The organism is Citrobacter braakii, assembly GCF_009648935.1.
Lineage (GTDB): Bacteria > Pseudomonadota > Gammaproteobacteria > Enterobacterales > Enterobacteriaceae > Citrobacter > Citrobacter braakii.
The window spans coordinates 1-922,746 of record NZ_CP045771.1; the positions used below are offsets into that span (position 1 = coordinate 1).

Annotated in this window: 809 protein-coding genes, 22 tRNA genes, 14 rRNA genes, 9 pseudogenes, 2 riboswitches and 1 other annotated feature (1 of these 857 only partly in view); of the genes and pseudogenes, 358 read left to right on the top strand and 496 right to left on the bottom strand. The window is 52.7% G+C overall.

The features are described 5' to 3' along the window. Positions 1 to 93 precede the first annotated feature (93 nt). From GFC06_RS00005 to gmhB, 4 genes are all read right to left on the bottom strand, one after another. Positions 94 to 3,000, bottom strand: a 23S ribosomal RNA gene (locus GFC06_RS00005). A gap of 219 nt (positions 3,001 to 3,219) precedes the next feature. Continuing rightward, positions 3,220 to 3,295: transfer RNA gene (locus GFC06_RS00010), tRNA-Glu, on the bottom strand. An 85-nt stretch (positions 3,296 to 3,380) separates the two neighbouring features. Then, positions 3,381 to 4,922, bottom strand: a 16S ribosomal RNA gene (locus GFC06_RS00015). The 16S and 23S rRNA genes sit together here with 1 tRNA gene alongside, the layout of an rRNA operon. Before the next feature lie 364 nt (positions 4,923 to 5,286). Continuing rightward, positions 5,287 to 5,853: a D-glycero-beta-D-manno-heptose 1,7-bisphosphate 7-phosphatase gene (gene gmhB / locus GFC06_RS00020; protein WP_016151783.1), complete on the bottom strand. Its 567-nt coding sequence runs from the start codon at positions 5,851 to 5,853 to the stop codon at positions 5,287 to 5,289. A 189-nt stretch (positions 5,854 to 6,042) separates the two neighbouring features. Between gmhB and metN the strand changes: the two genes are divergently transcribed. The 7 genes from metN to GFC06_RS00055 all read left to right on the top strand — a co-directional run bounded on the left by metN (position 6,043) and on the right by GFC06_RS00055 (position 12,514). After that, positions 6,043 to 7,074: a methionine ABC transporter ATP-binding protein MetN gene (gene metN, locus GFC06_RS00025; protein WP_016151782.1), complete on the top strand. Its 1,032-nt coding sequence runs from the start codon at positions 6,043 to 6,045 to the stop codon at positions 7,072 to 7,074. Then, the gene (locus GFC06_RS00030; protein WP_016151781.1) at positions 7,067 to 7,720 is read left to right on the top strand and encodes a methionine ABC transporter permease MetI; all 654 of its coding nucleotides are present in this window, start codon (positions 7,067 to 7,069) and stop codon (positions 7,718 to 7,720) included. Before metN ends, GFC06_RS00030 begins: the two co-directional genes overlap by 8 nt. 44 nt (positions 7,721 to 7,764) lie before the next feature. Further along, complete coding sequence (gene metQ / locus GFC06_RS00035) at positions 7,765 to 8,580, top strand: methionine ABC transporter substrate-binding lipoprotein MetQ (protein ID WP_006686809.1); 816 nt, start codon at positions 7,765 to 7,767, stop codon at positions 8,578 to 8,580. A gap of 116 nt (positions 8,581 to 8,696) precedes the next feature. Further along, on the top strand, positions 8,697 to 9,101 hold the full coding sequence (rcsF, locus tag GFC06_RS00040) for an Rcs stress response system protein RcsF (protein WP_016151780.1): 405 nt from the start codon (positions 8,697 to 8,699) through the stop codon (positions 9,099 to 9,101). Further along, positions 9,098 to 9,805 (top strand): tRNA (N6-threonylcarbamoyladenosine(37)-N6)-methyltransferase TrmO, encoded by a 708-nt coding sequence (gene tsaA, locus GFC06_RS00045; RefSeq protein ID WP_153689705.1) that lies wholly within the window; start codon positions 9,098 to 9,100, stop codon positions 9,803 to 9,805. Before rcsF ends, tsaA begins: the two co-directional genes overlap by 4 nt. A 113-nt stretch (positions 9,806 to 9,918) precedes the next feature. Next, the gene (gene proS / locus GFC06_RS00050; protein WP_153689706.1) at positions 9,919 to 11,637 is read left to right on the top strand and encodes a proline--tRNA ligase; all 1,719 of its coding nucleotides are present in this window, start codon (positions 9,919 to 9,921) and stop codon (positions 11,635 to 11,637) included. Between the two features lie 52 nt (positions 11,638 to 11,689). Beyond that, a complete protein-coding gene (locus tag GFC06_RS00055) occupies positions 11,690 to 12,514 on the top strand; it encodes a YaeF family permuted papain-like enzyme (protein ID WP_153689707.1) in 825 nt (274 codons plus the stop codon). A gap of 47 nt (positions 12,515 to 12,561) precedes the next feature. Here GFC06_RS00055 and nlpE read toward each other — a convergent pair whose 3' ends face one another. From nlpE to GFC06_RS00070, 3 genes are read right to left on the bottom strand one after another with little or no spacing between them, the layout of a single operon-like run. Beyond that, entirely contained in the window at positions 12,562 to 13,263 is a 702-nt protein-coding gene (nlpE, locus tag GFC06_RS00060) for an envelope stress response activation lipoprotein NlpE (RefSeq protein WP_087121852.1), read from the bottom strand. A gap of 30 nt (positions 13,264 to 13,293) precedes the next feature. After that, positions 13,294 to 13,716 (bottom strand): alternative ribosome rescue aminoacyl-tRNA hydrolase ArfB, encoded by a 423-nt coding sequence (gene arfB, locus GFC06_RS00065; protein WP_016151775.1) that lies wholly within the window; start codon positions 13,714 to 13,716, stop codon positions 13,294 to 13,296. Then, on the bottom strand, positions 13,716 to 14,258 hold the full coding sequence (locus tag GFC06_RS00070; RefSeq protein WP_016151774.1) for a YaeQ family protein: 543 nt from the start codon (positions 14,256 to 14,258) through the stop codon (positions 13,716 to 13,718). Before GFC06_RS00070 ends, arfB begins: the two co-directional genes overlap by 1 nt. Positions 14,259 to 14,446: 188 nt before the next feature. Here GFC06_RS00070 and GFC06_RS00075 point away from each other — a divergent pair, with 188 nt between their 5' ends. After that, positions 14,447 to 14,647 (top strand): YaeP family protein, encoded by a 201-nt coding sequence (locus GFC06_RS00075; protein WP_003018499.1) that lies wholly within the window; start codon positions 14,447 to 14,449, stop codon positions 14,645 to 14,647. Continuing rightward, on the top strand, positions 14,634 to 14,894 hold the full coding sequence (rof, locus tag GFC06_RS00080; RefSeq protein ID WP_047417117.1) for a Rho-binding antiterminator: 261 nt from the start codon (positions 14,634 to 14,636) through the stop codon (positions 14,892 to 14,894). The genes GFC06_RS00075 and rof overlap by 14 nt, the downstream gene beginning before the upstream one ends. Before the next feature lie 54 nt (positions 14,895 to 14,948). Here the strand turns inward: rof and tilS are convergent, their stop codons facing one another. The 20 genes from tilS to rpsB all read right to left on the bottom strand — a co-directional run bounded on the left by tilS (position 14,949) and on the right by rpsB (position 38,648). Beyond that, positions 14,949 to 16,241, bottom strand: coding sequence for a tRNA lysidine(34) synthetase TilS (gene tilS / locus GFC06_RS00085; protein ID WP_153689708.1), 1,293 nt, complete (start codon positions 16,239 to 16,241; stop codon positions 14,949 to 14,951). A 61-nt stretch (positions 16,242 to 16,302) separates the two neighbouring features. Further along, positions 16,303 to 16,692, bottom strand: coding sequence for a VOC family protein (locus GFC06_RS00090; RefSeq protein ID WP_016151771.1), 390 nt, complete (start codon positions 16,690 to 16,692; stop codon positions 16,303 to 16,305). A gap of 66 nt (positions 16,693 to 16,758) precedes the next feature. After that, positions 16,759 to 18,897 carry a lysine decarboxylase LdcC gene (gene ldcC, locus GFC06_RS00095; protein WP_153689709.1) on the bottom strand — a complete coding sequence of 713 codons (2,139 nt, stop codon included), beginning with the start codon at positions 18,895 to 18,897 and terminating at the stop codon, positions 16,759 to 16,761. Between the two features lie 99 nt (positions 18,898 to 18,996). After that, positions 18,997 to 19,956 (bottom strand): acetyl-CoA carboxylase carboxyl transferase subunit alpha, encoded by a 960-nt coding sequence (gene accA, locus GFC06_RS00100; protein ID WP_003018513.1) that lies wholly within the window; start codon positions 19,954 to 19,956, stop codon positions 18,997 to 18,999. A 12-nt stretch (positions 19,957 to 19,968) separates the two neighbouring features. After that, positions 19,969 to 23,451 carry a DNA polymerase III subunit alpha gene (gene dnaE, locus GFC06_RS00105; protein ID WP_016151769.1) on the bottom strand — a complete coding sequence of 1,161 codons (3,483 nt, stop codon included), beginning with the start codon at positions 23,449 to 23,451 and terminating at the stop codon, positions 19,969 to 19,971. A 24-nt stretch (positions 23,452 to 23,475) separates the two neighbouring features. Beyond that, positions 23,476 to 24,072 carry a ribonuclease HII gene (rnhB, locus tag GFC06_RS00110; RefSeq protein ID WP_049281538.1) on the bottom strand — a complete coding sequence of 199 codons (597 nt, stop codon included), beginning with the start codon at positions 24,070 to 24,072 and terminating at the stop codon, positions 23,476 to 23,478. Next, positions 24,069 to 25,217 (bottom strand): lipid-A-disaccharide synthase, encoded by a 1,149-nt coding sequence (lpxB, locus tag GFC06_RS00115; protein ID WP_153689710.1) that lies wholly within the window; start codon positions 25,215 to 25,217, stop codon positions 24,069 to 24,071. The genes rnhB and lpxB overlap by 4 nt, the downstream gene beginning before the upstream one ends. After that, the gene (gene lpxA / locus GFC06_RS00120) at positions 25,217 to 26,005 is read right to left on the bottom strand and encodes an acyl-ACP--UDP-N-acetylglucosamine O-acyltransferase (protein ID WP_003018525.1); all 789 of its coding nucleotides are present in this window, start codon (positions 26,003 to 26,005) and stop codon (positions 25,217 to 25,219) included. Before lpxA ends, lpxB begins: the two co-directional genes overlap by 1 nt. A 3-nt stretch (positions 26,006 to 26,008) precedes the next feature. Beyond that, positions 26,009 to 26,464, bottom strand: coding sequence for a 3-hydroxyacyl-ACP dehydratase FabZ (gene fabZ, locus GFC06_RS00125; protein WP_003018528.1), 456 nt, complete (start codon positions 26,462 to 26,464; stop codon positions 26,009 to 26,011). Between the two features lie 103 nt (positions 26,465 to 26,567). After that, positions 26,568 to 27,593 carry a UDP-3-O-(3-hydroxymyristoyl)glucosamine N-acyltransferase gene (gene lpxD, locus GFC06_RS00130; protein WP_003018531.1) on the bottom strand — a complete coding sequence of 342 codons (1,026 nt, stop codon included), beginning with the start codon at positions 27,591 to 27,593 and terminating at the stop codon, positions 26,568 to 26,570. A gap of 3 nt (positions 27,594 to 27,596) precedes the next feature. Then, a complete protein-coding gene (skp, locus tag GFC06_RS00135; protein WP_016151765.1) occupies positions 27,597 to 28,082 on the bottom strand; it encodes a molecular chaperone Skp in 486 nt (161 codons plus the stop codon). A 122-nt stretch (positions 28,083 to 28,204) separates the two neighbouring features. Beyond that, entirely contained in the window at positions 28,205 to 30,619 is a 2,415-nt protein-coding gene (gene bamA, locus GFC06_RS00140) for an outer membrane protein assembly factor BamA (RefSeq protein ID WP_016151764.1), read from the bottom strand. A gap of 29 nt (positions 30,620 to 30,648) precedes the next feature. Then, positions 30,649 to 32,001, bottom strand: coding sequence for a sigma E protease regulator RseP (rseP, locus tag GFC06_RS00145; RefSeq protein WP_016151763.1), 1,353 nt, complete (start codon positions 31,999 to 32,001; stop codon positions 30,649 to 30,651). An 11-nt stretch (positions 32,002 to 32,012) separates the two neighbouring features. After that, entirely contained in the window at positions 32,013 to 32,870 is an 858-nt protein-coding gene (cdsA, locus tag GFC06_RS00150; protein ID WP_016151762.1) for a phosphatidate cytidylyltransferase, read from the bottom strand. 12 nt (positions 32,871 to 32,882) lie between these two features. Then, positions 32,883 to 33,641, bottom strand: a complete 759-nt coding sequence (gene ispU / locus GFC06_RS00155) for a (2E,6E)-farnesyl-diphosphate-specific ditrans,polycis-undecaprenyl-diphosphate synthase (RefSeq protein ID WP_003018543.1) — start codon at positions 33,639 to 33,641, stop codon at positions 32,883 to 32,885. Positions 33,642 to 33,953: 312 nt separating this feature from the next. Then, positions 33,954 to 35,150 carry a 1-deoxy-D-xylulose-5-phosphate reductoisomerase gene (gene ispC, locus GFC06_RS00160; protein WP_016155727.1) on the bottom strand — a complete coding sequence of 399 codons (1,197 nt, stop codon included), beginning with the start codon at positions 35,148 to 35,150 and terminating at the stop codon, positions 33,954 to 33,956. A 218-nt stretch (positions 35,151 to 35,368) separates the two neighbouring features. Next, entirely contained in the window at positions 35,369 to 35,926 is a 558-nt protein-coding gene (gene frr / locus GFC06_RS00165; protein ID WP_016151760.1) for a ribosome recycling factor, read from the bottom strand. A gap of 139 nt (positions 35,927 to 36,065) precedes the next feature. After that, positions 36,066 to 36,791: a UMP kinase gene (gene pyrH / locus GFC06_RS00170; RefSeq protein WP_005132114.1), complete on the bottom strand. Its 726-nt coding sequence runs from the start codon at positions 36,789 to 36,791 to the stop codon at positions 36,066 to 36,068. A 145-nt stretch (positions 36,792 to 36,936) separates the two neighbouring features. Further along, positions 36,937 to 37,788 carry a translation elongation factor Ts gene (gene tsf, locus GFC06_RS00175; protein WP_003018551.1) on the bottom strand — a complete coding sequence of 284 codons (852 nt, stop codon included), beginning with the start codon at positions 37,786 to 37,788 and terminating at the stop codon, positions 36,937 to 36,939. Positions 37,789 to 37,922: 134 nt separating this feature from the next. Continuing rightward, the gene (rpsB, locus tag GFC06_RS00180) at positions 37,923 to 38,648 is read right to left on the bottom strand and encodes a 30S ribosomal protein S2 (protein WP_016151758.1); all 726 of its coding nucleotides are present in this window, start codon (positions 38,646 to 38,648) and stop codon (positions 37,923 to 37,925) included. A 450-nt stretch (positions 38,649 to 39,098) separates the two neighbouring features. Between rpsB and map the strand changes: the two genes are divergently transcribed. From map to GFC06_RS00200, 4 genes are all read left to right on the top strand, one after another. Then, positions 39,099 to 39,893, top strand: a complete 795-nt coding sequence (map, locus tag GFC06_RS00185) for a type I methionyl aminopeptidase (protein ID WP_016151757.1) — start codon at positions 39,099 to 39,101, stop codon at positions 39,891 to 39,893. A gap of 114 nt (positions 39,894 to 40,007) precedes the next feature. Continuing rightward, entirely contained in the window at positions 40,008 to 42,680 is a 2,673-nt protein-coding gene (gene glnD, locus GFC06_RS00190) for a bifunctional uridylyltransferase/uridylyl-removing protein GlnD (protein ID WP_016151756.1), read from the top strand. 31 nt (positions 42,681 to 42,711) lie between these two features. Beyond that, entirely contained in the window at positions 42,712 to 43,536 is an 825-nt protein-coding gene (dapD, locus tag GFC06_RS00195; protein WP_003829186.1) for a 2,3,4,5-tetrahydropyridine-2,6-dicarboxylate N-succinyltransferase, read from the top strand. A gap of 109 nt (positions 43,537 to 43,645) precedes the next feature. Continuing rightward, positions 43,646 to 44,032: a DUF3461 family protein gene (locus tag GFC06_RS00200; protein WP_003018562.1), complete on the top strand. Its 387-nt coding sequence runs from the start codon at positions 43,646 to 43,648 to the stop codon at positions 44,030 to 44,032. Between the two features lie 42 nt (positions 44,033 to 44,074). Here GFC06_RS00200 and cdaR read toward each other — a convergent pair whose 3' ends face one another. From cdaR to dgt, 3 genes are all read right to left on the bottom strand, one after another. Further along, positions 44,075 to 45,232 carry a DNA-binding transcriptional regulator CdaR gene (gene cdaR / locus GFC06_RS00205; protein WP_016151755.1) on the bottom strand — a complete coding sequence of 386 codons (1,158 nt, stop codon included), beginning with the start codon at positions 45,230 to 45,232 and terminating at the stop codon, positions 44,075 to 44,077. A gap of 148 nt (positions 45,233 to 45,380) precedes the next feature. Then, positions 45,381 to 46,814 carry a serine endoprotease DegP gene (gene degP, locus GFC06_RS00210; RefSeq protein WP_016151754.1) on the bottom strand — a complete coding sequence of 478 codons (1,434 nt, stop codon included), beginning with the start codon at positions 46,812 to 46,814 and terminating at the stop codon, positions 45,381 to 45,383. 129 nt (positions 46,815 to 46,943) lie between these two features. Next, positions 46,944 to 48,461, bottom strand: a complete 1,518-nt coding sequence (dgt, locus tag GFC06_RS00215; protein ID WP_046275348.1) for a dGTPase — start codon at positions 48,459 to 48,461, stop codon at positions 46,944 to 46,946. 83 nt (positions 48,462 to 48,544) lie between these two features. Here dgt and mtnN point away from each other — a divergent pair, with 83 nt between their 5' ends. From mtnN to GFC06_RS00230, 3 genes are read left to right on the top strand one after another with little or no spacing between them, the layout of a single operon-like run. Then, entirely contained in the window at positions 48,545 to 49,243 is a 699-nt protein-coding gene (gene mtnN, locus GFC06_RS00220) for a 5'-methylthioadenosine/S-adenosylhomocysteine nucleosidase (protein WP_016151752.1), read from the top strand. After that, on the top strand, positions 49,236 to 50,036 hold the full coding sequence (gene btuF / locus GFC06_RS00225) for a vitamin B12 ABC transporter substrate-binding protein BtuF (RefSeq protein ID WP_016155723.1): 801 nt from the start codon (positions 49,236 to 49,238) through the stop codon (positions 50,034 to 50,036). The genes mtnN and btuF overlap by 8 nt, the downstream gene beginning before the upstream one ends. 37 nt (positions 50,037 to 50,073) lie before the next feature. After that, positions 50,074 to 50,697, top strand: coding sequence for a TRIC cation channel family protein (locus tag GFC06_RS00230; protein ID WP_006686772.1), 624 nt, complete (start codon positions 50,074 to 50,076; stop codon positions 50,695 to 50,697). Between the two features lie 119 nt (positions 50,698 to 50,816). Here the strand turns inward: GFC06_RS00230 and erpA are convergent, their stop codons facing one another. The 3 genes and pseudogenes from erpA to clcA form a co-directional block, all read right to left on the bottom strand. Continuing rightward, positions 50,817 to 51,161 carry an iron-sulfur cluster insertion protein ErpA gene (gene erpA / locus GFC06_RS00235; protein ID WP_003018581.1) on the bottom strand — a complete coding sequence of 115 codons (345 nt, stop codon included), beginning with the start codon at positions 51,159 to 51,161 and terminating at the stop codon, positions 50,817 to 50,819. Further along, a pseudogene (yadW, locus tag GFC06_RS23225) lies at positions 51,154 to 51,219 on the bottom strand (small protein YadW). Before yadW ends, erpA begins: the two are co-directional and overlap by 8 nt. A gap of 23 nt (positions 51,220 to 51,242) precedes the next feature. Next, the gene (gene clcA / locus GFC06_RS00240; protein WP_019078400.1) at positions 51,243 to 52,664 is read right to left on the bottom strand and encodes a H(+)/Cl(-) exchange transporter ClcA; all 1,422 of its coding nucleotides are present in this window, start codon (positions 52,662 to 52,664) and stop codon (positions 51,243 to 51,245) included. A 168-nt stretch (positions 52,665 to 52,832) separates the two neighbouring features. On the opposite strand from clcA, the gene hemL reads away from it, so the two are divergent. Continuing rightward, complete coding sequence (gene hemL, locus GFC06_RS00245; protein WP_103766817.1) at positions 52,833 to 54,113, top strand: glutamate-1-semialdehyde 2,1-aminomutase; 1,281 nt, start codon at positions 52,833 to 52,835, stop codon at positions 54,111 to 54,113. A 100-nt stretch (positions 54,114 to 54,213) separates the two neighbouring features. Here hemL and fhuB read toward each other — a convergent pair whose 3' ends face one another. The 6 genes from fhuB to hrpB all read right to left on the bottom strand — a co-directional run bounded on the left by fhuB (position 54,214) and on the right by hrpB (position 65,515). Beyond that, positions 54,214 to 56,196: a Fe(3+)-hydroxamate ABC transporter permease FhuB gene (gene fhuB / locus GFC06_RS00250; protein ID WP_137367174.1), complete on the bottom strand. Its 1,983-nt coding sequence runs from the start codon at positions 56,194 to 56,196 to the stop codon at positions 54,214 to 54,216. After that, positions 56,193 to 57,083, bottom strand: a complete 891-nt coding sequence (fhuD, locus tag GFC06_RS00255; RefSeq protein ID WP_019078397.1) for a Fe(3+)-hydroxamate ABC transporter substrate-binding protein FhuD — start codon at positions 57,081 to 57,083, stop codon at positions 56,193 to 56,195. Before fhuD ends, fhuB begins: the two co-directional genes overlap by 4 nt. Then, entirely contained in the window at positions 57,083 to 57,880 is a 798-nt protein-coding gene (fhuC, locus tag GFC06_RS00260; RefSeq protein ID WP_003845793.1) for a Fe3+-hydroxamate ABC transporter ATP-binding protein FhuC, read from the bottom strand. Before fhuC ends, fhuD begins: the two co-directional genes overlap by 1 nt. Before the next feature lie 47 nt (positions 57,881 to 57,927). Continuing rightward, positions 57,928 to 60,177 (bottom strand): ferrichrome porin FhuA, encoded by a 2,250-nt coding sequence (gene fhuA / locus GFC06_RS00265; RefSeq protein ID WP_153689711.1) that lies wholly within the window; start codon positions 60,175 to 60,177, stop codon positions 57,928 to 57,930. A 232-nt stretch (positions 60,178 to 60,409) separates the two neighbouring features. Next, the gene (mrcB, locus tag GFC06_RS00270; RefSeq protein ID WP_016151745.1) at positions 60,410 to 62,950 is read right to left on the bottom strand and encodes a bifunctional glycosyl transferase/transpeptidase; all 2,541 of its coding nucleotides are present in this window, start codon (positions 62,948 to 62,950) and stop codon (positions 60,410 to 60,412) included. A gap of 135 nt (positions 62,951 to 63,085) precedes the next feature. Further along, positions 63,086 to 65,515 carry an ATP-dependent helicase HrpB gene (hrpB, locus tag GFC06_RS00275; RefSeq protein ID WP_194831208.1) on the bottom strand — a complete coding sequence of 810 codons (2,430 nt, stop codon included), beginning with the start codon at positions 65,513 to 65,515 and terminating at the stop codon, positions 63,086 to 63,088. Between the two features lie 73 nt (positions 65,516 to 65,588). Here hrpB and thpR point away from each other — a divergent pair, with 73 nt between their 5' ends. From thpR to panD, 9 genes are all read left to right on the top strand, one after another. Then, positions 65,589 to 66,119 carry an RNA 2',3'-cyclic phosphodiesterase gene (gene thpR / locus GFC06_RS00280; protein WP_153689713.1) on the top strand — a complete coding sequence of 177 codons (531 nt, stop codon included), beginning with the start codon at positions 65,589 to 65,591 and terminating at the stop codon, positions 66,117 to 66,119. 15 nt (positions 66,120 to 66,134) lie between these two features. Beyond that, positions 66,135 to 66,839, top strand: coding sequence for a DNA/RNA nuclease SfsA (gene sfsA / locus GFC06_RS00285; protein WP_016151742.1), 705 nt, complete (start codon positions 66,135 to 66,137; stop codon positions 66,837 to 66,839). A gap of 177 nt (positions 66,840 to 67,016) precedes the next feature. Next, positions 67,017 to 67,472 carry an RNA polymerase-binding protein DksA gene (dksA, locus tag GFC06_RS00290; RefSeq protein ID WP_003018625.1) on the top strand — a complete coding sequence of 152 codons (456 nt, stop codon included), beginning with the start codon at positions 67,017 to 67,019 and terminating at the stop codon, positions 67,470 to 67,472. Positions 67,473 to 67,542: 70 nt separating this feature from the next. Beyond that, on the top strand, positions 67,543 to 68,439 hold the full coding sequence (gene gluQRS / locus GFC06_RS00295) for a tRNA glutamyl-Q(34) synthetase GluQRS (RefSeq protein ID WP_016155714.1): 897 nt from the start codon (positions 67,543 to 67,545) through the stop codon (positions 68,437 to 68,439). 71 nt (positions 68,440 to 68,510) lie between these two features. Next, a complete protein-coding gene (gene pcnB, locus GFC06_RS00300; RefSeq protein ID WP_203457720.1) occupies positions 68,511 to 69,905 on the top strand; it encodes a polynucleotide adenylyltransferase PcnB in 1,395 nt (464 codons plus the stop codon). Continuing rightward, positions 69,902 to 70,381, top strand: a complete 480-nt coding sequence (gene folK, locus GFC06_RS00305; protein ID WP_019078392.1) for a 2-amino-4-hydroxy-6-hydroxymethyldihydropteridine diphosphokinase — start codon at positions 69,902 to 69,904, stop codon at positions 70,379 to 70,381. Before pcnB ends, folK begins: the two co-directional genes overlap by 4 nt. A gap of 120 nt (positions 70,382 to 70,501) precedes the next feature. Next, positions 70,502 to 71,293 (top strand): 3-methyl-2-oxobutanoate hydroxymethyltransferase, encoded by a 792-nt coding sequence (gene panB, locus GFC06_RS00310; RefSeq protein ID WP_153689714.1) that lies wholly within the window; start codon positions 70,502 to 70,504, stop codon positions 71,291 to 71,293. 125 nt (positions 71,294 to 71,418) lie between these two features. Next, positions 71,419 to 72,273, top strand: a complete 855-nt coding sequence (gene panC / locus GFC06_RS00315) for a pantoate--beta-alanine ligase (protein WP_016151737.1) — start codon at positions 71,419 to 71,421, stop codon at positions 72,271 to 72,273. 95 nt (positions 72,274 to 72,368) lie between these two features. Beyond that, entirely contained in the window at positions 72,369 to 72,749 is a 381-nt protein-coding gene (gene panD, locus GFC06_RS00320) for an aspartate 1-decarboxylase (RefSeq protein WP_000621526.1), read from the top strand. Between the two features lie 6 nt (positions 72,750 to 72,755). On the opposite strand, the gene GFC06_RS00325 is transcribed toward panD, so the two are convergent. The 4 genes from GFC06_RS00325 to GFC06_RS00340 form a co-directional block, all read right to left on the bottom strand. Continuing rightward, positions 72,756 to 73,985 (bottom strand): polysaccharide deacetylase family protein, encoded by a 1,230-nt coding sequence (locus GFC06_RS00325; RefSeq protein ID WP_153689715.1) that lies wholly within the window; start codon positions 73,983 to 73,985, stop codon positions 72,756 to 72,758. A gap of 61 nt (positions 73,986 to 74,046) precedes the next feature. Beyond that, the gene (locus GFC06_RS00330) at positions 74,047 to 74,487 is read right to left on the bottom strand and encodes a PTS sugar transporter subunit IIA (protein ID WP_016151735.1); all 441 of its coding nucleotides are present in this window, start codon (positions 74,485 to 74,487) and stop codon (positions 74,047 to 74,049) included. A gap of 103 nt (positions 74,488 to 74,590) precedes the next feature. After that, the gene (locus GFC06_RS00335; RefSeq protein WP_003829467.1) at positions 74,591 to 75,361 is read right to left on the bottom strand and encodes an ABC transporter permease; all 771 of its coding nucleotides are present in this window, start codon (positions 75,359 to 75,361) and stop codon (positions 74,591 to 74,593) included. Then, the gene (locus tag GFC06_RS00340) at positions 75,358 to 76,284 is read right to left on the bottom strand and encodes an ABC transporter ATP-binding protein (protein WP_046275357.1); all 927 of its coding nucleotides are present in this window, start codon (positions 76,282 to 76,284) and stop codon (positions 75,358 to 75,360) included. The genes GFC06_RS00335 and GFC06_RS00340 overlap by 4 nt, the downstream gene beginning before the upstream one ends. Positions 76,285 to 76,385: 101 nt before the next feature. Between GFC06_RS00340 and can the strand changes: the two genes are divergently transcribed. Then, positions 76,386 to 77,075, top strand: a complete 690-nt coding sequence (can, locus tag GFC06_RS00345) for a carbonate dehydratase (protein WP_016151733.1) — start codon at positions 76,386 to 76,388, stop codon at positions 77,073 to 77,075. A gap of 70 nt (positions 77,076 to 77,145) precedes the next feature. On the opposite strand, the gene hpt is transcribed toward can, so the two are convergent. Continuing rightward, on the bottom strand, positions 77,146 to 77,682 hold the full coding sequence (gene hpt / locus GFC06_RS00350) for a hypoxanthine phosphoribosyltransferase (RefSeq protein WP_016151732.1): 537 nt from the start codon (positions 77,680 to 77,682) through the stop codon (positions 77,146 to 77,148). Positions 77,683 to 77,885: 203 nt separating this feature from the next. Between hpt and GFC06_RS00355 the strand changes: the two genes are divergently transcribed. Beyond that, positions 77,886 to 80,276 (top strand): glucose/quinate/shikimate family membrane-bound PQQ-dependent dehydrogenase, encoded by a 2,391-nt coding sequence (locus tag GFC06_RS00355; protein ID WP_032931273.1) that lies wholly within the window; start codon positions 77,886 to 77,888, stop codon positions 80,274 to 80,276. A 34-nt stretch (positions 80,277 to 80,310) separates the two neighbouring features. Here GFC06_RS00355 and GFC06_RS00360 read toward each other — a convergent pair whose 3' ends face one another. Beyond that, a complete protein-coding gene (locus GFC06_RS00360; protein ID WP_016155709.1) occupies positions 80,311 to 80,832 on the bottom strand; it encodes a hypothetical protein in 522 nt (173 codons plus the stop codon). Positions 80,833 to 80,953: 121 nt separating this feature from the next. After that, on the bottom strand, positions 80,954 to 82,570 hold the full coding sequence (gene cueO / locus GFC06_RS00365) for a multicopper oxidase CueO (protein WP_103766821.1): 1,617 nt from the start codon (positions 82,568 to 82,570) through the stop codon (positions 80,954 to 80,956). Between the two features lie 153 nt (positions 82,571 to 82,723). Between cueO and GFC06_RS00370 the strand changes: the two genes are divergently transcribed. After that, positions 82,724 to 83,071 (top strand): YacC family pilotin-like protein, encoded by a 348-nt coding sequence (locus GFC06_RS00370; RefSeq protein ID WP_003018667.1) that lies wholly within the window; start codon positions 82,724 to 82,726, stop codon positions 83,069 to 83,071. A 27-nt stretch (positions 83,072 to 83,098) separates the two neighbouring features. Here the strand turns inward: GFC06_RS00370 and GFC06_RS00375 are convergent, their stop codons facing one another. Then, a complete protein-coding gene (locus GFC06_RS00375) occupies positions 83,099 to 84,094 on the bottom strand; it encodes a LacI family DNA-binding transcriptional regulator (RefSeq protein ID WP_103766822.1) in 996 nt (331 codons plus the stop codon). Between the two features lie 239 nt (positions 84,095 to 84,333). Between GFC06_RS00375 and GFC06_RS00380 the strand changes: the two genes are divergently transcribed. Both GFC06_RS00380 and GFC06_RS00385 read left to right on the top strand, forming a co-directional pair. Next, a complete protein-coding gene (locus tag GFC06_RS00380) occupies positions 84,334 to 85,737 on the top strand; it encodes a sugar porter family MFS transporter (protein ID WP_103766823.1) in 1,404 nt (467 codons plus the stop codon). A 17-nt stretch (positions 85,738 to 85,754) separates the two neighbouring features. Continuing rightward, entirely contained in the window at positions 85,755 to 87,818 is a 2,064-nt protein-coding gene (locus GFC06_RS00385) for a glycoside hydrolase family 36 protein (RefSeq protein WP_200013958.1), read from the top strand. Between the two features lie 83 nt (positions 87,819 to 87,901). Here the strand turns inward: GFC06_RS00385 and yacL are convergent, their stop codons facing one another. Further along, positions 87,902 to 88,264, bottom strand: coding sequence for a protein YacL (yacL, locus tag GFC06_RS00390; RefSeq protein ID WP_075847966.1), 363 nt, complete (start codon positions 88,262 to 88,264; stop codon positions 87,902 to 87,904). A gap of 174 nt (positions 88,265 to 88,438) precedes the next feature. Then, positions 88,439 to 91,036 (bottom strand): bifunctional aconitate hydratase 2/2-methylisocitrate dehydratase, encoded by a 2,598-nt coding sequence (acnB, locus tag GFC06_RS00395; RefSeq protein ID WP_016151723.1) that lies wholly within the window; start codon positions 91,034 to 91,036, stop codon positions 88,439 to 88,441. A gap of 447 nt (positions 91,037 to 91,483) precedes the next feature. Here acnB and GFC06_RS00400 point away from each other — a divergent pair, with 447 nt between their 5' ends. Together GFC06_RS00400 and GFC06_RS00405 are read left to right on the top strand one after the other, a co-directional pair. Beyond that, positions 91,484 to 93,070 (top strand): DUF3300 domain-containing protein, encoded by a 1,587-nt coding sequence (locus GFC06_RS00400; protein ID WP_153689716.1) that lies wholly within the window; start codon positions 91,484 to 91,486, stop codon positions 93,068 to 93,070. A 10-nt stretch (positions 93,071 to 93,080) separates the two neighbouring features. Next, on the top strand, positions 93,081 to 93,875 hold the full coding sequence (locus tag GFC06_RS00405; protein WP_047499851.1) for a DUF2950 family protein: 795 nt from the start codon (positions 93,081 to 93,083) through the stop codon (positions 93,873 to 93,875). Positions 93,876 to 93,936: 61 nt separating this feature from the next. Here GFC06_RS00405 and traT read toward each other — a convergent pair whose 3' ends face one another. The 5 genes from traT to pdhR all read right to left on the bottom strand — a co-directional run bounded on the left by traT (position 93,937) and on the right by pdhR (position 101,961). Continuing rightward, positions 93,937 to 94,668 (bottom strand): conjugal transfer complement resistance protein TraT, encoded by a 732-nt coding sequence (traT, locus tag GFC06_RS00410; RefSeq protein ID WP_153689717.1) that lies wholly within the window; start codon positions 94,666 to 94,668, stop codon positions 93,937 to 93,939. Positions 94,669 to 94,863: 195 nt separating this feature from the next. Then, on the bottom strand, positions 94,864 to 96,288 hold the full coding sequence (lpdA, locus tag GFC06_RS00415; RefSeq protein ID WP_003018686.1) for a dihydrolipoyl dehydrogenase: 1,425 nt from the start codon (positions 96,286 to 96,288) through the stop codon (positions 94,864 to 94,866). Positions 96,289 to 96,463: 175 nt separating this feature from the next. Continuing rightward, positions 96,464 to 98,356, bottom strand: coding sequence for a pyruvate dehydrogenase complex dihydrolipoyllysine-residue acetyltransferase (aceF, locus tag GFC06_RS00420; RefSeq protein WP_153689718.1), 1,893 nt, complete (start codon positions 98,354 to 98,356; stop codon positions 96,464 to 96,466). A 14-nt stretch (positions 98,357 to 98,370) separates the two neighbouring features. Then, a complete protein-coding gene (gene aceE, locus GFC06_RS00425) occupies positions 98,371 to 101,034 on the bottom strand; it encodes a pyruvate dehydrogenase (acetyl-transferring), homodimeric type (RefSeq protein ID WP_016151717.1) in 2,664 nt (887 codons plus the stop codon). A gap of 162 nt (positions 101,035 to 101,196) precedes the next feature. Further along, positions 101,197 to 101,961 carry a pyruvate dehydrogenase complex transcriptional repressor PdhR gene (gene pdhR, locus GFC06_RS00430; protein WP_003018699.1) on the bottom strand — a complete coding sequence of 255 codons (765 nt, stop codon included), beginning with the start codon at positions 101,959 to 101,961 and terminating at the stop codon, positions 101,197 to 101,199. A gap of 564 nt (positions 101,962 to 102,525) precedes the next feature. On the opposite strand from pdhR, the gene aroP reads away from it, so the two are divergent. The 3 genes from aroP to GFC06_RS00445 all read left to right on the top strand — a co-directional run bounded on the left by aroP (position 102,526) and on the right by GFC06_RS00445 (position 106,413). Continuing rightward, on the top strand, positions 102,526 to 103,899 hold the full coding sequence (aroP, locus tag GFC06_RS00435; protein WP_087121850.1) for an aromatic amino acid transporter AroP: 1,374 nt from the start codon (positions 102,526 to 102,528) through the stop codon (positions 103,897 to 103,899). 157 nt (positions 103,900 to 104,056) lie between these two features. Continuing rightward, on the top strand, positions 104,057 to 105,463 hold the full coding sequence (locus GFC06_RS00440; protein ID WP_016151715.1) for a glycoside-pentoside-hexuronide (GPH):cation symporter: 1,407 nt from the start codon (positions 104,057 to 104,059) through the stop codon (positions 105,461 to 105,463). Then, a complete protein-coding gene (locus tag GFC06_RS00445) occupies positions 105,463 to 106,413 on the top strand; it encodes a glycoside hydrolase family 43 protein (RefSeq protein WP_049269187.1) in 951 nt (316 codons plus the stop codon). Before GFC06_RS00440 ends, GFC06_RS00445 begins: the two co-directional genes overlap by 1 nt. An 81-nt stretch (positions 106,414 to 106,494) precedes the next feature. On the opposite strand, the gene ampE is transcribed toward GFC06_RS00445, so the two are convergent. Both ampE and ampD read right to left on the bottom strand, forming a co-directional pair. After that, positions 106,495 to 107,349, bottom strand: a complete 855-nt coding sequence (gene ampE, locus GFC06_RS00450) for a beta-lactamase regulator AmpE (protein ID WP_016155697.1) — start codon at positions 107,347 to 107,349, stop codon at positions 106,495 to 106,497. Continuing rightward, complete coding sequence (ampD, locus tag GFC06_RS00455) at positions 107,346 to 107,909, bottom strand: 1,6-anhydro-N-acetylmuramyl-L-alanine amidase AmpD (RefSeq protein WP_016151712.1); 564 nt, start codon at positions 107,907 to 107,909, stop codon at positions 107,346 to 107,348. The genes ampE and ampD overlap by 4 nt, the downstream gene beginning before the upstream one ends. Before the next feature lie 87 nt (positions 107,910 to 107,996). Here ampD and nadC point away from each other — a divergent pair, with 87 nt between their 5' ends. The 4 genes from nadC (at position 107,997) to hofC (ending at position 112,158) form a co-directional block, all read left to right on the top strand. Next, the gene (gene nadC, locus GFC06_RS00460) at positions 107,997 to 108,890 is read left to right on the top strand and encodes a carboxylating nicotinate-nucleotide diphosphorylase (protein ID WP_016151711.1); all 894 of its coding nucleotides are present in this window, start codon (positions 107,997 to 107,999) and stop codon (positions 108,888 to 108,890) included. 243 nt (positions 108,891 to 109,133) lie between these two features. Continuing rightward, positions 109,134 to 109,571, top strand: a complete 438-nt coding sequence (gene ppdD / locus GFC06_RS00465; protein WP_016151710.1) for a prepilin peptidase-dependent pilin — start codon at positions 109,134 to 109,136, stop codon at positions 109,569 to 109,571. Between the two features lie 9 nt (positions 109,572 to 109,580). Next, positions 109,581 to 110,966, top strand: coding sequence for a type II secretion system protein GspE (gene gspE, locus GFC06_RS00470; RefSeq protein ID WP_153689719.1), 1,386 nt, complete (start codon positions 109,581 to 109,583; stop codon positions 110,964 to 110,966). Further along, positions 110,956 to 112,158 carry a protein transport protein HofC gene (gene hofC / locus GFC06_RS00475; protein WP_153689720.1) on the top strand — a complete coding sequence of 401 codons (1,203 nt, stop codon included), beginning with the start codon at positions 110,956 to 110,958 and terminating at the stop codon, positions 112,156 to 112,158. Before gspE ends, hofC begins: the two co-directional genes overlap by 11 nt. 55 nt (positions 112,159 to 112,213) lie before the next feature. Here the strand turns inward: hofC and GFC06_RS00480 are convergent, their stop codons facing one another. Next, positions 112,214 to 113,257, bottom strand: coding sequence for a GMP reductase (locus tag GFC06_RS00480; protein WP_153689721.1), 1,044 nt, complete (start codon positions 113,255 to 113,257; stop codon positions 112,214 to 112,216). 225 nt (positions 113,258 to 113,482) lie between these two features. Between GFC06_RS00480 and coaE the strand changes: the two genes are divergently transcribed. Genes coaE through yacG form a run of 3 tightly spaced genes read left to right on the top strand, consistent with a single transcriptional unit; the run spans position 113,483 to position 115,050 of the window. Beyond that, entirely contained in the window at positions 113,483 to 114,103 is a 621-nt protein-coding gene (gene coaE, locus GFC06_RS00485; protein ID WP_103766828.1) for a dephospho-CoA kinase, read from the top strand. Continuing rightward, on the top strand, positions 114,103 to 114,846 hold the full coding sequence (gene zapD, locus GFC06_RS00490) for a cell division protein ZapD (protein WP_153689722.1): 744 nt from the start codon (positions 114,103 to 114,105) through the stop codon (positions 114,844 to 114,846). Before coaE ends, zapD begins: the two co-directional genes overlap by 1 nt. 9 nt (positions 114,847 to 114,855) lie before the next feature. Further along, complete coding sequence (gene yacG, locus GFC06_RS00495) at positions 114,856 to 115,050, top strand: DNA gyrase inhibitor YacG (RefSeq protein WP_016151704.1); 195 nt, start codon at positions 114,856 to 114,858, stop codon at positions 115,048 to 115,050. 88 nt (positions 115,051 to 115,138) lie between these two features. Here yacG and mutT read toward each other — a convergent pair whose 3' ends face one another. From mutT to leuO, 23 genes are all read right to left on the bottom strand, one after another. Next, positions 115,139 to 115,528 carry an 8-oxo-dGTP diphosphatase MutT gene (gene mutT, locus GFC06_RS00500; RefSeq protein ID WP_153689723.1) on the bottom strand — a complete coding sequence of 130 codons (390 nt, stop codon included), beginning with the start codon at positions 115,526 to 115,528 and terminating at the stop codon, positions 115,139 to 115,141. 56 nt (positions 115,529 to 115,584) lie between these two features. Beyond that, positions 115,585 to 118,290 carry a preprotein translocase subunit SecA gene (secA, locus tag GFC06_RS00505; protein ID WP_016151702.1) on the bottom strand — a complete coding sequence of 902 codons (2,706 nt, stop codon included), beginning with the start codon at positions 118,288 to 118,290 and terminating at the stop codon, positions 115,585 to 115,587. 60 nt (positions 118,291 to 118,350) lie between these two features. Further along, positions 118,351 to 118,857, bottom strand: a complete 507-nt coding sequence (secM, locus tag GFC06_RS00510) for a secA translation cis-regulator SecM (RefSeq protein WP_029139762.1) — start codon at positions 118,855 to 118,857, stop codon at positions 118,351 to 118,353. A gap of 285 nt (positions 118,858 to 119,142) precedes the next feature. Then, positions 119,143 to 120,060, bottom strand: coding sequence for a UDP-3-O-acyl-N-acetylglucosamine deacetylase (gene lpxC, locus GFC06_RS00515; protein ID WP_006686706.1), 918 nt, complete (start codon positions 120,058 to 120,060; stop codon positions 119,143 to 119,145). A 100-nt stretch (positions 120,061 to 120,160) separates the two neighbouring features. Continuing rightward, entirely contained in the window at positions 120,161 to 121,312 is a 1,152-nt protein-coding gene (gene ftsZ / locus GFC06_RS00520) for a cell division protein FtsZ (protein WP_003018753.1), read from the bottom strand. A 186-nt stretch (positions 121,313 to 121,498) separates the two neighbouring features. After that, complete coding sequence (ftsA, locus tag GFC06_RS00525; RefSeq protein WP_003018755.1) at positions 121,499 to 122,761, bottom strand: cell division protein FtsA; 1,263 nt, start codon at positions 122,759 to 122,761, stop codon at positions 121,499 to 121,501. Continuing rightward, complete coding sequence (ftsQ, locus tag GFC06_RS00530) at positions 122,758 to 123,591, bottom strand: cell division protein FtsQ (RefSeq protein WP_003018758.1); 834 nt, start codon at positions 123,589 to 123,591, stop codon at positions 122,758 to 122,760. The genes ftsA and ftsQ overlap by 4 nt, the downstream gene beginning before the upstream one ends. Position 123,592: 1 nt before the next feature. Next, positions 123,593 to 124,513, bottom strand: a complete 921-nt coding sequence (locus GFC06_RS00535) for a D-alanine--D-alanine ligase (RefSeq protein ID WP_016151699.1) — start codon at positions 124,511 to 124,513, stop codon at positions 123,593 to 123,595. Then, positions 124,506 to 125,981: a UDP-N-acetylmuramate--L-alanine ligase gene (murC, locus tag GFC06_RS00540; protein WP_016151698.1), complete on the bottom strand. Its 1,476-nt coding sequence runs from the start codon at positions 125,979 to 125,981 to the stop codon at positions 124,506 to 124,508. Before murC ends, GFC06_RS00535 begins: the two co-directional genes overlap by 8 nt. Before the next feature lie 51 nt (positions 125,982 to 126,032). Next, positions 126,033 to 127,100: an undecaprenyldiphospho-muramoylpentapeptide beta-N-acetylglucosaminyltransferase gene (murG, locus tag GFC06_RS00545; RefSeq protein WP_049281563.1), complete on the bottom strand. Its 1,068-nt coding sequence runs from the start codon at positions 127,098 to 127,100 to the stop codon at positions 126,033 to 126,035. Further along, positions 127,097 to 128,341, bottom strand: a complete 1,245-nt coding sequence (gene ftsW / locus GFC06_RS00550; protein ID WP_016151696.1) for a cell division protein FtsW — start codon at positions 128,339 to 128,341, stop codon at positions 127,097 to 127,099. Before ftsW ends, murG begins: the two co-directional genes overlap by 4 nt. Further along, a complete protein-coding gene (murD, locus tag GFC06_RS00555) occupies positions 128,341 to 129,657 on the bottom strand; it encodes a UDP-N-acetylmuramoyl-L-alanine--D-glutamate ligase (protein ID WP_016151695.1) in 1,317 nt (438 codons plus the stop codon). The genes ftsW and murD overlap by 1 nt, the downstream gene beginning before the upstream one ends. A gap of 2 nt (positions 129,658 to 129,659) precedes the next feature. Further along, positions 129,660 to 130,742: a phospho-N-acetylmuramoyl-pentapeptide-transferase gene (gene mraY / locus GFC06_RS00560; RefSeq protein ID WP_016151694.1), complete on the bottom strand. Its 1,083-nt coding sequence runs from the start codon at positions 130,740 to 130,742 to the stop codon at positions 129,660 to 129,662. Then, a complete protein-coding gene (gene murF, locus GFC06_RS00565) occupies positions 130,736 to 132,094 on the bottom strand; it encodes a UDP-N-acetylmuramoyl-tripeptide--D-alanyl-D-alanine ligase (RefSeq protein ID WP_103766832.1) in 1,359 nt (452 codons plus the stop codon). The genes mraY and murF overlap by 7 nt, the downstream gene beginning before the upstream one ends. Next, the gene (gene murE / locus GFC06_RS00570) at positions 132,091 to 133,578 is read right to left on the bottom strand and encodes a UDP-N-acetylmuramoyl-L-alanyl-D-glutamate--2,6-diaminopimelate ligase (RefSeq protein ID WP_016151692.1); all 1,488 of its coding nucleotides are present in this window, start codon (positions 133,576 to 133,578) and stop codon (positions 132,091 to 132,093) included. The genes murF and murE overlap by 4 nt, the downstream gene beginning before the upstream one ends. Next, entirely contained in the window at positions 133,565 to 135,331 is a 1,767-nt protein-coding gene (gene ftsI, locus GFC06_RS00575) for a peptidoglycan glycosyltransferase FtsI (protein ID WP_016151691.1), read from the bottom strand. The genes murE and ftsI overlap by 14 nt, the downstream gene beginning before the upstream one ends. Before the next feature lie 15 nt (positions 135,332 to 135,346). Beyond that, a complete protein-coding gene (gene ftsL, locus GFC06_RS00580) occupies positions 135,347 to 135,712 on the bottom strand; it encodes a cell division protein FtsL (RefSeq protein WP_006686695.1) in 366 nt (121 codons plus the stop codon). Continuing rightward, the gene (gene rsmH, locus GFC06_RS00585; protein ID WP_016151690.1) at positions 135,709 to 136,650 is read right to left on the bottom strand and encodes a 16S rRNA (cytosine(1402)-N(4))-methyltransferase RsmH; all 942 of its coding nucleotides are present in this window, start codon (positions 136,648 to 136,650) and stop codon (positions 135,709 to 135,711) included. The genes ftsL and rsmH overlap by 4 nt, the downstream gene beginning before the upstream one ends. Before the next feature lies 1 nt (position 136,651). After that, the gene (gene mraZ, locus GFC06_RS00590; protein ID WP_005124560.1) at positions 136,652 to 137,110 is read right to left on the bottom strand and encodes a division/cell wall cluster transcriptional repressor MraZ; all 459 of its coding nucleotides are present in this window, start codon (positions 137,108 to 137,110) and stop codon (positions 136,652 to 136,654) included. Between the two features lie 613 nt (positions 137,111 to 137,723). After that, positions 137,724 to 138,728, bottom strand: a complete 1,005-nt coding sequence (cra, locus tag GFC06_RS00595; RefSeq protein ID WP_016151689.1) for a catabolite repressor/activator — start codon at positions 138,726 to 138,728, stop codon at positions 137,724 to 137,726. A gap of 175 nt (positions 138,729 to 138,903) precedes the next feature. Continuing rightward, positions 138,904 to 139,395 carry an acetolactate synthase small subunit gene (gene ilvN, locus GFC06_RS00600; RefSeq protein ID WP_003829566.1) on the bottom strand — a complete coding sequence of 164 codons (492 nt, stop codon included), beginning with the start codon at positions 139,393 to 139,395 and terminating at the stop codon, positions 138,904 to 138,906. Between the two features lie 2 nt (positions 139,396 to 139,397). Next, the gene (ilvI, locus tag GFC06_RS00605; protein WP_016151688.1) at positions 139,398 to 141,122 is read right to left on the bottom strand and encodes an acetolactate synthase 3 large subunit; all 1,725 of its coding nucleotides are present in this window, start codon (positions 141,120 to 141,122) and stop codon (positions 139,398 to 139,400) included. Between the two features lie 318 nt (positions 141,123 to 141,440). After that, complete coding sequence (gene leuO, locus GFC06_RS00610) at positions 141,441 to 142,388, bottom strand: transcriptional regulator LeuO (RefSeq protein ID WP_016151687.1); 948 nt, start codon at positions 142,386 to 142,388, stop codon at positions 141,441 to 141,443. A 654-nt stretch (positions 142,389 to 143,042) separates the two neighbouring features. Here leuO and leuL point away from each other — a divergent pair. The 5 genes from leuL to leuD all read left to right on the top strand — a co-directional run bounded on the left by leuL (position 143,043) and on the right by leuD (position 147,901). Then, positions 143,043 to 143,129: a leu operon leader peptide gene (leuL, locus tag GFC06_RS23510; RefSeq protein WP_049269161.1), complete on the top strand. Its 87-nt coding sequence runs from the start codon at positions 143,043 to 143,045 to the stop codon at positions 143,127 to 143,129. 90 nt (positions 143,130 to 143,219) lie between these two features. After that, positions 143,220 to 144,791: a 2-isopropylmalate synthase gene (leuA, locus tag GFC06_RS00620; RefSeq protein ID WP_016151686.1), complete on the top strand. Its 1,572-nt coding sequence runs from the start codon at positions 143,220 to 143,222 to the stop codon at positions 144,789 to 144,791. Beyond that, a complete protein-coding gene (leuB, locus tag GFC06_RS00625; protein ID WP_016155686.1) occupies positions 144,791 to 145,882 on the top strand; it encodes a 3-isopropylmalate dehydrogenase in 1,092 nt (363 codons plus the stop codon). The genes leuA and leuB overlap by 1 nt, the downstream gene beginning before the upstream one ends. Positions 145,883 to 145,884: 2 nt before the next feature. After that, positions 145,885 to 147,285: a 3-isopropylmalate dehydratase large subunit gene (leuC, locus tag GFC06_RS00630; RefSeq protein ID WP_153689724.1), complete on the top strand. Its 1,401-nt coding sequence runs from the start codon at positions 145,885 to 145,887 to the stop codon at positions 147,283 to 147,285. A 10-nt stretch (positions 147,286 to 147,295) separates the two neighbouring features. Then, positions 147,296 to 147,901 (top strand): 3-isopropylmalate dehydratase small subunit, encoded by a 606-nt coding sequence (gene leuD / locus GFC06_RS00635; RefSeq protein WP_065554750.1) that lies wholly within the window; start codon positions 147,296 to 147,298, stop codon positions 147,899 to 147,901. A 49-nt stretch (positions 147,902 to 147,950) separates the two neighbouring features. Here leuD and GFC06_RS00640 read toward each other — a convergent pair whose 3' ends face one another. Together GFC06_RS00640 and sgrT are read right to left on the bottom strand one after the other, a co-directional pair. Continuing rightward, positions 147,951 to 149,129: a sugar efflux transporter gene (locus GFC06_RS00640; protein ID WP_103768409.1), complete on the bottom strand. Its 1,179-nt coding sequence runs from the start codon at positions 149,127 to 149,129 to the stop codon at positions 147,951 to 147,953. A gap of 115 nt (positions 149,130 to 149,244) precedes the next feature. After that, the gene (gene sgrT / locus GFC06_RS00645) at positions 149,245 to 149,367 is read right to left on the bottom strand and encodes a glucose uptake inhibitor SgrT (RefSeq protein ID WP_047498374.1); all 123 of its coding nucleotides are present in this window, start codon (positions 149,365 to 149,367) and stop codon (positions 149,245 to 149,247) included. Positions 149,368 to 149,466: 99 nt separating this feature from the next. Here sgrT and sgrR point away from each other — a divergent pair, with 99 nt between their 5' ends. The 4 genes from sgrR to thiQ all read left to right on the top strand — a co-directional run bounded on the left by sgrR (position 149,467) and on the right by thiQ (position 154,752). Next, complete coding sequence (gene sgrR / locus GFC06_RS00650; protein ID WP_153689725.1) at positions 149,467 to 151,122, top strand: HTH-type transcriptional regulator SgrR; 1,656 nt, start codon at positions 149,467 to 149,469, stop codon at positions 151,120 to 151,122. Between the two features lie 375 nt (positions 151,123 to 151,497). After that, on the top strand, positions 151,498 to 152,481 hold the full coding sequence (gene thiB / locus GFC06_RS00655) for a thiamine ABC transporter substrate binding subunit (RefSeq protein ID WP_153689726.1): 984 nt from the start codon (positions 151,498 to 151,500) through the stop codon (positions 152,479 to 152,481). After that, positions 152,457 to 154,067 carry a thiamine/thiamine pyrophosphate ABC transporter permease ThiP gene (thiP, locus tag GFC06_RS00660; RefSeq protein ID WP_065554747.1) on the top strand — a complete coding sequence of 537 codons (1,611 nt, stop codon included), beginning with the start codon at positions 152,457 to 152,459 and terminating at the stop codon, positions 154,065 to 154,067. Before thiB ends, thiP begins: the two co-directional genes overlap by 25 nt. After that, positions 154,051 to 154,752: a thiamine ABC transporter ATP-binding protein ThiQ gene (gene thiQ / locus GFC06_RS00665; protein WP_016151677.1), complete on the top strand. Its 702-nt coding sequence runs from the start codon at positions 154,051 to 154,053 to the stop codon at positions 154,750 to 154,752. Before thiP ends, thiQ begins: the two co-directional genes overlap by 17 nt. Positions 154,753 to 154,801: 49 nt before the next feature. On the opposite strand, the gene GFC06_RS00670 is transcribed toward thiQ, so the two are convergent. Together GFC06_RS00670 and araC are read right to left on the bottom strand one after the other, a co-directional pair. Continuing rightward, positions 154,802 to 155,569 (bottom strand): DedA family protein, encoded by a 768-nt coding sequence (locus GFC06_RS00670; RefSeq protein WP_016151676.1) that lies wholly within the window; start codon positions 155,567 to 155,569, stop codon positions 154,802 to 154,804. A gap of 119 nt (positions 155,570 to 155,688) precedes the next feature. Continuing rightward, a complete protein-coding gene (araC, locus tag GFC06_RS00675; protein WP_003018834.1) occupies positions 155,689 to 156,534 on the bottom strand; it encodes an arabinose operon transcriptional regulator AraC in 846 nt (281 codons plus the stop codon). A gap of 339 nt (positions 156,535 to 156,873) precedes the next feature. Here araC and araB point away from each other — a divergent pair, with 339 nt between their 5' ends. Genes araB through araD form a run of 3 tightly spaced genes read left to right on the top strand, consistent with a single transcriptional unit; the run spans position 156,874 to position 160,849 of the window. Next, entirely contained in the window at positions 156,874 to 158,583 is a 1,710-nt protein-coding gene (gene araB / locus GFC06_RS00680; RefSeq protein WP_153689727.1) for a ribulokinase, read from the top strand. A 10-nt stretch (positions 158,584 to 158,593) separates the two neighbouring features. Next, the gene (gene araA, locus GFC06_RS00685) at positions 158,594 to 160,096 is read left to right on the top strand and encodes an L-arabinose isomerase (RefSeq protein WP_016155678.1); all 1,503 of its coding nucleotides are present in this window, start codon (positions 158,594 to 158,596) and stop codon (positions 160,094 to 160,096) included. Positions 160,097 to 160,153: 57 nt separating this feature from the next. Beyond that, a complete protein-coding gene (araD, locus tag GFC06_RS00690) occupies positions 160,154 to 160,849 on the top strand; it encodes an L-ribulose-5-phosphate 4-epimerase (protein WP_153689728.1) in 696 nt (231 codons plus the stop codon). Positions 160,850 to 160,893: 44 nt separating this feature from the next. On the opposite strand, the gene GFC06_RS00695 is transcribed toward araD, so the two are convergent. Beyond that, positions 160,894 to 161,277, bottom strand: coding sequence for a DUF4751 family protein (locus GFC06_RS00695; protein ID WP_016155677.1), 384 nt, complete (start codon positions 161,275 to 161,277; stop codon positions 160,894 to 160,896). Positions 161,278 to 161,877: 600 nt separating this feature from the next. On the opposite strand from GFC06_RS00695, the gene polB reads away from it, so the two are divergent. From polB to rluA, 3 genes are all read left to right on the top strand, one after another. Next, complete coding sequence (gene polB / locus GFC06_RS00700; RefSeq protein WP_153689729.1) at positions 161,878 to 164,229, top strand: DNA polymerase II; 2,352 nt, start codon at positions 161,878 to 161,880, stop codon at positions 164,227 to 164,229. A gap of 177 nt (positions 164,230 to 164,406) precedes the next feature. Further along, positions 164,407 to 167,313, top strand: a complete 2,907-nt coding sequence (gene rapA, locus GFC06_RS00705) for an RNA polymerase-associated protein RapA (RefSeq protein WP_153689730.1) — start codon at positions 164,407 to 164,409, stop codon at positions 167,311 to 167,313. A gap of 11 nt (positions 167,314 to 167,324) precedes the next feature. Further along, positions 167,325 to 167,984: a bifunctional tRNA pseudouridine(32) synthase/23S rRNA pseudouridine(746) synthase RluA gene (gene rluA, locus GFC06_RS00710; protein WP_016151668.1), complete on the top strand. Its 660-nt coding sequence runs from the start codon at positions 167,325 to 167,327 to the stop codon at positions 167,982 to 167,984. 95 nt (positions 167,985 to 168,079) lie between these two features. On the opposite strand, the gene djlA is transcribed toward rluA, so the two are convergent. Continuing rightward, entirely contained in the window at positions 168,080 to 168,895 is an 816-nt protein-coding gene (gene djlA / locus GFC06_RS00715; RefSeq protein WP_153689731.1) for a co-chaperone DjlA, read from the bottom strand. A 343-nt stretch (positions 168,896 to 169,238) separates the two neighbouring features. Here djlA and lptD point away from each other — a divergent pair, with 343 nt between their 5' ends. The 6 genes from lptD to apaH are packed head-to-tail and all read left to right on the top strand — an operon-like array spanning position 169,239 to position 175,984. Next, positions 169,239 to 171,599 carry an LPS assembly protein LptD gene (lptD, locus tag GFC06_RS00720; RefSeq protein WP_153689732.1) on the top strand — a complete coding sequence of 787 codons (2,361 nt, stop codon included), beginning with the start codon at positions 169,239 to 169,241 and terminating at the stop codon, positions 171,597 to 171,599. A gap of 53 nt (positions 171,600 to 171,652) precedes the next feature. Further along, positions 171,653 to 172,939, top strand: coding sequence for a peptidylprolyl isomerase SurA (gene surA / locus GFC06_RS00725; protein WP_047498346.1), 1,287 nt, complete (start codon positions 171,653 to 171,655; stop codon positions 172,937 to 172,939). Next, complete coding sequence (gene pdxA, locus GFC06_RS00730) at positions 172,939 to 173,931, top strand: 4-hydroxythreonine-4-phosphate dehydrogenase PdxA (protein ID WP_016151664.1); 993 nt, start codon at positions 172,939 to 172,941, stop codon at positions 173,929 to 173,931. The genes surA and pdxA overlap by 1 nt, the downstream gene beginning before the upstream one ends. After that, entirely contained in the window at positions 173,924 to 174,745 is an 822-nt protein-coding gene (rsmA, locus tag GFC06_RS00735; RefSeq protein WP_003018865.1) for a 16S rRNA (adenine(1518)-N(6)/adenine(1519)-N(6))-dimethyltransferase RsmA, read from the top strand. Before pdxA ends, rsmA begins: the two co-directional genes overlap by 8 nt. 2 nt (positions 174,746 to 174,747) lie before the next feature. Continuing rightward, positions 174,748 to 175,125 carry a Co2+/Mg2+ efflux protein ApaG gene (apaG, locus tag GFC06_RS00740; RefSeq protein WP_003018867.1) on the top strand — a complete coding sequence of 126 codons (378 nt, stop codon included), beginning with the start codon at positions 174,748 to 174,750 and terminating at the stop codon, positions 175,123 to 175,125. A gap of 10 nt (positions 175,126 to 175,135) precedes the next feature. Further along, the gene (apaH, locus tag GFC06_RS00745) at positions 175,136 to 175,984 is read left to right on the top strand and encodes a bis(5'-nucleosyl)-tetraphosphatase (symmetrical) ApaH (protein WP_016151663.1); all 849 of its coding nucleotides are present in this window, start codon (positions 175,136 to 175,138) and stop codon (positions 175,982 to 175,984) included. Between the two features lie 94 nt (positions 175,985 to 176,078). Here the strand turns inward: apaH and folA are convergent, their stop codons facing one another. The 9 genes from folA to GFC06_RS00790 all read right to left on the bottom strand — a co-directional run bounded on the left by folA (position 176,079) and on the right by GFC06_RS00790 (position 184,370). Next, entirely contained in the window at positions 176,079 to 176,558 is a 480-nt protein-coding gene (folA, locus tag GFC06_RS00750) for a type 3 dihydrofolate reductase (RefSeq protein ID WP_016151662.1), read from the bottom strand. A gap of 198 nt (positions 176,559 to 176,756) precedes the next feature. Then, entirely contained in the window at positions 176,757 to 178,619 is a 1,863-nt protein-coding gene (gene kefC / locus GFC06_RS00755; RefSeq protein WP_016151661.1) for a glutathione-regulated potassium-efflux system protein KefC, read from the bottom strand. Beyond that, the gene (kefF, locus tag GFC06_RS00760) at positions 178,612 to 179,142 is read right to left on the bottom strand and encodes a glutathione-regulated potassium-efflux system oxidoreductase KefF (RefSeq protein WP_016151660.1); all 531 of its coding nucleotides are present in this window, start codon (positions 179,140 to 179,142) and stop codon (positions 178,612 to 178,614) included. Before kefF ends, kefC begins: the two co-directional genes overlap by 8 nt. A 103-nt stretch (positions 179,143 to 179,245) precedes the next feature. Continuing rightward, complete coding sequence (locus GFC06_RS00765; RefSeq protein ID WP_003018880.1) at positions 179,246 to 179,479, bottom strand: YgdI/YgdR family lipoprotein; 234 nt, start codon at positions 179,477 to 179,479, stop codon at positions 179,246 to 179,248. Between the two features lie 90 nt (positions 179,480 to 179,569). Then, complete coding sequence (locus tag GFC06_RS00770; RefSeq protein ID WP_103848062.1) at positions 179,570 to 180,913, bottom strand: MFS transporter; 1,344 nt, start codon at positions 180,911 to 180,913, stop codon at positions 179,570 to 179,572. Between the two features lie 109 nt (positions 180,914 to 181,022). Beyond that, positions 181,023 to 181,310: a ferredoxin-like protein FixX gene (gene fixX / locus GFC06_RS00775; protein ID WP_000203736.1), complete on the bottom strand. Its 288-nt coding sequence runs from the start codon at positions 181,308 to 181,310 to the stop codon at positions 181,023 to 181,025. Further along, positions 181,307 to 182,593: an FAD-dependent oxidoreductase gene (locus tag GFC06_RS00780; RefSeq protein ID WP_047358345.1), complete on the bottom strand. Its 1,287-nt coding sequence runs from the start codon at positions 182,591 to 182,593 to the stop codon at positions 181,307 to 181,309. Before GFC06_RS00780 ends, fixX begins: the two co-directional genes overlap by 4 nt. Before the next feature lie 49 nt (positions 182,594 to 182,642). After that, positions 182,643 to 183,584, bottom strand: a complete 942-nt coding sequence (locus GFC06_RS00785; RefSeq protein WP_016155671.1) for an electron transfer flavoprotein subunit alpha/FixB family protein — start codon at positions 183,582 to 183,584, stop codon at positions 182,643 to 182,645. Between the two features lie 15 nt (positions 183,585 to 183,599). Then, complete coding sequence (locus GFC06_RS00790) at positions 183,600 to 184,370, bottom strand: electron transfer flavoprotein FixA (protein WP_153689733.1); 771 nt, start codon at positions 184,368 to 184,370, stop codon at positions 183,600 to 183,602. A gap of 480 nt (positions 184,371 to 184,850) precedes the next feature. Between GFC06_RS00790 and caiT the strand changes: the two genes are divergently transcribed. From caiT to caiE, 6 genes are all read left to right on the top strand, one after another. Further along, positions 184,851 to 186,368, top strand: coding sequence for an L-carnitine/gamma-butyrobetaine antiporter (caiT, locus tag GFC06_RS00795; protein ID WP_047498325.1), 1,518 nt, complete (start codon positions 184,851 to 184,853; stop codon positions 186,366 to 186,368). A 34-nt stretch (positions 186,369 to 186,402) separates the two neighbouring features. After that, positions 186,403 to 187,545, top strand: coding sequence for a crotonobetainyl-CoA dehydrogenase (caiA, locus tag GFC06_RS00800; RefSeq protein WP_003018898.1), 1,143 nt, complete (start codon positions 186,403 to 186,405; stop codon positions 187,543 to 187,545). Between the two features lie 105 nt (positions 187,546 to 187,650). After that, positions 187,651 to 188,868 (top strand): L-carnitine CoA-transferase, encoded by a 1,218-nt coding sequence (gene caiB, locus GFC06_RS00805; protein WP_153689734.1) that lies wholly within the window; start codon positions 187,651 to 187,653, stop codon positions 188,866 to 188,868. A gap of 62 nt (positions 188,869 to 188,930) precedes the next feature. After that, entirely contained in the window at positions 188,931 to 190,484 is a 1,554-nt protein-coding gene (gene caiC, locus GFC06_RS00810; RefSeq protein ID WP_141875895.1) for a crotonobetaine/carnitine-CoA ligase, read from the top strand. Positions 190,485 to 190,538: 54 nt separating this feature from the next. Then, positions 190,539 to 191,324: a crotonobetainyl-CoA hydratase gene (gene caiD, locus GFC06_RS00815; RefSeq protein ID WP_094889030.1), complete on the top strand. Its 786-nt coding sequence runs from the start codon at positions 190,539 to 190,541 to the stop codon at positions 191,322 to 191,324. 60 nt (positions 191,325 to 191,384) lie between these two features. Further along, the gene (caiE, locus tag GFC06_RS00820) at positions 191,385 to 191,981 is read left to right on the top strand and encodes a carnitine operon protein CaiE (protein ID WP_047358347.1); all 597 of its coding nucleotides are present in this window, start codon (positions 191,385 to 191,387) and stop codon (positions 191,979 to 191,981) included. A 42-nt stretch (positions 191,982 to 192,023) separates the two neighbouring features. On the opposite strand, the gene caiF is transcribed toward caiE, so the two are convergent. The 5 genes from caiF to GFC06_RS00845 all read right to left on the bottom strand — a co-directional run bounded on the left by caiF (position 192,024) and on the right by GFC06_RS00845 (position 199,504). Then, the gene (gene caiF / locus GFC06_RS00825) at positions 192,024 to 192,419 is read right to left on the bottom strand and encodes a carnitine metabolism transcriptional regulator CaiF (protein WP_016151651.1); all 396 of its coding nucleotides are present in this window, start codon (positions 192,417 to 192,419) and stop codon (positions 192,024 to 192,026) included. A gap of 272 nt (positions 192,420 to 192,691) precedes the next feature. After that, on the bottom strand, positions 192,692 to 195,919 hold the full coding sequence (gene carB, locus GFC06_RS00830; protein WP_047498316.1) for a carbamoyl-phosphate synthase large subunit: 3,228 nt from the start codon (positions 195,917 to 195,919) through the stop codon (positions 192,692 to 192,694). A 17-nt stretch (positions 195,920 to 195,936) separates the two neighbouring features. Continuing rightward, positions 195,937 to 197,085 (bottom strand): glutamine-hydrolyzing carbamoyl-phosphate synthase small subunit, encoded by a 1,149-nt coding sequence (gene carA, locus GFC06_RS00835; protein ID WP_003018918.1) that lies wholly within the window; start codon positions 197,083 to 197,085, stop codon positions 195,937 to 195,939. A gap of 456 nt (positions 197,086 to 197,541) precedes the next feature. Then, entirely contained in the window at positions 197,542 to 198,363 is an 822-nt protein-coding gene (gene dapB, locus GFC06_RS00840) for a 4-hydroxy-tetrahydrodipicolinate reductase (protein WP_016151648.1), read from the bottom strand. 133 nt (positions 198,364 to 198,496) lie between these two features. After that, positions 198,497 to 199,504 (bottom strand): LacI family DNA-binding transcriptional regulator, encoded by a 1,008-nt coding sequence (locus GFC06_RS00845; RefSeq protein WP_016151647.1) that lies wholly within the window; start codon positions 199,502 to 199,504, stop codon positions 198,497 to 198,499. 187 nt (positions 199,505 to 199,691) lie between these two features. Here GFC06_RS00845 and GFC06_RS00850 point away from each other — a divergent pair, with 187 nt between their 5' ends. From GFC06_RS00850 to GFC06_RS00870, 5 genes are read left to right on the top strand one after another with little or no spacing between them, the layout of a single operon-like run. Then, positions 199,692 to 201,437 (top strand): class I mannose-6-phosphate isomerase, encoded by a 1,746-nt coding sequence (locus GFC06_RS00850; protein WP_047417256.1) that lies wholly within the window; start codon positions 199,692 to 199,694, stop codon positions 201,435 to 201,437. Between the two features lie 4 nt (positions 201,438 to 201,441). After that, the gene (locus tag GFC06_RS00855; RefSeq protein ID WP_016155663.1) at positions 201,442 to 201,870 is read left to right on the top strand and encodes a PTS sugar transporter subunit IIA; all 429 of its coding nucleotides are present in this window, start codon (positions 201,442 to 201,444) and stop codon (positions 201,868 to 201,870) included. A gap of 11 nt (positions 201,871 to 201,881) precedes the next feature. Then, positions 201,882 to 202,376 (top strand): PTS system mannose/fructose/N-acetylgalactosamine-transporter subunit IIB, encoded by a 495-nt coding sequence (locus GFC06_RS00860; RefSeq protein ID WP_153689735.1) that lies wholly within the window; start codon positions 201,882 to 201,884, stop codon positions 202,374 to 202,376. A gap of 10 nt (positions 202,377 to 202,386) precedes the next feature. Then, positions 202,387 to 203,187, top strand: a complete 801-nt coding sequence (locus GFC06_RS00865) for a PTS mannose/fructose/sorbose/N-acetylgalactosamine transporter subunit IIC (protein ID WP_016151644.1) — start codon at positions 202,387 to 202,389, stop codon at positions 203,185 to 203,187. Continuing rightward, positions 203,187 to 204,005 carry a PTS system mannose/fructose/sorbose family transporter subunit IID gene (locus tag GFC06_RS00870; protein ID WP_016151643.1) on the top strand — a complete coding sequence of 273 codons (819 nt, stop codon included), beginning with the start codon at positions 203,187 to 203,189 and terminating at the stop codon, positions 204,003 to 204,005. The genes GFC06_RS00865 and GFC06_RS00870 overlap by 1 nt, the downstream gene beginning before the upstream one ends. Before the next feature lie 225 nt (positions 204,006 to 204,230). Here GFC06_RS00870 and GFC06_RS00875 read toward each other — a convergent pair whose 3' ends face one another. The 9 genes and pseudogenes from GFC06_RS00875 to GFC06_RS23290 all read right to left on the bottom strand — a co-directional run bounded on the left by GFC06_RS00875 (position 204,231) and on the right by GFC06_RS23290 (position 212,679). Next, entirely contained in the window at positions 204,231 to 205,013 is a 783-nt protein-coding gene (locus tag GFC06_RS00875; RefSeq protein ID WP_103928895.1) for a glucose-6-phosphate isomerase family protein, read from the bottom strand. Further along, a complete protein-coding gene (locus GFC06_RS00880; protein WP_047414460.1) occupies positions 205,006 to 205,569 on the bottom strand; it encodes a glucose-6-phosphate isomerase family protein in 564 nt (187 codons plus the stop codon). The genes GFC06_RS00875 and GFC06_RS00880 overlap by 8 nt, the downstream gene beginning before the upstream one ends. A 97-nt stretch (positions 205,570 to 205,666) precedes the next feature. Beyond that, complete coding sequence (rihC, locus tag GFC06_RS00885; RefSeq protein ID WP_016155659.1) at positions 205,667 to 206,581, bottom strand: ribonucleoside hydrolase RihC; 915 nt, start codon at positions 206,579 to 206,581, stop codon at positions 205,667 to 205,669. A gap of 66 nt (positions 206,582 to 206,647) precedes the next feature. Further along, entirely contained in the window at positions 206,648 to 207,598 is a 951-nt protein-coding gene (ispH, locus tag GFC06_RS00890; protein ID WP_047500149.1) for a 4-hydroxy-3-methylbut-2-enyl diphosphate reductase, read from the bottom strand. Position 207,599: 1 nt separating this feature from the next. Then, the gene (gene fkpB, locus GFC06_RS00895) at positions 207,600 to 208,049 is read right to left on the bottom strand and encodes an FKBP-type peptidyl-prolyl cis-trans isomerase (RefSeq protein WP_003018929.1); all 450 of its coding nucleotides are present in this window, start codon (positions 208,047 to 208,049) and stop codon (positions 207,600 to 207,602) included. A gap of 117 nt (positions 208,050 to 208,166) precedes the next feature. After that, positions 208,167 to 208,664, bottom strand: a complete 498-nt coding sequence (gene lspA / locus GFC06_RS00900) for a signal peptidase II (RefSeq protein WP_003018932.1) — start codon at positions 208,662 to 208,664, stop codon at positions 208,167 to 208,169. Next, positions 208,664 to 211,480 carry an isoleucine--tRNA ligase gene (gene ileS / locus GFC06_RS00905; RefSeq protein ID WP_016151638.1) on the bottom strand — a complete coding sequence of 939 codons (2,817 nt, stop codon included), beginning with the start codon at positions 211,478 to 211,480 and terminating at the stop codon, positions 208,664 to 208,666. The genes lspA and ileS overlap by 1 nt, the downstream gene beginning before the upstream one ends. A 37-nt stretch (positions 211,481 to 211,517) precedes the next feature. After that, positions 211,518 to 212,456, bottom strand: coding sequence for a bifunctional riboflavin kinase/FAD synthetase (gene ribF, locus GFC06_RS00910; RefSeq protein WP_003829725.1), 939 nt, complete (start codon positions 212,454 to 212,456; stop codon positions 211,518 to 211,520). Positions 212,457 to 212,463: 7 nt separating this feature from the next. Further along, positions 212,464 to 212,679, bottom strand: a pseudogene (locus GFC06_RS23290) (DUF2575 domain-containing protein). A gap of 105 nt (positions 212,680 to 212,784) precedes the next feature. On the opposite strand from GFC06_RS23290, the gene rpsT reads away from it, so the two are divergent. After that, a complete protein-coding gene (gene rpsT, locus GFC06_RS00920) occupies positions 212,785 to 213,048 on the top strand; it encodes a 30S ribosomal protein S20 (RefSeq protein ID WP_003018940.1) in 264 nt (87 codons plus the stop codon). 91 nt (positions 213,049 to 213,139) lie between these two features. Further along, positions 213,140 to 213,226 (top strand): annotated as a pseudogene (locus GFC06_RS23515) (hypothetical protein); the annotation flags it as partial. Positions 213,227 to 213,340: 114 nt separating this feature from the next. Here the strand turns inward: GFC06_RS23515 and nhaR are convergent. From nhaR to dnaK, 4 genes are all read right to left on the bottom strand, one after another. Next, on the bottom strand, positions 213,341 to 214,240 hold the full coding sequence (nhaR, locus tag GFC06_RS00925; RefSeq protein WP_049281592.1) for a transcriptional activator NhaR: 900 nt from the start codon (positions 214,238 to 214,240) through the stop codon (positions 213,341 to 213,343). A 38-nt stretch (positions 214,241 to 214,278) separates the two neighbouring features. Beyond that, positions 214,279 to 215,445, bottom strand: coding sequence for a Na+/H+ antiporter NhaA (gene nhaA / locus GFC06_RS00930; protein WP_153689736.1), 1,167 nt, complete (start codon positions 215,443 to 215,445; stop codon positions 214,279 to 214,281). A 208-nt stretch (positions 215,446 to 215,653) separates the two neighbouring features. Further along, a complete protein-coding gene (gene dnaJ, locus GFC06_RS00935; RefSeq protein ID WP_153689737.1) occupies positions 215,654 to 216,787 on the bottom strand; it encodes a molecular chaperone DnaJ in 1,134 nt (377 codons plus the stop codon). Positions 216,788 to 216,872: 85 nt separating this feature from the next. After that, on the bottom strand, positions 216,873 to 218,795 hold the full coding sequence (gene dnaK, locus GFC06_RS00940) for a molecular chaperone DnaK (RefSeq protein WP_016151634.1): 1,923 nt from the start codon (positions 218,793 to 218,795) through the stop codon (positions 216,873 to 216,875). 611 nt (positions 218,796 to 219,406) lie between these two features. On the opposite strand from dnaK, the gene satP reads away from it, so the two are divergent. Next, complete coding sequence (gene satP, locus GFC06_RS00945) at positions 219,407 to 219,973, top strand: acetate uptake transporter (protein WP_003018969.1); 567 nt, start codon at positions 219,407 to 219,409, stop codon at positions 219,971 to 219,973. Between the two features lie 35 nt (positions 219,974 to 220,008). On the opposite strand, the gene GFC06_RS00950 is transcribed toward satP, so the two are convergent. The 3 genes from GFC06_RS00950 to tal form a co-directional block, all read right to left on the bottom strand. Further along, positions 220,009 to 221,316, bottom strand: a complete 1,308-nt coding sequence (locus GFC06_RS00950; protein WP_153689738.1) for an MFS transporter — start codon at positions 221,314 to 221,316, stop codon at positions 220,009 to 220,011. A 124-nt stretch (positions 221,317 to 221,440) separates the two neighbouring features. Further along, on the bottom strand, positions 221,441 to 222,028 hold the full coding sequence (gene mog / locus GFC06_RS00955; protein ID WP_016155649.1) for a molybdopterin adenylyltransferase: 588 nt from the start codon (positions 222,026 to 222,028) through the stop codon (positions 221,441 to 221,443). Between the two features lie 110 nt (positions 222,029 to 222,138). After that, a complete protein-coding gene (tal, locus tag GFC06_RS00960; protein ID WP_016151631.1) occupies positions 222,139 to 223,092 on the bottom strand; it encodes a transaldolase in 954 nt (317 codons plus the stop codon). A gap of 274 nt (positions 223,093 to 223,366) precedes the next feature. Between tal and GFC06_RS00965 the strand changes: the two genes are divergently transcribed. Further along, positions 223,367 to 224,797, top strand: coding sequence for an alanine/glycine:cation symporter family protein (locus GFC06_RS00965; protein WP_016155648.1), 1,431 nt, complete (start codon positions 223,367 to 223,369; stop codon positions 224,795 to 224,797). A 77-nt stretch (positions 224,798 to 224,874) separates the two neighbouring features. After that, positions 224,875 to 225,648: a peroxide stress protein YaaA gene (gene yaaA / locus GFC06_RS00970; RefSeq protein ID WP_016155647.1), complete on the top strand. Its 774-nt coding sequence runs from the start codon at positions 224,875 to 224,877 to the stop codon at positions 225,646 to 225,648. A gap of 84 nt (positions 225,649 to 225,732) precedes the next feature. Here the strand turns inward: yaaA and thrC are convergent, their stop codons facing one another. From thrC to yjjY, 6 genes are all read right to left on the bottom strand, one after another. Further along, positions 225,733 to 227,019 carry a threonine synthase gene (gene thrC / locus GFC06_RS00975; protein WP_153689739.1) on the bottom strand — a complete coding sequence of 429 codons (1,287 nt, stop codon included), beginning with the start codon at positions 227,017 to 227,019 and terminating at the stop codon, positions 225,733 to 225,735. A gap of 3 nt (positions 227,020 to 227,022) precedes the next feature. Further along, positions 227,023 to 227,952 carry a homoserine kinase gene (gene thrB / locus GFC06_RS00980; RefSeq protein ID WP_016155645.1) on the bottom strand — a complete coding sequence of 310 codons (930 nt, stop codon included), beginning with the start codon at positions 227,950 to 227,952 and terminating at the stop codon, positions 227,023 to 227,025. Between the two features lies 1 nt (position 227,953). Next, a complete protein-coding gene (thrA, locus tag GFC06_RS00985) occupies positions 227,954 to 230,416 on the bottom strand; it encodes a bifunctional aspartate kinase/homoserine dehydrogenase I (RefSeq protein WP_047414492.1) in 2,463 nt (820 codons plus the stop codon). A 23-nt stretch (positions 230,417 to 230,439) separates the two neighbouring features. Then, positions 230,440 to 230,566, bottom strand: a sequence feature (Thr leader region). Beyond that, entirely contained in the window at positions 230,496 to 230,561 is a 66-nt protein-coding gene (gene thrL / locus GFC06_RS00990; RefSeq protein WP_032337689.1) for a thr operon leader peptide, read from the bottom strand. (Overlaps the previous feature by 66 nt.) A gap of 206 nt (positions 230,567 to 230,772) precedes the next feature. Further along, positions 230,773 to 231,459 carry a tRNA/rRNA methyltransferase gene (locus GFC06_RS00995; RefSeq protein ID WP_016151625.1) on the bottom strand — a complete coding sequence of 229 codons (687 nt, stop codon included), beginning with the start codon at positions 231,457 to 231,459 and terminating at the stop codon, positions 230,773 to 230,775. Positions 231,460 to 231,858: 399 nt separating this feature from the next. Beyond that, positions 231,859 to 231,999, bottom strand: a complete 141-nt coding sequence (yjjY, locus tag GFC06_RS01000) for a YjjY family protein (RefSeq protein ID WP_042998021.1) — start codon at positions 231,997 to 231,999, stop codon at positions 231,859 to 231,861. A gap of 95 nt (positions 232,000 to 232,094) precedes the next feature. Here yjjY and arcA (GFC06_RS01005) point away from each other — a divergent pair, with 95 nt between their 5' ends. Beyond that, positions 232,095 to 232,811: a two-component system response regulator ArcA gene (arcA, locus tag GFC06_RS01005; protein WP_001194359.1), complete on the top strand. Its 717-nt coding sequence runs from the start codon at positions 232,095 to 232,097 to the stop codon at positions 232,809 to 232,811. A gap of 61 nt (positions 232,812 to 232,872) precedes the next feature. Here arcA (GFC06_RS01005) and creD read toward each other — a convergent pair whose 3' ends face one another. From creD to creA, 4 genes are read right to left on the bottom strand one after another with little or no spacing between them, the layout of a single operon-like run. Next, a complete protein-coding gene (gene creD, locus GFC06_RS01010; protein ID WP_075847922.1) occupies positions 232,873 to 234,240 on the bottom strand; it encodes a cell envelope integrity protein CreD in 1,368 nt (455 codons plus the stop codon). Between the two features lie 57 nt (positions 234,241 to 234,297). After that, positions 234,298 to 235,722: a two-component system sensor histidine kinase CreC gene (gene creC / locus GFC06_RS01015; protein WP_153689740.1), complete on the bottom strand. Its 1,425-nt coding sequence runs from the start codon at positions 235,720 to 235,722 to the stop codon at positions 234,298 to 234,300. Continuing rightward, positions 235,722 to 236,411, bottom strand: a complete 690-nt coding sequence (creB, locus tag GFC06_RS01020; RefSeq protein WP_049281597.1) for a two-component system response regulator CreB — start codon at positions 236,409 to 236,411, stop codon at positions 235,722 to 235,724. The genes creC and creB overlap by 1 nt, the downstream gene beginning before the upstream one ends. A 12-nt stretch (positions 236,412 to 236,423) precedes the next feature. Beyond that, positions 236,424 to 236,897 (bottom strand): protein CreA, encoded by a 474-nt coding sequence (creA, locus tag GFC06_RS01025; protein WP_016151621.1) that lies wholly within the window; start codon positions 236,895 to 236,897, stop codon positions 236,424 to 236,426. Between the two features lie 211 nt (positions 236,898 to 237,108). On the opposite strand from creA, the gene robA reads away from it, so the two are divergent. Continuing rightward, positions 237,109 to 237,978, top strand: a complete 870-nt coding sequence (gene robA / locus GFC06_RS01030) for an MDR efflux pump AcrAB transcriptional activator RobA (protein ID WP_016151620.1) — start codon at positions 237,109 to 237,111, stop codon at positions 237,976 to 237,978. Here the strand turns inward: robA and gpmB are convergent. Continuing rightward, the gene (gpmB, locus tag GFC06_RS01035; protein WP_016151619.1) at positions 237,975 to 238,622 is read right to left on the bottom strand and encodes a 2,3-diphosphoglycerate-dependent phosphoglycerate mutase GpmB; all 648 of its coding nucleotides are present in this window, start codon (positions 238,620 to 238,622) and stop codon (positions 237,975 to 237,977) included. The two genes, robA and gpmB, sit on opposite strands and share 4 nt — an antisense overlap. 52 nt (positions 238,623 to 238,674) lie before the next feature. Between gpmB and yjjX the strand changes: the two genes are divergently transcribed. Then, positions 238,675 to 239,190: an inosine/xanthosine triphosphatase gene (gene yjjX / locus GFC06_RS01040; RefSeq protein ID WP_016151618.1), complete on the top strand. Its 516-nt coding sequence runs from the start codon at positions 238,675 to 238,677 to the stop codon at positions 239,188 to 239,190. 75 nt (positions 239,191 to 239,265) lie between these two features. Here yjjX and trpR read toward each other — a convergent pair whose 3' ends face one another. Then, a complete protein-coding gene (gene trpR / locus GFC06_RS01045) occupies positions 239,266 to 239,592 on the bottom strand; it encodes a trp operon repressor (RefSeq protein WP_153689741.1) in 327 nt (108 codons plus the stop codon). Between the two features lie 89 nt (positions 239,593 to 239,681). Continuing rightward, entirely contained in the window at positions 239,682 to 241,619 is a 1,938-nt protein-coding gene (sltY, locus tag GFC06_RS01050) for a murein transglycosylase (protein ID WP_047358370.1), read from the bottom strand. 409 nt (positions 241,620 to 242,028) lie between these two features. On the opposite strand from sltY, the gene ettA reads away from it, so the two are divergent. Next, positions 242,029 to 243,696: an energy-dependent translational throttle protein EttA gene (gene ettA, locus GFC06_RS01055; RefSeq protein ID WP_003019019.1), complete on the top strand. Its 1,668-nt coding sequence runs from the start codon at positions 242,029 to 242,031 to the stop codon at positions 243,694 to 243,696. A gap of 99 nt (positions 243,697 to 243,795) precedes the next feature. On the opposite strand, the gene nadR is transcribed toward ettA, so the two are convergent. From nadR to serB, 3 genes are all read right to left on the bottom strand, one after another. Further along, positions 243,796 to 245,025: a multifunctional transcriptional regulator/nicotinamide-nucleotide adenylyltransferase/ribosylnicotinamide kinase NadR gene (gene nadR, locus GFC06_RS01060; RefSeq protein WP_016151614.1), complete on the bottom strand. Its 1,230-nt coding sequence runs from the start codon at positions 245,023 to 245,025 to the stop codon at positions 243,796 to 243,798. 65 nt (positions 245,026 to 245,090) lie between these two features. After that, a complete protein-coding gene (gene radA / locus GFC06_RS01065) occupies positions 245,091 to 246,473 on the bottom strand; it encodes a DNA repair protein RadA (protein WP_049281599.1) in 1,383 nt (460 codons plus the stop codon). Positions 246,474 to 246,556: 83 nt separating this feature from the next. After that, a complete protein-coding gene (gene serB / locus GFC06_RS01070; RefSeq protein ID WP_153689742.1) occupies positions 246,557 to 247,525 on the bottom strand; it encodes a phosphoserine phosphatase in 969 nt (322 codons plus the stop codon). 115 nt (positions 247,526 to 247,640) lie between these two features. Here serB and GFC06_RS01075 point away from each other — a divergent pair, with 115 nt between their 5' ends. Next, positions 247,641 to 248,282, top strand: a complete 642-nt coding sequence (locus GFC06_RS01075; protein ID WP_016155636.1) for a YtjB family periplasmic protein — start codon at positions 247,641 to 247,643, stop codon at positions 248,280 to 248,282. Between the two features lie 20 nt (positions 248,283 to 248,302). After that, positions 248,303 to 249,319, top strand: coding sequence for a lipoate--protein ligase LplA (gene lplA, locus GFC06_RS01080; RefSeq protein WP_016151611.1), 1,017 nt, complete (start codon positions 248,303 to 248,305; stop codon positions 249,317 to 249,319). An 84-nt stretch (positions 249,320 to 249,403) separates the two neighbouring features. Here the strand turns inward: lplA and deoD are convergent, their stop codons facing one another. The 4 genes from deoD to deoC all read right to left on the bottom strand — a co-directional run bounded on the left by deoD (position 249,404) and on the right by deoC (position 253,877). Then, on the bottom strand, positions 249,404 to 250,123 hold the full coding sequence (deoD, locus tag GFC06_RS01085) for a purine-nucleoside phosphorylase (protein WP_000224864.1): 720 nt from the start codon (positions 250,121 to 250,123) through the stop codon (positions 249,404 to 249,406). Between the two features lie 198 nt (positions 250,124 to 250,321). Continuing rightward, on the bottom strand, positions 250,322 to 251,545 hold the full coding sequence (gene deoB, locus GFC06_RS01090; RefSeq protein ID WP_016151610.1) for a phosphopentomutase: 1,224 nt from the start codon (positions 251,543 to 251,545) through the stop codon (positions 250,322 to 250,324). Positions 251,546 to 251,595: 50 nt separating this feature from the next. Further along, a complete protein-coding gene (gene deoA / locus GFC06_RS01095; RefSeq protein WP_141875882.1) occupies positions 251,596 to 252,918 on the bottom strand; it encodes a thymidine phosphorylase in 1,323 nt (440 codons plus the stop codon). 179 nt (positions 252,919 to 253,097) lie between these two features. Further along, positions 253,098 to 253,877, bottom strand: a complete 780-nt coding sequence (deoC, locus tag GFC06_RS01100; RefSeq protein ID WP_016155634.1) for a deoxyribose-phosphate aldolase — start codon at positions 253,875 to 253,877, stop codon at positions 253,098 to 253,100. A gap of 261 nt (positions 253,878 to 254,138) precedes the next feature. Between deoC and GFC06_RS01105 the strand changes: the two genes are divergently transcribed. Continuing rightward, on the top strand, positions 254,139 to 255,689 hold the full coding sequence (locus tag GFC06_RS01105) for a YjjI family glycine radical enzyme (RefSeq protein ID WP_153689743.1): 1,551 nt from the start codon (positions 254,139 to 254,141) through the stop codon (positions 255,687 to 255,689). Next, a complete protein-coding gene (locus GFC06_RS01110) occupies positions 255,661 to 256,524 on the top strand; it encodes a YjjW family glycine radical enzyme activase (RefSeq protein WP_153689744.1) in 864 nt (287 codons plus the stop codon). The genes GFC06_RS01105 and GFC06_RS01110 overlap by 29 nt, the downstream gene beginning before the upstream one ends. Before the next feature lie 25 nt (positions 256,525 to 256,549). Here the strand turns inward: GFC06_RS01110 and GFC06_RS01115 are convergent, their stop codons facing one another. From GFC06_RS01115 to holD, 8 genes are all read right to left on the bottom strand, one after another. Then, positions 256,550 to 257,326 (bottom strand): metal-dependent hydrolase, encoded by a 777-nt coding sequence (locus GFC06_RS01115; RefSeq protein ID WP_153689745.1) that lies wholly within the window; start codon positions 257,324 to 257,326, stop codon positions 256,550 to 256,552. Continuing rightward, positions 257,323 to 258,396 carry a patatin-like phospholipase family protein gene (locus tag GFC06_RS01120; protein WP_016151604.1) on the bottom strand — a complete coding sequence of 358 codons (1,074 nt, stop codon included), beginning with the start codon at positions 258,394 to 258,396 and terminating at the stop codon, positions 257,323 to 257,325. Before GFC06_RS01120 ends, GFC06_RS01115 begins: the two co-directional genes overlap by 4 nt. Before the next feature lie 245 nt (positions 258,397 to 258,641). Then, the gene (locus GFC06_RS01125) at positions 258,642 to 258,803 is read right to left on the bottom strand and encodes a DUF1328 domain-containing protein (protein WP_003019081.1); all 162 of its coding nucleotides are present in this window, start codon (positions 258,801 to 258,803) and stop codon (positions 258,642 to 258,644) included. A gap of 127 nt (positions 258,804 to 258,930) precedes the next feature. Beyond that, on the bottom strand, positions 258,931 to 259,548 hold the full coding sequence (osmY, locus tag GFC06_RS01130) for a molecular chaperone OsmY (protein ID WP_016151602.1): 618 nt from the start codon (positions 259,546 to 259,548) through the stop codon (positions 258,931 to 258,933). A 306-nt stretch (positions 259,549 to 259,854) separates the two neighbouring features. Further along, the gene (gene prfC, locus GFC06_RS01135) at positions 259,855 to 261,444 is read right to left on the bottom strand and encodes a peptide chain release factor 3 (RefSeq protein WP_016151601.1); all 1,590 of its coding nucleotides are present in this window, start codon (positions 261,442 to 261,444) and stop codon (positions 259,855 to 259,857) included. 92 nt (positions 261,445 to 261,536) lie between these two features. Further along, complete coding sequence (gene yjjG, locus GFC06_RS01140; RefSeq protein WP_016151600.1) at positions 261,537 to 262,217, bottom strand: pyrimidine 5'-nucleotidase; 681 nt, start codon at positions 262,215 to 262,217, stop codon at positions 261,537 to 261,539. 14 nt (positions 262,218 to 262,231) lie between these two features. Continuing rightward, positions 262,232 to 262,678, bottom strand: coding sequence for a ribosomal protein S18-alanine N-acetyltransferase (gene rimI / locus GFC06_RS01145; RefSeq protein WP_153689746.1), 447 nt, complete (start codon positions 262,676 to 262,678; stop codon positions 262,232 to 262,234). Further along, positions 262,647 to 263,060 carry a DNA polymerase III subunit psi gene (gene holD / locus GFC06_RS01150; RefSeq protein ID WP_003837254.1) on the bottom strand — a complete coding sequence of 138 codons (414 nt, stop codon included), beginning with the start codon at positions 263,058 to 263,060 and terminating at the stop codon, positions 262,647 to 262,649. The genes rimI and holD overlap by 32 nt, the downstream gene beginning before the upstream one ends. 103 nt (positions 263,061 to 263,163) lie before the next feature. On the opposite strand from holD, the gene rsmC reads away from it, so the two are divergent. The 4 genes from rsmC (at position 263,164) to GFC06_RS01170 (ending at position 264,719) form a co-directional block, all read left to right on the top strand. Next, complete coding sequence (gene rsmC, locus GFC06_RS01155) at positions 263,164 to 264,192, top strand: 16S rRNA (guanine(1207)-N(2))-methyltransferase RsmC (protein WP_153689747.1); 1,029 nt, start codon at positions 263,164 to 263,166, stop codon at positions 264,190 to 264,192. Between the two features lie 209 nt (positions 264,193 to 264,401). Continuing rightward, positions 264,402 to 264,488: transfer RNA gene (locus GFC06_RS01160), tRNA-Leu, on the top strand. A 28-nt stretch (positions 264,489 to 264,516) separates the two neighbouring features. Further along, positions 264,517 to 264,602 (top strand) — tRNA-Leu (locus GFC06_RS01165). Between the two features lie 31 nt (positions 264,603 to 264,633). Beyond that, a tRNA-Leu gene (locus GFC06_RS01170) sits at positions 264,634 to 264,719 on the top strand. A gap of 39 nt (positions 264,720 to 264,758) precedes the next feature. Here GFC06_RS01170 and GFC06_RS01175 read toward each other — a convergent pair. Next, positions 264,759 to 265,034, bottom strand: a complete 276-nt coding sequence (locus GFC06_RS01175; protein WP_019078313.1) for a DUF1435 domain-containing protein — start codon at positions 265,032 to 265,034, stop codon at positions 264,759 to 264,761. A gap of 216 nt (positions 265,035 to 265,250) precedes the next feature. Between GFC06_RS01175 and GFC06_RS01180 the strand changes: the two genes are divergently transcribed. Both GFC06_RS01180 and fhuF read left to right on the top strand, forming a co-directional pair. After that, entirely contained in the window at positions 265,251 to 266,327 is a 1,077-nt protein-coding gene (locus tag GFC06_RS01180; protein WP_016151597.1) for a GGDEF domain-containing protein, read from the top strand. A gap of 108 nt (positions 266,328 to 266,435) precedes the next feature. Then, complete coding sequence (gene fhuF / locus GFC06_RS01185) at positions 266,436 to 267,224, top strand: siderophore-iron reductase FhuF (protein ID WP_153689748.1); 789 nt, start codon at positions 266,436 to 266,438, stop codon at positions 267,222 to 267,224. Positions 267,225 to 267,253: 29 nt separating this feature from the next. Here fhuF and GFC06_RS01190 read toward each other — a convergent pair whose 3' ends face one another. Then, positions 267,254 to 268,597, bottom strand: a complete 1,344-nt coding sequence (locus GFC06_RS01190) for a PTS sugar transporter subunit IIC (RefSeq protein ID WP_016151595.1) — start codon at positions 268,595 to 268,597, stop codon at positions 267,254 to 267,256. Next, positions 268,587 to 268,727, bottom strand: a complete 141-nt coding sequence (locus GFC06_RS23230) for a hypothetical protein (protein WP_016151594.1) — start codon at positions 268,725 to 268,727, stop codon at positions 268,587 to 268,589. Before GFC06_RS23230 ends, GFC06_RS01190 begins: the two co-directional genes overlap by 11 nt. Positions 268,728 to 268,962: 235 nt before the next feature. Between GFC06_RS23230 and GFC06_RS01195 the strand changes: the two genes are divergently transcribed. Further along, positions 268,963 to 269,424, top strand: coding sequence for a YbaK/EbsC family protein (locus tag GFC06_RS01195; protein ID WP_016151593.1), 462 nt, complete (start codon positions 268,963 to 268,965; stop codon positions 269,422 to 269,424). 54 nt (positions 269,425 to 269,478) lie between these two features. Here the strand turns inward: GFC06_RS01195 and bglJ are convergent, their stop codons facing one another. Both bglJ and GFC06_RS01205 read right to left on the bottom strand, forming a co-directional pair. Continuing rightward, the gene (gene bglJ / locus GFC06_RS01200; RefSeq protein ID WP_029139757.1) at positions 269,479 to 270,156 is read right to left on the bottom strand and encodes a DNA-binding transcriptional activator BglJ; all 678 of its coding nucleotides are present in this window, start codon (positions 270,154 to 270,156) and stop codon (positions 269,479 to 269,481) included. Then, positions 270,117 to 270,842, bottom strand: coding sequence for a helix-turn-helix transcriptional regulator (locus GFC06_RS01205; protein WP_153689749.1), 726 nt, complete (start codon positions 270,840 to 270,842; stop codon positions 270,117 to 270,119). The genes bglJ and GFC06_RS01205 overlap by 40 nt, the downstream gene beginning before the upstream one ends. 458 nt (positions 270,843 to 271,300) lie before the next feature. Between GFC06_RS01205 and GFC06_RS01210 the strand changes: the two genes are divergently transcribed. The 6 genes from GFC06_RS01210 to opgB all read left to right on the top strand — a co-directional run bounded on the left by GFC06_RS01210 (position 271,301) and on the right by opgB (position 277,027). Beyond that, complete coding sequence (locus GFC06_RS01210; protein ID WP_016155624.1) at positions 271,301 to 272,077, top strand: threonine/serine exporter family protein; 777 nt, start codon at positions 271,301 to 271,303, stop codon at positions 272,075 to 272,077. Further along, entirely contained in the window at positions 272,068 to 272,541 is a 474-nt protein-coding gene (locus tag GFC06_RS01215) for a threonine/serine exporter (RefSeq protein ID WP_016151589.1), read from the top strand. The genes GFC06_RS01210 and GFC06_RS01215 overlap by 10 nt, the downstream gene beginning before the upstream one ends. 122 nt (positions 272,542 to 272,663) lie before the next feature. Next, entirely contained in the window at positions 272,664 to 273,203 is a 540-nt protein-coding gene (dnaT, locus tag GFC06_RS01220; protein WP_016151588.1) for a primosomal protein DnaT, read from the top strand. Positions 273,204 to 273,205: 2 nt separating this feature from the next. Next, the gene (gene dnaC, locus GFC06_RS01225) at positions 273,206 to 273,943 is read left to right on the top strand and encodes a DNA replication protein DnaC (protein ID WP_153689750.1); all 738 of its coding nucleotides are present in this window, start codon (positions 273,206 to 273,208) and stop codon (positions 273,941 to 273,943) included. Between the two features lie 70 nt (positions 273,944 to 274,013). Then, positions 274,014 to 274,505, top strand: a complete 492-nt coding sequence (locus GFC06_RS01230) for a DUF2501 domain-containing protein (protein ID WP_016151586.1) — start codon at positions 274,014 to 274,016, stop codon at positions 274,503 to 274,505. Between the two features lie 230 nt (positions 274,506 to 274,735). Further along, positions 274,736 to 277,027 (top strand): phosphatidylglycerol--membrane-oligosaccharide glycerophosphotransferase, encoded by a 2,292-nt coding sequence (gene opgB, locus GFC06_RS01235; protein WP_153689751.1) that lies wholly within the window; start codon positions 274,736 to 274,738, stop codon positions 277,025 to 277,027. A gap of 105 nt (positions 277,028 to 277,132) precedes the next feature. On the opposite strand, the gene GFC06_RS01240 is transcribed toward opgB, so the two are convergent. Both GFC06_RS01240 and GFC06_RS01245 read right to left on the bottom strand, forming a co-directional pair. Then, complete coding sequence (locus GFC06_RS01240) at positions 277,133 to 278,578, bottom strand: tagaturonate reductase (protein ID WP_153689752.1); 1,446 nt, start codon at positions 278,576 to 278,578, stop codon at positions 277,133 to 277,135. A gap of 13 nt (positions 278,579 to 278,591) precedes the next feature. After that, positions 278,592 to 279,614, bottom strand: a complete 1,023-nt coding sequence (locus GFC06_RS01245; protein ID WP_153690717.1) for a zinc-binding alcohol dehydrogenase family protein — start codon at positions 279,612 to 279,614, stop codon at positions 278,592 to 278,594. Positions 279,615 to 279,751: 137 nt separating this feature from the next. Between GFC06_RS01245 and GFC06_RS01250 the strand changes: the two genes are divergently transcribed. The 4 genes from GFC06_RS01250 (at position 279,752) to GFC06_RS01265 (ending at position 283,744) form a co-directional block, all read left to right on the top strand. After that, on the top strand, positions 279,752 to 280,654 hold the full coding sequence (locus tag GFC06_RS01250) for a GntR family transcriptional regulator (protein WP_080859408.1): 903 nt from the start codon (positions 279,752 to 279,754) through the stop codon (positions 280,652 to 280,654). 212 nt (positions 280,655 to 280,866) lie between these two features. Next, positions 280,867 to 281,874: a C4-dicarboxylate TRAP transporter substrate-binding protein gene (locus GFC06_RS01255; RefSeq protein ID WP_228522537.1), complete on the top strand. Its 1,008-nt coding sequence runs from the start codon at positions 280,867 to 280,869 to the stop codon at positions 281,872 to 281,874. Between the two features lie 122 nt (positions 281,875 to 281,996). Further along, positions 281,997 to 282,476 carry a TRAP transporter small permease gene (locus GFC06_RS01260; protein ID WP_080859410.1) on the top strand — a complete coding sequence of 160 codons (480 nt, stop codon included), beginning with the start codon at positions 281,997 to 281,999 and terminating at the stop codon, positions 282,474 to 282,476. Beyond that, entirely contained in the window at positions 282,467 to 283,744 is a 1,278-nt protein-coding gene (locus tag GFC06_RS01265) for a TRAP transporter large permease (RefSeq protein ID WP_080859411.1), read from the top strand. Before GFC06_RS01260 ends, GFC06_RS01265 begins: the two co-directional genes overlap by 10 nt. A 59-nt stretch (positions 283,745 to 283,803) precedes the next feature. On the opposite strand, the gene tsr is transcribed toward GFC06_RS01265, so the two are convergent. Next, a complete protein-coding gene (tsr, locus tag GFC06_RS01270) occupies positions 283,804 to 285,465 on the bottom strand; it encodes a methyl-accepting chemotaxis protein (RefSeq protein WP_153689753.1) in 1,662 nt (553 codons plus the stop codon). Between the two features lie 365 nt (positions 285,466 to 285,830). Between tsr and btsT the strand changes: the two genes are divergently transcribed. The 4 genes from btsT (at position 285,831) to GFC06_RS01290 (ending at position 291,228) form a co-directional block, all read left to right on the top strand. Next, a complete protein-coding gene (btsT, locus tag GFC06_RS01275) occupies positions 285,831 to 287,981 on the top strand; it encodes a pyruvate/proton symporter BtsT (protein ID WP_003830033.1) in 2,151 nt (716 codons plus the stop codon). A 49-nt stretch (positions 287,982 to 288,030) separates the two neighbouring features. Then, the gene (locus GFC06_RS01280; RefSeq protein ID WP_003830038.1) at positions 288,031 to 288,225 is read left to right on the top strand and encodes a YbdD/YjiX family protein; all 195 of its coding nucleotides are present in this window, start codon (positions 288,031 to 288,033) and stop codon (positions 288,223 to 288,225) included. Positions 288,226 to 288,237: 12 nt separating this feature from the next. Continuing rightward, entirely contained in the window at positions 288,238 to 289,194 is a 957-nt protein-coding gene (yjiA, locus tag GFC06_RS01285; protein ID WP_115191028.1) for a GTPase, read from the top strand. Between the two features lie 186 nt (positions 289,195 to 289,380). Continuing rightward, entirely contained in the window at positions 289,381 to 291,228 is a 1,848-nt protein-coding gene (locus tag GFC06_RS01290) for a 3'-5' exonuclease (RefSeq protein WP_153689754.1), read from the top strand. A gap of 307 nt (positions 291,229 to 291,535) precedes the next feature. Here GFC06_RS01290 and GFC06_RS01295 read toward each other — a convergent pair whose 3' ends face one another. Both GFC06_RS01295 and GFC06_RS01300 read right to left on the bottom strand, forming a co-directional pair. Then, on the bottom strand, positions 291,536 to 291,838 hold the full coding sequence (locus GFC06_RS01295) for a BrnA antitoxin family protein (protein WP_016155614.1): 303 nt from the start codon (positions 291,836 to 291,838) through the stop codon (positions 291,536 to 291,538). Next, complete coding sequence (locus GFC06_RS01300; RefSeq protein WP_049282566.1) at positions 291,825 to 292,112, bottom strand: BrnT family toxin; 288 nt, start codon at positions 292,110 to 292,112, stop codon at positions 291,825 to 291,827. The genes GFC06_RS01295 and GFC06_RS01300 overlap by 14 nt, the downstream gene beginning before the upstream one ends. Before the next feature lie 233 nt (positions 292,113 to 292,345). Between GFC06_RS01300 and GFC06_RS01305 the strand changes: the two genes are divergently transcribed. The 3 genes and pseudogenes from GFC06_RS01305 to symE (GFC06_RS01310) all read left to right on the top strand — a co-directional run bounded on the left by GFC06_RS01305 (position 292,346) and on the right by symE (GFC06_RS01310) (position 294,001). Further along, complete coding sequence (locus GFC06_RS01305) at positions 292,346 to 293,512, top strand: restriction endonuclease (RefSeq protein ID WP_019078303.1); 1,167 nt, start codon at positions 292,346 to 292,348, stop codon at positions 293,510 to 293,512. Between the two features lie 95 nt (positions 293,513 to 293,607). Next, positions 293,608 to 293,754, top strand: a pseudogene (locus tag GFC06_RS23295) (type I restriction endonuclease); the annotation flags it as partial. Next, positions 293,684 to 294,001 (top strand): annotated as a pseudogene (symE, locus tag GFC06_RS01310) (endoribonuclease SymE). The pseudogenes GFC06_RS23295 and symE (GFC06_RS01310), both read left to right, overlap by 71 nt. A 94-nt stretch (positions 294,002 to 294,095) precedes the next feature. On the opposite strand, the pseudogene tssD reads toward symE (GFC06_RS01310), so the two are convergent. From tssD to GFC06_RS01345, 7 genes and pseudogenes are all read right to left on the bottom strand, one after another. Beyond that, positions 294,096 to 294,587, bottom strand: a pseudogene (tssD, locus tag GFC06_RS01315) (type VI secretion system tube protein TssD). Then, positions 294,588 to 295,094, bottom strand: a complete 507-nt coding sequence (locus GFC06_RS01320; protein WP_049282567.1) for a hypothetical protein — start codon at positions 295,092 to 295,094, stop codon at positions 294,588 to 294,590. It abuts the pseudogene before it with no gap. After that, entirely contained in the window at positions 295,094 to 295,525 is a 432-nt protein-coding gene (locus GFC06_RS01325) for a tlde1 domain-containing protein (RefSeq protein WP_228522538.1), read from the bottom strand. The genes GFC06_RS01320 and GFC06_RS01325 overlap by 1 nt, the downstream gene beginning before the upstream one ends. A 205-nt stretch (positions 295,526 to 295,730) precedes the next feature. Continuing rightward, entirely contained in the window at positions 295,731 to 296,795 is a 1,065-nt protein-coding gene (locus tag GFC06_RS01330; protein WP_153689755.1) for a DUF2955 domain-containing protein, read from the bottom strand. Then, the gene (locus GFC06_RS01335; RefSeq protein WP_047500784.1) at positions 296,785 to 297,852 is read right to left on the bottom strand and encodes an HlyD family secretion protein; all 1,068 of its coding nucleotides are present in this window, start codon (positions 297,850 to 297,852) and stop codon (positions 296,785 to 296,787) included. The genes GFC06_RS01330 and GFC06_RS01335 overlap by 11 nt, the downstream gene beginning before the upstream one ends. Before the next feature lie 5 nt (positions 297,853 to 297,857). Beyond that, positions 297,858 to 298,322 (bottom strand): MarR family transcriptional regulator, encoded by a 465-nt coding sequence (locus tag GFC06_RS01340; protein ID WP_141875872.1) that lies wholly within the window; start codon positions 298,320 to 298,322, stop codon positions 297,858 to 297,860. A 147-nt stretch (positions 298,323 to 298,469) separates the two neighbouring features. Next, positions 298,470 to 298,634: a DUF1127 domain-containing protein gene (locus GFC06_RS01345; RefSeq protein WP_064484482.1), complete on the bottom strand. Its 165-nt coding sequence runs from the start codon at positions 298,632 to 298,634 to the stop codon at positions 298,470 to 298,472. A 177-nt stretch (positions 298,635 to 298,811) separates the two neighbouring features. Here GFC06_RS01345 and GFC06_RS01350 point away from each other — a divergent pair, with 177 nt between their 5' ends. Then, positions 298,812 to 300,224 (top strand): aminotransferase-like domain-containing protein, encoded by a 1,413-nt coding sequence (locus GFC06_RS01350; RefSeq protein WP_047358390.1) that lies wholly within the window; start codon positions 298,812 to 298,814, stop codon positions 300,222 to 300,224. A gap of 51 nt (positions 300,225 to 300,275) precedes the next feature. Here GFC06_RS01350 and GFC06_RS01355 read toward each other — a convergent pair whose 3' ends face one another. After that, entirely contained in the window at positions 300,276 to 301,214 is a 939-nt protein-coding gene (locus tag GFC06_RS01355) for an Rpn family recombination-promoting nuclease/putative transposase (protein WP_153689756.1), read from the bottom strand. A 230-nt stretch (positions 301,215 to 301,444) separates the two neighbouring features. On the opposite strand from GFC06_RS01355, the gene GFC06_RS01360 reads away from it, so the two are divergent. The 3 genes from GFC06_RS01360 (at position 301,445) to mdtM (ending at position 304,524) form a co-directional block, all read left to right on the top strand. Continuing rightward, on the top strand, positions 301,445 to 302,260 hold the full coding sequence (locus GFC06_RS01360; RefSeq protein ID WP_153689757.1) for a helix-turn-helix transcriptional regulator: 816 nt from the start codon (positions 301,445 to 301,447) through the stop codon (positions 302,258 to 302,260). A gap of 48 nt (positions 302,261 to 302,308) precedes the next feature. Continuing rightward, the gene (locus GFC06_RS01365) at positions 302,309 to 302,959 is read left to right on the top strand and encodes a LysE family translocator (RefSeq protein WP_141875870.1); all 651 of its coding nucleotides are present in this window, start codon (positions 302,309 to 302,311) and stop codon (positions 302,957 to 302,959) included. A gap of 323 nt (positions 302,960 to 303,282) precedes the next feature. Beyond that, on the top strand, positions 303,283 to 304,524 hold the full coding sequence (gene mdtM / locus GFC06_RS01370) for a multidrug efflux MFS transporter MdtM (protein ID WP_016151565.1): 1,242 nt from the start codon (positions 303,283 to 303,285) through the stop codon (positions 304,522 to 304,524). 92 nt (positions 304,525 to 304,616) lie between these two features. On the opposite strand, the gene metC is transcribed toward mdtM, so the two are convergent. Beyond that, entirely contained in the window at positions 304,617 to 305,807 is a 1,191-nt protein-coding gene (gene metC / locus GFC06_RS01375; protein WP_016155600.1) for a cystathionine beta-lyase, read from the bottom strand. A gap of 30 nt (positions 305,808 to 305,837) precedes the next feature. Then, complete coding sequence (locus tag GFC06_RS01380; RefSeq protein WP_003019196.1) at positions 305,838 to 307,070, bottom strand: dicarboxylate/amino acid:cation symporter; 1,233 nt, start codon at positions 307,068 to 307,070, stop codon at positions 305,838 to 305,840. Positions 307,071 to 307,289: 219 nt separating this feature from the next. Here GFC06_RS01380 and GFC06_RS01385 point away from each other — a divergent pair, with 219 nt between their 5' ends. The 4 genes from GFC06_RS01385 to GFC06_RS01400 all read left to right on the top strand — a co-directional run bounded on the left by GFC06_RS01385 (position 307,290) and on the right by GFC06_RS01400 (position 311,449). Further along, positions 307,290 to 308,216 (top strand): LysR family transcriptional regulator, encoded by a 927-nt coding sequence (locus tag GFC06_RS01385; RefSeq protein WP_153689758.1) that lies wholly within the window; start codon positions 307,290 to 307,292, stop codon positions 308,214 to 308,216. A gap of 75 nt (positions 308,217 to 308,291) precedes the next feature. After that, entirely contained in the window at positions 308,292 to 309,572 is a 1,281-nt protein-coding gene (locus GFC06_RS01390; protein WP_016151562.1) for a DUF445 domain-containing protein, read from the top strand. Positions 309,573 to 309,669: 97 nt separating this feature from the next. Then, positions 309,670 to 310,857, top strand: coding sequence for an MFS transporter (locus GFC06_RS01395; protein ID WP_141875867.1), 1,188 nt, complete (start codon positions 309,670 to 309,672; stop codon positions 310,855 to 310,857). 190 nt (positions 310,858 to 311,047) lie between these two features. Continuing rightward, the gene (locus GFC06_RS01400; protein ID WP_047500802.1) at positions 311,048 to 311,449 is read left to right on the top strand and encodes a hypothetical protein; all 402 of its coding nucleotides are present in this window, start codon (positions 311,048 to 311,050) and stop codon (positions 311,447 to 311,449) included. 59 nt (positions 311,450 to 311,508) lie between these two features. Here GFC06_RS01400 and GFC06_RS01405 read toward each other — a convergent pair whose 3' ends face one another. From GFC06_RS01405 to uxuA, 5 genes are all read right to left on the bottom strand, one after another. Further along, on the bottom strand, positions 311,509 to 312,516 hold the full coding sequence (locus GFC06_RS01405) for a porin (protein ID WP_016155597.1): 1,008 nt from the start codon (positions 312,514 to 312,516) through the stop codon (positions 311,509 to 311,511). 176 nt (positions 312,517 to 312,692) lie between these two features. Further along, positions 312,693 to 312,902 carry a hypothetical protein gene (locus GFC06_RS01410; protein ID WP_016151558.1) on the bottom strand — a complete coding sequence of 70 codons (210 nt, stop codon included), beginning with the start codon at positions 312,900 to 312,902 and terminating at the stop codon, positions 312,693 to 312,695. Positions 312,903 to 313,548: 646 nt separating this feature from the next. Beyond that, a complete protein-coding gene (gene uxuR, locus GFC06_RS01415) occupies positions 313,549 to 314,322 on the bottom strand; it encodes a Uxu operon transcriptional regulator (protein WP_029139754.1) in 774 nt (257 codons plus the stop codon). Positions 314,323 to 314,543: 221 nt separating this feature from the next. Next, positions 314,544 to 316,019 carry a fructuronate reductase gene (locus GFC06_RS01420; RefSeq protein WP_153689759.1) on the bottom strand — a complete coding sequence of 492 codons (1,476 nt, stop codon included), beginning with the start codon at positions 316,017 to 316,019 and terminating at the stop codon, positions 314,544 to 314,546. 78 nt (positions 316,020 to 316,097) lie between these two features. After that, positions 316,098 to 317,282, bottom strand: coding sequence for a mannonate dehydratase (gene uxuA, locus GFC06_RS01425; RefSeq protein ID WP_047414556.1), 1,185 nt, complete (start codon positions 317,280 to 317,282; stop codon positions 316,098 to 316,100). 260 nt (positions 317,283 to 317,542) lie between these two features. On the opposite strand from uxuA, the gene gntP reads away from it, so the two are divergent. Beyond that, on the top strand, positions 317,543 to 318,886 hold the full coding sequence (gene gntP, locus GFC06_RS01430; protein WP_153689760.1) for a gluconate permease GntP: 1,344 nt from the start codon (positions 317,543 to 317,545) through the stop codon (positions 318,884 to 318,886). 48 nt (positions 318,887 to 318,934) lie between these two features. On the opposite strand, the gene GFC06_RS01435 is transcribed toward gntP, so the two are convergent. Genes GFC06_RS01435 through GFC06_RS01445 form a run of 3 tightly spaced genes read right to left on the bottom strand, consistent with a single transcriptional unit; the run spans position 318,935 to position 321,777 of the window. Next, positions 318,935 to 319,627, bottom strand: a complete 693-nt coding sequence (locus GFC06_RS01435; protein WP_016151553.1) for a LutC/YkgG family protein — start codon at positions 319,625 to 319,627, stop codon at positions 318,935 to 318,937. Next, complete coding sequence (locus tag GFC06_RS01440; protein ID WP_016151552.1) at positions 319,620 to 321,047, bottom strand: LutB/LldF family L-lactate oxidation iron-sulfur protein; 1,428 nt, start codon at positions 321,045 to 321,047, stop codon at positions 319,620 to 319,622. Before GFC06_RS01440 ends, GFC06_RS01435 begins: the two co-directional genes overlap by 8 nt. Before the next feature lie 10 nt (positions 321,048 to 321,057). After that, a complete protein-coding gene (locus GFC06_RS01445; protein ID WP_016155592.1) occupies positions 321,058 to 321,777 on the bottom strand; it encodes a (Fe-S)-binding protein in 720 nt (239 codons plus the stop codon). 580 nt (positions 321,778 to 322,357) lie between these two features. Between GFC06_RS01445 and GFC06_RS01450 the strand changes: the two genes are divergently transcribed. Next, positions 322,358 to 323,911, top strand: a complete 1,554-nt coding sequence (locus GFC06_RS01450) for an L-lactate permease (RefSeq protein ID WP_153689761.1) — start codon at positions 322,358 to 322,360, stop codon at positions 323,909 to 323,911. Positions 323,912 to 324,382: 471 nt separating this feature from the next. Here GFC06_RS01450 and pdxY read toward each other — a convergent pair whose 3' ends face one another. The 3 genes from pdxY to GFC06_RS01465 form a co-directional block, all read right to left on the bottom strand. After that, complete coding sequence (gene pdxY, locus GFC06_RS01455; protein ID WP_016155591.1) at positions 324,383 to 325,240, bottom strand: pyridoxal kinase PdxY; 858 nt, start codon at positions 325,238 to 325,240, stop codon at positions 324,383 to 324,385. An 11-nt stretch (positions 325,241 to 325,251) separates the two neighbouring features. After that, complete coding sequence (locus tag GFC06_RS01460; RefSeq protein ID WP_016151548.1) at positions 325,252 to 326,517, bottom strand: aromatic amino acid transporter; 1,266 nt, start codon at positions 326,515 to 326,517, stop codon at positions 325,252 to 325,254. Positions 326,518 to 326,705: 188 nt separating this feature from the next. Continuing rightward, positions 326,706 to 328,076, bottom strand: coding sequence for a tyrosine phenol-lyase (locus tag GFC06_RS01465; RefSeq protein WP_016155590.1), 1,371 nt, complete (start codon positions 328,074 to 328,076; stop codon positions 326,706 to 326,708). Between the two features lie 777 nt (positions 328,077 to 328,853). Between GFC06_RS01465 and symE (GFC06_RS01470) the strand changes: the two genes are divergently transcribed. Continuing rightward, the gene (gene symE, locus GFC06_RS01470; RefSeq protein ID WP_131347532.1) at positions 328,854 to 329,216 is read left to right on the top strand and encodes an endoribonuclease SymE; all 363 of its coding nucleotides are present in this window, start codon (positions 328,854 to 328,856) and stop codon (positions 329,214 to 329,216) included. A 62-nt stretch (positions 329,217 to 329,278) separates the two neighbouring features. Here symE (GFC06_RS01470) and GFC06_RS01475 read toward each other — a convergent pair whose 3' ends face one another. From GFC06_RS01475 to GFC06_RS01485, 3 genes are read right to left on the bottom strand one after another with little or no spacing between them, the layout of a single operon-like run. Beyond that, complete coding sequence (locus GFC06_RS01475; protein WP_016151545.1) at positions 329,279 to 329,764, bottom strand: Hcp family type VI secretion system effector; 486 nt, start codon at positions 329,762 to 329,764, stop codon at positions 329,279 to 329,281. Positions 329,765 to 329,782: 18 nt separating this feature from the next. Further along, positions 329,783 to 330,109 (bottom strand): DUF1493 family protein, encoded by a 327-nt coding sequence (locus tag GFC06_RS01480; RefSeq protein WP_016155588.1) that lies wholly within the window; start codon positions 330,107 to 330,109, stop codon positions 329,783 to 329,785. Then, positions 330,103 to 330,552: an STM2901 family protein gene (locus GFC06_RS01485; protein WP_003830103.1), complete on the bottom strand. Its 450-nt coding sequence runs from the start codon at positions 330,550 to 330,552 to the stop codon at positions 330,103 to 330,105. Before GFC06_RS01485 ends, GFC06_RS01480 begins: the two co-directional genes overlap by 7 nt. Before the next feature lie 258 nt (positions 330,553 to 330,810). Between GFC06_RS01485 and GFC06_RS01490 the strand changes: the two genes are divergently transcribed. Further along, positions 330,811 to 331,683 (top strand): phosphorothioated DNA-binding restriction endonuclease, encoded by an 873-nt coding sequence (locus GFC06_RS01490; RefSeq protein WP_153689762.1) that lies wholly within the window; start codon positions 330,811 to 330,813, stop codon positions 331,681 to 331,683. Between the two features lie 200 nt (positions 331,684 to 331,883). Here GFC06_RS01490 and GFC06_RS01495 read toward each other — a convergent pair whose 3' ends face one another. The 8 genes from GFC06_RS01495 to GFC06_RS01530 all read right to left on the bottom strand — a co-directional run bounded on the left by GFC06_RS01495 (position 331,884) and on the right by GFC06_RS01530 (position 338,414). Beyond that, positions 331,884 to 332,720, bottom strand: a complete 837-nt coding sequence (locus GFC06_RS01495) for a DUF4942 domain-containing protein (RefSeq protein WP_153689763.1) — start codon at positions 332,718 to 332,720, stop codon at positions 331,884 to 331,886. A 113-nt stretch (positions 332,721 to 332,833) separates the two neighbouring features. Continuing rightward, positions 332,834 to 333,154: a TA system toxin CbtA family protein gene (locus GFC06_RS01500; protein ID WP_023305367.1), complete on the bottom strand. Its 321-nt coding sequence runs from the start codon at positions 333,152 to 333,154 to the stop codon at positions 332,834 to 332,836. Positions 333,155 to 333,189: 35 nt separating this feature from the next. After that, positions 333,190 to 333,510, bottom strand: a complete 321-nt coding sequence (locus GFC06_RS01505; RefSeq protein ID WP_153689764.1) for a type IV toxin-antitoxin system YeeU family antitoxin — start codon at positions 333,508 to 333,510, stop codon at positions 333,190 to 333,192. Then, complete coding sequence (gene radC, locus GFC06_RS01510) at positions 333,507 to 333,977, bottom strand: RadC family protein (RefSeq protein WP_153689765.1); 471 nt, start codon at positions 333,975 to 333,977, stop codon at positions 333,507 to 333,509. The genes GFC06_RS01505 and radC overlap by 4 nt, the downstream gene beginning before the upstream one ends. 65 nt (positions 333,978 to 334,042) lie before the next feature. Next, entirely contained in the window at positions 334,043 to 334,864 is an 822-nt protein-coding gene (locus GFC06_RS01515) for a DUF932 domain-containing protein (protein WP_153689766.1), read from the bottom strand. A gap of 689 nt (positions 334,865 to 335,553) precedes the next feature. Next, positions 335,554 to 336,393: a hypothetical protein gene (locus GFC06_RS01520; protein WP_153689767.1), complete on the bottom strand. Its 840-nt coding sequence runs from the start codon at positions 336,391 to 336,393 to the stop codon at positions 335,554 to 335,556. Positions 336,394 to 336,450: 57 nt separating this feature from the next. Further along, entirely contained in the window at positions 336,451 to 336,885 is a 435-nt protein-coding gene (locus GFC06_RS01525) for a hypothetical protein (RefSeq protein WP_153689768.1), read from the bottom strand. A gap of 308 nt (positions 336,886 to 337,193) precedes the next feature. Beyond that, positions 337,194 to 338,414, bottom strand: coding sequence for a hypothetical protein (locus GFC06_RS01530; RefSeq protein WP_153689769.1), 1,221 nt, complete (start codon positions 338,412 to 338,414; stop codon positions 337,194 to 337,196). Positions 338,415 to 338,887: 473 nt separating this feature from the next. Between GFC06_RS01530 and GFC06_RS01535 the strand changes: the two genes are divergently transcribed. The 7 genes from GFC06_RS01535 (at position 338,888) to GFC06_RS01565 (ending at position 346,619) form a co-directional block, all read left to right on the top strand. After that, a complete protein-coding gene (locus GFC06_RS01535) occupies positions 338,888 to 339,124 on the top strand; it encodes a helix-turn-helix transcriptional regulator (RefSeq protein WP_023305360.1) in 237 nt (78 codons plus the stop codon). A gap of 357 nt (positions 339,125 to 339,481) precedes the next feature. Then, entirely contained in the window at positions 339,482 to 340,126 is a 645-nt protein-coding gene (locus GFC06_RS01540) for an inovirus Gp2 family protein (RefSeq protein ID WP_153689770.1), read from the top strand. Positions 340,127 to 340,227: 101 nt separating this feature from the next. Beyond that, positions 340,228 to 340,620, top strand: a complete 393-nt coding sequence (locus GFC06_RS01545) for a putative zinc ribbon protein (protein WP_080346851.1) — start codon at positions 340,228 to 340,230, stop codon at positions 340,618 to 340,620. Positions 340,621 to 340,833: 213 nt separating this feature from the next. After that, positions 340,834 to 342,417 (top strand): hypothetical protein, encoded by a 1,584-nt coding sequence (locus tag GFC06_RS01550; RefSeq protein WP_153689771.1) that lies wholly within the window; start codon positions 340,834 to 340,836, stop codon positions 342,415 to 342,417. Positions 342,418 to 342,897: 480 nt separating this feature from the next. Next, entirely contained in the window at positions 342,898 to 343,656 is a 759-nt protein-coding gene (locus tag GFC06_RS01555) for a hypothetical protein (protein WP_153689772.1), read from the top strand. A 180-nt stretch (positions 343,657 to 343,836) separates the two neighbouring features. Continuing rightward, complete coding sequence (locus GFC06_RS01560) at positions 343,837 to 344,874, top strand: SIR2 family protein (RefSeq protein ID WP_153689773.1); 1,038 nt, start codon at positions 343,837 to 343,839, stop codon at positions 344,872 to 344,874. Then, positions 344,871 to 346,619, top strand: coding sequence for an ATP-binding protein (locus tag GFC06_RS01565; protein ID WP_153689774.1), 1,749 nt, complete (start codon positions 344,871 to 344,873; stop codon positions 346,617 to 346,619). The genes GFC06_RS01560 and GFC06_RS01565 overlap by 4 nt, the downstream gene beginning before the upstream one ends. A 435-nt stretch (positions 346,620 to 347,054) precedes the next feature. On the opposite strand, the gene GFC06_RS01570 is transcribed toward GFC06_RS01565, so the two are convergent. The 9 genes from GFC06_RS01570 to GFC06_RS01610 form a co-directional block, all read right to left on the bottom strand. Then, positions 347,055 to 347,969, bottom strand: a complete 915-nt coding sequence (locus GFC06_RS01570) for a restriction endonuclease (RefSeq protein ID WP_153689775.1) — start codon at positions 347,967 to 347,969, stop codon at positions 347,055 to 347,057. Between the two features lie 158 nt (positions 347,970 to 348,127). Continuing rightward, positions 348,128 to 348,280 (bottom strand): YgjP-like metallopeptidase domain-containing protein, encoded by a 153-nt coding sequence (locus GFC06_RS01575; RefSeq protein ID WP_407643785.1) that lies wholly within the window; start codon positions 348,278 to 348,280, stop codon positions 348,128 to 348,130. 147 nt (positions 348,281 to 348,427) lie between these two features. Continuing rightward, a complete protein-coding gene (locus GFC06_RS01580; protein ID WP_153689776.1) occupies positions 348,428 to 351,343 on the bottom strand; it encodes a type I restriction endonuclease subunit R in 2,916 nt (971 codons plus the stop codon). Positions 351,344 to 351,401: 58 nt separating this feature from the next. Further along, the gene (locus GFC06_RS01585) at positions 351,402 to 352,610 is read right to left on the bottom strand and encodes a restriction endonuclease subunit S (RefSeq protein ID WP_153689777.1); all 1,209 of its coding nucleotides are present in this window, start codon (positions 352,608 to 352,610) and stop codon (positions 351,402 to 351,404) included. Further along, positions 352,610 to 354,217, bottom strand: a complete 1,608-nt coding sequence (locus GFC06_RS01590; protein ID WP_153689778.1) for a type I restriction-modification system subunit M — start codon at positions 354,215 to 354,217, stop codon at positions 352,610 to 352,612. Before GFC06_RS01590 ends, GFC06_RS01585 begins: the two co-directional genes overlap by 1 nt. Positions 354,218 to 354,236: 19 nt before the next feature. Next, complete coding sequence (locus GFC06_RS01595; RefSeq protein WP_153689779.1) at positions 354,237 to 354,812, bottom strand: restriction endonuclease subunit S domain-containing protein; 576 nt, start codon at positions 354,810 to 354,812, stop codon at positions 354,237 to 354,239. A 43-nt stretch (positions 354,813 to 354,855) separates the two neighbouring features. Beyond that, positions 354,856 to 355,866, bottom strand: a complete 1,011-nt coding sequence (locus GFC06_RS01600; protein ID WP_153689780.1) for a DUF4917 family protein — start codon at positions 355,864 to 355,866, stop codon at positions 354,856 to 354,858. 237 nt (positions 355,867 to 356,103) lie between these two features. Then, a complete protein-coding gene (locus GFC06_RS01605; RefSeq protein WP_153689781.1) occupies positions 356,104 to 357,363 on the bottom strand; it encodes a tyrosine-type recombinase/integrase in 1,260 nt (419 codons plus the stop codon). A gap of 199 nt (positions 357,364 to 357,562) precedes the next feature. Beyond that, positions 357,563 to 357,647: transfer RNA gene (locus GFC06_RS01610), tRNA-Leu, on the bottom strand. 220 nt (positions 357,648 to 357,867) lie between these two features. On the opposite strand from GFC06_RS01610, the gene ahr reads away from it, so the two are divergent. Further along, entirely contained in the window at positions 357,868 to 358,887 is a 1,020-nt protein-coding gene (gene ahr, locus GFC06_RS01615; protein WP_049283010.1) for an NADPH-dependent aldehyde reductase Ahr, read from the top strand. 30 nt (positions 358,888 to 358,917) lie between these two features. Here ahr and idnK read toward each other — a convergent pair whose 3' ends face one another. Next, positions 358,918 to 359,439, bottom strand: a complete 522-nt coding sequence (idnK, locus tag GFC06_RS01620) for a gluconokinase (protein ID WP_047358547.1) — start codon at positions 359,437 to 359,439, stop codon at positions 358,918 to 358,920. A gap of 217 nt (positions 359,440 to 359,656) precedes the next feature. Here idnK and idnD point away from each other — a divergent pair, with 217 nt between their 5' ends. From idnD to GFC06_RS01645, 5 genes are all read left to right on the top strand, one after another. After that, positions 359,657 to 360,700: an L-idonate 5-dehydrogenase gene (gene idnD, locus GFC06_RS01625; RefSeq protein WP_153689782.1), complete on the top strand. Its 1,044-nt coding sequence runs from the start codon at positions 359,657 to 359,659 to the stop codon at positions 360,698 to 360,700. 11 nt (positions 360,701 to 360,711) lie between these two features. After that, positions 360,712 to 361,476: a gluconate 5-dehydrogenase gene (gene idnO, locus GFC06_RS01630; RefSeq protein ID WP_016151510.1), complete on the top strand. Its 765-nt coding sequence runs from the start codon at positions 360,712 to 360,714 to the stop codon at positions 361,474 to 361,476. A gap of 187 nt (positions 361,477 to 361,663) precedes the next feature. Then, positions 361,664 to 362,983, top strand: a complete 1,320-nt coding sequence (idnT, locus tag GFC06_RS01635; RefSeq protein ID WP_153689783.1) for a gnt-II system L-idonate transporter — start codon at positions 361,664 to 361,666, stop codon at positions 362,981 to 362,983. 52 nt (positions 362,984 to 363,035) lie between these two features. Continuing rightward, positions 363,036 to 364,034, top strand: a complete 999-nt coding sequence (gene idnR / locus GFC06_RS01640; protein WP_094761000.1) for a DNA-binding transcriptional regulator IdnR — start codon at positions 363,036 to 363,038, stop codon at positions 364,032 to 364,034. Between the two features lie 79 nt (positions 364,035 to 364,113). Next, entirely contained in the window at positions 364,114 to 365,616 is a 1,503-nt protein-coding gene (locus tag GFC06_RS01645) for a helicase HerA-like C-terminal domain-containing protein (RefSeq protein ID WP_049283051.1), read from the top strand. A 39-nt stretch (positions 365,617 to 365,655) separates the two neighbouring features. Here GFC06_RS01645 and lptG read toward each other — a convergent pair whose 3' ends face one another. From lptG to GFC06_RS23300, 3 genes are all read right to left on the bottom strand, one after another. Then, positions 365,656 to 366,738, bottom strand: coding sequence for an LPS export ABC transporter permease LptG (gene lptG, locus GFC06_RS01650; RefSeq protein ID WP_008786067.1), 1,083 nt, complete (start codon positions 366,736 to 366,738; stop codon positions 365,656 to 365,658). Beyond that, complete coding sequence (gene lptF, locus GFC06_RS01655) at positions 366,738 to 367,838, bottom strand: LPS export ABC transporter permease LptF (protein ID WP_141875839.1); 1,101 nt, start codon at positions 367,836 to 367,838, stop codon at positions 366,738 to 366,740. Before lptF ends, lptG begins: the two co-directional genes overlap by 1 nt. Before the next feature lie 62 nt (positions 367,839 to 367,900). Further along, complete coding sequence (locus GFC06_RS23300; protein ID WP_212723231.1) at positions 367,901 to 367,951, bottom strand: hypothetical protein; 51 nt, start codon at positions 367,949 to 367,951, stop codon at positions 367,901 to 367,903. Positions 367,952 to 368,104: 153 nt separating this feature from the next. On the opposite strand from GFC06_RS23300, the gene pepA reads away from it, so the two are divergent. The 3 genes from pepA (at position 368,105) to GFC06_RS01670 (ending at position 373,025) form a co-directional block, all read left to right on the top strand. Then, positions 368,105 to 369,616, top strand: a complete 1,512-nt coding sequence (gene pepA, locus GFC06_RS01660) for a leucyl aminopeptidase (RefSeq protein WP_003025870.1) — start codon at positions 368,105 to 368,107, stop codon at positions 369,614 to 369,616. A 110-nt stretch (positions 369,617 to 369,726) separates the two neighbouring features. Then, entirely contained in the window at positions 369,727 to 370,170 is a 444-nt protein-coding gene (gene holC / locus GFC06_RS01665) for a DNA polymerase III subunit chi (protein WP_016151505.1), read from the top strand. Next, positions 370,170 to 373,025: a valine--tRNA ligase gene (locus tag GFC06_RS01670; protein ID WP_075849118.1), complete on the top strand. Its 2,856-nt coding sequence runs from the start codon at positions 370,170 to 370,172 to the stop codon at positions 373,023 to 373,025. Before holC ends, GFC06_RS01670 begins: the two co-directional genes overlap by 1 nt. A 56-nt stretch (positions 373,026 to 373,081) precedes the next feature. Here GFC06_RS01670 and GFC06_RS01675 read toward each other — a convergent pair whose 3' ends face one another. After that, the gene (locus GFC06_RS01675; protein WP_153689784.1) at positions 373,082 to 374,272 is read right to left on the bottom strand and encodes a YjgN family protein; all 1,191 of its coding nucleotides are present in this window, start codon (positions 374,270 to 374,272) and stop codon (positions 373,082 to 373,084) included. Positions 374,273 to 374,465: 193 nt separating this feature from the next. Between GFC06_RS01675 and GFC06_RS01680 the strand changes: the two genes are divergently transcribed. After that, complete coding sequence (locus tag GFC06_RS01680; RefSeq protein WP_016155577.1) at positions 374,466 to 374,969, top strand: GNAT family N-acetyltransferase; 504 nt, start codon at positions 374,466 to 374,468, stop codon at positions 374,967 to 374,969. 26 nt (positions 374,970 to 374,995) lie between these two features. On the opposite strand, the gene GFC06_RS01685 is transcribed toward GFC06_RS01680, so the two are convergent. From GFC06_RS01685 to rraB, 3 genes are all read right to left on the bottom strand, one after another. Continuing rightward, positions 374,996 to 375,826 carry a hypothetical protein gene (locus tag GFC06_RS01685; RefSeq protein WP_047358550.1) on the bottom strand — a complete coding sequence of 277 codons (831 nt, stop codon included), beginning with the start codon at positions 375,824 to 375,826 and terminating at the stop codon, positions 374,996 to 374,998. A gap of 165 nt (positions 375,827 to 375,991) precedes the next feature. After that, a complete protein-coding gene (gene miaE / locus GFC06_RS01690) occupies positions 375,992 to 376,750 on the bottom strand; it encodes a tRNA isopentenyl-2-thiomethyl-A-37 hydroxylase MiaE (protein ID WP_019078254.1) in 759 nt (252 codons plus the stop codon). A gap of 51 nt (positions 376,751 to 376,801) precedes the next feature. Continuing rightward, positions 376,802 to 377,227, bottom strand: a complete 426-nt coding sequence (rraB, locus tag GFC06_RS01695; RefSeq protein WP_016151501.1) for a ribonuclease E inhibitor RraB — start codon at positions 377,225 to 377,227, stop codon at positions 376,802 to 376,804. A gap of 98 nt (positions 377,228 to 377,325) precedes the next feature. On the opposite strand from rraB, the gene argL reads away from it, so the two are divergent. Further along, positions 377,326 to 377,421, top strand: coding sequence for a putative translational regulatory protein ArgL (argL, locus tag GFC06_RS23520; RefSeq protein ID WP_370916541.1), 96 nt, complete (start codon positions 377,326 to 377,328; stop codon positions 377,419 to 377,421). Continuing rightward, a complete protein-coding gene (argF, locus tag GFC06_RS01700) occupies positions 377,391 to 378,395 on the top strand; it encodes an ornithine carbamoyltransferase (protein WP_153689785.1) in 1,005 nt (334 codons plus the stop codon). The genes argL and argF (GFC06_RS01700) overlap by 31 nt, the downstream gene beginning before the upstream one ends. Before the next feature lie 102 nt (positions 378,396 to 378,497). Here argF (GFC06_RS01700) and GFC06_RS01705 read toward each other — a convergent pair whose 3' ends face one another. Then, the gene (locus GFC06_RS01705) at positions 378,498 to 378,950 is read right to left on the bottom strand and encodes a YhcH/YjgK/YiaL family protein (protein ID WP_016151499.1); all 453 of its coding nucleotides are present in this window, start codon (positions 378,948 to 378,950) and stop codon (positions 378,498 to 378,500) included. Between the two features lie 673 nt (positions 378,951 to 379,623). Between GFC06_RS01705 and arcA (GFC06_RS01710) the strand changes: the two genes are divergently transcribed. The 5 genes from arcA (GFC06_RS01710) to GFC06_RS01730 all read left to right on the top strand — a co-directional run bounded on the left by arcA (GFC06_RS01710) (position 379,624) and on the right by GFC06_RS01730 (position 384,929). Then, positions 379,624 to 380,844, top strand: coding sequence for an arginine deiminase (gene arcA, locus GFC06_RS01710; protein WP_153690719.1), 1,221 nt, complete (start codon positions 379,624 to 379,626; stop codon positions 380,842 to 380,844). Positions 380,845 to 380,853: 9 nt separating this feature from the next. Next, complete coding sequence (gene arcC, locus GFC06_RS01715) at positions 380,854 to 381,786, top strand: carbamate kinase (RefSeq protein ID WP_153689786.1); 933 nt, start codon at positions 380,854 to 380,856, stop codon at positions 381,784 to 381,786. 55 nt (positions 381,787 to 381,841) lie between these two features. Next, positions 381,842 to 382,846 (top strand): ornithine carbamoyltransferase, encoded by a 1,005-nt coding sequence (gene argF / locus GFC06_RS01720; protein ID WP_153689787.1) that lies wholly within the window; start codon positions 381,842 to 381,844, stop codon positions 382,844 to 382,846. A gap of 55 nt (positions 382,847 to 382,901) precedes the next feature. Next, positions 382,902 to 384,305 (top strand): YfcC family protein, encoded by a 1,404-nt coding sequence (locus GFC06_RS01725; protein ID WP_047414703.1) that lies wholly within the window; start codon positions 382,902 to 382,904, stop codon positions 384,303 to 384,305. 144 nt (positions 384,306 to 384,449) lie between these two features. Continuing rightward, positions 384,450 to 384,929, top strand: a complete 480-nt coding sequence (locus GFC06_RS01730) for an arginine repressor (RefSeq protein WP_047499901.1) — start codon at positions 384,450 to 384,452, stop codon at positions 384,927 to 384,929. Here the strand turns inward: GFC06_RS01730 and GFC06_RS01735 are convergent. After that, entirely contained in the window at positions 384,926 to 385,048 is a 123-nt protein-coding gene (locus GFC06_RS01735) for a hypothetical protein (protein WP_085951096.1), read from the bottom strand. The two genes, GFC06_RS01730 and GFC06_RS01735, sit on opposite strands and share 4 nt — an antisense overlap. On the opposite strand from GFC06_RS01735, the gene pyrL reads away from it, so the two are divergent. The 4 genes from pyrL to ridA all read left to right on the top strand — a co-directional run bounded on the left by pyrL (position 385,028) and on the right by ridA (position 387,039). After that, complete coding sequence (gene pyrL / locus GFC06_RS01740) at positions 385,028 to 385,129, top strand: pyr operon leader peptide (RefSeq protein ID WP_003025819.1); 102 nt, start codon at positions 385,028 to 385,030, stop codon at positions 385,127 to 385,129. The two genes, GFC06_RS01735 and pyrL, sit on opposite strands and share 21 nt — an antisense overlap. A gap of 36 nt (positions 385,130 to 385,165) precedes the next feature. Beyond that, positions 385,166 to 386,101, top strand: a complete 936-nt coding sequence (pyrB, locus tag GFC06_RS01750; protein WP_016151493.1) for an aspartate carbamoyltransferase — start codon at positions 385,166 to 385,168, stop codon at positions 386,099 to 386,101. Positions 386,102 to 386,114: 13 nt separating this feature from the next. Continuing rightward, positions 386,115 to 386,576 (top strand): aspartate carbamoyltransferase regulatory subunit, encoded by a 462-nt coding sequence (gene pyrI / locus GFC06_RS01755; protein ID WP_153689788.1) that lies wholly within the window; start codon positions 386,115 to 386,117, stop codon positions 386,574 to 386,576. A 76-nt stretch (positions 386,577 to 386,652) separates the two neighbouring features. Next, positions 386,653 to 387,039, top strand: coding sequence for a 2-iminobutanoate/2-iminopropanoate deaminase (gene ridA, locus GFC06_RS01760; RefSeq protein ID WP_016151491.1), 387 nt, complete (start codon positions 386,653 to 386,655; stop codon positions 387,037 to 387,039). Between the two features lie 91 nt (positions 387,040 to 387,130). On the opposite strand, the gene GFC06_RS01765 is transcribed toward ridA, so the two are convergent. The 5 genes from GFC06_RS01765 to mgtL form a co-directional block, all read right to left on the bottom strand. Then, the gene (locus tag GFC06_RS01765; protein WP_016151490.1) at positions 387,131 to 388,417 is read right to left on the bottom strand and encodes a TRAP transporter large permease; all 1,287 of its coding nucleotides are present in this window, start codon (positions 388,415 to 388,417) and stop codon (positions 387,131 to 387,133) included. A gap of 30 nt (positions 388,418 to 388,447) precedes the next feature. Then, positions 388,448 to 388,957 carry a TRAP transporter small permease gene (locus tag GFC06_RS01770; RefSeq protein WP_047499903.1) on the bottom strand — a complete coding sequence of 170 codons (510 nt, stop codon included), beginning with the start codon at positions 388,955 to 388,957 and terminating at the stop codon, positions 388,448 to 388,450. A 62-nt stretch (positions 388,958 to 389,019) separates the two neighbouring features. Further along, positions 389,020 to 389,997: a TRAP transporter substrate-binding protein gene (locus GFC06_RS01775; RefSeq protein ID WP_016151488.1), complete on the bottom strand. Its 978-nt coding sequence runs from the start codon at positions 389,995 to 389,997 to the stop codon at positions 389,020 to 389,022. A gap of 375 nt (positions 389,998 to 390,372) precedes the next feature. Further along, the gene (mgtA, locus tag GFC06_RS01780) at positions 390,373 to 393,081 is read right to left on the bottom strand and encodes a magnesium-translocating P-type ATPase (RefSeq protein ID WP_019078248.1); all 2,709 of its coding nucleotides are present in this window, start codon (positions 393,079 to 393,081) and stop codon (positions 390,373 to 390,375) included. A gap of 144 nt (positions 393,082 to 393,225) precedes the next feature. Continuing rightward, complete coding sequence (gene mgtL / locus GFC06_RS23525; protein WP_223870169.1) at positions 393,226 to 393,279, bottom strand: mgtA regulatory leader peptide MgtL; 54 nt, start codon at positions 393,277 to 393,279, stop codon at positions 393,226 to 393,228. 191 nt (positions 393,280 to 393,470) lie between these two features. Between mgtL and treR the strand changes: the two genes are divergently transcribed. From treR to GFC06_RS01800, 4 genes are all read left to right on the top strand, one after another. After that, positions 393,471 to 394,418: a trehalose operon repressor TreR gene (treR, locus tag GFC06_RS01785; RefSeq protein WP_016155565.1), complete on the top strand. Its 948-nt coding sequence runs from the start codon at positions 393,471 to 393,473 to the stop codon at positions 394,416 to 394,418. 157 nt (positions 394,419 to 394,575) lie between these two features. Then, positions 394,576 to 395,994, top strand: coding sequence for a PTS trehalose transporter subunit IIBC (gene treB, locus GFC06_RS01790; RefSeq protein ID WP_049283018.1), 1,419 nt, complete (start codon positions 394,576 to 394,578; stop codon positions 395,992 to 395,994). Positions 395,995 to 396,043: 49 nt separating this feature from the next. Beyond that, a complete protein-coding gene (gene treC / locus GFC06_RS01795) occupies positions 396,044 to 397,696 on the top strand; it encodes an alpha,alpha-phosphotrehalase (RefSeq protein WP_141875835.1) in 1,653 nt (550 codons plus the stop codon). 161 nt (positions 397,697 to 397,857) lie between these two features. After that, positions 397,858 to 398,601 (top strand): oligogalacturonate-specific porin KdgM family protein, encoded by a 744-nt coding sequence (locus tag GFC06_RS01800; protein ID WP_016151483.1) that lies wholly within the window; start codon positions 397,858 to 397,860, stop codon positions 398,599 to 398,601. 4 nt (positions 398,602 to 398,605) lie between these two features. On the opposite strand, the gene GFC06_RS01805 is transcribed toward GFC06_RS01800, so the two are convergent. Next, positions 398,606 to 399,265 (bottom strand): MurR/RpiR family transcriptional regulator, encoded by a 660-nt coding sequence (locus GFC06_RS01805; protein ID WP_032946888.1) that lies wholly within the window; start codon positions 399,263 to 399,265, stop codon positions 398,606 to 398,608. Positions 399,266 to 399,445: 180 nt separating this feature from the next. On the opposite strand from GFC06_RS01805, the gene GFC06_RS01810 reads away from it, so the two are divergent. The 6 genes from GFC06_RS01810 (at position 399,446) to nrdG (ending at position 408,915) form a co-directional block, all read left to right on the top strand. Further along, a complete protein-coding gene (locus GFC06_RS01810; protein WP_016151481.1) occupies positions 399,446 to 400,855 on the top strand; it encodes a PTS fructose transporter subunit IIC in 1,410 nt (469 codons plus the stop codon). Position 400,856: 1 nt separating this feature from the next. Then, positions 400,857 to 403,466, top strand: a complete 2,610-nt coding sequence (locus tag GFC06_RS01815; RefSeq protein ID WP_141875834.1) for a glycoside hydrolase family 38 N-terminal domain-containing protein — start codon at positions 400,857 to 400,859, stop codon at positions 403,464 to 403,466. Beyond that, on the top strand, positions 403,463 to 405,172 hold the full coding sequence (locus GFC06_RS01820; protein ID WP_141875833.1) for a sugar phosphorylase: 1,710 nt from the start codon (positions 403,463 to 403,465) through the stop codon (positions 405,170 to 405,172). The genes GFC06_RS01815 and GFC06_RS01820 overlap by 4 nt, the downstream gene beginning before the upstream one ends. A 1-nt stretch (position 405,173) precedes the next feature. After that, the gene (locus GFC06_RS01825; protein WP_047499918.1) at positions 405,174 to 405,755 is read left to right on the top strand and encodes a fructose PTS transporter subunit IIA; all 582 of its coding nucleotides are present in this window, start codon (positions 405,174 to 405,176) and stop codon (positions 405,753 to 405,755) included. 381 nt (positions 405,756 to 406,136) lie between these two features. After that, positions 406,137 to 408,275: an anaerobic ribonucleoside-triphosphate reductase gene (gene nrdD / locus GFC06_RS01830; protein ID WP_016151477.1), complete on the top strand. Its 2,139-nt coding sequence runs from the start codon at positions 406,137 to 406,139 to the stop codon at positions 408,273 to 408,275. Positions 408,276 to 408,450: 175 nt separating this feature from the next. Beyond that, a complete protein-coding gene (gene nrdG / locus GFC06_RS01835) occupies positions 408,451 to 408,915 on the top strand; it encodes an anaerobic ribonucleoside-triphosphate reductase-activating protein (protein WP_016151476.1) in 465 nt (154 codons plus the stop codon). A gap of 32 nt (positions 408,916 to 408,947) precedes the next feature. On the opposite strand, the gene GFC06_RS01840 is transcribed toward nrdG, so the two are convergent. The 11 genes from GFC06_RS01840 to pmbA all read right to left on the bottom strand — a co-directional run bounded on the left by GFC06_RS01840 (position 408,948) and on the right by pmbA (position 418,470). Next, the gene (locus tag GFC06_RS01840) at positions 408,948 to 410,861 is read right to left on the bottom strand and encodes a BglG family transcription antiterminator (protein WP_049270643.1); all 1,914 of its coding nucleotides are present in this window, start codon (positions 410,859 to 410,861) and stop codon (positions 408,948 to 408,950) included. A gap of 21 nt (positions 410,862 to 410,882) precedes the next feature. Further along, positions 410,883 to 411,623: a 2-dehydro-3-deoxy-phosphogluconate aldolase gene (gene dagF / locus GFC06_RS01845; protein ID WP_016151471.1), complete on the bottom strand. Its 741-nt coding sequence runs from the start codon at positions 411,621 to 411,623 to the stop codon at positions 410,883 to 410,885. Further along, positions 411,620 to 412,738, bottom strand: a complete 1,119-nt coding sequence (locus tag GFC06_RS01850) for a DgaE family pyridoxal phosphate-dependent ammonia lyase (protein WP_141875832.1) — start codon at positions 412,736 to 412,738, stop codon at positions 411,620 to 411,622. The genes dagF and GFC06_RS01850 overlap by 4 nt, the downstream gene beginning before the upstream one ends. Beyond that, a complete protein-coding gene (locus tag GFC06_RS01855) occupies positions 412,722 to 413,855 on the bottom strand; it encodes an amidohydrolase/deacetylase family metallohydrolase (protein ID WP_049283026.1) in 1,134 nt (377 codons plus the stop codon). The genes GFC06_RS01850 and GFC06_RS01855 overlap by 17 nt, the downstream gene beginning before the upstream one ends. A 58-nt stretch (positions 413,856 to 413,913) precedes the next feature. Then, entirely contained in the window at positions 413,914 to 414,558 is a 645-nt protein-coding gene (locus GFC06_RS01860) for a DUF4310 family protein (protein WP_003830379.1), read from the bottom strand. Between the two features lie 11 nt (positions 414,559 to 414,569). Further along, positions 414,570 to 415,346: a DUF4311 domain-containing protein gene (locus tag GFC06_RS01865; RefSeq protein ID WP_005134210.1), complete on the bottom strand. Its 777-nt coding sequence runs from the start codon at positions 415,344 to 415,346 to the stop codon at positions 414,570 to 414,572. Positions 415,347 to 415,368: 22 nt separating this feature from the next. Continuing rightward, a complete protein-coding gene (locus tag GFC06_RS01870) occupies positions 415,369 to 415,668 on the bottom strand; it encodes a DUF4312 family protein (protein ID WP_016151468.1) in 300 nt (99 codons plus the stop codon). Between the two features lie 2 nt (positions 415,669 to 415,670). After that, on the bottom strand, positions 415,671 to 416,033 hold the full coding sequence (locus tag GFC06_RS01875; protein WP_003830384.1) for an SFCGS family glycine-rich protein: 363 nt from the start codon (positions 416,031 to 416,033) through the stop codon (positions 415,671 to 415,673). A 10-nt stretch (positions 416,034 to 416,043) separates the two neighbouring features. Further along, positions 416,044 to 416,352 (bottom strand): PRD domain-containing protein, encoded by a 309-nt coding sequence (locus GFC06_RS01880; protein WP_016151467.1) that lies wholly within the window; start codon positions 416,350 to 416,352, stop codon positions 416,044 to 416,046. A 330-nt stretch (positions 416,353 to 416,682) separates the two neighbouring features. Beyond that, the gene (cybC, locus tag GFC06_RS01885; RefSeq protein ID WP_016155540.1) at positions 416,683 to 417,069 is read right to left on the bottom strand and encodes a cytochrome b562; all 387 of its coding nucleotides are present in this window, start codon (positions 417,067 to 417,069) and stop codon (positions 416,683 to 416,685) included. Positions 417,070 to 417,117: 48 nt separating this feature from the next. After that, a complete protein-coding gene (pmbA, locus tag GFC06_RS01890; protein WP_046275820.1) occupies positions 417,118 to 418,470 on the bottom strand; it encodes a metalloprotease PmbA in 1,353 nt (450 codons plus the stop codon). A gap of 95 nt (positions 418,471 to 418,565) precedes the next feature. Between pmbA and yjgA the strand changes: the two genes are divergently transcribed. Continuing rightward, the gene (yjgA, locus tag GFC06_RS01895) at positions 418,566 to 419,117 is read left to right on the top strand and encodes a ribosome biogenesis factor YjgA (protein WP_016151465.1); all 552 of its coding nucleotides are present in this window, start codon (positions 418,566 to 418,568) and stop codon (positions 419,115 to 419,117) included. 63 nt (positions 419,118 to 419,180) lie between these two features. Here yjgA and GFC06_RS01900 read toward each other — a convergent pair whose 3' ends face one another. From GFC06_RS01900 to mpl, 5 genes are all read right to left on the bottom strand, one after another. Then, on the bottom strand, positions 419,181 to 420,497 hold the full coding sequence (locus GFC06_RS01900) for a PTS sugar transporter subunit IIC (protein ID WP_153689789.1): 1,317 nt from the start codon (positions 420,495 to 420,497) through the stop codon (positions 419,181 to 419,183). A gap of 6 nt (positions 420,498 to 420,503) precedes the next feature. Next, positions 420,504 to 421,193, bottom strand: a complete 690-nt coding sequence (locus GFC06_RS01905) for a 6-phosphogluconolactonase (protein ID WP_153689790.1) — start codon at positions 421,191 to 421,193, stop codon at positions 420,504 to 420,506. Between the two features lie 16 nt (positions 421,194 to 421,209). Beyond that, positions 421,210 to 422,532, bottom strand: a complete 1,323-nt coding sequence (locus GFC06_RS01910) for a 6-phospho-beta-glucosidase (RefSeq protein ID WP_080859623.1) — start codon at positions 422,530 to 422,532, stop codon at positions 421,210 to 421,212. After that, a complete protein-coding gene (locus GFC06_RS01915) occupies positions 422,532 to 423,284 on the bottom strand; it encodes a MurR/RpiR family transcriptional regulator (RefSeq protein ID WP_016151461.1) in 753 nt (250 codons plus the stop codon). The genes GFC06_RS01910 and GFC06_RS01915 overlap by 1 nt, the downstream gene beginning before the upstream one ends. A gap of 287 nt (positions 423,285 to 423,571) precedes the next feature. Beyond that, positions 423,572 to 424,948, bottom strand: a complete 1,377-nt coding sequence (gene mpl, locus GFC06_RS01920; RefSeq protein ID WP_153689791.1) for a UDP-N-acetylmuramate:L-alanyl-gamma-D-glutamyl-meso-diaminopimelate ligase — start codon at positions 424,946 to 424,948, stop codon at positions 423,572 to 423,574. Positions 424,949 to 425,123: 175 nt separating this feature from the next. Here mpl and fbp point away from each other — a divergent pair, with 175 nt between their 5' ends. After that, positions 425,124 to 426,122, top strand: a complete 999-nt coding sequence (gene fbp, locus GFC06_RS01925; protein ID WP_016151459.1) for a class 1 fructose-bisphosphatase — start codon at positions 425,124 to 425,126, stop codon at positions 426,120 to 426,122. Positions 426,123 to 426,174: 52 nt separating this feature from the next. On the opposite strand, the gene GFC06_RS01930 is transcribed toward fbp, so the two are convergent. The 5 genes from GFC06_RS01930 to ytfQ all read right to left on the bottom strand — a co-directional run bounded on the left by GFC06_RS01930 (position 426,175) and on the right by ytfQ (position 431,959). Further along, the gene (locus tag GFC06_RS01930; RefSeq protein ID WP_016155535.1) at positions 426,175 to 427,287 is read right to left on the bottom strand and encodes a methyl-accepting chemotaxis protein; all 1,113 of its coding nucleotides are present in this window, start codon (positions 427,285 to 427,287) and stop codon (positions 426,175 to 426,177) included. A gap of 103 nt (positions 427,288 to 427,390) precedes the next feature. Then, positions 427,391 to 428,392, bottom strand: a complete 1,002-nt coding sequence (gene yjfF / locus GFC06_RS01935) for a galactofuranose ABC transporter, permease protein YjfF (RefSeq protein WP_016151457.1) — start codon at positions 428,390 to 428,392, stop codon at positions 427,391 to 427,393. Next, positions 428,379 to 429,401: a galactofuranose ABC transporter, ATP-binding protein YtfT gene (gene ytfT, locus GFC06_RS01940; protein ID WP_149381767.1), complete on the bottom strand. Its 1,023-nt coding sequence runs from the start codon at positions 429,399 to 429,401 to the stop codon at positions 428,379 to 428,381. Before ytfT ends, yjfF begins: the two co-directional genes overlap by 14 nt. A gap of 13 nt (positions 429,402 to 429,414) precedes the next feature. Then, complete coding sequence (gene ytfR, locus GFC06_RS01945) at positions 429,415 to 430,917, bottom strand: galactofuranose ABC transporter, ATP-binding protein YtfR (protein WP_046275826.1); 1,503 nt, start codon at positions 430,915 to 430,917, stop codon at positions 429,415 to 429,417. 85 nt (positions 430,918 to 431,002) lie between these two features. Further along, positions 431,003 to 431,959 (bottom strand): galactofuranose ABC transporter substrate-binding protein YtfQ, encoded by a 957-nt coding sequence (ytfQ, locus tag GFC06_RS01950; protein ID WP_016155532.1) that lies wholly within the window; start codon positions 431,957 to 431,959, stop codon positions 431,003 to 431,005. Between the two features lie 309 nt (positions 431,960 to 432,268). Between ytfQ and ppa the strand changes: the two genes are divergently transcribed. The 3 genes from ppa to GFC06_RS01965 all read left to right on the top strand — a co-directional run bounded on the left by ppa (position 432,269) and on the right by GFC06_RS01965 (position 436,159). Continuing rightward, positions 432,269 to 432,796, top strand: coding sequence for an inorganic diphosphatase (gene ppa / locus GFC06_RS01955; RefSeq protein ID WP_003025726.1), 528 nt, complete (start codon positions 432,269 to 432,271; stop codon positions 432,794 to 432,796). Between the two features lie 199 nt (positions 432,797 to 432,995). Further along, positions 432,996 to 434,066, top strand: coding sequence for a 7-bladed beta-propeller protein YncE (gene yncE, locus GFC06_RS01960; protein ID WP_153689792.1), 1,071 nt, complete (start codon positions 432,996 to 432,998; stop codon positions 434,064 to 434,066). An 83-nt stretch (positions 434,067 to 434,149) separates the two neighbouring features. Then, complete coding sequence (locus tag GFC06_RS01965; RefSeq protein ID WP_047499946.1) at positions 434,150 to 436,159, top strand: TonB-dependent receptor domain-containing protein; 2,010 nt, start codon at positions 434,150 to 434,152, stop codon at positions 436,157 to 436,159. A 42-nt stretch (positions 436,160 to 436,201) separates the two neighbouring features. Here the strand turns inward: GFC06_RS01965 and GFC06_RS01970 are convergent, their stop codons facing one another. The 3 genes from GFC06_RS01970 to tamA are packed head-to-tail and all read right to left on the bottom strand — an operon-like array spanning position 436,202 to position 442,055. After that, the gene (locus tag GFC06_RS01970) at positions 436,202 to 436,546 is read right to left on the bottom strand and encodes a gamma-glutamylcyclotransferase family protein (protein ID WP_016151451.1); all 345 of its coding nucleotides are present in this window, start codon (positions 436,544 to 436,546) and stop codon (positions 436,202 to 436,204) included. A 2-nt stretch (positions 436,547 to 436,548) separates the two neighbouring features. Further along, positions 436,549 to 440,325, bottom strand: coding sequence for an autotransporter assembly complex protein TamB (tamB, locus tag GFC06_RS01975; RefSeq protein ID WP_153689793.1), 3,777 nt, complete (start codon positions 440,323 to 440,325; stop codon positions 436,549 to 436,551). Next, complete coding sequence (gene tamA / locus GFC06_RS01980; RefSeq protein WP_016155528.1) at positions 440,322 to 442,055, bottom strand: autotransporter assembly complex protein TamA; 1,734 nt, start codon at positions 442,053 to 442,055, stop codon at positions 440,322 to 440,324. Before tamA ends, tamB begins: the two co-directional genes overlap by 4 nt. Positions 442,056 to 442,267: 212 nt before the next feature. Between tamA and msrA the strand changes: the two genes are divergently transcribed. After that, entirely contained in the window at positions 442,268 to 442,906 is a 639-nt protein-coding gene (gene msrA, locus GFC06_RS01985; RefSeq protein WP_049283035.1) for a peptide-methionine (S)-S-oxide reductase MsrA, read from the top strand. A 7-nt stretch (positions 442,907 to 442,913) separates the two neighbouring features. Here the strand turns inward: msrA and GFC06_RS01990 are convergent, their stop codons facing one another. Continuing rightward, positions 442,914 to 443,969 carry a LacI family DNA-binding transcriptional regulator gene (locus GFC06_RS01990; protein WP_153689794.1) on the bottom strand — a complete coding sequence of 352 codons (1,056 nt, stop codon included), beginning with the start codon at positions 443,967 to 443,969 and terminating at the stop codon, positions 442,914 to 442,916. Positions 443,970 to 444,159: 190 nt separating this feature from the next. On the opposite strand from GFC06_RS01990, the gene GFC06_RS01995 reads away from it, so the two are divergent. From GFC06_RS01995 to GFC06_RS02025, 7 genes are all read left to right on the top strand, one after another. Next, positions 444,160 to 445,314, top strand: coding sequence for a Gfo/Idh/MocA family protein (locus GFC06_RS01995; RefSeq protein ID WP_103766907.1), 1,155 nt, complete (start codon positions 444,160 to 444,162; stop codon positions 445,312 to 445,314). Between the two features lie 16 nt (positions 445,315 to 445,330). Next, positions 445,331 to 446,515: a Gfo/Idh/MocA family protein gene (locus GFC06_RS02000; RefSeq protein ID WP_153689795.1), complete on the top strand. Its 1,185-nt coding sequence runs from the start codon at positions 445,331 to 445,333 to the stop codon at positions 446,513 to 446,515. Then, positions 446,512 to 447,579: a Gfo/Idh/MocA family protein gene (locus GFC06_RS02005; protein WP_103766909.1), complete on the top strand. Its 1,068-nt coding sequence runs from the start codon at positions 446,512 to 446,514 to the stop codon at positions 447,577 to 447,579. Before GFC06_RS02000 ends, GFC06_RS02005 begins: the two co-directional genes overlap by 4 nt. An 11-nt stretch (positions 447,580 to 447,590) precedes the next feature. Beyond that, positions 447,591 to 448,613 (top strand): Gfo/Idh/MocA family protein, encoded by a 1,023-nt coding sequence (locus GFC06_RS02010; protein ID WP_103766910.1) that lies wholly within the window; start codon positions 447,591 to 447,593, stop codon positions 448,611 to 448,613. 80 nt (positions 448,614 to 448,693) lie between these two features. Further along, entirely contained in the window at positions 448,694 to 450,238 is a 1,545-nt protein-coding gene (locus tag GFC06_RS02015; protein ID WP_153689796.1) for an MFS transporter, read from the top strand. 10 nt (positions 450,239 to 450,248) lie between these two features. After that, entirely contained in the window at positions 450,249 to 451,319 is a 1,071-nt protein-coding gene (locus GFC06_RS02020) for a glycoside hydrolase 5 family protein (RefSeq protein WP_047499973.1), read from the top strand. A gap of 145 nt (positions 451,320 to 451,464) precedes the next feature. After that, positions 451,465 to 452,805: a hemolysin family protein gene (locus GFC06_RS02025; protein ID WP_003830418.1), complete on the top strand. Its 1,341-nt coding sequence runs from the start codon at positions 451,465 to 451,467 to the stop codon at positions 452,803 to 452,805. Between the two features lie 67 nt (positions 452,806 to 452,872). Here the strand turns inward: GFC06_RS02025 and GFC06_RS02030 are convergent, their stop codons facing one another. Further along, complete coding sequence (locus GFC06_RS02030; protein WP_003025710.1) at positions 452,873 to 453,079, bottom strand: DUF1107 domain-containing protein; 207 nt, start codon at positions 453,077 to 453,079, stop codon at positions 452,873 to 452,875. 327 nt (positions 453,080 to 453,406) lie between these two features. On the opposite strand from GFC06_RS02030, the gene GFC06_RS02035 reads away from it, so the two are divergent. Then, entirely contained in the window at positions 453,407 to 453,964 is a 558-nt protein-coding gene (locus tag GFC06_RS02035; protein WP_016151446.1) for a YtfJ family protein, read from the top strand. On the opposite strand, the gene cysQ is transcribed toward GFC06_RS02035, so the two are convergent. Further along, the gene (gene cysQ / locus GFC06_RS02040; RefSeq protein WP_016151445.1) at positions 453,954 to 454,694 is read right to left on the bottom strand and encodes a 3'(2'),5'-bisphosphate nucleotidase CysQ; all 741 of its coding nucleotides are present in this window, start codon (positions 454,692 to 454,694) and stop codon (positions 453,954 to 453,956) included. The genes GFC06_RS02035 and cysQ overlap by 11 nt on opposite strands. A gap of 187 nt (positions 454,695 to 454,881) precedes the next feature. Here cysQ and cpdB point away from each other — a divergent pair, with 187 nt between their 5' ends. Further along, positions 454,882 to 456,825 (top strand): 2',3'-cyclic-nucleotide 2'-phosphodiesterase, encoded by a 1,944-nt coding sequence (cpdB, locus tag GFC06_RS02045; RefSeq protein WP_103766912.1) that lies wholly within the window; start codon positions 454,882 to 454,884, stop codon positions 456,823 to 456,825. A gap of 48 nt (positions 456,826 to 456,873) precedes the next feature. Here the strand turns inward: cpdB and GFC06_RS02050 are convergent, their stop codons facing one another. Next, positions 456,874 to 457,278, bottom strand: coding sequence for a winged helix-turn-helix transcriptional regulator (locus GFC06_RS02050; RefSeq protein WP_016151443.1), 405 nt, complete (start codon positions 457,276 to 457,278; stop codon positions 456,874 to 456,876). Between the two features lie 85 nt (positions 457,279 to 457,363). Between GFC06_RS02050 and GFC06_RS02055 the strand changes: the two genes are divergently transcribed. From GFC06_RS02055 to GFC06_RS02065, 3 genes are all read left to right on the top strand, one after another. Next, complete coding sequence (locus GFC06_RS02055) at positions 457,364 to 458,212, top strand: SDR family oxidoreductase (RefSeq protein ID WP_094761018.1); 849 nt, start codon at positions 457,364 to 457,366, stop codon at positions 458,210 to 458,212. An 81-nt stretch (positions 458,213 to 458,293) separates the two neighbouring features. Continuing rightward, positions 458,294 to 459,118 (top strand): AraC family transcriptional regulator, encoded by an 825-nt coding sequence (locus GFC06_RS02060; protein WP_016155523.1) that lies wholly within the window; start codon positions 458,294 to 458,296, stop codon positions 459,116 to 459,118. 76 nt (positions 459,119 to 459,194) lie between these two features. Further along, complete coding sequence (locus GFC06_RS02065) at positions 459,195 to 460,160, top strand: DMT family transporter (RefSeq protein ID WP_049283043.1); 966 nt, start codon at positions 459,195 to 459,197, stop codon at positions 460,158 to 460,160. Between the two features lie 63 nt (positions 460,161 to 460,223). On the opposite strand, the gene GFC06_RS02070 is transcribed toward GFC06_RS02065, so the two are convergent. Next, the gene (locus GFC06_RS02070; protein WP_046275835.1) at positions 460,224 to 461,777 is read right to left on the bottom strand and encodes a methyl-accepting chemotaxis protein; all 1,554 of its coding nucleotides are present in this window, start codon (positions 461,775 to 461,777) and stop codon (positions 460,224 to 460,226) included. 244 nt (positions 461,778 to 462,021) lie between these two features. Here GFC06_RS02070 and ytfE point away from each other — a divergent pair, with 244 nt between their 5' ends. After that, positions 462,022 to 462,684 carry an iron-sulfur cluster repair protein YtfE gene (gene ytfE, locus GFC06_RS02075; protein WP_003025690.1) on the top strand — a complete coding sequence of 221 codons (663 nt, stop codon included), beginning with the start codon at positions 462,022 to 462,024 and terminating at the stop codon, positions 462,682 to 462,684. Between the two features lie 80 nt (positions 462,685 to 462,764). Here ytfE and cycA read toward each other — a convergent pair whose 3' ends face one another. Together cycA and fklB are read right to left on the bottom strand one after the other, a co-directional pair. Beyond that, complete coding sequence (gene cycA / locus GFC06_RS02080) at positions 462,765 to 464,174, bottom strand: D-serine/D-alanine/glycine transporter (RefSeq protein WP_016151437.1); 1,410 nt, start codon at positions 464,172 to 464,174, stop codon at positions 462,765 to 462,767. Between the two features lie 309 nt (positions 464,175 to 464,483). After that, positions 464,484 to 465,104: an FKBP-type peptidyl-prolyl cis-trans isomerase gene (gene fklB / locus GFC06_RS02085; RefSeq protein ID WP_194831216.1), complete on the bottom strand. Its 621-nt coding sequence runs from the start codon at positions 465,102 to 465,104 to the stop codon at positions 464,484 to 464,486. Between the two features lie 219 nt (positions 465,105 to 465,323). Here fklB and GFC06_RS02090 point away from each other — a divergent pair, with 219 nt between their 5' ends. Then, positions 465,324 to 465,974 carry a LysM-like peptidoglycan-binding domain-containing protein gene (locus GFC06_RS02090; protein ID WP_016151435.1) on the top strand — a complete coding sequence of 217 codons (651 nt, stop codon included), beginning with the start codon at positions 465,324 to 465,326 and terminating at the stop codon, positions 465,972 to 465,974. Positions 465,975 to 466,028: 54 nt separating this feature from the next. Here the strand turns inward: GFC06_RS02090 and GFC06_RS02095 are convergent, their stop codons facing one another. The 6 genes from GFC06_RS02095 to GFC06_RS02120 all read right to left on the bottom strand — a co-directional run bounded on the left by GFC06_RS02095 (position 466,029) and on the right by GFC06_RS02120 (position 469,459). Next, on the bottom strand, positions 466,029 to 466,952 hold the full coding sequence (locus GFC06_RS02095) for a DMT family transporter (RefSeq protein ID WP_019078212.1): 924 nt from the start codon (positions 466,950 to 466,952) through the stop codon (positions 466,029 to 466,031). Positions 466,953 to 467,095: 143 nt separating this feature from the next. Further along, positions 467,096 to 467,545 (bottom strand): 50S ribosomal protein L9, encoded by a 450-nt coding sequence (gene rplI / locus GFC06_RS02100; RefSeq protein WP_003025676.1) that lies wholly within the window; start codon positions 467,543 to 467,545, stop codon positions 467,096 to 467,098. Positions 467,546 to 467,586: 41 nt separating this feature from the next. Then, complete coding sequence (rpsR, locus tag GFC06_RS02105) at positions 467,587 to 467,814, bottom strand: 30S ribosomal protein S18 (RefSeq protein ID WP_000135199.1); 228 nt, start codon at positions 467,812 to 467,814, stop codon at positions 467,587 to 467,589. A 4-nt stretch (positions 467,815 to 467,818) separates the two neighbouring features. Then, positions 467,819 to 468,133, bottom strand: coding sequence for a primosomal replication protein N (gene priB / locus GFC06_RS02110; protein ID WP_003025674.1), 315 nt, complete (start codon positions 468,131 to 468,133; stop codon positions 467,819 to 467,821). Between the two features lie 6 nt (positions 468,134 to 468,139). Beyond that, complete coding sequence (gene rpsF / locus GFC06_RS02115) at positions 468,140 to 468,535, bottom strand: 30S ribosomal protein S6 (protein WP_016151433.1); 396 nt, start codon at positions 468,533 to 468,535, stop codon at positions 468,140 to 468,142. 159 nt (positions 468,536 to 468,694) lie between these two features. Next, positions 468,695 to 469,459, bottom strand: a complete 765-nt coding sequence (locus GFC06_RS02120; RefSeq protein ID WP_065554880.1) for a TSUP family transporter — start codon at positions 469,457 to 469,459, stop codon at positions 468,695 to 468,697. A 297-nt stretch (positions 469,460 to 469,756) separates the two neighbouring features. On the opposite strand from GFC06_RS02120, the gene yjfY reads away from it, so the two are divergent. Continuing rightward, the gene (yjfY, locus tag GFC06_RS02125; RefSeq protein WP_016155520.1) at positions 469,757 to 470,032 is read left to right on the top strand and encodes a DUF1471 family protein YjfY; all 276 of its coding nucleotides are present in this window, start codon (positions 469,757 to 469,759) and stop codon (positions 470,030 to 470,032) included. Positions 470,033 to 470,162: 130 nt separating this feature from the next. On the opposite strand, the gene GFC06_RS02130 is transcribed toward yjfY, so the two are convergent. Genes GFC06_RS02130 through ulaA form a run of 6 tightly spaced genes read right to left on the bottom strand, consistent with a single transcriptional unit; the run spans position 470,163 to position 474,573 of the window. After that, positions 470,163 to 470,849 carry an L-ribulose-5-phosphate 4-epimerase gene (locus GFC06_RS02130; RefSeq protein WP_153689797.1) on the bottom strand — a complete coding sequence of 229 codons (687 nt, stop codon included), beginning with the start codon at positions 470,847 to 470,849 and terminating at the stop codon, positions 470,163 to 470,165. Next, positions 470,849 to 471,703 carry an L-ribulose-5-phosphate 3-epimerase gene (locus tag GFC06_RS02135; RefSeq protein WP_016151429.1) on the bottom strand — a complete coding sequence of 285 codons (855 nt, stop codon included), beginning with the start codon at positions 471,701 to 471,703 and terminating at the stop codon, positions 470,849 to 470,851. The genes GFC06_RS02130 and GFC06_RS02135 overlap by 1 nt, the downstream gene beginning before the upstream one ends. Positions 471,704 to 471,712: 9 nt before the next feature. Next, complete coding sequence (gene ulaD, locus GFC06_RS02140; RefSeq protein ID WP_153689798.1) at positions 471,713 to 472,363, bottom strand: 3-keto-L-gulonate-6-phosphate decarboxylase UlaD; 651 nt, start codon at positions 472,361 to 472,363, stop codon at positions 471,713 to 471,715. A 12-nt stretch (positions 472,364 to 472,375) separates the two neighbouring features. Continuing rightward, positions 472,376 to 472,843 carry a PTS ascorbate transporter subunit IIA gene (gene ulaC / locus GFC06_RS02145; protein WP_109017781.1) on the bottom strand — a complete coding sequence of 156 codons (468 nt, stop codon included), beginning with the start codon at positions 472,841 to 472,843 and terminating at the stop codon, positions 472,376 to 472,378. An 11-nt stretch (positions 472,844 to 472,854) separates the two neighbouring features. Continuing rightward, positions 472,855 to 473,160, bottom strand: coding sequence for a PTS ascorbate transporter subunit IIB (ulaB, locus tag GFC06_RS02150; protein WP_016151426.1), 306 nt, complete (start codon positions 473,158 to 473,160; stop codon positions 472,855 to 472,857). Positions 473,161 to 473,175: 15 nt separating this feature from the next. Further along, positions 473,176 to 474,573, bottom strand: a complete 1,398-nt coding sequence (gene ulaA / locus GFC06_RS02155) for a PTS ascorbate transporter subunit IIC (protein WP_153690721.1) — start codon at positions 474,571 to 474,573, stop codon at positions 473,176 to 473,178. Positions 474,574 to 474,940: 367 nt separating this feature from the next. Here ulaA and ulaG point away from each other — a divergent pair, with 367 nt between their 5' ends. Further along, the gene (ulaG, locus tag GFC06_RS02160) at positions 474,941 to 476,005 is read left to right on the top strand and encodes an L-ascorbate 6-phosphate lactonase (protein ID WP_153689799.1); all 1,065 of its coding nucleotides are present in this window, start codon (positions 474,941 to 474,943) and stop codon (positions 476,003 to 476,005) included. Positions 476,006 to 476,111: 106 nt separating this feature from the next. After that, on the top strand, positions 476,112 to 476,867 hold the full coding sequence (gene ulaR / locus GFC06_RS02165; RefSeq protein ID WP_016151423.1) for an HTH-type transcriptional regulator UlaR: 756 nt from the start codon (positions 476,112 to 476,114) through the stop codon (positions 476,865 to 476,867). Here the strand turns inward: ulaR and yjfP are convergent. Continuing rightward, on the bottom strand, positions 476,864 to 477,613 hold the full coding sequence (gene yjfP / locus GFC06_RS02170; RefSeq protein ID WP_016151422.1) for an esterase: 750 nt from the start codon (positions 477,611 to 477,613) through the stop codon (positions 476,864 to 476,866). The genes ulaR and yjfP overlap by 4 nt on opposite strands. Before the next feature lie 181 nt (positions 477,614 to 477,794). Here yjfP and bsmA point away from each other — a divergent pair, with 181 nt between their 5' ends. Together bsmA and yjfN are read left to right on the top strand one after the other, a co-directional pair. Beyond that, positions 477,795 to 478,124, top strand: coding sequence for a biofilm peroxide resistance protein BsmA (gene bsmA, locus GFC06_RS02175; RefSeq protein WP_029139740.1), 330 nt, complete (start codon positions 477,795 to 477,797; stop codon positions 478,122 to 478,124). Between the two features lie 147 nt (positions 478,125 to 478,271). Then, positions 478,272 to 478,547: a DUF1471 family protease activator YjfN gene (gene yjfN / locus GFC06_RS02180; RefSeq protein WP_016151420.1), complete on the top strand. Its 276-nt coding sequence runs from the start codon at positions 478,272 to 478,274 to the stop codon at positions 478,545 to 478,547. A gap of 85 nt (positions 478,548 to 478,632) precedes the next feature. Here yjfN and GFC06_RS02185 read toward each other — a convergent pair whose 3' ends face one another. The 15 genes from GFC06_RS02185 to nnr form a co-directional block, all read right to left on the bottom strand. Then, on the bottom strand, positions 478,633 to 480,255 hold the full coding sequence (locus GFC06_RS02185) for an isovaleryl-CoA dehydrogenase (RefSeq protein WP_153689800.1): 1,623 nt from the start codon (positions 480,253 to 480,255) through the stop codon (positions 478,633 to 478,635). Positions 480,256 to 480,384: 129 nt separating this feature from the next. After that, on the bottom strand, positions 480,385 to 481,116 hold the full coding sequence (rlmB, locus tag GFC06_RS02190; protein ID WP_003830482.1) for a 23S rRNA (guanosine(2251)-2'-O)-methyltransferase RlmB: 732 nt from the start codon (positions 481,114 to 481,116) through the stop codon (positions 480,385 to 480,387). Between the two features lie 70 nt (positions 481,117 to 481,186). Then, positions 481,187 to 483,649, bottom strand: coding sequence for a ribonuclease R (gene rnr / locus GFC06_RS02195; RefSeq protein ID WP_016151418.1), 2,463 nt, complete (start codon positions 483,647 to 483,649; stop codon positions 481,187 to 481,189). 38 nt (positions 483,650 to 483,687) lie between these two features. Continuing rightward, the gene (nsrR, locus tag GFC06_RS02200; protein WP_003025609.1) at positions 483,688 to 484,113 is read right to left on the bottom strand and encodes a nitric oxide-sensing transcriptional repressor NsrR; all 426 of its coding nucleotides are present in this window, start codon (positions 484,111 to 484,113) and stop codon (positions 483,688 to 483,690) included. A 216-nt stretch (positions 484,114 to 484,329) separates the two neighbouring features. Next, entirely contained in the window at positions 484,330 to 485,628 is a 1,299-nt protein-coding gene (gene purA, locus GFC06_RS02205) for an adenylosuccinate synthase (RefSeq protein WP_003025606.1), read from the bottom strand. A gap of 102 nt (positions 485,629 to 485,730) precedes the next feature. Further along, on the bottom strand, positions 485,731 to 485,928 hold the full coding sequence (locus GFC06_RS02210; RefSeq protein WP_019078201.1) for a DUF2065 domain-containing protein: 198 nt from the start codon (positions 485,926 to 485,928) through the stop codon (positions 485,731 to 485,733). An 82-nt stretch (positions 485,929 to 486,010) separates the two neighbouring features. Next, entirely contained in the window at positions 486,011 to 487,015 is a 1,005-nt protein-coding gene (hflC, locus tag GFC06_RS02215) for a protease modulator HflC (protein WP_049282118.1), read from the bottom strand. Positions 487,016 to 487,017: 2 nt separating this feature from the next. Continuing rightward, positions 487,018 to 488,271 (bottom strand): FtsH protease activity modulator HflK, encoded by a 1,254-nt coding sequence (hflK, locus tag GFC06_RS02220; protein WP_016151416.1) that lies wholly within the window; start codon positions 488,269 to 488,271, stop codon positions 487,018 to 487,020. A gap of 189 nt (positions 488,272 to 488,460) precedes the next feature. Beyond that, the gene (gene hflX, locus GFC06_RS02225) at positions 488,461 to 489,741 is read right to left on the bottom strand and encodes a ribosome rescue GTPase HflX (protein ID WP_016151415.1); all 1,281 of its coding nucleotides are present in this window, start codon (positions 489,739 to 489,741) and stop codon (positions 488,461 to 488,463) included. A gap of 74 nt (positions 489,742 to 489,815) precedes the next feature. Next, positions 489,816 to 490,124 carry an RNA chaperone Hfq gene (hfq, locus tag GFC06_RS02230; RefSeq protein WP_003025584.1) on the bottom strand — a complete coding sequence of 103 codons (309 nt, stop codon included), beginning with the start codon at positions 490,122 to 490,124 and terminating at the stop codon, positions 489,816 to 489,818. A gap of 84 nt (positions 490,125 to 490,208) precedes the next feature. Then, on the bottom strand, positions 490,209 to 491,159 hold the full coding sequence (gene miaA, locus GFC06_RS02235; protein ID WP_016151413.1) for a tRNA (adenosine(37)-N6)-dimethylallyltransferase MiaA: 951 nt from the start codon (positions 491,157 to 491,159) through the stop codon (positions 490,209 to 490,211). After that, complete coding sequence (gene mutL, locus GFC06_RS02240; RefSeq protein WP_153689801.1) at positions 491,152 to 493,014, bottom strand: DNA mismatch repair endonuclease MutL; 1,863 nt, start codon at positions 493,012 to 493,014, stop codon at positions 491,152 to 491,154. The genes miaA and mutL overlap by 8 nt, the downstream gene beginning before the upstream one ends. Positions 493,015 to 493,023: 9 nt before the next feature. Next, complete coding sequence (amiB, locus tag GFC06_RS02245) at positions 493,024 to 494,355, bottom strand: N-acetylmuramoyl-L-alanine amidase AmiB (RefSeq protein WP_141876169.1); 1,332 nt, start codon at positions 494,353 to 494,355, stop codon at positions 493,024 to 493,026. 16 nt (positions 494,356 to 494,371) lie between these two features. After that, positions 494,372 to 494,833 carry a tRNA (adenosine(37)-N6)-threonylcarbamoyltransferase complex ATPase subunit type 1 TsaE gene (tsaE, locus tag GFC06_RS02250; protein WP_016151410.1) on the bottom strand — a complete coding sequence of 154 codons (462 nt, stop codon included), beginning with the start codon at positions 494,831 to 494,833 and terminating at the stop codon, positions 494,372 to 494,374. Next, positions 494,805 to 496,352, bottom strand: a complete 1,548-nt coding sequence (gene nnr / locus GFC06_RS02255) for a bifunctional ADP-dependent NAD(P)H-hydrate dehydratase/NAD(P)H-hydrate epimerase (protein ID WP_153689802.1) — start codon at positions 496,350 to 496,352, stop codon at positions 494,805 to 494,807. Before nnr ends, tsaE begins: the two co-directional genes overlap by 29 nt. On the opposite strand from nnr, the gene queG reads away from it, so the two are divergent. Continuing rightward, positions 496,351 to 497,490 carry a tRNA epoxyqueuosine(34) reductase QueG gene (queG, locus tag GFC06_RS02260; RefSeq protein WP_047500017.1) on the top strand — a complete coding sequence of 380 codons (1,140 nt, stop codon included), beginning with the start codon at positions 496,351 to 496,353 and terminating at the stop codon, positions 497,488 to 497,490. The genes nnr and queG overlap by 2 nt on opposite strands. Before the next feature lie 269 nt (positions 497,491 to 497,759). Here queG and GFC06_RS02265 read toward each other — a convergent pair. The 4 genes from GFC06_RS02265 to orn form a co-directional block, all read right to left on the bottom strand. Then, a tRNA-Gly gene (locus tag GFC06_RS02265) sits at positions 497,760 to 497,835 on the bottom strand. Positions 497,836 to 497,878: 43 nt separating this feature from the next. Further along, a tRNA-Gly gene (locus GFC06_RS02270) sits at positions 497,879 to 497,954 on the bottom strand. 43 nt (positions 497,955 to 497,997) lie between these two features. Continuing rightward, positions 497,998 to 498,073 (bottom strand) — tRNA-Gly (locus GFC06_RS02275). 240 nt (positions 498,074 to 498,313) lie between these two features. Further along, complete coding sequence (orn, locus tag GFC06_RS02280; protein ID WP_016151407.1) at positions 498,314 to 498,859, bottom strand: oligoribonuclease; 546 nt, start codon at positions 498,857 to 498,859, stop codon at positions 498,314 to 498,316. Positions 498,860 to 498,964: 105 nt separating this feature from the next. Here orn and rsgA point away from each other — a divergent pair, with 105 nt between their 5' ends. The 3 genes from rsgA (at position 498,965) to mscM (ending at position 504,410) form a co-directional block, all read left to right on the top strand. Continuing rightward, the gene (gene rsgA, locus GFC06_RS02285) at positions 498,965 to 500,017 is read left to right on the top strand and encodes a small ribosomal subunit biogenesis GTPase RsgA (RefSeq protein ID WP_019078196.1); all 1,053 of its coding nucleotides are present in this window, start codon (positions 498,965 to 498,967) and stop codon (positions 500,015 to 500,017) included. Positions 500,018 to 500,109: 92 nt separating this feature from the next. Continuing rightward, positions 500,110 to 501,078 (top strand): archaetidylserine decarboxylase, encoded by a 969-nt coding sequence (asd, locus tag GFC06_RS02290; protein WP_016155504.1) that lies wholly within the window; start codon positions 500,110 to 500,112, stop codon positions 501,076 to 501,078. Positions 501,079 to 501,095: 17 nt separating this feature from the next. Beyond that, positions 501,096 to 504,410, top strand: coding sequence for a miniconductance mechanosensitive channel MscM (gene mscM, locus GFC06_RS02295; RefSeq protein WP_016151404.1), 3,315 nt, complete (start codon positions 501,096 to 501,098; stop codon positions 504,408 to 504,410). A gap of 50 nt (positions 504,411 to 504,460) precedes the next feature. Here the strand turns inward: mscM and GFC06_RS02300 are convergent, their stop codons facing one another. The 4 genes from GFC06_RS02300 to epmA form a co-directional block, all read right to left on the bottom strand. Beyond that, positions 504,461 to 504,775 carry a YjeO family protein gene (locus GFC06_RS02300; protein ID WP_047500022.1) on the bottom strand — a complete coding sequence of 105 codons (315 nt, stop codon included), beginning with the start codon at positions 504,773 to 504,775 and terminating at the stop codon, positions 504,461 to 504,463. Beyond that, positions 504,775 to 505,491, bottom strand: coding sequence for a hypothetical protein (locus GFC06_RS02305; RefSeq protein WP_153689803.1), 717 nt, complete (start codon positions 505,489 to 505,491; stop codon positions 504,775 to 504,777). The genes GFC06_RS02300 and GFC06_RS02305 overlap by 1 nt, the downstream gene beginning before the upstream one ends. Positions 505,492 to 505,792: 301 nt before the next feature. Then, complete coding sequence (gene yjeM / locus GFC06_RS02310) at positions 505,793 to 507,295, bottom strand: glutamate/gamma-aminobutyrate family transporter YjeM (protein ID WP_047500025.1); 1,503 nt, start codon at positions 507,293 to 507,295, stop codon at positions 505,793 to 505,795. Positions 507,296 to 507,509: 214 nt separating this feature from the next. Then, positions 507,510 to 508,487 carry an elongation factor P--(R)-beta-lysine ligase gene (epmA, locus tag GFC06_RS02315; protein WP_153689804.1) on the bottom strand — a complete coding sequence of 326 codons (978 nt, stop codon included), beginning with the start codon at positions 508,485 to 508,487 and terminating at the stop codon, positions 507,510 to 507,512. A 324-nt stretch (positions 508,488 to 508,811) separates the two neighbouring features. Here epmA and frdA point away from each other — a divergent pair, with 324 nt between their 5' ends. The 4 genes from frdA to frdD are packed head-to-tail and all read left to right on the top strand — an operon-like array spanning position 508,812 to position 512,102. Continuing rightward, positions 508,812 to 510,602, top strand: coding sequence for a fumarate reductase (quinol) flavoprotein subunit (gene frdA / locus GFC06_RS02320; protein ID WP_016151402.1), 1,791 nt, complete (start codon positions 508,812 to 508,814; stop codon positions 510,600 to 510,602). Further along, the gene (frdB, locus tag GFC06_RS02325; RefSeq protein WP_006686291.1) at positions 510,595 to 511,329 is read left to right on the top strand and encodes a fumarate reductase iron-sulfur protein; all 735 of its coding nucleotides are present in this window, start codon (positions 510,595 to 510,597) and stop codon (positions 511,327 to 511,329) included. Before frdA ends, frdB begins: the two co-directional genes overlap by 8 nt. A 10-nt stretch (positions 511,330 to 511,339) precedes the next feature. Next, positions 511,340 to 511,735 carry a fumarate reductase subunit FrdC gene (frdC, locus tag GFC06_RS02330; RefSeq protein WP_016151401.1) on the top strand — a complete coding sequence of 132 codons (396 nt, stop codon included), beginning with the start codon at positions 511,340 to 511,342 and terminating at the stop codon, positions 511,733 to 511,735. A gap of 10 nt (positions 511,736 to 511,745) precedes the next feature. Beyond that, positions 511,746 to 512,102, top strand: coding sequence for a fumarate reductase subunit FrdD (gene frdD / locus GFC06_RS02335; protein ID WP_003025535.1), 357 nt, complete (start codon positions 511,746 to 511,748; stop codon positions 512,100 to 512,102). A 44-nt stretch (positions 512,103 to 512,146) separates the two neighbouring features. Here frdD and ampR read toward each other — a convergent pair whose 3' ends face one another. After that, complete coding sequence (gene ampR, locus GFC06_RS02340; protein ID WP_016155499.1) at positions 512,147 to 513,019, bottom strand: LysR family transcriptional regulator AmpR; 873 nt, start codon at positions 513,017 to 513,019, stop codon at positions 512,147 to 512,149. Between the two features lie 131 nt (positions 513,020 to 513,150). Here ampR and blaCMY point away from each other — a divergent pair, with 131 nt between their 5' ends. After that, positions 513,151 to 514,296 carry a CMY-2 family class C beta-lactamase gene (blaCMY, locus tag GFC06_RS02345; RefSeq protein WP_153689805.1) on the top strand — a complete coding sequence of 382 codons (1,146 nt, stop codon included), beginning with the start codon at positions 513,151 to 513,153 and terminating at the stop codon, positions 514,294 to 514,296. A gap of 93 nt (positions 514,297 to 514,389) precedes the next feature. Then, positions 514,390 to 514,923, top strand: a complete 534-nt coding sequence (locus GFC06_RS02350; RefSeq protein ID WP_049282251.1) for a lipocalin family protein — start codon at positions 514,390 to 514,392, stop codon at positions 514,921 to 514,923. Here GFC06_RS02350 and sugE read toward each other — a convergent pair. Then, complete coding sequence (sugE, locus tag GFC06_RS02355; RefSeq protein WP_016151397.1) at positions 514,920 to 515,237, bottom strand: quaternary ammonium compound efflux SMR transporter SugE; 318 nt, start codon at positions 515,235 to 515,237, stop codon at positions 514,920 to 514,922. The two genes, GFC06_RS02350 and sugE, sit on opposite strands and share 4 nt — an antisense overlap. Before the next feature lie 256 nt (positions 515,238 to 515,493). Here sugE and GFC06_RS02360 point away from each other — a divergent pair, with 256 nt between their 5' ends. Further along, positions 515,494 to 516,093 carry a helix-turn-helix transcriptional regulator gene (locus GFC06_RS02360; RefSeq protein WP_046275848.1) on the top strand — a complete coding sequence of 200 codons (600 nt, stop codon included), beginning with the start codon at positions 515,494 to 515,496 and terminating at the stop codon, positions 516,091 to 516,093. 30 nt (positions 516,094 to 516,123) lie between these two features. Here the strand turns inward: GFC06_RS02360 and ecnB are convergent, their stop codons facing one another. The 3 genes from ecnB to efp all read right to left on the bottom strand — a co-directional run bounded on the left by ecnB (position 516,124) and on the right by efp (position 517,136). Further along, the gene (gene ecnB / locus GFC06_RS02365) at positions 516,124 to 516,270 is read right to left on the bottom strand and encodes a lipoprotein toxin entericidin B (protein ID WP_016151395.1); all 147 of its coding nucleotides are present in this window, start codon (positions 516,268 to 516,270) and stop codon (positions 516,124 to 516,126) included. A gap of 107 nt (positions 516,271 to 516,377) precedes the next feature. Then, positions 516,378 to 516,512 carry a lipoprotein antitoxin entericidin A gene (gene ecnA, locus GFC06_RS02370; protein WP_016151394.1) on the bottom strand — a complete coding sequence of 45 codons (135 nt, stop codon included), beginning with the start codon at positions 516,510 to 516,512 and terminating at the stop codon, positions 516,378 to 516,380. Between the two features lie 57 nt (positions 516,513 to 516,569). Further along, positions 516,570 to 517,136 (bottom strand): elongation factor P, encoded by a 567-nt coding sequence (efp, locus tag GFC06_RS02375; RefSeq protein WP_003025478.1) that lies wholly within the window; start codon positions 517,134 to 517,136, stop codon positions 516,570 to 516,572. A gap of 41 nt (positions 517,137 to 517,177) precedes the next feature. Between efp and epmB the strand changes: the two genes are divergently transcribed. Both epmB and yjeJ read left to right on the top strand, forming a co-directional pair. After that, positions 517,178 to 518,206, top strand: coding sequence for an EF-P beta-lysylation protein EpmB (gene epmB / locus GFC06_RS02380; protein ID WP_153689806.1), 1,029 nt, complete (start codon positions 517,178 to 517,180; stop codon positions 518,204 to 518,206). Positions 518,207 to 518,389: 183 nt separating this feature from the next. After that, positions 518,390 to 519,253, top strand: coding sequence for a YjeJ family protein (yjeJ, locus tag GFC06_RS02385; RefSeq protein WP_153689807.1), 864 nt, complete (start codon positions 518,390 to 518,392; stop codon positions 519,251 to 519,253). Positions 519,254 to 519,338: 85 nt separating this feature from the next. Here yjeJ and GFC06_RS02390 read toward each other — a convergent pair whose 3' ends face one another. The 3 genes from GFC06_RS02390 to GFC06_RS02400 all read right to left on the bottom strand — a co-directional run bounded on the left by GFC06_RS02390 (position 519,339) and on the right by GFC06_RS02400 (position 521,927). Then, entirely contained in the window at positions 519,339 to 519,692 is a 354-nt protein-coding gene (locus GFC06_RS02390) for a DUF4156 domain-containing protein (RefSeq protein ID WP_016151391.1), read from the bottom strand. A gap of 251 nt (positions 519,693 to 519,943) precedes the next feature. After that, positions 519,944 to 521,590, bottom strand: coding sequence for a chaperonin GroEL (gene groL / locus GFC06_RS02395; protein ID WP_003025464.1), 1,647 nt, complete (start codon positions 521,588 to 521,590; stop codon positions 519,944 to 519,946). Between the two features lie 43 nt (positions 521,591 to 521,633). Further along, a complete protein-coding gene (locus GFC06_RS02400) occupies positions 521,634 to 521,927 on the bottom strand; it encodes a co-chaperone GroES (protein WP_000027827.1) in 294 nt (97 codons plus the stop codon). Between the two features lie 275 nt (positions 521,928 to 522,202). On the opposite strand from GFC06_RS02400, the gene yjeH reads away from it, so the two are divergent. After that, on the top strand, positions 522,203 to 523,468 hold the full coding sequence (gene yjeH, locus GFC06_RS02405; protein ID WP_047500035.1) for an L-methionine/branched-chain amino acid transporter: 1,266 nt from the start codon (positions 522,203 to 522,205) through the stop codon (positions 523,466 to 523,468). 48 nt (positions 523,469 to 523,516) lie between these two features. Here the strand turns inward: yjeH and GFC06_RS02410 are convergent, their stop codons facing one another. After that, the gene (locus GFC06_RS02410; RefSeq protein ID WP_153689808.1) at positions 523,517 to 523,993 is read right to left on the bottom strand and encodes an FxsA family protein; all 477 of its coding nucleotides are present in this window, start codon (positions 523,991 to 523,993) and stop codon (positions 523,517 to 523,519) included. Positions 523,994 to 524,331: 338 nt separating this feature from the next. Here GFC06_RS02410 and aspA point away from each other — a divergent pair, with 338 nt between their 5' ends. From aspA to GFC06_RS02440, 6 genes are all read left to right on the top strand, one after another. Further along, a complete protein-coding gene (aspA, locus tag GFC06_RS02415; RefSeq protein WP_016151388.1) occupies positions 524,332 to 525,768 on the top strand; it encodes an aspartate ammonia-lyase in 1,437 nt (478 codons plus the stop codon). A 115-nt stretch (positions 525,769 to 525,883) separates the two neighbouring features. After that, positions 525,884 to 527,185, top strand: a complete 1,302-nt coding sequence (dcuA, locus tag GFC06_RS02420) for an anaerobic C4-dicarboxylate transporter DcuA (RefSeq protein ID WP_016151387.1) — start codon at positions 525,884 to 525,886, stop codon at positions 527,183 to 527,185. 131 nt (positions 527,186 to 527,316) lie between these two features. Next, on the top strand, positions 527,317 to 527,664 hold the full coding sequence (cutA, locus tag GFC06_RS02425; RefSeq protein WP_003025447.1) for a divalent cation tolerance protein CutA: 348 nt from the start codon (positions 527,317 to 527,319) through the stop codon (positions 527,662 to 527,664). Further along, positions 527,640 to 529,349: a protein-disulfide reductase DsbD gene (locus tag GFC06_RS02430; protein WP_047500037.1), complete on the top strand. Its 1,710-nt coding sequence runs from the start codon at positions 527,640 to 527,642 to the stop codon at positions 529,347 to 529,349. Before cutA ends, GFC06_RS02430 begins: the two co-directional genes overlap by 25 nt. A gap of 36 nt (positions 529,350 to 529,385) precedes the next feature. Continuing rightward, positions 529,386 to 529,961 (top strand): transcriptional regulator, encoded by a 576-nt coding sequence (locus tag GFC06_RS02435; RefSeq protein WP_008785982.1) that lies wholly within the window; start codon positions 529,386 to 529,388, stop codon positions 529,959 to 529,961. 397 nt (positions 529,962 to 530,358) lie between these two features. Further along, a tRNA-Phe gene (locus tag GFC06_RS02440) sits at positions 530,359 to 530,434 on the top strand. A gap of 578 nt (positions 530,435 to 531,012) precedes the next feature. On the opposite strand, the gene rrf (GFC06_RS02445) is transcribed toward GFC06_RS02440, so the two are convergent. The 3 genes from rrf (GFC06_RS02445) to GFC06_RS02455 all read right to left on the bottom strand — a co-directional run bounded on the left by rrf (GFC06_RS02445) (position 531,013) and on the right by GFC06_RS02455 (position 535,906). After that, positions 531,013 to 531,128: ribosomal RNA gene (gene rrf / locus GFC06_RS02445) — 5S ribosomal RNA — on the bottom strand. A 96-nt stretch (positions 531,129 to 531,224) separates the two neighbouring features. Further along, a 23S ribosomal RNA gene (locus GFC06_RS02450) occupies positions 531,225 to 534,131 on the bottom strand. 233 nt (positions 534,132 to 534,364) lie between these two features. Next, positions 534,365 to 535,906: ribosomal RNA gene (locus GFC06_RS02455) — 16S ribosomal RNA — on the bottom strand. Positions 535,907 to 536,503: 597 nt separating this feature from the next. Between GFC06_RS02455 and GFC06_RS02460 the strand changes: the two genes are divergently transcribed. The 6 genes from GFC06_RS02460 (at position 536,504) to GFC06_RS02485 (ending at position 543,418) form a co-directional block, all read left to right on the top strand. Further along, positions 536,504 to 538,135 carry a sensor histidine kinase gene (locus tag GFC06_RS02460; protein ID WP_141876122.1) on the top strand — a complete coding sequence of 544 codons (1,632 nt, stop codon included), beginning with the start codon at positions 536,504 to 536,506 and terminating at the stop codon, positions 538,133 to 538,135. Beyond that, positions 538,132 to 538,851 carry a two-component system response regulator DcuR gene (gene dcuR, locus GFC06_RS02465; RefSeq protein ID WP_016155419.1) on the top strand — a complete coding sequence of 240 codons (720 nt, stop codon included), beginning with the start codon at positions 538,132 to 538,134 and terminating at the stop codon, positions 538,849 to 538,851. Before GFC06_RS02460 ends, dcuR begins: the two co-directional genes overlap by 4 nt. Before the next feature lie 297 nt (positions 538,852 to 539,148). After that, positions 539,149 to 539,451, top strand: coding sequence for a hypothetical protein (locus GFC06_RS02470; protein ID WP_131341598.1), 303 nt, complete (start codon positions 539,149 to 539,151; stop codon positions 539,449 to 539,451). A 118-nt stretch (positions 539,452 to 539,569) separates the two neighbouring features. Next, on the top strand, positions 539,570 to 540,910 hold the full coding sequence (gene dcuB, locus GFC06_RS02475; protein WP_003031873.1) for an anaerobic C4-dicarboxylate transporter DcuB: 1,341 nt from the start codon (positions 539,570 to 539,572) through the stop codon (positions 540,908 to 540,910). A gap of 96 nt (positions 540,911 to 541,006) precedes the next feature. After that, positions 541,007 to 542,653, top strand: a complete 1,647-nt coding sequence (fumA, locus tag GFC06_RS02480; protein WP_016155418.1) for a class I fumarate hydratase FumA — start codon at positions 541,007 to 541,009, stop codon at positions 542,651 to 542,653. Between the two features lie 147 nt (positions 542,654 to 542,800). Then, a complete protein-coding gene (locus GFC06_RS02485; RefSeq protein ID WP_019077832.1) occupies positions 542,801 to 543,418 on the top strand; it encodes a DUF2238 domain-containing protein in 618 nt (205 codons plus the stop codon). Between the two features lie 26 nt (positions 543,419 to 543,444). Here GFC06_RS02485 and GFC06_RS02490 read toward each other — a convergent pair whose 3' ends face one another. From GFC06_RS02490 to melA, 3 genes are all read right to left on the bottom strand, one after another. Beyond that, complete coding sequence (locus GFC06_RS02490; protein ID WP_016155416.1) at positions 543,445 to 543,699, bottom strand: SemiSWEET transporter; 255 nt, start codon at positions 543,697 to 543,699, stop codon at positions 543,445 to 543,447. 2 nt (positions 543,700 to 543,701) lie between these two features. Beyond that, on the bottom strand, positions 543,702 to 545,132 hold the full coding sequence (melB, locus tag GFC06_RS02495; RefSeq protein ID WP_047416009.1) for a melibiose:sodium transporter MelB: 1,431 nt from the start codon (positions 545,130 to 545,132) through the stop codon (positions 543,702 to 543,704). 92 nt (positions 545,133 to 545,224) lie between these two features. After that, entirely contained in the window at positions 545,225 to 546,580 is a 1,356-nt protein-coding gene (gene melA / locus GFC06_RS02500; RefSeq protein WP_049259806.1) for an alpha-galactosidase, read from the bottom strand. 269 nt (positions 546,581 to 546,849) lie between these two features. Between melA and melR the strand changes: the two genes are divergently transcribed. The 7 genes from melR (at position 546,850) to pmrB (ending at position 556,408) form a co-directional block, all read left to right on the top strand. Then, positions 546,850 to 547,782, top strand: a complete 933-nt coding sequence (melR, locus tag GFC06_RS02505) for a transcriptional regulator MelR (RefSeq protein WP_047499581.1) — start codon at positions 546,850 to 546,852, stop codon at positions 547,780 to 547,782. A gap of 277 nt (positions 547,783 to 548,059) precedes the next feature. Then, on the top strand, positions 548,060 to 550,327 hold the full coding sequence (gene adiA, locus GFC06_RS02510; RefSeq protein WP_141876126.1) for an arginine decarboxylase: 2,268 nt from the start codon (positions 548,060 to 548,062) through the stop codon (positions 550,325 to 550,327). A 315-nt stretch (positions 550,328 to 550,642) separates the two neighbouring features. After that, positions 550,643 to 551,404: an AraC family transcriptional regulator gene (locus GFC06_RS02515; RefSeq protein WP_016155411.1), complete on the top strand. Its 762-nt coding sequence runs from the start codon at positions 550,643 to 550,645 to the stop codon at positions 551,402 to 551,404. Between the two features lie 127 nt (positions 551,405 to 551,531). After that, a complete protein-coding gene (gene adiC / locus GFC06_RS02520) occupies positions 551,532 to 552,869 on the top strand; it encodes an arginine/agmatine antiporter (RefSeq protein ID WP_016155410.1) in 1,338 nt (445 codons plus the stop codon). A 145-nt stretch (positions 552,870 to 553,014) separates the two neighbouring features. Further along, positions 553,015 to 554,652, top strand: a complete 1,638-nt coding sequence (gene eptA, locus GFC06_RS02525) for a phosphoethanolamine transferase EptA (RefSeq protein ID WP_019077837.1) — start codon at positions 553,015 to 553,017, stop codon at positions 554,650 to 554,652. Between the two features lie 4 nt (positions 554,653 to 554,656). After that, on the top strand, positions 554,657 to 555,325 hold the full coding sequence (gene pmrA, locus GFC06_RS02530; RefSeq protein WP_047499584.1) for a two-component system response regulator PmrA: 669 nt from the start codon (positions 554,657 to 554,659) through the stop codon (positions 555,323 to 555,325). After that, positions 555,326 to 556,408, top strand: coding sequence for a two-component system sensor histidine kinase PmrB (gene pmrB, locus GFC06_RS02535; RefSeq protein WP_016155407.1), 1,083 nt, complete (start codon positions 555,326 to 555,328; stop codon positions 556,406 to 556,408). It abuts the gene before it with no gap. Here the strand turns inward: pmrB and pmrR are convergent. Continuing rightward, on the bottom strand, positions 556,402 to 556,491 hold the full coding sequence (gene pmrR / locus GFC06_RS02540) for an LpxT activity modulator PmrR (RefSeq protein ID WP_016155406.1): 90 nt from the start codon (positions 556,489 to 556,491) through the stop codon (positions 556,402 to 556,404). The two genes, pmrB and pmrR, sit on opposite strands and share 7 nt — an antisense overlap. Positions 556,492 to 556,573: 82 nt before the next feature. Then, a complete protein-coding gene (proP, locus tag GFC06_RS02545; protein ID WP_016155405.1) occupies positions 556,574 to 558,076 on the bottom strand; it encodes a glycine betaine/L-proline transporter ProP in 1,503 nt (500 codons plus the stop codon). Between the two features lie 699 nt (positions 558,077 to 558,775). Here proP and kdgT (GFC06_RS02550) point away from each other — a divergent pair. Beyond that, positions 558,776 to 559,774, top strand: a complete 999-nt coding sequence (gene kdgT / locus GFC06_RS02550) for a 2-keto-3-deoxygluconate transporter (protein ID WP_047357715.1) — start codon at positions 558,776 to 558,778, stop codon at positions 559,772 to 559,774. 30 nt (positions 559,775 to 559,804) lie between these two features. Here the strand turns inward: kdgT (GFC06_RS02550) and GFC06_RS02555 are convergent, their stop codons facing one another. Continuing rightward, positions 559,805 to 560,698: a diguanylate cyclase regulator RdcB family protein gene (locus GFC06_RS02555; RefSeq protein ID WP_153689809.1), complete on the bottom strand. Its 894-nt coding sequence runs from the start codon at positions 560,696 to 560,698 to the stop codon at positions 559,805 to 559,807. Further along, the gene (gene crfC / locus GFC06_RS02560) at positions 560,695 to 563,052 is read right to left on the bottom strand and encodes a clamp-binding protein CrfC (protein WP_049043176.1); all 2,358 of its coding nucleotides are present in this window, start codon (positions 563,050 to 563,052) and stop codon (positions 560,695 to 560,697) included. Before crfC ends, GFC06_RS02555 begins: the two co-directional genes overlap by 4 nt. A 539-nt stretch (positions 563,053 to 563,591) precedes the next feature. Between crfC and GFC06_RS02565 the strand changes: the two genes are divergently transcribed. From GFC06_RS02565 to phnP, 16 genes are all read left to right on the top strand, one after another. Then, positions 563,592 to 563,927 carry a zinc ribbon domain-containing protein YjdM gene (locus GFC06_RS02565; protein ID WP_003031835.1) on the top strand — a complete coding sequence of 112 codons (336 nt, stop codon included), beginning with the start codon at positions 563,592 to 563,594 and terminating at the stop codon, positions 563,925 to 563,927. Between the two features lie 141 nt (positions 563,928 to 564,068). Next, complete coding sequence (yjdN, locus tag GFC06_RS02570; RefSeq protein ID WP_016155401.1) at positions 564,069 to 564,515, top strand: VOC family metalloprotein YjdN; 447 nt, start codon at positions 564,069 to 564,071, stop codon at positions 564,513 to 564,515. Between the two features lie 132 nt (positions 564,516 to 564,647). Next, entirely contained in the window at positions 564,648 to 565,436 is a 789-nt protein-coding gene (gene phnC / locus GFC06_RS02575) for a phosphonate ABC transporter ATP-binding protein (RefSeq protein ID WP_016155400.1), read from the top strand. Between the two features lie 80 nt (positions 565,437 to 565,516). Beyond that, the gene (phnD, locus tag GFC06_RS02580) at positions 565,517 to 566,533 is read left to right on the top strand and encodes a phosphonate ABC transporter substrate-binding protein (RefSeq protein WP_016155399.1); all 1,017 of its coding nucleotides are present in this window, start codon (positions 565,517 to 565,519) and stop codon (positions 566,531 to 566,533) included. A 105-nt stretch (positions 566,534 to 566,638) separates the two neighbouring features. After that, a complete protein-coding gene (gene phnE, locus GFC06_RS02585) occupies positions 566,639 to 567,418 on the top strand; it encodes a phosphonate ABC transporter, permease protein PhnE (RefSeq protein WP_016155398.1) in 780 nt (259 codons plus the stop codon). A gap of 20 nt (positions 567,419 to 567,438) precedes the next feature. Then, positions 567,439 to 568,164 (top strand): phosphonate metabolism transcriptional regulator PhnF, encoded by a 726-nt coding sequence (gene phnF, locus GFC06_RS02590; protein ID WP_016155477.1) that lies wholly within the window; start codon positions 567,439 to 567,441, stop codon positions 568,162 to 568,164. Beyond that, positions 568,165 to 568,617: a phosphonate C-P lyase system protein PhnG gene (gene phnG, locus GFC06_RS02595; RefSeq protein ID WP_019077841.1), complete on the top strand. Its 453-nt coding sequence runs from the start codon at positions 568,165 to 568,167 to the stop codon at positions 568,615 to 568,617. Then, positions 568,614 to 569,198: a phosphonate C-P lyase system protein PhnH gene (phnH, locus tag GFC06_RS02600; RefSeq protein ID WP_003031824.1), complete on the top strand. Its 585-nt coding sequence runs from the start codon at positions 568,614 to 568,616 to the stop codon at positions 569,196 to 569,198. The genes phnG and phnH overlap by 4 nt, the downstream gene beginning before the upstream one ends. Continuing rightward, entirely contained in the window at positions 569,198 to 570,265 is a 1,068-nt protein-coding gene (locus GFC06_RS02605) for a carbon-phosphorus lyase complex subunit PhnI (protein ID WP_016155475.1), read from the top strand. Before phnH ends, GFC06_RS02605 begins: the two co-directional genes overlap by 1 nt. A 46-nt stretch (positions 570,266 to 570,311) precedes the next feature. Next, complete coding sequence (gene phnJ, locus GFC06_RS02610; protein WP_049259807.1) at positions 570,312 to 571,103, top strand: alpha-D-ribose 1-methylphosphonate 5-phosphate C-P-lyase PhnJ; 792 nt, start codon at positions 570,312 to 570,314, stop codon at positions 571,101 to 571,103. Further along, complete coding sequence (gene phnK / locus GFC06_RS02615; protein WP_003844769.1) at positions 571,100 to 571,858, top strand: phosphonate C-P lyase system protein PhnK; 759 nt, start codon at positions 571,100 to 571,102, stop codon at positions 571,856 to 571,858. Before phnJ ends, phnK begins: the two co-directional genes overlap by 4 nt. Positions 571,859 to 571,974: 116 nt before the next feature. Continuing rightward, positions 571,975 to 572,661: a phosphonate C-P lyase system protein PhnL gene (gene phnL, locus GFC06_RS02620; protein ID WP_153689810.1), complete on the top strand. Its 687-nt coding sequence runs from the start codon at positions 571,975 to 571,977 to the stop codon at positions 572,659 to 572,661. Continuing rightward, positions 572,658 to 573,794, top strand: a complete 1,137-nt coding sequence (gene phnM, locus GFC06_RS02625; RefSeq protein WP_016155393.1) for an alpha-D-ribose 1-methylphosphonate 5-triphosphate diphosphatase — start codon at positions 572,658 to 572,660, stop codon at positions 573,792 to 573,794. The genes phnL and phnM overlap by 4 nt, the downstream gene beginning before the upstream one ends. 2 nt (positions 573,795 to 573,796) lie before the next feature. Continuing rightward, positions 573,797 to 574,351 (top strand): ribose 1,5-bisphosphokinase, encoded by a 555-nt coding sequence (gene phnN, locus GFC06_RS02630; protein WP_016155392.1) that lies wholly within the window; start codon positions 573,797 to 573,799, stop codon positions 574,349 to 574,351. Further along, positions 574,338 to 574,772 (top strand): aminoalkylphosphonate N-acetyltransferase, encoded by a 435-nt coding sequence (gene phnO, locus GFC06_RS02635; protein ID WP_046274567.1) that lies wholly within the window; start codon positions 574,338 to 574,340, stop codon positions 574,770 to 574,772. The genes phnN and phnO overlap by 14 nt, the downstream gene beginning before the upstream one ends. 8 nt (positions 574,773 to 574,780) lie before the next feature. Continuing rightward, a complete protein-coding gene (gene phnP / locus GFC06_RS02640; protein WP_153689811.1) occupies positions 574,781 to 575,539 on the top strand; it encodes a phosphonate metabolism protein PhnP in 759 nt (252 codons plus the stop codon). Between the two features lie 69 nt (positions 575,540 to 575,608). On the opposite strand, the gene yjdP is transcribed toward phnP, so the two are convergent. Beyond that, complete coding sequence (yjdP, locus tag GFC06_RS02645) at positions 575,609 to 575,917, bottom strand: DDRRRQL repeat protein YjdP (protein ID WP_153689812.1); 309 nt, start codon at positions 575,915 to 575,917, stop codon at positions 575,609 to 575,611. 69 nt (positions 575,918 to 575,986) lie between these two features. Then, the gene (locus GFC06_RS02650) at positions 575,987 to 578,251 is read right to left on the bottom strand and encodes a hybrid sensor histidine kinase/response regulator (RefSeq protein ID WP_103928837.1); all 2,265 of its coding nucleotides are present in this window, start codon (positions 578,249 to 578,251) and stop codon (positions 575,987 to 575,989) included. Between the two features lie 114 nt (positions 578,252 to 578,365). Here GFC06_RS02650 and GFC06_RS02655 point away from each other — a divergent pair, with 114 nt between their 5' ends. From GFC06_RS02655 to GFC06_RS02680, 6 genes are all read left to right on the top strand, one after another. Next, complete coding sequence (locus tag GFC06_RS02655) at positions 578,366 to 579,889, top strand: sugar ABC transporter ATP-binding protein (RefSeq protein WP_016155468.1); 1,524 nt, start codon at positions 578,366 to 578,368, stop codon at positions 579,887 to 579,889. Further along, positions 579,882 to 580,877, top strand: a complete 996-nt coding sequence (locus GFC06_RS02660; RefSeq protein ID WP_016155386.1) for an ABC transporter permease subunit — start codon at positions 579,882 to 579,884, stop codon at positions 580,875 to 580,877. Before GFC06_RS02655 ends, GFC06_RS02660 begins: the two co-directional genes overlap by 8 nt. Before the next feature lie 29 nt (positions 580,878 to 580,906). Then, on the top strand, positions 580,907 to 581,848 hold the full coding sequence (locus GFC06_RS02665; RefSeq protein WP_019077849.1) for an ABC transporter substrate-binding protein: 942 nt from the start codon (positions 580,907 to 580,909) through the stop codon (positions 581,846 to 581,848). Between the two features lie 120 nt (positions 581,849 to 581,968). After that, a complete protein-coding gene (locus GFC06_RS02670) occupies positions 581,969 to 582,652 on the top strand; it encodes a D-lyxose/D-mannose isomerase (RefSeq protein ID WP_016155461.1) in 684 nt (227 codons plus the stop codon). 14 nt (positions 582,653 to 582,666) lie between these two features. Continuing rightward, positions 582,667 to 583,527 (top strand): ketose 1,6-bisphosphate aldolase, encoded by an 861-nt coding sequence (locus GFC06_RS02675; protein WP_016155383.1) that lies wholly within the window; start codon positions 582,667 to 582,669, stop codon positions 583,525 to 583,527. Next, a complete protein-coding gene (locus GFC06_RS02680) occupies positions 583,524 to 584,528 on the top strand; it encodes a carbohydrate kinase family protein (RefSeq protein WP_153689813.1) in 1,005 nt (334 codons plus the stop codon). The genes GFC06_RS02675 and GFC06_RS02680 overlap by 4 nt, the downstream gene beginning before the upstream one ends. Positions 584,529 to 584,542: 14 nt before the next feature. On the opposite strand, the gene GFC06_RS02685 is transcribed toward GFC06_RS02680, so the two are convergent. Next, positions 584,543 to 585,274 (bottom strand): response regulator, encoded by a 732-nt coding sequence (locus GFC06_RS02685; protein WP_019077857.1) that lies wholly within the window; start codon positions 585,272 to 585,274, stop codon positions 584,543 to 584,545. A 288-nt stretch (positions 585,275 to 585,562) separates the two neighbouring features. On the opposite strand from GFC06_RS02685, the gene fdhF reads away from it, so the two are divergent. Further along, positions 585,563 to 587,710: a formate dehydrogenase subunit alpha gene (gene fdhF, locus GFC06_RS02690; RefSeq protein ID WP_153689814.1), complete on the top strand. Its 2,148-nt coding sequence runs from the start codon at positions 585,563 to 585,565 to the stop codon at positions 587,708 to 587,710. Positions 587,711 to 587,813: 103 nt separating this feature from the next. Continuing rightward, on the top strand, positions 587,814 to 588,503 hold the full coding sequence (gene yjcO, locus GFC06_RS02695) for a Sel1 family TPR-like repeat protein YjcO (protein WP_016155379.1): 690 nt from the start codon (positions 587,814 to 587,816) through the stop codon (positions 588,501 to 588,503). A gap of 50 nt (positions 588,504 to 588,553) precedes the next feature. Here the strand turns inward: yjcO and gltP are convergent, their stop codons facing one another. From gltP to nrfA, 7 genes and pseudogenes are all read right to left on the bottom strand, one after another. Further along, positions 588,554 to 589,867, bottom strand: coding sequence for a glutamate/aspartate:proton symporter GltP (gene gltP, locus GFC06_RS02700; protein WP_016155378.1), 1,314 nt, complete (start codon positions 589,865 to 589,867; stop codon positions 588,554 to 588,556). A 344-nt stretch (positions 589,868 to 590,211) separates the two neighbouring features. Further along, complete coding sequence (gene nrfG, locus GFC06_RS02705; RefSeq protein WP_047357723.1) at positions 590,212 to 590,832, bottom strand: heme lyase NrfEFG subunit NrfG; 621 nt, start codon at positions 590,830 to 590,832, stop codon at positions 590,212 to 590,214. Next, a pseudogene (gene nrfF / locus GFC06_RS02715) lies at positions 590,829 to 593,040 on the bottom strand (heme lyase NrfEFG subunit NrfF). The gene nrfG and the pseudogene nrfF overlap by 4 nt, the downstream one beginning before the upstream one ends. Before the next feature lie 8 nt (positions 593,041 to 593,048). Then, the gene (nrfD, locus tag GFC06_RS02720; protein ID WP_153689817.1) at positions 593,049 to 594,005 is read right to left on the bottom strand and encodes a cytochrome c nitrite reductase subunit NrfD; all 957 of its coding nucleotides are present in this window, start codon (positions 594,003 to 594,005) and stop codon (positions 593,049 to 593,051) included. Continuing rightward, entirely contained in the window at positions 594,002 to 594,673 is a 672-nt protein-coding gene (gene nrfC / locus GFC06_RS02725; protein ID WP_103767227.1) for a cytochrome c nitrite reductase Fe-S protein, read from the bottom strand. Before nrfC ends, nrfD begins: the two co-directional genes overlap by 4 nt. Next, positions 594,670 to 595,236, bottom strand: a complete 567-nt coding sequence (nrfB, locus tag GFC06_RS02730; RefSeq protein WP_005132587.1) for a cytochrome c nitrite reductase pentaheme subunit — start codon at positions 595,234 to 595,236, stop codon at positions 594,670 to 594,672. Before nrfB ends, nrfC begins: the two co-directional genes overlap by 4 nt. A gap of 44 nt (positions 595,237 to 595,280) precedes the next feature. Beyond that, positions 595,281 to 596,717 (bottom strand): ammonia-forming nitrite reductase cytochrome c552 subunit, encoded by a 1,437-nt coding sequence (gene nrfA / locus GFC06_RS02735; protein WP_016155372.1) that lies wholly within the window; start codon positions 596,715 to 596,717, stop codon positions 595,281 to 595,283. A gap of 434 nt (positions 596,718 to 597,151) precedes the next feature. Between nrfA and acs the strand changes: the two genes are divergently transcribed. The 3 genes from acs to actP all read left to right on the top strand — a co-directional run bounded on the left by acs (position 597,152) and on the right by actP (position 601,307). Then, positions 597,152 to 599,110 (top strand): acetate--CoA ligase, encoded by a 1,959-nt coding sequence (gene acs, locus GFC06_RS02740; RefSeq protein ID WP_016155371.1) that lies wholly within the window; start codon positions 597,152 to 597,154, stop codon positions 599,108 to 599,110. A 236-nt stretch (positions 599,111 to 599,346) separates the two neighbouring features. Beyond that, a complete protein-coding gene (locus GFC06_RS02745) occupies positions 599,347 to 599,661 on the top strand; it encodes a DUF485 domain-containing protein (protein WP_016155370.1) in 315 nt (104 codons plus the stop codon). Continuing rightward, positions 599,658 to 601,307 (top strand): cation/acetate symporter ActP, encoded by a 1,650-nt coding sequence (gene actP / locus GFC06_RS02750; RefSeq protein WP_016155369.1) that lies wholly within the window; start codon positions 599,658 to 599,660, stop codon positions 601,305 to 601,307. Before GFC06_RS02745 ends, actP begins: the two co-directional genes overlap by 4 nt. A gap of 244 nt (positions 601,308 to 601,551) precedes the next feature. Here actP and GFC06_RS02755 read toward each other — a convergent pair whose 3' ends face one another. Continuing rightward, on the bottom strand, positions 601,552 to 602,499 hold the full coding sequence (locus tag GFC06_RS02755; RefSeq protein ID WP_194831209.1) for a DUF4431 domain-containing protein: 948 nt from the start codon (positions 602,497 to 602,499) through the stop codon (positions 601,552 to 601,554). A 243-nt stretch (positions 602,500 to 602,742) separates the two neighbouring features. Here GFC06_RS02755 and GFC06_RS02760 point away from each other — a divergent pair, with 243 nt between their 5' ends. Then, a complete protein-coding gene (locus GFC06_RS02760) occupies positions 602,743 to 604,032 on the top strand; it encodes a Gfo/Idh/MocA family protein (RefSeq protein ID WP_153689819.1) in 1,290 nt (429 codons plus the stop codon). Between the two features lie 14 nt (positions 604,033 to 604,046). Here GFC06_RS02760 and GFC06_RS02765 read toward each other — a convergent pair whose 3' ends face one another. Next, entirely contained in the window at positions 604,047 to 604,736 is a 690-nt protein-coding gene (locus GFC06_RS02765; protein ID WP_049282883.1) for an LrgB family protein, read from the bottom strand. Then, on the bottom strand, positions 604,729 to 605,139 hold the full coding sequence (locus GFC06_RS02770; protein WP_016155367.1) for a CidA/LrgA family protein: 411 nt from the start codon (positions 605,137 to 605,139) through the stop codon (positions 604,729 to 604,731). Before GFC06_RS02770 ends, GFC06_RS02765 begins: the two co-directional genes overlap by 8 nt. Before the next feature lie 101 nt (positions 605,140 to 605,240). Between GFC06_RS02770 and GFC06_RS02775 the strand changes: the two genes are divergently transcribed. Next, complete coding sequence (locus tag GFC06_RS02775) at positions 605,241 to 606,131, top strand: LysR family transcriptional regulator (RefSeq protein WP_047357727.1); 891 nt, start codon at positions 605,241 to 605,243, stop codon at positions 606,129 to 606,131. A gap of 84 nt (positions 606,132 to 606,215) precedes the next feature. Here the strand turns inward: GFC06_RS02775 and GFC06_RS02780 are convergent, their stop codons facing one another. The 3 genes from GFC06_RS02780 to soxR all read right to left on the bottom strand — a co-directional run bounded on the left by GFC06_RS02780 (position 606,216) and on the right by soxR (position 610,432). Next, positions 606,216 to 607,862, bottom strand: a complete 1,647-nt coding sequence (locus GFC06_RS02780; RefSeq protein WP_016155450.1) for a Na+/H+ antiporter — start codon at positions 607,860 to 607,862, stop codon at positions 606,216 to 606,218. A 157-nt stretch (positions 607,863 to 608,019) separates the two neighbouring features. Next, positions 608,020 to 609,369 (bottom strand): guanine/hypoxanthine transporter GhxP, encoded by a 1,350-nt coding sequence (gene ghxP, locus GFC06_RS02785; RefSeq protein WP_016155449.1) that lies wholly within the window; start codon positions 609,367 to 609,369, stop codon positions 608,020 to 608,022. A gap of 604 nt (positions 609,370 to 609,973) precedes the next feature. Continuing rightward, a complete protein-coding gene (gene soxR / locus GFC06_RS02790; protein ID WP_016155363.1) occupies positions 609,974 to 610,432 on the bottom strand; it encodes a redox-sensitive transcriptional activator SoxR in 459 nt (152 codons plus the stop codon). 86 nt (positions 610,433 to 610,518) lie between these two features. Here soxR and soxS point away from each other — a divergent pair, with 86 nt between their 5' ends. Next, a complete protein-coding gene (gene soxS / locus GFC06_RS02795; protein ID WP_016155362.1) occupies positions 610,519 to 610,842 on the top strand; it encodes a superoxide response transcriptional regulator SoxS in 324 nt (107 codons plus the stop codon). A gap of 2 nt (positions 610,843 to 610,844) precedes the next feature. Here soxS and GFC06_RS02800 read toward each other — a convergent pair whose 3' ends face one another. Then, the gene (locus GFC06_RS02800) at positions 610,845 to 612,431 is read right to left on the bottom strand and encodes an EAL domain-containing protein (protein WP_047499546.1); all 1,587 of its coding nucleotides are present in this window, start codon (positions 612,429 to 612,431) and stop codon (positions 610,845 to 610,847) included. A 551-nt stretch (positions 612,432 to 612,982) separates the two neighbouring features. Between GFC06_RS02800 and GFC06_RS02805 the strand changes: the two genes are divergently transcribed. Next, positions 612,983 to 613,264: a YjcB family protein gene (locus GFC06_RS02805; protein WP_016155360.1), complete on the top strand. Its 282-nt coding sequence runs from the start codon at positions 612,983 to 612,985 to the stop codon at positions 613,262 to 613,264. A gap of 66 nt (positions 613,265 to 613,330) precedes the next feature. On the opposite strand, the gene ssb1 is transcribed toward GFC06_RS02805, so the two are convergent. Next, positions 613,331 to 613,855 carry a single-stranded DNA-binding protein SSB1 gene (gene ssb1 / locus GFC06_RS02810; RefSeq protein WP_003826621.1) on the bottom strand — a complete coding sequence of 175 codons (525 nt, stop codon included), beginning with the start codon at positions 613,853 to 613,855 and terminating at the stop codon, positions 613,331 to 613,333. Positions 613,856 to 614,106: 251 nt separating this feature from the next. Between ssb1 and uvrA the strand changes: the two genes are divergently transcribed. After that, positions 614,107 to 616,929: an excinuclease ABC subunit UvrA gene (uvrA, locus tag GFC06_RS02815; protein WP_016155358.1), complete on the top strand. Its 2,823-nt coding sequence runs from the start codon at positions 614,107 to 614,109 to the stop codon at positions 616,927 to 616,929. A 94-nt stretch (positions 616,930 to 617,023) separates the two neighbouring features. Here the strand turns inward: uvrA and GFC06_RS02820 are convergent, their stop codons facing one another. From GFC06_RS02820 to dnaB, 5 genes are all read right to left on the bottom strand, one after another. Beyond that, positions 617,024 to 617,380 (bottom strand): MmcQ/YjbR family DNA-binding protein, encoded by a 357-nt coding sequence (locus GFC06_RS02820; RefSeq protein WP_016155357.1) that lies wholly within the window; start codon positions 617,378 to 617,380, stop codon positions 617,024 to 617,026. A 126-nt stretch (positions 617,381 to 617,506) separates the two neighbouring features. After that, positions 617,507 to 618,220 carry an acid phosphatase AphA gene (gene aphA, locus GFC06_RS02825; protein ID WP_153689820.1) on the bottom strand — a complete coding sequence of 238 codons (714 nt, stop codon included), beginning with the start codon at positions 618,218 to 618,220 and terminating at the stop codon, positions 617,507 to 617,509. A gap of 249 nt (positions 618,221 to 618,469) precedes the next feature. Beyond that, the gene (gene tyrB, locus GFC06_RS02830; RefSeq protein ID WP_153689821.1) at positions 618,470 to 619,663 is read right to left on the bottom strand and encodes an aromatic amino acid transaminase; all 1,194 of its coding nucleotides are present in this window, start codon (positions 619,661 to 619,663) and stop codon (positions 618,470 to 618,472) included. Positions 619,664 to 619,792: 129 nt separating this feature from the next. Then, on the bottom strand, positions 619,793 to 620,872 hold the full coding sequence (gene alr, locus GFC06_RS02835; protein ID WP_016155354.1) for an alanine racemase: 1,080 nt from the start codon (positions 620,870 to 620,872) through the stop codon (positions 619,793 to 619,795). Positions 620,873 to 620,919: 47 nt separating this feature from the next. Then, positions 620,920 to 622,335 (bottom strand): replicative DNA helicase, encoded by a 1,416-nt coding sequence (gene dnaB, locus GFC06_RS02840; protein WP_003826610.1) that lies wholly within the window; start codon positions 622,333 to 622,335, stop codon positions 620,920 to 620,922. Between the two features lie 64 nt (positions 622,336 to 622,399). Between dnaB and GFC06_RS02845 the strand changes: the two genes are divergently transcribed. Next, entirely contained in the window at positions 622,400 to 623,383 is a 984-nt protein-coding gene (locus GFC06_RS02845; protein WP_141876101.1) for a quinone oxidoreductase, read from the top strand. A gap of 232 nt (positions 623,384 to 623,615) precedes the next feature. Here GFC06_RS02845 and pspG read toward each other — a convergent pair whose 3' ends face one another. From pspG to GFC06_RS02860, 3 genes are all read right to left on the bottom strand, one after another. Next, positions 623,616 to 623,858 (bottom strand): envelope stress response protein PspG, encoded by a 243-nt coding sequence (gene pspG, locus GFC06_RS02850; protein ID WP_016155352.1) that lies wholly within the window; start codon positions 623,856 to 623,858, stop codon positions 623,616 to 623,618. A 133-nt stretch (positions 623,859 to 623,991) separates the two neighbouring features. After that, positions 623,992 to 624,990 carry a tRNA dihydrouridine(20/20a) synthase DusA gene (dusA, locus tag GFC06_RS02855; protein WP_153689822.1) on the bottom strand — a complete coding sequence of 333 codons (999 nt, stop codon included), beginning with the start codon at positions 624,988 to 624,990 and terminating at the stop codon, positions 623,992 to 623,994. 107 nt (positions 624,991 to 625,097) lie between these two features. Beyond that, on the bottom strand, positions 625,098 to 625,586 hold the full coding sequence (locus GFC06_RS02860) for a cupin domain-containing protein (protein WP_016155350.1): 489 nt from the start codon (positions 625,584 to 625,586) through the stop codon (positions 625,098 to 625,100). Between the two features lie 115 nt (positions 625,587 to 625,701). Between GFC06_RS02860 and zur the strand changes: the two genes are divergently transcribed. Continuing rightward, positions 625,702 to 626,220: a zinc uptake transcriptional repressor Zur gene (gene zur / locus GFC06_RS02865; RefSeq protein ID WP_003031709.1), complete on the top strand. Its 519-nt coding sequence runs from the start codon at positions 625,702 to 625,704 to the stop codon at positions 626,218 to 626,220. Between the two features lie 48 nt (positions 626,221 to 626,268). Here zur and GFC06_RS02870 read toward each other — a convergent pair whose 3' ends face one another. The 4 genes from GFC06_RS02870 to GFC06_RS02885 form a co-directional block, all read right to left on the bottom strand. Continuing rightward, positions 626,269 to 626,478, bottom strand: coding sequence for a CsbD family protein (locus GFC06_RS02870; protein WP_019077869.1), 210 nt, complete (start codon positions 626,476 to 626,478; stop codon positions 626,269 to 626,271). A gap of 135 nt (positions 626,479 to 626,613) precedes the next feature. Continuing rightward, on the bottom strand, positions 626,614 to 627,933 hold the full coding sequence (gene dinF, locus GFC06_RS02875; protein WP_049041229.1) for an MATE family efflux transporter DinF: 1,320 nt from the start codon (positions 627,931 to 627,933) through the stop codon (positions 626,614 to 626,616). A 134-nt stretch (positions 627,934 to 628,067) separates the two neighbouring features. Further along, positions 628,068 to 628,676, bottom strand: a complete 609-nt coding sequence (gene lexA, locus GFC06_RS02880; protein WP_003826596.1) for a transcriptional repressor LexA — start codon at positions 628,674 to 628,676, stop codon at positions 628,068 to 628,070. A 109-nt stretch (positions 628,677 to 628,785) separates the two neighbouring features. Next, entirely contained in the window at positions 628,786 to 629,154 is a 369-nt protein-coding gene (locus GFC06_RS02885) for a diacylglycerol kinase (RefSeq protein ID WP_003826594.1), read from the bottom strand. 171 nt (positions 629,155 to 629,325) lie between these two features. Here GFC06_RS02885 and plsB point away from each other — a divergent pair, with 171 nt between their 5' ends. Continuing rightward, entirely contained in the window at positions 629,326 to 631,746 is a 2,421-nt protein-coding gene (gene plsB / locus GFC06_RS02890) for a glycerol-3-phosphate 1-O-acyltransferase PlsB (protein WP_047499542.1), read from the top strand. A gap of 60 nt (positions 631,747 to 631,806) precedes the next feature. Here the strand turns inward: plsB and ubiA are convergent, their stop codons facing one another. The 5 genes from ubiA to malK all read right to left on the bottom strand — a co-directional run bounded on the left by ubiA (position 631,807) and on the right by malK (position 637,076). Continuing rightward, positions 631,807 to 632,679: a 4-hydroxybenzoate octaprenyltransferase gene (gene ubiA, locus GFC06_RS02895; protein ID WP_003826589.1), complete on the bottom strand. Its 873-nt coding sequence runs from the start codon at positions 632,677 to 632,679 to the stop codon at positions 631,807 to 631,809. A gap of 13 nt (positions 632,680 to 632,692) precedes the next feature. Continuing rightward, positions 632,693 to 633,190: a chorismate lyase gene (gene ubiC, locus GFC06_RS02900; RefSeq protein ID WP_016155346.1), complete on the bottom strand. Its 498-nt coding sequence runs from the start codon at positions 633,188 to 633,190 to the stop codon at positions 632,693 to 632,695. A 180-nt stretch (positions 633,191 to 633,370) separates the two neighbouring features. Next, positions 633,371 to 634,318 carry a maltose operon protein MalM gene (gene malM / locus GFC06_RS02905; protein ID WP_016155345.1) on the bottom strand — a complete coding sequence of 316 codons (948 nt, stop codon included), beginning with the start codon at positions 634,316 to 634,318 and terminating at the stop codon, positions 633,371 to 633,373. Positions 634,319 to 634,431: 113 nt separating this feature from the next. Beyond that, on the bottom strand, positions 634,432 to 635,790 hold the full coding sequence (locus GFC06_RS02910) for a maltoporin (protein WP_016155344.1): 1,359 nt from the start codon (positions 635,788 to 635,790) through the stop codon (positions 634,432 to 634,434). A 176-nt stretch (positions 635,791 to 635,966) separates the two neighbouring features. Continuing rightward, positions 635,967 to 637,076: a maltose/maltodextrin ABC transporter ATP-binding protein MalK gene (gene malK / locus GFC06_RS02915; protein WP_016155343.1), complete on the bottom strand. Its 1,110-nt coding sequence runs from the start codon at positions 637,074 to 637,076 to the stop codon at positions 635,967 to 635,969. Between the two features lie 359 nt (positions 637,077 to 637,435). Here malK and malE point away from each other — a divergent pair, with 359 nt between their 5' ends. The 4 genes from malE (at position 637,436) to xylE (ending at position 643,063) form a co-directional block, all read left to right on the top strand. Continuing rightward, positions 637,436 to 638,626, top strand: coding sequence for a maltose/maltodextrin ABC transporter substrate-binding protein MalE (malE, locus tag GFC06_RS02920; RefSeq protein ID WP_016155342.1), 1,191 nt, complete (start codon positions 637,436 to 637,438; stop codon positions 638,624 to 638,626). A 187-nt stretch (positions 638,627 to 638,813) separates the two neighbouring features. Then, on the top strand, positions 638,814 to 640,358 hold the full coding sequence (gene malF, locus GFC06_RS02925) for a maltose ABC transporter permease MalF (protein ID WP_153689823.1): 1,545 nt from the start codon (positions 638,814 to 638,816) through the stop codon (positions 640,356 to 640,358). Positions 640,359 to 640,372: 14 nt separating this feature from the next. Beyond that, on the top strand, positions 640,373 to 641,263 hold the full coding sequence (gene malG, locus GFC06_RS02930; RefSeq protein ID WP_016155340.1) for a maltose ABC transporter permease MalG: 891 nt from the start codon (positions 640,373 to 640,375) through the stop codon (positions 641,261 to 641,263). Between the two features lie 324 nt (positions 641,264 to 641,587). After that, positions 641,588 to 643,063 carry a D-xylose transporter XylE gene (gene xylE, locus GFC06_RS02935; protein WP_153689824.1) on the top strand — a complete coding sequence of 492 codons (1,476 nt, stop codon included), beginning with the start codon at positions 641,588 to 641,590 and terminating at the stop codon, positions 643,061 to 643,063. A 45-nt stretch (positions 643,064 to 643,108) separates the two neighbouring features. Here the strand turns inward: xylE and psiE are convergent, their stop codons facing one another. Further along, the gene (gene psiE, locus GFC06_RS02940; protein ID WP_003031674.1) at positions 643,109 to 643,519 is read right to left on the bottom strand and encodes a phosphate-starvation-inducible protein PsiE; all 411 of its coding nucleotides are present in this window, start codon (positions 643,517 to 643,519) and stop codon (positions 643,109 to 643,111) included. A gap of 138 nt (positions 643,520 to 643,657) precedes the next feature. Between psiE and GFC06_RS02945 the strand changes: the two genes are divergently transcribed. Continuing rightward, positions 643,658 to 644,110, top strand: coding sequence for an acyltransferase (locus GFC06_RS02945; RefSeq protein WP_016155338.1), 453 nt, complete (start codon positions 643,658 to 643,660; stop codon positions 644,108 to 644,110). A gap of 34 nt (positions 644,111 to 644,144) precedes the next feature. Here GFC06_RS02945 and GFC06_RS02950 read toward each other — a convergent pair whose 3' ends face one another. The 5 genes from GFC06_RS02950 to pgi form a co-directional block, all read right to left on the bottom strand. After that, on the bottom strand, positions 644,145 to 646,241 hold the full coding sequence (locus GFC06_RS02950) for a YjbH domain-containing protein (protein WP_153689825.1): 2,097 nt from the start codon (positions 646,239 to 646,241) through the stop codon (positions 644,145 to 644,147). After that, positions 646,241 to 646,978: a capsule biosynthesis GfcC family protein gene (locus GFC06_RS02955; protein ID WP_049282900.1), complete on the bottom strand. Its 738-nt coding sequence runs from the start codon at positions 646,976 to 646,978 to the stop codon at positions 646,241 to 646,243. The genes GFC06_RS02950 and GFC06_RS02955 overlap by 1 nt, the downstream gene beginning before the upstream one ends. Then, positions 646,975 to 647,613, bottom strand: coding sequence for a YjbF family lipoprotein (locus GFC06_RS02960; RefSeq protein WP_029139685.1), 639 nt, complete (start codon positions 647,611 to 647,613; stop codon positions 646,975 to 646,977). The genes GFC06_RS02955 and GFC06_RS02960 overlap by 4 nt, the downstream gene beginning before the upstream one ends. Before the next feature lie 63 nt (positions 647,614 to 647,676). Beyond that, positions 647,677 to 647,919, bottom strand: a complete 243-nt coding sequence (gene yjbE, locus GFC06_RS02965; protein WP_016155435.1) for an exopolysaccharide production protein YjbE — start codon at positions 647,917 to 647,919, stop codon at positions 647,677 to 647,679. Positions 647,920 to 648,388: 469 nt separating this feature from the next. Further along, complete coding sequence (gene pgi / locus GFC06_RS02970; protein ID WP_016155434.1) at positions 648,389 to 650,035, bottom strand: glucose-6-phosphate isomerase; 1,647 nt, start codon at positions 650,033 to 650,035, stop codon at positions 648,389 to 648,391. A gap of 302 nt (positions 650,036 to 650,337) precedes the next feature. On the opposite strand from pgi, the gene lysC reads away from it, so the two are divergent. The 3 genes from lysC to GFC06_RS02985 all read left to right on the top strand — a co-directional run bounded on the left by lysC (position 650,338) and on the right by GFC06_RS02985 (position 653,080). After that, the gene (gene lysC / locus GFC06_RS02975) at positions 650,338 to 651,687 is read left to right on the top strand and encodes a lysine-sensitive aspartokinase 3 (RefSeq protein ID WP_016155333.1); all 1,350 of its coding nucleotides are present in this window, start codon (positions 650,338 to 650,340) and stop codon (positions 651,685 to 651,687) included. A 92-nt stretch (positions 651,688 to 651,779) separates the two neighbouring features. Beyond that, the gene (gene panS / locus GFC06_RS02980) at positions 651,780 to 652,706 is read left to right on the top strand and encodes a ketopantoate/pantoate/pantothenate transporter PanS (protein ID WP_016155332.1); all 927 of its coding nucleotides are present in this window, start codon (positions 651,780 to 651,782) and stop codon (positions 652,704 to 652,706) included. 101 nt (positions 652,707 to 652,807) lie between these two features. Next, positions 652,808 to 653,080, top strand: a complete 273-nt coding sequence (locus tag GFC06_RS02985) for a DUF3811 domain-containing protein (RefSeq protein WP_003826541.1) — start codon at positions 652,808 to 652,810, stop codon at positions 653,078 to 653,080. Here the strand turns inward: GFC06_RS02985 and rluF are convergent. Together rluF and ftrA are read right to left on the bottom strand one after the other, a co-directional pair. Continuing rightward, positions 653,077 to 653,952: a 23S rRNA pseudouridine(2604) synthase RluF gene (gene rluF, locus GFC06_RS02990; RefSeq protein ID WP_016155331.1), complete on the bottom strand. Its 876-nt coding sequence runs from the start codon at positions 653,950 to 653,952 to the stop codon at positions 653,077 to 653,079. The genes GFC06_RS02985 and rluF overlap by 4 nt on opposite strands. 68 nt (positions 653,953 to 654,020) lie before the next feature. Then, positions 654,021 to 655,001 carry a transcriptional regulator FtrA gene (ftrA, locus tag GFC06_RS02995; RefSeq protein ID WP_141876123.1) on the bottom strand — a complete coding sequence of 327 codons (981 nt, stop codon included), beginning with the start codon at positions 654,999 to 655,001 and terminating at the stop codon, positions 654,021 to 654,023. An 84-nt stretch (positions 655,002 to 655,085) separates the two neighbouring features. On the opposite strand from ftrA, the gene GFC06_RS03000 reads away from it, so the two are divergent. Next, the gene (locus tag GFC06_RS03000; protein ID WP_019077882.1) at positions 655,086 to 655,505 is read left to right on the top strand and encodes a rhodanese-like domain-containing protein; all 420 of its coding nucleotides are present in this window, start codon (positions 655,086 to 655,088) and stop codon (positions 655,503 to 655,505) included. Between the two features lie 155 nt (positions 655,506 to 655,660). Beyond that, positions 655,661 to 656,350 carry a dipeptidase PepE gene (gene pepE, locus GFC06_RS03005; protein WP_016155430.1) on the top strand — a complete coding sequence of 230 codons (690 nt, stop codon included), beginning with the start codon at positions 655,661 to 655,663 and terminating at the stop codon, positions 656,348 to 656,350. A gap of 56 nt (positions 656,351 to 656,406) precedes the next feature. Here the strand turns inward: pepE and GFC06_RS03010 are convergent, their stop codons facing one another. Together GFC06_RS03010 and metH are read right to left on the bottom strand one after the other, a co-directional pair. After that, on the bottom strand, positions 656,407 to 658,038 hold the full coding sequence (locus tag GFC06_RS03010; RefSeq protein WP_016155327.1) for a Na/Pi cotransporter family protein: 1,632 nt from the start codon (positions 658,036 to 658,038) through the stop codon (positions 656,407 to 656,409). 241 nt (positions 658,039 to 658,279) lie between these two features. Next, a complete protein-coding gene (gene metH, locus GFC06_RS03015; protein WP_047357747.1) occupies positions 658,280 to 661,963 on the bottom strand; it encodes a methionine synthase in 3,684 nt (1,227 codons plus the stop codon). Positions 661,964 to 662,158: 195 nt separating this feature from the next. Here metH and iclR point away from each other — a divergent pair, with 195 nt between their 5' ends. Then, on the top strand, positions 662,159 to 662,983 hold the full coding sequence (gene iclR / locus GFC06_RS03020; protein ID WP_047357748.1) for a glyoxylate bypass operon transcriptional repressor IclR: 825 nt from the start codon (positions 662,159 to 662,161) through the stop codon (positions 662,981 to 662,983). A 17-nt stretch (positions 662,984 to 663,000) separates the two neighbouring features. Here iclR and aceK read toward each other — a convergent pair whose 3' ends face one another. The 8 genes from aceK to GFC06_RS03060 all read right to left on the bottom strand — a co-directional run bounded on the left by aceK (position 663,001) and on the right by GFC06_RS03060 (position 674,352). Further along, a complete protein-coding gene (gene aceK / locus GFC06_RS03025; RefSeq protein WP_016155427.1) occupies positions 663,001 to 664,728 on the bottom strand; it encodes a bifunctional isocitrate dehydrogenase kinase/phosphatase in 1,728 nt (575 codons plus the stop codon). Between the two features lie 102 nt (positions 664,729 to 664,830). Beyond that, on the bottom strand, positions 664,831 to 666,135 hold the full coding sequence (gene aceA / locus GFC06_RS03030; RefSeq protein WP_016155323.1) for an isocitrate lyase: 1,305 nt from the start codon (positions 666,133 to 666,135) through the stop codon (positions 664,831 to 664,833). Between the two features lie 35 nt (positions 666,136 to 666,170). Beyond that, positions 666,171 to 667,772, bottom strand: a complete 1,602-nt coding sequence (aceB, locus tag GFC06_RS03035) for a malate synthase A (protein ID WP_153689826.1) — start codon at positions 667,770 to 667,772, stop codon at positions 666,171 to 666,173. A 268-nt stretch (positions 667,773 to 668,040) separates the two neighbouring features. Further along, the gene (gene metA / locus GFC06_RS03040; RefSeq protein ID WP_016155321.1) at positions 668,041 to 668,970 is read right to left on the bottom strand and encodes a homoserine O-acetyltransferase MetA; all 930 of its coding nucleotides are present in this window, start codon (positions 668,968 to 668,970) and stop codon (positions 668,041 to 668,043) included. A gap of 341 nt (positions 668,971 to 669,311) precedes the next feature. After that, positions 669,312 to 669,427: ribosomal RNA gene (gene rrf / locus GFC06_RS03045) — 5S ribosomal RNA — on the bottom strand. A 96-nt stretch (positions 669,428 to 669,523) separates the two neighbouring features. Then, positions 669,524 to 672,430: ribosomal RNA gene (locus GFC06_RS03050) — 23S ribosomal RNA — on the bottom strand. A 219-nt stretch (positions 672,431 to 672,649) separates the two neighbouring features. Then, positions 672,650 to 672,725: transfer RNA gene (locus GFC06_RS03055), tRNA-Glu, on the bottom strand. A gap of 85 nt (positions 672,726 to 672,810) precedes the next feature. Further along, positions 672,811 to 674,352: ribosomal RNA gene (locus tag GFC06_RS03060) — 16S ribosomal RNA — on the bottom strand. Between the two features lie 619 nt (positions 674,353 to 674,971). Between GFC06_RS03060 and purH the strand changes: the two genes are divergently transcribed. Beyond that, entirely contained in the window at positions 674,972 to 676,561 is a 1,590-nt protein-coding gene (gene purH, locus GFC06_RS03065; protein ID WP_153689827.1) for a bifunctional phosphoribosylaminoimidazolecarboxamide formyltransferase/IMP cyclohydrolase, read from the top strand. Positions 676,562 to 676,576: 15 nt separating this feature from the next. After that, entirely contained in the window at positions 676,577 to 677,866 is a 1,290-nt protein-coding gene (gene purD / locus GFC06_RS03070; RefSeq protein WP_016157951.1) for a phosphoribosylamine--glycine ligase, read from the top strand. Here purD and zraR read toward each other — a convergent pair. Together zraR and zraS are read right to left on the bottom strand one after the other, a co-directional pair. Beyond that, complete coding sequence (gene zraR / locus GFC06_RS03075) at positions 677,863 to 679,188, bottom strand: sigma-54-dependent response regulator transcription factor ZraR (RefSeq protein WP_049282587.1); 1,326 nt, start codon at positions 679,186 to 679,188, stop codon at positions 677,863 to 677,865. The two genes, purD and zraR, sit on opposite strands and share 4 nt — an antisense overlap. Before the next feature lie 5 nt (positions 679,189 to 679,193). After that, positions 679,194 to 680,579 carry a two-component system sensor histidine kinase ZraS gene (gene zraS / locus GFC06_RS03080; protein WP_047498846.1) on the bottom strand — a complete coding sequence of 462 codons (1,386 nt, stop codon included), beginning with the start codon at positions 680,577 to 680,579 and terminating at the stop codon, positions 679,194 to 679,196. A gap of 264 nt (positions 680,580 to 680,843) precedes the next feature. Here zraS and zraP point away from each other — a divergent pair, with 264 nt between their 5' ends. Then, positions 680,844 to 681,284, top strand: a complete 441-nt coding sequence (gene zraP, locus GFC06_RS03085) for a zinc resistance sensor/chaperone ZraP (protein ID WP_016155316.1) — start codon at positions 680,844 to 680,846, stop codon at positions 681,282 to 681,284. 59 nt (positions 681,285 to 681,343) lie between these two features. Here zraP and GFC06_RS03090 read toward each other — a convergent pair whose 3' ends face one another. The 6 genes from GFC06_RS03090 to nudC all read right to left on the bottom strand — a co-directional run bounded on the left by GFC06_RS03090 (position 681,344) and on the right by nudC (position 685,702). Beyond that, positions 681,344 to 682,036: a DUF1481 domain-containing protein gene (locus tag GFC06_RS03090; protein ID WP_047359007.1), complete on the bottom strand. Its 693-nt coding sequence runs from the start codon at positions 682,034 to 682,036 to the stop codon at positions 681,344 to 681,346. A gap of 11 nt (positions 682,037 to 682,047) precedes the next feature. Continuing rightward, positions 682,048 to 682,320 (bottom strand): nucleoid-associated protein HU-alpha, encoded by a 273-nt coding sequence (hupA, locus tag GFC06_RS03095; RefSeq protein WP_001044509.1) that lies wholly within the window; start codon positions 682,318 to 682,320, stop codon positions 682,048 to 682,050. Between the two features lie 186 nt (positions 682,321 to 682,506). After that, positions 682,507 to 683,097 carry a YjaG family protein gene (locus GFC06_RS03100; protein ID WP_003842015.1) on the bottom strand — a complete coding sequence of 197 codons (591 nt, stop codon included), beginning with the start codon at positions 683,095 to 683,097 and terminating at the stop codon, positions 682,507 to 682,509. 33 nt (positions 683,098 to 683,130) lie between these two features. Then, on the bottom strand, positions 683,131 to 683,811 hold the full coding sequence (nfi, locus tag GFC06_RS03105) for a deoxyribonuclease V (protein WP_153689828.1): 681 nt from the start codon (positions 683,809 to 683,811) through the stop codon (positions 683,131 to 683,133). Between the two features lie 9 nt (positions 683,812 to 683,820). Continuing rightward, positions 683,821 to 684,885, bottom strand: coding sequence for a uroporphyrinogen decarboxylase (gene hemE / locus GFC06_RS03110; protein ID WP_046276272.1), 1,065 nt, complete (start codon positions 684,883 to 684,885; stop codon positions 683,821 to 683,823). Positions 684,886 to 684,928: 43 nt separating this feature from the next. Further along, positions 684,929 to 685,702 (bottom strand): NAD(+) diphosphatase, encoded by a 774-nt coding sequence (gene nudC / locus GFC06_RS03115; protein ID WP_049282584.1) that lies wholly within the window; start codon positions 685,700 to 685,702, stop codon positions 684,929 to 684,931. 96 nt (positions 685,703 to 685,798) lie between these two features. Here nudC and GFC06_RS03120 point away from each other — a divergent pair, with 96 nt between their 5' ends. The 7 genes from GFC06_RS03120 (at position 685,799) to thiH (ending at position 691,910) form a co-directional block, all read left to right on the top strand. After that, on the top strand, positions 685,799 to 686,287 hold the full coding sequence (locus tag GFC06_RS03120) for an Rsd/AlgQ family anti-sigma factor (protein WP_016155311.1): 489 nt from the start codon (positions 685,799 to 685,801) through the stop codon (positions 686,285 to 686,287). A gap of 49 nt (positions 686,288 to 686,336) precedes the next feature. Further along, a riboswitch (TPP riboswitch) is annotated at positions 686,337 to 686,459 on the top strand. A gap of 83 nt (positions 686,460 to 686,542) precedes the next feature. Continuing rightward, complete coding sequence (gene thiC, locus GFC06_RS03125) at positions 686,543 to 688,441, top strand: phosphomethylpyrimidine synthase ThiC (RefSeq protein WP_047498840.1); 1,899 nt, start codon at positions 686,543 to 686,545, stop codon at positions 688,439 to 688,441. Next, entirely contained in the window at positions 688,441 to 689,076 is a 636-nt protein-coding gene (gene thiE, locus GFC06_RS03130) for a thiamine phosphate synthase (protein WP_153689829.1), read from the top strand. The genes thiC and thiE overlap by 1 nt, the downstream gene beginning before the upstream one ends. Then, a complete protein-coding gene (locus tag GFC06_RS03135) occupies positions 689,069 to 689,827 on the top strand; it encodes a HesA/MoeB/ThiF family protein (protein WP_075849248.1) in 759 nt (252 codons plus the stop codon). Before thiE ends, GFC06_RS03135 begins: the two co-directional genes overlap by 8 nt. Further along, positions 689,808 to 690,008 (top strand): sulfur carrier protein ThiS, encoded by a 201-nt coding sequence (gene thiS, locus GFC06_RS03140; RefSeq protein ID WP_047498831.1) that lies wholly within the window; start codon positions 689,808 to 689,810, stop codon positions 690,006 to 690,008. Before GFC06_RS03135 ends, thiS begins: the two co-directional genes overlap by 20 nt. 1 nt (position 690,009) lies before the next feature. After that, positions 690,010 to 690,780: a thiazole synthase gene (gene thiG / locus GFC06_RS03145; RefSeq protein ID WP_016157944.1), complete on the top strand. Its 771-nt coding sequence runs from the start codon at positions 690,010 to 690,012 to the stop codon at positions 690,778 to 690,780. Further along, entirely contained in the window at positions 690,777 to 691,910 is a 1,134-nt protein-coding gene (gene thiH, locus GFC06_RS03150) for a 2-iminoacetate synthase ThiH (RefSeq protein WP_016157943.1), read from the top strand. The genes thiG and thiH overlap by 4 nt, the downstream gene beginning before the upstream one ends. 120 nt (positions 691,911 to 692,030) lie before the next feature. Here the strand turns inward: thiH and cspE are convergent, their stop codons facing one another. Beyond that, positions 692,031 to 692,243 carry a transcription antiterminator/RNA stability regulator CspE gene (gene cspE / locus GFC06_RS03155; protein WP_016155304.1) on the bottom strand — a complete coding sequence of 71 codons (213 nt, stop codon included), beginning with the start codon at positions 692,241 to 692,243 and terminating at the stop codon, positions 692,031 to 692,033. A gap of 1,090 nt (positions 692,244 to 693,333) precedes the next feature. Here cspE and GFC06_RS03160 point away from each other — a divergent pair. Further along, positions 693,334 to 693,639 carry a PTS sugar transporter subunit IIB gene (locus GFC06_RS03160; protein WP_153689830.1) on the top strand — a complete coding sequence of 102 codons (306 nt, stop codon included), beginning with the start codon at positions 693,334 to 693,336 and terminating at the stop codon, positions 693,637 to 693,639. 4 nt (positions 693,640 to 693,643) lie between these two features. Beyond that, positions 693,644 to 693,961: a PTS lactose/cellobiose transporter subunit IIA gene (locus GFC06_RS03165; protein WP_047415986.1), complete on the top strand. Its 318-nt coding sequence runs from the start codon at positions 693,644 to 693,646 to the stop codon at positions 693,959 to 693,961. A gap of 147 nt (positions 693,962 to 694,108) precedes the next feature. Here the strand turns inward: GFC06_RS03165 and rpoC are convergent, their stop codons facing one another. The 13 genes from rpoC to GFC06_RS03230 all read right to left on the bottom strand — a co-directional run bounded on the left by rpoC (position 694,109) and on the right by GFC06_RS03230 (position 708,243). Further along, positions 694,109 to 698,332: a DNA-directed RNA polymerase subunit beta' gene (gene rpoC / locus GFC06_RS03170; RefSeq protein WP_016155301.1), complete on the bottom strand. Its 4,224-nt coding sequence runs from the start codon at positions 698,330 to 698,332 to the stop codon at positions 694,109 to 694,111. A 76-nt stretch (positions 698,333 to 698,408) separates the two neighbouring features. After that, entirely contained in the window at positions 698,409 to 702,437 is a 4,029-nt protein-coding gene (gene rpoB, locus GFC06_RS03175; protein WP_003033111.1) for a DNA-directed RNA polymerase subunit beta, read from the bottom strand. 320 nt (positions 702,438 to 702,757) lie between these two features. Next, entirely contained in the window at positions 702,758 to 703,123 is a 366-nt protein-coding gene (gene rplL, locus GFC06_RS03180) for a 50S ribosomal protein L7/L12 (RefSeq protein ID WP_000028882.1), read from the bottom strand. A gap of 66 nt (positions 703,124 to 703,189) precedes the next feature. Then, positions 703,190 to 703,687 (bottom strand): 50S ribosomal protein L10, encoded by a 498-nt coding sequence (gene rplJ / locus GFC06_RS03185; RefSeq protein WP_005132895.1) that lies wholly within the window; start codon positions 703,685 to 703,687, stop codon positions 703,190 to 703,192. Positions 703,688 to 704,045: 358 nt separating this feature from the next. Next, positions 704,046 to 704,753: a 50S ribosomal protein L1 gene (rplA, locus tag GFC06_RS03190; protein ID WP_016155300.1), complete on the bottom strand. Its 708-nt coding sequence runs from the start codon at positions 704,751 to 704,753 to the stop codon at positions 704,046 to 704,048. 3 nt (positions 704,754 to 704,756) lie between these two features. Further along, positions 704,757 to 705,185: a 50S ribosomal protein L11 gene (rplK, locus tag GFC06_RS03195; RefSeq protein ID WP_003033122.1), complete on the bottom strand. Its 429-nt coding sequence runs from the start codon at positions 705,183 to 705,185 to the stop codon at positions 704,757 to 704,759. Positions 705,186 to 705,340: 155 nt separating this feature from the next. Continuing rightward, positions 705,341 to 705,886: a transcription termination/antitermination protein NusG gene (gene nusG, locus GFC06_RS03200; protein ID WP_003033125.1), complete on the bottom strand. Its 546-nt coding sequence runs from the start codon at positions 705,884 to 705,886 to the stop codon at positions 705,341 to 705,343. A gap of 1 nt (position 705,887) precedes the next feature. Further along, entirely contained in the window at positions 705,888 to 706,271 is a 384-nt protein-coding gene (secE, locus tag GFC06_RS03205) for a preprotein translocase subunit SecE (protein WP_003033128.1), read from the bottom strand. A gap of 230 nt (positions 706,272 to 706,501) precedes the next feature. Beyond that, complete coding sequence (gene tuf / locus GFC06_RS03210) at positions 706,502 to 707,686, bottom strand: elongation factor Tu (RefSeq protein WP_003031109.1); 1,185 nt, start codon at positions 707,684 to 707,686, stop codon at positions 706,502 to 706,504. Positions 707,687 to 707,804: 118 nt separating this feature from the next. Then, positions 707,805 to 707,880: transfer RNA gene (locus GFC06_RS03215), tRNA-Thr, on the bottom strand. Between the two features lie 5 nt (positions 707,881 to 707,885). Then, positions 707,886 to 707,960 (bottom strand) — tRNA-Gly (locus tag GFC06_RS03220). Positions 707,961 to 708,074: 114 nt separating this feature from the next. Beyond that, positions 708,075 to 708,159, bottom strand: a tRNA-Tyr gene (locus tag GFC06_RS03225). A gap of 8 nt (positions 708,160 to 708,167) precedes the next feature. Beyond that, a tRNA-Thr gene (locus GFC06_RS03230) sits at positions 708,168 to 708,243 on the bottom strand. A 19-nt stretch (positions 708,244 to 708,262) separates the two neighbouring features. On the opposite strand from GFC06_RS03230, the pseudogene GFC06_RS23310 reads away from it, so the two are divergent. Together GFC06_RS23310 and coaA are read left to right on the top strand one after the other, a co-directional pair. Continuing rightward, positions 708,263 to 708,343, top strand: a pseudogene (locus GFC06_RS23310) (hypothetical protein); the annotation flags it as partial. Between the two features lie 289 nt (positions 708,344 to 708,632). Then, positions 708,633 to 709,583: a type I pantothenate kinase gene (gene coaA, locus GFC06_RS03235; RefSeq protein WP_003031107.1), complete on the top strand. Its 951-nt coding sequence runs from the start codon at positions 708,633 to 708,635 to the stop codon at positions 709,581 to 709,583. A gap of 33 nt (positions 709,584 to 709,616) precedes the next feature. Here the strand turns inward: coaA and birA are convergent, their stop codons facing one another. The 9 genes from birA to btuB form a co-directional block, all read right to left on the bottom strand. Beyond that, complete coding sequence (gene birA / locus GFC06_RS03240) at positions 709,617 to 710,579, bottom strand: bifunctional biotin--[acetyl-CoA-carboxylase] ligase/biotin operon repressor BirA (RefSeq protein ID WP_153689831.1); 963 nt, start codon at positions 710,577 to 710,579, stop codon at positions 709,617 to 709,619. Next, positions 710,576 to 711,604 carry a UDP-N-acetylmuramate dehydrogenase gene (murB, locus tag GFC06_RS03245; protein ID WP_049282959.1) on the bottom strand — a complete coding sequence of 343 codons (1,029 nt, stop codon included), beginning with the start codon at positions 711,602 to 711,604 and terminating at the stop codon, positions 710,576 to 710,578. Before murB ends, birA begins: the two co-directional genes overlap by 4 nt. A 242-nt stretch (positions 711,605 to 711,846) precedes the next feature. After that, positions 711,847 to 711,962, bottom strand: a 5S ribosomal RNA gene (rrf, locus tag GFC06_RS03250). Between the two features lie 98 nt (positions 711,963 to 712,060). After that, a 23S ribosomal RNA gene (locus GFC06_RS03255) occupies positions 712,061 to 714,967 on the bottom strand. 208 nt (positions 714,968 to 715,175) lie between these two features. Further along, positions 715,176 to 715,251: transfer RNA gene (locus GFC06_RS03260), tRNA-Ala, on the bottom strand. Positions 715,252 to 715,359: 108 nt separating this feature from the next. Continuing rightward, a tRNA-Ile gene (locus GFC06_RS03265) sits at positions 715,360 to 715,436 on the bottom strand. 71 nt (positions 715,437 to 715,507) lie between these two features. Next, a 16S ribosomal RNA gene (locus GFC06_RS03270) occupies positions 715,508 to 717,049 on the bottom strand. Positions 717,050 to 717,424: 375 nt separating this feature from the next. Beyond that, entirely contained in the window at positions 717,425 to 718,276 is an 852-nt protein-coding gene (gene murI / locus GFC06_RS03275; RefSeq protein WP_016157938.1) for a glutamate racemase, read from the bottom strand. Continuing rightward, a complete protein-coding gene (gene btuB, locus GFC06_RS03280) occupies positions 718,221 to 720,059 on the bottom strand; it encodes a TonB-dependent vitamin B12 receptor BtuB (protein ID WP_047497611.1) in 1,839 nt (612 codons plus the stop codon). The genes murI and btuB overlap by 56 nt, the downstream gene beginning before the upstream one ends. A gap of 65 nt (positions 720,060 to 720,124) precedes the next feature. Then, positions 720,125 to 720,311, bottom strand: a riboswitch (cobalamin riboswitch). Positions 720,312 to 720,426: 115 nt separating this feature from the next. On the opposite strand from btuB, the gene trmA reads away from it, so the two are divergent. After that, positions 720,427 to 721,527 carry a tRNA (uridine(54)-C5)-methyltransferase TrmA gene (gene trmA, locus GFC06_RS03285; RefSeq protein WP_019077891.1) on the top strand — a complete coding sequence of 367 codons (1,101 nt, stop codon included), beginning with the start codon at positions 720,427 to 720,429 and terminating at the stop codon, positions 721,525 to 721,527. A 45-nt stretch (positions 721,528 to 721,572) separates the two neighbouring features. Here trmA and GFC06_RS03290 read toward each other — a convergent pair whose 3' ends face one another. Further along, on the bottom strand, positions 721,573 to 721,932 hold the full coding sequence (locus GFC06_RS03290) for a YijD family membrane protein (protein WP_016155292.1): 360 nt from the start codon (positions 721,930 to 721,932) through the stop codon (positions 721,573 to 721,575). Positions 721,933 to 721,947: 15 nt separating this feature from the next. Further along, the gene (gene fabR / locus GFC06_RS03295; RefSeq protein WP_003028862.1) at positions 721,948 to 722,583 is read right to left on the bottom strand and encodes an HTH-type transcriptional repressor FabR; all 636 of its coding nucleotides are present in this window, start codon (positions 722,581 to 722,583) and stop codon (positions 721,948 to 721,950) included. A 191-nt stretch (positions 722,584 to 722,774) separates the two neighbouring features. Between fabR and sthA the strand changes: the two genes are divergently transcribed. Next, positions 722,775 to 724,175, top strand: coding sequence for a Si-specific NAD(P)(+) transhydrogenase (gene sthA, locus GFC06_RS03300; RefSeq protein WP_016155291.1), 1,401 nt, complete (start codon positions 722,775 to 722,777; stop codon positions 724,173 to 724,175). Here the strand turns inward: sthA and oxyR are convergent. Then, a complete protein-coding gene (oxyR, locus tag GFC06_RS03305; RefSeq protein WP_003028858.1) occupies positions 724,158 to 725,075 on the bottom strand; it encodes a DNA-binding transcriptional regulator OxyR in 918 nt (305 codons plus the stop codon). The two genes, sthA and oxyR, sit on opposite strands and share 18 nt — an antisense overlap. Positions 725,076 to 725,558: 483 nt before the next feature. Between oxyR and GFC06_RS03310 the strand changes: the two genes are divergently transcribed. Then, entirely contained in the window at positions 725,559 to 727,730 is a 2,172-nt protein-coding gene (locus GFC06_RS03310) for a ricin-type beta-trefoil lectin domain protein (protein ID WP_194831210.1), read from the top strand. 64 nt (positions 727,731 to 727,794) lie between these two features. Here GFC06_RS03310 and argH read toward each other — a convergent pair whose 3' ends face one another. From argH to argC, 3 genes are all read right to left on the bottom strand, one after another. Continuing rightward, on the bottom strand, positions 727,795 to 729,168 hold the full coding sequence (gene argH / locus GFC06_RS03315; protein WP_047497608.1) for an argininosuccinate lyase: 1,374 nt from the start codon (positions 729,166 to 729,168) through the stop codon (positions 727,795 to 727,797). 116 nt (positions 729,169 to 729,284) lie between these two features. Next, positions 729,285 to 730,058 carry an acetylglutamate kinase gene (gene argB, locus GFC06_RS03320; protein ID WP_016155288.1) on the bottom strand — a complete coding sequence of 258 codons (774 nt, stop codon included), beginning with the start codon at positions 730,056 to 730,058 and terminating at the stop codon, positions 729,285 to 729,287. A 10-nt stretch (positions 730,059 to 730,068) separates the two neighbouring features. Further along, positions 730,069 to 731,073 (bottom strand): N-acetyl-gamma-glutamyl-phosphate reductase, encoded by a 1,005-nt coding sequence (gene argC, locus GFC06_RS03325; RefSeq protein ID WP_153689832.1) that lies wholly within the window; start codon positions 731,071 to 731,073, stop codon positions 730,069 to 730,071. A 155-nt stretch (positions 731,074 to 731,228) separates the two neighbouring features. Between argC and argE the strand changes: the two genes are divergently transcribed. The 4 genes from argE (at position 731,229) to GFC06_RS03345 (ending at position 738,265) form a co-directional block, all read left to right on the top strand. Continuing rightward, positions 731,229 to 732,380: an acetylornithine deacetylase gene (gene argE, locus GFC06_RS03330; RefSeq protein ID WP_151223053.1), complete on the top strand. Its 1,152-nt coding sequence runs from the start codon at positions 731,229 to 731,231 to the stop codon at positions 732,378 to 732,380. A 343-nt stretch (positions 732,381 to 732,723) separates the two neighbouring features. Continuing rightward, on the top strand, positions 732,724 to 735,375 hold the full coding sequence (ppc, locus tag GFC06_RS03335; RefSeq protein WP_016157932.1) for a phosphoenolpyruvate carboxylase: 2,652 nt from the start codon (positions 732,724 to 732,726) through the stop codon (positions 735,373 to 735,375). Between the two features lie 209 nt (positions 735,376 to 735,584). Then, positions 735,585 to 737,318 carry a phosphoethanolamine transferase CptA gene (locus tag GFC06_RS03340; protein WP_047497602.1) on the top strand — a complete coding sequence of 578 codons (1,734 nt, stop codon included), beginning with the start codon at positions 735,585 to 735,587 and terminating at the stop codon, positions 737,316 to 737,318. 86 nt (positions 737,319 to 737,404) lie between these two features. Beyond that, a complete protein-coding gene (locus tag GFC06_RS03345) occupies positions 737,405 to 738,265 on the top strand; it encodes a helix-turn-helix transcriptional regulator (protein WP_032947284.1) in 861 nt (286 codons plus the stop codon). Here GFC06_RS03345 and GFC06_RS03350 read toward each other — a convergent pair. From GFC06_RS03350 to GFC06_RS03370, 5 genes are all read right to left on the bottom strand, one after another. Further along, entirely contained in the window at positions 738,252 to 738,608 is a 357-nt protein-coding gene (locus GFC06_RS03350; protein ID WP_016155282.1) for a PTS fructose-like transporter subunit IIB, read from the bottom strand. The two genes, GFC06_RS03345 and GFC06_RS03350, sit on opposite strands and share 14 nt — an antisense overlap. Position 738,609: 1 nt before the next feature. Next, positions 738,610 to 739,488 (bottom strand): [formate-C-acetyltransferase]-activating enzyme, encoded by an 879-nt coding sequence (locus GFC06_RS03355; protein WP_153689833.1) that lies wholly within the window; start codon positions 739,486 to 739,488, stop codon positions 738,610 to 738,612. Further along, positions 739,454 to 741,751, bottom strand: a complete 2,298-nt coding sequence (locus GFC06_RS03360) for a formate C-acetyltransferase (RefSeq protein ID WP_153689834.1) — start codon at positions 741,749 to 741,751, stop codon at positions 739,454 to 739,456. Before GFC06_RS03360 ends, GFC06_RS03355 begins: the two co-directional genes overlap by 35 nt. A gap of 103 nt (positions 741,752 to 741,854) precedes the next feature. Then, complete coding sequence (locus GFC06_RS03365) at positions 741,855 to 742,175, bottom strand: PTS fructose-like transporter subunit IIB (RefSeq protein ID WP_016155279.1); 321 nt, start codon at positions 742,173 to 742,175, stop codon at positions 741,855 to 741,857. Between the two features lie 14 nt (positions 742,176 to 742,189). Next, entirely contained in the window at positions 742,190 to 743,269 is a 1,080-nt protein-coding gene (locus GFC06_RS03370; protein WP_153689835.1) for a PTS fructose transporter subunit EIIC, read from the bottom strand. A 308-nt stretch (positions 743,270 to 743,577) separates the two neighbouring features. Here GFC06_RS03370 and ptsP point away from each other — a divergent pair, with 308 nt between their 5' ends. The 3 genes from ptsP to gldA are packed head-to-tail and all read left to right on the top strand — an operon-like array spanning position 743,578 to position 747,873. Continuing rightward, positions 743,578 to 746,079 (top strand): phosphoenolpyruvate--protein phosphotransferase, encoded by a 2,502-nt coding sequence (gene ptsP, locus GFC06_RS03375; RefSeq protein WP_153690722.1) that lies wholly within the window; start codon positions 743,578 to 743,580, stop codon positions 746,077 to 746,079. Positions 746,080 to 746,094: 15 nt separating this feature from the next. Next, complete coding sequence (gene fsa, locus GFC06_RS03380) at positions 746,095 to 746,757, top strand: fructose-6-phosphate aldolase (RefSeq protein ID WP_153689836.1); 663 nt, start codon at positions 746,095 to 746,097, stop codon at positions 746,755 to 746,757. Positions 746,758 to 746,769: 12 nt separating this feature from the next. Continuing rightward, positions 746,770 to 747,873, top strand: a complete 1,104-nt coding sequence (gene gldA / locus GFC06_RS03385) for a bifunctional L-1,2-propanediol dehydrogenase/glycerol dehydrogenase (protein WP_016155275.1) — start codon at positions 746,770 to 746,772, stop codon at positions 747,871 to 747,873. An 85-nt stretch (positions 747,874 to 747,958) separates the two neighbouring features. On the opposite strand, the gene katG is transcribed toward gldA, so the two are convergent. From katG to GFC06_RS03400, 3 genes are all read right to left on the bottom strand, one after another. Beyond that, positions 747,959 to 750,139 (bottom strand): catalase/peroxidase HPI, encoded by a 2,181-nt coding sequence (gene katG / locus GFC06_RS03390; protein ID WP_153689837.1) that lies wholly within the window; start codon positions 750,137 to 750,139, stop codon positions 747,959 to 747,961. A gap of 168 nt (positions 750,140 to 750,307) precedes the next feature. Then, positions 750,308 to 751,195: a methylenetetrahydrofolate reductase gene (gene metF / locus GFC06_RS03395; protein WP_016155273.1), complete on the bottom strand. Its 888-nt coding sequence runs from the start codon at positions 751,193 to 751,195 to the stop codon at positions 750,308 to 750,310. 157 nt (positions 751,196 to 751,352) lie between these two features. After that, positions 751,353 to 752,261, bottom strand: a complete 909-nt coding sequence (locus tag GFC06_RS03400; RefSeq protein ID WP_153689838.1) for a LysR family transcriptional regulator — start codon at positions 752,259 to 752,261, stop codon at positions 751,353 to 751,355. Between the two features lie 89 nt (positions 752,262 to 752,350). On the opposite strand from GFC06_RS03400, the gene GFC06_RS03405 reads away from it, so the two are divergent. Continuing rightward, positions 752,351 to 752,731, top strand: coding sequence for a carboxymuconolactone decarboxylase family protein (locus tag GFC06_RS03405; protein ID WP_153690723.1), 381 nt, complete (start codon positions 752,351 to 752,353; stop codon positions 752,729 to 752,731). Here GFC06_RS03405 and metL read toward each other — a convergent pair whose 3' ends face one another. Both metL and metB read right to left on the bottom strand, forming a co-directional pair. Beyond that, positions 752,732 to 755,164 (bottom strand): bifunctional aspartate kinase/homoserine dehydrogenase II, encoded by a 2,433-nt coding sequence (gene metL, locus GFC06_RS03410; protein ID WP_016155268.1) that lies wholly within the window; start codon positions 755,162 to 755,164, stop codon positions 752,732 to 752,734. A 2-nt stretch (positions 755,165 to 755,166) separates the two neighbouring features. Then, positions 755,167 to 756,327, bottom strand: coding sequence for a cystathionine gamma-synthase (metB, locus tag GFC06_RS03415; RefSeq protein ID WP_016155267.1), 1,161 nt, complete (start codon positions 756,325 to 756,327; stop codon positions 755,167 to 755,169). 265 nt (positions 756,328 to 756,592) lie between these two features. Between metB and metJ the strand changes: the two genes are divergently transcribed. Continuing rightward, positions 756,593 to 756,910, top strand: coding sequence for a met regulon transcriptional regulator MetJ (gene metJ, locus GFC06_RS03420; protein WP_003825168.1), 318 nt, complete (start codon positions 756,593 to 756,595; stop codon positions 756,908 to 756,910). A gap of 53 nt (positions 756,911 to 756,963) precedes the next feature. Here the strand turns inward: metJ and GFC06_RS03425 are convergent, their stop codons facing one another. From GFC06_RS03425 to rpmE, 3 genes are all read right to left on the bottom strand, one after another. Beyond that, positions 756,964 to 758,388 (bottom strand): MFS transporter, encoded by a 1,425-nt coding sequence (locus tag GFC06_RS03425; protein WP_047497587.1) that lies wholly within the window; start codon positions 758,386 to 758,388, stop codon positions 756,964 to 756,966. Positions 758,389 to 758,475: 87 nt separating this feature from the next. Next, positions 758,476 to 759,156 carry an oligogalacturonate-specific porin KdgM family protein gene (locus GFC06_RS03430; RefSeq protein WP_047497584.1) on the bottom strand — a complete coding sequence of 227 codons (681 nt, stop codon included), beginning with the start codon at positions 759,154 to 759,156 and terminating at the stop codon, positions 758,476 to 758,478. Between the two features lie 339 nt (positions 759,157 to 759,495). Beyond that, complete coding sequence (gene rpmE / locus GFC06_RS03435) at positions 759,496 to 759,708, bottom strand: 50S ribosomal protein L31 (protein ID WP_008787040.1); 213 nt, start codon at positions 759,706 to 759,708, stop codon at positions 759,496 to 759,498. Positions 759,709 to 759,965: 257 nt separating this feature from the next. Here rpmE and priA point away from each other — a divergent pair, with 257 nt between their 5' ends. The 7 genes from priA (at position 759,966) to rraA (ending at position 767,952) form a co-directional block, all read left to right on the top strand. Next, a complete protein-coding gene (gene priA / locus GFC06_RS03440) occupies positions 759,966 to 762,164 on the top strand; it encodes a primosomal protein N' (RefSeq protein ID WP_016155264.1) in 2,199 nt (732 codons plus the stop codon). 156 nt (positions 762,165 to 762,320) lie between these two features. After that, positions 762,321 to 763,346, top strand: a complete 1,026-nt coding sequence (gene cytR / locus GFC06_RS03445) for a DNA-binding transcriptional regulator CytR (RefSeq protein WP_016157916.1) — start codon at positions 762,321 to 762,323, stop codon at positions 763,344 to 763,346. Positions 763,347 to 763,439: 93 nt separating this feature from the next. After that, positions 763,440 to 764,414 carry a cell division protein FtsN gene (ftsN, locus tag GFC06_RS03450; RefSeq protein WP_072034024.1) on the top strand — a complete coding sequence of 325 codons (975 nt, stop codon included), beginning with the start codon at positions 763,440 to 763,442 and terminating at the stop codon, positions 764,412 to 764,414. 91 nt (positions 764,415 to 764,505) lie between these two features. Then, a complete protein-coding gene (hslV, locus tag GFC06_RS03455) occupies positions 764,506 to 765,036 on the top strand; it encodes an ATP-dependent protease subunit HslV (protein WP_003028805.1) in 531 nt (176 codons plus the stop codon). Positions 765,037 to 765,045: 9 nt separating this feature from the next. Further along, positions 765,046 to 766,377 carry an HslU--HslV peptidase ATPase subunit gene (gene hslU / locus GFC06_RS03460; RefSeq protein WP_003028803.1) on the top strand — a complete coding sequence of 444 codons (1,332 nt, stop codon included), beginning with the start codon at positions 765,046 to 765,048 and terminating at the stop codon, positions 766,375 to 766,377. A 67-nt stretch (positions 766,378 to 766,444) separates the two neighbouring features. Continuing rightward, on the top strand, positions 766,445 to 767,374 hold the full coding sequence (gene menA / locus GFC06_RS03465) for a 1,4-dihydroxy-2-naphthoate polyprenyltransferase (protein ID WP_016157915.1): 930 nt from the start codon (positions 766,445 to 766,447) through the stop codon (positions 767,372 to 767,374). A 92-nt stretch (positions 767,375 to 767,466) separates the two neighbouring features. After that, a complete protein-coding gene (gene rraA / locus GFC06_RS03470; RefSeq protein ID WP_008787034.1) occupies positions 767,467 to 767,952 on the top strand; it encodes a ribonuclease E activity regulator RraA in 486 nt (161 codons plus the stop codon). Between the two features lie 42 nt (positions 767,953 to 767,994). Here the strand turns inward: rraA and GFC06_RS03475 are convergent, their stop codons facing one another. The 3 genes from GFC06_RS03475 to zapB form a co-directional block, all read right to left on the bottom strand. Beyond that, positions 767,995 to 768,384, bottom strand: coding sequence for a hypothetical protein (locus GFC06_RS03475; protein ID WP_047497576.1), 390 nt, complete (start codon positions 768,382 to 768,384; stop codon positions 767,995 to 767,997). 43 nt (positions 768,385 to 768,427) lie between these two features. After that, positions 768,428 to 768,805 carry a hypothetical protein gene (locus GFC06_RS03480; RefSeq protein WP_228522539.1) on the bottom strand — a complete coding sequence of 126 codons (378 nt, stop codon included), beginning with the start codon at positions 768,803 to 768,805 and terminating at the stop codon, positions 768,428 to 768,430. Between the two features lie 92 nt (positions 768,806 to 768,897). Then, positions 768,898 to 769,143: a septal ring assembly protein ZapB gene (gene zapB, locus GFC06_RS03485; protein ID WP_019077914.1), complete on the bottom strand. Its 246-nt coding sequence runs from the start codon at positions 769,141 to 769,143 to the stop codon at positions 768,898 to 768,900. A 428-nt stretch (positions 769,144 to 769,571) separates the two neighbouring features. Here zapB and GFC06_RS03490 point away from each other — a divergent pair, with 428 nt between their 5' ends. From GFC06_RS03490 to fpr, 4 genes are all read left to right on the top strand, one after another. Further along, positions 769,572 to 770,417: an MIP/aquaporin family protein gene (locus tag GFC06_RS03490; RefSeq protein WP_016155255.1), complete on the top strand. Its 846-nt coding sequence runs from the start codon at positions 769,572 to 769,574 to the stop codon at positions 770,415 to 770,417. 22 nt (positions 770,418 to 770,439) lie between these two features. Then, positions 770,440 to 771,948: a glycerol kinase GlpK gene (glpK, locus tag GFC06_RS03495; protein WP_016155254.1), complete on the top strand. Its 1,509-nt coding sequence runs from the start codon at positions 770,440 to 770,442 to the stop codon at positions 771,946 to 771,948. 135 nt (positions 771,949 to 772,083) lie between these two features. Next, positions 772,084 to 773,094 carry a class II fructose-bisphosphatase gene (gene glpX, locus GFC06_RS03500; RefSeq protein ID WP_016155253.1) on the top strand — a complete coding sequence of 337 codons (1,011 nt, stop codon included), beginning with the start codon at positions 772,084 to 772,086 and terminating at the stop codon, positions 773,092 to 773,094. Between the two features lie 95 nt (positions 773,095 to 773,189). Next, positions 773,190 to 773,936 (top strand): ferredoxin--NADP(+) reductase, encoded by a 747-nt coding sequence (fpr, locus tag GFC06_RS03505; RefSeq protein ID WP_049282365.1) that lies wholly within the window; start codon positions 773,190 to 773,192, stop codon positions 773,934 to 773,936. A gap of 38 nt (positions 773,937 to 773,974) precedes the next feature. Here the strand turns inward: fpr and GFC06_RS03510 are convergent, their stop codons facing one another. Beyond that, positions 773,975 to 774,406 (bottom strand): DUF805 domain-containing protein, encoded by a 432-nt coding sequence (locus GFC06_RS03510; RefSeq protein ID WP_016155251.1) that lies wholly within the window; start codon positions 774,404 to 774,406, stop codon positions 773,975 to 773,977. Positions 774,407 to 774,506: 100 nt separating this feature from the next. Between GFC06_RS03510 and GFC06_RS03515 the strand changes: the two genes are divergently transcribed. Next, complete coding sequence (locus GFC06_RS03515) at positions 774,507 to 775,103, top strand: YiiQ family protein (RefSeq protein ID WP_049282363.1); 597 nt, start codon at positions 774,507 to 774,509, stop codon at positions 775,101 to 775,103. Between the two features lie 111 nt (positions 775,104 to 775,214). Then, positions 775,215 to 775,982, top strand: a complete 768-nt coding sequence (gene tpiA, locus GFC06_RS03520) for a triose-phosphate isomerase (RefSeq protein ID WP_153689839.1) — start codon at positions 775,215 to 775,217, stop codon at positions 775,980 to 775,982. Positions 775,983 to 776,064: 82 nt separating this feature from the next. Here tpiA and GFC06_RS03525 read toward each other — a convergent pair whose 3' ends face one another. From GFC06_RS03525 to cpxP, 6 genes are all read right to left on the bottom strand, one after another. Then, positions 776,065 to 777,369, bottom strand: coding sequence for an SLC13 family permease (locus GFC06_RS03525; RefSeq protein WP_153689840.1), 1,305 nt, complete (start codon positions 777,367 to 777,369; stop codon positions 776,065 to 776,067). Positions 777,370 to 777,442: 73 nt separating this feature from the next. Beyond that, complete coding sequence (locus GFC06_RS03530) at positions 777,443 to 778,192, bottom strand: CDP-diacylglycerol diphosphatase (protein WP_019077918.1); 750 nt, start codon at positions 778,190 to 778,192, stop codon at positions 777,443 to 777,445. 104 nt (positions 778,193 to 778,296) lie between these two features. After that, entirely contained in the window at positions 778,297 to 779,286 is a 990-nt protein-coding gene (gene sbp / locus GFC06_RS03535; protein ID WP_016155247.1) for a sulfate/thiosulfate ABC transporter substrate-binding protein Sbp, read from the bottom strand. Positions 779,287 to 779,493: 207 nt separating this feature from the next. Further along, positions 779,494 to 780,456 (bottom strand): 6-phosphofructokinase, encoded by a 963-nt coding sequence (gene pfkA / locus GFC06_RS03540; protein ID WP_003028778.1) that lies wholly within the window; start codon positions 780,454 to 780,456, stop codon positions 779,494 to 779,496. A gap of 185 nt (positions 780,457 to 780,641) precedes the next feature. After that, positions 780,642 to 781,544, bottom strand: a complete 903-nt coding sequence (gene fieF / locus GFC06_RS03545; RefSeq protein ID WP_016155246.1) for a CDF family cation-efflux transporter FieF — start codon at positions 781,542 to 781,544, stop codon at positions 780,642 to 780,644. A gap of 147 nt (positions 781,545 to 781,691) precedes the next feature. Further along, positions 781,692 to 782,192: a cell-envelope stress modulator CpxP gene (gene cpxP, locus GFC06_RS03550; protein WP_016155211.1), complete on the bottom strand. Its 501-nt coding sequence runs from the start codon at positions 782,190 to 782,192 to the stop codon at positions 781,692 to 781,694. A gap of 150 nt (positions 782,193 to 782,342) precedes the next feature. Here cpxP and cpxR point away from each other — a divergent pair, with 150 nt between their 5' ends. Together cpxR and cpxA are read left to right on the top strand one after the other, a co-directional pair. Beyond that, positions 782,343 to 783,041, top strand: a complete 699-nt coding sequence (gene cpxR, locus GFC06_RS03555; RefSeq protein WP_006686193.1) for an envelope stress response regulator transcription factor CpxR — start codon at positions 782,343 to 782,345, stop codon at positions 783,039 to 783,041. Further along, positions 783,038 to 784,411, top strand: coding sequence for an envelope stress sensor histidine kinase CpxA (cpxA, locus tag GFC06_RS03560; RefSeq protein ID WP_016155210.1), 1,374 nt, complete (start codon positions 783,038 to 783,040; stop codon positions 784,409 to 784,411). Before cpxR ends, cpxA begins: the two co-directional genes overlap by 4 nt. A 40-nt stretch (positions 784,412 to 784,451) precedes the next feature. Here cpxA and GFC06_RS03565 read toward each other — a convergent pair whose 3' ends face one another. The 4 genes from GFC06_RS03565 to yiiM form a co-directional block, all read right to left on the bottom strand. Further along, positions 784,452 to 785,702 carry an MFS transporter gene (locus tag GFC06_RS03565; protein ID WP_029139693.1) on the bottom strand — a complete coding sequence of 417 codons (1,251 nt, stop codon included), beginning with the start codon at positions 785,700 to 785,702 and terminating at the stop codon, positions 784,452 to 784,454. Between the two features lie 118 nt (positions 785,703 to 785,820). Beyond that, positions 785,821 to 786,777 (bottom strand): sugar phosphate isomerase/epimerase family protein, encoded by a 957-nt coding sequence (locus GFC06_RS03570; RefSeq protein ID WP_153689841.1) that lies wholly within the window; start codon positions 786,775 to 786,777, stop codon positions 785,821 to 785,823. 8 nt (positions 786,778 to 786,785) lie between these two features. Continuing rightward, entirely contained in the window at positions 786,786 to 787,490 is a 705-nt protein-coding gene (locus GFC06_RS03575) for a GntR family transcriptional regulator (RefSeq protein WP_019077919.1), read from the bottom strand. A gap of 242 nt (positions 787,491 to 787,732) precedes the next feature. Next, on the bottom strand, positions 787,733 to 788,407 hold the full coding sequence (gene yiiM / locus GFC06_RS03580; RefSeq protein WP_047497551.1) for a 6-hydroxyaminopurine reductase: 675 nt from the start codon (positions 788,405 to 788,407) through the stop codon (positions 787,733 to 787,735). 152 nt (positions 788,408 to 788,559) lie between these two features. Here yiiM and GFC06_RS03585 point away from each other — a divergent pair, with 152 nt between their 5' ends. Then, on the top strand, positions 788,560 to 789,456 hold the full coding sequence (locus GFC06_RS03585) for a dihydrodipicolinate synthase family protein (protein ID WP_016155205.1): 897 nt from the start codon (positions 788,560 to 788,562) through the stop codon (positions 789,454 to 789,456). A gap of 41 nt (positions 789,457 to 789,497) precedes the next feature. On the opposite strand, the gene kdgT (GFC06_RS03590) is transcribed toward GFC06_RS03585, so the two are convergent. Together kdgT (GFC06_RS03590) and sodA are read right to left on the bottom strand one after the other, a co-directional pair. Then, positions 789,498 to 790,481 carry a 2-keto-3-deoxygluconate transporter gene (kdgT, locus tag GFC06_RS03590; RefSeq protein WP_016155204.1) on the bottom strand — a complete coding sequence of 328 codons (984 nt, stop codon included), beginning with the start codon at positions 790,479 to 790,481 and terminating at the stop codon, positions 789,498 to 789,500. A gap of 235 nt (positions 790,482 to 790,716) precedes the next feature. Further along, entirely contained in the window at positions 790,717 to 791,337 is a 621-nt protein-coding gene (sodA, locus tag GFC06_RS03595; protein ID WP_016155203.1) for a superoxide dismutase [Mn], read from the bottom strand. A 255-nt stretch (positions 791,338 to 791,592) separates the two neighbouring features. Here sodA and GFC06_RS03600 point away from each other — a divergent pair, with 255 nt between their 5' ends. Continuing rightward, the gene (locus tag GFC06_RS03600) at positions 791,593 to 793,014 is read left to right on the top strand and encodes an L-fucose/L-arabinose isomerase family protein (RefSeq protein WP_049282360.1); all 1,422 of its coding nucleotides are present in this window, start codon (positions 791,593 to 791,595) and stop codon (positions 793,012 to 793,014) included. Between the two features lie 201 nt (positions 793,015 to 793,215). Further along, on the top strand, positions 793,216 to 794,250 hold the full coding sequence (gene rhaT, locus GFC06_RS03605) for an L-rhamnose/proton symporter RhaT (protein WP_016157897.1): 1,035 nt from the start codon (positions 793,216 to 793,218) through the stop codon (positions 794,248 to 794,250). On the opposite strand, the gene rhaR is transcribed toward rhaT, so the two are convergent. Together rhaR and rhaS are read right to left on the bottom strand one after the other, a co-directional pair. Further along, positions 794,247 to 795,095 (bottom strand): HTH-type transcriptional activator RhaR, encoded by an 849-nt coding sequence (rhaR, locus tag GFC06_RS03610; protein ID WP_153689842.1) that lies wholly within the window; start codon positions 795,093 to 795,095, stop codon positions 794,247 to 794,249. The genes rhaT and rhaR overlap by 4 nt on opposite strands. A 105-nt stretch (positions 795,096 to 795,200) precedes the next feature. Then, a complete protein-coding gene (gene rhaS, locus GFC06_RS03615; protein WP_016157890.1) occupies positions 795,201 to 796,049 on the bottom strand; it encodes an HTH-type transcriptional activator RhaS in 849 nt (282 codons plus the stop codon). A gap of 300 nt (positions 796,050 to 796,349) precedes the next feature. Here rhaS and rhaB point away from each other — a divergent pair, with 300 nt between their 5' ends. The 5 genes from rhaB to rhaM all read left to right on the top strand — a co-directional run bounded on the left by rhaB (position 796,350) and on the right by rhaM (position 801,632). Continuing rightward, on the top strand, positions 796,350 to 797,819 hold the full coding sequence (gene rhaB, locus GFC06_RS03620) for a rhamnulokinase (RefSeq protein WP_049282354.1): 1,470 nt from the start codon (positions 796,350 to 796,352) through the stop codon (positions 797,817 to 797,819). Beyond that, entirely contained in the window at positions 797,816 to 799,075 is a 1,260-nt protein-coding gene (rhaA, locus tag GFC06_RS03625) for an L-rhamnose isomerase (protein ID WP_019077926.1), read from the top strand. Before rhaB ends, rhaA begins: the two co-directional genes overlap by 4 nt. A gap of 143 nt (positions 799,076 to 799,218) precedes the next feature. Beyond that, positions 799,219 to 800,046: a rhamnulose-1-phosphate aldolase gene (gene rhaD, locus GFC06_RS03630; RefSeq protein WP_016155197.1), complete on the top strand. Its 828-nt coding sequence runs from the start codon at positions 799,219 to 799,221 to the stop codon at positions 800,044 to 800,046. A 126-nt stretch (positions 800,047 to 800,172) separates the two neighbouring features. Further along, positions 800,173 to 801,321 (top strand): lactaldehyde reductase, encoded by a 1,149-nt coding sequence (gene fucO, locus GFC06_RS03635; RefSeq protein ID WP_016155196.1) that lies wholly within the window; start codon positions 800,173 to 800,175, stop codon positions 801,319 to 801,321. Next, positions 801,318 to 801,632, top strand: a complete 315-nt coding sequence (gene rhaM, locus GFC06_RS03640) for an L-rhamnose mutarotase (protein WP_016155195.1) — start codon at positions 801,318 to 801,320, stop codon at positions 801,630 to 801,632. The genes fucO and rhaM overlap by 4 nt, the downstream gene beginning before the upstream one ends. Before the next feature lie 291 nt (positions 801,633 to 801,923). Here the strand turns inward: rhaM and GFC06_RS03645 are convergent, their stop codons facing one another. Together GFC06_RS03645 and GFC06_RS03650 are read right to left on the bottom strand one after the other, a co-directional pair. Then, the gene (locus GFC06_RS03645; protein ID WP_153689843.1) at positions 801,924 to 803,321 is read right to left on the bottom strand and encodes a carbohydrate porin; all 1,398 of its coding nucleotides are present in this window, start codon (positions 803,319 to 803,321) and stop codon (positions 801,924 to 801,926) included. Positions 803,322 to 803,657: 336 nt separating this feature from the next. Continuing rightward, entirely contained in the window at positions 803,658 to 804,206 is a 549-nt protein-coding gene (locus GFC06_RS03650; protein WP_016155192.1) for a helix-turn-helix domain-containing protein, read from the bottom strand. Positions 804,207 to 804,307: 101 nt separating this feature from the next. Between GFC06_RS03650 and GFC06_RS03655 the strand changes: the two genes are divergently transcribed. From GFC06_RS03655 to GFC06_RS03680, 6 genes are all read left to right on the top strand, one after another. Further along, entirely contained in the window at positions 804,308 to 804,967 is a 660-nt protein-coding gene (locus GFC06_RS03655; protein ID WP_016155191.1) for an AzlC family ABC transporter permease, read from the top strand. Then, positions 804,967 to 805,290: an AzlD domain-containing protein gene (locus tag GFC06_RS03660; RefSeq protein ID WP_016157884.1), complete on the top strand. Its 324-nt coding sequence runs from the start codon at positions 804,967 to 804,969 to the stop codon at positions 805,288 to 805,290. Before GFC06_RS03655 ends, GFC06_RS03660 begins: the two co-directional genes overlap by 1 nt. Positions 805,291 to 805,472: 182 nt before the next feature. Next, positions 805,473 to 805,919: a PTS fructose transporter subunit IIA gene (locus GFC06_RS03665; protein WP_049282350.1), complete on the top strand. Its 447-nt coding sequence runs from the start codon at positions 805,473 to 805,475 to the stop codon at positions 805,917 to 805,919. Positions 805,920 to 805,929: 10 nt separating this feature from the next. After that, the gene (locus tag GFC06_RS03670; protein WP_153689844.1) at positions 805,930 to 807,375 is read left to right on the top strand and encodes a PTS fructose-like transporter subunit IIBC; all 1,446 of its coding nucleotides are present in this window, start codon (positions 805,930 to 805,932) and stop codon (positions 807,373 to 807,375) included. Further along, positions 807,365 to 808,435, top strand: coding sequence for an aminopeptidase (locus tag GFC06_RS03675; RefSeq protein ID WP_153689845.1), 1,071 nt, complete (start codon positions 807,365 to 807,367; stop codon positions 808,433 to 808,435). Before GFC06_RS03670 ends, GFC06_RS03675 begins: the two co-directional genes overlap by 11 nt. Then, positions 808,435 to 810,180, top strand: a complete 1,746-nt coding sequence (locus GFC06_RS03680; RefSeq protein ID WP_153689846.1) for a putative frv operon regulatory protein — start codon at positions 808,435 to 808,437, stop codon at positions 810,178 to 810,180. Before GFC06_RS03675 ends, GFC06_RS03680 begins: the two co-directional genes overlap by 1 nt. Positions 810,181 to 810,236: 56 nt before the next feature. On the opposite strand, the gene GFC06_RS03685 is transcribed toward GFC06_RS03680, so the two are convergent. Beyond that, positions 810,237 to 810,449, bottom strand: coding sequence for a YdgH/BhsA/McbA family protein (locus GFC06_RS03685; protein ID WP_003825262.1), 213 nt, complete (start codon positions 810,447 to 810,449; stop codon positions 810,237 to 810,239). Between the two features lie 128 nt (positions 810,450 to 810,577). Further along, on the bottom strand, positions 810,578 to 811,414 hold the full coding sequence (fdhD, locus tag GFC06_RS03690; protein WP_049040549.1) for a formate dehydrogenase accessory sulfurtransferase FdhD: 837 nt from the start codon (positions 811,412 to 811,414) through the stop codon (positions 810,578 to 810,580). A 194-nt stretch (positions 811,415 to 811,608) separates the two neighbouring features. Between fdhD and fdnG the strand changes: the two genes are divergently transcribed. The 4 genes from fdnG to fdhE are packed head-to-tail and all read left to right on the top strand — an operon-like array spanning position 811,609 to position 817,132. Beyond that, the gene (gene fdnG, locus GFC06_RS03695) at positions 811,609 to 814,659 is read left to right on the top strand and encodes a formate dehydrogenase-N subunit alpha (RefSeq protein WP_088583081.1); all 3,051 of its coding nucleotides are present in this window, start codon (positions 811,609 to 811,611) and stop codon (positions 814,657 to 814,659) included. A 12-nt stretch (positions 814,660 to 814,671) separates the two neighbouring features. Next, on the top strand, positions 814,672 to 815,574 hold the full coding sequence (gene fdoH, locus GFC06_RS03700) for a formate dehydrogenase O subunit beta (protein ID WP_003028691.1): 903 nt from the start codon (positions 814,672 to 814,674) through the stop codon (positions 815,572 to 815,574). After that, complete coding sequence (gene fdoI, locus GFC06_RS03705) at positions 815,571 to 816,206, top strand: formate dehydrogenase cytochrome b556 subunit (protein ID WP_003028686.1); 636 nt, start codon at positions 815,571 to 815,573, stop codon at positions 816,204 to 816,206. Before fdoH ends, fdoI begins: the two co-directional genes overlap by 4 nt. Then, entirely contained in the window at positions 816,203 to 817,132 is a 930-nt protein-coding gene (gene fdhE / locus GFC06_RS03710; RefSeq protein ID WP_003028685.1) for a formate dehydrogenase accessory protein FdhE, read from the top strand. Before fdoI ends, fdhE begins: the two co-directional genes overlap by 4 nt. Positions 817,133 to 817,168: 36 nt before the next feature. Here the strand turns inward: fdhE and GFC06_RS03715 are convergent, their stop codons facing one another. After that, positions 817,169 to 817,543: a type II toxin-antitoxin system VapC family toxin gene (locus GFC06_RS03715; protein WP_016155182.1), complete on the bottom strand. Its 375-nt coding sequence runs from the start codon at positions 817,541 to 817,543 to the stop codon at positions 817,169 to 817,171. After that, entirely contained in the window at positions 817,543 to 817,785 is a 243-nt protein-coding gene (locus GFC06_RS03720; protein WP_016155181.1) for a ribbon-helix-helix domain-containing protein, read from the bottom strand. The genes GFC06_RS03715 and GFC06_RS03720 overlap by 1 nt, the downstream gene beginning before the upstream one ends. Positions 817,786 to 817,989: 204 nt before the next feature. On the opposite strand from GFC06_RS03720, the gene GFC06_RS03725 reads away from it, so the two are divergent. The 3 genes from GFC06_RS03725 to GFC06_RS03735 all read left to right on the top strand — a co-directional run bounded on the left by GFC06_RS03725 (position 817,990) and on the right by GFC06_RS03735 (position 819,764). Continuing rightward, on the top strand, positions 817,990 to 818,919 hold the full coding sequence (locus GFC06_RS03725; protein WP_047497507.1) for an alpha/beta hydrolase: 930 nt from the start codon (positions 817,990 to 817,992) through the stop codon (positions 818,917 to 818,919). Positions 818,920 to 819,003: 84 nt separating this feature from the next. Beyond that, the gene (locus GFC06_RS03730) at positions 819,004 to 819,315 is read left to right on the top strand and encodes a type II toxin-antitoxin system HigB family toxin (protein ID WP_019077936.1); all 312 of its coding nucleotides are present in this window, start codon (positions 819,004 to 819,006) and stop codon (positions 819,313 to 819,315) included. Continuing rightward, complete coding sequence (locus tag GFC06_RS03735) at positions 819,312 to 819,764, top strand: helix-turn-helix domain-containing protein (protein WP_103767199.1); 453 nt, start codon at positions 819,312 to 819,314, stop codon at positions 819,762 to 819,764. The genes GFC06_RS03730 and GFC06_RS03735 overlap by 4 nt, the downstream gene beginning before the upstream one ends. Positions 819,765 to 819,781: 17 nt before the next feature. Here GFC06_RS03735 and fabY read toward each other — a convergent pair whose 3' ends face one another. The 6 genes from fabY to GFC06_RS03765 all read right to left on the bottom strand — a co-directional run bounded on the left by fabY (position 819,782) and on the right by GFC06_RS03765 (position 824,505). Then, positions 819,782 to 820,723: a fatty acid biosynthesis protein FabY gene (fabY, locus tag GFC06_RS03740; protein WP_049282313.1), complete on the bottom strand. Its 942-nt coding sequence runs from the start codon at positions 820,721 to 820,723 to the stop codon at positions 819,782 to 819,784. Between the two features lie 44 nt (positions 820,724 to 820,767). After that, positions 820,768 to 821,205 (bottom strand): D-aminoacyl-tRNA deacylase, encoded by a 438-nt coding sequence (dtd, locus tag GFC06_RS03745; RefSeq protein WP_003028671.1) that lies wholly within the window; start codon positions 821,203 to 821,205, stop codon positions 820,768 to 820,770. Next, on the bottom strand, positions 821,202 to 822,074 hold the full coding sequence (locus GFC06_RS03750; RefSeq protein WP_019077938.1) for a virulence factor BrkB family protein: 873 nt from the start codon (positions 822,072 to 822,074) through the stop codon (positions 821,202 to 821,204). The genes dtd and GFC06_RS03750 overlap by 4 nt, the downstream gene beginning before the upstream one ends. Continuing rightward, the gene (gene yihX / locus GFC06_RS03755) at positions 822,068 to 822,667 is read right to left on the bottom strand and encodes a glucose-1-phosphatase (protein ID WP_016155174.1); all 600 of its coding nucleotides are present in this window, start codon (positions 822,665 to 822,667) and stop codon (positions 822,068 to 822,070) included. The genes GFC06_RS03750 and yihX overlap by 7 nt, the downstream gene beginning before the upstream one ends. A gap of 104 nt (positions 822,668 to 822,771) precedes the next feature. Beyond that, complete coding sequence (locus GFC06_RS03760; RefSeq protein ID WP_016155173.1) at positions 822,772 to 823,575, bottom strand: DeoR/GlpR family DNA-binding transcription regulator; 804 nt, start codon at positions 823,573 to 823,575, stop codon at positions 822,772 to 822,774. A gap of 33 nt (positions 823,576 to 823,608) precedes the next feature. Beyond that, the gene (locus GFC06_RS03765) at positions 823,609 to 824,505 is read right to left on the bottom strand and encodes a sugar kinase (RefSeq protein ID WP_141876131.1); all 897 of its coding nucleotides are present in this window, start codon (positions 824,503 to 824,505) and stop codon (positions 823,609 to 823,611) included. Between the two features lie 166 nt (positions 824,506 to 824,671). Between GFC06_RS03765 and yihU the strand changes: the two genes are divergently transcribed. The 8 genes from yihU to ompL all read left to right on the top strand — a co-directional run bounded on the left by yihU (position 824,672) and on the right by ompL (position 834,312). Further along, complete coding sequence (gene yihU, locus GFC06_RS03770; RefSeq protein ID WP_153689847.1) at positions 824,672 to 825,562, top strand: sulfolactaldehyde 3-reductase; 891 nt, start codon at positions 824,672 to 824,674, stop codon at positions 825,560 to 825,562. Positions 825,563 to 825,581: 19 nt separating this feature from the next. Next, positions 825,582 to 826,457, top strand: coding sequence for a sulfofructosephosphate aldolase (yihT, locus tag GFC06_RS03775; RefSeq protein WP_016155170.1), 876 nt, complete (start codon positions 825,582 to 825,584; stop codon positions 826,455 to 826,457). Positions 826,458 to 826,469: 12 nt separating this feature from the next. Then, positions 826,470 to 827,711, top strand: coding sequence for a sulfoquinovose isomerase (gene yihS / locus GFC06_RS03780; RefSeq protein WP_153689848.1), 1,242 nt, complete (start codon positions 826,470 to 826,472; stop codon positions 827,709 to 827,711). 18 nt (positions 827,712 to 827,729) lie between these two features. Then, positions 827,730 to 828,572 (top strand): aldose-1-epimerase, encoded by an 843-nt coding sequence (locus GFC06_RS03785; protein WP_047497486.1) that lies wholly within the window; start codon positions 827,730 to 827,732, stop codon positions 828,570 to 828,572. 48 nt (positions 828,573 to 828,620) lie between these two features. Beyond that, a complete protein-coding gene (locus GFC06_RS03790) occupies positions 828,621 to 830,657 on the top strand; it encodes an alpha-glucosidase (RefSeq protein ID WP_047497483.1) in 2,037 nt (678 codons plus the stop codon). 45 nt (positions 830,658 to 830,702) lie between these two features. Continuing rightward, positions 830,703 to 832,085 carry an MFS transporter gene (locus GFC06_RS03795; protein WP_016155166.1) on the top strand — a complete coding sequence of 461 codons (1,383 nt, stop codon included), beginning with the start codon at positions 830,703 to 830,705 and terminating at the stop codon, positions 832,083 to 832,085. 46 nt (positions 832,086 to 832,131) lie between these two features. Next, positions 832,132 to 833,553 carry an MFS transporter gene (locus GFC06_RS03800; protein ID WP_153689849.1) on the top strand — a complete coding sequence of 474 codons (1,422 nt, stop codon included), beginning with the start codon at positions 832,132 to 832,134 and terminating at the stop codon, positions 833,551 to 833,553. Positions 833,554 to 833,619: 66 nt separating this feature from the next. Next, positions 833,620 to 834,312 (top strand): porin OmpL, encoded by a 693-nt coding sequence (ompL, locus tag GFC06_RS03805; protein WP_019077945.1) that lies wholly within the window; start codon positions 833,620 to 833,622, stop codon positions 834,310 to 834,312. A gap of 67 nt (positions 834,313 to 834,379) precedes the next feature. On the opposite strand, the gene typA is transcribed toward ompL, so the two are convergent. Then, the gene (gene typA, locus GFC06_RS03810; protein ID WP_008786988.1) at positions 834,380 to 836,203 is read right to left on the bottom strand and encodes a ribosome-dependent GTPase TypA; all 1,824 of its coding nucleotides are present in this window, start codon (positions 836,201 to 836,203) and stop codon (positions 834,380 to 834,382) included. Positions 836,204 to 836,583: 380 nt separating this feature from the next. Here typA and glnA point away from each other — a divergent pair, with 380 nt between their 5' ends. From glnA to GFC06_RS03830, 4 genes are all read left to right on the top strand, one after another. Further along, complete coding sequence (gene glnA / locus GFC06_RS03815) at positions 836,584 to 837,993, top strand: glutamate--ammonia ligase (protein ID WP_003028638.1); 1,410 nt, start codon at positions 836,584 to 836,586, stop codon at positions 837,991 to 837,993. A 203-nt stretch (positions 837,994 to 838,196) separates the two neighbouring features. Next, the gene (gene glnL, locus GFC06_RS03820) at positions 838,197 to 839,246 is read left to right on the top strand and encodes a nitrogen regulation protein NR(II) (RefSeq protein WP_016155163.1); all 1,050 of its coding nucleotides are present in this window, start codon (positions 838,197 to 838,199) and stop codon (positions 839,244 to 839,246) included. 11 nt (positions 839,247 to 839,257) lie between these two features. Continuing rightward, positions 839,258 to 840,667 (top strand): nitrogen regulation protein NR(I), encoded by a 1,410-nt coding sequence (gene glnG / locus GFC06_RS03825; RefSeq protein ID WP_047357802.1) that lies wholly within the window; start codon positions 839,258 to 839,260, stop codon positions 840,665 to 840,667. 112 nt (positions 840,668 to 840,779) lie between these two features. Continuing rightward, positions 840,780 to 840,890 (top strand): YshB family small membrane protein, encoded by a 111-nt coding sequence (locus GFC06_RS03830; protein WP_003028631.1) that lies wholly within the window; start codon positions 840,780 to 840,782, stop codon positions 840,888 to 840,890. 87 nt (positions 840,891 to 840,977) lie between these two features. Here GFC06_RS03830 and hemN read toward each other — a convergent pair whose 3' ends face one another. From hemN to GFC06_RS03845, 3 genes and pseudogenes are all read right to left on the bottom strand, one after another. Beyond that, positions 840,978 to 842,351 (bottom strand): oxygen-independent coproporphyrinogen III oxidase, encoded by a 1,374-nt coding sequence (hemN, locus tag GFC06_RS03835; protein WP_153689850.1) that lies wholly within the window; start codon positions 842,349 to 842,351, stop codon positions 840,978 to 840,980. A gap of 188 nt (positions 842,352 to 842,539) precedes the next feature. After that, the gene (gene yihI / locus GFC06_RS03840; protein WP_019077947.1) at positions 842,540 to 843,049 is read right to left on the bottom strand and encodes a Der GTPase-activating protein YihI; all 510 of its coding nucleotides are present in this window, start codon (positions 843,047 to 843,049) and stop codon (positions 842,540 to 842,542) included. Between the two features lie 105 nt (positions 843,050 to 843,154). Next, positions 843,155 to 843,403: pseudogene (locus tag GFC06_RS03845) on the bottom strand (hypothetical protein). Positions 843,404 to 843,612: 209 nt separating this feature from the next. Between GFC06_RS03845 and yihA the strand changes: the two are divergent. Then, complete coding sequence (gene yihA / locus GFC06_RS03850; protein ID WP_005121851.1) at positions 843,613 to 844,245, top strand: ribosome biogenesis GTP-binding protein YihA/YsxC; 633 nt, start codon at positions 843,613 to 843,615, stop codon at positions 844,243 to 844,245. Between the two features lie 119 nt (positions 844,246 to 844,364). Here the strand turns inward: yihA and GFC06_RS23580 are convergent, their stop codons facing one another. The 3 genes from GFC06_RS23580 to GFC06_RS23320 form a co-directional block, all read right to left on the bottom strand. Continuing rightward, positions 844,365 to 844,412 (bottom strand): spot 42 RNA, inhibition of DNA synthesis, encoded by a 48-nt coding sequence (locus tag GFC06_RS23580; protein WP_071892919.1) that lies wholly within the window; start codon positions 844,410 to 844,412, stop codon positions 844,365 to 844,367. Positions 844,413 to 844,578: 166 nt separating this feature from the next. Then, positions 844,579 to 847,365, bottom strand: coding sequence for a DNA polymerase I (gene polA / locus GFC06_RS03855; RefSeq protein WP_153689851.1), 2,787 nt, complete (start codon positions 847,363 to 847,365; stop codon positions 844,579 to 844,581). Positions 847,366 to 847,580: 215 nt separating this feature from the next. Continuing rightward, positions 847,581 to 847,916: a hypothetical protein gene (locus GFC06_RS23320; protein WP_228522565.1), complete on the bottom strand. Its 336-nt coding sequence runs from the start codon at positions 847,914 to 847,916 to the stop codon at positions 847,581 to 847,583. Here GFC06_RS23320 and GFC06_RS03860 point away from each other — a divergent pair. Beyond that, positions 847,810 to 848,670: an acyltransferase gene (locus GFC06_RS03860; RefSeq protein ID WP_228522554.1), complete on the top strand. Its 861-nt coding sequence runs from the start codon at positions 847,810 to 847,812 to the stop codon at positions 848,668 to 848,670. The two genes, GFC06_RS23320 and GFC06_RS03860, sit on opposite strands and share 107 nt — an antisense overlap. Positions 848,671 to 848,683: 13 nt before the next feature. Here GFC06_RS03860 and dsbA read toward each other — a convergent pair whose 3' ends face one another. The 3 genes from dsbA to GFC06_RS03875 form a co-directional block, all read right to left on the bottom strand. Then, the gene (dsbA, locus tag GFC06_RS03865) at positions 848,684 to 849,307 is read right to left on the bottom strand and encodes a thiol:disulfide interchange protein DsbA (protein ID WP_016155156.1); all 624 of its coding nucleotides are present in this window, start codon (positions 849,305 to 849,307) and stop codon (positions 848,684 to 848,686) included. 16 nt (positions 849,308 to 849,323) lie between these two features. Continuing rightward, positions 849,324 to 850,310, bottom strand: coding sequence for a serine/threonine protein kinase (locus tag GFC06_RS03870; protein WP_153689853.1), 987 nt, complete (start codon positions 850,308 to 850,310; stop codon positions 849,324 to 849,326). A gap of 76 nt (positions 850,311 to 850,386) precedes the next feature. Beyond that, positions 850,387 to 850,656 (bottom strand): YihD family protein, encoded by a 270-nt coding sequence (locus GFC06_RS03875; protein WP_003028616.1) that lies wholly within the window; start codon positions 850,654 to 850,656, stop codon positions 850,387 to 850,389. A gap of 69 nt (positions 850,657 to 850,725) precedes the next feature. Between GFC06_RS03875 and mobA the strand changes: the two genes are divergently transcribed. Continuing rightward, positions 850,726 to 851,310: a molybdenum cofactor guanylyltransferase MobA gene (mobA, locus tag GFC06_RS03880; RefSeq protein WP_016157861.1), complete on the top strand. Its 585-nt coding sequence runs from the start codon at positions 850,726 to 850,728 to the stop codon at positions 851,308 to 851,310. Then, positions 851,307 to 851,810, top strand: a complete 504-nt coding sequence (mobB, locus tag GFC06_RS03885) for a molybdopterin-guanine dinucleotide biosynthesis protein MobB (protein WP_016155153.1) — start codon at positions 851,307 to 851,309, stop codon at positions 851,808 to 851,810. Before mobA ends, mobB begins: the two co-directional genes overlap by 4 nt. Positions 851,811 to 851,931: 121 nt before the next feature. Here mobB and rrf (GFC06_RS03890) read toward each other — a convergent pair. From rrf (GFC06_RS03890) to pepQ, 9 genes are all read right to left on the bottom strand, one after another. Continuing rightward, a 5S ribosomal RNA gene (rrf, locus tag GFC06_RS03890) occupies positions 851,932 to 852,047 on the bottom strand. 96 nt (positions 852,048 to 852,143) lie between these two features. Continuing rightward, positions 852,144 to 855,050, bottom strand: a 23S ribosomal RNA gene (locus GFC06_RS03895). A gap of 208 nt (positions 855,051 to 855,258) precedes the next feature. After that, positions 855,259 to 855,334 (bottom strand) — tRNA-Ala (locus GFC06_RS03900). Positions 855,335 to 855,442: 108 nt separating this feature from the next. Next, a tRNA-Ile gene (locus GFC06_RS03905) sits at positions 855,443 to 855,519 on the bottom strand. A 71-nt stretch (positions 855,520 to 855,590) separates the two neighbouring features. After that, positions 855,591 to 857,132 (bottom strand): 16S ribosomal RNA (locus GFC06_RS03910). 374 nt (positions 857,133 to 857,506) lie between these two features. Beyond that, positions 857,507 to 858,052 carry a menaquinone-dependent protoporphyrinogen IX dehydrogenase gene (gene hemG / locus GFC06_RS03915; RefSeq protein ID WP_101701061.1) on the bottom strand — a complete coding sequence of 182 codons (546 nt, stop codon included), beginning with the start codon at positions 858,050 to 858,052 and terminating at the stop codon, positions 857,507 to 857,509. Positions 858,053 to 858,063: 11 nt separating this feature from the next. Beyond that, a complete protein-coding gene (gene trkH / locus GFC06_RS03920) occupies positions 858,064 to 859,515 on the bottom strand; it encodes a Trk system potassium transporter TrkH (RefSeq protein WP_003017848.1) in 1,452 nt (483 codons plus the stop codon). Positions 859,516 to 859,553: 38 nt separating this feature from the next. Then, positions 859,554 to 860,168: an IMPACT family protein gene (locus GFC06_RS03925; RefSeq protein ID WP_047499555.1), complete on the bottom strand. Its 615-nt coding sequence runs from the start codon at positions 860,166 to 860,168 to the stop codon at positions 859,554 to 859,556. Next, positions 860,168 to 861,499, bottom strand: coding sequence for a Xaa-Pro dipeptidase (gene pepQ / locus GFC06_RS03930; RefSeq protein WP_016155150.1), 1,332 nt, complete (start codon positions 861,497 to 861,499; stop codon positions 860,168 to 860,170). The genes GFC06_RS03925 and pepQ overlap by 1 nt, the downstream gene beginning before the upstream one ends. Positions 861,500 to 861,688: 189 nt before the next feature. Here pepQ and fadB point away from each other — a divergent pair, with 189 nt between their 5' ends. Together fadB and fadA are read left to right on the top strand one after the other, a co-directional pair. Next, positions 861,689 to 863,878 carry a fatty acid oxidation complex subunit alpha FadB gene (gene fadB / locus GFC06_RS03935; RefSeq protein ID WP_046274896.1) on the top strand — a complete coding sequence of 730 codons (2,190 nt, stop codon included), beginning with the start codon at positions 861,689 to 861,691 and terminating at the stop codon, positions 863,876 to 863,878. A gap of 9 nt (positions 863,879 to 863,887) precedes the next feature. Further along, entirely contained in the window at positions 863,888 to 865,051 is a 1,164-nt protein-coding gene (gene fadA / locus GFC06_RS03940) for an acetyl-CoA C-acyltransferase FadA (protein ID WP_016155148.1), read from the top strand. Positions 865,052 to 865,264: 213 nt separating this feature from the next. Here the strand turns inward: fadA and GFC06_RS03945 are convergent, their stop codons facing one another. The 4 genes from GFC06_RS03945 to ubiD all read right to left on the bottom strand — a co-directional run bounded on the left by GFC06_RS03945 (position 865,265) and on the right by ubiD (position 869,636). Continuing rightward, positions 865,265 to 866,245 carry a LacI family DNA-binding transcriptional regulator gene (locus GFC06_RS03945; protein WP_019078421.1) on the bottom strand — a complete coding sequence of 327 codons (981 nt, stop codon included), beginning with the start codon at positions 866,243 to 866,245 and terminating at the stop codon, positions 865,265 to 865,267. A gap of 7 nt (positions 866,246 to 866,252) precedes the next feature. Next, positions 866,253 to 867,167, bottom strand: a complete 915-nt coding sequence (locus GFC06_RS03950; protein ID WP_153689854.1) for an ROK family protein — start codon at positions 867,165 to 867,167, stop codon at positions 866,253 to 866,255. Between the two features lie 233 nt (positions 867,168 to 867,400). Further along, the gene (fre, locus tag GFC06_RS03955) at positions 867,401 to 868,102 is read right to left on the bottom strand and encodes an NAD(P)H-flavin reductase (protein WP_003828903.1); all 702 of its coding nucleotides are present in this window, start codon (positions 868,100 to 868,102) and stop codon (positions 867,401 to 867,403) included. 40 nt (positions 868,103 to 868,142) lie between these two features. Beyond that, positions 868,143 to 869,636: a 4-hydroxy-3-polyprenylbenzoate decarboxylase gene (gene ubiD / locus GFC06_RS03960; RefSeq protein ID WP_016155145.1), complete on the bottom strand. Its 1,494-nt coding sequence runs from the start codon at positions 869,634 to 869,636 to the stop codon at positions 868,143 to 868,145. 204 nt (positions 869,637 to 869,840) lie between these two features. On the opposite strand from ubiD, the gene rfaH reads away from it, so the two are divergent. Further along, positions 869,841 to 870,329, top strand: coding sequence for a transcription/translation regulatory transformer protein RfaH (gene rfaH, locus GFC06_RS03965; protein ID WP_047358740.1), 489 nt, complete (start codon positions 869,841 to 869,843; stop codon positions 870,327 to 870,329). A 5-nt stretch (positions 870,330 to 870,334) separates the two neighbouring features. Here the strand turns inward: rfaH and tatD are convergent, their stop codons facing one another. From tatD to udp, 9 genes are all read right to left on the bottom strand, one after another. After that, the gene (gene tatD, locus GFC06_RS03970) at positions 870,335 to 871,117 is read right to left on the bottom strand and encodes a 3'-5' ssDNA/RNA exonuclease TatD (RefSeq protein ID WP_153689855.1); all 783 of its coding nucleotides are present in this window, start codon (positions 871,115 to 871,117) and stop codon (positions 870,335 to 870,337) included. 41 nt (positions 871,118 to 871,158) lie between these two features. Next, positions 871,159 to 871,950, bottom strand: a complete 792-nt coding sequence (tatC, locus tag GFC06_RS03975; protein ID WP_016155142.1) for a Sec-independent protein translocase subunit TatC — start codon at positions 871,948 to 871,950, stop codon at positions 871,159 to 871,161. Between the two features lie 2 nt (positions 871,951 to 871,952). Next, positions 871,953 to 872,501 (bottom strand): Sec-independent protein translocase protein TatB, encoded by a 549-nt coding sequence (gene tatB, locus GFC06_RS03980; protein WP_016155141.1) that lies wholly within the window; start codon positions 872,499 to 872,501, stop codon positions 871,953 to 871,955. Between the two features lie 3 nt (positions 872,502 to 872,504). Further along, on the bottom strand, positions 872,505 to 872,759 hold the full coding sequence (tatA, locus tag GFC06_RS03985) for a Sec-independent protein translocase subunit TatA (RefSeq protein WP_003017888.1): 255 nt from the start codon (positions 872,757 to 872,759) through the stop codon (positions 872,505 to 872,507). Between the two features lie 78 nt (positions 872,760 to 872,837). Continuing rightward, positions 872,838 to 874,478, bottom strand: coding sequence for a ubiquinone biosynthesis regulatory protein kinase UbiB (gene ubiB / locus GFC06_RS03990; protein ID WP_016155140.1), 1,641 nt, complete (start codon positions 874,476 to 874,478; stop codon positions 872,838 to 872,840). Further along, positions 874,475 to 875,080, bottom strand: a complete 606-nt coding sequence (gene ubiJ / locus GFC06_RS03995) for a ubiquinone biosynthesis protein UbiJ (RefSeq protein ID WP_016155139.1) — start codon at positions 875,078 to 875,080, stop codon at positions 874,475 to 874,477. The genes ubiB and ubiJ overlap by 4 nt, the downstream gene beginning before the upstream one ends. Positions 875,081 to 875,093: 13 nt before the next feature. After that, positions 875,094 to 875,849: a bifunctional demethylmenaquinone methyltransferase/2-methoxy-6-polyprenyl-1,4-benzoquinol methylase UbiE gene (gene ubiE, locus GFC06_RS04000; protein WP_003017897.1), complete on the bottom strand. Its 756-nt coding sequence runs from the start codon at positions 875,847 to 875,849 to the stop codon at positions 875,094 to 875,096. A gap of 94 nt (positions 875,850 to 875,943) precedes the next feature. Next, the gene (rmuC, locus tag GFC06_RS04005; RefSeq protein WP_152607526.1) at positions 875,944 to 877,374 is read right to left on the bottom strand and encodes a DNA recombination protein RmuC; all 1,431 of its coding nucleotides are present in this window, start codon (positions 877,372 to 877,374) and stop codon (positions 875,944 to 875,946) included. 140 nt (positions 877,375 to 877,514) lie between these two features. Next, positions 877,515 to 878,276, bottom strand: a complete 762-nt coding sequence (udp, locus tag GFC06_RS04010; protein ID WP_006686084.1) for a uridine phosphorylase — start codon at positions 878,274 to 878,276, stop codon at positions 877,515 to 877,517. Positions 878,277 to 878,541: 265 nt separating this feature from the next. Between udp and GFC06_RS04015 the strand changes: the two genes are divergently transcribed. Beyond that, complete coding sequence (locus GFC06_RS04015; protein WP_016155137.1) at positions 878,542 to 879,348, top strand: dienelactone hydrolase family protein; 807 nt, start codon at positions 878,542 to 878,544, stop codon at positions 879,346 to 879,348. 102 nt (positions 879,349 to 879,450) lie between these two features. Here the strand turns inward: GFC06_RS04015 and metE are convergent, their stop codons facing one another. Continuing rightward, positions 879,451 to 881,712 (bottom strand): 5-methyltetrahydropteroyltriglutamate--homocysteine S-methyltransferase, encoded by a 2,262-nt coding sequence (gene metE, locus GFC06_RS04020; protein WP_047499558.1) that lies wholly within the window; start codon positions 881,710 to 881,712, stop codon positions 879,451 to 879,453. 234 nt (positions 881,713 to 881,946) lie between these two features. Between metE and metR the strand changes: the two genes are divergently transcribed. Continuing rightward, the gene (metR, locus tag GFC06_RS04025; protein ID WP_003017908.1) at positions 881,947 to 882,900 is read left to right on the top strand and encodes an HTH-type transcriptional regulator MetR; all 954 of its coding nucleotides are present in this window, start codon (positions 881,947 to 881,949) and stop codon (positions 882,898 to 882,900) included. Here the strand turns inward: metR and GFC06_RS04030 are convergent. From GFC06_RS04030 to pldB, 3 genes are all read right to left on the bottom strand, one after another. Further along, complete coding sequence (locus GFC06_RS04030) at positions 882,788 to 883,687, bottom strand: carboxylate/amino acid/amine transporter (RefSeq protein WP_016157852.1); 900 nt, start codon at positions 883,685 to 883,687, stop codon at positions 882,788 to 882,790. The genes metR and GFC06_RS04030 overlap by 113 nt on opposite strands. Before the next feature lie 80 nt (positions 883,688 to 883,767). Beyond that, positions 883,768 to 884,568, bottom strand: coding sequence for a sugar/pyridoxal phosphate phosphatase YigL (gene yigL / locus GFC06_RS04035; protein WP_008787091.1), 801 nt, complete (start codon positions 884,566 to 884,568; stop codon positions 883,768 to 883,770). Positions 884,569 to 884,583: 15 nt separating this feature from the next. Continuing rightward, entirely contained in the window at positions 884,584 to 885,600 is a 1,017-nt protein-coding gene (pldB, locus tag GFC06_RS04040; protein WP_003017911.1) for a lysophospholipase L2, read from the bottom strand. A gap of 110 nt (positions 885,601 to 885,710) precedes the next feature. Here pldB and rhtB point away from each other — a divergent pair, with 110 nt between their 5' ends. Continuing rightward, complete coding sequence (gene rhtB, locus GFC06_RS04045; protein ID WP_003828938.1) at positions 885,711 to 886,331, top strand: homoserine/homoserine lactone efflux protein; 621 nt, start codon at positions 885,711 to 885,713, stop codon at positions 886,329 to 886,331. A gap of 44 nt (positions 886,332 to 886,375) precedes the next feature. Here the strand turns inward: rhtB and rhtC are convergent, their stop codons facing one another. The 3 genes from rhtC to pldA all read right to left on the bottom strand — a co-directional run bounded on the left by rhtC (position 886,376) and on the right by pldA (position 889,848). Then, positions 886,376 to 886,996: a threonine export protein RhtC gene (gene rhtC, locus GFC06_RS04050; RefSeq protein ID WP_016155134.1), complete on the bottom strand. Its 621-nt coding sequence runs from the start codon at positions 886,994 to 886,996 to the stop codon at positions 886,376 to 886,378. 64 nt (positions 886,997 to 887,060) lie between these two features. Then, positions 887,061 to 888,890 carry an ATP-dependent DNA helicase RecQ gene (gene recQ / locus GFC06_RS04055; RefSeq protein ID WP_019078429.1) on the bottom strand — a complete coding sequence of 610 codons (1,830 nt, stop codon included), beginning with the start codon at positions 888,888 to 888,890 and terminating at the stop codon, positions 887,061 to 887,063. A gap of 88 nt (positions 888,891 to 888,978) precedes the next feature. Then, positions 888,979 to 889,848, bottom strand: a complete 870-nt coding sequence (gene pldA / locus GFC06_RS04060; protein WP_016157849.1) for a phospholipase A — start codon at positions 889,846 to 889,848, stop codon at positions 888,979 to 888,981. A 165-nt stretch (positions 889,849 to 890,013) separates the two neighbouring features. Here pldA and yigI point away from each other — a divergent pair, with 165 nt between their 5' ends. Both yigI and rarD read left to right on the top strand, forming a co-directional pair. After that, positions 890,014 to 890,481: an acyl-CoA thioesterase YigI gene (gene yigI / locus GFC06_RS04065; protein ID WP_003017917.1), complete on the top strand. Its 468-nt coding sequence runs from the start codon at positions 890,014 to 890,016 to the stop codon at positions 890,479 to 890,481. A gap of 51 nt (positions 890,482 to 890,532) precedes the next feature. After that, complete coding sequence (gene rarD / locus GFC06_RS04070) at positions 890,533 to 891,426, top strand: EamA family transporter RarD (protein WP_016155131.1); 894 nt, start codon at positions 890,533 to 890,535, stop codon at positions 891,424 to 891,426. Positions 891,427 to 891,467: 41 nt separating this feature from the next. On the opposite strand, the gene corA is transcribed toward rarD, so the two are convergent. The 8 genes from corA to lptM all read right to left on the bottom strand — a co-directional run bounded on the left by corA (position 891,468) and on the right by lptM (position 898,541). Further along, on the bottom strand, positions 891,468 to 892,418 hold the full coding sequence (corA, locus tag GFC06_RS04075; RefSeq protein WP_003017920.1) for a magnesium/cobalt transporter CorA: 951 nt from the start codon (positions 892,416 to 892,418) through the stop codon (positions 891,468 to 891,470). A gap of 154 nt (positions 892,419 to 892,572) precedes the next feature. Beyond that, positions 892,573 to 892,629, bottom strand: coding sequence for a YsgD/CorL family protein (gene ysgD / locus GFC06_RS23325; RefSeq protein WP_212723238.1), 57 nt, complete (start codon positions 892,627 to 892,629; stop codon positions 892,573 to 892,575). A 265-nt stretch (positions 892,630 to 892,894) separates the two neighbouring features. Then, on the bottom strand, positions 892,895 to 895,057 hold the full coding sequence (gene uvrD, locus GFC06_RS04080; RefSeq protein WP_153689856.1) for a DNA helicase II: 2,163 nt from the start codon (positions 895,055 to 895,057) through the stop codon (positions 892,895 to 892,897). 88 nt (positions 895,058 to 895,145) lie between these two features. Then, on the bottom strand, positions 895,146 to 895,862 hold the full coding sequence (gene yigB, locus GFC06_RS04085) for a 5-amino-6-(5-phospho-D-ribitylamino)uracil phosphatase YigB (RefSeq protein ID WP_016155129.1): 717 nt from the start codon (positions 895,860 to 895,862) through the stop codon (positions 895,146 to 895,148). Then, positions 895,862 to 896,764 (bottom strand): tyrosine recombinase XerC, encoded by a 903-nt coding sequence (xerC, locus tag GFC06_RS04090; RefSeq protein WP_153689857.1) that lies wholly within the window; start codon positions 896,762 to 896,764, stop codon positions 895,862 to 895,864. Before xerC ends, yigB begins: the two co-directional genes overlap by 1 nt. After that, a complete protein-coding gene (locus tag GFC06_RS04095; RefSeq protein ID WP_094761734.1) occupies positions 896,761 to 897,468 on the bottom strand; it encodes a DUF484 domain-containing protein in 708 nt (235 codons plus the stop codon). Before GFC06_RS04095 ends, xerC begins: the two co-directional genes overlap by 4 nt. Next, positions 897,465 to 898,289 (bottom strand): diaminopimelate epimerase, encoded by an 825-nt coding sequence (gene dapF, locus GFC06_RS04100; RefSeq protein ID WP_016155126.1) that lies wholly within the window; start codon positions 898,287 to 898,289, stop codon positions 897,465 to 897,467. Before dapF ends, GFC06_RS04095 begins: the two co-directional genes overlap by 4 nt. A gap of 48 nt (positions 898,290 to 898,337) precedes the next feature. Next, the gene (gene lptM / locus GFC06_RS04105) at positions 898,338 to 898,541 is read right to left on the bottom strand and encodes an LPS translocon maturation chaperone LptM (RefSeq protein ID WP_003017937.1); all 204 of its coding nucleotides are present in this window, start codon (positions 898,539 to 898,541) and stop codon (positions 898,338 to 898,340) included. A gap of 138 nt (positions 898,542 to 898,679) precedes the next feature. Here lptM and cyaY point away from each other — a divergent pair, with 138 nt between their 5' ends. Continuing rightward, entirely contained in the window at positions 898,680 to 899,000 is a 321-nt protein-coding gene (cyaY, locus tag GFC06_RS04110) for an iron donor protein CyaY (RefSeq protein ID WP_003828967.1), read from the top strand. Between the two features lie 40 nt (positions 899,001 to 899,040). On the opposite strand, the gene cyaA is transcribed toward cyaY, so the two are convergent. Next, a complete protein-coding gene (cyaA, locus tag GFC06_RS04115) occupies positions 899,041 to 901,587 on the bottom strand; it encodes a class I adenylate cyclase (RefSeq protein WP_047499563.1) in 2,547 nt (848 codons plus the stop codon). Between the two features lie 395 nt (positions 901,588 to 901,982). Between cyaA and hemC the strand changes: the two genes are divergently transcribed. Genes hemC through hemY form a run of 4 tightly spaced genes read left to right on the top strand, consistent with a single transcriptional unit; the run spans position 901,983 to position 906,060 of the window. Then, positions 901,983 to 902,924: a hydroxymethylbilane synthase gene (gene hemC, locus GFC06_RS04120; protein ID WP_141876191.1), complete on the top strand. Its 942-nt coding sequence runs from the start codon at positions 901,983 to 901,985 to the stop codon at positions 902,922 to 902,924. Next, positions 902,921 to 903,661, top strand: coding sequence for a uroporphyrinogen-III synthase (gene hemD / locus GFC06_RS04125; RefSeq protein ID WP_016155122.1), 741 nt, complete (start codon positions 902,921 to 902,923; stop codon positions 903,659 to 903,661). The genes hemC and hemD overlap by 4 nt, the downstream gene beginning before the upstream one ends. Positions 903,662 to 903,682: 21 nt before the next feature. Further along, positions 903,683 to 904,858 carry a uroporphyrinogen-III C-methyltransferase gene (hemX, locus tag GFC06_RS04130; RefSeq protein ID WP_019078439.1) on the top strand — a complete coding sequence of 392 codons (1,176 nt, stop codon included), beginning with the start codon at positions 903,683 to 903,685 and terminating at the stop codon, positions 904,856 to 904,858. Positions 904,859 to 904,860: 2 nt separating this feature from the next. After that, entirely contained in the window at positions 904,861 to 906,060 is a 1,200-nt protein-coding gene (gene hemY, locus GFC06_RS04135; RefSeq protein WP_153690724.1) for a protoheme IX biogenesis protein HemY, read from the top strand. 459 nt (positions 906,061 to 906,519) lie between these two features. Here hemY and GFC06_RS04140 read toward each other — a convergent pair. The 18 genes from GFC06_RS04140 to rho form a co-directional block, all read right to left on the bottom strand. Continuing rightward, positions 906,520 to 906,596: transfer RNA gene (locus GFC06_RS04140), tRNA-Pro, on the bottom strand. Between the two features lie 41 nt (positions 906,597 to 906,637). Further along, positions 906,638 to 906,723 (bottom strand) — tRNA-Leu (locus GFC06_RS04145). 20 nt (positions 906,724 to 906,743) lie between these two features. Beyond that, positions 906,744 to 906,819, bottom strand: a tRNA-His gene (locus tag GFC06_RS04150). 56 nt (positions 906,820 to 906,875) lie between these two features. Next, positions 906,876 to 906,952, bottom strand: a tRNA-Arg gene (locus GFC06_RS04155). Positions 906,953 to 907,054: 102 nt separating this feature from the next. Then, positions 907,055 to 908,440: a bifunctional threonine/serine APC transporter ThrP gene (gene thrP, locus GFC06_RS04160; protein ID WP_016155119.1), complete on the bottom strand. Its 1,386-nt coding sequence runs from the start codon at positions 908,438 to 908,440 to the stop codon at positions 907,055 to 907,057. Positions 908,441 to 908,718: 278 nt separating this feature from the next. Next, complete coding sequence (gene wecG / locus GFC06_RS04165) at positions 908,719 to 909,459, bottom strand: lipopolysaccharide N-acetylmannosaminouronosyltransferase (protein WP_153689858.1); 741 nt, start codon at positions 909,457 to 909,459, stop codon at positions 908,719 to 908,721. Next, positions 909,459 to 910,814 (bottom strand): ECA oligosaccharide polymerase, encoded by a 1,356-nt coding sequence (gene wzyE, locus GFC06_RS04170; protein ID WP_016155117.1) that lies wholly within the window; start codon positions 910,812 to 910,814, stop codon positions 909,459 to 909,461. The genes wecG and wzyE overlap by 1 nt, the downstream gene beginning before the upstream one ends. Next, positions 910,811 to 911,890: a TDP-N-acetylfucosamine:lipid II N-acetylfucosaminyltransferase gene (locus tag GFC06_RS04175; protein ID WP_049282720.1), complete on the bottom strand. Its 1,080-nt coding sequence runs from the start codon at positions 911,888 to 911,890 to the stop codon at positions 910,811 to 910,813. The genes wzyE and GFC06_RS04175 overlap by 4 nt, the downstream gene beginning before the upstream one ends. Next, positions 911,887 to 913,137, bottom strand: a complete 1,251-nt coding sequence (gene wzxE / locus GFC06_RS04180; RefSeq protein ID WP_016157841.1) for a lipid III flippase WzxE — start codon at positions 913,135 to 913,137, stop codon at positions 911,887 to 911,889. Before wzxE ends, GFC06_RS04175 begins: the two co-directional genes overlap by 4 nt. A 1-nt stretch (position 913,138) precedes the next feature. Then, positions 913,139 to 914,269: a dTDP-4-amino-4,6-dideoxygalactose transaminase gene (gene rffA, locus GFC06_RS04185; RefSeq protein WP_016155114.1), complete on the bottom strand. Its 1,131-nt coding sequence runs from the start codon at positions 914,267 to 914,269 to the stop codon at positions 913,139 to 913,141. A 4-nt stretch (positions 914,270 to 914,273) separates the two neighbouring features. Then, on the bottom strand, positions 914,274 to 914,951 hold the full coding sequence (rffC, locus tag GFC06_RS04190; protein ID WP_153689859.1) for a dTDP-4-amino-4,6-dideoxy-D-galactose acyltransferase: 678 nt from the start codon (positions 914,949 to 914,951) through the stop codon (positions 914,274 to 914,276). After that, positions 914,929 to 915,810: a glucose-1-phosphate thymidylyltransferase RfbA gene (gene rfbA / locus GFC06_RS04195; RefSeq protein ID WP_075849018.1), complete on the bottom strand. Its 882-nt coding sequence runs from the start codon at positions 915,808 to 915,810 to the stop codon at positions 914,929 to 914,931. The genes rffC and rfbA overlap by 23 nt, the downstream gene beginning before the upstream one ends. Before the next feature lie 28 nt (positions 915,811 to 915,838). Continuing rightward, on the bottom strand, positions 915,839 to 916,906 hold the full coding sequence (gene rffG, locus GFC06_RS04200) for a dTDP-glucose 4,6-dehydratase (RefSeq protein ID WP_153689860.1): 1,068 nt from the start codon (positions 916,904 to 916,906) through the stop codon (positions 915,839 to 915,841). Beyond that, positions 916,906 to 918,168, bottom strand: a complete 1,263-nt coding sequence (wecC, locus tag GFC06_RS04205) for a UDP-N-acetyl-D-mannosamine dehydrogenase (RefSeq protein ID WP_046274881.1) — start codon at positions 918,166 to 918,168, stop codon at positions 916,906 to 916,908. The genes rffG and wecC overlap by 1 nt, the downstream gene beginning before the upstream one ends. Next, positions 918,165 to 919,295 (bottom strand): non-hydrolyzing UDP-N-acetylglucosamine 2-epimerase, encoded by a 1,131-nt coding sequence (gene wecB, locus GFC06_RS04210; protein WP_153689861.1) that lies wholly within the window; start codon positions 919,293 to 919,295, stop codon positions 918,165 to 918,167. Before wecB ends, wecC begins: the two co-directional genes overlap by 4 nt. A 55-nt stretch (positions 919,296 to 919,350) precedes the next feature. Continuing rightward, a complete protein-coding gene (gene wzzE, locus GFC06_RS04215) occupies positions 919,351 to 920,397 on the bottom strand; it encodes an ECA polysaccharide chain length modulation protein (protein ID WP_047499574.1) in 1,047 nt (348 codons plus the stop codon). A gap of 12 nt (positions 920,398 to 920,409) precedes the next feature. Then, complete coding sequence (wecA, locus tag GFC06_RS04220; protein ID WP_049282714.1) at positions 920,410 to 921,513, bottom strand: UDP-N-acetylglucosamine--undecaprenyl-phosphate N-acetylglucosaminephosphotransferase; 1,104 nt, start codon at positions 921,511 to 921,513, stop codon at positions 920,410 to 920,412. Between the two features lie 249 nt (positions 921,514 to 921,762). Next, positions 921,763 to 922,746: the 3' portion of a transcription termination factor Rho gene (gene rho, locus GFC06_RS04225; protein WP_002437993.1), read on the bottom strand. 276 nt of this gene lie beyond the right edge of the window; 984 of the gene's 1,260 nt are visible here — the last part of the coding sequence; its start codon lies off the right edge, out of view; its stop codon occupies positions 921,763 to 921,765.

The window sequence follows — 922,746 nt, forward strand, 5'->3', positions numbered from 1 at the left end:
ATTCTGTTTATCAACACACTTTTCGCATGTCGATGTAATCTGTAATCAAGCTGAATTTCGATGTCTCTTTCGCCAAAACATCTTCGGCGTTGTAAGGTTAAGCCTCACGGTTCATTAGTATCGGTTAGCTCAACGTATCGCTACGCTTACACACCCGACCTATCAACGTCGTCGTCTTCAACGTTCCTTCAGGACCCTTAAAGGGTCAGGGAGAACTCATCTCGGGGCAAGTTTCGTGCTTAGATGCTTTCAGCACTTATCTCTTCCGCATTTAGCTACCGGGCAATGCCATTGGCATGACAACCCGAACACCAGTGATGCGTCCACTCCGGTCCTCTCGTACTAGGAGCAGCCCCCCTCAATTCTCCAGCGCCCACGGCAGATAGGGACCGAACTGTCTCACGACGTTCTAAACCCAGCTCGCGTACCACTTTAAATGGCGAACAGCCATACCCTTGGGACCTACTTCAGCCCCAGGATGTGATGAGCCGACATCGAGGTGCCAAACACCGCCGTCGATATGAACTCTTGGGCGGTATCAGCCTGTTATCCCCGGAGTACCTTTTATCCGTTGAGCGATGGCCCTTCCATTCAGAACCACCGGATCACTAAGACCTGCTTTCGCACCTGCTCGAGCCGTCACTCTCGCAGTCAAGCTAGCTTATGCCTTTGCACTAACCTCCTGATGTCCGACCAGGATTAGCTAACCTTCGTGCTCCTCCGTTACTCTTTAGGAGGAGACCGCCCCAGTCAAACTACCCACCAGACACTGTCCGCAACCCGGATTACGGGTCTACGTTAGAACACCAGCCATTAAAGGGTGGTATTTCAAGGTTGGCTCCATGCAGACTGGCGTCCACACTTCAAAGCCTCCCACCTATCCTACACATCAAGGACCAGTGTTCAGTGTCAAGCTATAGTAAAGGTTCACGGGGTCTTTCCGTCTTGCCGCGGGTACACTGCATCTTCACAGCGAGTTCAATTTCACTGAGTCTCGGGTGGAGACAGCCTGGCCATCATTACGCCATTCGTGCAGGTCGGAACTTACCCGACAAGGAATTTCGCTACCTTAGGACCGTTATAGTTACGGCCGCCGTTTACCGGGGCTTCGATCAAGAGCTTCTCCTTACGGATAACCCCATCAATTAACCTTCCGGCACCGGGCAGGCGTCACACCGTATACGTCCACTTTCGTGTTTGCACAGTGCTGTGTTTTTAATAAACAGTTGCAGCCAGCTGGTATCTTCGACTGATTTCAGCTCCATGAGTAAATCACTTCACCTACATATCAGCGTGCCTTCTCCCGAAGTTACGGCACCATTTTGCCTAGTTCCTTCACCCGAGTTCTCTCAAGCGCCTTGGTATTCTCTACCTGACCACCTGTGTCGGTTTGGGGTACGATTTTGTGTTACCTGATGCTTAGAGGCTTTTCCTGGAAGCAGGGCATTTGTTACTTCAGCACCGTAGTGCCTCGTCATCACACCTCAGCGTTAACAAGACTCCGGATTTACCTGGAATCTCCGCCTACATGCTTAAACCGGGACAACCGTCGCCCGGCTAACATAGCCTTCTCCGTCCCCCCCTCGCAGTAACACCAAGTACAGGAATATTAACCTGTTTCCCATCGACTACGCCTTTCGGCCTCGCCTTAGGGGTCGACTCACCCTGCCCCGATTAACGTTGGACAGGAACCCTTGGTCTTCCGGCGTGCGGGTTTTTCACCCGCATTATCGTTACTTATGTCAGCATTCGCACTTCTGATACCTCCAGCATGCCTCACAGCACACCTTCAACGGCTTACAGAACGCTCCCCTACCCAACAACACATAGTGTCGCTGCCGCAGCTTCGGTGCATGGTTTAGCCCCGTTACATCTTCCGCGCAGGCCGACTCGACCAGTGAGCTATTACGCTTTCTTTAAATGATGGCTGCTTCTAAGCCAACATCCTGGCTGTCTGTGCCTTCCCACATCGTTTCCCACTTAACCATGACTTTGGGACCTTAGCTGGCGGTCTGGGTTGTTTCCCTCTTCACGACGGACGTTAGCACCCGCCGTGTGTCTCCCGTGATAACATTCTTCGGTATTCGCAGTTTGCATCGGGTTGGTAAGTCGGGATGACCCCCTAGCCGAAACAGTGCTCTACCCCCGAAGATGAGTTCACGAGGCGCTACCTAAATAGCTTTCGGGGAGAACCAGCTATCTCCCGGTTTGATTGGCCTTTCACCCCCAGCCACAAGTCATCCGCTAATTTTTCAACATTAGTCGGTTCGGTCCTCCAGTTAGTGTTACCCAACCTTCAACCTGCCCATGGCTAGATCACCGGGTTTCGGGTCTATACCCTGCAACTTAACGCCCAGTTAAGACTCGGTTTCCCTTCGGCTCCCCTATTCGGTTAACCTTGCTACAGAATATAAGTCGCTGACCCATTATACAAAAGGTACGCAGTCACCCCATAAAGAGGCTCCCACTGCTTGTACGTACACGGTTTCAGGTTCTTTTTCACTCCCCTCGCCGGGGTTCTTTTCGCCTTTCCCTCACGGTACTGGTTCACTATCGGTCAGTCAGGAGTATTTAGCCTTGGAGGATGGTCCCCCCATATTCAGACAGGATACCACGTGTCCCGCCCTACTCTTCGAGTTCACAACACATGCACTTTTGTGTACGGGGCTATCACCCTGTATCGCCGGACTTTCCAGACCGTTCCACTACCACACATGCTGATTCAGACTCTGGGCTGCTCCCCGTTCGCTCGCCGCTACTGGGGGAATCTCGGTTGATTTCTTTTCCTCGGGGTACTTAGATGTTTCAGTTCCCCCGGTTCGCTTCATTACGCTATGTATTCACGCAATGATAGTGTGACGAATCACACTGGGTTTCCCCATTCGGAAATCGCCGGTTATAACGGTTCATATCACCTTACCGACGCTTATCGCAGATTAGCACGTCCTTCATCGCCTCTGACTGCCAGGGCATCCACCGTGTACGCTTAGTCGCTTAACCTCACAACCCGAAGATGTTTCGTAAAACACTTCAGTGTTGCGAAAATTTGAGAGACTCGAACACACCGCTTTTCATTTCTTATTACGGAGAAATGAAACAGTGTGTCGTTTCAATTTTCAGCTTGATCCAGATTTTTAAAGAGCAAATATCTCAAACGAGACTCGGAAGTCTGTTTTGAGATACTTCGGTCGGCGACTTTCACTCACACATACCAGCAAGTGGCGTCCCCTAGGGGATTCGAACCCCTGTTACCGCCGTGAAAGGGCGGTGTCCTGGGCCTCTAGACGAAGGGGACACTGAAGTCTCAATCGCAAGACGCCTTGCTATTTACTTTTCATCAGACAATCTGTGTGAGCACTACAAAGGTCGGTTCTTTAAGGTAAGGAGGTGATCCAACCGCAGGTTCCCCTACGGTTACCTTGTTACGACTTCACCCCAGTCATGAATCACAAAGTGGTAAGCGCCCTCCCGAAGGTTAAGCTACCTACTTCTTTTGCAACCCACTCCCATGGTGTGACGGGCGGTGTGTACAAGGCCCGGGAACGTATTCACCGTGGCATTCTGATCCACGATTACTAGCGATTCCGACTTCATGGAGTCGAGTTGCAGACTCCAATCCGGACTACGACATACTTTATGAGGTCCGCTTGCTCTCGCGAGGTCGCTTCTCTTTGTATATGCCATTGTAGCACGTGTGTAGCCCTACTCGTAAGGGCCATGATGACTTGACGTCATCCCCACCTTCCTCCAGTTTATCACTGGCAGTCTCCTTTGAGTTCCCGGCCGAACCGCTGGCAACAAAGGATAAGGGTTGCGCTCGTTGCGGGACTTAACCCAACATTTCACAACACGAGCTGACGACAGCCATGCAGCACCTGTCTCAGAGTTCCCGAAGGCACCAAAGCATCTCTGCTAAGTTCTCTGGATGTCAAGAGTAGGTAAGGTTCTTCGCGTTGCATCGAATTAAACCACATGCTCCACCGCTTGTGCGGGCCCCCGTCAATTCATTTGAGTTTTAACCTTGCGGCCGTACTCCCCAGGCGGTCGACTTAACGCGTTAGCTCCGGAAGCCACGCCTCAAGGGCACAACCTCCAAGTCGACATCGTTTACGGCGTGGACTACCAGGGTATCTAATCCTGTTTGCTCCCCACGCTTTCGCACCTGAGCGTCAGTCTTTGTCCAGGGGGCCGCCTTCGCCACCGGTATTCCTCCAGATCTCTACGCATTTCACCGCTACACCTGGAATTCTACCCCCCTCTACAAGACTCTAGCCTGCCAGTTTCGGATGCAGTTCCCAGGTTGAGCCCGGGGATTTCACATCCGACTTGACAGACCGCCTGCGTGCGCTTTACGCCCAGTAATTCCGATTAACGCTTGCACCCTCCGTATTACCGCGGCTGCTGGCACGGAGTTAGCCGGTGCTTCTTCTGCGAGTAACGTCAATTGCTGCGGTTATTAACCACAACACCTTCCTCCTCGCTGAAAGTACTTTACAACCCGAAGGCCTTCTTCATACACGCGGCATGGCTGCATCAGGCTTGCGCCCATTGTGCAATATTCCCCACTGCTGCCTCCCGTAGGAGTCTGGACCGTGTCTCAGTTCCAGTGTGGCTGGTCATCCTCTCAGACCAGCTAGGGATCGTCGCCTAGGTGAGCCGTTACCCCACCTACTAGCTAATCCCATCTGGGCACATCCGATGGCAAGAGGCCCGAAGGTCCCCCTCTTTGGTCTTGCGACGTTATGCGGTATTAGCTACCGTTTCCAGTAGTTATCCCCCTCCATCGGGCAGTTTCCCAGACATTACTCACCCGTCCGCCACTCGTCACCCAAGGAGCAAGCTCCTCTGTGCTACCGTTCGACTTGCATGTGTTAGGCCTGCCGCCAGCGTTCAATCTGAGCCATGATCAAACTCTTCAATTTAAGTTTGATGCTCGTGAATTAAACTTCGTAATGAATTACGTGTTCACTCAGAGACTTGGTATTCATTTTTCGTCTTGCGACGTTAAGAATCCGTATCTTCGAGTGCCCACACAGATTGTCTGATAAATTGTTAAAGAGCAGTTGCGACGCGCTTTAGCGCTCTGTCGCGAGGTGGCGTATATTACGCTTTCCTCTTTCAGAGTCAACCCTCATTTTCAGGTTTTTCTCTTCAACCGAACCGGCTGTTTGTGTGAAGTGATTCACATCCGCCGTGTCGATGGAGGCGCATTATAGGGAGTCGACTCAGGAAGACAAGCGGAAAAATGCATTTTTGTTTCAACCGCTCACCTTTTATCCATTGCGCTTACTTTTGCTGCTTTTTTATCGCCATTGGCAGGTCTGCCAGACTGTTTATGACCAAATCTGCCGCATTTTCTGCTTCCGGCGTAACAGGTTTACCCGTGCGCACCAGAACCTTCGTTCCAACATTCGCCGCTGCCGCTGCCTGCATATCTTCTATCTTGTCGCCTACCATATAGGAAGCGGCCATATCGATATGCAGGAAGTCTCGGGCGGAGATCAACATTCCAGGATGCGGTTTACGACAGTCGCAGACCTGACGATACTCTTCTACTGTGCCCTGCGGATGATGCGGGCAATAGTAGATACCATCCAAATCAACGTCGCGATCGGCCAGCGACCAGTCCATCCATTCGGTCAACGTTTCAAACTGTGCCTCAGTAAATTTGCCACGAGCGATACCAGACTGGTTTGTCACGATAATGAGCGCGTAACCCATATTTTTAAGTTCACGCATGGCATCAATAACGCCGTCGATAAACTCGAACTCGTCAATCTCATGTACGTAACCGTGGTCCACATTAATGGTGCCGTCGCGGTCGAGAAAAATTGCGGGTACAGATTTTGCCACCTTTTATAGCTCCTGAATAAGGCATGTGGCTCTAGTATCGCATGTTTCGGCGGGCAAGAAAGTGCTCATCGTGCAAAGCTAGATTGATTTAGACGTCTGGATGCCTTAACATCCATCTTGTTGACGGCTTCGACCGTCACAGACAGACGAAAATGCCACGGCTAACTTAATTATGATAATAAATAACCAATGATTAAACTTTCGAATATCACCAAAGTGTTCCAGCAGGGGACTCGCACCATTCAGGCGCTAAATAAAGTCAGCCTGCACGTTCCTGCCGGGCAGATTTATGGCGTCATTGGCGCCTCCGGTGCCGGTAAAAGTACGCTCATTCGCTGCGTTAACTTACTTGAACGCCCAACCGAAGGCAGTGTTCAGGTTGGCGGTCAGGAGCTGACGACGCTTTCTGAATCCGAGCTGACTAAAGCTCGCCGTCAAATCGGCATGATTTTCCAACACTTTAACCTGCTCTCTTCCCGTACTGTGTTTGGCAACGTCGCGCTGCCGCTGGAACTGGATAACACGCCAAAGGAAGAGATCAAACGCCGTGTAACAGAACTGCTGGATTTAGTCGGTCTTGGCGACAAGCACGACAGCTACCCGGCCAACCTTTCCGGCGGACAAAAACAGCGAGTGGCGATTGCGCGTGCGCTGGCCAGCAATCCAAAAGTGTTGCTGTGTGATGAAGCCACCAGCGCACTCGATCCGGCAACAACCCGCTCGATTCTGGAATTATTGAAAGACATTAACCGTCGTTTGGGACTCACCATTCTGCTGATTACCCATGAGATGGACGTTGTAAAACGCATTTGTGACTGCGTGGCGGTCATCAGTAATGGTGAGCTGATTGAGCAGGACACCGTCAGCGAAGTGTTCTCCCACCCGAAAACGCCGCTGGCACAGAAATTTATCCAGTCCACACTACACCTGGATATCCCGGAAGATTATCTGGAACGTTTAAAAGCAAAGCCAGAAGCCGACAGCGTGCCAATGCTGCGCATGGAATTCACCGGTCATTCGGTTGATGCGCCATTACTTTCTGAGACGGCCCGTCGCTTTAATGTGAATAACAACATTATTAGCGCGCAGATGGATTACGCCGGCGGCGTGAAGTTCGGCATCATGCTGACTGAAATGCACGGCACACAGGAAGATACACAAGCGGCCATTAACTGGTTGCAGGAACACCATGTAAAAGTAGAGGTACTGGGTTATGTCTGAGCCGATGATGTGGCTACTGGTTCGCGGCGTATGGGAAACGCTGGCAATGACCTTTGTGTCCGGTTTTTTTGGTTTTGTGATTGGCCTGCCGGTTGGCGTGTTGCTGTACGTAACGCGGCCGGGGCAAATCATTGAGAACGCGAAGCTCTACCGCACGCTCTCTGCACTGGTGAATATTTTCCGTTCCATCCCGTTCATTATCTTGCTGGTGTGGATGATTCCGTTCACCCGCATGATCGTTGGCACCTCTATTGGGCTGCAGGCCGCTATCGTCCCGCTGACCGTCGGCGCCGCGCCGTTTATCGCCCGTATGGTGGAAAACGCGCTGCTCGAAATCCCGACCGGGCTGATTGAAGCCTCTCGTGCAATGGGTGCCACGCCGCTGCAAATTGTACGTAAGGTATTACTACCAGAAGCACTGCCTGGACTGGTCAATGCGGCCACCATCACCCTTATCACGCTGGTGGGGTATTCCGCGATGGGCGGTGCCGTCGGTGCCGGTGGTCTTGGCCAGATTGGTTATCAGTACGGTTATATTGGCTACAACGCTACCGTCATGAATACAGTGCTGGTATTGCTCGTCATTCTGGTTTATTTAATTCAGTTATCCGGCGATCGCATCGTCCGGGCTGTCACGCACAAATAACGTTGCACACAACACTAAAAACTCATTAAGAAAAGGAAATAAGCATGGCGTTCAAATTCAAAACCTTTGCGGCAGTTGGAGCCCTGATCGGTTCTCTGGCACTTGTGGGTTGCGGTCAGGATGAAAAAGATCCTAACCACATCAAAGTGGGCGTTATTGTTGGCGCAGAGCAGCAGGTCGCAGAAGTCGCGCAGAAAGTGGCTAAAGAAAAATACGGTCTGGACGTTGAGCTGGTCACGTTTAACGATTACGTCCTGCCTAACGAAGCACTGAGCAAAGGCGATATCGATGCTAACGCCTTCCAGCACAAACCGTATCTGGATCAACAGATCAAAGATCGCGGCTACAAACTGGTTGCCGCAGGTAATACTTTTGTTTACCCGATTGCGGGCTACTCTAAAAAAATCAAGTCACTGGATGAGTTGCAGGAAGGCTCTCAGGTCGCGATTCCAAACGATCCGACTAACCTTGGCCGCTCCCTGCTGCTGCTGCAAAAAGTGGGCTTAATCAAACTGAAAGACGGTGTTGGTCTGCTGCCGACCGCGCTGGACGTGATTGAAAACCCGAAAAACCTGAAGCTGGTTGAACTGGAAGCGCCGCAGCTGCCGCGTTCCCTGGACGATGCACAAATCGCACTGGCGGTCATCAACACGACCTACGCCAGCCAGATCGGCCTGACCCCGGCTAAAGACGGTATCTTTGTTGAAGATAAAGATTCTCCGTACGTAAACCTGATCGTGACTCGTGAAGACAATAAAGATGCTGAGAATGTGAAGAAATTCGTTCAGGCATACCAGTCTGACGAAGTGTACGAAGCAGCAAACAAAGTCTTCAACGGCGGTGCTGTTAAGGGCTGGTAATTTTAGGCTGTTTCCAGAATCTGTAATATCATCAGGACGGGCGCTTGCCCGTCTTGTCATTTATGCAAGCACCTGATTCAATATCTGACGTTTAGATCATTCATTGAGGAAATATTATGCGTGCTTTACCGATCTGTTTAGTAGCACTCATGCTGAGCGGCTGTTCTATGTTAAGCAGATCCCCTGTTGAACCCGTTCAAAGCACCGCTACCCCGCCTAAAGCGGAGCCGGAAAAACCCAAAGCACCGCGCGCGGCGCCAGTAAGAATCATTACTAACGCTGAAGATTTAGTTGGCAAACCGTTCCGCGATCTCGGCGAAGTCAGCGGCGAATCCTGCCAGGCATCCAACCAGGATTCACCGCCGAGCATTCCAACCGCACGCAAACGCATGCAGATTAACGCATCTAAAATGAAAGCAAATGCGGTATTGCTGCACAGTTGCGAAGTAACCAGCGGAACGCCGGGTTGCTATCGCCAGGCGGTTTGCATCGGTTCTGCACTGAACATTTCGGCGAAATGAGCCATTTTCAGCTCGAGCAAATAGGCGTTATCCGCTCACCTTATAAAGAAAAGTTCGCCGTTCCACGCCAGCCGGGTCTGGTGAAAAGTGCCAACGGTGAACTGCATTTGCTCGCACCTTATAACCAGGCCGATGCCGTTCGCGGCCTGGAAGCCTTCAGCCATTTGTGGGTGATTTTTGTTTTTCACCAGACAATGGAAGGTGGATGGCGTCCAACCGTGCGCCCTCCCCGTCTTGGCGGCAATGCCAGAATGGGCGTCTTTGCCACGCGTTCAACGTTTCGTCCGAACCCTGTTGGCATGTCGTTGGTTGAGCTGCGGGGCATCCGTTGCCATAAAGAGCATGTAATCCTTGAGCTCGGCGGGCTGGATCTTGTTGATGGCACGCCGGTAGTGGATATAAAACCGTATCTGCCGTTTGCCGAATCGCTGCCTGATGCTCGCGCCAGCTATGCTCAGGACGCGCCGCAGGCCAGTGTAGACGTGACGTTCAGTGAAGAGCTCGCTGAGCAACTACCAAAGCTCGAACAGCGTTACCCGCATCTTCGTCAGTTTATTGCCGAAGTGCTGGCGCAGGATCCGCGTCCTGCCTACCGTAAAAACGAGGAAGAAGGCAAAACCTATGCCGTCTGGTTGCTGGACTTTAACGTCCGCTGGCGCGTGACACCGTCAGGATTTGAGGTCTTTGCTCTGGAAGCCCGCTAATTTGCATCGCGTACTCTTTTGACATCCCCTTCTCGCTGGTAAACTAAACCACTTTTGTTTTGTGCCAGGCTCATTTTGAGCCTGTTCGATCGTTCAACTGGAACCGTAACAACATGCGTACTAGCCAATATCTGCTCTCCACTCTGAAGGAGACACCTGCCGACGCCGAGGTCATCAGCCACCAGCTGATGCTGCGCGCCGGGATGATCCGCAAGCTGGCCTCCGGGTTATATACCTGGCTGCCGACCGGCGTGCGCGTCCTGAAAAAAGTCGAAAACATCGTGCGTGAAGAGATGAATAACGCCGGTGCGATCGAGGTGTTGATGCCGGTCGTTCAGCCTTCTGAACTGTGGGAAGAGAGCGGCCGTTGGGAACAATACGGCCCGGAACTGCTGCGTATTGCTGACCGTGGCGATCGTTCGTTCGTACTCGGCCCAACGCATGAAGAAGTGATCACCGACCTGATCCGTAATGAGCTGAGCTCTTACAAACAGCTGCCGCTGAACTTCTATCAGATCCAGACTAAATTCCGTGACGAAGTGCGTCCGCGCTTCGGCGTGATGCGTTCCCGCGAATTCCTGATGAAAGATGCCTACTCTTTCCACACCTCTCAGGAATCTCTGCAGGAAACCTACGACGCGATGTACGCTGCGTACAGCAAAATCTTCAGCCGTATGGGGCTGGATTTCCGTGCGGTACAAGCGGATACCGGTTCTATCGGCGGCAGCGCCTCTCACGAATTCCAGGTGCTGGCGCAGAGCGGTGAAGACGATGTGATCTTCTCTGACTCTTCCGACTATGCGGCAAATATCGAGTTTGCCGAAGCTGTTGCACCGAAAGAACCGCGCGCCGCTGCAACGCAGGAAATGACGCTGGTTGATACGCCGAACGCTAAAACCATCGCCGAGCTGGTTGAACAATTCAACCTGCCTATCGAGAAAACCGTGAAAACCCTGCTGGTGAAAGCGGTTGAAGGCAGCAGCTACCCGCTGGTTGCGCTGCTGGTTCGTGGCGATCACGAGCTGAACGAAGTCAAGGCGGAAAAACTGCCGCAGGTTGCCAGCCCGCTGACCTTCGCCACCGAAGAAGAAATTCGTGCGCTGGTTAAAGCAGGTCCTGGATCTCTGGGTCCGGTGAACATGCCGATTCCGGTGGTTATCGACCGTACCGTTGCGGTAATGAGCGATTTTGCTGCCGGTGCCAACATCGACGGTAAACACTATTTCGGTATCAACTGGGATCGCGATGTGGCCACCCCGGAAGTGGCTGACATTCGTAACGTGGTCGTCGGCGATCCAAGCCCGGATGGCAAAGGTACGCTGATGATCAAACGCGGTATCGAAGTGGGCCACATCTTCCAATTGGGTACCAAGTACTCTGAAGCGATGAAAGCCGCCGTTCAGGGAGAAGATGGTCGTAACCAGACGCTGACCATGGGCTGCTACGGTATCGGGGTCACTCGCGTTGTGGCTGCCGCGATTGAACAGAACTACGACGATCGCGGCATTGTATGGCCAGACGCCATTGCTCCGTTCCAGGTTGCTATTCTGCCGATGAACATGCACAAATCCTACCGTGTGCAGGAGCTGGCTGAGAAGCTGTACGCGGAGCTGCGCGCGCAGGGTATTGAAGTGCTGATGGACGATCGTAAAGAGCGTCCAGGCGTGATGTTTGCTGATATGGAGCTCATCGGTATTCCGCATACCATCGTGCTGGGCGACCGTAACCTCGACAACGACGATATCGAATACAAATACCGTCGTAACGGCGAGAAAGAGCTGATTAAAACCGGCGACATCGTCGACTACCTGGTCAAAGCTATTAAAGGCTAATACCAGCACAAGGCCCTGAGGATCAGGGCCTTTTTTACATGGATTGTATAAAATGGCTAAACCAACGGCGTATTACCGCCTGCTCCTCCCCTTCGGTCTTCTGCTTTCAGCCTGCACGATTGACGTCAGTCAGCAAAATTCATCAGCAACCGCTGTTGATGCCCAGGCAAAGAAATGGGAGATAAAACTCCAGCATCAAAGCTCATTTACCGATCAAGCGCTGCATGAAATTACGGATACCGACCTCCGGCCGGGCGACCTGCTGTTTTCCTCTAGTCTTGGGGTGACCTCATTTGGTATTCGCGCGTTCAGCAGCTCTTCTGTCAGCCATGTCGCCGTTTACCTTGGCGATAATGAAGTTGCCGAAGCGACCGGGGCGGGAGTACAAATCATTTCGCTTAAAAAGGCTGAAAATCACAGCGATAAGCTTTTTGCTCTGCGGGTCCCCAACCTCACACCGCAGCAGGCCGAAGAAATCAAAACATTCGCTTATAAAATCAAAGATAGCGGCTATAACTACCGCGGCATCGTCGAATTTATTCCGTTTATGGTGACCCGGCAAATATGTTCATTGAATCCTTTCTCAGAGGATTTTCGCCAGCAATGCGTCAGTGGGCTGGCAAAAGCACAGTTGAACAATACCAGCGAAGGAGAAAAGAAGGCGTGGTTTTGCTCCGAATTTGTAACCGATGCGTTTGCCACAGCCGGGCACCCGCTAACAATGGCGCAGCCGGGTTGGATTAGCCCTTCCGACCTGATGCATATGCGCGAAGGTGACATTTCCGCGTTTAAGTCTGAAACGCAGCTCCAGTATATCGGCCACCTGAAGTTAGGGATTTATATCAAAACCAGCCGTTTTGTTGGATTGATCCGATAAGGAAAAACTGTCCGGGCGATCGCCGGACAGTTTTTATAAGCTGCAGATTAATCATCGCAACTCTGGCCAGGGATAAACTTAATTTCTTTATCCGCTCTTAAGGTTTTCACTGGCGTGCCTGTATCAGGATTTTCTTCCATCGTGAAGTGCCCTTCCACAGTAAGCAGAACTGCCTTATCCGTTGCACCACGCGCAGTCAGATAATCTCGCTCCAGTTGTGCATTGTTCGCGACAGAGACTCTTTTACCCGTCGCACAATCAGTGAAGGTTGCCGCGTCAGCCATATAGAAGTACATCCCCCGCATCGGCATTGGCGTCACCGGTAAGCTGGCAGAAACTGGCTCAAGCGTGTAGTTGAACTGTGACTCAATCGGGTTACCTTCACGATCGAGCATCTCCAGCGCTTCACCTTTTGCCCGGTAGTACGACTTTTCACCTTTGCTGTCAGTCAGCACCAGCTTATCGGCAGTGCGCGCCCATGTACCATAAGAAGCAAAGGAGGACGGTTCATCCCGCACGCCCTGATAGCGTTCGTTCATCACCCATGTGCCGTCTTTTTCCAGGAACAGAGAGGTTTCAATTCCTTCGCAGTCCGCGCAAGGCAAAATGCCACGCCAGCTTTGCTGCATCGGTTTTAATTCTGCCGCCCGCGTCGGCTGTAGTACATCGACTTCAGTACGGTTGTTACAGCCGATCAAGGAAAAAAGCGTGCATGCAGCGACCACGGACAATATTGCTGTTTTCACTATGAATTCCTTATAATTTTTTATTCCCGCTCGTCAGTCTTGCGTTCGACGAACTCTCCCACGCAGTGCTTTCACTGTGGATTTTTGCGCCTTCGATGACAACCTGCGCTCTTTCGAGGCGCGCGTAGGACGTGTTGCCTGTCGGCTTTTTTGCACCGCGGTTAATTCTTTTATCACCGCCACCAGTCGGGAGATTGCCGCTTCCCGATTTAGCTCCTGGCTACGGTATTCCTGCGCCTTAATGATAATAACGCCATCGCTGCTAATCAGATGATGGCTGGCGGCCAGCAGACGTTCCTTGTAATACTCTGGCAGGCCTGAGGCCCGAATGTCAAAGCGCAAATGGATAGCCGTGGAGGTCTTGTTAACGTGCTGACCGCCCGCGCCCTGTGCCCGAATCGCCGTGATTTCCAGCTCACTGTCAGGGATAGAGACGTTTCGGGAGATAACAATCATCAACGCGGCTGCCACGCGGTCAGATGAATTTCCAGATTGTTCTGAGAATCAGACAGCCAGATAGCGCCATCCTGGATAGTTGCCTGCAGCGCCATTGTACGACCAGCAAAATCACTCAGTTGCGCCAGCTGTTCATCATCCAGATACCACACGGTGAGATTTTTAAACTGCGCACACTTGTTCTGGTTTTGCTGCCACCAGATCTGGGCCGCACGGCTGTTGTAAGTAAACAGAGCAACCTCACCAGACTGGGTACAGGCTTTTTTAATACGACGCTCATCCGGCAGCCCCAGTTCAATCCAGAGATCGATGCCCAGATGGTCGTTACGCAGCCATGCTTCAGGCTCGTCTTCAGCACTCAGGCCACGCGTGAACTGCAGCCGTTCATCGGCATATTTAATCCAGGCCAGCAGGCGCAGCATCATGCGCTCCTGGGTTTCAGAGGGATGACGCGCCAGCGTCAAGGCCGCGTCAAGGAACTGGTTGCGGTCGAGATCCGCTACGTTGACGACGGCTTTATAAATTGTCGCTTTAAGCGCCATGAGAGAACTCCTTTCGAATCAGGCGCTCATTGTAGCGAAAACTGCGGCAAAAGGCTGCTAACAGCTCCTCAATCAAGGCGCTGATATTGCTTGAATGAGTATGGTATAGTCACCTTGCTAAACAGAGTTTATCTTCGTAGGCTTAGACTTGCATCCACGGTTAAGTCAGAGTGCTGACAGGAGGGCATGTGGAAAAATATTGTGAGTTAATACGCAAGCGGTACGCGGAAATCGCCAGCGGAGACTTAGGGTATATCCCGGATGCGCTGGGTTGCGTATTGAAGGTGCTTAATGAAGTGGCGGCAGACAGCGCCCTTCCAGAGTCGGTCAGGGAAAAAGCGGCCTATGCTGCCGCCAACTTACTGGTGAGCGATTATGTCAATGAATGAAACGTATCAACCCATCAATTGTGATGATTACGACAATCTTGAACTCGCCTGCCAGAACCATTTGTTACTGACGCTGGCGCTAAAAGATGGCGAAGTTTTGCAGGCGAAAGCGAATGACCTGGTTTCACGCAAAAACGTGGAGTATCTGGTCGCAGATGTCGCAGGTGAAACCCGGGAGCTTCGTCTCGATAAAATTGCCAGCTTCAGCCACCCGCAAATCGGTACCGTGGTCGTCAGCGAATCTTAACTTTTCTTGCGCCTTATCAGGCCTAAATGACCAGGCCTGATAATCGCACCGCCATCAGGCATGCCAAATCAGACTCATACCTTCTTCATCTACCGCCGCACCCTCACGCGTCACAAAAACACCCGCAGCCGCAATCAACGTTTCACCGTAAAACAACAACGGCGTGGTATCTCGTCGCCAGGGCGGGATCCCCTGCTCCTGCCAGATTTTCTTTAATTTACGTCCACCGTTACGCCCGACAATATGCAATACGCCTGGAGCTTTAAAACGAATACTGATCGCTTCACCTGCTTGCGGCATGCGCAATTCGCCAGCAGAGATTAGCTGCACCGAGCCTAACCCGGCAGGCAGCGTCAACGGCGTTTCCCGGCATGACCACGGGATGACTGTTTCGCTTTGCCCGTCGACCGATTTGACCCACCATAGCTGTGACTGATAGCGACGGACCTCATATTCTCCTAGACGAAAACAGGGGGAAGCATCTTCTCGCGCCAACGCCACTTCCTGCCAGATACGTTCCAGCCCGTCCCGGGAAGGCATCGGCGCATTTACCCCCGCCAACCAGCGACGAAGCAGAGCGGCACGCCGCACGCCACTCATCATCATTAACGGTGCCAGTAACAGCGTGCCTTGGGCAGTCACGCAGTCGGCTAAATCGTTGGCCAGCAGTTCATCCAGTAAACTCTCCTGCTCGGCGCACAGCGCGGCGCTACGGGCTGCGGCTTGCGCGAAGTGCGGCCATCGTTGTTGGAGCAACGGGGTAACGCGCAATCTGAGAAAATTGCGATCGTAGGCATCATCCTGATTACTTTCATCTTCGATCCAGCATAATTCATGCTGTCGCACCCATGCTTCAAGCGCCTCTCGCGTTTGCGCCAGCAGCGGTCGAATCAGTTGGGTTCCGGCAAATGGTGAGCTTTCGCCCATGGCGGAAAGCCCGGCAGGACCACTGCCGCGCTTTAGCGCCAGTAGAAAGGTTTCACACTGGTCGTCGAGATGCTGGGCGGTCATCAGCACTTCACCCGGTAGTAAGGTCTGCGCAAATGCCTGATAGCGCGCGCGTCGCGCCTGAGCTTCGATGCCCAGACCATCATCCTCAAGATGGACCCGTTCAACCACCAGCGGCACCTGCCACTGTGCGCATACCGACTCACAGTGTTGCACCCAACTGTCTGCCTGCGGGCTTAATCCGTGATGAATATGGATTGCGCGCAAGGCAACCTCAGGATTTTGCGCTCGCCACAGTACCAGCTGATGCAGCAGCACGGTGGAATCCAGCCCGCCGCTAAAGGCGACCAGAATCGATTGAGAATTTAGCAGTGAAGTGTTCAGCGTGAGTGTCGTCATGATGGTTACTTACAATGGCATTGCCCGGCACATTGCCGGGCTAATGCCACAATGATAAGACTTACAGCTCGTACAGTTCGAGCGGTAATCCGTCCGGATCGTTAAAAAACGTAAAGCGTTTGCCGGTAAACGGATCGATACGCACGGATTCGCACTTCACGTGGTGAGCTTCCAGATGCGCGATCGCTTTTTCCACGTCATCTACGCTGAACGCCAGATGGCGTAAACCGCAGGCTTCCGGTCGGCTCGGACGGCAAGGCGGAAATGGAAAAGAAAAAAGCTCAATCACATACTGACCGTTCAATGCCAGATCACCCTTCCACGAGTCACGTTCTTCCCGGTAGGCTTCGCTGATTAGCGTAAAGCCCAGCACATCACAGTAAAATGCCTTACTCGCCGCGTAATCCGTCGCAATAATGGCAATATGGTGAACCTGTTTTAATCCCAGCATAGCGTCATCGCCTCTTTCGTTTTTCTGCCAGCACGTTACTCGTGCGTAATGGGTTCACGCAAGTCGTCATGCCATTTTTAGGACTCGCACGCGATACACGCCATCTTCACCCAGTTTAGCGCCATGGATATCGGTTTCAAATCCAGGATAGTGATGGCCCACTGAACACAACATCAGCAGAAAATCGAGTACAGCCCGACTTTTGGCCGTGATCATTTCCCCGGGCATCAAGAGCGGCACACCGGGAGGATAAGGCAGAATCATATTGGCAGAAATGCGCCCCACCAGTTGATCGAGCGCCACCGTTTCGACCTCACCTTTGATCTGCCGCTGCCAGGCCTGGTGCGGGGTCATTTTCATTTCCGGTAAGGTATCAAATGCCCGCAGCATCAGCCCGGAGAGATCGTGCTGGCGGATCAGCTTATGGATCCCCTGCGCCAGATCCTGAATACGCATATTACGATAGAAATCGGGATCCTCGGCATACAGATCCGGCAGCATATTTTTCACGCGTAAATTCAGATCGTACGAGCGTTTAAATTCCGTCAGGCCGCGCAGTAGCCCCATCGCCCGGGTTTTATCAATGCCAATACTAAACAGGAACAACAGATTATACGGTCCCGTTTTCTCGACAACGAAGCCGCGCTCATCAAGGAATTTCGCCACCAGCGCCGCAGGGATCCCCTCTTCACTCATATTTCCCTGTTCATCCATTCCCGGCGTAAGAATGGTGACCTTCACCGGGTCGAGGAACATATGATCGGCGTCAGCATCAACAAATCCGTGCCAGTCTTCACCAGGCGCTACCGGCCAGCACTCCGCTTCATCTACCCTTTCCGGCTGCCAGATATCAAAGAACCAGCCATCCGACTCTTCGCGTAGCCGCTGCACTTCTTTACGGAAATGCAGCGCCCGCTCCACCGAACGATTGATCAACCGCTTGCCTGAATTGCCACGCAGCATTGCCGCCGCCGTTTCTATCGACGCGACAATCGGGTAGCTCGGGGAAGTGGAAGTGTGCATCATAAAGGCTTCGTTGAACGTCTCTTCGTCGTAGTCGCCCTTAATGTGGATCAGAGAAGCCTGTGATAGTGCCGCCAGCATCTTGTGGGTTGACTGGGTTTCAAAAATCACTTTCCCCGGCACCCGTTCGCCGCTCATCCCGCTTTTCCCCTGATAGATCGGGTGAAAATGGGTATACGGCACCCAGGCAGAATCAAAATGAATGGAGGGCACATCCAGGGTTTGCTTGATCCAGTTGGTGTTATACAACAGGCCGTCATAGGTGGAGTTGGTGATCACCGCGTGTACCGGCCATAGTGCCTGAGGGGTCTCTTCTACCTTGCGTTCAATGCTTGCGCGGGTGAATTCCCGACGAGGTATACCGCCGAGGATCCCCAGCGCATTGCGCGTAGGCTTCAGCCAGATTGGCACCACATCGCTCATCATTAGCAAATGCGCCAGCGACTTATGACAGTTGCGATCAATCAGTAGCGTACTGCCTGAAGGCGCGGCATACATGCCGACAATCTTGTTCGACGTCGAGGTGCCGTTGGTCACCATATAGCTCTGCTCGGCACCAAAGGTGCGCGCGATATACTCCTCCGCTTCCAGATGCGGGCCGGTATGATCCAGCAGCGAACCCAGTTCAGTCACGGAAATAGACACGTCGGCCTTCAGCGTATTGCCGCCAAAGAAATCATAGAACAGGCAGCCGACCGGGCTTTTCTGATACGCCGTTCCCGCCATATGTCCGGGCGTGCAGAAGGTGTACTTTCCTTCCTTCACATAGGTAAACAGCGCCTTGGTGAAAGGAGGGGTGATGTTATCGAGGTATTCGCTGGTGTACTGACGGATGCGGGTTGCAATATCTTCAGACTGGCCCAGCGCATACTCAAAAAACCACAGCGCCATGCGCAGGTCGTGCGCGCTGACATCCATCGTCGAATGGGTATTAATAAAGGCGTAGAGCGGGAGATACTCGTTGAGCTGGTTGATGTCACTGCACAGATCCAGACTGTATTCATCCCAGTCAAAAATGACACCGCAAATTCGTGGGTTATGTTCGATAAACTTAAGCAGGTCGACGCTATTCTGCGGCCAGATAATCTGAAACCCCTGCTGTTGCAGCGCACGCTCAAGTTCCTTGATGGGCTCATCTTTATAAAAGACGCCATGCGGTCCCATGATGGCAATGATATTCATGCGATCCTCCTGGAAAAACCTTAGTTAATCATAGCCTGGTGAAACCACAGGTAAAAAAAAGGGCCACAGCGTTGTGGCCCTTTTCAGAATTAATGCAGTTTACGCGTAACCGTAGCTCATCAGACGCTGGTAACGACGGTTTTTCAAATCATCTTTGCTTAACACGTCGAGGTCGGCGAGATCGGCCAGCAGTTGTGCTTTCAGGGACGCAGCCATCACTTCCGGGTTGCGGTGCGCGCCGCCCAGCGGTTCCGGGATGATAGAGTCGATAAGCTTCAGCTCTTTCAGACGCGGCGCGATAATCCCCATCGCTTCTGCGGCCAGCGGCGCTTTGTCGGCGCTTTTCCACAGAATGGAGGCACAACCTTCCGGGGAGATAACGGAATAGGTGCTGTATTGCAGCATATTCACTTTATCGCCTACGCCGATCGCCAGCGCGCCGCCGGAACCACCTTCACCAATAACGGTGCAGATTACCGGTACGCTCAGACGCGACATTTCACGCAGGTTGCGCGCAATCGCTTCAGACTGACCACGTTCTTCCGCGCCCACGCCCGGATAAGCCCCAGGGGTGTCGATGAAAGTAATGATCGGCATATTGAAACGCTCGGCCATTTCCATCAGACGCAGCGCTTTGCGATAGCCTTCCGGTGCCGGCATGCCGAAATTACGACGAATTTTTTCTTTGGTCTCACGGCCTTTCTGATGACCAATGATCATCACCGGACGACCATCCAGACGCGCGATGCCGCCGACAATAGCTTTATCATCCGCATAGGCGCGATCGCCCGCCAGCTCATCAAATTCATCAAATGCCAGGCGGACATAATCCAGGGTGTACGGACGCTGTGGATGGCGCGCCAACTGGGCTACCTGCCATGCGCCAAGATCGGCGAAGATTTTACGCGTCAGCTCTACGCTTTTTTCACGCAGACGATGCACTTCTTCATCGATGTTAATATCCAGTTTCTCATCCTGACGGCTAACCGCAGTCAGAGAATCGATTTTTGCTTCCAGCTCTGCAATCGGCTGTTCAAAATCAAGGAAATTCAGACTCATAGTATTCCTGTATTAGTCAAACTCCAGTTCCACCTGCTCCGAACCAATAAGGCCACGGAGATCGTTTAGCAAACGATCGCTCGGAGAGACACGCCACGTTGCGCCAAAACGCAATCGCGCACGTGCATCCGCCCTCTGATAGTAGAGATGTACTGGAATTGTCCCCGAGCGGTGGGGTTCCAGAGACTGACGGAGTCGGTTTAAAAGCTGGTCATCAATTTGCCTGTCCGTCAGCGAGATAGCAAGCCCGCGAGCATATTTTTCCCGGGCTTCGTCAATATCCATGACTTCACGGGCCATCATTTTAAGCCCGCCGCTGAAGTCATCAAAGCTGACCTGTCCGCTGACGATAAGTATGCGGTCTTTTTCCAGCAATTGCTGGTATTTATCCAGGGCGTCGGTAAACAACATAACTTCCAGACGCCCGGAACGGTCATCCAGGGTACAGATGCCGATACGATTGCCGCGCTTGGTGACCATTACCCGCGCAGCAATGACGAGCCCCGCAGCCGTGGTGACTTTACCACGTTCTGTCGGATGCATGTCTTTCAGCCTGTGGCCTCCAACATAGCGCTCAATTTCTTTTAAATACTGGTTGATGGGGTGTCCCGTCAGGTAAAGCCCTAACGTTTCACGTTCCCCTTCTAATACCACCTGCTCCGGCCACGGTGTACAGTTAGCATAAGACTGTTCAATTTGTTCCGGCTCTTCAGCCAGCACGCCAAACATGTCCGCCTGACCCGTTGCCTCGGCTTTCGCATGCTGATCGGCGGCTTTTAGCGCATCGTTGAGTGAATTCATCAACGCCGCGCGATGTGGGCCAAGGCGGTCAAACGCCCCGGACATGATTAACTTTTCCAGCACCCGGCGGTTGAGTTTTTTGATGTCCGTGCGCGCACAGAGATCAAACAGCTCGCGGAAGTAACCGCCTTCGTTGCGCGCCTCAATAATAGCTTCAATTGGCCCTTCACCCACGCCTTTTATCGCGCCGATGCCATAGACAATTTCGCCATCATCATTCACGTGAAAATGATAAAGCCCGGAGTTGATGTCCGGCGGCAGGATTTTGAGCCCCATACGCCAGCATTCATCCACCAGCCCGACCACTTTCTCGGTGTTATCCATATCGGCGGTCATTACCGCCGCCATAAACTCGGCGGGGTAATGCGCCTTCAGCCATAGCGTCTGGTAAGAGACCAGCGCATAGGCAGCGGAGTGCGATTTGTTAAATCCGTAACCGGCGAATTTCTCCACCAGGTCAAAGATTTTCATCGCCAGTTCGCCGTCGACGCCGCGCTTTTTCGCCCCTTCTTCAAAGGTGCCGCGCTGCTTAGCCATCTCTTCCGGCTTTTTCTTACCCATCGCACGACGCAACATGTCCGCACCGCCAAGGGTATATCCGGACAGCTCCTGGGCAATCTGCATAACCTGTTCCTGATACAGGATAATGCCGTAGGTCGGCTCCAGTACCGGTTTCAGACACTCATGCTGCCATTGTACGTCCGGGTAGGAAATCTCTTCGCGACCATGCTTACGGTCGATAAAGTTATCTACCATCCCCGACTGTAGCGGACCAGGACGGAACAGGGCCACCAGGGCGATCATATCTTCGAAGCAGTCAGGCTGCAGACGTTTGATAAGATCTTTCATGCCGCGGGATTCTAGCTGGAAGACCGCCGTGGTCTCCGAGCGTTGCAGCATGTCGAAGCTTTTCTTGTCATCCAGCGGGATAGCGGCGATATCCAGCGGCGGCTCGCCGTTCTTTTCACGGCGCGCGTTAATCATTTCCAGCGCCCAGTTGATGATGGTGAGCGTACGCAGGCCGAGGAAGTCGAACTTCACAAGGCCGGCATATTCCACGTCGTTCTTATCAAACTGAGTAACCGGGTGCAGCCCCTGTTCATCGCAGTACAGCGGCGCAAAATCGGTAATTTTGGTCGGCGCGATAACTACACCACCGGCGTGTTTACCGGCGTTACGCGTGACACCTTCCAGCTTACGCGCCATATCGATCAGCGCTTTAACCTCTTCATCTGCCTCATAGATTTCCGGCAGTTGGGGTTCGGCTTCAAAGGCTTTTGCCAGCGTCATGCCCGGATCGGGCGGCACCAGTTTCGAAATACGGTCCACGAAGCCGTACGGGTGTCCCAGCACGCGCCCCACGTCGCGGATAACCGCTTTGGCCGCCATCGTACCGAAGGTAATAATCTGCGAAACCGCATCACGACCGTACATTTCCGCCACGTGTTCAATTACCCGGTCGCGTTTCTCCATACAGAAGTCAACGTCGAAGTCGGGCATTGAGACACGTTCCGGGTTCAGGAATCGTTCGAACAGCAGGTCAAATTCCAGCGGATCCAGGTCGGTAATTTTCAGCGCATAGGCGACAAGCGAGCCAGCACCGGAACCACGTCCCGGGCCTACCGGTACGCCGTTATCTTTCGACCACTGGATAAATTCCATCACGATCAGGAAGTAGCCAGGAAATCCCATCTGGTTGATAACTTTAAGTTCAACTTCCAGACGTTCGTCATAAGGCGGGCGCTTCTGGGCGCGAACTTCAGGGTCTGGGAACAAAAACGCCAGACGCTCTTCCAGACCTTCGCGCGATTTCGCCACGAGGAAATCCTCGGTGGTCATATCACCGGTCGGGAACTGTGGCAGGAAATACTCACCCAGACGTACCGTCACGTTACAGCGCTTAGCTATCTCAACGGTGTTTTGCAGCGCTTCCGGAATATCGGAAAACAGCTCGCACATCTCATCTTCGCTACGCATGTACTGCTGCGGCGAATAATTACGTGGGCGTTTCGGGTCGTCAAGGGTGAACCCGTCATGGATTGCCACGCGGATTTCATGCGCGTCAAAATCACCGGTTTCAAGGAAACGAACATCGTTGGTCGCCACCACCGGAAGACCACGCCTTTCCGCCAGCTCTACCGCTGCATGCAGATAATTTTCTTCATCTTGCCTGCCGGTGCGGATAAGCTCGAGGAAGTAACAATTTGGAAAATGTTCTTCGTAAAACGCTACGCACTCATCAACCAGTGCGCTATTACCGCGCAGCAGGCTGCGCCCGACGTCGCCCATGCGGCCGCCGGAGAGCAAAATCAAACCTTCTTTTAACTCGGCCAGCCAATCCCGGTCGATGACCGGCCCTTCTGCGCCATAACCACGCTGATAGGCTTTCGATATCAACAACGTCAGGTTCTGATAGCCAGTATTGTTTGCGGCCAGCACGGTGAGCTGCGTGAGTTCATCGCCCAGCAGCTCGCTACGGACATGAAAATCTGCGCCAACTATCGGCTTGATACCCGCACCGTGACCCGCTCCGTAAAACTTCACCAGACCACACAGGTTGGTAAAATCGGTGATCGCCAGCGCAGGCATGCCTAACGCGGCCGCCTTTTTCACCAGCGGCCCGGTTTTCGCCAGCCCATCGATCATGGAGTAGTCGCTGTGCACCCGCAGGTGGACGAAACGAGGTTCAGACATCTTCAGATTCCTTCGACACAAGAATCAGGACGTGAGTCCCAGTGCGCGTTTGACGGGGCCAAAACTACGGCGATGGTGCTCTGTTGCGCCATGCATTGCCAACTTTTCCAGATGAAAAGCGGTTGGATAGCCTTTGTGCTGTGCAAAGCCATACTGCGGGAACACCGTATCCAGCGCCGCCATTTCAGCATCACGAGTGACTTTTGCCAGTATCGACGCCGCGCTAATCTCCGCCACACGGCTATCACCTTTTACCACCGCCAGCGATGGCACCGGTAATGCCGGGCAACGATTGCCGTCGATCAGTACGTATTCCGGCGCTATATGTAGACCCGCAACCGCACGCTGCATGGCCAGCATAGTGGCATGTAAAATATTCAACTCGTCGATTTCATGTGGTTCCGCACGCCCCAGGCTCCAGCTTAACGCTTTTTCTTTAATCTCATCGAATAGCGCCAGGCGACGTTTTTCCGACAGTTTTTTTGAGTCGTTAAGACCGATAATAGGGCGAACCGGATCCAGAATGACGGCGGCAGTGACGACCGCGCCGACCAAAGGACCACGTCCAACTTCATCTACACCCGCCACTAAATGCGTATGCGGATATACAAATTCAATCATTGCGCTAACTCCAGGACCGCATCCGCCGCCTGCTCATCAGCGTTGCAACGGATCTGCTGATGCAGTTCACGGAATGTGTAGTGCATCGCATGGCTGGTTTTGCCATTCGCCAGCAACGGCAACAACGCTTGCGACAGCGCCTGCGGTTCGCACTCTTCCTGCAACAGCTCTTTAACCAGTTCTCTTCCCGCCAGCAGGTTAGGTAGCGAAACGTAATCGGTCTTCACCAGACGCTTTGCCAGCCAAAAGGTGAAAGGTTTCATACGATAGCCAACCACCATCGGGCATTTTGCCAGCATACATTCCAGCGCAGCGGTGCCAGAAGCCAGCAGTGCGGCATCGCTGGCAACCATCGCTTCACGTCCCATCCCATTAAGCAGATGTACGGAAAGCTCCGGTGCAACTTCAGCTTTAATGCGCTCAAACTGCTCGCGACGTTTGGCATTCACCAACGGCACTACCACTTCGAGATCTGGATAATGCTGGCGTAACAACTGCGCCGTTTTCAGAAAATCGGCGCTGAGCATCTCCACTTCTGCGCCACGGCTTCCTGGCAATAGCGCCAGGCAGTGAGCGTCATGGGGAATACCCAGAACATCGCGAGCCGCGTTTTTATCCGGGTCCAACGGCATGGCATCTGCCATGGTATGACCGATAAAGCGGCACGGGACGTTAAATTTGTCATAAAACGCTTTTTCGAAAGGCAGAAAGGCCAGCACCATATTGGTGGATCTGCCTATTTTGAAAACGCGTTTCTGTCGCCAGGCCCACACAGAGGGGCTGACGTAATGAATGGTTTTAATGCCCTGCTTTTTCAAATTCCCTTCGAGGGTAATATTGAAATCAGGCGCATCAATACCGACGAAAACATCCGGCTTTAAGTCGGTAAATCGGCGAGTGAGATCGGCGCGTATTTGCAGTAAACGGCGCAGGCGTCCGAGCACTTCAACAATGCCCATTACCGCCAGCTCTTCCATTTCGTACCAGGCTTCACAGCCTTCGGCCTGCATCAGCGGACCCGCCACGCCAACAAAACGCGCATTGGGAACGCGAGCCTTGAGTGCACGGATTAACCCTGCACCAAGAATATCGCCGGAGGTTTCTCCGGCGACGAGGGCAATCGTTAAAGGACGCTGCTCAGTCATTAACGAATCAGACCACGCGTTGAGCGCTCAAAGAAGTCGCTGAAAGCCTGAACTTCAGGGTACTGTTTCGCCAGTTCCGCGATTTCCGGTTTCACTTCTTCCAGCGTTTTACCGCTACGGTACAACGCTTTGTAGGCATTACGAATCGCGGTAATCGCTTCGCGGGTGAATCCACGACGCTTCAGACCTTCGATATTGACACCAAATGGCGTTGCGTGGTTGCCCTGGGCGATAACGTATGGAGGCACGTCCTGCGCAACGCCAGAACAGCCGCCAACCATCACATGCGCGCCGATGATGCAGAACTGATGCACCGCAGTCATGCCGCCGATGATAACAAAATCATCCAGCGACACATGCCCGGCAAGCGTGGCGTTATTCGCCAGAATACAGCGGTTGCCTACCGTACAATCATGCGCGACGTGCGCATTAATCATCAGTAAGTTATCGCTGCCCACCTTCGTCACTCCACCGCCCTGCACTGTGCCACGATGAATGGTGACGCTTTCGCGGATGCGGTTGCGATCGCCAATTTCCACGCGGGTCGGTTCGCCAGCATATTTCAGATCCTGGTTAACTTCACCGATGGAGGCAAACTGATAGATCTCGTTATCGCGACCAATTTTTGTATGGCCATTCACGACAACGTGAGACTTCAGTACGGTACCCTCACCAATTTCAACATGGGGTCCAACAATACAAAATGGGCCAATGTGAGCGTTAGCGCCAATGCTGGCGCCTTCTTCCACAATGGCAGTTGGGTGAATAAAGGCGGATTTATCAATCACGTATCAGGCCTCCCGGCTACGGGCACACATCATCGTTGCTTCGCACACAACTTTACCGTCGACCAGCGCAACCCCTTTAAAACGGGTCAGGCCGCGGCGCGTTTTCTCGAAAGTCACTTCCATGATCATCTGATCGCCTGGCACGACAGGACGCTTAAAGCGCGCTTCGTCAATACCCGCAAAATAGTACAGTTCACCTGGTTCCAGTTTCCCTACGCTTTTAAACGCAAGGATACCGGTGGCCTGCGCCATTGCTTCCAGAATCAGTACGCCTGGGAAAATAGGTTTACCCGGGAAGTGGCCCTGGAAGAAAGGCTCGTTAACAGATACATTTTTCACTGCGCGCAGAAAACGACCTTCTTCAAAATCCAGCACGCGGTCAACCAGCAGAAACGGAAAACGGTGCGGCAGAAGTTCTAAAATCTCTTCAATATGCAGAGTATGAGTGTTAGTAGTCAAAATACTCTTCCTGTCAAAATATACTAAAAGGCAATAATAACACGGCCTGTCGCAATCGTATGAATGGGACAGGCCGAAAAGTCAGACATGCAAAAGCGGTGCTTTAGTCTTGTTGATTAACCTTGCGCTCAATCGCTTTGAGACGCTTGCTCATATCATCAATATTCATCACCAGTGCAGCTGTTTTACGCCATACCTTATTGGGCTGTAGCGGAATGCCTGAGGAATAGACGCCAGGTTCGGTGATAGGACGCATCACCATACCCATGCCAGTAACCGTGACTTTATCGCATATTTCCATATGCCCATTGATCACGCTGGCGCCGCCAATCATGCAGTAACGGCCAATCTTCAGGCTACCCGCCATAATGACGCCACCGGCTACCGCCGTATTGTCACCAATCACAACGTTATGCGCAATCTGGCACTGGTTATCAATGATAACACCATTACCGATCACAGTATCGTCCAGCGCACCACGGTCAATGGTGGTACAAGCGCCGATCTCGACGCGATCGCCGATAATCACGCGACCAAGCTGCGGGATCTTCACCCAGTTACCGCGATCGTTCGCGTAACCAAATCCATCAGATCCGACGACAGTGCTGGACTGGATCAGGCAATTCTCACCGATCTGAATGTCGTGGTAAATCGTCACATTCGCCCACAAGCGTGAACCTGCGCCGATTTTAGTATTTTTTCCGACGAAGCAGCCTGCGCCGATAACGACGTTATCGCCCAGTTCTACGCCAGACTCAATGACCGCATTTGCGCCCACAGAAACATTATTACCCAGCTTCGCCGTCGCATCGATCACTGCACTCGGTGCAATGTTTTGTGCGGGCTGCGGCGTGGTATCTAAGATTTGCGCCATACGTGCATAGGTCAGGTAGGGATTCTTCACTACCAGCGCTGCACTCTTAGCAAAAGGAAGATCGTCCTGCGTCATCACAACGGCAGAGGCCTGGCATACGCCTAAGTGTTCACGGTACTTAGGATTCACCATGAACGTGATATTGCCAGTTTGCGCAGATTGCATGGACGCTACGCCGGTGATGACGATATCGCCATCACCGTGTAATTCTGCATCCAACTGCTCTGCTAAATCAGCCAGTCGAATTGAAGGCATTACTTATTTAACCTGTTTCAGTACGTCAGCGGTGATGTCTTTTACATCGCTGCTGTTGTATGCAACGGTGTTTGCGTCAACAACCAGATCGATGCTCTGACTGTTAGCAACAGATTTCACAGCTGTCTGGATACGAGTAACCAGTTTGCCACGTTCTTCGTTGGAACGACGCGCACGATCCTGCTCAAAAGCCTGAGCTTTCTGAGAGAAAGTCTGACGCTGAGCCATGACGTCTTTTTCCAGCTTAGTACGATCGCTACCCGCTTTCATGGATTGCAGACGCTGCATTTTAGATTGCAGATCAGATTCCATACGCTGCAGTTCGCTGGCACGGCCTTTGAACTCGTTTTCCAGCGTAGCAGAAACGCCCGTCTTCTGTGCAACCTGTTGGAACAAGCTACCCATGTTGACGATTGCAATTTTGTCAGCAGCCTGTGCGGACGTTGCCATCGCTAAACCGAGACCTGCAGCTAATAACCACTTTTTCACAATTAACTCCTTACCATCCCATTTGCACCCGAAGGTACAGTTCTTTGCGTGGCCAGGCGATCCCATGCAAGATCGCCTAAAGTCATCGCTACACTACCACTACATTCCTTTGCGAAGAACAATTACCAGGTTTTACCAATGTTAAACTGGAACTGTTCCGCTTTGTCTCCATCGTACTTCTTGAACGGCTGGGCGTAGGAGAAAACCAACGGCCCCAATGGGGACATCCATTGTAAAGCGATACCCGCTGACATACGGATATTGTTCGGATCGCTGTAGTCCGGATAACCAGAGTACTTAGCTGAATCCCAGTTCGTATCCCAAACGGTACCCATATCCCAGAAGAATGAGGTACGGACCGAGTTGGCATACTTGTCGCTGATAAACGGCGTCGGGGTAATAAATTCCAGGCTGGCGACAGCCATGGCGTTACCGCCTACCGCATCATCCGATTTACACGGTGAAGTATTGGTGGCGTCACATTCGTTATCGTAATCGCTATCGTTGTTATAACGATTAGCCGGTAAATAGACAGCCTTTGGACCGATGGTGTTGGACTGGAAACCACGCACGGTGCTGGAACCACCGGCATAGAAGTTCTCGTAGAACGGCATCTCTTTGCTGCCGATGCCGTCACCATAGCCCCACTTCGTGCGACCCAGAACAACCCATTTGTGATCGTCATCGATCGGCACATAGGTCGCGGTATCCAACGTCGCTTTGTAGTATTCGTTGTCAGAACCCGGAATGGTTACTTTACCGTTCAGGTTGACACGCGTACCTTCCGTTGGGAAGTACCCACGGTCCAGCTTGTTATATGTCCACCCATAGTTGAAGGTGAAATCGTCTGATTTAAAGCTATCAGCGTCAGGATCCTTACCCATTGAAACCAGATAACGTTGCATTGCAACCTGTGGATCCATGTTAGACAAGGAGTTATGCACATAACCCACACCCGCACGCAAGGTGTTGTATTCGTTGATCGGGAAGCCGAGCGTTGCGTCAGTACCATAACTTTTGTTGGTATAGTCGGACAGGTCTGCATCATCCGCTTTAAAGTCATTGTAGAAAACGCGACCACCAAGGCTCACCCCATCAACGGTGAAATATGGGTTGGTGACAGACAACTCAGTATAGGTCTGATAGTCGTTTTTGGTGCCGTTGATGCCGACTGAATAACCGGTACCTAACCAGTTATCTTGCTGAACGCCAGCCTGGAAGCTCACGCCGCTTTCAGTACCGTAACCAACGCCGAAGTTAAAGCTACCGGTGTTACGCTCTTTGACCTTATAGACCACATCAACCTGATCCGGGCTACCCGGTACACGCTGAGTATCGGTATCGACAGTTTCAAAGTAACCCAGACGGTTCAGACGCTCTTTACCCTGATCGACCAGATCGCTACCCAACCAGGCACCTTCCATCTGGCGCATTTCGCGACGCAGAACGGAATCTTTAGAGGTGTCGTTACCTTCAAAACGAATCTTACGCACGTAGAAACGGTTACCTGCATCCACGTTTACGCGTAATTTAACGGTTTTGTCGGCGTCGTTGATTTCAGGTTGCGACTGTACGCGCGGATAGGCATAGCCATAGCGACCCAGAAGCTTCTTGATATCATCTTCCATTTTGGTCACTTTGGTGCCGTTATAGAGTTCGCCTGGCTCGATTTTGGTCAGGGTCTCAATTTCGGCGGAGTGCCCAGCCAAGTTACCGCTCACCTGTACCCCTGAAAGCTTGTATTGATCGCCTTCAGTGATGTTAACGGTAATGTAGATACCTTTTTTATCCGGCGTCAGGCTAACCTGGGTGGAATCGATATTGAAGCGGGCATAACCGCGATCCAGATAGTAGCTGCGCAAGGTTTCAAGATCGCCCGCCAGTTTCTGTTTCTGGTATTTACGATCGCCCACCACGTTCCACCACGGCACTTCATCACGCAGTTGGAAGTGAGAGATCAGTTCGTCGGTCGAGAAAGCATGGTTGCCGACGATATTGATCTGTTGGATCTTCGCCGAAACGCCTTCCTGGAAGACCAGCTTGAGGTCAACGCGGTTACGCGGCAACGGCGTTACCACCGCTTTCACACTGGCGCTGTACTTACCGACGCTATAGTAGAAATCTTCCAGCCCTTTTTCGATATCGGCTAGCGTGGTGCGATCCAGAGACTCGCCAACACGCACACCAGAAGCCTCGAGGTTTTGCTTGAGCATGTCATCTTTCACCGATTTGTTACCGGAGAAAGTGATGCTGGCAATCGTCGGACGTTCTTTTACCTGAACCAGAAGGGTATCACCATCGCGCAGGACGCGGACATCCTCAAAGTTACCGGTGGCGAACAGAGCACGAATGGTATTACTGATGTCTTCATCATTAACCGTGTCGCCTGTGCGCACCGGCATACTGAGGAGAGCCGCACCAACGGCGACTCGCTGTAGGCCTTCGAAATGAATGTCCTTCACTACGAACCCTTCAGCACCGTATACGGTGGCGCTGCTAAACAGCAGCGACGCTATGAGCAACTTTTTCATCGCCATCGTTATTATGCGTTCTTCCTAACACTCTCTTACAACCGAGAGAAATCATTGAAAAGTGCAAGCCCCATTAACAACACCAGCAAGATAGAGCCAATGCGATAACTAAAGTCTTGAACCCGCTCGGATACCGGACCGCCCTTCAGCTTTTCAATCGCCAGGAACAGCAGATGCCCCCCGTCAAGAACGGGCAACGGAAACAGGTTGATTATCCCTAAGTTCACGCTGATAAGCGCAAGGAACATCAGGTAATAAATAACCCCGAACTCCGCTGACATCCCAGCCCCCTGGGCGATAGAAATCGGCCCACTGAGGTTGTTCAGTTTTACATCACCGGTAATCAATTTTCCCAGCATACTGACCGTCAACTTCATCAACTGCCACGTTTTATCCGAGGCTTCGAGGATGGCGCTGAATGGCCCATACTGGCGTACAGTCTTATACTCATCAGGCAGAGGAATAACTTTAGGCACCACGCCCGCAAAACCCTCAGCCTTCCCGTTAACCTGTTTTGAATCTGGGGTTAACGTTAAAGACAAGGAACTTCCTTGTCTTTCAATATCTAGCGCTAACGGCTTATCCGGATTATCGCGCACCAGCGTCACGAACGTCATCCATTGCGTTAGCGGCTGACCATTGACTTTAACGATCCTGTCGCCAGCTTGCAAACCCGCCTTACTTGCAGCGGAGTTTACCTGCACTTCTGACAGCACCGATTCAATCTGCGGACCGCGCGGGCGAATCCCTAAACTGGAAACAGGATCCTCTTTGTCTGGCTCAAATGCCCAATGGCGTAAATCCAGCGTTTTGTCCTGCCGCTGGTTGCTGCCAAACTGCGCCACGCTGAGAGTCGTATGTTCATCGCCAATTTTGGATACCAGTTGTAATCGCACGGCATCCCAATCAGGGGTTTCGATACCATCAACCGCTTTTAGTTCCGTACCCGGCTGAATTTGCGCCTGTGCGGCAATCGAGTTGGGTGTTATTTCACCAACAACCGGACGAACACCAGGGACACCGATGATAAACACCAGCCAATACGCGAAAATAGCAAAAAGGAAGTTGGCAATCGGACCTGCGGCAATGATGGCTGCGCGTTGTCCAACCGTTTTATTGTTGAAAGCGTAATGGCGCAGCTCCGGTGCGACCGGTTCAGCGCGCTCATCCAGCATTTTGACGTAACCGCCGAGGGGAATCAGGGCGATGACGTATTCCGTACCTGATTTATCGGTACGCCGCCAAAGCGCTTTTCCAAAGCCAATGGAAAAGCGTTCGACGCGGACTCCGCAGCGCCGTGCAACCCAGAAATGACCAAATTCATGCACGGTGATAAGCACACCAAGTGCAACGATGAATGCAGCCAGATTCCAGAGAATACTCAGCATAAGACCATCCGTTAGAGTGTCCTAAATACCAGTAACAACAGGCAGGCAAAGACCGGTACCGCAGCCGTCAGGCTATCAATACGATCCAAAATACCGCCGTGTCCTGGTATTAAGTGACCACTGTCCTTAATACCTGCTTCACGCTTAAACATACTCTCGGTCAGGTCACCCAGCACGGAGGCCAGGGCAGCAACGATGGAGCAAATAAGCAAGGTGACAGGCGCAACCTCAAGATTCGCCCACATGCCATAACCCCATGAGATCACGGCCGCAGTGGCGAGTCCGCCAATAAAACCCTGCCAGGTTTTACCAGGAGAAACCTTCGGCGCCAGCTTATGTTTGCCAAACAGCTTACCAAACATATAGGCACCCGAGTCCGCTCCCCAGACGAGGATCATGACATACAGCAGCCATAGCGCGCCACTATAATGATTCTCATCATAGTGCCATGCACGTAACGCCAGCATTCCCCAAAAGAAAGGGACTATGGTTAACACGCCGAAAATTATGCGTAATGTTTTGGAATTACGCCAGACCGACGCAGAGCCGGGATAAAACAGCACCAGTAACAGCGCCACGACCCACCAGCCCAGCGACGCCCACAGCGATACTTCAACCAGCGGCTGATGAATATTGCGATGGTATTCCGGCAACAAAAATAGCATCAGTGCCAGCAGTAGCCCGCACAAAACAGCCAGCCAGACTCGCTGCGTACGCGTGGTAAAACCGCTTAACTGTCCCCATTCCCAAGCGGCCAGCATACAGACGGCCAGCGTAACAATGGCGAACCCCACCGGCGGCAGCAAAAACAGCGCCGCGATGACAACGGGTATTAAAACAAAAGCAGAAATCAGGCGATACTTCAGCAAAAGCGACCCCCATCAGGCTTTTTCATCACCGGGCTCGGTGCCGCCGAAACGACGCTCACGATTAGCAAAGGCATGCAGCGCACCTTCAAAGTCTTGTTCATCGAAATCGGGCCAGAGAACATCCGTAAAGTAAAGTTCGGCATAGGCAATTTGCCACAACAGAAAATTACTAATTCGATGCTCTCCCCCAGTCCTTATCACTAAATCCACAGGAGCCAGTTCATGCATACAAATTTGCTGCCCCAGCATCTCTTCATCGATTTGCTCTGGACGCAGCAGACCATCCTGCACCTGTTGTGCCAGTTGTCTGACTCCCTGGACTATATCCCACCGTCCACCGTAATTCGCTGCAATATTTAGCGTCAACCCGGTATTCTGGGCGGTAATCGCTTCTGATTTGCGAATCCGTTCTTGCAAACGTGAGTTAAATCGACTGATATCCCCGATAATACGCAGACGTACGTTATGGCGGTGCAGGTTTTTCACTTCGCTATCAAGCGCCCACACAAACAGCTCCATTAACGCGCTCACTTCCTGCGCAGGTCGGTTCCAGTTCTCACTGCTAAAGGCATACAGCGTTAACGCATCAATACCGTTATTGGCAGCAAAAGAGACAGCCCGGCGGACGGACTTTGCTCCGGCCTTATGTCCAAAGGCGCGAATCTTCCCTTGCTTTTTCGCCCAGCGGCCATTGCCATCCATGATAATTGCTACATGGCGACAACCATGTGCTGGCAAATTTTCGCTTAATGGTTTAGTTGCAGACAACATAACGCGTTTTTAGTCCCTGAAAGGATTATACGGTACTCAGGAATACTGAAGCCTTTTGCGCTTCATCCTTCAGGCTGCTCCTTCGTTGGCTGTGATCTTCGCCCCAGTCACATACTCTTTGTATGCTCCAGGGGACTCATCCACTTGCCACCTTGATGCAACCTGAATGATTTTGTGCATCCACAAAAAAGCCGTGTCAAACCACGGCTTACCCGACCGAAAAAAAACAAATACCCGCGATCGAGTGGCGCAGACTATATCACTGAAGCCCAACGCTAACAAATAGCGCGATTCTCCGAGGAGGGATTATCATCAGCTTGAGCGTCGCATCACTTCTTTTCTGGCGACTTCCCGCGCGATAGCATCAACCTTCAGCACGTCATCAACGCTCTGTGGCTCCTGCAAATCCATCTTATCCAGTACGGATAAATTCAGGTCAGCAATATCGGTAAATCGGATCTGCTGCGCCAGGAATGCGGCAACGGTAATTTCATTCGCTGCGTTCAAAGCGGTCGTCGCCGCCTGCCCTTGCTCAAACGCGTCCATCGCCAGTTTCAGGCATGGATAACGCTGGTAATCAGGTGCGGAAAACGTCAACGCACTGAGCTTGCAAAAGTCGACAGGCTTAACGCCGGACGTCACTCGTTCTGGCCATGCCATCGTATGAGCAATAGGTGTACGCATATCAGGTTCCCCCAACTGCGCCAGAACGCTACCATCCTGATAACGCACCATCGAATGAATAACCGACTGCGGGTGAATCAGCACTTCCATCTGGCTTGCATTGGCATTAAATAACCAACGCGCTTCAATGTATTCCAGACCTTTATTCATCATGGTGGCTGAATCGACAGAGATTTTTCGTCCCATCGACCAATTCGGATGACGACATGCCTGATCGGGGGTCATAGAAACCAGATCGCGCAATGCCGTTTCACGGAAAGGGCCACCAGACCCGGTAAGCAAAACTGATATGACGCCATTTTGCTCAAGGTCAGCGTATCCCAGATTGTGTTGGATAGGTTGCGGTAAACTCTGAAAAATCGCGTTATGTTCGCTATCTACCGGCAAAAGCTGTGCTTTGTGGCGTTGCACGTCGTCCATAAACAGACGCCCGCAGGTCACCAGAGACTCTTTATTCGCCAGCAAAATGCTTTTGCCCGCGCGGATTGCCGCCAGCGTCGGTAGCAAGCCCGCCGCGCCGACAATCGCCGCCATAACCTGATCAACATCATCCAGCGCAGCCATATCACAGGCAGCCTGCTGCCCGCTCATAACCTCAGTACGACTGCCCTGCTCCAGCAGAGCTGCTTTTACCAACGCAGCGCTTTTTTCATCGTCCATTACCGCATAGCGAGGAGAAAATTCCAGACATTGCTCAACCATACGGACGACATTTTTACCCGCCACCAACGCAGCAACGCGAAATTTTTCCGGGTTATGGCGTACTACATCCAGCGTACTGCAACCAATGGAACCGGTTGATCCCAGGATGGTTAATTGCTTCATCAGACATCCAGAAGAATTTTACTCGTCATATTTCAAGTTGCATGTACGTTGGCTCTCCTCGTTCACCCCTGTCACGCACGGGTGTACGCTCCCGGGGATGCCCTACGTCGCCGCCTTCCTGCAACTCGAATATTTAGAGTATATAGACAGAAAAAAGCAAAACGCCGCCATCCAGCCTTCTCAGGCCTTCTAAGCGGCGTTTTTAGCGTACAGGCGAATCAGAACTGCATCAGTTCCGTTTCTTTCTCTGCCAGCGCCGCATCAACTTTCTTGATAGCTGCGTCAGTCAGTTTCTGTACGTCGTCCTGAGAACGGCGATCGTCATCTTCGCTGATCTCTTTTTCTTTCAATAACGCTTTCACTTTGTCGTTGGCATCGCGGCGTACGTTACGTACGGCAACGCGCGCGCCTTCAGCTTCGCCACGCACGATCTTGGTCAGATCTTTACGACGTTCTTCAGTCAGCGGCGGCAGCGGAACGCGGATGTCGGAACCCGCAGAACTTGGATTCAGACCGAGGTCGGAAGCCATAATTGCTTTCTCAACGGCTGGCCCCATAGAACGGTCGAACACGTTGATTTTCAGGGTACGGGAATCTTCAACCGTTACGCTTGCCAGCTGGCGCAGCGGGGTCGGTGTGCCGTAATATTCCACGACAATACCATCCAGCAGGCTAGGAGAAGCACGGCCCGTGCGAATTTTGCTGATTTGGTTTTTGAACGCTTCGACGCATTTGTCCATGCGTACTTCAGCATCTTTTCTGATATCGTTGATCACGTTACGAATCCTTGAAAGCTTGTTTCAGTCAGACCATACCCACCACGCAAGATGTGACAAGTATAGTCTTGATTAATTTTGAGGGACGTATCCCGCGACATTAAAGCGGAATATTACCTGCATTTAGCCGCAACGGGAATTATTCCGTGATTAACGTGCCTTCTTTTTCACCCATAACAACACGGCGCAGCGCACCCGGTTTGTTCATGTTAAAGACACGAATCGGTAATTTGTGGTCACGAGCCAGTGTAAACGCCGCAAGATCCATCACTTTCAGCTCTTTATCCAGTACTTCAGCATAGGTCAACTGTTCGTACATAGTCGCCGTTGGATCTTTAGCCGGGTCAGCCGTAAATACGCCATCGACTTTGGTGGCTTTCAGTACCACATCCGCTTCAATTTCAATACCACGCAGGCAAGCCGCAGAGTCGGTAGTGAAGAACGGATTGCCAGTACCCGCAGACAAAATAACAACGCGGTTGTTACGCAGCAGGCTGATTGCTTCCGCCCAGCTGTAGTTATCACACACGCCATTCAGAGGAATTGCGGACATCAAGCGAGCGTTCACATAGGCGCGGTGAAGCGCATCGCGCATCGCCAGACCGTTCATGACGGTGGCTAACATGCCCATGTGGTCGCCCACAACGCGGTTCATCCCTGCTTTCGCCAGACCAGCGCCACGGAACAGGTTACCACCACCAATCACTACGCCAACCTGGATACCCAGCTCAACCAGCTCTTTGATTTCCTGAGCCATACGGTCAAGGATGCTTGCATCAATACCGAAGCCTTCTGAACCTTGCAGAGCTTCGCCACTTAACTTAAGCAGAATACGTTTGTAGACGGGTTTTGCATTGGTAGCCATGTTTCTTTCCTGAGACTGTCAACGAATGAGATGAATTAATTCCGGCGACATTGTATGTCGCTTTTCAGCATGACCACTATAGCGGTTCGCTGAATTTACAAGCCAGACACAAAAAGAAGCCGCCCTCAGGCGGCTCCTTTAAAAATTAAGACTGCTTGGACATCGCAGCAACTTCTGCTGCAAAGTCAGTCTCAACTTTTTCGATGCCTTCGCCCACTTCAAAGCGGATGAAGCCAGTTACGTCAGCATTGTGCTCTTTCAGCAGCTGACCAACAGATTTGCTCGGCTCCATAACGAAAGGCTGGCCGGTCAGAGAAACTTCGCCGGTGAATTTCTTCATACGGCCTTCAACCATTTTCTCTGCGATTTCTTTCGGCTTACCAGACTGCATCGCGATGTCCAGCTGAACCTGGTATTCTTTCTCTACCACTTCAGCAGAAACGTCTTCCGGCTTAACGAATTCTGGTTTGCTTGCAGCAACGTGCATTGCCAGCTGTTTAACCAGCTCTTCGTCAGCGCCAGTTGCAGCAACCAGAACACCGATACGAGCACCGTGCTGGTAGTTACCCAGAACTTCGCCTTCCAGGGAAGCAACGCGACGGATGTTGATGTTCTCACCGATTTTAGCAACCAGAGCAACACGTTCTTCTTCGAACTGCGCTTTCAGAACTTCAACGTCAGTGATTTTGCCAGCAACGGCAGCGTCCAGTACTTTGTCAGCAAATGCCTGGAAACCAGCATCTTTAGCAACGAAGTCAGTCTGGCAGTTAACTTCCAGAATGAAAGCGATGTTGCCGTCGATTTTGGTTTTGATTACGCCGTCAGCAGCAACGTTGCCTGCTTTTTTCGCCGCTTTGATTGCGCCGGACTTACGCATGTTTTCGATTGCCAGCTCGATGTCGCCATTAGCTTCAGTCAGTGCTTTTTTGCAATCCATCATGCCTGCGCCAGTACGCTCACGCAGCTCTTTTACCAGGGATGCGGTAATTTCAGCCATTCTAAAATCCTCGGAAGATTTGATCTGCCCGGCATGAAACCGCACAGATTTAAAAGTGAAAAAGGGGCCTAAAGGGCCCCTAACCAAACGTGATACTACCTGGTTTATAAGGGGGCTCGAACGAGCGTGCCTTATTATTCAGCTTCTACGAAGCTTTCTTCCGCCTGGGAAGCCAGATCCTGAGAACGGCCTTCACGAACGGTAGTAGCTACAGCGCCCAGGTACAGGGTCACAGCACGGATTGCGTCGTCGTTACCCGGGATAACGAAGTCAACACCGTCCGGATCAGAGTTGGTATCAACGATAGCAAATACTGGGATACCCAGGTTGTTTGCTTCTTTGATAGCAATGTGCTCGTGGTCAGCATCGATTACGAACAGAGCGTCCGGCAGACCGCCCATGTCTTTGATACCGCCCAGGCTGTTTTCCAGTTTCTCAAGCTCACGAGTACGCATCAGCGCTTCTTTCTTGGTCAGCTTTTCGAAAGTACCGTCCTGAGACTGAGTTTCCAGATCTTTCAGACGTTTGATGGACTGACGAACGGTTTTCCAGTTAGTCAGCATGCCGCCCAACCAGCGATGGTTCACGAAGAACTGGTCGCAGTTGTTAGCAGCTTCTTTCACCGCTTCGCTTGCAGCGCGTTTAGTACCAACGAAAAGGATTTTACCTTTACGAGCAGAGATCTTGTTCAGTTCAGCCAGAGCTTCGTTGAACATCGGTACAGTTTTCTCAAGGTTGATGATGTGAACTTTGTTACGCGCACCGAAGATGAACGGCTTCATTTTCGGGTTCCAGTAACGGGTCTGGTGACCGAAGTGAACACCAGCCTTGAGCATGTCGCGCATGGAAACAGTTGCCATGATTAAAACCTCTATATATAAAAGTTGGGGTTAAGCCTCCACGCATCCCATATTACCGACCCCAAAGGGCACCCCGGAATATGTGCCGATACGTGTGTGTTGTTACACAAAGTGAGATTTGTCGCTCCCGTCCATCGTGTGTAGTCTTCAAATGGATCGGAAGTCCGGCGCGCTTTATACCACAAATACGCTACCGACACCAATAATTGTTGGCGGTGCATGCTGAATGAACGATGAATTTCGTGTTACAGGGAGGCAGCCAATTTTTTGCATCTCCGGGCGCTTACATGCAGTAAGCGACTGGAGTGAAAAATTTCAGCCAACACACCTGTGGCACGAAAGGCGAAGTTCAGAATGATTCTCAATTTGGCAGCATGTATGCCGGACTGATACCATTGGCACCACTTAAACAATTATTGCCGATATCATCGGCACTGATGGACAGAATTCATGGCTATCTCAATCAAGACCCCTGAAGAAATCGAAAAAATGCGCGTCGCAGGCCGTCTGGCCGCCGATGTACTGGAAATGATCGAACCGTTTGTTAAGCCAGGCGTCAGCACCGGCGAACTGGATCGCATCTGTAATGACTACATCGTGAATGAGCAGCAGGCCATTTCCGCCTGCCTGGGCTATCACGGTTATCCGAAGTCCGTGTGCATCTCTATTAATGAAGTGGTGTGCCATGGGATACCGGACGACGCCAAGCTCCTGAAAGACGGCGATATCGTCAACATCGACGTAACCGTGATTAAAGACGAGTTCCACGGTGATACCTCGAAAATGTTCATCGTCGGCAAACCAACCATTCTGGGCGAGCGTTTGTGCCGCGTCACGCAGGAAAGCCTGTATCTGGCGCTGCGGATGGTAAAACCGGGTATTCGCCTGCGCACGCTGGGCGCTGCGATTCAGAAATACGCGGAAGGCGAAGGCTTCTCTGTGGTCCGTGAATATTGCGGTCACGGCATCGGTCGCGGCTTCCATGAAGAGCCGCAGGTTCTGCACTACGATGCAGACGACGGCGGTGTGGTACTGCAGCCGGGCATGACCTTCACCGTAGAGCCCATGCTGAATGCCGGTGATTACCGCATCCGCACCATGAAAGACGGATGGACGGTGAAAACCAAAGATCGGAGCTTGTCTGCTCAGTACGAGCATACTATTGTGGTGACGGAAAAAGGCTGTGAAATTCTGACATTACGCAAGGATGACACCATCCCGGCGATCATCACACACGACGAATAATGTTTTGCCTGATGGCGATGCACCCGCATCTTATCAGGCCTACAAATTGTACTACTTCGTAGGCCGGGTAAGGCGTTCACGCCGTCATCCGGCTTTTTTAATGGGTGGCGCATAATGAATACTCTTCCTGAACAACACGCAAATACTGCCCTCCCCACCCTGCCAGGCCAACCGCAGAACCCCGGAACCTGGCCGCAGCACGATCTCAACTGCCCCGGCATTAAAGCGCATATCGACACTTTCCAGCACTGGTTAGGTGACGCGTTTGACAGCGGGATTTCCGCAGAACAGCTGATTGAGGCCCGCACCGAGTTTATTGACCAGTTACTGCAACGTCTGTGGATTGAAGCCGGTTTCGGTCAAATTGCCGACCTGGCGCTGGTTGCCGTTGGCGGTTACGGGCGCGGCGAACTGCATCCGCTTTCCGATATTGACCTGCTGATCCTGAGTCGTAAAAAGCTACCAGACGCGCAGGCCGAAAAAGTTGGCGAACTGTTAACGCTGCTATGGGACGTGAGGCTCGAGGTTGGGCACAGCGTGCGCACGCTGGAAGAGTGTCTGCTGGAAGGATTGTCAGATTTAACCGTCGCCACCAACCTGATTGAAACACGCCTGCTGATTGGTGATGTGGCGCTGTTTCTTGAGCTACAAAAGCATATTTTTAGCGAAGGTTTCTGGCCGTCCGATAAGTTTTACGCAGCCAAAGTTGAAGAGCAGAATCAGCGCCACCAGCGCTATCACGGCACCAGCTACAACCTGGAGCCGGATATCAAAAGTAGCCCCGGCGGCCTGCGCGATATTCATACCCTGCAATGGGTGGCCCGCCGCCATTTTGGCGCCACCTCACTGGATGAAATGGTCGGTTTCGGCTTTTTGACGCAGGCAGAACGTGCCGAGCTGAATGAATGTTTGCATATCCTGTGGCGCATTCGCTTTGCCCTGCATCTGGTCGTTAGTCGTTACGACAACCGTCTGCTGTTTGATCGTCAGCTCAGTGTGGCGCAACGCCTGAACTACGGCGGTGAAGGCAATGAGCCTATCGAGCGGATGATGAAAGACTATTTCCGCGTCACACGACGGGTCAGCGAACTGAACCACATGCTGTTGCAACTGTTCGACGAGGCGATCCTCGCCCTGCCCGCCGATGAAAAACCACGTCCGATTGATGACGACTTTCAACTGCGCGGCACATTGATTGATCTGCGCGACGACGACCTGTTTATTCGCAAACCCGAAGCGATATTGCGGATGTTTTACATCATGGTGCGTAATAGCGCGATCAGCGGAATTTACTCCACTACGCTGCGCCATTTACGTCATGCCCGCCGTCATTTAACGCAGCCGCTGTGCTACATCCCGGAGGCGCGTTCGCTGTTTCTCAGTATGTTGCGCCATCCGGGCGCGGTGAGTCGCGGCCTGCTGCCTATGCATCGCCACAGCGTGTTGTGGGCCTATATGCCGCAATGGTCGCATATTGTCGGCCAAATGCAGTTTGACCTGTTTCATGCATATACGGTGGATGAACACACTATTCGCGTAATGCTTAAGTTGGAAAGTTTTGCTAACGAAGAGACCCGTCAGCGCCATCCGCTGTGCGTGGATCTGTGGCCGCGTCTGCGACAGCCGGAGCTGATTCTGATTGCCGCGCTGTTCCACGATATCGCCAAAGGTCGCGGCGGCGATCACTCGGTTCTCGGCGCCCAGGATGTGCTCAAATTCGCCGAACTGCACGGGCTGAACTCCCGCGAAACGCAACTGATCGTGTGGCTGGTGCGCCAGCATTTGCTGATGTCGGTTACCGCTCAGCGCCGCGATATTCAGGATCCCGAAGTCATTAAGCAATTCGCCGAAGAGGTGCAAACGGAACATCGTCTGCGCTTTTTGGTGTGCCTGACCGTCGCAGATATTTGCGCCACCAACGAAACGCTGTGGAATAGCTGGAAGCAAAGCCTGCTGCGCGAGCTGTACTTCGCGACGGAAAAACAGTTACGGCGCGGGATGCAAAACACGCCGGATATGCGTGAGCGCGTACGCCATCATCAGCTTCAGGCGCTGGCGCTACTGCGCATGGACAACATTGATGAAGAAGCGCTACACCATATCTGGTCGCGCTGTCGCGCCAACTATTTTGTACGTCACAGTCCAAATCAGTTGGCCTGGCATGCACGTCATCTGCTGCAACACGATCTCAGCAAGCCGCTGATCCTGCTCAGCCCGCAGGCCACGCGAGGCGGGACGGAAATTTTCATCTGGAGCCCTGACCGCCCTTACCTGTTTGCTGCCGTCTGCGCCGAACTGGACAGGCGCAACCTTAGCGTCCACGATGCGCAGATTTTCACCACCCGCGATGGGATGGCGATGGATACGTTCATTGTGCTGGAACCAGACGGTAGCCCGCTGTCGTCAGACCGACACGAAGCGATCCGTTTTGGGCTTGAACAGGCGATCACCCAGCGTAGCTGGCAGCCGCCGCAACCGCGTCGCCAGCCGGCAAAATTACGTCACTTTACCGTCGATACCGAGGTCACTTTTCTGCCGACCCATACCGACCGAAAATCATTTCTTGAGCTTATCGCTCTCGACCAGCCAGGACTGCTGGCGCGGGTCGGGCAGATTTTTGCCGATCTGGGAATTTCGCTGCATGGCGCCCGAATTACAACTATTGGCGAGCGAGTAGAAGATTTATTCATAATCGCTACCGCCGACCGGCGCGCCCTTAATAATGAGCTGCAGCAGGAAGTGCATCAACGGTTGACAGAGGCCCTCAATCCAAACGATAAAGGGTAATGTTTTTATTTATTATGGAAAGAGTTTAACAATGCAGCAGTTACAGAACGTTATTGAGTCCGCTTTCGAGCGCCGTGCCGACATTACTCCGGCAAATGTAGATACCGTAACCCGCGAAGCGGTGAATCAGGTTATTTCTTTACTGGATTCCGGTGCACTGCGCGTCGCAGAAAAGATTGAGGGTCAGTGGGTCACGCATCAGTGGCTGAAAAAGGCGGTCCTGCTCTCTTTCCGTATTAACGATAATCAGGTTATCGAGGGTGCGGAAAGCCGTTACTTCGATAAAGTGCCGATGAAATTCGCCAACTACGACGAAGCGCGCTTCCAGAAAGAAGGTTTCCGCGTGGTTCCGCCCGCGGCAGTGCGTCAGGGCGCGTTTATCGCCCGTAACACCGTGCTGATGCCGTCTTACGTGAACATCGGCGCTTATGTTGATGAAGGTACGATGGTTGATACCTGGGCGACCGTGGGTTCCTGTGCGCAAATCGGTAAGAATGTACACCTGTCCGGTGGCGTTGGTATCGGCGGCGTACTGGAACCGTTGCAGGCTAACCCGACCATCATCGAAGACAACTGCTTCATCGGCGCGCGCTCTGAAGTGGTTGAAGGCGTGATCGTCGAAGAAGGCTCCGTCATCTCCATGGGTGTATATATCGGCCAGAGCACCCGTATTTACGATCGCGAAACCGGCGAAGTGCATTACGGCCGCGTTCCAGCGGGCTCCGTGGTCGTCTCCGGCAACCTGCCGTCGAAAGATGGCAAATACAGCCTGTACTGTGCGGTGATTGTGAAGAAAGTCGATGCCAAAACGCGTGGCAAAGTGGGAATCAACGAACTGTTACGCACCATCGACTAACAGCGATTTGAAAAAGCGGGCTTAGCCCGCTTTTTTTACATCTGCGAGTGGCATAAACAAGGCTTTTCGTTAATTATTCAATGGTTATAGTGAGCTTAAGGGTACCGCTATGTATGACAATCTGAAAAGTCTGGGCATTACTAATCCTGAAGAGATCGATCGTTACAGCCTGCGGCAAGAAGCCAACAACGATATCCTGAAAATCTATTTCCAGAAGGATAAAGGCGAGTTTTTTGCCAAGAGCGTGAAGTTCAAATATCCCCGTCAGCGTAAAACGGTTGTCGCCGATGGCGTCGGTCAGGGTTACAAAGAAGTGCAGGAGATCAGTCCCAACCTGCGCTACGTGATCGACGAACTGGATCAGATCTGCCAGAGAGATCGCAGCGAAGTCGATCTTAAACGCAAGATCCTCGATGATTTACGTCATCTGGAAAGCGTCGTGACCAACAAGATCAGCGAGATTGAAGCCGATCTGGAAAAACTAACGCGCAAATAAGTAGATTGTTGCCTGATAGCGCTACGCTTATCAGGCAATTAATCAATGCTGCTCATCCAGCTGCAACGCCACATACAGCAGCAGTCGATCGTCAAAATTCCCCAGATCCAGCCCGGTCAGCTCTGAAATACGGTTCAGGCGATACTCCAGCGTATTGCGGTGAATAAACAATGCTTTTGAGGTCGCCAGCGGCTGAACGTTATGTCGAAACCATGCCGATAATGTTCGACGCAGCAAACCGTTGTTATCCATCGCTTTCAGCCTTACCAGCGGGCGCGCCAGCTCATTGGCCTGCCAGCCGCCGCGCAGGCTGTCCAGCAGCACCGGCAGCATCAAGTCCTGATAGAAATAGCTCCGACTTTCCGGCATCCGCTGCTTGCCGACCATCATGGTGGTGCGCGCCGTACGATACGAACGGGCAATGCTGCCGGGCCCGGTAAAATAGTTGCCCAGCGACACGCGAAAACGCAGTTGTCCATTCTCTTTCATGCGGGCAATCAGTTGCTCAACGCGCTTGCGATGATCTTCAGCGTCCCAGCGGCCAAACTGATTGAGGGCTGGTTTCAGCACCACCATCTCGGTCAGAGAAACAATCGCAATCAGATTATTACGTTCGGGTGTAGTCAACGCGTTCTGCAATTGCTGTAGCTCCGCCATCGCACTATCAACGCCAAGCTGACCGCTGTCGACCTCCACTACCGCCACCACGCGCGGCTGGTTCAAATCAATGCCCAATCGCTGTGCCCATTCCATCAGCGCCGGGGTATTCTCTTCCGCCTGAATCAGGTTCATCACCAGCTCTTCACGCAGACGGCTATCCTGCGCTAACAGATGCATCAGACGCGACTGTTCCAGCATCATTTCGGCGGTCATGCACACCAGTTCGCCATACTTGCGCAGATGTTCCGGCTCGCCAGTAAGACCGATAACGCCAACGATTTCGCCTTCCAGACGCAGCGGCAGGTTTATCCCCTGACGCACACCATGTAAATGCCGGGCTACCGCATCGTCAATATCGACCACCCGACCTTGTGAAAGCACCAGCAGCGCGCCTTCGTGCAATTCACCAATTCGTTCGCGATCGCCGCTGCCAATGATCCGCCCGCGGGCATCCATTACGTTGATATTGGTATCAATGATGCGCATAGTTCGCGCTACGATATCCTGCGCCATTTTGGTATCAAGATGCCAGCCAGCCATAAACCCCTCCTGTGAGCAGAGCTCAAGCATAGGGAAGATAATAAGCGGCGGCATTGTGCAACTGCACAAAGCGAGAGGGAGAAGTATGGAGTTGTGGGAAGTATCACAAAAAGAAACCCCTTCCTGTGCAGGAAGGGGTTTAGGGAGATTACTGCATCAACAGATAGATGGAGCTGTCACCACGCTGAATGTTCAGCGCCAGTACAGCCGGTTTGCTGTCGAGGATTTTGCGCAGTTCGGCGATATTTTTCACCGGCTGCTGGTTCGCACCGATAATCACATCCCCTTTCTTCAGGCCAATCCGTGCAGCCGGAGAATTCGCTTTCACCTCGCTGACCACGACCCCTTTGTCCTGGCCTTTGTTGCTCATATCAGCCCCTTCAATGCCTTTGAAGATAGAGCTGGAATCAACCTGAGTCTGGCTGCTCTGCTGCAGTTCCAGATTCACAGTGACCGGCTTACCGTCACGCAACAGGCCAAGGTTAATTTTGCTGCCTACCGGCATCGTACCCACCTGCGCACGCAGGGCGGCGAAGCTGCTGATCGGTTTACCGTTCAGGGAGGTAATCACATCCCCGGCTTTAATACCTGCTTTCGCTGCGGAAGAGTTCGGCATCACCTGGCTGACAAATGCGCCACGCTGAGCATCAACTTTCATCGCTTTCGCCAGCTCAGAGCTCAGCTCGGTACCCATAATACCCAGCTCACCGCGTTTAACCTGACCAAACTCAACCATCTGCGACGTCAGGTTTTTCACCATGTTGCTCGGGATTGCAAAGCCGATACCGATGTTACCGCCGTCCGGCGCAAGGATCGCGGTGTTAATACCGATCAGCTCACCGTTCAGGTTGACCAGTGCGCCACCGGAGTTACCCCGGTTGATCGCGGCATCCGTCTGAATAAAGTTTTCGTAGTTTTCCGCGTTCAGACCGCTACGGCCCAGCGCAGAAACAATACCGGAGGTCACGGTCTCACCGAGGCCAAACGGGTTACCAATTGCTACGGTGTAATCACCCACACGCAGCGCGTCGGAATCTGCCAGCTTAATCGCCGTCAGGTTTTTCGGATCCTGAATTTGGATCAGCGCGATATCGGAGCGCGGATCTTTACCCACGATCTTCGCATCAAATTTACGGCCATCGCTCAACTGAACCTTAATCACCGTGGCGTTATCCACCACGTGGTTGTTGGTCACGACATACCCTTTCGCGGCATCAATAATTACGCCGGAACCCAGCGCCATAAATTTCTGCTGCTGGCCGCCGCCGTTGTCAGCGCCCGGCGCGCCGCCCTGGCAGAACGGTGAACTCTGGAACGGTGAACCGTCCTGGCAGAATGGTGAATTATCACCGAAGAACTGCTGGAAATTACGCGGCATACGCGGCGTATTTACCGTCGTGCTCCCCTCGACGTTAATGCTTACCACCGATGGCATCACTTTTTCGAGCATCGGGGCCAGGCTTGGCATCTGTTGGGCGGTCATTGCTGAAGACGACGTCTCAGCCGCTGTGGCAGACAGGGGGGACAACGCCAAACCTAAACTCAGAGCCAGTGCACTCATTGCTAATGTGGTTTTTTTCATGTGTTTCGTTCTCGATTAACAGGTAACGCAAAATTGCTGTATACGTCAGAGTCGTTTTATAACGCTAAGTTCCAGAATTGAGTTTAAGGAAAAAGTAAAATTTTATTGGCCGTCTTTACAAATGAGTATTTATTGTTCTACGGCCATCAAGCGACGATATTCATCCCAGGCATACAGATCGGTCATCCCGCTGATATAATCCTGAATCAGCCGGCAGCGATAATAATATTCCATTACCGAAAACTCAGCGCAACCCGTTGATATTTTACTAACCGCCTCGACATAAGCAAGGCGATGGCGAGTAGACAACTTCTGAAATAATCGTGATTCGATAGGAAAACGTTTAACTCTTTCATTGTCGACCAGCTCAGTAAAATCTGACTGGGACATTTTTAATAAAGGCTGATAGATCTCCAGCAACCCGCTGATCACCCGATACCCCTGCAATTCCAACTGCTCAACGTCCGGATGACTAAATACGTGTTTTACCGCCACATTTTTATAGACCCCCAGCAACTGACTAAAGCTACTGGCATCTTCTAACAGCGCGTGATTAAAGCTGCCGTCAAAAACCTGCGGTAAATTATCAATAAACCGCTGGGCTGCATACGGCACCAGTTTATTCAGCGTATTGACGCGTAAATACATAAAGAACTGATCTTCCGTGCTCCGGCTTAATGTATTTGACCGTGATTTCTCCCAGGCATTCTCAACAACCTGGCTAAACAGGGAACCTTTTTCGTGGTGCCCCCACGCCTCATGCAGATGGTGATAAAGTTGCTCGACGCTAAAGATTCTTTTCTCAACGGCATCTTCCAGGTCGGCCACGCAATAAGAGATATCATCGGCAGCTTCCATAATCCAGGTTAACGGAAAGCGACTGTAAGGCGCTAATGATAATTCTTTACGTAACCGTTCAATATACGGTTCTTCAGAAAGGTAATAGCCCGGTTTCTTCATTAAATAGTTATGCGTCGTAGGCGTACTTCCACGCCACCACGCCGGACGGGTATATTTTAAAATACCACCAACCTGGGCCCAGGTAAGATTCATACGCATCAAAGTATGCACCAGACGAATACCTTGGGCATTACCTTCAAAATGGCACAGGTCCTGGCGCACCTTACGGCGAATATCATTCAGCGACTCTTCGCCTTCGCGCAAACGTAACGCCGCCACCAGGCAGCGGTCGTCGCTGAGGGGCTGACTTTCCGCGTCGGCGGGATACAGCCGCTGGCGGAACCAGTCATTAATCGCCGCTTCACCAAAATGACCAAACGGCGGATTGCCAATGTCATGCATCAGGCACGACATTTCGACAATACTCTCAAACGGTCCCGTCAGTTCATCCAGACCATACTGCTCCAGCAGTTTTAGTTCTTTCAGTCGGCTGAGGATCTCTTTAGCGATATAGCGCCCAACTTGCTGAACTTCCATCGAGTGCGTCAGCCGCGTGCGCACCGCCGCGTTACGCTCCAGCGGAAAGACCTGGGTTTTTTGTTGCAGTCGGCGAATAGCCGGAGAATTGATAATACGTCCACGATCGCTTTCGAAAATACGCAGGATCTCATGCTCCGTCTTCACGCCCTGCGGCGAACGGTAACGACGATGCCAGTTTATTTTTTTTCGGAAATCGATCTGTACCATATCCTCTCCCGCCTGAGAAATGCGCTACCCCTTAAGCGCATGATAGACTATGCCCTCAAATCTGGCTTATCGCGAGTAAATCTATGAAAATCGGCATCATTGGTGCAATGGAAGAAGAAGTTACGCTACTGCGTGACAAAATCGAAAACCGTCAGACCCTCTCTCTCGGCGGTTGTGAAATTTACACCGGCCAACTGAACGGTACAGAGGTTGCGCTACTGAAATCAGGTATCGGTAAAGTGGCGGCGGCGCTGGGCGCTACGCTGCTGCTTGAACGCTGCAAGCCGGATGCCATCATTAACACCGGTTCCGCGGGCGGCCTGGCCTCTACGCTGAAAGTCGGCGATATTGTGGTTTCTGACGAAGCGCGCTATCACGATGCCGACGTTACCGCCTTTGGCTATGAATTTGGTCAGTTACCGGGCTGCCCGGCTGGTTTTAAAGCCGATCCTGCGCTGATTGCTGCAGCAGAATCCTGCATTGCGCAACTCAATCTGAACGCCGTTCGCGGACTAATCGTCAGCGGCGATGCCTTCATTAATGGCTCCGTGGGCCTGGCTAAAATTAAGCATAACTTCCCGCAGGCCATTGCCGTTGAGATGGAAGCGACCGCGATTGCGCACGTTTGCCATAACTTCAATGTGCCGTTTGTCGTGGTTCGCGCCATCTCTGACGTCGCCGATCAGCAGTCCCATCTCAGCTTTGACGAGTTCCTGGTTGTTGCCGCGAAACAGTCAAGCCTGATGGTTGAAACGCTGGTACAGAAACTGGCGCATGGCTAAATTACTCTCCAGGGCGCTGGTCGCCCTGCTTTTCACTCTTCCGGCGTTCCTGTACGCCGCACCGCGTGTTGTGACGCTTTCTCCAGCCAATACCGAACTCGCCTTTGCCGCCGGCATTACACCTGTAGGCGTCAGTAGCTACTCAAACTACCCGCCAGCGGCCAAAAATATCGAGGAGGTTTCCACCTGGCAAGGTATGAACCTTGAACGCATTGTGGCGCTTAAACCGGATTTAGTCGTCGCCTGGCGCGGGGGAAATGCTGAGCGGCAGGTGAATCAACTGACCGCCCTGGGAATTAAGGTCATCTGGGTGGACGCCGTTACCATCGAGCAGGTCGCCGATGCGCTCCGCCAGCTGGCAGCGTGGAGCCCAAAGCCTGAGCAGGCAAAACAGGCGGCGCAAACCATGCTTGATGACTATGCTTTACTAAAATCTCGGTATGCCAACAAACCGAAAAAACGCGTGTTTCTCCAGTTTGGCGCAAATCCTCTGTTTACCAGTGGAAAAGGCTCCATTCAGCACGAAGTTCTTGAGGTATGCGGTGGAGAAAACATCTTTGCCGGCAGTCGGGTCCCCTGGCCACAGGTTAGCCGTGAGCAGGTCCTGGCACGAGCGCCCCAGGCTATTGTTGCAACCGGAGGGCCAGGCGAAACTCTGAAAATTGAACAATACTGGGGAAACCAGCTAAAAATACCCATTATTACACTTAATAGTGACTGGTTCGAACGCGCGAGCCCGCGTATTATCCTCGCCGCAAAACAACTCTGTAATGCGCTTTCACAGATAAATTAGCGCCTGCCCCCACCAGGTCTGTTGTGAGGATTTAAAAATGCTCGTCTATTGGCTGGATATTGTCGGCACCGCGGTATTTGCTATCTCTGGCGTCTTACTGGCCGGAAAATTGCGAATGGACCCGTTTGGCGTCCTGGTCCTCGGGGTGGTTACCGCCGTTGGCGGCGGAACGATCCGCGATATGGCGCTGGATCATGGGCCGGTATTTTGGGTTAAGGATCCCACTGATCTGGTGGTGGCAATGATCACCAGCATGCTGACAATCCTGCTGGTACGTCAGCCACGACGTTTACCGAAGTGGATCCTTCCGGTGCTGGATGCCGTTGGCCTGGCGGTGTTCGTGGGGATTGGCGTCAATAAAGCATTTCTCGCCGGGACGGGCCCCCTGGTGGCGATCTGTATGGGGGTGATTACCGGCGTCGGCGGCGGGATCATTCGCGATGTGTTAGCTCGTGAAGTCCCGATGATTCTGCGCACCGAAATCTACGCCACGGCATGTATTATCGGCGGGATCGTGCATGCGACAGCGTTTTATACCTTTAATGTATCGCTGGAAAACGCCAGTATGATGGGGATGATCGTCACCCTGCTGATTAGGCTTGCCGCCATTCGCTGGCATTTGAAATTGCCGACGTTTGCACTGGATGATAACGGGCGTTGATGTGATGATGCAGAACATGTAGGCCGGATAAGGCGTTTACGCCGCCAACCGGCACATTGCCCGGTGGCGCTACGCTTACCGGGCCTACACCATCAGACCATCGGTATTACAGGCAGCAATCAGATGCTGAAAGAAGAACCACACCCGCAGGTGCTTTTCGCATTGGGATTAGTCACAACGAAGCGGGAACCTTCCAGACCTTCCGTATAGTCAACCGCGCCGCCCACCAGATATTGCAGGCTCATCGGATCAACCACCAGACCCACACCTTGTTTCTCAATGGTCATATCACCATCGTTCACCTGATCATCAAAGGTGAAACCGTACTGGAAACCGCTGCAACCACCGCCGGTGATATACACGCGTAATTTCAGATTCGGGTTATCTTCGTCAGCGATCAGGCTTTTTACTTTATTGGCTGCTGCTTCAGTAAATTGCAGTGGCAGCGCTACGTCATCACTCATATTTTGCTCCAAACGACATTGGCAATTGGGCAAATTATAACCCAATGGTTAAGGCCATTATCTAATACCCTGGTATTTCGTTCAAGTATTCTCGCCAGCGGCGGTACTCTGGCTTTTTGCCGCTTGCTCCGCTTCCTGTTTTGCCAGCGTGCGGGCAAGGATAGTCGAGTATAGCGGCTTTCCACCCATAAATTGGGCTAATAGTGTTGCGCCAAGACAGGTAATAATCATTGGCAAAATGAGCTGATAGTTATCGGTCATCTCCAGCACCAGTACAATACCGGTTAGCGGTGCACGTACCGAAGCCGCCAGCAAAGCCCCCATTCCGGCAATGGCAAAGGTTCCGGCCTCCAGATGATACTGTGGAAAAGAGGCCGCCGCGGCCATACCGAACGCGGTGCCAAGTAACGTACCCAGCGCCAGCATCGGGGCAAAAATCCCACCGGGCGCGCCGGAAGAGAAGCACAGCAGCGTGGTGATCACCCGGGTAATAAATATAAACAGCAGTAAACCGACGCTAAAATTACCCGCCGCGGCGATAGGAATCAGGTTAAACCCGCCGCCTGCCGCTTCCGGTTTAATTAATCCCAGGATCCCGCACAGGCCACCAATCGCGCCGCCCATCAGCACCCATTTTTTAATTTCACCGCCGTGGAAGCGCTGGAACATATCCTGGGTACGCAACACCATGGTGTTGAACAACGGCCCGACACAGCCAAAAATAAGCCCCAGCACAAGATACAGCCACAGCGTATTTACCGGTGCATTAGACAGCTTCCCGACTTCAATAATCGGTGCTTCACCGTTGAACACACGAAACACGATGCTCGACATAATAACGCCGGTAAACACGGCTTTGATCGAGACGAGGTTATAGCGAAACTGCGGGCGCATCTCTTCAATAATGAACAGGATCCCCGCCAGAGGCGCATTAAACGCCGCCGACAAACCCGCAGCCGCACCGGTGGCCAGCAGGGTATGTCGCGCTTCAGCGCTGCGCATGCGGAAAATATCCAGCACCATGCGCCCAATGTTCCCGCCTATCTGTACGGTCGGCCCTTCTCGCCCGAGCACCATACCGGCTCCCAGCGTGCCCATGCCGCCAATAAATTTCACCGGCAGAACGCGCCACCAGCGCACAGGTCGTAGCTCTTCCAGCGCGCCTTCAATCTCAGGGATCCCCGAGCCTCCCGCTTCCGGCGCAAATTTACGAACCAGAAAATAGCCGACCATCGCCAGCAATGCAGAGAGAATAAACGCCAGCGGCCACAGCAGAATGGCATGGTCCGCAACCTGGGCCAGGGCGCCAATGCGCTGATTTTGCACCCAGGTCACCGCTTTCTCAAATGCCACGCCAACAAGCCCCGTCACGGTACCGACAACGGCGGCCATCAACAGGATCGCCAACGGCGTTTTGTCGCGTTCCAGGAGTCGACGGATTTGATCCCTGCGGCGTAAACGCACAATTTGTTGTGCTTCAAAAGAGGGAGAGTCAGTCTTCATCAGATGATCATTAATTGGTAATACAAATACGGAATCGGCATTCTACTCGCACATTTCACGAAAATCCCCTGCAAATCGCATTGTTTCAAATGCGTAAAACTTTCATAACCTTCTCTGAATAACTAGAATAGCGGGCATTTACTTTTTCTACGAACCAGGACCCCATCCATGAGTAAGTCTGAAAATCTCTACAGCGCAGCACGCGAACTTATCCCTGGCGGCGTTAACTCCCCCGTTCGCGCCTTTACTGGCGTGGGTGGTACTCCGCTGTTTATCGAAAAAGCGGACGGCGCGTATCTGTACGATGTCGATGGTAAAGCGTATGTCGATTACGTCGGTTCCTGGGGACCGATGGTACTGGGCCATAACCACCCGGCAATTCGCAATGCGGTGATTGAAGCCGCAGAACGCGGTTTAAGCTTCGGCGCGCCAACCGAGATGGAAGTGAAAATGGCGGAGCTGGTCACTGAACTTGTGCCGACCATGGATATGGTGCGTATGGTGAACTCCGGTACGGAAGCGACGATGAGCGCAATCCGTCTGGCGCGCGGTTTCACCGGTCGCGATAAGATCATCAAATTTGAAGGCTGCTATCACGGTCATGCCGACTGCCTGCTGGTTAAAGCTGGTTCCGGCGCGTTAACGCTGGGTCAGCCAAACTCCCCGGGCGTTCCAGCCGATTTTGCGAAACACACCCTGACCTGCACCTACAACGATCTCTCTTCAGTTCGTGCGGCATTTGAACAGTATCCGCAGGAGATCGCCTGCATTATCGTTGAGCCGGTCGCAGGCAACATGAACTGCATCCCGCCGCTGCCAGAATTCCTGCCGGGCCTGCGTGCCCTGTGTGATGAGTTTGGCGCACTGTTGATCATCGATGAAGTCATGACCGGTTTCCGCGTGGCGCTGGCCGGTGCGCAGGATTATTACGGCGTCGTTCCGGATCTGACCTGCCTTGGCAAAATCATCGGTGGCGGGATGCCCGTTGGCGCATTCGGCGGTCGCCGTGATGTGATGGACGCGCTGGCGCCAACCGGTCCGGTTTATCAGGCGGGTACGCTTTCAGGTAACCCGATTGCGATGGCAGCAGGTTTTGCTTGTCTGAACGAAGTGGCCCAGCCAGGTATTCATGAAACGCTGAACGAACTGACGACGCGTCTGGCGGAAGGTCTGCTGGAAGCCGCCGAAGAGACGAATATTCCGCTGGTGGTTAACCATGTGGGCGGGATGTTCGGGATTTTCTTCACCGATGCAGAAACCGTGACCTGCTATCAGGATGTGATGGCATGCGACGTTGAACGCTTCAAGCGTTTCTTCCACATGATGCTGGATGAAGGGATTTACCTGGCGCCGTCCGCCTTCGAAGCGGGCTTTATGTCCGTCGCGCACAGTGAAAACGATATCAATAACACCATCGACGCCGCGCGCCGGGTGTTTGCGAAATTGTAAAAGAGAACGTCCAGAAATAACGTAGGCCGGGTAAGGCGAAGCCGCCACCCGGCTTTTTTATTGCCGGATGGCGACGCAGCCTAAATGGAAGAGATTAACCTCAGCGACTCTGCTTACGTAGCAGATAGATAAAGTACGGCGCGCCAATAAACGTCGACAGTAATCCTGCCGGGATCTGATACGGAAACAGCACCATCCTGCCGCACCAGTCAGCAAAGACTAGCAGCACACCTCCCGCCAGCGCCGAAATCAGCATATGCGGCATCGCTCGACGAAAACCCATCATTCGGGCAATATGCGGAGCCATCAGCCCGACAAAACTCAACGGTCCAATGGTCATGGTTGCTGTCGCCGTTAGCCCCGCAGCCAACAGCAGTAACCCCACGCGTGACGGCGTGATCGCCATACCCACCGCACGCGCCGTATCGCCGCCGAGCGGTAAAATCGTCAGCCAACGACGGCACAGCGGCGTCAGCGCCAGCAGGATAACCATCACAATCCCGGTGCGCAGTACCTGTTCGCCCGTCGCGTTATAGGTTGAGCCGGAGATCCAGGTCAGCACGCCCGCCATACGCGGATCGCCACTGGCCTGCAGCATCATCAACAACATAGTAAACGCCGTACTGAGCGCCATCCCTGCCAGCAGCATACGGTGCGGCGAAAAACCACCGCGCCCGGCGGCAATCATAATGATAAGCAAGGTGACCGCAGCCCCGAGGCTCCCTGCGGGCAGCAGCCAGCCAAAGGCATTTCCGGGGACCAGAAACAGCATTAACACCACGCCAAATGCCGCGCCGGAGCTAATGCCCAGAACTTCCGGGCTAGCCATTGGGTTTCCGGTCAGACGCTGAATAATACAGCCCGCTACCGCCAGCATAACCCCGGCAATCAACGCCGCCAGAATACGTGGCCAGCGCCAGGGCATCAGTTCATCCAGCATCGCGCCACTGGCCCATGTCCAGCCGTGCGCATCGCGGCCAAACGACAGCGCCACCACCAGAGTCAGCAGCAAAACCACCCCGCCCGCCAGCGCAAACATCAGTACATTCTGACGCTCCGCGGCGATACGGTTGCTGGCATTCATATCCGGTGCGCTCATACTTCTAAGGCGCGGCAACAACCACAGCAGCAATGGCGCACCAATCAGCGCAGTCACCGAACCGGTAGAGACCTCCATCCATACGCGGGTCAGCCACAGAATGATTTGGTCAGAGAGCCAGAGGATCAACGCACCAATCAGCGGGGCCAGCATCAGACGCGCCAACAGACGCCGCGCGCCGAGCATTTTCGCCAGCAGTGGTGCAAAGAGGCCAATAAAGCCGATAATCCCAACCGCGTTAACCAGCAAGGCGCTGATGACAATCGCCAGCGATAAGGCCGCCAGGCGCGCCAGCGACAACGCCAGACCGAGGTTACGCGCCACGCCGTCATCCAGTCCCATCAGCGTCATTGGACGCAACAGCAGCAGAGTCAGCATCACGCCGCCCAGCAGCTGTGGCCACAGTCGCTGTACGCCGCTCCAGTCGGTTTGGGTTAGCGTGCCGCTGCTCCATAAAAACATGCTTTGCAGTTGATCGTGATGGAAGATAACCATCAACTGGTTAATCGCCCCGCAGTACAGGCTGACCACCAGTCCGGCAAGGATTAACGTCACCGGAGAAAGACGTTTGCCCCAGGCGACGCCAAACACCAGCGCCCCAACGACACAAGCACCTGCCAGCGCAGCAAATTGCGTGGTGAGCGCACCGGGAATAGCCCACAGCGTCGTGACGGTAATGCCCAACTGCGCACCGGTCGCAACGCCTAGCGTGGTTGGCTCCGCCAGTGGGTTACGCAGCACCTGCTGAAACAATACGCCGACCAGTCCCAGCCCGGCCCCGACCAACAGCGAAATCGCCAGCCTCGGCAGCAGGCTGTAGTGGAAAACCATCTGTTTAATGGCATCGATATCCGGTGACCAGATAGCCTGTTGCCATTGGCTGCGCGGTAGCGCAACGGAGAAGTTAACCCATGTGAGCCAACAGGCGGCAACAAACAGAACCGTCAGCAGGAGAATGGGGAACAGCGCGATACGTTTACTCACGCTTTGCCTCCCAGCGCATTATCCAGAATGCGGGCAAAATGCATGGCCGATAGCGTTGCGCCATAGAACCAGACGGCCGGCACGCGCTGAAAACGTCCACTGCGAACAAAGGGCATCGCCTGCCACAACGGCGTAGACATCAGTGCAGCCATCTCTTTATCGTTGCCGTGATCAAAGCACAATACATCGACATCCTGAAAAGCAGCCAGACGGTCAATACTCACGGCAGTGCTGCCCCAAAAGTTTGTCTCTCCCTGCCAGGCGTTGGGGATCCCATATTCGTCCAGCACGTCCTGAAACAGGCTGTTTGGGCCAAACACCAGCATATGCCGCGAATCAAGCAGGGAGGTGAGAAGCACAGGGCGCGCACCGCGTTGAATGAAGCGCGGCTTCAGGCTGGCAATAAAACGATCGTACTCAGTCAGATGGCGTTCAGCAGAGGCCTGCAGATTGAACAATTGCGCCATTTCCTGCAGCGATTGTCGCGCAACGACCAGAGGTTTTTTACCGTCGCTGAAGTTAAATCCCCGACCAGGTGCAATACGCGCCAGCTTTTCAGGGGAAGGACCATAGCCTGCCGACCAGAGCAGAAACGAGGGTTTCATTTCGGTCAGCAGTTCGAGATTGGGTTCCGTGCGTAGCCCGACATCAATCACCGAGTCCGGTAGAGGTGGCTCACTGACCCACAGCTTGTAGTTAGGGATATCCGCAATGCCATACGGCGTAATACCCAGCGCCAGCAACAGCTCTACCGGCAGCCATTCCAGCGCCACAATACGCTGCGGATCAATCGCCGCGGCGGACGCCGTATTCATCCGCCACAGCAGCGGCGAGAGCGCCATCGCCGTAAGCAGACGCCGACGGGTAATATGATGTAATTCAATCATTAATAGACAAAACTCACGGGTGCGGCACCGGCCGGATGCGGCAAAATGCCCATCGGGATACCGTAAATCTGTTCCAGAGTTTCACTGCGCATCAGTTCAGCAGGCGTTCCTTGCGCAATCATTTCACCACCGCGCAGCGCAACTAAGTAATCGCAGTAGCGGGCCGCCATGTTGATATCATGCAGCACCGCAATCACCGTTAGCCCACGCTGCTGGCTTAAGCGATGCACCAGCGCCAGCACGTCAACCTGATGAGCGATATCCAGCGCGGAAGTCGGCTCATCAAGCAGCAGACAGCGGCTGTCCTGCGCCACCAGCATGGCAATCCACGCACGCTGGCGTTCTCCGCCGGACAGGCTATCCACCAGGCGGTGCGCCAGCGGTTTTAAGCCGACCAACGAAATAGCTTCTTCTACTTTCTCTCTGTCGGCAACGCCAAAACGTCCCAGCGCCCCGTGCCACGGATAGCGGCCAATCGCCACCAGTTCACGCACCGTCATCCCTTCGGCCTGCGGCAACTGCTGCGGCAGATAGGCGACCTTGCGGGCAAACGCTTTACTGCTCCAGTTCTCCAGCGGCTGTTCGTCGAGCAGGATTTCACCTTCCGACGGCGGCTGATGACGTCCCAGCATTTTCAATAACGTCGATTTTCCGGACCCGTTGTGACCGATAAGGCCGGTCACTTTCCCCACAGGAAAAGTTAATGAGAGAGGATGCAAAAGCGTGCGGCCAGGCACACGAAAGGAGACATTACGCAACGCAAAAGTGGTGTCGGGATGGGATCTGTTTTCCTGCATAGCAGCCAACTTGTAAAACGGGCACGCAAAGCGTGCCCAAAAAGAAATTAGAAACGGAAGGTTGCGGTTGCAACGACCTGACGTTCTGCGCCCCAGAAGCAGCCATAGGTATTGAAGCAGCTGGCGACGTACTCACGGTCAAACAGGTTGTTCACATGCAGCGCCACGTTGGAACCCGCCATGCCGACGCGCGCCAGATCGTAACGTACTAACGCATCCACCAGCGTATAGCTTCCCACTTTGAAGGAGTTTGCCGGATCGCCATAGCTGGAACCAGTATAACGAACACCCGTACCCAACGTCAGCCCGGAAAGCGCGCCGTCATAAAGGGTGTAATCCCCCCACAGTGATGCCATATGTTTTGGCACCTGAGCAGGCGTGTTACCTTTGTAGTTGGTGTCAGTGGTGTACTCCGCATCGGTATAGGTATAAGAACCGACCACGTTAACGCTGGCTGACAGCGCCGCTTTCGCTTCAATTTCCACACCACGTGAGCGAATTTCACCACCTTCAACTGACCAGAATGATCCGTTCGGGTCGGCCATCAGGTTGTTGGTTTTGGTCAACTGGTAAACAGCACCGGTGATCACGATCGGACGATCGCTCGGCACATACTTCACGCCCGCTTCGTACTGCTTACCTTTAGATGGAGTAAAGATATTACCGCTTTCCCCGACCTGAGAACTAGGTTCAAACGATTCGCTGTAGCTGAAATACGGAGTCACACCGTTGTCGAACAGGTAGTTAACACCGCCACGCCAGGTGAACTGTCTGTCATCACGGGAATCCAGCACGCCAGAAACACGGTTCAGTGAGTCCTGCTTAGCCCAGTCGTAACGACCACCCAGAGTGACCAGCACCTTATCCCACTGCATCTGATCCTGAGCGTACAGGCCAGTTTGTTCCTGTTTATTCAGAACTCGGTAGGCAGCACCCGGTCCAGTATGCGCCCCAAAATCAAAGTCGCTGCGATCAAGGTTATAAATATCTGAAGGCGCTACCGAACCAGCCCAACCAAACCAGGAGTTGATATCGTTACGCATCCGCATATAGTCAACGCCGGTCAGCAATGTGTGATCCAGGGAACCTGTGGCGAATTTGCTCTGCAACTGGGTATCAACAGCGAAGTTCTGCAATTTCTCATTATCGTCAACATACTGACGAGTCAGCGTGTGAGACCACTCGGACTGAGGAACGCTGGCGCAAGGACTGTTAGCCGGATCTTTTGTATAGAGCGGGTCAGAGCACATACCGTAGCCATACACGCTGTTCTGCGAAACCTTGTTTTGCGCGTAACGCAGGTTCTGACGCACGGTAAAGGTGTCGTTAAATTCGTGGTCGAAGCTGTAGCCCACCATCTTCTCGTTACGAGAGTAGGTATTGTTGTTCGCACCTTCGTTGAAATCGGTAGGCAGACGCTTGCCGTTCGGCAGCTCAGTCACCGTCCCCTCTTTCGGCAACCAGCCGTAATAGCCAGTTTCCGGCTCGTTCTGGAAGTAGGAGAGGAAGGTGAAGTTCGTTTTATCATCCGGACGCCATGTGAACGATGGCGCGATGGCGTAGCGTTGTTCTTCCGCGCCCTGCTGCTGCGCATTCGCGGAACGCGCCAGGCCGGTCAGGCGGTATGAGTACACACCATCGTCATCCAGCGCATCGCTGAAGTCAAAACCGGTCTGGAACAGGCTGTCAGTGCCCATCTTGAACTGAATTTCTTTTAACGGCTCTGTGGTCGGGCGTTTGCTGACCATGTTCAACAAGCCGCCAGGGTTACTCTTTCCGTAAAGAACGGAAACCGGACCGCGCATCACTTCAGCGCGTTCCAGCATATACGGGTCGATTACCGCATCGTTGTAGAAGTTACCCTGCATCTTCAGGCCATTCAGATAGTTATTCTGACTTTGGCCGTCGGCGGCAAATCCGCGAATAATCAGGTAGTCATAGGTGTTAGACGCGCCGCGGGTACCTACGGCTACGCCAGGCGTGTAGCTGAGCGCCTCTTTAACTGATTTCGGCTGATGCAACGCCATCTCTTCGGCGGTGACCACTGAAATAGACTGAGGAACTTTTTGAATCGGGGTGTCAGTTTTGGTCGCCGTAGCAGACTGTCGTGCGGCGATGGTTGCCGCTGGCCCCCATGCGCTTTCTTGTGCGGCAGGAGCAGCAGTTACGGTGATGGTTTCTTCTTTCGGGTCAACCGCCGCCTGTGCATAGACAGACATGCCGCTAACCGCTGTGGCTACCACTACTGCGATTTTACGCAGCGATGAACTTGGCTGAGCAGTTTTAAGACGCGCCATTGGTATTTCTCTGATGAAAGTGAATGATAACGTAAACGAGAATTATTATTATAACGGCAGCATAATATTCGAAACTCTGGCGAGATAGCAAGCAATACGCGTCCCTACTAAAACTGAGGGGTTAAGAAATAACCAGATGAAAAGAAAGGGTTAATAAATTAGGCTGGAATGTTATTCGGCCCTGAGAATGGACCAAAGAAGAAAAACCCGCCGAAGCGGGTTTTGAGCAATATCAGTTACTGCCGAACATATCCTTTATCCAGCCAGCGACACCATCGCTATCTTTCTTCTCCTGCTGCGCCGGTTGTTGCTGCTGCTGTTGAGGCTGCTGCTGCGGCGTTGACTGATCGAACGGATTCCCGGTCGGCTGTTGCATCATTTCACCCTGCTGACACAGCGAATCAGGATCGGTAGTCCATACCGGAAGCGTACGCATCCCCCCGCTACAAACGAAGTTACCGTCGTAGTCCACGCCCATATCCACCACATCTTCCGGCGGCGTCAGCACCAGCGGTGTTGGCGTCTGGTTAGCCAGATAACGCTGATAAATCGACATCGCACCGCTGGCACCGTACAGCTTGGTTGGCTGGTTGTTATCACGGCCCACCCAAGTGATGGTTACCTGGCTGCCGTCGATCCCGGCAAACCAGGTATCCACGTTGTTGTTAGTGGTCCCGGTTTTCCCTGCCAGATGAAGCCCAGGATATTTCGCGCCAAGCTGGCGGCCCGTACCACGCTGAACCACCTGTTGCATGGTCCACAGCGTCATATACGCCGCCTGCGCCGGAACGGCACGCTCGGCCTGTGGGAAGCTCTGATACAGCACCGTACCATCTTCGGCAATCACCGAACGCAGCGCCGACAGCGGCGCGCGGTTCCCGCCGCTGGCGATAGTCTGGAACGCCTGCGCCACTTCGATCGGCGTCAGGTTCAACGCCCCCAGCAGCATGGCTGGAACCGGATTAAGCTGATCTTTCGGCGCGCCCAGCTTCAGCCAGGTATCGGTTACGGCAGGCAGGCCCAGCGCCATCCCCAGATTTACCGTTGGCACGTTCATTGAGCGCGTTAACGCATCCACCAGCATCACTTTTCCGCTTTCGCTATAGCGACGGTCATCGTTCTGCGGCGACCACACCTGGCCGTTAGGCTGACGCAGCGCAATCGGGGCATCGGCAATCCAGGTATTCAGACGATACAGCTTCGGCTGGCTGAGCGCGGTCAGATAGGTCGCTGGTTTAGCCAAAGAACCAATCGAACGACGTGCCTGCATCGCACGGTTATAACCAGCGAACTGCGGTTCTGCCCCCCCGACCATGGCACGCACTTCGCCGCTGAAGCGGTCGACCACCACAATCGCGGTTTCCAGATCGCTCAGCTTACGTTGTTTCTTCAGCACCGGAATACCTTCCACCGCCGCTTTTTCTGCAGCATCCTGCGCCACGGAATCAAAGGTGGTGAAAATCTTCACGCCGGAGAGGTCTTTAACTTTATCGCCCAGCTTCGCCTGTAGCTCCTGGCGCACCATCTGCATAAAGGCGGGCTGCGGTGAGATCACCCCACCACGCGGCTGTACGCCTAACGGACGCGCACTCAGCATGTCATACAGATCCTGGTCGATAATCTGCTGCTGTTGTAGCAAGCGCAGCACCAGGTTACGACGCTCCAGTGCCAGCTTCGGGTTACGCCACGGGTTATAGATTGACGCTCCTTTAACCATCCCTACCAGCAGCGCCTGCTGGTCGAGGCTCAGCTCTTCCACCGGACGGCCAAAGTAGTAGAGGCTCGCCAGCGGGAAGCCGCGGATCTCATTGTCACCGCTTTGACCGAGATAGACTTCGTTCATGTACAGCTCAAGAATGCGGTCTTTGCTGTAACGCGCATCCATGATCAGCGCCATATAGGCTTCGTTGGCTTTACGCCAATAGGAACGTTCGCTGGACAGGAACAGGTTTTTCACCAGTTGCTGGGTCAGCGTACTGGCCCCTTGTACCGTGCGCCCCGCCGTCAGGTTCGCCAGCACCGCGCGGCCAATGGAATAGAGGCTGATACCGTCATGCTCATAGAAGTGACGATCTTCGGTCGCCAGCAGCGTGTCCACCAGCAGATCCGGGAATCCACTGCGCGGGACAAACAGGCGCTGCTCACCGTTAGGCGAAGAGAGCATGGTAATCAGCCGCGGATCGAGACGGAAGAAACCGAACTGGCGGTTGTTATCCATATTCTCGATGGTATCCAGATGGTCGCCATCAAAGGTCAGACGCGCGCGCACCTGCCCTTCTTTACTGTCCGGAAAATCAAACGGACGACGGATCATCTCGATGCTTTTCGCCTGCACGGTGAATTCGCCAGGGCGCGTCATCTTCGTCACCTGACGATACTGCGTAGCCTCCAGCAGTTTCACCATCTCGTTCTTGCCGATCGGCATTTCTGGCTCAAGGTTAACCATACGGCCATATACTGCCGCAGGAAGCTGCCAGACTTTACCATCTATACGGCTGCGGATTTTTTGGTCCAGATAAACGCCGTAAATAGCGATCAGCACCAAAAAAACAATCGACAGTTTTACCAGCAGCCAGAACCAGCCGCGTTTACCACGAGGCTTACGCCCTTTGCCTTTACCCTTACGCGGCATCGGTTCTTCATCCTCATAGTCATCATCATCATAATCGTCGTCATACTCTTCATCTCTGAGTTGACGACGGCTCACCTTTTGTTTCACCGGACGCGAGGGTTTCCCTTTACGTCCAATTGGCTCGCGGTCATTCCCGGCCATGCTTTTTCTCCGCAACATTCAGGCGCAAGGGCCCGATTCTCTGTTCTTCCGTCAGTTAACAGAAGAAGAAATCTCTCAATTTACTGCCGTGTTTATACCGGATGACGGTTTCGCTTTATCCGGCCTACAGTTTCATTACGAATACTTCTTTGTTCGCCGCGTTGGCGCGGTATTCGCCGGATCGTCCGGCCAGACATGTTTGGGATAGCGCCCTTTCATCTCTTTTTGCACCTCACGGTACGATCCCTGCCAGAACGCGCTTAAATCGCTCGTTACCTGCAACGGTCGTTGGGCCGGAGACAGCAGTTCCAGCACCAGCGGCACGCGCCCCTCGGCGATGGTTGGGGTCTTCGCTTCACCAAACATTTCCTGCATCCGAACCGCCAATACCGGAGGGTTATCCTCATGATAGCGAATGGCAATCCGGCTTCCCGTCGGCACAGTGTAATGCGCTGGCAGTTCACTATCCAGACGTTGCAGCATTGACCAATCCAGCAAACCGCGCAACGCCTGACCCACATTTAGCGCTTTTAACGCGCGTAACGAGTGCACACCGCTCATGTGCGGCAGCAGCCAGCTCTCCAGCGTCGCCAGCAGAGAATCCTCATCTACCGCGGGCCAGTTATACTCTGGCAACCAGTTTGCCGCACATTGCAGACGCAGGCGAAACTGCTCGGCTTCCGGCGTCCAGTTGAGCACACTTAGCCCTTTATCGCGAATGCCGTTCAACATCGCCAGGTGCAACTCCTCTTCCGAGGGTTTGGCCAGCGCCTGTACTTTTACCGTTAGCTGGCCAATGCGCGACCGACGCAATGCTTTTAACGTTCCCTGAGTTTCATCCCATTCGATGGTGTCAGACTGTTGTAACAGTTCAGGGCATGCCTGTATCAGCACTTCGATATCCAGCGGCAGAGCCAGCAGAATACGCGCATCCGGCGAAGCGCTGCCCTGCAGTAACAGCGGCGCAATCAGCCATTCATGGCGTCCGGAGGCGTCATCGGCATCCAGCATTGCCCCCATGCCATTCGCCAGTTGATAGCGCCCTTCCTGCCCGCGCCGACGCGCGATCCGATCGGCAAACGCCTGCGCCAGTAATGAGGGGAGCAGCGCGCTGTCCGGCTGTCCGCTGCGAACGTTAAGCCGTTTCAGTAATTGTTGGCTGCGCTGCTGCCAGGCGGGCTGATTTCGTGAAAACGCTACAGCCAGATCGGTACTGCTACCGCGCGGCGGCTCTTCCAGAATCGCAGCCAGTTTTGCCGCCGTTGCCGCTTCATTGTCATTGTTGGCGCTAACCAGCATAGCCGCTAAACGGGGGTCGTTACCCAACGTCGCCATTTTCTGCCCCCTGGCGCTGAGCCTGTCACCCTCAAGCGCCCCCAGCATCTGCAGCAGCCGCTTTGCCGCCTTCAGGTTAATGGCGGGCGGGGTATCCAGCCAGTTCAGTTGCTCAGGGTCGGTGCATCCCCATTGCAGTAACTCCATCAGCAGTCCGGACAGGTCGCTCTGTAAAATCTCCGGTTCTCCCTGTGCCGCCGCTCTTTCCGCCTGCTCTTTGGCAAGCAAATGTAGGCAGATACCAGGTTCCAGACGGCCCGCGCGTCCCGCTCGCTGGGTCATCGAGGCCTGGCTTATGCGTTGGGTAATCAGTCGCGTTAAACCGGTACGCGCATCATATCGCGCCACGCGCTCCTGGGCGCTGTCCACCACCAATCGGATGCCTTCGATAGTTAAGCTGGTTTCGGCAATATTGGTCGCCAGCACCACTTTGCGCTTGCCTTGCGGCGCGGGCAAAATCGCCTGACGCTGTTCGGCAAGCGTCAGCGCGCCGTACAGTGGGCACAACAACACATCGCTGCCCACACGCGTTGCCAGTTGCTCCTGCACGCGCTGGATTTCCCCTACACCCGGTAAAAACAGCAGCAGCGACCCGCTTTCATGGCGCAGGAGTTCTGCCGTCGCTATCGCTACCGCTTCAGCAAAACGCAGATGCGCCGCCAACGGCTGATATCGTCGCTCAACGGGAAAAGCGCGGCCTTCAGAAACGATCGTCGGCGCATCGGGCAACATCTGCTGCAAACGCCCGTTGTCCAAAGTGGCAGACATGATCAACAGTTTCAGATCGTCACGCAGCCCTTGCTGCACATCCAGCAACAGCGCCAGCGCCAGGTCGGCCTGCAAACTCCGCTCGTGAAATTCGTCGAGAATGACCAGCCCAACGCCCGTCAATTCGGGGTCGCGCTGGATCATGCGCGTCAGAACCCCCTCCGTCACCACCTCAAGGCGGGTCAGCGGCCCTACGCAGCTTTGCGCACGCATGCGATACCCCACGGTCTCGCCAGGCTTTTCATTCAGCAATTCCGCCAACCGCTGCGCCACATTGCGTGCTGCCAGACGCCGCGGCTCCAGCAAAATAATCCGTCCCTTGATACCGCGATGTTCAAGGAGTCGCAACGGCAGCCAGGTTGATTTCCCGGCACCGGTCGGCGCCGTCAGCAAAACCTGCGACGAGGCATCAAGGGCGGTAAGTAGTTCAGGCACTACGGCGGCAACGGGCAACGACGTCACAAATGACTCCAGAGGGTTAACATTCTTCGCGCTGCATTGTAGCATCGCGTTAATTCATAACCGAGTATCCATCATGTCTGAGCCAAAAAGGCTGTTCTTTGCGATTGAATTGCCTGGCGAGGTTCGGGAGCAGTTAATCCACTGGCGGGCCGCGCAGTTCCCCCCTGAAGCGGGTCGTCCCGTCACCGCCGATAATCTGCATCTGACGCTCGCCTTTTTGGGCGACGTCAGCGCTGAGAAGCAGCATGCGTTAACGCAGCTTGCAGGGCGTATTCGCCAGCCGGGTTTTACGCTCAAACTCGACGATGCCGGGCAATGGCTGCGCTCGCGTGTCGTGTGGTTGGGAATGCGTCAGCCGCCGCGCGGGCTGCTGCAGTTGGCGAACATGTTGCGGGCACAAGCCGCACGCAGTGGGTGCCACCAGAGCCCGCAGCCTTTTCACCCGCATATCACGCTGCTGCGTGACGCCGGTCACGCGGTATCTATCCCTCCGCCAGGGTTTGGCTGGTCGTTTCCGGTAACGGAGTTTGGGCTTTACTCCTCCTCATTCATGCGAGGACGCACGCGTTACACGCAGTTGCAACGCTGGACGCTGACTGAATAATCAAAGGAACTGTTCATGCAATTTTCTCCACCTTTACAACCTGCAACGCTCATTCAGCGCTATAAGCGTTTTTTAGCGGATGTGATCACACCGGATGGCACAACGTTAACGCTACACTGCCCCAATACGGGAGCGATGACCGGCTGCGCAACGCCGGGAGATACTGTCTGGTATTCGACATCAGAAAATACCAAACGAAAATATCCACATACCTGGGAATTAACGCAAACCCAATCCGGTGCACTTATTTGTGTTAACACGCTGTGGGCCAATAGATTAACGAAAGAGGCTATTCAGCGTTCGTTAATTTCGGAAGTTTCAGACTACAGCACCTTGAAAAGTGAAGTAAAATACGGCGCCGAAGGGAGCCGCATCGACTTTTTGTTACAGGCGGATTCCCGACCTGACTGCTATATTGAAGTGAAATCAGTCACGTTGGCGGAAAAAGATCAGGGTTATTTTCCCGATGCCATCACTGAACGAGGTCAGAAACATCTTCGGGAATTGATGAGCGTAGCGGCCGAAGGCAAGCGCGCGGTGATATTTTTCGCGGTGTTGCATTCAGCCATTACACGGTTTTCACCCGCGCGCCATATCGATGCAAAATATGCGCAATTATTAGTTGAAGCACAGCTTAAGGGGGTAGAAATTCTGGTTTATAAAGCGGAACTTTCTGCCCATGGTATGACTCTTAAAGAGCCGTTGCCCATTACCTTGTAATGGTGTAAACATTCGGTTAATTAGTATTCTGGGCGCGTGGGCAAATACGCTTTTCCTCACAGGGTTGTCAAGTGTTACGTTTAGATAATTGCTATCCGGAAAAGCATCTGCTATTTATAGCGACCTGATTTTTCCCCCGAACATGGGGATCGATAGTGCGTGTTAAGGAGAAGCAACATGCAAGAAGGGCAAAACCGTAAAACATCGTCCCTGAGTATTCTCGCCATCGCTGGGGTGGAGCCGTACCAGGAGAAACCGGGCGAAGAGTATATGAACGAAGCCCAGCTGTCGCACTTCAGGCGTATTCTTGAGGCATGGCGTAATCAACTTAGGGATGAAGTTGATCGCACCGTATCTCATATGCAAGACGAAGCGGCTAACTTCCCTGATCCGGTGGACCGCGCCGCACAGGAAGAAGAATTCAGCCTTGAGCTGCGTAACCGTGATCGTGAGCGCAAACTGATCAAAAAGATCGAGAAGACGCTGAAGAAAGTAGAAGACGAAGATTTCGGCTACTGCGAATCATGCGGCGTAGAAATTGGTATTCGCCGTCTGGAAGCGCGTCCGACAGCCGATCTGTGCATCGACTGTAAAACGCTGGCAGAAATCCGCGAAAAACAAATGGCAGGTTAATTCCGGTCATTTTTACCACGTTTACTTCAGGCGGGAGCTTCTCCCGCCTTATTATTTGTTAGCCCGCAAAATGAGCGATTCACATTATATTGGCCGCTTCGCCCCTTCCCCCTCTGGCGAACTCCATTTTGGTTCACTGATTGCCGCCCTCGGGAGTTACCTGCAGGCTCGTGCTCGTCGCGGAATCTGGCGGGTACGCATTGAAGATATTGACCCCCCTCGTGAAGTTCCCGGTGCTGCAGACACGATTCTGCGTCAGCTGGAACATTACGGGCTGCACTGGGATGGCGATATTTTATGGCAATCCCAGCGTCATGACGCCTACCGCGAGGCGCTGGCCTGGCTGCATCAGCAGGATCTGAGCTATTACTGCACCTGTACACGCGCGCGTATTCAAAGCGTCGGCGGTATTTACGACGGTCATTGCCGTGAGCTACGCCACGGGCCTGAACAGGCGGCGGTCCGCATTAAGCAACGCCATCCGGTGATGCAGTTTACGGACCAACTGCGCGGTGTGATTCAGGCTGATCCGCGGCTTGCAAAGGAAGATTTTATTATTCACCGTCGCGACGGGCTGTTTGCCTATAACCTCGCGGTGGTGGTAGACGACCACTTCCAGGGCGTGACGGAAATTGTGCGCGGTGCCGATCTTATCGAACCGACGGTACGGCAAATTTCGTTGTATCAACAGTTCGGCTGGCAAGCGCCGGACTATATTCATCTGCCGCTGGCGCTCAACGAACAAGGCGCTAAACTTTCAAAACAAAATCATGCACCTGCACTGCCGCAAGGCGATCCACGCCCGGTGATTGTTGCTGCGCTGCGCTTTCTCGGCCAGCACTCCGATATCCCGTGGCAGGAGATGCGCGTGGATCAGATTCTCACGTTTGCCATTGAAAACTGGAGTCTGACAGCGGTGCCAGAATCGGCGATCGTAAATCCGCCATTCTCAAATGCATCATGCTGAGCTATGATTAGCCGCTATTTTTACACAGCAACACTTGTTCTGATTGAAGTTTGACACTACCGAGGTGCACTATTTTTACCCGAGTCGCTAATTTTTGCCGCAAGGTGCTAAGCCGCGAGGAGCGCGAGGCCGAGCTCGCCGTCGCCCGTCCACACATGACGGTAATCCCGCGTGAGCAGCACTCTATCTCCCGCAAAGATATCAGTGAAAATGCCCTGAAGGTAATGTACAGGCTCAATAAGGCCGGATACGAGGCATGGCTGGTTGGCGGAGGCGTACGCGATCTTTTGCTGGGCAAAAAGCCGAAAGATTTTGATGTCACGACTAACGCCACGCCAGATCAGGTGCGAAAACTGTTTCGTAACTGTCGTCTGGTTGGTCGCCGTTTCCGTCTGGCCCATGTCATGTTTGGCCCGGAAATTATCGAAGTGGCAACTTTCCGTGGTCATCATGAAGGCAGCGAGTCCGATCGCACAACCTCACAGCGCGGACAAAACGGTATGCTGCTGCGCGACAACATCTTCGGCTCCATCGAAGAAGATGCCCAGCGTCGCGACTTCACGATTAACAGCCTGTATTACAGCGTGGCCGATTTCACCGTGCGTGATTACGTTGGTGGCATGCAGGATCTCGAAGAGGGCATCGTTCGCCTGATCGGTAATCCGGAAACGCGCTACCGCGAAGACCCTGTACGTATGCTGCGGGCCGTGCGCTTTGCCGCCAAGCTCGACATGCGTATCAGCCCGGAAACCGCTGAGCCAATCCCGCGTCTGGCAACACTGCTTAACGATATTCCCCCCGCACGCCTGTTTGAAGAAGCACTCAAACTGTTACAGGCGGGCTATGGGTATGAAACCTATAAAAAACTGCGTGAGTACAGCCTGTTCCAGCCGCTGTTCCCCACCATTACGCGCTATTTCACCGAAGACGGTGACAGCCCAATGGAACGCATCATCGCTCAGGTGCTGAAGAATACCGATAACCGCATCCACAATGATATGCGCGTTAACCCGGCGTTCTTGTTCGCCGCCATGTTCTGGTATCCGTTACTGGAAGCTGCGCAGAAAATTGCCCAGGAAAGCGGTCTGGCTTACTACGATGCCTTCGCACTGGCGATGAACGACGTACTGGATGAAGCCTGCCGCTCGCTGGCGATCCCGAAACGTCTGACCTCGCTGACCCGTGATATCTGGCAGTTGCAGCTACGCATGTCTCGTCGCCAGGGCAAACGCGCCTGGAAGCTGATGGAGCATCCGAAGTTCCGCGCCGCTTACGATCTGCTGGCCCTGCGTGCCGAAGTGGAAAACAACGCTGAACTGCAGCGTCTGGCGCAGTGGTGGGGAGAATTCCAGGTTTCAGCACCGCCGGAACAAAAAGGCATGCTCAACGAACTCGACGAAGAACCGGAACGCCGTCGTCATCGTCGCCCGCGTAAACGCGCCCCGCGCCGTGAAGGTTCCGCGTGACCATCGCCTATATCGCTCTCGGCAGTAATCTGGCCTCTCCTCTGGAGCAGGTTAATGCTGCCGTAAAAGCGATTGGCGACATTCCCGACAGTCGTATCGTCGCTGTTTCCTCCTTTTACCGCACACCGCCATTAGGCCCACAGGATCAGCCAGATTACCTGAACGCCGCCGTGGCGCTGGAAACCACTCTCGCTCCCGAAGAATTGCTTAATCATACCCAACGCATTGAGCTGCAACAGGGACGCGTACGTAAAGCCGAACGCTGGGGGCCGCGCACTCTGGACCTCGATATTATGCTGTTTGGCGATGAAGTGATTAACACCGAACGTCTGACCGTGCCGCACTACGACATGAAAAACCGTGGTTTTATGCTGTGGCCGCTCGCTGAAATCGCACCTGATCTTATCTTCCCGGAGGGTATCAGCCTGCATCAGCACCTCACCCATCTTGGTGCAGCAAAACCTGCACACTGGTAAAGTATCCTCTCCCCTTCCGCGTTTACTACTTTAGTGCCAAACGGTTGCTTAAAACAATTGCCCCCCTGAATGTGACTGTTAGAATGCCGATAAATATGACTTTCATCATCAGGAAATGTTATGAAACCCACCACCATTTCACTGCTACAGAAATGCAAGCAAGAGAAAAAACGCTTCGCAACCATTACCGCCTACGACTACAGCTTTGCTAAGTTATTTGCCGACGAAGGCATCAATGTGATGCTGGTTGGCGACTCGCTGGGCATGACGATTCAGGGGCATGACTCCACCCTACCGGTCACCGTTGAAGATATTGCTTACCACACTCGTGCCGTACGTCGTGGCGCTCCCAACTGTCTGCTGCTCTCCGACCTGCCATTTATGGCTTACGCCACGCCGGAACAAGCATTTGAAAACGCCGCGGTGGTGATGCGGGCGGGCGCTAATATGGTCAAAATTGAAGGCGGCGCCTGGCTGGTGGATACGGTAAAAATGCTCACCGAACGCGCCGTACCGGTTTGCGGTCATCTGGGATTAACACCGCAGTCGGTGAATATTTTCGGCGGCTATAAAATTCAGGGCCGCGGCGACGCCGGGCAGGTATTGCTGGATGACGCGCTGGCCTTAGAAGCCGCTGGCGCTCAGTTGCTGGTGCTGGAGTGCGTGCCGGTTGAGCTGGCGAAGCGCGTCACCGAAGCGCTGTCGATTCCGGTTATCGGTATCGGCGCAGGTAACGTCACCGATGGACAAATCCTCGTCATGCACGATGCCTTTGGTATTACCGGTGGCCACATCCCGAAATTTGCGAAGAATTTCCTCAATGAAGCAGGCGACATGCGCGCCGCAGTGCGGCAGTATATAGCTGAAGTGGAGTCCGGCGTTTATCCGGGCGAAGAACACAGTTTTCACTAATTTTTCAGGCCATATATCGGCCTGAAAAGCGTAGCGCCATCAGGCGGTTCGCTGCATGTTGCCGGATGGCGGCGTAAACGCCTTATCCGGCCTACGGTTCCTCAGGCAACTCAAGGAGTCTTGTCGTGTTAATCATTGAAACCCTGCCGCTGCTGCGCCAGCATATTCGTCGTCTGCGTCAGGAAGGCAAACGCGTCGCTCTGGTTCCCACCATGGGCAACCTGCACGACGGCCATATGAAGCTGGTCGATGAGGCAAAAGCGCGGGCTGATGTGGTGATCGTCAGCATTTTCGTCAACCCGATGCAGTTTGACCGACCGGACGATCTGGTGCGCTATCCGCGCACGCTGCAGGAAGATTGTGAAAAGCTGAACAAGCGTAAAGTCGATTATGTTTTTGCGCCTGCCGTTGAGGAAATCTACCCGCAGGGGCTGGAAGGCCAGACGTTCGTTGAAGTTCCCGGTCTCTCCACCATGCTGGAAGGCGCCAGCCGTCCAGGCCATTTCCGTGGCGTTTCCACTATCGTCAGCAAGCTGTTTAACCTGATCCAGCCAGATATAGCCTGCTTTGGCGAGAAAGATTTCCAGCAGCTCGCACTGATCCGCAAAATGGTGGCGGATCTGGGTTATGACATTGAGATCGTTGGCGTGCCGATTATTCGCGCCAAAGACGGTCTGGCGCTTAGCTCACGTAACGGCTATCTGACCGCAGAGCAGCGAAAAATTGCGCCGGGTCTGCACAAAGTGATGAACGGCATCGCTGAAAAGCTGCTTGCCGGCCATCGTGACCAGGAAGAGATTATTGCCATTGCCGAGCAGGAACTGAATGAAAAAGGCTTCCGTGCCGACGATATTCAGATTCGTGATGCCGACACGCTGCTGGAGCTGACGGAAACCAGTAAACGCGCGGTGATTCTGGCCGCCGCCTGGCTGGGTCAGGCACGTCTGATCGATAATCAAAGCGTTACATTAGCCCAGTAGACAGGGGTTAAAAATCAGGCAATACTGCCTGAGAATTTCTCAAAGCAGGCCAGTAGTGCCTGCTTAGCCAAGGTAAACGACAGGGTATAGAAGTTATGATTCGCACCATGCTGCAAGGCAAGCTCCACCGCGTAAAAGTCACGCAGGCGGACCTGCACTACGAAGGCTCCTGCGCCATCGACCAGGATTTCCTCGATGCCTCTGGTATTCTGGAAAACGAAGCTATTGATATCTGGAACGTGACCAACGGTAAACGTTTCTCAACCTACGCGATTGCGGCTGAACGCGGCTCCAGAATCATCTCGGTGAACGGCGCAGCGGCACACTGTGCTGAAGTCGGCGACATTGTGATTATCGCCAGCTTCGTCACCATGTCTGATGAAGAAGCCCGCACCTGGCGTCCGAAAGTGGCCTATTTTGAAGGCGACAACGAAATGAAGCGCACCGCGAAAGCCATTCCGGTACAGGTTGCCTGACAGCCCTTACCCCTGCGGCTGATTACTTATCAGCCGCGACATCGTCTCCAGCGAATCCGTTCTTAAAATATAAAGTCTTTTCAATAAGAACGGATTATCCCCCGGTTTAACCTTCCCTCTCACCGTGGTGACCGCCATGTGGAATCCCGCGTCGCCTGCCGCTTTTACTGCCGTGGCGTTATAGCCGCCAAACGGGTACGAAAGATAAAGAACGTGAGGGTTAAACTGAGACAACGCCCGACGCGAACGGGCAAAATCAAACAGAATATTGTGATAGCTGCGACTCAGCAGGATTGGCCGGTGATTCGCATCAACCCGATGTAAAAAATGGGTATGCGACTGGAAGTCGAACACGTCCCTGATCTCATTCAGTTCCGCGATGCTCATAAACTGCAGTGATTTCGGATCCCACTTCTGCGGGTGGCGCTTGATACGTGAGGAGATAATAAACGCCGTTGCCTTCATGCCGTGCTGCTTCAGAATCGGGTAAGCATAACGACTCACCGACTTCAGACCATCATCAAAAGTCAGCACCACCGCCCGCGCCGGGAGATTCATATTATTGCGAACATAGCCTTCCAGTTGGTACATCGTCAACGTGGTGTAGCCGCGGTCCTGTAGCCAGGCCATCTGGTTGCTGAAGGCGCGTACGGAGGTTGTCGTGGAGGTGTGGCGAAAACGGGTATTCTCTTCATCGCGCAGAATATGGTGATAGGTTAACACCGGGATACCGTTGTCTTCCTGCGCATCCAGAGCGCTGATATAGGCCAGTCTGCCGCCAATACGGATCTGGTACCAGGTTTGGTTGAGACGGTCTTTAAGCTTACTGATAACCGGATAACGCAGATTATCCGCCAGCACGCCAAACGGGGCGCTACCAACATCCGGAGCGTTATAAACCGGCGTATCTTTCCAGGTGATCAGGCTTTGGTTGCTGAGAGGTTTATTGAGATCGCCCAGACCATCATCGACTTTCTGCCGCCCCTGCACAGGCTCCAGATGCCCCTTATCAATAAACCCGGTACCAAAACCAAAGGTAAATTCGTAATAGTCTGCCGCAATTGGCTCAATGGCGAGGATCTGCCCGGCGCGAATATTTCCTACCGTCACCATCTTGTTGCCAATCTGCGCCCACACGGCGGCTGCTTCGGTGGTTTGCATGTAGCGAGCAGGCAAAGCCGCAGCTATGCTGCCAGAAAACAGGAGCAATAAAACAAGCAGAACGCGCATCACCATATGAGATAACCGAGGCGAGAAACCCCGGCTATTGTAGCAAAAGCGCCATCAATACCAATGATTAATACTCATACAAATCATGCTTCAACACGAAGGGGGGATTTTTCTGTTGTTGATGCCAGAGGCTAGAGACTTCGGGCCCGCCAAGCGCAACGATGCTATCACGAAACGCAGAACTGCTCATCGATTCCCGCGACGAAAGCATTCGCTCAAGCAATGGATAACTGATACCTGAAATCACTTCACACTGGGGATGTTTATGGCTCATTAACGAAGCCACGCGGTAAGGCGCGGCCCCGGCCATATCCGTCAGGAATATCACACCCTCGCCAGAGTCTGTAGCATGCAGGGCATGACACATCATGCGGCTTAGCATATTCGAGCTAAGCCCACGCCAAAAACTCACCGCCTGGCATTGAACCAACGGGCCGTACTTTTTCTCCAGACGATGCAGCATATCCTGTGCCTTATCATCATGACAGGTAATTACCCAACCTAGCATTGCCTACCTCCTTAGCAGGCAAGTAGTTTATCAGGGTGATAAATCCGTAATGGTGATAAGCATCAAAAGTCTTCCTCTCCCGGGTAAGGAGAGGAAGAAAGACTTAGCTGCGCAGGCCGCGTCCGCGCTGAATCAGGTACCAGCACAGCAAATAAAATGCTGCGATAAACACCACCAGCACGCCAAAGGTGGTGACCAGCGGAACATCGTGGATCCCCAGGAAGCCGTAACGGAAACCGCTAATCATGTAGACAATCGGGTTCAGATGGGACAGTCCCTGCCAGAATGGCGGCAGCAGCGTTAACGAATAGAAAACGCCGCCCAGATAGGTCAGCGGAGTCAGCACGAAGGTTGGGATCAGGCTGATATCGTCAAAGGTTTTAGCGAAAACCGCGTTCAACAGACCGGCCAGCGAAAACAGCACCGCTGTTAACACCAGCGTAAGCGCCACAAAGACCCAGGAATGCACCTGGAACGGCACGAAGAACAGCGAAATCGCTGTTACCAGGATCCCTACGCACAGGCCACGCGCCACGCCGCCGCCAACAAAACCGGCGATGATCACGTGCGTCGGTACCGGAGCGACCAGTAGCTCTTCAATGTTGCGTTGAAACTTGGCGCTGAAGAATGACGATGCCACGTTGGCGTACGAGTTGGTAATTACCGCCATCATAATCAGCCCTGGCACGATAAACTGCATGTAGCTAAAACCATGCATTTCGCCGATTCGCGAGCCGATCAGGTTACCAAAGATTATAAAATAGAGCGTCATAGTAATGACGGGAGGAACCAGAGTCTGGACCCAGATACGCATAAAGCGGTGGATCTCTTTCGCCCAGATGCTTTTCAGCGCAACCCAATAAAGCTGCATCATGCGCGATCTCCTTGTTTTTCATGCACCAGAGAAACAAACAGTTCTTCCAGTCGGTTCGCTTTGTTTCGCATACTCAATACCTGAATGCCCTGGGCGCTCAGCTGTGAGAACACGCTGTTGACCCCCTGTTCACGCAGGACTTCCACTTCCAGCGTGGAGGTATCCACCAGCCGGTATTGATAGCCCTCCAGTTTTGGCAGCGGGCTTTTCGGCGCCAGATCGAGAATAAAAGTCTCGGATTTCAGCTTAGAGAGCAGGCTCTTCATCGAGGTGTTTTCCACCAGCTCGCCGTGCTGAATAATACCGATGTTGCGACACAGCATTTCCGCTTCTTCGAGATAGTGAGTGGTCAGAATAATCGTGGTGCCTTTGTCGTTTAAATCCTTTAAAAAACCCCACATTGAACGACGCAGCTCAATGTCGACCCCCGCCGTCGGTTCATCAAGGATGAGTAATTTAGGCTCGTGCATTAGTGCGCGGGCAATCATCAGACGGCGTTTCATCCCGCCGGAGAGCATGCGCGCGCGCTCATTACGTTTTTCCCATAAATCGAGCTGCTTTAAATATAATTCGCTGCGTTTGACCGCCTCTTTATACTCAACGCCGTAATAACCCGCCTGGTTGACTACGATCTGCTGCACGGTTTCAAACGGGTTAAAGTTAAACTCCTGCGGTACCAGACCAAGCTGGCGTTTCGCATTAACGGTATCTTTTTCAAGATCGTATCCGAAGACGCTCACCCGCCCAGAGGTTTTATTCACCAGCGAGCTGATTATCCCGATGGTGGTGGACTTGCCTGCGCCATTCGGTCCCAAAAGCGCATAAAAATCCCCCGCTTCGACTTGCAAATCTATTCCGCGTAACGCCTGAACGCCACCGGGATAGGTTTTTTTAAGTTGTTGAAGTTCCAGAGCAATGGTCATGGTTTTTTACTTACCTTACATTCTAATGCTTGATATTTGGTTTTAATAAATCAGGAGTTAACCTATATTAGCGCAACGCAATTCAATTGGTTACAGCCTCCATGAAAGACATAGATACACTCATCAGCAACAACGCGCTATGGTCAAAGATGCTGGTAGAAGAGGATCCCGGATTTTTTGAAACGCTGACTCACGCACAAAATCCGCGCTTTTTATGGATTGGATGTTCCGACAGTCGCGTTCCCGCAGAACGTTTAACCGGTCTTGAGCCGGGTGAATTATTTGTTCACCGTAATGTTGCCAATCTGGTTATTCACACCGACCTGAACTGTCTCTCAGTGGTTCAGTATGCGGTGGATGTGCTGGAAGTGGAACATATTATTATTTGCGGCCACTATGGATGTGGTGGCGTACAGGCGGCTATTGAAAATAAAGAACAGGGGCTGATTGATAACTGGTTACTGCATATTCGCGATATCTGGTTTAAACACAGTTCACTGCTGGGCGAAATGCCGCAGGAACGTCGCATTGACACCCTGTGCGAACTGAATGTAATGGAGCAGGTCTACAACTTGGGCCACTCAACCATCATGCGTTCAGCCTGGAAGCGCGGTCAGAAAGTTACCATTCACGGCTGGGCTTACGGTATTCATGATGGCCTGCTGCGCGATCTGGACGTCACCGCCACCAGTCGCGAGACGCTGGAGCAGCGCTATCGCCAGGGGCTGTCTAACCTCAGCCAGAAACATACCAATCACAAGCAGATACCAACAAGCGGCAGCGACGCTTAAGTCGCTTTTCGGCCTGCGGGGAAGTATCGTGCAGGCCGAATAAGCAAAGCGCCATCAGGCGCTCCCGACATTACTCGTCCAGCAGCACCACTTTGCCAACGTACGGCAGATGGCGATAACGCTGGGCATAGTCAATGCCATAGCCGACAACAAACTCATCTGGGATAGAGAATCCGATAAACTCAACCGGAACATCCACTTCACGACGGGTAGGTTTGTCCAGCAGCGTACAAATAGCCAGGGATTTCGGCTCGCGCAGGCTCAGAATCTCGCGCACTTTTGACAACGTGTTACCGGAGTCGATGATGTCTTCGACAATCAGCACGTCCTTGCCACGAATGTCTTCATCCAGGTCTTTCAGGATTTTAACATCGCGCGTGGTGGACATTCCGCTGCCATAGCTGGAAGCAGTCATGAAATCGACTTCGTGGGAGACATGCACTTCACGGCACAGGTCGGCCATAAACATAAATGAGCCGCGTAACAGACCAACCAGCACCATATCGCTGCCGCTGTCCTTGTAACGTTCGTTAATCTGACGTCCCAGTTCAGCAATACGCGCTTTGATCTCCGCTTCCGGGATCATGACTTCAACAGTATGTTTCATATCTCTAACCATATGATTTAAAAACAAATCACTCAATGCTAACTTTTAATAAGCCAGCATCTAAGCGCAAGGCACGCAGTATACCAGCAAAAGCATTCATACGCGGCATCTGTTGATAAAGTTCATAATGTGACGTTTATCACGCGTTTTAGCTCCTATAATTAACTGCTATTAAAGAAATAACACCTGTGATGGTATTTTTTATGGCAAATAACAACGTACGTTCTCAACGGCTTATCGTGACCCTGAGCGCCCTGTTTGCGGCACTTTGTGGACTATATCTCCTGATTGGTGGAGGCTGGCTGGTCGCCATCGGTGGCTCCTGGTATTACCCGATCGCGGGCCTTGCCATGCTCGGTGTGGCTCTCCTGCTGTGGCGCAGTAACCGTTCCGCCCTTTGGCTGTATGCCGCCCTGCTTCTCGCCACCATGATTTGGGGCGTCTGGGAAGTCGGCTTTGATTTCTGGGCGCTGACGCCGCGTAGCGACATCCTGGTCTTCTTTGGTATCTGGCTTATCCTGCCTTTCGTCTGGCATCGCCTGATTATCCCTTCCAGTGGCGCAGTAGCGGCGCTGGTGGTGGCCCTGCTGATTAGCGGCGGTATCCTGACCTGGGCTGGCTTCAACGATCCACAAGAGGTTCACGGCACGCTGAGTGCAGATACCTCTCAGGCCGATGCAATCTCAGCGGTTGCCGACGAGGATTGGCCGGCTTACGGTCGCAATCAGGAAGGTCAACGCTACTCACCGTTAAAACAAATTAACGCTGACAACGTTCATCAGTTGAAAGAAGCCTGGGTATTTCGTACCGGGGATTTAAAACAACCCAACGATCCCGGTGAAATCACCAATGAAGTCACGCCAATAAAAGTGGGGGATACTCTTTATCTGTGTACCGCCCACCAGCGGCTGTTCGCCCTGGATGCGGCCAGCGGGAAAGAGAAGTGGCATTTCGATCCCCAACTCAATACCAATACCAGCTTCCAGCACGTAACCTGTCGCGGCGTTTCTTATCATGAAGCCAGACCGGATACAGCTTCTGCAGAGGTGATGGCCGACTGTCCGCGCCGCATCCTTTTGCCGGTCAATGATGGTCGACTGTTTGCCTTGAATGCCGAGACCGGCAAGCTGTGCGAAACCTTCGCCAATAAAGGTATTTTAAATCTGCAGACCAATATGCCGGATACCTCACCGGGCCTGTACGAACCAACGTCTCCCCCGATAATCACCGATAAAACTATCGTTATTGCCGGGTCGGTAACCGATAACTACTCAACCCGCGAAACATCCGGGGTGATACGTGGTTTTGACGTCAATAACGGCAAGCTTCTATGGGCGTTTGATCCCGGTGCCAAGGATCCTAATTTCATCCCGTCAGATGAACATACCTTCACCTTTAACTCACCCAACTCCTGGGCGCCTGCGGCCTACGACGCGAAGCTGGATCTGGTATATCTACCCATGGGCGTTACCACGCCGGATATCTGGGGCGGTAACCGCACACCGGAACAGGAACGTTACGCCAGCGCCATTCTGGCGTTAAATGCCACGACCGGGAAATTGGCCTGGAGCTATCAGACCGTTCACCACGATCTGTGGGATATGGACTTACCGGCGCAGCCAACCCTGGCGGATATCAACGTCAATGGAGAGAAAATTCCGGTCATTTATGCCCCGGCAAAAACCGGTAATATCTTTGTGCTCGACCGCCGTAATGGTGAACTGGTGGTGCCTGCCCCGGAAAAACCGGTGCCGCAAGGTGCAGCCAAAGGTGATTATGTCAGCAAAACCCAGCCGTTCTCCGATCTCAGTTTCCGTCCGCAAAAAGATCTCAGTGGTGCGGATATGTGGGGCGCAACCATGTTTGACCAGTTGGTGTGCCGCGTAATGTTCCACCAGCTGCGCTATGAAGGCATTTTTACCCCGCCTTCAGAGCAAGGCACTCTGGTGTTCCCGGGTAACCTCGGCATGTTCGAATGGGGCGGTATTTCCGTTGATCCCAACCGTCAGGTAGCCATTGCCAACCCGATGGCGCTGCCGTTCGTTTCTAAGCTGATCCCACGCGGTCCCGGCAATCCGATGGAGCCGCCGAAAGATGCCAAAGGTACTGGCACAGAGTCCGGTATTCAGCCGCAGTACGGCGTACCGTTCGGCGTAACGCTCAATCCGTTCCTTTCACCATTTGGTCTGCCGTGTAAACAGCCAGCATGGGGCTACATTTCCGCCGTAGATCTGAAAACCAATCAAGTGGTATGGAAAAAACGCATTGGCACGCCACAGGACAGCATGCCATTCCCAATGCCGGTTCCGGTGCCGTTCAATATGGGGATGCCGATGCTGGGTGGACCTATCTCCACCGCGGGTAACGTGCTGTTTATAGCTGCGACTGCCGATAACTATCTGCGCGCATACAACATGAGCAACGGTGAAAAACTGTGGCAGGGTCGGCTTCCGGCAGGCGGCCAGGCAACGCCGATGACGTATGAAGTTAACGGTAAGCAGTATGTGGTGATATCAGCCGGGGGCCACGGCTCATTTGGCACTAAGATGGGCGATTATATCGTGGCATACGCGTTGCCGGACGACGCGAAGTAAAATGGACAACGCCCGCTAATCAGCGGGCGTTTTTTTATTCAAACTTCAGTGACAGTAACGACGCTTTTGCGGCTTCCTGATACTGAGCCACCAGATCTTTGGTCATATTGAAGGAGACCTGCACCGCTTTCTCGTTTTGCGAGGTAATCAGCAGCATATTGAGAATTTCAGTATCCGGCGCTTGAGAACGGAAAGTAATCAGCCACGCTTTATGTCCATCAACCGTGACAGGTTCCGCCTGCGGCTTGAAATTGGTAAGCATCTTCAGTGTCGCATCCTTTGCCATATCCAACTGAGCGGCAGGCAACGCGTTGCGCCCGGCAGTAATACCTAGAGACGCTTTACCGCGTTCGTCACCGTAAATCACCTGTGGACGGTTTTCAGAAGGGTATTTGATTTTTGCCATTTCGTCCGGCATTGGCGTGAGCGTCTGCGGAATTTCGAGACTTAAATTCAGTTTTGAAATCTGTTGGCGTTCCATCTTCATCGCAGCCTGTGCCGAAACCGCCAGAAGCATAATAAAAGATGCCGTCAGTACTTTACGCAAAAGGGTCATGAATACCTCGTGATGAGTGATTAACCTCATCAGTATATGAATGCTTTTACTCGACGATAGAGTAATAATCCGTTTTTGGAATAAACATTTAGCGGATAGCGCCACCGCTATCCGCCGCTGTTTATACGGTAAAACCGAGCATCATCCCGGTATCCTCATGCTCTAACAAATGGCAGTGCGCCATATAGGCATGTTCCTTTGGCGCGTCGTGGTCAAATTTCACCAGCACCTCGCTCACGCCGCCCTCAACCCGCACCGTATCTTTCCATCCCGCGCGGTGCGCAGCAGGTGCTTTGCCATTTTCAGACAGAATACGGAACTGCGTGCCGTGAATGTGGAACGGATGCAGCATCATGTCGCCCTGACCGGAAATCACCCAGCGTTCGTGTTGACCTTTCGCCGCGGCAAACATCGGTTTATTCATATCAAACGCCTGACCATTAATCCGGTTGGCATTATGGAAATCGAATGTTCCATGCTTCATGTTGCCCATGTCACCATGCTGCATATTCCCCATCTCACCGTGGTTCATATTGCCATGCTTCATGTTCCCGTGGCCCATATTGTCATTATTCATATGGCCCATCATCTTGCCATGATCCATACCCGCCATAGCCTGAGCGCCGTACTTCTTCATCAACATTTGCATGCCCATCATGTCGAGCATTGGGTCCATCGATAATTGCAGTTTGCGCACCGTCAGTCCCTCAAGCGATGGCAGCGCCGGCATGGATGTCAGCGTATCCGGCAACGTGCCGGAAGCGGTAATCAGCAGCGGCTGAACGCGCATCACCGGATGCGGCTTATCAAATGGCGCAATCGCCATGCCCATCTGACCCACAGGCAGAGTAACCAGATCAAACGCTTTACCGTCACTCACATCCACCAGCACTTCAAAGCGTTCGCCCATCAGCATAGGAAGTTCGGTTACTTTTACTGGCTCCGCCAACAGTCCGCCGTCGCTGGCAATAACGTACAAAGGACGATTGTCGCTGGCCGCGATATTCAGTGAGCGTGCGTTACAACCATTTAGCAGACGCAGGCGTAGCCAACCGCGCGGTGCAGCATGCTGAGGATAAATCGCCCCATTGGTCAGCAGCGTATCGCCAAACCAACCGACGGCAGCGGTCATGATGTCCAGTTGATAGTTAACCTGACCATCAGCAGAGAACTGTTTATCCTGAATAATCACCGGCACATCATCAATGCCCCACTGCTTAGGCAGCAGCAGCTTGCGAATCTCTTCATCTTCAATCAGCACCAGTCCGGCCAGGCCCATCGCCACCTGACGACCGGTCTTCCCATGCTGATGCGGGTGGAACCAGCAGGTTGCCGCGCGCTGATCCGGTGTGAAGGTCACAGAACGTTTCCCACCCGCCGGAATAATACCTTGCGGGCCACCGTCGACTTCACCGGGGATTTCCAGCCCGTGCCAGTGCAACGTCGTCTCTTCGGCAAGCTGGTTATGGATATCCACCGTCACCGATTGCCCTTTACTCAGCTTGACCGCCGGCCCGAGCAAACTGCCGTTATATCCCCAGGTCGTGGCTGTTTTACCGGCAAAACTCGACTGTCCGGCTTGCACGATCAGCTGCATACGGTTAGAGGCATCTGCGGTTAACAGGTCTGGAATGGGTAATGCGGGACGGTCTGCAGCAAATACGCTCCGGCTCCACAGAGGTAACGCTGACGCGACGCCCAGCGCCACGGAGTACTTTAAAAAGTCACGACGTTGCATAATCACTTCCTTATATTCAGCAGCTTAAGCAGGCTATCTTTTAAGCATAAGCCCTCCCCTTACGGGAAGGTCAAGTAAACGGCTAATAATAAAGGTCGTCGCTTCGCTCGCAGTGTGCTAACGTTTAAATTCCGTGATGCAGTGGTAGAAGCAATGAAGACGTTTTTCAGAACCGTTTTGTTCGGCAGCCTGATGGCCGTATGCGCAAACAGCTACGCGCTTAGTGAGTCCGAAGCCGAAGATATGGCCGATTTAACGGCAGTTTTTGTTTTTCTGAAAAATGACTGTGGATACCAGAATTTGCCAAATGGGCAGATTCGTCGCGCGCTGGTCTTTTTTGCCCAGCAAAACCAGTGGGACCTGAGTAATTACGACACCTTCAATATGAAAGCGTTGGGTGAAGACAGCTACCGCGACCTCAGCGGTATAGGCATCCCAACGGCCAAGAAATGCAAAGCGCTGGCACGTGACTCCCTGAGCCTGTTGGCTTACGTTAAATAGCCGCGCTGCGGAACCAGCAAGCTTCGCTTACTCTTTTACCGGCAACGTCAGCAACACTGATTTTGCCTGGTTTTCCCCTTTAGTGACTCTCAATATCGCCAGCCCCAGTTGCCGCCCAACCTCTTCGTGATCGACGGTAAAGAGACAACTCGACGACACCACTCGCACAGAAAAATCGCTGCTTGCCGTGGCACACAGCATGTTTTTTTCATTGAGTCCGCACTCGGGTAACGAGGCCAGATAGTGACTCGCCCCCATCAGTAAAAAGTCGTTGATGAAAATAATGAAATCAGGCCGCTCTGGCTGCTGTAGAAATTGCCGCGCGGCCTCTTCACCGGAAGATTCAGCTACGCTGCCAAAGAAAACCAACCCGTCATGGTAATGAATCCCTTGCACCGCCAACGCCTGCAAACAGCCGGTCAAGAACTGACGGCCATGCATACTGTCCGGGCCAAGCGTCGCAATGGCAATACGTTGCGCTCCGAGACGCAGTGCCGCACGCACGCATTGTTTCCCCATCTCCTCATGATGAAAATCGACCCAATTGAAGTTCCCGCCCAGCGAGCGGCTTTGCCCCATCGTCACAAAGGGAAACTTTAGTTCATCAAGCAGAAGGATCCGTTCATCATCAATACGAGTGTCTGTCAGGATAATCGCGTCAGCACGGTTCTGCTCAACAATTTTATGCAGCAGTTGTAGCTCACTTTCGCGATCGGTAGAAATATGGATGACCGGATCGATGGCACTCTCTTTTAAACTAGCCTGTAGCCCCCTGGCGATAGCCATAAAGAACGAGGCGGTATGGATATTGCCATCATCCGCTGCAGGCAGCAGCAGAGCCACGACCCCTGTTTTACCACTACGCAAATAGCGGGCTGATGCATTTGGCCGGTAACCCAGTTTATCCGCCGCTTCCAGTACCTTTTTACGGGTGTGGTTACTAATATCACTTTTATTATTTAGCGCTTTCGAAACCGTCGCTGTCGAAAGATTAAGATACGCCGCTAGCTCTTTTATATTCATATTTATTATGGACTAAATAGCTCTGAACAAGGATATTCCTGCCAATTTAACTGATTAGTTTTTACGTGACAATAAAAAACATTTCGACACGACTTTATTGTGTAGCAACGATCACAATTATGCAGTTACAACCATTGAAATCATTATTTTTCAGATCTAGCATAAAACAATACGAAATCGATTAAGTATTAAAACAAAAAGCCCTGAAAAATAATCATACAAACAAAGGTACTTATATCATGACATTAGATAGTACGCTTCCAACTGCGGCCAAAAAACATAAAACGCGCCCCCAAGTCATCTGGATTTGCCTGTTGGCTGCGCTCGCAGGGCTGTTATTTGGCCTGGATATCGGCGTCATTTCCGGCGCTCTACCGCTGATCGCTAAAGAGTATCAACTGCTGGATAGCCAGCAGGAGTGGGTGGTCAGTTCAATGATGGTCGGCGCCGCCGTCGCAACTCTGTGTAGCGGTTTTCTGGCCTATCGCCTGGGCCGTAAATACGCTTTATTAATCGCCGCGGCCTCCTTTTGCATAGGAGCGATTATTTGCACCTGCGCAGTTGGCCCAGGGATGCTCATCGTCGGACGGCTGATCCTCGGCGTCGGTCTGGGTGTCGCATCTTATGCGACACCACTCTATCTTTCTGAAATAACGCCAAAAAACATTCGCGGTGCAATGATATCAGCCTATCAATTGATGATTGCGCTAGGCATCTTGCTGGTTTTTCTGACCAATACCGCCTTTAGCTACAGCGGTAACTGGCGCGGTATGCTGCTGGTTGTCGCCATCCCTTCACTGGTCTTTCTGTTCGGGGCGCTATTCCTGCCGCGCAGCCCGCGCTGGCTCATGATGCATGGCCGTGAAGAGGAGGCTCGGATAGTGTTAATCCGCCTGCGTAATAGCCGTGAAGAGGTGGAGAATGAGCTTAGCGAAATTAAAGAACAGCTCAACGTTAAGCAACAAGGCTGGAATTTATTCAAAGAAAACAGGAATTTTCGTCGCAGTGTTAGCCTGGGAATTATTTTGCAAATCATGCAGCAGTTCTCTGGCGTAAATGTGATGATGTATTACGCGCCGCGTATATTCCATGAAATTGGCTTCACTTCAACAGCCGAGCAGATGTGGGGCACGGTTATTGTGGGCTTCGTGATGACGCTCGCCACCTTTATTGCCGTCGGCTTCGTCGATCGCTGGGGACGAAAACCAATGCTGTACGCTGGTTTTATCACGATGGGTTTCGCTATGAGCATCGTAGGGACGTTGCTGGGTGGTGATGCGTTATCAGCGCTGGAGAAAGGTATCACGGTTACCATGCTGTTGCTGTTTATCGTCGGCTTCTCCATGTCTGCCGGGCCGCTTATCTGGTTATTGTGCTCTGAGATTCAACCGCTGAAAGGCCGAGAATTTGGTATCACCTGCTCTACTTTTACCTGTCACATCGCCGGGATGATTGTCAGTGCAACCTTCCTGTCATTGCTAAATAGTTTAGGTAGCGCCCATACATTTTATTTATATGCGCTACTGAATATTGTCGCCCTCGTGATCATCTATCTTTTTGTGCCTGAAACAAAAAATATTTCACTGGAGCGCATTGAGCAAAACCTGATGGCAGGAAAAAAACTGCGAAATATCGGACAATAATACAAGGGTGCGACAAGATGAGCTTTATAGACTTTAAAGAAGATAACTTCCATATTTCCTTCGAGTTAAATGAAGAACAACAAATTTATATCAGCCAGTTTTTACTTGTCGGAAAGAGTGATGTACAGGGTGCATTCCCTCTTATTCAGGTGCATGTCAGTGGCCATAATCAAAACGATCACCACGCCCGTAAGCATACCGGTAGCGAACCAGGCTCCTCTCTGCGCTATCACGCCCATCGGGAAAGCGAAAATGCGCAGGGGAAAAAACTGGAGATAGATCTACATAGCCCAGCGGTTCACGCCCGCTGGCATCTACAGCATTTTCGTGGGCTACAGGCGGCCCGCGTCTGGTGTGATATCCGTAACGCCAGCGCCGATACTATCGGCCTGGAGTATGTCAGTTCGCTGACGTTGTTCGCCATCGACAGCCTGCCCTGGCAAAAAAATAGCGTCCTGCATCTACCGCATAATAACTGGTACGGCGAAGCACAGTGGAAAAGCGCCACACCACCAGAGCTTGGGCTGGATAAGGTGAATGTCTTCTCCCTTAATCGTATCGCTATCGAAAACACAGGAACCTGGTCCAGTATTGGCTATCTTCCAATGGCGGCATTTGAAGACACGGCGGCAGGAACAACGCTACTCTGGCAAATTGAGCATAACGGTTCGTGGCAATGGGAGATCGGCGATTTCCGTAATCGTCTCTATTTGCAGGCTAGCGGGCCAACGGAAAACGAAAATCACTGGTGGAAACAACTACTACCCGGTGAAACCTTTACCTCCGTGCCTGTTGCCGTAAGCCAGGTACACGGCGGGCTGCAAGAGGCGCTACAAGAGATAACGCGCTATCGTCGACGAATAATGCGCCCTTCACAGGATAATGTGCAGCTACCAGTGATCTTCAATGATTATATGAACTGCCTCTCAGGTGACCCTACAACTGAAAAGTTGCTGCCGTTGATTGATGCAGCCGCAAAGGCTGGCTGCGAATATTTCTGTATTGATTGCGGTTGGTACTCGGACGGTGAATGGTGGGATGGCGTCGGTGAATGGCTGCCTTCATCCGCGCGTTTCCCTGGCGGGATCCACGAACCGCTTGAGTATATTGCCGCCAAAGGGATGAAATCAGGTCTGTGGTTAGAGCTTGAGGTCATGGGCATAGCTTGTCCGCTGGCGCAAAAGCTGCCCGATGAGTGTTTTTTCCAGCGTCATGGCAAACGGGTTATCGACCACCAGCGCTATCAGCTCGATTTCCGCCACCCATTGGTACAAGAACATGCCGAACGGATCATCACGCGCCTGGTCGAGGATTACGGTGTTAGCTATATCAAAATGGATTACAACATCAATGCAGGCAGCGGTACTGACTACCAAGCCGACAGCAGCGGCGATGGCCTGTTGCAACATAACCGTGCCTATCTAGCCTGGCTGCAGAAAACAATGCAACGCTACCCACAACTGGTGATCGAGAACTGCGGCAGCGGTGGTTTACGGATGGATTACGCGATGCTGCAACAGCACAGTATTCAATCCGTTACCGATCAAACCGACTATCGGCTCATGGCGGCTATCGCTGCTGCCGCAGCGTCAGCAGTCACTCCTGAGCAAGCTGCTATCTGGTCTTATCCACTGCGTGAGGGGGATCGGGAAGAAGTGGTGATGAATATGGTTAACAGCATGCTGCTGCGGGTGCATCAGAGTGGTCATCTGGCGGAGTTGAGTGAAGAACGTTTTGCGCTGGTTCAGGAAGGGATTGCGCTGTATAAAACGTTTCGCGAGAAAATTCCGCATCTACAGCCTTTCTGGCCGTTGGGTATGCCCACATTATCCTCACCGTGGTTGGCCTTTGGCCTGCGTAACGAGCATGAGGCGTGGCTCGCGGTATGGCGTATGGACAGCGAACAAGGAGCGATGACCGTCCCTCTCGCGCAACTCGCCACTATCACCTGCGTGTATCCCCAGGCCGAACAGTCGCGCTGCCAGCCTATACTCCAGTCGTCTGGTGCCTGCGTTTTTCTGAACCAAAAGATGACCGCAAGGTTATTTCACCTTACTTTTACCAGTGAATACACCCGATAACGGGCCTGCGAAAAAGTGCTCGGCTATCGGGTGCGCACAGCGCTCACACGATAGTAATGCGGAGCCGAGTGGCTCCGCGTTGATTAGCGTTGTTGTACAAACTCGCGGTACGCCGCCACGACCTGAAGAAAGTCCTCTACGCCGCAAAGTGAAAAGCTCTCTTCGTCGTAGTAGCTCATCCCCTCTTCCATTTCATCTCCGGAGAATTCCAGCTGATTGGCACGCACCATCACCTCTTCACCATCCAGCCAGAGCGTGTATTCATGCCCTGCTCGCTGCCAGGAGCGCTCACTGCCCTTCACCGCATGCGCCGCCTGTTCCACTTCATCAAGTAAGGCCAGGTTCTCTTTCACTTCTTCGTTAAACCAGTGCCCCACCACCTCGTGGCCCATGGACATACGCACTTTTACCACTCCGGTAATATCGCGCAGAAATTCGTAATCCATAATGTCTTCCTCTGCTCCCGGCAATGCGCCAATACCGCATTGCGCCTTGCTGTAATTATCGCAGCAGCGCGGCAGAAAAAAAGCGTAGCGGGTATAAGGAATAGAAATAAAAATGCCCGGAGAAGCAGACTTCTCCGGGCATTGATGCGTTTTTACACAAATCGCGTTAGCGTATTACACCGCGGTCTGGAAAATCACACCATCGGCTTTCTCAGTATACTGAGACAGCTGGTCGAAGTTCAGATAACGGTAAGTATCCACCGCCGTCTTATCAACCTGCGCCACATAGGTCTGATATTCTTCCGCCGTCGGCAGTTTGCCAATCAGCGCCGCAACCGCCGCCAGCTCCGCAGAAGCCAGGTAGACGTTCGCCCCGGTACCTAAACGGTTCGGGAAGTTACGGGTAGAGGTCGAAACCACCGTTGCGCCGTCAGCCACACGCGCCTGGTTACCCATGCACAGCGAACAGCCTGGGATCTCAATACGCGCACCGCTCTTACCAAACACGCTGTAGTAGCCTTCTTCGGTCAGCTGCGCCGCATCCATACGGGTTGGCGGAGCCACCCACAGACGCGTCGGCAACTGGCCTTTGTGTGCATCCAGCAGTTTACCCGCCGCACGGAAGTGGCCGATGTTAGTCATGCAGGAGCCAATGAAGACTTCATCGATCTTCTCGCCCTGCACGTCAGACAGCAGACGCGCGTCGTCCGGATCGTTCGGTGCACACAGGATTGGCTCTTTGATATCCGCCAGATCGATGTCGATCACCGCCGCGTATTCTGCGTCAGCGTCGGCTTCCAGCAATTGCGGATCCGCCAGCCATTTTTCCATCCCCTGCACACGACGCTCCAGCGTACGGCGATCGCCGTAACCTTCAGCGATCATCCACTTCAGCAGAACGATGTTAGAGTTCAGATACTCAACGATCGGCTCTTTGTTCAGTTTGATGGTACAACCGGCAGCGGAACGTTCAGCGGAGGCATCGGTCAGTTCGAACGCCTGCTCCACTTTCAGATCCGGCAGACCTTCGATTTCGAGGATGCGGCCAGAGAAGATGTTTTTCTTACCTTTCTTCTCAACGGTCAGCAGACCCTGTTTGATCGCGTACAGCGGAATGGCGTGTACCAGATCGCGCAGGGTAATCCCCGGCTGCATTTTGCCTTTGAAACGCACCAGAACGGATTCCGGCATATCCAGCGGCATCACGCCGGTCGCAGCAGCAAACGCCACCAGGCCAGAACCCGCCGGGAAGGAGATGCCAATCGGGAAACGAGTATGGGAGTCACCGCCGGTGCCGACGGTATCCGGCAACAGCATGCGGTTCAGCCAAGAGTGGATTACGCCATCGCCCGGACGCAGCGACACGCCGCCACGGTTCATGATGAAGTCCGGCAGAGTGTGGTGCGTGGTCACGTCAACCGGCTTTGGATACGCGGCAGTGTGACAGAAGGACTGCATCACCAGGTCAGCAGAGAAGCCCAGGCACGCCAGGTCTTTCAGTTCATCACGGGTCATCGGGCCGGTGGTATCCTGAGAACCCACGGAGGTCATCTTCGGTTCGCAGTACGCGCCCGGACGGATACCTTTCACGCCGCAGGCGCGGCCCACCATTTTCTGCGCCAGAGAGAAGCCACGGCTGCTTTCCGCCACGTCTTTCGCCTGACGGAATACGTCGCTGTGCGGCAGTCCCAGCGCTTCGCGCGCTTTGGTGGTCAGGCCACGACCGATGATCAGCGGAATACGGCCACCAGCGCGCACTTCGTCGATCAGCACATCAGTTTTCAGCTCAAAGCTTGCCAGCAATTCGCCGGTTTCATGGTTACGCACTTCTCCTTTGAACGGGTAAACGTCAATCACGTCGCCCATGTTCATGTTCGAAACGTCCACTTCGATTGGCAGTGCGCCCGCATCTTCCATGGTATTGAAGAAGATAGGTGCAATTTTGCCGCCGAGACACAGACCGCCGCCGCGCTTGTTCGGTACATGAGGGATATCATCGCCCATGAACCACAGTACGGAGTTGGTTGCAGATTTACGCGAAGAGCCGGTACCAACAACGTCACCCACATAAGCCAGCGGGTAGCCTTTTTTCTGCAGTTCTTCAATCTGTTTGATCGGGCCTACCGCGCCCGGCTGGTCCGGTTCGATACCTTCACGGGCGTTTTTCAGCATCGCCAGCGCGTGCAGAGGGATATCCGGGCGAGACCATGCGTCCGGTGCCGGAGAGAGGTCATCGGTGTTGGTTTCACCCGTCACTTTAAACACGGTAACGGTGATTTTTTCAGCCAGAGCAGGACGGTTCAGGAACCATTCGGCATCGGCCCAGGACTGCATTACCTGCTTCGCATATTCGTTGCCCGCTTTGGCTTTTTCTTCTACATCGTAGAAGTTATCGAACATCAGCAGCGTTGAAGAGAGCGCTTTGGCGGCAATCGGCGCCAGTTTCGCGTCGTCAAGCGCGTCGATCAGCGGATGAATGTTGTAACCACCCTGCATGGTGCCCAGCAGTTCAATGGCTTTTTCTGGAGTCACCAGCGGGGAGGTGGTGTCGCCTTTCGCGACGGCAGCGAGAAAACCCGCTTTAACATAAGCGGCTTCATCTACGCCAGGAGGAACGCGGTTGATCAACAGGTCTAACAGGAATTCTTCTTCGCCCACAGGCGGGGTCTTCAGCAGCTCGACAAGTGCGGCCATTTGGGTTGCGTCTAACGGTTTTGGCACAATCCCCTGGGCAGCACGCTCAGCTACGTGCTTACGGTATTCTTCTAGCACGACGATATCTCCTCGCTCTCATTGTCATAATGCGGCGCTTTTGTAGATGGGCGATTCTCTTCACGCTCCTGTGAGACAGTAGTTAGTAGGGTAAATGCCCGGTACCGCGTAAGGCACAATAACAGGATTTTCATTAAGTGTTAATCCGTTTACAAAAAAGCAACATAAAAAATTGGCTGAATCGTTAAGAATGGTGTAGCGACAAGGCGGGGCGTAATTTAGGCTCCCTAAAAACGATGTAAAATGGTTGATTTTCAAGCGCGACATGCTGAATATTCCAGCGATTTTTCAGCCATCAGATATAATTGTGTAATAAATCTTCACACTCTTTTTCCGGACCTGCCGGGTGAATCCCCAATAAAAGTCAAAACTATCTAACACGGGTGAATAATACTCGCGGCAACAGAACGCCTCACGGCACAGCGCTTGTCTCGTTGGAGTCATTTTATGAAGTTGCCCTTTAAGCCACATCTGCTTGTCCTTCTGTGCAGTGCCGGGCTGTTTGCCGCCTCTGGCGTGATGTTCGTTAAAAGTCGCGCAACGGAGCCAGTAACTCCAGCCCCCGTCGCACAGCAACCGTCCGCACCGGCTCCAGCTCCCGTAGCGGCCCCTGCCCCGGCCGATCAACCAGCGCCCACCGCAGCCCCTACGTACACATCGGCACAAATCGATCAGTGGGTTGCGCCTATCGCGCTCTATCCGGATTCACTGCTGTCGCAAATTTTGATGGCCTCAACCTACCCGGCCAACGTCATCCAGGCCGCGCAGTGGTCAAAAGACAATCCCAAAATGCAGGGTGATGCCGCCATTCAGGCCGTTGCCAGCCAACCCTGGGATCCCAGCGTAAAATCGCTGGTGGCGTTTCCGCAGTTGATGTCGCTGATGGGTGAAAATCCGCCGTGGGTACAGAGCCTGGGCGATGCATTCCTTGCGCAGCCGAAAGAGGTTATGGATTCCGTTCAACGCCTGCGTGCGCTGGCGCAACAGACCGGAGCGTTACAATCAACACCGCAGCAGACCGTTACTACCGTGGTCAAAGCTGCACCGGCTAAAACCGTCACCAGCGAGTCAACGACCACAACAGCCACGACCGCCGCCTCAGCAAGCCCAACGGTAATCAAAATTGAATCCGCCGACCCGCAGGTAGTTTACGTTCCCACCTATAACCCAAATACGGTTTACGGTACCTGGCCGAACACCGCCTATCCGCCAACCTATCTACCGCCAACGCCCGGCGAGCAGTTTGGCAACAGCTTCGTTAACGGTTTAGGCTTCAGCCTCGGCGTCGCCACAACTTATGCCATTTTCAGCAATATTGACTGGGATGACGACGATGACTGGGATCACCATCATAACGATGACTGGGATAACCATGGCGGCTATAACCGCAACGGTGATAACAACATCAATATCAACGTTGATAACTTCAATAAAATCAGTGGACAGCGTCTGACGGATGCCAACCGTACCTGGCAGCACAACCCGGCCTATCGCGAAGGGGTGCCGTACCCTAATAGCCAGCTCAATAACCGCTTCCACTCCACTAACACGGCCACGGGCCTAAGCTCAACCCAGCAAAGACCGGTCAACCGTGATAGCCAGCGTCAGGCAGCGTTGAGCCAGATGGAAAAATCAACGGGGAAAACCTTCCCCCAGACGGCGCGTACGGGAACGAAAGACGCCCAGCGTCAGGCATCCAGCCAACAGCTAAAGCAAATTTCCCAGCGTAATAACTACCGTGGTTACGATAGCAAACCGCAAACGGCAAAACGGGCAAACACTCAGCAACATGAACCTCGCCAGGCCGCCACTCAGCGACAAGAGAAACGGGTCACGCAACCAGCGCAGCAACGCAATCTTCAACAACGGACCAGCCAACCGCGGGCCAATGCGCTGAGCGGCAACGACAGTCGCTCCGCCAGTTGGCAGGCGCAGCAGCAGCGAGGGGCTCAAAGCAGGCAGGTCGCCCGCAATCAGCCATCTCGCCAGCTATCCGGCGACCGTGCTGAACACCGTGAATTCCGTCATCGTTAAGGGAAGCGACATGAAAAATAAACTACTCAGTGGAATGGTGTTATTCATGGTTTCGACCACCGCGATGGCACAGCAATCCTTCAGCACACCAGACCAGGCGACCGATGCCCTGGCAACCGCGATAAGCGAGCAGAATGAAAGCGCGATGAACAACCTGCTCGGGGAAAACTGGCGCGAGTTTCTGCCACCGGAAGGCGTCGATCCTGATGCGGTTGATCGCTTCCTGCGCGACTGGAAGGTCCGCCATAATACCGTCATCGACGGCAATAGCGCGCACCTGGTGGTCGGGGACAGCGACTGGCAACTGCCGATCCCGGTTGTTAAAACCGCTTCCGGCTGGCAATTTGATATCAAGGAAGCGGCTGAAGAGATCCTGACCCGTGAGATTGGGCGCAACGAACTTGCGGCTATTGAAGCATTACACGCCTATGTTGATGCTCAGCAAAGCTACTTTGCGATGAACCAAAAATACGCGCAAAAGATTGTCAGTTCTGAAGGGAAAAAAGATGGTCTGTACTGGCCTGTTTCGCCCGGCGAAGCGCCAAGCCCGCTTGGCCCGGCCTTTAGTCCGCAAGAGCCTGGCACGGGCTATCACGGCTATCGTTTCCGTATCCTTCCCGATAAAACCAGCGGCTTTGCGATGGTTGCCTGGCCCGTCAGCTACGATCACACTGGTGTTATGAGTTTTATGATTAACGGTGATGATAAAGTCTACCAGGCCGATCTCGGCGCTGATGCACAGCAGAAAGCCGAGGCGTTAACCGCATATCATCTGGATAAAAACTGGCAGCCCGTAGCGCCCTGAATGCCAGTCAAATAGTGATTTGGCCGGGGAAGCGCCCCCCCTCCGGCCAACTCACGAGAGATTACAGGATGTTAGCGACGGATTTCGCCAGCTGCGCTTCCAGAACCGGTTTCGCTTCTTCGAACTTCAGGTTCACTTTGTTGGCATTAGACACGACGCGGGTCTGGTATTTTGCGCGATCGCCCTGCGCGCTGCTGGTTTGCAGCTTGATACCGGACGTGCCCTGGCGCAGTGCGGCAACGTTATCCGTTGTCACTTTCGCTTTGCTGCGCTCAGAGATTTGCAGGTCAGTGACCATGGTGTAGTTCACGTCTTCTACCATGGCATCCGCGGCCATACCGATCAGCCCCGCCGCCAGGCCAACGCCCAGCGCCGCGCCGGAGGAGTTGCTGTTATAGGCAGTGATCCCCGCTCCCAACGCAGCACCCACCGCTGCCCCTTCATAGCCGGTCTTCAGGAAGCCCTGAGCTTCACGCAGATCCATTTTGTCCGCTTTCAGTACGTTCGCCTGTACCCAGTAGTAAGCGCTGTCTGGTGAACTGGTCACTTTATAGCCCTTCGCAGACAGGTCGTTTGCCAGCAGGGTTTGCAGGTTGCTCATGTCTTTATCAGAAGTGTTTTTTACCTGAATGTAGACGGTCTTCTCGTTGGAAGGCTCCAGCCAGATAGTTTCACTCATCTGCGTTTTCACTTCGAGATTACGTTTTTTAACGGCGGTGGTCATCGCGCCACAACCAGTCAGCGTCATTGTCGCGACAACCATGCCAACAACCGCGATTTTTTTTAAAGACATGTTATTTCCTTTTTTCGTGTAATAGAGAATCCAGAGCCTCTTAACCGCGCGGCCAGTAGCCACACAATGGCGAAAAAAGTATCGGCAGTTGCGCAATTTTTTTTAGTGGAAATATCAATAAGATGACTACCAGAACTGGTAGCTTTCAGGCAAAAAAAACGCCTCCGAAGAGGCGTTTTCACAAAAGCGGGAAGACTACTTTTTCTTCGCTTTCGGGTTTGGCAGGTCGGTGATGCTACCTTCGAACACTTCTGCCGCCAGGCCCACAGACTCGTGCAGAGTCGGGTGCGCGTGGATGGTCAGCGCAATGTCTTCAGCATCACAACCCATTTCGATCGCCAGACCGATTTCACCCAGCAGCTCGCCGCCGTTGGTACCGACAATCGCACCACCGATAACACGGTGAGATTCTTTGTCGAAAATCAGTTTAGTCATACCGTCTGCGCAGTCGGAAGCGATAGCACGACCAGAAGCAGCCCACGGGAAGGTGGCGGTTTCGTAGCTGATGCCTTTCTCTTTCGCTTCTTTCTCAGTCAGGCCAACCCATGCAACTTCTGGTTCAGTGTATGCGATGGATGGGATAACTTTCGGATCGAAGTAGTGTTTCTTACCGGCGATAACTTCAGCGGCAACGTGACCTTCGTGAACACCTTTGTGCGCCAGCATCGGCTGACCGACGATATCGCCGATAGCAAAGATGTGCGGCACGTTGGTACGCAGCTGTTTGTCAACGCGGATGAAGCCACGGTCATCAACTTCCACGCCAGCTTTGCCCGCGTCGAGGTTTTTGCCGTTCGGTACACGACCGATAGCCACCAGCACTGCATCGTAACGCTGAGCTTCAGCAGGCGCTTTTTTGCCTTCCATAGAAACGTAGATACCGTCTTCTTTCGCTTCAACGGCGGTTACTTTGGTTTCCAGCATCAGGTTGAATTTCTTGCTGATGCGTTTGGTAAAGACTTTAACCACGTCTTTATCGGCAGCCGGGATAACCTGGTCGAACATTTCAACCACGTCGATCTCTGAACCCAGCGCATGGTACACGGTACCCATTTCCAGACCGATGATACCGCCGCCCATTACCAGCAGGCGCTTAGGAACAGTTTTCAGTTCCAGTGCATCGGTGGAATCCCACACGCGCGGATCTTCATGCGGAATGAATGGCAGTTCGATCGGACGGGAACCCGCCGCGATGATCGCGTTGTCAAAGTTGATCACGGTTTTGCCGTTTTCACCTTCAACTTCCAGGGTGTTTGCCCCGGTAAATTTACCCAGACCGTTAACCACTTTCACTTTACGGCCTTTGGCCATACCCGCCAGACCGCCGGTCAGTTGAGTGATAACTTTTTCTTTCCAGGTACGAATCTTGTCGATATCGGTTTTCGGCTCGCCAAAAACGATACCGTGTTCAGCCAGCGCTTTGGCTTCTTCGATAACTTTTGCTACGTGCAGCAGCGCTTTAGAAGGGATACAGCCGACGTTCAGACAAACACCACCGAGGGTGCTGTAACGTTCTACGATGACGGTCTCCAGACCTAAATCTGCGCAACGGAAGGCAGCAGAGTAACCTGCAGGGCCTGCCCCAAGTACCACGACCTGAGTTTTGATTTCAGTGCTCATCATGACCTCTTAATTTATACCCGTCGTCCACCGGGTCGTTCTATCCGCCCGTATTTTACAAAATTGTTAACAATTTTGAAACAACAAACGGCAACCGATTTGTCTTTCGCACAATAACCTCACTGACTTCATGAGATTACCAGAAAAAAGCCGGCCGTCGGGCCGGCTTTTTCGCTTACATCACCAGGCGGCGAATGTCAGACAGCATGTTGTTGATGATGGTGATAAAGCGCGCACCATCAGCACCGTCGATTACGCGGTGGTCGAAGGAGAGCGAAATCGGCATCATCAGACGCGGCATAAACTCTTTACCGTTCCACACTGGCTCCATAGAGGACTTGGAGACACCGAGGATAGCCACTTCCGGCGCGTTCACAATCGGCGCGAAGTGGGTCGTACCCAGGCCACCGATGCTGGAGATGGTGAAGCAACCGCCCTGCATTTCGCCAGCGGTCAGCTTGCCATCACGCGCTTTCTTGGAGATGGTGGTCAGTTCACGAGACAGCTCGGTAATGCTCTTCTTGTTCACGTCTTTGAAGACCGGAACAACCAGACCATTCGGCGTATCTACCGCAACACCGATGTTGATGTATTTTTTCAGGGTCAGACGCTGACCGTCTTCAGACAGAGAGCTGTTGAAGCGCGGCATCTGTTCCAGAGCGGCGGCAACGGCTTTCATGATGAAGACCACTGGCGTGAATTTCACATCCAGTTTACGTTTTTCAGCTTCGGCGTTCTGCTGTTTACGGAACGCTTCCAGATCGGTGATATCGGTCTTGTCGAAGTGAGTAACGTGCGGGATCATCACCCAGTTACGGCTCAGGTTAGCACCAGAGATTTTCTGGATACGGCCCAGTTCCACTTCTTCGATTTCACCAAACTTGCTGAAGTCCACTTTCGGCCAAGGCAGCATGCCCGGAATACCGCCGCCTGCTGCTGCCGGAGCAGCTTCAGCACGCTTGATAGCGTCTTTCACGTAAGCCTGAACGTCTTCACGCAGGATACGACCTTTACGGCCAGAACCTTTCACTTTCGCCAGGTTTACACCGAACTCGCGCGCCAGGCGACGAATCAGCGGCGTTGCATGAACGTAAGCGTCGTTCTCAGCGAACTCAGATTTACCTTCCGCTTTCGCGGCCGGAGCTGCGGCTGGTTTAGCAGCCTGAGCCGGTGCAGCTGCAGAGGCTGGAGCAGCCGCGGCAGCTGGAGCTGGAGCTGGTGCTGCGCCTTCAACTTCGAAGATCATAATCAGAGAACCGGTTTTGACTTTGTCACCGGTGCTGATTTTGATTTCCTTCACGGTGCCCGCGAACGGTGCCGGAACTTCCATCGACGCTTTATCGCCTTCAACGGTAATCAGTGACTGCTCAGCGGCAATTTTATCGCCCACTTTAACCATCACTTCAGTGACTTCAACTTCGTCACCGCCGATATCCGGAACGTTAACCTCTTTCGAGCCAGAAGCTGCCGGAGCCGCCGCTGCTGCTGGAGCTGCCGCCTGAGCCGGTGCTGCAGCAGGCGCTGCGCCTGCAACTTCGAAGACCATAATCAGAGAACCGGTAGACACTTTGTCGCCCGTGTTGATTTTGATCTCTTTAACGGTGCCCGCGAACGGCGCCGGAACTTCCATCGACGCTTTATCGCCTTCAACGGTGATCAGAGACTGTTCAGCCGCAACGGTGTCGCCCACTTTAACCATAACCTCGGTAACTTCGACTTCGTCACCGCCGATGTCCGGTACGTGTACTTCTTTCGCCGCTGCCGCAGCAGGTGCTGCTGCCGGAGCTGCTTCTTTCTTCTCTTCTGCCGGAGCAGGTGCAGCGGCTGCTGCACCATCGGCGGAATCGAAAATCATGATCAGTTTGCCGGTCTCAGTTTTGTCGCCAACAGAGACTTTGATCTCTTTAACGATACCTGCCTGAGGAGACGGAACTTCCATAGAGGCTTTGTCGCCTTCTACGGTGATCAGCGACTGTTCAGCTTCAACTTTGTCGCCCACTTTGACCAGGATCTCGGTGATTTCAACTTCATCAGCCCCGATGTCCGGTACATTGATTTCGATAGCCATTATTCTTTTACCTCTTACGCCAGACGCGGGTTAACTTTATCTGCATCGATGTTGAATTTGATGATTGCGTCAGCAACCACTTTCTTATCGATTTCGCCACGTTTAGCCAGTTCGCCCAGGGCCGCTACAACCACATAAGAAGCATCAACTTCGAAGTGGTGACGCAGGTTTTCACGGCTGTCAGAGCGACCGAAGCCGTCAGTACCCAGTACGCGATAATCATCAGCCGGTACATAAGTACGAACCTGTTCGGCAAACAGTTTCATATAGTCAGTAGATGCCACTGCCGGAGCATCGTTCATCACCTGAGCGATGTACGGAACGCGCGGAGTTTCCATCGGGTGCAGCATGTTCCAGCGTTCACAATCCTGGCCATCACGCGCCAGTTCAGTGAAGGAGGTTACGCTGTAAACGTCAGAACCTACACCGTAGTCGTTCGCCAGGATCTGTGCTGCTTCACGCACGTGACGCAGGATAGAACCGGAGCCCAGCAGCTGAACTTTACCTTTCTTACCTTCGAGAGTTTCGAGTTTGTAGATACCTTTACGGATACCTTCCTCGGCACCTGCTGGCATTGCCGGCATGTGGTAGTTTTCGTTCAGCGTGGTGATGTAGTAATAAACGTTCTCTTGTTTCTCACCGTACATACGCTCCAGACCATCGTGCATGATGACCGCAACTTCGTACGCGTAAGACGGATCGTAAGAGATACAGTTCGGGATAGTCAGAGACTGAATATGGCTGTGACCATCTTCGTGCTGCAGACCTTCGCCGTTCAGCGTCGTACGACCAGAAGTTCCCCCTACCAGGAAGCCGCGAGCCTGTTGGTCGCCTGCCTGCCAGCACAGGTCACCGATACGCTGGAACCCGAACATGGAGTAGTAGATGTAGAACGGAATCATCGGCAGATCGTTGGTGCTGTAAGAGGTCGCAGCTGCCAGCCAGGATGCGCCAGCACCCAGTTCGTTGATGCCTTCCTGCAGGATCTGACCTTTCTCGTCTTCTTTATAGTAAGCAACCTGCTCACGGTCCTGCGGGGTGTACTGCTGACCGTTCGGGCTGTAGATACCGATCTGACGGAACAGACCTTCCATACCGAAAGTACGCGCTTCGTCAGCGATGATCGGAACCAGACGATCTTTGATCGACTTGTTCTTCAGCATCACGTTCAGGGCACGAACGAAAGCGATAGTGGTGGAGATTTCTTTGTTCTGCTCTTCCAGCAGTGCACCGAAGTCTTCCAGAGCAGGCAGTTCCAGCTTCTCGGTGAAGTTCGGCTGACGAGCAGGCAGATAGCCGTGCAGTTTCTGACGCTGAGCGTGCAGATAAGTGTGCTCTTCAGAACCTTCCGGGAAGGTGATGTAAGACAGGTTTTCAACCTGCTCATCGGTCACAGGAACGTTGAAACGGTCGCGGATATAACGCACGCCGTCCATGTTCATTTTCTTAACCTGGTGAGCGATGTTTTTACCTTCGGCGGTGTCACCCATGCCGTAACCTTTGATGGTATGGGCCAGGATTACAGTTGCTTTGCCTTTGGTTTCCTGCGCTTTCTTCAGTGCAGCGTAGACTTTCTTCGGATCGTGGCCACCACGGTTCAGAGCCCAAATCTGCTCGTCAGTCCAGTCAGCAACCAGAGCTGCGGTTTCCGGGTATTTACCGAAGAAGTGCTCACGTACGTATGCGCCATCTTTGGATTTAAAGGTCTGGTAGTCGCCGTCAACGGTTTCGTTCATCAGTTGGATCAGTTTACCGCTGGTATCTTTACGCAGCAGTTCATCCCAACGACCGCCCCACATGACTTTGATAACGTTCCAGCCAGCGCCCGCGAAGATGCCTTCCAGTTCGTTAACAATCTTGCCGTTACCGGTGACCGGACCGTCAAGACGCTGCAGGTTACAGTTGATAACAAAGACCAGGTTGTCCAGTTTCTCACGGGTCGCGATGGTGATAGCACCCTTAGATTCTGGCTCATCCATTTCGCCGTCGCCCAGGAAGGCGTAAACGGTTTGTTTAGAGGTATCTTTCAGGCCACGGTGTTCCAGATATTTCAGGAATTTAGCCTGGTAGATTGCACCGATTGGGCCCAGACCCATAGATACGGTCGGGAACTGCCAGAATTCCGGCATCAGTTTCGGGTGCGGGTAGGAAGACAGGCCTTTGCCATGTACTTCCTGACGGAAGTTGTTCATCTGCTCTTCAGTCAGACGACCTTCCAGGAATGCGCGAGCGTAGATGCCCGGAGAGATGTGGCCCTGGAAGTAAACCAGATCGCCGCCATCCTGTTCGTTGCGTGCACGGAAGAAGTGGTTGAAGCAAACATCATACACCGTTGCGGAGGACTGGAAGGATGCCATGTGGCCACCCAGCTCGAGGTCCTTTTTAGACGCGCGCAGTACGGTCATGATGGCGTTCCAGCGGATAGCAGAACGAATACGACGTTCCAGCTCCAGATTGCCCGGGTATTCCGGTTCATCTTCAACGGCAATAGTGTTTACATAATTGCTGGCCCCAGCACCTGCCGCTACTTTCACGCCGCCTTTGCGAGCTTCTGAAAGCAGTTGGTCGATCAGATACTGAGCACGCTCAACACCTTCTTCACGGATGACCGATTCGATCGCCTGTAGCCAGTCGCGAGTTTCGATCGGATCCACGTCATTTGGGAAACGTTCTGACATGGGGGTATTCCTTATCTATCTAATACGTTGAGTTATCTGGAACCTGTCCCATTACGTTCTCACCAGAGAGCGTAATAAGACAGGTTCTGCGTTTAGTTGCCGCGCCTTTCGATAGCGCTTGATTTACAACATCTTCTGGTTAACGTTCTGCCAGAAAAATCACTAATTCTTTCGTTGCTCCAGACGGCGTAAGGCGCGTTCACGACGGCTTTCCTCACGGCTCCTGTCCAGCAGAATCTCTTCGATAAACGCCAGGTGACGGTGAGACGCTTCACGCGCTTCTTCAGGCTTCCCGGCGATAATTGCTTCAAAGATGCGGGTACGGTGACTGCTCACCAGCGGCAGCATCTCGCGACGCGCATACAGCAATTCGAAGTTTTGCCGAACGTTCTGGGCCAGCATCGGCTCCATACACCTTAGCAAATGGAGCAGCACCACATTATGTGCCGCTTCGGTGACAGCAATTTGATACTGGAGTACCGCGTCAGATTCGCCGTCAAGATCGCCGGACTGTTGAGCAAGCTCGATCGCATGGTGGAGTTCACGGATACGCGTTTTGTCTTCATCCGTGCTGCGCAGTGCAGCGTAATAGGCTGCAATACCTTCCAGCGCATGGCGCGTCTCAAGCAGGTCAAACTGGGATTCAGGATGGTCGGAGAGCAGCTCTACCAGTGGGTCGCTAAAGCTCTGCCACAGGCTGCTCTGAACAAAAGTGCCACCGCCCTGACGACGAAGCAGTAACCCCTTCGCTTCAAGGCGTTGGATCGCCTCGCGTAAGGAGGGGCGGGAGACGTCGAACTGTTTTGCCAGCTCGCGTTCCGGTGGGAGTTTTTCTCCGGGGCGAAGTGTCCCCTCAAGAATTAAAAACTCCAGCTGCTGCTCAATCACATCGGAGAGTTTTGGTTGGCGGATTTTGCTGTAGGCCATGATTTCCTGTCTTAAGCCATTTGCCCGGAGTCAATTGGTCTTACCAATTTCATGTTCTTGACGCTAAAGTAACAAAGTATTCACCTTCTGTCCATACAGGTTTTGATTGAAATCAGTAAAGGGGGCATATTTTAACAACATTACAGAAATAACGTTTCAAACATGTAACTATGCACAAATGTTAAATTTACCCACCACGGGGTAGTTTTAACGGAATTGAAACGAAAAAATATCTCATCTGAACCGATTCACCTGATTATTTATCGACACATTAGCCACAATTAGTGAATAAAAATTCAAAATGGAAATTTTGTGGTAGATAAACTCGCATTTACAAATGGTTTCTTTTTATTCAACTCGTCATCTTGCCCGCATAAAGCAGGTGCATTCGCGCTCGCATATCATTATTCTGATCAAGACAAAAGCATTGAGGCAACATTTTATATAAAGCATCTGTAAACAAATAAATACAACAAACGGAATTGCAAACTTACACACGCATTGCTGCGTAGTTCAAAAAATAAGTACTCGAAATATGAAGAGTAAAACCACACACGAGGTTTAATGATGGAAAGTCAACAGCATGGCGATCAGCTCAAGCGCGGTCTTAAGAACCGCCATATACAGCTAATCGCGCTGGGTGGCGCGATTGGTACCGGGTTATTCCTCGGTAGCGCATCCGTTATCCAGTCTGCAGGACCGGGTATTATTCTGGGTTACGCAATTGCCGGCTTTATCGCCTTTCTGATTATGCGTCAATTAGGTGAAATGGTGGTTGAAGAGCCGGTTGCAGGCTCCTTTAGCCACTTTGCTTATAAATACTGGGGCGGTTTCGCGGGTTTCTCTTCTGGCTGGAACTATTGGGTACTGTACGTCCTGGTTGCCATGGCTGAACTGACTGCCGTAGGTAAATACATCCAGTTCTGGTATCCGGAGATCCCCACCTGGGTTTCTGCTGCAGCCTTCTTCGTGCTGATCAACGCCATCAACCTGACCAACGTGAAAGTGTTTGGGGAAATGGAGTTCTGGTTCGCCATTATTAAAGTCATTGCCGTGGTTGCGATGATTCTGTTCGGCGGCTGGTTGTTGTTTAGCGGCAACGGCGGCCCGCAGGCCAGCGTCAGTAACCTGTGGAGTCAGGGTGGCTTCCTGCCGCACGGCTTCACCGGTCTGGTGATGATGATGGCTATTATTATGTTCTCTTTCGGTGGGCTGGAGCTGGTCGGGATCACCGCAGCAGAAGCCGATAACCCGGAGCAAAGCATTCCCAAAGCAACCAACCAGGTTATCTACCGTATCCTGATTTTCTATGTAGGTTCGCTGGCTGTTCTGCTTTCCCTGATGCCGTGGACGCGCGTCACGGCTGATACCAGCCCGTTTGTCCTTATTTTCCACGAGCTGGGCGACACCTTTGTTGCCAATGCACTGAACATCGTAGTGCTGACCGCTGCCCTTTCTGTCTATAACAGCTGCGTATACTGCAACAGCCGTATGCTGTTCGGTCTGGCACAGCAGGGCAACGCACCAAAAGCGCTGATGAACGTCGACAAACGCGGCGTACCGGTGAACACCATTCTGGTCTCCGCGCTGGTTACGGCTCTGTGTGTACTGATCAACTATCTGGCACCGGAATCCGCCTTTGGCCTGCTGATGGCGCTGGTGGTTTCCGCACTGGTGATCAACTGGGCAATGATTAGCCTGGCGCACATGAAGTTCCGCAAAGCCAAACAGCAGCAAGGCGTTACCACCCGTTTCCCGGCGCTGCTCTATCCGCTTGGTAACTGGGTATGTCTGATTTTCATGGCTGCAGTGCTGGTGATTATGCTGATGACGCCGGGCATGGCGATTTCGGTGTACTTAATCCCGGTATGGATTGCCATTCTTGGCATCGGCTATTTGTGCAAACAGAAAACCGCCAAAGTAGCTAAAGCGCATTAATTCTCCCTCCCCCACCTGCATCAGGTGGGGGTTGTTACCTGCCTCACACTTTCCCACTCACGACTGTTTCGTCCATATCACTGGCGTTATCCTGCAACGCAAAAACACCTCTGCCAGACAATAATTATCTCCATATCTTATTAATGGAGTGCAGTTGATGGAAACCAGTAAGCTCACGGTGAAAGAAAAGATCGGCTATGGAATGGGCGACGCCGGATGCAACATCATCTTTGGCGCCATCATGTTGTTTGTTAACTATTTTTACACAGATATTTTTGGCCTGGCACCGGCCCTGGTCGGCGTGTTACTGCTCTCAGTACGCGTTATAGATGCCGTTACCGACCCTATTATGGGCGCGATGGCCGACCGCACCCGCAGCAAATATGGTCGATTTCGTCCATGGCTTTTGTGGATGGCTTTCCCATACGCATTATTTAGCGTACTCATGTTTACCACCCCTGAGTGGACATATAACAGCAAAGTAATCTATGCGTTCGTCACCTACTTCCTGCTCTCTATCACCTATACGGCGATCAATATCCCTTACTGCTCGCTCGGCAGCGTCATCACTAACGATCCAAAGGAACGTGTCGCCTGCCAGTCATATCGCTTTGTGTTGGTAGGAATTGCAACCCTGCTGCTCTCCCTCACCTTGCTGCCAATGGCGGACTGGTTTGGCGGGGAAGATAAAGCTAAAGGCTATCAGATGGCGATGGCAGTGCTGGCCTTCATCGGCATGTGTATGTTCCTGTTTTGCTTTGCAACCGTCCGTGAGCGCGTACGTCCTGCCGTCCCGACTAACGACGATTTAAAAGCCGACCTGAAAGACGTATGGAAGAACGATCAGTGGGTAAAAATCCTGCTGTTAACCCTGTGCAACGTCTGTCCGGGCTTTATTCGCATGGCCGCCACCATGTACTACGTAACCTGGGTTATGCAGCAAAGCACGCAGTTCGCAACGTTGTTTATCAGCCTTGGCGTTGTGGGCATGATGATCGGCAGCATGCTGGCGAAGGTGTTAACCGATCGCTGGTGCAAACTGAAAGTCTTCTTCTGGACCAATATCATCCTGGCGATTTTCTCCGGCGCGTTTTACTTCTTCGATCCTAAAGCCACCATGATGATTATGGTGCTTTACTTCCTGCTCAACATTCTGCATCAGATCCCATCCCCACTGCACTGGTCGCTGATGGCGGATGTCGATGATTACGGCGAGTGGAAAACCGGTAAACGTATCACCGGAATCAGCTTCTCCGGCAACCTGTTCTTCTTGAAACTGGGCCTGGCGATTGCCGGAGCGATGGTTGGTTTCCTGCTCTCCTGGTATGGCTACGACGCAGGGGCGAAAGCGCAAAGCGACTCCGCCATTAACGGTATTATGCTGCTGTTTACCATCATACCGGGTGTAGGCTATCTGATTACCGCAGGCGTAGTTCGTCTGCTGAAAGTTGACCGCGAGTTTATGCAACAAATCCAGACAGATTTAGAAAAGCGCCGCGCCAACTACCGTGAACTGAATGAGTACCACGATATAAAAACGACTGAAAACGTAAGGAAAGCCTAATGAATCAGTGGCCAAACCCCTTTATTGAACAGCGTGCCGACCCGTTTATTTTACGTGACGGTAGCCACTACTATTTCATTGCTTCAGTGCCCGAATACGATCGTCTGGAGATCCGCCGGGCGGACTCGCTGGAAGGGTTACGCACCGCCGTCCCGGTTGTCGTCTGGCGCAAACCAGAAAACGGCCCCATGAGCCAGTTGATCTGGGCACCTGAGATCCATCATCTGGCAGGCAAGTGGTACATCTATTTTGCCGCCGCCCACACACAGGCGCTCGACAAGCTGGGGATGTTCCAGCACCGTATGTTTGCGCTCGAATGTGCAGACGCCGATCCGCTGACCGGTCAATGGACAGAGAAAGGGCAGATTAAAACGCAGTTTGATACCTTCGCGCTTGATGCCACCACCTTTAACCATCAGGGAAAACAGTGGTATCTGTGGGCGCAGAAATCCCCCGATATCGCCGGAAACTCCAATATCTATCTCGCCGAACTGGAAAATCCATGGACGATTAAAGGCGAGCCGGTAATGCTCAGTCATCCAGAGTATGACTGGGAATGCCGGGGTTTTTGGGTCAACGAAGGCCCGGCCGTCATGGTTCACGGCGACAAGCTGTTTATCAGCTATTCCGCCAGCGCCACCGATGAGAACTACTGTATGGGATTATTGTGGATTGATCTCAATGCCGATCCGCTCAACCCGCAGAACTGGCACAAATCGCCGCGCCCGGTCTTTACCACCAGCTACGAAAACCGCCAATACGGGCCGGGGCACAACAGCTTTACGCAAACGCCGGAAGGTGAAGATGTGCTGGTGTACCACGCGAGAAATTACACTGAAATCGAGGGCGATCCGCTATACGATCCAAACCGCCACACTCGTCTGAAGCTGGTGCGTTGGAACGAAAACGGGATGCCAGATTTTGGCATCCCGCCTGCTGATACGCTTTGAAAGATTGGCCCGCAAGCACAAAGCGACCGGGCCAATTTTTTTCCTCGACGGATAAGCGCAGCGCCATCCACCAATAATGGCTTAAATTAATGTGCCATAAATGGTCAACACGGCAATGACCACCACCACCACAAACGAGGTCTTCTTCGCCATCGAAACCGCGGCTTTTGGCGTTGCGACTTTATCGGTATGTGGTTCACGCGCTAAAGAAAACTGCGCAAGGCGAGTAAGCACCTGATATTGCGAAGTATGCAGATCCGCCAGCGACGCAAACCAGGCAGGCAACGCCTTCTCGCCGTGCCCCAGCAGCGCATAGACGACACCCGCCAGGCGCACCGGGATCCAGTCCAGCACATGCAGGATCGCATCGATACCTGATTGCAAACGCTGGTGTGGCGTCTGATAGCGCGCCAGCCAGGACTGCCAGGCACGTAGAAAGGCATAACCCACCAGCGTCACCGGTCCCCACGGGCCACCGACAATCAGCCAGAATAACGGCGCCAGATAAAAGCGAAAGTTGTTCCATAACAGCGCGTTCTGCAGTTCGCGCAAGAACTCACGCTCATCGCACTCAGGCGGAATCCCATGAATCAGGGTCAGCTCGCTGGCCATCGCTTCACGGGCGTGAGCGTCATCGCGAGCAGCCGCGTTCAGATAGGCATGATAATGAAGACGCGTCTTGCCAGCGCCGATGCACAGCAAACCAATTAAGATCCACGCCACCAGCAAAGGCACGTTAAACAACAGGCCTTGAAGTGCGCGCAGCAGCAGGAACGTCACCCCCATCGCAATAAGGGCCATGCCTACCGTACGCATCATCGAAAAATGCTTCACCCGGCGGAAAAAAGCTTCAACCCGGTGATCAAGCTGCCAGTGCTCACCCAGCTTAAACAGGCGTTCAACAATCAACACCAGTAATGTTGTAAACAGCGTCATGTCATCTCCTTGTGCGACGAGGGGGTGACCAGGGCGCGAAACCTTGCCCAGTCAAAAGAGGGCCCGGGATCGGTCTTACGCTCGGGCGCAATATTGCAATGTCCTGTCATGTTGTTGGCAATGGCCGGATAACGCGTAATCAGGGCATTCGTCACGGCTGCCAGTTGCTGATACTGCGCATCGGTATAGGCCAGCGTATCCGTCCCTTCCAGCTCAATACCAATTGAGAAATCATTACAGCGTTCGCGGCCTTGATAGTTCGACACGCCAGCATGCCAGGCGCGTTTATCAAAGGGGACATACTGCACAATTTCACCGTCACGGCGAATTAAACAATGTGCCGAAACGCGCAAATGGGCGATCCCGGCAAAATAAGGATGGGCATTGGGATCAATCGTGCCCGTAAACAGCGCATCGATCCACGGGCCGCCAAACTCGCCAGGCGGCAGGCTGATATTATGCACCACCAGCAGAGAAGGGTTTTCGTCATCCGGGCGGCAATCGTAATGAGGAGAGGGAACGCGTCGCGCCTCTGCCAGCCAGCCCTCGTCTAACAACATGCAGAATCTCCTTATTGGTGGTGCTCATATCAGGTTCAGGGTAGCATGTTTCCACCTTATGATTCGTTAGCAATTTGGAGTTTTATCATGCCGCCTCGCCGCTATAACCCTGACTACCGACGTGACGCGCTGTTGGAACGCATAAATCTGGATATCCCTGCCGCTGTAGCTCAGGCGCTGCGTGAAGATTTAGGCGGAGAAGTTGATGCCAATAACGATATCACCGCACAGCTTTTACCCGCGGAGATGCGCTCCCACGCCACCGTGATCACCCGCGAAGATGGCGTTTTTTGTGGAAAACGTTGGGTTGAAGAGGTCTTTATTCAACTGGCTGGCGATGATGTCAACATCACCTGGCATGTCGAAGATGGCGACAGCATTAAGGCCAATCAGCCGCTATTTGAACTGGACGGCCCTTCCCGCGTGCTGCTAACCGGCGAACGTACCGCGCTTAATTTTGTACAGACGCTTTCAGGTGTGGCGAGCGAGGTGCGTAAATATGTCGACCTGCTGGCGGGAACAAAAACCCAACTGCTGGATACACGTAAAACTCTGCCGGGGCTGCGTACCGCGCTGAAATACGCCGTATTATGCGGCGGCGGCGCGAATCATCGTCTGGGCCTTTCTGACGCTTTCCTGATTAAAGAAAACCACATTATTGCTTCAGGTTCGGTACGTCAGGCCGTTGAAAAAGCCTTCTGGCTGCACCCGGATGTGCCGGTTGAAGTCGAAGTAGAAAGCCTGGATGAACTGGATGACGCGCTGAAAGCAGGGGCCGACATCATCATGCTCGATAACTTCGAAACTGACCAAATGCGGGAAGCGGTAAAACGCACCAACGGCCAGGCGCGTCTGGAAGTGTCGGGTAACGTCACTCATGAAACTCTGCGCGAATTTGCTGAAACCGGCGTGGATTTCATCTCTGTTGGCGCGCTGACCAAGCATGTTCGCGCGCTCGATCTCTCTATGCGTTTTCGCTAATTACTGATGGTGTAGCCCGATAGTACTTTCACTTATCGGGCCCATCACGTCGGTTTTTCTATCGGCCGGATAAAGCGTTTCCGCCGCCATACGGCTGTTTCTTCGAGCCTCTTCGCAACTACGTTGTCTGACTCTGTAAAATCATAAAAATCCTCGGAACCCGCCTTCCCGTTCTGTTTTTTGCCTCTCGCCGTAAACCCGAGCGTTTGCCAAAGTAGCGCCAGCTAACTCAAGGAGCGAACGATGGACAAGCAACGAGGCTTCACACTTATCGAACTCATGGTGGTCATTGGCATTATTGCCATCCTTAGCGCCATCGGTATTCCGGCTTATCAAAACTATCTGCGCAAAGCCGCGTTAACAGACATGCTGCAAACCTTTGTTCCCTATCGCACGGCGGTTGAGCTCTGTGCGCTGGAGCATGGCGGAACAACAACCTGTGATGCCGGAACGAATGGCATCCCTTCTCCAGCCACCACCCGTTATGTCTCCGCCATGAGCGTTGAAAAAGGGGTGGTCAGCCTCAGCGGACAAGAAAGCCTGAACGGGTTAAGCATCACCATGACGCCGGGTTGGGACAATGCCAACGGTATTACCGGCTGGAGTCGTAACTGCGTTATCCAGAATGACAGCGCATTGCAACAGGCCTGTGAAGACGTTTTCCGTTTCGATATCAATTAAGGAAAAGAGATGAATACCACCCAACTTACGGCGCTGTGCCAACGTCATCAGGGAATATTACTGGATGCAGACAATGAAGTGGTGCACATCGCCGTCGTGGACGCTCCGTCCCACGAATTGCTGGACGCACTGCATTTTGCCACCACCCGACGTATCGACATCGTCTGCTGGACGCGTCAACAAATGGAAGGCCACACGCATACGCCACAGAAAATGCTTCCGGCAGTGGTCACGAAAAGCAGCGCCAGCGCAGCAGATTTGCTGAATCAGACGTTTCAATCCGCTCTGGTGCAACGGGCTTCTGATATTCATTTTGAGCCAGCGGAAAATCACTATCGAATCAGATTACGTGTGGATGGCGTACTGCATGCTTTACCGGACGTCACGACCGAGATGGGTATCGCCATCACTGCCAGACTAAAAGTTTTAGGCAGTCTGGATATTGCCGAGCACCGACTTGCGCAAGACGGCCAATTTACCGTTGAGATTTCAGGAGAGCCGGTCTCGTTTCGCATCGCCACTCTACCCTGTCGTTTCGGCGAAAAAGTGGTGCTACGGCTACTGCATCAGGTCGATCAAGCACTGGAAATCACCGCGCTGGGAATGCAGGACGCGCAGCTGGCAGCATTTTTACAAGCGCTGCAGCAGCCTCAGGGGCTGATTCTGGTCACCGGACCGACCGGAAGCGGTAAAACGGTCACGCTGTACAGTGCGCTGCAGACCCGAAACACTCCGGACGTTAACCTCTGTAGCGTGGAAGATCCAGTAGAGATCCCGATCGCAGGTCTTAACCAGACACAAATTCATCCACGTGCCGGTCTCACTTTTCAGGGAGTATTGCGCGCGCTGCTGCGTCAGGATCCCGACATTATCATGGTGGGTGAAATCCGTGATGGCGAAACGGCTGAAATAGCCCTTAAAGCCGCACAAACCGGTCATCTGGTTCTATCAACACTGCATACCAATTCCACCACAGAAACACTAATACGCTTGCAGCAAATGGGGGTTGCACGCTGGATGATCGCCTCCGCGCTGACGCTCGTTATTGCGCAGCGGTTGGTGAGAAAATTGTGTCCCCATTGCCGACAACGTCTGGAAACGCCGATCATGCTCCCGGAAGCGATCTGGCCTACGCCACTGCCTCGTTGGCAGGCTCCGGGCTGCCAACATTGCTATCACGGATTTTATGGCCGTACGGCATTGTTTGAAGTTCTCCCCGTTACACCTGCATTGCGCCAGAGCATCGCCAACGGTACGTCCGTAGACGGAGTGGAATCGAATGCTCAGCAACTGGGGATGAGCACGCTTTTCGAAAATGGTTGCAAGGCCGTCGAACAAGGGTTAACAACATTTGAAGAGTTGGTACGCGTACTGGGCATGCCCCATGTCAGCTAAACTGCTTTGGCGCTGGCAAGGTATTAGCAACGAAGGTAATCCACTGGAAGGCGTACTTTGGGCCGATACCCGCCCCTCATTGATACTTGCTCTCGAGCAACGGCATATTACGCCGCTGCGCATTAATCGTATGCGTGTCAAAGCCTCACAATGGAGCCGTGAAAAAAGCGCTGAAACCATACATCAACTGGCGACGTTGCTGAAAGCAGGGCTAACACTCTCGGCAAGTTTAGCTTTGTTGGCTGAACAGCATCCCAGCAGCCAATGGCAAGCGCTACTGCGCACGCTGGCTCACGATATGGAACAGGGTATTTCTCTCTCCACCTCGCTATCTCAGTGGCAACACGTTTTTCCGCCTCTTTATCAGGCAATGATCCGTACCGGAGAGCTTACGGGTAAGCTGGACGACTGCTGCTTTGAACTCGCTCGCCAGCAGAAGAATCAACAGCAACTGGCGGATAAAGTTAAAAAAGCCCTACGCTATCCGATATTCATCATCACGATGGCAGTGATGGTGGTATTCGCGATGCTGCAGTTTGTACTCCCTGAGTTTGCCGCCATTTACCAGACGTTTAACACCCCGCTACCGGCACTCACTCAGTGGATTATTGCCATCGCGCATTTTAGCAGCCAATGGGGATGGCTGGCGGGAGCATTCATCCTGGTAGCGGGTGCGGCATATCACCTGATGAAGCAGAAGCCATACTGGCTCACTCTGCGCCAGAAATTGCTGCTCGGCTTCCCGGTCATAGGGCCGATGGTGAGAGAGCAAAAGCTCACGCAGATCTTCACTGTTCTGGCGTTAACGCAAAATGCAGGTATTCCTTTTCTGCAAGGCCTTGAGAGCGTCACTGAAACGTTGGCCAACCCTTTCTGGTCGCAACGCTTAGCGCAGGTACATCACGACATCAGCGCCGGAAAACCGGTCTGGTTAGCGCTAAAAAATTGCGGTGAATTCAGCCCATTGTGCATACAGTTGGTCAGAACAGGTGAGGCTTCCGGCTCGCTGGATACAATGCTGCGTAATCTCGCCCATCACCACGGCGAGAAAACATTGTCTCAGGCAGAGAATCTGGCTGCGCTACTCGAGCCTGCGTTACTGGTCATTACGGGGCTGATAATCGGTACGCTGGTCGTTGCGATGTATTTGCCGATTTTTCATTTAGGAGATGCGATGAGCGGGGTGGGATAAATTCAAATGCCGGATGGCGCACTGCTTATCCGGCATGTCATAGTCCTACCTGTTCTTACAGGCTATTGAAAACGCGGTTTTCTTGTTCCTGTACACGAATAAACGTTGTACGTTTGGTCAGTTCTTTCAGGCGAGATGCACCGACATAGGTACAGGCAGAACGCAGGCCGCCAAGGATATCGCGTGCAGTGTTATCAACCGGGCCACGCAGAGGCAACTTAACTGTTTTACCTTCCGCAGCGCGGTATTGTGCAACACCACCGACGTGACGCGTCATGGCTGATTCAGAGCTCATGCCGTAGAACAGCATGAATTTCTCACCGTTCTCTTCAACAATTTTGCCGCCGCTTTCTTCATGACCGGCCAACATACCGCCGAGCATAACGAAGTCCGCGCCACCGCCGAACGCTTTTGCCACGTCACCCGGCATTGTGCAGCCGCCGTCACTGACAATCATGCCGCCCAGACCGTGAGCTGCATCGGCACATTCAATAACCGCAGAAAGCTGTGGGTAGCCAACGCCGGTTTTTACACGTGTGGTACATACAGAACCGGGGCCAATGCCGACTTTAACAATGTCCGCGCCGGAAAGTACCAGCTCTTCACACATTTCTCCAGTAACCACATTGCCCGCACAAATTGTTTTTGTCGGCCATGCTTCACGCGCTTTCGACACAAACTGAACAAAATGCTCTGAGTAGCCATTTGCCACATCAATGCAGATAAGGTTCAGCGCCGGGTTGAGCGCCAGAATCTGTTTGGTTTTTTCGAAATCTGCATCAGAGGTGCCGGTTGAAACCATTACGTGTTTGAGCACATCAGCAGAGCTCTCTGCGATGAAAGCAGCCCAGTCTTCAACAGAATAGTGTTTGTGCACCGCAGTCAGGATGTCGAAGGATGCCAGCGCCGTTGCCATGGCAAACGTCCCGACAGTGTCCATGTTCGCGGCAATAATGGGTACGCCGGACCAGGTCTGACCTGAGTGCTTAAAGGTAAATTGACGTTCCAGCTCAACATCGGAACGGCTTTTGAGAGTAGAACGCTTAGGGCGGATAAGAACGTCTTTGAAACCTAACTTCAGATCTTCTTCGATACGCATGTGCGGATTCCTGGGGTTAATGGCGAAAAATCGAAACTCACAACTCCAGTGACGCTATCATACGCACTAATCAATGCCGCGCAAGACTGCGAAATTCTCTTTTTTTACGCTACAATCCCATAAATTTACCTGGCGAATAGTAGGTTAATCCTGCAGCAGCCTCGCCGTCGCACGCTTAACTTTTAACTGTTTGATAATCAAACTTAAACTCCAGGATCTGCATCTATGAGGTATACGGTAGCCTTAACCGGCGGCATTGGCAGTGGTAAAAGTACCGTTGCAAATGCGTTCGCTGACCTCGGAATAAACGTCATTGATGCAGATATTATTGCGCGCCAGGTGGTTGAACCCGGTACCCCAGCCCTTAAGACGATCGAAGAACATTTTGGTACCGAAGTTATAGCTGCCGACGGATCGTTGCAGCGACGCATTTTACGCGAACGCATTTTTTCCAGTCCTGAGGAGAAAAGCTGGCTGAATGCCCTGCTCCATCCGCTTATTCAGCAGGAAACGCAGCGCCAGTTTCAGCAAGCAACCTCCCCTTATCTGTTGTGGGTTGTACCTTTGCTGGTGGAAAATTCACTGTATAAAAAAGCCAACCGCGTACTCGTGGTGGATGTTACCCCCGAGACACAGCTCAGACGCACTATGCAGCGCGATGACGTCACGCGTGAGCATGTTGAACAAATTCTTGCTGCCCAGGCAACGCGCGAAGCGCGTCTGGCCGTGGCAGACGATGTTATTGATAATAATGGCGCACCGGAGGCCATCGCCTCGGATGTCGCCCGCCTGCACGCGCTCTATTTGCAATGCGCGTTGCAGTTTGTCTCACAGGAAAAACCGTAATGCACACCCAGGTCCTTTTTGAACACCCTCTCAATGAGAAGATGCGTACATGGCTGCGCATAGAGTTTTTAATCCAACAGCTCTCCGTTAATGTACCCATAGCGGACCATGCAGGCGCACTGCATTTTTTCCGCAACATCGGGGACTTACTGGATGTATTTGAACGCGGCGAAGTCCGTACCGAACTCCTCAAAGAGCTGGAAAGACAACAGCGTAAACTCCAGGCCTGGGTTGAAGTTCCCGGCGTCGATCAAAACAGGATCGACGCATTGCGCCAGCAGTTAAAAAGCGCGGGCAGCATTCTGATTTCGGCTCCGCGTATTGGACAGACGCTGCGCGAAGATCGTCTGATTGGCCTTGTACGTCAGCGTTTAAGCATTCCAGGCGGATGCTGCAGTTTCGATCTGCCGACCCTGCATATTTGGTTACATCTACCGCAGTTGCATCGCGACGCGCAGGTTGAAACATGGCTTGCAAGTCTGAATCCGCTCAATCAGGCACTGTCGCTGGTGCTGGATTTAATTCGCAACTCTGCGCCATTCCGTAAGCAAACCAGCTTGAATGGTTTTTATCAGGACAACGGCGAAGATGCCGATCTGCTTCGCTTGCAGCTGCCGCTTGATTCGCAGCTTTATCCGCAAATTTCTGGTCATAAGAGCCGCTTTGCCATTCGCTTTATGCCGCTGGATAGCGAGAATGGCCAGGTGCCTGAGCGTCTCGATTTTGATCTGGCGTGCTGTTAAGGAGTCAACATGTCTGAACAAACCATCGTCAACTGCCCAACCTGCGGCAAACCCGTAGTTTGGGGTGAAGTCAGCCCGTTTCGCCCATTCTGCAGCAAGCGCTGCCAGTTAATCGATCTGGGTGAGTGGGCCGCAGAAGAGAAACGTATCCCAAGCTCTGGCGATCTGTCGGAAAACGACGACTGGAGTGAAGAGCAGAAGTAATTCGGCTAAAACGTAGGGCGGGCAAGCGTTGCGACCCCGCCCCAATTTGCCGGATGGTGGGGTTGCCTAGCCCGGCCTACGAACACCATTATCCAGCAATCAGCTTTTCAATTACCGGTGTATTCGCAGGCGGAAAATCTTCTGCATTCAGAGCATTTTGCGCAATCCACTGCGCCGGTTGCCCCTCTTTCCCCCACGGTTCGCCTTCCCAGCTTTCAACCAGCCAGAACCACAGAGTGATATGCCGGTCCGGAAACTGGTACTCCAGCTTTTCGAACAGTGAGCTTTGAGTCGGCGTAATGCCTACTTCTTCCTGTAACTCGCGAATCAGCGCCTGCTCCGGCGTTTCGCCTGCTTCAATTTTCCCGCCGGGGAACTCCAGCTTATTTGCCATGTGGGCATCAGCCGCACGCTGGGTTATAAAAATTTCATGGTGCTGGTTGCGAATAATCCCGACGGCGATCTGCAGTATTTTCATCTTTATAGTCCATAAAAAAGGCGCAGAATTCTGCGCCTTTTCAGTAAGTTACTTTCTTAGCTCAGACGGCCATGGCACTGTTTGTACTTTTTCCCGGAACCGCAAGGACACGGATCGTTACGACCCACTTTACGATCGCCAGTTTGTGCTGCCAGCTCTTCTGCCGCGGCAGAATCGTCACCTTTATGGCTCAACTGCTGCATCTGCGCTAAACGTTCAGCGTCTTCACGACGTTGCTGCTCCATCGCTTCTACTTCTTCAGGCATACGTACCTGAACTTTGCTCAGGGTACTGATCACTTCGTACTTCAGTGATTCCAGCATTGATGCAAACATAGAGAAGGATTCACGCTTGTATTCCTGCTTCGGATCTTTTTGCGCATAACCACGCAGGTGGATACCCTGACGCAGGTAGTCCATCGCCGCAAGGTGCTCTTTCCACAGAGAATCGAGAGTTTGCAGCATCACGCCTTTTTCGAAGTGACGCATCATCTCCGCGCCCACAACTTCTTCTTTACGCTGATAAACTTCGATGGCGTTTGCCAGAATACGTTCGCGCAGCGTTTCCTCATGCAGCTCAGGCTCTTTATCCAGCCACTCTGAAATAGGCATTTCCAGATCGAAGTCGTTTTTCAGACGTTCCTGCAGACCCGGGATATCCCACATTTCTTCCAGAGACTGCGGCGGAATATAGGCATCAATCGTCGCTTTGAAGACATCCTCACGGATGCTATTAATGGTTTCGCTAACGTCAGTTACGTCCAGCAGTTCGTTACGCTGGGTGTAGATTGCGCGACGCTGGTCATTGGCAACGTCATCATATTCCAGCAGTTGCTTACGAATATCGAAGTTGCGGCTTTCTACTTTACGCTGCGCGTTTGCAATCGCTTTAGTCACCCACGGGTGTTCAATCGCTTCACCAGGCTTCATGCCCAGTTTACGCATCATGCCGGACACGCGGTCAGAAGCAAAAATACGCATCAGCGCATCTTCCATCGACAGATAGAAACGAGAAGACCCTGCATCCCCCTGACGACCAGAACGACCACGCAGCTGGTTATCTATACGACGAGATTCGTGACGCTCGGTACCGATAATATGTAAACCGCCTGCAGCTAACACCGCATCATGGCGTACCTGCCACTCAGCTTTTATCTGCGCGATTTGTTCTGGAGTCGGGTCTTCCAGCTCGGCAATTTCCGCCTGCCAGCTACCACCCAGCACGATATCGGTACCACGACCTGCCATGTTTGTCGCGATAGTCACTGCGGACGGATAACCCGCCTGGGCGACGATTGCGGCTTCGTTGGCGTGGAACTTGGCGTTCAGAACGTTGTGTTTGATACCCGCCTTGTTCAGCTCGTTAGAAACCACTTCCGATTTTTCAATAGAGATAGTACCAACCAGCACCGGCTGGCCATTTGCGGTACGCTCTTTAATATCTTCAATGATCGCCTGAATTTTTTCCGCTTCAGTCATGTACACCAGATCCGGTAAATCCTTACGGATCATCGGGCGGTTGGTCGGCACAACAACGGTATCCAGTTTGTAGATGGAGCTGAATTCAAAGGCTTCAGTATCTGCTGTACCGGTCATACCGGCCAGTTTTTCGTACAAACGGAAGTAGTTCTGGAAGGTAATAGATGCCAGCGTCTGGTTCTCGTTTTGGATATCTACGCCTTCTTTGGCTTCAACAGCCTGGTGCAGACCATCGGACCAGCGGCGGCCCTGCATGGTACGACCGGTGTGTTCGTCGACGATGATAACTTCACCATCTTTCACGATATAGTCAACGTCGCGGGTAAACAGCACGTGCGCGCGCAGTGCAGCAGTCACGTGGTGCATCAGCATAATGTTGCCCGGAGAGTACAGCGACTCGCCCTCATCCATAATGCCTTCGTTAACCAACAGCTCTTCAATCAGTACCAGACCACGTTCGGTGAGGTTGACCTGGCGCGCTTTCTCATCAACAGAGAAGTGGCCTTCCCCCTGGAACGTGTCGGAATCGTCCTTCTCCTGACGAATCAGGTGCGGGATGATTTTGTTCACTTTTTTATACATTTCCGAGCTGTCTTCAGCCGGACCGGAAATGATCAGCGGCGTACGCGCTTCATCGATCAGGATGGAGTCGACTTCATCGACCAACGCATAGTGCAGTTTACGCTGAACGCGCTCTTCCGGACTAAACGCCATGTTGTCGCGCAGGTAGTCAAAGCCGTATTCGTTGTTGGTACCGTAAGTAATATCGGCATTGTAGGCTTCACGCTTGGCTGGCGCAGGCAGGCCAGACATGTTGATACCCACGGTCATGCCGAGGAATTCAAACAGCGGGCGGTTATTTTCGGCGTCACGCTGAGCCAGGTAGTCGTTCACGGTTACCACGTGTACACCTTTCCCGCTTAAGGCGTTGAGGTAGGCTGGCAGCGTTGCGGTCAGGGTTTTACCTTCACCGGTACGCATTTCCGCGATGCAGCGATCGTTAAGCACCATACCACCCAGCAGCTGTACGTCGAAATGACGCATGCCGAACACACGCTTACTCGCTTCGCGGACCACCGCGAACGCTTCCGGGATCAGGCTTTCAACGCTGGCGCCTTTTTCCAGACGGGCGCGGAATTCAGCGGTCTTCGCTTTCAGTTCATCATCGGAGAGTTTTTCCATCTCCGGTTCCATTGCATTGATGACATTGACCACTTTACGCATACGACGCAGCGTACGCTCGTTACGGCTACCGAATACTTTTGTTAATAATTTGATTAGCATAATAAAATCTCAAACGCCCCGCGGTGCGGAGTCAAAAATTATAAGTTGGAAGTTTCTTTTTTAGCTGAGGCGTTGAGGGCCAGCGCGGATACCCTGCAGCTGGCTGATCCAGACCGGAACGCTAAATGCGGCCTGAGAGGTAAAATGGGCATATGTCACGCGACTCACGGTCGCGGGCGGTCTGCCTTCTTGCGTCAGCATCGCGCTGAGCGTATTCAGTAACGCAAGATGGTGCGCCTGGATTGGCAACGGCTCTTCGGCAACAGGCAGCGCCTGAGGAGCCATAGCAAAAGAAAGATGGCGAATGACCGTACGAATGGCATGCTGGTGCCAGTAGTCAACGGTAAAATTCGGGCGGCGATTGGTCGCCTCCAGCAAAGCAAGCTGGCTAAAGTTAACTTTGGCAGATTGATCGTGATTGCTGGCGGTCGCCTTCGCGGGAGTATTAGGTTCAGCAGCATTACCGAGCGCAGGCAGGCCAAAGCTAGCCGCGACCATCCCCAACAGGAGATGCGGCCAGAAGTACCGTCTGCCTAACTGTCGCCAGCGCGTCAGTATTCCACTCACGTTATTGCCACCTGATATACCCTGCGTTTGGGGTTACAAATGCAAAACCATTTTTTTGCGCATAAATATTACCATTAAAGCGTACGCTCCACAGCAGTAATGACAGCAAGTCGCGGGTAAATATGCTTAAGAAAGCAGCGATCGAACGGTGTTTTAATCTGTCGGTGGGGAAAAAGTCGCTTCAGATAAGGTGGTTTTGCAATCGGAAGATAAAAAAACGACTGGCTCACCTGGCCGGAGAGAGTGCCAGATTTACCAGTCGAATTTATGCGACAGCGTATGTCGTTATGCCAGTACAGTCGAAGGTGCTTTGAACGCCAACGGCAGTTCTGCATCGTCCTGGAAGGTCACATATTCCCAGGCTTCCTGTTTTGCCAGGACTGCCTGCAACAGTTTGTTATTCAGTGCATGACCGGATTTATACGCGGTGAATGCACCAATAATGTTGTGACCACACATGAACAAGTCACCAATCGCGTCGAGCATTTTGTGACGAACGAATTCGTCTTCAAAACGCAGGCCGTCTTCGTTCAATACGCGATAATCGTCAACAACGATGGCACAATCGAAGCTGCCGCCCAGGCACAGGCCGCGGGACTGCAGATATTCGATATCACGCATGAAGCCGAAAGTACGCGCGCGGCTGATCTGGCGCATGAACGCATCCGCAGAGAAGTTCATCGCGTAGCGCTGCGTGCTGGAGTCGATCGCCGGATGGTTAAAGTCGATGGTGAAATCCAACGTAAAACCATTATACGGCTTAAACTCAGCCCACTTATCGCCATCTTCGACACGAACGGTCTCTTTGATGCGAACAAATTTTTTGGCGCTGCTCAGTTCTTCAATACCTGCATCAAGCAGCAGGTAAACGAACGGAGCGGCACTGCCATCCATAATCGGGATTTCCGGGGCGTTAACTTCAATAACGATGTTATCGATACCTAAGCCCGCCAGAGCAGCATTAAGGTGCTCTACGGTTGAAATCCGCACATCATGCTCATTGACCAGACACGTACAGAGCATGGTATCACGCACAGATTTGGCATCGGCCGGGAAATCTACCGGAGGATTCAAGTCGGTGCGACGATAGATGACCCCGGTGTTGGCCGGCGCAGGTCGTAATGTCAGGGTGACTTTTTTGCCGGTATGCAAACCGACGCCAGTCGCCTGAACGATACGTTTAAGAGTCCTTTGTTTGATCATCGTATAATCTCGCCAAATTACCTATCCAACCGAAGTGTACTATACATTCGGTGGGCCAGTTTAGCACAAAGAGCCACAATTCCCAAATTCCAGCTAATTCTTAATCAGCTTGCTTACGCAGGAATGCAGGGATATCCAGATAATCCGGCTCTTTCGTGGTTTGCGGCGTATTGTCGTTAACCACTTTCGCTACCGGTTTCTGCTCTTGCGTCAACGGCGCCATACCGTGCTGCTGGTAACGATCCATTACCGGCTGCTGTACCTGTTTGTTGGTCACCAGAGTGATTTCAGGACGCTTGTCCATACCAATTCCAGTCGCAACAACGGTCACGCGCAGTTCGTCGTTCATATCCGGGTCCAGAGAGGTACCGATAACCACAGTTGCGTTATCCGATGCAAAGGCACGAATCGTGTTACCCACGGTTTCGAACTCATCCAGACGCAGGTCGAAGCCCGCAGTAATGTTAACCAGCACGCCGCGTGCGCCGGACAGATCGATATCTTCCAGCAGCGGAGAAGAGATAGCCATTTCAGCCGCTTCTTCTGCACGGTCTTCACCGCTCGCCACGCCAGAACCCATCATCGCGTAGCCCATTTCGGACATCACGGTGCGCACGTCTGCAAAGTCGACGTTCATCAGGCCTGGACGAGTAATCAGTTCAGCGATACCCTGGACTGCGCCTTTCAGCACGTCGTTCGCTGCGCCAAATGCATCCAGCAGGGAGATACCACGGCCCAGTACTTTCAGCAGCTTGTCGTTCGGGATAGTGATCAGAGAGTCCACGTGTTTGGACAGCTCGGTGATACCCTGCTCCGCGAATGCCATACGCTTCTTGCCTTCAAAGTTGAAAGGCTTAGTCACGACAGCAACGGTCAGGATACCTAAATCTTTTGCGACTTCAGCTACCACTGGCGCTGCACCGGTACCGGTACCGCCGCCCATGCCAGCTGCGATAAACACCATGTCTGCGCCGTCAAGCGCTGCGCGCAGAGCTTCGCGATCTTCGTCTGCCGCATTACGACCGACTTCCGGGTTTGCACCCGCGCCCAGACCTTTGGTGATGCCGCTACCAATCTGAATGGTCTGTCCAACCGCCGTTTTACGCAACGCCTGAGCGTCGGTATTCACCGCGAAGAATTCAACACCTTCGATGCGCTCACGCACCATGTGTTCAACGGCATTACCGCCGCCGCCACCGACGCCGATGACTTTAATCACCGCGTCGTTGGTTAGTTCCATAGGTTCAAACATAGTTTCTCTCTCCGTTTTACACTTCATCCTTCAAGCCGCCTCGTTGTTGGCTGCCTTCACTCACTCCCGTGACATAGTAAACTATGCTCCAGGAGATTCGCTCAGTTGCCGCCGCGATGCAACTTGAATGACTTTGTGTAGTGCCTGTCGCCTGAGACCGTTAATTTGCGTCGGTCTCTTTAAAAATTAAAACTCTTTACGTAACCAGCTATTCAGTCGCTTGATCCACGATCCGACCGAGGCAGTTACGCGCTTTTCTACTTCAGCCTCACCACTTAAATGGGATTCTTTCCCGTAGTGCAGCAGCCCCACCGCCGTTGAATAATACGGCTCCTGGGCATAATCCGTCAGACCGGTAATATTCAGCGGTGCGCCAATACGTACTTGTGTATGGAACACGCGCTGTGCGCAGGCCGCAAGACCTTCAATTTGCGCAGCACCGCCGGTTAACACAATCCCCGCCGCCAGATGATGTTTCACACCCTGCTGGCGAAGCTGTTCTTGTAATTGCAAAATTTCTTCGTTGACCAGGTTGAGCAGCTCGGTATAACGCGGCTCAATGACCTCTGCCAGAGTCTGACGTTGCAGGCTACGCGGCGGACGACCACCAACGCTTGGCACTTCAACGCTCTCGTCTTTACCCACGATGGAACCCAGTGCGCAGCCATGACGCACTTTGATGGCTTCAGCATCGCTCGGCGGCGTACCAAAGGCATACGCGATATCGCTGGTCACGACATTCCCTGCATAAGGGATAACTTTAGTGTGGCGCAACGCCCCGCCAGTATAAACGGCGATGTCCATTGTACCACCACCAATATCCACCACGCAGACACCCAGTTCACGTTCATCTTCCGTCAATACGGAATAACTGGCTGCCAACCCGGCAAAAATCAGTTGGTCAACTTTCAGACCACAACGTTCAACGGCTTTGACAATATTCTTCGCCATGTCGTTGTGGCAGGTAATAAGATGGACTTTTGCCTGCATACGCACACCGGAAAGACCGACCGGATTTTTGATACCTTCCTGGTAGTCGATGGCGTATTCCTGCGGGATGACGTGCAGAACACGATGTTCATCGCGAACGCGTACGGATTTTGCCGTATGTACCACGTTTTCCACATCTTCCTGCGTCACTTCCTCTTCGGAAATGGGCACCATACCAATTTCATTCTGACAGCTAATATGTTTACCGGAAAGCGCCAGATACACTGAAGAGATCTGGCAATCTGCCATCAGTTCAGCCTGGTCAATGGCGCGCTGTACGCACTTCACCACTGACTCAAGGTCATTCACCCCGCCTTTATCCATACCTCGCGATGGGCAACTGCCCACGCCAATGATATTGACCATACCGTCGGGCAGAACTTCCCCTACTAAAGCGGCTACCTTCGCGGTGCCAATCTCCAGTCCAACTACCAGTTTTCTGTCCGTCGCCTTGATCATTGTTGTTCTGCCTGTGCCTGATTCTGTTGCTGATTAGATTCCTCAGGAGGCAAGGGAACCCAGCCTACTGCCGCTCCTGAGTCATAACGCAAATCAACGTAGCTAATCCGTTTGCCATCGGTTTGCGCCTGCTGCTGTAAAACCGGGTAGAGTTCCACAAAGCGAGCCAAACGTTTTATCGTATCGCCCCTGCCCAGATTCAGCTTAATATCGTTATTCAGCGTCAACTGCCAGGAACGACGAGCGGTCATTGCCGCTTCCTTCAGGGTGAATCTGTCCTTAGCCAGCACCTGCCCCATATCGCGGAACCCTTGCAGCACTTCACTTGCGCTGCCTTCCGGTCCGTACAACATAGGTAATACCTGCTTATTGGCCCGACCGGTTGGGACACTGAAGGTATTTCCTTCGGCATCCACCATATGTTGGTCATTCCAACGCGCTATTGGCACATATTCAACCAGATGAATCTTCAATTCATCAGGCCATTGCTTTCTGACGCTCGCCTGTTTGATCCAGGGGAGGCGTTCAATCTGACTCTGGATGATGTTCACATCCTGAGTCATAAATGTTCCCGGAGCGCCAAGCGCCAGGATGGACTGACGGATATCATCATTGCGCGTGTAATGCCGTTCACCGGTTAACACCAGTTTTGACAATGGCAGGCGCTGCGCATCTTCCATCCATCCCAACACTACCCAGCCGCTGACAAACACGGTGCACAGCACTGTCAGCAGGAACAGTATTCCTGCAAGACGCGTTCCATTATTGCGGCGTGAGGAGTTTACTTCTTCTTCATCACCGTTTCGCGTGTTCAGCGCAGCCTGCGACATATCAGTCCGCCAACTCCAGAATTCTTACCACCAACTGCGAGAAGCTCAGGCCCGCCTGACGCGCTGCCATCGGCACCAGGCTGTGGCTGGTCATACCCGGAGAGGTATTCGCTTCCAGCAGATAAAACTGGCCATCGCTGTCCAGCATGACGTCAATGCGACCCCAACCTTTACAGCCCAATGCAGTCCACGCTTTCAGGACTAATTCCTGTAAAAAGGCTTCTTGTTCGACTTCCAGACCAGCAGGGCAGAAATATTGTGTCTCATCAGAGAGATACTTCGCCTCATAATCATAGAAGGTTCCCGCGGGTTGGATACGTATTGACGGTAAAATTTCTTCGCCAAGTATCGCAACTGTAAATTCCGGGCCACTGAGCCATTTTTCAATCAGTACTTCTTCATCATGCTGAAAAGCCAATGCTAATGCACCCTGCAAAGCATTTTCTTCTTCAACTTTTGACATCCCTACGCTGGAACCTTCACGGCTTGGCTTTACAATCAGCGGCAAGCCTAACGCAGAAATTTTTGTAACTGCTTCATCGCTAAGACCTTTTTCGAACTCAGCGCGGGTCAGCGCAACCCATGGGGCGACGGGTAAACCTGCGCCCTGCCACAGCAGCTTGCTGCGCAGTTTGTCCATGGAAATCGCGGAAGCCATGACGCCGCTGCCGGTATACGGCAGGCCAATAAGCTCCAGCATGCCCTGCAATGTGCCATCTTCACCGCCACGACCATGCAGCGCAATAAACACCTTCTGAAACCCCATAGATTTCAGAAGAGTGACATCGACCTCTTTAGGGTCAACCGGATGGGCATCTACACCACCTTCGCGTAACCCTGCCAATACGGCCGCGCCTGAATTCAGCGATACTTCACGCTCAGCGGAGGTTCCCCCTAACAGGACCGCGATTTTATCAGCCATGTTGTTCTTCCTCCGGGTTTTGCGGCTTCAGTTTGATTTCAGCTAAGGAACGCGCGATTTTGCCGATATTTCCAGCGCCCTGCACCAAAATCAGATCGTTGCCGGTTAATACGGGTGCCAGCATTTCTGCCACCTGGGCCGGATCGGATACCAGAATCGGATCGATCTTACCGCGGCCACGAATCGTACGGCACAACGAGCGGCTGTCGGCACCCGGAATCGCGGCTTCGCCCGCGGCATACACATCCAGCATCAACAGCGCATCGACCTGGGTCAGCACGTTGGCAAAGTCGTCGTACAGATCGCGAGTACGCGTAAAACGGTGCGGCTGGAACAGCATCACCAGGTTTTTGTCCGGCCAACCCGCGCGCGCGGCTTTAATCGTAGCGTCCACTTCCGTTGGGTGGTGGCCATAATCATCAACCAGCATCGCGGTCCCGGCTTTACCGTTCACCGGCTCAAGCGGGAATTCGCCGAGGAAGTCAAAACGACGTCCGGTACCCTGGAAACTTTCCAGCGCGCGCAGAATAGCGTCGTCTTCAATACCTTCTTCCGTCGCGACCGCCACTGCTGCTGCCGCGTTCAGTGCATTGTGACGACCCGGCGCGTTTAACGTAACACGTAAATCGGCCATCCCCTGACGTACCAGCGTGAAGTGTCCTTGTGGACCAATCTGCTGGTAATCTTCAACGCGCACATCGGCATCATCACTGAAACCATAGGTTGTGGTTTGACGGCCAACTCGCGGTAACAGTTCGCGGATAACCGGATCGTCAACGCACATCACGGCACGACCATAAAACGGCAAGTTATGCAGGAAATTAATAAACGTCTGCTTTAAATTTTCGAAGTCGCCATGGTAGGTATCCATGTGGTCAGCTTCGATATTGGTGACAATCGCCACCATCGGCTGCAAATGCAGGAACGACGCGTCGCTCTCATCCGCTTCAGCAATCAAATAACGGCTATGACCCAGGCGCGCATGCACGCCTGCAGCCTTCACCAGACCGCCGTTGACAAAAGTGGGATCCAGACCCGCTTCCGCGTAGATGCTGGAGACCATTGCCGTAGTCGTGGTTTTACCGTGCGTCCCGGCAATAGCAATACCGTGACGAAAACGCATTAACTCCGCCAGCATTTCAGCACGACGAATCACCGGAATACGTGCTTCATGCGCTGCAACAATTTCCGGGTTATCCGCAGAAATAGCGCTGGATACCACCACCACGCTCGCATCGCGCACGTTTTCCGGGCGATGGTTGAAGAAAATCGTGGCCCCCAGATTCGTCAACTGCTGCGTCACAGGATTCGGCGCTAAGTCAGAACCGCTGATCTGATAACCTTCATTGGCCAAAACTTCGGCAATACCGCCCATACCAGCACCACCGATGCCGACAAAGTGAATGTGCCGAACGCGACGCATTTCGGGCACGATGGAACGCAGTTTTGCCAGTTGTTGTGTATTCATTCTTTAGCCATTAACTTCTTAGTTCATGCGATGCAAAAGGCATCACCACAATTACGCCCGGGCAGCCCGGCTCACTTCATTTGCAACGCGCTCTGTGGCATCCGGTATGGATGCGGCGCGCGCACGTTCTGCCATGGTTAATAACGTTTCTCGCGACCACCCGGCAAGGGTGCTGGCGACGGCATCCACAGTAAACTGCGGCTGCTCCAGAATTTTGGCGGCGCCCGCTTTCTCCAGCGGCAGCGCATTCCAATACTGCTGTCTGTCTTTGTGCTGGAACGGCACAAACAGCGCAGGCAAACCCGCGGCGGCAATTTCGCTCACCGTCAGCGCGCCTGAGCGACAAACCACGACATCAGCCCACGCGTAGGCCGCTGCCATATCATCAATAAACTCAGTGACCTTGTGCTGCGGTTGTCCCGCGTCGGCATACGCCTGTTCAACGGTCTGCTGCGCGCCTTTGCCGCTCTGATGCCAGATAGTCACCGCGTCGCCAAGCTTTGCGGCAACCTGCGGCATCGTCTGGTTCAGTACGCGTGCGCCCTGAGATCCCCCGACGACCAATACACGAACCGGACCTTCACGCCCGGCCAGGCGCACTTTTGGCAACGGCAGCGCCAGCACGTCAGTGCGCACCGGGTTACCTACCACTTCCGCATTCGGGAAAGCACCAGGAAAAGCCTGCATCACCGTAGTGGCAATCTTCGCCAGCCATTTGTTAGTTAATCCCGCAATGCCGTTCTGCTCATGCAGTACAACCGGAATACCTAATGACCAGGCCGCCAGACCGCCAGGGCCAGACACGTAGCCGCCCATACCCAGCACCACATCGGGTTTAAACTGCTTCATGATGGCGCGCGCCTGACGCCAGGCATTAAAAATACGCACAGGTGCAGCCAGCAGCGCATTGACGCCTTTGCCACGCAAACCGGAGATGCGAATAAAGTCAATTTCAATGCCGTGTTTTGGCACTAAGTCCGCTTCCATACGATCGGCGGTGCCCAGCCAACGAACCTGCCAGCCCTGGGCCATTAAATGGTGCGCGACCGCCAGCCCCGGGAACACATGCCCGCCGGTACCGCCTGCCATCACCATTAACCGCTTCGGTTGACCACTCATCGTGCACCTCGTGTAAACGCCTGGGCTTTTTCCAGACGCGTTTCATAATCAATACGTAACAAAAACATGATGGCCGTCGACATAATCAACAAACTTGAACCACCATAACTGATCAGCGGCAGCGTCAGACCTTTGGTTGGCAGCATACCCGCAGCCGCACCGACGTTTACCAGTGCCTGGAAGCTAAACCAGATCCCGATTGAGCAGGCTAAAAAGCCTGAAAAACGGTGGTCAATTTCCAACGCCTTACGGCCAATCGACATCGCGCGAAAAGCGACGAAGAATACCATTAAAAGTGCCAATACCACACCGATATAACCCAGCTCTTCCCCAATGATGGCGAAGATGAAGTCGGTGTGCGCTTCTGGTAAATACTCCAGTTTTTGGACTGAATTACCTAAGCCCTGCCCCCAAACCTCACCGCGACCAAAGGCCATCAGGGATTGCGTCAGCTGGTAGCCACTGCCGAACGGATCTTCCCATGGGTTCCAGAAAGAGGTTACGCGGCGAATACGATACGGTTCGGCAAGGATCAGCAGCACGACCGCTGAAATCCCCATGCCGATAATGGCAATGAACTGCCACAGTTTCGCTCCGGCGAGAAACAGCATCGCCAGAGTAGTGACGAACAGCACCACCACCGTACCAAGGTCAGGCTGTGCCAGCAGTAAAATAGCCAGTACCAGGATCACGCCCATCGGTTTTAAGAAACCGCGCAGGTTGTTACGCACTTCATCAACTTTACGCACCAGGTAGTTGGCGAGGTAACAGAACAGCGACAGCTTGGTAAATTCCGCAGGCTGAATACGCAGCGGCCCCAGCGCAATCCAGCGCGACGCCCCGTTAACGGAGCTACCCACCACCAGCACAATCAGCAGCATGATGATCGAGGCTATCAGCATCGTCGTACTGTACTTTTGCCAGAACTCCATCGGCAGACGCAGCGTCACCATCGCCAGGCAGAAGGCGAGGAAGATGTACAGTGCATCACGCTTAGCAAACAGAAAAGGATCGCCCGCCAGACGTTGTCCTACGGGCATCGATGCCGATGTCACCATCACAAAACCGATCGCTGCCAGACCAAAGGTCAACCACAGCAGCATGCGGTCATACATGATCAGGCTGTCCGCGTCTTTATCACGCGAAGCCATCACCCAGCCTTTAAGTGCCGCGAAGACCCACGCCAGGATACCCAGTCCCGGTAAGCGCGGCATTCTCAGACGAGGGAGAGATAAGCGCATCAACCCAACTCCTTCGCCAGGCGGGTAAAGACGTCACCGCGTTGTTCAAAGTTCTTGAACTGGTCGAGGCTGGCGCAGGCGGGCGACAGCAGCACCATATCGCCCGACTTCACGCGCGGTGCGAGCAGACGCATTGCCTGCTCCATGGTTTCAGTTTGTTCCGTAACGTCAGGTCGCAGAGCGGCAAGCTGCGCGCCATCGCGACCAAAGCAGTACAGACGAATGTTGTCGCCGGTCAGATATCGTTGCAGCGGCGTAAAGTCAGCGGATTTCCCGTCGCCACCCAGCAGCAGGTGCAACGTACCGTCAACGTGCAGGCCATTCAGCGCGGCTTCAGTGCTGCCGACGTTGGTGGCTTTAGAATCGTTAATCCAGCGCACGCCGTTGTGCTCAAGCACAGTCTGGAAACGGTGCGCCAGACCGGTAAACGTGGTGAGCGCTTTCAGGCTCGACGCCCGCGGCAGTCCTGCGGCATCCGCCAGCGCCAGCGCAGCCAGGGCGTTGGTATAGTTATGCTGACCGGAAAGCGTCATCTCTTTCACGTTAAGAACTTTTTCACCCTTCACTCGCAGCCAGGTTTCGCCCTGCTGACGGTTCAGGTGATAGTCACCCATGTTGATGCCAAAGCTCACGCAACGCTCATCCGCCCCGCGAACCGGCATGGTCAGCGCATCATCAGCGTTGACCACACACACTTTCGCGTTTTCATAGACGCGCAGTTTGGCCGCACGGTACTGCTGCAAGCCAAACGGATATCTGTCCATATGGTCTTCGGTTACGTTCAAAATGGTAGCGGCTACGGCTTGTAAGCTGGAGGTCGTTTCCAGTTGGAAGCTCGACAGTTCCAGAACATACAGCTCACGTTCGTCATCCAGCAGCATCAGCGCGGGCAGGCCAATATTACCGCCAACCCCCACGTTCACACCGGCCGCTTTCGCCATCTCACCTACCAGCGTAGTGACTGTGCTTTTCCCGTTGGAACCGGTGATCGCGACGATCGGTGCCTGTGCTTCGCGACAGAACAGCTCAATGTCGCCGACAATTTCAATTCCCGCATCGGCGGCAGCACTCAACGAAGGATGCGCCAGGGCAATACCAGGGCTGGCGACAATAAGATCAGCGGCCAGCAGCCAGTCATCATTCAGGCTGCCAACATGACGCTCAACCGCTTCCGGTAATTTGTCCAGGCCCGGCGGCGTCGCGCGGGTATCCATTACACGCGGCGTCACGCCACGCGCCAGGAAGAAATCCACGCAGGACAGCCCGGTCAAACCCAGACCGATAATGACGACTTTTTTACCCTGGTAATCAGCCATGATTAACGTACCTTCAGCGTTGCCAGGCCAATCAGCACCAGCATCAGCGAAATAATCCAGAAGCGCACAATTACGCGCGGTTCCGGCCAGCCTTTCAGTTCATAGTGATGGTGGATCGGCGCCATACGGAAGATGCGCTGTCCGCGCAGCTTAAAGGAGCCAACCTGCAAAATGACCGACAGTGTTTCTACGACGAATACACCGCCCATGATCACCAGCAGGAACTCCTGACGCAGGAGCACGGCAATAATGCCCAGCGCGCCGCCCAGCGCCAGCGATCCGACGTCGCCCATAAAGACCTGCGCCGGATAGGTGTTAAACCACAAGAAGCCTAAACCCGCGCCAACAATTGCCGTACAAACGATCACCAATTCGCCGGCATGACGTAAATAGGGAATATGCAGATAGTTGGCGAAGTTCATGTTACCGGTCGCCCACGCCACCAACGCAAAACCTGCGGCCACAAACACGGTCGGCATAATCGCCAGACCATCCAGACCATCGGTGAGGTTGACCGCGTTGCCAGTACCCACAATCACGAAGTACGCCAGCAGCACGTAGAACAGCCCCAACTGCGGCATCACGTCTTTAAAGAACGGCACCACCAGCTCAGTGGCCGGGGTATCTTTACCAGCCAGATACAGGGCAAAGGCCACGCCCAGCGCAATCACCGACATCCAGAAGTATTTCCAGCGCGCGATCAGGCCCTTGGTGTCTTTGCGTACCACTTTGCGGTAGTCATCGACAAAACCGATAATGCCGTAACCGACCAATACCACCAGCACGCACCATACGTACGGATTCGACGGGTATGCCCACAGCAGTACGGAGATAACAATCGCGGTGAGGATCATAATCCCGCCCATGGTCGGCGTACCGCGTTTACTGAAGTGTGATTCCGGACCGTCGTTACGCACGACCTGTCCAAAGGACATTTTTTGCAAGCGGGCGATCATGCGCGGGCCCATCCACAAAGAGATGAACAGCGCGGTCAGCAGGCTGACGATGGCGCGAAACGTCAGATAGGAAAAGACGTTAAAGCCGGAATAATATTTGACCAAATGTTCGGCCAGCCAAACTAACATGTCCCATTCTCCTGTAATGCGCGTACTACCTCTTCCATGGCGGCACTACGTGAACCCTTCACTAAAATCGTCATAATCTGATGTTCTGCAATCAGCGCCTTAAGATGCGCGGTCAACGCGGTTTTATCCGCAAAATGCTCACCCACACCGCTGGCATGGCTAATTGCCTGACTCAGTTTCCCTGTACTCAGCACACGGTCGATACCTGCAGCCTTCGCAGCTTCACCCACCTGTACGTGGCATGCTTCGCTTTCCGCGCCAAGCTCTGCCATATCGCCAACGACCAGCACGCGGTAGCCCGGCATTTCGGACAGCACGTTTACCGCTGCGGTCATTGACCCGACATTTGCGTTATAGGAGTCATCCAGCAGTAGCTGATTTTCTGCCAGTTGAATCGGGAACAGACGCCCCGGTACCGCTTGCAGTTCCTTCAGACCCGCTTTAATCGCTTCGTGCGTCGCGCCTACCGCCATAGAGAGCGCAGCCGCCGCCAGGGCGTTAGCAATGTTGTGACGACCCGGCAGCGGCAGCAGAACATCAATGCTTCCGGTTGGCGTTTGCAGAGAAAACTCTGTGCCGTGTGAAGTCACATGAACATTGGCCGCCGAAAAATCGCTGTTGGCCGCATTCGGGGAGAAGCGCCAGACTTTGCGATCGCCGATAATGCTCTGCCAGTTCAGCCAGTCGTTATTGTCGGCATTCATAATGGCGATTCCGTTCGCTGGCAGGCCGGTAAAAATCTCACCTTTTGCCTTCGCAACGCCCGCCAGTGAACCAAAGCCTTCCAGATGCGCGGCCGCCAGGTTATTCACCAGCGCCGCTTCCGGATGCGTCAGACCAACGGTCCAGGCGATTTCGCCCTGATGATTAGCGCCAAGCTCAATCACGGCATAGTCGTAATCGTTGTTTAAGCGCAACAGCGTCATCGGTACGCCGATGTCGTTATTCAGGTTGCCCGCGGTATATAAGGTGTTGCCACACTGACTCAGAATGGATGCGGTCATCTCTTTGACGGACGTTTTACCGGAAGAGCCGGTCAGCGCGACAACGCGCGCTGGAACCTGGGCGCGTACCCATGCAGCCAGTTCACCAAACGCGAGGCGTGTATCTTTCACAATCAGTTGCGGCAGATCGATATCCAGCGGACGGCTGACCAGCAGCGCACCCGCCCCGCTCTCTTGCGCCTTGTCTGCGAAATCGTGGGCATCAAAGCGTTCGCCTTTCAGCGCAACAAACAGGCAGCCCGGCGTAACTTTACGCGTATCGGTTGTCACTGCATCAAGAGTCAGATCGGCTCCTTTCAGTTCGCCGCGGAGGATCTCCGCCAGTTGGCTGAGCGTTACGCTAATCATGCGATTACTCCCAGCAGACGCGCTGCCGTAACGCGGTCAGAATAGTCGAGGCGCTGCGAGCCAACGATCTGGTAGTCTTCGTGACCTTTCCCGGCCACCAGCACCACGTCGTTTTCTTTCGCCTGCATAATGGCGTTTGTCACAGCCTCTGCGCGACCTTCCATCACTTTCGCCTGTCCGGCATCCAGCATACCCGCCAGAATGTCGTTAATAATGGCGCGCGGCTCTTCGGTACGCGGGTTGTCATCGGTCACCACGACAACATCAGCAAACTGCTCGGCAATCGCGCCCATCAACGGACGTTTGCCTTTGTCGCGATCGCCGCCGCAACCAAAGACGCACCACAGTTTGCCAGTACAGTGCAGACGTGCCGCCTGCAGCGCTTTTTCCAGCGCATCTGGCGTATGGGCATAATCAACCACAACGGTGGTTTTACCCGGCGCGCTGAACACTTCCATGCGCCCACAAACCGGCTGTAATTGTGTCGCCGTTTTCAGTAAATCAGCTAACGGATATCCCAACGCCAGCAGCGTTGCCAGCGCCAACAGCAGATTGCTGACGTTAAACGCGCCCATCAGGCGACTTTCAATTTCGCCGTCACCCCATGAGGAGGTAAAACGAATCGTTGCCCCGCTGTCGTGATAATTCACGTCAATCGCCTTTAACCAACGACCGTGACAGTTCGGGTTGATGTGATCTTCCATCGATACGGCAACCGCATCCGGAAGTTTGGCCAACCAGCGACGACCGACTTCATCATCCGCATTAACGATGGCCTGGCCGCAATGGTGCGTGGAATACAGCAGCCATTTCGCGGCTTCGTAATGTTCCATGTCGCCGTGGTAATCAAGATGGTCGCGGCTTAAGTTGGTAAATACTGATGCGGCAAACTTCAGCGCCGCCACGCGATGCTGAACCAGACCGTGTGAAGACACTTCCATCGCGCCAACCGTTGCGCCTTGTGCAACCAGCCCTGCCAGCACATGCTGGACATCAACGGCTGAGCCGGTGGTATTTTCCGTCGGGATCACTTTGCCCAGCAGGCCATTGCCGACTGTTCCCATCACCGCGCTGGTTTCGCCAAGCAGTTGGCTCCACTGTGCCAGCAATTGGGTGGTGGTGGTTTTACCGTTGGTCCCGGTCACACCGACCAGTCGCATTTTTTCAGAAGGCTCGTGGTAAAAGCGGCCCGCCAGTGCAGATAAACGTTCGTTAAGCTGACTGAGATAGATAACTGGAACGCCGTGCATTTCACGGATTTCACCGTCAGTAGCTTCATCTTTTGCTTCTGCAATAATGGCAGCCACACCTTGCGCTATCGCCTGCGGGATATACCGACGCCCGTCCGCCTGATGACCCAATACTGCGACAAAGAGATCGCCCGATGCAGCCATACGGCTGTCGAGCGTCATCTCCCGCAGTGCTCGCTCCGGTGCACCCGGCACCCATGGAGCAAGAAGGTCGCGCAAATTACGATCTGCCACCTGTTGCCTCGCCTTGATTATTCACAAATTCATTTTTATCGCCCGTTGTCAGCGCATCCGGTTCGATGTTCATGGTGCGCAGTACGCCGCCCATGATGGCACCAAAGACCGGCGCTGAAACGGCGCCACCGTAGTATTTACCCGCCTGCGGATCGTTGATAACAACAACTAGCGCGAAGCGCGGCTGACTCGCAGGCGCAACGCCTGCGGTATAAGCAATGTATTTGTTGATGTAGCGGCCATCCGGCCCTACTTTCTTCGCCGTACCGGTTTTAATGGCGATACGATAGCCTTTAATCGCCGCCTTCACGCCGCCGCCGCCGGGCAGCGCCACGCTTTCCATCATGTGCACTACGGTACGCACGGTTGATTCCGGGAAGATACGCTCGCCCGGAACAGGAGGGTCAACTTTGGTGATCGACAGTGGCCGATAAACGCCATAGCTGCCGATCGTTGCATAGACTCGCGCTAACTGTAACGGCGTTACCATTAGCCCATAGCCGAAAGAGAAGGTGGCCCTCTCTATGTCAGACCACCGTTGTTTTTGAGGATATAAGCCACTGCGTTCTCCGACCAACCCCAAATTGGTCGCTTTTCCCAGCCCAAAACGTGAGTAAGTGTCTACTAACGCTGAGGACGGCATCGCTAACGCCAGCTTGGAAACACCGACGTTACTCGACTTCTGCAAAACCCCGGTGAGGGTCAATTCGCTATAACGCGCCACGTCTTTAATTTCGTGGCCATTAATTCGGTAAGGGATAGTGTTAAGTACGGTATTTTCGCGAACCACGCCACGCTGCAGCGCCGTCATCACCACCATCGGTTTGACGGTGGAACCCGGTTCAAACACGTCGGTAATCGTACGGTTACGCATCGCATCCTTCGGCGTACCGGTGAGATTGTTCGGGTTGTAGGACGGGCTGTTGGCCATCGCCAGCACTTCACCGGTGTTCACATCCACCAGTACCGCACTGCCTGACTCCGCCTTGTTAAACGCCACGGCGTTATTCAGTTCACGGTAGACCAGCGCCTGTAAACGCTCATCGATACTTAGCGCAAGGTTATGCGCCGCCTGGCTGTCGGTAGAGGAAATATCCTCAATGACGCGGCCATAACGGTCTTTACGTACAATGCGTTCGCCCGGTTGCCCGGTGAGCCATTTATCGAAGCTCTTCTCAACGCCTTCAATCCCCTGGCTGTCGACGTTAGTAAAACCGATAAGGTGAGCGGTCACTTCTCCGGAAGGATAGTAACGGCGGGATTCTTCGCGCAGGTGAATGCCTGGCAGCTTCAGTTTTTTGATGTAGTCAGCCATGTCAGGGTTTACCTGACGCGCCAGATAGATAAAGCGCCCTTTCGGGTTGGCGTTAATGCGGGAAGCCAGTTGATCGAGCGGGAGATTCAGCGCGGTCGACAGCGCTCTCCAGCGTTCACCAACGCTTACGCCGCCTGCGTCATGCACCTCTTTTGGGTCGGCCCAAATCGCCTTAACCGGAACGCTCACCGCCAGCGGACGACCTGAACGGTCGGTAATCATCCCGCGCGATGTGGACACTTCCTGTACGCGCAGAGAGCGCATATCGCCCTGACGCACCAGCATGTCCGGCGCGATGATTTGCAGCCAGGCAACGCGCCCCAGCAGAAAACCCAGTGCCAGCAAAATACAGCCGCACAGTAACGCAAAACGCCAACTGATAAAGTTGGCTTGTTCTTCCTGGCGTTTTGGCTTGTGCGTTTTTGCCGCTGCTTTCATGCGTCGCGTTTATCCTTATTTTTGTACTACGATATTTTCTTGTGAGGGATCAACATGCTGCATTTGCAGCTTTTCCGTTGCGATCCGTTCAACACGGCTATGGTCGCCGAGCGCGTTCTCCTCAAGGATCAAGTTGCGCCATTCGATATCCAACGCATCTCGCTCCAGAACCAGCTGCTCACGCTGCGCGGTCAGTAACCGCGTATGGTGTGCTGTTGTCACGACGGTAACCGCCGTCAAAATAATGCAAATGAACAGGCAGAGTGGCAGCTTCCCATACCGCAAAAGATCGTCACCGATCACGCCAGGCAAGGCATGGCGCTCGTTGCTTCCTATCGATCCTTTAACTTTGCTGAGGGCTTCTGTCACTCTGCTGATCATGCGTTCGTCCTCTCTGCAATACGCAGAACTGAACTACGGGCACGAGGATTTTCAGCTACCTCTTCTTCACCCGGCATCATCTTGCCTAGTGCTCTTAACTCACGGCCGCCCAGCTTTTTGATCTGCGCTTCGGTCATCGGTATTCCAGCCGGAACCTGAGGACCACGGCTTTGTTCGCGCATAAAGCGTTTCACAATGCGATCTTCAAGCGAATGGAAACTGATTACCGAAAGGCGACCACCTGGTGCCAGCACGCTGAGCGAGCTTTTTAGCGCCTGCTCTATCTCCTCCAGTTCACTGTTCACCCAAATGCGCACCGCCTGGAAGGTACGGGTCGCGGGATGTTTGAATTTGTCTTTCACCGGCATTGCCGCCGCAATCACTTCCGCCAGCTCTTTAGTGCGGGTCATCGGTTCGATGCGGTTGCGCTCTACGATGGCGCGAGCAATACGTTTGCCGAAGCGCTCTTCGCCAAAGGTTTTAATCACCCAGGCAATGTCTGCTTCATCGGCGGTTTGCAGCCATTCGGCCGCTGACTGACCGCGTGTTGGGTCCATACGCATATCTAACGGACCGTCACGCATAAATGAGAATCCGCGCTCAGCATCATCAAGCTGTGGAGAAGAAACCCCAAGATCGAGAAGAATCCCGTCGATCTTACCGGTAAGTCCGCGCTCGGCGACATAATCAGCCAGCGCAGAAAAAGGACCATGGACGATGGAAAAACGGGGATCGGTAATCGTCTTTGCAACGGCAATCGCCTGCGGATCGCGATCGATGGCCAGTAAACGCCCCTCTTCGCCAAGTTGCGAGAGGATCAGACGTGAGTGACCACCGCGACCAAATGTCCCGTCAATGTAGATGCCGTCTGGACGAATATTCAGGCCGTTTACGGCTTCATCCAGCAACACCGTTGTATGTTTATAATTTTCCATCATTTTATAGAGACAAATCCTGCAATCGTTCCGACAGCGCGCCGGTAACAGACTGCTCAGCGTCGATATCTTCCTTGACCTGTTGATACCAGGTCGTTTCATCCCACAGCTCAAACTTATTGAACTGCCCAACCAGCATCACTTCTTTCGTTAGCCCTGCGTGTTGCCGCAGAATGGGCGCTATCAATAATCGACCAGCGCTATCCATCTGACATTCGCTAGCATGACCCAACAACAGGCGCTGTACGCGACGCTCAACTGGATTCATGCTCGACAGACGCGATAACTTCTGCTCGATAATTTCCCATTCAGGCAGGGGGTACAGCAGCAGGCACGGGTGATGGATGTCAATGGTGCAAACCATTTGACCGGTAGCGCTCTCGAGCAGTTGATCCCGATAACGGGTAGGCACAGATAAGCGCCCTTTACTGTCGAGATTAACTAACGTTGCTCCCCGGAACATGCCAGCCTCACCCCCGATTACCACTTTATCCCACAAATTCCCACTTAAAGGAGTTTACGGAGCGGAGGAAAACCTTGTCAAGCAAGTCACGGCGCTTAGCGGAGCAAAAAACCCATTGTTTACGGCTAATATCAGCGTTGAACAAATTCCGTACAGCAAACGAAGCAAATTAACGTCATGAATATTTGTAAGAAAAAAATCCAACAACTCATGATTGTTTAAAACAACTGAATATCATCAAAAGAAAAATATAAAGTGTCAGTTTGCGACGCGAGCGGCATTTTAGGACAATATGCAGCGAGATAACAGTACCAGTTAATCAGTCTGTACGCCGCACAGGAGCGAGATAAGGGCGAGATTGCCGCAACACACCAGTAAAGTGTTTGTTAATTCGGCAAATCCCTACATGCTTGTAACAAAATAATACAACCGTAACGCATCGTTACGTCTCAATAACCCAAAAATGGATAGTTGCAGTTTTAATTCGGCATAATAGAAGAATCAATTTCAGATAATTCTAAAGAATATTCTTAATTATAATGCGGTTATTTCCGAGAACGGGATAATTGATGATGTCAGAGGCTTATCCGCCGACATCATCAATTGAGGCAACTTAGTTACGGCTTAGAATACCGCGACGGTACAGATTACGCCGTATACGCGTTAAACCTGGTTTGGGTTTACGCGGCTCATCCAGGCTTGCCAACACAATCTCCAGCACGCGTTCCGCGACATCTCGATGGCGCTGCGCCACCGCCAGAACCGGGCACTGCAGGAAGTCGAGTAGCTCGTGGTCGCCAAAAGTCGCAATCGCTAAATCAGACGGTAACTGCCCGTCGCGGCGCAGGGTCACATCCATCACCCCCTGCAACAGGGCAAACGACGTGGTAAACAGCGCCTGAGGCATTGGATGCGTTTCCAGCCATTTATCAAATAACTGCGCGGCCGCCTCCCGCTCATAGCTGTTGGCATAGAGAAAATGCACTTCACGCGGATCGTCCTTCCACGCGGTACGGAAACCCTGTTCGCGCAGGAAACTGACGGACAATTCAGGAAGCGCCCCCAGATAGAGCACGGTTTCAGCAGGGAATTTACGTAACTCCTCCGCCAGCATCTGCGCATCATCCTGGTCTGCGCCCACCACGCTGGTGAAATGTTCACGATCCAGCGCGCGATCCAGCGCCACAATCGGGAATGAACTGTTCGCCCAGCGCTGATAAAACGGATGTTCAGGCGGCAAGGAAGTCGAAACGATAATGGCATCAACCTGACGTTGTAAAAGATGCTCAATACAGCGCATTTCGTTATCCGGCTGATCTTCAGAGCAGGCAATCAGTAGTTGATACCCGCGCTGACGCGCCTGGCGCTCCAGATAGTTTGCGATCCGGGTATAGCTCGTGTTCTCGAGATCCGGGATCACCAGCCCGATAGAACGTGTGCGTCCAGCACGCAGCCCGGCCGCCACGGCATTCGGGTGGTAATTATGCTCACGCACCACCGCCATGACTTTTTCAACCGTTTTGTCGCTTACGCGGTATTGCTTTGCTTTGCCGTTAATAACGTAGCTTGCAGTCGTTCGCGAAACGCCGGCCAACCGAGCGATTTCATCCAGTTTCACAATTGCCCCTTGCGTAAAATGTACAAACCATAACCTTTAAGATGGCATGGGTTAAACTTCTTAACATCTAAGCGCAGAATAATGACTGCGGCAACCGCTTTTGTCTCTGGTTACTGCTGATTTCGCAAAAAAAAGCAACCGATAGCCAAGGCATCTCGCGTAGGTCAGGTAAGCGTTAGCGCATAATTTTATCGCCGCGGGAAAGCCCCACCACGCCGGAACGGGCTACTTCCACGATTTTGGCGACTTCCCGTAGCGTTGCCAGAAACGCATCCAGCTTATCGCTGGTGCCCGCCAGCTGTACGGTGTAGATCGACGGCGTAACATCGATGATTTGCCCACGGAATATCTCCGTGTTGCGTTTCACCTCTTCCCGGCCATAGCCGCTGGCCTGGATTTTCACCAGCATGATTTCTCGTTCAACGTGGGCGCCCTGCCCCAGTTCGCTGACGCGCAAAACATCCACCAGTTTGTGTAGCTGCTTTTCGATCTGCTCCAGGACTTTCTCATCCCCTACCGTTTGAATCGTCATTCGCGATAAGGTCGGGTCGTCAGTCGGCGCGACGGTCAGGCTTTCAATGTTGTATCCGCGCTGGGCGAAGAGGCCAATCACACGTGACAATGCACCCGACTCGTTTTCCAGCAATACTGATAATATCCGGCGCATAATCAGGTCCTCTCCGTTTTACTTAACCACATTTCGTCCATCCCGCCCCCACGAATCTGCATCGGATAGACATGCTCACTGCCGTCGACGGTGACATCAACAAACACCAGGCGATGGTTACGCACATGTTCCAGCGCTTCGCCCAGCTTGCTCTCCAGTTCGCCTGGATGATTAATCTGGATACCGATATGCCCATAAGCTTCAGCAAGGCGCACAAAATCGGGTAGCGACTGCATGTAAGACTGGGAGTGACGCCCGGAGTAAATCATGTCCTGCCACTGTTTGACCATGCCGAGATAGCGGTTGTTAAGGTTGAGCACCAGTACCGGTAGCTCATATTGCAGCGCCGTCGACAGTTCCTGGATGTTCATCTGAATGCTGCCATCCCCGGTAACGCACACCACTGTTTCATCCGGCAGCGCCATTTTCACCCCTAACGCCGCGGGTAAACCGAATCCCATGGTGCCGAGGCCGCCTGAGTTAATCCAGCGGCGTGGTTTATCGAACGGATAGTAAAGTGCGGCAAACATTTGATGCTGACCAACGTCAGAGGTCACGTATGCATCCCCTTTCGTCAGACGCCAGATGGTTTCAATCACCGCCTGCGGTTTAATACTTTCACTTTGCGTGTCGTATTTCAGGCACTGACGAGCGCGCCAGTGTTCGATCTGTTGCCACCAGTCACGGTTATCATCCAGCGGCTGCTGCGATTTCTCCTGCGGCAGCAGTTCAAGCATCTGATCCAGCACCAGGCGAGCATCGCCCACAATCGGAATATCCGCAGTGACGGTTTTTGAAATTGAGGTCGGATCGATGTCGATATGCAGCACGGTCGCATTCGGGCAATATTTTGCCAGGTTATTGGTCGTTCGATCGTCAAAACGAACGCCGACGGCAAAGATCACATCAGAATGATGCATGGTCATATTCGCTTCGTAAGTACCATGCATGCCCAACATTCCCAGCGCCTGGCGATGCGTGGCCGGAAACGCGCCTAACCCCATTAGCGAGGAGACAACCGGCAGATTGAGTGCTTCGGCAATTTGCCCCAGTTGTTCGTGACAGGCGGCATTCACCGCGCCACCACCAACATAGACAACCGGTTTCTTCGCCGCGACCAGCGTCTGCAAAGCACGTTTTATCTGTCCTTTGTGCCCGGTCGTTGTCGGGTTATACGAACGCATACTCACCGACTCCGGCCAGCTATAAGGCAGTTTTTTCGCCGGATTCAGAATATCTTTCGGCAAATCCACCACCACCGGCCCCGGACGACCGCTTGCCGCCAGCCAGAAGGCTTTTTTCAGCACCTGCGGGATATCTTCCGTTTGTTTAACCAGAAAACTGTGTTTTACCACCGGGCGGGATATACCCACCATGTCGCACTCCTGGAAGGCATCGTAGCCAATCAGGGAGGTGGCGACCTGGCCGGAGAGGATCACCAACGGAATGGAATCCATATATGCCGTTGCAATCCCGGTGATCGCATTGGTTGCTCCTGGTCCGGAAGTGACCAAAACGACGCCCACTTCTCCTGTGGCACGCGCCAGGCCATCAGCCATATGTACTGCGGCTTGCTCATGACGGACTAACACATGATCAATACCGCCGACCGTATGCAATGCATCATAAATATCGAGGACGGCCCCCCCGGGATAACCGAATACCTGCTTCACACCCTGATCGATAAGCGATCGGACGACCATCTCGGCTCCAGACAACATCTCCATGGCTTGCCTCACTCTTATAATGAATTACGGTTTAACAACACATTAACCGCTGACGATGACGCATGGCAATTGACTCCGAAGAGGTGGCACTGGAGTAAATAAGAATAAAACGGAGGTAAGAATTGAATAAATGGAGAATTAAACCAGCATAAGCAATTGATATGATAAATAATCGCTTAAAAAGGGGGACTTACAGCAATTAGTCTATTTTTTTACACTTTCGGACATACGTAAAAAGTTGAGTTCAGCACAAAATTTTAGATATAAAGATAAAAGCAGAATAAACCAGATGTATTCCCCGATTTATTCTGCCAGCGGCTACTTCTTACAGACGGAGACCAACAGTTCTTCCATCCATTGATGTCCTTTATCGCGCCCCGCAGCCTCATGCCAGGAAAGATAACATGTGCGGCTATTCAATTTTAAAGGTAAAGGCAATATCTGCAGTTCTAAAGAATCGGCGAACTCTTCCGCCAACCAACGCGGCGCAATAGAGACCAGGTGCGTTTGCGACACAATATTAAGCACGCTGATTAATGCCATTCCCTGATAAGCCACGCAGGATTGTTTATCCGGTGTGTCATACCACGGCTGGCTGAATGAGGCGAAGCGATCAAGCGAAACCACGGCATGCTGTTCATGATAGAGATTGCTTTCCAGCAATGGGCCACTAATGCGCGGATGTTTTTTACTTGCCACTAACACCATTTCGTCATTGAATAACGGAACACTGGTAAATTCCGGACGACGGAATTCTTCATAGCTAATAACAAACTCAGTTTCCTGATAACGTAATTGGTGCTCGGTATTTAGATTTAGTGAGGATTTAAAAACGACATTGATGTTCGGTGCGACTTGCTCAACCCGATTATAAATCAACGAAGTAAGAATATTATCCAATGGACTGCATACGCAAAGATTGAATACACGCTCGCTGCTGGTAGGTTCAAAGCCGGAACCAGGCAGTTCATTCTGCACTAATTGTAAAGCCTGACGAACGGAGCCAAACAGCTGGAAGGCTCTTGCTGTCGGCTGGATTCCACGGCCATAACGAACAAAAAGCTCATCGTTAAACATGACTTTCAGGCGTGCGACCGCATTACTGACAGCGGGTTGCGACATCCCCAGCGTATGTGCAGCACGCGTAATATTTTGTTCCTGCATCACCGCATCAAAAACAGTTAATAAATTAAGATCAACCATGCGAAGCTGTGGCTTCCCCATCTCTATGAGATTAGATTTATCTATTATTTTTACTTCTGGCATATTTAACTCCACTGTCACTCTAAACTCCCTTTTCCCAGACGGAGTGCAGAAATAATCTCCGTTAATATGATTTACCATGCATATAAAATAAGAAAAAGGAAAAACATTAAAATTAGGAAAACATAAAGGCACAAATCTAAATGTACAAAAAAACACTACAAACGTAGTGTGGCAGATGTCACTGCGCGATGATTCATATGTTTAAATTTCGAAAACAATATAACCATAAGCGTGGCGAATACACAATCATGCGCACAGTGAATACGTTTTTAAGTTTTAATTAAACATTTCTATTATTAACACATTAAAAGTTAACATTAATTTATCAATTATAGGGTGGCACATTGATTCAATCCATTCAGAATAGCTATAAATTCTGATAAATCATAAAGATATGGAATCCCAAACGAGGCGTTATCTTCAGTTCTTCGTGACCATAAATGCAAATAAATATGCTTAAATATGTCAAACCGTGAAAAACATGTTCAACGATCAGATGATTAATTTAATATACCCTGAGAAATTCAGCACAATTCGCTTAAGTTTATCATAAACTCCCCCCCTTAACGGGAGCATTTGCAGGGAATGGGGTTGACATCAGTCTTCATATCCAGTACCACTAAAAGCATATCGCATTCGCCTGGAGCTTGATTGATGACTTACATTGCTCGTTTTATCGGTCTACTACTACTAAACGCATTCTCATTGCGCGGTAGACTGGTGGACGACATTCAGCATTAAGTCAGCTCCAGTTAAGACAAAAAACCCGCGCCGTTGCGCGGGTTTTTTTATGCTCGAAGCAAGGCGCCCTAAAGACCAAGGACCTAAACCATGAGCCAGCAAGTCATTATTTTCGATACCACCTTACGTGACGGTGAACAGGCGTTACAGGCGAGCCTGAGTGTGAAAGAAAAACTGCAGATTGCGCTGGCCCTCGAGCGTATGGGCGTTGACGTGATGGAGGTCGGTTTTCCGGTCTCTTCACCGGGTGACTTTGAGTCCGTACAAACCATCGCTCGTCAGGTGAAGAACAGCCGCGTTTGCGCCTTAGCCCGCTGCGTAGAAAAAGATATCGACGTTGCCGCAGAATCTCTGAAGGTCGCTGAGGCCTTCCGCATTCATACGTTCATCGCCACCTCGCCGATGCATATCGCGACGAAACTGCGCAGCACGTTGGATGAAGTGATCGAGCGAGCAGTCTACATGGTGAAGCGTGCGCGTAATTATACGGATGACGTGGAGTTCTCATGCGAGGATGCTGGCCGTACCCCTATTGCCGATCTGGCCCGCGTGGTCGAAGCCGCGATTAATGCGGGTGCCAAAACCATCAATATCCCCGATACCGTTGGCTACACCATGCCTTTCGAATTCGGAGCAATCATTTCTGGTCTGTATGAACGCGTACCGAATATCGATAAAGCCATCATATCCGTGCACACCCATGATGATTTAGGTCTGGGCGTTGGCAACGCGTTGGCGGCCGTCCACGCCGGTGCTCGCCAGGTGGAAGGCGCGATGAACGGTATCGGCGAACGCGCCGGTAACTGCTCACTGGAAGAAGTGATCATGGCGATCAAAGTGCGCAAAGATATCCTGAACGTACAGACCCGCATTAATCACCAGGAAATCTGGCGTACCAGTCAGTTAGTCAGCCAAATCTGCAACATGCCCATTCCGGCCAATAAAGCCATTGTCGGTAGCGGCGCCTTTGCCCACTCCTCTGGCATCCATCAGGACGGCGTACTGAAAAATCGTGAAAACTACGAAATCATGACGCCTGAATCCATCGGTCTGAACCAGGTGCAGTTGAACCTGACTTCCCGTTCCGGACGCGCCGCGGTGAAACACCGTATGGACGAGATGGGATATAAAGAGAACGAATACAACCTGGACAACCTGTACGACGCATTCCTGAAGCTGGCGGATAAAAAGGGTCAGGTATTTGATTACGACCTGGAAGCGCTGGCCTTTATTAATAAACAGCAGGAAGAGCCGGAGCATTTCCGTCTGGATTACTTCAGCGTGCAGTCCGGCTCAAATGACATCGCCACCGCCTCCGTCAAGCTGGCCTGCGGTGAAGAAGTCAAAGCCGAAGCGGCGAACGGTAACGGTCCGGTCGATGCCATTTATCAGGCCATCAACCGTGTGACCGAGTACAACATCGAACTGGTGAAATACAGCCTGACCGCCAAAGGGCACGGTAAAGATGCGCTGGGCCAGGTGGATATCGTTGCTAATTATAACGGTCGCCGCTTCCACGGCGTCGGTCTGGCAACAGATATCGTCGAATCGTCCGCGAAAGCGATGGTTCATGTGCTGAACAACATTTGGCGCGCCGAAGAAGTCGAAAAAGAATTGCAACGCAAAGCTCAGAACAACGAGAACAACAAGGAAACCGTGTGATGTCGAAGAATTATCATATTGCTGTTTTGCCGGGCGACGGTATTGGCCCGGAAGTGATGGCGCAAGCCCTGAAGGTGCTGGACGCAATCCGCAACCGTTTTAACATGCGCATTACCACCAGCCACTACGACGTGGGGGGGGCCGCTATCGATAACCATGGTCAGCCGCTGCCGCCAGCGACGGTTGAAGGCTGTGAGCAAGCTGACGCCATTCTGTTTGGCTCCGTTGGCGGTCCGAAATGGGAAAATCTGCCACCCAATCAGCAGCCTGAACGCGGCGCGCTGCTGCCGTTGCGTAAACACTTCAAATTATTCAGCAACCTGCGCCCGGCTAAGCTGTACCAGGGGCTGGAAGCATTTTGCCCTCTGCGCGCAGATATTGCCGCGAACGGTTTCGACATCCTGTGCGTGCGCGAACTGACCGGCGGTATCTACTTCGGTCAGCCAAAAGGCCGCGAAGGCAGCGGACAACATGAAAAAGCCTTTGATACCGAGGTTTATCACCGTTTCGAGATCGAGCGTATCGCACGTATCGCGTTTGAATCTGCTCGCCAGCGTCGCCGCAAAGTCACGTCGATTGATAAAGCCAACGTACTGCAAACGTCTATTCTGTGGCGCCAAATCGTCAATGAAATTGCTAATGAATATCCGGACGTTGAGCTGGCGCATATGTACATCGACAACGCGACGATGCAGTTGATCAAAGATCCATCCCAGTTCGACGTGCTGCTGTGCTCCAACTTGTTTGGCGACATTCTGTCTGACGAATGCGCCATGATCACCGGATCAATGGGGATGTTACCGTCCGCCAGCCTGAATGAGCAGGGCTTTGGTCTGTACGAGCCCGCTGGCGGCTCCGCTCCGGATATCGCCGGGAAAAACATTGCTAACCCTATCGCCCAAATCCTTTCGCTGGCGCTGCTGCTGCGCTACAGCCTGGACGCCAATGATGCGGCAACCGCAATTGAGAGCGCCATCAACCGCGCATTAGAAGAAGGCATTCGCACCGGTGACTTAGCCCGTGGCGCTGCCGCAGTCGGTACCGATGAAATGGGTGACATTATTGCCCGTTACGTCGCAGAAGGGGTGTAATCATGGCCAAAACGTTATACGAAAAATTGTTCGATGCGCACGTCGTCTACGAAGCGCAAAACGAAACCCCGCTGTTGTATATCGACAGACATCTGGTGCATGAAGTGACCTCTCCGCAGGCGTTTGATGGCCTGCGTGCGCATGGCCGTCAGGTGCGCCAGCCGGGTAAAACCTTTGCCACCATGGACCATAACGTCTCCACGCAAACCAAAGACATTAACGCTTCCGGCGAAATGGCGCGCATTCAGATGCAGGAATTGATCAAAAACTGCAATGAGTTTGGCGTCGAACTGTACGACCTGAACCACCCGTATCAGGGGATCGTTCACGTGATGGGGCCTGAGCAAGGCGTAACGTTGCCGGGTATGACCATCGTTTGCGGCGACTCCCACACCGCCACACACGGCGCGTTTGGCGCGCTGGCCTTTGGTATTGGCACCTCTGAAGTTGAACACGTTCTGGCGACGCAGACCCTGAAACAGGGGCGTGCCAAAACCATGAAGATTGAAGTTAACGGCACGGCAGCACCTGGCATTACCGCCAAAGATATCGTGCTGGCGATTATCGGTAAAACCGGTAGTGCAGGCGGTACCGGACACGTCGTTGAATTTTGTGGCGAAGCCATCCGTACGCTGAGCATGGAAGGCCGTATGACCCTGTGCAACATGGCCATTGAAATGGGCGCCAAAGCGGGTCTGGTCGCACCGGATGAAACTACCTTTAACTATGTGCAGGGGCGTTTACACGCACCGAAGGGTGAGGATTTTACCAACGCGGTTGCGTACTGGAAAACGCTGAAAACCGACGACAACGCGACGTTTGATACCGTCGTTACCCTGCAGGCAGAAGAAATAGCACCGCAGGTCACTTGGGGTACGAACCCGGGTCAGGTCATCTCGGTGAACGATAATATTCCCGACCCGGCGTCATTTTCCGATCCCGTTGAGCGCGCATCGGCTGAAAAAGCGCTGGCATATATGGGGCTGAAACCGGGCATTCCGTTAACAGAAGTGGCCATCGATAAAGTGTTTATCGGTTCCTGTACCAACTCGCGTATTGAAGATTTACGCGCTGCGGCCCAAATCGCCAAAGGGCGCAAAGTTGCGCCAGGCGTACAGGCGCTGGTTGTGCCGGGTTCTGGTCCGGTGAAAGCGCAGGCTGAAGCGGAAGGTCTGGACAAGATCTTCATCGAAGCCGGGTTTGAATGGCGTTTACCGGGCTGTTCCATGTGTCTGGCCATGAACAATGACCGCCTGAACCCAGGCGAGCGCTGTGCATCCACCAGCAACCGTAACTTTGAAGGCCGCCAGGGCCGCGGTGGTCGCACGCATTTAGTCAGCCCGGCCATGGCCGCCGCTGCCGCCGTTACCGGTCATTTTGCCGACATTCGCAGCATCAAATAAGGAAACTACCATGGCAGAGAAATTTACCCAACATACCGGCCTGGTTGTCCCACTGGATGCCGCCAACGTGGATACCGACGCGATTATTCCCAAACAGTTTTTGCAGAAGGTTACGCGCACCGGTTTTGGCGCTCATCTGTTTAACGACTGGCGTTTTCTGGATGAAAAAGGGCAACAGCCTAACCCAGAGTTCGTACTGAACTTCCCGGAATATAAAGGCGCGTCAATTCTGCTGGCGCGGGAAAACTTTGGCTGCGGCTCTTCCCGTGAACATGCGCCATGGGCGCTGACCGATTACGGCTTTAAAGTAGTGATCGCGCCAAGCTTCGCTGACATCTTCTACGGCAACAGCTTCAATAACCAACTGCTGCCGGTGACCCTGAGCGACGCGCAGGTAGATGAAATGTTCGCCCTGGTGAAAGCCAATCCGGGCATTACATTTGAAGTGGATCTGGAAGCGCAGGTGGTGAAAGCGGGCGATAAGTCCTACAGCTTTAAAATCGACGACTTCCGCCGCCACTGCATGCTGAACGGTCTGGACAGCATCGGGCTGACGCTGCAGCATGAAGCGGCCATCACCGAGTACGAAGACAAGCAGCCAGCGTTTATGCGCTAGTCCTTGTGGTGCCGGATAAGGCGTAAGCTGCCATCCGGCACTACAAAAATCAAACGTCCTTTACCCGCCCGGTCATCACCAGCGTGACCACAGAAATCGCCGCAATCACCCAATAGACGGCAAAGTGACCGTAGCTTTGCGCAACAGCCCCCTGAATCACTCCCGCGAGAATGACCCCCGTTGAAATACTGTTGGTAAATAATGTGGTCGCTGACCCCGCACGCCCGGGCATAAGATCCTGAAACCACAGCATTCCTATCCCGGCGATGATACCGATAAATACTGCATTAAACAGTTGCAGTACCAGCAGCGCCGTCCGGCTGTGAAAGAAGATCAAACCAAGATAAAACAGTACGCCCGCCGCGACAGCCGCGATCATCATTCGCCGTTTACCAAAGCGCTTCACATAGTAGCCCGCCAGGATCATCGCCGGAATTTCCAGCCCAGCCGCCGTCCCCATCAGGATCCCGGCCAGCTTGTCCGGTAACCCCAGCTCAAGGCTTATCCACAGCGGCATATCGATGATGTACATGGTATTGCAGGTCCACATCAGCGTGGAGGCAATAAACAACATGCGCACATTTTTGTCCTGCCAACCGCCGGTCTGTTCCAGCGGTACGTCAACAGGTTGCTCCACCCGCGCGACAGACGGCAGTATCAGCGCAATCAGCACCAGGCTAATGGCGAAAATCCCTGCGGCAATGGAAAACATCGCCGTAAAGCCGTAATTCAGCGCCAGCATGAAGGCCAGCGGCGGTCCAATTACCCAGGCCAGCGAAAGCTGCGCACGCATCACCGAGCTAAACATCACCACTTCACGTGCGGAGTTATCAGCGTATTCCCGCGCCAACGCAAACAGCTGCGGCATGGCGGTATTCGCCAGCGAGGCCAGCAGCACACCGCAGGTGATAAGCGTAAGATAGTGGCGATTAAACGCAAACAGCAGCGCATTTCCGATTGCCATCAGGCAGCAGAACATGATCAGCTTGCGCCTGTCGCCCTGGCTGTCGGATCGTTTCGCGAGGCCAAGGCTGACAACGATCCCGACAATCGCATTGACGGTATAAAACAGCCCGACCCAAAACGGCTGCGCCCCGACTTCACGGCTCAGGAACAAGCTCAGCGTGGGTGCCTGCAACGCCCCTGCTACGCCCATCATAAAAGCAACCAGCATAAATGCCGCGTAAACGCCGTTGAGGCGCCGTCCCATGGTCATAATCCAGAGCATTACAGTTCCTTTTAGCGCAGCAGAAACAAAAAAAGCCAGCAGTGATTATCTGCTGGCGCGGCGATTAACACCAATACTCAGTCACACATGATGTCTGCAATTCCCAATTCAGGAGTCAGGTTGTCACCTCCCACTGCATCAGTTCTTCGAGCATCTTTAAGCGCTGCGGTGCGCTCAGGCAAGCCAACCAGGACGATGTTTCTGTCGCGGTAAAGTATTTCAACCAGAACTGACGCATAGATGACCCCTTCGTTGTCTCATCGCTTCATCGGAATCTATTATTGGCTTAATATAGGGATAATAAAATTGCTGAGTTTTTCGCAGGAGTTCCCCTTTTATGTCTTCTGGTCGTCTGCAACAACAGTTCATCCGTCTGTGGCAATGCTGTGACGGCAAAACGCAAGACACGACGCTGAACGAGCTAGCGGAGCTGCTGAGTTGTTCGCGCCGCCATATGCGTACCCTGCTCAATACCATGCAAGAACGCGGCTGGTTAACGTGGGAAGCCGAAGTGGGGCGAGGTAAACGCTCGCGCCTGACTTTCCTCTATACCGGGCTGGCACTCCAGCAGCAGCGGGCAGAAGACCTGCTGGAACAGGATCGCATCGATCAACTGGTGCAGCTGGTCGGTGACAAAACGGCCGTACGACAGATGCTGGTTTCTCACCTGGGGCGCAGTTTTCGCCAGGGGCGGCACATCATGCGCGTTCTCTATTATCGTCCCATGCACAACCTGCTTCCCGGTACGGCGCTACGCCGTTCAGAAACTCATATCGCCCGGCAAATCTTCAGCGCCTTAATTCGGGTAAATGAGGAAAATGGGGAACTGGAAGCGGACATCGCCCATCACTGGCAGCAGATTTCACCTTTACACTGGCGATTCTTCCTGCGTCCGGGGATTCATTTTCATCATGGCCGCGAACTGGAAATGGAAGATGTCATCACCTCGCTGATGCGCATTAACGCCCTGCCGCTGTACTCGCACATCACGCAGATCGTTTCTCCCACGGCCTGGACGCTGGATATCCATCTCGCCCAACCCGACCGCTGGCTTCCCTGGCTATTGGGGCAAGTCCCCGCCATGATCCTGCCGCGAGAATGGGAGACGCTCAGCAACTTCTCCAGCCACCCGATTGGCACTGGTCCCTATGCGGTGATGCGCAATACCAATAACCAACTGAAAATTCATGCATTTGATGATTACTTTGGCTACCGGGCGCTGATCGACGAAGTTAACGTTTGGGTGTTACCCGATATCGGCGAAGAGCCTGGCGGTGGGTTGACGCTAAAAGGCCCCACGGAGGATGAAAAGGCGATCGAAAGCCGCCTCGAGGAAGGTTGCTACTACCTGCTGTTTGATGCGCGCACCCACCGTGGCGCTAATCAGGAGGTTCGCGATTGGGTTAGCCGCGTTCTTTCGCCAAACCATCTCATCTGCCACGCCGACGAACAGTTCCAGCGACTGTGGTTTCCCGCCTACGGTTTGCTCCCCCGCTGGCACCATGCCAAACCCGGCCATGGTGAAAAACCCACCGGACTGGAAACGCTGACGATCACCTACTATCGCGATCACATCGAACATCGGATTATCGCGCAGATCATGAAGAAGTTGCTGGCAGAGCATCAGGTACAGTTAAATATTCAGGAGATCGACTACGATCAATGGCATGCGGGTGAAATCGTCAGTGATATCTGGCTCAACAGCGCCAACTTTACCCTACCGCTGGATTTCTCGTTGTTCGCCCATTTGTGCGAAGTCCCGTTGCTGCAAAACTGTATCTCGCGGGACTGGGAAAACGATGCAGCTCGCTGGCGAACGGGCGAAATGAGCCTGGCGGCATGGTGCCAACAGCTGCTCGCCACAAAGGCCATTGTGCCGCTGATCCACCACTGGCTCATCATTCAAGGACAGCGCAGTATGCGCGGATTACGCATGAACACCCTCGGCTGGTTTGATTTTAAATCGGCGTGGTTTGCACCACCGGATCCTTAGATCCGGCTCTTGATTGCCGCATAGCAACAAAATCATTACACTAACGCCGTTCTCAACGGGGTGCTAAATAAAAACATACACAAAATCATTCACGCTGCATCAAGGCGGCAAGCGAGTGAGTCCCCAGGAGCATAGATAACTATGTGACTGGGGTGAGCGACAAATCTGCCGGGAGCAGATTTGAACGCTGCTTGCAGCGGCCCCGAAGGGGCGAGGCCCGGAGATGGGCCGAGTAACGCAGCCAACACAGAGGCAGCGTGAATGATGAAGTGTATGGGCTGAGAGATACCCGTCGAACCTGATCCGGATAATGCCGGCGAAGGGATTTGAGGCTGCAACTCAAGTCCTTTGCCACCCAACTTTATGAGGTGCAAAGTGTTTAAAAAATGTCTTCCGCTTTTACTGCTGTGCGCAGCGCCTGCTTTCGCCAAACCTGTACTGACCATTTATACCTACGACTCGTTCGCAGCTGACTGGGGCCCGGGCCCGACAATAAAAAAAGCCTTTGAAGCTGACTGCAACTGTGAACTGAAACTGGTCGCGCTGGAAGATGGCGTCTCGCTGCTTAACCGCCTGCGCATGGAAGGAAAAAACAGTAAAGCTGACGTCGTACTGGGCCTCGATAACAACCTTCTGGAAGCCGCCACCCAAACCAAACTGTTTGCCAAAAGCGGTGTAGCAAGTGAAGCCGTAAACGTGCCCGGCGGCTGGAAAAACGATACCTTCGTTCCGTTTGATTACGGCTATTTCGCCTTCGTTTATGATAAGAACAAGCTGAAGAATCCGCCCAAAAGCCTGAAAGAACTGGTAGAAAGCGATCAAAAATGGCGCGTCATTTATCAGGACCCGCGTACCAGCACGCCGGGGCTGGGCCTGCTGCTATGGATGCAAAAAGTCTATGGCGATAAGGCGCCGGAGGCCTGGCGCGCGCTTTCGGCAAAAACCGTCACGGTCACCAAGGGCTGGAGTGAAGCCTACGGCCTGTTCCTGAAAGGCGAAAGCGACCTGGTACTCAGCTACACCACCTCTCCGGCCTATCACATCATCGCCGAGAAAAAAGACAACTACGCCGCAGCCAACTTTAGCGAAGGCCACTATTTGCAGGTAGAAGTCGCCGCCCGTACGGCGGCCAGCAAACAGCCGAAACTGGCCGAGAAATTCCTCAAGTTTATGGTATCTCCGGCCTTCCAGAACGCGATTCCGACCGGCAACTGGATGTATCCGGTAACCCAGGTCGCCCTACCGTCTGGATTCGAGCAACTGAATAAGCCAGCCACCGCGCTGGAATTTACGCCGCATCAGGTTGCGGCTCAACGCCAGGCATGGATTAGCGAATGGCAACGCGCCGTCAGCCGTTAATTCCCGGCTGGCTGGTTCCAGGGCTTACCGCCGCCACGCTGATGGTGGCCGTTGCCCTGGCCGCGTTTCTGGCGCTGTGGTTTAACGCCCCACGGGGGGAGTGGCTCTCACTGTGGCAAGACGACTACCTGTGGCACGTGGTGCGCTTTTCTTTCTGGCAGGCTTTTTTATCCGCAGTGCTGTCGGTCATCCCGGCGATTTTCCTTGCCAGAGCGCTCTATCGCCGCCGTTTTCCAGGACGACTGGCGCTGCTGCGCCTGTGCGCGATGACGTTAATCCTGCCAGTGCTGGTCGCGGTCTTCGGTATTCTTAGCGTGTACGGTCGTCAGGGCTGGTTGGCCTCGATCTGGCATACATTCGGGCTGGAATGGACGTTTTCGCCGTACGGTCTGCAGGGCATTCTGCTGGCGCACGTCTTTTTCAATCTGCCGATGGCCAGTCGTCTGCTGTTGCAGTCGCTGGAGAATATTCCCGGCGAACAGCGACAGTTAGCCGCTCAGTTGGGTCTGCGCGGCTGGCATTTCTTCCGCTTTGTTGAATGGCCGTGGCTGCGTCGGCAAATCCTTCCCGTCGCGGCGCTCATCTTTATGCTCTGTTTCGCCAGCTTCGCCACCGTTTTGTCGCTGGGCGGTGGACCGCAGGCCACAACCATCGAGCTGGCGATTTATCAGGCGCTGAACTTTGATTACGATCCCGCCCGCGCCGCCATGCTGGCGTTGATCCAGATGGTTTGTTGTTTAGCGCTGGTGCTCTTCAGCCAACGTCTGAGCCGCGCCATCGCCCCCGGTACCACGCTGGTTCAGGGCTGGCGCGATCCCGACGATCGTCTGCACAGCCGCCTGGCAGACGCACTGCTGATTATTCTGGCCCTGCTGCTACTGCTGCCGCCGCTGCTGGCGGTAATTGTCGATGGTATTAACCGCCATATGCTGGATGTTCTTAAGCAACCTGTACTGTGGCACGCGCTGGGAACCTCGCTGCGCATTGCGCTGGCGGCAGGTGCGTTGTGCGTAGTTCTCACCATGATGCTGTTATGGAGCAGTCGTGAACTGCGTGCCCGACAGCAGGTGCTGGCAGGTCAGATGCTGGAACTTAGCGGCATGATGATCCTCGCCATGCCGGGCATCGTGCTGGCAACCGGCTTCTTTCTGCTGCTCAATAACACCATTGGACTCCCCGAATCAGCCGACGGCATTGTCATTTTTACCAATGCGCTGATGGCGATCCCTTACGCGCTGAAGGTGCTGGAAAACCCAATGCGGGACGTCACCACCCGCTACAGTATGTTGTGCCAGTCGTTAGGAATTGAGGGATGGTCGCGCCTGAAAGTGGTTGAACTGCGTGCCCTGAAGCGCCCGCTGGCGCAGGCGATGGCTTTTGCCTGCGTGCTGTCGATTGGCGATTTTGGCGTGGTCGCGCTATTTGGTAATGAGGATTTCCGCACCCTGCCGTTTTATTTATATCAGCAGATTGGCTCTTATCGCAGTCAGGATGGCGCAGTTACGGCGTTATTGCTGCTGATCCTGTGCTTTACGCTGTTTACCGTTATTGAGAAATTGCCGGGTCGAAATGTTAAAACTGATTGATATCACATGGCTTTATCACCATTTGCCGATGCGCTTTACGCTGTCGATCGCACGCGGTGAGCAGGTCGCGATCCTCGGGCCCAGCGGCGCCGGGAAAAGTACGCTGCTGAATCTGATCGCCGGCTTCCTCACGCCTGCCAGCGGTACCATGTTGATTGAAGGTGAAGATCACACCGCCACGCCTCCCTCACGTCGCCCCGTTTCGATGCTGTTTCAGGAAAATAACCTGTTCAGCCACCTGAGCGTGCAGCAAAACATCGGCCTGGGCCTTAACCCGGGATTGAAGCTGAATGCATCGCAGCGGGAGAAAATGCATCACATCGCCCAGCAAATGGGGATCGACTCACTGCTGGAGCGCCTCCCCGGTGAGCTTTCCGGCGGTCAGCGACAGCGCGTAGCGCTGGCGCGTTGCCTGGTGCGGGAACAACCCATTTTGCTGCTTGATGAACCGTTCTCTGCGCTCGATCCCGCCCTGCGCCAGGAGATGTTAACGCTGGTTGCCGAGGTCTGTCGCGATAAACAGCTTACCTTGCTGATGGTATCCCACAGCGTAGAAGATGCGGCGCGAATTGCGTCCCGTTCGATTGTGGTCGCCGACGGGCGCATCGCCTGGCAGGGCAAAACGGATGAGTTATTAAGCGGTCAGGCCAGCGCCTCGACGCTCTTGGGCATCAAAGCCGAGTGATTGATTTCCCAGGCCGGATAAGCGTCAGCGCCATCCGGCAAAAGAATCGTCAGAACCCCACGACTTTACGCAGAATATCAATATACACCGGCATCAGCGGATGGCGCAGTAACGCCACCAGCGCAACCACGCCGATCCCAAGCGTCAACGGCGCCAGATACAGTAAACGGCTGCGGGGGAAATACGCGGTTAAGCGATCGACTGCCGCTTTGCCGCTACGCCACAGTCGCCAGCAAAACCAGCCCCCTACCCATAGCAACAGCGCCGTCGCCAGCAGCAACCATTTAAAATCCCCGCTCTGCATCTCAGAAGGAATATCAATTGCCGCCCCCGCCAGGATCCCCGGCAGGAAGTAGAACGGCGGCCACAGTACGCAACCAATAATATTCGGGACGATAAATTTAGCGACAGGCAGATCCAGCATGCCCGCCACCATTGGCACCAGCGGACGCGTCGGTCCCACAAAACGCCCCACCAGAATGGTAAACATGCTATGCTGATGCAGCGCGTGCTCGGTTTTATCCAGCAACGCCTTGTTCTTTTTCATGAACGACCAACGGTGCAGCGGCTTTTTAAAGCGCCAGCCCAACCAGAAAGAGATCCAGTCCCCTAACAGGCAACCAATGATGCCCGCAAGCCAGGCATGCCAGAAGTTCAGTTCGCCACTGCCAATCAGCGCCCCCAGTCCCGCCATCATCACGGTACCGGGCAGAATCAGGCCAACCAGCGCCAGTGACTCCAGAAAGGCCACCAGCAGTACGGCGATCAGGGAGTACAGGGCGGACTGAAGAATAAAGTGTTCCAGCAATGCTTGCATAATGTGTCCGTCAGATTTACGAAGCAGGGATTTTGATAACCCGTCTCAACTTCGTCAAGCCATCAATTGTCTGAATAGATTGCGAGTTATGACAACTTTCAGGACACATCATTCACTTTTTATTCACATCCGGCGCGAAACTCGCTCGGACTGGCACCGGTACATTTTTTGAAAACGCGAGAAAAATAGAGCTGATCGTCAAAGCCAACATTGCGCCCCACCGTAGCAATGGGCATACGAGTGGTACTCAGCAATAGCTTGGCCTGGCTGATACGCTGATCCTCGCGCCAGCTTAATACGCTGATACCCAACTGCTGACGGAACAGATGCGACAAACGGGAAGGCGACAGGCAGACGTGCTGTGCGACGCTGGCAATATCAAAATTACTGTCCGCCAGGTGATCGCTGATGTACTGGCAAGCGTCGCGCACGCGGTTGTCCATGGGGGGATGCAGCGATTCATTAATGGCTTCCATACGGCGGAGCAATAACTGTTCCAGTAAATTAATCGCCAGCAGTTCGGAATAGCGACCTTCTCCCTGCCCGGCGTTAATTATCTGCCCAAACAGTTCGTTAAAATGCGGCTGATGTGCTTCATCCGGACGAAAGAATCCAGTCTGGGCAAAAATGGCCGGCCAGGTCAGCCACTCCTGCCAGTAGGCGCGTGGGCGAAAGTAAACCCACTGGTGATACCACTCGCTGGCATCAGGATGGCGTCCGTAGTGGTGAATTTCTCCGGGCGGAAACAGCAAAATATCGCCAGGCCGACAGACAAATTGTTTGCCCTGATTATTGATAACCCCTTCGCCACGGATAGTGAGATTGAGGATATAGCCCTTCATACCCAGCGGCCTGTCGATAAAAAAATCCAGGTATCCGTTCGCCTCGATGGGGGTTAATCCGGCCACCAAATGCGCGTTAAACGAATAGCCTGGCAGCAGGGGATCGTTTTGCGTTTCAGCCATAATTTCAATACTCCCTATGTTCTGCTAAGAAACAATTTGTCCATATTACGCCAGACATCATTGCCATCGCCCCTGCGGGCCGCTGTGTTTGCGGTAATGGACCATCAACCCCGCTTGTGAAAAGCACTTTGTAAAAAATATGTACTGCGCCAACGTTAAAATCGGCTAACAAAAGTGTCTATAACTACGGCAGAAATGTCCACATTGATTATTTGCACGGCGTCACACTTTGTGATGCCACAGCATTTTAGTCCATAAGATTAGCGAATCCTGCCTGACGGTTTTTATCCCTACTAACTACTGTTTATCCATACCCGTATTTTTGGATGGAGTAAGACGATGGCGATTGCAATTGGCCTCGATTTTGGCAGTGATTCAGTACGCGCTTTGGCAGTGGAATGTGCCACCGGTGAAGAAATCGCCACCAGCGTAGAGTGGTACCCACGTTGGCAGGAAGGACAGTATTGCGATGGCCCAAACAACCAGTTTCGCCATCATCCACGCGACTACATTGAATCAATGGAAGCGGCGCTGAAAACCGTGCTGGCCGAACTGAGCGTTAAACAGCGTGCGGAAGTGGTCGGGATTGGCGTTGACAGCACCGGTTCAACCCCGGCCCCCATCGATGCCGACGGCAACGTACTGGCGTTGCGTCCGGAGTTCGCTGAAAACCCAAATGCAATGTTTGTCCTGTGGAAAGATCACACCTCAGTAGAAGAAGCTGAAGAAATTACCCGTCTGTGCCACACACCGGGCAAGATCGATTACTCCCGCTATATCGGCGGTATTTATTCCAGCGAATGGTTCTGGGCCAAAATCCTGCATGTGACCCGTCAGGACCACGCGGTTGCCGAGGCCGCGGTTTCGTGGATTGAACTGTGTGACTGGATTCCGGCCCTGCTCTCTAATACCGTACGTCCACAGGATATTCGTCGCGGTCGCTGCAGCGCCGGGCATAAATCCCTGTGGCATGAAAGCTGGGGTGGTCTACCGCCAGCCAGTTTCTTTGACGAACTCGACCCCATCCTCAACCGCCATCTGCAATACCCGATGTTTACCGATACCTTCACAGCCGACCTGCCGGTTGGCACCCTGTGCGCCGAGTGGGCGCAGCGTCTGGGGCTACCTGAAAGCGTGGTGATTGCAGGCGGCGCTTTTGACTGCCATATGGGCGCGGTCGGCGCGGGCGCACAGCCCAATACGCTGGTGAAAGTCATTGGCACGTCGACCTGCGACATTCTGATTGCTGACAAACACAGCGTCGGCGAGCGCGCGGTGAAAGGCATTTGCGGCCAGGTTGATGGCAGCGTGGTGCCGCATTTTATTGGCCTCGAGGCAGGCCAGTCCGCGTTCGGCGATATCTATGCCTGGTTTAGCCGTGTGCTGAGCTGGCCGCTGGAGCAGCTTGCCACGCAACACCCGGAGCTGAAGACCCAGATTAAAGCCAGCCAAAAACAGCTGCTTCCAGCGCTAACCGAAGCCTGGGCGAGAAATCCGTCGCTGGATCACCTGCCGGTGGTGCTCGACTGGTTCAACGGTCGCCGTACGCCCAATGCCAACCAGCGTCTGAAAGGAGTGATTACCGATCTGAATCTGGCAACCGACGCGCCAGCGCTGTTCGGCGGTCTGATTGCCGCCACCGCCTTTGGTGCACGCGCCATCATGGAATGCTTCACCGAACAAGGCATTGCGGTTAACAACGTAATGGCGCTAGGCGGCATCGCCCGTAAAAACCCGGTCATCATGCAGGCCTGTTGTGACGTGCTCAACCGTCCGCTACAGATTGTCGCTTCAGACCAGTGCTGCGCACTCGGTGCGGCTATCTTTGCCGCCGTTGCCGCGAAAGTACACACCGATATCCCAGCCGCTCAGCAACAGATGGCAAGCGCCGTGGAAAACACGCTGCAACCTCGACCAGAGCAGGCTCAACGTTTTGAACAGCTTTACCGCCGCTACCAGCAGTGGGCGGTTAGCGCTGAACAACAATATCTTCCGACTGCCGCTCCGGCGCAACAAACCCCGGTAGAACAGGCAACCCTGACACATTAAGGACACGACAATGACGATTTTTGATAACTATGAAGTGTGGTTTGTAATTGGTAGCCAGCATCTGTATGGCCCTGAAACCCTGCGTCAGGTAACCCAACATGCCGAGCACGTCGTTAACGCGCTGAATACTGAAGCTAAACTGCCCTGCAAACTGGTTTTAAAACCGCTGGGTACTTCACCTGACGAGATTACCGCTATTTGTCGTGACGCTAACTACGACGATCGCTGCGCAGGTCTGGTGGTCTGGCTGCACACTTTCTCTCCGGCCAAAATGTGGATTAACGGTCTGACTATCCTCAACAAGCCGCTGATGCAATTCCATACCCAGTTCAACGCCGCCCTGCCGTGGGACAGCATTGATATGGACTTTATGAACCTGAACCAGACCGCGCACGGCGGCCGTGAATTCGGCTTCATCGGCGCACGTATGCGTCAGCAGCACGCCGTGGTCACCGGTCACTGGCAGGACAAACAAGCGCACGAACGCATCGGCTCCTGGATGCGCCAGGCCGTGTCCAAACAGGATACCCGCCATCTGAAAGTCTGCCGTTTTGGCGACAACATGCGTGAAGTCGCGGTCACCGATGGCGATAAAGTCGCTGCGCAGATCAAATTCGGCTTCTCGGTAAATACCTGGGCCGTAGGCGATCTGGTGCAGGTAGTGAACTCCATTAGCGACGGCGAAATCAACGCGCTAATAGATGAGTATGAAAGCACCTACACCATGACGGCGGCAACGCAAGTCCACGGTGAGAAACGTCAAAACGTACTGGAAGCGGCCCGTATTGAACTGGGGATGAAGCGCTTCCTGGAACAGGGCGGATTCCACGCCTTTACCACGACATTTGAAGATTTACACGGCCTGAAACAGCTCCCGGGTCTGGCCGTACAGCGTCTGATGCAGCAAGGCTACGGCTTTGCGGGCGAAGGCGACTGGAAAACCGCCGCTCTGCTTCGCATCATGAAGGTGATGTCAACCGGTCTGCAGGGCGGCACCTCATTTATGGAGGATTACACCTACCACTTCGAGAAAGGCAACGATCTGGTGCTCGGCTCGCACATGCTGGAAGTGTGCCCGTCTATCGCGGTGGAAGATAAACCGATCCTCGACGTTCAGCATCTCGGCATTGGTGGTAAAGACGATCCCGCTCGTCTGATCTTCAACACCAAAACTGGCCCGGCAGTCGTTGCCAGCCTGATCGATCTTGGCGATCGCTATCGCCTGTTGGTTAACTGCATCGACACGGTTCAAACACCGCACTCCCTGCCGAAACTGCCGGTGGCTAACGCATTGTGGAAAGCCCAGCCTGATCTGCCAACCGCCTCTGAAGCTTGGATCCTGGCCGGTGGCGCGCACCACACCGTCTTCAGCCACGCGCTGGATCTAAACGATATGCGCCAGTTCGCTGAAATGCACGATATCGAGATCGCCGTGATCGACAACGATACCCGCCTGCCGGCCTTTAAGGACGCGCTGCGCTGGAACGACGTCTATTACGGTTTTAAACGTTAATTATGTTGTTGCCGGATGGCTCTGCGTTTGCCCGCTATCCGGCACAGAGGAATCAACATGTTAGAAGATCTCAAACGTCAGGTGCTGGAAGCCAATCTGGCGTTGCCTAAGCACCACCTGGTCACCTTGACCTGGGGGAACGTGAGTGCCGTCGATCGCGAGCGCGGCGTGTTTGTGATAAAACCTTCCGGGGTCGATTACAGCGTTATGACCGCAGAAGATATGGTCGTAGTCAGTATCGCCACCGGTGAGGTTGTAGAAGGTACGAAGAAACCCTCCTCCGATACCCCAACCCACCGTCTGCTGTATCAGGCATTCCCGACCATTGGCGGCATTGTTCATACCCATTCGCGTCATGCAACCATCTGGGCGCAGGCGGGCCAGTCGATTCCAGCCACGGGTACCACTCATGCGGACTATTTCTACGGATCGATTCCCTGCACACGGAAAATGACCGAGGAAGAAATCAACGGCGAATATGAGTGGGAAACCGGTAACGTGATCGTTGAAACCTTTGAGAAACAAGGCATTGACGCTTCGCAGATGCCTGGCGTGCTGGTGTACTCTCACGGTCCGTTTGCCTGGGGAAAAAACGCCGAAGATGCGGTACACAACGCCATCGTGCTGGAAGAAGTCGCCTACATGGGGATCTTCTGTCGCCAGCTCGCGCCGCAATTGCCGGATATGCAGCAAACCCTGTTAGATAAACACTACCTGCGTAAACACGGCGCAAAAGCCTACTACGGCCAGTGAAAACAATCTGAGCGCGCCCGGAATCTCGGTGACGCGCTCTCTGGTTATTCCTTTATATATTCCGCAAACGCACTTCGATACACACAGTTATTAGCACAAACGTATTTAATCACGTTGTCATAATGTCCCTGCGCCTCTTCACCATCCAGTGAATGAAAGAAAATGTAATCTGTAATCGTTGACTGCCAGCGCTGTCCATTCAACAGATAATTAATCACCGTATCACGATGACCATTTATTCTGTCATGCCCTTGCCAGTGAAAGAAAGCATTCCCACGTTCAATAACCTCAGTACGCCAAATTTGACCTGACCATGTTCTATACTCAATATATTGACTTACTGATTTAATTGTAGGGTTAGATAACTGAGTATTAACAAATAAATAGTGATCATATCCTACCTGTAACGCCTGAGTATAAATATCCATAATAGGCCTCCATAACACTACGCACCCAAGCTATTGATATAAAACACCCGAGCTATCTGATGAATAAAATTATATTCAGCGATAAAAATCAAATTATACAGAGAGATATTCCCGACGAAATCGAACCGAAAATCCGTTTTTATCAAGACAATAGCAAGCCATAAAAATATATTATATTCAACCTGGTAACCCGAGTGTTTGATTAAAATAGTTACACTAACCATGAATAAAAACAAATAAAAAAAAGAACCATTTTTCCTGAACCGAGGGATGAGTAACAAAACCGTACAAGCACGATTCCGAAAATGACATAAAAATCCTGAAACGGACTTCCAATTAATGAAACAAACATAATTACAAAACAATAATAGATATAAATAGCCATGACAGGCCAATAAAATAATTCAAGGAAGAGCTTTCAATTAAGGCATTCATTTATTAAATACCAAACTCTATCCTGTAACACTTTTACTGCGGAGGGCATTTTACTGTTACTGTCACAATAACTGCCCGCAGCTCTCATTTTTAACTGTACAAAATAACAGTACAATCGTGTAAACCAGGCTATAATAATGCCTGGTTTTTTAATGGGTACGCAGCGTGGCGCAGGCAGGCTTTATTTTAACCCGGCACTGGCGGGACACCCCGCAGGGAACTGAGGTCACATTCTGGCTGGCTACGGACGACGGGCCGCTACAGGTCACGCTCGCGCCTCAGGAGTCGGTCGCGTTTATTCCTGTCAGTCAGGTTCCTCGCGTAGCGTCATTATTACGCAATGAAAACGGCTATCGTCTGACGCCGCTGCAATTGCAAGACTTCCACCGCCAGCCCGTTTCCGGCCTGTATTGCCGCTCACATCGCCAGCTCATGCGGCTGGAAAAGCTCCTGCGTGAAAACGCAATTACCGTCTACGAGGCCGACGTGCGTCCGCCGGAACGGTATCTGATGGAGCGTTTTATCACCTCACCTGTGTGGGTTGAAGGCGACAGACATAACGGTACGCTGGTTAATGCCCGGTTGAAGCCGAACCCTGACTATCGACCGCCGCTGAAATGGGTCTCGCTGGATATCGAAACCACCCGCCACGGCGAACTCTACTGTATCGGCCTTGAAGGCTGTGGGCAGCGTATTGTCTACATGCTCGGCCCGGCAAACGGCGATGCCTCAGCGCTGGATTTTGAACTTGAATATGTCGCAAGCCGCCCGCAGTTACTGGAAAAGCTCAACGACTGGATTGCCCGTCACGATCCTGATGTGGTAATCGGCTGGAACGTCGTGCAATTCGATTTACGCGTCCTGCAAAAGCATGCTGAACGTTACCGCATTCCCCTGCGTTTTGGCCGTGACAATAGCGAGCTGGAGTGGCGCGAACATGGCTTCAAAAACGGCGTATTCTTCGCGCAGGCTAAAGGTCGCCTGATTATCGACGGCATTGAGGCGCTTAAATCCGCATTCTGGAATTTCTCATCCTTTTCACTGGAAACGGTGTCACAGGAACTGCTGGGCGAAGGGAAGTCGATAGATAATCCCTGGGACAGGATGGACGAAATAGATCGCCGGTTTGCCCAGGATAAGCCCGCGCTCGCCACTTACAATCTCAAAGACTGTGAGCTGGTCACGCGTATTTTTCATAAAACCGAGATCATGCCATTTTTGCTGGAACGATCGACGGTAAACGGCCTGCCGGTCGACCGGCACGGCGGTTCCGTTGCCGCCTTCGGCCATCTCTACCTACCGCGAATGCACCGGGCGGGCTATGTGGCACCGAATCTGGGGGAAGTTCCCGCGCACGCCAGCCCCGGTGGCTACGTGATGGACTCGCGCCCGGGTTTGTACGACTCCGTGCTGGTGCTGGATTACAAAAGCCTGTACCCGTCAATCATTCGTACTTTTTTGATCGATCCAGTGGGACTTATCGAAGGGATGGCACAGCCGGATCGGGAACACAGTACCGAGGGGTTCCTTGACGCCTGGTTCTCACGCGAAAAGCACTGTCTGCCGGAAATTGTTACCCAGATCTGGCATGGGCGTGATGAAGCCAAACGCCGCGGCAATAAGCCGCTCTCACAGGCGCTGAAAATCATCATGAACGCGTTTTACGGCGTGCTTGGCACCACCGCCTGCCGCTTTTTCGACCCGAGGCTGGCTTCGTCTATCACCATGCGCGGTCACGCGATCATGCGTCAGACCAAAGCGCTGATTGAGGCTCAGGGTTACGACGTCATCTATGGCGACACCGACTCCACCTTTGTCTGGCTTAAAAAGGCGCACTCGGAAGACGATGCGGCCCGGATTGGTCGGGATCTGGTGAGCTATGTCAACAACTGGTGGGCGCAATCGCTGAAGCAGCAAAACCTGACCAGCGCGCTGGATCTGGAATTTGAAACCCACTTTTGTCGCTTTCTGATGCCGACCATTCGCGGTGCAGATACTGGCAGCAAAAAACGCTACGCCGGAATGATTCAGTCAGGCGCTGAGCAACGCATGGTCTTTAAAGGTCTGGAAACGGTACGCACCGACTGGACGCCGCTGGCCCAGCAGTTTCAGCAGGAGCTGTACCTGCGAATTTTTCGTAACGAGCCTTATCAAGAGTTTGTTCGCGAGACTATCGACCGTCTGATGGCGGGTGAACTGGATGAACACCTGGTGTACCGCAAACGCCTGCGCCGCCCGTTGAGCGAATACCAGCGGAATGTTCCGCCGCACGTTCGCGCCGCACGGCTCGCCGATGAGCAGAACGTCAAACTGGGGCGTCCGCAGCAGTATCAGAATCGTGGCACGATTAAATATGTCTGGACGATAAATGGACCTGAACCTGTTGATTATCAGCTATCTGCACTTGATTACGAGCATTATCTGACCCGCCAGATCCAGCCGGTTGCCGAGGGAATTCTTCCCTTTATTGACGATAATTTTGCTACACTACTCACAGGACAACTGGGGTTATTTTGACGCGTGACGAAACCGCCGCCATCCAGTACCATAGCGCCCTTTCCATTCCTGGACCCATTTAACACCCCTACCACTGATTTATTAGCCTGGTAGCGGGGTCGTATGCTCTCAATAACGGGGACTAGCCCGGAAAATGACGAGTATTGCCTGCAATTAAAGATATAGAGCCGAACATATATGCCTTTTACACTTGGTCAACGCTGGATCAGCGATACAGAAAGCGAATTGGGACTTGGTACTGTTGTCGCCATGGATGCGCGAACCGTCACTTTACTTTTCTCATCGACGGGTGAAAACCGTCTGTATGCGCGCAGTGATTCCCCCGTGACCCGCGTGATGTTCAACCCTGGTGACACGATCACGAGCCATGAAGGCTGGCAACTGCATGTCGATGAAGTAAAAGAAGAAAACGGCCTGCTTGCCTATATCGGAACCCGCCTTGATACCGAAGAAACCGGTGTAACGCTGCGTGAAGTGCTGCTCGACAGCAAACTGGTTTTCAGTAAACCCCAGGATCGCCTGTTTGCCGGCCAGATTGATCGTATGGACCGCTTTGCGCTGCGCTATCGCGCACGTAAATTTCAGAGCGAACAGTACCGTATGCCGTGGAGTGGTTTGCGTGGTCAACGTACCAGCCTGATCCCCCACCAGCTCAATATTGCCCATGATGTCGGCCGTCGTCATGCCCCTCGCGTGTTGCTGGCAGACGAAGTGGGTTTAGGTAAAACCATTGAAGCAGGGATGATCCTGCATCAACAACTGCTGTCAGGCGCCGCGGAGCGCGTGCTGATCATCGTCCCGGAGACGTTACAGCACCAGTGGCTGGTCGAAATGCTGCGTCGTTTCAACCTGCGCTTTGCGCTGTTTGATGATGAGCGTTATGCCGAAGCGCAGCACGATGCCTACAACCCGTTTGAAACCGAACAGTTGGTTATCTGTTCGCTGGACTTTGCCCGTCGCAGTAAACAGCGTCTGGAGCACCTGTGTGATGCCGAATGGGATCTGCTGATTGTCGATGAAGCCCATCACCTGGTGTGGAGCGAAGACGCGCCCAGCCGTGAATATATGGCCGTTGAGCAGCTGGCAGAGCGCGTACCAGGCATCCTGCTGCTGACCGCAACGCCGGAACAGCTGGGCCTGGAAAGCCACTTTGCGCGCCTGCGTCTACTGGATCCAAGCCGCTTCCACGATTTCGCCCAGTTTGTTGAAGAACAGAAAAATTACCGTCCGGTCGCCGACGCCGTCGCCATGTTACTGGCTGGCAACAAGCTGAGTAACAATGAGCTGAACATGTTAGGTGACATGATTGGCGAACAGGACATTGAGCCGTTACTGCAAGCGGCAAACAGCGACAGCGAAGACGCCCAGAGCGCGCGTCAGGAGCTGGTTTCGATGCTGATGGACCGCCACGGCACCAGCCGCGTGCTGTTCCGAAATACCCGTAACGGTGTGAAAGGCTTCCCTAAACGCGAGCTGCATACCATCAAATTGCCGTTGCCAACCCAATACCAGACGGCCATTAAAGTCTCCGGCATTATGGGCGCGCGTAAGAGTGCGGAAGACCGCGCGCGCGACATGCTCTACCCGGAGCAGATTTATCAGGAATTCGAAGGCGACACCGGCACCTGGTGGAACTTTGACCCGCGCGTGGAATGGCTGATGGGCTACCTGACCAGCCACCGCTCGCAAAAAGTTCTGGTCATCTGCGCGAAAGCCACCACTGCGCTTCAGCTGGAGCAGGTTCTGCGCGAGCGCGAAGGTATCCGCGCCGCCGTGTTCCATGAAGGGATGTCGATCATTGAACGTGACCGCGCTGCGGCCTGGTTTAGCGAAGAAGATAGCGGCGCCCAGGTGATGCTGTGCTCTGAAATCGGCTCCGAAGGGCGTAACTTCCAGTTCGCCAGCCATCTGGTGATGTTTGATCTGCCGTTCAATCCGGACCTGCTGGAACAGCGTATTGGCCGTCTGGACCGTATTGGTCAGGTGCATGATATCCAGATCCACGTTCCATACCTGGAAAAAACCGCGCAATCCGTGCTGGTGCGTTGGTACCACGAAGGTTTGGATGCGTTCGAACACACTTGCCCGACCGGACGTACCATCTATGACACGGTATATAACAATCTGATCGGCTACCTGGCTGAGCCAGAAAACACCAATGGCTTTGACGATCTGATCAAAACCTGTCGCGAACAGCATGACGCGCTGAAAGCACAGCTGGAGCAAGGTCGCGATCGCCTGCTGGAGATCCACTCTAACGGCGGCGAAAAAGCGCTGGCGCTGGCTGAGAGTATTGAAGAACAGGACGACGATACCAGCCTGATCGCCTTCGCCATGAACCTGTTTGATATCGTTGGTATTAATCAGGATGACCGTGGCGACAATTTGATCGTACTGACACCGTCCGATCATATGCTGGTGCCGGATTTCCCTGGGCTGCCGGAAGATGGCTGCACCATTACGTTTGAGCGTGATGTTGCCCTGTCGCGTGAAGACGCGCAGTTTATTACCTGGGAGCATCCGCTGATCCGTAATGGTCTGGATCTGATCCTCTCCGGCGACACCGGAAGCAGCACCATTTCTTTGCTGAAAAACAAAGCATTACCAGTCGGTACTCTGCTGGTTGAACTGGTCTACGTCGTTGAAGCGCAAGCGCCAAAACAGCTGCAGTTAAACCGCTTCCTGCCGCCAACCCCGGTACGCATGCTGCTGGACAAAAACGGCAACAACCTTGCCGCGCAGGTTGAATTCGAAACCTTTAACCGTCAGCTCAGCGCCGTTAACCGCCACACCGGCAGTAAACTGGTCAACGCCGTACAGCAGGATGTTCATGCCATTCTGCAACTCGGTGAAGCGCAGGTAGAAAAATCGGCCCGCGCGCTGATCGACGCGGCGCGCAAAGAAGCGGACGAGAAGCTGACGGCTGAACTCTCCCGTCTGGAAGCGCTGCGTGCCGTTAACCCGAACATCCGTGATGACGAACTCAGCGCCATTGAAAGCAATCGTCAGCAGGTGATGGAAAGCCTGGATCAGGCGGGATGGCGTCTGGATGCCCTGCGCCTGATCGTCGTGACGCATCAGTAACGGAGCCTGACATGGGGATGGAAAACTATAATCCGCCGCAGGAACCCTGGCTGGTTATCCTGTATCAGGATGAGCACATTATGGTGGTCAACAAGCCGAGCGGCTTGTTGTCCGTGCCGGGTCGTCTGGATGAACACAAAGACAGCGTGATGACGCGTATTCAGCGCGATTACCCGCAGGCTGAATCCGTACATCGTCTGGATATGGCAACCAGCGGCGTGATTGTAGTGGCGCTAACTAAAGCGGCAGAGCGCGAGCTAAAGCGCCAGTTTCGCGAACGCGAGCCGAAGAAACAGTATGTCGCACGCGTCTGGGGACATCCCGCTCCGGCCGAGGGGCTGGTTGATTTACCGCTGATTTGCGACTGGCCGAATCGGCCAAAGCAGAAAGTGTGTTATGAGACCGGAAAATCGGCGCAGACCGAGTATGAAGTGGTGGAGTTCGCGGAAGATAACACCGCCCGGGTCGTGCTCAAACCCATTACCGGACGCTCCCACCAGTTGCGTGTGCATATGCTGGCATTAGGGCATCCGATTCTGGGCGACCGCTTCTACGCCCCGCCACAGGCCCTGGCGTTAGCGCCGCGCCTGCTGCTGCACGCAGAGATGTTAACTATCACGCATCCCGAATACGGCAACAGTATGACGTTTAAAGTTCCGGCAGATTTTTAAACGCTGGCCCCATTTAGGCCGGTGGGCTTCGCTTACCCGGCCTACATTTATTAACGTAGGCCGGATAAGGCGCTAGCTGCCATCCGGCATAACGATTATTTAAAACCTTTCTGTTCTTTAATTAGCTCGTAAGCTTTTTGAATTTCCTGTGCTTTTTGCTTCGCCATTTCCATCATTTCTGGCGGCAGGCCTTTCGCCACCAGTTTGTCCGGATGGTGCTCGCTCATCAGCTTACGGTATGCGCGCTTAATGGTGGTCGCATCATCGGTCGCTTTCACACCCAGCACATTGCAGGCGTCTTCCAGCGTCGGACCGCGTTGCGCCTGCTGCCAGCCACCGCCGTCGGACTGCTGCTGATATCCGCCGCCAAACTGGGCGCCGCCCTGCATCATGCGCAGAAACTGATCAAACTGGGTACGTGAGATCCCCAACTCTTCAGCAATCACATACAGCACTTCACGCTCGTTCGGATGCAACGACCCATCGGCAAAAGCCGCCTGGATCTGAATCTCCAGAAACATGCGGATCAGATCGAAGCGACCAAAACAGACGCTGCGAAACTGACGCATTTTTTCACGTAATGGGTAATTGTCCGATTTTCCCACCCGGAAGGCATGTTGCGCGGCGGTACGCGAGTCACCGTGCAAATTCATTCGATCCATCAATTGACTGGCGATATGGATATCGGCTTCCGTGACGCGACCTTTGGATTTGGTCAGATGCCCCATCACCTCAAAAGTGGTGGCAAAAAACAGCGCCTGGCGTTCACGCTGGTTGGCAAACCACGCCATTTTGCGCATGCGGGCTTTGTCGAACATGTGGCCAACTAACAGGCCCAGAACCACACCCCAGAAGCCGCCGCCCATCATTAAGGCCACGGCGACACCAATTATCTTTCCCCAATACTGCATAGACTCCCCAAATCTTTCTGCTCTCAGCCAGGATATGTCCCACAATATAAGGTGCTTTTACCGATTTACGGCTGCGGTCAATTGTGGGACATCGCCTATAATTTGCATTATCATACCTGTCATTCTATGCCGTGCCTAACACCACAAACGCTATACCCGTTGGATTTCGAGTTGCAACAAGGCGGCAACGCAGTGACCAATTCGTCTGGAACGAAGATGCAGCTTGAAAGGTGGCGGGATAAAATGGGCAGGATTAATACTAGCGAAGTGAAGATGAGATAAGTTAGGCTGTGACCGTTTGTCACGCGCGACGCTACTGATGATGGAACAATAAATACAACGTATGAAAAAACGTATTCCCACTCTTCTGGCCACCATGATTGCCAGCGCCCTCTATAGCCATCAGGGTCTGGCAGCCGATCTCGCCTCACAGTGTATGCTGGGCGTGCCAAGCTATGACCGTCCTCTGGTACAGGGCGAGACTAATGAATTACCCGTCACCATCACTGCTGACAACGCGAAAGGGAATTACCCGGATGACGCGGTGTTTACCGGCAATGTGGACATCGCACAGGGTAACAGCCGCCTGCAGGCCGACGAAGTGCAGCTTCATCAGAAGCAGGCAGAAGGCCAGCCGGAGCCAGTTCGTACCGTCGATGCGCTGGGCAATGTCCATTATGATGACAATCAGGTTATTCTGAAGGGGCCGAAGGGCTGGTCTAATCTGAATACCAAAGATACCAACATCTGGGAAGGTGATTATCAGATGGTAGGTCGTCAGGGGCGCGGAAAAGCCGATCTGATGAAACAGCGTGGGGAAAACCGCTATACCATTCTGGAAAACGGTAGCTTCACCTCCTGTCTGCCAGGTTCCAATACCTGGAGCGTCGTCGGCAGCGAAGTCATTCACGACCGTGAAGAACAGGTCGCAGAGATCTGGAACGCCCGTTTTAAACTGGGTCCGGTTCCGGTCTTTTACAGTCCTTATTTACAGTTACCCGTCGGCGATAAGCGTCGCTCTGGTTTCCTGATCCCGAACGCAAAATACTCTACCAATAACTATTTTGAGTTCTATCTCCCGTATTATTGGAACATTGCGCCCAATATGGACGCCACCATCACGCCGCATTATATGCACCGTCGTGGCGGTATCATGTGGGAGAACGAATTCCGCTACCTAACCCAGGCGGGTGCAGGTCTGATGGAGTTCGACTATCTGAATTCCGATAAAGTGTACGAGGATGAACATCCGAAGGATGACAATTCCCGCCGCTGGCTGTTCTACTGGCAACACTCTGGTGTGATGGATCAGGTGTGGCGTTTCAACGTTGACTACACCAAGGTCAGCGACACCAGCTACTTTAACGACTTTGACAACAAGTACGGTTCCAGTACCGACGGCTACGCCACGCAAAAATTCAGCGTCGGCTATGCAGTACAAAACTTTGACGCGACGGTTTCGACCAAGCAGTTCCAGGTCTTCGACGCACAAAACAGTAACAGTTACTCTGCGCAGCCGCAGTTAGACGTCAACTACTACCAGAATGATGTGGGTCCGTTTGACACCCGGATTTATGGTCAGGCAGTCCATTTCGTTAATACCAACGACAACATGCCGGAAGCAACGCGTGTTCACCTCGAACCGACCATCAACCTGCCATTGTCGAATAACTGGGGAAGTATCAATACCGAAGCGAAGCTGCTGGCAACGCACTATCAGCAAACTAACCTGGATTGGTACAACAACAACCCGAGTAACGTTAACAAGCTCGATGATTCCGCCAACCGCGTCATGCCGCAGCTTAAAGTTGACGGCAAGATGATCTTCGAGCGCGACATGAACATGTTGGCGCCGGGCTATACCCAAACGCTGGAGCCCCGTGCTCAGTACCTGTATGTACCGTATCGCGACCAAAGTCATATCTATAACTATGACTCGTCCCTGCTGCAATCTGACTACAGCGGCCTGTTCCGCGATCGTACCTATGGCGGTCTGGACCGCATCGCGTCTGCCAACCAGGTCACGACCGGGGTCACATCTCGTGTTTATGATGACGCGGCCGTTGAACGTTTTAATATTTCTGTGGGTCAAATCTACTATTTCACCGAGTCTCGCACTGGCGATGACAACATTAAATGGGAGAATGACGACAAAACGGGCTCACTGGTATGGGCTGGTGACACCTACTGGCGCATCTCCGATCGCTGGGGTTTACGCAGTGGGATCCAGTACGACACGCGTCTGGACAGCGTTGCAACCAGCAGCAGCAGTATCGAATACCGCCGCGACGAAAACCGTATGCTGCAGCTGAACTACCGTTATGCCAGCTCTGAATATATCCAGGCAACCCTGCCGTCTTACTACTCTACAGCAGAGCAGTATAAAAACGGGATTTCACAGGTGGGTGCGGTAGCAAGCTTCCCGATCGCCGACCGCTGGTCGATTGTCGGGGCTTACTACTTTGATACCAACGTGAACAAAGAAGCGGATTCCATGCTGGGTCTGCAGTACAACTCCTGCTGTTACGCCATTCGCTTCGGCTACGAACGTAAGCTGAACGGCTGGGATGACACTCAGAAACATGCAGTTTATGACAACACGATCGGCTTTAATATCGAACTACGCGGCCTGAGTTCTAACTACGGTCTCGGCACCAACCAAATGTTGCGTTCTAACATTTTGCCGTATCAAAGCTCTTTATGATCTGATTGATTTACAACGTAATCCGCTTTGCGGTTAATTGAAATGGAAAAAGTATGAAGAACTGGAAAACGCTGCTTCTCGGTATCGCCATGATCGCGAATACCAGTTTCGCTGCCCCACAGGTAGTCGATAAAGTCGCAGCCGTCGTCAATAACGGCGTCGTTCTGGAAAGCGACGTCGATGGCTTAATGCAGTCAGTAAAACTTAATGCGGGTCAGGCTGGTCAACAATTACCGGACGACGCCACGCTGCGTCATCAGATCCTGGAACGTTTGATCATGGATCAAATCCTCCTGCAGATGGGTCAGAAGATGGGTGTTAAAATCTCTGACGAGCAACTGGATCAGGCGATTGCCAACATCGCCAAGCAAAACAACATGACGCTGGATCAGATGCGCAGCCGTCTGGCACAGGATGGCTTAAGCTATTCGACCTATCGTAACCAAATCCGCAAAGAGATGACCATCTCTGAAGTGCGTAACAGCGAAGTTCGCCGTCGCGTTACTATCCTGCCTCAGGAAGTGGATGCTCTGGCGCAGCAGGTCGGCAACCAAAACGATGCCAGCACCGAGCTGAACCTGAGCCACATTCTGATCCCATTACCGGAAAACCCAACTTCTGACCAGGTTAACGCGGCTGAAAGTCAGGCGCGCTCTGTTGTTGATGAAGCGCGTAACGGTAGCGATTTCGGCAAACTGGCTATCACCTATTCCGCTGACCAGCAGGCGCTGAAAGGCGGCCAGATGGGTTGGGGACGTATTCAGGAGCTGCCGGGCATCTTTGCCCAGGCGCTAAGCACCGCGAAAAAAGGCGATATCATCGGCCCAATTCGTTCTGGTGTCGGCTTCCACATCCTGAAAGTTAACGATATGCGTGGTCAAAGCCAGAGCATCTCCGTGACTGAAGTTCATGCCCGCCATATTCTGCTCAAGCCATCGCCGATCATGACCGATCAACAGGCGCGTCTGAAGCTGGAACAAATCGCAGCTGATATTAAGAGCGGTAAAACAACCTTCGCGGCAGCGGCTAAAGAGTTTTCTCAGGATCCGGGTTCTGCCAACCAGGGCGGCGATCTGGGCTGGGCTGCAGCGGATATTTTCGATCCCGCTTTCCGCGATGCGCTGACCAAACTTCAGAAAGGCCAGATGAGTACCCCGGTGCACTCCTCTTTCGGGTGGCATCTGATCGAGCTGCTGGACACGCGTAACGTTGATAAAACTGACGCGGCGCAGAAAGACAGAGCTTATCGTATGCTGATGAACCGTAAATTCTCGGAAGAAGCTGCGACCTGGATGCAGGAACAGCGCGCCAGCGCCTACGTTAAAGTTCTGAGCAACTAATGACTCGTATTCAACGCGTTGTGATCACTCCCGGCGAACCCGCCGGGATTGGCCCGGACCTGGTGGTTCAGCTCGCCCAGCGTGAGTGGCCTGTAGAACTCGTTGTCTGTGCGGATGCCGCACTCCTCAGTGACCGGGCAGCAATGCTCGGTTTACCGCTTTCACTCCTCCCATACTCTCCAGATACCCCAGCCAGACCGCAATCAGCAGGTACGTTGACGCTGTTGCCGATTGCTCTGCGGGCGCCTGTTATCGCGGGTCAGTTGGCGGTAGAGAACGGACAATATGTGGTGGATACGCTGGCTCGCGCCTGCGATGGTTGTCTGCAAGGTGAGTTTGCGGCGCTGATTACCGGTCCGGTACACAAGGGCGTAATCAATGACGCAGGCGTCCCGTTTACCGGACATACCGAGTTTTTTGAAGAGCGCTCACAGGCGAAGAAAGTCGTCATGATGCTGGCGACTGAAGCGCTGCGCGTTGCCCTGGCAACCACTCATTTGCCGCTCAGAGCCGTTGCCGATGCCATTACGCCTGCTCTGCTTAAAGAAGTGATCGGTATTTTGCATCATGATTTGCGCACCAAGTTTGGCATTGCCGATCCGCATATTCTGGTGTGCGGTCTTAACCCGCATGCCGGTGAAGGTGGTCATATGGGAACGGAAGAGATAGACACCCTCATTCCGGTCCTTGATGAACTGCGTGCGCAGGGGATGAAATTAAACGGCCCGCTGCCCGCGGATACGCTGTTTCAGCCCAAATATCTCGACCACGCGGATGCCGTGCTGGCAATGTACCACGATCAGGGTCTCCCCGTGCTAAAATACCAGGGATTTGGTCGCGGTGTGAATATCACGCTGGGCCTGCCCTTTATTCGCACATCCGTCGATCACGGCACCGCGCTTGAACTTGCGGGTCGTGGGCAAGCAGATGTCGGCAGTTTTATTACGGCGCTTAATCTCGCCATCAAAATGATTGTTAATACCAATGAATAATCGAGTCCATCAGGGCCACTTAGCCCGTAAACGTTTCGGGCAAAACTTCCTCAACGATCAGTTTGTGATCGAAAGTATTGTCTCTGCTATCAACCCGCAGAAAGGTCAGGCTATGGTCGAAATCGGCCCGGGCCTGGCAGCGTTGACCGAACCTGTAGGCGAACGCCTGGACAAGCTCACGGTCATTGAGCTGGACCGCGATCTCGCCGCCCGCCTGCAAACACACCCGTTTTTAGGGCCGAAGCTGACGATTTATCAGCAAGATGCCATGACCATGAACTTCGGCGAACTCGCACAAACGATGGGTCAGCCGCTGCGCGTATTCGGCAACCTGCCGTACAACATCTCCACGCCGCTCATGTTCCATCTTTTTTCCTATACTGATGCCATCGCCGACATGCATTTCATGTTGCAAAAAGAGGTGGTCAACCGTCTGGTTGCAGGGCCAAACAGTAAAGCGTATGGTCGATTAAGCGTCATGGCGCAGTATTACTGCAATGTGATCCCGGTACTTGAAGTGCCGCCATCCGCATTTACGCCTGCGCCTAAAGTCGATTCCGCCGTGGTACGTCTGGTCCCTCACGCGACAATGCCGTACCCCGTTAAAGATGTTCGTGTGCTGAGCCGTATTACCACTGAAGCGTTTAATCAGCGTCGCAAAACGGTACGTAATAGTCTCGGTAACCTGTTTAGCGTTGAAGTACTAACAGAGCTGGGCGTTGATCCGGCGATGCGAGCGGAAAATATCTCTGTCGCGCAATACTGCCGGATGGCTAACTATCTGTCAGAAAACGCGCCATCGAAGGAGAGTTAAACATGATCAATTCGCCCCGAGTGTGCATTCAGGTACAAAGCGTCTACATTGAGGCGCAATCCTCACCTGATGATGAACGTTACGTTTTTGCTTATACCGTGACTATCCGCAATTTGGGGCGAGCGCCTGTGCAGCTGTTGGGGCGTTATTGGTTGATCACCAATGGTCATGGCCGTGAAACCGAAGTTCAGGGCGAAGGCGTGGTTGGCGTTCAGCCCCACATCGAACCTGGCGAAGAGTACCAGTACACCAGCGGTGCGGTGATTGAAACACCGCTGGGCACCATGCAGGGTCATTACGAAATGATCGATGAGCAAGGGATCGCCTTTACCATCGACATTCCCGTGTTCCGACTCGCCGTTCCTACACTCATTCATTAAAACAATAGCTATGGCAACATACCTCATTGGCGACGTTCACGGTTGTTACGATGAACTGGTAGCCTTGCTGCACCAGGTTGACTTTAATCCAGAACAAGACACCTTATGGCTCACCGGCGATCTGGTCGCGCGTGGGCCAGGGTCGTTAGACGTTTTGCGCTACGTTAAATCGCTGGGCGACAGCGTGCGGTTAGTCCTCGGTAATCACGATTTACACCTGCTGGCCGTGTTTGCTGGCATCAGCCGTAATAAACCGAAAGACCGGCTCACGCCGCTGCTTGAGGCACCGGATGCTGACACGCTGCTTAACTGGCTACGTCGTCAGCCGCTGTTGCAGGTTGATGAAGAGAAGAAACTGGTCATGGCGCATGCAGGGATTACCCCACAGTGGGATCTGCAGACGGCGAAGGACTGTGCTCGCGATGTTGAAGCCGTGCTGTCGAGCGACTCTTATCCATTCTTCCTTGATGCCATGTACGGCGACATGCCAAATAACTGGACCCCGGAGCTGACGGGGCTGGCGCGCCTGCGTTTTATTACCAACGCGTTTACCCGCATGCGTTACTGCTTCCCCAACGGTCAGTTGGACATGTACAGCAAAGAGTCGCCAGAAGATGCGCCTGCCCCGCTGAAGCCGTGGTTTGCCATTCCTGGACCGGTCAGTGAAGCCTATAGCATTGCATTCGGGCACTGGGCATCGCTGGAGGGCAAAGGCACGCCAGAAGGTATTTACGCGTTAGATACGGGGTGTTGCTGGGGCGGGGATCTCACCTGTCTGCGCTGGGAAGACAAACAGTACTTTGTACAGCCATCAAATCGCCATCTGAATCTGGATCCCGGCGAGGCCGTCAACGCCTGATAGTCGTCTGCCGGATGGCGGTGCTTACACCTTATCCGGCAGACGAATGTGCAATCTGTAGGCCTGATTAGCGCAACGCCATCAGGCATCCACATTAACGACGTTCCAAAATCTCGAAGCAGTAGCTGTGGGAGTTTTGCGCGTCAGCATCGTGGAATTCACTGAACACCGATTCCCAGTCATCCGGTTCGTAGTCCGGGAAATGCGTATCCCCTTCAACTTCCGCATCAATGTGTGTCAGATACAGTTTCTGCGCTTTCGGCAGGAACTGCTCATACACACGCCCACCGCCAATAACCATGATTTCAGGTTCATCGCCACAGGCCGCGATCGCTTCCTCAACAGACTTCACCCACTGCACGCGATCGTCGGTGCCAGGCTTGCTGCTGATGACGATATTTTTGCGCCCTGGCAACGGTCGCCCGATGGATTCCCACGTGTGGCGTCCCATGACAACCGGCTTGTTTAAGGTATTACGTTTAAACCAGGCGAGATCGGCAGGTAGGTTCCATGGCATGGCATTTTCCATACCGATGACGCGATCTACCGCTAACGCCGCAATCAGACTGATCATTGAATGTTTCCCGGATACAAAAAAATTGTCGCCACTATACGGAAAGCGCAATCTTTCGTCGACTGGCGGAAAGAGGATGAGCATGAAAATTTTCCGTTCTGCTGGCGAACCGACCTATTTAAGGTGGTACGCCAGCATTACAGTAGTTCAAAAACAGCCAATTAGCAGTAAAGTTTGCAGAACATCACATTTTTTACCCTATGCTGACGGTTTCACTTCCGGCTCATCGGCGACGTCGCCCGTATGCTTACCTTCATCCGTGCCTTGCCAGCCATGGCGTTGAATTAATGATAAGTGCTGACGATCTTCCGCAATAATTTCACTCAGCATTTCGCTGGTGCGTTTATATACCGCCGCGCGGGACGTTGCGTCATTTTCCCCTTTCACCATCTCCTCAACCATCAGCGTGTTGAAGCGGCGGAATACATCGGCCCGCTCACGCGCTTCATAGCGTCCAAGCCCAAGACCTTCCAGTGCCAAACGTCCGGTCTTCAGCGCGCCCTCAAAGGTTTCACGTTCCGGCATCTCCACGCCAGCCTGGCGCAAGCGGATGTAATGATCCACGTCGCGCGCACGGGCAATAATTTGCAGATGCGGGAAATACTGTTTCACCATTTCGGTCAGTTGCAGGCTGGTTTGCGGATCGTCAATGGCGTTAATAATAACTTCAGCTTTAGCCGCCCCGGCAGACTCCAGCAGATCCATCCGCGTCGCATCGCCATAGAAAACCTTCATGCCGAATTTACGCAGCGTTTCGATATGGTCCGGGTCATGATCAAGAACCACCATTTTGACCCCGCTCGACAACAACAGACGACCGGTTATCTGACCAAATCGCCCAAACCCGGCGATGATCACCCGAGGTTGTTCCTCGTCGATTTCATCTGCTTCCCGCTCTTCACCGGTCGCCGATTTTTCCAGACGCGTCAGAATTACCAGTAAAATCGGCGTCGCCGCCATCGACAGCGCCACCGCCAGCGTCAGCGATTTCGCCCAATCAGGATCAAGCACGTTTGCCATTTGCGCCGCGCCAAACACCACGAAGGCAAACTCACTGCCCTGCCCTAATAACACGGCAAACCATCTGCGCTGCTTGTTCGGCACCTGTAAGGGTTTCGCTATCAGCCACAGCATGACGGTTTTGATAACCAGGAAACCGACCAACAGAATGATAATGCGCAAGGGATTATCAATCAGCGTACCAAAGTCGATAGACATCCCGACGCCGATGAAAAACAGTCCCAGCAGCAGCCCTTTAAATGGCTCGATATCGCTTTCCAGCGCGTGACGATACTCAGAGCTTGCCAGCAGCACGCCAGCCAGGAACGCCCCCATCGCCATCGACAGTCCAACCTCTTCCAACAGCAGACCGAAGCCAAAAACGAGGAACAGCGCAACGGCACTGAATACTTCCCGCAGGCCAGAGCGAGCGACAAAACGCAAGGCCGGACGCGTCACATAACGCCCCAGCAACACCACCAGCACCAGGGCGCTCGCCACTTTAAGGGCGGAGAGCGCAAACGCCCCAAGCGTTGTCGATGCTCCGCTCGCCGCAAGTAATGGGATCATCGCCACCAGAGGAATAGCGGCGATATCCTGGAACAACAGCACGGCAAACGCGCTGCGTCCCATTTGCGAAACCATCAGGTTTCGCTCATTCATCGCCTGCATAGCAATAGCCGTGGAGGAAAGCGCCAGCGTCATACCGATCAGTTCCGCTACCTGCCAGCGCAGGCCGAGGAACATACAGAACAAACCAATCAGACCGCCGCAAACCACCATCTGCAGCGCACCACCACCGAACACCGAGGCCCGTAGTTTCCACAAACGTTGCGGATCCAGCTCCAGACCGATGACAAACAGCATCAGCACCACGCCGATCTCGGCAAAATGCAGGATTGATTCAGCGTCGGTCACCATCCTCAGGCCCCAGGGTCCAATAATGCACCCTGCGATGAGATACCCCAGCACTGATCCTAGCCCCAGTCGCACGGCAATGGGGACAATCAGCGCCGCCGATCCGAGATAAATCAGCGCCTGGATTAGCGTATGGTTATCCATGATGAACCTCCTGCCACTCCAACAGACGCTGTTTGTAATGACGCGCCTGCGCCTGCAGTGTTTCATCATCACAGATAAACGTACAGTGCATCGCAAACGGCGGCAGCCATTTGAGGCCACAGTAGAGCGCCGTTGCCTGTAAGGGCTGGGAAAGCACATCAAATCCGGGATGGGAGCCAATATCAAAGTGGTTTTCGCCGCCGCCGGTCGTCACTGCCCACAGCAGATGTTTACCGTGGAGCGCTGTCCCGCCGTGGCCATATGCCCAACCGTGTGAAAGGACCTTATCCATCCACAGCTTGAGTAAGGGAGGTGTGCTATACCATTGCATAGGATGCTGCCAGATAATCAAATCAGCGCGCGCCAGCGCATCCTGTTCAGCGGCAATATCGATATTGAAGTCGGGGTAGAGCTGGTAGAGCGAGCGGATCTCCACGCCCTCCAGCATCCTTGCCTGTTCAAGCATCCGCTTATTCGCATGCGAGTGCTGCGGATAGGGATGCGCATAAATGATGAGGATCATGATTAGCCTGTTTCACTGCATTATTGTAATAACAGTGAGTTTAGTCAGTTAATCCGCAGGCTAACAGTCAATATTATTGAGTGGTTGAATGGAGAAAACTGAACTAGTTATCCAGTTCGCTCATATCTTTAACCTGATCGCGGTTAATTTGTTCCGTCTTACCCGTTTGCGCATTTTTGTACGACACCAGGCCTGTATCATCATCAACTTGCGGTTTGCCGTCGGTCACGATTGTTTTGCCATCGGTCGTTTTAACCGCCTGGTTCGAGGAGCAACCGGCTACGGTGAACAGTGCTGCTGCGGTAAAAATAGAGGTGATCAGAATATGTTTTTGCATGGTGTTCTCCCTGCTTTTCAGTCGTTTTCAGTGATATACCCGTTAACTGTAGGCTAACTGACTGAGTTGCAGGGAAAATACAGAACACTCCTAATAACCCGCCTTGGTCACGGGCTTACTGCGGATCGTCATTTGGCTGGTTTGCGCCAGCGTCAGACCTCGCGTTTCCGGGGCGAAAGCGATGGACACGAGCAGGCCAATCAGCGAAATGCCCGCCCCCATCAGCATGACATTACTGATCCCGTATTTGGTGATGAACACCGGCAGCGCCCAGGTTGAAACAATGGTGCCGATACGGCTTAAGGACATAATCACCCCGACGGCAGACGCACGAATATCGGTGGGAAACAGTTCGTTAGGGTATAGCCATTGCAGGTTTCCTGGTCCCCCAGAGAAAAACGCGTATACGGCAAACGCCAGCACCACCAGCCACGCGCCCATATCAGGGATTAACCCCAGCACGGCCAGCGCCAGCGTCATCATAATGAAGCTGCCAATTAACAGCGGTCGTCGGCCCGCGCTATTAAGCCAGAACATGGGAGGAATGCACCCCAACATAAAGCATAAGCTGATTACCACATTTCCCAACGCGGCGCTTTTCCCGGCACCAAGCCCCAGCAGCCCCACAATCTGCGGACCAAAGGTATAAATGGCAAACATCGGGATCACCTGACAAGTCCAGATAGCGGCGACAAACAGTACAAACGGGAAATGACGGCGATTAAATAGCTGAAGAAAGCGCGTCTCCTGCGGCGCTTCTTCGTCGAACACCACCGGTTCGCCGAACAGTTTGATCATCATCTCCTCACACTCTTTCACCCGACCTTTACGCAGCAGCCAGCGCGGCGATTCAGGAAGATCGAAACGCCCAATCAGGATCAAAATGCAGGGGATCACCGCGCTGCCCAACATCCAGCGCCATCCGCCCTCAACATCATACAACCAGTAGCCGACCAGATCGGCACAGGTGGCGCCGACATACCACATAGCGGCGATAAAACCGATGGAGAAAGCGCGCTGGCGGGTATTGGAAAACTCGGTGATCATCGAGGTGGCGATCGGGTAGTCAGCACCAATCACAATGCCGATCAGCACGCGCATTACCAACAACTCAACGGGCGAGGAGACAAACATGGTTGCCGCCGATATCACGCCAATGGCGATAATATCGATAATGAACATTTTGCGCCGCCCGACCTTGTCGGAAATGTAGCCAAACAGCGACGTCCCCACAAACAGCCCCGCGAGCGTACCGGCGCCCAGCAGACCAATCCACTGCGCATCCAGTTTCAATGCTGGCGTGAGCTGTTCCAATGCCACGCCAATCATCACCAGCACATAACCATCCAGAAACGGCCCACCGCTTCCCCACAGCATTATCCGGCGGTGAATAGAGGTGAATTTGATGTCATCAAAGTTCCTGGGCTGCTGCATGGTTATGTCCTGTTTTATTTTAACTTAATGCCTGATGACGTTACGCTTATCAGGCCTACGCATTGTTCCTGTAGGCCGGATAAGGCGAAGCCGCCATCCGGCACCAGGTTTAGCCGTAGCGGAACTCCACGCCAAACGTCCCACGCGGGTATTCCCATTTTTCCAGCGCTGTATCCAGTCCGAGAATGCGGCACGTTCCGCATTCCAGGCATCCGGCATAATCAAAACGTACGCTACCGTCATCCTGCTTTTTATACAGGCCAGCCGGACAGGCCTTAATCAGCACCTCCAGCGCCTGTTTATCAGGATCGGTTTTGAGAATGATATGTGGACTGTCTTCATCCACATTGAACTTATTGACGCCCAGTTTGACGTCCACGTTGACGGGAGATGTCATAATACGGTCACTCCTTTCAGGCCATCTTTCATCAGGTTGATGAAGCCCACTTTCTTCGCATGGCGCAGGATTTTTTTACGCATTGGCACCGGTGCCGAACCATCCACGGTGAACAGGTCGCGCGCAATGCTGACCGCCATTTCCGGATAAGCGGTAAACATGCGTGGGTTATCAAGAAAAGCGGGTAGCTTCTGATACATGCGCATATCGCGCATCGGGCCTTCGTCCAGATGCTGACGGTATTCCCCCAGCGACTGCTTGCTAAAATCGTCGCGCTTCATTGCGGAAAGCACCGTTTTCGCCGCCGCTTCACCTGCGGATATGGCGAGATCCATACCGCGAATGGTAAAGCCGAGGTTCATACACATTCCGGCAGCGTCACCAGCAATCAGTACGCCGTCCCCCACCAGTTCTGGCTGCATGTTGATACCGGCTTCCGGTACGACGTGCGCGGCATATTCCACCAGCTTGCCACCGGCGATCAGCGGGGCAACCGCCGGATGTTGTTTGAAATCTTCCAGCATTTGCGGAACCGATTTTTTCGCATCTTTCAGATGATGAAGGCCGCAGACCAGTCCCAGAGAAAGGGTCGTTTCATTCGTATAGAGAAAGCCACCACCCATCAACCCATCGGTGGGCGATCCGGCAAACAGACAGGCAGCCCCTTCGTTCCCTTGTAACTGGAAACGATCTTCAATTACCGATTTCGGCAACTCGATCAGCTCTTTTACGCCGACGGCAACATGCGATGCCTCGACGCGCTTTGCCATACCCAACTTTTCAGCCAACAGAGAATTCACTCCGTCGGCAAGGATCACCACTTTGGCTTCCAGAATATCGCCATCGGCTTCCACGCCCACGACTTTGCCCTCGCGCTGCACAACGTTATCCACGCGGATACCGGTGATGAGCTGAGCGCCCGCCTCTTCGGCCTGTTCCATCAGCCAGGCGTCAAATTTACTGCGTAAGACAGAGTAAGAAACCTGCGACGATTTGGCGTCTTCGCCGTTGCAATAGTCGATGGTCATCGCCCCTTTGTCGGTCATAAAGGCGAGTTTTTCGTGGGTGATGATGCGTTCAATGGGGGCCTGCTCAGCAAAACCGGGAATGATGTTCTCCAGGCTATGCGCATACATGCGCCCACCGGTGACATTCTTCGCGCCAGCAGAATTGCCGCGCTCGATAACCAGCACCTGTGCGCCCTCCCGAGCCAGCACCAGCGCCGCAACCGAACCCGCCAGACCTGCACCCACGATGATGGCATCAAAGATATCTTCGGACATACGTACTCCTGTCAGCGGCAGGACACCTTCGCATCCTGCCCGAAATGGTTTAACGCGCTAAAGCAGCCGTCAGCGCAGGCAGGATCTTCAGCGCATCGCCAACGATGCCAAAATCCGCATACTGGAAGATCGGCGCATTTTTATCTTTGTTGATGGCGAAAATCGTCTGCGCGCCGTTGGCGCCGACCATATGTTGGATCTGCCCGGAGATCCCCACGGCCAGATACAGTTCCGGCTTGAGCATCAGGTTGGAGATGCCGACGTAGCGTTCGTGCTCCATCCACTTCTCGTTTTCCGCCACCGGACGGGAGCACGCCAGCTCGGCACCAATCGTCTGGCACAGCGCCTCCGCCAGCGAGATATTTTCTTTGCTGCCGATCCCGCGTCCCACGCTAACCACCAGACGGGCTTTGTCGAGGTCGACGCTGTTGCTCTGACGTGCCTGAGTTGCCGTACGAGTAACGGCTACAGCCGGAGCCTGCCATGACACACTGTGCACCTCGCCGCTGCGGGCGGTATCCGGTTGCTGCGCGTCAAACGTTCCACTGCTGAGCGTTATCACGGCGAACGGTGAAGCGATTGTTTCTGCCCCCATCGCCAGGCCGCCGTAGACCATATGTTTTACCGCCGCTTTTCCATCCTGCACGGCGACTGCACTGGCGTCGTTGGAGACCGCTGCCGACAAGCGAAAACCCAGTTTTGCCGCTAACAGCTTGCCGCGACGCGTATTCGGCAGCAGCACCGCCCCGCCCTCGCTGTGCTGACGAATAGTTTCGGCCATCACATCAGCGTAGTCTTCGACCATACGGTCTTCTGGTTTACCGCTGAGTAACCAGACATCATCTGCGCCTAAATGGCATGCCGTCGCGCAGTCCGCTTCACTCAGCACAAACGTGTTAACTTTTTCACCTAAAGCCTGCGCACCATTCATCAGTTCCGGCAGACGAGAAGGGGTATCGCTGAATACCCAGATACTGGAAAATTTGTTCATAACATCCCCTGATAATTAAATGATTTTGCGAAGATTCTCGACAAACGCGGCAATCTGTTCTTCACCGTCACCTTCAATTACAACGCGCTGACGCTCGCGCTGCTTCGGTGCAGCAACGTGTTGTTCGGAATATGCCTGCGCGCTGTTAAGGCCAATATCTGCCGGCGACCAGACCTGAACCGGTTTTTTCGCTGCGCCAAGAATGGCTTTCATGGAAGGGATTTGTGGGGTGTTGATGTCCGTTGAGACCGCGATCACCGCCGGAAGCGGAATGCTCAGAGTTTCGACTTCATCTTCCAGTTCACGCTCTACCGTCAGAGTGCTGTCGGTAAGAGAGAGGATTTTACTCACGCCGTTAATCGCCGGAATATTCAGCGCTTCGCCCGCCAGCAGACCAACCTGCTGAGCATAAAGATCGGAAGAACCGTCACCGCAAATAAGCAGATCGAAACCTGCTTTTTGCGCGGCGGCAGCCAGCGCGCTGGCAGTTTGTTGCGGCAGCGCCTGTTCAAATTGATCGTCAATAACAACAATCAGTTCATCTGGGCCACGGGAAAGCACATCTTTTCGCCCTTTTGCATTGGTCAGCGCTTTGCCGCCGACGCTCATGGCCACAACCTGGGCCTCTCCTGACTGTTGTTTCAACTGACAAGCCGCTTCGATCGCATTCAGATCATACTGGCTTATTTTGCCATCCGCTTTGCTGAAATCGAGTGAGCCATCAGCATTATTAATCGCAATATCCTGTTCATCAGGTACGCATTTGTAGCAAGTAATTATCTTCATTGCATCTCCAGAAATCATGAAGGAAACGTATTTATATCGGCAGTGTTAAATACAGATATCACGCTCTTTAATTCGGAAATAAAACCTTAATCACCAATATTGAAAATGTCACACATTGAAATTCGTAACTTTCAATAGTGTTATGCACCTCACCAATATTGAAAGAATCACGTCAAATATGAAAATTTTCAATATTGTCTGCGGGTTCAACAATATTGAACGCCAGTCACTTAAAAAAGTTAAAAAACCACAGTCAACTCATTGTTTAAAAACAAAAAATATCAATTTTTTAAGCGAATTACTCAGCATAAAAAAGTGTGACAAAGATAACAGAACCACCCGATATGAATACTCATTATGGGTTACTCACTGAGGCGCTCCCAGAGGTTAAAAGTTATCAACAAATCATTAATAATAAATAAACAAACGATCATGCACGGGCACGCCAAATAAGTTTCGTTTTCACACTGGAATTCACTTATGAAAAATGAAAAGAGAAAATCGGGAATTGAACCGAAGGTTTTTTTTCCGCCATTAATAATAGTTGGGATACTTTGTTGGCTAACTGTAAGAGATCTCGATGCCGCTAACGTCGTTATTAATGCGGTATTCAGTTATGTCACCAATGTCTGGGGCTGGGCATTTGAATGGTATATGGTCGTCATGCTCTTCGGCTGGTTCTGGTTGGTCTTTGGCCCGTATGCCAAAAAGAAATTAGGCGACGAAAAACCAGAGTTTAGTACCACCAGCTGGATTTTTATGATGTTCGCTTCCTGTACATCCGCCGCGGTGCTGTTCTGGGGTTCCATCGAGATCTACTACTACATCTCCACCCCGCCGTTTGCTCTCGCGCCTAACTCTACGGCTGCGAAAGAGCTGGGCCTGGCGTACAGCCTGTTCCACTGGGGACCGTTGCCGTGGGCAACCTACAGTTTCCTTTCTGTGGCTTTCGCCTACTTCTTCTTTGTGCGCAAGATGGACGTCATCCGTCCCAGCTCCACGCTGGTACCGTTAGTGGGCGAGAAGCATGCAAAAGGGCTGTTCGGCACCATCGTCGATAACTTCTATCTGGTGGCGCTGATCTTCGCGATGGGTACCAGCCTCGGTCTGGCCACTCCGCTGGTAACCGAGTGCATGCAGTATCTGTTCGGTATTCCGCATACGCTGCAACTCGACGCAATCATCATTACCTGCTGGATCATATTGAACGCCATTTGCGTGGCCTGCGGCCTGCAAAAAGGGGTCAAGATCGCCAGCGACGTGCGTAGCTATCTGAGCTTCCTGATGCTGGGCTGGGTGTTTATCGTCAGCGGCGCCAGCTTCATCATGAACTACTTCACCGACTCCGTCGGCATGCTGTTGATGTATCTACCGCGCATGCTGTTCTATACCGATGCCATCGGTAAAGGCGGCTTCCCACAGGGCTGGACCGTCTTCTACTGGGCGTGGTGGGTCATTTACGCCATCCAGATGAGTATCTTCCTGGCCCGTATTTCGCGTGGTCGTACCGTCCGTGAACTGTGCTTCGGGATGGTGCTGGGCCTGACCGCGTCGACCTGGATCCTGTGGACAGTCCTTGGCAGCAACACGCTGCTGCTGATGGATAAAAACGTTCTCAATATCCCGCAGCTGATTGAACAACACGGTGTGGCGCGCGCCATTATCGAAACCTGGGCTGCTCTACCGCTCAGCACCGCCACCATGTGGGGCTTCTTCATCCTCTGCTTTATTGCCACCGTGACGCTGATTAACGCCTGCTCTTACACCCTGGCGATGTCCACCTGTCGTGAAGTCCGCGATGGTGAAGAACCGCCGCTGTTAGTGCGTATCGGCTGGTCCGTTCTGGTCGGCATCATCGGTATCGTTCTGTTAGCGCTGGGTGGGCTGAAGCCGATTCAGACCGCGATTATCGCCGGAGGATGTCCGCTGTTCTTCGTCAACATCATGGTGACGCTGTCCTTTATTAAAGACGCCAAAGTGCACTGGAAAGACAAGTAATTCTTATTAACCCAATTGATCAAGAGGCTGAAAGATGGATTTCAACTTAAATGACGAGCAGGAGCTGTTTGTCGCCGGTATTCGTGAATTGATGGCCAGTGAGAACTGGGAAGCTTATTTTGCCGAGTGCGATCGTGACAGCGTCTACCCTGAGCGTTTTGTTAAAGCGCTGGCGGATATGGGCATTGATAGTCTGTTGATTCCTGAAGAACACGGTGGACTGGAAGCAGGTTTTGTTACCGTCGCTGCAGTCTGGATGGAACTCGGACGCCTGGGCGCACCAACCTATGTGCTGTACCAGTTACCGGGCGGTTTTAACACGTTCCTGCGTGAAGGAACTCAGGAACAAATCGATAAAATCATGGCGTTCCAGGGAACCGGTAAGCAGATGTGGAACTCTGCCATCACCGAACCGGGAGCGGGATCGGATGTTGGCAGCCTGAAAACCACTTATACACGTAAAAATGGTAAGGTTTATCTTAATGGCAGTAAGTGCTTTATCACCAGTAGCGCCTATACCCCGTACATCGTGGTTATGGCGAGAGATGGTGCATCGCCGGATAAACCTGTTTACACCGAGTGGTTCGTTGACATGAGCAAAGCGGGTATCAAGGTCAACAAGCTGGAGAAACTCGGTCTGCGCATGGATAGCTGCTGTGAAATCACCTTTGACGACGTTGAACTGGATGAGAAAGACATGTTCGGTCGGGAAGGTAATGGTTTCAATCGCGTGAAAGAAGAGTTCGATCATGAACGCTTCCTTGTCGCACTGACCAACTACGGTACGGCAATGTGCGCTTTTGAAGACGCCGCGCGCTACGCCAATCAGCGCGTGCAGTTTGGCGAAACGATCGGCCGTTTCCAGCTGATTCAGGAGAAGTTCGCGCATATGGCGATCAAACTGAATTCCATGAAAAACATGCTGCTTGAAGCGGCATGGAAAGCGGATAACGGCACCATTACTTCGGGCGATGCGGCAATGTGCAAATACTTCTGCGCCAACGCTGCGTTTGAAGTGGTCGATACCGCCATGCAGGTGCTGGGCGGTGTAGGTATCGCGGGTAACCATCGCATCACGCGTTTCTGGCGCGATCTGCGCGTTGACCGTGTTTCTGGTGGCTCTGATGAAATGCAGATCCTGACGTTGGGTCGTGCGGTACTCAAGCAATACCGCTAATTCAGCACGATTCGTAGGCCGGATAAGGCGTTTACGCCGCCATCCGGCAACATGCCCGGTGGCGCTGCGCCTACCGGGCCTACAAAAAATGCCAGGAGCAAAATTATGAATCATTTACCAATGCCAACCTTTGGCCCACTTGCCGGGGTACGCGTGGTTTTTTCAGGGATCGAAATTGCCGGCCCGTTCGCCGGACAAATGTTCGCCGAATGGGGTGCTGAGGTTATCTGGATTGAAAACGTCGCATGGGCCGATACCATCCGCGTGCAACCTAACTATCCACAGCTCTCACGCCGCAACCTGCACGCCCTGTCGCTGAATATTTTCAAAGATGAAGGCCGGGAAGCGTTTCTGAAGCTCATGGAAACCACCGATATTTTCATTGAAGCCAGTAAAGGCCCCGCCTTTGCTCGCCGCGGTATTACCGATGACGTGCTGTGGGAACATAACCCGAAACTGGTTATCGCCCACCTTTCCGGCTTCGGCCAGTTTGGTACCGAGGAGTACACCAATCTTCCGGCATATAACACCATCGCGCAGGCGTTCAGCGGCTATTTGATCCAAAACGGTGATGTTGATCAGCCGATGCCGGCCTTCCCGTACACCGCCGATTACTTCTCCGGGATGACCGCAACGACAGCAGCGCTGGCAGCCCTGCACAAAGTACGCGAAACGGGTAAGGGTGAAAGCATTGATATCGCCATGTACGAAGTGATGCTGCGTATGGGTCAGTACTTCATGATGGACTACTTCAACGGCGGCGAAATTTGTCCACGCATGACCAAAGGCAAAGACCCGTATTACGCTGGCTGCGGTCTCTATAAATGCGCCGATGGCTATATCGTCATGGAGCTGGTCGGCATCACGCAAATCAACGAGTGCTTCAAGGATATTGGCCTCGCCCACATTCTTGGCACACCGGAAGTCCCGGAAGGCACCCAGCTTATCCATCGCGTGGAATGCCCTTACGGCCCGCTCGTGGAAGAGAAACTGGACGCCTGGCTGGCAACACACACCATCGCCGAAGTCCAGGCGCGCTTTGCTGAGCTGAATATCGCCTGCGCGAAGGTACTGACCATTCCTGAACTGGAAGGCAACCCGCAGTACGTTGCCCGTGAATCCATTACTCAGTGGCAAACGATGGACGGCCGCACCTGCAAAGGGCCGAACATCATGCCGAAATTTAAAAACAACCCGGGGAAAATCTGGCGTGGCATGCCGTCACACGGCATGGATACCGCCGCCATTCTGAAAAACATTGGTTATAGCGAAGCAGACATAAATGAGCTGGTCGGCAAAGGCCTGGCCAGAGTTAAGGAATAAACGCGACGCGCTGACCCGCTGGTTGGTTAGCGCTCACGCCTGATTTCAGTGGATAAAGCATTATGGATATCGTTGGCGGACAAAACTTACGTCAGATGTGGGACGACCTGGCCGGGGTGTACGGAGATAAAACGGCGTTAATTTTCGAATCCTGCGAAGGAATCGTTCGGCAGTATAGCTATGCCTCGCTCAATGAAGAGATAAACCGCACGGCGAACCTTTTCCATTCCTTAGGGATCCGCAAGGGCGACAAGGTCGCACTGCATCTGGATAACTGTCCGGAATTTATCTTTTGCTGGTTTGGACTGGCAAAAATTGGTGCCATTATGGTGCCGATTAATGCCCGCTTGCTGGGCGAAGAGAGCGCCTGGATCCTGCAAAACAGCCATGTGAGCCTGCTGGTCACCAGTGCCGAGTTTTATCCTATGTACCGCCAGATACGGCTGGAAAATACCACTCCGCTTAATCATATCTGTCTGATTGGCGAGCAGCTTCCGGTTGACGACGGCGTGAGCCACTTTACCCAACTGCAAGCCCGCCAGTCGACTAATCTGTGCTATACGCCTGCGTTATCCACTGACGATACGGCGGAAATTCTGTTTACCTCAGGCACCACCTCACGGCCTAAAGGGGTGGTGATTACCCACTACAACCTGCGCTTTGCGGGCTACTACACCTCCTGGCAAATCGCTCTGCGCGATGATGACGTCTATATGACGGTGATGCCCGCTTTTCATATCGACTGTCAGTGTACGGCTGCCATGGCCGCATTCTCCGCAGGCAGCACCTTTGTGCTGGTGGAGAAGTACAGCGCCAGGGCGTTCTGGGATCAGGTGCGTAGATATCAGGCGACGGTCACCGAATGCATCCCGATGATGATCAGAACGCTGATGGTCCAACCCGCAGCCCCAACGGACAGACAGCATCACCTGCGCGAAGTGATGTTCTATCTCAATTTATCCGAACAGGAAAAAGATGCCTTTATCGACCGCTTTGGCGTCAGACTGCTGACCTCCTACGGCATGACCGAAACCATCGTGGGCATTATTGGCGATCGCCCTGGAGACAAACGGCGCTGGCCTTCTATTGGTCGCGTGGGTTTTAGCTATGAAGCCGAAATCCGTGACGATCACAACCGTCCCCTGCCCGCCGGAGAAATTGGCGAAATCTGCATTAAAGGCGTGCCGGGAAAAACAATCTTCAAAGAGTACTACGCGCAACCCGACGCTACTGCCAAAGCGCTGGAACCTGAAGGGTGGTTACATACCGGTGATTCGGGTTACCAGGATGCGGACGGTTTTTTTTATTTCGTCGACAGACGCTGCAACATGATCAAACGCGGTGGGGAAAATGTCTCCTGCGTCGAGCTGGAAAATATTATTTCTGCGCATCCGAAAATTCAGGACATTGTGGTTGTCGGTATTAAAGACTCGATCCGTGATGAAGCCATTAAAGCTTTTATCGTCCTTAATGAGGGTGAAACATTAAGCGAAGCTGAGTTCTTCAGCTTCTGCGAAAACAATATGGCGAAATTCAAGGTTCCTTCTTTTATGGAGATAAGAACCGACCTGCCGCGCAATTGTTCAGGAAAAATAATCAAAAAAAATCTGAAATAACCCTTCCGGTCGGAATTCTTCCGGCCGGGAAACCTAATTATCTGGAGATGAACTATGAGTGAATCATTACATCTGACCCGTAACGGCCCGATCCTGGAAATTACCCTTGACCGGCCTAAAGCCAATGCCATTGACGCTAAAACCAGCTTTGCAATGGGAGAAGCTTTTCTTAATTTTCGTGATGACCCGGAATTACGCGTAGCAATTATCACCGGCGGCGGAGAGAAATTCTTTTCTGCGGGCTGGGACTTAAAAGCGGCGGCCGAAGGTGAAGCGCCGGATGCCGATTTTGGCCCAGGCGGCTTCGCTGGTTTAACCGAAATTTTCGACCTCGATAAGCCGGTCATCGCCGCGGTAAACGGCTACGCGTTTGGCGGCGGTTTTGAGCTGGCGCTGGCGGCGGATTTTATCGTCTGTGCGGAAAATGCCAGCTTCGCGCTGCCGGAAGCAAAACTCGGGATCGTGCCTGACAGCGGCGGCGTACTGCGTTTACCTAAACTGCTGCCACCGGCAATCGTTAACGAAATGGTGATGACCGGCAGACGAATGAGCGCCGAAGAAGCACTGCGCTGGGGCATCGTCAACCGCGTTGTCAGCCAGAACGAACTGATGGATAGCGCGCGCGAACTGGCGCAGCAGCTGGTAAATAGCGCCCCGCTGGCTATCGCCGCGCTGAAAGAAATTTACCGTGCGACCAGCGAAATGCCGGTGGAAGAAGGCTACCGGTACATCCGCAGCGGTGTGCTGAAGCACTATCCATCGGTGCTGCACTCGGAAGATGCGCTCGAAGGACCACAGGCATTTGCGGAAAAACGCGATCCTGTATGGAAAGGTCGTTAATGTGCCTATGCCGGATAAGGTATTTACGCCGCAATCCGGCAATAAAACCGAGATAAGACAATGAGCTATTACGCCTTTGAGGGCCTGATTCCGGTGGTACATCCGGATGCCTATGTCCATCCCAGCGCTGTGCTGATTGGCGATGTCATTGTGGGGGCCGGGGTTTATATTGGTCCACACGCCTCATTGCGCGGTGACTATGGTCGCCTGATTCTGGAAGCCGGTTCTAACCTGCAGGATGGCTGCATCATGCACGGCTACTGCGACACCGACACTATCGTGCATGAGAATGGACACATCGGCCATGGCGCAATCCTGCACGGCTGCGTGGTGGGCAGAGATGCGCTGATTGGCATGAACAGCGTGATTATGGACGGTGCGGTGATTGGCGAAGAGAGCATTGTCGCTGCCATGAGCTTTGTCAAAGCCGGATTTCAGGGAGAGGCAAGGCAGATGCTGGTTGGTTCACCGGTTCGCGTACTGCGTGAAGTCACGGACCAGGAGCTGCACTGGAAACGGCTGAACACCAAAGAATATCAGGACCTTGCAATCCGCTGCCAAACAGGACTACACGAAACCTTGCCATTAACGCAGGTCGAAAAAAACCGACCGCGCCTGAAAGGCACGACGGACGTAAAGCCAAAATCAGCACGGTAATTTATGCCGGAGAAGCGCTCACGCCGATCCGGCAAATCACCATTATCGACGCATGCTCTTGGAGAGCATCATCTGCCATTTCTGCTCACGGTTAAGCTCTGTTGGGGGAACCGCTGGCAGTCGCGGCGTTTTCGCCACACTCACCTTTTTTTCCTGCAAATTGTGATTCAAGCGTCTGTAGAGATGAGAATCAATACTGATGACTTTCACCAAACGCTGGCACTGGCAGCCGCGGCCTGCAATTTGATTAGGGATCATCTTAACTTCACAAACAATTTCTCCCACTTCCGACAGAATATAAGAGAGCGTATTAATTGCTTTGCAGTGTTCAATATCAAAATGGCGGGAAATTTCCTTTGCTGTGATCCAACGATCTTCAGCCATCATCCAGTCAGCAATTAACAAATAAAGCGGTCTTTCAACATATTTTTCACACATAAGCACACCATTTCACAAATTAAAAATCTGGCTACGGCCTGTCCAAATTAATAAAAACTAAGCCATATTAAAATTGTGGATATAAGGGATAGTATGCGACTTGAATGTTGATTAGTGTGAGCAATATCGTGCTTATTACATTGAAAATGTGGTTATGGAAACACGGTTGGCCAGGAATGACCTTATGAGAGATAAAAAAGGGTTTCTTTACAGAAACCCTTTCCAAATTATATTGCAGGCCCGGTTAGCGCAATTATCACCGGGCCTTTTTTTTATGACTTTTTGATCTGCGCGTGCATTTCCTGAACCGAGGTCACCTTCTCGGTAGCATCGGCATTCAGCGCCATCGCCGTTGCGAAACCACCGTTCAGGGTGGTGTCATAATGCACTTTGTACTGCAGTGCGCTGCGGCGAATCAGCTTGGAGTCTTCAATAGCCTGACGGCCTTCTGTAGTGTTGATGATGTAAGTGTACTCGCCATTCTTGATACGGTCCTGAATGTGCGGACGGCCTTCATGCACCTTGTTCACCAGACGTGGATTGATACCCGCTTCGCCCAGCACAATCGCGGTGCCGTGCGTCGCATCCAACTCGAAACCAAACTTCAGCAGCTTCGCCGCCAGGTCAACCACGCGCTCTTTATCGCCTTCGCGAACGGAGAGCAGCGCACGACCCTGTTTTTTCATGGTGGAGCTGCTGCCGAGCTGTGCCTTGGCGAACGCTTCCGCGAAGGTACGGCCCACGCCCATCACCTCACCAGTAGAGCGCATTTCTGGCCCTAACAGCGGATCAACGCCCGGGAACTTGTTGAACGGCAGCACCACTTCTTTTACCGAGTAGTACGGCGGGATAACTTCTTTGGTGACGCCCTGCTGTGCCAGCGTTTTCCCGGCCATCACGCGCGCCGCGACTTTCGCCAGCGGTACGCCCGTTGCCTTGGAGACGAACGGAACGGTACGCGCCGCACGCGGGTTCACTTCAATCAGGTAAACTTCGTTATTCTTCACCGCAAACTGGACGTTCATCAGACCGCGAACCTGCAGTTCGAAGGCCAGTTTCTGCACCTGCTGGCGCATCACATCCTGAATTTCCTGGCTCAGGGTATACGCAGGCAGAGAACATGCGGAGTCACCGGAGTGCACGCCCGCCTGTTCGATGTGCTCCATGATACCGCCAATCAGCACCATTTCGCCGTCGCAGATGGCGTCCACGTCCACTTCTACCGCGTCATCAAGGAAACGGTCCAGCAGTACCGGCGCATCGTTAGAAACGCTGACCGCGGTCTGGAAGTAGCGACGCAGGTCGGCTTCGTCGTAGACGATTTCCATCGCGCGGCCGCCGAGAACGTAGGACGGACGCACCACCAGCGGGTAACCAATCTCTTTCGCCTTCTCAACCGCCATTTCAATGGCGGTCACGGTGGCGTTCGCCGGTTGTTTCAGCTTCAGACGGTCAACCGCCTGCTGGAAGCGTTCACGGTCTTCCGCACGGTCGATAGCATCCGGGCTGGTGCCGATAACCGGCACGCCTGCCGCTTCCAGCGCACGCGCCAGCTTCAGCGGAGTCTGGCCGCCGTACTGCACGATAACGCCTTTCGGCTTCTCGATGCGCACGATTTCCAGCACGTCTTCCAGCGTTACCGGCTCGAAGTACAGACGGTCGGAGGTATCGTAGTCGGTAGAAACGGTTTCTGGGTTACAGTTGACCATGATGGTCTCGTAACCGTCTTCGCGCAGCGCCAGCGAGGCGTGTACGCAGCAGTAGTCGAATTCAATGCCCTGACCGATACGGTTTGGACCACCGCCCAGCACCATAATCTTGTCACGATCCTGAGTTGGATTCGCTTCGCACTCGTCTTCATAAGTGGAGTACATGTAAGCGGTGTCGGTGGCAAATTCTGCCGCGCAGGTATCCACGCGCTTGTAGACCGGGTGCAGGTTATATTGGTCACGCAGCTTGCGGATTTCCGCTTCGCGTACGCCGGCCAGTTTCGCCAAACGCGCATCGGCGAAACCTTTGCGCTTCAGTACGCGCAAGAAGTCAGCGTCGAGGCCGTTGATGCCAAGGTCTGTGACTTTTTCTTCCAGGCGCACCAGTTCTTCAATCTGCACCAGGAACCAGCGGTCGATGTTGGTCAGGTTGAACACGCCATCGACGGACAGACCAGCACGGAAAGCATCGGCGATGTACCAGATACGCTCGGCGCCCGCGTCTTTCAGCTCGCGGCGGATTTTGGTCAGCGCTTCCGGGTCATCCAGACTTACTTTCGGGTCGAAGCCGGTCGCGCCCACTTCCAGACCGCGCAGCGCTTTTTGCAGAGACTCCTGCTGGGTGCGGCCAATCGCCATCACTTCACCGACAGATTTCATCTGGGTGGTAAGACGGTCGTTAGCGCCAACAAATTTCTCGAAGTTGAAGCGTGGAATTTTCGTCACAACGTAGTCGATGGACGGCTCAAACGAAGCCGGAGTCCGCCCGCCGGTGATGTCGTTCATCAGTTCGTCGAGGGTGTAACCTACCGCCAGCTTGGCTGCGACTTTAGCAATCGGGAAGCCGGTTGCTTTGGACGCCAGCGCCGAGGAGCGGGAGACGCGCGGGTTCATCTCGATAACAATCAGACGGCCGTTTTTCGGGTTTACCGCAAACTGGACGTTAGAACCACCGGTTTCAACGCCGATTTCACGCAGTACCGCCATCGAGGCGTTACGCATGATTTGATATTCTTTGTCGGTCAGCGTCTGGGCTGGCGCAACGGTGATGGAGTCACCGGTATGGATGCCCATCGCGTCGAAGTTTTCGATGGAGCAGACGATGATGCAGTTGTCGTTTTTATCACGTACCACTTCCATCTCGTACTCTTTCCAGCCAATCAGCGATTCATCAATCAGCAGTTCGTTGGTTGGGGAAAGATCCAGACCGCGTTCGCAAATTTCTTCAAACTCTTCGCGGTTGTAGGCGATACCGCCGCCGGTGCCACCCATGGTGAAGGACGGACGGATAATGCACGGGAAGCCGACGTCAGCGGCAACCGCCAGCGCTTCTTCCATGGTGTGAGCGATGCCTGAACGTGCGGTATCGAGACCGATTTTTTTCATCGCGATGTCGAAGCGACGACGGTCTTCCGCTTTATCAATGGCATCCGCCGTCGCGCCAATCATGGTCACGCCGAACTCAGCCAGTACGCCCTGACGTTCCAGCTCCAGCGCACAGTTCAGCGCCGTCTGACCGCCCATGGTTGGCAGCACCGCATCCGGGCGCTCTTTCTCAATGATTTTGCGTACCACTTCCCAGTGAATCGGCTCGATGTAGGTGGCATCGGCCATTTCCGGGTCGGTCATGATGGTCGCCGGGTTGGAGTTCACCAGAATAACGCGGTAACCCTCTTCACGCAGGGCTTTACACGCCTGCGCGCCGGAATAGTCAAACTCACACGCCTGACCGATAACGATCGGACCCGCGCCCAGAATCAGGATACTTTTTATGTCTGTACGTTTTGGCATGGCTCTTTTACTCCTGATTATTTCGCGGACTGACGGTATTGCTCAATTAACTCGATAAAGTGGTCGAACAGCGGCGCAGCATCGTGTGGACCCGGGCTTGCTTCAGGGTGCCCCTGGAAGCTGAACGCCGGTTTGTCGGTACGATGAATCCCCTGCAGGGTGCCGTCGAACAGCGACTTGTGGGTCACGCGCAGGTTGGCAGGCATGGAGGCCTCATCGACCGCAAAACCGTGGTTCTGAGCGGTGATCATCACGGTGTTGTTATCAATATCTTTTACCGGATGGTTGCCGCCGTGGTGGCCAAACTTCATCTTAATGGTCTTCGCACCGCTTGCCAGCGCCAGCAGTTGATGTCCGAGGCAGATGCCAAATACCGGAATATCGGTTTCGAGGAATTTCTGAATCGCGGTAATCGCGTAGTCGCACGGCGCCGGATCGCCAGGGCCGTTGGACAGGAAGATACCGTCCGGATTCATCTTCAGAACATCTTCAGCAGAGGTTTTCGCCGGCACAACCGTCAGGCGGCAGCCGCGATCCGCTAACATACGCAGAATGTTACGTTTAGCGCCGAAATCGTAGGCCACTACGTGGAACGGCAGTTCATCGGCAGATTTAGCTTCCGGCAGGTCACCGGCCAGCGTCCAGCTACCTTGCGTCCAGCTATAAGGCTCCGCGGTGGTCACTTCTTTCGCCAGATCCATGCCGTTCAGACCCGGGAAGGCTTTCGCTTTTTCCAGCGCCAGCGCCGCATCCGGGTTATCACCCGCGATAATGCAGCCGTTCTGTGCGCCCTTTTCACGCAGCAAACGCGTCAGCTTACGGGTATCGATATCGGCAATTGCCACAATATTATGGCGTTTGAGGTAAGAAGAGAGGTCTTCGGTATCGCGGAAGTTGCTGGCAATCAGCGGCAGGTCGCGGATGACCAGGCCTTGCGCATGTACTTGAGAAGATTCTGCATCGGCTTCATTGGTGCCGACATTACCGATATGAGGATAAGTAAGAGTGACGATTTGGCGGGAATAGGAAGGATCAGTGAGGATTTCTTGATAACCGGTCATTGAAGTATTGAAAACGACTTCCCCAACCGCCGAACCTGTTGCCCCTATGGCCCGACCGTGAAACTGGGTTCCGTCTTCCAGAACCAATAGCGCTGACTTAATCAAAACACCCTCCAGAGAATATTCACTCACTTTATTTGCATATTAATTCATTAACACCTCATGAATCAATGCAAATTTGCTTACCTATGGATTTCTGGCAAACGGCGGCATTCTAGAGATAGCCCACGTAAAAGTCTACCCAAAAGGGCATTTTTTATTATTATTTTACGCCACTGGGATAAAACACACGATTTAACAGGCAAAAAGATCAGCTAACTTGGGGTGGAAAACGCTTGCGGAAGATAAAGAGTGTAAAAACAGGAAGCGCGATAGATAAAAGTGGACCATTTGGTCAAAATTTACATTGAAATAACAAAATAACCCTGCAAAACACCAACAATCAGGCCATTAAATAAAAAATCAAATTAAAAAGCGAAAAAATAAAAGGGCAATAAAATATTGCCCTATGTAATCAAATAGTTATGATTACAATAACCACATCACGAAGGGTAATAAAAGTTATAAACTGCGTAAATCAAGCACATCTTTCATATCAAAAAGACCGTTTGACTTTGATTTCAGCCAAATTGCCGATCGTACTGCGCCATTGGCAAAGGTCATGCGGCTGGAGGCTTTATGCGTGATCTCAATGCGCTCGCCAATATCGGCAAACATCGCGGTATGCTCACCAACGATATCTCCCGCCCGCACCGTGGCAAAACCGATCGTACCGGGTACGCGCTCACCGGTGTAACCTTCACGCGAATAGACGGCACACTCTTTTAAATCTTTATCCAGCGCCCCGGCAATCGCCTCCCCCATCGCCAGCGCAGTGCCTGACGGCGCATCCACTTTATGACGGTGATGGGCTTCAATAATCTCAATATCGGTGTAATCACCCATCACTTTCGCCGCCTTCTCCAGCAGCTTAAGCATAACGTTAACGCCAACGCTAAAGTTCGCGGCGAAAACGATAGCAATGTCCTGCGCAGCATCACGAATAGCCTGTTTGCCCGCGTCATCAAAGCCAGTGGTGCCAATCACCATCCCTTTACCGTGCTGGCGGCAAAACGCCAGATGCGCCAGCGTGCCTTCCGGGCGAGTAAAATCGATGAAAACATCAAAATCATCTTTCACCGCCTCAAGACTACTTTGCACGGTAACGCCCGTTTTACCGGCTCCCGCTAACTCTCCGGCATCGCTTCCCAGCAAAGAAGAACCTTCGCGCTCCAGCGCCGCGCCGAGCTGTACGCCATCCATGCCAAGAGTGGCCTGAATCAACTGACGCCCCATGCGCCCTCCGGCTCCCGCGATGGCAACGCGGATTTGTGCATCATGCATAGCTATTCTCTTTTGTTAATTTTACGTAAATCGTTTTCAGATTAACCAGCACATCGCTGCGCCGCCAGCCGAAAACGTCGATAATTAGAATTTAATGATAAACAGGGAGAGATATCAGTAAAAGGCATGACGATCAGCGAAAACCACATGATTCTCTGACCACCAGCGCAGGCGGCAGAATAATGCGTTTCGGAGGTTCGTCATTTCCCTGAATGCGACTATAAAGTAGCTCTCCAGCCTTGCGACCTATCTCTTTTGCGGCCACCGACACGGTGGTGAGCGCAGGTTGTACCAGCGCCGCTTCAGTGATGTCATCGAACCCCACCAGCGCAAAATCGCGCCCTGGTTCACGCCCCATTTTACGTAATGCCTGCATAACCCCAAGCGCCACAATATCCTGATAACAAACGGCGGCGGTAATTTCCGGGAACCGCATAAGAAGCGACTCTGCCACTTTTGCGCCGTCAATCTGGCTGGCCTGCGTCGCCACTATCCATTGCGGATTCGGCGATATTCCCTGCTCCAGCAACGTGCTGGTGAATCCACCGATACGCTGTGCCCGGCTCCCGGAACTTGGGCTACCACCGATAAACGCAATATTCTTATGCCCCATTTTGACTAAATGGGTGGTGGCCATTTGCGTACCGAGAAAGTTGTCGGTTCCCACAAAATCAAAATCAGGGTCGCTAAGAGGGCGGACCACCATGATGGCGGGAATATTGCGCCTTTTCAGCGCCTCGAAGAAGGAGGTCGGTGTTTCGCGCGCCGCGCAGAGCACCATGCCGCAAGCATTATTGCGCATCAACGAGTCGACAAATTTTTGCTGCCTTTCTCCTGACTCTTCACTGTTTGCCAGAAACAGAAGCAGGTCATGCCGCTCCATCTCATGGCTTAGCCCTGCAGTCATCTCACCGTAAAAAGGGTTAGTGATATCGTGTAACAACAATCCGACCTGATTACTGCTCCGGTTACGCAGGTTGGCGGCGGTTTGATTATAAACGTAGCCGGCATCGTCCAGCGCTTTGAGCACCCTGTCACGTGTGGCCTGAGAAATGCGCCCCCGGTTACGCAACACCATTGAAACGGTTGCCGTGGAGACTCCCGCGCGTTCAGCAACCTGCGCCAGCGTGACTGTAGTCATGACCTCTCCTGTTTATTTCGAAGGTTAATCGAATAACCGAAATATTGCCTTTTTACGTGTGATTCACATCACGCTAACGTGCTTTTCACCGCACTGGATTCTGATTATGGCGGGTTAATCGCGTTAACCACACTATGAAAATAAGGTTAATCGATTAATCTTAAATAAGCCAACACGGAGACAGAATATGCGTACAACCTATAATAAATTCCCTGAGGTTAACGTTCAGGGCTATGACAACCACGCCTGGCAGGGTTGGTCGTCAATTCATTCAGTGCTTAACACCAGGGTTTCTACCGCCGCCAAAACCGTATTGATCGTGGATTGCTATCCGGGCGTGCGGCTTGACGAGCTGGAGCAACAGCTTGTTACGACATTAGATACCGCACTGGTGCTGAATATTGAATCCGCCCGCCGCGATGAGCAGGCCCTGCATGATTTACTGGCGCGTAACCTTACCGACGATCGCGTATTCGGCGTTCTCTCCTGTCATCACCTGGATGAATTTTTTGATAGCGACAAACTCAGCCAACTCCGCCAACAGATTGATGCCGTTACCTCAGGGCTGGTTGTCGTGTACGGCTCAGGCGCTGCGCTGGCACACCCTGGAGACGTACTGGTTTATGCCGATCTTCCGCGCTGGGAAATTCAACAGCGTATGCGTCATAACGGGCTGGGTAACTGGGGTGCAGAAAACCAGGATGAAGATATTCTTCGTCGTTACAAACGTGCTTTTTTCATTGAATGGCGGGTATTCGACAAACATAAAACGCCGTTACTCAAACGCGCCGATTATTTGCTCGATACCACGGTAGAAAATAGTCCCGCGATGGTCAGCGGCGACGCGTTACGCGCCGGTCTGCAACAAACCACCGAACAACCGTTTCGCGTTGCCCCTTTCTTTGACCCAGGCGTCTGGGGCGGGCAATGGATGAAACAACGCTTCGATCTCGATCCCTCAGCCCCCAATTACGCGTGGTGTTTTGATTGCGTGCCCGAGGAAAACAGCCTGTTACTGCGTTTTGGCAACGTGCGGATCGAGATCCCCTCTCAGGATCTGGTGCTGACCTGTCCCCGCCCCCTGCTGGGTGAAAAAGTTCACGCGCGCTTTGGCGCGGAATTCCCGATCCGTTTTGACTTCCTCGACACTATTGGCGGCCAGAATTTGAGTTTTCAGGTTCATCCGCTCACGGAGTACATTCAACAGCAGTTTGGTATGCACTATACCCAGGATGAGAGCTATTACATTCTCGAAGCCGAGCCGGACGCCGTGGTGTATCTCGGGACCAAAACCGGGATCGCACCGCAGGATATGCTCGACGACCTCCGGGCCGCGGGTCGTGGCGAAAAAACCTTTGATGATGAACGATTCGTTAACCAGATCCCTGCACATAAACACGATCACTTCCTGATCCCCGCCGGAACCGTACACTGCTCGGGTGCAGGAACCATGGTGCTGGAGATCAGCGCAACGCCCTATATCTTCACCTTCAAGCTGTGGGATTGGGGCCGCTTAGGGTTAGACGGCTTACCGCGTCCGGTGCATCTGGATCACGGTCAGCAGGTTATTGACTGGCAGCGCGACACGCAATGGGTGCACGACAACCTCGTCAACCGTATTGAACCCCTGGCTGAAGGAGAGGGTTGGCGGGAAGAAAGAACCGGAATGCACGAACGCGAATTTATCGAAACGCGTCGCCATTGGTTTACGGCACCGGTCACTCACCATACCCATGGCGGCGTCAACGTCCTGAACCTGGTCGAAGGTGCGCAGGCCGTTGTTGAAAGCCCGAGCGGCGCGTTTCCCCCGTTTGTCGTCAACTATGCAGAGACCTTTATCATCCCTGCCGCCGTCGGAGAATATCGTATTTCGCCGTTCGGCAAAGGCGTCGGTCAACAGCTCGCCACGATTAAAGCCTGGGTTAGAGGATAAGCGCATGATTAACGTAATTGTTGCCACCCATGGTCCCCTGGCGGACGCGCTTCTCGCCAGCGGTCGTATGGTTTATGGAGAATTACCGCATGTTTACCCCGTCACGCTGAGTGAACAGGCAGGTATCGAAGGGTTTAAAGCGACGTTCTCTCAGGTTCTCACCAGTGCCGGAAAAGACGCTGACGGCGTACTGGTGCTGTGTGACATGCAAAGCGGTACGCCGTGGAATGTCGCCTGCCATCATGCTTTTTCTTCACAAACGGTTCCTCCCGTTGCCGTCGTAGCGGGGGTCAATTTCCCGATGCTGTTACAAAGCGAGGAGATTTGCCATTTAACGGATGTTCACGCCGCAGCCGTCGAGCTGTTGGCGCTGACGATACCCACGCTGATTAAAGCCGCCCCGGTTTTATCCGTTCAGTCCGACGATTTTTAAAGGAAACCACTATGAGTATTTCTTTTGTACGTATCGATGACCGCGTAATCCATGGGCAGCTCGTGACACGTTGGGCCAAAGAGCTGCCCTGTGATGGGATCGTCGCTATAGACGACGCCGTCGCGGCCGACCCTTTGCTCTCTTCGGTGATGAAAGGCGCCGTACAGGACACCAAAGTTTGGTTGTTTGATACGGCCACCGCGATTGAAAAATTGCCAAAAGTCATTGCCAGCGAGAAACGTTATTTCGTCATTGGCAAATCACCCGTCACGCTCAAACGCATTGAAGAAGCAGGTATCAGCCTGAAAAATGCCAACGGCAAGATTAATGTGGGTCCGATGAGCGCGCGTGCTGATACCACCACCATCGGCCCGAATCAGTCGGTCAACGGGGATGAAATTGCCGCCTTTGACTGGCTGACGAAACATGGACACCTGGTTGAGTTTCGCCTGGTTCCTGATGCCAGTTGCTACAGCTGGCAGGACGCACGTCAGAAGCTGAAATAAGGAGCGCACGATGATTATCGAAGCTACGTTGATTGGCATACTTTGCTATCTCGGCGCCCTCAGCAGTCCCTGGCTTCTGGGGCTGACCGGCGGCTGGTATCTGATCACCCGCCCGCTGATTTCCGGAATGCTGGTCGGGATTATTCTCGGCGACATTAAAACCGGGATCATGATTGGCGTCGCGGTTCAGGCGGTGTATATCGCGATGGTAACGCCTGGCGGTTCGATGCCGGCCGATCTCAACTTTGTCGCTTACCCCGCAATCGCCTTAGGGATCCTTTCAGGAAAAGGCCCCGAGGTCGCGGTCGCGCTGGCGGCGACCATCGGTATCGCCGGAACCATTTTGTTTAACGCGATGATGGTACTGAACTCCTTCTGGAATCACCGGGCAGATGTGGCGCTGGAACGGGGCGATGAACGCGGTATTTACCTGAACAGCGCCATCTGGCCACAGGTGACAAACTTTGTCCTGCGTTTTGTACCAACTTTTATTGCGGTTTACTTCGGCGCGCAATACATCAGCGGTTTTATGGACAGCTTGCCGAAAATAGTTCTGTCAACGATGAACGTACTGGGCGGCATTTTACCCGCCGTCGGGATCGCGATTTTGCTGAAGCAGATCATCAAAAACTACACCATGCTGATCTACTTCCTCGTAGGTTTTGTCTGCATCGTATTTTTAAAACTCAACATGGTCGCGCTGGTGATCGTCGGTTCGCTGTTGGCGTTGATCCATTACAACTACAAACCGGAACCGCCGCAGGCCGCGAATGCAAAGTCGGTAGCCGATGATGATGAGGATGAATTCTGATGGAAGAACGTACACTTACGCGTAAAGATCTTCGCCGCTGCTGGCGCGCATGGATGATGCACAACTTATCATCGATGAGTTTTGAACGTCTGGAATCTTTTGGCTTTTGTCTGAGTATGCTTCCGGTGGCGAAAAAGCTCTATCCCGACGCAGCCCAACGTACTGAAATGCTGCGCCGTCATGCCTCATTCTATAATACGGAACCCCAGATAGGCGCGATCGTAAACGGCATGGTGCTGGGGCTGGAGGAGAAAAAAGCGAACGGTGAGCCGATCGATGGGGAGACCATCAATACCCTGAAGGTTGGCCTGATGGGCCCTATTGCCGGGATCGGCGATTCAATGATCCCAGGCATGCTGATCCCTATCCTGCTCAGCATCGGCATGGCCCTGGCGGCCGGCGGTAACATTCTCGGGCCGCTGTTTTATACCGTTGCCTGGCTGGCCATCATCATTCCCGGTTCGTGGTTCTTGTTCCTGAAAGGCTACAAAATGGGTTCTGGCTCGGTGGAAATGCTGGTGAGCAGCAAGTCTGCCCGTCTGCGTGAAGCGTTATCGCTGCTGGGTGTGTTTGTCATGGGGGGCGTGGCGGCCAGCTACGTTAAACTTGGCACCGGACTGGAGTTTATTACCAAAGATGGGGTGAATATCCATGTTCAACAGATGCTGGACGGTATCTTCCCGCAGTTACTGCCGCTGATTGTGGTGCTTGGTACCTGGTATCTGATGGCCAAGCGCGGTGTATCACCAGTGAAAGCGATGATTTTACTGTTGATACTGGCCGCCCTCGGCGTCGCCACGGGCCTGTTTGCGGGATAACACACAGAAAACGGTACAACCGGGGCTATGCCCTAATGTCAGTCAGTTAAGCATTATGGAGAACATATGATTTCGGCTCAGGGTTCCGTTCACCTCAGTGGTATCACTTTTCTGAAGCGCAGATACCCGTGAACGTAGCAATACGCCGGAGGCAACAGATTCATTACCTCCGTATGTGCCACTCATCATCGTTAACTGACAAGCATTAGGGCTATACCCCGTTTTTTATGGATGAAAGTTTTGCCACAGCTCGGGGTGCTTGTCCGGGCGTGAGATAAACTGGAAACGCGCCGGGTCCTCGATGAATTGTTGATAAACAGGTGCGGAGGTAATCGAGAATTCCGTATATTGTCTGGGCGTAACGGCCTGCAGTCGTCCAGGGATGTAACGCGGATTATGCTGCCAGATAACGTTGTTGCCCTGCAGCAGCGGATACCATGCCAGTCCTTTATGCGCACGCACGGCGTCGTACTCAAAACCATATTCACGATCGCACCACGCGCCAAAGGTTAACGGTACATCCGGGTCTGCGGATATAGTCGCATGCCCCCAACCGGGTGGTACCAACACTTTCTCACCGGGTCCGGCAATTACAGCAAAACAGCGGCCTGGGTCATCCTCAACATATTCCTGCATATAAATGATCGCTTTTCCCTGCCAGATTTCATAAAGCTCCGGCGGAGACCAGCCGCTGTGCTGACTAATACGATGAATATGTCCCTGACTACGCACCGGCTCTTCTCCCAGCCGTCCCGCCGCATAGGTCACCACGCCAAACAACAGCATCCGCTTTTTCAACTCTTCGCGATCCTGCATTCGCGCCACATCCATCGCTATGGCATACACTTCTTGCGGCCCTTCACAGTGCGGATCGCGCAGCGAGGCGCGAATCTGGTCGAGTTGACGAATCTCCGGCATCGGCCCGGTAACCTCATCCCCATAGCTAAAACCAAGCGGGTGATGATGGACCGTCATATCCAGGCCGTAAGAATGCGCTAAGTCAGCCATTCTGTACCTCCTTCGCCTGAACCGTCTTATTTTCCTCAAAGACCCTTATTCTGAAGCCGCTGGCGAGCGCTGCATAATCATGACCCGCAATCCCTGGCCATACGGCGAGCGCCGACAGAACCTCTTCCCCGGTGTTGATTAACCGATGCGCGGTAAAGCCGGGGATAATGTGGACAGATCCCGCGAATACTTTTTCCAGCCTCGCGTCGCCCTGCTCAGTTTGCAACAGCAGCAAACCGGTGCCACGCAGACCAAAATAGACTTCCCCCTGTTCGCGGCGCGCATGGAAATGCCCGCGGGTCATAAAATACTCACAGCCGACCCGGCCAGGGTAAAGATGGGTAACACCGGTGTAGAGTTCACCTTCAGCGGGAGAGGTATCCAGCATCTCGACGTCATACACGACCTGCTCGCCAACCAGCTGTTGACGGGCGTGTTCATCGGCAAAAACGTCTGGAAGATCCTCAATACGGGTGGATTTACGCAATAACAGGCCATCAGCTAAAGCGCCGCTTGCCCACGCCACCTGCGGTGGCTGGATAAAAGAAAGGTTCATATGTGTCTCCGGCCCGAGGAGAACAACAGGATCAGATTAGCAGATTAATCGATTAACCTGCTATCGCTATCTGCATATTGCGGGCCAGATCACAGCCTCAAGGTGCCAGCGTCAGTACCTCTGCCACCCACTGCTGGAACCCCTCAACGTCCAGCCCCAGCGCAACCTGGGCATTTGCCGGATGCCCTAAACGTCCTTCAATGTCCACCACCGTCGTACCCGAGGTATATTCACCCTGGGTTTCAACCGCCACGAAGCACGGCTGCAGGGTAAACAGTTCCGGGCGCACCAGCCAGGCAATAGCGCACAGGTCGTGCATTCGTAGCCCCGTATTCATACTGCCGCTACGGTAATGGCTAAACAGCGCGTGCAGCATTTTTCCCGTCTGGTTAAGCTGCGGCAACGTCGCCAGATAGTCAGGGGTGAGCATGGCCTGATTAGTGACATCCAGCCCACACATCACAATCTCCAGCCCGCTCTGGAAGACTTTTGCGGCGGCCTCGGGATCAATAGCAATATTAAACTCGGCGTTTGGCGTGAAGTTCCCGCGCCCGGCAGAACCGCCCATAATCACCAGACGGTGAATGTTGAATATGCATTCAGGATAATGAGTCAGCAGCAGCGCAATGTTGGTCAGGGGGCCAATTGCCACCAGCGTCACAGGCTGCGGGGCATGCATCAACGCATCGCGAATGGCCTGGAAGGCAGGTTTTGCCATCACCTGGCGGTCATGTTCGACAAATTCATACCCTTCCATACCTGATTCACCGTGTACGGAAGCGGCATCTCGTAGCGGTCTCACCAGCGGCATCGATGCCCCCTGCGCCAGTGGAATATCCGCATTCCAGAAGTGCAGCAGTTGCAATGCATTACGGGTGGTTTTTTCCACCGACACATTACCTGCTACCGTGGTCATCAGTTGCAGATCCAGCTCAGGGGCAAACAGCGCGGCGGCAATAGCGGCAGCATCATCAATGCCGGGATCGGTATCAAGAATGATCGGTAAGCGCATGGTTTCTCCATAAAAAAATGCCAGACGTTAAGTCTGGCATCTTCTCATAATCGTAACCGGAAAGACTTACTCTACTTCACGAACATCCACACGCAGCTCTTTCGGTACTTCGAAAACGATGTTTTCTTCACGCCCTTCCAGCGGAATAGCTTCCCCACCGCCAAGCTCCTGCAGGCGAGCAATCACGTTTTGCACCAGGATATCAGGCGCCGAGGCACCGGCCGTCACGCCCACGCACCTGGCTTCTTTCACCCACGCTTCCTGGATATCGGTCGCATCGTCAATCAGATACGCCGCTTTCCCCATTCGTTGGGCCAGTTCAGCCAGACGGTTGGAGTTAGAAGAGTTTTTCGAGCCGACCACCAGCACAACATCGGCCTGCTCTGCCAGCGCACGGACCGCTTCCTGGCGGTTGGTCGTGGCATAACAAATATCGTCTTTGCGCGGCCCGACAATTTTCGGGAAACGGCTTCGCAACGCGTCAATGACGTCAGAGGTGTCATCAACGGAGAGAGTAGTCTGCGTCATGAAGGACAATTTGCCTTCATTTTTTACATTCAGTTTCAGCACATCTTCAGGTGATTCGACCAGATACATTCCCCCCTGCGGGTTACTGTACTGGCCCATCGTGCCTTCAACTTCCGGATGCCCGGCGTGACCAATTAAAATTGACTCTTCACCGCGACGGCTGGCGCGGGCAACTTCCATATGCACTTTCGTTACCAGCGGGCAGGTCGCATCAAAAACCGTGAGGTCGCGGCCTTTGGCTTCGTTACGCACCGCCTGAGACACGCCATGAGCGGAGAAAATCAGGATCGCGCCATCCGGTACTTCGCTGATTTGCTCAATAAAAATAGCGCCGCGCTCGCGCAGGCTATCCACCACATAGCGGTTATGCACCACTTCATGACGGACATAAATCGGTGCGCCGTAAATAGCCAGCGCGTTTTCCACAATGCTGATAGCGCGGTCTACGCCAGCGCAAAAACCGCGCGGGTTGGCCAACAGGATCTGCATTTTACGCCTCCAGTGCCGGTTCGACTTCCAGCACTTCAATATCAAAATGAACGGTATGCCCGGCCAGCGGATGGTTGAAATCAACCGTGATCGAGTCACCGTTGATTTCGCGGATCACACCAGGCATCTCACTGCCGTCCATTGCGGTAAAGAGCATGATAGCGCCAATTTCTGGCTCGCCCGCGTCCATAAATTCCCGACGCGAGAAATACTGAATTAAGTCCGGGCTTGACACGCCGAAGGCGGCATCCGGCTCCAGAGCAAAAGTGGTTTTATCACCTTCTTTTAACCCCAGCAGGTGTTGTTCCAGTCCTTCAGACAGAGAACCGTCGCCCAGGCGAAACAGCGCAGGCTTGCCGTTATTGCGGGTTGACTCTGCGGTGGAGCCATCGTCGAGCTTAAGGGTGAAGTGCACCAGCACCGCACTGTTACTCTGTACTGATTTAGACATGCAGGTTGCTCTTTAAAATTGCTGCCGCCTGTTTGCCCGATAGCGCTACGCTTACCGAGCCTACAAGGATCGCAGTATATTGTAGGCCGGATTAGCATAGCGCCATCCGGCATTTTTTTATGCGGCTTTTTTCTCTTTCGACGGTAAGAAGCCTTCGAGGACAATCAATGCCGCACCGATACAGATCGCCGTATCGGCAAGGTTGAATGTCGCGAAATGCCAGTCACCGACGTAAAAGTCAATCATATCAACCACGAAGCCGTGCCACAGGCGGTCGAACAGGTTGCCCAGCGCCCCGCCAATGATTAACGCATACGCGATGTTGTTCAGCTTCTGCGTCGCCTTCGAGCGATACATCATCACCATCAGGATAACGCAGATACCAATGGCGATACCGGCAAAGAACCAACGTTGCCAGCCACCGCTGTCGGCTAAGAAGCTAAACGCCGCACCATAGTTACGCGCGTAGTGCAGATTAAGCGACGGGAACAGCGACACCGTATCCCCCAGAGCAAAGTTCTGGAGGATCAGGTATTTGCTGCCTAAATCGATAATCAGCACGACTACCACCAGCCACAGCCAGCGTAGTCCTGTTGAACATAGAGGCTTACTCATCAGGCAAACTTACGTTGTTCGCCATCACCGGCGATGTTGCTGACACAGCGTCCGCAGATATCTGCATGTTCCGCCACCTGGCCGACATCGGTAGTGTAATGCCAGCAGCGCGGACATTTCTCACCTTCGGCTTTGCTTAGTACGATTTTCAGACCTTTAAGCAGTTCGCTCTGCTGAGCATCAGCAGGAGCCGCAGCATAATCCGCAACCGTCGCACCGGAGGTCAGCAGAACAAAGCGCAACTCTTCGCCCAGCGCGGTCAGTTTCGCCGCCAGTTCTGGTTCAGCGTACAGAGTAACCGCCGCTTCCAGCGAACCACCGACTTTCTTATCCGCACGTGCCTGCTCGATGACCTTGTTCACTTCGCCGCGCACTTTCAGCAACTCGTCCCAGTAGGCGTCATTCATCGCTTCGGTTTCGCCTAAGCCAAACAGACCTTCGTACCATTCACCGGTAAAGACGTACTTCTCACGCTCGCCCGGCAGGTAACCCCAGATTTCATCGGCGGTGAAGGACATGATCGGCGCCATCCAGCGTACCAGCGCTTCTGCAATATGGAACAGCGCAGTCTGGCAACTACGACGCGCCACGCTGTCCGCTTTCGCGGTGTACTGACGGTCTTTGATGATGTCGAGGTAGAACGAACCCATTTCTACGGAGCAGAAGCGCATCAGGCGCTGTACTACTTCGTGGAAGTCATAGGCTTCATAAGCTTTCAGGATCTCTTCCTGCGCCGCTTGTGCACAACCTACCGCCCAGCGATCCAGCACCACCATCTCTTCCGGTTTCACCATATCTTTTACCGGATCGAACCCGTTCAGGTTCGCCAGCAGGAAGCGTGCGGTGTTACGGATACGACGATAGCTGTCGGCAGCACGTTTCAGGATTTCGTCAGAAACGGCCATTTCGCCGGTATAGTCGGTAGAAGCGACCCACAGACGCAGAATATCCGCGCCCAGTTTGTTCATTACGTCCTGCGGGCTTACGGTGTTACCGATAGACTTGGACATTTTGCGACCCTGACCATCAACGGTGAAACCGTGGGTCAGTACCTGACGGTATGGCGCTTTGCCCTTCATTGCAGTGGAGATCATCAGAGAAGACATGAACCAGCCGCGGTGCTGGTCAGAACCTTCCAGATACATATCTGCCGCATGGCCTGCAAACTCAGGACGCACGTCCACGACGGATGAGTGGGTTGAACCGGAGTCGAACCACACGTCCAGCGTATCCGGGACTTTGACATACTGGTCAGCTTCATCGCCGAGGATATCTTTCGGATCGAGATCCCACCACGCCTGGATGCCGTCAACTTCAACGCGTTTGGCCACTTCTTCCATCAGTTCGATAGCACGCGGATGCAGCTCTTCGGTGTCTTTGTGAACAAACAGAGACATCGGCACACCCCACGTACGCTGACGGGAGATACACCAGTCAGGACGGTTGGCAACCATCGATTCAATACGTGCCTGGCCCCAATCCGGGATCCATTGCACGCCTTTGATCTCTTTAAGCGACTGCGCGCGCAGACCTTTCTGATCCATGCTGACGAACCACTGCGGAGTCGCACGGAAGATGATCGGCGATTTGTGGCGCCAGCAGCACGGGTAGCTGTGCTGCATCTTCTCAACGTGCAGCAGAGCGCCTTTATCGCTCAGCAGCGCAACGATTTTGTCGTTGGCTTTAAAGACGTTCACACCGTCCAGATCCGGATAGGTACCCGCCAGATATGCGCCGTCCGGGCCAACCGGGTTAGCGATTTCCAGACCGTATTTCTGACTAATGACGTAGTCATCCGGACCGTGACCGCCGGCGGTATGGACCGCACCGGTACCCGCATCCAGCGTAACGTGATCGCCAAGAATAGCCGGCACGTCAAAGCCCATAAACGGATGGGTAAAGCGCAGCAGTTCCAGCTCGGCGCCTTTTACGGTGCCCAGAATAGTGTATTCAGCCGCACCAATACGCTGCATGACGCTTTCAACCAGATCCTTCGCCAGAATCACAGCCTGCCCGTCAATCTGCACCAGCGCATAGTCAAAATCAGGCGCCAGAGAGATTGCGCGGTTCGCCGGTAACGTCCACGGGGTGGTAGTCCAGATAACCAGTGAGATCGGGCCATTGACGTCAGAAACGCCAAATTTCGCTTTTACCGCGTCCTGATCGGCGGCGTGGAACGCAACGTCGATGGACGGGGAGGTTTTGTCATAATACTCAACTTCCGCTTCCGCCAGCGCGGAACGGCAATCAACGCACCAGTGCACCGGCTTCGCACCTTTGTGCAGGTGACCGTTACCGATGATTTTACCCAGCGCACGAATGATGTTGGCTTCAGTTTTGAAGTCCATGGTCAGGTACGGATGCGACCAGTCGCCCAGCACGCCAAGACGGATAAAGTCTTTACGCTGACCGTCAACCTGCGTCGCTGCGTATTCACGGCATTTGGCGCGGAACTCAGCGGCGGTGAACTTCTCGCCCGGCTTGCCGTATTCCTGCTCTACTTTCAGCTCGATTGGCAGACCGTGGCAGTCCCAGCCCGGAACGTAAGGCGAGTCGAATCCCGTGAGTCCTTTGGACTTCACGATAATGTCTTTCAGAATCTTGTTAACCGAGTGACCAATATGAATGCTGCCATTCGCATAAGGAGGGCCATCATGCAGAATGAAGGTTTTTTTGCCTTTTTTGGCCGCACGAATGATGCCGTACAGGTCATCATCAGTCCAACGCGCCAGCATTCCCGGTTCACGCTTGGCGAGATCGCCGCGCATCGGGAACCCTGTTTCCGGCAAATTCAGGGTTGATTTATAGTCACTCATCAGATTCTCGGTTCCGTATTTAAAACTCGTATAGGCATTAAGCCGGTTTTGTTAGCCCAAAAAATTCACGGGCAGTCAACTCATCACGCGCAATCTGCGCTTTTAGTTCATCCAGCGAGGCAAATCGCTGTTCGCTGCGTATTTTTTTACGCAGTACTACATCTATATGGCGACCATACAGGTCCATTACAACGTCCAATAGATGCACTTCCAACTGTTGGCGTACGCCTGCTACCGTCGGGCGTGTGCCGATGTTGGCGACGCCGGGTAAAGGTTTGTCACCCAGCCCCATTACTTCAACCGCATAAACCCCTTTCACCGGAGAAACCTGGCGACGAAGCGGTAAGTTTGCCGTCGGAAAACCGATAGTGCGCCCTAACTCGTCACCGTGAACTACGCGTCCTGAGATAGTAAAAGGATGCCCAAGCAGGCTTTCGGCCAGTTGCAGGTTATCTTCCGCCAGCGCTTGACGTACCGCGGTGCTGCTGATGCGCACACCGCCTTCACAGAAGGTTTGGGTGCTGGTGATATCAAAACCATACTCAGCGCCCGCTTCCTGTAATAACAAGAAATCGCCCGCACGGCTAGCGCCAAAGCGGAAATCATCACCAACGGCAAGAAATTGTACACCAAGGCGCTTCACCAGCAGATCGCTGATGAAGGTCTGCGCCGTTAATGCCGCGAAGCGCCTGTCAAAACGCACGCACAGCACGTAATCAACGCCGCACTCCGCCAGATAACGCAGTTTTTCCCGCAGACGGGTGAGGCGCGCAGGTGACTTGTCCGTCGCAAACAGCTCCAGCGGCTGCGGCTCGAAAATCATCACCATCACCGGTAAATTGCGTTTGCGCCCTTCTTCCCGTAAGCCCTGCAGCAACGCACGATGGCCACGGTGCACGCCGTCGAAATTACCAATAGTCAGCACACACCCATGCGGGGCCTGACTGAGATTATGTATGCCTCGTATCAGCTTCATGTCTGGCTCAAAACAGTGAAAATCGTGAAAGTATACCCTGTACCGCGTTCAACGTTAACCGGCGATTGTTTCTACGAAACAGAAAGAGGATGGTTTTCATCGTTATGAAACAAATTGACGCCCTTCACGGGCACACCAATGCAATTTTTCTCGTGGAAAGGCTGTATTCACGCCCCGCAAGCTGGTAGAATCCTGCGCCATCACTACGCAACGAGTGCTGCAATTTAAACGGCGCTTATTTGCACAAATCCATTGACAAAAGAAGGCTAAAAGGGCATATTCCTCGGCCTTTGAATTGTCCATATAGAACACATTTGGGAGTTGGACCTTGGCTAATATCAAATCAGCTAAGAAGCGCGCCGTTCAGTCTGAAAAGGCCCGCAAGCACAACGCTAGCCGTCGCTCTATGATGCGTACTTTCATCAAGAAAGTATACGCAGCTATCGAAGCTGGCGACAAAGCTACTGCACTGAAAGCATTTAACGAAATGCAACCGATCGTGGACCGTCAGGCTGCTAAAGGTCTGATCCACAAAAACAAAGCTGCACGTCATAAAGCAAACCTGACTGCACAGATCAACAAACTGGCTTAATCGCCTGCTTGTTGTCGCTTTGTGAAAAAACCCGCGTAAGCGGGTTTTTTTATGCCCGTCGTTTGCAGCCGGATTCGACAGCAACCGTCATTCACTAGGCATTGAGCTAATAGTCTCTGTCTGGCCGAAGGTGGATAACCGCCCCAAGAGATATCGGGAGATGCGTGAAAACGGCTGGCCACGGAACAGAATTCCGGTATTTATCCGCGAAAGTGGTAAATACCGGAATTTATTAAAGCTGTAGAATCCTTCCGGCTGTAGGCAACCACCGCAGCCGGTAGCATTACGACGATCAGGTTGATTGCAGCTTAAATAATGCCGAGTAGTCCGCATTGCAAATACGCTGCACCGCTGGATGCTGGATCATTCTTTCCGCAAATATGGCGTGATACTCCTCCATTACATTCTCTACGCGTCCAATTTCAACAATTGAATCATCGGCATAGAAATTGTGGGAATAAAGCGTAGGCGCAACAAAAATAGCATTATGCGTTGCGCCGAACGCTTTCATCAGCGCGGCGTCATCAAACTCGCCAAGGATTTCAACGTTCAGCCCTTGTGAGTTAATCCAGTTCAGCAGCTTACGCCCGAGCATAGAACGGCGCCCTGGGATCAGCAATCGACGCTCTTCGAGGCAGGCCGGAAATGGTTTCTCAGGCAATGGCTGGGTGCACCAAAAGCTCACGCTGCATTCGCCAATCCGCACTGAGAACAACCCTTCCTGCTGCGTAGAATCGATCGGGCAGTCGGAGATAATCATATCCAGTTTATGCTGGCTGAGCTGATCAAGCAGCATCTCGTGCGTTGATTCAAAACAACGCAGATGGATTTGTTCATCTTCAACGACTGCGGCATTCAGCACGCTGCTGACCAGCTGTTTGGACAACGCATCCGCTACGCCGACATCGAACAGTAAATTCGACTCTTTGCGATAGTTCACGATATCCAGCATTTCCTGGCTTAACGTGAACATCTTATCCGCATAACGAAAAACCAATTCGCCTAATTCGGTGGGCTCCAGTCCACGCCCCTTCCGCTTGAACAACTTTCCCTGTAAGCGTTCCTCAAGCGCTTTAATCTGCCCGGTAATGGTCTGCGGTGTCAGATAAAGCGCCTCTGCTGCACCAACCACAGATCCTTCTTTATATACATGCCAAAAGTAGTACAGGTGGTTGTAGTTTATATGAGACATACACTCTCCCTGAAAATTGTCACGAAAGGGTTATCCCGTCAGGCTGCTGCGTTCAACCGGGTGCGTAACCAGCAGTAACCTATTACCGCCGACAGCAAAGAACCGATCAGTATCCCCAGTTTCGCCCAGTTAATCAGCTCAGGATCGACGGTCCCAAACGCCAGGCTGGCGATGAAAATCGACATCGTAAAGCCAATGCCGCACAGAATGCCGACCGCCATAATTTGCTGGAAATTCGTTCCCTCCGGCAATTGCGCCATCCTGAAGCGTAACGCCAACCAGCAAAAGAGGCTGATACCCAGTGGTTTCCCGATTAACAGGCCAGCAATGATCCCCAGCGGTAACACCGAGGTCAGTCCATCAATGGTGACGCCCTGCAGTGAGACACCCGCGTTAGCGAAGGCAAACAACGGTAGGATCAGGTATGCCACCCACGGGTGCAGAACATGCTCCAGACGCTTCGCCGGTGAACGCCCGTGTTTTTCCTTCAACGGAATGAAGAAACCGACGATCACGCCCGCTAGGGTTGCATGCACGCCAGACTTCAGTACGGCCGTCCACAGCACTACGCCAACCAGAATATAAATACCGGTACGTCTTACACCGCACAGATTCAATGCTGCCAGGACAAGGATCGCGCACGCGGCAACGCCCAGCGACAACAGCGAGAGATCGCTGGTGTAGAACAACGCGATGATCACAATTGCGCCGAGGTCATCGATTATCGCCAGCGCCATCAGGAAGATTTTCAACGCCAGCGGGACACGGCTGCCCAACAGCGCCAGCACGCCTAATGCAAAAGCGATATCCGTTGCCGCCGGGATCGCCCAACCCTCACGGGAGATAGGGTCAGCATAGTTGAATGCCAGATACAGCAGCGCCGGGACAATCATGCCCCCGATAGCGGCAATGATCGGAAACGCCGCCTGGCGCAGACTGGCCAGCGAACCTTGCATTAACTCGCGCTTCACTTCCAAACCGATCAACAGGAAGAACACCGCCATCAACGCGTCATTGATCCACAGCAGCATATTTTTGTTGATCTCAAGCGCGCCAACCCGCAGTTGAACGGGCGTTTCCAGAAAGGCGTGGTACCATCCACTGGTAACCCCGGTATTTGCCATCAGCATAGCAACTACGGCAGCGATGATCAGAATGATGCCCCCCGAGGCGTCACTACTAAAAAAACGATGCAGATGTTTCACTTTTATTCTCTCTATTGGGTGAATACTTCGTAAATACTATCTTACACCTTCAGAAAACTCGTTAAAATTAGATTATTCATGATGAATAGATCGGTTTTTACGAGCCATTAAAATAAAGTCGTTCAGGTTTTTCCGAACGGAAAACAGAAATAAAAAAGCCTGAAACTTTTCAGTCCAGGCTTTTTATCAAAGATTATTGAGTCGAGAATTAGCGCGTCAAATCGTCAAAAAATTTCTTCACACCGTCGAAGAAGCTTTTAGAGCGCGGACTGTTTTGCTCGCCGGTCGGGCCGCCAAAGCTGTCCTGCAGATCTTTCAGCAACTGCTTCTGCTTGTCGTTGAGGCCTACCGGGGTTTCAACCACCACACGGCACAGCAGATCGCCCTGTGCGCCGCCGCGTACTGACTTAACGCCTTTGCCACGCATGCGGAACAGTTTGCCGGTCTGCGTTTCGCCCGGGATTTTTAACTTCACGCGACCATCCAGCGTCGGCACTTCAATCTCGCCGCCCAGCGCTGCCATCGCAAAGTTAATCGGCACTTCGCAGTACAGGTTATTGCCTTCACGTTCGAAAATTGGGTGCTGTTTTACCTGCACCTGAACGTACAAATCGCCTGCTGGCGCGCCATGTTCACCGGCTTCACCTTCACCCGCTAAACGAATACGGTCGCCAGTATCAACCCCAGCCGGGATCTTAACGGACAGCGTTTTGCTCTTCTCAACGCGACCATGACCATGGCATTTGTTGCACGGGTCTTTAATCAACGTACCGCGGCCCTGACAGTGTGGACAGGTCTGCTGTACGGCAAAAAAGCCCTGACGCATCTGCACCTGACCAGAACCGTGACAGGTTGGACAGGTCTGGGGTTGCGTGCCCGCCTTCGCACCGCTGCCGTGGCAAACATCACACTCTTCCAGCGTCGGAATACGGATCTCTTTGGTGACGCCACGCACGGCTTCTTCCAGAGTGAGATCCATGTTGTAACGTAAATCAGCACCACGTGAGGCGCGCTGACGACCGCGACCGCCGCCAAAGATATCGCCAAACACGTCACCAAAGATATCGCTGAAGTCGGCCCCGCCGCCAAAACCGCCGCCACCGCCCATACCGCCTTGCTCAAACGCTGCATGGCCGTACTGATCATAAGCCGCACGTTTTTGCGTATCGGTGAGGATCTCGTACGCTTCTTTGATCTCTTTAAACTTGGCTTCGGCCTCTTTATCACCCTGGTTGCGGTCCGGGTGATATTTCATGGCCAGGCGCTTGTAGGCCTTTTTGATTTCACGCTCTTCCGCTGATTTGGAAACGCCTAAAATCTCGTAATAGTCTTGCTTAGCCATCTCTTTTTATCTGCCCCTAACATGCGTGCACGGGCGGAGAGGAAACCTCTTCGCCCGTGCCAGTAATTACCCGTTCAAAGGGCGATTATTTTTTGTCTTTCACTTCTTCAAACTCAGCGTCGACAACGTCGTCATCTTTCGCGTTGTTTGCAGAAGCATCAGCACCTGCTGCGCCAGCCTGCTGCTGTGCGTGCTGCTGCTGAGCGATTTCCATCAGTTTCTGAGAAACCTGTGCCAGCGCCTGCATTTTCGCTTCGATATCCGCTTTGTCTTCGCCTTTCAGAGAAGTTTCCAACGCGGTCAGTGCAGACTCGATGGCAGTTTTGTCATCAGCCGGCAGTTTGTCGCCTGCTTCTTCAACCTGCTTGCGAGTGCTGTGCAGCAGATGGTCACCCTGGTTACGGGTCTGAACCAGCTCTTCAAACTTACGGTCAGATTCTGCGTTCGCTTCTGCTTCACGAACCATTTTCTGAATTTCTTCTTCGTTCAGACCAGAAGAAGCCTTGATGGTGATCTTCTGCTCTTTACCGCTATTTTTGTCTTTCGCGGAAACGTGCAGGATACCGTCGGCATCGATGTCAAAAGTAACTTCGATCTGCGGCATACCGCGCGGAGCCGGGCTGATGCCATCCAGGTTAAATTGACCCAGATCTTTGTTATCAGCGGCACGTTTACGTTCACCCTGCAGCACGTGGATGGTTACCGCAGACTGGTTGTCTTCAGCGGTAGAGAACACTTGGCTGTGCTTGGTCGGGATAGTGGTGTTTTTCGCGATCAGTGCAGTCATCACGCCACCCATGGTTTCGATACCCAGAGACAGCGGGGTAACGTCCAGCAGCAGCACGTCTTTCACATCACCGGTCAATACACCACCCTGAACGGCAGCACCGATTGCCACAGCTTCGTCCGGGTTAACGTCTTTACGCGGCTCTTTACCGAAGAACTCAGCAACTTTCTTCTGTACCATCGGCATACGAGTCTGACCACCGACCAGGATAACGTCCTGAACGTCGGAAACAGACAGACCAGCATCCTGCAGAGCAACTTTCAGCGGCTCGATAGAACGGTTAACCAGGTCTTCAACCAGGCTTTCCAGTTTCGCACGGGTCACCTTGATGTTCATGTGTTTCGGACCAGTCGCGTCTGCAGTGATGTACGGCAGGTTCACGTCGGTCTGCTGAGCGGAAGACAGTTCGATCTTCGCTTTCTCAGCGGCTTCTTTCAGACGCTGCATCGCCAGCGGGTCGTTACGCAGGTCGATACCCTGATCTTTCTTAAATTCGTCAACCAGGTAGTTGATCATACGGCTATCGAAGTCTTCACCACCCAGGTGGGTATCACCGTTGGTTGCCAGAACTTCGAAGGTTTTTTCACCGTCAACTTCGTCGATTTCGATAATAGAGATATCGAAAGTACCACCACCCAAGTCATAAACCGCGATAGTACGGTTGCCGACTTCTTTATCCAGACCGTAAGCCAGTGCAGCTGCGGTTGGTTCGTTGATGATACGTTTTACTTCCAGACCTGCGATACGGCCGGCGTCTTTGGTTGCCTGACGCTGAGCATCGTTAAAATATGCAGGTACGGTGATAACTGCTTCAGTTACCGGTTCACCCAGGTAATCTTCAGCCGTTTTCTTCATTTTTTTCAGCACTTCAGCAGAAATCTGCGGCGGTGCCATTTTCTGACCTTTTACGTCAATCCATGCATCACCGTTGTCAGCACCGATGATTTTGTACGGCATGATGGCTTCATCACGCTGCACTTCTTCGTCCTGGAAGCGGCGGCCAATCAGGCGTTTAATCGCAAACAGGGTGTTTTGCGGGTTTGTCACTGCCTGACGTTTAGCCGGCTGACCAACCAGAGTTTCACCATCCTGGGTATAAGCAATGATAGAAGGCGTGGTGCGATCGCCCTCGGCGTTCTCCAGCACACGTGCAGTAGTGCCATCCATAATCGCTACACAAGAGTTGGTAGTACCCAGGTCGATACCAATAATTTTACCCATCTAAACGTCTCCACTAAAAATTCGGTCATCATGTGGTTGTGAATCTGTAATAAGGGCGAAACGTGCGGTTTCAACTACCCTGAATCGTTTTTTTTCAGACTCACCACTGCGGTTGTCTACAAGATGGGGTCGTAACCCACGTCATCAAGGGGGGCATGAAAAATTTTTTTAGCCTTGTGGCAATAAATTCGCAGAAAAAAGGCAAAAAGAGATAAAAATGAATAGTCGCCAACCAGAATTAATTCATACAACCAATTAAATCAGGAAAGTCATTCACATAAAAATTGCAATAAAAATAAAAGATTACGAGCATGAATCGTTTTTATGACGACGCTAATATGGTCTGAAGTCACACACTTTTGCAGCCGTCAAAGAGAAACTCCATGAAATCTGTGTTAACCCTTTCCGCCAGCCTGCTTATGGGCCTTCTGCTGAGCAGCACCGCCGTAACTGGCAAGCGTGATGCCCATCACAGGGAAAATAATTCATTTTCCCTTCGTTAGATCATAGACAGTGCCTTCTCCCCTGATTATCATGCCGCGCCCCGAAGACAGCGATCGTTATTCGGGGAAACTATTTCACCATTCAATCAATGATGATTTTGAGGAATTATGGGCAACACTAAGTTGGCTAATCCGGCACCGCTGGGCCTGATGGGCTTTGGCATGACCACCATTCTGCTTAACCTGCACAACGCGGGTTTCTTCGCTCTGGACGTTATTATTCTGGCGATGGGCATTTTCTACGGCGGTATCGCGCAAATTTTTGCCGGACTGCTGGAATATAAAAAAGGCAACACCTTCGGTTTAACCGCCTTTACCTCCTACGGTTCGTTCTGGCTGACGCTGGTTGCGATCCTGCTGATGCCGAAAATGGGCCTGGCGGATGCAACCAATGGTCAGTTCCTGGGCGCTTACCTCGGTCTGTGGGGCGTGTTCACTCTGTTCATGTTCTTCGGTACGCTGAAAGCCGCGCGCATGCTGCAGTTCGTGTTCCTGAGCCTGACAGTGCTGTTCGCCCTGCTGGCCGTGGGCAACATTGCGGGTAACGAAGCGATCATTCACGTTGCTGGCTGGGTAGGCTTAGTGTGTGGCGCAAGCGCCATTTACCTGGCGATGGGTGAAGTGCTGAACGAACAGTTTGGCCGTACCATCCTGCCGATTGGTGAAGCGCACTAATCTGATGCTATCCCCCCCTGACGGGGGGATATTCCTTACAAGCGCTGTAACTCTGCCTGTACGCTCGAATCGCGATGATAAAGATCCTGTCGCAGCCAAATCCCCAAACCTAGCCCTACCAGCGATAACGCCAGCACATACCAGGCCGGAGCCATTGGCGACACGCTCATTAACATCGTGACGGCGATTGGCGTCAGCCCACCAAAAATGGCGTACGACACGTTGTAAGAAAAGGATATTCCGGTAAAGCGGACTTCCGCCGGAAACGCCCGCACCATCACATAAGGCACAGCCCCCACCACGCCAACGCATAACCCCACCAGCCCGTATAACAGGAACAAATGCTGGGGATGGCTGTCGGTCAGGTGATAGAAAAACCAGCTTGAACAGGCCAGCATCAGGCTGCCGACAATAAAGGTTTTGCTGGCGCCGACCCGATCGACAATAAACCCAGCCAGCAGGCAACCGACGCACAGCATAATGGTAGCGACACTGTTGGCTTGTAACGTTAGCGCCGGCGCAAAGCCATACTGCTTCTGCAACCAGACTGGTGACATCAGGATCACCACCACAATCCCAGCCGATAGCAGCCAGGTCAGCAGCATTGAAATAACCACCGCTTTTTTATGTTTGCTCACCACTGACTTCACCGGTAGCTCTTGCGCCAACGCTTTACGCTGCTGCATTTCGAGAAATATGGGTGTCTCCTGCAGCCAGCGACGCAGGTACATCGCCACCAGCCCAAACACGCCCCCCAGCAGGAAAGGAATACGCCAGCCGTAATCATGCACCGCCTGCTGCGTCAGGCTGGTGTTCACCAGCGTCGCAACCACCGACCCCAGCAGAATTCCCACCGTCAGGCCGGCAGTCAGCGTTCCGCAGGCAATGCCGATGCGACGCTCCGGTACATGCTCCGCCACAAACACCCACGCGCCCGGAACTTCTCCGCCGATGGCAGCGCCTTGCAAAATACGCATCAGCAGTAACAGCAGCGGCGCGAGGATCCCCATTGAGGCGTAGGTAGGCAACAGACCAATCGCCAGCGTCGGTATCGCCATCAGCAAAATGCTCAGGGTGAACATTTTCTTGCGCCCGACCAGATCGCCAAAGTGCGCCATGATGATGCCCCCCAGCGGACGCGCCAGATATCCGGCGGCAAAAATGCCGAAGGTTTGCACCTGACGTAGCCATTCAGGGATGTCTGCGGGGAAGAAGAGCTCGCCAACAACAGCGGCAAAGAAGACAAAGATAATGAAATCATAAAACTCAAGCGCACCACCAAGGGCAGCAAGCGTAAGGGTTTTATAATCCTGGCGATTCAGCGGTCGAGTGTGTTGTGACATAGCAAACCATGAGTCAGTGAAGTAATTGAATCTGTTTGTTGATATATGTAAAGCAAAAATTACTATATCGTAAACAATTCAATACTCCACTGTCATTGGCACTTATGTCACGATCGGGCTACTTTCAGGCTTTTGTATCGCGTATTGCGCTTTTAGGACGAAAAGATGCTACAACAGTCGGTGCGGTTTCCACATACGGCCCATCTAATAGCTGTATACAATACGGTACACTTGCAAAAATACCCGGCACGATAACCTTACCGTCGGCATCTTTCACACCTTCCAGCGTCTCTTTGATCGATTTTGGCTGCCCAGGCAGATTCAGGATCAACGCCTGCTTGCGAATCACGCCAACCTGACGGGAAAGAATCGCCGTTGGCACAAAGTGCAGGCTTATCTGGCGCATCTGCTCACCAAAGCCCGGCATCTGACGGTCGGCTACGGCAAGCGTTGCATCAGGCGTTACGTCACGACGGGCCGGACCCGTTCCGCCGGTAGTCAGCACCAGATGACAGCTCATTTCATCTACCAGCTCACATAAGGTCTGTTCGATGATCGCCTGTTCATCCGGGATCAACCGCGTTTGCAGCTCAAAAGGGGTGGTAAGGGCAGACGCCAGCCACTCTTCAAGGGCCGGGATACCTTTATCCTGGTAAACGCCGCTGGAAGCACGGTCAGAAATGGAAACCAGGCCAATGCGTAAAGTATTCATGATTATTCCGTTTAAACAGTCTCGTTAAACAGAATGATACACTGCGAAGGGAAGGACAGACAGGTTTCAGAAGAGGTAGCGTGACCCATATCAGGGCCACGCACTAATGATTACAGCAGATCGCCGATCATTTTTTCCAGTTTACCTTGGTCTACAGCAAACTTACGGATACCGTCCGCCAGTTTGTCTACAGCCATCGGATCCTGGTTATGCTGCCACAGGAACTCAGCTTCGGTGATGCGTGCAGGGCGCGCTTTCACTTCGCCGGAGAAAGACAGTTTACGTTCGATAGCACCTTCGCTTTCCGCCAGTTCTTTCAGCAGTGCCGGAGCAATCGTCAGACGATCGCAGCCTGCCAGCTCAATAATTTCGCCGATGTTACGGAAGCTCGCGCCCATAACTACGGTTTCGTAACCGTGCTGTTTGTAGTACTCGTAGATTTCCGTTACGGAAACCACACCCGGATCTTCTGCCGGTGCATACTCTTTCTTGTCGGTATTGGCTTTGTACCAGTCAAGAATACGGCCAACGAACGGAGAAATCAGATATACGCCAGCTTCTGCACATGCACGCGCCTGCGCGAAGGAGAACAGCAGAGTCAGGTTACAGTTGATGCCTTCTTTTTCCAGCTGCTCAGCGGCACGGATGCCCTGCCAGGTTGAAGCCAGTTTAATCAGGATGCGATCGTTGCTGATGCCAGCATCGTTGTACATTTTGATCAGGCGTTTTGCTTTAGCGATGGACGCGTCGGTGTCGTAGGACAGACGAGCGTCAACTTCAGTGGAGATACGACCTGGGACCAGTTTCAGGATCTCCAGACCGATATTTACTGCCAGCTTGTCGGTCGCGTCGACGACCTGCTGCGCACGGTCGTTGCTCTGCTGCTTAGCCCAGGCTACAGCGTCATCAATCAGCTTGCGGTATTCCGGGATCTGCGCTGCGTTAAGAATGAGAGAAGGGTTAGTTGTGGCATCCTGAGGCTGATACAGCTTCATTGCCGCGATGTCTCCGGTGTCGGCCACTACTGTGGTGAACTGACGAAGGGAGGTCAATTTGTCCGTCATGATAGCGATTCTCTTTAAACAGCTTGTTAGGGGGATGTAACCGATCTTCCCTGATGATAGCACGACGCACTCTCAGCGCAACCGCCTGGATTGTCCGACCAGCCGCTCAGCCCTGATTACGCATCGCCAAGCCTGTGATGCGCAATTAAGGGATATAACGATTGTTATGATAAACTCCCGCAATCAATCACCTTATAAGGTATATACTGGTCGATTATTGGTAGCGCTTACACGGGAATATTCGCGCTTACCGGCATCAACAAGAGGGATGTTAATGCCTGATTTTTTCTCATTTATTAATGAAATACTCTGGGGATCGGTGATGATCTACCTCCTGCTTGGCGCAGGATGTTGGTTCACCTGGCGTACAGGGTTTATTCAGTTTCGCTATATTCGCCAGTTTGGCAAAAGTCTTAAAAACAGCATCAGCCCGCAGCCGGGCGGTTTAACTTCCTTTCAGGCTTTATGCACCAGTCTTGCCGCACGTATCGGTAGCGGAAATCTGGCGGGCGTGGCGTTGGCGATTGCCGCTGGCGGCGCGGGAGCCGTGTTCTGGATGTGGGTCTCGGCGATCATTGGTATGGCGACGTCATTTGCCGAGAGCTCTCTTGCCCAACTGTATAAAGAGCGCGACAGCAAGGGACAGTTTCGCGGCGGTCCTGCGTGGTATATGGAGCGTGGGCTGGGCATGCGCTGGATGGGCGTTCTTTTTGCCATCTTTTTACTCATTGCTTATGGTCTGATTTTTAACAGCGTTCAGGCTAATTCGGTCTCTCATGCGCTGACCTTTGCTTTTGATATCCCTCCCCTCTTCACCGGTATCGCACTGGCAATAGTGTCATTATTGGCAATCATTGGCGGCATTAAAGGCGTTGCCCGCCTGATGCAATGGTTCGTTCCGATGATGGCGCTGTTGTGGGTCGGTTGCAGCATCGTCATCTGTCTTTGGCATTTCGGGCAGCTCCCCGGCATTATCATGACCATTATAAAAAGTGCCTTTGGCTGGCAGGAAGCCGCAGCCGGTGCCGCCGGGTATACACTAAGCCAGGCCATTGCCAGCGGCTTTCAACGCGGTATGTTTTCTAATGAGGCCGGAATGGGATCAACTCCGAACGCGGCCGCGTCGGCAGCATCCTGGCCTCCGCATCCTGCGGCACAAGGCATTGTGCAAATGATCGGAGTATTAGTTGATACGCTGATTCTCTGTACGGCCAGCGCGATGATTGTTCTGTTGGCGGGTAATGACGCCAGCTATGTACCGATGGAAGGCATCCAGTTACTCCAGAAAGCGATGGTTTCAGTGACGGGAGAATGGGGTGCCGGATTCGTGGCGTTAATTGTGATTCTGTTTGCCTTTAGCTCTATCGTAGCCAACTACATCTATGCGGAAAATAACCTCGTTTTCCTGAAGCTGGACAATATCCGCGTCATCTGGCTATTACGGATCGCCACCGTTAGCACCGTTATCGGCGGAACGTTAGTCAGCGTTCCGCTGATCTGGCAGTTGGCGGACATCATTATGGCGTGTATGGCCATCACTAACCTGACGGCGATTCTGCTGCTTTCACCGGTTGTGCAGACTATCGCCTGCGACTATCTACGCCAACGCAAACTCGGGGTGCGCCCAGAATTCGATCCGCGCCGTTATCCTGATATCAGACAACAACTTGCGCCCGAAAGCTGGGATGAGACGCCGCGCGGATAGCGCGGCAATCGCAACCATCGATCAATTCTGTCGTTTTTTTTGCTAAAGTCGCAGTAAATTTCCTGCAAGGACTGGATATGCTGATTCTGATTTCACCTGCAAAAACGCTCGACTACCAAAGTCCGCTGGCAACGACACGTCATACATTGCCCGAACTGCTGGATCACTCTCAGCAGCTTATTCACGTGGCGCGCCAACTCTCTGCTCCGCAAATTGGCAAGCTGATGGGAATTAGCGACAAGCTGGCGGATCTGAACGCCACACGTTTCCATGACTGGCAGCCTGACTTCACGCCGGAAAACGCGCGCCAGGCCATTCTGGCGTTTAAAGGCGACGTATATACCGGACTGCAGGCTGAAACCTTCAGCGAAGCGGATTTCGACTTCGCTCAGCAACATTTACGGATGTTGTCCGGGCTGTACGGCGTTTTGCGTCCGTTGGATTTGATGCAGCCTTACCGTCTGGAGATGGGTATTCGTCTGGCCAATGCGAAAGGTAAAGATCTCTACCAGTTCTGGGGAGATACCATCACCGATAAACTTAACGAAGCGCTGGAAGCGCAAGGCGACAGCGTAGTGATTAACCTCGCCTCGGATGAGTATTTTAAATCCGTGAAGCCGAAAAAGCTCAACGCGGAGCTTATCAAACCGGTCTTCCTCGACGAGAAGAACGGCAAGTTCAAAGTCATCAGCTTCTATGCCAAAAAAGCGCGCGGCCTGATGAGTCGCTACATTATTGAGAACCGCTTAACGCAGCCAGAACAGCTGACCGCCTTTAACAGCGAAGGCTATTTCTTTGATGAAGAAGCGTCAGGAAATGGCGAACTGGTGTTTAAACGCCAGGAGCAGTAGTAAAAAGGCCGGATGGCGGCGAACGCCCGATCCGGCCGACAGGTTTTGTAGGCCCGCTAAGCAAAGCGCCAGCGGGCACAACCGTTAACCGCGGGTCATCATCAGCTTGCGCAGTTCAGCAAAATCAGCAGGCAGGTGATGAGAAAGCAGCGGCAGGTCCGCGCGTTCCGCCAGCGCTTTTGGCAGAGCCAGCGTCAGGTCAAGAATCTCTTCAACGCTTTCTTTAAACTTGGCCGGATGCGCAGTACCGAGGAACAGGCCGTACTCGCCAGGGTTCAGTTGGTCACGCAGCGCACGGTAAGCCACCGCCGCATGCGGTTCTGAGGTGTACCCCATCTCATGCAGCTCACGCATCGTGTCCTGAGTAGTGGCATCGTCAACAGCGGCATAACCCAGCTCATTCAGACGCCAGATTTTACGGCGGAACAGTTCTTCCACCCGCGGCCAGTTATTTGGCTGGCTGACATCCATCGCATTCGACAACGTCGCCTGAGTCGCTTTCGGCGCCCACTCACCTTGTGCAAGAAAGCGTGGAACCGTATCGTTGACGTTGGTCGCCGCGATAAAACGCTTCACCGGCAAGCCCAGTGATTTTGCCAGCAGCCCGGCAGTCAGATCGCCAAAGTTGCCGCTGGGAACGGAAATAACCAGTTGATTACGCGCCTCTTGCGGCAGTTGAGCCACGGCCTCAAAGTAGTAACAGATTTGCGCCAGCAGACGGCTGATGTTGATTGAGTTAGCCGAATTCAGCCCCAAAGCGACCTTCAGCTCTTCGTCATCAAACGCCTGTTTCACCAGAGCCTGACAGGCATCAAAATCGCCATCAATCGCCACGGTTTCAATATTGCCACCCAGTGTACAGAACAGTTTTTCCTGTAATGGGCTAATCTTGCCGTTCGGATAAAGGATCACCACGCGCACATTTTTCAGACCATAAAAGGCATGTGCGACTGCCGCACCAGTGTCTCCAGAGGTCGCCGTCAGAATGGTGACCGGTTTGTCGCCGCTGATATGCGTCAGCATCTGCGCCATAAAGCGCCCGCCAAAGTCTTTAAATGCAAGCGTTGGGCCGTGGAACAGCTCCAGACAGCCGATATCCGCGGCAACCTGAGCAACCGGTGCCGGGAAGGCAAACGCCGCACGCACGCGCTGTTCCAGAATCTCCTGTGGGATTTCATCACCGATAAATGCGGAAAGGATCTTCGCGCTGCGGCTAATGAAATCCTGGTTCAACATCTCATCGACTTCTGACAGATTGAATTCCGGCAAATCGTGCGGAAAAAACAATCCCTGATTCTTGCCAAGCCCTTGCGTGACGGCCTGTGCAAAGCTGACCTGTTCGTTATGATCTTTCAGATTATACAGTTTCATTGATTATCCCAGTACCCGTGCGCCCGCCGTGTCCAACCGGCAAATATGAACAAAGCCTTCCTGATTTTGCAGATAATTTTTACCCAGCCAGTCTGCTACACGCTGCGCCGTATCCGGCTTGTCGCACAAAGCGAACAGCGTCGGCCCCGAACCGGAGATACCGCTGGCCAGCGCCCCGATTTCCGCTACCGCCTGACGCGCCTGGCTAAAGCCTGGCAGCAGGCGGGTACGGTATGGCTCAGCAATGACATCTTTCATCAGCTTCGCGGCAAGCCCTGGCTGACGGGAATAGCAGGCATGGATAAACCCAGCCAGATGCCGCCCGTGGGCGATACAGTCCTGACGGCGATACTGCGCAGGTAAAATCGCCCGCGCTTCTGCCGTCGACACTTTAATCCCCGGATACGCGAGGACCCACAGCCACTCATCAAAGCCTGGCACCTGCTGGCTGATAATGCCGTTTTCTTCGATCATTAACTGCATGCCGCCCAAAAAGCACGGGGCGACGTTATCGTAATGAATACTGCCGGAGATACGCCCTTCCAGCTCACCCATTATCGCCAACAGGCGCGTATCGTTGAGCGGTTTACCGCAATGCTCGTTCATGGCGACCAGCGCCGCTACAACGGAACACGCGCTGGAGCCTAACCCGGAGCCAATCGGCATATTTTTTTCCAGCGTCATCGCCACCGGAACGCTTTTACCCAGCTCCTGACAGAATCGCTCCCAGCACTGGTAGACAATATTTTCTCGCGGCTCAGGCGGCAGCTTATTGGCAAAGCGACCAAGGTTGTTAAGGCTGAAATGGTCAGCCGCCTCAACGGATACCACATCGCCTAACAGCGAACCGTCCACCGGGGTTACCGCCGCTCCGAGCACATCAAACCCGACGCTCATATTGGCGCTGGAAGCCGGGGCATAAACTCTCACCATGTCAGACTCCTAACTTCCATGAAAGGGTGCGTAGCAGGTCAGCAAATACGCCCGCCGCCGTCACGTCGTTACCCGCGCCGTATCCGCGCAGAACCAACGGTAGCGGCTGATAATAGTGGCTGTAAAACGCCAACGCGTTTTCACCGTTTTTCACTTTGAACAGCGGATCGTTGCCGTCTACTGCCTCTATTTTCACGCGACAGACGCCATCCTCTTCAATATTGCCAACATAGCGTAATACTTTCCCCTCATCACGGGCTTTCGCCACACGCGCGGCAAAGGCGTCATCCAGCTGCGACAATTTCGCCATAAACGCGGAAACATCACCGGAATCATCAAACTCTTTTGGCAGGACCGGCTCAATGACAATGTCAGAAAGCTCCAGCTCACGACCGGTTTCACGGGCCAGGATCAACAGCTTACGCGCCACGTCCGTACCGGATAGATCGTCACGCGGATCGGGTTCGGTATAGCCCAGCTCACGCGCCATGGTGGTGGCCTCGGAGAAGCTCATGCCTTCATCCAGCTTGCCGAAAATAAACGACAGCGAACCAGAAAGAATACCGGAGAAACGTTGCAGTTCATCGCCCGCGCTGAGCAGATTTTGCAAGTTCTCAATTACCGGCAAGCCCGCGCCTACGTTGGTGTCGTACAGGAATTTACGACGAGACTTCGCCGCAGCAAAACGCAGCTGATGGTAGTAATCCATCGACGATGTGTTGGCCTTTTTGTTCGGCGTGACCACATGGAAGCCTTCGCGCAGGAAATCCGCATACTGATCCGCGACCGCCTGACTTGACGTACAGTCGACAATCACCGGATTGAGCAGATGATATTCTTTCACCAGACGAATTAAGCGCCCCAGGTTGAAAGGCTCTTTCGCGCTTTCCAGCTCCGACTGCCAGTTTTCCAGATTCAGACCATGGACGTTGGTCAGCAGGGCCTTCGAGTTCGCCACGCCGCACACGCGCAGATCGATATGCTTCTTTTTAAGCCAGGTTTGCTGACGTTTAAGCTGCTCCAGCAGCGCACCGCCCACGCCGCCAACGCCAATGACAAATACTTCAATCACCTGATCGGTGTTGAACAGCATCTGATGGGTCACACGCACGCCAGTGGTCGCGTCGTCGTTATTCACCACTACCGAAATGGAACGCTCAGACGAGCCCTGGGCGATTGCCACGATATTAATGTTCGCGCGAGCCAGCGCGGCAAAAAATTTCGCCGAGATGCCACGCAACGTGCGCATACCATCGCCAACGACCGAGATGATCGCCAGACGCTCAGTCACCGCCAGCGGCTCCAGCAAGCCTTCTTTCAGTTCGAGATAGAATTCATCCTGCATGGCGCGTTGCGCACGCGCGCAGTCGCCCTGCGGGACGCAGAAGCTGATGCTGTATTCAGAAGAGGATTGGGTGATCAGCACCACCGAGATGCCCGCGCGCGACATCACGGCAAAAACTCGCGCCGCCATCCCCACCATGCCTTTCATCCCAGGGCCGGAGACGCTAAACATCGCCATGTTATTGAGGTTAGAAATCCCTTTTACCGGCAAATCGTCATCATCACTGCTGGCACCGATAAGCGTGCCGGGCGCTTGTGGATTGCCGGTATTTTTAATCAGGCACGGGATCTGGAACTGGGCAATAGGGGTAATAGTGCGCGGGTGCAGCACTTTAGCGCCGAAGTAAGAAAGCTCCATCGCCTCCTGATAAGACATCGACTTCAGCAGTCGGGCGTCGGGGACCTGGCGCGGATCGCAGGTATATACGCCATCGACATCGGTCCAGATCTCACAACAATCGGCGCGCAAACAGGCGGCCAGTACGGCGGCAGAGTAGTCAGAGCCATTACGCCCCAGCACCACTAACTCACCTTTCTCATTCCCGGCGGTAAATCCTGCCATCAGAATCATATGGTCCGCAGGAATACGGCTGGCGGCAATGCGGCGCGTAGATTCGGCGATATCAACGGTAGATTCGAGGTAATGGCCTACCGCTAGCAATTTCTCTACCGGGTCGATGACCGTCACGTTGTGCCCGCGCGCTTCCAGCAGGCCAGCCATGATGGCGATCGACATTTTTTCACCACGGCAAATAAGCGCAGCATTGATGCTGTCCGGGCACTGACCCAGCAGGCTGATACCGTGCAGGACGTGCTTAATCTGTGCAAACTCTTGTTCAACAAAGGCTTTGAGCGGAGCCTGCGGGAAACCCGGTTGCGCGGCGGCAAGACCCACCAACAGCTCAGAGAAAATGCGTTCGGCGTCGCTGATATTGGCTAAAGCATCCTGACCACCGATGGTCTTCTCAATCATCGCCACCAGATGGTTGGTAATTTTTGCGGGGGCAGAAAGAACGGTCGCGACCTGCCCCTGTCTGGCATTGCTTTCCAGAATATCGGCAACCCGCAGAAAGCGCTCTGCATTTGCCACTGATGTACCGCCGAACTTCAACACTCGCATGGTTTACCTCATTGCCTTTGGTCGAAAAAAAAGCCCGCACTGTTTAGGTGCGGGCTTTTTCTTGTGTTTCCTGTACGCGTCAGCCCGCACCGTTACCTGTGGTAATGGTGATGGTTGTGGTAATGGTGATGCTGATGCGTTTCATGATGTTGTGTGCTCTGTAATTATTTATTATCTGTCCTGTATTCTTTTAGGGTTAAAGTATCTGCTGATCTAAGTCAATAAATTTTTAAATTGGTCACATTCCGAAACTTGTTCACGAGCGACTGCTTGCCCTTTTAGTTTCGACCAATACAGTATGTCACCCCTACTTGAATCCAGAATAAAACACCACACAATAAAAACAGTTCGATACTTTATTTCGTGATGCTTTTTTCTATATCATGTAAAAAACGGTGCAACATTGCTGTATCTCGCTGCCCTAACAGACCCATTCGCTGTTGCAGCCAGTCCGTCAACTTGATGTCGTCAGAAACGTTCAGCGTGGCTAATAAACGCAAAACGCGCGCGCGCAATGCCTGTAGCTGAAGCTCATCCGTCACCTCAATGTTTTTGACGGGTTGTTGTATTAAACCTGCTAATTGATAGCAATACACCATCACCGCCTGCCCCAAATTGAGTGAAGGATAGTCAGCCACCATAGGTACACCGGTGAGTACATCCGCCAGGGCCAATTCTTCGTTGGTCAGCCCTGAATCTTCACGACCAAAAACCAGCGCGGCGTGATCCATCCACGTTGATTTTTCCTGCAGCAGAGGAACCAGTTCGACCGGGGTAGCGTAGTAATGGAACTTCGCCCGACTACGCGCAGTGGTCGCGACGGTAAAATCTACGTCGTACAGCGCCTCCGCCAACGTTGAAAAAACACTAATATTATCAATAATATCGCCAGAACCATGCGCGACCCATCGCGTGGCGGGTTCCAGGTGGGCTTCGCTGTCAACGATGCGTAATTGGGTGAACCCCATAGTCTTCATAGCGCGGGCAGCCGCACCAATATTTTCCGCTCTGGCGGGGGCAACCAGAATAATTGTTAAACGCATTTCGATACTCTTTTTGGCCAGTCTGCAAGGAAAAATGTGACGTGCTTCAACATATTACGCAGTGCGAATTTACATATTTTTAACAGAAATCACTGAAAAAGCATTTCGCATCCATTAAAAAATGCTAAACTATTTCCCGGGTGTACTATTGCTTTTTATGTTAACAAAAGTTGCATATCCCTCTGTTTATCCATGATAATTTAATTTAAAATGGATCGCACCGGTTGGATTCATTACATTTATTAATTTGCTCGTGCAACTAGTTGTAATATTGCAATTTTGTGATGAAAGCAAACATTTGGATACGTTGATTTCATCAAACTGTTAACGTGCTACAATTGAACTTGATATATGTCAACGAAGCGTAGTTTTATTGGGTGTCCGGCATGTCTTAGCCTGTTATGTTGCTGTTAAAATGGTTAGGATGACAGCCGTTTTTGACACTGTCGGGTCCAGAGGGAAACTACCCACGACCAAGCTAATGATGTTGTTGACGTTGATGGAAAGTGCATCAAGAACGCAATTACGTACTTTAGTCATGTTACGCCGATCATGTTAATTTACGGCATGCATCAGGCAGGTCAGGGACTTTTGTACTTCCTGTTTCGATTTAGTTGGCAATTTAGGTAGCAAACATGCAGACCCCGCACATTCTTATCGTTGAAGACGAGTTAGTAACACGCAACACGTTGAAAAGCATTTTCGAAGCAGAAGGCTATGATGTATTCGAAGCGACAGATGGCGCGGAAATGCATCAGATTCTCTCTGAATATGATATCAACCTTGTGATTATGGATATCAATCTGCCTGGGAAAAATGGCCTGCTGTTAGCGCGCGAACTTCGCGAACAAGCTAACGTTGCGCTGATGTTCCTGACGGGCCGTGATAACGAAGTCGATAAAATTCTCGGCCTCGAAATCGGCGCAGACGATTACATCACCAAGCCGTTTAACCCGCGCGAACTGACTATCCGTGCTCGTAACCTGCTGTCCCGTACCATGAACCTGGGTACTGTCAGCGAAGAACGCCGTAGCGTTGAAAGCTACAAGTTCAATGGCTGGGAGCTGGACATCAACAGCCGCTCTCTGATTGGTCCTGACGGTGAGCAGTATAAACTGCCACGCAGCGAATTCCGCGCCATGCTTCACTTCTGTGAGAATCCGGGCAAAATCCAGTCTCGCGCAGAACTGTTGAAAAAAATGACCGGTCGCGAACTGAAGCCGCATGACCGTACCGTTGACGTGACGATCCGCCGCATTCGTAAGCATTTCGAATCAACGCCGGATACGCCAGAAATCATCGCCACCATTCACGGTGAAGGCTACCGTTTCTGCGGCGACCTGCAGGATTAATTCAATCCTCACTGGTATAAAAACGGCGCTTTATGCGCCGTTTTTCATTTCCCCTACTGCCCTATTTCCACAAGCGAAATTCGTCGCTCTGCGCAGGCTGAAGCTCTGGAAGTTCTGTAGATTTTGGCTTTGTTTTTGGCTGTGCCAGCGAGTGCCAGTCAAGATGACGCGTCAGGAACATGACCCCACACAGCGCGAACAACAGCACGCCGGTTCCCAGCAGTAAAGAGCTATCCTGTGAACGTAGCAGCACCCACATCACACCATCCAACCCCAGCAGCGCCACGGTGAACAAAATACTGTTCCGCCAGCCCTGCAATATCGCCTGCAGATACACACCGTTCATCAACGCCCCCACCAGACTTGCCGTAATCCACGCCGCCGTAAAACCAATGTGTTCCGACAGTGCCAGCAGCAGCAGATAAAACATTACCAGCGATAGCCCCACCAGCAGATACTGCATCGGGTGCAGGCGCAGATTGGTCATACTTTCAAGGACGAAGAAAGACATAAAGGTCAGCACAATCAGCAGGATGGCATACTTTGTCGCCCTGTCCGTTAACTGATACTGATCTGCTGGCGTGGCGACGGCGACGCTAAACGCTGGCATGCCCAGCCAACCAATCTTTTCGTCGTTAAAGCGCTCGCCGAGGTTGTTCGCAAACCAGCTGCTTTGCCACTGAGCCTTGAATCCTGATTCGCTAATTTCGCGCTTAGCCGGGAGAAAGTCCCCAAGAAAGTTGGGATGTGGCCAGTTGCTGGTTAAGGTCATTTCACTGTTACGTCCAACCGGAACGACGGAGAAATCGCCGGTTCCGCTCAAATTAAGCGACAACGCCATGCTCAGATTTTGCTCAGCCCAGCTCGCATCGGGTAGCGGAATGTGGATCCCCTGCGCACGTCCATCCAGCCCCGTCCCAGGCTCAACGGCCAGCGACGTTCCATTGACCTGCGGCGCTTTTACCACGCCAATCCCACGCGCGTCCCCCACGCCAACCACAATAAACGGTTTGCCGATGCTGATATTTGGATGATTTAAATCACTCAACCGTTCGGCGTTAAACTCAGCCTTCACCGAAACATCATTGTGCCAGACCTGGCCCTCATAAATACCGATTTTACGCGCTTCAACGTTCTGATTCCCCTCAACTACCAACGATTCCGGCAGCCAGAAATGGATATAGCTACGCTTACGCTGGATTTCTTTGCCATCCTCCAGTGAGGTGTAAAGTTCCGTTACCGGAATGGCTATCAGCGGTCCTACCATCTTTTGCGGCCCGCTGGTGCTCTGTCGGATAGCATCTTCGACTTCATCGCGGTAATCCGATCGCTCCACGATGATCTGCCTGACCATCGTCAGCGGGATTAACAGCAGCAGTATTGCGCCACCTAAGGTGACTATTTTCCAAAACAGGGGTGATTTAAACATAGCGTTCTCCTTTGCAATATCAGCAAGGTAGAACAGCTATGTGCGGAGAATTTGAAGTTATGTGAAGTGAGCGTGAAGCGTAAACGAGGCCTGTGCGCCGCCTTGTGGTCGGTTGCACAATGTCACCGTCCCCTCGTGCAGTCGCGCAACCTCACTGACAAACGCCAGCCCTAAACCGCTGCTCTTATGCCCATTTTCACGGGGCAGCGAATAGAAACGCTCAAAAATACGCGGCAACGCGAAGTCGGGGATCCCGCTGCCGCTGTCGATTATCTGCAACGTGACCAGTTCATCCTGCTGATGCGCGCTCAGCGTAATCGTCCCGTCCTGTGGCGTGAAGTCGATAGCGTTGTCGAGCAAATTCCCCACTGCCTGCTCCAGTAACGCAGGATCGGCGGCGACGCTAAGCGATGAAGGCATAATGGTAAGCGTGATGTTTTTTGCCGCCAGTTGCACGCTACGCGCCTCTTTGAGCTGAGCAAACAGCGCATCTACCGCCACTGCCGTCAACGTAATGTCCTGTCGATTCTCCAGTCGCGCCTGGCGTAACAGGGTTTCGACCAGCGCCTGCATACGCGTATTTTGCGTCAGAATATTATCAGTAAAGCGCGCAACCACGTTCGGCGGCGGACCTTCGCGCAAAATCTCAGCCGCGCCGCGAATGGCCGCCAGCGGACTTTTCAGTTCATGCGTTAACGCATAAACATACTGCTCAATGTAGTTTTTGCCCTCCAGCTTCAGTCGCATACTTTCCAGCGCCTGCGCCAGTTTACGTAGCTCGCTGCTGCCTAAATCAGGCAGTGGGACAGGACGATTCTCGGTAACGGAGTCGGCATAGCGCGCCAGCCGGGCGATGGAGCGGTTTATCCACCATACCATCCCGATGCCAATCACTAAGGCAATGCCCAGCAATACGGCGCTGGCCCACAGCATCCGCCGTTCACTGCGTTTAATCACCGGCGCCATCGCCGCGTTCGGTTTACCGACGCTAAGCACTCCGATAATACGTCCGCCGTCTACGATCGGCGCGGCCACGTACATCACTGAACTTTCCGGATCGTTCGGGTTTTGCGGCGTGCTGCGGGCGCCATATTGCCCACGCAGGGTTAACCACACGTCGTTCCAGCGAGAATAGTCCTGACCGACAGCCTGGTTTGCGGAATCAAACAACACTTTACCCTGCGCGTCCGTCATGTAGACATGGTATTCATTACGGACTTTGTTAATGCCGCTGATATTGGCGCTGAATGGGCGGTTATGCAGTTGCGAAAATGCCTGCGCCAGCTTGCCGTTGGCGGGAGAGTCAGAGAGCAAGTCATCGCGCGCCAGCGCAGCCAGCAGCGTGGCGGTATCAATCAAAGTGCCTTCGGTTGCCCGGCGGACGCCTGGTTTAATTTCCTGTACAAAGATCGACAAAACGAACCAGGCGGCGACGGCAACAATCAGAAAATAGCCGAGCAACAAACGCATGCCAATGCGCATCAGACGCTCCTCAGGCTATATCCCATACCGCGATGCGTATTGATGGGGGAAAGCTCAGGGTTGATAGCCCGCAGCTTGGCGCGCAGCGTTTTAATGTGGGTATCGACCGTTCTGTCAAAGGTGTCCTGTGCATCGGCCCAGACTAAATCCATCAACTGCTGGCGTGAGTAAATGCGCCCCGGCGACAACAGCAGCGTTTTCAGCAACAGAAATTCATAGCGCGTCAGGTTTAACGGCCTGCCGAACCAGGTAATCTGCGCGGCCAGCTCATTAAGTTCAAAATCGCCGCAGCGCGTCGTCGATGAAGGAGCAGAGAATTTCTGCACCCGCCGCAGCAGCGTACGCACACGGGCGCACACCTCGCGCGGTGAGAAAGGCTTGGCAACATAGTCATCCGCGCCAATTTCCAGCCCCAGCAGGCGATCCACCTCATCGCTACGCGCGGTCAGAAACAGGATCGGCAACGCTGGATGCCGCTCCAGCAGGCGTCGACACAGTTCAAAACCGCTGATATCCGGTAGTCCGACATCCAGAATGATCGCATCAGGACAACGCTGGCGAGATTTCTCCAGCGCAGGTAATCCGCGCTCAAACGCTTCCACGCTAAAACCTTCCTGCTGCAGCATGTAGATGAGCGTATCGGCAATGCCCTGCTCATCCTCAACCAACCAGATCAACGGTTGTTGCATTTTGCTTCCTTGTTATTCCCGCCACGGCATGATGGGCACCGCGCTGATGGCATTTTTGGGCGATCCATCGACCACTTTATCTGAATAGGCCAGATAGGCCAGTGCATTACGTTTCGCGTCGTAAAAACGCACGACCTGTAAGGATTTAAACACCAGCGAGGTACGTTTTTTAAATACCACTTCGCCCTGCGCTTTGCCGTTCTTGATTCTGTCGCTCAGTTCTACCGGCCCCACCTGCTGACAGGAAATGGCGGCATCGGAGGTATCTTCCGCCAGCCCCAGCCCACCTTTGATGCCGCCGGTCTTCGCCCGGCTCACGTAGCAGGTCACGTTGGTAACATCAGGATCGTCAAACGCTTCGACCACAATTTTATGATCCGGCCCAAACATTTTGAACACTGTATCGACAGATCCAATCTGCTCCGCATGGGCGACCTGCGCTAACATCAGCAGAATTGAGGAAATGATTAAGCTCTTATATTTCATATTGTTACCATTTTTAAAAGTTACTCTGTGTAATTATTCGACATTCTAAGATAAAACGTATACAGATCACAGGATTACAATAATCACGCTTTCGAATGATCGAAAAAAGCATTTATGAGCAAAAAAAACACTGAATGCTAAAACAGCAAAAAATGCTATTATCCTCATACCTGACGTCAGGTACTCGTTGTTGAAAGGATGAGGATATTTTATGGATCAGGCTGGCATTATTCGCGACCTATTAATCTGGCTGGAAGGTCATCTGGATCAGCCTTTGTCGCTTGACAATGTGGCGGCAAAAGCAGGCTATTCCAAGTGGCACCTGCAGAGAATGTTTAAGGACGTGACGGGCCATGCTATTGGCGCCTATATCCGCGCCCGTCGTTTATCGAAATCCGCAGTGGCGCTGCGCCTGACTGCACGCCCAATTCTGGATATTGCGCTGCAATATCGCTTTGACTCTCAACAAACCTTTACCCGCGCGTTCAAGAAACAATTTTCCCAGACGCCTGCGCTGTATCGCCGTTCGCCGGAATGGAGCGCGTTTGGTATTCGCCCGCCTATGCGACTGGGTGAATTTGCCATGCCTGCGCACGAGTTTGTCACGCTGGAAGATACGCAACTGCTTGGCACCACGCAAAGCTATTCCTGCTCGCTGGAGCAGATTTCAGATTTCCGTCATGAAATGCGAATTCAGTTCTGGCGCGACTTCCTTAGCCAGGCTCCTGCGATCCCACCGGTGCTGTACGGGCTGAACGAAACGCGTCCGAGCCTCGAAAAAGATGACGAGCAGGAAGTGTTTTACACCACAGCACTGACGCCGGAACAGGCCAATGGTTATGTGCCGTCGGCACAGCCTATCCTGCTACAGGGCGGCGAGTATGTCATGTTTACCTATGAAGGGCTGGGGACCGGCGTACAGGAGTTTATCCTGACGGTTTACGGCACATGCATGCCAATGCTGAACCTGACGCGCCGTAAAGGGCAGGATATCGAGCGATACTACCCGGCAGAAGATGCCAAAGCGGGAGATCGCCCGATCAACCTGCGCTGCGAATTCCTGATTCCGATTCGCCGCTAGCGCTGCAGTTCGTCTAGCGCAGGGGCGTCCAGATGTGAGATGTCCCCTGCCGTTTCAACTACCCATCCCGGCGCCAGCCACAAACTTTCCTGGTAATCGACGCGAGAAATAGAACAGTTGCGCAGACGCAGGCGACGTTCAGCCCATGCCGGTAATCCCAGAATCGTACTCACCAGGCAACCCAGTGCAATACCGTGACTGACCAGCAGCGGACGACTCCCCGGCGGCAACTCCAGACAGGATGCCAGCGCCGCGTGGACGCGATCGCTCAGTTCCTGCATCGATTCCCCTTCAGGAATACGCCCCTCCACCGTACCGTTCACCAACTGGCGACGCCAGCCCTCTTCTTCCGACGTCAGCGTATCGATATGACGTTGCTCCAGCACGCCCATATTCAGCTCGCGCAAACGTGAGTCATAGGTGATATCACAGCCACAGGCCTGGGCGATGATTTCTGCGGTGCGTCGTGTACGACCTAAATCGCTACTGATGACATGCGTAATACCAAACGTGCGGGCGCGTTCGCCCACCTGCATGGCTTGCTGTTCACCTTTAGCGGTCAGTGGGCTGTCTGACTGGCCTTGAATACGTCGCTCGGCGTTCCACTGCGTTTCGCCATGGCGAACAAGGTATACCTGTAACATGCTTTTTTTCCGTTATACTGCGATGCGATGAATTTTCAAACTGAGCTTAATTATGCACAAGGTTATCTCTGCGACCACCAATCCTGCCAAAATTCAGGCAATTCTGCGGGCATTTGAAGAGATTTTCGGGGAAGGATCCTGCCATATTGAACCCGTCGCCGTCGAGAGTGGCGTGCCGGAACAACCTTTCGGAAACCAGGAAACGCGCACTGGCGCACGAAATCGCGTTGATAATGCGCGCCGTCTGCACCCGCAGGCTGATTTCTGGGTCGCTATTGAAGCGGGAATTGACGACGATGCGACCTTCAGTTGGGTGGTGATTGATAATGGCGTCCAGCGCGGCGAAGCCCGTTCAGCCACGCTGCCATTGCCTGCTGTCATTCTCGACAGAGTCCGTCAGGGCGAAGCGCTCGGTCCGGTGATGTCGGACTACACGGGTATTGATGAGATTGGCCGTAAAGAGGGCGCTATCGGCGTCTTTACCGCGGGCAAGCTGACGCGCTCAAGCGTCTACCACCAGGCGGTGATTCTGGCGCTCAGCCCGTTTCATAACGCAGTGTATTTATAGCGTTGTGCCGGATGGCGGCTTCGCCTTATCCGGCCACAACCGCTCCACATAATTAGGCCTGAAAGCGAAGCGCCATCAGGCATTTTTTAGCAGCACCTGCTCCAGCCAGTGACGCAGATCCACCGGTGCAGATTTGAGGCTGTTCGACCCCCGTGTAATGGTGGCGATCCCCGCCCCGAGCTCGTTTTTAAGCTCGCGCTGACTCATCTCGCCGCGCAGCAACTCTTCAATGATACGCACGCGCGTGCCCAGCGCTTCGCGCTCATCCGGCGTTAACATCAAATTGAGCAGGGGCAGGTGTAAGTCTTGTTCATAGGCGTGTTTAAGCAGCTCGACAAAACGTAACCACTCCTGGTGACGCTGTTCTGCCATCTCTGCCGAATAGGGTGATTGCTGAGTCATAAGTTATCGCCATCGTTGCGGGGGAAGCGTGCTTGCCTCCCCCTTTTGTACTCTTTAACGAGTACGATAGCATAACACAACCGACACGATCAGTAACGACGTTGCCATTCTGCGTCGCTCATCAACTCCGGTTTATCACCAAGGAAATAGCGATAGTACGCATCGTAAGCCAGCACGTTCTTCACGTAGCCACGCGTCTCAGAGAATGGAATGCTTTCGACAAACGCGACAGCATCGATACGACCCGCGCTATTACCAAGCCAGGTGCGAACGCGCCCCGGTCCGGCGTTATAGGCCGCCGACGCGAAAATGCGGTTATTACCGAATTGCTGATAGACATACTGTAAATAGCTGGTACCAATGTTGATGTTGGTATCAGGATCCAGTAGTTGGCTCGGGCTGCTGTAACCTGGAATCGAGAACATTTTCACCGTATGCGTCGCCGTGCCCGGCATAATCTGCATCAGCCCGCTGGCACCAACCGGCGATTTTACTTTCGGGTTCCAGGCGCTTTCCTGACGCGCTATCGCCATCGCATAGCTTGGCGGAATATCCTTGCCGCTGGTGTAGCGTGTAAACAGATCCTTGTAGGCCAGTGGGAAACGCTCTTCCAGATGATCCCACAGCTTACCGGCGATCGTCGCTTGTACGCTCAGATCCCACCAGTGATTGTTGAACGCGTAACGCGCCAGCTGAGCCTGCTCAGACTTGGTGCGACTGGTGACCAGATTCGCCCATTCACTGCGCGCGGTATTGTCCAGGTTCCAGTACATTAGCTCGCGCACACGTGCCATTTCCGGTCCCTGAGTCAGCGCAGAGTCAACGTTTGCCGGGGCTTTATCCACTTTCAGCTCGTACTCTTCACCCAGACGCTGTGCCGCCACCATCGGATAGAAACCGCGCTGCTGCATGAGCTGGTGCAGGATCTCTTTGGCTTCCGCCTCACGCCCGCGCTCAAGCAGCAGATCCGCCTGCCAGTAACGCCACTCATCTTTCTCTTTTGCTTCCATTGGCAGACGCGCCAGCCAGGTATTCAGACCACGACGATCGCCGGTTCCCAGCGCCATGCGCACACGGCGCTCCACAAGCGAGGTGGAATTCGAGCGCATAATGGCGTCATCGCGCCATTTGGCCTGCTCATCGGTAACGTCATTGCCCATCAGACGCCAGGCGACGATGTCGCGCAGCTCCTGGGTTTGCTCGTCATTCAGCTGTTGCGCCTGCGCCAGAGACGGGATCATCAGGCGGGCGTTTTCCGCGTCCTGACGCGCCACGCTGGAAAAAGCCACCGCCGCCATCTGTCGGGTGAAATCCGTCGCGCCAGTGGTGCGTGCAAAGGTCATCACCGAATTCGGATCGTTGGCCAGCGCGATGATCGCCGAAGCGATAGTTTGGTATTGCGCGGGCATTTGTCCAGCCAACGCCGTGACCAGACCGGTATTCCCGGCTTTCATCGCCAGACGAATACGCTCCAGATACGCCAGCGGATCCTGAGTTCCAGAGGCGCGCCATACGCCGAATAATTTGTCACAGGCGTTCGGCTGGCTTTTCCCACTCAACCACAGTTCTTTCGCGCCCTGCCAGGCCTCTTCGGTTTGCCCGGTGCTCCATTTCGCAAAGTAATAGTTGCATTGCGCTTCCGTGGTACCCGGTTTTTCTGGGCTGAACGCCAGCAGTCCACGCCAGTCCTCCCGTCGCGCCAGTTCATTCACGAAACGTGATTGTAGAGTACGCGCGGGGGGCAGCGTCGGGTTGGCGCGCACAAAATTGGTAACGGTAATGGTGGGCTGATTCATCAGATCGTCAGTAATCTGACGATATTCCAGATAAGGATACAGAGGATAATTCTTCAGGCCGGGCATCATCTGCTCTACGACATCCATCTGTCGGTTATCCCAGGCCTGTTTAATTTGCGCATAGCGACTGCGCTGCTCATCCAGGGAATCGGCTCGCGCCACTTGACTGACCGTCAGCAGACATACGCTGGCCGCCAGCAGGCGCCAGGTAAATTGATTGGCTTTGTCCACAAGCTCTTCCTCTTCTCATGTTACGTCTGTGCAGCATCATGCCGCTTAATTAGTTCATGCTAACCAGACATTGCAGAATGCGCCACGTCACGGACACTTTTTTACTTTTGTTGCGAGTGAGATCTGCTGGCTGGGATTGGGCAATGAAAAAGGCTACACTTCGCCTTTGATAACTATTTACCAATAATTAGCCCTAAATAATTCAAGTTGCAGCAAGGCGGCGAGGGAGTAAATCCCCTGAGCGTACAAAAGTGCGTGACTGGGGGGAACGACAAATCTGTCAGGAACAGATTTGAACGCTGCGGAGCAGCGGCCCGCAAGGGCGAGGCTCATGGATGAGCCGAGTAACTCACAGCCAACGCATCTGCGGCTTGAAGTATGACGGGATAAATAAAGAGGCGAGTCCAACGTGGCCCAATTTGTTTATACCATGCATCGTGTCGGCAAAGTCGTTCCGCCGAAACGTCATATTCTTAAAAACATCTCACTGAGCTTCTTCCCTGGCGCCAAAATCGGTGTACTTGGTCTGAACGGCGCGGGTAAATCGACCCTGCTGCGCATCATGGCCGGCATTGATACCGATATCGAAGGTGAAGCTCGCCCACAGCCTGGCATTAAAATCGGTTACCTGCCGCAGGAACCGAAACTAAACCCGGAACATACCGTTCGTGAATCCGTGGAAGAAGCGGTTGCCGAAGTGGTTAACGCGCTGAAAGGTCTGGATGAAGTGTACGCAAAGTACGCCGAGCCGGACGCCGACTTCGATAAACTCGCTGCGCAACAGGGCAAGTTTGAAGAGATCATTCAGGCGCACGACGGTCATAACCTGAACGTGCAGCTTGAGCGTGCCGCTGACGCCCTGCGTCTGCCGGACTGGGACGCTAAAATTGAGAACCTCTCCGGTGGTGAACGCCGCCGCGTCGCGCTGTGCCGCCTGCTGCTGGAAAAACCAGACATGCTGCTGCTCGACGAACCGACTAACCACCTGGATGCCGAATCCGTTGCGTGGCTGGAACGCTTCCTGCACGACTTCGAAGGCACCGTGGTGGCGATTACCCACGACCGTTACTTCCTCGACAACGTTGCGGGCTGGATTCTGGAGCTTGACCGCGGCGAAGGTATTCCATGGGAAGGCAACTACTCCTCCTGGCTGGAGCAGAAAGATCAGCGTCTGGCGCAGGAAGCGTCTCAGGAAGCGGCTCGCCGTAAATCCATTGAGAAAGAGCTGGAGTGGGTGCGTCAGGGCGCTAAAGGCCGTCAGTCTAAGGGTAAAGCCCGTCTGGCACGCTTTGAAGAGCTGAACAACACCGAATACCAGAAGCGTAACGAAACCAACGAACTGTTTATCCCACCTGGAGCACGTCTGGGTGATAAAGTCGTTGAAGTCACCAATCTGCGTAAATCCTACGGCGATCGCGTTCTGATTGACGACCTGAGCTTCTCCGTACCGAAAGGCGCCATCGTCGGCATCATCGGTCCGAACGGCGCGGGTAAATCTACCCTGTTCCGTATGATGTCCGGTCAGGAACAGCCAGACAGCGGCACCATCACACTGGGTGAAACCGTCAAGCTGGCTTCCGTTGACCAGTTCCGTGACGCCATGGACAACAGCAAAACCGTGTGGGAAGAAGTTTCCGGCGGGCTGGATATCATGAAGATCGGCAACACCGAGATGCCAAGCCGCGCCTACGTAGGCCGCTTCAACTTTAAAGGTGTTGATCAGGGTAAACGCGTAGGCGAACTCTCCGGCGGTGAGCGCGGTCGTCTGCACCTGGCGAAGCTGCTGCAGGTTGGCGGCAACATGCTGCTGCTTGATGAACCAACCAACGACCTGGATATCGAAACCCTGCGCGCGCTGGAAAACGCCCTGCTGGAGTTCCCGGGCTGCGCGATGGTCATCTCGCACGACCGTTGGTTCCTCGACCGTATCGCGACCCACATTCTGGATTACCAGGATGAAGGTAAGGTTGAGTTCTTCGAAGGTAACTTTACCGAATACGAAGAGTACAAGAAACGCACGCTGGGCGCAGATGCGCTGGAGCCGAAGCGTATTAAGTACAAGCGTATTTCGAAGTAATTACCGTTAAGCGCCGGATGGCGGCGTTACGCCTCATCCGGCCTACGAGGTTAGTGCGACTTGTAGGCCGGATAAGCGCAACGCCATCCGGCATTTACGCTATCTCTGCTCGCCCATCAACTCTTTCACCAACTCCACGCAGCGCAGAAATCGACCGTCATAGTCGGGCTCCTGAACGTGCACAAAATTGATATTGTTTTCCTGCAGCATCTCGACCAGCAGCGACTGAAATGCTTTTCTGTCAACCGAACTGCCGAGACTGCGTAAGCCATCCGCCACCCATGGAGTATTGTTCTCCAGCAGGATCACCAGGTCAAAGCGATACTCGTCAATCAGGGCCTGCACAAACGGGTGTTCACGCCCTTCATACTTTTTGCAGAAGGCCTGAGTGGTAACGAAATCGGTGTCGATAAACGCCACTTTATTGGCATACTTGACAGCAAAATCAATGTATTGGGCTTGTCCCAGGGCGATTTTATCGTAGTCGGAATACTGCAACGCCATCTCATCACCGCCCAAATGGGAGAAGACGTAATCACGCCCATATTCCCACGCACTGGTAGTGTTAAAGATATTGGCGAGCTTGTTCACCAGCGTCGATTTTCCGCTCGACTCTCCGCCGAGGATCGCCACAGTGCGCACGAAAAACGGCTTCACTTCTGTAGGAATATACTCCCAGTAGCGAAACGGGTTCTCACGGATTTGCCCGCCGCTGATGTTCATAAACGTCCGTTTGGGATCTACCAGCACGGTTTCGATCCCCAGATGTTCCAGATACTGCGGGGCATCTGACTCTTCAGAGGTGTAAATCCAGTTAGGCTGGATCCCTTTCTCCTGCATAAACGTTTTGATCCCGTTGCTCCACACATCCCAACCGTGTGGATACGGCTCCATACCCTCTTCGTTGAAGGCATGAATACGGATATTTTTCTGATATTTAAAGGTTTGCAGCAGCCAGCGTAGACGATCGGGTACCGTGGGCTGTTGCGACATAGCGCTGTCTTCAAACAGGCTGCGATCGCGCGTGTCGTCATACCCCATGATGATATGCAGTTCATCGACCTGACTACACGCGCGCTGGATAAGATAGATATGGCCGGTATGCAGCGGATAAAACTTACCGAATACCACACCGATATTCTTCTGCTGGCGCGGAAACTCCAGCCCGAGAAACCGGTGCAACGCCTCCAGCTTTTGCGCGCTGGGGCTTTTAATTTTGGCATTCAGCAGTTGACTTAAATATCCCTTGGTCATGCCACTGGCATCTGCCACCTGTTGCAGGGTACAGCCCTTTTGCTTAATGGCAGTTTTCAGATAATCAAATGACACAAGAGCCTCCTGCTGTAAAAATAAACGTAATACCCAATACCGCCGGAAAGACGGCGGGTATTTTATTATAGGTCGTCAAACACGCTTAAAGCATCCGTAAGCTTCTTAACGCCAAAGACCTGCATCCCTTCCGGCACTTTTTTCGGCACGTTGGCGGCAGGAACAATCGCCCGACGAAAGCCGTGCTTCGCCGCTTCGGAAATACGCTCCTGGCCGCTGGGTACCGGACGGATTTCGCCCGCCAGTCCCACTTCGCCAAAGACCACTAAGTCCTGCGGCAGCGGTCGGTCGCGCAGGCTGGAAACCATTGCCAGTAGCAGTGCCAGATCGGCGCTGGTTTCGGTAACCTTCACGCCACCGACCACGTTGACGAACACGTCCTGATCCGCCATCTGCAAGCCGCCGTGACGATGCAGCACGGCCAGCAGAATCGCCAGACGGTTCTGCTCCAGGCCGACCGCCACACGACGCGGATTCGCCATCATCGAATGGTCGACCAGCGCCTGAATCTCCACCAGCAACGGGCGTGTGCCTTCCCAGACCACCATCACTGAACTGCCGGAGGTGACTTCATCGCCACGGCTTAAGAAGATAGCGGAAGGGTTGCTAACTTCGCGCAACCCCTGTTCGGTCATGGCAAAGACGCCCAACTCATTCACCGCGCCAAAGCGGTTTTTATGGCTACGCAGAGTACGAAAACGAGAATCGGCGTCGCCGTCGAGCAGCACCGAGCAGTCAATACAGTGCTCCAGCACCTTTGGACCGGCCAGCGAGCCGTCTTTGGTGACGTGGCCGACCATGATAATCGCCACGCCGCGCGTTTTGGCAAAGCGGGTCAGGTAAGCCGCGGTTTCACGTACCTGTGCCACGCTGCCCGGCGAAGACTGAATGTCCGCCATGTGCATCACCTGAATGGAGTCGATAACCATCAGCCTCGGCTGTTCTTCTTCGGCAATCAGGCAAATTTGTTCGATACTGGTTTCCGACAGCATGTTCAGATTCGCCGTCGGCAGACCGAGTCGATGCGCGCGCATCGCCACCTGTTGCAAAGACTCTTCGCCGGTGACGTACAGGGTTTTCATCTGCTCAGCGAGCTTGCACAGCGTTTGCAGCAGCAGCGTTGATTTCCCTGCGCCGGGGTTACCGCCAATCAGGATGGCGCTGCCGGGCACCACACCGCCGCCCAGCACGCGGTCAAACTCTTTAAATCCGGTGGAAAAACGCGGCAACTCTTCAAGGCTGATATCAGACAGCTTCTGCACTTTTGCGATGCCCGCATTCCCGGCATAGCCGCTGAGCCGCTCGTTACGCGCCACCGTTGGTGACGCTGCAAGGCGTACCTCGGTAATGGTGTTCCAGGCCTGACAGGCGCTGCATTGCCCTTGCCAGCGCGGGTAATCGGCCCCGCATTCGTTACAAACAAAGGCGCGTTTTGGAGCTTTGGCCACGTTTTACCTCTTTCGTTAGCGCGTTTACCGGACAGCGTGGGCGCTTATCCGGCCTACGGTCACTTTGCCATCAGGCAATTAAATCATTTCTGGTTCATGCTGCCAGAGAGAATGCAGAACACGCCCATCAGGTCAGCGTGACGGATCGTAATCTCCGTCTTTTCATTCACTTTGGGTTTGGCATGATACGCTATACCCAGTCCAGCCGTTTTGATCATCGGCAGATCGTTGGCGCCATCGCCGATCGCCACCGTCTGCGCTATCGGGATCTCATACTCCTGCGCCAGGCGGGTCAGGGTGTTGGCTTTGTACTGGGCATCGACGATATCGCCGATCACGTTGCCGGTGAATTTACCGTCCATGATCTCCAGCTCGTTTGCCACAGCCGCCGTCAGACGTAGTTTGTTACGCAGATAATCGGCAAAGAAGGTAAAACCGCCGGAGGCAATTGCCACTTTCCAGCCGAGCGTTTCCAGTTTTAACACCAGCTGAGTCAGGCCAGGCATCAGTGGTAGCGTTTCGCGCACCTGGTGCAAAATATTGGCATCAGCGCCCTTCAACGTCGCCACGCGGCTGCGCAAGCTGGCGGTAAAGTCCAGCTCGCCGCGCATCGCGCGTTCGGTGACTTCGGCAACCATTTCGCCGGTTCCAGCCAGTTTGGCAATTTCATCAATACACTCGATCTGGATAGCCGTTGAATCCATGTCCATCACCAGCAAACCCGGCGTGCGCAAATGCGGAATTTTACCCAGTGGCGCAACATCCAGTTTGGCATCATGCGCCAGTTTTGCCGCACGCGGCGTTAACGAGCCCGCCAGACGAATCACCTGATAATCCTCAACGCACCACGCCGCCACGATCACCATCGCCGCACCCAGTTTGCTCTGGTATTGCGTTAACCGTTGTTTATCCAGCCCACGACCGTACAGCAGCCAGCCACTGCGGCCCGCGTGGTAATCCAGCGGCATGACTTCATCACCGCTTAAAGAGAGAGGCAGACCTGGCCACAGAGAAACATCTTCAGGTAGATCGCACCAGGTAATGTTAGGCATTAAAGCTCCTGTAAAATCGTTCGGGTCGGAATCATCAGGGGAAAATAACGCATGAGGCTACCCTGTAACCAGCGCTTCTGGCAACATTAAGTCTCAAATTTTCAGCAGGTGGAATATGGCTCGCACAAAACTGAAATTCCGACTTCATCGTGCAGTGATTGTATTGTCCTGCCTTGCGCTGCTCGTTGCCCTGATGCAGGGCGCGTCCTGGTTTAGTCAAAGCCACCAACAGCAGCGTAATCCGCAGCTCGAAGAGCTGGCGCGCACGCTGGCTCGCCAGGTCTCCTTGAACGTCGCCCCGCTGATGCGTACCGAAACGCCGGATGAAAAGCGCATTAAAGCGGTACTCTCGCAGCTCACGGAAAGTAGCCGTATTCTGGATGCGGGCGTCTACGATGAAAAGGGAGACCTGATTACACGCACCGGTGAGAGCGTCAACGTTCGAGACCGACTGGCGTTGGACGGCAAAAAAGCCGGGGGCTATTTTAACCAGCAGATTGTCGAGCCCATTCAGGGAAGAAATGGTCCGCTGGGCTATCTACGCCTGACGCTGGATACCCACACGCTCGCCACCGAAGCCAAGCAGGTGGATAACACCACCAACATCTTACGCCTAATGCTGCTTCTGTCACTGGCAATTGGCGTGGTGCTCACCCGTACCTTATTGCAAGGCAAGCGCACCCGCTGGCAGCAATCCCCTTTCCTGCTGACCGCCAACAAACCGGTACAGGAAGAAGACAACGAGAAGAAAGAGTAATAACAGAAAGGACATCGACCATGACGACACTACGCCTGCTTATCTCAGACTCTTACGATCCGTGGTTTAACCTCGCGGTCGAAGAGTGCATTTTTCGCCAGATGCCCGCCACGCAGCGCGTCCTGTTCTTGTGGCGTAACGCCGATACGGTGGTGATTGGCCGGGCGCAAAACCCGTGGAAAGAGTGTAATACCCGCCGTATGGAAGAAGACAACGTGCGGCTCGCCCGTCGCAGCAGCGGCGGCGGCGCGGTGTTCCATGACTTAGGCAATACCTGCTTTACCTTTATGGCCGGTAAACCGGAGTACGACAAAACCATCTCTACCGCTATTGTCCTCCATGCCCTGAACGCGCTGGGCGTAGACGCCGACGCCTCCGGGCGTAACGATCTGGTCGTGAAAACGCCAGACGGCGATCGCAAAGTTTCCGGCTCTGCTTATCGGGAAACGAAAGACCGCGGATTCCACCACGGCACGCTGTTGTTGAACGCCGATCTCAGCCGCCTGGCAAACTATCTCAATCCGGATAAAAAGAAACTCGCCGCCAAAGGCATCACCTCGGTTCGCTCACGCGTAGCGAATCTAACGGAGCTGTTGCCGGGCATCACCCATCAACAGGTCTGTCAGGCCATCACGGAAGCCTTTTTTGCCCACTATGGCGAACGTGTCGAAGCGGAAATTATCTCGCCGGACAAAACCCCGGATCTGCCGAACTTTGCCGAAACCTTTGCCCGTCAGAGCAGTTGGGAGTGGAATTTTGGTCAGGCGCCTGCGTTCTCGCACCTTCTGGACGAGCGTTTCACCTGGGGCGGCGTTGAGCTGCATTTCGACGTGGAAAAAGGTCATATCACCCGTACGCAGGTCTTTACCGACAGCCTCAATCCCGCGCCGTTAGAAGCGCTGGCGGGTCGTCTGCAGGGGTGTTTGTACCGTGCGGATATGCTGCAACAGGAGTGCGAAGCGCTGCTGGTTGATTTCCCACAGCAGGAGAAAGAGTTACGCGAGCTGTCAGCGTGGATTGCCAGTGCAGTGAGCTAAACGCTGGCCTGAAAATGCCGGATGGCGGTCCGGCATACATCGATTGTAGCCCGGTAAGCGCAGCGCTACCGGGCATCACAACACTTACTCTTTATCGCCCAGCAGAACGGATTCCAGTGCGATTTTGATCATGTCGTTGAAGGTCGTCTGACGTTCAGCGGCAGTGGTCTGCTCGTGAGTACGGATATGGTCGGACACGGTGCAGATGGTCAGCGCTTTCGCACCAAACTCAGCCGCAACGCCATAGATACCCGCCGCTTCCATTTCCACGCCCAGCACGCCGTATTTTTCCATTACGTCGAACATTTCGCCGTCCGGAGAGTAGAACAGGTCAGCGGAGAACAGGTTGCCCACGCGCGCGTCTACGCCCAGCGCTTTTGCCGCATCAACTGCGTTACGCACCATGTCGAAGTCAGCGATAGCTGCGAAGTCATGATCTTTAAAACGGATACGGTTTACTTTGGAGTCGGTGCAGGCGCCCATACCGATAACCACGTCACGCAGTTTAACGTCCATACGCACAGCGCCGCAGGAGCCTACGCGAATGATTTTCTTCACGCCAAAATCGGTGATCAGCTCTTTGGTGTAGATAGAGCAGGACGGGATACCCATCCCGTGACCCATAACGGAGATCTTACGGCCTTTGTAAGTACCGGTGAAACCTAACATGCCGCGAACGTTGTTCACTTCACGAACATCTTCGAGGAAAGTTTCAGCAATATGCTTTGCGCGCAGCGGGTCGCCCGGCATCAATACGACGTCAGCGAAATCACCCATTTCTGCATTAATATGTGGAGTTGCCATCTTCAGTTCCCTTTTGATTTATTGTTTTTGTCGAGGGGGTAGCAATGCCTTACCCAACCGACAAAACGAATTCAAATACCCTAAGGATTTCGCGTTGTAGGAAGGCGACGAATTCGGAACCCCGGGAGCATAGATTACCTATGTGACCGGGGTGAGCGAATGAAGTCAACGCATCTACAGCGCGAAAGACAACGGGTATCACAGCATGTTTTTACCGTAGTCCATCGGCGATGTACCAAAGTAGCTCGCCAGCGTCTGGCCAATATCCGCGAAAGTTTCACGGTGACCTAAAGAACCTGGTTTCACTTTCGGGCCGTAAACCAGCACCGGAATGTGCTCACGGGTGTGGTCAGTGCCGGTCCAGCTCGGGTCACAGCCGTGGTCAGCAGTCAGGATCAGAATGTCATCTTCACCCACCAGTTCCATCAGTTCAGGTAAACGGCGGTCGAACAGTTCCAGACCTGCAGCGTAACCAGCGATATCGCGACGATGTCCCCAGGAAGAGTCGAAATCAACGAAGTTAGTGAAGACAATGGTCTTATCACCCGCTTCTTTCATCTCTTTGATGGTGGCGTCGAACAGCGCGTCCAGGCCGGTAGCTTTCACTTTTTTGGTGATGCCGCAGTTAGCGTAGATATCCGCGATTTTACCGACGGAAACCACGTGACCGTCTTTCTCGTCGACCAGTTTCTGCAGCACGGTCGGTGCTGGCGGCTCAACGGCCAGATCGTGACGGTTACCGGTACGCTGGAAATTACCCGCTTTATCACCGATAAACGGACGCGCGATAACACGACCGATGTTGTAACCACCTTCGGTCAGTTCTTCACGAGCGATTTCACACAGTTCGTAGAGTTTATCCAGGCCAAAAGTCTCTTCGTGACAGGCAATCTGGAACACGGAGTCTGCGGAAGTATAGAAAATCGGCTTGCCGGTTTTCATATGCTCTTCACCCAGTTGATCCAGGATCACGGTACCGGAAGAGTGGCAGTTGCCGAGGTAGCCCGGCAGGTTGGCACGTTTGACCAGTTTATCCAGCAGTTCCTGCGGGAAGCTGTTGTCATGATCGGAGAAATAACCCCAGTCAAACAGAACCGGAACACCCGCGATTTCCCAGTGGCCAGACGGCGTGTCTTTCCCGGAAGAGAGTTCATGCGCCCAGGCGTAGGCACCAATCACTTCCGCGTTACCGTCCATACCAGCAGCAATTTTACCGGTAGAACCTTCGTGAGCTTTCACCAGGCCCAGACGGGTCAGGTTAGGCAGATTCAGTGGACCTTTGCGACCCTTGTCAGCTTCGCCTTTCGCACAGGCTTCTGCAATGTGTCCCATAGTGTCTGAGCCTACGTCGCCAAAGCGATCCGCATCTTCAGTCGCACCAATACCAAAGGAGTCCAGCACCATAATAAATGCACGTTTCATCTTGTTCTCCAACATCTGCGCCGCAAAAAAGCGATCAGATCAGTATACAGTTATTCGGTAATACGACGATAGACTGTCGGTGTAATTTCTGGCGCTTTATCGTCAAGGCTAATTGCCGCTTTGACCGCTTTCGCCGCTTCCTGCCAGCTGGCTTCGTCTTTGGCGTGGATCACCGCCAGCGGACGCTGTCCGTCTACGCTGTCGCCCAGACGCGCCATGTCGCTAAAGCCAACGCTGTAATCAATGGTGTCCGAAGCCTGACGACGACCGCCGCCCATGGAAACAACCGCCATTCCCAGCGCACGGGTATCCATAGCGCTGACAAAACCTTCGGTATCAGCATATACCGCTTTGCTGAGCATTGCCGTCGGCAGGTACTTCGCATAATTTTCGACGAAATCGGTCGGGCCTTTCTGCGCCGCAACCATGCGACCAAAAATCTCTGCCGCTTTGCCGTTATCCAGCACCGCCTGCAATTTCGCACGGGCTTCGACATCGTCTTTCGCCAGATTGCCGGAGATCAGCATTTCCACGCACAGCGCCATCGTGACGTCTAACAGACGTGGATTGCGGTATTCACCTGTCAGGAACTGCACCGCTTCGCGGACTTCAACCGCGTTACCTGCGCTGGATGCCAGTACCTGGTTCATATCGGTTAACAGCGCGGTGGTACGTACACCCGCCCCGTTCGCCACGCCGACAATCGCTTCGGCAAGCGCTTCAGAAAGCTCATAGGTCGGCATAAAGGCGCCGCTGCCGACTTTCACATCCATCACCAGCGCATCCAGCCCTTCCGCCAGCTTTTTCGCCAGGATAGAGCCGGTAATCAGCGGGATGGAATCCACCGTCGCGGTAATATCGCGGGTGGCATAAAAACGTTTATCCGCCGGTGCGAGCGAGCTGGTTTGCCCAATAATCGCCACACCCACGTCTTTAATAATTTCACGGAAACGCGCATCGTCCGGGAAGATGTCAAACCCTGGGATGGCTTCCAGTTTATCGAGCGTACCGCCGGTATGACCCAGACCACGTCCGGAGATCATCGGAATATAGCCGCCACATGCAGCGACCATCGGGCCTAACATCAGTGACGTTACGTCACCCACGCCGCCGGTAGAGTGTTTATCCACAATCGGGCCGTTCAGCTGCAGGCTTTTCCAGTCCAGCACGGTTCCTGAATCACGCATTGCCATGGTCAGCGAAACACGCTCAGGCATTGTCATATCGTGGAAGAAAATGGTCATCGCCAGGGCGGCGATTTGCCCTTCAGAGATGGTGTTGTCGCGAATCCCATTGATAAAGAAGCGAATCTCTTCATCGCTCAGCGCATGACCATCACGTTTTTTACGAATAATTTCTTGTGCGAGAAACATGGTAACCCCCGATAAATCAGGTTAAATGCAGCGGAAAACCCACTGCAATGAATGATTACTCTAAACAATTCGAGTCGCAGGAAGCGGCAAGGAAGCTCATCCCCAGGCGCTTACTACAGTAAGTGACTGGGGTGAGGGAGTGCAGCTAACGCACCTGCGGCTTGCAGTATGACGAGTAATTAGTAGCTGCTTGCGCTCTTACCGTCGCCGTGACCCAGCGCTTTCAGCAGGCTCGCCAGCAGGCTGGATGCGCCAAAACGATAGTGACGGGAATCGGCCCAGTCAGCGCCAAACAGTTCGTCAGCAATCGCCAAGAACTGCTGTGCATCTTCTGCAGTACGCACGCCGCCTGCCGGTTTGAAACCTACAGTTTTAGAAACGCCCATGTCGCGGATCACTTCCATCATGATGCGTGCGCTTTCCGGCGTCGCATTTACCGGCACTTTACCGGTAGAGGTTTTGATGAAATCAGCACCCGCTTTGATGGAGATTTCAGACGCTTTACGGATAAGACTCTCTTCTTTCAGCTCACCGGTTTCGATGATCACTTTCAGCAGCACGTTTGCCGCCGCACACGCATCTTTACATGCTTTAACCAGATCAAAACCAACCTGCTCGTTACCGGCGATCAGGGCACGGTAAGGGAACACCACGTCAACTTCATCCGCGCCGTAGGCAATCGCCGCGCGGGTTTCAGCCAGCGCAATCTCGATGTCGTCGTTGCCGTGCGGGAAGTTGGTCACGGTTGCAATACGGATGTCCGGAGTGCCTTGCTCTTTCAGCGTCTTACGCGCGATAGGAATGAAACGCGGATAGATGCAAATAGCGGCAGTGTTGCCTACCGGGGTCTTCGCCTGATGACACAGCGCGATCACTTTTTCATTGGTGTCGTCGTCATTCAGGGTGGTCAGGTCCATCAGTTTCAGTGCACGCAGGCTGCTTGCTGTTAAATCGGTCATAACATTCTCCAACGGCATCGCCGTATAAAATTTCACCTTGCGAGTTTGTTAGTATTCTAACATCCGCTCGCTATTACACTTCGATATACATCACAGTTAATGAAAACCACATACAGATTTGCATTACTCTAATGAGATCTACTTCAAATAAATCACCTTTCAAGAAGGGATGCGGTGGCATCAGGCGCATCCGGATCAAAGGTTGTGGCGGCGTTGCTTTCTACAATGGCGTTACACCTTCGGGATAAAAAGGAATCAACGATGCCCACTTCAAGCGAACTCGCGCTGCAACAGCGTTGCCAACAAATCGTGACCAGTCCGGTGCTCAGCCCTGAGCAGAAACGCCACTTCCTGGCGCTGGAGGCTGAAAACGCGCTGCCTTACCCGCAACTACCTGCTGAGGCTCGCCAGGCGCTGGATGACGGGGTGATCTGCGATATGTATGAAGGTCATGCCCCGTTCAAACCGCGCTATGTTTTACCCGACTACGCGCGTTTTCTGGCCAACGGTTCCTCATGGCTGGAACTGGAAGGAGCCAGGGATCTTGATGACGCGTTATCCTTACTCACCATCCTGTATCACCACGTTCCGTCAGTCACCTCGATGCCGGTCTATCTCGGCCAGCTCGACGTTCTGCTGCAACCGTATGTTAGAATTCTAACACAAGATGAGATCGATATTCGAATAAAACGTTTCTGGCGTTATCTCGACAGAACCCTGCCAGACGCATTTATGCATGCCAATATCGGCCCCGCTGATACGCCTGTCACCCGTGCAATTTTACGCGCAGACGCAGAGTTAAAGCAGGTTTCGCCTAATCTGACGTTCATTTATGATCCGCAAATTACACCTGACGACCTGCTGCTCAACGTGGCGCAAAATATCTGCGAGTGCAGTAAGCCGCACATTTCCAACGGCCCCGAAAATGATAAAATTTTCACAAAAGGTCAGTATGGCGTCGTCAGCTGTTACAACTCGTTGCCGCTCGCCGGGGGTGGAAGCACGCTGGTCAGGCTCAATCTGAAAGCCATCGCAGAGCGCAGCACCTCTGTCGATGACTTCTTTATGCGCACCCTACCGCACTATTGCCAGCAGCAAATCACCATCATTGATTCACGATGTGAATTCCTCTATGAAAAATCACATTTCTTTGAGAATAGCTTCCTGGTGCAGGAAGGGTTGATTGATCCCGAACGTTTTGTCCCTATGTTCGGCATGTATGGCCTGGCGGAGGCGGTGAATCTGCTGTGCGATAAGGCGGGGCAGAATGCTCGCTACGGAAAAGACGAGGTCGCCAATCAGCTCGGCTATCGCATCAGCGCCCAACTGGCGGAGTTTGTAGAAAGTACCCCGGTGAAATTTGGCTGGAAGCAGCGCGCAATGCTGCACGCACAGTCAGGGATCAGTTCTGACATCGGCACCACGCCGGGCGCGCGTCTGCCCTACGGCGATGAGCCGGATCCGATCACTCACCTGCAAACCGTCGCGCCGCATCATGCGTATTATCACGCTGGGATCAGCGACATTCTCACGCTGGATGAAACCATCAAGCGCAATCCTCAGGCGCTGGTGCAATTGTGCCTCGGGGCGTTTAAAGCTGGGATGCGTGAGTTTACTGCCAACGTGAGTGGTAACGATCTGGTCCGCGTCACCGGCTATATGGTACGCCTGTCGGATCTGGAAAAATATCGCGCCGAAGGTTCACGCACCAACACCACCTGGCTGGGCGAAGAAGCCGCGCGCAATACCCGCATTCTGGAACGACAACCTCGCGTGATTAGCCATGAACAGCAGATGCGCTTCAGTAAGTAAGATCATTCCTTTCTCCTGCGTCGACGGGCCGGGCAGTCGCCTGGCTCTGTTTCTGCAAGGATGTAACCTGCGCTGTAAAAATTGCCACAATCCGTGGACGATGGGACGCTGCAACGACTGCGGGGAATGTGTCCTGCATTGCCCGCATGAAGCGCTGAGCCTGAGTGCGGGGAAAGTGAGATGGCAATCCGACGTATGTCAGCAGTGCGATACCTGCCTGCACATGTGCCCACAGCAGGCCACGCCGATGACGCAAACCCTGAGCATTGATGAAGTGCTGCAGCATATTCGCAAGGCGGTGCTGTTTATTGAAGGAATTACGGTCAGCGGCGGCGAAGCGACCACCCAGTTGCCGTTTATCGTGGCGCTGTTTAACGCAATCAAAACCGATCCGCAGCTGCAACACCTGACCTGCATGGTAGACAGCAACGGCATACTGAGCGAAACCGGCTGGCAAAAACTGCTGCCGGTATGCGACGGCGTAATGCTCGATTTAAAAGCCTGGGATAGCGCGTGTCATCGACAGTTGACTGGCCGTGATAACACGCTGATTAAACAAAGCATTACCTTTTTGTCCGGGCAGGGAAAACTTGCGGAACTGCGCCTTCTGGTTATTCCTGACCACGTGGATTATCTACAGCATATCGATGCACTGGCGGCGTTTATCAAACGTTCAGGTGATGTACCAGTGCGGCTAAATGCCTTTCATGCGCACGGGGTGTACGGCGAAGCGAAGGACTGGCCGAGCGCCACGCCTGAGGATGTGGAGCAACTGGCGCAAGGATTGCGCGAGCGCGGAGTGGATAATTTGATCTTCCCGGCGCTGTACCTGTAATTGCCGGATGCGACGTATCCGGCAATTAAAAATCAAATAACGCCGTCGTATTGCGATACAGCGCATCAGCGATAACATCCGCAGGTTCCGGGCGCAGCTCGCAGAGGACATCAAAGACTCTGACCACCTGCTCCGGGCGATTCGGCTGTCCCTGAAAGCCGTTGAGCGGCATATCCGGCGCGTCAGTTTCCAGCAGCAGTGAGTCCAGCGGCAGTTGCGCCATTACCTCGCGGGTTTTACTGGCGCGCGGCCAGGTAATGGTGCCGCCCACGCCAATTTTGTAGCCCAGTTGCACAAAACGTTCGGCCTGCTGCACGCTCCCGGAAAATCCATGCACCACGCCGGTTCGCGGTAAAGCATGGCGTTTCAGGTGCATCGCCAGCTTGTCATGAGTGCGCCGCGAATGCAGGATCACCGGCAGTTCGTAACGCTTCGCCAGCTTAAGCTGCGCTTCCAGCAGCCGCTCTTGCTTATCGAATTGCGGATCGTCCCGATAAAGATCCAGCCCAATCTCACCTACCGCCACCAGCTTTTGCGGACGCTTATCCAGCGCCTGCTGCAACTGCTCCAGGCAGTCATCGCTATGTTGCTCAATAACAATGGGGTGCAGCCCCAGGGCGGCAAACAATGGAGGGTAATTTTCCGCTAACGCCAGTACACGGGAAAAATTTGCCGCCTGGGTGGCCGGAACGATAATCCTTTGCACGCCGACGTCAGTCGCGCCCTGAATACTGGCAGATTCATCGCCCGTAAACGGCGGAAAATCAAAGTGACAATGCGTATCAATAAAACGATAACTCACGCCAAATCCTCATTATTAAACGTCGTGTCGTTAGCCTGAGGCGCATTGGTCACCACGGGGGCGTGAGCGTCGTTAGCCACCGGCGCAGGTGGAACCACGACCGGTCCCGGCACCACAATCTTCGGCGTCTGACGAGGCAGCGGCGCATTTTTCGCCAGCAGCTTGCCGACGGTTGCCAGGAAGTAACGACCACACAGGCGTCCGGTCTTGTAATCTTCCCGCAGCGCCGGAATACGGCTTCCTAATGCCATGCTATGGAGCGGTTTGGGCGGGTAGATCTCAAAGATACGCAGCTTGCCCGGCGGTTTCTCAATAAAACTCTGAATCGCGCGATAGCTGGCTTCATGGTGCTGGACCAGATTCAGCAGCGGTTGCAGGCTGCTTTCGCCCAGCCAGCGTTCCATACGCTTGAACCACTGCGGGGTGTAATACATTTGCGAAGGCACGGTGCGGATAACCACCAGCGTTTTTGCCCCCTGCTTCGCCGCTTCCTGCACGGGAATGGCGTCGCTGACTCCCCCATCGAGATAATTCACACCATCCAGCGCAACCCCGGCGCGGTAGAACCCGGGAATAGCGCTGGAGGCACGAATAAGATCGAGCCAGTTTTGCCGGTTCGGCGAAAAATAGCCAGGCGTGTAGTCATCGCCCCGACAGGCGCACATATAAAACGATTTCCCTGCGGCAAACAGGCGCTCGGCGTTATCCATCGCCAGCGGCATCTGAGACGCAGTCGAATCCACCAGCCAATCGAGATCGATTAAATTTCCCCCGCGCACAAAGCGCACCGGGTCAAAAAATTCACGTCGGGTAGTGTAACGCATGATGACTTTACGGCCGTAACCCGGCTGGTTACAAAGATAGGCTGAAAGGTTTTGCGCACCAGCGGAGGTCCCGTAGAAGAGATCAAAAGGATTGAACTGCGCGCGCATGAATTCATCCAGTACGCCAGCGGTGAAGATGCCTCTTTGTCCGCCGCCCTCACACACCAGCGCCATACTGCCTGGTTGAAACGGACGTAACGATAACGGCGCAATATTGCCGAGCGTGACGGGTATTCTCTGCCCCACCTCTGCCTTCCTGTTGTTTTTGTAATAGAACAACAAAGTAACGCAAATTGCCTGATGCTAAAACCGTAAAAGCCAGTCCGGTGGACTGGCTTAGTAGCAAGTTATCTTTACGGTTAATCCCCAAAATAATTCGAGTCACAAGAAGGCGGCAAGGGCGTAAATCCCGATCTGCTTACTCTGGTAAGTGATGCGGGCGAGCACGCGTAGCCAGCGCACCTTTAACTTGAAGAATAAAGGGGATGTCGCTAGGGCCGTTTACGACCTGTAAACAGGCTGACCAGAAACAGAATGATCCCCACCACAAAAACAATTTTCGCTGCGCCAGCAGCGGTACCCGCCAGTCCACCAAAACCCAGTGCAGCGGCAATTAACGCGATAACCAGAAATATGATGCCCCATCGAAACATGCGCTTCTCCTTTACCATAGTTAATGTCACCGCTTGATATGAGCACTCAGGCTGCCCATCGGCGATATTTTCAGTGTGGTGCACAACACGCCTCCCGACAAACGTCGGGAGGACGAATTAAGTCTAATTAGTGAGTTTTAAGATCGTTTTTGACGCTTTTCACGCCATCAATCGCTTTGGCGATGCTCTCAGCGCGATCGCTTTGAGCCTGTGATTCAACGGTTCCTGAAAGCTGTACCACGCCATCGGTGGTTTCAACTTTCACTTTGCGGGAAGGGACAATATCATCGGCCAGCAGCTTGGCTTTTACCTCACTGGTGATTGCCGTATCGCCCGCATAGCCTTTTACAGAAGTGTCTTTGCTATCACGTACGTGCAGTTTGTCGCTAACGGAGGTCACACCCTCAACGCCTTTGGCGACTTTAACGGCCTCTTCGGCCTGTGCCTGGCTTTCAACAAACCCGCTTAGCGTCACCACCTTCTGGTCGGTTTTAACGGAAATGTCGGTGCTCTTAATGCTATCGTGATCCACCAGCGCGGCTTTTACTTTCGCAGTGATGGTGCTGTCATCCATGAAATTACCGACTTTGTTCATGGAGCTATCGACTTTCTGCCCCGCACTTTCGACGCCGGATTGCGTTTTATCCGTCGTGGAGTTTTCTGCATAAGCAGAACCCGTTGCAACAGCGGAGGTCAGCATCACGGCCAGCAGCGTTTTAGAAATCTTAAGTCCTGTCATTGTCATCGATGTATTCCTGTATGTTTGCTAAAAGCTGCGCTCTGCCATAAAACGGCTTGAGCCAGCAACTAATCTTGTAAGTGGAATAAATATCAGCAATAGAAGCTGCAACAGGCAGCCTAAAAAGCATTTAACGCCGACATTTATGTCATCACATTGTTAAATATAGTTCAGGATTTCGTGATCGCAGTCCAGATTGACTAAAAAACGTGCAAACAAAAGAAAAACGAGAGGTTTTAAGAACATTCCGCAAGGGATTTAAAAGACAGGAAAAGTTGTAGGGCACGGTGGATACCGTGCCCTGAAGGTCGATTAGTGTTCGCGCGTTTTGCGGAACTGAACGTCAGGGTAACGTTCCTGGGTGAGATTCAGGTTAACCATGGTCGGCGCGATATAAGTGAGGTTATCGCCGCCATCCAGCGCCAGCTGAATTTCGTTTTTACGCTTGAATTCTTCGAATTTCTTCACGTCAGAACACTCTACCCAGCGTGCTGTCGCTACGTTGACCGACTCATAAATCGCTTCAACGTTGTATTCGCTCTTCAGGCGTGAAACCACCACGTCGAACTGCAGCACACCAACAGCGCCCACGATCAGATCGTTATTAGCGATCGGACGGAAAACCTGCACTGCGCCCTCTTCGGACAGCTGAACCAGCCCTTTCAGCAGCTGTTTCTGCTTCAACGGATCCTTCAGACGAATACGACGGAACAGCTCCGGCGCGAAGTTCGGAATACCAGTGAACTTCATCATTTCGCCTTGGGTAAAGGTATCGCCAATCTGGATAGTGCCGTGGTTGTGCAGACCCAGAATATCGCCCGGATACGCTTCTTCCACGTGAGAACGGTCACCAGCCATAAAGGTCAGCGCATCGGAGATAACCACGTCTTTACCAATGCGCACCTGGCGCATTTTCATGCCTTTCTCGTACTTGCCGGACACCACGCGCATAAACGCCACGCGGTCACGGTGTTTCGGGTCCATGTTGGCCTGAATTTTAAACACGAAGCCGGTGAACTTCTCTTCTGAGGCTTCAACAACGCGGGTGTCGGTTTTACGCGGCATCGGCGCAGGCGCCCACTCCACTAAGCCATCCAGCATATGATCAACGCCGAAGTTACCGAGCGCGGTACCGAAGAATACCGGGGTGATTTCGCCCGCGAGGAACAGCTCATGGTCGAACTCGTTAGACGCGCCCTGCACCAGCTCCAGCTCGTCGCGCAACTGCTGCGCCAGGTCTTCCCCCACGGCGGCATCGAGTTCCGGGTTGTTCAGACCTTTAACAATGCGCACTTCCTGAATGGTGTGGCCTTTACCCGTCTGGTACAGGTAAGTTTCGTCTTTATATAGGTGATAGACGCCTTTGAACAACTTACCGCAGCCAATCGGCCAGGTGATCGGCGCACAGCCGATTTTCAGCTCATTCTCGACTTCATCCAGCAGCTCCATCGGATCGCGGATGTCACGGTCGAGTTTGTTCATAAAGGTCAGGATCGGGGTATCACGCAGACGGGTAACTTCCATCAGCTTACGGGTCCGGTCTTCAACACCTTTTGCGGCGTCGATGACCATCAGGCAGCAGTCCACCGCTGTCAGAGTACGGTATGTATCTTCAGAGAAGTCTTCGTGCCCAGGGGTGTCCAGCAGGTTTACCAGGCAGTCATGATATGGAAACTGCATCACAGAGGTGGTAATGGAGATACCACGCTGTTTTTCCATTTCCATCCAGTCAGATTTCGCATGCTGGCTGGAGCCACGGCCTTTTACCGTACCGGCGGTCTGAATCGCCTGTCCGAATAACAGTACCTTTTCAGTAATTGTCGTTTTACCGGCATCCGGGTGAGAAATAATGGCAAAAGTGCGGCGTTTGGCCACCTCTTGCAAATAAGGAGACAACGTCATAGTCAAATCTTCTTAGGTAAGCACGGCAACAGGCCGTGCAAGTTGAATACGAAAAATTGCGGCTATTTTACCCATCAACGGGGGGGAGGCAATCAGTGTTTACACAGGAGCCGCTCCAGTTCGCTTAATGACGCCACGGTCCAGGTCGGCTGAATGCCCGCTGGCTGCTCGCGGTGGTGCGTATTTAGCCAGCAGGTGGATAGCCCGGCGTTAATGCCGCCAAGAATATCGGACTCTGCGGTGTCGCCCACCATCAGTACGCGAGAACGCTCAGGATTGCCCGCCTGCTCCAGCGCATGGTCAAAAATACGGGGATCGGGTTTTGCCACGCCAACCTGCTCAGAAATCACCAGCAGGTCAAAATAGTCGCGCAGCCCCGTCCGCTCAAGGCGGATTTGCTGCAACGCCGTAAAGCCGTTAGTAATAATACCGATTTTTGTTTTATCACGAATCGCATTGAGCAGAGAAACCGCCCCTGGCAACGGCGAGCAAATCTCCGCCATCGCATTGATAAAGGCGTCATTAAGCTGGCCTGGCTCAACCTTCAGGCGTTCAGCCCAGCTCTGAAAACGAGCGTGCTGGAGTTGTAATGAGGTTATCGCACCGTTTTGATAATCCACCCACAGCGGTTTATTTACGGCCTGGTAGTCCTGAAAATCTTCAGCGGTAAAGGTAATGCTATAGTCGAGAAACATCCGCTGTAAGCCGGTAAACGAGTCAAACGTAAACAGCGTTTCGTCGGCATCAAAGAAAATCCAGTCCCACTTCTTCATCATTACACCTTGTCTTACATGCTGATTGGCAATGCCATTATAATGGCGTCTTCATGACCATCGGCCGTCGGATAGTAATTGCGCCGGATCGTCGCCTCGTTAAAGCCCAGGCTTTCGTACAGCGCGATAGCGGCAGCATTTGAGGCGCGCACTTCAAGCCACAGTGTCAAAATGCCACGCTTTTCCAGCTCATCGATCAGGTATTCCAGTAGCTCACGCCCCAGGCCCCGGCGCTGAAAGTCAGGATCGACGGCAATATTGAACAGCGTAGCTTCATCCAGCACGACCTGTGTAATCGCAAAGGCGGCCATTACGTCATCAACCCTCAAGTGAAAATTGAGGTAGCGATCGCCCTGGTTGCTGGCAAATGTTTTTTCACTCCACGGAAAAGCGTGGGCGCGTTTTTCAATCTGAAATGCTGCAGGTAAATCAGTCTGTTCGAGGGAAGAAATCGTGTTCATATGCGCAGATTTGTTGCCATAACGCGGCGCGGGCCGCGGGGTTTTCCCGTAATTCATTAAACGCAGGACTCTCGACCTGAGCGCCCTCCAGCAGCAGCGGCTCTTCGGTTCCCAGCCGCCAGCTATTACAGCGACTGCCCTGCGGCAGCATGGCGACACGGTCAGGCGTCAGTTGTAAAACCTGATCCGGGCTGACGGTTAATGCGCGTAAAATATCGCTCATCAACGGTTCAGTTAGTGCGGGTAATTGTGCAGCAACCATCACCAAACGGACGTGCGCAGGAATTGAAATCGCGATCTCGCCCTGCAGTGCGCCGGGACGACGCAATGACCACTGCGTAATGCCCAGTTGCTGTAACTGCCAGTCTCGTCGGGATGTCATAGCGAAACACTCCTGTCTATCAGGGGCGCAAATATAGCAAATTTGTCGAATCCGTGCCATCAAACAACTATAATCCCCCGCTGTACAATTTAAGGAGCACTCCATGTCTGCTTTTACCCCGGCAAGTGAAGTCTTGCTGCGCCACAGTGATGATTTCGAACAAAGCCGTATTCTGTTTGCCGGTGATTTGCAGGATGACCTGCCTGCCCATTTTGAATGCGCCGCCAGCCGTGCGCACACTCAGCAGCTTCACCACTGGCAGGTGCTTAACCGCCAGATGGGTGACAACGTTCGCTTTAGCCTCGTCGCGCAGGCCGATGACGTTGCCGATAGCGATACGCTGATCTACTACTGGCCGAAGAATAAGTCGGAAGCCCAGTTCCAGTTGATGAACATTCTGTCGCTGTTACCGGTGGGCACCGATATTTTTGTTGTTGGTGAGAACCGCAGCGGCGTTCGTAGCGCAGAGCAGATGCTGGCCGAATACGCGCCGCTGAACAAAGTCGACAGCGCGCGTCGCTGTGGCCTGTACCATGGTCGTCTGGAAAAACAGCCGGTCTTTGATGCAGAAAAATACTGGGATGAATACCAGACCGAAAATCTGACCATCAAAACGCTGCCGGGCGTATTCAGCCGTGACGGCCTGGATGTTGGCAGCCAACTGCTGCTCTCCACGCTGACGCCGCACACCAAAGGCAAAGTTTTGGATGTCGGCTGCGGTGCAGGCGTACTCTCCGTCGCCTTAGCCAGCCACTCGCCAAAAGTGCGCTTAACCCTGTGCGATGTTAGTGCCGCCGCCGTTGAAGCCAGCCGCGCAACGCTTGCTGCCAACGGTATTGAAGGAGACGTAATCGCCAGTAACGTCTTTTCTGACGTGACGGGTCGCTTTGATATGATCATCTCCAACCCACCGTTCCACGACGGGATGCAGACCAGCCTCGATGCCGCGCAAACGCTGATTCGTGGTGCAGTGCGCCACCTCAACAGCGGCGGTGAACTGCGTATCGTGGCGAACGCCTTCCTGCCTTATCCGAAGGTACTGGATGAAGTGTTTGGCTTCCACGAAGTTATCGCGCAGACCGGTCGCTTCAAGGTCTATCGCACCATCATGACGCGTCAGGCGAAGAAGTAGAACGGCCATCCCATGCCGGATAAGGTGCCTGCACCGCCATCCGGCAGGGTTTGCTAAATGCGGGGTGGCACTTCGTTTACACGGCCTGCGTTTAGCGCCCATTTTTACATCAATTAAGCGCGTCCTGGGCAATTAACTATTGACGAAAAGTTGAAAACCACTAGAATGCGCCTCCGTGGTAACGATACTTTTTTAAGTGTCGATGGTATGCGAAGGTGGCGGAATTGGTAGACGCGCTAGCTTCAGGTGTTAGTGTCCTTTCGGACGTGGGGGTTCAAGTCCCCCCCCTCGCACCATAATCCACGTTGATATTGCTCGCACTGGGCGAAGGTGGCGGAATTGGTAGACGCGCTAGCTTCAGGTGTTAGTGTCCTTAGGATGTGGGGGTTCGAGTCCCCCCCCTCGCACCAACGAGGCGATATCAAAAAATAAGATGACTGTGCGAAGGTGGCGGAATTGGTAGACGCGCTAGCTTCAGGTGTTAGTGTCCTTAGGATGTGGGGGTTCGAGTCCCCCCCCTCGCACCAATTATCTTATTTCCCTCTCGATTTTCTTCCCTGTTTTGTTCATCCCTGATTCCCGTTCATCATCACCAGAACAATGCCGCCGATTAGCGCCGCACATGAAGGCAACAGGACAAAATGCCGCAAACGCTTGTGGTACAGCATGAGTGAAGTCAACAGTAATCCTAATACAATCATCGCCTTCCATACGTAGACCGACAGGTCGCTAAATGCCATCCCGGCAATCAGTATTCCCGGCAGCAGAACCCCCCATCCACTGCCCAGCGTACGTTGCAACATGGTACCACCTATGACATTGATAATGATAACCAATATCATATGATAAATTTTCTCATTTGTCAGCTGGGAGGCACTATCAATTATATGAGTTTTACTTAACGATTGATGACATGAATAATTTAAGGTGATAAATTGCTCGCCGGTTAGCTTTTCAACTAAAAACAATAAAAACCTCTGCGAATGATACCCCGTTCGTTATTTGTTTTATTTACCAACACACCTTCGTACATTGCAGATAACTAACAATATTTACCTATGACAGTACAATCCTGGCGAGCTCTGCGCACCAAAAAATACCAACTCTCTTTACGATTGTTTCTGCTACTCAACGCAGTCTCCGCGTTGTTTACGCTTTTTTTTCCCCTGTTTGCCGTCAAAGCGTTGTCAGTACCGGCATTGCTGATTCTCGTGATGAGTACATTGTTGCTGGCATGGCATAGGAAATATGTGGATAAAAGAATTAATCTTCCTTTTATTTCAATCGTTTTTGGTTTGCTATGGGCATTACATATTTTCCTGAAATATAACGCACTGGGTCATAATGATTATTATTTTCTATTAATCGCGCTTCTCAGCGTGCTGTTTATTGGATCTATCGCTTTTGCCAATAATATCATCGCGTTTACGCTTCACTCATTGCCTTCCGTCGCCGTCTGTTTATGGCTGAATGGCAGCGAGCATGGTTTGCGAATTATCTATTTTATGGCGCTGCCCATGGCCGGGATCGCCATCCAGCATGTGATACAAAAACGCTACGATGGCTTCGCCCAGCAGCTGATGTATAAACTGCTGGAAGAACGGGAGACCCTGAACGGGCTCAGCATGCTCGACCCGCTAACCGGTTTGTACAATCGTCGGGGGCTGCAACACCGACTCGATACGCTGTTGGCCTTGAGCAACGCGAAGCACTACGTCTTGCTGCTGGATATCGACCATTTCAAAGCATATAACGATCACTACGGTCATATGATGGGAGATCAGGCGCTGATCCGCGTCTCTGCCGCGATTCGTGACTCCGTGCGCTCCCGGGACGTGGTGGCGCGCTTTGGTGGGGAAGAGTTTATGGTTTTGCTGACCGCGGTCGATCCCCAGCAGGCCCAGGCTGCCGCCGAACGTATTCGCCAGAAGGTGTACGACCTTAAAATTCCTCACATGTTTAACGAGAGCGTGGCAACCAACGTAACCGTGAGTATTGGTATTGCGCCTCTGGTCGAGCAGGATATTGATGCCGCTGTTGCCCGAGCGGATAAAGCCCTTTATGAGGCCAAGAGCCTTGGGCGCAACAGTACGCTGGTCAGCGATGACCTGCGAGTAAACTGCCCTTCTGCCTGAGCTATCTGTGCGGTGTCGCCCGGGATGGCGACAAAGATCTTGCCATCGCTCAATGTCAATTATAGGATTAGCAATCATTATCATTAAGATTAACATCCTTATATCGACATGGCTTATCGTTCCGCACCGATCGTTGAAGATGTCATCTGGCGTAGCCCTCTGCCTGCAAAGATACCCTCGCTGGCTGCTGCCGTACGCGCAACGATAGCCAACACCCGTGAGCACCTGCTGGACTTCATTCGTCTTGACGAAACACCCGTGCCAGGTGCGATGACGCTACATGAATGGACGCAATCAACGACGCTAAGTTCATTGCTGGCTGTCTATTCAGACCATATTTATCGCAATCAGCCCACGCTGCCACGCGAAAATAAGCCGCTGATTTCTCTCTGGGCGCAGTGGTATATCGGCCTGATGATGCCTCCGCTCATGGTGGCCCTGCTGACGCAAAAAGAGGCCATCGACGTCTCTCCTGAACACATGCACGTAGAATTCCACGAAACAGGCCGTGCTGCCTGCTTCTGGATCGACGTGCATCAGGATCACCAGGTCACGGCCCAGTCTCCTCAGCAACGCATGGAAACACTGATTCTCTCGGCGCTGACGCCGGTTGTGCAGGCGCTGGAAGCGACGGGCGAGATCAATGTGAAGCTTATCTGGAGCAACACCGGATATTTAATTCACTGGTATTTAACGGAAATGAAGCCGTTATTAGGTGAAGAACTGCTGACCACACTGCGCCAGACCTGTTTTTTTGAGAAGCAACTCTCCTGCGGTCAGGATAATCCCCTGTGGCGTACCGTTGTTCCGCGCGAGGGACTGTTAGTGCGCAGAACCTGCTGCCAGCGCTATCGCCTGCCCGATGTCCAGCAATGCGGTGACTGCACGCTGAAGTAAGCGAGGAGCCGTAGCCCCTCGCCCGTCAGTTATGCAACCTGCTGATTTTCTTCTTCTATACGCTGTGCTTCTTCTTTTTCCTGCGCTAATAGCTGCTTTTCGTAAACCTTAAAGAATGGGAAGTAGATGACGGCAGACACCAGTGCCAGCAGGACAACCAGAATGGCCGCACGATAATCCCAGCCTAACGCCCATGCAGCGCCAACCGGTGCCGGGGCCGTCCAGGGAACCACTGAAATCACCCGCCCAATTAAATCCAGCTTCATCGCCGCCCAGGCCAGCACTGCGTTCACCATCGGGGCCAGCAGGAAGGGAATAAAGAACACTGGGTTCATGACAATCGGCGTACCGAAAATCACCGGTTCGTTAATATTAAAAATGCTCGGGACAACGCTCAAACGCCCGATCGATCGCAGATGGGCCGAGCGGCTACGCAGATAGCAAATCACCAGCCCCATCGTCGCGCCGGAACCTCCAACCACAATAAAGAACGTCCAGAACGCCTCCATAAAGATATGCGGTAAAGGCGCGCCCTGCGCCAGCGCCGACTGGTTCATCCCGAGATTGGTGAGCCAGAACATTTGCAGCATTCCCGACACAATTGCCGCGCCATGAATACCCGCAAACCACAGCAGATGGCCGATCAGCACCGCCAGCAGTATCGCTGGCAGAGAATCCGCTGCAGACACCAGTGGTTTAAAGATGGCCATGATGGCCTGCGGGATCAGCATGTCAAACTGCGACTGAATCACCAGACTCAGCGGGTACAGCGTCAGTACCACCACCAGCACAGGGATCAGCAGATCGAAGGAGTTTTTGATCATCGGCGGCACCTGATCGGGTAAACGAATGCCGATGTTGTGCGCCTTCAGGAAGCGCATCATTTCAACGCAGTAAATAGCCACCAGGATGGCAGTGAAAATCCCCGTACCGCCCAGGCTATCAACCGGCATCGTGCCTTTAGTTTTCGGTGCAGCAATCAGCAAAAAAGCCATGATCGATAGCATCGCGCACATGAAGGGATCTAGCTGATGTGACTTCACATAGTGCTTGCCCAGGTTATAAGCGATAGCCGCACATATGTAGACTGACATGATCCCCATCGTCATATCAAACGGTGTGAGGATTTGGCCTTCAAACTGTTTCGCCATATCCAGCCACGCACGTGCAAACCCCCAGGTGGTATCCGGAGAAAAAGGTGGATAGGCGAAAACCAGCAGAAACGAGCCTACGATCATAAAGGGCATCGCCGAAATAAACCCATCACGGATAGCCATCACATGACGTTGTGAAGAGATGCGCCCGGCAACAGGGCTGACGTAATTTTCAACGAAGCGGAAAATCACATTAAACACAGCATGATTAGTAGACATAGCCGTTCTCCCGTTGTGCAAAACCCTGCAACCGTGCTGGTATCAACACCACCACGTAAAGCCCATTACTGCTTTTCGCAACCGTGCCGGGAGGAACGCCAGCGCTACTGCATTTTGAGTTCAGTTTCATAGATGGCTCTTATTATGTAATACAGAGGAAGTGACAACTTCAGTATTAATCGCCATTTGAGCATTCTGCAACCGGTTACTGTAACCGGTTTCTTTGATTGTGAAGACGATCGAAAAACTGCCAATGTTGCCATGTTGTTACATTAAAATATTTACAGCGAGCTTGCCCCTATGACAAATTACGCCATGCGGTTTTCTGCTGTATGGAGCTACCTGTAGGCGATTTGGAGAGAAGAATGAGTTTGCAATCAGTACGCCAATTTTTAGCGCAATATGCACCAGATATTGAGATTATCGAATTAGATCAGAGCACAGCTACCGTCGATCTGGCAGCGAAAGCCCATAACGTCGAACCTGGCCAGATCGCGAAAACGCTTTCTCTGAAGGTCAAGAACGACATTATTCTGGTCGTCGCCAAAGGTGATGCCCGACTGGATAACAAAAAGCTAAAGAGCACTTTCGGTGCCAAAGCCCGGATGTTGAGTAGCGATGAAGTGGTGAACGCGACGGGCCATCCTGTTGGCGGCGTTTGCCCTTTCGGACTGGAAACGCCGATTTCAGTGTACTGCGACGTTTCGTTGAAGCATTACGCTGAAGTGCTTCCCGCCGCAGGCGCCATCCACAGCGCCGTTCGTATCACGCCAGAAAGGATGGCTGAGCTGACTTCCGCCACCTGGGTGGATGTGTGTCAGGGATGATTCACGTTCCGTGCCGATAACGAAACCCGGCACGAAACGATCTAACATTACCCGTTAAGAAGCCGCCTGTAGAAAAGGTGCAGGTTCACCTGCACGCAGGTACAGCAGGATATCTGCAGCATCCAGCAGTCCGGCATCTGAGCTCACGCCCAGCTTGGACATCACATTAAATTTATGTGCCCGAATGGTTTTAATATTCCGCTCTAACTGAGCAGCGATCTGCGGCATTGAATAGCCATTCGACATAAAGCGCAGTATTTCTCGTTCTGTTGGACTGAGCATACGGCTTTGATTGATATACCAATGGTTTTTAGAACCTTCGGTTCCCCGGTTGGGACCGTTCAATACCGTAAATAACGCGTCCTGCAGTACCGTTAATGAAGAAGATTTGCTCACAACGCCATCTAACGGCAACGGCGACAAAGAGCCGATTAATCGCGCTTCAGCGTCATCATCAGCAATCACCACCCGGCGAATACGCGGAAAATTTACCGCCAATTCCGTCAGATAAGCTAACCCGGCCCTGCGATCGGTTCTGATTGCAGAGAGGGAGAAAATAACCGCCGAAAACGACGTTTTTAACATCACCTGACTAAATGCAGGCTGGCTCGAAAAGATATGAAGTTCGTATTGATTATCCGGCATGGTATTAAACAGGCTCTTAATACCGACGCTACTCATCGCGCACTTCTCTACCAGCGCAACGTTTCTTTTGATGCTGCGGCTTTCCATTCCGTGGTTTCTCCATAAACTGAAGGTAAATTCAATTCTCGCGATCCTTGAGAACTGTTTATCCAGGCGTACATTTCTGCATTGCTATGTATCGACAAGCGGCGCATAGCACTGTTCTTTTGGGCGCTGATTGTTTTATTGCTTTTCTTCAGCAATGTCGCAATCTGATTAATTCCCCAACCTTTTCCCAGGAGTCTCAGCACTTTCCTCTCCGAGAGGGTAAGTACAATTGAGCGGGCGCTATGGTCTGCTAATTCTGGCATCAGGGGCGGAGAGAGCAGAGACTTGCTAATTCTCTCGGCACGGCTATTTCCTGCGTGAATAACATTCACCAAACTTTCAATCGTCTCGGCATCAGATAACAGCGAACTGACAGGGCACATCAGCAATTCAATGGCCAGCGGATAAAAAACACGAGAAACGAGAAATACCCAGTGAATATCGCGGTATTGAGATAATAAAGAATAATATTGTTCGCAGACTGAACGTGGATGATTACAGTCTCCGGATAAGTCAGCAATCACCAAATCGGCACAACGCAGCTGCAGCAACGTCAATTCTTCGACGGAGCGGCAGTAGGTAAGTTCATAATCAGCGAACTGTCCCTGCATTACACCTTTAAGTCCGGTTTGTACGATCGGTAATTTACTAATAATAATTGCGTTTTTGCAGCGTCCTGGCAACATATCTCCTCCACACTCACCAGTCCGTATTCGCACTTATTAAAAATCCCCTGATAAATTAAAAGTATTAATTAACAGGAAACCCTAAACAATAGACGAGGTGAATTGTTTATCCTTGGCTTTTATTTATAAACAAAGTTATACCGCTACAATCCCAGTAGCATCAAACTATTGAACCATCATGCCAATAATTACTCATGAATACACTCTTTGTACAATTAAAAGAACTACAATAGATCGTTAGCGTTGCTTACGTATTTTCCATCCTGATAAATAACATTACATTTTCATAAGCGCTGTCTTTATTGATAAGCAAGTGAGATGTGCAAACGCATCAAACGTACGATCTGCATCTTTTTTCGACGCAAAGATTGATCTTAGCCAGAGCCAACAGGATCATGCTTCATGATAAAAAGAAGACATCCGCCACGCAAAGAGATCCTTTTCAGTCAGAGCGAGTCATGCAAACAGAGCAGTCGTCACAGCGAACGGTTACACGGTTATGTATTCAATGCGGTCTTTTTTTACTTCAGCATGGGGCAGAAAGTGCGCTGGTTGACGAGCTATCCACCCGCCTCGGGCTAGCGCTTGGCATGGATAGCGTAGAAAGCGCTATCTCCTCTAACGCCATCGTCCTGACCACCATTAAAGACGGGCAGTGCCTGACTTCAACGCGAAAAAATCAGGATCGCGGAATTAACATGCACGTCGTGACGGAGGTGCAGCACATCGTTATTCTGGCGGAACACAAACTGCTGGATGTTAAAGGCGTTGAGAAACGCTTTAGCCAGATTAAACCGCTGCGCTATCCAAGATGGTTGGTCGCCTTTATGGTCGGCTTGTCCTGCGCCTGCTTTTGTAAACTCAATAATGGCGGATGGGATGGCGCGGTGATCACCTTTTTCGCCAGTATGGTGGCAATGTATATTCGCCAGATTCTGGCGTCCCGGCATTTGCACCCGCAAATCAACTTCTGCATTACTGCGTTTGTGGCAACCTCGATTTCTGGTCTGCTGCTAACGTTGCCGACGTTTAACCACACTCCAACCATCGCCATGGCCGCCAGCGTGCTGCTGCTGGTTCCGGGTTTTCCGTTGATCAACTCCGTCGCGGATATGTTTAAGGGACACATTAATACAGGGCTCGCTCGCTGGGCTATTGCCAGTCTGCTGACGCTGGCGACCTGCATTGGCGTAGTCATGTCGATGACCTTATGGGGGCTGCGCGGATGGGCGTGATTGATTTCATTTTGGCGCTAATGCAGGACATGATCCTGTCGGCAATACCTGCGCTTGGTTTTGCCATGGTATTTAACGTACCACATCGGGCGCTCCCCTGGTGCGCGTTACTCGGCGCACTCGGCCACGGTTCACGAATGGTGATGATGAGCGCAGGATTTAATATCGAATGGTCAACCTTTATGGCGTCGCTACTGGTGGGCTGCATTGGGATCCAGTGGTCACGCTGGTATCTGGCGCATCCGAAAGTCTTCACCGTTGCGGCAGTAATCCCCATGTTCCCTGGGATCTCTGCCTATACCGCCATGATCTCGGCGGTAAAAATCGGCCATTTTGGTTACAGCGAAGCGCTGATGATCACGCTGTTGACCAATTTCCTGAAAGCCTCATCGATTGTCGGAGCGCTCTCCATCGGGCTATCCGTACCGGGATTATGGCTGTATCGCAAACGCCCGCGCGTTTAGCGGCACGCTTTGTTAGCCCTCGCAGAGAGGGGAATCGCCCCCTCATCTGCTGCTCTCCTTCTTCTCTGTGTTACTATAAAAGCAGTCCCCTTCTCGGTTGTTGTTCAGTATTGAGAAACATTATGCCCAGCAAAATTTTGACGCCGGACGTCACGAGCATTGACGCCTTACTACACGATCACCATACGGTGCTGGCCAGGTCTGCGGGCGGCGCCGTAGCCGTATTCGCCAATAACGCGCCAGCATTTTACGCGGTGACGCCTGCACGACTGGCCGAGTTGTTGGCGCTTGAAGAGAAACTGTCACGCCCGGGTAGCGATGTGACGCTGGATGCACAATTTTATGAAGAGCCGCAAACCGCTCCCGTTGTCGTGCCAATGGGGAAATTTGCGATGTACGCTGACTGGCAGCCCGATGCCGACTTTCAGCGCCAGGCCGCCCTGTGGGGCGTGGCGTTAAGAGAACCGGTCACCGCCGAGGAACTGGCCTCATTTGTCGCCTACTGGCAGGCCGAAGGCAAAGTCTTTCACCATATTCAGTGGCAGCAAAAACTGGCACGCAGCATCCAGATTGGCCGGGCCAGCAATGGCGGAATGCCGAAGCGCGATGTGAACAGTGTCAGCGAGCCTGACAACCATATTCCACCGGGTTTTAGAGGATAACGATGAAAAACGTTGGCGACCTGATGAAACGTCTGCAAAAAATGATGCCGGCTAATGTCGAGCCAGCCTTTAAAACGGGCGAGGAGCTGCTGGCATGGCAAAAAGATCAAGGTGAAATTCGCGCCGCAGCGCTGGCCCGTGAAAACCGGGCTATGAAAATGCAGCGCACATTCAACCGTTCCGGTATTCGTCCACTGCATCAGAACTGTTCGTTCGATAACTATCGGGTGGAATGCGAAGGTCAGATGAACGCCCTGAGCAAAGCTCGCCAGTACGTTGAAGAGTTTGACGGCAACATCGCCAGCTTTATTTTCTCTGGCAAGCCCGGCACCGGCAAAAACCATCTGGCCGCCGCTATCTGCAACGAACTGCTGCTGCGCGGCAAGTCGGTGCTGATTATCACCGTTGCGGACATTATGTCAGCCATGAAAGATACCTTCAGCAACCGTGAAACCAGCGAAGAACAGCTACTCAACGATCTCAGCAATGTCGATTTGCTGGTGATCGACGAAATCGGCGTGCAGACCGAATCCCGCTATGAAAAAGTGATCATCAACCAGATCGTCGATCGCCGCTCGTCTTCAAAACGCCCGACCGGTATGTTGACCAACAGCAATATGGATGAAATGAACAAACTGCTGGGCGAGCGGGTAATGGACCGTATGCGCCTTGGCAACAGCCTGTGGGTGATTTTTAACTGGGAAAGCTACCGTAGTCGGGTAACCGGTAAAGAGTATTAACGTATTAGGACCACTCCTAAGACTGCCGGCGCTATACTGCGCTGAAAAGGCATAACACGAGTTGCATATAATGATGAAAACAACCAAACGTCTGCTGTGCTGTGCGCTTGCCGCCAGCACGCTCATCTCGACCAGCGTTTTCGCCGCCTCCTGGCAGGATTCGCTCTCCAGCGCGGCCAGCGAACTGAGCAAACAAAGCTCCGGCTCGCAGGGCGGCTCGTCGCTCTCTTCCCTGACCAGTCTACTGAATGGCAGCAATCAGTCGCTGACCTCCAGCAGCATGAATAACGCCGCCGGAATCCTGGAATATTGCGCGAAACAGAAACTGGCCTCGGTCACCGACACGCAGAACGTCAAAAACCAGGTGCTGGATAAACTGGGCCTCAGTGCTCCGGAGCAAAAACAAGACACCAACTATATGGACGGCATTCAGGGGCTGCTCAACGCCAAAGATGGTCAACAACTGGACCTGAACACAATTGGCAACAGCTCGCTGGCGAAGCAGGTAAAAACCAAGGCCTGCGATCTGGTGTTAAAACAGGGTATGAACTTCATTTCCTGACGCACGACATGCCGCGTATACCCTGCGCGGCATCAACCTGCTCCCCATAAAATTCACACGTCAAATAATCAGTAAATCCCCCGCAAAAAACACGCATATCTAAACCAATTCTGAATAACAACGTAATTTAATGTCACTACAATTGCAGCAATGCAACATCGCTATTACATTGTGCTTTCCCCAAATCATTAGCCTGCCAGGCGTTTGCCCGGTTTACTGAGGATCGATCGTTGTCAGAACTCATCTCCATTACTCTGTTTCTCGCTTCAGTGCTGATTTACGCCTGGAAAGCGGGTCGCAATACCTGGTGGTTTGCTGCCACGTTAACGGTGCTGGGGATTTTTATTGTCTTGAATATCACGCTGTATGCCAGTGACTATTTCACCGGCGACGGTATCAATGACGCGGTTCTGTACACGCTGACCAACAGCCTGACCGGCGCGGGAATTGGAAAATATATCTTACCTGGCGTCGGGATTGCGCTGGTCCTGACGACCGTTTTTGTCGCTCTCGGCTGGATTCTGCGCCGCCGTTGCCATCATCCGCATCATGTGGGTTACAGTCTGCTGGCCCTGCTGCTGGCGCTGGCCTCCGTAGATGCCAGCCCGGCGTTTCACCAGATAACCGAACTGGTAAAGTCGCAGTCGCGCGATGGCGATCCGGATTTCCCAACCTATTATAAAGAGCCGTCAAAAACGATTCCCAACCCGAAGCTGAATCTGGTTTATATCTATGGCGAAAGCCTCGAGCGCACCTATTTTAACAACGACGCGTTCCCGGATCTGACCCCGGAACTCGGTGCGTTGAAAAACGAAGGTCTGGATTTCAGCAATACCATGCAACTGCCGGGTACCGATTACACCATCGCTGGCATGGTCGCCTCCCAGTGCGGTATTCCGCTGTTTGCGCCGTTTGAAGGCAACGCCTCGGCGTCGGTCTCCAGCTTCTTCCCCAACAATATCTGTCTGGGCGATATCCTGAAAAACTCCGGCTATCAAAACTACTTTGTGCAGGGAGCCAACCTGCGCTTTGCCGGCAAAGACGTGTTCCTGAAATCTCACGGTTTTGATCATCTCTACGGTGCGGAAGAGTTAAAAAGCGTGGTTGCGGACCCAGCCTATCGCAACGACTGGGGCTTCTACGACGATACCGTGCTGGATGAAGCATGGAAAAAATTCGAAGAGCTTTCACGTTCGGGCCAGCGCTTTTCACTGTTTACGCTGACCGTGGATACCCATCATCCAGACGGATTTATCTCACGTAGCTGCAACCGTAAACGTTATGACATCGACGGGAAGGCCAACCAGTCCTTCAGCGCAGTCAGTTGCAGCCAGGAAAACATTGCCGAATTTATCAATAAGATCAAAGCCTCACCGTGGTTCAAAGATACCGTTATCGTGGTTTCTTCCGATCATCTGGCGATGAACAACACCGCATGGAAGTATCTGAACAAGCAGGATCGCAACAACCTGTTCTTCGTGCTGCGCGGCGACCAGCCACAGCAGGAGACGCTGGCGGTGAAGCGTAACACGATGGATAACGGGGCAACGGTACTGGATATTCTCGGTGGCGATAACTTTATCGGTCTTGGCCGCAGCAGTTTGTCGAGCGAATCCGTGTCTGAAGTGTTCCTGAACATCAAAGAAAAAATGCTGGCGTGGAAGCCCGATATCATCCGCCTGTGGAATTTCCCGAAAGAGATGAAAGAGTTCACCGTCGACCAGGACAAAAACATGATCTCTTTCTCCGGCAGCCATTTCCGCCTGCCGTTGTTGCTGCGCGTATCGGACAAACGCGTCGAGCCGCTGCCGGAAAGCGAATACTCGGCCCCGTTGCGATTCCAACTGGCAGATTTCGCGCCGCGAGATAACTTTGTCTGGGTTGATCGCTGCTACAAAATGGCGCAGCTATGGGCCCCGGAGCTGGCGCTCTCCACCGACTGGTGCGTATCGCAAGGCCAGTTAGGCGGACAGCAAATCGTGCAGCACGTCGACAAAGCTAAATGGAAAAGTAAAACCGTGTTTAAAGACACGGTGATCGACATGGAGCGCTACAAAGGTAACGTTGATACGCTGAAAATTGTCGATAACGACATTCGCTACAAAGCCGACAGCTTCGTCTTCAACGTGGCGGGCGCGCCGGAAGAGGTTAAACAGTTTAGCGGCATTTCACGCCCCGAATCCTGGGGACGCTGGTCCAATGCGCAGCTCAGCAAAGAGGTGACCATCGAGTACAAGGCCCCGCTGCCGAAGAAATTCGATCTGGTCATCACCGCAAAAGCCTTTGGCGACAATGCCAATCGTCCTATTCCCGTGCGCGTTGGCCACGAGGAACAGACGCTGGTGTTAGGCCATGATGTCACTACCACAACCTTGCATTTTGATAACCCGGCGGATGCCGATACGCTGGTGATTGTCCCGCCCGATCCGGTCGCCACCAACGAGGGCAATATTCTCGGCCACTCGCCGCGTAAGCTGGGGATCGGGATGGTTGAAATCAAAGTGGTCGCTCAGGGCTCGTAACATGAAATGGCTGATGGCGCTTCGCTTATCAGCCTTACAGCCAGCCGCATTTATTGTCTGAAAAAAAACAGCGCCCAACACCACACCGGGCGCTGCATGGCAACCTTATTCCAGACTTTTCACTGTCTGGCGCATACCCTGCACCAGAATCATTTCCAGGTTTGCCGTCACCTGCCCGGCAAGCCCGGGCAGCAACGTCAAATCTTCACCCCAGTGCGCCGCATCGCCGAGCACAGTATCCACCAGTTCACGCAGCGTTAAATCTTTGCCAACTCGCGGCCACAGACTGGCATACAGGCTAACCCACTGCTCATCATCCTGTATCGGATAGCGTTCTCCCTCCCGCTCTGCGCGATAAAACGCCAGCAGCGCCGCGAGGGCGAACGTTAACCGCACGGGCCAGCGCCCATTTTGCTGGCCCGCCAGCAGTTGCGGCAAAATTCGGGTACGGAATTTGGTCATCCCGTTAAGCGCAATGGAAAGCAACTGGTGACGGATGTAGGGGTTTTGAAAACGCCCGCTCACCGCGTCGGCAAATTCACGCAGTTCATCCGCCGGGAGATCCAATACCGGTATAATTTCCTCGCTAATCGCCCGCTCGACAAAATGGCGGACATCGGCATCCTGCATCGCTTCGCCGACGGTCTCCAGGCCACACAGCCAGGCCACCGGCACCAACGCCGTATGCGCGCCATTGAGAATGGCGACCTTACGCTCTTTGTACGGTTTGATATCGCTCACTACCCGTATGTTCAGCGGGCACTGCGCCAGCTTCAGCTCCTCGGCCAGCCACTGCGGCCCCTGAATCACAAACAGGTAAAAATGCTCCGCGGTATCGAGAAACGCATCGTGATAGCCAAGCGTAGCTTCCAGCACGGCGGCTTCTTCTCGCGGGTAGCCGGTGACAATGCGGTCGACCAGCGTGGAACAGAAGGTGTTTGCCGTCGCCACCCAGTCGGCAAACGCCGGGGGAAGCTGCCAGTCCAGCGCATACTGCAGTACCAGCGTTTTGAGCGCCTCACCGTTATAGTCGATAAGCTCGCACGGGATAATGACCCAGCCCTTATCCACTGCGCCCTCAAAATGATTAAAACGCTCCAGCAGCAGACGTGTCAGTTTAGCCGGAAAGCTTACCGGCGGCGCATCATCGACCCGGTCTGCCGCGTGATAGCTAATTCCGGCTTCGGTGGTATTCGAAAACACAAAGCGAATATCCGCATTGTGGGCCAGCGCCAAATACGCCGCGAAGTCCTGATACGGATTGATTTCGTTATTCACTGAACGGATCAGCCGCGCCTCGCTCACCGCTTCGCCCTGCGCGTTTAGACCGCGAATAAGCGTGGTGTACAACCCGTCCTGGGTATTCAGCGACGGTGGAAAATCGGTATTGATCGGGCGAACGATGGTCACGCCAGCGTTCAGAAAGGTTTGCTCGTTGAGGATATCCAGTTGCCAGTCGATAAACGCTCGCAGGAAATTCCCTTCACCAAACTGGATCACGCGCGTTGGGTAGCTTGCCCCCGGAAAATCACGTCGATTCAATGTCTTCATCGCATTTACCCTCTCAGAACGTGATCACGCCTTTAATCAGCTCACGGTTGTTAATCACATCCCGTTCGTAGATTTCTGCCAGTGTGGCAAACGCGTAACGGTGCGTGAGCATCATGTCGGCGGTCAGTTTGCCTTCCGACATCAGGCGGCCCACTTTGGCGAAATCTTCCGGTGTGGCGTTGCGACTGCCCATCATGGTGGTCTCTTTCTTGTGGAACTCCGGATCGGAGAACTGCAAATCGCCTTTGAATAGCCCAACGAAAACAATACTGCCGCCATGGCGAATCAAATTCACCGTGTTGTTCATCGCATGCTGATTGCCCGTGGCATCAATGACCTTTTGCGCCCGCGAACCGCCAAACTGGTCACGCAACTGCGCATCAAAATCTTCAGCAGACGGATCGATAACCGGGAGCCCCAACCGGGAAACCACATGCTCCCGACGAGCCGGACTGGTATCGGCGACCACCACCTGTGCGCCATCGGCTTTGGCAATCGCCGCTGCGCCCAGACCAATCGGACCGGCACCGACCACCAGCACCTGCTCACCCGGAGCCACCGCCGCCCGGCGTACCGCATGCGCGCTAATGGCATAAGGCTCAATCAGCGCCGCCGCCTGCGGATCAATTCCCTGCGCATCCAACAGGTTGGTGACCGGTACGGACAGGTATTCGCTGAAGCCGCCATCCTGATGCACGCCAATCACCGAAATCTTCTCGCAGCAGTTAGTGCGCCCGCTCAGACAGGCCGGACACTGCTGGCAGGCCACGTAAGGAATAACCGCCACCTGCTGACCATTTTTCAGATTCTGTATATTTTTGCCCAGCCCGACAATTTCCCCACATATTTCATGACCCAGTACACGTGGATAGCTGAAAAATGGCTGATTGCCACCCCAGGCATGAATATCGGTACCGCAAATCCCGACTGATTTAATTTTTATTAATGCTTCACCCTCACCCGGAATAGGTATTTCACGCGTTTCCCAGTGCATTTTTTGGGGTTCCTGACACACCAGGACATTCATTGTTGCCATCATATTCTCTCCCATATTTTCTGTTGCAACAGATATCCTAGAAAAAGCATCTAAAAATAAACGGGTGACATAACTTGTGAAACTCAACGCATTAAAATGTTTTAAATCGGGTTTTAATGCTCAAAAAGGAGGGAGCCATGAGTCGTTCGCAGAACTTACGTCACAATGTGATTAACCAGATGATTGACGATATGGCACGCGGTCATATTCCTTCACCGTTGCCATCGCAAAGTGCGCTGGCCGAGATGTACAACATCAGTCGCACCACGGTACGCCACATGCTGAGCCATCTCAGCGAATGCGGTGTGCTGACGCAGGTCGGCAGCGATTACGTCATTGCCCGTAAACCCGATCATGATGATGGCTTCGCCTGTACCACCGCCTCCATGACTGAGCAAAACCGGATTTTTGAGCAGGCTTTTTTCACCATGATCAACCAGCGTCAGCTACGCGCAGGCGAGAGTTTCTCCGAACTACAGCTTTCCCGCGCGGCTGGCGTAAGCCCAGTCGTTGTCCGGGAGTTTCTTTTAAAATTTGGACGTTACAATCTAATCCAAAGTGAAAAACGTGGTCAGTGGAGCATGAAAAAGTTTGATCAGACCTATGCCGAGCAACTGTTCGAACTACGTGAAATGCTGGAAACGCACGCGTTACAACGTTTCCTTAACCTTCCAGCCGATGACATTCGCTGGCAGAAAGCCCGCGATCTTCTTGACCATCATCGCACCCTGCGAGACACGATTGGTGACAACTATCGTATGTTTTCCTCACTGGACAGAGAGTTTCACACGCTACTGCTGAGCGCGGCAGAAAATGTTTTCTTTGACCAGTCGCTGGAGATAATCTCGGTTATTTTTCATTTTCATTATCAATGGGATGAAAGCGATCTTAAACAGAGGAATATTATTGCGGTCAATGAGCATATGACCATTCTTAGCGCGTTAATCTGCCGTAATGATTTTGGTGCCACCACCGCTTTACGCCAACATCTGCAAACAGCCAGACAGACCATGGTTCACTCGATTAATACCTCTGGTTAAATACCGATTAAAAACAATAAAGCATTACCACTACCACAAAATCACCCAAAAAACGCCACCTGGTGGTGATGAGATAATAGGCTCTAAATCTTCACATAGAAAATAGACCTGCGAGTTGGGCAGTATAACAAAATAAGCATCAACCTGACCGGACTGTCATTCCCCTATCGTAATGTGAATTAATTCCGCAGTTCCCACGAAACTGGAGAGCAATGATGAGTAAAATGATAAAAAAAGGAAATAAGTTACTGGCATTTGCAATGGGTTCAATAATCGCAACAGCCTCCCTTACGGGTTCTGCCTTTGCCGCGGCTGAATATACATTAAAAGTCGCTTATGAAAACAACCCTGGAGAACCTTTTGATCAAGCCATTCATGAATGGGCGCGCCTGTTCAGTGAACAAACTGCCGGAAAAGGTGAATTAGTCCCTTATCCCAGCTCTCAGTTAGGTTCGAAGAAAGATGTAATTGAACAAATGAAGCTGGGAAGCCCGTTGATAACCTTGGCCGATGGTGCCTTCTTCTCTGACTATGTGCCGGATTTCGGCATCATGTTTGGCCCTTATCTGGGTAATGATTACCAGGATATTTTCAAGTTGAATCAGTCGGACTGGTACAAGGATTTGGAAAGCAAACTGGATGCGAAGGGACTCCATATCATCACGAAAGACTGGTTATATGGTTCCCGTCACATGTTAACCAACAAAATGGTTAATAAGCCGGAAGATCTGCAAGGGCTGAAAATCCGGGTACCGAATAACCGTATTCAGATTGAAGGGATGAAAGCGATGGGCGCAACGCCAACGCCACTCCCACTGGCAGAAGTTTATACCTCGTTAAATTTAAAAATTATTGATGGCGCAGAAAATCCAATTCCCGTGTTATATGGACAAAAACACTATGAAGCGGCCAAATACCTTATCCTGACAGGGCATGTCGAAAATGTGACGAATCTGGTCATGGGAAGTCGCACATACAAAAAGCTGCCACCTGACATTCAAATCGCGTTGATCGACTCGGGTAATAAAGCAGGTCAGTATCTGACAAATCTGGTCCTGAAAGAAGAGAAGAGCCTGATAGAAAAAATGAAAAACGAGGGTGTTACCGTTGTTGAAGTCGATCGCACGTTATTCCGCAACGCTTCAAAATCTTTCTACACGAAATTTCCGGAATGGACCCCCGCTCTATACGAGAAAACGCAAGAAATCATTGCTAAATAACCGTCAGGTTGCGCAGGTTTATCACCTGCGCAACCCCCAAAGAACCGGGATAAAACTGACAGAGAGGCGGTCGAAGAGATACCGCGCCTATCTGATAAACATGTCATTTTAAAGGAATTGCTATGTTCGGTTTTTTCAACAGATTTAGCGATATATTAGCCGGTGTTGCAACCAGCGGAATTGTACTGATAACAATCCTGGCCGTTTTCATGCGCTGGTTGCTAAACTCTCCGCTAATCTGGGGAGAAGAAGTACTCATTATTTGTTATATATGGCTCATTATGTTAGGTGCCGCTTCTGCCATGCGGTTGCGTATGCATGTGAGTATCGATGCATTAACTGCAATGCTACCCGAAAAATTACAGCTTATCTGCACCCTCTTCACGCACATTATTTCTATTATAGCGCTATCTACATTCGGTTATTTGGGCTATGAGCTGTCTTTAATCGCAGAGGATAAGATAACCCCTATCCTCGGGGTTTCTTATTTATACATTGACTTTGCCGTGCCAACCGGAGCTGGGATCATGGTCATTTTCTGTCTACAACATCTTTGGCAAGATATTAAAAAAATGAAAAACAGGGAGGTCGCATGTCAGTAGCCATTGCCTGTATTGTTTTACTATTTCTGTTCATATTGAACACGCCAATTTTCATCAGCGTTCTGGTTGCGATTCTGATTTATTTCTTCATGGCAGGTGATATATCGCCCTTAATTGCGATTCAGCGCATCATCGGCGCAGGTGAAAACGTCACGCTATTGGCAATTCCCTTTTTCATTCTGCTGGGTAATCTCCTCAACTATACGGGAATTACTCACCGGATGTTAAAGTTTACGGGAGTTCTCTCAGGTCATTACCCTGGCGGACTGGCGCAATCCAACGTCCTGCTGAGTACCATGATGGGAGGGCTATCAGCCTCAAACCTCGCCGACTGTGCGATGTTGTCAAAAATGCTGGTACCCGAAATGACGAAACTGGGATACAGCAAAGGATTCTCTACCGCAGTAACGGCCGCAGGATCGTTAATAACGCCGATTATTCCCCCTGGCATTGCTTTAATTATTTATGGCTTTGTCGCCGATGTTTCTATCGGCAAGATGTTTATGGCGGCGATTATTCCCGGCCTGCTGTGCTGTGTCGCATTGATGACTGCTATCTACCTGATATCGAAAAAGCGCGGTTATTTGCCCGCGAGAAGCCACGGCCCAACCGTCCGTGAACTTTGGGAGGCGGGAAAAGGCGCAACATCAGCGCTGGTACTTATCCTGGTGATTATTGGCGGGATTCGTTTTGGTATATTCACACCGACAGAAGCGGGTGCTATCGCCGTACTTTTTGTCATTATCGTCGGAACCCTTTTCTATCGGGAAATGACCTTAAAAGATATCGTTGCTTCTGTACTGGAAACAGCACGCTCAACGGCAAGTGTAATGCTCATCATTATGACCTGTTCTGCATTAGCATGGATTTTGACCAATGAGCAAATTGCGCAGAATGTTGCTGTCCTGATGACAGGATTCTCAGATAATCCTTATCTGTTTCTTCTGATCGTTAATGCAGTACTGTTATTTCTTGGTATGTTCATCGAAGGCAATGCGGCGATTATCGTCCTGGTGCCGCTCCTGATGCCCACAGTAAAAATGCTGGGAATCGATCCTATTCAATTTGGTGTCATGATGATCCTAAATTTAGCCGTGGGATGCCTGACACCGCCTATGGGTACGGTTATGTTTGTGGCAACGTCGATCACCGGAACCAAAATTTCAGAATTTATTCGCGAAGTGATACCGTTATTTATTGCGCTCCTGGTCGTACTCTTGATGGTGACGTTTATTCCGGCCCTCACCACTTTTTTACCCAGTTTGTAAAAGTGCCCTCAGCAGAGGGCACACAGAGTGAGCGCAAAATAGCCTGATGGGCCTGGCTCTTAGAACGTTTCCCAGTTATCCCCGGCATCCGTTACCGCAGCTTTACGCGGCTGGACTGTTGAAACCGGTTTAGCAGCAGCAACGTCACGCGCGCGCTGTTGGTCATGCTGAATACGGAACACGGCAACGGCCTGGGTCAGACGACTGGCCTGCTCTTCCAGCGCCGCAGCGGCGGCGGCGGATTCTTCCACCAGCGAGGCGTTCTGCTGCGTCACACGATCCATCTCAGCAACGGCCAGACCGACCTGGTCGATACCGCGGCTCTGTTCATCAGAAGCAGAGGCGATTTCACCCATGATATCGGTCACGCGGGTTACCGCATTGACGATCTCATCCATGGTTTCACCAGCACTTTCTACCAGCGTTGAACCCACATCCACACGGCTGACCGAATCTTCAATCAGGCTCTTGATCTCGCGCGCGGCCTGCGCACTACGCTGGGCCAGGTTACGAACTTCACCCGCAACCACCGCAAAACCACGGCCCTGCTCGCCCGCACGCGCAGCCTCTACCGCGGCGTTGAGCGCCAGAATGTTGGTCTGGAAGGCAATGCCGTCGATGACGCTGATAATGTCGGCGATTTTCTGCGAACTGGAAGCGATGTCGCGCATGGTTTGCACCACGTTATCCACCACTTTGCCGCCTTTCTGCGCGGTTTCAGAAGCGCTCAGGGCCAGATGGCTAGCCTGACGCGCGTTTTCGGCGTTCTGCTTCACGGTCGCCGTCAGCTGTTCCATGCTGGCTGCGGTTTCTTCCAGAGATGCAGCCTGCTGCTCGGTACGCGAGGAGAGATCGTTGTTGCCCATCGCAATCTCGCTGGCCCCGCTGTAAATCGCGTTGGCACCGTTACGCACATCACCCACGGTGTTCATCAGCTCACCCTGCATATGACGCAGGCTTTCCGCCAGTTGTCCAATCTCGTTGGAACCTTCCACCTCAATACGCTTCACCAGGTCGCCGCTGGCGATATGACGAATGCTGTCGATCAGACGGTTCATTGGGGAGATAAGAGTCAGTTTGATGCCGAACCAGACCGCAATAATTGCCGCCAGTACGGTAATCAGCACACAGACCAATACCCACATCGCCTGGCTGTAAGAGCTGTTGTTATCTGCTACCGCAATGTCATACAGGTGATCGTTCTGCTGCATGTAGTTGATGTATGTCTTCTCAAAACCATCCTGATAGCTCTGCGTGGGTTGATCAAAGAACGCGTTGATCTTCCCGTCACCCAGTAACTGGATCAGCTCCGCCAGCGCGCCGTGATAGATGTCATAGGTGCGGTTGATCTCCTGGAACGCGGCTTCGCTTTGACGCGGATCGCGCGGGAGCGACTCGTAAATCGCCCAGTTTTTTTCCGTCAGTTTCAGCGCCGTGCTGGCTACCTGCATCAGCTCAGCAACGGTCGCACCGCTGCCGATATTGTTCTGATCCATCATGTAGCGAATACCCGCCCGGTTCAGGGTATTACGCGTTTGCAGCAGCTCAACCCAGGTGGCGTTCAGCGCAGACTGTTGCTGGCGAATGGTTTGCAGAACGGTAAAGTTCTCTTTGTCATTCTTAAGTGAGTTAAAAAACAAGCCGCCGGAGGCGAGCTGTAAAAGGCCAAATAGCGCCAATACCAGCAGTAAGCTGGTAACAATCTTCATTCGTTTTAACATGTTTTCTCTTTCCGCTAGACAGATGTCAGAATTTTCGGCCTGGAAAGGGAAAACTTTATGAAATTTGTGCTAGTTGAATCGATCTCAGCATCGATGATTCGTCGATCCACGCCGTCTGCCAAAGCGCTAAGCGAGTTTATTAGTGATCTCAATCACATAAATTCCCCCACTCTCCCCCATTGCTTACCGCTCACTGACACTTGGGACCGCTTAAGCTGACATATAACCGCTCACTTATTTACCTTACTTTACGCGCGTATTTCTCTGGCAAGATCCCCCCAACATAGCAGTCAATTTACCTCCTCAAACACAAGATCAAACCCACGCGGCTTCGGCCAATTATTAATTAGATACCAGGTTTTACTATGGATACGAAAAAGATATTCAAGCACATACCCTGGGTGATTCTCGGAATCATCGGTGCATTCTGCCTCTCGGTAGTGGCATTACGTCGGGGTGAGCACATCAGTGCCCTGTGGATCGTGGTCGCCTCAGTTTCTGTTTATCTGGTGGCCTATCGTTACTACAGTCTGTACATCGCCCAAAAGGTGATGAAACTTGACCCGACGCGTGCCACGCCGGCGGTCATCAACAATGACGGTCTGAACTACGTTCCAACCAACCGTAACGTATTGTTTGGCCACCACTTTGCCGCTATCGCAGGTGCGGGTCCGCTGGTTGGGCCGGTACTGGCCGCGCAGATGGGCTATCTGCCCGGTACGCTGTGGCTGCTGGCGGGTGTCGTGCTGGCCGGTGCGGTGCAGGACTTCATGGTGCTGTTTATCTCTTCACGCCGTAACGGCGCATCTCTGGGTGAGATGATCAAAGAAGAGATGGGCCCGATCCCGGGAACCATTGCGCTGTTCGGCTGCTTCTTAATCATGATCATCATCCTTGCGGTACTGGCGCTGATCGTGGTGAAAGCGCTGGCTGAAAGCCCGTGGGGTGTGTTCACCGTCTGCTCAACCGTACCTATCGCGCTATTCATGGGGATCTACATGCGATTCCTGCGACCGGGTCGTGTGGGCGAAGTGTCGGTGATTGGTATTGTGCTGCTGGTTGCGTCTATCTACTTCGGCGGCGTGATTGCTCACGACCCGTACTGGGGCCCGGCGCTGACCTTTAAAGACACCACCATTACCTTTACCCTGATCGGCTACGCGTTTATCTCTGCGCTGCTGCCGGTATGGCTGATCCTCGCGCCGCGCGACTATCTGGCTACCTTCCTGAAAATCGGCGTTATCGTCGGTCTGGCGGTGGGGATTGTTATCCTCAACCCGGAACTGAAAATGCCGGCGATGACTCAGTACGTTGATGGTACTGGCCCGCTGTGGAAAGGCGCTCTGTTCCCGTTCCTGTTCATCACCATCGCGTGTGGTGCGGTCTCTGGCTTCCACGCGCTGATCGCTTCTGGTACCACACCGAAGCTGCTGGCCTGTGAAACCGACGCGCGCTTTATCGGTTACGGCGCCATGCTGATGGAATCCTTCGTGGCGATTATGGCGCTGGTTGCCGCGTCCATCATCGAACCGGGTCTGTACTTCGCAATGAACACCCCGCCTGCGGGCCTTGGCATCACCATGCCGAACCTGCATGAAATGAGCGGCGAGAACGCCCCGTTGATTATGGCGCAGTTGAAAGACGTAACCGCACATGCGGCGGCGACCGTCAGTTCCTGGGGCTTCGTCATTTCGCCTGAGCAGATCCTGCAGACCGCGAAAGACATCGGTGAACCGTCCGTTCTGAACCGCGCAGGTGGCGCACCGACGCTGGCCGTTGGTATCGCTCACGTGTTCCACAAAGTGCTGCCAATGGCTGATATGGGCTTCTGGTACCACTTCGGTATTCTGTTTGAAGCACTGTTCATCCTGACCGCACTGGATGCCGGTACCCGTTCTGGCCGCTTTATGCTGCAGGATTTACTGGGGAACTTCGTTCCGTTCCTGAAAAAAACCGACTCTCTGGTTGCGGGTATCATCGGTACTGCGGGCTGCGTAGGCCTGTGGGGTTACCTGCTGTATCAAGGCGTTGTTGACCCGCTGGGCGGCGTTAAGAGCCTGTGGCCGCTGTTCGGTATCTCTAACCAGATGCTGGCTGCCGTGGCACTGGTTCTGGGCACCGTGGTACTGGTTAAAATGCAGCGCACCAAATACATCTGGGTTACCGTTGTTCCGGCTGTATGGCTGCTTATCTGCACCACCTGGGCGCTGGGTCTGAAACTGTTCAGCACCAACCCGCAGATGGAAGGCTTCTTCTTCATGGCGAATCAGTACAAAGAGAAGATTGCTAACGGCGGCGAACTGACCGCTCAGCAGATTGCCAACATGAACCACATCGTCGTCAACAACTACACCAACGCAGGCCTGAGTATTCTGTTCCTGGTGGTGGTGTACAGCATCATTTTCTACGGGTTCCGTACCTGGCAGAAAGCCCGCGCCATCAACGGTCGCTCTGATAAAGAGACGCCGTATGTACCGGTGCCGGAAGGCGGCGTGAAGACCTCTTCACATCACTAACCGTATTCAGCCCCGCTTCGGCGGGGCTTTTCGCTTATCAGGATTGTTTATGTTTGGTACTTTAGGTCAGGCAAAAAAATACCTCGGTCAGGCGGCAAAGATGCTGATTGGCATTCCGGACTACGACAACTACGTCGAGCACATGAAGACCAACCATCCCGATAAGCCGTACATGACCTACGAAGAATTCTTCCGCGAGCGCCAGGAAGCCCGCTACGGTAGCGGCGGAAGCAGTTGCTGTTAGAAGGAGAAATGAATGACCCCGATTGCAGTTACCCTACTCACCGGTTTTCTTGGCGCGGGTAAAACCACCCTGCTGCGCCATATTCTCAACGAGCAGCACGGCTATAAGATTGCCGTTATCGAAAACGAATTCGGCGAAGTCTCGGTGGACGATCAGCTGATTGGCGACCGCGCCACGCAGATCAAAACCCTGACCAACGGCTGCATTTGCTGTACCCGCTCCAGTGAGCTGGAAGACGCACTGTTAGATCTGCTCGACAACCTCGACAAAGGCGCCATCCATTTCGACCGTTTGGTGATCGAGTGCACCGGCATGGCCGACCCCGGCCCGATTATTCAGACCTTTTTCTCCCATGAAGTGATTTGCGAACGCTACCTGTTGGACGGTGTGATTGCGCTGGTTGACGCAGTACATGCCGACGAGCAGATGAACCAGTTCACCATCGCCCAGTCACAGGTAGGCTACGCTGACCGCATCCTGCTGACCAAAACCGACGTGGCGGGTGAAAGCGAGAAACTGCGTGAGCGCCTGGCGCGCATCAACGCCCGCGCCCCGGTGTATACCGTCACGCATGGTGATATCGACCTCTCCCTGCTGTTCGATACCAACGGTTTCATGCTCGAGGAGAACGTGGTCAGCGCCAAACCACGCTTCCACTTTATCGCCGATAAGCAAAATGATATCTCCTCGATCGTCGTCGAGCTGGATTACCCGGTAAACATCAGTGACGTGTCGCGGGTAATGGAAAATCTGCTGCTGGAATCCGCCGAGAAGCTGCTGCGCTACAAAGGCATGCTGTGGATTGACGGCGAGCCAAACCGCCTTCTGTTTCAGGGCGTTCAGCGTCTGTACAGCGCCGACTGGGACCGCCCGTGGGGCGACGAACAACCGCACAGCCTGCTGGTGTTTATCGGCATTAACCTGCCGGAAGACGAGATCAGAGCCGCGTTTGCGGGATTGAAGAAGTAAACAGCCGCTCCCTTTTATTTGTGAAAGGGAGCAAATATCTCTGAAACAAATATCTCGCATCACGCTTTCTGTTTGTAATATTGTCTGTTAATGTCATTACCCATGATGAATTCATGTTTTTATTAATATCTCTCGGAATATTAATTTAGCATATTTATATAATTTTCATGAATTGGTAGGCGTAACATGGCAATCATTATTCCCACAATAAGCAGTTGTAGCGAGAAAATTACTGCCGGCGAAAAAAGACTGGCAAGACTTCTTGAGGGGGGACTCAGCGAACAGTGTACCTGCTGGTATGACACCCGAATGGGAGACAAGCAAGAGCATCCGGATTTTGTAATTCTAACCCCCGAAAAAGGTTTGTTATTTATAGAAGTAAAAGACTGGTTTATTACAAAAATTAAATCTGCCAACAAATCACATATTCATTATGAAACTAAAGACGGCATTCAACCGTTCAAGAATCCACTCGAACAGGTTCGTCAATATACCTTTCACACTATCAATAGCCTAAAAAAAGATCCGCTGCTTCGCCAGCAACAAGGAGATTATGAAGGCAGCTTTATTATGCCGTATGGATTTGGTGTTTATTTGAGCAATATCACCCGAGCACAGCTAGAAAAGAGTTTTCCACCCGAAGCGATAAATGAACTATTCCCAGCCAGCCAGGTTATTTGCAAAGACGAACTCAGCGAGTTTATGACCAAGGAACAAATCTCTGCCCGGCTCGAATCCCTTCTCAGACATAACTACGCTCATCACACTACACCACAGCAACTCGACCGTATCCGATGGCATCTATATCCCGATGTACGCATTAACGCATCCGTTACGCAGGTTGATCTGAACAATTTTACGTTCCACACCCCCGATGTGGTTTGCATGATGGACAGGAATCAGGAACAACTCGCCAGAAGCATGGGTGCAGGACACCGTGTTATTCATGGCGTGGCAGGATCCGGTAAAACGCTCATTTTGCACCACCGTTGTATTGAGCTTGCCAACAATATTGAAAACATCAAGCCGATCCTGGTGATTTGCTACAACATCACGCTGGCCAAAAAACTCAAATCACAGCTTGAGCAGCACACTTTAAGACTTCCCGTCGAAGTCATCCATTTTCATGCCTGGTGTTATCAACAGTTAAATGCACATCATTGTCTTCCGCCGAAAAGCAAAAACTTTATTGAGCTGATGGAAAATGCACTGACGGTGGCATTTGAAGAGGGGATTATAAAACCGGAGCAATACAGCGCAGTCCTAATAGACGAGGGACACGATTTTAAACCGGAGTGGCTGAGAATACTCGCACGTATGCCAGACAACAAAGATAACTCCCTTCTTTTCCTCTACGATGACGCCCAGTCTATCTACCAGAAAAAGAAAGCCCTCGACTTCACACTCTCTAGTGTCAATATTAAGGCCCTTGGCCGCACTACGATCCTGAATACCAACTATCGTAATACCCGGCAAATACTTCATTTTGCCAGCAACATTGCCTTTAATTATCTCAATAATCACATTGAAGAGGCGCTCAAATACCAGCAACCCGATGCTGGAGGCTTGTCCGGCACTTACCCGGCACTGGCCAGCTTTGATAATCAGGACGAGGAGATTACTCACGTGCTCGATTGGGTGACAAAGCAGCGACAACAAGGTATTGCATGGTCAGAGATCGCCATACTGTGCCCTTCAACATACAGCATTTCGGGGATGCTGGGGCCACGTCTCGCGGCGCGTAGCATCCCCTACCAAATGATTGTGACCAGCGATGACAAAAAGCACTGGTCGCCGCAAAATGATCTCCTTTGTGTAATGCCTTTACCAAGCAGTAAGGGGCTTGAATTTCACTCAGTGGCTATTATGGATGCCGCAAAGGAAAGGGATGAGGAAGATCTGAGTGACGACATCAAGCGTTTGTATGTCGGATTTACCCGCGCGCGCCAGAATCTTTTGGTGACAATGCACGGAACAGGGAGCTTGCGCGACCATCTTATCAACACCTACGAAAATAGCGCAAAGGTCATCTAACGGAGCCACGCCAGGAATCCGTAAACATTCCCCTCTCCCTACAGCGGAGAGGGGTGAATCCTATTTCAACACGCCCTGCTGCGTTACAACCCACTGTTCACTGGTGGTAATCGGTTTGTCATCTCGGCATGATGTCGCAGGTGTTCCACTAATTTGACAGCTGCGATTATTTTAGCGGAGAACCGCAGCAGAAATAACCTCGCAGATGCCCGGTGGCGCTACACTTACCGGGCCTGGAAATTCCGCTTCCCGTAGACCGGATCAGGCACAGCCGCCATCCGGCACTCACAGTCCCTGCATATTCTGACTATTTCTTATTTTGCTCGCGCAGCATCGCTTCGCGCAAAATGGCATTAAGGCGCGTCTGATATCCTTTTCCTGGGCGTTTCAGCCACTCCATCACATCGGCATCAATGCGCACCGACGCCTGCGTTTTCAACGGACGAAAAAACTTACCGCGAATGGCCTCTGACCACTGCTTATCCTCGGTCACGGGAATGTCGCTGTAATCAATATCATCGTCCGGTTTATTCGCCAGCGCCTTCAGTTCAGCCTCATGCTGAGCACTCAGCGCGGATACGCTGCCGCGTTTATGTTTAACTATGCTCATAACGATTCCTCTCTTTACGATCTGCCTTTCTGGCACTGATGATACGAATGACTTCAAAGCCACTTTCAAACCTAACGCTATGGGCAACCAGAATAACCACAATGCCATGAACAAGACCGATGGTCTGCCAGCGATACTCACTGTTCTCATACCGATCCTGCCGCGACAGATGTTGGGGATCGTCGAAAACCAATATTGCGTCCTCAAAGCGAACACCATGTTTACGGTGGTTACTTTGTGCCTTGTTTGCATCCCACTCAAACTCCATTGGCATGTATTTTATCCCTAATTGTATATACAAAAATGTATCTACAATTATCTTATGATTATAGCGAAATTGTTGGAAATAACATCACATTTTGCTTTTAATAGAGTGAAGTTAGTAGGCCGGATAAGGCGCAGCCGCCATCCGGCACTGGCAGTTTTCATTCCGATAAGTGATTCATCCCATGGAATTTTTCATCTGGTATGGCAAGCTATTGCCATTGCACTCGTTAAGGGACCAACGTGAAAAAGTACAAAGTGATTACCCCGCTTTTTCCAACTTATGATCAGACCCGAGCCATGATGAATGCCGTGGCTGGATGTTCAGTCAAAGCGGTGCGTAATATGATCACCGCCATTCAGGAGCAAACGGGTACGCCACAAAACCCGGTTGACTGGTCAGAGCCGGATAACTGGATTAAAGAACGGCTCAGCGGCGAAGATGCCAAAATAGCCTGGCAGATCTGGAAGATGGATAACCATATTCTCAACCCCCGCCACAGCTATGGCTGCTACATGTTTATCAATAACCCTTTGTTCGATCTTATGCAGACCCACGAAGACGGCGGCTGGTACCCCAGCGAACAGGGGCGATTATTTCTGGATAACGATGAAGCCACACTGCGTAAACTCGACGATACAGAAGGCATGTTGCAACTACTGGAACTGCTCGCCGGCCGGGAGCAGGCCAGACGCGCTGATCTGCTACCCGAGTGGCAGGCATTCTTACATCAGCACTCAAAATTTGCCTCCCCCAGTTCAGTCAAAACTACGCTCTACGCCCGGCTGTACAACCTGGTCGAGCGCGATCTGGTAGCCCGTGAAGGGATGAGCTACAAAATTACCGAGGCTGGCCGAAAATGGCTCGGTAAGGCACTGCCTGAACGTCGAACCGATCCACGTAAGGAGTTGCTGGATGCGGTAAAACGCTATAACCAGCAGCAAAAAGAGCTATTGCGCGACCAGCTCTCCACCATGAATCCGTACAAATTTGAACATCTGGTGGCTCAGCTACTTGAAACAATGGGCTACGAGCAGGTTGAAGTGACCAAAGCCTCCGGCGATAAAGGCGTGGATGTGATTGGTAAGGTTCAGGTGGGCATCACCACCATTACCGAAGTGGTGCAGGTAAAACGGATGCAGAACACCATCACGCGCCCGTATATCGACCAGCTACGCGGCGCACTGCCTTACCACAAAGCCATTCGCGGCACGCTGATCACTACCGGTAAGTTCGCCGCTAAGTGTGCAGAAGCGGCGCTGTTCCCAGGCGCCGCGCCGATTACCTTAATCGACGGCGATCGCCTGCTGGAGCTGTTGATTGAAAACAACGTCGGCATTCGACGCAGCAACGCAGTGGAATTGCTGGATGTGGATTTACAGCTGTTTGATGAGCTGGAGATTGAATAACGTGCCAGACGCTGTAGCACAGCCATTTCTGTTCATGGCTTGCATAACAATATTGTGTAAAATCAGAGCAATCTCATTATCGGTTGAGAACGGACATGGCTGACCTGAACCTGAGTACCCTGACGGAAGCAGACATCATCACCAAACGCGTAATGCCCGCCATCCTTGGCGCTGGCTGGAACGACACAACGCAAATCAGACAAGAGGTCAAACTCCGGGACGGCAAAGTCGCGTTATCCGGATTACACGCATGTTCCGGCAATTATTATGAAAGGCCAGTGGCTGGAGGCAGCCGGTTTCGCCACCGGCTGCAAATTCGATGTCAGAGTGATGCCCGGCTGAATTGTGCTGACGGCCAAGCTGCCGGAACCGGAAGAACCGGCGTTACTGCAGTCGCTGCGTCGGGTGTGCAAGCTGTCCGCGCGTAAGCAACAGCAGGTGCAGGAGTTTATCGACGTGATTTCGGCGAAGCCTGTCAGGCAGAAATAACCGCCCGGATGCCAGACGGCGCTCATGAGTATAAGCGCCGTGTATTGATTACATTACAGCTCTGGGTAACATCATTTTATCCGGAGCCGTTTACTCAAGACCCTAAGCGATAATCCCAATCATCATAGTGGACTATATTCCCATCATGATAGTGCCAGGTAATCTTCTTGTAACGGAGCTGAGCAAGTTCAAGATGGGTCTGTTTTTCGTAATAAGGATCTTTAACATCGTGCATCAGTGAAAAAAGCGTAACGACTTTCACATTTTCCAGGGTTATCGTAAAATAGACCTCTTCCTGACCAGCATAATTTATTCGATAGAGGTCAATAGCCGCTTTCCTTAATGTTTCTCCGGTACTTAATGATTTGTACAAAAGCACACTAGAAGCATCAATTTCCTTTTCAATTAAAAATGGACGATGTTGGCGTTTATTCAACACCCTCCCATTATGCAAATCAGAGTTGTAGCTCACATTATGATACAGACCTAAAATCTCGATCTAATTTTCACGGTCTTTTACCATTACACTACCTTTGATAATATTACCAGCATCATCGATTAATGACATATATCCGGGGATAGCCATTTATAAATCCTTGTTAAATGGAATAGAATTCTCAACATTATTGATCATAACCGCAATACACCGCTTCCCTTCTGTCGTTTTGACCTTATACATTTCCCTGATGGAATTAACAAATAGCTTATTCATTTCTTCTTCTGACTCAGGGTAAGAGGTAAATGCGCATATCTGCTCAATATTCAGCAATGGTCTGTTATCGTTAAGGATAGCCAGAACACCGACTGGGTTATGTGGAATGGCTTCAGAGACCGCCCCCTGTAAATCTTCCGCCGTACTGGCATCAACTCCGGATTCAAGAGCACTTGCTACCGTTAACCAGTCATTATTACCTTTGCTAATTTCAGGAATAATATGGTTCCACCATTCTGACTCACTGCCATCATAAAGTTCGTGTACAACGGTATTTGCTCCTTTTTCATTTATCATCTGCAGAAGCTGTGCTGCAGTATGCACTGCAGCACAGGGAGCACCCGAAAGAATAAATAGAAAGGAGATAAAAATAAATTTCATTATCTTACCACCAAAATTGTGTCACCCGAATCGTAAATGGTTTGGCGCTTATCTTGTCCATTCATAATGATACATACTGCAGATGCCGTTCCCGGTGGCTGCCCTTTTTTATCACCATGAATTTCGAAATGATCTCTGCCAAAAGTATTTGTCCCTGCAATAGGTTCGAGGATAATAGCGGAGGGACTTTTATGATTATTCCATCCAGCAATAAAATAAACGCCTCGTGGAATGGGGTCCTTGTTACGTATGTGTTCACAGTTCGGTTTATCCTTTGATTCACCAGCACCACTGTAGCAATAAGCAATTAATTTACCGTTATGGCTCAGTATACCTGTCGATACTTTATATTCCCATGTCATATGATTTACATCCTTTAAAATATAATAATTATGCTTATCATATTTAATTGTAAAATTAAATATATTCATAAAGTCACAATTATTAAAATTCAAAATATTTATAATTCATACATCTTTATTTCTCGAACAAATAAATCGTATTCTGAATAATTAGATAACGGGGAAGCAGCAGGCAATCTGAAAACACCCGGTGGCACGACGCTTACCGGGTCTACAAATTCTGCTTCTCATAGGCCGGATAAGGCGCAGCCGCCATCCGGCACTCACTCCCCACTCACTCGGTAATCACAAACCGCGTCGCGGTAAAGCAGTTCAAAACCCGGTGTACCAGAAATACCATCGTTAGCGTTGCCACCAGCGCGACGGTAACAGAGGTGATGCGGTATAAATCGCTGAACACCAGATCGCTGTCCGGATGCAGGTTCTGGCCGAACATAATCCCGATGGTGGTGATACTGGCAAAACCCACCCCCGCGCCGACTTTTTCCATTACGTGCAGGCGGGCGCTGAACGCCAGCCCGAGGCCGATCAGCGGCATCATCAGCAGCATATGGTTGCTGAAATCATAGATAAGCAGCTGCACCAATAGAATATACAGGCAGGCCAGCACCACGCCGACCACGCGCCAGAGCGAGCTCAACACCGCGCCGCGATAGTGCATAGGAAACAGGATCAAAATGCCCGCCATCAGTGCCGACAGCGAATCGCTCAAATCACAGATCTGGAAGACAACAAAAATCATCGTCGCCACCGTACCGGAAAGCAGCGACTCGTGGTGCACCCGGGCGGCATCTTTCTCAATGCGCGGCGGTAGCTGGCGGGGTTCCACGTCCGGGATCAGATAATGCAGCAGCGCACTCAGCGCCACCGCCATGATGCAGGCTTCCATATTGGAGAACATCAGCGTATGCCAGTTGGTGGTGGGATAGCTCATAAAGTTGAGCATCGTGCTCTGACACACCACGCCCATCGAACCAAGCAGAAACAGCGGCCCTTTGCTCATCAAGCGAAAACGCATCACATACAGGCCAAACACCACCAGCGTCATAATCAGCGGCCACTGTGAAAGATAGCCGACGATTAGCACCATTTCGACACAGTTCACCGCCGCGCTGAACACGAACTGTTTTGCCACATGGCGGTTGAACACCGGCACCAGCGACAGCAGCATCAGCGGATAAACCACAAAAAATACGCCGTACTGTACGGTGTAGAAGGTCGAGATACTCAGTGCTATCGTCCCGGCAACGGAGATACGCAAGGTCTGGCGAAAATCATTGGCGGTGTAGACAATGTTCCCATGCGGCGTAAAGACGTGGGCCAGAGTGTTAATAGACATAATGCAGCCAGCTGACGAGGTGGATCTGCGCCCCGGCAAAGGTACGGGCGAACATCCCCTCACTGTTATACAGCTGCACCGTGGCGCGCGCCCCGGTCGGTAACGGCGTGTCGAGCGGTTCGTTCAGTGCTACGTGAATGCGCATACGCTGGGCATCGCGCACCCAGCGGGTGGACTGTTCCGGTTGCGACAGCAGACCGTTAACCTGTTCCTGACCCGCCAGAATACCGGCATCGCTGCTGGTGACGCGGGCAGAGAAAACTTTGCCCGGCAAGGCGTCGAACACCACGGCGGCATCGGTATCTACCCGAGTGTGGCGCAGGCTTTTCTCGCGAAAGTCGGCCACGATATCGGTCTGATGGCTGACCAGCGCCAGCAGCGGCGTGGCCGCAGTAGCGTAAAGTCCGGGACTAAGCTGAAGGTTACTCACCGTACCGTCGGTCTGTGCATACACTTTGCTCCAACCGAGGTTCAGCTGTGCCTCTTCCAGCGCATTACGGTATTTTTGCAGCGTCACGTTACGCTTGTCATCGCGCTCGCCGCGCTGGATCAGCAGGTTCTGAATGCTGGCATTCAGCGCCGCCACCGACTGCTCGCTGGTTTGCCAGGCGGTACGCACCTTGTCGAGATCGGATTGCGACACGTTCTGCATGGTGGCCAGGCGCTGATAGCGGTCAAAGGTGGTCTTATCGTTACGGGCGTTGAATTGCGCGGTACGCAGGTTGGCGCGCGCGGAGGCTATCTGCGCATCCAGCTGTTGATTGCTCAACTTCGCCTGCTCAAGGGCGATTTGCGCAGCCTCGACCTTATTGATAAACGGCGTCGGATCCAGTTCATACAGAAAATCACCCTTCTTCACCTGGCTATTATTGTGTACATGCACCTGCGAGACGTAACCGGATACGCGTGAAGAAACAGGCGTTACCACGCGCATCACCGTGGAGTCCGGCGTCAGCGGGATCCAGATATCGGCAACGATAAACCAGGCGAATATTACCAGGAAAGCGGCAATACTCACCCTTACCCAACGGGCAAATTTTTGTTCTGGGGTCATCATAGTTTTTAGTGTTGATTGTCTTCTTCGCGGATTGTCCGCAAATTGCAGGCGAGTTGATTTAAGGTCGCGCTGAATAAGGCAAGCTCCGCTTCAGGAATGGTGCAGGTGACGCGATGTTGATATGTCTCAATCACCCGGTTAAGTTCTTCAAGCCTTGAGCGGCCTTGCGCGGTCAGCGTTAGCAGACGGATGCGTTTGTCATAAGGCGATGTGGAACGCAGCAGATATCCCTGCTTTTCCAGTTGCGAAAGGGTGCGCATCAGCGGCGGCAGTTCAATGCCCTGCATTTGTGCCAGTTCACTGACCGAGACGTTGTCTCCCAGTTGATACAGTTGCATCAGTACCGTCCAGCTTGACTGCGTCAGGCCAGTATCGGTGATGGCAGCATCAATAATGGCTCGCCACTGGCGCACCACCATTGCCATGCGCATCCCCATCGGACGGCGGGCAAACAGTTCATCTTCCGTCATCTTACTTTCCCCTCATCGCTGAGAAGAAAATAATACTTATCAGGATAAGTATCAAGAAACAGGCTATCCAGAAGCATGAATTGATAAATAATGTGAATACAAAAGAGGCCGGGTGATAACCCTCCAGCCTCTGTCGATGGAAGAAAATCACTCTATCTGATCGCGTCGCAGCCCGACGTCCCGCAGCCGCTCATTACTCATCTGTTGCAATACGCGCCGCGTTTGCGCCCGTAACCTCCACGCCTTATATGCCCGCCAGATCAGAACAAACCCAATAAATGGCTGCTTTGCTTTATTCTCATGAAATTCCATACCTTGCCTCCCCGCCTTGTCTGAGGCTTTATCTTCACGGATTTGGCCCTAAGCAATACAGACTCACAAAGTACTTTTATTTAACATACAGATTGGTTAAAAAGAGTTCTGCATCGCTTTTTTCACGCCAATCTGTACTGGTTTTTTAATCTGTATGGTACCCATGAGGTATACAGCATGACGCGTTATCAACATCTGGCCAATCTGCTGGCCGAACGCATTGAGCAGGGGTTGTATCGCCATGGCGAAAAACTGCCTTCGGTACGTAACCTGAGTCAGGAACACGGGGTCAGTATCAGCACCGTCCAGCAGGCGTATCAGATGCTGGAACAGCGGCAACTGATCACCCCGCAGCCGCGTTCCGGTTATTTTGTCGCCCCGCAAAAAGCGCTGCCGCCCGTACCGCCGATGTCACGCCCGGTGCAGCGTCCGGTCGAGATAACGCAGTGGGATCTGGTGCTGGATATGCTAAAAGGGCATAGCGATAAATCTGTGATCCCCTTCAGCAGCGGCGCGCCAGATGTCAGTCAACCGAGCTTGAAACCGCTCTGGCGCGAGCTCAGCCGCGTAGTGCAGCATAATCTGAAGGCGGTGCTGGGGTACGACAAGCTTCCCGGCAGCCAGGATCTGCGCCAGCAGATCGCCCGTCTGATGCTGGACAGCGGTTCAGTCCTCAACGCCGATGATATTGTGATAACCAACGGGAGCCAGAGCGGAATGTCGCTGGCGCTGCTGGCGGTTTGTCAGCCAGGGGACATTGTCGCCGTTGAATCCCCCACCTACTACGGCACAATGCAGCTACTGCGCGGCCTGGGGATCAAGGTGATTGAGATTCCAACCGATCCGGATACCGGGATCAGCATTGAAGCGCTGGAGCTGGCGCTGGATCAGTGGCCGATCAAAGGCGTGCTGCTGGTTCCCAACTGCAACAACCCTCTCGGGTTCATTATGCCGGATGCGCGTAAGCGGGCGGTGCTCGCCCTCGCCCAGCGTCACGATATCGTCATTTTTGAAGATGATGTGTATGGCGAACTGGCCACAGAGTATCCGCGCCCGCGTACGATCCACTCCTGGGACAGTGACGGCCGGGTAATACTCTGCAGTTCGTTTACCAAATCCGTAGCCCCAGGACTGCGCGTGGGTTGGGTGGTTCCCGGTCGCTATTACAACAAACTGCTACACATGAAGTACGCCGTCATTGGTACTAACGTTCCCGCTACGCAGCTGGCAGCAGCCTCCTTTGTGCGCGAAGGTCATTACCATCGGCATATCCGGCGTATGCGCCAGATTTATCAGCGTAATATGGAGATCTACACCTGCTGGGTACGGGAATATTTTCCCTGCGGGATCTGCGTCACCCGACCGAAAGGCGGCTTTATGCTGTGGGTCGAGCTGCCGCTCCAGGTCGATATGGTCTGCGTCGCTAAGCAGCTCTGTCGCCTGAAAATCCAGGTCGCACCGGGATCGCTGTTCTCCGCATCCGGAAAGTATCGCAACTGCGTACGCATCAACTGCGCGTTGCCGCCAAACGAGAAGCATCAGGAAGTGATGCAAAAGCTCGGCGAGGCGGTAAAGATGGCGATAGAGTAAACCGGACCGCCCGGTGATTTCGGCCAGACGATTATGCGAGTTAAGTCATATCTAATGACTTAAACCCTGAATATCTTCTGCGGAAAGCCGGGTAATTTTTTGTACCGTGCAGATATCAATACCGTCTGCCAGCATGGTGTGGGCAATACGGAGCGCCTCATCAAGTCGCCCTTCTATAAGCCCTTCTTGTCGTCCTTCCTGTAACCCTTCCAGCCTGCCTTTTTGTAGCCCTGCCTCATGCAATCTGTCGGCGATCGTCATCAAGTGCTCCTTATGCTGCGGTGAACGTTCGGCAACCTCACGAATAAACTCACTGAATCGAGGTGCATCGCCAGTTCGTAAAATATAATTAAACAGCGTCTTTATCTGGCTGTCATTAGTCAGTCCGGTAAGTAGCAGGGAAACAATTTGCTCGACCAGCCCCATAAGGTCGCGCTGACGAATATGTTTTTGGATTAACTCCAGCAGCGCCATACGTCGATGATGCACAATTTCGTCATCCGGGATAACCGTAATATCCACCAGCGGAAACGCCACAGCATACAGCTGACGAGCCAGCTTCGGGTTGGCAAACTCGTCCAGCCAGCATAGGGAATAAGGATATGGGCTTTTCGCACCGTGATAGAACAACATCGGCACCACCAGCGGTAATTGCTGATGCCCGGCATCTAAATGCTTCTGCATGGCCGCTACCGCGTAACGCATCAACCTGAATGCCATATGCGCATCCGGTGTGCTTTGGTGTTCAATCACCACATAAACATAGCCATCACCTTCCGTCGTTTTCACGGACCACAACACATCGGAATAGTGCGCACGTAAATCCTCTTCAATGAAACTATCCGGCTTGAGTTTCAGCGTCTGAAAATCGCAAAGGTCGCGCAGCGAAGCGGGAAGATGTATTTGTAGAAAATCCCGAGCTGTCTCAGGGTGGCGCAAAAACGTTTTAAAGACCGCATCATGCGGGGTGGAAGTCGGTGCTTTGTTCATGGCGATCCATCACCTGGAAATAAGATGCCGTGACTGTAGCGCTGGTAAACCACACTCTCACCTGTAACGTTCTCTCTTTGCGAGGCGATTTCCGGGATAAAAACGCCCCTTTGTAACGTCTGCATTTGTCTGGAACGTATCACGCAGAATCACGACCTCAATGCACATTCCCGCTTTTTCACCGCAGGGCCTGTGCTATAACAAATCATCACTTTCATGGAGGACACGATGTGACGCATACCCGGGATATTCCACAATCGTTCTGGCGTGATGAGCAACTGCCGTGGCTGGAGCTGCGCAGCACCTGGCGCAGCAAGCAGGCCTATAAGCGCCATCACCACTCTCAGCTCTCGATTGGGGCAATTCTCGAGGGAGGAACCTGCTGCCTGTGCGATGACAAGGAATACCATCTGAAGGTGGGCGATCTCATTGTGATCCCACCACTGGCACCTCACAGCTGTAATCCCGTCAACGGGCAATTTCGCAGCTATCACATGCTTTATCTTGATGCCCGGTGGTGTCTTGCCCATCTGTCTGCGCTGAACAGCAATCAACGGCTTTGCACGCGCACTCCTGTTATCCGCGATCCGCAATTATTCCAGTGCTACATGCACCTTGTGGCGCTCATGCCGCAACGGCAAACGACGCAGATAACTGATGCCGCACAAGCATTGCTGCGCTCGCTGCCATTGCAGTCGGTAACACCGGAAAACCTAAGCGTCACCAGCCAGTATCTGCGCGAGCGGTTGCAGTCCAGTCTGCACTCCCCACCCTCGCTGGATGAGCTGGCAGATGAGTGTCACATGCGTAAAGAGACGCTGATTCGGACCTTTAAGCAGGACATCGGGCTGACGCCGGGAAATTATCTGAACATGATGCGGATTGACTATGCCCGTCAGCGGTTACGGGCCGGGGACGAGATTGTCGATGTCGGCTACCAGAGCGGGTTTGCCGACCAGAGCCATTTCCATCGCACCTTTGTTCGCTACACAGCAGCCACACCGCGCCAGTACGCATTGGGACGATCAATATCAGACAATAATTAGCGTTGCGTCAGGCGTACGCTGATCTCTGTTTCATTTTCTGAGGTCGCTATGTCGCTGCTTGCTGAACTTTTTCCGTCTGCTTTTCCCGCGCTGGCGCTGGCGCATTTTGTTGCACTACTCAGCCCAGGGCCGGACTTCTTTTTACTGGTCGGTTACGCCGTACGTTACCGGATGCGCGGCAGCGCCGGGCTGTGCGTGGGGATCGCCATCGGCAACGGGCTGTATATCCTGCTGGCGATTATTGGTTGGGGGATCCTGCGCCAGCTTCCCCTGCTGTTTACGGTTATTGAGCTGCTGGGCGCGCTCTATTTATTATGGATTGGCAGCCTACTGATACGCAGCCGCCCGCAAACCCTGACCGGAGCAGACGCCCAGTCTACCTGTCCAGGATTTGGCAAACAGCTGCTGCTGGGATTAGGTTCGTCGCTGCTCAACCCAAAAAATGCGCTGTTCTATCTGGCGCTGATGACCGCCCTGCTCGGCCCGTCGGTGACGCTGCTGCAACAAACCATGAGCGGGATCTGGATGACCAGCGTGGTGTTGTTCTGGGATCTGCTGATCGTGATGTTCATCGGCTTACCGCAGATCCAGCGACGGTTAACCCGAGGGATCGTGTGGATCGAGCGTATCGCCGGCGGCGTATTGATCATCTTCGGTTGTGCAATCGCGCTGCGATTTTTGCAGAGCGTCACTTTCTGATAAGCGTGACGATTTTCTGCAAATAAAGCGGATAAACTCGTTTAATTAATATCCAATCCGCATTACACTTTGGGTGGCTATTATCCATTCAACCAATTCTTCCCGAGGTGCGATGTGCTGATTGTTACCTGTAATCGTTACGTTTTCTGACCCGAGTCTGAAAACGTTTCTCCTGTTTGCGCCTCGCGCAGGCAGCGTTTTTGATTACATGAAATTCAGTACATTTGCAGTCTGCTTTTTTCTGTCATCGGTCTGACGTCTCAAAGACGGTATTGAATTTCGCTATTCCCGTTGAGGGTTTTCTCCCGAAAAGGAGCTGTTTTATGCAACGGATTCTCGCGTTTTTCTCCCAACGCACCACGACGCTATTTTTTCCTGTCGCGTTGATTTTATATGACTTCGCCGCTTATCTGTCGACGGACCTGATCCAGCCAGGCATCATCAATGTGGTGCGTGATTTCAACGCCGACGTCAGCCTGGCCCCCGCTGCGGTGAGCCTCTATCTGGCTGGCGGCATGGCGCTGCAATGGCTGCTGGGACCGCTCTCCGACCGGATTGGCCGTCGACCGGTGCTGATTGCGGGGGCGTTAATTTTTACGCTCGCCTGCGCTGCCACGCTATTGACCACCTCAATGACGCAATTTCTGGTCGCCCGATTTGTACAGGGCACCAGCATCTGCTTTATCGCTACCGTTGGCTATGTCACGGTTCAGGAGGCGTTTGGGCAAACGAAGGCCATAAAGTTAATGGCGATAATCACCTCCATTGTGCTGGTTGCGCCAGTTATCGGCCCGCTCTCCGGCGCAGCGCTGATGCACTTTGTACACTGGAAAGTCCTGTTCGCCATTATCGCCGCCATGGGGCTTATCGCCCTGATTGGGCTAGCGTTAGCAATGCCGGAAACCGTTAAGCGCGGCGCGGTGCCGTTCAGTGCACGCGGCGTACTGCGTGATTTCCGCGACGTTTTCCGCAACCGGGTGTTCTTGTTTGGCGCAGCCACGCTGTCGCTAAGCTATATCCCGATGATGAGCTGGGTGGCGGTCTCGCCGGTGATCCTGATCGACGCTGGCGGTATGAGCACATCAGAGTTCGCCTGGGCGCAGGCACCGGTGTTTGGCGCGGTGATCGTCGCCAATATGGTGGTTGTTCGTTTTGTGAAGGATCCAACCCAGCCACGTTTTATCTGGCGGGCGGCACCCATTCAACTGAGCGGACTGGCGGTGCTGATTGCCGGCAATTTGCTGTGGCCGCACGTCTGGCTGTGGTCGGTGCTGGGAACCAGCCTGTATGCGTTTGGCATTGGTATGATCTTTCCGACGCTGTTCCGCTTTACGCTGTTTTCCAACAACTTACCGAAGGGTACGGTCTCGGCGTCGCTGAATATGGTCATCCTGACGGTGATGGCGGTTTCTGTCGAAATCGGACGTTGGCTGTGGTTTAACGGCGGCAGGATTTCGTTTCATCTGTTGGCGGTTGCGGCGGGTATTGCTGTCGTCTTTACCCTGGCAGGCTTACTGAAACGGGTTCGCCAGCATGAAACAACAACGTTAGCCACTGAAAACTAACCAGCCGGATGGCACTGACGCTTATCCGGCCTGTGTCGTAGTGATAGGCCGGATAAGGCGCCTGCGCCGCATCCGGCAACCATCACATTATCTTAAGCAATGCGCGCAAACCCTGCTTCCAGATCGGCAATCAGGTCGCCAATATCCTCAAGGCCAATATGCACCCTGACCAGGGTGCCGCTGAAATCCACCTCTCCGGCTGGGCGAATGCTGTTCAGCTCTTCTGGCTGATTCGCCAGAATAAGCGACTCAAATCCGCCCCACGAATAGGCCATATGGAACAGCGAGAAGTTATCGAGGAAATTCGCCATCTGCTCGTCGGTCAGTCTCTTTTTCAGCACAAACGAGAACAGGCCTGAGCTTCCGGCAAAGTCACGCTGAAAATACTCGTGCCCCGGGCATTCCGGTAATGCCGGATGATTCACCCGCGCCACTTCCGGCCTTGCCGACAGCCAGCGGGCAATATGGATACTGCTCTCCTGATGCTGCTTAAGACGTACCGCCAGGGTGCGCAATCCGCGGCTGCCGTTGTAGGCCGTATCGGCATCCAGCGTTTGCCCCATCAAATAGGAGTTCTCGCGCAGACGATCCCAACAACGCGCGTTGGACACCGCCGTGCCCAGCATGCCATCCGAATGACCGATGGTGTACTTCGTTCCCGCCTGAATGGAAATATCCACGCCATATTCCAGCGCTTTGAACAGTACGCCCGCCGCCCAGGTGTTGTCGATCATAATGACAATCTCCGGATTAACCGCGCGGATAGCTTTCACCATCCCCGGTACATCCTGGACTTCCATGGTGATCGAACTTGGCGATTCGAGGAATACAACTTTCGTTTCCGGACGCAGAAGATCAACGATACCAGCACCAATCAACGGATCGTAATACGTTGTTTCCACATTGAATTTACTCAGGATCTTATTGCAAAAATCCTGGGTTGGCTCGTAGGCCGCGCCCGTCATCAAAATATGATCGCCACCCTGGACAAACGCCAGAATCGCATTGGTCACCGCCGCAGCGCCGCACGGGTAAAGCGCGCAGCCAACGCCGCCTTCCAGTTCGCTCATTGCCTTCTGGAAGGCAAAGTGGGTGTAGGTTCCGCGACGACCGTAAAACAGCTCGCCATTTGCGCGATTGGCGGTGGCAAATTTTTTGTCTTTCACGGTATCAAACACCAGCGAAGAGGCGCGCTGGATAACCGGATTCACCGCTCCCTGGGTGTAGCGTTTGTCGCGACCCGCAACAACCAATTGCGTCTCAAGCTTCATTGCGTCTTTCATAACATCTCCTGTTCTTAATCCGTGTGAAACCTATACCACCGCAGCAGTAGAGTTTATTTCAGTGTTGGTCTGCTTTTTTCCAGCGAACCGTTCAACAATCTGCGCCGCATTCAAATCATGGATAACGTTAATCAGTGTGGCAGGCGCATCGGTAATCGTGCCCAGCACTACCAACATCGGGATCGCTTCCATTGGCAGGCCCAGCGTAGTGACGATAAAGATTTCACCGAGGAATGCCCCGCCCGGTACGCCGCCGACGATAATGGCGGAGAGCACCGCAATCAGCATGGTCAGGAAGAAGGTCTCGGTGGTGAACTCCATGCCCAGCACGGAATAGATAAAGACAATTTTCAGCGCGGCAATCATCGCCACGCCACCTTTGTTCAGGTTAACCAGTAACGGAATGGAGACATCAACGATTTCCGGGTTAATCCCCATCGCCTTACCGGCACGCAGCGTCACCGGGAGAGTCCCCAGCGAAGAGCAAGTCCCCAGCGCAGTCGCAGACGGTTCAATCGCATTACGCCAGAAGGCTTTGACCGCCGGAATACCGCCGCCAATATACGAATAGAGAATCGAGCCAAAAACAAAGTAGACCAGCGTGGCCACCATGAACAGGCCGATGGCGCGAGCAAAGGTTAACAGCAGTGCAGAGTCCTGACTGGCCATAGTGGCAGCGAAATAGCAGCCCAGGCCAATCGGTGCGACCTTCATAATGATCGAGACGATCTTCATGATCACGGTATTGGCATCTTCCAGCAGCGACGCAATGCGCTTACCGGCCTGATCCGATTGACCAATCGCCACACCAGCAATAATCGCCATCACAATCAGCGCCAGAATATTGGACTTAGAAAACAGTCCGATAAAGTCGCTGGTCGTGATCATGCTGACAAAATCCATCTTACCGCTGCCCGCCTGCACCGACTGCGAAAGATCGATAGTGACGCCCTGCGCCGGGTTATACCATAGCGCCAGCGCGACGATCCCGGCAGCCGGAATAAAGGCCATTGCGATCGAAACAATAAAGATAATCGCCATAATGCGCCCCAGCCTTTTCAGGTCGGTCATACTGGCGATCGAAGACATGACGCTGATCCCCACCAGCGGCACAATAATCATAAATAGCAGATTTAAGAATATCTGGCCGATTGGCTGGAGTTTACTTGCAAACGAGGGGGCATAAATACCTAATAAGCCGCCAATCACCAGAGCAACTAATAAAATAATCGACGATCTGTAGGGTTCGAGTCGTGACCACATAATCGGTACCTTTAGAATAATATTTAATGAGATTAAATTCACAATGTGATGAGTTTCCGTTTCGCCTCCTTTTATTTTGTGACGTAACTCACCTAAGTTGTTATTTTTTCATTTTGCCAGCAAGTTGTTTCCTGTGATTCAATAGTTGCATGTTTAAAACGCGAATGTAACGGCCTATTCGTACCGTTTTTGCAAATCACTTGTGAATAAAAGGAAACTATGAGTACGCCGATTTCACTCAAGCATCTGGAGTTTTTCATTAAAATCGTCGACTGCGGAGGATTATCAGAAGCCGCGGTGCAGCTCAACGTCTCGCCATCTGCGGTCAGCAAAAGCCTGGCAGCAATGGAAGATACGTTAGGCACGACATTAATTAAACGTACCACCCGCAGTATTACCCTGACCGATGCCGGGCAATATCTCTTTAACCGCGCCAATAAGCTTTTGAAAGAATTCGATGAAACGCTGAATACCACCTCCGGTTATTACCACAGCCCGCAGGGTGAATTACGCATAACCTGCTCAATTGCATTTGGTTATTCCCGGCTGGTGAACCTGGTGGATAAATATCGTTCCCAGTTCCCAGATGTGAATCTGTATATCGATCTCAACGATAACTTCGTGAATCTGAACGAAACGGATTTCGACATCGCCCTGCGTATCTCCACCGCACCACCGCAGAACTACGCAATGCGCAAGCTGGTGCCTGTCCGCTGGGCGTACTGCGCCTCACCCGGCTACCTTGCCAAAAAAGGCATGCCCCAGCGTCGTAGCGATCTGGTCAATCATGATTGCCTGGTTTACCCAGGTCTCACGCCGGTGCTGAAGGTGGCGGATGAACAGGATCGTCTGCATCAGTTAAAACTGCATATGCCTATCCAGGCCAACAGCAGTCTGGTATTGCTGAAATCGGTGTTAGAAGATCAGGGAGTGGCGTATTTGCCCACCTATCTGATTGGCGATCATATTCAAAAAGAAGAGATAACGCCGCTGATGCTCGACGGCACCATCACCTGCGAAACCCACGCCCTGTATGCGCTCTATTTTCCCAGTAAGTACAGCAATCCGAAGGTGCGATCGTTTATCGATTTTCTGGTGGCGGAACTCGACCCCTTACCCGCCTGGGACAACTGGATCCCGGAGTAATCTTTGCACGTCTGAAAATGGGAGGCGCTCCACATTTTTTGCGCGATCCCCCCGTCTGGCTCTATCCTTAAGCCTATGAATAAAATTGCTGAACTCAAACGCGCCAAGCGACTGGCGCTCTCATTGCTGCTGATTGCCGCCGCTACCTTCGTCATCACGCTGTTTCTGCCGCCTAACTTCTGGGTGCTCGGGATCAAAGCGATCGCCGAAGCGGCGATGGTCGGCGCGCTGGCGGACTGGTTCGCCGTGGTGGCGCTTTTTCGTCGGGTACCAATCCCGTTCATCTCGCAACATACGGCGATTATCCCGCGCAATAAGGATCGGATCGGGGAGAATCTCGGTCAGTTTGTGCAGGAAAAATTTCTCGACACCCAGTCCCTGATCGCCCTGATCCGCCGCCATGAACCGGCGTTGTTGATCGGTAACTGGTTCAGCCAGCCGGAAAACGCCCAGCGAATTGGCCAGCATCTGCTGCAGATCATGAGCGGTTTTCTCGAACTCACCGACGACGCCCGCATTCAGCGGCTGATCAAGCGGGCAGTGCACAAAGCCATCGACAAGGTCGATCTCTCCGGTACCAGCGCGCTGATGCTGGAAAGCATGACCAAAAACAACCGCCATCAGGTGTTGCTCGACACATTGATCGCCCAACTTATCGCCCTGCTCCAGCGCGACAGCTCGCGGGCGTTTATCGCCCGACAGATCGTGCACTGGCTGGAGACCGAGCATCCGCTGAAAGCGAAGATCCTGCCGACTGAATGGCTGGGCGAGCACAGCGCCGAACTGGTGTCTGATGCCGTTAATTCCTTACTGGATGACATCAGCCACGATCGGGCGCATCAGATCCGCCACGCCTTCGATCGCGCCACGTTTAAGCTAATCGATAAGCTCAAACACGATCCGGAGATGGCCGTGCGGGCCGAAAGCATGAAAAACTATCTGAAGGAAGACGAAGCCTTCAACCGTTATCTTGGCGAACTGTGGGCAGACCTGCGCCAGTGGGTGAAAACCGACATTAACGCTGACGATTCGCGCGTGAAGCAGCGCATCGCCAGCGCCGGACAGTGGTTCGGCGAAACACTGGTTGCCGACAGCGCCCTGCGCGCCTCACTGAATGGGCATCTGGAGCAGGCCGCGTATAAAGTTGCGCCGGAGTTCGCCACCTTCCTGACGCGCCACATCAGCGACACGGTGAAAAGCTGGGATGCGCGCGATATGTCGCAGCAAATTGAGCTAAACATCGGCAAAGATTTACAGTTTATCCGCATCAACGGCACGCTGGTCGGCGGTTCTATTGGGCTGGTGTTATATCTGTTGTCGCAAATTCCTTCCCTGCTGACGCTGGCGAATTTTTAAGGAGAAAGTAAAATTCCTGTTTTTATTTTACCTTTCATTATCATTTGCACATGTAATATAACAATTATCAAACTAACAGCGTGAAATGAGAGTCCGTATGTCCGAGGGAAGCCCCGATTCAAATCGTCATGCCATCAGCGTCGCGCTCTTTGGCATGCTGGTCTTAACGCTGGGCATGGGAATTGGACGCTTTCTGTATACGCCGATGCTCCCGGTACTGCTGTCGGAAGGTCAGTTTACGTTTGACCAGCTCTCCTGGATTGCCAGCGCCAACTACGCCGGATATCTGGCGGGAAGCCTGCTCTTCTCCTTCGGGCTCTTCCATCTTCCCTCACGTTTACGCCCGATGTTGTTAACTTCTGCGCTCGCTACCGCAGGGTTGATTCTGGCAATGGCAAGCGTTAAGCAACCCGCGCTGGTGATGATGATCCGTTTTCTGGCAGGCGTCGCCAGTGCCGGTATGATGATCTTTGGTTCGATGATCGTCCTGCATCATACCCGGCATCCCTTCGTGATCGCCGCATTGTTCTCCGGCGTTGGCGCAGGCATTTTGCTGGGCAATGAATATGTCATCAGCGGTCTGCATTTTGCGCTGTCATCGCACACGCTCTGGCTGGGGGCAGCGGCAGCTTCCGCTGTATTCTTTGTGCTACTCGTTATGCTCCTGCCATCTCGCGACCATGCGCTCCCCGCCGCCACACCGGTAAAAACAGAGCATCAGCCTATGTCCTGGTGGCTGCTGGCGCTACTGTATGGATTAGCCGGATTTGGCTACATCATTGTCGCTACATACCTGCCACTGATGGCGAAAAGTGCCGGGTCGCCGCTGCTGACGGCCCATCTCTGGTCGTTGGTCGGCATATCGATTATTCCGGGTTGTTTCGCCTGGCTGTGGGCAGCCCGACGCTGGGGGGTATTGCAATGCCTGACGGCGAATTTACTGATCCAAAGCGCCTGCGTGGTCATGACGCTCGCCAGCGACTCCTTGCCGCTGCTGGTGATAAGCAGCGTGGGTTTTGGTGCAACGTTTATGGGTACCACTTCGCTGGTCATGCCGCTCGCCCGTCAACTTAGCGTACCGCGCAATATTAATCTGCTGGGCCTGGTCACCCTGACTTACGGTATTGGGCAAATACTCGGGCCGCTCTTAACCAGCCTGCTGGGAAGCGGCGCTCAAGCGATCGTTAACGCCACGCTATGCGGTGCCGTCGCCTTGTTTATTGCGGCACTGATCAGCCTCACACAATTATACAAACAGCGTTTTGCCTCCCCCAAAAGGGTATAATCGACAACCTTATAAACAGGTATCTTAGGATTAGTCCGCAATCAAATGTCAACATTTAATAAACCACAAATAATCGGCAATTACCCGCCAGACAATTTATAATCCCCGGCTGTTCATTTATAAACTCAATTTAAAATGCGTAAAAATGGACATATTAACTCAGCATCAACACTATCTTCGGGAAAAGTACATGTCATGGTTTAAAAAAATACTACTGGGGTTAATTATTTTGGTGGGTTTAATTGACACGCTAAAGGATTATAAAGACTTTGGCCTGTTTGGCGCGTTAGGATTGTTTCTTATATTCCTGTTAACAACAACATTTTTATGGCAATGGGCTTCTGGCAGGTTACCAGAGATAACCCAGGTTCAGGCCGTATTTATTTTACTGGCCAGCGCGGTAGCCTCAATTTTTGTTATCAATATGGCAATTGCCGGAAATTTGCATGTGGATTTAATGGAGGTCATGTACGTTACCATTACGCATAATCCACTTTTTTACCTGATTCTCTGCGTGGTCGCATGGGTAAAAGTGGGCATCTGGCAATGGCTGTTTAGCGGTGGACAGGTGAAAGAGAGTCAGCCAGTTTAAACACGGCAGAGCTAAAAAAGGCGTCTTAACTAAGACGCCTTTTATGCTAGTACAACAAATTAGAACTGATAGGTCAGACCCGCAACAACCTGGTTGTCGTCGTCTTTGCCGTCGAGCAGGTTAATTTTGTAACCCACATCAGCCACGATGTTTTTGTTGAAGTAGTAATCCGTGCCCAACGCTACGTATTCAGTCAGGTCATTATTGTTGTTGTCACGCGCGTGAACGTAACCCACGTTCGGACGCAGACCAAAATCAAACACATACGCAGCCATTGCTTCAAAGTGCTCAGCTTTATCCGCATCCTGAATCAGGTTGTGGGACTCGCCGTACATGGTCGCGACGTAGATGGCATTAGCATCATATTTCAGACCCGCGCCCCAGAACTCTGCGTTTTCGCCATCCCAGCCGCTTCGTTTCTGCAGAGCAGTCACCGCACTGGTGGTGTAGGCCGCAATCGCAGATACGCCGGAATCCGCAATATTGTCATAACCCAGGGAGAAGCCATAGCCATTGCCATGCTGTTTTGCCGGGCTAATGTTAGTGTCATCCTGGCCCTGGTATTGCGCGCCAATGTTCAGACCATCAACGGCTCCAAACAGATTTTTGGTGCGGAGTGTTGCAACGCCAGCAGTACGTGTAGTAAGGAAGCGGTCAGTATCTTCAAAGGAGTCGCCGCCGAACTCTGAAAGAGTGTCAGTGTAAGCTCCCACGTCGTAAGCAATACCGTAGTTACGACCGTAGTCAAAGCTAACGTCATGGCCATAATCCAGGCCAGCAAACGCCAGACGTGTATTGACGCCATTCTGAGAACCTTCTGCTTTAGAGGCATCAAACTGACTTTCAAATTGGCCATAACCGGTCAGTTGATCGTTGATTTGTGTCTCACCGCGAAAACCCAGACGCGCGTATGTACCGTCGGCATCGGTGCCGCCAGTCCAGGAATGGACCGCTTTTACTTTGCCGTACAGATCCAGTTTGTTGCCATCTTTATTATAAATTTCCGCTGCATGAACGGAGGTTACCCCTAATACCATTACAGCTAATGCCACTGCTGACTTTTTCATGTTATTACTCACTTTTAATTGTGAATTTTGCTATCAACTTTGTTATGAAGGCAGAATACCCGCATAAAAAAGCCCCCTATGGAAAAGGGGAAAACCTCTAACACACCAATGAAGGTAATAATAAAGTGGCAAGACACATATCATTTTGGGTTAAATAAAACCCGAACAGAGAGTAATTACTTAGATTCTTCGTTTACGCTCTCATTAACAGAGCGATATAACATTATTGCTTCGGCAATAATATCTTGTTTACTTTTACGGGTTTCAAATGCCAGCGTACGAACATATTCCCACAGAGAGGTATCGACACGGGCACTTAAAAGAACCATATCTTTTGAACGGGTACCCCTGGCCTTTCTAATATCGGGGTAATCTCGAGAGGGCATTATCATCTCCTGAACGCAAACACGCTTATGGCGATGAAATATGCAGTCAGTGTAAAAACATGTCAACGGCAAAATACAGTGACAATAGTAATGAAACTGTTAATAACGGACAAAAAACTGGAACAGCATTTCAAATGAAAGATAACTTGATTATAGAATAATGTGTAATTTTAACTTTACATATATTCATTTTATTCATTTGATTAAAAAAGCCAGAACTATTGACAATAAACATGACCTCAAATCAAAACATCATTACAGCCAATAAGTTACGTGCCGTTATTAATGTCTACATTTCCGTGAAGCGCCTGTTTTTATGCACTGTTATTCCGGGCTGCTTCGCTCTGACCACCGCGTAAATCAGTTTGATTCTCACTTAACACAGGCCCATTTTGTCTAAAAATAAGCACGGAAAGGTAAAAATAAGGTAAAGAATGCATTTTTTCGCATGCAAAAATAAGTTGTTTTTAATTGATATAAATCAATTTTCACCGCGTAACGACGGAGGAAAAATCATCATCTGAGGTGATGGAAACCTTTTTTTTACGTGACGTTCATGACGAGAAAAAGCGTTGTTATGCAATAAACTTTTGTGCTGAAAAGTGTCGCGCGGGCTGCAACAGCCCGCATGGGAGAGGAAGGAAAATCAGGCGTTAACTTTATCCAGCGGCCAGGAATCAAACAGATAACCATCAAAGTCGATGTCATCAACATTTGAAAACTCCAGCAGGCGCTGTTTGACGTTTTCCAGATGCTGCCACATTGCCAGCTTGGCTGCGCGGGCATCCTTTTTGATTAATGCCGCCAGGATCTGTTTGTGGTCACCCATCCACTCTTTACGGTAATGGGTATCGTCAAGGTGGCTATGGAGCTGGATCCACATCGGGTTGTTTTCACGCCACTGCCATGACTGGCGAAACAGCTCCACCAGCATGCTGTTATGCGTGGCTTCAGCTATGGCGAGATGGAACTGCATGTCGCCGCTTTCAGAACCGTTCGCTTCGCTGGAGGCCAGCTCCCGCTCTTCCAGCTGTAACGCCTGGCGCATTTTAACGATATCTTCACGCGTAGCCTGCAGCGCGGCGAATTCGGCGATATTGCTTTCCAGCAGCTGTCGCGCCTGCAGCAGCTCAAACGGGCCCGCGTCATTGCAATGATTGACATCCGTACTGTCGATGGTCTGCGCATCTGCATTGTCGAGTACGTAGATCCCGGCGCCGCGACGCACGTCCACCAGACCTTTAATTTCCAGCATAATTAACGCTTCGCGAACCACCGTGCGAGTGACGTTGAGCATCTCAGCAATTTCACGTTCCGGCGGCAAACGCTCCCCGGGCTGGTACGGCGTCTGGACAATCAGATCGCGGATCATTGCACCCACTTCCTGGTAGGGTCTTTGTTGAGAAGTGTTCGATTTCATCGTGTTATGTCCGTCAGATGCGTCAATTCAGATCCGTAGGCCGGATAAGGCACATGCGCTGCCATCCGACACCTGTGCCGTTGGCTGATGGCGACGCTGACGCATCTTATCAAGCCTACAAAAAACGTTTTTTCGCCTGAACTATAGCATTTGCGGGAAGCCAAAAACAGAAAACGGGTCAACCAAATCAGCATTTTGATTGACCCGTCATACTTCGGGGATTATGCGTCAGCGCCTAACGCCGCAACGCACTCGCGTGCACCGTGTTCACACAGCTGTTGATACGTCGCGATAACTGTCTCCACAAAATCAGCGTTTTCCGCCAGATCATGGCCAAAAATGCCGCTCAGCCCCAGCAGCGCCGTCACGCGTTCGGCCCCCTGGAACTGTTGGTTAATGCGCTGGAACTCAGCCAGCAAGGGGTCGACAACATCAATGGCCTGCCCCTGTTCATCCACGCCACGGGTGTAGCGCATCCAGCCCGCCACGCCCAGCGCCAGGTGACGCCAGTCGCTGGCGTTTTGCAGATGCAGACGCACCGGATCCAGCAGGCGCTGCGGCAATTTCTGGCTGCCGTCCATCGCAATCTGCCAGGTGCGGTGACGCAGTGATGGGTTGCTGAAACGCTCGATGAGCAGCGTCGCATAGGCGTTAAGATCGGTGCCTTCTGGCATCGACAGCGTCGGCGCTTGCTCCTGCATCATCAGCGCGAACGCCGCTTTGCGGTACGCCGGATTTGTCATGGTATCAGCGATAGTTTCATAGCCGCCGAGATAGCCCAAATACGCGAGGAAAGAGTGGCTGCCGTTGAGCATACGCAGTTTCATCATTTCAAACGGCACCACATCGGCAACGAACTGTGCACCAACGTTGTCCCAGTCAGGGCGACCGTTGACAAAGTTATCTTCGATAACCCACTGACGGAATGGCTCACAGGCGATAGCACACGGATCGTACACGCCCAACTGGTCGGCAATCTCTTGCAACGTTTCTGGCGTCGCCGCCGGAACAATGCGGTCGACCATGGTGCACGGGAAAGTGGCGTTAGCCTCAATCCACTGCGCCAGCTGCGGGTCGCGCGCCTGCGCCAGACCCAGCACCGCGACTTTCGCCACATGACCATTTTCACGCACGTTATCGCAAGACATCACGGTAAAGGCCGCAAGCCCTTGCTCACGACGCAGATGCAGCGCCTGTACGATGTAACCAATCGCCGATTTCGGCGTGCCTGGATTCGCCAGATCGTGTTTAATCAGCGGGTTATTGAGATCTAACTGTCCGCTGGCAGCATCGGTGCAGTAGCCTTTTTCCGTGACCGTCAGCGAGACAATTGCCGTCTGCGGGCGCGCCATAGCCTGTAAAATACCATCACAGCCGTCAAGCTCCGGGTGCAACGCTTCTTTCATCGAGCCAATCACTTTCAGCACGGTGTTGTCCGCGCCTTTTTCCGCCACGGTATACAGCAGTTGCTGTTTGCGCAGGTTTTCAATCAGCACGCGGTCGTTACCCGGCATCAGGTTAACTTCACAGATCCCCCAGTCACTGTCGGTGGTTTCCAACAGATGATGGGTGTACAGCGCCTGGTGCGCGCGGTGAAATGCGCCGCATCCCAGGTGAACAATACGGGATTGCAGGCGCGAGCTGTCCCATGCAGGGCGAGCAACCGGCAGGTTGCTATTGGCAATTGTCGTTGTCATCGTGAACTCCAGAACCCGTTGAATGACCAACGGAAGAGAAAAGAAAAAGCCGGCCAGACAGGTGACCAGCAACTCGCTTTAGCGGCTAAAGAAAGCGCGCTGGATAGCCATCTCAACGCCACGCACTTCCGCCAGCCCTTTCAGGCGACCAATCGCGGAGTAGCCTGGGTTGGTTTTCTTTTTCAGATCGTCAAGCATCTGATGGCCGTGGTCCGGACGCATTGGGATCAGGTCCTCTTTACCCTCGGCTTTACGGCGCTGCTCTTCCTCAACGATCGCTTTCACGACTTCGTACATATCGACGTCGCCGTTAAGATGCGCCGCTTCATGGAAGGTTTTCGGGTTATCTTCACGCAGCGTGGAGCGCAGGTGGGTGAAGTAAATACGTGGGCCAAACTGTTTGATCATGTTGACCAGATCGTTGTCCGCCCGGACGCCGTAGGAGCCGGTGCACATGGTAAAACCGTTCGCCATGCTGTTGACCGTATCGACCATCCATTGCATATCTTCCACGGTGGAAACAATGCGCGGCAGGCCGAGGATTGGGCGCGGCGGATCGTCCGGGTGTACCGCCATCCGCACGCCTGCTTCTTCCGCCACAGGAATAATTGCTTTCAGGAAGACGGCAAAGTTCTCACGCAGTGCGGCTTTATCGATATCTTTATAACGCGCAAGATGCTGGCGGAACTGGTCAAGCGTATAGCCCTCTTCCGCGCCTGGCAGACCGGCGATGATATTGCGGGTCAGACGCGCTTTGTCTTCATCGCTCATGGTGGCAAAGCGTTCATTCGCCTGAGCAATCTCTTCGGCGGTGTAATCCGCTTCCGCGCCCGAGCGTTTGAGGATGTGCAGCTCAAAGGCGGCGAATTCAATCTGGTCAAAACGCAGCGCTTTGGAGCCGTCCGGCAGGACGTATTCCAGGTCGGTACGGGTCCAGTCGAGAACCGGCATAAAGTTGTAGCACACGGTACGAATGCCGCACTGGGCCAGGTTACGCAGGCTTTGCTGGTAGTTGGCGATCCACTGCTGATAGTTACCAGAACGGGTTTTAATGTCTTCGTGAATCGGTACGCTTTCGACGACCGACCAGACCAGGCCCGCCTGCTCAATAATGGCTTTGCGTTTTAGGATCTCATCAACCGTCCACACTTCCCCGTTCGGGATATGGTGCAAGGCGGTGACCACGCCCGTGGCACCCGCCTGACGTACATCCGCTAAGGTGACCGGATCGTTAGGACCATACCAGCGCCATGTCTGTTCCATCTTTTATTCCTCATTTACGTTATGGACTCGACGATATGGCACATAAATTCCTCCTTTTGGTATGACATGTCAACCTGAAGGAGTGAATTGGTTAACCAAATCACGATTTTTGCTGATTAGATCGCCATTTTGCGGCCAGGAAGCGCAGTAAAGATGTAAACATGTAACGCAATGTGACATTCATCGCATCAATGGTTAACCAATACGGATAACATCTCAACCAAAATCATAATAGTTCAACCAATAAAGGTAGACGTTATATGCATGTTCTCAATATTCTGTGGGTCGTATTCGGCATCGGTCTGATGCTGGTGCTCAATCTAAGATTCAAAATAAACTCGATGGTCGCCCTGCTGCTGGCGGCGCTCTCGGTCGGCATGCTGGCGGGTATGGACTTAATGGCGCTGCTGCACACCATGAAATCCGGCTTTGGCAGCACGCTGGGTGAGTTGGCGATTATCGTGGTATTCGGGGCAGTCATCGGTAAGCTGATGGTCGATTCCGGAGCGGCGCATCAGATTGCTCATACGCTGCTGGCGCGACTCGGTCTGCGCTATGTACAGCTGTCGGTGATCATTATTGGTCTGATTTTTGGCCTGGCGATGTTCTATGAAGTGGCGTTTATTATGCTGGCGCCGCTGGTGATCGTCATTGCCGCAGAAGCGAAGATCCCGTTCCTCAAGCTGGCGATTCCTGCCGTTGCCGCCGCCACCACCGCCCACTCGCTGTTCCCGCCGCAGCCAGGTCCGGTCGCACTGGTTAACGCCTACGGCGCTGACATGGGTATGGTCTACATCTACGGTATTCTGGTGACTATTCCGAGCGTGATCTGCGCCGGGCTTATCCTGCCGAAGTTCCTCGGCAACCTCGATCGCCCGACGCCGTCATTCATGAAGGCCGACGTACCGGTTGACCAGAACAATTTACCGTCTTTCGGCGTCTCTATTCTGGTTCCGCTGATCCCGGCGATCATCATGATCTCCACCACCATCGCCAACATCTGGCTGGTGAAAGGAACGCAGGCGTGGGAAGTGGTCAACTTCTTAGGCTCCTCGCCAATTGCGATGTTTATCGCCATGATTGTCGCCTTCGTGCTGTTTGGTACCGCGCGTGGTCACGACATGCAGTGGGTGATGAACGCCTTTGAAAACGCGGTGAAAAGCATCGCCATGGTGATCCTGATCATCGGCGCGGGCGGCGTACTGAAGCAGACCATTATCGATACCGGCATCGGCGATACCATCGGCATGCTGATGTCGCACGGCAATATTTCTCCATACATCATGGCGTGGTTGATAACCGTGCTTATTCGTCTGGCAACCGGTCAGGGCGTGGTCTCAGCCATGACGGCGGCGGGGATTATCAGCGCAGCCATTCTCGACCCGGCAACCGGTCAACTGGTGGGCGTCGATCCGGCGTTGCTGGTACTGGCGACGGCGGCTGGCTCCAACACCCTGACCCATATCAACGATGCCTCGTTCTGGCTGTTCAAAGGCTACTTCGACCTGTCGGTGAAGGATACGCTGAAAACCTGGGGTCTGCTGGAGCTGGTGAACTCCGTGGTTGGTCTGATTATCGTGTTGATCATCAGCCTGATTGCATAACGTCGATACCGCTCTGGCCCGCAGCGCCAGAGCGGTTCTTCTCCTGCCTTAACAATCCTCAATAATCAGATACACCGCCTTCACCGGGCCATGCACCCCAACCACCTTGATAAGCTCAATATCCGCCGTCGAGCTGGGTCCACTGATAATGTTAATGCACGATGGCATACGCTCACCGGCCTGCGCTTTCTGATGCAGTTTTTCTGCCAGTTGCGCCACGCGCGGCAGGATGGTGCTTTTACGCAGCACGAAAATCGAGGACTCCGGCAACAGGCTCAAAGAACGCCCGCGCTCCGGCGCGGAAAACAGCACCACGCCGCCGGACTCGGTCAGGCCATACTCGGCATACACCACGCCGACTTTCGCCTGCTCGGCCTCGGTAATATTTTCGCTGCCTCGCGCCGGATCCCAGACCACTGCGTTGCATTCCTGCTGCAAACGTTCGGTGATGCCCAGCGCCACCAGTCGGCTGTCGCCGCTCAGCACTACCGGCTGACCCAATTCTTCACACAGGCGTAGCGCTGCTTCTGCGGCCTGGTCCTCGCGAGTCAGTTCACAGCGGGCCAGCATCACTTCGCTGGCGAACTGGATAAACGCATCGCAGCGCTGCTGCGGGCTAAGTTCGGTCAGGCGCTCGTTGGCATAATTGTTAACCGGCGCGGCATCCGCTTGCGGTTCGAAACGCGGCGGGCGACCCAGCGCCTGGGCGATGGTGTTTAAAAACGCGGTACGGTTATCCATTCTTTTTCTCCTGCGCCTGATGTTTCTTAAACCAGCTGCGGAAGCTCTCGCCGTCAGCATCAGGCAGATCGCGCGCCTCCATCCAGTCACCAATCGCGCCAACCTTGAGCGGGGTTTTCCCGCCATTGATAAACCAGCTTGCCGCATGCGCGCCCGCCATCATCCCCACTTTCCACAGCCCCGGATGGCTATTGGCATAAGCGAACATTTTGATCGCCCGTCGCTCGGCTTTCGGGGTAATGCCCTCCTCGGCCATCACCCGACGATGACGCAGGATCAGTTTTGACAGCGGAATACGCACCGGGCAGACGCTGTCACAGGCCGTGCATAAAGAACAGGCGTACGGCAGGTCTTTAAAATCTTTATAGCCGCCGAGCAGCGGAGAAATCACCGCGCCGATAGGTCCAGGATAGATAGAGCCATAGCCGTGCCCGCCAATGTGGCGATACGCCGGGCAGGTGTTCATACAGGCCCCGCAGCGGATGCAGCGCAGCACATCGCGAAACTCAGAGCCCAGCACCTGCGAGCGACCGTTATCGACAATCACCAGATGGAACTCTTCCGGTCCGTCCACGTTATCCGCCTCACGCGGGCCGGTCAGCCAGGTGTTATAGCCCGTCAGACGAGCGCCCACGGCGCTGCGCGCCAGCATGGTGATCAGCACATCCACATCAGCAAAGGTTGGCGCGATACGCTCCATGCCCATCACCGCAATGTGTGTTTTCGGCAGCGTGGTGCACATGCGCGCGTTGCCTTCGTTGGTCACCAGGCATACTGAACCGGTTTCCGCCACGGCAAAGTTACAGCCGGTAATACCGATTTCGGCACTCAGGAAATCCTCGCGGATCTTCTGGCGAATGAACAAGGTCATAGCTTCCGGGGTTTCCGGGCCGTCATACCCCAGACGCTCGTTCAGCACGCGGCGGATCTGATAGCGATCTTTATGAATAGCCGGGACCACGACGTGCGAAGGTGGATCCTGATCCAATTGCAGGATGTATTCCCCGAGATCGGTTTCGATCACCTGGATTCCCGCATCCTGCAGGACATGGTTGACGCCGATCTCCTCGGTCACCATCGACTTGGACTTCACCACCTTCTTCGCGTTTTTGCTTCGCGCGACCTGCAGAATGTAGGCGGTGGCCTCTTCTTTGGTTTTGGCGAAATAGACGTGGCCGCCGTTTTGCGTCACTTTCTCGGAGAGTTGATACAGGTAAGCGTCGAGGTTGCTCAGCACGTGATCGCGGATCTGGCTGGCACGATCGCGCCAGTCTTCCCAGTGGCCTAACTCATCGACCATTTTTTGTCGATTTGCGCCAATACGCTCCTGCGCATTGGCCACGGCTTTGCGCATGATCGGATCTTCTATCTGCTGACGAATGCGCAGTTTAAATTCTACATCGCTGGTTTTTATCGACATCTCTTTCCCCTCAGCGGCTCATCAGCACTTCAGCAATATGCATCACTTTGACCGGCTGGCCTTCCCGTTGCAGTCGACCGCCAATGTTCAGCAGGCAACTGACGTCTGCGCCAATCAAATATTCCGGCTGCGCATCCATCAAATGTAAGACTTTCTCTTTCACCATCTCGCCGGATATCTCGGCCATTTTGACCGAAAACGTCCCGCCAAAGCCGCAGCAGGTATCCTGATCGGCAAACGTCAGCAGCTCCAGCCCGCGCACGTTTTTCAGCAGCGTGAGCGGCTCTTCCTTAACTCCCAGCTTTCGAGTCAGGCTACAAGAGGGATGATAGACAGCGCGGCCCTGCAGGCTCGCGCCGACGTCCACCACGCCCAGCTTGTTGACGATAAAGGAGGTGAGATCCTGCATACGCGCGGCGACTTTTTCGGCACGCAGCGCCCATTCCGGTTCATCGGCCAGATACGTCGGATAGCTTTTTACCGCGTAGGTACAGGAGCCTGCTGGCGAGATAATCGGATCGTCGTTGTCTTCCAGGGCGGCGATCAGGTTTTTCATCCCGGGGATCGCCTCTTTGATGTAACCGCTGTTGATGGCTGGCTGACCGCAACACCCTTGCTTCTCGGGGAAATTAACGCGACAACCCAGTTTTTCCAGCAGCAATACGGAGTCTCGTGCCATCCGTGATTTCAGTGCGTCACCAATGCAGGTAACAAAGAAATTTACATTCACAATAACTACTCCATTGCTTCATTTCTGTTTATTGCGCTTGATATCGCGATATCAAGCAAAGGTTCAGCCGTATTTCACGCCCAGTTTTTCTGTTTGCTGTTTTTACTAATACCTGGGTTCATGGTGATGCTCGGGTCGTTTTCCTTTGATGCCGACTCTCCGCTTCTTAAGTCAGGACAGTCGCATATGTCTGTATTTTCATTTGTATGACAAAACCAAATAATCCCCTAATCACCCCCCATATGCAACAACCAGGTTTATTTCTTTCGGTCTCGCTCACATTTTTATATTTAAAACCACAGCGTTATGAACACCTTAAAAACAGTTTCAGGTGCTTACTATTCTCATCACCAGCATTATTAAAAAGGTTATCATATAACTATTTATAGGTATTCAGCTTACTCTTAAGTATATTTACCTGGCATTGGATTTTAATTAAAAGATTACAATAGTTACAAAACCACAAATCATAATTACTTTATTCACTGAAGCGATTCAGTTTACATACTTTATTAACCCAGCAATGTAGCCTCCCCACCATAAATATAAATCAGGTTTAATGAACCAATCAGGAATAGCAATGAACGAATATTTTATGTTTGCCCTGGCACTCTCTCCTTTACTACTGATGGTATTTTTAATATTGAAATTGAAAATGCCCATCCATTATTCCGTGTTGATCTCTTTGGTATTCACTGCCGCGCTGTCGGCCATATTCTGGGAAATGCCCGTACAGAATCTGAAAGCCGCGATAGGCTATGGCGCCCTGAAGGGGTTATGGCCGATTGTGATTGTGATCCTCGGCGCCATCTTCAGTTATAACGTCATGCAGGCGACCAAGGCGCTGGATATTCTGCGCGATATTCTCGCCAGCATTAGCGAAGATAAGCGTATTCAGGTGCTACTGATTTCATGGTGCTTCGGCGGATTCCTTGAAGCCGCGGCAGGTTATGGCACGGCGGTCGCCATTCCGATCGGCATTCTCATTGCGCTGGGATTCAACCCGCTGAAGGCGGCGATCGCTTCCCTCGTGGCGAATACCGTTCCCACCGCGTTCGGCGCGGTCGGGATCCCGGTTTCTATTCTGGCGGAACAGGTTAATCTGTCGGTGTATACCTTAGGCGGAACCATTATTCTGCAGCTCGCGCTGTTTAATATCCTGCTGCCGTTTGTCATTGTCTGCATTATTGGCGGCGGCCTGAAAGCCATTCGTGGCGTATTTCTGATCACGCTGATTTGCGGCATCACCACGCTGGTTCCGCAATATTTTGTCGCCATTCATCTTGGCGCGGAATTGCCCGCCTTTGCCGGTAGCCTGGTCAGCCTGTTTGCCGTGGCGATGGTCAGCCGCCTGCGCAAAGGGAAAACCGATCCCGAGTGGCGCATTGAGGTCAGCCATACCCGCGAAACCACGCCGCGCTCGGCAAAAGTGTTGTTCCGCGTAGGCTCTATCTATCTGTTTATTTTTGTTTTTATCCTGCTGTGCTCACCGCTGTTCCCGACGATCAAAGGCGCGGCGTCCCAACTGGCCTCGGTGCTGCATTTCACGCTCGCCGACGGCAACACGCTGGCGCTGAAAGTTGAATGGGTGACCACGCCGGGGATGCTGATCATCTTTGCGACCCTTATCGGCGGTTTTATTCAGGGAGCGTCCGCACGCGGGATGCTGGAAGTGTTTATCAAAACCATTTTCCAGCTTAAAAATTCCATTGTGGCGATTATGGCGATTGTCGCGCTGGCCACGGTGATGGATCTCAGCGGGATTATCTCCACGCTGGCCCAGTCGATTGTCGATCTGACCGGCAGTTCCTACGTCTTCCTCGCCCCAGTGATTGGCGCGCTGGGCACGTTTGTTACCGGCAGCGATACCAACTCGAATATTTTGTTCGGCAAACTGCAAACCATTGCCGCCAGTAAACTGCATATCGATCCCAACTGGCTCGCGGCGGCGAATACTTCTGGTGCAACGGGGGGGAAAATGATTTCGCCGCAGAGTATCGCCATTGCAGTTTCAGCCACCAAAATGGACGGACAGGCCAACCAGATAATGTCTGGCACCATGAAATACTGCTGCGCCTATATTGTGATCCTCGGCCTGAAAGTCGGTCTCTTTTATTACTGGTTTATGGCGTAATCCATTGTCAACCCCGTCAAATTCACGGCAACCGTATTTGACGACGCGGTGACCAAAAAGGTTTACACCGCTTCAGGATCGAAACGAAGCGACTGGCTTTACGATTTGTCGGCGCTGACTAAAATAGCGCCGATGTTTCAAATCGAGGATTGTTGTTATGTTGTTCTGGAAAAAGATGGTGAAGAAGTTCGACGCCTTTTCCGCGTTGATCCCACCACGCTACTTCCGCGTGTAATGCCTGGCGCTAATGCCTGATGGCGCTTCGCTTATCGGGCCTACGTTTCACGCTCATTTGTAGGCCGGATAAGGCGCAAGCGCCGCATCCGGCAGCAGAGAAAAATGTTCTCCCCTTTCACTTACGCAGCCCGCACGCTCTTAACACCCTGACCCACAGACGAAGCCATGCAAAACGGTAGATCAGCGGATGCTGAAATCGTAGCAGTGTCAGAAACATAGAGCCTCCTTGCGGCGCTACAGCACCGTTGCCAGATAGCGAATTTGCGGCTCCATTATCTGGTGACGCGCGTCTATCAGCCGCAGTTCATACGAGTCGTGCTCTTTCGTCAGCCGCATCACCGCGTCGACGACACTGGTGGTCCGCTCCAGCGCCTGCTTGTCCTCATAACCGTTGAGCAGTGAAGCCAGCATCACGCTGCAAATCAGATCCCCAACGCCCACCGGCATTTTGGCAAAGGTATACAGCGGCCGGGCGATGTGTAACGTCTGTTCCGCCGTCACCAGCAGCATTTCAAACGCCTGTTTGTCGCGCGAGCAGTCGCCGAGATGTTTCACCAGCACCTTCTTCACGCCCCACGCCACCAACTGCTGCGCCGCTTCCACCACCTCGTCAAAACTACGTAGTTGTCTGCCCGTCAGCACGCCCAGCTCATAGAGATTCGGCCCCATCACATCGGCCAGTTGAATGGCGTCATCGACAAAAAAGGACTCCACGCCCTGCGCGACGATGCAGCCTTTTTGCGGGTCGCCCATTACCGGATCGCAAAAATAGAGCGCCTGCGGATTACGCTGGCGAATGGTGGTGACCGCGAGCTTCACCTCTTCGCAATGGCGTTTGTCCCCGAGATACCCGGACAGCACGGCATCGCATTGCGCCAGTTTTTGCAGATCATCCAGCCCGCTGATGATGGCGCTCAGCTCGCCGTGCGGCATCGCCATGCCCTGCCACATCCCGTACTGGGTGTGGTTGGAAAACTGTACGGTGTAAAACGGCCAGACATCGATCCCCGAGAGCTGCATCGGCAACACGGCGGCTTTATTTCCGGCATAGCCATAAACGACTGACGACTGAACAGACAACACGTTTTTCATTTTGACTCCGTCTAGCGAAACGTTGGCAGCAGACCAAATACGTCCAGAACAACCGTCAGATAGACAACCGCCCCACAGACAATGACCAGATTGAGCACGGTGTTATTACACGGCGCGGTATAGCTGGCGGTCGGAAAACGTTTCCGCGCCGCTTTCACCAGGAACGGCGGCAGGATCACGCTCCAGATGGTAAAGGCCAGACCGGCGTAACCAATGGCGTGGACAAACCCGTTCGGGAAGAAGAAGCACACGGCGGCTGGCGGGAAGTAGGTCACCAGCGCGGTTTTCAGGCGACCCATGCCGTCATCCGGGAAGTGAAACAGGTCGGCTATGTAATCGAACAGGCCAAGCGTCGCCGCCAGCAGGGAACTGGCTACCGCAAAGTTGCCGAAGAAGGTCAGGATCAGATCCATATAACGGCTGGTGAACAGCCCGCTGATAGCCTCGACAAACACGTCGATATTGCCGCCTTTGGCGATAATTGGCGGGAACGAGGAACGACTGATGTTGCCCATCGTGACGCCCAGCCAGAAGATATACAGCAGCAGGGCAAACAGCGTGCCGATGATAATCGAACGCGTAATATTCGAGATCCCGCTCGTACCATACAGCTTCACCAGGCTCGGCACGTTACCGTGAAAACCAAACGAGATAATGCAGAACGGCAGCGTCATCAGGATATACGGCAGGTACTGCGAATTGGGCAGCGCCACCGCCACGCTGTCGACGAGTTTCGCCACTTCGATATGACCCACCAGGCCAGAAAAGGTGGCAAAGAACGCGATAAACTTACCGATAATCAACACGGTAGTAATACGTCCAACCAACAAGGAGCTGTACCAGGCAATCGCCCCGACCAGCATACTGACGATCACCACCGAGATATTCGCCGGAAAGCGCACGCCGCTGTATTTGAACACGGTTTGCGCCATCACCGCCGACGAACCAGATATATAGGCATAGGTCAGAATATACAGCACAAAGCCGAAAGCGATACCGACCACAATATTCCACTTTCGGCCTAATAAATCCTGAGTAAAGGTATTAAAACTGGCACCGGCGCCATAATGCAGATTAACTTCGACCAGCATCAGACCGGTTAATAACATCATGATGGCGATAAACAGAAGAATAACTGACGCACCGGGGAACCATACGCCAGCCATCGCAATCGGCAGGGAAAACATCCCTCCACCCACTACGGTCGCGATAACCAACATGGTTCCGCTAATCAGTCCGGGGGTACTACTCTGTCGCTCAATGGCATTAATATCCATGATAAATGTTCCTGTAGACTATTCGTTATAATTACAGCTGTCATTTGTACATCATGCGGATAATAAAAATGTCGGAGTCAGGGTTTACTTTTGTAGTTATGTCACGGTAACGGGCACCGCAAAGGCTTCCTGTTCATGGAAAAGAAATACAAAAAAGCCCCATCCTGAGATGGGGCCATAATTATTATTTAGATATAGTCAAAGCGTGCAGTAAAGAAACGGAGCTGCTTCGGCTCGTAAATAAACTTCAGCCCGCGAATATCTTCTTTGTGCTGGTAAAGTTTAATAATACCGTCAGCCACCACATCCATATGCGCGTAAGTATAAACGCGGCGTGGAATAGTCAGACGCACGGTTTCCAGTTTCGGCCTGTGGTGTTCACCAGTCACGTTATTACGGCCCGCAGAGATAATTCCGCGCTCCATACTACGTACGCCGGTTTCCACATAGATACTGGCAGCCAGGCTTTGCGCCGGGAACTCGTCCTGCGTCAGATGCTCGCAGAAGCGACGCGCATCAAGGAATACCGCGTGACCGCCCACCGGTTCAACAATCGGTACACCAGCGGCTTTCAGCTTGTCGCCCAGATAGCGAACCTGCTTCACGCGGTGCTCGATGTACTCATACTGCATAGCTTCGCGCAGACCAATCGCCATGGCTTCCATGTCGCGTCCGGCCAGGCCGCCGTAAGATGGCATGCCTTCGTAGACAACGACTAACTCTTTGGCAGAAGAGAACATTTCGTCATCGTTCATGCACAGGAAGCCGCCGATGTTCACCAGACAGTCTTTTTTACCACTCATGGTGCAACCGTCGGCGTAGCTGAACATCTCATGCACGATCTCGGCGATGCTCTTGTTCTCAAAGCCCTGCTCTTGCTCTTTGATAAAGTAGGCGTTTTCTACGCAGCGGGTAGCGTCGTAGAACACTTTAATGCCATGTGCTGCAGTCAGTTCACGCACCGCGCGCATGTTAGCCATGGAGACCGGCTGCCCGCCTGCGAGGTTAACCGTGACTGCCAGGCAAATATAGGCAATATTCTCGGCGCCTTTTTCATCAATCAGTTTTTGTAATTTTTTAAGATCGATATCACCTTTAAAAGCAATATTCAGACCGGCATCGTGCGCTTCGTCACGAACGATATCGACAAACACCGCACCATTTTTTTCCTGGTGATAACGGGTGGTAGTGAAATACATATTCCCGGCAACATATTGCCCCGGTTTAATTGCCAACTGCGATAACAGGTTTTCTGCGCCGCGCCCCTGGTGAGTAGGAACAATATGTTTAAAGCCAAACAGTTCCTGCACGGTTCTTTCCAGATGATAGAAGTTTTCGCTGCCCGCGTAGGCTTCATCACCCATCATCATTCCGGCCCACTGCTTGTCGCTCATTGCGTTAGTGCCACTGTCTGTCAGCAGGTCAATATAAATATCTTTCGAATTTAACAGGAAAGTATTGTATCCCGCTTCCTGCATTTTCTTAAGGCGTTCATCACGCGGGATCATAGATACAGTTTCAACGCTTTTAATACGGAAGGGTTCTGCCGGATAATTCATTTTGTTTCTCCAGTAACAGTGGTCATGTACGTATTAATGTGAAGTAAAGCATACCTGGTTCATCAATAAAGTCTGATGAAATATAACTATTCGCCTCCTGAGTCAGGGGGAGAAATAATGTGGAGGCACTATGCAAGATTTAATTGATTATGGAAATAGCCTGGTCAACATTAATCACTGGCAATAATTTAAAAAGCTGTAAATGTAGGTGATGCAAATCACACGTCATTTTTTTACCCGTTCATATTCAACAAGTTTTTTTTTGCGTGTTGATTTGCCATTTGCGATGGTGCCCCCGTGGAGAGGGGAAATACTGAAAACTTAACTTTCCAGGCTGTGCTCATACTGTATTGCTGAATGAGTACACCCCATTTTGTGAGAGTCGGATCACTTCACGGGTTTATATTTGTGATTCACATCACTAAAAGTGTAAAGCAAAGTGTACAAAACAGTGTTGTTTCAGAGTTTGCTATTTGATTCAGTGAGTTAGATCACATTTTTGTCTGATACAGATGGGCGTTATTTTCTGGAAATGGCAGGTATCAGGAGGATGGGACAGGAATGAATTTATACGGTGAATAATACTATGTTTATTGGGATAGAGAGGATTTCTATTTATTCCGAAAGCGTGCTAATCGCGCTTATTTCATGTTATTTACATCTGGACTTCCCGCCAATTACTGGGGTAATTTACAGGGGTTTTATTAGCGCGATGCGAAGGTGCGCCAACACCTCCGCATCGCTAATCGCAGTAACTATTATCGGAGAATAGTCACCATGACTGATACGCATTGTATTGCAGTTTCATTTGATCCAGAAGTGTACGTCGCAGATAACCGTTGCCTGAAGGTGGGTTATGCGAGCGGTTATCCTGATTACAGCCGTTTGCCGGTGAAGTATGTCCAGTTTCCGTCCATCGTGATGAAGGGCCAGTGGCTTAAAGCCGCCGGATTCGACACCGGCACCCGCGTCGATGTGCGCATAATGCAAGGCTGCATTGTGTTAACCGCCCGCGCGCCCGAACCCGAAGAGTCAGAACTGATGAAATCCCTGCGCGCCGTGGAAAAGCTCTCCGCGCGTAAGCAAAAGCAGGTGCTGGAGTTTATCGGGGTGATTGCGGGGAAAACGGCGAAGGGGTGAGAGCGTGATGGTAATTGAGGCGCCGAAGGGCGCCTTTTTTGGGGTATTACGCCACTTTTGCTTTATGCCGTAGTGCGTTCGTTCCAGGCGTCGGTATATTGAATATTGCCATCTACAATACACCAGGTGATTTTTTCATAGCGCAGTTGTACGCTTTCCAAATGTCCGGTTCCCGTTACCGTACGTGTGTCATGCACGATTGGTGTCACTGATACAACTTTTACACCTTCAAGCAGGGTATTAAAGTATTCCACTTCCTGGCCTGCGTCGTTTATGTGATAGAACTTAAGTTCCGCACTTTGAAGTGTCTGACCTGTCGCAACTGCTTTGTAAAGGTATGGGCTGGAGGAATCGATCTCTTTGTCAAAAAGAAATGGGCCATGTTGGCGTGTGCCGGTTAGCTTTCCAGTGGCACCATCGGTTGGAATGCTAAGGTTATGTGTTAAACCACGTAACTCAATACTGCCTTCACGTCCCTGGACATCCGAGCCTCCACGAATCATCGCGCCACCATCGTCTTTTAAAAATAAATGAACGGGTACAGCCATTTTCAACCCTCCTTGTAATCAATCATATAACCAGCGGCCTGCTCTGGCTGATTCTGCGAACATACGCACAGTAAGCGGTTTTGACACTTGCTTGATGGGTTCTTTGGTAAACCATTTTCGATAGACCGATTCTCTTTCCCACGGGTAATAGGCCTCGAAATCAATCACAGAAACATCAACGTTATATTTCTCTCCAAAATCATCAATGGCATACGGTAATTCATCCCATTCAGCGTAACCTTGCAGCGGCGTATCAAGTTCAATCGGGATAGGCTTGAAAGTAAACGTTACCGCGAGAGATAACTCTCCCCGAAAAAATTCTAATACCTCGTTATCCGTCACCATACGCGATCTTCCTCTCTGGCAATGGTGTTGTAGGTATTCACCGTTTTATAGACAATTTGGGCGACATCACTTGCGAGTAATGCCCAACCAATCACAGGAATTGTTCGTCCAACGAATGCCCCCAGATTGTTAGTCATCATTGGTTTTAAATATTTGATACTGGCATTGGTGATGGTAGGAAGCCTGACGGACAATGTTACGTTAAGAAACTCACGAGAATATTTGGAGGCAATTGATGTGCCTTGTGTTGCCCCATATGGTTTACCCCGTGTTTTCAGCAATGGTAACCCAAGAATGATACATGACATTGTTACCACATCTTTAATTCCCCCAAATTGTTCATCAATTTTGTCGAGAAAAATCCAGAAAAATAGCTCACCTGCAGAAATGTTACAGACCCCTTTATAAAAGTATGTTCCGTTGAGTTCCTCTACTGTGTCCATCAGAGATCCTTCGATATGCAATAATTTGCATGCTTATCGTACTCCTGCGTACCCTGGTGGGGGAACGGTAACTGCCGTGGCGTATGTGTTTTTCAGAAAACATAAAAGTGATGTCGTTGATGTCAGACAACATGCCACGCATAGTGCTTTATCAAATTGATACCAATAAGTGACGTCGATAGCGCATCAACCCGTCTTTGCTTGATCAGGTGATATTTTGCGAGCATCATCGCAATTATTTACCTGATAATGAAATCAATGAGTTCCAGTAAAACCCTGCAGCAGGCAATTGCCGACATCACCATCTGGCGTAAAGGCGAGCAGCGTGCGCCGCACAAACCTTTGCTGCTGCTACATGTGCTGGCGGGTTATCTGCAGGGTCACGGTCGCCTGTTTGACTACGGTTCGGAGGTTCGCGACCCGTTGCATAGCCTGCTGGAGCGATTTGGACCACAGCGCGCGCAGTACCGCCCGGATATGCCCTTCTGGCGCTTACAGAGCGATGGGTTCTGGGAGCTACAAAACGCCGAGCAGTGCTCAACATCCGGCAGCAGTAAACAGCCCCCTGCCGGAGAACTGGTGACGCATAACGTTGCCGGAGGCTTTGATGAACAACATTTTGCCCTGCTGAAAAAGAACAAGAACCTCATCAACGCCCTGGCCCAGCAAATCCTCGAAGCGCACTTCACCGAAAGCATTCAGGAAGAAATCGCGGATGAACTGGGGTTTGATATCCTGCAAATCCGCAAACAGCGGGACCCGTTGTTCCGCCAGCAGGTTCTGCGTGCTTATAACTATGAATGCGCCATTTGTGGCTTCAATATGCGCCACGACAGCACTTCAGTTGCGCTTGAAGCGGCCCATATCAAATGGAAACAGCATGGCGGCCCGTGCGAGATTTCAAACGGCCTGGCGCTGTGTGCAATCCACCATAAAGCCTTTGATAAAGGTTCGATTGGGCTGGATGAGAGTATGCGGGTTCAGGTATCACCCGCAGTTAATGGCAGCGGCATGGTGGGCAGACTGTTCTGGGATTTCGACGGTAAATCGATAGCGCTGCCGATGATGCGCGAGAATTATCCAAAAGAAGGGTTTGTAGAGTGGCACAGGAAGGAGGTGTTTAGAGGGTGAGTGCGAAGGCCGGACTCGCAAATCAAACCTAACAATCTGAATTAAATGAATATTTAATAAGTTAATATTGATTTGTATACTCACTTGTATACTCAATCAACTTTAGTTAGCAATAATTGAAAATCAATGAGTTATGTGAACGTATATACTCCCATTTTTAAGCTGTTTTTACCAATAGGAAGCAACTGAAACTCGCCACTTCACCTGGGCTTAGCTAACATCCCTGGGTAGTATTTGGCAATAATGTCATTCATCCTTTCTATCAACTCCAAACGCTTGAACGTCAGATGCGCGGTTCCCTTTTGAAAGTAACGAATACTGAAGAACTCATCCTCGTAAGCATCCTTAGCCGGGTTATCCCGAATATGTTCCATCAATCTGACAGAGATATCACCACGGTTGTCAGGTACTGGTTTGCCATCGAGTAAAAACAGCATCCGCTCCAGGTCAGCCAACTGATCCCGTCGCCAGCCCCAGTTCAGACTAAATCCCCATCTGTTATACGTCACCAGATTATTAATGATGATCTTCTTACCAAAGCTGCAGGGGCTATTGGTTTTGTAATCCCATGAGAGCCCTTTGAAAACGTTGATAATGCCGCGTTCAAAAACATCCATTTTGTTCAGATGCAACTGTTCAAAGGTGCTGAGGATATTTGCCTCGCTGATAGCAGGAAGATCCCCCTCCTCCAGGTTCTTATGCCACTGGTCGCGAGCCTGTGCATCCATCAATGCCATCATGCCGGATTTCAACATCAAATCGCGCCAGATACTGCGGTCGATATTACGCGTGATAGCCGGCATCGCTTTATCAACCTTTTCAGTCAGCCAACTATCGTAGCGGTGTCCAGATTTCATCGCCCAGTCTTGTGCGGTACCCCCACCGACTTCTGAGGTTAACCGTGAAATGGCATCCAGCTGGTCGATAATCTGTTGAATCTTCATAAGTGCTGAATCGCGACCAGTAACAATACGCTCAATACTGGTCGAAAGGATGAGTTCGTTATGTTCCGTCAACACGTCGGGTTCTGTTTGCATCGTTAATCGTCCATAAACGCAAACACGCCTGCCGGGAATGGCAGGCGCATTATGCAATGAATAAAATGAGTGGAAAGTGCAGAGGTAAAAATCTGGAAAGAGGCTCGAGGAATTTAATTATTCATTAATCCGGTAGCACGTTTTGCCCTGAGAATATCAGTAGCGGTAAGAAACGGTGTCTGTTCCTGCCAGCTAAATCCTTTGCGGTCGATGCGTACCAGTTCATAGCGATCCACCAGGAAATTTACCGCATCAGCCAGCGTTATTCCCGCCTCGATATGCTCCAGGATTGCTGCATCGTAATGAAAGGGGGTGTCGTTAAGCGTGAGACCGTAATGGTGTTCCAGCAGATACGATAGCAATTGCTGCCATACCTGGACGGGCGACAGGCGTGGCGAAACCGGCACCGTAGCCGGTACAGTTGAAATTTGCATGAGTGAAGTCCTGGTAAAAGAAGAGGAGAGAGGTGTTACTGAGCTGGATAAATTGAAATGTAAACGTAGCCGCAACTGGCACGGGTATCAGCGACACATGTTAATCCGGCAAGGTGAATCTTCACCTGATGTTGCCAACGAGGATTGAGCTCGCCAAAACACAGCATATTTTCCAGGTGTTCTAGTAGTAGAGGGAAAACCTGTTCGAGTTTTTGTAACTGCTCGGGAGTGAAACTTCCGGCAAAAGCGGCTCTGTCGGCCAGATAATGCAACCTGTTGCCTTCCTGAACCAGCCTGGCGCCAAATCGTGGTGAAATATCGGGTTGGAGCCCCCATTCATGGAGTGTTGATTTCATAATAAGCCACACTCTGCAAAAGAAACTACTTCATCACCCACAACAAGATGATCCAGCACCCGCACCTCAACCAGTGCCAGCGCTTTCATCACCCGCTGAGTGATGTGTTTATCCTGCAGGCTGATTTCAGTCGTACCTGATGGATGGTTGTGCGCCAGAATGACCGCAGCGGCATTATGCTTCAGGGCCGATTTCACCACTTCGCGGGGATGCAACTCAGTATGGCTGAGCGTGCCGGTAAACAGTGTTTCTCGTCCCAGCAGGCAGTGTTGATTATCGAGATACATCACAATAAACACTTCACGCTCCTGATGAGCCATATATAGCTGAAGCCAGGTTTTGGTGAAACTTGTAGAGGTAAATGTCTCACCGGGCTTACGCTGGTATTTCTCAACAATTCGTAATGCCCGTCTAATAACGCGTTGCTCGTTGGCCGGAAATACCGTGGATAAGCTGGACGCAGACATAATGGTTCCTTAAAACAAAAGGCCCCGCTGGTTTATTAGCAGGGCCTGAAAAATGATAAAAAGTGTCATGAAGCGAGATGCAACATATTCTCGGCCATCACCCACAGAGCACGATTGAGCTTCACATCGCCGTCGATACCGTTTACCGCACGTGTGTGAGCATGCTTGCCGCTGGTCGTGCGCCCCGAAAGACCGCCTTTAATCAGGTTTTCCTGAATACGCTGGTAAGTGGTCCACAGATCGTTACTCTCGTCCTGCCAGCGGCGTGGCGTAAGTATCTGCGATTCCGTCACCGGTTGATGCTCTTCACCAAAGCGATAGGTTAATGCTGCTTTCGCCATCGCCTGCTGAGCGAGTGGCGACAACAAAAGCGACTGCATGGCATCGCGTTTCTCTTCCACCCGGTCAAACACACCGAGCACTTCGTAAGCGCCTTCAATCACCTTCTCAACGACATTACCTTTATGCGGCACCCGCACTTCTCCGAATGACTGGCCGCAGACCAGTCCGTTGGTACAGACGCCACGAAACAGTCCCGGCAGCATCTGGTAACTCGATGAGCCGTCATGGCTGTTAAGAAGAATGATTTCCGGTACCTGATGGCCGGTCAGTTGCCCGGCACGACGCAGGCGCAGCATATGTTTCGTATGTTCTCGTTTGCTCTGGTCGCGGACTCTGGTCTGGCACGCGAAGAATGGCTGGAAGCCTTCGCGTTGCAGGTTAGCAAGCAAAGTAATGGTCGGGATGTAAGTGTATCGGTCACTGCGGGATTCATGCTTTTCTTCGCTGAAGACGCTTGGCACATAATGGGCCAGTTCGTCGCGGGTTAATGGGCGGTCACGACGTACAAGGTTGACCGCACCAAAACGGCTGACTAAACGTGTCATAGTTAATTCCTTTAAAAATGGGCATAAAAAAGCCACTCCACTGGAGTGGCTTCGGATGGAAGATAAAATATTCAGGGAGAAGCTGGTGGCTGGTCTTGCTGTGGCGACAGTTCACTGTCAGGTAATGTCGGCGGAGTTAGATTGTCGATCTGGTAATGTTGTAATCGCCGCAGAATAAAGGGCTTACTGTACTGGAAGTATCGAAGACACCATTCGTACTTCACGACTCGCCTTATGAGCAGAGGCAAGCGTTCATACGCTTTGCTGCACACCGATAAAACAAAGGCATCATCATTAATTCTGTCCTCTGCTACTGTAGCCAGCCCTTTGATAAAGGAGCGCTTTAGCTTTTGTCGAGAATTAGCTTTCAGGTGAACGTCGGAAGGCGATAGTACGTGTGGTCTAGGAGCTGGCACACAAACCGTGTTGCCTGATAGGGGCTTTTTCAGGCAAGAGTGGCGAGTTTTTTTATGAGCCTTATCAGGCTAAGGGTCATCAGGCTGGCTCCCAATGTTTGGCATACGACCGACTTACTTCTTAGCAGAGTGAGCCCTGCAACGCTAAAAACAACGGGCCAGGTCAGATCCAGTGATTGTGTATCTATATCGTCAGGGAATTTCGGGTATTTCATAGGACTGTCCATAATACGTCCGGTATCGCAGGTAGCGTATACCGGACCGGGTGAGTAATTAGGGGAGATCGACGGAGGCTATTTCCTCAGAAGCGTTTGTGGGGCCACTGTAAACGCCGACGTATTCATTTAGAGGGAAGATAATTACTGCATTATTCTTCGGATCAAAAGTGCAACCATTTAATCCTGCAATTGCAGCAGTTTTCCCTGAGTTTTTATTTTTCACAATCAGTTTATTGTCTGCACAGTTGCTGGCTTTAACAAAACTCACTACATAACCGTCCTGCTCAGCGACGGTTTCAGTCGTCGTTAGTTTTGACTCAGGGTTACGTCCTGTCTGCCCACTTACGCGCTCGCGGCTGTAAGGAACATATTGAACAGAGTCGTTCCGCATGGTTGGCGGGTCGTTGTTCATGCTCAGGTAAACAGGGCAGTCAGCAGCGCCCACTGCACAGCTCTTACTGAAAATAGTACGAGACGGCCAGCCTTTAGTGCCAATGTAGGCTGCACCAGTTTCATCTAGGCAGTAGGTTTCCTCCCATGCATAGTCTTTATTCTGGCCCGGCATGGTGCGAGTGGTAATAAGGCAGGTCAGAGCTTTCACTGGCTTACCGTCGTAGCGGATAAAGTTTTGCTCCAGCGGTGCCCCCGGGTACAGCAGGGGCGATATGTTTGCAGCCGCAGCCTTATTTTGCGCATCAACCGAAGCACTGGCCTTTCCGCTATGTTTTACGTTCACGGCCTCGTTGTTCATGTCCCGCAGCATTTCGCCGCCTTTTTCTGTCAGAAAGAAGGTATAGCGCTCAGGATGAATGTTCCCCTGAATGGTGATGGCAGAGCTGAATGCTGGGAGCGAAAGGGTGCAGAGTAAGACTAGGCGTGAAATGAACGTCGCCATAAAAATATCCTCACTAATGATTAATGATGTGGGAGCATGAGCTACCGGATGGGATGGTTAATGGCTGATGCAGTCTTCCCAGTTGAGATCCTCTAGAGCGTCCCTGAGCCCTGCGGCATTGAACGGGTGAGATACGGGTTTATTCATCCGGGTGATTTCAATTTGCCCATGGCTGTCTGTGTTTTTGAGCGCTATAAAAGCCGCCTCATCTGGCGGGTAATGAACAGCGTTGATATTGATTCCCATGGCTTCTTGCCGATTATCTGGTATATCCATTGGTTCCTTATCAGACCCGCTGTAGCTCACTATCAAATGGCTGTCCCGGCAGGTGAGCGTCATACGTTCTCCGGCGCTATTGTCGGCGTTAAGTTCAAACTCCATCGCATTGACAGTGCCAAACCAGTTGCCCCATTGCTGCTCCTGACCCATGGCGTGCACAACGCAGCTAAACAATGTTGCACCGAAAAGAAGTACAGACGTGATCTTCAACATAGAGATTCCTTACTATTGTTTTACAAACGAAAAATGGCCTTTTGTTGTACAAAAGGCCATTCGATCGTATGCATTTTGTCCGGGGCGGGATAATCGTTATTACAGATCAGTTACCAGGAATTGATCGTTATTATCTATGTAAATAGCGATCAATAATTCATTATCAATAGAAATTAACTATCGTTTTTTGAAGTATCGATCGGTGTTGCAGATCAATGCGGTGAGACATTCCAGAAACTGTCCGGAATGATCTCACCGTGGTAATACAGGTCTGAAAAAAAATGGGATGCGTCAGAACGCGGGGATGCTCAGTGTTCGTCCTTATCACCTTCCATCATCGCTTTTTGCAACCTCGTCCAGATTCTTTTTGAGGTTGAGCCCGGATTTTTATCTGGCATCGGTGCAGAGTGTTCATCACTGCGAGGTAATTTCCCCATACGTTTCAGAGCTTCCCCAATGGAAATATGCGTAACTTGGCCATCGCTGGAATTATCAGTAGGAGGGGCGCGCAGCACCGTTGTATTATGAATCTGACAGTCTTTTTCTTCCTTTGCCGTTATTTCATTGACCGGAGCATATTGGCTATAGGACTGTATTTCCGGTATGAAAGACATGTTACTGATAGTAGCAAGTTCGGTAAGTGTTGTGACTGTCAATGGTTCAGAAACGGGATTGGGTACTGATGTTTTATTCTTTATCCGGGCACGCAAAGATGCTTTTCTTTCTCTGGTATCAGAAGTTGCTCTGTACTGATGTACCTGCCATGCCTTTTTAAAACGTTGCATAAATAGTTCATCTTTTAAAAACAAATAAATGAACAAAAAATAAAACTTAACAGCCATGTATTTTTCAAAGGAGCCTGACGGCCTCAGCATGGACAGCATACTGCTGTTAGTAAAAGGTGCAGGATTGGTTTCTCCAGTATAATTCCCCTCACGGTCTTTTCTCCGGGTATTCATTCGACTTCTGTCTTTCTGAATGTATTTCCATGCCCAGTCGCATTTTTTTTTGTTTTTTGGTGAAAGAGGGAAATTTATACTCGAAGGATAAATTTCCTCCCACTTGTTACGAATCCGGCGCATCAGATCGAGCCTGGCTTTGAGGGTCGCAGGTGCACGGTCAAAAAAATCCTCTATAACTGAAAGACGCTCTTTATTATCGACAGGGTAAGCATCCAGTTCCAGTTTATTGTAAAGGTAATCATGTATATTGGGATAGCGTTGGTTCCTTATTCTACCAACTATAAAAACGTCCAACTCAAGCACTTTGAATGAATCGTGTATCTGGCTTTTGATAAACAGCCATGTGAAGTAGCAAGCATCAGGTGATTTTTTTATCCAGGAAAATTCAGATGCGGGTATCTGGAGTGATTTAAATTCATTAAAATCTATTGTGAAGTTTCTCTTAACCTCATTATCTTTTATCAGTCGCACAGCCTGATTAATTGCACCTTCAGCGATTTCAATATTACTACCAAATATGTCATCTGCATTGTAAGTGTTTTTAGTTGATGCCAGTTTATTGGTCAATATGGCCAAATCCTGATCAGATAGATACCACAAGAATAATCTCAGGGCTCTCCTGTTATTTATTATTGCACTGTGCAGTGAATTCTCCACTAGTTACGTCCTGTAATACGCTTCGATTAAATTTCAATCATAATAAGGTCAGGTATAAAAATAGTCAAAAAAGAAGAGCAAAAACTAGTTATCTTCATAGCAAAAAACGTAGTTTTTTATGTAGTAAAAAATGTAGTACATAATTGCCCTGTAAGCCTCGTAGCATAAGGGGTTTTACCATATTTATGGGTGTTATTTCAGAATGACTTTCTGCTTCCAGTTTATCATAGTGTGACGACAGGGTGACTTCTGAGCATCTGCAGTAAAAGGTTGCAGCTTTCAAATGCTTCCCAGATCACTGGGAATGTAAAATCGTACATACGCGACCAATGACATGAAAGGATGCCGACCGGTGTCCTCCTGATACATTACGGAGACATGTCATGAGCACTATTAATATTCACGAAGATAAATTCGTTAGCATGCAGTTCATTACTGAACTGACAGGGTTATCTGATAAATGGTTTTATAAGCTGGCGCATGAAGGTAAGTTTCCAAAGCCGGTGAAGTTTGGTCGTAGCTCCCGCTGGATTGAAAGTGAAGTAAAAGAGTGGATCGAGGAGAGGATTAAATTATCGCGTTCTGGTTCTGTTGTAATCTTTAATGAGAAAAACAAGTGAGTCCTTTCCTTATGAAAAACCAGCTAACTTCGGAGTGAATTCTAAATATAGAATGTGAATATCTCTTGGAATTCAGCGGTCATTTAATACATCAGTTGCGTTGGTATGGTAATATATACTCGTCAGTACATATCTGCTATACATGCGTAATATACCCATCAACACCAAGTATTACACTCAAATAAGCAATTATAACTACCACATAAACTTCATTAATATCACATCAGTGATATATGTCAGATACGTTTATCAGTTAAACATGGCATCTACACTCTAACAATCTTAAGTGATATCACTCACATCCTTTAAAACATTATGGCATCAGCAATGATGCTCTTCATTCTGAGAAAAGAAACAATGAATAATATCTACCCACTCAATATGAGTCATGCACCTTTCAATACTCATTACTTACATCGATTATCGAATGTCATTCATAACGCTGTGCGTGAACATCCAAGAACAACAGCCATTCGTATTGACCTTCATGTGCCCGATTATAAAGACACCGGTGATAGTATTTCTTGTATTGTCGATATGAATAAAGGACTCATGTCCCGTTTTATTGAAGCACTTGATGCCCGTATACAGATATTCCTGAAGAACAAAAGTAAAAATGGCATGAGAATCTATCCGTGCCATTTACGCTACGCCTGGGTTAAAGAAATTGATAAAGATAAAAGTGATAAACCACACTGGCATGTGGTGTTATTCCTCAATAAGGATGCCTTTCTCGGTCTCGGAGATTATACGGGGAATGATTATAACGTGGCCTCTATAATTCAGGCTGCATGGTTGAGCGCCTTAAAGCTACCTTTAGCTACTGAATATTTAACGCTGATTCACTTCCCTGATAAACCCTGTTATCACCTGAATATCAATAATCCTCCAGCCTACTCTGAGTCGTATAACAGTTTAATGTACCGCCTTAGCTACCTGGCAAAGGAACGTACGAAAGTATACAGCAGTGAGGAACGGTCATTTGGCTGTAGCCAGTCTTGATCGAACAGGGGCTGGTCAGGGTGTTACCGCCAGCCACATCTCTCAATCACACACAAAGCCAGCTAACCATGCTGGCTTTTTCATTTTCTCTGGAGTTCATGATGAATTACTTCGTTTTAGCCACTCATGCCGTTACCGCAAAGGGTGAATGGGTTACACCAGAATATGTTCAACAGGTTGATTTTGCTTCATTACATTGCATTTACTGCAAACTGCAGATCGGTGTTCAATTTGACCCTCTGACAACGACAAAGACGTTTGTGCATCTGCCGGGGCATATCAACAATGTCGCTCGACTTAAAAAATGTCGATTCAACAAGCACCAGACAGTGCAGGAGCAAACCTCATCACTAATCATACCGCTGCCACAAAAGCGCCTTCCACCGGCTAACACGGCTATACGGCAATGGAGATGTTGCTGGTGTCATGTCAGCTGGCATGGGGAGAAGAGATGTCCTCAATGTGCTGACTGGATTTATGCAACTGATGCGTAAGAGGCTGTATCGTCAGCTTGGTGACAGATATACGCCCTGGAAGAGATTAGAATAAAATACTATAAAACAATAATCGCGACAGATTAATGACTAGATAGTGAAATTTTATGAATAACTAATTGATATCAAACAAAATAATTGAGTGTCCTTTTTAAAATAGAACCGAGCGTGTTATGTTTGTAATTATTAATAGCGCAGTGTGACAAGAAAACTATGACACTCATCTCTCTTTTGAAGCACGAAGGTCCCTGCCTGAGTTCAACGCTGGCGGATCTGCTGATTCAAAGCAAAAACATCTCTGCAGAAAATGCGAGGAAGGTTATCTCACGGGCTGTCTTAGCCGGTGAGATAAACAGCATTAAAAACGTATTCCCAAAGAGGGAGCAGTTTGTATATCTCAGGGACTCCTATGGTAGCGATGAGTTCTGGCAGGTACTGACCGATAAGCTTATAGAGAGTGGTTCAGCATTGGGCCTTGCACTTAGCGCTCTTCTGGCCAGAGGCGGAATCATTCCTAAACGTGATTTTGGTGCTGCAAGTGGTTCACCTGTAGCCATGAAGAGAAAAATTCCGTTCACTGTAGTATGGCAAAGGCTGGTGAAAATTGGTTTATGCACTGAAATTATCCTGCCCGAAATTGGAGAATGCATCGCTCTCAGAGAAAAAGATGAAAGGCGGTACGATTCCGTATCGAGACAGATACACGCGCGTCTGGTGACAGAGAGCATTTTCATCGCGACGATGGTTCAGTGGAGTCAGAACCTCAATCTGATCAGCTATAACCTGGCAAGGACAAGGCAGGATGAAGAAGGGAAGCCACCTGCAATTTCAAACTATCTGTTCGATTTAACAGGTCCCAGCTATTTGTCTCCTCTTGTTACACCAGGAAGCGATGTAAACAAGCCCGGTTTTTTTGCCTGTGACGTTCTGCTGGGGACCAAAGTCACTCTGGCCCAAGTACAGCCCTTTATAGCTAAATGTAAATCGCTAAGGAGCATAAGAAACGTTGGTAAAAGTCTTTTTATGCTGGCCGCCAGTCAGTTCGACAAAGATGCGTTTCATGCTCTGAAGAAGGAAGGCGTTATCCCCGCTACACCAGAAAATCTGTTCGGTGAAGAGTTTGCAAAGTCACTGCGCGAGCTGAACGATTTTCTGTTCTATTACTTCACAAATGCCAGCTCTAACCTGGAAAAAATTGATTCTATTATGGTTGCGCTAACGAATGTTAAAGGTGCCGCAGCGCAGCTGCAGGGGGCACTCTTCGAATATCTTGTTGCTGAAGTGATGAAACATGAAGGTGCCGTTGAGATAGGAAAAGTTTTCCGTTCTGCTGACGGTAAAAAAGCAGAAAGTGATGTGTTCATCGCTAAGGGATATCAGGAGGTAAGGTTTATTGAATGTAAAGGCTACAAACCCTATTCCTTTGTCAAGCATGAAGACGTTAAACACTGGATAGGAGATCAGGTACCTGTATTTTTCGATGCCGCCAAAAAAGAGAAGCCAGAAGCCGACATTCATGTCGAATTCTGGACCACAGGGAAGCTGGGCGTAGACAGCAAGTTATCGCTTGAAAAATTTCGTGATAATAACTCAGTCAGGAAACGCTATAAAATACACGTGCTGGAAGCTCATGATGTAAAAAAAAGATTCCATGCGACCAGAAATAAAAACCTGATTAACGTTTATGAAAAACATTTCGCAGAACCTTTCTATAAAGAAAAAAATTCGGATGGCCTCAGGGAAAGTTACCGTCTGGCAGGAGGGCCGCAATCATACTTCGAAGATGAAGAAAAATGAGATTTTATTATTAAGTTGATCTTTCTAAGCTTATTAAATAATACTCATATTTCTAAAAGGAGATTTCTATGGGGTTTGTGCTCAACTGCTCAGGACGGGATGGCACCAATTATGGTGTTCAGTATGATATCGCCAGAGGGCAGTCAGATCACTGAAGAATAGTCCTCCAGTGGGACGAAATGACCCGGACCGCAGGCTCCCAAACGGCCCCCTAAAACGCTTGTCGAATGTCTCAGGGCGTAAGGCGGACATTACTAGTCTACGCTGCAATAATTCTTTGGGTGCAGGTCAGGTACACCGTCATACATGCTCAAATTTTTTGGCCACTAACTCTTATTTTACTAATGACCTTATGGATAGAGGATGCAATAACAGCGCTTACCTGAGATAAGATCTCTTCTTGGACAAGGCGAAGTTGCGAGCAGTGATTGTTCTGTATATCTTAGATATTTCTCATTGAGATCTTAGGACCATACCAGGATGTCTTCGGATATTATTCAATACCTGAAAGCTAAATGGAAAATCGTTACCCCATCATTAGCACTTATCGTTGCCGTTGGTGCAGGGCTTATCACTCTGAAAGACGCAAAGGAAGTGATCTGGTCTTGGTTTGCATCTGAAGAGAATGTGTCGGTTATACAAGCGCGGTTACAACCCTTCCGCATCAGGTCAAATATCAAAGAAGGACAAGACGAGGTGTTCCTGATGATGGAGATCAGGAATTACGATACATCACCTCTGATGATTGTCTCTGCTGATGTTGACGGTAGCGGTAATAAGCTTGTTACCAAGGGCAAAGCAGGTTGGCAGTCTCGTTGTACCTTCAGCTCTGATGCGAACCGAAACGAACCTTTGACTGTTAGACCAGGACAAACCGTATGGGTAATGGTAGAGAATGCCGTACTCCTGAAGGGACTGAATGACCTGATGAACGGGCTTGATTTGAAAAGCCTACATAACTTCGAAGCTGATGCCGGTGTTGGAATCTACGAGGTCGGTTTTGTAGATATCCTGAATAAAGCCCTGGAGAAGAAATACGGGAAGAATGCGGAGATCGTGGCTAGCCTTTATACAGGGCCGGATAAGAACAAGCACATCTTCTCTTTCCCCCTGAATCAAGGCAAAGATTTCTTTTCCAAGGATGGGAGTCTCCAACACGATTGGCTCTTGGCGAAATGGATCAAACCGGGCTACGAAACCTATCTCCAGTTAAGCAAGGACTGCGAATCAAAGTTGTGATGGAGATATAAGAGCCCTCTTTTTCAAAAGGTTAAAATGAGAGCCCTATATCTGATTATCGAACCTTTGTTAATAGAAAGTCGTTTTTGTTGGCCGAAAATTATAAGGCTTAGTTAATTTACCTATGTTTGTAAATTGCCTACCCCCACGAATTAAGTGCTGCATCTACGGAGAGAGCAAGTGGAACTGAATGATTTAAAAAAACGACTTCAACAGCATCTGGGTGATGGCCTAGTTCTAATCGTTGGTTCAGGGTTATCTTGCGCAGAAGGAGTTCCTGGAATGGGAAAACTCGGGGACCATCTGATCGCCCATGTCGCAGACAATCTTTCCCCTGATGACCTGAAACTCTGGAATGAGATCCACCCCTCGATCGGAACGGATGGTTTAGAAGCGGCCTTGCTCAAACGAGCCCCGACACCAGCCCTTGAAGCAATCATTGTCAAATCTACCGGGGAATACATAGCAGCAGCCGAAGCAGCTATTATCTCTGAGGTGTTTAAAAACGAGAAAACACTTCGGCTTACAATGTTACTTCCTCATTTATTAAAACCAGATAAAGGCATACCCATTGTTACAACTAACTATGACCGCTTAGTTGAGCTTGCCTGTGAAGAAGCTGGATTAGGAGTTGATACGATGTTCAGCGGGTATTTTGCTGCTCGTCTAGTGCCTCTTGATAGCCACTGGGGCTTTTGCCGCGGAGCCAAACTTGTTGGTAAGCATGTGCGATATAAGTTCACACCAAAAGTGAACGTTTTCAAGCCGCATGGCAGTCTGGACTGGTATCACCGTAAAGGGAACCCGGTGCGATATACAGGAGATCTTCCTCTTCCTCGTCTAATTATTACACCTGGCTTGAATAAATTCAGGAGCGGCTACGATAGTCCCTTTGACAAACACAGGGAAAAAGCTAATGACGCAATTGATAAAGCCAGTCGTTTCTTAATCATTGGTTATGGCTTTAATGATGATCATTTGGAAACACATCTGACTCCTTGTATTCGGTCAGGAGTCAGAACTGTCATTTTGACGCATACACTTTCCGTAAAAGCTAAAGAAATAGCTAAGTTAAACAAGAATGTAATTGCAGCGGAGTTTCATAACGATGCAGGAACTGCCGGTGCGCGCTTCATCGTCGATGGTAGTGAGATATTTTACCCTGGTGTTGATTACTGGGATCTTAAAGGATTCGTAGAAGGAGTCTTATCTGCATGACCAGTCCTGCTCTTAAATTTACAGAAAACGAACAAATAGGTCGTGTGGCTGGAGTAGATACCAGCCGTGTGGCTATTGATGTCACCAACTCAGAAATGCTGACACGAGTTGGAATCGGACAGCTTATAGCAGTAAAAGGAGCAACACAGGCCGAATTCCTGATTGGAATGACAGATCGCGTTACTCGCTCACTACGAGAAGAACTACCTGACCCAGAAGAGGATGAGTCAGGGATGTTAACCGTATCACCTTCAGACCATATGCAAGCTTTCGTCATTGGCACTTATAGAACTGTTGATGGAGATAAAACGGATATTTTCAAACGAGGTGCCGATAGTTTTCCTCAGATCGATCGCGAATGCTTTCTGATAGAAGGTGTTAATCTTCAGCGATTTATGGGCATACTCGGTGCCGGTTTACCCGACGAAGAACGACTTAAACTAGGTACTTTCGTGGCGGATCGGAGTGCTGAGGCTATTGCTAGTGGGGATAGATTTTTCCAGAGGCATGCGGCCATCCTAGGAAGTACTGGTTCAGGTAAGAGTTGGGCCGTTGCCCTAATACTAGAGCGAGCAGCTAAGCTTAAATATCCGAATATCGTTGTGTTCGATATGCATGGTGAGTACGCCACACTTGCTGACAAAACCAAAGGAGGTTACGCACAACGATTCCGTATCGCCGGACCAGGAGACCTTACTGCACCTAAAGATGATGCACTATTTCTACCGTATTGGTTACTGAATCGAGATGAAATGTTGTCGATGATTCTTGACCGTAGCGATCAAAATGCTCCAAACCAAGCCTCTCGCTTCACTCTTCATGTTCGGGATCTCAAAGGCGCAACTCTGGACTTATCTGGTAAGCCAAAAGTCAAAGAGACATTCACAGTAGACTCGCCAATACCTTACGCTATTTCTGATTTAGTTGCTCTTTTAAGTAAGGATAATATTACGAAGGGCGTCGGGAAAAACGGAACTGCTGTAAAGGGCGACTGGGAAGACAAGTTGACACGTTTTCTTTCTAGGCTGGAAGCAAAACTTGATGATCGCCGATATGGTTTTATGTTTTCCCCACCACCTGAAGCTCTCGATTATGGATGGCTTGCCAAACAGATTATAAAACTACTTCGAGCTGATTCTGGTAACGGTATTAAAATTATCGATTTCTCTGAAGTTCCTGCTGATATCCTGCCAGTAGTGACGGGAACGTTAGCCCGCCTACTCTATGATATTCAGTTCTGGATGAACGCAAATTCTCGTACGCCAGTGACTTTACTTTGCGATGAAGCACATCTTTATCTTCCTGTAAAAGATGACGCCGATTCAGTTCAACGACAGGCGCTATGGTCCTTTGAGCGCATTGCAAAAGAGGGGCGTAAATACGGTTTCTCATTATTGGTCGTAAGCCAGAGGCCATCAGATGTAAGCCGAACAATCCTTTCCCAATGTAACAATTTCCTTGCTCTCAGGCTAACAAATGACAGTGATCAAAATGTTATCAAGAGACTGATGCCTGATTCCCTCTCTGGTCTAACAGCTATGCTTCCACTTTTAGATACAGGTGAGGCCTTGTTGCTTGGGGATGCGGTTCTTCTACCAACACGCATTAAACTTGACCAACCACAGGTAAAACCCGACAGCGCCACCCGAGATTTCTGGAAAGAATGGGGTTCTCTTAACCCTGATCTAGATTTATTAGAGGCGGCTGTTGAATGTTTAAGAAGCCAGTCAAGAATTAATAAATAATGCAGTACTCGACGGGTATAGATACTCGCCGAGTACTTTTTAGTGCATATTTATTTGATTCGAGAAACATTTTAATTGCCAAAAGTGAATCAGGTAGGCCTACCCTGCAATCAATGGGGACAGAGATGGTGATGAGCAGGCTCGTGACTCCGGTAGTACCCAAAACTCCAATCGGCCCCCGGATATTACGAGCCAGCATGATAGTAAGAAATGGCGAGGCACTTGGTGTTAGCATCATTACTGCGGAACTAAGCAATACCCATTATGTGGAGAATGGACACACAGCTTGAAGATAAAGTCTAGGCATAGTGACATTTAACTCGTGGTAGGAAGGATAGTTTTTTATTCATTCCCACAGGCCGTATTGTCTAACAAAGAACAAAGCTCCTCTTCGTAAACAGATAATCTAGGATGTCTCTGGGTTTAGACTAATAATTACTCAAAGTAATCCATGTCCAGTTTGGGCACTTTAACCAAACGAGAGGAAACGCCAACCTCGTTTTCAATCATCAAATGAACTAAACGTTCGCCATCAACCAGCACCATTCCCTCAACGGAATGGGCAAAATCTCGCGCCTGAGAGGTAAATCCGGAGGTGGTAATAAATACCCCACGTTTGGCCTTTTGTCCGGCCAGCGCACCATAGAACGCCTGTAGTTCAGGGCGACCAACTGTGTTCTGCCAGCGCTTAGCCTGCACGTAAACTTTTTCCAGCCCCAATTTATCAAGCGAAATAATGCCGTCGATGCCACCATCTCCAGTACCGCCTACGCGCCGAAGATCATCCCGATGTCCGCCATATCCCAGACGATGAAGTACATCCAGTACGATAACCTCAAAACGCGCCGGAGATACCTGCAACAGGTTTTCCAGTAACTCATCAGCAACAGCATCCCGAAGCTCTTTTAACGCTTGATCAAGACGATCGTCAGGGCTACTTTTTGCCAGATCTTCCTGGTTCGGTGCTGCTGGTCTTGGATCAAGATCGACAGCATCTGGCTGCTGTTTTAACTTCACGTTCATGAAATCAAAAGCCAAGTGGTTTACTTCTTCTTCGGTGAGTGGCTGGGTATGGACCTGTACCCATTTAACCCCTTCTGGCGTTAAGCACCATTTCCCTCTGGATAAACTTTGCGATAATCCAGCTCGCTTCAGACGATCATGTGCCCAGCCCGCCCGATTTTTATAAACTAACTGACCGCTGGCTATCACTTCTGCTCGCTGATCATCATCAAGATTAAGAGCGTCTGCCGCAGCTTCATGCGCATCACGAGCTGGTACGCCCTCAGGTTTACCTGCCAGAAAACGGAGTACTGGCTCTATAAATTTATCGTAGGTAGGAACAGCCATATAAACATCCCTGATAAGGTTTTTATTAGATCGGTTGCGTCAAACCAATCAGCTGGAGTCTGGTAAGTTACTTAGCAACTGAGTGTACTTCCTACTGGTGAGGAGATGAACATATACCTCATTGATTTTACTGACCAAGATAAAATCTCATCTCCACATCATAAATCAGAAAATATCACCCCAGCCATCTCATCCAACCGCGTGTTTGCTACTCCCAACTCCGGCATAGCTTGTCCCATCAGACGGTAAAAGCGATCGCTATGACTGTGTTCGGCAATATGACACCGCTCATGCAGAATTACATAATCAATGCACCCATGGGGTGATTAAGTGTCTGAATTACCTCAAGTTAACATGAGCCTAATGCTCCTACCCCCCCTGACAAATACATAGTTAAAATATTGATTTTAAATATAAAATGTGAATTAAAGGGCCATTTATCAGCTGACCCTTTCAAATTAAAACCCGCGCATCCCATTAATAAACGTTTCAATCACATCGCGCACACGGTCGTAGACACGTGCCCGCACGTTCTTACGTTCCAGAATCTTTGGTGTCCAAGTCAGCGTTTCCGCCACTTCATCCTCTCGCGGCATTACGTCGGTAAAGAGGTAGTTATCTAGTAAGCTGGCCAGTTTGATGGAATCGAGTCGTTCTTCGCTGCACAAGGCTGCCAGCGCCTTACCTTTTGCCTGTTCAACATAAGCTTCAAACACCTGAGTGATATCTTCGTCATGCGCGGCATGCAGCAGGTTTTTTTCGATAAAGTTATCGATAAGCTCACGTTTACTGCGCAGCGTGACGTCGCTGTCGACAATATCCATGATCTTTTTCTTCTGCTCCTGCTGCTCTTTTGGCGGCATCGCCTGAATGCCCACCAGCAGACGAAGAATGTAGCCAACGTTAATTTCGTCGCGATGAATCAACGAGACTTCAAAATCCACATCTTCAAGAATCGAGACTTTTTCTTTGCTAGAGTGCTTTTTCACCTTGTCATAGATATCGAGGTATTTACTGGTGAAATCCGCCAGTGTCTGATCCGACAGCGGTTTCGCCGCATCGTCAAAATCGGCAAAGCTTTCGAGGATGTTTTTCAAACGCATCACATCGCGGAATGCCGTTACAAACGCCAGTTGTGCCTCTTCATCCGGTAAATCGTCCACGCTATCCACCGTTGGCGTCAGCGTTAATAAGCGATCGACAGCGTCCTGATAATCCCCGAAGTACTCGTCAAAGGGTTTGACCAGCACCACAGAAGAAGCATCTTTGTTCGAGAACAAGGCAATAGCATCGTCGGTAGCTTTCTTCAGATTACGGAAGCAGACGATATTCCCGTGGCTTTTCTTATCGTTGAGAATGCGGTTGGTGCGGGAAAATGCCTGCACCAGGCCGTGAAAACGTAGGTTTTTATCGACGTACAGCGTATTCAGCGCCGGGCTGTCGAAACCGGTGAGGAACATATTCACCACCAGCAGAATATCGATGCCTTTCTCTTTGGTGCGCTGGGCAATATTTTTGTAGTAATTATAAAAGCTCTTTGAATCACTGGCGGAGTAGCTGGTGCCATACAGTTCGTTATAATCCTCGATAAAACGATCCAGATGATCGCGACTCGAAGTATCAACTTTCGCGCCCTGCGGCAGGCTAATATCCTCTTCATCCAGCAAGCCGTTTACCGCCTCTTTATCACTTTTGTCCACTTCATTTGCGGCGTAGGTGAAGATAGTGGCAATCTTTAACGGCTTGTAATTGGCATCCGCCGCCTGCAGTGCGGCCTGCTTTTCTTTAAAGAGTTTGTAGTAGGTGATCAGCATATCGACTGACCCGACGCAGAACATCGCGGTGAATTCACGATTACGGGTCTTGGCGCTATGGTGGGCAAGGATGTAGTCGGTGACTTTGCCCAAACGGATGTCGCTTTCCATCACCTCTTTGGTGTCGATATCCTCCACATCGATATCGATCTCATTGCTACTCTCTTTGCGCTTGTAAGTACCGACATATTCCACGGCGAAACGCAAAACGTTTTCATCCCGGATGGCATCGACAATCACGTATTTATGCAGGCATCTATCGAACAACAGCTCTGTAGTCTGTTTGAGGCCATTGGTGATATTGACGTTATCAGCAAAGATTGGCGTCCCGGTAAAACCAAACAGCTGTGCATTCTCGAAGAAATTCACGATCGCTTTATGCGTATCACCAAACTGGCTGCGATGGCATTCATCGAAGATAAAGACGATGCGTTCTTTACGCAGATGTGCGAGCTGCACTTTATACCCTTCGTGGGTGATGGCGTTATTCAGCTTCTGAATGGTAGTCAGCGTCAGCTTGGTGCTGTTTTGCTTGAGATGTTTTATCAGCGTATTGGTGTTGTTGGAGGTATCCACGCTGTCTTTCGCAAAACCGTTAAACTCTTTTGCCGTCTGATAATCCAGATCCCGGCGATCTACCACAAAAATGACCCGATCCACTTCCGGCATCTCCATGATCACCTGGCTGGCTTTGAACGAGGTCAGCGTTTTACCGGAGCCAGTGGTGTGCCAGATATAGCCATTCTCCGGCCGTCCCTGCTTGTGGAGATTCTCCTTCACATGGTGGATCATCGCCTCACAGGCGTAAAACTGATAGGGGCGCATCACCATCAGGCACTTACGGGTTTCGTTCAACACCGTATAATGGGTGATCATTTTAGCAATGTGGCACACTTTCAGAAATGCGTCTGTGAATTTCTCCAACGCTTTAAGCGGGTTATTCTTTTCATCCGTCCAGAAGAAGGTCTGCTCGAAATGGTTGGCGCGGTTGTTGGCGTAGTATTTGGTGTCCACACCGTTGCTGATAATAAAGATCTGCACATATTGGAACAGGCCGCTACCGACCCAAAACGCATCCCGATGATAACGATCGATCTGGTTAAAGGCCTCTTTCAGCCCCAGACCGCGACGCTTAAGTTCGATTTGCACCAGCGGCAGGCCGTTGATCAGTAGCGTGATGTCGAAGCGGGTTTTACGCGTATTTTGCTCAGCATTAAACTGCTTCACCTGACTCGTCACCTGAAATTCATTCTGACACCACTCCTCTTTATTGATAAAGCTGAGCCACTTCTCTGTGCCGTTATCACGCAACAACTGGTAGCGATCGCGCAGGATTTTAGCGCGATCGATGACTTCATTGCCTTTTGTCAGATGTAAGAAAACACGGTTAAATTCGCCGTCAGTTAGCGGAGAGGCTTCCAGTCGGTTATGGATTTCAATCTGCTTTCGCAGATTGGCTTTCATACTGGCTTCATCAGTGACATTCACCCGTTCGTAGTGCATGCCCACCAGTTGTTCCACCAGCTGCGTTTCTAACTCGTATTCGCTTTGCGTTGCCATCAGTGTGTAGTGCCTTTCGTTATTGGGCTGGCCCGGGATAGGTCGGGCCGGATAAATTCTATACGAACATTTGCTGGAGCAGGCCTTGCTTCCAAGTTTTTAACTTGTCCAGTTCTGCTTTTTTGACGGCGATTTTTTCGTCGAGAGCGGAGAGATAATCCGCAATTTTTATTTGTTCCTTTAGACTAGGTATTTGCAGTTCTATATCAAAAAAATCATTCACCCCAATATTTAACAAGCCATGATTTCTAGCCCCTTCTTGGGCAACTTTTTCTATAGATCTATTTTGAAGACCACTCTCGAAGTAATGCTGGTAGAAGCTGTTAGATTGATTAGTATTTAACTTGAAACAAATATATAAAGTTGACACAACACCTTTATCATAGTTAGTCAACATTTTTATCGCACCCATTGGGTAACCTTGTGAATAGCTCTTATTGTACGCAAACTCACCATTATTGATCAGATAATAACCAACTACATTTTTTGAAGCTATTTGTTTATTAAAGTAAGTCATTTGATCAACCAATCCATCTCGACCAGATATGGTTAAAATAGTTTGGTTGTTTTCTTTATTTTTTCTTGTTACACGAGTTGCAACGTCTTTTAATTGGCAAGAATTCCACTCAGGAAAATCCTCTCCACTCTCATCTTTAAACCGTAATGCCTGACTAAAAATCTTCTGCATCATGCCTTTTTTGTACTGGCATAGCAGGTCGTACTGTTGTTTCAGTAACGTGATTTTTTCGTCAACAGAAGACAGAAAATCAGCAATTTTGGTTTGTTCTGTAACATCAGGAATAGTTACAACCAACTCATCAAAGTTTTTTTGGCCAAGTGTTTTATTTCGACCAGCCCCACCGGGGGATGCAAGTTCTAATAAATATTTACCTTTTTTTGTCAGAAAATACCTTCTAATATAATCAGTATTACATTTGTTATCTTTAGGTAAGTACATTGGGAATCGGTGGGATGCGATACATCCCTCTTCTTTCGACGAAGTAAGTGCTACAGCTTGTTCCCAAGCAAAAACAATGTTAAAAATAATAGCATCTTCCTTTATCCAAAAAACGCGTTTATTCCCTAATTCAGCTCCAGACACCTCATCTTTATGAAATAATCCCTTACCATGCGAGCGAATCCCTATTTCTCGATACTTTTCTATTTTAGAAACAGATACAGGGGAAACAAAGCGAGCTAAAATGTCCTCAATTTTATGCTTACCTAGGGGGGCTGCGAATGATTTAAACCTTATCTTTGGCACCATTACTTATCCCCCTCGACCAACGTAAACGGCGCATCAATCCCCAGTGCCTTACAGAAATCAGCGATGGTCTTATCAATCTTCGCCACTTTCCCTTCCAAATCGCGAATCTCTTGCGCCACGGCGTTGAGATCAATCTCTTCTTCCGCTTCAAAAGTATCGACATATCTTGGGATATTGAGGTTGTAATCGTTGTTACGGATCTCCTCCAAGGTCGCGATGTGGCTGTATTTCTCAGTCGATTTCCAGTCGTTGTAGGTATCGGCGATTTTATCTATATGCTCTGGCAAAAGACGGTTCTGGTTTTTCGCCTTCTCGAAATCATTGCTGGCGTCTATAAACAGAATACTGTCGTTGTGCTTACGGCACTTACGCAGTACCAATATACAAGTCGGAATGCCGGTGCCGTAGAAGATATTGGCCGGCAGGCCAATAACCGCATCAATGCAGTTCAGCTTCTCAATCATAAACTGGCGGATATGGCCTTCGGCGGCTCCGCGGAACAACACACCATGAGGCAGAACCACCGCCATAGTGCCGTCATCTTCTAGGTGATGGAACATATGCTGTAAAAACGCCATGTCGGCCTTGCTTGACGGTGCCAGTTTGCCGTATTGGGCAAAACGGTCATCGTTCATAAAGAGCGGACTGGCGCTCCACTTGGCGGAGAACGGTGGGTTGGCAACGATGGCATCAAACTTCAGATGCGAGTGGTGTGGGTGCTCCAGCGTATCTTCCTGAATGATTTCAAAGTCCGCATAGTGAACCCCGTGCAAGATCATGTTCATACGCGCCAGGTTGTAAGTAGTACGATTCATCTCCTGACCGTAGATTTTACCCACTGACGAGGCTTCACGCTTTACGCGCAGCAACAATGAGCCAGAGCCACAAGTAGGGTCGTACACGTTTTTCAGCTTCAGTTTGTGGGTGGTGACGATTTTAGCCAGCAGAGTAGAAACCGGCTGCGGGGTATAGAACTCTCCCGCTTTCTTACCTGCGCCTGAGGCGAACTGGCCGATCAGGTACTCGTAGGCATCACCCAGAATATCGGAACTCGTTTCACTCAGGTTAAAGCTCAGTTTATCGAGTTCTGTGACGACTTTGCCGATCAGCTCATTTTTCGCTTTTGCAGTGTTGCCAAGCTTGCTGGAGCCTAAATCCAGATCTTCAAACAGGTTGCTGAAGTCATCCGCTGAGTCGGTGCCCAGTGTGCTCTGTTCAATGTTGCGTAGGGTAGTGGCGAGGTCCTCCAGAATAAAGCCGGCGCCTGTGCCTTTCGGATCTTTAGCCACACGTTCTGCCATGGTGTGGAACAGATCTGTTGGCGGCAGGAAATAGCCTAAGGTCTGGATACTGTCCTCTTTTACCGCATCAACGATATCCTTGTAAGCCGGATGTTCCGCAGTCAGTTCATTGTACTGAATGCCATCTTCCGCCAGAATTTTGTTCGCATACGCGACAAATTTTTCTGACAGGTATTTATAGAAGATAAAGCCTAAGCAGTAGTCGCGGAATTCATCGGCATTCATTTTACCGCGCAGTGTATCGGCGATATTCCACAGGCGGCCTTGCAGTTCACTTAAATTTTGCGCTTCAATCTGAGGAGACATAACAAACCTTAATAATTGATTATTTTGATAAATTTTCTATTTTGGCAAAATAATATTTTTGCTTTAATTTCATCAAGTTGTACTCGTAGTAATCTTTCATCCTGAGATGAAGATACAGCTCACCTATCGCTTGTTGCTTTTTTAGTCCAGGTAAATCGAGTTCAAGTTGGCGAACCATTTGCAGAGTTAACTTAGGTACAGTTGACCCCTGTAGAACAAATGATTTTTGTTGGGCTATAGCTTTGCTCTCATTGAAATGCCAAATCCAAAATAATGGAGAGACTCTGCTAACATCCAACTCGACCTTAACAAAGTTATTGCCCAATATTCGCCCTGCATGCTCCTGCTTAACAAGAACAGCTTTAGCGTTCGCTAAGTTAATAATGACATCATTTTCTCTTGTCACTTTTAGTAACGACGTACTCTTAACCACCTGTTCTTTATCAGAAACTATCACTTCAGGTTGCCAGTCATCGATCTGATGCAACTGTGCTGTATAAAAGCGATACGCTTTACCTGATACTTCTGACTCTATGCGTGACAGGTTTACTCCGGGGATAAAATTTGCAATGTCGCTATAGACGATTTTTCCCATTTTTATCCTCGTAAAATCGGGGGCTACGCCCCCTTTCGTTTATTTAATGACACCAGCAGTTGGCGCTTTCACTGTCGAAAAACTCGACAAGCAAACCTTCACCAAACACCGCTTTTAATTTCCCTTCAATTGCATCACAGCCAGAGGTATCAGTGCCATACACTGAAACCGCAATCCTTGATGGCTGACTTTTTTTCAGGGCATCGAGTATATGGGTATCATTTTCCCCCATACTCCATCCATAGATCACGATACTTTCCTTTTTCTCTGGCAGTACTTCACGGTAAACAGTATCAAGATAACGACTACGAGCAATCGCATTTAGTTTTTGCTTACTTGTCCCTTCAGAAACAAAAACTGGTGTAACTGCTGCAGAACTCCATTGCTGAGAAATTTGCTGAAGATAAGTTCCGTCACCATGAGGATTAGTATGTAATTTGGACTCTTGACCACTGAAGTCTTGGGCCAAAATCAAGGAACCATGTGGGTAGAAGACTAAGCCTGTCGTCTTGTAACCTCTTTCACGATCCTTCCAATGTAAGTCTCTAAATTCACTCCAATCTAACTGTTCATTAAACAAACGGTTGATGAAGCAATCCTTTAATTTTCCGGAAGTTGTATCCTCAAGCAAAGATGCCCAGTACACAATAAGATCGTAATTCAGGGATAAAACTGTCTTGAATTTGCCTATAAAAGAACGAATTTTAACTAGCACATCCGATATCTCCTGATGCTCAGGATGATTTTGGCTCACACATTGAATCAACAGACTTCTAAGTAACTTATATCCCTCTGTCGTTGCATTTTCAGGCACACCGAGCTGTTGATTTACTTGAGTTGCAATCCACAGACGATGTAGAATCAACTCAAAATCTTGCGTATCAAATAGTTCGAACAAGGCTGTCAGCTGCCCGTCTGAACTGAGCTCGGTCAACTTCTGACATAAGCTACGATAGGCAAAATCGCTATTAACAGCGATACTTGCACCATTCCCCAAAAGTAAAGTATCATCATAGTTGGCCTCAATCTCGACCCATTGTTTAATTGTTTCCATGTTTCAACCCTCATTTTAGATTTGTGGGTATTCCGCCAAGAACTCGCCCACTCATGTTTAAATTGGTAATTTTTAAAAATTACCTCGCTTGAATCTGAGGTCATTAAACAACGTGGATGTGTTGCCGTCAATTCTTTTTTGTGTAATTTTCAAAAATTACATAAAAAGACATCATCGAAGACACCAGATAAATTATTAAAACATTTACTTTTCAATAGGTTATGCCTATTGAAAAGTTTATCTTGCTGCTTGCTTTGCAAAATCAAATGGACTAACCCCCTTCTCTCGATTCGCATCTAGGTAATCAGCCCACCACTGCACCATCAGCCTGCGCTCCCCCAGATGCTCGGCTTTATGAATATAAGCCGCACGCACAGAGTTACGCTCCTGATGACTCATCTGTCGCTCTACCGCATCCCTCGACCACAACCCCGACTCAACTAAGGTACTGCAAGCCATGGCTCTAAAACCGTGCCCACATACTTCAACTTTCGTATCGTAGCCCATTACTCGAAGTGCTTTATTCACTGTGTTCTCACTCATCGGCTTGCGCGAGTCGTGATCACCAACGAAGATAAATTCACGGTTTCCACTCAAGCTTTTGATCTTTTCCAGAATAGCGAGTGCTTGATGAGATAAAGGAACAAGATGAGGAGTCCGCATCTTTGATCCTCGGTGTGAATGCTTAACACCTTCAAGTGGTACACGTTCCCCTGGAATCGTCCACATCGCAGTTTCAAAATCAACTTCCGACCAACGAGCAAATCGTAGTTCACTAGACCGAATAAAGACCAACAACGTCAACTCCACAGCTAAACGTGTTAGTGGTCTGCCTGTGTAAGAATCAATTCGATGAAGTAGTTCTGGAAAACGATCAAAATCCAGCGAAGCACGATGCTGTCGTTTAGCGGTGGCAATCGCTCCAGCAAGCTCTTGCGCGGGGTTGTAGTCGATTAAACCGCTTTGCACAGCAAATCGCATAATTGATGTCGTTCGTTGTTGAAGGCGCGCAGCAACCTCAAGACGTCCAGACATCTCCACGGCTTTAAGTGGTTTAAGTAAGTCTTGAGTTTTTAAATCTGCGATATTTCGCTTACCAATCGCATCGAACAAATTATCTTCCAGACTTTTAAGAACCCGAGCACTGTGTGACTCAGACCACTTTTGATTGCTGGCGTGCCAATCTCTGGCAACAGACTCGAAAGTAATAACCTCTTTTGCCTGTTCTTCTTTTACTGCACGCTTATGCTCACGGGGATCAACACCGGCAGCAACAAGCTTCCTGGCCTCCTCCCTCTTTTGACGAGCATCAGCCAAGGGCGTTTCAGGGTAAACACCAAAAGCCATCAGGTGTTGTTTACCCCCAAAGCGGAAACGAAAGCGCCAGTATTTGGAGCCGTTAGGGTGAACCAGCAAAAACATTCCGTCGCCATCTACTAGCGAGTATTCCTTTGCTTTAGGTTTTGCCGAACGAACCTTGGTATCAGTCAGGGCCATGATGGTATTCCTTCCATATGCTGCCGTGAGTATATAAGCATTATCGAACCAGCATATATACTCGGTTCTATACTCACAAGCGACTTGATGTGGGTTGACTCAGATTGACTTCTGTTGAAAGGAAAATCGCGGAAAGCCTTGTGTGACGCGGATTTCAGGCACAAAAAAAGACGTCCGTTGACGTCTATTGATGTTCCGATGGTGCCGAAGGCCGGACTCGAACCGGCACGTATTTCTACGGTTGATTTTGAATCAACTGCGTCTACCGATTTCGCCACTCCGGCACGGAAGGGATGCGGAAAACGTTGTGGATTATACCTGTCATGCGCCACCATGCAAGCACCAGCGTGTGCCTGACTCGCTAAGTGTTGAAAATTTCAGCATTCCCTTTCTCACCTGTAACCATCGTCACAGTTTGCCCCCTTATTAATCCCCCCTTCTGCGAAGCGTCCCGTTTCCCCATGCTCTACACTTCCAGTTCAACACCACACTGAGGGAAACACGATGTCGATGATAAAAAGCTACGCCGCAAAAGCGGCGGGCAGCGAACTCGAACTCTATGAATATGATGCGGGCGAGCTTAAGCCGGAAGATGTCGAAGTCCAGGTCGATTACTGCGGTATCTGCCATTCCGATTTGTCGATGATCGACAACGAATGGGGGTTCTCTCAGTATCCACTTGTTGCCGGGCATGAGGTGATTGGTCGCGTGGCGGCGCTCGGCAGCGCAGCGCAAGATAAAGGTCTGAAGGTTGGTCAGCGCGTCGGCATTGGCTGGACGGCGCGCAGCTGCGGGCATTGCGACGCCTGTATCAGCGGCAATCAGATTAACTGCCTGGAAGGTTCCGTTCCCACTATTCTCAATCGCGGTGGCTTTGCCGAGAAGCTGCGGGCCGACTGGCAGTGGGTGATCCCGCTGCCGGAAAGCATCGATCTGGCGGCGGCGGGTCCCTTGCTGTGCGGTGGTATCACGGTGTTCAAACCGCTGCTGATGCACCATATCACCGCCACCAGCCGCGTTGGGGTGATCGGCATCGGCGGCCTGGGGCATATCGCCATTAAGCTGTTACACGCGATGGGGTGCGAAGTGACCGCGTTCAGCTCCAATCCGACGAAAGAGCAGGAAGTGCTGGCGATGGGGGCGGATAAGGTGGTTAACAGCCGCGATCCGGATGCGCTAAAAGCGCTGGCGGGCCAGTTCGATCTCATTATTAACACGGTTAACGTCGATCTCGACTGGCAGCCTTATTTTGAAGCGCTGGCCTACGGCGGTAACTTCCATACCGTCGGCGCGGTGCTGAAGCCGCTGCCGGTGCCAGCGTTCACCTTAATTGCCGGCGATCGCAGCATCTCCGGTTCGGCAACCGGTACGCCGTTCGAACTGCGCAAGCTGATGAAGTTTGCCGGACGCAGCAAGGTGTCGCCCACCACCGAACTGTACCCGATGTCGCGAATTAACGACGCTATCCAGCACGTGCGTGACGGCAAAGCCCGCTACCGCGTGGTGCTGAAAGCCGACTTCTGATGCAAGGCTCAGTCCCGCAAGGGGCTGGGCTTATTGCCCGTTACGAAACGCGAGCACCGCCTGGCGGCACTGTTCCGTCACATGCTCAATGTCATGGTTCACGTCGATGCGGGCAATATCACGTTCGTCCTCCTGCGGGCACTCCAGCGCGTCGAACTGGCTTTTGAGTAATCCCACCGGCATAAAATGCCCTGCCCGGCGCTGCATGCGCGCCAGAATGGTCTCGTAATCGCCGTCCAGCCACAAAAAATGCACATTCGGACTGCCCTGCCGCAATATATCGCGATACTGTTTTTTTAATGACGAGCAGACAATAAACCCGGTCTCATTCTTTTTATATAAACTGTATGAAGCGTCATTTAATCGCGCTAACCACGGTAGTCGGTCTTCATCGGTTAATGGAATACCTTCAGACATTTTATCAATATTTTTGGCCGGATGGAGATCGTCACCATCAATGAATTTAGCCGATAATACTGCAGCAATTTTGCTGCCAATTAAAGATTTACCGCTACCCGAAACGCCCATCAAAATATAACTTTCCCCGGCCATTGAAAAAACTCCAGATTCATATTCCATGGCGCGATACTACGCCTTCCACATTGCAGAATTCACCTTTTTTCGGCGTGGCTGAGCAGATTTACAAGGCGCATCACGTTATGCGTAACATTGTAGTGTAACAATTTTCCAGCGTGATCTTTATCACAAATAATAACAATCAAAACCGTTTAAATGCTGCCGAGGTTACTACCTGACCAGTGAGGCATTTATGCAAGTCAAAACCCAATCCTGCGTTGTCGCGGGTAAGAAAACTGTTGCCATTACCGACCAAAATATTGAATGGAATAATAAAGGAACGCTGGTACAAATTACCCGCGGCGGAATTTGTGGTTCCGACTTACATTATTATCAGGAAGGAAAAGTCGGTAATTTTACCGTTAAAGAACCGATGATTTTAGGCCATGAAGTTATTGGTAAAGTGGTGCACAGCGACTCAAAAGAATTACATGAAGGTCAGTCGGTGGCTATTAATCCGTCGAAGCCCTGTGGCCACTGTAAATACTGTCTGCAGCACGAAGAAAACCAGTGCACGGAAATGCGCTTTTTTGGCAGCGCCATGTATTTTCCCCACGTTGACGGCGGCTTTACCCGATTTAAAACCGTCGATACCGCGCAGTGCATCCCCTACCCCCAGCACGCCGATGAAAAAGTCATGGCCTTTGCCGAACCGCTGGCAGTCGCAATCCACGCCGCGCATGAAGCAGGAGACCTGCAGGGCAAACGCGTGTTTATCTCCGGCGTGGGGCCTATCGGCTGCCTGATCGTCAGCGCGGTGAAAACGCTCGGCGCAGCAGAAATTGTCTGTGCTGATATCAGCCCGCGCTCGCTGTCGCTGGCCCAGCAGATGGGTGCTGACACGCTGATTAACCCGCAGCAGGACTCGCTCGATGAGTGGAAAAAAGAGAAAGGCTACTTCGACGTTAGCTTCGAAGTCTCTGGTCATCCGTCCTCAATCACCACCTGCCTGGAAGTCACCCGCGCGAAAGGCGTGATGGTGCAGGTCGGCATGGGCGGCGCGGTGCCGGACTTCCCGATGATGATGCTGATCGGCAAAGAGATCGCGCTCAAAGGCTCGTTCCGCTTTACCACCGAGTTCAACACCGCGGTGTCGTGGCTGGCGAATAACGTTATCGATCCACTGCCGTTACTCAGCGCTGAATATCCGTTTACCGAGCTTGAACAGGCGCTGATCTTTGCCGGGGATAAAACCCAGGCGGCGAAAGTCCAGCTCGTTTTTGCTGAAACAAAATAAGGAAGAACATAATGAACGATCTTTTTTCACTGGATGGCAAAAATATTCTGATCACCGGTTCGGCCCAGGGTATTGGTTATTTACTGGCGACCGGGCTGGGTAAATATGGCGCGCAGATTATCGTCAATGATATTACGCCGGAGCGCGCGGAGGCCGCCGTCGCCAAACTGCAACAGGAAGGGATCCGCGCCGTTGCCGCGCCCTTCAATGTTACGCAGAAACAGGACATTGATGCCGCCATCGATCATATCGAAAAAGATATTGGCCCAATCGATGTGCTGGTGAATAACGCCGGTATTCAGCGCCGCCATCCGTTTACCGAGTTCCCGGAGCAGGACTGGAACGATGTGATTGCCGTTAACCAGACGGCGGTGTTCCTGGTCTCGCAGGCAGTAACGCGTCGCATGGTGGAACGTCAGGCCGGGAAGGTCATCAACATCTGCTCCATGCAAAGCGAGCTGGGCCGCGACACCATCACGCCGTACGCCGCCTCGAAAGGCGCGGTGAAAATGCTCACCCGTGGCATGTGCGTTGAGCTGGCGCGCCACAATATCCAGGTCAACGGTATCGCACCGGGCTACTTCAAAACCGAGATGACCAAAGCGCTGGTCGAGGATGAAGCCTTCACCGCCTGGCTGTGCAAACGTACGCCAGCCGCGCGCTGGGGCGATCCGCAGGAGCTGATTGGCGCAGCGGTCTTCCTCTCTTCCAAAGCATCCGATTTTGTTAACGGGCACCTGTTGTTTGTCGATGGCGGCATGCTGGTCGCCGTCTGATACAACACAACGCAACATCACGCAGCGCCCAGGCGCTGCATTTTTGGCCCCCCCTAAATAATTCGAGTTGCAGGACGGCGGCAAGTGAATGAACCCGATGAGCTTACTTGAGTAAGTGATTCGGGTGAATGAGCGCAGCCAACACACCTGCAACTTGAAGTATGACGGGGATATAAGAGAAACGATTATGCCATTAATAATAATTGCGGCAGGCGTCGCGCTGCTCCTGGTCCTGATGATTGGTTTTAAAGTTAACGGCTTTATTGCTCTGGTCCTGGTGGCGGCGGTCGTCGGTTTTGCCGAAGGGATGGATGCCCAGGCCGTTTTGCACTCAATACAAAATGGGATCGGCGGGACGCTAGGCGGTCTGGCGATGATCCTTGGCTTCGGTGCAATGCTCGGTAAGCTGATTTCCGATACCGGCGCGGCTCAGCGCATCGCTACCACGCTGATTGGCACGTTTGGTACGAAACGCGTGCAGTGGGCGCTGGTGATCACCGGTCTGGTGGTAGGTCTGGCGATGTTTTTCGAAGTCGGCTTTGTTCTGCTGCTGCCGCTGGTGTTTACGGTGGTGGCCTCTTCCGGCCTGCCGCTGCTGTATGTTGGCGTCCCGATGGTAGCTGCGCTGTCCGTGACCCACTGTTTTCTGCCTCCGCATCCGGGGCCGACCGCGATTGCCACCATTTTCGAGGCTAATCTCGGCACTACCCTGCTGTACGGCTTTATTATTACTATCCCGACGGTGATTGTTGCCGGGCCGCTGTTTTCTAAGCTACTGACCCGCTTTGAGAAAGCGCCGCCGGAAGGGTTATTCAACCCGCATCTGTTCACCGAAGAAGAGATGCCGTCATTCTGGAATAGTATCTTTGCCGCAGTAATCCCGGTCATACTGATGGCGGTCGCCGCAGTGTGCGAAATCACGCTGCCGAAAACCAACAGCGTACGGGTGTTCTTTGAGTTTATCGGTAACCCTGCCGTCGCGTTATTTATCGCTATCGTGCTCGCCATTTTTACCCTTGGTCGACGTAACGGACGTACGATCGAGCAAATTATGGATATCATTGGCGACTCTATCGGTGCGATTGCGATGATTGTGTTTATCATCGCCGGGGGCGGCGCGTTTAAGCAGGTTCTGGTCGACAGCGGCGTCGGGCAATATATCTCGCACCTGATGACCGGCACGTCGCTTTCTCCGTTGCTGATGTGCTGGACGGTCGCCGCCTTGCTGCGTATCGCGCTCGGTTCAGCCACCGTGGCGGCGATCACCACCGCAGGCGTGGTGCTGCCGATTATCAACGTCACTCATGCCGACCCGGCGCTGATGGTGCTGGCTACCGGCGCGGGCAGCGTGATTGCCTCCCACGTTAACGATCCGGGATTCTGGCTGTTTAAAGGCTATTTTAATCTCAGCGTCGGGGAAACGTTGCGTACCTGGACGGTAATGGAGACGCTGATTTCCATTATGGGGCTGCTGGGGGTTCTGGCGCTGAACGCCATTCTGCATTAAGACGGTCATCACCGGGGAGCACAGATCCGCGCTCCCCGGCACTGGAGAGAAAATGAGGAACCACAGAATTTCTTTGCAAGACATCGCCACGCTGGCGGGCGTGACCAAAATGACGGTGAGCCGCTACATTCGCTCGCCAAAAAAGGTCGCAAAGGAAACCGGCGAACGCATCGCGCAGATTATGGAGGAGATTAATTACATCCCCAACCGCGCGCCCGCGATGCTGCTGAATGCGCAAAGCTATACGCTTGGCGTGCTGATCCCCTCGTTTCAAAACCAGCTGTTCGCAGACATTCTGGCCGGCATTGAGTCGGTCACCTCGGACCATAACTATCAGACGCTGATCGCCAACTACAATTACGACCGGGAATCCGAGGAAGAGTCGGTGATCAATCTGCTGTCATACAATATCGACGGCATTATCCTGTCCGAGAAATATCACACCCTGCGCACGGTGAAGTTTCTGCGTTCAGCCAACATTCCGGTGGTAGAGCTGATGGATATTCAGGGCGATCGTCTGGACATGGAAGTGGGCTTCGATAACCGTCAGGCGGCATTTGATATGGTCAGCACCATGCTGGATAAACGCCAGCGGCGCAAAATCCTCTATCTCGGTTCGAAAGACGACGTCCGCGATGAACAGCGCTATCGCGGCTATTGCGATGCCATGACGCGCCGGGGTCTGGCGCCGCTGCGCGTCAATCCGCGTTCTATTTCGTCCATCCATCTCGGCACCCAGATGATGCGGGACGCGCTCGCCGCGCATCCGGATTTAGACGGCGTTTTTTGCACCAACGACGATATTGCAATGGGCGCGCTGCTGCTGTGCCGCGAGCGCGATCTGGCCGTTCCGGAACAGATCTCAATTGCCGGTTTTCACGGGCTGGAAATGGGCAGGCAGATGATCCCAAGCCTCGCCAGCGTGATCACCCCGCGTTTTGACATTGGCCGCATGGCAGCGCAGATGTTGCTGAGCAAAATCAAGAACAACGACCATAACCACAACACTGTGGATTTGGGGTACCAGATTTATCACGGCAATACGCTTTAAGTCATTTTCTCCGGCCATCGCATACTCTCTTTGATGGACATTGCCTATACTCCAGGCAAGATAAATGGAGGAAATCTCAATGAGCACACCCCTGCTAATTGCCCGCACGCCGGACACCGAACTGTTTTTACTGCCAGGCATGGCCAACCGTCACGGACTGATTACCGGCGCGACCGGGACCGGTAAAACCGTCACGCTACAGAAGCTGGCCGAATCGCTGTCTGAAATTGGCGTACCGGTATTTATGGCCGATGTGAAAGGCGACTTAACCGGCGTGGCCGAGGAAGGGCAGGCCTCTGAAAAGCTGCTCGCCCGCCTGAAAAATATCGGCATTACCGACTGGCAACCGCATGCTAATCCGGTCACGCTGTGGGATATCTTCGGCGAAAAAGGTCACCCCGTGCGGGCCACGGTATCTGACCTCGGCCCGCTGCTGCTGGCCCGTTTGCTGAACCTCAACGACGTACAGTCCGGCGTGCTGGATATTATCTTCCGCATTGCTGATGACCAGGGTCTGCTGCTGCTCGATTTCAAAGACCTGCGAGCCATTACCCAGTACATCGGCGATAACGCCAAATCCTTCCAGAATCAGTATGGCAATATCAGCAGCGCCTCGGTCGGGGCAATCCAGCGTGGACTGCTGTCGCTGGAGCAACAGGGGGCGGCGCACTTCTTTGGCGAACCGATGCTGGACATCAAAGACTGGATGCGAACTGACGCCAGCGGCAAAGGGATGATCAACATCCTCAGCGCAGAGAAGCTCTACCAGATGCCCAAACTGTACGCCGCCAGCCTGCTGTGGATGCTCTCCGAACTGTACGAACAGCTGCCGGAAGCAGGCGATCTGGAGAAGCCAAAACTGGTGTTCTTCTTCGATGAAGCTCACCTGCTGTTCAACGACGCCCCGCAGGTACTGCTGGATAAAATCGAACAGGTGATCCGCCTGATCCGCTCGAAAGGGGTCGGCGTGTGGTTCGTCTCGCAAAACCCGTCAGATATTCCAGACAACGTGCTCGGTCAGTTGGGGAACCGCGTGCAGCACGCCCTGCGCGCGTTCACACCGAAGGATCAGAAAGCGGTGAAAACCGCGGCACAAACCATGCGCGCCAACCCGGCATTTGATACCGAAAAAGCCATTCAGGAACTGGGAACCGGCGAGGCGCTGGTGTCGTTTCTGGACGCCAAAGGCAGCCCGTCGGTGGTTGAACGGGCGATGGTGATTGCGCCGTGCTCGCGGATGGGACCGGTGACGGATGACGAGCGCAACGGGCTGATTAATCACTCCTCGCTGTACGGTAAATATGAAGAACAGGTCGACCGTGAGTCTGCCTATGAGCGTTTACAGCAAGGCGTGCAGGCCAGTACCGAGCAGCAAAATACACCTCCCGCCAACGGTAAAGCGATCGATGTGGACGGCGGTATTCTCGGTGGATTGAAGGATATTCTGTTTGGCAGCACCGGACCACGCGGCGGCAAACGCGATGGCGTGGTACAAAGCGTGGCGAAAAGCGCGGCGCGACAGGTCACCAATCAGATAATCCGCGGCATGTTGGGAAGTTTGATGGGCGGGAGAAAACGCTAGCAGGAAGGCGTCCCTCCCGCACAGCGGGAGGGGCGAATATCAGGACTTACGCAGCATCAGCCACAGGCTTATCAGGAAGAAGCTGGCGCTTGGCAGCAACGCGCCGATAATCGGCGGAATGCCGTACACCAGCGTCAGCGGGCCAAAGATTTGGTCCAGCACATAGAACACAAAGCCGAAGCTAATCCCTGTCACCACGCGCACGCCCATCGGGACGCTACGCAGCGGACCAAAGATAAACGACAGCGCCATCAGCATCATTACCGCCACAGACAGCGGCTGGAAGACTTTGCTCCACATATTGAGCTGGTAGCGTCCGGCGTCCTGGCCGCTCGACTTCAGGTACTTCACGTAGTTATGCAGACCACTAATCGAGAGCGCATCAGGATCCAACGCCACGACGCCGAGCTTGTCGGGTGTAAGGTTGGTTTTCCAGGTACCGCTCACCGTCTGCGAGCCGGTGATTTGCTTCGGATCGGTCAGGTTGGATTCATCCACCTGCGACAAACGCCAGACCTTCTGCTCCGGGTCAAACGTCGCACTTGCGGCATAGCGGACGGACTGCAAACGGCGCTTGTCGTTAAAGGAGTAGATGCTAATTCCGCCTAACTCGGCGTCACCTTTCACCCGCTCGATGTAGACAAAGCTGTCGCCATCTTTCGCCCACAAACCTTGCTGGGTAGAGAGCAGCGAGCCGCCGTACATCTGCTGCGCACGGTAGTTACGCGCCATTTGTTCGCCCTGCGGCGCCACCCATTCGCCGATGGCCATCGTCAGCAGCACCAGCGGAATCGCGGTTTTCATCACCGACAACGCCACCTGCATACGGGTAAAGCCAGAAGCCTGCATGACCACCAGTTCACTGCGCTGCGCCAGCATGCCCAGCCCGAGCAAAGCACCCAGCAGCGCCGCCATCGGGAAGAAGATCTGGATATCTTTCGGCGCGCTGAGCAGGGTATACAGCCCGGCGCCCATCGCATCGTAGCTCCCCTGCCCGGCTTTTTTCAGCTGGTCGACAAACTTGATGATCCCGGAGAGCGACACCAGCATGAACAACGTCATCATGATGGTGGTGAAAATGGTTTTACCGATATAGCGGTCAAGTACACCAAAAGGCTGCATTATACCGCTCCTTTACGCATAAAACGGGCACGTAAGCGGCGCATCGGCACCGTATCCCAGAGGTTAAGCACAATCGCCAGCGCCAGATACGCCAGGTTAACCGTCCACATCCAGAACACCGGATCCAGCTTACCTTTGCCGCCGTTCGACTTCAGCGATGTCTGAACCAGGAAGAACAGCAAATAAAGCAGCATTCCAGGCAGCATGGACAGTACGCGACCCTGACGCGGGTTAACCACGCTCAGCGGTACAACCATCAGCGCCATCATAAATACGGTGAATACTAACGTGATACGCCAGGTCAGCTCCGCACGGGCGCGATCGGTGTCGGTCGTCCATAGCGTACGCATGGTCATCTGGTCGGTATCGTTTGGATCCAGCGCCACGGCCTGATGACCGATAATCGCCTGATAATTCTGGAAGTCGGTAATGCGGAAATCGCGCAGCAGCGCGGTCCCTTCAAAACGCGTCCCCTGGTTCAGCGTCACGACCTGAGAGCCATCGCGCAATTGGGTAAGATGACCGGAGTCCGCTACCACTACCGAAGGACGGGCGTTACCTTTCGGGCGGATTTGCGCGAGGAACACATCGTTGAAGTTACTGCCGTCAACGCTTTCGATAAACAGCACCGAGCCGCCGTTAGTGGCCTGCTGGAATTGCCCCTGAGCAAGCGCCGCCATACCGGGATTCGCTTTCGCCTCCGCCAGGACTTCGTCCTGATGTCTGGAGGACCACGGTCCGGCCCACATCACGTTGACCGCCGCAATAATACTGGTAAACAGCGCCAGCACCATCGCCGCTTTCACTAAGACAGCCTTGCTCAGCCCGCAGGCGTGCATGACCGTAATTTCACTTTCGGTATACAGTTTGCCCAGCGTCATCAGCAGCCCGAGGAACAGGCTTAATGGCAAGATAAGTTGCGCCATTTCTGGCACGCCCAGCCCCAGCAGCGAGAGCACCAGATTCGCCGGGATATCACCGTCAACCGCCGCACCAAGGATCCTGACTAACTTTTGACAAAAGAAGATCAAAAGCAGGATGAATAGGATCGCAAGTTGGCTTTTGAGCGTTTCCCGAACCAGATATCTTATGATTATCACTTTAAATACGCCCGTAAAAACCCGTCTTTTGCCGGAATTTAGCTTGTTTCATGGCTTAAACGTCATTTATTCTCTTGAGTCGTCGAAATCGTCGCTAAGATCATTATACTCAACGGATCCACCTCTCAGAAATTGTTCTGACGTGCCAATGCCGTAATAACGTTAAGATTAACACGAAGTCACCGCAACAGCGGGTATGAGTTACGAAAGCTTGCAATTCTATCCGTAGCCACCGCCGTTGTCTTTAAGATTCAGGAGCGTAGTGCATGGAGTTCAGTGTAAAAAGCGGTAGCCCGGAGAAACAGCGGAGTGCGTGCATCGTCGTGGGTGTCTTTGAACCACGCCGTCTCTCTCCGATTGCAGAGCAGCTCGACAAGATCAGCGACGGGTACATCAGCGCACTGCTGCGTCGTGGCGAACTGGAAGGCAAACCAGGTCAAACCCTGTTGCTGCACCATGTTCCTAACGTTCTGTCTGAGCGAATTCTCCTCATTGGTTGTGGCAAAGAGCGCGAGCTTGATGAGCGCCAGTACAAGCAGGTCATTCAGAAAACCATCAATACGCTGAATGATACTGGCTCAATGGAAGCCGTCTGCTTCCTGACTGAGCTGCACGTCAAAGGGCGCAATAACTACTGGAAAGTGCGTCAGGCCGTTGAGACAGCACAGGAAACGCTGTACAGCTTTGATCAACTGAAGACCAACAAAAGCGAGCCGCGTCGCCCGCTGCGTAAAATGGTCTTCAACGTACCGACCCGCCGGGAACTGACCAGCGGTGAACGTGCGATCCAGCACGGTCTGGCGATCGCCGCCGGCATTAAAGCAGCAAAAGATCTCGGCAACATGCCGCCGAACATCTGTAACGCCGCCTACCTCGCCTCTCAGGCGCGCCAGCTGGCAGACAGCTACAGCAAAAATGTTGTAACCCGCGTGATCGGCGAGCAGCAGATGAAAGAGCTGGGCATGCACTCTTATCTGGCCGTCGGTCACGGCTCGCAGAATGAGTCGCTGATGTCGGTCATCGAGTACAAAGGCAATCCATCCGAAGACGCGCGTCCGATCGTGCTGGTCGGTAAAGGGTTAACCTTTGACTCCGGCGGTATCTCCATCAAACCTGCCGAAGGCATGGATGAGATGAAATACGACATGTGCGGCGCGGCAGCGGTATATGGCGTGATGCGCATGGTGGCCGAGCTTCAGCTGCCAATCAATGTCGTCGGCGTGCTGGCAGGCTGCGAAAACATGCCGGGTGGCCGTGCGTATCGTCCAGGCGACGTGCTGACCACCATGTCTGGTCAGACCGTTGAAGTACTCAATACCGATGCCGAAGGCCGTCTGGTCCTGTGCGACGTATTAACCTACGTCGAGCGCTTTGAGCCAGAAGCGGTGATTGACGTCGCAACCCTGACCGGCGCGTGCGTGATTGCGCTGGGCCATCACATCACCGGCCTGATGTCGAACCACAACCCGCTGGCGCATGAGCTGATCGGTGCGTCCGAACAGGCTGGCGACCGCGCGTGGCGTTTGCCGCTGGGTGATGAATACCAGGAGCAGCTAGAGTCCAACTTTGCGGATATGGCGAACATCGGCGGACGTCCTGGCGGCGCCATTACCGCGGGCTGCTTCCTGTCACGCTTTACCCGTAAGTACAACTGGGCGCACCTCGATATCGCCGGTACCGCATGGCGTTCAGGGAAAGCCAAAGGCGCAACCGGTCGTCCGGTGGCGCTGCTGTCGCAGTTCCTGCTCAATCGTGCCGGTTTTAACGGCGAAGAGTAAGGCGGTAAGCACAAGCAATAAGACCCGTAGGCCGGATAAGCGCAACGCCATCCGGCCTACGGTTGTGCATCATGGCAACGCATTTAAATTCACCAGAAGAAGCCCCATATATGAGAAACGCAACTTTCTATCTTCTGGACAATGACACGCAACACGATGGCTTAAGCGCCGTCGAGCAGTTGGTGTGTGAAATTGCCGCAGAACGTTGGCGTGCTGGCAAGCGCGTGCTGATCGCCTGCGAAAACGAAAAGCAGGCTCTTCGACTGGATGAAGCCCTGTGGGCAAGACCGGCAGAAAGCTTTGTTCCGCATAATCTGGCAGGTGAAGGCCCCAGAGGCGGCGCACCGGTAGAGATTGCCTGGCCGGAGAAACGCAACAGCAGCCCGCGCGACCTGCTTATCAGTTTGCGCGTTGGCTTTGCAGATTTTGCCACCGCTTTCACAGAAGTGATAGACTTCGTCCCTTACGAAGATTCTTTGAAACAATCGGCACGCGATCGCTACAAAGCTTACCGCGTGGCTGGTTTTAACCTGAATACGGCAACCTGGAAATAATGGAAAAGACATACAACCCACAAGATATCGAACAGCCGCTTTACGAGCACTGGGAAAAGCAGGGCTATTTCAAACCTAACGGCGATGAAAGCAAAGAGTCCTTCTGCATCATGATCCCGCCGCCGAACGTCACCGGCAGTTTGCATATGGGTCATGCTTTCCAGCAAACCATCATGGATACCATGATCCGCTACCAGCGCATGCAGGGTAAAAACACCCTGTGGCAGGCCGGTACCGATCACGCGGGTATCGCAACCCAGATGGTGGTTGAGCGTAAGATTGCCGCTGAAGAAGGTAAAACCCGCCACGACTACGGTCGCGAAGCGTTTATCGACAAAATCTGGCAGTGGAAAGCGGAATCCGGCGGCACCATCACCCGCCAGATGCGCCGTCTCGGCAACTCCGTTGACTGGGAGCGCGAGCGCTTCACTATGGACGAAGGTCTTTCCAATGCCGTGAAAGAAGTCTTCGTTCGCCTGTACAAAGAAGACCTGATTTATCGTGGCAAGCGCCTGGTGAACTGGGACCCGAAACTGCGCACCGCGATTTCCGACCTGGAAGTGGAAAACCGCGAGTCGAAAGGCTCAATGTGGCACATCCGCTATCCGCTGGCCGACGGTGCGAAAACCGCTGATGGTAAAGATTACCTGGTCGTCGCCACCACCCGTCCGGAAACCGTACTGGGCGATACCGGCGTGGCCGTCAACCCAGAAGATCCGCGTTATAAAGATCTGATTGGCAAATTTGTTGTTCTGCCGCTGGTTAACCGCCGCATTCCCATCGTCGGCGATGAACACGCTGATATGGAAAAAGGCACCGGCTGCGTGAAGATCACCCCGGCGCACGACTTTAACGACTACGAAGTCGGAAAACGTCACGGCCTGCCGATGATCAATATTCTGACCTTTGACGGCGACATCCGTGAAACCGCGGAAGTGTACGACACCAAAGGCGAAGAGTCCGACGTTTATTCCAATGAAATCCCGGCCGAGTTCCAGAAGCTGGAACGCTTTGCCGCGCGTAAAGCGGTGGTTGCCGCCGTTGATGCGCTGGGCCTGCTGGAAGAAATTAAACCGCACGACCTGACCGTACCTTACGGCGACCGTGGCGGCGTGGTTATTGAACCGATGCTGACCGACCAGTGGTACGTCCGTGCCGACGTGCTGGCGAAACCGGCGGTTGAAGCGGTTGAAAACGGCGACATTCAGTTCGTACCGAAGCAGTACGAAAACATGTACTTCTCCTGGATGCGCGATATTCAGGACTGGTGTATTTCCCGTCAGCTGTGGTGGGGTCACCGTATCCCGGCATGGTATGACAACGACGGCAACGTCTACGTTGGCCGTACTGAAGACGAAGTGCGTCAGGAAAACAACCTCGGTGCCGACATTCAGCTTCGCCAGGACGAAGACGTACTCGATACCTGGTTCTCCTCCGCACTGTGGACCTTCTCTACCCTGGGCTGGCCGGAAAACACCGACGCGCTGCGTCAGTTCCACCCAACCAGCGTGATGGTTTCCGGTTTCGACATCATCTTCTTCTGGATTGCCCGCATGATCATGATGACCATGCACTTCATCAAAGATGAAAACGGCAAGCCGCAGGTGCCGTTTAAGACCGTCTACATGACCGGTCTGATCCGCGACGACGAAGGCCAGAAGATGTCCAAATCCAAGGGCAACGTCATTGACCCGCTGGATATGGTCGACGGTATCTCCCTGGCAGAACTGCTGGAGAAACGTACCGGCAACATGATGCAGCCGCAGCTGGCCGAGAAGATTGCCAAGCGTACCGAGAAGCAGTTCCCGGACGGCATCGAGCCGCACGGCACCGACGCACTGCGCTTCACCCTGGCGGCGCTGGCCTCTACCGGTCGCGACATCAACTGGGATATGAAGCGTCTGGAAGGTTACCGTAACTTCTGTAACAAGCTGTGGAACGCCAGCCGCTTCGTGCTGATGAACACCGAAGACCAGGATTGCGGCTTCAACGGCGGCGAAATGACCCTGTCGCTGGCGGATCGCTGGATCCTTGCTGAATTCAACCAGACCATCAAAGCGTACCGCGAAGCGCTGGACAACTTCCGCTTCGACATCGCCGCGGGCATTCTGTACGAATTTACCTGGAACCAGTTCTGCGACTGGTATCTGGAGCTGACCAAGCCGGTAATGAACGGCGGTTCCGAGTCTGAACTGCGCGGCACCCGCAATACGCTGGTCACCGTTCTGGAAGGTCTGCTGCGCCTGGCGCATCCGATCATCCCGTTCATCACCGAGACCATCTGGCAGCGCGTGAAGGTGATTTCCGGTATTACCGCCGACACCATCATGCTGCAGCCGTTCCCGGAATATAACGCCGCACAGGTTGATGAAGCCGCACTGGCTGATACCGAATGGCTGAAGCAGGCGATCGTTGCCGTACGTAACATCCGTGCGGAAATGAACATCGCCCCAGGTAAACCGCTCGAACTGCTGCTGCGCGGTTGCAGCGCTGATGCGATGCGCCGTGTGAACGATAACCGCAGCTTCCTGCTGAACCTGGCGCGTCTGGAAAGCATCACCGTGCTGCCAGCCGATGACAAAGGTCCGGTTTCCGTGACCAAAATCATCGACGGCGCCGAGCTGCTGATCCCGATGGCTGGCCTCATCAATAAAGAAGATGAGCTGGCGCGTCTGGCGAAAGAAGTGGCGAAAATCGAAGGTGAGATTGCCCGTATCGAAGGCAAACTTTCCAACGAAGGTTTCGTTGCTCGCGCACCGGAAGCAGTTATCGCCAAAGAGCGTGAGAAGCTGGACGGTTATGCGGAAGCGAAAGCGAAGCTGATTGAGCAGCAGGCGGTCATCGCCGCGCTGTAATTGCCGTTGACGTTATACACGTATTAAAGGCCGGAGCATGCTCCGGCCTTGTTGTATCAGATGAACGGGAAGTAGGTCATCACACCACGTGATACCCACATCGCCGGACCTGTTTCCAACGCCTCTGTATGGTCAGTCAGTTCCAGCGCATCCAAATCCCCTTGTACATGGGAGTTACTGGCCAGCCAACTGACCAGCCACATTTTCATCCACGGATAAGCTAGCCCAAACGTGATGCCTGAAATAAACAACACCAGTACAAAACGCCAGATCAGGCCATGTGCAGTGACGGAAGAATGAAAGCGGATTTTGCCCTCGGCCAGCGCCAGGTTATTCATGAACAGATTACGTAGCGTGGTGTATAAATAGCTTCCAACCACAATAATTCCGGCGAAATAGAGAAAATAGCTCGCCATTATTTTGCTCTGATTCTCCAGGATAAATTCGTCGTCGGCCACGCCTAACACAGCCAACATCACCATTTGCAGAAAAATAGGGGCAATTAGCCAGACAATCACAACAACAAATGGCAGCAGTACCAGCACGGCTTTAATACACCCCACTATGCTTGCTTTCATATTGACGTTAATAGTAAAGCGGTGAATACCAAAATTACCGCCATTACCCACTAACTGCATCCATTTTGCATAGGTAATACCGTAGGTGATACCCATGCCCACAATTCCCACCAACGCGATAAATGCTATTCTGATAAGCATTCCAGTACTGCCCTCAATCCAGTCGGTGGCAAGTATCAGAAGATAAATCACTCCCCAGTTCACCACAGCAAGCACCACTGGCACAACCAGTAAAAAAAGCCATGCATGTAATTGTGAGCAGTCAAAACCAAAACGCACACCGTTAAGCGACGTCATCATCGCCTGATACTGCAGGCTTTTTATGGTCATTAATGGAAAGACAGCTACCAGTAAACCAATCAAAGTAAAACCAACGAGAGGGCTGCCGTTAGCAATAGAACTCATGCTGGCACCATAAACCACCATAATCGACAAGAAGCTTACGAATATCGCGCCACCTGTCGCCTTATAGGTAAAGGGTTGGCCATTGAGAGTCATATTCTCGTAAATATAACGCCGACATTTCACTATCGCCCACGGCGTATAAATACCCAGAGTAATACAACACAGCAAAAAATTGACAAGGCATATAATAAAGTACTGCCATCCCTTACCGATAAAAATAAATGTGTGCCGTTGATTTCCCCGACCACCAACAAAATCATTCATGAACAATATCCCTAATATAAATTCCATTAAGATAAAAAATAAAAACCAGTGTTTATTTACTGGTTCGTTTACAATACTATTTTTAATTAGCCAATGTATTTTAATTTTTTCTGATTCAGGAACGTCTTGCACCCGACAGAAGAGAGTGGTATTAAATAAATATATAAGTGTATTTTTAGAATTGAGCCATATTATGAATGTTGTGCTACCCTCCACGCTTACGCTGCGCCGAATCACCGCAGCAGATAATGCCGCTATCGCTGCGGTGATCCGCAAAGTTTCCGCTGAATACGGGCTTACTGCCGATAAAGGCTATACCGTTGCCGACCCTAATCTGGATGAACTATTCCAGGTTTACAGCCAGCCGGGCGCGGCCTACTGGGTGGTTGAGCAAAACGGTGAAGTCGTGGGCGGCGGCGGCGTTGCGCCGTTAGGATGTAGCGAACCGGACATTTGCGAACTGCAAAAGATGTACTTCCTGTCGAGCGCACGCGGTCAGGGGCTGGCGAAAAAGCTGGCGCTGATGGCCCTCGAACATGCCCGTGAACAGGGTTTCAAACAGTGCTATCTGGAGACCACGGCGTTTCTGACCGAGGCAATCCGCCTGTATGAACATTTAGGGTTTGAGCATATCAGCGAAGCGCTGGGCTGCACCGGGCACGTAGATTGCGAAGTGCGGATGTTAAAACCCCTCTGACTTCAGCCGGAGGGGCAATGGTTGTGTTACTGCATTTCGGCGGAGAGCATCAGCCGAATGACGCCAGCCGCGCGAGCGGTTGGCAGCGTCAGCACCTGTGACCATAAATCCTGCACCATTTCACAAGCGACTTTCTCTTTGCCCACACCTTTACTCGGATCAGCCATAATCTGGATATCCGGTCCAAAGCGCTGTACCAATCCCGGGCCGATGGATTGCAGATCCTGAAGCGCCAGCTGTTTCTCTTGCGCCGTAACCGTATGTTTGTTCGGGCCATAAGCCGCGTGCATCATACTCATGTCGCTGGCCATACGACGATTCATCAGCTCCCGCGGAATAATACGCACCGGGTTAATCCCGCCTTTCACCGCCGGGAACAGAAAGCGAAAACACTCGTCATCGCCCACTTTTGCCACCGCAGCAATCTGCTCTAGGTTAATTTTCATATACTCAATCACGTTGGCATCGGGTGCCTGCTGCAAACGCGCCATCTGTACCTGCAGGATTTGCGGCTGAATAGCGTCGATAATCTGTTGTTCGCTTTTCCCAGCTTCTTTCAGTTGCGTTGCCTGGTTGAGGATGTTCTGCCATAACGCGGGTTCCTGCTCTTTAAGTACCTGATAAACAGGCATTGCCAGCATCGCATTTTCAAATTTCTGCGCGTCCGACAGCCCATAATCAGGGCTTTCGCGCGGGATCAGGTAGTGCACATCAAACAGATTCCACGCGACAATCGCCACCACAAAAACCACCGCGCCGGAGATCTTGCCCAGCCAGCCTTTTTTGCGAAACATGCCAACGACGATAGCAATCACCGCCCCGATATAACCCGCCAACAATACGTGTGCCCAGTTCATTAACCATCCTTATGCAAAACAGTCTCTGTTGCGGGGATATATTTCCCCTTCGTGTGTTTTGATTATTACGGCAGCAGCGAGCGATTTCCAGCCACCAGATTTTGCTAATGGAAACAGGAAAGGTAAAACCGCGCGACGATTAGCGCCGCGCGTCAGAGAAGGGACTCAGGCTGGCACGCCGCTGTGGAAGCGGAATTCATCGTCGGGAGAAGTAATCAATGCGGCTTCTACTTCGCCAAAGAACCGCACCCGACTACTGATATCGTCGGCAGAAACCTGCTGTGCCAGCGCCAGATAGTCTTGATAGTGCCGCGCCTCGGATCGCAGCAGCGAAAGATAAAATGCCTGTAAATCGTCATCCAAATACGGCGCCAGCGCGGCGAACCGTTCACAAGAACGCGCCTCAATGTAAGCCCCGCAAATCAGTTTGTCGATTAGCGTTAATGGCTCGTGGGTTCGCACCTCTTTAAGCATGCCTTTGGCATAACGGCTGGCGGTAATTTTGACGTAGGGAATGTTGCGGCTCATCATCGCCTCACGCACCTGCCAGAAGTGGTGCAGCTCTTCTTTGATCAGCAAAACCATGCTGTCGATCAGCTTGCGCCCCCACGGGTCGTCAGTTTGCGGCATTACGCTTTTGCTTATCTGTTTATTCAGCGCGATAAAATCCGGTTCATCCCCTTCTCTGAAAGCATACGCTTCATAGGGTTTCAGCCAGTCCAGTAGCGCCTGCGATCCCTGTTTATCTGCAACATACTTACGCACCAGCAGCATGGCCGTTTGCGCCGCTTTCAGCTCGCAGACGAGATGATCCGTCAGTAACAGAGGGAGATTCGCCGGGGCTCGCGCTTTATCAAGCCAGGCCTGGGGCGTTTTACAGTGCAGGAAGTTGTGGATCGGGGAGAGTATTTGCAGGTAATCCATACGTTATCCTTGGCCTACGGCAGCAGACGCTACCGTAGGTCAGCAGATGACTTAGTGACGCACGCCGTCATCATCTTCGTCGACGAGGTCTTCATCGTCGCCGTCTTCACCTTCTTCGCCGTTCGGGTCTTCAAAATAGGTGCCCCAACCGTCGTATTCCACATCAAATTTTTCAGCCAGGTTCATCAGTTGCTCAACCTGAGCGTCGATCAACTCGGCATTCAGAGCACATTCGCTCAGGATGTCACAGCAAATAACCGTGTCGCCCTCTTCCACTTCCAGCTCTTCCGGCTCGGTCACTTCATAACCCAGCTTGAAGGCTTCTACTGCCGCTTTTTCCAGGGTTTCAAAGTCGTCCGCGGAAAGGTGATGCTCGATGGTGTACAGCGCGTCTGGATCGCTGCCATCTTCGAGTAACTCTTCAATAATCAAGCGCGTTTCTTCACGCTGTTCTTCCAGTAGTTCCGGGTTTGCCATGGCTCATTCCTCATAATGTCCTGCCGATACTCTTATTGTCACATACCGCTGTCATTGCCTCCACCTTTCCAGGAAAGATTTGTTAAACAAGGTTGCAAATGAATAAACATCCATATAAATTGAATTTTAATTCAATAAATGGCCTAAGCCATGTGAGGGAACTATGTCTGCGTTTTATCAGAAACATTTTTTGAAACTGCTTGATTTCACCTCTGCTGAACTCACGTCACTGCTCCAGCTCGCCGCGCAGCTCAAGACGGATAAGAAAAACGGTACCGAGGTCGCTAAACTCACCGGTAAAAACATCGCGCTCATCTTCGAAAAAGACTCAACCCGCACCCGTTGCTCTTTCGAAGTTGCCGCATACGATCAGGGCGCACGCGTGACGTATCTCGGGCCGAGCGGCAGCCAGATTGGTCATAAAGAGTCGATCAAAGACACCGCCCGCGTACTCGGTCGTATGTACGACGGTATTCAGTATCGGGGCCACGGTCAGGAAATTGTCGAGACACTGGCGGAATATGCCGGAGTTCCGGTCTGGAACGGATTAACCAACGAATTTCACCCTACCCAACTGCTGGCGGATTTACTCACGATGCAGGAACACCTGCCGGGTAAAGCGTTTAATGAGATGGTGCTGGTCTACACCGGCGATGCCCGCAACAATATGGGCAATTCCATGCTGGAAGCCGCTGCGTTAACCGGACTGGATCTGCGCCTGGTCGCGCCCCAGGCCTGCTGGCCGGAGGAAAGCCTCGTTGCGGAGTGTAAAGCGCTGGCAGAGAAAAACGGCGGCAATATAACGCTAACCGAAGATGTCGCCACGGGCGTGAAAGGCGCGGACTTCATCTATACCGACGTCTGGGTATCGATGGGCGAAGCGAAAGAGAAATGGGCCGAACGTATTGCGCAACTGCGTAAGTACCAGGTTAATAGCGCGATGATGGCGTTGACCGGCAATCCGCAGGTGAAATTCCTGCACTGCCTGCCCGCGTTCCATGACGATCAAACCACGCTTGGCAAACAAATGGCGCAGGAATATGGTCTGCACGGCGGCATGGAAGTGACCGACGAGGTGTTTGAGTCACCCGCCAGTATCGTATTTGATCAGGCGGAAAACCGAATGCACACCATCAAAGCGGTGATGGTCGCGACGCTTTCCAAATAATAGCGTTGCGCGATTGAATTGCCGGATGGCGATGCTGACGCACCCTATCCGGCCTACCATCATGCTTCCGTAGGCCGGATAAGTCGCACCCGGCAAACCGGTTTATGCTACCCGCATTTTCACCACGGCTTTGCGTACCAGCGCCGGAGCGCCGACCGCGCACAGCGGTTTATGCACTTCACCCGGATAAAAGACGACGAAGTCACCTTCATTCAGCACCACCGTTTTCTCCTGTTCGCCTTCCGGCAGGAAGGCGATATCTTTATCCGCCAGCCAGTCAGTTTCCGGTGCGCCCGCAGGCTGCGTGCTGAAAGTCATGCCTTCCTGACCTTTGAGCAGGATCTGAATATCCAGATAGCGAGCGTGATATTCGGCGCGGCGCTGCGCAAACGGCTCCGTCATATCTTCAGCAATCAGATAGAACAGACGTTCGCCGTCGATGTCGTGTTTACCCTTTTCCGTCGCATCCGTCACGTGCGCTTTAATGTGCTCAATCGCCTGACGCAGCTCTTCCGGCAGCCAGGCATCCAGGTTGTGAATATTGCCGACAATCATTTCAAACCCCTTAATTAAAACATCGTTTCATTTTAGTTGTTATACGAAAAAAAGGTCTGCCATACCACTGCTATTTGCCGATATTTTGCGTCAACGCATGTTTATCGCTGATGATGTTAAATAATTGCTAATAGCCAGCAACAGGTTATGCATAAACTCTGCATAACTTTCGTCTCATACTTTTCAACTCAGTCACTAACTCACTGTTATAGAAAGCTTTGTTAGAAAAACCAGCTATCGATCACAGTTTACGTCTCCTTCGTTATCTTTCTTCATCGTCATATTTATTTTGAAATAAACCTTACAGCACAAATAATAAAATAATAGATTCGCATAAAAATTCATTAAATATAGAAAAACATATAAAAATCAATGTACTATTTAATTTATTAAATATTTAGATATGTACATAAAATTAACACGGTTAAATAACAAGACATATTCCTGCGTAGTAATTCAATTATTCATATTTTTATTTTTTAAATTCTCAGAGCCATCTCATAAATTAAACAACAAATGCCAAACATCGACCTGACTGTGAAATGAATCACGTTTCTCTATCAGATAAGATCTAAATATAGATTCTGAAATCAGCTGAAAAACCATGACTGCAATAAACATTATTTGCAGGCACCTCCTCTTTATTTTTTAAAATCGTATTAAAGGAATAATGATGGAAAAGCATTATGTCGGGTCTGAAATCGGTCAATTACGTAGCGTAATGCTACATCGCCCTAACCTCAGCCTAAAAAGGCTGACGCCGTCAAATTGCCAGGAACTGCTTTTTGATGATGTTCTTTCGGTAGAACGTGCAGGAGAAGAGCATGACATTTTCGCCAACACGTTACGTCAACAGGGAATTGAGGTTCTGTTACTCACTGATTTATTGGCACAAACTCTGGATATCCCCGATGCCAAAAGCTGGCTACTGGATACACAAATTTCTGATTATCGCCTTGGCCCCGCTTTCGCCACGGATATTCGCGCCTGGCTTGCAGATATGCAGCACCGGGAGCTCGCCCGACATTTAAGCGGTGGGCTGACATACGGAGAAATTCCTGCCTCAATCAAAAATATGGTGGTCGATACTCACGATATTAATGACTTTATTATGAAGCCATTACCAAACCACTTATTTACCCGCGACACCTCATGCTGGATATATAACGGCGTATCCATTAATCCGATGGCAAAAACTGCACGTCAACGAGAAACTAATAACTTGCGGGCGATTTACCGTTGGCATCCACAATTTGCCGATGGTGATTTTATTAAATATTTCGGCGATGAAAATATTAATTACGACCACGCCACATTAGAAGGTGGAGATGTGCTGGTCATTGGTCGCGGCGCAGTTCTCATCGGTATGTCGGAACGTACCACGCCGCAGGGCATTGAGTTCCTTGCCCAGTCGCTATTTAAGCATCGCCAGGCAGAACGCGTCATCGCAGTCGAACTACCGAAACATCGCTCCTGTATGCACCTCGATACCGTCATGACCCACATCGATATCAATACCTTCTCCGTCTACCCGGAAGTGGTGCGCCCGGATGTCCAGTGCTGGACCCTGACACCAGACGGGCGTGGCGGCCTGAAACGCACCCAGGAAAGTACGCTGGTACATGCCCTCGAAAAAGCACTTGGCCTCGACCAGATCAATCTGATCACCACCGGTGGCGACGCCTTCGAAGCTGAACGCGAACAGTGGAATGACGCGAACAATGTTCTGACGCTGCGCCCCGGGGTTGTGGTGGGCTACGAACGCAACATCTGGACCAACGAAAAATACGACAAAGCAGGCATCACTGTTTTACCCATTCCTGGCGACGAACTGGGACGTGGGCGCGGCGGTGCGCGCTGCATGAGTTGCCCGCTGGAACGCGACGGTATTTAAGGAGACGTTATGGAAAACAAACCTACCCTGGTTGTGGCGCTGGGCGGCAATGCGCTACTCAAACGCGGCGAACCGCTGGAAGCCGACATCCAACGCAAGAATATTGAGCTGGCGGCAAGAACTCTCGCTCAACTCACGCAGCAGTGGCGCGTAATTCTGGTACACGGCAATGGCCCGCAGGTTGGACTTTTGGCGTTACAAAACAGTGCGTATGCCAACGTCACCCCCTATCCGCTCGATATTCTCGGCGCAGAAAGTCAGGGAATGATTGGCTATATGCTGCAACAGGCCCTGAAAAACCAGCTCCCACAGCGTGAAATTAGTGTCCTGCTGACTCAGGTTGAAGTCGATGCCCACGATCCGGCCTTCAGCAATCCCACCAAATATATCGGGCCGATTTATGACGAACCCCAGGCCCACGCGTTACAGGCGGAAAAAGGCTGGGTTTTCAAAGCCGATGGTAAAGCATTCCGCCGTGTTGTGCCCTCTCCACAACCCAAACGAATCGTGGAAAGTGACGCCATTCGCACACTGATCGCCCGCGATCATCTGGTTATCTGCAACGGCGGTGGCGGCGTACCGGTAGTGGAAAAAGCCGATGGCTACCACGGTATTGAAGCGGTGATCGACAAAGATCTCTCCGCCGCCCTGCTCGCCAAACAAATCCACGCCGATGCGCTGCTGATCCTGACCGATGCCGATGCGGTGTATCTCGACTGGGGCAAACCTACCCAGCGCCCGCTGGCCAAGGTTACGCCGGAACGGCTCGGCGAAATGCAATTCGACGCCGGTTCAATGGGCCCCAAAGTCACCGCTTGCGCGGAATTTGTCTCTCACTGTCACGGGATTGCTGGCATCGGCTCGTTGGCTGACGGTTCGGCCATTCTCGCCGGTGACAAAGGCACGCTAATTCGGCGCGAAGCCACTGATGTTAACGCTTAAGGCTTTTTTTGCTGGGTAAAGCGAAGCCTTATCCAGCCTACATAAGGATATTTTCATGACTGTTAACCTGAAAAATCGCAATTTTCTCAAATTGCTGGACTACACCCCAACGGAAATCCAGTACCTGATCGATCTGGCTATCGAGTTAAAAACGGCGAAAAAAGCCGGACGCGAAAGGCAAACGCTGGTCGGTAAAAATATCGCGCTAATCTTCGAAAAAACGTCAACTCGCACCCGCTGCGCCTTTGAAGTCGGCGCTTTCGATCAGGGCGCACAGGTGACCTACCTTGGCCCAAGCGGCTCGCAGATTGGTCATAAAGAGTCGATGAAAGATACCGCCCGCGTGTTAGGTCGCATGTATGACGGTATTGAATACCGCGGCTACGGCCAGAAGATCGTGGAAGAACTGGGGCAGTTCGCTGGTGTGCCGGTCTGGAACGGGCTGACGAATGAATTCCACCCTACGCAGATCCTCGCGGATCTGATGACCATGCTGGAACACGCCCCGGGTAAAACCTTACCCGAACTGAGCTTCGCTTACCTCGGTGACGCCCGCAATAACATGGGCAATTCCCTGATGGTCGGCGCGGCGAAAATGGGGATGGATATTCGTCTGGTCGCACCGAAATCCTTCTGGCCGGACGAGGCGCTGGTTGCCGAATGCCGTGAAATCGCCAGCGTGACGGGCGCGCGCATTACGCTCACAGAGGATGTTGAGGAAGGCGTTTACGACGTGGACTTTCTCTACACCGATGTCTGGGTTTCGATGGGAGAACCCAAAGAGGCGTGGGCAGAACGCGTCAGCCTGATGACGCCTTATCAAATTAACCAGCAGGTCATCGATGCGACCGGCAATCCCAATGTGAAATTCATGCACTGCCTGCCTGCCTTCCATAACGAGCACACCAAAGTGGGCCGTGAAATCGAAGCGGCTTACGGCCTGAAAGGGCTTGAAGTCACGGAGGAGGTATTTGAGTCAGCGCATTCCATCGTCTTCGACGAAGCAGAAAACCGGATGCATACCATCAAAGCGGTCATGGTAGCGACACTCGGCGACTAACCCCAGCGGGCATGTGTCGCATGGCGGCATATGCCCAAGCTATCCGGAGAACATCATGGGCAAATTCAAATTTCCCAGCGCGTATACCATCCTGTTTATTCTCATTGCGCTCGTCGCCGTTATGACCTGGATTGTCCCTGCCGGGAAATACCAGATGGCGATGAATGCCACCCTGGGCAAAGAAGTGCCGGTTGCCGGTACCTATGCCCCAACAGAGGCGCATCCACAAGGTTTAACGGCTGTACTGCTGGCTCCGATTGACGGGCTTTATAACCACGAAACCTACACCGCAGGCGCGATTGATGTGGCGTTGTTTGTCCTGATTATTGGCGGGTTTCTCGGCGTGGTAAACAAAACGGGCGCCATCGACGCAGGAATCGAACGCGTGACGGTCAGGCTGAACGGCAAAGAAGAGTGGATGATCCCCATCCTGATGGGACTTTTCGCCGCCGGAGGCACGATTTACGGCATGGCGGAAGAATCACTCCCTTTCTACACCTTATTGGTTCCGGTCATGATGGCTGCGCGCTTTGATCCACTGGTTGCTGCTGCAACCGTTTTGCTTGGCGCAGGCATCGGCACCCTCGGTTCAACAATCAACCCTTTCGCAACGGTTATCGCCGCTAACGCCGCCGGGATCCCCTTCACCCAGGGAATGCTGATGCGCATTCTGCTGCTGGTCGTCGGCTATGTAATCTGTGTGATATGGGTCATGCGCTATGCACGGAAAGTTCGCAGCCATCCTGAGCTTTCCATCGTGGCCGATAAAATGGAGGAAAACCGTGCCCATTTTCTCGGTAGTCGCGCCAATACCAATCTTGAATTCACGGCTACGCGTAAGTGGATCCTGCTGATATTCGCCGCCGCCTTTGCAGTGATGATTTATGGCGTCGCGGTGCTCGGCTGGTGGATGGCGGAAATATCTGGGGTTTTTCTGGCATCTGCGATTATCGTCGGCGTGATTGCCCGCATGAGTGAAGAAGCATTCACCAGTACCTTCATTGACGGGGCACGGGATCTGCTCGGCGTGGCGCTGATTATCGGCATTGCGCGCGGTATCGTCGTGGTGATGGACAACGGCATGATCACCCACACCATTTTGCACAGCGCCGAAAATTTAGTCTCCGGTCTGTCCACCACCATTTTCATCAATGTGACTTACTGGCTGGAAGTCTTGCTCTCCTTCCTGGTCCCTTCCTCGTCTGGCCTGGCGGTACTCACGATGCCCATTATGGCCCCGCTGGCTGACTTCGCCCATGTGCAAAGGGATCTGGTCGTCACCGCGTATCAATCCGCTTCCGGCATTGTGAATCTGATTACCCCCACCTCAGCGGTTGTAATGGGTGGGTTGGCCATCGCTCGTGTTCCTTATGTGCGCTACCTGAAATGGGTTGCACCACTGCTGCTAATTCTGACGGTGCTGAACATGGTTGTTCTGAGTATCGGCGCGATGCTGTAGTCCTGTTGGCCGTCGAATCCCGACGGCTTTTTTGAGCGCGCTCTCGTTTTTCTGCACAACCGCCCGTTTGAGCCGTTATTGATACTGCAAATGTGGTGAATTTCGCCATCGCATTGATACAAATGATAAATTTAGGGTGTATTTATGAAGGAATTCGATGATTACTCGACCAAAGAGCAGAAACAGTTGGCGATTTGTCAGCGCCTGATTAGCGAAAAAAGCTACCTGTCTCAGGAAGCGCTTCGCCGCGATCTACAACACCATGGTTTCACCGGGATTAGCCAGTCAACGGTATCTCGTCTGCTGAAACTGCTCGGTGCTATAAAAATAAGAAATACAAAAGGGCAAAAAATTTATTCTGTAAATCCGCAATCACGACCCGCGCCTGATGCTGCCCGATCGATTGCTGAAATGGTGGTCAGCGTGGAACACAATAGCGAGTTTATCCTCATCCACACGGCAGCAGGCTATGGTCGCGCCGTAGCCAGAATCCTCGATTATCACGCGTTGCCAGAAATTCTCGGCGTCATTGCCGGTAGCAGTATTGTCTGGGTCGCGCCGCGGGTGGTGCAGCGAACGGGCCTGATCCATAAGCAGATTAATTATCTATTCAAAATGAATTAAAATTCATAAGAACCGTTTGCGATGAATAAATAGTGCATTTTTCGCTTGATCCCATAACGGAGCTGAGTATAATCGCGGACAATTTGCCGGGAGGATGTATGGTTCAGTGTGTACGACATTTTGTCTTACCGCGTCTGAAAAAGGACGCTGGCCTGCCGTTTTTCTTTCCGTTGATCACCCATTCCGAGCCCCTCAATTGAGGGGCTTTTTTTTTGCCCAGGCGTCAGGAGATAAACATGGCTAACCCGCTCTATCAAAAACACATCATTTCCATAAACGACCTCAGCCGCGATGACCTCAATCTGGTCCTCGCGACGGCGGCGAAATTAAAAGCTAACCCGCAGCCCGAGCTGTTAAAACATAAGGTCATCGCCAGCTGCTTCTTTGAAGCGTCAACCCGCACCCGTTTATCTTTTGAAACCTCCATGCACCGTCTGGGCGCCAGCGTGGTGGGTTTCTCTGACAGCAGCAACACGTCGCTTGGCAAAAAAGGCGAAACTCTGGCCGACACCATTTCCGTCATCAGCACCTATGTCGACGCCATCGTGATGCGCCATCCGCAGGAAGGCGCTGCGCGTCTGGCAACCGAGTTCTCCGGTAACGTGCCGGTACTGAACGCCGGCGACGGTTCCAACCAGCATCCCACCCAAACGCTGCTGGATCTGTTTACCATTCAGGAAACGCAGGGCCGCCTGGACAATCTGCAAATCGCCATGGTGGGTGACCTGAAATATGGCCGCACCGTCCACTCCCTGACCCAGGCGCTGGCAAAGTTCGAAGGTAACCGCTTCTACTTCATCGCCCCAGACGCGCTGGCCATGCCGCAATACATTCTGGATATGCTGAATGAAAAAGGTATCGCCTGGAGCCTGCATGGCACTATCGAAGAGGTAATGGCGGAGGTCGATATCCTCTACATGACCCGCGTACAAAAAGAGCGTCTGGACCCGTCCGAATACGCCAATGTGAAAGCACAGTTTGTTCTGCGTGCCAGCGATCTGAACGGTGCCAGAGCGAACATGAAGGTGCTGCATCCGCTGCCGCGCATCGATGAAATCACCACCGACGTCGACAAGACGCCGCACGCCTGGTATTTCCAGCAGGCTGGCAACGGCATCTTCGCCCGCCAGGCGTTACTGGCACTGGTACTGAATAGCGAACTGGCACTGTAAGGGAGAAAAAGAGATGACACACGATAACAAACTGCAGGTTGAAGCCATCAAACGTGGCACCGTAATTGACCATATTCCCGCACAGGTTGGTTTTAAGCTGCTGACGTTGTTCAAACTGACTGAAACCGACCAGCGTATCACCATCGGCCTGAACCTGCCGTCTGGCGAAATGGGCCGTAAAGACCTGATTAAAATCGAAAATACGTTCCTGACCGACGAGCAGGTAAACCAGCTCTCCCTGTACGCTCCGCAGGCAACGGTAAACCGCATTGACGATTATGACGTGGTGGGTAAATCACGTCCGAGCCTGCCTGAACGTATCGATAACGTGCTGGTTTGCCCGAACAGCAACTGCATCAGCCATGCTGAACCAGTATCGTCCAGTTTTTCAGTGAAAAAGCGCGCTGACGACATCGTACTCAAATGCAAATACTGTGAAAAAGAGTTTTCGCATTATGTGGTGCTGGCCAACTAATTGGTGTTGGTAATGATTTCCCGGCTCCCTATAATGGCCGGGAACATTCTATTACCGCTGTAATTCAGGAGAAATCATGAGCAAGACTATCGCGACGGAAAATGCACCAGCAGCAATCGGCCCATACGTTCAGGGCGTTGACCTGGGTAGCATGGTAATCACTTCCGGTCAGATCCCGGTCGATCCGAAAACCGGTGCCGTATCGGAAGACGTGTCCGCTCAGGCGCGTCAGTCGCTGGAAAACGTACAAGCTATCGTTGAAGCAGCAGGCCTGAAAGTGGGCGACATCGTAAAAACTACCGTCTTCGTTAAAGACCTGAACGATTTCGCAACCGTAAACGCGACCTACGAAGCGTTCTTCACCGAGCACAACGCCACTTTCCCGGCGCGTTCTTGCGTGGAAGTTGCCCGTCTGCCGAAAGACGTGAAAATCGAGATTGAAGCGATCGCCGTTCGTCGCTAAGTCTTTTTGTGCCGGATGGCGGCTTCGCCTTATCCGGCCTACGCAAGCATAGTTTGCAGGCCCGGTAAGCGCGAGCGCCACCGGGCATTTATCACATCACACCAAACAGTCTCGGCAGGAACAGCGAAATCGCCGGAATGTACGTGACGATCATCAGCACCAGGAACAGCACGAAGTAGAACGGCAGCATCGCCTTCACCACCTGCTCAATTTTCTGCTTACTCACCGCACTGGCCACAAACAGCACCGACCCTACCGGCGGCGTTATCAGGCCGATCCCTAAATTCACCAGCATGATCATCCCAAAATGGACCGGATCAATGCCGAGCGCGTTGGTCACCGGTAGCAAAACCGGCGTCAAAATCAGGATCAGCGGCGCCATATCCATCAGCGTACCGATCAGCAACAGCATGATGTTAATGCACATCAGGATGACGTATTTGTTGTCCGAGATGCTGGTGAAAGCTTCGGTGATACGCATCGGCAACTGCATATAGGTCATGACGGCACCGAACGCGGCGGCAAAACCTATCAGGATCATGACGATAGTGACCGTTTTCACCGTACGGAACATCAGCTTCGGCAGTTCAGACCATTTATAGTCACGATAGATAAACATGGTGACAAAGAAGGCCCACAGACAGGCAATCGCCGCAGATTCCGTCGCGGTAAAGATACCTGACAAGATACCGCCCATGATGATCACAACGGTCATTAAGCCCCACAGCGTATCGACGAATATCTTCAGCGCCTGGCGAAACGGTACGCGCTCCCCTTTTGGATAACCGCGTTTGTGCGCAAAAGCGACGCACATCACCATCAGACTGAAGCTTAACAGCAGGCCCGGTAGGATCCCGGCGATGAACAGCGCGGCAATCGACACCGTCCCGCCCGTTGCCAGCGAGTAGATAACCGAGTTATGGCTCGGCGGCGTGAGGATCGCCTGCACCGAGCCGCTGGCAGTGACCGCTGCAGCAAAGTCGCGCGGATAACCTTTTTTATCCATCTCCGGGATCATTACCGAACCGATAGACGCGGTATCGGCCACCGACGATCCAGAAATTGCGCCAAAAAAGGTCGATGCCACAATGTTGACCAGCGACAGACCGCCGCGAATAAAGCCAACGAAAATATAGGCAAAGTTTACCAGCCGCCGCGCAATGCCCCCTTCGGCCATAATAGCCCCGGCCAAAATAAAGAACGGGATCGCCAGTAGCGAAAACTTGTTCACCCCACTGGTCAGTTGGATCATCACCGCTTCCAGCGGAATATCAATGTACCAGGCCCCAATGATGGCGCTAATGCCAACCGCGTACGCTACCGGTACCCCAATCGCCAGCATAATGCCGAGCGTAAAGACGAGAATAAATGCATCCATCTGCTTTCCTTTCTGAAATGGGGGCGGTAACTAGCTGGTCGATCCCAGCATGACAACAGGACGTTGGTACTGCGAGCCACGGCAGATCTTCTCAACGATAAACAGCAGCGTAATAGCAGAGCCAATCGGCAACGGGAGATAGTTTTGCCCGGCGCTTAAAATTGGGAATTCCGCCACGGGCTGTTCCCACAGTTCGAGGCATAGCATGGAGCCGTACCACAGAATGAACAGGCTTATCGCCATTAACATAACGTCTGCGACTACCGAGCAGTAACGGCGGGAAGATTCCCCCAGACGGTCAGTCACCATGCTTACCGCGATATGCGAACCTGCGCGATAGCTCACCGCCGCGCCAATAAAGGTGAATGTCACCATACAAAGAATGGCGACTGGCTCAGGCCATGACAGCGCGTTATTCAGGACATAACGCGCGAATATGCCAATAGGGATAATGGCGACCATAACCAATAATGCGATACCGGCAATCCACATTGACACTCGATAAAGAAAATCCATTACCGATGAATAGCATTCACCCATAATCATCACCTCGAATTAATCAAAAGACTCAGGCGGAGGATTGATATCCTCCACCCGATGAATTACTTCACATCCTGAATACGTTTGATCAAATCCTGGTGGTCTTTACCGTAATTATCCCGTACTGACTGCGTGGCTTTATAGAAATAGTCCGTATCAATATCGTGGAACTGAACACCGTTGGCTTTCATGGTCTCCAGCGATTTCGCATTATAATCCTGCCAAAGTTTACGTTGCTCTACCTGGGCTTCTTTAGCCAGTTTAATAATGAGTTCTTGGTCTTCTTTTTTTAACTTATCCCATTTGGCTTTCGAGAACAGAAAAAGCTCAGGAATAATAAAGTGTTTACTCCAGGTATAGTTTTTCACGACCGGCAAATAGTTATGCGCAACAAACGTTGGCGGGTTATTTTCCGTACCATCAATAACGCCGGTCTGCATGCCGCTAAATACTTCACTGACGCCCATCACAATGGAGTTAGCGCCCATCGCTTTTAGGGTATCCAGCGCTATCGGACTGGCCTGAACGCGGATTTTCATGCCGTGCAAATCTTCCGGTTTCACTACCGGATTCTTGGTGATCAGGTTGCGCGTTCCCGCATCCATCCAGCCAAGGAACACCAGTCGTGATTTGGTATTGGCTGTCAGACGGTCGCCAATCTCCTGACCAATCATGCCGTCGAGAACCTTATGCATATGGTCCTCATCGCGGAAAATATATGGCAGGGTAAACACGTTTATTTCAGGGAGAATTGCGGCAACTGGCGTCATTGAGACGCGAATAATATCAATGGCGCCTAATTGCGCCTGTTCAATCATCTGTTTTTCATCGCCTAACACACCACCTGGAAATGTTTTGATCTCCAGACGACCTTCGGTCGCGGCGCTAAGTTTCTCCCCCATATGTTTCACTGCAACAACGTTCGGGTAATCAGCCGGATGCACATCTGCGGCGCGAAAGGTTTGTGCCAGCGTTGCATGACTCGCCAGTAATACAGACGCGCCAATACACAGACTTAACAGGTTTTTTGTCAGTTTCATTTGTCCTTCTCCAGAAGTTCATAATATCCATTAACAGGAATAGCTTGCAGAGCAAATGACTGCCGGAATTAAAAACGGGCAGCGAGAAACTTTCTTAACGACGTTACCTGCGCAGACTAACTGGTGTAACAATTTATTTCGATGACTGCGTTCACAAAAAATCGCAGATGCTTATAATTTTTAGCACGCTGTTTCATTTTTGCAACGCAGATCGTTTTATTGATAAAAAAACAACGCAAAGAAGGCAATTTGATACTAATTACCCGCGTTAGCATTTCAATAAAAATAAAACACCAATATTTCGGGAGAATATCTTTCGAATGAAAAAGAGAAATGCAGGAGAGTATTAACACCCTCCTGCAAAGAAGTTGAGGATTACTGCCAGCCGTAGCGGCGGCTATAAAAACCTTTCACGAGCTGGGTTAATGTCATGTAGCCCGCCAGAATCGCAATCAGCCACGGGAAGTAGCTCAGCGGCAGCGCCTGCAATTGCAGATAGTTGGCCAGCGGCGAGAACGGTAATGCAATGCCTACCACCATGACCACCAGCGTCATCAGCATCAGCGGCCATGCGGCGCGGCTTTGGATGAACGGCACGCGGCGGGTACGGATCATATGCACAATCAGCGTTTGCGACAACAGGCCTACCACGAACCAGCCAGACTGGAACAACGTCTGATGTTCTGGCGTATTCGCATGGAAGACGAACCACATCAGGCAAAATGTCAGAATGTCGAAGATCGAGCTGATCGGTCCAAAGAAGATCATAAAGCGCCCCAACTCGCTGGGATTCCAGCGCTGCGGCTTTTTGATCTGCTCTTCGTCGACATTATCAAACGGAATCGCCACCTGGGATACATCGTACAGCAGGTTCTGAATCAGTAAGTGCAGCGGCAACATCGGCAGGAACGGTAAGAAGGCGCTCGCCACCAGCACGCTAAACACGTTACCGAAGTTAGAACTGGCCGTCATTTTGATATACTTCAGCATGTTAGAAAAAGTACGGCGTCCTTCGATCACCCCTTCTTCCAGCACCATCAGGCTCTTTTCCAGCAGGATGATATCAGCCGCTTCACGCGCAATATCAACCGCGCCGTCAACGGAGATACCAATGTCCGCCGCGCGCAGCGCCGGGGCATCGTTAATGCCATCCCCCATAAAGCCAACCACATGACCTTCGCGCTTGAGCAGCGTGACAATGCGCTCTTTGTGCATCGGTGTCAGACGAGCAAACAGCGTGGTGCGCTGGGCCAGCGTTGCCAGCTCATCGTCGCTTAACCCTTCAATGTTGCTACCGATAACCACATCGCCCGCATCCAGCCCCACTTCGTGACACACTTTCGCCGCCACCAGCTCGCTATCGCCAGTCAGGATTTTCACCGTAATACCGCTGGCTTTCAGCGCTTTGAGCGCTGGCGCGGTGGTCTCTTTCGGCGGATCGAGGAACGCAATATAGCCTTCGAGGATCAGATCTGATTCATCAATACGCTGGTAATCGCCCTCACGCGCTGGCAGGTATTTCGTCGCTACCGCCACCACGCGCAGCCCCTGGCGATTCAGCGTATCCGTGACGCGCTTCACCCGACGCAGCATGTTGTCATCTAACGGGACAACCTCACCGCTGTAGCGCACCTGGGTGCAGACGCTGAGGATCTCCTGCAGCGCGCCTTTGCACACCAGTTGATGCACATCGGTTTCTTCAGCGACCACCACCGACATGCGGCGGCGTTCGAAGTCAAACGGGATCTCATCAATTTTCTGCCAGCGGGTAGAGAGCTGGCGGGCTGATTCTTCGTCCACGCCTTCCAGCACTGCCGTATCCAGCAGATTCTTCAACCCGGTCTGGTAATGGCTGTTCAGCCACGCAGAATGCAGGACGTGCTCGCTGGGCTTACCAGATATATCTGTATGATTCTCAAGTACAATTTTGTCTTGTGTCAGGGTACCCGTTTTATCAGTACACAGGATATCCATCGCGCCAAAGTTCTGAATAGCGTCGAGGTGTTTGACGATGACCTTTTGTTTTGACAGCTTCACCGCCCCACGCGCCAGCGTCGAGGTGACGATCATCGGCAGCATTTCCGGGGTCAGCCCCACCGCGACAGACAGGGCAAACAGCGCCGCTTCCCACCAGTCGCCTTTGGTATAGCCGTTGATGATGAGCACAATCGGCGCCATCACCAGCATAAAACGGATCAGCAGCATGCTGACGCGACTGATCCCTTTCTGAAAAGCATTCTGCTCGCTTTCCTGCTCGCTGACGCGGCCCGCCAGTTGCCCGAACCAGGTATTGGCTCCGGTCGCAATCACGATGGCCTGCGCCGTGCCGCTCACCACGTTGGTGCCCATAAAGCACAGGGTATCGCATTCGAGCGGGTTGCTTTGCTGTGGGTCGCGGCTGGTTGCGACTTTCTCCACCGGCAGCGATTCACCGGTCAGCGAAGCCTGGGCCACGAACAGGTCACGAGCCTGCACCACACGCAGATCGGCCGGGATCATATCCCCTGCCGCCAGCTTAATGATATCGCCGGGAACTAACTGGTCGATCGGCAGTTCAACCCAGCCGTTCTCTCCTTTCTCGTTGATAACGCGCAGCACCGTAGCGGTGTTACTGACCATCGCTTTCAGCGCATCTGCCGCTTTGGTGGAACGCGCCTCCTGCACAAAATTCAGCAGCGTAGAAATGACGACCATCAGAGCAATGACGCCAGCGGCAAACAGATCTTCGGTGGCATAGGAAATCGCACCGAGGATGGTCAACAAAATATTAAACGGGTTACGGTAGCAGACCCACAGATGCACCCACCACGGCGACGGCTTCTGCGCTGGCAGTTGGTTCTCACCATGTAATTCGCGAGCGTTTTCCACTTCTGCGGCGTTTAATCCTTCCGGGTGCGCGCCAAACGTTTTCCACAGCGCGGCTTCGTCCATCAGCGCCATTTTCAGACAATGTTCGCTCAGCGATGGCGGGATCGGCGTGCTGGCAACGGTCTGGGCATTAGGCAACGGATCGCGATGCACCAGACGGTGTGGTAAATGGCGGTTTAGCCGGGCAAATAGCTGGCGAGTAATATTTTTGAACATAGGCAGTCCCTCTGCGCCAGTCTCAACAGGCGCAGTAAATCCTTCAGGCGTGGCAAAGCCTTACCTGATGGCAATATTAAAATCACAACAGGGACGTCAGAACGTCACTGTCTTACTGCTCCGGTAAGACAGTGAAAGACAGGCTTACCGGAAAGGGGAGTTTCTCCATCTCGGGAGAGGGGTGGGATCGGGATCCATATAGCCTCCGGTAAGTGAATGATTTGCGCTGCGGATTATACGCAGAAAACCATAAGGTTTGTGGCAATTATGGCAGTATGATAAACCATGGAAACTAAACCAAACGTATACCAGACTTTGCCCATTGCGCTGCGCTTGAGTAAAGTTATTCTCTATTTGGCATAACTTCACACGCAACACGGGAAAACAGGATGCAAAACCGGCTGACAATTAAAGACATCGCCCGCTTAAGCGGTGTGGGAAAATCAACCGTTTCCCGTGTGCTTAACAATGAAAGCGGCGTGAGCGAACGCACCCGCGAACGCGTTGAAGCGGTGATGAATCAGCACGGTTTTTCCCCTTCCCGCTCCGCACGCGCCATGCGCGGACAAAGTGACAAGGTGGTGGCGATCATCGTCACGCGTCTGGACTCGCTTTCGGAAAATCTCGCCGTGCAAACCATGCTGCCCGCCTTTTATGAGCAGGGTTACGACCCGATCATGATGGAAAGCCAGTTCTCGCCCGAGCTGGTTGAAGAGCATCTCGGCATGCTCAGACGCCGCAATATTGACGGCGTGGTGCTGTTTGGTTTTACCGGCATAAGTGAATCCATGCTCGCCTCCTGGCAGGATTCGCTGGTGCTGCTGGCAAGAGATGCCAAAGGCTTTGCCTCCGTCTGCTATGACGATGAAGGCGCCATTCGCACCCTGATGCAGCGTTTATACGATCGCGAGCATCGCCATATCAGCTTTCTTGGCGTTCCCCATAGCGACGTGACCACCGGTAAGCGCCGCCATGAAGCCTACCTGGCGTTCTGTAAGAAACACAAACTGCATCCTGTAGCCGCGCTACCGGGTCTTGCCATGAAGCAGGGTTATGAGCAGGCCGCCAACGTCATCACCCCGGAAACCACTGCCTTAGTCTGCGCGACTGACACCCTCGCCCTTGGTGTCAGCAAATATCTGCAAGAGCAGCGAATTGAGAATCTACAGCTGGCGAGCGTGGGCAGTACGCCGCTGATGAAATTCCTCCATCCGGAAATTATCACCGTCGATCCAGGATATGCCGAAGCCGGACGACAAGCGGCCTCGCAGCTGATCGAGCAGATCAACGGCCGTAGCGAACTACGACAAATCGTTATTCCTTCCACCCTCTCCTGATCGCTTTCTGAGCGTTAATTTGTGATCTTCGCTGCGTTTCGGGAACGTTCCCATTTTTAAAAAATCATCGACGATATACTCTGGCCACAGCAACGAGAGAGTTGCCAGATGGCGATGCTAAAACGTCTTATCCGGCCTACGGGGAACACACATCATCATGAGCAAAATAAAACAAGCAGACATCGACCGGCTGATTGAGCTGGTAGGCGGGCGCGACAATATCGCCACGGTAAGTCACTGCATTACTCGCCTGCGTTTTGTGCTGAATCAGCCTGCGAATGCCAGGCCAAAAGAGATCGAACAGTTGCCGATGGTCAAAGGCTGCTTCACCAACGCCGGGCAGTTTCAGGTGGTGATTGGTACCGAAGTGGGCGATTACTACAAAGCGCTGCTGGCGACAACCGGTCAGGCCAGCGCCGACAAAGAGCAGGCGAAAAAAGCCGCGCGGCAGAATATGAAATGGCACGAACAGCTGATTTCTCATTTTGCGGAGATCTTCTTCCCGCTGCTGCCAGCGCTGATTAGCGGCGGCTTGATCTTGGGGTTCCGTAATGTGATTGGCGATCTGCCCATGAGCAACGGGCAGACGCTGGCGCAGATGTACCCTTCGCTGAAAACCCTTTACGACTTCCTGTGGCTAATTGGCGAAGCGATCTTCTTCTATCTGCCGGTCGGGATCTGCTGGTCAGCAGTGAAGAAAATGGGCGGTACGCCGATCCTCGGTATTGTGCTGGGCGTGACCCTGGTTTCACCGCAGCTAATGAACGCCTATCTACTCGGTCAACAGGTACCGGAAGTGTGGAACTTCGGCCTGTTCAGCATTGAAAAAGTGGGCTATCAGGCGCAGGTTATTCCGGCACTGCTGGCCGGTCTGGCGCTCGGGTTTATTGAAACACGCATGAAACGCATCGTCCCGGATTATCTGTATCTGGTGATCGTCCCGGTGTGCTCGTTGATCCTCGCGGTATTCCTCGCGCACGCCTTTATTGGTCCGTTTGGCCGCATGATCGGCGACGGTGTCGCGTTTGCGGTCCGTCACCTGCTGACCGGCAGCTTTGCCCCGATTGGCGCGGCGCTGTTCGGCTTCCTGTATGCCCCGCTGGTGATAACCGGCGTGCATCAGACCACGCTGGCTATCGACATGCAGATGATTCAGAGCATGGGCGGTACGCCGGTATGGCCGCTGATCGCACTGTCGAATATCGCTCAGGCTTCTGCGGTAGTCGGGATCATCATCTCCAGTCGCAAACACAATGAACGTGAGATCTCCGTTCCTGCCGCGATCTCCGCCTATCTCGGGGTCACTGAACCGGCCATGTACGGGATCAACCTGAAATACCGCTTCCCGATGCTGTGCGCGATGATCGGTTCCGGTCTCGCCGGACTGCTGTGCGGCCTGAACGGTGTGTTGGCGAACGGAATTGGCGTCGGCGGTTTGCCGGGCATCCTCTCCATCCAGCCGACTTACTGGCAGGTATTTGGCATGGCAATGGTCATTGCGATTGTTATCCCCATGGTACTGACCTCATTCGTTTATCAGCGTAAACACCGTATGGGCACACTACAAATTGTCTAACTTTTCTTCGGGGCGCAGTTGCGCCCCATCGTATTTCCAGGAAACAACCATGAATATTCCCCACTGGTGGCAAAACGGCGTCATCTATCAGGTTTACCCCAAGAGTTTTCAGGACACCACCGGCAACGGCACCGGCGATTTACGCGGCGTGACGCAGCGTCTCGGCTATCTGCAAACGCTGGGGGTTGATGCCATCTGGCTAACGCCGTTCTATATTTCGCCGCAGGTTGATAACGGCTACGACGTCGCGGATTACATGTCTGTCGATCCGGCCTACGGAACGCTTGCAGACTTTGACGAACTGGTGGCGCAGGCGAAAGCGCGCGGCATCCGTATTATTCTCGATATGGTGTTTAACCACACTTCAACCCAGCACCCCTGGTTTCGTGAGGCGCTGGATAAAGACAGCCCGTATCGTCAGTTTTACCTCTGGCGCGACGGCACGCCAGACAGTCTCCCGAATAACTGGCGCTCCAAATTTGGCGGCAGCGCCTGGGGCTGGCACGCCGAAAGCGAGCAGTACTATCTGCACCTCTTTGCTCCGGAGCAGGCAGACCTGAACTGGGAGAACCCGGCGGTCCGCGCCGAGCTAAAAAAAGTGTGCGAGTTCTGGGCCGATCGCGGCGTGGACGGGCTGCGTCTCGACGTGGTGAATCTTATCTCTAAAAATCAGGACTTCCCGAGCGATCCCGACGGCGATGGGCGGCGTTTTTATACCGACGGCCCGCGCGCGCATGCGTTTTTACGTGAAATGAACCGCGACGTCTTCACGCCCTGCGGCCTGATGACGGTCGGCGAAATGTCCTCCACCACGCTGGAAAACTGCCAGCAGTACGCCGCACTCGATGGCAGCGAACTGTCGATGACCTTCAACTTCCACCACCTGAAAGTGGATTACCCCAACGGTGAGAAGTGGACGTTAGCCAAACCCGACTATGTGGCGCTCAAAACCCTGTTCCGCCACTGGCAACAAGGCATGCACAATCAGGCCTGGAACGCGCTGTTCTGGTGTAACCACGACCAGCCACGCATCGTGTCGCGTTTTGGCGATGAAGGTAAATACCGCGTTCCGGCCGCAAAAATGCTGGCGATGGTGCTGCACGGTATGCAGGGCACGCCCTACATCTACCAGGGTGAAGAGATCGGCATGACCAATCCGCACTTCCGCCAGATTACCGATTACCGCGATGTGGAAAGCCATAACATGTTTGCCACCCTGAACGGCCAGGGGCGCGATGCGCAAGAGCTGCTGGCGATCCTCGCCAGTAAATCGCGCGATAACAGCCGCACGCCGATGCAGTGGGATGCCAGCAAACACGCGGGCTTCACCCAGGGTGAGCCGTGGATCAATCTGTGCGACAACGCAGCGAATATCAACGTGGCGGCAGCGCTGCGCGATACCGACTCGGTGTTCTATACCTATCAGAAGCTGATCGCATTGCGTAAAGCAGAGCCGGTTATTACCTGGGGCGACTATCAGGATCTGCTACCGGACAGCCCGCATCTGTGGTGCTATCAACGTGAATGGCAAGGACAGCGGTTGCTGGTCATTGCTAATCTGAGCGATACCTTCCAGAGCTGGCAGCCGACCCAGACCGACGGCAACTGGCAGGTGCTGATGCACAACTATGCCGAGGTCGCCAGCCAACCCACAGACATGACGCTGCGTCCTTTTGAAGCCGTCTGGTGGTTGCAAAAGTAACGCCGCAAAGATACGGATAAGCATCTTTATCCGTATCTTTTATTATGCAATCCAGGTGTGACGTATAGCGATACCTGAAATGTACCATGATAAAATTTACAAGCGCTGGAGAATAAAACAAAAATACACCTGCCTCTTATTATATAACCCGGCAGGATATTATGAAAAAACTTATTAGGACATGTACTCTTTCAGCATTACTGATTAGCAGCCAGGGATGGTGTGGGAATACTGCTGTTGATTTACGTTTTGGTCATAACACTAACTCTGACGTTAATGATTCAAGAATTAAGGTCATGCACCAAGCTGATAATGGTTTTTATTTTTCTGTTGAAGCTGCACAAAATCACAATGACACATTTTTTGGCGATACCGATCGTAACGACCCCGATGATAAAGGTGTTACTGAAGCTGCTCAAGAAATAGAAACACGCTGGCGTTTTGACTTAGGTGACGGTTATGCTATTGCACCAGGCTTAGTTACGGTATTTACCACGAGCAACACACATTACCGCCCTTTTATTCAGGGATGGAAATCTTTTGACAATGGGATTAATCTCTCCGCTCGTTATCGTTATAACACCGTAAATGACTCACACAGTGACAGAGAATTAGACGGCAGCGGGTATACCCGCCGCGAATCTCACCAATTCGATATCTGGTTTGCTTATAATATTGGCAAGTTTGGTATGTCTTATAATCCCCGTTTCCGCTGGCAGGACGGGGTCGACCAGGGAACGGGTGATGATACGTACTGGGAACATACCGTGGCATTCAATTATAAACTGGACGATGGTTGGACGCCGTATGTTGAGCTAGTGTCTCTTGATAAAACCTATATCAATGACAACGGAAATCATGAAAATGATTATGCCGTGCGTCTGGGCATCGTTAAGCAACTCTGATGTTTTACGCCGCATCGTGTTGCAACAAATAGCAACCGATGCGGTCAACAACGGTCAGCAGCTCCAGTTGGCCTTCCCGTTGATACAAGGAAATCGCATCGATATCAATGTCGAGGGGCCAACACAAAGTAGCCAGCGCCGCTAACGAAGATTCTCTTCTGGTAATCGCAATTATTTTTAGCCCTTTACGCAACGCATTTCTTGCCATTTCAACTAAAGAAGCGGTTTCTCCCGATTTACTGATCAACACCAGTGTTCCTCGGGAGACCCGAGTAAGCTGATGAATATCATTGAGAATTAAATGGGGCAGACTCGCCAGTGAGAGAAAACGAGAAAGGTAATTCAAACTGGTCAGCGATGCACCACGTGAATATAAAAATATATGACTTGAATTACTCAACTGGTTACACAATTGTATAATTACTTCTTCTTTTTCGTTGCCAATACTATATTTTACCGGCTCGGCAACGCGTCGGTCTCGTGAAAATTTATAGCGTAGTTCCGTATAGCTTTGATACCCCATTTTCTTACACACCCGATTCACGGACGTCGTCGTAGTGAAGGTCTCGGTAGCAATCACTTTAGCGGAAATGCCAGAAATTTCATGTGCATGACACTGTATATATTCAAATATTAATCTTTCACTACCTTGAAAAGAATTCATGAAATAGCACTCTTTAACTACAGATAGAATAATCATACCCGTATCCTAGGCCAGACACTGCAATACGAATCACACTATCATGATACAGGTATGTCCATACGCAATAAGTATCACCAAACGTTTATTGGTTTGTTTAATTCTCTTTATAATTTTCGCAGTCCTATTTTCAGAGATTTCACAATGACAAAACTAAAAATTGTTGCAGTAACGGCATGCCCTACAGGTATCGCCCATACATTTATGGCGGCCAACAAAATTGTCACATGGGCGAAAGAAAATGGCTTTAACGTTAAAGTAGAAACACAAGGAAGCGACGGAGTCAAAAATAAGCTTTCCCGGCAAGATATCGCCAGCGCTGACGCTGTCATACTGGCAACGGACGTTCCCATCCAGGATGCTGAACGATTCGAAAACACGCAGCATCTTAAAATTCGTACACAGGAACTGATTAAAAATACCGAGCGCTATATTCGCCAGGCGCTAGCCTTAAGCAAAGGATCCACCCAGATAACTGACGAATCGGAAGAGCGTCGTTCCGCATGGCAAATATTTATTGGCCATATTATGGCGGCAATCAGCTATATGTTGCCTGTCGTCGTTCTGGGCGGGTTGCTCATGGCGGTGGCTAAAATAACCGGGCAATTTATCCCCATCGCCGGTACGCCGTTTGAGGTGCTGGATAAACTGGGCTTTATGGTTATCAAGTTCATGTACCCAGTATTCGCTATGTATCTCGCCTTTTCGATTGCCGGGAAACCTGCGCTGATACCCGGCCTTATCGGCGGAATTATGTCTGACGAAGTCTACAAGCGCTTTTTTAATCTCGAAGGTTTTATGCCTTCGGGATTTTTTGGTGCAATCGCCATCGGCTTTTTTGTCGGCCACCTGGTGCAATGGCTTAACGATACGATAAAAGTACGCCAGCAAATCACTACCATCAAAACCATGTTGATCGTGCCACTGTGCACCGGTATCACGCTGGTTATTGTGATGCAGTATCTGATTAACCCCATTTTTGGCGCACTGAATCAGGCGATGGTGACTTTTTTTACTTCTGCCGGGGACTCCGGACGCAATTTTTATTCTCTGATGATCGCAGCAGGTACCGCTTTCGACCTCGGCGGACCAATTAACAAAGCGGCGGGATCGGTGGCGCTGGGACTTAACGGCGTGAGCGAGACCTTCGATTTAACGGCCAGAGAGTTGGCTATCGTCATCCCTTCAATCGGCGTCGGCATTGCCGCATTGCTCAATAACCGCTTCGGTCTTCCTGATGTGTTCAATAGTGAAGAAAAAACCATCGGTAGCACCTCACTACTACTGGGATTCATTGGCATTTCCGAAGGGGCGATCCCCTTTATTCTGAAAAACCCACGCCTGATTCCCGTCTTTATGGTCGGCGCGATGTCTGGCGCACTGATTGCTACAACGTTAGGCGTCAAACAATCCTTACCGCTGCCCGCTATTTGGGGATGGCCGCTAGCTACCAACGTTACGGGTTATCTGATCAGCGTTTTCGCAGGCTCTCTGGTGTGCGCTTTGGGCGTGCTTTTCTTCAGCCCGAAACTGGCAACAAATTCAGGAAAGTAAAATGAGTCATATCCATGTCATCGCCCACACGCACTGGGATCAAGAGTGGTATTTCACACTACAGGACAGCAATATCCTGGCATCACGAAATTTTGCCGATGTTATCGACACATTAGAACGTAACGCCGATTACACCTGTTACCATTTCGACGGACAAACCGCGGTTGTTGAGGATTTTCTGGCCGTCAATCCGCAATATGCTGACCGCCTGAAGCAACTCGTCAAAAACAAACGGCTTTATATTGGCCCGTGGTACACCCAGACGGATACGTTTAACGTTCACGGCGAATCGATTATCCGCAACCTGAAGTACGGCATACTGTCCGCGCGTAAACTGGGCCACGCCATGATGGTGGGCTATCTCCCCGATACCTTTGGTCATAACAGCCAGCTTCCGACGCTGCTTCGCGGATGCAATCTGGATAACATCGTGTTCTGGCGCGGTATTGATCATGACACGCAGGTTGCACAGAGCCAGTTTATCTGGCGAGCGCCGTCAGGTTCGCAGGTCATCGCCTGCGCAATGCCGTTTGGCTACGGGGCGGCCAAAAATATTCAGCCGGACGATGCCCACCTGCAAGAAAAAATCTTTCCGATGGTGAATCTCATCCGCCAACGCTCCGGTCTGCATGACTTACTCCTGCCCTGCGGTGGCGATCAGGTCAATATTGATCCCCTGCTGCCAGAGATTCTGCAGACGGTCAGCGAGCGCTCATCTGAAGGCGATCGGTTCCATATCTCGTCGCTGGAGGCGTATGTTGATACGCTTCGTCAGCAAGCCGATGGATTTACCTGCTGGCAGGGAGAACTGAAATCCCCGCGCTATACCCGGATCCACAAAACCATCGGCTCCGTTCGCTACGACATTAAAAAGATAAATTACGATGTCGAACAATTTTTGTTGAGCAAGCTGGAACCGACAATCGCGTTGGCCCGCCATCATGGTATTGACGTCAACCTCCAGTGGGTTGATCAAATCTGGAAAAACCTGTTACGCAACCATGCCCATGACTCTATCGGCGGATGCAACAGCGATGCCACCAACCGGGATATTCTGCATCGACTGGAACAAACGGAACAGCTCAGCCAAAGCCTGTGGAATCTGGTTATCAAAGAACTGGCCATTGCCAGCAGTCAGGAGAACGATCTCTTTGTGGTGAACCCTGGCGCGACGCCCTGGTCCGGGATTATCAACGCCACGCTATACACCAGCGCGCCATCCTTTGAACTCTGCGCTGGTGGGCGGACTCTTTCATTTAGCATTCTTGAACAAACAGAGCTTTCCGGTGGACGCGTGATTCAGGTTACGCCGCAGGGAGAAAAAGAGGTTGAGCTACCGCCCTATTACCGCTCGCAGGTCGCTATCGATACGCAGGCACTGCCCGCGCTGGGTTATATTAATATCAGCGTTCGCGAGGGCGCATGCGCGGTTTCTACGCTACGTCCTTGTGCTGAAAACTACATTGAAAATGACCACTACCGGCTAACGCTTGCTGGCGGAACGCTGACGCTGCGGGATAAGCGTACCGGCAGGACTATCTCCGATCTGCTAACTTTCGAAGATTGTGCGGATGCAGGCGATAGCTATGATTTTTCGCCGCTGGAAGGTGATATCCCGCAAAAGTTCAATCACTTCACGCTTGATGCCTGTGAAAAGAGCCAGCACGTTGAGCGCTTAACGTTGGGCATCACGCTCAACCTGCCTTATTCATTAAGTCAACGCGCGCCACAAGAGTGCCGGTTACAGGTTGTTTGCGAACTCCGTCAGGGAGAAGCCCATCTTTTTATTGATACCCGCCTGGAAAACAACGTTTGCGACCACCGCCTGCGCCTGCTGATCAACAGCGATATTCACACCCACGAATCAATAGCTTCGCAGCCTTTCGGCATTATTCACCGCCCCATTGCCGACGCCCCTGCGAACTGGCAGCAAAACTATCGTGAGAAACCTGTCGATATCGAAACCAGCGAGGGCATTATTGCTATTGCGGAAAACGACAACGCGATGATCGTTAACAGTCTGGGCATGAAGGAGTATCAGATCCTGCAAAATACAACATCGCAGGTAGCACTGACGCTCTTCAAATCGACTGGCGTTCTGGGACGCGACGATCTGGCGTGGCGACCCGGACGCGCTTCCGGCATCAATAACACCGTTATTTACACGCCAGAGGCTCAGCTCCACAAGCTCCTACATTTTAGCCTGACGTTATCTCTCGCCAAACGAGCCGATCATATGACATTACGTCGCCTTGAGGCTCGAGCGTTACGCCAGCCTTTCAGCTGGCAGAACCAGAAGCTAAACACGCTGGACAACCGTCTGGAGCGCTTCACGCTTAATTTCATGCCGCGTTCCCTGCCAGAGACCTGCAGCCTGCTAACGCTGCCTGAACCGCTCATCCTTTCGGCGCTGCCACACGCCCAGACGATAAATGGAACAATATTACGTATTTTCAATGCCGGTGAGCATCCTGTTGAACTTCCGCCATTACTGCAAAAGATACCGCAGATTAACTATCTGGAAGAATCCGTTGAACGCTGCCGCGAAATTGCGCCTTTCGCTACATGCGATTTTCTTTTCTCACTGCCGGAGCGTGACGTAAAAGTATGAATATCTCCCCACATAAAGCATTTATCCGCGAGACGCTGACACAGCTCTACCCGCATGCAGATCATCAGGAAATCGCCGCAAAAATCGAGCAACTTGCTCAACGCTGGAAACCGAAAACGCCAACAGCAGTTGCGTTAGATCAAAGCCGTATCTGGATGATCGCCTATGGCGATAGCATCAGCTCGCAAGGGGCAAATCCCCTGTCGATTCTCCACCAGTTTGCAAAACTGTGGTTGAAGGGGACGATCAGTGACATTCACCTGCTGCCGATGTTCCCCTGGACTTCCGATGACGGTTTCAGCGTGGTGGATTACCGACAAGTTGATCCCAATCTTGGGCAGTGGTCAGATATTGCCGCGCTGGCGGGCGACTTCAATCTAATGTTCGATTTTGTGATAAACCATATTTCACAGCAAAGCCGTTGGTTCCAGGGCTATCTGCGCGGTGAGCCACGCTATCAAAACTACTTTATTAACGCCGATCCGGATGACGACTACCACCAGGTGACGCGTCCCAGGACGCTGCCGCTGCTCACCCCTTTCAAGCGAGCAACAGGGGAAACGGCACACATCTGGACCACATTCAGCGCCGATCAGATCGATCTCAATTTTCGTGAACCTGATGTTTTACTGGAAAGTATTGATATTCTTTTGGAATACGCCTCCCGCGGCGCTCGGGCGATTCGACTCGATGCCGTAGGTTTTTTGTGGAAAGAGAAAAACAGCCGCTGTATTCATCTACCGCAAACTCATCTGATCATCAAACTCTGGCGGGCGATTCTGGAAGAGATCTGGCCTGACTGTCTGTTGATTACCGAAACCAATGTGCCGCATCAGGAAAATATCAGCTATCTGGGCTGCGGGGATGAGGCTCATATGGTGTATCAATTCCCGTTACCGCCGCTAACGCTGCACGCCTTCCTGCGTGGCAACGCACGCTGGCTACGCCAGTGGGCGCAAAGGCTGGAGCAGGACACCTTTCCTGACAACACCACGTTTTTCAATTTCCTCGCCAGCCACGACGGCATCGGATTGCGACCCGTTGAAAATATTCTCTCTACGGAAGAAAAAACGTTTCTGGTCAGTGAAGTGGAGCGCAAGCAAGGGCGTATTTCCTGGCGCACCAATCCGGACGGCAGCCAGTCGCCGTACGAGATGAATATTAACTTTCTGAGTGCGTTGAGCGAACCGGGAGAAGCTCCCGACACGCAGGTCGCCAGATTTGCCGCCGCTCACGCCATCCTCTTTATGTTGCGGGGCGTACCTGCAATTTACTACCACAGCCTTCTCGGTAGCGAAAATGATATTGCAGGGTTGAACGCGTCAGGGATAAATCGCCGCATTAACCGTGAAAAGCTGGATTTTGCCCCCCTTCACAACACACTTATTACGCCTGAGTCAAAACAGGCCAGGATCTATGCCGCATTGACGAACTTACTGCGTATACGTAAGCAACATCCGGCTTTTTCACCTTTCGCCACACAGCGCGTTCTTGAACTACCTGATGCGTTTTTTGGTGTTAAACGCCACCATTCGACAGAGGGGGAAACGGTGTACTGCGTGGTAAATGTCACCGGTCTCCCACAATCACTTTCTCTCCCCATCGGAGGAATAGATCTTTTGTCGGGAAAAGCCTTTAACGGCGTTTGCGAGCTAACGGGCTGGCAAACCGTCTGGATCCGTACCACAACGCAACCGGAGGCATAACATGGAACTGTCAGCACTGACTCGCTCTGAACTCATTTTTATCGATCCGCCGCAATCTTCTCCCGATGCGATCATCCGGCATATGTCTTCGGCACTGTTCGAATGCGGACTCATTACCCATAAAGACGCTTTTATTGACAGCGTTCTGCGCCGTGAAAAAGAAGGACCGACCGCGCTGGGAGAAGAACTGGCCGTCCCTCATGGAAAATGTGAGTCCGTCGTGCAGGCGTCGTTCTGCGTCGCCCTCTTTCCCGAGCCAATACTGTGGCCCGGTCTTGAAGGGCCAGAAACCGTACGGTTAGTGTTCCTGCTGGCGATCCCGCCCACGGAAGCAGGCACCACGCATATGCAACTATTAACCCAGCTTACCTCGTCGCTGGTTGAAGATGAGATGCGAAGCGCCATGCTTAACGCTACGTCTGCCGAAGAGGTACTGGCGCTGCTCTCGCCTGGCGCTACGCCAGCGGAGGAAACACCAGAAAACCGCGTGAAAAGTCATCGTCTTGTACCGCTCATTCTGGGTCTCGTCGCCTCAGTTGCCTTCATTAACGCAGGTATTCACTGGGTGCAGTCGCTGTCGTAATAGCGTATTCCGGGCAGCTGATGCCTGCCCGGCTATACCTTTCTGTTTTTGTTGAATAATTAATCAGAATTTTCTGCCCACAATTTACAATCGGCTGTAGTGCCCGTCATCTGTACGCTCCGATTTTTACTTTGCGCTACATCAAATAAATCGTAAACATCCTTGATGCAAATCACTACATATAGAACTTAAAATGCACGCCGACCCAATATGTTGTATTAATCGACTACAATTGCTACAACTACAGTGCACCGCTTCACGGTGGAATTGTGGATAAAGTGGGTCAGGATTGCGGGAAGTCATTGGCAATAGAGATGAATAAAGCCCTGATGGCCTCCCCAACCTCTGTGGATAACCTGTTCTTATAAATATGGAGTGATCATGACACCGCATGTGATGAAACGAGATGGCTGTAAAGTGCCGTTTAAATCAGAGCGCATCAAAGAAGCCATTCTGCGTGCAGCTAAAGCAGCGGGAGTCGATGACGCAGATTACTGTGCCACCGTCGCAGAAGTCGTTAGTAGCCAGATGAATGAGCGCAGCAAGGTCGATATCAACGAGATCCAGACAGCGGTAGAAAACCAGCTAATGTCTGGCCCGTACAAACAACTCGCCCGTGCGTACATCGAATATCGCCACGACCGTGATATCCAGCGTGAAAAACGTGGCCGTCTGAACCAGGAAATTCGTGGTCTGGTTGAGCAAACCAACTCTGCTCTGCTGAATGAAAATGCCAACAAAGACAGCAAAGTGATCCCGACCCAGCGCGACCTGCTGGCCGGTATCGTTGCCAAACACTATGCGCGTCAGCACCTGCTGCCGCGTGATGTCGTCCAGGCGCACGAGCGTGGTGATATTCACTATCACGATCTCGACTACTCTCCGTTCTTCCCAATGTTTAACTGCATGCTGATCGACCTGAAAGGCATGCTGACGCAGGGCTTTAAGATGGGTAACGCGGAGATTGAACCGCCAAAATCCATCTCTACCGCGACCGCCGTCACCGCGCAAATTATCGCGCAGGTCGCCAGCCATATTTATGGCGGCACCACCATTAACCGTATTGATGAAGTTCTCGCGCCGTTCGTTACCGAGAGCTTTAATAAACATCGTAAAACCGCTGAAGAGTGGCAGATCCCGGACGCCGACGGTTATGCCCATTCCCGTACCGAGAAAGAGTGCTACGACGCATTCCAGTCTCTCGAGTATGAAGTGAATACCCTGCATACCGCCAACGGTCAGACGCCGTTCGTGACCTTTGGTTTTGGTCTGGGAACCAGCTGGGAATCGCGTTTGATCCAGCAGTCCATTCTGCGTAACCGTATTGCCGGCCTGGGTAAAAATCGTAAAACCGCAGTGTTCCCGAAACTGGTGTTCGCGATTCGTGACGGTCTGAACCACAAGTTTGGCGATCCGAACTACGACATCAAACAGCTGGCACTGGAGTGCGCGAGCAAGCGTATGTATCCGGACATCCTGAACTACGATCAGGTGGTCAAAGTGACCGGCTCGTTCAAAACGCCAATGGGCTGTCGCAGCTTCCTCGGCGTGTGGGAAAACGAGAACGGCGAACAGATTCACGACGGACGTAACAACCTCGGCGTTATCAGCCTCAACCTGCCGCGTATCGCGCTGGAAGCGCATGGCGATGAAGCCACCTTCTGGAAACTGCTCGACGATCGTCTGGTACTGGCGCGTAAAGCGCTGATGACCCGCATTGCGCGCCTGGAAGGCGTGAAGGCCCGCGTGGCGCCCATTCTGTATATGGAAGGGGCCTGCGGCGTGCGTCTGAAAGCGGACGATGATGTGTCAGAAATCTTTAAAAATGGTCGTGCATCCATCTCTCTGGGCTACATCGGTATTCACGAAACCATCAATGCGCTGTTTGGCGACAAGCATGTGTATGACAGCGAGCAGCTGCGCGCCAAAGGTATCGCCATTGTGGAACGCCTGCGCCAAGCGGTCGATCAGTGGAAAGACGAAACTGGCTACGGCTTTAGCCTGTACAGCACGCCAAGTGAAAACCTGTGCGACCGTTTCTGCCGTCTGGATACCGCCGAATTTGGCGTGGTCCCGGGCGTGACCGACAAAGGCTACTACACCAACAGCTTCCACCTCGACGTGGAGAAGAAGGTTAACCCGTACGACAAGATCGATTTCGAAGCGCCGTACCCGCCGCTGGCAAGCGGGGGCTTCATTTGCTACGGCGAATACCCGAATATTCAGCACAACCTGAAAGCGCTGGAAGACGTCTGGGATTATAGCTATCAGCACGTGCCCTATTACGGGACCAACACGCCAATCGATGAATGCTACGAGTGCGGCTTTACCGGTGAATTTGAGTGCACCAGCAAAGGCTTTACCTGCCCGAAATGTGGTAACCACGACGCCGCCCGCGTATCGGTCACCCGCCGCGTCTGCGGTTATTTAGGCAGCCCGGACGCACGTCCGTTTAACGCCGGTAAGCAGGAAGAAGTGAAGCGCCGCGTTAAGCATTTAGGGAACGGGCAGATCGGTTAATTTAGACGATTTTATTGCCCGGCGATGCGACGCTTTTCGGGCCATTATTTCCGCAACGCAATTCACGTCATAGCAAAGCAGCAAATGAGTAAGTCCCGGGGAGCTTACATAAGTAAGTGACTCGGGCGCACGAACGCAGCTATGGCGCGAATTGATAAACGGATGAGAAGCGAAAATGAATTACCATCAGTATTACCCTGTCGACATCGTTAACGGTCCCGGCACTCGCTGTACCCTGTTTGTTTCAGGATGCGTGCATGAATGCCCCGGATGCTATAACAAAAGCACCTGGCGGTTGAACTCTGGCCAGCCGTTTAGCAAAGAGATGGAAGACAAGATCATTGCCGATCTGAACGACACGCGTATTCACCGTCAGGGGATCTCGCTCTCCGGCGGCGATCCGCTGCATCCACAAAACGTGCCGGATATTCTGCAACTGGTGCAGCGCATTCGCGCTGAGTGTCCGGGAAAAGACATCTGGGTGTGGACCGGCTACAAGCTCGATGAACTCGATGCCGCGCAAATGCAGGTGGTGGATCTCATCAACGTGCTGGTCGATGGCAAATACGTGCAGGATCTCAAAGACCCGGCGCTAATCTGGCGCGGCAGCAGTAATCAGGTTGTACATCACTTGCGGTAATTTCCAGCAGTAGAGGTTCTGTTTTCCGCCTCTCAAAAACGGCTCACACACTCCATTGCAACCGTTTTGAACTCGCTGAAATTGCGGCATGCGCAGAGTCGCGTCATCGCCCGCTCGCGCAGGAAGGTGACGAAAATATCGTAGATCGCCATCGCTTCTTCGTATTCGCTTTTGCTGATGGCGAGCAGGAAGATCACATGCGCCGTTTCATCCCCCCAGGCGATACCCTGCGGGGCGAGGATGGTGTAGACCACCGTTTTCTTTGCCAGCAGACCGAGGGCGTGCGGCAGGGCAATGCTGTCACCCAGCATGGTGCTGACGATGGCCTCACGTTCAACCACCGAATCAAGAAACTCCGCATCGACAAAGCCTTCATCCTGCAACTGGCGACATAAAACGTTGAACAACGTTTGTTGATCCATTGGCTCGTCGATCACACGAAAATGGGCGGCATCGAAGAATTTGTTCAACATCCACGGACGGGTTCTGTCGACCAGCACCAGTTTGCCAATTTGCTCCAGTTGATAATCGGTAGGGAACGGTGCAATCATCACCACAGGCTTATCTTTTTCACCAACCCGCGCGGTAGAGATGACGAAATCTTCGCTGATACTTTCCCGCTGTTCGTAGTCGCGTAGCGTCACGGTATCGACGATTTCTATCTGCGGATACTTACGCGCCAGCACCGCTTCAATCATCCGCGCCATCGCATTTCCAGCATCGCATACCAGCAGAACTTTCGGCTGCCTCTGGTAACCGATGTTGTAACTACGCTCCAGCCCGACGCCAATATGCAGCACAAGGAAGCCAATCTCATTTTCACTGATGGTGTACGGCGTATATTTTCCCCATCCCGAGACGGCGGCCAGCGTCATGTCCCACGCCATCGGGTAGTGCTGTTTAATATTTTCCAGTAGCGGATTGGGGATCATTATCTGGTAACGCACCCGGGTGATCATCGTCTTAATATGCGTCAGCAGGTCAGCATGTAACTGTTTGTCATTCAACAGGTTGTAGTTGTACTGGCTGTTGATAAACCGCAGGATGTAATTGACCAGCGCTTCGTCATCATCCGCATTGATGGCGCTGGGGGCGATCTCTTGTACCTGGCGGGCGGCGATATGCACCTGCAGCCAGTTCTCTTCGGAAACGGTAAGCGGTTTATCCGCCAGTCGGTGCAATACCGCTGCGATTTCCCGCGTGGCCAGGCACACCGATTGCTCGGCTTCTTCTGCGGCAAATTCCGGGAGGGGATACCCTTCGCTAATCCGCCGTACCGCCACCGCGCAGTACAACCGCAAAAACAGCTCACCCTCATCGGTCAGGCGAATGTGAAAACGGGCAAAAATATCCTGCAAAACAGGTTGTAGCTGTTCAGGGATCCCGGCATTTAGTGCCTCTTGCGTCACTAGCGGGTGCTGTGGATCCTGCTGCGCCAGCGTCCATAGCAGATCGGTCAAACAGGCGCGGATCGCCATCTCGCTGCCAAACAGCTTCATACCGTGACGGGGGCGCGTTTCCAGCGTCAGATGATAACGTTGCAGATGCTCGCGCACCTCAGCCATATCGTTTTGCAGCGTCGCGCGGCTGATAAACCATTCATCAGCCAAATCCTCCAGCTTCAGCGAAAAGGCCGACGTCAGAAAACGAACCACCAGCCAGTGCACCCGCTCCTGGCTGGTGCGAGGGATGCGCAGCAACGCGTCTGGTCGCTGCGTTTGCAGGGCATGATAACGTGCCGGGTCGTCAATTTTGAGTTGATAACCGTTACCCCGGCTGAGGACAAACTGCGCGCCGTACTGAGTGAGCAGCGCGTTTAGCGCAGTGATATCCGCCCGTACGGTGCGTGTGGAAACCGACAACCGCTGCGCCAGCTCGTCCTGTGGAAGCGCTTCGTTTTGCAGCATGCCAAACAGCTGCGCTAAACGTTGGTTGGGGAATCGCACGTCAGTTTCCTCATCAGTCAGTTAGCCTACGCAGGCCCGGGTCATCGCCATCAGCTGGCGCACGTCGTCCGGTCGGGTGTTACCACTCACCTTATCAATAATCGAACTATAGATGTGAGGAATGATTTTGCTCACTCCGGCATCCAGGGCGATCTGCAAAATTTCAGTGAAATTATCCAGATCGATACCGCCAGTTGGCTCCAGCCAGAAGTCATGGCGGGCGCAGGCCTGGGCAACTGCAATGTATTCCTCACGGCACTTCAGGCCACCCATTGGGAAGTATTTAATCGAGCTCCCCCCCATGTCTTTGAGCAACGCAATCGCGGTTTCTACCGGCACAATGCCGTCTGGCGTCTGGCTGCTCAGCGGACCGGTGGAGATTTTCACCCTGCCCGGTGTGCCAGTTGGCGAGACCAGACCGTTAACCACCGTCTCCTGCTGACCCAGCAGCGCGCGGCTGGTCGCCACGCCGGTAAAGACCTGATTAACATGCTGTGGCTGCACCTGACGGGAGATTTCACTGACCATCGCCGACTGGTTTGGATCGCCCGCCCCCAGCCCCACGGAGAGGGCATTGTCGATAAGCGCTGCGTATTCACGCATATCCGCGACCGCGCTTGCGACATCCGGGTAATTTTTTGACAACACACCGACCAGCACGTGTCCTTCCGCCGCCGCGTAAATATCCCGGGCATTTTCTTTGGAGCCCGCCAGCACGTTCAGGCAGACGCGGTCGCGATAAAAGTTAGGGGTCAGTTTCATGCTTTTTTCTCCTGCGAAATCACTTCACCAATTCGACGGGCCACAATCTCCAGTTGCGCGCGATCCACGCTGCGCACATCGGCTTCGATAATGCCTTCGTTAGCTTTGTAACCACGGAAGTAAATCGCGTACTCTCCCTGCTTGAGCGCGTCGACCAGTTCACCTGTGGCGATGCCAGTTGCCGCTTCGTCAAACTTAATTTCCGTGCGCGCGATGTCGCGCCCTGCGCTGTCCCACACCACGCGGGCGCTTACGCCGTGAAGCTGGTTTAACGCATTAATGAACGGCGTCATTTTCTCGACCATCTCCGCGCCGCTCTCTTTCTGCGCGTTCAGATACAGTTCGATGGCGCAGGTCAGGCCAAGAATCCCCTCTTTACCCACCTTCATCGCCCGGCCAATCCCCGCGGTCTGGCGCTTCACCCACTCAACGTATTGGGTTTTGCCAATCACCAGGCCGCTGGTTGGCCCTTCAATCGCTTTCGCACCGCTATAAATCACCAGATCCGCACCAACCCGGTAGTAGCACTGCAAATCCTCTTCCGCCGCCGCATCCACGATTAGTGGCAGATTATGCGTACGCGCCACCACCGCAGCCTGTTCCACGCTGAGCATACTTTTCTGGACGCAGTGGTGAGATTTGATATACAGAATGGCCGCCGTGCGTGGCGTAATGGCCGCCGCCAGCTGAGTGGCGGAACATTCGTTGGCATAACCCGCTTCCACGAGCTTGCCGCCGCCGAGCGCCACCATGGTGCCAACCGGAGCGCCAAAGTTGACGTTGTGGCCTCTGGGCAGCACGATTTCGTTGTTCTCGATCGGCGCGACGTGCAGGTTCTCCAGCAGCCAGTCGCTGTCCTTAACCAGCACTCCAGCCACTGACAGGGCGATTCCGGCCGAAGCGCAGGAGACGACGGTTGCCCCTTCCACCTCCAGCAATTTCGCAATGTAGTCACCGGTTTTATTGACCAGGTCTTTCATCTCAAAATATTGATTCATCCCTGCCATTGCGGCCTGAACCACTTCTGGTCGTGGCGTAGAAACGCCGAGCGCCGTCATGCGGCCTGAGGTGTTAATCACCTGTTTTAAATTGTATTTCTCAAAAATCGAAGGCATGTTCCGCGCTCCCTTGTTCGGTCATATAGCCCTTGCCCGCACGTATTGCGGCAAGCGGCACCAGCAGTTGTTCAGCCTGCAGGCTGTCGTTTTCTGCATCTACCAGCACGGTTGGCTGGCGCTTAAGCGTAAAGAGGGTTAAATCGGCATCCAGACCAACCTGCAGTCGCCCTTTCTGTTTCAGGCGCAGACCATCGGCGGCATTGGCAGTAACGCACTCAATGACCTGCGGTAGCGACATCCCAATGGCGAGAAATTTCGACATCACATTCGCCAGGGAATACACCGGGCCGCTGATACGGTTGCGACAATAAATATCGGAGCTGATGGTGTGCGGCAAAATGCCCAGACCAATAGCGCGTTTTGCCACCGCAAAGCTCAGGCTGGCGGTGCCATGCCCAACGTCCAGACGCACACCGCGTGAAATCGCCCGCGTCACTGACGCTCGCAGCTCGCCTTGCGGCGTCAGAATACGATTCGGCTTACCGTTGTAGCAGTGGGTAATGATGTCGCCCGCGGTCAGGCGTTCGGCGATCTCATCCAGATCCGGCGGATTGTTGCCGATGTGCACCATCAGCGGCAGGTCACCGTTCTGCGCTTGCATCGTTTTGGCGCGCTCCAGCGGCGTAATGCCGTTTTCACCGACCACGCTGCTGCTCATGCGCGCCTTCAGGCCGACGATAAAATCAGGATGGCGCTTCACCGCCTGTCGCACCGCATCGGCGTCAATGTTGGCCATATTAGCCAGCTCGTTCTGGGCGATAAGCCCAACGCGGGAAATATTCAGCAGCGCATACACTTCGGTGGTCGCTTCCCGGGTCAGGGTATAAAAATCATCGATATCATCCGCCCCGGTACTACCCGCATCCACCACCGTGGTAACGCCGGTAGCTATACCGACGCTGTCCGGCTGGTCGTGATAAATCGGGGATTTCGGATAGCAGTGAACGTGGGAATCAATCCAACCTGCGCTGACGTAGTACTCGCCGCCCAGTTCGATGGTTTTCAGCGCCGGGCCATCAACGTCGCCCAACGCCGCAATTTTGCCGTCTTTGAGCGCAATATCGCTCACCGTATCGTCAACGAGGCGCGCACGGCGCAGGAGTAAATCAAACATCGCTCTCTCCTTTGCCGGATGGCGGCGCAACTGCCTCATCCGGCCTACAAATCAACAGTTAGCTAATGGCAATCGGGAAGATGGACCCGAGGATCATCGCCCCAAGGATCGCCCCGCCGGTGATCGGTTTCTGCCACAGGTAAAACAGCAGCGCACCCGCCAGTGAACCGATGCCGATAGGGATAGAAGCCGTCATCGCGCTGAGGATAATCAATGGTCCGAGGAAGCGGCCGGAGGCGTTACCGGCCCCCATCATGACATCCGCACCGTAGGTCGAGTCGCTCTGATTGATGGTGAACTTACGCGCCAGAATAATGATGTAGCCAATCGCCAGACCAATCACCAGACCGGTGACCAGCGACGCTGCGAAGTTGGCAACCGGGAAGATAATACCTGCGCCCAACAGCAGCGCCGGAACACCTAACCCGACCCCGGTCTGAATCGCCCCGCCAATATCCAGAATCCCCACCAGCGAACCTTCAATGATGCGGGCAAACAGGAAGCTTGCACCAAATGCCGCCACCGCCCCGTAGGAGCCGGTGTCCATTCCCGCCTTCAGCATCGCCACAAAAGCGACTTCGTTAAATGCGCCAATACCGTACAGGTAGTACATGTGCGTTCCGGCAAATACGCCAGAGGAGAGCAGGCCAACGAAGATCGGGAACGACCAGTCAGCGAACCAAAAACCTTTATTCTGTTCCATGATGGCCTCCGTTATTTGCCGCTGAGCGAGTTGTGGATAAGTTCGAGCCAGTTAGGCACGGTCAGATGGAAGGATTCGATCATCTTCATGTCGAAGCCGCGGAAGAAGCCGCTCAGGACAAACAGCGCGACGATAGCCACCATCATCACTTTAGTGACGTGGTTCCAGCCGCTCTCTTCCACGCCTTTACCGATCAGAATGCCAAGGACCAGACCCGGAACGGCGTTGCCCATAATCAGCTGCGCCGCGCCGCCAAAGACGGTGGCCCAGAAGCCTGATTTTTTACCGGCATCGATCGCCGCCAGCCAGAAGATCACCGGCATCACGGTGTTGACCAGCAGGTTAGCCGCAGGCACCAGCACCTTGACGGCAGTCACCTGCAACGCTTCCGGTACGGATGACGCCGTAAGGTTCAGGAAGGTCACGACGATCATCCCGATAACGCCGCAGGCAATCGCCATGCGCTTGGGATCGTGCAGCGTTTCACCGACGTTGCGGTTTTTAACCATCAGCGCAGCAGCGCCCCAGTTGGGGATGATGCGATGGTCGACGTCCTGAGTGAACGCCCCGGCCGCAACAGAGGAAGCCCATGCGTTAAAGAAGAAGCCCAGGCCGAACGAGAAGTGAGAAGCCGGATCCCCTTCGCAGGAATTCAGTTCTCCCAGAGTACGAAACGCGCCCATCCCTTGAGTGGTAGGCGCATGAAACATGCGTGCAGCCCCAGCGCCGACACCGACGCCAACCAGGCCGCCGATGATGAGCGATTTTATTAATATTATCAGGAACATAATTATGCCTTTTAATAAAGAATCAGCGTTGCGTAACGAAATCCACCTTGTCGAGATTGATGGCAGTCACGTTGACGGTCACGTCCAGCTCCACGCTGAAGGTGCGTCTTTCCCGGCGCAAAAAGAGGAATAAAAATGCCTCTTTGCGCACCGATTCACGCGCTTGAACAACCTGCACATCCTGTGGCTCAATACGCAGTAAGATATGCGGCGACGCTTTCATCACCGCAGCCTGAACGTGGTTCAGGGCATCGGCAAAGGCGCGCGCTTTGGCCTCGCCCTTGCCAGTGACTCTCACCGTGGTGGTGAATTGTTCTTTCATGCTTAAGCGCCGTGTTTCTTTTGCCACGCCTGTACCAGGCGCTCACCGAGTTCTTCTTTGTCCATAAAACCGAACCCCAGCACGTTGCAACCTTCGTTGATGGCAGTGACCCCTTCATCAACCGAGCGCATGCCGTATTTCGCCTTGTAGCCGTATTTGGTCTGTGCGGTAATCGCACCCGCGCCGCCACTGCCGCAAAACGAGATACCAAAGGTGGCGTTTTCCGCTTTCATCACGTCACCCAGCTTCATATCTGCCGCAACGCCCGGCACCACAACCGCACGGCCGCCCGCTTTCTCAACGCCTGCCGCCACTTTCTGGCCTTTACCCAGACGATCGCCAATCACTACGGTAATCTGTTCCATCTTTTGCTCCTTAAAGGTTGTCTTTCGCGACTTCGAAGTGCACCGACAGCAGCCAGGCCTCTTCCTCAGGAAGATTGCCAAACTCAGCGACCACGTCACGGGCAAGCGCCATTGATTCGGCAGAAATTTCATCAAACAAGCTGGCATCGACTTCTGGTAAGGGTTCACCCGTTACCGAGCGGTGCGCCATGGCGCGAACATGCGACGTCAGCATCTGTTCCTGTACAGCGTTGGGAATAATGTGGCGTTCACGCAGCAAGGCATACACCTGCGCCAGCATGCGGTCGGCCAGTTCCACCGATTCCCCCATGTCATTCATTACAGCTCCGTTATTCACTCGTCTTACCCCACTAGTGGCTCTGAGGTTAACTTAGCGGTGGGGGTTAAAAGTTTGTAGCGAGTTGTTTTCCACTTCGAAGTGGAAAGGGGCGCAGCGATAGTGATCTGTGCCGCAAAAAGGGCCGGGACCACGATTAATCACTGGAAGAATGTGATTGAGATCGCAAGAGTGAGCAGCAAAATGGAAGGAAATGCGAACAATGAATGGACGATAAAAATGAAAAAATGTGATGGGGATAGCGTTTACTTATGGGATGCAGGGGCGCAACGTCTTATCCGGCCTACGGTTATGCAGGCCGGATAGAGTAGATTAGCGGAACTTCTTGTGGTTTTCGTTGCGCGTTTTTTTCAGGTCTTCCGCAACGGCTTTCGCCTCTTTGACTTTACCTTCGTTCGCCAGTTTAAGCGCGCCGTCAATCTGACCGATCAGCGTGTCAAAGCCGTGGCGGAAATCTTTCATCTCCGCACTGTCCGGGGATTTGCTCTCCAGCTTCGGTGGCGTTCCCTTTTGAGCATCCAGCGCGGCTGCACGCATTTTGGTCAACGCGTCTTTCAGTTCAGTCGCATTGTCCGTTTTTTCGACGATCTTCAGGTTGTCGTTGAGGATCCCCATGTCATCTTCGAGATCGGCTGCAAACGCAGAAGAACCAAGAACCAGCGTTGAAGCCGCGACGATCGCTAACAGGTGTTTACGCATTGCTCACTTCCTTTTTTATTATTAAAAAAATTAACGCCTTAACGAGTATCATTGCCCGGCGATTTTCATCTCCGGTAACAATACAGAACCGCACTGTATATTACTGCGTGTTTCAATATCGTTGCCTACGGTCACAATATTGCGCCACATCTCTTTTAAGTTCCCGGCGATGGTAATTTCACTCACCGGATACTGAATTTCGCCGTTTTCGACCCAAAAACCCGCTGCGCCGCGCGAGTAATCGCCGGTAATGCCGCTTACGCCCTGCCCCATCAGCTCGGTAACCACAAGACCTGTGCCCATCTCTTTGAGCAACTGCTCGAAGCTTAGACCCTGTCCCGGAATTCGCCAGTTGTGGATCCCGCCCGCATGACCGGTGCTCTTCAGTCCCAGCTTACGTGCGGAATAGTTGGTCAGCAGCCATTGGGTCAGCACACCGTCTTTAATAATGTCACGGCGTTCGGTCCGTACGCCTTCGCTGTCGAACGGCGACGACGCCAGCCCTTTCAGCAGGTGCGGATGTTCTTCAATAGTCAGCCATTCCGGCAGAATTTGTTTGCCCAGCGAGTCGAGCAGGAAGGTGGATTTACGGTACACCGAACCACCGGCAATCGCGCCGACCAGATGTCCGAACAGCCCAGTCGCCACTTCGTTGGCAAAAATCACCGGCGCTTTCATGGTGGAAAGTTTACGCGGAGAGAGGCGAGATAAGGTGCGGCGAGCACAGTCTGCCCCCACCCATTCCGGCGTTTGCAGATCGCCCATCGCCCGGCCAATGGTGTAGGCGTAATCACGCTCCATATCGCCATTTTCTTCCGCGATGACGCAGCTGGAAAGAGAGTGACGCGTGGAACAGTAGCCCTGCAGCATCCCGTGACTGTTACCAAACACTTTGATGCCATAGTGGCTGTTAAAACTGCCACCCTCGGTATTGGTGATACGCTTATCGGCCTGTAGCGCCGCCTGTTCCGCGCGGGCTGCCAGTTCGATAGCTTCGTCAGGGGACACTTCCGCCGGGTGGAACAGATCCAAATCGGGCGCATCAAAGGCCAGCAGTTCTTTATCTGCCACGCCCGCGCACGGGTCCGGTGAGGTGTAACGTGCAATATCCAGCGCGGCCTGCACGGTACGTGCAATCGCCTGTGGGCTTAAATCAGTGGACGATGCGCTGCCCTTACGGTTTTGGTGATAAACCGTAATCCCCAGCGCGCCATCGCTATTGAATTCTACGTTCTCCACTTCACCATAACGGGTGCTGACGCTAATACCCGTGGTCTTGCTCACAGCGACTTCCGCGCCATCCGACTGACCTGACGCTAATTCCAGTGCCGTCGAGACCGCTTCTTCCAGAATCTTACGCTGCGCTTCAACTTGTGAGATTACTTTCATCGCAAATGCCATAATGTAGAGAGAGTTTCTCTGAAGTCTAACAGAGAACCGTTTTTCAGTGCGCATCTTAACTGGTAACATTAGCCTCTTTTTTTAAGGAGCCTGACATGACTAAGCAGCCCGAAGACTGGCTCGACGACGTTCCCGGTGATGACATCGAAGACGAAGACGATGAAATTATCTGGGTTAGTAAAAGTGAAATAAAACGTGACGCCGAGGAGTTAAAACACCTGGGTGTGGAACTGGTAAAACTGGGGAAAAACGCGCTGGATAAGATCCCGCTCGACGCGGATTTACGTGCCGCGATTGAGTTGGCCCAGCGTATTAAGATGGAAGGTCGCCGCCGCCAGCTGCAGCTGATTGGCAAAATGTTGCGCCAGCGCGATGTTGATCCTATCCGTCAGGCGCTGGACAAGCTGAAAAACCGTCACAACCAACAGGTTGTACTGTTTCACAAGCTTGAGCAACTGCGCGATCGCCTGATCGCCGAAGGTGATGATGCGGTAGCGGAAGTGCTGAACCTGTGGCCAAACGCCGATCGCCAGCAGCTTCGTTCTCTGGTTCGCAATGCGAAGAAAGAGCAAGAAGGCAACAAGCCGCCGAAATCAGCACGTCAGATTTTCCAGTATCTGCGTGAACTGGCGGAAAACGAAATCTAATCTCTTCGTCTGCAGAAAGTGCCGGATGATGTAAATACTTCATCCGGCCTGGATTCTGTGCTCTTACTGCTGGGGCTGCATTTCGCCCATAGAGTTCTCTGACTGACTCTCTTCATGCAGATACTGCTTATCTAAAATCTTCACGAACGGTGTATAAATCGCGGTGGCGATAACCAGATTCACGGCCTGTAAAACAATGCCTGAAATCACGGTGGTGAGGAAACCAGAAATAAAGATCGGCGTTGTCCAGGGAATGGAGATACCAGAGGTGGGGGGAACCCAGCCGAATGCGATAACCACATAAGTAACCGTACACAGCACCATTGGGGTAATGATAAACGGGATAAGCATCAGCGGATTAAGCACGATTGGCAAACCAAAAATAACCGGCTCATTAATGTTAAAAATTGCCGCCGGTGCCGCCAGCCGTGAGAGCTGCTTTAATCGCGTACTTTTGGCAACCATAAAGATGCTAATCAACAGCGCTCCGGTAAAGCCCGTACCGCCGGCAATCAAATAGACATCCCTGAACTGCTGAGTAATAATGTTGGTCGCTACCAGCCCGGCCTGAGTTTGCGCCAGGTTCTGCGCACTGAGCGTTTGCCAGATAGGCCCCATTACGGATGTCATGATAGAGTCGCCATGGATCCCAAAGAACCAGAAGAAACTGATCATCATCTCAGCAATCAGTTGCGATAAGAGGGAATTCCCCAGATACAGCAACGGCTGTTGCAGCATGACGCTGATAAATTTCCCCGGCGTACCAAAAGGCGTGTTCTCAAACAGCACCTTGACGATAATCCAGAACAGTAGCACTAAGAAGATAGGTACCAGCGATTTAAACGACCTGGCAATCTCTGGCGGGACACTCGCAGGCATCTTGATGGTGAAAGCCCTGTTTTCCAGAAACTGAACCACCTTGATGGTGACCACAGTAACGATAATCCCTAAGAACATCGATTCAGAGCTAAAGTCGAGCAGCGCGTAAGCATCGGCGACGATTTCTCCCGATCCTGTCGTAATATGACCAGGCGACATTAAGAAGAAGATCGCCACCGGTAAAATAGCGGAACTTTGGCTGAGATTAAGCTTTTCAACTAACTCCTTTGAGAAGGTGATAATCACCAGCAGCGTCATTAATCCGTAGCTGGCGTTAATCCCGTAATTGAGCTTATCCAGCACGCCGTCCCCTAACAGCGAACTCATAAACTCGTGATAGCCGTTAACAGGAAAGTTGGTTAACAATACGAAAAATGAACCGACAATCAAAAAGGGAATCAGGGCAATAAACGCATTTTTTAGTGCGGTCAGGTAGATGTTTGACGAGATTTTCTCGGCCAGTGGCAACATCTTTTGTTCGAGTAGAGAGGTTATGCTCATGCCCGCTTACCCTATAAGGTTTTTTGTCACGTAATAATTAACCTGCGGGAACTGCTTGATATAGATGGCAGGAATCTGAGTGTGGTGCGCATCGCCGTTAACAATCTGCTGATAAATATCTTTTTTCGCATCGTGGTTGATGATAACAATCACCTTTCCAGCCCTGATGATTTTATTCATCCCGACGGTAATACCCTTGGTGAGGGTGACATCTCCGGAGAAGTATTTATGGCTGGCGACGTTAATTGTTACGTCATCCAGTTGAGTTTGTAGATAATCCTCATCAAACGGCACGCCCGGCTCGTTTAAGCCGATATGCCCGTTCATTCCCACGCCCAGAATTACATAGTCAAACTCTTCACCGTTGAGCGCGGTTTGGTAATGGGCAATATTTTGTGCCGTAGAGGCAAACGGATTGAAATGGACTAACCGCACCGGATAGGCACATTTGTGCACAAAGTCCTGATTAATCATGTTCAGGCAGCTGCCATCTGATTCGCTGGGCACGTTGACCCACTCATCCAGCGCAAAGAAGGTAAGGCGTTCGGCAAACGGTGTCGCTGCCAGTGCTTCGTAAATCCAGTGAGGCGTGCTACCGGAGGGGATCAGCACGCGAGAATGTGGTTTGAGCGCGGATAGTTCACTAACGACCTGTTCAGCCAGCGCGGCATTGGTATCAAACGTTGTACATTTCATCCGTTTCTTCTCGCTATTAAAGTGATTCAATCTTTTTGGCGAATAAAGGAAGATACTTTTTATTGGCCAGCAGCATCTCTTTGACTAACGCCACACCCGAAGTGTCGCTTGAGCATAATGGGTTGAAAATAAAGCCAGAAATAAGCGCTTGATAATCTCCGGTGGCGGCGGCTTTGACGATCTGCGCTTCATAGTCTTTCATCATGGAAACAATCCCTTTCGCAGGAGATGGGATCTCACCAGTACAAATTGGAATCGGACCATTACGGGTAAGCACACAGTTCACTTCAACTACCGCCTCTTCCGGTAAATTAGTGATAGCACCGCCGTTACGAACGTTGACGGTTTGAATGCTCTTATCGTCGAGGTAAATAGCGCGAATAACGTTCAGCGCGGCGGTGGAATAAAGCGCACCGCCGCGGGCTTCCAGCTCTTTAGGCTTATCCTGAAGCGTAACGTCGCTGTATTTTTTAAACAGTTCGGCTTCGATATTTTTGACGATCTCACCCCGTGATTGCTCGGCTGCTTCCTGCTCGGCCAGCATTTCAGTCGTCTTGAGGTAGTATTTTAAATAGGAAGAGGGGATCAGATTGGTGGCGGCCAGCAGCTCTTTATTAAACTGCTCATTGCTGATGTTTTTAAAGCTCAGTGCATCGACGTCGGCGGCGTTGATTATCTCGATGGTTTCGCGGGTACGGTCGACGCCGTTATGCAAAATTTTGGTAATAAAGTTCATATGGTTGGAGCCTTTGAACTCGACGTATAAATCCTCTACGTTAGCATTCAGCAGCCCGGCCACCTGATGGGTCATATTGACAGGACCATTGCACAGGCCGATGACCCGATTGTTGTGGCTGTATTTGAGTACCGCTTCTGTCACCATGGAAGCTGGATTGGTGAAGTTAATCAGCCAGGCGTTTGGACAAATCGCCTTCATTTCATTCGCTATTTCAATGATGACCGGAATGGTGCGCAGAGCTTTGAACATCCCGCCCGCACCGTTGGTTTCCTGGCCAATAAAACCGTATGACTTCGGCAGTTTTTCATCAACGATTCGGGCATCGATACCACCGACGCGCAGTTGAGTCACCACGAAGTCGGCACCCAGCAGCGCTGTTTTGCGGTCAAAAGTTTGGATGACATCAATTGGTAAATTTGCTTTGGCAAGCATTCTTTTGGTGAGATCGAAAATGATGTTCATTTTCTCTTTACCCATTTCAACGTCGACAAAAGCGATGTGAGAGATGGGAAGCTGGTGGTAGTTTTTAATTACCCCTTCAATCAGTTCTGGCGTATAGCTGCTACCCGCGCCAATCACCACGAGTTTTAGTTTTTTCATTAGTCTTCTACTTTTGAATTAAATTTCAACGACACTTTTCTGACATTGGATAAATGGAAAAGCATAATATCTACGATGGCTATCTGGATCGGATAGCTTATATTTTCGAAAGCAGTATCTTTAATAATGGCGTTTTTGTAGATCAAGACTGCATCGGCCTTAAGCGCCAGCGTAGAGTTTTCCCGGCTGGTAATCGCGGCCACCTTGATGCCGTTTTTTCTGGCATTAAAAATTATCTCTTCCAGCATTTCTGACTCACCGCTGTTGGAAACAATCAGCATACAATCGTTAGCGGTCAGAAAGCGGCTGCGGACATTACAGTTGGTGTAGTCTGTTTCATTGAGGATATTAAAGCCCAGCACCATCAAATTATAGCTAACATAGTTCGCCACGCTATCTGATGTACCGTATCCCCAGGTGATAATCGTATTGCAGTCGGACAAAAAATCACAAAAGACTTTGACTTTATTCTCAGACACTCTGGTTAAAGCATCCTGCATTTCTTGTATATATTCGCTAACAAACGCGTTATGGTGCTGCGAGTTTTGCGATCTGGAGAATACGTCCCGAATGTTGACCTTAAACTCCTGGAAATTATTAAAGCCTAATTTCTTTACCAACTTAGAAATAGATGGCGCGGTAGTATAAACGCGATCTGCCAGTTCATGAATTTTCATTTTATAAACATCAGCAGGGTTCTCCTGACAGAATTTATAAACTCGCAGTTCATTATTGGTTAAATTTTTTCGCATGGAGCGCACCTTTTATTATGTGGCACTTGCGCCACATTGGCTCTCGAGGGGATATTAGCAAGGGAAAAGCGGAAATAGATTTTATGATTTAGAAATTAATTTCTGCGATCTGAGTTATAAATTTCCATATGGAGGCTTCCCATTCCGTTGAGAAGTATGGCGTAACCAGAAGGCCGGATGGCAACGGAGATCGTGCTCCTGAGAAAGTGCCGGATAACGGTGTAAACACCTTATCCGGCCCACAACGGTTCGTAGGCCCGGTAAGCGTAGCGCCACCGGGCATTTTTTTACTCTTCTTCTGCCAGGGCTTTCTTCGCCAGGCCATCCAGCAGTTTTTGATGGATGCCACCAAACCCGCCGTTACTCATCACCAGGATGTGATCGCCAGGCTGTGCAGTTTTCACCACCATATCTGCCAGCGCATCCACATCGCCGCTCCAGTGCGCAGGCTGAACGCAGGCTTCAGCGACTTCTGCTACCTGCCACGGAATATGCGGGGGTTGCAGCAGGAACACTTCGTCCGCACGCCCTAACGACGGCGCCAGGTCATCTTTGCACAGGCCCATTTTCATGGTGTTCGAGCGTGGTTCCAGCACCGCGATGATGCGCGCCGTGCCACCTACTTTACCGCGCAGCGCCGCAAGCGTTGCCAGAATGGCCGTTGGGTGATGGGCGAAATCGTCATACACCGTCACGCCATTGGCTTCGCCGCGCAGCTCAAGACGACGACGGGCGTTGATAAACGAGCCCAGCGCATTGGCTGCATCCGCAGGCACGACGCCAACATGGCGCGCGGCAGCAATCGCCATCAGACCGTTGTGCATGTTGTGCTCGCCTACCAGGCCCCACTTCACCACGCCAACATTTTCACCGTCCAGCCACACTTCCCATTCGGATGCATCAGTGGTCAGCTTTTTCGCCTGCCAGTGACCTTGTTCACCAACCAGCTCTTGTTCGCTCCAGCAGCCCATCGCCATCGTCTGTTTCAGATTGATGTCGTTTTCCGGGTAGATAATACGTCCCTGGCCCGGCACGATACGCACCAGATGGTGGAACTGTTTCTGGATCGCTTTCAGATCGTCAAAGATATCAGCGTGATCGAACTCAAGGTTGTTGAGGATCAGCGTACGCGGGCAGTAATGTACGAATTTAGAACGCTTATCGAAGAAGGCGCAATCGTACTCATCCGCTTCAATCACGAAGAAGTCGCTCTCACCCAGACGCGCGGAAACCTCAAAGTTACCCGGTACGCCGCCGATCACAAAGCCAGGCTTATAGCCGCAGGCTTCGAGGATCCAGGTCGCCATTCCGGCGGTGGTGGTTTTGCCGTGCGTCCCCGCAACCGCCAGTACCCAACGATCGCGCAGCACAAAGTCATGCAGCCACTGCGGGCCGGACATGTACGGAATGTTCTTTTCCAGCACCGCTTCCACACACGGATTACCCCTGGTCATGGCATTGCCAATGATCACCAGGTCCGGCTGCGGATCGAGCTGGCTGGCATCGTAACCCTGAATCAGATCAATGCCTTGCTTCTCAAGTAAGGTACTCATCGGCGGATACACATTGGCGTCCGAACCGGTTACTTCATGACCGAGTGAGCGCGCCAGCATCGCCAGACCGCCCATGAAAGTGCCACAAATTCCCAAAATATGAATGCGCATACGTCACTATCCTTTTTTAATCTGGGGGCCATTTTACGCACATGTCCGGCAAGTGAGAAACGCATTTCAGGATATTCCGTAGTTTGCTGGCGCGATTCACCTAAGCGCGGCAATGGAAATATTTGTTAATATTGTTGCGGTCGCTTTACTCCACATAAATTGCAGGGAAAGTGTTATGAAAACGTTAGGTGAATTTATTGTCGAAAAGCAGCACGAGTTTTCTCATGCTACCGGTGAACTCACTGCTTTGTTGTCGGCAATAAAGCTGGGCGCCAAGATCATCCACCGCGATATCAACAAGGCCGGTCTGGTCGATATCCTGGGTGCCAGCGGTGCTGAGAACGTGCAGGGAGAGGTTCAGCAAAAACTCGATCTGTTCGCGAACGAAAAACTGAAAGCTGCACTGAAGGCGCGCGACATTGTGGCGGGCATTGCCTCGGAAGAAGAAGATGAAATCGTCGTCTTTGAAGGCTGTGAACACGCAAAATATGTTGTGCTGATGGATCCTCTGGATGGCTCATCCAACATCGATGTTAACGTCTCTGTCGGTACGATTTTCTCTATTTATCGCCGCGTAACCCCAGTCGGCACGCCGGTCACGGAAGAGGATTTCCTGCAACCAGGCAACAAGCAGGTTGCTGCGGGCTACGTTGTTTATGGTTCTTCCACCATGCTGGTGTATACCACCGGCTGTGGCGTACACGCCTTCACCTACGATCCTTCTCTGGGCGTATTCTGCCTCAGCCAGGAACGTATGCGCTTCCCGGCGAAAGGCAGCACGTACTCCATTAACGAAGGCAACTACATTAAATTCCCGAACGGCGTGAAGAAGTACATTAAATTCTGCCAGGAAGAAGATAAGTCAACTCAGCGCCCGTACACCTCGCGCTACATTGGCTCTCTGGTTGCGGATTTCCATCGTAATCTGCTCAAAGGCGGGATCTACCTGTACCCAAGCACAGCCAGCCACCCGCAAGGGAAGCTGCGTCTGCTGTACGAATGCAATCCGATGGCCTTCCTGGCCGAGCAGGCGGGCGGCAAAGCGAGCGATGGTAAAGATCGCATTCTGGATATCACCCCGGAAAGCCTGCACCAGCGTCGCTCCTTCTTCGTAGGTAACGACCATATGGTTGAAGATGTAGAACGCTTTATCCGCGAATTCCCGGACGCGTAATACGCTTTGCCGGATGAGACGTGTTAACGCCATCATCCGGCAAATTTATCCCCTACGCCGTTTGTACTTTAAACGCCGCCATTGCTTCGAGCAGCGCATGTGACTGCTCTTCCAGCGAGCGGGTAGCCGCTGAAGATTGCTGTACCAGCGCCGCATTTTGCTGCGCCGTTTCATCCATCTGAATCACCGCGATATTCACCTGCTCAATGCCGCGACTCTGTTCCTGCGACGCGCTGGCAATTTCACGCATCAGTTTGGTCATGCGCATGACTTCATTGGCAATCTCATCCATGGTTTCGCCCGCCTGCTGCGCCAGCTCGCTGCCTTCTCCCACGTGGGTGTGTGAATCGCTGATTAACGTGCGGATCTCTTTTGCCGCCTCGGCGCTGCGGCTGGCCAGATTACGCACTTCACCTGCAACGACCGCAAAGCCCCGCCCTTGCTCACCGGCACGCGCCGCTTCAACAGAAGCATTGAGCGCCAGGATATTGGTCTGGAAAGCAATACCGTCGATTACGCTGAGGATGTCGGCGATTCGGCTGGAACTGCCGGAAATATCGCGCATTTTCTCAATCACATAGCACACCATCTCACTGCCGCGATCGGCGGTATCCGACACCGATTTTGCCAACTGGTGTGCCTGTTCCGCGTTCTGCGCATTCTGTTTCACGGTCGCCGTGAGTTCTTCCATACTGGCGGCGGTCTGCTCCAGCGAAGTGGCTGTCGATTCAGTACGTTGTGCCAGATGCTGGTTCCCGGCCGTCAGCTCACGGCTACCAATATCAATTTGTAAACTGGCATCGCGGACACGCTGTACCGAGTCGCCCAGCGCATGGCGCATTTCATCCATTGCCGCGTTCAGACGGTTGAATTCGGCGCTGGCCGACAGCGCGGTAACCGGCGACAAATCCCCCGTCGCCAGGCGTTCCAGTTGCTCAACCATATTATCCAGCGGCTTGAGAAACTTATTTCGCAACATGAACCAAATCACCGCCAGCAACGCGAGGGCAGCCAACATCGAGGCACTCATAATACCGTGGTAAATCAACGAAGTAATGATACGGGTAGAGGCATACAGCCCCATACCGCCGGTCAGCAACAGAAGGAACGTCAGCAGAGACAATAACACCAACAAACTTGATCGAATTGAAAGGGATTTTGGCATCGTTATATTTCCGGTTGTAGGGTTAAAACAGACCTGTACAGAACCTATCGACTACAACCGGAAAAAGTTTAGGTATTTAAATGTTTAGTGAAAAATCAGGATGTTACTTTGGTGTTGCCGCCGTCCCCACTCTGGTTACTGGCGAGCTTTGACGATTTTCCCAAAGTACCGTCAGGCCGCGCTGTAAGGCAATAAAAATAAACAATAAAATGCCAATCGCGATCTTCGTCCACCAGGAACTTAATGTGCCATCAAAATTAATGTAGGTCTGGATCAACCCCTGAATGGCGACACCAAACAACGTTCCTAACACCGTACCGACCCCGCCGCTCAACAGGGTTCCGCCAATCACGACTGAGGCAATCGCATCCAGCTCAACGCCGACGCCCGCCAGCGCATAACCCGCCTGGGTGTAAATTGAAAAGACAATGCCAGCAAGCGTCGCAAGCCCGGTCGACAGCATATAGATACGGATGGTCGTGCTGCGGGTTGAGATCCCCATCAGGTTGGCAGAGGTGGCGTTGCCGCCAATCGCGTAAACCTGATTACCAAAGCGCGTACGGTGCGCCAGGAATATGCCAATGACGACTACCGCCAGCATCAGCAATCCCATTGCACTCAGGCGACCGCCGCCGGGAATTTTCCATGCCAGGCTTGAGAGCATGTCATAAACCGGATGGTTAATTGGGATCGACTCTTCAGACACCAGATAGCTGACGCCGCGCAGGAAGAACATTCCCGCCAGGGTAATAATGAATGCCGGGATCTTCAGCGCATCAATCAGTAACCCCATAAACGCGCCAAACGCGCAGCCCATCAGCAGAATCAGGGGAAACGCCAGCAGCGGAGATATACCCCAGTAGCCAATGGCCTTCGCCAGAAATACGCCGGTAAACGCGATCACCGAGCCAACGGACAGGTCGATCCCGCCAGAGAGAATCACGAAGGTCATGCCCACGGCGATGATGCCCAGAAAAGCGTTATCGGTCAGGATATTGCAGATAACTCTGGTTGAAGCAAAAGCCGGAAATTGTGTCAGGCAGTAGAGGTAACCCAGTACAAATACGCCGAGGGTGATCATCAGCGGTAAATTACGTTTTATCATGACCACGCACTCCTTTTATCAGGCTGATAAAGCGTTGTGATTGCACGACCAGCACACACAACACCACCACAGCTTTGACCACTTGATTTAGTTCTGGCGGGAAGCCCGACAGTAAAATCCCGGTGTTCATGCCCTGAATAATCAATGCCCCGATCACCGACAGCAGCAGATTAAAGCGCCCGCCCATCAGCGAGCCGCCGCCGATGACTACCGCCAGGATGGCATCCAGTTCCAGCCACAATCCGGCGTTATTGGCATCTGCCCCGCGGATATCCGCCGTGACGATAATGCCGGCGATAGCCGCACACAGACCGCTCAGCACATAGGTGAGCATCACGATGATGCGCGTGTTCACCCCGGCGTTTTTTGCCGCACGAATGTTGATGCCTACCGCTTCAATAAACATCCCCAGCGCCGTTTTACGCGTCAGTAGCCAGAACACCACCAGCGTTAGCAGTGCAATGATCACTGGCGTGGGGAACAGTAAGAGCGAGCCGCTGCCAAACCACGACAGTTCGGGCGAATTGAAGGTGACGATCTGCCCGGAGGTGATAAGCTGCGCCACTCCGCGTCCGGCCACCATCAGGATTAGCGTGGCAACGAACGGTTGGATCTTGAGGATTGCCACCAGAATCCCGTTCCATAACCCTGCCAGAATGCCGGAGCCTAAGGCGGCAAGCAGCACCACCGGCAAACTGTGCCCGGCCACCGTCATCGCCGCGGTGGTGGCACCGGCAATGGCCATGACGGCGCCTACGGAAAGGTCGATGCCGCCGGTGGCAATCACCAGCGTCATGCCAATCGCTAACAGCGCCACGGGGGCGGCACGGTTGAGAATATCAATCGGGCTACCGAACAGCCGACCATCTTGCAAAATCACCTGATAAAAGTGCGGCGCGACCAGGCTATCCACCAGCAGCACCAGCAGTAGCGCCACCAGTTGTGGCATGCCCTTTGGCCAGCGGAATCGCCGTTGCGGCGGAGTGGATTGAGGGAGAGATTGAGGCATCACCATAGTCTCCTTAGGCCGCAATGGCGTTCATGATCGCCGGCACGGACAGTTCAGCCAGCGGGATCTCGGCCACCTGTTTGCGATCGCGCATAATAATGACCCGATCGGCATAGCCCACTAACTCTTCCAGTTCGGATGAAATCACCAGCAGCGCCAGACCATCCGCGCACAGCGTTTCGATCAGGCGGATGATCTCGGCATGCGCGCCGACGTCGATCCCACGCGTAGGTTCATCGAGGATCAGGAACTGCGGTTTGGTCAGTAACCAGCGCGAGAGCAATACTTTTTGCTGATTGCCGCCGGAGAGGAATTCGATCGGCTGTTCAGCGTTGGGGGTGCGAATTCCGAGCTGGCGGATAAAACGCTCGGCAATCTCATTTTGTTCTTTCCGCGGAATAGGCCGCAGCCAGCCACGCTGCGCCTGTAATGCCAGAATGATGTTTTCACGCACCGAGGCGGCGGCGATAATGCCATCCGTTTTGCGATCCTCCGGACAGAAGCCGATCCCCAGACACGAAGCCTGATGCGGCGATCGCAAGGTCTGCGCTTTGCCTTTGATCAGCGCACTGCCGCTGTCGGCGGGTTTAATACCGAAGATCACCTCCGCCGTTTCCGTTCGCCCGGATCCCAGCAGTCCAGCGAGACCGACGATCTCACCAGGACGCACCTGTAGATCAAACGGCGCGATGGTGCCTTTCTTGCCAAAGTCGCTAAAGGCCGCCACTGGTTTATCACTCAGCAGCGTACGGCCCGCACGCTGTAGCGCATGGGTATCCAGTTCGCGACCCAGCATCATTTTGACCAGTTCGATCTGTGGCAGTTCGCGGGTTTCACGGCAGCCAACGAAGCCGCCGTTACGCAGAACGGTAATGCGATCGCTGACCTGATAGACCTGATCGAGGAAGTGGGTAACGAAGATCAGACTGACGCCCCGATCGCGCAGATGCCGCATCAGGCCGAACAGCATTTCTACTTCCTGGGTATCAAGACTGGCGGTGGGCTCATCGAGGATCAGCACTTTCGCGGAGAGATCGATCGCCCGACAGATGGCGACGATCTGCTGCATCGCCACGGAAAAGCGGTTCAGCGGCTCGCGCACGTCGAGGGAAAAACCGTATGACGCCATCAACTCCGTCGCGCGTTTTTCCATCTGCTTGCGCAGCAGCAGGCCAAAACGCCGAGGTTCACGGCCAATAAACAAGTTATCCGCTACTGACATATTGGGCAGCAGGTTCACTTCCTGATACACGGTACCGATCCCCAACTGCTGGGCATGGGCGGTATTTTTGGGGGAGATAGGCTGGCCTTCGAGCCAGATCGTGCCGCGATCTGCATGGTAAACGCCGGTCAGCGCTTTGATTAGCGTCGATTTACCGGCTCCGTTTTCTCCCAGCAGCGCCATAATCTCACCGCGACGCAAGCTGAAATCCACGTTATCCAGCGCTTTGACGCCGGGAAAGAATTTGCTTAATCCTTCGGTGCGGAGGATTTCCTGATGGGGGTCGGTGGTCATGGCATTCCTCCGGTACGAAATCACGGCCTTTTCGTAGGCCTGATAAGCGCAACGCCATCAGGCCTACGGAAGACCGGCAGCAAAACTAGTAGCCCATGTTTTTCTTCTTCTCTAACTCTTCTTTCGCCGTATCCGGCAGATAGAGGATCGACTTGGTAATGGTCAGCTTTTCAGGCATCGTGCCGTCTTTTTTGAATTTCTCCAGCGCGTCGAATGCCGGGCCTGCCATATTCGGCGTCAGCTCGACGCTGGCGTTGGCTTCACCGTCAATCATTGCTTTGTAGATATCCGGAACGCCGTCGATGGAACCGGTCAGAATATCTTTGCCGGGTTTCAGGCCCGCTTCTTTAATCGCCTGGATTGCCCCGATCACCATGTCATCGTTATGGGCGTAAACCATGCAGATGTTCTTGCCATTGTTTTCCGCTTTGATAAAGCTCTCCATCACTTCTTTCCCTTTACTGCGGGTGAAGTCGCCGGACTGTGAGCGGATAATCTTAATGTTTGGTGCGCTGGCGATGGCTTCAGCAAACCCTTTTTTACGATCGATGGCCACGCTGGCCCCGACAGTCCCTTGCAGCTCAACGACGTTACACGGCTTGCCGTTCACTTGTTTAATCAACCAGTCGCCGATCAATTTACCTTCCAGCACGTTGTCGGCGGTGACCGTGGTCATATAGAGAGATTTGTCTTTTACATCGATGGAACGATCGAGCAAAAAGACCGGAATGTCGGCATCTTTAGCTTCTTTTAAAACCGGTTCCCAACCCGTTGCCACGACCGGCGCAATAAAGATGGCGTCAACGCCCTGCGCAACAAATGAGCGAACTGCTTTAATCTGGTTTTCCTGCTTTTGCTGGCCGTCAGCGATTTTCAGCGTAATACCACGCTTTTCAGCCTCGCTTTTCGCAACGTTGGTTTCTGCGGCGCGCCAGCCGGATTCAGAGCCAACTTGCGAAAATCCTACGGTTAAAGGGGCTGCCATTGCCATAGACGACATGGCTGCCGAAACTGCTGTGACTAAAAGTAAGCGCTTCCACATAAGTGCGTCCTCGTAGGGTGATTATTGTTGGTTAATAAACCGTCGCGAAAAAACTATAGACAATTGAGCATGTAACGAATTGCGTTACATCACACTTCAAAAAAGTAAATAAAACGTTAATCACAACTTTGTAATCGCTTTCATCCCGCTATGAAAAATGCGGCTGAAGATATGGATTTTTCTGTCACGAGAGAGGGGTAAAAAGAAGAAAATGAGCGCAGAGAAAGCGAAAACAAGCGGAGACATTCAGCGCGAGTTGGCTATAATACCCGCCACTTGTTTGCCATAGCTTATTTAAAGGAAACAGACATGAGCTTACTCAACGTCCCTGCCGGTAAAGACCTGCCGGAAGATATCTACGTTGTTATCGAGATCCCTGCGAATGCAGATCCGATCAAATACGAAGTTGACAAAGAGAGCGGCGCCCTGTTCGTTGACCGCTTCATGTCCACCGCGATGTTCTATCCGTGCAACTACGGTTACATCAACCACACCCTGTCTCTGGACGGTGACCCGGTAGACGTTCTTGTCCCGACTCCGTACCCGCTGGAGCCAGGTTCAGTGATCCGCTGCCGTCCGGTTGGCGTGCTGAAAATGACTGACGAATCCGGTGAAGATGCGAAACTGGTTGCGGTTCCGCACACTAAGCTGAGCAAAGAATACGATCACATCAAAGATGTGACCGACCTGCCGGAACTGCTGAAAGCGCAGATCACCCACTTCTTCGAACACTACAAAGATCTCGAAGCGGGCAAATGGGTAAAAGTTGACGGTTGGGACAACGCTGAAGCCGCTAAAGCTGAAATCGTTGCTTCTTTCGAGCGCGCGAAGAAGTAAGTTCGCGTTAGCTTAAAACCCTGAACGCCAGTCTCTGGTTAGTAAGGGTTTTTAAATTTTTACGTTCTACCACCTCTCCCCTTCGCTGTTTTCTTTTTGACCTACCAGAATGGGTAGTCACATTTCATTTATCTTAATTGCGAATGATATTAGATCTCATTATCATTCTCAGCATGTAAATAAATGTGAATAAAAGTCAATGAACCTCCACAATGTGAAGTCCCTGAAACGCTATTCCTGCGTGGCACTCGCCACAGCGCTGTTATTTACCAACCTGTCCAGCGTGGCGCGGACGCTACCTGAGAAAGATTTTCTGACCCGCGATGTCGGTAACGGCGTGTATGAGCTGGCGGTTGATAGCCAGCAGAATGCGCTTTTTGTCGCCTCGTCGCCGTCGTTTGATAAAGATAAAACCAGCGGGCTTATCTATAAACTCGATCTGGAGAAACTCACGACGACTGAAGTCATCGACACCAGTCGTCGTGCCTTTGCCACCGCGCTGGATGAAGAAAACCAGGTGCTGTATGTCGGCAACACGCTGGAAGGTTCAGTAACGCTAGTCGATACCCGCAGCGGTAAAGAGCTGGCGATACTGCAACTGAGCGAAGCCAAAAACCCGAAAGATATTGTTCATACGCGTGAAATGGTGCTCGATAAACAGCACCACCGTCTGTACGTTTCTGGCGTGGCTGAAAAAGGCATAGTCTGGGTGGTGGACACACAAAAGCGCGAGAAAATCGCCACCCTCGAGAACATGGGCCAGTACCCGACCGGCATGGCCGTGGATGCAAATAAGAACCGCCTGTATGTTGTGAATGGCCGAAACGAACTTATTACGCTGGATACCACCAACCATCAAATTATTAATCGCTTTACCATTGAGCCAGATAAAAAACATTTTTTCCTGAATATTGCCCTGGATGCAAAAAATAACCGCGCATTCCTGACCGATCCGGATTTAGCGGACGTACTGGTTGTTGATCTTAATACCGGTAAGGTTATTGCACCAATTAAGGTTATTAACTCGCTGGCAGTGATATATAACGAAAAACGCCAGGAAGTTTATATCACCCACCGTAATGCTAAACGCATCAGCATTGTGAACAGCAAGACCTATCAGGTAAAACAAAGCATTGAAACCAATGCCTTACCTAACAGTCTGGCGCTCTCGGCAGATGCTAACACCCTGTACGTCAGCGTCAAACAGTCGGAAAAAATGACAGGTGTGAAGCCCGACTACGTGCTGAAAATCGATCTCTCTAAATATTAATAATTAAAAAACTATCTGCACCTTGCAGCTTTTTTGAGCTGCAAGGTGATGTTTTTATTTTTTACTTTTCAGGTGTCTATATTATGAAAACGCGTCAACTTATTACGCTGACAGGGATCGTTGCATTCTCAGGCGGTGTTATTTTCCCCACCCAGGCAGAAGAACTCACCGAGACCTCACGCACTAGCGAAGATGAAATGGTGATCACCGCATCCGGATTCTCGCAGCAAAAACGCGAAGCGCCGGCCACTATTTCAGTTATCGATCGTAACACGCTGGATATTCAGCCGGACCGTAGCATCGGTGAAGCCATTAAAAACCTTCCCGGCGTCTCGGTCACCAACAGCAGTGGCATGAATGCCGGTAGCATTATGATCCGCGGCATGGACCCGTCCTATACCGCTTTTATGGTCAACAGCGTCAAACAAAATACCGGTGAATCTCGCCCTTACGGACATGATATTGGTACTGAAGCCAACTTCTTACCGCCAATGGAGGCCATTGAGCGTATCGAAGTTATCCGTGGGCCGATGTCCTCGCTGTACGGTTCAGACGCCATCGGCGGTGTGGTTAACGTCATTACCAAAAAACCGTACGGCGCAAAAGAGTGGACCACGGCAATTGCTGCCAATACCTGGCTGCAGGAACACCAGTATTTAGGTAATACCAGCCAGATGAATTTGTTTACCATGGGGCCGATTGTGCCCGATGTTCTCGGCCTTAGCGTGGCGGCCGACTGGCTTGACCGTCGCGATGACGATCGCAATAACTATTTTGGCAAACACAATCGTAAATCCGTTGATATGACATTGGGCCTGGCCGCCAGCGAGAATAACCTGTTCGATCTCAACGTGGTCACCGGTGAGCAGGAAAAAAACCGTACCCAGAAACGCGGTGCGCCGTGGTCATGGCTGTTCGATCGTAACGCCGCCACCCTGACGCATACCGGCTGGTATGCAGACGACACCATCGCGACGACCAACTACATAAACTATGAAAAAGGCCGTTCGAAGTACGTTTATGACGGACAGTCCCCGCAGTATGTGCAGATGGAGAACTACGTCGCCAATTCGCAAACCACTTTCACGCTCGACACCCATAAACTGACCGTTGGGGCGAATTTCACGCGCGAAGAGCTGAATGACCGCTTTGATGTGGCCAACAAAACGCTGCCCGGATCTGACCCGGTGACCAAAATCAGCCGTAACGGTTGGGCATTGTTTGCTGAAGACGGCTGGAGCATTGGCGATTTCATCCTGACCACGTCAGCGAGGATGGACCAGGATGACAATTTTGGCACACATATTACGCCGAAAATGTACGGTAACTGGGCCTTTAGCAATGACTGGGCGCTGAAAGGCGGCGTTTCCGCAGGCTATAAAAAACCGGAGCTGCGCGCGACGTCCAGCAACTTCGTAACCCCTTACGGCTCAACCGTACCTTATCCCTTCCTCACCGTTGGTAACGACGACCTGAAACCTGAACAAAGCGTTAACTCTGAACTGGGCCTCTACTGGACGGGAGATGCGCTATCGCTCGACAGCACCGTCTTCTATACGCAGTTCAAAGACAAAATTGCTGAACAAACTATTTGTGAAACCACGTCGACGAACCAGTGCTCCGTCAACGGCTACAACGCGGATTCCGTCAGTAAATACTTCAACGTCAGCGAGGCGGATGTATACGGTATAGAACTGAATGCCGACTGGCAGATTACCGCCGATGTAAAAGCCAACGCTAACTACACCTGGAACCACAGCGAACAAAAAAGCGGCGTTAACAAAGGCTACGCGCTCAACGATTATCCGCGCCATATGGCGAATCTGTCGCTGAACTGGGCGGCAACGCAAAGCCTGGACGTATGGAGTACGGTGAATTATCGCAGCAGTAACCGCAACAGCGGCAATAACTATAAATACGATGACTACACGATGGTGGACGTAGGCCTACGTTATCAGCTCAATAAGCACACGCAACTGATGGCTGGGGTCTACAACGTGCTGGATGAGGATCCGAAACTGACAACCGCGTGGAACGAATCCGCACAGGTGGAAGGACGCCGCTATAACCTCGGCGCGCGCGTGGAGTTTTAAATCCAGAATAAAACAACGCCACCCGAGGGTGGCGTGTTCATATCAGTACTGGTCTCGGTCTAACCAGTTACCGCTTTCAATCAGCGTTAAGCCATCAACCGGACGTTGGTACACGTACATCCATGCACTTCCGTACGGCGTTTGAATTAACTGGCGTGCGTATTCACCGCCACGGGTACGCAGAGCGTCAAGCTCTGCCAGCGTGGCGTTATCAATACGATAAACTTCCCCGTGTACTGTTCCCTCTCCTGGAACGGCGCCTGGATAGTGGCCCAGGCTATACAACTGGTAGTTGTCGATACTGAAATTTCCCAGCAACAGGGCATTGGTCATCCAGTGGCTGTTGCCTTGTTTGGTTCGTAAACTGCCGTAGACAAATATTCGCATTGCTAAAACTCGAACTGATAGAGCAAATCAAGTGCCTGATCTACGCCAGACACTGCTTCCAGATATAGCTTAGGCATCAGACGATAACGTAGCGTGAGTGTCGCTAAGGAGTCAAATATACCCACACCATATTTCACCTGCAGACCTGGCAGTACGTATCCGCTGACAACCACCTGAGATGAATCACCCACCCCTTGTGTGTCCAGTGCCAGATTGCTTACGCCAAATGTCTCCCCGATTTTACCCACAACCTGACCACTTTGTGCAACCCCCAGACCAATAAGCATTGAAGTCATTGCCGCGCTGTCGCTCTGTTCGCTATCCAGTCCTTGTCCGCGTAGCAGGTAGGAAAGCGCCATTTGCTGCGACATCGCCGGGTCGGAGAAGATTTCCGCCTTCGGCTCATCGGCGGAGCCCGTGACGCGAACCCCGGCGATCACGTCGTCTTCGGTGGCTTCCGGGTTACGAATTGCTTCGATGTTGAGTAACGGCTGATCCGGCGGACCGGAGAACAACAGCTCGCCCTTACGCACAATCAGATCCTGACCATAGGCATGGAAACGCCCGCTCGGAATATTAATTTGTCCGTTCAGCCCCAGCCCCTGCTTATCCTGCACCACTTTCAGATCGCCCGTCAGACGCGCTTTCAGACCAAAGGCGTCAATACGCACGTTGTTACCGACATGGATGTTCAGGTTGCTGTTGATCGGAATACCTGCTGTCTGCGGTTTCTCCGGTTGCAGATTGTTGTTAAGCATGACCATATCGCTGGAAACCCCTACCGCGCTCTCCGGCAGATCGTGTACCACGATACGCGCCCACGGCACATCCACGTTGCCATCAAGGGTAAACAGGCTCGGCGTGGCTTCAAAGACCACGTCCGGCGATACGTCCAGGCGGACCATCGGCGGCACGGTAATACGAACCCTGCTGCCTTTAGCCGCAACGCGCGCCCGCCAGTTGTCTATCTGACTCCAGTCGGCATCGCCGCTCAGGTTAATTTCGCCCTGCTGCGTACGCACCACGCCCGCCAGCGTTGAGCGTGTTCCGGTGAAGTTAACGGCTAACTGGCTTGGCTGCATGTCAAACGGCATAAAGTTACCGTCGATATCCAGACCGCTCAGCTGCAGCTGTCCGAGCAGTTGCGGGCTTTGCACATCACCGCCCAGACGTAGGTTGGCGTTGATCACCCCTGCCGCTTTTTCACCGCGCGAGAAAATGGGGTTCACCATCGCCAGATTGAAGTTGCGGATGTTGACGTTGCCGCCGAGACTGCGGCGTCCTTGCGGATCCGTCACCTGCACCTGGCCGTCAAACTGCCCGTTGTTGGTCAGGCGAATCAGCCAGCCCAGCTCGGCACGGTTATTGTGCAGGTCGGCGGTCAGATTCAGCGTTTCAAACGCCACCGGGAGCGGCGCATCGTTCACGCTTTGCGTGACCTTCACGTTACGTCCGCTCAGCGTAACCTGCCCCTGCGGCAGCCCCTCTTTGGTGGTGTCCCAGCTAATATCAGCTTTGCCAGTGATAACGCCGCTGGCCTGGGTTGTATCCGGCATAAACGGTTTTAGCATCGCCAGGTCGAAGCGGTTAAGGCTCACCACCGCGCGTCCTTGTGCACCGGCATCAATGGTTTGCGGTACGCACAGTTCCGCATTCGGGTTGTTCCAGCAGTGCGGCCCAATGCTGATTTTCTGTTCCTGATTGCGATAATCCAGCGCGACAGGGCGGTTAAGGGACCACGGACCGACCGGCGTCTGGAAGCGGGTATCGCTTAACGCACCTTTCCAGCGCTGCTCTTTGCGATCAAAGCTACCTGCCAGGGAGAGCTGCCCGGAGACCGGTTCCCCCTGAATGCGCAGCTGCAGCTCATGCTGCTTTTCGCTACCTTTGGCATTGAGCGTCACCAGGCCAATATTCACGTCAGGCTGTACAATCCGCTCTACGCGAACGTTGAGATTACCAGCGATTTGCTCTGCCGATTTCACGTCGCCTTCGACGCGCACCTGAGCGACGGACAGCTCCTGCCAGCGCAGCCCCCGGGCGGTGATATCCGCCAGCAGTTGTGGCGCTTCAACCGTACCGCGAACTTTTACCAGCCCTTTCGCCGTACCGCCCAGTCCCGGTAGCGCGTTATCCAGGCTCGGGGCATCAATCGTCGCGTCGAGATTGAGGTCTTTGACCCCCAGTTCCCCTTTCACATCCGCGCTGTTGCGTCCCAGTTCCAGATGCAGGCCCGGGATCGTCCACTGCAGGTAGCTGTTACCCTTCAGCGAACCGTGCACATTAACCTTGTTCTGCTTCACGTTGCCGGTCAGCTTCAGCTCGGGCACCTCCATCTGCCAGCTTCCGCCGTACAGACTGCCGCGAGTTTTCACCAGGCCATTCAGTTTTGATGGCCACTCCGGGATCGCTTTCGCCGTGTTGATGCCATCCAGCGTTAGCTCCCCGCGCCAGCTGATCGCCTGCTGCCAGTCCACCAGCGCTTTCAGCTCAGTTTTCCCTTCCAGCGCCGCAACGCTGAGTTTGTCGAGATTGATCTGCTGTTCGTTGCCTTTGGCGTCCAGCGTGATGGTAGCCGGAGGAATATCCTGACCTTTCACAGCGGTACGCATCGACAGCGTATAGTCGGTCATCTTACCGGTCAGTTTGAGCTTGATGTCATCAGCCTGGAACTGCTTGTCGCCGGTAAACGGCCAGTAAACCTGCTTACTCACCACCTCAAGGTTGAGCGGCAATCCGGCTTCCGCCAGACGCGCCTGCGCCCGCAGATCCATATCCACCGGACCAGACAGATTTACGCCGACTTCCAGCTGTTCACGCAGCGCGCCGCCGACCTTCAGCTTCACCTTTTCGCCTTTTAACGGGTCCACGTTGAGCGTGCTGTTTAACGTAATATCGACCGGCCACGTGTCGGTCAGTTGCGCCGTGCCGCTGGCTTTTACCGTCCCCTGATTCGAGTCGATATCCAGTGCATCGAGTTTCATGTTGCCGTCAATGCTGCTCACTTTCAGCAGCATGTTATGTACCGTTAAATCCGTATCCCCGGTCACGCGCAACTGCTCGCCGCGAAACGCTTCAATGTTGAGATTGAGCGGCAGATGGACATCGGTCATTTCCGGCAGCACCGGCTTTGAGAACAGATCTTTTAGCGTTTCGCCGAGCGGTTTTTCATCCGGTTGCGGATTCTGAATCTTTGGTTCGACAACCTCTTCCTGCGCCACTTCCGCCACTTTAGGCAGGGCAATCAGCAGCCCCTGTAATGACGTTGGCTTCAGGGTCAGCGTTTTTTCCTGCCAGTTCAGGCCGGAGGTAAATTCCAGCACCGAAACCGTGGTGTCATCGATTTTGATATTGATGTTGTTCAGCGCCACGCGCGAAAGCGTGATTGGGTAAGGTGTGGAAAGGTTAAGCGGACCGCTCTCTTCCTCTTCAACCGGCGCTGATGGCGGCATCTTTTTGCTGTCGATCGCCACGTTGATATTTTTCAGCGACAGATCGTTGACGCACAGGCTGCTGTCCCACAGGCAGTTAAGCCCCACGGCCAGATGCACTTCGCCAGCATTCACCGCCACGCCAGGCTGGTCATAACGAATATTTTTGAGCGATAAATCCCGCCAGCCGCCGGTGACCTGACCAATCTCCAGCCCCGGAACCCAACGATTCGCCGCTTTGAAGATCAGATGCAGGCCCGAAGTAGTGCCGACGAGGAACGCCACCGTGCCTAACAACAGCAGGATAAAAATCAGCACGCCGAGGCTTATCTTCTTCCATAAACTCATAATTCAGGCCCCAGACCGATGTAAAACTGTAAACCATGTTCATCTTTGTCGCCCACAGGGACAGCAAAGTCGAGCTTGATGGGTCCCACTGGCGATTGCCAGCGTACGCCGACCCCGGCACCGGTTTTGAAATCACTTCTGCGGATATCGCTGACCGCTTCGCCGCTATCGACAAACATCGCGCCCCACCATTTTCCGGTCACGTTGTACTGATATTCCAACGAGCCGGTCGCCAGCTTCGAGGCCCCTTTCAGCTTGCCGTCGCTGCCTTCAGGCGAAATAGATTTGTATTTGTAGCCGCGAATGCTGCGATCGCCCCCGGCGAAGAAACGCAGATCCGGCGGTACTTTGTCGAAGTCCCCGGTTTCGATCCAGCCGAGGTTGCCGCGCATTACAAAGCGATGACGATCGTACAGCGTGCGGATCCAGACGTTTTGTGCCTGGAAGACGGAGAAATCAACGTCTGAACCCCAGGCCGTGTTGGAGTAATCGATGGAATAACGTTGGGAGTCGCCCCAGACTGGCATCAGACCGCCGCGCGAGCGCGTCCGGCTGATCATCACGCCCGGATAGAGCAGCATGGTGGTGTTAGTGACGTTACCCTGGGTAAAGTGGTCGAGGCTCCAGCGCAGGTTAATCGCGCGCTGCCAGCCGCTGGAGAGATCCCAGTAGCGGGAAACCGCAAGCGTAGTGGAGTCCTGCTCGGTATCGTTTAAATCGGTACGCTTAAAGCCCCCCTGCACCAGGTAATACTGCTCCAGCGGGTTCTTTAATAGCGGCATTTTATAACTGAAATCAAGAACCTGCTCTGGCGCAGAGATGCTGGCGCTGGTGGTCAGGCTGTGGCCATAGGAGTTCATCCACGGCTTTTTCCACGAGGTCTTCACCCGTGGACCGACGTCAGTTGAGTAACCGACCCCGGTTTCGATGGTGTTTTCAGTTCGCGGCGACACCACGCCTTTCAGCGGCAGCACTTTGGTTTCACGGGCTTTATCAAATTCCGGTGCGACGACAACGGAATTAAACCATCCGGTCGCCGACAGACGACGGTTCAGTTCGCCCAGATCTTTCGACTCGTACTCTTCACCCTCTTTAAAGGGCACCAGATTTTGTAGGTACTCATCGCGAATTTGCGAGCCTTCAAAAGTGACATGCCCAAAGCGATAGCGTTCCCCGCTGTTGTAATCGATATCCCAGAATGCCTGGCGGCGTTCGAGCGCTATCCCAAGCTGGCTTTTATTAAATTCACTGTCGAAATAGCCTTTGCGCAACGCCACGCTGGTGAGTGATTTTTTGAAGTTATCATAGTCCCCCTGATTCAGCACGGTGCCGATTGCCGGTCGCGTTTTCAGCAGATCCAGGTAATCTTTATCCGTACGTGCGCCACCGCGCAGAATCACTTCGGTGCCGCCAATCAGCACCGGCTCACCAGGGGTCACTTTGGCAATCAGCACCTGGCGTCCTTTCGCCGGCGGCGGACGCAGCTCAAAATCAATGGTGGGCTCAAAGTAGCCCAGCGCTTTTAGCCCTTCGCGGATGGCATCATCAACGCGCGCACGAAAGCGTCGGTCTGGAGTGACTTCATCACTTTGAATCGTGGATAGCTGCGCGCGGACGTTTTTCTCCAGCGGTCCTGATAATCCTTCGACCTGTAAGCGAACATTCGCTGCGGCGGCGGAGCCACTTAAGCACAGTAATCCCACCCAACATAACTGACGGATATGTGGCACATTTTCTCCTGAATATCCTTTTTTCCCACCCCTGGAAAAAAATACTATGCCGTTCCTCGGCTTAACAAAAAATCAACAATAAGAGTTGAAAAACAGACGACAACCCAAATATTTCTTATGTTTAACTCTAGACGTATTCACGCCGTTTATTGTGGGCAAAGACGCGTCTCGTTACAACCTTAACCCAAATGACTGATTTCGGGAGAACGGCCATGAGTTTATTTGATAGAAAGCATCTTGTTACTCAAGCAGATGCCCTACCTGGACGCAACACCCCGATGCCAGTGGCAACGCTGCATGCGGTTAACCAACATTCGATGACCAACGTGCCCGACGGTATGGAGATAGCCTTTTTCGCCATGGGATGTTTCTGGGGCGTTGAACGTTTATTCTGGTCATTACCCGGGGTATACAGCACAGCGGCCGGATATACCGGCGGCTACACCCCTAACCCAACCTATCGGGAAGTGTGTTCCGGCGATACCGGACACGCCGAAGCGGTACGCGTCGTCTATGACCCGCATGTTATCAGCTACGAGCAACTGCTGCAGGTGTTCTGGGAAAATCACGACCCGGCGCAGGGCATGCGTCAGGGGAACGACCAGGGGACGCAGTATCGCTCCGCCATTTACCCGTTAACGCCGGAGCAAACCGTCGCGGCACGGGCAAGCCTTGAGCGTTTTCAGGCAGCAATGACCGCCGCTGGCGACGAGCGCACCATTACAACGGAAATCACTACCGCAACCCCGTTCTACTATGCCGAGGACGACCACCAGCAGTATCTGCATAAAAATCCTTATGGGTACTGCGGTATTGGCGGGATTGGCGTTTGTCTGCCGCCAGAACGTTGATCCGCGATTAGCGCGCTACCGTCACCCGCGCGGCATGGCGCGTTGCGTGGGTAACGGTTCCCCGATCCGTCACCTTTCCCTTCAACAACAGGTTAAACACGGGCGCAGAGGGGCGATTTAGACGGTTCTGCAGCAGATGCACCGCCTCCACGCCCAGTGCCCGACAGGGGATAGTGATACTGGTTACCGCGGCGACGATATGCGCATCCAGCTCCTGAACATCCGTCGTCATCAGCGACATCTCACCGGGTATCTCCACTCCACCTTTTTCCAGCACCCGCTGGATGCCCGTCGACATTGATGCCCCGGCGCAGAAAATGACCTCTGGCCACGCTTCACGCGGCGTCTCACGTAGCCAGTGGTCCATCGCACGTTCTGATTCATCTTCAGAAAACCCTTCCGTCACCAGCAGATCACGCCCGGTATCAAACGGTATCTGATATTGTCGGTAGACCTCCTTAATGCCCTCCAGACGCCAGTACAAGGTTTCCCGGCGCAGGCTGGTGACATGGAGAATACGCCGATGCCCCTGATCAAAAAGATATTGCACAGCACGGTTGCCAATTGCCCGGTGATCGGGGGATACCGCATCCAGTAACCCTTCTTTGTCCTGCGAGTTAATCAACACGCAGGGTTTATCCAGCAGTAGCGCCAGTTTATGCACGGTCGGGTCATCAATGCCGATGAGAATAATGGCATTGATATTTTTACTGTTGGCCTTTTCCTGAAAGACCTTTATGTCCGCGCGTTGCTCATCCAGTCCGCAGTAACTCAGATAGACATCATGCGGCGCTATCGCCTCAGCAATTCCGCGCGTCACTTCGAGGTAAAATGCATCGCCACGGGCGGTAAAGGTACGCAACGGGGCGAAAATGGCGATGCCGTTGATCAATAGCCGTCCACTGGACAGCGAGTCCAGAACGCCCAGCCTGCGCGCGCAGCTGACAATCGCATCGCGCGCGTTGTCGCTGGTATATGACTTTCCGCTAAGTACTCTCGACACCGTACTCACCGAGTACCCTGTCAGGGCAGCAATTTCGTCCATTTTTAGCTTGCCAGACATTCTGTGACCTCACTCGCAATCAATCTTTGCAATTTTTTGCAAACGTAGTTCATTGACTCTAAAACACTTTTTCAATGACTGGATGAACTTCTTTTTCATCCTGCAACCGTTCTCACAAAATCACATTGTCGATATTCCAGGCGTTTCATATGTTCCGCATATCCCTTCTTTCTCATGAAAAAGGCACGACATGAAAAAAATACGCTTTGGCATTATTGGGGTTGGCAACATTGGTACCGTCCACGCGCGCTACCTGCTGGCCGGAACGGTACAAGAAGCAGCGCTCGCCGCAGTATGCGATAACAATCCTGATCAGCATGCGGCGATCCAACGGCTGGTCGGTGAAGAGGTGACACTGTTCAGCGATGCGCGTGAGATGCTGGAAAGTGGGCTGATCGACGCCGTTATCGTCGCCACACCGCACTATGACCATCCAGGTTTATCGATGATGGCCATGCGTCTTGGCATCCATACGCTGTGCGAGAAGCCTGCTGGGGTCTACACCGCGCAGGTACAAGAGATGAACGCCTGTGCGCGCGAATGCGATGTGGTGTTCGGCTTGATGTACAACCAGCGCCCCAATCCGCTGTATCAGAAAGTTAAAGATCTGATCGACAGTGGCGAACTCGGCGAGCTGCGTCGCTCTAACTGGATCATTACCAACTGGTATCGTTCGCAGAGCTATTACAACTCCGGCGGCTGGCGCGCGACCTGGAAAGGTGAAGGCGGCGGCGTGCTGCTTAATCAGGATCCGCACCAACTCGATTTATGGCAATGGCTGGTCGGCATGCCGGTACGCTTGCGTGCCTTTTGCCAGTTTGGCAAACACCGCCAGATTGAAGTTGAAGATGACGTCACGGCCTACGCGGAATACGCCAACGGCGCGACCGGCGTGTTCATCACCACCGTCGCCGAAACACCCGGCACAAATCGCCTGGAAATTGTCGGCAGCCGGGGAAAAGTGGTAGTGGAAGAAGGCCGCCTGCGCTTCTGGAAACTACGGGAATCCGAAACCGACTTTAACGCCCGCTGGCAAAACGGTTTTGGTGAGCCGGAATGCTGGGAGGTGACTATCCCTACCGAACCAGAATGCAGCGAGCACTATGTCATTACCCGCAATTTCACCGCCGCGATTCTGCACGGCGAGCCGCTGATTGCCCCCGGTCTGGAAGGCATTCACGGCCTGACGCTTTCCAATGCGATGCACCTCTCTACCTGGACCGATGACTGGGTCGAGCTACCGATCGATGAACAGCGTTACTTCCAGTTGCTCCAACAACGTATCGCCTCTTCAGTGGAAAAAACCACGGCCAGCCGCACGCTGGACGCTTCCGGTAGCTGGTAACGCGCAGGAGAAAATCATGCTGAATATTGCCATTGTTGGAACCGGGAATATCTCCCACAACCACATTCAGGGGTATTTACAGTTCACCGATCGTTGCCGGATTGTCGCCCTGGTTGATATCTACCCGGAGAAAGCCGAAGAGAAGAAATCACGCTATGGCCTGGGCGAAACGCGGGTCTACCACAGTCATCAGGCGATGCTGGACGCGGGCATCGAAGTAGATGTGGTCGATGTCTGCACTCCGCCGTACGTGCACGCAGCTATCAGCATTGATGCGCTGCAGGCCGGAAAACATGTGCTGTGCGAAAAACCGATGGCCGCCTCACTCGAAGAGTGCGATGCGATGATCGCCGCGCAAAAGGCCAGCGGGAAAACCTTATCGGTCATCGCGCAAAACCGCTTTACCGATGCCTTCTGGCGTCTGAAAACCGTTGTTGATTCCGGGCTGGCGGGCAAGATTTGCCATGCGCAGGTGGATTCATTCTGGTGGCGCGGACACTGCTATTACGACTTATGGTGGCGCGGCACGTGGCAGAAAGAAGGCGGCGGCTGCACGCTGAATCACGCAGTGCACCACATTGACGCCATTCAATGGATGCTGGGTTTCCCGGCCGAAGTGGTGGCGATGATGACTAACGTTGCTCATGACAATGCGGAAGTCGAAGACCTTAGCGCGGCTATCCTCAAATACCCCAACGGGGCACTGACACAGGTGACCGCCTCCGTGGTGCATCACGGCGAAGACCAAAAGATTGTCATTCAAGGCGAAAAGGCGCGTATTTCTGCGCCGTGGCAGGTTCATGCCAGCCAGTCGGCGGATAACGGCTTCCCGCAACCAAACAATAACGGCGAACTGGAACAGCATCTGGAGACACTTTTTCGCGCTACGCCAGCACTGCAATGGACGCTACATACCGGACAAATCGATAACCTGCTTAACGCCATCGACAAACGGACATGTCCCCTGGTCGATGGCGAACAAGGCAAGCGCTCGCTGGAGCTGATTACCGCTATCTATAAATCCGCCATCACCCGCACGGTGGTAACACTGCCCATCCACCACACCGATGCGTTTTATCGCACCAGCGGGCTGATTGAAATCGCCCCACATTTTTATGAGAAATCCGCCTCCGTGAGCAATTTCACGGAGGTGGGCGCTATCCCCCTGGGTAAAGACTTAGATTCAGGAGTTAAAAAATGAACAAGCAAGATGGAATGCACTACGCCCCTACCGGGAAGCCTCAGCCGGTCGTTGAGCCTGGCGAGTTTGTCATTGCCGCGTCCTCACTCGATCACGGTCATATCTACGGCATGTGCAACGGGTTGATTGAAGCAGGTGCCACGCTGAAATGGGTTTACGATCCCGACCCGCTCAAAATAGATCAATTTCTGCAGCATTATCCGCAAGCGCAGGTTGCCGATTCGCTCGAGACTATCCTGAACGATCGCGAGGTCCGGCAGGTTGCCGGGGCGGCAATTCCCTCTGAACGCTGCCCGCTGGGGCTGAAGGTAATGGCGGCTGGTAAAGACTACTTCACCGACAAGGCTCCGTTAACCACCCTCGCACAGCTGGAAGACGCCAAAGCAATGGTGGCGAAGACCGGACGTAAATACGCGGTCTATTACAGCGAGCGTCTGCACGTTGAAAGCGCCGTGTTTGCCGGCCAGCTAATCCATCAAGGGGCTATTGGGCGCGTGATGCAAACTCTGGGCACCGGTCCGCACCGCGAAGGCAACGGTCGCCCGAACTGGTTTTACGACAAACGCTATTTTGGCGGCATTCTGTGCGACATCGGCAGCCATCAAATCGAACAATTTCTCTTTTATACCGGCAATAGCGAGGCGCATATCGTCGCCAGCCATGTGCGTAACGTCAATCATCCGCAGTATCCGCAGTTCGAAGACTTTGGCGATGCCATGCTGGCGGGCGACAACGGGGCGACCGGCTACTTCCGCTGCGACTGGTTCACGCCGCAGGGGCTCAGTAGCTGGGGGGATGGACGCCTGACCTTGCTGGGTACCGAAGGTTACATTGAGATCCGCAAGTATGTGGATATCACCCGAGGTGAACAGGATGTGGTGTATCTGGTGAATAAAGAAGGGGAATTCCGCTACCCAGTCGCGGGCAAAGTTGGTTTTCCTTTCTTCGGCGAATTCATTCTCGATTGTCTGAATCGCACGGAAAACGCCATGACTCAGGCCCACGCCTTTAAAGCCGCAGAACTGTGCGTGAAGGCACAAATGCTGGCGAATGCCCGCACATAACCGGAGGTGACATGACAACGCTAAATGCCGCCATCATCGGCGCGGGGGCTATCCACAGCAGCCACGTAAACGCCCTCCGGCTTTTGCCGGGGGTCACACTACGCGCGCTGGTCGATATTGATAGCGCCAACGGTTTGCAACAGGCCATCGCGTATAACTGCCGCTATTACCAGAATTACCGGGAAATGCTGCTGGATAATGACATTGACGTCGTCCATATCTGTACGCCTCACTTCGAGCACAAAAACATGATTACGGCCGCGCTTGCCGCCGGGAAACATGTGTTTTGCGAAAAACCGGTAGGGTTGAATTGCACAGAGGTATCAGACATAGCTTACGCGGCGGCGTCTGCCCAAGGCTTACTGGGCGTGTGCTATCAAAACCGCCTTAATCCAACCAGTTTACGTATCCGCGACGAACTGGCGAAAAATACGCTCGGCAGAATGCTAAGCATTAAAGCGGTTTTGACCTGGTCGCGCTCCCGGGCTTATTACAGCGAAAGTCCGTGGCGTGGGCGTTTTGCCAGCGAAGGCGGCAGTTTACTAATCAACCAGGCTATTCATACCCTCGATCTGATGCAGTGGTTCGCAGGCGGCGTGACGCGTTTGAAAGGCGTAGTGGATAGCAGTGAACTGGCGGACGTCACTGAAGCCGAAGACAGCGCGATGGCGACCCTGCACTTTGCCAACGGCGCCCGCGGTCTGTTTTACGCCAGCAACTGTAACACCCTCGATTCACCGCTGCTGCTGGAGATCCATTGCGAGCAAGGCATGCTCCAGCTCACCGATAACACCCTGTGGCGCGTTACAGCGGACCGACGCCTGAAGCTGGATTGCGATGGTTCGCCGGACGGCCACGTCAAAAGTTACTGGGGCCTGGGCCACCAACAGGCTATTCGTCAGTTTTATCATGCTATTACTCATGGAGGTCAGACAGAATATATCAATATTAATGAAGCCCGAAAATCACTGGCGATAGTCGATGCTATTTATCATTCATCTAAAACACGACAATGGATAACCATTAATAATTAAAATTAACTCAGCGCTGAAGAATTAAATAACAACAGCCGGATAATACCGGATTACGCATACCCTACATACTGGAAAATATTATGGTCAAACCAACTGAACGCAGAGTCAGTTATGGTGTAGCGATCGGCTATGGCATTACTGATTTATTTGGCGGCGGTGCTTTCGCCATTATCGGAACATGGCTTTTATTTTTTTACACAACCTACTGCGGTTTAAGCGTGCTGGAAGCAGGATCAATATTTGCCATTGCCCGCGTGATTGATGCTGTACTTAGCCCAATTATGGGTTATATCACCGATAACTTTGGCAACACCTGGCTAGGTCGAAGATTTGGCCGTCGCCGCTTCTTTTTATTACTCAGTTGTCCTTTAATGTTTCTCTATGCCCTGCTATGGCTGACCGACATGGGTTACTGGTACTACCTGGGAACCTATCTGTCGATTGAGCTGCTGTCAGCGATGGTCCTGGTGCCGTGGGAAACCCTGGCCGCAGAAATGACTAACCGCTACGAAGAACGCAGCCGTCTCTCCGGTATGCGCATGATCTGCTCGCAGCTGGGCGGATTCCTTGCCGTATCGGTACCCGGTATCCTGATGCAGTTTACGGGCAAAGATAACCCATTTACCTATACACTAACCGGGCTGATATTTTCCGTCGTGTTCTGCCTCGCCGTGTTCATAACCTGGCGCTGCACGTGGGAGGCCAAAGACGTTCAGGAAGAGACATTTCAAGCTAACCTGCAGCGCAATAGCGGGATACTGAATCACCTTAAATATTTGATACTCGATCTGTTTTCTTCTTTCAGGATCCGGGCATTTCGCCTGCATATTATTATTTATATTTTCTCATTTACCGCTATGGATGTATTCGGGTCAGTATTTACCTATTACGTAGTTTATTGCTTGAGTCAGGATGTAGCCTCCGTTTCTGGCTGGTTAAGTATTGCCGCCTTCGCTTCAGTTTTTGGCACCTATGGGTTTATGCTATTACTGAACAAACTCAATATAACCCCATCAGCAGCACTACGCCTCGCTTACAGCTGTATATTTAGCGTATTGGTATTTTTATTTGTTATTTATTACACCGAAACCCAGGTGTCCAATATTCTGTTCTCTGCGATATTTATTCTGCTTGGTATGGCACGTTCCGGTCTTTACTATATCCCGTGGAATATCTACAGCTTTATTCCTGATATCGATGAGATGGTGACCCAACAGCGCCGCGAAGGGATTTTTGCGGGTGTTATGGTACTCACCCGTAAAAGTACGGTGGCAATCGCTATTTTGCTTATCGGCATGGTGCTGGAAGAGGCAGGCTTTGTAAAAGGCAGCGGCGCGCAGCCGGAAAGCGCATTACACGCCATTATCGGATTGATGATCTTTGCTACTGCGGCGCTGCTGGCGGTGAGTTTCTACGCCACCTACAAATTTAAACTTACCCGCGAAACCCACAAAGTTCTGCTCAAAGAGATCGCCCGCCGCAAGCTGGGTGGCAACTATCGCGACTGCGATGAAGAAACCCGGGTGGTGATAAAACAGCTTACCGGCTACGAATACGATGAAGTTTGGGGTGGCAGCGCCACGCAGCGTACGGCAGGACGCGTCAGTCTCTCAGATGCCGAATAAGGAGCGCATCATGTATAACCCATGGAGCAAAACACGAGCGCAAAGCTGGTATCAAGATCAACCCTGGGGCTGCGGTTTTAACTACTTGCCGCGCACCGCGGTTAACTGGCTCGAAATGTGGCAGGCAGAGAGTTTCGATAGCAGCACTATCGATCAGGAACTCGGATGGGCCAGCCAGTATGGCTATAACCAGCTACGAACAAATTTACCGTTTACCGTCTGGCAGCATGACCGCGATGGGCTGCTCGAGCGCATTGATCTCTTCCTGAACATTGCCCGTAGCCACGGCATAAAAGTGATGCTGACGCTGCTCGACGACTGCGCTTTTTCCGGTGATGAGCCCGTTATCGGCCAGCAAAAGGCCCCAGTTCCCGGCGTTCACAATAGCCAGGCAGCGGGTAGCCCAGGCCGCGCCTGCGTGCTGGACCGACGCTGTTGGCCGCAAATTGAAGCCTACGTCAGAGATATCATCCGTTACTTTCGCCATGACTCACGTATCAGCGTCTGGGATTTATATAATGAGCCAGGCAACGGCGGGATTTTTTGTCACACTGGCGAATTTGCCCACTATGACGACAGGCTGGAAATTTACGCCTTAACCCTGATGACCCATCTGTTTGGCTGGGCACGGCAGGAGTCACCGTCTCAACCGTTGACCGTAGCGGCCTGGCATATTGACGATCGCACTGCGTGCGGGAATGCGTTTACGCATCCTGTTGATATCGCCGCGCTGCGGCTTTCCGATGTGATTAGCTACCATGCCTACGTCGATACCCCAGGTCAGTTGTCTCTTCTGTCGCAGTTGGCCGAATTTGGCAGGCCGCTCTTTTGTACCGAGTGGCTGGCACGCCATGTTGATAGCCGAATAGAAGAGCAGCTACCGCTGTTTAGCGCCCAGCGCGTTTCCAGCTTTCACTGGGGGTTGGTACAAGGGAAAACGCAAACCTGGTTGCCGTGGCCGGATATCCCGCTTGATGAAGCGACGGCATCGCTATGGTTTCATGATGTGCTGAAGCCGGATGGTTCGCCTTATAGCGAAAGTGAGATGCAGATGGTACGTAGGCTTAACCCCGCAGAATAAGGCCAAAAAAGCTCCTCTGGCGACTTTACAGTACCTTACGCTATACTAGCTTCTGAATTTACCGGCTCAACGCCACGAGCCGGTTTTCACATGGATTTATCAACTTCTCCCTTCCGAGGATCTGGCCTTAACGGTCGGATAAGATATGTTAAACAGTATTTTAGTCATTCTCTGCCTGATCGCCGTGAGTGCGTTTTTCTCGATATCCGAGATCTCGCTTGCTGCATCACGCAAAATAAAACTTAAACTGCTTGCCGATGAAGGCAACGTAAACGCACAACGTGTTTTGAAGATGCAGGAAAACCCCGGCATGTTTTTTACCGTCGTGCAAATTGGCCTTAACGCGGTCGCTATTCTCGGTGGTATTGTCGGTGATGCGGCATTCTCCCCGGCGTTTTACAGCCTTTTCTCGAAGTACTTCACTCCAGAGCTGTCCGAACAGTTAAGCTTTATTCTGTCGTTCTCGCTGGTTACTGGCCTGTTCATCCTGTTCGCGGATTTAACTCCGAAACGCATCGGTATGATTGCGCCAGAAGCTGTGGCTTTGCGTATCATCAACCCGATGCGCTTCTGCCTGCTCGTCTTCCGCCCGCTGGTGTGGTTCTTTAACGGTCTGGCAAATAACATCTTCCGTCTGTTTAAGATCCCGATGGTGCGTAAAGACGACATCACCTCGGACGATATTTACGCCGTGGTCGAAGCGGGTGCGTTGGCAGGGGTTCTGCGTAAGCAGGAACATGAGCTGATTGAAAATGTGTTCGAACTGGAATCCCGTACCGTACCGTCTTCCATGACCTCGCGCGAGAATATTATCTGGTTCGATCTCCACGAAGATGAGCAAAGCCTGAAGAACAAGGTGGCGGAACACCCACACTCCAAATTCCTGGTGTGTAACGAAGATATCGACCACATCATTGGCTATGTCGATTCAAAGGATCTCCTCAACCGCGTACTGGCGAACCAAAGCATGGCGCTGAACAGTGGCGTACAGATCCGCAATACGCTGATTGTGCCGGATACGCTGACGCTCTCTGAAGCGCTGGAAAGCTTCAAAACCGCAGGCGAAGACTTTGCCGTCATCATGAACGAGTACGCGCTGGTGGTGGGGATTATCACGCTCAACGACGTTATGACTACGCTGATGGGCGATTTAGTCGGTCAGGGTCTGGAAGAGCAGATCGTGGCGCGCGATGAAAACTCATGGTTAGTCGATGGTGGTACGCCGATTGATGACGTTATGCGCGTCCTGGATATCGATGAGTTCCCGCAGTCCGGCAACTATGAAACCATCGGCGGCTTTATGATGTTCATGCTGCGTAAAATCCCGAAACGCACCGACTCGGTGAAGTATTCAGGCTACAAATTTGAAGTGGTGGATATCGATAACTACAAGATCGATCAGCTGCTGGTGACGCGTCTGGACAGTAAACCTACCGTACTGGTACCGAAACTGCCGGATGCAAAAGAAGAGGCAAAGGCGTCTTAACGTCCTGCAGAAACATCAACGGCTCCCATCCAGGAGCCGTTTTTTTAACTACCGCATAGCACTTTGATCAAGCCATCTCAGTTTGCAGACGCAAGACCTGACGGTTAACTTCGGACATCACGGAAAAATGCAGTTTGTCCTTCACTTTTGGGATAAGAATCTTACCCTTATCAAATTCAAAAGCGCCTACATCCTTGATATATAACCGTCCACGAAACAGGATCTTCACGTACTTCGCCACCTGCAGCGGGTTGTATCGTTGGAAAATTTTCATTGTTGTCTCCTGCTGAGCATTACGCCTTTGCGGTACCACAATCGGTCCGACAATCCTCAGGCGCAAATTTTAATGCCCTATGACTATAGACTATCTCGCTCATGTTTCCAGCGTGTATAAGTTTATTTACCTTCAGGTTACAAATATTCAGAATTATCTTTTCAACGCTTCGCTGTCTTCAGTATAAGCCTTCATTTTTCGCAGGATTTGTGCGCCCGTCCGCAAACTGGCATCGCGCTTGCGGGAAAAAGCATCAATCGCACATATGATTAAATTCCAGACCCAAGTGGTCGGATCACCTGCAAAATAAAGAAAGAAGGAAAACCTATGACCTTACAAAAACTGCTGGCGCTGTCGTGCCTGCTGCTGCCGATGATTGCCTGTGCGCATTCGTTTGAGACCAACCAGCGCGTACCGCCGGTGGGGATCGCCGATCGCGGCGAACTGATTCTCGATAACGATAAGTTTAGCTACAAAAGCTGGAATAGCGCGCAGCTGCCAGGGAAAGTGCGAATTGTGCAACACATTGCCGGACGCACCTCCGCCAAAGAGAAAAATGCTACGCTGATCGAGGCAATCAAGGCGGCCAACCTGCCGCACGACAAATACCAGACCACCACGATCGTCAACACCGATGACGCTATTCCTGGCTCCGGTATGTTTGTGCGCAGCAGTCTGGAGAGCAATAAGAAGCTCTACCCGTGGTCACAATTTATTGTCGACAGCAATGGCATTGCGCGTAAAGCCTGGCAACTGGATGAAGAGAGCTCCGCTATCGCCGTACTTGATAAGGACGGACGCGTTCAGTGGGCAAAAGATGGTGCGTTGACGCAGGAAGAGGTGCAGCAGGTTATTGCCCTGCTGCACAAATTACTCAGTAAATAGCGACGCGAAAGCCGGGGTTGAGGAATGATTCACGTGGGGTGTAATCCAGAGATTTCCCCTGCCAGTCGTGAACGTGCGCCCCGGCTGCGGCGGCAACGGCGTGGCCAGCGGCAGTGTCCCATACGTTAGTTGGCCCAAAACGTGGGTACAGCTGTGCCTGCCCTTCCGCCACCAGGCAGAACTTCAGCGATGAGCCAATCGACGTGGTCTGGTGCTCACCTAACTGTTGCAGATACTCTTTTAACTCATTGTCAGCATGCGAGCGGCTAATCACCACCAACGGCGGACGCGCGTCACGAACATGGATTTGTTTGCGCACGCCGCACTCTTCTTTCCACGCTTTACCTTCTGCCGCGCTGTACATCACTTTCATCACCGGCGCGTAAACCACGCCCAGTACCGGCTTTCCTTGCTCGATAAGCGCAATATTGACGGTGAATTCACCGTTACGCTTAATGAACTCTTTGGTACCGTCCAGCGGGTCTACCAGCCAGTAGCGCTGCCAGTGCTGGCGAACATCCCAGCCAGGAGGCGCTTCTTCAGACAGGACCGGAATATCCGGCGTCAGCGCCAGTAATCCTTCGAGGATCACCGTATGCGCGGCGATATCCGCCGCCGTGACCGGAGAATCGTCCTGCTTGCTGGTAATCTCCATCGGTTTGATTCCATCGTAGACCTGCATAATGGCATCGCCCGCATTCCGTGCAAGCTGGCATACATGTTCTAACATTCTCCACCTCGTTTCTGTCGTGGTGTTAACTCGTTGTTTTACTTATACCCGATCGCCAAAGGATCCGCCAACTGTGATAGCGTCTGCGGTTTTAAACGCTATATTCATGTCATGATTCACAGTTCTGTAAGCAAGAAGATTTATATACATTTTCTTTTGTGGCTTAGATCTTAAAAGGATGCCCCTGATGATTAAGTTTAGTGCAACGTTTCTGGCCACGCTGATTGCAGCCAGCGTCAATGCCGCGACCGTCGATCTGCGTATAATGGAAACCACTGATTTGCATAGCAATATGATGGATTTCGATTATTACAAAGATACGCCGACTGAAAAATTTGGCCTGGTTCGTACGGCAAGCCTGATCAACGCAGCACGTGGTGAAGTCAAAAACAGCGTGCTGGTTGATAACGGTGATCTGATTCAGGGCAGCCCGCTCGGGGATTATATGGCGGCCAAGGGGCTGCAAGCGGGCGAAACGCATCCGGTATATAAGGCACTGAATACGCTGGATTACGCCGTGGGTAACCTTGGCAACCATGAATTTAACTACGGTCTTGAGTATCTGCACAACGCGCTAGCCGGGGCGAAGTTCCCATACGTTAACGCCAATATCATCGACGTTAAGACCAAAAAGCCGCTGTTCACTCCTTATCTGATCAAAGAGACTGAGGTTGTCGATCAGGAAGGAAACAAGCAGACGCTGAAAATTGGCTATATCGGTTTTGTGCCGCCGCAGATCATGACCTGGGATAAAGCCAACCTCAGCGGCAAAGTGACGGTGAATGACATTACGGAAACCGCACGTAAATACGTGCCGGAAATGCGAGCCAAAGGTGCCGATGTCGTGGTGGTGGTTGCTCACTCCGGGCTTTCTGCCGACCCATACCAGGCGATGGCGGAAAACTCCGTTTACTACCTCAGTGAAGTTCCGGGCGTGGATGCCATTATGTTTGGTCACGCTCACGCCGTTTTCCCGGGGAAAGACTTTGCCAACATCAAAGGCGCAGATATCACAACAGGCACGCTCAATGGCGTTCCTGCGGTGATGCCGGGCATGTGGGGCGATCACCTGGGGGTGGTGGATTTAGTGCTGAATAACGACAGCGGTAAATGGCAGGTTACGCAGGGGAAAGCGCAGGCGCGCCCGATTTATGACGCCGCGGCCAAAAAATCACTGGCTGGCGAAGACCAAAAAATCGTTGAGATCCTAAAAGCCGATCACGATGCCACGCGTGAATTTGTCAGCAAACCAATCGGTAAATCTGCCGACAACATGTACAGCTATCTGGCGCTGGTTCAGGACGACCCGACCGTGCAGGTGGTGAATAACGCGCAGAAAGCCTATGTGGAACATTTTATCCAGGGCGATCCGGACCTGGCGAAACTACCGGTACTTTCCGCCGCTGCACCGTTTAAAGTCGGTGGACGCAAGAACGATCCGGCCAGCTTTGTCGAAGTCGAAAAAGGTCAGCTTACCTTCCGTAACGCCGCTGATTTGTATCTCTATCCCAATACCCTGGTCGTGGTGAAAGCCAGCGGTAAAGAGGTGAAAGAGTGGCTGGAATGTTCCGCCGGGCAGTTTAATCAGATTGATATCCACAGCAGCAAACCACAGTCGTTAATTAACTGGGATGGCTTCCGTACCTATAACTTCGACGTGATTGACGGCGTGAATTATCAGATTGATGTTTCACAACCCGCTCGCTATGACGGTGAATGCCAGACGATTAACCCGCAAGCGGAGCGTATTAAAAATCTGACCTTTAACGGCAAACCGATCGATCCGAACGCAACCTTCCTCGTCGCGACCAACAACTACCGCGCCTACGGCGGTAAGTTTGCCGGGACCGGCGACAGCCACATCGCGTTTGCATCACCAGATGAAAACCGCTCGGTGCTGGCAGCATGGATAGGTTCCCAGACAAAGAGCGCAGGCGAAATTCATCCGGCGGCAGATAACAACTGGCGTCTGGCGCCGATTCACAGCGAGACACAACTGGATATTCGCTTTGAAACATCACCGTCTGATAAAGCCGCTGCGTTTATCAAAGAGAAAGGCCAGTATCCACTGAAGAAAGTCGCTACCGATGACATCGGCTTCGCCATTTATCAGTTGGATTTGAGTAAGTAAGACCACGCCGGATGGCGCTGCGCCATCCGGCAAGCCCGACCGGGTCGTTTACGCTGATGCCGGGACGTCTTCGTTCTTAACGGTATGATTTGCCAAAACCTGCGGCAAATTCACCTCTATCCAGTCCGCCAGCGCTGCGACTTTTTCGCTCACCTGCTCACCCAACGGTGTCAGGCTATACTCCACATGCGGCGGTACCACCGGATATGACACCCGATTGATAAACCCGTCCTGTTCTAAGGCCTGCAGGGATTGCGCCAGCATTTTTTCACTGACGCCGCCCATCTTACGGCGCAAATCGCTGAAACGGTGCGTACCGTCGCGCAGCGCCACCAGAATCAATACACCCCAGCGGCTGGTGACGTGTTTTAACACCTCGCGGGAGGGACACTGCTCGGCAAACAAGTTGCCATCACGTAATTGCTGGGAGAGCGTCAAAGCTGTCATTTTCATACTAACCTTTTTGTACGTACTTACTAAAAGTAAGTTTAGGTGTTAATGTGATTAAACACAAGACCAATACCAAAGGAGTTATCCTATGATCGCGATTACTGGTGCCACTGGCCAACTGGGCCAACACGTTATTGAAACGCTACTGAAAACCGTTCCTGCCAGCCAGATTGTGGCTATTGTGCGTAATCCTGCTAAAGCGACGGCGCTTAGCCAGCAGGGCATTACCGTTCGTCAGGCGGATTACAGCGATGAAGCTGCCTTTACCACGGCCTTACAGGGGATAGACAAGTTACTGCTAATCTCCTCCAGCGAAGTGGGACAACGTGCCCCGCAGCATCGCAACGTGATTAACGCGGCGAAAGCGGCCCACGTGAAATTTATCGCCTACACCAGCCTGCTGCACGCCGATCGCTCCCCGCTGGGGCTGGCTGATGAGCATATCGCAACCGAGAAGATGCTGGCTGAATCCGGTATCGCGTACGCGCTGCTGCGTAACGGTTGGTACACCGAAAACTATCTCGCCAGCGCACCAGCCGCGCTGGAACACGGCGTGTTTATTGGGGCGGCGGGAGAAGGCAAAATCGCCTCGGCGACCCGTGCCGACTATGCCGCTGCCGCTGCGCGCGTCATCAGTGAAGACGGTCATGCCGGTAAAATCTACGAACTGGCGGGCGACGCAGGCTGGACCCTGAGCCAACTGGCGGCCGAACTGGCAAAACAGAGCGGTAAAAAAGTGGTGTATCAAAATCTGAGCGAAGCTGATTTTGCCGCCGCGCTGAAAGGTGTTGGTCTGCCTGCCGGACTGGCGGACATGCTGGCTGACTCAGACGTTGGTGCCTCTAAAGGTGGCCTCTTCGACGACAGCCATACGCTGAGCAAACTGATTGGTCGCCCAACCACGTCGCTGGCAGACAGCGTCAAAGGCATCGTGTAAGTGTTAAAAATTAGTTAATTGTGGTGGCATCCCCGCGCATCCTCTCTGATAATGACATGATGATGCGTGGGGAGAGAAGACGTGCAAGGTGTACCTGAGCAGTTTATTGATGAGAAAGACAGCGCCCGCTTTCGCCATCTGGCACAGGTGCCGGGCGTTGAGCTGTATCATGCGCACATCTCGCGTTACGCCTTTGAACCCCACACCCATGAAGCGTTTGGTATTGGCGCGATAGAAGCCGGAGCCGAACGTTTTCGCTATCGCGGCACGCAGTACGTGGCCCCCGCCCATTCCGTCGTCACCATGAATCCCGATGAGCTACATACCGGCGAAGCGGAAACCGCCGACGGCTGGCGCTATCGGATGATCTATCTTGAGCCCGATCTTCTGGAAGAAGTCACCGGGATCCGCCACTGGTGGTTTCATGACGTAACGCGTCACGATCCGCTACGCTCGCGCCAGATCTGCTCGCTGATCCATGGCCTGTGGAACACTGAGGATCCGCTGGCGCAAAAAGGGCTATTACTCGATCTGATCGACACGTTCCAGCCGCTGGCCCGCCATGCGCCGGTATTACCGGAGGGAGCGCATCGCTTTGAGCGGGTACGCGAGTATTTGCACGATAATTATATGCACCCGGTCACGCTCGACGAACTGGCGCGGGTTGCAGCGCTGAGTCCCTGGCATTTTCAGCGCCAGTTTAAATCTCATTTCCACGTCACGCCGCACCAGATGCTGATGGCGATCCGCCTGTGGCGAGCCAAAGGTTTTCTCACTCACGGAATGCCCGCCGCGGAGGTCGCTGCCGCAACCGGCCTCACCGACCAGTCGCATCTCACCCGCGCGTTTACCCATCGCTACGGTATTACGCCGGTACGTTATCAGAAACAAGTCGTCCGGCGTTGAACAGCAATCTCATACAATACGGCTGCATTTTTCCTGCCTACACTCGACTTATTGTTAAGCGATGTGGATGTCAAAAATGATTAGCGGCGTGTTGTATGCCCTGCTGGCTGGGCTGATGTGGGGATTAATTTTTGTTGGGCCGCTGATCGTACCGGAATACCCGGCGGTATTGCAGTCGATGGGGCGCTATCTGGCGCTGGGGCTGATAGCGTTGCCGATTGCCTGGCTGGGGCGTGTGCGCTTGCGTCAGTTGACGCGCAAAGACTGGGTCACTGCGCTGGCGCTAACGATGATGGGTAATCTGATTTATTACGTTTGCCTGGCAAGCGCCATCCAGCGCACTGGCGCGCCGGTTTCAACGATGATTATTGGTACATTGCCGGTTGTGATCCCGGTCTTCGCTAACCTGCTCTACAGCCAGCGCGACGGCAAATTATCATGGTGGCGTCTGTCGCCTGCGCTGGTGCTGATTGGTATCGGTCTGCTGTGCGTGAATATCTCGGAGCTGAATCAAGGCTTACCCGACTTTAGCGGCTGGCGTTATGGTTCTGGAATCGCGCTGGCGCTGATCTCGGTAGTGTGTTGGGCGTGGTATGCGCTGCGTAATGCCCGCTGGCTGCGCGAGAATCCAGATAAGCACCCGATGATGTGGGCGACGGCCCAGGCACTGGTAACGTTGCCTGTTTCTCTGCTCGGTTATATTGCAGCCTGCCTGTGGCTGAACGGGCAAACGCCGGACTTTGCCCTGCCCTTCGGCCCGCGTCCGGGCGTGTTTATCGGCCTGATGATAGCGATTGCGGTATTGTGTTCGTGGGTTGGCGCACTGTGCTGGAACGTCGCCAGCCAAAAATTGCCGACGGTGATCCTCGGCCCGCTGATTGTCTTCGAAACGCTGGCTGGCCTGTTGTACACCTTTATCCTGCGCCAGGAATTTCCGCCGCTGCTGACGGTAAGCGGCATTGCGCTGCTGATTGTTGGGGTAGTGATAGCCGTCAGAGCCAAACCACAGAAACCAAGCGTCGTCGTGGTTCCACAATCATAATGGCCCGGACGGCGCTGCGCTAATCCGACCTACAAGATATTATTTTGTAGGCCGGAGTAGACGTTAAACTTTAAACACCGCTACGGTCTGATTCAGTCGTGCTGCCTGCTCTTCGAGCGCGGCGGCGGCGGAAGCGGACTCCTCCACCAGCGAGGCGTTTTGCTGCGTCACGCGATCCATCTCGGCAACCGCCTGACCTACCTGATCGATACCTCGGCTCTGTTCATCAGAAGCCGAGGCTATCTCGCCCATGATGTCGGTCACACGGGTCACGGCGCTCACAATTTCCGCCATCGTTTCACCCGCTTCATGCACCAGCGCCGTACCGGCATTCACCCGATTCCCCGAGTCATCAATCAGCGCCTTAATCTCTTTCGCCGCCTGAGCGCTACGCTGTGCCAGTGTACGGACCTCGCCAGCGACCACGGCAAACCCACGCCCCTGCTCGCCCGCACGCGCCGCTTCTACTGCCGCGTTCAGCGCCAGAATATTGGTCTGGAAGGCAATGCCGTCGATAACATTGGTAATTTGCGCGATTTTGCTGGAACTGGTGGCGATTTCATCCATCGTACGCACCACGCCATCAACCACAGTTCCGCCTTTCTGCGCCGTCTGTGAGGCATTTTTTGCCAGACTGGTCGCCTGACGCGCGTTATCCGCGTTCTGTTTCACGGTAGCGGTGAGTTGTTCCATGCTGGCAGCAGTCTCTTCCAGAGAGGCGGCCTGCTGCTCGGTACGTGAAGAGAGATCGTTACTGCCGGCGGCAATTTCACCTGCGCCGGTATAGATGGTGTCAGCCCCGTCACGCACCACGCTGACTGTGTTCGCCAGCGCCTGCTGCATGTCGCGAACGTTGACTGCCAGCAGCGCCATCTCATTGCTGCCATCGGCGTTGATGCTGTGCGTCAAATCACCCGCAGCAATGTGGCGAATATGCCCCATCACTTCGTGGAGAGGCTTGAGCAGCACTCGCTGCATTGCCAGCCAGCTGGCGATAATCACGGTGACGACAATCAGCATCACGGCGGACAGCAGCCAGATGATCTTCTGGTAATCACTCTCATTGTCCTGCACCCCGGCAGTGGCCAGCGCCGTTTGCGCGCTACGCCATTCCCGATAAACTTCCTGCATGGCCGTTTGCTTTTGCTCGGCATTCTGCTTGAACATCTCTTCCAGCTTACCTTCAGCCAACAGCGCGTTCATTTTAGCCAGCGTCGCAGAATAGATGCCGTACTGCTCTTCCAGTCGATCGGCCAGATGTTCATCAAGCCCCGGCGTTTCCGGCAGGGCGTAGTATTTATCGTAATGCTCTTTCGATTCGGCCAACAGGCGATTTGCCGTGTTCACCAGTTCCTTCAACTGACCGCCGTTAATCTCGCTGGCCATCGTTCCCTGTAAACGCAACATGCCCCGGTTGAGCGTGACGCGAGCCTGGTTCAGGCTAATCCACGCATCGGTAAACTCGGCCACGTTCTGGCTGGAAAGCTGAGAGACGTTAAAATTTTGCTTATCGTTATTGAGCGCGCCAATAAAGACGCCCGCGGAGATGAGCTGCATCGCGCCCAGGGCGAGTAACACGGTGATAAGTAGGGTTATCACTTTGATTCGTTTAAACATCTGTAGCCTTTTATTATGCAGGTATTGTCTGAGGTCTAACTATCGGCAGCGGCGTGCGCTTATTTAATCCTGTCGCGCGGCTTTTTTCGCCATCCCTCTCCTTTCTAATAAGATTCAGCACCTTAACGAAACAAGAAATTTTCGTGACATTCCTCACAAAACACCCCACCCCGAAAGGGTTATATCCTTCGCTATAAGTTGCATTTAAAATACATCTTATATTATTGAGAATGAGGTAACGGCAATGTCTTATCGCGATCAACCTTTAGGTGAACTGGCGCTCTCTATTCCTCGCGCTTCGGCCCTGTTTCGTAAATACGATATGGATTACTGCTGCGGCGGTAAGCAAACGCTGGCACGCGCTGCTGCGCGTAAAGAGCTGGATTTAGACGTTATTGAGGCACAGCTCGCGCAGTTGGCTGAACAGCCGCTGGAGAAAGACTGGCGTACCGTGGCACTGGCTGAAATCATCGATCATATCATCGTGCGTTATCACGACAGACACCGCGAACAGCTACCGGAACTGATCCTGCAGGCCACGAAAGTTGAACGCGTTCACGCAGATAAACCGAACGTACCACGCGGTCTGGCGAAAAACCTGACCATGCTGCATGAAGAGCTGTCCAGCCACATGATGAAAGAAGAGCAGATCCTGTTCCCGATGATCAAACAGGGCATGGGTAGCCAGGCGATGGGACCAATCAGCGTGATGGAAAGCGAACATGACGATGCCGGTGAACTGGTCGAAGTGATCAAACACATCACCCATAACGTGACGCCGCCGCCAGAAGCCTGCACCACCTGGAAAGCCATGTATAACGGCATTAACGAGATGATCGACGACTTGATGGAACACATCAGTCTGGAAAATAATGTGTTGTTCCCGCGAGCTCTCGCCGGGGAGTAAAGATATCGCCGGATAGCGCTAACGCGTATCCGGCCTACGGAATTCAGGCCCGGTAAGCATCGCGCTACCGGGCACTAAAATTAACGCATACCTGCCATACGTTTCTTACCGATAAACAACCAACCCAGACCCAGCGCGATGAACCACAGCGGCGTCACGATCAGCGCCTGACGGGTATCATCTTCCAGCGTCAGCAGTACCAGTACGAAGACGAAGAACGCCATACATACCCAGCACATCAGCTTGCCTAGCGGCATCTTGTAGATTGATTTTTCATGCAGGTGCGGACGCTGCTTGCGGTACACCAGGTACGAGCAAAGAATGATGGTCCAGACGAACATGAACAAAATCGCCGACACGGTGGTGATCATGGTGAACGCGCCAATCACGCTCGGGTTCACGTAAAGCATCACCACGCCGCCCAGCAGACAGATACAGGAGAAGGTTAAACCTTTCGCCGGAACTGCGCGTTTAGACAGTTTGGCAAATGCTTTAGGCGCTACGCCTTCCTGTGCCAGGCCGAACAGCATACGGCTGGTAGAGAACACGCCACTGTTTGCGGAAGAGGCAGCTGAAGTCAGCACCACAAAGTTGATCAGGCTCGCCGCGGCAGGCAGACCGACCAGCACAAACAGTTCAACGAATGGGCTCTTGGTTGGCACTACCGAGCTCCACGGTGTTACGGACATAATCACGATCAGCGCAAAAACGTAGAACATGATGATACGGATCGGAATCGAGTTAATGGCGCGCGGCAGAGATTTCTCCGGGTCCTTGGTTTCCGCTGCGGTCGTTCCCACCAGCTCAATACCCACAAACGCGAACACGGCTATCTGGAAGCCAGCAAAGAAGCCGCTCAGACCTTTCGGGAACCAGCCACCGTCATTCCACAGATGCGTGAACGATGCCTGAACGCCGGTTGGCGACTGGAAGTGCGTCAACACCATCACCAGACCAACGACAATCAGGCCGATGATGGCGACGATTTTGATCATCGCAAACCAGAACTCCATCTCTCCGAACATTTTTACAGTGGCAAGGTTGAGGCTCAGCAGCAGCACGATCACCGCCAGCGAGGCGACCCAGTCTGAAAGTTCGGGGAACCAGAATTGCGCATACGCCGTAATGGCGACAACGTCTGCCATCCCGGTAACAACCCAGCAGAACCAGTAAGTCCAGCCGGTAAAATACCCGGCCCATGGCCCGAGCAGATCAGAGGCGAAATCACTAAAAGATTTGTACTCCAGATTCGAGAGCAGCAATTCACCCATTGCACGCATCACGAAAAACAGCATAAAACCGATAATCATATACACAAAGATGATCGACGGTCCGGCGAGGCTGATGGTTTTACCAGAGCCCATAAACAGGCCGGTACCAATAGCACCACCAATGGCAATAAGTTGAATATGACGGTTTGTGAGATTGCGCCGTAGCGACTGTTCAGACGAAGCCTCTTCAGCGGCGTCGACTTTTACCTGATCTACCATGTTTTTTCTTCCTGTACCTGTCTGTGTTGTTCAGGCTCTACGGCCTTTAGTGTGTCTATGATACGACGTTCCTGATTATCAGGACTCATCGATATTAGGTAAGAATTGGCGGGATGAATACTAAGATTTAGATATAATGTTAATTTAATGTTTAAAGTGAGTGTCATATCACTCTGATAGCGCGAATCAGCTCACAAAAATACACGCTAACGAGGCATTTGCAAAATAAAATATCGACAACCACGTAACTATAGCTTTTCACGCTATTTTTTTGTTCCCCCCGGCCTCGGAGGGAACAGAAGTCACTGCTTACAGGATCTCAAGCAGCTCAACGTCGAACACCAGCGTGCTGAACGGAGGAATGGACGCGCCAGCGCCACGCTCGCCGTAAGCCAGTTCCTGAGGAATAGTCAGTTCCCATTTGGAACCTACCGGCATCAGGGTCAGTGCTTCAATCCAGCCAGGGATCACGCCGTTAACCGGGAATTCAGCCGGTTCGCCGCGTGCGACAGAGCTGTCAAACACGGTACCGTTGATCAGTTTACCGGTGTAGTGCACGCGAACGCGGTCAGTACGCGCTGGAATAGCACCTTCGCCCTGAGTCAGCACACGGAACTGCAAACCGGATTCAGTGCTGTTCACACCGTCTTTCTCACGGTTTTCTTCCAGATATTTGACGCCATCAGCCGCCATAGCCTGGAAACGCTCGCGACGTACTGCATCAGCGCGTTCGTGGATTTCACGCAGTGCGCGATGCACAACATCAACCGGCACTGCCGGGTGCTTACCTTCCAGCGCGTCAGCGATACCCGCTACCAGCGCTTCAGGCAACAGTCCTTCCAGTCCGGATTCACTCAGCTGTTGTCCTACCTGCAAACCAATGCCGTAGCTTGCTTGCGCTTCGATAGTGTCAAAAGTCGGGTTAGCCATCATATTTCCTTTCATCGGATGTAAAGTAGCGGGCAGCATATCAGCCATGCAGCATCCGGTAAAACTTTGTCTCGGGAACAGATGACAAATCGCGAGGAAACATAAACAATAGGAATACCCCGCGTTGACGTCACGAAAGCGGGTAATATGACGAACATCATAGCATTAGCCATCTATACTCTATGATCGAGGAACGAGACGCGGAGCAGGAGGAAAGCCATGCCCGGGCGCTTTGAATTAAAACCAACCCTGGCGAAAATCTGGCATGCACCGGACAATTTTCGCATTATGGATCCGCTACCGCCTATGCACCGACGCGGCATTATAATTGCTGCTATCGTGCTGGTGATAGGCTTCCTGCTGCCCTCCAGTGACACCAGCGATGCCCCTGTGGTTACGCGTACTGCCCAGCTGGATTTACAGTCACAGTCGCAGCCGCCGACCGAAGCTCAACTGCAGGCACAGTTGGTCGCCCCGCAAAACGATCCGGGCCAGGTCGCTCCGCTTGCCCCAGAGCCAATCCAGGAAGGAGAACCAGACGCGCAGCCGCAGGCTCAGCAATCTCAGCCGCAGACGCAACCTTTCCAACAGGATAGTGGAATTGAGCAGCAGTGGCGCTCCTATCGCGTAGACTCGGGCAAAACGCTGGCGCAGGTATTCCGTGACCATAACCTCCCGCCAACCGATGTATACGCAATGGCGCAGGTTGAAGGTGCCGGAAAACCGCTGAGCAACCTGAAAGACGGCCAGATGGTACAAATCAGGCAGAATGCCAACGGCGTGGTAACGGGATTAACCATTGATACCGGTAATGGTCAGCAGGTACTGTTTACTCGACAACCTAACGGCAGTTTTATTCGCGCCCGTTAACCGGCACACCTGTGTACCTGATAAACACAGCGCATCAGACATTAAGGTGAAGCGTCAGCGCTTCACCTTGTTCACCCACCAGATCCCGGAACAGACCAGCACCAGCGCCAGCGCATATTTCCATTCGAGAATGTTTTCGCCGAGGAATATCGCCGACAGAACCGCCCCCGAAACCGGGATCAGGAAGTTAAACGGCGCAATCATCCCCACGCGGTTATGCTTGAGCAGAATACTCCATAACGCAAAAGCGACCGAAGAGAGTAACGTCAGGTAGCCCAGAATCGCCACTGAAGACGCGCCGTGTACGGTCAGCGTGCCACCAAAAGCGTAGCCGCCGATAACCAGCGCCAGACCGCCGACACCCAACTGATATCCTGTCATTACCGTCGGGTCTACCGTCTGAGAAATGCGTTTACCGTATAACGTGGCGGCAGAAAGAATAAAGGCCGCCATCACCACTGAACCGTCCCCTAACAAGCTGAAGCTAAAATCCAGTCCGCTGCTAAAGTTCACCACCATTACGCCGGTAAAGCCCAGGATACAGCCCAGCACTTTGTTGTAGCTCAGCTTGTCGTTCTGATAGATAAAATGGGCCAGCAGCACGCTGAAGAAGGTGCCGGTCGCGTTCATGATCGACCCCTTCACCCCCGTCGTGAACGCCAGGCCAATATAGAAGAAGATGTATTGCAGCGAGGTTTGCGTCAGTCCCAACAGCGTGAGCTGACCGTACTGACGCGGGCTTAACCGGCCAATCGGTTTACGTTGCGCCACCGCCAGCAATAGCAGCAATAATCCAGCAAACAGGAAGCGATAGCCGGCAAAGACAATTTTTGAAGGAATGTCATCCGTGGCAATCTGGAAGATCTCATATCCGCTTTTGATCGCCGGATAGGCGCTCCCCCACAGCAGACAGCAGAACGCTGCGCTCAGGTAGACAACATTTTTACGCGCAAACAGAGGTTGGTGCGTTGGTTCCATTCCATCACCACTTTGAAATAATGTTTTATTTTTATGATTATCCCGAAAAGGATAAAGAATAGCCAGAGCGAAAAGCGGAGGGAACAGAAAAGCAAAACGCCGACACAAGGCCGGCGCTTTTACGCGGTAATCAGAATAAAAACTTATTCTGCAACTACGTTTACAGTCAGCTTAGCAAACACTTCGCTGTGAACCTGGAAGCTCACTTCGTGCTCACCAGTGGTACGCAGAACGCCGTTCGGCAGACGAACTTCGCTCTTAGCTACTTCAACGCCAGCTGCAGTTACAGCGTCAGCGATGTCGCGAGTACCGATGGAACCGAACAGTTTACCTTCGTCGCCAGCTTTAGACGCGATGGTTACGGTTTCCAGTGCGTTGATTTTCTCAGCACGAGCTTCAGCAGCGGACAGAACGTCAGCCAGTTTAGCTTCCAGCTCAGCGCGACGCGCTTCGAAAAATTCAACGTTTTTCTTGGTAGCAGGAACAGCTTTACCCTGTGGTACCAGGAAGTTACGAGCATAGCCCGCTTTAACGTTAACCTGATCACCCAGGCTACCCAGGTTTGCTACTTTATCAAGCAGAATAACTTGCATTACCTTATCCTCTCAAAGTCGTATTAATGGACCGTGACCGATTACTGATGACGATCAGTGTACGGCAGCAGGGACAGGTAGCGAGCGCGTTTGATAGCGCGAGCCAGCTGACGCTGGTATTTTGCACGGGTACCGGTGATACGGCTTGGGACAATCTTACCGCTTTCGGTGATGTAGTTTTTCAGCGTAGCGATATCTTTATAGTCGATCTCTTGAACGCCTTCCGCGGTGAAACGGCAGAACTTGCGACGACGGAAATAACGTGCCATATGGCTAGTCTCCAGAATCTATCAATTCAATCTGCTCGGCATGCAGAACCATTTTGCTCAGGCCGTTCTTTGCCTTGTGGCAAGAGATGAACCCCTGAACGGTCACTGCGCTACCGACCGTTATACTGTGAGTAATGGCCTGGTTTTCGTGTCCGCTAATAATAACGGGCATTTGGCACCACGCCTGCCGGTGAAACCCGGCTTCCTCCTGCACAGAACGATGCTCAAGCACGAACTGGCAATGAGGAATTCCTGATGGACTGACCTTTCGAAGGGGAGCCCTGCACACGGTGCCGGACAACGCCAGACGGTTGGTCATCAGAAATTACTCTTCAGAATCCCCAGCTTCAGCATCATCTGCGGTTTCGTTAGCGAAATCATCGCGACGTTCACGACGCTCGTCTTTCGCTTTAACCATCGGAGATGCTTCGGTAACAGCGTGTTTAGTACGCATAACCATGCTGCGGATAACGGCATCGTTGAAGCGGAAGGTAGTTTCCAGCTCATCGATCACTTCCTGCGGCGCTTCAACGTTCAGCAGAACGTAGTGAGCTTTGTGCAGTTTGTTGATCGGGTAAGCCAGCTGACGGCGGCCCCAGTCTTCCAGACGGTGGATCGTGCCTTCTGCACCAGTGATGGCAGCAGTGTAGCGTTCGATCATACCCGGAACCTGTTCGCTCTGGTCAGGATGGACCATAAAAACGATTTCGTAATGACGCATCGAATTGCTCCTTACGGATTATTCAGCCTCCTGTCTGGGTCAGCCGAGGCCCGGGGAGGCAAGGAACGTGTTAAAGGTCGGCTGAAAAATTGACGCGTCATAATACTGGCGCCTGCCACTAAACTCAAGGTAATTGTACGATTATTTATCGTGTCGCCATTAATACATATCCAGCAGCATTTTGACGCTGATGCAAATGGAGACAATGACAATCATGGGTCGGATAACTTTCTTGCCGCGCGTTAGTACGACCGTCGCGCCAAGACGTGCGCCGAGGGACTGCCCGGCAAACATCACCAGCCCCAGCGACCAGATCATTTTACCGCCAAAAATGAAGAACAATATCGAGGCGATGTTGGACGCCAGGTTAATAAAATTCGAGTGAATTTGCGCCTTATCGATGCTGTATCCCCACAGCAGGATATAGCTGAGGGTATAAAAGGAGCCAGCCCCGGCACCGAGAAAGCCGTCATAAAAACCAATGCATCCCCCGCCGATCAACGAGAAGATAAACAGGGATACCTGCTGCTTTCTTTTCGGTTCGCTGAGATTTGGCGCAAAAATAAAGTAGATGGCGACCGCGATAATCAGGATCGGGAGCAGTTTCTTCAGCAGTTCCGGTTCAATGAACTGGATAAGCGTCGTTCCCATCGCAGAACCGATAAAGGCAGATAAAAACACATACTTGTGCTCCTGCACGTTGATATGCCCCCGGCGTAAAAAATAAATCCCGGAGGTCAGCGAGCTGCCCAGCGCCTGAATTTTATTGGTTGCCAGCGCATTCGCCGGGGGTAAACCAGAAATTAACAGTGCGCCAATCGAGAGAAAACCACCGCCGCCCGACACCACGTTAATAAAGCCTGCCACCAGCGCGACCATAAACATAATCACAAAGTAGCTGAAATCCATGAATGAAGTATCCATAAGTTTTTGCCTTATTATCATAAAGTTATATTAATTATCCGGCTCACTATAAACGGCGTACTCACCCGATTAAATTGACTATTTGGTAAGTGCTTATGCGCGAAAGACAGGTATTTTTCACCGCGCGGTACACACCAGCGGCCTGTTAATAAAAGAAAAGATGGTCATGCGGTAATTTTTTGAACAACTGCATCAGAAATGGTCGCTATCGACTGCGCCGGTAACGGTTAAAATTACATCAGAAGCTAATCACTCACAGGAGAGAGGCAACCAGAGACCGCAGTCGAGGAGGTACATATGCGAGCCCGTGTTTTGACCCTTCTGGCTATGCTTTTGCTTAGTGCAAATGCAACGGCAGCCATCAAAATTGACAATCATCAGGCCAGGAATATGGATGATGTGCAGAGCTTAGGCGTCATTTACATAAATCATAACTTCGCCACTGAAAGTGAAGCCACTCAGGCCCTGAATGAAGAGACCGATGCGCAAGGCGCAACCTACTACCACGTGATCCTCACCAGGGAACCCGGTAGTAACGGAAATATGCACGCCAGTGCAGATATTTACCGCTAGCACCAGAAATAACCAACGAGAACATTGCCGCAGTTTAATTTGCCCCCTTCACAGGGGGCTTTTTTTGCAACAAAGTCCCACAGCCAGATCAATAACATCCCCTGAATGATTGGGCTCCAGGACTTAGTCGTTACTTCTGTCCGTAATAGGCGTCTGGGCCGTGCTTACGCATGAAATGCTTATTCATCAGATAGCTGTCGATGGGGCTAAGAGCCGGATTAATACCACGCGCAATCCATGCCATTTTTGCCACTTCCTCCATTACCACGGCGTTATGTACCGCGTCGTGAGCATCCTTGCCCCAGGCAAACGGGCCATGCTGGTACACCACTACGCCAGGCGTATGCAAAGGTTCCACCTCCCCCAGCGTTTCGACAATCACCTTGCCGGTATTTAGCTCATACTCGCCCTGAACTTCAGCTTCAGTTAACGCCCTGGTGCAGGGAATATCGCCAAAGAAGTAATCCGCATGCGTCGTGCCGAACGAGGGAATTGCCAGACCCGCCTGCGCCCATGCCGTCGCGTGGGTTGAGTGGGTGTGCACCACGCCGCCGAGAGAAGAATAGCGGCGATACAGCACCAGATGGGTGGCGGTATCAGAAGAAGGACGATAGCGCCCTTCCACTACGTTGCCGGCCAGATCCACAACCACCATGTCATCTACCTGCATCGTTTGGTAGTCGACGCCGCTAGGCTTAATCACCACCAGCCCGCGCTCGCGGTCAATGGCGCTGACGTTCCCCCAGGTGAACGTCACCAGCCCGTAGCGCGGCAAATCCATATTGGCCTCAAAAACCTGCTGTTTAAGTTTTTGCATTACACCGCCTCCACCAGACCTGCGCTGGCCATTCGCGCCTTCACCCAGTCGCGCGCCTTCGCGACTTCACGTGCCGGGTCGTCCGACGTTTCACTCCACATCTCAATCAGGTATGGTCCGCAGTACCCACTCTGTTTGAGCGTCGCAAAACAACGTTCGAACTCAACAACCCCTTCACCAAACGGCACATTTTTGAATACACCAGGTTTGGTATCCTTCACGTGTACGGCAACGATATGACCCATCCCAGCCTGCAGCTCCATCTGCACGTCGTTATCCCACGCCGACAAATTGCCAATATCGGGATACAGCTGGAACCACGGATTGTTGAGATAGTGGGCATAACCCAGTGCCTTGCTGATCGAATTCATCAGCGGATAATCCATGATTTCCATCGCCAGCGTCACCTGCGCGCGGCTCGCCATCTCCACGCTCTCTTTCAGCCCATCGCGAAACCGACGACGCGTTTCGTTATTGGCCTGCTGGTAATAGACGTCGTAACCCGCCAGTTGAATAACGCGAATACCGATATCCTGCGCAAACTGAATGGCTTTACGCATGATCTCCAGCCCCTGTTCGCGCACCGCATCATCTTCACTGCCAAGCGGGAAACGACGATGAGCGCTCAGGCACATGGACGGTACGCGTATCCCTGTCTCAGCGATAGCGGCCACCAGCGCCAGTCGCTGCTCGCGGCGCCAGTCAAGACGAGCCAGGCGATCGTCGGTTTCATCAACCGATATTTCAACAAAATCAAAGCCCAGTTCCTTCGCCAGCTGCAAGCGTTCCAGCCAGCACTCCCCGCCGGGGAGCGCTTTTTCATAGATACCGAGCGGGACCTGTTTCGACAACATAGTCGCTCCTTATCCCCACAGTTGGGCGATGGAACGTTTGAACTGACGCGCAGCGTCTACCGGAGAGGCAGCATCGCGAATGCTGCGTCCGGCAATAAAGACGTGGATAGGGATCCCCCGGAACAGCGGCAGATCCTCCAGCGCCAGGCCGCCGGTGACGGTGACCTTAAAGCCCATATCAGAAAGGCGTTTGATGGCGCTAATATCTGCCTCTCCCCATGCCACACCCGCCGCCTGCGCGTCACGGCTGCGGTGATATACCACTTGCCCAATGCCCGCGTCACGCCACTCCTGCGCCTGCTCCCAGGTCCAGTAACCAGTCAGTTCAATCTGCACGTCGCCATTAAATTCTTTCGCCACCTCCAGCGCCCCCCTGGTGGTGTTGATATCCGCGCAGCAGATGACGGTAACCCAGTCAGCATTGGCTTCGAAACACATGCGCGAGAGGATTTTACCCGCGTCGGCGATTTTGGCATCCGCCAGCACAATTTTATGCGGATAAAGCGCCTTCAGATCGCGTACGGCGCGCACCCCCTCTGCCACGCAAAGAATCGTGCCCACCTCAATGATATCGACCTCTTCGGCAATCAGACGCGTCGTTTCATAGGCGGAAGACATTGATTGGTTATCCAGCGCAACCTGCAACATAGGTAATGACATTTTGGTATCCTTTTAAACAGCCGCCGCAGTGGCGTTATCAATTAAATCCAGCACTTCCTGCGCGGTGCGGCAGGCGCGTAAACGGTCGAAATTGGCTTCATCGTCAAAGAGATTCACGATCTGCATGATGCCGACTTCCTGATGTGTGTTGGCGTCTACTGCCGCCATGGTGATCAGGATGTCGACCGGGTCGTTATCTTCGTGGTTAAACACCAGCGGTGTTTTCAGCGTCACCAGCGCAAAACCGGTTTTCTTGACCCCTTCCTCCGGACGGCCGTGCGGCATCGCCAGGCCGGGCGCAATCACGAAATACGGGCCGAACTGTTCGACTCCGTCGAGGATGGCCTGGTAGTAGCGTGGTTCAACCACATCAGCCTTAACCAGCAGATCCACGCTCAGCTTTACCGCTTCCTGCCAGGAACTGGCCTCGGCCTGTAAAAGGATGGCGTCATTGTCTGCCAGCGAATCACGTAATTTCATAGGCCGCCTCCTTACTTCACGTCCTGAGGGAAATGCGCGTTGATCACTTCCAGCAGTTTTGGTCCAAAATCGGCGGGAGACAGCATGTTGCGTACGCCAACAACATATTTATTGCCCGATACGGTAATCTCACCGGCGATATGGGTAGAAGCGATGATGATATCCGCGCCGCTCAGTTCACTTTTGTATTCACCTACTGCGCAACTGTTTACCGTATGGTCAATATTTGACTGGGTTAAAAACTGATCCACCTTCATCTTCATGATCATGGAACTCCCCTGCCCATTGCCACATACAGCCAAAATACGTACGGTCATAATCGGAACTCCTTATTAAGCAGAGTGTTCTGCCAGTTGTTTTTCTGCGTCTTCCTCAGCGCGCAAGGTGCGTCCTGCGAAAAACATATAAGCCAGTGCAATCAGAATAATGACGGCCATAAACACGATGCCGATGGTGGCAAAGCCCTGCATCATCGGCGGCGCCAGAATTGACCAGTCCGCCATGCCCATCCAGGCGCTCATCCCGGTGAGCTTCACCGCCCAGACGCAGCCGAAGATTTCGATCATCCCCATCACCAGGCAAATCTTGAGTGCTGCGCGCCAGCCGCCAAAGTGGTTAGCAAACACGCCGATAGTCGCGTTCGAGAAGAACATCGGAATAAAGCCAGGGATAATCAGAATAGAAGAGCCACAACCCACCAGGACGCCCACCGCAATCAGTTGGCCGATGGTGCCCCACATAAAGCCCCAGACCACCGCGTTGGGCGCAAAGCTATAAATCGCCGCGCAGTCGATAGCCAGCACAGCACCCGGGATCAGACGTTGAGAGATACCGTTGAACGCTTCTGAAAGCTCAGCCACGAACATACGTACGCCCTGAGTGATGATGAAAATAGCGACGGCAAACGAAAAACCGGTCTGCAGGATATAGACCGTCCAGTGAGTTTTACCCGCCATCGCCTGAACCACATCAATGCCGAAAGAGAGCAGGATCGCGCCGAAGAAGAGGGTCATAACAATCGCGGTAGAAACGATGTTGTCATGGAAGATATTCAGCCAGCCCGGCAGCTTCAGATCTTCAACACTCTCCTCTTTCTTACCCAGATAAGGCGCGACTTTGTAGGCAATCCATGAAGCGAACTGCTGCTGGTGACCGATGGAGAAACCGCAGCCGTCGGTCACTTCCTGCGTCGGCTTGTACATCATATTGGAAGTAATGCCCCAGTAGAGCGACACCAGCACCGCGGTGCAGATGATGGTGGTCCACATCGGGTAACCAAAGATGTAGAAAGAGACGGCAATCAGGCCCGCCTGCTGGAACATAATGTGGCCGGTCAGCATGATGGTGCGAATGCCGGTAATACGCCGTAGCAGTACGTAACAAATATTCAGCGCCAGCGCCAACAGCACAGCATAACCCACCCAACTATAGGCATCGCCCATACGTTCGATGGTTGCCATCATGGAGGCATAGGTATCGGAAATCGCACCATTGATACCGTAAACTTCGGACATCTTCGCCACCACCGGTTTAAACGTGCTGGTCAGAATGCCCGATCCCGCTTGCAGCAACATAAAACCGATAATCGTTTTGATCGTGCCTTTGATAATAACGCTGACGCTTTTACGCAGCAGGATGTAACCAAGACAGGTCACAATACCCAACAGCAAGGGCGCGTTGGTCATAACCTGATTAAAAAAGACGGTAAAGATGTTGTAGAGGATCTCCATAACGATCTCCAGTAGACGAAGTTGCTGAACATTCATTACAGATGCCCAGGATGTTGTGCCCTCACTCTAATTTTCAAAAGTAATCACAACAAGATTGAATTTGATTAAATGTGATGCAGTACGCAAATAATTCACACACTTGCAGAGTGGCTTTACTTCTAATTAATCACTTCCAAAATAAACTCTATTAAAACAATAAAATACAAAACAAACACTCAAGTAAACCATCCTGTCACGCTGTGATTTGCTCACATTTCCCCGCTGAACACCAAAAATCAACGCATTGCCTTCTTGAAAAAATGATGTCAATATCAATCAAAACAAATCATAAATTGACTTAATCTGAATAAATATGAAGGTAAATGCGATGAGTAAAGTAAAAAGCATCACGCGTGAATCATGGATCCTGAGCACATTCCCGGAGTGGGGAAGTTGGCTGAATGAAGAGATCGAACAGGAGCAGGTCGCCCCGGACACATTCGCTATGTGGTGGCTTGGCTGTACCGGCATCTGGCTGAAGTCGGAAGGCGGGACGAACATTTGCGTCGATTTCTGGTGCGGAACGGGTAAACAGAGTCACGGTAACCCGCTAATGAAAACCGGCCACCAGATGCAACGCATGGCTGGGGTGAAGAAACTGCAGCCAAACCTGCGCACCACGCCGTTTGTTCTTGATCCGTTTGCAATTCGACAGATCGATGCGGTGCTGGCGACACACGATCATAACGATCACATCGACGTGAATGTCGCGGCCGCCGTCATGCAAAACTGCGCCGATGACGTGCCATTTATCGGGCCGCAAACCTGTGTGGATCTGTGGATGGGTTGGGGTGTGCCAAAAGAGCGCTGCATCGTGGTAAAACCAGGCGATGTGGTGAAAGTGAAAGATATTGAAATTCATGCGCTTGACGCGTTTGATCGTACGGCATTAATCACGCTGCCTGCCGATCAAAAAGCGGCAGGTGTGCTGCCGGATGGTATGGATGCACGTGCGGTAAACTACCTGTTCAAAACACCGGGCGGTACGCTGTACCACAGCGGAGACTCGCACTACTCTAACTACTACGCAAAGCATGGCAACGAGCACCAGATCGACGTTGCGCTCGGCTCCTATGGTGAGAATCCGCGCGGGATTACGGACAAAATGACCAGCTCCGACATGCTGCGCATGGCGGAAGCGTTGAATACGAAAGTGGTGATCCCTTTCCATCATGACATCTGGTCAAACTTCCAGGCCGACCCTCAGGAGATCCGCGTACTGTGGGAGATGAAAAAAGATCGACTGAAGTATGGCTTTAAGCCGTTTATCTGGCAGGTGGGCGGTAAGTTCACCTGGCCGTTGGACAAAGATAACTTTGAATATCACTATCCGCGCGGCTTTGATGACTGCTTCACGATTGAACCGGATCTGCCGTTTAAATCCTTCTTGTGACCCCTACAAAATGCCGGTCTATTCCGGCATTTTTTCCCATTTACTTTAGTATTTCCAGGCTATTTCAAATATCATCTTTTCAAATCAATTTGTATCGGAATAGCTCATGACTGAAGCACAAAGACATCAAATATTGCTGGATATGCTGGCGCAGTTGGGCTTTGTTACCGTTGAGAACGTGATTGAGCGTCTGGGGATTTCACCAGCCACAGCACGCCGGGACATCAATAAACTCGACGAAAGCGGCAAACTCAAGAAAGTCCGCAATGGCGCAGAAGCCATCACCCAGCAACGTCCGCGCTGGACACCTATGAATCTGCATCAGGCGCAGAACCACGATGAAAAAGTTCGTATTGCCAAGGCAGCATCCCAGCTTGTAAATGCGGGTGAAAGCGTGGTGATCAACTGCGGATCAACCGCCTTCCTGCTTGGTCGTGAAATGTGCGGCAAGCCGGTGCAGATCATCACCAATTATCTGCCGCTGGCGAACTATCTGATCGACCAGGAGCATGACAGCGTGATCATCATGGGAGGGCAATACAACAAAAGCCAGTCCATCACGCTTAGTCCGCAAGGCAGCGAAAATAGCCTGTATGCCGGACACTGGATGTTTACCAGCGGTAAAGGGTTGACCGCGGACGGACTGTATAAAACCGATATGCTAACCGCGATGGCTGAGCAGAAGATGCTTAACGTAGTGGGTAAACTGGTGGTGCTGGTCGATAGCAGTAAGGTCGGTGAACGCGCGGGGATGCTGTTCAGTCGCGCCGATCAAATCGATATGCTCATTACCGGCAAAAATGCTAACCCTGAGATTCTGCAACAACTTGAAGCTCAGGGCGTAAGCATCGTGCGCGTTTAAAGGTGCTGGCGAAAAAACGTTACCGTCGCTGCCAGCGCCTCTGGCGTGATGCGGTGGCGTACGCCCGCTTCCCACAGGCAGGTTAAATTGTTATCCAGCCCTGCCTGAATCAGCGCCTGCTGTAAGCGGAAGGTTTCAACCGCGGGCACCACATCGTCCTCCTGTCCATGCCACAACAGCAACGGTCTGTCGGCCAGGCGTTGTAGCTGATGCGTAACGTCCCATTCGGCGAGCGGTGCGATAATGGCATCGAACTCTGCCTGCTGCTCTGGCGTCTGGACCCGTAAAGGGGGAAAAAGCGTCTGTGCAAGACGGGTAAAATAGCCCGAACCCATCAGGCTGGCTACACATTTAACCTCGGGATGGCGGGCCATAATGCCCAACGCCGTCATGCCTCCCATCGACGCCCCCGCAACAGCAAGTCTTTCATCTGATAGCCAATTTTCCGCCACCAGCGCCGCACGTAACGTCGTAAACTCCTGCATGTTTTGCTGCAATATATGCCAGAAGCGGAACATTCGCTCCTGAGCATCACCGTTGAAGCGGGCACCATGGTCGGGCGCATCTGGCATGACAACCCGGAATCCGGCCTGAGCCAGAGCAACGGCAAAATAGCTATAGACCAGACTTGAAGATGTAAACCCGTGATAGAAAATAATGCAAGGGAGTGAACACTCGCGTTTACCAGCCGGAACGGCGTGCAGGACAGGGATACCAGCCAACTGTCGTGTTTCAATTTCGATCATTTGTCGCCTCTTTTTTTCTGGTATGCCATGCAGCAATACTTAACGCAAGCGAATGTGTTCGGCAATGATTCATAATGTTGAGAACTGGGTTACGCTTTCGCAACATTTTCATTCGAAAATCGCGTGAGAGATAACACTTCGGGAACATTCCCCTAAAGGGAAATTGATAAGGCACTACACTATGGCTATCAGGAAACGAGATAGAGTTATGCGTCGGTTTGCCTCTTTATTGCTGGTGATGCTTTTAAGCGCCTGTAGCGTGCTACAGGGAACGCCGCAACCCGCACCGCCCGTTGCCGACCACCCGCAGGAGATCCGCCGTGACCAGAGTAATGGGTTACAGCGAATAGGAACGGTCAGCGCGCTGGTAAGAGGCTCTCCGGATGATGCGCTGGCAGAGATCCGTGACAAAGCCGTCGCGGCTAAAGCTGATTACTACGTGGTTTTATTAGTGGATGAAACCATCGTGACAGGCCAATGGTATTCACAGGCTATTTTGTATCGTAAATAACATTGGGTTGGAATTTAGTCAGCTTTACATTGCTTTGCGCCGCTATGCGTTTACCTGTGCACAATAAACCAACAGCAGGAAGCTTGAGGTTTATGATCGCGATGGAATGCCCTGCCGTGTGTAGGGGTACGAATAATGGAGCTGACGATGAAACAATCACTTGCCTTATCCTCACTGCTGCTTTCTGCCGGACTGGTAGGTACTACGGCGCAGTCTGCCGAGTTCGCCAGTGCTGACTGTGTTACAGGCCTGAACGAAATTGGCCTGATATCTGTCAGTAACATTGCAGGGAATCCGCAGGATGTAGAACGAGTAGTCGCGTTAAAAGCGGATGAACAGGGTGCCTCATGGTATCGGATCATTCAGATGTACGAAGACCAGCAGCCCGACAACTGGCGCGTACAGGCCATACTCTATGCTTAACAGATTGCCGGATGGCGTAAACTTATCCGGCCTACATTGAATGTAGGCATGATAAGGCGCGCCAGCGTCGCCATCAGGCATATTATTACCGTAATCCCCCCGTTGCCCGCAGAAGCAAGTCGTTCAGCACCTGTTCGGACAATCGTAGTCCACCACGCGTATCGAGCATCATTTGACACCAGGCCTGCGCCACTGGCGGAGAGGCATAGCGCAACATCTGCGCCCCGCAACCGAGCAGGAAAAGCTGCTGTGTAATCTCCCGTCCCAACTCCTCACTGGGTTTACGTAAACGCTGCTGTAGTTGACGTACCATTCGATCGTAATGTCGGTCTTGCCCTTTTACCTCAGCAAAGGCTTCGCTGAGCATATCGTATATGCCGGGTTGTTTTGTCAGCACCCGCAATACATCGAGGCACATAATGTTGCCAGAGCCCTCCCAGATACTGTTTACCGGCATCTCACGATACAGGCGCGGCAATTCACTCTCCTCGCAGTAGCCAATCCCGCCGAGCACTTCCATCGCCTCTGCAACAAACGGCATACCGGCCTTGCAAACAGAGAATTTCGCTGCTGGCGTGAACAACCTGGCCCACAGAGATTCTTTGGCATCAGCGCGACGGTCCCAGGCCCGTGCCAGTCGGAACAGTAACGCCGTCTGACCTTCCAGTTGGAGCGCCATCCGACCTAATACCTGGCGCATCATCGGTTGTTCGATCAATGGTTTGCCAAAAACCTGTCGCTGGTGCGCATGGTAAATCGCGATGGAAAAAGCACGTCGCATCATGCCATGACTGCCGAGCGCACAGTCAAAACGCGTCATCCCGCCCATTTTCAGGATATGACGTATACCTTCCCCTTCTTCACCCAATAGCCAGCCAATCGCATCGTGGAATTCAACCTCGCAGCTGGCGTTGGAGCGATTGCCTAACTTATCTTTCAGCCGCTCCAGACGGATAGCATTACGCTGCCCGTCGGGTAAAAATCGCGGTACAAAAAAGCAGGATAAGCCTCCCTTTGCCTGGGCCAGTACCAAATGGGCATCGCTTTGCGGCACGGAGAAAAACCACTTATGTCCCACCAGTCGATACGAGCCGTCTGTAAGACGTTCTGCCTGAGTGGTATTGCTCAGCACATCTGACCCCCCCTGCTTCTCGGTCATTCCCATGCCGATCAATAAACCACGCTTTTGCCCTCCGGGCAGTAAATGCGAGTCATAACGGTCGCTTAGCAGCGGCGTAAACCAGTCGTGAAAGGGGGTAGGTAACATCTGAAGTAACAACGGCGTGGCGGCAAAAGTCATGGTAACCGGACACAACGTGCCCGCTTCCACCTGCGCATGCAGCATGAAACGGGCCGCCCGGGCGACAAATGTTCCCTGCCTCGCGTCTTCTTCCCAGGCCAGATTATGTACGCGATTGGCGCACAATCCCTGCATCAGTAAATGCCAGGCAGGATGAAAACGCACATCATCCAGCCGCTGACCCTGCGAGTCGTAGCGCAACAACTCGGGTGGAAAAGCATTGGCCAGACGGCCAAGCTCGAGCGACTCGGCAGTCCCTAGCTGCTGACCAATACTGGCGAGAAGATCGCTGTCCCAGCCAGCGCCTTCACGGATAACCGCTTCACACAGCGCGCCATCGGACAGATATAAGTTGCTGTTATTGAGCGGTACAGGTTGGTTAAAAACGGTATGCGTTTGCCAGTGCATTGTGTCTCCCTCCGTCAATGGCCGTCACCTTAAGTATGGTCAGGCAGAGGGCTGCACGCATGGGACAACGGTCACAAAAAAGCCATCCCGAAGGATGGCTTGAGAGAAGAGAGAAATGAGGGAGATAGTTTAGCCGCGCTGGCGTACAGCCTCAAACAAGCAGATGCCCGTCGCAACTGAAACGTTCAGCGACGAAACGCTCCCAGCCATCGGGATGCTGATCAGTTCGTCACAGTGTTCGCGGGTCAAACGACGCATACCTTCACCCTCTGCGCCCATCACCAGCGCCAGACGTCCGGTCATTTTGCTCTGGTAGAGAGTATGGTCAGCTTCACCTGCGGTTCCGACGATCCAGATATTCTCTTCCTGCAGCATACGCATAGTGCGCGCCAGGTTGGTCACACGGATCAGCGGTACGCTTTCTGCCGCACCGCAGGCCACTTTTTTCGCCGTTGCATTCAACTGCGCAGAACGATCCTTCGGTACGATAACAGCATGGACGCCAGCAGCATCGGCGCTACGCAGGCATGCCCCCAGGTTATGCGGATCGGTAACACCATCGAGGATCAAAAAGAACGGCTGATCGAGCGTAGCAATCAGATCCGGCAGATCGTTTTCCTGATACTGACGACCCGGCTTCACGCGAGCAATAATTCCCTGATGTACCGCACCCTCGCTTTTCTCATCCAGGAACTGGCGGTTAGCCAGCTGAATGACAACACCCTGTGCTTCCAGTGCGTGGATCAGCGGCAGCAGGCGTTTATCTTCACGACCTTTGAGAATAAAGACGTCCTGGAAGCGCTCAGGCGCACGTTCCAGCAGAGCCTGCACCGCATGGATGCCGTAAATCATTTCACTCATGAATGTACTCGTTAATAGTTTATGCGTAACGCGGGCAACGCGAGGTTGCCCGACTTACTGTTTATGGCTGTTATTGCGCGACTTTCTTTTTCGTCGCGCGTTTAGCTTTGGTGGCGGCAGCGATTTTAAGCGTTTTTGCCGATGGTTTTTTCGCTTTTTTATCGCCTTTCTTCTCAGCCGTTTTTTTATCCGCCTGAGGTTTGGCTCTGCCTTTCTTCTCGCCGCGGAAAGCGCTATCCGGCTCGAAATTTACTTTTTTGCCCATCTGACGACGCTTACCGGTATTTTTACCCGCATCGCCTTTTTTCGCTTTTTCACGCGCGGTTTTACCTTCATTGCGCGGTGCACGTTCGCTGGAGATCAAACTGAAGTCGATTTTACGCTCGTCCATGTTGACCGCTTCCACGCGAACTTCCACGCGATCGCCCAGGCGATACATTTGACCGCTGGATTCTCCCGTCAGACGCTGCCCAACCTGGTCAAAACGATAGTAGTCGTTATCCAGGGAGGAGACATGCACCAGACCGTCGATAAACAGCTCATCAAGACGGACGAAGAAACCAAACCCGGTCACGCTGGCGATCACGCCTTTGAAGACATTACCTACCTGATCCAGCATGAAGTCGCACTTCAGCCAGTCAGAGACGTCGCGTGTGGCTTCGTCAGCACGGCGCTCGGCCATCGAACAGTGTTGACCCAGCTGCAGCATCTCTTCCATCGAATAATGGTAGCCACCCGTTTCCGTGGTGTTGCCTTTATGGCCCTGCTCCTGCGCCAGCAGATACTTAATCGCTCGGTGCAAGGAGAGATCCGGGTAACGACGGATCGGCGAGGTAAAGTGTGCATAAGACTGCAACGCAAGACCAAAGTGACCGCGGTTTTCCGGATCGTAAATCGCCTGCTTCATTGAACGCAGCAGCATAGTTTGCAGCATTTCTGCGTCAGGACGGTCAGCAATCGACTCCAGCAGTTCAGCGTAATCACGCGGCTCGGGTTTATTACCGCCGGGCAGCTCCAGCCCCAGCTCCGCCAACACCGAACGGAACGAATTAATCGCTTCGGTCGTCGGCTTATCGTGAATGCGGAACAGTGCCGGCTCTTTGGCTTTCTCAACGAATCGCGCCGCTGAGATGTTCGCCATGATCATGCACTCTTCAATCAGTTTGTGCGCGTCATTACGCTGCGTCTGCTCAATACGCTCAATACGGCGTTCAGCATTGAAGATAAACTTCGCTTCTTCACTTTCAAACGAGATACCGCCACGCTCTTCACGCGCTTTATCCAGCACTTTGTAGAGGTTATGCAGCTCTTCAATGTGTTTAACCAACGGCGCGTACTGCTCACGCAGTTCCTGATCGCCCTGCAGCATGTGCCAGACCTTGGTGTAGGTCAGACGCGCATGGGAGCTCATAACCGCTTCGTAGAATTTAAAGCCTGTTAAGCGGCCTTTCGACGAAATGGTCATTTCACAGACCATACACAGCCTGTCCACCTGCGGGTTGAGCGAACACAATCCGTTAGACAGCACTTCCGGTAGCATCGGAACAACCTGCGATGGGAAGTAGACGGATGTGCCACGGCTGCGCGCTTCCTGGTCCAGCGGAGTCGGCGGGCGAACGTAATAGCTTACGTCAGCAATCGCCACCCATAAACGCCAGCCGCCGCCGCGCTTCTTCTCGCAGTAAACCGCATCATCGAAGTCACGCGCATCTTCGCCATCGATAGTGACCAGCGGCAGGGAGCGCAGATCGACACGTCCGGCTTTCGCTTCTTCCGGCACTTCTTCTTTCAGTCCGGCGACCTGTTTTTCGACCGCCTGAGGCCAGATATACGGGATTTCATGAGTACGCAGCGCCATATCAACGGCCATGCTGGTTCCCATGTTGTCGCCCAGGACTTCAACAATTTTACCCACCGCTTTAGTGCGACGCGTCGGACGCTGGGTCAGCTCAACCACGACCACAAAGCCCATACGAGCACCCATCACCTCTTCCGGCGGGATCAGGATATCAAAGCTCAGGCGGCTGTCGTCAGGGACGACAAACCCAACGCCAGCGTCGGTGAAGTAGCGACCGACAATCTGGCTGGTTTTCGGCACCAGTACGCGCACAATACGCGCTTCGCGACGACCTTTACGGTCCGCGCCCAGCGGCTGTGCCAACACCTGATCGCCATGAATGCAGGTTTTCATCTGCTCGCTGGACAGGTACAGGTCATCTTTGCGGCCTTCAACGCGCAGAAAGCCGTAGCCATCACGGTGGCCAATAACGGTACCTTTCAGCAGGTCAAGACGCTCCGGCAGCGCATAGCACTGACGACGAGTGAAGACCAGTTGCCCGTCACGCTCCATGGCGCGCAGGCGGCGACGCAGCGCTTCTTGCTGCTCTTCACCTTCAATGTTGAGTTCAGCGGCCAGCTCATCGCGGTTGGCCGGTTTTTCACGTTTAGTTAAATGTTCGAGGATAAATTCCCGGCTCGGGATAGGATTCGCGTATTTTTCTGCTTCGCGTTCCTGGAAAGGATCTTGTGACATCGAGGTTCCTCCATTGTCAGCTCTGATGAAGATTTTCGTCACTCCACCAGCAATAATTTATAAAGCGGTTGATTCTCTTCAACCAAATCAGCAAGTGTGTAGTTGTCCAGTTCCGTGAGAAAACTTTGCACTGCCTTAGAAAGCGCCTGTTTAAGTCGACAGGCTGGGGTAATGTGGCAAAACTCGCTGCTACAATTGACCAACGATAGTGGTTCCAGCTCGCGAACCACATCACCAATACCAATATCCTTAGCTGGTTTACCCAGGCGGATACCGCCATTTTTTCCTCGAATAGCAGTAACGAAGCCCGCACGGCTAAGTTGATTGATTATTTTGACCATATGATTACGGGACACGCCGTAGACTTCTGTCACCTCAGAAATACTGGTCATACGTCCTTCGGGAAGTGACGCCATGTAGATTAGCGCACGTAATCCGTAATCGGTGAAACTTGTTAACTGCACATCAACCTCAGGAAAAGGGATAAAACGGATAAACCTGGTGGTATTAATTACATTGATGATAAACCAGCCACCAGCCAGGTCGCTAATTTATTTCAGTTCAGGAAGGAAAAAAGCGAGGAACTTACGTGATTTTAAGCCGGATTATGATGCAAAGCGCCTCATCCGGCCTAAGATAGTGCAAGCGCAGCGCCATTCGACGCCACGCTATAACCATAATTATGCGTCGAACGGGTCGCGCAGGATCATGGTCTCAGTACGGTCTGGGCCAGTTGAGATAATATCAATCGGCACACCGGTCAGTTCTTCAATACGCTTGATGTAGTTCAGTGCTGCCTGCGGCAGACCGCTACGTTCCTTCACACCGAAGGTGGATTCAGACCAGCCCGGCATGGTTTCGTAGATCGGCTCGATACCTTTCCAGTCGTCTGCAGCCAGCGGGGTAGTCGTTACTTCACGGCCATCCGGCATACGATAAGCGACACAGATTTTCACCTCTTTCAAACCGTCCAGTACGTCCAGTTTGGTCAGGCAGAAGCCAGACAGGGAGTTAATCTGTACTGCACGGCGTACCGCAACGGAGTCCAGCCAACCGGTGCGACGACGACGACCGGTGGTCGCGCCATACTCGTTACCTTGTTTGCACAGGAACTCGCCAACGTCATCAAACAGCTCAGTCGGGAACGGACCCGCGCCTACACGTGTAGAGTAAGCTTTGATGATACCCAGAACGTAATCCACATAACGTGGACCCAGGCCGGAGCCGGTAGCCACGCCACCTGCGGTGGTGTTGGAAGACGTTACGTACGGATAGGTACCGTGGTCGATATCCAGCAGGGTACCCTGTGCGCCTTCGAACATGACGAAATCGCCACGCTTACGCGCCTGGTCCAGCAGATCGGAAACATCAACAACCATAGAGGTCAGGATGTCGGCAATCGCCATCACATCATCCAGCACTTTCTGGTAGTCAACTGCTTCAACTTTATAGAAATTCACCAGCTGGAAGTTGTGATATTCCATCACTTCTTTCAGTTTTTCAGCGAAGGTTGCTTTATCAAACAGATCGCCAACGCGCAGACCGCGACGAGCTACTTTGTCTTCATAAGCCGGACCGATGCCACGACCGGTAGTACCGATCGCTTTCTCGCCACGCGCTTTCTCACGAGCATTATCCAACGCAACGTGATAATCAAGGATCAGCGGACAAGCTTCAGACAACAGCAGGCGCTCGCGAACCGGGATGCCACGATCTTCCAGTCCTTTCATTTCTTTCATCAGCGCGGACGGTGACAGTACAACACCGTTACCGATGATGCTGATGACATTCTCGCGAAGAATACCTGATGGAATAAGATGGAGGACGGTTTTTTCACCGTTGATTACGAGAGTATGGCCTGCGTTGTGACCACCCTGGTAGCGCACAACATATTTAGCCCGTTCAGTCAGAAGATCGACGATCTTCCCTTTACCTTCGTCACCCCATTGGGTGCCCAGTACGACGACGTTGTTACCCATTTTTCAAAATCACCGTTTGCTTAAAAATGGATTCTACCACCGCTTTTTCAGATATACAGCACTTTTTGCATGCGAAAATCCGCAAAATAGGCTACTTATTGATCAGCCAATCGTTTTCCTCAACATGTAGTAGACCACAACGCCCGCAACCACAAGACCTCCACCAAAACGACGCAAAGTATTTTCGGGAAGTTGCGCCATTGCGGAAATCATTTTCTTCCACGCGCGGGGATAAAGCATAGGGCCCAGGCCTTCCAGCACCAAAACCAGCGCGAGCGCCAGCAAAATTGTTGAATTCATCCATCGTCCTTTTATAAAAAGAAAACCACCGCATCCCTGGGGATACCGGTGGTTTTGCTGGTTTAAAACCGCTGGAACTTTACTAGCGTGTCGTAGCGCTCGGTGTCTTCATGTAGCGGAAGAAATCGCTGTCCGGGCTCATGATCATCACGTCCTGGTTGCCTTCAAAGCTCTTCTCGTAAGCACGCAGGCTACGGATGAAGGCGTAGAAGTCAGGATCCTGGCTGAACGCATCGGCAAACAGTTTAGCGGCTTCTGCATCGCCTTCACCGCGCATGATGCGGCCCTGACGCTCAGATTCTGCCAGCGTTTTAGTCACTTCATAATCCGCCGTGGCACGCAGTTTTTCCGCTTCTTCCTGACCTTGTGAACGATGGCGACGCGCTACCGCTTCACGCTCAGCGCGCATACGGTTGTAGATAGCCTCAGACACTTCAGCAGGCAGGTTGATTTGCTTGATACGCACGTCAACCACTTCGATGCCCAATGCCGCCATACTGTTCGGGTTGATGACCGGTACTTTACCGTTTGTTTCAGCCTGAACACGCTCAGCCGCTTCGGCAATCGCGCTATCTGCCGCCGGTGTCGCGACTTCATCTTCCGTGCCAGCAGAACCGGAGTTCAGCGCATCACGAACTTCCAGCGTCAGACGACCGCGGGAATCGGTAACGATGTCTTTCACGTCCAGACGACCAATTTCAGAACGCAGACGGTCAGAGAACTTACGTTTCAGCAGGACTTCTGCCTGAGAAACATCGCCACCGCCCGTTGCCAGGTAGTAACGGCTAAAGTCACTGATGCGCCACTTAATGTAGGAGTCAACGATCAGGTCTTTCTTCTCTTTGGTAACAAAGCGATCGGCCTGGTTGTCCATGGTCTGAATACGCGCATCCAGCATCTTCACAGATTCAATAAACGGAATCTTGAAGTGCAGGCCTGGTGCAACAACCAGCGGCTTGTTTTCATCGTCACGCAGAACTTTACCAAAGCGCAGAGTAATCCCGCGCTCGCCTTCTTTGACCACAAAGACAGACATGAACAGAACTACCAGAACGATGATGATAATCGCAATAACTGACTTACGCATCGTTATTCCCCCTGACGCTGGTAGTCGTTACGCTGCGCGTTCGCGCGGCGTTGGTCCATAATATCGCCCTGACTGGTGGACGAGGTATTGCTTGCTCCAGTGCCGGACGTCGTTGCTGGCGGCAGACGCAGCAGGTTTGAACTGCTGTCACTCTTTGCTGCTGGCGCACTACCGCCTTTCAGCATTTGATCCAGCGGCAGAACCATCAGATTGCTGCCCTTATCGTTAACCAGGACTTTGCGGGTATTGCTCAGCACTTTTTCCATGGTTTCGATATACAGACGCTCGCGAGTAATTTGCGGTGCGGCTTTATATTCCGGCAGAATTTTTGCGAAACGAGCCACTTCACCCTGTGCTTCCAGGATGGTTCGCGTTTTGTAAGCACGCGCTTCTTCCAGAATACGCTGCGCCTGACCGTTAGCACGTGGCTGAACTTCGTTGGTGTACGCTTCTGCTTCACGGATGTACTGCTGCTCGTTTTCACGTGCTGCAATGGCATCGTCAAACGCGGCTTTTACTTCTTCCGGCGGACGTGCTGCCTGGAAGTTGACGTCCAGCAGGGTGATACCCATGTTGTACGGACGGATCGTTTCTTCCAGTTCACGCTGGGTATCGCTACGAATAACGGTACGCCCTTCTGTCAGGATACGGTCCATGGTGTATTTACCGATAACCCCACGCAGGGCGCTGTCGGTTGCCTGACGCAGACTGTCATCCGCGCTGGTTACGCTAAACAGGTAACGCTGCGGATCGGTCACGCGGTACTGCACGTTCATTTCAACGCGTACGACGTTTTCGTCAGAGGTCAGCATCACGCCGGATGCGGCAAGTTCACGCACGGCTTCCACGTTGACCGGCGTCACTTCGTCGACAAAGGTCGGTTTCCAGTTCAGACCCGGTTCAACCAAATGGCTGAATTTACCGAAGCGTGTCACCACGCCGCGTTCCGCTTCTTTAATGGTGTAGAAACCGCTGGCCGCCCAGATAATGACGATAGCTGCCGCTGCGATAGTAAAGACTCGACCACCCAATTGCGGACGAGGGCCTTGCGATGAGCTACCGCCGCCAGAACCAGCACCTTTACCGCCACCCAGGCCACCGAGCTTTTTACTCAGTTTGCGGAAGATATCATCCAGATCGGGAGGTCCCTGATCGCGACCACCTTTGTTTCCATTTCCCTCAGGGTTGCCGCCAGGTTTGCTGCTTCCCCACGGGTCGCGGTCTTGTCCGTTATTACCGGGCTGATTCCACGCCATTTTTGTGCTCCATATTTGTTATGCGATGCTATACCTGCGTATTTTGCGCTGCCGATGCGTTGGCTACGCCCTTTAATCTCAGTCACATAGTTGACTATGCTCCTGAAGATTTCAGGACTTGCCACCTTCATGCTGCACAAAACCCACAAGGTATAGAGGCGAAAAAATCTTCAGGCCATATCCGTCAGGTCAGACAATATAGTCTTCCAGTGCCGGTTCTTGTTTACAGAGGCGACGCCAGTCTACGATCGGCATACGAACCTGCAGACCCACGCTGCCGTCCTCCTCCATCCACTCTCTTTCTATTGCCTGAAGTTGGTAAAACCGGCTTCTCAGACGCCCTTCCTGCGGCGGCAAACGCAACGTATGCTGCGCCACCTCACCGGAAAGTCGCTCAGTCAAAGCCTGAAAAAGCTGTGGTATACCTATTCCCGTTTGCGCTGAAACCCAAACGCGAATGGGTTTATTCTCTTCATCTCTGTCGATACGCGGTTCAAAATCATCCAGCATATCGATTTTATTCATCACCAGCAGAGTCGGGATCTCATGCGCATCGATCTCTTCGAGCACCGTGTCGACGGCCTCGATGTTTTCCTGCACACGAAAATCTGCAGCATCAATAACATGCAGCAGCAATGTCGCCTGACGCGTTTCCTGCAGGGTGGCTTTAAACGCCGCCACCAGGTCGTGCGGCAAATGACGGATAAACCCTACGGTATCCGCCAGCACGGTTTCACCGACGTCCGCTACGTCTATACGGCGCAGCGTTGGGTCCAGGGTCGCAAACAGTTGATCCGCTGCGTAAACCCGGGCTTCGGTGATCTGGTTGAACAGGGTGGATTTTCCGGCGTTGGTATATCCCACCAGTGATACGGTTGGGACATCCGCTTTCTTGCGCGACTGTCGCCCCTGCTCACGTTGCTTTTCAACTTTTTCCAGGCGCGACTGTATTTGCAAAATGCGATTACGCAGCAAACGACGGTCGGTTTCGAGCTGGGTTTCACCCGGACCGCGCAAACCAATCCCGCCCTTTTGCCTTTCAAGGTGGGTCCAGCCACGGACCAGACGAGTAGCCATATGGCGCAACTGCGCCAGCTCAACCTGCAACTTACCCTCATGGGTGCGCGCACGCTGGGCAAAAATATCTAAAATAAGACCTGTCCTGTCGATAACAAGACACTGGCACAACTGTTCCAGGTTACGTTCCTGGGCGGGGCTTAGAGCATGATCAAAAATCACCACCGCAGCGCCAGTCGCTTTTACGGCTTCCGCAATTTCGATTGCCTTACCTTCACCAACAAAATACTTCGGGTGCGGTGCTTTACGGCTCCCGGTAATCACCTGCATTGCTTCGACACCGGCGGAAGAAACCAGAGATTCAAACTCCTGGAGGTCTTCCATATCTTTGTCTTGCGAAAAATAGATGTGTACCAGTACCGCCTGCTCACCGGCATCATAACGGTCAAACAAGCGTCAACCCCTTAATATATATCAACGGGGAACGCAGGATCGCTGGCTCCCCGTGTGTAAAACAGCTAACAACCTTATTCGGTTTCTTCGCTGTCCTGTTGCGCAGATGAACCTTGCGCGTTGCTACCGTGATGGTAGTTGCTGCCAGTGCCGCCGGTGGCATTATTGCTGTGATGAGAAACCGGGCGAGACGGGACAACAGTAGAAATCGCGTGCTTATAAACCATCTGGCTGACCGTGTTTTTCAACAGGATCACGAACTGATCAAAAGACTCGATTTGACCTTGCAGCTTAATACCATTCACCAAATAAATAGAAACTGGAACACGTTCCCGACGCAGTGCGTTCAGGAACGGATCTTGTAAAGATTGCCCCTTAGCCATTCTCTCTTTTCCTTATATGCTTATTTGTACTTTGAACCTTTCGATTCTGAAAAATTGCGCACGATACGTTTCAATTGTACACATTCAGTTCGCGATAGCACCAACAACCTGTAATACTTCGTTTCGCGCCTGGTCAGGCTTTTCACTGTCAAGCCAGTGCACCCCTTCCCAACCACGCAACCAGGTTACCTGTCGCTTCGCCAACTGCCTCGTGGCGCAAACACCTCTATAAACCATTTCATCGTATGAAATTTCGCCTTCAATGTATGACCACATCTGGCGATACCCTACACAACGAATGGAAGGCAAATCCGTATGCAAATCTCCACGGGCAAATAGCGCCCGGACTTCTGCTTCAAAACCTGAAGCCAACATCTGATGAAAACGCTGCTCAATTCGCTGATGGAGCAGTTCACGGCTCGCCGGGGCGATAGCAAACTGATGCACCTGATACGGCAAAGCATCTCCTGACGTTTGCGTCAGCTCCGTTAAAGTTTTACCCGAAATGAAAAAAACTTCCAGTGCCCGGGAAAGTCTTTGCGGATCATTTGGATGAATACGCGCCGCAGCCACCGGATCTATTTCCTGAAGCTGTCGGTGTAACGCGTCCCACCCATGCTCTGCCGCCTGCTGCTCAATTCTGGCCCTGACTTCCGGATCTGCCGACGGTAACGGCGACAGCCCTTCAAGCAAGGCTTTGAAATATAACATTGTGCCGCCCACCAGCAGCGGAATACGCCCCGCGGCGGTGATATCGGCCATCTCGGCTAACGCATCGCGGCGAAAATCCGCAGCAGAGTAAGCCTGGGACGGATCGCGGATATCCAGCAACCGGTGCGGCGCGGCCTGTAATTCATCTGCATCAGGCTTGGCTGTACCGATATCCATCCCCTTGTAAATAAGGGCGGAATCAACGCTTATCAACTCTACAGGCAAAACTTTACGCAATTCAATTGCCAGTGCCGTTTTACCGGAGGCCGTCGGCCCCATCAAAAAAATCGCCTTTGGCAGGCTCGCCTTACGGGTATCACTCATGTTTCAGGGCATTCATTACCGAATGTAAATCAACAGGTTGTAACAAACCACCCGGCGGCGCCTTCACGAGTTGTGGGCAAAGCCGCTCAACATCCGCTAACAGCGTAATCGCCTGAGCCATGCTCCACTGCGGATGCTCGCTAATCAGATTACGTGCAATCCACTGTGCAATATTGCCCGGTTCGAATTCGGACTGCTGCGCCAGGTAGCCTATCAGTTCAGGAATCAAGATTTGTAAATTTTGTTGGCGTAAGGGTAAAGGCACCGCCCGGATGGTCACATGCTGCGCATCCAGTTGAAATTCAATACCCAACTCAGCCAGTTGGCTCTGCCCTTTTTGCAGCGCCGCTTTTTCATCAGCGGTCACTTTTAGACGTAAAGGGATCAGTAACGGCTGAGCGCATACGACGCCCTGGTCCGGCGTTAACTGCGCCTGACGTAGCCAACGTTCCGCCACCGGCAATGCCAGCAACCGAATATGACCATCGCATTCGAGTAATGCGCAGTCCGTACCGACAATGGTTAGTACCCGCCCAAAGCCCTGACTGTTGCCGGTCAGAGGTGCTGATGGCGTTTCAGAAACCGGCGTTTTACGCGGCGGAACCGGCGTCTGTAGCAGTTGCTGATAAATCTCACCCTGCTGCTTTTGATATCCAGGTTGGGCATGAGGCCAGCTGGCCCCCGTCTGACGGCCACCACTACTGCCAGCGCCAGCAGATGCTGAGTAACGCGGCGTCGCAGGTTCACGCGCCGGGGCCGGTTCGGCAAAATGGTTACGCCCGGCCGCGACGCGGTTTTCCGGGATGTGCCTTGGGGCGGGCTCGTCGTCATCAGCCAACGGCAGCGGCGTTTCAAGCTGCTGTTGCAGGACGCTCAACACGCCCTGGTAAATAAAATCATGCACCAGGCGGGACTGATGAAAACGGACCTCATGTTTGGCGGGATGTACGTTAACATCCACCTGATGCGGGTCGATTTCCAGATACAACACAAAAGCGGGCTGCTGATCGGCTCCCAGCTTATCTTCACAGGCCTGACGAATAGCATGGTTGATCAACCGGTCGCGCATCATCCGGCCATTCACATAGCAGTACTGGATTTCCGCCAGCGCCGTCGTCGTGTGGTTAGGATCGGCCACCCAACCGCGCAGCGTTAAATCGCCATGCTGCCATTCAATCGCCAGCGCATGTTCCAGAAACGGCGTGCCGCAAATCGCGCCCAGTCGGCGCTCCTGCTGCCCATCCGCGGCCACTGCCCGGTACTGACGCACCACTTTGCCGTTGTGCGACAAATTAATCGTCACATCAAAACGTGCCAGCGCAATGCGGCGGATTATTTCGTCGATATGATTAAATTCAGTTTTCTCGGTGCGCATAAACTTGCGCCGCGCCGGAGTGTTGTAGAACAGATCTAACACCTCCAGCGTGGTTCCCACCGGATGCGCAGCGGGTTTAACCGTCACATCCATGTCGCGCCCTTCGGCATAGGCTTGCCAGGCTTCAGGTTGTTCTTGCGTACGCGACGTCAGGGTTAAACGAGAAACGGAGCTGATACTGGCCAGCGCTTCGCCGCGAAACCCGAGGCTCACGATGGCTTCGAGATCGTCAAGCGAGGAAATTTTACTGGTGGCATGACGCGCCAGCGCCAGCGCCAGCTCGTCTTTTTTAATCCCGCAGCCGTTGTCACGAATACGGATAAGCTTCGCGCCGCCGCGCTCAATATCAATATCAATGCGCGTCGCACCAGCATCAATACTGTTTTCCACCAGCTCCTTCACCACTGACGCAGGCCGTTCTACCACCTCGCCTGCGGCAATCTGGTTCGCCAACTGTGGCGGTAGAACCTGAATCGGCATGGCTAATCCTTAATTTGTTAACGTGTTGCCAGGCGATACCGCACTCGCGGTTTGCGCCGGTGTGCCTTGAGGCCCGGTTTGCATCGGGTGCGCCTGGAAATAGTTACGCAATCCTTTGTAAATTGCCTCGGCCAGCTGCTGCTGGTAGTCATCACTCGCCAACAGACGCTCTTCGCTGTTGTTACTGATAAAGCCAGTTTCAACCAGCACTGACGGGATATCAGGCGAACGTAATACCCCAAGGCTGGCGTGTTCCGGACGACGCTTATGCATCGAGCCAATACGTTCTAACTGGCCGATCATGCTGGTCGCTACATCATACCCAACGCGTTGCGAATGACCGAACTGCAGATCCAACACGGCCTGGCTGAGATAAGGATCGGACTGGCTGTTTGCCAGAACATCGCCCGCCCCACCCAACAGTTCCGATTGCTTTTCGTGCTGTTCCAGCCAGCCGGCCATCTCACTGTTTGCCCGACGGTTTGACAGTACCCAGACGGAAGCACCAGTGGCATCCCGGTTTGGTGCGGCATCCGCATGAATAGAGACCAGGAAGTTGGCGTTTTGTTTACGCGCAACGTCTGAACGCCCCATCACCGAGATAAAGTAATCGCCATCACGGGTGAGTACGCCTTTAAACATCGGGTCATCATTGAGCAAACTGCGCAGTTTGCGCGCTACGGCAATCGTGACGTTTTTCTCACGTGTGCCACCGGGACCAATAGCGCCAGGATCCTGCCCGCCGTGTCCGGCATCAATGGCGATAACTACTTTTTCGCCGTTACTTGTACTGGCGCGCGCCGCAGGCCGTGTGGAGGTATTACTGTTGGTTACCATCGTGGTGCGATCGTTTTCCGCTTTAAACGGATTACGCGCAGGCTCGGCAGGGCGCGGGGCGATAACCGGCGCTTCAACACGCTTCGCAACCACTGGAGGTGGTGGAGGCGGCGGAGGCGCATCAGCTTTGATGGTAAACACGACGGTATAATTGCCGCCGTTCTGGCGTTTTACGGCTTCGGCTTTGCCGTTCTCGGTTAAATCCACCACCAGGCGCAGAGACTGCGCATCTTTTGGCGTGCCGGAACGGATAGATTTCACCAGATTATTGCCGCTAAACAGCAGCGGTAACCCCTGAATCACACCGGTTTGTTTAATATCCAACGCGACGGTTCGTTTCCCGTCCTGCGAAACTGCGTATTCAGGATCGCCAATAAAGCTCAGCGTAATCCGCGCTTGCTGATTGCCATTGGACACCTGAAGATCGGAGAGGCTGGCGGCCCCTGCCTGCGCGCACAGCAGGACCAGTGTTGCCATCAGCCAGTTTCTGATGCGATAAATCATCCCGCCACCCTTAAGGTTAATCGGCTAAACGCGCCAGCAATAAATCACCCGATGAGGAGACTGCGCTTATGCGCGCTTCTCGACCTTGCGCTTGATATTCAATGTGTATTTCGACGTCCGGGTCTGGCAGTACACCTTTACCTTGTTGCGGCCATTCCACCAGGCAGATGGCGTCATTGGCAAAATAATCGCGGATCCCCATAAATTCCAGCTCCTCTGGGTCCGCAAGTCGGTACAGATCGAAGTGATATACCATCAAATTATCGAGCGAATAGGGTTCAACCAGCGTATAGGTGGGGCTTTTTACATTTCCTTTGTGACCTAACGCCTGCAGGAATCCCCGGCTGAAAGTGGTTTTACCCGCCCCCAGGTCGCCGTACAAATAAATTACCGTCGCGCCATCACAGGCTTTGGCTACCCGCAGTCCCAGGTCTAAAGTCGCCTGCTCATCAGGTAGTGGAATTACTCGATTCATCATGATAAACGTCAATCACATCAGGGTTAACAATACGCTGTAGCGTGGTAAAGAGATCTGTCGCCAGCATGCCGCGCGTACCAAAACGCGCCGCCAGCACATCCGCCGCCGCACCGTGCGCGACACATCCCGCACATGCCGCATCATACGGGGTAAGCTTCTGTCCGAGCAATGCGCCAATAATACCGGAAAGCACATCACCCATTCCGCCGCTGGCCATTCCAGCATTGCCGGTATCAATAATACCCAATTCGGCCTGTTCGGCAGCAACAACCGTACCCGCGCCTTTCAGCACGACGACGCCTCCGTACCGTTTTACCAGACGTTGTGCACAAAGTAATCGATCGTCTTCAATTTCTGCAATGGAACAGCCCAGAAGTCGCGCGGCTTCACCAGGATGCGGCGTGATCACGCGATTGTGACGTTTATCGGGGTTGATTGCCAGCAGGTTCAGCGCATCCGCATCCCAGAGCATCGGTTTGCGAAAATTTTCTACCTTTTGCAGCGCTTTTTTACCCCATTCCTGCTGACCAAGCCCAGGTCCTATCACCACAACATCCGCCCACGCCAGGCTCTCCTCCAGAGTCTGCGGCGTCAGCGCATCGACCATCAGTTCCGGTCTGGCAGTCAGAATAGGCGCAATATTTTCACTACGGGTCAGCACTTTAACCAGCCCGGCTCCTGCACGCAGCGCCGCTTCACCGGCCATGCGTATTGCGCCAGCCGTGCCGTGGTCACCACCGATGATCACCAGCCGACCGTGGGAGCCTTTGTGCGAGGTGGGTCGACGCGGCGTTAACCAGTGTACAAGCTGTTGAGCATCAAACCGTTGCAGCAGCGCGTTCTGCCCCGCCAGCCAGTCGTCCAGACCGAGTGCGTTAACATGCAGGCGTCCGGTGACATCGCGCGCTTTACCGGTTAGCAGACCAGGCTTTAACGCAATAAAGGTCACGGTGTGCGCAGCGTTGATAACCGCGCCCGGCGCCGCGCCCGTCTGCGCCAGCAAGCCGGATGGAATGTCTATCGCCACGACAGGAGCAGGATGGTGATTGGCACGTTCGATCAATACCGAGAGAGGCTCACGCGGCGCGTGTTTTAAGCCCGTGCCTGACAGCGCATCAATAATGACGTCCACGCGATCTGGCCAATTGATTTCCGCAGCATGAATGACACCACCGGCGTTAAGCCAGGCGTCGCGTGCCTGCTGTGCTTCCTCGGGGAGCGCTTTATCACTCTCCTGCGCCAGCAACGTAATATCAAGACCCTGGGCTTTGGCAAGCCTTGCCACCACGTAACCATCACCACCGTTGTTGCCATGACCACATAGCACCAGCCAGTGCTGAGCGTTTGGATATGTCTCGCGGGTGACCTGAAACGCCGCCTCTCCCGCCCGTTGCATCAGCTCGTACAACGTCAGTCCTAAACTGTCTGCCGCCTCTCGCTCCATCCGCCTGATGTCATCGGCGTGCCAAATGGAGTGTGGTATACTTGCGGGGTTTTTCTTCATTGTATGGTCCGTCATGTCAGAGCCCCTCGATCTCAATCAGTTAGCGCAAAATATTAAGCAGTGGGGGCTGGAGCTTGGCTTTCAGCAGGTCGGTATTGCCGATACCGACCTCAGCGAAGCGGAGCCCAAACTGCAGGCCTGGCTGGATAAACACTATCACGGCGAGATGGACTGGATGGCCCGTCACGGCATGATGCGCGCCCGACCTCACGAATTATTACCCGGTACGTTACGTGTCATCAGCGTACGTATGAACTATCTTCCTGCCAATGCGGCCTTTGCCAGCACGTTGAAAAACCCCTCTCTGGGTTACGTCAGCCGTTACGCGCTTGGGCGCGACTACCATAAACTGCTGCGTAACCGCTTAAAAAAGCTGGGAGAGAGGATTCAACAGCACTGCGTTTCGCTGAATTTTAGACCTTTTGTCGATTCTGCGCCCATTCTTGAGCGTCCATTAGCGGAAAAAGCCGGGCTTGGCTGGACAGGTAAGCACTCACTTATCCTCAATCGCGAAGCTGGTTCATTTTTCTTCCTCGGGGAATTACTGATCGATTTGCCCCTGCCGGTCGACAACCCAGTAGAAGAAGGATGCGGGAAATGCGTCGCCTGTATGACCATCTGTCCCACCGGAGCCATCGTTGAACCCTACACGGTAGATGCGCGCCGCTGTATCTCTTATCTCACTATCGAACTGGAAGGCGCGATCCCGGAAGAATTTCGTCCCCTGTTGGGGAATCGAATTTACGGCTGCGATGATTGCCAGCTCATTTGCCCGTGGAACCGTTACTCGCAGTTGACGACAGAGGATGACTTCAACCCACGCAAACAGCTTCATGCTCCGGAGTTAATAGAGCTGTTTAGCTGGAGCGAAGCGTGGTTTTTAAAAGTCACGGAGGGGTCTGCTATTCGTCGTATTGGTCACCTGCGCTGGCTGCGAAATATCGCTGTTGCGCTGGGTAATGCCCCATGGGATGAAGCCGTTATTCACGCGCTGGAAAGTCGCAGAGGTGAGCACCCACTTCTCGACGAACACATAGAGTGGGCGGTTGCTCAGCAAATCGAGAAGCGAAATGCCTGCGTAGTTGAAGTGCAGTTACCGAAGAAACAACGTTTAGTCAGAGTCATTGAAAAGGGTCTGCCGCGTGACGCTTAAGTCATCCACAGCTTGTGTATAAAAATAAAAACACATTGATATTCAAGAGGGAAAAAATCGTCAAGTGATCGCATTAACAATTTGAAATGATAATTAATTCAATATTTTCAAAGAGTTAAAATGATACTATTCACCCGACTAAGTTTTTTGCACTCCAGGAATAATACCCAAACCTGTGGATAAGTCTGTTTACAAGAGTATGTCAATGACGAAACAAAACGTCCCCAACGTATTTATTCGCTGTGGATATTTTTATTGGGGTAAGAATTTGGAGCGGGAAACGAGACTCGAACTCGCGACCCCGACCTTGGCAAGGTCGTGCTCTACCAACTGAGCTATTCCCGCTTGGGTGTGTCTGTGCTTTGTAGACAAAAGCACTTTCAAATTTTGGAGCGGGAAACGAGACTCGAACTCGCGACCCCGACCTTGGCAAGGTCGTGCTCTACCAACTGAGCTATTCCCGCTTGGGTGTGTCTGTGCTTTGTAGACAAAAGCACTTTCAAATTTTGGAGCGGGAAACGAGACTCGAACTCGCGACCCCGACCTTGGCAAGGTCGTGCTCTACCAACTGAGCTATTCCCGCAAATTTGTACTGCTTTTGCTGCTGCCGTAACGTGTAATTCTCTGTCGTTACGGGAGGCGCATTATACGAGAAATCCGTTTAGCTGCAACCCCCCTAAAAGCGATTTTTTCGTTTTTCTGTTTAAGTGCTGAATTTATCGGCAAGTCGTCTAATTTAGCGACAATCCAGCCTCAGTGCAAGCACGCAGGAACGATATTCGTAGGTCGGGTAAGCCACAGCGCCGCCCGACCATCCACAAAATCAAAGCTTAATAAAATGTTCGCGATAGTAAGCAAGCTCAGCAACAGATTCACGAATATCGTCCATCGCCTGATGCGTTCCCTGCTTGGTGAAGCCAGCAAGAATTTCCGGCTTCCAACGACGCGCCAGCTCTTTCAAAGTACTGACGTCAAGATAGCGATAATGGAAATACGCCTCCAGCTCCGGCATGTATTTAAACAGGAAACGACGATCCTGACCGATGCTGTTGCCGCAGATAGGTGATTTCCCTTCTGGAACCCACTCTTTCAAAAAAGCCAGCGTAGCCAGTTCAGCTTCACGATCCCCCATGGTGCTCGCCTTCACGCGATCCACTAGCCCACTACCGGTATGCGTACGTACGTTCCAGTCATCCATTAATGCCAGCTGTTCGTCGGACTGGTGCACCGCAATTGTCGGTCCTTCAGCCAGAATATTCAGGTTGGCATCCGTCACCAGCGTGGCTATCTCAATTATGCGATCGCGCTCGGGATCCAGACCTGTCATCTCCAGATCGATCCAAATCAGGTTGTTTTCATTGGCACTCATGCTATTTTCCACCCTTCAGCGTCACATTCAGTGTGACTATATTCATCTAAAATTGCGTGTATCATAAATGTTTTGCCCATTATGGGCGACCAGGAGTCAGTCCGATTGAGTAAGAATAAACTCTCCAAAGGCCAACAGCGCCGTGTGAACGCCAATCACCAGCGTCGTCTGAAAACGTCCACGGAGAAGCCAGACTACGACGACAACCTGTTTGGCGAAACCGCTGAAGGCATCGTTATCAGCCGTTTTGGCATGCATGCCGACGTGGAATCTGCTGACGGTGAGATTCACCGCTGCAACATCCGCCGTACAATTCGCTCGCTGGTGACCGGCGATCGCGTTGTCTGGCGCCCGGGAAAAGCAGCAGCAGAAGGCGTGAATGTCAAAGGCATCGTTGAGGCGGTACACGAGCGTACCTCGGTACTGACACGTCCCGACTTTTACGACGGGGTGAAACCCATTGCCGCCAACATCAACCAGATCGTTATTGTCTCAGCCATCTTACCCGAGCTGTCACTCAATATTATCGACCGGTATCTGGTAGCCTGTGAAACGCTACACGTTGAACCAATTATCGTATTGAATAAGATCGATCTGCTGGATGACGAAGGCATGGCCTTTGTTAACGAACAGATGGATATTTATCGCCACATTGGCTATCGCGTGTTGATGGTATCAAGCCGCACTAAAGACGGCCTGAAACCGCTTGAAGAAGCATTAACCGATCGCATCAGCATTTTTGCCGGTCAGTCGGGCGTTGGTAAATCTAGCCTGCTCAATAATCTTCTCGGCCTGCAGGAAGAGATCCTGACCAACGATGTCTCCGACAACTCCGGCCTTGGACAGCACACCACCACTGCCTCTCGCCTGTATCATTTCCCGCACGGTGGCGACGTTATCGACTCCCCTGGCGTACGTGAGTTCGGGTTGTGGCATCTGGAGCCGGAACAAATCACACATGGTTTTGTCGAATTCCATGACTACCTGGGCCACTGCAAATACCGCGACTGCAAGCATGATACCGATCCAGGCTGCGCTATCCGTGAGGCCGTAGAAAAAGGGGCAATAGCTGAAACTCGGTTTGAAAATTATCACCGCATCCTGGAAAGCATGGCGCAGGTAAAAACACGTAAAAACTTTTCTGATACAGACAACTGACAACTAAGCTAAGCATCGCTAGAATCGTCCCCCTTTTTTCAGGATCCGGCCCGTATGCCGGATCGGGAACAAATTATGGCCTGGAGGCTACCTTGTTAAACTCATTTAAGCTTTCGCTACAATACATTCTGCCGAAACTATGGCTCACTCGCCTGGCGGGTTGGGGTGCGAGCAAACGAGCAGGATGGCTGACTAAACTGGTTATCGATCTGTTCGTGAAATATTACAAGGTCGATATGAAAGAGGCGCAAAAACCGGACACCGCCAGCTATCGCACCTTTAACGACTTCTTTGTTCGCCCACTGCGCGACGACGTTCGCCCGATTAACACCGATCCAAACGTACTGGTCATGCCTGCTGACGGCGTGATTAACCAGTTAGGAAACATCGAAGAAGACAAACTGCTGCAAGCCAAAGGGCACAGCTATACCCTTGAAGCACTGCTGGCCGGCAACTACCAGATGGCGGACAAATTCCGCAACGGTACGTTTGTGACCACTTACTTATCTCCACGCGATTACCACCGTGTACATATGCCGTGTAACGGTATCCTGCGTGAAATGATGTACGTGCCAGGCGATCTCTTCTCTGTAAATATCCTGACTGCGCAAAACGTTCCAAACCTGTTTGCACGCAACGAACGCGTAATCTGTCTGTTTGATACCGAATTTGGCCCGATGGTGCAGATTCTGGTCGGCGCGACCATCGTCGGCAGTATTGAAACCGCATGGGCTGGCACCATTACCCCACCGCGTGAAGGCGTCATCAAACGCTGGACCTGGCCGGAAGGCGAAAGCGAAGGGTCGGTGGCACTGCTGAAAGGTCAGGAAATGGGCCGCTTTAAGCTCGGTTCCACCGTTATCAACCTGTTCGCGCCTGGTAAAGTTAACCTGGTTGAGCAGTTACAGGACCTTTCTGTGACCAAAATCGGCCAGCCAATGGCCATCTCGACCGAGACATTCGTGACGCCAGAGGCAGAACCAGCCCCGCTTGCGAAAGAAGAAATCGAAGCAGAACACGACGCCAGCCCGCTGGTTGACGACAAAAAAGACGAAAGTTAAACATAGGAATCGCTGCTGTGCGCCTGATTATCACTTTTCTGATGGCCTGGTGCCTCAGCCTGGGGGCGTACGCTGCGACGGCCCCCGATGCCAAACAACTCACCCAGGAACTGGAGCAGGCAAAAGCGGCGAAACCTGCTCAGCCAGAAACCGTCGAGGCGCTCCAGTCCGCGCTGAATGCCCTCGAGGAGCGTAAAGGTTCTCTCGAGCGTGCCCAGCAATATCAGCAAGTTATTGATAACTTCCCCAAGCTGTCCGCAACATTACGCGCGCAGCTTAGCAACCTGCGCGACGAACCGCGCAATGTGCCAACCGGACTCACCACCGATGCGTTAAACCAGGAGATCCTCCAGGTCAGCAGCCAACTGTTGGAAAAGAGTCGTCAGGCCCAGCAGGAGCAGGATCGCGCCCGGGAAATCGCCGACTCGTTAAGCCAGCTTCCTCAACAGCAAACCGATGCCCGCCGCCAGCTAAATGAGCTTGAGCGACGTATTGGTACCGCCAACTCTAATCCTGCGCAGAATCAGGCGATGCAGGCTGAATCCGCCAAACTCAAAGCCCTGGTCGATGAACTGGAGCTGGCGCAGCTTTCCGCTAATAACCGCCAGGAGCTGGCGCGTATGCGCTCAGAGCTGGCGGAAAAACAGAGCCAGCAGCTCGATACTTACCTGCAGGCTTTGCGCAACCAGCTCAACAGTCAACGTCAGCGTGAGGCAGAGCGAGCGCTGGAAAGCACCGAACTGTTGGCGGAAAACAGCGCGGGACTGCCGGAAGGTATTGTCGACCAGTTCAAGGTTAACCGCGAACTGTCTCAGGCATTAAACCAGCAGGCGCAACGTATGGACCTGGTCGCCTCGCAACAGCGTCAAGCCGCCAGCCAAACGCTGCAGGTGCGCCAGGCATTGAATACGCTGCGAGAGCAGTCTCAGTGGCTTGGGGTCTCAAATATGCTGGGAGAAGCGCTGCGCGCGCAGGTATCCCGTTTACCGGAAATGCCCAAGCCTCAGCAGTTGGATACCGAAATGGCGCAGCTTCGCGTGCACCGTATGCGCTATGAGGATCTCCTCAACAAACAGCCGCAGTTGCGTCAGATTCATCAGGCCGATGGACAACCGCTGACCGCTGAACAGAGCAGCATTCTCAACGCCCAGTTACGCACCCAGCGTGAGCTGCTGAACTCTTTGTTACAGGGCGGCGATACGCTGATCCTTGAGCTGACCAAGCTCAAAGTCTCTAACAGCCAACTGGAAGATGCGCTAAAAGAGGTCAACGAAGCAACGCACCGCTATCTGTTCTGGACCTCGGACGTTAGCCCCATCTCCCTCTCCTGGCCTGTCGACATCGTCCAGGATCTGCGGCGTCTGATCTCATTAGATACGTTTAATCAGTTGGGCAAAGCCAGCATCATGATGCTGACCAGCAAAGAAACGCTGCTGCCGCTTTTCGCGGCATTGGTGCTGGTTGGCTTTAGCCTCTCTTCGCGCAAACACTTCACCCGTTTTCTGGAGCGTTCATCTGCCCGGGTCGGGAAAGTCACCCAGGACCACTTCTGGCTGACGATACGCACGGTGTTCTGGTCGATACTCGTCGCTTCTCCGTTGCCGGTGCTGTGGGCAACGCTCGGTTACGGATTGCAGGAAGCCTGGCCTTATCCATTGGCTGTCGCTATCGGCGATGGCGTTACCGCCACGGTGCCCATGCTGTGGGCAGTAATGATTTGCGCCACCTTTGCGCGCCCCAACGGTCTGTTCATTGCCCACTTTGGCTGGCCGCGTAACCGCGTCGCGAAAGCCATGCACTATTACCTGATGAGTATCGGGCTGATTGTGCCGCTGATCATGGCGGTGATTATGTTTGATAATCTCAATGACCGGGAATTCTCCGCCTCACTGGGACGTCTGTGCTTTATTCTGATTTGCGGTGCGCTGGCGGTCGTGACCCTGAGCCTGAAACGCGCCGGAATACCGCTGTACCTCGATAAAGAGGGCAACAGCGATAACATGGTCAACAGCATGCTGTGGAATATGCTGATGGGCGCTCCGCTGATTGCCATTCTCGCTGCAGCAGTGGGCTATCTCGCCACGTCGCAAGCTTTACTGGCGCGTCTGGAAACGTCCGTAGCTATCTGGTTCTTGTTACTGGTGGTGTATCACGTTATCCGCCGCTGGATGCTGATCCAGCGCCGCCGGCTGGCGTTTGACCGCGCCAAGCATCGACGTGCTGAAATGCTGGCGCAGCGCGCACGGGGTGAAGAAGAACCAGCGCATTCCACCAGCCTTGAAGGCACGATTGATGTTGATGAAAGCGAAGTGGATCTGGATGCTATCAGCGCGCAATCACTGCGCCTGGTGCGCTCTATCCTGATGCTTATCGCCCTGCTCTCGGTCATTGTGCTGTGGTCAGAAATTCATTCCGCTTTCGGCTTCCTGGAAAACATCTCGTTGTGGGATGTCACCTCCACGGTGCAGGGTGTGGAAAGTTTAGAGCCGATAACGCTGGGTGCAGTGCTTATCGCAATCCTGGTGTTTATCATCACTACCCAGTTAGTGCGCAACCTGCCCGCGCTGCTGGAGCTGGCGCTGCTACAACATCTCGATTTAACCCCCGGCACCGGTTACGCCATCACTACCATCACCAAGTACCTGCTGATGCTGATTGGCGGTCTGGTTGGCTTCTCAATGATCGGTATTGAGTGGTCCAAACTGCAATGGCTGGTAGCGGCTCTCGGTGTCGGTCTGGGCTTTGGTTTGCAGGAGATCTTCGCCAACTTTATTTCCGGCCTGATTATCCTGTTTGAAAAACCAATCCGCATTGGCGACACGGTGACGATTCGCGATCTTACCGGTAGCGTGACGAAAATTAATACCCGCGCCACGACCATCAGCGACTGGGACCGCAAAGAGATCATCGTCCCCAACAAAGCCTTTATCACCGAGCAGTTTATCAACTGGTCGTTATCGGATTCGGTCACCCGTGTGGTATTAACCATCCCGGCACCGTCGGAGGCTAACAGCGAGGAGGTTACGCAGATCCTGCTTACTGCCGCACAACGCTGCTCGCTGGTTATCGATAACCCGGCACCAGAAGTCTTCCTGGTTGACCTGCAGCAAGGGATTCAAATCTTCGAACTGCGTATTTATGCCGCTGAAATGGGGCATCGTATGCCGCTGCGCCACGAAATCCACCAGTTGATTCTGGCAGGCTTCCGTGAGCACGGTATCGATATGCCGTTCCCACCGTTCCAGATGCGTCTGGAGAGCCTCGGCGGTAAGCAAACGGGAAGAACCTTAAGTTCTGCGGGCAGAAGCAGTCGCCCGGCGGGGAGTTTGTAAGTCATGCCACAATAAGACGTGAGGTGTGCTTACACTACCCAGCGTCTTATTTACCAGCATAATTGATATCTAATGATAAAACGCCATAACCAAAAAAGCAGGAGAGCCGCCATGACAGAATATTGCCAGATACCGCGCTGTCTTCTCCATACGATCGCATAGATAAAAGGAATAAACAGAGGTAGTGTTAAGATTATGCCCACAGAACGAACATCGTCGTCCTCAATATAATCCATGACATCACAGACATTATTGATTCCCCTGCCGTCAATAAACCATTCCTTGTCCTGAGTTGAAAACATAATTATCAATATAATGCTAACTATGCCCCAGATGAAATTCAATGTAAAAGACTTCCAACTCATTAGCCGCCTCGCATAATTTTAAGTATTGCATCTTTCTTTTCTATAATTCGACGACCATATTCACTATACTCACGATCCGGAAAACCGGGTTGTTCACTAATAGATTGGATAATATCCTTTTTATTTCTCATGGTTCCACGATTATATCTAGAACCAGCCAATATTATTTGTTCATCTGTCAAGTACATAGTATCAGAATCTGGATTGTCATATAAAATAAGATCGCGTAAATGGAATGCTACCACCCGAATATTAAAGTGGTTATCAAGCAAACACTGCGACAAGCGGAATTGCTGAAAATGAGTCAGTTTATCTGGGTGAATACCTATTGTTCTTGCTGCAACGCCTATCTGGATAGCAACTGAACCGACAGATGTAGCATTCGACCATTCATTGCTGCTCTTTCCCAATACTTCTTCAATTACCTGTCTAAATTGCAGAACACCAACACCTTTAAATCTCTCTGGAGTTCCGCCAACTTCTGCGACAGCAACACCTGCAAGGAGTAATTCTGGGACTCTTGCTTCATAAGCACATTGTTTTATAATAGTTCTATGGTGAATTAACCAAGCCGTTTTATAATACCAAAGATATGATTTCCCAGTCATAAAACGCCAATTGGTAGGCAGGGCATACCAACGGAAAAAATCCAACCCGTTCCAATGAGGAAAACCATATTCGTCTATCTCACAAAATAGCGGAGAGCTGATCATCATAAAAATTTAATCACCAAGGCAATGTAAACATTGACCTAACAATAGCCATGATTCTCAACCAGTAATGAGACAGACATCACAAGCATAAAAGGAAAAATCAGAAGTTATATTTTTTAAAATAAATTCATAGCAGCAATCATTTCCAATTATACAATATCACCCCAAGATGATTGTCATAATAAATATATCAAAAGATATACACACGAATATCATTTTGATAAATTATAAAAATGATTTAATACGAACAAAGCCCGGACGGTATCCCTATCGGGCTTTGCGGAAATTCAATATTTATCTTTCCTTAGTCTGTCACCCACCGGGGGAGTTTCACCATACGACGGCTGTAGTTCTGATAAATCGCCATTGCCAACAGCGAGAAGAAGATCGGGCCTCCGGTCATCCACAATGCGCTGTTCCAGTCCCCAGCTTCAATCACCGGCTGGATGATGGTGAACACATTGGCAAACGTCACCACCAGCACAACCACCGATGTGGCCAGTAACGTCGCCGCTCGGGTTTTAAAGACAACAAACGGTCTTTCCAGGCCCGTACGGGCTTTAAAGAACGGAAACGCCAGCGCGAGGAACAGATACGGCAGCGTCATCGAGACGTTCGCCATCAGCGTCAGTTTGTTATAGAACGCTGAAGCCGTATCGCCGCCAAACGAAACCAGCAGGATAAACAGGCTCACCAGCAGGCACTGCAACCACATTGCCGTCGTCGGCATCCCCACGGCATTCAGTTTGGTCATTGGCGCTGGCCACAGCGCCTTCGGCGTTCCCTGAATAATCGCTTTCAGTGGCGAATAGCTGAGCGTGAAAAAAGCGCCGGTATAAGCGAGAAACATAGAAAGCCCGGTGATACGCGCGAACCACACCCCCGTCGCCATCGCGGTTTCAGGAGAAACATGCAGCGCGTTACCTAACGTCATCCCGAGGCTTTTCATCAGGATATACGTTATATTGCCGAGGTTGACCGAGCTATTGCTTAATACTTGCTGCCAGTTGGTGCTAACGCCCCATAAAAATATGGCCAGTGAATAACCGACAGAAATGACAATCGCGGCAAAGACAATGCCTTTCGCAAAGTTCTTTTCTGGCTTTTCTGTTTTATCAACTAATCCCCCCACGGCTTCTATTCCGCCGTATGCAAAAATGGCAAACACAACAAATGACAACATGGCCAGACCGGACTGATATCCCGGATTAGGCGAGGAGATGAAATTAATATCCTGCGCAAAGTGACCACCAGTTAATAACAAAATAGCGACACTCACTAACAACAGAACTAAATTAAGACACATTACGGCAATTCCGCCTACAGCCGTAATACGAGCAATCTTATTAATACCCCGGGAGGCCACGCAGGTTACCAGAATCATCCAACCGACGGCGAGCAACCCGACGACCTGCGTAGGCTCAAGCCCCGCAAAACGCCAATGCTGCGTCATGTCTGCGCCAAATAAGAAGGTTGAAAAAGGTACCCAAACTTTCGCTGCGGTACTTACCATCCATATTACATAGGAAGAAAACCACATAAACGTGCCGATAAACGCATAGCGTGGCCCAACGCTATTATTCATCCACGAATAGATTCCGCCCTCTTCTTTCCGATAGGCAGCCCCCATTTCCGCCATCATTAAAGCAAATGGGATAAAGAATAATAATGCAGAAAATATATACCACGGAATCGCGCTATACCCCATTAAATAGAATGCGGAGGGGCTATTCGCAAAACCGAAAACAGACGTAAATATCATGAGGATGAGACCTATTAGGCTCATCTTTTTTATTGTTTGGGTCATTAAACCATCCCTTACTCTGGCAAGCGTTTAACAAACGCCACTCACCGGTTGGCACTGCCCTCTTTTCAGAGTTCAGCGATAGAAAAATCAACACAGAATTGATACCTGAACGATATCAAATATCCAGGAGTAAATTGTGGCTATTAGAGGGTAAATGAAAAAATATGCTACAAAGTGGCCATTTTACCGCCACTTTGTATGGAAGGAGAGTGCGTTACGCGCGATCGACGGTAAATGCGATAACCTCGGCCAGGCTCTCTGCGCCCAGCGCCAGCATCACCAGACGGTCAACGCCCAGCGCCACGCCAGAGCAATCCGGCATCCCCACTTTTAACGCTTCAAGCAGGTTGGTGTCGATAGGCTGCTGCGGCAAGCCACGCGCGGCACGTTTGCGGTTATCCTGTTCAAACCGCTGCTGCTGTTCGCGCGCGTCGGTCAATTCATGGAAACCATTCGCCAGCTCAATACCTTTGTAGTAAACCTCGAAACGTTCAGCCACGCGGTGATCTTCGGTACTGATTTGCGCCAGTGATGCCTGGCTGGCCGGGAAATGATACACAAACGTCGGTTTGTCTTTGCCAATATGCGGCTCAACGCCCATCGTAAACAGCAACTGCAGTAAGGTGTCCCGGTCTTCTTCGGTATCGGCGATATTACTGAGATCCAATTTCGCCGCCACTTCCCGCAGTTGGGTTTTATCTGCAGACAGCGGGTCTATCTCCAGATGGCGCTGGAAGGCTTGCTGGTAAGAGATACTTTCCGCAGGTGAGCAGTCCAGCACCTGCTGGAGCAAATCATCCACTTCATTCATCAGGCGATACATATCGTAGTGCGGACGATACCACTCGAGCATGGTGAATTCAGGGTTATGATGACGCCCCATCTCTTCATTACGGAAGCTGCGGCACAGTTGATACACCGGGCCGCATCCTGCCACCAGCAGGCGCTTCATATGGTATTCCGGGCTGGTCATTAAATAGAGATTCATTCCCTGGGAGTGTCCAGGGCCGACGAAACGCGTTTCGAACGGGAACAGATGGATGTCCGTTACCGTTGCCTGACTCATACAAGGGGTCTCAACCTCAAGCACGCCACGATCGGCAAAAAAGCGGCGAATCTCCGCTATAATTGCTGCACGTTTTAACAGATTGGGGATGGACGCGCTCGGCTGCCAGGTTGCCGTTTCGCTCATGGTTGTTTCTCCGATTTAAGACAAGGGCACGAAGTCTACTCGTATCGCGTTAACGAGACAAATTTCGCGCGCCAATAATCCACACTGGCAATTGGATAAAAAAAGCGACATGGGGTGGTTTAGTAATTAAATTAATCAAATTCAATGATAATTCCCCCCTTTGACACGCTAAAAAAATCGAACACGTCAAATTTCCCGCACATCCCTGAGACTATACTATTGTACCTATAAAGGAGCAGTGGAAACGCGTTCATAACCTGTTTGAAGCCGATGAAGCATCTGATTTCAGGCAGGAATGAAATAACAACAATCTGGAGGAATGTCGTGCAAACCTTTCAAGCCGATCTTGCCATTATAGGCGCCGGTGGCGCGGGATTACGTGCTGCAATTGCTGCCGCACAAGCAAATCCCAACGCTAAAATCGCACTGATCTCAAAAGTGTACCCAATGCGCAGCCATACCGTTGCTGCCGAAGGCGGCTCTGCTGCTGTCGCGCAGGATCATGACAGCTTTGACTACCATTTTCACGATACGGTAGCAGGCGGAGACTGGCTGTGTGAGCAGGATGTCGTGGATTACTTTGTCCACCACTGCCCAACTGAAATGACGCAACTGGAACAATGGGGCTGCCCATGGAGCCGCCGTGAAGACGGTAGCGTCAACGTACGTCGCTTCGGCGGTATGAAAATCGAGCGTACCTGGTTTGCCGCGGATAAAACCGGCTTCCACATGTTGCATACGCTGTTCCAAACATCTTTGCAGTTCCCGCAGATTCAGCGCTTTGACGAACACTTCGTTCTGGATATCCTGGTTGATGATGGCCATGCTCGCGGCCTGGTTGCCATGAACATGATGGAAGGCACGCTGATGCAGATCCGTGCTAATGCTGTTGTGATGGCAACGGGCGGCGCAGGTCGTGTTTACCGTTACAACACCAACGGCGGCATCGTAACCGGCGACGGTATGGGCATGGCGCTGAGCCACGGCGTTCCGCTGCGTGATATGGAATTCGTTCAGTATCACCCGACGGGTCTGCCAGGCTCTGGTATCCTGATGACCGAAGGCTGCCGTGGTGAAGGCGGTATCCTGGTCAACAAAAACGGCTACCGTTATCTGCAAGATTACGGCATGGGTCCGGAAACCCCGCTGGGCGAACCGAAAAACAAATACATGGAACTCGGTCCGCGCGACAAAGTTTCTCAGGCTTTCTGGCACGAATGGCGTAAAGGCAACACCATTTCCACCCCGCGTGGCGATGTGGTTCACCTCGACCTGCGTCACCTCGGCGAGAAAAAACTGCTCGAACGTTTACCGTTCATCTGCGAACTGGCGAAAGCCTACGTGGGTGTCGATCCGGTTAAAGAGCCGATCCCGGTACGTCCTACCGCGCACTACACCATGGGCGGTATCGAAACCGATCAGCACTGTGAAACCCGCATTAAAGGTCTGTTCGCTGTGGGCGAATGTTCCTCTGTTGGTCTGCATGGCGCTAACCGTCTGGGTTCTAACTCCCTGGCGGAACTGGTGGTCTTCGGTCGTATGGCCGGTGAACAGGCTGCAGAACGTGCTGCAACGGCTGGCGCTGCAAACAGTGCCGCGCTCGATGCGCAGGTTGCTGGCGTTGAAAAACGTCTGAAAGATCTGGTTAACCAGGAAGGTAACGAAAACTGGTCTAAGATCCGTGACGAAATGGGCCTGTCCATGGAAGAAGGTTGCGGTATCTACCGTACACCGGAACTCATGCAGAAAACCGTTGATAAACTGGCTGAGCTGCAGGAACGCTTCAAGCGCGTCCGTATCACTGATACCTCCAGCGTCTTCAACACCGACCTGCTGTACACCATCGAACTGGGTCACGGTCTGAACGTTGCTGAATGTATGGCGCACTCTGCTCTGGCGCGTAAAGAATCCCGCGGCGCGCACCAGCGTCTGGATGAAGGCTGCACCGAGCGTGACGATGTGAACTTCCTCAAACACACCCTCGCCTTCCGCGATGCTGACGGCACGACTCGCCTGGAATACAGCGACGTGAAAATCACCACTCTGCCACCGGCTAAACGTGTTTACGGTGGCGAAGCGGAAGCAGCCGATAAGAAGGAGAAGGCGAATGGCTGAGATGAAAAACCTGAAAGTTGAGGTGGTGCGCTATAACCCGGAAACCGATACCGCGCCGCACAGTGCTTTCTACGAAGTTCCTTATGATGAAACCACGTCACTGCTGGATGCGTTGGGCTACATCAAGGATAACCTGGCACCGGACCTGAGCTACCGCTGGTCCTGCCGTATGGCGATCTGCGGCTCCTGCGGCATGATGGTTAACAACGTACCTAAACTGGCGTGCAAAACCTTCCTGCGTGATTACACCAACGGCATGAAGGTTGAAGCGCTGGGCAACTTCCCGATTGAGCGCGATCTGGTCGTCGACATGACGCACTTTATCGAAAGCCTGGAAGCGATCAAACCGTACATCATCGGTAACCCGCGTACACCGGATCAGGGTCCAAACACCCAGACTCCGGCGCAGATGGCGAAGTATCATCAGTTCTCCGGTTGCATCAACTGTGGTCTGTGCTACGCCGCGTGCCCGCAGTTCGGCCTGAACCCAGAGTTCATTGGACCGGCTGCGATTACGCTGGCGCATCGTTACAACGAAGATAGCCGCGACCACGGTAAGAAGGAGCGTATGGCTCAGTTGAATAGCCCGAACGGCGTCTGGTCCTGTACTTTTGTGGGCTACTGCTCCGAAGTCTGCCCGAAACACGTCGATCCGGCTGCGGCCATTCAGCAGGGTAAAGTTGAAAGTTCAAAAGACTTTCTTATCGCTACCCTGAAACCACGCTAAGGAGTGCACGATGACGACTAAACGCAAACCCTATGTGCGACCAATGACGTCCACCTGGTGGAAAAAGCTGCCATTTTATCGTTTTTACATGCTGCGCGAAGGCACGGCGGTTCCGGCAGTCTGGTTCAGCATTGAACTGATTATCGGCCTGTTTGCACTCAAGCATGGTGCAGAGTCCTGGATGGGCTTTGTCGCCTTTTTGCAAAACCCGGTGGTGGTGATCCTGAATATTATCGCCCTGGCAGCAGCGCTGCTGCATACCAAAACCTGGTTTGAGCTGGCGCCAAAAGCTGCCAACATCATCGTAAAAGACGAAAAAATGGGGCCAGAGCCGATCATCAAAGGTCTCTGGGCAGTTACTGTGGTTGCGACAGTAGTAATACTGTTTGTTGCCCTGTTCTGGTAAGGAGTCCGGAATGATTAATCCAAATCCAAAACGCTCTGACGAACCCGTATTCTGGGGCCTGTTTGGTGCAGGCGGTATGTGGAGCGCAATCATTGCGCCGGTGATGATCCTGCTGGTCGGCATTATGCTGCCGCTGGGCTTTGTTCCTGATGCTTTCAGCTATGAACGCGTACTGGCATTCGCTCAGAGCTTCATCGGACGTGCGTTTCTGTTCCTGATGATCGTTCTGCCGCTGTGGTGTGGTTTACACCGTATGCACCACGCGATGCATGACCTGAAAATCCACGTGCCTGCGGGCAAATGGGTATTCTACGGACTGGCAGCTATCCTGACCGTTGTAACGGCTATTGGGATCCTGACCATCTAATCGCATGCGTTAATTATCAGGCCCGCCAATGGCGGGCCTTTTTATTAGTGCAGCATCCCGGTCAACCAGCGGGAAAACTCACGCATCGCGGGCGTCTCCGGACGAGATTGTAAACGCGTTATCCAGTAACTCCCCAGATCAATCTGCGTTAGAAAAGGCTGCACGATACGTTCACTACTGAGCAAATGCGTGAACATTCTTACCGGTGCAATTGCCACACCAATCCCCGCCTGCGCGGCTTCCAGCATTGAGACGGACGAGTCAAACACCACCACGTTGTGCGTCGGTGACGGAGGCGCTTCTCCGGCGGCCTGCATCCAAAGCGTCCATTCATCACGCCGATACGATCGTAATAACGGAAATTTCAGGATGTCCACAGGAGCTTTAATCTGCGAGGCCAATGTCGGTGAACACAGCGGAGACATCAGCGCGCTACACAAATATTGCGCATCGGTATCGTGCCAGGCTCCTCCTCCGTAGCGAATAGTATAATCCAGCCCTTCGGCGGCGGGATCCACACGGTTATTGTGGGTGGAAATATGCAAATCAATATGCGGACAGTGGCGCTTAAAGTCGCTCAACAGAGGGAAAAGACAGCCGACCGCAAAGGTCCCCACCACGCCAATTTTTAGTTTTTCCTGAGTCTGTTTAGTGGCAAAACGATCCAGCATCCCCGCCATACGATCGAAAGAGTCATTAAGTACAGGTAACAGACTTTCCCCTTCAGTCGTCAACATTAACCCTCGAGAACCACGCACAAAAAGCTGACAATTCAGCTGTTGCTCCAGCGCTTTCACATGCTGGCTTATTGCAGAATGCGTCACGTTGAGCTCAATTGCAGCGCGGGTAAAGCTGAGATGTCTGGCCGCTGCTTCAAAAGCCCGCAGCGAATTAAGGGGGATATAGCTACGCGTCATTATCTGGCCTGTTAGAAAAACTTATATCTGCTGCTAAATTTAACCGTTTGTCAACACGGTGCAAATCAAACACACTGATTACGTCTGACGGGCCCGGACACCCTTTCGCTTTTAATTACGGAACTGATTTCATGATGAAAAAATCGATATGCTGCGCGCTGCTGCTGACAGCTTCTTTCTCCACGTTTGCCGCCGCAAAAACAGAACAACAAATTGCCGATATCGTTAACCGCACCATCACACCGCTGATGCAGGAGCAGGCTATTCCGGGTATGGCCGTTGCGATTATCTATCAGGAGAAACCTTATTACTTTACCTGGGGTAAAGCCGATATCGCCAATAACCGTCCAGTCACTCAACAAACGCTGTTTGAACTCGGATCGGTCAGTAAAACGTTCAACGGCGTGCTGGGCGGCGATGCTATCGCCCGCGGCGAAATTAAGCTCAGCGCTCCGGTCACGCAGTACTGGCCTGAACTGACGGGTAAGCAGTGGCAGGGTATCAGCCTGCTGCACTTAGCCACCTACACGGCAGGCGGCCTGCCGCTTCAGGTTCCGGACGACGTTACGGATAAAGCCGCGTTACTACGCTTTTATCAAAACTGGCAGCCGCAATGGGCCCCAGGCGCTAAACGTCTTTATGCTAACTCCAGCATTGGTCTGTTTGGCGCCCTGGCGGTGACCCCCTCAGGCATGAGCTACGAAGAGGCGATGACCAAACGCGTCCTGCACCCCTTAAAACTGGCGCATACCTGGATTACGGTTCCGCAGAGCGAACAAAAAGATTATGCCTGGGGTTATCGCGAAGGAAAGCCTGTGCATGTATCCCCTGGCCAACTTGATGCCGAAGCCTACGGGGTGAAATCGAGCGTTATCGATATGACCCGTTGGGTTCAGGCCAACATGGACGCCAGCCAGGTTCAGGAGAAAACGCTCCAGCAGGGCATCGAGCTTGCGCAGTCACGTTACTGCCGTATTGGCGATATGTACCAGGGCCTGGGTTGGGAGATGCTGAACTGGCCGGTGAAGGCCGACTCGATAATTAGCGGTAGCGACAGCAAAGTAGCACTGGCAGCGCTTCCTGCCGTTGAGGTAAACCCGCCCGCGCCTGCCGTGAAAGCCTCATGGGTGCATAAAACGGGCTCCACTGGCGGATTCGGCAGCTACGTTGCGTTCGTTCCAGAAAAAAACCTTGGCATCGTGATGCTGGCAAACAAGAGCTACCCAAACCCTGTTCGCGTCGAGGCCGCCTGGCGCATTCTTGAAAAACTGCAGTAACGGACAAGGAGGCCCTGGATATTGGGCTTCCTTTCTTTCTCTTTTTTTCCTGCTGTCATCTACACTTAACAAAAATCCAGCAAGGAAAATCCCATGCGCATTCTGCCCGTCGTTGCTGCAGTTACGGCTGCATTTCTGGTTGTCTCTTGCAGCACCCCAACACCACCGAAAGGTGTTACCGTAGTAAATAACTTTGATGCCAAACGCTATCTGGGCACCTGGTATGAAATTGCGCGTTTCGACCATCGATTCGAGCGCGGACTGGAAAAAGTGACTGCTACCTACAGCCTGCGCGACGACGGCGGTATCAATGTTATTAACAAGGGCTATAACCCGGACAGAGGAATGTGGCAGAAAACGGAGGGGAAAGCCTACTTCACTGGCGACCCAAACCGCGCTGCGCTCAAGGTCTCGTTTTTTGGCCCCTTCTATGGCGGGTATAACGTGATTGCCCTCGACAGGGAATATCGTCACGCGCTGGTTTGCGGGCCGGATCGCGACTACCTGTGGATCCTTTCACGGACCCCTACTATTTCAGATGAAATGAAACAGCAAATGCTGGCCATCGCGACCCGGGAAGGGTTTGAGGTGAATAAGCTGATTTGGGTAAAACAGCCTGGCGCTTAGTGGGTGCTCAGCTTGAGGCCAATAATACCGGCCACAATCAGCCCGAGGCTCAGTAACCGCGCCGGGCTGGCAGATTCACCCAGCAGCAGAATCCCTGTAATGGCCGCCCCGACTGCGCCGATACCGGTCCATACGGCATAGGCGGTTCCTACAGGCAACGTACGCATTGCCCAGGAGAGCATGGCGATACTGACGATCATTGCTACAATAGTGATAATGCTTGGCGTCAAACGCGTAAAACCGTGGGTATATTTCAGGCCAATCGCCCAGACAACTTCGAGCAGACCTGCAATTAATAAAACGATCCAGGACATATCAGGCTCCAGAACAATGGGGCCGTCCCCAGTGAAAGAAGCGTTTGCAGGTCGTCCTGCAAAGCTGATGTGTGAAATGGCATTTTTGCCCGAGAGAAAATGAATTTCAACCTTTTTATTCGCTGCCCGCTAAAAGCAAGAATTAAGCATAATTAGCGGCGTAGTTCCCGCATTTGGCACTCATCGGAGTTCTCTATGATGAAGGGCTTTCTGAATCCGGAAAGTCGATTGCCTCTCTTCTGAATGCGAAAAGGTTATGCTTAAAATTTTAGTGATTGACCGGTGCCACTTTACCCGCACAGGGATTGAGGCCTTGCTTAATCATTCTGGCAGGTTCAGCTCCTCATTTCTTGTGTCAGGGATCAATAATCTCCTGTTAGCAAAAGAGCATATTTTGCAGTGGAAGCCGCATCTGGTGATCGCGGATTTATACAGTTTTATTAGCGAGACGCATACCAGCCCGCCAATTAAACCCTTTTTCATGAGCTGCGGCGTCATCCCGCTGATTTTACTGCAATCAGTTGAAAGACAGCACACCTCAATGGCTTCCTCTCAATCCGTCGCCTATTCGGTCTTAACCAAGCACACCACGCTGAACGCGCTCTCACACACGATTCAGGAGGCGCTACAGCTTCGCCCCACATTAGAAATAGCCGAAAACGCGACTCCGCTGCTTACGCCGCAGGAGGAGAAAGTATTGTCGATGTGGATGGATGGTGTGAGTAACAATGCGATAGCCGCCGCACTCAGCATTCATGGCAAGACGGTCTACACCTATAAACGGAATATCCGCATGAAACTGCACATGGGGAACCGCTTCTCGCCGTTTCTCTCACTCCCCGGGAAGGGGAATTAACGGTACGACGTGACGTCGTACCGTTCATGATTATTGTTGAGCTTTTGTCGCTGCACCAGAGATTGCGCTACCGCCCTCAGAGATATCCTGCCCAACACCTTTCGTGGTATTGCACGCAGTCAACACTGAAGAAAGAACCAACACAGAAAAGATCGCAGCAATTGTCTTTTTAACCATAACGTCTTCCTTTTCTAGCCAATATTGTTTGTGTATAGCTCATTAATAATAGACAAGATCCGCAAGTGTGATGGATAAACAACCGTTTTTAAGACTATGAGAGAGTGTTAGCTGGCGGCGTGAGAGATTGAATTGCCAAGATGTTTGATGTCTTCACCGAAGCCGCGCGCGGTATTACAACCCGCCAGGAGAGTGCTGGTGAAAAGGATGAGCATTACAAGACTGAGAAGACGTTTCATCATTCCTGCCCTGGAAAAAGTATGGCGCAGCAACCTGCGCCATAAGATCAAATAGATATCTTATTTTACGCGAGAAACGTATTCGCCGGAGCGAGTATCCACTTTGATCACTTCACCGATCTGTACGAACAGCGGAACTTTAACGACTGCGCCAGTAGACAGAGTAGCCGGTTTGCCGCCAGTACCAGCGGTATCGCCTTTCAGACCTGGGTCAGTTTCAACGACTTCCAGCTCAACGAAGTTTGGCGGAGTCACGGAGATCGGCTGACCGTTCCACAGGGTCACGATGCATTCAGCCTGGTCCAGCAGCCATTTAGCGTTATCGCCTACCGCTTTCTCGTCTGCAGCCAGCTGTTCGAAAGTGGTGTTATTCATAAAGTGCCAGAACTCACCGTCGCTATACAGGAAGGTCAGGTTCATGTCGGCTACGTCTGCGCCTTCAGCGGAGTCGGTAGACTTGAAGGTTTTCTCTACGCGAGTACCGGTCAGCAGGCGACGCAGCTTAACGCGCGCAAATGCCTGGCCTTTACCTGGTTTAACGAATTCGCTGGCTTCAACCGCATAAGGTTCGCCGTCCAACATGATTTTAAGACCAGCACGAAAATCGTTGCTATAGTACGTTGCCATAAGGCCCTCTGAAAATTGTTAACTGGTAGCTAAGCCACAAAATGGCGCATATTGTAACCCTAAATACCCCATCCAGAGAAGATTGGTTATCGCAACTTGCCGATGTTGTGACCGATCCTGATGAACTTCTGCATCTTTTGAATATAGACGCAGATGAAAAACTGTTGGCCGGACGCGACGCGAGACGACTTTTCGCCCTGCGCGTACCGCGCGCCTTTATTGCTCGTATGGAAAAAGGCAATCCGGACGATCCGCTTTTGCGTCAGGTACTTACTTCCAAGGAAGAGTTTGTTGCTGCACCTGGCTACTCGACCGATCCGCTGGAAGAACAGCACAGCGTGGTCCCCGGTTTGCTGCATAAATATCGCAATCGGGCGCTGTTGTTGGTTAAAGGCGGTTGCGCGGTAAATTGTCGCTATTGCTTCCGCCGACACTTCCCGTATGCCGAAAACCAGGGCAATAAGCGCAACTGGCAGGTCGCCCTGGACTACATTAGCGCGCATCCTGAGCTGGATGAGATTATCTTCTCCGGTGGTGATCCGCTAATGGCCAAGGACCATGAACTGGACTGGTTACTCACGCAACTGGAAGCCATCCCGCACATTAAGCGTCTGCGCATTCACAGCCGTTTGCCGATTGTGATCCCCGCGCGCATTACTGAAGGACTGGCCCAGCGCTTTGCGCGTTCCTCCCTGCAGATTCTGCTGGTCAACCACATTAACCACGCCAATGAGGTCGATGAGGCGTTTCATCAGGCGATGGTCCGACTGCGTACCGCTGGCGTCACCCTACTCAACCAAAGCGTTTTGCTGCGTGGCGTGAACGATAACGCACAAACGCTGGCGAACCTGAGCAACACTCTGTTTGATGCGGGGGTGATGCCCTATTACCTGCACGTACTGGACAAAGTGCAAGGTGCCGCCCACTTTATGGTCAGCGACGATGAGGCACGTCACATTATGCGTGAACTGCTGACGTTGGTTTCCGGCTATATGGTCCCCAAACTGGCGCGTGAAATTGGCGGAGAGCCAAGTAAAACGCCGTTGGATCTGCAACTACGCCAACAATAACCATTATTGAGTGTCCGATTTCGGACACTCACCACGATTACTTATTATTTAAATCCTCACAAGTGGAGCCACGCTTTTAATCTGTGCTATTTTAATTAGCGCTATAAAGTCATTAATTCATAATTTGTATTAGTAGAACCAAATTCAGAATATTAATAAATATATGGTTAGGGAGAACCTTTTATGGCTATAAGTATTAAGGGCATCAATACCGGTGTTATTCATAAAAAGAATGAATTTATTGCTTTAGCATTAAAGATAAAAGAACCAAAGAATAAAACGTCGTTATTTTTTCTTTCTCCGCTTGGGCTAAGAGATCTGCTTATCGCCCTGGAAAGCAGGCTATCCGTCAAACATCAGCTTAGCGAAAAAGAGCATGCGCAATATGAGAAGGAATGCGATAAAGTCAGCAAAAAGATGCACGAAAATATTCCTTTGATTCAGGAAGATGAGCTAAAAAATGCCGACATTAATCGTCGCGTAAATTCGCTGATGTTAATGGATGACAAAGGCGAAAACTTAACATTTTCTCTGACACTGCATGATGGACAAACGCGTGAATTACTGATTAATGAACGACAGATTCGGGTGCTGGTCCATGCTGTTATTCATGCAATAAATAATGCTGGCATGCGGGAATTAGCGCTACGAATTACATCGCTGCTGGATTTCCTGCCGCTGTACGATGTTGATTGCCAAGAAAACGACAATCTGGAATACGACTCTTATACGCACCCCGAATGGAAAAAAAGCCTGTTTAATCATTATCTGGCGATTATTTACCGCTATACAGATGATCAAGGAAAAGCCCAGTTCTGTGGTTCGGTAGTAAAAACTCGCGCCCCTTCCGGCAGCAAAGAGGCCGAAGCCATTACTCGCCGTCTTCTCGATTTCAGCCCACGGCTGAAAAAGCTTGCTGGTGTACCGTGCCAGGTGTTTGTCAGAACGTTAACGCGTGATAAGGCGCAAAAGCTCAATCAGGATCAGTGCCTGCGCGCGCTGCATCATTTACGCGCTCAGTCAGCGCATAACGCTCAAAATGCCTGATGTCGCTGCGCTTATCAGGCCGACGAATTTGTATCGTAGGCCTGATAAGACATTTAGCGTCGCCATCAGGCATCAACAGCATTTATCAATTTGGGCACTTATAAACCTGTCCGGTCATTTCACTGGCAGTAGGAACAAAGCTGGACAGCATTCCCTGTGATGGGCTGCTGACGCCATAAATCACGTTACCACCCATTGCCGCAGCCTGGTTACGCAGATCGTTTGCTGCGCCACGCATAGAGCCACCCTCTTCGCCGTGCTGGCCAGAAAGCCAGTTGCTTTGCGTACCGGTTGCAGTGCCAATCAGTTGACACTCTGCGCCAGGCTTCTCTTCGACGAAGCGTACGCTTTGCCCGGCTGAACTCAGTTCGTTGCTGGAGCTACAACCCGCCATCAGTAGCGCGGCACCAACGATCCCTGCTAAATATTTCACGTGCATGTCATTCCCCATAATCAATGAGCTGGACGTTATGTCCGTAGCTGAATCATATACTAAAAAGATGACCAAAAGAAAAACCCCCGGACATTTCTGCCCGAGGGTTTCTCATTTTTCGCGAGATACGTATTTAATCAAATAATTCAAGTTGCAGGCAGGCGGCAGTTCATGAATCCCCCAGTGCTGACATGAGTAAGTGACTGGGGTAAACGAACGCAGCCAATAAACCTGCGGCTTGAAGTATGAAGATTAAATTACATCATGCCGCCCATTCCACCCATGCCGCCCATACCACCAGCAGCACCTAAGTCAGGCGCATCGCCTTTCGGCAGGTCAGTAACCATGCACTCGGTGGTGATCATCAGACCCGCAACAGAAGCCGCGTACTGCAGAGCTGAACGCGTTACTTTGGTTGGATCCAGAATACCCATGTCGATCATGTTACCGTATTCTTCAGTTGCAGCGTTGTAACCGTAGTTACCGTCACCCGCTTTCACGGTGTTAGCCACTACAGACGGCTCTTCGCCGCAGTTCAGTACGATTTGACGCAGCGGAGATTCCATTGCGCGCAGCGCAACTTTGATACCTACGTTCTGGTCTTCGTTCTGACCTTTCAGACCGGCAATTTTAGACGCTACGCGAATCAGCGCAACACCACCACCAGCAACCACGCCTTCTTCTACCGCAGCACGGGTCGCGTGCAGGGCATCTTCAACGCGGGCTTTCTTCTCTTTCATTTCAACTTCAGTCGCAGCACCAACTTTGATAACCGCAACGCCGCCTGCCAGTTTCGCTACGCGCTCCTGCAGTTTTTCACGGTCGTAGTCGGAAGTTGCTTCTTCGATCTGCTGACGAATCTGAGTCACGCGACCCTGGATTGCAGCTTCGTCACCCACGCCATCAATGATGGTGGTGGTGTCTTTGTTGATAACAACGCGTTTCGCCTGACCCAGATCTTCCAGAGTTGCTTTTTCCAGCTCCATACCGATCTCTTCAGAGATAACGGTACCACCGGTCAGGGTAGCGATATCCTGCAGCATCGCTTTACGACGGTCGCCGAAGCCAGGCGCTTTAACCGCCGCGACTTTCACGATACCGCGCATGGTGTTAACAACCAGAGTTGCCAGCGCTTCGCCTTCAACATCTTCAGCGATGATCAGCAGTGGTTTACCGGCTTTTGCTACTGCTTCCAGCACCGGCAGCATTTCGCGGATGTTGGAGATTTTCTTGTCAGCCAGCAGGATGAACGGGCTTTCCAGTTCTACTGCGCCAGTTTCCGGCTTGTTGATGAAGTAAGGAGACAGGTAACCACGGTCGAACTGCATACCTTCAACCACGTCCAGTTCGTCCTGCAGACCGGTACCGTCTTCAACGGTGATCACGCCTTCTTTACCGACTTTGTCCATCGCTTCAGCGATCAGTTTACCTACGGTTTCGTCGGAGTTAGCGGAGATAGTACCAACCTGAGCAATCGCTTTAGAGTCAGAGCACGGTACGGACAGTGCTTTCAGTTCTTCAACGGCAGCAGCGACAGCTTTGTCGATACCACGTTTCAGATCCATCGGGTTCATGCCCGCAGCAACGGCTTTCAGACCTTCAGTGATGATGGACTGCGCCAGTACGGTTGCGGTGGTGGTACCGTCGCCTGCAGCGTCGTTCGCTTTAGAGGCAACTTCTTTCACCATCTGCGCCCCCATGTTTTCGAACTTGTCTTCCAGTTCGATTTCACGGGCTACGGAAACACCATCTTTAGTGATGGTCGGTGCACCGAAAGATTTATCCAGAACTACGTTACGGCCTTTTGGACCGAGGGTAACTTTCACTGCATCTGCCAGTACGTTTACGCCGCGCAGCATTTTCACACGAGCGTCGTTACCGAATTTTACGTCTTTAGCTGCCATTTTCTCTTTCCCTTAAATTCGTATGTTCAGTGTCGTTCGCGGATTAGGCTTCAACAATTGCCAGGATGTCACTTTCAGACATGATCAACACTTCTTCATTGTCGATCTTCTCAGATTTAACACCGTAGCCATCGTTGAAAATAACGATATCGCCGACTTTAACGTCCAGCGGCTGTACGGTACCGTTGTCCAGGATGCGGCCCTTACCGACAGCGATGATTTCGCCACGAGTTGACTTACCTGCTGCAGAACCGGTCAGTACGATGCCGCCAGCAGATTTAGATTCAACTTCTTTACGTTTGACGATCACACGATCATGTAACGGACGAATACTCATTGATAGCTCTCCTTTGAGAAAGTCTTTATCAGTTATGGGTGACGCCGGCCCGTGAACGGTTTCCCGGCTAGTGACCAGAGAAATGGGGATGGGGCTTTGTACCTTCAAGGGGGCAAGCGAAAAAAAATTTATATCAGCAGAAAATTCCGTCAAAACGCCGACGCGCATCACATTTTATAACGATTTCAGTCACGTCGTCATAAGCAAATACGATTGTGATACCATCAAAAATCTGCGCTGTAGCCCGGTCAATGGGCATAACCGGATAACAACTTATGAGCGGACTGAAACAAGAGCTGGGACTGGCTCAGGGCATTGGCCTGTTGTCGACATCATTGCTAGGTACAGGCGTTTTCGCCGTCCCTGCGCTAGCCGCGCTGGTGGCTGGCAACAACAGCCTGTGGGCCTGGCCGGTGCTGATTGTTTTAGTCTTTCCCGTGGCGATTGTCTTTGCCGTACTGGGTCGTCATTTTCCCAGCGCGGGTGGCGTGGCGCATTTTGTTGGTATGGCCTTTGGCTCACGCCTGGAGCGCGTCACCGGATGGCTATTTTTGTCGGTGATTCCCGTCGGCTTGCCCGCGGCATTACATATTGCCGCCGGATTTGGTCAGGCGATGTTTGGCTGGCATGACGAACAGCTTCTGTTGGCAGAGCTCGGTACGCTGGCATTGGTTTGGTATATCGGCTCCCACGGTGCCAGCTCTAGCGCTAATCTGCAAACGGTCATTGCCGGATTGATTGTTGCCCTCATTGTCGCCATCTGGTGGGCGGGCGATGTGAAACCTGGCGAAATCCCCTTCCCTGCGATAACCGAGATTGAGTTCCCCGGACTGTTCGCCGCGCTGTCGGTGATGTTCTGGTGTTTTGTTGGCCTTGAAGCGTTTGCCCATCTGGCATCTGAATTCAAAAACCCGGAGCGGGATTTCCCGCGCGCGCTGATGATCGGCCTGCTGCTTGCGGGCTCTGTTTATTGGGCATGCACCGTCGTCGTGCTTCATTTTGACGCCTACGGTGAGCAAATGGCGGCGGCGGCCTCACTGCCAGAGATCGTCGTGCAGTTATTTGGCGTACAGGCACTGTGGGTCGCCTGCATCATTGGTTATCTGGCCTGTTTTGCCAGTCTCAACATTTATATTCAAAGTTTCGCCAGGCTGGTCTGGTCGCAAGCGCAATATAAGCCGGAAAGTCATCTGGCGCGTCTGTCACCCCGCCACCTTCCGCGCAATGCGCTAAACGCCGTATTGGGCTGCTGCGTGATCAGTACGTTGTGCATCTATATGCTGAAAATCAATCTCGATGCGTTAATCATCTATGCTAACGGCATCTTTATTATGATTTATTTGCTGTGCATGCTGGCGGGATGTCGATTACTGAAAGGACATTATCGCATGCTGGCGGTCATTGGCGGTCTACTGTGTCTGCTGCTGTTGGCAATGGTTGGCTGGAAGAGCCTGTATGCGCTGATTATGCTGGCAGGGCTGTGGCTGTTTTTACCCCGCAGGCCGGATAAGGCGACGTTGACGCCGTCATCCGGCAGATAAGCATTTTGCCGGATGGTGCTCACGCTTATCCGGCCCGCATACTGATGCTTAATCCCGAGGATCGTCTTTATGATCAATACGGTTGCGATCGTCGTCTTTGCGCTGAAATTCGCCATCAAAGGTCTCACCGCCCCCAGTTCCGGCGCTGAAACCACCGCTCGGCATACGCGAAAAACGCAAATGCGGCAGCAGCTTCATCGTCAGATGTTTTTGCACCGGGGGTAATAAAAGAAGAAGACCGAGGAAATCGGTGAAAAAACCGGGCAGTACCAACAGTAGACCAGCAATGATCAGCGACACGCTCTTGATCATTTCTGCAGCAGGACTTTCACCAGCCGCCATTTTTTGTTGCATCAGTAAAAAGTTTTTAAATCCCTGGTTACGAACCAGAGACATACCGATAACCGACGTAAAAATAACCAAAATCAGCGTCATCAGGACACCCAGGACATGGGCAACCTGAATAAAAATAGATATCTCTATGTAAACATAGAGAAAAATGGCAAGTAATGGTATCCAGCGCAAAGGGTTCTCCTGTCAATAACAGTCGTTTTTTTCAACGCCTGTCCGATGAATTATGTGACTCGCATCAATTAGATGTTGAGGTGGTTAGCAAAATTTCAAGTCGCTTGTACACTTATTTTTAGTATTAATCCTAAAGGGGTGATCCATTTCACAGAATAATAAATAAGGGGTAAATTCCACGCTTTAAGTGATCCAGATTACGGTAGAAATCCTGAACCAGCATATGATCTCGAGTATCAGACCGATGCAGGGGATAATCGTCGGTCGAGAAACAATCGAAATCACATATATCCTGTGTGTTTAGTCAAATCATTGGCAGCTTGAAAAAGAAGGTTCACATGTTAAACAACATTCGTATCGAAGAAGACTTGTTGGGTACCAGGGAAGTTCCAGCGGACGCCTACTACGGTGTTCACACTCTGAGAGCGATTGAAAACTTCTACATTAGCAACAACAAAATCAGCGACATTCCTGAATTTGTTCGCGGTATGGTAATGGTTAAAAAGGCAGCGGCAATGGCCAACAAAGAGCTGCAAACCATTCCTAAGAGTGTGGCAAATGCCATCATCGCGGCGTGTGATGAAGTCCTGAATAACGGAAAATGCATGGATCAATTCCCGGTAGATGTTTACCAGGGTGGTGCGGGTACCTCCGTCAACATGAACACCAACGAAGTGCTGGCCAATATCGGTCTGGAACTGATGGGTCACCAGAAAGGTGAATATCAGTACCTGAACCCGAACGACCACGTTAACAAATGTCAGTCTACCAACGACGCTTACCCAACTGGCTTCCGTATCGCGGTATACGCATCCATCATCAAACTGATCGATGCCCTGAACCAGCTGCGTGAAGGCTTCGAACAAAAAGCTGTTGAATTCCAGGACATCCTGAAAATGGGCCGTACCCAGCTGCAGGATGCTGTACCGATGACCCTCGGTCAGGAATTCCATGCTTTCAGCGTACTGTTGAAAGAAGAAGTGAAAAACATTAGTCGTACCGCTGAGCTGCTGCTGGAAGTTAACCTCGGTGCAACTGCAATCGGTACGGGTCTGAACACGCCGAAAGAATACTCCCCGCTGGCAGTACAGAAACTGGCTGAAGTCACTGGCTTCGCCTGTGTTCCGGCAGAAGACCTGATTGAAGCAACTTCTGACTGCGGCGCATACGTTATGGTTCACGGCGCACTGAAACGTCTGGCTGTTAAGATGTCCAAAATCTGTAACGACCTGCGTTTGCTCTCCTCTGGCCCACGTGCTGGTCTGAACGAGATCAACCTGCCGGAACTGCAGGCTGGTTCTTCTATCATGCCAGCAAAAGTGAACCCAGTTGTTCCAGAAGTCGTAAACCAGGTTTGCTTTAAAGTCATCGGTAACGACATCACCGTTACTATGGCATCTGAAGCTGGTCAGCTGCAGCTGAACGTAATGGAGCCGGTCATTGGCCAGGCAATGTTTGAATCCATTCACATTCTGAGCAATGCTTGCTACAACCTGCTGGAAAAATGCGTTAGTGGTATCACTGCTAACAAAGAAGTCTGTGAAGCGTTTGTATTCAACTCCATCGGCATCGTTACTTACCTCAACCCGTTCATCGGTCACCACAACGGCGACATCGTCGGTAAAATTTGTGCCGAAACCGGTAAGAGCGTACGTGAAGTTGTCCTGGAACGCGGTCTGTTGACCGAGTCTGAACTGGACGATATCTTCTCTGCACAGAACCTGATGCACCCTGCTTATAAAGCAAAACGTTATACTGATGAAAGCGAACAGTAATCGTGTAGGGTAGTACCGGAGAAGGCACGTCATGATGACGTGCCTTTTTTCTTACTCGAAGTTACTTAAAAACAACAATTTAATATCAACTTGTTAAACAACAAGGAAGGCTAATATGATAGTTTTAGAACTTATCATCGTTTTGCTGGCAATCTTTTTAGGTGCCAGACTTGGGGGTATCGGTATTGGATTTGCAGGTGGGCTGGGTGTTCTGGTTCTTGCCGCTATTGGCGTAAAACCGGGTAATATTCCGTTCGATGTTATTTCCATTATCATGGCGGTTATCGCTGCCATCTCTGCCATGCAGATTGCCGGTGGTCTGGACTATCTGGTTCATCAAACTGAAAAACTGCTGCGTAAAAACCCGAAATACATCACGATCCTTGCACCAATCGTGACCTATTTCCTGACTATCTTTGCCGGTACCGGCAACATCTCTCTGGCAACTCTGCCGGTTATCGCTGAAGTCGCGAAGGAACAAGGTATCAAACCTTGCCGTCCGCTCTCTACCGCAGTGGTATCTGCACAGATTGCGATTACGGCGTCTCCAATCTCCGCAGCTGTGGTTTACATGTCTTCCGTAATGGAAGGTCATGGCATCAGCTACATTCACCTGCTGTCCGTGGTCATTCCGTCCACTCTGCTGGCCGTTCTGGTGATGTCCTTCCTGGTAACGATGCTGTTCAACTCCAAACTGTCTGACGACCCGATTTACCGTAAGCGTCTGGAAGAAGGTTTGGTTGAACTGCGTGGTGAAAGACAAGTTGAAATCAAAGCTGGCGCGAAAACCTCCGTTTGGTTGTTCCTGCTGGGCGTGATTTGCGTAGTTGTATACGCCATCATCAACAGCCCAAGCCTCGGCCTGGTCGCTAAACCGCTGATGAACACCACCAACGCAATCCTGATCATCATGCTGAGCGTCGCGACGCTGACTACGATCGTCTGCCGCGTTGAAACTGACTCCATCCTGAACTCCAGCACCTTTAAAGCGGGTATGAGCGCCTGTATTTGTATCCTGGGTGTTGCATGGCTGGGTGATACCTTCGTATCTCACAACATTGACTGGATCAAAGATACTGCAGGTAGCGTAATTCAGGGTCATCCGTGGTTGCTGGCTGTCATCTTCTTCTTTGCTTCTGCGCTGCTGTACTCTCAGGCTGCAACCGCTAAAGCACTGATGCCGATGGCTCTGGCTCTGAACGTTTCCCCACTGACTGCTGTTGCGTCTTTCGCAGCTGTTTCTGGCCTGTTCATTCTGCCAACCTACCCAACTCTGGTTGCGGCGGTGCAGATGGATGACACCGGTACAACCCGCATCGGTAAATTCGTCTTTAACCATCCGTTCTTCATCCCGGGTACTCTGGGCGTGCTTTTGGCTGTCTGCTTCGGCTTCTTGCTGGGCAGCTTCATGCTGTAAGACTTTACTGCAGGGTGCCTTCGCGCCCTGCAGTTCCTCCTCCTCATCATCCCGCTTTAACTAACATCCTTCCCTCGTCCGTTGTATAGTGACCACTCTTTAGCTGGTTACTCTGTTCTTTCGAGGTGTTTATGCTTGATGTAAAGAGTCAGGATATTTCCATCCCCGATACCGTTGTGGTGCTCTGTACCGCCCCGGATGAAGCAACCGCCCAGGATCTGGCCGCCAAAGTGCTGGCGGAAAAGCTGGCTGCCTGCGTGACGCTGCTGCCTGGCGCGACCTCCCTCTATTATTGGGAAGGTAAGCTGGAGCAGGAATATGAAGTCCAGATGATTTTAAAAACCACCGTCACACACCAGCAAGCCCTTCTCGATTGCCTGAAGTCACATCATCCATACCAAACGCCTGAACTTCTGGTTTTACCCGTCACTCACGGAGACTTTGATTACCGCTCATGGCTCAACGCATCCTTACGCTGATCCTGCTGCTGTGCAGCACATCTACCTTTGCCGGATTATTTGACGCGCCTGGCCGCTCGCAGTTTGTTCCTGCCGATCGGGCGTTTGTTTTTGATTTTCAGCAAAACCAACACGATCTGAACCTCTCATGGCAGGTTAAAGATGGCTACTATCTGTATCGCAAACAGATAAGCATTACGCCATCTCAGGCCGATATCGCCGAGGTAAAACTACCGCCAGGCGTCTGGCATGAAGATGAGTTTTATGGCAAAAGTGAGATTTACCGTAAACAATTGACTATCCCGGTCACGGTTAATCAGGCTAAATCTGGCGCAACATTAACGGTCACATACCAGGGTTGTGCCGACGCCGGTTTTTGCTATCCGCCTGAAACTAAAACGGTGCCATTAAGTGAAGTGTCTGCCAATACCAGGGCGACACCTGTGCCAGTGCCTGCCACCGATGCTTTGCAAGAGAGACCACAACCCGCAACCCAGCTTCCCTTCTCTGCGCTGTGGGCATTGCTAATCGGAATTGGCATCGCATTTACACCTTGCGTATTGCCGATGTATCCGCTGATTTCCGGTATCGTGCTGGGCGGCAAACAACGCTTATCAACCGGACGCGCGCTGCTGCTGACGTTTATCTACGTCCAGGGAATGGCGCTCACTTATACCGCGCTAGGTCTGGTTGTTGCGGCCGCCGGATTGCAGTTCCAGGCTGCGCTACAGCATCCTTACGTCCTGATTGGCCTTGCCGTCGTCTTTACGCTGCTGGCCCTTTCGATGTTTGGCTTGTTCACGCTGCAGCTCCCTTCATCGCTGCAAACACGCCTTACATTGTTGAGTAACCGTCAGCAAGGCGGTTCCCCCGGTAGCGTCTTTGCGATGGGGGCGATTGCCGGCCTCATCTGTTCTCCTTGTACAACGGCCCCGCTAAGCGCGATTTTGCTGTATATCGCTCAGAGCGGGAACATGTGGCTGGGAGGCGGCACACTGTATCTGTACGCGCTGGGGATGGGATTACCTCTGATGCTAATTACCGTATTCGGTAATCGTCTGTTGCCTAAAAGCGGCCCATGGATGGAACATGTCAAAACCGCTTTTGGCTTTGTCATTCTGGCGCTCCCCGTCTTCTTACTCGAACGCATCATTGGCGACAACTGGGGCGTTCGCCTGTGGTCGCTGTTGGGCGTCGCATTCTTTAGCTGGGCATTTATCACCAGCCTGCAGGCAAAGCACGCCTGGATGCGCATCGTGCAAATTATCCTGTTAGCTGCAGCGCTGGTAAGCGTACGGCCATTGCAGGACTGGGCGTTCGGCGTGCCGCAAGCTCAAACCCAGACACACCTTAACTTCACGCCTGTGGCTTCGGTGGATGCGCTAAATCAGGCGCTGGCACAAGCTAAAGGCAAGCCCGTGATGTTGGATCTGTATGCTGACTGGTGCGTGGCCTGTAAGGAGTTTGAGAAGTATACGTTTAGCAATCAGCAGGTTCAGCAAGCGCTAGGCGACACGGTGCTTTTGCAGGCGGATGTGACTGCAAATAATGCCCAGGATGTCGCTCTGCTGAAACATCTACAGGTTTTAGGTTTGCCGACTATTTTGTTCTTTGACGCCGAGGGGAAAGAGCATCCGGAGGCTCGGGTAACCGGCTTTATGGATGCCGCGACCTTCAGCGCACATTTGCGCGATCGCCAACCGTGAGCGACACTTGCAACAGGAAATACGGAGGAGAATACCGTGCAACGTGAAGATGTCCTGGGAGAAGCCCTGAAATTACTTGAGGTTCAAGGGATAGCCAATACCACACTGGAAATGGTGGCCGAACGTATCGATTATCCTCTTGATGAACTACAACGCTTTTGGCCCGACAAAGAGGCCATTCTGTACGATGCGTTACGTTACCTCAGCCAGCGGGTGGATATCTGGCGGCGTCAACTTTTGCTGGATGACACCCTGAGCGCTGAACAGAAATTACTGGCACGCTACACCGCGCTGTCCGAATGCGTGAGCAATAATCGCTACCCAGGCTGCCTGTTTATCGCCGCCTGTACGTTTTACCCCGATCCCGGGCATCCGATCCATCAGTTAGCCGATCAGCAAAAAAAGGCGGCACATGACTTCACCCATGAGCTGCTGACGACGCTGGAAGTTGACGACCCTGCAATGGTTGCCAAACAGATGGAACTGGTGCTGGAGGGCTGTCTGAGCCGCATGCTGGTGAATCGTAGCCATGCTGATGTCGAAACGGCACACCGTCTGGCTGAAGATATCCTGCGCTTTGCTCAGTGCCGTATGGGCGGTGCGCTGACCTAAGCAAGCATGCCCGCCAGGCCGAAATGAGTAAACAAACCACTATCAGTCGCTAAGACGCACCATCGCCACGGTGGTGCGAAATACTCTGTTAACCGCCCGCCCAACTCATCGCCTGACGCACCAGCGGGTCCTGCCGCAGCAATTGCACCGTTAGTTACTGGAAACGTCGGAAAGGCTTGTGCACAACTTGCGGTAGTGTGCGGGAGTAATACAGGCCGCGTAACGTTTTCGTCAGCCTTTGCTCATTGAGATAGAAGGTCTGATAGGTAAATTGCCTGGAAGTTTTGTGCAAACTTCAGGCATAATCGCGCAGATTGCCGCAATATTAAGCGGTTGAACATCTTTTCCCGAAATTTGATTGACTGGCAGACGTGAATACGGTTTAATGCGCCCCGTTGCCCGGATAGCTCAGTCGGTAGAGCAGGGGATTGAAAATCCCCGTGTCCTTGGTTCGATTCCGAGTCCGGGCACCACTATTTAAAGAACCCGCCCTAGAGGCGGGTTTTTGCTTTTATAGTTTCTGATACTTTCCAACCGATCATCTCTCAATATCTTTACTACTCTACCCCTCACAAAATCCATACGTAAGATTAGTCGTGCCTGTTAACAAGCTGACATCTGGGTTCTATAAGAAGATGGGGTTTAACGTGATGGGATGTACAGAAGTGGACGATCTCGAGCGACAGTACCTGTTACTCAACCCCGTGCACGGATAGCAGGCAATGTGCTGCCGGGAGAGCCTGGTGTGCTGCGCTTCTCAGGCCTGAACACCGGTTACAACATGATGGGCTGGATAAAATGGTACGCTGCATCCGGCAGTTCTCACTCCCTGCAGACGCAAAAAAGCCCATCCGGCAGGATGGGCTTTTTCACTTGTTTGATGCCTGGCAGTTTATGGCGGGCGTCCTGCCCGCCACCCTCCGGGCCGTTGCTGCGCAACGTTCAAATCCGCTCCCGGCGGATTTGTCCTCCTCAGGAGAGCACTCACCGACAGACCACAGATAAAACAAAAGGCCCGGTCTTTCGACCGGGCCTTTCGCTTTTATTTGATGCCTGGCAGTTCCCTACTCTCGCATGGGGAGACCCCACACTACCATCGGCGCTACGGCGTTTCACTTCTGAGTTCGGCATGGGGTCAGGTGGGACCACCGCGCTACAGCCGCCAGGCAAATTCTGTTTATCAACACGCTTCTCGCATGTCGATGTAATCTGTAATCAAGCTGAATTTCGATGTCTCTTTCGCCAAAACATCTTCGGCGTTGTAAGGTTAAGCCTCACGGTTCATTAGTATCGGTTAGCTCAACGTATCGCTACGCTTACACACCCGACCTATCAACGTCGTCGTCTTCAACGTTCCTTCAGGACCCTTAAAGGGTCAGGGAGAACTCATCTCGGGGCAAGTTTCGTGCTTAGATGCTTTCAGCACTTATCTCTTCCGCATTTAGCTACCGGGCAATGCCATTGGCATGACAACCCGAACACCAGTGATGCGTCCACTCCGGTCCTCTCGTACTAGGAGCAGCCCCCCTCAATTCTCCAGCGCCCACGGCAGATAGGGACCGAACTGTCTCACGACGTTCTAAACCCAGCTCGCGTACCACTTTAAATGGCGAACAGCCATACCCTTGGGACCTACTTCAGCCCCAGGATGTGATGAGCCGACATCGAGGTGCCAAACACCGCCGTCGATATGAACTCTTGGGCGGTATCAGCCTGTTATCCCCGGAGTACCTTTTATCCGTTGAGCGATGGCCCTTCCATTCAGAACCACCGGATCACTAAGACCTGCTTTCGCACCTGCTCGAGCCGTCACTCTCGCAGTCAAGCTAGCTTATGCCTTTGCACTAACCTCCTGATGTCCGACCAGGATTAGCTAACCTTCGTGCTCCTCCGTTACTCTTTAGGAGGAGACCGCCCCAGTCAAACTACCCACCAGACACTGTCCGCAACCCGGATTACGGGTCTACGTTAGAACACCAGCCATTAAAGGGTGGTATTTCAAGGTTGGCTCCATGCAGACTGGCGTCCACACTTCAAAGCCTCCCACCTATCCTACACATCAAGGACCAGTGTTCAGTGTCAAGCTATAGTAAAGGTTCACGGGGTCTTTCCGTCTTGCCGCGGGTACACTGCATCTTCACAGCGAGTTCAATTTCACTGAGTCTCGGGTGGAGACAGCCTGGCCATCATTACGCCATTCGTGCAGGTCGGAACTTACCCGACAAGGAATTTCGCTACCTTAGGACCGTTATAGTTACGGCCGCCGTTTACCGGGGCTTCGATCAAGAGCTTCTCCTTACGGATAACCCCATCAATTAACCTTCCGGCACCGGGCAGGCGTCACACCGTATACGTCCACTTTCGTGTTTGCACAGTGCTGTGTTTTTAATAAACAGTTGCAGCCAGCTGGTATCTTCGACTGATTTCAGCTCCATGAGTAAATCACTTCACCTACATATCAGCGTGCCTTCTCCCGAAGTTACGGCACCATTTTGCCTAGTTCCTTCACCCGAGTTCTCTCAAGCGCCTTGGTATTCTCTACCTGACCACCTGTGTCGGTTTGGGGTACGATTTTGTGTTACCTGATGCTTAGAGGCTTTTCCTGGAAGCAGGGCATTTGTTACTTCAGCACCGTAGTGCCTCGTCATCACACCTCAGCGTTAACAAGACTCCGGATTTACCTGGAATCTCCGCCTACATGCTTAAACCGGGACAACCGTCGCCCGGCTAACATAGCCTTCTCCGTCCCCCCCTCGCAGTAACACCAAGTACAGGAATATTAACCTGTTTCCCATCGACTACGCCTTTCGGCCTCGCCTTAGGGGTCGACTCACCCTGCCCCGATTAACGTTGGACAGGAACCCTTGGTCTTCCGGCGTGCGGGTTTTTCACCCGCATTATCGTTACTTATGTCAGCATTCGCACTTCTGATACCTCCAGCAACCCTCACAGGCCACCTTCAACGGCTTACAGAACGCTCCCCTACCCAACAACACATAGTGTCGCTGCCGCAGCTTCGGTGCATGGTTTAGCCCCGTTACATCTTCCGCGCAGGCCGACTCGACCAGTGAGCTATTACGCTTTCTTTAAATGATGGCTGCTTCTAAGCCAACATCCTGGCTGTCTGTGCCTTCCCACATCGTTTCCCACTTAACCATGACTTTGGGACCTTAGCTGGCGGTCTGGGTTGTTTCCCTCTTCACGACGGACGTTAGCACCCGCCGTGTGTCTCCCGTGATAACATTCTTCGGTATTCGCAGTTTGCATCGGGTTGGTAAGTCGGGATGACCCCCTAGCCGAAACAGTGCTCTACCCCCGAAGATGAGTTCACGAGGCGCTACCTAAATAGCTTTCGGGGAGAACCAGCTATCTCCCGGTTTGATTGGCCTTTCACCCCCAGCCACAAGTCATCCGCTAATTTTTCAACATTAGTCGGTTCGGTCCTCCAGTTAGTGTTACCCAACCTTCAACCTGCCCATGGCTAGATCACCGGGTTTCGGGTCTATACCCTGCAACTTAACGCCCAGTTAAGACTCGGTTTCCCTTCGGCTCCCCTATTCGGTTAACCTTGCTACAGAATATAAGTCGCTGACCCATTATACAAAAGGTACGCAGTCACCCCATAAAGAGGCTCCCACTGCTTGTACGTACACGGTTTCAGGTTCTTTTTCACTCCCCTCGCCGGGGTTCTTTTCGCCTTTCCCTCACGGTACTGGTTCACTATCGGTCAGTCAGGAGTATTTAGCCTTGGAGGATGGTCCCCCCATATTCAGACAGGATACCACGTGTCCCGCCCTACTCTTCGAGTTCACAACACATGCACTTTTGTGTACGGGGCTATCACCCTGTATCGCCGGACTTTCCAGACCGTTCCACTACCACACATGCTGATTCAGACTCTGGGCTGCTCCCCGTTCGCTCGCCGCTACTGGGGGAATCTCGGTTGATTTCTTTTCCTCGGGGTACTTAGATGTTTCAGTTCCCCCGGTTCGCTTCATTACGCTATGTATTCACGCAATGATAGTGTGACGAATCACACTGGGTTTCCCCATTCGGAAATCGCCGGTTATAACGGTTCATATCACCTTACCGACGCTTATCGCAGATTAGCACGTCCTTCATCGCCTCTGACTGCCAGGGCATCCACCGTGTACGCTTAGTCGCTTAACCTCACAACCCGAAGATGTTTCGTAAAACACTTCAGTGTTGCGAAAATTTGAGAGACTCGAACACACCGCTTTTCATTTCTTATTACGGAGAAATGAAACAGTGTGTCGTTTCAATTTTCAGCTTGATCCAGATTTTTAAAGAGCAAAACTTCTTAATGCACTCGAAAGTACATTCAGAAGTTCATCATTCATCAGACAATCTGTGTGAGCACTACAAAGAACGTTTCTTTAAGGTAAGGAGGTGATCCAACCGCAGGTTCCCCTACGGTTACCTTGTTACGACTTCACCCCAGTCATGAATCACAAAGTGGTAAGCGCCCTCCCGAAGGTTAAGCTACCTACTTCTTTTGCAACCCACTCCCATGGTGTGACGGGCGGTGTGTACAAGGCCCGGGAACGTATTCACCGTGGCATTCTGATCCACGATTACTAGCGATTCCGACTTCATGGAGTCGAGTTGCAGACTCCAATCCGGACTACGACATACTTTATGAGGTCCGCTTGCTCTCGCGAGGTCGCTTCTCTTTGTATATGCCATTGTAGCACGTGTGTAGCCCTACTCGTAAGGGCCATGATGACTTGACGTCATCCCCACCTTCCTCCAGTTTATCACTGGCAGTCTCCTTTGAGTTCCCGACCGAATCGCTGGCAACAAAGGATAAGGGTTGCGCTCGTTGCGGGACTTAACCCAACATTTCACAACACGAGCTGACGACAGCCATGCAGCACCTGTCTCAGAGTTCCCGAAGGCACCAAAGCATCTCTGCTAAGTTCTCTGGATGTCAAGAGTAGGTAAGGTTCTTCGCGTTGCATCGAATTAAACCACATGCTCCACCGCTTGTGCGGGCCCCCGTCAATTCATTTGAGTTTTAACCTTGCGGCCGTACTCCCCAGGCGGTCGACTTAACGCGTTAGCTCCGGAAGCCACGCCTCAAGGGCACAACCTCCAAGTCGACATCGTTTACGGCGTGGACTACCAGGGTATCTAATCCTGTTTGCTCCCCACGCTTTCGCACCTGAGCGTCAGTCTTTGTCCAGGGGGCCGCCTTCGCCACCGGTATTCCTCCAGATCTCTACGCATTTCACCGCTACACCTGGAATTCTACCCCCCTCTACAAGACTCTAGCCTGCCAGTTTCGGATGCAGTTCCCAGGTTGAGCCCGGGGATTTCACATCCGACTTGACAGACCGCCTGCGTGCGCTTTACGCCCAGTAATTCCGATTAACGCTTGCACCCTCCGTATTACCGCGGCTGCTGGCACGGAGTTAGCCGGTGCTTCTTCTGCGAGTAACGTCAATTGCTGCGGTTATTAACCACAACACCTTCCTCCTCGCTGAAAGTACTTTACAACCCGAAGGCCTTCTTCATACACGCGGCATGGCTGCATCAGGCTTGCGCCCATTGTGCAATATTCCCCACTGCTGCCTCCCGTAGGAGTCTGGACCGTGTCTCAGTTCCAGTGTGGCTGGTCATCCTCTCAGACCAGCTAGGGATCGTCGCCTAGGTGAGCCGTTACCCCACCTACTAGCTAATCCCATCTGGGCACATCCGATGGCAAGAGGCCCGAAGGTCCCCCTCTTTGGTCTTGCGACGTTATGCGGTATTAGCTACCGTTTCCAGTAGTTATCCCCCTCCATCGGGCAGTTTCCCAGACATTACTCACCCGTCCGCCACTCGTCACCCAAGGAGCAAGCTCCTCTGTGCTACCGTTCGACTTGCATGTGTTAGGCCTGCCGCCAGCGTTCAATCTGAGCCATGATCAAACTCTTCAATTTAAGTTTGATGCTCGTGAATTAAACTTCGTAATGAATTACGTGTTCACTCAGAGACTTGGTATTCATTTTTCGTCTTGCGACGTTAAGAATCCGTATCTTCGAGTGCCCACACAGATTGTCTGATAAATTGTTAAAGAGCAGTTGCGACGCGCTTTAGCGCTCTGTCGCGAGGTGGCGTATATTACGCTTTCCTCTTTCAGAGTCAACCCTCATTTTCAGGTTTTTCTCTTCAACCGAACCGGCTGTTTGTGTGAAGTGATTCACATCCGCCGTGTCGATGGAGGCGCATTATAGGGAGTTTCCTGCGGCCCGCAACCCTTAAATTGCAGAAAAATGACTGACCGCTGCATTCCACAGCAAAACCCCGCCTTATACCCATTTACACACAGAGTTATCCACAATCGTAAGCAAAATAGTGGTCAGCCTCCCTGAAAGAAGTGAAAGCAGATAAGGAAATCTCTATATAAAAAGAGACTCGCTCTACGCTATATATAGAAGAAAAGCCCAGGCAGCCCATGCCCCATCATCCCTACCACCTTTGAATTACGCATCCCATCAGGCGATAATACCCATACAAACCGTGATTCCAGGACCGTGATGAGACACTCTCTGCAACGTACTGCTATACGCAAACGCCCAATGAAGCTCGGCACTACCGTGATCCTCATGGTCAGTGCGGTACTCTTCTCCGTGCTGCTTGTCGTTCATCTGATTTATTTCTCGCAAATCAGCAACATGACGCGCGATGCATTAGCGGGTAAAGCGCTTGCGGTCGCACGAACGCTGGCAAACTCCCCGGAGATCCGCCAGGGGCTAATGAAAAAGCCCGAGGAAAGCGGTATTCAGGCGATTGCCCAGGCGGTGAATAAGAGCAACGATTTTTTGTTCATCGTCGTCACCGATATGCAAAGCATTCGTTACTCCCATCCCGAAGCGCAGCGAATCGGTCAGCCGTTTAAAGGCGATGACATTTTGCTGGCCCTGCAAGGGAAAGAGAATGTCGCCATTAATCGCGGATTTCTGGCGCAAGCCCTACGCGTATTTACCCCTATTTATAACGAGCATCACCGGCAGATAGGCGTCGTGTCGATCGGCCTTGAGCTAAGCAGGGTGACTGAGCAGATCAATAACAGCCGTGGCAGCATCTTTTGGTCCATCTTATTTGGCGTGCTGGTTGGGCTGCTCGGCACATGGGTATTTGTCAAAGTCCTCAAGCGTATTCTGTTTGGTCTGGAGCCTTATGAAATCTCCAATCTGTTCGAACAACGCCAGGCGATGCTGCACTCTATAAAGGAAGGCGTCATTGCCGTTGACGAGTGCGGTGAAGTGACGCTGATAAACCAGGCAGCACAAGAATTGCTGGATTACCACAAATCGCAAGACGATGCCCAGCTCTCCACGCTCAACCACGCATGGTCAAAAGTGGTCGATTTTTCACAGGTACTGCATGACGGAACGCCGCGTCGCGATGAAGAGATCATGGTGAAGGATCGGCTACTCTTAATTAACACGGTTCCGGTACTCAGCAACGGTAAAATCATCGGGGCCATTTCAACATTCAGAGATAAGACTGAAGTCCGAAAATTAATGCAACGACTGGACGGCATGGTCAACTATGCCGACGCACTTCGTGAACGATCCCACGAATTCATGAATAAATTGCACGTGATTCTGGGATTATTGCATCTGAAAAGTTATAAGCAGCTTGAAAATTACATCCTGAAGACCGCGAACAGTTATCAGGAAGAGATTGGCTCACTATTAGGAAAAATAAAATCCCCGGTGATCGCAGGATTTTTACTCAGTAAGATTAATCGCACATCTGATTTAGGCCATAGCCTGGTGATCAGCAATGAAAGCCAGTTGCCGGAAAACAGCAACGAAGATCAGGTGGCTGTGCTGATTACCGTTCTGGGGAATTTAATTGAAAACGCCCTGGAGGCGCTAGGTCAAGAACCTGGTGGCGAGATCAGCGTATCCTTGCATTATCGACACGGCTGGTTGCATTGCGAAGTGAATGACGATGGTCCGGGGATTGCCCCCGAACATATTGAGCACATCTTTGAGAAGGGCGTTTCGTCAAAAGGAACCGAACGGGGCGTTGGTTTAGCGCTTGTTAAACAACAGGTTGAAAACGTTGGCGGCAATATTTCCGTCGAGTCTGAACCTGGGATCTTCACCCAATTTTTTGTACAGTTACCGTGGAATGGTGAGAGGGCCAGCAGATGATCAATGTCTTAATTGTCGATGACGATGCAATGGTAGCGGAATTAAACCGCCGTTATGTCGCGCAACTCTCCGGTTTTCATTGCTGCGGCACAGCCTCCACGCTGGAGAAAGCAAAAGAGATAATCTTTCATAGCGGTAATCATATCGATTTGATTTTGCTTGATATTTATATGCAAAAAGAAAACGGTCTGGATCTGTTGCCTGTATTGCACAGCGAAGGTTGCAAGTGTGATGTCATTGTCATCTCTTCCGCCGCTGACGCGACCACCATCAAAGACTCTCTCCACTATGGTGTCGTTGACTACCTGATCAAACCGTTCCAGGCGTCCCGTTTTGAAGAGGCGCTGACCGGCTGGCTACAGAAGAAAACCGAGATGGAAAAGCATCAGTACTATGAACAGTCTGAGCTTGACCAGTTGATTCACGGCAGCTCCTCCAATGAACAGGAAGCGCGGCGCTTACCTAAAGGATTAACGCCACAAACGTTACGCACGCTGTGCCAGTGGATTGATGAGCATCAGGATCAGGAATTCTCCACCGATGAACTGGCCAACGAGGTCAATATCTCGCGCGTTTCTTGCCGTAAATATCTTATCTGGCTCGTCAATTGTCACATCCTATTTACCAGCATCCATTATGGCGTAACCGGTAGACCGGTTTATCGTTACCGCGTTCAGGCTGAACATTACTCATTACTAAAACAATATTGCCAATAAAAACAATTTGGGATTATTTGTTATTTGAAAGTAACAATTATTAAAATAATGAAAAATCCCTTCTTTTCTGAATCATGCTGCAGAATTATAAATTTGCGTTAGATCAAATATATTTGTATCCAGCATGTTAAATGTATTATTTTAATATTGATTAACGTCACACTGTTTTTAATTTCAAAATCGCTAACAAAAGTTAATTAAGTATTATCTAGCTCGCAGAGTGTGTATTTTTACCCATAAAGGATTAGTCTGAAATTAACCAGACATACAAAATCTAGACTGGTAGCAATGGAGACCATGCTACGTACCATGGACACCGTACATTTTTGTGAGCAAATAAAAGTATCCGCACGCCAACCTCATCACATTATGAAATGGCGTGAGCGTGATCACACAAATAACCTACTCACCCATTCTGTCGGTGGTTCACGTAATAGCGGAAAACGCAAAACAGATAAATTACAGCGTCAACCGCAGCTCTCCATGTCCAGCTCTGCTTCCCATCGCCTGAGGATTCTCTCCTCTGATCAAAGCCACAGAAAAAAGCTAAATATCGCCATAACGTTAAAAAAACATTCTAGCAAGACATTTGAACATTAATCGCAAATACGGACATATCGAATACTGACCATTTTTTGATGCCTATTCCGGCAAAAAAGAATGTGGCACAGATCCATTTTTCAAAAAATTGACTGGTTTTTTCGCGAGGGTAAATAAAATGTTATTTAGTATACAACTTCTTATAATATTAATATGTTTGTTTTATGGTGCCAGAAAGGGCGGTATCGCGCTGGGTTTATTAGGCGGTATCGGCCTGGTCATTCTGGTTTTCGTTTTCCATCTCCAGCCGGGTAAACCACCTGTAGATGTAATGCTGGTTATTATTGCCGTGGTGGCCGCATCGGCAACCTTGCAAGCCTCCGGCGGCCTTGACGTTATGCTGCAAATCGCTGAAAAGCTGCTGCGCCGTAACCCAAAATACGTTTCCATCGTCGCCCCCTTCGTTACCTGCACCCTGACGATTCTCTGCGGTACAGGCCACGTGGTATACACCATCCTGCCAATCATTTATGACGTTGCCATTAAGAACAATATTCGCCCGGAACGTCCGATGGCGGCGAGTTCTATCGGTGCGCAGATGGGGATTATCGCCAGCCCGGTGTCCGTGGCCGTTGTATCACTGGTCGCAATGCTGGGTAACGTAACGTTTGAAGGCAAGCATCTTGAATTCCTCGACCTGCTTAGCATCACTATCCCGTCTACCCTGTTGGGTATCCTGGCGATCGGTATCTTCAGTTGGTTCCGCGGTAAAGATCTGGATAAAGATGAAGAGTTCCAGAAGTTTATTTCCGTTCCTGAAAACCACAACTACGTTTATGGCGATACCGCCACACTGTTAGACAAAAAGCTGCCGAAAAGCAACTGGCTGGCCATGTGGATCTTCCTTGCCGCTATCGCCGTTGTTGCCGTGCTCGGCGCGTTCTCTGAGCTGCGCCCTACCTTCAGCGGCAAACCGCTGTCAATGGTACTGGTTATCCAGATGTTCATGCTGCTGACCGGTGCGCTGATTATTATCCTGACGAAGACCAATCCCGCTTCAATATCTAAAAACGAAGTCTTCCGTTCCGGTATGATCGCGATTGTGGCGGTGTACGGTATTGCCTGGATGGCCGAAACAATGTTCGGCGCGCACATGACGGAAATCGAAGGTGTGCTGGGCAATATGGTGAAAGAGTATCCGTGGGCCTATGCAATTGTTCTGCTGTTGGTTTCCAAATTTGTAAACTCCCAGGCTGCGGCGCTGGCGGCGATTGTTCCGGTCGCACTGGCAATTGGGGTTGATCCAGCGTACATCGTTGCTTCCGCTCCGGCATGTTACGGTTACTACATTCTGCCGACTTACCCGAGCGATCTGGCGGCTATTCAGTTTGACCGTTCCGGCACCACCCACATTGGCCGTTTCGTTATCAACCACAGCTTCATTCTACCTGGGTTGATCGGCGTGAGCGTATCCTGTGTCTTTGGTTGGATCTTCGCTGCAATGTACGGTTTCCTGTAATTACAGTGCGCGTGCCGTCCGCTTTGGAACGGCACGCCACCGTCAAGACACAGAGAATTTTAAAATTCCTGAGAAAAATGAAAAGGCTGGAAGCAAATGTCAAAAGTTGAATTCACTTATCAGGCGGCTTTCCCACTGGGGGAAGACAAAACTGAGTACTACCTGCTGACCTCCGATCACGTCAGCGTCGGCGAGTTTGAAGGCGAAACAATCCTGAAAGTAGCCCCTGAAGCACTTACGCTACTGGCCCAACAAGCCTTCCACGATGCCTCCTTCATGCTCCGCCCTGAACACCAACAGCAAGTCGCCTCAATTCTCCATGATCCCGAAGCCAGCGAAAACGATAAATACGTAGCGCTGCAGTTCCTGAGAAACTCCGAAATCGCGGCTAAAGGCGTATTGCCAACCTGCCAGGACACCGGTACGGCAATTATCATGGGTAAAAAAGGTCAGCGCGTCTGGACCGGTGGCGGCGACGAAGCGGCACTCTCCAAGGGCGTATTTAATACCTATATTGAAGATAACCTGCGCTACTCGCAAAACGCGGCGCTGGATATGTACAAAGAAGTGAATACCGGCACCAACCTGCCCGCACAAATCGACCTGTACAGCGTGGACGGTGACGAATACAAATTCCTGTGCGTGGCCAAAGGCGGCGGTTCAGCGAACAAAACCTATCTGTATCAGGAAACCAAAGCGCTGCTGACGCCCGGCAAACTGAAAAACTTCCTGGTTGAGAAAATGCGCACGCTGGGTACCGCAGCATGCCCGCCGTACCACATTGCATTCGTCATTGGCGGCACGTCAGCGGAAAGCACCCTGAAAACGGTGAAGCTGGCCAGCACACACTACTATGACGCACTGCCGACTGAAGGTAATGCGCACGGCCAGGCGTTCCGCGATCTGCAACTGGAACAGGAACTACTGGAAGAAGCGCAGAAACTCGGCCTCGGCGCCCAGTTTGGCGGGAAATACTTCGCGCACGATATCCGCGTGATCCGCCTGCCTCGCCACGGCGCATCCTGCCCGGTTGGTATGGGTGTGTCTTGCTCCGCAGACCGTAACATCAAGGCCAAGATTAACCGCGAAGGGATCTGGATCGAAAAACTGGAACATAACCCAGCCCAGTACATTCCGGAGTCGCTGCGCCAGGCAGGCGAAGGTGAAGTGGTTAAAGTTGACCTTAACCGCCCAATGAAAGAGATCCTCGCTCAGCTCTCTCAGTATCCGGTTTCTACCCGTCTGTCGCTGAGCGGCACCATCATTGTCGGTCGCGATATTGCCCACGCGAAGCTAAAAGAACGTATTGAATCCGGCGAAGGTCTGCCGCAGTACGTGAAAGATCACCCTATCTACTACGCGGGCCCGGCCAAAACACCTGCGGGTTATCCGTCCGGCTCTTTAGGGCCAACCACTGCGGGTCGTATGGACTCCTATGTTGACCTGCTACAGTCTCACGGTGGCAGCATGATCATGCTGGCAAAAGGTAACCGTAGCCAGCAGGTGACAGACGCCTGCCATAAACACGGCGGCTTCTATTTAGGTAGCATTGGTGGCCCGGCAGCGGTACTTGCGCAGCAGAGTATTAAACATCTGGAATGCGTGGAATACCCTGAGCTGGGTATGGAAGCTATCTGGAAAATCGAAGTCGAAGATTTCCCGGCTTTCATTCTGGTCGATGACAAAGGCAACGATTTCTTCCAGCAAATCGTCAGCAAACAATGCGCTAACTGCGCGAAGTAACCCATTCGGCCCGGCACTGGACTGACAACAGATTTTTGGCGTCAGTCCAGTGATCCCCCCGGGCCAACTTTATCCCCCCATTTACTGGCGTTGAATTTTTGCCGCTCACAGGGAATAGTAACCTTTTCCATTACTTGTGAATTCGCCATGCTCCGCACACTGAACTCCACAATCTTGCACTCTGGCGCGCTGCTCCTGGCGCTAATACTTATCTACACCGGTATCTCTGCCACGGAGAAAATCACCTGGCTGATGGAAGTTACGCCGGTCATTATTGTCGTCCCACTGTTGCTGGCGACCGTGAAGCGCTACCCGCTGACGCCATTGCTCTACACGCTCATTTTCTTGCACGCCATCATTCTGATGGTCGGCGGTATGTATACCTACGCTAAAGTCCCTGTCGGTTTTCAGGTTCAGGAGTGGCTGGATCTCAGTCGTAACCCCTATGACAAGCTGGGTCACTTCTTCCAGGGTCTGGTGCCCGCCCTGACGGCAAGAGAGATTTTAGTGCGCGGTAATATTGTTCGTGGCCGCAAAATGCTGGCATTTTTGGTCTGCTGCGTGGCGCTGGCGATTAGCGCGATGTATGAGCTGATCGAATGGTGGGCAGCGCTGGCGATGGGTCAGGGAGCGGATGATTTTCTCGGGACGCAGGGCGACCCGTGGGATACCCAGTCGGATATGTTCTGCGCCCTGCTCGGTGCGCTCACCACGGTGCTCGTGCTGGCGGGCTGGCACAACAGACAGTTAAAAACTGCCGGATAGCGCTGATGCTTATCCGGCAATCTGCTCTACCCATTGCGAGACTTGATAACCAGAATCGGCAAGGCGAACAGGAGTGTCAGAAAGTTCGCCATGCTGACGGCAGTATCTTCAATCAATAATCCATAAATCAGCCACAACACCAGCCCACACACAAACATTACATACATTAAACCGGAGATACCCTGCGTGTTGCGGGTGGTAATGACCTTAATCGCTTGCGGTAAGAATGAGAGCGTCGTCAGGCTAGCCGCCAAATACCCAATCCACGAATGCCATTCCATAGCTACGCCTTCACATCACCTGGGGTGACTATCGCAATAGCCGGGATATCCGGTTGCTCATGCTGCTGCGGCACCTTACGGTACTTATCCAACAAATGAATCTGGACCCTGCGCAGCGTGTCGCCGTTCAGTCGGTAAAAGCGGAAGTAAAGGACTAAGGTCACCACAAAAAAGAGTGCTGGTAGCGCGATCATAATGAATTGCATACCAACAATGGTTTCTGCAGACTGCGCGACATTCGGCGCGTAATTAATCACCCCAAGTATCACTGCGATAAAGAAAGCGGCAAACGCTGACCCTCCTTTTACCACCATCGTCTGCACTGAATAAGCGATACTTTCACAACGTACATTCAGTTTGTATTCACCGTAATCAACGGTATCCGCCACCATAATGACCTGCAACACCCAGAAAAGCGCTGAACCAATATTCAGTAAAATACCAGCAATAACAATGAGTAAGATATTATGGAAACCGGCTAACGCCATCACCAGCAGCACGATACAGCTGAGCACCGGCAGCACGGATGCCCCAGCCCACAAGATCCGTCGTGACAACGCTTTTACCAATCGAGGAAAGAAAATCAGCGTCAGCAGGTTTGCCGCTCCTGCGTAAGACATGTAGTACGGGAAGAGGCTTGCATCGCCAATCACATAAGTAAAATAGTAAATGGCAAAGCCAGCAATGATATTGGCGGCAATATTGTAAGCCAGCGCCATGCCTAGCAGGCAGGATAACTGGTCGTTTTTATAGATGAGCCCAACGATCGCTTTCAGCCCAAGACGACTGCTGTCCGTCGTTGCCTCGCTATCTGACGAATAAACCTCATGCACATTACGCAGCGTAACAACGGTAGAAACGATAAAGAATGCAATCAGCACCAGCGTAAACATCTGGAAACCAAAGCCACGATCGGCCCCGCCTACATAGCTAACAAAGGGCAACGTCACCCCCGCGGTGACAAACCCAGCAAGGCTTGCGAAGAAACGAGGGAACGGCACCAGTTGTTCACGCTCGCGTTTATCCAGCGTAATAGTTGGCACCAGCGACCAGAATGGAATATCCATAATGGTGTAGGTCATTCCCCATAATATATACGTCACGCAGACAAATACGACTTGCGCAGTGCCCTCAAACAAATGTGCGCTAAAAAGCAAAAACAGCACCAATGAGTTCGCCAGCGTACCGAGTAAGATCCAGGGTTTAAATTTTCCCCACCGCGACCGGGTGGCGTTCACAATCCAGCCCATGATGGGATCGTTTACCGCATCCCAGACCCTTGCCGCCAGGAACAACGTTCCGACCAGCCCCACCGATAATCCCACCACGTCGGTGTAGTAATACATCAGGTACATGTACACAATACCGATGGCGAAATCCTTACCAAACGCTCCAAATCCGTAACTGAGTTTTGTTTTCAGAGAGATGCTCATAGGGTATCGGGTCGCCGTTACCAGCGCCCGCCTTCTGTTAGAGGAAACGTCAGAGGTTAAACGCCGGATGCTCTGCCCGGCGTAATGGTGTGTTAACGGTGTAACCAGGCCGGCAGCCAGTCGCCATGAGACGCGATCAGGTCGTCCACCAGCGCATAAATCTCCTCAATTCCCAATACCGCAGCGGTATGCGGATCCATCATCGCCGCGTGATAAACGCGATCGCGATTTTCCGTCAGAATGGCTTCCGTTAGCAGGGTCTGAACATTGATATTGGTTTGCATCATGGCCGCCAAATGTGACGGGAGAGTACCCACCTTCGTTGGCTGGATACCATTCGCATCGACCAGGCAAGCCACCTCCACGCAACAGCCTTGCGGCAGGTTATCGATCAGATGGTCATTGCGAACGTTGCCATACACCACGCTCGGTTCACCGGTCCAGATAGCGTTCATGATAGTGCTGGCATATTCACGTGACGGTTTAATCTCGATCCGCGCCGCCGTTTTGTACTCTTCCAGCTCTTTGTTCCAGTTCGCCAGCTGTTCCACACAGCGTTTTGGATACTCATCCAGTGGAACCTTATAGCGCTCAATCAGATCCTCACGCCCTGGTTTGATAAACCACGGCGTATATTCCGCGAAATGCTCCGACGACTCAGTGACGAAATAGCCCAGCTTTTTGAACATTTCATAGCGCACAATGTTCTGACAACGGGTATTACCGTGAAGATTCGGTTTCGGCGCCTGACCAGATTCATAGGCCGCCAGCAGCTCCGGATAGAGATTTACATAAGCACCGTCAGCCGTTTTACGCTCAAGTTCCAGATAAAACGCCATATGGTTGATCCCGGCGCAGCGATAGCGCAAAGAGGCCGGGTCGATGTTCAAATCGCGGGCCAGCTCCTCCGCTGTCCCTTGCACCGAGTGACACAATCCAACCTGCTTAATATGCGGATAGCGCGCATACATTGCCCAGGTGTTCATCGCCATCGGGTTAACGTAGTTAAGCATGGTGGCCTGCGGGCAGACTTCGGTCATATCCTCACAAATCTGCCATAAATGCGGGATAGTGCGCAGCGCGCGCATAATGCCGCCAGGCCCCAACGTATCGGCAATCGTCTGCTCCAGACCATGACGTTTACACACCGCAAAATCGGTAACGGTACAAGGTTCATAGCCACCAATCTGGAAAGCGACCACCACAAAATCAGCATCCTGCAATGCCGCTTTTTGATCGGTATAGCAGGTGATACGCCCGGACGCGCCCGCTGAGTCCATCAACTTACGCACCACAATGTGTGACTCTTCCAGCCGAGTAGGATTGACGTCCATCAAGGCGATATGCGCAGATTTCAGCGCATCGCGATGAAAGACGTCCCCGAGGATATTTTTGACGAAAATCGTGGAACCGGCGCCGATAAAGGTAATTTTGGGTGCAGACATCATGACTCTCCAGAACATTAGTGAACACAGTCATGGTGGCACAGCGCATTGATGAAAACTTCCGACTTCCCTGGCGAGCATTCCCATAAACTCAGATCGCCTCTTTGCCCCATACTGGATCTGAGTTTATGGGACAAAATTGCACGAAAAGCAGAGTATGCGGCCCCAAAATCTCACTATGCTCAATGATATCGGTCCGATTTGTGTCCTGATTCTCAGCCTTAATGCGCAGCAAATGACATGATTCTGATAATTCAGGAAATGGAGCAGCCATGAGTACATTACCGACATCGCCTCTTCCCCCCGATCCGCACATGTGCAGCAGCGATGAAGAGCAAACCCGCAGCCCATTGTCGCTGTACTCAGAATATCAACGGATGGATATTGAGCTGCGCTCACCGCATGCTATGCCTGCCAGCCACTGGCATGGGCAGGTGGAGATTAATGTGCCGTTTGATGGCGACGTTGAGTACCTTATCAACAACGAAGTGGTGCAGATAAAACAGGGACACATTACGCTTTTCTGGGCCTGTACGCCGCATCAGCTCACGCGTCCGGGCCGCTGCCAAAGCATGGCTATCTTCAATTTACCGATGCACCTTTTCCTTTCCTGGCCGCTGGATCGCGAACTGATCAACCACGTTACCCATGGCATGGTCATCAAATCGCTGGCATCGCAGCAGCTAAGCACCTTTGAAGTTCAGCGCTGGCAACAGGAGCTGAGCAACCCGAACGAGCAAATTCGCCAGCTCGCCATTGATGAAATTGGTCTGATGCTCAAGCGGTTTAGCCTTTCCGGCTGGCAGCCAATCCTGGTCAATAAAACTTCGCGGACGCACAAAAACAGCGTTTCGCGGCACGCCCAGTTTTACGTAAGCCAGATGCTGAGTTTTATTGCCGATAACTACGATCAGGTGCTCACTATCAACGACGTCGCGGAACACGTGAAGCTCAACGCCAACTACGCGATGGGGATTTTCCAGCGCGTGATGCAACTCACCATGAAGCAGTACATTACCGCAATGCGGATCAATCACGTCCGTGCATTGCTTAGCGATACCGATAAAACCATTCTTGACGTCGCGTTGACCGCCGGATTCCGATCCAGCAGCCGTTTTTATGACACCTTCAGCAAGTTTGTCGGCATGTCGCCGCAGCAGTACCGCAAACTGAGCCAGCAGCGCCGGCAAACAATGGCTGGCTGAGCAGCCAGAAACCACCGGCGTTACCCCGGCCTACGATCCCTATCGTTCGCCGATATCAGTATCAGCCAAAAAAATATTCCCCCTGTCGATAAACAGCGGTGAAAAATCGCCAATAAGCAAACATAACTATTTGTTTAAAAACAAATTAAACACAGATCAGACTATTTATCACCCGCTTTACAGCCCATTTTGTCAGGATAATACTTGCCTGCGTCACATTCATACGGTGTGTCTGCAATCCATAAATTGCAACCTTTCCACAACCGGGTAAAAGATGATGAAAGTATTAATTGTTGAAAGTGAGTTTCTGCATCAGGACACCTGGGTCGGTAGCGCTGTCGAACGTCTGGCTGACGCATTAAGCCGCCAAAATGTTACCGTCATTAAGTCCACCTCATTCGACGATGGTTACGCAATCCTCGCCGCTAATGAAGCCATTGATTGCCTGATGTTCAGCTATCAAATGGAACAACAAGACGAGCACCTGAACGTCAGGCAATTGATCGGCAAGCTCCACGAGCGCCAGCAAAACGTTCCCGTTTTCCTGCTGGGCGATCGCGAAAAAGCCACCGCATCGCTGGATCGCGACCTGCTGGAGCTTGTCGATGAATTCGCCTGGATTATGGAAGATACCGCAGACTTTATTGCCGGACGTGCCGTTGCGGCGATGACCCGTTACCGCCAGCAGCTTCTGCCGCCACTGTTCAGCGCGCTGATGAAGTACGGCGACATCCATGAATACTCCTGGGCGGCGCCTGGTCACCAGGGCGGTGTCGGATTTACCAAAACGCCGGCGGGTCGTTTTTACCATGATTACTACGGTGAAAACTTATTCCGTAGCGACATGGGTATTGAACGCGCATCGCTCGGCTCACTGCTGGATCATACCGGCGCATTTGGCGAGAGCGAAAAATATGCCGCCCGCGTGTTTGGCGCTGACCGCTCCTGGTCCGTAGTGGTCGGGACTTCCGGCTCTAACCGCACCATCATGCAGGCTTGTATGACCGACAACGACGTCGTGGTGCTGGATCGTAACTGCCACAAATCTATCGAGCAGGGGTTGATCCTCACCGGCGCAAAACCGGTGTACATGGTGCCAAGCCGCAACCGGTACGGCATTATCGGCCCTATCTACCCGCAAGAAATGCAACCTGAAACATTGCAGAAAAAAATCAGCGAAAGCCCGCTGACCAAAGGCAAGGCCGGGCAAAAACCGTCTTACAGCGTTGTGACCAACTGTACTTATGACGGTGTTTGCTACAACGCCAAAGAGGCCCAGGACCTGCTCGCGCAAACCAGCGATCGCATCCACTTCGATGAGGCCTGGTACGGCTATGCCCGCTTTAACCCAATTTATACCGATCACTACGCTATGCGTGGCGCGCCGGGCGATCATAACGGCCCTACCGTTTTTGCGACCCACTCGACCCACAAACTGTTGAATGCGCTCTCTCAGGCGTCTTACATTCACGTCCGTGAAGGTCGTGGGGCCGTGAACTTCTCCCGCTTTAACCAGGCGTACATGATGCACGCCACCACCTCTCCGCTGTATGCCATCTGCGCATCAAACGACGTGGCGGTCTCCATGATGGACGGCAACAGCGGTCTGTCGCTCACCCAGGAAGTGATCGACGAAGCGGTCGATTTCCGTCAGGCCATGGCGCGTTTGTACAAAGAATTTTCCGCCGAAGGCGACTGGTTCTTCAAACCGTGGAACAAAGAAGTGGTGACTGACCCGCAAACTGGCAAAACCTATGACTTTGCCGATGCGCCAACCCAGCTCCTGACCACTGACCAGAACTGCTGGGTGATGCGTCCGGGTGAATCCTGGCACGGGTTTAAAGACCTGCCGGATAACTGGAGCATGCTGGACCCAATCAAAGTCAGTATTCTGGCGCCGGGGATGGGCGATGATGGCGAACTGGAAGAGAGCGGCGTACCGGCAGCGCTGGTCACCGCCTGGCTTGGCCGCCACGGTATCGTGCCGACCCGTACCACCGATTTCCAGATTATGTTCCTGTTCTCAATGGGGATTACCCGTGGGAAATGGGGCACGCTGATCAATACCCTGTGCTCATTCAAACACCATTACGATGCCAATACACCGCTGGCGCAGGTGATGCCAGAACTGGTTGAGGAACATCCTGACACATACGCCAACATGGGCATTCACGATCTGGGCGACACCATGTTTGCCTGGCTGAAAGAGAACAACCCTGGCAGCCGACTCAACGCGGCCTACTCCGGCCTGCCCGTTGCTGAAATCACCCCGCGTGAAGCCTATAACGCGATAGTCAGCGATAACGTTGAGATGGTGGCCATTGAAAATCTGCCGGGTCGTATAGCTGCGAATTCTGTGATTCCTTACCCACCGGGAATTCCAATGCTGCTGTCCGGGGAAAACTTTGGCGACGCCAATAGCCCGCAGATTAGTTATCTACGTTCGTTGCAGTCCTGGGACCACCACTTCCCTGGATTTGAACATGAAACCGAAGGAACGGAAATTATTGACGGTGTATATCACGTCATGTGCGTGAAAGCATAATGTCATTTTATAGATAGTCCGATTTTTAAGGTAGACATGTCATGCTTGAGTAATTCCTGAGTATTGCTGCAAAACAATAACATTGTCATACCTTTTTGCGCGGGACCACCCCGCGCTTTTTTTATACGCAAATATCACGTTTCCACTTGCGTAAAAAAAAGTGTACATAAGAAAATTCCCACCAAACATTGTAATTAATTTCAGACACGTTATTTTAATGCGGTCCTGGATTCATCATACAATTTCAATTTAGCCGATATGGTTCATCTGATGGTGAGCTACGGTGTTTTATGTTCATATTCCTGGAGTTTGGGTATGAGGGTTTGCAGCAGAGCAGCTTGTGTTGTTGTATTAACGGAGAAGGATGTTTGGTTAAGGATTAACGGTAAAGAAGCCATCAGCTTAAAAGCTAATCATATGGCGCTGGTAGCATGCGATAATAATATTATCGATTTCTCATCACTTAATAACGCACTGGTCGTACATATCAGCCGTGATATCATTAAAGACTATCTACGTTTTTTAAATAAAGACCTTTCACAGATCCCACTCTGGCAACGCAGTGCCAACCCAGTGATGACCGCCGTCTGTCTGACGCCGGATGTCTTCCGGGTGGCTGCCCAATATAGCGTAATGGACACAATGGACGAAGGTGAAAGTGTGCGCACGCGCTCGCTACTGTTCACGGTGTTATCACGCTTTCTCGGCAGCAAAAAGTTTATTTCTCTGCTCATGCATATACTACGCAGTCGTATCAGCGACAGCGTTTATCACATTATTGAGAGCGATATACATAAAGACTGGAATTTAAGCATGGTTGCCAGTTGCTTATGCCTGAGCCCCAGTTTGTTAAAGAAAAAGCTTAAAAGTGAAAATACAAGTTACAGCCAAATAATTACCACGTGTCGCATGCGTTATGCCGTCAATCAATTATTGATGGATGGCAAAAACATTTCCCAGGTCTCTCAACTGTGCGGATATAACAGTACCTCGTACTTTATTTCCGTATTCAAAGAGTTCTATGGGATGACGCCTCTGCATTATGTCAGTCAACATAGGGAGCCATCCGCTGCCTGATTTTTAATCAGTTAGCGATAAGCCATAATAATATCAGCATTAGCGATACCCCCAGTCCGCCATCATAAAATAGTCTTCTGAAGAGGTATGATAAGACGTCATTTATCCTTATCAGGAGTTACTAAATATGTCGACGGATGCTGATGCTCACAAAGTGGGCTTAATCCCCGTCACCCTTATGGTGTCGGGGAATATTATGGGTTCCGGTGTATTCCTGCTACCCGCAAACCTTGCGTCAACTGGCGGGATTGCAATCTACGGATGGTTGGTCACTATTATCGGTGCTTTGGCGCTGTCGATGGTGTACGCGAAAATGTCGTCCTTAGACTCCAGTCCCGGTGGTTCTTACGCTTATGCCCGCCGCTGTTTCGGTCCTTTTTTGGGCTACCAGACCAACGTCCTGTACTGGCTGGCTTGCTGGATTGGTAACATCGCCATGGTGGTTATTGGCGTCGGTTACCTGAGCTACTTCTTCCCCATCTTAAAAGATCCGCTGGTCCTGACGCTGACCTGCGTCGTGGTACTGTGGATCTTCGTATTGCTGAACATTGTCGGACCAAAAATGATCACCCGTGTACAGGCCGTCGCAACGGTACTGGCGCTGGTGCCAATTGTCGGTATTGCCGTCTTCGGCTGGTTCTGGTTCCGGGGTGAAACCTATATGGCGGCATGGAACGTCAGCGGTATGAACACCTTCGGTGCGATTCAAAGCACTCTGAACGTAACCTTGTGGTCATTTATCGGCGTGGAAAGCGCCTCCGTCGCGGCAGGTGTGGTTAAAAATCCCAAACGTAACGTGCCTATCGCCACCATGGGCGGCGTGCTGATTGCCGCCGTTTGCTATGTGCTCTCCACCACGGCGATTATGGGTATGATCCCTAACGCGGCGCTGCGTGTTTCAGCCTCCCCGTTCGGTGATGCCGCACGCATGGCGCTGGGTGACACCGCTGGGGCGATTGTCTCCTTCTGTGCCGCGGCCGGGTGCCTTGGTTCCCTGGGCGGCTGGACGCTGCTTGCCGGGCAAACCGCCAAAGCGGCAGCCGATGACGGCCTGTTCCCACCGATTTTTGCCCGCGTTAACAAAGCCGGTACGCCGGTAGCCGGGTTAATTATCGTCGGCGTTCTGATGACCATCTTCCAGTTCAGCAGCATGTCGCCAAACGCTGCGAAAGAGTTTGGTCTGGTCTCTTCAGTCTCCGTTATCTTCACGCTGGTGCCGTATCTGTACACCTGCGCCGCGCTGCTGCTGCTCGGCCATGGTCACTTTGGTAAAGCGCGTCCGATGTACTTACTGGTGACCTTTATCGCTTTTGTTTACTGCATTTGGGCGGTTGTCGGTTCCGGTGCCAAAGAGGTGATGTGGTCATTCGTCACACTGATGATCATCACCGCGCTGTATGCACTGAACTACAATCGGATCCATAAAAACCCATATCCATTGGATGCTCCGGTAAACAATAACTAACGCAAACAGTCGTCGTTGCCCGATGGCGTAAGTTCATCGGGCCAACGCCGCCCCCCGCGATTCCTGAAATCAACATTAAGAACTTAAGGTTGGCTTAATTTTACTTTGAGAGGATTTGTAGCACTTAGTCGATGGAACCCCCTTAATGTTAAAGCACCTGTTTAAAAGACCCACTCTCGGGCTAATCAGCTGGCTTCTCCTGATCTCATTTTATCTTGCGACTTTCCTGAACATTGCGTTCTATAAACAAGTGCTGCAAGAACTGCCCCTGGATTCCGTGCGTAACGTGCTGGTGTTTTTGTCGATGCCGGTCGTCGCTTTCAGCGTCATGAACATTGTGCTGACGCTGGCCTCATTCCTGTGGCTTAATCGCCTGGTGGCCTGTGTTTTCATTCTGGTTGGCGCATCGGCCCAATATTTCATCATGACCTACGGCATCATCATTGACCGCTCGATGATCGCCAATATGATGGACACCACACCCGCCGAAACCTTTGCTTTGCTGACGCCGCAAATGCTCATCACGCTCGGAGTAAGCGGCATTCTCGCCGCGCTCATTGCCTGCTGGGTAAGAATCAAACCGATCGCCCCGGCCATGCGCAGCGTACTGTTCCGTGGCGCGAATATTCTGATCTCCGCGCTGCTGATCGTGCTGGTCGCCGCGTTCTTCTACAAAGATTACGCCTCACTGTTTCGCAACAATAAAGAACTGGTGAAATCTCTCAGCCCATCCAACAGCATTGTGGCGACCTCTTCCTGGTATTCACACCAAAGGCTGGCCCACCTGCCGCTGGTGCGCATTGGCGAAGACGCCCATCGCAATCCGTTGATGGTGAAAGAAAAGCGTAAGAACCTGACGATTGTGGTGCTCGGCGAGACCTCACGCGGCGATAACTTCTCGCTGTCAGGCTATTCGCGCCAGACCAACCCGTTGCTGGAAAAAGATGATGTGGTCTATTTCCCCCGCACCACATCCTGCGGAACGGCAACGGCAGTATCTGTCCCCTGCATGTTCTCGGGAATGCCACGCGCACACTACGATGAAGAACTGGCGCAGCATCAGGAAGGCGTGCTCGACATTATTCAGCGGGCGGGAATTAACGTTCTGTGGAACGATAACGACGGCGGCTGCAAAGGGGCATGCGACCGGGTACCGCACCAGAATATGACTAAGCTGAACCTGCCAGGGCAGTGTATTGACGGGGAATGCTACGATGACGTGCTGTTCCACGGGCTGGAAGAGTACATTAATAACCTGCAAGGCGACGGCGTGATTGTGCTGCACACCATCGGCAGCCACGGTCCGACCTATTACAACCGCTATCCTGCGCAGTTCAAGAAATTTACGCCAACCTGTGACACCAACGAAATCCAGACTTGTTCACAGCAACAGTTGGTCAATACCTATGACAACACCATTCTTTACGTCGACTATATTGTTGATAAAGCAATCAATATACTGAAAGAGCATCAGGATAATTTCACCACCAGCCTGGTCTACCTTTCCGATCACGGTGAATCCTTAGGGGAAAATGGCATCTATTTACACGGCCTGCCGTATTCGATTGCGCCAGATACGCAAAAACATGTGCCGATGCTGCTGTGGCTCTCAGAAGATTATCAGCAACGCTATCAAGTCTCTCAGACATGTTTGCAAAAACGGGCAGGCTCAGAGGACTTCTCACAGGATAATCTCTTCTCAACCCTGCTGGGATTAACAGGCGTGCAAACACAGAAATATCAGGCGGCAGATGATATTCTGCAACCCTGCCGGGGAGGCTAAACGAATGAAAATTCTGATTGTTGAAGACGATACGTTGTTATTACAGGGACTGATACTCGCCGCGCAAACAGAAGGCTATGCCTGCGACGGCGTATCAACGGCCCGTGCCGCGGAGCAGTGTCTGGAGACCGGCCATTACAGTCTGGTGGTTCTGGACCTGGGCTTACCGGATGAAGACGGCCTGCACTTCCTGAACCGCATCAGACAGAAAAAATACACCGTGCCGGTGCTTATCCTCACCGCCCGCGATACAGTGAAAGACCGGGTCAGCGGGCTGGACGTTGGCGCCGATGACTATCTGGTCAAACCGTTCGCACTGGAAGAACTGCATGCCCGCATCCGGGCGCTGCTGCGTCGTCATAACAATCAGGGTGAAAGTGAACTCATTGTCAGTAACCTGACGCTGAATATCGGTCGTCGCCAGGTGTGGATGGATGGACAAGAAGTTATCTTAACGCCGAAAGAATACGCACTCCTGTCGCGCCTGATGCTTAAAGCGGGCAGCCCGGTACACCGGGAAATCCTGTATAACGACATCTACAGCTGGGATAACGAACCGTCGACCAATACGCTGGAAGTGCACATTCACAACCTGCGGGACAAAGTGGGTAAAGCACGTATCCGCACAGTCAGGGGATTTGGCTATATGCTGGTTGCCACTGAGGAAAGCTAAGTGAAGCTACTGCAATATCTAAAAAAACCGCTCCCGCTTCGTCATCGCCTGATGCTGACCATCGGTCTTATTCTGCTGGTCTTCCAGTTGATTAGCACCTTCTGGTTGTGGCACGAAAGCACCGAACAAATACAGCTATTTGAACAGGCGTTACGCGAAAATCGTAACAACGATCGCCACATCCTGCATGAAATCCGCGAAGCCATCGCCAGCCTGATCGTCCCCGGTATCTTTATGGTCAGCCTGACGCTGCTGATTTGCTACCAGGCAGTACGACGTATTACTCGCCCGCTGGCGGATCTGCAAAAAGAGTTAGAAACGCGGGCAGCCGATAACCTTGCTCCGATTGAAGTTCACAGTTCAACCGTTGAGATCCAGGCGGTCGTCTCAGCGCTCAACGAGCTGGTGACGCGGCTGACGAGCACCATTGAAAACGAACGCTTATTTACCGCCGATGTCGCCCACGAACTGCGCACCCCACTGTCAGGCGTTCGCCTGCATCTGGAATTACTGTCCAAAACCCATAAGGTCGACGTTTCACCGTTAATTGCCCGCCTTGACCAAATGATGGACAGCGTATCGCAACTGCTGCAACTCGCCCGCGTTGGACAGTCGTTCTCGGCCGGGAGCTACCAGCACGTCAAACTGCTGGAGGACGTGATTTTGCCCTCCTACGATGAACTCAGCACCATGCTGGACCAGCGTCAGCAGACGCTGCTCCTACCGCAAAGCACGGCGGACGTTGTCGTACGTGGCGATGCGACGCTATTACGAATGCTGCTGCGAAATCTGGTGGAGAACGCGCATCGTTACAGCCCGGAAGGCACCCATATTACGATTAGCCTGAATACAGAGCATGATGCCGTTATCGCCGTCGAAGATGAAGGCCCTGGCATTGATGAGAGTAAATGCGGGGAGCTGAGTAAAGCGTTTGTGCGTATGGACAGCCGTTTTGGCGGGATTGGGCTGGGGCTGAGCATTGTCAGTCGTATCACCCAGTTACATCACGGGCATTTCTATTTGCAAAATCGTCAGGGAACCACCGGCACTCGCGCTTGGGTGGAATTAGCGAAAGGTCAGTAAGAACTCACCCAAACGTACAAAAAGCTGCTGACGATCAGCACGCTGCACACGGTGGTCAAACTTTCATAAATGCGGTTTTTCATGACACTCTCCTCCAATACTCTGGAGGAGAGTTTACCTGACACAGATTAAGCCAACCTTAAGTTGATATGATAAATCACATGATTACTCATCAATCCGCGGATGCTGCTGCACCAGGCGCGTACGCTTAAGCTGCAGCTCAGCAATTTCCTGATCGATATCTTCGATTTTATGCTCAATATTATCGTAGTGCTCGCCGAGGAGCTCTTTCGCTTCATGAATATCCGAAGCGGCAGGCGTAGCCCCCTTCAGCGGCTGATTAGCCGTCTCTTTCATGGTCACGCCGGTAATTAAACCTATCACCGCAATCACCATCAGATAATAAGCAGGCATCATCAGATTCTGCGAGCTTTCCACCAGCCATGCGGCCAACGTCGGTGTCAGACCAGCGACCAATACCGAGATATTAAACGCTGCGGCCAGGGCACTGTAGCGAATATGCGTCGGGAACATCGCTGGTAACGTTGACGCCATCACCCCGGTAAAGCAGTTGAGGATCACCGCCAGCATCAGCAACCCGGCGAAAATCAGGCCGATGACGTTACTGTTAATCAGAATAAATGCCGGAATAGCCAGCACAAACAGCGCAATACTGCCCATAATCACAAACGGACGGCGTCCGAAGCGGTCGCTGAGCAGACCCATCACCGGCTGCACAAACAGCATACCAATCATGATGGCGATAATAATCAGCACGCCGTGGTCTTCAGAGTAATGCAGGTTATGCGACAGGTAGCTCGGCATATAGGTGAGCAGCATGTAGTAGGTGACGTTGGTGGCAATCACCAGACCAATACATGCCAGCAGGCTGCGCCAGTGCCTGGTCGCAATCTCTTTAAACGACACCTTCGGACCGTCCTGCAGTCCCTGACGATCGCCCTGCTCCAGTTTATCCACGTGCTGCTGGAACGCCGGAGTCTCTTCCAGTGCATGACGCAGGTACAGGCCAATAAGCCCTAACGGTAGCGCCAGGAAGAACGGAATACGCCAGCCCCACTCAAGGAAGTTTTCTTCGCCGACGATAGTTGAGATCAGGACTACCACGCCCGCCCCCAGCACAAACCCGGCAATCGAGCCGAAGTCCAGCCAGCTGCCCATAAATCCGCGCTTACGGTCTGGCGAGTACTCTGCGACAAAAATCGACGCCCCGGTATACTCTCCGCCGACCGAGAACCCCTGCGCCATTTTACACAGCAACAGCAGAATCGGCGCCCAGATACCAATCGAGGCATACGAGGGAATAAGACCGATACAGAAGGTACTTATCGACATAATCACAATGGTGATAGCGAGGATCTTCTGACGACCGTATTTATCGCCAAGCATACCGAAGAACAATCCGCCAAGCGGTCGAATCAGAAAGGGAACAGAGAAGGTGGCAAGTGCAGCAACCATCTGTACGCTGGGGTCAGCCCCCGGGAAGAACACTTTACCTAATGCGTAAGCAACAAACCCATAAACACCAAAATCAAACCACTCCATCGCATTACCTAACGACGCCGCGGTAATGGCTTTTCGCAGTTTACCGTCATCAATGATGGTAACGTCGCGCAGCGTAATTGGTTTTATTTTTTTCCTTTTTAGCATACTCGTCCTCATAGACTTAGCCCTGTCACGCTACAGATCGAGTCCCTCAACGCCCCTGCGTCAAGGTCATCACCGAGCGGGGAATGCACAGACGCATTCCCTGTAACAAGCGTAGCAGGTTTACTTACACTGACGAGAAACGAGCAGTACAACCGAACCTGTTGACGCCTGATTGGGCGGTTAATGACCTCTTTACCCTAACAGTGTTTAAATTTGTGATCAACTTCACATATAGATTTCCATTTCGTCAACATGCGTAAATCAGGTCATTCTTAGTCAACTTTTTAACATGTAATGCTTGCGATTTTCTGGCAATTAAATACAAGAATAAATCGCTTTGTTGCACCAACAATCACAACAGTCACTATTATTCTGCTAGGCAAAAACCCACCTAATCTCTTCACAAAAAGATCACAGCTTTTTTAATAATCAGAGCACTCAGGAACTTTTGCTCGGAATATGTGATGAAGATAACTAAAACATCGTTTTATTTTGATTGAATCAATGTTCCCATGAATGCAAACTAATTCCAGACGCAATATCCCTGGGAGCAGCAACACGCTCAACGTATGCCGCGTTAGATTTTATAAAACAAAGAGATAGCTGTTTTCTTTGTTAAGAAACATCAGTAACCACTTGAATTTATTAATTTTTATTTCCTTGCGCGTGTATTACCTGCGACAAGAGATGAGGACGCTTATGAAAATTAAAGCTACGATTGAACGCATCCCTGGCGGAATGATGTTGATTCCTCTGTTATTAGGCGCAGTGTTAAATACGTTAGCTCCGGATACCGGCGCGTATTTCGGTTCGTTTACCAAAGGAATGATCAGCGGAACGGTGCCGATTCTGGCAGTGTGGTTTTTTTGTATCGGTGCATCTATTGATTTACGAGCAACCGGCACGGTATTACGCAAATCCGGCACACTGGTATTAACTAAAATAGCCGTGGCATGGGTAGTGGCAATGATTGCTGCTTCATTTATTCCTGATACCGGTATTCAAACTGGGTTCTTTGCCGGTCTTTCGGTACTGGCAATTGTTTCAGCGATGGACATGACCAACGGCGGTTTGTACGCCAGCCTGATGAACCAGTACGGAACCAAAGAAGAGTCTGGCGCATTTGTGTTGATGTCTCTGGAATCCGGTCCGTTAATGACCATGGTGATCCTCGGCTCCGCGGGTCTGGCTTCCTTCGAACCACACCATTTTGTCGGCGCGGTATTACCGTTCCTGATTGGTTTTGCGTTGGGTAACCTGGATCACGATCTGCGTTCCTTCTTCAGCAAAGCCACGCCGGTGCTGATCCCGTTCTTCGGCTTCGCGCTGGGCAACACGATTAACCTGAGCGTCATCGTTGATACGGGTCTGCTGGGCATCCTGCTGGGCGTCGCGGTTATCGTCATCACCGGTATTCCGCTGATTATTGCTGACCGCGTTATTGGTGGCGGGAACGGTACGGCAGGCGTAGCAGCCTCTTCTGCAGCAGGTGCTGCAGTGGCAAACCCGGTGATTATCGCCCAGATTAACCCGGCATTTGAACCGGTTGCCGCATCCGCTACGGCGCTGGTTGCCGCCAGCGTGATAGTCACCGCGATTCTGGTGCCGATTATCACCGCGCTGTATGCCAAACGTTTTAATAAAAACCCGGTCGTCAATGAGACGGTGGCTACCCCGGCAGACTCACTGCACCACTAAACCTGCCTTTATCCCACTCACCGTTCCTGCTCAATTGATGAGCGGGAACGGTGCAAAAATCTCCTCAACCATCGCATCAACCAGCCGCTTCGCCGAACACAATCTCGGCATGCCCAACGCCACATTTTGCCAACGCTGCGTCACCGACCAACTCACCGGATGACGCTGCGCATCGCACCAGTCCCCGAGCCAGCTCAACATATCGTTGTGCTCACCCGAGCCGCCAACCACCGGCGTGCTGAGCCAATGATGATAGTAATGACGCGTGGCGGGGGCCGCATTCACGCTGTCTGCCAGCGCCTGAGCAGCCATCGTTCGCAGGTTGTCTTTTAGCATTGACACCACATCGGCATTTGCTAACCGGCAGGCGTCACCAAAGGCTCCCCAGCGCAGCTCCTCTAACGCCACAAAACAGCGTCCAGGTAACGACCAGCCGTCATACGCGCCAGCCCGCCAGCGGGTAAAAATTTGCTCGCTATGTTCGCCCGCTTGCACCGTCAGGCCGCGTTGCGTCACCGCCTTCTCTTTATAAGCGCCGCGCTGGGTAAACCAGTCAACGAGTGAATTTATCTGCTGCAGAAGACCAGGCGTGGAGAGTCCACGCGGGTGTTCGGTTTGTTGTAAAAACATCAACCCTTCGGCGATCCGTACCAGCGCCAGATGGCCCGGATCGATCATGCCCGCCAGTTTTTCCACCAGTTTTAGACGCATCACCAGATGCTCGCTGGACACGCCTGCCAACACCCATGCTCGCAGTTGCGTCTGGGATAGCACCTCCTGCGTCAGGCGCGCACGCAGCCGCTGCTGCTGCTGCAGAAAACCGCCGGAACGTTTGGTTTCATCTCCCTGAACCAGATCGACCATAAACTTCGGGTAGACACACTCCAGCGTCCGCCCGGGGCCTTCCAGTAACACGTTAGTCATGTGTGCTCGGTTGCAAAAAGGGTATTGATATCGTCGCGCAGCAAGCGGGAATCTTCATAAAGCCATGCCGCAGTCGTAATGCGATGCTGCAGTTGTTCGTTCAAGGCATTCACCGCAGATTCATTTTGCTGGCGCAGGGTCAGACTCTCACGCAGGCTCGCCTGTAATTGCGTCAAACACAGTGAAAAATCAGCAAAAAACGTGGCCATGCCTGCCGTAACGGAAATATCGACCTGCGCAGCTAAAGCTTTACGAATTTGTTGGCAAAACTGGGTGACATAGTGCACAAGGTTCTTATGCAGTGCGCCCATATCAATGAGATAACGCGTTTTTGTTTCGACGTACTCATTCCATCCCCAGTTGGGCTGATTCAACCAGCGAGAGAAGGTATCACGCACCACACCGCCAGTTGACGGCGCATTTTCCGCCGGAATATCCTGCTCAATGGCCTCGTTAAACAACTGGCGGGTGTTGAAGTTAAACATCGCCGCATGAAACGCCGGAAAACGGATCCGCGCACGAAAACCAGCGTGGTTCAGCTCCTCTTTCACCCGCTGCTCAATGGGGCGCATGGCGTCATTTAGCGCCCGGGACAGCGTCGACTCAAGCTGTTCAAAGCGCAGAGCTAAATCCCGACTGATGCTTTCCTGCGCTGCCAGCAAGACAACTTCACAGGACGAGCGCATTTTATCCAGCACGATTTTCGCCTGCCCTTCATCGTGCAACACCAGCATTTCTCCGGCCATTTCTGCCGAGGAAACGCCAGCCCCCTGGCCATGTTGTGACATCATCAGGACGTTTTCTTTGATAAAGAACGTGTTGATGCCGCACAGAATCTCAGTCTGTTGCTCATTGAGATAGGCCGCGGCAGCCTCCAGCGCCAGCTCGACCTCATGACTGACTTCATCACTCACCCGCCCCTGACTCACTTCTAACTGCTGCATATCCTCTTCAATATGCGTGATGTTCAGCCGCAGTTTTTCATAGGCAACCGTTAACCCATGGGCGCGAAACTCCAGATATTCGTGCGCGCTTTGCGCATAGTTCAATAACTTATGCGACGCTGAGCGTAGCGCATACAGCGAAGCATTGGCGTAAGCGGCATGAATCACTTTCTGGATCGGCTGCTCAAACAGCGAATCCTCCCACAACAGATCGGCTGCATGGCGGATGTGCTCCGTATCCTCAAGATCGTTGGTGCACCAGCGTCGGCCAAGCGCCGCTTCGGCAAAATCCTGTACCCAACGTTGCACCTGGTGATCCGGCAGCCGCCCGCGAGCCATCAGCTCATGACGCGCCCTGTTCGCCAGATACCCCCACATCGAAGAAACCGGATAGATTCGCTCCGGGGCAATCCCGCCTTGCATCAGCGTGCCGGAAATTAACGCCCGCACCTGCTCTTCATCGTCACTGTTGCGGTCTTTCTGATCGAATTTGTTCACCAGCGCATACAGCGGCACTGACTTGCCGACCGCCATGACAGCGTGGCGCACTTCTTCATCGGAAATCGATTTCAGTTGGGTGTAATCCATCACCACCAGTACCGCAGAAGCCCGCGCCAGCTGTTCATTCAGCATCTTTTGTAGATGAGGTTGCCCGGCCTCATTCGGCCCCGGCGTATCCAGCAGGGTTAATTGCCCCGGATAGCTCGCCTGACCGGCCAAATGGACAAATTCGACCTCGATAACCGGAATATGCTCAATCGCGGCATAGGCGGCAAAAGGAAAATCCACTTCCAGTGCTTTTGACAAACGCACCAGGTCATTCAGACTTTTAAGGCAATGGAAAATAGGCTGTGCGCCAAGATAATACCGCTCAAATGCCACGCCGTTTTCAATATGCTGCAGCAGGACATTCATATCCTTATCAATTTCCAGGGTCTGCGTAAGACGCTGGCGATCGCACTCGCGCACGCGCTGCTGTAAAACCTTCATTAAGGCATCGATAGGCGTGACATGTGAAAAATGCAACACCGGCTCTTTCTGCCCCGGCGTATGGCGAATTAACGTTGGTAGCGCCGTCATGGGACGATTACGATTAGGTAAAACTTCGGTCCCCACAATCGCGTTAATCGTCGTCGATTTTCCCGCTTTCATGGTACCGACAATCGCCAGCACCATTTCCAGACGCGTAATCTTACGCAGTTCATTATTGAGCGTTGCCTGCTGGACATCCATGCCACGCGCGCTGAAATGCAGGGGCTGAACCACCTGTCTGCTATGCTCTCCTTGTTTTAGCGCGACATCATCCAACGACGTCATAGGCAATTTTTGCAATTGCCTGAGATGTTCAAGCGAGAGCATCAGCAAGCGTTCCGCTTCCTGACTTAATTCATATATTGTCTGTGTGTGCATGGAAAATTCTTCCTTAACGCAAATGGCATTACTTTTATTTAGCCCAATCGTTTTATTTATAGATTTTTTGGCTTTTATAATTACGTGTAGAAATAATTAAAATCAAAACAACCAACTGATATTATTAAAATAAATTTGGCGTATAACCGCTGGCCGGATGCCTCTCACTTATGTAATAAGTAAGAAAGATAAACAGCGTAGTTCAGTTTTAAAAAATACCCGCGTAATCCCCCTACTAAAATTAAGGGGGTCAATGATATTCAATCACAATGGCTTAGGCATCCGTAAGCAACGTTACCTATGAATATCAGATATTTCGCCTCACCTTATCTTAAATACCTAAGCGTAGCAATTTCCCTTAAAAAATATTCCGCCATACTTTCATTGAGGTAAAAGCAAAGGGTCTTTACAGCAGATCATTTTGTATAATCACGCAGTAGTCCCGACAAAAGCAGGGATTTTATGTATAATTGCGGCCTTTTTCGGCAATCTGCCATTTTTGGGCGCATTTGCCCCTGCTGACTTTTGAGGAAATCCACATGTCATTACCACACTGCCCACAATGCAACTCCGAATACACTTACGAAGATAACGGCATGTTCATCTGCCCGGAATGCGCTCACGAATGGAACGATGCTGAACCGGCTCAGGACAGCGACGAACTGATCGTTAAAGATGCCAACGGCAACCTGCTGGCTGACGGCGACAGCGTTACCGTAGTGAAAGACCTGAAGGTAAAAGGTAGCTCTTCCATGTTGAAGATCGGGACCAAAGTGAAGAACATCCGTCTGGTTGAAGGCGACCACAACATCGATTGCAAAATCGATGGCTTTGGCCCAATGAAGCTGAAATCTGAGTTTGTGAAAAAGAACTGATGCAAATTGCCTGATGGCGCTATACGTCAATCAGGCCGACGCCAGCTCATCTGCCAGGCGGGAAGCTCATACTTCCCGCCTGGCTTATTTTTGCAGACGATAACTACACTTAACTGGTTTCTTTTACCTGAGGTAAAGATTATGCCGTTAAGTCCCTATATCTCCTTCGCAGGTAACTGCGCTGATGCTATCGCCTACTACCAAAAAACATTAGGCGCTGAGCTACTCTACAAAATCAACTTCGGTGAAATGCCCAAACCGGCGCAGAACAGCGAAGAGGGTTGCCCTTCAGGCATGAAATTCCCCGATACCGCCATTGCCCACGCCAACCTGCGCGTTGCGGGCAGCGACATCATGATGAGCGATAGCGCCCCCGACGGAAATGCCCACTACTCTGGCTTTACGCTGGTACTCGACACGCAAAACGTCGACGAAGGCAAACGCTGGTTTGATAACCTGGCAGCAAACGGAAAAATCGAAATGGACTGGCAGGAAACCTTCTGGGCTCATGGTTTCGGTAAAGTGAGCGATCGGTATGGCGTGCCGTGGATGATCAACGTCGTCAAACAGCAGCAACCTACAGAGTAATCCAACGGGAGGCCAGCCCTCCCGTACTGTCATCAAAAATCGCTCAACTCTTCATCACCAAGTAACCATCCCTTAACGAAAACGTCACATTAATCCGCCACGATGGGGCCACTTTTTAAGGGAGGCCGCATCATGCAAACGATTATTCGCGTCGAAAAACTCTCCAAGTCCTTCAATCAACATCAGGCGCTCAATGCGGTTGATCTGAACATCTGTTCCGGTGAGATGGTGGCTCTGCTTGGGCCGTCTGGCTCCGGCAAATCCACCCTTTTACGTCATTTAAGCGGTTTGATCGTCGGTGATAAATCCCCGGGTAGCCACGTCGAACTGCTGGGTCGCACCGTTCAACATGAAGGCCGCCTGGCGCGCGATATCCGCAAAAGCCGCGCCCACACCGGCTACATCTTCCAGCAGTTCAATCTGGTTAACCGCCTGACGGTACTGGAAAACGTCCTGATTGGCGCACTCGGCAGCACGCCGTTTTGGCGCACCTGTTTTAGCTGGTTTAGCCAGGAACAGAAACAGCGTGCATTACAGGCGCTGACCCGCGTTGGCATGGCGCACTTTGCATACCAGCGCGTTTCCACGCTTTCGGGCGGGCAACAGCAGCGCGTGGCGATTGCCCGCGCGCTGATGCAGCAAGCCAAAGTGATCCTTGCCGACGAGCCGATAGCCTCGCTGGACCCGGAATCCGCACGCATCGTGATGGACACCCTACGCGACATTAACCAGACCGACGGCATCACCGTGGTCGTCACGCTGCATCAGGTGGATTACGCCCTGCGCTACTGCGAACGCATTGTCGCGCTTCGTCAGGGCAACGTCTTCTTTGATGGCAGCAGCCAGCATTTTGATAACGATCGTTTTGACCATCTCTACCGCAGCATGAACCGCGTCGAACAGAACGCGCAGGCTGCATAGTTCTAAAAAACCAGGCGTTATTGGCGCAGCCAGGCTGGCAAGTGAAATAGCCTGGAACAAAGACTAATTAAGGAAACAACATGAGCTATAAGACCGTTGCCGCGCTGGCCTTTACCAGCATGTTCAGCATCAGCACCTTGTTCAGCCCGGCGCAGGCCGAAGAGCAAGAAAAAGCGCTGAACTTTGGCATTATTTCGACCGAATCACAGCAAAACCTGAAGCCACAGTGGGAACCGTTCCTGAAGGACATGGAAAAATCGTTGGGCGTGAAAGTGAACGCCTTCTTCGCCCCGGACTACGCCGGGATCATTCAGGGAATGCGTTTTAACAAAGTTGATATCGCCTGGTACGGCAACCTCTCGGCAATGGAAGCGGTAGATCGCGCTAATGGACAAGTGTTTGCCCAAACCGTCGCTGCCGACGGCTCCCCGGGATACTGGAGCGTGTTGATCGTTAACAAAGACAGTCCGATCAACAACCTGAACGATCTGATCGCCAAACGTAAGGATCTGACATTCGGCAACGGCGATCCCAACTCAACGTCAGGCTTCCTCGTCCCCGGTTACTACGTCTTCGCCAAAAACAACATCTCAGCCAGCGACTTCAAACGCACCGTTAACGCCGGACACGAAACCAACGCGCTGGCCGTCGCCAACAAACAGGTCGATGTCGCCACCAACAACACCGAAAACCTCGACAAGCTGAAAACCTCCGCGCCGGAAAAACTGAAAGAGCTGAAGGTTATCTGGAAGTCACCGCTGATCCCGGGCGATCCGATCGTCTGGCGCAAAAACCTCTCCGAAACCACCAAGGACAAGGTGTACGACTTCTTTATGAATTACGGCAAAACGCCGGAACAGAAAACCGTACTGGAACGCCTGGGATGGGCACCGTTCCGTGCCTCCAGCGACCTGCAACTGGTACCGATTCGCCAACTGGCGCTGTTTAAAGAGATGCAGGGCGTGAAGGGCAACAAAGGGTTGAACGAGGAAGAGAAAACCAGCAAAACCTCGGCGCTGAAAGCGCAGCTCGACGACCTTGACCGTTTGACCGCCGCCCTGGGCGCCATGACCAGCGTGACTAAAGCGGTGCAGTAAACCTGATGCCCGGTGGCGTTTCGCTTACCGGGCAGACGATGTTCTGTAGGCCGGATAAGGCGCAAGAGCTGCCATCCGGCGATAAACCTACGCACGGAGCTAAACATGCAAACCATCACCGTCGCCCCGCCCAAACGTAGCTGGTTCTCACTGCTGAGCTGGGCCATTCTTCTCGCCGTGCTGGTGGTCTCGTGGAAAGGTGCCGAAATGGCTCCGCTCACGCTGATCCAGGATTCCGGCAATATGGCGACCTTCGCCGCCGACTTCTTTCCGCCAGACTTCAGTCAGTGGCAGGACTATCTCGGTGAAATGGCCGTCACCCTGCAAATTGCCGTCTGGGGTACCGCCCTCGCCGTTGTGCTGTCGATTCCCTTTGGCCTGATGTGCGCCGATAACCTCGTACCGTGGTGGATTTACCAGCCGATGCGTCGCCTGATGGACGCCTGCCGCGCCATCAATGAAATGGTCTTCGCCATGCTGTTCGTGGTCGCCGTGGGTTTAGGTCCGTTCGCCGGGGTAATGGCACTGTTTATCCACACCACCGGGGTGCTTTCCAAGCTGCTTTCGGAAGCGGTAGAAGCCATTGAGCCAGGTCCAGTAGAAGGCATTCGCGCCACCGGGGCCAACAAAATTGAAGAGATTCTGTACGGCGTTCTGCCACAGGTCATGCCGCTGCTTATCTCCTACTCGCTGTATCGCTTTGAATCCAACGTTCGCTCGGCCACGGTGGTCGGAATGGTGGGTGCGGGCGGTATTGGCGTGACTTTATGGGAGGCGATTCGCGGCTTTCAGTTCCAGCAAACCTGCGCCTTGATGGTGTTAATCATCGTCACCGTCAGCCTGCTGGATTTCCTTTCCCAGCGTTTGCGTAAGCACTTTATCTGATTAGCGAGGCATTGATTGCTATGCACTTGTCTACACATCCGACCAGTTATCCAACGCGTTATCAGGAAATTGCCGCGAGACTTGAGCAGGAGCTTCGTCATCATTATCGCTGCGGTGACTATCTGCCCGCCGAGCATCAGCTTGCCGCGCGCTACGAGGTAAACCGCCACACCCTGCGCCGCGCTATTGACCAGTTGGTTGAGCGTGGTTGGGTCCAGCGTCGCCAGGGCGTTGGCGTACTGGTACTGATGCGCCCATTCGATTACCCGCTTAATGCCCAGGCGCGCTTTAGCCAGAACCTGCTGGACCAGGGCAGCCACCCCACCAGCGAAAAACTGCTGGCGGTGCTGCGCCCGGCCTCCAGCCACATTGCCGATGCGCTCAGCATTAACGAGGGCGATAACGTGATTCATCTGCGCACCCTGCGTCGGGTAAACGGTATCGCATTGTGCCAGATCGACCACTATTTTTCCGACCTCACGCTATGGCCGCTGCTGCAGGGCTTTAACAACGGCTCACTGCACGACTACCTGCGCGAACAGTCCGGTCTGACGCTCCTGCGCACACAAACGCGCATCAGCGCCCGCCGCGCACAGGCTAAAGAGAGCAAAGTGCTGGAAATCCCCAATATGGCGCCGCTGCTGTGCGTGCGCACCCTGAACCACCGTGAAGGCGAAGAACACGCGGCGGAATACTCCGTCAGCCTGACCCGCGCCGACATGATTGAATTCACTATGGAGCACTGAATGCATTTCGATACCGCTACCCGCCAGCGCTGGATGCGCGCGCTGGCTTACAGCAATGCCGATGCCCTGAACGCCCGCATCCACGCGCTCAAACTGACGCCAGACTATGAACTTATCCGTGCACCGGAAAGCGGACTGATGCAGCTCCAGGCTCGCATGGGCGGCACCGGCAACCGCTTCTTTGCCGGTGATACCACGCTTACCCGCGCAGTGGTTCGCCTGAAGAGCGGCACGCTGGGCTACAGCTACCTGCTGGGACGCAACAAACAACACGCCGAGCAGTGCGCGGTCATTGACGCGCTGCTGCAGGAACAAACGCATTTCCAGAGCCTAATGGAAACCTTAATTGCCCCGCTGGAAGCGGAACGCGATGCGCTGATTAGCGCGCGCCGTGCCGAAGTCAACGCCAGCCGGGTCGACTTCTTCACGCTGGTACGCGGAGATAATGCATGACCTTACAAACCGCTTTTAATTTACCCGTTCAGGATGCTCAGCAGAGCTTTCGTCGCCTGCTGAAGGCCATGAGTGAGCCGGGCGTGATCGTCGCCCTGCATCAACTGAAACACGGCTGGCAGCCACTGGGCCTGGCAACCACCAGCGTGCTACTGACCCTGGTCGATGGCGACACGCCGGTCTGGCTTGCGCCGTCGATGGATAACGATATCGCCCGGCAGAATCTGCGTTTTCACACCAACGCGCCGCTGGTGGATCAGCCGCAGTTGGCGGCCTTTGCCGTCGCCGACGAACGCATCAGCAGCGAACAGCTTAACGCCCTCTCCGCCGGTTCCGCCGTCGCGCCAGAAACCAGCGCCACGCTGATTGTGCAGGTCTCTGGCTTAAGCGGTGGACGCATGCTGCGTCTGACCGGCGCCGGTATCGCTGAAGAGCGCATGATCGCGCCACAGCTACCGGAATGCCTGATCCACGAACTCACCGAACGCCCGCATCCGTTCCCGCTGGGGGTCGACCTGATCCTCACCTGCGGCGAACGCCTGCTGGCTATTCCGCGAACTACCCATGTGGAGGTGTGCTGATGTACGTCGCCGTCAAAGGGGGCGAAAAGGCGATAGCCAACGCCCACGCCCTGCAGGAAAACCGACGCCGGGGCGATGAGACCATTGCTGAACTGAGCGTGGCGCAAATCGAACAACAGATGAACCTGGCCGTCGACCGGGTGATGACCGAAGGCGGCATCGCCGACCGCGAACTGGCCGCGCTGGCGCTGAAGCAGGCCAGCGGCGATAACGTCGAAGCCATCTTTTTGCTCCGCGCCTACCGCACTACGCTGGCAAAGGTGGCGGTCAGCGAACCGGTTAACAGTGCAGAAATGCGCCTTGAGCGCCGAATCTCTGCGGTCTACAAGGATATTCCCGGCGGGCAATTGTTAGGTCCCACTTATGACTACACCCATCGCCTGCTGGATTTTACCCTGCTGGCCAATGGCGAAACGCCACCCCTGCGCAGCGCAGACGACGCGCAGGACGCTTCTCCGCACGTCTTTTCCCTGCTGGCCAACCAGGGACTGGCAAAGCGTGAAGAGGATAACGGCGCTCAGCCGGATGATATTACCCGCACGCCACCGGTCTACCCCTGCTCACGCGCTTCACGCCTGCAACAACTGATGCGCGGCGATGAGGGATATCTGCTGGCGCTGGCCTACTCCACCCAACGCGGCTACGGGCGCAATCACCCGTTTGCCGCCGAAATTCGCAGCGGCTATGTGGCACTGGAAACCGTACCGGAAGAGCTGGGATTTGCGGTGAACGTCGGTGAACTGCTGATGACCGAATGTGAAATGGTCAACGGTTTTGTCGCGCCAGAAAACGAATCCCCTCATTTTACCCGCGGCTACGGGCTGGTGTTCGGCATGAGCGAACGTAAAGCGATGGCGATGGCGCTGGTGGACCGCGCCCTACAGGCAGCCGAATACGATGAAGCGGTCACGGGACCGGCGCAGGACGAAGAGTTCGTGCTGGCGCATGCGGATAACGTCGAGGCGGCGGGTTTTGTTTCGCACCTCAAACTTCCCCATTACGTCGATTTCCAGGCCGAGCTGGAACTGCTCAAACGCCTGCAACAGGAGGCCACCCGTGACCACTAACCTCTCCGGCTACAACTTTGCGTATCTTGATGAGCAGACCAAACGCATGATCCGCCGCGCAATTCTGAAAGCAGTGGCGATCCCCGGTTACCAGGTACCGTTTGGCGGACGTGAAATGCCGATGCCCTACGGTTGGGGAACCGGCGGTATTCAGCTCACCGCCAGCGTGATTGGCGAGCCGGACGTGCTGAAGGTAATTGACCAGGGCGCAGATGACACCACTAACGCCGTGTCGATTCGCAACTTCTTCAAACGCGTAACCGGGGTGAACACCACCGAGCGCACGGAAGACGCGACGCTGATCCAGACCCGCCACCGCATCCCGGAAACGCCGCTGGTGGAAGACCAGATCATTATCTTCCAGGTCCCGATCCCCGAGCCGTTGCGCTTTATCGAGCCGCGCGAAACGGAAACCCGCACCATGCACGCGCTGGAAGAGTACGGCATCATGCAGGTGAAACTGTATGAAGATATCGCCCGCTTCGGCCATATCGCCACCACTTACGCCTATCCGGTGAAGGTTAACGACCGCTACGTCATGGACCCGTCGCCAATTCCAAAATTCGACAATCCGAAGATGGACATGATGCCGGCCCTGCAACTGTTTGGCGCAGGCCGCGAAAAACGCATCTATGCCGTTCCACCTTACACCCGCGTGGAAAGCCTCGATTTCGACGATCACCCGTTTACCGTGCAGAGCTGGGATGAGCCTTGCGCCATCTGTGGCTCAACCCACAGCTATCTCGATGAAGTGGTGCTCGATGACACCGGCAAACGCATGTTTGTCTGCTCCGACACCGACTACTGCCGCCAACAGAGTGAGGCCCTCAGCAAATGACGCAACCGCTGCTTTCAGTCAACAACCTGACCCATCTCTACGCGCCGGGCAAGGGCTTCAGCGATGTCTCTTTTGACCTGTGGCCTGGCGAAGTGCTGGGTATCGTCGGCGAGTCCGGTTCCGGCAAAACCACGCTGCTGAAATCGATCTCTTCACGGCTGACGCCGCAGAGCGGTGAGATTTTGTATCAGAACCGTTCGCTGTACGGCATGAACGAGGCCGACCGTCGCCGTCTGCTGCGCACCGAATGGGGCGTGGTGCATCAGCATCCGCTGGATGGCCTGCGCCGTCAGGTCTCCGCTGGCGGCAATATCGGCGAACGCCTGATGGCCACCGGGGCGCGCCACTACGGCGACATCCGTGCCACCGCGCAGCGTTGGCTGGAGGAAGTGGAGATCCCGGCCTCGCGTATCGACGACCTGCCAACCACCTTTTCCGGCGGCATGCAGCAGCGACTGCAGATCGCCCGCAACCTCGTCACCCATCCCAAACTGGTGTTTATGGACGAGCCCACCGGCGGTCTGGACGTTTCCGTACAGGCCAAACTGCTGGACCTGCTGCGCGGCCTGGTGGTGGAACTGGATCTGGCAGTGGTTATTGTCACCCACGATCTGGGCGTAGCGCGCCTGCTGGCCGACCGTTTGCTGGTGATGAAGCAGGGTCAGGTGGTGGAAAGTGGGTTAACCGACCGCGTACTCGACGATCCGCATCATCCGTATACCCAGTTGCTGGTGTCATCTGTTTTGCAAAACTGATTTTGTCTTGCCGGGTGGCGCTTCGCGACCCGGCCTACGGATCGGCATCGGTTGTAGGCCTGATAAGCGAAGCGCCATCAGGCAATCGAACGCAAAAATGCTTAAAGAGGCTAAAAATGAACGCGATTCGCGTTGAAAACGTCAGTAAAACCTTTGTACTGCATCAGCAAAACGGCGTGCGTCTGCCGGTGCTGCAAGACGCCACGCTGGAAGTTAAAAACGGCGAATGCGTGGTGCTGCACGGTCACTCTGGCAGCGGCAAATCCACGTTGCTGCGTTCGCTGTACGCCAACTACCTGCCGGATGAAGGACACATCCACATCCGCCACAGCGGCGAATGGGTCGATCTGGTGCAGGCTCCGGCGCGTAAAGTGCTGGAAGTTCGCCGTTCAACCATCGGCTGGGTCAGCCAGTTCTTGCGCGTGATCCCAAGGATTTCTGCGCTGGATGTGGTGATGCAGCCGCAGCTGGATCTCGGCGTGTCACGCGAGGAGTGCGCAGCCAAAGCGGCTAACCTGCTTACCCGCCTGAACGTGCCGGATCGTCTGTGGCATCTGGCGCCGTCGACGTTTTCCGGGGGCGAACAGCAGCGCGTCAATATCGCCCGAGGGTTTATCGTCGATTACCCGATTCTACTCCTCGATGAGCCCACCGCCTCGCTGGACGCCAAAAACAGCGCCGCCGTCGTCGCATTGATTGAAGAAGCGAAAGCCCGCGGCGCGGCAATTGTCGGCATTTTTCACGATCAAACCGTGCGCGACCGCGTCGCGGATCGCCTGCACCTGATGGGAACAACAGCATGATTATCAATAATGTAAAGCTGGTGCTGGAAGATGAAGTGGTGCAAGGATCGCTGGAAATTGAGGGCGGAACGATCCGCGCCTTTGCCGAAAGTCAGAGCCAACTGGCCCAAGCGATGGACGGAGAAGGCGGCTGGCTGCTGCCAGGGCTTATCGAGCTGCATACCGACAATCTCGACAAGTTTTTCACCCCGCGCCCGAAGGTTGACTGGCCCGCCCACTCGGCGATGAGCAGCCACGACGCGCTGATGGTCGCCAGCGGCATTACCACCGTGCTGGACGCGGTGGCAATTGGCGATGTGCGCGACGGTGGCGACCGTCTGGAAAATCTGGAGAAGATGATCAACGCGGTGGAAGAGACGCAAAAGCGCGGGGTCAATCGCGCCGAGCACCGCCTGCATTTGCGCTGCGAGCTGCCGCATCACACCACCCTACCGCTGTTTGAAAAACTGGTCAGTCGTGAGCCGGTGACGCTGGTATCGCTGATGGACCACTCCCCCGGCCAGCGTCAGTTTGCCAATCGCGAGAAGTACCGCGAGTACTATCAGGGCAAGTATTCACTTACCGACGAGCAAATGGCCCGCTACGAAGAAGAACAGTTAGCTCTGGCTGCTCGTTGGTCGCAACCCAACCGCACAGCGATTGCTCAGATGTGTCGTGAGCGCCAGATAGCGCTGGCGAGCCATGACGATGCCACCTGCGATCATGTGCTGGAATCGCATCAACTTGGCAGCGTGATCGCCGAATTTCCTACTACCTTTGCCGCCGCAGAGGCCTCGCGCCAGCATGGTATGAACGTACTGATGGGCGCGCCCAACATCGTGCGCGGCGGTTCTCACTCCGGCAACGTGGCGGCGCATAAGCTGGCTGAGCTGGGGCTGCTGGATATTCTCTCCTCCGACTACTACCCCGCCAGCCTGCTCGATGCGGCATTTCGCGTGGCAGACGATGACGCCAACCGCTTTACGCTGCCGCAGGCCATTCGTCTGGTGACCCGCAATCCGGCGCGGGCATTAAATCTCGACGATCGTGGCGTTGTAGCCGAAGGTAAACGCGCGGATCTGGTGCTGGCGCATCGCAAAGGCGATCACATCCATATCGACCACGTCTGGCGTCAGGGCAAAAGGGTATTCTGACTATGGGGAAACTGATCTGGCTGATGGGGCCGTCCGGCTCCGGTAAGGACAGTCTACTGGCAGAACTTCGCCAGCAGGAACCTGCGCAACTGCTGGTGGCGCACCGTTACATCACCCGCGCCGCCAACGCAGGGAATGAAAACCATATTGCCCTCAGCGAACCAGAGTTTTTTACCCGCGCCGGGCAGAACCTGCTGGCGCTGAGCTGGCATGCCAACGGCTTCTATTACGGCGTCGGCGTAGAGATTGACCTCTGGCTGCACGCCGGTTTTGATGTGGTGGTCAATGGCTCGCGCGCGCATCTGCCCCAGGCGCAGGCCCGTTATGGTGCTTCTTTACTTCCCATTTGCTTACAGGTTTCCCCGGCCATTCTACGCCAGCGCCTGCAGGCACGTGGGCGGGAGAGCGAAACGGAAATCGCTGCCCGCCTTGAACGCGCGGCACGCTACACGCCGTATGACTGCCACGTCCTGAACAATGATGGAAGTTTGCTACAGTCTGTCGATACACTGCTCACCCTGATGGGACGCAAGGAGAAGAAACATGTCTGTCTGTGAATTACGCCGCGCCACGCTATACGATACCGATGCGGTTTACGCGCTTATCTGTGAGTTGAAACAGGGCCAATTCGACCTGCAGGCCTTTAGCGCCGGCTACGCCGCAAATCTGCAAGATCCCAATATGCACTACCAGCTGGCGCTGCTCGACGGACAGGTCGTCGGCTTGATCGGTCTGCACCTGCAGTTTCATCTGCACCACGCCAACTGGATTGGCGAGATCCAAGAACTGGTGGTGATGCCACAGGCACGAGGACTAAAAGTGGGTAGTCAGTTACTGGCCTGGGCCGAAGCCACCGCGCGCGAAGCGGGCGCAGAAATAACCGAGCTTTCGACAAGTACCCAACGCCTTGACGCGCACCGCTTTTACCAGCGCGAAGGCTATACCATGAGCCATTTTCGCTTCACCAAACCGTTGTAGGGGGAGCCATGAGTCTGACCATTACGCTGACGGGAACCGGCGGCGCGCAACTGGTGCCGGCATTTGGCTGTGACTGTGCGGCCTGCCAACGAGCACGCTTACAGACGCAATACCGTCGACGCCCTTGTAGCGGGGTGGTCAAATTTAACAATGCGGTGACGCTGCTGGACGCGGGGATCCCGCATCTGATGGACGACTGGCCAGCAGGCAGCTTCCAGCAGTTTCTGCTCACCCACTACCATATGGATCACGTGCAGGGGCTGTTTCCGCTGCGCTGGGGCGTGGGGGCGACTATCCCGGTGTACGGTCCGCCGGATGAACAGGGATGCGACGATCTATTTAAGCACCCTGGCATCCTCGATTTTAGCCATACCGTCGCGCCATTCGTGGTGTTTAACCTGCAAGGGTTGCAGGTGACGCCACTCCCGCTCAACCATTCAAAGCTGACGTTTGGCTATATGCTGGAGACCGCGCACAGCCGCGTGGCGTGGCTCTCCGATACCGCCGGACTTCCCGACAAGACGCTGAAGTTTCTCCACAATAACCAGCCTCAGGTGATTATCATCGACTGCAGCCACGCCCCGCGCGCCGAGCCGCCACGCAATCACAGCGATGTAAATACCGTTATCGCCTTGAACGAGGTTATCCGCTGCCCACGGGTGATCCTGACGCATATCAGTCATCAGTTTGATTTGTGGATGATGGAGAATCCGCTACCGACAGGGCTCGAAGCCGGGTATGACGGAATGGAGATTGTGCTGAGGTAGGTTTACATCGCACTAAAACACTTGTTAACAGGTCTCTGCTCCCTATAACCTTGCCGGCGAAAGATTGCGCTAACGATCGTAATCTTCTTCCATTCTGCGCTCTTCGTCTTCTAACTGACGCCGTTCCTGATCGAGCTGGCGCTGGCGGTCATCCAGTTGGCGGCGGCGATTATCATACTGCCTGCGACGATCGTCACTCATCTGTCGCTGCCAGCTTTCATCACGAGAGTCGTCATAATCCCGCCCGCTGTCCGGTTTGTAGGCATCGTTAATCGCCTGCTGAATATTGCCGATGGCGTCATCGATAATATCGGCCTGCGCCGATACGGTGGTCATCATCAGCAGAGTGAAAAGTAAGAATGTCGCGGAGCGTTGCATAAAACCAGCCTCATCAAGAAACTCGCCCCACGGTAATCAAAGCGTATTTGCGCGGGTAGCGGAGGAATCTCAATTACGCGAATGCCGCAGCGCCTGCGCCAGTTCTCCCCGAGTGAAGGGCTTACGCAATAACGCCACATCTGGCAGCGCCGGATTATGCGCCGGACGTAAATCCTGGCCGCTAATCAGCAGGATGTTCAGTTGTGGATAATGTGCCAGCGCATGATTAATCACATCCACACCGCTTAAACCGCCGGGCAGCATTAAGTCGCTGATAAAAATATCAATCTCGGATGAAGCCGCCAGCATATGCATAGCCTGTTCGCCGTTGGCGGCCTCTAACGTCAGGTAGCCCAGCAGGTGTAATTGCTCACATAACGTCTGGCGCACATCGGCTTCATCTTCGAGAACCAGCACCAGTTTTTCACCGCGAGTCGGGGTGTGCTGTGCGATTGTCTCCACCGGTGTCTGCACCGGCACAACCGCGCGAGGAAGCTGCAATCTGACCGTCGTTCCCTGCCCAGGGGCGCTTTCAATCTCCACGCGGCCACCGGACTGGCGCACAAAACCGTAGACCATAGACAGCCCCAGCCCGCTGCCGCTGCCGGTCTGTTTGGTGGTGAAAAACGGCTCGAAGACCTGAGCTTTCACCTCCTGCGACATCCCGCTTCCCTGGTCGGCAACTTCCAGCATCACCATATCCTGCTTACGCCCATCGCTGCGCGTGACCCGCTGATTCCAGGTACGGATTTTAATCGTGCCCGCCTGCCCGTCCATGGCGTCACGGGCATTCATCACCAGATTGATAATGGCGTTTTCCAGTTGGCTGACATCAATCCACGCGGGCCAGGCGGGAGACTGGGCTTCAATCTCCAGCGTCAACGTAGCCGGAAGAGAGTGGCGCATCAGTTCGCCCAAATTTTCCAGCAGCGTTTTCAGCTCCACCGCATGGGGATGCAACGACTGTTTGCGCGAAAAGGCCAGCAGCCGCTGGGTAAGGAGCGCCCCGCGCTCGGCGGCTTTTAGCGCCCGATTGACCCGTGGCGCGTCAGGAGAGTCTGGGTTCACCAGATCCAGGCTGCCAATAATGACTGCCAGCAGGTTATTGAAATCGTGCGCTAATCCGCCTGTCAGTTGCCCTACCGCCTTCAGTTTCTGACTGTGCAACAGCGCTTCCTCCAGCCCCTGGCGCTCGGTGCGGTCGATTTCCATCTGGCTGGTTTTTTCTTTAAGCAGTCGGGTGGTGTGCTCCAGCGATGCCGTATTACGGGCGAAGACGCTAAAGGCGCGGGCCAGTTCGCCCAGCTCATCGCGCCGCTGTAGGGCCGGGACGCTAACGTCCGATTCACCGTGCGCCAGCCGGGTCATCGCCCGCGAAATGGCCGTCAGGTTAGAACCGAGGTTACGGTAGATATACCAGCCGGCAAAACCGGTGATCACCACCGCCAACAGCGCAAACACCAAAATAAACAACGCGCCGGATTGCAGTTCCTGATGGCTTTGCGCCACCCGCTGTTCGGAGATCAGCGCCACCTGCGAAGCATACCGGTTGATATCGCTGTTGAGGATCGCCACCAGCGCTTTGATATGAAACATATACCAGTTGATCGCCAAATCACTCTGCTCAAGCGCAGAAGAAAGCGGCTCCAGCTTATGCAACTCCAGGTTGAAGTCGGTGAGGATGTTGGTAATCAGCGGATTGCTATTTTGCACAGGCAGCGCGGGCATCACGCCGTCCAGTTGTTTCACCACCGAACGCGGCGTGGGTGTTTCAATGGCGGCAACAATTAAGCGGTCTATCTGCCCCAGCAGCACGTCATCCTGCGCGCCGGTCAGCTTTTGCAGATGACGTAAATAACTTTGATTCTGATACAGCGAACTGAGCAGGGCGTTACGTTCCAGATGTCGCCGTTGCCCGCGCTGCAGCATACCTTCCACGCTGCTTTGTAGCTCCTGGCTGCGCTGGATAATACGCTCGACCAGCGCCGGCTCCTGCTGCGCCAACGGCGCGGTGGCCAGCTGTTCCAGCGAATGCTTCAGCGCCCGTTGCGTCTCCTGCAGCCGCTCCGCTTCACCTTTGTATTCCAGCGCGCCGACCACCTGCGACAGCCGCACCGCCGCCGTCGCCACGTTCGCCGTATCCCGGGCCAGGTTCATGCTGCCGGTCATGTCGTCAACGGTTTGCTGCTGCACCTGTTCCTGGATTTGACTGGCATGCTGAAACCCCAGCACCGCCACACCGCTTACCATCAGCGTGACCGTCACCACCAGCAGATTGAAGAACAGCAATCGTCCGCGCGCACTGGCGAAAAAGTGACGTCCTGGTTGCGGCATATCACGCTCCGTGAAGAAAAATCGCAATATGACAAATATGAACGGCTTCTGACATTTTGCATTTACATTCCTGTGATGGACTGCTGATATCGGCCACCCCACAGGAGATCCGCTATGAGCAGGACACCGGTTCTGGAGATGCGCAACATTGCCAAAGCGTTTGGTAAATTTTACGCGCTGAAAGGGGTCGATTTAACGGTCTGGCCGGGTGAGATTCATGCCCTGATGGGTGAGAACGGCGCGGGGAAAAGCACCCTGATGAAGATCCTTGCGGGCGCGTATACGGCCACCAGCGGTGAGATCCTGATCGACGGTCAGCCGTTTCACATTCGCGGGCCAAAAGACGCGCTCAGCGCAGGCATCACGCTGATTTACCAGGAGATGCAGCTCGCGCCGAACCTGACGGTGGCGGAAAATATCTTTCTTGGCAGCGAGCTGTCGCGCGGCGGTCTGGTCCAGCGTAAAGAGATGGTGATGCAGTCGCAGAAAGTCATCGACCGACTCGGCGCCCAGTTTAAGGCCAGCGATCGCGTGATGACGTTGACCATCGCCGAACAGCAGCAGGTGGAAATCGCCCGCGCCCTGCACCGTAACAGCCGCATTCTGGTGATGGATGAACCCACTGCCGCCCTCTCCTCACGTGAAACCCACCGCTTGTTTGAACTGATCATGCGCCTGCGCGATGAGGGGATGGCGATTATCTACATTAGCCACCGCATGGCGGAGGTGTATGAACTCTCGGACCGCGTCAGCGTCCTGCGCGACGGGCAATATGTTGGCAGCCTGACCCGCGACAAACTCAACGCCTCTGAGCTGGTGCGCATGATGGTGGGCCGACCGTTAAGCGATTTGTTCAACAAAGAGCGCGATATTCCCTTAGGTAAAGCGCGCCTCAACGTCCACCACCTGACCGACGGCCATAAAGTCCAGCCGTGCAGTTTGCTGGTGCGCTCCGGGGAGATCGTCGGACTTGCCGGGTTAGTCGGCGCCGGGCGTTCTGAACTGGCTCAACTGATTTTTGGCGTGCGTAAAGCCATCGGCGGCATGATTGAAGTAGACGGTGAACCGGTGGTGATCCACTCCCCTCGCGAGGCGATTGACCACGGCATTGGCTTTCTGACGGAAAACCGCAAAGAGCAGGGATTGTTTTTAGAGCTGGCGGCAGCAGAGAACATCACCATGGCGACGCTGGAACGTGACGCCAACTGGGGCATGCTCGATCGCAAAAAGGCGCAGGCTATTTCCGATGACGCCATCCAATTGCTCAACATCCGCGTTCCGCACGCCCAGGTACGCGCGGGCGGGCTGTCCGGTGGTAATCAGCAAAAGCTGCTGATTTCACGCTGGGTCGCGATCGGCCCACGCATTTTGATCCTCGATGAACCCACGCGCGGCGTGGATGTTGGCGCCAAAAGCGAGATCTACCGGATCATGAACGACATGGCGCGCAAAGGCGTGGCGATCCTGATGATCTCCAGCGAATTGCCGGAAGTTGTCGGTATGAGCGATCGCGTGTACGTCATGCGGGAAGGCAGCATTGCCGGTGAGCTGAACGGGCAAAGTATTACCCAAGAAAATATTATGACGCTGGCAACCGGCGTGAACGACTCCCATCATCAGGCGGTGTCCCATGAATAATCCAACCACTCCCCAGCAGGTGGCGAAATCCGCCTCCGCGAAAAAATTGCTGATGAGCGATCTGATGCAAACGGTCGGCATCTTGCCGATTCTCATCCTGATAGTGGCGGTGTTTGGCTTTATCGCGCCAAACTTTTTTACCGAAAGCAACCTGCTGAATATTACCCGCCAGGCGTCGATCAACATCGTGCTGGCGGCTGGCATGACCTTCATTATTTTGACCGGCGGGATCGACCTCTCGGTTGGCTCGATTCTCGGCACCACCGCCGTCGCGGCTATGGTCGTTTCGCTGATCCCTGAATTTGCCATGCTGTCGATTCCGGCGGCGCTGATGCTCGGTCTGGTGCTGGGGTTGTTTAACGGCGCGCTGGTTGCTTTTGCCGGACTGCCACCGTTTATCGTCACGCTTGGAACGTATACGGCGCTGCGCGGCGCGGCCTATCTGCTGGCCGACGGCACGACGGTGATCAATTCCAATATCAGCTTTGAGTGGATCGGTAACAACTATCTTGGTCCGGTTCCGTGGCTAGTGGTCATTGCGCTGGCGGTGGTGGTGATGTGCTGGTTCATTCTTAGGCGCACCACACTCGGCGTTCATATTTATGCGGTCGGCGGCAATATGCAGGCCGCTCGTTTAACCGGTATCAAAGTGTGGCTGGTGCTGCTGTTCGTCTACGGCATGAGCGGTGTGCTCTCAGGTCTTGGCGGGGTGATGAGCGCCTCGCGGCTATACAGCGCCAACGGCAACTTAGGCATGGGTTACGAGCTGGACGCCATCGCGGCGGTGATCCTCGGCGGTACCAGCTTTGTTGGGGGGATCGGCACCATCACCGGCACGCTGGTAGGGGCGTTGATTATCGCCACGCTCAATAACGGCATGACGCTGATGGGCGTCTCCTATTTCTGGCAACTGGTGATCAAAGGGGCGGTGATCATCATAGCGGTACTGATCGACAAATACCGTACCCGACACCATCAAAGTGCATAACAACAACATCTTACTTCGAGGAATACAGCATGAGATTGAAGCCCTTAGTCACCGCGCTCTGTGCTGGCGCACTGCTTGCTGCAGCTCCGTTTGTGCAGGCAAAAGAACTGAAATCGATCGGCGTTACGGTGGGCGATCTGGCCAACCCGTTCTTCGTGCAGATCACCAAAGGCGCGGAGCTGGAAGCACGCAAACTGGCGGGTGATAGCGTTAAAGTGACGCTGGTTTCCAGCGGCTACGATCTGGGACAACAGGTGTCGCAAATCGACAACTTTATTGCCGCCAAGGTCGACATGATTATTCTTAACGCCGCCGACTCCAAAGGCATCGGCCCAGCGGTAAAACGCGCGAAAGACGCAGGGATTGTGGTGGTTGCCGTTGACGTAGCAGCGGAAGGCGCAGATGCGACCATTACCTCCGATAACACCCAGGCGGGTGAAATGGCCTGTAAATACATTACCGACCGTCTGAAAGGGAAAGGCAACGTCGTCATTATCAACGGGCCGCCGGTTTCCGCCGTCCAGAACCGCGTGGAAGGCTGCCAGACCGAGTTTAAACGCCACCCGGATATCAAGGTGCTGTCGTATAACCAAAACGCTAAAGGCAGTCGCGAAGGCGGACTAGAGATCATGACCGCGCTGCTGGCGGCGAATCCGAAGATCGACGGCGTATTCGCCATTAACGATCCTACGGCGATCGGTGCCGATCTGGCGGCAAAACAAGCACAACGTAGCGAATTCTTTATTGTCGGCGTAGACGGATCACCAGACGCTGAAGAAGCGTTGAAGCGGGAAAACTCACTATTTGTGGCGACGCCTGCACAAGATCCGCAGGTGATGGCTGCCAAAGCGGTCGAAATCGGCTATGACATATTGCAGGGGAAACCTGCCCCGAAAGAGCCCGTACTGATCCCGGTGACGATGATCGATAAAAACAACGTCGGCAGCTATAAGGGTTGGACGGTGAAATAACCCGCCACAACAACGCCGGATGGCGGCAAAAATGCCTTATCCGACCTACAAGATCGGTATGATTTTGTAGACCGGATAAGCGCAGCGCCATCCGACATGATATTAAGGAGGATTCTGCCGATGAAACGTTCCGCTATCAACGAGATACTGGGCCACACGCGCCAGTTTTTCTCTCTGCACGACGTGCATCTCCCCCCTTTCGCCAGTTTCCCGCCGACCCAATGGCGCAAGCTTGATCCCGCCGCCTGGAGAGAAGTTTTCGACCTTAAGCTCGGTTGGGATGTCACCGCGTTTGGCGGCAACAATTTCGCCGCGCAAGGGTTAACGCTGTTTACCCTGCGTAATGGCTCGCCGAAAGGAATGCCTTACGAGAAATGCTACGCCGAGAAAATCATGCATGTTCGCGATGCGCAGGTCACGCCGATGCATTTTCACTGGCGTAAACGCGAAGACATTATCAATCGCGGCGGCGGTAATTTAATTGTGGAACTGTGGAATGCGGGGCTCCGAGAACAAACGGAGGACAGCGACGTGAGCGTGGTGATTGACGGCTGTCGGCAAACCCATGCGGCAGGCAGTCAACTGCGCCTGACGCCGGGTGAAAGCATCTGCCTGCCGCCGGGCCTGTATCACAGCTTCTGGGCGGAAGAAGGTTTTGGCGACGTGCTGGTCGGCGAGGTTTCTTCTGTTAATGACGACGACCACGATAACCACTTTCTGCAACCGATCGCCCGCTATAACGACATTGAAGAAGACGAACCGGCGCAGCTGGTGCTGTGTAATGAGTATCGCCTGTTCCGCTAACCAAGGAGCGCATTATGCCGTTGATATCTCTCGCCGATGGCCTTGCCCATGCCCGCGAGCACCGCTATGCCTTAGGGGCGTTTAACGTTCTGGACTCACACTTCCTGCGCGCGCTGTTTGCCGCGGCAAAGCAGGAACGTTCGCCGTTTATCATCAACATCGCCGAGGTGCATTTTAAATATATCTCGTTGGATTCTCTGGTCGAAGCGGTCAAGTTCGAAGCCGCGCGGCATGACATTCCGGTAGTGCTGAACCTTGACCACGGCCTGCACTTTGAGTCGGTGGTTCGGGCACTTCGCTTAGGTTTCAGTTCAGTGATGTTTGATGGCTCCACGCTGGAGTATGAAGAAAATATTCGTCAAACCCGCGAAGTGGTGAAGATGTGTCACGCCGTCGGCGTATCGGTGGAAGCCGAACTGGGCGCGGTGGGAGGCGATGAGGGCGGCGCGTTGTATGGTCATGCCGACGAGTCGCTATTTACCGACCCGATGATGGCGCGTGATTTCGTCGACAGAACCGGGATTGACGCGCTGGCGGTCGCCATTGGTAATGCACACGGCAAATATAAAGGCGAACCGGTGCTCGACTTTCCACGTCTGGACGCCCTTCGCCAGCAGGCGGCGATCCCACTGGTACTGCACGGCGGTTCCGGCATCAGCAACGACGATTTCAAGCGCGCAATTGAACTCGGCATTCACAAAATCAACTTCTATACCGGCATGTCGCAGGCGGCGCTGTCAGCGGTAGAGACAAGAATAGCGAATCGTCAGCCCCTGTACGACGAATTCGCCGAACTGCTGCTCGCCATTGAAGAGGCCATTACCGATACCGTTTCAGAACAGATGCGTATTTTTGGCAGCGCGGGACGGGTCTGATGGAACGCAGAGGCGTTATCGCCGCAGGCAACATGCTGGTCGATCATGTGCATCAAATTGTGCAGTGGCCGGAACGCGGCTGGCTGGCGGAAATCATCCGTAGCGAACGCGCGACGGGCGGTGCGCCGCTGAACGTACTGCTGACGCTGGCGAAAATGCACACCGGACTGCCACTGCAGGCAGTGGGGTTAATCGGTCAGGATAGCGACGGCGACTACATCATGGCGATGCTGGAGCAGTATCATGTTAATCACCAACATGTGCAGCGCACGACTTTCGCCCCCACGTCGATGTCACAGGTGATGACCGATCCCAGCGGTCAGCGCACCTTTTTCCACTCGCCCGGCGCCAACCGGCTGCTGGATCTGCCCGCTTTTGAGCAACTGGATACCTCGATGAAAATCTTCCATCTTGGCTATCTGCTGCTGCTCGACAGTCTGGACATGCCGGATGAGGAGTACGGCACGCGTAGCGCACGGCTGCTGGCGCAAATGCGCGACAACGGCTTTGAAACATCACTGGATCTGGTTTCACGCAAGGGCGACCCGCGCTATCAGCCGTTGGTGATGCCAGCCCTGCGCCATCTCGACTATCTGGTAATTAACGAGCTGGAAGCCGGGGAATTCAGCGGGCTGGAGATCCGCCAGCCCAACGGGGAGCTGCATATTGCGCACATCGCCACCGCTGCGCGCGAACTGCTGAATGCGGGCGTTCGCCAGCGGGTGGTTATCCACTGTCCGGAAGGTGCCTGGGGTGAAGCGCCGGATCTGCCGGGCGTCTGGATCCCGTCACAATATCTGGCGCAGGAGGAGATCGTTGGCAGCGTCGGGGCGGGAGATGCGTTTTGCGCCGGATTTTTGTATGGCTGTCATGAACGCTGGTCGCTGACGGACAGCGTCAGGCTGGCACACGCCTGCGCACGGGCCAGTTTGCTGTGCGCCAACGCGATAGACGGCGCGAAAACGTTGGCAGAGTTAAAAGCCGATATAGCGTCCTTGTAAGCCGGATAAGACGTTTACGCCGCCTTATCATGATGCTGAACGTCGGCGGCAAACACATAGCCCAGCCCGCGCAGGGTTTTGATCAGCATCGGCTGATGCGGGTTGTTCTCTATTTTTCGCCGTAACCGCATGATTAGCACGTCAATGGTGCGGTCAAACACCTCAACGCTGTCGCTCCGCGTCAGTTCCAGCAGCTGTTCTCGGCTAAGTACCCGGCGGGCGTTTTGGGCCAGCGCCAGCAGCAGGCTGTATTCCCCCTGCGTCAACTCCACCTTCAGTTGCTGAGGATTATGTAACTGGCAACCAGCGGTATCGAGATGCCAACCGTTAAAAGAAAGCCCCGTGGTTTGCGGGCTGCCGCTTTCTGCCGTTAACACGCCGACGCGTCTGAGTACCGCCTTTACCCGCGCCACCAGCACCCGCGCATTGAACGGTTTACCGATGTAGTCGTCAGCGCCCATTTCCAACCCGACAACCACATCCGACTCGCTGCCAAGCCCGGTCAGCATCACCACCGGTAATCCGGGTCTCATCTTTTGCACCTGCTGCAGCACCATCAGACCGTTAATATCAGGCAACATCATGTCCAGCAATACCAGAGCGATTTCCGGCTGAGTCTCAATGCAGCGCAGCGCCTCCTGCCCGGTGTGACATGCGGTCACTGCAAAGACGTGTTCGCTCAGCACATCCTGTAAAAGCGTGCAGACAGCGATGTCATCATCCACAACCAGTATGGCTGGCTTCATTGTTTTTCCCCATTTCTGGCCAACTTAAATGAGTGTGATTGATTCTGCACAGAGTGACAGCGATAAGGCACAAGGATGTGTGGGAAACATAACCTCGGTCACACTGCCGGGCCGTCACGTATTGGAGATTCGTCACGTCAAATATGACGACAGCCTGTTTTTCGTCAGGGTTTTGCGCAAAATTCGCCCGTAATATCGACTAATGCCCCTGATAAAAACATGGCATAAAAGATGCATAACTCAAGCGACAAGCGCGTATGCGTGATTTGATTAACTGGAGCGAGACCGATGAAAAAAGTCGTCACGGTTTGCCCATATTGCGCATCAGGTTGCAAAATCAACCTGGTGGTCGATAACGGCAAAATCGTCCGGGCTGAAGCGGCGCAGGGGAAAACCAATCAGGGTACCTTGTGTCTGAAGGGCTACTATGGCTGGGATTTTATCAATGATACCCAGATCCTGACCCCTCGTCTGAAAACCCCAATGATCCGTCGCCAGCGTGGCGGCAAACTGGAATCCGTTTCCTGGGATGAAGCGCTTGATTACGTCGCCACTCGTCTGAGCGCCATCAAAGCGAAGTATGGCCCGGACGCTATTCAGACGACCGGTTCATCTCGCGGTACGGGTAACGAAACCAACTATGTAATGCAAAAATTCGCGCGCGCCGTTATTGGTACCAATAACGTTGACTGCTGCGCTCGCGTCTGACACGGCCCTTCGGTTGCAGGTCTGCACCAATCGGTCGGTAACGGCGCAATGAGTAATGCTATCAATGAAATTGATAACACAGATTTAGTGTTCATCTTCGGGTACAACCCGGCGGATTCCCACCCGATCGTGGCGAATCACGTGATTAATGCTAAACGTAACGGGGCGAAAATTATCGTCTGCGATCCGCGCAAAATTGAAACCGCGCGTATTGCCGATATGCACATCGCGTTGAAAAACGGCTCGAACATCGCGCTGCTCAACGCTATGGGTCATGTCATCATCGAAGAAAAACTGTACGACCAGGCGTTCGTCGCCTCTCGTACCGAAGGATTCGAAGAGTACAGCAAGATTGTCGAAGGCTACACGCCGGAGTCCGTCGAAGATATCACTGGCGTTAGCGCACAGGATATTCGTCAGGCTGCTCGTATGTACGCCACGGCAAAAAGCGCGGCCATCCTGTGGGGCATGGGTGTTACCCAGTTCTATCAGGGTGTGGAAACCGTGCGTTCACTGACCAGCCTCGCAATGCTGACCGGCAACCTCGGTAAGCCAAGCGTGGGCGTTAACCCGGTTCGTGGCCAGAACAACGTTCAGGGCGCATGCGACATGGGCGCGCTACCGGATACCTATCCGGGCTATCAGTATGTGAAAGATCCGGCTAACCGCGAGAAGTTCGCTAAAGCCTGGGGCGTGGAAAGTCTGCCTGCACATACCGGCTATCGTATCAGTGAACTGCCGCACCGTGCGGCGCATGGCGAAGTCCGCGCGGCATACATTATGGGTGAAGATCCATTACAGACCGATGCTGAACTCTCCGCAGTGCGCAAAGGCTTTGAGGATCTGGAACTGGTCATCGTGCAGGATATCTTCATGACCAAAACTGCCGCTGCCGCAGACGTTATTTTACCGTCTACGTCATGGGGCGAGCATGAAGGCGTCTTCTCCGCGGCTGACCGTGGCTTCCAGCGCTTCTTTAAAGCCGTTGAGCCGAAGTGGGATCTGAAAACGGACTGGCAGATTATCAGTGAAATCGCGACCCGTATGGGCTACCCGATGCACTACAACAACACCCAGGAAATCTGGGATGAGTTGCGTCATCTGTGCCCGGATTTCTACGGTGCCACTTACGAGAAAATGGGCGAACTGGGCTATATCCAGTGGCCTTGCCGCGACACCTCAGAAGCCGACCAGGGTACGTCTTATCTCTTCAAAGAGAAGTTCGATACCCCGAACGGTCTGGCGCAGTTCTTTACCTGCGACTGGGTAGCGCCAATCGACAAACTCACTGAGGAGTACCCGATGGTGCTGTCTACGGTGCGTGAAGTCGGCCACTACTCTTGCCGTTCGATGACCGGTAACTGTGCGGCGCTGGCCGCGCTGGCGGATGAACCGGGCTATGCCCAGATCAACACCGCCGACGCAGAACGCCTGGGCATCCAGGATGAAGAGCTGGTGTGGGTTAACTCGCGTAAAGGCCGGGTCATTACCCGTGCAGCAGTCAGCGATCGTCCAAACAAAGGCGCGATTTACATGACCTACCAGTGGTGGATTGGCGCATGTAATGAGCTGGTAACCGAGAACTTAAGCCCGATTACCAAAACGCCGGAGTACAAGTACTGTGCCGTTAACGTTGAACGCATTGCCGATCAGCGCGCTGCCGAGCAGTATGTCATTGATGAGTACACCAAGCTGAAAGCCAGCCTGCGCGAAAGCGCGATGGGTTAGTCCGTTTACGTAACTGTTCTGCAACAGCCTCCGCCCGGAGGCTGTTTTTTTATCCATACGATCTCTTTATACTGTTCATTCCGTACCCTAAATAAAACTCAAAATGAAACAACTCATTGCATTGATGTTCTTTATGACATTCTTTGCCCATGCCAGTGATACTGAGCCAGGAAGCCAGTATTTGCAGGCCGCTGAGGCAGGGGATCGTCGCGCACAGTACTTTCTTGCCGATACCTGGTTCAGTTCGGGCGATTTGAGCAAAGCCGAGTATTGGGCGCAAAAAGCCGCCGACAACGGCGATGCCGACGCCTGTGCGCTACTGGCGCAAATCAAAATTACGAATCCGGTCAGTCTGGATTACCCCCAGGCTAAAACGCTGGCGGAAAAAGCAGCCAAAGCAGGCAGTAAAGCGGGAGAACTTACCCTGGCGCGGATTCTGGTCAACACCCAGGCTGGACGTACCGATTACCCTAAAGCCATTACCTTGCTGCAAAACGCCTCCGAAGACCTGGAAAATGACTCCGCCGTCGACGCGCAAATGCTGCTCGGCCTGATTTACGCCAACGGCGTGGGCATTCCCGCTGACGATGAGAAAGCGACGTGGTATTTCAAACGAAGCTCAGCCATTTCCCGTACCGGTTATTCCGAATACTGGGCAGGGATGATGTTCTTAAACGGTGAACAGGGTTTTATTGTGAAGAATAAACAGAAGGCGCTGCACTGGCTGAATCTGAGCTGTATGGAAGGATTCGATACCGGCTGCGAAGAATTTGATAAGTTAACAAATGGGTAATGATTTGCATTGCCGGATGGCGCTACGCTTATCCGGCAAGCTGTCATGAATTACTGATTAGCGGTCTTATCAAATCTACCCAGTACGTCGCGCTCATAGGCCAGCGCTTTCTTGCGGTCAAATTTGTGTTCCCACTTGGCGATAACCAGTACCGCCAGCGCATTACCCACCACGTTCAGCGCGGTACGCGCCATGTCGAGGATACGGTCAACACCGGCGATAAACGCCAGGCCTTCCAGTGGGATCCCCACGCTGCCCAGCGTAGCCAGCAGCACCACGAATGATACGCCCGGCACACCCGCAATCCCTTTTGAGGTCACCATCAGCGTCAGCACCAGCACGATTTCCTGCCACAGCGACAGGTCGATACCATACAGCTGCGCGATAAAGATAGCGGCGATACTCTGGTACAGAGTTGAACCATCAAGGTTGAATGAGTAGCCGGTCGGCACCACAAAGCTGGTGATTGAAGCTGGCGCGCCATAGGCTTCCATCTTCTCAATAATGCGCGGCAGTACGCTCTCGGAGCTGGCGGTAGAGTAAGCCAGAATCAGCTCGTCTTTCAGAATGCGGATCAGGATCCAGATGCTCAGACCGCAGATGCGCGCCACGATCCCCAGCACCACCAGCGCGAAGAACAGAATGGCGAAATGCACCAACAGCACCAGCTTCGCCAGCGGCCACAAGGAGGCAAAACCGAAGTTCGCGACGGTAACGGCAATCAGCGCGAAAACGCCGACTGGCGCGTAACGCATAACCATGTGAGTGACTTTAAACATGGTTTCGGAAATAGAGCGAAATACGGTAACCAACGGCTCGCGGTGAGTTGCCGGCAGGGAAGACAGACCTAAACCGAACAGCACCGAGAAGAAGATAATCGGCAGCATATCGCCTTTTGCCATCGATGCGACGATGTTGGTTGGCACCAGTGACAAAATAGTCCCCATCAGGCCATGTGCGTGGCTCTGTACTTCTGCGGTCGTGCTTTGATATTTCGAAATATCCACGGTCGCCAGTTGCGACATATCCACCCCGGTACCTGGCTGGAACACATTCGCCAGCGTGATACCCAGGATAATCGCCACGGTGGTGATTACTTCGAAATAGATAATAGTTTTGGCGCCAATACGGCCCAGCTGTTTTGCATCACCGACCCCGGCGATACCGACAACCAGCGTAGAGATGACAATGGGCACCACGATCATTTTGATCAGATGGATAAAGATATCGCCCGCCGGTGACAGCAGGTTTACAACCAGCCATTCACGGCTGTCACTATGGTAATGCAGGTAACTCCCCAGCAGAATGCCCAGCACCATAGCGATCAGAATCTGCCATGCCAGGCTGACTTTCAAATTTTTCATAACAACGGACTTCCTCGATGGAGCGCTATTCCACATGCGGTGTGTGGTAATAGTACATACTGAAAGGGTATGAATTGTGTTGCGTTCGTTTATGGAGTTTTTTAACGCTTATTATCATTATCATTTGCGTACTGTCTCGCGCAACCCTCCAGGAACAGAGCCTTCAGCTGAATTTATGCATAAAAATGCAATTTTATCGGGGTATTGATGAATAACTTTTTGTTATAAAAGAATTTTAATATGTTCAAAAATGAAGAAGTCATGGCGTGAGTTTTTTTTGCTCATTTGTTCGTTCGCCTGTTTTTTAAACAGGCCAAATGATACCAATCACAAAAGAAACAAATTTATTTTTGCCGATTCTGCAACAACTTCGCCATATTAATAGAGTCAATGAGCTGTGCCCGGTTCACCCTCGGCGAGTTTAAATCCATAACTTTTTGCCACACTGAAATGGCCTGGGCGTAGTCTGCCTGCATAAACGCATCTGAGGCTAACAGCATCAGCGCAGTGACCTCTGTCGGGTCCAGCGCCAGAGCCTTATCAATCATCTCGCGAGTGGGCGGTGTCATATGCTGCCCGGCCTGGTAATACAATACCGTTGCCAGCGCTGAATAGATCTCAGCATTTTCACCCCCTACACGCAGCGCCTGCTCGTAGGCCAGCAGCGCATTATGATACGCGTTTTGCCAAAGATAGTACTCACCGAGTTGCGCCCATTTCACACCGTCCTGTGGATTAGCACGAATTTGCGATTGCAGCAAAAGCAGCTGTTTTTCCTGAACATTTTCATCGGTGAACGCATGTAATGGGTCCGCCAACCGCGTCTGTTCCTGACGCACCGCCTGCCATTTTGGCGTCAACAGGTAACCTCCGATGCAGGCCACAACCATCAGCACCGTCGCAGCGGTCAGCCACTTCACGGGGAGTGGGCGTAACGGCGCAGGGGAATGGGTGGACTGGCTCATTGCACATCCTCCTCTACGCGCTGACGCCTTCTCACCTGCCAGACCACCACGCCCACCAGTAATAACAGCAGGCACGGCAACGCCCACAGCAGCAGCGTTTGCTCATTCAACGGCGGGTTGTAGCGCACAAAATCACCGTAGCGATCGGTCATCCACGTCGTTATCTCGGCTTCACTTTTCCCTTCCGCCACCATGCTATAAACCTGGTGGCGCATACTGACCGCTACCGGCGCATTAGATTCCAGCAAGTTTTGGTTTTGACACTGTGGACAGCGCAGTTGGCTGGCAATAGACAACGCTTTTTCCTGTTGTTGCGGGTTGGCAAAAGTCCATGTGTCCACAACCTGGGCATGTGTCGCGAAGGCGATGAAAAACAAAATGATAGCTAAGAGTAAACATGTTCTGCCGGATGGCGCTGCGCTTATCCGACCAACCGTTTTCACACCCCGTTCGCCGCCATCCGGCAACACCTTGATTAGTTTACGCATCGCGCTTTCTCCCTCGCCATCCGCTCAGCAGCGCACCAAAGACCATTAACAGTCCCCCGCCCCAAATCCAGCGCACGCCGGTCTGTACGTACAAGCGCATGGCATAACGGTCCGGTCCGGTTTTTTCGCCGATTACCGCATACCAGTCATGCATCAGATTCCAGCGGATCCCCGGCTCCATCATCTGTTGACGGCGCGCGGCATAGAAGCGTCTTTCAGGCTGCAGGCTGCCAATGCGTTTCTCATTTTGCCACAGCGTGATCTGCGCTTTTTCACTGGTGTAGTTACCTTTTGCTTCCAGGTCGAGACGCTCAAAACGAAAAATATAGCCCGCCAGTTCCACCTGCTGCCCGGGGCTCAGATTCAGGCTTATCTCCTGACGACTACCGCTGGAAAAGACGATCCCCGCCGCAAACACCAGCACCCCGGCATGCGCCAGCAGTGCCGGAAGCTGGCAACGCACAGGCACTTTGCGGCTTCTGATCGTCGCCAGCACGATAACCAGCAGCATCAGCAGGCCAAAGGGCAGCGTAGCACGGTTAAAGTACGGTGCGCCCACGGAGAGCCGCCCCCAGCCGAACAACCCGTAAATCATCGGGTAAAGGGTGCCAATCAGCACAATCAGCAGCACCGCGCAAAAAAGTAATAGCGCGACCAGAATCAGCATCTCGCGCGACCAGCCGCCAAAACGCGCATTCTGGCGGACCTGCTGTCCCCGCCAGGCATACAGCCCGAGCGATGCCAGGCTCAATACGGTAAACAGCGCAAACAGCGGTGTGGCGCGGACGTTATCCAGCGCAAAAGCGTGCACGGAAACGAGAATGCCGGAACGCACAATCAGCGTCCCCAGCAGCGATAAAATCAGCGTGACGATCGCCAGCAGCAGCGACCAGTGGCGGAAGATCCCACGTTGGCGCGTGATGAACAGACTATGCAGCAGCGCACTGGCGGAAAGCCAGGGTAATAAGGAGGCATTTTCTACCGGGTCCCAGAACCACCAGCCGCCCCAACCCAGCTCGCAGTAAGCCCACCAGGAGCCGAGGATAATCCCCAGCGTCAGCGCACACCAGCCAGGCAGCGCCCAGCGCCAGCACACCCCGGCGCTCTGCGCATTAAAGTCACCGCGCAGCAGCGAGGCCAGCGCCACACCTGCCGCCACCATCAAGCCACCGTAACCCAGGTACAGCAGCGGCGGATGGAGGATTAACCCGAGATGTTGCAGCATCGGGTTAAGGTCGCGCCCTTCAATGGCTGGCGGGAAGATACGCACGAACGGATCGGACCATACCACCACAAACAGCAGCAGCAGGGCCGTTATCAGTGCGAGGACGCTGAGCGTTAACGGAAACAGCAGGTCGGAATCACGCCGATAGCGCAAGGCAAACAGCGCGCTCCAGCCGGAAAGAAACAGCACCCACAGCAGCAGCGATCCTTCATGCCCGCCCCACACCGCCGCCAGTTTTAATCCCCACGGCAGCAGGCTGTAGCTATGCTGAGCAACGTAGACCACCGAAAAATCGCTGGTCAGAAAGCAGAATATCAGAATGGCAAAGGCCAGCAGCAGCAGCGTAAATTGCGTCCACATGCCCACGCTTGCCAGCCGCATTACGCCTTGCCAGCGCTGGCGGACACCCACCAACACGGCAAACGGGGTCAACACGTTGACCCCAAGGCTTAACAACAGTGCCAGAAAACCGGCTTCAGGAAGGAGAACGTCCAGATATCACCTTACGCAACGGTTAGCTGACCCGCATAGAGAATAAAAAAGCGCAGCAGCAGTACGCCGGTCAGGCTGGCGCCGCACACTGCCAGCACGCCATGAAACGTCGAACTGCGGTTGGCCCAAGGCTTTAGCAGCATCGGCAGTATCAACCCAAGCCCGGCCACGCCCAGCCAGAACCACCAGGTCCAGAATCCGCCGCCCAGTGCCGCCGCCAGCGCGCGCATTTTGCCGTCATCGCCCAGCGCCAGACCGACGAAAAACGCCGCCAGCAGGAAGATCTCCAGCCATACCACCGGGACTTCCATGCGATGCACAAAGTGCGCTTCGGTACTGTGCGGATTGCTACGATGACGTAACGCCATGGCGATCAGCGCCACCGCCGCGCCGGAGGAGATCCCGGAGAACAGGAACAGCACCGGCAGGATCGGGTTATTCAGGAACGGGTAGGATTTCAGCGCCGACAGCAGAAAACCGGTGTACGCCCCGAGCAGAACCGCCAGCACCAGCATTAACGTCTCCAGCGCGCGATGAAACGGCGCAATCAACGTCAGCATTTTCTGTACGATCCCTAATCGCGGCAGCCAGCGCTGCTGCAGAGCAATCACCTCTTTTTCAAAGATTTTTGCCAGCCACAGCACCAACACCATCATATACAACTGGAACAACATGACCCCCATCGACATCACCGAAGTGAAGCTGTAGTGGAACATCAGTTTCCAGAAGGTCCATGGACGCGTCAGGTGGAACACCAGAATCAGCAGACCGAAGATAATCGCCCCCGGCCCTAACACCAGCGTAGTGCGTAGCAGCGTGCTGTCAGAACCGCCCGCCTCCGGATGGAAACGACGCAGCAGAATCGCCAGCGTGACCAGTCCGGCGGAGATGCCAATCAGGAACAGATAAATGGCAATGGGCCAGTCCCACACCAGTGATTCAAAATGAAATGCAGAAGCGGATGTCATTGGCTCACCTCCCCAAATTTAAAGGGAACGCGGTAGACCTTCGGTTTTGTGCCCAACGCCAACTTGTAACGGTAGGTGGTTTTCTGCAGCAACAAACGGGAGATATCGCTGTTGGGATCGTCCAGATTACCAAACGTCAGCGCCTTCGTCGGACATGACTCAACGCAGGCGGGCTGCTTGCCCGCTTTCAGATTGGTTTTCCGACAGAAATCGCATTTATCCGCCGTTTTGCTAACCGGATGGATAAAGCGCACGCGATAAGGACACGCGGCGATACAGTACTGGCAGCCAACGCACAGGTCCGGGTTCACATCCACAATACCGCTGGCGGCATCGCGATACGATGCCCCCGTCGGGCAGACGTCAACGCAGGGGGCATGGTCGCAATGCTGGCACGAATGACGGAAAAAGTGATACTTCACATCAGGAAACGTCCCCTGCGGCTCGCTGCGAATAATCGTCAGACGCGATACCCCTTCCGGCACGTTGTTTACTTCCCGACAAGCATCCATGCAAGCCGTACAGCCGATGCATAGTGACTCATCATGTACCATACCGTAACGTACGCCGTTGATGTTCAGCGTCTTCGCCACAACGCGTCCCGCCGTCCCGCTCACTGCCACCAGCGCGCCGACGCGGGTGATAAACTGGCGACGAGAGCAACTCATGGATGCTCCTTAAGCAACGGAACCGACGCCGGGTTAAAGTTCGGATTGTTACGCTGATCGCTGTGGCAATCGACGCAAATCTTGATCCGTCCTTTATCACTTAGCGTCTGCATCGTGTCTTGCTTCGGATGCAGTGAGTGACAGCTGGCACACGCCACTTTGGTTACGTGGACATCGTGTGGCCAGAACGCTTTTTGTAGCTGCTCAGGCAGGTGGCAGGACATACAGACGCTGTTCTGCTGTTCAACGTTGTACATCGGCTCATTAAAGCGCATCACATCCTTCACCCCTTCACGGTGGTTCGGTGACGGCTGGCCGTGACAGTTGGTGCAGGTGACCGGCAGTTTGTTATTCGGGTTGATGACTTCTGCATGCTTACCATGCATGCCTTCGGTATCTGGCTTGTGACAATCCAGACAGGCGGCATCCGGATTACGCTGTTGGGTAACCGTCCAGCGTTGATCCGACTCCTGCGGCGTTGGCGTGGCAGTGATTCCACTCAGGCTCCAGAACAAGCCTGACGCCAGCACCCCAGCAGTTAATAACGAACGTAATACGCTCATATTCACTCCGTTGAGTTATCCGCCCCTGACGGGGCGAAATGGGGTTATTGGCTTAACAGACCGTTTTTACGCGCCTGATCTTCCCACTGCGGAATCACCGTTTTGATGAAGTCCTGCTTCTCAGCATTGATTTGCTGCATGTTCAGACCAATCGCCGCCTGGGCTTTCTCTTTGGTAGAGATATCCGGTAACGGGATTTCATGGGTGATGCCTTTGGTCGCCAGCAGACGGACCAGTTTGGTACGCGCATCGGCGGCTTTATCCATGGCGCTACCCAGCATCCGCAGACCCTCTTCCGGAGCGTGCATGTGAATACCGTGTGAGGCGATAGACAGGTCCCAGCGCCATTGTGCGTGACGGATATCTTCCAGAATCGGCTTCATTTCCGCTTCAGTCGCACCCGCATCCCATGCAGCTTTCGCTTCGAAGTGCGCATGAACCAGCTGATCTTCCACCTTGATTTTCAGGTCATGAATAGCCTGTTTACGCTCGGCGACCACTTTTTGCAGGGACGCTTTATCCTGGGTGTGGCAGTTCGCACAGGTCTGAGCAAAGTTATCGAACGGGTTACCAATCTTATGGTCGGTGTAGATCTTGCCTTCCGCGTTTTGCACTTTCGGCATGTGACAGTCGATACAGGTCACGTTGTTCTTGCCGTGAATGCCCGCGCTCCAGGTTTCATATTCCGGGTGCTGCGCTTTCAGCATCGGCGTTTTCGACAGGGAGTTGGTCCAGTCAGAGAAGGCGATGGTGTCGTAGTATTTCTCCATGTTCTCGACTTTCATGCCCTCGTCCCACGGGAACTTAACGGCTTTGTTTTTACCGTCGAAGTAGTATTCCACGTGGCACTGACCGCAGACCATGGATTGCTGATCAAAGCGACCGGCTTTCTCAAACGGTTTGCCGATTGCCTCCATCGCGCGTTCTGCATAAGGACGCGACAGCGTCAGCTCTGGCTTGCCTTTGGCGAAGTCTGGTGACGCAGTGTTATGGCAATCTGCACAGCCGAGATTGTTAACAATTTCTGGACCGCCGCGCGCCCATTTACCGTGGAAGTAGCCATCTTCACCATCTTTCTGGATCAGACGCGCTACGTCCGGGCTTTTACAGCTCCAGCAGGCCATCGGCAGCGGACCGTCTTCAGCCGTTTTTGGTGCGCCGGTACGTAAGGTTTCACGTACATCGGTCACGGCATAGGCGTGTCCACGCGGTTTGTTGTAATCGCGCGAGAATGGATATCCCGCCCACAGGATCACCAGACGCGGATCTTCTGCCAGCGCATCTTCACGGGCTGATTGCTCAGACGTGGCTTTCCAGGAGAGATATTGATCGGGATGCTGAGGAGCGAAGGTTTCATTCTTCGCTTCAACGGTGACGGTTTTTGCGGGTACAGGAGTTTGTTCAGCGTGAACAGCAGAAATAAATAATAAAGGTAATAACAGGCTGAAGAAACGGCGTACGCGTGATTTTATCCTTGCCATAGGGGTCTCATCCAGATGACGCCATTATCTGCAATGGCGGTTCTTTTATTGTTTTCCATAACAGCAACCACACGAATACTGTCATGACATTGCTCCACCCTATTTGTAACAAGAAACCACACTGAAAATGTTGTTTTTAATCAATTGTAAGTGTATGTAAAATACCACTTTAGAGTTATAAAACCCCTCTAACTCCTCACTCTTTTGTCTAATTCAGAGATAGATCACCTTTTCAATAATCCTTTAGATAACTACATGTTATCGCGAGATTTAATCAATTTTTGCTAGTTCCCTTCAAAATTAAGTTTGCCGCTAATTTGCACAATTCGTTTATTGCGTGATCTGCCGCGCAAATACTAAACAAAACTCTCAAAGCCCCTACATTTAACGTTTATGAGACATATTATTAACATCCTACAAGGAGAACAAAAGCCATGAGCCAAATACATAAACACGCTATTCCCGCAAACATTGCGGATCGTTGCCTGATAAACCCGGAGCAGTACGAAGAGAAATACCAGCAATCCGTTAACGAACCCGACACATTTTGGGGCGAGCAGGGAAAGATACTTGATTGGATCAAGCCGTACAGCCAGGTGAAGAACACCTCCTTCGCACCGGGCAACGTGTCGATTAAATGGTACGAAGACGGCACCCTGAACCTGGCCGCAAACTGCCTTGACCGTCATTTACAGGCAAATGGCGATCGCACCGCCATCATCTGGGAAGGCGATGACGCCACCCAAAGCAAAAACATTACTTATCGCGAACTGCATCGCGATGTTTGCCGTTTCGCCAATACGCTACTGGATTTAGGCATTAAAAAAGGCGACGTGGTGGCCATTTATATGCCGATGGTGCCGGAAGCGGCGGTTGCTATGCTGGCTTGCGCCCGCATTGGCGCGGTGCATTCGGTCATCTTCGGTGGTTTTTCACCAGAGGCGGTCGCCGGACGTATCATCGACTCCAATTCACGTCTGGTGATCACCGCCGACGAAGGCGTGCGCGCCGGCCGCGCCATCCCGCTGAAAAAGAACGTCGATGATGCGCTGAAAAACCCGAACGTGAAAACCGTAGAACATGTGGTCGTCCTCAAACGTACCGGTGGAAAAACGGAATGGCAGGAAGGCCGTGACCTGTGGTGGTCCGATCTTATCGAGAAAGCCAGCCCGGAACATCAGCCGGAAGAAATGAACGCGGAAGATCCGCTGTTTATCCTCTATACCTCCGGTTCAACCGGCAAGCCAAAAGGCGTACTGCATACCACCGGCGGATATCTGGTCTATGCCGCAACCACCTTTAAGTACGTGTTTGACTACCATCAGGGCGATATTTATTGGTGTACTGCTGACGTGGGTTGGGTAACCGGGCACAGCTACCTGCTGTACGGTCCGCTGGCCTGCGGCGCAACCACGCTGATGTTCGAAGGCGTGCCAAACTGGCCAACCCCGGCGCGTATGTCGCAGGTTGTGGACAAGCACCAGGTCAATATTCTGTATACCGCGCCGACCGCCATCCGCGCCCTGATGGCAGAAGGTGATAAAGCGATTGAAGGCACTGACCGCTCCTCGCTGCGTATCCTGGGTTCCGTTGGCGAGCCGATTAACCCGGAAGCATGGGAGTGGTACTGGAAGAAGATCGGCAACGAAAAATGCCCGGTCGTCGATACCTGGTGGCAGACCGAAACCGGTGGATTCATGATCACCCCGCTGCCGGGCGCCACCGAGCTGAAAGCGGGTTCCGCAACCCGTCCGTTCTTTGGCGTACAACCTGCGATTGTCGATAACGAGGGTAATCCGCTGGAAGGCGCGACCGAAGGCAACCTGGTGATTACCGACTCGTGGCCGGGCCAGGCGAGAACGCTGTTTGGCGATCACGAACGCTTTGAGCAGACCTACTTTTCTACCTTCAAGAATATGTACTTCAGCGGCGACGGCGCGCGTCGTGACGAAGATGGCTATTACTGGATCACCGGTCGTGTGGACGATGTGCTGAACGTCTCTGGCCACCGTCTGGGAACGGCAGAAATCGAATCGGCGCTGGTGTCGCATCCGAAGATTGCCGAGGCCGCGGTGGTGGGTATTCCGCATAATATTAAAGGCCAGGCGATCTACGCCTACGTCACGCTGAATCACGGCGAAGAGCCGTCACCGGAGCTGTACGCCGAGGTGCGCAACTGGGTACGTAAAGAAATTGGTCCGCTGGCAACGCCAGACGTGCTGCACTGGACCGACTCACTGCCGAAAACCCGCTCCGGCAAAATCATGCGCCGTATTCTGCGTAAAATCGCGGCGGGCGATACCAGCAATCTGGGCGATACCTCGACCCTCGCCGATCCTGGCGTGGTAGAGAAACTGCTCGAAGAGAAGCAGGCCATCGCGATGCCATCATAACCACAACCGTGAAATGCCCGATGGTGCACGGCTTATCGGGCCTACAAATCCTACCCCTACCCCTCCCCTGACCGGGAGGGAAAATATAATAACCCACCCCAAAGGATTTCGCGTTGCAGGAAGGCGGCAAGCGAGCGCATCCCCAGGAGCATAGTTCACTATGTGACTGAGGTGGGCGAGTGCGGCCAACACACTTGCAACGTGAAAGACGAAGGGGGCCTCTGGAGAACTCTGTGATGAATGACTCTATTTATCAGCGGATAGAAGACAGTGCGCGTTTCAGGGAGTTAGTTGAAAAAAGGCAACGGTTTGCCACCATTCTGTCCATCATCATGCTGGCAGTTTACATCAGCTTTATTTTACTGATTGCCTTTGCGCCTGGCTGGCTGGGTACGCCGCTACACGCGGGAACCAGCGTCACCCGGGGTATTCCGATTGGGGTCGGTGTGATCCTCATCTCCTTCATCCTGACCGGGATCTATATCTGGCGGGCAAACGGTGAATTCGACCGCCTGAACAATGCGGTTCTGCACGAGGTTAAAGCATCATGAAGAGAGTCCTGACGGCGCTTGCCGCCACGCTGCCCTTCGCCGCAAACGCGGCGGATGCTATTAGCGGTGCAGTCCAACGCCAGCCAACCAACTGGCAGGCGATTGTCATGTTCCTGATTTTCGTCATCTTTACGCTCGGTATTACTTACTGGGCGTCTAAGCGCGTACGTTCGCGTAATGACTACTACACCGCCGGCGGTAACATCACTGGTTTCCAGAACGGGCTGGCGATTGCGGGCGACTATATGTCGGCGGCATCGTTTCTCGGGATTTCCGCGCTGGTGTTTACCTCCGGTTATGACGGGCTTATCTATTCACTCGGCTTCCTGGTCGGCTGGCCAATTATCCTGTTCCTGATTGCTGAGCGTCTGCGTAACCTGGGTCGTTACACCTTTGCAGATGTTGCTTCTTATCGTCTGAAGCAAGGACCAATCCGTATTCTGTCGGCCTGTGGTTCTCTGGTGGTGGTCGCGCTGTATCTGATCGCCCAGATGGTCGGCGCAGGTAAGCTGATTGAGCTGCTGTTTGGTCTGAACTATCACATCGCCGTCGTACTGGTTGGCGTGCTGATGATGATGTACGTCCTGTTTGGCGGCATGCTGGCGACCACCTGGGTACAGATCATCAAAGCCGTTCTGCTGCTGTTCGGCGCCAGCTTTATGGCCTTTATGGTGATGAAGCACGTCGGCTTTAGCTTCAACAACCTGTTCACCGAAGCAATGGCGGTACACCCGAAAGGTTCAGCCATTATGAGCCCGGGCGGACTGGTAAAAGATCCGATCTCCGCCCTGTCGTTAGGTCTCGGCCTGATGTTTGGTACGGCAGGCTTGCCGCACATCCTGATGCGTTTCTTCACGGTCAGCGATGCCCGCGAAGCGCGTAAGAGCGTGTTCTATGCCACCGGTTTTATGGGTTATTTCTACATCCTGACCTTTATCATCGGCTTTGGTGCGATCATGCTGGTGGGCGCTAATCCGGCGTATAAAGACGCTGCTGGCGCGCTGATCGGCGGTAACAACATGGCGGCGGTTCACCTGGCGAATGCAGTGGGCGGCAACCTGTTCCTGGGCTTCATCTCAGCCGTGGCGTTTGCCACCATCCTGGCGGTGGTTGCAGGCCTGACGCTGGCGGGCGCATCGGCCGTTTCTCACGACCTGTACGCCAACGTGTTCCGTAAAGGCGCAACCGAACGTGAAGAGCTGAAGGTGTCGAAAATCACCGTACTGGTGCTGGGCGTGATTGCCATCCTGCTCGGCGTGCTGTTTGAGAACCAGAATATCGCCTTCATGGTAGGTCTGGCGTTTGCTATCGCAGCCAGCTGCAACTTCCCGATCATTCTGCTCTCCATGTACTGGTCAAGACTGACTACGCGTGGCGCGATGTTGGGCGGCTGGTTAGGTCTGCTGACGGCGGTGGTGCTGATGGTGCTTGGCCCGACGATTTGGGTCCAGATCCTTGGTCATGAAAAAGCCATTTTCCCGTATGAATATCCGGCGCTGTTCTCCATCAGCGTAGCGTTCCTCGGGATCTGGTTCTTCTCTGCTACCGATAACTCAGAAGAAGGTAATCGCGAACGCGAGCAGTTCCGTGCTCAGTTCATCCGTTCCCAGACCGGGTACGGCGTAGAACAAGGTCGCGCGCACTAACCACTCCTCCTCTTCCCCGGTCATTTTGGCCGGGGAAGACGTTCAGCGAATCATCCTGGATTCTCATCCGTTATCAAGCGACGAGCAGGCACAGCGATAAGCAACAGGAAAATAATCGCACACACAAGATTTAGCCACTGCCAGCCCTTCCAAAAAGCCAGCAACCCGGCACCCCAGAAATAAATCATTAAGCATTTATTAACATCCTTTTTTATTTTTATTTCATTCCTTTTGTAATACGTCCCTACCCTGCGGTAAAACTCCCCGTCAGTCGCAGTTTGCCATCAACCAGCTTGAACATATATGACGTTGCACCATCACAATACTCTGAAAGGCCGGGAAGTTGCGTATTAGGACCGGTCCCCTGTGAAATAAAAAGAATACCGTCCGTAAGTTCCCCTTGGGCGACGGTATCGCATGTTCCTTTAACGGTATGACGTTTACCATGTTCTTCATAATAAAACATGCCATCTTCATCCGCAGGAAAATAGCGACGCTGCTGCTCATGTTCCGAAAGCGCGTTAATTCTGTACTCGTTTATCATCAGGGATTCAGCATCAACACCGATGCTGGCAAGCATCTGCAGATGCGCCATAATCTGCTGCGAATTTTGGTCAAACACAGTCTCGGTAAGTACATCTTCCTGACGGTTTTCATCATAATCAATAAAGTCAAATAGCGTCCCCTGCAAAGGAAAGACAAAATATGTTTTCAACGCGACAACGTTTTTCTCCCGCAACGCCTGTTGGAACTGTTGAAACTGCAGCAGCGCGCTTTTCTTTTGTTCCGCCGTGGTGATGGGAGTAACGTTTTTGGCGCTATAAAGAATAAGCAGCACAGAAGTAAAGTGATGACCCGTTTGGGCATACATCGTTTTCCCGGTCAGGATGACATCTTTTCCCAGAGAAGGAGCAAGATCGGCGTAATTAAGCTTATTTTTGCCCATCAAGATAATCTGCACTTGCGGAACATTTTCACGCTCACCGTTAACATCGCACTCAAACGGTTGATCCAATTTAAGATAATCATAAGTTACCGCTTCATCGCCATCTTTGATGCTTTCGTAATTTGGCGAACCGGGTAATGTCTGTTGTATTAATGTTCCCTGAAGTGTCACCTGTTGGTCTTCATCAGGACACCAGGCCAAAACGGCATGACTAAACAAAAGAGCAGATAACCACAAATATTTCACGCTGCGCATCCTTACAATGGCGAGTAACATTTATCATTATTCTAAGGCGTAAACATAAATTTAAACATAGCCTCTAAGAAAATCAGAATCTCATCCTCTCTTCCGGTCATTTTGGCTGGGGATCACATTTTTCCTTCTGCGTTGTATCCATCTTCTGCATTAGCGTTATTGTATAAAAATAAAATTGAAATATTGTTTTTATTACATCAACACGTTAATTCATTTTTTAGAAATGAGGATGTTATGAAGAAATATGCCCTAGTAGGAACTGGCGGGCGCGCGGGACTTTACATCAGCGCGATTGGCGGGCAGTGGAAAGAAAATGCACGTCTGGTCGCCTTTTGCGACACCAATCAAACCCGTATGAATTACGCCAACCAGCTTTTGGCGAACGAAGGTGCGCCCCCGGTCTCTACATGGAAGGCGCAGCAGTTTGAAGAGATGATCCGCGAAACACGTCCGGATATCATCATTGTGACCACCATGGACCGGACTCACGACGACTATATCGTGCGTGCGCTACGCGCAGGCTGCGATGTGATCACCGAAAAACCGATGACCATCGATGAGCAACGCGCCCTGCGGATTCTGGACGCCATTGAAGAGACCGGCCGTCAGTTACGCGTCGCTTTTAACTATCGCTATGCACCGCACCACAGCAAGGTTCGCGAACTGCTGATGAACGGTACGATTGGCGAGGTTTATTCAGTTCACTTTGAATGGTTGCTCAATACCGAACACGGTGCCGATTATTTCCGTCGCTGGCATCGCGAAAAACGTAATAGCGGCGGCTTATTAGTGCATAAATCCACTCACCATTTTGATCTAATGAACTTCTGGCTGGGCAGTTATCCCGAGCGGGTGTATGCCGAAGGCAGCCTGAGTTTCTATGGAAAAGAGAACGCCGAACGCCGGGGCGTGACGCAATTTTACCCGCGCGCTCACGGCTATGCGCAGGCCAAAGACGATCCGTTTGCGCTGCATATGGCCGAAAACCCTCAGCTTAAAGCGCTCTATCTGGATGCAGAACATGAAGATAACTATTTCCGCGACCAGAGCGTATTCAGCGACGGCATCACCATTGAAGACACCATGTCGGTGCTGGTGAAGTATCAGAATCAGGTGCAGCTTACCTACTCACTGAACACCTGGCTGCCGTGGGAAGGCTTGAACGTGGTCTTTAACGGCAGCGAAGGCCGCCTGGAGATGAAAATCGTTGAGAAATCCTACGTCAACGCCGGAGGCGAGCGGGATAACGAAGGCTGCCTTGAAGCCTGTGACATCACTGTTTTCCCGATGTTTTCCGCGCCGTGGCAAGCTGATTTTACCCTCGGCGAAGGCGGTCACGGCGGTGGAGATAATGCGATGCTGGCCGATCTGTTTGGCGAACCGCGGCACGATCCGTTGCAGCGTGCCGCCGACCATCGCGCCGGCGCCATGTCGATTTTGACCGGTATCGCCGGGAATATTTCAATGCAGCAACAGCGGCCGGTGAATTTTAAAGAGTTCGCGCTGATTTCACGCTTGAAATAGCACACAGCCGCTGGTCAGAACATCAGCCTTGCGACCAGCGGCGCTACCAGCACCATCACCACGCCGGAAAGCATCATCACCAGGCTGGCGACCACGCCCTCCTGCTGGCCGAGTTCATAAGAGCGCGCCGTGCCCGCACCATGCGAGGCTGCGCCAAATCCTGCGCCTTTCGCCATCCCTTCCCGAATAGAAAGCCGTAAAAACAGTACATCGCCAACCGCCATACCGAATACACCGGTCACTACCACGAACAATGCCACCAGGTCTGGTTGCCCGCCCAACGGCTCTGCTGCCGCCAGCGCAAATGGCGTGGTGACGGAGCGCACCGCCAGACTACGCTGGATTTCATCAGGCAACATAAACAGACGCGCCAGCCACACGGAACTGGTAACGGCCACCAGCGTTGCCGTCACCACGCCCGCCGTCAGTGACATCCAGTGCCGCTTAATCACGGCAAGGTTGTCATAGACCGGAACGGCAAAGGCGATGGTCGCTGGGCCTAACAGCCACAGCAGCCAGTGCGATTCACCAATATAGTTTTGCCAGGAGATATGCCCAAAGACCAGCATCAGGACCAGCAGCGCCGGAGTGAACACTAACGGCATCAGCGGTAATTTACGAAAACGGCGATACAGGCGCTTGTTGGCAAAATAGATGCCCAGCGTAATCACCAGACACAGCACGCTTAGCTGGAAATTACTCACGGTTTAGCCTGCTCATTTCATAGCGATACACTTTATCCACGACCCACGCCGTTGCGCCAAGCACCATCAACGTACTTAGCGCAATGACGGCAAATATGCGCCAACCATCGACCAACAACAGCTGCGTATAGTTGACGACAGCCACCACCGCCGGAACAAAAAACAGCAACATTTCAGCCAGTAACCAGCGAGCGCCTGCGCGAATCCAGTTCAACGGGATAACCCGGCAGACAATCAGCGCCAACATCAGCACCATCCCAACCAGGTTGGCAGGAAGCGGCAGATGCAGCCAGGAGACAAGATATTGAGCAAATACAAATAGACCTGCGTACAACAGAACCTGAACGGGGATCTGGAGTCGATGAATAACGGCAGGCGTCACGCGGCTTATCGCCACAGCCATGAGGGTATGTCCTTAAAAAATAGAGAGCGCCAGTATAGAGAGCCCCCGTCCAGGACTGAAATGAATTAAACTCATTGCAGGCATAGTCTTAAGGAATAATCATGGATATCAGAACGCTGCGCTATTTTGTTGAGGTGGTTCGTCAGCAGAGCTTTACCCGCGCAGCGGAGAAGCTTTTTGTCACCCAGCCCACCATCAGCAAGATGTTGAAGAACCTTGAAGACGAGCTTAACTGCACGCTGTTAATCCGCGACGGTCGGCGACTGCTGTTAACCGACACCGGACAGGTTGTTTTCGAACGCGGCCTGGCGATCCTCGCCGAGTTTCGCCAGCTCGAAGCAGAACTCAGCGACATTAATCACCTCAACAAGGGAGTGCTGCGCCTCGGCATCCCGCCCATGGTCGGTATGTTGATGGCCGGGCCTATCAGCCTGTTTCGCCAGCGCTATCCCGGCGTGGAGCTGAAGGTATCTGAATTTGGAGGCTTAACCGTCCAGCAGGCGGTGATGAATGGCGAGCTGGATGTCGCGATGACCGCGCTGCCGGTTGAAGAAGAGAGCGGCCTGGCGACCTTACCGCTTTTTAGCCATCCGCTCTGCGTGCTGGTCCCCCGCTCCGGTCAGTGGACAACGTGTGAATCCATTTCCCCCGAGGCGTTAGCGGAGCATCCCCTGCTTATCTACAACGAAGATTTCGCGTTGAGCCGTCAGTTGCTTGAGCTGTTTAACCAGCACAACGTCAAACCCCGCATCGCGGTACGCAGTGGGCAGTGGGATTTTCTGGCGGCGATGGTGCAAGCCGGAGTCGGGATCGCCATTTTACCGGAGCCGATTTGCCAGCGGTTGGATAAGCAGACGCTGCGCTGGATCCCTTTGGAGAGTGATTTACGCTGGCAGTTGGGCATGATTTGGCGCGAAGGTGTGTATCTGTCGCACAGCGCCCAGGCGTGGCTCAAATGCTGTGAAGGGTTCTGGCTAACGCAAGAGTCGTAACATGCCGGATGCGGCTTAACGCTTATCAGACCTACAATTGGATTCCGTAGGCCTGATAAGCGTAGCGCCATCAGGCACAACCGTTTATTCGTTCTCGATCAACAGCGCTTCCAGCAAATCCAGATCGTGCAGCAGTTTTTGCAGCGTTTCATTGCTAATTTCCCGCGTGGCGCGCAGGTGATAAAGCTCCGCGCGCTCGGAGCGCAGGGCCGCCAGACGGAAACGCCGCTCGAGGTTTTCTTCCTGCATCGAGCTTTCTACGTCGTTGCGTCCGTCGGCGCGTCGACGCAGGTTACCGATGACGCGTGAACTTACCTCGGTGAGCAACTGATTGTCGATGTTCTCTTCGGTGTCTGCGGCCAGACGCTCCTCCATTTTCTGGATGGCGACAATCGCCACTTCCGCCGTGGCAGCGCGGGCAATTCGTTCCTCTTTCTGCTGCTGCGAGTGGTCTGCCACTTCCAGGTGTTGCAGCAGAAGCGGCAGCATCACCACGCCAACAAACAGCGAGAACAGAATCACGCCCGCGGCAAGGAAGATCAGCTCATATCGCGCCGGGAAGCCGCTACCATCCGGTAACAGCAACGGAATAGAGAGCACACCGGCGAGAGTAATGGCCCCACGCACGCCCGCAAAGGAGGCGATCATGATTTCACGCGTCGTCCAGGAACCAAACTCCATCGGCTTTTTCTTCAGGAAGCGCAGGCTAAACTTCTTCATCGTCCACAGCCAGCCAAAACGTACCAGCATCAGCGCCACGTAAATCAGCACGATATCGGTAAACAGCATCCAGATTTCAACATTCGGATCGGCTTCTGCCGCCGCCAAAGAAGACTCCAGAATCCCCGGCAACTGCAGTCCTAACAGCAAGAAAACCATGCCGTTAAACACAAACTCCAGCATCGCCCAGGTGCTGTTAGCACGTAAACGCATCGCCAGCGGCGCCCGGCGCATTACCCCGGAACGGGTGATGGTCATCCCGGCTGCGACCGCCGCGAGGATGCCGGAAACACCGATGTGTTCCGCAATCAGGTAAGACGCAAACGGCAGCAGGAACAGCAGAACGATTTGCGTTGCCGGTTCATCACCACCCCAGCGGCTGAGAAAACGCAGGGAGCGCCCGTACAGCCAACTGACGACAAAACCGGCCAGGATACCGCCAATCGCTACCTTGAAGAATTCAAGCGTTGCGCCACCAACTGTAAACACCATCGTGCCCATCGCCACGGCGACGGCAAATTTCAGTGATACCAGACCGGAGGCGTCGTTCATCAACGCTTCGCCCTGCAGGATACCCATGATTTTCTTCGGTATGCGTCCCTCCCCCACTATGCCGGAAAGGGCAACGGCATCGGTTGGCGACAGGACAGCGGCCAGCGCAAAGGCTGGGATGAGAGGGATCCCCGGCACCAGCCAGTAAATCATAAAGCCAATCCCGACCACCGTGACCAGAACCAGCGCCAGCGCAAGGCCGAAGATCTCTCGCCCGTGCTCCAGAAACTCACGGGTTGGCGTCTTCCAGCCATCGGCGAAGAGCAGCGGCGGGATGAACAGAACCAGAAAAAGCTCAGGATCGAATTCCACATGCAAACCAAACGTCGGCCACGCCAGCAAGGCGCCGATGGCGATCTGCATAAGGGGTAAAGGGAGTTGGAATGGCAATACGCGAGTAAAAACCCCCGACAGCGAGACCACAAGGGTCATGATGAGTATGGTGAAAAAGATTTCCATGCGTTCCCTGTTTGCGATGTTTCTTATGATCAGTGATGAGAGGCGTCGTGCCTCAATTCTATCTACTTGAGAGTAACGCAAAAGACAACGAGAGTGTTGTGAAAATAAAAACGGGCGGCCAAAGCCACCCGTTTTCAGAATCTTCATCAAATGAGGATTAGATAGCCCAACCACCAGCGTAGAAGGCCACCAGCGCGATGGCGATGACCACTGTGCCGATGTTCAGTTTGCGCCATTCGCCAGAGACGATACGACCAATCACCAGGGTAGCAAAGCCAATCATAATGCCGGTCACGATGTTACAGGTCAGCACGATAAATACGGCCGTTACCAGCCCCGCCATAGCGTCGACAAAGTCAGCAAAGTCGATTTTCGCTACGTTGCTCAACATCAACAGACCCACATACATCAGCGCAGGTGCCGTTGCATATACTGGTACAAGATAAGAGAGCGGAGAGAGGAACAGGATCAGCAGGAACAGTACGCCAACGGTGATCGCCGTCAGGCCAGTTTTGCCGCCTGCCGCCGTACCCGCTGCGGATTCAATATAAACCGCCGCCGGTGCAGCACCCACCAGACCAGAGAACACGCTGCTCAGGGAGTCGGTGGTCAGCGCTTTGCCGCCGTCAATAATCTGTCCGTCTTTATCCAGCAGATTCGCCTGTCCGGCTACCGCACGGATGGTTCCGGTCGCATCGAAGACAGCGGTCATGACCAGCGCCAGCACGCTCGGCAGTACGATTGGGTTTAGTGCGCCCATAATATCCAGGCTACCGATCAGCGAGTTGCCGTTTTCGTCGCTCAGAGACGGCATGGCAAAAATACCGGAGAAATGTACGGCCGGGTCGAAAATCAGACCCACTACGGAAATACCGATAATAGTCAGCAGGATACCGCCCGGTACTTTCAGTTTTTCGAGGCCAATAATCACCGCCAGACCTACCAGCGACATAATCACCGGGAAGGTATCGAAATCGCCCAGCGCAACCGGCAGGCCGTCCAGCGGGTTTTTAATAACCAGACCCACGCCGTTTGCCGCAATCAGCAGCAGGAACAGGCCGATACCAATCCCCGTACCGTGCGCAACACCCTGCGGTAGATTGCGCAGGATCCAGCTACGAATACCGGTCGCGGAAATGATGGTAAACAGGACACCCATCAGGAACACCGCACCCAGCGCAACAGGCACGCTGATATGTTGTCCCAGTACCAGGCTGAATGCGGTAAACGCCGTCAAAGAAATGGCGCAACCAATCGCCAGCGGCAGGTTTGCCCACAGGCCCATCACAATAGAACCGACGCCCGCGACCAGACAGGTTGCCACAAATACAGCGGCAGGCGGGAATCCAGCTTTACCCAGCATCCCCGGAACCACGATGACGGAGTAGACCATGGCCAGGAACGTCGTTAATCCGGCAACGACTTCCTGACGAACGGTACTGCCGCGGAGCGAAATTTTAAACCAGGCGTCGAGTGAACCGCCGGTACGCGCTGAAGGCGTAGACATAGAAAACATCCCCTGAGAGTTTATTTTTTCGTCATTATGCGTGCTGGACAATCCACTGCCTGCTAAACGTTTTCTCCATGTGCCAGGTTTGCGTCAATAGGGGTGTCGCAAAAAAGCAAACGTTTAGCTCCGCGCATAAAAAACGGGTGGTAAAAAAAAGCAAACGATTATCCAGCGATCATACGCTGGTTTTCAACTGAACTTTGCCGCTTTTTACTCATTTCTTCTTATAACGCGCAATAAATAATCAGTCGATGCGCAAACGTTATCGTCAATGCGCAGTCTGGCAACAAAATTTGCGGAGTTATTACAACATCGGTGTGCCTTTTTCACGCAAACTTGCGCAAGAAAACCGGTGAAGATGCGGAAAATTTTTTGGCTAAAAAATCACCATTTCACTGGTAAATGGAGAGAGGTGGCTTACAATTACATTATCAACACAGACCGGAACCTCACCTAATGTGCTCGACTGAGGGGTGTTGATGTCGGGGGAAACCCTCCCGTGAACCAGCGGGATAGAGTGAAAGACAAAGACCGGAACCAAACTAAAGCGCCCTCTGTGGCGCTTTAGTTTTATATCCGTCAATCCATCAGATATTTCACATCAATCATCTTCCAGCAGACGCGCCCCGGTCCCCTTCTCGCCAAGCTGATCGCCTGGGTTACGCAACGGGCAATCGCTGCGCGACAAACAACCGCAACCAATACACCCATCCAGTTCATCGCGTAGCGCCACTAAAGTATGAATGCGTCGATCCAGCTCTTCACGCCATTGCGAAGAGAGCTGCTTCCACTCTTTAGCACTGAGCGAATGTCCTTCAGGTAATACGCCGAGCGCGTCACCGATCGTTGCCAACGGGATCCCGATGCGTTGAGCAATCTTGATAATCGCCACGTAACGTAACACATCACGTCTGTATCGGCGCTGATTGCCGCTGTTGCGCATACTGCTGATTAACCCTTTGCTTTCATAGAAATGCAGGGTTGATACCGCCACGCCGCTACGCTTTGCAACTTCACCTGGCGTGAGCAGCGCTTTTATTCGGGGTAATTTCTTTTCCATAAATCGCTTTACCTCAAGTTAACTTGAGGAATTATACTCGCCCACAGACAAAACGACGAATCGAATACTGAAAAAGAGGCAGCCCTATGTCCCATCAGCAGATTATTCAGACCCTTATTGAATGGATTGACGACCATATCGATCAGCCGCTGAACATTGAGGCGGTGGCGAAAAAATCAGGTTACTCGAAGTGGTATTTACAGAGAATGTTCCGCACGGTGATGCGCCAGACGTTGGGTGACTATATCCGCCAGCGTCGACTCCTGCTGGCTGCTGTTGAACTGCGGACGACCGAGCGACCTATTTTCGATATCGCGATGGATCTTGGTTACGTATCACAACAAACCTTCTCACGCGTGTTTCGCCGCGAGTTTGATCGTACCCCCAGCGATTACCGCCACCGCCTGTAAGATTATTGCCCGCTCTGCGTCAGTATGGCGGGCGACCGTTGTATCCAGTGCATGAACTCCTGTGGCGGCAGCGCCTTCGCAAAATACCAGCCCTGACAATACTGTACGCCACGTTCGCGCAGCCACTCGATTTGCTCAACCGTCTCTACCCCTTCCGCAATCATCTTCAGGTGTAAGCTTTGCGCCATTTCGATGATATGTTCGGCAATCAGGTGACTGGTGCTGTTGGTGGACAACGTACTAATAAATGATTTGTCGATCTTCAGGATATCGATATTCAACGCGGATAAATTGTGTAGATTGGAATATCCCGTCCCAAAATCATCAAACGCCACTTCATAACCCGCCTGACGAAACGCCTGGATTACCGCGGTCATTTTATCTACATCAATAAATCCGCGTTCCGTCACCTCGACTTTAATTTGCTGAGCCGCCACAGAGTACTCACGGTTTTTGTCGGTAATCAGGGCAATAAGTCGGGATGAATGAAAGTCAGAAGCAGAGAGGTTTATCGAGATATAAAGCTGAGGATGCGCCGAAAGAAAATATCCTAAATCGTTGAACACCTCTTCAATCACGTAATCCGTGATCCGCTCAATCATTCCCTCTTTTTCAGCCAGTGGAATAAACTCGGTTGGGCTCATTACTTCACCATCACAGCCCGGCCAGCGCAGCAGAGCCTCAGCCCCTACGCACTGACCGTTTTCGATATCAATGATCGGCTGGTAGTGCAGACACAGTTGACGTTTTTTGATTGCTCGTTTTAACAAGCGGCGGGGAGATAAGTATTCCTGACGCGTGCGCCACCACATTAACAGCATCAGGATGCTGCAGATAATCCCGAAAGGAATCGTTAACGCAGCCTCATGATAGAAAATCGAATGTATGCGTTTATCCGAGGTCGACACAATAATCGCAATCGGGCGTTTTTCTGAATGCACTTTGGTGTAGAAGCGATCGTCCAACTGGAAGGTTGAGGCTTCACCGCGCACCAACGGCAATAACTGCGCAATAGGCGCCCCTTCGCTGGCAGAGAAAAAAGTACCCGTTACCGTGTCATACACGCCCCAGGACAGGTCCGGGTCATCTGACATAACTTCGCTGTAAGATAATGGGTTGATGACGGCAACGTAGTTTCCACGTTGCATATACGTCATTCTGTAGCCAGCGAAAAAGGGGGTATCGCGATAGTAATAGATGGAGATGTCCGGCGTACGTTTATAGTCGGCGGTCGGCATAATATAGGCGACTGGCGGCGCCATCGACGTAGAGCACAAAAAATGATCGCCCTGCGCATAAATTAGCTCGCTGATATATAAACGACCACGAATAATATCTAGCATATTTTTCTGATGTGCCGGGGTACACATCTTACCTTGATACAACAGGGCCATATCTCGCGCTAAATCGGCTTGTTGGATCACCAATTCAGTTTTATTTAACACCAGTTGCGCAAAAGAGCGAAGTTGATTACGGGTTTCGGACATTGCCCGGATTTGAGCAAACCATAACGCCAGCACCACGGGGAGCAATACCACCATGAATGTTCCGAGGAACTTCAGTATCTTGCGTCGCGCACTGTGATTCATGTCAGCCCTGTTTCCCTGTTTCGTATATGCCAGAACCCATTAAGGCAAGATGCTATAAACACCGACTGATTAAGTTGCATGAATCTATCAGTATTAGCAACAGACTTCTCTATGTAAAAGTCTGATAATAGTTGATGATGATATTATTTTTCCGTAAGGCAAACTTAAAGTTATGCTTATTTCATAACGTTATTATCCCCAAGGAGTAATTTTTTATAAGCACTATCCTGGCTTTATTTAAGAAATTCATTAGATTTTTTTAACGATTAATTTAGGATAAATAAAACAGGTAACGCAAATGCATCTTTAGAGTTGATTATTTAGTATCATTGCTTCCTTGAATATAACCACATATTTAACATGGTTATCATCCTGCAAAAAATACGTCCAACACTGGTGAACAAACGAGCATATGTGATATAGTTCACAAAAATCATGTAACAGAAACGATGTTTCATTCATGTTATTGCCCGTCGATAGCCAGAGTACTACACCCTCGGTGAACACCCCCGCGCTGTCCTGGGCATCCAGACTTTCTGAGGACGTTTTTCATGGCAACGATAACAACTGGCGTGGTTCTTCTGCGGTGGCAATTACTCAGTGCAGTGCTGATGTTTTTAGCCAGTACGCTCAATATCCGTTTTCGTAAATCAGATTATATTGGCCTGGCCGTCATTAGCAGCGGTTTAGGGCTGGTTTTTGCCTGCTGGTTTGCGACCGGATTACTCGGCATAACCCTGGTGGATATGTCCGCAATCTGGAAGAACATTGAAACCGTAATGGTTGAAGTGATGAGCCATACACCGCCAGACTGGCCGATGGTGTTGAACTGATAACAGAATTGCATATGGCTACCTCAGTCCTGAGGTAGCCATAATTTTCAGCGAAAAGCAGAAGGATTAGAACGGAATATCGTCGTCGAAATCCATCGGCGGCTCATTAGACGGCGCTGCCGGAGCCGACTGCTGCGGGCGAGACTGCGCGCCGCCGCTGAACTGATTGCCACCTTGCGGCTGCTGAGGCTGACCCCAACCACCCTGCTGCTGGCCGCCACCTGCCGGAGCACCACCACCCTGACGACCGCCCAGCATTTGCATGGTGCCGCCAACGTTAACCACAACTTCAGTGGTGTACTTTTCTACGCCGGATTGATCGGTCCATTTGCGGGTACGCAGCTGACCTTCGATATAGACCTGGGAACCTTTACGCAGATATTCGCTGGCAACTTCCGCCAGTTTGCCGAACAGCACCACACGGTGCCATTCAGTCTGCTCTTTCATTTCGCCGGTCGCTTTATCACGCCAGGATTCGGAAGTAGCCAGCGTAATGTTGGCAACTGCGCCACCATTCGGCATATAGCGTACTTCCGGGTCCTGGCCCAGATTACCGACGAGAATCACCTTGTTTACGCCTCTGCTGGCCATGATCGTGTCTCCTGAAAAACGTTACTGAATAAGTGTAAGCGCGGGATTGTAGCATTTCCAATAGCGCTTTTACTACGTTGCGAGATCGATTCCAGTAAACAACCCCAGACAGACATTGTTGCACAGGCATCTGCGTTTTGCATTCCAATACTGTATATCCATTCAGGTCAGGTTGTGTCATAATTAACCGTTTGTGATCGCCGGTAGCACCATGCAGCCAGGCAAAAAAGCGTTTAATCCGGGAAAGATGAATGGATAAGATCGAAGTTCGGGGCGCCCGCACCCATAATCTCAAAAACATCAACCTCGTCATCCCGCGCGACAAGCTGATTGTCGTCACCGGGCTTTCGGGCTCAGGCAAATCTTCGCTCGCTTTCGACACCTTGTATGCCGAAGGGCAGCGTCGTTACGTTGAATCCCTTTCCGCGTACGCGCGTCAGTTTCTGTCGCTGATGGAAAAGCCGGATGTCGACCACATTGAGGGGCTGTCTCCCGCCATCTCAATTGAACAAAAATCGACATCCCACAACCCGCGATCCACGGTAGGTACGATTACCGAAATTCACGACTATCTGCGCCTGTTGTTTGCCCGCGTTGGCGAACCGCGCTGCCCGGATCACGACGTTCCCCTGGCGGCCCAGACCGTTAGCCAGATGGTGGACAACGTTCTGTCGCAGCCGGAAGGCAAACGTCTGATGCTGCTGGCGCCGGTGATTAAAGAGCGTAAAGGCGAGCATACTAAAACGCTGGAAAACCTGGCAGGCCAGGGCTATATCCGCGCCCGTATCGACGGTGAAGTGTGCGACCTTTCCGATCCGCCCAAGCTTGAACTGCAAAAGAAACACACTATTGAAGTGGTGATTGACCGCTTTAAAGTACGCGACGATCTCACCCAGCGACTGGCTGAATCCTTTGAAACCGCGCTGGAACTGTCCGGTGGTACGGCGGTGGTCGCCGATATGGACGATCCGAAAGCGGAAGAGTTGCTGTTCTCCGCCAACTTCGCCTGCCCGATCTGCGGCTACAGCATGCGCGAGCTGGAACCACGTCTGTTCTCGTTCAATAACCCAGCGGGCGCATGCCCGACCTGTGACGGTCTCGGCGTGCAGCAGTATTTCGATCCTGACCGTGTGATCCAAAATCCGGAACTGTCGCTGGCCGGTGGTGCTATCCGCGGCTGGGATCGCCGTAACTTCTATTACTTCCAGATGCTTAAGTCACTGGCGGAACACTATAAATTCGACGTCGAAGCCCCATGGGCCAGCCTGAACCCTGCCGTGCATAAAGTGGTGCTGTACGGTTCCGGTAAAGAGAATATCGAATTTAAATACATGAACGATCGCGGCGATACGTCCGTACGCCGCCATCCGTTCGAAGGCGTATTGCACAATATGGAGCGCCGTTATAAAGAGACGGAATCCAGCGCGGTACGTGAAGAATTAGCCAAGTTCATTAGCAACCGACCGTGCGCCAGCTGTGAGGGGACGCGTTTACGCCGGGAAGCCCGCCACGTATTTGTCGAAAATACACCACTGCCCGCGATTTCCGACATGAGCATCGGTCACGCCATGGATTTCTTCAACAACCTGAAGCTTGCGGGTCAGCGAGCGAAGATTGCAGAGAAAATTCTCAAAGAGATTGGCGATCGTCTGAAGTTCCTGGTCAACGTCGGCCTCAACTATCTGACGCTGTCGCGTTCAGCAGAAACGCTCTCCGGCGGCGAAGCCCAGCGTATTCGTCTGGCAAGCCAGATCGGCGCAGGTCTGGTCGGCGTAATGTATGTACTGGATGAACCGTCTATCGGTCTGCATCAGCGCGATAACGAGCGTCTGCTGGGTACGCTTATCCACCTGCGTAATCTGGGCAATACCGTCATTGTGGTTGAGCATGATGAAGACGCGATTCGCGCCGCTGACCACGTCATCGACATCGGCCCCGGCGCGGGCGTTCACGGCGGCCAGGTGGTCGCCGAAGGTACGCTAAAAGATATCATGGCCGTGCCTGAGTCGCTGACCGGCCAGTACATGAGCGGTAAGCGCAAGATTGAAGTGCCGAAACAGCGCGTGGCGGCAGACCCGGAAAAAGTGTTGAAGCTGACCGGCGCGCGCGGTAACAACCTGAAAGATGTCACCCTGACGCTGCCGGTTGGTTTATTTACCTGCATTACCGGTGTTTCCGGTTCGGGTAAATCGACGCTAATTAACGACACGCTGTTCCCGATTGCGCAGACGGCGCTGAACGGCGCCACGCTGGCTGAACCCGCGCCATATCGTGATGTTCAGGGTCTGGAACATTTCGACAAAGTGATCGACATTGACCAAAGCCCGATTGGCCGTACGCCGCGCTCTAACCCGGCAACCTACACCGGCGTGTTTACGCCAGTGCGCGAACTGTTTGCCGGTGTGCCGGAGTCACGTGCCCGCGGTTATACTCCGGGTCGTTTCAGCTTTAACGTCCGCGGCGGACGCTGTGAAGCCTGTCAGGGCGACGGCGTGATCAAAGTCGAAATGCACTTTCTGCCGGATATCTACGTGCCGTGCGATCAGTGTAAAGGCAAGCGCTATAACCGCGAAACTCTGGAGATTAAGTACAAGGGCAAGACTATCCACGAAGTGCTGGATATGACGATTGAAGAAGCGCGTGAGTTCTTCGATGCCGTTCCGGCGCTGGCGCGTAAGCTGCAAACGCTGATGGACGTGGGTCTGACGTACATTCGACTGGGTCAGTCCGCCACCACGCTCTCGGGCGGTGAAGCGCAGCGCGTGAAGCTGGCGCGTGAACTGTCCAAACGCGGTACCGGTCAAACGCTGTATATTCTCGACGAACCGACCACCGGTCTGCATTTTGCGGATATTCAGCAACTGCTGGACGTGCTGCATCAGCTCCGGGATCAGGGCAACACCATCGTAGTGATTGAGCACAATCTGGACGTGATAAAAACCGCTGACTGGATTGTCGATCTCGGTCCGGAAGGCGGCAGCGGCGGCGGGGAAATTCTGGTTTCAGGCACACCAGAAACAGTCGCTGAGTGTGAAGCCTCACACACGGCCCGTTTCCTCAAACCACTGTTGTAATCATGCCGATGGCGCTACGCTTATCAGGCCTACAAAATATGCATAATTGCTTGTAGGCCGGATAAGGCGCTGGCGCCTCATTGCGGAAAACAGATCAGGACTGCGCCAGTATCCGGCGTTTATCTTCCGGCAGCGTGTTTACGGCCTGCTGATAAGAGGCGTCTACCAGGTAGTAGATTTGCGAATCAGGCAGCGAGCCGTCCAGATACACCGTACTCCAGTGCGCCTTATTGAGATGCCGGCTTGGCCGTACATCGCTATGCTGCTGACGTAACAACTCTGCCAGTTCCGGGCTGGTTTTCAGTGACACCGCCGGGCGTTCTTCCACCTCTTTTACCATGGCAAAAAGCACATCTTCGACTTTGATTTGAGTGGCCTTCCAGTCACTGTGTACGCTCTGCTCGGCGCCCATTTTTGCCATGCAGTATTGCAGCAACTCCGAATTCGTCATCTTAATTCCCCTTACCAGCATATTGCCTAATGAGAACATCTTTTATTCAGTGTGCAGCAAGTCCGCAAAAGGTAAAAGCAGGTAACGCAAATTTGTTTAAAAAAACAACAACCGCAAGCAACGTCCTCAATACTCCGAGTTGACGATCACCTCTTCACCAAACGCGCCAGCCTGTGGCAACGGTTTATAAGTGGAGTTAGAAGCGCGTAAAATACGAATACCGCGAATACCCACATCTCGGGCGGCGGTAATGTCATTATCAGAGTCGCCGTAGAACATACGGATATTTTTATCCTGCAGCCACTGCGTTTTCGTATTCTGGCCCGGCTTATCACCGGCAAAAATGACCGGGTTCATATTGCCGGCCGGGATGTGAAAGTTATCGGACAGCGTTTTCGACACCGTTTCGGTCTTCGTCTGGCTACGCCCGGTTACGAAAAAGATGCTGTCGCCGCGACGCACGTGCATATCAATCAACTGACGCGCCACTTCTTTCGGAATGCTGAATTCGTCCCAGCCATTGTTCATTTTTTCCCAGAAGGCCGGATTTTTCAGGTAATCCTCACTGTCCGGAGAATACGTTTTTTTTCCGCGCCAGAAGCCTGGGCTGGAAAAGAGGACGGTGTCATCGATATCAAACCCGACGGCCATCGGCGGGCGTCCGGTCAGGCTGTTTTCAATTTGTGCCACGGAGACCCAGTGAATGGGTGCCTGCTCAGCGAGTTTTGCAACGTTGGTGCCTGGATTAAGCTGAGAGGGAGAGGAAACTAACGCCTGGGCCGGCTGATTTAGCGTGAACAATAAACAAATGGCACTCAGTGCCAACGTAAACTTGCGCATATTTTTCCCTAAGTAGTCAGTTAGTTATCATTTTTTTATTAACAACTGGTCAAAAAACTATCTGACCTTACCCCTTAGGGGGAGGGAAAGGAAGGATTTTCTCTGGTTTTGTCCTGGAAAAAGAGCATGATCACATTGGAAAACAGACCAAAAGCACGGTGAAAGAAAGTAGGCCGGATAAGATGATTACACCTCAATCCGGCAATACAATGCCTGATGGCGCGACGCTTATCAGGCCTAAAAACCCGGTTACATGACGGCGGCAAATGCCTTCGCCACCCGCTGCACGTTACCGTGATTCAACCCGGCCACGCACATACGACCGCTGGCTATCAGGTACACACCGAACTCATCGCGCAGGCGATCGACCTGAGCAGCGCTGAGCCCGGTATAGCTGAACATCCCGCGCTGTTGCAGCAGGTAATCAAAGTTACGACCAGGGATCTCCGCATTCAATACGTTAACCAGCGCCTGGCGCATCGCCAGAATACGGGTACGCATCTCTTCGACTTCCGCCAGCCAGTTGGCTTTCAGCGCGTCATCACCCAACACCGCGGCCACGACCTGCGCACCAAAGTTTGGCGGGCTGGAATAGTTACGACGCACCGTCGCTTTTAGCTGCCCCAGAACGCGGCTGGCGGCATCAGCGTCTTCACAGACCACTGAAAGTCCGCCGACACGTTCGCCGTACAAAGAGAAAATCTTCGAGAATGAGTTGCTGACCAGTGCAGGCAATCCGGCGCTGGCAATGGCGCGGATCGCATAGGCATCGTCTTCCATTCCGCCGCCGAAACCCTGGTAAGCAATATCCAGGAACGGGATCAGATCGCGAGCTTTCAGGATCTCAATGACACCATCCCATTGCGCGGGAGTTAAATCCGCACCCGTCGGGTTATGGCAGCATGGATGCAGCAGTACGATGCTGCGCGCCGGTAAGGTGTTCAGCGTGGCCAGCAGGTCGTTGAAACGCACGCCATTGGTGGTGTCGTCATACCAGGGGTAAGTACTTACTTCGAACCCAGCACCTTCAAAAATCGCGATGTGGTTTTCCCAGGTCGGATCGCTGACCCACACGGCAGAATCAGGGAAATAGCGTTTCAGGAAGTCTGCGCCAACCTTTAGCGCACCGGAGCCGCCCAGCGTCTGAATCGTTGCGACGCGCTGCTGCTGGAGAACCGGATGCTCTGCGCCAAACAGCAGCGGCGCAATAGTATGGCGATAAGTGTTCAGGCCTTCCATCGGCAGATACAGCGAAGCGCCATGCGGTTTGGCATTCAGTCGGGCTTCCGCTTCTGCCACCGCTTTAAGCTGAGGAATAATGCCGTCTTCGTTGTAGTACAGACCGATGCTGAGGTTCACTTTGTCGCTACGTGAATCGTCTTTGAAACGCTCCATGAGCGATAAAATCGGGTCGCCAGCGTAGGCGTCAACTTTTTGAAACACGTGTGGTTCTCCAGGTTTACAGGCAGGGGTTAAGAACACAATAAACCGGAAGCGGGAGAAGATCGAGAGGATGTTGAGAGGAATATTGCCGGATGGCGGCGTAACCGCCTTATCCGGCACATCATGAACTTAATCGATATACTTCATTGCCACCCTTGAGGTCAGGCGCGTGATAAGTTCGTAAGCACTTACTTTCGTCATTTCAGCAATGCGTTCAACGGGCAGGCCTTCACCCCACAGGATAACCGAATCGCCGGCTTTATCCTGCGCCTCGGGACCTAAATCGACGCAAATCATATCCATCGCGACGCGACCGACGATCGGCACTTCACGGCCATTGACCAGTACCGGTGTCCCAGACGGTGCAGCGCGCGGATAACCATCGCCATAGCCCATCGCCACCACGCCCAGACGCGTGTCGCGCTCGCTCAGCCAGGTTCCACCATAGCCAACCGGCTCGCCCGCTTTGTGTTCACGCACCGCAATCAGGCTGGAAGTCAGCGACATCACCGGCTGGCAGCCAAAATCAGCACCGATAGAGTGGTTTTCCAACGGCGATACGCCATACAGAATCAGCCCCGGACGCGCCCAGTCGAAGTGAGACTGCGGCCACAGCAGAATACCACCCGACGCGGCGATCGAACGCTGACCCGGTTTACCTGCGCAAAAGCTATTGAAGATATCGAGCTGCTTTTCGGTCGCACCGCACTCAGGCTCGTCCGCGCGCGCAAAGTGGCTGACGATATTGACCGGCTGGCGCACGTTTTCGCATTGCGTCAAGCGCTGATAAAACGCCTCGGCCTGCTCCGGACGCACGCCCAGACGGTGCATTCCCGTGTCGAGCTTCATCCAGACGGTGACCGGTTCAGCCAGTACCGCGGCTTCCAGAGCTTCAAGCTGCTCCTGGTTGTGGACGGCAGTATGCAGACGCTGCGCGGAGATAGTCGGCAGATCGGAAGCATCAAAAAATCCTTCCAGCAGCAGGATGGGCTGCGTGATCCCTCCCGCTCGCAACCGCAGGGCTTCTTCAAGACGAGCGACACCAAAAGCGTCCGCATCGGGGAGCGTTCGCGCGGTCTCTAACAGACCATGGCCGTAAGCGTTCGCTTTCACGACCGCAACCAGTTTACTGGCTGGAGCCAGTTCACGCAGACGTTGCAGGTTGTGTCGCAGAGCGCGGCGGTTAATGACTACAGTTGCCGCTTGCATTTGTATTCCTTGATAAGTATTTGCTTGAGTAACCTGATTCAGTATTGTTATTCGTCGTCGTACTGCGGGCCAGCATAGTTATCGAAGCGCGACCACTGACCGTTAAACGTCAGGCGCACCGTACCGATCGGGCCGTTACGCTGTTTACCGATAATGATCTCGGCGATGCCTTTCAAGTCGCTGTTTTCGTGATAAACCTCATCACGATAGATAAACATGATTAAGTCGGCATCCTGCTCGATGGAGCCGGACTCACGCAGATCCGAGTTGACCGGACGCTTATCGGCGCGTTGTTCCAGAGAGCGGTTAAGCTGCGACAGCGCCACCACCGGCACATGCAGTTCTTTCGCTAACGCTTTCAGCGAGCGGGAAATTTCAGCAATTTCCAGCGTACGGTTGTCGGAGAGCGACGGCACGCGCATCAGTTGCAGGTAGTCGATCATGATAAGTCCGATACCACCGTGTTCGCGGGCGATACGACGGGCACGTGAGCGCACTTCCGTTGGCGTCAGGCCGGAGGAGTCATCAATATAGATGTTTCGTTTCTCCAGCAAAATACCCATTGTTCCGGAAATTCGCGCCCAGTCTTCATCATCCAGTTGACCGGTACGGATTTTGGTTTGGTCTACACGTGAGAGTGAGGCCAGGGAACGCATCATGATCTGTTCTGAGGGCATTTCAAGACTAAAGATAAGAACCGGCTTATCTTGCAGCATCGCCGCATTTTCGACGAGGTTCATTGCAAATGTCGTTTTACCCATCGACGGACGCGCGGCGACGATAATTAAGTCTGACGGCTGCAAACCAGCAGTCTTTTTATTGAGGTCGTCATAACCGGTGTTGACCCCGGTGACACCATCGTGTGGTTGCTGGAACAACTGTTCGATACGCGCGACGGTAGCGTCGAGCACATCGGTAATATTTTTCGGACCTTCGTCTTTGTTGGCGCGACTTTCAGCAATTTTAAAGACGCGGGATTCCGCGAGGTCCAGCAGATCTTCACTGGAACGGCCTTGCGGATCAAACCCGGCTTCCGCGATCTCGTTCGCCACCGAAATCATGTCACGAACAACGGCACGTTCGCGGACAATATCCGCATAGGCACTAATGTTCGCTGCACTTGGCGTATTTTTAGATAACTCAGCCAGGTAAGCAAAACCGCCGACGCTGTCCAGTTGTCCCTGAACTTCCAGCGATTCTGCGAGCGTGATCAGATCGATGGGTTTTCCCATCTCCTGCAGGCGATGCATTTCGGTGAAGATGTGCCGGTGCGGTCGGGTATAAAAATCTTCCGCCACCACACGCTCGGCCACATCGTCCCAGCGTTCGTTATCCAGCATTAAACCGCCCAACACCGACTGTTCCGCTTCAATCGAGTGCGGCGGTACTTTCAGCCCGGCGACCTGGGGATCGCGCTCACGAGCATCAGTCTGTTGTTTGTTGAAGGGTTTATTTCCTGCCATAGTGAATGGAGTTACCGAGATAATGATTGGGTCGAAAGATTACCACATTTCTTTTGGAGGAAGCATGGCAACACGTATTGAATTTCACAAGCATGGTGGCCCTGATGTACTCAAGGCTGTGGAGTTTACGCCCGTAGACCCGGCGGAAAATGAAATCCAGGTCGAGAACAAAGCGATTGGGATCAACTATATCGACACCTATATCCGCAGTGGTCTTTATCCGCCGCCTTCTCTACCCAGCGGTCTGGGTACCGAAGCCGCAGGCGTGGTCAGTAAAGTCGGTAGCAAAGTGACGCACATTAAAGCCGGCGATCGCGTGGTTTACGCTCAGTCTCCCCTGGGCGCCTACAGCTCAGTGCATAACGTCCCGGCTGATAAAACCGCTATTTTGCCCAACGCTATCTCGTTTGAACAAGCTGCAGCCTCATTTCTTAAAGGGCTCACCGTTTTTTATCTGTTGCGTAAGACCTATGAAATTCAGCCCGATGAACCATTTTTGTTCCATGCGGCAGCAGGCGGCGTCGGTATGATTGCCTGCCAGTGGGCAAAAGCATTGGGTGCGAAGCTGATTGGCACCGTCGGTAATGCGCAAAAAGCGCAAATTGCGCTGCAGGCCGGCGCATGGCAGGTCATTAACTATCGTGAAGAGAGCATTGTAGAACGTGTAAAAGAGATCACTGGCGGTAAAAAAGTGCGGGTGGTGTATGACTCGGTGGGGAAAGATACCTGGGAAGCCTCACTGGATTGCCTGCAGCGCCGGGGGCTCATGGTCAGCTTTGGTAATGCTTCCGGACCGGTGACTGGCGTTAACTTAGGCATTCTGAATCAGAAAGGTTCGCTGTACGTGACTCGCCCTTCACTCCAGGGTTACATCACCAACCACCATGAATTAACCGAAGCCAGCAATGAGCTTTTCTCGCTGATTGCCAGCGGAGTGATCAAAGTGGATGTCGCACCGGGCCAGACGTTCGCACTGCACGACGCGCAGCATGCTCATGAAGTGCTGGAAAGCCGGGCCACACAGGGGTCGAGTTTGCTGATCCCGTAACGCCCTCATTTCCGTTAAATAATTCAAGCCGCCAACAAACCTGCGGTTTGAATTATGAAGGGGCAAGAAAGAATTAGGGCTTCCCGTAGGAAGCCCTTTCTTTTTTTAGTTCGGCTGTATGTAGGGTACAGCTCGATGAATTCGTTAACCTGGCAATAGTGACAGATTTGATAATCAATTCCTATTTGCTTCTAAAGGCAATGTTGCAGGTTGTGACACACCGCTCAATACCTTAGTAAAATCGGCGGTTATTGCGCTGATACTGTGGGACTTTTGGCGCTTTTATCGCCTTGATAACCCACACCACGGCAACGGCCAATAACAGCCAGGGCAACAGTTTAATCATCAACGCAAATAGTCCGCCCAAAAACATCACCACAGTGGCTACCACCAATGCGGCCAGCACTCCCAGCAAAGATACGCCGGTGACCATCAGCATTATAAAAAATCCAATCACAAAAAGTAGTTCCAGCATGGCTCTCTCCCGAAATGAAATACTCTCCACAGCTTTACAAGAAACATGCCAAAATTAATATATTGATTTATAAAGCAAACGCCCCGCGACGAAGCGCAGGGCGTGGTGAAATTCACTAACTTTTGGTGAAAACTTAACATTTGTCTGCCACCAGCTTCAGCGCATGTTCCAGAACCTCAATATCTGCCCCGGCTTTATGCGCATTTTCGCTCAGATAGCGACGCCACTGCCGTGCCCCAGGAATCCCCTGAAACAGTCCCAGCATATGGCGCGTGACATGCCCCAAATAGGTTCCTTTACTCAGTTCACGCTCAATATATGGATACATCGCACGCACTACGGCGACCGGATCGGCATCTTCGCTGGTGACAGCAAAAATCTCGCGGTCAACGGACGCCAGAATGCCTGGGTTTTGATAAGCTTCGCGCCCCACCATCACGCCATCCATATGTTGCAGATGGATTTTCGCTTCTTCCAGCGATTTTATGCCACCGTTGATCGACATCGTCAGATGCGGAAAATCGCGCTTTAGCTGATAAACACGGTCATAATCCAGCGGTGGGATTTCGCGGTTTTCTTTCGGGCTTAGCCCGGACAGCCAGGCCTTGCGGGCGTGGATGATAAACATCTCACATTCACCGTTACCGGAGACCGTGTTGATGAAATCGCACAGGAATTCGTAGCTGTCCTGGTCATCAATACCGATACGGGTTTTCACCGTTACCGGAATCGATACCACATCGCGCATCGCTTTGACGCAATCAGCGACCAGTTGCGCATTCCCCATCAGACAGGCACCAAACATTCCATTCTGTACACGGTCGGAAGGGCAACCCACGTTGAGGTTAATTTCGTCATAGCCCCGTTGTTCAGCAAGCTTTGCGCACTGCGCCAGCGCAGCCGGATCGCTCCCGCCCAGTTGCAAAGCGACCGGATGTTCTTCTTCGCTATACGCCAGATAATCGCCTTTACCATGAATGATCGCGCCGGTGGTTACCATCTCCGTGTAGAGCAGCGTCTGGCTGGACAGTAAGCGCAAAAAGTAGCGGCAATGTCTGTCCGTCCAGTCGAGCATCGGCGCGATAGAAAAACGATGAGCGGGAAAAGCGGTAGACTGAGATTCAGGCAGCATGGCGAATATTCAAGCATCCGGTTAAAAAAGGGGCGCTACTATAGCATAGACCGTTACGATAGTGAGCCACATCCTCGCGGTTCCCCCTCCCTGCTCCCCGACAAGCGCTATTTACGCCCCGGTTTTCCGTCGTGAGATCCAAAAAACTGCGGCGGATGGTCGACCCAACGGTCCTCACGCGTGGCGGCATAAACCGGATTAAGCGGATAATAAATACGATTGTATTTTTTGTTCGCCTCACCCACGACCAGCAGACGAACCTCTTCACTGGTGTTATTGATAAAGGTGTGACACACGCCGGTGCCCGCCGGGAAACCGACGCTGTCGCCCGGCTCCAGCTTCCATAAATAACCGTTAATCCAGGCTTCAGGATATCCCTCCAGCACATAGATAAACTCTTCCTCATCACTTTCAGCGTGCGGATACGAGGTGCGTCGGCCCGGCGGCAGGCGCTCATGATGAATGCCGAGTCGCCCTAACCCCAGCTTGCGGGCAAGCGGCGCACCTATGGAAAACAGCTCATCGCTGTCGGGATAGGTGGAGTCATCAGCCCCCTCAACTTCACGCCAGTGACGAATACAATCGGGTCTTTTCATGATTATTTTCCAGTATTGCGATGGGTCAGGTATAGCACACCGCGGTGGATCTCGGTGTTTTAAACAGAACATGTTAAAGTAAGGGATTAACCTTGCACGCAAATCGAGGCGCCAAATGGACAAAACCACCACGCAGGAGTTATTGGCTCAAGCTGAAAAACTCTGTGCGCAACGCAACGTACGGCTTACGCCACAACGCCTCGAAGTGCTGCGCCTGATGAGCCTGCAGGAAGGCGCAATCAGCGCTTACGACCTACTTGACCTGTTGCGGGAAACCGAGCCGCAGGCCAAGCCGCCGACCGTGTATCGTGCGCTTGATTTTCTGCTGGAACAAGGGTTTGTGCACAAGGTGGAATCCACCAACAGCTATGTGCTTTGCCATCTGTTCGATCAGCCAACTCACAGTTCCGCAATGTTCATTTGCGACCGCTGTGGTGTGGTAAAAGAAGAGTGCGCGGAAGGCGTGGAAGACATCATGCATACGCTGGCAGCAAAAATGGGCTTTGCCCTGCGACATAACGTTATTGAAGCCCACGGACTATGCCCGGCCTGTGTGGAGGTTGAGTCATGTCGTCACCCTGGCGAATGCCAGCATGACCATACGATTCAGGTGAAGAAGAAAGTTGGGCGTTAAGCGGGTGGGAGAGCGTACATCCTTGTACTCTCAGGAGGGAAGGGTTAATTACCAGCGGTAATCATTACGTTTTTCCCAATCGGTCACTTCTTTCTCCGCCTGATCTTTCGCGTAACCGTAACGCTCCTGGACTTTACCGACCAGTTGGTCACGTTTACCTTCAATGACCGTCATATCATCATCGGTCAGTTTGCCCCATTGCTCTTTCACTTTACCTTTAAACTGCTTCCAGTTACCGCCGACTTCGTCTTTATTCATCATCAAGTCCTCATCGTTAGGTTGTGAATAGCGAGAGTGCCATGTCCAGACACATGCTGTTTTTGCTGGACGTGAGAATAAGTGTAGTCAGGGATTCTGGGTTTTATTTACTATTCGGAATTTTTAACCATCCGTTCAGGCAAACCAGGTTCCATTACGCCAGTGACGCCGCCAGATAAAGGCCAGGGAAAGCCCACGCAGCGCGAGAAAAACGGTTAACGCCAGCCACAAACCATGATTTCCCAGCAACGGTAAAGCCAGTAGCGTTAATGCGAACCCTGCTGCGGCAACGGCCATACTGTTGCGCATTTCTGCAGCCCGTGTCGCTCCAATAAACATACCGTCGAGCAGATAACACCACACTCCCACCAGCGGCAAAACCACCTGCCAGAAAAGATAGCGATCGGCCAACAGTTGGATTTGCGGCAGCGAGGTCAGCAGCGCAACAATCTGCTCGCCAAACAGGGCGTAAACCAGCGAAAACAGAATAGCCACAATACCGGACTGTCGACAGGCCGCCCGCCAGACATCAAGCAACTGGCTGCCATCCCTCGCCCCATAGGCCTGACCCGAATGCGCTTCCACAGCATAGGCAAATCCATCCAGCGCGTAGGCGGTAAACGTCAGCAGAGTCATCAGAACGGCGTTAACCGCGATGATGTCGCCTCCCAAACGCGCGCCCAGAACCGTAATGGCCCCAAAGCAGAGCTGTAGCAGCAGCGAACGCAGCATGATGTCGCGGTTGAGCGCCAGTAAACGACGGAAGTTGCCACGCCACGCCAGCTTCAACATTGCCAGCGAAATTCCACGCATATGCAGGACTTTGCGTACCATCATCAGGCCAATCAGCAGCGTGGCATATTCGGCAATCACCGTCGCCAACGCCGCCCCCTGCACGTTCATATGCAGGCCCATTACCAGCCATAAATCGAGCACAATGTTGAGAATATTTCCGACAATCAACAGGATAACTGGCGCGCGCGCATACTGAACGCCAAGCAGCCAGCCGAGCAGCACCAGATTCGCCAGCGACGCGGGTGCGCTTAACCAGCGGATTTCCAGAAAACGTCGGGCCTGCTCCAGTACCGCCTCACTTCCGCCGACAATGTGCAGAGCCAGATCGATAATCGGCGTACGGAACAGTGCGATAAGCAGCCCCGCGCCCAGCGCCAGCAATAGCGGCTGCACCAACGCGCGCGCCAGCGCCTGCGGATTTTTCGCGCCAAATGCCTGCGCGGTAAGGCCGGTGGTACTCATGCGCAAAAAAAGCAGCAGCATAAAGAGAAAGCTGGTCGCCGTGGCGCCAACAGCAACGCCGCCAAGATAGACCGGACTGTCCAGATGACCAATCACCGCGGTGTCCACCAGTCCCAACAGGGGAACGGTGATATTGGAGAAGATCATCGGTAAGGCGAGGTGCCAGAGTGCTTTATCAGAAGAGGTAAAGAAAGGCATACAGGAGAGCCTGAGAAGAAGTTAGATATACTGAAAAAAGATGCTGTGTAGGCCCGGTAAGCGTAGCGCCACCGGGCAAGTTGCCGGATAGCGACGTAAACGTCTTATCCGGCCGACAGGTAATCAACAGAAAATTACAGCCATTCACCGTTACGAATGACGCCTACCGCCAACCCTTCAATAGTGAAGTTTTGCTCGCGCAGGTCGACAACAATAGGTTTAAATTCGCTGTTTTCAGGCAGGAGTTCAACCTTGTTGCCCTGCTTTTTCAGGCGCTTAACGGTGACTTCGTCGTCGATACGGGCAACAACAACCTGACCGTTACGCACATCCTGAGTTTTATGCACAGCCAGTAAATCACCGTCCATAATACCGATGTCTTTCATCGACATACCGCTAACGCGCAGCAGAAAATCGGCGTTCGGTTTGAACAGTGAAGGATCGACCTGATAGTGGCCTTCGATGTGCTGCTGCGCCAGCAGTGGCTCGCCTGCCGCTACGCGTCCGACAAGCGGTAACCCTTCTTCTTCTTCCTGCAGCAGTCGAATACCGCGCGATGCGCCGGATACAATTTCAAGAACGCCTTTACGCGCAAGCGCTTTCAGGTGTTCTTCAGCGGCGTTTGGGGAACGGAACCCCAAACGCTGCGCGATCTCCGCACGCGTCGGTGGCATACCTGTCTGGCTGATGTGATCCCTAATGAGATCAAACACCTCTTGCTGCCTGGCCGTTAACGCTTTCATTCCGCCCCCTGGGTGTATATACAGTTATGCTGTGAGTATATACAGCTAAAGGTGATTTTGGAACCGCAAACTGCACAAAAAACAGGAGATTTATGCAGTTGTGGAATCTTTATCGCAAATGCGACCACAACAGGATGCCCCAGGTGATCAGAGCGACAAAAATAGACAGCAATACCGCTGCCGAGCCCATATCTTTCGCCCGACCGGAAAGTTCGTGATACTCAGAGCCAATACGGTCAACCACCGCCTCAATCGCACTGTTGAGGATTTCAACGATCATCACCAGCATCACGGAACCAATCAACAGCACGCGGGTAATGGCGTCGACGTCCAGCCAGCAGGCGATGGCTACGCCCAACAGTACGGCAACGCTTTCCTGGCGGAATGCCGCCTCATTGATCCATGCGGCGCGAAAACCTTTCCAGGAATAGCCTGCAGCTTTGATAATTCGGGTGAATCCAGTGGTATTATTGGCCATCAAAAAGAACCTTTTTACATTATTAGCGTCAATGTCATTGTAACGTTACCCCGTTTGTTTCAGGGTGTGGCAAAGCAGCGCGAAGTATGACCGGATACACCAGAAATTCACTAAACTTTCTGATATCCTTGCAGCGCATTTGCATTATTAACCAGAGGCTTTACATCGTTTATGTCCGGCTGGCCACGAATTTACTACAAATTACTGAATTTACCATTAAGCGTCCTGGTAAAAAGCAAGTCTATTCCGGCAGAACCTGCCCCGGAATTGGGGCTCGATACTTCGCGTCCCATTATGTACGTCCTACCGTACAATTCAAAAGCAGACTTGCTGACGCTGCGTGCCCAATGTCTGGTGCACGATCTCCCGGATCCCCTGGAACCGCTGGAGATAGACGGAACTCTGCTGCCGCGCTACGTGTTTATTCACGGCGGCCCGCGCGTGTTCACCTATTACACGCCGAAAGAAGAGTCCATTAAGCTGTTCCATAACTATCTCGACTTGCATCGCAGCAATCCAGACCTGGATGTGCAAATGGTGCCGGTTTCGGTGATGTTTGGCCGTGCGCCTGGGCGTGAAAAAGGCGAGGTCAATCCGCCGCTGCGCATGCTGAACGGCGTACAGAAATTCTTTGCTGTGTCCTGGCTGGGTCGCGACAGTTTTGTCCGCTTCTCCCCATCGGTCTCCCTGCGTCGCATGGCGGACGAACACGGTACGGATAAAATCATCGCTCAGAAGCTGGCTCGCGTGGCGCGCATGCACTTTGCTCGTCAGCGTCTGGCCGCAGTCGGCCCGCGCCTCCCTGCCCGCCAGGACCTGTTCAATAAGCTGCTGGCCTCAAAAGCTATCGCTCGCGCGGTAGAAGATGAAGCGCGCAGTAAAAAAATCTCCCACGAAAAAGCGCAGCAAAATGCCATTGCGCTGATGGAAGAGATTGCCGCCAACTTCTCCTACGAGATGATTCGTCTGACAGACCGTATTCTGGGCTTTACCTGGAACCGTCTGTATCAGGGGATTAACGTTCACAATGCGGAGCGTGTACGTCAGTTGGCGCACGATGGGCACGAAATCGTCTATGTTCCGTGCCACCGCAGCCATATGGACTATATGCTGCTGTCGTACGTTCTGTACCACCAGGGGCTGGTTCCGCCGCACATCGCTGCCGGTATCAACCTGAACTTCTGGCCAGCAGGTCCGATTTTCCGTCGTCTGGGCGCGTTCTTTATTCGTCGTACCTTCAAGGGCAACAAGCTCTATTCCACCGTTTTCCGCGAATACCTGGGCGAGTTGTTCAGCCGCGGCTACTCGGTTGAATACTTTGTCGAAGGAGGCCGTTCACGTACCGGGCGTCTGCTCGACCCGAAAACCGGCACGCTGTCGATGACCATTCAGGCGATGCTGCGCGGCGGTACGCGTCCGATTACCCTCGTACCCATCTACATCGGCTACGAGCACGTAATGGAAGTGGGCACGTACGCGAAAGAGCTGCGTGGCGCGACGAAAGAGAAAGAGAGTTTGCCGCAAATGCTGCGTGGCTTGAGCAAGCTGCGTAATCTGGGTCAGGGTTATGTCAACTTTGGCGAACCGATGCCATTGATGACTTACCTCAACCAGCATGTACCGGAGTGGCGTGAATCGATCGATCCTATCGAGTCCATCCGTCCGGCCTGGCTGACGCCGACGGTGAATAGCATTGCCGCCGATCTGATGGTACGCATTAACAATGCAGGCGCGGCCAATGCCATGAACCTGTGCTGTACCGCGCTGTTGGCCTCCCGCCAGCGCTCTCTGACCCGTGAGCAACTGACTGAACAGCTCGACTGCTATCTGAGTCTGCTGCGCAACGTGCCGTATGCGGCAGATTGTACGGTTCCTGCGCAGAGCGCCAGTGAATTGATCGACCATGCCTTACAGATGAATAAGTTTGAGGTCGAGAAAGACACCATCGGTGACATCATCATTCTGCCGCGCGAGCAGGCGGTATTGATGACCTATTACCGCAACAACATTGCGCATATGCTGGTTCTGCCTTCGTTAATGGCAGCCATTGTGACTCAGCATCGTCGTATTTCACGCGCCGCGCTACAGCAGCATATTGATGCGCTGTATCCGATGCTGAAAGCAGAGCTGTTCTTACGTTGGGAGCGTGATGAACTCACCGGAGTGATTGACGAACTGGCCAGCGAAATGCAGCGCCAGGGACTGATCGCCCTGAACGATGACGAACTGCATATCAATCCGGCCCGCTCCCGTACGCTACAGCTGTTGGCGGCAGGTGCTCGCGAGACGTTGCAACGCTACGCCATTACCTTCTGGCTGCTGAGCGCGAACCCGTCTATCAACCGTGGCACGCTGGAGAAAGAGAGCCGCACCGTGGCGCAACGCCTCTCCGTACTGCACGGCATTAACGCGCCGGAATTCTTCGATAAAGCCGTGTTCAGCTCTCTGGTGCTGACGCTGCGTGACGAGGGATTCATCAGCGATACCGGAGATGCCGAACCGGAAGAGACGATGAAGATCTATCAGATGTTGGCCGAACTGGTCACGTCAGATGTGCGTCTGACCATCGAGAGTGCCACACAGGGCGAGTAAGCATAAAAAAACCGGTCGAAATGAAATGACCGGTTTTTTATTTTGCAGGCTAAGCCAAACTCAAAAATGCCAGTAGCTCATCGCCAGCCCTAAGAACAGCACCAGACCGACGTAGTTATTGTTCATAAACGCTTTAAAACAGGCATCACGCTCGCGATTGACGATCAGTTTCTGCTGATATACAAACAGCGCGCCGGCCACCAGCAGAGACCAGTAATAACCCAGTCCCAGCCCGTTTAGCCAACCCACCAGCGCCATCAGCACCAGTACGCCCACCTGCAGGATACCAATGATCAGCTTGTCGTTTTGACCGAACAGAATCGCGGTCGATTTAATGCCGATCTTCAGGTCATCATCGCGGTCAACCATCGCATATTGGGTGTCGTAGGCCACCGCCCAGAGAATATTGGCAAGGAACATCAGCCAGCAGCTCAGCGGTACGGACTCGCTCACGGCGGCGAACGCCATCGGGATCGACCAGCCAAACGCCGCCCCCAGCACCACCTGCGGCAGGTGCGTATAGCGTTTCATGAACGGGTAAACCCACGCCAGCGCTAACGCCGCAACGGACAACAAAATGGTCATCGTGTTGAGCGTCAAAACCAGCAGGAAGGCCAGCAGTACCAATACGACGAACAGCGTTCGGGCCTCTTTTTCAGTGACGGCCCCGCTCGGCAGCGGGCGATTTGCGGTGCGTTTAACGTGTCCGTCAAATTTCCTGTCGGCATAATCATTCACCACGCAGCCGGCAGCGCGCATTAACCAAACGCCAGCAACAAAAACCGCCAGGATCCACAATTGCGGCATGCCTGGGGTTGCCACCCACAATGCCCACAGCGTAGGCCAGAGCAGCAGTAAGGCACCGATTGGCTTATCCGTACGCATCAAGCGGTGAAATGCCAGCAGCTTATTCTGCGTCAGACTCCACTCCATCTTTATCTTCCTCTCAGTACAACGGCGATGCAGGTAGAAAAAGCTCGGTAAGCATCAGCGGCTTACCGCTCAGCCGCAGGCGGGAACGGCGCCCCCACAGCGCTGCATCGCGGCCAATCTCAATAAAATCTCGGGTCAATGTCGATGATGTAAACAGGTAACGTCCGAGCGGGGTTTTCCCCAGATTTTGTAAGGCCAGCTCAGGGCCGCACAAGGTTGATTCAGGCACCACGGTCCGCCCGGCAAGCCAGGGTTCACCATCCGCGCATAACAGGATTTCACGTAACCAATAACGGGACTCTTTAGGCAGCAGCGGCAGCTCTTCAGGCACCTCATTTTGCCCAACGAATGCTTCGCGAATCAACGTTACGGTGACCTGTTTTCCCTGCTGCTCAAAACGTTTAGTCATGGAATCTTCCAGTAACAACCAGTCGAGCAGTTGGGCGTCCAGCGCCGGGATCGCATCAAAATAACGCAGCGCACGCAGTTGCGTTAACGCAGGGTGTGGCATGCCTTACTCTCCGATTTATAACTTGAAGGCATTGTATCGCAGAAAATGCATTACGGGGTGAGCAAACACAATTAAGTGATCGCCAGAGCAACATAAGTGTAACAATTAGCACCGAAGGATAAAAAAAGGTGCGCCAGGAGACGCACCAGTTGTTGCAAAATCAACAATGCGGGGCGATGTTTACCCCTTGCCTTTTACACTGCTGATAAAGGTGGATCGGGCAGATTTGGATCCCAGACGCTCAGCTTCATCAAGCAGCTTCAGCGCTTTATCGACATCGCCTTTCGCAACGGCATCCTTAATGCCCTGGTTAAAATAACTTTCCGTGTCGTTCAGCATCGGCTCACTTTTCTTCACCGGTTGTGGCGCTGGAGCAGCAACGGCTGCTGCCGGAGCCGCATAGGTCACCGCAGGTGCGGCGGTATTGCCCACCGTGACAGGACCAGGGCCGGATGAACCAAACAGCGGCCCGACCAGAACACTGGAGGAGGAGCTGGTTTTGACTTTCAGTTTCAGTAAACCGTCGGTGGTATGACGGGCGATCGGGTCTGGAATATCCGGAATAGCGTTACCTACGCCCTTGGCATAGGCTTTTGCCGGGTCAAGCAGGGTTGTGGTCTGCTGGAGATCTTTATCAGTGGTAAAGACCAAAACATAGAGTTTTTGCTGACCCAGCGCTGGCGTCAGACGCATTACCCCTTCCAGACGATCGGCACTCATCACGCCGGGCTCCTGGTAGGTAAAATAGCTGCTGGGGAAGAACGCAGATGGCGTCATGTTTTGGTCAAGAATTAATACGTTTGGCGCAAATACGCTGGTTTGTTTATTCACTTCACTGGACAGCGTCAGGGTGAGCTCGCCAATATTCGCCGGGACGCTATACGCAGCGACCGGGCCAGTAATACCGGCGACATCCAGACGCTGACCCGCTGTCGCAAGCGGCGAAGACTGGGTTTTGGATTGATCAACAGGCGTCCAGGTTAACTGCTGCAGCGCCGCAGTGGGAATAGATGGGGCCGCGGTGGTGTTCTGCGGAACAATATTCACATCGGCCAGGCTGATGCCAGGAGCGCTGGCAAATAACCCTGCAGATAAACAAAGGGCAACGAGACTTTTCTTCATTTTCATTGTTATCACCTCAGATAGCATGGGTTCAGCGGTAGCCAGGCAATAGCGCGCTAAACCGTAATCAAGAGGGGCTTGCGCCCCTCTTTCGGTCTTTACGTCAGGTTAGTGCTGAATTACCACCAGATTTCCATCTGGGCACCGAAGGACCACTCATCGTTGTCGCCACGGCTGGTTGTGCTGAGGCCAGAGTTCGTTGCCGCTGCGAATTTGGTTACGTCGTTACCATTTTTGATGTAACCCCACTCTTCATCCCATTTTGCATAGGTTGCGAAGACGCGGATTGCCGGACGAGACCAGATGCTGTCACCCGCCTGCCATTGTTGGGCCAGGGTGATTTTGTACTGGCTGTTGCGATCGCTGGTCTGCTGAGATTTGACGTTGTCGTAACCGACTTCCAGCAGGGTGCTCATGATTGGCGTCCATTTATACATCGGGCGAATACCGACGGTGTACCATTCGGTCCCCAGGTCGTTATCCATGTCGAGGTTCTGGTACATACCGACGTACATCAGGTCCCACTTGTCGCCCAGGGAGATTGCACCGTGGTCCAGCACGCGGAACAGGCTACCGTTGTTATTCACAACGTTGTTGGCATAGTTGGTTTTAACGCCAGTAACGGGATCTTCAATGGTCGTAGTGGAAGAACCATAAGAACCCTGGTTCAGGCCTTTGCCCTGGGTGGTCATGGAATCTGTGGCGTACTGAACGACAAACTTGTTGTAGCCCTTCAGCATGCTCTGGGTATGTTCAGCGGTGAACATCCAACCATCTTTAGATGCGCCGTCCGCCAGCCTGTAATCATCGGTGGTATTCGCGCGACCATAGTCAACGCCCAGTTCCAACATCCCATCCGGGTTAGTTGCCAACTGCGCTAAACGAACGTCAAAGACATCGTTCGCGGTGTCTTTGGTACGATCATAGATATTCTGGCTGCTGAAAGCGTATGAACCACCCGCTTCCTGTGAACGGCTCGCTGCCAAAGACAGTTTACCGAAGCCCAGATCGATGTTTTCAATACCGGCGCCAGGACCTGAAATATCCCAGTAGTAGAAGTCGATCATGTGTACGTCATGACGCTGGTAGAAGCGCTTACCGGCCCAGATAGTGGAGCCTGGCAGCCATTCGATCAGGTTTTTACCCTGCACGTTTGCTTCACGGAATGCCGGGTCTGTGCCTTCCCAGTCATTCTGCTGTGCGACGGAGTAAGCAACGTTGGTGTCGAAGTAGAAGCTCTTATCGCCTTCTTTCCACACTTCCTGACCTAATTTGATTTCCGCATAGGTTTCACATTCGTTACCGAGACGGTATTTACTTTGTGCACCGGTTGCCTGGAAACACTGTTGTTCACCGCCACTCCCTGTCCAGCCAATACCGGAACGAGCGTAACCGTGGAAATCTACAGCCATTGCCTGAACAGACATAATGCCTGCTGCTACAGCAACCGCCAGAGGGAGTTTGCGCAGAGTAATCATCGTTCTATCTCCTGAGATCATTGCTTTTCTTTAAACGCGTCCCCCTTCGGGCTGCCTCTTTGTTGGCTGCGTTCTTTCACCCCAGTCGCGTACTCTTTGTACACTCCCGGGGATTCATTTACTTGCCGCCTCGATGTAGCTTCGAATGGCTTTGCGTTTCGTTTTTTATGGGGACCTTAAACGCCCGGCTCTTGATGCAACCGACGACATGCAGTGCCATCCTCACGGAACAGATGGCAACGCTCTGGCGGCAGGCCGATGGCGAATGTGGCACCCTCTTCTACCAACACCACGTCGTTCTGGCGGTAAACCAGGTTTTGACGGATGGCGGGGATCTGGATATGAATTTGAGTTTCGTGACCAAGCTGCTCGACCACCTGCACTTCACCTTCGAGGGTGACATCGGCGATATCGCTGGGCAGCAGATGTTCCGGGCGGATACCTAAAGACATGTTGGCACCAACCTGTACCGCATGGCTGTCCACTGGTAGCCATATTTGCTGGCGGTTGGGCAGTTCAACCTGCACCTGATCGATGGCCGTCCCGGTGACTTTCACCGGCAGGAAGTTCATCTTCGGCGAACCAATAAAGCCCGCCACAAAGCGGTCAGCCGGATAGTGGTATAGCTCCAGCGGTTTGCCGACCTGCGCCACGCGACCAGCATCCAGCACCACAATTTTGTCGGCCAGCGTCATCGCTTCGACCTGATCGTGGGTGACGTAAATCATCGTGCGGCCCAGACGTTTATGCAGGCGGGAGATTTCAATACGCATTTGCACACGCAGAGCGGCGTCGAGGTTCGACAGCGGTTCATCCAGCAGGAATACGCGCGGCTCGGCGACCAGCGTTCGGCCAATCGCCACACGCTGACGTTGCCCGCCGGAAAGCGCTTTCGGTTTACGCTCCAGCAGGTGCGCAAGTTGCAGAACTTCCGCGACCTGATTCACGCGCTGATTCATCACCTCTTTTTTTGCGCCAGCCAGTTTGAGGCCAAACGACATGTTTTCTGCGACGGATAAATGGGGATACAACGCGTAGGACTGAAAGACCATGCCCACGCCGCGTTCGGCGGGGGGAATGTCGTTCATCCGGGTCTCCCCGATAAACAGGTCGCCACTGGTGATGGTTTCAAGTCCGGCGATCATACGCAGCAAGGTCGACTTACCGCAGCCTGACGGTCCGACAAACACCACGAATTCCCCTTCGTGAATGTCGAGATTGATATCTTTCGATACCACCACGTCACCCCAGGCTTTCGTTACATTTCGCAGCTGTACGCTCGCCATGCCCTTCTCCCTTCGTTACAACCTGTCATCGACAGCAACATTCATGATGGGCTGACTATGCGTGATCCCTTGACTGCGTGAATCCTCCACCCCCGGCTTTTTTATGGGGGAGGAGGCGGGAGGATGAGAGAACAGCGTCTGAGACCCGGGCCGTACGCCGCGGAGGAATTTCGTGATGCAGCCTGCAAAAATCAGTGGGTTTTTATGTGCGCCAGTACGCAATACTCACATTTATGTAACACAGATCACATAAAGAGCGGGTGGGGCGTAGGGGTAAGGAGGATGGAAAGAGGTTGTCGTATAAAGAAACTAGTAACCGTTAAGCCACCTCTGCAAAATCACCAAACAGGATGGGAACTATGAAAATCAAAACTGGCGCACGCATCCTCGCATTGTCTGCATTAACGACGATGATGTTTTCCGCCTCGGCTCTCGCCAAGATTGAAGAAGGTAAGCTGGTTATCTGGATTAACGGCGACAAAGGCTATAACGGCCTCGCTGAAGTGGGCAAAAAATTCGAGAAAGACACCGGTATCAAAGTCACCATTGAGCACCCGGACAAACTGGAAGAGAAGTTCCCACAGGTTGCTGCGACTGGCGATGGCCCGGACATCATCTTCTGGGCACATGACCGTTTTGGCGGCTACGCTCAGTCTGGCCTGCTGGCTGAAATCACCCCAGATAAAGCGTTCCAGGACAAACTCTATCCGTTCACCTGGGATGCCGTACGCTATAACGGCAAACTGATTGCCTACCCGATCGCGGTTGAAGCGCTGTCGCTGATTTACAACAAAGACCTCGTTCCGAACCCGCCAAAAACCTGGGAAGAAATTCCTGCGCTGGATAAAGAACTGAAGGCGAAAGGGAAATCCGCGCTGATGTTCAACCTGCAAGAACCGTACTTCACCTGGCCGCTGATTGCCGCCGACGGCGGTTACGCGTTCAAGTTTGAAAACGGCAAGTACGACGTGAAAGACGTGGGCGTGGACAACGCGGGCGCAAAAGCGGGTCTGACCTTCCTGGTTGATCTGATCAAGAACAAACACATGAACGCGGATACCGATTACTCCATCGCCGAAGCGGCCTTTAACAAAGGTGACACCGCGATGACCATCAACGGTCCGTGGGCGTGGTCCAACATCGATAAGAGCAAGGTGAATTACGGCGTTGCCCTGCTGCCAACCTTCAAGGGTAAACCGTCCAAACCGTTCGTGGGCGTTCTGAGCGCAGGTATCAACGCTGCCAGCCCGAACAAAGAACTGGCAAAAGAGTTCCTCGAAAACTACCTGCTGACCGATCAGGGTCTGGATGAAGTGAATAAGGACAAACCGCTGGGCGCGGTTGCGCTGAAATCCTTCCAGGATCAGTTAGCGAAAGACCCGCGTATCGCGGCCACCATGGATAACGCCCAGAAAGGCGAGATCATGCCGAACATCCCGCAGATGTCCGCATTCTGGTATGCCGTTCGTACCGCAGTGATCAACGCTGCCAGCGGCCGTCAGACCGTCGATGCCGCGCTGAAAGATGCACAAGGTCGTATCACCAAGTAATACGGTTTCCCTTATTTCTTAGGGAATCAGGTTTATTGAATACGTTGTTACGCGAAATCATTCGCGCTACATCGAGGCGGCAAGGAGGCAAATCCCCAGGAGCTTACATAAGTAAGTGACTGGGGTGAGCTTCCGCAGCCAACAAAGAGGTAGTGCGAAGGATAAAGCGTAAAGAGGATTGATCCCCATGGATGTCATTAAAAAGAAACACTGGTGGCAAAGCGACCGGCTGAAATGGTCAGTGATGGGTCTGCTTGGGCTGCTGGTCGGTTACCTTGTTGTTTTGATGTATGCTCAGGGGGAGTACCTGTTTGCCATCATGACGCTGATTTTAAGCTCTGCTGGCCTGTATATTTTTGCTAACCGTAAAGCCTACGCCTGGCGCTATGTTTACCCAGGCGTTGCCGGGATGGGGCTGTTTGTCCTGTTTCCGCTAATTTGTACTATCGCAATTGCCTTTACCAACTACAGCAGCACCAACCAACTGACCTTTGAACGTGCTCAGGAAGTCTTGATGGACCGTTCTTATCAGGCGGGGAAAACCTACAACTTCGGCCTGTATCCGGCGGGTACGGAGTGGCAACTGGCCCTCACCGACGGTGAAACTGGCAAGAATTATCTCTCCGACGCCTTTAAATTTGGCGGCGAACAGAAACTGCAGTTGAAAGAAGCCGAGGCGCTGCCAGCGGGCGAACGTGCGACGCTGCGTGTCATCACGCAAAATCGCCAGGCGTTAGCCCAACTCACCGCCATCCTGCCAGATGAAAGCAAAGTGATTATGAGTTCACTGCGCCAGTTTTCCGGCACGCAACCACTCTATACGCTCGCTGATGACGGCACGCTTACCAACAGCCAAAGCGGCGTAAAATACCGCGCCAACAACGATATTGGTTATTATCAGGCAATTAACGCTGACGGTAGCTGGGGTAACGAAAAACTCAGCCCAGGCTATACCGTTGCCATCGGTTGGGACAACTTCACCCGCGTATTTACCGACGAAGGCATTCAGAAACCGTTCTTCGCCATCTTTGTCTGGACGGTGGTCTTCTCCGTTCTGACCGTGATCCTCACCGTGGCCGTGGGGATGGTACTGGCCTGTCTCGTACAGTGGGAGTCTCTCAAAGGCAAAGCGATTTACCGTGTCCTGCTGATTCTGCCGTATGCCGTACCGTCGTTTATTTCGATTCTGATTTTCAAAGGGCTGTTCAACCAGAGCTTCGGTGAAATCAACATGATGCTGAGCGCGCTGTTTGGCATCAAACCGGCCTGGTTCAGCGACCCAACCACCGCGCGTTCGATGATTATTATCGTCAACACCTGGCTTGGTTACCCGTACATGATGATCCTGTGCATGGGTCTGCTTAAAGCGATCCCTGACGACCTGTATGAAGCGTCGGCGATGGATGGTGCAGGTCCGTTCCAGAACTTCTTTAAGATTACGTTGCCGCTGCTGATTAAGCCGCTGACGCCGCTGATGATCGCCAGCTTCGCCTTTAACTTTAACAACTTCGTGCTGATTCAACTGTTGACCAACGGTGGTCCAGACCGTCTTGGTACCACCACGCCAGCAGGCTATACCGACCTGCTCGTGAGCTACACCTACCGTATCGCCTTCGAAGGCGGCGGTGGTCAGGACTTCGGTCTGGCGGCGGCGATTGCCACGCTGATCTTCCTGCTGGTCGGTGCGCTGGCCATCGTGAACCTGAAAGCCACGCGTATGAAGTTTGATTAAGGGAGACAACGAACATGGCTATGGTACAACCCAAATCTCAGAAACTGCGTCTCTTAACAACGCACTTGCTGCTGCTGATTTTCATTGCAGCGATCATGTTCCCGCTGCTGATGGTTATCGCTATCTCGCTGCGTGAAGGTAACTTTGCCACCGGCAGCCTGATCCCGGAAAACATCTCCTGGGAACACTGGAAACTGGCGCTGGGCTTTAGCGTTGAACACGCGGATGGCCGCGTGACGCCGCCGCCGTTCCCGGTGCTTTTATGGCTGTGGAACTCGGTGAAAGTAGCCACCATTACCGCGATCGGTATCGTGACGCTTTCCACCACCTGCGCTTACGCCTTTGCCCGTATGCGCTTCCCGGGCAAAGCAACCCTGCTGAAAGGGATGCTGATATTCCAGATGTTCCCGGCGGTGCTGTCTCTGGTCGCGTTGTATGCTTTGTTTGACCGCCTGGGCCAGTACATTCCGTTTATTGGTCTGAACACTCACGGTGGCGTGATCTTCGCCTATCTCGGCGGTATTGCGCTGCATGTGTGGACGATTAAGGGCTATTTCGAAACCATCGACGGTTCGCTGGAAGAAGCGGCCGCGCTGGATGGCGCAACGCCATGGCAGGCATTCCGCCTGGTGTTGCTGCCGCTTTCCGTTCCGATTCTGGCGGTCGTGTTTATTCTGTCTTTCATTGCCGCGATTACCGAAGTACCGGTCGCATCACTGCTGCTGCGTGATGTGAACAGCTATACCCTTGCGGTAGGTATGCAGCAGTACCTCAATCCACAGAACTATTTGTGGGGCGACTTTGCCGCCGCAGCTGTACTTTCAGCCATTCCGATCACTCTGGTGTTCCTGCTGGCACAGCGCTGGCTGGTCAACGGACTGACGGCGGGTGGTGTGAAAGGTTAAGTTTTACCGAAGTAACTGCCCGGCAACGGGCAATGCCACTGCAACCCTCAACTTATGTTATCCCAACCTGTGACTGTTATTCGGCGCTCTACGGAGCGCCCTTTTTTTATGTTATTTTGCATTACGCTTACGATTATTTCCTTTCGTGCCCCCCATCACTGCAAATCAATTTTTCGCCTGAAACTCGACAAATTAAACAGAATTAAGATCACAGAAAAGACAAAACATAATTGCAATGTAAAAAATGATAATTGTCTTCCCTGCCTGTTAAATTCACCATCACCGCACTGATCAAAAGAGCTGTACCCTTTAAGGCAGGTCTGAATGAACACTCAATATAATTCCAGTTATATTTTTTCGATTACATTAGTCGCAACATTAGGAGGGCTATTATTCGGCTATGACACGGCTGTCATTTCCGGGACGGTAGAATCCTTAAATACCGTATTTGTCGCCCCACAACACTTAAGTGAGTCCGCTGCCAACTCGCTGTTAGGTTTTTGCGTCGCCAGTGCGTTGATTGGTTGCATCATCGGCGGCGCGCTGGGCGGCTATTGCAGTAACCGGTTTGGTCGTCGAGACTCGCTGAAAATCGCTGCCCTGCTGTTCTTTATTTCCGGCATTGGATCCGCCTGGCCAGAATTAGGCTTTACGACGATTAATCCAGATAACGCGGTACCTGTTTATTTAGCCGGATACGTTCCCGAATTTGTTATTTATCGCATCATTGGTGGTATTGGGGTAGGTTTAGCCTCAATGCTCTCACCAATGTATATTGCTGAACTGGCACCCGCACATATTCGTGGGAAACTGGTGTCATTTAACCAGTTCGCCATTATTTTTGGTCAACTATTGGTGTATTGCGTTAACTATTTTATCGCTCGTTCAGGTGACGCTAACTGGCTGAATACTGATGGCTGGCGATATATGTTTGCGTCCGAAAGTATTCCCGCTCTGCTATTTTTACTGCTGCTGTATACCGTACCAGAAAGCCCACGCTGGCTGATGGCGCGTGGTAGACATGAACAAGCGGAAGGTATTCTGCGCAAAATTATGGGGAGCACCCTCGCCGCCCAGGCCATACAGGAGATCAATCAGTCTCTGGAACATGGTCGTAAAACCGGCGGTCGACTGCTGATGTTTGGCGCAGGCGTTATCGTCATCGGCGTGATGCTGTCTATCTTCCAGCAATTCGTCGGTATTAACGTCGTGCTCTACTATGCCCCGGAAGTGTTTAAAACGCTGGGAGCCAGCACTGACGTGGCGCTGTTGCAGACCATTATTGTTGGCGTGATCAACCTAAGCTTTACCGTATTGGCGATCATGACGGTGGATAAATTTGGTCGCAAACCGCTGCAGATTATTGGCGCCTTAGGCATGGCCATCGGTATGTTCAGCCTCGGAACCGCCTTTTATACCCAGGCTTCCGGGCTGGTTGCGTTACTGTCGATGCTGTTTTATGTCGCCGCATTCGCCATGTCCTGGGGACCGGTTTGTTGGGTGCTGCTGGCCGAAATCTTCCCCAATACGATTCGTGGCAAAGCGCTCGCCATTGCGGTTGCCGCGCAATGGCTGGCGAACTACTTCGTTTCCTGGACTTTCCCGATGATGGACAAAAATTCGTGGCTGATTTCCCATTTCCACAACGGTTTCTCCTACTGGATTTACGGTTGTATGGGCATTCTGGCCGCGCTGTTTATGTGGAAGTTTGTGCCGGAAACCAAAGGCAAAACGCTGGAAGAACTTGAAGAGCTGTGGGAGCCCGCAGCGGAGAAAACCCAGCCGGCCTCTGCGCAGTAATTCTTACCCAAAACACGCCGCAGCCCAATTGCGGCGTGTTGTCTTTTACTCTCGCTTCAGCCGTTTGGAATTACACAGCCACAGGGTGATCACCAGCAGCAGGATCGCCGCAGAATAGATCAGCACATCCATCGGCGCTTTATGATCGACAATGATCAACCGCACAATCGCAGTGATCCCGATATAGACAAAGTAGCGCAGCGGAAAGTGAAAACCTGACTGAAAGTACTTCACAATCAGCGCGATAAATTCAAAGTAGAGAAAGTAAACCACCAGCCCTTCCACCAGTTCATATTTGCTGGTTTGTTCCGGCGCGAATAGCACATCCGCCAGATGCAGCGTTTCTTTCCCGAGGAATACGACCAGGATCAGGCCCAGACTCAGCAACCCCAGATTCAACACGGTCTGTAAAATAGTGGAGATAAACTCCACGCGTGGACGAGATAGCGACGTCATAACAGCACCTCTTACTCAGTGGCAAGGTTCCTGTATAACGCAAAAATGTGACAGAGATCTACATTTTTTGTTTATATTTTGTGCAAGAAAGGTCAGCAGGGAATGATGAGTGCCACGACACATTTCACAGGATGAATTATGCAGCTAAGACAATCCGCTGTTCGCAACGTTACCTGCGGTGAGAACGTGGTGATCTATGAACCCGCAAATCTCTACGACTGCACATTGGGTGACAACGTTTTTGTCGGACCATTTGTTGAAATCCAGGGTAATACGCAGATTGGCGCAGACAGCAAAATTCAGTCGCACGCCTTCATCTGCGAATATGTCACCCTCGGCGCCCGTTGTTTTATCGGTCACGGCGTGATGTTCGCCAACGATATGTTTCGCGAAGGAAAACCCAATGCCGACCGCAACAGTTGGGGACGTATTACGATTGGCGACGATGTCTCGATCGGTAGCGGAGCGACCATTCTGGCGGTCACTATCTGTGATGGCGTGGTCGTCGGCGCGGGAAGCGTGGTGACCAAATCGATCACCGAGAAAGGCGTGTATGCGGGAAATCCGGCAAAATTATTACGTCGTTTATAGAGCCGGATAAGCGCAGGTCCCATCCGGCCATCTATCAGCGGAAGTTTTCACTCCTGTCGCTGGTCATGTCGTACAGACCAAACTTACGTCCAAGCTGCTGGCCGCCATCACGTGTTAACGGCGTCCAGCCAATCGCCGCACGGCTGCGGGTTGGGCCTGACGAGAACAGATCCAGCGGCACAGAAACGTACACCCCTTTGGTAAAATCACCCTCTCCGTACTCATCCGGCGAGGCGTCGGTGATGGTCGCATAACCACCCACCACTACGCCGCTGTCAAAACGTTTCGCCACTTCCAGCGTTCCGCCCTTATCCCCCGCCAGATACTGCCCCACGCTGGCTTTCACCAGTACATCCTGGGCGAACGAAGGATTCCAGTAAGCCGTCAAATGCCCGGTCTTCACGCTGTAGTCGGTGAACTTCATCATGTCCTGCGCGCTGCGCCAGTCACGCTGTTTCACGTAGTTGGCGTCAACACCAAACGCCCAGTTGCTGTCCAGCGGGCGATACAGCACTTCTGCCCCCGCTCCGCCGTACATGGTTTCCAGATAGCCCCCGTAAACCTGTCCGTAGAACCCGTTGCCGAGTGACTGGAAGTAGTTGGCCTGCAGGTTATTCACGTAGACATCGTTTTGCACATACTCACGCACATGGGTACGCACGCGTGGTAAATGCGAATCCTGCGGCGGGTTGGTGTAGTTAAACTTGTCATAGTTATTGGCGAGGTTGGCGAACAAACTCCCGGTGGTCAGCAGATGATCGGTAACCCACAAATCCGCCGTTCCCATCACGCCCAACTGATACATATAGAAGTTTTCCGGGCCGCCCACCGACTGATTTAGCACCGGATCGATGTGGAAATTGAAGCGTGACTTATCAATATACCAGCCCTGCTCGGTCGTTTTCGGTACCACGGGCTCGACGCGTTTTTGTGCCAGTTGAGTTTCATGGCCCAACGGCTCGCCTTCCAGATGGCGCTTGAGGCTGGAAACCTCCGTTTCGGTCGTCACCTGCGGCAAGTTAAGGCGGTTTTCCGTAATGCGGATCGTGCGGATCCCATCGGGAAGATCGTTCATCACGATCCGGTTAGCACGCTCGATCCCTTCGCGCGAATCACGGTATTTCACCTGTTCACCCGTCACATACAGCGTATCGCCCTGCACCTGAATTTTAGGATCCGCCAGCCCGGCATTATATTTCAGCAGCGTTAACTGATTCGCCACCACCGAATGTTGCAGGATGGCATCCTGCGGCTGTGGTTGATATTTCGGGCGGGTATTGTCGTTATAGTTTGGTCGCAGATCGTTAAAGTTAGTCCGCAGCGTGACCCCAAACATCAAGGTGTTCCCGCGCTCATAGCTGAGGTTAACGTCGGCCCAATCGGTGACGCGATAAATAGCGCCGACGTTAAACTTGCTCTTCTGCTCCAACTTGCCGGCAAAATCCTGCTGGTAATTATTACCTTCATACTCCAGTTTCAGGCGCAGCGGCTGCCAGGGAGTCTGATACTCTACGCCGCCAAACAGCGACGCCGGGCCGTGGAACATCTGGCTACCGTCAATAGAACCGGCCTGCTTGTAGCTGTTATCGCGATGGCAGAATTTATCACTGTATGAGCAAAACGGATTGCTAACGTTGCCGCTGGTCCCGAGATATCCCCAGCCAAGGCCGAGAGAGAAATCAAACGGGCCCCAGGCTTTGTTCGCCACCACATACTCCGCATCAAACAGTCCGGTACCACCGATATCCCGCGCGCCAACCGCCACCTGCGGCATCCAGTAGCTCTCTTCCCACAGGCGAAGTTTGAGATCAAAAGCCTTATCTTTATAAGTCTGATCGCCAGAAAACGACTCCACGCCGCTGTATTTTTTGGTACGCACATCGGTATAGCGCAGGGTAGTTTCCAGCCAGGGGAAGAGTTGTACCGACGCAGAGTAGTAACGGTATTGATCGTTATCGCGGTAGTTAAGGCTCATTTCGCCTTCACGCGCCATGCGTGCGGTTGGGGTTTGCAGCAGTCCCACGCCGCCAAAATCCGACTGGGAAGGTCCAATGGGCGCGGGCCAGGTTTCACCGTGGCAGGCAACGCTTACGCCCAGCGCCAGTAAGCTGAGCAGATAAGTTTTTCTCATTATTCGGGTATCCGCTGGGTCAGGGTGCGAAGAATGTCGGCATTGATTTCATCCGGGGTGCTGCGCCAGACAGCATCAGAGAGCCCGACAAAAATGATGCTGCCGGGCATCGGCTCAACGTGACGTTTGTTCCAGTAGGCGACCGGGACTTTTTGCGTGCGTCCGTCGGGATAGATGACCCAGGCGTAGCTACGATCTGCGCCGCTGAGCCGACGTTGCCCATCGAGATAGCTGGCGATATCGCGCCCGGGCATAAACGGTTGTTTACCCGGATGACTTAGCAGGCCAAACAGCGTTATATCCGTTGGCTGCGGTCCGACCCACAGCGTGTAATTGCCCTGCAACGGCGGGTTGCCTCGCTCACTGACGCGCACAACATCCGGGTCGAGATTAATCTTCTGTCTGCCGGTCACCTTCAGCGCCTGAATTTGCTGGCGCAATGCGTTGATAGCCGCGGCATCGTCACCGCTTTCTTCAGCGCTGAGCATCGCCAGACGAGCCAGTAATGCCTGCTGCTGACGCTCTGCTTCCGTCGTTGCCCGCTCTTCGCTGATAACCGCTCCTGGCCACCAGCTATTACTCAACCGCGGCTGCCCAACCAGGTCGAGCAGATGTTCGGCCCCGGTCAGCGTCTTTGGCTCTTCGCTGGCGGAGGTAAAGACCTTAACGCTACCCGCAGCAAAAACTGACGCTGCGCTCAGGCTCAATAGCAGCGCCATAACGGCTCGTTTCATCATGATTTTGCCGCCTTAATCAGCGTGGTTTTCACCGGGAAGTAACGTGCGCCAAGATACTGTTCCGATTGGCGAATCTGCCCTTCGCTGTCGATCCAGTAGCGGTTATGCCAGCGCGTTTGAGCGGTGGTGACTTCTTCGTCAAGGATTCGTACTGGCGTATCTTCGCTACCCACCTTAATGGTGTCAGTGCCATCCCATTCGAAAACCGAGCGGGCAGTGGCATAGCGCACCTGCTGATGCTCGGTCCAGCCCATCGTGCGGGTCCACGTTGCCCCATCGACTATCTGGTTTGGTTTGATGAGCGGATCTGCCGCGAGATTATTCACCTCGATCAGGTTATCCCCGCCGAGATGCGTTTTCACCATGCGCCCAGACTGCGTGACGAGAATGGCCCGATCCTGAGTCACCCATTTCTGCTGTCCGTTTTCCGCGAACGCGAGTACCACAAACAGCTGAGGACCGCCGTTGAGCTGCATGTACTGGCTGGCGTAGGGCATGTTTTTGATTTCATCGTCCGTCATCTGTACGCCGGGAGTACCAAACACGCTATCCCATAGCGAATGACCCAGCCCTTCGGTGGTGGCTGAGCACGCCTGTAATAACAGGCAAACCATTATCAGCGCTGGTCGCTTCACGACATTTCTCCGCAGCGGCAAAATAACCACACCGAAGTGTGGTTAGAATTAAACGTACCGGTATTACTGGGTACTGGTGGTTGTGGTGGTTGTGGTTCCGGTGTTAGAACCATCGCCGCCACCGGTTGCCGCAAGGGCAACCCCCACCGCAGAACTTACGGTGCTCGCGCTGGTTGCGGAGGAACTTCCTGCCGAAACCGACGCGGCAGCCGACCCTGCAGCCTCACCCACCTGAACGGGGGCAGCATAGACAGAAGTCGCCGCAAGCGCAGATATAGCCCAAAGGCCATACAGAACTTTTTTCATCACAAATTCCCTTCATTGTATGAATGGAGATTTACCCAAAAGAATTTCGGGCGAGATCGAGTATACACAAGCCAAAGTGTGCAAATTACGCCAGGCGGGAATTTAGGATAATTAGATAGCAAGAAATAAAATGATTAACGTCAGATAATTAAATCAATACAATCATAAAGTTAAAATATAAAAACAAAAACACAACATCCGGTAATTCTGAAAAAACCAGAAACACGATAACGTTGAATGAATTATTTTAGGATTAAGCTCAATAAAGGTGTAAAGCAAAAGCGTAGATATTCGGGAGCCAGATTATAAAAAAAGCCGATATTAATATCGGCTTTTTTATAAGTAATCTGCAAATTCATTCGAATTGCAGCAAGGCGGCAAGCTCGTTAATCCCCGGGAGCATAGATAGCTATGCGACCGGGGTTAACGAACGCAGCCAACACCGCTGCGGCTCGAAGGAAGAAGCAGATTAACGCCAGGACTTATAACGGTTAATCAAACCGTTAGTTGAGCAATCATGGCTGGTGATTTCTTTATCATCATTCAGCTCTGGCAGAATGCGATTCGCCAGCTGTTTGCCCAGCTCAACGCCCCACTGGTCAAAGGTGAAGATATTCAGGATCGCGCCCTGAGTGAAGATTTTGTGCTCGTACAGCGCAATCAGCGCACCCAGGCTGAACGGTGTGATTTCGCGCAGCAGGATGGAGTTAGTTGGACGGTTACCTTCGAACACTTTGAACGGCACAACGTGGTCAAGCGTTGCCGGATCTTTACCCTGGTCGCGGTATTCCTGCTCAACCACTTCACGAGATTTACCAAAAGCCAGCGCTTCGGTCTGGGCGAAGAAGTTAGACAGCAGTTTCGGATGGTGATCCGACAGCGGGTTGTGGGTGATTGCCGGAGCGATGAAATCGCACGGAACCATTTTGGTACCCTGATGAATCAGCTGGTAGAACGCATGCTGACCGTTAGTACCCGGCTCACCCCAGATGATTGGGCCTGTCTGGTAATCCACCGCATTGCCGTTACGGTCAACGTATTTACCGTTGGATTCCATATTGCCCTGCTGGAAGTAGGCCGCGAAACGGTGCATATACTGGTCGTACGGCAGAATCGCTTCGGTTTCAGCACCGAAGAAATTGTTGTACCAGATACCGATCAGCGCCAACAGCACCGGCAGGTTTTTCTCCGCCGGAGTGGTGGAGAAGTGTTTGTCCATGGCGTGCGCGCCAGAAAGCAGCTCAACAAAGTTGTCGAAGCCCACAGAAAGGATGATGGACAGACCGATTGCAGACCACAGAGAGTAACGACCGCCAACCCAGTCCCAGAACTCGAACATATTGGCGGTATCAATACCGAACTCGCCAACCGCTTTACCGTTAGTGGAGAGCGCTGCGAAGTGTTTGGCAACGTGCTTGTTGTCGCCAGCGGTCGCCAGGAACCAGTCGCGCGCGCTGTGGGCGTTAGTCATGGTTTCCTGAGTGGTGAAGGTTTTGGAAGCGACCAGGAACAGCGTAGTCTCCGGATTCACTTTCTTCAGCACTTCGGCAATGTGCGTACCATCGACGTTAGACACAAAATGCATGTTCAGGTGATTTTTGTACGGGCGCAGCGCTTCGGTCACCATGAACGGGCCGAGGTCTGAACCGCCGATACCGATGTTCACGACATCAGTAATGGCTTTACCGGTATAGCCTTTCCAGCTTCCGGAGATAATCGCTTCAGAGAAGGATTTCATCTTCTCCAGCACCGCATTCACTTCCGGCATCACATCTTTGCCGTCAACGATGATTGGAGTGTTGCTACGGTTGCGCAGCGCCACGTGCAGCACGGCACGGTCTTCAGTGCGGTTAATTTTCTCACCGGAGAACATGGACTTGATGGCGCCTGCCAAATCGGTCTCTTTCGCCAGATCCTGCAGTTTAGCCAGCGTCTCTTCAGTGATGCGGTTTTTGGAGAAATCCACCAGCATCAGATCGTCAAACGTCGCGGAAAATTTAGCGAAACGATCGCTATCTTTCGCGAACAGATCCGCGATAGTAACGTCTTTCATCTCTTCAAAGTGTTTTTGTAGTGCCTGCCAGGCTGAGGTCTGCGTTGGATTGATGTTTTTCATTAGCAATACTCTTCTGATTTTGAGAATTGTGACTGAGATCGATTGTAACGCCAGTCACAGAAAAGTGTGATTGTTTTAATGCCATCGCCCTTGTATCCATCGAACCAGGGTAAAAAGTATAGATGTTATAAGCGCTGTTACTGAACGGAAACGCAGCATGAAAAATCCGCATAATCCCAGCGTTGACAGTGCAAGCTACACATTTTATTTATAAATACGGTATTTGCATTTGCGCCTGCACCGGTTTTCGTTCTGCCTTATGTGCCATGGTCGCTCTATTCATTCCCTGACACGAGGTAGTTATGACTGATGTAGTTGTCTCCAAGTTTGGCGGTACCAGCGTGGCGGATTTTGATGCCATGAATCGCAGCGCTGATGTGGTGCTTTCTGATGCTAACGTCCGTGTAGTGGTACTTTCCGCTTCCGCTGGAATTACCAACCTGCTGGTCGCACTGGCTGAAGGGCTGGAGCCAACCGAGCGCTTCGAAAAACTCGACGCCATTCGTCAAATTCAGTTCAATATTCTGGAACGCCTGCGTTATCCAAACGTAATTCGTGAAGAGATTGAACGTCTGCTGGAAAACATCACCACGCTGGCAGAAGCGGCGTCACTGGCGACCTCAACCGCCCTGACCGACGAACTGGTCAGCCACGGTGAACTGATGTCTACCCTGTTGTTCGTCGAAATCCTGCGTGAACGCAACGTGCAAGCGCAGTGGTTTGACGTGCGTAAAGTGATGCGCACCAACGATCGTTTTGGTCGCGCAGAACCCGACGTCGCGGCGCTGGCTGAACTGGCAACGCTTCAGTTGGCCCCGCGTCTGAGCGAAGGTCTGGTAATCACTCAGGGTTTTATCGGCAGCGAAGGCAAAGGCCGCACCACCACGTTGGGGCGCGGCGGTAGCGATTATACAGCCGCCCTGCTGGCCGAAGCGCTGCACGCAACGCGCGTCGATATCTGGACCGATGTTCCAGGCATTTACACTACCGATCCGCGCGTTGTTCCTGCTGCGCAGCGTATTGATGAAATCGCTTTTGAAGAGGCCGCGGAAATGGCGACCTTTGGCGCGAAAGTGCTGCACCCGGCAACCCTGTTGCCGGCCGTACGTAGCGATATCCCGGTATTTGTTGGCTCCAGCAAGGATCCAAAAGCAGGTGGTACGCTGGTCTGCAATAAAACCGCGAATCCACCGCTGTTCCGTGCGCTGGCGCTACGCCGTAAGCAGACGCTGCTGACGCTGCATAGCCTGAATATGCTGCACTCCCGCGGCTTTTTAGCAGAAGTGTTCGGCATCCTTGCACGCCACAATATATCGGTAGATTTAATTACCACATCAGAAGTCAGCGTAGCGCTGACGCTGGATACCACCGGTTCAACCTCCACCGGCGATACGCTGTTAACGCAGTCTCTGCTGATGGAACTGTCTGCCCTGTGCCGGGTTGAAGTCGAAGAAGGCCTGGCGCTGGTGGCGTTGATTGGCAACGACCTGTCCAAAGCCTGCGGCGTGGGTAAAGAGGTATTTGGTGTACTGGAGCCGTTCAACATCCGCATGATTTGCTACGGCGCGTCCAGCCATAACCTGTGCTTCCTGGTGCCCGGTAGCGAAGCCGAACAGGTGGTACAGAAGCTACATCATAATTTGTTTGAATAATATTTCATCACGCGATAAACAATAACTATAGCCGGGCTCGAACCCGGCTTTTTTATAACAACACAACACATTTCAATCGCAAGGAAGATAACATGCTCGCTACTCTCACGCGGCTGTTCCCGTTATGGGCGCTGCTGCTCTCTGTTATTGCGTATTACACGCCCTCCACCTTTACGCCTGTCGGGCCATTCGTACCGTCGTTGCTGATGCTGATCATGTTCGGCATGGGCGTTCACCTGAAGGTGGACGACTTTAAACGCGTACTCTCACGCCCCGCTCCGGTCGCGGCGGGTATTTTCTTGCACTATCTGGTGATGCCGCTCGCCGCATGGATTTTGGCGCTGGCATTTAATATGCCGCCGGAACTGTCGGCAGGGATGGTGCTGGTCGGTAGCGTCGCCAGCGGAACGGCATCGAACGTCATGATCTATCTGGCAAAAGGTGATGTGGCGCTCTCCGTGACTATTTCATCGGTTTCAACGCTGGTCGGCGTTGTCGCCACGCCGCTGCTGACACGGCTGTATGTCGACGCGCATATCCAGGTGGATGTGATGGGTATGCTGCTGAGTATTCTGCAGATAGTGGTCATTCCGATTGCTTTGGGGCTGGTCATTCACCATCTGTTCCCACGCGTCGTAAAAGCCGTGGAACCGTATCTGCCGGCGTTTTCTATGCTGTGCATCCTGGCGATCATCAGCGCCGTCGTGGCGGGTTCCGCCTCGCACATTGCGTCTGTCGGCTTTGTGGTGATTATCGCCGTGATCCTGCATAACACCATTGGCTTGCTCGGCGGCTACTGGGGCGGAAAACTGTTTGGTTTCGACGAGTCAACCTGTCGTACGTTGGCTATTGAAGTGGGCATGCAGAATTCAGGGCTTGCCGCTGCGCTGGGCAAAATCTACTTTGGCCCGCTTGCGGCGCTGCCCGGCGCGTTGTTCTCGGTCTGGCATAACCTTTCCGGTTCGCTGCTGGCAGGTTACTGGTCCGGTAAACCGATTAAAGAAAAAGAACGCCGCTAATTGACGGCGGCAGGCCGGATAGCGGCTAACACCTTATCCGGCCTACCCAGCCTCTGCACTTTGCCGTACACTGCGGATATCGGCTAACAGAGGGCACCCTTATGGCACTCCCCCGCATTACCCAAAAAGAGATGACCGAACGCGAACAGCGTGAACTGAAAACGCTGCTCGACCGCGCGCGCATTGCGCATGGTCGGCTGCTAACCAACGCTGAGACCAACAGCATCAAGAAAGAGTACATCGATAAACTGATGGCCTTGCGTGAAGCAGAAGCTAAAAAAGCCCGCCAGTTGAAGAAAAAGCAGGCTTATAAACCGGATGCGGAAGCATCATTTTCCTGGTCAGCGAATACGCCAACGCGCGGCAGACGTTAACGCCCTTTCTTCTTACGCCCCGGCGAGGTAAAACGCTTCCCGTTTGCCGCCGGGCGCGATTTCTCTTTCTCAGCCGATTTTTCGATTTTCACCACCGGGCGCTTAATGCCTGCGGTTTTTGGCTTCGCTTTCGCCTTCGGTTTGGCTTCTGAGGACGAGTTCTCAATCAGCTTGAACAGGTCGATCAGTTCGTCATCCGTCAGGTCGCGCCATTCACCCAGCGGCAGGCCGGACAGACCAACGTTCATGATACGTGTACGCTCAAGCTTAGTAACTTCATAGCCAAAGTGCTCGCACATACGACGGATCTGGCGGTTCAGCCCCTGAATCAGCGTGATGCGAAACACAAACGGCGCTTCTTTCTTGACCTTACATTTCTTGGTAACGGTGCCAAGGATTGGCACACCGGCACTCATCCCACGGATAAAGTCATCAGTGACCGGCTTATCTACCGTCACCAGATACTCTTTTTCGTGATCGTTACCGGCACGCAGGATTTTATTCACCAGGTCGCCGTGGTTGGTCAGAAAGATAAGCCCCTGGGAATCTTTGTCCAGACGACCGATTGGGAACACGCGCTTGCTGTGGTTAACGAAATCAACAATGTTGTCGCGTTCGCTGTCTTCAGTGGTGCTGACAATCCCTACCGGCTTGTTCAGCGCGATAAAAACCAGATCTTCCGCTTCACGCGGCTCAATCAACCGACCATTCACTTTTACGACGTCGCCAGGCATCACCTGATCGCCAATGGTGGCGCGTTTACCATTCAGGAAGACATTCCCTTGTTCGATAAAGCGATCCGCCTCGCGGCGCGAGCAGATTCCGCTTTCACTGATGTATTTATTTAATCGGATGGATGAGTCGGGCAGCATAATTTCTCCTTTGACAGCGAAATATACCCTACCTTGCGGGGGATAAAAAAGCAGAGCGTGAAAATGTGCTATCGCATCTGATTACGTAATGCCTGCGGGCTGATACCAAATCGTTTTTGAAAGTGGTAACGCAAAGAGTTTGCGCTGCCGAACCCGGTTTGCTGCGCGATCTGCTCAATACTGATATGGGATGTATTGAGCGCCTGCTGCGCACGGTTTAGCCGTTCATTCATCAGCCAACGTGCGGGAGTAAGCCCCGTTGACTCCTGAAATCGCCGCATCAACGTTCGGGGACTCATACCGACCTGGCTGGCCAGAGCGTCAAGGGTATGCTTCTGCGCGATATTGTTATGTAACCAGTCAAGCAAAAGACCAAAACGCTGGCTTTCCCGACTGCGGGCAACAGGACGCAGTTGCTGCTGAGTCTGGCTGCCATCCCTGTGGGGCTGCAGCACCAGGCGACGGGCCACGTTATTGGCAATCTCAAGTCCAAAATCAGTGCGCACCACATGCAAACATAAATCAATCCCTGCCGCACTACCTGCCGAAGTGAGCACGTCGTGGTCACCGACATACAGGACATCTTCCACAACGTTGATGGCGGGAAAGCGTCGCTGGAGTTCACTGACGTAACGCCAGTGCGTCGTCGCCTTACGCTCATCCAGCAAACCTGCCGCAGCCAGAACAAATACACCAGAACAGATAGAGATGACTCGACAACCGCGTTGATGTGCTCCACGAAGCGCATCGCATAATGCTTCCGGGACCGGTGAGCTCACGTCACGCCAGCCAGGAATGACAATAGTGTCTGCTTCTTGCAGCAATTCATATCCACCGTCCACCACGATACGAACCCCACCAGTTGCCCTTAATTCACCTTGATCAACCGAAGCCACGGCAAAACGATACCAGCTCTCTCCCAGTTCAGGTCGCGGAAGCCCAAAAACTTCCACTGCGACGCCAAACTCGAAAGTACATAGCCCGTCATAAGCGAGTGCAACGACCAACGGGCGAGAAGATGTTGTCATGATCCTGGCGGAATCTGTCATGGTCAGAGGGTGTTTCAAGGTTAATTTTTTGATGAGATAAGAGGTAACACAACAGCTGATTTCACCACAAGAGAAAACAACAATATGAGTACCGTAACTGATATTCCAGCCGCTTCATCTGCACAAGCTATCGCCCATTTCCAGCAACGTCTGAATATGGAGACGGATTGTTCTGACGTTCATTCCGCGATGGCTGCTGACGACAAAGATTTTGTGCTTTTACATGTAGTGGGGAGTGCAGAGAGTTTTTCTCGTTGTCATATCCCTGGCGCGATTCATCTTCCCCATCGACTGATAAATACGGAATCCTTGAAAAAATGGCCACAGGACACACTGTTTGTCGTCTATTGCGCTGGCCCACACTGTAACGGGGCCGATCGCGCGGCGCTGAAGTTGGCGCAGCTAGGTCGACCGGTGAAAATAATGATTGGTGGTATTAAGGGCTGGGAGGACGAAGGCCTGGCGTTTGCCACTACGCAAAAGGACGCTGTTTCAATAGATTGACGTTGTTAAGTCCGAACGGGCTTTTCCAACAGGAGGTTGTGGTTAACCCGTTCGGCTTTCCCCCCTTCCAACATCGTGAGCCATATCAGTAAGGCATTACGCTGATAGTGGTAGCATTAGCGCGGTTTGTAATTTTCTGATTACATGGAGAAATGATGGAACTGCTTTTATTGAGTAACTCGACACTGCCGGGCAAAGGCTGGATGGAACATGCGCTACCACTGATTGCTGAGCAGCTGAATGGTCGCCGTACGGCGGTGTTTATTCCGTTCGCTGGCGTGACGCAAACCTGGGATGAATACACGGCGAAAACGGCAGCCATCTTTGCGCCAATGGGCGTCAACGTTACTGGCATTCATACCGTTGCCGATCCGATCGCTGCCATTGAAAACGCAGAGCTGGTGATTGTCGGCGGGGGTAACACCTTCCAGTTACTGAAAGAGAGCCGCGAGCGCGGGCTGCTGGCGCCGATTGTGGATGTCGTCAAACGCGGTGCGCTGTACATCGGCTGGAGCGCAGGTTCTAACCTCGCCTGCCAGACCATCCGCACCACCAACGACATGCCGATTGTCGATCCAAAAGGTTTTGATGCCCTGGGTCTGTTCCCGCTGCAGATTAACCCACATTTCACCAATGCGCTTCCGGAAGGCCACAAAGGCGAAACGCGTGAACAGCGTATTCGCGAGCTGCTGGTTGTGGCACCAGAGCTGACGGTGATTGGCTTGCCGGAAGGAAACTGGATTAAGGTGAGTAACGGCCAGGCGGTTCTTGGCGGTCCGAACACCACTTACGTCTTTAAAGCGGGTGAAGACGCGGTTGCCCTCGAAGCAGGTCACTGCTTCTAACCGATGTTGCCGGATAACGGCATAAATGCCTTATCCGGCCAACCGGTCCACCTCACTCAATAATCGTCGCGCTCATCGTCCTCATCCGGCTGTTCCAGCACGCTATAGGCCACGGAACAAAACAGCGAGTTCAGACGCTGCATATCGCCCAGCAGCGCCAGGTGCAAGGAGCTGGTCTCGATGCTCTGCACGTTCTGCTGATGCAGACGGTCAACGTGCGCATGCGAATACCGACGGTTGAGAATACGGAAACGGTGCTTGCTACGGCGCAGACGTCGGGCGCTGGTCACGTCACCAGAGAAGAACACCGACATCGCCAGCTGCAGATTGCTGAGCAGCTGATCGAAGAGCGCATCCAGCTCTTTCAATCCTTCCACGGAGAATGCGCGACGGGCAGCCAGCGACTTATCCGCTATCTCACTGCCCATACGTTCGACAATATCGGAAGCCTGCTCGAGGTTAAGCGACATTTCGATAATCTCCGCCCAACGGCGTGATTCCTCTTCCGCCAGTTCATCCTTTGGCATCCGCGCCAGATAGAGCTTGATTGCCGTGTATAGCACGTTAATGTCGTCCGCCATCCTGCGCAGCTCTTTCTCTTCACGCGGCTCGCCGTGCATCACCTTCTTCAGCCCGTCCATCATCTGCTCCATCGCGTCGCCGATGCGCAGAGCTTCACGAGCGGCATTGGCCAGGGCCAGCGTCGGGGTATCCAGCGCACTGACGTCGAGATGTTTGGGCTTCAGATGCGCATCCAGCTCCGGCTCATCGCGGATGATGCGCTTACAAAAACGCGCCATCGGTTCTGCGAACGGCACCATCGCCACACAGCGCACCAGGTTGTAGAAGACATGGAAGTAAATAACCAGTTCAGATTTCGGCAGCGGCAGTTCATCCATCAGATTTGCCAGCGGATGAACAAACGGCAGGATAATCAGGCTTCCCACCAGCTTAAACAGCAGGCTACCGAGCGCCACACGGCGGGCGGCGGCGTTAGCGGCGCTGTTATTAAGCATCGCCAGCAGGCCAGAGCCGAGGTTGGCGCCAATCACCAGACACAACGCCACCGGGAACGAGATAATGCCTGCCGCGGTCAGCGTTGCCGTCAGCAGCACCGCCGCAAGGCTGGAGTAACTGATAATCGCGAACATAGCGCCAATCAGCGCATCCAGCATGATATCGCCGGTGAGCGAGGCGAAAATAACCTGTACGCCGTTAGCCTGGGTGATCGGTGTTACCGCCTGCACAATCAGTTCCAGCGCCAGTAAAATCAACCCCAGTCCAATACCAACCCGCCCCAGTTGCCCCACACGGGACTGTTTACGTCCGAGAAAGAAGATCACGCCGATAAAAATCAGCAGTGGCGACAGCCAGGAGAGATCGAAGGTCAGGATACGCGCCATCAGCGCGGTCCCGACGTCGGCGCCGAGTACAATCACCAGCGCAGGGGTGAGCGCGACGAGGTCCTGCGCGACAAACGAGGTCACCAGCATGGTGGTGGCGTTGCTGCTTTGTACCAGCGCCGTCACGCCGATACCCGCACAAAAGGCGAGCGGCTTCTTTTCAACACTACGGCTGAGTACGGTACGCAAACGGGCGCCGAAGACGCGCATCACGCCGGTGCGCACAATATGAGTACCCCAAACCAGCATAGAGACAGCAGAAAGCAGGTGTAACAGAGTTAGCACGGAATCAGGTTCTCCTTATCGTTATATGTTCCTGAGGTTCATAGCAATGACATACCGCCTGATGGCGCCACGCTTATCAGGCCGACAAAAATATGCCAGTAGCCGGATAAGGTGTTTACGCCGCCATCCGGCAAGCAGTATCGATGAACGTTCTTTCAGTATAAGGGTTTAAACGTAATAAAGAGACAAGGCACTCATTGAGTGCCCTGTTTGTTGTAAATAAAGATGACAGTTTTGTGAATCAGTCAGCGTCATAGCCCAGATTAGGCGCTAACCAACGTTCGACTTCCGCCACGCTCATGCCTTTACGGAAGGCGTAATCTTCAACCTGATCGCGCTGGATTTGCGCCACGGCGTAGTACTTGCTGTCTGGATGACTGAAATACCAGCCGGAAACCGACGCACCTGGCCACATCGCGAAGGATTCGGTGAGCTTCATCCCGGTGTGCGCTTCTACATCCAGCAGTTCCCAGATGGTGGCCTTTTCGGTGTGTTCCGGGCAAGCCGGATAGCCCGGTGCCGGGCGAATTCCCTGGTAGTTTTCGCGGATCAGCTCCTCGTTACTGAGGTTCTCATTCGCCGCATAGCCCCAGTAGACTTTACGCACGCGCTCGTGCAGATATTCCGCGAACGCTTCCGCCAGGCGGTCGGCGATCGCTTTCACCATGATCTTGTTGTAGTCGTCATGCTGGGCTTCGAAGGCGTCCGCCAGTGCATCTTCCTCCAGACCGCCGGTAACTGCGAAAGCACCGATGTAATCCGCTTTTCCACTCAGTTTCGGCGCAACAAAGTCAGACAGGCAGTAGTTGGCGAAACCGACTTTTTCCGTCTGCTGGCGCAGGTGATGACTCACGTTGATAACGTGCGTACGCGTCTCGTCACGGTAAATCTCGATGTCGTCCCCCACGCGGTTAGCCGGGAACAAGCCCACCACGCCGCGCGGATTCAGGGTCTTCTCAGCGCTGAGTTTATCCAGCATGTCATTGGCGTCTTTGAACAGACGTTTCGCCTCTTCTCCCACCACCTCATCTTCGAGGATACGCGGGTATTTCCCGGCCAGCGACCAGGTCATAAAGAACGGCGTCCAGTCGATGTAGTTGCGCAGCGTTTCGATGCTGGCTTCAACGCTCTGTACGCCGAGGCGGTGCGCCACCGGCGGCGTGTAGTTTTCCCAGTCGAAGGCCAGATCGTTGTCGCGGGCAGCCTGTAACGTTACTGGTGGGGTCCGCGGTTTCTTACGCGCATGCTGGATACGCACGGTTTCGTACTCTTTACGCGTACGGGCGACAAAGTCATCGCGCTGAGTGTCAGAGAGGAGTGCGGCGACTACGCCAACGGTACGCGAGGCGTTCTGCACATAAACCGTCGGGCCACTGTAGTTCTGCTCGATTTTCACCGCCGTGTGCGCTTTTGAGGTGGTCGCGCCGCCAATCAGCAACGGAATAGTGAACCCCTGACGCTCCATCTCTTTCGCCACGTTGACCATTTCGTCCAGCGACGGGGTAATCAGCCCGGAAAGACCAATCAGATCGGCATTCACTTCACGTGCCGTTCTGAGGATTTTCTCCGCTGGCACCATCACGCCAAGATCGACGATTTCGTAGTTGTTACATTGCAGCACCACACCAACGATGTTTTTGCCGATATCGTGCACATCGCCTTTCACGGTAGCAATGACCATCTTGCCGTTGCTGGAGCCTTTCTCTTTGCTGGCCTCAATATACGGTTCGAGGTAGGCCACCGCCTGCTTCATCACGCGGGCGGATTTCACCACCTGCGGCAGGAACATTTTGCCCTCGCCAAACAGATCGCCAACCACGTTCATCCCGTCCATCAGCGGCCCTTCAATCACCTCGATCGGACGCGCGGCCTGCTGGCGAGCTTCTTCAGTATCCTGCTCAATAAATTCGGTAATACCTTTCACCAGCGAATATTCGAGGCGCTTTTTCACGTCCCAACTGCGCCATTCCGCCATCTGGGCATTGGCAGTGTCATCAGTTTTGCTACCGCGATATTTCTCAGCCAGCTCCAGCAGACGCTCGGTGCCATCGTCACGACGGTTGAGGATCACATCTTCAACCGCATCGCGCAGCTCGGCGGGCAGGTCGTCGTAAATCGCCAGTTGTCCGGCGTTGACGATCCCCATGTCCATGCCGTTGCGAATGGCGTAGTAAAGGAATACCGCGTGAATGGCTTCACGAACCGGGTCGTTACCACGGAAGGAGAACGACACGTTGGAGACGCCGCCGGAGATCAGCGCGTGCGGTAGTTCGCGTTTGATGTCCTCACAGGCGCCGATAAAGTCCTGCGCGTAGTTATTGTGCTCATCAATCCCGGTCGCGACCGCAAAGATGTTCGGGTCGAAGATGATGTCTTCCGGCGGGAAGCCTACCTCTTCGGTAAGAATGTTGTACGCCCGTCGGCAAATCTCAATTTTACGCGCTCGGGTGTCGGCCTGCCCCTGCTCGTCAAAGGCCATCACCACCACTGCGGCACCGTAGCGTCGCAGCAACTTCGCGTGGTGGATAAAGGTCTCAACCCCCTCTTTCATCGAGATGGAGTTAACGATGCCTTTACCCTGAATGCACTTCAGCCCTTTTTCGATGACGTCCCATTTTGAGGAGTCGATCATAATCGGCACGCGGGCGATATCCGGCTCACCGGCGATAAGGTTGAGAAAACGCACCATCGCCGCTTCGGCGTCGAGCATCCCCTCATCCATGTTGATATCGATAATCTGTGCGCCACTTTCCACCTGCTGACGGGCGACATCCAGCGCTTCGTTGTATTTCTCTTCTTTGATCAGTCGCTTAAATTTCGCCGAACCGGTGACGTTGGTACGCTCGCCGACGTTCACAAACAGGCTATCGTCGCCAATATTCAACGGTTCAAGGCCAGACAGACGGCAGGCTACCGGGATTTCCGGCAAGCGGCGCGGCGGCAAGCCTTCCACTGCGCGGCTCATCGCGGCGATGTGTTCCGGCGTGGTGCCGCAGCAGCCGCCAACCACGTTGAGGAAGCCCGCTTGCGCCCACTCGCGTATTTGCGCCGCCATGGTGTCGGCATCGAGATCGTATTCGCCAAAGGCGTTCGGCAACCCGGCATTCGGGTGCGCGGTAACGTAGCATTCGGCAATGCGCGACAGTTCCTGCACGTACTGGCGCAACTCGTCCGGGCCTAAGGCGCAGTTCAGACCGAAGGTCAGCGCATCGGCGTGGCGCAGTGAGTTATAGAACGCTTCGGTTGTCTGACCGGAGAGCGTACGCCCGGAAGCATCGGTGATAGTGCCGGAGAGCATAATCGGCAACTCAACGCCCAGCGCTTCGAACTCGGTTTTAACCGCGAAAATAGCGGCTTTGGCGTTCAGGGTATCGAAGACAGTTTCAATCAGGATCAGGTCGCTGCCACCTTCCACCAGCGCTTTGGTGGATTCACGGTAGGCGGCCACCAGCTGATCAAAGGTAATATTGCGGTAAGCCGGGTCGTTGACGTCAGGCGAGATAGACGCCGTACGGTTGGTTGGGCCGAGCACGCCCGCGACATAACGCGGCTTTTCCGGTGTGCGTGCCGTCCATTCGTCTGCCGCTGCGCGCGCCAGTTTGGCTGCCGCAAAGTTGATTTCCGCCGACAGGGATTCCATCTGGTAATCCGCCATGGCGATAGTCGTGGAGTTAAAGGTGTTGGTTTCGATGATATCCGCGCCCGCCTCAAAATAGGCGTTATGGATGGCGGCGATCACCTCAGGTTTGCTGAGCACCAACAGGTCGTTGTTGCCTTTCAGATCGCACGGCCAGTCGGCAAAGCGTTCGCCGCGGAAATCCTCTTCGCTCAGACGATATCCCTGGATCATGGTGCCCATACCGCCGTCCAGCACCAGAATACGTTCATTTAACTGCTGACGTAATTGTTCAACTTTGCTGCTCACACTCGCTCCCGACAACGCTCAACCAGACCGAAAAAAACTCAACAGACCATACTGGCACAAACCTGAGAGGTGGAAAAGAGAACAACGGCCAACATGAGACATGTTCAGCTTCACTCATCCGATCAGTACAGGAATTCTTGCATTATAATTGAATAAAACGAAAATGATTTCCACGATACAGAAAAGGAGTCCGCCATGGTTGCCACAATCCCCGCGAAACGCGGTAGAAAACCCGCCGCTGCTACTACGCCTGCAACCGGGCAGGTTCAGTCTCTGACTCGCGGCCTGAAGCTACTGGAGTGGATTGCAGAATCCAACGGCAGCGTGGCACTAACCGAGCTGGCACAGCAGGCCGGTTTGCCAAACTCCACGACTCACCGTTTGTTGACCACCATGCAGCAGCAAGGATTTGTCCGTCAGGTGGGTGAATTAGGCCACTGGGCCGTGGGTGCGCATGCGTTTATCGTCGGCAGCAGCTTTTTGCAAAGCCGTAATTTGCTGGCGATTGTCCACCCGATCCTGCGCAAGCTGATGGAAGACTCCGGTGAGACGGTAAACCTGGCCGTGTTAGATCAAAGCGACCATCAGGCCATTATTATCGACCAGGTGCAGTGTACCCAACTGATGCGTATGTCCGCGCCTATCGGCGGCAAACTGCCGATGCACGCCTCCGGTGCGGGTAAGGCGTTTTTATCCCAACTGAGTGAAGAACAGGTGACTGGCCTGCTGCACCGTAAAGGGCTGCACGCATACACCCACGCCACGCTGGTGTCGCCGGTGCATCTGAAAGAGGATTTAGCCCAGACGCGCAAGCGCGGCTACTCCTTTGATGATGAGGAGCATGCGCTGGGTCTGCGCTGCGTGGCGTCGTGCATTTATGATGAACACCGTGAGCCGTTTGCCGCTATTTCCATCTCCGGACCCATTTCGCGCATTACCGACGATCGAGTGACCGAGTTTGGTGCCATGGCGATCAAAGCGGCGAAAGAAGTCACGCTGGCATACGGCGGATTTCGTTAAGAAAGGGTTGCCGGACATCAAGCCGCAAATCTGATGCAAAACCGCTGTTTGCGCCGGTAGGCGTAAACATCTTCCACGTGCCCTTCACGGATCCGCGTTTGCAGACCTCGCCAGTAGTCGGCGCTGAACAGGTCAGCATGCATCTCTTCAAATAGCGGCCCGATACGCGGGTCAGCGCATAGCCAGTGACGAAACTCTTCCGGGAAGACATCCCCCGGGGATACGCTATACCACGGTTCAGCGCTCATCTCATCTTCCGGGTAACGCGGCGGCGGGATATGACGGAAATTCACCTCCGTCATGTAGCAAATTTCATCGTAGTCGTAGAACACCACGCGCCCGTGGCGAGTCACGCCGAAGTTCTTAAACAGCATATCGCCGGGGAAAATATTGGCGGCGGCCAGCTGACGAATGGCATTACCGTACTCTTCAATTGCATCGCGCAGTTGCTGGCCTTCGACCTGCTCCAGCCAGATATTCAGCGGCACCATCCGTCGTTCGATATACAGATGGCGAATGACAATCTGCTCGCCGAGATCGGTAATTTTTTCCGGGGCTTCCTGTAGCAACAGCGCCATCAGCGACGGATCGATTTGCCGTTTATCCAGCACAAAGTTCTCGAACTCCTGGGTGTCAGCCATCCGTCCGACACGATCGTGCTCCTTGACCAGTTGATAACAGGCGCGGACGTGGGCGGCCGACATCTCTTTTTGCGGCGCAAATTTGTCTTTGATGACTTTAAAGACGCGGTCGAAGCCTGGCAGGGTAAATACCAGCATCACCATGCCGCGGATCCCCGGCGCTTCGATAAATTGCTCATCGCAATGGGCAAGATAGAGCAGATATTCGCGGTAACTTTCGGTCTTCGCGTGTTTCTGACAGCCAATCGCCATATACAATTCAGCGGTGGTTTTACCGGGCAGGATCTCGCGCAGCCACTCCACTAACGCGGCGGGCAGCGGGGCGTAAACCATAAAATACGAGCGGGCGAAGCCAAACACGATACTGGCTTCCGCCGTCGTGGTCAGGCAGGTATCGACAAACAGTTCGCCCTCGTCAGTACGGTGAATTGGCAGTAAAAACGGCAGCGTCCCGGAAGGGGTAATCAACTTCCCGACCAGCCAGGCGGCCTTGTTGCGATAAAACAGTTCGTTCGCCACCTGCAAATGACTGCGCTGCAACACATCCGCCCCCAGCGTTTCGGTCAGGTGTTCGATGATGTAGTGGATATCCCGATGTCTGTTCTGCCACGGCAGACGCAAGGGCAGATCGCTGAGGACGCGCGTAAGCAGCCACTCCCAGCCGGTATCGGGAAAAAAGTCTTTCGCCAACGGGCGTGGGATCGTGCGAAAACGACGCTCTGGCTGAGAGCTGAAAATAAACAGTCGCTCGGGAGTCAGCGAGCGGTGGTCAAATAACCGGCAATAGACGGAGTTAAAGAAACTCTCCGCAATCTCGAAGCGCGGGTAATCTGGCAATAGCCGGGTGTAATGCTCTTTCACGCGAAGTAAAAAATCCGCGTCGGTACTTTTGCCATCAGTAATGCAGCGCAGTTGCTCCACCACCAGACCCACATGATGATCGTAAAGGTGGATACGGCTTTTCATCGCCTGCTGAACCGCGTGCCAGTCGGCATGTTCAAAACGCTGCTGCGCGCCGGATGTCACTTCCAGAAAACGCCCGTACTGGGCGTCGAAACCTTGCAAAATCGTCTGAGCAATCAGTAATTCCAGGCCACGCGTCATCAATTTCTCCCATCCGGCACAATGTCATGCCGGATGGCGCGTTCGCTTATCCGGCCTACATCCCTTCGTAGGCCCGGTAAGCGCAGCGCCACCGGGCATTGATCAAAACTGCGATTCTTCAGTCGAGCCGGTCAGCGCGGTCACTGAAGAAGTGCCGCCCTGAATGATGGTGGTTACTTTGTCGAAGTAGCCTGTCCCTACTTCCTGCTGATGGGACACGAAGGTGTAACCATCTTTAGCCGCCGCAAATTCCGGCTGCTGAACCTTCTCAACGTAGTGGCGCATGCCCTCACCCTGCGCATAGGAATGCGCGAGGTCGAACATGTTGAACCACATGCTGTGGATACCCGCCAGCGTAATGAACTGGTATTTGTAACCCATATCGGACAGCTGTTGCTGGAAGCTGGCAATGGTTTTGTCATCCAGGTTTTTCTGCCAGTTAAACGATGGCGAACAGTTGTAGGCCAGCAGTTTGCCTGGGAATTTCGCATGAATAGCATCGGCAAAGCGCTTCGCCAGTTCGAGGTCCGGCGTGGAGGTTTCACACCACACCAGATCCGCATACGGTGCGTAAGCCAGACCACGGCTGATCGCCTGCTCAATGCCCGCATGCGTACGGTAGAACCCTTCGCTGGTACGCTCGCCAGTGATGAACTCGCTATCGTATGGGTCGCAATCAGACGTAATCAGATCGGCTGCGTCAGCATCGGTACGCGCAATCACCAGCGTCGGAACGCCCATAACGTCTGCAGCCAGACGGGCTGCCACCAGTTTCTGGATAGCTTCCTGAGTCGGCACCAGGACTTTGCCGCCCATGTGACCACATTTTTTCACCGATGCGAGCTGATCTTCGAAGTGAACGGCCGCTGCACCAGCCTCAATCATCGATTTCATCAGTTCAAACGCGTTCAGTACCCCGCCAAAACCCGCTTCCGCATCTGCAACGATCGGCAGGAAATAATCCACATAGCGCGGATCGTTCGGCTCAATACCGGTTGACCATTGGATCTGATCGGCACGACGGAATGTGTTGTTGATCCTGTCCACCACCGCCGGAACGGAGTTCGCTGGATACAACGATTGATCCGGATACATACTGGACGCCAGGTTGGCATCTGCCGCCACCTGCCAGCCTGAAAGGTAGACCGCTTCAATACCAGCTTTCGCTTGCTGCAGCGCCTGACCACCAGTCAGCGCGCCGAGGCTGTTGATATAACCTTTCTTCGATTCGCCGTGTAGCAGACGCCACATTTTCGCCGCGCCAAGCTGCGCCAGCGTGCATTCCGGGTTGACCGAGCCACGTAATTTCACCACTTCCTCCGCGCTATAGGGGCGGGTGATGCCTTCCCAGCGCGGTTGAGTCCATTCTTTCTGTAATTCTTCGATTTGTTGAGTACGGGTTTTCATGTGCAGATGCTCCATTAGGATAAATTGTGGGTAAATTAGGCCAACAGGCGATAGCCCGGTAACGTCAGGAAGTCAATTAACTCGTCGGAAGTGGTGATTTGCTCCATCAGGCGCGCGGCATCGTCAAAACGCCCGCTGCTGTAGCGGTGTTCCCCCAGTTCGTCCTGAATCACCAACATCTCTTCGGCCAGCATCTGGCGGAACAACGGTTTGGTAACCGGTTTGCCGTTGCTGAGCGTTTTCTGGTGGTGGATCCACTGCCAGATGGAAGTACGAGAGATTTCGGCGGTGGCCGCATCTTCCATCAGACCAAAAATCGGTACGCAGCCATTACCGGAGATCCACGCTTCGATGTACTGCACCGCGACACGAATGTTGGCACGCATGCCTTCTTCAGTACGCTCACCTTCACAGGGTGCCAGCAATTGTTCTGCGGTAATCGCCGCATCTTCTTCACGGGTCACGAACAGCTGATTTTTATTTTCACCGAGTACGTCGTTGAACACCGCCATTGCGGTATCTGCCAGTCCTGGATGGGCAATCCATGTGCCGTCATGACCGTTATTGGCTTCCAGCGCTTTGTCCGCTTTTACCTTGGTCAGAACCTGGTTGTTACGTTCCGCATCTTTGCTGGGAATGAACGCGGCCATGCCGCCCATCGCGAACGCGCCGCGTTTATGACAGGTTTTGATCAGCAGACGCGAATACGCACTGAGGAATGGCTTATCCATCGTCACCACCTGACGGTCCGGCAACACGCGATCCGGGTGGTTCTTCAGTGTTTTGATATAACTGAAAATGTAGTCCCAGCGACCGCAGTTCAGGCCCACAATGTGGTCACGCAGCGCGTGCAGAATTTCGTCCATCTGGAAAACGGCTGGCAGCGTTTCAATCAGCAGGGTCGCTTTAATTGTGCCGCGCGGCAGATTAAAGCGATCCTCTGCATAGCTGAACACTTCACTCCACCATGCCGCTTCTTGCCAGGCCTGCGTTTTGGGTAGATAGAAATAAGGGCCACTGCCTTTTGCCAGCAACGTTTTGTAGTTGTGGAAGAAATAGAGGGCAAAGTCGAACAGGCTGCCCGGGATCGATTCGCCACGCCAGGTGACGTGTTTTTCCGGCAGATGCAGACCGCGAACGCGGCACACTAACAGGGCCGGATTGGGTTTGAGTTGATAAATTTTACCGGCTTCGTTGGTGTAGCTAATGGTGCCATTGACTGCATCGCGCAAGTTGATTTGCCCGTCGATAACTTTGCTCCACTCAGGAGCCAGCGAATCTTCAAAATCAGCCATAAAGACTTTGACGTTCGCGTTCAGCGCGTTGATAACCATCTTGCGCTCAACCGGTCCGGTAATCTCTACACGGCGATCCAGTAAATCATCAGGAATACCGCGAATTTTCCAGCTGCCTTCGCGAATGGAAGCTGTTTCCGAAATAAAGTCAGGCAACTTACCGTCATCAATATCCTGCTGCTGCTGGATACGTGCAGCCAGAAGTTTATTCCGCTTTGGCGTAAATCTTGTCACCAGCTCGGTCAGAAACTCCACCGCCTCAGCGGTCAGAATCTGCTGTTCCTGTTCGCCACGCGGCCTGGTGAAGATCAGTTCATCGGTTGTCGTTACCTGTTGATTCATTGCGTAGTTCCTCGTCATTGATCCAAACACATCCCCAATGCGAACGAAGGATCGTTGTGCGGTTTTCGTTCAGCACAACTAAGACTACTCATTTAAATTTCAAAATCAAAAACAATTTCCATTTTTAATTTAATTATCAATTAACTTATTGATAACAATATAAATAAAATTTAATTACACAGTGAGGTGCGTTTCGGAAATAAAAAAGGCACCCGAAGGTGCCTGATTCAACATGCTGAAACGCTTAAGGATCGTCTGTTACAGAAGATTAATCCAGCGTTGGATTCATGTGACGCAGATCATATGGCGTGATCTGGTAAACGTAATAGTTGAGCCAGTTGGTAAACAACAGATTGCCGTGGCTACGCCAGGTTGCCCGCGGTTTATTTTGCGGGTCATCTTTTGGGAAGTAGTTATAGGGCACTTCCGGCGTTAAGCCCGCTTCGACGTCACGAAAATATTCACTGCCGAGTGTATGGGCGTCATACTCAGGATGGCCCGTTACGAAGGCGATACGTTTATCTTTGCTGGCAAACAGGTAGGCATCTCCCTCTTCTGTTTCGGCAAAAATCTCGAGATCGGTGTAGTCCCTGATAAGGGCAGCAGGAAAATCGGCATAGCGCGAATGCGGGGCCAGGAACGCATCATCAAATCCACGCGTCAGCAGCGCATGAGGATGAAGAATATGGTGCTCATAGACACCTGAGAGTTTATCCGTACGGGTTTGCTTGGGAATTCCGTACAGGATATTCAATGCAGCTTGCACCGCCCAACAGACAAAGAGCGTCGATGTAACATGATCTTTCGCCCATTCAAGCACTTGTTTAATCTGCGGCCAGTAAGCCACGTCATTAAATTCAACCAGACCCAACGGCGCGCCGGTCACGATCAGTCCATCAAAGTTCTGATCGCAGATATCCTCGAAATTACAGTAAAAGTTATTCAGATGCTCCGTAGGGGTGTTGCGTGACTCGCGGGCATCAATGCGCAATAGCTGAACATCTACCTGCAGCGGTGAGTTAGAGAGTAAACGCAGGAACTGGTTTTCCGTTTCAATCTTCTTGGGCATCAGGTTGAGGATGAGCACCTTCAGTGGACGAATTTCCTGACCAGAAGCGCGAGATGACGTCATCACAAAGACGTTTTCCTCACGCAAGAAATTGACGGCGGGTAGCTCGTCCTGCACGCGAATAGGCATAACCTGATAACCTCACTACATACGTTTAAACGTTTAGACATCCAGATAGCTGAAGATACCCAGGAATCATGCGAATGTCGAGCCTGCATCCTCAAGTTGAGAAAGTTTCACGGCTCCTTGCTGTAGATTAGTGCAGTAAAGAAAAAAGGAGAATGCTATTCGTCGTTCGCGTAACAGGCAATGTGCTGCCGGGAGAGCCTGGTGTGCTGCGCTTCTCAGGCCTGCACACCGGTTACAACATGATGGGCTGGATAAAATGGTACGCTGCATCCGGCAGTTCTGACTGCCCTGCAGACGCAAAAAAGCCCATCCGGCAGGATGGGCTTTTTCACTTGTTTGATGCCTGGCAGTTCCCTACTCTCGCATGGGGAGACCCCACACTACCATCGGCGCTACGGCGTTTCACTTCTGAGTTCGGCATGGGGTCAGGTGGGACCACCGCGCTACAGCCGCCAGGCAAATTCTGTTTATCAACACGCTTCTCGCATGTCGATGTAATCTGTAATCAAGCTGAATTTCGATGTCTCTTTCGCCAAAACATCTTCGGCGTTGTAAGGTTAAGCCTCACGGTTCATTAGTATCGGTTAGCTCAACGTATCGCTACGCTTACACACCCGACCTATCAACGTCGTCGTCTTCAACGTTCCTTCAGGACCCTTAAAGGGTCAGGGAGAACTCATCTCGGGGCAAGTTTCGTGCTTAGATGCTTTCAGCACTTATCTCTTCCGCATTTAGCTACCGGGCAATGCCATTGGCATGACAACCCGAACACCAGTGATGCGTCCACTCCGGTCCTCTCGTACTAGGAGCAGCCCCCCTCAATTCTCCAGCGCCCACGGCAGATAGGGACCGAACTGTCTCACGACGTTCTAAACCCAGCTCGCGTACCACTTTAAATGGCGAACAGCCATACCCTTGGGACCTACTTCAGCCCCAGGATGTGATGAGCCGACATCGAGGTGCCAAACACCGCCGTCGATATGAACTCTTGGGCGGTATCAGCCTGTTATCCCCGGAGTACCTTTTATCCGTTGAGCGATGGCCCTTCCATTCAGAACCACCGGATCACTAAGACCTGCTTTCGCACCTGCTCGAGCCGTCACTCTCGCAGTCAAGCTAGCTTATGCCTTTGCACTAACCTCCTGATGTCCGACCAGGATTAGCTAACCTTCGTGCTCCTCCGTTACTCTTTAGGAGGAGACCGCCCCAGTCAAACTACCCACCAGACACTGTCCGCAACCCGGATTACGGGTCTACGTTAGAACACCAGCCATTAAAGGGTGGTATTTCAAGGTTGGCTCCATGCAGACTGGCGTCCACACTTCAAAGCCTCCCACCTATCCTACACATCAAGGACCAGTGTTCAGTGTCAAGCTATAGTAAAGGTTCACGGGGTCTTTCCGTCTTGCCGCGGGTACACTGCATCTTCACAGCGAGTTCAATTTCACTGAGTCTCGGGTGGAGACAGCCTGGCCATCATTACGCCATTCGTGCAGGTCGGAACTTACCCGACAAGGAATTTCGCTACCTTAGGACCGTTATAGTTACGGCCGCCGTTTACCGGGGCTTCGATCAAGAGCTTCTCCTTACGGATAACCCCATCAATTAACCTTCCGGCACCGGGCAGGCGTCACACCGTATACGTCCACTTTCGTGTTTGCACAGTGCTGTGTTTTTAATAAACAGTTGCAGCCAGCTGGTATCTTCGACTGATTTCAGCTCCATGAGTAAATCACTTCACCTACATATCAGCGTGCCTTCTCCCGAAGTTACGGCACCATTTTGCCTAGTTCCTTCACCCGAGTTCTCTCAAGCGCCTTGGTATTCTCTACCTGACCACCTGTGTCGGTTTGGGGTACGATTTTGTGTTACCTGATGCTTAGAGGCTTTTCCTGGAAGCAGGGCATTTGTTACTTCAGCACCGTAGTGCCTCGTCATCACACCTCAGCGTTAACAAGACTCCGGATTTACCTGGAATCTCCGCCTACATGCTTAAACCGGGACAACCGTCGCCCGGCTAACATAGCCTTCTCCGTCCCCCCCTCGCAGTAACACCAAGTACAGGAATATTAACCTGTTTCCCATCGACTACGCCTTTCGGCCTCGCCTTAGGGGTCGACTCACCCTGCCCCGATTAACGTTGGACAGGAACCCTTGGTCTTCCGGCGTGCGGGTTTTTCACCCGCATTATCGTTACTTATGTCAGCATTCGCACTTCTGATACCTCCAGCATGCCTCACAGCACACCTTCAACGGCTTACAGAACGCTCCCCTACCCAACAACACATAGTGTCGCTGCCGCAGCTTCGGTGCATGGTTTAGCCCCGTTACATCTTCCGCGCAGGCCGACTCGACCAGTGAGCTATTACGCTTTCTTTAAATGATGGCTGCTTCTAAGCCAACATCCTGGCTGTCTGTGCCTTCCCACATCGTTTCCCACTTAACCATGACTTTGGGACCTTAGCTGGCGGTCTGGGTTGTTTCCCTCTTCACGACGGACGTTAGCACCCGCCGTGTGTCTCCCGTGATAACATTCTTCGGTATTCGCAGTTTGCATCGGGTTGGTAAGTCGGGATGACCCCCTAGCCGAAACAGTGCTCTACCCCCGAAGATGAATTCACGAGGCGCTACCTAAATAGCTTTCGGGGAGAACCAGCTATCTCCCGGTTTGATTGGCCTTTCACCCCCAGCCACAAGTCATCCGCTAATTTTTCAACATTAGTCGGTTCGGTCCTCCAGTTAGTGTTACCCAACCTTCAACCTGCCCATGGCTAGATCACCGGGTTTCGGGTCTATACCCTGCAACTTAACGCCCAGTTAAGACTCGGTTTCCCTTCGGCTCCCCTATTCGGTTAACCTTGCTACAGAATATAAGTCGCTGACCCATTATACAAAAGGTACGCAGTCACCCCATAAAGAGGCTCCCACTGCTTGTACGTACACGGTTTCAGGTTCTTTTTCACTCCCCTCGCCGGGGTTCTTTTCGCCTTTCCCTCACGGTACTGGTTCACTATCGGTCAGTCAGGAGTATTTAGCCTTGGAGGATGGTCCCCCCATATTCAGACAGGATACCACGTGTCCCGCCCTACTCTTCGAGTTCACAACACATGCACTTTTGTGTACGGGGCTATCACCCTGTATCGCCGGACTTTCCAGACCGTTCCACTACCACACATGCTGATTCAGACTCTGGGCTGCTCCCCGTTCGCTCGCCGCTACTGGGGGAATCTCGGTTGATTTCTTTTCCTCGGGGTACTTAGATGTTTCAGTTCCCCCGGTTCGCTTCATTACGCTATGTATTCACGCAATGATAGTGTGACGAATCACACTGGGTTTCCCCATTCGGAAATCGCCGGTTATAACGGTTCATATCACCTTACCGACGCTTATCGCAGATTAGCACGTCCTTCATCGCCTCTGACTGCCAGGGCATCCACCGTGTACGCTTAGTCGCTTAACCTCACAACCCGAAGATGTTTCGTAAAACACTTCAGTATTGCGAAAATTTGAGAGACTCGAACACACCGCTTTTCATTTCTTATTACGGAGAAATGAAACAGTGTGTCGTTTCAATTTTCAGCTTGATCCAGATTTTTAAAGAGCAAATATCTCAAACGAGACTCGGAAGTCTGTTTTGAGATACTTCGGTCGGCGACTTTCACTCACACATACCAGCAAGTGGCGTCCCCTAGGGGATTCGAACCCCTGTTACCGCCGTGAAAGGGCGGTGTCCTGGGCCTCTAGACGAAGGGGACACTGAAGTCTCAATCGCAAGACGCCTTGCTATTTACTTTTCATCAGACAATCTGTGTGAGCACTACAAAGGTCGGTTCTTTAAGGTAAGGAGGTGATCCAACCGCAGGTTCCCCTACGGTTACCTTGTTACGACTTCACCCCAGTCATGAATCACAAAGTGGTAAGCGCCCTCCCGAAGGTTAAGCTACCTACTTCTTTTGCAACCCACTCCCATGGTGTGACGGGCGGTGTGTACAAGGCCCGGGAACGTATTCACCGTGGCATTCTGATCCACGATTACTAGCGATTCCGACTTCATGGAGTCGAGTTGCAGACTCCAATCCGGACTACGACATACTTTATGAGGTCCGCTTGCTCTCGCGAGGTCGCTTCTCTTTGTATATGCCATTGTAGCACGTGTGTAGCCCTACTCGTAAGGGCCATGATGACTTGACGTCATCCCCACCTTCCTCCAGTTTATCACTGGCAGTCTCCTTTGAGTTCCCGGCCGAACCGCTGGCAACAAAGGATAAGGGTTGCGCTCGTTGCGGGACTTAACCCAACATTTCACAACACGAGCTGACGACAGCCATGCAGCACCTGTCTCAGAGTTCCCGAAGGCACCAAAGCATCTCTGCTAAGTTCTCTGGATGTCAAGAGTAGGTAAGGTTCTTCGCGTTGCATCGAATTAAACCACATGCTCCACCGCTTGTGCGGGCCCCCGTCAATTCATTTGAGTTTTAACCTTGCGGCCGTACTCCCCAGGCGGTCGACTTAACGCGTTAGCTCCGGAAGCCACGCCTCAAGGGCACAACCTCCAAGTCGACATCGTTTACGGCGTGGACTACCAGGGTATCTAATCCTGTTTGCTCCCCACGCTTTCGCACCTGAGCGTCAGTCTTTGTCCAGGGGGCCGCCTTCGCCACCGGTATTCCTCCAGATCTCTACGCATTTCACCGCTACACCTGGAATTCTACCCCCCTCTACAAGACTCTAGCCTGCCAGTTTCGGATGCAGTTCCCAGGTTGAGCCCGGGGATTTCACATCCGACTTGACAGACCGCCTGCGTGCGCTTTACGCCCAGTAATTCCGATTAACGCTTGCACCCTCCGTATTACCGCGGCTGCTGGCACGGAGTTAGCCGGTGCTTCTTCTGCGAGTAACGTCAATTGCTGTAGTTATTAACCACAACACCTTCCTCCTCGCTGAAAGTACTTTACAACCCGAAGGCCTTCTTCATACACGCGGCATGGCTGCATCAGGCTTGCGCCCATTGTGCAATATTCCCCACTGCTGCCTCCCGTAGGAGTCTGGACCGTGTCTCAGTTCCAGTGTGGCTGGTCATCCTCTCAGACCAGCTAGGGATCGTCGCCTAGGTGAGCCGTTACCCCACCTACTAGCTAATCCCATCTGGGCACATCCGATGGCAAGAGGCCCGAAGGTCCCCCTCTTTGGTCTTGCGACGTTATGCGGTATTAGCTACCGTTTCCAGTAGTTATCCCCCTCCATCGGGCAGTTTCCCAGACATTACTCACCCGTCCGCCACTCGTCACCCAAGGAGCAAGCTCCTCTGTGCTACCGTTCGACTTGCATGTGTTAGGCCTGCCGCCAGCGTTCAATCTGAGCCATGATCAAACTCTTCAATTTAAGTTTGATGCTCGTGAATTAAACTTCGTAATGAATTACGTGTTCACTCAGAGACTTGGTATTCATTTTTCGTCTTGCGACGTTAAGAATCCGTATCTTCGAGTGCCCACACAGATTGTCTGATAAATTGTTAAAGAGCAGTTGCGACGCGCTTTAGCGCTCTGTCGCGAGGTGGCGTATATTACGCTTTCCTCTTTCAGAGTCAACCCTCATTTTCAGGTTTTTCTCTTCAACCGAACCGGCTGTTTGTGTGAAGTGATTCACATCCGCCGTGTCGATGGAGGCGCATTATAGGGAGTTTCCCGCGGCCCGCAACCCTTAAATTACAGAAAAATGACTGACCGCTGCATTCCACAGCAAAACCCCGCCTTATACCCATTTACACACAGAGTTATCCACAAACCACGCGATCGTTTGTGCACTTCTCTGTTTATATGAGCATCCTTCAACGGAAAAAGAAGAGGTCAAAATCGAAAATTAAAAATTCGCGAGCGTTGCGCAAACGTTTTCGTTACAATGCCCCCGCACAACAAGGATGCCCCGTAAGGGGCGTTAGCTGAGTTTTTAGCCAAGAATTCACCTAACGCTCTCTGTAATAGTCAAATCCAGGGGATTTACCATGCAACAACGTCGTCCAGTCCGCCGCGCTCTGCTCAGTGTTTCTGACAAGGCCGGTATCATCGAATTCGCTCAGGCACTTTCCGCACGCGGTGTGGAGCTGCTGTCTACAGGTGGCACTGCGCGCCTGTTAGCTGAGAAAGGTCTGCCAGTGACCGAAGTTTCCGATTACACCGGCTTCCCGGAAATGATGGATGGACGCGTAAAGACCCTGCATCCGAAAGTCCACGGAGGCATTCTTGGTCGTCGTGGTCAGGACGACGGGATTATGGAACAGCACGACATCGCACCTATCGACATGGTGGTTGTTAACCTGTACCCGTTCGCCGAGACCGTTGCCCGTGAAGGCTGCTCGCTGGAAGATGCGGTAGAAAACATTGATATCGGCGGCCCGACGATGGTGCGTTCCGCTGCCAAGAACCATAAAGATGTGGCTATCGTTGTGAAGAGCAGCGACTACGCCGCCATTATTAAAGAGATGGATGCCAACGACGGTTCTCTGACCCTCAACACACGTTTCGATCTCGCGATTAAAGCCTTCGAACACACCGCCGCTTACGACAGCATGATCGCCAACTACTTCGGTAGCATGGTTCCGGCCTACCACGGCGAAAGCAAAGAAGCCGCCGGTCGCTTTCCACGTACACTGAACCTGAACTTCATTAAGAAGCAGGATATGCGCTACGGCGAGAACAGCCACCAACAGGCTGCCTTCTATATAGAAGAGAATGTTAAAGAAGCGTCCGTTGCCACCGCGCAGCAGGTACAGGGCAAAGCACTTTCCTACAACAACATCGCCGATACCGATGCGGCGCTGGAGTGCGTAAAAGAATTCAACGAGCCAGCCTGTGTGATCGTCAAACACGCTAACCCGTGCGGCGTGGCTGTCAGTACCTCTATTCTCGATGCTTACGACCGCGCCTATAAAACCGACCCGACCTCCGCGTTCGGCGGCATCATCGCCTTCAACCGCGAACTGGATGCCGAAACTGCTCAAGCCATCATTTCCCGTCAGTTCGTGGAAGTGATCATCGCGCCATCCGCAACCGAAGACGCACTGAAAATCACCGCCGCCAAACAGAACGTCCGCGTGCTGACCTGCGGTCAGTGGGCACAACGTGTGCCGGGCCTGGACTTCAAACGCGTTAACGGCGGTCTGCTGGTTCAGGATCGTGACCTGGGTATGGTGAGCGAAGGTGAACTGCGCGTAGTTTCCAAACGTCAGCCGACTGAACAGGAACTGCGCGATGCGCTGTTCTGCTGGAAAGTAGCTAAATTTGTAAAATCCAACGCCATTGTTTACGCCAAAGAGAACATGACTATCGGCATAGGCGCAGGCCAGATGAGCCGCGTATATTCCGCAAAAATCGCCGGGATTAAAGCCGCCGACGAAGGTCTGGAAGTTCAAGGTTCCTCTATGGCATCCGACGCCTTCTTCCCGTTCCGCGATGGGATTGATGCCGCCGCCGCCGCCGGTGTGACCTGCGTGATCCAGCCAGGCGGTTCTATCCGTGATGATGAAGTCATTGCTGCCGCCGACGAGCACGGCATAGCGATGGTGTTCACCGACATGCGCCACTTCCGCCATTAATCCACGGAGCAGACGATGAAAGTATTAGTGATTGGCAACGGCGGGCGCGAACACGCGCTGGCCTGGAAAGCGGCGCAGTCGCCAAAAGTCGAAACGGTATTTGTTGCGCCAGGCAACGCGGGCACCGCGCTGGAACCTGCGCTGCAAAACGTGGCAATCGGCGTGACCGATATTCCGGCGCTGCTGAGCTTTGCCCAAAATGAGAAGATCGATCTGACCATCGTTGGCCCAGAAGCGCCTCTGGTAATTGGCGTGGTCGATGCGTTTCGCGCTGCCGGTCTGAAAATCTTCGGCCCAACCGAAGGTGCAGCACAGTTGGAAGGCTCCAAAGCCTTCACCAAAGATTTCCTTGCCCGTCATAACATTCCGACGGCGGAGTATCAGAACTTCACCGAGATTGAGCCTGCGCTGGCCTATCTGCGTGAGAAAGGCGCGCCGATCGTTATCAAGGCCGACGGCCTGGCCGCCGGTAAAGGCGTTATCGTCGCGATGACGCTGGAGGAAGCCGAAGCCGCCGTTCATGACATGCTGGCAGGTAACGCTTTTGGTGATGCGGGCCACCGTATCGTTATCGAAGAGTTCCTCGACGGTGAAGAAGCGAGCTTTATCGTGATGGTTGACGGCGAGCACGTGCTGCCAATGGCCACCAGCCAGGACCACAAACGCGTGGGCAACGGCGATACCGGTCCGAACACCGGCGGTATGGGCGCTTACTCACCTGCACCGGTGGTGACTGACGACGTTCATCAGCGCACCATGGAACGCATCATCTGGCCAACCGTAAAAGGCATGGCGGCGGAAGGGAACACTTACACCGGTTTCCTGTACGCGGGTCTGATGATCGACAAACAGGGCAACCCGAAGGTTATCGAGTTCAACTGCCGCTTCGGCGATCCGGAAACCCAGCCGATTATGCTGCGTATGAAATCGGATCTGGTTGAACTGTGCCTTGCCGCCTGTGATGGCAAGCTGGATGAGAAAACCTCTGAGTGGGACGAACGCGCCTCTTTGGGCGTAGTGATTGCCGCAGGGGGTTATCCGGGCAACTACAATACTGGCGATGAGATCCACGGCCTGCCGCTGGAAGAAGTCGCTGACGGTAAAGTGTTCCACGCGGGCACCAAACTGTCTGCTGACGATCGCGTGCTGACCAACGGCGGTCGCGTCCTGTGCGCCACCGCGCTGGGCAACACCGTTGCCGAGGCGCAGCAGCGTGCCTACGCCCTGATGACCGACATCCGTTGGGACGGCAGCTTCAGCCGTAACGACATCGGCTGGCGCGCCATCGAACGTGAGCAAAACTAACGGCTGAGCTTAGCCAGCAGCGTTTTGCGCGTAATACCTAACTGACGGGCGGCTTCGGTTTTATTGCCGCCCGTTTTTTCCAGCGCCGCCAGAATCACTTCTTTTTCGACATCCACCAGCGGTTGAATCTCGCCACTGTATTCCGTTTTTATCGGCGTCGCGGCAATCGCCATCGGCAGCTCGCGTTCGGAAATATATTCCCCCGTTAGCAGCACCACCGAACGCTCAATCGCATTTTCCAGCTCACGGATATTACCCGGCCAGTCATAGTGGATCAGCAGATCCATCGCCTGCGGAGTAAAGCCTTTCACCGCTTTTCGATTACGTGTGGCAAAACGCTGGAGAAAATGTTCGGCCAGCAGAGGAATATCTTCCCGACGCTGGCACAGCGCTGGCATTTCAATAGTGATGACGTTCAGGCGATAGTAGAGATCCTGACGAAAGTGCCCGGCGTTAACTTCCTCCGCCAGATCGCGATGTGTGGCGGCGATCAGCCGGACATCAACCGCAATAGTCTGGTTGCTGCCAACCCGTTGCACTTCTCGCTCCTGGATTGCCCGCAGCAGACGCACCTGCATTAGCGGTGAGATATCGCCAATTTCATCAAGAAATAACGTGCCGCCTTCGGCTTCCACAAAGCGCCCTTCCCGCCGCTTATCCGCACCGGTAAACGCGCCTTTCTCATGACCAAAAAGTTCGGACTCCAGCAGCGATTCATTAAGCGACGCACAGTTCAGCGTCACCAGCGGTTTATCACAGCGGGCACTGCTGGCATGCAGCGCCCGGGCCACCAGCTCTTTCCCCGTACCGGAGTCTCCGTGAATGAGCACCGTTGCATCCGAGGGCGCAACCATCGCGATTTCATTGATCAACTGCTGCATCGCCGGACTGCTGCCAATCATGCCAAACTGCGCAGCCGACCCTGACGGCAGTTCAGCGCCCGTTTCCCGCGTATGCGCCAGCGCCTTTTCCAGAGTCTCCTGCAGGCGATCAAAATCCAGCGGCTTGATTAAGTAGTCCAGCGCCCCGGTTTTCAGTGCCTCAACGGCGGTCTCCACGCTGGAGAACGCCGTCATGATCAATACCGGAATCGCCGAATTCAGCGCTTTAATCTCTTTCAGCGTTGCGATGCCGTCCATCTCCGCCATACGCACATCGCACAGCACTAAATCAAATACGCGTTCACGCACCTGTTCCAGTGCCGCTTGCCCGCTATAGGCCAGCGCGACCTCATAACCCCAGCCGCGCAGCAGCGCCTGTAAAATGGTGCAGTGGCTGATATCGTCATCTACCACCAGAATATTGATTTTTCCGCGCGTCATCCTTGTTAATCCTGTTGTTTCGCGTTGGTCGGCAGCCAGAGGGTAAAGGTTGCGCCTTTGCCCTCAACGCTTGCCACATGAATGGTACCACCGTGCTGTTCAATTATGTTCTGCACTACCGCCAGCCCAAGGCCGGTTCCATCCGCTTTAGTCGTGAAGTAAGGCGTAAAAATGGCCTCCAGCTGTTCCGCTGCAATCCCTTTCCCGCTATCAATAACCACGATTTTAACGCGATCGCCGCTGCTTTCACTCGCTTCAACCGTAATCGTGCCCTGACGACCAATCGCATGAATGGCGTTCAGATACAGATTCAACAGCACCTGAGTCAGTCGGTCGGGATCGGCCTGAATAGCGGGCAGCGTGGAACTGGCCGAAAAACGTAGCTGGATTTCCCGGCTTGCCGCATCCTGACTCACCAGGTTTAATGAGTGGGTGATGACCTCATTGAGATCCACCTGTTGCAGCGTCAGATGCGCAGGTTTCACCAGCTCCAGCAGTTCGCTCACCACCCGATTTAAACGGTCCGCCTCTTTCGCCATCACCTGCGCCAGCTCATGCGACTCACCACCAGCCGGAGTTCGTTCGGCAAAATACTTTGCTAAACCTTTGATCGATGAAAGCGGGTTTCGAATCTCATGCGCGACCCCGGCCGCCAGATGCCCGAGCGCCATCAGTTTTTCTTTACGCTTCATCGCATCCTGCAGTTCTTTGTACGAGCGCTGATAGCGCTGATACCAGAAGAACGTCAGCACAGTGGCCAGCAGCACGGCCGCCAGCGCAGACAGGACGATCAGGGTGTTACGCCACTCTCTTGCCTGAGTCGCAGCCAGATCGCTGGCATCAAAAGCGATAAATATGGTTTGTGCGGGGGTGATAAGCTGTCCGTCATTGCTGGCACAGCGCGCCATGCCATGACGTCCTGGACCATACATCGGCTGAAACTGACGATAAATTTCCAGGACCGGTGTTTTTTCACCGTCCCCCGTAGGCATGTCAATATTCCGCCAGCTTTCTTGTTCCCCGGGGCTTAGTTGCCGCAGGACATCCGGTGAATAGAGCGTTTTACCGACCATCGCGGAATTGCTGTGAGTAATAATGACGCCATGATCGTCAACGACGGCAAACCATAGCACGCCTGGTTGTACGGCCATTTCCTCCAGCAGCGTCTGCTGTTGAGCATGATGCATGCGCATCCCCATACCTACGCGCGTACCAGACTCCAGAGCGCGGATGAGCACGCTGCCTTTTTCCAGTAGCGTTTGCCGCGCGGCGCCGCTTTCCCGCCCATAGTCCCGAATGGTCATAATCGAAAACCAACCGACCAAAATCAGGATTGCCGCCAGCAAGAGTCGGCTCAACCACTTGGCCGCCGTGTCCTTATAAAGACGCATACGCTCTCCCTTTATCCCACCTGTTCCTTTCATCGTTGCAGGTATACAGCAGAAATCATGCCATTTTTTCTCAATGATAACCCTGCCCTCAGACACAAACCGCTGAAAGTAGCGGGTAAAAATGACCCGCCGGCGCGTTCTGGCGAGTCATTTTTACTCGTCGCCCTGTAAAGACCACGAGTACAACGCCCGCGGGACCTGGATTGCCGCTTTGGCACGGAAGATGCAATAGGAAATGTAATCTAACCAACAGGAGAACGACCCATGAAACGGAACAACAAACTGGCGCTGATTGCGCTCTCTCTTATCGCGTTGGGCTCTACCCCGGCGCTGGCGCAAAATCACTGGGGATATGGTGATGGAATGCAGCAACGAGGCGGTACGCCAATGACCACTGAGCAGCAGGCTACCGCGCAGAAAATATATGATGATTACTACTCGCAGACCAACGCCTTGCGCCAACAGCTGACCTCTAAACGTTATGAGTACAACGCGTTGCTAACAGCCAGCTCGCCGGACACTGCAAAAATTAATGCCGTGGCAAAAGAGATGGAGGCGTTGAATCAGTCACTGGATGAGCAGCGCGTTAAACGCGATGTCGCAATGGCCCAGGCAGGCGTACCTCGCGGAGCGGGAATGGGCTACGGCGGGTGCGGCGGTGGCGGCAACCATCGCGGCGGCCATATGGGAATGGGCCACTGGTAAACGGTTTTTGCCGGATGGCGGCCTCACCTTATCTGGCCCGATGTCCTGGCATCAGGTTTTCAGAAGGTTTTGGCAGTAGGCTGCCAGTGACAAAAATCTTCATTAGCAACCAGCAGTAGCTGCGACCCTTCGGGCGCTTCCAGCCATGCCACACTCACTTCTACAGATGAATGGCTCTGGCGGCGCTCAATGTGGTTTATCGCCCACGATTCCAGATCGGGCTTCAGTGTTTCACCTTCACAGGTCGTGACTGTGTTATTCGCATGCCAGCGTCCCTGACGCAATATCACCCGTCCCTGACGCAACGCATCGCTGGTCTGGCGGATTTGATCGGCACGATAGCGGTAAAGCGCAATTTGATCGCTGGAAAGCTGCTGCTTTTGCCCATCGACTTCACGTTGCATGAAACTCAGTTCGCCCCGGTCATCGAAGCGTATACGGACATGTTCCGGTGGTTTACTGTAAGTGTTGAGTTCTATCAGCGAGAGCGAATCACCCTGCCAGCGGTATTCACTGGTAGTGGTATCGCCTTTACGCCACGGACTAAATACCGAGAGTAAGTGAACATCGTCGCTGGAATCTTTACGCCAAATGCGTACCGCCCCCTGATCGCCAACATAGCCGCTGGCCGTGAACGGAGGAAGCTCAGAGTGGCGACTACAGGCAGACAGTAACAGCACACCTGAAAGCCAAAGCGAATGACGCCAGATGGACAAAAGGGGCGAAACCGCCCCTTCGATAAAACTGTTCACTGCCACGCGAATTACTTAACCGCGTCTTTCAGTGCTTTACCAGAAACAAATGCCGGTACGTTAGCTGCGGCAATTTTGATTTCTTTACCGGTCTGCGGGTTGCGGCCAGTGCGCTCAGCACGGTGGTTCACTTTGAAGGTACCGAAACCAACCAGTTGTACAGCATCGCCTTCTTTCAGAGACTCAGTAATAGCAGCCAGAGTGGATTCCAGAGCAGCTTTAGCCTGTGTTTTAGACAGTTCTGCTTTGTCTGCAATTACATCAATCAGTTGAGTCTTGTTCATAAGTTATCCTTACAATGTGTTTATCGCTTGCTAAGCATCGAGTGCGACGGAAATGCCAGAAAAGCACTCTCCTGCATACACGCACCGATAGCCACTTTTTTTCGCCCCCCAAATGTAGACCAGACCGGGGGCGGATGGGAAGCCTTCAGGCACGACAAATCAGGCGTTAAATCACGTTTTATGGTGTCATTGCTGAAAATTTATACCAATATTGCTCTCGCCAGCCTCGCGCAGGTCTGCACGAAGCCCTTTTATCAGCTCAATATCGCGTTCTTCACAGTCGGCTAAAAGTCGGAAAATTTCCCACTGAATATCCCATTCTTGCTCAACGGCCGGGTTCTCTTTGAGCTCTTCATCGGTCATTTCGCGACCAGCCTGGGTCATTTCCAGCATCGCAACCGTCGTAATCGAAGCCTTACTAACCTCAATTGCATGTTCCAGCGTTTCACCGCTAAGACGCGAATGCATCAGTTCGCTTAATGCCACACAGGCATCAATCGCCGGATAAACGCCGTACAAATCATAATCGTCTGCTGAAGGAATAGCCTCTTCAAATTTTTCCAACTGGCTATCGAAATTGATTTTCGCGTCTTTAACCGTCAGCGCTTCCCAAATCAAATCCAGAATCCGGCGGTAAATTTGTCCATCGCCAAATTCGGTTTGCTTACAGAACATGGCGTAGTTGGGGTACATGCGTTCGCACAGACAGGCCATAAACGTGACGTGCTGCCAGCTTTCAAGCTTCTCCAGACGCAGGTGAATCGGATTTTGTAACATGATGAGTTCTCAAATACGGAAATTAGCGGCAGTTTACCCGATATGGGGCGTTTTTGCTGCAAGCCGCGTAAAAGCAGGGCGTTCGGATGCCACCGCATCTGCCCAGCGTGTTGGTTCCGGCAGACGATAGCCGTTCATACAGCGTTGTACCCACGCTAACGCGCTGTCCTGGCTCACGCGATGACCCGTAGAGATAAACAGCGGGTTACAGCGTGCTTTGCTGCGCCAAACCCATGCCAGCTGTTCGCCTTTATCCAACAACGGCGCTAACGCTCCGGGTTCGGCGGCGAGCGGCTCAAACTTGCCGCACAACCGTTTTTTCGCCACGCCAATCGTCGGGACATCCACCAGCAGGCCAAAATGGCTGGCCACGCCCAGACGGCGAGGGTGAGAGATCCCGTGACCGTCAACGAACAGCAGATCAGGCTTGTGCGAAAGCTGCTGCCAGGCGGCCATCAGCGCGGGTGTTTCGCGAAAGGAGAGAAAGCCAGGAATGTAGGGCATGGTGGTGGCGATTCGCGCCACCTTGTATTCAACCAGTTCCAGCGAGGGGTACTTCAGTAAGACCATCGCGGCTCGCGTCACTTCGCCCCCCTGCTCGAACCCAACGTCCGCCCCGCCGATCAGATCCGGCGGATCGCTCCTCAGGCGATCCTCGCGGATCACTGAAGAGGACAGTTCAAGCTGCTGCGCGCGTAATGACGCAAGATCCATAATGACTCCTTAGCGGTGGTACTGTTCAGACAACCGATGTACCGCCTCCACAAAGACACCCGCATGCTCTGGCGGGACATCCTGATGAATGCCGTGGCCCAGGTTAAAGACATGGCCTTCACCCTGACCAAAACCGGCCAGAATCGTCGCCACCTCTTCTTCGATGCGGGCTGGCGGCGCATACAGCATGGACGGATCCATATTGCCCTGCAGTGCCACTTTATGACCTACACGACGACGCGCATCGGCAATGTCAGTGGTCCAGTCCAGACCTAACGCATCACAGCCGGTTTCCGCCATCGCTTCCAGCCACTGACCACCGCCTTTGGTGAACAGCGTCACCGGTACGCGACGACCTTCGTTCTCGCGCATCAGACCGTCGACGATTTTGTGCATGTAATACAGGGAGAACTGCTGATAGTCGCGACCGGTCAGCACACCGCCCCAGGTGTCGAAAATCATTACCGACTGCGCGCCCGCTTTGATCTGCGCGTTCAGGTACAGAGTGACGCTCTTCGCCAGCTTATCAAGCAGCAGATGCAGCGCCTTTGGATCGGCGTACATCATCTTTTTAATCACGGTGAAGGCCTTACTACTGCCGCCTTCGACCATATAGGTCGCCAGTGTCCACGGGCTACCGGAGAAGCCGATCAGCGGCACTTCGCCTTTCAGTTCACGGCGGATAGTGCGCACCGCATTCATCACATACCCCAGCTCATCTTCCGGGTCCGGGATCGGCAGTTTGTCGACGTCAGCCTTGCTGGCGATCGGTGAGGTAAAGCGTGGGCCCTCTCCGGCTTCAAAATACAGCCCAAGTCCCATCGCATCGGGAATCGTCAGGATATCCGAAAAGAGGATCGCCGCATCAAGCTTATAGCGACGCAGCGGCTGCAGCGTGACTTCGCAGGCCAGCTCGGCATTTTTGCACAGCGCCATAAAATCGCCCGCTTCGGCACGCGTGGCTTTATATTCCGGTAGATAGCGGCCCGCCTGGCGCATCATCCATACCGGAGTGACATCAACGGGCTGGCGCAGCAGCGCACGCAGATAACGATCGTTCTTCAGTTCGGTCATTTTTCCATTCCTTGAGCTATTTCACGCCAGTGTAACATGTGTGTCACTCATACTCTGCCCGACAGAGGGCGACAGTATCTTCAATCAATCGACGCGCGACGGTGCCCGGCGGGGGCAGGAGCGGTAAATCGTCGTAGCGATACCAGTTCGCTTCCAGCAGTTCCTTCGGGTCAATAACAATTTCGCCGCTATCATACTCCGCCATAAATGCGGTCATCAAAGACTGTGGGAACGGCCACGGCTGAGAAGTGACGTAGCGCAGGTTTTTCACCTTAATGCCGCTCTCTTCCATGACTTCGCGCGCCACCGCCTGCTCGAGGGTCTCGCCCACTTCGACAAAACCCGCCAGCACGGTATGCACGCCGTTACGATGGCGAACATGTTGGGCTAGCAGGATAGCGTCGTCACGGCGAATAGCGACGATAATGCAGGGGGCAATTTGCGGGTAGTAGCGTTCTCGACAGTGGCTACACAGCATCGCCCATTCCGTTTTACTCGGGTGCATGGGATGACCGCAGTAACCGCAGAATTTATGTGAGCGGTAGAACTCGGCCAGTTGTACGCCGCGTCCGGCCAGTTGAAACAGGCCAACGTCCTGGTCAATGACCTGGCGCACCGATCCCATATCGTACCGACGCTGCTGCTGCACCAGCCAGACCGTCTCTCCTTCCCATTCGCCTATAGGAAGTGCACGCTGCCCGGTCAGATCAAAACTTGCTGCGTCGCCGTAAGGCAGTTCGCCATGAGGCAACCATAACTTTTGCTCATGACTGACAATCCACCAGCCGCTATCTAATTTTTCAATTATACGATCCATATCTCTTGCGCAACCTTTGCTTCACAGGCATGTTGTTTACATTATTTTTACATTTACGGGTGAGCCGTTCCTAAACACCATCTTGCGGAGTCAATCATGCTAAACCAGCTGGAAAGCCTGACGGAGCACGTCGGAGGAAGTAACAAACTGGTTGATCGCTGGCTACATGTACGTAAGCACCTGCTCGTGGCTTACTACAATCTGGTTGGCATTAAGCCTGGCAAAGAATCGTACATGCGGCTCAATGAAAAGGCGCTGGATGATTTTTGCCAGAGCCTGGTCGATTACCTTTCCACCGGACACTTCAGTATTTATGAACGTATTCTCCATAAATTGGAAGGGAACGGGCAGCTTTTAAAAGCCACAAAAATTTGGCCGCTCCTGGAAGCCAATACGCAACTGATCATGGACTACTATGATTCCAGTCTGGAGACCGCCATTGATCACGATAACTTCCTTGAATTTCAACAGGCCTTATCGGATATCGGCGAGGCGCTGGAAGCCCGGTTCGTGCTGGAAGATAAGCTGATCATGCTGGTTTTTGATGCGATGCACGAGAGTGGCATGATCAAACGTCCTGCTTGAGATTTGCGACATTAACGCGTAATTTACATTCATTACCTCTTTTTGAGGTTACTTCTTGTCGGAGTGCTTATTTTCCACAGCAGCATGAGTGGAAAAGGCTGAGACCGTTAATTCGGGATCCGCGGAACCTGATCAGGTTAAAACCTGCGAAGGGAACAAGAGTCAATCTACAACCGTATCGCCCTTTGGCGTTCGTCTCTCTTGCTTCATCCGTCGTCTGACAAGCCATATCCTTACTTTTATTTGGAATGAGCTATGTCTGCCACTACTAAACCATCACGCCGCGAACAGCGCGCCCAAGCCCAACACTTTATCGACACGCTGGAAGGTACCGCCTTTCCTAACTCAAAACGTATCTACATCACCGGTTCGCAGGCGGATATCCGCATCCCGATGCGCGAAATCCAGCTAAGTCCTACGCTGATTGGTGGTACGAAAGACAACCCGCAGTTTGAAGAGAACGAAGCCGTGCCGGTGTACGACACCTCCGGGCCGTACGGCGATCCTGATGTGGCGATTAACGTTCAGCAGGGTCTGGCAAAACTGCGCCAGCCATGGATTGCGGCGCGTAACGATAGCGAAGAATTAGACGACCGTAGCTCCGCTTATACCAAACAACGTCTGGCCGACGATGGCCTGGACGAGCTGCGTTTCAGCGGCCTGCTGACGCCAAAACGCGCCAAAGCCGGCAAGCGCGTTACCCAGTTGCACTATGCCCGTCAGGGGATGGTTACCCCGGAGATGGAATTTATCGCCATCCGTGAAAACATGGGCCGCGAGCGCATTCGTAGTGAAGTGCTGCGCCATCAGCATCCAGGAATGAACTTTGGTGCGCGCCTGCCGGAAAACATCACCCCGGAATTCGTGCGTGATGAAGTCGCTGCGGGCCGCGCGATTATTCCTGCCAACATCAACCACCCGGAATCCGAGCCGATGATCATCGGCCGCAACTTCCTGGTGAAGGTGAACGCCAACATCGGTAACTCGGCGGTGACCTCCTCCATTGAAGAAGAGGTGGAGAAGCTGGTGTGGTCGACCCGCTGGGGCGCAGATACGGTGATGGACCTCTCCACCGGCCGCTATATTCACGAAACCCGCGAGTGGATCCTACGTAACAGCCCGGTGCCGATCGGTACCGTACCGATCTACCAGGCGCTGGAGAAGGTTAACGGGATCGCTGAAGATCTCACCTGGGAAGCCTTCCGTGACACGCTGCTCGAACAAGCCGAACAGGGCGTCGACTACTTCACCATTCACGCGGGCGTACTGCTGCGCTACGTGCCGATGACCGCTAAACGCCTGACAGGTATTGTCTCGCGCGGCGGTTCGATCATGGCGAAATGGTGTCTTTCTCATCACAAAGAGAACTTCCTGTTTGAACATTTCCGCGAGATTTGCGAAATCTGTGCCGCTTATGACGTTTCGCTCTCTCTCGGCGACGGCCTGCGTCCAGGCTCGATTCAGGATGCCAACGACGAAGCGCAGTTCTCCGAGCTGCATACGCTGGGCGAACTGACCAAAATCGCCTGGGAATACGACGTGCAGGTGATGATTGAAGGCCCGGGTCATGTGCCGATGCATATGATCCAGCGCAACATGACCGAAGAGCTGGAGCACTGCCATGAAGCGCCGTTCTACACCTTAGGGCCGTTGACGACAGATATCGCGCCGGGCTATGACCACTTCACCTCCGGCATTGGTGCGGCGATGATCGGCTGGTTTGGCTGTGCGATGCTGTGCTACGTCACGCCAAAAGAGCACCTTGGCCTGCCGAACAAAGAAGACGTGAAGCAAGGGCTGATTACCTACAAGATTGCCGCCCACGCCGCTGATTTAGCCAAAGGCCATCCGGGTGCGCAGATCCGCGATAACGCCATGTCGAAAGCGCGCTTCGAATTCCGCTGGGAAGACCAGTTTAACCTCGCACTCGACCCATTCACCGCCCGCGCCTATCACGATGAAACCCTGCCACAGGAGTCCGGCAAGGTTGCCCACTTCTGCTCCATGTGCGGGCCGAAGTTCTGCTCGATGAAAATCAGCCAGGAGGTCCGCGACTACGCCGCCGCACAAACCATTGAAATCGGAATGGCGGATATGTCGGAGAACTTCCGCGCCAAAGGCGGCGAAATCTACCTCAAAAAAGAGGAGGCGTGATGTACCAGCCTGATTTCCCGACCGTGCCGTTCCGCCTCGGGCTTTACCCGGTGGTAGACAGCGTTGAATGGATTGAACGCTTGCTGCAGGCAGGTGTGCGCACGATCCAACTGCGCATTAAAGATAAACGTGATGAAGAGGTCGAAGCCGACGTCATTGCCGCCATAGAGTTGGGGCATCGCTATGATGCTCGCCTGTTTATCAACGACTACTGGAGTCTGGCAATTAAGCACAACGCGTACGGCGTGCATCTGGGCCAGGAAGACCTCGAAACCACCGACCTGAAGGCGATTCAGGCGGCGGGGCTACGCCTGGGTGTTTCCACTCACGATGATATGGAGATAGACGTAGCGCTGGCTGCTAAGCCTTCTTATATCGCGCTGGGTCATGTCTTCCCGACGCAAACCAAGCAGATGCCGTCGGCCCCGCAGGGTCTCACGCAGTTGGCAAGCCATAGTAAACGACTGGCGGATTACCCCACTGTCGCTATCGGCGGCATCAGCCTTGAGCGCGCCCCAGCGGTGCTGGCGACCGGCGTTGGCAGCATTGCCGTGGTCAGCGCCATAACCCACGCCGCAGACTGGCAGGCAGCCACGGCGCAGCTACTGGACATTGCGGGAGTCGGCGATGAATGACCGCGATTTTATGCGCTACAGCCGCCAGATCCTGCTCGGCGACATTGCCATTGAGGGCCAACAAAAGCTGCTCGATAGCCATGTGCTGATCGTCGGCTTAGGTGGGCTCGGCTCGCCTGCGGCACTGTATCTGGCGGGAGCGGGCGTCGGCACGCTGACGTTGGCGGACGATGATGACGTTCATCTGAGCAACCTGCAGCGGCAAATATTGTTCACCACCGATGATATCGCCCGGCCGAAAGCACAGGCGGCAAAGCGACATCTGGCACGCCTTAATCCGGACAGCGAGCTGGTCGTCCTTGAGCAGCGGCTGACCGGTGAGGCGCTCCGGCATGCGGTAGCGCGTGCCGACGTGGTGCTCGACTGTACCGACAACATGGCGACGCGCCAGGAAATTAACGCCGCCTGCGTGATGCTCAACACTCCGCTCATCACCGCCAGCGCTGTGGGCTTTGGCGGCCAGCTAATGGTACTGACGCCACCGTGGGAACAAGGCTGTTACCGTTGCCTGTGGCCGGATGATGTAGAGCCGCAACGCAACTGCCGCACCGCCGGCATCGTCGGCCCGGTTGTGGGCGTGATGGGCACCTTGCAGGCGCTGGAGGCGATTAAATTACTCAGCGGCATTGAAACTCCCAGTGGGGAGCTACGCCTGTTCGACGGTAAAACCAGCCAGTGGCGCAGCCTCGCGCTACGTCGTGCCAGCGGCTGCCCGGTCTGCGGAGGACAACATGCAGATTCAGTTCAATGATGAGCTAATGCAGTGCGCCGAGGGACAAACCGTCAGCGGGCTGCTCACTGCGCTAAATCAACTTAAACCGGGAGCGGCGCTGGCGCTTAATCAGCAGATCCTGCCGCGCGAGCAGTGGGAGCAGCAAATCGTGCAGGAAGGCGACCAGATCCTGCTTTTTCAGGTTATTGCAGGGGGTTGATATGTTACGTATTGCCGACAAAACGTTTGATTCACATCTGTTCACCGGCACCGGAAAATTTGCTTCGTCGCAGCTGATGGTCGAGGCGATCCGCGCCTCCGGCAGCCAACTGGTGACGCTGGCGATGAAGCGCGTGGATTTGCGCCAGCACAACGATGCCATTCTGGCCCCACTTATCGACGCGGGGGTGACGCTACTGCCTAACACCTCCGGGGCGAAAACCGCGGAAGAGGCTATTTTCGCCGCCCAGCTGGCGCGTGAAGCGCTGGGCACAAACTGGCTAAAATTAGAAATCCACCCGGACGCCCGCTGGCTATTGCCGGATCCGATTGAAACGTTAAAAGCCGCGGAAGCATTGGTGAAACAGGGCTTTGTGGTGCTGCCCTACTGCGGCGCGGATCCGGTGCTGTGTAAGCGGCTGGAAGAGGTCGGCTGCGCGGCGGTAATGCCGCTCGGCGCGCCCATCGGTTCTAATCAGGGACTGGAAACGAAAGCGATGCTGGAGATTATTATCCAACAGGCAACCGTACCGGTGGTGGTTGATGCGGGTATCGGCGTCCCCAGCCACGCCACACAGGCGCTGGAAATGGGTGCCGACGCAGTGCTGGTCAACACGGCAATCGCCGTGGCCGACTGCCCGGTCACGATGGCTACCGCCTTCCGTCTGGCGGTTGAAGCGGGCCTTCTGGCGCGCCAGGCGGTACCAGGAAGCAAAAGTTCGCAGGCAAGCGCCACCAGCCCGTTAACCGGATTCCTGGAGGCCTTCGTATGAAAACGTTCAGCGACCGCTGGCGCCAGCTTGACTGGGATGACATCCGCCTGCGTATCAACGGTAAAACCGCCGCTGACGTGGAGCACGCCCTCAACGCTTCACAGCTTAGTCGCGACGATCTGATGGCGTTGCTCTCCCCTGCCGCCGCCGACTTTCTGGAGCCGTTGGCACAGCGAGCGCAGCGCCTGACCCGCCAGCGCTTCGGCAACACGGTCAGCTTTTATGTTCCGCTGTATCTCTCAAATCTTTGCGCCAACGACTGCACCTACTGCGGCTTTTCCATGAGCAACCGTATCAAACGCAAAACGCTGGACGAAGATGAGATAAAACGAGAGTGTACCGCTATCCGTGAGCTGGGTTTTGAGCATCTGTTGTTGGTCACCGGTGAACATCAGGCAAAAGTCGGAATGGATTACTTTCGTCGCCATTTGCCCACCATTCGCCGCCAGTTTGCCTCGTTGCAGATGGAAGTTCAGCCGCTGTCAGAGGCTGAATATGCGGAGCTGAAGACTCTGGGACTGGATGGCGTGATGGTGTATCAGGAGAGCTATCATGAGGCGATTTACGCTCGCCACCATCTGAAGGGGAAAAAGCAGGATTTCTTCTGGCGACTGGAAACGCCGGACAGGCTGGGCCGCGCAGGGATCGATAAAATCGGTCTTGGCGCGTTGATTGGTTTGTCCGACAGCTGGCGGGTCGATTGCTATATGGTGGCTGAACATCTGCTGTGGATGCAGCAGCATTACTGGCAGAGCCGCTACTCCATCTCCTTCCCTCGCCTGCGCCCATGCACCGGTGGCGTTGAACCCGCATCGATCATGGACGAGCGACAGTTGGTCCAAACCATTTGCGCGTTTCGTTTACTGGCGCCAGAAATTGAGCTGTCGCTCTCCACCCGCGAATCGCCATGGTTCCGTGATCATGTGATCCCGCTGGCGATCAACAACGTCAGCGCCTTCTCAAAAACACAGCCCGGCGGTTATGCCGATAACCATCCTGAACTGGAACAGTTCTCCCCACACGACGCCCGTCGCCCAGAAGCCGTTGCTGAAGCACTAATGGCGCAGGGGTTACAGCCCGTGTGGAAGGACTGGGACAGCTATCTGGGACGCGCTTCGCAGATGCCGTAAGTCCGGAGCAATCGCATAAAACGAAAAAACCCGCTTTCGCGGGTTTTTTCTTCACTGCCACTTAACTGCTCAGGCTCTGGCCTTCATCGCTATCGTAAGCATTAGTGAAATTATCGGCGATTACAGCGCGACAACATTAACAGCAGACGGGCCTTTAGCGCCATTCTCCACAGAGAACTCCACTTTTTGACCTTCGTCTAATGTTTTAAAATCGTTACTCTGGATAGCAGAGAAATGCACAAACACGTCCTTGCTACCGTCCTGAGGAGTGATAAAGCCGAAGCCTTTCTCAGAGTTAAACCATTTTACTAAACCAGTCATTTTGTTAGACATAGATACTTCCTTTCATATTTTTGAGCCGCTTAAGCAGCGAAGATGGCCTGTTTTGCAGAAATTAACTTATGGGGCACTTAGGGAGGAGGCTCATGAAGAAGAGTATCTGAGGATAACGCTTGAACTGAGAACTGCTTTACTAAAACTGCTTTCATAAGGTCTGTGTATCAAACCGATGTCGCTATAGTAGACTTACTTCTAATCAATAAGCAAGCATTAATTTATTTAATAATCGATTAACGCCGAAATGTTACACCATTGCGGTTGAGCATTTCAGGTAACAACTTGATCTAAAATGAACAAAAGCCCTGACCATTGCAGTCAGGGCTTTAAGTTACTACACACTTCAAATTTAACATTAATAAACTTAACGATTTAGTACTGCTGATGGTACTACTTTAAAATGTACACGTTTACTACAGATAATATTGGATATTGATACTAACTAAAAACGTCCTCTATTTACCGTTAAACACATTCCACCCGCTTGATAATAGAACTCAAGGCTGGTGACCTAAACAAGTACACTTCCCCTCGCGACATATACTCTTTGATGCGTTGCCTTATTTCCCTTGCGATAACCAGAAAACAGAAACCGCAAACATTTACTATTAAATCATGACGTTACATCGTCGCGTTTTACTAACTATTTGCGATTAGATATATCAACTACGTGGCCTGAAAGCATTGTCGAGGTGAATAAATAGCGTTTTCAGCATCGACTATCCCATACAAAAATACTTCGTGGCCTTTATCGCAACCCCCAATCAAGCTCTACTAACACTTACTACCTTAACAGCAAACTACAATTTCTCCGCTGTTAAGCATTAACATACGGGTTTAAAAAACGCTGTCAATACTGTTTTTTATAACATGTCTTTATTAACAGTGATTATATATTCCTGCATATGATAAATGGGTCAACAATCGCCAAATCAGGGCCAGATCGTAGGGTTGAGCCTCTTTTTGTAACCGGTTTCAGAAAAAGTGACTTTCTTTGTGATGCCTTGCACACAATCGTTGCAAAGCAGTTGTTGCTGCGGCTGGCTCGCGATAATTATCAACCCACACATGTTGATCGAGACTGCTTATGAAAAACATCGTTTTATGCTGTGCCGCCGGAATGTCCACCAGCATGCTGGTGCAAAAGATGAATGATGCCGCCCAGAAAAAAGGAGTCGACGTCACTATCAAAGCGGTCCCGGTGGCTGAGTTTGAAGAGAATATCGCCACTGCGGATATCGTATTGCTCGGCCCACAGGTTAAGTATGAACAGGCCAAGCTGCAGGCGCTCGCCGACCCGCTAGGAAAAAAAGTCGCCGTTATCGATATGATGGATTACGGCATGATGAAAGGCGATGCGGTACTGGACAAAGCGCTGAAACTACTGGAGTGATGGCATGGAAGAGTTAGAAACGATCATCATGGAATTATTGGTAAACGCCGGAGCTGCGCGCAGTCAAGCCCTGACGGCGTTGCAACTGGCGCGTAAAGGTGATTTCGCCGGGGCAGAACACGCGATGATAGAATCACGCGAGTATGTTAAACAAGCGCATAAAATCCAAACCCAACTGATCGGAATTGACGAAGGTACCGGCAAACTACCGGTTAATCTCATCACCGTCCATTCGCAGGACCACCTGATGAATGCCATGGTGATTCAGGATCTGGCAGGCGATATGATTGAACTGTATCGACGCTTACCACCAGTAAACTGATCGGATGGCGTAAGCCGTAGGCCTCATAAGCCTGGCGTCATCATGCCGGATGGCAGCTGCTGCCTTATCCGGCCAACATAATACATCTTAAATCCATCGACATAAAAAAACCCGCCGAAGCGGGTTTTTTATTAGCGTCAGCAACGATTAATCGTTGTCAGAACCACCCAGGCCTGCGTTCAGCAGTTCTGCCAGGCTGGCAGACGCATCTTCAGCAGTCACCTGCGGAGCAGCTGGCAGTTCGCCCGCTGCGCGGCGGCGCATACGATCCTGGTGGTACGCATAACCGGTACCCGCCGGGATCAGACGACCCACGATAACGTTCTCTTTCAGACCGCGCAGTTCATCACGTTTACCTGCAACAGCGGCTTCGGTCAGGACACGCGTGGTTTCCTGGAACGATGCTGCAGAGATGAAGGACTCGGTCGCCAGAGACGCTTTGGTGATACCCAGCAGATCGCGGGAGAATGTTGCACCCACTTTGCCGTTCGCTTCCAGATCGCGGTTAGCAATCTTGACGCGGGAGTATTCAACCTGCTCGCCTTCCAGGAAGTCGGAGCTACCAGCGCTTTCGATGGTGGCTTTACGCAGCATCTGACGAACGATAACTTCGATGTGCTTATCGTTAATCTTAACGCCCTGCAGACGGTATACGTCCTGAACTTCGTTAACGATATAACGAGTTACAGCATGCACACCACGCAGACGCAGGATGTCGTGCGGCGCTTCCGGACCGTCGGAAACAACGTCACCACGTTCTACACGTTCACCTTCGAACACGTTGAGCTGACGCCATTTCGGAATCATCTCTTCGTACGGCTCGCTACCGTCTACCGGGGTGATAACCAGACGACGTTTACCTTTGGTTTCTTTACCGAAGGAAATGATGCCGCTGATTTCAGCCAGGATTGCCGGCTCTTTCGGACGACGTGCTTCGAACAGGTCCGCAACGCGCGGCAGACCACCGGTGATATCCTTGGTACCGCCGGATTCCTGCGGAACACGCGCCAGGGTGTCACCAGAACTGATCTGTACGCCATCTTCCAACTGAACAATCGCTTTACCCGGCAGGAAGTACTGAGCAGGCATATCAGTGCCTGGGATCAGAACGTCGTTGCCCTGAGCATCAACAATTTTCAGTGCCGGACGCAGGTCTTTACCACCCGCAGTACGCTCTGCAGAATCCAGAACCACCAGAGAAGACAGACCGGTCAGCTCGTCGGTCTGACGAGTAATGGTCTGGCCGTCGATCATGTCAGTGAAGCGGACGAAACCACTCACTTCGGTGATAACCGGCATGGTGTGCGGATCCCAGTTCGCTACGGTTTCGCCGCCAGCAACCTGTTCGCCATCACCTTTCGCCATAACGGAGCCGTAAGGCACTTTATAGCTTTCTTTGGTACGGCCGAATTCGTCGATCAGTTTCAGTTCGGTGTTACGTGAGGTGATAACCAGTTTACCGCTGGAGTTAACAACCGACTTCGCATTGCTCAGACGGATGCTACCTTTATTTTTCACCTGGATGCTGGATTCAGCAGCCGCACGAGATGCCGCACCACCGATGTGGAACGTACGCATCGTCAGCTGTGTACCCGGTTCACCGATGGACTGTGCCGCGATAACGCCGATTGCTTCACCTTTATTGATGATGTGGCCACGCGCCAGGTCACGACCATAGCAGTGCGCACATACACCAAAGTCGGTGTCACAGGATACAACGGAACGGACTTTGACGGAGTCAACGGAGTTCTCTTCCAGCAGGTCACACCACTGTTCGTGCAGCAGCGTGTTGCGTGGAACCAGAATATCCGCCGTACCCGGCTTCAGAACGTCTTCAGCAGTCACACGACCCAGAACGCGATCGCGCAGCGGTTCTTTAACGTCACCACCCTCGATAACCGGGGTCATGGTGATGCCTTCCAGCGTGCCGCAATCGTCTTCAGTAACAACCAAGTCCTGCGCAACGTCAACCAGACGACGAGTCAGATAACCGGAGTTCGCTGTTTTCAGTGCGGTATCCGCCAGACCTTTACGAGCACCGTGAGTAGAGATGAAGTACTGGAGTACGTTCAGACCTTCACGGAAGTTCGCGGTGATTGGCGTTTCGATGATGGAGCCATCTGGCTTAGCCATCAGACCACGCATACCAGCCAGCTGACGAATCTGTGCTGCAGAACCACGCGCACCGGAGTCGGCCATCATGTAGATGCTGTTGAAGGAAACCTGCTGCTCTTCTACGCCGTCACGGTTAATCACGGTTTCGGTTTGCAGGTTATCCATCATCGCTTTGGATACACGATCGTTCGCCGCAGCCCAGATATCGATAACTTTGTTATAGCGTTCGCCTGCGGTTACCAGACCAGACTGGAACTGCTCCTGGATCTCAGCAACTTCAGCTTCCGCTTCAGAGATGATCTCGTGTTTCTTCTCTGGGATGACCATGTCATCAATACCAACAGATGCACCTGAACGCGCTGCATAAGCAAAGCCGGTGTACATTGTCTGGTCAGCGAAGATAACGGTCGGCTTGAGGCCCAGAATGCGGTAACAGGTGTTCAGCATTTTGGAGATTGCTTTCTTGCCCAGCGCCTGGTTGACGATGGAGAAAGGCAGACCTTTCGGTACGATCATCCACAGAATGGCGCGACCAACGGTCGTGTCTTTCAGGCTGGTGTGCGCAACGAATTCGCCGTTTTCATCTTTTTCGTATTCAGTGATACGCACTTTAACGCGCGCATGCAGAGAGGCCAGACCTGCGCGATAGATACGCTCAGCTTCTTTCGGGCCAGTCAGCACCATGCCTTCGCCTTTGGCGTTAACACAGTCACGGGTCATGTAGTACAGACCCAATACAACGTCCTGAGACGGAACGATGATAGGTTCGCCGTTCGCCGGAGACAGGATGTTGTTGGTAGACATCATCAGCGCACGCGCTTCGAGCTGGGCTTCCAGCGTCAGCGGTACGTGAACAGCCATCTGGTCACCATCGAAGTCGGCGTTATATGCCGCACAAACCAGCGGGTGCAGCTGGATAGCTTTACCTTCGATCAGTACCGGTTCAAATGCCTGGATACCCAGACGGTGCAGGGTTGGTGCACGGTTCAGCAATACCGGGTGTTCGCGGATAACTTCGTCCAGGATATCCCAAACGACAGCTTCTTCACGCTCAACCATTTTCTTAGCGGCTTTGATGGTGGTGGCCAGGCCACGCAGTTCCAGCTTGCCGTAAATGAACGGTTTGAACAGTTCCAGTGCCATTTTCTTCGGCAGACCGCACTGATGCAGACGCAGGTATGGACCTACGGTGATTACAGAACGACCGGAGTAGTCAACACGCTTACCGAGCAGGTTCTGACGGAAACGACCCTGTTTACCTTTGATCATATCGGCCAAAGATTTCAGAGGACGTTTGTTAGAACCGGTGATCGCACGACCACGACGACCGTTATCCAGCAGGGCGTCAACCGCTTCCTGCAGCATACGTTTTTCGTTACGTACGATGATGTCCGGCGCAGCCAGATCCAGCAGACGTTTCAGACGGTTGTTACGGTTGATCACGCGACGGTACAGATCGTTCAGATCCGATGTTGCGAAACGACCACCATCCAGCGGAACCAGCGGACGCAGATCTGGCGGCAGAACCGGCAGAACGGTCAGGATCATCCACTCTGGCTTGTTGCCAGACTGTACGAATGCTTCCAGCAGTTTGATACGTTTGGTCAGCTTCTTACGCTTGGTTTCGGAGTTGGTTTCGTTCAGCTCTTCGCGCAGAGTTTCGCACTCTTGCTCCAGATCCATGCTCTTCAGCAGGGCCTGGATTGCTTCCGCACCCATCTTCGCGTCGAATTCGTCACCGAACTCTTCCAGCGCGTCCAGATACTGCTCTTCAGTCAGGATCTGTTGACGTTCCAGGTTAGTCATACCGCCTTCGATAACCACATAAGATTCGAAGTACAGTACGCGTTCGATATCGCGCAGCGGCATATCGAGCAGCAAACCGATACGGGACGGCAGAGATTTCAGGAACCAGATGTGAGCGGTCGGAGACGCCAGCTCGATGTGGCCCATACGCTCACGGCGTACTTTAGTTTGGGTCACTTCAACGCCGCACTTCTCACAGATCACACCGCGGTGTTTCAGGCGCTTGTACTTACCGCACAGGCACTCATAGTCTTTTACCGGCCCAAAGATACGGGCGCAGAAAAGGCCGTCACGTTCAGGTTTGAACGTACGGTAGTTGATGGTTTCCGGCTTCTTAACTTCACCGAAAGACCATGAACGGATCATGTCTGGCGAGGCCAGAGCAATTTTGATCGCATCAAACTCTTCGGTTTTAGTCTGCGCTTTCAGAAACTTTAATAAATCTTTCACGGATTTGCTCCCGTCGGAGTTAGCACAATCTGGCGCTGGCTGTTACGCCAGCACCAGTGACCTGTTTGATCGAGAGTTACTCGTCTTCCAGCTCGATGTTGATACCCAGCGAACGAATCTCTTTCAACAGTACATTGAAGGATTCCGGCATGCCTGGTTCCATCTGATGGTTGCCGTCCACGATGTTTTTATACATCTTAGTACGACCGTTCACGTCATCAGACTTAACGGTGAGCATTTCCTGCAGGGTGTATGCCGCGCCGTATGCTTCAAGCGCCCACACTTCCATCTCCCCGAAGCGCTGACCACCGAACTGAGCCTTACCACCCAGCGGCTGCTGAGTAACCAGGCTGTAAGAACCGGTAGAACGCGCATGCATCTTGTCATCAACCAGGTGGTTCAGTTTCAGCATGTACATGTAGCCAACGGTAACCTGGCGCTCGAACTGCTCACCGGTACGACCGTCGAACAGTGTGATCTGACCGGAAGTCGGCAGGCCACCCAGCTGTAACAGTTCCTTGATTTCAGACTCTTTCGCACCGTCGAACACCGGCGTTGCGATTGGCATACCTTTTTTCAGGTTTTCAGCCAGACGCAGAACTTCTTCATCGCTGAAGGTATTCAGGTCAACTTTCTGACGAACATCTGAACCCAGATCGTAAGCACGCTGGATGAATTCGCGCAGTTTCGCGACTTCCTGCTGCTGTTTCAGCATGGCGTTGATCTTATCGCCGATACCTTTCGCAGCCATACCCAGGTGGGTTTCAAGGATCTGACCGATGTTCATACGCGATGGTACGCCCAGCGGGTTCAGCACGATATCTACCGGCGTACCGTTAGCATCGTGTGGCATATCTTCGATCGGGTTGATCTTAGAGATTACACCCTTGTTACCGTGACGACCTGCCATCTTATCACCAGGCTGGATCCGACGTTTAACCGCCAGATAAACCTTAACAATCTTCAGCACGCCCGGTGCCAGATCGTCGCCCTGAGTGATTTTACGGCGTTTCGCTTCGAGTTTTTTCTCGAACTCGTGTTTCAGTTCGTCGTACTGCTCAGCCAGTTGTTCCAGCTGATTTTGTTTCTCTTCGTCGGTCAGGCCGAGTTCTAACCAGCGATCGCGCGGCAGTTTGTCGAGCTTCTCAGCTTCAACACCACCGGAAACCAGCACAGCGTAGATACGGCTGAACAGGCCAGCTTCGAGGATTTGCAGTTCTTCAGACAGGTCTTTTTTCGCCTGCTTCAGCTGCATCTCTTCGATTTCCAGCGCACGTTTGTCTTTTTCTACGCCATCGCGAGTAAAGACCTGAACGTCGATAATCGTACCGGAAACACCGTTTGGCACGCGCAGAGAAGAGTCTTTAACGTCAGACGCTTTCTCACCGAAGATCGCACGCAGCAGCTTCTCTTCTGGCGTCAGCTGGGTTTCACCTTTCGGCGTTACCTTACCAACCAGAATATCGCCACCGGTTACTTCCGCGCCGATATAAACGATACCGGATTCATCCAGTTTGGAGAGCGCAGCTTCACCCACGTTCGGGATGTCAGCGGTGATCTCTTCCGGCCCCAGCTTGGTGTCACGGGACACACATGCCAGTTCCTGAATGTGGATGGTGGTGAAACGGTCTTCCTGGACAACACGCTCAGATACGAGGATGGAGTCTTCGAAGTTGTAACCATTCCATGGCATGAATGCCACGCGCATGTTCTGACCGAGCGCCAGTTCACCGAGATCGGTGGACGGACCGTCTGCCAGCACATCACCACGTTCAACCGGTTCGCCCAGAGATACGCAAGGCATCTGGTTGATACAGGTGTTCTGGTTAGAACGGGTGTATTTGGTCAGGTTATAAATGTCGATACCTGCTTCGCCCGGGTACATCTCGTCTTCGTTAACTTTGATAACGATACGGGAAGCATCCACGTACTGGACAGTACCGCCACGTTTAGCAACCGCGGTAACACCGGAGTCGACGGCAACAGCACGTTCCATACCGGTACCAACCAGCGGCTTATCAGCACGCAGAGTCGGAACCGCCTGACGTTGCATGTTCGCACCCATCAATGCACGGTTGGCGTCATCGTGTTCCAGGAACGGGATCAGGGACGCACCGACGGATACCACCTGCTGGGTGGATACGTCCATGTAGTCAACCTGGTCACGGCTGAACAAGCTGGATTCGCCTTTGCTACGGCAGGTAACCAGATCTTCTACAAAGTGGCCTTCGTCATCCAGGTTGGAGTTCGCCTGAGCGATAACGTAGTTGCCTTCTTCGATAGCAGACAGGTAATGAATTTCGTCAGTTACAACACCGTCGGTCACTTTACGGTACGGAGTCTCGAGGAAGCCGTATTCGTTAGTCTGTGCGTACACAGACAAGGAGTTGATCAGACCGATGTTCGGACCTTCAGGCGTTTCGATTGGACATACGCGACCGTAGTGAGTCGGGTGTACGTCTCGAACTTCGAAGCCTGCGCGTTCACGGGTCAAACCGCCTGGGCCGAGTGCAGAGATACGACGTTTGTGCGTAATCTCAGACAGCGGGTTGTTCTGGTCCATAAACTGAGACAGCTGGCTGGAACCAAAGAACTCTTTCACTGCTGCAGAAATCGGCTTAGCGTTGATCATATCCTGAGGCATCAGGGTATCCAGATCGCCCAGAGACAGACGCTCTTTCACCGCACGCTCAACACGTACCAGGCCAACGCGGAACTGGTTTTCCGCCATTTCGCCTACGGAACGGATACGACGGTTACCGAGGTGGTCGATATCATCGACTTCGCCTTTACCGTTACGGATATCGATGAGCTTCTTCATCACTTCGATGATGTCGTCTTTGCTCAGGATACCAGAACCTTCGATTTCGTCGCGCAGCAGAGAACGGTTGAACTTCATACGACCAACCGCAGACAGGTCATAGCGGTCTTCGGAGAAGAACAGGTTCTCGAACAGGCTTTCAGCAGCTTCACGCGTCGGCGGCTCACCAGGGCGCATCATGCGGTAGATTTCTACCAGCGCGCTCAGACGATCGTTGGTTGGGTCGACACGTACAGTTTCAGAAATGTACGGACCGTGGTCCAGATCGTTGGTGAACAGCGTTTCGATACGCTTGTGGCCAGACTGGCTCAGCTTAGCCAGCAGATCCAGACTCAGCTCCATGTTAGCTGCGCAGATCAGCTCGCCAGTAGATTCGTCAACGTAGTCTTTAGCCGCAACTTTACCAGCAATGTATTCAACCGGAACTTCGATATGTTTGATATCGTCTTTTTCCAGCTGGCGAATGTGGCGCGCAGTGATGCGACGGCCTTTTTCGACGTAGACTTTGCCGTTAGCTTCGATGTCAAAGGAGGCGGTTTCACCACGCAGGCGTTCCGGCACCAGTTCCATCTGCAGCTTGTTGTCACGAATTTCGAAAACAACTTTCTCAAAGAACAGGTCAAGGATCTGCTCAGTGGTGTAGTTCAGTGCACGCAGAATAATGGTCGCAGGCAGTTTACGGCGACGGTCAATACGTACGAACAGGTTGTCCTTCGGATCGAATTCGAAGTCCAGCCAGGAACCACGGTAAGGGATGATACGCGCGTTATACAGCACTTTACCCGAAGAGTGGGTTTTACCTTTGTCGGAGTCAAAGAAGACGCCAGGACTACGGTGCAGCTGAGAAACGATAACACGCTCAGTACCGTTGATAACAAAGGTACCGTTGTCTGTCATGAGCGGAATTTCGCCCATGTAGACTTCTTGTTCTTTAATGTCTTTTACGGTGCCTTCCGGCGCTTCGCGCTCGTAGATCACCAGGCGCAGTTTTACGCGCAGCGGTGCGGAATAGGTCACGCCACGGATCTGACATTCCTGAACGTCAAACACCGGTTCGCCAAGGCGGTAGCTGACGTATTGCAGCTCGGAATTACCGCTGTAGCTCTGAATCGGGAAAACGGAACGGAAAGCTGCTTCCAGACCATACTGCCCTTCAGGATCTTGCTCGATGAACTTCTGAAACGAGTCAAGCTGGATAGAAAGGAGATAAGGTATGTCCAACACTTGCGGACGTTTACCAAAATCCTTACGAATACGTTTTTTCTCGGTATAGGAGTAAACCATTAGGGTTCCTCAGCTCGCTGACAAGTCGACCCATCTGTCCGACGAAGGGACAGTTTGTGCAACACTATTTTGTTGACCGGAAAATCGAATACTTTCCGCAATGCCTGTTGCTATCACGCTTAAACCATTTCATTGCGATTTACACAGAACTGACGTTCTGTCGCAGTATATTAAGACGTCGATAGAAACAAGCATTGAAAGGCACAGCAGTAGTCAAACAGTGTGAAATGCTACTGGCGCCTTACAGCGCAAAAAGGCTGGTGACTAAAAAGTCACCAGCCATCAGCCTAATTTCTTAGGCTGCAACCAGAAAAGTTGGCTTATTTAACTTCAACTTCAGCGCCAGCTTCTTCCAGAGATTTTTTCAGTGCTTCTGCGTCGTCTTTGCTCACGCCTTCTTTCAGCGCAGCCGGTGCAGATTCTACCAGGTCTTTAGCTTCTTTCAGACCCAGGCCAGTTGCGCCACGTACTGCTTTGATAACAGCAACTTTGTTAGCGCCAGCAGCTTTCAGAATTACGTCGAATTCAGTTTTTTCTTCAGCAGCTTCAGCCGGGCCAGCAGCTACAGCTACAGCAGCAGCAGCAGAAACACCGAATTTTTCTTCCATTGCAGAAATCAGTTCTACAACGTCCATTACGGACATAGCGGATACTGCTTCAATGATTTGATCTTTAGTGATAGACATTTAAATTGTTCCTGAAAATCAGAATAAGTTTATACGTAAGCAGATGCTTTACAAAGATAACTGCGATTAAGCAGCTTCTTTCGCATCGCGTACAGCAGCCAGAGTACGAACCAGTTTGCCAGCCGAAGCTTCTTTCATGGTTGCCATCAGGCGTGCAATTGCTTCTTCGTAGGTCGGCAGAGTTGCCAGGCGATCGATATTCGATGCCGTAATCAACTCACCTTCAAAGGCTGCGGCTTTGACCTCAAATTTTGCATTCGCTTTCGCGAACTCTTTGAACAGACGAGCAGCAGCGCCCGGGTGTTCCATAGAGTATGCAATCAGGGTCGGACCAACAAACGTGTCTTTCAGGCACTCGAACTGAGTACCTTCAACGACGCGGCGCAGCAGGGTGTTACGAACAACACGCATGTATACGCCAGCTTCACGACCTGCTTTACGCAGTTCAGTCATTTTATCTACAGTTACGCCACGGGAATCCGCAACTACTGCAGACAGCGCGCCTTTGGCTACTTCGCTGACTTCAGCAACAATCGCTTGTTTGTCTTGAAGATTTAAAGCCATTAGCTTTGCTCCTGGATGTTTGCCGGAACTCATGTTCCGGAACTCACTTCACTCCCCCCAACGGAGAGAGCGTCTAAATACGGTGAGCAGAAACAAGCCAGAGTATCAGAAATAATCTTAGCGTTCTGTCACCGTCTACGCAGGGCATTAAGTTTCTTACGAAACACCTGCGGTCTTCGACGGAGGCCTGGATTAGGCCAGGCTCCAACGAACAAATCTTTTCTATCTGTCGCTATTCAATCTGTAGTGGCGTTGACCGCCTTGCCACAGCCTGAATATCTCAGATATACGTCTGCAATTAGCAGAATACGTGGGGGTAAGATTGTAGACAAAATCACCGCCCACGTAAAGGCGAATATTAGTTCGCCACAGTCGCAGTCAGACCGGACTGATCAACGGCAACGCCAGCACCCATGGTGGTGGAGATGCTAACTTTCTTGATGTACACGCCTTTTGCCTGAGTCGGTTTTGCTTTTTTCAGCGCAACCAGCAGAGCTTCCAGGTTTTCTTTCAGTTTGTCAGCGTCAAAATCCACTTTACCGATGGTGGTGTGGATGATGCCGTTTTTGTCGTTACGGTAACGAACCTGACCAGCTTTAGCATTCTTAACAGCTTCAGCAACGTTAGGAGTTACAGTACCAACTTTCGGGTTTGGCATCAGGCCGCGCGGACCCAGAACCTGACCCAGCTGGCCAACAACGCGCATTGCATCCGGGGAAGCAATAACAACGTCAAAGTTCATTTCGCCTTTCTTGATCTGTTCAGCCAGATCTTCCATACCTACCAGCTCAGCGCCTGCAGCTTTAGCAGCTTCAGCGTTTGCACCCTGGGTAAATACGGCTACGCGAACGGAACGGCCAGTACCGTGCGGCAGTACAGTTGCACCACGTACGTTCTGGTCAGATTTACGAGCATCGATGCCGAGGTTAACAGCAACGTCCACGCTTTCTACGAATTTAGCAGTGGCCAGCTCTTTCAGCAGAGCGATAGCTTCGTTGATGTCGTACTGCTTAGTAGCATCAACTTTGTCACGGATCACGGACATGCGCTTGGTCAGTTTAGCCATTTCTTAGTCCTCCACTACCAGGCCCATGGAACGTGCAGTACCTTCAATGGAGCGAGTCATCGCTTCAATGTCGGAACCAGTCATGTCGGCAGCTTTGGTCTGCGCGATTTCCTGCAGCTGAGCGCGGGAAATTTTACCCACTTTGTCTTTGTTCGGCTTGCCGGAACCAGACTTGATACCAGCCGCTTTCTTCAGCAGAACTGCTGCCGGAGGCGTTTTGGTAACGAAAGTGAAAGAACGGTCAGCGTAAACGGTGATAACAACCGGGATTGGCAGACCTTTTTCCATGGAATCAGTTTTAGCGTTGAACGCTTTGCAGAATTCCATGATGTTCACGCCTTGTTGACCCAGTGCAGGACCTACCGGCGGACTCGGGTTAGCCATACCAGCTGCAACCTGCAGCTTGACATAGGCTTGGACTTTCTTAGCCATTCTAAATTCCTCTAGTTGGGTTATAACGCCTCAAGGAGGCTCCCCGTGATTAAATTCGTTTTACGGATAGGATCCATAAAAACAAAAGGCGCGAAATTGTATTCCAATCTCGCGCCTTGTGCAACGATTAAATCGTCGCTTTTTTGATCGGGGTGTTAGGCTTTTTCAACCTGAGCGAAGTCCAGTTCAACCGGAGTCGCACGACCGAAGATAGATACGGAAACTTTCAGACGAGACTTCTCGTAGTCCACTTCTTCAACCACGCCGTTAAAGTCAGCGAACGGACCGTCGCTAACGCGAACCATTTCACCTGGCTCAAACATCGTTTTCGGACGCGGCTTGTCGCCAACCTGCTGCAGACGGTTCATGATCGCATCAACTTCTTTGTCGCTGATCGGCGCCGGACGGTCAGATGTACCGCCGATAAAGCCCATCACACGCGGCACGCTGCGCACCAGGTGCCAGCTTGCGTCATTCATCACCATCTGGACCAATACATAGCCCGGGAAGAATTTACGTTCGCTCTTGCGACGCTGGCCGCCACGGATTTCGACCACTTCTTCGGTCGGCACCATGACTTCGCCAAACAACTCTTCCATATTTTGTAACTTGATATATTCGCGCAGCGATGTAGCTACGCGGCCTTCAAAACCGGAAAACGCCTGAACGACGTACCAGCGCTTTTTAGGGGCTTCAGACATCTTAGAACCTCAGGCCAGTGATAAAGGATACCAGGCGAACCAGAATACCATCCAGTCCCCACAGGATCAGTGACATTACTGCGGTAACCGCAGCCACAATTAATGTGGTGTGCAATGTTTCCTGGCGAGTTGGCCAAATGACCTTACGGACTTCGGTTCTCGCTTCACGGGCAAAAGCAACGGTCGCTTTACCTTTTGTTGTCAACAGCGCGACACCACCCGCTGCGGCAATCAGAATCACTACGGCCAGCGCACGCAGCGGCAGCATCATGTCACGATAGAGGTAGTTGCCAACGATAGCTACAAGCAGCAATACAGCGACAACAACCCACTTCATCGCTTCCAGGCCGCGCCCGCTTCCTTGAGCTTCGGTATTCGCACTCATAAACCAACCTGTCAGAAGTATTCTACAAACATTTTCACCCCGCGTAAGCGAGGCGATCCAAACCGAAATGCTCTGGTGCGTTTCGGACTAAACGCCCTCTTCAGAGCCTGTCTCAGCAATGATTATGACAAATAAAATCACTGATGAGCCAGGTTCTGGTGTGAAAGCGTGCAAAAAGGGCATCAAATGATGCCCTTTTATTGCGCATTGCGTCAAATGTTATTCGGCAATTAGCTCATTACTTTAGCAACAACGCCCGCACCAACAGTACGGCCGCCTTCACGGATTGCGAAACGCAGACCGTCGTCCATCGCGATTGGGTGGATCAGGGTAACAACCATTTTGATGTTGTCGCCCGGCATTACCATCTCAACGCCTTCCGGCAGTTCGATGGTACCAGTCACGTCAGTAGTACGGAAGTAGAACTGCGGACGGTAGCCTTTGAAGAACGGAGTATGACGGCCGCCTTCGTCTTTGGACAGAATGTACACTTCAGATTCGAACTTGGTGTGCGGCTTGATAGAGCCCGGCTTAGCCAGGACCTGACCACGTTCGATTTCTTCACGTTTGATACCACGCAGCAGAACACCAACGTTCTCACCAGCACGGCCTTCGTCCAGCAGTTTGCGGAACATTTCAACGCCAGTACAGGTAGACTTAGCAGTCTCTTTGATACCAACGATTTCAACTTCTTCACCAACTTTGATGATACCGCGCTCTACACGACCGGTAACAACGGTACCACGACCGGAGATGGAGAATACGTCTTCGATAGGCAGCAGGAACGGCTTGTCAATCGCACGCTCTGGTTCCGGGATGTAAGAATCCAGGAAGCCAGCCAATTCGATGATTTTCGCTTCCCACTCTGCTTCGCCTTCCAGCGCTTTCAGAGCAGAACCACGAACGATCGGAGTGTCGTCGCCCGGGAAATCGTACTGAGACAGAAGTTCACGAACTTCCATTTCTACCAGTTCCAGCAGCTCTTCGTCATCAACCATGTCGCATTTGTTCAGGAACACGATGATGTACGGAACGCCTACCTGACGACCCAGCAGGATGTGCTCACGAGTCTGCGGCATCGGGCCGTCAGTCGCAGCAACAACCAGGATCGCGCCGTCCATCTGCGCAGCACCGGTGATCATGTTTTTAACATAGTCGGCGTGGCCCGGGCAGTCTACGTGTGCGTAGTGGCGAGTCGGGGTGTCATATTCAACGTGAGAAGTGTTGATGGTGATACCACGAGCTTTTTCTTCCGGCGCGTTATCGATCTGGTCGAATGCACGAGCAGCACCGCCGTAGGTTTTAGCCAGTACGGTAGTGATTGCAGCGGTCAGCGTTGTTTTACCATGGTCAACGTGGCCGATAGTACCGACGTTAACGTGCGGTTTTGTACGTTCAAATTTTTCTTTAGACATCGATTGTCCCTCTAAGACACGGATAAATCGGTGATATCACCACATCAACCAGGCCATATGCCTGAGCTGTTGAATGCTTTTAAAAGTAAACAGAGAGAAACGGGAAGGAGAAGTGAAGTGGTGCTGATACCCAGAGTCGAACTGGGGACCTCACCCTTACCAAGGGTGCGCTCTACCAACTGAGCCATATCAGCACGTCTGGAGCGGGCAGCGGGAATCGAACCCGCATCATCAGCTTGGAAGGCTGAGGTAATAGCCATTATACGATGCCCGCATCCTGAAACTCGGCTACCCAGTTCTTTCTGTAATAAAAAAGAGATTCCTCTCTTTTTTATTCGAGCTGATTAATTTTTTAACCAACTCAGGCGGCGATAACGCTGCCAGAAAGTGGTGGTGGGGGAAGGATTCGAACCTTCGAAGTCTGTGACGGCAGATTTACAGTCTGCTCCCTTTGGCCGCTCGGGAACCCCACCGGACTTGATGGTGCCGACTACCGGAATCGAACTGGTGACCTACTGATTACAAGTCAGTTGCTCTACCTACTGAGCTAAGTCGGCATCAAGTAGCGCGCATTTTATGGAGACATGCGCACTCATGCAACTAAAAAATTGCATAAAATGTTCTATCGCTCACATTTTGCGCTATACGACCGATAAATAATCTATTTCTTCTTCGGATTGAACAAATTTCCAACTTCAGCCGCGCTCCCTGAAGGCATTTTGCTCCAGCATGCCGTTATCAATAGAGAGAAAGTGCATCTTTATACATCTGGAATAGCCGTCACATTGCGTTTCAGGGGACGATTTTTTCTTATTATTCCCTCCCATCTGGTGTTACCCTCCTGCCCATTGTCCAAATTAACTGAAATGTGCGTGCCATTGCGTACCGGGGATGATTTCGTTTTTTACCGCAGACCTGATATAGCAATGACAGCCAGACCATGCGTATGAGTATAAAAGAGCAAGCGTTAACGTCGCCTTACCTACAGTTTGATCGCAACCAGTGGGCTGCGCTTCGTGATTCCGTGCCGATGACTCTGACCGAGGAAGAGATTGCTCGTCTGAAAGGCATTAACGAAGACTTATCGCTGGAAGAAGTTGCTGAGATTTATTTGCCATTATCGCGTTTGCTAAATTTTTACATCAGTTCGAACCTGCGGCGTCAGGCTGTGCTGGAGCAATTTTTAGGCACCAACGGCGAACGTATTCCTTATATTATTAGCATTGCTGGCAGCGTCGCCGTCGGCAAAAGTACGACTGCACGTGTGTTGCAAGCGTTGCTGAGTCGCTGGCCCGAGCATCGTAAGGTTGAGCTGATCACTACTGACGGTTTTCTTCATCCTAACCAGGTGTTGAAAGATCGTGGGCTCATGAAGAAGAAAGGCTTTCCTCAGTCCTATGATATGCACCGTCTGGTTAAATTCGTTTCCGATCTAAAGTCTGGCGTCCCCAACGTTACGGCACCGGTCTATTCTCATCTGATTTATGATGTGATCCCTGATGGCGACAAAACCGTTGCCCAGCCCGATATATTAATCCTCGAAGGGCTCAATGTATTACAAAGCGGGATGGACTATCCTCACGATCCACATCATGTATTTGTTTCTGACTTTGTCGATTTTTCTATTTATGTGGATGCGCCAGAAGAATTACTCCAGACGTGGTATATCAACCGCTTCCTGAAATTCCGCGAAGGGGCATTTACCAACCCAGACTCTTATTTCCATAACTATGCGAAATTGTCGGAAGACGAGGCAATCAACACGGCTACATCACTGTGGAAAGAAATCAACTGGTTGAATTTAAAACAAAATATTTTACCAACGCGTGAGCGAGCCAGCTTAATCATGACGAAAAGCGCCAATCATGCCGTTGAGCAAGTCAGATTACGAAAATAAAAAAATAAAGGGGAGCCATAGCTCCCCTTCTTATTATTCAGCGCTTCTAAGCGATATTTCCCCACCCATCCAGGGTTTTATCACGCCATTTTGTTCGAGTAGTAATGCACCTTGCGCATCTATTCCACGAGATACGCCAAATATTTCTTTATCACCAATAATGAGTTTAACTGGACGGTCGATAAAGTTATCCAGCGCCCTCCAGCGGGACAAATACGGCGCCAGGCCCTCATGCTCAAACAGTATCAGGGCAGCGCGCAACTCGCGGATCAGTCGGGCAGCCAGAGTATTGCGGTCAATGGTAATGCCCGCTTCCTGCAGATTAATCCAGCCTTGATTAACCACATTCTCCTCAACCCGACGCATGGACATGTTTATACCCGCCCCAATAACAATCTGTGCGGCATCGCCCGTTTTTCCGGTGAGTTCAACCAGGATCCCTGCCAGTTTACGGTCGAGCAAATAGAGGTCGTTCGGCCATTTAACACGCACTTTATCCGCGCCCAGATCGCGTAAAACCTCAGCCATGACAATACCAATCACCAGGCTCAGGCCAATCGCGGCTGCCGGTCCTTGTTCCAGTCGCCAGAACATTGAAAGGTACAAATTGGCGCCAAAGGGAGAGAACCATTTACGTCCACGACGACCACGACCGGCCTGCTGATACTCAGCGACGCAGGCATCCCCTGACTCCAGTTGACCAATTCGATCCATCAGGTACTGATTGGTAGAGTCGATAACTGGCAGGACCGTTATATTTCCGCCATCCATCTGAGAATAAATAAGTGATGAATCTAATAGCTGGATAGGTTCAGGTAAGCTGTATCCTTTACCAGGGACAGTAAATACATCAACACCCCAGTCACGTAGCGTCTGGACATGTTTATTGATTGCCGCACGGCTCATTCCCAGCTTTTCACCGAGTTGCTCACCAGAGTGAAATTCGCCATCGGCTAATAATGAAATAAGCGTCAGGGGGACGGTATTATCCTTCATGCAACGATCTCCACGGCATTCACTTCACCCAGTGGGCCAATAAACCGGACTTCCGGTTCAAGCCAAACATTGAATTTCTCACCGACTTTTTGGCGTACGTGATGCGCCAGTTGCACCACATCCTGACTCGTAGCATGGCCTGCATTGATCAGCACCAGTGCCTGCTGCTGATGTACCGCTGCGCCACCAATGCGCATGCCTTTTAGCTGACATTGATCGATAAGCCAGCCAGCAGCCAGTTTCACAGAGCCATCAGCCTGCGGGTAATGAGGTGCAGTCGGGAATTTCGCCAGGAGCTCCTGCGCAATGTCCGCGGTGACAACCGGGTTTTTAAAGAAGCTCCCCGCATTACCGTTTACTTTTGGATCGGGCAGTTTTGTGGTGCGCATATGGCAAACAGAATCAAAAACCTGCCGAGGCGTTACCGTGGCAGGATCAAGACGCGTCAGGTCACCGTAAGTGAGAACGGGTTGCCACTGTTTAGGTAAACGCAGACCAACAGCAACAATCGCAAAACGATCCTGGTACTCATGTTTGAAGATACTGTCACGGTAACCAAATCGGCATTCTGCGGCGCTGACACGCAGATGTTTGCCGGTCGAAAGCTCTACGCAGTCCACGTATTCACAGACGCGCCGCAGTTCTACGCCATAGGCACCAATATTCTGGATTGGCGATGAACCCACGCAGCCGGGGATCAGCGCCAGATTTTCCAGCCCGGGCATGCTTTGCTGCAGCGTATGCTCTACCAGATGATGCCAGTTTTCACCCGCGCCTACGTGCAAATGCCACGCATCAGGTTGTTCTGTAATCGCTATTCCCTTGATACGGTTGACGATCACCGTTCCATGGAAGGCATCAAGAAACAGGACGTTACTCCCTTCGCCCAGGATTAGCACTGGATGATGTGATGCATTGGCTGATTGCCAGGCATTTAGTAGTTGTTGCTCATTTTCGACACAGACAAGCACATTAGCGTGTTGATCGATACCGAAGGTGTTCCAGGCTTTAAGGGAGTGATTCATAGACGCTTTCCTGATGCAAAATCGCGCTTAGTTTACCGTATATGCAGCAGGATGGCTTGTGTTATGGAAGCTTAGGAGCAACCGATGAGGCTGCAATCACAGTCAGAATAAGGTTTACAGGCCCCGTATCCGGTAATAACAGACGCCGGCCGGATAAGGCGGGAGGCCACCTCCGGCAGTTTTCACTCCCTGCAGACGCAAAAAAGCCCATCCGGCAGGATGGGCTTCTTCACTTATTTGATGCCTGGCAGTTCCCTACTCTCGCATGGGGAGACCCCACACTACCATCGGCGCTACGGCGTTTCACTTCTGAGTTCGGCATGGGGTCAGGTGGGACCACCGCGCTACAGCCGCCAGGCAAATTCTGTCTATCAACACACCTCTCAGGTCTGTCGATGTAATCTGTAATCAAGCTGAATTTCGATGTCTCATCCGCCAAAACATCTTCGGCGTTGTAAGGTTAAGCCTCACGGTTCATTAGTATCGGTTAGCTCAACGTATCGCTACGCTTACACACCCGACCTATCAACGTCGTCGTCTTCAACGTTCCTTCAGGACCCTTAAAGGGTCAGGGAGAACTCATCTCGGGGCAAGTTTCGTGCTTAGATGCTTTCAGCACTTATCTCTTCCGCATTTAGCTACCGGGCAATGCCATTGGCATGACAACCCGAACACCAGTGATGCGTCCACTCCGGTCCTCTCGTACTAGGAGCAGCCCCCCTCAATTCTCCAGCGCCCACGGCAGATAGGGACCGAACTGTCTCACGACGTTCTAAACCCAGCTCGCGTACCACTTTAAATGGCGAACAGCCATACCCTTGGGACCTACTTCAGCCCCAGGATGTGATGAGCCGACATCGAGGTGCCAAACACCGCCGTCGATATGAACTCTTGGGCGGTATCAGCCTGTTATCCCCGGAGTACCTTTTATCCGTTGAGCGATGGCCCTTCCATTCAGAACCACCGGATCACTAAGACCTGCTTTCGCACCTGCTCGAGCCGTCACTCTCGCAGTCAAGCTAGCTTATGCCTTTGCACTAACCTCCTGATGTCCGACCAGGATTAGCTAACCTTCGTGCTCCTCCGTTACTCTTTAGGAGGAGACCGCCCCAGTCAAACTACCCACCAGACACTGTCCGCAACCCGGATTACGGGTCTACGTTAGAACACCAGCCATTAAAGGGTGGTATTTCAAGGTTGGCTCCATGCAGACTGGCGTCCACACTTCAAAGCCTCCCACCTATCCTACACATCAAGGACCAGTGTTCAGTGTCAAGCTATAGTAAAGGTTCACGGGGTCTTTCCGTCTTGCCGCGGGTACACTGCATCTTCACAGCGAGTTCAATTTCACTGAGTCTCGGGTGGAGACAGCCTGGCCATCATTACGCCATTCGTGCAGGTCGGAACTTACCCGACAAGGAATTTCGCTACCTTAGGACCGTTATAGTTACGGCCGCCGTTTACCGGGGCTTCGATCAAGAGCTTCTCCTTACGGATAACCCCATCAATTAACCTTCCGGCACCGGGCAGGCGTCACACCGTATACGTCCACTTTCGTGTTTGCACAGTGCTGTGTTTTTAATAAACAGTTGCAGCCAGCTGGTATCTTCGACTGATTTCAGCTCCATGAGTAAATCACTTCACCTACATATCAGCGTGCCTTCTCCCGAAGTTACGGCACCATTTTGCCTAGTTCCTTCACCCGAGTTCTCTCAAGCGCCTTGGTATTCTCTACCTGACCACCTGTGTCGGTTTGGGGTACGATTTTGTGTTACCTGATGCTTAGAGGCTTTTCCTGGAAGCAGGGCATTTGTTACTTCAGCACCGTAGTGCCTCGTCATCACACCTCAGCGTTAACAAGACTCCGGATTTACCTGGAATCTCCGCCTACATGCTTAAACCGGGACAACCGTCGCCCGGCTAACATAGCCTTCTCCGTCCCCCCCTCGCAGTAACACCAAGTACAGGAATATTAACCTGTTTCCCATCGACTACGCCTTTCGGCCTCGCCTTAGGGGTCGACTCACCCTGCCCCGATTAACGTTGGACAGGAACCCTTGGTCTTCCGGCGTGCGGGTTTTTCACCCGCATTATCGTTACTTATGTCAGCATTCGCACTTCTGATACCTCCAGCATGCCTCACAGCACACCTTCAACGGCTTACAGAACGCTCCCCTACCCAACAACACATAGTGTCGCTGCCGCAGCTTCGGTGCATGGTTTAGCCCCGTTACATCTTCCGCGCAGGCCGACTCGACCAGTGAGCTATTACGCTTTCTTTAAATGATGGCTGCTTCTAAGCCAACATCCTGGCTGTCTGTGCCTTCCCACATCGTTTCCCACTTAACCATGACTTTGGGACCTTAGCTGGCGGTCTGGGTTGTTTCCCTCTTCACGACGGACGTTAGCACCCGCCGTGTGTCTCCCGTGATAACATTCTTCGGTATTCGCAGTTTGCATCGGGTTGGTAAGTCGGGATGACCCCCTAGCCGAAACAGTGCTCTACCCCCGAAGATGAGTTCACGAGGCGCTACCTAAATAGCTTTCGGGGAGAACCAGCTATCTCCCGGTTTGATTGGCCTTTCACCCCCAGCCACAAGTCATCCGCTAATTTTTCAACATTAGTCGGTTCGGTCCTCCAGTTAGTGTTACCCAACCTTCAACCTGCCCATGGCTAGATCACCGGGTTTCGGGTCTATACCCTGCAACTTAACGCCCAGTTAAGACTCGGTTTCCCTTCGGCTCCCCTATTCGGTTAACCTTGCTACAGAATATAAGTCGCTGACCCATTATACAAAAGGTACGCAGTCACCCCATAAAGAGGCTCCCACTGCTTGTACGTACACGGTTTCAGGTTCTTTTTCACTCCCCTCGCCGGGGTTCTTTTCGCCTTTCCCTCACGGTACTGGTTCACTATCGGTCAGTCAGGAGTATTTAGCCTTGGAGGATGGTCCCCCCATATTCAGACAGGATACCACGTGTCCCGCCCTACTCTTCGAGTTCACAACACATGCACTTTTGTGTACGGGACTATCACCCTGTACCGTCGGACTTTCCAGACCGTTCCACTACCACACATGCTGATTCAGACTCTGGGCTGCTCCCCGTTCGCTCGCCGCTACTGGGGGAATCTCGGTTGATTTCTTTTCCTCGGGGTACTTAGATGTTTCAGTTCCCCCGGTTCGCTTCATTACGCTATGTATTCACGCAATGATAGTGTGACGAATCACACTGGGTTTCCCCATTCGGAAATCGCCGGTTATAACGGTTCATATCACCTTACCGACGCTTATCGCAGATTAGCACGTCCTTCATCGCCTCTGACTGCCAGGGCATCCACCGTGTACGCTTAGTCGCTTAACCTCACAACCCGAAGATGTTTCGTAAAACACTTCAGTGTTGCAAAAATTTGAGAGACTCGGACACACCGCTTTTCATTTCTTGTTTACGGAGAAATGAAACAGTGTGTCGTTTCAATTTTCAGCTTGATCCAGATTTTTAAAGAGCAAAACTTCGCAGTGAACCTTTTCAGGTACACTCTGAAGTTTTCTTGTGTTTTTGCAGTAAAGGATGGTGGAGCTATGCGGGATCGAACCGCAGACCTCCTGCGTGCAAGGCAGGCGCTCTCCCAGCTGAGCTATAACCCCATCGTAAATGCTAATCTCTGTACCCTAATTCGTTTCCGGGCAAGGCGCGGTGGTGCGAAGCATACTGAAGTATGCGAGCATCGCCGTAACACAGCACGGAGGCGAATTTGGTAGGCCTGAGTGGACTTGAACCACCGACCTCACCCTTATCAGGGGTGCGCTCTAACCACCTGAGCTACAAGCCTGCAGAGATTTTCTTACTGCTAATTTTCATCAGACAATCTGTGTGAGCACTACAAAGAACGTTTCTTTAAGGTAAGGAGGTGATCCAACCGCAGGTTCCCCTACGGTTACCTTGTTACGACTTCACCCCAGTCATGAATCACAAAGTGGTAAGCGCCCTCCCGAAGGTTAAGCTACCTACTTCTTTTGCAACCCACTCCCATGGTGTGACGGGCGGTGTGTACAAGGCCCGGGAACGTATTCACCGTGGCATTCTGATCCACGATTACTAGCGATTCCGACTTCATGGAGTCGAGTTGCAGACTCCAATCCGGACTACGACATACTTTATGAGGTCCGCTTGCTCTCGCGAGGTCGCTTCTCTTTGTATATGCCATTGTAGCACGTGTGTAGCCCTACTCGTAAGGGCCATGATGACTTGACGTCATCCCCACCTTCCTCCAGTTTATCACTGGCAGTCTCCTTTGAGTTCCCGGCCGAACCGCTGGCAACAAAGGATAAGGGTTGCGCTCGTTGCGGGACTTAACCCAACATTTCACAACACGAGCTGACGACAGCCATGCAGCACCTGTCTCAGAGTTCCCGAAGGCACCAAAGCATCTCTGCTAAGTTCTCTGGATGTCAAGAGTAGGTAAGGTTCTTCGCGTTGCATCGAATTAAACCACATGCTCCACCGCTTGTGCGGGCCCCCGTCAATTCATTTGAGTTTTAACCTTGCGGCCGTACTCCCCAGGCGGTCGACTTAACGCGTTAGCTCCGGAAGCCACGCCTCAAGGGCACAACCTCCAAGTCGACATCGTTTACGGCGTGGACTACCAGGGTATCTAATCCTGTTTGCTCCCCACGCTTTCGCACCTGAGCGTCAGTCTTTGTCCAGGGGGCCGCCTTCGCCACCGGTATTCCTCCAGATCTCTACGCATTTCACCGCTACACCTGGAATTCTACCCCCCTCTACAAGACTCTAGCCTGCCAGTTTCGGATGCAGTTCCCAGGTTGAGCCCGGGGATTTCACATCCGACTTGACAGACCGCCTGCGTGCGCTTTACGCCCAGTAATTCCGATTAACGCTTGCACCCTCCGTATTACCGCGGCTGCTGGCACGGAGTTAGCCGGTGCTTCTTCTGCGAGTAACGTCAATTGCTGTAGTTATTAACCACAACACCTTCCTCCTCGCTGAAAGTACTTTACAACCCGAAGGCCTTCTTCATACACGCGGCATGGCTGCATCAGGCTTGCGCCCATTGTGCAATATTCCCCACTGCTGCCTCCCGTAGGAGTCTGGACCGTGTCTCAGTTCCAGTGTGGCTGGTCATCCTCTCAGACCAGCTAGGGATCGTCGCCTAGGTGAGCCGTTACCCCACCTACTAGCTAATCCCATCTGGGCACATCCGATGGCAAGAGGCCCGAAGGTCCCCCTCTTTGGTCTTGCGACGTTATGCGGTATTAGCTACCGTTTCCAGTAGTTATCCCCCTCCATCGGGCAGTTTCCCAGACATTACTCACCCGTCCGCCACTCGTCACCCAAGGAGCAAGCTCCTCTGTGCTACCGTTCGACTTGCATGTGTTAGGCCTGCCGCCAGCGTTCAATCTGAGCCATGATCAAACTCTTCAATTTAAGTTTGATGCTCGTGAATTAAACTTCGTAATGAATTACGTGTTCACTCAGAGACTTGGTATTCATTTTTCGTCTTGCGACGTTAAGAATCCGTATCTTCGAGTGCCCACACAGATTGTCTGATAAATTGTTAAAGAGCAGTTGCGACGCGCTTTAGCGCTCTGTCGCGAGGTCCCGTATATTACGTCTTCCTCATTCAGAGTCAAGCATTTAATTTTGCTTTTCTCTGCGAGATTCGCAGTGGAACCCCGCTGACCCGGCGGTTTGTAATCCGTTGTTCCGTGTCAGTGGAGGCGCATTATAGGGAGTTATTTCAGGCTGACAAGGGGAAATTTAAAATAATCTTCCGAGTGCCTATTTTTCCACCAGAACAGCCTAAACAGCCAGTTTTTCGAGCGTCTTAAAGCCATAACGCTGCAGCACGGGCAATAATTGTTCGGCTTCTGCCGTCATTGCCATGCAGAATGCGACATTCTCATCAGTTGATTTCGCATCTGGCGCTTCATGTTCTAATAACCAGGCCGTACGACGCGCAATCGCGGCACCAGAATCCACCAGCCGCGTCCCCTCGGGCAGGACCTGTAAAAGTTCTTCCCGTAATAGAGGGAAATGGGTGCATCCGAGCACCACCGTGTCAGGTGGTTCCGACATCCGCAGCCAAGGGCGCAGGACACGACGCAGTTCTTCCAGAGAAACGGTTTCACCATGCAGCTTCGCTTCCGCCAGTTCCACCAGCTCAGCGGAACCCAGCATCGCTATCTGACATTCGTTAGCAAACCGTGCAATCAACTCATGGGTATATGAACGCTTCACCGTTGCACGCGTAGCCAGCAGTCCCACCACACCATTCGCCGTGAGTCGCGCCGCCGGTTTAATGGCAGGCACCACGCCCACAACCGGAAAGGCAAATTTCTCACGTAATGCAGGGAGCGATACCGTGCTTGCTGTATTACACGCGATGACCGCAAGAGAGAGGGGATAGCGCTGCTGGACCGCAGTCACAATCTCAACAACACGTTCGACGATAAACTCCTCGCTCTTCTCTCCATAAGGAAAGGCGACGTTGTCGAAAGCGTATATATAGTGGAGATCCGGCAGAAGACGCCGGATCTCGTCATAGACCGACAACCCACCGACGCCGGAATCAAACACCAGCACAGTGGGGCGCGGATCAGAAAGTGTAGCTGCCAGACAAGGTGTATTCCCGTCCTGCAGTTGCGTAGCCATAAACTGTCTCGTAATCTTTATCGAACAGGTTGGCGATTTTACCACGAACTGTCAGCTGTGAGGTGATTGGATATGACACGCCAAGATCCCACAGGCTAACCCCACCCATTTTTACTGGCTGGTAGGTTACGTAGTCAGTGTCATAACGCGTTCCCAGGTAATGATACGTCAGGCCCCAGTCAAAATCATAAACCTGCCAGTCGAGCTGGTACTTCACCTGGTTTTTAGAACGGCGTGCGAGCGGCTTGTCCGTAATCGCATTGCGCGAATCGACATAATCGTAGCTCAGCGTATGTGCCAACGGCCCGGTATCAAAGTTTGCGGTCGCTTCCACACCTTTAATACGAACTTTACCTTCGTTAAAGTATTTCTCGGTATGCGGGTCGTAATCGATCATGTCGTCAATATCATTACGATATCCGGATACACGCCAGTTCACGCCCGCCGTTAAGCCTTCAAACGCCCCTTCCCATTGCTTACTTTGTTCAGGATCCAGGTTCGAATTACCGTAATAACCATGCAACTGTCCGAGATTAGGCGCTTTGTAAGATGTACCGTAGGACGCAATAAAGCGATAGCCTTCAATAAACTCCCATCCGGCGCTGGTCTGCCATGTGCCATGACGGCCAAACTCGGAGTTATCATCACTGCGCGCCGCACCTTCAAAGGTAAAGTCGCCCAGTTGCTGCAACCCGGTCAGGTAGAGACCCGTATTACGCTGATCGTAACCGTCCGTGACATACCCGGTGCCAGGCGTCGTGGTTTGCTTTTGCCAGTCAACACCTGCGCCTACGTTACCGTGACCAAGCACCATACTGTTGGACCACTGAACATTATATTGCTTCATATCATCCAGTGTGGCCGAGGAGTCATAGCGGCCATAATCCGGATCATAGTTGTAATCTTTACTATGGCTATAGCTGGAAACCAGTTGCGACTGGATAAGCTCGCCATTAAAGCGCAGCCCGGCATCCCAGCTTTGGCTATAGAGCTGACGGGTATCCACTAACGGCGTCCCAGGATAATAATACGCGTCATAATCTGTTCGGTTATCATAGCCGTAGCCGCGAACAAACCCGCTCCATGTATCGGAAAAGTTATGTTCCAGCGCGCCATACAGCGTCTTACTTAAGAAACCGTCTTTGTCGGGCTGAGCCTGAGAGCCAGTGCTACCGTATGCGACAACATCAAAACCTTTGGTATAGGCATAATCGCCCATTAATGTGACGCGCGTATTTTCGCCAAGCTGTTGTTGGGTTGAGACATCATAATTCTGATACCCATTGCTCCCCACACCGGCAGTGAGTTCCGTCCCCGGCTTTTCACGCGTGGTAATGATATTCACCACACCGCCAATCGCATCAGAACCATAAACCGCCGAACGCGGCCCACGAATGTATTCGATACGTTGCACTAACGAGACTGGGAACTGGCTAAGATCGGCTGCGCCGCTAACCCCTGCCAGGTTCAGACGCACGCCGTCAATCAACACCAGCACATGGCTGGCATTGGTGCCGCGGATAGAAATAGACGAATTTTGTCCCATACCACCGTATTGGGCGATATCCACGCCCGGCAGGCGGCGAAGCACATCATTGACGGAAGTGGATTGCCAGCGATCGATATCCTGACGCGTAACAACGGTGATAGGGGCAAGTACAGCGCTACGAGGCTGCTGAAAACGGTTGGCAGTGACGACGAGAGTATCTGGGCTAGTGTCCTGCGCCCAACCCGAAAATGCTGTGACGGACAGCGCCGTGCACAGCAACGATTTTTTAATCATTGTAAAGCATCCACAATATAAGAAGGATGCCGCAGGTCCCACCGATAGTACGCGATGATGAAAACCAGATGCGACGTTAGCCGGCAGGTCTTCGGGCTTGGAGGCAACTTAAAGAGATGATGACTTCCCACGGCAAGCCGCAGTGTCTGCACCAGGTGCGCTCATCTCCTACCTTCCTTACCGCTGCGCGTCAGCTCCAGATTCACACTGGATTCCCTTTTAACTCACTGGACCGGAAAACGGATGCTACAGTTTGTTACAACCTGGTGTCCAGACCGCGCATCACAATATCGGAAATCATCAATGACTGGACATCTGTTGAGCAATCCCTACAATCCCCGCGTACTTTTATTTTTCAGGACGCATCATGACCCCCGAACACCTTCCGACAGAACAGTACGACGCCCAGTTAGCTGAAAAAGTAGTGCGTCTGCAGAGCTTAATGACGCCATTTTATGCACAGGCTCCGGAAGTGTTTCGCTCGCCGGTCAGCCACTACCGTATGCGCGCGGAATTTCGTCTGTGGCATGACGGGGATGATCTGTACCACATCATGTTCGACAGCCAGACCAAAAGCCGTATCCGCGTCGACAGTTTCCCGGCGGCCAGCGAGCTTATCAACACGCTGATGACGGCAATGATCGACGGCGTTCGCAACAACCACGTCCTGCGCCACAAACTGTTCCAGATTGATTACCTCACTACCCTGAGCGATCAGGCGGTGGTATCGATGCTGTACCATAAAAAGCTGGATGATGAATGGCGTCAGGAAGCTGAAGCGCTGCGGGATGCGTTACGGGCGCAAAACCTGAACGTGCATCTGATTGGCCGGGCAACCAAAACCAAAATCGAGCTGGACCAGGATTACATTGACGAACGCTTGCCGGTTGCGGGTAAAGAGATTATCTACCGCCAGGTTGAGAACAGCTTCACCCAGCCGAATGCCGCCATGAATATTCAGATGCTGGAATGGGCGATTGATGTCACCAGGGGATCAAAAGGCGACCTGCTTGAGCTGTACTGCGGCAATGGCAATTTCTCGTTAGCCCTCGCACAAAACTTCAACCGCGTGCTGGCCACTGAAATCGCTAAACCGTCCGTGGCTGCTGCGCAATACAACATTGCGGCTAACCATATTGATAACGTACAAATTATCCGCATGGCGGCCGAAGAGTTTACTCAGGCGATGAACGGGGTTCGCGAGTTCAACCGTTTGCAGGGAATCGATCTGAAGAGTTACCAGTGTGAAACCATTTTCGTTGACCCACCGCGCAGCGGTCTGGACAGCGAAACAGAGAAAATGGTGCAGGCGTACCCGCGAATTCTGTACATCTCCTGTAACCCGGAGACATTGTGTAAGAACCTGGAAACGTTAAGCCAGACGCACAATGTTTCACGCCTGGCTCTGTTCGATCAGTTCCCGTATACGCACCATATGGAGTGCGGAGTATTACTGACCGCCAAGTAAATGATGTCCTGGCCGGGGGCGCTTCGCTTGCCCGGCCTACAAATATTACTCCACGATTTCCTGTCTACGGTTACGCACTTTAAAGCCGATCCAGAACACCAGAATCACCGACAGAACCGCCGGGAAGAAGTTAGAGCCAATATCCGGATATTCAGCGCGCACCACAGTGCTGTACAACAGAACGCCGAGAATAAAACAGGCGGCGGCCAGGCCCGGTAACCCCACAGGCATGGTGCGGTTTTGATAGCGTTGATGCAGACAATAAACCGTCAGCACCAGCGAAATAATTGGGAATACTGAGAATGGCACAATGGAGCTAAACAGCGCCGCAAATGTGCCATTGATCGATAAGCCAGCAACCAGCGCCAGCAGCAGCGTACCTTTATCTTGACCTGACTGTTTCATTGCTCGTCCTTCTCGTTACTCGGAGTGATGCGTCATCTTCTCTTGTTCACGGCGGTACCAATAAAATGCGCCCTTCGCGATCATGCGCAGTTGCAATACCAGCCGTTCTTCCAGCTGTCGACGCTGCTCGGCGCCAACATCCAGTGCTTCTGCCCCGGCGCTGAACACAATGGTGACCATGGCTTCGGCCTGCGCTTCAGTAAACGCACGAGGCATATGGTTTTCGAGTTCGAGATAGTCCGCAAGTTCCGCAATGAAGTGCTGAATTTCACGAGCAACCGCTGCGCGAAACGCTGCGGAGGTTCCCGAACGCTCGCGCAATAATAAACGGAAGGCGTTGGGATTGTTGCCGATGAACTCCATAAATGTTGAGACCGAGGTGCGGATCACACTCCCGCCCTTCGCGATACGCTGACGCGCCTGACGCATCAACTGACGCAGCATCAAACCACTCTCATCCACCATCGTCAGGCCGAGTTCATCCACATCACGGAAATGGCGATAAAACGAGGTTGGCGCAATGCCCGCTTCACGAGCGACTTCGCGTAAACTGAGGCTGGCAAAACTACGCTCAGCGCTGAGTTGACTAAATGCGGCTTCTACCAGCGAACGCCGGGTTTTTTCTTTTTGTTGCGCTCTAACGCCCATCACGATGTCTGAATCCTTCCACATACCTTGCTGGCACTATACCAGAGATTAGGCGGTTGGCATGGCTTTGTGAATGATTGTTTACGCGCAGTTTGTGCTTCGAGTTCGCAAAAAAGCACAACGATAATTGGGTTATCTCGACAACGATGTTACTATTCTGTTGCTTTTATGTATAAGAACAGGTAAGCCTGACCATGTCACATTCCTACGATTACGATGCAATAGTAATAGGTTCCGGTCCCGGCGGCGAAGGCGCTGCAATGGGTCTGGTTAAGCAAGGAGCGCGCGTCGCGGTGATTGAGCGCTATCATAACGTCGGTGGAGGCTGTACCCACTGGGGGACCATCCCGTCGAAAGCCCTCCGCCACGCCGTCAGCCGTATTATTGAATTCAATCAGAACCCACTTTACAGCGACCACTCCCGACTCCTTCGTTCTTCTTTCGCCGATATTCTCAACCACGCTGATAACGTTATTAATCAGCAAACGCGTATGCGGCAAGGATTTTACGAGCGCAACCACTGTGAAATTTTGCAAGGAAATGCCCGTTTTGTTGATGAACACACACTCGCCCTTGAATGCCACGACGGCACGGTGGAAACGCTGACCGCGGATAAGTTCATCATCGCCTGTGGTTCACGCCCCTATCATCCGGTGGATGTCGACTTTTCCCATCCCCGGGTTTATGACAGCGACTCTATCCTGAGCCTGCACCATGAACCCCGCCATGTTTTGATTTATGGTGCGGGAGTAATTGGCTGCGAATATGCGTCGATCTTCCGTGGAATGGACGTCAAAGTTGATTTAATCAACACCCGCGATCGTCTGCTTGCGTTCCTCGATCAAGAGATGTCCGACTCGCTCTCTTACCACTTCTGGAACAGCGGAGTGGTCATTCGCCACAACGAAGAGTACGAGAAGATTGAAGGTTGCGATGACGGCGTCATCATGCATCTGAAATCCGGTAAGAAACTGAAAGCCGACTGCCTGTTGTACGCCAATGGCCGTACCGGTAATACCGATTCGCTGGCGCTGGAAAATATTGGGTTGAAAACCGACAGCCGCGGACAGTTGAAGGTCAACAGCATGTACCAGACGGCGCTGCCGCACGTGTATGCCGTAGGAGATGTGATCGGCTATCCGAGTCTGGCATCGGCGGCCTACGATCAGGGACGCATTGCCGCCCAGGCATTGGTAAAAGGCGAAGCTACCGCGCATCTGATCGAAGATATCCCGACCGGGATTTATACCATTCCGGAAATCAGCTCCGTCGGGAAAACCGAGCAGCAGCTCACGGCCATGAAAGTTCCATACGAGGTTGGCCGCGCCCAGTTTAAACATCTGGCACGTGCGCAAATCGTGGGTATGAGTGTCGGAACGCTGAAGATCCTGTTCCATCGCGAAACGAAAGAGATTCTGGGGATCCACTGCTTTGGGGAACGCGCGGCCGAAATTATTCACATCGGTCAGGCGATAATGGAGCAAAAAGGTGGTGGTAACACCATCGAATACTTCGTTAACACCACCTTTAACTACCCAACCATGGCGGAAGCCTATCGGGTAGCAGCGCTAAATGGCTTAAACCGCCTGTTTTAACGCACTGTCGAAATGGCCATCCATTGACCCACGGATGGCCTCTGCCAGCTGTTCATAACGGCTGCGCAGCGGCGAACCTGGACGATACACCAGGCCAATCGTACGGCGCGGTTCAGGCTTGATGCAGGGCAGATAGACAACGCCATCACGCTTACGCTCCGGCGGCACGGCCAGCGCGGGCAGTAAGGTAATACCGCTGCCTGCCGCCACCATGTTACGCAGCGTTTCCAGACTGGTCGCCCGGAAATGGGTATCCTCATCAGCACCCGCTTCAAAGCAGAAGCCCATCGCCTGATCGCGCAGGCAGTGGCCATCCTCTAGCATCAGCAGTTTCTCACCCGCCAGATCGGACATCGGCACACAGTCGCGGTTTGCCCATGGGTGATCTTCATAGATCGCCAGCAGCATAGGCTCATCAAATAACGGTACTTCGATGAACGCCTCACTCTCTTTCACCAGCGCCAGAATGACGCAGTCGAGCTTACCGCTATCCAGTTGCGCCAACAGCTGATGCGTCTGCGCCTCATGGAGATACATTTCCAGTTTTGGGAAGGTCTGGTGCAACATAGGAATAATATGCGGCAGCAGGTATGGCCCCACCGTTGGGATCAAACCAATATGCAGCGGTCCAGACATTGTCTCGCCTTGTTGGCTTGCCATCTCCTTGAGCACTTTGACCTCGCGCAGCACGGTGCGCGCCTGATCCACCAGCAGTAAACCTGCCTGAGTGAACAGCACTTTGCGACTCGTACGCTCCAGCAGCATGACGCCAAGCTCATCTTCCAGCTTGCGGATCTGTCCGCTCAGCGTTGGCTGACTAACGTGACAGGAGTCTGCCGCTCGTCGGAAGTGACGATGTTCGGCTAGCGCCACCAGGTATTCAAGATCACGAATATTCATTATTCATCCTCCATCGCCACGATAGTTCGTAGCGATAGGTAGAATAGCAACGAACGATTATCCCTATCAAGCTTTCTGTTTAATAATGCACCACAGAAACGGAACGGTACCCCTTTAACCCTTGAAGCTACTGTCCGTTTTGAGAGTTTCTCTCATACTCGAAATAACTAAAGCCAACGTGAACTTTTGCGGACCTTGAGTCCGCATTTTTTTTTGCGCCCGGCGCGAATACATTCAAAAAAATATATACAAAATATAAATTACATATTTCCATTCGATTATTTAAATGAAAATCATATTAAATTAAAATAATCAAAAACATTTTGTATCATTTATATATTTGACGCCCTATCAGGTTCATAAATAATAACCGCGCGATATTCAATATATGGCAAATCGCAAGAACACTCGTTTCTTCGCCACTCTAATTATTTAGAGTACATTCACCCATATTTTTCTAATATTTATCGAATGGAATCTTTTATGAAACTCAATACTATTTCGCGATATTTTCTCGCGGCAGGTCTGATGTCGTGCGCCGCAAACGCATTCGCCCTGGAAGCCTGGAGCGGTCAGTCAGGTGGAAACACCATTGAAGTTATTTTTGACAGTAAAGTTTATAGTAACCGCTGGTATGTAAATGCCGATAATTGCCCACAGGGCGCGTCCGCTGAAAACTGGGATAATCCGTGGAGTTATGTGCGCGATGCCACAAAAGCGGAAATAGACCAATACGGCAACCCAACGACCTGTGACGCGGGCAGCGCCACGCCGGTCGCCCACGACGCATTCAGCGCAGAAAAAGATTATGCCAAAGATGATATTGTCGCTTATCAGGATGTGACATATGAAGCGTCCAGGCCCATTCCGGCTTATTCCTTCACCCCAGGTGCCGATAACCCGTGGAAACTCTATACGCCAGTACCCGACTGGAGTTCCAGCCAGGTTTATAACAAAGGGGATGAGGTCAAAGTTGACGGCCAGTCTTATGAAGCACTGTACTATACCGTTGGCGAAAACCCTTCTATTGCAGGTAACCAGAACCCGACCGGCACCAATGGCCGTCCGTGGAAACCGTTAGGCCCAACGGTCGAATTCACCCAGGAACAATTTAATAATGCCCCACAGATCAACTCCATTGCGCTTTACGAAGCTGGCAAACTGGCGGTGTACAAAGGGATACCTTATGTCGCTCAGACGAAAGTCAAAGGCGTTATGCCGGATGATAACAACCCGTGGGCGATTTATACCAACTGGGCAGGCACCAAAGAGCGCGTAGGGACGCCGAAAAATCCGTGGCCTGCCCACGTTTATGCACCATACGTCGACTTTAGCCTGAACAGCATTCCGGATCTGGCAAAACTGGCGAAAGAGCAAAATATTACCCACTTCACCATGGCGTTTGTCGTCGCGAAAAGCGGCGAGCAGTGCATCCCAACCTGGGGCACGGCCTATAATCTGCAGGATTACTCACAGTACAGCAAAATAAAAGCGCTGCGTGAAGCTGGTGGCGATGTGATGGTTTCCATTGGCGGAGCGAATAACTCCCCGCTGGCAGCAGCCTGTAAGAATGTTAAAGACCTGCAAAAACTCTACTACGACATTGTTGATAACATGAACCTGAACGTGCTGGATTTTGATATCGAAGGCACATGGGTGGCCGATCAGGATTCCATCGATCGTCGCAACCAGGCAGTAAAAGAGGTTCAGGCTCAGTGGAAAGAGGAAGGTCGCAAAGTCGGTATCTGGTACACCCTGCCAATTCTGCCGACCGGTCTGACGGCTGAAGGTCTGTATGTACTGGAAAATGCGCGCCATGCCGGCGTTGAGCTGGCTGGTATTAACGTGATGACCATGGACTACGGTAACGCCGTCTGCCAGTCAGACGGCACCGAAGGGCAGAACATTCACGGTAAATGCGCCACATCCGCTATCGACAACATGTTCACCCAGTTGAAGAAAATCTGGCCAGAGAAATCTGACAAAGAGATCAACGCCATGATGGGCACCACCCCGATGATCGGTTACAACGATGTACAGGGCGAAGTGTTCTATCTGTCCGATGCGAAACTGGTAATGGAAGATGCGAAAAAACGCAACCTCGGCATGATTGGCGCGTGGTCAATGGCACGCGATCAGCCGGGCGTGGCGAAGCAGGTCAGTCCAGAGCACAGCGGCATGACCGCACAGCAGGCACCGATGTACGCATACAGCCAGGTATTTGCGCCGTTTACTCACGCAGATGAAAAAGAGGTCGTCACCGGTGTTTATAAATCACGGAAAAACAACCTCTGCCTGGATGTCAAAAACGGTCAAATCCGGAATGGCGATCGTTTGTTCACCTATGCCTGCTCCGGCTCCAACAACCAGACCTTTAAATTTGATGCCCGTGAACATCTGGTAATTGGCAATAGCCAGAGCTGCCTGGATATTCAAAACGGTTATAATGTTGAAGGCAGAAATATTATTTCTTACACCTGCCACACCCCGACTGATACCAACAAAAATCAGGCATGGACCTGGCAAAACAACAAGTTCGTCTCACAGAAGGAAGGCACGCAACGTTGTATGACGGTGGGTAACGACGGTTATGTCACCTTAAGTACCTGCACCGACAATAACGTCGCGCAGGAATTTGAGATTTATCGTCCGTAAACTGCTATCCAGGATAGAAACATGACAAGGCCATCCCTCGGGATGGCCTCTTTTATTACCGACGTTAAATCAGCCGCGCCTTCGCGTAGTCGATCGCCTGCGCCACCTGCTGTGGCGACACGCCGCCTTTCGCCGCACGTTTATCCAGGCACGATTGCAACGAGAGGATCGGATAAACGTCCTCGCCAATCACCTGACTGAACTTTTGTAAGTCAGCAAGCGACAGCGCTTCCAGCGGTTTGCCCTGACGAATCGCCTCGACCACCGTCTCACCCACAATATGGTGTGCTTCGCGGAACGGGACGCCTTTTGCTACCAGATAATCCGCCAACTCGGTGGCGTTAGCATAACCCTGCTGCGCCGCTTCCTGACAACGCGGACGTTTCACCTGAATGCCATCCAGCACCAGCGCAGCCATATGCAGACAGTCCAGCCAGGTGTCGAGCGCATCGAACAGCCCTTCTTTGTCTTCCTGCATATCTTTGTTGTATGCCAACGGGAGACCTTTTAAGGTCATCATCATGCCGGTCAGCGCACCCTGCACGCGACCGCATTTGCCACGGATCAGCTCCAGCGCATCCGGGTTTTTCTTCTGCGGCATCAGAGATGAACCCGAAGTTACACGATCGGACAGCTCGACAAAGCCCGCTTCGCCGGTATTAAAGAAAATCAGGTCTTCAGCAAAACGCGACAGGTGCACCATGCCGATAGAAGCGTTGGAGAGTAACTCCAGCACGTGGTCACGGTCAGAAACACTGTCCAGACTGTTACGCGTCGCCGAGGAAAAGCCCAGCCAACCGGCCAGCTGCTCGCGATCGATTTCATACGCCGTACCCGCCAGCGCGCCGCAGCCCAGTGGACTGACGTCCAGGCGCTTGAGCGAATCCTGCAGACGGCTCTCGTCACGCGCCAACATTTCGACATAGGCCAGACACCAATGAGCAAACGTCACCGGCTGCGCACGTTGCAGGTGGGTGTAACCCGGCATGACGGCGTCCTGGTTATTCTCTGCCGTCACCACCAGCGCACTTTGCAGCTGACGGTTGGCCGACAGTAATTCAATAACCGTGTCTTTACACCACAGTTTAAGATCGGTCGCGACCTGGTCATTACGGCTACGTCCGGTATGCAGTTTTTTACCAAGCTGGCCGACTTTATCAATCAGCTTACCTTCCACCCAGCTATGAATATCTTCAGCATCGCTTTGCAGGATCTGCTGCGGATTAACGCGAACCTCTTCCAACAGAGTGTTCAGCGCCTCTTCCAATTGCAGTTGTTCATCGGCAGTCAGTACGCCGACCGTTACCAGCGCTTTAGACCAGGCCACAGAGCCGACAATATCCTGTTCTGCCAGGCGGTAGTCAAAACGCAACGAGTCGTTGAACTGTTTGAACCGCTGATCTGCTGCCTGTGTAAAACGCCCACCCCAAAGTGCCATAACTTGCTTCCTTAATATCTTGAATTTCAACGCCGGATGGCGCTTAGCTTATCCGGCGTACAGGTTCGGTTCACGTAGGCCCGATAAGGCATAACCGCCATCGGGTACAAAATAGTTTACGCTAAAATCCGCGTGCCAATTGGCATGCCGTTAAACAGCGCCGGCAGTTGCTCGGCATGACGCCAGGAGGCAATATCCACAGGGCGACCCAGCGTGCGCGCGGCATCCAGCGCCGCATTGACCTTCACGATCATGCCGTCAGTAATAATACCTTGTTCAATCAGTTGTTCCGCTTTAGCGGCGGTCATTTCGGCAATACGCTGGCCTTTACCATCCAGAATACCGCTTACGTCAGAGAGCAGGATCAGATCCGCACCCAGCGTTGCCGCCAGCGCCGTTGCCGCCTGATCGGCATTAACGTTCATCAGCAGTCCGTCTTCAGTAACGCCAATGGAGCTAACTACCGGCAGAAAACCGCCTTCCAGCAGTGTGTTAATCAGCTTAGGCGAACCCGGCTGCGCCAGTCCAACATGACCCAGCGCTTTATCGAGCGGCGTCACTTTTACGCTATCGCCATCACCAAGATACAGACCCACGGATGCGATGTGATGCTTTTTCGCCCAGGCCAGTAAGGTTTTATTCGCTGTTCCCGCCAGGGCGCCGGTAATAATGTCAATTTGATCGGCTGGCGTGACGCGCAGACCATTTTTCTTTTTCACCGGCAGGTTCAGCTGCTTCATCAGATCGTCAACCACGCAGCCGCCACCGTGCACAATGACCAGCGGTCGCTGATGCGACTCACGATAATTCACCAGTGCGGTAAACAGACGCTCCAGCGCCTCTTCACTATCCAGTAAAACGCCGCCCAGCTTGATAATTAATGGATTCATCGTTGCACCCTTAAATAAGAGACTGCGTTTCAGCAAAGCCAAAACGAATATTTGCGCACTGCATCGCCTGTGCCGCCGCGCCTTTCAATAAGTTGTCTTCAGTTGCCACCACGATCAGGTGCTCACCCTGTACGGCAAACCCGATATCACAGAACGGTAAGCCAACCACGTTCTTCAGAGCCGGAACGCCTTTGTCATACAGACGCACCAGTGGCTTATCGCCATACGCCTGTTGCAACGTTTGAGCCACTTGCGCATGGGTTACGTCCGCTTGCAAACGGCAGGTGATGGTTTCCAGAATTCCGCGCGGGAAGTTGCCCAGATGCGGGGTGAAGATCACCTCCGCACCAAGGTGAGTAGCGATTTCCGGCTGATGGCGATGGGTAAACACGCCATACGGCTGCAGGCTCACCTCACAAAAGCTGTTGGAAATAGCCGCCTTACGTCCCGCGCCGCTCACGCCGCTGGTGGCGTTAATTACCGGCCACTGGCTGAGATCCAGCAGCCCGGCATCAATCAGTGGTTTCAGCGACAGCTGTGCCGCCGTCGGGTAGCAACCCGGCACGGCAATCAGATTCGCGTCTTTCAGTTGGTCTGCGCTCCACTCCGCCAGTCCATAAACCGCCTGCTCCAGCAGATCGGGATGCTGATGGGTAAAGCCGTAATATTTTTCATAGAACGCGCCGTCGTTTACGCGAAACGCGCCCGAGAGGTCAAACACCACGCATCCGGCCTGCAAAAACTGCGGGGCCAGGTCATGGCTCACCTCATGTGCCGTTGCGAGGAACACAACGTCCACCCCTGCGCTAAACTCGCTGATATCTGACATTGGCTGTAACGGTAAATCGACAATGCCTTTCAACTGCGGATGCAAATCGGAGATTAATTTTCCTGCATCATTGCTTTGCGCTGAGACGGTCAAAGCGGTTATGGTCATATCAGGATGGCGATTTACATAGGTCACAAGCTCTGCGCCGGCATAGCCACTGGCGCCCACAATCAGCGTATTCAACATCGGGGCTGCTCACCTTCTTAGATTCTGTTGCCAGATATAAGCCTTTATCACCTCACCTTACACTTGGTGGGTTTTATTACGCTCAACGTTAATGTATTTTTATTCACAAATACTGCATGAATATTGATACTATCATGACCCGAGGTGTGTCAACAATGAAAAACAATTTACCGCCATTTATCGAGATATACCGCGCTCTGATTGCCATGCCGTCGATTAGCGCCACCGAAGAAGCGCTCGACCAAAGTAATGCAGGTTTAATCACTCTGCTGGCGGACTGGTTCAAAGATTTAGGCTTTAATGTGGAGGTCCAGCCGGTTCCCGACACGCGCAATAAATTCAATATGCTGGCAAGCATTGGACAGGGAGCCGGTGGTTTGTTGTTGGCGGGCCATACCGATACCGTCCCCTTTGACGACGGACGCTGGACGCGCGATCCGTTCACCCTGACCGAGCATGACAATAAGCTCTACGGTTTGGGTACGGCAGATATGAAAGGCTTCTTCGCCTTTATCCTCGACGCGCTGCGTGACGTCGACGTCACTCAACTGAAAAAGCCCCTGTACATTCTGGCCACTGCCGATGAAGAGACCAGCATGGCGGGAGCGCGTTATTTCTCTGAAACCACCGCTTTACGCCCGGACTGCGCGATCATTGGCGAACCCACTTCTCTACAACCGGTCCGCGCGCACAAAGGTCATATCTCTAATGCGATTCGCATTTTGGGGCAATCGGGTCACTCGAGCGATCCGGCTCGTGGCGTGAATGCCATTGAACTGATGCATGATGCCATCGGTCATATCATGAATCTGCGCGATGATCTGAAAGAGCGCTATCACCATGATGCTTTTACCGTCCCGTATCCGACGTTAAATTTGGGTCACATCCACGGCGGCGACGCCGCCAACCGAATCTGCGCCTGCTGCGAGCTGCATATGGATATTCGCCCACTGCCCGGCATGACGCTTAACGATCTCAATGGCTTACTTAACGACGCGCTGGCCCCGGTCAGCGAACGCTGGCCGGGTCGCCTGACGGTGTCGGAGCTGCATCCGCCAATTCCAGGCTATGAGTGCCCACCAGATCATCAACTGGTACAAGTGGTTGAGAAACTGCTGGGCGCACAGACAGAAGTGGTGAACTACTGCACCGAAGCGCCGTTTATCCAGACGCTTTGCCCGACGCTGGTGTTAGGGCCTGGCTCCATTAATCAGGCGCATCAGCCGGATGAGTATCTGGAAACTCGTTTTATTAAGCCAACCCGCGAATTGATCACCCAGGTTGTGCATCATTTCTGCTGGCATTAACCGCTTATCGCCTCGCTAACCCTTTAGTGGTAAGCGAGGTAATTTATTAACATTTCCATAAGCAAAGCTTATTTGATTCGATGTGAATTAAATAACGTAAATTCCCGTCATTTTTTCGTTTGCTGAACCGATTTCGCAGCAATTGACGTCACGACTTTTACGTGGCTTTATAAAAGACGGCTAACATACAAAGTCCGAGAGATTTCGCGTCACAGCAAGGCGGCAAGCGAGCTCATACAAGGAGCTTACATAAGTAAGTGACCAGATGGGCAAGCGCAGCCAACGCCGATGTCGCGCGAAAGATACAGGACGCATAAATTAAAGATGGGGTGTCTGGGTTAATATGAACGAACAATATTCCGCGTTGCGTAGTAATGTCAGTATGCTCGGCAAAGTGCTGGGGGAGACCATCAAGGATGCGCTGGGAGAGAACATTCTTGACCGCGTAGAAACAATCCGTAAGTTGTCCAAATCATCCCGCGCTGGCAATGAAGTCAATCGCCAGGAGCTGCTCACTACGCTGCAAAACCTGTCTAACGACGAGCTGCTGCCGGTTGCCCGCGCGTTTAGCCAGTTTCTGAACCTGGCCAACACCGCCGAGCAGTACCACAGCATTTCGCCAAAAGGCGAAGCAGCCAGCAACCCGGAAGTGATTGCTCGCACTCTGCGTAAACTGAAAGAGCAGCCCAACCTCGATGAAGCCACCATCAAAAAAGCCGTCGAATCTCTCTCCCTGGAGCTGGTTCTCACTGCCCACCCGACCGAGATCACCCGCCGTACGCTGATCCATAAAATGGGTGAAGTGAACGCCTGTCTTAAGCAACTTGATAACAAAGACCTCGTCGATTACGAGCGCCATCAGCTGATGCGCCGTCTGCGCCAGTTGATTGCCCAGTCCTGGCATACGGATGAAATCCGCAAGCTGCGCCCAAGCCCGGTTGATGAAGCCAAATGGGGCTTCGCGGTGGTTGAAAATAGCCTGTGGGAAGGCGTACCGAATTATCTGCGCGAGCTGAACGAACAACTGGAAGAGCATCTGGGCTATAAGCTGCCCGTTGATTTTGTCCCGGTTCGCTTTACCTCCTGGATGGGCGGCGACCGCGATGGCAACCCGAACGTAACAGCGGATATCACCCGTCACGTGCTGCTACTCAGCCGCTGGAAAGCGACCGATCTGTTCCTGAAAGACATTCAGTTTCTGATTTCTGAGCTGTCGATGGTGGATGCCACACCGGAACTGTTGGCGCTGGTGGGCGAAGAAGGCGCAGCAGAACCTTACCGTTATCTGATGAAAACCCTGCGTTCACGTCTGATGGCAACCCAGGCCTGGCTGGAAGCCCGTCTGAAAGGCGAGAAATTACCGAAACCTGCGGGACTTCTCACCCAAAACGAACAGCTCTGGGACCCGCTATATGCGTGCTATCAGTCTCTGCAGGCCTGTGGCATGGGCATTATCGCCAATGGCGAATTGCTCGACACCCTACGCCGCGTGAAATGTTTCGGCGTACCGCTGGTACGTATTGATATTCGTCAGGAAAGTACCCGTCACACTGAAGCCCTTGGAGAACTGACCCGTTATCTGGGCATTGGCGACTACGAAAACTGGTCGGAAGCGGATAAACAGGCTTTCCTGATCCGCGAGCTGAACTCCAAGCGTCCGCTGCTCCCACGTAACTGGGAGCCGAGCAACGACACCCGCGAAGTGCTCGACACCTGCCGGGTCATTGCTGAAGCCCCGTATGGCTCCATTGCCGCCTATGTTATCTCAATGGCGAAAACGCCATCGGATGTACTGGCCGTACATCTGCTACTGAAAGAAGCCGGTATCGGTTTTGCTATGCCGGTTGCCCCGCTGTTTGAAACGCTGGACGACCTCAACAACGCCGATGACGTCATGTCCCAGCTCCTGAACATTGACTGGTACCGTGGCTTTATTCAGGGCAAACAGATGGTCATGATTGGCTACTCTGACTCCGCAAAAGATGCAGGCGTAATGGCGGCCTCCTGGGCGCAATATCAGGCGCAGGACGCGTTGATCAAAACCTGCGAAAAAGCCGGTATCGAACTGACGCTGTTCCACGGTCGCGGTGGCTCCATTGGTCGCGGTGGCGCGCCTGCGCATGCGGCGCTGCTTTCTCAACCACCAGGCAGCCTGAAAGGCGGTCTGCGCGTGACAGAACAAGGGGAGATGATCCGCTTTAAGTACGGCCTGCCGGAAGTGACCATCAGCAGCCTGTCGCTGTATACCGCAGCAATTCTGGAAGCCAACCTGTTACCGCCGCCAGAGCCGAAAGATAACTGGCGTCATATCATGGATGAGCTTTCCGATATTTCCTGTGAGCTATATCGTGGATATGTACGTGAAAACAAAGACTTCGTCCCTTACTTCCGCTCCGCAACGCCAGAGCAGGAACTGGGTAAATTACCGCTCGGTTCACGTCCGGCAAAACGTCGCCCAACCGGCGGGGTAGAGTCTCTGCGCGCCATTCCGTGGATTTTTGCCTGGACGCAGAACCGCCTGATGCTCCCGGCGTGGCTGGGTGCAGGCACCGCACTGCAAAAAGTGGTTGAAGACGGTAAGCAAAGCGAACTCGAAGCAATGTGCCGCGACTGGCCATTCTTCTCCACACGTCTTGGCATGCTGGAAATGGTTTTCGCCAAAGCAGACCTGTGGCTGGCAGAATACTACGATCAGCGCCTGGTCAAAAAAGAGCTGTGGCCGCTGGGTGAAGAGCTGCGTCAGCGCCTGGAAGCCGATATCGATGTCGTGCTGGCGATTGCCAACGACTCACATTTGATGGCCGACCTGCCGTGGATTGCCGAGTCCATTCAGTTAAGAAATATTTATACTGACCCGCTGAATGTCTTACAGGCTGAGCTGTTACACCGCTCACGCCTGGCGGAAGAGCAAGGCAATGCACCGGATCCGCGCGTTGAACAAGCGCTGATGGTGACAATCGCTGGTGTCGCAGCCGGCATGCGTAATACAGGCTAACGTCCCCCCTCGTCGCCTTCGTGCTATTGTACGAAGGCGACAACAAAAACTGCTGTCATAACCGCTTCTTTTTCAATATATTCCCGCCTGAATATATTCACATTGTGAATATATCAACAGCAAAACACGATCCTAAGATCGTGATGCTTAAGTTCCTCTTAATATTAAGTCGCTACTCTTGGCGCTACGATTAAAGACAGGCTCACATTATGCAATCCTTACAACTCCAGTCTAAACCTAAATTTAGCTGGAAAGCCCTGGGTTGGGCGCTCCTCTATTTTTGGTTTTTTTCCACTTTACTCCAGGTCGTTATTTGTTTAACCGGATATAGCGGAACTAATGGATTACGCGACTCCTTGCTATTCAGTTCGCTGTGGTTAATCCCGGTATTTTTATTTCCAAACCGTATCCGTATTATTGCTGCCGTCATTGGCATGGTGCTATGGGCGGCCTCGCTGGCTGCTCTGAGCTATTACGTCATCTACGGACAAGAGTTCTCGCAAAGCGTTCTGTATGTGATGTTTGAAACCAATGCGAACGAAGCCAGCGAATATCTCAGCCAGTATTTCAGCCTAAAAATTGTTCTTATCGCTCTGGCCTATACGGCTATCGCTATTCTGCTGTGGACGCGTCTGCGCCCTGTTCATATTCCATCACCCTGGCGCTATCTGGTGTCGTTTGCGTTGTTATACGGTTTGATTCTGCATCCGATAGCCGTTAACACTTTCATCAAACACAAGCCGTTTGAAAAAACGGTAAATGGTCTCGCCTCACGTATGGAGCCCGCCGCACCGTGGCAATTCATCTCCGGGTATTATCAGTACCGTCAGCAGTTGACCTCACTCAATAGCCTGCTGAATGAGAACAATGCCCTGCCGCCGCTGGCTAACTTCAAAGATAACTCCGGCGATGCCCCACGTACGCTGGTGCTGGTCATTGGCGAGTCAACGCAGCGTGGTCGCATGAGCCTGTATGGTTACCCGCGCGAAACGACGCCAGAACTGGATGCATTGCATAAATCCGATCCTAACTTCACCGTATTCAATAATGTCGTGACCTCACGTCCGTACACCATTGAAATCCTGCAGCAGGCGCTGACCTTCGCCAACGAGAAGAATCCGGACCTGTACCTGACTCAACCGTCTCTGATGAATATGATGAAACAGGCAGGTTATAAAACCTTCTGGATCACCAATCAGCAGACGATGACGGCTCGCAACACCATGCTGACCGTGTTCTCTAAGCAGACGGATAAGCAGTTCTATATGAATCAGCAGCGTACGCAAAGTGCGCGCGAATATGACAGCAATGTGCTGGCGCCATTTAAAGAAGTACTGGCCGACCCGGCACCGAAAAAGTTCATCATCGTGCACCTGCTGGGTACGCATATTAAGTACAAATTCCGCTATCCGGATGGTCAGGGTAAATTCGATAACAATGTCGACCATGTTCCCCCCGGCCTGGATGATGATGAGCTGGAAGCATACAACGATTACGACAGCGCGAATGTCTACAATGACCATATCATTGCCAGTCTGATCAAAGACTATAAAGCGACCGATCCGAACGGCTTCCTGCTCTACTTCTCCGATCACGGGGAGGAGGTATACGATACGCCACCGCATAAAACGCAGGGTCGTAATGAAGACAACCCGACGCGCCATATGTATACGGTACCGTTCCTGCTGTGGACCTCTGAAAAATGGCAGGCTGCACACCCGCGTGACTTCTCACAGGATGTGAATCGTAAATACAGCAGCTCAGAGCTTATCCACACCTGGTCTGATTTAGCGGGATTCACCTACGACGGTTTCGATCCGACCCGATCCATTACCAGCCCGCAGTTCAAAGAGACGACCCGCTGGATTGGCAATCCGTACAAAAAGAATGCCCTGATTGATTACGATAGCCTGCCGTACGGCGATCAAATCGGTAATCAGTAATACTCGTATAGGCCACTCTTAAAGAGTGGCCTTTTTTTATGATGACGGTTACTGTTTCCCCTGTCTGCTGCCTGCAAGGGATTAACATGTATCACGACGTCAGCCATCTTCTCTCCCGCCTGATTAACGGCCCCACGCCGCTGCGCCAGGTTTATTTTGCCAGCACCAGTAGCTCAACGCCGGAGCTGGCGTATCAGGTCGATTTTCCCCGGCTGGAAATTGTGCTGGAAGGTGAGTTCACCGATAACGGAGTTGCTGGCGCATCCGCGACGTTACTGCCTTGCGATGTGCTATTCGTTCCGGCTGGCGGCTGGAACTTTCCGCAGTGGCTCACACCGGTCACCACGCTCAGCATTCTGTTCGGCAAACAGCAACTGGGTTTCAGCATCGTCCAGTGGGACGGCAAGCAATATCAAAATCTTACCCGCCAGCACGTCGCGCGGCGTGGGCCACGAATTGGCTCTTTCTTGCTGCAAACGCTCAATGAAATGCAGATGCAACCGCAGGAGCAACAAACCGCCAGGCTAATCGTTGCGAGCTTACTGAGCCACTGCCGCGATCTGCTGGGCAGCCAGATCCAGACCGCATCACGCAGTCAGGCGCTTTTCGAAGCCATTCGCGACTATATTGATGAACGCTACGCTTCGCCGCTCACCCGAGAATCCGTCGCGCAGGCGTTTTACATCTCACCCAATTACCTCTCCCACCTGTTTCAAAAAACGGGCGCTATCGGGTTTAACGAATACCTGAATCACACGCGACTGGAACATGCGAAAACGCTGCTGAAGGGTTATGAGCTGAAGATCAAAGAAGTGGCGCACACCTGTGGGTTTGTTGACAGCAACTATTTCTGCCGCCTGTTTCGCAAAAATACCGAACGTTCGCCGTCAGAATATCGTCGGCAATACCACAGCCAACTGACGGAGATAAAAGCTAATCCAAAGTAAGATGTGTGTGCTGTGGTGCAGAAAGCAGCTTTCGCACGGCGCTCATCACCCGCTGCGGCTCACGCAGAAATGCGCTAATGCCCGACTGGACGTATCGGCTCTGCGTAAATCGCTCTGCTCCTGCCAGTTCAATATCGGTAATGAGCAACACCGCATCAGCGCGGTTAATATCTTCTTCCGTCAGGCGATTTTCGGTACCCAACGCGCCCTGAGTTTCAATCTTGATGCTCCATTTCTCCTGCTGGCAGAGTTTCTCCAGCCGTTCAGCAGCCATATAAGTATGGGCCACGCCGCTTACGCACGCGGTGACAGCAACCAGATATCGTACAGGTGCAATGGCCATACTATCCTCCTACTGTTACCTGAAATCCGGCGCATTCTGCCATCTTACGTATAAAACCTATCTCTTGCGCCGACGGGACGGGCACTTCTTTCATCGACCAGGGTAATCCGAGCAGGTTGTATTTCGGTTCGCCATATTGATGAAACGGTAGCAGGTGCACCTGCTTTATGCCCAATGATGACAACAGCGTCAACGCCTGCTGCGTGTTCTCTACATTCATCGTAAAGCCCGGAATCAGCGGCAGGCGAGGTATGACATTAATTCCTTCAGCGACCATTAGTCGTAAATTCGCCAGCACGCGCGGCAGGTTCATATTAATGGTCTCACGCGCCAAATGGACATCCATAATTTTGAGGTCAAACAGCACCTCATCGCACTCTCTTGCCAGCGATAACAAACGACTGGCTGGCGCATCGCCAGCCGTTTCAATCGCGCAGCGAACATCCCAGCGCCGCAGACGTTGCAGGAATCGTACGGCAAAGGGCGCTTGCATCAGCACTTCACCACCGGAAAGCGTCACCCCCCCGCCAGAGGTGCGAAAGAAAATATCATCTTTCATCACTTCACGTTCCAGCTCGTGCAGCGAGATATCACGACCGATACGTTCAAACGCACCGGAGGGACACTCATCAGCATCACGTAGACAGGGTGTACAGTGCAGGCATTTACTCTCCCGCCGTACTGTTTCAATACGTGGGGAGAGAGATTCAGGGTTGGCGCACCACGGGCAGGTATGCGGACAACCTTTAAAGAAGACTACCGTACGAATACCTTGTCCATCATTCAGTGAGTAACGCTGAATATTGAATATACGCGCGACGTCCTCGCCACGTGGGTCAATAACCTCACAGCTGATGCGCGGTGCGGCGAATGATGTCATCCTGGATCTCCTTCGACAACTCGACAAAGAAGGCGCTGTAACCCGCCACGCGCACCACCAGCCCGGCGAAATCTTGTGGGCGCTGCTGCGCTTCTCGCAATGTGTCGGCATTCACCACGTTAAACTGGATGTGCTGGAGCTTGAGCTGGGTAAATGCCCGCAGAAAATCCGCCAGCTTGCGTAAACCAGCCTCACCTTCCAGTGTGGCTGGCGTAAACTTCACGTTCAGCAAAGTCCCATTGGAAAGCAACGTGTTATCCAGCTTGCTGACCGATTTCAATACCGCCGTCGGCCCTTGCATATCCTGACCCAGCATCGGCGACAGCCCCCCGTCCGCCAACTGTTCCCCGGCGAAGCGACCATCCGGTGTCGCTCCGACGACCGAACCCAGCGGCACGTGCGCAGAGACAGTATATGAACCCGGCGTAAATTGCCCGCCGCGTGGATTCTGGTATTTCTCTACCTCTTTACAGTAATGACGCAGCAGTTCGGCGCTGATGTTATCTACATCATCAATATCGTTGCCGTATTTTTCGAAGCGGTTAATCAGCCTGGCGCGAATTTTCTCGCCTTCCGGGGTAGCAAAGTTGTCTTTTAGCACCGACAAAAGTTCGTCAAAAGTTAAGCGCTGTTGTTCAAATACCAGTCCATTGAGCGCATGCAGCGAATCGCTCAGGTTCGCAATGCCGATCCCCTGTACGCCGGAGAAGTTATAACGCGCGCCGCCGTCGGTAATATCACACCCTTTATCCAGACAATCGCTAATAAACGAGGAGAGCAGCGGCACCGGCGCCCAGTCGCGATGACCGATATCGCAGATATTACTGCCTTCGACCATCAACGTAATGTAGTGGCTGATTTTGGCACGAATATGCTTCAACAGGTCTTCATACGTCAGCGCGCGATTGCCTTCGTTCTCATGCAGGCAGATTTCCATTACTTTCAGCAGATTAAACATGGCGATGTCGTGCAAACCGTATGTTCTGCCTGGAATAGACAGCTCGACACAGCCGACTACCGCGTAATCTCGCGCATCTTCCAGCGAGACGCCACGGTTAAGAAATGCGGGCACCACCACTTCATCATTAAAGATTTGCGGAATGCCGGTCCCAAGGCGAATGGTCTGTGCCGTTTTCATCAGGAACGGCGTATCGATCAACGCGTTCGTGCGCACACCGAGATTTGGTTGCGGCAGTTGTACGCTCTGATAAGCATCAAGGCAGAGAAACGACAGTACGTTTACCGCACTACGACCATTCTCCGTCAATCCCCCAAGCAGTGCGGTGTAACCCGTTGGGAAGCCAGCGAAATAGCGCGCGCTGCTGGTGGATCGCAGCAGTACAATGTCATTGCATTTCACCCATAGCGATTCGAGGATTTCTTTTAAGAATGCAGGATCTTCCCCCTGCGTCAGCGAGGTCTGATAAAACGGCAACATATACTGGTCGAAGCGTCCGAGTGAGAGCGAACTGGCGTTGGACTCATATTGCAAAATAATGTTCATGTACCAGAACAGCTGACATGCTTGCCAGAAGGTTTGCGGCTTATGCCGGGCGTTATGCCGGGAGTTTTCTGCAATCGTCAGCAATTCCTGACGTCGCTGCGCATCCGGGCAGCTTTCCGCCATTTGTTCTGCCAGCAGGGCGTAACGCAGAATGTGGCTTTGCGAAGCCTCAAGCAGCAACAGAGCAGCCTGATAAAAGTGGTTATCCGGCTGCTGCAGACAATGCGCCCGCATCTGCGCTACCAGTTCGCCAAGCCCGAGATTCAACAGGCGCGGATAATCAATAATGATATGCCCCTGACCTTTATCCGTCTGGTTAACGCTAAAAATCTGCGTACGGACAGCGGCTTTTACCTCATCGGTCATCTGACCGTTGATGAAATCTTTCATCGACCGCTTTTCCCAGTACGGATACAGCACATCGCGATAGAGATGTTTATCCTCTTCGCTGATGTCAAAACGGTCCTGCGGACGGGTTGGAAACTGCTCCAGCTCGTTGAGCAGCCAGTAAGGATCCATTTCCGGCGACATTATGCCCGCCCGCGGTTTAACGGTGCGGTTCCCGGCTATCAGTTCCTCATCACGAATCGATATTTCAACGTGCTCAAGAATATATGCGGTGGCTTTCGCCCGCCGCAGAATAACCGGCTCTCCCTCCGTCTGCTGGTGGCTGGCGGTATATAGCAGCGCACGCTCAAGCGAAATTTCGCGGTTATTCTGAAACAGAGCGTTTTTTAAACGTTGGATACGGTTAGTCATGAGGAACTCCTGTAGAAAAACTGATGCCAGATGGCGCTGTGCTTATCTGGCCTACGTATCAGTAGGCCGGATAAGTCGAAACCACCCTCCGGCAAACAAACCGTTATGCGGTTTGCGCAAGGTGTGCACCAATCTTGTTCATGATGGCGTCAGCACGTTTCACTGCATCGCTGATGTTGACACGAACGATAGTTTTGCCCGCAAAACGCTCTTCAAACTTAATACCAATGTCTTTGGTCAGAATCACCATGTCGGCTTCTGCCACATCCGCCGCGGTCAGTTCGTTTTCCAGACCGATCGACCCCTGAGTCTCAACCTTTACTTCCCACCCCTTGGCTTTAGCGGCGCTTTCCAGCGCTTCGGCGGCCATATAGGTGTGGGCAACGCCAGAAGGACATGCAGTTACTGCGATAATCTTGGTCATGACTCATTCCTCGCTTAATTCATTTCAAAATCTAAATCCAGGTCGTCTTCTTTCTGGTCGACCTGAGACACTTTTTTCCGCGCCAGACTTTTCAGTACGTTAACGCACACAGCGGTCACTACAGCCCCCACGGCAACCGCCGCGATATAACCCAATTTTCCTTCCACGACCGGCAGAACAATCAGCCCGCCCCAGCCGGCATAACACTGCGCACCAAACAGCGCGGCGGTTACCGTGCCGCAGGCGGAACCCACCATTATGGATGGGATAACGCGCAGCGGATCGGCGGCAGCAAAAGGAATTGCGCCTTCCGTTACGCCAACGCAGCCCATCACCAGCGCGGCTTTACCGGCTTCACGTTCTTCAGAAGAGAAATTCTTACGACCAATCAGCGTCGCCAAACCTAAGCCCAGCGGCGGCACGCAGATCCCTACCGCGGCGATTGCCACCACGGTATAAACACCCTGAGCCACGCAAATCAGCATGAAGGCGTAGGCAACTTTGTTAATCGGCCCACCCATATCGAAGGCCAACATCAGTCCCATAATTACCGCCAGCAGCACGATGCTGCCCTGCTGCATACCCTGCAGCCACTCGGTCAGGCTAGTGGTTAACGCGCCAACGGGTTTTCCCAGGCCCCACATCATGATGCCTGCGGTGATAAAGGTGCCGACAATAGGAATAACGAAGATAGGCATTACCGATCGCAATACCTTATGTACGGGGATCTTCTTCAGATAATGGACGACGATACCGCCAATAATCCCGGCAATTAGCGCGCCGAAAAAACCTGCGCCGAAGCTGTTTCCCACCCATGCGCCAATCGCACAAGGGGCGAGAGCAGAACGTTCAGCAATGGAATAACCAATGTAAGCGGCAAGGAATGGCACCATCAACGTCAGCCCTGCGACGCCAATATCAAACAGTTTCTTGAGATTAGGATCGGTCGCCGCATCCGGTACCGCGCCCTTGCCATACAACATGACGGAGACCGCCAGCAAAATTCCACCCGCGACTACGAAGGGGATCATATGCGAAACACCCGTCATCAGGTGCTGACGGGTGTTTTTCAGGATTTGTACCAACTCTTTCATAAGTCGCTCCCAGGCTGCCTAAAGCCCATATCCATAAACTTGTTGCGGAAAACAATAGGCAATCCGACGCGGCGCAAACAGTGGATAAAAAGGCCATTTGCTGGACTTTTGTAATGTCAGCGCAAAAATGCGATCCGCCTCATAACTTGTAGTTTCTCGGAATTTATAGAGGACATGCTGACTTGTGAGGGATATCTCACTTTGATGGTTACATTACATTTATCCAGTTTTTGGCAGATTTGTCAGATGGCAGGTTCAGGCGTTGCCCTTTTATCCTGTAGCGAGAAATCGTTATGGGAGATGAGGCTATGGCCCTGATTGTGGAATTTACCTGTGAGCTGCCCAATGGCGTACATGCGCGCCCGGCAAGTCACATAGAAACGCAGTGCAACACCTTTACTTCGCACATTGAGTGGCACAACCTGCGTACCGAACGTAGGGGTAACGCCAAGAGCGCATTGGCGCTGATTGGCACCGATACTCTGGCGGGTGATAGCTGCCAGTTGCTGATTTCCGGTGCAGATGAACAGGCAGCCCACCAGCATTTAACCCAATGGTTACGTAATGAATTTCCACACTGCGATGCACCGCTAGCGGAAGCCAAAAGCAACGAGCTGGAGCCACTTCCTGCATCCCTCACTAATCTAAACCCACAGTTTTTTCGCGCTCGCACCGTCTGCAGCGGCAGTGCGGGAGGCATTCTGAGTCTGCTCTCTTCGCTGGATCTCAACGCCCTTAACAATCTCCCATCCGCTAAAGATATTGAAACCGAGCAGGCGGCGCTGGATAACGGCTTAACGCTGCTGATGAAGAATATTGCGTTTCGGTTACTCGACAGCGACGGCGCAACCAGTGCGATTCTGGAAGCACACCGCTCGCTGGCAAGCGACCTCTCACTGCGTCAGCACCTGCTCGCTGGAGTATCTCGCGGGTTAAGCTGCGCCCAGGCGATTGTCGAAAGTGCCGGACATTTTTGTGATGAATTCGCCCGCTCCAGCAGCCCTTATTTACAGGAACGTGCGCTGGATGTGCGCGATGTCTGCTTCCAGCTTCTGCAGCAAATTTATGGAGAGCAGCGTTTCCCTGCGCCGGGAAAACTAACCCAGCCTACGGTCTGTATGGCGGACGAGCTCACACCGAGCCAGTTCCTCGAACTGGACAAAACATTGCTGAAAGGCTTGCTGTTAAAAAGCGGCGGTACCACTTCACACACGGTGATTCTCGCCCGGTCATTCAACATTCCTACGCTGGTTGGCGTGGATATTGAACCCTTAATGCCATGGCTGCAGCAAACGGTTTATATCGATGGTAACGCAGGAGCGGTCATTGTTGCCCCTGATGAATCCGTCGTACGTTACTACCAGCAGGAAGCCCGTATCCAGGATGCCATTCGAGAACAACAACGTATCTGGCTGACCCAGGAGGCGCGCACGGGTGATGGCATCCGCATGGAAGTCGCCGCCAACATCGCCCATTCCGTGGAAGCGCAAGCAGCCTTTGGCAACGGTGCGGAAGCGGTTGGCCTGTTCCGCACGGAAATGCTGTATATGGACCGTACCTGCGCCCCGGATGAGAACGAGCTATACAACATTTTCTGCCAGGCGCTGGAGCCCGCACAGGGACGCAGCATCATTGTGCGCACCATGGATATCGGCGGTGATAAACCCGTTGATTACCTGAATATTCCTGCCGAAGCCAACCCGTTCCTCGGTTATCGCGCGGTGCGTATCTATGAAGAATACGCCGCTTTGTTTACCACACAACTGCGATCGATCCTGCGCGCATCAGCGCACGGTAGCCTGAAAATCATGATCCCAATGATCTCCTCTATGGAAGAGATCCTGTGGGTCAAAGAGAAGCTGGCCGAAGCCAAACAGCAACTGCGTACTGAACACATCCCGTTTGATGAGAAGATCCCGCTCGGTATCATGCTGGAGGTTCCGTCAGTGATGTTCATCATCGATCAATGCTGCGAAGAAATTGATTTCTTTAGTATTGGCAGTAATGACCTGACGCAATATCTGCTGGCGGTCGACCGCGACAACGCCAAAGTTACCCGCCATTACAACAGCCTGAATCCAGCCTTCTTGCGCGCACTGGATTACGCCGTACAGGCGGTACATCGGCAGGGGAAATGGATTGGCCTGTGCGGCGAACTTGGCGCTAAAGGTTCAGTGCTACCGCTGCTTGTGGGACTGGGTCTGGACGAGATCAGCATGAGCGCTCCCTCCATTCCCGCCGCCAAAGCGCGGATGGCGCAACTTGACAGCCGCGCCTGCCGTCAGTTGCTGAATCAAGCAATGGCGTGTCGAACGTCGCTGGAGGTCGAACATCTGCTGGCCCAGTTCCGCATGACCCAACAGGATACCCCTCTGGTTACCGCCGAGTGCATCACGCTGGATAGCGACTGGCGTAGTAAAGAGGAGGTCATCAAAGGGATGACCGACAACCTCCTGCTGGCAGGTCGTTGCCGCTATCCGCGTAAACTGGAAGCCGATCTGTGGGCGCGCGAAGCGGTCTTCTCTACCGGATTAGGTTTTAGCTTCGCCATTCCACACAGCAAATCAGAACATATTGAGCAGTCCACTATCAGCGTAGCGCGCCTGCAAGCGCCGGTACGTTGGGGTGATGATGATGCGCAGTTCATTATTATGCTGACGCTCAACAAACACGCCGCTGGCGACCAGCATATGCGTATTTTCTCGCGTCTGGCACGGCGCATTATGCATGAAGAATTCCGTAACGCGCTGGTTAACGCCGCCTCTGCCGACGCTATCGCCAGCCTGCTGCAACATGAACTTGAACTTTAAAGAGGGTGTTTTTGTATGGAACTTTACCTTGATACCGCCAACGTCGCGGAAGTCGAACGTCTGGCACGCATCTTCCCTATCGCGGGTGTCACCACCAACCCAAGCATTGTGGCAGCAAGCAAAGAATCCATCTGGGATGTGCTGCCGCGCCTGCAAAACGCCATTGACGAAGAGGGCATTCTGTTTGCCCAAACCATGAGCCGCGACGCACAAGGCATGGTGGAGGAAGCCAAACGTCTGAGCAACGCGGTCCCCGGTCTGGTGGTAAAAATCCCGGTGACATCCGAAGGTCTGGCCGCGATCAAGATGCTGAAAAAAGAGGGTATCACCACGCTGGGAACCGCAGTGTACAGTGCCTCTCAGGGGCTGCTGGCAGCGCTGGCGGGGGCGAAATATATCGCGCCTTACGTTAACCGTATTGACGCGCAGGGCGGCGACGGAATTCGCACGGTACAAGAACTGCAAACATTACTGGAACTGCATGCGCCAAACAGCATGGTACTGGCAGCCAGCTTTAAAACCCCTCGTCAGGCGCTGGATTGCTTACTGGCAGGATGCGAAGCAATCACCCTGCCATTAGACGTAGCGCAACAAATGCTCAATACCCCTGCGGTAGAGTCAGCAGTAGAGAAGTTTGAACATGACTGGAACAATACATTTGGTCACATCAACCTGTGAGGGAAATAAAGTATGGATCGCATTATTCAATCACCTGGTAAGTACATCCAGGGTGCCGATGTTATTACCCGTCTTGGCAACTACCTCAAACCACTGGCAGAGCGCTGGCTGGTCGTTGGGGACAAGTTTGTCTTAGGCTTTGCCCAGGGCGCACTGGAAAAAAGTTTCCAGGATGCCGGACTGGCGCTGGAGATTGCACCGTTTGGCGGCGAGTGTTCACAAAACGAAATCGACCGTCTGCGCGGCGTGGCAGAAAAAGCGCAATGTGGCGCAGTACTTGGTATTGGCGGCGGTAAAACGCTGGATACCGCCAAAGCGCTGGCGCACTTTATGGGCGTGCCTGTCGCCATTGCGCCAACCATCGCCTCTACCGATGCACCGTGCAGCGCGCTGTCCGTTATTTACACCGATGCCGGTGAATTCGATCGCTATTTGCTGCTGCCCAATAACCCGGACAGGGTCATTGTTGATACCAAAATTGTCGCGGGCGCACCGGCGCGTCTGTTAGCCGCGGGCATCGGCGATGCGTTGGCGACCTGGTTCGAAGCGCGCGCCTGTTCACGCAGCGGCGCAACCACCATGGCGGGCGGTCAGTGCACTCAGGCGGCGCTGGCGCTGGCTGAGCTGTGCTTTAATACGCTGATAGAAGAAGGTGAAAAAGCGATGCTGGCCGCCGAGCAGCACGTGGTAACGCCTGCGCTGGAGCGCGTTATTGAAGCCAACACCTATCTGAGCGGCGTCGGTTTTGAAAGCGGCGGTCTGGCGGCGGCGCATGCCATCCATAACGGTCTGACGGCAATCCCGGATGCGCATCACTATTACCACGGCGAGAAAGTGGCTTTCGGCACGCTGACGCAACTGGTCCTGGAAAACGCGCCGGTCGATGAAATTGAAACCGTTGCGGCGCTGTGTCATTCCGTTGGCCTGCCGATTACCCTGGCGCAACTGGACATCAAACAGGATATTCCGGCGAAAATGCGCATTGTGGCTGAAGCTGCCTGTGCCGAAGGCGAAACCATCCACAATATGCCTGGCGGCGCAACGCCGGACCAGGTGTATGCCGCCCTGCTGGTGGCTGACCAGTACGGTCAACGTTACCTGCAAGAGTGGGAATAACCGGCCAATAAAAATCCCCGCAATTGCGGGGATTTTTTTGTTCATACTATGCCGGACCCGCGCAAGCGACATCCGGCATGGTCTGTTACAGCAGATCGAAACGATCCAGGTTCATCACTTTCACCCATGCGGCAACGAAATCTCTCACGAACTTCTCGTGAGCATCGCTGCAGGCATAAACTTCAGCCACTGCGCGTAGTACAGAGTTAGAACCAAACACCAGATCGGCGCGAGTTGCGGTGTATTTTACCTCGCCGCTCGAACGGTCACGGCCTTCAAACAGCTCTTGTGACTCATCAACCGCCTTCCACTCATGACGCATATCCAGCAGATTGACGAAGAAGTCAGTGCTGAGTACGCCAGGACGATCGGTAAAGACGCCGTGCTGGCTACCATCAAAGTTGGTGCCCAGTACGCGCATACCGCCCACCAGCACGGTCATTTCCGGTGCGGTTAGCGTCAACTGCTGCGCTTTGTCGATCAGCAGCGACTCGGTGGTCGACACGTCAGGACGAGCGCGGTAGTTACGGAAACCATCGGCAATCGGCTCAAGCAGTTCAAACATCTCAATATCCGTTTGATCCTGACGCGCATCCACACGACCCGGCGCAAAAGGTACCTTGATGCTGACACCCGCAGCGCTAGCCGCCTGCTCGATACCGACAACACCGGCCAGCACGATAATATCGGCCAACGAGGCAGTATGGGCAGACTTATAAATACCTTCCAGCACAGGCAGAACGCGTGCCGCGGTGGCATTCACATCCCAGCCGCGTTGTGGGTCCAGCGCCAGACGCGCACCGTTAGCGCCGCCACGTTTATCCCCGCCACGGAAAGTCGATGCCGAAGCCCACGCTACCGATACCAGTTCGCCCACGGACAGTCCGGAAGCAGCGATGGTCGCCTTCAGCTTCAGGATATCTTCTTCGCTTGGGTTGAAGAACGCATGCGGCAGCGGGTCTTGCCAAATCAGATCTTCTTTTGGCACTTCCGGTCCAATGTAACGCGATTTTGGCCCCATATCGCGGTGCGTCAGTTTAAACCACGCACGGGCAAACGCTTCGTTGAACGCTTGCGGATCGTTCAGGAAACGGCGAGAGATCTTTTCGAACTCAGGATCGAAACGCAGCGTCAGGTCGGTAACCAGCATCGTCGGCTTGCGTTTTTTCGACGGATCAAAAGGATCGGGAATAATTTCTGGCGCGTCAACCGCTTCAAACTGAATCGCGCCTGCCGGACTGCGAGTCTGCACCCACTCATATTTGAACAGGTTCTCGAAGAAATAGTTGCTCCATTGGGTAGGCGTCTGCGTCCACACCACTTCCAGACCGGAAGTAATTGCATCCGCGCCCGCGCCACTACCGTAGCTGCTGGCCCAGCCCAGGCCCTGCGCTTCAATCGGTGCGGATTCTGGATCGGCGCCAACGTGCGATGCCGCTGCTGCGCCGTGGGTTTTGCCCAACGTATGACCGCCGCCAATCAGCGCCACGGTTTCTTCGTCGTTCATCCCCATGTTACCGAAGGTCGCGCGAATAGCCGCTGCCGCAGAAAGCGGTTCACCGCTATGGTCCGGCCCTTCCGGGTTCACATAAATAAGGCCCATTTCGGTGGCGCCCAGCGGCGCTTTTGCCAGCTCTTCCGGATGACGGTGAGTCAGCCAGGCTTTTTCATCACCCCAGTTTACGTCGAGATCCGGTTCCCAGACATCTTCACGACCGGCACCAAAGCCAAAGGTACGGAAACCTGAGTTTTCCAGCGCCACGTTACCCGCGAGGATAAACAGGTCGGCCCAGGAAATTTTCTGACCATATTTCTGCTTGATTGGCCACAGCAGACGACGTGCTTTATCAAGGCTGACGTTGTCCGGCCAGGAGTTCAGTGGTGCAAAACGCTGCTGTCCGCGACCCGCTCCACCGCGTCCATCGATAGAGCGATAGGTTCCCGCGCCGTGCCATGCCATGCGGATAAACAATCCGGCATAGGTTCCCCAGTCAGCGGGCCACCACGGTTGAGATTCGGACAGAAGGGCTCTGAGATCCCCTTTCAGGGCAGAATAGTCGAGTTTACTAAACTCTTTGCGGTAGTCGAAGTCCTCACCCAGCGGGTTCGAACGGTTGGAATGTTGGTTTAAAAGATCAACGCGGAGTTGATTTGGCCACCAGTCGCGGTTATTCGTTCCTGCTCCCGCGCTCTGATCGTGACCGCCGTGATGAAAAGGACACTTACCGGCAGTTGATGCGTTTTGGCTATCGTCGGACATGCTCATCTATATGCTCCCTTTACAGTGTTCTGACTACGATATACACCACCAGAGATAAGATATAGTCGAAATAACCCACAGATTCGATAGCTAATTCCTTTTATATTTTAAGTTACAGAGATGTAGATCAAAATGATCAACAAAAAGCCCTCCGTAGAGGGCTGGGGCATCTGTTTAGTTAGGTCTTACACCCAGTGTGTGACAAATAGCGTAGCTCATCTCGGCACGGTTGAGGGTATAGAAGTGAAAATCCTTCACCCCTTCGCGACTGAGAATTTTCACCATATCCATGGCGATATTTGCGCCCACCAGCTTGCGGGTTTCCGCGTCATCATCAAGACCATCAAACATGGTCGACATCCACGCAGGAATGCGGACGTTGGTCATGTCAGCAAATTTTTTCGCCTGCTTAAAGTTAGATACCGGCAGGATGCCCGGAATAATTTCCACATCAATTCCCGCAGACACGCAGCGATCGCGAAAGCGCAGATAGCTTTCTACATCGAAGAAAAACTGGGTGATCGCGCGGTTTGCACCGGCATCAACCTTACGCTTCAGGTTCAGCAAATCCGCCTGAGCGCTTTTCGCTTCCGGGTGCACTTCCGGGTAAGCCGCAACGGAGATATCGAAGTCTGCAACGTCTTTCAGCAGAGTCACCAGGTCGGAAGCATACATATCCGGTTTACCGCTTCCCGGCGGCAGGTCGCCGCGCAGGGCAACAATATGACGAATACCGTTATGCCAGTAGTCCTGAGCAATGGTACGCAGCTCATCGCGGGTCGCATCAATGCATGTCAGGTGCGGGACCGCTTCAAGACCAGTGCGATCCTTAATGCCTTTAATAATGCTATGCGTACGGTCGCGCTCACCAGAGTTTGCACCGTAAGTAACTGAAACAAACTTCGGCTTCAGGCTGCTCAGGCGATCGATGGAGTTCCACAGGGTTTGCTCCATTTCACTGGTGCGCGGCGGGAAAAACTCAAACGAAACGTTAATCTGACCCTGCACTTCTGCCAGGCTCTGATTCAGGGCTTCCCGCTGGTTGGCGTGAAAAAAGCTCATACCTTACCTCATCAATCTTTTGTCGTTATATGTTGTGTTGTGAACTGCTATACGTTTAGACGTCTAGATGTAAAAATGACGGAAAAGCATGCTGGCGTCAACACAAAAATCATCGTTAAAGGTGAGGAATACTCAGCCAACGTGAAAAAAATTCACATCAGATTGAAATGGTGAGGGATTGCGTCACGACCGTCTGTAGCCACTCTACTTTTGTTACGTTCTCAGGCAGCGTCGCTAACCCCATGCTAAGACGCAATTCTGTATCAGTAAGCGGAAGGAAGATCACGCCCTGACGCTGGATAGCGGAAAAGGAGGCCGGAACCAGGCTCAGACCGTCACCCTGCGCGATCCGTGCCAGCAGCACGTCATGTTCCATCGGCTCCTCAATAAGAGCAGGAGAGTAACCGGCACGACGAAAAATGTGTCGAGTGTAATCAAAAAAAGCAGGGTTACGTTCACGTTTGAACCAGAACAGCGGTCGGTGGTTCAGCGACGTTAACGAGAGCGAAGGCAGAGCCGCCTCGGGCCAGAGCGTGGGTAAGGCGGCGATCATCGATTCTTGCCAGCCGAGCGGCGTGACGCTAAGACCCGAATTCTCAAGCGGTAGCGCCACCAGCGCTGCATCCAGTTTTCCCCGACGCACCTGACGCGCCAGTTCAGGCGAACCATGACGGACAATATGTAGCTTCTGTACACGCGTAGCAAGCTGCGACTCAAGCGCAGCAAAAACGCCCTGCTCAAACGCCGTACTTAGCCCTAAGCACAGAGATTGCTCTCCCGTTTTCGCTATCTGACTCAACGCCGCCCAGGTTTTATCCTGTAACGCCAATAGCGGGCGCACGATTTCAAGGACGCGCTGGCCGTCCTCCGTCAGCGTAAGTCCACGGGTATGACGGACAAAAAGCGTCACCCCCAGGCGCTCTTCAAGCTGGCGAATGTGGCGACTCAGCGGCGGCTGCGACATAAATAAACGCTGCGCCGCTCGACTCATGTTGTTCTCTTCCGCCACCACGGAAAAATAGCGTAGAAGGCGGATGTCCAGAGAGTGCAAAGGCGAAGTTGTCATACCGAAAAGGTATCACGGAAACGGTATTACCCCAATCATTCCGCACGCTCTATCCTCATGCCACAGACCACACGAAAGAGGAAGAAATGGTGCCTTCAGAACGCTTTATTACCGGTCAGGAGATGTTGCAAAAAGTAGATGGTAAAGGGGGTGATGCGGTAGTCGAAAGTCTGCAGGATATTGCGCCAGACTTCGCCCAATACCTGATTGAATTTCCTTTTGGCGACATCTATTCAAGGCCGGGGCTGGATTTACGCAGTAGAGAAATTGCCACCGTCGCCGCGCTCACCGCCATGGGTAACGCCGCACCGCAGCTTAAGGTACACATCGCCGCCGCGCTGCACGTTGGCTTAACGCAGGAAGAGATTATTGAAGTGATGATGCAGATGGCTGTTTATGCGGGATTCCCGGCAGCACTAAACGGCCTGTTCGCCGCAAAAGAGGTGTTTGCGGCGAACAGTAAGCGCTAACTACAGCAGTTGCGCCAGGCGGTTGATATCAGACTGAATCGCCCCGGCGGTCACATCGCGGCCCGCCCCCGGTCCGCGAATGACCAGCGGGTTATCACGATACCAACGGCTTTCAATGGCGAAGACGTTATCGCACGGCAGTAGTGCCGCCAGCGGGTGCTCAGGGCGTACCGCTTCAACGCCAACGCGTGCCTTACCGTTAGCGTCAAAACGCGCCACATAGCGTAGCACCAGTCCCATTTCACGTGCCGCTTCCAGGCGTTGCACCATCTGCTCGTTCAGCTCATCGCCATTTTCAAAGAAATGGTCAATAGAACCTGCTTCACAGTGCGCAGGCACCAGCGATTCTACGCGTACCTGGTCCGGTTCGATGTCGTAACCCGCTTCACGCGCCAGAATCACCAGCTTGCGCATCACATCTTTGCCGGAAAGATCAACGCGCGGATCAGGTTCAGTCAGACCCTGCTGCCACGCCTGATCCACCAGATCGGTGAACGGGACCGTGCCATCAAATTGCAGGAACAACCACGACAACGTGCCGGAGAAGATCCCGCTGATCGACAGAATAGTATCTCCGCTATCAATCAGATCGCGCACGGTATGGTTGATCGGCAAGCCTGCGCCGACGGTGGCGTTATACAGCCAGTGGCGACCGGTTTTTTCAAAGGCGTCATGAATCTGGCGGTAATTATTACTGCTGCTCGCCCCCGCCAGCTTGTTGGCGCTGATAACGTGGAAGCCATGACTGGCGAAATCCAGATACTGCTCCGCCAACTGCTCGCTGGCAGTGACGTCCAGCACCACTAAATCATCATACGGGTGGGCGCGCATCCACAGGAACAATGACTCTTCATCCTGTTCTACCGCCTCGTCATCGAAGAAGGCCAACGCGCGGCTGGCATCCAGCCCTTCGTAATTCAGCAGGCTACGGCGGCTATCAACCACTCCTGCCAGCACGAACTCTAATCCGGTACGCGCCGAGAGCGTGCTCTGCTCGCGGGCAAACAGCTCCAGCCAGCGCGACCCAATGTTACCTTTGCCGAACAGCACCAGACCAATGCGTTTTTCCGCGCGGAAGATTGACTGGTGCAGACCCTGAATCAGGCTCTCCGTTGGCCCGGTACGCAAGACGGCGACCAGGCTAATGCCCTCTTCCGACTGCCAGGTGAATTCGACCGGCTGACCTTTCAGCTGTTGCCAAAAGCGATGGCAGTGCAGCGGGTTACGGGTGACGCCCGCCCCAACCATCGCCACCAGCGCCAGCCCCTGGCGCAGACGCAGCTCGCCCGGCAGGCCTGCTTCATCCAGAATTTTCAGTGCGCCATCAGCGACTTCGGAGGTATAGCAAAATTGCAGCAACTGGCGGTCAGGATGCACACCCACTGCCAGCGGACGCACCTGGGTGCGTTTTAAAATCTGATCAATCTCTTTATAGGCCAGTTTAAAGTCCTGGCCAGTGGGGACCTGAAACTCAATCAGGCAAACGTCGTCATGGCTGGTCACAATACGTGCCCCGGTACCGGAAGCCAGCACGCGTTCAATACGCGTCGATCCCTGCTCCGGCGTATAGCTACAACGCAACTGGAGATCGATATCGCTGCCGGAAACCGGCTGGAGGGTGCGGGCATGGAGAACCGGAGCCGCCAGACGCGCCAGCTCGCTGGCTTCATCCAGACGCAGCAGCGGCAGCAGACAGGCATCTTTTACTTTACGCGGATCCGCGCTGTAAACCCCGGCCACATCGCTCCAGATGGTTACGCGGGAAACCCCCGCCAACGCGCCAACCTGCGTCGCCGAGTAGTCGGAGCCGTTACGCCCCAGCAGTACCGTCTCACCGGCGTTGCTGCGGCTAATGAAACCGGTAACGACCAGGCGTTTGCCCGGATGCTGCGCCAGCAGTTGCTGCAGCAATGGGTAAGAAAGACCTTCATCCACCTGCGGCTGAGCGCCGCGCTCGGCACGTAAAAAATCGCGCGCATCCAGCCAGGCCGACTCCAGCCCCTGTTGGTTAAGGACGGCAGACATCAAACGCGCCGACCACACCTCGCCATGCCCGACGACTTCAGCATAGACGGCATCATTCACGCCGCTGTCGAGTAATCCGGCCAGGCGCTCCAGATCGTGAATAAACGCGCCGATCAGCCCATCCGCTACCTCAGGAGGTAACAAACCGCTGATAAGCTCACTCTGATAGCGACGTAACGCCTGTTGAACCTGATGCGCAGACAGACGATCGGTCTGGCTTAATTTTAGCCAGCTAATCAACTGGTTAGTGGTACTGCCTGCGGCTGAAACAACCATCATGTCATCAGGCTGCGAGTACTCCGCCATAATGCCTGCGACACGCAGATAACATTTCACATCAGCCAGACTACTACCACCAAATTTGTGCAGTTGACGACCCTTCGTCCCTGCCTGCGCAATCACACTCATGTTTACCCCTTGTTTGCAGCCCGGAAGCCATTTTCCAGGTCGGCAATTAAATCTTCGCCATCTTCAATACCGGTGGAGATACGCAACAGCGTTTCCGAAATTCCGGCAGCAGCACGCGCTTCTGGCGCCATTCCCGCGTGTGTCATGGTTGCGGCATGGGAGATCAGACTTTCAACGCCCCCTAACGATTCCGCCAGCGTAAACAATGACAACCCGCCGAGGAAGCGACGCAGCGTTTGCTCATCGCCATCCAGCTCAAAACTCAACATCGCGCCAAACCCTTTTTGCTGACGCGCGGCAATCTCATGGCCCTGATTATCCGGCAATGACGGGTGATACAATTTTTTCACCAGCGGCTGAGTTTGCAGATAATCCACAATCGCCTGAGCATTACGTTGCGCCACCTCCATACGAGGTGACAGAGTACGCAGGCCGCGCAACAGCAGATAACTATCAAACGCGCCGCCGGTCACACCAATATTATTCGCCCACCATGCCAGTTCAGTGACCATTTCCGGATCTTTTGCTATCACCACACCAGCCACTACGTCGGAGTGACCGTTTAAATATTTCGTGCATGAATGCAACACCAGATCGGCGCCTAATGCCAGTGGATTTTGCAGTGCCGGGCTTAAAAAAGTGTTGTCCACCACGCTGACCGCACCAGCCTCGCGCGCCAGCTGGCAGATTTTCGCGATATCCACCACGCGCAACAGCGGGTTGCTTGGGCTTTCTACCAGCACCAGCTTCGGTTTTTCCGCCAGTGCCGCCTGCAACGCCTGCTCATCTCCTTGATCGACAAACAGTACGCGATAACAGCCACGCTTTGCCAGGCTGTCAAACAGACGATAGCTTCCGCCGTAGCAGTCGTGCGGTGCGACCAGCAGATCGCCAGGCTTGAGGAATACCGTAGTCACCAGATGAATCGCCGACATGCCGGTATTGGTCAGTACTGCCCCCGCCCCACCTTCCAGTTCCGCCAGCGCACGCTGAACGACATCACGCGTTGGGTTACCGCGGCGCGAATAGTCATGGGCGCGAGGCTCATTAAAACCGGTAAAGTTATAGGTGCTGGAGAGGTGGATCGGCGGGACAACGCAACCGTACTGTTCGTCGTCATTTAACCCGCTACGCACTGCGATGGTGGCCTGTTTACGCGTCATATTGAGGAGATCCTGGCTGAGTCGGTGAAAAGTCAGACACCAGAGTAATCATAGTTACGATAGCCGTCAATACATCTGGACATCTAAACTTCTTTGCGTATAGATTGAGCAAACCGGAAATAGCCGTTAAAATTATATGCATTAGCGTACATCTGCGTCGGCTTACTTCGTGTCAGGGCCACGTCACTACGATAAACTACGCGCAATTATGGTCCGGGCTCAGGTTCTGGCCTCAATATTAATGACAAAGAGGATTAGGTATCTCATGGCTGAATGGAGCGGCGAATATATCAGCCCATACGCTGAGCACGGTAAGAAGAGTGAGCAAGTCAAAAAAATTACGGTTTCCATTCCTCTGAAGGTGTTAAAAATCCTTACCGATGAACGCACGCGTCGTCAGGTTAACAACCTGCGTCACGCCACCAACAGCGAACTGCTGTGTGAAGCGTTTCTGCATGCTTTTACCGGGCAACCATTACCCAACGATGACGACCTGCGTAAAGAGCGCAGCGATGAAATCCCGGAAGAAGCAAAGGTAATCATGCGTGAACTGGGTATCAACCCGGAAACGTGGGAATACTGATTTTTCAAGACAGATGAGAAAAGGCGGGATTACTCCCGCCGCTTCTCACTACGTTACTTACTGATACCATTAAGCTTATTCAATGTTTCTTCCATTTTGAGCGTCTCTTTACGGTTCAATGGATAGAAATAAATCAGAATGACCGCTGCCAAAAACAGGCATAAAGCCGGTAACAGATTCGCCATCGTATAGATGTTTTCCTGCACAATGCTGGTTTGCACAGCGCCACCCGTTGACGAAGATTGATAACCAATGATGGCCAGCATAAAGCCGCCAATAGCCCCTGCGCACGCCTGGCCAACCTTGCGGGCGAAGAAGTTCACGCCATAGACGGTCCCATCTTCACGATCGCCGGTGACATACTGGTGATAATCACACACATCGGTCATAAACGCCCAAATCATCAGGTTGAATAACCCGGCTCCCAGCGTCGCCAGGAACAGGAAAACCAAATAAACCTTCGCGTCGGTAATGTGGGTGAAGTACATAATCACATACATGGCTACCGCAAAGAGCAGCGCGCCTACGCTGGCTTCTTTCTTACCAAAGCGCTTCGTGAGCCAGGATGCCGAGGGTGCCAGCAAAACCAGAGAGCCAAAGGTGAAGAGCAATGCAACGGACATGGCCTCTTTGTTATGGAAATAGTCATTAAACAGGTAAGTCATGTTGGTACCAGACAACCCCTGATTAATCACAATCAGCAGATCCACAACCACTAAAACAATCAGCGCTTTATTGCGTAGCAACCCCTTCAGCAGCACAGAAACCGGCATGCTCTCTTTTCTTTCAACCCGCACGCGTTCTGTCGTTAACTGACAGGTCAACGTTAAAAAGATAAACCCCAGCACAGAACAACCAATGGCAATCCAGAAGAAATGCTGCCCAGAGATCACCTGGCTTCCGTCCACCAGAGTGGTGTACATCAGGATCGGAATAAAAAAGCCGGTTGTCCCGCCACCGATGGCGGACCCAACGCTGCGCCAGGTTGACAGCGATACGCGATCTTCCGGGTTCGAGCTAATCGCCGCAGACATGGCGCCATACGGAATACTCACTGTCGATAACAGCGAACCGTAAATAAAATAGGAACAGCAGATGTAGATAATTTTCGCCGTATAAGAAAAATCATGCACAAACGGCAGGAACAGAACGACCGCAATGATGCAAAACGGGTACTTCATGCGGCGCACCCAGGGGTTAAATCGCCCATGTACCGTCAGTTTAGAGGTATCACATAAGCGCCCTACGCCAACGTCGACAAACGCATCAAAGAGTTTGGTCACAAAATAGAGTGAACCAACAATAACACCGGAAATACCGAGTACGTTGGTGTAATAAATCATTAAAAAACTATTTACCAGTCCAAGAATAAAACAGGTTCCGAGGTCACCACATAAATAACCGAATTTATCTCTTAATCCGAAAGGCCTGACGGCAATATTTTGATTGCTTCCGATCATTGTTCCATCATTAGACATGATGTTAACTCCTTAGACACATTATTCACGCAAACTATGCGTATACCGATGCTCAGCGTAATAAATCGATACGAAGTGTATTAACGGTCAGAAGTTATAACCGAGACCAACGCGATAGCGGGTCTGACGATCGTCTGTGGTTGTGGTGTTATACCCCGAGGAAACGTTACCCACCTCAACAAATGGAACCCATGAGCCTATTTTATACGCCACACGGAAGTTATATTCGTAATCGTCTTTTCGGTTGTTATATAAATCTTCGCTATCGGCAATTTTATAAATGCCATTTAGCTCAAACATCCAGTCATTGATGTTATAACCGAGCCATGCTTCCGGACGATAGACCATGCGGTCATCCTTGCCGTCAGTGTTTCTGCGCATGTACTCCTGACGATAGCGGAACGCGGTCCACCAATGGTCATTGATGTTATACTGCACGCGAATATAAGGCTTATAAATCGCGATGTTATCGCCCGTTTCGAGCGCAATACCCGTCTGCCAGACAAGGTCATTCCAGGTGAACTGGTAGCTTGCCGTATACTCGTTGCCATTACTTTCCATATTATTCCACGCATCATTAGATTGCGTATTTTCGGAACGTGAAATGGCCTCGACTGCGACACCAAAACCAGTAGCAAAACGATGCGACATATAAACACGGTCGTAATTACGACCATCATCATAATATTCATGTCGATAATCAACATAACCCGCTTGCGCGGCCGCAGAGAATAATGAAATCAGTAATAACGCGGATTTAAATTTCATGACCATCCCTCTTCACACTAAATCTAGGAAATTGCCCATCTCGCTCCGTCCATAAATGAGGAAACGATGAAGGAATAAGAATAATTTTATATTTCCACGAAAGTGTATTTTAGAAAGAAGGAAGAAACCTTTGGTATTTTGCCAAAGATTGGCATAAGTGGCAAAAACAAGAAGATAAAAAGGACGCAGATCACCAGTTGAAACATTTTATCGTAAAAATAAAAACACTGTTTTATTTATTAAATAAAAGACATCATTCAATACATCAATACGAATTTCAGTCTGCAGGCGCAGATACAAAAAAAGCGCCATAAGGCGCTTTTTTCTGACAGCTGAAACTTACTTGCTGCCTGGGATGCTGAAACGCTTGTTGAAGCGATCAACACGGCCACCGGTAGCAACATCACGCTGCTTGCCAGTATAGAACGGGTGGCACTGACCGCACACGTCCAGGTTCAGATCGTGACCGACGGTAGAGCGGATTTTCATGACGTTACCGCAAGAGCAGTTTGCAGTAATTTCTTCGTATTTCGGGTGAATATCTTTTTTCATGGGAAAACCTCGGTTTAAGGCCGCGTCGCTCTTCCAGCCCTAACGCCAGACACCACGCGATGTTAATTATTCCCCGTCACCTTTCACGCTGCATCAACAGCCTGAAACTCTCGGGTAATGGTCATTGTTTGACGCAATCAATTTGCATCAAAGGCGGCGAATCATACAGAAATTAACCTGCTCATGCAAACTGATCCGCATTCTACCCTTCACTAATGTGTATACTAACCCGCCAGATTTCAAGTCAGGATGATTCAATGCCCGTTGCGCACGTTGCCTTACCCGTTCCGCTACCTCGCACCTTTGACTACCTGCTGCCGGAAGGCATGAGCGCCAAAGCCGGGTGTCGTGTACGCGTGCCCTTTGGCAAGCAACAGGAGCGCGTGGGCATCGTTCTATCCGTTAGCGAGCACAGCGAACTGCCGCTGAGCGAATTGAAAGCCGTTCTCGAAGTGCTGGACAGCGAGCCGGTTTATTCGACCTCCGTCTGGCGTCTACTGCTGTGGGCGGCTGACTATTATCACCATCCTATCGGCGACGTACTGTTTCATGCCCTGCCGATTCTGCTGCGCCAGGGACGCCCGGCGACAAACGCGCCCATATGGTACTGGTTTGCCACTGAAGAAGGTCAGGTTATTGATCTCAACAGCCTCAAGCGCTCTCCCAAGCAACAGCAGGCGCTGGCTGCGCTACGCCAGGGAAAAATCTGGCGCGACCAGGTGGCTGAGCTCGAATTTAATGACGCCGCATTACAGGCGCTGCGGAAAAAAGGGCTGTGCGATCTGGCGAGCGAAACGCCAGGTTTTAGCGACTGGCGTACCCACTACGCGGTTTCCGGTGAGCGTCTTCGACTGAACACCGAGCAAGCCACCGCCGTCGGGGCGATTCACAGCGCCGCGGACAGTTTTAGCGCCTGGCTATTAGCGGGCGTGACGGGCTCAGGCAAAACAGAGGTCTATCTAAGCGTACTGGAAAATGTCCTGGCCCAGGGCAAACAGGCGCTGGTGATGGTGCCGGAGATTGGCCTGACGCCGCAAACTATTGCCCGTTTTCGCGAACGCTTCAATGCGCCAGTCGAAGTCCTGCACTCCGGTTTGAACGACAGCGAACGTCTTTCGGCCTGGTTGAAAGCAAAAAATGGCGAAGCGGCGATTGTTATCGGCACGCGCTCGTCGCTGTTTACACCGTTTAAAAATCTCGGCGTGATTGTCATCGACGAAGAGCACGACAGCTCTTATAAACAGCAGGAAGGCTGGCGCTATCATGCGCGCGATCTCGCGGTTTATCGCGCCCACAGCGAGCAAATCCCGATTATTCTCGGCTCAGCCACTCCGGCTCTGGAAACGCTGTGCAACGTGCGACAGAAAAAATATCGCATGCTGCGCCTGACGCGCCGTGCCGGAAATGCGCGCCCCGCCACTCAGCACGTGCTGGATCTCAAAGGTCAGCAGGTGCAGGCCGGACTCGCCCCTGCGCTTATCACCCGTATGCGTCAGCACCTGCAGGCGGATAACCAGGTGATTCTGTTTTTGAACCGCCGGGGCTTTGCTCCTGCGCTGCTGTGCCATGACTGCGGCTGGATTGCCGAATGTCCGCGCTGCGATCACTACTACACGCTGCATCAGGCACAGCACCATTTACGCTGCCACCACTGCGACAGCCAGCGCCCAATACCACGTCAGTGCCCTTCCTGCGGCTCAACGCATATGGTTCCGGTTGGACTCGGCACCGAACAGCTTGAGCAGGCTCTGGCCCCTTTTTTCCCCGGCGTGCCAATCTCACGCATCGATCGCGACACCACCAGCCGTAAAGGGTCGCTGGAGCAGCATCTGGCGGAAGTACATCGCGGCGGCGCACGAATTCTGATCGGCACGCAAATGCTGGCCAAAGGCCACCACTTCCCGGACGTCACCCTGGTGGCGCTTCTGGACGTTGACGGCGCGCTGTTCTCTGCAGATTTCCGGTCGGCAGAACGCTTCGCCCAGCTTTACACGCAGGTCTCCGGGCGAGCAGGACGCGCCGGGAAACAGGGCGAAGTGGTGCTACAAACGCACCATCCTGAGCATCCGCTGCTGCAAACTTTGCTGTACAAAGGTTATGACGCGTTTGCCGAGCAGGCGCTGGCCGAGCGACAAACGCTCCAGCTTCCACCGTGGACCAGCCATGTGATCGTGCGGGCAGAAGATCATAACAACCAGCATGCGCCAATGTTCTTACAACAGTTGCGAAATCTGATCCAGGCCAGTCCGCTTGCCGATGACAAACTGTGGGTGCTCGGCCCGGTTCCCGCCCTGGCCCCCAAACGCGGCGGTCGCTATCGCTGGCAAATTTTGTTGCAACATCCGTCGCGAATTCGCCTGCAGCATATCGTCAGCGGTACGCTGGCGCTGATCAATACGCTACCCGATGCACGTAAAGTAAAATGGGTGCTGGATGTCGATCCCATCGAGGGATAATCCTTCACGATGCGAGGCGGATCGTAAAATTAAAGATCCATCACACTTTTTATGAAAATTCTGTAACCGCTTCCATTAACTATCTGATAAAAATGTTTCAGATGAAGGCTATTCAAGGACGAGTCTGTGCCAGCAGCTCTCTGGCGAGGAGAAAGAGTGAAACCGAATAAGCAGGTTGCCGCCGCTACGATGAAAGATGTTGCTCTGAAGGCGAAAGTCTCAACGGCAACCGTATCCCGCGCGTTAATGAACCCGGACAAAGTCTCGCAGTCAACCCGTAACAAGGTTGAACAGGCTGCGCTGGAAGTGGGATATTTACCCCAATCAATGGGACGCAACGTTAAGCGTAATGAATCACGTACCATTCTGGTGATTGTCCCGGATATCTGCGATCCGTTTTTTAGCGAAGTGATTCGCGGCATAGAAGTGACCGCCGCTGAGCAGGGATATCTGGTGCTTATCGGCGACTGCGCCCACCAGAATCAGCAGGAAAAGACCTTCCTCAACCTCATTATCACCAAGCAGATCGATGGCATGGTGCTGCTCAGCTCGCGCCTGCCGTTTGATGCCAGCGTGGAAGAGCAGCGCAACTTGCCGCCGATGGTCATGTCCAACGAGTTCGCGCCAGAGCTGGAACTCCCCACCGTGCACATTGATAATCTCACCGCCGCCTTCAACGCGATGAACTATCTGCTGGAACTGGGGCATAAACGCATTGGCTGTATCGCCGGACCAGAGGATATGCCGCTGTGCCATTACCGTCTGCAAGGTTACGTTCAGGCATTGCGTCGCAGTGGAATTACGGTCGATCCGCATTTCATCGCGCGTGGTGACTTTACCTATGAAGCGGGAGCCAATGCGCTTAAGCAGCTCCTTGAGCTTCCACAGCCACCTACTGCGGTCTTTTGCCACAGCGATGTCATGGCGCTGGGGGCACTCTCTTACGCCAAACGTCAGGGTCTGAAGGTACCTGACGATTTATCCATCATTGGCTTTGATAATATTTCGCTCACGGAATTTTGTGATCCACCCCTGACAACCGTCGCACAGCCGCGTTTCGATATCGGACGTGAAGCTATGCTGTTACTGCTCGATCAACTACAAGGTCAGAACGTCAGCAGTGGCTCACGTTTACTGGACTGCGAGCTTATTATTCGGGGCACTACCCGGGCACTGACGTAAAGTAAAGTGCTTTCGGACTCCCCTGTCTGGTCAAAGGCCCGCCGCTTAAGTAACATGGCGGGCTGACGAACGAATAAATACAGCGAAACGATAGTGGCACAACGAGATTATGTACGTCGCGGCCAACCGGCACCTTCGCGGCGCAAGAAGAGCACATCACGGAAAAAACAACGCAATACGCCTGCGGTATCGCCCGCTATGGTTGCTATTGCTGCAGCCGTACTCGTGACCTTTATCGGTGGTCTGTACTTCATTACGCATCACAAGAAAGAAGAGTCCGAAACGCTGCAAAACCAGAAAGTCACCGGTAATGGCATCCCGCCAAAACCGGAAGAGCGCTGGCGATACATCAAAGAGCTGGAAAGCCGTCAGCCTGGCGTACGTGCGCCTACCGAACCGTCTGCAGGCGGCGAGGTACTGAACGCCGATCAGCTTACCAATGAGCAGCGCCAGTTGTTGGCGCAAATGCAGGCCGATATGCGCCAACAGCCAACGCAACTCAACGAAGTACCGTGGAACGAACAAACTGCTGAACAACGCCAGCAAACGCTGCAGCGTCAGCGTCAGGTGCAACAGCAGCAGTGGAATAACACCCAACAGCAGGCTCAACAGCCGCGCCAACGGGTAACGGAACAGCCGAACCAGCAGCAGCAAACGCGTACTGCGCAAGCCGCACCGGTACAGCAGCCGAAGGCGCAGCCAAAACCGGCGGCCCAACAGCCGTATCAGGATCTACTGCAAACACCTGCGCATACCACCGCCGCTCAGCCGAAAACGCAGCCGGCCGCGCCGATAACGAATGAAACGCAGCCGCCAAAACAGACGGCGGAGAAAAAAGATGAACGCCGCTGGATGGTACAGTGCGGCTCATTTAAAGGCGCTGAGCAGGCAGAAACCGTGCGCGCGCAGTTGGCTTTTGAAGGCTTCAACTCACGTATTACCACCAATAACGGCTGGAATCGCGTGGTCATTGGTCCGGTCAAAGGCAAAGAGAATGCCGACAACACCATCAGCCGCCTGAAAGTTGCTGGTCACACAAACTGCATTCGACTCGCCACTGGGGGTTGAAACCCCCAAAATCCCCCCCATCTATACTTGCATTACGCCCCGCATACTGCGCGGGGCCTGTGTTTTGCATTTGTAACCAAGGGGTCTGCTCGTGACAACAATAGTAAGCGTACGCCGTAACGGCCATGTGGTAATCGCCGGTGATGGTCAGGCCACACTGGGTAACACCGTAATGAAAGGCAACGTGAAGAAAGTCCGCCGTCTGTACAACGACAAAGTCATCGCGGGCTTTGCGGGCGGTACTGCGGATGCATTCACGCTGTTTGAACTGTTTGAACGCAAGCTGGAAATGCACCAGGGTCACCTGGTGAAAGCTGCCGTTGAACTGGCAAAAGACTGGCGTACTGACCGTATGCTGCGCAAACTCGAAGCGCTGCTGGCCGTTGCGGATGAAACTGCATCACTCATCATCACCGGTAACGGCGACGTCATCCAGCCAGAAAACGATCTGATTGCCATCGGCTCCGGCGGTCCCTACGCCCAGGCTGCTGCACGCGCTCTGCTGGAAAACACCGAGCTTGGCGCACGCGAGATTGCTGAGAAAGCGTTGGATATTGCAGGGGATATCTGCATTTATACCAACCACTTCCATACCATCGAAGAATTGAACTCCAAAGCGTAAGGATCCCCCATGTCTGAAATGACCCCACGCGAAATTGTCAGCGAACTGAACAAACACATCATCGGCCAGGACAACGCTAAGCGTTCCGTGGCGATTGCCCTGCGTAACCGCTGGCGCCGCATGCAGCTCAACGAAGAGCTGCGCCATGAAGTTACGCCGAAAAACATTCTGATGATTGGCCCAACCGGCGTCGGTAAAACCGAAATCGCCCGTCGTCTGGCAAAACTGGCCAACGCGCCGTTCATCAAAGTTGAAGCAACGAAATTCACCGAAGTCGGCTATGTTGGTAAAGAAGTTGACTCTATCATCCGCGATCTGACCGATGCTGCCATCAAAATGGTCCGCGTTCAGGCCATCGAGAAAAACCGCTTCCGTGCCGAAGAGATGGCGGAAGAGCGCATTCTCGACGTGCTGATCCCACCAGCTAAAAATAACTGGGGACAGTCAGAGCAGCCGCAGGAACCTTCTGCAGCGCGTCAGGCGTTCCGTAAAAAACTGCGTGAAGGCCAGCTGGATGATAAAGAGATCGAAATCGATCTCGCGGCCGCACCGATGGGCGTTGAAATCATGGCGCCTCCGGGAATGGAAGAGATGACCAGCCAGCTACAGTCCATGTTCCAGAACCTGGGCGGTCAGAAGCAAAAACCGCGTAAGCTGAAAATCAAAGACGCGATGAAGCTGCTGATTGAAGAAGAAGCGGCCAAACTGGTGAATCCGGAAGAGCTGAAACAGGAAGCTATCGACGCCGTTGAGCAACACGGAATCGTGTTTATCGACGAAATCGACAAAATCTGTAAGCGCGGCGAATCCTCCGGCCCGGACGTGTCCCGTGAAGGCGTACAGCGCGACCTGCTGCCGCTGGTTGAAGGCTGCACGGTCTCCACTAAACACGGTATGGTGAAAACAGACCACATTCTGTTTATCGCCTCTGGCGCATTCCAGGTAGCGAAACCGTCTGACCTGATCCCGGAACTGCAGGGTCGTCTGCCGATTCGTGTCGAGCTGCAGGCGCTGACCACCAGCGATTTTGAGCGTATCCTTACCGAACCGAATGCCTCCATCACCGTCCAGTACAAAGCGCTGATGGCGACCGAAGGTGTGGACATCAACTTCACCGAATCGGGCATTAAACGCATTGCCGAAGCGGCCTGGCAGGTCAATGAAACCACCGAAAACATCGGTGCACGTCGTCTGCATACCGTTCTCGAGCGTCTGATGGAAGATATTTCCTATGATGCGAGCGATTTAAACGGCCAAAGCATCACAATTGATGCCGAATATGTGAGCAAACATCTGGATGCGCTGGTCGCAGATGAAGATCTGAGCCGTTTTATCCTATAATCGCGTTCAATGCATTTTCATCACTGTTGATGGGGCTGATAAAGCCCCATTTTTATTGGCGCTAAATATGACTGAACAACAAAAAATTAGCCGCTCACAAGCCTGGCTGGAAAGTTTACGACCTAAGACCTTACCGCTCGCCTTCGCGGCGATCATCGTCGGTACGGCATTAGCATGGTGGCAAGGATACTTCGATCCGCTGGTTGCTCTGTTGGCATTGATTACGGCAGGACTGCTGCAAATTCTGTCCAACCTCGCTAACGACTATGGCGATGCGGTCAAAGGCAGCGACAAGCCCGACCGCATTGGACCGCTGCGCGGTATGCAAAAAGGGGTTATCACCCAACAGCAGATGAAGCGTGCACTGATCGTCACCGTGGTGTTGATTTGTCTGTCAGGTCTGGCCCTGGTTGCTGTGGCCTGCCACACGCTGGCGGATTTTGTCGGTTTCCTGGTACTTGGGGGCCTGTCGATTATCGCGGCGATCACCTACACCGTGGGTAATCGCCCTTACGGATATATCGGTCTGGGCGATATTTCCGTGCTGGTATTCTTTGGCTGGCTTAGCGTGATGGGAAGCTGGTATCTGCAGGCGCATACGCTGATTCCGGCGCTGATTCTGCCTGCCACCGCCTGTGGCCTGCTGGCAACTGCCGTGCTCAACGTCAACAACCTGCGTGATATCAACAGCGACAGAGAGAACGGCAAGAACACACTGGTAGTACGTTTAGGTGCCGTCAATGCCCGCCGCTACCATGCCTGCCTGCTGATGGGTACGCTGGTCTGCCTGGCGCTGTTTAACTTGTTTTCGCTACAAAGTCTGTGGGGATGGCTGTTTATCCTTGCCGCTCCGCTGCTTTTCAAACAGGCGCGTTACGTGATGCGCGAAATGGATCCTGCGGCAATGCGTCCGATGCTGGAACGCACCGTAAAAGCGGCGCTATTAACTAACTTGCTGTTTGTCGTTGGAATTTTCTTAAGTCAGTGGTCTCTTTAACTGACAAATATCAATTAACAATTGATGATTTTGCCAACAGTACACATAGCGCGATATACTAAAAATTCTCGCAGCAACTGAACGTTAAGCCTATGAAATACGATACATCCGAGCTTTGTGACATCTATCAGGAAGATGTCAACGTCGTGGAACCGCTGTTCTCTAACTTTGGAGGACGGTCGTCGTTTGGCGGACAAATCATCACGGTAAAATGTTTCGAGGACAACGGGTTGCTGTACGATCTGCTCGAACAAAATGGCCGTGGTCGCATTCTGCTGGTCGATGGCGGCGGTTCTGTCCGTCGTGCGCTGGTCGATGCCGAACTGGCACGACTGGCCGTACAGAATGAATGGGAAGGTCTGGTCATCTACGGCTCAGTCCGCCAGGTAGACGATCTGGAAGAACTGGATATCGGCATTCAGGCGATTGCCGCAATTCCGGTAGGTGCTTCAGGAGAAGGTATTGGGGAAAGCGATGTGCGCGTCAACTTTGGCGGCGTGACATTCTTCTCCGGCGACCACCTGTACGCTGACAACACCGGGATAATCCTCTCCGAAGACCCGCTCGATATCGAGTAAGCGAAAAAGGCCATCAGCAAGTTTGATGGCCTTTTATTTTCTTCATTCATCCGATTTGTAGTGAATGACCTTAACATCATAATTCCCAGCTCTTGCTTCAACAACGACACTCATCATCTCACGACTTGCAGGATAAGATTCAACGTATGCGTTTAATTTTTCTTCTGCTCTGTGAATATCATTCTTAGGTATCCCCGTAAAAACTATTTCACTGCGTTGAAGATGGCTACCCTCATCTGTATGGCTTACAAAAAACCAGTCGCTGGATACCCTTGGAACCTGTTTAATCAATTTCGGCGTTAATAGCTGATAAATTAATAAATCATGCTGCGTATAGCATTTTTTTGTAAAGACACTCACCATGAAATAACAATAAAGCAGCGCAAAGAAAAGCATAAATGCAATAATAACACCTAATCGTCGAAACGTCATATACGGAGTTCCCGAACATAATTTGGATTCGCAACAGGTTTTATTACATCCATAAATAAGTGTAAGGCCAAAAATCCTGTAAGGATTCGAAACGATGTGACGTACTCAAGAATATAGACAAAGCAATACCTTGCAGAATTCGCTCCTGCAATCCTCGTCGCACCATGAATCTACGATATATACCAGCATTGATATTTAGACCGTGAATGCTTTTAGACATACTTTGATGGTAATTTACTTCATAAAATTCACTATCACCACCACGAGGTCTTGTCATTTCAAACCATAATTTTTCAGCGCCTGCCGGATTAGCGTGGCCTAAATCAATCCACCCTAGATTATCTGTATAGATAAGACCATATCTAATATCTCTGGTGATAAATCGCTCCAAATTATCAATAATATCGTTTCTTTTTGTCATATCGTATTCTTTGAAATTTGAGAATTACGATATCCTAAAGTCTACATAGTAAAAAGGCATCCATTATGGATGCCTTTTTAAAGAAATCAGAATTAGACTTCTTCCATACGCCCCAACAGGGCATGCAGACGATCCTGCCAGCCATTCTGCTGTTCTTTCAGGTTGTTGTTCTCACGCTCCAGCTCTTCACGCTGCTGCTGTGCAGACTGAACTTCCTGCGACAGTGAGTTGTTCTTTTCTTTCAGCTCTTCGATTTCCATCTGTAACAGCGTGATGGTATCAATCGCCTGCTGTACTTTTGCTTCCAGTTTCTCAAACACTTCTAATGACATCGTCATACCTCTCCTGAATTGCAAGGCGTTGATGGATAAAAATCCTCGTCCCGATAACCGGCGACGCCTTAATAAAAACGAGCGCACTCTACTTAACACCGATTGTATGAAGCCGCGTCATCCCTGTCCAGCGGCATCCCGCGCAGATTGCGGTTTGCAACACTTTTCGTCTTTCTCCTGGTGACATTACTATCATAACTCTTAAGTGTTAACGAATTGATCATTGAAATGATTCAGCTCACACTATTTTTGTATAACAAATACCGCGAAATGGCGCGATAACGCTCATTTTGTTGATGGAGTACACACATTTCAATTTCGATATTTCTCGTTTTTGCGCGTTAACGATAAATTAACAGTGTGCCTACCGGCTCCGGGGATGTCAGTGACCTTCTCGCATACAATAAACATTAAACTCTCTTCAGGATCCGATTATGAGTCAAACATCAACCTTAAAAGGCCAGTGCATTGCTGAATTCCTCGGTACCGGGTTGTTGATTTTCTTCGGTGTGGGATGTGTCGCTGCACTCAAAGTTGCTGGGGCTACTTTTGGTCAGTGGGAAATCAGTATCATCTGGGGTCTGGGGGTAGCGATGGCTATCTATCTGACTGCAGGCGTTTCTGGTGCACACCTGAATCCAGCGGTAACCATCGCACTCTGGCTGTTCGCCTGTTTTGATAAACGCAAAGTTGCTCCTTTTATTATTTCGCAAATTGCCGGCGCCTTTTGCGCAGCGGCACTGGTTTACGGGCTTTATTACAATCTTTTCATCGATTTCGAACAAACTAACCATATCGTGCGCGGCAGTACCGAGAGCCTGGGTCTGGCAGGTACTTTCTCGACCTATCCGAACCCGCATATCAATTTTGTGCAGGCCTTCGCGGTTGAAATGGTCATTACCGCTATTCTAATGGGGCTGATTCTGGCTCTGACCGACGATGGTAACGGTGTACCTCGTGGTCCGCTGGCACCACTGCTGATCGGCTTGTTGATCGCCGTTATTGGTGCTTCCATGGGTCCGCTAACAGGTTTTGCGATGAACCCGGCACGTGACTTCGGACCGAAACTCTTCGCCTGGATGGCCGGATGGGGTGAGATTGCCTTCACGGGTGGTCGTGATATCCCTTACTTCCTGGTCCCGGTGTTTGGCCCGATTACCGGCGCGATTTTAGGCGCATGGGCATATCGCAAACTGATTGGTCGCCATTTACCGTGCGATGTCTGCGCGATTGAAGAGAAAGACGTTGCGACCAACACTCAACAAAAAGCTTCGCAGTAATGTGACTACGGGACAAATAATCATGACTGAAAAAAAATATATCGTTGCGCTCGACCAGGGCACCACCAGCTCCCGCGCGGTCGTAATGGACCACGATGCGAATATCGTTAGCGTTTCACAGCGCGAATTCGAGCAAATCTACCCGAAAGCAGGTTGGGTAGAACATGACCCAATGGAAATTTGGGCGACCCAAAGCTCCACGCTGGTAGAAGTTCTGGCGAAAGCCGATATCAGTTCCGATGAAATTGCAGCGATCGGTATTACCAACCAGCGTGAAACCACCATCGTCTGGGAGCGTGAGACCGGTAAGCCTATCTATAACGCAATTGTGTGGCAGTGTCGTCGTACCGCGGATATCTGCGAAAAGCTCAAGCGCGACGGAATGGAAGAGTACATCCGTAATAACACGGGTCTGGTAATTGACCCATACTTTTCCGGCACTAAAGTGAAGTGGATCCTCGACCACGTAGAAGGCTCACGTGAGCGCGCTCGTCGCGGCGAACTGCTGTTCGGTACGGTAGACACCTGGCTTATCTGGAAAATGACGCAGGGGCGCGTACACGTAACGGATTACACCAACGCCTCTCGTACCATGCTGTTCAACATCCACTCCCTGGACTGGGATGACACGATGCTGGATGCGCTGGATATTCCGCGTGCAATGCTGCCAGAAGTGCGTCGTTCTTCTGAAGTGTACGGCCAGACCAACATCGGTGGTAAAGGCGGCATTCGTATTCCTATCTCCGGTATTGCCGGTGACCAGCAGGCTGCTCTGTTTGGCCAGCTGTGCGTGAAGGAAGGGATGGCGAAAAACACCTACGGTACCGGCTGCTTCATGCTGATGAACACTGGCGAGAAAGCCGTTAAGTCCGAAAATGGACTACTGACCACCATCGCCTGCGGACCGACCGGGGAAGTGAACTACGCGCTGGAAGGTGCGGTATTTATGGCTGGCGCATCCATCCAGTGGCTGCGCGATGAAATGAAACTCATCAGCGATGCATTCGACTCTGAATATTTCGCCACCAAAGTGAAAGATACCAACGGCGTGTACGTCGTTCCGGCATTTACAGGCCTTGGAGCACCGTACTGGGACCCGTATGCACGCGGAGCCATCTTCGGCCTGACCCGTGGCGTAAACTCCAACCACATCATCCGCGCAACGCTTGAGTCTATCGCTTACCAGACCCGCGATGTACTGGAAGCGATGCAGGCTGACTCCGGTATTCGCCTGCACGCCCTGCGCGTCGATGGCGGTGCGGTCGCCAACAACTTCCTGATGCAGTTCCAGTCCGATATTCTCGGCACGCGCGTTGAGCGCCCGGAAGTCCGCGAAGTCACCGCATTGGGTGCGGCTTACCTTGCCGGTCTGGCAGTAGGTTTCTGGCAGAATCTGGATGAACTGCAGGAGAAAGCGGTCATCGAGCGTGAATTCCGCCCGGGCATCGAAACCACCGAGCGTAATTTCCGTTACAGCGGCTGGAAAAAAGCGGTCAAACGCGCCATGGCGTGGGAAGATCACGACGAGTAATTCGTCATTGCCGGATGGCGACGTTACCTTGTCCGGCAATATCTTCGTGCGGGGGCAACCCCGCACACACATCAATAATCTAGTCCCCTCCCCTGTGCTACACTTCGCGCCATTCCTTTCAGCTACGAGTTTGCAATGAGACGAGAACTTGCCATTGAATTTTCACGCGTGACCGAAGCGGCCGCGCTGGCTGGCTATAAATGGCTGGGCCGCGGCGATAAAAATACCGCTGATGGCGCGGCGGTGAACGCCATGCGTATTATGCTCAACCAGGTCAACATCGACGGCACCATCGTGATTGGCGAGGGTGAGATTGATGAAGCGCCGATGCTGTTTATCGGCGAGAAAGTCGGAACCGGCCACGGTGATGCGGTCGACATCGCCGTCGATCCTATCGAAGGCACGCGTATGACGGCAATGGGCCAGGCGAATGCGCTGGCGGTGCTGGCTGTAGGCGATAAAGGCTGTTTCCTGAACGCGCCAGACATGTACATGGAAAAGCTGATTGTCGGCCCTGGCGCAAAAGGGTCCATCGACCTGAACCTGTCGCTGGAAACCAACCTGCGAAACATTGCAGCCGCGCTGAACAAACCACTGAGTGACCTGACCGTCACCATCCTGGCAAAACCACGCCATGACGAGGTTATTGCAGAGATGGCGAAACTGGGCGTGCGCGTCTTCGCCATTCCTGACGGGGACGTTGCGGCCTCGATTCTGACCTGTATGCCAGACAGCGAAGTTGACGTGCTGTACGGTATTGGCGGCGCACCGGAAGGCGTGGTTTCCGCGGCCGTCATCCGCGCGCTGGACGGCGACATGCAGGGCCGCCTGCTGGCGCGCCATGACGTCAAAGGCGACAGCGAAGAGAACCGTCGTATTGGCGAACAGGAACTGGCCCGCTGCACCGCGATGGGCATTGAAGCGGGCAAAGCGCTGCGTCTGGATGAAATGGCGCGCAGCGACAACGTCATTTTCTCCGCTACCGGCATCACCAAAGGCGATCTGCTGGAAGGGATTAGCCGTAAAGGCAATATCGCAACCACCGAAACGCTGTTGATCCGCGGCAAATCGCGCACGATCCGCCGCATTCAGTCGATTCACTACCTCGATCGCAAAGATCCCGATGTGCAGGCGCACATCCTGTAATTGATTTGATCAATAGAGCCTTCCAGCCCATCCGGGCTGGAAATCTTTCGTCCAACGAACGAAGATAAGGCAATCAAAGCAGACAGGAGAAAACCATGGCAGATTGGGTAACAGGCAAAGTCACAAAGGTGCAGAACTGGACCGATGCCCTGTTTAGTTTGACCGTGCGAGCTCCGGTTCTTCCTTTCACTGCAGGTCAGTTCACCAAGCTTGGCCTTGAGATCGACGGTGAGCGCGTCCAGCGCGCCTATTCCTACGTGAATGCGCCCGATAACCCCGACTTAGAATTTTATCTGGTGACGGTTCCCGACGGCAAACTCAGCCCTCAACTGGCGGCGCTAAAGCCTGGCGATGAAGTTCAGGTGGTGAGTGAGGCCGCTGGTTTCTTCGTGCTGGATGAAGTCCCTGATTGCGAAACGCTATGGATGCTGGCAACCGGCACGGCTATCGGCCCGTATTTGTCGATTCTGCAACTAGGCAAAGATCTGGGTCGCTTTAAAAATCTGGTGCTGGTCCACGCCGCACGCTATACCGCCGATTTGAGCTACCTGCCATTGATGCAGGCGCTGGAAAAGCGCTACGAAGGTAAATTACGCATCCAGACGGTTGTTAGCCGTGAGACAGCCGTAGATTCGCTGACCGGGCGTGTACCGGCGCTGATTGACAGCGGTGAACTGGAAAAGGCGGTAGGGCTGCCAATGGATAAAGAAACCAGCCATGTGATGCTGTGCGGAAATCCACAAATGGTACGCGACACGCAGCAACTGCTGAAAGAGACCCGGCAGATGACCAAACACCTGCGCCGTCGACCGGGCCATATGACTGCTGAGCACTACTGGTGAGGGTTGCCGGGAGGCGCTTGCGCTTCTCCGGTCGACAACTACTGGCGCTCGGCTTTGTACTTTACGTCCTGCGTATCCTTACCATATTTATTTTCGTCCTGGGTGCCAACGAACGCGCCCAGATCGATAAGCATACCGACCAGAATGAGCGTCGGAACAAAGCGACCAACCGCCCATTGCCAGACGCCGGGTAACATCGTCCAATTTCCGGCCAGCAGCATCCACGCCAAAATCATCAGCAGCGCCCACGCTCCAGAACGACCCCGATCGTGCAGGCGTTTTACCGTCACTGCCGCCGTCGGCCATAGCAGACAAACCAGACAAAATGCCGCAGTCTGAATATCGAGTAATTGCTTGCTCGCCAGCGAGAACAGAACCAGCATTCCGACGATCCACAGACCTATCCAAATCCAGAAATCACGGCGCCCGATGCGCCCTTTAAATGAGAATAACCACTGCTGTATGGTCATGTAAGTTCCTTTATTATTACCTTCCAGAACAGTTTACCCTTTTGACAAGCCCGACAGTTACCGTTTTAATCGTGAGCAGTCATAACGAAAGGTACGATTGATGAAGCAAGGATTTACACTGTTTTTATTATTGTTTTCAGCCTTCACCGCGAGCGTTGCGGCACGGGCGGAAGAGCCATCGACGGCAACCACGGCCCCCTATTTACTGGCGGGTGCGCCGACCTTTGACCTGTCGATTAGCCAGTTTCGCGAAAACTTTAATACGCAGAATCCGAAGCTTATCCTGAATGAGTTCCGCGCCATCGACAGCAGCCGCGATCGGGCAAACCTCACCCGCGCGGCCAGTAAAATCAATGAAAACCTGTATGCGTCCTCCGCCCTTGAGCGCGGCACGCTAAAAATCAAAAGTATGCAGATAACCTGGTTGCCGATTCAGGGACCAGAACAAAAGGCGGCCAAAGCGAAAGCGCTGGAATACATGACCGCCGTCATTCGTACCGTCGCGCCGCTACTGACGAAAGAGCAGAGCCAGAAAAAGCTGCAAAAACTGCTCGCTGCCGGCAAAGGTAAACACTATTACGCCGAAACAGAAGGCGCAATTCGCTATGTTGTGGCAGATAACGGTGAAAAAGGGCTGACCTTCGCTGTTGAACCGATTAAGCTGGCACTATCAGATAGTCTTGAGAAGGCGAATTGATGACAAAAAGCAAAGCCTTTCCGCAGACGAATCTCTATACTGTTTCACAGACCATGCTGCCCTGACGGGCGGCCATATTCCTTAATTCGCTGACAAGCGTGGAGAAATGAAATGCGACATCCTTTAGTGATGGGTAACTGGAAACTGAACGGCAGCCGCCACATGGTAAACGAACTGGTTGCTAATCTGCGTAAAGAACTGGCTGGCGTTGCTGGCTGTGCAGTAGCAATCGCTCCGCCGGAAATGTATATCGACCTGGCGAAACACGCCGCTGCCGGTAGCCACATTATCCTGGGCGCGCAGAACGTTGACCTGAACCTGTCTGGCGCATTTACCGGTGAAACAAGTGCTGAAATGCTGAAAGATATCGGCGCGCAGTACATCATTATCGGTCACTCTGAGCGTCGTACTTACCACAAAGAGTCTGACGAGCTGATCGCTAAAAAATTCGCCGTGCTGAAAGAACAAGGTCTGACTCCGGTTCTGTGCATCGGTGAAACCGAAGCAGAAAACGAAGCGGGCAAAACTGAAGAAGTCTGTGCACGTCAGATCGACGCCGTTCTGAAAACTCAGGGCGCGGCAGCATTCGAAGGCGTCGTTATCGCTTACGAACCAGTATGGGCTATCGGTACCGGTAAATCTGCAACTCCTGCTCAGGCTCAGGCTGTTCACAAATTCATTCGTGACCACATTGCTAAAGCTGACGCGAAAATCGCTGAACAAGTTATCATCCAGTACGGCGGTTCCGTAAACGCAGCGAACGCAGCAGAACTGTTCGCTCAGCCGGATATTGATGGCGCGCTGGTTGGCGGTGCTTCTCTGAAAGCAGATGCCTTCGCGGTCATCATTAAAGCAGCAGAAGCGGCTAAACAGGCGTAATGCTGTTGAGGCGGGTAGCGCTTCGCTGACCCGTCCTCCAAGACTGTAGGCCCGGTAAGCGTTAGCGCTACCGGGCTTTTTTTTACAACTTACCCAACACGCTAAACCACAGATAATCCAGCGGCAGAAGAAGCAGATATGTTGCCGTCGCCAGCGCGATACACAGCAGCATCCCCGCCCTCGCAGGCACTTTCCCAAGCGCCATCGCCACCACAATCGGCGAAGCCTGATACGGCAGTAGCGGTGTGGAATACCCCAATACCTGAATCATAATTACCGACAGCAGCGGGAACCCAGTCGCATCGGCAAAATTTTGCGCCAGAGTGGTATATAGCGCCGGAACGCCGTTCGCCGTCATAATAAAATTGAGTGCGGTGGTAATGCCGGTCAGCGCGAGAAAGCTGGTAAATGGTTTTTCCGCATCCAGCGGCATCACCTGTAACAGCGCCTCGCCCACTGCACTGCCAATGCCGGTCTGGGTAACGGTGATTGCCAACCCCAGAATCCCCGCCACGTAAATGCAGGTCCTGATATTTACCCCGGAGGAAAACTCGTCGCCATTGATAAAACCAATCCGTGGTAGCAGCGTGATAACCGCTGCCGCCAACCCGGTCCACGCAGGCCCTATACCGTGCCAGCTTTCACTTACCCACAGCAGCAGCACCACTGCTAACATCCAGGCCAGACGTTTTTCATCCCGGCTCATTGGTTCCGCTGGCGTGAGATCGCGCGGTGCGTGGGGCTTGCCAGGGAACAGCCAGCAGATAAGCATGATGAGCACCGCGCCTTTAAGCCAGCCCAGAACCGGCGTATGCAGCAGCAAATAGGGAAGATAATTGAGGTGGATGCCGTAAGAGCCTTCCGCCGCGCCGCTCATTACCAGATTTGGCACGTTAGCGGGTAAAATCGTCGCGGAAAGCTGGAACGTCCCAAACCCGACGGCCAGCGCCAGACCATACCAGGCGCGCGTACCCTCGTTAATTCCGGCACGCTTCGCCATTGCGGCAACAATCGGCATCAGCAGCGCAATACGCCCCATATTGGACGGCATCACAAACGCCAGCGCGTAACTGAGCAGCACCACACTCGCCACCATTAACGGCCAGGAATCGGTCAATCGCGATGACAGCGCTCTCGCCGCCCTGTCCGCCAACCCCGTTTTGCGAATCGCGATACCCAGCACAAAACCACTAAAGACCAGCCAGAATGCCGAAGACGCAAATCCGCCAAAGATCACATCCGCAGGTGCGATTTTGGCGACCATTGCTACGGCAAAGAACAGCAGCGCCGTTATAAACTCCGGCAGTAGCGACGTCGCCCAGAGCAGGATAGTAATGCCAACCACCAGAGAGGGGATAAACAAAGGGTGTGTAAGCCAGAGCGACATGCCTGTCTCCTGTTGTTTTTTTCAACAAGAATACGGGGACAGACATGCGGAGTAAATGCCAGATTAGGTGGGGTTAACGCAGAATATCACATTGATGATCCTGAATTTCCTCAGCGGAGGCGAGATTGAGCGACAACAGATTGCGCTGGGTCGCCAGCAGGACAAAGGACTCATCGCTCTGACGCACCATCGCCAGCGCATAGCTGCCCATGTGCTCACGCGCATCCGGCACCTCTTCTGCCAGCATCATAAACGGGCTGCGTTGCGCCAGTTCATTTTCCGTGACGCGACGCGCCAGATATTCATGACCGCGCAGCCCACCCGGTAATGGCAGCCAACGAGTGCTGATTTTCGCCAGATTGTCATCCAGCTGTTTTCGGACATCGGTTCGCAGGCAGGAGATATGAATATGCAGATGATTTTGCGTACGCCCGCTACGCGAGTTAATGGTCAGCGATACCGCTTTGTCAGGGATTTCCTGACCGTATTTTTGGCTCATAAAGCTGCGCGCCTGCCAGGCCAGCCAGAAAAAGTTCGGCGTCCCTGATTTCAGCAGCAGCGGGCTTTCCGTTCCGTTGATGCGCCAGGTCGGCATCAACAGGTATTGCAGTGGGCCGTTACGATCTTTGAACACCACATATCCGGCATCCGGCTTCACTTCGGCGCACGGCGTGGGATCCTGCTGCTGCAACTGGTGCGGCAGGCATTGCTGAAGAACAATCTGGCGTAATGCGTCCGGGTTACCGGTGAATTTCCAGTACCCGATACCTGCAGCAGCGGCGACTACAATCACCGCCAGTAAAAGATAGCCTGCTTTTTTCATTACGCGTTCCCTGTATCTCATTGAAGGGCAAGAGTAACGCAAAACCATGACAAATAAAAAACCCGGTCGCGTTATGCCACCGGGTCGGTAAATCACAGACTTATTTAGCGCTTGCTGATCTGGTCAAACGTACCACCGTTTGAGAAGTGCTCTTTCTGCGCTTTCGTCCAGCCGCCAAACTCTTCGTCGATGGTGAACAGTTTCAGCTTCGGAAATGCATTTTCGTATTTCTTCGCAACGTCTGCATCACGCGGACGATAGTAGTTTTTCGCTGCAATTTCCTGACCTTCCGGAGAATAGAGATATTTCAGGTAGGCTTCCGCCACCGTTTTGGTGTCTTTCTTTTCCACTACTTTGTCGACCACGGAAACGGTCGGTTCCGCGAGGATAGATTCACTCGGCGTCACTATCTCGAATTTGTCTTTGCCCAGCTCGTTTGTCGCCAGCAGGGCTTCGTTTTCCCAGGCGATCAGCACATCACCGATACCGCGCTCAACGAAGGTATTGGTTGAGCCACGCGCACCGGAGTCCAGCACTTCAACATTCTTATACAGGGCCTTCACGAAGTCTTGTGCCTTGGCCTGATCGTTGTTGTTGTGGTGCAAGGCGTAGCCCCATGCCGCCAGATAGTTCCAGCGTGCGCCGCCTGAGCTTTTCGGGTTTGGCGTAATGACCGACACGCCTGGTTTGATCAGATCGTTCCAGTCATGAATTTGTTTGGGGTTGCCTTTGCGGACCAGGAAAACGATGGTGGAGGTGTATGGCGCGGAGTTATCCGGCAGACGCTTAATCCAGTTTTTATCGATACGACCACGTTCAGCAATGGCATCCACATCGTAAGCCAGCGCCAGCGTCACGACATCGGCTTCAATGCCGTTAATGACGGAGGTCGCTTGTTTACCCGAACCGCCATGCGACTGGCGGATCACGACGTTGTCGCCCGTTTCCTGCTTCCAGTGCGCGCTAAAGGCCTTATTGTACTGCTCGTACAATTCACGCGTTGGATCGTACGATACGTTAAGTAACTGAATATCCTTTGCCAGAACGCTGGTCGATGCCAGCAATAATGTTAACCCTACGCCCCATTTGTTCATCGCCCAGCTCTCTTATGTGGTGTTGTGATGAGCAAAGCGTGCCAGAAAGGTATTCAAACATTAAAGAATAAAAAAAAATTTGCTATAACTTGGGGGAATAAATGCGGGGGAATTGTGCCGAATGGTGGTTAGCGGCTCATCAGGCCTACAAGTCTTTACAACCTGTAGGCCTGATGCGCTTAGCGCCATCAGGCGCGGAAAAAACAATCAGTACAGTTTTTTCGCGCAGTCCAGCCAGTCACCTTTGAACGGACGCTTCATGTTTTCAATCGCGTCGATGATGTCGTGGTGAACCAGTTGCTCGTTCTGAATACCTACACAGCGACCGCCGTGACCGGCCAACAGCAGTTCAATGGCATATGCGCCCATACGGGACGCCAGGATACGGTCGTAGGGCACCGGAGAACCACCACGCTGGATGTGACCCAGTACGGTTGAGCGCGTTTCACGACCCGTTTCTTTCTCGATGTAATGCGCCAGTTCGTCAACGTCACACATGTGCTCAGTGATCGCCACAATCGCGTGTTTTTTACCTTTCGCGATGCCTGCTTTGATTTCAGCAACCAGATCGTCACGGCTGAATTCCACTTCCGGAACCACCACAAACTCACAGCCACCAGCAATGGCAGCCGCCAGGGTCAGATCGCCACAGTAGCGGCCCATCACTTCAACGATGGAAATACGCTGGTGAGAAGAAGAGGTATCACGCAGACGGTCAATCGCTTCGACTACGGTACCCAGAGCGGTGAAATAACCGATGGTGTAGTCGGTGCCTTTGATATCGTTGTCGATAGTGCCAGGCAGACCGATGCATGGGAAGCCCATTTCAGTCAGGCGTTTTGCCCCCATGTATGAACCGTCACCACCGATAACAACCAGTGCGTCAATGCCTCGCTTTTTCAGGTTTTCGATAGCCACGGCACGCACGTTTTCGTCGCGGAATTCCGGGAAGCGGGCAGAACCGAGGAATGTACCGCCACGGTTGATCATGTCGGACACGCTGTAGCGGTCAAGTTGAACCATACGGTCTTCATACAAACCCAGGTAGCCATCATGGATCCCCATGACTTCCAGCCCTTCCGTCAACGCTGCACGTACAACACCACGGATTGCTGCGTTCATGCCCGGCGCATCACCGCCGCTTGTCAACACACCGATTTTCTTAATCATGACTACCTCTGAACTTTGGAATGCAAAATGAAATCTGCTGCCGGAAGTCGATTCCGCATATCGAAACGATCCAACGAATATGCAGATAGTATAACAATCACTTCCTGCTGAATTGATTCAGGTCAGGCCAAATGGTGGTAATTTATACACAAAATGCTGGCCCGGTTCACTTTTTTTACAACGAATTATAAAAGCTCAAACATCTTGCCTTCCTTGGGTACGACCGAACAGGGATCCTGATGAATGATGACATCCGATCCCGGGAAACGCCGTAAAATTGCCTGCTCTACCTGTTCAGCCACTAAATGCGCCTGAACGAGCGGCAGATTATCTTCCATTTCCAAATGAATCTGAATAAAGCGGGTCGGCCCTGACTGCCGCGTGCGAAGATCGTGAGCGCCGCTGACTCCAGGCCAGGACGTCACAATATCAATAATTTCCTGACGTTCTTCATCGGGTAAAGCGCGATCCAGCAAAGACTGTACCGCCTCATAACCCATGCGTAATGCACTATATAAAATATAGATGCCAATCCCGAGCGCAAACAAGGCATCTGCGCGATGCCAGCCGTACCATGCCAGCCCAAGCGCCACGAGAATCGCACCGTTCATCATAACATCAGACTGATAATGAAGCATATCCGCCCTAACGGCCTGACTTTGCGTGCGCTTCACCACCCAGCGCTGAAACGAGACCAGAATGATTGTACACACTAACGCAATGATGGTGACAACCACCCCGACGCCAGGATCTTTCATTGGCGTGGGTTGGATGAGATGCTGAATCCCGGTCAGGAATAAAAACAGCGCCGAACCGGAAATAAACATGCTTTGCGCCAGCGCCGCCAGCGATTCCGCTTTTCCGTGTCCGAACGTATGTTCATCATCGGCCGGTTGCAAAGAATAGCGCACCACCAACAGGTTGGTTAACGACGCGGCGATGTCCACCAAAGAATCCACCAGCGCTGCCAGAATACTGACCGATCCGGTGTACCACCACGCAAAAATCTTGATCAAAAGTAACAGCGATGCCATCACGGTCGCCGCGATAGCCGCCCGGCTAACCAGCCGCCCATAGGTTTGATTCATAAACACTCCTGCCATGATATGCCGCTAGTATAACGGATGAAGTAAAACAGTCAGGCAATAACCGAGTGACAAATTTTGGGCAAAAAAAACCCCCACATCATGTGGGGGAAGACAGGGATGGTGTCTATGGCAAGGAAAACAGGGTTACTACTGGGAACGTGAGTTGCTACTACTCAATAAATTCAACGATGAGCTTTTTTTCCAGTGCGCTACGTCGCGCAGTTGCTCCATTCGTTGTTCATGTCTCTCATTTAAAACCGCTTGCTGCTCGGGCGTTAACAGGCGATACATCTGGTTGCGAACCTTGGCTATTTCAACCTGGCGGGCAACCTGTTCTTGCGCCATTCTTTCTGCCTGAGCGCGCACAGCGCGTTCATCAAATTTCTCTGCGGTGACAAGGCGATGCATTGTCTCCATTTCGCTAACATTAACAGGAGGCTGTTCGTGTCTTGCCTGCTGCATTAAATCTCGCATCTGTTGACGTTGATGTTCGGTTAAACTGATACCGTCGAACATGTGGCTCTGAACGCTGCGTTGCGCGGAGCCTTCACCCAGGTGCCAGTGATCGCCTGTGACGACTTCAGCTGCATGGCTTAAAGTACTCAGTGCCAGCGTTGAGGCCATGACGGCAGCGGTAACTTTGCCCATCACTTGCTCCCAAAATCTTTTCTGTCGCGATTCAACGAGAGACAGTTTACGATTCGGGCTGCAAACATGCGTCAGGGGGTGTAAAACAACGTAAAGTCATAGATTAGCGACGCCTGATGACGTAATTTCTGCCTCGGAGGTACGTAAACAATGAATAAAATCCTGTTAGTTGATGATGACCGAGAGCTGACTTCCCTGTTAAAGGAGTTGCTCGAAATGGAAGGTTTCGATGTGCTGGTTGCCTATGATGGGGAACAGGCACTTGAGCTTCTGGATGACAGCATCGATTTACTTTTGCTCGACGTCATGATGCCGAAGAAAAATGGCATTGATACGCTGAAAGCACTTCGTCAGACACACCAGACACCCGTAATCATGCTGACCGCTCGCGGCAGCGAATTGGATCGCGTACTTGGCCTTGAGCTGGGCGCGGACGACTATTTACCCAAACCGTTTAACGACCGTGAACTGGTCGCGCGCATCCGCGCTATTTTGCGTCGCTCACACTGGAGCGAACAGCAGCAGAACAGCGACAACGGTTCGCCGACTCTGGAAGTGGATGCGTTAAGCCTTAATCCGGGTCGCCAGGAAGCCAGCTTTGACGGGCAAACCCTGGAATTAACCGGCACCGAATTCACCCTGCTCTATTTGCTGGCACAGCATCTCGGTCAGGTGGTTTCGCGTGAACACCTGAGCCAGGAAGTGCTGGGCAAACGCCTGACGCCTTTTGATCGCGCGATCGACATGCATATCTCGAACCTGCGTCGTAAGCTGCCAGAACGTAAAGACGGACACCCGTGGTTTAAAACCCTGCGCGGTCGCGGCTACCTGATGGTCTCCGCTTCATGATAGGGAGCTTAACCGCACGCATCTTTGCCATCTTCTGGTTGACGCTGGCACTGGTGTTGATGTTGGTACTGATGTTACCCAAGCTTGATTCACGCCAGATGACCGAGCTACTGGACAGCGAGCAGCGCCAGGGGTTGATGATTGAGCAACACGTTGAAGCTGAACTGGCGAACGATCCACCCAACGATTTGATGTGGTGGCGTCGCTTGTTTCGGGCGATAGACAAGTGGGCGCCGCCAGGACAGCGGTTATTGCTTGTTACGACGGAAGGACGCGTGATCGGCGCAGAACGCAACGAAATGCAGATCATTCGTAACTTTATTGGTCAGGCTGATAACGCCGACCATCCGCAAAAGAAAAAATACGGTCGCGTTGAGATGGTCGGGCCTTTCTCCGTCAGAGACGGCGAAGATAACTACCAGCTGTATCTCATTCGACCTGCCAGCAGCTCACAATCTGACTTTATCAATCTGTTGTTCGACCGACCGCTGTTGTTGCTGATTGTCACCATGTTAGTCAGCTCTCCGCTACTGCTCTGGCTTGCCTGGAGTCTGGCGAAACCGGCGCGTAAGTTGAAAAACGCGGCAGATGAAGTGGCCCAGGGCAACCTGCGTCAGCATCCGGAACTGGAAGCCGGTCCGCAGGAGTTTCTGGCGGCAGGCGCCAGCTTTAACCAGATGGTGACGGCGCTGGAGCGAATGATGACCTCGCAGCAACGCCTGCTGTCGGACATCTCCCACGAGTTGAGAACGCCGTTGACGCGTCTGCAGTTGGGCACCGCGCTGCTGCGCCGTCGTAGCGGTGAAAGCAAAGAGCTGGAGCGTATTGAAACAGAAGCACATCGACTGGACAGCATGATCAACGACCTGCTGGTGATGTCACGCAATCAGCAGAAAAACGCGCTGGTCAGTGAAACGGTGAAAGCCAATCAGCTGTGGGGCGAAGTGCTGGATAACGCCGCCTTTGAAGCCGAGCAGATGGGTAAATCACTCACGGTGAATTTCCCGCCGGGCCCGTGGCCGCTGTACGGCAACCCAAATGCGCTGGAAAGCGCGCTGGAAAACATTGTGCGCAACGCCCTGCGTTATTCACACACTCAGATTGAAGTTGGCTTCGCGGTGGATATCGATGGGATTACCATCACTGTCGACGACGATGGCCCGGGCGTTAGCCCTGAAGACCGAGAACAGATTTTCCGTCCGTTCTATCGTACCGATGAGGCGCGCGATCGCGAGTCTGGCGGAACAGGTCTGGGTCTGGCGATTGTTGAAACCGCAATCCAACAGCATCGTGGCTGGGTGAAAGCCGAAGACAGCCCGCTGGGTGGTTTACGGCTGGTAATTTGGTTGCCGCTGTATAAACGCGCTTAACAGGCTTCCCCGGTAACGTCGTACCGGGGAAGTTCTCACATTATGCTGCCACAGTCGCAGCCGCTAGCTTTTGCTTTTTAATCCGCTTCACCAGAATGGTCGAACAGATAAAGCCCATTAAGCTGAATGCAATCATCACGCTAAAGACATAGTTATAGCCCGTGATGCCGCTATTGGTATCCAGTAAATAGCCGTATAACGTATACGCAAACATGGCGGGCATATAACCGATGATACAGCCAAATGCCATCGCCGAACCGGCATATTCACGCGGGGTACCAATCTCATCCATTGGTGCAAAGAAAATGGCGCGCTGTGAGAAAATAATCGCCCCAAATCCTAGCGTCGCCGCCATACCGATATACACATTCATCGTTTGATGTGGCAACAGCATAAAAACAACCATAGCAGCAGCAGAGATCAGAAACGTCCACTTCAGGTAAACCGTAGGTGATTTAGCAACCTTATCCGCCAGCAGCCCACCAATCGGCCCTCCCACCATTTTCAATGCATACTGGTTGATGATGCCGTACGCGCCGACGAGCGCTACCGGCAGCATGTAGATATCTTTTAAGAATGGGATGAAGTAAGTCAGGCCACAGTACGCGGCGTAAACAAAGAAAATCCCTAAAGAAGCCAGCCAGACGTTAGGGCAGGACAACACATGTTTGATACCCTTTAAGACTTCCATGTTGGCACTGGTTTTCTCGCCGCCTTTCACTTTGTCATCATCGACAATAAAGTAAGTGAGAACGCCCGCAGCCAGCGTAATTAGCGTATAAAACAACAGACCCGCCTGCATCCCCGCTTTACCTTCACCAAACTGGACGAAAACAAACAGAGCGCCAGAAGCGACGATAACATCCACCACGCCACGTCCGGCTTCTAAAAAGCCAAACATGCGCCCTTGTTCTTCTTGCGTACCTAGCAGACGCACAGCTTTCAATAACACCGGCCAATAAACCACATCGGCAAAGAACGCCATTGCGGCAAAGCAAATAAGATAACCGGTAAATGACGGTAGCGTCGCCAAATATAAACCGCATAGTCCAACGCCGATCAGACCAAATGGTAATAATATTTTCTTGGAATAACGGTCTGCGATATAGAGCGACAGAAAAAGCCCGGTTGTCTGAACAATCGTATAAACGGTAAAACTTAAACCAATTTGCGTATTGGTTAAACCCCAGTCACTTTGCATTGGCACATAGAAAACGTCTTTCATACTTGAAAGTTTGAATATTGTGCCGCCGCCTAAAATTAAAAAACAGAGCCTTGCCCATTTATTCATGAACATAATTAAACCCTCATTGCTTGTTGAGAGAAATATTTAAATTAAATCATGCAGTTAATAAATTAAGAGAGTTATTTTCATAACCCTTTTCGCATTTAATAATATTTAAAGAAGTTTATTTATTACTTGTAAACTTGTCGCATAAATCACGGATATACTTTATTTGAGCAAGAGCATGTTCTTTTTCCTGCGCCAGTCGCGCATCAATCATGTTACTGTCGGGCAGCGGCGTATAGCTTGCATCGCGCCATGGGATCCAGGGATTCTCACCTTCATCATCAAAACGAAATGCCGGAGCATAATATTCAACTTCCTCTTCCAGACCAAAAGCATTTACTTGCGGTTTATCCTCACCTAAAAGTAATAATGCCTTAAGCATCTCTTCCATTGGTAAATCACCGTATCCTGAACGACAAGCCTCATGCCCCCAGCCTTTACCTTCTTTAATAATTTTTGCGTCTTTGATATGCACCTGAGTGATTAGAGGGGACATGACTTCTAACGCAGAAAGCGGCTGCTCATTGGCGTTAATCATGTTGCCAAAATCAAACAGAATAGAGAGATTCTTCATTCCACTATTATTAACCAGCGTCACCAGTTCATGGCCTTGCAGATCTTCATGCTGTTCGATAGTAAAGCTTAGTCCGCAATCGTCATACTGAGACAGCCACGCAATATCATTGGCAATCTTTGCCATGACATCGTTGAGATGTCCTTCATAGCGCGGGTAGAAACGTACTGAAGTTGCGCCAGTTGCCACAGCAATACGGATCGCATCCGTCAATGTCGCCTTGTCCGATGCGCTCGTTTCAATATGTACATCGAGGTTATATTTTTTTGCCTTTTCTTTAAAATCGTGCAACTGCCGATCGTTTAGTTTCTGCAGTGATTGGGACTCACCATCCTCAACATGTATTTTCACTCCCTTTAATTGTTGCTGATGCGCAATATCCAGAAGATCGCCCGGAAGGACTCTCTCATAGCGCATATTCAGATGAAAGGCATAAGCATGTAGGTACAGTGGTATATTTCTCGCACGTTCAGCGAGAAGTTCTTGGTTGCATTTTCCCATTATTTTTCTCATTCATCACGAATAACAAGTTCCACAGATTCAAGTCGCCAGTATTCAAAATCAACCTGAACCACTTTTTTATCTCGGGTAGCCCGATGTTTTTCTACTAAAATTCCATAAGTATTAGGCGCAACGCCCAACTCTTTGCAGGCCACTTCTGGCATATTGACCGGTTTAAAAATCATTTCTTTGATATTTAAAGCATGACCAAACGCATCTTCCCAGACGCTGGCAAAAGACTGATTGCCCAATTTGTTAATGAATCCTGGCGCAACATCAGCATCAATATAGGACTCATGGTAAAACACTTTATGCGAATCAAGACCACACCAACCGGTAACTAAATAGCGATCACCGGAGGAGAGAAAAACATCATCAACATGGTGCGGAACCGTCGCAATCGTTTCTTTGGTTAAATAACCCCAAAAAGGCTTGCGCCCCTGAGCACAGGCTTCAGCATTAAAGCTGGAAAGTGATTTGGGATTATAAATAAATCGCTTCGATGAAATAAACCAACCACTGCGGTTCTTTCGGAAGATACGCGCATCGATCTCAAGCTCAATCAGAACCTGACGTAAAGTCATGCGCTTCGCATCCAGCAACTCACATAACTCTCTCTCCGAAGGCAATTTAGAGCCCGCTGGCAAATTATTCTCGTTTAACCAGCTTTCAAAGCGCTCTCTAAGCACATCAACATTGTTTTTCTTTTTCATCTTGCTCATCTGGTTTAAACCAATTTAAAGCTAAGATATTTGAGTGCAGGAAATACTCAAGTTTTTTTTCAACACAGAGTTTCTTTTTGTGGGCCAGGTATCAAGAATGGACTGAAAACATGGCGTGACAGGCAGGTTTTTTTACCCGCTTTAGTATGCAGAGATTAGTATGCAGAGATAAGAACCACGAGAGAGGCAAATCAGGTGTTACCACCTGATTTAATTGCATGGCCAGAATGGCTTTATTTTCCCCACAAACGGCGGGAATTGTCTTCGATCTTGCAGCTTAAACGACGCTTTTGCATCGTTCTGGTCCAGCTTTTCGATAACCCGGCAGCCGAGAGTAAACGGTGATATTGTGAGTCATCAAACGGCATATGCCAGGCAATGGCAATCGCCTCCCGCACGCTGACGTCGCTGACGCGTGAAGCCAAGATCAAAGGCGCGTCCGCCGACACCTGGCCTGGAGCGATGACGCTACACAACCAGCCCGTCTTGCCTGCCTCCTGCATCTGGCTGGCCATATCGCTGATGCCAAAATGGAAATTCAACTTAAAGCACGGCGAGCGCGGCTGCGTGACCTGAATCAGCGCATCTCCCCACTGGAAAATGTCGCCAATAAATACATTCTCTTCCGTTAGCCCCTCAGTAGAGAGATTCTCGCCAAACGCGGGCGCGACAAAGCGCTCTGCCTGCTCCGGAAACTCTTGTCTCCAGTGCTGATAGTGTTCACGCGGATAGTGGCACAGCGCGCGATCCGGCCCACCGTGAATTTTCGTTTCCGCCTGTTCATCACCCGTCAGCCCCAGTTCGGTCAGCATCAGCTCGCCGTCAACCTGGACCTTAGCAATCGCGCTGGGACGGCTTCCCGTGTAGTCCCGAACCTTGCCTGTAAAAACATCGACCGGATATCGCATCTGTTCCCTCTCCCGATAAATTTCCCCCATTACACCACATTTATTTTACCCCAGTCGCTCAAAATGAGAGCACGGTTCACATGAAACTTAGGGACACATGCTATCAATGTAATCTGGTTTTGAAACATCATTTCAAATAAGGAGTCAACAACGTGACTGGTCAATCGCAATTTGCTGGCGTCTGGTGTCCTTCCATTACGCCAATGGATAATGACGGCAAGATCGATCTTAACGGTCTGAGCCAGCATCTCAAACGCCTTACCGAGGCCAAAATCGACGTGATTTTGCTGATGGGTAGCATCGGGGAATTTGCCTCCTTTACGCTCGAAGAAAAGCTGTTACTGATCCGCGAGGCCCGCGCTATGAGCTCGCTGAAGATGGTCGCCAACGTCTCATCCACCTGCCAGAATGATGTGCTGTTGATGGCGCAGGAAGCGTATCGCGCCGATTACGACGCCGTGATGATCCTGCCGCCTTACTACTATGGGCAAACGGCAAAACAGCTGCTGAGCTACTTCCGTCAGTTGGGGCAGAAGCTCAGCGGTAAATGGTTTGCCTATAACTTTCCGGCGCGCACTGGTTGCGATTTAACGCCCGAACTGGTTGCCACCCTCGCCGCCGAGTTCCCCAACTTCGCAGGCATTAAAGATACCGTCGACTGCCAGTCCCATACTCGCAGTATGATCCAGACCACCCGCGCCGTACGGGAGGATTTTGCCGTGTTGTCCGGCTATGACGAATACTACATTCCTAACCTGCTGGCAGGCGGCGCGGGGGTGATTTCAGGATTAAACAACGTCATGCCTGAACTGTTTGTCAGCGCACGGGAAGCATTTAAACAGGGCGACCTGACAGCACTTCGCGACATTCAGGACCAGATTGGCACCTACATGTCCATCTACGCCATCGGCGAAGATTTCGTCACCACCATCAAAACCGTGGTATCGCGTAAGTTTGGCTATTGCACCGGCGTGTCACGAAATGCCGGCGGAGAGTTGAACGAGGGTGAGTGTCGGACCATCGATGAGGTATTTGTCGTCAAAGCCTAAATCGTTAAGCCGGATGGAACAGACCATCCGGCAAAAGAGACTTACTTCACGGCGCTACGAATATCAATTTCCGCCGCCCTGGCTTTAACTCTTTTCGACCAGATGGAAGTGATAATCGGCACCAGAATGGAGGTCACAATCACCGACGTGGCGACAAGGGAAGTTGCTGCCGGCGCCATCGGTTTAAATGCCGGAACCATTTCAGCAATCAGCACTGGCGTAGCGACCGCCGCACCGGCTGAGCTGGAGGCCGCAATCCCCGCTGTGCCATCGCCGCCACCAATCAGTTTATCGGCGATAATCAATGGAATACCGGTAATGATAATTACCGCCACGCCCAGCAAAATACCCAGTACACCGGTCTGCGCAATCACGCTCAAATCAATGGTGTTACCAAGCGCGAAGGCAAAGAAAGGAATCAATGTCTGCACCGCTTTGCTGAAGAACTCCCGCAGCTCAGGGTCCAGATTCCCCAGCGCAAAGCCAATCAGGAACGGTAATACGGCCCCCACAAACACGTGTGGTTCAAACGAAGCGATCCCGGCGGTTCCCAGAATCACCATAGTCATCAGCGGGCCAGACTCCAGCGACATCAGGACAAACGCCCCGGCCTCTTCTTTGGTGCCGTACTGCTGCATAATCGAGGCATACAGCCCGCCGTTGGTCATATCCATGGCGGCCACCAGCGCCAGCGTAGACAACCCGGCGAAGAAACCAACTTCTACACCATGTTCCGGCAGAATACGTGAAGCAATCGCCGCGACCACCCACGCTACCAGGATCTTGGTTATGACCAGCGTGCCTGATTTACGCAGTACGGTACCGGTAGCGCTTAGCTTGATCGACGCCCCCATACAAAAGAACCAGACCGCCAGAATAGGCACCGTACCGGTGATCATACCGTTGGTAAAGGAGCCGAAGTATTTCCCGGCGCCGGGGGAAAAGGTGTGACACAACGCACCCAGAAAAAGCGGCACCAGCATCATGCCGCCTGGGATTTTCTCTATCGTTCGTTTGATCTGCATTTCCATCACCTGTAGACATAAAAATGGGGCAATTTTTATGGGCGATTGCATCTTGCTTATGAGATGCGCCCGTCTTGATGAAACGAAGATAGACATTCATAGAGACTATAAAAGTGATCCCACTCGCATAATAAAACCTTGTTTCAATTTAAGTGGATCATTGTTTTTATATTGATTTTGATCACAAAAAAACCCCCACAAGCATCGCTTGCAGGGGCTTACTAAAGCGTAGAACTTATTTTTTCGCTGCGAAACGCGCGGCAGCTTCGTCCCAGTTCACCACGTTCCAGAACTCTTTGATGTAGTCCGGGCGGCGGTTCTGGAATTTCAGGTAGTAAGCGTGTTCCCAAACATCCAGGCCCACGATCGGGAAGCCGGAAGCGCCAGAGATAGCTTCACCCATCAGCGGGGAATCCTGGTTAGCAGTGGAAACAACAGCCAGTTTGTCACCTTTCAGAACCAGCCACGCCCAGCCGGAACCAAAACGGGTTGCCGCAGCTTTTTCAAATTCAGCTTTGAAGTTGTCCACGGAGCCGAAGTCACGTTCGATAGCCGCTTTCAGGTCGCCCTGCAGCGTAGTACCGGTTTTCAGACCTTTCCAGAACAGGCTGTGGTTAGCGTGGCCGCCCGCGTTGTTACGCAGTACGGTTTTCTTGTCTGCTGGCAGTTGATCCAGTTTGGTGATCAGCTCTTCAACAGGCAGGCTCGCGAATTCAGGCAAGCTTTCCAGCGCAGCGTTAGCGTTGTTTACGTAAGCCTGGTGGTGTTTGGTATGGTGGATTTCCATCGTCTGCTTATCGAAGTGCGGTTCAAGGGCATCATAAGCGTACGGCAGGGATGGCAGTGTATAACTCATAATCATCTCCAGTATTGTCGGGCGGCCAGTGTTAACGCCGCGTAAGCAGTTGGGTCATTATAGTTAATTAAATGATATTGAAAATGATTATCAATGCCGTACTTTTTACATGGCTATTATGAGGTAAAAGTGTGAGCATCACTGGGAAAATCAGGCTGATCTTGCCAATCTGAGTAGAAAATAGGCAGCGACATGAAGGACATGGGAGATAAAGCACGACATAGTCTGAAAATTATCTCACAAGGAAATATTGCTATGTCTGTCAACATCGCCCTTTTTGGTATCGGCCTCGACACATACTGGCCCCAGTTTACAGGCCTGGAGTCACGTCTTCAGGGCTATCTGCAATCAATTGATGAGCGCCTGACGGCGCAACAAGCCAGCGTGATTAATGGCGGCCTGATTGATAACGTCGATAAAGCCGATGCCCTTATCAGACGGTTGCAGCAACAGCCGATCGATGCTGTCTGTCTTTACATCAGCACCTATGCGCTCAGCTCAACGGTGCTACCGCTTGTGCAGAGTATCAATAAACCGGTCATTATTCTGGCCCTGCAGCCAGAGCCAGGGCTGCCTTATTCAACAATCCGTCAAATTCCCGATCGGGGAGGCCGTACTGGAGAGTGGCTGGCGCACTGTCAGGCCTGCAGCGCCCCCGAACTGGCAAACGTGTTTAACCGTGCGAATATCCGCTTTCAGTTGATTGTTGGCGCATTACAGGGCGATGAGTATGTCTGGCAACAAACGGCGCAGTGGCTACAGGCACTTAACGCTCGTCAAATGCTGGCAAATTGTCAGGTCGGCGTCCTCGGGCACTATTATGACGGCATGGTAGACGTTTACAGCAATATGACGAACTTGTCCGCCAAAATGGGCGTACGCTTTAAGCCACTGGAAATGTGTGAGTTGGCGGAATATCGCGAGCAGGTCAGCGAGGCAGACCTCAACGCCAAACGACAGGAAATGCACCGTGTACTTCAGTTGGATGCGGCATGCGAACCTGCAGAGCTCAACCGCGCACTCACCACTGCCTGCGCCATGGATAAACTAATTGCCCAGAATAAACTCGGTGCACTAGCCTATTACTATGAAGGCCGTAACGGCAACGCTTACGAGAACATCATCACCTCAATCATTCTCGGCAACACGCTGCTTACCCACCGTGGTATTCCCGTAGCGGGAGAATATGAAATCAAAAATGTGCTGGCGATGAAAATTCAGCAACTTCTGGGGGCTGGCGGTTCATTCTCAGAACCATATGGCATTGAATTTAATGATGATGCTGTTTTGTGGGGACATGACGGTCCGGCACACCCGCTGATGGCGGATGGTCCGGTGAGTCTGGTGCCGCTGCCGGTTTATCATGGTAAACCCGGTAAAGGTGTATCTATCCAGATGACCGTAAAATCAGGTCCGGTGACCTTTCTTTCGGTAATTGAAGATGCCGAAAACGGGGTGCGTTTACAGTATGCCGAAGGTGAAGCTGTGCCAGGTGAAGTCCTGGATATTGGCAACACCAATAGCCGCTATCGCTTCCCGTTATCAGCTCGCGAGTTCACCACACAATGGTGCATGGGCGGCCCAGCTCATCATTGCAGCATTGGCCTGGGGCACCATGGCGAGGCACTGGAAAAACTCGCCTGGCTACTGGGTATTCAGGCAGTAAGAATTTGCTAATCCTCTATATTTCCGCCCTTCTCAAAAAAGAGGGGCGGGGCCGCATTTGTGATCAATATCCCTTTCATCCCCTGAATTTTGCCAGCATTACTGATCACACGGCAGCATGCTGAAGGTTAATCTATTGCTCACTCTTTAGACTTTTGAACATCAAAACGGGTGTTTTCATCCTGCCAAATCGATAATTCAAAAGGAAACAGAATGGGTAACGCAATTACGATGGGGATAATATGGCATCTAATCGGTGCCGCTAGTGCCGCTTGTTTCTATGCCCCTTTTAAAAAGGTACAACACTGGTCCTGGGAAACCATGTGGTCTATAGGTGGTTTTGTTTCATGGCTGATCCTTCCCTGGCTCGTCAGCGCGATCCTTCTGCCGGACTTCTGGGCCTATTACAGTTCATTCAGTGCGTCCACCCTGCTGCCGGTATTTTTATTCGGTGCCATGTGGGGGATTGGTAATATCAACTATGGCCTGACTATGCGCTATCTCGGTATGTCGATGGGGATCGGGATCGCTATCGGCATTACGCTAATTGTTGGTACCTTAATGACGCCAATCATTGCCGGTAAATTTGACGTGCTCATTGGCACACCAGGCGGACGTATGACCCTGCTCGGCGTGCTGGTCGCCCTGATCGGAGTGGCGATTGTCACCCGCGCCGGACAGTTAAAAGAGCGCAAGATGGGCATCAAGGCCGAAGAGTTCAATCTGAAAAAAGGTCTGATACTGGCGGTGATGTGCGGCTTTTTCTCCGCGGGGATGTCCTTTGCCATGGATGCGGCTAAACCAATGCACGAAGCCGCTGCAACACTCGGTATCGATCCGCTGTATGTCGCCCTGCCAAGCTACGTAGTCATCATGGGCGGTGGTGCGGTGATCAATCTGGGATACTGCTTCATTCGTCTGGCAAAAATGAAAAACCTGTCAGTAAAGGCCGATTTCTCTTTAGCAAAACCGCTGATTATCAGCAATATCCTGTTTTCTGCGCTTGCTGGCCTGATGTGGTATCTCCAGTTCTTCTTTTACGCCTGGGGCCATGCCAAAATTCCAGCACAGTATGACTACATGAGCTGGATGCTGCACATGAGCTTCTACGTCCTGTGCGGCGGTATCGTGGGCCTGATCATGAAAGAGTGGAGCAATGCAGGGAGACGTCCGGTCAGCGTGCTAAGTCTTGGCTGCGTAGTGATCATTGTCGCAGCAAACATTGTTGGTCTGGGAATGGCCAGCTAATCATGTTGGGTACTGAGATGACGCCACTGGCTCGGCGTCATCCCGGTTTCGCGCGTGAATACCACCGAAAAGTAGTTACTATCCTCAAAGCCGCAGCGCATGGAAATCTCACTAATCATCAACCGACTATGCTTGAGCAGATACTGTGCATGGCACACCCGCACCTGGCGCTGATACTGGTTGATAGTCATCCCGGTCTGGCTACGGAACTGCTGGCGCAAAACGCGTTCGCTGCACCGTTCACGCTCGCAAAACGTATCCAGTTCGAACGCATGCTCATGGCTACCGGCTAACGCGGTGATCAGTTTATCCAGCAGCGTTTCACTTGACGTCGCCGGGAGCGTATCCGTGGCATAACGATGACGTTTAAGGTGAGTTACCAGTTGACCAAACAGCAGCTCAGCCATGGTAAAGGCCTGCGCATCGCGCTGATTACTTTCATGCTCAAGCTGGCTTATAACCTGTCTGGCCTGGGTCATGCCAACGCTGCCAAGTCGCCAGTGCGGCTGCCTTGGCGTACCGTCAAATCCGGGGATCGCCCCTTGCCAGTCAACATTCAGCGTTAACCGCTCCGGGCAGTAGATGATATTTTGCAACACAAGGTCGTTAACGGAGGTGTAGGAGTGTTTATCTTCGGCGCGAATGTAAAACAGATCGCCGCGGGTTATCCGGTACGGACGATCGTAAAGGACATGCAGACCATTGCCGCGCCAGACCAGAACCAGCTCGCAAAACTCGTGGGTATGCTCAGCAAAGACATCCTGCGGATAACGATCGGCCACGGCGACAGCCTGCTGCTCATGCGCAAAAAAGTCTGATTTCAAAAGAACCAGATGATTCGCCATCACATCACCTCAACCTGTACGCTTGCCGGATGCGCTGCGCTTATCCGGCATGAAAGGGTATGATTATCAGCAAACGGACGGTAAAAAACGTTGATAGCTTTCGCGTTACTGAAGGCTGCTTCCCGCTATAAGGTCACGCCCCTGACGAATATCGCGTGGCGACCACTCGAACTCACGGCGAAAAAGCGTCGAAAAGTGGTTACTGTCACCGAAACCGCAGAGATAAGCGATATCAGTCACGCTGTCATCACTGTGGCGGAGCAGATGCCTGGCTTTAATCAGTCGCAGACGGTTAAGGTAGCGCTGCGGCGTCAATCCTGTTTGCTGTTTAAGCTGGCGATGCAGAGTGCGTAAAGAGAGCGAAAACTTCTCGGCCAGCGCCTCCCAACACACCTCTTCGGCAAAGTTATCCTCCAGCCATGCCATCAAAAGGTTAAGCCGCGCATCGTTATCGGTCGCCGCTTCCATCAGGCTGCTTTTACGCAGCAGTACCAGCAACTGCATAAACAGGATCTCGCGATTTGCCGCCGTGGGCGTATCCATCTCCTCGCCGAGCGTCTCCATCTGCCCCACCAGGTGACGAACCTGCTGCAGTACGCCCTGGTTTACGCGCCAGTGGGAGGGATACTGCCCATTTTGTTCCTGAGGCAAAAGCTGATTCAGCCCGGCCAGAAATTGAAACGCATCCGGAGAGCGATACAACACATTGGTCAGACACAGATTGTCAGTATGTTCATATAAATGCCTGTCATGATCGCGGACGAAACACACCGTACCACCGCTGATGGTGTAAGGCTGTCCGTTGAACACATGGATCCCCGTTCCATGTTCGACCACCACAATTTCATGAAAATCATGATGATGTTCAGGAAACGCGGGCTGAGGAAGCCGCGGTTCAATAGCCACTGGCGCTTTACCTGTCGGAAAAAAATCCACGCAATGCAGTACGGTCATGACGGCTCCCCCTGATTAACGAATATGGCTGAATAGTAATTAAGGGTTCCTACCCTCACCTTAATTTTTTGACGCCAAAGTGCGTAAACACGGTTAATTCTTTAAGAAATGGCGGGAAAGATCGGGAAATGCGGAAGGCGTCACATCCGCCAAAATCCGCGCTATTAGTGGAAACTGTGAACAACATCACGTTCACCTTTGCCATGTTGCCAGCCGCTAATTGGGGCTGTCACTGTCAAGAAGGTACGCTTTATTCGGGGTTCTTAGACTGAGTGCAATAAAACTCAGAAGGACCTCGCCATGACTTTTCGCCATTGTGTCGCTGTCGATCTCGGCGCATCCAGTGGGCGCGTAATGCTCGCTCGTTACGACAGTAAACACCGCACACTGACGCTGCGTGAAATCCACCGCTTCGTTAACTGTCTGCAAAAAACGGACGGTTTTGACACCTGGGACATCGACAGCCTGGAAAACGACATTCGCCTTGGCCTGAAAAAAGTCTGTGATGAAGGCATTCGGATAGACAGCATTGGCATTGATACCTGGGGCGTGGATTACGTATTGATCGATAACGCCGGCCAACGTGTTGGTCTGCCGGTCTCTTACCGTGACAGCCGCACGACCGGCATTATGTCACAGGCGATGGCGCAGCCAGGTAAAGGTGAAATCTACCGCCGTAGCGGCATTCAGTTTCTGCCGTTTAACACCTTGTATCAGCTACGTGCGCTGGTTGAACAGCAGCCAGAACTGCTTGCGCAGGTGGCACATGCCCTGCTGATCCCCGACTACTTCAGCTTTCGCCTGACCGGCAAATTGAACTGGGAATACACCAACGCCACCACCACCCAGTTAGTCAATATCAACACCGACGACTGGGATGACACGCTGCTGGCGTGGACCGGGGCAGACAAAGCCTGGTTTGGTCGCCCGACGCATCCGGGGAACGTCATTGGTCACTGGATTTGCCCGCAGAAAAACCAAATTCCGGTTGTGGCCGTCGCCAGTCACGACACCGCCAGCGCGGTCATCGCTTCACCGCTGGCCGATAAAAATAGTGCGTATCTCTCTTCCGGTACCTGGTCGCTGATGGGCTTTGAGAGCAGAACGCCGTATACCAACGATGCGGCGCTGGCGGCGAACATCACCAACGAAGGGGGCGCGGAAGGGCGCTACCGCGTACTGAAAAACATCATGGGACTGTGGCTGCTCCAGCGCGTTTTAAAAGAGCGCCAGATTACCGACCTGCAAACGCTTATTGCCCAAACGCAAGCGCTGCCGGCCTGCCAATTCCTGATTAACCCGAACGACGATCGCTTTATCAACCCCGACGATATGAGCGCGGAAATTCAGGCGGCCTGTCGTGAATCGGGTCAACCCGTTCCCCAGCAAAACGCCGAACTGGCGCGCTGTATCTTCGACAGCCTGGCATTGCTATACGCTGACATTCTGCAAGAACTGGCACAACTGCGTGGTGCAGCATTTAGCCAACTGCACATCGTTGGCGGCGGCTGCCAGAACGCCCTACTGAACCAGCTGTGCGCGGATGCCTGCGGTATTCGCGTGATGTCCGGGCCGATTGAGGCCTCCACGCTCGGCAATATTGGCATCCAGTTGATGACGCTGGACGAGCTCAACAACGTCGATGATTTCCGTCAGGTGGTGCGTGCCAACTACGACCTGACCACCTTCATTCCAAATCCTGAAAGTGAAATTGCCCGCTACCAGGCGCAGTTTCCATCACTACGACAGACAAAGGAGCTTTGCGCATGACCACTCAACTTGAACAAGCCTGGGAACTGGCAAAACTGCGTTTCGCCGCGGTAGGCATTGATGTCGAGGCGGCCTTACGCCAGCTCGATCGTCTGCCGGTCTCCATGCACTGCTGGCAGGGCGATGATGTCGCCGGTTTCGAGAATCCGGAAGGCTCGCTCACAGGCGGTATTCAGGCTACCGGCAACTATCCGGGCAAAGCGCGTAACGCCACCGAACTGCGCGCCGATCTGGAGCAGGCACTGAGCCTGATCCCGGGTCCAAAACGTCTGAATTTGCACGCGATCTATCTGGAGTCCGATACGCCGGTTGCCCGCGACCAAATCAAACCTGAACATTTTAAAAACTGGGTTGAGTGGGCGAAAGCAAACCAGTTAGGGCTGGATTTCAACCCCTCCTGCTTCTCTCACCCGCTGAGCGCCGACGGCTTCACGCTGGCCCACGCCGATGACACCATTCGCCAGTTTTGGATTGACCACTGCAAAGCCAGCCGTCGCGTCTCAGCGTATTTTGGCGAGCAGTTGGGTACGCCATCGGTGATGAATATCTGGATCCCGGATGGCATGAAAGACATTACCGTTGACCGGTTAGCACCACGCCAACGTCTGCTTGAAGCACTGGATGAAGTGATCAGCGAAAAACTCGACCCGGCGCACCATATCGACGCCGTCGAGAGCAAGCTGTTTGGCATCGGCGCCGAAAGCTACACCGTGGGCTCCAACGAGTTCTATATGGGTTACGCCACCAGCCGTCAAACCGCGCTGTGCCTGGATGCGGGTCACTTCCATCCGACTGAAGTGATTTCCGACAAAATCTCCGCCGCCATGCTGTACGTACCGCGTCTGCTGCTGCACGTCAGCCGTCCGGTGCGCTGGGACAGCGATCACGTGGTGCTGCTGGATGACGAAACGCAGGCGATTGCCAGCGAGATCGTCCGCCACAACCTGTTCGACCGCGTACACATCGGCCTCGACTTCTTCGACGCCTCTATTAACCGCATCGCCGCGTGGGTTATCGGCACTCGCAATATGAAAAAAGCCCTGCTGCGCGCGCTGTTAGAACCGACCGAACAACTGCGTCAGCTGGAAGCCAGCGGCGACTACACCGCTCGTCTGGCCCTGCTGGAAGAGCAAAAATCGCTGCCGTGGCAGGCCGTCTGGGAGATGTATTGCCAGCGTCACGACACGCCAGCGGGAAGCCAGTGGCTGGACAGCGTGCGCGCCTATGAGAAAGAGATTTTGAGCAAACGTAGCTAACCGTGACACCAGGCTTACAGGCCGGATAAGACGCCCCACGTCGCTATCCGGCAATGAATGAAAGACGATTGCCGGATGGATCTTCACTTATCCGGCCTACGTAAGACCCGATAACGATCGGGCAATCAACAGGATCACCGAATATGCAAAACATGACTAATTCCTGGTTCGTCCAGGGGATGATCAAAGCCACTTCCGACGCGTGGCTGAAAGGCTGGGACGAACGTAACGGCGGCAATCTGACGCTGCGTCTGGATGAGGCTGACATTGCGCCATTTAGCGCCGATTTCCACGAAAAACCGCGCTATATCGCGCTAAGTCAGCCAATGCCTTTGCTGGCAAACACGCCGTTTATCGTCACCGGTTCCGGTAAATTTTTCCGTAACGTTCAGCTCGATCCCGCGGCAAATTTGGGCGTGGTGAAAGTAGACAGCGACGGCGCGGGCTACCACATCCTTTGGGGCCTGACCCACGAAGCGGTGCCAACCTCCGAGTTGCCGGCTCACTTCCTCTCCCATTGCGAGCGTATTAAAGCGACGAACGGCAAAGACCGCGTGATCATGCACTGCCATGCTACCAACCTGATCGCCCTGACCTACGTGCTGGAAAACAACACCCCGTTGATTACCCGCAAACTGTGGGAAGGCAGCACCGAATGTCTGGTGGTGTTCCCGGATGGCGTCGGCATTCTGCCGTGGATGGTGCCGGGTACGGATGAAATCGGTCAGGCAACCGCCGAGGAAATGCAGAAACACTCGCTGGTACTGTGGCCGTTCCACGGCGTGTTCGGCAGCGGTCCCTCCCTCGACGAAGCATTTGGCTTGATAGATACCGCAGAAAAATCCGCCGAAGTTTTAGTCAAAATCTATTCGATGGGCGGTATGAAGCAGACCATCACACGTGAAGAGCTGGTAGCACTGGCTAAACGCTTTGGCGTGACTCCGCTGGCAAGCGCCGTAGAGCTGTACTGATACCTGCCAACTCAACGCCGGATGCGGCTTCGCTTTATCCGGCCTACATGACGATGCACGTTTCACCGTCGGCCCGATAAGCGTAATGCCATCGGGCACCAGGGATTTTTTTTTAGGAGAATAGTGATGAGCTTTATGTTGGCACTGCCAAAAATTAGCCTGCATGGCGCCGGCGCGATTGCCGATATGGTGAATCTCGTGGCGAATAAACAATGGGGCAAAGCGCTGATCGTCACCGATGGTCAGTTGGTGAAGCTGGGCCTGCTGGATAGCCTGTTTGCCGCACTGGATGAACATCAAATGTCTTACCACCTGTTTGATGAGGTGTTCCCGAATCCGACAGAAGAGCTGGTACAGAAAGGTTTTACGGCATATCAGGGGGCAGAATGTGACTATATTATCGCCTTCGGCGGAGGCAGCCCGATCGATACCGCCAAAGCGGTGAAGATCCTGACCGCCAACCCAGGCCCTTCTACCGCTTACTCCGGCGTAGGCAAAGTGAAAAATGCGGGCGTGCCGCTGGTTGCCATCAATACCACTGCTGGTACAGCAGCAGAGATGACCAGCAACGCGGTCATTATCGACTCTGCCCGCAAGGTCAAAGAGGTGATCATCGACCCGAACATCATCCCGGATATCGCCGTGGATGACGCCAGCGTGATGCTGGAAATCCCAGCCTCCGTTACCGCCGCAACCGGCATGGACGCCCTGACTCACGCGGTGGAAGCCTATGTTTCCGTTGGCGCGCATCCGCTCACCGACGCCAACGCCCTGGAAGCGATTCGCCTGATCAACCTGTGGCTGCCGAAAGCGGTCGACGATGGTCATAACCTCGAGGCCCGTGAGCAAATGGCGTTTGGTCAGTATCTGGCGGGTATGGCATTCAACAGTGCTGGTCTGGGTCTGGTGCATGCGCTGGCACACCAGCCAGGCGCGACCCATAATCTGCCGCACGGCGTCTGCAATGCCATCCTGCTGCCGATCATCGAAAACTTTAACCGCCCTAACGCCGTGGCGCGTTTTGCCCGAGTGGCGCAGGCGATGGGAGTGGACACCCGCGGGATGAGCGACGAAGCGGCAAGCATGGAGGCCATCACCGCGATTCGTGCCCTGAGCAAGCGTGTAGGTATTCCGGCTGGTTTTAGTTCCCTTGGCGTGACGAAAGAGGATATTGAAGGCTGGCTGGATAAAGCCCTCGCCGATCCATGTGCGCCGTGTAACCCACGCACCGCCAGCCGCGATGAGGTCCGCGAGCTGTATCTGGAGGCGTTATGATCCGCAAGGCCTTTGTGATGCAGGTGAATGCCGACGCGCACGTTGAGTATCAACGTCGGCACAATCCCATCTGGCCAGAACTGGAAGCGGTGCTGAAAGAGCACGGTGCCCATCACTACGCGATTTATCTCGACCAGGAACGCAACCTGCTGTTCGCCACCGTCGAGATTGAGTCAGAAGAGCGCTGGAACGCCGTTGCCAGCACCGATGTTTGCCAGCGTTGGTGGAAGCATATGCGTGATGTCATGCCCGCCAATCCGGACAACAGCCCGGTCAGCGCTGAGCTAAAAGAAGTATTTTATCTGCCTTAACCGCTCTGTTTCCTCCCCTGACGGGGGAGGAAACCTTTTTCTCCCGTCAGCAGCATTGCGTTCGTTTTGTCATCCACGCCTTTTCCCCACAACCCGGCACCTGCTCAGGCATACCGATGCTGAAAGTCTCCGGCGTCACCAAACTGGAAGACGGGACTGCATTTAACTACTCGTGTAGCTACAACCGCGCCGACAAGTTCAAAATCAAAAATAACTGGGTGGGAAAATAAAAGCCTGATGACCAGGCTCTAAGAAAAAAGCGCCTGAATCCAGGCGCCTGAGAACGGAAAATCAGAAGAAGTATTTGAAACGGAGACGCGCGCCGTAACGGTCGTCGTCGTCGGTATAATTCTCCGGATTGCTGTTATCGCTGTTAATCATCGAATAATAAGCGCCGAGATAAATATTAAAGTTCTGCATATCCATCACATTCGGAATTAAATAAGACGCGTGAATGGTATGAATATCGTAAGTGCCCTCATTGTAGAACCAGTCATTATCATCGTGATCGATCAGACCGTTAAATTCGTCGATCTTGTTATGAGCATAGATATAGCCCAGTTCAAAGCGCTTCCACAGAGCGTTGGCCGCCGCCGTAAAATCTTTTTCGTTATCCGCATCGAGATAAGCGGTGTTCAGGTTAAACACCAGGCCATTTTCCGGATCGGCTTTCAGACCGTTCCAGGTCATCGTCATACCGTAACCGGTACGATCGGACTGATCGACAAAGTTGCCCTGAGCATCGGTATATCCATAGGCGTTATTGATAACGTTCGATTCCATGGCCGCAGAAATCGTCAGCGCATCCACCGGCGTCCAGGCGACGACCGGGCGCAGATAAGCCACGTTTTTCTCCTGCTCCATTTCACGACCATGATAGCTGCTATCCTGATAAAGCGAGGTACCATCTTCCAGCAGGGTATTTAACTCGAAATACCAGTTATCGAGCTGTTTGCTCATCAGGAAGCTGCCGCCGGAATCAGAACGGCCACGACCTTCTTTCATCATGTAGATGTAGCCGCTACCGTCATCATACAAATCGTTGGCGGTATGCCCTGAATGCTCAACAAAGGTATCCTGATTCAGCGGGAACATATCGTAAGCTTCGAAACGACCGACTTTTACTTTCCAGTCATTTTCCTGACCGAAGAAGAAAGCGGCGTCATCAAGATTGACCGAACCCGTCATGTCAGCCAGCGGTTGCGCTGAGAAACCGGCGAAATAGCCGTTATCCAGCTTACGCATACCGTCAAAGCCCAGCAGGATGCGTCCGTTCAGATCCCAGCGTTCATTGGTTGGGTCGCCCACATTCGAATTGGTTGCCGCCAGCACGCCTTTGTTGCTTTCCGCATCCATGTTGAATTCCACGTCGCCGTAGATTTTCAGATCGCCATAGCCGGAGAGCACCAGGTTAGGGGCGGTGGCGTTCTTTTTGGTCTCTTGCGCGGGCGTAGTGCCGTTGACTGGCGTATTCCCCTGAGCAACTTTAATTTCCTGGATCTCCGCAGCCTGCTGTACCTGCAATTGCTGCACCTGATTTTCCGTTTTTGCCGCGCGGTTTTCCGCAGCTTCCAGCCGAGCCTCCAGTTGTTCGAGCCGCTGTTCCAGAGTCATTTTTTGCGTTTTAGCAAAGCCATTATTTGCCACTAATAATAGACCTATTGCTAAAGCTAACGTCGATTTCTTCATTATTTGCTTTCCTTGAAATAAAGATCGCCCAACGTCTTCCGACCGGAAGACGCGCAACATGCAAATCCAAAAAATATTTTTATAGGTAATACGATACCGATGACTGAAATAAATTCAGAACATTAAAACGTGGCACCAGTGCAGGCTAATATTTATTATCATACTGATTTTATTATGTGTAACGTAGATATAAGTAAGAATGTGAGGGATATAACAATAGTGCTGAAATTAACTAAAAATAATAAAAACAATTTTATATGAATAACAATAAAACATAATTAAAAATAATAAAGGCGCGAACGATAATCGCCGCACCTTTATTTAATAAGCGTTCAATTAACTCTGCTCAGAAACCAGAATCGCCTGAGTGTCAGGCTCCAGTGCTTTAAAGATATGCGCTTGATCGGCGGGGTAACAAATATAATCCCCCTCACCTAACTCTTCCGGCGCTTCCGTCAATCCCACCATCGCCTTACCCTGCGTTACGATAATATGTTCAACCGATCCCGGTGGATGCGGTTGTGAAATACGATCCGCGCCCGGCTGCGTCAGCAGCAGATAGATATCCCGCCGCGCACCCGGTGGGCAGGCGGCCAGTAAAATGGCCTGATAGTGGGCCTGCTCAGCCACGACTTTTGTCCCTTCGCCGCGGCGAATCACCTGCGTTTTTTGCTCCTGCGGTTCCAGCAAGCGCGCAAAGGGAATATCTAACGCCACACACAGCGACCAGAGCGTTTCCAGGCTAGGATTTCCATTGCCCGCTTCCAATTGCGAGAGTGTCGATTTTGCAATCCCTGCGCGACGGGCAATCTCCGCCAGCGACAAACCGGTGCGCTGACGTTCACGCACCAGACTTTTCGCGATCATACTGATGGGCTGGGTCATTCACGACTCCATGTTTTTTATATCGAACGAATTGTTCGACTTGTAAAGCCAATTAGTCACGTTCATTATAATGGAAACTCGTTCGATATGGCTAAAACGGTATGAAACATTATTTTTCCAGTCTCAAAGGCGACACGATAAAAGCAATATTTTTAGTCTGTCTGGCCGTCGGTGTAGTCGGCATGTCATACGGCTCGCTGGCGATGGCCTACGGCTTCCCGCTGTGGGTACCGTTTGTACTCTCTATTACAGTGCTGGCGGGCGCGTCCGAGTTTATGTTTATCGGCATTATCGCCAGCGGTGGTAATCCACTGGCGGCTGCGGCTGCGGGTTTACTGGTTAACGCCCGACACGTGCCGTTCGGCGTCACCGTGCGCGATCTGGTAGGCACCCGGGCTGCCAGTTTCCTCGGCTGTCATATTATGAACGACGAAAGCGTGGTCTTTGGCCTGTCGCAAAAAACGCCTGAGCAACGTAAAGCCGCCTACTGGCTGTGTGGTCTGGGCGTCGCAATTTTCTGGCCTGTTGGCACCCTGATCGGCGCAGGCGTCGGCAAACTGCTCCCTGCCCCGGAAACCATCGGTCTGGATGCCGTCTTCCCTGCCATTCTGCTGGCTCTGGTCGTCCCGGCATTCAAAAACCGCACTACGCTGATTCGTGCCTGTAGCGGCGCCACGTTGTCGCTTGCCGCCATTCCCTTTGCGCCGGTCGGTTTACCGGTTTTGCTCTCACTCTTTGGCTTACTGACGAGGAAAAAATAATGGGCAATATGACGCTGTTTATCGTCGGTATCGCCATGTTATCTGTGGGAACGTATTTAATGCGTTTAGGGGGAGCTAAGCTTGGAAGCCGTTTAGCGTTCTCAGAACGCTCGCAGGCGCTGCTTTCCGACGCCGCAACGGTATTACTGTTCTCCGTTGCGCTGGCGACCACCTTTTACGAAGGCGAACACTTTGCCGGGATGGCGCGCGTACTCGGCGTGGCTTTTGCGGTATTTCTCGCCTGGCGTAAGATGCCGCTGATCGTGGTGATCGTTGCCGCCGCAGTGGTAACCGCGCTGTTACGAATGGTGGGTATACACTAACTATATAATTACCCTGGCGAAATATTCATCAGGGTAATCACCTGTAGCGTTATGTGTTTTACCCCACAAAACCAGGCGCTAACTCTGCCTCAAATTGTCACTTCCCGCTGACATATTGCTGCTCATCTCTTCACCATCTCACCGTTAAAATCAAATCAAACAGTTTTTAACGGAGTCCCACCATGACAGCCCTTACAGCTAACTGCATTGACCTGAATATTCAGGGGAATAGCGTTTATGCCATCCTCAAGCAACTGGCGAATATGGCGCTTCAAAATGGCTACGTCTCTGACCGCAGCGCCTTCCTGCAAACGCTGCTGATACGCGAAAAGCTGCATTCCACCGGCTTTGGTTCGGGCATTGCCGTCCCACACGGTAAAAGCGCCTGTATCACACGCCCCTTCGTCTTGTTCGCGCGCAAATCAGAAAAAGTGGACTGGAAAGCCAGCGACGGCGAGGACGTTAACTGCTGGATCTGCCTCGGCGTGCCACAAACGGGCGAGGACGATCAGGTCAAAATTATCGGCACCCTGTGCCGCAAAATTATCCATCAAGATTTCATCAACCAACTGAAGCAAGGCGACACCGACCAGGTACTCGCCCTGCTCAATCAGACCTTAACCTCATAAGGAAGCGGCTATGGAGTCATCCTTGCGTTTAGTGGCGATTACCAACTGTCCGGCGGGTATCGCCCACACTTATATGGTGGCAGAAGCGCTGGAGCAAAAAGCGCGCTCGCTCGGCCATACGATTAAAGTCGAAACCCAGGGCTCAAGCGGCATCGAAAACCGACTGACCAGTGAAGAAATTGCCGCTGCCGATTACGTTATTCTGGCTACAGGTCGCGGCCTGAGCGGTGAAGACCGGGCGCGTTTCGCCGGGAAAAAAGTCTATGAAATAGCCATTTCCCAGGCGCTGAAAAATATCGACCTGATTTTTACGCAGTTACCGACTCATTCACAACTTTTTGCCACTGATAGCAGCGTGAAGCTGGGAAAACAGGAGGTCCAGCACGGTAGCGTGATGAGCCACCTGATGGCTGGCGTTTCCGCCGCGCTGCCGTTTGTTATTGGCGGCGGTATTCTGGTTGCCATCGCTAATATGCTGGTACAGTTCGGTTTGCCCTATGCCGATATGTCGAAAGGTGCGCCGTCGTTCACCTGGGTTGTTGAATCCATCGGCTATCTGGGTTTCACCTTTATGATCCCCATTATGGGGGCATACATCGCGTGGTCGATTGCCGATAAGCCCGCTTTTGCCCCGGCGTTTCTGGTGTGTTACCTGGCGAACGATAAAGGTCTTCTCGGCACCCAGTCCGGCGCGGGGTTTCTCGGCGCGGTCGTACTCGGGCTGGCAATTGGCTACTTTGTGCTTTGGTTTCGCAAGGTTCGACTCGGCAAAGCGTTGCAGCCGCTGCTCGGCTCCATGCTGATCCCGTTTGTCACTTTGCTGGTGTTTGGCGTCCTGACTTATTACGTCATCGGCCCGGTGATGTCCGATCTTATGGGCGGCCTGTTGCATTTCCTGAATACCATTCCCCCTTCAATGAAAATGGGCGCAGCCTTCCTCGTTGGCGCAATGCTGGCATTTGATATGGGCGGGCCAATCAATAAAACGGCCTGGTTCTTCTGCTTCTCACTGCTGGAAAAACATATCTATGACTGGTACGCCATCGTCGGCGTGGTGGCGCTGATGCCGCCCGTCGCGGCAGGTATCGCCACCTATTTAGCGCCGAAACTGTTTACCCAGCAGGAGAAGGCCGCCGCCAGCAGTGCGATTGTAGTGGGTGCCACCGTCGCCACCGAACCGGCAATCCCCTATGCGCTGGCCGCGCCGCTGCCGATGATTACCGCCAATACGCTCTCCGGTGGTATTACCGGCATGCTGGTCATCGCCTTTGGAATCAAACGTCTCGCGCCGGGTTTAGGTATCTTTGATCCGCTAATTGGCCTGATGTCTCCGGTGGGGTCATTTTACCTGGTGCTGGCTATCGGTCTGGCGCTGAACATTTCGTTAATTATCATCCTGAAAGGATTGTGGCTGAAACGTAAAGCCGCGCAGCAGGAGCTTGCCCATGAACATTGAGTTACTTCAGCAGTTATGCGAAGCCAGCGCCGTCAGCGGTGATGAGCAGGAAGTTCGCACTCTTCTCATTAATGCGCTGGATTCCAGCGTCGATGAAATCACTTTTGACGGCCTCGGCAGTTTTGTCGCACGCAAAGGCAACCGTGGGCCGAAGGTTGCCATCGTCGGCCACATGGATGAAGTGGGCTTTATGGTCACGCATATCGACGAAAGCGGCTTTTTGCGCTTCACCACCATTGGCGGTTGGTGGAGCCAGTCGATGCTGAACCACCGGGTCGCCATCCGCACCCGCAAGGGCGTTAAAATCCCTGGCATAATCGGCTCCGTGGCACCGCACGCCTTAACGGAAAAGCAGAAACAGCAACCTCTGACATTTGACGAAATGTTCATCGATATTGGCGCCAACAGCCGCGAAGAAGTAGAAAACCGCGGAATTGCGATCGGTGATTTCGTGAGCCCGGAAGCCAATTTCGCTCGCTGGGGCGAAGATAAGATCGTCGGCAAAGCGCTGGATAATCGCGTCGGCTGTGCCCTGATGACCGAGCTTTTACAAACCGTGGATAACCCTGAAATTACCCTGTACGGCGTGGGCAGCGTGGAAGAAGAAGTGGGTTTACGCGGGGCGCAAACCTCAGCGGAGCATATCAAGCCCGATGTGGTGATCGTGCTGGATACTGCGGTTGCGGGCGATGTGCCCGGAATCGACAGCATTAAATACCCACTCAAGCTTGGCGAGGGCCCAGGGCTGATGCTGTTCGATAAGCGCTATTTCCCTAATCAGCAGTTGGTTGCCACATTAAAAGCGTGTGCAGAAAACAGCGGTGCGTCATTGCAGTTTTGCACCATGAAAACCGGGGCGACGGACGGTGGACGCTATAACGTTATGGGCGGCGGTCGTCCGGTGGCGGCGCTATGCCTGCCGACTCGCTATCTCCACGCCAACAGCGGCATGATTTCCGCATCGGATTACGACGCGCTGTTTACGCTGGTGCGCGAACTGCTCACCTCGCTGTCGACCGAAAAGGTCCGCGCGCTTACTGACTTTCGCCGGGAGAGTTAATGCTTTCGGAACGCCAGTTAAAATTGGTGGATCTTCTTGAACAGCAGCCGTGTTTGCTGGGCGACCTGGCGCGGCAAACTGGCGTTTCAGGCAGAACCATCCTGCGCGATATTGACTACCTCAATTTTACCCTCAGCGGTAAGGCCCGCATTCAGCCCGGTGGCAGTGCGGGCTATCAGTTGGAAATTGTCGACAGACGCGGTTATTTTCAGCTTCTGCAACGCCATGATAATGATGACCGGTTGCTGGCCTTTCTTCTGCTCAATACCTTTACACCGCGTGTACAGCTGGCTTCGGCGCTCAATTTACCTGAAACCTGGGTGGCCGATCGTCTCCCACGGTTGAAGCAGCGCTATGAGCGGGCCTTTTGTCTTGCCAGCCGCCCGGGCGTCGGTCATTTCATTGATGAACCAGAAGAAAAGCGCATTATCCTGTTGGCGAATCTGCTTAAAAAAGATCCCCTCTTAATTCCACTGCCGGGTATTACCCGGGACAATATCGACAGGCTCAATGCAGCATGTGAAAAACTTAATGAATTCCCGCTCATCTCGGGAGAGTACCTGGCAAGTCTGGTGCTGGCCGTCTATGCCCTGCGTAACCAGCTCTCCGGGTCATGGCCGGAGTGTCGGTATGTATCACTGAAAAACGCGGTGGAACAAGGAGGAGTCTACCTGGGCGAGAACGCCGTCAGAACACTGATCGGCCTTCTGGAAATCAGACAACGGCAGGCAATGACAATTTCTGCCGATGCGGTGACCTTGTTGTTAAAAAGCGTTCCCGGCATCGCTGCGTTGAACGTTATCGATACCCAACTGGTTGATAATATTACCGGCCACCTGCTGAGATGCGTCTCTGCCCCAGTTTGGGTACCAGAACATCGCCAGAGCAGTATGCACAACCTGAAGTCGACCTGGCCTGCCGCCTTCGATTTGAGTCTGCGTTTTATTGCCCTGTTGCGTGAAAAACTGGATATCCCACTGTTCGATAGCGACCTCATCGGGCTTTACTTCGCCTGCGCACTGGAGCGCCATCAAAACGAGCGCCAGCCGGTCATTTTGTTATCCGACCAGAATGCTATCGCCACCATCAACCAACAGGCCATTGAGCGAGATGTTCTGAATTGTCGGGTGATCATTGCGCGAAATACGAGTGAAGTCAGCGCCATCAGTGAAGAAATCACCCCACTGTTAATCATCAACAATAGTCACTATTTACTTGATGAATATATAAAAAATACCTTAACCATCAAGAACATCATCACCGCTGCGGGTACCGAGCAGATTAAACACTTCCTCGCGACGGCCTTTATCCGCCAGCAGCCCGAACGTTTCTTTTTACAGCCGGGCAGCTTCCATTACGCCAATATGAAGACCGAAAGCTGGCAGAGTATCATCGGCCGGATCTGCGGCCAGCTTGTGGCACAGAGCCATATCACCGAGGACGAAGCGCTGCGCATTTGCGCCCGGGAGCATGAAGGTGAAAACCTGATCGTGAATCGCCTGGCGATTCCTCATTGCTGGAGCGAACAGGAGCGCCGCTTTCGTGGTTTCTTTATTACCCTCGCACACCCTATTCTGGTGAATAACGAACCGGTCAGCCATGTCCTGATCGCCTGTGCCGCCGCCGAGGCGCGGCATGAGCTAAAAATCTTCAGTTATTTATCCAGCGTGCTGAGCAGCCATCCGGCAGAAACTATTGCGGGATTGAAAGACTATAACGCGTTTATCGAATTGCTCAGGCAGTGAATACCGGAAATGAAAAAAGCGCCTCAAGGGCGCTCTTTCGACAGTACTGAGGTATTTTATTTCAGCAGTTCAGCGGTCATGTGCACGCGGTTGCCGGTGTATGCCTGAGTGATTTTATAATCGCTGGCACCTGCACGTTCAGCCTGAGCGGCAATTTTTGCTTCAGCGCTTTCCAGTGTAGAACCGGTTGCGGTAACTGTCTGAGCAGCGAAAGAACCGAAAGAAGTAGCCAGAGCGATAACTGCGACAAAAGTTTTGATGCTTTTCATGATATAAACCCTTTAACTTAGTTGTTTGATTAAGGCACCGTGCCTTGATGTGATAAATAATAGCCATCTCATCGCACAACTAAAAGCGGAAGGATTTGCCAGTCTTATTCAAATTAATTGAACACTGGTTACTCAGTTATCAGACGCTCGGGATGTGTATAAATCGTCGCCCGGCCCGGTTTGCAAAAACCCACCAGCGTCAGGTTACAGCGTTCGGCAACTTCCACAGCGAGCGTTGTCGCCGCAGAAACAGCAAACAGGATTTCCACGCCGCACATTGCCGACTTCTGCACCATCTCGTAGCTGGCGCGGCTGGAGACTAATACCGCGCCCTGCTGCCAGGTTTCCCCTTCGATCGCACGTCGTCCCAGCAGTTTATCCAGCGCAACATGACGTCCAACATCTTCATGCCCGCCCGCCAGATGACCTGACGGCTGTACCCAGGCAGCCGCGTGCGTGCAGCCTGTCAGTTGCCCAACAGGTTGGAAATCAGGGAGATGCCTTAAGGCGTTATCGAGATGCGCCAGATTGAATGTCTGGGTAAACGGCAGCGGCTGGACCGGTTTGCCAATATCATTAAGTTGTTCCACGCCACAAACACCGCAGCCAGTCCGACCGGCCAGTGCGCGACGACGCTCTTTCAGCCCCATAAAGCGCCGACTGGACAGCTCAACCTGCACTTCTAATCCGTTGCAGGAAGGCACCACGTCCATCCCGTAAATATCTTGCGAGGACTCAATAATGCCTTCAGAAAGTGAAAAACCCATCGCGAAGTGCTCAAGATCTTTCGGTGATGCCATCATCACCACGTGTGAAATCCCGTTGTATACCAGCGCCACAGGCACTTCTTCAGCTACCTCATCTGGCTGAGGATGTTGCAAGTCCTCGCGCTTCCAGAGGGTCAACTGACGAGATCCTGTCGGAGATGTCACATTCTTGATGTTTTCTTGAATAATCTTATTCACTTTCTTTTAACCGTATTGGAACACGCATACCAACATTGTGGTATTCTTTACAAATCCCTCCTGGACGGAGGGAAATTCACCCAATTCTGGACCTTTGCGGTCCCGTCCGCAAAGAAAAATAACAACCACTTCCCTCGCGTTCGCGTTATAGGAAAACGAAGGGAACGTGACAATGTCGAAACAAGGAGCGAACCATGCAGGTCAGCAGAAGGCAGTTCTTTAAGATCTGCGCTGGCGGTATGGCAGGCACCACGGCAGCGGCACTGGGCTTTGCACCCGGCGTAGCGCTAGCGGAAACACGGCAATATAAATTGCTGCGCACCCGCGAAACCCGTAACACCTGCACTTACTGTTCCGTTGGCTGTGGACTGTTAATGTACAGTCTCGGTGACGGAGCAAAAAACGCCAAAGCATCCATCTTCCATATCGAAGGGGACCCGGATCACCCGGTGAACCGTGGCGCACTGTGCCCGAAAGGGGCAGGACTTGTGGACTTCATCCACTCTGAAAGCCGCCTGAAATTCCCGGAATACCGCGCACCTGGCTCTGATAAGTGGCAACAGATTAGCTGGGATGAGGCATTTGACCGCATCGCTAAGCTGATGAAAGAAGATCGCGACGCTAACTACGTTGCACAAAACGCCGAAGGCGTAACCGTTAACCGCTGGCTTTCCACCGGGATGCTGTGTGCTTCCGCTTCCAGTAACGAAACCGGCTATTTAACACAAAAATTCTCCCGCGCGCTTGGTATGCTCGCGGTCGACAACCAGGCACGCGTCTGACACGGACCAACGGTAGCAAGTCTTGCTCCAACATTTGGTCGCGGTGCGATGACCAACCACTGGGTCGACATTAAAAACGCCAACCTCGTTGTGGTAATGGGCGGTAACGCCGCTGAAGCTCACCCGGTCGGGTTCCGCTGGGCGATGGAAGCCAAAATTCACAACGGCGCGAAGCTGATTGTTATCGATCCGCGCTTTACGCGAACCGCGGCGGTGGCTGATTTCTATGCTCCGATTCGTTCCGGTACTGACATTGCTTTCCTGTCAGGCGTTTTGCTGTACCTGCTGAACAACGAAAAATTCAACCGCGAATACACTGAAGCCTATACCAACGCAAGCCTGATCGTGCGTGAGGATTACGGTTTCGAAGATGGCCTGTTTACCGGCTACGACGCGGACAAACGCAAGTATGACAAAACCAGTTGGAACTACGAACTGGATGAAAAAGGCTTCGCCAAACGCGATGTCACCCTGCAACACCCGCGCTGCGTATGGAACCTGCTGAAACAGCACGTCTCCCGCTACACGCCGGACGTCGTAGAAAATATCTGCGGTACGCCAAAGGCCGACTTCCTGAAGGTCTGTGAGTACATCGCAGAAACAAGCCGCCCAGATAAAACCGCGTCGTTCCTGTACGCACTGGGCTGGACGCAACACTCCGTTGGTGCGCAGAACATCCGTACCATGGCGATGATCCAGTTGCTGCTGGGTAATATGGGGATGGCAGGCGGCGGCGTTAACGCCCTGCGCGGACACTCTAACATTCAGGGTCTGACCGACTTAGGTCTGCTGTCACAAAGCCTGCCGGGCTATATGACGCTGCCAAGCGAGAAGCAAACTGACCTGCAAACTTACCTTGCCGCCAACACGCCAAAACCGTTGCTGGAAGGCCAGGTGAACTACTGGGGCAACTACCCGAAATTCTTCGTTTCGATGATGAAAGCCTTCTTTGGCGATAAAGCGACAGCGGAAAACAGCTGGGGCTTCGACTGGCTGCCGAAGTGGGATAAAGGGTACGACGTCCTGCAGTACTTCGAGATGATGAACCAGGGCAAAGTGAATGGCTATATCTGCCAGGGCTTTAACCCGGTCGCATCATTCCCGAATAAAAACAAGGTGGTGGCTTCGCTATCCAAACTGAAGTTCCTGGTCACCATCGACCCGCTCAACACAGAGACCTCCACCTTCTGGCAGAACCACGGTGAGTCGAACGATGTTGACCCGTCGAAAATCCAGACCGAAGTATTCCGTCTGCCGTCCACCTGCTTCGCCGAAGAGAACGGTTCTATCGTCAACTCCGGTCGCTGGCTGCAGTGGCACTGGAAAGGTGCGGATGCCCCGGGGATTGCCGTTACCGATGGTGAAATCCTCGCCGGTATCTTCCTGCGTCTGCGCAAGATGTATGCCGAGCAGGGTGGCGCGAACCCGGAACAGGTACTGAGCATGACCTGGAACTACTCCACCCCACACGAACCGGCTTCGGAAGAAGTGGCGATGGAAAGCAACGGTAAAGCCCTGGCCGACATTATCGACCCGGCCACCGGTGCCGTTATCGTCAAGAAAGGCCAACAGCTTAGCTCGTTCGCCCAACTGCGTGACGACGGTACCACCTCCAGCGGCTGCTGGATTTTTGCCGGTAGCTGGACGCCGGAAGGCAACCAGATGGCACGTCGCGATAACGCCGATCCGTCAGGCCTTGGCAATACGCTGGGCTGGGCATGGGCGTGGCCGCTCAACCGCCGCATTCTGTATAACCGCGCCTCCGCTGACCCGCAGGGGAATCCGTGGGATCCAAAACGTCAGATCCTGAAATGGGACGGGGCGAAATGGAGCGGGATGGATATTCCAGACTACAGTGCCGCCGCGCCGGGCAGCAACGTTGGGCCGTTCATCATGCAGCCGGAAGGGATGGGACGCCTGTTTGCTATCGATAAGATGGCAGAAGGTCCGTTCCCGGAACACTACGAGCCGTTTGAAACGCCGCTGGGGACTAACCCGCTGCACCCGAACGTTATCTCTAACCCTGCCGCACGTATCTTTAAAGGTGACGCGGAAGCACTGGGTAAAGCGGATAAGTTCCCGTACGTCGGTACGACCTACCGTCTGACCGAGCACTTCCACTACTGGACTAAGCATGCGCTGCTTAACGCTATCGCCCAGCCGGAGCAGTTTGTGGAAATTGGCGAGAAGCTGGCGAATAAGCTCGGTATCTCTCATGGCGATACCGTCAAAGTCTCCTCTAACCGTGGCTACATTAAAGCCAAAGCGGTAGTGACTAAACGTATTCGCACGTTGAAGGCCAACGGTCAGGATATCGACACTATCGGAATCCCGATTCACTGGGGCTACGAAGGTGTGGCGAAAAAAGGCTTTATCGCTAACACGTTAACGCCATTCGTCGGTGATGCGAACACGCAGACGCCGGAATTTAAGTCCTTCCTCGTGAACGTGGAAAAGGTGTAACGGAGACGACCTATGGCTTATCAATCGCAAGACATCATTCGTCGTTCCGCCACTAACGGTTTCACCCCCGCGCCTCAGGCGCGGGACCATCAGGAAGAGGTGGCGAAGCTTATCGACGTCACCACCTGTATCGGCTGTAAAGCGTGTCAGGTGGCGTGTTCAGAATGGAACGACATCCGTGATGAAGTGGGCAACAACGTTGGAGTGTACGACAACCCGGCTGATTTGACCGCTAAATCCTGGACGGTAATGCGCTTCTCGGAAGTGGAACAAAACGACAAACTGGAGTGGCTAATCCGCAAGGATGGCTGTATGCACTGCGCCGATCCGGGCTGCCTGAAGGCGTGTCCGGCCGAAGGAGCAATCATTCAGTATGCCAACGGTATCGTCGACTTCCAGTCCGAGCAGTGCATCGGCTGTGGCTACTGTATCGCGGGCTGCCCGTTCGACGTGCCGCGCCTCAACCCGGAAGACAACCGCGTTTACAAATGTACGCTGTGCGTTGACCGTGTAGTGGTCGGACAAGAACCAGCCTGCGTGAAAACGTGTCCAACCGGCGCTATTCATTTCGGCACCAAAGAGTCGATGAAAACGCTGGCCGGTGAGCGCGTGGCGGAGCTGAAAACGCGTGGTTACGAAAACGCGGGTCTGTACGATCCGGCAGGCGTTGGCGGTACGCACGTGATGTACGTATTGCACCATGCGGACAAGCCGAATCTGTACCACGGTCTGCCGGAGAACCCGGAAATCAGCGCCACCGTGAAGTTCTGGAAAGGCATCTGGAAACCTCTCGCAGCCGTCGGCTTTGCAGCGACATTTGCGGCCAGTATCTTCCACTACGTCGGCGTAGGCCCGAACCGTGCGGAAGAGGAAGAAGACAATCTGCATGAAGAAAAAGACGAGGTGCGCAAATGAAACGACGTGACACCATCGTGCGCTACACAGCGCCGGAACGCATCAACCACTGGATCACCGCCTTCTGTTTCATTCTGGCGGCAGTGAGCGGGATGGGTTTTCTCTTCCCGTCTTTTAACTGGCTGATGCACATCATGGGCACGCCGCAACTGGCGCGAATTGTGCACCCGTTTGTCGGCGTGATCATGTTTGCCTCGTTTATCATCATGTTTTTCCGTTACTGGCACCACAATCTAATCAATCGGGATGATATCTTTTGGGCGAAGAATATTCGTAAGATTGTCGTCAACGAGGAAGTAGGTGACACGGGACGTTATAACTTCGGCCAGAAATGCGTATTCTGGGCGGCGATTATCTTCCTGGTCCTGTTGCTGGTGAGCGGAGTGGTCATCTGGCGTCCGTATTTTGCGCCTGCTTTCTCAATCCCGGTGATCCGATTCGCGTTAATGCTGCATTCATTTGCCGCAGTAGCGTTAATTGTGGTTATCATGGTGCACATTTACGCCGCCCTTTGGGTGAAAGGCACCATTACCGCGATGGTGGAAGGATGGGTTACCAGCTCATGGGCGAAGAAACATCACCCGCGCTGGTACCGTGAAGTCCGCCAGAAACAGGAAAAGTCATCTGAATGAGTATTCGCATAATCCCGCAAGATGAGCTGGAGAAGAGCGAGAAACGCACGGCGGATATGATTCCGCCGTTATTATTCCCCAGACTCAAAAATTTGTATAACCGCCGCGCTGAACGTCTGCGCGAGCTGGCCGAGAACAACCCGCTGGGTGATTACCTGCGTTTTGCCGCGCTGATCGCTCACGCGCAGGAAGTGGTGTTGTACGACCATCCGCTGCAGATGGATCTGACCGCTCGCATCAAAGAAGCGAACGATCAGGGCAAACCGCCACTGGATATCCACGTTCTGCCACGCGACAAGCACTGGCAAAAACTGCTGCAATCGCTAATTGCTGAGCTGAAGCCGGAAATGAGCGGCCCTGCGCTGGCCGTGATCGAGAATCTGGAAAAAGCCTCGGAGCAGGAGCTGGAACTGATGGCCAGCGCGCTGTTTGCCTCCGATTTCGCCTCCGTCAGCAGCGACAAAGCACCGTTCATTTGGGCTGCCCTGTCGCTCTACTGGGCGCAGATGGCGAGCCTGATCCCCGGCAAAGCCCGTGCGGAATACGGCGAACAGCGTCAGTACTGCCCGGTGTGTGGTTCAATGCCGGTCTCCAGCATGGTGCAAATCGGTACCACTCAGGGGCTGCGCTATTTGCACTGCAACCTGTGCGAAACCGAGTGGCACGTGGTGCGCGTGAAGTGCAGCAACTGCGAGCAGAGCCGTGATTTGAACTACTGGTCGCTGGATAACGAACAGGCGGCAATTAAAGCTGAAAGCTGCGGCGATTGCGGGACTTACCTGAAGATTCTCTATCAGGAAAAAGACCCGAAAGTCGAGGCCGTAGCCGACGATCTCGCTTCACTGATGCTGGACGCACACATGGAGCAAGAGGGCTTTGCCCGCAGCTCCATCAACCCGTTCCTGTTCCCGGGTGAAGGGGAGTAAGTTCTTCGCACTACCGGGCGGCGCAGGTCGCCCGGGTTATAACGTATACGGTGTGACCACGCCGGATATGCCTGCAAAATCCCTGGTATTACGCGTAACCAGTGTAAGACGATGAATCTGCGCAGTGGCCAAAATGATGGCATCCGGCAATTTCATCCCATATTCCTGCCTGATACTCACGCTTCGTTCAGCAATATCCTGTGAAACACCGATCACATTAAAAGCGCCTAGCGCAACGCGTGTGCGAGATTCCTGATGATATTTTTTTGCACCCACCATCAACTCCATCCATGTAATGAGGCTGATTGCGTTCTGCGGCGGCCATGTTTCTATCGCTAGTTTTGCTTCACTTCGCCCGCTAAACAGGTCGATGAGGATGTTGGTATCAAAAAGCGCAGATCCTGTGACCATTACCATTCCTCACGGAGTTTACGCTGATAATCAACGCCATCTTCCTCACAACCTTGCCATAGCCCAAGAGCACGTGAAATTGTCGTTTCAGCTTGATCCTGCCTCTCAAGATACTGTTCAACAGCCTCCCGCAAAAGCTCGGCCCGCGGCAGATTACGCTGCACCTTGAGATCATCAAGACGTTTGATCACTTCGTCTGATAAATCGAGTAAAATTCTGCCCATATCCATCCCAGCCATCATACTCACATATACCTCCAGTATATCATTGGCGATTAATTTCCACACAACATACACCCGAGAAAAGCGAGAAAATAGCCTTCACGCGAACGATTTTTACTTTTGCGAGCCGCTTTCCAGAATCGTACACCCGTCACTTTTCCCATTCTCATTCGTGGCTATCCAGGTTATAAAACTGTATATCCATACAGATAAGGAAAATAATAAATGGCACTGGAAAGCGGGATTGCACAGCTGGTTGAGGCATTTATCGCAGCGGGACGCCCTTCTTCGCGCGAGCAAAATATTGATGAACGGAGAGCAGGCTACATTGCCAGCACGGTACTGGCAGGAGAAACTGAAACCCGCGTACAGGTTGAAGATATTGAACTCGATGCAATGACATTTCGCGTTGTTTCGCCGCGGGACGCCACGGAAAATCGACCCTGCGTTATCTATTATCACGGCGGCTGCTTTGTCAGTGGTGGATTCGCGACGCATGATAACCAGCTAAGGCAGCTCGCCTGGTACAGCGGCTGTCGGGTCATTGCGGTGCAGTATCGCCTTGCACCAGAGCATACTTTCCCGGCTGCACATAACGACGCTGAAACGGGAGCCAATATTATCTGGAAGTATGCCCAGAAACTGGGTGTCGATCGCGGCAGGATTACGCTTGCTGGCGACAGTGCGGGCGGGCATCTGGCGCTGATCACTGCACTGCGCCTGAAAGCTGCCAATCAATGGCAACCTGCGCAGCTAATGCTGATTTACCCGATGCTGGACGCGACCGCCAGGTTTGAGAGCTACGACCGAAATGGGCAGGATTACATTATCACACGTGACACGTTGCTTTCGGGCTACGAGATGTATTTGCCGCAAACCGATCTGCGGCATCCCGAAGCCAGCCCAGTCTGGCGTGAAGACTTCAACGGTCTGCCGCCCACGCACATCATTACAGCCGAATTCGACCCACTGCGCGATGAGGGTGAGGCCCTGTATCAACGGTTCCTGGAGCAGGGCGTGGAGTGCACCTGCCAACGCTATCTTGGCGTTATCCACGGATTTTTCCAGCTGGCAGGAGTGAGCCAGGCGGCACGAAATGTTATGCGAGATGTGGCCTGGCGCGTCGTTAATCCTATAGCAGGAAGACATGCTTGATTAATCTTTTGTTTTCATCTTGAAAACTTAATTGCCTTGCGTTATTTTGTTTTCAGGTTGAAAACCTTGTAATGGAACTACACCATGCATGTTATCAGCCGAAAACCTTTCAACGAGGCAATACTCCGTTTTCCAAACCACATGGCAGCACTCGTTGATTTGCTGAATATTTTAGAGAAAAAAATGTTCCACACTCCTGAAGAGATGAAGCAGTACATACCTTCACTGGATAATTTTAAATACAGAAATAAATGGTGGGTGATTAATGTTTCAGGTAACTGCTTGAGACTTATTGCCTATATTGATTTCAAACTGCAAAAGGTATTTGTGAAGCATATCGTTCACCATGCCGAGTATGACAGACTAACCACATACTATCGGGGTCACAAAGAATGAGAACGCATGAAAGTCATCATATAGACACAGCCAGTGTAAAATTGATGATCGATACCTTTACCGATGCAGTGAAAAAAATCCCCCTGTTAGGCAAAGAACAAAATGAGACAGAGTACCGAAAAGCACTCGCTTTGGTGGAGTTTCTGGTTGATCGTGACGACCTGGAAAACCCGTTGTTTGAGCTGCTTTCAGCTCGGATCCGCGACTACGAAAAACATGCGCCTGAGTTCAGTGCCCTCAACCAACAACTGGAACATACTCCTCATGGCGTTGCGTTACTGCGTACGCTCATGGATCAATATGGTCTCAAAGCAGCAGATCTTGCCAACGAACTTGGTTCAAAATCTAATGTCAGCAACATCTTGAATGGTCGCAGAGCACTGACTGTAAGTCATATTAAAATGCTCGCAGAACGCTTTAACCTTCCGGCAGACGCATTCATCGAGTAAAGAGGATCCCCTCTGACCTACTCTTCCTCATTCCCGCCCTCTTCATATGCGCCAAACGGTTTCGCGGGTAGCACAATGTAGGTACCTTCAAACACGACGCCCGGCGTGTCATCGCCAAACACCCCGACCTGCATCTGAACGCGCGCCTTACGGCCTCTTGCCAGACGGTCCAGGTCACCGCTCAGCGAGCCCAGATCGGCAATAGCGGTAGGTTTCCCGGTAATTGGCCTGCTATATCGGATATGCGCGTCGGCGAGGATTATCGTCCCCCCCAGATGACGCTCGCGCAGCATCAGCCAGATAAGCCCCCAGCCCGTTAACGTCGCCAGTGAAAACAGGCTTCCGGCAAACAGCGTATGGTGCGGGTTCTGATTGCCAGTCTCTGGCATCGTAGTAATAAATTTCTGCCCGGTGTACTGCTGAATGCGCACGCCCATTTTCTCACTCAATGGAATATGTTCGTACCAGGCTTGCTGTAGCTGTCCGCACCAGTCCCCGCGATGGAGAATGTCATCCAGCGTTGCGATGGGTTTAATCATCAAAAAATGGCGCACCGGCGTGGTTTGTGGCGTGGTAATTTCGCCCTGACTCACAAACCCCAGTTTGGCGAAAAATTCAACCGCATCTTCACGGGCGCTACAGGTTACGCGCTTTACCCCTTCCTGACGCGCCACAGACTCCAGGGTCATCGCCATCAGCGTGCCCAACCCTTTCTCCTGCACTGAGGGGTCAACGGCCATAAAGCGTATGGAGGCTTCGTTATCCGCATTGATATACAGACGCCCGACCGCGACCAGATTTCCCTCTTCGTCCATCACCATCTGGTGATGCGCCATCGCGTCCCAGGCATCCCGTTCGGAGCCTTTGGGCTGGTGCAACGGTTTACGCAACATCTCCCAGCGAAACTGGTAGTAACGCTCCAACTCTTCTTCTGTTTGCGGTACTCGAAGGTGATACATAGTCGTATTCTCTCTTGTTGCCCGCGGCCACACCGGTAGCTGGTTCATACTTGTAACCAGAACGTCACGGGGCCATCATTAACCAGTGAAACCTGCATATCCGCAGCGAATCGACCGGTTTGCGTATTCATTTCCTGTTGGCGGCAACGCTCAACAAAGTATTCATACAGCGCTTCAGCCCGCTCGGGCGCAGCGCCTTTCGAAAACCCCGGGCGCATGCCGCGTTCGGTATCTGCCGCCAGCGTGAACTGTGAAACCACCAGCACACTGCCACCTGATTGCTGCACGTTGAGGTTCATTTTTCCTTCGGCATCGCTAAAGATTCGATAGCCGAGTACGCGCTCGCACAGACGGTTCGCTTTCTGTTCGTCATCATCCCTTTCGACACCTAACAGGACCAAAAGTCCTGGGCCAATTTCACCCGTCACCTCGCCCTCCACGGTGACGCTGGCACGGGTTACGCGCTGAATTAATGCAATCATGGTTGATCTGCTTCTTCTTGTTCTGCGGCTTGTTTAAGTTTGCGGTATTCCCCGAGAGTGACAGTTATTTCCGCGCCAAGCAAGACGATACACCACGTCCAGTATACCCAGACAAATAAAATGGGGATCACCGCCAGGACACCGTAAATGAGCTGATACGACGGGAACATCGTGATGTAGAGCGCAAATCCTTTCTTTCCGGCCTCGAACAACACGGCGGCCACAAAGGCGCCAATAACCGCATCACGATTGGGTACGCGCGTAGTCGGTACAATGCTGTAAAGCAGCCAGAACGAGAGCCAGGAAAGCACCAGAGGGAAAATACGCAAGACGTCATCAATCACCGAGTTGAGATCGCTGGCCCAGCGCAATGACAACAAATAAGAGCTGATCGCCAGACTAGCCCCCGCCAGCAGCGGCCCCAGCGTTAATATCATCCAGTAGACGGCGAAAGAGTAAACTTTGGGACGAGTGCGCTTACTGCGCCAGATAGTATTCAGAGCGTTATCAATGGCATACATCAGCAATAACGCCGTGACAATCAGCCCACATGCCCCAACGGCCGTCATTTTGTTCGAGTTGGCGACAAACTGTTCGATATAACGCTGGATGACGTCTCCCGTCGCCGGGATAAAGTTTGCGAAAATAAAATGACGTAGCTGGGCACTGACGTCGGAAAACATCGGAAATGCGGCGAAAAGAGCAAACACAACGGCGATAAGCGGCACTAATGAGAGCAGTGAAACGTAGGCAAGATTCCCTGCCAGCGTCGTCATGTTGTCCTCATCAATCCGCTGCCATAGTAGCTTCAGCCAGGCCCGTACAGGACGCGTATGGTGCCTGGCTTGTTGCTGAACATTTTTTAGCATAACAACTTCGCGAAATAGTCAGGAATGGTCGTTTTATCGACGACCTGGATACTGGTAATCCCTAACCGGTTAGCTCCTTCAATATTATCGGCGTTGTCGTCAAAAAAGACCGCATCTTCCGCAGAAAAACCTTCAGACTGCAGGACATGCTGGTAAATCCGCGCTTCCGGTTTTCGCATGCCCAGATCCTGGGAAAGATAAATATGGTCAGCAGCCTGACGAATTTCAGGATATTCATCCGGCCAAAATGTTGTGTGCAGACGGTTAGTATTCGACAAGACGACCACCCGATGCCCCTGCTCACGCAGCTTATGCATGATGTCGATGACTTCAGGGCGCAATGCCACAAAAACGGCCTGCCAGCCGTGAGAGAACTGCTCGTAACTTAGCGGCAGCGCCATGTCATGACATAGCGCCTCGGCAAAGGCTTCATCCGTTATTTCACCTCGCTCGTGCTGGTGAAAAGCCTCCCCCATGGTGAAACTTTGCTTCAGCGAGGCCAGCGGTACACGGCTCAGATCGCTCCATGTGCCCAACACGCGGTTGAAGTCGATATCGACAATCACATTACCTAAATCAAAGATATAGAGCATGCCCTTCTCCTTATTCGCCGTGGATGAATAACTGTAGCGGGAAAGGAGAAGTTTGACTATGTGAGAGTGATGGCTTCGAACTTATCGAGCCATCATCTGAGGAATTACACGGCCAAAGCATCATCTTGTGAAGGACTCACCTGCACAATTTCAACCTGTTGTGACTGGAGTAAATTATGCAATGCGGGACCTGGGTATTCATCGGTAAACAGCGCGGTCACCTGAGAGACGTTACCAATTTCTACCGCGGCAGAAGCCGTATATTTCGTATGATCCGCTGCCAGCAGAATGTGTCTTGAGTGCGACATCATCGTTTTCACTACGCTGGCTTCATTGACATCAAACTCCAGCAGCGCGCCATCACTTTCGATCGCGCCAACGCTGGTTACCAGGTAATCGGCCCGAAAATCAGCGACAAATGCCGAGGCAGAAGGACCAATGATGCCACTGTTGTGCGGGCGTAACGTTCCCCCCGGCACCATGACTTCAAAACGTGGATTGTTATAAAGAATGTGCGCCACGCGCAGACTGTTGGTGATAATGCGCAAATGATTATGGTTTAACAGCGAGCGGGCCACCTGCTCAACGGTGGTGCCAATGGTAATAAACACCGTTGACCCATCGGGAATGTAGTCCGCCACCGCTTCCGCGATGGCTTTTTTCTCCTCCGTCCAGGAGACTTCACGCTGCTCAAACGCCGTATTCACCACGCTGGAGGCTCTGCCCGCGCCACCATGATGACGCGTAATTAATCCCTGCTCGCTGAGTTTACGAATATCACGACGCACGGTCTGCGTGGACACATCCAGCAGGCTGGCCAGCTCGTCGATATTCATATAACCGCGCTCGCTAATCAGCATAAGCAGTTGATCGTGTCGCGGGTTACCGGTCAGTTCGGTAAGACTCATGAAATTTCCTCGAAAAACCATTGCCCTGGCATTTTATACAAAAAGTGACAGAAAAGATCGGGTTTGATCACAGTCAGGGATTCCGGCCCTTCCTCCCGGACGCGTACATTTTAGCGCAGCAACCCCGCTGGCGAACCTGACGGCCTCTTCCGGGAGGTCGCCACCGGCCAGGCTAAACGCGAGCGCACCATGGAAAACATCCCCCGCCCCCGTAGTGTCAACAACGTCGACTTTAAATCCAGATTGATGCTGCAACGTATTATTTTTTATCCAGTCACAGCCTTCACTGCCCCGCGTTACATAAACGTGACCATTTGTGAGCGTTTGTGCTTGTTTCAGTCCGGCTTCAGGATCGTTTATCCCGGTTAAACGCGCCAGACCGGGTTCAGAAAACGCAGCATGATCGCTTAATGCCACCAACTCGCGGATATCTTGTGGCGTTACGTCACCATCCAGTACCGTCATCACTCCCGCCCGACGTGCCAATGTGAACGCCTGCCTGGCCCCTTCGTGCCAGCGAACATCCGCCAACACCACATCCCACTGGGTAAAATCGATCTCATTGAGCCAGTCAGCATCATGCAGTAAATCCGGGCTGGGATAGTTAACGATAATCCGTTCCCCTTGCGCATCAACCATAATTGCCGATTGTGAAGACTTCGCCCCCGCGTAGCGCCGGGAATAGCGGGTATTTACCCCCAGGGACTCCAGCTCCGCCAGCAAGCTATTTCCGGTGTCGTCATCGCCCACACGGCCAATAAAGTCCACCTTAGCGCCCAGCTTCGCTGCAGCCACTGCGGCCGTTGCAGCAGGCCCGCCGCCCACTTCCGTATAACGCTTCGCCACATACTTACCTCCTTCAGTCGGTAAACCTTCCACGTAATAGATGCGATCCATCACGGCAATACCTACACAAGCAATACGAATCATGGTCGTTCCTTAGGCGTTTCAAGATGGGATCATTTTAATTTCACAAAATGTTTAAAAAGTGACGGCTGTCAATTTTTTGACCATAAATTACAAATACGATCAAAAACAGACAGAAACAAACGACCTTAAATGACAAAAAATGACATCCACGTCTCAGGAGAACGTTATGGCAGTTATAGCATTTATCGGATTAGGTCAGATGGGTTCACCCATGGCGAGCAACTTGCTGAAGCAGGGTCATCAACTCAGCGTCTTTGACGTTAACCCGGATGCCGTTCAGCGCCTGGTGGAAAAAGGAGCACAGCCTGCCAGTAGCCCAGCTCAGGCAGCACAAGGTGCAGAATTTGTCATCACCATGCTGCCAAACGGCGATCTGGTGCGCAGCGTATTGTTCGGCGAGCAGGGTATTTGCGAAAGCCTCTCCCCGCAGGCGTTAGTAATTGATATGTCGACTATTCACCCACTGCAAACCGATAAACTCATCGCCGATATGCGTGCCAAAGGCTTCGATATGATGGATTGCCCGGTTGGACGCACCTCCGATCACGCCATAGCGGGAACGCTGTTGCTGCTGGCAGGTGGAACGGCACAGCAGGTAGAACGCGCCACACCGGTTCTGATGGCGATGGGTAATGAATTGATCAATGCAGGTGGTCCCGGCATGGGGATCCGCGTGAAGCTCATCAACAACTACATGAGTATCGCGCTAAACGCCCTCTCTGCCGAAGCCGCCGTGTTGTGCGAGGCACTTGGTCTCTCCTTCGATGTGGCTTTGCAAGTCATGAGCGGCACCCCCGCCGGAAAAGGCCACTTTACTACCTCCTGGCCGAACAAAGTGCTGAAAGGCGATCTTTCCCCGGCTTTCATGATCGATTTAGCTCACAAGGATCTTGGCATCGCCCTGGACGTTGCCAACCAATTGCACGTGCCGATGCCGCTCGGCGCCGCTTCCCGCGAAGTCTATAACCAGGCACGCGCCGCTGGTCGTGGCCGGGAAGACTGGACCGCAATACTCGAGCAGGTTCGGACATCTGCCGGACTGAATTCCCAACTTTGATAAGTAAAAGGACTGAACAATGACCAAGTACACCCTGAAAGATATCACCCGAGCTTCCGGCGGGTTTGCCATGCTGGCGGTCGATCAGCGCGAAGCCATGCGCTTAATGTTTGCCGCCGCGGGTGCAAAATCCCCGGTCAATGACAGCGTGCTGACCGATTTCAAAGTCAATGCGGCGAAGATCCTTTCCCCCTATGCCTCCGCCATTCTGGTCGATCAGCAGTTCTGCTACCGCCAGGTTGTAGAGCAAAACGCGGTCGCCAAAAACTGCGCCATGATTGTGGCCGCTGATGAGTTCATTCCGGGTAACGGTATTCCGGTCGATAGCGTGGTGATTGATAAAAAAATCGACCCGCAGACCGTGAAGCAAGATGGTGCCAAGGCCCTCAAACTGCTGGTGCTGTGGCGTAGCGATGAAGATGCCCAACAACGTCTTGATATGGTGGGAGAATTCAATGAACTGTGCCATTCCAATGGCCTGCTGAGCATCATCGAGCCGGTTGTTCGCCCACCACGTCGTGGCGATAAGTTCGATCGTGAACAAGCCATTATCGATGCCGCGAAAGAACTGGGTGATAGCGGTGCCGATCTCTACAAGGTCGAAATGCCTCTGTACGGCAAAGGAACCCAACAAGAGCTGCTTAGCGCCTCTCAGCGCCTGAATGAAAACATCAACATGCCGTGGGTCATTCTCTCCTCCGGTGTGGATGAAAAACTGTTCCCACGCGCGGTCAGCGTAGCAATGACCGCTGGCGCATCCGGCTTCCTGGCCGGACGTGCGGTCTGGTCATCCGTGGTTGGCCTGCCGGATACCGAACTGATGCTGCGTGATGTTTCCGCACCTAAGTTGCAGCGTCTGGGCGATATCGTCGATGAAATGATGGCCCGGCGCTAAGAGGATCTCAGAATGAAATGGTTTAACACCCTAAGCCACAACCGCTGGCTGGAGCAGGAAACAGATCGCATCTTTAACTTTGGTAAGAACGCTGCGGTACCTACCGGATTTGGCTGGCTGGGAAACAGTGGTCAGGTCAGAGCAGATATGGGGACACATCTGTGGATCACCGCCCGCATGCTGCACGTTTACTCCGTTGCCGCGTCAATGGGTCGGCCTGGCACATACCAACTGGTCGATCACGGCATTAAAGCGCTGAACGGTGCGCTACGCGACACACGCTACGGCGGTTGGTACGCCTGCGTAAATGACGAAGGCGTGATGGACGCCTCCAAGCAGGGTTATCAGCATTTCTTCGTCTTGCTCGGCGCGGCAAGCGCGGTCACTACCGGTCATCCACAGGCCAGACAATTGTTGGATGATGCCATCGAGGTGATTGAAAAGTACTTCTGGAGCGAAGACGAGCAGATGTGCCTGGAGTCCTGGGACGAAGCCTTCAGCCAGACGGAAGATTACCGTGGCGGTAACGCCAACATGCACGCGGTCGAGGCTTTCCTGATCGTTTATGACGTTACCCATGACCGTAAATGGCTCGATCGCGCACTGCGAATTGCTTCGGTGATTATTCACGACGTGGCCCGCAGCGGGGAGTATCGCGTCAACGAGCACTTCGATTCACAGTGGAACCCAATCCGCGATTACAACAAGGATAACCCTGCTCACCGTTTCCGCGCATACGGCGGCACGCCGGGCCACTGGATCGAATGGGGCCGTCTGATGCTGCATCTGCATGCCGCGTTGGAAGCCCGCTTCGAAACGCCTCCCGCCTGGCTGCTGGAAGATGCCAAAGGCTTGTTCCACGCCACCATCCGTGATGCCTGGGCACCGGACGGTGCGGATGGTTTTGTCTATTCGGTGGACTGGGACGGTAAACCAATCGTTCGCGAAAGAGTGCGTTGGCCGATAGTCGAAGCCATGGGTACCGCCTATGCCTTGTATACCCTCACCGGCGACAGCCAGTACGAAGCCTGGTACCAGAAGTGGTGGGATTACTGCATCACCTATCTGATGGACTACGAGACCGGTTCATGGTGGCAGGAGTTGGACACCGATAACAAAGTGACCACCAAAGTCTGGGACGGTAAGCAGGACATTTATCACCTGCTGCACTGCCTGGTAATCCCGCGTCTACCGCTGGCTCCGGGCCTTGCTCCGGCGGTTGCTGCCGGTCTTCTGGATATCAACGCCAAATAAGTCACAAGGATAGCAGCCATGCATAGTGGTGGAAAAACCATTCATCTTCAGGCCGGACACTACCAGGCGAAAATCGTCACGGTTGGCGCTGGGCTAGCAGAATTGATGCATCGTGGGCGTCACATCGTTATTCCACATAAGCCGGAAGAGATGCCGCAGGCGCATTTAGGAAAAGTGTTAGTCCCATGGCCAAACCGCGTTGCAGACGGCTGCTATCAACATAACGGCAAGACCTTCCAGCTTGCCGTTAACGACCCTATTTCGCATACCGCCATTCATGGGCTGTTGGCCTGGCGGGACTGGCAGATTAACCAGCAGTCGGCATCGGAAGTGTCGCTGATGATTTTTCTGCCGCCCTCTTATGGTTATCCCTTTGCGCTGGTTTCAGAGGTGATTTACCGACTCGGGGCAGACTGTGGATTGCACGTGTTTATTCGTACACAGAATGTGGGAGATGAAATCGCACCGTATGGTGCGGGAGCACATCCTTACTTGACCTGCAATCTACACCCCATCGATGGCTGTGAATTAACGCTTCCGGCGAGTGAAGAAACATGTGGTGAACGGGATTTCACCACGCCGCGACTCATTGCGCAGACCACTATCGATCATACGTTCAGGACGTTGCCACCTGATGCAGAGTGGGAAGTCAGGATAACCAGTCAATCGCAAAACATGTCCACCTTTTTACGCAGCCACCAGCCCTGGCTGCAGATATATACCGGCGAGAAATTAGCAAGGCGCGGCCTGGCAGTTGAACCGATGACCTGCCCGCCAGACGCCTTTAACTCCGGAATTAGCCTGATTCATCTCGCGCCCGGAGAAGCGCATCAGATGCATTTTTTAATCGGCAGTGAATAACAGTTTTCCGACAAATTACCGAATTACCCTATTTTTACGGAGACGATAATGAATTCGCTACAACAACGGTCAACCGCTTTAGAACTAACGACGTTACAGAATGGCTTTACGCTGACATACCACCAGCGCCTGATTTTACGTCACAGCACAGAAACCCCCTGCCTGTGGATCGGCGCTGGCGTTGCCGATATTGATATGTTCCGCGGCAACTTCAGCATTAAAGACAAACTCAATGAGAAGATTGCCCTGACCGACGCCACGGTCAACGAGTCGCCTGACGGCTGGCAGGTGCATTTCAGTCGCGGTAACACCATCAACGCCACGCTGCACATCTCCACCGATGAACAGGGTCGCCTGAAGCTGGATCTGCACAACGATGACCTCAGCCATAACCGCGTCTGGCTGCGTCTGGCTGCCAACCCGGACGATCATATTTACGGCTGCGGTGAACAGTTCTCTTATTTCGACTTACGCGGTAAGCCGTTCCCACTGTGGACCAGCGAACAGGGCGTGGGCCGTAACAAAAATAGCTATGTCACCTGGCAGGCAGACTGCAAAGAAAATGCCGGTGGTGACTACTACTGGACCTTTTTCCCGCAGCCGACCTTCGTCAGCACGCAGAAGTACTACTGCCACGTTGATAACAGCTGCTATATGAATTTCGACTTCAGCGCGCCGGAGTATCACGAACTGGCATTGTGGGAGGACAAAACCACCCTACGATTTGAATGCGCTGACACCTACATCTCTTTACTGGAAAAACTGACCGCGCTGTTAGGACGCCAGCCGGAGCTGCCGGACTGGATCTACGATGGCGTCACGCTCGGTATTCAAGGCGGTACTGAGGTTTGCCAGAACAAACTGGACACCATGCGTAACGCAGGCGTGAAAGTAAACGGCATCTGGGCGCAGGACTGGTCCGGGATCCGCATGACCTCCTTTGGCAAACGCGTGATGTGGAACTGGAAGTGGAACAGCGACAACTATCCTCAGTTGGATAGCCGTATTAAGCAGTGGAAAGAAGAAGGTGTGCAATTCCTCTCCTACATCAACCCGTACGTCGCCAGCGATAAAGATCTCTGCGCCGAAGCGGCTGCGCACGGTTATCTGGCGAAAGATGCCTCTGGCGCTGACTATCTGGTTGAGTTTGGCGAGTTTTACGGCGGCGTGGTGGACCTGACCAACCCTGAAGCCTACGCCTGGTTCAAAGAAGTCATCAAAAAGAACATGATTGAGCTGGGATGCGGCGGTTGGATGGCCGACTTTGGCGAATACCTGCCAACCGACACTTACCTGCACAATGGCATTAGCGCTGAAATTATGCATAACGCCTGGCCTGCGCTGTGGGCGAAATGTAACTACGAAGCGTTACAGGAGACTGGCAAGCTCGGCGAGATCCTGTTCTTTATGCGTGCGGGTTACACCGGCAGCCAGAAATACTCCACCATGATGTGGGCAGGCGATCAGAACGTTGACTGGAGCCTTGACGACGGTCTGGCTTCCGTCGTTCCTGCAGCGCTGTCACTGGCGATGAGCGGTCATGGTCTGCACCACAGCGATATCGGCGGCTACACCACCCTATTTGAAATGAAACGCAGCAAAGAGCTGCTGCTGCGCTGGTGTGACTTTAGCGCCTTCACGCCGATGATGCGCACCCACGAAGGTAACCGCCCTGGCGATAACTGGCAGTTTGATGGTGATGCTGAAACCATCGCCCACTTTGCTCGTATGACCACCGTCTTTACCACCCTTAAACCGTATCTGAAACAGGCGGTCGCGCAAAACAGCGCCACCGGTCTGCCGGTGATGCGTCCGCTATTCCTACATTACGAAGACGATGCGCGGACCTACACCCTGAAATATCAGTACCTGCTGGGACAGGATGTGTTGGTTGCGCCGGTTCACGAACAAGGCCAGCAAAACTGGACTCTGTATCTGCCGGAGGATAGCTGGGTCAACATCTGGACCGGGGAAACTTACCAGGGCGGTGAAATTACCGTGGATGCGCCTATTGGCAAGCCTCCGGTGTTTTATCGCGCGAAGAGTGAATGGGCGTCACTGTTTGCCACTTTACGCAACATCTAATGCGGCTCGCCCGCGGGGAAACTCGCGGGCACATGGAGAATAATAATGAGTCAGACTTCCTCTAATCCGGCAACCCTACGCTTGCCGTTCAAAGAAAAACTCGCCTATGGGATGGGTGATTTAGGCTCCAATATCCTGCTGGATATTGGTACGCTCTATTTACTCAAGTTTTATACCGATGTCCTTGGTTTACCAGGAACTTATGGCGGTATCATTTTCCTCATCGCCAAGTTTTTTACCGCGTTTACCGATATGGGCACCGGGATTATGCTTGATTCCCGCCGCAAAATCGGCCCGAAGGGAAAATTCCGTCCGTTCGTTCTTTATGCCGCATTTCCGGTTACCTTGCTGGCGATTGCAAACTTTGTCGGTACACCGTTTGAAGTAACCGGTAAAACGGTCATGGCAACGGTGCTGTTTATGCTGTACGGATTGTTTTTCAGCATGATGAACTGCTCTTATGGTGCGATGGTTCCCGCGATTACGAAAAATCCTGACGAACGCGCGTCGCTTGCCGCCTGGCGGCAAGGTGGCGCAACCCTTGGTCTGTTGCTGTGTACCGTCGGTTTTGTTCCCGTAATGAACCTAATCGAAGGCAACTCGCAGCTGGGTTATATCTTCGCCGCCACGTTGTTTTCTCTGTTTGGCCTGCTGTTTATGTGGCTCTGCTATGCCGGGGTAAAAGAACGTTACGTGGAAGTGAAACCCGTTGATGCCGCGCAAAAACCGGGATTGCTGCAATCCTTTCGCGCCATCGCCGGTAACCGCCCGCTGTTTATTCTGTGCATTGCCAACCTTTGCACGCTTGGCGCGTTTAACGTCAAGCTGGCGATTCAGGTCTACTACACCCAGTACGTTCTTAATGACCCGATCCTCCTTTCCTGGATGGGCTTTTTTAGCATGGGTTGTATCTTCATCGGCGTCTTCTTGATGCCTGGCATGGTCAGACGTTTCGGCAAGAAAAAAGTCTACATCGGCGGTTTGCTGATTTGGGTGGCGGGCGATCTGCTTAACTACTTCTTTGGCGGCGGCTCCGTCAGTTTTGTCGCGTTCTCTTGTCTGGCGTTCTTCGGCTCGGCATTCGTCAACAGCCTGAACTGGGCGCTGGTCTCCGATACCGTGGAATATGGCGAATGGCGTACCGGCGTACGCTCTGAAGGTACGGTATACACCGGTTTCACCTTCTTCCGTAAAGTGTCACAAGCGCTGGCAGGATTCTTCCCGGGATGGATGCTGACGCAAATCGGCTACGTCCCCAATGTGGTGCAATCTGCAAGTACGGTCGAAGGATTGCGTCAGTTGATCTTTATTTATCCCTGCGCCTTGGCGGTGATCACCATTGTAGCTATGGGCTGTTTCTATAACCTTAACGAGAAGATGTATGTCCGCATCGTTGAAGAGATAGAAGCGCGTAAACAACCCGTTTGATAATAATAATGAATAGCGCTCTACGGGGCGCTATTGAGGAGCGATTATGTCTTTTCATGATCCGCTAACGCTAAAACTGAGCCTGCGTGAAAAATTCGCCTACGGAGTGGGTGACTTCGGCTCAAATTTGATGCTGTGTATCGGCACGCTGTATCTGCTTAAATTTTATACCGATGAACTAGGGATGCCGGCGTATTACGGTGGGATTATCTTTTTGGTGGCGAAGTTCTTCACCGCTTTCACTGATATGTTGACCGGTGTGTTGCTGGACTCAAGGCGTAATATTGGCGCAAAAGGGAAATTCAGGCCCTTTATTTTGTATGCATCATTTCCTGTTGCTGTCGTTGCCAGCGCGCAGTTTTTAGCGACAGATTTTACGCTAACGGTGAAAACCGGGCTGGCGACAGTGTTGTTTATGCTGTTCGGGCTGTTCTATAGCCTGATGAACTGCTCCTACGGCGCGATGGTGCCCGCGATCACGAAAAACCCGCATGAACGAGCTCAGCTCGCCGCCTGGCGTCAGGGCGGCGCTACCGTAGGCCTGTTACTGTGTACTGTTGGCTTTATGCCTATTCAGGCGCTATTTGTTAGTTCACCTTCGCTGGGTTATCTGATTGCCGCACTGATCTTCTCCGTCTGCGGACTGTTCAGCATGTGGTGGTGCTTTAGCGGTGTGAAGGAATGCTATATCGAAATCGTGCCGGATCACCATAAGCCCAGCATTCTCAAGTCGTTCTGCGCCATTTTCCGTAACCCTCCACTGCTGGTGCTGTGTGTCGCCAATCTGTGCACGTTGGCGGCATTCAACATCAAGCTGGCGATCCAGGTGTATTACACCCAGTACGTGCTCAACGATATTCATCTGCTGTCGTGGATGGGTTTCTTCAGCATGGGATGCATTCTGGTTGGGGTACTGCTGGTTCCCACAGCTGTAAAACGCTTCGGTAAAAAGCAGGTTTACCTCGGTGGCCTGGCGCTATGGGCTATCGGTGATGTGCTGAACTTTTTCTGGGGCAGTACGTCATTTTTATTCGTCACGTTCTCTTGCATGGCCTTCTTCGGAACCGCTTTTGTTAACAGTCTAAACTGGGCACTGGTTCCGGATACGGTCGATTATGGCGAATGGAAAACGGGGATCCGTGCAGAAGGTTCGGTGTATACGGGTTATACCTTTTCTCGCAAAATTTCTGCTGCGCTCGCAGGCTTCCTACCGGGCATCATGCTGACGCAAATCGGTTATATCCCCAACATAGTCCAGAGTGATGCCACACTGCTCGGTTTACGTCAGCTTATTTTCCTCTGGCCTTGCGGACTTGCAATTATTGCAGCACTCACGATGGGCTTCTTTTATAAGCTCAACGAAACTCGTTTTGCTTTTATTATTGAGGAAATCAGCCAACGGAAGAAAAACAACATCCAACCGGACCCTATTACTAATAAAAAGAACACCTCTGCTGTAAACGTATAAAAATAATTGCCGCCTATTCCATCCCAATGGATGGCGGCCTCCCTACGCGTAAAAAATGGATTTATCATGAAAAAATTAACGACAATAATTCTCTTATCCTCTGTGGTATCAACCTCTGCTTTCGCTGGAGCCTATGTAGAAAACCGCGAAGCATATAACCTGGCCTCCGACCAAATGGAGGTCATGCTGCGTGTTGGCTATAACTCCGATATGGGCGCAGGTATCATGCTCACGAATACCTACACTATGCAGCGCAAGGATGAGTTAAAACACGGCTATAACGAAATAGAGGGTTGGTACCCGTTATTTAAACCGACAGATAAATTAACAATCCAGCCTGGAGGGTTAATAAACGATAAGAGTATTGGCTCAGGTGGTGCTGTTTATCTGGATGTTAACTATAAATTTACTCCGTGGTTTAATCTTACCGTGCGTAATCGATATAACCATAATAACTACAGTTCAACCGACCTAAACGGTGAGCTGGATAATAATGATACCTATGAAATAGGCAACTACTGGAACTTTACCATTACCGATAAATTTTCCTATACCTTTGAACCGCACTATTTTATGCGAGTCAATGACTTCAATAGCAGCAACGGAAAAGATCATCACTGGGAAATTACCAATACCTTTAAGTATCGTATCAATGAGCACTGGTTACCCTACCTTGAATTACGCTGGTTAGATCGCAATGTTGAACCCTATCATCGCGAACAAAACCAGATTCGTGTTGGGGCAAAGTATTTCTTCTAATTCCTGATGATAAAAAAAGCCGCTGAAATCAGCGGCTTTTTTATGCTTACCTGAGAAAGAGCGTTAATTACTCTTCTTTCGCGCCACGCATTGCACGGCGACGATCGTTTTCAGTCAGGTGACGCTTACGGATACGGATAGAGGTTGGGGTAACTTCTACCAGTTCGTCGTCATCGATGAATTCCAGAGCCTGCTCCAGAGTCATCTTAACCGGCGGAACCAGAACCGTTGCTTCGTCAGTACCGGACGCACGCATGTTAGTCAGTTTCTTACCGGTCAGGCAGTTTACAGTCAGGTCGTTAGAGCGGCTGTGAATACCGATGATCTGGCCTTCGTAAACTTCAGCACCGTGACCCAGGAACAGCTTACCGCGGTCCTGCAGGCTGAACAGTGCGAACGCAACTGCTTTACCCTGGCCATTGGAGATCAGTACGCCGTTCTGACGCTGACCCACATCACCCGCACGAACATCGTCGTAGTGGCTGAAGGTGGAGTACAGCAGACCGGTACCGGAAGTCATGGTCATGAATTCTGAACGGAAGCCGATCAGACCACGGCTTGGGATCACGTAGTCAAGACGTACGCGGCCTTTGCCATCTGGATTCATGTTTTTCAGGTCGCCTTTACGCTCACCCAGAGCCTGCATGACAGAACCCTGATGCTGCTCTTCTACGTCCAGCGTTACGTTTTCGAACGGCTCTTGTTTACGGCCGTCGATTTCGCGGAAGATTACTTTCGGACGGGAAACCGCCATTTCGAAACCTTCACGACGCATGTTCTCGATCAGAACAGACAGGTGCAGCTCACCACGACCGGATACACGGAACGCATCCGCATCTTCGGTTTCTTCGACGCGCAGCGCAACGTTGTGCACCAGCTCTTTGTTCAGGCGGTCAAGGATCTGACGAGAGGTAACATATTTACCTTCTTTACCACAGAACGGGGAGGTGTTTACGCAGAAGAACATGGTTACGGTCGGTTCATCAACGGACAGAGCCGGCAGCGCTTCGACGTTCTGCGGGTCGCAGATGGTGTCGGAGATGTTCAGTTCGCCTAAACCGGTGATCGCGATGATATCGCCCGCTTCGGCAATATCACTCTCGATACGTTCCAGACCCAGATGGGTCAGAACTTTACCGACTTTACCGTTACGGGTTTTGCCTTCGCTATCAATGATAGTGATCTGCTGGTTCGGTTTAACTTTACCGCGTTTGATACGGCCGATGCCGATTACGCCAACGTAGTTGTTGTAGTCCAGCTGAGAGATTTGCATCTGCAGCGGGCCATCAAGGTCTACGCTTGGAGCCGGAACACGATCAACGATGGTCTGATACAGCGGAGTCATGTCTTCAGCCATATCTTCGTGATCCAGACCTGCGATACCGTTCAGCGCGGAAGCGTAAACGATCGGGAAGTCCAGCTGCTCGTCGGTAGCGTCGAGGTTAACGAACAGGTCAAATACCTGATCAACAACCCAGTCAGGACGCGCGCCAGGGCGGTCAACTTTGTTGATAACAACAATTGGCTTCAGGCCATGGGCAAAGGCTTTTTTGGTCACGAAGCGCGTCTGCGGCATCGGACCATCCATTGCATCCACCACCAGCAGCACGGAGTCGACCATGGACATTACACGTTCAACTTCACCACCGAAGTCGGCGTGCCCTGGGGTATCAACGATGTTGATACGGTAGTCATTCCATTTGATAGCGGTGTTTTTAGCGAGGATGGTAATCCCACGCTCTTTCTCCAAATCGTTGGAGTCCATCACGCGCTCTTGGGTTTCAGCACGTGCATCGAACGTACCGGATTGTTGGAGCAGCTTGTCTACCAGGGTCGTTTTACCATGGTCTACGTGCGCGATGATGGCGATGTTACGCAAATTTTCGATCACAACTTTGCCTCAGGCATTTTAGAAATAGCGCGTTATTGTACACGGATTAATCGCAGTACAAAACAGGATCACAAACATCCTCCGCAAACAAGTATTGCAGAGTTTCTTTGTGATCACATTCACGGAGCGTTAAAAGGGGTAATCTGACATGCTTTGCACCAATATGGTGCTTAATGTTCACATTAAAGCACTATAATGGTGCAATACAACCTTCATGGTGCAGCCCCTTTGCACGATAGTGCGCATGATAACGCCTTTTAGGGGCAATTTAAAAGTTGGCACAGATTTCGCTTTATATTTTTTACGGCGACACGGCCAATTTTTTGCAGAATTGAAGACTTCGTTACCACGACGACCATGACCAATCCGGGAGAGTAAGTATGTCCGCTGAACACGTTTTGACGATGCTGAACGAACACGAAGTGAAGTTTGTTGATTTACGCTTCACTGATACCAAAGGTAAAGAACAGCACGTCACTATTCCTGCTCATCAGGTAAATGCCGAATTCTTTGAAGAAGGCAAAATGTTTGACGGCTCCTCAATCGGTGGCTGGAAAGGCATTAACGAATCAGACATGGTTCTGATGCCAGATGCGTCTACTGCACTCATCGACCCGTTCTATGAAGAGTCCACCCTGATCATCCGTTGCGATATCCTGGAACCAGGTACGCTGCAGGGCTACGACCGCGACCCGCGCTCCATCGCTAAACGCGCTGAAGAGTATCTGCGTTCTACCGGCATCGCAGACACCGTTCTGTTCGGGCCTGAGCCAGAGTTCTTCCTGTTTGACGACATCCGTTTCGGCGCGTCCATTTCCGGTTCCCACGTGGCTATCGATGACATCGAAGGCGCATGGAACTCTTCCACCAAATACGAAGGTGGTAACAAAGGTCACCGTCCTGGCGTGAAAGGCGGTTACTTCCCAGTTCCTCCGGTAGATTCTTCTCAGGACATCCGTTCTACCATGTGTCTGATCATGGAAGAAATGGGCCTGGTTGTTGAAGCGCATCACCACGAAGTGGCGACCGCAGGTCAGAACGAAATCGCGACCCGCTTTAACACCATGACCAAAAAAGCGGACGAAATTCAGATCTACAAATATGTGGTTCACAACGTCGCTCACCGTTTCGGTAAGACCGCGACCTTTATGCCAAAACCTATGTTTGGCGATAACGGTTCCGGTATGCACTGCCACATGTCCCTGTCCAAGAACGGCGTAAACCTGTTCTCTGGCGACAAATATGCGGGTCTGTCTGAGCAGGCGCTGTTCTACATCGGCGGCGTAATCAAACACGCTAAAGCGATCAACGCCCTGGCTAACCCAACCACCAACTCTTACAAGCGTCTGGTCCCAGGCTACGAAGCGCCGGTAATGCTGGCTTACTCTGCCCGTAACCGTTCTGCTTCTATCCGTATTCCGGTAGTGGCTTCTCCGAAAGCGCGTCGTATCGAAGTGCGTTTCCCGGACCCGGCTGCTAACCCGTACCTGTGCTTCGCAGCACTGCTGATGGCTGGCCTTGACGGTATTAAGAACAAGATCCACCCAGGCGAAGCCATGGACAAAAACCTGTACGACCTGCCGCCGGAAGAAGCGAAAGAGATCCCACAGGTTGCTGGTTCTCTGGAAGAAGCACTGAAAGAACTGGATCTGGACCGTGAGTTCCTGACTGCAGGCGGCGTGTTCACCAATGAAGCGATCGATGCGTACATTACGCTGCGTCGCGAAGAAGATGACCGCGTGCGTATGACTCCGCACCCGGTAGAGTTTGAGCTGTACTACAGCGTTTAATTAGTACCAATACTCCGTAGATTTCTTGTTGCGACCCACGCGGCTGTAGCAAGAAAAATATAGAGTCTTTAAGTTGCCGTGGAACTTTTAGCCCATCCCAGGATGGGCTTTTTTCTCCACTAACAACCTGCTTCCTCGCGCTTTTTTGATGTAAAAAGCTATAATGCACTAAATTGGTGCAACACTTTTCAGGAGACTGCTGAATGGCAACCGGCACGCTGCCCGATGCTGGGCAGATCCTCAATTCTTTAATCAACAGCATCTTACTCGTCGACGATGAGCTGGCGGTACATTACGCCAACCCGGCGGCACAACAGCTGCTCGCCCAAAGCTCCCGCAAACTGTTTGGTACCCCACTTCCCGATCTGTTGAGTTATTTCTCCTTAAACATCGGGCTGATGCGAGAGAGCCTGGAAGCAGGCCAGGGCTTTACGGATAACGAAGTGACGCTGGTGATAGATAGCCACTCACACATCCTCTCTGTGACCGCTCAGAGGCTGCCTGATGGCCTTATCCTGCTGGAGATGGCGCCAATGGATAACCAGCGCCGTCTGAGCCAGGAACAGCTCCAGCACGCCCAGCAGATTGCTGCCCGCGATCTGGTGCGCGGCCTGGCGCACGAAATTAAAAATCCGCTGGGTGGATTACGCGGCGCGGCGCAACTACTCAGTAAAGCGCTTCCGGACCCGGCGCTGACCGAATATACCAAAGTCATTATTGAGCAGGCCGACCGCCTGCGTAATCTGGTCGACCGTCTACTGGGACCACAACAGCCGGGAATGCACGTCACAGAAAGTATCCACAAAGTGGCGGAGCGCGTGGTGGCGCTGGTCTCGATGGAGCTGCCGGAAAACGTCACGCTGATTCGTGATTACGACCCGAGTCTGCCTGAATTACTGCACGACCCGGACCAGATCGAGCAGGTTTTGCTGAACATCGTGCGCAATGCTTTACAGGCGCTGGGACCGGAAGGCGGCGAGATTATTCTGCGTACCCGCACCGCGTTTCAGCTCACGCTGCACGGTATGCGTTATCGTCTGGCGGCGCGGATTGATGTTGAGGATAACGGCCCGGGAATTCCCTCGCATTTGCAGGACACGCTGTTCTACCCAATGGTCAGCGGTCGCGAAGGCGGTACCGGCCTTGGATTATCCATCGCCCGTAATTTGATTGATCAACATTCCGGCAAAATTGAATTTACCAGTTGGCCGGGTCATACCGAGTTCTCGGTTTACCTGCCTATCAGGAAATAAAGGTGACGTTTATGCAACGAGGAATAGTCTGGGTAGTTGATGACGATAGTTCCATCCGTTGGGTGCTTGAACGTGCGCTCGCAGGGGCAGGACTAAGCTGCACTACATTTGAGAGTGGTAAAGAGGTACTGGACGCGCTGGCCAGCAAAACGCCAGACGTACTGCTGTCGGATATCCGTATGCCGGGCATGGACGGCCTGACGCTGTTAAAACAGATCAAACAGCGGCATCCGATGCTTCCGGTCATCATAATGACCGCACACTCCGATCTGGATGCTGCCGTCAGCGCCTACCAGCAAGGGGCGTTTGATTATCTGCCCAAACCTTTTGATATTGATGAAGCCGTGGCGCTGGTCGAACGCGCCATCAGCCATTATCAGGAACAGCAGCAGCCGCGTAATATTCAAATCAACGGCCCAACAACCGACATCATCGGCGAAGCACCGGCAATGCAAGACGTCTTTCGCATTATTGGTCGCCTGTCCCGTTCTTCAATCAGCGTATTGATTAACGGAGAGTCCGGGACCGGTAAAGAGCTGGTCGCCCATGCGTTGCACCGTCATAGTCCGCGCGTCAAAGCACCGTTTATCGCGCTGAACATGGCTGCTATTCCGAAAGATTTGATCGAGTCTGAGCTGTTTGGCCATGAAAAAGGGGCGTTTACCGGGGCGAATACGATTCGTCAGGGGCGCTTTGAACAGGCAGACGGCGGCACGCTGTTCCTCGATGAAATTGGCGATATGCCGCTGGACGTGCAGACACGTTTATTGCGCGTATTAGCCGATGGACAGTTTTACCGCGTTGGCGGTTATGCGCCTGTGAAGGTGGACGTACGTATTATCGCCGCCACGCACCAGAACCTGGAACTGCGGGTGCAGGAAGGCAAATTCCGTGAGGACTTATTCCATCGCCTGAACGTCATCCGGGTGCATCTGCCGCCACTGCGCGAACGTCGGGAAGATATCCCACGCCTGGCGCGTCATTTCCTGCAGGAGGCCGCCCGCGAACTGGGAGTAGAAGCCAAGCAATTACACACTGAAACCGAGGCGGCGCTCACCCGTCTGTCATGGCCGGGAAACGTGCGTCAGCTTGAGAATACCTGTCGCTGGTTAACCGTAATGGCCGCCGGACAGGAAGTACTCATTCAGGACTTACCGACCGAACTGTTTGAAACCACCGTGCCTGACGCACCGTCCCATATGCAGCCAGACAGCTGGGCAACCCTGTTGGCACAGTGGGCGGATCGGGCATTACGTTCCGGTCATCAAAACCTGCTTTCAGAGGCTCAACCGGAGATGGAGCGCACGCTGCTGACCACCGCGCTACGTCATACCCAGGGGCATAAACAGGAAGCGGCACGGCTGCTCGGTTGGGGCCGTAATACCTTGACGCGAAAGTTAAAAGAACTCGGAATGGAGTGACGATCGGTCACTGTGTAAAGATTGATAATTGAGCGCAAATTGCTGCTATTTTGCGCTTTACTGTTCCGATGAGTTAAGTATGATCGTGCCCGGCAAACGGGGGGAAGTCATCATGCTGGAATCAATGATAAATCTGCTATCGAGCGGTGCGGTTGAAAGCCATACGCCACAAACTGCGGTTGCCGCCGTGCTGTGTGCGGCGCTGGTTGGGCTGTTCAGCTAGCGGGTTTGTCGGGTGGCGCTTCGCTTACCCGACCTACGTATTGAGATTTCGTAGGCCCGGTAAGCGAAGCGCCACCGGGCAACCCGGCTAAATAACGCGCGAGAACTGCTGCAAACGCGCTTTTTGGCGCAGATATGCATCGAAGCACATGCAAATATTACGAATCAGCAGACGCCCCTTCGGCGTAACCTGAATCCCCTCCTCATCCACATCCACCAGCCCATCTTTCGCCAGCGGCGCCAGCAGTTTCAGGTCTTCGGCAAAATAGTCAGCGAAGTTCAGATCCCATTGTTGTTCCACGGCGGCATAGTCGAGGCGGAAATTGCAGATCAGGAGCTTAATAACATCCCGACGAATGCAGTCGTCGCGGGTCAGGGCAATTCCGCGCCACAGCGCATTCCCCTGCTCGTCTACCTGCTGGTAATAGTGCTTCAGCTCTTTCTGATTCTGCGCGTAGTTGTCGCCAATCATACTGATGGCCGATACGCCCATCCCCAGCAGATCGGTATCCCCCTGGGTGGTATAGCCCTGGAAATTGCGATGCAAAACGCCCTCGCGTTGAGCAATGGCCAGTTCGTCATCCGGGCGGGCAAAGTGATCCATGCCAATGAACTGATAGCCAGTTTCGGTCAGTGAAGAGATGGTCTCCTGCAGGATATCCAGCTTCTGCTGCGCGCTGGGCAGGTCGGCATCTTTAATCTTGCGCTGGGCAGCAAACAGCGTCGGCAGGTGCGCGTAGTTAAAGACGCTCAGACGGTCTGGATTCAGCTCAGCCACGCGTTTCAGGGTAAAGGCGAAGCTCTCTGGCGTCTGTTTTGGCAGGCCATAAATCAGATCGATATTCGTTGAGGTAAAGCCAATCTCCCGCGCATGATTCAGCAGCTTAAAGATAAACTCTTCATCCTGCTCACGGTTCACCAGGCGCTGAACTTCTTTGTTGAAGTCCTGCACTCCCATGCTCAAACGGTTAAAACCTTCAGCGCGTAAATGATCAAGGACATCCAGCTCGATTTCACGCGGATCCACTTCGATCGAGATTTCGGCATCGTCGTTAAAGTTGAAATTGCCACGCAGCAGTGACATCAAACGGCTGATTTGCGCTTTATTCAGATACGTTGGCGTGCCGCCGCCCCAGTGCAGCTGGCTGACATGGCGTCCGGCGAACAGCGGTGCGCGATGGATAATTTCTTGTTCCAGGGCATCGAGATATTGATCTGCTTTATGCTGCTGGCGAGTCACAATCTTGTTGCAGCCACAGAAGTAGCACAGTTTGTGGCAGAACGGGATGTGAACGTACAGCGAGAGCGGACGCTCAGGATAACGCGCCACGGCCTTTAGAAATGCTTCTGTGCCGTAGTCTTCAGAAAACTCCAGCGCGGTCGGGTACGAGGTATATCGTGGCCCGGAATAGTTATATTTCTGGATCAGGGCCAGGTCCCAGTCTATTAACTGCTCTGACATGCTCACTCCTTCCGATGGCGTCTCTGGCGGGTACGGCGTACCGGCTTAACCCCAGTGCGGGTGATAAGCCGGTTGCGCAGCCACTTCTGTCGCCGCGACAACCGCTGTAGTTTAACGAATAACCACACCAGATAACATATAACCGGAAGGGTTATAAGCAGGACGGGAAGACCCACGGTGTAAAACCGTTAGTTGCCGCCTTTCAGCAGACGCATCATGTCTTCCTGCTTTTCTTCCTCTTCCTCTTCTTCCTCGTCATCGTAAGAAAGACCCAGCTTTTGCATCAGCTCATCGATGCGGTCCAGCTTGGCATCAACCCAGGTCTGATCTTCCGCGCTCAGGGTTTCTCCTGCTTCAAGACGCTCCAGCAGCGCATCCAGGCGCTCATCCGTTTCCAGTAAATCCAACTCAGCCTGTGGTGAAAGCATAGGTTTCTCACTCTTCGGTTTGTGCTGTTTGGTGACTTTTTCGGTCACGCCCAATGGAATGGGGTTTTTGCTGCCAATACGAGGATCTTTTTGCTTATTTTGGTTTCCGCCACCAGATGCACCTTCGCTACCGGACGCACGGCTACCCGCCGCATGACCACGGTGTTTTTTCTGGCGCTTACGGTCGCGAGCTTCCTGATTAATTTCTTCGCGTGTTTTACGACGCGCTTTTGCAGGACCTTTACCGCGTGGTGTAGAAGTTGGTTTCATCATGATTCGTCTTTGGCTGTTTTATTCAGTATATAATTGCGCCGGAATCTAGCAGAAATAAAGAAAAAAGGCGACAGAGTAATCTGTCGCCTTTTTTCCTGACTCTCAACCCTTACGGGCTCTACAATCCTTGTTGGCTATCAACACACCCTGTTTTTCCCTTAGCCTGAAACATTCCGTGTTGTTTCCATTTCCTTTTACTAACGTCTCCAGACGTTTGTCTCCCTGACAATCCTGTGTCTTCGCCTCCTGGCGCTCCTGACCCTCATCCTGAGTCGACTATCCTGTCAGCTTCCTCGCTATGGGCGCTACTTTACCGCTTTGGTTTAAACGTACAAGTAACCTGGGTAACAATTTCGGACTTTAAGAATAGTGCCTTATCTTAACTATATGATTTATTTTAGTTACGTCATTTTTTACTCTGTCATCTCGTATAGAAACTATCGGCAATGTCTCACAAAGTGCGAGGTTTTTACTTACATAGCCTACGCGTCGAAAAACCAGCCTTTTGCTGGGGTTCAGGTATAATCGCTGCAAAGCCCTGATTGATGGAGAGGACTGCTTTGACTAACTTGAATTATCAACAGACGCACTTTGTGATGAGTGCGCCTGATATTCGCCACTTACCTTCCGATACCGGTATCGAAGTGGCTTTTGCTGGCCGTTCCAACGCAGGCAAATCCAGTGCGCTAAATACCCTGACGAATCAAAAGAGTCTGGCGCGTACATCTAAAACGCCGGGTCGTACTCAGCTCATCAACTTGTTTGAAGTCGTTGACGGCAAACGCCTGGTCGATTTGCCAGGATACGGTTATGCCGAAGTTCCGGAAGAGATGAAGCGCAAATGGCAGCGCGCGCTGGCTGAATATCTGGAAAAACGTCAGAGCCTGCAAGGTCTGGTGGTACTGATGGATATTCGTCACCCGCTAAAAGACCTCGACCAGCAGATGATCCTGTGGGCGGTTGAGAGCAACGTTCAGGTTCTGGTACTGCTGACTAAAGCAGACAAGCTGGCCAGCGGTGCGCGCAAAGCCCAGTTGAATATGGTACGTGAAGCCGTACTGGCATTTAACGGTGATGTACAGGTAGAAGCATTTTCATCACTGAAAAAACTGGGCGTGGACAAACTTCGGCAGAAGCTGGATAGCTGGTTTAGTGAACTGGCGCCGATTGAAGAGATGCAGGACGGGGAGTAACCCACCGATATGCCGGATAGCGCCGTTGCGCGTCTTATCCGGCCTACAGCCTGTACGAAACTTTTCTTTCGCACAATAAAAAACGCCCCAGTCATTACTGACTGGGGCGGCTAAAATATTCAGCCAAATCCGATTACGTGAAGTAAAAGGTCTGAAAGATAGAACATCTTACCTCTGTACCCTACGTGAATAACTTTACTCTTTTTTGAGCAGCTCAGAAAGCACTTTTTGTAATTTTTTTTCATTCCTTACATAGGGAATTCTAATGGACATCACAAAAAGTTCTATCTTATGTTGCTTAGTTACGAAAAAGGGGCGTTATTCAGTAAACCCTTAGTGCGCCTGATCCCAGTTTTCGCCACTACCGACTTCCACCAGCAACGGCACATCAATCTGGGTCTCGTTTTCCATCAGTTGATGGATCTTTTTAGAGACGCTTTCGAGGTCATCTTTATGCACTTCAAACACCAGTTCATCGTGTACCTGCATGATCATGCGCACACGTGGTTGCTCGGTTTGCAGCCATCCGTCCACCGCAATCATGGCTCGTTTGATAATGTCTGCGGCAGTACCCTGCATCGGGGCGTTAATTGCCGCGCGCTCTGCACCAGCGCGACGAGCGCCATTACTGGATTTAATATCCGGTAAATAGAGACGACGCCCTTCCAGCGTTTCGACATAACCTTGCTCTTTTGCCTGTGCACGGGTGCGTTCCATATATTCCAGCACGCCAGGGTAGCGTTCGAAGTAGAGGTCCATGTACTTCTGTGCTTCTTTACGCGGAATATTCAACTGGCGCGCCAAACCAAAGGCACTCATCCCGTAGATCAAACCGAAGTTGATGGCTTTCGCGCTGCGGCGTTGTTCACCAGTCACGGAATCCAGCGGTAAGCCGAAGACTTCCGCAGCCGTTGCGCGGTGAATATCTTTCCCTTCGGCAAACGCTGTAAGCAGACCTTTATCACGCGAGAGATGCGCCATTATACGCAGTTCAATCTGTGAGTAGTCGGCGGAGACAATCACGTAGTCTTCTGGCGCAATAAACGCCTGACGAATACGACGACCTTCGTCATTACGTACCGGGATGTTCTGCAGGTTTGGATCCGTGGATGATAAGCGCCCGGTAGCGGTCACCGCCTGGTGATAGGAGGTGTGCACGCGCCCGGTTTTCTTGTTAATCATCAACGGAAGCTTATCCGTATAGGTCGACTTCAGTTTTGCTAAGCCGCGATATTCCAGGATCACTTTCGGCAATGGGTAATCGAGCGCGAGCTCTTCCAGTACCTCTTCCGACGTTGATGGCGCGCCGCCAGGGGTTTTCTTCAGCGGCTTAATACCCTGCTTTTCAAACAGGATAGTTTGCAGTTGCTTGGTGGAAGAGAGGTTAAACGCTTCTCCGGCGATCTCGTGCGCTTTTTGCTCCAGCTCGTTCAAACGCAGCGTCAACTCTTCTGAATGTTTGTGCAGAACAGCCGGATCGATTTTCACACCGTTGCGCTCAACGCGAGACAAAACAGGAACCAGCGGCATATCGATATTTTCAAAGACGTTCAACGGTCCTTTATGCTGCTGCAATTCTGGCCACATTTTGAGATGGAGCTGTAGCGTAACGTCGGCGTCTTCCGCAGCATAACGTCCGGCTTCTTCCAGCGCTATCTGGTTAAAGGTCAGCTGATTTTTGCCCTTTCCGGCGATCTCTTCAAAGGTGATGGTTTTATGTTTCAGCCAGCGGTCCGAGAGGCTGTCCATATCGTGTCGGCCAGCGACACTGTTAAGAATGTAGGATTCGAGCATGGTGTCAAAGGTGATGCCACGCAGTTCAATGCCATAGTTCGCCAGGATACCGCGATCATACTTCAGGTTTTGCCCGACTTTATGCGCGTTCTCATCTTCCAGCAGCGGCTTCAGCAATGCCAGCGCGCGGTCGCGAGCGATCTGATCGGGGGCGTCCAGGTAATCGTGGGCAACAGGAACATATGCAGCCACACCCGGTTCAATGGCAAAAGACAGGCCAACCAGATTCGCAGAGATGTTGTCCAGGCTGTCAGTTTCTGTATCGAAGGCAAAGACAGGCGCTTTTTTCAGCTTCGCAATCCACTCTTCCAGCGTCGCTTCATCCAGAATTGTCACATAGTTATCATACGAGAGAACCGTGGCCGGCCCCTCAGGCGTTTCATCGACGGCGATAGTTTCCTGTGGTTTTGCCGCCGGCTTCGTTCCTTTCGCCTGTAGCCATTTTCCCGCTTCAACGTCAGTAACCCAACGCTTGAATTCGTACTGTTTAAACAGGCCAAGTAGTTCATCCGCTGCCGGCTGACGTACTTCCAACTGCTCGCAGGTCAACTCCAGTTCAACATCCGTTTTGATGGTAGCCAATTGATAAGAGAGGTACGCTACCTCTTTATTCTGCTCAAGTTTGCCCGCCAAAGTTTTCGCACCACGGAAAGTCAGCCCCGCGATTTTGTCTGATTCAGCATAGAGGGTATCCAGCCCACCCAGCCCCTGCAGCAGAGCCTGCGCGGTTTTTTCACCTACGCCAGGAACGCCAGGGATGTTATCTGAGGAATCCCCCATCAGCGCCAGGAAATCGATGATCAGTTCTGGTGGAACACCATATTTATTCACCACTTCATCCGGGCCGAGGATCGTATTGGTCATGGTGTTGATCAGGGTGATATTCGGCGTCACCAACTGAGCCATATCTTTATCACCGGTACTAATCAGCACCGGACGACCCACCTTCTCTGCTTCCCGCGCCAGCGTACCAATGACATCGTCTGCTTCCACGCCCGAAACGGCCAGCAGTGGCAACCCCATCGCTTTTACCATCGCATGCAGAGGCTCAATCTGCGCACGCAGATCGTCCGGCATGGGTGGGCGGTGTGACTTGTAGTGTTCGAATAACTCATCACGGAAGGTTTTACCCTTAGCGTCGAATACCACCGCAGCATGGGTCGGCTGATATTGCAGAATCAAGCTACGCAGCATGTTGAGGACACCATACATCGCGCCAGTAGGTTCTCCTGCACTGTTGGTCAGCGGCGGGAACGCATGGTATGCGCGATACAGGTAAGAGGAGCCATCTACAAGGATAAGTGGGTTTTCTGGGATCTGAACCATAATGTCCGTGCCTGTTTATCAGATTATGGGTAAAGGATGCCACAGACAGGATGAAAACATGAGTTTTTCGCCGCATTTGTCGAAAAACTTTTGTAGTTCTTCTGCTTTGCTCGCAAAGAAGATTGTGGATAACTTTGTGAATAAATAATTTTCAGCTCTTTAAATATAGCAATGAAATTAACACGTCATTTTATTTATATATATATTTCAGAAGTTTAAATAAATGCGTAGCATTTTATTCCATTTATACAGCTTATATCCTGATGTGGATAGATATTCCCTTTTTTTCTATTCAGGGAAGATCCATCATTTGGTTCGTTTTCTGATAAAATCAGCCCCTTGCGCCTCTTTAGCGCACTATCTATGGCTAACCTTTTGAATAATTTAATTATGACGAGAATACTCGCTGCGATAACGCTGTTGCTGAGTATCGTATTGACCATATTGGTCACGATTTTTTGTTCTGTGCCGATCATCCTTGCCGGAGTTGTAGAACTCCTTTTGCCCGTTCCCGTTGTCTGGCGCAAGGTTTCTGTCTTCTGTAATTTCATGATGTACTGCTGGTGTGAAGGTCTGGCGCTACTGCTACACCTCAATCCGCGACTGAAGTGGGATGTCGAGGGACTGGAAGGTCTTAGCAAGAAAAACTGGTATCTGCTCATTTGTAACCATTACAGCTGGGCTGACATCGTTGTGCTTTGCGTTCTGTTCCGTAAGCACATCCCAATGAATAAATATTTCCTCAAGCAACAACTGGCCTGGGTGCCCTTTATTGGCCTGGCCTGCTGGGCGCTGGATATGCCGTTTATGAAACGCTATTCGCGAGGCTACCTGCTCCGTCATCCAGAACGGCGCGGTAAAGATGTCGAAACAACGCGTCGTTCCTGCGAGAAGTTTCGCGTACACCCGACAACTATTGTGAATTTTGTCGAAGGTTCACGCTTTACCAAAGAGAAATGTGAGCAAACCCGCTCTCCTTATCAAAACTTGCTCCCTCCAAAGGCGGCCGGTATTGCGATGGCATTGAACGTACTGGGGTCGCAGTTCGATAAAATGTTGAACGTCACGTTGTGCTATCCGGAAAACAGCAGCCGACCGTTCTACGATATGCTGAGCGGTAAGCTAACGCGTATTGTCGTGCGGGTAAATCTGGAGCCAATTCATGAAGAGTTGCACGGTGATTACGTGAACGATAAGGGATTCAAGCGTCGGTTTCAGCTATGGCTTAATACGCTGTGGAGTGAGAAAGACGCGCAGCTCGACGCGATTAAAGCCTCATATGAAAAAGCCGGTCAGCACAAGTGACCGGCTTTTGCTTTTACTTCTGACCAACCAGATACTTCACGGTATCCGCATACTGTTGTACAAAGATATCCATGCTGCTGGTATCCATGCCCTGCGGATTTACCTGATATTTGCCATTCACGAACATTGCCGGAACGCCCTGCAGCTGTAAATCAGCCGCCGCTTTTTCCTGCTGTGCCACGAGTGATTTCACCACGAAGCTGTTCCATGCCGCATCATAGTCTTCACCTTTAATACCCGCGTCGACAAACACTTTACGGATATCAGCTACAGACTGAACGGTCTGGGTTTTCTGAACACCTTCAAACAACGGAACGGTTACTTGATCTTCAACGCCCAGCGCCATAGCAACGGCCCAAGCTTGCGTCAGATCTTTGCCCAACGGCCCCAGAAACTCGACGTGGTACTTGGTCATCTTGGTGCCTTCAGGCAGTTTTTTCTTCACGTTATCAGAGACGTGAAGAACTTCTTCAAACTGATAGCAGTGCGGGCAGTAGAAGGAGAAGAACTCCAACACTTGCGGTTCACCCGCAACAGGCTTTTCCAGAGTGATGTATTGTTTGCCATCCTGGAACTGCGCTGCAGATGCGCTAAAAGCTAAAACCATACCAGCCAGCGCCAGCCATAATTTTTTCATGTTCAAATTTCTCCGATTAATACATTGGCGTTAATTGTAAGGGGGGCTCTTGCAGAATTTTTGCCTGCTCAATAAAGGTCGCGGTCTGACGATGCCAGTAATCTTCCCCGGTTAACCACGGGAAGTTTTTTGGAAACGCAGGGTCAGCCCAACGTCGAATTAGCCAGGCAAGATAATAAACTAAACGCATAGCGCGTAAAGGTTCTATCAGTCCGATTTCAGAGGTGTCGAACTCACTAAACTCTTCATAAGCCTCGATAATGGTTTCAAGCTGCATGCGTTGTTCAGCTTTATCGCCATTGAGGAGCATCCATAAATCCTGAACAGCCGGGCCATTGCGGGCATCATCTAAATCGACAAACATCGGACCATCGCGCCACAGAATATTACCGGCATGACAATCGCCGTGCAGACGTAACGTGGTAAAACGTGCATGCCAGCGTTCGGTAACGACCGCGATAAGCGCATCCGTTGCCTTCAGGAAAGCCGCTTTTTGCCCTGATGGGATCAACTGTGCGTGTTCAAAAAGCTTACGCGGCTGAGTCAGGTATTCTTCAAGGCCAATCGTCGGGCGAAAGGCAAAAGTACGCTTGCATCCGGTCTGATGCATACGCCCCAGATAGCGCCCCACCGCCTCCATCTGATCGATATTGTCGGCCTCAAACTGCCGCCCGCCGACGCTGGGGAAGATCGCATAATGGAAACCCTGATGGCTTAACAGCGTTTGGCCGCTTAGTACCAGCGGTGCAGCTACCGGGACTTCATCGCTTACCAGTTCCAGAGCAAACTGGTGCTCTTCCTGGATCTGATCGACAGACCAACGTTCAGGGCGATAAAACTTAACGACAAAGCGTCGACGGTCTTCGTCCTGGAATTGATAGACACGGTTTTCATAGCTGTTAAGCGGGGTAAGCCCTGAGTCCACCCGGATCCCCTGCTCAAACAGTGCATCCATGATGGTATCCGGGTGTAGCGTCTGGAAATTAAAAGCGTTGTCGTTCATCCCATCATCCGGAAAATACTACGAATGATTCAGGATATCATTTCGCAGCGCTTTCGGTGGTGGCGATTACAAGCTTTTACTCTTTAATGACGCCACGTGCGCGGAGTAGTGCGGTTTTAAAATCTTCTTCATAATCTTTCTGAATACCTGGGATGACGGCGTCTTTCGCCGAGTCACGCATTTTCAGGTGATAGATCAGAATGTCATCAGTTAAATCCGCCAGTTCGCCGTCAAAACCTGACTCTTGCGCCAGTTTCTGTAAAAATTGCATCAGGTTAAGATCGGGTTCCTTCTGCCAGGCCGGCTGGAGGAGTTCAATAACTTCATTCAGACGTTTACATTTCATGGTTGTGCTCCTTAGGCTCAATACAGATACGTTAGCAGGGTCAATCCCACATTAAAAGAGGCGATATCAGTGATTCTGGATAGTGCAATAACAGGGGTTGTGCTGGCAGGCGGTAAGGCCAGACGGATGGGCGGAACCGATAAAGGTCTGCTTGAGCTTGACGGTAAACCTCTTTGGCGGCATGTGGCCGATACCCTCGCTTTACAGGTCGAAACCGTGGTGGTTAATGCCAATCGCCACCGGGATATTTACCAACAAAGCGGCCTGAAAGTTATCCCTGATTCATTGGCCGATTTCCCTGGCCCACTGGCCGGGATGCTATCGGTATTCCTACAGCAAGCGGGGGAGTGGTTTCTGTTCTGCCCGTGCGATATGCCCTATATTCCTCACGATCTGGTCAAACGTTTGAAGGAGCAGCGCAAAGCTGCACCGGTTGTCTGGGTGCATGATGGCGAAAGAGATCATCCGACCATTGCGCTAATGCACCGCACCATGCAACCCTTGCTACAGGATTATCTTCAGTCCGGTGAAAGACGCGTCATGGTCTTTATGCGCCAGGCTGGCGGTCATGCTGTCGATTTCAGCGATCATAAAGATGCGTTCGTGAACGTGAACACCCCTGAAGAACTTGCAAAATGGCAGGATAAATCATGATCCCATTACTCGCTATAGCAGCATGGAGCGGAACGGGAAAAACTACGCTGCTTAAAAAATTGATCCCGGAGCTACGTGCCAGAGGCATTCGTCCCGGATTGATTAAGCATACTCATCACAATATGGATGTTGATAAGCCCGGCAAAGATAGCTATGAGCTACGCAAAGCCGGTGCAGCGCAAACCCTGGTCGCCAGCCAGCAGCGCTGGGCATTAATGGTAGAGACCCCGGAAGAGCCCGAACTGGATTTAGCGTACCTGGTAAGCAGGATGGATGCTTCCACACTGGATATGGTGTTGGTTGAGGGCTTTAAGCATGAACCTGTTGCTAAGATCGTTCTTTTTCGCGACGGTTGCGGGCACAGTCCAGAGGACCTGGCGTTAGACAACTATGTTATCGCGGTTGCCAGTGATATTCCGCTTGCGGTGGATGTTCCATTGTTAGATATCAACGATATACAGCAAGTTGCCGATTTTGTTACGCAATGGATAAGAAGATAGCTGCTGTGTCGTGATACGCCTTTGTAGGCCGGATAAGGCGGGAGGTCACCTCCGGCAGTTTTCACTCCCTGCAGACGCAAAAAAGCCCATCCGGCAGGATGGGCTTTTTCACTTGTTTGATGCCTGGCAGTTCCCTACTCTCGCATGGGGAGACCCCACACTACCATCGGCGCTACGGCGTTTCACTTCTGAGTTCGGCATGGGGTCAGGTGGGACCACCGCGCTACAGCCGCCAGGCAAATTCTGTTTATCAACACGCTTCTCGCATGTCGATGTAATCTGTAATCAAGCTGAATTTCGATGTCTCTTTCGCCAAAACATCTTCGGCGTTGTAAGGTTAAGCCTCACGGTTCATTAGTATCGGTTAGCTCAACGTATCGCTACGCTTACACACCCGACCTATCAACGTCGTCGTCTTCAACGTTCCTTCAGGACCCTTAAAGGGTCAGGGAGAACTCATCTCGGGGCAAGTTTCGTGCTTAGATGCTTTCAGCACTTATCTCTTCCGCATTTAGCTACCGGGCAATGCCATTGGCATGACAACCCGAACACCAGTGATGCGTCCACTCCGGTCCTCTCGTACTAGGAGCAGCCCCCCTCAATTCTCCAGCGCCCACGGCAGATAGGGACCGAACTGTCTCACGACGTTCTAAACCCAGCTCGCGTACCACTTTAAATGGCGAACAGCCATACCCTTGGGACCTACTTCAGCCCCAGGATGTGATGAGCCGACATCGAGGTGCCAAACACCGCCGTCGATATGAACTCTTGGGCGGTATCAGCCTGTTATCCCCGGAGTACCTTTTATCCGTTGAGCGATGGCCCTTCCATTCAGAACCACCGGATCACTAAGACCTGCTTTCGCACCTGCTCGAGCCGTCACTCTCGCAGTCAAGCTAGCTTATGCCTTTGCACTAACCTCCTGATGTCCGACCAGGATTAGCTAACCTTCGTGCTCCTCCGTTACTCTTTAGGAGGAGACCGCCCCAGTCAAACTACCCACCAGACACTGTCCGCAACCCGGATTACGGGTCTACGTTAGAACACCAGCCATTAAAGGGTGGTATTTCAAGGTTGGCTCCATGCAGACTGGCGTCCACACTTCAAAGCCTCCCACCTATCCTACACATCAAGGACCAGTGTTCAGTGTCAAGCTATAGTAAAGGTTCACGGGGTCTTTCCGTCTTGCCGCGGGTACACTGCATCTTCACAGCGAGTTCAATTTCACTGAGTCTCGGGTGGAGACAGCCTGGCCATCATTACGCCATTCGTGCAGGTCGGAACTTACCCGACAAGGAATTTCGCTACCTTAGGACCGTTATAGTTACGGCCGCCGTTTACCGGGGCTTCGATCAAGAGCTTCTCCTTACGGATAACCCCATCAATTAACCTTCCGGCACCGGGCAGGCGTCACACCGTATACGTCCACTTTCGTGTTTGCACAGTGCTGTGTTTTTAATAAACAGTTGCAGCCAGCTGGTATCTTCGACTGATTTCAGCTCCATGAGTAAATCACTTCACCTACATATCAGCGTGCCTTCTCCCGAAGTTACGGCACCATTTTGCCTAGTTCCTTCACCCGAGTTCTCTCAAGCGCCTTGGTATTCTCTACCTGACCACCTGTGTCGGTTTGGGGTACGATTTTGTGTTACCTGATGCTTAGAGGCTTTTCCTGGAAGCAGGGCATTTGTTACTTCAGCACCGTAGTGCCTCGTCATCACACCTCAGCGTTAACAAGACTCCGGATTTACCTGGAATCTCCGCCTACATGCTTAAACCGGGACAACCGTCGCCCGGCTAACATAGCCTTCTCCGTCCCCCCCTCGCAGTAACACCAAGTACAGGAATATTAACCTGTTTCCCATCGACTACGCCTTTCGGCCTCGCCTTAGGGGCCGACTCACCCTGCCCCGATTAACGTTGGACAGGAACCCTTGGTCTTCCGGCGTGCGGGTTTTTCACCCGCATTATCGTTACTTATGTCAGCATTCGCACTTCTGATACCTCCAGCAACCCTCACAGGCCACCTTCAACGGCTTACAGAACGCTCCCCTACCCAACAACACATAGTGTCGCTGCCGCAGCTTCGGTGCATGGTTTAGCCCCGTTACATCTTCCGCGCAGGCCGACTCGACCAGTGAGCTATTACGCTTTCTTTAAATGATGGCTGCTTCTAAGCCAACATCCTGGCTGTCTGTGCCTTCCCACATCGTTTCCCACTTAACCATGACTTTGGGACCTTAGCTGGCGGTCTGGGTTGTTTCCCTCTTCACGACGGACGTTAGCACCCGCCGTGTGTCTCCCGTGATAACATTCTTCGGTATTCGCAGTTTGCATCGGGTTGGTAAGTCGGGATGACCCCCTAGCCGAAACAGTGCTCTACCCCCGAAGATGAATTCACGAGGCGCTACCTAAATAGCTTTCGGGGAGAACCAGCTATCTCCCGGTTTGATTGGCCTTTCACCCCCAGCCACAAGTCATCCGCTAATTTTTCAACATTAGTCGGTTCGGTCCTCCAGTTAGTGTTACCCAACCTTCAACCTGCCCATGGCTAGATCACCGGGTTTCGGGTCTATACCCTGCAACTTAACGCCCAGTTAAGACTCGGTTTCCCTTCGGCTCCCCTATTCGGTTAACCTTGCTACAGAATATAAGTCGCTGACCCATTATACAAAAGGTACGCAGTCACCCCATAAAGAGGCTCCCACTGCTTGTACGTACACGGTTTCAGGTTCTTTTTCACTCCCCTCGCCGGGGTTCTTTTCGCCTTTCCCTCACGGTACTGTTTCACTATCGGTCAGTCAGGAGTATTTAGCCTTGGAGGATGGTCCCCCCATATTCAGACAGGATACCACGTGTCCCGCCCTACTCTTCGAGTTCACAACACATGCACTTTTGTGTACGGGGCTATCACCCTGTATCGCCGGACTTTCCAGACCGTTCCACTACCACACATGCTGATTCAGACTCTGGGCTGCTCCCCGTTCGCTCGCCGCTACTGGGGGAATCTCGGTTGATTTCTTTTCCTCGGGGTACTTAGATGTTTCAGTTCCCCCGGTTCGCTTCATTACGCTATGTATTCACGCAATGATAGTGTGACGAATCACACTGGGTTTCCCCATTCGGAAATCGCCGGTTATAACGGTTCATATCACCTTACCGACGCTTATCGCAGATTAGCACGTCCTTCATCGCCTCTGACTGCCAGGGCATCCACCGTGTACGCTTAGTCGCTTAACCTCACAACCCGAAGATGTTTCGTAAAACACTTCAGTGTTGCGAAAATTTGAGAGACTCGAACACACCGCTTTTCATTTCTTGTTTACGGAGAAATGAAACAGTGTGTCGTTTCAATTTTCAGCTTGATCCAGATTTTTAAAGAGCAAAACTTCGCAGTGAACCTTTTCAGGTACACTCTGAAGTTTTCTTGTTTTTTTGCAGTAAGGAATGGTGGAGCTATGCGGGATCGAACCGCAGACCTCCTGCGTGCAAAGCAGGCGCTCTCCCAGCTGAGCTATAGCCCCATCGTAGTTAAATCTCGTTTAACCTTAATTTCTGTTGAGGCAAGGCGTGGTGACGCGAAGCATACTGAAGTATGTGAGCATCGCCGCAACGCAGCATCAGCAGAAATTTGGTAGGCCTGAGTGGACTTGAACCACCGACCTCACCCTTATCAGGGGTGCGCTCTAACCACCTGAGCTACAAGCCTGCAGAGATTTTCTTACTGCTAATTTTCATCAGACAATCTGTGTGAGCACTACAAAGAACGTTTCTTTAAGGTAAGGAGGTGATCCAACCGCAGGTTCCCCTACGGTTACCTTGTTACGACTTCACCCCAGTCATGAATCACAAAGTGGTAAGCGCCCTCCCGAAGGTTAAGCTACCTACTTCTTTTGCAACCCACTCCCATGGTGTGACGGGCGGTGTGTACAAGGCCCGGGAACGTATTCACCGTGGCATTCTGATCCACGATTACTAGCGATTCCGACTTCATGGAGTCGAGTTGCAGACTCCAATCCGGACTACGACATACTTTATGAGGTCCGCTTGCTCTCGCGAGGTCGCTTCTCTTTGTATATGCCATTGTAGCACGTGTGTAGCCCTACTCGTAAGGGCCATGATGACTTGACGTCATCCCCACCTTCCTCCAGTTTATCACTGGCAGTCTCCTTTGAGTTCCCGGCCGAACCGCTGGCAACAAAGGATAAGGGTTGCGCTCGTTGCGGGACTTAACCCAACATTTCACAACACGAGCTGACGACAGCCATGCAGCACCTGTCTCAGAGTTCCCGAAGGCACCAAAGCATCTCTGCTAAGTTCTCTGGATGTCAAGAGTAGGTAAGGTTCTTCGCGTTGCATCGAATTAAACCACATGCTCCACCGCTTGTGCGGGCCCCCGTCAATTCATTTGAGTTTTAACCTTGCGGCCGTACTCCCCAGGCGGTCGACTTAACGCGTTAGCTCCGGAAGCCACGCCTCAAGGGCACAACCTCCAAGTCGACATCGTTTACGGCGTGGACTACCAGGGTATCTAATCCTGTTTGCTCCCCACGCTTTCGCACCTGAGCGTCAGTCTTTGTCCAGGGGGCCGCCTTCGCCACCGGTATTCCTCCAGATCTCTACGCATTTCACCGCTACACCTGGAATTCTACCCCCCTCTACAAGACTCTAGCCTGCCAGTTTCGGATGCAGTTCCCAGGTTGAGCCCGGGGATTTCACATCCGACTTGACAGACCGCCTGCGTGCGCTTTACGCCCAGTAATTCCGATTAACGCTTGCACCCTCCGTATTACCGCGGCTGCTGGCACGGAGTTAGCCGGTGCTTCTTCTGCGAGTAACGTCAATTGCTGCGGTTATTAACCACAACACCTTCCTCCTCGCTGAAAGTACTTTACAACCCGAAGGCCTTCTTCATACACGCGGCATGGCTGCATCAGGCTTGCGCCCATTGTGCAATATTCCCCACTGCTGCCTCCCGTAGGAGTCTGGACCGTGTCTCAGTTCCAATGTGGCTGTTCATCCTGTCAGACCAGCTGGGGATGGTCGCCTAGGTGCGCCGTTACCCCACCTACTAGCTAATCCCATCTGGGCACATCCGATGGCAAGAGGACCGAAGGTCCCCCTCTTTGGTCTTGCGACGTTAGGCGGTATTAGCTACCGTTTCCAGTAGTTATCCCCCTCCATCGGGCAGTTTCCCAGACATTACTCACCCGTCCGCCACTCGTCACCCAAGGAGCAAGCTCCTCTGTGCTACCGTTCGACTTGCATGTGTTAGGCCTGCCGCCAGCGTTCAATCTGAGCCATGATCAAACTCTTCAATTTAAGTTTGATGCTCGTGAATTAAACTTCGTAATGAATTACGTGTTCACTCAGAGACTTGGTATTCATTTTTCGTCTTGCGACGTTAAGAATCCGTATCTTCGAGTGCCCACACAGATTGTCTGATAAATTGTTAAAGAGCAGTTGCGACGCGCTTTAGCGCTCTGTCGCGAGGTCCCGTATATTACGTTTTCCTCATTCAGAGTCAAGCATTTATTTTTGCTTTTCTCTGCGAGATTCTCAGTGGAACCCCGCTGACCCGGCGGTTTGTAATCCGTTGTTCCGTGTCAGTGGAGGCGCATTATAGGGAGTTATTTCAGGCTGACAAGGGGAAATTTAAAATAATCTTCCGAGTGCGTATTTTTTATTCTTTGTGCTTATTTTGACAACGTTTTGTGGGTTAATTGGGCGATTTCCCGCGCGAAACCCGCGACCTGTTCCCAATCGGTATACACCACTTCTTTATTGGTATCTGTTTCACCGCCTGACATCTTCATTATCAGTTGGATCATAACGCGGTCATACCAGCGATAGCGGGGATACAGCAAAGCGCCAGCAATAACCGCACTGCGATCAGGCCGCCACGGCGAACTCATCAGGAACTTACGCGCATAGCTGTTAGTTTGCGGCGTGCGTTTCTCCGGTTTACGGGCAACCAGGTTTACGGAGTAGAAGGCACTCGGCATCGCGTTCAGCCGCGTGGCATGCTTTTTCACAAACTCCTGAAAAGCTGCATGGTAATGACCATAGCGAATCGAGGCGCCAATCACCACGCTGTCATAATTTTGCCAGTCAGGCTCCGCGGTACGATGCAAATTAACGACATCCGCCCAAACGCCCAGCTCTTTGAGTTCAGAAGCCAGATACTCGGCGATTTCACGCGTTTGTCCGTCCCGGGAAGAAAAAAGAATCAGTGTTTTCACGTGTTACTCCATTATTCACGCCAGAAAGTAGGGGTAAAGAGTACCAGCAGGGTAAAGACCTCCAGACGACCAAACAGCATATTGGCAATCAGGATCCACTTCGCCACGGGGTTCATACTGGCAAAGTTGTCGGCGACAACCCCCAGCCCTGGCCCCAGGTTATTCAGCGTCGCCACAACAGAGGCAAACGCGGAGAAGTCATCAACACCGGTCGCAATAATCGCCAGCATACTGATAATAAAGACCAGCGCATAGGCAGAGAAGAATCCCCAAACAGCTTCAAGGATTCGCTCCGGCAAAGCACGGTTACCCAGCTTGATACTGTAAACCGCATTCGGGTGGACCAGTCGTTTCAATTCGCGGTTACCCTGCTTAAACAGCAACAGGATTCGAATCACCTTCAAGCCACCGCCCGTCGACCCGGCACAGCCGCCAATAAAAGCAGAACATAGCAACAGCACCGGCAGGAACAGCGGCCAGCGGGCAATACTGTCCGTAGTAAATCCGGCGGTCGTCGCCATCGATACCACCTGAAAAAAAGCCTGGTTGATGGTCGTGAGTGCCGAACCGTAGGTATTGTGTATCCACAGCACCAGCGTACAGACAGCCACCAGCGTCAGCTGCACCCCAATGAACATGCGGAATTCTGGATCGCGCCAGTAGACCTTCAGGCTGCGACCGCTGAGTAAAGAGAAGTGCAGACCATAGTTACAACCGGAGATCAGCAAGAAGATAGCAATAATGGTGTTAATCGTGGGACTGTCGAAATACCCCACGCTGGCATCGTGTGTGGAAAAGCCGCCGATGGCTATCGTAGCAAAACTGTGCCCAATAGCGTCAAACGCGGGCATCCCGGCAAACCATAGCGCCAGCGCACACGCCACCGTCAGTAATACATAGATAAGCCACAGCGTTTTCGCCGTTTCGGCAATACGCGGACGCATTTTGTTATCTTTCAGCGGGCCCGGCATTTCTGCCCGGTAGAGCTGCATCCCACCGACGCCAAGAATAGGCAGAATAGCCACCGCCAGCACGATGATCCCCATCCCGCCGAACCATTGCAGCATCTGTCGATAAAAGAGGATAGCGTGTGGCAATGAATCCAGCCCCACCAGCGTTGTCGCCCCCGTGGTGGTTAATCCGGAGAAGGATTCAAAAAAAGCGTCAGTTATCGTGAGGTTAGGGCTTTCCGCAAAGATGAACGGTAGCGCACCCACGCTACCCAGCACGGTCCAGAACAAAACGACAATCAGAAACCCTTCGCGCGATTTCAGCTCGCCCTTCTCTTTACGGTTTGGCCACCACAGCATGGAGCCGATCGCCAGAGCAACGAAGAAAGTTTGGGTAAACGCACGCCCTGCCCCATCGCGGTAGATGAGCGCTACCAGTCCGGGGATAATCATTGTCCCCGAGAATAAGATGACCAGTAGTCCAACGATTCGGGTGATGGCGCGAAAATGCATCTCTGCCGCTTCCTTAGTTCTTTAAAATGAGGTGGGGATTATTCTTCAATCGCTAACAATTGCAATGAACCACGACTAAAATCCGCCAGTTTTGCCGAAAATTCATCCACTTTGGCATAAGGAAGCGCCACCCTGAGCCGAACAAAAGCCTGGTAATCACTGGCAACAACTTTACCGTCAAACTGCCCCAGCAAAGCTTCAATGCCTGCCAGCTGACCGTACTCACACTGCAAAGTATATTCGGTTAATGGCGTCTTGCGCTGCGTCGTTAACTGACGCAACGCCTGATTCACGCCGCCACCGTAGGCTTTCACTAGCCCACCCGTACCCAGAAGGATACCGCCGTAGTAGCGCACCACCACCGCGGTAATCTCACCGATGCCACTCCCCATCAGCTGCGCGAGCATCGGTTTGCCTGCCGTACCAGCCGGTTCGCCATCGTCTGAAAATCCCAGCTGCTGCGAGTCATTGGGCGCGCCCGCCACCCACGCCACACAATGGTGGCGGGCGTCCGGGTGTTCCATTTTGACTGACTCAACAAACGCTTTCGCCGCTTCTACGCCGTCCGTATGGGCGAGCAGCGTAATGAAGCGGCTTTTTTTGATCTCTTCAACGACGCTTACCGGCGCCGCAGGGATTAACCAACTGTCCATTACGCCAGTTTTAAATCCCGTGTCATGTTTTCGATATTGTTCTCGTGGACCACCACGTTATCTTCAATACGAATACCGCCGAACGGTTTCAGGGCTTCAATTTTCTGCCAGTTGAAGTGTTTGCTGAACTGCCCTTCACGCCACGGCGCCAACAGCGATTCAATGAAGTAGATGCCCGGTTCGATGGTCAGGACCATGCCCGGTTGCAGCACGCGGGTGCAACGCAGGTAAGGATACTTCGACGGTGCGGCCAGATGCGTACCGCTGTCATCTTGCATAAAGCCAGCGACATCGTGTACCTGCAGGCCCAGCGGGTGACCAATGCCATGCGGCATAAACGGCCCGGTAAGATCGTTTTCCACCATCGCCTCTTCACTCATATCGGTGATGATTTGATGCTTACGCAGCAGCTTCGCGATGCGCTGATGGAACTGAATGTGATAATCCACGTAGCTGGTGCCCGCTTTCATAGTGGCAATCAGCGCCAGTTGCTCGTCATTCACATCCTTCACCAGATGCGCATAGTCGTTGTCGCTTTTCGCCGACCACGTACGCGTCAGGTCTGCTGCATAGCCGTTGTATTCCGCACCGGCGTCCAGCAGGAAACTGCGGATTTCAGACGGAGCCTGATGATCCAGCCTGGTGTAATGCAGAACCGAAGCATGCTCGTTAAGCGCAACAATGTTGCTGTACGGCACGTCGGTGTCGCGATGACCGGTAGCAGTCAGGTAAGCAAGGTTGATGTCAAACTCGCTCATCCCGGAACGGAACGCTTCTTCCGCGGCACGGTGTCCATTCACCGCCATTTTCTGTGCTTCGCGCATACAGGCCAGTTCGTAATCTGTTTTGTAAGCACGATAATAATGCAGGTAGTCGATAACCCCTTTCGGGTTGATATTGCTGGCCGCGATGTCCAGCTGCAGCGCGCGTTCCGGAACCGGACCGATGTAACCGATATTGCCGCGAGCAGCAGGCAGCTGGCTACCGATACCATCAGCTTTTGGCAGCGCGATGATCTCAATTTCTTCCGTCCAGAAGGAGGTCGGCAGCGGCTCAACGTTGTGCCAGTAATCGACCGGCAGGTAGAACCACAATTTCGGCTTATTCACGCCATCCACCAGCAACCAGCAGTTAGGAACCTGCGTTACAGGCACCCAGGCTTTGAATTGCGGATTGACCTTAAACGGATAGGGATGATCGTCGAGAAAGACGTTAACAAGTTCTCCTGAGTGAATAAGTAACGCATCCAGCTTGAAGCGCTCCAGCGCGTCGCGCGTCCGTTCTTGTAGGGTAACGATATGATTTTTATAGAGTGCGGCCAGTGATTCCATTTTCTATCCTTCTGTTTTTTTGACCTCAAGTGTCCGCATCTTAGCACATCGTTTTGCGAGTGCGTGATTTCTGCCGAGCGTGATCAAATCGTCATTTCTTTAATCATTCATTTGCATTTTATTAACATAAAACACACACTTCGATTCATCTGGTATGACCAGATCACCTTGCGGATTCAGGAGACTGACATGCTTTACAAAGGCGACACCCTGTACCTCGACTGGCTGGAAGATGGCATCGCCGAACTGGTGTTCGATGCCCCAGGTTCAGTCAATAAACTCGACACGGCCACCGTTGCCAGCCTGGGCCATGCGCTTGACGTGCTGGAAAAACAACCGAATTTAAAAGGGCTGCTGCTGCGTTCTAACAAAGCAGCCTTTATTGTTGGTGCCGACATCACCGAATTCCTTTCACTGTTCCTCGTGCCTGAAGAGCAGTTGAGCCAGTGGCTGCATTTTGCCAACAGCGTCTTTAATCGCCTGGAAGATCTGCCTGTTCCGACTCTCTCAGCAGTTAACGGCTATGCGCTGGGCGGCGGCTGTGAGTGTGTCCTGGCGACCGATTATCGTCTGGCTACGCCGGACCTGCGCATCGGCCTGCCGGAAACCAAGCTGGGCATTATGCCAGGCTTTGGCGGCTCCGTGCGTATGCCACGTATGCTGGGTGCGGACAGCGCACTGGAAATTATTGCTGCGGGTAAAGATGTGGGTGCTGAGCAGGCGCTAAAAATCGGTCTGGTCGATGGCGTAGTGAAGCAAGACAAACTGCTTGATGGCGCGATCGCGGTATTACGTCAGGCGATTAACGGCGACCTCGACTGGAAAGCCAAACGTCAGCCGAAGCTGGAGCCGTTGAAACTCAGTAAAATTGAAGCGGCAATGAGCTTTACCATCGCCAAAGGTATGGTGGCGCAGACGGCAGGTAAGCATTATCCCGCACCGATTACCGCGGTAAAAACCATTGAAGCAGCGGCCCGTTTTGGTCGTGAAGAAGCGCTGAATCTGGAAAATAAAAGCTTTGTTCCACTCGCGCACACCAATGAAGCCCGCGCACTGGTTGGAATTTTCCTTAACGATCAGTTCGTGAAAGCCAAAGCCAAAAAGCTCACCAAAAATGTTGAAGCGCCAAAGCAAGCGGCTGTGCTGGGCGCAGGCATTATGGGCGGCGGCATCGCTTACCAGTCGGCCTGGAAAGGCGTGCCGGTTGTCATGAAAGATATCAACGACAAATCATTAACGCTGGGCATGACCGAAGCGGCCAAGCTACTGAACAAACAGCTTGAGCGCGGCAAAATTGACGGTCTGAAAATGGCGGGCGTTATTTCCACCATTCATCCCACCCTCGACTATAGCGGTTTCGAACGCGTGGACGTGGTAGTTGAAGCGGTCGTAGAAAACCCAAAAGTGAAAAAAGCGGTACTGGCGGAAACCGAAGATCAGGTTCGCCCGGACACCGTACTGGCTTCGAATACTTCCACCATCCCAATCAACGAACTGGCCAGCGCGCTTAAGCGTCCGGAAAACTTCTGTGGGATGCACTTCTTTAACCCGGTGCACCGTATGCCGCTGGTTGAGATCATTCGCGGCGAGAAAAGCTCGGATGAAACCATCGCTAAGGTTGTCGCCTGGGCAAGCCAGATGGGCAAAACGCCGATTGTGGTTAATGACTGCCCTGGTTTCTTCGTTAACCGCGTGCTGTTCCCCTATTTTGCCGGTTTCAGTCAGCTGCTGCGCGACGGGGCGGATTTCCGCAAAGTCGACAAAGTGATGGAAAAACAGTTTGGTTGGCCGATGGGCCCGGCTTATCTGCTGGACGTGGTAGGTATTGATACCGCGCACCACGCGCAGGCGGTGATGTCCGCAGGCTTCCCTCAGCGTATGCAGAAAGATTATCGCGATGCGATAGACGCCCTGTTTGATGCTAACCGTTTCGGGCAGAAAAACGGTCTCGGATTCTGGCGTTATAAAGAAGACAACAAGGGCAAGCCGAAGAAAGAAGAAGATGCCACCGTTGACGATCTGCTGGCAGAGGTCAGCCAGCCGAAACGCGACTTCAGCGATGAAGAGATTATCGCCCGCATGATGATCCCTATGGTCAACGAAGTAGTGCGTTGTCTGGAAGAAGGCATTATCGCCAGCCCGGCAGAAGCCGATATGGCGCTGGTGTATGGCCTGGGCTTCCCTCCGTTCCACGGCGGTGCGTTCCGCTGGCTGGATACGCTCGGCAGCGCGAAGTATCTTGATATGGCTCAGCAGTATCAGCACCTTGGTCCGCTGTATGAAGTTCCGGCCGGTCTGCGTGATAAAGCGCGCCATAACGAACCGTATTATCCCCAGGTTGAGCCAGCCCGCCCGGTTGGCAGCCTGAAAACGGCTTAAGGAGTCACAATGGAACAGGTTGTAATTGTTGATGCGATCCGTACCCCGATGGGCCGTTCGAAAGGGGGCGCGTTTCGGAACGTGCGTGCAGAAGATCTCTCTGCACATTTAATGCGTAGCCTGCTGGCGCGTAATCCGGCGCTGGAGCCAACCGCGCTTGATGACATTTACTGGGGCTGTGTGCAACAAACGCTGGAGCAGGGTTTCAATATCGCCCGTAATGCCGCGCTGCTAGCGGAAGTTCCGCACTCCGTTCCGGCCGTCACGGTCAATCGCCTGTGCGGTTCATCCATGCAGGCGCTGCACGATGCGGCACGCATGATCATGACTGGTGATGCTCAGGCGTGCCTGATTGGCGGCGTTGAGCATATGGGCCATGTGCCAATGAGCCACGGCGTTGATTTCCACCCGGGTATGAGCCGCAACGTGGCGAAAGCCGCAGGGATGATGGGCCTGACCGCAGAAATGCTCTCCCGCATGCACGGCATCAGCCGTGAAATGCAGGACGCTTTCGCCGCACGTTCACACGCTCGCGCCTGGGCTGCAACACAGTCTGGCGCTTTTAAAAACGAAATCATCCCGACCGGCGGTCATGATGCCGACGGCGTGCTGAAGCAGTTTAACTACGATGAAGTTATCCGTCCGGAAACGACCGTTGAAGCGCTCTCCACCCTGCGCCCGGCGTTCGATCCGGTTAACGGAACGGTGACTGCCGGTACCTCCTCTGCGCTCTCCGACGGCGCAGCGGCGATGCTGGTAATGAGCGAAAGCCGCGCCCGTCAACTGGGTCTAACGCCGCGTGCCCGTATTCGTTCGATGGCTGTTGTCGGCTGCGATCCGTCAATCATGGGTTACGGCCCGGTTCCGGCCTCAAAGCTGGCGCTGAAAAAAGCGGGACTCTCCACCAGCGACATCGGCTTGTTTGAGATGAACGAAGCCTTTGCCGCTCAGATCCTGCCGTGTATTAAAGATCTGGGGCTGATGGAGCAGATCGATGAGAAGATCAACCTCAATGGCGGGGCGATCGCCTTGGGTCACCCGCTGGGCTGTTCTGGGGCGCGTATCAGCACCACCCTGCTCAACCTGATGGAACGCAAAGACGTGCAGTTTGGTCTGGCGACGATGTGTATCGGGTTAGGTCAGGGTATCGCAACGGTATTTGAGCGAGTTTAATCAAAGCATGCCGGGGGCGCTTCGCTTGCCCGGCCTACGAAATGTTATCTCAAAGCCATTGGTGCCAGAACAAGGCGGCAAGCGAATGAATCCCGATGAGCTTACGTATAGTAAGTGATTCGGGTGAATGAGCGAAGCCAACACAGTTATGGTGCCAATGGCGAAGAGAGAAAGTTTAGTTGCCGTTCTTCCCGCCTGTCAGGGGCGGGTTTTTTATTTCCCTGAACTACCACGCACCACTAACTGCACCGGCAGCAGCAGATTCTCTTCCTGATTTTCTTCCAGCAGTAAACGCAGCGCTTCACGCCCCAGCTGTTTTTTATCAACCGCAACGGTAGTCAGCGGCGGATGTGACCAAGCCGCAGCATCGATATCATCAAATCCCACCAGCGCAAGATCTTCCGGGATACGTATACCCTGCTGCGCACACACCTGCTGAACAACCATCGCTGCCGCGTCGTTATAGGCAAAAATGGCATCGGGCGGCTCTGGCAGTCTGAGTAGCTCATTAACCGCATCCACCAGAGATTGCTCGGTATCCAGCAGCGGCGGCGCAACGACGTCATACTCTGGCGGCATTAGCAAACGGGCTTCATACAATGCCTGACGGTAGCCCTTTTCACGCTGACGGATGCTGTAGTGCGCGAGCGTACTGGCAAGAAACGCAATGCGGCTGCGGCCTTGTGCAATCAGATGTTGCGTGGCCAGATAGCCGCCCAGAGTATTGTCAGGATTCACGCAAGGCAGTCCTGGCGCCCAGAGATCCACCAGCACCAGCGGCAATTTCATCTGTTGTAGCAGCCCAAGCAACTCAGGTTCAAAAAATCCCGCGCAGATCAGCGCATCAGGCTGGTGCAGCATCACCTGCTCACTCACTGCATCGCCTGGACCTATAGAGAGAAAGCTCAGCGCAACCCCCTTTTCGCGACACAGATCTTCTATCCCCAGCAGCAGTTGAGAGTAAAACGGTAAAGCCCGGCTGATATTGTGCTGGCGATGCAGTAAAAACAGGACACGTTTGATTTTATCTGCGCGCAGGCGTGAAAAATCATAACCCTGCTGCTGCGCCACTGAAATAATGCGCTGTCGGGTCTCTTCCCGCAGCCCCGGTTGCCCTTTTAGCGCGCGGGAAACAGCGCCAACCGAGACGCCACAAGCATCGGCAATGTCTCTGATACGTACAGGTTTCGTCATTTCACTCTCATGGATTTACTGTGGCTTGTTGCGCCCCCAGCCAGGCTGCGCCGCGTACGCCGCTGCTGTCGCCGTGGCGGGCCTGAACGATCGGTGTGCGGCACTGTTTACCAAACACGTACTGCGCCACTCGCGCCTGTAAGCCTGAGTACAGTAAATCGATATTGGATACCCCGCCCCCCAGCACGATAACATCGGGATCGAGCATATTTACCACACTCGCCAACGCGCGAGCCAGTTGATCGCAATAGCGTTCCCATAACAAACAGGCGTCTGCATCACCCGATGCTACCCGTTGCATAATTTGTGGCACACCCATATGTTGCGCGGTGTGATTCATATACTGGCGCTCCAGGCCACTACCGGAAATAAAGCTCTCAATACAGTTCAACTGTCCGCAATAGCATGTCACTTCAGCCCCGTCCCGAGATCCGTGGTAGCGCGGCAAGGCATTATGCCCCCACTCTCCGGCACAGGCGTTAGGGCCGGAGAGCAACCGGTTCTCGATGCACAGACCACCGCCGCATCCGGTACCGAGGATCACGCCAAATACCACGCTATGCCCACGCCCACTACCGTCCATCGCTTCTGACAGGGTAAAGCAGTTGGCATCATTGGTAACGGGCACTGGCATTCCTAATGCACGCTCGAGATCTTGCGCAAAGGCCTGCTGATTCAGCACCAGAATGTTGGAATTCTTAATCAAACCTTCGCTATCCACCGCACCTGGCACCCCGATGCCAACCGATAAAGGCTGATTAATGGCCTGCATAGCCCTGGCTATCATCTCCGTCACGGCCTGGAAAAAATCACCGTAACGCTGCTTTGGTGTCGCACATCGTTCGCGGTAAACAATTTCACCCGCGTTATCAATCACCACCGCTTCGATTTTAGTCCCGCCGATATCCAGTCCGAGCCTCATGGTTTTTCCTCATTTGCCTCTCACAATGTGATGCGGTTTAGCTTGCCTATTTTGTTTACTAAACACATGGAGAGCTGTCACAAAAACTCAATTTATGTTTGAGTGACGGACATATTATGTTTACTAAAAAATAATTATGATGAGAAAGAGAGGCAATGACGCCGAGCCTGCGCCCTGCTAGTTGGAAGACAGATGATTGATGGATGCGCCGGAAGGGCTCCGGCGCACAGCGCTTAAATGAACGCGAAAGCGTCGCCAAACAGGCGATCTTCACGCGCACTGCGTTCATTACAGAACAGATCGCGCGCGATTTTGGCCATTTCAAAACGACCGGCAATGTAGATATCGTGCTCAGCCAGGGTACCGTAATCCTGCAATACCGCCGTTAACACGGTTCCCGTACGACCACGCCAGCCGTCTTCTGGCTGTTCCACCACTGGCTCAACGCGCAGATTCGGGTGATTAACAGACAACGCTTCCAGTTCGGAGAGATCGTAGAGATGCTTCTCTTCACGCCCACCCCAGTAAATGGTGATATCGCGGTTTGGATTACGTGCCAGCGCAGTAAGCAGAATGGAACGCACGTAAGAGAACCCTGTACCACCGGCAATCAGGATCAGCGGGCGCTCGTCTTCATCACGCAGCCAGGCTTCGCCATGCGGAATGTCGACCTTGATTTCCCGGTCTTTCAGAATGCGGTCCATCACAGCCATGGCATAAAGATTTAGCTCAGAGGCGCCAACGTGCAGCTCAATGAATCCTTGCTCGTCCGGCGTGGATGCCATGGAGAACGGACGCTTATCCCTTTCGTCCATCACGACCATTAAATACTGGCCAGCACGAAAGGAAAACGCCGCGTCTGGCACTAAACGAACGCGATATACGGTATCAGTGATAGCTTCTACCGAGGTCACTTTACAGCTTAAGGTTGTCATGCGCTCTCTCTGTCGGATCAATAGGCAAAACGATCGCGCCTCAGGCGCTTTTGCCGTCATTAAAGATGGCCAGTTCATCCCAAATTGCGTCAATACGCGCAGTTACTTCAGGATCTTTTTTAATCGGGCGTCCCCATTCGCGTTGGGTTTCGCCCGGCCATTTATTTGTGGCATCCAGCCCCATTTTTGAACCCAGGCCGGAAACCGGCGAGGCAAAGTCCAGGTAATCAATTGGCGTATTCTCTACCAGTACCGTATCCCGAGCCGGGTCCATACGGGTAGTAATTGCCCAAATCACATCATTCCAGTCGCGTGCATTGACATCATCATCGCAGACAATAACAAATTTGGTGTACATAAACTGGCGCAAAAACGACCAAACACCCATCATGACGCGTTTGGCATGACCAGCGTACTGTTTTTTCATCGTCACCACGGCCAGACGATATGAACAGCCTTCCGGAGGCAGGTAAAAATCGACGATTTCCGGGAACTGCTTTTGCAGAATAGGAACGAAAACTTCGTTCAGCGCCACGCCAAGCACCGCGGGCTCATCAGGCGGACGTCCGGTATAAGTAGAGTGATAAATCGCCTCTTCACGCTGGGTAATGTGCGTGACGGTAAAGACCGGAAAGCTATCTACTTCGTTGTAGTAGCCGGTATGATCGCCATACGGTCCTTCCGGGGCCAGCTCACCCGGTTCGATATACCCTTCCAGCACGATTTCAGCACTGGCGGGCACTTCCAGATCGTTGGAAATACATTTGACCACTTCGGTCTTGGTGCCGCGTAACAGCCCGGCAAATGCGTACTCGGATAATGTATCAGGGACGGGCGTCACGGCCCCCAGAATGGTCGCAGGATCTGCCCCCAACGCCACCGAAACCGGGAAGCGTTCGCCAGGATGCGCCGCACACCACTCCTGGTAATCGAGCGCGCCGCCGCGGTGGGAGAGCCAGCGCATAATGAGCTTGTTTTTGCCAATCAACTGCTGGCGATAAATACCCAGATTCTGCCGCTCTTTATGTGGGCCACGCGTTACGGTTAGCCCCCAGGTAATCAGCGGTGCGGCATCTTCCGGCCAACAGGTCATAATCGGAATACGGTTTAAATCGACGTCATCACCGGAGTAGATTTTTTGCTGACAAGGCGCACCGCGCAACCGCTTAGTCGGCATGTTCAGCACCTGCTTAAACTGCGGCAGCTTATCAAACAGATCGCGGAATCCTTTCGGTGGCTCCGGCTCTTTCAAAAACGCCAACAGTTTACCGACTTCCCGTAGTGCCGAGACATCTTCCTGCCCCATCCCCATCGCAACACGCTTCGGTGTGCCAAACAGGTTACACAGCACCGGCATTGAATAGCCTTTAGGATTCTCAAACAGTAACGCAGGCCCGCCAGCACGTAGGGTGCGATCGGCAATTTCAGTAATTTCCAGGTGGGGATCCACCTCAAGCGAAATGCGTTTGAGCTCGCCCTGCTGTTCAAGCAGCGTCAGGAAGTCGCGTAAATCGTGATATTTCATGGCGTCTATTGTGGCCTCTTCGTAAGCGCTTCATTATACGGCGTTCATCATTGTGATGCTGTATTTTTGTTAAATTAGCGTGAACTCTGGCGATACATATAAGCCCTGGGAGTATATACCCGTTGGGTTTCAGCCTGCTTTGAGGCGGGTATAATTAACTTAACTCATGGCTTTTGCTATGCTAGCGCTCAGAACAAGCGAATAAGAGTTATTATGCAATCCTGGTATTTACTGTACTGCAAACGTGGGCAACTTCAGCGAGCCCAGGAACACCTGGAAAGACAGGCGGTGAACTGCCTGACGCCTATGATCACCCTGGAAAAAATGGTGCGCGGTAAACGTACCACAGTCAGTGAACCACTATTCCCTAATTACATGTTTGTCGAGTTCGACCCGGAAGTGATCCACACCACCACGATCAACGCCACGCGTGGTGTCAGCCATTTCGTTCGTTTTGGAGCGACGCCTGCGACCGTCCCATCCCCCGTAATTCACCAGCTTTCTATCTACAAGCCTGAAGGTATTGTTGACCCGCAAACCCCTCAGCCAGGGGACAGCGTGATTATTACTGAAGGGGCGTTTGAGGGACTGAAAGCGATCTTCACCGAACCGGATGGCGAAGCGCGTTCCATGCTACTGCTTAACCTCTTGAATAAAGAGATTAAGCAGAGTGTGAAAAATACCGGTTTTCGAAAAATATAAGTCGTTTAGAAGATCACTTCGAACAGCGTTCTGACGTTGGCATCAATGGTTGCTGACAGCCATTGAGGATCTTCCCCACGCCAGTGAGCAATTCGCTCAAGAATATGCGGCAGGTGCGCCGGTTCATTGCGACGTGACGTCGGTTTAGGCGTTAAGTCGCGAGGGAGTAGATAAGGTGCATCGGTTTCTATCAGCAGTCTTTCCACCGGAATAAACGGCAGCAGCTCCCGCAGTTCCATCCCCCGGCGTTCATCACAGACCCACCCGGTGATACCGATATAAAGCCCTCGGTCCACGCAGTCCTGCATCTCCTGGCACGAACCGGTGAAACAGTGCAGCACCGCGCCTGGGAGGCTGTCCAGCCACGGCTCCAGCAACGTCAGAAAACGCTCATGCGCATCCCGACAATGCATGAAAATCGGCATCTGCAGTTCAGCAGCAATGCGCAGTTGCGCTTCAAAAGCACGTTCCTGCTCCTGCGGCGTGGAGAAATTGCGATTGAAATCCAGGCCGCACTCACCAATAGCGACTACCTTCGACTGGTTTGCCAGCGCGATGATCTCGTCTTCCGTTGAGGATTGCCATTGGCTGCTGTCATGCGGGTGCACGCCAGCCGTGGACCAGCAATGCGGATAATGCTGCGCCAGCTTTAACGCCTGCTGGCTTTCGTGAAGGTTTGTTCCGGTCAGAAGCATACCGTTTACGCCCGCAGCAAAGGCGCGCGCCACGACCTCATCCCGGTCTTTCGCAAATTGTGAACTGGTTAAATTAACGCCAATATCAAACATGCTTCCTCCCATATGACAACCGCCCTGACGGGCGGTTGAATTTATTCTTCAGTTTTCTCGGTGGCTTCGGCTTCTTTTGCTTCTTCAGCCTCGTTGTCCTCATCTCTCGTACGTCGCTTACCGACATAGAAACGAGAGAAGAAAACACCCACCTCGAACAGGCAGTACATCGGTATCGCCAACAACGTTTGCGAGAAGACATCTGGCGGAGTCAGTAGCATCCCGACGACAAAAGCACCCACCACAACATAAGGACGTTTTTTGCGTAAATCATCTGGCGTCGTAATGCCCATCCAGCATAGCAGCACGATGGCGACAGGCACCTCAAAAGAGACACCGAAAGCCATAAATAGCGCCATTACAAAGCTGAGATAGCTGGCAATGTCCGTTGATACCTGCACGCCTTGCGGAGCCGTGTTGGCCAGAAAACCAAACGCTAACGGGAAGACAACAAAATAGGCGAATGCCATGCCGATGTAGAACAACAACGAACTGGAAACCAGCAGCGGAACAACCAGACGGCGTTCATGTTTATACAACGCTGGCGCAATAAATGCCCACACCTGGTAGAGGATCACTGGCGCTGACAGGATCAGCGATACCATGAAGGTCAACTTGATTGGGGTAAAGAACGGCGAAGCCACATCGGTGGCGATCATCGTTGCACCCTGCGGCATCTGTTTAATCAACGGCGCCGCGACCATATGGTAAATATCGTTGGCAAAGTAAACCAACGCCAGAAAGATCACGATTACCGCAATGATGCAGTTCAGGAGTCGCTTACGCAGCTCAATAAGATGCGTGATGAGCGGTTGGGTATCTTCTACAGCCATGTTTACGGTTTATCACTCGACGAGGGGGAGGATTCGGCAACAGGTGCGACAGCTTTCTTTTCTGCATCCATTAACGTAGCGGAAGTGTTTTCCGTTGGCTCTGGCGTTTTAGCACCCGTGGATTCCGGTTTTTGCTCCGGCGAACTGGCCTGGTTTTCAGCGGCAGCAGGGGTGACCCCTTCTCGCTGCGCTTCAGCTTCTTTCACCACCGGATTATGGATAGTGTGCGCTTCATCGCTCTCTTTCTCAGGATCGTGCACACTGTAAGAACGCTTCATCGACTCTGCCGCTTCACGCAGCTCATCCATTGAGGCTTTCAACTCCGGGGTCAGATTTGTCAGGCTCGCTTTCTCTACTTTCTTCAGGCTGTCCTGAAACTCCTGAAGCTTAAGCTCCTGGGTCAGTTCATTCTGAACAGTAGTTGCCAGGGAACGCAAAGCACGAACCCAGCCAGCAACCGTTTTTACCGCTACAGGTAAACGTTGCGGCCCCAGGACGATGAGGCCGATCACGAACACCAATAACAGTTCGCTAAAACCGATATCAAACACGGATTATACCTGCTCTTTATCTTGGCTTTTGGCGTCTTCTTTTTTCACTTCGCCCTGCTTATCGGTAATGGATTTAGCAGTAAAATCAGCATCCTGGCTGGTTTTATCTTGCTTTGGCTCATCATCACCCATTGCTTTTTTGAAGCCTTTAATCGACGCGCCAAGATCGGAACCGATGGAGCCGAGTTTCTTGGTGCCAAATAGCAGTACAACGATGACGGCAATGATCAACAACTGCCAAATACTGATACCACCCATACATGTTCCTCTGTCATAGATGATGAATTAATAAGGCCGTAGTATACGTTACACGACCTGCCTAGGGCGATGAAAAATTCAGCGCATTTTGCGCCAGCCGATCAACCAGGCTAAGACACCGCCGGCCATTAACCAGCCCGGCATAAGCCCCCACTCAGGACGGCTTACCAGCAGGAATGTTCCACTGAGCAACAATGTTGCACCAATGCCCAATAAATAACGGGATTGTCCCTGACGTACATGATTCGCGTGAAGCTCGCGGGCAATCTTATCAACACTGTGCTGTAAATATTTGCCCTGGCGCAAACTGTCATACACCAGTTCAGGTATTTCTGGCATTTTTTCGACCCAGAACGGTGCTTTTTCTTTAAATGCTCTAACAAGCGCCGGAATACCGACCTGATCTTTGATCCAGGATTCGAGGAAAGGCTTGGCCGTTTTCCACAAATCTAACTGCGGGTAGAGCTGTCGTCCGACACCTTCAACGTACAGCAGCGTCTTCTGTAGCAATACCAGTTGAGGCTGAACTTCCATATTGAATCGGCGCGCTGTGTTGAACAGATTTAACAGCACATGACCAAAGGAAATCTCCGCCAGCGGTTTTTCGAAAATCGGCTCGCACACGGTACGAATGGCAAATTCAAACTCTTCTACGTTGGTATCCGGCGGAACCCAGCCAGAATCCACATGCAGTTCAGCAACTTTGCGGTAGTCGCGGTTAAAGAACGCGATGAAGTTTTCAGCCAGATAACGCTTATCTTCTTTGTTTAAAGAACCCACAATCCCACAATCAATACCAATGTATTTCGGGTTTTCAGGATGCTCATAACTCACGAAAATGTTCCCAGGGTGCATATCCGCATGGAAAAAGCTGTCGCGGAATACCTGAGTAAAGAAGACCTGAACACCGCGTTCAGCCAGCAGCTTCATATTGGTGCCGTTCTTCTCAAGCGAGGTGACATCTGAAACGGGAATACCGTAAATGCGCTCCATCACCATCATGTTCTGACTGCAATAGTCAGAGTACACTTCCGGGATGTACAGCATTGGGCTGTCTTCAAAATTACGTCGCAGCTGAATCGCGTTCGCCGACTCGCGCAGCAGATTCAGCTCATCAATCAACGTTTTTTCATATTCACGGACCACTTCTGTTGGTCGCAGGCGGCGACCGTCTGGCATCAGGCGAGGTACCCAACGAGCAAGGCGGTAGATCAGTTTTAAATCCGCTTTAATTACCGGCAGTATGTCCGGGCGGATAACTTTGATCACCACCTCTTTCCCATTCGATTTCAGTCGCGCGGTGTGAACCTGAGCAATAGACGCAGATGCCAGCGGTGTGATCTCAAAATCATCAAACCATTCCTCGACGGGCAGCCCCCCCATCGCCTCTTCGATTTGTTCTTTCGCTCTTTGCCCATCGAATGGGGCTACCCGATCCTGCAATAGCGCTAGCTGATCGGCGATGTGCGGCGGGAAAAGATCACGGCGGGTAGAGAGCATTTGCCCGAACTTGATCCACACCGGGCCGAGCTCCTGTAAAGCCAGTCTCAGCCGTTCTCCCAGCGGTTTGTCTTTATGTCGGTTGGGCATCCAGAACAGCGTGTAACGCCACAACCGGAGCGGCAGCGTGATACGCATTTTGGGGATGAGTTCATCAAGACCGTAGCTTAAAAAAGTGCGAATGATGAAATAAAGGCGCCGTACTTCACCTGGCGTCATTTGGCCTCCAGTTTTTCCAGCCGTTTGGCCAGAGATTCGACCGCACGCTCAACGGCTGCCGTTTCTTCTGCAAACCATGCAACCTCAAGCGGACCTGGAGCCATACGCCACTCTTCGGTGATCGCTTCGGCAACATAGCGCTGCTGGCGTTGAATGTTGTGGCACAGGAACTTCGCTCCACCACGCAAAACTTTGCTGACCCCTTCCGCGACGATATCGCCGGTATAAGGTGCTAACAGTTCTGCGGGATCAAACTCCGCCAGATCGGCCAACGCGACAAAATTCTGTACCACCTGGATATCGCCCTGAACCTCCAGCTCACCACTGCGGATAAGCGTGGTGAGTTGCTGCCGGTCGCGTAATTTCGGTAACACGCTGGCATGTGTGATTACGGTGCAATCGGCTTCGCCTTCCCATGCCCCCAGCACATCGACCTGGCGCTCACTAAACACCAGCACTAACGGTGTTGAAAATCCTTTGAGCTCAACACGCAGCACTTTGCCCTGTAAACGCGTTCTGGCTGACTTGAGCGCAGGAGAACGATACAGAAAGGTGTTAAGCAAATTTTCAACGCCGGCGGTCACTAAGGGTTTTAAAGGCATCCCCAATCTCCTGTCAGAACTTGTAACCACGATGCAGCGCCACGACACCTGCCGTCAGGTTGTAGTAATCAACGCTTTCGAACCCGGCATCTTGCATCATTGCTTTTAAGGTGTCCTGATCGGGATGCATGCGGATGGACTCCGCCAAATAGCGATAACTGTCTGCATCGCTTGCCACCATAGAACCAATGCGCGGCAAAACGTGGAAAGAGTATGCGTCGTAGGCTTTGCTCAGCGGTTCGATAATCGGCTTGGAGAACTCCAGCACCAGTAGACGTCCGCCCGGCTTCAACACGCGATACATAGATCGTAATGCTTTATCTTTATCCGTTACGTTGCGCAGACCGAAAGAGATGGTGATGCAGTCAAACGTGTTGTCTGGGAAAGGTAATGCTTCCGCATTCGCCTGAACGTACTCAACGTTACCCACGACGCCGATATTACGCAGCTTTTCGCGACCCATTTTGAGCATTGAGTCGTTGATATCCGCCAGCACAACTTTGCCAGTTTCGCCAACCATGCGAGAGAATTTCGCCGTCAGATCGCCCGTACCGCCCGCCAAATCGAGAACGGTTTGCCCGCGACGCACGCCACTGCAGTCAATGGTGAAGCGCTTCCACAAACGATGAATGCCAAATGACATTAAGTCATTCATAACGTCATATTTAGACGCCACAGAATGAAAAACGTGGGCCACCATGTCAGCTTTCTGCTCTTTAGCGACGGTCTGAAAGCCAAAGTGCGTCGTTTCTTGTGAATTATCCACCATCTCAGTGCCTGCTCATCCAAAAAATGTTCAAGAAGTGTAACAGATTGGGCCAATTTGCCCTACCCTTCTGCCCGGTTCAACTACCCCAAACGGACTAGTTTGATTGCTGGTTTACCGCTTCATCATCAGGGTAAGGTTCATCCTGCTGCGTCTCAGGGACCGAGCGCAAGCGGTACTCTTCATCCTGCGTAGTGGCTTGTTCAGCCAGTTCAGGATTAATCTCGCGCTTAATTTCCACGCCTAAACTGCGAAACGCTTCTGCCTGCGACAGGACGTTTCCACGGCCTGAAGAGAGTTTTTTCATCGCCTGTCGGTAGTTATCCTGAGCTTTATCCAGGCTTTGGCCAATTGCCGACATATCATCCACAAACAATCGCATCTTGTCATAAAGTTTGCTGGCCCGATCGGCGATCTGTTGCGCATTACGACTCTGATGCTCGTAGCGCCACAAGTTGGCAATCGTGCGCAATGCCACCAACAACGTGGTAGGGCTAACCAGCATAATGTTATTTTTAAGTGCTTCAGTAATCAGTTCGGGCTGTCTATCGAGCGCCAGTAAAAAAGCAGGTTCAACGGGGATAAACATCAGCACATAGTCAAGTGTGCGCAGCCCAGGAAGTTGCTGATAGTCTTTGCGCCCCAGCAGACGGATATGGTTTCGTACCGAGGCGATGTGCTCCTGCAACGCGCTCTCGCGGGTGTATTCATCTTCAGCATTAAAATAGCGTTCATAGGCGACCAGCGTCATTTTCGCGTCGATCACCACATCTTTGCCCTGCGGTAACCGGACGATGACATCTGGCTGCATCCGCGAACGGGCGTCGTTCTCAATGCTGACCTGGGTTTCGTATTCATAGCCTTCGCGCAGACCGGAAGCCTCAAGCACCCGGGTGAGTACGACCTCGCCCCAGTTGCCCTGCGTTTTGTTATCGCCTTTTAATGCCCGCGTCAGGTTTACCGCTTCCTGCGCCATCTGCACGTTCAGTTGCTGCAGATTACGAATTTCGTGCGCCAGAGTATGGCGTTCTTGCGCCTCTTTACCAAAGCTATCCTGAACCTGGCGTCGAAAACCGTCCAGTTGTTCGCGAAGCGGTGTAAGCAGGCTGTTCAGGCTTTGGCGATTTTGCTCATCTACACGACGGTTGCTGTGCTCGAAAATACGGTTCGCCAGATTTTCAAATTGTTCGCTCAGACGCTGTTCGCTGTTGATCATCTGGCGGATTTTATCTTCCGCATGCTGCTGCGTCGCTTCCAGTCGGGTAGTGACTTCTCGAAGATCGGCTTCCAGAGAGGTGTTGATGCTGTGCAGACTGCGCAATTCGTTATTGAGTAGTTCGCACTCATCGCGCCAGTGGGCTTCCTGTGAGAGCTGCTGGCGGGCGGCGCTTAGCGCAATATCCAGTTCGCGTCGTTCTTCGATGAGGTCAGCACGGATCCGATCGGCGTGCGCTTTTGTTGCTAGCCACCCCACCAGCAGCCCTGCGGCTAACGCCAGCACGGCACTCATCATAATTGAAATATCCACAACGCCCCCTTACAGCAACGACTTACCCGCACAAAATAGAATTGTGCTGTATAAACGTCCAGTTTAAAAGGAATTTCCTGCGAGGCACTACGCAAAATAAAAAGGCCGAACGCGTCGGCCTTTTTGAATAGACGGGAGAATTACAGTAAACGACGCGCAGCTTCCACCACGATTTTCACCGCGTGGCTTTCTGTTTGTTTCATCGTTTCCGCATTAGGGATCTCTTGCTGAGTACGGTTCACGATAACACCCGCGACCATACCGGCACGCAGACCCTGGCTTGCGCACATGGTGAGCAGCGTAGCAGATTCCATTTCGTAGTTCATGACACCCATAGACTGCCACTCTTCCATTGAGCCTTTGAAACGGCTCACTACGCGACCAGAGAAGGTGTCATAACGCTCCTGGCCCGGATAGAAGGTATCAGAAGACGCGGTAACGCCTACGTGGGTGGTGGCGCCGATAGATTTCGCCGCTTCCACCAGCGCGGTGGTGCACTCGAAGTCCGCGACGGCCGGGAATTCCATTGGCGCGAAGTGCAGGCTTGCACCGTCCAGACGGACAGATGCTGTGGTGACCAGTACATCACCTACGTTGATATGTGGCTGAATGGCGCCAGTCGTACCGATACGCAGGAAGGTACGAATGCCCAGCTGTGCCAGTTCTTCTACGGCAATAGAGGTTGACGGACCGCCGATACCGGTAGAGCACACGATCACGGCTTTACCATCCAGCTCAGCACGCCAGGTAGTGAACTCGCGATGAGATGCCAGCTTAACCGGCTTATCCATCAGCGCGGCGATCTTTTCCACACGCTCCGGGTCGCCAGGGACGATAGCGAGCTGAGCCCCTTGTAAATCGTTCTTAGTGAGGCCGAGATGAAAAACATCAGACTTAGACATAAAAACTCCTCTGTGAATCGGTTTTGTCAGAAGAAGCAAAAACACACTTTACCGAAGGCATGAACATATTTTCGTGACAGTCATCACTATGATGTAAATCAATTGCATTCCATTACCATAAAATAGTGACTTGAATCACATAAATGATGCGATGTAAGGAAGCCCTGCACAAAAGATAGACCGTTTAAGGCAATGTGGTTCGTTGCATGTGTCTATAGTTAACAATGCGCTTTTTGGCTGAATATTTAAGGGTACGGAGAATACCATGACAACACGACAATCTGGCTTTGCACCTGCTGTATCTCCACCGACGTCTACCACGGTTCACACTCCGGATAACGCCATTATCGCCGGTGTAACGTCCATACCTTCACAAGGCGATGATATGCCAGCGTATCACGCACGACCAAAACAGTCCGATGGCCCGCTGCCTGTGGTCATTGTCGTGCAGGAGATTTTTGGCATTCATGAACACATTCGTGACGTTTGCCGCCGTCTGGCTCTGGAAGGGTATCTGGCTATCGCACCAGAGCTCTATTTTCGTGAAGGCGATCCCAATGACTTTGCCGATATCCCCACGTTGCTCAGCAGCCTTGTCGCCAAAGTGCCTGACTCTCAGGTATTGGCCGATCTGGATCACGTCGCCAGTTGGGCTTCTCGTAACGGAGGAGATGCCCACCAGTTGATGATCACCGGATTTTGCTGGGGTGGACGCATCACCTGGCTGTATGCAGCTCATAATCCGCAGTTAAAAGCGGCGGTAGCGTGGTATGGCAAACTGGTGGGCGATAAAACCCTCAACTCACCGAAACATCCTGTTGATATCGCGACCGATCTTAACGCCCCCGTTCTGGGACTTTATGGCGGCCAGGACACCAGTATTCCGCAAGATACCGTTGAAACAATGCGTCAGGCGCTGCGCGCCGCCAATGCAAAAGCGGAAATCGTGGTCTATCCGGATGCCGGACATGCCTTTAACGCCGATTATCGTCCGAGCTATCACGAAGAGTCCGCGAAAGATGGCTGGCTGAGAATGCTGGAGTGGTTCACACAATACGGCGGGAAGAAATAAACGTTAATTGCCCGGCGGCGACTACACCTTACCGGGCCTACAACTCTTGCTATTTCCTGTAAGCCGGGTAAGCGCTTGCGCTTCCCGGCCACCGGCACGGAATTACGCCTGACGCAGGTTCTGCGCGGCTTTGACCATGTTCGCCAGCGCGGCGCGGGTTTCCGGCCAGCCGCGCGTTTTCAGGCCGCAGTCCGGGTTGACCCACAGACGCTCGGCCGGAATACGCTGCTCGGCTTTCTTCAGCAGGGCTTCAATCCACTCCACGCTCGGGACGTTCGGCGAGTGAATATCGTATACGCCCGGCCCGATTTCGTTCGGATAGTCAAACTCTTCAAACGATTCCAGCAACTCCATATCAGAGCGTGAAGTCTCAATGGTGATCACGTCCGCGTCCAGCGCCGCAATGGAGTCCATGATGTCGTTGAACTCGCAGTAACACATGTGGGTGTGGATCTGGGTTTCATCCTTCGCCACCGCCGCGTTAATGCGGAAGGCTTCCACGCCCCACTCCAGATACGCCGCCCAGTCGCTGCGGCGCAGTGGCAGACCTTCGCGCAGTGCCGGTTCGTCAATCTGGATAATGCCAATACCCGCCGCTTCCAGATCCGCTACCTCATCACGCAGCGCCAGCGCAATCTGCTTAGCGATGGTTTCACGCGTCACGTCTTCACGCGGGAATGACCAGCAGAGAATGGTCACCGGACCGGTCAACATGCCTTTTACCGGTTTGTCGGTCAGCGACTGGGCATACTTCGCCCACTCCACGGTGATCGCTTCCGGGCGGCTGACATCGCCAATGACCACCGGCGGCTTCACGCAGCGAGAGCCGTAGCTCTGCACCCAACCATTCTGGGTAAAGACGAATCCGTCCAGGTGCTCGCCAAAATATTCCACCATGTCGTTACGTTCGGCTTCACCGTGCACCAGCACGTCAAGCCCCAGACGTTCCTGTTCAACAATCGCCTGTTTGATATGTTCCGCGATACCGGTGCGGTAGTTACCGGCATCCAGATTGCCCTTTTTGAAGTCCAGACGCAGGCCGCGAATTTCCGTGGTTTGCGGGAATGAACCGATAGTGGTAGTCGGCCATGCCGGCAGATTAAAGCGGGCACGCTGCGCTTCGGCGCGAACCGGGTAAGCGTTGGCACGTTGGCTGTCCTGGGCGGTGATCGCCGCCAGACGTTTTTCCACTGCGGCGTTGTGTACGCGGGTAGAGTGACGACGAGCCTGGATCGGTGCGCTCCACGCCACAATTGCCGCCGTATCACCGCTGTTCAACGCATCACGCAGCAGCGCCAGCTCGCCGCATTTTTGTAGGGCGAAGGCAAACCAGCTCTTCACTTCTGCATCAAGGCGAGTTTCCACGCTGAGATCGATTGGGCTGTGCAGCAAGGAGCAGGAAGAAGCTACCCACAGGTCACGTTTCCCGACGATATCTTTAATTTGCGCGTATTTTTCGCTGAGATCGGCACGCCAGACGTTGCGACCGTTAACCAGCCCCGCTGACAGCAACCAGTCGGCAGGCAGACGCTTGTGCAGCTCGGCCACATCATCTTTACCGTGCACGAAGTCAACGTGCAGCCCCTGCACCGGCAGCGCGGTAATGGTATCCAGATTTGGCGTTACGCCTTCGAAGTAGGTGGTCAGCAGCAGCTTCACCTGACCCGTCAGCGCGTCATACGCCGGTTTGAAGGCGTTCAGCCAAACCTGAGGCAGCTCCAGCACCAGAGCCGGTTCATCAATTTGCACCCACTCAATACCGCGTTTCGCCAGCTCAGCCAGCACCTGCTGGTAAACCGGCAGAATATCGTTCAACAGACTCAGGCGGTCAAACTGTTCGCCCTTCACTTTCCCCAGCCACAGGTAAGTTACCGGTCCCAGCAGCACAGGTTTCACCTTGTGACCGAGCGCCAACGCTTCATCCACTTCATCCAGCAGTTGGGTCCAGGTCAGTTTGAACTGCTGACCTTTGGTGAACTCTGGCACCATGTAGTGATAGTTGGTGTTAAACCATTTGGTCATTTCTGCTGCCGCCGCGGGCTCTCCGGTTGGTGCGCGGCCACGGCCAATGCGGAATAAGGTATCGATATCGACCGAGCCGTCTTTATTTTGATGACGAGCCGGAACGTTGCCGAGCAGCAGGCTGGTGGTCAGCACGTGATCGTACCAGGCAAAATCGCCCACCGGCAGCAGGTCAACGCCCGCCTGCTTCTGCTGATCCCAATGACGGGCACGCAGCTCGCGGCCAACGGTTAGCAAATCTTCACGGGAAGAATTTCCCGCCCAGTAGCTTTCTTGCGCTTTTTTCAGCTCGCGACGCAGGCCAACGCGAGGGAAACCGAGGGTGTGATTAAGTATTGTCATTTTTCTTCCTCTAATTATATGTAAATCCTATTGATTTTTAATTTAGGGAAGGTGGCAAGTTTATTCATCCCAGGAGCTTACTGAAGTAAGTGACCGGGGTGGAAAAATACAGCCAACGCACCATAAATTTAAAAGACGAAGGATTTTAGCCATCCAGATGTTTACACATCCATAATTGACAGTTACTGTATATTCCTCAAGCGCAATTTGTTCATGCCGAAGTGAAGGACTTTCATGATCGAGATTAAACACCTGAAAACGCTCCAGGCGTTGCGGAATAGTGGTTCGCTGGCGGCCGCAGCGGCGACGTTGCATCAGACCCAATCCGCCCTCTCTCACCAGTTCAGCGATCTGGAACAGCGCCTTGGCTTTCGACTTTTTATCCGTAAAAGCCAGCCTCTGCGCTTTACGCCGCAAGGCGAAATTTTGCTGCAGTTAGCAAATCAGGTGTTGCCGCAAATTGGTCGTGCGCTGCAGGCCTGCAACGAACCGCAGCAAACCCGGCTGCGGATCGCTATTGAATGCCATAGCTGTATTCAATGGCTGACGCCCGCGCTGGAGAATTTTCGTGCCAACTGGCCGCAGGTGGAGATGGACTTTAAATCCGGCGTGACGTTCGATCCGCAACCAGCGCTACAACAGGATGAGCTGGATCTGGTGCTGACATCCGACATTCTGCCGCGTAGCGGACTGCACTACTCGCCGATGTTCGATTTTGAAGTCCGCCTGGTACTGGCGCCGGACCATCCGCTGGCCAGCAAGACGCAGATCACGCCGGAGGATTTAGCCAGTGAGACGCTGCTTATTTACCCGGTGCAACGGAGTCGACTGGATGTCTGGCGGCATTTCTTGCAGCCTGCGGGCGTTAGTCCGTCGCTGAAGAGCGTGGATAACACCCTGCTGCTGATTCAGATGGTTGCAGCCAGAATGGGTATTGCAGCTTTACCACACTGGGTGGTGGAGAGTTTTGAACGCCAGGGCCTGGTGGTGACCAAAACCCTGGGTGATGGATTGTGGAGTCGGCTGTACGCCGCCGTGCGCGATGGCGAGCAGCGACAGCCGGTCACGGAAGCGTTTATTCGCTCAGCGCGGAATCACGCCTGCGATCACCTGCCGTTTGTACGGAGTGCGGAACGACCCACTTTCGATGTACCCACAGTGAAGCCACTATCACAGCCGCACCAATGATGAAGCTTGGCCAGTGAGGCTGTTGATGCCAGATAGCCAGGTTAACCAGCAGCCCGGCCGGCACATGCATATTGTTCATGATGCCCAGCGTACCCGCATCCACCTGGGTCGCGCCGTAGTTCCACATAAAGTAACCAATGCCGGACGCTGCCACGCCAAGAAAGACCAGAATTCCCCACTGTAGCGTGGTTGCAGGCATTTTCTGCGCATTCCCCAGCATGAACCAGGCCACGACCGCCACCATAAAGGCCCCCATATAAAACCAGGCAAAGGCGTTGTGCTGCGGCATTGGCCGCGTTTCCATCAGACGCTTGTAGCCCACCATGCCAATGGCAAAGCTGATATTGGACAACTGCACCAGCAGCAGGCCGGTCCAGAAGTGGCTGGTCACCTGATCGTAACGAATGATCCCCGCACCAATCACCGCCAGCAACGCACTGAAGGCGTAGCTCCAGCGCAGACGACGTCCGCTCATCAGGTCATAAATCAGCGTAATGTAGAGCGGCGTCAGCACGGTAAAGAGCAGCAGTTCTGAAACCGTCAGGTACAGATAGGCGTGAAAACTCAGCATATACATAATGCCAAGCTGCATGGCGCCCACCAGCATATACAGCGCGATGGTTTTTACGCTATGCCCACGGGTACGTAAAAACGGCAGGAACACCAGCGCCGCCAGCCCAACGCGCACCAGCACCGCAAAATAGCTATCGACATGACCGGCAAGGTACTCGCCAAACAGGCTAAAGGAAAAGGCCCACAGAATTGTGGTAATGATGAGTAACGCCACAATGGATGTCTCTTAACAAAAGGTACACCCATTGTAGCGAAGTTTTAAGTTGACATCTGGTCAACTAACGAACAAAAACATTACTGCAAAAACAGCTCACGCAGATAATGCGGCACGGCATCGTCGGCATTAAGACCAATGACTTCCAGTTCCGGATGCAGATCCTTCAGGCGCTGGTGAGCGTTGCCCATAATGCAGCCTTTCCCTGCCATGGAGAGCATTTCCGCATCGTTCATTCCGTCGCCAAAAGCGATGCAATCTTTCAGGCTGTAGCCCATCGCTTTCGCTACCGCTTCAAGCGCATGACCTTTCGATACGCCGCCAGCCATGACTTCAAGGCAGGTAAGCGTAGAGAAACTGACGTTGACGCGGTCGCCCCATCGAGCGTTAATCGCCTGTTCCAGCGGCAGCAGCCTTTCGTGAGAATCGGTGGTGAAAAACACCTTACTCACGCCTTCCGGCTCCAGTAGCGCAGGTTCAAACAGTGAATAGTTAAACACTGCTTCTTTGAAGAAGCGCATTTCGTCCGGGCGATGGCGGTTCATAAACCACTCATCATCACGATAAACGTTGGTCACGATGTCCGGGTTTGCATTCACTACGCCAAACAGGTCGCTGGCAATGTCGCGATCCAGGTTATGCGAAAACACCAGATTCCCGTCAGAATCATGCACACGCGCGCCGTTGGACGTGATCATGTAGGTTTTAATGCCGAGGTTATCGCGAATTTGCCCCACATCAACATGATGACGGCCAGTCGCAAACACGAAGTTAACGCCACGAGCGGTCAATAACTTCAGCGTCTCTTTGGCATAAGGGGACAGAGTATGGTCGGGAGAAAGCAGCGTACCGTCTAAATCAGACGCAACAACCTGATACATAAGAAAATTCAACCTCTAGGCAAAGCGGGTTCCGCTGGATGAGTTATGCTTGTCGAAAAATTCGACAATAGCGTTAAGCGCGACTGAGCGCATTGCGTCCTTTTCAAAAAGGATCTCATGGTACGCGCCTTTGATGACCAGCGGCTGCCCCCCTTCTACGGGATGGCCCGCTGCGGCGCGGAGTTCACAAAAACGATCGTGCATGCGGTTATCTACCACACGCTCTTCTTCGGCCTGAATCAGCAACGTCGGCGTCGCGTCGTCTCCTGCTCCAGCCAGAACCTGTTCGCCTGCCAGAATACCTTCACGTACCCAGTGGTAGGTGGGGCCGCCAACGCGCAGCCGTGGCTCATCCGCATAGAAGCGTAGATTGCGCCGATAGCGCTGTCGACTATGGGTTAACGCATTCATACCGAATGGCAGCGCCCGCCAGCGCCCGGTACCCATCGCATAACCTTCGCGGATCCGCGGATGCCCTTCAGCCCAGTCCAGAATGTGGCGTACCATCCAGTCGGGAAAGCGCATCACAATACCAAACATCGGCGCGCAAAGCGCGATGGCATCACACTGATTCGGGTGGCGCTGCAAGAATAACGTGGCTATCGCACCGCCCATTGAATGCGCCAGTATATAGCGCTTTCTCCACGGACCGGGTAGCACTTCCTGCTGCCAGAAGGCGGTTAAATCGTCGACATAGTCATTAAAGTTATCGACATGACCGCGATGCGGGTCCGAAAGCATACGCCCGGAACGCCCCTGGCCACGGTGATCGATAATGAGGACGTCAAAACCAGAATGAAACAGGTCATACGCCAGTTCAGCGTATTTCACGTAGCTTTCAATGCGTCCAGGACAGACGACGATGACGCGATCGTTTTTTTCTGCGTGAAAACGCACAAAATGGACGGGGATATCATCCACGCCCGTAAATTCCGCTTCTTCCCGCTGACGCCAGAAATCTGTCAGTGGCCCCATGGAAAAAGCAGCAAACGCGTTTTCTCTTGTTTCCCAGTCTTTTTGCTGCTGAAACATCGGGTATCCAGCCTCGCTGACCAAGTAAAATCGTTTTTTTCGCCGTCGCTGACACAACCTAACGGCAGTAGCGTATTGTGGCATAAAAATAGACAATCCGGGAGTTTCTCATGACCTTTGAATGGTGGTTCGCCTACCTGTTGACCTCTATTATTTTGAGCTTGTCTCCAGGCTCTGGCGCAATCAACACCATGACCACCGCCATCAGTCACGGTTATCGCGGTGCCAGCGCGTCGATTGCTGGTTTGCAGACAGGACTTGGCATTCATATCGTTCTGGTTGGCGTAGGACTGGGAACGCTATTTTCACGTTCGGTGATCGCATTTGAGGTGCTGAAGTGGGCAGGGGCGGCCTATCTGATTTGGCTGGGTATTCAGCAATGGCGGGCGGCGGGTGCTATCGATCTGAACACCATGGCGAATACGCAATCGCGCAGCCGCCTGTTCAAACGCGCTGTCTTTGTTAATCTGACCAACCCCAAGAGCATTGTTTTCCTTGCCGCCCTGTTCCCGCAGTTTATCCTGCCGCAGGAACCGCAGTTAATGCAGTACGTGGTGCTTGGCGTCACGACCATCGTGGTCGATATCATTGTGATGATCGGTTACGCGACGCTGGCCACGCGCATTGCTGGCTGGATTAAAGGGCCAAAGCAAATGAAAGCGTTAAACAAAGTGTTTGGCTCGCTGTTTATGCTGATAGGCGCCTTGTTAGCCTCGGCACGGCATGCCTGATGAAGGTGCCGGAGGCGCTTGCGCTTATCCGGCACGGAAGAAACTTAACGCGAAATAATCAGGTGGATACCGAAGCCCGCAAACAGCGCACCGGCAAAACCATCAATCCACTTCGCCAGACGCTGATAGCCACGACGCATTTTCGGCAATGCAAACAGGCTGGCGACTACGGTAAACCACGCCAACGTTTCCACGATGATCAGGGCAAAGATCCCCCAGCGTGCGCCCGTTCCCACGTTATCGCCAACGAACAATGAGAACACGGAGCCAAAATAGATAATGGCTTTAGGGTTCGCCAGGTTGGTCAGCAGCCCCTTCAAAAAGCTGCGTCCGCTCTGCGCCAGCTCAACCTGCGGAGTGGGAGTCGCAACATCCTGTTTTTTAAACGCGCCGCGTAGCATCTGATATCCCATCCAGCACAGATACAGCCCCCCGCCCACCATAATAATGGTGTGCAGCCAGGCCATTTTTTCGATAATCAGATGTAGGCCGAGCAGCGCTACACCAGCCCAGACCATGACGCCACAGGTAATACCCAGCACACCCATCATAGCTTCTTTGCGCGAACGGCTAACCGCTGTTTGAGAAACAAAGAAAAAGTCGGGACCAGGGCTCATCAGCGCAACGATATGCACCAACGCAACGGTGAAAAATAGCGTTAACATAAAAATGACTCGCGGGGGAAATAGTTCAGTGAGTCACCATCCTGGCACTTTTTTGCCTGGCTGACTACTCTTCGTCGTCACCATCAACGTGCGCGCGAATAAGCGCCATAAACTCTTTGCCAAAACGCTCAAGTTTACGCATCCCCACGCCATTAACGCTCAGCATTTCGCTCGGTGAAACCGGCATCTGCTCAGCCATTTCAATCAGCGTGGCGTCGTTGAACACCACATACGGCGGGATATTCTCTTCATCAGCAATGGCTTTACGCAGCTTCCGCAATTTGGCGAACAGTTTGCGATCGTAATTGCCACCGAAGGATTTCTGCATCGCTCGCGGTTTCAGCGCCACAATTCGCGGTACCGCAAGCTGTAGCGCAACATCACCACGCAGTACCGGACGCGCGGCTTCGGTTAGCTGTAACGCGGAGTGATGAGCAATATTCTGCGTCACCAGCCCAAGATGAATAAGCTGGCGAATAACGCTCACCCAATGTTCGTGGCTTTGCTCACGACCAATGCCATAGACCGGCAGCTTGTCATGGGCCAGCTCGCGAATTCGCTGGTTATTCGCTCCGCGCAGAACCTCCACGACATAACCCATACCAAAGCGTTGATTAACACGGTAGATAGTCGACAGCGCTTTGCGCGCATCCATGAGTCCGTCGTACTGTTTTGGCGGGTCGAGACAGATGTCGCAGTTACCACACGGCTCCTGACGCCCCTCGCCAAAATAGTTCAACAGCACCAGACGACGACAGGTTTGCGCCTCGGCAAACGCCCCCATCGCATTGAGCTTATGCCGTTCGATATCCAGCAGTTGCCCGGCAGGTTTCTCTTCGAGGCAACGGCGCAGCCATGCCATATCAGCCGGATCGTAAAACAGCATTGCTTCCGCAGGCAGGCCGTCACGCCCGGCGCGGCCGGTTTCCTGATAATAGGACTCGATGTTGCGCGGAATATCGAAATGCACCACGAAGCGTACGTTGGGTTTGTTGATTCCCATGCCAAACGCCACGGTCGCTACGACGATTTGCAGGTCATCACGCTGGAATTTCTCCTGCACTTCTGCACGTACAGCGTTTTCCAGCCCGGCATGATAAGCCCCGGCGCTAATGCCTCGGCTTTGCAGACGCGCGGCGGTGTCTTCTACTTTAGCGCGACTGTTACAGTAAATAATACCGGACTTACCGCGCTGCTCTTGCACGTAGCGCATCAGTTGATCGAGCGGCTTAAACTTCTCCATCAACATGTAGCGAATATTCGGGCGATCAAAGCTGCTGATCTGAATTAACGGGTCGTTGAGCCCCAGCAGACGCACAATATCCAGCCGGGTTGTCTCGTCCGCGGTCGCGGTCAGCGCGACAAACGGCAGAGTTGGGAAACGCTGACGCAACTGCCCCAGCGCGGCGTATTCCGGGCGGAAATCATGCCCCCACTGCGAAATACAGTGCGCTTCATCAACCGCCAGCAGCACCGGGTTCCAGTGCGCCAGATTTTCAAGGAAGTTATCCAGCATCAGGCGTTCGGGCGCAATGTACAGTAAGCGAATCTGCCCGCTACGACAGCCTGCCATCACCTCAAGCTGCTGCTCACGGCTTTGGGTGGAGTTCAGACACGCGGCCGCCACGCCGTTGGCAAGCAGTTGATCGACCTGATCTTTCATCAGAGAAATCAGCGGAGAAACAACAACGGTGAGGCCGTTAAGCAATAATGCGGGAATTTGATAGCACAGGGATTTTCCGCCACCGGTCGGCATAACGACCAGGCAGTCGCGACCAGCGATCACGGTATCAATGATTTCTTCCTGACCAGGGCGAAACTGTTGGTAGCCAAAGGTTTCCTGCAAAACCTGTTTAGCGCCCATTTCCAGATTCAACACTTCCGCCTGCGCCACATTAACCCCATTAGCCTGAAATAAAAACAGGCGCTATTTTCAGCGCCTGAGAGAGAAACTGCAATGATTAAAATACTCTCAATACCTGTCAGAAGATATCGTTAAGCATTACACCCACGCCAACACGGGTCTGATTGAAGTTGTAGTCAATCAGTGATTCGCCGTAGCCGCTGTAGACCTGGGTATAAAGACGCACATGCTTCGTAATGGGATAACTGGCCCCCAGCTCTGCGCCGCCGTAGCCGGTATTCCAGTTGTACTGGCCTTTCACACTGATCACCGCGTCACCCAGGTGATAACCCATTTTCAACTGATAGTAGCCCATATATTTGGTGATATCAGGGTTATCGTCAGTGCTGCCGATAACGTACCACGGCTTAACTTCCACCAGCCAGTTACCGTTTTCAGCCATCAGCCGGGTGTAAAGGCGGTTCCAGCTACGTGAGGTGGGGTCGGATCGACCATTGGAGTCATGGTTATAGCCCATTTCGACATCGCGGAGCGTCCAACCGGCAAAGCGATAGTCGGTGGCGAAACCGAGGAACAATTGCGGTTCATAGTTGGTTTCGCGAAACGGTGCAGACTCTTCACTGTTCGAAAGCTGCCACCAGGACTTCTGGGTATAGGAACCGCCGAGTACCGAGTTCGGGCCTAATATTCCGCGCCAGAGCGGAAACGCCAGGCTTAGCTGAAACTTAACCTCATCTTTGCGCGCATTTTCGGACCAGCTATAGCTGCTGATCGCCTCTTTGTTCATGTCGCTGGTATTGGTGTAGATGAGATAGTTGGTCTCATAAGGATAAAGCGTGAAAGGGTTGTCATGCTCCTGCAGCATGTTGGCGATGATACTGCCGCGAACCGCCGGTGCATCATGAATCTCTTTCACTGTCGCTTCCTGCGCATACGCGGTCAACGGCAGCATGACTGCTGGTAGTAACCATCCCAGAATCGCCCGCATCGGTAATGTTCTCCTGAACCAAAATATTGATGAATTGTATAATTATCTGGCAAGTATTCTACATACTTAGCGAGTTCCTCGTTAGTTATCCCGTCCTAAAGTAGAAAACAACAAATAATAAGCATAATATCAACATTTCATTAACCACTGAGATGTAGGGATCGTATGTCTGCCGTACTTACTGCTGAGGAAGCGCTGAAGTTAGTGGGTGAAATGTTTGTCTATCATATGCCGTTTAACCGGGCTCTGGGTCTGGAGCTTGAACGCTATGAGAAAGAATTTGCTCAATTAGCCTTTAATAATCAACCGATGATGGTCGGCAACTGGGCGCAAAGCATTCTGCATGGCGGCGTGATCGCGTCGGCGCTGGACGTTGCCGCTGGGCTGGTGTGCGTTGGCAGTACGCTGACCCGCCATGAGACGATCAGCGAGGACGAACTGCGTCAGCGAATGTCACGTATGGGGACAATCGATTTGCGCGTTGATTACCTGCGCCCAGGGAGAGGAAATCGCTTTACCGCCACCAGTAGCCTGCTGCGGGCGGGGAATAAAGTCGCCGTTGCGCGCGTGGAACTGCATAACGAAGAACAGCTTTATATTGCCAGCGCAACCGCCACTTATATGGTGGGGTAAGCGCTCAAAAAAAGGTAAACTGCTGTTACATTTCTGAAATGAGTTTTCCCGATGGATGCTAAACAAACGCGGCAGGGCGTGTTACTCGCTCTTGCTGCTTATTTTATTTGGGGTATCGCTCCTGCCTACTTCAAGCTGATTTACTATGTCCCGGCGGATGAGATCCTGACGCATCGCGTCATCTGGTCATTTTTCTTTATGGTGGTACTGATGAGCATCAGCCGCCAGTGGTCGGGCATCAAAACGCTGCTACAAACGCCAAAGAAGATCTTCCTGCTGGCGCTCTCTGCAGTGCTCATCGGTGGAAACTGGCTGCTGTTCATTTGGGCGGTCAATAATCATCATATGCTGGAAGCCAGCCTGGGCTATTTTATTAACCCGCTGGTGAATATTGTGCTGGGAATGCTTTTCCTCGGCGAGCGCTTTCGTCGCATGCAGTGGCTGGCGGTACTGTTAGCCGCCTGCGGCGTACTGGTACAGCTGTGGACCTTCGGATCGCTGCCAATCATCGCGTTGGGCCTGGCGTTCAGTTTTGCTTTCTATGGTCTGGTACGCAAGAAGATTGCCGTCGAAGCACAAACCGGCATGCTGATCGAAACCCTGTGGCTTTTACCCGTTGCGGCCATCTATCTGTTTGGCATTGCGGACAGCCCAACCAGCCATATGGGGCAAAACCCCATGTCGCTCAATCTGCTGCTGATTGCTGCAGGTGTCGTGACCACCATTCCGCTGCTGTGCTTTACCGGCGCGGCGACCCGTCTGCGTCTGTCCACGCTGGGTTTCTTCCAGTATATCGGACCCACGCTAATGTTCCTGCTGGCCGTCACTTTCTACGGTGAAGTTCCGGGAGCGGATAAAATGGTCACGTTTGCGTTTATCTGGGTGGCGCTGGCAGTTTTCGTGATGGATGCGATTTATACGCAACGACGGGTACGTCGGAGCTGAAGAAGTGCCGGATAAGGCGTAACCGCCATCCGGCACAGCCATTACAGCCAGTTCTTGCGCTTAAAGTACAGATACGGTGCCAGACCCGCGAGCATCATAAAGACAATCGCCCCTGGGTAACCGAAGCTCCAGTGCAGTTCCGGCATGAACTCAAAGTTCATCCCGTAGCTGGAAGCCACCAGCGTCGGCGGCAGGAACACCACAGAGACCACCGAGAAGATCTTGATGATGCGGTTCTGCTCGATATTGATAAAGCCCATCGCCGCCTGCATCAGGAAGTTAACCTTCTGGAACAGTGATTCGTTGTGCGGCAGCAGGGATTCGATATCGCGCAGAATCTCGCGCGCCTGTTCCAGCTGACTCCCCGGCAAACGCGCTTTACGCACCAGGAAGTTCAGTGCGCGCTGGGTATCCATCAGACACAGGCGGACCTTCCAGCCGATATCTTCCAGTTCCGCCAGCGTCGAAAGCGCTTCGTCATATTCATCGCCCTGACGCCCTTCCATGATCACACGGCTGAGTTTTTCCAGGTCGCTGTAGATGTTTTCGATCTCATCCGCCAACTGTTCAATTTTAGTTTCGAACAGGTCGAGCAGCAGCTCGTAAGCGTTGCCATCCACCATCGCCTGATTACGCGCACGCATGCGGTACAGGCGGAATGCCGGCAGCTCGCGCTCGCGCAGAGTAAACAGGCGACCTTCGCGAATGGTAAATGCGACGGTTGAGTTACCCGCGTGATCGTCGGCATCTTCATAGAAGAAGAAGGAGTGAATGTGCAGACCGTCTTCGTCTTCAAAAAAACGCGCAGATGCTTCGATGTCTTCCAGTTCAGGGCGCGTAGCCAGATTCTGGCCCAAGTCCTTTTGCACACGGTTTCGTTCTTCGTCATCCGGCTCGACTAAATCGACCCAAACCGAACTGGCCAGGTGCTCGATCTCGTCTGCCTCAAGGCGAGTTAAACGATTGTTTTCCAGTTGAAATGCGCTCAGCATGACCGGGACTCCCAATGCAAAAAATTATCGGACAGTTCGGAGGGCACACAGAAACAAATTGGGTTTCAGACCATTAAACAGCCTGACTCAGCGCGACGGGAAAAAACAGAAGGTCGCTGACAACCGCGAAGGCTATCAGCAAAAAGGGATAGCCTTAGGAGTTGATCCTGGATGACAGGATAATGAGCCAGTATCTACTGGGTGTGTCCAAGGCGAATGTCCTCTTAGCGTAATCGTGCGCGCATGTTACGCCAGCAAAATTTTGACGTCAACACGCAACGGATGGCGAAAAAGTAATAATTTCCCCTTATACAGAAAGGTTAGCAGAGGGGAATTATTTATCTATGATTTCAGAATATTAACCGACAGATAGCGGGATGGCGGCTTCGCCTTGTCCGGCCTGGAAATCAAAATGTTACCCGGTCTGTAGGCCGGATAAGACGCGCCAGCGTCGCCATCCGGCAAAGCCAAACCGATCAAACCGTTTCCAGTCTGGCGTAGGCTGCCACCAGCCATTTGATCCCTTGCCCCTGGAACGCGACCTGCAAACGACTATGCTCACCGCTTCCTTCCAGATTGACGATGGTGCCCTCACCAAACTTAGCGTGGCGCACGCGCTGGCCGAGCTTGTAGCCGGTATCATTTTCCGCCATTGGCGTGCCCATCCGCTGATGGCTCACCGGACGGCTAACCGTGGCGCGCAGGCGAACCTCTTCAACGCACGCTTCCGGCAGTTCGCCGATAAAGCGCGACGGACGGTGGTAAACCTCTTTGCCGTACAGACGACGCGTTTCGGCGTAGGTCAGCGTCAGCTTTTGCATCGCCCGTGTCACGCCTACGTAAGCCAGGCGGCGCTCTTCTTCGAGGCGCCCACCTTCGTCCAGCGACATCTGGCTGGGGAACATGCCTTCTTCCATACCCACGATAAATACCTGGGGGAACTCCAGACCTTTCGCCGAGTGCAGCGTCATCAGTTGTACCGCATCCTGCCAGGTATCCGCCTGCCCTTCGCCTGCTTCCAGCGCGGCGTGTGACAGGAACGCCTGTAGCGGCATTAAGTCTTCGTCTTCTTCGTTGTAGCTGAACTGGCGCGTTGCCGTCACCAGTTCGTCTAAGTTTTCGATACGCGTCTGACCCTTCTCGCCTTTTTCCTGCTCGTACATCATGCGCAGGCCGGAGTCTTTAATCACCCGGTCAGTCTGCACGTGCAGCGGCATATCGGCGGTCTCCTGCGCCAGCGCATCGATCAGCTCCATAAAACGCTGTAAGGCGCTGGCGGCGCGACCCGCGAGGGCCTTTTCCTGCAACAGCTCACGACAGGCCTGCCACAACGTAAGCTGGCTGTCACGGGAGGTCTGACGCACGACATCTAATGTACGATCGCCAATCCCGCGGGTTGGCGTATTCACCACACGTTCGAATGCAGCGTCGTCATTGCGGTTAGCGATCAGGCGCAGGTAAGAGAGCGCATCTTTGATTTCCTGGCGTTCGAAGAAGCGCATCCCACCATAGATACGGTACGGCATGCTGGCTTGTAACAACGCCTCTTCCAGCACGCGCGACTGGGCGTTGCTACGATACAGAATGGCGCACTGTTCCAGCGCACCGCCGTTGTCCTGCCAGGTTTTGATACGATTGACCACAAAACGCGCTTCATCGAGTTCGTTGAACGCGCAGTACAGTGAAATTGGTTCGCCGTCGACGCCATCGGTCCACAGCTTTTTACCCAAACGCCCGTTGTTGTTTTCAATCAGGGCGTTGGCCGCGCTGAGGATGTTGTTGGTCGAGCGGTAGTTCTGCTCCAGGCGAATGGTTTCTGCGCCCGGGAAATCCGTGAGGAAGCGCTGGATGTTTTCCACCTGCGCCCCGCGCCAGCCGTAGATCGACTGGTCATCATCGCCAACGATCATCACTTTGCCGGTATCGCCCGCCAGCAGGCGGATCCAGGCGTACTGAATGTTGTTGGTATCCTGGAATTCGTCCACCAGGATATTGGTAAAGCGTTCGCGGTAGTGCTGCAGGATATGCGGCTTGTTGAGCCACAGTTCATGGGCGCGCAGCAACAGCTCGGCGAAATCCACCAGCCCCGCGCGGTCACACGCTTCCTGATAGGCCTGATACACCTTCTGCCAGGTTTGCTCAACCGGGTTGCCATAGCTCTGCAGATGGTGCGGTCGCAGCCCTTCGTCTTTCTGGCTATTGATAAACCACATCGCCTGACGCGGCGGCCACTGCTTCTCATCAAGATTCATCGCCTTGATCAAACGCTTGAGCAAACGCAATTGGTCTTCGCTGTCGAGGATCTGGAAATCCTGCGGCAGGTTCGCATCCATATGGTGCGCGCGCAGCAGGCGGTGCGCCAGACCGTGGAATGTACCCACCCACATACCGCCCTGGCTGGTTCCCATGATCTGGCCAATACGGTGGCGCATTTCCGCCGCTGCTTTGTTGGTAAAGGTCACCGCCATAATGGAGTATGGCGAGTTGTTCTCTACCGTCAGTAACCAGGCGATACGGTGCACCAGCACGCGAGTTTTACCACTCCCCGCGCCGGCCAAAACCAGCATGTTGCTGCGTGGCGCGGCCACCGCTTCACGCTGTTTATCATTAAGGCTGTCGAGCAGGTAAGAAACGTCCATTGGCACCGCCGCGTAAAAGTAGGTAAGGCGGATAAGCGTAGCGCCATCCGCCAAAAAGCTGGGTATATATACAGAGTTCTGCTGGTGATTATATCAGCGAGGTCAGAGATGCCAACTGTGAAATTTCGATATGCGGCAGCAAACGGCTGTCTGCGGTTTGCATCAGGTCGGCATTTTCCGGTTTGATCCAGCAGGCCTGCATACCGCAACGGATGGCCCCCGCCACGTCTGTCGTCAGGTCATCGCCCACATGCAGAATCTCAGCCACGGGCATTTTCAGTTTATCCGCCGCCAGCGCATACATGTCGCTGAACGGTTTTGATCGCCCGTCGGGACCGGCGCGCAGCACAAACTCAAAGTAATCGCCCAGGCCGAACAGTTCTGGCTGCGCGTTACCGTTGGTGATCGCCACCAGCGGCCATTTGCGGGCCAGCGCCTTCAGCGTGTCATGCGTCGCCTGCGGGACGTCAATGCGGCTACGCCATTTGGCGAAATTCATCATCGCCGCATTTGCCCCCATTCTGGCTTCTGCTTCTGACAATCCCGCCTCCAGCATAGCGCGCTCTACGGCGCGGTGACGCCATTGGGTAACGTCGTGGTAGATTTCCGGCTCAGCGTCGCGAACGGCCTGACGTAAGCGCTGTAGGTCGCTATTTTGCAGCGAATTCAACGCCGGATGGTAATTCTGTACAAACGCGAGCGCTTCCTGCTCGGTGCGTGTGATAACGGGACGGTTATCGTAAAGGGTGTCATCAAGGTCAAAGGTGAGCGCAGAAATGCGCCCCAAAGGCCGGTAAAAACGCATTATTTCCCCCGTTTGGCGCGCGGATGCGCCGCATCGTACACTGAAGCCAGGTGTTGAAAATCAAGATGGGTATAGATTTGGGTAGTGGAGAGATTAGCATGCCCCAATAACTCCTGTACCCCGCGCAGATCGCCGCTCGACTCCAGCATATGCGTCGCAAAAGAGTGGCGCAATTTGTGGGGATGTACGTGGCTGTTCAGCCCCTGTTTGATCCCCCATTCCGCAAAGCGTTTTTGCACATTACGCGCAGAAATGCGTTTGCCCAGTTTTGACAGGAATAACGCATCGTCATCGCTGCCAAATAGCCCCCGCAGGTCCAGCCAGTGCTCAATCCACGCCACTGCATTGCGGCCAATTGGCAGGCGACGTTCTTTACTGCCCTTCCCCATCACCCATACTTCGCCGGTGTCGAGATCGAGATGTTTAATATCCAGCCCAACCAGTTCAGACAAACGCAGCCCTGCACCGTACATCACTTCTAACATTGCCCGGTCGCGCACGGCGAGGGGATCGTTGAGGTCGATATCCAGCAGACGATTAACGTCGTCGACATCGATATTTTTAGGTAGATGACGCGGTGCTTTCGGCGCGGAAACACTTTTTGCGGGATTGGCTTTCAGCTCGCCCTGATTAACCAGCCAGTCAAAGAAACTGCGTAATGCGGAGAGACGCAGCGCCAGGCTCGCCGGCCCCAGCCCTTTACGACGGCTGCGCACGGCAAAACTGCGTACCATCGAAGCGTCACATTGTTGCCAGCTTTGCAGACCGGTCTCTCCGGCTAACGCAATGATGGCATCAAGCTGACGCTGATAATTCAGCAATGTGATCGGGCTAAGCTGGCGCTCAACGCCCAGATAGCGTAAAAAGCGCGCCACATCCTGAGAAAGGGGTGAGTCGCTCATACGCGTTCAATCCAGCGCTCCAGCAGCTCCGGCAACATCAGCGAGATTTCCTGCAATAATTGCGTACCTTGCCCTTGCTGGTAATGATTAACGTCGCGACTGCTGAACAGCATCACGCCCAGGGATCCATCTTGCCCCAACATCGACATTGCCACCGAGCCTATCGCTTTCGCTTCGGGCATCATGACCAGAAGTTCCGGGCCATTGAGCGGCCCAAGATAGTGATGTGACTGGCCCAGACGCTGAATACGCAGCGGTTCAAAAGCCTGACGGCTTAATGCCAGATGAGTGAATTTTGATGGCGCACCAAGTCGCCAGCGATCCGGGAACAGACGAACCGTCGCCCCAGCCAGCCCTAACTCACGCGCCCAGCGATGAAATCGCATCAGCATGTCGTCAAGACTGCTGGCCGATACCAGCCGTGCTTGCAGATTTAACAGACGATAGAACAGGCTTTCATTGGCGTTGGCTTGGTCCATCAACAACGCCATATTCTCTTCCAGCACGTTAATATGATTACGTGCCCGCGCCATATGCCATTCCACTAAAGAGACCGTGCCCCGCACCGGGTGTGGAACACGCATCGCTTCAACTGCCTGGGCATTACGGATAAAAAACTCAGGATTACGTTGCAGGTAATCGACGACCGCCCGGTCGTCCAGCTCCATGAGCGTTTCCTGTAGTTCTTCCCCTGGTTGCTTCATAAGTGAATAAATCCGTCGTAGACATGTGCCGCCGGGCCAGTCATATACAGCGGATGACCCGGACCTTTCCAGGCGATATCAAGTCGACCGCCCGGTAATTCCACCCTCACTTCTTCTGCCAGCAGGCCCTGCTGGATACCAACCGCGACAGCGGCGCACGCACCGCTGCCGCAGGCCTGCGTTTCACCCGCGCCGCGCTCATAGACGCGCAGCCGGATATGCTCGCGCTTTACCACCTGCATAAATCCGATATTGGCGCGTTCAGGAAAGCGTTCGTGACTTTCCAGAACCGGCCCCAACGTTTCTACCGTGGCCGTATCAACATCATCAACCTGAATTACGCAGTGCGGGTTCCCCATTGAAACCACGCCGCACAATACTGTCTGTTCAGCCACGCGCATAATATAGGTCTTCTCTGCTTTGTTGGCGCGAAACGGAACCTGCGCGGGTTCAAAATTGGGTTCACCCATATTCACCCGTACCAGCTCGTCGTCGGTTACGGTTAATACCATACGACCATTAGCGGTACTGACGCGAATATCACGCTTATTGGTCAGCCCTTTCAGGCGAACAAAGCGGGCAAAACAGCGGGCGCCATTGCCACACTGTGACACTTCACTACCGTCGGCATTAAAAATACGGTAGTGGAAATCCAGCTCCGGATCATACGGAGGTTCAACCACCAGCAGTTGATCAAATCCAACGCCGAGATGCCTGTCGGACAAGCGGCGGATCAGCTCTGGTGAGAAAAAGACATTCTGCGTTACCGCGTCGACGACCATAAAATCGTTGCCAAGGCCATGCATTTTAGAGAATTGCATCATTCACTCCGTTCACGCGGGTACAGAAATATACATCTATTCCTGCCGTCAGTAATTCACCTGAGAAGGCCCGTCACTAATCCCACGATCGTTTTTCTCTGGCGTGGTGGATTGCGATTGCGGCTGAACGCTCTTGGTCGGAGGCGGCGCGGTTTTATCTGCTGGCGGGAAATAGAGCGGGCCTTTTAGCCCACAGCCCGTCAGGCTGAACAGAGTAAAAATGACAGCGAGTGGCTTTAACACGTTTTTCATTATCGATTGCCTGTAAAGTTCATGCTTTCTGTTTTCTATCATCGCAGGAGAAGGCGTAAAAGCAAGAGTTAGCCTGTAATCTGCAACGCGTTTTGTTTCAGGTTATACTGCCGTCATCACGAAAAACAGGATAAGAAAATGAACGACAGTGAATTTCATCGCCTTGCTGACACCCTGTGGATGACCATTGAAGAGCGTCTGGATGACTGGGACGGCGACAGCGATATCGATTGTGAGATCAACGGCGGCGTGCTGACCATCAGCTTCGAAAACGGCAGCAAAATTATTATTAACCGTCAGGAGCCGCTGCATCAGGTGTGGCTGGCGACCAAACAGGGCGGCTACCACTTTGACCTGAAAGGCGACGAGTGGATCTGCGATCGTAGCGGCGAAACGTTCTGGGATCTGCTAGAACAGGCGGCGACACAGCAGGCGGGCGAAGAGGTGAGCTTCCGTTAAGTTTTATTGCCGGATACGCTTCGCTTATCCGGCATCATGCTCACGAGAAATACTGCTGTAACTGCGGAGTGTCGTTTTCCTGACTGACGGGCGGCACGGCGCTAATCGGCTGGGTACGGAACGGGATCACCTGCGCGCGCCCGTCGGTTTTCACAATCTGATAGAACTGCGGCAGGTTAAAGTTGATGAAGCTGGAGCCGTAGGTAAAGCGATCGTGCGACGACGAGTAGAAACGGCTGACATCGCGTACCAGCTCCTCTTTGCTGCCTTCGCAGTGGTGATACACCTCAGCCCGATTACTCTCATCCAGAATGTAGATATTAAAGCCCTGCTCATCACCCGTTTCTTCGAAAAAGAACTGAATGATCCCTTCGCTGGCAAAACCGTCAACCACTGACGGAAGTTTCACATGATTGGTCTCAACCTGAACGGAAAGCCCGTGCAGTTTGTTATGTGAAATCGCGCCATAAAATTCAATCGCGTTTTCCAGCTTCTGTACCGAGACGTTCAGGCGCTCGAAGAACAGACCCCACGTCTGACCAGAAACGCGCAGCGCTTTGAAGCGTCCGGTTTCCTGACGGGTGCTGGAGAGGCGCAACTCGATGCACTCAGACACCAGTTGCTGCACGCGGGTGCGAATTAAACCGCGCAGATGCTGGCTATAGCAGAAAACCTCGACGCTATCCGGCGGCGCGGCATCCTGGTGCATTTTGCCGAGAATCGTTTTTAACGCTTCAATCATCGCCTGCTCACCGTTGAAGTGCAGCGTACGCACTTCATTCCACGAGTTGCGGTACAGCAGGTCGACGCTACCCACCAGGCAATTTTGTTCTTCACCAAAGCTGAAGACGTCCAGCTTACGGAAATCAAAATGTACCACCTGATTGCGAAATGCTGCCGTCGGGTCATATTCAAGGTTAACGATAATCGCCAGGTGGCGAATCTCGCACGGGCTATAGAGCGCTTTCGGCGTTGGCGCTGGCAGTCGCAGCGGGAAGTGATGCGACACGTCGGCGACCATTTCTTGCAGCTTCGGCAAATCAACAATGCCGTTGCCCTTAATAAATAAATGCGTACGCGAGGTCAGCAGGCCGTTGAACCAGGCCCACGCCACCAGTTTATTGAGGTAGCGGTTATATTCCAGCGGCTGATGGCTGATGATCGAGTCCATGTTAGGCGCGCGGTTATAGAGATACCAACCCGAACGGTTGGCACGGCCCGGCGGCACATGGATAAAGGTCAGATTCGGTTCCGAGAGATCCGGAGATATCTGCGGGTTCACCAGCGTTACTTTACCTGGCAATGCTTCAAACGCGGCATACAGCTTACGGGTCAGCACGCCGATATCCTGCGGGCTGGCGCTCACGCTAAGGTTATTTCGGCGGGCAAAACGGATCAGGTTACGATAGCTCTGCATCATCGCATCGAGCAGTTCGTTATGCGCTTCGCGTACCTGGTCAATCTTCCAGTTAGCGCGGTTATCCAGCATGGTCAGACGGGCGTCATCCCAGCCCCATTCTTTCACTAACTGACTTAATACTTCACGACGCCAGCCCACGCAGGCGCGCTCGCGGCTCAGTTTCTCACACACTTTTAAGTAGAAACATCGACGCACTAAATCCAGACGAGTCGGGTCTTCGATCGCCGTGAGGTACTCGGTAACGCGCTCCAGCATCATGCAGTAAGGGTCGAGACCAAAAGAGACGATCTCACCATCGTGCAGGCGCTGTTTAATATCTTTCGCCAACAGGCGTGGATTGGGGTATTCCCAGGAATAAGCTTCCAGCAGCAGCGTTTTCAATACCGCTTTGTACGGGGAGTCGATACTCTTGTACAGCTGCCAGAGGCTGGCGCCAAAGTACTCTTCGGCGGAGAGCGAACTGAGTCCGCCGAGATCCAGCCATTCGTTTGGCGTTAATACCCCCTGTGCGTAAAGCGTCATGACGTAATCGTCGTAATGCTCTTCTTCGTCGCCCGGCACCATATTCCACAGAATACGTTTACCCGCGAGACGCACAGCGGTGCGATAGAATTCATCAAGCAACAGGATATGCTGCGTCGAGCCACAGTCTTCACCACCCAAACTGCCGCTTTCATTGTGGCGGAAACGGTTTTCATCAATCAGGAAGAAGCTGACTTCCACGCCCAGCGAGGCGGCCCAGCTTTCCAGCAGGCTACATTTACGCTGCAGCAGCTGGCGCTCTTCGCTATCCAGCCAGGATTGATGGCAGACCCAAATATCAAGGTCAGAGGAACAGCTTTGCCCTACCGAAGAGGTGCTGCCCATTGAGTAAACGCCGGTGATAGGCAGTTCGCCCTTGGGAGGATCCTGCGGTGACATACCGCGGTACAGTTCCAGTTCGTTCAGGTAGTGGCGTTGGGTTTCATCAGGCGTGTAAAGGCATATGCCTTTGGGAACGTTACCATCAAGGTAACCCGGCATCAGCGGATGGTGGTAGTGCAATAATGTCGGCAGCAGACTGTATACCTGCTGGAAGGCAGGTCCCATGGCAGCAAGCGCGCGATCCACACGCAGTTGATTTATGGCATCCAGTCTCTGTTTCAGAGTCTCAATATAGAGGTACAAGACGTATCGCCTGATGTTGCTATCCGTCATGTTGTCGATTGCTGCGGCACAAGCGCTCACAATAATCGTCATCAATTCGGATAAACCGTATGTCAAAAATAACCGTTACCTGTTTTTTCGCCCATATTTTTATATGCTGTACAGCCGAAAAAATGGTCTAAAACGTGATCAATTTAACACCTTGCTCATTGACCGTAAAGAAAGATGCGCTACATACAAGTGTAGCACCGTTCGTTACGTGTAAATTCCTTCATACGGTCGGGAGGTTTCTCGTCATTATTCACTGCCAGTGATGATGCAGCGCCTTTTCCTCTCACTCACGTTTGAGCGTAACGCTGACATCCCTTTGATAAGGATGTTAGGATGGTCAATGATTGATAATGACGGTAACAAGCATGTTAGACAATGTTTTGAGAATTGCCACACGCCAAAGCCCCCTTGCGCTCTGGCAGGCACATTATGTCAAAGACGCCTTAATGGCAAACCACCCCGGTCTGATCGTGGAACTGGTTCCGATGGTAACCCGTGGCGATGTGATCCTTGATACCCCGCTGGCGAAAGTCGGGGGGAAAGGGTTGTTTGTTAAAGAGCTGGAAGTCGCGCTGCTGGAAAAACGCGCCGATATCGCCGTGCATTCCATGAAGGATGTGCCGGTTGAGTTCCCTGACGGTCTTGGACTGGTCACCATTTGCGAGCGAGAGGATCCGCGTGATGCTTTCGTCTCAAATAAGTACAACACGCTGGATGAACTCCCGGCAGGCAGTATCGTCGGGACATCCAGTTTGCGTCGCCAGTGCCAGTTGGCAAAGCGTCGCCCGGATCTCGTCATCCGTTCGCTGCGCGGCAACGTAGGTACGCGTCTGAGCAAACTGGATAACGGCGATTATGACGCCATTATTCTGGCGGTCGCCGGATTAAAACGTTTAGGTCTTGAGTCGCGAGTCCGCACCGCTCTGCCGCCGGAAGTCTCCCTACCCGCTGTCGGGCAAGGCGCAGTTGGCATAGAATGTCGACTGGATGATATGCGCACTCAGGCGCTGTTAGCGCCGCTCAACCATGAAGAGACGGCGCTGCGCGTCAAAGCCGAACGCGCCATGAATACCCGCCTGGAAGGGGGATGTCAGGTCCCTATCGGCAGTTATGCAGAACTCATTAACGGTGAGATTTGGCTGCGGGCGCTGGTCGGCGCGCCTGACGGTTCGCAGATGGTATGCGGAGAACGTCGCGGCGCCGCGCAGGATGCAGAACAGATGGGCATCTCTCTGGCTGAAGAGCTGCTGGAGAACGGTGCGCGCACCATTCTGGCTGAAGTTTACAACGGAGAAGCCCCCGCATGAGTATTCTGGTCACCCGCCCGTCTCCCGCAGGGGAAGAGTTAGTGAGCCGTCTGCGCACACTGGGGCAGGTGGCCTGGAGCTTTCCGCTCATCGAGTTTTCGCCCGGTCGGGAACTGGCAACGCTTGCTTCCCGACTGTCGGCGCTGACGGAAAACGATCTGGTCTTCGCCCTCTCGCAGCACGCCGTCACCTTTGCAGATGCCGAACTTCAGCAACAAGGGAAAAGCTGGCCCTCCCTTCCGCGTTATTTTGCCATTGGTCGCACAACGGCGCTGGCGCTGCATACCGTTAGCGGTTTCAATATTCACTACCCTCTGGATCGGGAAATTAGCGAAGTCTTGCTACAATTACCTGAATTACAAAATATTGCGGGAAAACGCGCGCTTATATTACGCGGCAATGGTGGCCGTGAGCTGATAGGTGAAACCCTGACAGCACGCGGAGCTGATGTCGATTTTTGTGAATGTTATCAACGCAGTGCAAAATATTACGATGGTGCAGAAGAAGCGATGCGCTGGCAATCTCGTGGTGTGACCACGGTGGTTGTCACCAGCGGAGAGATGCTACAACAGCTCTGGTCGCTCATTCCGCAGTGGTATCGTGAGCACTGGTTACTACGCTGTCGGCTGCTGGTCGTCAGTGAGCGTCTGGCGCACCTCGCCCGGGAACTGGGCTGGCAAGATATTAAGGTCGCTGATAACGCCGACAACGATGCGCTACTACGCGCATTACAATAACTCTCATAATGGGATGCCATAATGACGGAACAAGAAAAATCCTCCGCCGTGGTTGAAGAGACCAGGGAGGCCGTGGAAACCACGTCACAGCCAGTCAATACTGAAAAAAAGAGTAAGAACAGCACGGCGCTGATTCTGAGCGCTGTGGCGATTGCTATTGCGCTGGCTGCAGGCGTTGGGCTGTACGGTTGGGGGAAACAGCAGGCAACAACGCAGACAGCAACCAGCGATGCGCTGGCGAACCAGCTTACGGCGTTGCAAAAAGCGCAAGAAAGCCAAAAAGCTGAGCTGGAAGGCATTATTAAGCAGCAGGCAACGCAGTTGGATGAAGCCGCTCGCCAGCAGGCCGCGCTGGTCAAACAGCTTGACGAAGTCCAGCAAAAAGTCGCCACTATCTCCGGCAGCGATGCCGGGACATGGCTGCTGGCGCAGGCTGATTTTCTGGTGAAACTGGCCGGTCGCAAATTATGGAGCGATCAGGACGTTACTACCGCCGCGGCGCTGCTGAAAAGCGCGGACGCCAGCCTGGCGGATATGAATGACCCAAGCCTGATTACCGCCCGTCGCGCGATTACCGACGATATCGCGAGCCTCTCTGCGGTGACTCAGGTCGACTATGACGGCATTATCCTGAAAGTGAATCAGCTCTCTAACCAGATTGATAACCTACGTCTGGCCGACAACGACACCGATGATTCGCCGATGGATTCCGACAGCAGCGAGCTTTCCAGCTCGATCAGCGAATGGCGCGTCAATCTGCAAAAAAGCTGGCAGAACTTTATGGACAGCTTTATCACCGTTCGCCGTCGCGATGAAACCGCCGTCCCGCTGCTGGCACCGAACCAGGACGTTTACTTACGTGAAAATATCCGTTCTCGCCTGTTAGTGGCCGCCCAGGCCGTGCCGCGTCATCAGGAGGAAACATATCGCCAGGCGCTGGAAAACGTCTCCACCTGGGTGCGCGCCTACTACGACACCGACGATGCAGCCACCAAAGCTTTCCTTGAAGAGGTAGACCAACTGAGCCAACAAAGCATCAGCATGGACGTACCGGAAACGCTGCAGAGCCAGGCGCTTCTCGACAAGCTCATGCAGACCCGCGTACGTAATTTACTGGCACAGCCTGCCACAGCGCCGGTTGCAGCAGCTCCTGCGCCTTCAGCTGAAACTCCGGCAACTGCGCCGCAAGGAGAATAATGATGCTAAAAGTATTATTGCTCTTTGTGCTGTTGATCGCCGGGATCGTTGTCGGTCCAATGATTGCCGGTCATCAGGGCTACGTACTGATCCAGACGGATAATTACAATATCGAAACCAGCGTGACGGGTCTGGTGATCGTTCTGATCGTCGCAATGGTCGTCTTGTTTGCGATTGAATGGCTGCTGCGCCGAATTTTCCGCACTGGCGCGCATACCCGCGGATGGTTTGTCGGTCGGAAGCGTCGTCGCGCCCGTAAGCAGACGGAGCAGGCGCTGCTCAAGCTGGCAGAAGGCGATTATCAGCAGGTTGAAAAGCTGATGTCGAAAAACGCCGATCATGCAGAACAGCCGGTAGTGAATTACCTGCTGGCGGCAGAAGCTGCTCAACAACGCGGTGACGAAGCTCGTGCCAACCAACACCTTGAGCGTGCTACCGAACTGGCCGGAAATGATACGATCCCGGTAGAAATCACTCGCGTTCGCCTGCAGTTGGCGCGTAATGAAAATCACGCCGCGCGCCACAGCGTAGATAAACTGCTGGAAGTGACGCCACGTCATCCGGAAGTGCTGCGTCTGGCTGAACAGGCCTACATTCGTACCGGTGCATGGAGTTCGTTACTGGATATCATTCCATCCATGGCAAAAGCGCACGTGGGTGATGACGAGCACCGCGCGATGCTGGAACAGCAGGCATGGGTTGGTCTGATGGATCAGGTTCGCGCCGATCAGGGCAGCGAGGGGCTACGTGCATGGTGGAAAAACCAGAACCGTAAAACCCGTCACCAGGTTGCCCTGCAGGTGGCAATGGCTGAACATCTGATTGAGTGTGACGATCACGATACGGCGCAGCAGGTCATCATTGATGGTCTTAAACGCCAGTATGACGACCGCCTGGTGCTGCCGATCCCGCGTCTGAAAACCAACAACCCGGAACAGATAGAAAAAGTGTTGCGCCAGCAGATTAAAGCCGTCGGCGATCGCCCATTACTGTGGAGCACGCTGGGCCAATCGCTAATGAAGCACGGCGAATGGCAGGAAGCCACGTTCGCCTTCCGTGCCGCTCTCAAACAGCGTCCAGATGCCTATGACTACGCCTGGCTTGCTGACGCGCTGGACAGACTGCATCAGCCGGAAGAAGCCGCCACCATGCGTCGTGATGGCCTGATGTTGACGCTGCAGAACAACAATCCCCCGCAGTAATTCCCTCTTGCCCGGTGACGCTTCGCTTACCGGGCCTACCGTTATTTCATATACACCAAATCATTCGAGATGCTTCGAGGCGACTTGAAGGATGAGGTGTATATGCATAAAAAAACGCCCGCTCTTTTGGAGCAGGCGTTAAACAGGTCTGTATGACAACATAAATGGGTGCTTCACTCAACGTTATGTCCATGGTGTTTGATGAGGCCAGAGCGACATCTGTCTGTGGACGATAAGCACCGTAAACGGCTCTGCATCATTCCTGAGTTTATGAGGCCAGATGGCGAACATAAGAGATGGAATGAGCATCTACCCGTATATTATTGCACAAGGCATGCCACGATTGCACTGCAAAAACAATGGAACCGGACTTTTTAAGACATCAGGAAATTCGGGGAAATAAAGGCTGAGAAGGGAAAATCAGAAAACAAAAAACCCCGCCGAAGCGGGGTTCAAAATTGGTCGGCGAGAGAGGATTCGAACCTCCGACCCACTGGTCCCAAACCAGTTGCGCTACCAAGCTGCGCTACTCGCCGTTTTACTGCTTTTTGAATTTTTAGTTCAATTCTTTAAGTCGTGGTGCGAGGGGGGGGACTCGAACCCCCACATCCTAAGGACACTAACACCTGAAGCTAGCGCGTCTACCAATTCCGCCACCTTCGCATTTCACAACTTTAAATTAATGGGGTGGCTAATGGGATTCGAACCCACGACAACTGGAATCACAATCCAGGGCTCTACCAACTGAGCTATAGCCACCACTGCAAATCTTTTACGCGGTATTAAAACCACCGCAGCTCCGGCACCTTACTAAATGGTGCGCCCGACAGGATTCGAACCTGAGACCTCTGCCTCCGGAGGGCAGCGCTCTATCCAGCTGAGCTACGGGCGCTTAGCGCCGTTGCGGGGCTGGATATTACGGAGGTCTCGGTCTGCTGTCTAGTGCTTTTTTAAAATAAATTATCGTTTGGTCATGGTTTGTGCGTTTTGTCGCTTATTCCTGCAATTTTTGGGCTGTGCCATGACGATTCAGGCCAAAAACCTTATAAATGAGCGTCACGGCCAGTAAGAAGATAATGCCAACAAACAGCGACATTCGGGTATCTTCATTAAAGTACATACCGATTAATACGCAAATCAGGAACGCCATCGTCAAATAGTTCGCCCACGGGAACAGAATCGAGCGGAAGGGATGACTGGCGATCGCCGCTTTATGCGCCTGACGGAAACGTATCTGGCTTATCAGGATCACAAACCACGGCACCATCCCCGGCAGCACGCTGGCGCTATAGACATAAACGAACACACGCTGCGGGTTGGGAATGATGTAGTTCAGGCACGAACCAACCAGCAGGATCGCGATAGAAATAGCCACGCCGGCAACCGGCACGCCCTGGCGCGAAACTTTTCCAACAGCGGCAGGTAGCTGGCGATTCTTTGCCAGCGCGTAAAGCATACGCCCACAGCTGTACATCCCACTGTTACAGCCCGACAGCGCCGCCGTCAGGACCACAAAGTTAATAATCCCTGCCGCGGCGGTAATACCAATCTTGGCAAAGGTGAGAACAAACGGGCTACCGTTACTGCCAATCTCATTCCACGGGAAAATAGTGACGATAACAAAAATCGCACCGACGTAGAAAATCAGAATACGCCACAGCACTTTCCCTACTGCACTCCGCAGCGTGACCTGCGGATTCTTCGCTTCACCCGCAGTAATGCCGATCAGCTCCACGCCCTGGTAAGAAGCCACGACAATACACAATGCCGTCAGGAAGCCCTTCCAACCACCAGCAAAGAAGCCGCCGTGCTCAGTCAGGTTGCCAAAGCCGATCGCCTGACCGCCATTGCCAAAACCGAAGAAAATCACCCCTAATCCAATGACGATCATCACAATGATGGTGGTCACTTTAATCATGGCAAACCAGAACTCAATTTCACCATACAGGCGAACCGCGGCGAGATTTGCCAACGCAACCAGTCCGACAGCAATCAGTGCGGGTATCCATTGTGCCATTTCCGGGAACCAGAACTGGACGTACACCCCGATGGCGGTAATCTCCGATATCCCCACCGCCATCCACATAAACCAGTATGACCAGGCGGTGAGATAACCAAAGAAGGGGCTCATGTAACGATGGGCGTAAACAGCAAATGAACCGGCAACCGGCTCGAGGAATAACATCTCCCCCATAGAACGCATAATGAAAAAGACGAACAGCCCGGCGACGATGTATGCCAGCAGAACCGAAGGTCCCGCCCATTTCAGGGTACTGGCGGCCCCCATAAATAGCCCGACGCCAATAGTCCCCCCAAGGGCAATTAATTCGATGTGACGAGCCTCCAGCCCACGCTGTAGCTCAGGTTTGTTCTCGGCCATAAATCCTCTTGTTGTGTTTGCATACTGTCCGGTATTACCGGTTCTCGTTATGGGTACATCTTGTTATGCCATAACAGGCCATACGGCACCGACCGCTTAACGGTTGGCGTCAAAAACACCACGGCACTGCAATGATTGTTGCGAATGGTTTCCTAAAATCGCTTAAATGGCAATTAAAGCATTCAAAAAATAAATAGATTGTGCGAGAAAGCAGCGATTATGTTGTGAATAAGTAGCGTAATTAGCAGATCACGCTACTTATCAGAGGAGAGAGGGCGTCAGAGGTTGCCGGTATAGTGCCAGCGGAGATAGCGTAATAAGCGAATTTGACGAGTGATACGGCTTGGCTGCGACAATAAGCGATACAGCCACTCCAGCCCCAGACTCTGCCAGATTCGCGGCGCACGCTTAACGTGACCGGTAAAGACGTCGTAGGTACCACCGACGCCCATATACAGCGCTTCAGGGTGAGTCTTCCGGCAGTCACGCATAAAGATCTCTTGTTTCGGCGAGCCCATCGCCACCGTCACAATCTGCGCACCGCTGGCGTGGATACGTTCAAACAACGCCTGGCGCTGGTCCGGGGTAAAATAACCGTCCTGACTGCCTACAATGTTCACGCGCCACTGGGCACGCAGTTTGGCTTCCGTTTGCGCCAGAACTTCAGGCTTGCCACCAATCAGGAAGACAGGCGTTCCTTCCTGCCCGGCTCGCGCCATAAGCGCTTCCCAAAGATCAGCCCCTGCCACGCGTGAAACCTGCGCCTGCGGGAATTTTTTGCGCACTGAGCGCACCACGCTAATCCCATCCGCATATTTGAACTCAGCGGCGTTGATCAGATCCCGCACTTCAGGGTTATCTTCTGCCGTCAGCATCTTCTCAGCGTTGATTGCCACCAGCGTTCCTGACCTGAGATGTCCCTCGGCAAACAGGTAATTTAGCGCATGCTGCATATCGCGCCAGCCAATTAATTGTAGCCCGCGCAGCGAGTAGAGTGGCGCAGTTGTGTTATCTGTCATTACGATCCTTCAATCTGTGTCCGGGGCAGCGATTTGATTCGTTTATGGATGAGTCCCGCACTATCGAATAGCCAAAACAGCAGTTTTGCCACCAGCAGACACACGCCGAAAATCACGAGGAAAAAGACCACTCGCGAGACAAACGAATCCAGCCCTTCACGTGCCAACACGATCATATTGAAAATAGCGCCAAAACAGAAACTGTGCAGAATCGCCGCCTTGTAGCGATTGGTTTCGCGGTTGCCTAACTCATACAGCCAGTCAAACCACTTGATGATGAGTCCAACGACAATCGCGCCTAACGGGATAAACAGCGCCCCGCCCATCACCACCAGTGAACCAATTAACGTCGGCGAAATCGCCAGACCTGAGTGGTTGTTCAACACTTCCCAGGTAAAGTAGTTCGCTGAGTTGAGGACAATACTCGGCCGCCCAGGCCACAGCCAGGAGGGGATAAAGACGTAGAAGTCACGGACAATCGGCGCCAGCCCCTGAAACTCAATATTGTGGTAATTTTGCAGCAACAGCGCCAGATTCTCCCACGGCGAGAAGGTGTCGCGCGTGAGGTACAGGAAGGTATAGAACGCCTCGTCGCCGCTAACGTTCATCCCATAGCGCTTCAGCGCCAGCCAGAACATCCCGACGATACCCAGCACGCCCGCGGCGGCCAACATCCACAGCGAAATCCAGCCGCGAATGATGCCGATAAACAAGAAGATGGCAAACGCAATGATGATATTGGCGCGCGTCCCGCCAACAATCATATAGGTCAGCAAACCAAACGCGACGGTACTCACCAGGAAGAATAACCACGCTTTGCTGTCCTGACGCAGGAAATAGACCACCAGCATTGCCGGAATGAAGAAGTAGAAGAAACGCTTCAGAGCGACGCCAGAGACTTCACTGGAAAAAATTTGGCTGTAGGATTGCAGTCTGAACAGCAGGAATCCGTTGTGCATAAAGAAGACGCCCACGCTCACCAATGCAATCGCCATCAGGATAACCCAGGTCAAATGCGCTTCAACGCGATTGATGGTAAATAGCGGCCTGCGTGGCTTATCCTCGACTCGCTTGCGAAGGCGGGTTTTATACGTCACGTAGTAGACGGCATAGAAACAGGCGGCTGACAGCAAGGCCTGCAGTAGGATCTCCGGCGGAGCCACTGCCACATCAAAACGGAACACCAGTATGCTGGTCAACGGGAACCCGAAGAAGAACGTCAGCAAAAACAGCAGTGAGAAGAAAACATTGAAGTTAAAACGCACGCGGCGGAATTCAAACCAGGTCAGCGTGGCGATAAACAAGGTGGAGAGCAGCCATACCACCAGCAGACCGCTAAATTGCATCAGGCTCATATGGTTTCTCCTGAAGCAATGCGCAGCGCGTTGTGCCACGGCTGCAGATAATTCGGGCTAAAGAAGGTGATTGAATTTTTATCTACCGATGCCAACTGGCGCTGCGCTTCGCGTACGACGCCTTCATTGAGCTCATCAGTGGTAAATAACACCGGGAGATTCTGTTCCACCATATCCTGCCAGAAGGGATTTTCACGGTTGAGCACGCACGGGATACCGGCCTGAATCAGTAAACACAGGGTACCGATCCCCTGCTGACGGGCAAAAATAAAGTAACCCAAATCACACTGACGTAATAATGTCAGATAGGCATCAAATTCCAGCTTTTCACTTAAAATTTGCAGATTCTCAGCGCTAAACAATGCCAGGCCAGCCTGACGAACCTCGTCGATATAAGCCGCATTATTGGCGGGGTACCCCATCGGTACAATCACATTCACCGTGTCGCCGAACTGCTGATGGACGGCGCGTAGCGCGGCAATATGCTCATTGCTGCGATCGCCAGAGTTGCCAACCAGCACCGTCATCTTGCCGCTGCGCTGACACGCGTTGCTCATATTATTGAGCGAGGGATCCATCCGCGTTGGGAAATAGAGCAACTCGCCACGCACGCGCGGATGCTGTTCGGCGAAATAGCTCAAATCACCCCGCGTGGCAAATACGCAGCCCACGCGATTCTGCGCCATACGGCGAATGGGGTAAAACAGGCGAAATTTCAGTCCACTGGAGACTTCATATAAATCCGCGCCCCAGATATGCCAGTAAAACTGCTCCGGTTTAATTCCCCCGCTCAGCAGCGCTAACCACAGACTGGTGTTGAACTGACCGTGGAAGAAAAAACGCTGTTGGCGATCCGCTTTTGCTTTCGCGATAACCGCTTCAGCCAGCGCCTTTTTCCCTCCATAGAAGCTTAGCGATAACGCCGGGCAGTTCTCACTGAATCCGGCATCCTGACCTGCAACCATAAACGTGCGCGCGTGCTCGCTCGTCGCGGCCAGCGAGTCGTTGAAAAACCGCAGCACGGTTTGGTTATGGTGAGGGATATCCGATCCCAGAACGTGAATCAGTACAGTCATACCCGCCTACGCCAGAGTAAAAACACGCCACAACAAAGAGAGAAATAGACAATGTACGTTGCCATGTAAGCCTGTGCCGCGCCCAGCGCACCATGTGCAGGGATCAGCCAATGGGCAAACGCCGTCAATAACATGAACTGGCTAATTTCTGCCAAGATATAAAACCGCAGCGACGCTTTCGCGATCACCAGATAACCAAAAACATAGGCGCCGACTTTCAGCACATCACCGACCAGTTGCCAGGCGAACAGGTCGCGCATGGCGGTGAATTTAGCGGAGAAAAGCAGCCAGATAGCAAAATCGCGCAGTAGCCAGACGGTAAAGCTTGCGGCAGCAACCGCCGGCAGCACGAATTTCAACGACTTGATCACTTCGCGTGTAATGTCGCGCTTTTCAGTCAAACGCGACAACGTCGGCAGCAAGTAAACGCTGAATGAGGCGGTGATAAATTGCAGATAAGCATCGGAGATACTGCTCACCCCCTGCCAGATCCCCACATCATCCCAGCTGTACTGCGCCGCCAACAGGTTTCGCATCATCACATATGCCACTGGCAGCGTTACGGAGGTAATCAGCGCCATCAGCGTAAACTTGCTTAACTGCCCTGCCAGACCGTTATCCCACGAGGGTTTCAGGTAATGCAGGGGGATCGCCCCACGCTTAATCAGCATTATAGCGGCAGGGATAACGACCAGCGCAGGTACCAGCGCCAGGCCCAGCAAGGCGCCTTCATACCCTCCCAGGCGATAACAGCCATAATAAGCCGCTACGCCCACCAGGCTCCCCACAATCAACGACAGCGCGTTACCCGCCGCATCGCGGAAGCCCTTCATCAGCGCCAGCAGCAGGTTCGCCCAAGCAATGCCCATCTGCACCAGCGCAACCAGTCGAACCAGCCCCTGATAATGAGTATGACCAAATAATCCCTGACTGATAGGTGCGGCCGCCAGCAAAAAAATCACCGCCATCAGCGTAGAGAATCCCAGCACCATCGCGGAAGATGTACCGACCACCTTACGGAGCCGGGCCGGATCGTCATGATGCTGCGCAACGTATTTCGTGACGCCATTGAAAATGCCGGCCCCCGCCAACACGCCAAGCACGGTGACCATCTGGCGGAAGTTACCCGCCTGCCCCACGCCTGCCGGGCCAAACGACACCGCCAGCAACTTCACAACCAGCAAACCTGCACCAATTTTTACCAGCGTACTGGCCGCCGTCCATAAGGACGCTTTTGCAAGCGACATATCAGGCGAAGTAGTTGAGTAAGGTCGTAATGACTGTTCGCTGGTTCACCGGCGACAGATTGTAGAACAGCGGTAAACGCAGCAGGCGTTCGCTCTCTTTGGTGGTGTAACGATCAACACCGGCAAACACGCCGAATTTATCGCCAGCCGGGCAATCATGCAGCGGGATATAGTGGAACACCGCCATAATTTCAGCTTCTTTCAGGAAGTTAATCAACGCCGTGCGATCGTCGATATCGCGCAGTTTGATGTAAAACATATGGGCATTCTGTACGCAACCCTCCGGTATCGAAGGCAGCTCAATACGCCCGGCACGCGCCAGCGGTTCCAGGGCATCGTAATACTTTTGCCACAGCGCCAGACGCTGCTGGTTAATACGATCAGCCGCTTCCAACTGCGCCCACAGATAAGCCGCCTGCAGATCGGACATCAAATAGCTGGAACCGATATCACGCCAGGTATACTTATCTACCTGGCCGCGGAAAAACTGACTACGGTTAGTCCCTTTTTCACGGATGATTTCTGCACGCTCGACTAATTTTTTATCATTAATCAGCGTCGCTCCACCTTCCCCGCCTGCGGTATAGTTTTTGGTCTCATGGAAGCTAAAGCAGCCGATGTGACCAATCGTACCCAGCGCACGCCCCTTGTAGGTCGACATGACGCCCTGGGCGGCATCCTCCACCACATACAGGTTATGTTTAGTGGCCAGCCCCATGATGGTATCCATTTCGCAGGCCACGCCCGCGTAATGTACCGGCACAATAGCGCGGGTTTTATCGGTGATCGCCGCTTCAATCAGCGTTTCGTCAATGTTCATGGTATCCGGGCGAATATCAACAAAGACGATTTTCGCGCCGCGCAACACGAAGGCATTGGCCGTAGAGACAAACGTGTAGCTCGGCATAATGACTTCATCGCCAGGCTGGATATCCAGCAGCAATGCCGCCATCTCAAGCGATGCGGTGCAGGAAGGCGTCAGCAGCACTTTCTCACTGCCAAAATGCTGCTCCAGCCACTGCTGACAGCGACGGGTAAAGCCACCGTCACCACACAGTTTGCCGCTATTCATCGCAGACTGCATGTAATCGAGTTCAGTTCCCACCACCGGCGGTGCATTAAATGGAATCATCGTGTCACCTGTATAACCAATACGCGGTGCTTTCCACATTCGCACCACTGTGTATATAACGTTTAAGCGCGGCGGTGTTACCCATTTGGGTCGCCACACGCAATGTTGTTTTACCGCGGGTCTGTGCCCAGTAAAGCGCGGCCTGCATCAGTTCTGCACCCGCACCACGCCCGGCCAGCAGGCCAATTCGCGCCTCGGTCGCATTCAGTTCACGCAGCGAGACATAGCCACGAATCTCACCAGTCGGTTTACGAAAAATGAGGCACTGATGATCAAACGTCCCCAGCACCGCGTTTTCAATCCACTGTGCGTAGAAACGCGCGCTGGCATCTTCGGCATACCACGGGGCGCGAAAACGACTTTGCGCAAATGCCTGTCCTGCCAGATGGCGTAATACCGGGATATCCGTAGTTTGCGCGACCTGCGCACCGGGGTCGCAACTGGCACACGTCACCGGCAGTACAAAATCGACTTCACCTTCTACCAGTGAGAAACCCAAATGCTGCAGAGCATCTAATTCATGGCTATTTGCGGCAAGTATTTTTGCTTGTACACGCGACCAGGGCAGCAACGCATCCGCGGTTAAAACCGGCGCGCGTTGGTCAAAACGGACAATGGCGCTATTCACGCCAAAGAACGTATTTTCCCAGCTAAGCGGCTCAATACTGGCGCGGACGAGCACGGAGCAGCTCCAGCAGGTATTGACCATAACCCGTTTTGGCCAGTGAACTGGCGGCACGCTTCACGCCTTCGTCATCCAGCCAGCCGTTACGCCAGGCGATTTCTTCCAGACAGGCTATTTTAAAGCCCTGGCGTTTCTCCACCGTCTGCACAAAAGTGCTCGCTTCGATCAAACTGTCATGCGTACCGGTATCCAGCCAGGCAAAGCCACGCCCAAGCAATTCAACCGTCAGATGTCCGTCATCAAGATACATCTGGTTGATAGACGTAATCTCCAGCTCCCCACGCTCAGAAGGTTTCACGCGTTTCGCGTAATCCACCACTTTGCTGTCATAAAAATAGAGCCCTGTCACCGCCCAATTAGATTTCGGCGCTTTCGGCTTCTCTTCCAGAGAGACTGCGCGAAAATTGTCATCAAACTCAACAACACCAAAACGTTCAGGGTCCATGACCTGATAGCCAAACACCGTCGCGCCTTGCGTTCTGGCGGCCACATGACGCAGTTTTGGACTGAATCCCTGACCAAAGAAGATGTTGTCCCCTAACACCAGGCACGATGGTTCACCGTTAAGAAACGTTTCACCGATAATAAAAGCCTGCGCTAATCCATCCGGGCTCGGTTGCTCAGCATAGTGCAGTTCAATGCCGAACTCAGATCCATCGCCCAGCAAACGCTGGAAATAGCCTTTATCTTCCGGAGTGGTGATAATCAGGATTTCGCGAATTCCCGCCAGCATCAGTACCGATAGCGGGTAGTAAATCATCGGCTTATCGTAAATGGGCAATAGTTGCTTCGATACGCCCCGCGTAATGGGATACAGGCGAGTACCTGAGCCACCCGCCAGAATGATACCTTTCATGCGTTGTCTCCTCCGCAAAACCAGGCTGTTAGCCCTTCAGACCTAAACGTTCGCCCTGGTAACTGCCGTCCTGCACGGGTTTCCACCATGCCTGATTATCCAGATACCACTGCACGGTTTTGCGCATTCCACTTTCAAACGTTTCCTGCGGCATCCACCCGAGTTCACGCGCAATTTTTGAAGCGTCAATGGCGTAACGCAAATCATGGCCTGGGCGATCGTCCACAAAAGCGATCAAGTCGCGGTACTGCGCGATGCCCTGCGGTTTATGCGGAGCCAGCTCTTCCAACAGGCTGCAAACCGTTTCGACAACATCCAGGTTTTTACGCTCGTTATGGCCACCAATATTATAGGTTTCCCCAACCGCGCCCGTCGTCGCCACGCAATAAAGCGCCCTGGCGTGATCTTCTACATACAACCAGTCACGGATCTGTTGACCATTGCCATATACCGGCAACGGCTTGCCCGCCAGTGCGTTGAGGATCATCAGCGGAATCAGTTTTTCCGGGAAATGGTACGGACCATAGTTATTGGAACAGTTGGTAATCAGCGTTGGCAGACCGTAGGTACGCAGCCAGGCGCGAACCAGATGATCGCTGCTGGCTTTCGACGCGGAATAAGGGCTGCTCGGCGCATACGGCGTGGTTTCGGTGAAGAAATCATCTGTGGAATGGAGATCGCCATACACCTCGTCAGTCGAGATATGGTGGAAACGAAACGCCAATTTTTCCTCGCTGGCTAATGTACTCCAGTAAGCGCGCGCCGCTTCCAACAGCGTGTAGGTTCCCACAATGTTTGTTTCGATAAAGGCGGCGGGACCATCAATTGAACGATCGACATGGCTTTCTGCAGCCAGATGCATCACGCAGTTCGGCTGATATTGTTGAAACACCCTGTCGAGCGATGCCCGATCGCAAATATCCACTTTCTCAAAGGCAAAACGGGAATTCTGCGCAACCGGCTCCAGCGACATCAGGTTTCCGGCGTAGGTCAGCTTATCGACCACAACCACCGCATCCTCGGTATCATGAATGATGTGTCGCACAACCGCCGAGCCGATAAATCCCGCTCCACCGGTAACCAGAATTCGTTTCATTAGCGCCAGACCCCTTTGGTATCAACGATGTACTGCTGTTGAACCGCATCGCCTTTGATGCCTTTAAATTCATTATGGTCAACCAACATGACCAACACATCAGCACGTGCCAGAGCATCGTCCAGCGTCGCCAGTTGGCAAATACCATCCAGTTTTTTCGGCAGTTGATGGATGTTCGGTTCCACCACCAGCATTTCGCCTTTGTGCCATTGCGCAATATTCTGCGCAATTCCCATCGCCGGGCTTTCACGCAAATCGTCAATATTGGGTTTGAATGCCAGACCAAAACAGGCAATTTTCACTTCGCTAGCCCGTTTGTTGGTATCCGCCAGACAGTCGGCTACGGCAGCCTTCACCCGATCGACCACCCAATGCGGTTTACCATCGTTTACCTCACGCGCGGTGCGGATCAATTTCGCCTGCTGCGGGTTCTGCGCCACGATAAACCACGGATCGACCGCGATACAGTGTCCACCTACGCCAGGGCCGGGCTGCAAAATATTCACGCGTGGATGCCGGTTTGCCAGGCGAATCAGTTCCCAGACGTTGATCCCCTGATCGGCGCAAATCAGCGACAGTTCATTGGCGAAGGCGATATTGACATCGCGAAAGCTATTTTCCGTCAGCTTACACATTTCTGCGGTGCGGGCGTTGGTCACCACACATTCGCCTTCGAGAAAGATGTTGTACAGCTCGCTGGCGCGCGCGGAACAGACGGAGGTCATTCCTCCAATCACCCGATCGTTTTTAATCAGTTCGACCATTACCTGACCCGGCAGTACGCGCTCTGGGCAATAAGCAATGTTAACGTCCGCCTGTTCACCGACCTGCTGCGGGAAAGTCAGGTCAGCCCGCATTTCTGCAAGCCATGCGGCCATCTGTTCAGTTGCCCCGACAGGTGAAGTGGATTCCAGAATCACCAATGCGCCTTTTTTCAAAACTGGCGCAATAGATTTCGCCGCGGCTTCTACGTAGACCATATCGGGTTCATGATCTCCCTTGAACGGGGTAGGCACCGCAATCAGATACGCATCAGCATCTACGGGTGTCGCGCTCGCACGTAAAAACCCATTTTCGACCGCCGTTTTCACCACCGCACCCAGATCGGGCTCAACGATGTGAATTTCACCGCGATTAATGGTATCCACCGCATGTTGATTTATATCTACGCCAATTACGTGTTTTTGACGGGAAGCAAAGGCAGCCGCCGTTGGCAGTCCGATATAACCCAGCCCAATGACAGAAATGGTCGTAAAACTCATAGCGATATCCGATTATTTTTTAATGCATCTAAAATGCGGTCACATGCCAGCCCGTCTCCATACGGATTATGGGCGCGGCTCATGATCTGATATTCATTGTCGTCATGCAGCAAACGCGTGACTTCTTCAACAATCCGCTGTGGGTCTGTACCTACCAGGCGTACAGTCCCTGCGGTAATAGCTTCCGGGCGCTCCGTTGTTTCGCGCATCACCAGCACAGGTTTCCCCAGAGACGGCGCTTCTTCCTGAATCCCGCCGGAATCAGTAAGGATCAGCCAGGCGTGATTCATCAGCCATACGAATGGCAGGTAGTCCTGCGGTTCAATCAACACCACATTTTCAACGTGACCCAGGATGCGATTGACCGGCTCACTGACGTTAGGGTTCAGGTGTACCGGATAGACAATCTGCACATTTTGGTTAGACGCGGCTATTTCCGCCAGGGCATGACAGATTTGCTCAAAACCGCGACCGAAGCTTTCCCGACGATGACCGGTCACCAGGATCATCTTTTTATCAGCATCCAGGAAAGGATAACGTTCGGCCAGCTCCGCACGCAGCGTCTCATTTCCCAGTACGCGATCCCGAACCCAGATCAACGCGTCAATAACCGTATTACCCGTGACGAAAATACGATCATCAGGGATAGCTTCTCGTAACAGATTTTGGCGCGAGTTTTCTGTTGGGGCAAAATGATACATTGCCAGACGCCCGGTCAGCGTACGATTAGCCTCTTCCGGCCATGGTGAATAGAGATCGCCTGTACGTAAACCAGCCTCTACATGCCCCACCGGGATGCGCTGATAGAACGCGGCCAGACTGGTAGCAATCGTGGTTGTGGTATCACCATGAACCAACACCACATCAGGTTTGAATTCAGCCAAAATAGGCTTTAACCCTTCCAGGATGCGGCAGGTTATTTCTGTTAGTCCCTGACCTGGCTGCATAATATTGAGATCGTAGTCAGGTACAATGGAAAAAAGATTCAACACCTGATCGAGCATCTCCCGATGCTGCGCCGTAACGCAAACTTTCGCCTCAAAATCAGGATCTTTTTCCAGCGCATGAACCAGAGGAGCCATCTTAATGGCCTCCGGTCGCGTACCAAATACAGTCAGTACTTTCACATCGATTCTCTTCGGATTGGCAGTGAGAGCCCAGCCCCTCACTGCAACGGCATTGCTAAATCGTACGGCGACGGGTTAACGCGACACCAGCACCGATCAGAGCCCCAACGATACCCCACATAATCATCAGGAAGGCGCGACGAGGGCTGTCACGTTTTACCGGCTCTTCCGGCGTTCTCAAATAACGATAGGTCTGAAAACGCGGATCTAAAGTTGGCCCAACGTTCAGGGTGTTCAGCATGGCCCTGTTCTGGAAATAGTCCATATCGAAATCCGGACCAATTGACTGCAGATTCTCGAGTCGCGCCTGCAACATTGGACGTCCGAGTAAGAACAATTCTGAATCCGGCAATTCATCAGCTGGAACATCTGTGGAAGTACGCGAAATATTATGCTGCTCAGCAATTTTAAGCGCTTGTTCAATGCTGTGGACGCGGCGAGAGAAAATGGATTTTGCCACTTCTTCCTGACGTTTGACCTGCGCTTTCATCTGCACAGTGCGTGCAGCCCATGCGCCTTTTAACTCATCGTTCAGATGACGTGCCGCGCGTTGGCTGGCAAACGCGACGTACTGGCGCAGCAAATTGTTGGCATCAGGAGCCGTCTCGGCAATCAGCTTCACGCTGTCATTGGTATTACGCAGCGTATCGCCAGGCAAAAACTGAATGTTATTGATAAGTTCATCCAGCATCGCCGCATCGGCTTTACTATTACCGACCATACGCTGCTTAAAGTAATCAGTCTGCTGCCAGAATTCTCGGCGTGTATCCCAGGAGGCAAGCTGCATAATGAATTCTTTATAGGCCTCATCCATTACTGACGGTTGGTCCGTGGACGCGAGACTGGCCTTAATATCCAGGTTGCGTAAAAACTGTTGTTGAGAGTAAAAGCCACCCAACATATTGACCGTTGGCCTGTCAGTAATCGCCGTGGCACTCCACTCCTGACGCGCAAAAAACGTATAGGCGAGGGCCGCTATCGCGAAGGCGAGAGCCATACCGACGATCCACACCTTCCCTGACCACAAGGTACGAAACAACCCACGGATATCCAGTTCATTTTCAGCGCTCACGGCATCTTCCCCCGGTAATGGTTGTCTCATCGCATCCTCAATTTATTTGGTTAAGTCTGGTTTACTTTCACGGTTTCTACGCAGCTTACGCTTCCAACGTTTGATAAATCTCGCTACCTTCCAGGCTCGTTTAATACAGATGTCGTACAAGACAAACGCCAGTAAAAAGAGCACTAACATCACCCACTCCGGGACAATGCGAGAATATTCAGCCAGCACGCCAATAGATGCCAGAATAGCTGCAGCCAGGGTAATCAGGACAAAAGCCTGTCGGGAGGTAAACCCGGCGCGCATGATTAAATGGTGAATATGTTGGCGATCCGGAGAGAAAGGGCTCATGCCCTTGCGTAAGCGACGATACATAATTGCCACCATATCCATTAACGGAATGGCAATAATCCACAAAGCGGTGACCGGGCTGATAGGATGCGTTGGCCCCTGGGTAGTCTCCAGCAGGATCCAAATCACCGTGAAGCCAATCAGCGTACTGCCCGCATCCCCCATAAAAACTTTATAGCGGCGTCCGAGAATACCCAGGTTCAGCAGGATGTAAGGCAGAATGGCGGCGATCATGGCAAAACACCAGATGGCCAGACTTGTTTGACCATCGAACCACAGGATAAGCCCCATAGCGGCGAATGACACGCTAGATAATCCACCCAACAGACCATCAATCCCATCCACCATATTGAAGGCGTTTATTGCCGCCCAGACGGCAAACAGGGTAAGGAAATATCCAAAAGGACCGAGCATCATCTCCCAGGGGCCGAAAATATATCCAAGGCTTAGCAGATAGAGTTTACCCACCGTCATCATAATGATGCCGATAAGGGCCTGGATGGTTGCGCGGATTTTTACACTGATATCAAAACGATCGTCCAGGGCACCGATAAACACCAGTACACCAGCACAACCCAGGTAGAGAGTAGCATGTGGGATATAATAATCGGCGATAAGAAACGTAAAGCAAATGCCTGCGTAAACTGAAATCCCCCCAACCAGCGGAATCAGTCCCTGATGACGTTTGCGGAAGTTGGGTTTATCCACCAATCCAATCTTTTTCGCGACCTTGCGGGCAAAGAAAAGAAACAGCGTTGTGAATAAAAAAATACTGATGAGATCAGTACTTGCTGTCAATAAATTCACTATACATGCTCTCAGAGAAAATCAATATACGAAGTATAACCATCCCGCCAATTATTCAGAAGAGAAACCCGACTCAATATCAGCTCCATATCAGGTAGTTCTGTATGATTAGCAACCACAAAATACGAATTTCAACCCTTCTTCGCCATGCGGTATGTCATACCGTATTATCGTTATTGTGTCGTTAAGATTACAGCCACAAAAGCAAAACGCCACGTAAAAACGTGGCGTTTTCGGATGAGACCTGAATTACGAACGCTTCATCATGTCGAAGAAGTCGTCATTAGTCTTGGTCATCGCCAGCTTGTTAATGAGGAATTCCATGGCATCAATTTCACCCATCGGATGGATGATTTTGCGCAGGATCCACATTTTCTGCAGCTCTTCCTGGGTGGTGAGCAGCTCTTCTTTACGGGTACCGGAACGGTTGTAGTCGATAGCCGGGAAGACGCGTTTTTCAGCAATCTTACGAGAGAGATGCAGTTCCATGTTGCCGGTACCTTTAAACTCTTCGTAGATAACTTCATCCATTTTAGAGCCGGTATCGATCAGCGCAGTCGCGATGATAGTCAGGCTACCGCCCTCTTCCACGTTACGCGCCGCACCGAAGAAACGCTTCGGACGATGCAAGGCGTTGGCATCAACACCACCGGTCAAAACTTTACCGGAAGCCGGAACCACGGTGTTGTAAGCACGCGCCAAACGAGTGATGGAGTCGAGCAGAATGATAACGTCTTTCTTGTGTTCAACCAGACGTTTCGCCTTCTCGATAACCATTTCCGCAACCTGAACGTGGCGGGAGGCTGGTTCGTCAAAGGTAGACGCAACCACTTCACCTTTCACCAGACGCTGCATCTCGGTAACTTCTTCCGGACGTTCGTCAATCAGCAGCACCATCAGCACGCAGTCCGGATGGTTGTAAGCAATGCTCTGCGCGATGTTCTGCAGCAGCATGGTTTTACCTGCTTTCGGCGGAGCAACAATCAGACCACGTTGGCCACGACCGATCGGTGATGCCAGATCCAGTACACGCGCCGTTAAGTCTTCAGTAGAACCGTTACCACGTTCCATACGCAGACGAGAGTTTGCGTGCAGCGGTGTTAAGTTCTCAAAGAGGATTTTGTTACGGGCGTTTTCTGGTTTGTCGTAGTTAACTTCGTTAACTTTCAACAGCGCAAAGTAGCGTTCACCTTCTTTCGGCGGGCGAATCTTACCAGAGATGGTATCACCAGT

What these genes read in the sequence shown, in the direction of transcription:
- metN (WP_016151782.1), top strand. Translation starts at nt 6,043, where the DNA reads ATGATTAAACTTTCGAATATCACCAAAGTGTTCCAGCAGGGGACTCGC.
- GFC06_RS00030 (WP_016151781.1), top strand. Translation starts at nt 7,067, where the DNA reads ATGTCTGAGCCGATGATGTGGCTACTGGTTCGCGGCGTATGGGAAACG.
- metQ (WP_006686809.1), top strand. Translation starts at nt 7,765, where the DNA reads ATGGCGTTCAAATTCAAAACCTTTGCGGCAGTTGGAGCCCTGATCGGT.
- rcsF (WP_016151780.1), top strand. Translation starts at nt 8,697, where the DNA reads ATGCGTGCTTTACCGATCTGTTTAGTAGCACTCATGCTGAGCGGCTGT.
- tsaA (WP_153689705.1), top strand. Translation starts at nt 9,098, where the DNA reads ATGAGCCATTTTCAGCTCGAGCAAATAGGCGTTATCCGCTCACCTTAT.
- proS (WP_153689706.1), top strand. Translation starts at nt 9,919, where the DNA reads ATGCGTACTAGCCAATATCTGCTCTCCACTCTGAAGGAGACACCTGCC.
- GFC06_RS00055 (WP_153689707.1), top strand. Translation starts at nt 11,690, where the DNA reads ATGGCTAAACCAACGGCGTATTACCGCCTGCTCCTCCCCTTCGGTCTT.
- arfB (WP_016151775.1), bottom strand. Translation starts at nt 13,716, where the DNA reads ATGATTGTTATCTCCCGAAACGTCTCTATCCCTGACAGTGAGCTGGAA.
- GFC06_RS00070 (WP_016151774.1), bottom strand. Translation starts at nt 14,258, where the DNA reads ATGGCGCTTAAAGCGACAATTTATAAAGCCGTCGTCAACGTAGCGGAT.
- rof (WP_047417117.1), top strand. Translation starts at nt 14,634, where the DNA reads ATGTCAATGAATGAAACGTATCAACCCATCAATTGTGATGATTACGAC.
- tilS (WP_153689708.1), bottom strand. Translation starts at nt 16,241, where the DNA reads ATGACGACACTCACGCTGAACACTTCACTGCTAAATTCTCAATCGATT.
- GFC06_RS00090 (WP_016151771.1), bottom strand. Translation starts at nt 16,692, where the DNA reads ATGCTGGGATTAAAACAGGTTCACCATATTGCCATTATTGCGACGGAT.
- ldcC (WP_153689709.1), bottom strand. Translation starts at nt 18,897, where the DNA reads ATGAATATCATTGCCATCATGGGACCGCATGGCGTCTTTTATAAAGAT.
- accA (WP_003018513.1), bottom strand. Translation starts at nt 19,956, where the DNA reads ATGAGTCTGAATTTCCTTGATTTTGAACAGCCGATTGCAGAGCTGGAA.
- dnaE (WP_016151769.1), bottom strand. Translation starts at nt 23,451, where the DNA reads ATGTCTGAACCTCGTTTCGTCCACCTGCGGGTGCACAGCGACTACTCC.
- rnhB (WP_049281538.1), bottom strand. Translation starts at nt 24,072, where the DNA reads ATGATTGAATTTGTATATCCGCATACGCATTTAGTGGCGGGTGTAGAT.
- lpxB (WP_153689710.1), bottom strand. Translation starts at nt 25,217, where the DNA reads ATGACTGAGCAGCGTCCTTTAACGATTGCCCTCGTCGCCGGAGAAACC.
- lpxD (WP_003018531.1), bottom strand. Translation starts at nt 27,593, where the DNA reads ATGCCTTCAATTCGACTGGCTGATTTAGCAGAGCAGTTGGATGCAGAA.
- bamA (WP_016151764.1), bottom strand. Translation starts at nt 30,619, where the DNA reads ATGGCGATGAAAAAGTTGCTCATAGCGTCGCTGCTGTTTAGCAGCGCC.
- rseP (WP_016151763.1), bottom strand. Translation starts at nt 32,001, where the DNA reads ATGCTGAGTATTCTCTGGAATCTGGCTGCATTCATCGTTGCACTTGGT.
- ispU (WP_003018543.1), bottom strand. Translation starts at nt 33,641, where the DNA reads ATGTTGTCTGCAACTAAACCATTAAGCGAAAATTTGCCAGCACATGGT.
- ispC (WP_016155727.1), bottom strand. Translation starts at nt 35,150, where the DNA reads ATGAAGCAATTAACCATCCTGGGATCAACCGGTTCCATTGGTTGCAGT.
- pyrH (WP_005132114.1), bottom strand. Translation starts at nt 36,791, where the DNA reads ATGGCTACCAATGCAAAACCCGTCTACAAACGTATTCTGCTTAAGTTA.
- tsf (WP_003018551.1), bottom strand. Translation starts at nt 37,788, where the DNA reads ATGGCTGAAATTACCGCATCCCTGGTAAAAGAGCTGCGTGAGCGTACT.
- rpsB (WP_016151758.1), bottom strand. Translation starts at nt 38,648, where the DNA reads ATGGCAACTGTTTCCATGCGCGACATGCTCAAGGCTGGTGTTCACTTC.
- map (WP_016151757.1), top strand. Translation starts at nt 39,099, where the DNA reads ATGGCTATCTCAATCAAGACCCCTGAAGAAATCGAAAAAATGCGCGTC.
- glnD (WP_016151756.1), top strand. Translation starts at nt 40,008, where the DNA reads ATGAATACTCTTCCTGAACAACACGCAAATACTGCCCTCCCCACCCTG.
- dapD (WP_003829186.1), top strand. Translation starts at nt 42,712, where the DNA reads ATGCAGCAGTTACAGAACGTTATTGAGTCCGCTTTCGAGCGCCGTGCC.
- GFC06_RS00200 (WP_003018562.1), top strand. Translation starts at nt 43,646, where the DNA reads ATGTATGACAATCTGAAAAGTCTGGGCATTACTAATCCTGAAGAGATC.
- cdaR (WP_016151755.1), bottom strand. Translation starts at nt 45,232, where the DNA reads ATGGCTGGCTGGCATCTTGATACCAAAATGGCGCAGGATATCGTAGCG.
- degP (WP_016151754.1), bottom strand. Translation starts at nt 46,814, where the DNA reads ATGAAAAAAACCACATTAGCAATGAGTGCACTGGCTCTGAGTTTAGGT.
- dgt (WP_046275348.1), bottom strand. Translation starts at nt 48,461, where the DNA reads ATGGTACAGATCGATTTCCGAAAAAAAATAAACTGGCATCGTCGTTAC.
- mtnN (WP_016151752.1), top strand. Translation starts at nt 48,545, where the DNA reads ATGAAAATCGGCATCATTGGTGCAATGGAAGAAGAAGTTACGCTACTG.
- btuF (WP_016155723.1), top strand. Translation starts at nt 49,236, where the DNA reads ATGGCTAAATTACTCTCCAGGGCGCTGGTCGCCCTGCTTTTCACTCTT.
- GFC06_RS00230 (WP_006686772.1), top strand. Translation starts at nt 50,074, where the DNA reads ATGCTCGTCTATTGGCTGGATATTGTCGGCACCGCGGTATTTGCTATC.
- erpA (WP_003018581.1), bottom strand. Translation starts at nt 51,161, where the DNA reads ATGAGTGATGACGTAGCGCTGCCACTGCAATTTACTGAAGCAGCAGCC.
- clcA (WP_019078400.1), bottom strand. Translation starts at nt 52,664, where the DNA reads ATGAAGACTGACTCTCCCTCTTTTGAAGCACAACAAATTGTGCGTTTA.
- hemL (WP_103766817.1), top strand. Translation starts at nt 52,833, where the DNA reads ATGAGTAAGTCTGAAAATCTCTACAGCGCAGCACGCGAACTTATCCCT.
- fhuD (WP_019078397.1), bottom strand. Translation starts at nt 57,083, where the DNA reads ATGATTGAATTACATCATATTACCCGTCGGCGTCTGCTTACGGCGATG.
- fhuC (WP_003845793.1), bottom strand. Translation starts at nt 57,880, where the DNA reads ATGCAGGAAAACAGATCCCATCCCGACACCACTTTTGCGTTGCGTAAT.
- fhuA (WP_153689711.1), bottom strand. Translation starts at nt 60,177, where the DNA reads ATGGCGCGTCTTAAAACTGCTCAGCCAAGTTCATCGCTGCGTAAAATC.
- mrcB (WP_016151745.1), bottom strand. Translation starts at nt 62,950, where the DNA reads ATGGCCGGGAATGACCGCGAGCCAATTGGACGTAAAGGGAAACCCTCG.
- thpR (WP_153689713.1), top strand. Translation starts at nt 65,589, where the DNA reads ATGTCTGAGCCAAAAAGGCTGTTCTTTGCGATTGAATTGCCTGGCGAG.
- sfsA (WP_016151742.1), top strand. Translation starts at nt 66,135, where the DNA reads ATGCAATTTTCTCCACCTTTACAACCTGCAACGCTCATTCAGCGCTAT.
- dksA (WP_003018625.1), top strand. Translation starts at nt 67,017, where the DNA reads ATGCAAGAAGGGCAAAACCGTAAAACATCGTCCCTGAGTATTCTCGCC.
- gluQRS (WP_016155714.1), top strand. Translation starts at nt 67,543, where the DNA reads ATGAGCGATTCACATTATATTGGCCGCTTCGCCCCTTCCCCCTCTGGC.
- panB (WP_153689714.1), top strand. Translation starts at nt 70,502, where the DNA reads ATGAAACCCACCACCATTTCACTGCTACAGAAATGCAAGCAAGAGAAA.
- panD (WP_000621526.1), top strand. Translation starts at nt 72,369, where the DNA reads ATGATTCGCACCATGCTGCAAGGCAAGCTCCACCGCGTAAAAGTCACG.
- GFC06_RS00325 (WP_153689715.1), bottom strand. Translation starts at nt 73,985, where the DNA reads ATGGTGATGCGCGTTCTGCTTGTTTTATTGCTCCTGTTTTCTGGCAGC.
- GFC06_RS00330 (WP_016151735.1), bottom strand. Translation starts at nt 74,487, where the DNA reads ATGCTAGGTTGGGTAATTACCTGTCATGATGATAAGGCACAGGATATG.
- GFC06_RS00335 (WP_003829467.1), bottom strand. Translation starts at nt 75,361, where the DNA reads ATGATGCAGCTTTATTGGGTTGCGCTGAAAAGCATCTGGGCGAAAGAG.
- GFC06_RS00340 (WP_046275357.1), bottom strand. Translation starts at nt 76,284, where the DNA reads ATGACCATTGCTCTGGAACTTCAACAACTTAAAAAAACCTATCCCGGT.
- can (WP_016151733.1), top strand. Translation starts at nt 76,386, where the DNA reads ATGAAAGACATAGATACACTCATCAGCAACAACGCGCTATGGTCAAAG.
- hpt (WP_016151732.1), bottom strand. Translation starts at nt 77,682, where the DNA reads ATGAAACATACTGTTGAAGTCATGATCCCGGAAGCGGAGATCAAAGCG.
- GFC06_RS00355 (WP_032931273.1), top strand. Translation starts at nt 77,886, where the DNA reads ATGGCAAATAACAACGTACGTTCTCAACGGCTTATCGTGACCCTGAGC.
- GFC06_RS00360 (WP_016155709.1), bottom strand. Translation starts at nt 80,832, where the DNA reads ATGACCCTTTTGCGTAAAGTACTGACGGCATCTTTTATTATGCTTCTG.
- cueO (WP_103766821.1), bottom strand. Translation starts at nt 82,570, where the DNA reads ATGCAACGTCGTGACTTTTTAAAGTACTCCGTGGCGCTGGGCGTCGCG.
- GFC06_RS00370 (WP_003018667.1), top strand. Translation starts at nt 82,724, where the DNA reads ATGAAGACGTTTTTCAGAACCGTTTTGTTCGGCAGCCTGATGGCCGTA.
- GFC06_RS00375 (WP_103766822.1), bottom strand. Translation starts at nt 84,094, where the DNA reads ATGAATATAAAAGAGCTAGCGGCGTATCTTAATCTTTCGACAGCGACG.
- GFC06_RS00380 (WP_103766823.1), top strand. Translation starts at nt 84,334, where the DNA reads ATGACATTAGATAGTACGCTTCCAACTGCGGCCAAAAAACATAAAACG.
- GFC06_RS00385 (WP_200013958.1), top strand. Translation starts at nt 85,755, where the DNA reads ATGAGCTTTATAGACTTTAAAGAAGATAACTTCCATATTTCCTTCGAG.
- yacL (WP_075847966.1), bottom strand. Translation starts at nt 88,264, where the DNA reads ATGGATTACGAATTTCTGCGCGATATTACCGGAGTGGTAAAAGTGCGT.
- GFC06_RS00400 (WP_153689716.1), top strand. Translation starts at nt 91,484, where the DNA reads ATGAAGTTGCCCTTTAAGCCACATCTGCTTGTCCTTCTGTGCAGTGCC.
- GFC06_RS00405 (WP_047499851.1), top strand. Translation starts at nt 93,081, where the DNA reads ATGAAAAATAAACTACTCAGTGGAATGGTGTTATTCATGGTTTCGACC.
- traT (WP_153689717.1), bottom strand. Translation starts at nt 94,668, where the DNA reads ATGTCTTTAAAAAAAATCGCGGTTGTTGGCATGGTTGTCGCGACAATG.
- lpdA (WP_003018686.1), bottom strand. Translation starts at nt 96,288, where the DNA reads ATGAGCACTGAAATCAAAACTCAGGTCGTGGTACTTGGGGCAGGCCCT.
- aceF (WP_153689718.1), bottom strand. Translation starts at nt 98,356, where the DNA reads ATGGCTATCGAAATCAATGTACCGGACATCGGGGCTGATGAAGTTGAA.
- aceE (WP_016151717.1), bottom strand. Translation starts at nt 101,034, where the DNA reads ATGTCAGAACGTTTCCCAAATGACGTGGATCCGATCGAAACTCGCGAC.
- pdhR (WP_003018699.1), bottom strand. Translation starts at nt 101,961, where the DNA reads ATGGCCTACAGCAAAATCCGCCAACCAAAACTCTCCGATGTGATTGAG.
- aroP (WP_087121850.1), top strand. Translation starts at nt 102,526, where the DNA reads ATGATGGAAAGTCAACAGCATGGCGATCAGCTCAAGCGCGGTCTTAAG.
- GFC06_RS00440 (WP_016151715.1), top strand. Translation starts at nt 104,057, where the DNA reads ATGGAAACCAGTAAGCTCACGGTGAAAGAAAAGATCGGCTATGGAATG.
- GFC06_RS00445 (WP_049269187.1), top strand. Translation starts at nt 105,463, where the DNA reads ATGAATCAGTGGCCAAACCCCTTTATTGAACAGCGTGCCGACCCGTTT.
- ampE (WP_016155697.1), bottom strand. Translation starts at nt 107,349, where the DNA reads ATGACGCTGTTTACAACATTACTGGTGTTGATTGTTGAACGCCTGTTT.
- ampD (WP_016151712.1), bottom strand. Translation starts at nt 107,909, where the DNA reads ATGTTGTTAGACGAGGGCTGGCTGGCAGAGGCGCGACGCGTTCCCTCT.
- nadC (WP_016151711.1), top strand. Translation starts at nt 107,997, where the DNA reads ATGCCGCCTCGCCGCTATAACCCTGACTACCGACGTGACGCGCTGTTG.
- ppdD (WP_016151710.1), top strand. Translation starts at nt 109,134, where the DNA reads ATGGACAAGCAACGAGGCTTCACACTTATCGAACTCATGGTGGTCATT.
- gspE (WP_153689719.1), top strand. Translation starts at nt 109,581, where the DNA reads ATGAATACCACCCAACTTACGGCGCTGTGCCAACGTCATCAGGGAATA.
- hofC (WP_153689720.1), top strand. Translation starts at nt 110,956, where the DNA reads ATGTCAGCTAAACTGCTTTGGCGCTGGCAAGGTATTAGCAACGAAGGT.
- GFC06_RS00480 (WP_153689721.1), bottom strand. Translation starts at nt 113,257, where the DNA reads ATGCGTATCGAAGAAGATCTGAAGTTAGGTTTCAAAGACGTTCTTATC.
- coaE (WP_103766828.1), top strand. Translation starts at nt 113,483, where the DNA reads ATGAGGTATACGGTAGCCTTAACCGGCGGCATTGGCAGTGGTAAAAGT.
- zapD (WP_153689722.1), top strand. Translation starts at nt 114,103, where the DNA reads ATGCACACCCAGGTCCTTTTTGAACACCCTCTCAATGAGAAGATGCGT.
- yacG (WP_016151704.1), top strand. Translation starts at nt 114,856, where the DNA reads ATGTCTGAACAAACCATCGTCAACTGCCCAACCTGCGGCAAACCCGTA.
- mutT (WP_153689723.1), bottom strand. Translation starts at nt 115,528, where the DNA reads ATGAAAATACTGCAGATCGCCGTCGGGATTATTCGCAACCAGCACCAT.
- secA (WP_016151702.1), bottom strand. Translation starts at nt 118,290, where the DNA reads ATGCTAATCAAATTATTAACAAAAGTATTCGGTAGCCGTAACGAGCGT.
- lpxC (WP_006686706.1), bottom strand. Translation starts at nt 120,060, where the DNA reads ATGATCAAACAAAGGACTCTTAAACGTATCGTTCAGGCGACTGGCGTC.
- ftsZ (WP_003018753.1), bottom strand. Translation starts at nt 121,312, where the DNA reads ATGTTTGAACCTATGGAACTAACCAACGACGCGGTGATTAAAGTCATC.
- ftsA (WP_003018755.1), bottom strand. Translation starts at nt 122,761, where the DNA reads ATGATCAAGGCGACGGACAGAAAACTGGTAGTTGGACTGGAGATTGGC.
- ftsQ (WP_003018758.1), bottom strand. Translation starts at nt 123,591, where the DNA reads ATGTCGCAGGCTGCGCTGAACACGCGAAACGGTGATGAAGAAGAAGTA.
- GFC06_RS00535 (WP_016151699.1), bottom strand. Translation starts at nt 124,513, where the DNA reads ATGGCTGATAAAATCGCGGTCCTGTTAGGGGGAACCTCCGCTGAGCGT.
- murC (WP_016151698.1), bottom strand. Translation starts at nt 125,981, where the DNA reads ATGAATACACAACAACTGGCAAAACTGCGTTCCATCGTGCCCGAAATG.
- murG (WP_049281563.1), bottom strand. Translation starts at nt 127,100, where the DNA reads ATGAGTGGTCAACCGAAGCGGTTAATGGTGATGGCAGGCGGTACCGGC.
- ftsW (WP_016151696.1), bottom strand. Translation starts at nt 128,341, where the DNA reads ATGCGCTTATCTCTCCCTCGTCTGAGAATGCCGCGCTTACCGGGACTG.
- murD (WP_016151695.1), bottom strand. Translation starts at nt 129,657, where the DNA reads ATGGCTGATTACCAGGGTAAAAAAGTCGTCATTATCGGTCTGGGTTTG.
- mraY (WP_016151694.1), bottom strand. Translation starts at nt 130,742, where the DNA reads ATGTTAGTTTGGCTGGCCGAACATTTGGTCAAATATTATTCCGGCTTT.
- murF (WP_103766832.1), bottom strand. Translation starts at nt 132,094, where the DNA reads ATGATTAGCGTAACGCTCAGCCAACTGGCGGAGATCCTCCGCGGCGAA.
- ftsI (WP_016151691.1), bottom strand. Translation starts at nt 135,331, where the DNA reads ATGAAAGCAGCGGCAAAAACGCACAAGCCAAAACGCCAGGAAGAACAA.
- ftsL (WP_006686695.1), bottom strand. Translation starts at nt 135,712, where the DNA reads ATGATCAGCAGAGTGACAGAAGCCCTCAGCAAAGTTAAAGGATCGATA.
- rsmH (WP_016151690.1), bottom strand. Translation starts at nt 136,650, where the DNA reads ATGATGGAAAATTATAAACATACAACGGTGTTGCTGGATGAAGCCGTA.
- mraZ (WP_005124560.1), bottom strand. Translation starts at nt 137,110, where the DNA reads ATGTTCCGGGGAGCAACGTTAGTTAATCTCGACAGTAAAGGGCGCTTA.
- ilvN (WP_003829566.1), bottom strand. Translation starts at nt 139,395, where the DNA reads ATGCGCCGGATATTATCAGTATTGCTGGAAAACGAGTCGGGTGCATTG.
- ilvI (WP_016151688.1), bottom strand. Translation starts at nt 141,122, where the DNA reads ATGGAGATGTTGTCTGGAGCCGAGATGGTCGTCCGATCGCTTATCGAT.
- leuO (WP_016151687.1), bottom strand. Translation starts at nt 142,388, where the DNA reads ATGCCAGAAGTAAAAATAATAGATAAATCTAATCTCATAGAGATGGGG.
- leuL (WP_049269161.1), top strand. Translation starts at nt 143,043, where the DNA reads ATGACTTACATTGCTCGTTTTATCGGTCTACTACTACTAAACGCATTC.
- leuA (WP_016151686.1), top strand. Translation starts at nt 143,220, where the DNA reads ATGAGCCAGCAAGTCATTATTTTCGATACCACCTTACGTGACGGTGAA.
- leuB (WP_016155686.1), top strand. Translation starts at nt 144,791, where the DNA reads ATGTCGAAGAATTATCATATTGCTGTTTTGCCGGGCGACGGTATTGGC.
- leuC (WP_153689724.1), top strand. Translation starts at nt 145,885, where the DNA reads ATGGCCAAAACGTTATACGAAAAATTGTTCGATGCGCACGTCGTCTAC.
- leuD (WP_065554750.1), top strand. Translation starts at nt 147,296, where the DNA reads ATGGCAGAGAAATTTACCCAACATACCGGCCTGGTTGTCCCACTGGAT.
- GFC06_RS00640 (WP_103768409.1), bottom strand. Translation starts at nt 149,129, where the DNA reads ATGCTCTGGATTATGACCATGGGACGGCGCCTCAACGGCGTTTACGCG.
- sgrT (WP_047498374.1), bottom strand. Translation starts at nt 149,367, where the DNA reads ATGCGTCAGTTCTGGTTGAAATACTTTACCGCGACAGAAACATCGTCC.
- sgrR (WP_153689725.1), top strand. Translation starts at nt 149,467, where the DNA reads ATGTCTTCTGGTCGTCTGCAACAACAGTTCATCCGTCTGTGGCAATGC.
- thiP (WP_065554747.1), top strand. Translation starts at nt 152,457, where the DNA reads ATGGCAACGCGCCGTCAGCCGTTAATTCCCGGCTGGCTGGTTCCAGGG.
- thiQ (WP_016151677.1), top strand. Translation starts at nt 154,051, where the DNA reads ATGTTAAAACTGATTGATATCACATGGCTTTATCACCATTTGCCGATG.
- GFC06_RS00670 (WP_016151676.1), bottom strand. Translation starts at nt 155,569, where the DNA reads ATGCAAGCATTGCTGGAACACTTTATTCTTCAGTCCGCCCTGTACTCC.
- araC (WP_003018834.1), bottom strand. Translation starts at nt 156,534, where the DNA reads ATGGCTGAAACGCAAAACGATCCCCTGCTGCCAGGCTATTCGTTTAAC.
- araB (WP_153689727.1), top strand. Translation starts at nt 156,874, where the DNA reads ATGGCGATTGCAATTGGCCTCGATTTTGGCAGTGATTCAGTACGCGCT.
- araA (WP_016155678.1), top strand. Translation starts at nt 158,594, where the DNA reads ATGACGATTTTTGATAACTATGAAGTGTGGTTTGTAATTGGTAGCCAG.
- araD (WP_153689728.1), top strand. Translation starts at nt 160,154, where the DNA reads ATGTTAGAAGATCTCAAACGTCAGGTGCTGGAAGCCAATCTGGCGTTG.
- GFC06_RS00695 (WP_016155677.1), bottom strand. Translation starts at nt 161,277, where the DNA reads ATGGATATTTATACTCAGGCGTTACAGGTAGGATATGATCACTATTTA.
- rapA (WP_153689730.1), top strand. Translation starts at nt 164,407, where the DNA reads ATGCCTTTTACACTTGGTCAACGCTGGATCAGCGATACAGAAAGCGAA.
- rluA (WP_016151668.1), top strand. Translation starts at nt 167,325, where the DNA reads ATGGGGATGGAAAACTATAATCCGCCGCAGGAACCCTGGCTGGTTATC.
- djlA (WP_153689731.1), bottom strand. Translation starts at nt 168,895, where the DNA reads ATGCAGTATTGGGGAAAGATAATTGGTGTCGCCGTGGCCTTAATGATG.
- lptD (WP_153689732.1), top strand. Translation starts at nt 169,239, where the DNA reads ATGAAAAAACGTATTCCCACTCTTCTGGCCACCATGATTGCCAGCGCC.
- surA (WP_047498346.1), top strand. Translation starts at nt 171,653, where the DNA reads ATGAAGAACTGGAAAACGCTGCTTCTCGGTATCGCCATGATCGCGAAT.
- pdxA (WP_016151664.1), top strand. Translation starts at nt 172,939, where the DNA reads ATGACTCGTATTCAACGCGTTGTGATCACTCCCGGCGAACCCGCCGGG.
- rsmA (WP_003018865.1), top strand. Translation starts at nt 173,924, where the DNA reads ATGAATAATCGAGTCCATCAGGGCCACTTAGCCCGTAAACGTTTCGGG.
- apaG (WP_003018867.1), top strand. Translation starts at nt 174,748, where the DNA reads ATGATCAATTCGCCCCGAGTGTGCATTCAGGTACAAAGCGTCTACATT.
- apaH (WP_016151663.1), top strand. Translation starts at nt 175,136, where the DNA reads ATGGCAACATACCTCATTGGCGACGTTCACGGTTGTTACGATGAACTG.
- folA (WP_016151662.1), bottom strand. Translation starts at nt 176,558, where the DNA reads ATGATCAGTCTGATTGCGGCGTTAGCGGTAGATCGCGTCATCGGTATG.
- kefC (WP_016151661.1), bottom strand. Translation starts at nt 178,619, where the DNA reads ATGGATAACCATACGCTAATCCAGGCGCTGATTTATCTCGGATCGGCG.
- kefF (WP_016151660.1), bottom strand. Translation starts at nt 179,142, where the DNA reads ATGATCCTCATCATTTATGCGCATCCCTATCCGCAGCACTCGCATGCG.
- GFC06_RS00765 (WP_003018880.1), bottom strand. Translation starts at nt 179,479, where the DNA reads ATGCAAAAACATATTCTGATCACCTCTATTTTTACCGCAGCAGCACTG.
- GFC06_RS00770 (WP_103848062.1), bottom strand. Translation starts at nt 180,913, where the DNA reads ATGCAGCAGCCCAGGAACTTTGATGACATCAAATTCACCTCTATTCAC.
- fixX (WP_000203736.1), bottom strand. Translation starts at nt 181,310, where the DNA reads ATGACATCTCCCGTCAACGTGGACGTCAAACTGGGCGTCAATAAGTTC.
- GFC06_RS00780 (WP_047358345.1), bottom strand. Translation starts at nt 182,593, where the DNA reads ATGTCCGAAGATATCTTTGATGCCATCATCGTGGGTGCAGGTCTGGCG.
- GFC06_RS00785 (WP_016155671.1), bottom strand. Translation starts at nt 183,584, where the DNA reads ATGAACAAATTTTCCAGTATCTGGGTATTCAGCGATACCCCTTCTCGT.
- GFC06_RS00790 (WP_153689733.1), bottom strand. Translation starts at nt 184,370, where the DNA reads ATGAAGATAATTACTTGCTACAAATGCGTACCTGATGAACAGGATATT.
- caiT (WP_047498325.1), top strand. Translation starts at nt 184,851, where the DNA reads ATGAAAAATGAAAAGAGAAAATCGGGAATTGAACCGAAGGTTTTTTTT.
- caiA (WP_003018898.1), top strand. Translation starts at nt 186,403, where the DNA reads ATGGATTTCAACTTAAATGACGAGCAGGAGCTGTTTGTCGCCGGTATT.
- caiB (WP_153689734.1), top strand. Translation starts at nt 187,651, where the DNA reads ATGAATCATTTACCAATGCCAACCTTTGGCCCACTTGCCGGGGTACGC.
- caiC (WP_141875895.1), top strand. Translation starts at nt 188,931, where the DNA reads ATGGATATCGTTGGCGGACAAAACTTACGTCAGATGTGGGACGACCTG.
- caiD (WP_094889030.1), top strand. Translation starts at nt 190,539, where the DNA reads ATGAGTGAATCATTACATCTGACCCGTAACGGCCCGATCCTGGAAATT.
- caiE (WP_047358347.1), top strand. Translation starts at nt 191,385, where the DNA reads ATGAGCTATTACGCCTTTGAGGGCCTGATTCCGGTGGTACATCCGGAT.
- caiF (WP_016151651.1), bottom strand. Translation starts at nt 192,419, where the DNA reads ATGTGTGAAAAATATGTTGAAAGACCGCTTTATTTGTTAATTGCTGAC.
- carB (WP_047498316.1), bottom strand. Translation starts at nt 195,919, where the DNA reads ATGCCAAAACGTACAGACATAAAAAGTATCCTGATTCTGGGCGCGGGT.
- dapB (WP_016151648.1), bottom strand. Translation starts at nt 198,363, where the DNA reads ATGCATGATGCACAAATCCGCGTTGCCATCGCGGGAGCCGGAGGGCGC.
- GFC06_RS00845 (WP_016151647.1), bottom strand. Translation starts at nt 199,504, where the DNA reads ATGACTACAGTCACGCTGGCGCAGGTTGCTGAACGCGCGGGAGTCTCC.
- GFC06_RS00850 (WP_047417256.1), top strand. Translation starts at nt 199,692, where the DNA reads ATGCGTACAACCTATAATAAATTCCCTGAGGTTAACGTTCAGGGCTAT.
- GFC06_RS00855 (WP_016155663.1), top strand. Translation starts at nt 201,442, where the DNA reads ATGATTAACGTAATTGTTGCCACCCATGGTCCCCTGGCGGACGCGCTT.
- GFC06_RS00860 (WP_153689735.1), top strand. Translation starts at nt 201,882, where the DNA reads ATGAGTATTTCTTTTGTACGTATCGATGACCGCGTAATCCATGGGCAG.
- GFC06_RS00865 (WP_016151644.1), top strand. Translation starts at nt 202,387, where the DNA reads ATGATTATCGAAGCTACGTTGATTGGCATACTTTGCTATCTCGGCGCC.
- GFC06_RS00870 (WP_016151643.1), top strand. Translation starts at nt 203,187, where the DNA reads ATGGAAGAACGTACACTTACGCGTAAAGATCTTCGCCGCTGCTGGCGC.
- GFC06_RS00875 (WP_103928895.1), bottom strand. Translation starts at nt 205,013, where the DNA reads ATGGCTGACTTAGCGCATTCTTACGGCCTGGATATGACGGTCCATCAT.
- GFC06_RS00880 (WP_047414460.1), bottom strand. Translation starts at nt 205,569, where the DNA reads ATGAACCTTTCTTTTATCCAGCCACCGCAGGTGGCGTGGGCAAGCGGC.
- rihC (WP_016155659.1), bottom strand. Translation starts at nt 206,581, where the DNA reads ATGCGCTTACCGATCATTCTTGATACCGATCCCGGCATTGATGATGCT.
- ispH (WP_047500149.1), bottom strand. Translation starts at nt 207,598, where the DNA reads ATGCAGATCCTGTTGGCCAACCCGCGCGGTTTTTGCGCTGGCGTAGAC.
- fkpB (WP_003018929.1), bottom strand. Translation starts at nt 208,049, where the DNA reads ATGTCTAAATCAGTACAGAGTAACAGTGCGGTGCTGGTGCACTTCACC.
- lspA (WP_003018932.1), bottom strand. Translation starts at nt 208,664, where the DNA reads ATGAGTAAGCCTCTATGTTCAACAGGACTACGCTGGCTGTGGCTGGTG.
- ileS (WP_016151638.1), bottom strand. Translation starts at nt 211,480, where the DNA reads ATGAGTGACTATAAATCAACCCTGAATTTGCCGGAAACAGGGTTCCCG.
- ribF (WP_003829725.1), bottom strand. Translation starts at nt 212,456, where the DNA reads ATGAAGCTGATACGAGGCATACATAATCTCAGTCAGGCCCCGCATGGG.
- nhaR (WP_049281592.1), bottom strand. Translation starts at nt 214,240, where the DNA reads ATGTCTCATATAAACTACAACCACCTGTACTACTTTTGGCATGTATAT.
- dnaJ (WP_153689737.1), bottom strand. Translation starts at nt 216,787, where the DNA reads ATGGCTAAGCAAGACTATTACGAGATTTTAGGCGTTTCCAAATCAGCG.
- dnaK (WP_016151634.1), bottom strand. Translation starts at nt 218,795, where the DNA reads ATGGGTAAAATTATTGGTATCGACCTGGGTACTACCAACTCTTGTGTA.
- satP (WP_003018969.1), top strand. Translation starts at nt 219,407, where the DNA reads ATGGGCAACACTAAGTTGGCTAATCCGGCACCGCTGGGCCTGATGGGC.
- GFC06_RS00950 (WP_153689738.1), bottom strand. Translation starts at nt 221,316, where the DNA reads ATGTCACAACACACTCGACCGCTGAATCGCCAGGATTATAAAACCCTT.
- mog (WP_016155649.1), bottom strand. Translation starts at nt 222,028, where the DNA reads ATGAATACTTTACGCATTGGCCTGGTTTCCATTTCTGACCGTGCTTCC.
- tal (WP_016151631.1), bottom strand. Translation starts at nt 223,092, where the DNA reads ATGACGGACAAATTGACCTCCCTTCGTCAGTTCACCACAGTAGTGGCC.
- GFC06_RS00965 (WP_016155648.1), top strand. Translation starts at nt 223,367, where the DNA reads ATGCCTGATTTTTTCTCATTTATTAATGAAATACTCTGGGGATCGGTG.
- yaaA (WP_016155647.1), top strand. Translation starts at nt 224,875, where the DNA reads ATGCTGATTCTGATTTCACCTGCAAAAACGCTCGACTACCAAAGTCCG.
- thrC (WP_153689739.1), bottom strand. Translation starts at nt 227,019, where the DNA reads ATGAAACTGTATAATCTGAAAGATCATAACGAACAGGTCAGCTTTGCA.
- thrB (WP_016155645.1), bottom strand. Translation starts at nt 227,952, where the DNA reads ATGGTGAGAGTTTATGCCCCGGCTTCCAGCGCCAATATGAGCGTCGGG.
- thrA (WP_047414492.1), bottom strand. Translation starts at nt 230,416, where the DNA reads ATGCGAGTGTTGAAGTTCGGCGGTACATCAGTGGCAAATGCAGAGCGC.
- GFC06_RS00995 (WP_016151625.1), bottom strand. Translation starts at nt 231,459, where the DNA reads ATGCGTTTAACAATTATTCTGGTTGCCCCCGCCAGAGCGGAAAATATT.
- yjjY (WP_042998021.1), bottom strand. Translation starts at nt 231,999, where the DNA reads ATGACTAAAGTACGTAATTGCGTTCTTGATGCACTTTCCATCAACGTC.
- arcA (WP_001194359.1), top strand. Translation starts at nt 232,095, where the DNA reads ATGCAGACCCCGCACATTCTTATCGTTGAAGACGAGTTAGTAACACGC.
- creD (WP_075847922.1), bottom strand. Translation starts at nt 234,240, where the DNA reads ATGTTTAAATCACCCCTGTTTTGGAAAATAGTCACCTTAGGTGGCGCA.
- creC (WP_153689740.1), bottom strand. Translation starts at nt 235,722, where the DNA reads ATGCGCATTGGCATGCGTTTGTTGCTCGGCTATTTTCTGATTGTTGCC.
- creB (WP_049281597.1), bottom strand. Translation starts at nt 236,411, where the DNA reads ATGCAACAACCGTTGATCTGGTTGGTTGAGGATGAGCAGGGCATTGCC.
- creA (WP_016151621.1), bottom strand. Translation starts at nt 236,897, where the DNA reads ATGAAATATAAGAGCTTAATCATTTCCTCAATTCTGCTGATGTTAGCG.
- robA (WP_016151620.1), top strand. Translation starts at nt 237,109, where the DNA reads ATGGATCAGGCTGGCATTATTCGCGACCTATTAATCTGGCTGGAAGGT.
- gpmB (WP_016151619.1), bottom strand. Translation starts at nt 238,622, where the DNA reads ATGTTACAGGTATACCTTGTTCGCCATGGCGAAACGCAGTGGAACGCC.
- yjjX (WP_016151618.1), top strand. Translation starts at nt 238,675, where the DNA reads ATGCACAAGGTTATCTCTGCGACCACCAATCCTGCCAAAATTCAGGCA.
- trpR (WP_153689741.1), bottom strand. Translation starts at nt 239,592, where the DNA reads ATGACTCAGCAATCACCCTATTCGGCAGAGATGGCAGAACAGCGTCAC.
- serB (WP_153689742.1), bottom strand. Translation starts at nt 247,525, where the DNA reads ATGCCTAACATTACCTGGTGCGATCTACCTGAAGATGTTTCTCTGTGG.
- GFC06_RS01075 (WP_016155636.1), top strand. Translation starts at nt 247,641, where the DNA reads ATGGCTCGCACAAAACTGAAATTCCGACTTCATCGTGCAGTGATTGTA.
- lplA (WP_016151611.1), top strand. Translation starts at nt 248,303, where the DNA reads ATGACGACACTACGCCTGCTTATCTCAGACTCTTACGATCCGTGGTTT.
- deoD (WP_000224864.1), bottom strand. Translation starts at nt 250,123, where the DNA reads ATGGCAACTCCACATATTAATGCAGAAATGGGTGATTTCGCTGACGTC.
- deoB (WP_016151610.1), bottom strand. Translation starts at nt 251,545, where the DNA reads ATGAAACGTGCATTTATTATGGTGCTGGACTCCTTTGGTATTGGTGCG.
- deoA (WP_141875882.1), bottom strand. Translation starts at nt 252,918, where the DNA reads ATGTTTCTCGCACAAGAAATTATTCGTAAAAAACGTGATGGTCATGCG.
- deoC (WP_016155634.1), bottom strand. Translation starts at nt 253,877, where the DNA reads ATGACCGATTTAACAGCAAGCAGCCTGCGTGCACTGAAACTGATGGAC.
- GFC06_RS01105 (WP_153689743.1), top strand. Translation starts at nt 254,139, where the DNA reads ATGCCCACTTCAAGCGAACTCGCGCTGCAACAGCGTTGCCAACAAATC.
- GFC06_RS01110 (WP_153689744.1), top strand. Translation starts at nt 255,661, where the DNA reads ATGAACAGCAGATGCGCTTCAGTAAGTAAGATCATTCCTTTCTCCTGC.
- GFC06_RS01125 (WP_003019081.1), bottom strand. Translation starts at nt 258,803, where the DNA reads ATGTTTCGATGGGGCATCATATTTCTGGTTATCGCGTTAATTGCCGCT.
- osmY (WP_016151602.1), bottom strand. Translation starts at nt 259,548, where the DNA reads ATGACAATGACAGGACTTAAGATTTCTAAAACGCTGCTGGCCGTGATG.
- prfC (WP_016151601.1), bottom strand. Translation starts at nt 261,444, where the DNA reads ATGACGTTGTCTCCTTATTTGCAAGAGGTGGCCAAACGCCGCACTTTT.
- yjjG (WP_016151600.1), bottom strand. Translation starts at nt 262,217, where the DNA reads ATGAAGAAGTGGGACTGGATTTTCTTTGATGCCGACGAAACGCTGTTT.
- rimI (WP_153689746.1), bottom strand. Translation starts at nt 262,678, where the DNA reads ATGAACACGATTTCTTCCCTCGAACAGACTGATTTACCTGCAGCATTT.
- holD (WP_003837254.1), bottom strand. Translation starts at nt 263,060, where the DNA reads ATGACATCCCGACGAGACTGGCAGTTACAGCAACTGGGCATTACGCAG.
- rsmC (WP_153689747.1), top strand. Translation starts at nt 263,164, where the DNA reads ATGTCTGCTTTTACCCCGGCAAGTGAAGTCTTGCTGCGCCACAGTGAT.
- GFC06_RS01175 (WP_019078313.1), bottom strand. Translation starts at nt 265,034, where the DNA reads ATGATATTGGTTATCATTATCAATGTCATAGGTGGTACCATGTTGCAA.
- GFC06_RS01180 (WP_016151597.1), top strand. Translation starts at nt 265,251, where the DNA reads ATGACAGTACAATCCTGGCGAGCTCTGCGCACCAAAAAATACCAACTC.
- fhuF (WP_153689748.1), top strand. Translation starts at nt 266,436, where the DNA reads ATGGCTTATCGTTCCGCACCGATCGTTGAAGATGTCATCTGGCGTAGC.
- GFC06_RS01190 (WP_016151595.1), bottom strand. Translation starts at nt 268,597, where the DNA reads ATGTCTACTAATCATGCTGTGTTTAATGTGATTTTCCGCTTCGTTGAA.
- GFC06_RS23230 (WP_016151594.1), bottom strand. Translation starts at nt 268,727, where the DNA reads ATGAAACTGAACTCAAAATGCAGTAGCGCTGGCGTTCCTCCCGGCACG.
- GFC06_RS01195 (WP_016151593.1), top strand. Translation starts at nt 268,963, where the DNA reads ATGAGTTTGCAATCAGTACGCCAATTTTTAGCGCAATATGCACCAGAT.
- bglJ (WP_029139757.1), bottom strand. Translation starts at nt 270,156, where the DNA reads ATGGAAAGCCGCAGCATCAAAAGAAACGTTGCGCTGGTAGAGAAGTGC.
- GFC06_RS01205 (WP_153689749.1), bottom strand. Translation starts at nt 270,842, where the DNA reads ATGTTGCCAGGACGCTGCAAAAACGCAATTATTATTAGTAAATTACCG.
- GFC06_RS01210 (WP_016155624.1), top strand. Translation starts at nt 271,301, where the DNA reads ATGCAAACAGAGCAGTCGTCACAGCGAACGGTTACACGGTTATGTATT.
- GFC06_RS01215 (WP_016151589.1), top strand. Translation starts at nt 272,068, where the DNA reads ATGGGCGTGATTGATTTCATTTTGGCGCTAATGCAGGACATGATCCTG.
- dnaT (WP_016151588.1), top strand. Translation starts at nt 272,664, where the DNA reads ATGCCCAGCAAAATTTTGACGCCGGACGTCACGAGCATTGACGCCTTA.
- dnaC (WP_153689750.1), top strand. Translation starts at nt 273,206, where the DNA reads ATGAAAAACGTTGGCGACCTGATGAAACGTCTGCAAAAAATGATGCCG.
- GFC06_RS01230 (WP_016151586.1), top strand. Translation starts at nt 274,014, where the DNA reads ATGATGAAAACAACCAAACGTCTGCTGTGCTGTGCGCTTGCCGCCAGC.
- GFC06_RS01240 (WP_153689752.1), bottom strand. Translation starts at nt 278,578, where the DNA reads ATGAAGACATTGAATCGACGTGATTTTCCGGGGGCAAGCTACCCAACG.
- GFC06_RS01245 (WP_153690717.1), bottom strand. Translation starts at nt 279,614, where the DNA reads ATGGCAACAATGAATGTCCTGGTGTGTCAGGAACCCCAAAAAATGCAC.
- GFC06_RS01250 (WP_080859408.1), top strand. Translation starts at nt 279,752, where the DNA reads ATGAGTCGTTCGCAGAACTTACGTCACAATGTGATTAACCAGATGATT.
- GFC06_RS01255 (WP_228522537.1), top strand. Translation starts at nt 280,867, where the DNA reads ATGATGAGTAAAATGATAAAAAAAGGAAATAAGTTACTGGCATTTGCA.
- GFC06_RS01260 (WP_080859410.1), top strand. Translation starts at nt 281,997, where the DNA reads ATGTTCGGTTTTTTCAACAGATTTAGCGATATATTAGCCGGTGTTGCA.
- GFC06_RS01265 (WP_080859411.1), top strand. Translation starts at nt 282,467, where the DNA reads ATGTCAGTAGCCATTGCCTGTATTGTTTTACTATTTCTGTTCATATTG.
- tsr (WP_153689753.1), bottom strand. Translation starts at nt 285,465, where the DNA reads ATGTTAAAACGAATGAAGATTGTTACCAGCTTACTGCTGGTATTGGCG.
- btsT (WP_003830033.1), top strand. Translation starts at nt 285,831, where the DNA reads ATGGATACGAAAAAGATATTCAAGCACATACCCTGGGTGATTCTCGGA.
- GFC06_RS01280 (WP_003830038.1), top strand. Translation starts at nt 288,031, where the DNA reads ATGTTTGGTACTTTAGGTCAGGCAAAAAAATACCTCGGTCAGGCGGCA.
- yjiA (WP_115191028.1), top strand. Translation starts at nt 288,238, where the DNA reads ATGACCCCGATTGCAGTTACCCTACTCACCGGTTTTCTTGGCGCGGGT.
- GFC06_RS01290 (WP_153689754.1), top strand. Translation starts at nt 289,381, where the DNA reads ATGGCAATCATTATTCCCACAATAAGCAGTTGTAGCGAGAAAATTACT.
- GFC06_RS01295 (WP_016155614.1), bottom strand. Translation starts at nt 291,838, where the DNA reads ATGAGCATAGTTAAACATAAACGCGGCAGCGTATCCGCGCTGAGTGCT.
- GFC06_RS01300 (WP_049282566.1), bottom strand. Translation starts at nt 292,112, where the DNA reads ATGCCAATGGAGTTTGAGTGGGATGCAAACAAGGCACAAAGTAACCAC.
- GFC06_RS01320 (WP_049282567.1), bottom strand. Translation starts at nt 295,094, where the DNA reads ATGAAATTTATTTTTATCTCCTTTCTATTTATTCTTTCGGGTGCTCCC.
- GFC06_RS01325 (WP_228522538.1), bottom strand. Translation starts at nt 295,525, where the DNA reads ATGAATATATTTAATTTTACAATTAAATATGATAAGCATAATTATTAT.
- GFC06_RS01330 (WP_153689755.1), bottom strand. Translation starts at nt 296,795, where the DNA reads ATGTCTATTAACACTCTGGCCCACGTCTTTACGCCGCATGGGAACATT.
- GFC06_RS01335 (WP_047500784.1), bottom strand. Translation starts at nt 297,852, where the DNA reads ATGATGACCCCAGAACAAAAATTTGCCCGTTGGGTAAGGGTGAGTATT.
- GFC06_RS01340 (WP_141875872.1), bottom strand. Translation starts at nt 298,322, where the DNA reads ATGACGGAAGATGAACTGTTTGCCCGCCGTCCGATGGGGATGCGCATG.
- GFC06_RS01345 (WP_064484482.1), bottom strand. Translation starts at nt 298,634, where the DNA reads ATGGAATTTCATGAGAATAAAGCAAAGCAGCCATTTATTGGGTTTGTT.
- GFC06_RS01350 (WP_047358390.1), top strand. Translation starts at nt 298,812, where the DNA reads ATGACGCGTTATCAACATCTGGCCAATCTGCTGGCCGAACGCATTGAG.
- GFC06_RS01355 (WP_153689756.1), bottom strand. Translation starts at nt 301,214, where the DNA reads ATGAACAAAGCACCGACTTCCACCCCGCATGATGCGGTCTTTAAAACG.
- GFC06_RS01365 (WP_141875870.1), top strand. Translation starts at nt 302,309, where the DNA reads ATGTCGCTGCTTGCTGAACTTTTTCCGTCTGCTTTTCCCGCGCTGGCG.
- mdtM (WP_016151565.1), top strand. Translation starts at nt 303,283, where the DNA reads ATGCAACGGATTCTCGCGTTTTTCTCCCAACGCACCACGACGCTATTT.
- metC (WP_016155600.1), bottom strand. Translation starts at nt 305,807, where the DNA reads ATGAAAGACGCAATGAAGCTTGAGACGCAATTGGTTGTTGCGGGTCGC.
- GFC06_RS01380 (WP_003019196.1), bottom strand. Translation starts at nt 307,070, where the DNA reads ATGTGGTCACGACTCGAACCCTACAGATCGTCGATTATTTTATTAGTT.
- GFC06_RS01385 (WP_153689758.1), top strand. Translation starts at nt 307,290, where the DNA reads ATGAGTACGCCGATTTCACTCAAGCATCTGGAGTTTTTCATTAAAATC.
- GFC06_RS01390 (WP_016151562.1), top strand. Translation starts at nt 308,292, where the DNA reads ATGAATAAAATTGCTGAACTCAAACGCGCCAAGCGACTGGCGCTCTCA.
- GFC06_RS01395 (WP_141875867.1), top strand. Translation starts at nt 309,670, where the DNA reads ATGTCCGAGGGAAGCCCCGATTCAAATCGTCATGCCATCAGCGTCGCG.
- GFC06_RS01400 (WP_047500802.1), top strand. Translation starts at nt 311,048, where the DNA reads ATGTCATGGTTTAAAAAAATACTACTGGGGTTAATTATTTTGGTGGGT.
- GFC06_RS01405 (WP_016155597.1), bottom strand. Translation starts at nt 312,516, where the DNA reads ATGAAAAAGTCAGCAGTGGCATTAGCTGTAATGGTATTAGGGGTAACC.
- GFC06_RS01410 (WP_016151558.1), bottom strand. Translation starts at nt 312,902, where the DNA reads ATGCCCTCTCGAGATTACCCCGATATTAGAAAGGCCAGGGGTACCCGT.
- uxuR (WP_029139754.1), bottom strand. Translation starts at nt 314,322, where the DNA reads ATGAAATCGAACACTTCTCAACAAAGACCCTACCAGGAAGTGGGTGCA.
- GFC06_RS01420 (WP_153689759.1), bottom strand. Translation starts at nt 316,019, where the DNA reads ATGACAACGACAATTGCCAATAGCAACCTGCCGGTTGCTCGCCCTGCA.
- uxuA (WP_047414556.1), bottom strand. Translation starts at nt 317,282, where the DNA reads ATGGAACAGACATGGCGCTGGTATGGTCCTAACGATCCGGTCACCTTA.
- gntP (WP_153689760.1), top strand. Translation starts at nt 317,543, where the DNA reads ATGCATGTTCTCAATATTCTGTGGGTCGTATTCGGCATCGGTCTGATG.
- GFC06_RS01435 (WP_016151553.1), bottom strand. Translation starts at nt 319,627, where the DNA reads ATGGATAACCGTACCGCGTTTTTAAACACCATCGCCCAGGCGCTGGGT.
- GFC06_RS01440 (WP_016151552.1), bottom strand. Translation starts at nt 321,047, where the DNA reads ATGTCGATAAAAACCAGCGATGTAGAATTTAAACTGCGCATTCGTCAG.
- GFC06_RS01450 (WP_153689761.1), top strand. Translation starts at nt 322,358, where the DNA reads ATGAACGAATATTTTATGTTTGCCCTGGCACTCTCTCCTTTACTACTG.
- pdxY (WP_016155591.1), bottom strand. Translation starts at nt 325,240, where the DNA reads ATGAAAAACGTGTTGTCTGTTCAGTCGTCAGTCGTTTATGGCTATGCC.
- GFC06_RS01460 (WP_016151548.1), bottom strand. Translation starts at nt 326,517, where the DNA reads ATGGATATTAATGCCATTGAGCGACAGAGTAGTACCCCCGGACTGATT.
- GFC06_RS01465 (WP_016155590.1), bottom strand. Translation starts at nt 328,076, where the DNA reads ATGAATTATCCGGCAGAACCCTTCCGTATTAAAAGCGTTGAAACTGTA.
- symE (WP_131347532.1), top strand. Translation starts at nt 328,854, where the DNA reads ATGACTGATACGCATTGTATTGCAGTTTCATTTGATCCAGAAGTGTAC.
- GFC06_RS01475 (WP_016151545.1), bottom strand. Translation starts at nt 329,764, where the DNA reads ATGGCTGTACCCGTTCATTTATTTTTAAAAGACGATGGTGGCGCGATG.
- GFC06_RS01480 (WP_016155588.1), bottom strand. Translation starts at nt 330,109, where the DNA reads ATGGTGACGGATAACGAGGTATTAGAATTTTTTCGGGGAGAGTTATCT.
- GFC06_RS01485 (WP_003830103.1), bottom strand. Translation starts at nt 330,552, where the DNA reads ATGGACACAGTAGAGGAACTCAACGGAACATACTTTTATAAAGGGGTC.
- GFC06_RS01490 (WP_153689762.1), top strand. Translation starts at nt 330,811, where the DNA reads ATGAGTTCCAGTAAAACCCTGCAGCAGGCAATTGCCGACATCACCATC.
- GFC06_RS01495 (WP_153689763.1), bottom strand. Translation starts at nt 332,720, where the DNA reads ATGCAAACAGAACCCGACGTGTTGACGGAACATAACGAACTCATCCTT.
- GFC06_RS01500 (WP_023305367.1), bottom strand. Translation starts at nt 333,154, where the DNA reads ATGCAAATTTCAACTGTACCGGCTACGGTGCCGGTTTCGCCACGCCTG.
- GFC06_RS01505 (WP_153689764.1), bottom strand. Translation starts at nt 333,510, where the DNA reads ATGAAATCAACACTCCATGAATGGGGGCTCCAACCCGATATTTCACCA.
- radC (WP_153689765.1), bottom strand. Translation starts at nt 333,977, where the DNA reads ATGTCTGCGTCCAGCTTATCCACGGTATTTCCGGCCAACGAGCAACGC.
- GFC06_RS01515 (WP_153689766.1), bottom strand. Translation starts at nt 334,864, where the DNA reads ATGACACGTTTAGTCAGCCGTTTTGGTGCGGTCAACCTTGTACGTCGT.
- GFC06_RS01520 (WP_153689767.1), bottom strand. Translation starts at nt 336,393, where the DNA reads ATGGCGACGTTCATTTCACGCCTAGTCTTACTCTGCACCCTTTCGCTC.
- GFC06_RS01525 (WP_153689768.1), bottom strand. Translation starts at nt 336,885, where the DNA reads ATGTTGAAGATCACGTCTGTACTTCTTTTCGGTGCAACATTGTTTAGC.
- GFC06_RS01535 (WP_023305360.1), top strand. Translation starts at nt 338,888, where the DNA reads ATGAGCACTATTAATATTCACGAAGATAAATTCGTTAGCATGCAGTTC.
- GFC06_RS01540 (WP_153689770.1), top strand. Translation starts at nt 339,482, where the DNA reads ATGAATAATATCTACCCACTCAATATGAGTCATGCACCTTTCAATACT.
- GFC06_RS01545 (WP_080346851.1), top strand. Translation starts at nt 340,228, where the DNA reads ATGAATTACTTCGTTTTAGCCACTCATGCCGTTACCGCAAAGGGTGAA.
- GFC06_RS01550 (WP_153689771.1), top strand. Translation starts at nt 340,834, where the DNA reads ATGACACTCATCTCTCTTTTGAAGCACGAAGGTCCCTGCCTGAGTTCA.
- GFC06_RS01555 (WP_153689772.1), top strand. Translation starts at nt 342,898, where the DNA reads ATGTCTTCGGATATTATTCAATACCTGAAAGCTAAATGGAAAATCGTT.
- GFC06_RS01565 (WP_153689774.1), top strand. Translation starts at nt 344,871, where the DNA reads ATGACCAGTCCTGCTCTTAAATTTACAGAAAACGAACAAATAGGTCGT.
- GFC06_RS01570 (WP_153689775.1), bottom strand. Translation starts at nt 347,969, where the DNA reads ATGGCTGTTCCTACCTACGATAAATTTATAGAGCCAGTACTCCGTTTT.
- GFC06_RS01580 (WP_153689776.1), bottom strand. Translation starts at nt 351,343, where the DNA reads ATGGCAACGCAAAGCGAATACGAGTTAGAAACGCAGCTGGTGGAACAA.
- GFC06_RS01585 (WP_153689777.1), bottom strand. Translation starts at nt 352,610, where the DNA reads ATGGTGCCAAAGATAAGGTTTAAATCATTCGCAGCCCCCCTAGGTAAG.
- GFC06_RS01590 (WP_153689778.1), bottom strand. Translation starts at nt 354,217, where the DNA reads ATGTCTCCTCAGATTGAAGCGCAAAATTTAAGTGAACTGCAAGGCCGC.
- GFC06_RS01595 (WP_153689779.1), bottom strand. Translation starts at nt 354,812, where the DNA reads ATGGGAAAAATCGTCTATAGCGACATTGCAAATTTTATCCCCGGAGTA.
- GFC06_RS01600 (WP_153689780.1), bottom strand. Translation starts at nt 355,866, where the DNA reads ATGGAAACAATTAAACAATGGGTCGAGATTGAGGCCAACTATGATGAT.
- GFC06_RS01605 (WP_153689781.1), bottom strand. Translation starts at nt 357,363, where the DNA reads ATGGCCCTGACTGATACCAAGGTTCGTTCGGCAAAACCTAAAGCAAAG.
- ahr (WP_049283010.1), top strand. Translation starts at nt 357,868, where the DNA reads ATGTCGATGATAAAAAGCTACGCCGCAAAAGCGGCGGGCAGCGAACTC.
- idnK (WP_047358547.1), bottom strand. Translation starts at nt 359,439, where the DNA reads ATGGCCGGGGAAAGTTATATTTTGATGGGCGTTTCGGGTAGCGGTAAA.
- idnD (WP_153689782.1), top strand. Translation starts at nt 359,657, where the DNA reads ATGCAAGTCAAAACCCAATCCTGCGTTGTCGCGGGTAAGAAAACTGTT.
- idnO (WP_016151510.1), top strand. Translation starts at nt 360,712, where the DNA reads ATGAACGATCTTTTTTCACTGGATGGCAAAAATATTCTGATCACCGGT.
- idnT (WP_153689783.1), top strand. Translation starts at nt 361,664, where the DNA reads ATGCCATTAATAATAATTGCGGCAGGCGTCGCGCTGCTCCTGGTCCTG.
- idnR (WP_094761000.1), top strand. Translation starts at nt 363,036, where the DNA reads ATGAGGAACCACAGAATTTCTTTGCAAGACATCGCCACGCTGGCGGGC.
- GFC06_RS01645 (WP_049283051.1), top strand. Translation starts at nt 364,114, where the DNA reads ATGAGCACACCCCTGCTAATTGCCCGCACGCCGGACACCGAACTGTTT.
- lptG (WP_008786067.1), bottom strand. Translation starts at nt 366,738, where the DNA reads ATGCAGCCTTTTGGTGTACTTGACCGCTATATCGGTAAAACCATTTTC.
- pepA (WP_003025870.1), top strand. Translation starts at nt 368,105, where the DNA reads ATGGAGTTCAGTGTAAAAAGCGGTAGCCCGGAGAAACAGCGGAGTGCG.
- holC (WP_016151505.1), top strand. Translation starts at nt 369,727, where the DNA reads ATGAGAAACGCAACTTTCTATCTTCTGGACAATGACACGCAACACGAT.
- GFC06_RS01670 (WP_075849118.1), top strand. Translation starts at nt 370,170, where the DNA reads ATGGAAAAGACATACAACCCACAAGATATCGAACAGCCGCTTTACGAG.
- GFC06_RS01675 (WP_153689784.1), bottom strand. Translation starts at nt 374,272, where the DNA reads ATGAATGATTTTGTTGGTGGTCGGGGAAATCAACGGCACACATTTATT.
- GFC06_RS01680 (WP_016155577.1), top strand. Translation starts at nt 374,466, where the DNA reads ATGAATGTTGTGCTACCCTCCACGCTTACGCTGCGCCGAATCACCGCA.
- GFC06_RS01685 (WP_047358550.1), bottom strand. Translation starts at nt 375,826, where the DNA reads ATGAACTGGGCACACGTATTGTTGGCGGGTTATATCGGGGCGGTGATT.
- miaE (WP_019078254.1), bottom strand. Translation starts at nt 376,750, where the DNA reads ATGGATTACCTGCAAATACTCTCCCCGATCCACAACTTCCTGCACTGT.
- rraB (WP_016151501.1), bottom strand. Translation starts at nt 377,227, where the DNA reads ATGGCAAACCCGGAACTACTGGAAGAACAGCGTGAAGAAACGCGCTTG.
- argL (WP_370916541.1), top strand. Translation starts at nt 377,326, where the DNA reads ATGAATAAACATCCATATAAATTGAATTTTAATTCAATAAATGGCCTA.
- argF (WP_153689785.1), top strand. Translation starts at nt 377,391, where the DNA reads ATGTCTGCGTTTTATCAGAAACATTTTTTGAAACTGCTTGATTTCACC.
- GFC06_RS01705 (WP_016151499.1), bottom strand. Translation starts at nt 378,950, where the DNA reads ATGATTGTCGGCAATATTCACAACCTGGATGCCTGGCTGCCGGAAGAG.
- arcA (WP_153690719.1), top strand. Translation starts at nt 379,624, where the DNA reads ATGGAAAAGCATTATGTCGGGTCTGAAATCGGTCAATTACGTAGCGTA.
- arcC (WP_153689786.1), top strand. Translation starts at nt 380,854, where the DNA reads ATGGAAAACAAACCTACCCTGGTTGTGGCGCTGGGCGGCAATGCGCTA.
- argF (WP_153689787.1), top strand. Translation starts at nt 381,842, where the DNA reads ATGACTGTTAACCTGAAAAATCGCAATTTTCTCAAATTGCTGGACTAC.
- GFC06_RS01725 (WP_047414703.1), top strand. Translation starts at nt 382,902, where the DNA reads ATGGGCAAATTCAAATTTCCCAGCGCGTATACCATCCTGTTTATTCTC.
- GFC06_RS01730 (WP_047499901.1), top strand. Translation starts at nt 384,450, where the DNA reads ATGAAGGAATTCGATGATTACTCGACCAAAGAGCAGAAACAGTTGGCG.
- pyrL (WP_003025819.1), top strand. Translation starts at nt 385,028, where the DNA reads ATGGTTCAGTGTGTACGACATTTTGTCTTACCGCGTCTGAAAAAGGAC.
- GFC06_RS01735 (WP_085951096.1), bottom strand. Translation starts at nt 385,048, where the DNA reads ATGTCGTACACACTGAACCATACATCCTCCCGGCAAATTGTCCGCGAT.
- pyrB (WP_016151493.1), top strand. Translation starts at nt 385,166, where the DNA reads ATGGCTAACCCGCTCTATCAAAAACACATCATTTCCATAAACGACCTC.
- pyrI (WP_153689788.1), top strand. Translation starts at nt 386,115, where the DNA reads ATGACACACGATAACAAACTGCAGGTTGAAGCCATCAAACGTGGCACC.
- ridA (WP_016151491.1), top strand. Translation starts at nt 386,653, where the DNA reads ATGAGCAAGACTATCGCGACGGAAAATGCACCAGCAGCAATCGGCCCA.
- GFC06_RS01765 (WP_016151490.1), bottom strand. Translation starts at nt 388,417, where the DNA reads ATGGATGCATTTATTCTCGTCTTTACGCTCGGCATTATGCTGGCGATT.
- GFC06_RS01770 (WP_047499903.1), bottom strand. Translation starts at nt 388,957, where the DNA reads ATGGGTGAATGCTATTCATCGGTAATGGATTTTCTTTATCGAGTGTCA.
- GFC06_RS01775 (WP_016151488.1), bottom strand. Translation starts at nt 389,997, where the DNA reads ATGAAACTGACAAAAAACCTGTTAAGTCTGTGTATTGGCGCGTCTGTA.
- mgtA (WP_019078248.1), bottom strand. Translation starts at nt 393,081, where the DNA reads ATGTTCAAAAATATTACTCGCCAGCTATTTGCCCGGCTAAACCGCCAT.
- treR (WP_016155565.1), top strand. Translation starts at nt 393,471, where the DNA reads ATGCAAAACCGGCTGACAATTAAAGACATCGCCCGCTTAAGCGGTGTG.
- treB (WP_049283018.1), top strand. Translation starts at nt 394,576, where the DNA reads ATGAGCAAAATAAAACAAGCAGACATCGACCGGCTGATTGAGCTGGTA.
- treC (WP_141875835.1), top strand. Translation starts at nt 396,044, where the DNA reads ATGAATATTCCCCACTGGTGGCAAAACGGCGTCATCTATCAGGTTTAC.
- GFC06_RS01800 (WP_016151483.1), top strand. Translation starts at nt 397,858, where the DNA reads ATGAAAAAACTTATTAGGACATGTACTCTTTCAGCATTACTGATTAGC.
- GFC06_RS01805 (WP_032946888.1), bottom strand. Translation starts at nt 399,265, where the DNA reads ATGAATTCTTTTCAAGGTAGTGAAAGATTAATATTTGAATATATACAG.
- GFC06_RS01810 (WP_016151481.1), top strand. Translation starts at nt 399,446, where the DNA reads ATGACAAAACTAAAAATTGTTGCAGTAACGGCATGCCCTACAGGTATC.
- GFC06_RS01815 (WP_141875834.1), top strand. Translation starts at nt 400,857, where the DNA reads ATGAGTCATATCCATGTCATCGCCCACACGCACTGGGATCAAGAGTGG.
- GFC06_RS01820 (WP_141875833.1), top strand. Translation starts at nt 403,463, where the DNA reads ATGAATATCTCCCCACATAAAGCATTTATCCGCGAGACGCTGACACAG.
- GFC06_RS01825 (WP_047499918.1), top strand. Translation starts at nt 405,174, where the DNA reads ATGGAACTGTCAGCACTGACTCGCTCTGAACTCATTTTTATCGATCCG.
- nrdD (WP_016151477.1), top strand. Translation starts at nt 406,137, where the DNA reads ATGACACCGCATGTGATGAAACGAGATGGCTGTAAAGTGCCGTTTAAA.
- nrdG (WP_016151476.1), top strand. Translation starts at nt 408,451, where the DNA reads ATGAATTACCATCAGTATTACCCTGTCGACATCGTTAACGGTCCCGGC.
- dagF (WP_016151471.1), bottom strand. Translation starts at nt 411,623, where the DNA reads ATGAAACTGACCCCTAACTTTTATCGCGACCGCGTCTGCCTGAACGTG.
- GFC06_RS01850 (WP_141875832.1), bottom strand. Translation starts at nt 412,738, where the DNA reads ATGCCTTCGATTTTTGAGAAATACAATTTAAAACAGGTGATTAACACC.
- GFC06_RS01855 (WP_049283026.1), bottom strand. Translation starts at nt 413,855, where the DNA reads ATGTTTGATTTACTCCTGCGCCGTGCGCGCCTCGTTGACGATACGGTG.
- GFC06_RS01860 (WP_003830379.1), bottom strand. Translation starts at nt 414,558, where the DNA reads ATGGAACAGAATAAAGGTTTTTGGTTCGCTGACTGGTCGTTCCCGATC.
- GFC06_RS01865 (WP_005134210.1), bottom strand. Translation starts at nt 415,346, where the DNA reads ATGTTCCTGATAATATTAATAAAATCGCTCATCATCGGCGGCCTGGTT.
- GFC06_RS01870 (WP_016151468.1), bottom strand. Translation starts at nt 415,668, where the DNA reads ATGAAAGAACAATTCACCACCACGGTGAGAGTCACTGGCAAGGGCGAG.
- GFC06_RS01875 (WP_003830384.1), bottom strand. Translation starts at nt 416,033, where the DNA reads ATGGAACAGATTACCGTAGTGATTGGCGATCGTCTGGGTAAAGGCCAG.
- GFC06_RS01880 (WP_016151467.1), bottom strand. Translation starts at nt 416,352, where the DNA reads ATGAATGACATGGGGGAATCGGTGGAACTGGCCGACCGCATGCTGGCG.
- cybC (WP_016155540.1), bottom strand. Translation starts at nt 417,069, where the DNA reads ATGCGTAAACACCTGTTAGCGATCGTCGCGGCTTCAACGCTGGTTCTT.
- pmbA (WP_046275820.1), bottom strand. Translation starts at nt 418,470, where the DNA reads ATGGCATTTGCGATGAAAGTAATCTCACAAGTTGAAGCGCAGCGTAAG.
- yjgA (WP_016151465.1), top strand. Translation starts at nt 418,566, where the DNA reads ATGACTAAGCAGCCCGAAGACTGGCTCGACGACGTTCCCGGTGATGAC.
- GFC06_RS01900 (WP_153689789.1), bottom strand. Translation starts at nt 420,497, where the DNA reads ATGAGCATAACCTCTCTACTCGAACAAAAGATGTTGCCACTGGCCGAG.
- GFC06_RS01905 (WP_153689790.1), bottom strand. Translation starts at nt 421,193, where the DNA reads ATGAAATGTACAACGTTTGATACCAATGCCGCGCTGGCTGAACAGGTC.
- GFC06_RS01910 (WP_080859623.1), bottom strand. Translation starts at nt 422,532, where the DNA reads ATGAAAAAACTAAAACTCGTGGTGATTGGCGCGGGTAGCAGCTATACG.
- GFC06_RS01915 (WP_016151461.1), bottom strand. Translation starts at nt 423,284, where the DNA reads ATGCGAAAAAATTTAACCAATAATGAACTGCGAGTTTATAAATTCTGT.
- mpl (WP_153689791.1), bottom strand. Translation starts at nt 424,948, where the DNA reads ATGCGCATTCATATTTTGGGAATTTGTGGCACTTTCATGGGCGGTCTG.
- fbp (WP_016151459.1), top strand. Translation starts at nt 425,124, where the DNA reads ATGAAAACGTTAGGTGAATTTATTGTCGAAAAGCAGCACGAGTTTTCT.
- GFC06_RS01930 (WP_016155535.1), bottom strand. Translation starts at nt 427,287, where the DNA reads ATGCCAAAATCCCTTTCAATTCGATCAAGTTTGTTGGTGTTATTGTCT.
- yjfF (WP_016151457.1), bottom strand. Translation starts at nt 428,392, where the DNA reads ATGATAAAACGTAATTTACCGCTGATGATCACCCTCGGCGTATTTGTA.
- ytfT (WP_149381767.1), bottom strand. Translation starts at nt 429,401, where the DNA reads ATGCCTCAATCTCTCCCTCAATCCACTCCGCCGCAACGGCGATTCCGC.
- ytfR (WP_046275826.1), bottom strand. Translation starts at nt 430,917, where the DNA reads ATGACCACCGACCCCCATCAGGAAATCCTCCGCACCGAAGGATTAAGC.
- ytfQ (WP_016155532.1), bottom strand. Translation starts at nt 431,959, where the DNA reads ATGTGGAAGCGCTTACTTTTAGTCACAGCAGTTTCGGCAGCCATGTCG.
- ppa (WP_003025726.1), top strand. Translation starts at nt 432,269, where the DNA reads ATGAGCTTACTCAACGTCCCTGCCGGTAAAGACCTGCCGGAAGATATC.
- yncE (WP_153689792.1), top strand. Translation starts at nt 432,996, where the DNA reads ATGAACCTCCACAATGTGAAGTCCCTGAAACGCTATTCCTGCGTGGCA.
- GFC06_RS01965 (WP_047499946.1), top strand. Translation starts at nt 434,150, where the DNA reads ATGAAAACGCGTCAACTTATTACGCTGACAGGGATCGTTGCATTCTCA.
- GFC06_RS01970 (WP_016151451.1), bottom strand. Translation starts at nt 436,546, where the DNA reads ATGCGAATATTTGTCTACGGCAGTTTACGAACCAAACAAGGCAACAGC.
- tamB (WP_153689793.1), bottom strand. Translation starts at nt 440,325, where the DNA reads ATGAGTTTATGGAAGAAGATAAGCCTCGGCGTGCTGATTTTTATCCTG.
- msrA (WP_049283035.1), top strand. Translation starts at nt 442,268, where the DNA reads ATGAGTTTATTTGATAGAAAGCATCTTGTTACTCAAGCAGATGCCCTA.
- GFC06_RS01990 (WP_153689794.1), bottom strand. Translation starts at nt 443,969, where the DNA reads ATGTCTGGCAAGCTAAAAATGGACGAAATTGCTGCCCTGACAGGGTAC.
- GFC06_RS01995 (WP_103766907.1), top strand. Translation starts at nt 444,160, where the DNA reads ATGAAAAAAATACGCTTTGGCATTATTGGGGTTGGCAACATTGGTACC.
- GFC06_RS02000 (WP_153689795.1), top strand. Translation starts at nt 445,331, where the DNA reads ATGCTGAATATTGCCATTGTTGGAACCGGGAATATCTCCCACAACCAC.
- GFC06_RS02005 (WP_103766909.1), top strand. Translation starts at nt 446,512, where the DNA reads ATGAACAAGCAAGATGGAATGCACTACGCCCCTACCGGGAAGCCTCAG.
- GFC06_RS02010 (WP_103766910.1), top strand. Translation starts at nt 447,591, where the DNA reads ATGACAACGCTAAATGCCGCCATCATCGGCGCGGGGGCTATCCACAGC.
- GFC06_RS02015 (WP_153689796.1), top strand. Translation starts at nt 448,694, where the DNA reads ATGGTCAAACCAACTGAACGCAGAGTCAGTTATGGTGTAGCGATCGGC.
- GFC06_RS02020 (WP_047499973.1), top strand. Translation starts at nt 450,249, where the DNA reads ATGTATAACCCATGGAGCAAAACACGAGCGCAAAGCTGGTATCAAGAT.
- GFC06_RS02025 (WP_003830418.1), top strand. Translation starts at nt 451,465, where the DNA reads ATGTTAAACAGTATTTTAGTCATTCTCTGCCTGATCGCCGTGAGTGCG.
- GFC06_RS02030 (WP_003025710.1), bottom strand. Translation starts at nt 453,079, where the DNA reads ATGAAAATTTTCCAACGATACAACCCGCTGCAGGTGGCGAAGTACGTG.
- GFC06_RS02035 (WP_016151446.1), top strand. Translation starts at nt 453,407, where the DNA reads ATGACCTTACAAAAACTGCTGGCGCTGTCGTGCCTGCTGCTGCCGATG.
- cysQ (WP_016151445.1), bottom strand. Translation starts at nt 454,694, where the DNA reads ATGTTAGAACATGTATGCCAGCTTGCACGGAATGCGGGCGATGCCATT.
- cpdB (WP_103766912.1), top strand. Translation starts at nt 454,882, where the DNA reads ATGATTAAGTTTAGTGCAACGTTTCTGGCCACGCTGATTGCAGCCAGC.
- GFC06_RS02050 (WP_016151443.1), bottom strand. Translation starts at nt 457,278, where the DNA reads ATGAAAATGACAGCTTTGACGCTCTCCCAGCAATTACGTGATGGCAAC.
- GFC06_RS02055 (WP_094761018.1), top strand. Translation starts at nt 457,364, where the DNA reads ATGATCGCGATTACTGGTGCCACTGGCCAACTGGGCCAACACGTTATT.
- GFC06_RS02065 (WP_049283043.1), top strand. Translation starts at nt 459,195, where the DNA reads ATGATTAGCGGCGTGTTGTATGCCCTGCTGGCTGGGCTGATGTGGGGA.
- GFC06_RS02070 (WP_046275835.1), bottom strand. Translation starts at nt 461,777, where the DNA reads ATGTTTAAACGAATCAAAGTGATAACCCTACTTATCACCGTGTTACTC.
- ytfE (WP_003025690.1), top strand. Translation starts at nt 462,022, where the DNA reads ATGTCTTATCGCGATCAACCTTTAGGTGAACTGGCGCTCTCTATTCCT.
- cycA (WP_016151437.1), bottom strand. Translation starts at nt 464,174, where the DNA reads ATGGTAGATCAGGTAAAAGTCGACGCCGCTGAAGAGGCTTCGTCTGAA.
- fklB (WP_194831216.1), bottom strand. Translation starts at nt 465,104, where the DNA reads ATGGCTAACCCGACTTTTGACACTATCGAAGCGCAAGCAAGCTACGGC.
- GFC06_RS02090 (WP_016151435.1), top strand. Translation starts at nt 465,324, where the DNA reads ATGCCCGGGCGCTTTGAATTAAAACCAACCCTGGCGAAAATCTGGCAT.
- GFC06_RS02095 (WP_019078212.1), bottom strand. Translation starts at nt 466,952, where the DNA reads ATGGAACCAACGCACCAACCTCTGTTTGCGCGTAAAAATGTTGTCTAC.
- rplI (WP_003025676.1), bottom strand. Translation starts at nt 467,545, where the DNA reads ATGCAAGTTATTCTGCTTGATAAAGTAGCAAACCTGGGTAGCCTGGGT.
- rpsR (WP_000135199.1), bottom strand. Translation starts at nt 467,814, where the DNA reads ATGGCACGTTATTTCCGTCGTCGCAAGTTCTGCCGTTTCACCGCGGAA.
- priB (WP_003025674.1), bottom strand. Translation starts at nt 468,133, where the DNA reads ATGACCAACCGTCTGGCGTTGTCCGGCACCGTGTGCAGGGCTCCCCTT.
- rpsF (WP_016151433.1), bottom strand. Translation starts at nt 468,535, where the DNA reads ATGCGTCATTACGAAATCGTTTTTATGGTCCATCCTGACCAGAGCGAA.
- GFC06_RS02120 (WP_065554880.1), bottom strand. Translation starts at nt 469,459, where the DNA reads ATGGATACTTCATTCATGGATTTCAGCTACTTTGTGATTATGTTTATG.
- yjfY (WP_016155520.1), top strand. Translation starts at nt 469,757, where the DNA reads ATGCGAGCCCGTGTTTTGACCCTTCTGGCTATGCTTTTGCTTAGTGCA.
- GFC06_RS02130 (WP_153689797.1), bottom strand. Translation starts at nt 470,849, where the DNA reads ATGCAAAAACTTAAACAGCAGGTTTTTGAGGCCAATATGGATTTGCCG.
- GFC06_RS02135 (WP_016151429.1), bottom strand. Translation starts at nt 471,703, where the DNA reads ATGTTGTCGAAACAGGTCCCGCTCGGTATCTATGAAAAAGCGCTCCCC.
- ulaD (WP_153689798.1), bottom strand. Translation starts at nt 472,363, where the DNA reads ATGTCATTACCTATGTTGCAGGTTGCGCTGGATAACCAATCAATGTCT.
- ulaC (WP_109017781.1), bottom strand. Translation starts at nt 472,843, where the DNA reads ATGAAATTACGTGATTCGCTGGCAGACAATGACGCCATCCTTTTACAG.
- ulaB (WP_016151426.1), bottom strand. Translation starts at nt 473,160, where the DNA reads ATGACCGTACGTATTTTGGCTGTATGTGGCAATGGGCAGGGGAGTTCC.
- ulaA (WP_153690721.1), bottom strand. Translation starts at nt 474,573, where the DNA reads ATGGAGATCCTCTACAACATCTTTACCGTCTTTTTTAATCAGGTTATG.
- ulaG (WP_153689799.1), top strand. Translation starts at nt 474,941, where the DNA reads ATGAGTAAAGTAAAAAGCATCACGCGTGAATCATGGATCCTGAGCACA.
- ulaR (WP_016151423.1), top strand. Translation starts at nt 476,112, where the DNA reads ATGACTGAAGCACAAAGACATCAAATATTGCTGGATATGCTGGCGCAG.
- yjfP (WP_016151422.1), bottom strand. Translation starts at nt 477,613, where the DNA reads ATGATCGAAATTGAAACACGACAGTTGGCTGGTATCCCTGTCCTGCAC.
- bsmA (WP_029139740.1), top strand. Translation starts at nt 477,795, where the DNA reads ATGGCTATCAGGAAACGAGATAGAGTTATGCGTCGGTTTGCCTCTTTA.
- yjfN (WP_016151420.1), top strand. Translation starts at nt 478,272, where the DNA reads ATGAAACAATCACTTGCCTTATCCTCACTGCTGCTTTCTGCCGGACTG.
- GFC06_RS02185 (WP_153689800.1), bottom strand. Translation starts at nt 480,255, where the DNA reads ATGCACTGGCAAACGCATACCGTTTTTAACCAACCTGTACCGCTCAAT.
- rlmB (WP_003830482.1), bottom strand. Translation starts at nt 481,116, where the DNA reads ATGAGTGAAATGATTTACGGCATCCATGCGGTGCAGGCTCTGCTGGAA.
- rnr (WP_016151418.1), bottom strand. Translation starts at nt 483,649, where the DNA reads ATGTCACAAGATCCTTTCCAGGAACGCGAAGCAGAAAAATACGCGAAT.
- purA (WP_003025606.1), bottom strand. Translation starts at nt 485,628, where the DNA reads ATGGGTAACAACGTCGTCGTACTGGGCACCCAATGGGGTGACGAAGGT.
- GFC06_RS02210 (WP_019078201.1), bottom strand. Translation starts at nt 485,928, where the DNA reads ATGAATTCAACAATTTTGCTGGCGCTCGCGCTGGTTTTGGTGCTGGAA.
- hflC (WP_049282118.1), bottom strand. Translation starts at nt 487,015, where the DNA reads ATGCGTAAGTCAGTTATTGCGATTATCATCATCGTTCTGGTAGTTCTG.
- hflK (WP_016151416.1), bottom strand. Translation starts at nt 488,271, where the DNA reads ATGGCGTGGAATCAGCCCGGTAATAACGGACAAGACCGCGACCCGTGG.
- hfq (WP_003025584.1), bottom strand. Translation starts at nt 490,124, where the DNA reads ATGGCTAAGGGGCAATCTTTACAAGATCCGTTCCTGAACGCACTGCGT.
- miaA (WP_016151413.1), bottom strand. Translation starts at nt 491,159, where the DNA reads ATGAGTGATACCCGTAAGGCGAGCCTGCCAAAGGCGATTTTTTTGATG.
- mutL (WP_153689801.1), bottom strand. Translation starts at nt 493,014, where the DNA reads ATGCCGATTCAGGTTCTACCGCCACAGTTGGCGAACCAGATTGCCGCA.
- amiB (WP_141876169.1), bottom strand. Translation starts at nt 494,355, where the DNA reads ATGATTTATCGCATCAGAAACTGGCTGATGGCAACACTGGTCCTGCTG.
- tsaE (WP_016151410.1), bottom strand. Translation starts at nt 494,833, where the DNA reads ATGATGAATCGAGTAATTCCACTACCTGATGAGCAGGCGACTTTAGAC.
- queG (WP_047500017.1), top strand. Translation starts at nt 496,351, where the DNA reads ATGTCAGAGCCCCTCGATCTCAATCAGTTAGCGCAAAATATTAAGCAG.
- nnr (WP_153689802.1), bottom strand. Translation starts at nt 496,352, where the DNA reads ATGACGGACCATACAATGAAGAAAAACCCCGCAAGTATACCACACTCC.
- orn (WP_016151407.1), bottom strand. Translation starts at nt 498,859, where the DNA reads ATGAGTGCCAATGAAAACAACCTGATTTGGATCGATCTGGAGATGACA.
- GFC06_RS02300 (WP_047500022.1), bottom strand. Translation starts at nt 504,775, where the DNA reads ATGAGTTGGAAGTCTTTTACATTGAATTTCATCTGGGGCATAGTTAGC.
- GFC06_RS02305 (WP_153689803.1), bottom strand. Translation starts at nt 505,491, where the DNA reads ATGATGATCAGCTCTCCGCTATTTTGTGAGATAGACGAATATGGTTTT.
- yjeM (WP_047500025.1), bottom strand. Translation starts at nt 507,295, where the DNA reads ATGACCCAAACAATAAAAAAGATGAGCCTAATAGGTCTCATCCTCATG.
- epmA (WP_153689804.1), bottom strand. Translation starts at nt 508,487, where the DNA reads ATGAGCGAAACGGCAACCTGGCAGCCGAGCGCGTCCATCCCCAATCTG.
- frdB (WP_006686291.1), top strand. Translation starts at nt 510,595, where the DNA reads ATGGCTGAGATGAAAAACCTGAAAGTTGAGGTGGTGCGCTATAACCCG.
- frdC (WP_016151401.1), top strand. Translation starts at nt 511,340, where the DNA reads ATGACGACTAAACGCAAACCCTATGTGCGACCAATGACGTCCACCTGG.
- frdD (WP_003025535.1), top strand. Translation starts at nt 511,746, where the DNA reads ATGATTAATCCAAATCCAAAACGCTCTGACGAACCCGTATTCTGGGGC.
- ampR (WP_016155499.1), bottom strand. Translation starts at nt 513,019, where the DNA reads ATGACGCGTAGCTATATCCCCCTTAATTCGCTGCGGGCTTTTGAAGCA.
- blaCMY (WP_153689805.1), top strand. Translation starts at nt 513,151, where the DNA reads ATGATGAAAAAATCGATATGCTGCGCGCTGCTGCTGACAGCTTCTTTC.
- GFC06_RS02350 (WP_049282251.1), top strand. Translation starts at nt 514,390, where the DNA reads ATGCGCATTCTGCCCGTCGTTGCTGCAGTTACGGCTGCATTTCTGGTT.
- sugE (WP_016151397.1), bottom strand. Translation starts at nt 515,237, where the DNA reads ATGTCCTGGATCGTTTTATTAATTGCAGGTCTGCTCGAAGTTGTCTGG.
- GFC06_RS02360 (WP_046275848.1), top strand. Translation starts at nt 515,494, where the DNA reads ATGCTTAAAATTTTAGTGATTGACCGGTGCCACTTTACCCGCACAGGG.
- ecnB (WP_016151395.1), bottom strand. Translation starts at nt 516,270, where the DNA reads ATGGTTAAAAAGACAATTGCTGCGATCTTTTCTGTGTTGGTTCTTTCT.
- ecnA (WP_016151394.1), bottom strand. Translation starts at nt 516,512, where the DNA reads ATGATGAAACGTCTTCTCAGTCTTGTAATGCTCATCCTTTTCACCAGC.
- efp (WP_003025478.1), bottom strand. Translation starts at nt 517,136, where the DNA reads ATGGCAACGTACTATAGCAACGATTTTCGTGCTGGTCTTAAAATCATG.
- epmB (WP_153689806.1), top strand. Translation starts at nt 517,178, where the DNA reads ATGGCGCATATTGTAACCCTAAATACCCCATCCAGAGAAGATTGGTTA.
- yjeJ (WP_153689807.1), top strand. Translation starts at nt 518,390, where the DNA reads ATGGCTATAAGTATTAAGGGCATCAATACCGGTGTTATTCATAAAAAG.
- GFC06_RS02390 (WP_016151391.1), bottom strand. Translation starts at nt 519,692, where the DNA reads ATGCACGTGAAATATTTAGCAGGGATCGTTGGTGCCGCGCTACTGATG.
- groL (WP_003025464.1), bottom strand. Translation starts at nt 521,590, where the DNA reads ATGGCAGCTAAAGACGTAAAATTCGGTAACGACGCTCGTGTGAAAATG.
- GFC06_RS02400 (WP_000027827.1), bottom strand. Translation starts at nt 521,927, where the DNA reads ATGAGTATTCGTCCGTTACATGATCGTGTGATCGTCAAACGTAAAGAA.
- yjeH (WP_047500035.1), top strand. Translation starts at nt 522,203, where the DNA reads ATGAGCGGACTGAAACAAGAGCTGGGACTGGCTCAGGGCATTGGCCTG.
- aspA (WP_016151388.1), top strand. Translation starts at nt 524,332, where the DNA reads ATGTTAAACAACATTCGTATCGAAGAAGACTTGTTGGGTACCAGGGAA.
- dcuA (WP_016151387.1), top strand. Translation starts at nt 525,884, where the DNA reads ATGATAGTTTTAGAACTTATCATCGTTTTGCTGGCAATCTTTTTAGGT.
- cutA (WP_003025447.1), top strand. Translation starts at nt 527,317, where the DNA reads ATGCTTGATGTAAAGAGTCAGGATATTTCCATCCCCGATACCGTTGTG.
- GFC06_RS02430 (WP_047500037.1), top strand. Translation starts at nt 527,640, where the DNA reads ATGGCTCAACGCATCCTTACGCTGATCCTGCTGCTGTGCAGCACATCT.
- GFC06_RS02460 (WP_141876122.1), top strand. Translation starts at nt 536,504, where the DNA reads ATGAGACACTCTCTGCAACGTACTGCTATACGCAAACGCCCAATGAAG.
- dcuR (WP_016155419.1), top strand. Translation starts at nt 538,132, where the DNA reads ATGATCAATGTCTTAATTGTCGATGACGATGCAATGGTAGCGGAATTA.
- GFC06_RS02470 (WP_131341598.1), top strand. Translation starts at nt 539,149, where the DNA reads ATGCTACGTACCATGGACACCGTACATTTTTGTGAGCAAATAAAAGTA.
- dcuB (WP_003031873.1), top strand. Translation starts at nt 539,570, where the DNA reads ATGTTATTTAGTATACAACTTCTTATAATATTAATATGTTTGTTTTAT.
- fumA (WP_016155418.1), top strand. Translation starts at nt 541,007, where the DNA reads ATGTCAAAAGTTGAATTCACTTATCAGGCGGCTTTCCCACTGGGGGAA.
- GFC06_RS02485 (WP_019077832.1), top strand. Translation starts at nt 542,801, where the DNA reads ATGCTCCGCACACTGAACTCCACAATCTTGCACTCTGGCGCGCTGCTC.
- GFC06_RS02490 (WP_016155416.1), bottom strand. Translation starts at nt 543,699, where the DNA reads ATGGAATGGCATTCGTGGATTGGGTATTTGGCGGCTAGCCTGACGACG.
- melB (WP_047416009.1), bottom strand. Translation starts at nt 545,132, where the DNA reads ATGAGCATCTCTCTGAAAACAAAACTCAGTTACGGATTTGGAGCGTTT.
- melA (WP_049259806.1), bottom strand. Translation starts at nt 546,580, where the DNA reads ATGATGTCTGCACCCAAAATTACCTTTATCGGCGCCGGTTCCACGATT.
- melR (WP_047499581.1), top strand. Translation starts at nt 546,850, where the DNA reads ATGAGTACATTACCGACATCGCCTCTTCCCCCCGATCCGCACATGTGC.
- adiA (WP_141876126.1), top strand. Translation starts at nt 548,060, where the DNA reads ATGAAAGTATTAATTGTTGAAAGTGAGTTTCTGCATCAGGACACCTGG.
- GFC06_RS02515 (WP_016155411.1), top strand. Translation starts at nt 550,643, where the DNA reads ATGAGGGTTTGCAGCAGAGCAGCTTGTGTTGTTGTATTAACGGAGAAG.
- adiC (WP_016155410.1), top strand. Translation starts at nt 551,532, where the DNA reads ATGTCGACGGATGCTGATGCTCACAAAGTGGGCTTAATCCCCGTCACC.
- eptA (WP_019077837.1), top strand. Translation starts at nt 553,015, where the DNA reads ATGTTAAAGCACCTGTTTAAAAGACCCACTCTCGGGCTAATCAGCTGG.
- pmrA (WP_047499584.1), top strand. Translation starts at nt 554,657, where the DNA reads ATGAAAATTCTGATTGTTGAAGACGATACGTTGTTATTACAGGGACTG.
- pmrR (WP_016155406.1), bottom strand. Translation starts at nt 556,491, where the DNA reads ATGAAAAACCGCATTTATGAAAGTTTGACCACCGTGTGCAGCGTGCTG.
- proP (WP_016155405.1), bottom strand. Translation starts at nt 558,076, where the DNA reads ATGCTAAAAAGGAAAAAAATAAAACCAATTACGCTGCGCGACGTTACC.
- kdgT (WP_047357715.1), top strand. Translation starts at nt 558,776, where the DNA reads ATGAAAATTAAAGCTACGATTGAACGCATCCCTGGCGGAATGATGTTG.
- GFC06_RS02555 (WP_153689809.1), bottom strand. Translation starts at nt 560,698, where the DNA reads ATGACTAACGTGTTACTGGAAGGCCCCGGGCGGACGCTGGAGTGTGTC.
- crfC (WP_049043176.1), bottom strand. Translation starts at nt 563,052, where the DNA reads ATGCACACACAGACAATATATGAATTAAGTCAGGAAGCGGAACGCTTG.
- GFC06_RS02565 (WP_003031835.1), top strand. Translation starts at nt 563,592, where the DNA reads ATGTCATTACCACACTGCCCACAATGCAACTCCGAATACACTTACGAA.
- yjdN (WP_016155401.1), top strand. Translation starts at nt 564,069, where the DNA reads ATGCCGTTAAGTCCCTATATCTCCTTCGCAGGTAACTGCGCTGATGCT.
- phnC (WP_016155400.1), top strand. Translation starts at nt 564,648, where the DNA reads ATGCAAACGATTATTCGCGTCGAAAAACTCTCCAAGTCCTTCAATCAA.
- phnD (WP_016155399.1), top strand. Translation starts at nt 565,517, where the DNA reads ATGAGCTATAAGACCGTTGCCGCGCTGGCCTTTACCAGCATGTTCAGC.
- phnE (WP_016155398.1), top strand. Translation starts at nt 566,639, where the DNA reads ATGCAAACCATCACCGTCGCCCCGCCCAAACGTAGCTGGTTCTCACTG.
- phnF (WP_016155477.1), top strand. Translation starts at nt 567,439, where the DNA reads ATGCACTTGTCTACACATCCGACCAGTTATCCAACGCGTTATCAGGAA.
- phnG (WP_019077841.1), top strand. Translation starts at nt 568,165, where the DNA reads ATGCATTTCGATACCGCTACCCGCCAGCGCTGGATGCGCGCGCTGGCT.
- phnH (WP_003031824.1), top strand. Translation starts at nt 568,614, where the DNA reads ATGACCTTACAAACCGCTTTTAATTTACCCGTTCAGGATGCTCAGCAG.
- GFC06_RS02605 (WP_016155475.1), top strand. Translation starts at nt 569,198, where the DNA reads ATGTACGTCGCCGTCAAAGGGGGCGAAAAGGCGATAGCCAACGCCCAC.
- phnJ (WP_049259807.1), top strand. Translation starts at nt 570,312, where the DNA reads ATGATCCGCCGCGCAATTCTGAAAGCAGTGGCGATCCCCGGTTACCAG.
- phnK (WP_003844769.1), top strand. Translation starts at nt 571,100, where the DNA reads ATGACGCAACCGCTGCTTTCAGTCAACAACCTGACCCATCTCTACGCG.
- phnL (WP_153689810.1), top strand. Translation starts at nt 571,975, where the DNA reads ATGAACGCGATTCGCGTTGAAAACGTCAGTAAAACCTTTGTACTGCAT.
- phnM (WP_016155393.1), top strand. Translation starts at nt 572,658, where the DNA reads ATGATTATCAATAATGTAAAGCTGGTGCTGGAAGATGAAGTGGTGCAA.
- phnN (WP_016155392.1), top strand. Translation starts at nt 573,797, where the DNA reads ATGGGGAAACTGATCTGGCTGATGGGGCCGTCCGGCTCCGGTAAGGAC.
- phnO (WP_046274567.1), top strand. Translation starts at nt 574,338, where the DNA reads ATGTCTGTCTGTGAATTACGCCGCGCCACGCTATACGATACCGATGCG.
- phnP (WP_153689811.1), top strand. Translation starts at nt 574,781, where the DNA reads ATGAGTCTGACCATTACGCTGACGGGAACCGGCGGCGCGCAACTGGTG.
- yjdP (WP_153689812.1), bottom strand. Translation starts at nt 575,917, where the DNA reads ATGCAACGCTCCGCGACATTCTTACTTTTCACTCTGCTGATGATGACC.
- GFC06_RS02650 (WP_103928837.1), bottom strand. Translation starts at nt 578,251, where the DNA reads ATGCCGCAACCAGGACGTCACTTTTTCGCCAGTGCGCGCGGACGATTG.
- GFC06_RS02655 (WP_016155468.1), top strand. Translation starts at nt 578,366, where the DNA reads ATGAGCAGGACACCGGTTCTGGAGATGCGCAACATTGCCAAAGCGTTT.
- GFC06_RS02660 (WP_016155386.1), top strand. Translation starts at nt 579,882, where the DNA reads ATGAATAATCCAACCACTCCCCAGCAGGTGGCGAAATCCGCCTCCGCG.
- GFC06_RS02665 (WP_019077849.1), top strand. Translation starts at nt 580,907, where the DNA reads ATGAGATTGAAGCCCTTAGTCACCGCGCTCTGTGCTGGCGCACTGCTT.
- GFC06_RS02670 (WP_016155461.1), top strand. Translation starts at nt 581,969, where the DNA reads ATGAAACGTTCCGCTATCAACGAGATACTGGGCCACACGCGCCAGTTT.
- GFC06_RS02675 (WP_016155383.1), top strand. Translation starts at nt 582,667, where the DNA reads ATGCCGTTGATATCTCTCGCCGATGGCCTTGCCCATGCCCGCGAGCAC.
- GFC06_RS02685 (WP_019077857.1), bottom strand. Translation starts at nt 585,274, where the DNA reads ATGAAGCCAGCCATACTGGTTGTGGATGATGACATCGCTGTCTGCACG.
- yjcO (WP_016155379.1), top strand. Translation starts at nt 587,814, where the DNA reads ATGAAACAACTCATTGCATTGATGTTCTTTATGACATTCTTTGCCCAT.
- gltP (WP_016155378.1), bottom strand. Translation starts at nt 589,867, where the DNA reads ATGAAAAATTTGAAAGTCAGCCTGGCATGGCAGATTCTGATCGCTATG.
- nrfG (WP_047357723.1), bottom strand. Translation starts at nt 590,832, where the DNA reads ATGAGCCAGTCCACCCATTCCCCTGCGCCGTTACGCCCACTCCCCGTG.
- nrfD (WP_153689817.1), bottom strand. Translation starts at nt 594,005, where the DNA reads ATGACATCCGCTTCTGCATTTCATTTTGAATCACTGGTGTGGGACTGG.
- nrfC (WP_103767227.1), bottom strand. Translation starts at nt 594,673, where the DNA reads ATGAGTTGCTCTCGTCGCCAGTTTATCACCCGCGTCGGCGCGCTGGTG.
- nrfB (WP_005132587.1), bottom strand. Translation starts at nt 595,236, where the DNA reads ATGAGCGTATTACGTTCGTTATTAACTGCTGGGGTGCTGGCGTCAGGC.
- nrfA (WP_016155372.1), bottom strand. Translation starts at nt 596,717, where the DNA reads ATGGCAAGGATAAAATCACGCGTACGCCGTTTCTTCAGCCTGTTATTA.
- acs (WP_016155371.1), top strand. Translation starts at nt 597,152, where the DNA reads ATGAGCCAAATACATAAACACGCTATTCCCGCAAACATTGCGGATCGT.
- GFC06_RS02745 (WP_016155370.1), top strand. Translation starts at nt 599,347, where the DNA reads ATGAATGACTCTATTTATCAGCGGATAGAAGACAGTGCGCGTTTCAGG.
- actP (WP_016155369.1), top strand. Translation starts at nt 599,658, where the DNA reads ATGAAGAGAGTCCTGACGGCGCTTGCCGCCACGCTGCCCTTCGCCGCA.
- GFC06_RS02760 (WP_153689819.1), top strand. Translation starts at nt 602,743, where the DNA reads ATGAAGAAATATGCCCTAGTAGGAACTGGCGGGCGCGCGGGACTTTAC.
- GFC06_RS02770 (WP_016155367.1), bottom strand. Translation starts at nt 605,139, where the DNA reads ATGGCTGTGGCGATAAGCCGCGTGACGCCTGCCGTTATTCATCGACTC.
- GFC06_RS02775 (WP_047357727.1), top strand. Translation starts at nt 605,241, where the DNA reads ATGGATATCAGAACGCTGCGCTATTTTGTTGAGGTGGTTCGTCAGCAG.
- GFC06_RS02780 (WP_016155450.1), bottom strand. Translation starts at nt 607,862, where the DNA reads ATGGAAATCTTTTTCACCATACTCATCATGACCCTTGTGGTCTCGCTG.
- ghxP (WP_016155449.1), bottom strand. Translation starts at nt 609,369, where the DNA reads ATGTCTACGCCTTCAGCGCGTACCGGCGGTTCACTCGACGCCTGGTTT.
- soxR (WP_016155363.1), bottom strand. Translation starts at nt 610,432, where the DNA reads ATGGAAAAGAAATTACCCCGAATAAAAGCGCTGCTCACGCCAGGTGAA.
- soxS (WP_016155362.1), top strand. Translation starts at nt 610,519, where the DNA reads ATGTCCCATCAGCAGATTATTCAGACCCTTATTGAATGGATTGACGAC.
- GFC06_RS02800 (WP_047499546.1), bottom strand. Translation starts at nt 612,431, where the DNA reads ATGAATCACAGTGCGCGACGCAAGATACTGAAGTTCCTCGGAACATTC.
- GFC06_RS02805 (WP_016155360.1), top strand. Translation starts at nt 612,983, where the DNA reads ATGGCAACGATAACAACTGGCGTGGTTCTTCTGCGGTGGCAATTACTC.
- ssb1 (WP_003826621.1), bottom strand. Translation starts at nt 613,855, where the DNA reads ATGGCCAGCAGAGGCGTAAACAAGGTGATTCTCGTCGGTAATCTGGGC.
- uvrA (WP_016155358.1), top strand. Translation starts at nt 614,107, where the DNA reads ATGGATAAGATCGAAGTTCGGGGCGCCCGCACCCATAATCTCAAAAAC.
- GFC06_RS02820 (WP_016155357.1), bottom strand. Translation starts at nt 617,380, where the DNA reads ATGACGAATTCGGAGTTGCTGCAATACTGCATGGCAAAAATGGGCGCC.
- aphA (WP_153689820.1), bottom strand. Translation starts at nt 618,220, where the DNA reads ATGCGCAAGTTTACGTTGGCACTGAGTGCCATTTGTTTATTGTTCACG.
- alr (WP_016155354.1), bottom strand. Translation starts at nt 620,872, where the DNA reads ATGCAAGCGGCAACTGTAGTCATTAACCGCCGCGCTCTGCGACACAAC.
- dnaB (WP_003826610.1), bottom strand. Translation starts at nt 622,335, where the DNA reads ATGGCAGGAAATAAACCCTTCAACAAACAACAGACTGATGCTCGTGAG.
- GFC06_RS02845 (WP_141876101.1), top strand. Translation starts at nt 622,400, where the DNA reads ATGGCAACACGTATTGAATTTCACAAGCATGGTGGCCCTGATGTACTC.
- pspG (WP_016155352.1), bottom strand. Translation starts at nt 623,858, where the DNA reads ATGCTGGAACTACTTTTTGTGATTGGATTTTTTATAATGCTGATGGTC.
- dusA (WP_153689822.1), bottom strand. Translation starts at nt 624,990, where the DNA reads ATGCTGCCTGAATCTCAGTCTACCGCTTTTCCCGCTCATCGTTTTTCT.
- GFC06_RS02860 (WP_016155350.1), bottom strand. Translation starts at nt 625,586, where the DNA reads ATGAAAAGACCCGATTGTATTCGTCACTGGCGTGAAGTTGAGGGGGCT.
- zur (WP_003031709.1), top strand. Translation starts at nt 625,702, where the DNA reads ATGGACAAAACCACCACGCAGGAGTTATTGGCTCAAGCTGAAAAACTC.
- GFC06_RS02870 (WP_019077869.1), bottom strand. Translation starts at nt 626,478, where the DNA reads ATGAATAAAGACGAAGTCGGCGGTAACTGGAAGCAGTTTAAAGGTAAA.
- dinF (WP_049041229.1), bottom strand. Translation starts at nt 627,933, where the DNA reads ATGCCTTTCTTTACCTCTTCTGATAAAGCACTCTGGCACCTCGCCTTA.
- lexA (WP_003826596.1), bottom strand. Translation starts at nt 628,676, where the DNA reads ATGAAAGCGTTAACGGCCAGGCAGCAAGAGGTGTTTGATCTCATTAGG.
- GFC06_RS02885 (WP_003826594.1), bottom strand. Translation starts at nt 629,154, where the DNA reads ATGGCCAATAATACCACTGGATTCACCCGAATTATCAAAGCTGCAGGC.
- plsB (WP_047499542.1), top strand. Translation starts at nt 629,326, where the DNA reads ATGTCCGGCTGGCCACGAATTTACTACAAATTACTGAATTTACCATTA.
- ubiA (WP_003826589.1), bottom strand. Translation starts at nt 632,679, where the DNA reads ATGGAGTGGAGTCTGACGCAGAATAAGCTGCTGGCATTTCACCGCTTG.
- ubiC (WP_016155346.1), bottom strand. Translation starts at nt 633,190, where the DNA reads ATGCCACACCCTGCGTTAACGCAACTGCGTGCGCTGCGTTATTTTGAT.
- malM (WP_016155345.1), bottom strand. Translation starts at nt 634,318, where the DNA reads ATGAAAATGAAGAAAAGTCTCGTTGCCCTTTGTTTATCTGCAGGGTTA.
- GFC06_RS02910 (WP_016155344.1), bottom strand. Translation starts at nt 635,790, where the DNA reads ATGATTACTCTGCGCAAACTCCCTCTGGCGGTTGCTGTAGCAGCAGGC.
- malK (WP_016155343.1), bottom strand. Translation starts at nt 637,076, where the DNA reads ATGGCGAGCGTACAGCTGCGAAATGTAACGAAAGCCTGGGGTGACGTG.
- malE (WP_016155342.1), top strand. Translation starts at nt 637,436, where the DNA reads ATGAAAATCAAAACTGGCGCACGCATCCTCGCATTGTCTGCATTAACG.
- malF (WP_153689823.1), top strand. Translation starts at nt 638,814, where the DNA reads ATGGATGTCATTAAAAAGAAACACTGGTGGCAAAGCGACCGGCTGAAA.
- malG (WP_016155340.1), top strand. Translation starts at nt 640,373, where the DNA reads ATGGCTATGGTACAACCCAAATCTCAGAAACTGCGTCTCTTAACAACG.
- xylE (WP_153689824.1), top strand. Translation starts at nt 641,588, where the DNA reads ATGAACACTCAATATAATTCCAGTTATATTTTTTCGATTACATTAGTC.
- psiE (WP_003031674.1), bottom strand. Translation starts at nt 643,519, where the DNA reads ATGACGTCGCTATCTCGTCCACGCGTGGAGTTTATCTCCACTATTTTA.
- GFC06_RS02945 (WP_016155338.1), top strand. Translation starts at nt 643,658, where the DNA reads ATGCAGCTAAGACAATCCGCTGTTCGCAACGTTACCTGCGGTGAGAAC.
- GFC06_RS02950 (WP_153689825.1), bottom strand. Translation starts at nt 646,241, where the DNA reads ATGAGAAAAACTTATCTGCTCAGCTTACTGGCGCTGGGCGTAAGCGTT.
- GFC06_RS02955 (WP_049282900.1), bottom strand. Translation starts at nt 646,978, where the DNA reads ATGATGAAACGAGCCGTTATGGCGCTGCTATTGAGCCTGAGCGCAGCG.
- yjbE (WP_016155435.1), bottom strand. Translation starts at nt 647,919, where the DNA reads ATGAAAAAAGTTCTGTATGGCCTTTGGGCTATATCTGCGCTTGCGGCG.
- pgi (WP_016155434.1), bottom strand. Translation starts at nt 650,035, where the DNA reads ATGAAAAACATCAATCCAACGCAGACCTCAGCCTGGCAGGCACTACAA.
- lysC (WP_016155333.1), top strand. Translation starts at nt 650,338, where the DNA reads ATGACTGATGTAGTTGTCTCCAAGTTTGGCGGTACCAGCGTGGCGGAT.
- panS (WP_016155332.1), top strand. Translation starts at nt 651,780, where the DNA reads ATGCTCGCTACTCTCACGCGGCTGTTCCCGTTATGGGCGCTGCTGCTC.
- GFC06_RS02985 (WP_003826541.1), top strand. Translation starts at nt 652,808, where the DNA reads ATGGCACTCCCCCGCATTACCCAAAAAGAGATGACCGAACGCGAACAG.
- rluF (WP_016155331.1), bottom strand. Translation starts at nt 653,952, where the DNA reads ATGCTGCCCGACTCATCCATCCGATTAAATAAATACATCAGTGAAAGC.
- ftrA (WP_141876123.1), bottom strand. Translation starts at nt 655,001, where the DNA reads ATGACAGATTCCGCCAGGATCATGACAACATCTTCTCGCCCGTTGGTC.
- GFC06_RS03000 (WP_019077882.1), top strand. Translation starts at nt 655,086, where the DNA reads ATGAGTACCGTAACTGATATTCCAGCCGCTTCATCTGCACAAGCTATC.
- pepE (WP_016155430.1), top strand. Translation starts at nt 655,661, where the DNA reads ATGGAACTGCTTTTATTGAGTAACTCGACACTGCCGGGCAAAGGCTGG.
- iclR (WP_047357748.1), top strand. Translation starts at nt 662,159, where the DNA reads ATGGTTGCCACAATCCCCGCGAAACGCGGTAGAAAACCCGCCGCTGCT.
- aceK (WP_016155427.1), bottom strand. Translation starts at nt 664,728, where the DNA reads ATGACGCGTGGCCTGGAATTACTGATTGCTCAGACGATTTTGCAAGGT.
- aceA (WP_016155323.1), bottom strand. Translation starts at nt 666,135, where the DNA reads ATGAAAACCCGTACTCAACAAATCGAAGAATTACAGAAAGAATGGACT.
- aceB (WP_153689826.1), bottom strand. Translation starts at nt 667,772, where the DNA reads ATGAATCAACAGGTAACGACAACCGATGAACTGATCTTCACCAGGCCG.
- metA (WP_016155321.1), bottom strand. Translation starts at nt 668,970, where the DNA reads ATGCCTATTCGCGTGCAGGACGAGCTACCCGCCGTCAATTTCTTGCGT.
- purH (WP_153689827.1), top strand. Translation starts at nt 674,972, where the DNA reads ATGCAACAACGTCGTCCAGTCCGCCGCGCTCTGCTCAGTGTTTCTGAC.
- purD (WP_016157951.1), top strand. Translation starts at nt 676,577, where the DNA reads ATGAAAGTATTAGTGATTGGCAACGGCGGGCGCGAACACGCGCTGGCC.
- zraR (WP_049282587.1), bottom strand. Translation starts at nt 679,188, where the DNA reads ATGACGCGCGGAAAAATCAATATTCTGGTGGTAGATGACGATATCAGC.
- zraS (WP_047498846.1), bottom strand. Translation starts at nt 680,579, where the DNA reads ATGCGTCTTTATAAGGACACGGCGGCCAAGTGGTTGAGCCGACTCTTG.
- zraP (WP_016155316.1), top strand. Translation starts at nt 680,844, where the DNA reads ATGAAACGGAACAACAAACTGGCGCTGATTGCGCTCTCTCTTATCGCG.
- hupA (WP_001044509.1), bottom strand. Translation starts at nt 682,320, where the DNA reads ATGAACAAGACTCAACTGATTGATGTAATTGCAGACAAAGCAGAACTG.
- GFC06_RS03100 (WP_003842015.1), bottom strand. Translation starts at nt 683,097, where the DNA reads ATGTTACAAAATCCGATTCACCTGCGTCTGGAGAAGCTTGAAAGCTGG.
- nfi (WP_153689828.1), bottom strand. Translation starts at nt 683,811, where the DNA reads ATGGATCTTGCGTCATTACGCGCGCAGCAGCTTGAACTGTCCTCTTCA.
- hemE (WP_046276272.1), bottom strand. Translation starts at nt 684,885, where the DNA reads ATGACCGAACTGAAGAACGATCGTTATCTGCGTGCGCTGCTGCGCCAG.
- nudC (WP_049282584.1), bottom strand. Translation starts at nt 685,702, where the DNA reads ATGGATCGTATAATTGAAAAATTAGATAGCGGCTGGTGGATTGTCAGT.
- GFC06_RS03120 (WP_016155311.1), top strand. Translation starts at nt 685,799, where the DNA reads ATGCTAAACCAGCTGGAAAGCCTGACGGAGCACGTCGGAGGAAGTAAC.
- thiC (WP_047498840.1), top strand. Translation starts at nt 686,543, where the DNA reads ATGTCTGCCACTACTAAACCATCACGCCGCGAACAGCGCGCCCAAGCC.
- thiE (WP_153689829.1), top strand. Translation starts at nt 688,441, where the DNA reads ATGTACCAGCCTGATTTCCCGACCGTGCCGTTCCGCCTCGGGCTTTAC.
- GFC06_RS03135 (WP_075849248.1), top strand. Translation starts at nt 689,069, where the DNA reads ATGAATGACCGCGATTTTATGCGCTACAGCCGCCAGATCCTGCTCGGC.
- thiS (WP_047498831.1), top strand. Translation starts at nt 689,808, where the DNA reads ATGCAGATTCAGTTCAATGATGAGCTAATGCAGTGCGCCGAGGGACAA.
- thiG (WP_016157944.1), top strand. Translation starts at nt 690,010, where the DNA reads ATGTTACGTATTGCCGACAAAACGTTTGATTCACATCTGTTCACCGGC.
- thiH (WP_016157943.1), top strand. Translation starts at nt 690,777, where the DNA reads ATGAAAACGTTCAGCGACCGCTGGCGCCAGCTTGACTGGGATGACATC.
- cspE (WP_016155304.1), bottom strand. Translation starts at nt 692,243, where the DNA reads ATGTCTAACAAAATGACTGGTTTAGTAAAATGGTTTAACTCTGAGAAA.
- GFC06_RS03160 (WP_153689830.1), top strand. Translation starts at nt 693,334, where the DNA reads ATGAAAAACATCGTTTTATGCTGTGCCGCCGGAATGTCCACCAGCATG.
- GFC06_RS03165 (WP_047415986.1), top strand. Translation starts at nt 693,644, where the DNA reads ATGGAAGAGTTAGAAACGATCATCATGGAATTATTGGTAAACGCCGGA.
- rpoB (WP_003033111.1), bottom strand. Translation starts at nt 702,437, where the DNA reads ATGGTTTACTCCTATACCGAGAAAAAACGTATTCGTAAGGATTTTGGT.
- rplL (WP_000028882.1), bottom strand. Translation starts at nt 703,123, where the DNA reads ATGTCTATCACTAAAGATCAAATCATTGAAGCAGTATCCGCTATGTCC.
- rplJ (WP_005132895.1), bottom strand. Translation starts at nt 703,687, where the DNA reads ATGGCTTTAAATCTTCAAGACAAACAAGCGATTGTTGCTGAAGTCAGC.
- rplA (WP_016155300.1), bottom strand. Translation starts at nt 704,753, where the DNA reads ATGGCTAAACTGACCAAGCGCATGTCCGTGATCCGTGACAAAGTTGAT.
- rplK (WP_003033122.1), bottom strand. Translation starts at nt 705,185, where the DNA reads ATGGCTAAGAAAGTCCAAGCCTATGTCAAGCTGCAGGTTGCAGCTGGT.
- nusG (WP_003033125.1), bottom strand. Translation starts at nt 705,886, where the DNA reads ATGTCTGAAGCCCCTAAAAAGCGCTGGTACGTCGTTCAGGCGTTTTCC.
- secE (WP_003033128.1), bottom strand. Translation starts at nt 706,271, where the DNA reads ATGAGTGCGAATACCGAAGCTCAAGGAAGCGGGCGCGGCCTGGAAGCG.
- tuf (WP_003031109.1), bottom strand. Translation starts at nt 707,686, where the DNA reads ATGTCTAAAGAAAAATTTGAACGTACAAAACCGCACGTTAACGTCGGT.
- coaA (WP_003031107.1), top strand. Translation starts at nt 708,633, where the DNA reads ATGAGTATAAAAGAGCAAGCGTTAACGTCGCCTTACCTACAGTTTGAT.
- birA (WP_153689831.1), bottom strand. Translation starts at nt 710,579, where the DNA reads ATGAAGGATAATACCGTCCCCCTGACGCTTATTTCATTATTAGCCGAT.
- murB (WP_049282959.1), bottom strand. Translation starts at nt 711,604, where the DNA reads ATGAATCACTCCCTTAAAGCCTGGAACACCTTCGGTATCGATCAACAC.
- murI (WP_016157938.1), bottom strand. Translation starts at nt 718,276, where the DNA reads ATGGCTACGCAACTGCAGGACGGGAATACACCTTGTCTGGCAGCTACA.
- btuB (WP_047497611.1), bottom strand. Translation starts at nt 720,059, where the DNA reads ATGATTAAAAAATCGTTGCTGTGCACGGCGCTGTCCGTCACAGCATTT.
- trmA (WP_019077891.1), top strand. Translation starts at nt 720,427, where the DNA reads ATGACCCCCGAACACCTTCCGACAGAACAGTACGACGCCCAGTTAGCT.
- GFC06_RS03290 (WP_016155292.1), bottom strand. Translation starts at nt 721,932, where the DNA reads ATGAAACAGTCAGGTCAAGATAAAGGTACGCTGCTGCTGGCGCTGGTT.
- sthA (WP_016155291.1), top strand. Translation starts at nt 722,775, where the DNA reads ATGTCACATTCCTACGATTACGATGCAATAGTAATAGGTTCCGGTCCC.
- oxyR (WP_003028858.1), bottom strand. Translation starts at nt 725,075, where the DNA reads ATGAATATTCGTGATCTTGAATACCTGGTGGCGCTAGCCGAACATCGT.
- GFC06_RS03310 (WP_194831210.1), top strand. Translation starts at nt 725,559, where the DNA reads ATGAAACTCAATACTATTTCGCGATATTTTCTCGCGGCAGGTCTGATG.
- argH (WP_047497608.1), bottom strand. Translation starts at nt 729,168, where the DNA reads ATGGCACTTTGGGGTGGGCGTTTTACACAGGCAGCAGATCAGCGGTTC.
- argB (WP_016155288.1), bottom strand. Translation starts at nt 730,058, where the DNA reads ATGAATCCATTAATTATCAAGCTGGGCGGCGTTTTACTGGATAGTGAA.
- argC (WP_153689832.1), bottom strand. Translation starts at nt 731,073, where the DNA reads ATGTTGAATACGCTGATTGTGGGCGCCAGTGGCTATGCCGGCGCAGAG.
- argE (WP_151223053.1), top strand. Translation starts at nt 731,229, where the DNA reads ATGAAAAACAATTTACCGCCATTTATCGAGATATACCGCGCTCTGATT.
- ppc (WP_016157932.1), top strand. Translation starts at nt 732,724, where the DNA reads ATGAACGAACAATATTCCGCGTTGCGTAGTAATGTCAGTATGCTCGGC.
- GFC06_RS03340 (WP_047497602.1), top strand. Translation starts at nt 735,585, where the DNA reads ATGCAATCCTTACAACTCCAGTCTAAACCTAAATTTAGCTGGAAAGCC.
- GFC06_RS03345 (WP_032947284.1), top strand. Translation starts at nt 737,405, where the DNA reads ATGTATCACGACGTCAGCCATCTTCTCTCCCGCCTGATTAACGGCCCC.
- GFC06_RS03350 (WP_016155282.1), bottom strand. Translation starts at nt 738,608, where the DNA reads ATGGCCATTGCACCTGTACGATATCTGGTTGCTGTCACCGCGTGCGTA.
- GFC06_RS03355 (WP_153689833.1), bottom strand. Translation starts at nt 739,488, where the DNA reads ATGACATCATTCGCCGCACCGCGCATCAGCTGTGAGGTTATTGACCCA.
- GFC06_RS03360 (WP_153689834.1), bottom strand. Translation starts at nt 741,751, where the DNA reads ATGACTAACCGTATCCAACGTTTAAAAAACGCTCTGTTTCAGAATAAC.
- GFC06_RS03365 (WP_016155279.1), bottom strand. Translation starts at nt 742,175, where the DNA reads ATGACCAAGATTATCGCAGTAACTGCATGTCCTTCTGGCGTTGCCCAC.
- GFC06_RS03370 (WP_153689835.1), bottom strand. Translation starts at nt 743,269, where the DNA reads ATGAAAGAGTTGGTACAAATCCTGAAAAACACCCGTCAGCACCTGATG.
- ptsP (WP_153690722.1), top strand. Translation starts at nt 743,578, where the DNA reads ATGGCCCTGATTGTGGAATTTACCTGTGAGCTGCCCAATGGCGTACAT.
- fsa (WP_153689836.1), top strand. Translation starts at nt 746,095, where the DNA reads ATGGAACTTTACCTTGATACCGCCAACGTCGCGGAAGTCGAACGTCTG.
- gldA (WP_016155275.1), top strand. Translation starts at nt 746,770, where the DNA reads ATGGATCGCATTATTCAATCACCTGGTAAGTACATCCAGGGTGCCGAT.
- katG (WP_153689837.1), bottom strand. Translation starts at nt 750,139, where the DNA reads ATGAGCATGTCCGACGATAGCCAAAACGCATCAACTGCCGGTAAGTGT.
- metF (WP_016155273.1), bottom strand. Translation starts at nt 751,195, where the DNA reads ATGAGCTTTTTTCACGCCAACCAGCGGGAAGCCCTGAATCAGAGCCTG.
- GFC06_RS03400 (WP_153689838.1), bottom strand. Translation starts at nt 752,261, where the DNA reads ATGACAACTTCGCCTTTGCACTCTCTGGACATCCGCCTTCTACGCTAT.
- metL (WP_016155268.1), bottom strand. Translation starts at nt 755,164, where the DNA reads ATGAGTGTGATTGCGCAGGCAGGGACGAAGGGTCGTCAACTGCACAAA.
- metB (WP_016155267.1), bottom strand. Translation starts at nt 756,327, where the DNA reads ATGACGCGTAAACAGGCCACCATCGCAGTGCGTAGCGGGTTAAATGAC.
- metJ (WP_003825168.1), top strand. Translation starts at nt 756,593, where the DNA reads ATGGCTGAATGGAGCGGCGAATATATCAGCCCATACGCTGAGCACGGT.
- GFC06_RS03425 (WP_047497587.1), bottom strand. Translation starts at nt 758,388, where the DNA reads ATGTCTAATGATGGAACAATGATCGGAAGCAATCAAAATATTGCCGTC.
- GFC06_RS03430 (WP_047497584.1), bottom strand. Translation starts at nt 759,156, where the DNA reads ATGAAATTTAAATCCGCGTTATTACTGATTTCATTATTCTCTGCGGCC.
- rpmE (WP_008787040.1), bottom strand. Translation starts at nt 759,708, where the DNA reads ATGAAAAAAGATATTCACCCGAAATACGAAGAAATTACTGCAAACTGC.
- priA (WP_016155264.1), top strand. Translation starts at nt 759,966, where the DNA reads ATGCCCGTTGCGCACGTTGCCTTACCCGTTCCGCTACCTCGCACCTTT.
- hslU (WP_003028803.1), top strand. Translation starts at nt 765,046, where the DNA reads ATGTCTGAAATGACCCCACGCGAAATTGTCAGCGAACTGAACAAACAC.
- menA (WP_016157915.1), top strand. Translation starts at nt 766,445, where the DNA reads ATGACTGAACAACAAAAAATTAGCCGCTCACAAGCCTGGCTGGAAAGT.
- rraA (WP_008787034.1), top strand. Translation starts at nt 767,467, where the DNA reads ATGAAATACGATACATCCGAGCTTTGTGACATCTATCAGGAAGATGTC.
- GFC06_RS03475 (WP_047497576.1), bottom strand. Translation starts at nt 768,384, where the DNA reads ATGACGTTTCGACGATTAGGTGTTATTATTGCATTTATGCTTTTCTTT.
- GFC06_RS03480 (WP_228522539.1), bottom strand. Translation starts at nt 768,805, where the DNA reads ATGACAAAAAGAAACGATATTATTGATAATTTGGAGCGATTTATCACC.
- zapB (WP_019077914.1), bottom strand. Translation starts at nt 769,143, where the DNA reads ATGACGATGTCATTAGAAGTGTTTGAGAAACTGGAAGCAAAAGTACAG.
- GFC06_RS03490 (WP_016155255.1), top strand. Translation starts at nt 769,572, where the DNA reads ATGAGTCAAACATCAACCTTAAAAGGCCAGTGCATTGCTGAATTCCTC.
- glpK (WP_016155254.1), top strand. Translation starts at nt 770,440, where the DNA reads ATGACTGAAAAAAAATATATCGTTGCGCTCGACCAGGGCACCACCAGC.
- glpX (WP_016155253.1), top strand. Translation starts at nt 772,084, where the DNA reads ATGAGACGAGAACTTGCCATTGAATTTTCACGCGTGACCGAAGCGGCC.
- fpr (WP_049282365.1), top strand. Translation starts at nt 773,190, where the DNA reads ATGGCAGATTGGGTAACAGGCAAAGTCACAAAGGTGCAGAACTGGACC.
- GFC06_RS03510 (WP_016155251.1), bottom strand. Translation starts at nt 774,406, where the DNA reads ATGACCATACAGCAGTGGTTATTCTCATTTAAAGGGCGCATCGGGCGC.
- GFC06_RS03515 (WP_049282363.1), top strand. Translation starts at nt 774,507, where the DNA reads ATGAAGCAAGGATTTACACTGTTTTTATTATTGTTTTCAGCCTTCACC.
- tpiA (WP_153689839.1), top strand. Translation starts at nt 775,215, where the DNA reads ATGCGACATCCTTTAGTGATGGGTAACTGGAAACTGAACGGCAGCCGC.
- GFC06_RS03525 (WP_153689840.1), bottom strand. Translation starts at nt 777,369, where the DNA reads ATGTCGCTCTGGCTTACACACCCTTTGTTTATCCCCTCTCTGGTGGTT.
- GFC06_RS03530 (WP_019077918.1), bottom strand. Translation starts at nt 778,192, where the DNA reads ATGAAAAAAGCAGGCTATCTTTTACTGGCGGTGATTGTAGTCGCCGCT.
- sbp (WP_016155247.1), bottom strand. Translation starts at nt 779,286, where the DNA reads ATGAACAAATGGGGCGTAGGGTTAACATTATTGCTGGCATCGACCAGC.
- pfkA (WP_003028778.1), bottom strand. Translation starts at nt 780,456, where the DNA reads ATGATTAAGAAAATCGGTGTGTTGACAAGCGGCGGTGATGCGCCGGGC.
- fieF (WP_016155246.1), bottom strand. Translation starts at nt 781,544, where the DNA reads ATGAATCAAACCTATGGGCGGCTGGTTAGCCGGGCGGCTATCGCGGCG.
- cpxP (WP_016155211.1), bottom strand. Translation starts at nt 782,192, where the DNA reads ATGGGCAAAGTTACCGCTGCCGTCATGGCCTCAACGCTGGCACTGAGT.
- cpxR (WP_006686193.1), top strand. Translation starts at nt 782,343, where the DNA reads ATGAATAAAATCCTGTTAGTTGATGATGACCGAGAGCTGACTTCCCTG.
- cpxA (WP_016155210.1), top strand. Translation starts at nt 783,038, where the DNA reads ATGATAGGGAGCTTAACCGCACGCATCTTTGCCATCTTCTGGTTGACG.
- GFC06_RS03565 (WP_029139693.1), bottom strand. Translation starts at nt 785,702, where the DNA reads ATGAATAAATGGGCAAGGCTCTGTTTTTTAATTTTAGGCGGCGGCACA.
- GFC06_RS03570 (WP_153689841.1), bottom strand. Translation starts at nt 786,777, where the DNA reads ATGGGAAAATGCAACCAAGAACTTCTCGCTGAACGTGCGAGAAATATA.
- GFC06_RS03575 (WP_019077919.1), bottom strand. Translation starts at nt 787,490, where the DNA reads ATGAAAAAGAAAAACAATGTTGATGTGCTTAGAGAGCGCTTTGAAAGC.
- yiiM (WP_047497551.1), bottom strand. Translation starts at nt 788,407, where the DNA reads ATGCGATATCCGGTCGATGTTTTTACAGGCAAGGTTCGGGACTACACG.
- kdgT (WP_016155204.1), bottom strand. Translation starts at nt 790,481, where the DNA reads ATGCAGATCAAACGAACGATAGAGAAAATCCCAGGCGGCATGATGCTG.
- sodA (WP_016155203.1), bottom strand. Translation starts at nt 791,337, where the DNA reads ATGAGTTATACACTGCCATCCCTGCCGTACGCTTATGATGCCCTTGAA.
- GFC06_RS03600 (WP_049282360.1), top strand. Translation starts at nt 791,593, where the DNA reads ATGTCTGTCAACATCGCCCTTTTTGGTATCGGCCTCGACACATACTGG.
- rhaT (WP_016157897.1), top strand. Translation starts at nt 793,216, where the DNA reads ATGGGTAACGCAATTACGATGGGGATAATATGGCATCTAATCGGTGCC.
- rhaR (WP_153689842.1), bottom strand. Translation starts at nt 795,095, where the DNA reads ATGGCGAATCATCTGGTTCTTTTGAAATCAGACTTTTTTGCGCATGAG.
- rhaS (WP_016157890.1), bottom strand. Translation starts at nt 796,049, where the DNA reads ATGACCGTACTGCATTGCGTGGATTTTTTTCCGACAGGTAAAGCGCCA.
- rhaB (WP_049282354.1), top strand. Translation starts at nt 796,350, where the DNA reads ATGACTTTTCGCCATTGTGTCGCTGTCGATCTCGGCGCATCCAGTGGG.
- rhaA (WP_019077926.1), top strand. Translation starts at nt 797,816, where the DNA reads ATGACCACTCAACTTGAACAAGCCTGGGAACTGGCAAAACTGCGTTTC.
- rhaD (WP_016155197.1), top strand. Translation starts at nt 799,219, where the DNA reads ATGCAAAACATGACTAATTCCTGGTTCGTCCAGGGGATGATCAAAGCC.
- fucO (WP_016155196.1), top strand. Translation starts at nt 800,173, where the DNA reads ATGAGCTTTATGTTGGCACTGCCAAAAATTAGCCTGCATGGCGCCGGC.
- rhaM (WP_016155195.1), top strand. Translation starts at nt 801,318, where the DNA reads ATGATCCGCAAGGCCTTTGTGATGCAGGTGAATGCCGACGCGCACGTT.
- GFC06_RS03645 (WP_153689843.1), bottom strand. Translation starts at nt 803,321, where the DNA reads ATGAAGAAATCGACGTTAGCTTTAGCAATAGGTCTATTATTAGTGGCA.
- GFC06_RS03650 (WP_016155192.1), bottom strand. Translation starts at nt 804,206, where the DNA reads ATGACCCAGCCCATCAGTATGATCGCGAAAAGTCTGGTGCGTGAACGT.
- GFC06_RS03655 (WP_016155191.1), top strand. Translation starts at nt 804,308, where the DNA reads ATGAAACATTATTTTTCCAGTCTCAAAGGCGACACGATAAAAGCAATA.
- GFC06_RS03660 (WP_016157884.1), top strand. Translation starts at nt 804,967, where the DNA reads ATGGGCAATATGACGCTGTTTATCGTCGGTATCGCCATGTTATCTGTG.
- GFC06_RS03665 (WP_049282350.1), top strand. Translation starts at nt 805,473, where the DNA reads ATGACAGCCCTTACAGCTAACTGCATTGACCTGAATATTCAGGGGAAT.
- GFC06_RS03670 (WP_153689844.1), top strand. Translation starts at nt 805,930, where the DNA reads ATGGAGTCATCCTTGCGTTTAGTGGCGATTACCAACTGTCCGGCGGGT.
- GFC06_RS03675 (WP_153689845.1), top strand. Translation starts at nt 807,365, where the DNA reads ATGAACATTGAGTTACTTCAGCAGTTATGCGAAGCCAGCGCCGTCAGC.
- GFC06_RS03680 (WP_153689846.1), top strand. Translation starts at nt 808,435, where the DNA reads ATGCTTTCGGAACGCCAGTTAAAATTGGTGGATCTTCTTGAACAGCAG.
- GFC06_RS03685 (WP_003825262.1), bottom strand. Translation starts at nt 810,449, where the DNA reads ATGAAAAGCATCAAAACTTTTGTCGCAGTTATCGCTCTGGCTACTTCT.
- fdoH (WP_003028691.1), top strand. Translation starts at nt 814,672, where the DNA reads ATGGCTTATCAATCGCAAGACATCATTCGTCGTTCCGCCACTAACGGT.
- fdoI (WP_003028686.1), top strand. Translation starts at nt 815,571, where the DNA reads ATGAAACGACGTGACACCATCGTGCGCTACACAGCGCCGGAACGCATC.
- fdhE (WP_003028685.1), top strand. Translation starts at nt 816,203, where the DNA reads ATGAGTATTCGCATAATCCCGCAAGATGAGCTGGAGAAGAGCGAGAAA.
- GFC06_RS03715 (WP_016155182.1), bottom strand. Translation starts at nt 817,543, where the DNA reads ATGGTCACAGGATCTGCGCTTTTTGATACCAACATCCTCATCGACCTG.
- GFC06_RS03720 (WP_016155181.1), bottom strand. Translation starts at nt 817,785, where the DNA reads ATGATGGCTGGGATGGATATGGGCAGAATTTTACTCGATTTATCAGAC.
- GFC06_RS03725 (WP_047497507.1), top strand. Translation starts at nt 817,990, where the DNA reads ATGGCACTGGAAAGCGGGATTGCACAGCTGGTTGAGGCATTTATCGCA.
- GFC06_RS03730 (WP_019077936.1), top strand. Translation starts at nt 819,004, where the DNA reads ATGCATGTTATCAGCCGAAAACCTTTCAACGAGGCAATACTCCGTTTT.
- GFC06_RS03735 (WP_103767199.1), top strand. Translation starts at nt 819,312, where the DNA reads ATGAGAACGCATGAAAGTCATCATATAGACACAGCCAGTGTAAAATTG.
- fabY (WP_049282313.1), bottom strand. Translation starts at nt 820,723, where the DNA reads ATGTATCACCTTCGAGTACCGCAAACAGAAGAAGAGTTGGAGCGTTAC.
- dtd (WP_003028671.1), bottom strand. Translation starts at nt 821,205, where the DNA reads ATGATTGCATTAATTCAGCGCGTAACCCGTGCCAGCGTCACCGTGGAG.
- GFC06_RS03750 (WP_019077938.1), bottom strand. Translation starts at nt 822,074, where the DNA reads ATGCTAAAAAATGTTCAGCAACAAGCCAGGCACCATACGCGTCCTGTA.
- yihX (WP_016155174.1), bottom strand. Translation starts at nt 822,667, where the DNA reads ATGCTCTATATCTTTGATTTAGGTAATGTGATTGTCGATATCGACTTC.
- GFC06_RS03760 (WP_016155173.1), bottom strand. Translation starts at nt 823,575, where the DNA reads ATGAGTCTTACCGAACTGACCGGTAACCCGCGACACGATCAACTGCTT.
- GFC06_RS03765 (WP_141876131.1), bottom strand. Translation starts at nt 824,505, where the DNA reads ATGATTCGTATTGCTTGTGTAGGTATTGCCGTGATGGATCGCATCTAT.
- yihU (WP_153689847.1), top strand. Translation starts at nt 824,672, where the DNA reads ATGGCAGTTATAGCATTTATCGGATTAGGTCAGATGGGTTCACCCATG.
- yihT (WP_016155170.1), top strand. Translation starts at nt 825,582, where the DNA reads ATGACCAAGTACACCCTGAAAGATATCACCCGAGCTTCCGGCGGGTTT.
- yihS (WP_153689848.1), top strand. Translation starts at nt 826,470, where the DNA reads ATGAAATGGTTTAACACCCTAAGCCACAACCGCTGGCTGGAGCAGGAA.
- GFC06_RS03785 (WP_047497486.1), top strand. Translation starts at nt 827,730, where the DNA reads ATGCATAGTGGTGGAAAAACCATTCATCTTCAGGCCGGACACTACCAG.
- GFC06_RS03790 (WP_047497483.1), top strand. Translation starts at nt 828,621, where the DNA reads ATGAATTCGCTACAACAACGGTCAACCGCTTTAGAACTAACGACGTTA.
- GFC06_RS03795 (WP_016155166.1), top strand. Translation starts at nt 830,703, where the DNA reads ATGAGTCAGACTTCCTCTAATCCGGCAACCCTACGCTTGCCGTTCAAA.
- GFC06_RS03800 (WP_153689849.1), top strand. Translation starts at nt 832,132, where the DNA reads ATGTCTTTTCATGATCCGCTAACGCTAAAACTGAGCCTGCGTGAAAAA.
- ompL (WP_019077945.1), top strand. Translation starts at nt 833,620, where the DNA reads ATGAAAAAATTAACGACAATAATTCTCTTATCCTCTGTGGTATCAACC.
- glnA (WP_003028638.1), top strand. Translation starts at nt 836,584, where the DNA reads ATGTCCGCTGAACACGTTTTGACGATGCTGAACGAACACGAAGTGAAG.
- glnL (WP_016155163.1), top strand. Translation starts at nt 838,197, where the DNA reads ATGGCAACCGGCACGCTGCCCGATGCTGGGCAGATCCTCAATTCTTTA.
- glnG (WP_047357802.1), top strand. Translation starts at nt 839,258, where the DNA reads ATGCAACGAGGAATAGTCTGGGTAGTTGATGACGATAGTTCCATCCGT.
- GFC06_RS03830 (WP_003028631.1), top strand. Translation starts at nt 840,780, where the DNA reads ATGCTGGAATCAATGATAAATCTGCTATCGAGCGGTGCGGTTGAAAGC.
- hemN (WP_153689850.1), bottom strand. Translation starts at nt 842,351, where the DNA reads ATGTCAGAGCAGTTAATAGACTGGGACCTGGCCCTGATCCAGAAATAT.
- yihI (WP_019077947.1), bottom strand. Translation starts at nt 843,049, where the DNA reads ATGAAACCAACTTCTACACCACGCGGTAAAGGTCCTGCAAAAGCGCGT.
- polA (WP_153689851.1), bottom strand. Translation starts at nt 847,365, where the DNA reads ATGGTTCAGATCCCAGAAAACCCACTTATCCTTGTAGATGGCTCCTCT.
- GFC06_RS23320 (WP_228522565.1), bottom strand. Translation starts at nt 847,916, where the DNA reads ATGAAATTACAGAAGACAGAAACCTTGCGCCAGACAACGGGAACGGGC.
- dsbA (WP_016155156.1), bottom strand. Translation starts at nt 849,307, where the DNA reads ATGAAAAAATTATGGCTGGCGCTGGCTGGTATGGTTTTAGCTTTTAGC.
- GFC06_RS03870 (WP_153689853.1), bottom strand. Translation starts at nt 850,310, where the DNA reads ATGAACGACAACGCTTTTAATTTCCAGACGCTACACCCGGATACCATC.
- GFC06_RS03875 (WP_003028616.1), bottom strand. Translation starts at nt 850,656, where the DNA reads ATGAAATGTAAACGTCTGAATGAAGTTATTGAACTCCTCCAGCCGGCC.
- mobB (WP_016155153.1), top strand. Translation starts at nt 851,307, where the DNA reads ATGATCCCATTACTCGCTATAGCAGCATGGAGCGGAACGGGAAAAACT.
- trkH (WP_003017848.1), bottom strand. Translation starts at nt 859,515, where the DNA reads ATGCATTTTCGCGCCATCACCCGAATCGTTGGACTACTGGTCATCTTA.
- GFC06_RS03925 (WP_047499555.1), bottom strand. Translation starts at nt 860,168, where the DNA reads ATGGACAGTTGGTTAATCCCTGCGGCGCCGGTAAGCGTCGTTGAAGAG.
- pepQ (WP_016155150.1), bottom strand. Translation starts at nt 861,499, where the DNA reads ATGGAATCACTGGCCGCACTCTATAAAAATCATATCGTTACCCTACAA.
- fadB (WP_046274896.1), top strand. Translation starts at nt 861,689, where the DNA reads ATGCTTTACAAAGGCGACACCCTGTACCTCGACTGGCTGGAAGATGGC.
- fadA (WP_016155148.1), top strand. Translation starts at nt 863,888, where the DNA reads ATGGAACAGGTTGTAATTGTTGATGCGATCCGTACCCCGATGGGCCGT.
- GFC06_RS03945 (WP_019078421.1), bottom strand. Translation starts at nt 866,245, where the DNA reads ATGACGAAACCTGTACGTATCAGAGACATTGCCGATGCTTGTGGCGTC.
- GFC06_RS03950 (WP_153689854.1), bottom strand. Translation starts at nt 867,167, where the DNA reads ATGAGGCTCGGACTGGATATCGGCGGGACTAAAATCGAAGCGGTGGTG.
- fre (WP_003828903.1), bottom strand. Translation starts at nt 868,102, where the DNA reads ATGACAACCTTAAGCTGTAAAGTGACCTCGGTAGAAGCTATCACTGAT.
- rfaH (WP_047358740.1), top strand. Translation starts at nt 869,841, where the DNA reads ATGCAATCCTGGTATTTACTGTACTGCAAACGTGGGCAACTTCAGCGA.
- tatD (WP_153689855.1), bottom strand. Translation starts at nt 871,117, where the DNA reads ATGTTTGATATTGGCGTTAATTTAACCAGTTCACAATTTGCGAAAGAC.
- tatC (WP_016155142.1), bottom strand. Translation starts at nt 871,950, where the DNA reads ATGGCTGTAGAAGATACCCAACCGCTCATCACGCATCTTATTGAGCTG.
- tatA (WP_003017888.1), bottom strand. Translation starts at nt 872,759, where the DNA reads ATGGGTGGTATCAGTATTTGGCAGTTGTTGATCATTGCCGTCATCGTT.
- ubiB (WP_016155140.1), bottom strand. Translation starts at nt 874,478, where the DNA reads ATGACGCCAGGTGAAGTACGGCGCCTTTATTTCATCATTCGCACTTTT.
- ubiJ (WP_016155139.1), bottom strand. Translation starts at nt 875,080, where the DNA reads ATGCCTTTAAAACCCTTAGTGACCGCCGGCGTTGAAAATTTGCTTAAC.
- ubiE (WP_003017897.1), bottom strand. Translation starts at nt 875,849, where the DNA reads ATGGTGGATAATTCACAAGAAACGACGCACTTTGGCTTTCAGACCGTC.
- udp (WP_006686084.1), bottom strand. Translation starts at nt 878,276, where the DNA reads ATGTCTAAGTCTGATGTTTTTCATCTCGGCCTCACTAAGAACGATTTA.
- GFC06_RS04015 (WP_016155137.1), top strand. Translation starts at nt 878,542, where the DNA reads ATGACAACACGACAATCTGGCTTTGCACCTGCTGTATCTCCACCGACG.
- metE (WP_047499558.1), bottom strand. Translation starts at nt 881,712, where the DNA reads ATGACAATACTTAATCACACCCTCGGTTTCCCTCGCGTTGGCCTGCGT.
- metR (WP_003017908.1), top strand. Translation starts at nt 881,947, where the DNA reads ATGATCGAGATTAAACACCTGAAAACGCTCCAGGCGTTGCGGAATAGT.
- yigL (WP_008787091.1), bottom strand. Translation starts at nt 884,568, where the DNA reads ATGTATCAGGTTGTTGCGTCTGATTTAGACGGTACGCTGCTTTCTCCC.
- pldB (WP_003017911.1), bottom strand. Translation starts at nt 885,600, where the DNA reads ATGTTTCAGCAGCAAAAAGACTGGGAAACAAGAGAAAACGCGTTTGCT.
- rhtB (WP_003828938.1), top strand. Translation starts at nt 885,711, where the DNA reads ATGACCTTTGAATGGTGGTTCGCCTACCTGTTGACCTCTATTATTTTG.
- rhtC (WP_016155134.1), bottom strand. Translation starts at nt 886,996, where the DNA reads ATGTTAACGCTATTTTTCACCGTTGCGTTGGTGCATATCGTTGCGCTG.
- pldA (WP_016157849.1), bottom strand. Translation starts at nt 889,848, where the DNA reads ATGCGGGCGATTCTGGGATGGTTACTACCAGCAGTCATGCTGCCGTTG.
- yigI (WP_003017917.1), top strand. Translation starts at nt 890,014, where the DNA reads ATGTCTGCCGTACTTACTGCTGAGGAAGCGCTGAAGTTAGTGGGTGAA.
- rarD (WP_016155131.1), top strand. Translation starts at nt 890,533, where the DNA reads ATGGATGCTAAACAAACGCGGCAGGGCGTGTTACTCGCTCTTGCTGCT.
- corA (WP_003017920.1), bottom strand. Translation starts at nt 892,418, where the DNA reads ATGCTGAGCGCATTTCAACTGGAAAACAATCGTTTAACTCGCCTTGAG.
- uvrD (WP_153689856.1), bottom strand. Translation starts at nt 895,057, where the DNA reads ATGGACGTTTCTTACCTGCTCGACAGCCTTAATGATAAACAGCGTGAA.
- yigB (WP_016155129.1), bottom strand. Translation starts at nt 895,862, where the DNA reads ATGCGTTTTTACCGGCCTTTGGGGCGCATTTCTGCGCTCACCTTTGAC.
- xerC (WP_153689857.1), bottom strand. Translation starts at nt 896,764, where the DNA reads ATGAGCGACTCACCCCTTTCTCAGGATGTGGCGCGCTTTTTACGCTAT.
- GFC06_RS04095 (WP_094761734.1), bottom strand. Translation starts at nt 897,468, where the DNA reads ATGAAGCAACCAGGGGAAGAACTACAGGAAACGCTCATGGAGCTGGAC.
- dapF (WP_016155126.1), bottom strand. Translation starts at nt 898,289, where the DNA reads ATGCAATTCTCTAAAATGCATGGCCTTGGCAACGATTTTATGGTCGTC.
- lptM (WP_003017937.1), bottom strand. Translation starts at nt 898,541, where the DNA reads ATGAAAAACGTGTTAAAGCCACTCGCTGTCATTTTTACTCTGTTCAGC.
- cyaY (WP_003828967.1), top strand. Translation starts at nt 898,680, where the DNA reads ATGAACGACAGTGAATTTCATCGCCTTGCTGACACCCTGTGGATGACC.
- hemC (WP_141876191.1), top strand. Translation starts at nt 901,983, where the DNA reads ATGTTAGACAATGTTTTGAGAATTGCCACACGCCAAAGCCCCCTTGCG.
- hemD (WP_016155122.1), top strand. Translation starts at nt 902,921, where the DNA reads ATGAGTATTCTGGTCACCCGCCCGTCTCCCGCAGGGGAAGAGTTAGTG.
- hemX (WP_019078439.1), top strand. Translation starts at nt 903,683, where the DNA reads ATGACGGAACAAGAAAAATCCTCCGCCGTGGTTGAAGAGACCAGGGAG.
- hemY (WP_153690724.1), top strand. Translation starts at nt 904,861, where the DNA reads ATGCTAAAAGTATTATTGCTCTTTGTGCTGTTGATCGCCGGGATCGTT.
- thrP (WP_016155119.1), bottom strand. Translation starts at nt 908,440, where the DNA reads ATGGCCGAGAACAAACCTGAGCTACAGCGTGGGCTGGAGGCTCGTCAC.
- wecG (WP_153689858.1), bottom strand. Translation starts at nt 909,459, where the DNA reads ATGACAGATAACACAACTGCGCCACTCTACTCGCTGCGCGGGCTACAA.
- wzyE (WP_016155117.1), bottom strand. Translation starts at nt 910,814, where the DNA reads ATGAGCCTGATGCAATTTAGCGGTCTGCTGGTGGTATGGCTGCTCTCC.
- GFC06_RS04175 (WP_049282720.1), bottom strand. Translation starts at nt 911,890, where the DNA reads ATGACTGTACTGATTCACGTTCTGGGATCGGATATCCCTCACCATAAC.
- wzxE (WP_016157841.1), bottom strand. Translation starts at nt 913,137, where the DNA reads ATGTCGCTTGCAAAAGCGTCCTTATGGACGGCGGCCAGTACGCTGGTA.
- rffA (WP_016155114.1), bottom strand. Translation starts at nt 914,269, where the DNA reads ATGATTCCATTTAATGCACCGCCGGTGGTGGGAACTGAACTCGATTAC.
- rfbA (WP_075849018.1), bottom strand. Translation starts at nt 915,810, where the DNA reads ATGAAAGGTATCATTCTGGCGGGTGGCTCAGGTACTCGCCTGTATCCC.
- rffG (WP_153689860.1), bottom strand. Translation starts at nt 916,906, where the DNA reads ATGAAACGAATTCTGGTTACCGGTGGAGCGGGATTTATCGGCTCGGCG.
- wecC (WP_046274881.1), bottom strand. Translation starts at nt 918,168, where the DNA reads ATGAGTTTTACGACCATTTCTGTCATTGGGCTGGGTTATATCGGACTG.
- wzzE (WP_047499574.1), bottom strand. Translation starts at nt 920,397, where the DNA reads ATGAGACAACCATTACCGGGGGAAGATGCCGTGAGCGCTGAAAATGAA.